Origin of the sequence: Pseudomonas sp. LBUM920, from assembly GCF_003852315.1 — a bacterium.
Taxonomy (GTDB): Bacteria; Pseudomonadota; Gammaproteobacteria; order Pseudomonadales; family Pseudomonadaceae; genus Aquipseudomonas.
This window is the reverse complement of record NZ_CP027762.1, coordinates 5,295,563-6,203,801: the sequence shown is the minus strand read 5'-3', so window position 1 is coordinate 6,203,801 and position 908,239 is coordinate 5,295,563. Positions and strand designations below refer to the sequence as shown.

821 protein-coding genes, 14 tRNA genes, 6 rRNA genes, 1 other RNA gene, 13 pseudogenes and 1 riboswitch (2 of these 856 cut by a window edge) are annotated in these 908,239 nt (G+C 60.2%); of the genes and pseudogenes, 484 read left to right on the top strand and 371 right to left on the bottom strand.

Annotated elements, in window-relative coordinates; translation table 11 throughout:
• The 7 genes from C4J83_RS28885 to C4J83_RS28855 form a co-directional block, all read left to right on the top strand.
• Positions 1-206 carry the 3' end of a glutamine synthetase family protein gene (locus C4J83_RS28885; RefSeq protein WP_017139534.1) on the top strand. 1,153 nt of this gene lie to the left of the window's left edge, so 206 of the gene's 1,359 nt are visible here — the last part of the coding sequence; its start codon lies beyond the left edge, outside the window; its stop codon occupies positions 204-206.
• Between the two features lie 59 nt (positions 207-265).
• Entirely contained in the window at positions 266-1,630 is a 1,365-nt protein-coding gene (locus C4J83_RS28880; RefSeq protein WP_119737349.1) for an aspartate aminotransferase family protein, read from the top strand.
• A 206-nt stretch (positions 1,631-1,836) separates the two neighbouring features.
• The gene (locus C4J83_RS28875; protein WP_106576071.1) at positions 1,837-2,931 is read left to right on the top strand and encodes a polyamine ABC transporter substrate-binding protein; all 1,095 of its coding nucleotides are present in this window, start codon (positions 1,837-1,839) and stop codon (positions 2,929-2,931) included.
• A 256-nt stretch (positions 2,932-3,187) separates the two neighbouring features.
• Positions 3,188-4,282, top strand: a complete 1,095-nt coding sequence (locus C4J83_RS28870) for a polyamine ABC transporter substrate-binding protein (protein WP_106575746.1) — start codon at positions 3,188-3,190, stop codon at positions 4,280-4,282.
• Between the two features lie 72 nt (positions 4,283-4,354).
• On the top strand, positions 4,355-5,497 hold the full coding sequence (locus C4J83_RS28865) for an ABC transporter ATP-binding protein (RefSeq protein ID WP_003176776.1): 1,143 nt from the start codon (positions 4,355-4,357) through the stop codon (positions 5,495-5,497).
• Positions 5,494-6,414, top strand: coding sequence for an ABC transporter permease subunit (locus C4J83_RS28860; RefSeq protein WP_017139530.1), 921 nt, complete (start codon positions 5,494-5,496; stop codon positions 6,412-6,414). Before C4J83_RS28865 ends, C4J83_RS28860 begins: the two co-directional genes overlap by 4 nt.
• Entirely contained in the window at positions 6,411-7,295 is an 885-nt protein-coding gene (locus tag C4J83_RS28855) for an ABC transporter permease subunit (RefSeq protein ID WP_106575745.1), read from the top strand. The genes C4J83_RS28860 and C4J83_RS28855 overlap by 4 nt, the downstream gene beginning before the upstream one ends.
• Before the next feature lie 142 nt (positions 7,296-7,437).
• On the opposite strand, the gene C4J83_RS28850 is transcribed toward C4J83_RS28855, so the two are convergent.
• Positions 7,438-8,079: an HD domain-containing protein gene (locus tag C4J83_RS28850; RefSeq protein WP_106575744.1), complete on the bottom strand. Its 642-nt coding sequence runs from the start codon at positions 8,077-8,079 to the stop codon at positions 7,438-7,440.
• A gap of 301 nt (positions 8,080-8,380) precedes the next feature.
• Between C4J83_RS28850 and C4J83_RS28845 the strand changes: the two genes are divergently transcribed.
• Positions 8,381-9,346 carry a GlxA family transcriptional regulator gene (locus C4J83_RS28845; protein WP_124418699.1) on the top strand — a complete coding sequence of 322 codons (966 nt, stop codon included), beginning with the start codon at positions 8,381-8,383 and terminating at the stop codon, positions 9,344-9,346.
• Here C4J83_RS28845 and C4J83_RS28840 read toward each other — a convergent pair.
• Positions 9,324-9,677 carry a carboxymuconolactone decarboxylase family protein gene (locus tag C4J83_RS28840; RefSeq protein WP_016973032.1) on the bottom strand — a complete coding sequence of 118 codons (354 nt, stop codon included), beginning with the start codon at positions 9,675-9,677 and terminating at the stop codon, positions 9,324-9,326. The genes C4J83_RS28845 and C4J83_RS28840 overlap by 23 nt on opposite strands.
• Positions 9,678-9,776: 99 nt before the next feature.
• Here C4J83_RS28840 and C4J83_RS28835 point away from each other — a divergent pair, with 99 nt between their 5' ends.
• Complete coding sequence (locus C4J83_RS28835) at positions 9,777-10,679, top strand: AraC family transcriptional regulator (RefSeq protein WP_119737353.1); 903 nt, start codon at positions 9,777-9,779, stop codon at positions 10,677-10,679.
• 131 nt (positions 10,680-10,810) lie between these two features.
• Here the strand turns inward: C4J83_RS28835 and C4J83_RS28830 are convergent, their stop codons facing one another.
• Positions 10,811-13,168: a penicillin acylase family protein gene (locus C4J83_RS28830; RefSeq protein WP_124418698.1), complete on the bottom strand. Its 2,358-nt coding sequence runs from the start codon at positions 13,166-13,168 to the stop codon at positions 10,811-10,813.
• 157 nt (positions 13,169-13,325) lie between these two features.
• On the opposite strand from C4J83_RS28830, the gene C4J83_RS28825 reads away from it, so the two are divergent.
• The gene (locus C4J83_RS28825; RefSeq protein ID WP_124418697.1) at positions 13,326-14,432 is read left to right on the top strand and encodes a GNAT family N-acetyltransferase; all 1,107 of its coding nucleotides are present in this window, start codon (positions 13,326-13,328) and stop codon (positions 14,430-14,432) included.
• Positions 14,429-15,307 carry a hypothetical protein gene (locus tag C4J83_RS28820; protein WP_124418696.1) on the top strand — a complete coding sequence of 293 codons (879 nt, stop codon included), beginning with the start codon at positions 14,429-14,431 and terminating at the stop codon, positions 15,305-15,307. The genes C4J83_RS28825 and C4J83_RS28820 overlap by 4 nt, the downstream gene beginning before the upstream one ends.
• On the opposite strand, the gene C4J83_RS28815 is transcribed toward C4J83_RS28820, so the two are convergent.
• The 6 genes from C4J83_RS28815 to C4J83_RS28790 form a co-directional block, all read right to left on the bottom strand.
• The gene (locus tag C4J83_RS28815; RefSeq protein ID WP_124418695.1) at positions 15,285-16,508 is read right to left on the bottom strand and encodes a DegT/DnrJ/EryC1/StrS family aminotransferase; all 1,224 of its coding nucleotides are present in this window, start codon (positions 16,506-16,508) and stop codon (positions 15,285-15,287) included. The genes C4J83_RS28820 and C4J83_RS28815 overlap by 23 nt on opposite strands.
• A complete protein-coding gene (locus C4J83_RS28810) occupies positions 16,505-16,918 on the bottom strand; it encodes a DMT family transporter (RefSeq protein WP_124418694.1) in 414 nt (137 codons plus the stop codon). The genes C4J83_RS28815 and C4J83_RS28810 overlap by 4 nt, the downstream gene beginning before the upstream one ends.
• The gene (locus C4J83_RS28805; RefSeq protein ID WP_053258538.1) at positions 16,918-17,274 is read right to left on the bottom strand and encodes an EamA family transporter; all 357 of its coding nucleotides are present in this window, start codon (positions 17,272-17,274) and stop codon (positions 16,918-16,920) included. Before C4J83_RS28805 ends, C4J83_RS28810 begins: the two co-directional genes overlap by 1 nt.
• Before the next feature lie 291 nt (positions 17,275-17,565).
• Positions 17,566-17,838: a colicin immunity domain-containing protein gene (locus tag C4J83_RS28800; RefSeq protein ID WP_119737366.1), complete on the bottom strand. Its 273-nt coding sequence runs from the start codon at positions 17,836-17,838 to the stop codon at positions 17,566-17,568.
• Positions 17,835-19,214 (bottom strand): S-type pyocin domain-containing protein, encoded by a 1,380-nt coding sequence (locus tag C4J83_RS28795; RefSeq protein ID WP_164487964.1) that lies wholly within the window; start codon positions 19,212-19,214, stop codon positions 17,835-17,837. The genes C4J83_RS28800 and C4J83_RS28795 overlap by 4 nt, the downstream gene beginning before the upstream one ends.
• 493 nt (positions 19,215-19,707) lie before the next feature.
• Entirely contained in the window at positions 19,708-20,292 is a 585-nt protein-coding gene (locus tag C4J83_RS28790; protein ID WP_119737369.1) for a DUF6436 domain-containing protein, read from the bottom strand.
• 99 nt (positions 20,293-20,391) lie between these two features.
• Between C4J83_RS28790 and bipL the strand changes: the two genes are divergently transcribed.
• A complete protein-coding gene (gene bipL, locus C4J83_RS28785) occupies positions 20,392-21,333 on the top strand; it encodes a phospholipase BipL (RefSeq protein WP_124418922.1) in 942 nt (313 codons plus the stop codon).
• A 105-nt stretch (positions 21,334-21,438) separates the two neighbouring features.
• Here the strand turns inward: bipL and C4J83_RS28780 are convergent, their stop codons facing one another.
• On the bottom strand, positions 21,439-22,191 hold the full coding sequence (locus tag C4J83_RS28780) for a DUF2059 domain-containing protein (RefSeq protein WP_106575734.1): 753 nt from the start codon (positions 22,189-22,191) through the stop codon (positions 21,439-21,441).
• 131 nt (positions 22,192-22,322) lie between these two features.
• Here C4J83_RS28780 and C4J83_RS28775 point away from each other — a divergent pair, with 131 nt between their 5' ends.
• Positions 22,323-22,955: a 2OG-Fe(II) oxygenase gene (locus tag C4J83_RS28775; RefSeq protein ID WP_124418921.1), complete on the top strand. Its 633-nt coding sequence runs from the start codon at positions 22,323-22,325 to the stop codon at positions 22,953-22,955.
• Positions 22,956-22,957: 2 nt separating this feature from the next.
• Positions 22,958-23,452: a 2-thiouracil desulfurase family protein gene (locus C4J83_RS28770; RefSeq protein ID WP_124418692.1), complete on the top strand. Its 495-nt coding sequence runs from the start codon at positions 22,958-22,960 to the stop codon at positions 23,450-23,452.
• Positions 23,453-23,554: 102 nt separating this feature from the next.
• Here the strand turns inward: C4J83_RS28770 and C4J83_RS28765 are convergent, their stop codons facing one another.
• On the bottom strand, positions 23,555-24,049 hold the full coding sequence (locus tag C4J83_RS28765) for a transporter substrate-binding domain-containing protein (RefSeq protein WP_124418691.1): 495 nt from the start codon (positions 24,047-24,049) through the stop codon (positions 23,555-23,557).
• 134 nt (positions 24,050-24,183) lie between these two features.
• Here C4J83_RS28765 and C4J83_RS28760 point away from each other — a divergent pair, with 134 nt between their 5' ends.
• A complete protein-coding gene (locus C4J83_RS28760; RefSeq protein ID WP_106575730.1) occupies positions 24,184-24,624 on the top strand; it encodes a DUF4399 domain-containing protein in 441 nt (146 codons plus the stop codon).
• A 63-nt stretch (positions 24,625-24,687) separates the two neighbouring features.
• Here C4J83_RS28760 and serA read toward each other — a convergent pair whose 3' ends face one another.
• Positions 24,688-25,917, bottom strand: coding sequence for a phosphoglycerate dehydrogenase (gene serA / locus C4J83_RS28755; protein WP_010167810.1), 1,230 nt, complete (start codon positions 25,915-25,917; stop codon positions 24,688-24,690).
• A 226-nt stretch (positions 25,918-26,143) separates the two neighbouring features.
• Between serA and C4J83_RS28745 the strand changes: the two genes are divergently transcribed.
• The 4 genes from C4J83_RS28745 to C4J83_RS28730 all read left to right on the top strand — a co-directional run bounded on the left by C4J83_RS28745 (position 26,144) and on the right by C4J83_RS28730 (position 30,427).
• Complete coding sequence (locus C4J83_RS28745) at positions 26,144-27,538, top strand: FAD-binding oxidoreductase (protein WP_106575729.1); 1,395 nt, start codon at positions 26,144-26,146, stop codon at positions 27,536-27,538.
• A 22-nt stretch (positions 27,539-27,560) separates the two neighbouring features.
• Entirely contained in the window at positions 27,561-28,226 is a 666-nt protein-coding gene (locus tag C4J83_RS28740; protein WP_124418690.1) for a fumarylacetoacetate hydrolase family protein, read from the top strand.
• Between the two features lie 248 nt (positions 28,227-28,474).
• Positions 28,475-29,398 (top strand): SdiA-regulated domain-containing protein, encoded by a 924-nt coding sequence (locus tag C4J83_RS28735; protein WP_106575727.1) that lies wholly within the window; start codon positions 28,475-28,477, stop codon positions 29,396-29,398.
• 120 nt (positions 29,399-29,518) lie between these two features.
• Positions 29,519-30,427, top strand: a complete 909-nt coding sequence (locus tag C4J83_RS28730; RefSeq protein WP_106575726.1) for an SdiA-regulated domain-containing protein — start codon at positions 29,519-29,521, stop codon at positions 30,425-30,427.
• Here C4J83_RS28730 and C4J83_RS28725 read toward each other — a convergent pair whose 3' ends face one another.
• Together C4J83_RS28725 and rpiA are read right to left on the bottom strand one after the other, a co-directional pair.
• On the bottom strand, positions 30,428-32,374 hold the full coding sequence (locus C4J83_RS28725) for an autotransporter domain-containing protein (RefSeq protein WP_124418689.1): 1,947 nt from the start codon (positions 32,372-32,374) through the stop codon (positions 30,428-30,430).
• Between the two features lie 366 nt (positions 32,375-32,740).
• Positions 32,741-33,412: a ribose-5-phosphate isomerase RpiA gene (gene rpiA, locus C4J83_RS28720; protein WP_119737384.1), complete on the bottom strand. Its 672-nt coding sequence runs from the start codon at positions 33,410-33,412 to the stop codon at positions 32,741-32,743.
• A gap of 137 nt (positions 33,413-33,549) precedes the next feature.
• On the opposite strand from rpiA, the gene ilvA reads away from it, so the two are divergent.
• Both ilvA and C4J83_RS28710 read left to right on the top strand, forming a co-directional pair.
• Positions 33,550-35,064, top strand: a complete 1,515-nt coding sequence (gene ilvA, locus C4J83_RS28715) for a threonine ammonia-lyase, biosynthetic (protein ID WP_124418688.1) — start codon at positions 33,550-33,552, stop codon at positions 35,062-35,064.
• 40 nt (positions 35,065-35,104) lie between these two features.
• Complete coding sequence (locus C4J83_RS28710) at positions 35,105-35,518, top strand: DUF2269 family protein (RefSeq protein ID WP_124418687.1); 414 nt, start codon at positions 35,105-35,107, stop codon at positions 35,516-35,518.
• Positions 35,519-35,629: 111 nt separating this feature from the next.
• Here C4J83_RS28710 and C4J83_RS28705 read toward each other — a convergent pair whose 3' ends face one another.
• Positions 35,630-36,286, bottom strand: coding sequence for a histidinol-phosphatase (locus C4J83_RS28705; RefSeq protein ID WP_124418686.1), 657 nt, complete (start codon positions 36,284-36,286; stop codon positions 35,630-35,632).
• Between the two features lie 143 nt (positions 36,287-36,429).
• Here C4J83_RS28705 and C4J83_RS28700 point away from each other — a divergent pair, with 143 nt between their 5' ends.
• Together C4J83_RS28700 and ptsP (C4J83_RS28695) are read left to right on the top strand one after the other, a co-directional pair.
• Positions 36,430-36,909 (top strand): RNA pyrophosphohydrolase, encoded by a 480-nt coding sequence (locus tag C4J83_RS28700; protein ID WP_003176750.1) that lies wholly within the window; start codon positions 36,430-36,432, stop codon positions 36,907-36,909.
• Between the two features lie 22 nt (positions 36,910-36,931).
• A complete protein-coding gene (ptsP, locus tag C4J83_RS28695; RefSeq protein WP_056857662.1) occupies positions 36,932-39,211 on the top strand; it encodes a phosphoenolpyruvate--protein phosphotransferase in 2,280 nt (759 codons plus the stop codon).
• Positions 39,212-39,309: 98 nt separating this feature from the next.
• Here the strand turns inward: ptsP (C4J83_RS28695) and C4J83_RS28690 are convergent, their stop codons facing one another.
• Complete coding sequence (locus C4J83_RS28690; protein ID WP_124418685.1) at positions 39,310-40,056, bottom strand: NRDE family protein; 747 nt, start codon at positions 40,054-40,056, stop codon at positions 39,310-39,312.
• 214 nt (positions 40,057-40,270) lie between these two features.
• Here C4J83_RS28690 and lgt point away from each other — a divergent pair, with 214 nt between their 5' ends.
• Positions 40,271-41,083 (top strand): prolipoprotein diacylglyceryl transferase, encoded by an 813-nt coding sequence (gene lgt / locus C4J83_RS28685; RefSeq protein ID WP_124418684.1) that lies wholly within the window; start codon positions 40,271-40,273, stop codon positions 41,081-41,083.
• A gap of 54 nt (positions 41,084-41,137) precedes the next feature.
• Positions 41,138-41,971 (top strand): thymidylate synthase, encoded by an 834-nt coding sequence (locus C4J83_RS28680; RefSeq protein WP_106575719.1) that lies wholly within the window; start codon positions 41,138-41,140, stop codon positions 41,969-41,971.
• 140 nt (positions 41,972-42,111) lie between these two features.
• Here the strand turns inward: C4J83_RS28680 and cadR are convergent, their stop codons facing one another.
• Positions 42,112-42,561 carry a Cd(II)/Pb(II)-responsive transcriptional regulator gene (gene cadR, locus C4J83_RS28675; protein WP_119737395.1) on the bottom strand — a complete coding sequence of 150 codons (450 nt, stop codon included), beginning with the start codon at positions 42,559-42,561 and terminating at the stop codon, positions 42,112-42,114.
• Positions 42,562-42,646: 85 nt separating this feature from the next.
• Between cadR and C4J83_RS28670 the strand changes: the two genes are divergently transcribed.
• The 7 genes from C4J83_RS28670 to C4J83_RS28640 all read left to right on the top strand — a co-directional run bounded on the left by C4J83_RS28670 (position 42,647) and on the right by C4J83_RS28640 (position 51,724).
• Positions 42,647-44,977, top strand: coding sequence for a heavy metal translocating P-type ATPase (locus tag C4J83_RS28670; protein ID WP_124418683.1), 2,331 nt, complete (start codon positions 42,647-42,649; stop codon positions 44,975-44,977).
• 16 nt (positions 44,978-44,993) lie between these two features.
• Positions 44,994-45,857 carry a LysR family transcriptional regulator gene (locus C4J83_RS28665; protein WP_106575716.1) on the top strand — a complete coding sequence of 288 codons (864 nt, stop codon included), beginning with the start codon at positions 44,994-44,996 and terminating at the stop codon, positions 45,855-45,857.
• 235 nt (positions 45,858-46,092) lie between these two features.
• Positions 46,093-47,157 (top strand): putative 2-aminoethylphosphonate ABC transporter ATP-binding protein, encoded by a 1,065-nt coding sequence (locus C4J83_RS28660; protein WP_124418682.1) that lies wholly within the window; start codon positions 46,093-46,095, stop codon positions 47,155-47,157.
• A 1-nt stretch (position 47,158) separates the two neighbouring features.
• The gene (locus C4J83_RS28655) at positions 47,159-48,865 is read left to right on the top strand and encodes a putative 2-aminoethylphosphonate ABC transporter permease subunit (RefSeq protein WP_124418681.1); all 1,707 of its coding nucleotides are present in this window, start codon (positions 47,159-47,161) and stop codon (positions 48,863-48,865) included.
• Between the two features lie 22 nt (positions 48,866-48,887).
• Positions 48,888-49,910, top strand: coding sequence for a putative 2-aminoethylphosphonate ABC transporter substrate-binding protein (locus C4J83_RS28650; protein WP_124418680.1), 1,023 nt, complete (start codon positions 48,888-48,890; stop codon positions 49,908-49,910).
• A 126-nt stretch (positions 49,911-50,036) separates the two neighbouring features.
• A complete protein-coding gene (locus C4J83_RS28645; RefSeq protein WP_124418679.1) occupies positions 50,037-51,170 on the top strand; it encodes a TIGR03364 family FAD-dependent oxidoreductase in 1,134 nt (377 codons plus the stop codon).
• The gene (locus tag C4J83_RS28640) at positions 51,170-51,724 is read left to right on the top strand and encodes a phosphonate degradation HD-domain oxygenase (protein WP_124418678.1); all 555 of its coding nucleotides are present in this window, start codon (positions 51,170-51,172) and stop codon (positions 51,722-51,724) included. The genes C4J83_RS28645 and C4J83_RS28640 overlap by 1 nt, the downstream gene beginning before the upstream one ends.
• Here C4J83_RS28640 and C4J83_RS28635 read toward each other — a convergent pair.
• Positions 51,721-53,088: a GTPase/DUF3482 domain-containing protein gene (locus C4J83_RS28635; protein ID WP_124418677.1), complete on the bottom strand. Its 1,368-nt coding sequence runs from the start codon at positions 53,086-53,088 to the stop codon at positions 51,721-51,723. The genes C4J83_RS28640 and C4J83_RS28635 overlap by 4 nt on opposite strands.
• Entirely contained in the window at positions 53,081-54,460 is a 1,380-nt protein-coding gene (locus C4J83_RS28630; protein WP_106575709.1) for a DUF2868 domain-containing protein, read from the bottom strand. The genes C4J83_RS28635 and C4J83_RS28630 overlap by 8 nt, the downstream gene beginning before the upstream one ends.
• Positions 54,461-54,529: 69 nt before the next feature.
• Here C4J83_RS28630 and C4J83_RS28625 point away from each other — a divergent pair, with 69 nt between their 5' ends.
• Positions 54,530-55,042 (top strand): dihydrofolate reductase, encoded by a 513-nt coding sequence (locus C4J83_RS28625; protein WP_124418676.1) that lies wholly within the window; start codon positions 54,530-54,532, stop codon positions 55,040-55,042.
• A gap of 85 nt (positions 55,043-55,127) precedes the next feature.
• Here the strand turns inward: C4J83_RS28625 and C4J83_RS28620 are convergent, their stop codons facing one another.
• A complete protein-coding gene (locus tag C4J83_RS28620) occupies positions 55,128-56,519 on the bottom strand; it encodes an L-cystine transporter (RefSeq protein ID WP_106575707.1) in 1,392 nt (463 codons plus the stop codon).
• Between the two features lie 241 nt (positions 56,520-56,760).
• On the opposite strand from C4J83_RS28620, the gene C4J83_RS28615 reads away from it, so the two are divergent.
• Positions 56,761-57,819: an HAD family hydrolase gene (locus C4J83_RS28615; protein WP_124418675.1), complete on the top strand. Its 1,059-nt coding sequence runs from the start codon at positions 56,761-56,763 to the stop codon at positions 57,817-57,819.
• 634 nt (positions 57,820-58,453) lie between these two features.
• Here C4J83_RS28615 and ilvD read toward each other — a convergent pair.
• From ilvD to C4J83_RS28590, 3 genes are all read right to left on the bottom strand, one after another.
• The gene (gene ilvD / locus C4J83_RS28605) at positions 58,454-60,295 is read right to left on the bottom strand and encodes a dihydroxy-acid dehydratase (protein ID WP_124418674.1); all 1,842 of its coding nucleotides are present in this window, start codon (positions 60,293-60,295) and stop codon (positions 58,454-58,456) included.
• 259 nt (positions 60,296-60,554) lie between these two features.
• The gene (locus C4J83_RS28600) at positions 60,555-61,751 is read right to left on the bottom strand and encodes an MFS transporter (RefSeq protein WP_124418673.1); all 1,197 of its coding nucleotides are present in this window, start codon (positions 61,749-61,751) and stop codon (positions 60,555-60,557) included.
• Between the two features lie 199 nt (positions 61,752-61,950).
• Entirely contained in the window at positions 61,951-63,147 is a 1,197-nt protein-coding gene (locus C4J83_RS28590; RefSeq protein WP_003213799.1) for a class I SAM-dependent rRNA methyltransferase, read from the bottom strand.
• A 296-nt stretch (positions 63,148-63,443) separates the two neighbouring features.
• Here C4J83_RS28590 and C4J83_RS28585 point away from each other — a divergent pair, with 296 nt between their 5' ends.
• Together C4J83_RS28585 and mutM are read left to right on the top strand one after the other, a co-directional pair.
• Positions 63,444-64,256 carry an HDOD domain-containing protein gene (locus tag C4J83_RS28585; protein WP_177410058.1) on the top strand — a complete coding sequence of 271 codons (813 nt, stop codon included), beginning with the start codon at positions 63,444-63,446 and terminating at the stop codon, positions 64,254-64,256.
• Between the two features lie 21 nt (positions 64,257-64,277).
• Positions 64,278-65,090: a bifunctional DNA-formamidopyrimidine glycosylase/DNA-(apurinic or apyrimidinic site) lyase gene (gene mutM, locus C4J83_RS28580; RefSeq protein WP_106575702.1), complete on the top strand. Its 813-nt coding sequence runs from the start codon at positions 64,278-64,280 to the stop codon at positions 65,088-65,090.
• A 133-nt stretch (positions 65,091-65,223) separates the two neighbouring features.
• Here the strand turns inward: mutM and C4J83_RS28575 are convergent, their stop codons facing one another.
• The 5 genes from C4J83_RS28575 to C4J83_RS28555 all read right to left on the bottom strand — a co-directional run bounded on the left by C4J83_RS28575 (position 65,224) and on the right by C4J83_RS28555 (position 70,174).
• Positions 65,224-65,475, bottom strand: coding sequence for a YfhL family 4Fe-4S dicluster ferredoxin (locus C4J83_RS28575; protein ID WP_003213796.1), 252 nt, complete (start codon positions 65,473-65,475; stop codon positions 65,224-65,226).
• Positions 65,476-65,831: 356 nt separating this feature from the next.
• Positions 65,832-66,311, bottom strand: a complete 480-nt coding sequence (gene coaD / locus C4J83_RS28570; RefSeq protein ID WP_003176711.1) for a pantetheine-phosphate adenylyltransferase — start codon at positions 66,309-66,311, stop codon at positions 65,832-65,834.
• A gap of 114 nt (positions 66,312-66,425) precedes the next feature.
• Positions 66,426-68,021 carry a GMC family oxidoreductase gene (locus C4J83_RS28565; RefSeq protein WP_124418671.1) on the bottom strand — a complete coding sequence of 532 codons (1,596 nt, stop codon included), beginning with the start codon at positions 68,019-68,021 and terminating at the stop codon, positions 66,426-66,428.
• A gap of 151 nt (positions 68,022-68,172) precedes the next feature.
• Positions 68,173-68,718: a twin-arginine translocation pathway signal protein gene (locus C4J83_RS28560; protein WP_106575699.1), complete on the bottom strand. Its 546-nt coding sequence runs from the start codon at positions 68,716-68,718 to the stop codon at positions 68,173-68,175.
• Between the two features lie 28 nt (positions 68,719-68,746).
• Positions 68,747-70,174 carry a coniferyl aldehyde dehydrogenase gene (locus C4J83_RS28555; RefSeq protein WP_106575698.1) on the bottom strand — a complete coding sequence of 476 codons (1,428 nt, stop codon included), beginning with the start codon at positions 70,172-70,174 and terminating at the stop codon, positions 68,747-68,749.
• A gap of 146 nt (positions 70,175-70,320) precedes the next feature.
• Between C4J83_RS28555 and C4J83_RS28550 the strand changes: the two genes are divergently transcribed.
• Together C4J83_RS28550 and C4J83_RS28545 are read left to right on the top strand one after the other, a co-directional pair.
• Complete coding sequence (locus C4J83_RS28550) at positions 70,321-70,992, top strand: TetR/AcrR family transcriptional regulator (RefSeq protein WP_106575697.1); 672 nt, start codon at positions 70,321-70,323, stop codon at positions 70,990-70,992.
• A gap of 33 nt (positions 70,993-71,025) precedes the next feature.
• Entirely contained in the window at positions 71,026-71,880 is an 855-nt protein-coding gene (locus C4J83_RS28545) for a sulfurtransferase (RefSeq protein WP_124418670.1), read from the top strand.
• A 117-nt stretch (positions 71,881-71,997) separates the two neighbouring features.
• Here the strand turns inward: C4J83_RS28545 and C4J83_RS28540 are convergent, their stop codons facing one another.
• The 4 genes from C4J83_RS28540 to C4J83_RS28525 form a co-directional block, all read right to left on the bottom strand.
• Positions 71,998-72,993, bottom strand: a complete 996-nt coding sequence (locus tag C4J83_RS28540; protein ID WP_124418669.1) for a hydrolase — start codon at positions 72,991-72,993, stop codon at positions 71,998-72,000.
• Positions 72,994-73,178: 185 nt separating this feature from the next.
• Positions 73,179-73,796: a 16S rRNA (guanine(966)-N(2))-methyltransferase RsmD gene (rsmD, locus tag C4J83_RS28535; protein ID WP_124418668.1), complete on the bottom strand. Its 618-nt coding sequence runs from the start codon at positions 73,794-73,796 to the stop codon at positions 73,179-73,181.
• The gene (locus C4J83_RS28530) at positions 73,796-75,286 is read right to left on the bottom strand and encodes a M16 family metallopeptidase (RefSeq protein ID WP_124418667.1); all 1,491 of its coding nucleotides are present in this window, start codon (positions 75,284-75,286) and stop codon (positions 73,796-73,798) included. The genes rsmD and C4J83_RS28530 overlap by 1 nt, the downstream gene beginning before the upstream one ends.
• A complete protein-coding gene (locus tag C4J83_RS28525; protein ID WP_124418666.1) occupies positions 75,279-76,634 on the bottom strand; it encodes a M16 family metallopeptidase in 1,356 nt (451 codons plus the stop codon). The genes C4J83_RS28530 and C4J83_RS28525 overlap by 8 nt, the downstream gene beginning before the upstream one ends.
• A 338-nt stretch (positions 76,635-76,972) precedes the next feature.
• On the opposite strand from C4J83_RS28525, the gene ftsY reads away from it, so the two are divergent.
• From ftsY to rpoH, 4 genes are all read left to right on the top strand, one after another.
• The gene (ftsY, locus tag C4J83_RS28520) at positions 76,973-78,409 is read left to right on the top strand and encodes a signal recognition particle-docking protein FtsY (RefSeq protein ID WP_124418665.1); all 1,437 of its coding nucleotides are present in this window, start codon (positions 76,973-76,975) and stop codon (positions 78,407-78,409) included.
• Entirely contained in the window at positions 78,406-79,077 is a 672-nt protein-coding gene (gene ftsE, locus C4J83_RS28515; RefSeq protein ID WP_003213784.1) for a cell division ATP-binding protein FtsE, read from the top strand. The genes ftsY and ftsE overlap by 4 nt, the downstream gene beginning before the upstream one ends.
• Entirely contained in the window at positions 79,074-80,096 is a 1,023-nt protein-coding gene (gene ftsX, locus C4J83_RS28510; RefSeq protein WP_106575690.1) for a permease-like cell division protein FtsX, read from the top strand. Before ftsE ends, ftsX begins: the two co-directional genes overlap by 4 nt.
• Before the next feature lie 128 nt (positions 80,097-80,224).
• The gene (gene rpoH / locus C4J83_RS28505; protein WP_003176698.1) at positions 80,225-81,079 is read left to right on the top strand and encodes an RNA polymerase sigma factor RpoH; all 855 of its coding nucleotides are present in this window, start codon (positions 80,225-80,227) and stop codon (positions 81,077-81,079) included.
• A 146-nt stretch (positions 81,080-81,225) separates the two neighbouring features.
• On the opposite strand, the gene mtgA is transcribed toward rpoH, so the two are convergent.
• Positions 81,226-81,948 (bottom strand): monofunctional biosynthetic peptidoglycan transglycosylase, encoded by a 723-nt coding sequence (gene mtgA, locus C4J83_RS28500; RefSeq protein WP_124418664.1) that lies wholly within the window; start codon positions 81,946-81,948, stop codon positions 81,226-81,228.
• 74 nt (positions 81,949-82,022) lie between these two features.
• Here mtgA and C4J83_RS28495 point away from each other — a divergent pair, with 74 nt between their 5' ends.
• The 4 genes from C4J83_RS28495 (at position 82,023) to trmB (ending at position 84,267) form a co-directional block, all read left to right on the top strand.
• Entirely contained in the window at positions 82,023-82,400 is a 378-nt protein-coding gene (locus C4J83_RS28495; RefSeq protein ID WP_106575688.1) for a DUF423 domain-containing protein, read from the top strand.
• Positions 82,401-82,471: 71 nt separating this feature from the next.
• Positions 82,472-82,672 carry a sulfur carrier protein ThiS gene (gene thiS / locus C4J83_RS28490; protein ID WP_015886354.1) on the top strand — a complete coding sequence of 67 codons (201 nt, stop codon included), beginning with the start codon at positions 82,472-82,474 and terminating at the stop codon, positions 82,670-82,672.
• Positions 82,673-82,737: 65 nt separating this feature from the next.
• Positions 82,738-83,532: a thiazole synthase gene (locus C4J83_RS28485; protein ID WP_015886353.1), complete on the top strand. Its 795-nt coding sequence runs from the start codon at positions 82,738-82,740 to the stop codon at positions 83,530-83,532.
• Positions 83,533-83,541: 9 nt separating this feature from the next.
• On the top strand, positions 83,542-84,267 hold the full coding sequence (gene trmB / locus C4J83_RS28480; protein WP_106575687.1) for a tRNA (guanosine(46)-N7)-methyltransferase TrmB: 726 nt from the start codon (positions 83,542-83,544) through the stop codon (positions 84,265-84,267).
• A 144-nt stretch (positions 84,268-84,411) separates the two neighbouring features.
• Here trmB and C4J83_RS28475 read toward each other — a convergent pair whose 3' ends face one another.
• From C4J83_RS28475 to C4J83_RS28435, 9 genes are all read right to left on the bottom strand, one after another.
• Entirely contained in the window at positions 84,412-84,735 is a 324-nt protein-coding gene (locus tag C4J83_RS28475; RefSeq protein ID WP_016972961.1) for a DUF3392 domain-containing protein, read from the bottom strand.
• A gap of 17 nt (positions 84,736-84,752) precedes the next feature.
• Positions 84,753-85,955, bottom strand: a complete 1,203-nt coding sequence (gene hemW, locus C4J83_RS28470) for a radical SAM family heme chaperone HemW (RefSeq protein ID WP_124418663.1) — start codon at positions 85,953-85,955, stop codon at positions 84,753-84,755.
• Positions 85,952-86,548, bottom strand: coding sequence for an RdgB/HAM1 family non-canonical purine NTP pyrophosphatase (gene rdgB, locus C4J83_RS28465; protein ID WP_119737443.1), 597 nt, complete (start codon positions 86,546-86,548; stop codon positions 85,952-85,954). Before rdgB ends, hemW begins: the two co-directional genes overlap by 4 nt.
• Complete coding sequence (locus C4J83_RS28460; RefSeq protein WP_106575685.1) at positions 86,545-86,979, bottom strand: DUF4426 domain-containing protein; 435 nt, start codon at positions 86,977-86,979, stop codon at positions 86,545-86,547. The genes rdgB and C4J83_RS28460 overlap by 4 nt, the downstream gene beginning before the upstream one ends.
• 21 nt (positions 86,980-87,000) lie before the next feature.
• Complete coding sequence (gene metW, locus C4J83_RS28455) at positions 87,001-87,621, bottom strand: methionine biosynthesis protein MetW (protein ID WP_003213768.1); 621 nt, start codon at positions 87,619-87,621, stop codon at positions 87,001-87,003.
• A gap of 7 nt (positions 87,622-87,628) precedes the next feature.
• Positions 87,629-88,768 (bottom strand): homoserine O-succinyltransferase MetX, encoded by a 1,140-nt coding sequence (metX, locus tag C4J83_RS28450; RefSeq protein WP_106575683.1) that lies wholly within the window; start codon positions 88,766-88,768, stop codon positions 87,629-87,631.
• Positions 88,769-88,990: 222 nt separating this feature from the next.
• Entirely contained in the window at positions 88,991-89,578 is a 588-nt protein-coding gene (locus tag C4J83_RS28445) for a YggT family protein (protein ID WP_106575682.1), read from the bottom strand.
• 35 nt (positions 89,579-89,613) lie between these two features.
• Positions 89,614-90,432, bottom strand: coding sequence for a pyrroline-5-carboxylate reductase (gene proC / locus C4J83_RS28440; protein WP_124418662.1), 819 nt, complete (start codon positions 90,430-90,432; stop codon positions 89,614-89,616).
• A gap of 33 nt (positions 90,433-90,465) precedes the next feature.
• Positions 90,466-91,152: a YggS family pyridoxal phosphate-dependent enzyme gene (locus C4J83_RS28435; protein WP_124418661.1), complete on the bottom strand. Its 687-nt coding sequence runs from the start codon at positions 91,150-91,152 to the stop codon at positions 90,466-90,468.
• A gap of 57 nt (positions 91,153-91,209) precedes the next feature.
• Between C4J83_RS28435 and C4J83_RS28430 the strand changes: the two genes are divergently transcribed.
• Positions 91,210-92,244, top strand: a complete 1,035-nt coding sequence (locus tag C4J83_RS28430) for a type IV pilus twitching motility protein PilT (RefSeq protein WP_119737449.1) — start codon at positions 91,210-91,212, stop codon at positions 92,242-92,244.
• A gap of 140 nt (positions 92,245-92,384) precedes the next feature.
• On the opposite strand, the gene C4J83_RS28425 is transcribed toward C4J83_RS28430, so the two are convergent.
• Positions 92,385-93,023 (bottom strand): C40 family peptidase, encoded by a 639-nt coding sequence (locus C4J83_RS28425; protein ID WP_106575678.1) that lies wholly within the window; start codon positions 93,021-93,023, stop codon positions 92,385-92,387.
• A 249-nt stretch (positions 93,024-93,272) separates the two neighbouring features.
• Between C4J83_RS28425 and C4J83_RS28420 the strand changes: the two genes are divergently transcribed.
• Entirely contained in the window at positions 93,273-93,701 is a 429-nt protein-coding gene (locus tag C4J83_RS28420; RefSeq protein WP_119737451.1) for an NINE protein, read from the top strand.
• Between the two features lie 145 nt (positions 93,702-93,846).
• On the opposite strand, the gene C4J83_RS28415 is transcribed toward C4J83_RS28420, so the two are convergent.
• The 7 genes from C4J83_RS28415 to gshB form a co-directional block, all read right to left on the bottom strand.
• Positions 93,847-95,118, bottom strand: a complete 1,272-nt coding sequence (locus C4J83_RS28415; protein WP_106575676.1) for a dihydroorotase — start codon at positions 95,116-95,118, stop codon at positions 93,847-93,849.
• A complete protein-coding gene (locus C4J83_RS28410; protein WP_106575675.1) occupies positions 95,115-96,119 on the bottom strand; it encodes an aspartate carbamoyltransferase catalytic subunit in 1,005 nt (334 codons plus the stop codon). The genes C4J83_RS28415 and C4J83_RS28410 overlap by 4 nt, the downstream gene beginning before the upstream one ends.
• A 24-nt stretch (positions 96,120-96,143) precedes the next feature.
• Positions 96,144-96,650 (bottom strand): bifunctional pyr operon transcriptional regulator/uracil phosphoribosyltransferase PyrR, encoded by a 507-nt coding sequence (pyrR, locus tag C4J83_RS28405; RefSeq protein ID WP_106575674.1) that lies wholly within the window; start codon positions 96,648-96,650, stop codon positions 96,144-96,146.
• Positions 96,651-96,722: 72 nt separating this feature from the next.
• Positions 96,723-97,160 (bottom strand): Holliday junction resolvase RuvX, encoded by a 438-nt coding sequence (gene ruvX, locus C4J83_RS28400; RefSeq protein ID WP_003195067.1) that lies wholly within the window; start codon positions 97,158-97,160, stop codon positions 96,723-96,725.
• Positions 97,160-97,729, bottom strand: coding sequence for a YqgE/AlgH family protein (locus C4J83_RS28395; protein ID WP_106575672.1), 570 nt, complete (start codon positions 97,727-97,729; stop codon positions 97,160-97,162). The genes ruvX and C4J83_RS28395 overlap by 1 nt, the downstream gene beginning before the upstream one ends.
• 295 nt (positions 97,730-98,024) lie before the next feature.
• Entirely contained in the window at positions 98,025-98,930 is a 906-nt protein-coding gene (locus C4J83_RS28385) for an energy transducer TonB (protein ID WP_106575671.1), read from the bottom strand.
• 76 nt (positions 98,931-99,006) lie between these two features.
• A complete protein-coding gene (gene gshB / locus C4J83_RS28380) occupies positions 99,007-99,960 on the bottom strand; it encodes a glutathione synthase (RefSeq protein WP_106575670.1) in 954 nt (317 codons plus the stop codon).
• 239 nt (positions 99,961-100,199) lie between these two features.
• Here gshB and pilG point away from each other — a divergent pair, with 239 nt between their 5' ends.
• The 20 genes from pilG (at position 100,200) to madM (ending at position 120,503) form a co-directional block, all read left to right on the top strand.
• Positions 100,200-100,607: a twitching motility response regulator PilG gene (pilG, locus tag C4J83_RS28375; RefSeq protein ID WP_106575669.1), complete on the top strand. Its 408-nt coding sequence runs from the start codon at positions 100,200-100,202 to the stop codon at positions 100,605-100,607.
• A 46-nt stretch (positions 100,608-100,653) separates the two neighbouring features.
• Positions 100,654-101,019 (top strand): twitching motility response regulator PilH, encoded by a 366-nt coding sequence (gene pilH / locus C4J83_RS28370; protein WP_003234583.1) that lies wholly within the window; start codon positions 100,654-100,656, stop codon positions 101,017-101,019.
• 12 nt (positions 101,020-101,031) lie between these two features.
• Complete coding sequence (locus C4J83_RS28365; RefSeq protein WP_119737459.1) at positions 101,032-101,556, top strand: chemotaxis protein CheW; 525 nt, start codon at positions 101,032-101,034, stop codon at positions 101,554-101,556.
• Positions 101,553-103,604: a methyl-accepting chemotaxis protein gene (locus C4J83_RS28360; RefSeq protein WP_119737461.1), complete on the top strand. Its 2,052-nt coding sequence runs from the start codon at positions 101,553-101,555 to the stop codon at positions 103,602-103,604. The genes C4J83_RS28365 and C4J83_RS28360 overlap by 4 nt, the downstream gene beginning before the upstream one ends.
• Before the next feature lie 169 nt (positions 103,605-103,773).
• On the top strand, positions 103,774-109,590 hold the full coding sequence (locus C4J83_RS28350) for a hybrid sensor histidine kinase/response regulator (RefSeq protein WP_124418659.1): 5,817 nt from the start codon (positions 103,774-103,776) through the stop codon (positions 109,588-109,590).
• Positions 109,583-110,038 (top strand): chemotaxis protein CheW, encoded by a 456-nt coding sequence (locus tag C4J83_RS28345; protein WP_124418658.1) that lies wholly within the window; start codon positions 109,583-109,585, stop codon positions 110,036-110,038. Before C4J83_RS28350 ends, C4J83_RS28345 begins: the two co-directional genes overlap by 8 nt.
• A gap of 412 nt (positions 110,039-110,450) precedes the next feature.
• On the top strand, positions 110,451-110,834 hold the full coding sequence (locus C4J83_RS28340; RefSeq protein ID WP_124418657.1) for a polymorphic toxin type 44 domain-containing protein: 384 nt from the start codon (positions 110,451-110,453) through the stop codon (positions 110,832-110,834).
• Complete coding sequence (locus C4J83_RS28335) at positions 110,812-111,231, top strand: hypothetical protein (protein ID WP_124418656.1); 420 nt, start codon at positions 110,812-110,814, stop codon at positions 111,229-111,231. Before C4J83_RS28340 ends, C4J83_RS28335 begins: the two co-directional genes overlap by 23 nt.
• 329 nt (positions 111,232-111,560) lie before the next feature.
• Positions 111,561-111,800 (top strand): DUF6124 family protein, encoded by a 240-nt coding sequence (locus C4J83_RS28330; protein WP_124418655.1) that lies wholly within the window; start codon positions 111,561-111,563, stop codon positions 111,798-111,800.
• A gap of 286 nt (positions 111,801-112,086) precedes the next feature.
• Positions 112,087-112,716 (top strand): nucleotidyltransferase domain-containing protein, encoded by a 630-nt coding sequence (locus C4J83_RS28325; RefSeq protein WP_124418654.1) that lies wholly within the window; start codon positions 112,087-112,089, stop codon positions 112,714-112,716.
• Complete coding sequence (locus tag C4J83_RS28320; RefSeq protein WP_124418653.1) at positions 112,679-113,107, top strand: hypothetical protein; 429 nt, start codon at positions 112,679-112,681, stop codon at positions 113,105-113,107. The genes C4J83_RS28325 and C4J83_RS28320 overlap by 38 nt, the downstream gene beginning before the upstream one ends.
• Before the next feature lie 266 nt (positions 113,108-113,373).
• Positions 113,374-115,044 carry a malonate decarboxylase subunit alpha gene (gene mdcA / locus C4J83_RS28315; RefSeq protein WP_124418652.1) on the top strand — a complete coding sequence of 557 codons (1,671 nt, stop codon included), beginning with the start codon at positions 113,374-113,376 and terminating at the stop codon, positions 115,042-115,044.
• Entirely contained in the window at positions 115,045-115,878 is an 834-nt protein-coding gene (locus C4J83_RS28310) for a triphosphoribosyl-dephospho-CoA synthase (RefSeq protein WP_124418651.1), read from the top strand.
• The gene (locus C4J83_RS28305; RefSeq protein ID WP_056857713.1) at positions 115,878-116,177 is read left to right on the top strand and encodes a malonate decarboxylase subunit delta; all 300 of its coding nucleotides are present in this window, start codon (positions 115,878-115,880) and stop codon (positions 116,175-116,177) included. The genes C4J83_RS28310 and C4J83_RS28305 overlap by 1 nt, the downstream gene beginning before the upstream one ends.
• A complete protein-coding gene (locus C4J83_RS28300; protein ID WP_124418650.1) occupies positions 116,170-117,012 on the top strand; it encodes a biotin-independent malonate decarboxylase subunit beta in 843 nt (280 codons plus the stop codon). The genes C4J83_RS28305 and C4J83_RS28300 overlap by 8 nt, the downstream gene beginning before the upstream one ends.
• Positions 117,009-117,779 carry a biotin-independent malonate decarboxylase subunit gamma gene (gene mdcE / locus C4J83_RS28295; protein WP_124418649.1) on the top strand — a complete coding sequence of 257 codons (771 nt, stop codon included), beginning with the start codon at positions 117,009-117,011 and terminating at the stop codon, positions 117,777-117,779. Before C4J83_RS28300 ends, mdcE begins: the two co-directional genes overlap by 4 nt.
• A complete protein-coding gene (locus tag C4J83_RS28290) occupies positions 117,773-118,369 on the top strand; it encodes a malonate decarboxylase holo-ACP synthase (protein ID WP_124418648.1) in 597 nt (198 codons plus the stop codon). Before mdcE ends, C4J83_RS28290 begins: the two co-directional genes overlap by 7 nt.
• The gene (gene mdcH / locus C4J83_RS28285) at positions 118,366-119,265 is read left to right on the top strand and encodes a malonate decarboxylase subunit epsilon (protein ID WP_124418647.1); all 900 of its coding nucleotides are present in this window, start codon (positions 118,366-118,368) and stop codon (positions 119,263-119,265) included. The genes C4J83_RS28290 and mdcH overlap by 4 nt, the downstream gene beginning before the upstream one ends.
• A 67-nt stretch (positions 119,266-119,332) precedes the next feature.
• Complete coding sequence (madL, locus tag C4J83_RS28280; protein ID WP_106575654.1) at positions 119,333-119,737, top strand: malonate transporter subunit MadL; 405 nt, start codon at positions 119,333-119,335, stop codon at positions 119,735-119,737.
• 1 nt (position 119,738) lies between these two features.
• The gene (gene madM / locus C4J83_RS28275) at positions 119,739-120,503 is read left to right on the top strand and encodes a malonate transporter subunit MadM (RefSeq protein ID WP_119737496.1); all 765 of its coding nucleotides are present in this window, start codon (positions 119,739-119,741) and stop codon (positions 120,501-120,503) included.
• A gap of 106 nt (positions 120,504-120,609) precedes the next feature.
• On the opposite strand, the gene C4J83_RS28270 is transcribed toward madM, so the two are convergent.
• The 3 genes from C4J83_RS28270 to C4J83_RS28260 are packed head-to-tail and all read right to left on the bottom strand — an operon-like array spanning position 120,610 to position 122,676.
• A complete protein-coding gene (locus tag C4J83_RS28270; protein ID WP_124418646.1) occupies positions 120,610-121,530 on the bottom strand; it encodes a LysR family transcriptional regulator in 921 nt (306 codons plus the stop codon).
• 37 nt (positions 121,531-121,567) lie between these two features.
• Positions 121,568-122,110, bottom strand: a complete 543-nt coding sequence (locus C4J83_RS28265; protein WP_106575651.1) for a chromate transporter — start codon at positions 122,108-122,110, stop codon at positions 121,568-121,570.
• Positions 122,110-122,676, bottom strand: coding sequence for a chromate transporter (locus C4J83_RS28260; protein WP_124418645.1), 567 nt, complete (start codon positions 122,674-122,676; stop codon positions 122,110-122,112). Before C4J83_RS28260 ends, C4J83_RS28265 begins: the two co-directional genes overlap by 1 nt.
• A 237-nt stretch (positions 122,677-122,913) precedes the next feature.
• Here C4J83_RS28260 and trhA point away from each other — a divergent pair, with 237 nt between their 5' ends.
• Positions 122,914-123,531, top strand: coding sequence for a PAQR family membrane homeostasis protein TrhA (gene trhA / locus C4J83_RS28255; protein WP_124418644.1), 618 nt, complete (start codon positions 122,914-122,916; stop codon positions 123,529-123,531).
• Between the two features lie 143 nt (positions 123,532-123,674).
• On the opposite strand, the gene C4J83_RS28250 is transcribed toward trhA, so the two are convergent.
• Positions 123,675-124,577 carry a LysR family transcriptional regulator gene (locus C4J83_RS28250; protein WP_124418643.1) on the bottom strand — a complete coding sequence of 301 codons (903 nt, stop codon included), beginning with the start codon at positions 124,575-124,577 and terminating at the stop codon, positions 123,675-123,677.
• A 108-nt stretch (positions 124,578-124,685) separates the two neighbouring features.
• Between C4J83_RS28250 and C4J83_RS28245 the strand changes: the two genes are divergently transcribed.
• Positions 124,686-125,927, top strand: coding sequence for a D-amino acid dehydrogenase (locus tag C4J83_RS28245; RefSeq protein ID WP_124418642.1), 1,242 nt, complete (start codon positions 124,686-124,688; stop codon positions 125,925-125,927).
• A 28-nt stretch (positions 125,928-125,955) separates the two neighbouring features.
• A complete protein-coding gene (locus C4J83_RS28240; protein WP_124418641.1) occupies positions 125,956-126,858 on the top strand; it encodes a transporter substrate-binding domain-containing protein in 903 nt (300 codons plus the stop codon).
• Positions 126,859-126,988: 130 nt separating this feature from the next.
• Here C4J83_RS28240 and C4J83_RS28235 read toward each other — a convergent pair whose 3' ends face one another.
• Both C4J83_RS28235 and C4J83_RS28230 read right to left on the bottom strand, forming a co-directional pair.
• Complete coding sequence (locus C4J83_RS28235) at positions 126,989-127,708, bottom strand: 16S rRNA (uracil(1498)-N(3))-methyltransferase (RefSeq protein WP_124418640.1); 720 nt, start codon at positions 127,706-127,708, stop codon at positions 126,989-126,991.
• Positions 127,709-127,739: 31 nt separating this feature from the next.
• Positions 127,740-129,146: an adenosylmethionine--8-amino-7-oxononanoate transaminase gene (locus C4J83_RS28230; RefSeq protein WP_119737513.1), complete on the bottom strand. Its 1,407-nt coding sequence runs from the start codon at positions 129,144-129,146 to the stop codon at positions 127,740-127,742.
• Positions 129,147-129,419: 273 nt separating this feature from the next.
• On the opposite strand from C4J83_RS28230, the gene C4J83_RS28225 reads away from it, so the two are divergent.
• Together C4J83_RS28225 and C4J83_RS28220 are read left to right on the top strand one after the other, a co-directional pair.
• Complete coding sequence (locus tag C4J83_RS28225; protein ID WP_106575643.1) at positions 129,420-129,971, top strand: cytochrome b; 552 nt, start codon at positions 129,420-129,422, stop codon at positions 129,969-129,971.
• A 32-nt stretch (positions 129,972-130,003) separates the two neighbouring features.
• Positions 130,004-130,600 carry a YceI family protein gene (locus C4J83_RS28220; protein WP_106575642.1) on the top strand — a complete coding sequence of 199 codons (597 nt, stop codon included), beginning with the start codon at positions 130,004-130,006 and terminating at the stop codon, positions 130,598-130,600.
• A gap of 68 nt (positions 130,601-130,668) precedes the next feature.
• Here the strand turns inward: C4J83_RS28220 and rhlE2 are convergent, their stop codons facing one another.
• From rhlE2 to ahcY, 4 genes are all read right to left on the bottom strand, one after another.
• Complete coding sequence (gene rhlE2, locus C4J83_RS28215; RefSeq protein ID WP_106575641.1) at positions 130,669-132,555, bottom strand: RNA helicase RhlE2; 1,887 nt, start codon at positions 132,553-132,555, stop codon at positions 130,669-130,671.
• A 221-nt stretch (positions 132,556-132,776) separates the two neighbouring features.
• Complete coding sequence (locus C4J83_RS28210; protein ID WP_106575640.1) at positions 132,777-133,568, bottom strand: substrate-binding periplasmic protein; 792 nt, start codon at positions 133,566-133,568, stop codon at positions 132,777-132,779.
• A gap of 130 nt (positions 133,569-133,698) precedes the next feature.
• A complete protein-coding gene (gene metF / locus C4J83_RS28205) occupies positions 133,699-134,544 on the bottom strand; it encodes a methylenetetrahydrofolate reductase [NAD(P)H] (protein WP_106575639.1) in 846 nt (281 codons plus the stop codon).
• A 178-nt stretch (positions 134,545-134,722) separates the two neighbouring features.
• The gene (ahcY, locus tag C4J83_RS28200; protein ID WP_106575638.1) at positions 134,723-136,132 is read right to left on the bottom strand and encodes an adenosylhomocysteinase; all 1,410 of its coding nucleotides are present in this window, start codon (positions 136,130-136,132) and stop codon (positions 134,723-134,725) included.
• Positions 136,133-136,153: 21 nt separating this feature from the next.
• Positions 136,154-136,260: riboswitch (S-adenosyl-L-homocysteine riboswitch) on the bottom strand.
• 198 nt (positions 136,261-136,458) lie between these two features.
• Between ahcY and C4J83_RS28195 the strand changes: the two genes are divergently transcribed.
• From C4J83_RS28195 to C4J83_RS28185, 3 genes are all read left to right on the top strand, one after another.
• A complete protein-coding gene (locus C4J83_RS28195; RefSeq protein ID WP_064454506.1) occupies positions 136,459-136,863 on the top strand; it encodes an acyl-CoA thioesterase in 405 nt (134 codons plus the stop codon).
• A gap of 76 nt (positions 136,864-136,939) precedes the next feature.
• Positions 136,940-137,824, top strand: a complete 885-nt coding sequence (locus C4J83_RS28190; RefSeq protein WP_106575637.1) for a formate/nitrite transporter family protein — start codon at positions 136,940-136,942, stop codon at positions 137,822-137,824.
• Between the two features lie 66 nt (positions 137,825-137,890).
• Positions 137,891-139,753, top strand: coding sequence for a DUF3857 domain-containing transglutaminase family protein (locus C4J83_RS28185; protein ID WP_124418639.1), 1,863 nt, complete (start codon positions 137,891-137,893; stop codon positions 139,751-139,753).
• Positions 139,754-139,794: 41 nt separating this feature from the next.
• Here the strand turns inward: C4J83_RS28185 and C4J83_RS28180 are convergent, their stop codons facing one another.
• Positions 139,795-141,054: a cation:proton antiporter gene (locus C4J83_RS28180; protein ID WP_106575635.1), complete on the bottom strand. Its 1,260-nt coding sequence runs from the start codon at positions 141,052-141,054 to the stop codon at positions 139,795-139,797.
• A 195-nt stretch (positions 141,055-141,249) separates the two neighbouring features.
• On the opposite strand from C4J83_RS28180, the gene C4J83_RS28175 reads away from it, so the two are divergent.
• Positions 141,250-141,636, top strand: a complete 387-nt coding sequence (locus C4J83_RS28175; RefSeq protein WP_106575634.1) for an MAPEG family protein — start codon at positions 141,250-141,252, stop codon at positions 141,634-141,636.
• Positions 141,637-141,951: 315 nt separating this feature from the next.
• On the opposite strand, the gene mltA is transcribed toward C4J83_RS28175, so the two are convergent.
• Positions 141,952-143,136 carry a murein transglycosylase A gene (mltA, locus tag C4J83_RS28165; protein ID WP_124418637.1) on the bottom strand — a complete coding sequence of 395 codons (1,185 nt, stop codon included), beginning with the start codon at positions 143,134-143,136 and terminating at the stop codon, positions 141,952-141,954.
• Positions 143,137-143,263: 127 nt separating this feature from the next.
• Here mltA and C4J83_RS28160 point away from each other — a divergent pair, with 127 nt between their 5' ends.
• Entirely contained in the window at positions 143,264-143,713 is a 450-nt protein-coding gene (locus tag C4J83_RS28160) for a c-type cytochrome (protein WP_124418636.1), read from the top strand.
• Between the two features lie 6 nt (positions 143,714-143,719).
• Here the strand turns inward: C4J83_RS28160 and C4J83_RS28155 are convergent, their stop codons facing one another.
• The 5 genes and pseudogenes from C4J83_RS28155 to C4J83_RS28135 all read right to left on the bottom strand — a co-directional run bounded on the left by C4J83_RS28155 (position 143,720) and on the right by C4J83_RS28135 (position 148,482).
• Entirely contained in the window at positions 143,720-144,115 is a 396-nt protein-coding gene (locus C4J83_RS28155; RefSeq protein WP_124418635.1) for a DUF1090 domain-containing protein, read from the bottom strand.
• Positions 144,116-144,183: 68 nt separating this feature from the next.
• A complete protein-coding gene (gene ligB / locus C4J83_RS28150) occupies positions 144,184-145,848 on the bottom strand; it encodes an NAD-dependent DNA ligase LigB (RefSeq protein ID WP_124418634.1) in 1,665 nt (554 codons plus the stop codon).
• A gap of 95 nt (positions 145,849-145,943) precedes the next feature.
• A pseudogene (locus tag C4J83_RS30880) lies at positions 145,944-146,226 on the bottom strand (hypothetical protein).
• A 50-nt stretch (positions 146,227-146,276) separates the two neighbouring features.
• On the bottom strand, positions 146,277-147,467 hold the full coding sequence (gene metK, locus C4J83_RS28140) for a methionine adenosyltransferase (RefSeq protein ID WP_099234792.1): 1,191 nt from the start codon (positions 147,465-147,467) through the stop codon (positions 146,277-146,279).
• Positions 147,468-147,486: 19 nt separating this feature from the next.
• Positions 147,487-148,482: an ArsR/SmtB family transcription factor gene (locus C4J83_RS28135; protein ID WP_119737523.1), complete on the bottom strand. Its 996-nt coding sequence runs from the start codon at positions 148,480-148,482 to the stop codon at positions 147,487-147,489.
• Positions 148,483-148,739: 257 nt separating this feature from the next.
• Between C4J83_RS28135 and tkt the strand changes: the two genes are divergently transcribed.
• The 6 genes from tkt to fba all read left to right on the top strand — a co-directional run bounded on the left by tkt (position 148,740) and on the right by fba (position 155,097).
• Positions 148,740-150,737, top strand: a complete 1,998-nt coding sequence (gene tkt / locus C4J83_RS28130; RefSeq protein WP_124418633.1) for a transketolase — start codon at positions 148,740-148,742, stop codon at positions 150,735-150,737.
• Positions 150,738-150,875: 138 nt separating this feature from the next.
• On the top strand, positions 150,876-151,931 hold the full coding sequence (gene epd, locus C4J83_RS28125) for an erythrose-4-phosphate dehydrogenase (protein WP_124418632.1): 1,056 nt from the start codon (positions 150,876-150,878) through the stop codon (positions 151,929-151,931).
• A 17-nt stretch (positions 151,932-151,948) separates the two neighbouring features.
• The gene (locus C4J83_RS28120; RefSeq protein WP_106575625.1) at positions 151,949-153,112 is read left to right on the top strand and encodes a phosphoglycerate kinase; all 1,164 of its coding nucleotides are present in this window, start codon (positions 151,949-151,951) and stop codon (positions 153,110-153,112) included.
• Positions 153,113-153,141: 29 nt separating this feature from the next.
• On the top strand, positions 153,142-153,369 hold the full coding sequence (locus C4J83_RS28115) for a hypothetical protein (protein ID WP_106575624.1): 228 nt from the start codon (positions 153,142-153,144) through the stop codon (positions 153,367-153,369).
• Between the two features lie 62 nt (positions 153,370-153,431).
• Entirely contained in the window at positions 153,432-153,764 is a 333-nt protein-coding gene (locus C4J83_RS28110; protein WP_119737525.1) for an MliC family protein, read from the top strand.
• A 268-nt stretch (positions 153,765-154,032) separates the two neighbouring features.
• Positions 154,033-155,097 (top strand): class II fructose-bisphosphate aldolase, encoded by a 1,065-nt coding sequence (gene fba, locus C4J83_RS28105; RefSeq protein WP_003177554.1) that lies wholly within the window; start codon positions 154,033-154,035, stop codon positions 155,095-155,097.
• Positions 155,098-155,382: 285 nt separating this feature from the next.
• Here the strand turns inward: fba and C4J83_RS28100 are convergent, their stop codons facing one another.
• A complete protein-coding gene (locus C4J83_RS28100; RefSeq protein ID WP_106576070.1) occupies positions 155,383-156,048 on the bottom strand; it encodes a polysaccharide lyase family 7 protein in 666 nt (221 codons plus the stop codon).
• Positions 156,049-156,357: 309 nt separating this feature from the next.
• Here C4J83_RS28100 and C4J83_RS28095 point away from each other — a divergent pair, with 309 nt between their 5' ends.
• Genes C4J83_RS28095 through C4J83_RS28085 form a run of 3 tightly spaced genes read left to right on the top strand, consistent with a single transcriptional unit; the run spans position 156,358 to position 159,322 of the window.
• Positions 156,358-158,463, top strand: coding sequence for a putative bifunctional diguanylate cyclase/phosphodiesterase (locus tag C4J83_RS28095; RefSeq protein ID WP_106575622.1), 2,106 nt, complete (start codon positions 156,358-156,360; stop codon positions 158,461-158,463).
• Positions 158,464-158,505: 42 nt separating this feature from the next.
• Positions 158,506-159,006 carry a M48 metallopeptidase family protein gene (locus C4J83_RS28090; RefSeq protein ID WP_094949103.1) on the top strand — a complete coding sequence of 167 codons (501 nt, stop codon included), beginning with the start codon at positions 158,506-158,508 and terminating at the stop codon, positions 159,004-159,006.
• Between the two features lie 19 nt (positions 159,007-159,025).
• The gene (locus C4J83_RS28085; protein WP_106575620.1) at positions 159,026-159,322 is read left to right on the top strand and encodes a winged helix-turn-helix domain-containing protein; all 297 of its coding nucleotides are present in this window, start codon (positions 159,026-159,028) and stop codon (positions 159,320-159,322) included.
• Positions 159,323-159,436: 114 nt separating this feature from the next.
• On the opposite strand, the gene C4J83_RS28080 is transcribed toward C4J83_RS28085, so the two are convergent.
• Complete coding sequence (locus C4J83_RS28080; protein WP_124418631.1) at positions 159,437-159,889, bottom strand: GNAT family N-acetyltransferase; 453 nt, start codon at positions 159,887-159,889, stop codon at positions 159,437-159,439.
• A gap of 198 nt (positions 159,890-160,087) precedes the next feature.
• Between C4J83_RS28080 and C4J83_RS28075 the strand changes: the two genes are divergently transcribed.
• Positions 160,088-160,825, top strand: coding sequence for a substrate-binding periplasmic protein (locus C4J83_RS28075; RefSeq protein WP_106575618.1), 738 nt, complete (start codon positions 160,088-160,090; stop codon positions 160,823-160,825).
• 111 nt (positions 160,826-160,936) lie between these two features.
• Here the strand turns inward: C4J83_RS28075 and yccS are convergent, their stop codons facing one another.
• The 10 genes from yccS to betI all read right to left on the bottom strand — a co-directional run bounded on the left by yccS (position 160,937) and on the right by betI (position 175,839).
• Positions 160,937-163,120, bottom strand: a complete 2,184-nt coding sequence (gene yccS / locus C4J83_RS28070) for a YccS family putative transporter (protein WP_106575617.1) — start codon at positions 163,118-163,120, stop codon at positions 160,937-160,939.
• Positions 163,121-163,334: 214 nt separating this feature from the next.
• Entirely contained in the window at positions 163,335-164,513 is a 1,179-nt protein-coding gene (locus C4J83_RS28065) for a BaiN/RdsA family NAD(P)/FAD-dependent oxidoreductase (RefSeq protein ID WP_106575616.1), read from the bottom strand.
• 164 nt (positions 164,514-164,677) lie between these two features.
• The gene (gene dbpA, locus C4J83_RS28060; RefSeq protein WP_234452441.1) at positions 164,678-166,015 is read right to left on the bottom strand and encodes an ATP-dependent RNA helicase DbpA; all 1,338 of its coding nucleotides are present in this window, start codon (positions 166,013-166,015) and stop codon (positions 164,678-164,680) included.
• A 198-nt stretch (positions 166,016-166,213) separates the two neighbouring features.
• The gene (gene mdtD / locus C4J83_RS28055; protein WP_119737527.1) at positions 166,214-167,641 is read right to left on the bottom strand and encodes a multidrug transporter subunit MdtD; all 1,428 of its coding nucleotides are present in this window, start codon (positions 167,639-167,641) and stop codon (positions 166,214-166,216) included.
• A gap of 36 nt (positions 167,642-167,677) precedes the next feature.
• Entirely contained in the window at positions 167,678-168,568 is an 891-nt protein-coding gene (locus tag C4J83_RS28050) for an alpha/beta fold hydrolase (RefSeq protein ID WP_119737528.1), read from the bottom strand.
• Positions 168,569-168,868: 300 nt separating this feature from the next.
• Positions 168,869-170,185 (bottom strand): TldD/PmbA family protein, encoded by a 1,317-nt coding sequence (locus C4J83_RS28045; RefSeq protein ID WP_119737530.1) that lies wholly within the window; start codon positions 170,183-170,185, stop codon positions 168,869-168,871.
• Entirely contained in the window at positions 170,185-171,627 is a 1,443-nt protein-coding gene (locus C4J83_RS28040; RefSeq protein ID WP_124418630.1) for a TldD/PmbA family protein, read from the bottom strand. Before C4J83_RS28040 ends, C4J83_RS28045 begins: the two co-directional genes overlap by 1 nt.
• Positions 171,628-171,823: 196 nt before the next feature.
• Entirely contained in the window at positions 171,824-173,527 is a 1,704-nt protein-coding gene (betA, locus tag C4J83_RS28035) for a choline dehydrogenase (protein ID WP_119737535.1), read from the bottom strand.
• 135 nt (positions 173,528-173,662) lie between these two features.
• On the bottom strand, positions 173,663-175,135 hold the full coding sequence (gene betB / locus C4J83_RS28030; protein ID WP_106575609.1) for a betaine-aldehyde dehydrogenase: 1,473 nt from the start codon (positions 175,133-175,135) through the stop codon (positions 173,663-173,665).
• Between the two features lie 110 nt (positions 175,136-175,245).
• Positions 175,246-175,839 (bottom strand): transcriptional regulator BetI, encoded by a 594-nt coding sequence (gene betI / locus C4J83_RS28025; protein ID WP_106575608.1) that lies wholly within the window; start codon positions 175,837-175,839, stop codon positions 175,246-175,248.
• Positions 175,840-176,230: 391 nt separating this feature from the next.
• Here betI and C4J83_RS28020 point away from each other — a divergent pair, with 391 nt between their 5' ends.
• Positions 176,231-178,165: a BCCT family transporter gene (locus C4J83_RS28020; RefSeq protein ID WP_237266762.1), complete on the top strand. Its 1,935-nt coding sequence runs from the start codon at positions 176,231-176,233 to the stop codon at positions 178,163-178,165.
• A gap of 166 nt (positions 178,166-178,331) precedes the next feature.
• Here the strand turns inward: C4J83_RS28020 and choV are convergent, their stop codons facing one another.
• The 3 genes from choV to C4J83_RS28005 form a co-directional block, all read right to left on the bottom strand.
• Positions 178,332-179,510, bottom strand: coding sequence for a choline ABC transporter ATP-binding protein (gene choV / locus C4J83_RS28015; RefSeq protein WP_124418629.1), 1,179 nt, complete (start codon positions 179,508-179,510; stop codon positions 178,332-178,334).
• Positions 179,507-180,352, bottom strand: a complete 846-nt coding sequence (gene choW, locus C4J83_RS28010) for a choline ABC transporter permease subunit (RefSeq protein ID WP_076017809.1) — start codon at positions 180,350-180,352, stop codon at positions 179,507-179,509. Before choW ends, choV begins: the two co-directional genes overlap by 4 nt.
• 66 nt (positions 180,353-180,418) lie before the next feature.
• Entirely contained in the window at positions 180,419-181,366 is a 948-nt protein-coding gene (locus C4J83_RS28005) for a choline ABC transporter substrate-binding protein (protein ID WP_106575605.1), read from the bottom strand.
• Between the two features lie 414 nt (positions 181,367-181,780).
• Between C4J83_RS28005 and C4J83_RS28000 the strand changes: the two genes are divergently transcribed.
• Together C4J83_RS28000 and gbdR are read left to right on the top strand one after the other, a co-directional pair.
• A complete protein-coding gene (locus tag C4J83_RS28000; RefSeq protein WP_124418628.1) occupies positions 181,781-183,157 on the top strand; it encodes an L-serine ammonia-lyase in 1,377 nt (458 codons plus the stop codon).
• A 499-nt stretch (positions 183,158-183,656) separates the two neighbouring features.
• Positions 183,657-184,760 carry a choline metabolism transcriptional regulator GbdR gene (gene gbdR, locus C4J83_RS27995; protein ID WP_005792167.1) on the top strand — a complete coding sequence of 368 codons (1,104 nt, stop codon included), beginning with the start codon at positions 183,657-183,659 and terminating at the stop codon, positions 184,758-184,760.
• A 95-nt stretch (positions 184,761-184,855) separates the two neighbouring features.
• On the opposite strand, the gene C4J83_RS27990 is transcribed toward gbdR, so the two are convergent.
• From C4J83_RS27990 to C4J83_RS27965, 6 genes are all read right to left on the bottom strand, one after another.
• A complete protein-coding gene (locus C4J83_RS27990) occupies positions 184,856-185,119 on the bottom strand; it encodes a hypothetical protein (protein WP_106575603.1) in 264 nt (87 codons plus the stop codon).
• Positions 185,120-185,496: 377 nt separating this feature from the next.
• On the bottom strand, positions 185,497-186,657 hold the full coding sequence (locus C4J83_RS27985) for a gamma-butyrobetaine dioxygenase (protein WP_124418627.1): 1,161 nt from the start codon (positions 186,655-186,657) through the stop codon (positions 185,497-185,499).
• Positions 186,658-186,666: 9 nt separating this feature from the next.
• Positions 186,667-187,146, bottom strand: coding sequence for a thioesterase family protein (locus tag C4J83_RS27980; RefSeq protein WP_124418626.1), 480 nt, complete (start codon positions 187,144-187,146; stop codon positions 186,667-186,669).
• A 118-nt stretch (positions 187,147-187,264) separates the two neighbouring features.
• On the bottom strand, positions 187,265-188,230 hold the full coding sequence (locus C4J83_RS27975; RefSeq protein WP_119737551.1) for an L-carnitine dehydrogenase: 966 nt from the start codon (positions 188,228-188,230) through the stop codon (positions 187,265-187,267).
• Between the two features lie 163 nt (positions 188,231-188,393).
• A complete protein-coding gene (gene cdhC / locus C4J83_RS27970) occupies positions 188,394-189,281 on the bottom strand; it encodes a 3-dehydrocarnitine:acetyl-CoA trimethylamine transferase CdhC (protein WP_124418625.1) in 888 nt (295 codons plus the stop codon).
• Positions 189,282-189,358: 77 nt separating this feature from the next.
• On the bottom strand, positions 189,359-190,303 hold the full coding sequence (locus C4J83_RS27965) for a choline ABC transporter substrate-binding protein (protein WP_106575598.1): 945 nt from the start codon (positions 190,301-190,303) through the stop codon (positions 189,359-189,361).
• Between the two features lie 194 nt (positions 190,304-190,497).
• Between C4J83_RS27965 and C4J83_RS27960 the strand changes: the two genes are divergently transcribed.
• Positions 190,498-191,442 (top strand): GlxA family transcriptional regulator, encoded by a 945-nt coding sequence (locus tag C4J83_RS27960; protein WP_106575597.1) that lies wholly within the window; start codon positions 190,498-190,500, stop codon positions 191,440-191,442.
• 68 nt (positions 191,443-191,510) lie between these two features.
• The gene (locus C4J83_RS27955) at positions 191,511-192,677 is read left to right on the top strand and encodes an AAA family ATPase (protein WP_124418624.1); all 1,167 of its coding nucleotides are present in this window, start codon (positions 191,511-191,513) and stop codon (positions 192,675-192,677) included.
• 124 nt (positions 192,678-192,801) lie between these two features.
• On the opposite strand, the gene C4J83_RS27950 is transcribed toward C4J83_RS27955, so the two are convergent.
• The 3 genes from C4J83_RS27950 to C4J83_RS27940 are packed head-to-tail and all read right to left on the bottom strand — an operon-like array spanning position 192,802 to position 194,179.
• Positions 192,802-193,218, bottom strand: a complete 417-nt coding sequence (locus tag C4J83_RS27950) for a DUF3010 family protein (RefSeq protein ID WP_106575595.1) — start codon at positions 193,216-193,218, stop codon at positions 192,802-192,804.
• Positions 193,219-193,254: 36 nt separating this feature from the next.
• A complete protein-coding gene (locus C4J83_RS27945) occupies positions 193,255-193,737 on the bottom strand; it encodes a hypothetical protein (protein ID WP_106575594.1) in 483 nt (160 codons plus the stop codon).
• Between the two features lie 40 nt (positions 193,738-193,777).
• The gene (locus tag C4J83_RS27940; protein ID WP_119737558.1) at positions 193,778-194,179 is read right to left on the bottom strand and encodes a lysozyme inhibitor LprI family protein; all 402 of its coding nucleotides are present in this window, start codon (positions 194,177-194,179) and stop codon (positions 193,778-193,780) included.
• 218 nt (positions 194,180-194,397) lie between these two features.
• Here C4J83_RS27940 and C4J83_RS27935 point away from each other — a divergent pair, with 218 nt between their 5' ends.
• The 6 genes from C4J83_RS27935 (at position 194,398) to etfB (ending at position 202,163) form a co-directional block, all read left to right on the top strand.
• Positions 194,398-195,375 (top strand): dipeptidase, encoded by a 978-nt coding sequence (locus C4J83_RS27935; RefSeq protein ID WP_119737560.1) that lies wholly within the window; start codon positions 194,398-194,400, stop codon positions 195,373-195,375.
• Between the two features lie 77 nt (positions 195,376-195,452).
• Positions 195,453-195,983, top strand: a complete 531-nt coding sequence (locus C4J83_RS27930) for a DUF5943 domain-containing protein (RefSeq protein ID WP_124418623.1) — start codon at positions 195,453-195,455, stop codon at positions 195,981-195,983.
• Positions 195,984-195,999: 16 nt separating this feature from the next.
• Positions 196,000-198,060 carry a dimethylglycine demethylation protein DgcA gene (gene dgcA, locus C4J83_RS27925; protein WP_119737562.1) on the top strand — a complete coding sequence of 687 codons (2,061 nt, stop codon included), beginning with the start codon at positions 196,000-196,002 and terminating at the stop codon, positions 198,058-198,060.
• A 158-nt stretch (positions 198,061-198,218) separates the two neighbouring features.
• Positions 198,219-200,162: a dimethylglycine demethylation protein DgcB gene (gene dgcB / locus C4J83_RS27920; RefSeq protein WP_106575590.1), complete on the top strand. Its 1,944-nt coding sequence runs from the start codon at positions 198,219-198,221 to the stop codon at positions 200,160-200,162.
• A complete protein-coding gene (etfA, locus tag C4J83_RS27915; RefSeq protein WP_124418622.1) occupies positions 200,162-201,382 on the top strand; it encodes an electron transfer flavoprotein subunit alpha in 1,221 nt (406 codons plus the stop codon). The genes dgcB and etfA overlap by 1 nt, the downstream gene beginning before the upstream one ends.
• 10 nt (positions 201,383-201,392) lie before the next feature.
• Positions 201,393-202,163, top strand: coding sequence for an electron transfer flavoprotein subunit beta (gene etfB / locus C4J83_RS27910; RefSeq protein WP_124418621.1), 771 nt, complete (start codon positions 201,393-201,395; stop codon positions 202,161-202,163).
• An 865-nt stretch (positions 202,164-203,028) separates the two neighbouring features.
• Here etfB and gbca read toward each other — a convergent pair.
• Positions 203,029-204,324 carry a glycine betaine monooxygenase oxygenase subunit gene (gene gbca / locus C4J83_RS27900; protein ID WP_106575586.1) on the bottom strand — a complete coding sequence of 432 codons (1,296 nt, stop codon included), beginning with the start codon at positions 204,322-204,324 and terminating at the stop codon, positions 203,029-203,031.
• Between the two features lie 283 nt (positions 204,325-204,607).
• Between gbca and gbcB the strand changes: the two genes are divergently transcribed.
• Entirely contained in the window at positions 204,608-205,708 is a 1,101-nt protein-coding gene (gbcB, locus tag C4J83_RS27890; protein ID WP_119737577.1) for a glycine betaine monooxygenase reductase subunit, read from the top strand.
• A gap of 137 nt (positions 205,709-205,845) precedes the next feature.
• On the opposite strand, the gene C4J83_RS27885 is transcribed toward gbcB, so the two are convergent.
• The gene (locus C4J83_RS27885) at positions 205,846-206,886 is read right to left on the bottom strand and encodes a threonine aldolase family protein (protein WP_106575584.1); all 1,041 of its coding nucleotides are present in this window, start codon (positions 206,884-206,886) and stop codon (positions 205,846-205,848) included.
• A 90-nt stretch (positions 206,887-206,976) separates the two neighbouring features.
• On the opposite strand from C4J83_RS27885, the gene C4J83_RS27880 reads away from it, so the two are divergent.
• The 10 genes and pseudogenes from C4J83_RS27880 to fdhA all read left to right on the top strand — a co-directional run bounded on the left by C4J83_RS27880 (position 206,977) and on the right by fdhA (position 217,586).
• Positions 206,977-207,705, top strand: a complete 729-nt coding sequence (locus tag C4J83_RS27880) for a TraX family protein (RefSeq protein WP_124418619.1) — start codon at positions 206,977-206,979, stop codon at positions 207,703-207,705.
• A 98-nt stretch (positions 207,706-207,803) separates the two neighbouring features.
• Positions 207,804-207,920: pseudogene (locus C4J83_RS30875) on the top strand (TraX family protein); the annotation flags it as partial.
• A 95-nt stretch (positions 207,921-208,015) separates the two neighbouring features.
• Positions 208,016-208,123, top strand: a pseudogene (locus tag C4J83_RS31295) (TraX family protein); the annotation flags it as partial.
• Positions 208,124-208,559: 436 nt separating this feature from the next.
• Positions 208,560-209,813, top strand: coding sequence for a serine hydroxymethyltransferase (gene glyA, locus C4J83_RS27860; protein WP_124418618.1), 1,254 nt, complete (start codon positions 208,560-208,562; stop codon positions 209,811-209,813).
• A gap of 22 nt (positions 209,814-209,835) precedes the next feature.
• On the top strand, positions 209,836-211,086 hold the full coding sequence (locus tag C4J83_RS27855; RefSeq protein ID WP_010207084.1) for a sarcosine oxidase subunit beta: 1,251 nt from the start codon (positions 209,836-209,838) through the stop codon (positions 211,084-211,086).
• Between the two features lie 15 nt (positions 211,087-211,101).
• Entirely contained in the window at positions 211,102-211,404 is a 303-nt protein-coding gene (locus C4J83_RS27850; RefSeq protein ID WP_003194855.1) for a sarcosine oxidase subunit delta, read from the top strand.
• Positions 211,401-214,418, top strand: a complete 3,018-nt coding sequence (locus C4J83_RS27845) for a sarcosine oxidase subunit alpha (RefSeq protein ID WP_124418617.1) — start codon at positions 211,401-211,403, stop codon at positions 214,416-214,418. Before C4J83_RS27850 ends, C4J83_RS27845 begins: the two co-directional genes overlap by 4 nt.
• Before the next feature lie 123 nt (positions 214,419-214,541).
• Positions 214,542-215,174 carry a sarcosine oxidase subunit gamma gene (locus tag C4J83_RS27840; protein ID WP_124418616.1) on the top strand — a complete coding sequence of 211 codons (633 nt, stop codon included), beginning with the start codon at positions 214,542-214,544 and terminating at the stop codon, positions 215,172-215,174.
• A gap of 170 nt (positions 215,175-215,344) precedes the next feature.
• On the top strand, positions 215,345-216,202 hold the full coding sequence (purU, locus tag C4J83_RS27835) for a formyltetrahydrofolate deformylase (protein WP_032883972.1): 858 nt from the start codon (positions 215,345-215,347) through the stop codon (positions 216,200-216,202).
• 184 nt (positions 216,203-216,386) lie between these two features.
• Positions 216,387-217,586, top strand: coding sequence for a formaldehyde dehydrogenase, glutathione-independent (fdhA, locus tag C4J83_RS27830; protein WP_034116135.1), 1,200 nt, complete (start codon positions 216,387-216,389; stop codon positions 217,584-217,586).
• A 206-nt stretch (positions 217,587-217,792) separates the two neighbouring features.
• On the opposite strand, the gene C4J83_RS27825 is transcribed toward fdhA, so the two are convergent.
• Positions 217,793-218,470 carry an anti-sigma factor gene (locus C4J83_RS27825; protein ID WP_106575578.1) on the bottom strand — a complete coding sequence of 226 codons (678 nt, stop codon included), beginning with the start codon at positions 218,468-218,470 and terminating at the stop codon, positions 217,793-217,795.
• Positions 218,467-219,093, bottom strand: coding sequence for a sigma-70 family RNA polymerase sigma factor (locus tag C4J83_RS27820; RefSeq protein WP_106575577.1), 627 nt, complete (start codon positions 219,091-219,093; stop codon positions 218,467-218,469). Before C4J83_RS27820 ends, C4J83_RS27825 begins: the two co-directional genes overlap by 4 nt.
• Positions 219,094-219,244: 151 nt before the next feature.
• Between C4J83_RS27820 and C4J83_RS27815 the strand changes: the two genes are divergently transcribed.
• A complete protein-coding gene (locus tag C4J83_RS27815; protein WP_106575576.1) occupies positions 219,245-219,817 on the top strand; it encodes a DUF2780 domain-containing protein in 573 nt (190 codons plus the stop codon).
• On the opposite strand, the gene yihG is transcribed toward C4J83_RS27815, so the two are convergent.
• Positions 219,814-220,701 (bottom strand): 1-acylglycerol-3-phosphate O-acyltransferase, YihG family, encoded by an 888-nt coding sequence (gene yihG / locus C4J83_RS27810; RefSeq protein WP_119737591.1) that lies wholly within the window; start codon positions 220,699-220,701, stop codon positions 219,814-219,816. The two genes, C4J83_RS27815 and yihG, sit on opposite strands and share 4 nt — an antisense overlap.
• A 170-nt stretch (positions 220,702-220,871) precedes the next feature.
• Here yihG and rloA2 point away from each other — a divergent pair, with 170 nt between their 5' ends.
• Genes rloA2 through creD form a run of 4 tightly spaced genes read left to right on the top strand, consistent with a single transcriptional unit; the run spans position 220,872 to position 224,917 of the window.
• Positions 220,872-221,387 (top strand): retropepsin-like aspartic peptidase RloA2, encoded by a 516-nt coding sequence (gene rloA2, locus C4J83_RS27805; protein WP_106575574.1) that lies wholly within the window; start codon positions 220,872-220,874, stop codon positions 221,385-221,387.
• Between the two features lie 9 nt (positions 221,388-221,396).
• Positions 221,397-222,065: a two-component system response regulator CreB gene (gene creB / locus C4J83_RS27800; RefSeq protein WP_119737593.1), complete on the top strand. Its 669-nt coding sequence runs from the start codon at positions 221,397-221,399 to the stop codon at positions 222,063-222,065.
• Entirely contained in the window at positions 222,065-223,504 is a 1,440-nt protein-coding gene (gene creC, locus C4J83_RS27795; RefSeq protein WP_124418615.1) for a two-component system sensor histidine kinase CreC, read from the top strand. The genes creB and creC overlap by 1 nt, the downstream gene beginning before the upstream one ends.
• 9 nt (positions 223,505-223,513) lie before the next feature.
• Positions 223,514-224,917 (top strand): cell envelope integrity protein CreD, encoded by a 1,404-nt coding sequence (gene creD, locus C4J83_RS27790; protein WP_124418614.1) that lies wholly within the window; start codon positions 223,514-223,516, stop codon positions 224,915-224,917.
• 186 nt (positions 224,918-225,103) lie between these two features.
• On the opposite strand, the gene C4J83_RS27785 is transcribed toward creD, so the two are convergent.
• From C4J83_RS27785 to C4J83_RS27745, 9 genes are all read right to left on the bottom strand, one after another.
• A complete protein-coding gene (locus C4J83_RS27785; RefSeq protein ID WP_124418613.1) occupies positions 225,104-225,733 on the bottom strand; it encodes a glutathione S-transferase in 630 nt (209 codons plus the stop codon).
• A 164-nt stretch (positions 225,734-225,897) separates the two neighbouring features.
• Positions 225,898-226,080 (bottom strand): hypothetical protein, encoded by a 183-nt coding sequence (locus C4J83_RS27780; protein ID WP_124418612.1) that lies wholly within the window; start codon positions 226,078-226,080, stop codon positions 225,898-225,900.
• Positions 226,077-227,180, bottom strand: a complete 1,104-nt coding sequence (locus tag C4J83_RS27775) for a PepSY-associated TM helix domain-containing protein (RefSeq protein WP_106575568.1) — start codon at positions 227,178-227,180, stop codon at positions 226,077-226,079. The genes C4J83_RS27780 and C4J83_RS27775 overlap by 4 nt, the downstream gene beginning before the upstream one ends.
• Positions 227,181-227,242: 62 nt before the next feature.
• On the bottom strand, positions 227,243-229,672 hold the full coding sequence (locus C4J83_RS27770) for a TonB-dependent siderophore receptor (RefSeq protein ID WP_124418611.1): 2,430 nt from the start codon (positions 229,670-229,672) through the stop codon (positions 227,243-227,245).
• Positions 229,673-229,818: 146 nt separating this feature from the next.
• Positions 229,819-232,644 (bottom strand): acyltransferase domain-containing protein, encoded by a 2,826-nt coding sequence (locus tag C4J83_RS27765; protein WP_124418610.1) that lies wholly within the window; start codon positions 232,642-232,644, stop codon positions 229,819-229,821.
• 140 nt (positions 232,645-232,784) lie between these two features.
• The gene (locus tag C4J83_RS27760; protein WP_124418609.1) at positions 232,785-233,780 is read right to left on the bottom strand and encodes a FecR domain-containing protein; all 996 of its coding nucleotides are present in this window, start codon (positions 233,778-233,780) and stop codon (positions 232,785-232,787) included.
• On the bottom strand, positions 233,777-234,295 hold the full coding sequence (locus tag C4J83_RS27755; RefSeq protein ID WP_124418608.1) for an RNA polymerase sigma factor: 519 nt from the start codon (positions 234,293-234,295) through the stop codon (positions 233,777-233,779). Before C4J83_RS27755 ends, C4J83_RS27760 begins: the two co-directional genes overlap by 4 nt.
• Positions 234,296-234,395: 100 nt before the next feature.
• Entirely contained in the window at positions 234,396-235,103 is a 708-nt protein-coding gene (locus C4J83_RS27750; RefSeq protein ID WP_124418607.1) for a 3'-5' exonuclease, read from the bottom strand.
• A complete protein-coding gene (locus C4J83_RS27745) occupies positions 235,100-237,034 on the bottom strand; it encodes a putative nucleotidyltransferase substrate binding domain-containing protein (protein WP_124418606.1) in 1,935 nt (644 codons plus the stop codon). The genes C4J83_RS27750 and C4J83_RS27745 overlap by 4 nt, the downstream gene beginning before the upstream one ends.
• A 246-nt stretch (positions 237,035-237,280) precedes the next feature.
• On the opposite strand from C4J83_RS27745, the gene C4J83_RS27740 reads away from it, so the two are divergent.
• Together C4J83_RS27740 and C4J83_RS27735 are read left to right on the top strand one after the other, a co-directional pair.
• A complete protein-coding gene (locus tag C4J83_RS27740) occupies positions 237,281-237,727 on the top strand; it encodes a response regulator (RefSeq protein WP_106575561.1) in 447 nt (148 codons plus the stop codon).
• Between the two features lie 131 nt (positions 237,728-237,858).
• The gene (locus C4J83_RS27735; RefSeq protein ID WP_119737618.1) at positions 237,859-238,227 is read left to right on the top strand and encodes a hypothetical protein; all 369 of its coding nucleotides are present in this window, start codon (positions 237,859-237,861) and stop codon (positions 238,225-238,227) included.
• A gap of 61 nt (positions 238,228-238,288) precedes the next feature.
• Here C4J83_RS27735 and C4J83_RS27730 read toward each other — a convergent pair whose 3' ends face one another.
• Positions 238,289-240,466: a malate synthase G gene (locus tag C4J83_RS27730; protein ID WP_106575559.1), complete on the bottom strand. Its 2,178-nt coding sequence runs from the start codon at positions 240,464-240,466 to the stop codon at positions 238,289-238,291.
• A gap of 388 nt (positions 240,467-240,854) precedes the next feature.
• On the opposite strand from C4J83_RS27730, the gene C4J83_RS27725 reads away from it, so the two are divergent.
• Positions 240,855-241,367 carry a glycine cleavage system transcriptional repressor gene (locus C4J83_RS27725; RefSeq protein ID WP_124418605.1) on the top strand — a complete coding sequence of 171 codons (513 nt, stop codon included), beginning with the start codon at positions 240,855-240,857 and terminating at the stop codon, positions 241,365-241,367.
• Positions 241,368-241,593: 226 nt separating this feature from the next.
• Here C4J83_RS27725 and rarD read toward each other — a convergent pair whose 3' ends face one another.
• The 5 genes from rarD to C4J83_RS27700 form a co-directional block, all read right to left on the bottom strand.
• Complete coding sequence (gene rarD, locus C4J83_RS27720) at positions 241,594-242,478, bottom strand: EamA family transporter RarD (protein ID WP_106575557.1); 885 nt, start codon at positions 242,476-242,478, stop codon at positions 241,594-241,596.
• 128 nt (positions 242,479-242,606) lie between these two features.
• Positions 242,607-243,581, bottom strand: coding sequence for a serine/threonine protein kinase (locus C4J83_RS27715; RefSeq protein WP_106575556.1), 975 nt, complete (start codon positions 243,579-243,581; stop codon positions 242,607-242,609).
• Between the two features lie 177 nt (positions 243,582-243,758).
• Positions 243,759-245,657, bottom strand: coding sequence for a PhoX family protein (locus tag C4J83_RS27710; protein ID WP_124418604.1), 1,899 nt, complete (start codon positions 245,655-245,657; stop codon positions 243,759-243,761).
• 79 nt (positions 245,658-245,736) lie between these two features.
• Positions 245,737-246,501, bottom strand: coding sequence for a TOBE domain-containing protein (locus C4J83_RS27705; RefSeq protein WP_106575554.1), 765 nt, complete (start codon positions 246,499-246,501; stop codon positions 245,737-245,739).
• Positions 246,502-246,558: 57 nt separating this feature from the next.
• Entirely contained in the window at positions 246,559-247,296 is a 738-nt protein-coding gene (locus C4J83_RS27700) for a ComFC family protein (protein WP_124418603.1), read from the bottom strand.
• A 92-nt stretch (positions 247,297-247,388) separates the two neighbouring features.
• Here C4J83_RS27700 and bioB point away from each other — a divergent pair, with 92 nt between their 5' ends.
• The 7 genes from bioB to C4J83_RS27665 all read left to right on the top strand — a co-directional run bounded on the left by bioB (position 247,389) and on the right by C4J83_RS27665 (position 254,445).
• The gene (gene bioB, locus C4J83_RS27695) at positions 247,389-248,444 is read left to right on the top strand and encodes a biotin synthase BioB (RefSeq protein ID WP_124418602.1); all 1,056 of its coding nucleotides are present in this window, start codon (positions 247,389-247,391) and stop codon (positions 248,442-248,444) included.
• A 68-nt stretch (positions 248,445-248,512) separates the two neighbouring features.
• A complete protein-coding gene (gene bioF, locus C4J83_RS27690; protein WP_124418601.1) occupies positions 248,513-249,694 on the top strand; it encodes an 8-amino-7-oxononanoate synthase in 1,182 nt (393 codons plus the stop codon).
• A complete protein-coding gene (locus C4J83_RS27685) occupies positions 249,687-250,418 on the top strand; it encodes an alpha/beta fold hydrolase (protein ID WP_124418600.1) in 732 nt (243 codons plus the stop codon). The genes bioF and C4J83_RS27685 overlap by 8 nt, the downstream gene beginning before the upstream one ends.
• Entirely contained in the window at positions 250,411-251,223 is an 813-nt protein-coding gene (gene bioC, locus C4J83_RS27680) for a malonyl-ACP O-methyltransferase BioC (RefSeq protein WP_124418599.1), read from the top strand. Before C4J83_RS27685 ends, bioC begins: the two co-directional genes overlap by 8 nt.
• A complete protein-coding gene (gene bioD, locus C4J83_RS27675; RefSeq protein WP_106575548.1) occupies positions 251,220-251,900 on the top strand; it encodes a dethiobiotin synthase in 681 nt (226 codons plus the stop codon). Before bioC ends, bioD begins: the two co-directional genes overlap by 4 nt.
• A 106-nt stretch (positions 251,901-252,006) precedes the next feature.
• Positions 252,007-252,288, top strand: a complete 282-nt coding sequence (locus C4J83_RS27670) for a hypothetical protein (protein WP_025857014.1) — start codon at positions 252,007-252,009, stop codon at positions 252,286-252,288.
• Positions 252,289-252,639: 351 nt separating this feature from the next.
• Positions 252,640-254,445 carry a phenylacyl-CoA dehydrogenase gene (locus C4J83_RS27665; RefSeq protein WP_106575546.1) on the top strand — a complete coding sequence of 602 codons (1,806 nt, stop codon included), beginning with the start codon at positions 252,640-252,642 and terminating at the stop codon, positions 254,443-254,445.
• Between the two features lie 76 nt (positions 254,446-254,521).
• Here the strand turns inward: C4J83_RS27665 and C4J83_RS27660 are convergent, their stop codons facing one another.
• On the bottom strand, positions 254,522-256,117 hold the full coding sequence (locus C4J83_RS27660) for a hypothetical protein (protein WP_124418598.1): 1,596 nt from the start codon (positions 256,115-256,117) through the stop codon (positions 254,522-254,524).
• 317 nt (positions 256,118-256,434) lie between these two features.
• Between C4J83_RS27660 and C4J83_RS27655 the strand changes: the two genes are divergently transcribed.
• The 3 genes from C4J83_RS27655 (at position 256,435) to C4J83_RS27645 (ending at position 261,623) form a co-directional block, all read left to right on the top strand.
• Complete coding sequence (locus C4J83_RS27655; RefSeq protein ID WP_119737640.1) at positions 256,435-257,724, top strand: GGDEF domain-containing protein; 1,290 nt, start codon at positions 256,435-256,437, stop codon at positions 257,722-257,724.
• A 90-nt stretch (positions 257,725-257,814) separates the two neighbouring features.
• A complete protein-coding gene (locus C4J83_RS27650) occupies positions 257,815-259,584 on the top strand; it encodes an acyl-CoA dehydrogenase C-terminal domain-containing protein (RefSeq protein ID WP_124418597.1) in 1,770 nt (589 codons plus the stop codon).
• A gap of 260 nt (positions 259,585-259,844) precedes the next feature.
• Complete coding sequence (locus tag C4J83_RS27645) at positions 259,845-261,623, top strand: acyl-CoA dehydrogenase C-terminal domain-containing protein (protein WP_124418596.1); 1,779 nt, start codon at positions 259,845-259,847, stop codon at positions 261,621-261,623.
• A gap of 226 nt (positions 261,624-261,849) precedes the next feature.
• On the opposite strand, the gene C4J83_RS27640 is transcribed toward C4J83_RS27645, so the two are convergent.
• Complete coding sequence (locus C4J83_RS27640) at positions 261,850-262,749, bottom strand: LysR family transcriptional regulator (RefSeq protein ID WP_124418595.1); 900 nt, start codon at positions 262,747-262,749, stop codon at positions 261,850-261,852.
• A 209-nt stretch (positions 262,750-262,958) separates the two neighbouring features.
• Between C4J83_RS27640 and C4J83_RS27635 the strand changes: the two genes are divergently transcribed.
• Complete coding sequence (locus C4J83_RS27635) at positions 262,959-264,221, top strand: aspartate aminotransferase family protein (protein WP_124418594.1); 1,263 nt, start codon at positions 262,959-262,961, stop codon at positions 264,219-264,221.
• 181 nt (positions 264,222-264,402) lie between these two features.
• Complete coding sequence (locus C4J83_RS27630) at positions 264,403-264,561, top strand: YqaE/Pmp3 family membrane protein (protein WP_010207008.1); 159 nt, start codon at positions 264,403-264,405, stop codon at positions 264,559-264,561.
• 5 nt (positions 264,562-264,566) lie between these two features.
• Here the strand turns inward: C4J83_RS27630 and pqqE are convergent, their stop codons facing one another.
• The 15 genes from pqqE to rpsU all read right to left on the bottom strand — a co-directional run bounded on the left by pqqE (position 264,567) and on the right by rpsU (position 282,760).
• On the bottom strand, positions 264,567-265,718 hold the full coding sequence (gene pqqE, locus C4J83_RS27625; RefSeq protein WP_106575539.1) for a pyrroloquinoline quinone biosynthesis protein PqqE: 1,152 nt from the start codon (positions 265,716-265,718) through the stop codon (positions 264,567-264,569).
• On the bottom strand, positions 265,690-265,965 hold the full coding sequence (pqqD, locus tag C4J83_RS27620; RefSeq protein ID WP_124418593.1) for a pyrroloquinoline quinone biosynthesis peptide chaperone PqqD: 276 nt from the start codon (positions 265,963-265,965) through the stop codon (positions 265,690-265,692). Before pqqD ends, pqqE begins: the two co-directional genes overlap by 29 nt.
• Complete coding sequence (pqqC, locus tag C4J83_RS27615; RefSeq protein WP_106575538.1) at positions 265,962-266,714, bottom strand: pyrroloquinoline-quinone synthase PqqC; 753 nt, start codon at positions 266,712-266,714, stop codon at positions 265,962-265,964. Before pqqC ends, pqqD begins: the two co-directional genes overlap by 4 nt.
• Before the next feature lie 11 nt (positions 266,715-266,725).
• Entirely contained in the window at positions 266,726-267,637 is a 912-nt protein-coding gene (gene pqqB / locus C4J83_RS27610) for a pyrroloquinoline quinone biosynthesis protein PqqB (protein ID WP_119737654.1), read from the bottom strand.
• 71 nt (positions 267,638-267,708) lie between these two features.
• A complete protein-coding gene (gene pqqA / locus C4J83_RS27605) occupies positions 267,709-267,783 on the bottom strand; it encodes a pyrroloquinoline quinone precursor peptide PqqA (protein WP_003194766.1) in 75 nt (24 codons plus the stop codon).
• A gap of 155 nt (positions 267,784-267,938) precedes the next feature.
• On the bottom strand, positions 267,939-270,314 hold the full coding sequence (gene pqqF / locus C4J83_RS27600) for a pyrroloquinoline quinone biosynthesis protein PqqF (RefSeq protein ID WP_124418920.1): 2,376 nt from the start codon (positions 270,312-270,314) through the stop codon (positions 267,939-267,941).
• 59 nt (positions 270,315-270,373) lie between these two features.
• A complete protein-coding gene (locus C4J83_RS27595; protein WP_119737658.1) occupies positions 270,374-271,168 on the bottom strand; it encodes a carbon-nitrogen hydrolase family protein in 795 nt (264 codons plus the stop codon).
• A 10-nt stretch (positions 271,169-271,178) separates the two neighbouring features.
• On the bottom strand, positions 271,179-272,861 hold the full coding sequence (locus C4J83_RS27590) for a flavin monoamine oxidase family protein (RefSeq protein WP_119737718.1): 1,683 nt from the start codon (positions 272,859-272,861) through the stop codon (positions 271,179-271,181).
• A 167-nt stretch (positions 272,862-273,028) separates the two neighbouring features.
• Entirely contained in the window at positions 273,029-273,475 is a 447-nt protein-coding gene (locus C4J83_RS27585) for an Lrp/AsnC family transcriptional regulator (RefSeq protein ID WP_106575534.1), read from the bottom strand.
• A 79-nt stretch (positions 273,476-273,554) separates the two neighbouring features.
• Positions 273,555-274,076 carry a cupin domain-containing protein gene (locus tag C4J83_RS27580; RefSeq protein WP_106576068.1) on the bottom strand — a complete coding sequence of 174 codons (522 nt, stop codon included), beginning with the start codon at positions 274,074-274,076 and terminating at the stop codon, positions 273,555-273,557.
• 163 nt (positions 274,077-274,239) lie between these two features.
• Positions 274,240-274,316 (bottom strand) — tRNA-Ile (locus C4J83_RS27575).
• A 17-nt stretch (positions 274,317-274,333) separates the two neighbouring features.
• Positions 274,334-278,077 carry an EAL domain-containing protein gene (locus C4J83_RS27570; RefSeq protein WP_124418592.1) on the bottom strand — a complete coding sequence of 1,248 codons (3,744 nt, stop codon included), beginning with the start codon at positions 278,075-278,077 and terminating at the stop codon, positions 274,334-274,336.
• A gap of 135 nt (positions 278,078-278,212) precedes the next feature.
• Positions 278,213-280,063 (bottom strand): RNA polymerase sigma factor RpoD, encoded by a 1,851-nt coding sequence (gene rpoD / locus C4J83_RS27565; protein WP_106575532.1) that lies wholly within the window; start codon positions 280,061-280,063, stop codon positions 278,213-278,215.
• A gap of 67 nt (positions 280,064-280,130) precedes the next feature.
• Positions 280,131-282,101 carry a DNA primase gene (gene dnaG / locus C4J83_RS27560; RefSeq protein WP_119737662.1) on the bottom strand — a complete coding sequence of 657 codons (1,971 nt, stop codon included), beginning with the start codon at positions 282,099-282,101 and terminating at the stop codon, positions 280,131-280,133.
• Between the two features lie 443 nt (positions 282,102-282,544).
• Positions 282,545-282,760: a 30S ribosomal protein S21 gene (gene rpsU, locus C4J83_RS27555; protein ID WP_002551877.1), complete on the bottom strand. Its 216-nt coding sequence runs from the start codon at positions 282,758-282,760 to the stop codon at positions 282,545-282,547.
• Between the two features lie 203 nt (positions 282,761-282,963).
• Here rpsU and tsaD point away from each other — a divergent pair, with 203 nt between their 5' ends.
• The gene (gene tsaD / locus C4J83_RS27550) at positions 282,964-283,989 is read left to right on the top strand and encodes a tRNA (adenosine(37)-N6)-threonylcarbamoyltransferase complex transferase subunit TsaD (protein WP_119737664.1); all 1,026 of its coding nucleotides are present in this window, start codon (positions 282,964-282,966) and stop codon (positions 283,987-283,989) included.
• A gap of 32 nt (positions 283,990-284,021) precedes the next feature.
• Here the strand turns inward: tsaD and plsY are convergent, their stop codons facing one another.
• Positions 284,022-284,591, bottom strand: coding sequence for a glycerol-3-phosphate 1-O-acyltransferase PlsY (gene plsY, locus C4J83_RS27545; RefSeq protein WP_094951989.1), 570 nt, complete (start codon positions 284,589-284,591; stop codon positions 284,022-284,024).
• 72 nt (positions 284,592-284,663) lie between these two features.
• Here plsY and folB point away from each other — a divergent pair, with 72 nt between their 5' ends.
• Both folB and folK (C4J83_RS27535) read left to right on the top strand, forming a co-directional pair.
• The gene (gene folB, locus C4J83_RS27540; RefSeq protein ID WP_106575528.1) at positions 284,664-285,017 is read left to right on the top strand and encodes a dihydroneopterin aldolase; all 354 of its coding nucleotides are present in this window, start codon (positions 284,664-284,666) and stop codon (positions 285,015-285,017) included.
• Positions 285,008-285,526: a 2-amino-4-hydroxy-6-hydroxymethyldihydropteridine diphosphokinase gene (folK, locus tag C4J83_RS27535; RefSeq protein ID WP_124418591.1), complete on the top strand. Its 519-nt coding sequence runs from the start codon at positions 285,008-285,010 to the stop codon at positions 285,524-285,526. The genes folB and folK (C4J83_RS27535) overlap by 10 nt, the downstream gene beginning before the upstream one ends.
• A gap of 189 nt (positions 285,527-285,715) precedes the next feature.
• On the opposite strand, the gene C4J83_RS27530 is transcribed toward folK (C4J83_RS27535), so the two are convergent.
• The 11 genes from C4J83_RS27530 to C4J83_RS27480 form a co-directional block, all read right to left on the bottom strand.
• Entirely contained in the window at positions 285,716-286,945 is a 1,230-nt protein-coding gene (locus C4J83_RS27530; RefSeq protein WP_124418590.1) for a multifunctional CCA addition/repair protein, read from the bottom strand.
• A gap of 63 nt (positions 286,946-287,008) precedes the next feature.
• Positions 287,009-288,574: a SpoVR family protein gene (locus tag C4J83_RS27525; protein WP_106575525.1), complete on the bottom strand. Its 1,566-nt coding sequence runs from the start codon at positions 288,572-288,574 to the stop codon at positions 287,009-287,011.
• Positions 288,571-289,842 carry a YeaH/YhbH family protein gene (locus C4J83_RS27520; RefSeq protein WP_106575524.1) on the bottom strand — a complete coding sequence of 424 codons (1,272 nt, stop codon included), beginning with the start codon at positions 289,840-289,842 and terminating at the stop codon, positions 288,571-288,573. Before C4J83_RS27520 ends, C4J83_RS27525 begins: the two co-directional genes overlap by 4 nt.
• A gap of 113 nt (positions 289,843-289,955) precedes the next feature.
• Positions 289,956-291,878: a PrkA family serine protein kinase gene (locus C4J83_RS27515; protein ID WP_003194732.1), complete on the bottom strand. Its 1,923-nt coding sequence runs from the start codon at positions 291,876-291,878 to the stop codon at positions 289,956-289,958.
• 285 nt (positions 291,879-292,163) lie between these two features.
• Positions 292,164-292,493, bottom strand: coding sequence for a thiosulfate sulfurtransferase GlpE (gene glpE, locus C4J83_RS27510; protein WP_124418589.1), 330 nt, complete (start codon positions 292,491-292,493; stop codon positions 292,164-292,166).
• Between the two features lie 9 nt (positions 292,494-292,502).
• Positions 292,503-293,351: a symmetrical bis(5'-nucleosyl)-tetraphosphatase gene (locus C4J83_RS27505; protein WP_124418588.1), complete on the bottom strand. Its 849-nt coding sequence runs from the start codon at positions 293,349-293,351 to the stop codon at positions 292,503-292,505.
• The gene (gene apaG / locus C4J83_RS27500; RefSeq protein WP_106575521.1) at positions 293,351-293,731 is read right to left on the bottom strand and encodes a Co2+/Mg2+ efflux protein ApaG; all 381 of its coding nucleotides are present in this window, start codon (positions 293,729-293,731) and stop codon (positions 293,351-293,353) included. Before apaG ends, C4J83_RS27505 begins: the two co-directional genes overlap by 1 nt.
• A gap of 231 nt (positions 293,732-293,962) precedes the next feature.
• Complete coding sequence (gene rsmA, locus C4J83_RS27495; RefSeq protein WP_106575520.1) at positions 293,963-294,775, bottom strand: 16S rRNA (adenine(1518)-N(6)/adenine(1519)-N(6))-dimethyltransferase RsmA; 813 nt, start codon at positions 294,773-294,775, stop codon at positions 293,963-293,965.
• Positions 294,772-295,761 carry a 4-hydroxythreonine-4-phosphate dehydrogenase PdxA gene (pdxA, locus tag C4J83_RS27490; protein ID WP_124418587.1) on the bottom strand — a complete coding sequence of 330 codons (990 nt, stop codon included), beginning with the start codon at positions 295,759-295,761 and terminating at the stop codon, positions 294,772-294,774. The genes rsmA and pdxA overlap by 4 nt, the downstream gene beginning before the upstream one ends.
• Positions 295,758-297,098 carry a peptidylprolyl isomerase gene (locus tag C4J83_RS27485; RefSeq protein WP_106575518.1) on the bottom strand — a complete coding sequence of 447 codons (1,341 nt, stop codon included), beginning with the start codon at positions 297,096-297,098 and terminating at the stop codon, positions 295,758-295,760. Before C4J83_RS27485 ends, pdxA begins: the two co-directional genes overlap by 4 nt.
• The gene (locus tag C4J83_RS27480) at positions 297,073-299,898 is read right to left on the bottom strand and encodes an LPS-assembly protein LptD (protein WP_124418586.1); all 2,826 of its coding nucleotides are present in this window, start codon (positions 299,896-299,898) and stop codon (positions 297,073-297,075) included. Before C4J83_RS27480 ends, C4J83_RS27485 begins: the two co-directional genes overlap by 26 nt.
• Positions 299,899-300,028: 130 nt before the next feature.
• Between C4J83_RS27480 and C4J83_RS27475 the strand changes: the two genes are divergently transcribed.
• From C4J83_RS27475 to C4J83_RS27465, 3 genes are read left to right on the top strand one after another with little or no spacing between them, the layout of a single operon-like run.
• Positions 300,029-301,054: an aminoglycoside phosphotransferase family protein gene (locus C4J83_RS27475; protein WP_106575516.1), complete on the top strand. Its 1,026-nt coding sequence runs from the start codon at positions 300,029-300,031 to the stop codon at positions 301,052-301,054.
• Positions 301,051-301,725, top strand: coding sequence for an N-acetylmuramate alpha-1-phosphate uridylyltransferase MurU (gene murU, locus C4J83_RS27470; RefSeq protein ID WP_124418585.1), 675 nt, complete (start codon positions 301,051-301,053; stop codon positions 301,723-301,725). The genes C4J83_RS27475 and murU overlap by 4 nt, the downstream gene beginning before the upstream one ends.
• 1 nt (position 301,726) lies before the next feature.
• Complete coding sequence (locus tag C4J83_RS27465) at positions 301,727-302,494, top strand: TerB family tellurite resistance protein (RefSeq protein WP_119737688.1); 768 nt, start codon at positions 301,727-301,729, stop codon at positions 302,492-302,494.
• Between the two features lie 145 nt (positions 302,495-302,639).
• Here C4J83_RS27465 and C4J83_RS27460 read toward each other — a convergent pair whose 3' ends face one another.
• The gene (locus C4J83_RS27460; protein ID WP_124418584.1) at positions 302,640-303,614 is read right to left on the bottom strand and encodes an alpha/beta hydrolase family protein; all 975 of its coding nucleotides are present in this window, start codon (positions 303,612-303,614) and stop codon (positions 302,640-302,642) included.
• Positions 303,615-303,691: 77 nt separating this feature from the next.
• On the opposite strand from C4J83_RS27460, the gene C4J83_RS27455 reads away from it, so the two are divergent.
• The 10 genes from C4J83_RS27455 to trpE all read left to right on the top strand — a co-directional run bounded on the left by C4J83_RS27455 (position 303,692) and on the right by trpE (position 315,554).
• Positions 303,692-305,686, top strand: coding sequence for a PAS domain-containing sensor histidine kinase (locus C4J83_RS27455; RefSeq protein ID WP_124418583.1), 1,995 nt, complete (start codon positions 303,692-303,694; stop codon positions 305,684-305,686).
• A gap of 18 nt (positions 305,687-305,704) precedes the next feature.
• Positions 305,705-306,334: a response regulator gene (locus tag C4J83_RS27450; RefSeq protein WP_106575511.1), complete on the top strand. Its 630-nt coding sequence runs from the start codon at positions 305,705-305,707 to the stop codon at positions 306,332-306,334.
• 269 nt (positions 306,335-306,603) lie between these two features.
• Entirely contained in the window at positions 306,604-307,716 is a 1,113-nt protein-coding gene (locus tag C4J83_RS27445) for an ABC transporter ATP-binding protein (protein ID WP_106575510.1), read from the top strand.
• A 43-nt stretch (positions 307,717-307,759) separates the two neighbouring features.
• Complete coding sequence (locus C4J83_RS27440; protein ID WP_106575509.1) at positions 307,760-308,800, top strand: ABC transporter substrate-binding protein; 1,041 nt, start codon at positions 307,760-307,762, stop codon at positions 308,798-308,800.
• Positions 308,801-308,996: 196 nt separating this feature from the next.
• A complete protein-coding gene (locus C4J83_RS27435) occupies positions 308,997-310,229 on the top strand; it encodes an ABC transporter permease (protein ID WP_106575508.1) in 1,233 nt (410 codons plus the stop codon).
• A gap of 12 nt (positions 310,230-310,241) precedes the next feature.
• The gene (locus C4J83_RS27430; RefSeq protein WP_028618151.1) at positions 310,242-311,066 is read left to right on the top strand and encodes an ABC transporter permease; all 825 of its coding nucleotides are present in this window, start codon (positions 310,242-310,244) and stop codon (positions 311,064-311,066) included.
• 215 nt (positions 311,067-311,281) lie between these two features.
• Positions 311,282-312,430: an iron-containing alcohol dehydrogenase gene (locus C4J83_RS27425; RefSeq protein WP_106575507.1), complete on the top strand. Its 1,149-nt coding sequence runs from the start codon at positions 311,282-311,284 to the stop codon at positions 312,428-312,430.
• A gap of 84 nt (positions 312,431-312,514) precedes the next feature.
• Positions 312,515-313,189 (top strand): ribulose-phosphate 3-epimerase, encoded by a 675-nt coding sequence (gene rpe, locus C4J83_RS27420; RefSeq protein ID WP_106575506.1) that lies wholly within the window; start codon positions 312,515-312,517, stop codon positions 313,187-313,189.
• Positions 313,186-314,004, top strand: coding sequence for a phosphoglycolate phosphatase (locus C4J83_RS27415; protein WP_106575505.1), 819 nt, complete (start codon positions 313,186-313,188; stop codon positions 314,002-314,004). The genes rpe and C4J83_RS27415 overlap by 4 nt, the downstream gene beginning before the upstream one ends.
• 68 nt (positions 314,005-314,072) lie before the next feature.
• Positions 314,073-315,554 (top strand): anthranilate synthase component I, encoded by a 1,482-nt coding sequence (trpE, locus tag C4J83_RS27410; protein WP_106575504.1) that lies wholly within the window; start codon positions 314,073-314,075, stop codon positions 315,552-315,554.
• Between the two features lie 136 nt (positions 315,555-315,690).
• On the opposite strand, the gene estP is transcribed toward trpE, so the two are convergent.
• On the bottom strand, positions 315,691-317,613 hold the full coding sequence (estP, locus tag C4J83_RS27405; RefSeq protein WP_124418582.1) for an esterase EstP: 1,923 nt from the start codon (positions 317,611-317,613) through the stop codon (positions 315,691-315,693).
• Between the two features lie 422 nt (positions 317,614-318,035).
• Between estP and C4J83_RS27400 the strand changes: the two genes are divergently transcribed.
• From C4J83_RS27400 to C4J83_RS27385, 4 genes are all read left to right on the top strand, one after another.
• Positions 318,036-318,629 carry an aminodeoxychorismate/anthranilate synthase component II gene (locus C4J83_RS27400; protein ID WP_124418581.1) on the top strand — a complete coding sequence of 198 codons (594 nt, stop codon included), beginning with the start codon at positions 318,036-318,038 and terminating at the stop codon, positions 318,627-318,629.
• A gap of 9 nt (positions 318,630-318,638) precedes the next feature.
• Positions 318,639-319,688, top strand: a complete 1,050-nt coding sequence (trpD, locus tag C4J83_RS27395) for an anthranilate phosphoribosyltransferase (RefSeq protein ID WP_106575502.1) — start codon at positions 318,639-318,641, stop codon at positions 319,686-319,688.
• Positions 319,685-320,521: an indole-3-glycerol phosphate synthase TrpC gene (trpC, locus tag C4J83_RS27390; RefSeq protein ID WP_106575501.1), complete on the top strand. Its 837-nt coding sequence runs from the start codon at positions 319,685-319,687 to the stop codon at positions 320,519-320,521. Before trpD ends, trpC begins: the two co-directional genes overlap by 4 nt.
• A 78-nt stretch (positions 320,522-320,599) precedes the next feature.
• Positions 320,600-321,295, top strand: a complete 696-nt coding sequence (locus C4J83_RS27385; protein ID WP_124418580.1) for a lipoate--protein ligase family protein — start codon at positions 320,600-320,602, stop codon at positions 321,293-321,295.
• On the opposite strand, the gene crp is transcribed toward C4J83_RS27385, so the two are convergent.
• Positions 321,292-321,936, bottom strand: a complete 645-nt coding sequence (gene crp / locus C4J83_RS27380; RefSeq protein ID WP_106575498.1) for a cAMP-activated global transcriptional regulator CRP — start codon at positions 321,934-321,936, stop codon at positions 321,292-321,294. The two genes, C4J83_RS27385 and crp, sit on opposite strands and share 4 nt — an antisense overlap.
• 250 nt (positions 321,937-322,186) lie before the next feature.
• Between crp and C4J83_RS27375 the strand changes: the two genes are divergently transcribed.
• The gene (locus tag C4J83_RS27375; RefSeq protein WP_005792019.1) at positions 322,187-322,609 is read left to right on the top strand and encodes an OsmC family protein; all 423 of its coding nucleotides are present in this window, start codon (positions 322,187-322,189) and stop codon (positions 322,607-322,609) included.
• A 66-nt stretch (positions 322,610-322,675) separates the two neighbouring features.
• On the opposite strand, the gene coq7 is transcribed toward C4J83_RS27375, so the two are convergent.
• The 6 genes from coq7 to hemJ all read right to left on the bottom strand — a co-directional run bounded on the left by coq7 (position 322,676) and on the right by hemJ (position 327,128).
• Positions 322,676-323,323 (bottom strand): 2-polyprenyl-3-methyl-6-methoxy-1,4-benzoquinone monooxygenase, encoded by a 648-nt coding sequence (gene coq7 / locus C4J83_RS27370; protein ID WP_124418579.1) that lies wholly within the window; start codon positions 323,321-323,323, stop codon positions 322,676-322,678.
• A 117-nt stretch (positions 323,324-323,440) separates the two neighbouring features.
• Entirely contained in the window at positions 323,441-323,779 is a 339-nt protein-coding gene (locus C4J83_RS27365) for a histidine triad nucleotide-binding protein (protein ID WP_106575496.1), read from the bottom strand.
• A 45-nt stretch (positions 323,780-323,824) separates the two neighbouring features.
• The gene (locus C4J83_RS27360; protein WP_119737706.1) at positions 323,825-324,613 is read right to left on the bottom strand and encodes an SDR family NAD(P)-dependent oxidoreductase; all 789 of its coding nucleotides are present in this window, start codon (positions 324,611-324,613) and stop codon (positions 323,825-323,827) included.
• 62 nt (positions 324,614-324,675) lie between these two features.
• The gene (locus C4J83_RS27355) at positions 324,676-325,641 is read right to left on the bottom strand and encodes a DUF805 domain-containing protein (protein WP_124418578.1); all 966 of its coding nucleotides are present in this window, start codon (positions 325,639-325,641) and stop codon (positions 324,676-324,678) included.
• A gap of 71 nt (positions 325,642-325,712) precedes the next feature.
• Entirely contained in the window at positions 325,713-326,675 is a 963-nt protein-coding gene (locus tag C4J83_RS27350; protein ID WP_124418577.1) for an NAD(P)H-dependent flavin oxidoreductase, read from the bottom strand.
• A gap of 24 nt (positions 326,676-326,699) precedes the next feature.
• Positions 326,700-327,128 carry a protoporphyrinogen oxidase HemJ gene (gene hemJ, locus C4J83_RS27345; protein WP_119737710.1) on the bottom strand — a complete coding sequence of 143 codons (429 nt, stop codon included), beginning with the start codon at positions 327,126-327,128 and terminating at the stop codon, positions 326,700-326,702.
• 136 nt (positions 327,129-327,264) lie between these two features.
• Between hemJ and argC the strand changes: the two genes are divergently transcribed.
• Positions 327,265-328,299 carry an N-acetyl-gamma-glutamyl-phosphate reductase gene (gene argC, locus C4J83_RS27340; protein WP_106575491.1) on the top strand — a complete coding sequence of 345 codons (1,035 nt, stop codon included), beginning with the start codon at positions 327,265-327,267 and terminating at the stop codon, positions 328,297-328,299.
• A gap of 165 nt (positions 328,300-328,464) precedes the next feature.
• Positions 328,465-328,815, top strand: coding sequence for an iron-sulfur cluster insertion protein ErpA (erpA, locus tag C4J83_RS27335; RefSeq protein ID WP_003176443.1), 351 nt, complete (start codon positions 328,465-328,467; stop codon positions 328,813-328,815).
• 65 nt (positions 328,816-328,880) lie between these two features.
• Here erpA and C4J83_RS27330 read toward each other — a convergent pair whose 3' ends face one another.
• Both C4J83_RS27330 and C4J83_RS27325 read right to left on the bottom strand, forming a co-directional pair.
• Positions 328,881-329,972 (bottom strand): anhydro-N-acetylmuramic acid kinase, encoded by a 1,092-nt coding sequence (locus C4J83_RS27330; protein WP_124418576.1) that lies wholly within the window; start codon positions 329,970-329,972, stop codon positions 328,881-328,883.
• A 3-nt stretch (positions 329,973-329,975) separates the two neighbouring features.
• Entirely contained in the window at positions 329,976-331,388 is a 1,413-nt protein-coding gene (locus C4J83_RS27325; protein ID WP_124418575.1) for a peptidoglycan DD-metalloendopeptidase family protein, read from the bottom strand.
• 209 nt (positions 331,389-331,597) lie between these two features.
• On the opposite strand from C4J83_RS27325, the gene tyrS reads away from it, so the two are divergent.
• The 55 genes from tyrS to bfr all read left to right on the top strand — a co-directional run bounded on the left by tyrS (position 331,598) and on the right by bfr (position 374,238).
• Positions 331,598-332,797: a tyrosine--tRNA ligase gene (gene tyrS / locus C4J83_RS27320; protein WP_124418919.1), complete on the top strand. Its 1,200-nt coding sequence runs from the start codon at positions 331,598-331,600 to the stop codon at positions 332,795-332,797.
• 553 nt (positions 332,798-333,350) lie between these two features.
• Positions 333,351-334,887: ribosomal RNA gene (locus C4J83_RS27310) — 16S ribosomal RNA — on the top strand.
• 82 nt (positions 334,888-334,969) lie between these two features.
• Positions 334,970-335,046, top strand: a tRNA-Ile gene (locus C4J83_RS27305).
• A gap of 30 nt (positions 335,047-335,076) precedes the next feature.
• Positions 335,077-335,152, top strand: a tRNA-Ala gene (locus tag C4J83_RS27300).
• 251 nt (positions 335,153-335,403) lie between these two features.
• Positions 335,404-338,295, top strand: a 23S ribosomal RNA gene (locus C4J83_RS27295).
• A gap of 168 nt (positions 338,296-338,463) precedes the next feature.
• Positions 338,464-338,579: ribosomal RNA gene (gene rrf, locus C4J83_RS27290) — 5S ribosomal RNA — on the top strand.
• The 16S, 23S and 5S rRNA genes sit together here with 2 tRNA genes alongside, the layout of an rRNA operon.
• A gap of 231 nt (positions 338,580-338,810) precedes the next feature.
• Positions 338,811-339,770: a bifunctional biotin--[acetyl-CoA-carboxylase] ligase/biotin operon repressor BirA gene (gene birA / locus C4J83_RS27285; protein WP_124418574.1), complete on the top strand. Its 960-nt coding sequence runs from the start codon at positions 338,811-338,813 to the stop codon at positions 339,768-339,770.
• A complete protein-coding gene (locus tag C4J83_RS27280; RefSeq protein ID WP_106580212.1) occupies positions 339,760-340,509 on the top strand; it encodes a pantothenate kinase in 750 nt (249 codons plus the stop codon). The genes birA and C4J83_RS27280 overlap by 11 nt, the downstream gene beginning before the upstream one ends.
• Before the next feature lie 8 nt (positions 340,510-340,517).
• Complete coding sequence (locus C4J83_RS27275; protein WP_106580213.1) at positions 340,518-340,964, top strand: hypothetical protein; 447 nt, start codon at positions 340,518-340,520, stop codon at positions 340,962-340,964.
• A 142-nt stretch (positions 340,965-341,106) separates the two neighbouring features.
• Positions 341,107-341,191, top strand: a tRNA-Tyr gene (locus C4J83_RS27270).
• Between the two features lie 24 nt (positions 341,192-341,215).
• Positions 341,216-341,289: transfer RNA gene (locus C4J83_RS27265), tRNA-Gly, on the top strand.
• Positions 341,290-341,315: 26 nt separating this feature from the next.
• A tRNA-Thr gene (locus C4J83_RS27260) sits at positions 341,316-341,391 on the top strand.
• Positions 341,392-341,552: 161 nt separating this feature from the next.
• Positions 341,553-341,628, top strand: a tRNA-Trp gene (locus C4J83_RS27255).
• 45 nt (positions 341,629-341,673) lie between these two features.
• A complete protein-coding gene (secE, locus tag C4J83_RS27250) occupies positions 341,674-342,042 on the top strand; it encodes a preprotein translocase subunit SecE (RefSeq protein ID WP_003194658.1) in 369 nt (122 codons plus the stop codon).
• 9 nt (positions 342,043-342,051) lie between these two features.
• Entirely contained in the window at positions 342,052-342,585 is a 534-nt protein-coding gene (nusG, locus tag C4J83_RS27245; RefSeq protein ID WP_003176436.1) for a transcription termination/antitermination protein NusG, read from the top strand.
• A 117-nt stretch (positions 342,586-342,702) separates the two neighbouring features.
• The gene (gene rplK, locus C4J83_RS27240) at positions 342,703-343,134 is read left to right on the top strand and encodes a 50S ribosomal protein L11 (RefSeq protein ID WP_003176435.1); all 432 of its coding nucleotides are present in this window, start codon (positions 342,703-342,705) and stop codon (positions 343,132-343,134) included.
• Positions 343,134-343,829 carry a 50S ribosomal protein L1 gene (gene rplA / locus C4J83_RS27235; protein WP_003232403.1) on the top strand — a complete coding sequence of 232 codons (696 nt, stop codon included), beginning with the start codon at positions 343,134-343,136 and terminating at the stop codon, positions 343,827-343,829. Before rplK ends, rplA begins: the two co-directional genes overlap by 1 nt.
• A gap of 199 nt (positions 343,830-344,028) precedes the next feature.
• Positions 344,029-344,529: a 50S ribosomal protein L10 gene (gene rplJ, locus C4J83_RS27230; RefSeq protein WP_010174464.1), complete on the top strand. Its 501-nt coding sequence runs from the start codon at positions 344,029-344,031 to the stop codon at positions 344,527-344,529.
• Between the two features lie 78 nt (positions 344,530-344,607).
• Complete coding sequence (gene rplL, locus C4J83_RS27225) at positions 344,608-344,973, top strand: 50S ribosomal protein L7/L12 (RefSeq protein WP_010566858.1); 366 nt, start codon at positions 344,608-344,610, stop codon at positions 344,971-344,973.
• Positions 344,974-345,193: 220 nt separating this feature from the next.
• A complete protein-coding gene (gene rpoB, locus C4J83_RS27220) occupies positions 345,194-349,267 on the top strand; it encodes a DNA-directed RNA polymerase subunit beta (protein ID WP_053258275.1) in 4,074 nt (1,357 codons plus the stop codon).
• A gap of 64 nt (positions 349,268-349,331) precedes the next feature.
• Positions 349,332-353,531 (top strand): DNA-directed RNA polymerase subunit beta', encoded by a 4,200-nt coding sequence (gene rpoC / locus C4J83_RS27215; protein ID WP_015886137.1) that lies wholly within the window; start codon positions 349,332-349,334, stop codon positions 353,529-353,531.
• A 216-nt stretch (positions 353,532-353,747) separates the two neighbouring features.
• Positions 353,748-354,119, top strand: coding sequence for a 30S ribosomal protein S12 (gene rpsL, locus C4J83_RS27210; protein WP_002555494.1), 372 nt, complete (start codon positions 353,748-353,750; stop codon positions 354,117-354,119).
• A 118-nt stretch (positions 354,120-354,237) separates the two neighbouring features.
• On the top strand, positions 354,238-354,708 hold the full coding sequence (rpsG, locus tag C4J83_RS27205) for a 30S ribosomal protein S7 (RefSeq protein ID WP_002555493.1): 471 nt from the start codon (positions 354,238-354,240) through the stop codon (positions 354,706-354,708).
• 30 nt (positions 354,709-354,738) lie between these two features.
• On the top strand, positions 354,739-356,844 hold the full coding sequence (gene fusA / locus C4J83_RS27200) for an elongation factor G (protein ID WP_106580215.1): 2,106 nt from the start codon (positions 354,739-354,741) through the stop codon (positions 356,842-356,844).
• A 30-nt stretch (positions 356,845-356,874) separates the two neighbouring features.
• Positions 356,875-358,068, top strand: coding sequence for an elongation factor Tu (tuf, locus tag C4J83_RS27195; protein ID WP_003176426.1), 1,194 nt, complete (start codon positions 356,875-356,877; stop codon positions 358,066-358,068).
• A 159-nt stretch (positions 358,069-358,227) separates the two neighbouring features.
• Positions 358,228-358,539: a 30S ribosomal protein S10 gene (rpsJ, locus tag C4J83_RS27190; protein WP_003186070.1), complete on the top strand. Its 312-nt coding sequence runs from the start codon at positions 358,228-358,230 to the stop codon at positions 358,537-358,539.
• A gap of 81 nt (positions 358,540-358,620) precedes the next feature.
• Positions 358,621-359,256 (top strand): 50S ribosomal protein L3, encoded by a 636-nt coding sequence (gene rplC / locus C4J83_RS27185; RefSeq protein ID WP_003194649.1) that lies wholly within the window; start codon positions 358,621-358,623, stop codon positions 359,254-359,256.
• A gap of 12 nt (positions 359,257-359,268) precedes the next feature.
• Entirely contained in the window at positions 359,269-359,871 is a 603-nt protein-coding gene (gene rplD / locus C4J83_RS27180) for a 50S ribosomal protein L4 (protein ID WP_017135963.1), read from the top strand.
• The gene (rplW, locus tag C4J83_RS27175) at positions 359,868-360,167 is read left to right on the top strand and encodes a 50S ribosomal protein L23 (RefSeq protein ID WP_002555488.1); all 300 of its coding nucleotides are present in this window, start codon (positions 359,868-359,870) and stop codon (positions 360,165-360,167) included. Before rplD ends, rplW begins: the two co-directional genes overlap by 4 nt.
• Positions 360,168-360,181: 14 nt before the next feature.
• Positions 360,182-361,006, top strand: coding sequence for a 50S ribosomal protein L2 (gene rplB / locus C4J83_RS27170; protein WP_003210080.1), 825 nt, complete (start codon positions 360,182-360,184; stop codon positions 361,004-361,006).
• Positions 361,007-361,022: 16 nt separating this feature from the next.
• A complete protein-coding gene (rpsS, locus tag C4J83_RS27165) occupies positions 361,023-361,298 on the top strand; it encodes a 30S ribosomal protein S19 (protein WP_002555486.1) in 276 nt (91 codons plus the stop codon).
• An 11-nt stretch (positions 361,299-361,309) separates the two neighbouring features.
• Positions 361,310-361,642: a 50S ribosomal protein L22 gene (gene rplV, locus C4J83_RS27160; RefSeq protein ID WP_003103908.1), complete on the top strand. Its 333-nt coding sequence runs from the start codon at positions 361,310-361,312 to the stop codon at positions 361,640-361,642.
• A gap of 13 nt (positions 361,643-361,655) precedes the next feature.
• On the top strand, positions 361,656-362,342 hold the full coding sequence (gene rpsC, locus C4J83_RS27155) for a 30S ribosomal protein S3 (protein WP_003176422.1): 687 nt from the start codon (positions 361,656-361,658) through the stop codon (positions 362,340-362,342).
• 12 nt (positions 362,343-362,354) lie between these two features.
• On the top strand, positions 362,355-362,768 hold the full coding sequence (gene rplP / locus C4J83_RS27150; RefSeq protein ID WP_003232424.1) for a 50S ribosomal protein L16: 414 nt from the start codon (positions 362,355-362,357) through the stop codon (positions 362,766-362,768).
• Positions 362,768-362,959 carry a 50S ribosomal protein L29 gene (gene rpmC / locus C4J83_RS27145; protein ID WP_002555481.1) on the top strand — a complete coding sequence of 64 codons (192 nt, stop codon included), beginning with the start codon at positions 362,768-362,770 and terminating at the stop codon, positions 362,957-362,959. The genes rplP and rpmC overlap by 1 nt, the downstream gene beginning before the upstream one ends.
• A gap of 2 nt (positions 362,960-362,961) precedes the next feature.
• On the top strand, positions 362,962-363,228 hold the full coding sequence (rpsQ, locus tag C4J83_RS27140; RefSeq protein ID WP_003176419.1) for a 30S ribosomal protein S17: 267 nt from the start codon (positions 362,962-362,964) through the stop codon (positions 363,226-363,228).
• A gap of 23 nt (positions 363,229-363,251) precedes the next feature.
• Entirely contained in the window at positions 363,252-363,620 is a 369-nt protein-coding gene (gene rplN / locus C4J83_RS27135; protein WP_002555479.1) for a 50S ribosomal protein L14, read from the top strand.
• Positions 363,621-363,631: 11 nt separating this feature from the next.
• A complete protein-coding gene (gene rplX / locus C4J83_RS27130; protein ID WP_007896770.1) occupies positions 363,632-363,946 on the top strand; it encodes a 50S ribosomal protein L24 in 315 nt (104 codons plus the stop codon).
• Positions 363,947-363,968: 22 nt separating this feature from the next.
• Entirely contained in the window at positions 363,969-364,508 is a 540-nt protein-coding gene (rplE, locus tag C4J83_RS27125; RefSeq protein WP_003194642.1) for a 50S ribosomal protein L5, read from the top strand.
• Between the two features lie 13 nt (positions 364,509-364,521).
• Positions 364,522-364,827 carry a 30S ribosomal protein S14 gene (rpsN, locus tag C4J83_RS27120; RefSeq protein ID WP_003176414.1) on the top strand — a complete coding sequence of 102 codons (306 nt, stop codon included), beginning with the start codon at positions 364,522-364,524 and terminating at the stop codon, positions 364,825-364,827.
• A gap of 208 nt (positions 364,828-365,035) precedes the next feature.
• Positions 365,036-365,428 (top strand): 30S ribosomal protein S8, encoded by a 393-nt coding sequence (gene rpsH / locus C4J83_RS27115; RefSeq protein ID WP_010566853.1) that lies wholly within the window; start codon positions 365,036-365,038, stop codon positions 365,426-365,428.
• Positions 365,429-365,440: 12 nt separating this feature from the next.
• Positions 365,441-365,974, top strand: a complete 534-nt coding sequence (rplF, locus tag C4J83_RS27110) for a 50S ribosomal protein L6 (protein ID WP_003176412.1) — start codon at positions 365,441-365,443, stop codon at positions 365,972-365,974.
• Between the two features lie 10 nt (positions 365,975-365,984).
• On the top strand, positions 365,985-366,335 hold the full coding sequence (gene rplR, locus C4J83_RS27105; protein ID WP_003186037.1) for a 50S ribosomal protein L18: 351 nt from the start codon (positions 365,985-365,987) through the stop codon (positions 366,333-366,335).
• Positions 366,336-366,338: 3 nt separating this feature from the next.
• The gene (rpsE, locus tag C4J83_RS27100; protein WP_003176409.1) at positions 366,339-366,839 is read left to right on the top strand and encodes a 30S ribosomal protein S5; all 501 of its coding nucleotides are present in this window, start codon (positions 366,339-366,341) and stop codon (positions 366,837-366,839) included.
• Between the two features lie 2 nt (positions 366,840-366,841).
• Positions 366,842-367,018: a 50S ribosomal protein L30 gene (gene rpmD / locus C4J83_RS27095; RefSeq protein WP_003176408.1), complete on the top strand. Its 177-nt coding sequence runs from the start codon at positions 366,842-366,844 to the stop codon at positions 367,016-367,018.
• A 3-nt stretch (positions 367,019-367,021) separates the two neighbouring features.
• On the top strand, positions 367,022-367,459 hold the full coding sequence (rplO, locus tag C4J83_RS27090) for a 50S ribosomal protein L15 (protein ID WP_003176407.1): 438 nt from the start codon (positions 367,022-367,024) through the stop codon (positions 367,457-367,459).
• Complete coding sequence (gene secY / locus C4J83_RS27085) at positions 367,460-368,788, top strand: preprotein translocase subunit SecY (protein ID WP_016969470.1); 1,329 nt, start codon at positions 367,460-367,462, stop codon at positions 368,786-368,788. It abuts the gene before it with no gap.
• Positions 368,789-368,815: 27 nt separating this feature from the next.
• Positions 368,816-368,932 carry a 50S ribosomal protein L36 gene (gene rpmJ / locus C4J83_RS27080; protein WP_002555468.1) on the top strand — a complete coding sequence of 39 codons (117 nt, stop codon included), beginning with the start codon at positions 368,816-368,818 and terminating at the stop codon, positions 368,930-368,932.
• A 129-nt stretch (positions 368,933-369,061) separates the two neighbouring features.
• Positions 369,062-369,418: a 30S ribosomal protein S13 gene (rpsM, locus tag C4J83_RS27075; protein ID WP_024077676.1), complete on the top strand. Its 357-nt coding sequence runs from the start codon at positions 369,062-369,064 to the stop codon at positions 369,416-369,418.
• A 30-nt stretch (positions 369,419-369,448) separates the two neighbouring features.
• Positions 369,449-369,838 carry a 30S ribosomal protein S11 gene (gene rpsK / locus C4J83_RS27070; RefSeq protein ID WP_002555466.1) on the top strand — a complete coding sequence of 130 codons (390 nt, stop codon included), beginning with the start codon at positions 369,449-369,451 and terminating at the stop codon, positions 369,836-369,838.
• Between the two features lie 18 nt (positions 369,839-369,856).
• A complete protein-coding gene (gene rpsD / locus C4J83_RS27065; protein WP_003210056.1) occupies positions 369,857-370,477 on the top strand; it encodes a 30S ribosomal protein S4 in 621 nt (206 codons plus the stop codon).
• Between the two features lie 22 nt (positions 370,478-370,499).
• Positions 370,500-371,501 carry a DNA-directed RNA polymerase subunit alpha gene (locus C4J83_RS27060; protein ID WP_003176403.1) on the top strand — a complete coding sequence of 334 codons (1,002 nt, stop codon included), beginning with the start codon at positions 370,500-370,502 and terminating at the stop codon, positions 371,499-371,501.
• Positions 371,502-371,542: 41 nt separating this feature from the next.
• Positions 371,543-371,929: a 50S ribosomal protein L17 gene (gene rplQ, locus C4J83_RS27055; RefSeq protein ID WP_003176402.1), complete on the top strand. Its 387-nt coding sequence runs from the start codon at positions 371,543-371,545 to the stop codon at positions 371,927-371,929.
• 240 nt (positions 371,930-372,169) lie between these two features.
• On the top strand, positions 372,170-373,618 hold the full coding sequence (locus C4J83_RS27050; RefSeq protein WP_124418573.1) for a catalase: 1,449 nt from the start codon (positions 372,170-372,172) through the stop codon (positions 373,616-373,618).
• A gap of 155 nt (positions 373,619-373,773) precedes the next feature.
• Positions 373,774-374,238: a bacterioferritin gene (gene bfr / locus C4J83_RS27045; protein WP_015886133.1), complete on the top strand. Its 465-nt coding sequence runs from the start codon at positions 373,774-373,776 to the stop codon at positions 374,236-374,238.
• A gap of 65 nt (positions 374,239-374,303) precedes the next feature.
• On the opposite strand, the gene uvrA is transcribed toward bfr, so the two are convergent.
• A complete protein-coding gene (gene uvrA, locus C4J83_RS27040; RefSeq protein ID WP_124418572.1) occupies positions 374,304-377,138 on the bottom strand; it encodes an excinuclease ABC subunit UvrA in 2,835 nt (944 codons plus the stop codon).
• Between the two features lie 178 nt (positions 377,139-377,316).
• Between uvrA and C4J83_RS27035 the strand changes: the two genes are divergently transcribed.
• Together C4J83_RS27035 and C4J83_RS27030 are read left to right on the top strand one after the other, a co-directional pair.
• A complete protein-coding gene (locus C4J83_RS27035; RefSeq protein ID WP_106580217.1) occupies positions 377,317-378,711 on the top strand; it encodes an MFS transporter in 1,395 nt (464 codons plus the stop codon).
• Between the two features lie 9 nt (positions 378,712-378,720).
• On the top strand, positions 378,721-379,248 hold the full coding sequence (locus C4J83_RS27030) for a single-stranded DNA-binding protein (protein WP_010467282.1): 528 nt from the start codon (positions 378,721-378,723) through the stop codon (positions 379,246-379,248).
• Between the two features lie 410 nt (positions 379,249-379,658).
• Here the strand turns inward: C4J83_RS27030 and C4J83_RS27025 are convergent, their stop codons facing one another.
• A complete protein-coding gene (locus tag C4J83_RS27025) occupies positions 379,659-380,567 on the bottom strand; it encodes a LysR family transcriptional regulator (protein WP_124418571.1) in 909 nt (302 codons plus the stop codon).
• Between the two features lie 102 nt (positions 380,568-380,669).
• Here C4J83_RS27025 and tam point away from each other — a divergent pair, with 102 nt between their 5' ends.
• Positions 380,670-381,431: a trans-aconitate 2-methyltransferase gene (tam, locus tag C4J83_RS27020; RefSeq protein WP_124418570.1), complete on the top strand. Its 762-nt coding sequence runs from the start codon at positions 380,670-380,672 to the stop codon at positions 381,429-381,431.
• A 21-nt stretch (positions 381,432-381,452) separates the two neighbouring features.
• On the opposite strand, the gene C4J83_RS27015 is transcribed toward tam, so the two are convergent.
• Positions 381,453-382,016, bottom strand: coding sequence for a cysteine hydrolase family protein (locus C4J83_RS27015; RefSeq protein ID WP_124418569.1), 564 nt, complete (start codon positions 382,014-382,016; stop codon positions 381,453-381,455).
• A gap of 239 nt (positions 382,017-382,255) precedes the next feature.
• Here C4J83_RS27015 and C4J83_RS27010 point away from each other — a divergent pair, with 239 nt between their 5' ends.
• Positions 382,256-383,365, top strand: a complete 1,110-nt coding sequence (locus C4J83_RS27010; protein WP_124418568.1) for a DUF3182 family protein — start codon at positions 382,256-382,258, stop codon at positions 383,363-383,365.
• Positions 383,355-384,110, top strand: a complete 756-nt coding sequence (locus tag C4J83_RS27005; RefSeq protein WP_106580222.1) for an alpha/beta hydrolase family protein — start codon at positions 383,355-383,357, stop codon at positions 384,108-384,110. Before C4J83_RS27010 ends, C4J83_RS27005 begins: the two co-directional genes overlap by 11 nt.
• 109 nt (positions 384,111-384,219) lie before the next feature.
• On the opposite strand, the gene C4J83_RS27000 is transcribed toward C4J83_RS27005, so the two are convergent.
• The 5 genes from C4J83_RS27000 to C4J83_RS26980 all read right to left on the bottom strand — a co-directional run bounded on the left by C4J83_RS27000 (position 384,220) and on the right by C4J83_RS26980 (position 389,539).
• Complete coding sequence (locus tag C4J83_RS27000; protein WP_106580223.1) at positions 384,220-385,176, bottom strand: lysylphosphatidylglycerol synthase domain-containing protein; 957 nt, start codon at positions 385,174-385,176, stop codon at positions 384,220-384,222.
• Entirely contained in the window at positions 385,166-386,428 is a 1,263-nt protein-coding gene (clsB, locus tag C4J83_RS26995) for a cardiolipin synthase ClsB (RefSeq protein ID WP_124418567.1), read from the bottom strand. The genes C4J83_RS27000 and clsB overlap by 11 nt, the downstream gene beginning before the upstream one ends.
• On the bottom strand, positions 386,425-387,201 hold the full coding sequence (locus tag C4J83_RS26990; protein ID WP_124418566.1) for an endonuclease/exonuclease/phosphatase family protein: 777 nt from the start codon (positions 387,199-387,201) through the stop codon (positions 386,425-386,427). The genes clsB and C4J83_RS26990 overlap by 4 nt, the downstream gene beginning before the upstream one ends.
• Positions 387,198-388,124, bottom strand: a complete 927-nt coding sequence (locus tag C4J83_RS26985; RefSeq protein WP_124418565.1) for a DUF72 domain-containing protein — start codon at positions 388,122-388,124, stop codon at positions 387,198-387,200. Before C4J83_RS26985 ends, C4J83_RS26990 begins: the two co-directional genes overlap by 4 nt.
• Positions 388,125-388,336: 212 nt before the next feature.
• Positions 388,337-389,539 (bottom strand): MFS transporter, encoded by a 1,203-nt coding sequence (locus C4J83_RS26980; RefSeq protein WP_119741382.1) that lies wholly within the window; start codon positions 389,537-389,539, stop codon positions 388,337-388,339.
• Between the two features lie 177 nt (positions 389,540-389,716).
• Here C4J83_RS26980 and C4J83_RS26975 point away from each other — a divergent pair, with 177 nt between their 5' ends.
• A complete protein-coding gene (locus C4J83_RS26975; RefSeq protein ID WP_124418564.1) occupies positions 389,717-391,846 on the top strand; it encodes a mechanosensitive ion channel family protein in 2,130 nt (709 codons plus the stop codon).
• Positions 391,847-391,958: 112 nt separating this feature from the next.
• On the opposite strand, the gene C4J83_RS26970 is transcribed toward C4J83_RS26975, so the two are convergent.
• Positions 391,959-396,206 carry a DEAD/DEAH box helicase gene (locus C4J83_RS26970; RefSeq protein ID WP_124418563.1) on the bottom strand — a complete coding sequence of 1,416 codons (4,248 nt, stop codon included), beginning with the start codon at positions 396,204-396,206 and terminating at the stop codon, positions 391,959-391,961.
• A gap of 166 nt (positions 396,207-396,372) precedes the next feature.
• Between C4J83_RS26970 and C4J83_RS26965 the strand changes: the two genes are divergently transcribed.
• Entirely contained in the window at positions 396,373-397,257 is an 885-nt protein-coding gene (locus C4J83_RS26965) for a sugar nucleotide-binding protein (RefSeq protein ID WP_119741388.1), read from the top strand.
• Positions 397,258-397,469: 212 nt separating this feature from the next.
• Here the strand turns inward: C4J83_RS26965 and C4J83_RS26960 are convergent, their stop codons facing one another.
• From C4J83_RS26960 to C4J83_RS26940, 5 genes are all read right to left on the bottom strand, one after another.
• On the bottom strand, positions 397,470-398,168 hold the full coding sequence (locus C4J83_RS26960; RefSeq protein WP_124418562.1) for an OmpW/AlkL family protein: 699 nt from the start codon (positions 398,166-398,168) through the stop codon (positions 397,470-397,472).
• 95 nt (positions 398,169-398,263) lie between these two features.
• Positions 398,264-398,785 (bottom strand): DUF3299 domain-containing protein, encoded by a 522-nt coding sequence (locus tag C4J83_RS26955; RefSeq protein ID WP_106580232.1) that lies wholly within the window; start codon positions 398,783-398,785, stop codon positions 398,264-398,266.
• 11 nt (positions 398,786-398,796) lie between these two features.
• Positions 398,797-400,062, bottom strand: a complete 1,266-nt coding sequence (locus C4J83_RS26950) for an ABC transporter permease (RefSeq protein WP_106580233.1) — start codon at positions 400,060-400,062, stop codon at positions 398,797-398,799.
• A gap of 1 nt (position 400,063) precedes the next feature.
• Positions 400,064-400,774 (bottom strand): ABC transporter ATP-binding protein, encoded by a 711-nt coding sequence (locus tag C4J83_RS26945; RefSeq protein WP_124418561.1) that lies wholly within the window; start codon positions 400,772-400,774, stop codon positions 400,064-400,066.
• A 148-nt stretch (positions 400,775-400,922) separates the two neighbouring features.
• Positions 400,923-401,531 carry a DUF2796 domain-containing protein gene (locus tag C4J83_RS26940; protein WP_124418560.1) on the bottom strand — a complete coding sequence of 203 codons (609 nt, stop codon included), beginning with the start codon at positions 401,529-401,531 and terminating at the stop codon, positions 400,923-400,925.
• A 130-nt stretch (positions 401,532-401,661) separates the two neighbouring features.
• On the opposite strand from C4J83_RS26940, the gene C4J83_RS26935 reads away from it, so the two are divergent.
• A complete protein-coding gene (locus C4J83_RS26935) occupies positions 401,662-402,003 on the top strand; it encodes a hypothetical protein (RefSeq protein WP_119741395.1) in 342 nt (113 codons plus the stop codon).
• On the opposite strand, the gene trxA is transcribed toward C4J83_RS26935, so the two are convergent.
• The 3 genes from trxA to C4J83_RS26920 all read right to left on the bottom strand — a co-directional run bounded on the left by trxA (position 402,000) and on the right by C4J83_RS26920 (position 404,108).
• Positions 402,000-402,872: a thioredoxin gene (gene trxA / locus C4J83_RS26930; protein WP_106580237.1), complete on the bottom strand. Its 873-nt coding sequence runs from the start codon at positions 402,870-402,872 to the stop codon at positions 402,000-402,002. The two genes, C4J83_RS26935 and trxA, sit on opposite strands and share 4 nt — an antisense overlap.
• A gap of 127 nt (positions 402,873-402,999) precedes the next feature.
• On the bottom strand, positions 403,000-403,656 hold the full coding sequence (locus C4J83_RS26925; protein ID WP_124418559.1) for a class I SAM-dependent methyltransferase: 657 nt from the start codon (positions 403,654-403,656) through the stop codon (positions 403,000-403,002).
• Positions 403,653-404,108, bottom strand: a complete 456-nt coding sequence (locus C4J83_RS26920) for a YbaY family lipoprotein (RefSeq protein WP_106580239.1) — start codon at positions 404,106-404,108, stop codon at positions 403,653-403,655. The genes C4J83_RS26925 and C4J83_RS26920 overlap by 4 nt, the downstream gene beginning before the upstream one ends.
• Before the next feature lie 139 nt (positions 404,109-404,247).
• On the opposite strand from C4J83_RS26920, the gene nrdR reads away from it, so the two are divergent.
• The 12 genes from nrdR to C4J83_RS26860 all read left to right on the top strand — a co-directional run bounded on the left by nrdR (position 404,248) and on the right by C4J83_RS26860 (position 412,941).
• Entirely contained in the window at positions 404,248-404,718 is a 471-nt protein-coding gene (gene nrdR, locus C4J83_RS26915) for a transcriptional regulator NrdR (protein ID WP_164487963.1), read from the top strand.
• Positions 404,715-405,851: a bifunctional diaminohydroxyphosphoribosylaminopyrimidine deaminase/5-amino-6-(5-phosphoribosylamino)uracil reductase RibD gene (ribD, locus tag C4J83_RS26910; RefSeq protein ID WP_106580240.1), complete on the top strand. Its 1,137-nt coding sequence runs from the start codon at positions 404,715-404,717 to the stop codon at positions 405,849-405,851. Before nrdR ends, ribD begins: the two co-directional genes overlap by 4 nt.
• A gap of 48 nt (positions 405,852-405,899) precedes the next feature.
• A complete protein-coding gene (locus C4J83_RS26905) occupies positions 405,900-406,562 on the top strand; it encodes a riboflavin synthase (RefSeq protein ID WP_119741399.1) in 663 nt (220 codons plus the stop codon).
• Positions 406,563-406,577: 15 nt separating this feature from the next.
• Positions 406,578-407,669, top strand: coding sequence for a bifunctional 3,4-dihydroxy-2-butanone-4-phosphate synthase/GTP cyclohydrolase II (gene ribBA, locus C4J83_RS26900; protein ID WP_119741401.1), 1,092 nt, complete (start codon positions 406,578-406,580; stop codon positions 407,667-407,669).
• Between the two features lie 88 nt (positions 407,670-407,757).
• Positions 407,758-408,234 (top strand): 6,7-dimethyl-8-ribityllumazine synthase, encoded by a 477-nt coding sequence (ribH, locus tag C4J83_RS26895; RefSeq protein WP_003194576.1) that lies wholly within the window; start codon positions 407,758-407,760, stop codon positions 408,232-408,234.
• Positions 408,231-408,731, top strand: a complete 501-nt coding sequence (nusB, locus tag C4J83_RS26890) for a transcription antitermination factor NusB (RefSeq protein WP_017135996.1) — start codon at positions 408,231-408,233, stop codon at positions 408,729-408,731. The genes ribH and nusB overlap by 4 nt, the downstream gene beginning before the upstream one ends.
• A gap of 18 nt (positions 408,732-408,749) precedes the next feature.
• A complete protein-coding gene (gene thiL / locus C4J83_RS26885; RefSeq protein WP_124418558.1) occupies positions 408,750-409,715 on the top strand; it encodes a thiamine-phosphate kinase in 966 nt (321 codons plus the stop codon).
• Between the two features lie 55 nt (positions 409,716-409,770).
• Positions 409,771-410,496 (top strand): substrate-binding periplasmic protein, encoded by a 726-nt coding sequence (locus C4J83_RS26880; protein ID WP_124418557.1) that lies wholly within the window; start codon positions 409,771-409,773, stop codon positions 410,494-410,496.
• 129 nt (positions 410,497-410,625) lie between these two features.
• Positions 410,626-411,243: a GTP cyclohydrolase II gene (ribA, locus tag C4J83_RS26875; RefSeq protein WP_106580245.1), complete on the top strand. Its 618-nt coding sequence runs from the start codon at positions 410,626-410,628 to the stop codon at positions 411,241-411,243.
• Positions 411,240-411,659 carry a nuclear FMR1 interacting 1 family protein gene (locus C4J83_RS26870; protein ID WP_106580246.1) on the top strand — a complete coding sequence of 140 codons (420 nt, stop codon included), beginning with the start codon at positions 411,240-411,242 and terminating at the stop codon, positions 411,657-411,659. The genes ribA and C4J83_RS26870 overlap by 4 nt, the downstream gene beginning before the upstream one ends.
• Positions 411,656-412,456 carry a cobalamin-binding protein gene (locus tag C4J83_RS26865; protein ID WP_124418556.1) on the top strand — a complete coding sequence of 267 codons (801 nt, stop codon included), beginning with the start codon at positions 411,656-411,658 and terminating at the stop codon, positions 412,454-412,456. Before C4J83_RS26870 ends, C4J83_RS26865 begins: the two co-directional genes overlap by 4 nt.
• Positions 412,457-412,581: 125 nt before the next feature.
• Positions 412,582-412,941 (top strand): transcriptional regulator, encoded by a 360-nt coding sequence (locus tag C4J83_RS26860; protein ID WP_119741407.1) that lies wholly within the window; start codon positions 412,582-412,584, stop codon positions 412,939-412,941.
• A gap of 106 nt (positions 412,942-413,047) precedes the next feature.
• Here the strand turns inward: C4J83_RS26860 and C4J83_RS26855 are convergent, their stop codons facing one another.
• From C4J83_RS26855 to C4J83_RS26775, 17 genes and pseudogenes are all read right to left on the bottom strand, one after another.
• Positions 413,048-414,949 carry a TonB-dependent receptor domain-containing protein gene (locus tag C4J83_RS26855; RefSeq protein ID WP_124418555.1) on the bottom strand — a complete coding sequence of 634 codons (1,902 nt, stop codon included), beginning with the start codon at positions 414,947-414,949 and terminating at the stop codon, positions 413,048-413,050.
• A gap of 140 nt (positions 414,950-415,089) precedes the next feature.
• Entirely contained in the window at positions 415,090-416,988 is a 1,899-nt protein-coding gene (dxs, locus tag C4J83_RS26845) for a 1-deoxy-D-xylulose-5-phosphate synthase (protein ID WP_106580250.1), read from the bottom strand.
• A 110-nt stretch (positions 416,989-417,098) separates the two neighbouring features.
• On the bottom strand, positions 417,099-417,986 hold the full coding sequence (gene ispA, locus C4J83_RS26840; protein WP_106580251.1) for a (2E,6E)-farnesyl diphosphate synthase: 888 nt from the start codon (positions 417,984-417,986) through the stop codon (positions 417,099-417,101).
• Positions 417,983-418,225, bottom strand: coding sequence for an exodeoxyribonuclease VII small subunit (locus tag C4J83_RS26835; protein ID WP_003176346.1), 243 nt, complete (start codon positions 418,223-418,225; stop codon positions 417,983-417,985). Before C4J83_RS26835 ends, ispA begins: the two co-directional genes overlap by 4 nt.
• A gap of 85 nt (positions 418,226-418,310) precedes the next feature.
• Positions 418,311-418,690 (bottom strand): annotated as a pseudogene (locus tag C4J83_RS26830) (DUF4172 domain-containing protein); the annotation flags it as partial.
• A 218-nt stretch (positions 418,691-418,908) separates the two neighbouring features.
• On the bottom strand, positions 418,909-419,145 hold the full coding sequence (locus C4J83_RS31290; protein WP_491630701.1) for a UCP019853 family protein: 237 nt from the start codon (positions 419,143-419,145) through the stop codon (positions 418,909-418,911).
• Between the two features lie 833 nt (positions 419,146-419,978).
• Positions 419,979-420,242 (bottom strand): annotated as a pseudogene (locus tag C4J83_RS31225) (RHS repeat domain-containing protein); the annotation flags it as partial.
• Between the two features lie 113 nt (positions 420,243-420,355).
• Positions 420,356-420,898 carry a hypothetical protein gene (locus C4J83_RS30860; protein WP_256660628.1) on the bottom strand — a complete coding sequence of 181 codons (543 nt, stop codon included), beginning with the start codon at positions 420,896-420,898 and terminating at the stop codon, positions 420,356-420,358.
• A gap of 144 nt (positions 420,899-421,042) precedes the next feature.
• A complete protein-coding gene (locus C4J83_RS30855; protein WP_256660627.1) occupies positions 421,043-421,252 on the bottom strand; it encodes a hypothetical protein in 210 nt (69 codons plus the stop codon).
• A gap of 60 nt (positions 421,253-421,312) precedes the next feature.
• Positions 421,313-421,984: pseudogene (locus C4J83_RS30850) on the bottom strand (RHS repeat domain-containing protein); the annotation flags it as partial.
• A gap of 236 nt (positions 421,985-422,220) precedes the next feature.
• On the bottom strand, positions 422,221-422,631 hold the full coding sequence (locus C4J83_RS31220) for a DUF6896 domain-containing protein (protein ID WP_106580255.1): 411 nt from the start codon (positions 422,629-422,631) through the stop codon (positions 422,221-422,223).
• Positions 422,628-423,629 (bottom strand): annotated as a pseudogene (locus tag C4J83_RS26800) (RHS repeat-associated core domain-containing protein); the annotation flags it as partial. The gene C4J83_RS31220 and the pseudogene C4J83_RS26800, both read right to left, overlap by 4 nt.
• 209 nt (positions 423,630-423,838) lie before the next feature.
• A complete protein-coding gene (locus C4J83_RS26795) occupies positions 423,839-424,192 on the bottom strand; it encodes a hypothetical protein (protein WP_124418552.1) in 354 nt (117 codons plus the stop codon).
• Complete coding sequence (locus C4J83_RS26790) at positions 424,189-424,455, bottom strand: hypothetical protein (protein WP_124418551.1); 267 nt, start codon at positions 424,453-424,455, stop codon at positions 424,189-424,191. Before C4J83_RS26790 ends, C4J83_RS26795 begins: the two co-directional genes overlap by 4 nt.
• A gap of 136 nt (positions 424,456-424,591) precedes the next feature.
• Positions 424,592-424,972, bottom strand: coding sequence for a MerR family transcriptional regulator (locus tag C4J83_RS26785; RefSeq protein WP_124418550.1), 381 nt, complete (start codon positions 424,970-424,972; stop codon positions 424,592-424,594).
• Positions 424,911-425,555 (bottom strand): NAD(P)H-dependent oxidoreductase, encoded by a 645-nt coding sequence (locus C4J83_RS26780; protein ID WP_124418549.1) that lies wholly within the window; start codon positions 425,553-425,555, stop codon positions 424,911-424,913. The genes C4J83_RS26785 and C4J83_RS26780 overlap by 62 nt, the downstream gene beginning before the upstream one ends.
• A gap of 276 nt (positions 425,556-425,831) precedes the next feature.
• Positions 425,832-428,999, bottom strand: coding sequence for a type III effector HrpK domain-containing protein (locus C4J83_RS26775; protein ID WP_124418548.1), 3,168 nt, complete (start codon positions 428,997-428,999; stop codon positions 425,832-425,834).
• A 606-nt stretch (positions 429,000-429,605) separates the two neighbouring features.
• Here C4J83_RS26775 and C4J83_RS26770 point away from each other — a divergent pair.
• The 7 genes from C4J83_RS26770 (at position 429,606) to C4J83_RS26740 (ending at position 434,702) form a co-directional block, all read left to right on the top strand.
• A complete protein-coding gene (locus C4J83_RS26770) occupies positions 429,606-430,187 on the top strand; it encodes a YjfI family protein (RefSeq protein WP_119741422.1) in 582 nt (193 codons plus the stop codon).
• A 17-nt stretch (positions 430,188-430,204) separates the two neighbouring features.
• Complete coding sequence (locus C4J83_RS26765; RefSeq protein WP_106580262.1) at positions 430,205-430,903, top strand: PspA/IM30 family protein; 699 nt, start codon at positions 430,205-430,207, stop codon at positions 430,901-430,903.
• A 57-nt stretch (positions 430,904-430,960) separates the two neighbouring features.
• On the top strand, positions 430,961-431,521 hold the full coding sequence (locus tag C4J83_RS26760; protein ID WP_124418547.1) for a rhomboid family intramembrane serine protease: 561 nt from the start codon (positions 430,961-430,963) through the stop codon (positions 431,519-431,521).
• A 160-nt stretch (positions 431,522-431,681) separates the two neighbouring features.
• Positions 431,682-432,356 (top strand): DUF2491 family protein, encoded by a 675-nt coding sequence (locus tag C4J83_RS26755; protein ID WP_124418546.1) that lies wholly within the window; start codon positions 431,682-431,684, stop codon positions 432,354-432,356.
• 15 nt (positions 432,357-432,371) lie between these two features.
• Complete coding sequence (locus tag C4J83_RS26750) at positions 432,372-432,800, top strand: DUF350 domain-containing protein (protein ID WP_106580265.1); 429 nt, start codon at positions 432,372-432,374, stop codon at positions 432,798-432,800.
• 18 nt (positions 432,801-432,818) lie between these two features.
• Positions 432,819-433,532 carry a DUF1190 domain-containing protein gene (locus C4J83_RS26745; RefSeq protein ID WP_119741429.1) on the top strand — a complete coding sequence of 238 codons (714 nt, stop codon included), beginning with the start codon at positions 432,819-432,821 and terminating at the stop codon, positions 433,530-433,532.
• 12 nt (positions 433,533-433,544) lie between these two features.
• On the top strand, positions 433,545-434,702 hold the full coding sequence (locus C4J83_RS26740; RefSeq protein WP_124418545.1) for a glutathionylspermidine synthase family protein: 1,158 nt from the start codon (positions 433,545-433,547) through the stop codon (positions 434,700-434,702).
• A gap of 181 nt (positions 434,703-434,883) precedes the next feature.
• Here the strand turns inward: C4J83_RS26740 and ycaC are convergent, their stop codons facing one another.
• Positions 434,884-435,516: an isochorismate family cysteine hydrolase YcaC gene (ycaC, locus tag C4J83_RS26735; RefSeq protein WP_064454308.1), complete on the bottom strand. Its 633-nt coding sequence runs from the start codon at positions 435,514-435,516 to the stop codon at positions 434,884-434,886.
• A gap of 449 nt (positions 435,517-435,965) precedes the next feature.
• Here ycaC and C4J83_RS26730 point away from each other — a divergent pair, with 449 nt between their 5' ends.
• Entirely contained in the window at positions 435,966-436,202 is a 237-nt protein-coding gene (locus C4J83_RS26730) for a DUF6124 family protein (protein ID WP_124418544.1), read from the top strand.
• A 46-nt stretch (positions 436,203-436,248) separates the two neighbouring features.
• On the opposite strand, the gene C4J83_RS26725 is transcribed toward C4J83_RS26730, so the two are convergent.
• Both C4J83_RS26725 and C4J83_RS26720 read right to left on the bottom strand, forming a co-directional pair.
• Entirely contained in the window at positions 436,249-438,120 is a 1,872-nt protein-coding gene (locus C4J83_RS26725; protein WP_124418543.1) for a DUF2075 domain-containing protein, read from the bottom strand.
• A 24-nt stretch (positions 438,121-438,144) separates the two neighbouring features.
• A complete protein-coding gene (locus C4J83_RS26720; protein ID WP_124418542.1) occupies positions 438,145-438,528 on the bottom strand; it encodes a nucleotide pyrophosphohydrolase in 384 nt (127 codons plus the stop codon).
• Between the two features lie 885 nt (positions 438,529-439,413).
• Here C4J83_RS26720 and C4J83_RS26715 point away from each other — a divergent pair.
• Together C4J83_RS26715 and C4J83_RS26710 are read left to right on the top strand one after the other, a co-directional pair.
• Positions 439,414-440,616, top strand: a complete 1,203-nt coding sequence (locus C4J83_RS26715) for a DNA cytosine methyltransferase (protein WP_124418541.1) — start codon at positions 439,414-439,416, stop codon at positions 440,614-440,616.
• Between the two features lie 5 nt (positions 440,617-440,621).
• On the top strand, positions 440,622-441,389 hold the full coding sequence (locus C4J83_RS26710) for a hypothetical protein (protein WP_124418540.1): 768 nt from the start codon (positions 440,622-440,624) through the stop codon (positions 441,387-441,389).
• Between the two features lie 741 nt (positions 441,390-442,130).
• Here the strand turns inward: C4J83_RS26710 and C4J83_RS26705 are convergent.
• From C4J83_RS26705 to exaC, 11 genes are all read right to left on the bottom strand, one after another.
• Complete coding sequence (locus C4J83_RS26705; protein ID WP_256660626.1) at positions 442,131-442,400, bottom strand: hypothetical protein; 270 nt, start codon at positions 442,398-442,400, stop codon at positions 442,131-442,133.
• Positions 442,401-442,770: 370 nt separating this feature from the next.
• Positions 442,771-444,012 (bottom strand): tyrosine-type recombinase/integrase, encoded by a 1,242-nt coding sequence (locus C4J83_RS26700; RefSeq protein ID WP_124418539.1) that lies wholly within the window; start codon positions 444,010-444,012, stop codon positions 442,771-442,773.
• 358 nt (positions 444,013-444,370) lie between these two features.
• Entirely contained in the window at positions 444,371-445,141 is a 771-nt protein-coding gene (locus C4J83_RS26690) for a LexA family transcriptional regulator (protein WP_119741448.1), read from the bottom strand.
• A gap of 214 nt (positions 445,142-445,355) precedes the next feature.
• Positions 445,356-445,883 carry an inorganic diphosphatase gene (ppa, locus tag C4J83_RS26685; protein WP_003176323.1) on the bottom strand — a complete coding sequence of 176 codons (528 nt, stop codon included), beginning with the start codon at positions 445,881-445,883 and terminating at the stop codon, positions 445,356-445,358.
• A gap of 93 nt (positions 445,884-445,976) precedes the next feature.
• Entirely contained in the window at positions 445,977-446,807 is an 831-nt protein-coding gene (locus tag C4J83_RS26680) for a M90 family metallopeptidase (protein ID WP_124418538.1), read from the bottom strand.
• A 6-nt stretch (positions 446,808-446,813) separates the two neighbouring features.
• Entirely contained in the window at positions 446,814-447,470 is a 657-nt protein-coding gene (locus C4J83_RS26675) for a DedA family protein (protein ID WP_106579396.1), read from the bottom strand.
• A 418-nt stretch (positions 447,471-447,888) separates the two neighbouring features.
• Positions 447,889-448,347 carry a GNAT family N-acetyltransferase gene (locus C4J83_RS26670; protein WP_017136027.1) on the bottom strand — a complete coding sequence of 153 codons (459 nt, stop codon included), beginning with the start codon at positions 448,345-448,347 and terminating at the stop codon, positions 447,889-447,891.
• A gap of 96 nt (positions 448,348-448,443) precedes the next feature.
• On the bottom strand, positions 448,444-449,274 hold the full coding sequence (eutC, locus tag C4J83_RS26665) for an ethanolamine ammonia-lyase subunit EutC (RefSeq protein ID WP_106579395.1): 831 nt from the start codon (positions 449,272-449,274) through the stop codon (positions 448,444-448,446).
• The gene (locus tag C4J83_RS26660; protein WP_124418537.1) at positions 449,271-450,665 is read right to left on the bottom strand and encodes an ethanolamine ammonia-lyase subunit EutB; all 1,395 of its coding nucleotides are present in this window, start codon (positions 450,663-450,665) and stop codon (positions 449,271-449,273) included. Before C4J83_RS26660 ends, eutC begins: the two co-directional genes overlap by 4 nt.
• A gap of 53 nt (positions 450,666-450,718) precedes the next feature.
• Positions 450,719-452,152 (bottom strand): ethanolamine permease, encoded by a 1,434-nt coding sequence (eat, locus tag C4J83_RS26655; protein WP_106579393.1) that lies wholly within the window; start codon positions 452,150-452,152, stop codon positions 450,719-450,721.
• Between the two features lie 216 nt (positions 452,153-452,368).
• On the bottom strand, positions 452,369-453,889 hold the full coding sequence (gene exaC, locus C4J83_RS26650) for an acetaldehyde dehydrogenase ExaC (RefSeq protein ID WP_106579392.1): 1,521 nt from the start codon (positions 453,887-453,889) through the stop codon (positions 452,369-452,371).
• A gap of 272 nt (positions 453,890-454,161) precedes the next feature.
• Here exaC and C4J83_RS26645 point away from each other — a divergent pair, with 272 nt between their 5' ends.
• The 6 genes from C4J83_RS26645 (at position 454,162) to C4J83_RS26620 (ending at position 463,118) form a co-directional block, all read left to right on the top strand.
• The gene (locus C4J83_RS26645; protein WP_124418536.1) at positions 454,162-456,069 is read left to right on the top strand and encodes a sigma-54-dependent Fis family transcriptional regulator; all 1,908 of its coding nucleotides are present in this window, start codon (positions 454,162-454,164) and stop codon (positions 456,067-456,069) included.
• A 230-nt stretch (positions 456,070-456,299) separates the two neighbouring features.
• On the top strand, positions 456,300-459,476 hold the full coding sequence (locus C4J83_RS26640; RefSeq protein WP_124418535.1) for a hypothetical protein: 3,177 nt from the start codon (positions 456,300-456,302) through the stop codon (positions 459,474-459,476).
• A gap of 195 nt (positions 459,477-459,671) precedes the next feature.
• On the top strand, positions 459,672-460,643 hold the full coding sequence (locus C4J83_RS26635; RefSeq protein ID WP_124418534.1) for a hypothetical protein: 972 nt from the start codon (positions 459,672-459,674) through the stop codon (positions 460,641-460,643).
• A 222-nt stretch (positions 460,644-460,865) separates the two neighbouring features.
• A complete protein-coding gene (gene mpl, locus C4J83_RS26630; RefSeq protein WP_124418533.1) occupies positions 460,866-462,215 on the top strand; it encodes a UDP-N-acetylmuramate:L-alanyl-gamma-D-glutamyl-meso-diaminopimelate ligase in 1,350 nt (449 codons plus the stop codon).
• Positions 462,212-462,841 (top strand): flavin prenyltransferase UbiX, encoded by a 630-nt coding sequence (gene ubiX, locus C4J83_RS26625; protein ID WP_003219402.1) that lies wholly within the window; start codon positions 462,212-462,214, stop codon positions 462,839-462,841. The genes mpl and ubiX overlap by 4 nt, the downstream gene beginning before the upstream one ends.
• Complete coding sequence (locus C4J83_RS26620) at positions 462,834-463,118, top strand: YceK/YidQ family lipoprotein (protein WP_106579387.1); 285 nt, start codon at positions 462,834-462,836, stop codon at positions 463,116-463,118. Before ubiX ends, C4J83_RS26620 begins: the two co-directional genes overlap by 8 nt.
• 147 nt (positions 463,119-463,265) lie before the next feature.
• On the opposite strand, the gene C4J83_RS26615 is transcribed toward C4J83_RS26620, so the two are convergent.
• From C4J83_RS26615 to C4J83_RS26605, 3 genes are all read right to left on the bottom strand, one after another.
• Complete coding sequence (locus C4J83_RS26615; protein ID WP_106579386.1) at positions 463,266-463,907, bottom strand: oxidoreductase; 642 nt, start codon at positions 463,905-463,907, stop codon at positions 463,266-463,268.
• Positions 463,908-463,936: 29 nt separating this feature from the next.
• Positions 463,937-465,655: a C13 family peptidase gene (locus C4J83_RS26610; protein ID WP_119740879.1), complete on the bottom strand. Its 1,719-nt coding sequence runs from the start codon at positions 465,653-465,655 to the stop codon at positions 463,937-463,939.
• Between the two features lie 105 nt (positions 465,656-465,760).
• Positions 465,761-466,216: a MaoC family dehydratase gene (locus C4J83_RS26605; RefSeq protein WP_106579384.1), complete on the bottom strand. Its 456-nt coding sequence runs from the start codon at positions 466,214-466,216 to the stop codon at positions 465,761-465,763.
• A 158-nt stretch (positions 466,217-466,374) separates the two neighbouring features.
• Between C4J83_RS26605 and C4J83_RS26600 the strand changes: the two genes are divergently transcribed.
• The 3 genes from C4J83_RS26600 to C4J83_RS26590 are packed head-to-tail and all read left to right on the top strand — an operon-like array spanning position 466,375 to position 468,056.
• Positions 466,375-466,728, top strand: coding sequence for a CidA/LrgA family protein (locus C4J83_RS26600; RefSeq protein WP_106579383.1), 354 nt, complete (start codon positions 466,375-466,377; stop codon positions 466,726-466,728).
• Positions 466,725-467,441: an LrgB family protein gene (locus tag C4J83_RS26595; RefSeq protein WP_106579382.1), complete on the top strand. Its 717-nt coding sequence runs from the start codon at positions 466,725-466,727 to the stop codon at positions 467,439-467,441. Before C4J83_RS26600 ends, C4J83_RS26595 begins: the two co-directional genes overlap by 4 nt.
• Before the next feature lie 21 nt (positions 467,442-467,462).
• Positions 467,463-468,056, top strand: coding sequence for an LON peptidase substrate-binding domain-containing protein (locus C4J83_RS26590; protein WP_106579381.1), 594 nt, complete (start codon positions 467,463-467,465; stop codon positions 468,054-468,056).
• Here the strand turns inward: C4J83_RS26590 and C4J83_RS26585 are convergent.
• Entirely contained in the window at positions 468,050-469,366 is a 1,317-nt protein-coding gene (locus C4J83_RS26585) for a bifunctional DedA family/phosphatase PAP2 family protein (protein ID WP_124418532.1), read from the bottom strand. The genes C4J83_RS26590 and C4J83_RS26585 overlap by 7 nt on opposite strands.
• Positions 469,367-469,563: 197 nt before the next feature.
• On the bottom strand, positions 469,564-470,247 hold the full coding sequence (locus tag C4J83_RS26580) for a DNA-3-methyladenine glycosylase (protein ID WP_124418531.1): 684 nt from the start codon (positions 470,245-470,247) through the stop codon (positions 469,564-469,566).
• A 174-nt stretch (positions 470,248-470,421) separates the two neighbouring features.
• On the opposite strand from C4J83_RS26580, the gene C4J83_RS26575 reads away from it, so the two are divergent.
• From C4J83_RS26575 to C4J83_RS26515, 13 genes are all read left to right on the top strand, one after another.
• The gene (locus C4J83_RS26575) at positions 470,422-471,687 is read left to right on the top strand and encodes a glutamate-5-semialdehyde dehydrogenase (protein WP_106579378.1); all 1,266 of its coding nucleotides are present in this window, start codon (positions 470,422-470,424) and stop codon (positions 471,685-471,687) included.
• Complete coding sequence (gene nadD, locus C4J83_RS26570; protein WP_106579377.1) at positions 471,687-472,331, top strand: nicotinate-nucleotide adenylyltransferase; 645 nt, start codon at positions 471,687-471,689, stop codon at positions 472,329-472,331. The genes C4J83_RS26575 and nadD overlap by 1 nt, the downstream gene beginning before the upstream one ends.
• Positions 472,332-472,400: 69 nt before the next feature.
• Positions 472,401-472,895 (top strand): ribosome silencing factor, encoded by a 495-nt coding sequence (gene rsfS / locus C4J83_RS26565; protein WP_003215432.1) that lies wholly within the window; start codon positions 472,401-472,403, stop codon positions 472,893-472,895.
• A 9-nt stretch (positions 472,896-472,904) separates the two neighbouring features.
• Entirely contained in the window at positions 472,905-473,372 is a 468-nt protein-coding gene (gene rlmH / locus C4J83_RS26560) for a 23S rRNA (pseudouridine(1915)-N(3))-methyltransferase RlmH (protein ID WP_003176297.1), read from the top strand.
• 15 nt (positions 473,373-473,387) lie between these two features.
• Positions 473,388-475,286: a penicillin-binding protein 2 gene (gene mrdA, locus C4J83_RS26555; protein ID WP_119740889.1), complete on the top strand. Its 1,899-nt coding sequence runs from the start codon at positions 473,388-473,390 to the stop codon at positions 475,284-475,286.
• Between the two features lie 31 nt (positions 475,287-475,317).
• Positions 475,318-476,421 (top strand): rod shape-determining protein RodA, encoded by a 1,104-nt coding sequence (gene rodA, locus C4J83_RS26550; protein WP_057703348.1) that lies wholly within the window; start codon positions 475,318-475,320, stop codon positions 476,419-476,421.
• Between the two features lie 17 nt (positions 476,422-476,438).
• A complete protein-coding gene (gene mltB, locus C4J83_RS26545; protein WP_124418530.1) occupies positions 476,439-477,449 on the top strand; it encodes a lytic murein transglycosylase B in 1,011 nt (336 codons plus the stop codon).
• Complete coding sequence (locus tag C4J83_RS26540; protein ID WP_119740893.1) at positions 477,449-478,459, top strand: septal ring lytic transglycosylase RlpA family protein; 1,011 nt, start codon at positions 477,449-477,451, stop codon at positions 478,457-478,459. The genes mltB and C4J83_RS26540 overlap by 1 nt, the downstream gene beginning before the upstream one ends.
• Before the next feature lie 178 nt (positions 478,460-478,637).
• The gene (locus tag C4J83_RS26535) at positions 478,638-479,795 is read left to right on the top strand and encodes a D-alanyl-D-alanine carboxypeptidase family protein (RefSeq protein ID WP_106579372.1); all 1,158 of its coding nucleotides are present in this window, start codon (positions 478,638-478,640) and stop codon (positions 479,793-479,795) included.
• An 85-nt stretch (positions 479,796-479,880) separates the two neighbouring features.
• On the top strand, positions 479,881-480,162 hold the full coding sequence (locus C4J83_RS26530; RefSeq protein WP_017136054.1) for a DUF493 domain-containing protein: 282 nt from the start codon (positions 479,881-479,883) through the stop codon (positions 480,160-480,162).
• On the top strand, positions 480,162-480,809 hold the full coding sequence (lipB, locus tag C4J83_RS26525) for a lipoyl(octanoyl) transferase LipB (protein ID WP_106579371.1): 648 nt from the start codon (positions 480,162-480,164) through the stop codon (positions 480,807-480,809). Before C4J83_RS26530 ends, lipB begins: the two co-directional genes overlap by 1 nt.
• Before the next feature lie 2 nt (positions 480,810-480,811).
• Positions 480,812-481,831, top strand: coding sequence for a lipoyl synthase (gene lipA, locus C4J83_RS26520; protein WP_090401916.1), 1,020 nt, complete (start codon positions 480,812-480,814; stop codon positions 481,829-481,831).
• Between the two features lie 166 nt (positions 481,832-481,997).
• Entirely contained in the window at positions 481,998-482,915 is a 918-nt protein-coding gene (locus tag C4J83_RS26515; RefSeq protein ID WP_124418918.1) for a S66 peptidase family protein, read from the top strand.
• Between the two features lie 125 nt (positions 482,916-483,040).
• Here the strand turns inward: C4J83_RS26515 and C4J83_RS26510 are convergent, their stop codons facing one another.
• From C4J83_RS26510 to leuS, 5 genes are all read right to left on the bottom strand, one after another.
• Positions 483,041-484,366 (bottom strand): lytic murein transglycosylase, encoded by a 1,326-nt coding sequence (locus C4J83_RS26510; protein ID WP_119740895.1) that lies wholly within the window; start codon positions 484,364-484,366, stop codon positions 483,041-483,043.
• A 61-nt stretch (positions 484,367-484,427) separates the two neighbouring features.
• Positions 484,428-484,592 carry an alternative ribosome rescue factor ArfA gene (arfA, locus tag C4J83_RS26505; protein ID WP_003176285.1) on the bottom strand — a complete coding sequence of 55 codons (165 nt, stop codon included), beginning with the start codon at positions 484,590-484,592 and terminating at the stop codon, positions 484,428-484,430.
• A 218-nt stretch (positions 484,593-484,810) separates the two neighbouring features.
• Positions 484,811-485,848: a DNA polymerase III subunit delta gene (gene holA, locus C4J83_RS26500; RefSeq protein WP_106579369.1), complete on the bottom strand. Its 1,038-nt coding sequence runs from the start codon at positions 485,846-485,848 to the stop codon at positions 484,811-484,813.
• 39 nt (positions 485,849-485,887) lie between these two features.
• The gene (locus C4J83_RS26495; protein ID WP_106579368.1) at positions 485,888-486,493 is read right to left on the bottom strand and encodes an LPS-assembly lipoprotein LptE; all 606 of its coding nucleotides are present in this window, start codon (positions 486,491-486,493) and stop codon (positions 485,888-485,890) included.
• A gap of 88 nt (positions 486,494-486,581) precedes the next feature.
• On the bottom strand, positions 486,582-489,188 hold the full coding sequence (gene leuS, locus C4J83_RS26490) for a leucine--tRNA ligase (RefSeq protein ID WP_124418529.1): 2,607 nt from the start codon (positions 489,186-489,188) through the stop codon (positions 486,582-486,584).
• A gap of 262 nt (positions 489,189-489,450) precedes the next feature.
• On the opposite strand from leuS, the gene C4J83_RS26485 reads away from it, so the two are divergent.
• Positions 489,451-489,762 (top strand): hypothetical protein, encoded by a 312-nt coding sequence (locus C4J83_RS26485; protein ID WP_119740902.1) that lies wholly within the window; start codon positions 489,451-489,453, stop codon positions 489,760-489,762.
• Between the two features lie 97 nt (positions 489,763-489,859).
• Entirely contained in the window at positions 489,860-490,621 is a 762-nt protein-coding gene (locus tag C4J83_RS26480; protein WP_106579365.1) for a YdcF family protein, read from the top strand.
• A 153-nt stretch (positions 490,622-490,774) separates the two neighbouring features.
• Here the strand turns inward: C4J83_RS26480 and lnt are convergent, their stop codons facing one another.
• The 5 genes from lnt to miaB all read right to left on the bottom strand — a co-directional run bounded on the left by lnt (position 490,775) and on the right by miaB (position 496,196).
• On the bottom strand, positions 490,775-492,298 hold the full coding sequence (lnt, locus tag C4J83_RS26475; RefSeq protein ID WP_124418528.1) for an apolipoprotein N-acyltransferase: 1,524 nt from the start codon (positions 492,296-492,298) through the stop codon (positions 490,775-490,777).
• Positions 492,299-492,306: 8 nt separating this feature from the next.
• Complete coding sequence (locus tag C4J83_RS26470; protein WP_015373027.1) at positions 492,307-493,146, bottom strand: CorC family transporter; 840 nt, start codon at positions 493,144-493,146, stop codon at positions 492,307-492,309.
• A 27-nt stretch (positions 493,147-493,173) separates the two neighbouring features.
• Positions 493,174-493,647, bottom strand: a complete 474-nt coding sequence (gene ybeY, locus C4J83_RS26465) for an rRNA maturation RNase YbeY (RefSeq protein WP_124418527.1) — start codon at positions 493,645-493,647, stop codon at positions 493,174-493,176.
• Entirely contained in the window at positions 493,640-494,641 is a 1,002-nt protein-coding gene (locus C4J83_RS26460) for a PhoH family protein (protein WP_106579362.1), read from the bottom strand. Before C4J83_RS26460 ends, ybeY begins: the two co-directional genes overlap by 8 nt.
• A 226-nt stretch (positions 494,642-494,867) precedes the next feature.
• Entirely contained in the window at positions 494,868-496,196 is a 1,329-nt protein-coding gene (gene miaB, locus C4J83_RS26455) for a tRNA (N6-isopentenyl adenosine(37)-C2)-methylthiotransferase MiaB (protein ID WP_106579361.1), read from the bottom strand.
• A gap of 131 nt (positions 496,197-496,327) precedes the next feature.
• On the opposite strand from miaB, the gene C4J83_RS26450 reads away from it, so the two are divergent.
• Positions 496,328-496,654, top strand: coding sequence for a DUF1820 family protein (locus tag C4J83_RS26450; RefSeq protein ID WP_003194436.1), 327 nt, complete (start codon positions 496,328-496,330; stop codon positions 496,652-496,654).
• 128 nt (positions 496,655-496,782) lie between these two features.
• On the opposite strand, the gene C4J83_RS26445 is transcribed toward C4J83_RS26450, so the two are convergent.
• The 4 genes from C4J83_RS26445 to C4J83_RS26430 all read right to left on the bottom strand — a co-directional run bounded on the left by C4J83_RS26445 (position 496,783) and on the right by C4J83_RS26430 (position 500,310).
• Positions 496,783-497,343 carry a tetratricopeptide repeat protein gene (locus tag C4J83_RS26445; RefSeq protein WP_119740906.1) on the bottom strand — a complete coding sequence of 187 codons (561 nt, stop codon included), beginning with the start codon at positions 497,341-497,343 and terminating at the stop codon, positions 496,783-496,785.
• Between the two features lie 225 nt (positions 497,344-497,568).
• Positions 497,569-498,852: a glutamate-1-semialdehyde 2,1-aminomutase gene (gene hemL, locus C4J83_RS26440; protein WP_106579359.1), complete on the bottom strand. Its 1,284-nt coding sequence runs from the start codon at positions 498,850-498,852 to the stop codon at positions 497,569-497,571.
• 11 nt (positions 498,853-498,863) lie between these two features.
• Positions 498,864-499,493 carry a thiamine phosphate synthase gene (thiE, locus tag C4J83_RS26435; protein ID WP_124418526.1) on the bottom strand — a complete coding sequence of 210 codons (630 nt, stop codon included), beginning with the start codon at positions 499,491-499,493 and terminating at the stop codon, positions 498,864-498,866.
• A gap of 19 nt (positions 499,494-499,512) precedes the next feature.
• Positions 499,513-500,310, bottom strand: coding sequence for a hydroxymethylpyrimidine/phosphomethylpyrimidine kinase (locus tag C4J83_RS26430; RefSeq protein WP_124418525.1), 798 nt, complete (start codon positions 500,308-500,310; stop codon positions 499,513-499,515).
• A gap of 286 nt (positions 500,311-500,596) precedes the next feature.
• Here C4J83_RS26430 and C4J83_RS26425 point away from each other — a divergent pair, with 286 nt between their 5' ends.
• The 4 genes from C4J83_RS26425 (at position 500,597) to C4J83_RS26410 (ending at position 507,069) form a co-directional block, all read left to right on the top strand.
• On the top strand, positions 500,597-502,975 hold the full coding sequence (locus C4J83_RS26425) for a hybrid sensor histidine kinase/response regulator (protein ID WP_124418524.1): 2,379 nt from the start codon (positions 500,597-500,599) through the stop codon (positions 502,973-502,975).
• A gap of 89 nt (positions 502,976-503,064) precedes the next feature.
• A complete protein-coding gene (locus C4J83_RS26420; RefSeq protein ID WP_119740916.1) occupies positions 503,065-504,714 on the top strand; it encodes an acyl-CoA dehydrogenase family protein in 1,650 nt (549 codons plus the stop codon).
• 175 nt (positions 504,715-504,889) lie between these two features.
• On the top strand, positions 504,890-506,362 hold the full coding sequence (gene amn, locus C4J83_RS26415) for an AMP nucleosidase (RefSeq protein WP_164487962.1): 1,473 nt from the start codon (positions 504,890-504,892) through the stop codon (positions 506,360-506,362).
• A gap of 71 nt (positions 506,363-506,433) precedes the next feature.
• Positions 506,434-507,069, top strand: a complete 636-nt coding sequence (locus tag C4J83_RS26410; RefSeq protein WP_124418523.1) for a pseudouridine synthase — start codon at positions 506,434-506,436, stop codon at positions 507,067-507,069.
• On the opposite strand, the gene C4J83_RS26405 is transcribed toward C4J83_RS26410, so the two are convergent.
• On the bottom strand, positions 507,064-507,273 hold the full coding sequence (locus tag C4J83_RS26405) for a DUF2788 domain-containing protein (protein ID WP_007975837.1): 210 nt from the start codon (positions 507,271-507,273) through the stop codon (positions 507,064-507,066). The genes C4J83_RS26410 and C4J83_RS26405 overlap by 6 nt on opposite strands.
• 205 nt (positions 507,274-507,478) lie before the next feature.
• Positions 507,479-507,958 carry an Lrp/AsnC family transcriptional regulator gene (locus tag C4J83_RS26400; RefSeq protein ID WP_003194418.1) on the bottom strand — a complete coding sequence of 160 codons (480 nt, stop codon included), beginning with the start codon at positions 507,956-507,958 and terminating at the stop codon, positions 507,479-507,481.
• A gap of 442 nt (positions 507,959-508,400) precedes the next feature.
• Here C4J83_RS26400 and C4J83_RS26395 point away from each other — a divergent pair, with 442 nt between their 5' ends.
• Positions 508,401-509,495, top strand: coding sequence for a DUF6515 family protein (locus C4J83_RS26395; protein ID WP_106579353.1), 1,095 nt, complete (start codon positions 508,401-508,403; stop codon positions 509,493-509,495).
• Here the strand turns inward: C4J83_RS26395 and C4J83_RS26390 are convergent.
• Positions 509,492-510,385, bottom strand: a complete 894-nt coding sequence (locus tag C4J83_RS26390) for a cation diffusion facilitator family transporter (RefSeq protein WP_106579352.1) — start codon at positions 510,383-510,385, stop codon at positions 509,492-509,494. The two genes, C4J83_RS26395 and C4J83_RS26390, sit on opposite strands and share 4 nt — an antisense overlap.
• A 15-nt stretch (positions 510,386-510,400) precedes the next feature.
• The gene (locus C4J83_RS26385; protein WP_106579351.1) at positions 510,401-510,820 is read right to left on the bottom strand and encodes a polyribonucleotide nucleotidyltransferase; all 420 of its coding nucleotides are present in this window, start codon (positions 510,818-510,820) and stop codon (positions 510,401-510,403) included.
• Positions 510,821-511,074: 254 nt separating this feature from the next.
• Here C4J83_RS26385 and hrpB point away from each other — a divergent pair, with 254 nt between their 5' ends.
• Positions 511,075-513,582, top strand: a complete 2,508-nt coding sequence (gene hrpB, locus C4J83_RS26375) for an ATP-dependent helicase HrpB (protein WP_124418522.1) — start codon at positions 511,075-511,077, stop codon at positions 513,580-513,582.
• A gap of 137 nt (positions 513,583-513,719) precedes the next feature.
• On the opposite strand, the gene C4J83_RS26370 is transcribed toward hrpB, so the two are convergent.
• Complete coding sequence (locus C4J83_RS26370) at positions 513,720-514,808, bottom strand: endonuclease/exonuclease/phosphatase family protein (RefSeq protein ID WP_124418521.1); 1,089 nt, start codon at positions 514,806-514,808, stop codon at positions 513,720-513,722.
• A gap of 39 nt (positions 514,809-514,847) precedes the next feature.
• On the bottom strand, positions 514,848-515,507 hold the full coding sequence (locus tag C4J83_RS26365; protein ID WP_124418520.1) for a YciC family protein: 660 nt from the start codon (positions 515,505-515,507) through the stop codon (positions 514,848-514,850).
• Between the two features lie 180 nt (positions 515,508-515,687).
• On the opposite strand from C4J83_RS26365, the gene C4J83_RS26360 reads away from it, so the two are divergent.
• From C4J83_RS26360 to C4J83_RS26350, 3 genes are all read left to right on the top strand, one after another.
• Positions 515,688-516,455 carry a DUF2076 domain-containing protein gene (locus tag C4J83_RS26360; RefSeq protein WP_124418519.1) on the top strand — a complete coding sequence of 256 codons (768 nt, stop codon included), beginning with the start codon at positions 515,688-515,690 and terminating at the stop codon, positions 516,453-516,455.
• A gap of 128 nt (positions 516,456-516,583) precedes the next feature.
• Positions 516,584-517,060: a LabA-like NYN domain-containing protein gene (locus C4J83_RS26355; protein ID WP_119740929.1), complete on the top strand. Its 477-nt coding sequence runs from the start codon at positions 516,584-516,586 to the stop codon at positions 517,058-517,060.
• Positions 517,061-517,089: 29 nt separating this feature from the next.
• The gene (locus tag C4J83_RS26350; protein ID WP_106579327.1) at positions 517,090-517,701 is read left to right on the top strand and encodes a 3'-5' exonuclease; all 612 of its coding nucleotides are present in this window, start codon (positions 517,090-517,092) and stop codon (positions 517,699-517,701) included.
• A 140-nt stretch (positions 517,702-517,841) separates the two neighbouring features.
• On the opposite strand, the gene C4J83_RS26345 is transcribed toward C4J83_RS26350, so the two are convergent.
• Complete coding sequence (locus tag C4J83_RS26345; protein ID WP_124418518.1) at positions 517,842-518,138, bottom strand: DUF3077 domain-containing protein; 297 nt, start codon at positions 518,136-518,138, stop codon at positions 517,842-517,844.
• Between the two features lie 234 nt (positions 518,139-518,372).
• On the opposite strand from C4J83_RS26345, the gene C4J83_RS26335 reads away from it, so the two are divergent.
• The gene (locus C4J83_RS26335) at positions 518,373-518,636 is read left to right on the top strand and encodes an acyl carrier protein (RefSeq protein ID WP_124418517.1); all 264 of its coding nucleotides are present in this window, start codon (positions 518,373-518,375) and stop codon (positions 518,634-518,636) included.
• Positions 518,637-518,755: 119 nt separating this feature from the next.
• Here C4J83_RS26335 and C4J83_RS26330 read toward each other — a convergent pair whose 3' ends face one another.
• Positions 518,756-519,217, bottom strand: a complete 462-nt coding sequence (locus C4J83_RS26330; RefSeq protein WP_106579324.1) for an Lrp/AsnC family transcriptional regulator — start codon at positions 519,215-519,217, stop codon at positions 518,756-518,758.
• A gap of 160 nt (positions 519,218-519,377) precedes the next feature.
• Here C4J83_RS26330 and yedA point away from each other — a divergent pair, with 160 nt between their 5' ends.
• Both yedA and rhlE1 read left to right on the top strand, forming a co-directional pair.
• Positions 519,378-520,274 carry a drug/metabolite exporter YedA gene (yedA, locus tag C4J83_RS26325; RefSeq protein ID WP_106579323.1) on the top strand — a complete coding sequence of 299 codons (897 nt, stop codon included), beginning with the start codon at positions 519,378-519,380 and terminating at the stop codon, positions 520,272-520,274.
• A gap of 48 nt (positions 520,275-520,322) precedes the next feature.
• Positions 520,323-521,660, top strand: coding sequence for an RNA helicase RhlE1 (gene rhlE1, locus C4J83_RS26320; RefSeq protein WP_119740936.1), 1,338 nt, complete (start codon positions 520,323-520,325; stop codon positions 521,658-521,660).
• Positions 521,661-521,782: 122 nt separating this feature from the next.
• On the opposite strand, the gene C4J83_RS26315 is transcribed toward rhlE1, so the two are convergent.
• Both C4J83_RS26315 and C4J83_RS26310 read right to left on the bottom strand, forming a co-directional pair.
• Positions 521,783-523,009, bottom strand: a complete 1,227-nt coding sequence (locus C4J83_RS26315; protein ID WP_124418516.1) for a TIGR03862 family flavoprotein — start codon at positions 523,007-523,009, stop codon at positions 521,783-521,785.
• A gap of 170 nt (positions 523,010-523,179) precedes the next feature.
• Positions 523,180-524,100, bottom strand: coding sequence for a histone deacetylase family protein (locus C4J83_RS26310; protein WP_106579320.1), 921 nt, complete (start codon positions 524,098-524,100; stop codon positions 523,180-523,182).
• Positions 524,101-524,175: 75 nt separating this feature from the next.
• Here C4J83_RS26310 and C4J83_RS26305 point away from each other — a divergent pair, with 75 nt between their 5' ends.
• Genes C4J83_RS26305 through C4J83_RS26295 form a run of 3 tightly spaced genes read left to right on the top strand, consistent with a single transcriptional unit; the run spans position 524,176 to position 526,240 of the window.
• On the top strand, positions 524,176-524,745 hold the full coding sequence (locus C4J83_RS26305; RefSeq protein ID WP_106579319.1) for a GNAT family N-acetyltransferase: 570 nt from the start codon (positions 524,176-524,178) through the stop codon (positions 524,743-524,745).
• Between the two features lie 41 nt (positions 524,746-524,786).
• The gene (gene tesB / locus C4J83_RS26300) at positions 524,787-525,656 is read left to right on the top strand and encodes an acyl-CoA thioesterase II (RefSeq protein ID WP_119740941.1); all 870 of its coding nucleotides are present in this window, start codon (positions 524,787-524,789) and stop codon (positions 525,654-525,656) included.
• Complete coding sequence (locus C4J83_RS26295) at positions 525,653-526,240, top strand: HAD family hydrolase (RefSeq protein WP_119740943.1); 588 nt, start codon at positions 525,653-525,655, stop codon at positions 526,238-526,240. Before tesB ends, C4J83_RS26295 begins: the two co-directional genes overlap by 4 nt.
• Before the next feature lie 133 nt (positions 526,241-526,373).
• On the opposite strand, the gene C4J83_RS26285 is transcribed toward C4J83_RS26295, so the two are convergent.
• The 3 genes from C4J83_RS26285 to C4J83_RS26275 all read right to left on the bottom strand — a co-directional run bounded on the left by C4J83_RS26285 (position 526,374) and on the right by C4J83_RS26275 (position 528,836).
• Positions 526,374-527,360 (bottom strand): alpha/beta hydrolase, encoded by a 987-nt coding sequence (locus tag C4J83_RS26285; RefSeq protein WP_124418515.1) that lies wholly within the window; start codon positions 527,358-527,360, stop codon positions 526,374-526,376.
• On the bottom strand, positions 527,361-528,248 hold the full coding sequence (ypfJ, locus tag C4J83_RS26280; RefSeq protein ID WP_119740949.1) for a KPN_02809 family neutral zinc metallopeptidase: 888 nt from the start codon (positions 528,246-528,248) through the stop codon (positions 527,361-527,363).
• A 171-nt stretch (positions 528,249-528,419) separates the two neighbouring features.
• Positions 528,420-528,836, bottom strand: coding sequence for a membrane lipoprotein lipid attachment site-containing protein (locus tag C4J83_RS26275; protein ID WP_106579314.1), 417 nt, complete (start codon positions 528,834-528,836; stop codon positions 528,420-528,422).
• A gap of 197 nt (positions 528,837-529,033) precedes the next feature.
• On the opposite strand from C4J83_RS26275, the gene C4J83_RS26270 reads away from it, so the two are divergent.
• Positions 529,034-529,912 carry a DMT family transporter gene (locus C4J83_RS26270; RefSeq protein WP_106579313.1) on the top strand — a complete coding sequence of 293 codons (879 nt, stop codon included), beginning with the start codon at positions 529,034-529,036 and terminating at the stop codon, positions 529,910-529,912.
• Position 529,913: 1 nt separating this feature from the next.
• On the opposite strand, the gene C4J83_RS26265 is transcribed toward C4J83_RS26270, so the two are convergent.
• Positions 529,914-531,248, bottom strand: coding sequence for an MFS transporter (locus C4J83_RS26265; protein ID WP_119740953.1), 1,335 nt, complete (start codon positions 531,246-531,248; stop codon positions 529,914-529,916).
• Positions 531,249-531,468: 220 nt separating this feature from the next.
• Here C4J83_RS26265 and quiC point away from each other — a divergent pair, with 220 nt between their 5' ends.
• Positions 531,469-533,370, top strand: a complete 1,902-nt coding sequence (gene quiC / locus C4J83_RS26260; RefSeq protein ID WP_124418514.1) for a 3-dehydroshikimate dehydratase QuiC — start codon at positions 531,469-531,471, stop codon at positions 533,368-533,370.
• Between the two features lie 81 nt (positions 533,371-533,451).
• Positions 533,452-534,117 carry a TetR/AcrR family transcriptional regulator gene (locus C4J83_RS26255; RefSeq protein ID WP_124418513.1) on the top strand — a complete coding sequence of 222 codons (666 nt, stop codon included), beginning with the start codon at positions 533,452-533,454 and terminating at the stop codon, positions 534,115-534,117.
• Positions 534,118-534,243: 126 nt separating this feature from the next.
• On the opposite strand, the gene C4J83_RS26250 is transcribed toward C4J83_RS26255, so the two are convergent.
• The 4 genes from C4J83_RS26250 to C4J83_RS26235 all read right to left on the bottom strand — a co-directional run bounded on the left by C4J83_RS26250 (position 534,244) and on the right by C4J83_RS26235 (position 538,093).
• A complete protein-coding gene (locus C4J83_RS26250) occupies positions 534,244-535,092 on the bottom strand; it encodes a shikimate dehydrogenase (RefSeq protein ID WP_106579309.1) in 849 nt (282 codons plus the stop codon).
• Between the two features lie 5 nt (positions 535,093-535,097).
• Positions 535,098-535,538 carry a type II 3-dehydroquinate dehydratase gene (gene aroQ, locus C4J83_RS26245; protein ID WP_106579308.1) on the bottom strand — a complete coding sequence of 147 codons (441 nt, stop codon included), beginning with the start codon at positions 535,536-535,538 and terminating at the stop codon, positions 535,098-535,100.
• 183 nt (positions 535,539-535,721) lie between these two features.
• Positions 535,722-536,801: a tRNA (uridine(54)-C5)-methyltransferase TrmA gene (trmA, locus tag C4J83_RS26240; protein WP_124418512.1), complete on the bottom strand. Its 1,080-nt coding sequence runs from the start codon at positions 536,799-536,801 to the stop codon at positions 535,722-535,724.
• Positions 536,798-538,093, bottom strand: a complete 1,296-nt coding sequence (locus C4J83_RS26235; RefSeq protein WP_119740963.1) for an NCS2 family permease — start codon at positions 538,091-538,093, stop codon at positions 536,798-536,800. Before C4J83_RS26235 ends, trmA begins: the two co-directional genes overlap by 4 nt.
• A gap of 210 nt (positions 538,094-538,303) precedes the next feature.
• On the opposite strand from C4J83_RS26235, the gene C4J83_RS26230 reads away from it, so the two are divergent.
• The 4 genes from C4J83_RS26230 (at position 538,304) to C4J83_RS26215 (ending at position 542,534) form a co-directional block, all read left to right on the top strand.
• Positions 538,304-538,747 carry a DUF4879 domain-containing protein gene (locus tag C4J83_RS26230; RefSeq protein ID WP_119740965.1) on the top strand — a complete coding sequence of 148 codons (444 nt, stop codon included), beginning with the start codon at positions 538,304-538,306 and terminating at the stop codon, positions 538,745-538,747.
• Between the two features lie 96 nt (positions 538,748-538,843).
• Positions 538,844-539,368, top strand: coding sequence for a (2Fe-2S)-binding protein (locus C4J83_RS26225; protein WP_106579304.1), 525 nt, complete (start codon positions 538,844-538,846; stop codon positions 539,366-539,368).
• A complete protein-coding gene (locus C4J83_RS26220) occupies positions 539,365-540,354 on the top strand; it encodes an FAD binding domain-containing protein (protein WP_124418511.1) in 990 nt (329 codons plus the stop codon). The genes C4J83_RS26225 and C4J83_RS26220 overlap by 4 nt, the downstream gene beginning before the upstream one ends.
• Positions 540,351-542,534 (top strand): xanthine dehydrogenase family protein molybdopterin-binding subunit, encoded by a 2,184-nt coding sequence (locus tag C4J83_RS26215; RefSeq protein WP_124418510.1) that lies wholly within the window; start codon positions 540,351-540,353, stop codon positions 542,532-542,534. Before C4J83_RS26220 ends, C4J83_RS26215 begins: the two co-directional genes overlap by 4 nt.
• A gap of 145 nt (positions 542,535-542,679) precedes the next feature.
• Here the strand turns inward: C4J83_RS26215 and C4J83_RS26210 are convergent, their stop codons facing one another.
• Entirely contained in the window at positions 542,680-543,936 is a 1,257-nt protein-coding gene (locus tag C4J83_RS26210; protein ID WP_124418509.1) for an MFS transporter, read from the bottom strand.
• Between the two features lie 330 nt (positions 543,937-544,266).
• On the opposite strand from C4J83_RS26210, the gene C4J83_RS26205 reads away from it, so the two are divergent.
• The 3 genes from C4J83_RS26205 to C4J83_RS26195 are packed head-to-tail and all read left to right on the top strand — an operon-like array spanning position 544,267 to position 546,895.
• Positions 544,267-545,706: a cytochrome ubiquinol oxidase subunit I gene (locus tag C4J83_RS26205; RefSeq protein ID WP_124418508.1), complete on the top strand. Its 1,440-nt coding sequence runs from the start codon at positions 544,267-544,269 to the stop codon at positions 545,704-545,706.
• Between the two features lies 1 nt (position 545,707).
• Complete coding sequence (gene cydB, locus C4J83_RS26200) at positions 545,708-546,715, top strand: cytochrome d ubiquinol oxidase subunit II (protein WP_124418507.1); 1,008 nt, start codon at positions 545,708-545,710, stop codon at positions 546,713-546,715.
• Between the two features lie 12 nt (positions 546,716-546,727).
• Entirely contained in the window at positions 546,728-546,895 is a 168-nt protein-coding gene (locus C4J83_RS26195; RefSeq protein ID WP_071489954.1) for a DUF2474 domain-containing protein, read from the top strand.
• A gap of 66 nt (positions 546,896-546,961) precedes the next feature.
• Here the strand turns inward: C4J83_RS26195 and C4J83_RS26190 are convergent, their stop codons facing one another.
• Entirely contained in the window at positions 546,962-548,086 is a 1,125-nt protein-coding gene (locus C4J83_RS26190) for a methyltransferase (RefSeq protein ID WP_124418506.1), read from the bottom strand.
• Positions 548,087-548,252: 166 nt separating this feature from the next.
• Complete coding sequence (locus tag C4J83_RS26185; RefSeq protein ID WP_119740975.1) at positions 548,253-548,963, bottom strand: helix-turn-helix transcriptional regulator; 711 nt, start codon at positions 548,961-548,963, stop codon at positions 548,253-548,255.
• 455 nt (positions 548,964-549,418) lie between these two features.
• Between C4J83_RS26185 and C4J83_RS26180 the strand changes: the two genes are divergently transcribed.
• Positions 549,419-550,195 (top strand): ferredoxin--NADP reductase, encoded by a 777-nt coding sequence (locus tag C4J83_RS26180; protein ID WP_119740977.1) that lies wholly within the window; start codon positions 549,419-549,421, stop codon positions 550,193-550,195.
• Positions 550,196-550,252: 57 nt separating this feature from the next.
• Here the strand turns inward: C4J83_RS26180 and mscL are convergent, their stop codons facing one another.
• Positions 550,253-550,669 (bottom strand): large-conductance mechanosensitive channel protein MscL, encoded by a 417-nt coding sequence (mscL, locus tag C4J83_RS26175; RefSeq protein ID WP_106579295.1) that lies wholly within the window; start codon positions 550,667-550,669, stop codon positions 550,253-550,255.
• A 287-nt stretch (positions 550,670-550,956) separates the two neighbouring features.
• Between mscL and katB the strand changes: the two genes are divergently transcribed.
• The 4 genes from katB to C4J83_RS26155 are packed head-to-tail and all read left to right on the top strand — an operon-like array spanning position 550,957 to position 555,261.
• Entirely contained in the window at positions 550,957-552,498 is a 1,542-nt protein-coding gene (gene katB / locus C4J83_RS26170; RefSeq protein WP_124418505.1) for a catalase KatB, read from the top strand.
• Between the two features lie 58 nt (positions 552,499-552,556).
• Positions 552,557-553,096, top strand: coding sequence for an ankyrin repeat domain-containing protein (locus C4J83_RS26165; RefSeq protein ID WP_106579293.1), 540 nt, complete (start codon positions 552,557-552,559; stop codon positions 553,094-553,096).
• Positions 553,097-553,131: 35 nt separating this feature from the next.
• Complete coding sequence (gene radA, locus C4J83_RS26160) at positions 553,132-554,499, top strand: DNA repair protein RadA (RefSeq protein ID WP_017139308.1); 1,368 nt, start codon at positions 553,132-553,134, stop codon at positions 554,497-554,499.
• 27 nt (positions 554,500-554,526) lie between these two features.
• Positions 554,527-555,261, top strand: a complete 735-nt coding sequence (locus C4J83_RS26155; RefSeq protein ID WP_177416161.1) for a hypothetical protein — start codon at positions 554,527-554,529, stop codon at positions 555,259-555,261.
• 4 nt (positions 555,262-555,265) lie between these two features.
• Here C4J83_RS26155 and C4J83_RS26150 read toward each other — a convergent pair whose 3' ends face one another.
• Positions 555,266-555,634 carry a PilZ domain-containing protein gene (locus C4J83_RS26150; protein WP_124418504.1) on the bottom strand — a complete coding sequence of 123 codons (369 nt, stop codon included), beginning with the start codon at positions 555,632-555,634 and terminating at the stop codon, positions 555,266-555,268.
• 173 nt (positions 555,635-555,807) lie between these two features.
• Here C4J83_RS26150 and C4J83_RS26145 point away from each other — a divergent pair, with 173 nt between their 5' ends.
• The 3 genes from C4J83_RS26145 to yjiA all read left to right on the top strand — a co-directional run bounded on the left by C4J83_RS26145 (position 555,808) and on the right by yjiA (position 559,222).
• Entirely contained in the window at positions 555,808-557,874 is a 2,067-nt protein-coding gene (locus tag C4J83_RS26145; protein ID WP_106579291.1) for a carbon starvation CstA family protein, read from the top strand.
• A 15-nt stretch (positions 557,875-557,889) separates the two neighbouring features.
• Entirely contained in the window at positions 557,890-558,087 is a 198-nt protein-coding gene (locus tag C4J83_RS26140) for a YbdD/YjiX family protein (RefSeq protein WP_003194308.1), read from the top strand.
• A gap of 178 nt (positions 558,088-558,265) precedes the next feature.
• Positions 558,266-559,222 carry a GTPase gene (gene yjiA / locus C4J83_RS26135; protein WP_124418503.1) on the top strand — a complete coding sequence of 319 codons (957 nt, stop codon included), beginning with the start codon at positions 558,266-558,268 and terminating at the stop codon, positions 559,220-559,222.
• Positions 559,223-559,412: 190 nt separating this feature from the next.
• On the opposite strand, the gene glyA (C4J83_RS26130) is transcribed toward yjiA, so the two are convergent.
• On the bottom strand, positions 559,413-560,666 hold the full coding sequence (gene glyA, locus C4J83_RS26130; protein WP_124418502.1) for a serine hydroxymethyltransferase: 1,254 nt from the start codon (positions 560,664-560,666) through the stop codon (positions 559,413-559,415).
• Positions 560,667-560,896: 230 nt separating this feature from the next.
• Positions 560,897-564,739, bottom strand: coding sequence for a sensor domain-containing protein (locus C4J83_RS26125; protein ID WP_124418501.1), 3,843 nt, complete (start codon positions 564,737-564,739; stop codon positions 560,897-560,899).
• 284 nt (positions 564,740-565,023) lie between these two features.
• Between C4J83_RS26125 and ettA the strand changes: the two genes are divergently transcribed.
• Positions 565,024-566,688: an energy-dependent translational throttle protein EttA gene (ettA, locus tag C4J83_RS26120; protein ID WP_106579286.1), complete on the top strand. Its 1,665-nt coding sequence runs from the start codon at positions 565,024-565,026 to the stop codon at positions 566,686-566,688.
• Between the two features lie 336 nt (positions 566,689-567,024).
• Positions 567,025-568,362: an NADP-specific glutamate dehydrogenase gene (gdhA, locus tag C4J83_RS26115; RefSeq protein ID WP_119740987.1), complete on the top strand. Its 1,338-nt coding sequence runs from the start codon at positions 567,025-567,027 to the stop codon at positions 568,360-568,362.
• Here the strand turns inward: gdhA and C4J83_RS26110 are convergent.
• From C4J83_RS26110 to C4J83_RS26090, 5 genes are all read right to left on the bottom strand, one after another.
• The gene (locus tag C4J83_RS26110; RefSeq protein WP_124418500.1) at positions 568,359-568,847 is read right to left on the bottom strand and encodes a GreA/GreB family elongation factor; all 489 of its coding nucleotides are present in this window, start codon (positions 568,845-568,847) and stop codon (positions 568,359-568,361) included. The genes gdhA and C4J83_RS26110 overlap by 4 nt on opposite strands.
• Positions 568,848-568,917: 70 nt before the next feature.
• Positions 568,918-569,274 (bottom strand): hypothetical protein, encoded by a 357-nt coding sequence (locus C4J83_RS26105; protein ID WP_106579283.1) that lies wholly within the window; start codon positions 569,272-569,274, stop codon positions 568,918-568,920.
• A 379-nt stretch (positions 569,275-569,653) separates the two neighbouring features.
• Positions 569,654-569,959: a chorismate mutase gene (locus C4J83_RS26100; RefSeq protein ID WP_106579405.1), complete on the bottom strand. Its 306-nt coding sequence runs from the start codon at positions 569,957-569,959 to the stop codon at positions 569,654-569,656.
• A 970-nt stretch (positions 569,960-570,929) separates the two neighbouring features.
• Positions 570,930-572,783 (bottom strand): Lnb N-terminal periplasmic domain-containing protein, encoded by a 1,854-nt coding sequence (locus C4J83_RS26095; RefSeq protein WP_106579282.1) that lies wholly within the window; start codon positions 572,781-572,783, stop codon positions 570,930-570,932.
• Between the two features lie 90 nt (positions 572,784-572,873).
• The gene (locus C4J83_RS26090; RefSeq protein WP_083356699.1) at positions 572,874-573,362 is read right to left on the bottom strand and encodes a DUF3015 domain-containing protein; all 489 of its coding nucleotides are present in this window, start codon (positions 573,360-573,362) and stop codon (positions 572,874-572,876) included.
• 280 nt (positions 573,363-573,642) lie between these two features.
• On the opposite strand from C4J83_RS26090, the gene C4J83_RS26085 reads away from it, so the two are divergent.
• Together C4J83_RS26085 and C4J83_RS26080 are read left to right on the top strand one after the other, a co-directional pair.
• Positions 573,643-576,081 (top strand): Lon protease family protein, encoded by a 2,439-nt coding sequence (locus tag C4J83_RS26085; RefSeq protein ID WP_106579281.1) that lies wholly within the window; start codon positions 573,643-573,645, stop codon positions 576,079-576,081.
• Positions 576,082-576,396: 315 nt separating this feature from the next.
• Entirely contained in the window at positions 576,397-576,726 is a 330-nt protein-coding gene (locus tag C4J83_RS26080) for a PA4575 family protein (RefSeq protein WP_106579280.1), read from the top strand.
• Positions 576,727-576,730: 4 nt separating this feature from the next.
• Here the strand turns inward: C4J83_RS26080 and C4J83_RS26075 are convergent, their stop codons facing one another.
• On the bottom strand, positions 576,731-578,551 hold the full coding sequence (locus C4J83_RS26075; protein WP_124418499.1) for a hypothetical protein: 1,821 nt from the start codon (positions 578,549-578,551) through the stop codon (positions 576,731-576,733).
• Positions 578,552-578,716: 165 nt separating this feature from the next.
• Here C4J83_RS26075 and C4J83_RS26070 point away from each other — a divergent pair, with 165 nt between their 5' ends.
• A complete protein-coding gene (locus C4J83_RS26070) occupies positions 578,717-579,205 on the top strand; it encodes a TIGR00645 family protein (protein WP_106579278.1) in 489 nt (162 codons plus the stop codon).
• A 15-nt stretch (positions 579,206-579,220) separates the two neighbouring features.
• On the opposite strand, the gene C4J83_RS26065 is transcribed toward C4J83_RS26070, so the two are convergent.
• The 11 genes and pseudogenes from C4J83_RS26065 to C4J83_RS26015 all read right to left on the bottom strand — a co-directional run bounded on the left by C4J83_RS26065 (position 579,221) and on the right by C4J83_RS26015 (position 591,629).
• A complete protein-coding gene (locus C4J83_RS26065; RefSeq protein ID WP_124418498.1) occupies positions 579,221-580,654 on the bottom strand; it encodes an ArnT family glycosyltransferase in 1,434 nt (477 codons plus the stop codon).
• A gap of 127 nt (positions 580,655-580,781) precedes the next feature.
• The gene (locus C4J83_RS26060) at positions 580,782-581,807 is read right to left on the bottom strand and encodes a hypothetical protein (protein ID WP_124418497.1); all 1,026 of its coding nucleotides are present in this window, start codon (positions 581,805-581,807) and stop codon (positions 580,782-580,784) included.
• A gap of 107 nt (positions 581,808-581,914) precedes the next feature.
• Positions 581,915-582,169 (bottom strand): DUF6124 family protein, encoded by a 255-nt coding sequence (locus tag C4J83_RS26055; protein WP_119740999.1) that lies wholly within the window; start codon positions 582,167-582,169, stop codon positions 581,915-581,917.
• Between the two features lie 457 nt (positions 582,170-582,626).
• On the bottom strand, positions 582,627-583,280 hold the full coding sequence (locus C4J83_RS26050; protein WP_124418496.1) for an RraA family protein: 654 nt from the start codon (positions 583,278-583,280) through the stop codon (positions 582,627-582,629).
• Positions 583,281-583,307: 27 nt separating this feature from the next.
• Complete coding sequence (locus C4J83_RS26045; protein ID WP_124418495.1) at positions 583,308-584,363, bottom strand: NAD(P)-dependent oxidoreductase; 1,056 nt, start codon at positions 584,361-584,363, stop codon at positions 583,308-583,310.
• Positions 584,364-584,427: 64 nt separating this feature from the next.
• On the bottom strand, positions 584,428-584,637 hold the full coding sequence (locus C4J83_RS26040; protein WP_200623899.1) for a hypothetical protein: 210 nt from the start codon (positions 584,635-584,637) through the stop codon (positions 584,428-584,430).
• Positions 584,638-585,343: 706 nt separating this feature from the next.
• Positions 585,344-585,949: pseudogene (locus C4J83_RS26035) on the bottom strand (integrase arm-type DNA-binding domain-containing protein); the annotation flags it as partial.
• Positions 585,950-586,136: 187 nt separating this feature from the next.
• Positions 586,137-586,533, bottom strand: a transfer-messenger RNA (tmRNA) gene (gene ssrA, locus C4J83_RS26030).
• A gap of 103 nt (positions 586,534-586,636) precedes the next feature.
• Positions 586,637-586,918, bottom strand: coding sequence for a PA2433 domain-containing protein (locus tag C4J83_RS26025; RefSeq protein ID WP_106579272.1), 282 nt, complete (start codon positions 586,916-586,918; stop codon positions 586,637-586,639).
• A 135-nt stretch (positions 586,919-587,053) separates the two neighbouring features.
• Positions 587,054-589,864, bottom strand: coding sequence for an FAD-binding and (Fe-S)-binding domain-containing protein (locus C4J83_RS26020; protein WP_124418494.1), 2,811 nt, complete (start codon positions 589,862-589,864; stop codon positions 587,054-587,056).
• Between the two features lie 70 nt (positions 589,865-589,934).
• Entirely contained in the window at positions 589,935-591,629 is a 1,695-nt protein-coding gene (locus tag C4J83_RS26015) for a lactate permease LctP family transporter (RefSeq protein WP_124418493.1), read from the bottom strand.
• A gap of 251 nt (positions 591,630-591,880) precedes the next feature.
• Between C4J83_RS26015 and C4J83_RS26010 the strand changes: the two genes are divergently transcribed.
• Entirely contained in the window at positions 591,881-592,648 is a 768-nt protein-coding gene (locus tag C4J83_RS26010; protein ID WP_106579269.1) for an FCD domain-containing protein, read from the top strand.
• A 37-nt stretch (positions 592,649-592,685) separates the two neighbouring features.
• Here the strand turns inward: C4J83_RS26010 and smpB are convergent, their stop codons facing one another.
• Positions 592,686-593,168: an SsrA-binding protein SmpB gene (smpB, locus tag C4J83_RS26005; RefSeq protein ID WP_003176160.1), complete on the bottom strand. Its 483-nt coding sequence runs from the start codon at positions 593,166-593,168 to the stop codon at positions 592,686-592,688.
• 166 nt (positions 593,169-593,334) lie between these two features.
• Here smpB and C4J83_RS26000 point away from each other — a divergent pair, with 166 nt between their 5' ends.
• Together C4J83_RS26000 and C4J83_RS25995 are read left to right on the top strand one after the other, a co-directional pair.
• On the top strand, positions 593,335-593,769 hold the full coding sequence (locus C4J83_RS26000; RefSeq protein ID WP_124418492.1) for a type II toxin-antitoxin system RatA family toxin: 435 nt from the start codon (positions 593,335-593,337) through the stop codon (positions 593,767-593,769).
• Positions 593,762-594,064 carry an RnfH family protein gene (locus C4J83_RS25995; protein WP_106579267.1) on the top strand — a complete coding sequence of 101 codons (303 nt, stop codon included), beginning with the start codon at positions 593,762-593,764 and terminating at the stop codon, positions 594,062-594,064. Before C4J83_RS26000 ends, C4J83_RS25995 begins: the two co-directional genes overlap by 8 nt.
• Positions 594,065-594,128: 64 nt before the next feature.
• Here C4J83_RS25995 and C4J83_RS25990 read toward each other — a convergent pair whose 3' ends face one another.
• On the bottom strand, positions 594,129-594,656 hold the full coding sequence (locus tag C4J83_RS25990; RefSeq protein WP_106579266.1) for an outer membrane protein assembly factor BamE: 528 nt from the start codon (positions 594,654-594,656) through the stop codon (positions 594,129-594,131).
• 98 nt (positions 594,657-594,754) lie between these two features.
• Here C4J83_RS25990 and fur point away from each other — a divergent pair, with 98 nt between their 5' ends.
• A complete protein-coding gene (gene fur / locus C4J83_RS25985; RefSeq protein ID WP_024077449.1) occupies positions 594,755-595,159 on the top strand; it encodes a ferric iron uptake transcriptional regulator in 405 nt (134 codons plus the stop codon).
• An 85-nt stretch (positions 595,160-595,244) separates the two neighbouring features.
• On the opposite strand, the gene recN is transcribed toward fur, so the two are convergent.
• Positions 595,245-596,918 (bottom strand): DNA repair protein RecN, encoded by a 1,674-nt coding sequence (gene recN, locus C4J83_RS25980; RefSeq protein WP_106579265.1) that lies wholly within the window; start codon positions 596,916-596,918, stop codon positions 595,245-595,247.
• 254 nt (positions 596,919-597,172) lie between these two features.
• Here recN and grpE point away from each other — a divergent pair, with 254 nt between their 5' ends.
• The 8 genes from grpE to C4J83_RS25940 all read left to right on the top strand — a co-directional run bounded on the left by grpE (position 597,173) and on the right by C4J83_RS25940 (position 607,639).
• Positions 597,173-597,733 (top strand): nucleotide exchange factor GrpE, encoded by a 561-nt coding sequence (gene grpE / locus C4J83_RS25975; RefSeq protein WP_017139264.1) that lies wholly within the window; start codon positions 597,173-597,175, stop codon positions 597,731-597,733.
• Between the two features lie 102 nt (positions 597,734-597,835).
• Entirely contained in the window at positions 597,836-599,752 is a 1,917-nt protein-coding gene (gene dnaK, locus C4J83_RS25970) for a molecular chaperone DnaK (RefSeq protein WP_106579264.1), read from the top strand.
• Between the two features lie 316 nt (positions 599,753-600,068).
• Complete coding sequence (gene dnaJ / locus C4J83_RS25965; protein ID WP_119741042.1) at positions 600,069-601,193, top strand: molecular chaperone DnaJ; 1,125 nt, start codon at positions 600,069-600,071, stop codon at positions 601,191-601,193.
• A 10-nt stretch (positions 601,194-601,203) separates the two neighbouring features.
• On the top strand, positions 601,204-602,010 hold the full coding sequence (gene dapB / locus C4J83_RS25960; protein ID WP_106579262.1) for a 4-hydroxy-tetrahydrodipicolinate reductase: 807 nt from the start codon (positions 601,204-601,206) through the stop codon (positions 602,008-602,010).
• A 259-nt stretch (positions 602,011-602,269) separates the two neighbouring features.
• Positions 602,270-603,406 (top strand): glutamine-hydrolyzing carbamoyl-phosphate synthase small subunit, encoded by a 1,137-nt coding sequence (gene carA / locus C4J83_RS25955; protein ID WP_124418491.1) that lies wholly within the window; start codon positions 602,270-602,272, stop codon positions 603,404-603,406.
• A gap of 105 nt (positions 603,407-603,511) precedes the next feature.
• Entirely contained in the window at positions 603,512-606,733 is a 3,222-nt protein-coding gene (carB, locus tag C4J83_RS25950) for a carbamoyl-phosphate synthase large subunit (protein ID WP_106579260.1), read from the top strand.
• Entirely contained in the window at positions 606,730-607,206 is a 477-nt protein-coding gene (gene greA, locus C4J83_RS25945; protein WP_083356716.1) for a transcription elongation factor GreA, read from the top strand. Before carB ends, greA begins: the two co-directional genes overlap by 4 nt.
• A gap of 28 nt (positions 607,207-607,234) precedes the next feature.
• The gene (locus tag C4J83_RS25940) at positions 607,235-607,639 is read left to right on the top strand and encodes an MFS transporter (RefSeq protein WP_106579259.1); all 405 of its coding nucleotides are present in this window, start codon (positions 607,235-607,237) and stop codon (positions 607,637-607,639) included.
• Between the two features lie 8 nt (positions 607,640-607,647).
• Here the strand turns inward: C4J83_RS25940 and C4J83_RS25935 are convergent, their stop codons facing one another.
• Positions 607,648-607,956: a YhbY family RNA-binding protein gene (locus tag C4J83_RS25935; RefSeq protein ID WP_106579258.1), complete on the bottom strand. Its 309-nt coding sequence runs from the start codon at positions 607,954-607,956 to the stop codon at positions 607,648-607,650.
• Positions 607,957-608,062: 106 nt separating this feature from the next.
• Between C4J83_RS25935 and rlmE the strand changes: the two genes are divergently transcribed.
• From rlmE to C4J83_RS25855, 16 genes are all read left to right on the top strand, one after another.
• Positions 608,063-608,713 (top strand): 23S rRNA (uridine(2552)-2'-O)-methyltransferase RlmE, encoded by a 651-nt coding sequence (gene rlmE / locus C4J83_RS25930; RefSeq protein ID WP_034117848.1) that lies wholly within the window; start codon positions 608,063-608,065, stop codon positions 608,711-608,713.
• 200 nt (positions 608,714-608,913) lie between these two features.
• The gene (gene ftsH, locus C4J83_RS25925) at positions 608,914-610,824 is read left to right on the top strand and encodes an ATP-dependent zinc metalloprotease FtsH (protein ID WP_106579257.1); all 1,911 of its coding nucleotides are present in this window, start codon (positions 608,914-608,916) and stop codon (positions 610,822-610,824) included.
• Positions 610,825-610,832: 8 nt separating this feature from the next.
• Positions 610,833-611,684 carry a dihydropteroate synthase gene (gene folP / locus C4J83_RS25920; protein WP_124418490.1) on the top strand — a complete coding sequence of 284 codons (852 nt, stop codon included), beginning with the start codon at positions 610,833-610,835 and terminating at the stop codon, positions 611,682-611,684.
• Between the two features lie 16 nt (positions 611,685-611,700).
• Positions 611,701-613,038, top strand: a complete 1,338-nt coding sequence (gene glmM / locus C4J83_RS25915) for a phosphoglucosamine mutase (RefSeq protein ID WP_106579255.1) — start codon at positions 611,701-611,703, stop codon at positions 613,036-613,038.
• Positions 613,039-613,104: 66 nt separating this feature from the next.
• Complete coding sequence (gene tpiA / locus C4J83_RS25910; protein WP_003194193.1) at positions 613,105-613,860, top strand: triose-phosphate isomerase; 756 nt, start codon at positions 613,105-613,107, stop codon at positions 613,858-613,860.
• A 4-nt stretch (positions 613,861-613,864) separates the two neighbouring features.
• Positions 613,865-614,248, top strand: coding sequence for a preprotein translocase subunit SecG (gene secG / locus C4J83_RS25905; RefSeq protein ID WP_010206600.1), 384 nt, complete (start codon positions 613,865-613,867; stop codon positions 614,246-614,248).
• A 22-nt stretch (positions 614,249-614,270) separates the two neighbouring features.
• Positions 614,271-614,356, top strand: a tRNA-Leu gene (locus tag C4J83_RS25900).
• 96 nt (positions 614,357-614,452) lie between these two features.
• Positions 614,453-614,529 (top strand) — tRNA-Met (locus tag C4J83_RS25895).
• A gap of 140 nt (positions 614,530-614,669) precedes the next feature.
• Complete coding sequence (rimP, locus tag C4J83_RS25890; protein ID WP_003235029.1) at positions 614,670-615,128, top strand: ribosome maturation factor RimP; 459 nt, start codon at positions 614,670-614,672, stop codon at positions 615,126-615,128.
• Positions 615,129-615,175: 47 nt separating this feature from the next.
• On the top strand, positions 615,176-616,657 hold the full coding sequence (nusA, locus tag C4J83_RS25885) for a transcription termination factor NusA (protein WP_008057419.1): 1,482 nt from the start codon (positions 615,176-615,178) through the stop codon (positions 616,655-616,657).
• Between the two features lie 27 nt (positions 616,658-616,684).
• Positions 616,685-619,210, top strand: a complete 2,526-nt coding sequence (gene infB / locus C4J83_RS25880; RefSeq protein ID WP_106579254.1) for a translation initiation factor IF-2 — start codon at positions 616,685-616,687, stop codon at positions 619,208-619,210.
• 159 nt (positions 619,211-619,369) lie between these two features.
• Positions 619,370-619,765: a 30S ribosome-binding factor RbfA gene (gene rbfA, locus C4J83_RS25875; RefSeq protein ID WP_016973761.1), complete on the top strand. Its 396-nt coding sequence runs from the start codon at positions 619,370-619,372 to the stop codon at positions 619,763-619,765.
• A gap of 3 nt (positions 619,766-619,768) precedes the next feature.
• Complete coding sequence (gene truB / locus C4J83_RS25870) at positions 619,769-620,686, top strand: tRNA pseudouridine(55) synthase TruB (RefSeq protein WP_106579253.1); 918 nt, start codon at positions 619,769-619,771, stop codon at positions 620,684-620,686.
• Positions 620,687-620,801: 115 nt separating this feature from the next.
• Positions 620,802-621,071 (top strand): 30S ribosomal protein S15, encoded by a 270-nt coding sequence (rpsO, locus tag C4J83_RS25865; protein ID WP_003176135.1) that lies wholly within the window; start codon positions 620,802-620,804, stop codon positions 621,069-621,071.
• A gap of 194 nt (positions 621,072-621,265) precedes the next feature.
• The gene (gene pnp, locus C4J83_RS25860) at positions 621,266-623,371 is read left to right on the top strand and encodes a polyribonucleotide nucleotidyltransferase (protein ID WP_119741048.1); all 2,106 of its coding nucleotides are present in this window, start codon (positions 621,266-621,268) and stop codon (positions 623,369-623,371) included.
• A gap of 294 nt (positions 623,372-623,665) precedes the next feature.
• Positions 623,666-624,286, top strand: coding sequence for a BON domain-containing protein (locus tag C4J83_RS25855; protein ID WP_119741050.1), 621 nt, complete (start codon positions 623,666-623,668; stop codon positions 624,284-624,286).
• Positions 624,287-624,573: 287 nt separating this feature from the next.
• Here the strand turns inward: C4J83_RS25855 and C4J83_RS25850 are convergent, their stop codons facing one another.
• From C4J83_RS25850 to dksA, 14 genes are all read right to left on the bottom strand, one after another.
• Positions 624,574-627,507, bottom strand: coding sequence for a DUF748 domain-containing protein (locus C4J83_RS25850; protein ID WP_124418489.1), 2,934 nt, complete (start codon positions 627,505-627,507; stop codon positions 624,574-624,576).
• Between the two features lie 87 nt (positions 627,508-627,594).
• Positions 627,595-628,611 carry a class I SAM-dependent rRNA methyltransferase gene (locus tag C4J83_RS25845; protein ID WP_124418488.1) on the bottom strand — a complete coding sequence of 339 codons (1,017 nt, stop codon included), beginning with the start codon at positions 628,609-628,611 and terminating at the stop codon, positions 627,595-627,597.
• 54 nt (positions 628,612-628,665) lie between these two features.
• A complete protein-coding gene (locus tag C4J83_RS25840) occupies positions 628,666-629,535 on the bottom strand; it encodes an oxygenase MpaB family protein (RefSeq protein ID WP_106579248.1) in 870 nt (289 codons plus the stop codon).
• A 16-nt stretch (positions 629,536-629,551) separates the two neighbouring features.
• Positions 629,552-631,489, bottom strand: coding sequence for an acetate--CoA ligase (acs, locus tag C4J83_RS25835; protein ID WP_124418487.1), 1,938 nt, complete (start codon positions 631,487-631,489; stop codon positions 629,552-629,554).
• Between the two features lie 105 nt (positions 631,490-631,594).
• Complete coding sequence (gene pgi / locus C4J83_RS25830) at positions 631,595-633,259, bottom strand: glucose-6-phosphate isomerase (RefSeq protein ID WP_124418486.1); 1,665 nt, start codon at positions 633,257-633,259, stop codon at positions 631,595-631,597.
• Positions 633,260-633,498: 239 nt separating this feature from the next.
• Positions 633,499-634,350 (bottom strand): pantoate--beta-alanine ligase, encoded by an 852-nt coding sequence (panC, locus tag C4J83_RS25825; RefSeq protein WP_124418485.1) that lies wholly within the window; start codon positions 634,348-634,350, stop codon positions 633,499-633,501.
• Complete coding sequence (gene panB, locus C4J83_RS25820; protein WP_106579244.1) at positions 634,347-635,147, bottom strand: 3-methyl-2-oxobutanoate hydroxymethyltransferase; 801 nt, start codon at positions 635,145-635,147, stop codon at positions 634,347-634,349. The genes panC and panB overlap by 4 nt, the downstream gene beginning before the upstream one ends.
• Before the next feature lie 366 nt (positions 635,148-635,513).
• Complete coding sequence (gene folK / locus C4J83_RS25815; RefSeq protein WP_124418484.1) at positions 635,514-635,999, bottom strand: 2-amino-4-hydroxy-6-hydroxymethyldihydropteridine diphosphokinase; 486 nt, start codon at positions 635,997-635,999, stop codon at positions 635,514-635,516.
• Positions 636,000-636,001: 2 nt separating this feature from the next.
• Positions 636,002-637,405, bottom strand: coding sequence for a polynucleotide adenylyltransferase PcnB (locus tag C4J83_RS25810; RefSeq protein WP_124418483.1), 1,404 nt, complete (start codon positions 637,403-637,405; stop codon positions 636,002-636,004).
• A 708-nt stretch (positions 637,406-638,113) separates the two neighbouring features.
• On the bottom strand, positions 638,114-639,553 hold the full coding sequence (locus C4J83_RS25805) for a sigma-54-dependent transcriptional regulator (RefSeq protein ID WP_106579241.1): 1,440 nt from the start codon (positions 639,551-639,553) through the stop codon (positions 638,114-638,116).
• A gap of 22 nt (positions 639,554-639,575) precedes the next feature.
• The gene (locus tag C4J83_RS25800; protein ID WP_162530298.1) at positions 639,576-642,530 is read right to left on the bottom strand and encodes a sensor histidine kinase; all 2,955 of its coding nucleotides are present in this window, start codon (positions 642,528-642,530) and stop codon (positions 639,576-639,578) included.
• Positions 642,514-642,690, bottom strand: coding sequence for a hypothetical protein (locus tag C4J83_RS25795; protein ID WP_003176118.1), 177 nt, complete (start codon positions 642,688-642,690; stop codon positions 642,514-642,516). The genes C4J83_RS25800 and C4J83_RS25795 overlap by 17 nt, the downstream gene beginning before the upstream one ends.
• A gap of 62 nt (positions 642,691-642,752) precedes the next feature.
• Complete coding sequence (gene gluQRS, locus C4J83_RS25790) at positions 642,753-643,640, bottom strand: tRNA glutamyl-Q(34) synthetase GluQRS (protein ID WP_106579239.1); 888 nt, start codon at positions 643,638-643,640, stop codon at positions 642,753-642,755.
• 83 nt (positions 643,641-643,723) lie between these two features.
• Positions 643,724-644,164 (bottom strand): RNA polymerase-binding protein DksA, encoded by a 441-nt coding sequence (gene dksA, locus C4J83_RS25785; RefSeq protein ID WP_034100675.1) that lies wholly within the window; start codon positions 644,162-644,164, stop codon positions 643,724-643,726.
• Positions 644,165-644,484: 320 nt separating this feature from the next.
• Here dksA and C4J83_RS25780 point away from each other — a divergent pair, with 320 nt between their 5' ends.
• Together C4J83_RS25780 and sfsA are read left to right on the top strand one after the other, a co-directional pair.
• Positions 644,485-645,657, top strand: a complete 1,173-nt coding sequence (locus C4J83_RS25780) for a pyridoxal phosphate-dependent aminotransferase (protein WP_106579238.1) — start codon at positions 644,485-644,487, stop codon at positions 645,655-645,657.
• On the top strand, positions 645,657-646,370 hold the full coding sequence (sfsA, locus tag C4J83_RS25775) for a DNA/RNA nuclease SfsA (RefSeq protein WP_119741077.1): 714 nt from the start codon (positions 645,657-645,659) through the stop codon (positions 646,368-646,370). The genes C4J83_RS25780 and sfsA overlap by 1 nt, the downstream gene beginning before the upstream one ends.
• On the opposite strand, the gene C4J83_RS25770 is transcribed toward sfsA, so the two are convergent.
• Entirely contained in the window at positions 646,367-646,684 is a 318-nt protein-coding gene (locus C4J83_RS25770) for a Rieske (2Fe-2S) protein (RefSeq protein ID WP_119741079.1), read from the bottom strand. The genes sfsA and C4J83_RS25770 overlap by 4 nt on opposite strands.
• Positions 646,685-646,767: 83 nt before the next feature.
• Between C4J83_RS25770 and C4J83_RS25765 the strand changes: the two genes are divergently transcribed.
• The 3 genes from C4J83_RS25765 to C4J83_RS25755 are packed head-to-tail and all read left to right on the top strand — an operon-like array spanning position 646,768 to position 649,447.
• A complete protein-coding gene (locus C4J83_RS25765; RefSeq protein ID WP_124418482.1) occupies positions 646,768-647,646 on the top strand; it encodes a heme/hemin ABC transporter substrate-binding protein in 879 nt (292 codons plus the stop codon).
• The gene (locus C4J83_RS25760) at positions 647,643-648,680 is read left to right on the top strand and encodes a FecCD family ABC transporter permease (RefSeq protein ID WP_124418481.1); all 1,038 of its coding nucleotides are present in this window, start codon (positions 647,643-647,645) and stop codon (positions 648,678-648,680) included. Before C4J83_RS25765 ends, C4J83_RS25760 begins: the two co-directional genes overlap by 4 nt.
• A complete protein-coding gene (locus C4J83_RS25755) occupies positions 648,680-649,447 on the top strand; it encodes a heme ABC transporter ATP-binding protein (protein WP_106579233.1) in 768 nt (255 codons plus the stop codon). Before C4J83_RS25760 ends, C4J83_RS25755 begins: the two co-directional genes overlap by 1 nt.
• A 255-nt stretch (positions 649,448-649,702) precedes the next feature.
• On the opposite strand, the gene C4J83_RS25750 is transcribed toward C4J83_RS25755, so the two are convergent.
• The 3 genes from C4J83_RS25750 to C4J83_RS25740 form a co-directional block, all read right to left on the bottom strand.
• Positions 649,703-649,975 carry a TfoX/Sxy family protein gene (locus C4J83_RS25750; protein WP_105698742.1) on the bottom strand — a complete coding sequence of 91 codons (273 nt, stop codon included), beginning with the start codon at positions 649,973-649,975 and terminating at the stop codon, positions 649,703-649,705.
• Between the two features lie 203 nt (positions 649,976-650,178).
• On the bottom strand, positions 650,179-650,523 hold the full coding sequence (locus tag C4J83_RS25745; RefSeq protein WP_106579232.1) for a pentapeptide repeat-containing protein: 345 nt from the start codon (positions 650,521-650,523) through the stop codon (positions 650,179-650,181).
• Positions 650,524-650,616: 93 nt separating this feature from the next.
• On the bottom strand, positions 650,617-652,173 hold the full coding sequence (locus C4J83_RS25740) for a bifunctional aminoglycoside phosphotransferase/ATP-binding protein (protein ID WP_124418480.1): 1,557 nt from the start codon (positions 652,171-652,173) through the stop codon (positions 650,617-650,619).
• Between the two features lie 118 nt (positions 652,174-652,291).
• Here C4J83_RS25740 and mrcB point away from each other — a divergent pair, with 118 nt between their 5' ends.
• The 20 genes from mrcB (at position 652,292) to yfiB (ending at position 679,700) form a co-directional block, all read left to right on the top strand.
• Positions 652,292-654,616, top strand: a complete 2,325-nt coding sequence (gene mrcB, locus C4J83_RS25735; RefSeq protein WP_106579230.1) for a penicillin-binding protein 1B — start codon at positions 652,292-652,294, stop codon at positions 654,614-654,616.
• Positions 654,617-654,632: 16 nt separating this feature from the next.
• On the top strand, positions 654,633-655,367 hold the full coding sequence (locus C4J83_RS25730; RefSeq protein ID WP_124418479.1) for a tetratricopeptide repeat protein: 735 nt from the start codon (positions 654,633-654,635) through the stop codon (positions 655,365-655,367).
• A complete protein-coding gene (locus C4J83_RS25725) occupies positions 655,367-655,696 on the top strand; it encodes a YqcC family protein (RefSeq protein ID WP_124418478.1) in 330 nt (109 codons plus the stop codon). Before C4J83_RS25730 ends, C4J83_RS25725 begins: the two co-directional genes overlap by 1 nt.
• A gap of 431 nt (positions 655,697-656,127) precedes the next feature.
• Positions 656,128-657,852, top strand: a complete 1,725-nt coding sequence (locus C4J83_RS25720) for an acetolactate synthase 3 large subunit (RefSeq protein ID WP_106579404.1) — start codon at positions 656,128-656,130, stop codon at positions 657,850-657,852.
• Between the two features lie 2 nt (positions 657,853-657,854).
• Positions 657,855-658,346: an acetolactate synthase small subunit gene (gene ilvN, locus C4J83_RS25715; protein WP_003176102.1), complete on the top strand. Its 492-nt coding sequence runs from the start codon at positions 657,855-657,857 to the stop codon at positions 658,344-658,346.
• A gap of 47 nt (positions 658,347-658,393) precedes the next feature.
• Positions 658,394-659,410 (top strand): ketol-acid reductoisomerase, encoded by a 1,017-nt coding sequence (gene ilvC, locus C4J83_RS25710; RefSeq protein WP_003176099.1) that lies wholly within the window; start codon positions 658,394-658,396, stop codon positions 659,408-659,410.
• A 145-nt stretch (positions 659,411-659,555) separates the two neighbouring features.
• Positions 659,556-660,413: a CDP-diacylglycerol--serine O-phosphatidyltransferase gene (gene pssA, locus C4J83_RS25705; RefSeq protein WP_124418477.1), complete on the top strand. Its 858-nt coding sequence runs from the start codon at positions 659,556-659,558 to the stop codon at positions 660,411-660,413.
• A 63-nt stretch (positions 660,414-660,476) separates the two neighbouring features.
• Positions 660,477-661,490, top strand: a complete 1,014-nt coding sequence (gene msrP / locus C4J83_RS25700) for a protein-methionine-sulfoxide reductase catalytic subunit MsrP (RefSeq protein ID WP_124418476.1) — start codon at positions 660,477-660,479, stop codon at positions 661,488-661,490.
• On the top strand, positions 661,490-662,110 hold the full coding sequence (gene msrQ / locus C4J83_RS25695; RefSeq protein WP_119741089.1) for a protein-methionine-sulfoxide reductase heme-binding subunit MsrQ: 621 nt from the start codon (positions 661,490-661,492) through the stop codon (positions 662,108-662,110). Before msrP ends, msrQ begins: the two co-directional genes overlap by 1 nt.
• A 545-nt stretch (positions 662,111-662,655) precedes the next feature.
• A 16S ribosomal RNA gene (locus tag C4J83_RS25685) occupies positions 662,656-664,192 on the top strand.
• An 82-nt stretch (positions 664,193-664,274) separates the two neighbouring features.
• Positions 664,275-664,351, top strand: a tRNA-Ile gene (locus tag C4J83_RS25680).
• A gap of 30 nt (positions 664,352-664,381) precedes the next feature.
• Positions 664,382-664,457: transfer RNA gene (locus tag C4J83_RS25675), tRNA-Ala, on the top strand.
• Between the two features lie 251 nt (positions 664,458-664,708).
• Positions 664,709-667,600, top strand: a 23S ribosomal RNA gene (locus tag C4J83_RS25670).
• A 168-nt stretch (positions 667,601-667,768) separates the two neighbouring features.
• A 5S ribosomal RNA gene (gene rrf / locus C4J83_RS25665) occupies positions 667,769-667,884 on the top strand.
• Positions 667,885-668,050: 166 nt separating this feature from the next.
• Positions 668,051-671,500 carry an exodeoxyribonuclease V subunit gamma gene (gene recC, locus C4J83_RS25660; RefSeq protein ID WP_124418475.1) on the top strand — a complete coding sequence of 1,150 codons (3,450 nt, stop codon included), beginning with the start codon at positions 668,051-668,053 and terminating at the stop codon, positions 671,498-671,500.
• Positions 671,497-675,171, top strand: a complete 3,675-nt coding sequence (gene recB / locus C4J83_RS25655) for an exodeoxyribonuclease V subunit beta (RefSeq protein ID WP_124418474.1) — start codon at positions 671,497-671,499, stop codon at positions 675,169-675,171. The genes recC and recB overlap by 4 nt, the downstream gene beginning before the upstream one ends.
• A complete protein-coding gene (recD, locus tag C4J83_RS25650; protein WP_124418473.1) occupies positions 675,168-677,237 on the top strand; it encodes an exodeoxyribonuclease V subunit alpha in 2,070 nt (689 codons plus the stop codon). The genes recB and recD overlap by 4 nt, the downstream gene beginning before the upstream one ends.
• A 141-nt stretch (positions 677,238-677,378) precedes the next feature.
• Positions 677,379-677,945 carry a regulatory sequestration protein YfiR gene (gene yfiR / locus C4J83_RS25645; protein WP_106578168.1) on the top strand — a complete coding sequence of 189 codons (567 nt, stop codon included), beginning with the start codon at positions 677,379-677,381 and terminating at the stop codon, positions 677,943-677,945.
• Positions 677,942-679,204, top strand: coding sequence for a diguanylate cyclase DgcN/YfiN (gene dgcN, locus C4J83_RS25640; RefSeq protein WP_124418472.1), 1,263 nt, complete (start codon positions 677,942-677,944; stop codon positions 679,202-679,204). Before yfiR ends, dgcN begins: the two co-directional genes overlap by 4 nt.
• A 4-nt stretch (positions 679,205-679,208) precedes the next feature.
• Positions 679,209-679,700 (top strand): outer membrane lipoprotein YfiB, encoded by a 492-nt coding sequence (gene yfiB / locus C4J83_RS25635; protein WP_106578170.1) that lies wholly within the window; start codon positions 679,209-679,211, stop codon positions 679,698-679,700.
• A 684-nt stretch (positions 679,701-680,384) separates the two neighbouring features.
• On the opposite strand, the gene C4J83_RS25630 is transcribed toward yfiB, so the two are convergent.
• Together C4J83_RS25630 and C4J83_RS25625 are read right to left on the bottom strand one after the other, a co-directional pair.
• Complete coding sequence (locus tag C4J83_RS25630) at positions 680,385-680,675, bottom strand: DUF3077 domain-containing protein (RefSeq protein ID WP_124418471.1); 291 nt, start codon at positions 680,673-680,675, stop codon at positions 680,385-680,387.
• A 327-nt stretch (positions 680,676-681,002) separates the two neighbouring features.
• Entirely contained in the window at positions 681,003-681,950 is a 948-nt protein-coding gene (locus C4J83_RS25625; protein ID WP_119736665.1) for a LysR family transcriptional regulator, read from the bottom strand.
• A gap of 129 nt (positions 681,951-682,079) precedes the next feature.
• On the opposite strand from C4J83_RS25625, the gene C4J83_RS25620 reads away from it, so the two are divergent.
• Positions 682,080-683,597: a CoA-acylating methylmalonate-semialdehyde dehydrogenase gene (locus C4J83_RS25620; RefSeq protein WP_124418470.1), complete on the top strand. Its 1,518-nt coding sequence runs from the start codon at positions 682,080-682,082 to the stop codon at positions 683,595-683,597.
• A gap of 14 nt (positions 683,598-683,611) precedes the next feature.
• A complete protein-coding gene (gene mmsB, locus C4J83_RS25615) occupies positions 683,612-684,499 on the top strand; it encodes a 3-hydroxyisobutyrate dehydrogenase (RefSeq protein ID WP_124418469.1) in 888 nt (295 codons plus the stop codon).
• 247 nt (positions 684,500-684,746) lie between these two features.
• On the opposite strand, the gene C4J83_RS25610 is transcribed toward mmsB, so the two are convergent.
• A complete protein-coding gene (locus C4J83_RS25610; protein ID WP_010566207.1) occupies positions 684,747-685,091 on the bottom strand; it encodes a cupin domain-containing protein in 345 nt (114 codons plus the stop codon).
• A 386-nt stretch (positions 685,092-685,477) separates the two neighbouring features.
• Between C4J83_RS25610 and kynB the strand changes: the two genes are divergently transcribed.
• Both kynB and kynA read left to right on the top strand, forming a co-directional pair.
• Positions 685,478-686,128 (top strand): arylformamidase, encoded by a 651-nt coding sequence (kynB, locus tag C4J83_RS25600; RefSeq protein ID WP_124418467.1) that lies wholly within the window; start codon positions 685,478-685,480, stop codon positions 686,126-686,128.
• Entirely contained in the window at positions 686,125-686,982 is an 858-nt protein-coding gene (kynA, locus tag C4J83_RS25595; protein WP_106578177.1) for a tryptophan 2,3-dioxygenase, read from the top strand. Before kynB ends, kynA begins: the two co-directional genes overlap by 4 nt.
• Positions 686,983-687,124: 142 nt before the next feature.
• Here the strand turns inward: kynA and C4J83_RS25590 are convergent, their stop codons facing one another.
• From C4J83_RS25590 to antA, 4 genes are all read right to left on the bottom strand, one after another.
• Positions 687,125-688,528: an amino acid permease gene (locus C4J83_RS25590; protein WP_124418466.1), complete on the bottom strand. Its 1,404-nt coding sequence runs from the start codon at positions 688,526-688,528 to the stop codon at positions 687,125-687,127.
• A gap of 72 nt (positions 688,529-688,600) precedes the next feature.
• A complete protein-coding gene (antC, locus tag C4J83_RS25585) occupies positions 688,601-689,608 on the bottom strand; it encodes an anthranilate 1,2-dioxygenase electron transfer component AntC (RefSeq protein WP_124418465.1) in 1,008 nt (335 codons plus the stop codon).
• A 244-nt stretch (positions 689,609-689,852) separates the two neighbouring features.
• Positions 689,853-690,344: an anthranilate 1,2-dioxygenase small subunit gene (gene antB / locus C4J83_RS25580; protein WP_124418464.1), complete on the bottom strand. Its 492-nt coding sequence runs from the start codon at positions 690,342-690,344 to the stop codon at positions 689,853-689,855.
• A complete protein-coding gene (gene antA / locus C4J83_RS25575) occupies positions 690,344-691,735 on the bottom strand; it encodes an anthranilate 1,2-dioxygenase large subunit (RefSeq protein WP_124418463.1) in 1,392 nt (463 codons plus the stop codon). Before antA ends, antB begins: the two co-directional genes overlap by 1 nt.
• Before the next feature lie 325 nt (positions 691,736-692,060).
• On the opposite strand from antA, the gene C4J83_RS25570 reads away from it, so the two are divergent.
• Positions 692,061-693,053: an AraC family transcriptional regulator gene (locus C4J83_RS25570; protein WP_106578182.1), complete on the top strand. Its 993-nt coding sequence runs from the start codon at positions 692,061-692,063 to the stop codon at positions 693,051-693,053.
• A 115-nt stretch (positions 693,054-693,168) separates the two neighbouring features.
• Here C4J83_RS25570 and C4J83_RS25565 read toward each other — a convergent pair whose 3' ends face one another.
• Positions 693,169-694,044 (bottom strand): LysR family transcriptional regulator, encoded by an 876-nt coding sequence (locus C4J83_RS25565; RefSeq protein WP_106578183.1) that lies wholly within the window; start codon positions 694,042-694,044, stop codon positions 693,169-693,171.
• Between the two features lie 114 nt (positions 694,045-694,158).
• Here C4J83_RS25565 and C4J83_RS25560 point away from each other — a divergent pair, with 114 nt between their 5' ends.
• From C4J83_RS25560 to catA, 3 genes are read left to right on the top strand one after another with little or no spacing between them, the layout of a single operon-like run.
• On the top strand, positions 694,159-695,286 hold the full coding sequence (locus tag C4J83_RS25560; RefSeq protein WP_106578184.1) for a muconate cycloisomerase family protein: 1,128 nt from the start codon (positions 694,159-694,161) through the stop codon (positions 695,284-695,286).
• A 12-nt stretch (positions 695,287-695,298) separates the two neighbouring features.
• A complete protein-coding gene (catC, locus tag C4J83_RS25555) occupies positions 695,299-695,589 on the top strand; it encodes a muconolactone Delta-isomerase (RefSeq protein WP_124418462.1) in 291 nt (96 codons plus the stop codon).
• A 41-nt stretch (positions 695,590-695,630) separates the two neighbouring features.
• Positions 695,631-696,560: a catechol 1,2-dioxygenase gene (gene catA, locus C4J83_RS25550; protein WP_124418461.1), complete on the top strand. Its 930-nt coding sequence runs from the start codon at positions 695,631-695,633 to the stop codon at positions 696,558-696,560.
• 121 nt (positions 696,561-696,681) lie between these two features.
• Here catA and C4J83_RS25540 read toward each other — a convergent pair whose 3' ends face one another.
• On the bottom strand, positions 696,682-697,155 hold the full coding sequence (locus C4J83_RS25540; protein WP_003194103.1) for an Lrp/AsnC family transcriptional regulator: 474 nt from the start codon (positions 697,153-697,155) through the stop codon (positions 696,682-696,684).
• Positions 697,156-697,299: 144 nt separating this feature from the next.
• Between C4J83_RS25540 and kynU the strand changes: the two genes are divergently transcribed.
• Positions 697,300-698,550, top strand: coding sequence for a kynureninase (kynU, locus tag C4J83_RS25535; RefSeq protein ID WP_124418460.1), 1,251 nt, complete (start codon positions 697,300-697,302; stop codon positions 698,548-698,550).
• Between the two features lie 162 nt (positions 698,551-698,712).
• Positions 698,713-700,119, top strand: coding sequence for an amino acid permease (locus C4J83_RS25530; RefSeq protein ID WP_124418459.1), 1,407 nt, complete (start codon positions 698,713-698,715; stop codon positions 700,117-700,119).
• Here the strand turns inward: C4J83_RS25530 and C4J83_RS25525 are convergent.
• Positions 700,065-700,955 (bottom strand): LysR substrate-binding domain-containing protein, encoded by an 891-nt coding sequence (locus C4J83_RS25525; RefSeq protein ID WP_106578189.1) that lies wholly within the window; start codon positions 700,953-700,955, stop codon positions 700,065-700,067. The genes C4J83_RS25530 and C4J83_RS25525 overlap by 55 nt on opposite strands.
• 238 nt (positions 700,956-701,193) lie before the next feature.
• On the opposite strand from C4J83_RS25525, the gene C4J83_RS25520 reads away from it, so the two are divergent.
• The 5 genes from C4J83_RS25520 (at position 701,194) to C4J83_RS25500 (ending at position 706,249) form a co-directional block, all read left to right on the top strand.
• Positions 701,194-701,958 (top strand): sulfite exporter TauE/SafE family protein, encoded by a 765-nt coding sequence (locus C4J83_RS25520; protein WP_124418458.1) that lies wholly within the window; start codon positions 701,194-701,196, stop codon positions 701,956-701,958.
• Positions 701,959-702,081: 123 nt separating this feature from the next.
• Positions 702,082-702,672, top strand: coding sequence for an NADPH:quinone oxidoreductase MdaB (gene mdaB, locus C4J83_RS25515; protein WP_106578191.1), 591 nt, complete (start codon positions 702,082-702,084; stop codon positions 702,670-702,672).
• A gap of 31 nt (positions 702,673-702,703) precedes the next feature.
• Positions 702,704-703,600 carry a LysR family transcriptional regulator gene (locus C4J83_RS25510; protein ID WP_124418457.1) on the top strand — a complete coding sequence of 299 codons (897 nt, stop codon included), beginning with the start codon at positions 702,704-702,706 and terminating at the stop codon, positions 703,598-703,600.
• A gap of 103 nt (positions 703,601-703,703) precedes the next feature.
• Positions 703,704-704,597, top strand: coding sequence for an NAD-dependent epimerase/dehydratase family protein (locus C4J83_RS25505; protein ID WP_124418456.1), 894 nt, complete (start codon positions 703,704-703,706; stop codon positions 704,595-704,597).
• Positions 704,598-704,803: 206 nt separating this feature from the next.
• The gene (locus tag C4J83_RS25500; RefSeq protein ID WP_106578195.1) at positions 704,804-706,249 is read left to right on the top strand and encodes a SulP family inorganic anion transporter; all 1,446 of its coding nucleotides are present in this window, start codon (positions 704,804-704,806) and stop codon (positions 706,247-706,249) included.
• A 4-nt stretch (positions 706,250-706,253) separates the two neighbouring features.
• On the opposite strand, the gene C4J83_RS25495 is transcribed toward C4J83_RS25500, so the two are convergent.
• Positions 706,254-706,646, bottom strand: a complete 393-nt coding sequence (locus tag C4J83_RS25495) for a lysozyme inhibitor LprI family protein (RefSeq protein WP_106578196.1) — start codon at positions 706,644-706,646, stop codon at positions 706,254-706,256.
• A gap of 247 nt (positions 706,647-706,893) precedes the next feature.
• On the opposite strand from C4J83_RS25495, the gene C4J83_RS25490 reads away from it, so the two are divergent.
• Genes C4J83_RS25490 through C4J83_RS25475 form a run of 4 tightly spaced genes read left to right on the top strand, consistent with a single transcriptional unit; the run spans position 706,894 to position 710,993 of the window.
• Positions 706,894-708,243, top strand: a complete 1,350-nt coding sequence (locus C4J83_RS25490; RefSeq protein ID WP_164487961.1) for a GntT/GntP/DsdX family permease — start codon at positions 706,894-706,896, stop codon at positions 708,241-708,243.
• A gap of 26 nt (positions 708,244-708,269) precedes the next feature.
• The gene (locus C4J83_RS25485; RefSeq protein ID WP_119736703.1) at positions 708,270-709,130 is read left to right on the top strand and encodes a MurR/RpiR family transcriptional regulator; all 861 of its coding nucleotides are present in this window, start codon (positions 708,270-708,272) and stop codon (positions 709,128-709,130) included.
• Between the two features lies 1 nt (position 709,131).
• The gene (locus tag C4J83_RS25480) at positions 709,132-710,595 is read left to right on the top strand and encodes an N-acyl-D-amino-acid deacylase family protein (RefSeq protein WP_124418454.1); all 1,464 of its coding nucleotides are present in this window, start codon (positions 709,132-709,134) and stop codon (positions 710,593-710,595) included.
• A gap of 29 nt (positions 710,596-710,624) precedes the next feature.
• A complete protein-coding gene (locus C4J83_RS25475) occupies positions 710,625-710,993 on the top strand; it encodes a glyoxalase superfamily protein (protein WP_106578200.1) in 369 nt (122 codons plus the stop codon).
• 642 nt (positions 710,994-711,635) lie between these two features.
• Here the strand turns inward: C4J83_RS25475 and C4J83_RS31215 are convergent.
• Together C4J83_RS31215 and C4J83_RS31210 are read right to left on the bottom strand one after the other, a co-directional pair.
• Positions 711,636-712,229 (bottom strand): annotated as a pseudogene (locus C4J83_RS31215) (methyl-accepting chemotaxis protein); the annotation flags it as partial.
• A 309-nt stretch (positions 712,230-712,538) separates the two neighbouring features.
• Positions 712,539-713,555, bottom strand: a pseudogene (locus tag C4J83_RS31210) (methyl-accepting chemotaxis protein); the annotation flags it as partial.
• Positions 713,556-713,846: 291 nt separating this feature from the next.
• Here C4J83_RS31210 and bamJ point away from each other — a divergent pair.
• Positions 713,847-714,464, top strand: coding sequence for a BamJ family beta-barrel-assembly machinery protein (gene bamJ / locus C4J83_RS25465; RefSeq protein ID WP_106578202.1), 618 nt, complete (start codon positions 713,847-713,849; stop codon positions 714,462-714,464).
• 135 nt (positions 714,465-714,599) lie between these two features.
• On the opposite strand, the gene C4J83_RS25460 is transcribed toward bamJ, so the two are convergent.
• The 3 genes from C4J83_RS25460 to C4J83_RS25450 all read right to left on the bottom strand — a co-directional run bounded on the left by C4J83_RS25460 (position 714,600) and on the right by C4J83_RS25450 (position 716,532).
• Positions 714,600-714,857, bottom strand: coding sequence for a PA4570 family protein (locus C4J83_RS25460; protein ID WP_003194088.1), 258 nt, complete (start codon positions 714,855-714,857; stop codon positions 714,600-714,602).
• A 160-nt stretch (positions 714,858-715,017) separates the two neighbouring features.
• Complete coding sequence (locus C4J83_RS25455) at positions 715,018-715,359, bottom strand: zinc ribbon domain-containing protein YjdM (protein WP_017254008.1); 342 nt, start codon at positions 715,357-715,359, stop codon at positions 715,018-715,020.
• Positions 715,360-715,563: 204 nt separating this feature from the next.
• Positions 715,564-716,532, bottom strand: coding sequence for a polyprenyl synthetase family protein (locus C4J83_RS25450; protein WP_106578203.1), 969 nt, complete (start codon positions 716,530-716,532; stop codon positions 715,564-715,566).
• A gap of 239 nt (positions 716,533-716,771) precedes the next feature.
• On the opposite strand from C4J83_RS25450, the gene rplU reads away from it, so the two are divergent.
• The 7 genes from rplU (at position 716,772) to C4J83_RS25415 (ending at position 722,526) form a co-directional block, all read left to right on the top strand.
• Positions 716,772-717,086 carry a 50S ribosomal protein L21 gene (gene rplU / locus C4J83_RS25445; RefSeq protein ID WP_007950961.1) on the top strand — a complete coding sequence of 105 codons (315 nt, stop codon included), beginning with the start codon at positions 716,772-716,774 and terminating at the stop codon, positions 717,084-717,086.
• A gap of 34 nt (positions 717,087-717,120) precedes the next feature.
• Entirely contained in the window at positions 717,121-717,378 is a 258-nt protein-coding gene (gene rpmA, locus C4J83_RS25440; protein WP_003176049.1) for a 50S ribosomal protein L27, read from the top strand.
• Positions 717,379-717,571: 193 nt separating this feature from the next.
• Positions 717,572-718,795, top strand: coding sequence for an Obg family GTPase CgtA (gene cgtA / locus C4J83_RS25435; RefSeq protein WP_016976186.1), 1,224 nt, complete (start codon positions 717,572-717,574; stop codon positions 718,793-718,795).
• Positions 718,796-718,932: 137 nt separating this feature from the next.
• Entirely contained in the window at positions 718,933-720,051 is a 1,119-nt protein-coding gene (gene proB, locus C4J83_RS25430) for a glutamate 5-kinase (protein ID WP_026013771.1), read from the top strand.
• A gap of 16 nt (positions 720,052-720,067) precedes the next feature.
• Positions 720,068-720,532, top strand: coding sequence for a CreA family protein (locus tag C4J83_RS25425; RefSeq protein ID WP_106578204.1), 465 nt, complete (start codon positions 720,068-720,070; stop codon positions 720,530-720,532).
• A 100-nt stretch (positions 720,533-720,632) separates the two neighbouring features.
• Positions 720,633-721,115 carry a glutathione peroxidase gene (locus tag C4J83_RS25420; RefSeq protein ID WP_106578205.1) on the top strand — a complete coding sequence of 161 codons (483 nt, stop codon included), beginning with the start codon at positions 720,633-720,635 and terminating at the stop codon, positions 721,113-721,115.
• A gap of 307 nt (positions 721,116-721,422) precedes the next feature.
• Positions 721,423-722,526 carry an NADH:flavin oxidoreductase gene (locus C4J83_RS25415; protein WP_124418452.1) on the top strand — a complete coding sequence of 368 codons (1,104 nt, stop codon included), beginning with the start codon at positions 721,423-721,425 and terminating at the stop codon, positions 722,524-722,526.
• On the opposite strand, the gene C4J83_RS25410 is transcribed toward C4J83_RS25415, so the two are convergent.
• Both C4J83_RS25410 and cysZ read right to left on the bottom strand, forming a co-directional pair.
• A complete protein-coding gene (locus tag C4J83_RS25410; protein ID WP_119736716.1) occupies positions 722,495-723,697 on the bottom strand; it encodes a glycosyltransferase family 4 protein in 1,203 nt (400 codons plus the stop codon). The two genes, C4J83_RS25415 and C4J83_RS25410, sit on opposite strands and share 32 nt — an antisense overlap.
• A 54-nt stretch (positions 723,698-723,751) precedes the next feature.
• On the bottom strand, positions 723,752-724,516 hold the full coding sequence (gene cysZ / locus C4J83_RS25405; protein ID WP_106578208.1) for a sulfate transporter CysZ: 765 nt from the start codon (positions 724,514-724,516) through the stop codon (positions 723,752-723,754).
• Between the two features lie 292 nt (positions 724,517-724,808).
• Between cysZ and trxB the strand changes: the two genes are divergently transcribed.
• Entirely contained in the window at positions 724,809-725,771 is a 963-nt protein-coding gene (gene trxB, locus C4J83_RS25395) for a thioredoxin-disulfide reductase (RefSeq protein WP_010206474.1), read from the top strand.
• A 182-nt stretch (positions 725,772-725,953) separates the two neighbouring features.
• Here the strand turns inward: trxB and C4J83_RS25390 are convergent, their stop codons facing one another.
• The 6 genes from C4J83_RS25390 to C4J83_RS25365 form a co-directional block, all read right to left on the bottom strand.
• Entirely contained in the window at positions 725,954-726,295 is a 342-nt protein-coding gene (locus C4J83_RS25390) for a HopJ type III effector protein (protein ID WP_119736718.1), read from the bottom strand.
• A complete protein-coding gene (locus tag C4J83_RS25385; RefSeq protein ID WP_106578210.1) occupies positions 726,288-726,584 on the bottom strand; it encodes a DUF1244 domain-containing protein in 297 nt (98 codons plus the stop codon). The genes C4J83_RS25390 and C4J83_RS25385 overlap by 8 nt, the downstream gene beginning before the upstream one ends.
• Before the next feature lie 84 nt (positions 726,585-726,668).
• Entirely contained in the window at positions 726,669-727,040 is a 372-nt protein-coding gene (gene folX / locus C4J83_RS25380) for a dihydroneopterin triphosphate 2'-epimerase (RefSeq protein ID WP_003194073.1), read from the bottom strand.
• 2 nt (positions 727,041-727,042) lie between these two features.
• On the bottom strand, positions 727,043-727,603 hold the full coding sequence (gene folE, locus C4J83_RS25375) for a GTP cyclohydrolase I FolE (RefSeq protein ID WP_053257937.1): 561 nt from the start codon (positions 727,601-727,603) through the stop codon (positions 727,043-727,045).
• A gap of 20 nt (positions 727,604-727,623) precedes the next feature.
• Positions 727,624-728,334 (bottom strand): dihydromonapterin reductase, encoded by a 711-nt coding sequence (folM, locus tag C4J83_RS25370; RefSeq protein ID WP_119736723.1) that lies wholly within the window; start codon positions 728,332-728,334, stop codon positions 727,624-727,626.
• Positions 728,335-728,391: 57 nt separating this feature from the next.
• On the bottom strand, positions 728,392-728,952 hold the full coding sequence (locus C4J83_RS25365) for a putative antibiotic biosynthesis monooxygenase (RefSeq protein WP_124418450.1): 561 nt from the start codon (positions 728,950-728,952) through the stop codon (positions 728,392-728,394).
• A 212-nt stretch (positions 728,953-729,164) separates the two neighbouring features.
• Between C4J83_RS25365 and C4J83_RS25360 the strand changes: the two genes are divergently transcribed.
• Positions 729,165-730,115 (top strand): MerR family transcriptional regulator, encoded by a 951-nt coding sequence (locus C4J83_RS25360; RefSeq protein ID WP_124418449.1) that lies wholly within the window; start codon positions 729,165-729,167, stop codon positions 730,113-730,115.
• 2 nt (positions 730,116-730,117) lie between these two features.
• Here the strand turns inward: C4J83_RS25360 and C4J83_RS25355 are convergent, their stop codons facing one another.
• Positions 730,118-730,723 carry a hypothetical protein gene (locus C4J83_RS25355; RefSeq protein ID WP_106578214.1) on the bottom strand — a complete coding sequence of 202 codons (606 nt, stop codon included), beginning with the start codon at positions 730,721-730,723 and terminating at the stop codon, positions 730,118-730,120.
• A 58-nt stretch (positions 730,724-730,781) separates the two neighbouring features.
• A complete protein-coding gene (locus C4J83_RS25350; protein ID WP_106578215.1) occupies positions 730,782-731,249 on the bottom strand; it encodes a PAS domain-containing protein in 468 nt (155 codons plus the stop codon).
• Between the two features lie 129 nt (positions 731,250-731,378).
• Here C4J83_RS25350 and C4J83_RS25345 point away from each other — a divergent pair, with 129 nt between their 5' ends.
• Positions 731,379-731,834, top strand: a complete 456-nt coding sequence (locus tag C4J83_RS25345) for a flavodoxin (RefSeq protein WP_124418448.1) — start codon at positions 731,379-731,381, stop codon at positions 731,832-731,834.
• On the opposite strand, the gene C4J83_RS25340 is transcribed toward C4J83_RS25345, so the two are convergent.
• Positions 731,815-732,711 carry a LysR family transcriptional regulator gene (locus tag C4J83_RS25340; protein WP_106578217.1) on the bottom strand — a complete coding sequence of 299 codons (897 nt, stop codon included), beginning with the start codon at positions 732,709-732,711 and terminating at the stop codon, positions 731,815-731,817. The genes C4J83_RS25345 and C4J83_RS25340 overlap by 20 nt on opposite strands.
• A gap of 98 nt (positions 732,712-732,809) precedes the next feature.
• Between C4J83_RS25340 and C4J83_RS25335 the strand changes: the two genes are divergently transcribed.
• From C4J83_RS25335 to C4J83_RS25295, 8 genes are all read left to right on the top strand, one after another.
• Positions 732,810-733,196, top strand: a complete 387-nt coding sequence (locus tag C4J83_RS25335; protein WP_124418447.1) for a CidA/LrgA family protein — start codon at positions 732,810-732,812, stop codon at positions 733,194-733,196.
• The gene (locus C4J83_RS25330) at positions 733,186-733,872 is read left to right on the top strand and encodes an LrgB family protein (protein ID WP_124418446.1); all 687 of its coding nucleotides are present in this window, start codon (positions 733,186-733,188) and stop codon (positions 733,870-733,872) included. The genes C4J83_RS25335 and C4J83_RS25330 overlap by 11 nt, the downstream gene beginning before the upstream one ends.
• A 150-nt stretch (positions 733,873-734,022) precedes the next feature.
• The gene (locus C4J83_RS25325; RefSeq protein WP_124418445.1) at positions 734,023-734,805 is read left to right on the top strand and encodes a class II aldolase/adducin family protein; all 783 of its coding nucleotides are present in this window, start codon (positions 734,023-734,025) and stop codon (positions 734,803-734,805) included.
• Positions 734,805-735,707, top strand: a complete 903-nt coding sequence (locus C4J83_RS25320) for an alpha/beta fold hydrolase (RefSeq protein WP_124418444.1) — start codon at positions 734,805-734,807, stop codon at positions 735,705-735,707. Before C4J83_RS25325 ends, C4J83_RS25320 begins: the two co-directional genes overlap by 1 nt.
• A 490-nt stretch (positions 735,708-736,197) precedes the next feature.
• Positions 736,198-737,109 (top strand): SDR family oxidoreductase, encoded by a 912-nt coding sequence (locus tag C4J83_RS25310; RefSeq protein WP_124418443.1) that lies wholly within the window; start codon positions 736,198-736,200, stop codon positions 737,107-737,109.
• A gap of 483 nt (positions 737,110-737,592) precedes the next feature.
• On the top strand, positions 737,593-739,383 hold the full coding sequence (locus C4J83_RS25305; protein WP_119736743.1) for a DUF1302 domain-containing protein: 1,791 nt from the start codon (positions 737,593-737,595) through the stop codon (positions 739,381-739,383).
• Positions 739,384-739,409: 26 nt separating this feature from the next.
• Positions 739,410-740,768: a DUF1329 domain-containing protein gene (locus tag C4J83_RS25300; protein WP_119736745.1), complete on the top strand. Its 1,359-nt coding sequence runs from the start codon at positions 739,410-739,412 to the stop codon at positions 740,766-740,768.
• Between the two features lie 260 nt (positions 740,769-741,028).
• The gene (locus C4J83_RS25295) at positions 741,029-743,524 is read left to right on the top strand and encodes a LuxR C-terminal-related transcriptional regulator (protein WP_124418442.1); all 2,496 of its coding nucleotides are present in this window, start codon (positions 741,029-741,031) and stop codon (positions 743,522-743,524) included.
• Positions 743,525-744,209: 685 nt separating this feature from the next.
• Here C4J83_RS25295 and C4J83_RS25290 read toward each other — a convergent pair.
• On the bottom strand, positions 744,210-745,085 hold the full coding sequence (locus C4J83_RS25290; protein WP_124418441.1) for a helix-turn-helix domain-containing protein: 876 nt from the start codon (positions 745,083-745,085) through the stop codon (positions 744,210-744,212).
• Positions 745,086-745,222: 137 nt separating this feature from the next.
• Here C4J83_RS25290 and C4J83_RS25285 point away from each other — a divergent pair, with 137 nt between their 5' ends.
• The gene (locus C4J83_RS25285) at positions 745,223-746,134 is read left to right on the top strand and encodes a DMT family transporter (protein ID WP_119736752.1); all 912 of its coding nucleotides are present in this window, start codon (positions 745,223-745,225) and stop codon (positions 746,132-746,134) included.
• Positions 746,135-746,257: 123 nt separating this feature from the next.
• Here the strand turns inward: C4J83_RS25285 and norR are convergent, their stop codons facing one another.
• Complete coding sequence (gene norR, locus C4J83_RS25280) at positions 746,258-747,805, bottom strand: nitric oxide reductase transcriptional regulator NorR (protein WP_124418440.1); 1,548 nt, start codon at positions 747,803-747,805, stop codon at positions 746,258-746,260.
• Positions 747,806-747,952: 147 nt separating this feature from the next.
• Here norR and hmpA point away from each other — a divergent pair, with 147 nt between their 5' ends.
• From hmpA to C4J83_RS25200, 15 genes are all read left to right on the top strand, one after another.
• A complete protein-coding gene (hmpA, locus tag C4J83_RS25275; protein ID WP_124418439.1) occupies positions 747,953-749,134 on the top strand; it encodes an NO-inducible flavohemoprotein in 1,182 nt (393 codons plus the stop codon).
• Between the two features lie 233 nt (positions 749,135-749,367).
• Entirely contained in the window at positions 749,368-749,874 is a 507-nt protein-coding gene (locus C4J83_RS25270) for a disulfide bond formation protein B (protein ID WP_106578230.1), read from the top strand.
• Positions 749,875-750,666: 792 nt separating this feature from the next.
• Positions 750,667-751,608, top strand: a complete 942-nt coding sequence (gene cyoA, locus C4J83_RS25260; protein ID WP_119736759.1) for a ubiquinol oxidase subunit II — start codon at positions 750,667-750,669, stop codon at positions 751,606-751,608.
• Between the two features lie 3 nt (positions 751,609-751,611).
• Complete coding sequence (cyoB, locus tag C4J83_RS25255) at positions 751,612-753,630, top strand: cytochrome o ubiquinol oxidase subunit I (RefSeq protein WP_053257915.1); 2,019 nt, start codon at positions 751,612-751,614, stop codon at positions 753,628-753,630.
• 3 nt (positions 753,631-753,633) lie between these two features.
• The gene (locus C4J83_RS25250; protein WP_016971084.1) at positions 753,634-754,260 is read left to right on the top strand and encodes a cytochrome o ubiquinol oxidase subunit III; all 627 of its coding nucleotides are present in this window, start codon (positions 753,634-753,636) and stop codon (positions 754,258-754,260) included.
• Positions 754,260-754,601: a cytochrome o ubiquinol oxidase subunit IV gene (gene cyoD, locus C4J83_RS25245; protein ID WP_010206434.1), complete on the top strand. Its 342-nt coding sequence runs from the start codon at positions 754,260-754,262 to the stop codon at positions 754,599-754,601. Before C4J83_RS25250 ends, cyoD begins: the two co-directional genes overlap by 1 nt.
• Positions 754,602-754,612: 11 nt before the next feature.
• Complete coding sequence (gene cyoE, locus C4J83_RS25240; RefSeq protein WP_106578233.1) at positions 754,613-755,500, top strand: heme o synthase; 888 nt, start codon at positions 754,613-754,615, stop codon at positions 755,498-755,500.
• A gap of 103 nt (positions 755,501-755,603) precedes the next feature.
• Positions 755,604-756,302: a 7-cyano-7-deazaguanine synthase QueC gene (gene queC, locus C4J83_RS25235; protein WP_119736761.1), complete on the top strand. Its 699-nt coding sequence runs from the start codon at positions 755,604-755,606 to the stop codon at positions 756,300-756,302.
• Between the two features lie 76 nt (positions 756,303-756,378).
• Positions 756,379-757,464, top strand: coding sequence for a pyoverdine biosynthesis transaminase PtaA (ptaA, locus tag C4J83_RS25230; RefSeq protein ID WP_106578235.1), 1,086 nt, complete (start codon positions 756,379-756,381; stop codon positions 757,462-757,464).
• A 214-nt stretch (positions 757,465-757,678) separates the two neighbouring features.
• The gene (locus C4J83_RS25225) at positions 757,679-758,395 is read left to right on the top strand and encodes a helix-turn-helix transcriptional regulator (protein ID WP_106578236.1); all 717 of its coding nucleotides are present in this window, start codon (positions 757,679-757,681) and stop codon (positions 758,393-758,395) included.
• Between the two features lie 249 nt (positions 758,396-758,644).
• Positions 758,645-759,715 (top strand): fatty acid desaturase family protein, encoded by a 1,071-nt coding sequence (locus C4J83_RS25220; protein WP_119736768.1) that lies wholly within the window; start codon positions 758,645-758,647, stop codon positions 759,713-759,715.
• Between the two features lie 4 nt (positions 759,716-759,719).
• Positions 759,720-760,691 carry a proline dehydrogenase family protein gene (locus tag C4J83_RS25215; protein WP_119736770.1) on the top strand — a complete coding sequence of 324 codons (972 nt, stop codon included), beginning with the start codon at positions 759,720-759,722 and terminating at the stop codon, positions 760,689-760,691.
• A gap of 13 nt (positions 760,692-760,704) precedes the next feature.
• Entirely contained in the window at positions 760,705-761,955 is a 1,251-nt protein-coding gene (locus tag C4J83_RS25210; protein ID WP_124418438.1) for an ATP-grasp domain-containing protein, read from the top strand.
• Positions 761,955-763,157: an MFS transporter gene (locus C4J83_RS25205; RefSeq protein ID WP_124418437.1), complete on the top strand. Its 1,203-nt coding sequence runs from the start codon at positions 761,955-761,957 to the stop codon at positions 763,155-763,157. Before C4J83_RS25210 ends, C4J83_RS25205 begins: the two co-directional genes overlap by 1 nt.
• Before the next feature lies 1 nt (position 763,158).
• Positions 763,159-764,286, top strand: coding sequence for an aminotransferase class V-fold PLP-dependent enzyme (locus C4J83_RS25200; protein ID WP_119736777.1), 1,128 nt, complete (start codon positions 763,159-763,161; stop codon positions 764,284-764,286).
• Here C4J83_RS25200 and C4J83_RS25195 read toward each other — a convergent pair.
• Positions 764,273-764,989: a hypothetical protein gene (locus C4J83_RS25195; RefSeq protein ID WP_106578242.1), complete on the bottom strand. Its 717-nt coding sequence runs from the start codon at positions 764,987-764,989 to the stop codon at positions 764,273-764,275. The genes C4J83_RS25200 and C4J83_RS25195 overlap by 14 nt on opposite strands.
• A 69-nt stretch (positions 764,990-765,058) precedes the next feature.
• Positions 765,059-765,562: a DUF6622 family protein gene (locus C4J83_RS25190; protein ID WP_124418436.1), complete on the bottom strand. Its 504-nt coding sequence runs from the start codon at positions 765,560-765,562 to the stop codon at positions 765,059-765,061.
• Between the two features lie 201 nt (positions 765,563-765,763).
• Between C4J83_RS25190 and C4J83_RS25185 the strand changes: the two genes are divergently transcribed.
• Complete coding sequence (locus tag C4J83_RS25185; RefSeq protein ID WP_124418435.1) at positions 765,764-767,779, top strand: c-type cytochrome; 2,016 nt, start codon at positions 765,764-765,766, stop codon at positions 767,777-767,779.
• On the opposite strand, the gene C4J83_RS25180 is transcribed toward C4J83_RS25185, so the two are convergent.
• Positions 767,773-769,023 (bottom strand): 2-aminoadipate transaminase, encoded by a 1,251-nt coding sequence (locus C4J83_RS25180; protein ID WP_119736782.1) that lies wholly within the window; start codon positions 769,021-769,023, stop codon positions 767,773-767,775. The two genes, C4J83_RS25185 and C4J83_RS25180, sit on opposite strands and share 7 nt — an antisense overlap.
• Before the next feature lie 89 nt (positions 769,024-769,112).
• Positions 769,113-770,006 carry a LysR substrate-binding domain-containing protein gene (locus tag C4J83_RS25175; RefSeq protein ID WP_124418434.1) on the bottom strand — a complete coding sequence of 298 codons (894 nt, stop codon included), beginning with the start codon at positions 770,004-770,006 and terminating at the stop codon, positions 769,113-769,115.
• Positions 770,007-770,150: 144 nt separating this feature from the next.
• On the opposite strand from C4J83_RS25175, the gene C4J83_RS25170 reads away from it, so the two are divergent.
• Positions 770,151-771,179: an amino acid ABC transporter substrate-binding protein gene (locus C4J83_RS25170; protein ID WP_124418433.1), complete on the top strand. Its 1,029-nt coding sequence runs from the start codon at positions 770,151-770,153 to the stop codon at positions 771,177-771,179.
• A 28-nt stretch (positions 771,180-771,207) separates the two neighbouring features.
• Here the strand turns inward: C4J83_RS25170 and C4J83_RS25165 are convergent, their stop codons facing one another.
• The 6 genes from C4J83_RS25165 to C4J83_RS25140 all read right to left on the bottom strand — a co-directional run bounded on the left by C4J83_RS25165 (position 771,208) and on the right by C4J83_RS25140 (position 778,221).
• Positions 771,208-772,221, bottom strand: a complete 1,014-nt coding sequence (locus C4J83_RS25165; protein ID WP_106578248.1) for a sensor domain-containing diguanylate cyclase — start codon at positions 772,219-772,221, stop codon at positions 771,208-771,210.
• Between the two features lie 141 nt (positions 772,222-772,362).
• Positions 772,363-774,258: an alkaline phosphatase D family protein gene (locus C4J83_RS25160; RefSeq protein ID WP_124418432.1), complete on the bottom strand. Its 1,896-nt coding sequence runs from the start codon at positions 774,256-774,258 to the stop codon at positions 772,363-772,365.
• A 107-nt stretch (positions 774,259-774,365) separates the two neighbouring features.
• A complete protein-coding gene (locus C4J83_RS25155; protein ID WP_106578250.1) occupies positions 774,366-774,557 on the bottom strand; it encodes a hypothetical protein in 192 nt (63 codons plus the stop codon).
• A gap of 234 nt (positions 774,558-774,791) precedes the next feature.
• Complete coding sequence (locus tag C4J83_RS25150) at positions 774,792-777,035, bottom strand: ATP-binding protein (RefSeq protein ID WP_124418431.1); 2,244 nt, start codon at positions 777,033-777,035, stop codon at positions 774,792-774,794.
• Positions 777,032-777,646: a biliverdin-producing heme oxygenase gene (locus tag C4J83_RS25145; RefSeq protein ID WP_124418430.1), complete on the bottom strand. Its 615-nt coding sequence runs from the start codon at positions 777,644-777,646 to the stop codon at positions 777,032-777,034. The genes C4J83_RS25150 and C4J83_RS25145 overlap by 4 nt, the downstream gene beginning before the upstream one ends.
• A gap of 194 nt (positions 777,647-777,840) precedes the next feature.
• Positions 777,841-778,221 (bottom strand): response regulator, encoded by a 381-nt coding sequence (locus C4J83_RS25140; protein ID WP_106578253.1) that lies wholly within the window; start codon positions 778,219-778,221, stop codon positions 777,841-777,843.
• Between the two features lie 178 nt (positions 778,222-778,399).
• Between C4J83_RS25140 and C4J83_RS25135 the strand changes: the two genes are divergently transcribed.
• Positions 778,400-778,774, top strand: coding sequence for a c-type cytochrome (locus tag C4J83_RS25135; RefSeq protein WP_119736798.1), 375 nt, complete (start codon positions 778,400-778,402; stop codon positions 778,772-778,774).
• Here the strand turns inward: C4J83_RS25135 and C4J83_RS25130 are convergent, their stop codons facing one another.
• The 5 genes from C4J83_RS25130 to C4J83_RS25110 form a co-directional block, all read right to left on the bottom strand.
• Complete coding sequence (locus C4J83_RS25130) at positions 778,775-780,796, bottom strand: LTA synthase family protein (protein WP_124418429.1); 2,022 nt, start codon at positions 780,794-780,796, stop codon at positions 778,775-778,777.
• Between the two features lie 821 nt (positions 780,797-781,617).
• Positions 781,618-782,229 (bottom strand): hypothetical protein, encoded by a 612-nt coding sequence (locus tag C4J83_RS25125; RefSeq protein ID WP_124418428.1) that lies wholly within the window; start codon positions 782,227-782,229, stop codon positions 781,618-781,620.
• Positions 782,229-783,497 carry a sialidase family protein gene (locus C4J83_RS25120; protein WP_124418427.1) on the bottom strand — a complete coding sequence of 423 codons (1,269 nt, stop codon included), beginning with the start codon at positions 783,495-783,497 and terminating at the stop codon, positions 782,229-782,231. Before C4J83_RS25120 ends, C4J83_RS25125 begins: the two co-directional genes overlap by 1 nt.
• A gap of 23 nt (positions 783,498-783,520) precedes the next feature.
• Positions 783,521-784,066, bottom strand: a complete 546-nt coding sequence (locus C4J83_RS25115; protein WP_124418426.1) for a cytochrome b/b6 domain-containing protein — start codon at positions 784,064-784,066, stop codon at positions 783,521-783,523.
• Positions 784,066-784,332, bottom strand: coding sequence for a PepSY domain-containing protein (locus C4J83_RS25110; protein WP_124418425.1), 267 nt, complete (start codon positions 784,330-784,332; stop codon positions 784,066-784,068). Before C4J83_RS25110 ends, C4J83_RS25115 begins: the two co-directional genes overlap by 1 nt.
• A gap of 146 nt (positions 784,333-784,478) precedes the next feature.
• On the opposite strand from C4J83_RS25110, the gene C4J83_RS25105 reads away from it, so the two are divergent.
• Complete coding sequence (locus tag C4J83_RS25105) at positions 784,479-785,141, top strand: response regulator (protein WP_106578259.1); 663 nt, start codon at positions 784,479-784,481, stop codon at positions 785,139-785,141.
• The gene (locus C4J83_RS25100) at positions 785,138-786,490 is read left to right on the top strand and encodes an ATP-binding protein (RefSeq protein WP_124418424.1); all 1,353 of its coding nucleotides are present in this window, start codon (positions 785,138-785,140) and stop codon (positions 786,488-786,490) included. The genes C4J83_RS25105 and C4J83_RS25100 overlap by 4 nt, the downstream gene beginning before the upstream one ends.
• A gap of 222 nt (positions 786,491-786,712) precedes the next feature.
• On the opposite strand, the gene C4J83_RS25095 is transcribed toward C4J83_RS25100, so the two are convergent.
• From C4J83_RS25095 to C4J83_RS25085, 3 genes and pseudogenes are all read right to left on the bottom strand, one after another.
• The gene (locus tag C4J83_RS25095) at positions 786,713-787,336 is read right to left on the bottom strand and encodes a DUF3916 domain-containing protein (RefSeq protein ID WP_124418423.1); all 624 of its coding nucleotides are present in this window, start codon (positions 787,334-787,336) and stop codon (positions 786,713-786,715) included.
• 31 nt (positions 787,337-787,367) lie between these two features.
• Positions 787,368-787,619 (bottom strand): colicin E3-like toxin immunity protein, encoded by a 252-nt coding sequence (locus C4J83_RS25090; RefSeq protein ID WP_124418422.1) that lies wholly within the window; start codon positions 787,617-787,619, stop codon positions 787,368-787,370.
• Between the two features lie 6 nt (positions 787,620-787,625).
• Positions 787,626-788,781, bottom strand: a pseudogene (locus tag C4J83_RS25085) (S-type pyocin domain-containing protein).
• Between the two features lie 245 nt (positions 788,782-789,026).
• On the opposite strand from C4J83_RS25085, the gene C4J83_RS31205 reads away from it, so the two are divergent.
• The gene (locus C4J83_RS31205) at positions 789,027-789,221 is read left to right on the top strand and encodes a hypothetical protein (protein ID WP_164487899.1); all 195 of its coding nucleotides are present in this window, start codon (positions 789,027-789,029) and stop codon (positions 789,219-789,221) included.
• A gap of 285 nt (positions 789,222-789,506) precedes the next feature.
• The gene (locus C4J83_RS25075) at positions 789,507-790,142 is read left to right on the top strand and encodes a LysE family translocator (RefSeq protein WP_124418421.1); all 636 of its coding nucleotides are present in this window, start codon (positions 789,507-789,509) and stop codon (positions 790,140-790,142) included.
• A gap of 8 nt (positions 790,143-790,150) precedes the next feature.
• Here the strand turns inward: C4J83_RS25075 and C4J83_RS25070 are convergent, their stop codons facing one another.
• Both C4J83_RS25070 and C4J83_RS25065 read right to left on the bottom strand, forming a co-directional pair.
• Entirely contained in the window at positions 790,151-790,480 is a 330-nt protein-coding gene (locus C4J83_RS25070) for a hypothetical protein (RefSeq protein ID WP_124418420.1), read from the bottom strand.
• A gap of 94 nt (positions 790,481-790,574) precedes the next feature.
• Positions 790,575-790,659: transfer RNA gene (locus C4J83_RS25065), tRNA-Leu, on the bottom strand.
• Positions 790,660-790,767: 108 nt separating this feature from the next.
• Here C4J83_RS25065 and queA point away from each other — a divergent pair.
• From queA to C4J83_RS25035, 6 genes are all read left to right on the top strand, one after another.
• Positions 790,768-791,832 carry a tRNA preQ1(34) S-adenosylmethionine ribosyltransferase-isomerase QueA gene (queA, locus tag C4J83_RS25060; protein WP_119736825.1) on the top strand — a complete coding sequence of 355 codons (1,065 nt, stop codon included), beginning with the start codon at positions 790,768-790,770 and terminating at the stop codon, positions 791,830-791,832.
• Between the two features lie 5 nt (positions 791,833-791,837).
• Positions 791,838-792,953: a tRNA guanosine(34) transglycosylase Tgt gene (gene tgt / locus C4J83_RS25055; RefSeq protein ID WP_003175976.1), complete on the top strand. Its 1,116-nt coding sequence runs from the start codon at positions 791,838-791,840 to the stop codon at positions 792,951-792,953.
• A 43-nt stretch (positions 792,954-792,996) separates the two neighbouring features.
• A complete protein-coding gene (gene yajC, locus C4J83_RS25050; protein WP_003175975.1) occupies positions 792,997-793,335 on the top strand; it encodes a preprotein translocase subunit YajC in 339 nt (112 codons plus the stop codon).
• A gap of 62 nt (positions 793,336-793,397) precedes the next feature.
• Complete coding sequence (gene secD, locus C4J83_RS25045; protein WP_106578266.1) at positions 793,398-795,266, top strand: protein translocase subunit SecD; 1,869 nt, start codon at positions 793,398-793,400, stop codon at positions 795,264-795,266.
• Between the two features lie 9 nt (positions 795,267-795,275).
• Entirely contained in the window at positions 795,276-796,190 is a 915-nt protein-coding gene (gene secF, locus C4J83_RS25040) for a protein translocase subunit SecF (RefSeq protein WP_106578267.1), read from the top strand.
• Between the two features lie 123 nt (positions 796,191-796,313).
• The gene (locus tag C4J83_RS25035) at positions 796,314-796,856 is read left to right on the top strand and encodes a glycine zipper 2TM domain-containing protein (RefSeq protein ID WP_015885750.1); all 543 of its coding nucleotides are present in this window, start codon (positions 796,314-796,316) and stop codon (positions 796,854-796,856) included.
• Between the two features lie 204 nt (positions 796,857-797,060).
• On the opposite strand, the gene suhB is transcribed toward C4J83_RS25035, so the two are convergent.
• Positions 797,061-797,876 carry a type III secretion system regulator SuhB gene (gene suhB / locus C4J83_RS25030; RefSeq protein ID WP_003175971.1) on the bottom strand — a complete coding sequence of 272 codons (816 nt, stop codon included), beginning with the start codon at positions 797,874-797,876 and terminating at the stop codon, positions 797,061-797,063.
• A gap of 145 nt (positions 797,877-798,021) precedes the next feature.
• Between suhB and trmJ the strand changes: the two genes are divergently transcribed.
• The 21 genes from trmJ (at position 798,022) to C4J83_RS24925 (ending at position 816,843) form a co-directional block, all read left to right on the top strand.
• Complete coding sequence (gene trmJ / locus C4J83_RS25025) at positions 798,022-798,792, top strand: tRNA (cytosine(32)/uridine(32)-2'-O)-methyltransferase TrmJ (protein WP_124418419.1); 771 nt, start codon at positions 798,022-798,024, stop codon at positions 798,790-798,792.
• A 2-nt stretch (positions 798,793-798,794) separates the two neighbouring features.
• Complete coding sequence (gene cysE, locus C4J83_RS25020; RefSeq protein ID WP_106578268.1) at positions 798,795-799,580, top strand: serine O-acetyltransferase; 786 nt, start codon at positions 798,795-798,797, stop codon at positions 799,578-799,580.
• 286 nt (positions 799,581-799,866) lie between these two features.
• Complete coding sequence (gene iscR / locus C4J83_RS25015; protein WP_003194020.1) at positions 799,867-800,358, top strand: Fe-S cluster assembly transcriptional regulator IscR; 492 nt, start codon at positions 799,867-799,869, stop codon at positions 800,356-800,358.
• A 50-nt stretch (positions 800,359-800,408) separates the two neighbouring features.
• Positions 800,409-801,623, top strand: a complete 1,215-nt coding sequence (locus tag C4J83_RS25010; protein WP_057723964.1) for an IscS subfamily cysteine desulfurase — start codon at positions 800,409-800,411, stop codon at positions 801,621-801,623.
• A gap of 99 nt (positions 801,624-801,722) precedes the next feature.
• Positions 801,723-802,109, top strand: coding sequence for a Fe-S cluster assembly scaffold IscU (iscU, locus tag C4J83_RS25005; RefSeq protein ID WP_003175965.1), 387 nt, complete (start codon positions 801,723-801,725; stop codon positions 802,107-802,109).
• A 28-nt stretch (positions 802,110-802,137) separates the two neighbouring features.
• The gene (gene iscA / locus C4J83_RS25000) at positions 802,138-802,461 is read left to right on the top strand and encodes an iron-sulfur cluster assembly protein IscA (protein WP_003209680.1); all 324 of its coding nucleotides are present in this window, start codon (positions 802,138-802,140) and stop codon (positions 802,459-802,461) included.
• An 8-nt stretch (positions 802,462-802,469) separates the two neighbouring features.
• Positions 802,470-802,991 (top strand): co-chaperone HscB, encoded by a 522-nt coding sequence (hscB, locus tag C4J83_RS24995; protein WP_106578269.1) that lies wholly within the window; start codon positions 802,470-802,472, stop codon positions 802,989-802,991.
• Between the two features lie 48 nt (positions 802,992-803,039).
• On the top strand, positions 803,040-804,902 hold the full coding sequence (gene hscA / locus C4J83_RS24990; RefSeq protein WP_124418418.1) for a Fe-S protein assembly chaperone HscA: 1,863 nt from the start codon (positions 803,040-803,042) through the stop codon (positions 804,900-804,902).
• Between the two features lie 3 nt (positions 804,903-804,905).
• Complete coding sequence (fdx, locus tag C4J83_RS24985; RefSeq protein WP_015885743.1) at positions 804,906-805,247, top strand: ISC system 2Fe-2S type ferredoxin; 342 nt, start codon at positions 804,906-804,908, stop codon at positions 805,245-805,247.
• A 14-nt stretch (positions 805,248-805,261) separates the two neighbouring features.
• Complete coding sequence (gene iscX / locus C4J83_RS24980; protein WP_003238461.1) at positions 805,262-805,462, top strand: Fe-S cluster assembly protein IscX; 201 nt, start codon at positions 805,262-805,264, stop codon at positions 805,460-805,462.
• A 92-nt stretch (positions 805,463-805,554) separates the two neighbouring features.
• Positions 805,555-805,980, top strand: a complete 426-nt coding sequence (ndk, locus tag C4J83_RS24975) for a nucleoside-diphosphate kinase (protein ID WP_003175956.1) — start codon at positions 805,555-805,557, stop codon at positions 805,978-805,980.
• Positions 805,981-806,009: 29 nt separating this feature from the next.
• Positions 806,010-807,158 carry a dual-specificity RNA methyltransferase RlmN gene (gene rlmN, locus C4J83_RS24970; protein WP_005791178.1) on the top strand — a complete coding sequence of 383 codons (1,149 nt, stop codon included), beginning with the start codon at positions 806,010-806,012 and terminating at the stop codon, positions 807,156-807,158.
• Positions 807,159-807,170: 12 nt separating this feature from the next.
• On the top strand, positions 807,171-807,929 hold the full coding sequence (gene pilW / locus C4J83_RS24965; RefSeq protein WP_124418417.1) for a type IV pilus biogenesis/stability protein PilW: 759 nt from the start codon (positions 807,171-807,173) through the stop codon (positions 807,927-807,929).
• A complete protein-coding gene (locus tag C4J83_RS24960; protein WP_124418416.1) occupies positions 807,929-808,927 on the top strand; it encodes a RodZ domain-containing protein in 999 nt (332 codons plus the stop codon). Before pilW ends, C4J83_RS24960 begins: the two co-directional genes overlap by 1 nt.
• A gap of 2 nt (positions 808,928-808,929) precedes the next feature.
• The gene (gene ispG, locus C4J83_RS24955; RefSeq protein WP_071485714.1) at positions 808,930-810,039 is read left to right on the top strand and encodes a flavodoxin-dependent (E)-4-hydroxy-3-methylbut-2-enyl-diphosphate synthase; all 1,110 of its coding nucleotides are present in this window, start codon (positions 808,930-808,932) and stop codon (positions 810,037-810,039) included.
• A 21-nt stretch (positions 810,040-810,060) separates the two neighbouring features.
• Positions 810,061-811,350: a histidine--tRNA ligase gene (gene hisS / locus C4J83_RS24950; protein WP_106578273.1), complete on the top strand. Its 1,290-nt coding sequence runs from the start codon at positions 810,061-810,063 to the stop codon at positions 811,348-811,350.
• 65 nt (positions 811,351-811,415) lie between these two features.
• The gene (locus C4J83_RS24945; RefSeq protein WP_177410102.1) at positions 811,416-812,033 is read left to right on the top strand and encodes a tetratricopeptide repeat protein; all 618 of its coding nucleotides are present in this window, start codon (positions 811,416-811,418) and stop codon (positions 812,031-812,033) included.
• A complete protein-coding gene (gene bamB, locus C4J83_RS24940; protein WP_106578274.1) occupies positions 812,026-813,177 on the top strand; it encodes an outer membrane protein assembly factor BamB in 1,152 nt (383 codons plus the stop codon). The genes C4J83_RS24945 and bamB overlap by 8 nt, the downstream gene beginning before the upstream one ends.
• Before the next feature lie 134 nt (positions 813,178-813,311).
• On the top strand, positions 813,312-814,781 hold the full coding sequence (der, locus tag C4J83_RS24935; RefSeq protein ID WP_106578275.1) for a ribosome biogenesis GTPase Der: 1,470 nt from the start codon (positions 813,312-813,314) through the stop codon (positions 814,779-814,781).
• Positions 814,782-814,915: 134 nt separating this feature from the next.
• A complete protein-coding gene (locus tag C4J83_RS24930; RefSeq protein ID WP_119736834.1) occupies positions 814,916-816,064 on the top strand; it encodes a pyridoxal phosphate-dependent aminotransferase in 1,149 nt (382 codons plus the stop codon).
• On the top strand, positions 816,052-816,843 hold the full coding sequence (locus C4J83_RS24925) for an amidohydrolase (protein ID WP_124418415.1): 792 nt from the start codon (positions 816,052-816,054) through the stop codon (positions 816,841-816,843). Before C4J83_RS24930 ends, C4J83_RS24925 begins: the two co-directional genes overlap by 13 nt.
• Before the next feature lie 164 nt (positions 816,844-817,007).
• Here the strand turns inward: C4J83_RS24925 and leuA are convergent, their stop codons facing one another.
• From leuA to C4J83_RS24900, 4 genes are all read right to left on the bottom strand, one after another.
• Entirely contained in the window at positions 817,008-818,687 is a 1,680-nt protein-coding gene (gene leuA / locus C4J83_RS24920; RefSeq protein WP_083356880.1) for a 2-isopropylmalate synthase, read from the bottom strand.
• Between the two features lie 428 nt (positions 818,688-819,115).
• Entirely contained in the window at positions 819,116-819,937 is an 822-nt protein-coding gene (locus tag C4J83_RS24910) for a peptidoglycan DD-metalloendopeptidase family protein (RefSeq protein WP_124418414.1), read from the bottom strand.
• A gap of 3 nt (positions 819,938-819,940) precedes the next feature.
• Positions 819,941-821,320 (bottom strand): exodeoxyribonuclease VII large subunit, encoded by a 1,380-nt coding sequence (gene xseA, locus C4J83_RS24905; RefSeq protein WP_124418413.1) that lies wholly within the window; start codon positions 821,318-821,320, stop codon positions 819,941-819,943.
• A gap of 10 nt (positions 821,321-821,330) precedes the next feature.
• Positions 821,331-822,221: a LysR family transcriptional regulator gene (locus C4J83_RS24900; RefSeq protein ID WP_124418412.1), complete on the bottom strand. Its 891-nt coding sequence runs from the start codon at positions 822,219-822,221 to the stop codon at positions 821,331-821,333.
• 99 nt (positions 822,222-822,320) lie between these two features.
• Here C4J83_RS24900 and C4J83_RS24895 point away from each other — a divergent pair, with 99 nt between their 5' ends.
• The 4 genes from C4J83_RS24895 (at position 822,321) to guaA (ending at position 827,010) form a co-directional block, all read left to right on the top strand.
• Positions 822,321-823,088, top strand: coding sequence for a sulfite exporter TauE/SafE family protein (locus C4J83_RS24895; protein WP_124418411.1), 768 nt, complete (start codon positions 822,321-822,323; stop codon positions 823,086-823,088).
• 137 nt (positions 823,089-823,225) lie between these two features.
• Positions 823,226-823,774, top strand: a complete 549-nt coding sequence (locus tag C4J83_RS24890; RefSeq protein ID WP_015885727.1) for a hypothetical protein — start codon at positions 823,226-823,228, stop codon at positions 823,772-823,774.
• 104 nt (positions 823,775-823,878) lie between these two features.
• A complete protein-coding gene (guaB, locus tag C4J83_RS24885) occupies positions 823,879-825,348 on the top strand; it encodes an IMP dehydrogenase (RefSeq protein ID WP_016977684.1) in 1,470 nt (489 codons plus the stop codon).
• Positions 825,349-825,432: 84 nt separating this feature from the next.
• Positions 825,433-827,010: a glutamine-hydrolyzing GMP synthase gene (guaA, locus tag C4J83_RS24880; protein ID WP_119736843.1), complete on the top strand. Its 1,578-nt coding sequence runs from the start codon at positions 825,433-825,435 to the stop codon at positions 827,008-827,010.
• 77 nt (positions 827,011-827,087) lie between these two features.
• On the opposite strand, the gene C4J83_RS24875 is transcribed toward guaA, so the two are convergent.
• Both C4J83_RS24875 and treR read right to left on the bottom strand, forming a co-directional pair.
• Positions 827,088-827,858 (bottom strand): APH(3')-II family aminoglycoside O-phosphotransferase, encoded by a 771-nt coding sequence (locus tag C4J83_RS24875; protein WP_124418410.1) that lies wholly within the window; start codon positions 827,856-827,858, stop codon positions 827,088-827,090.
• Positions 827,859-827,878: 20 nt separating this feature from the next.
• Entirely contained in the window at positions 827,879-828,583 is a 705-nt protein-coding gene (gene treR, locus C4J83_RS24870; RefSeq protein ID WP_106578287.1) for a trehalose operon repressor, read from the bottom strand.
• Between the two features lie 252 nt (positions 828,584-828,835).
• Between treR and treP the strand changes: the two genes are divergently transcribed.
• The 5 genes from treP (at position 828,836) to C4J83_RS24840 (ending at position 836,323) form a co-directional block, all read left to right on the top strand.
• Positions 828,836-830,278: a PTS system trehalose-specific EIIBC component gene (gene treP, locus C4J83_RS24865; protein ID WP_124418409.1), complete on the top strand. Its 1,443-nt coding sequence runs from the start codon at positions 828,836-828,838 to the stop codon at positions 830,276-830,278.
• Positions 830,279-830,343: 65 nt separating this feature from the next.
• Positions 830,344-831,990 carry an alpha,alpha-phosphotrehalase gene (treC, locus tag C4J83_RS24860; RefSeq protein ID WP_124418408.1) on the top strand — a complete coding sequence of 549 codons (1,647 nt, stop codon included), beginning with the start codon at positions 830,344-830,346 and terminating at the stop codon, positions 831,988-831,990.
• A gap of 134 nt (positions 831,991-832,124) precedes the next feature.
• The gene (locus tag C4J83_RS24855; RefSeq protein ID WP_124418407.1) at positions 832,125-833,345 is read left to right on the top strand and encodes a maltoporin; all 1,221 of its coding nucleotides are present in this window, start codon (positions 832,125-832,127) and stop codon (positions 833,343-833,345) included.
• Positions 833,346-833,510: 165 nt separating this feature from the next.
• Positions 833,511-836,042 carry a phosphoenolpyruvate--protein phosphotransferase gene (ptsP, locus tag C4J83_RS24845; RefSeq protein ID WP_124418406.1) on the top strand — a complete coding sequence of 844 codons (2,532 nt, stop codon included), beginning with the start codon at positions 833,511-833,513 and terminating at the stop codon, positions 836,040-836,042.
• A 2-nt stretch (positions 836,043-836,044) separates the two neighbouring features.
• A complete protein-coding gene (locus C4J83_RS24840) occupies positions 836,045-836,323 on the top strand; it encodes a PTS sugar transporter subunit IIB (protein WP_124418405.1) in 279 nt (92 codons plus the stop codon).
• A 138-nt stretch (positions 836,324-836,461) separates the two neighbouring features.
• Here the strand turns inward: C4J83_RS24840 and mltF are convergent, their stop codons facing one another.
• Complete coding sequence (mltF, locus tag C4J83_RS24835) at positions 836,462-837,922, bottom strand: membrane-bound lytic murein transglycosylase MltF (RefSeq protein WP_106578293.1); 1,461 nt, start codon at positions 837,920-837,922, stop codon at positions 836,462-836,464.
• 287 nt (positions 837,923-838,209) lie between these two features.
• Between mltF and purL the strand changes: the two genes are divergently transcribed.
• From purL to C4J83_RS24820, 3 genes are all read left to right on the top strand, one after another.
• Positions 838,210-842,106 carry a phosphoribosylformylglycinamidine synthase gene (purL, locus tag C4J83_RS24830; RefSeq protein ID WP_124418404.1) on the top strand — a complete coding sequence of 1,299 codons (3,897 nt, stop codon included), beginning with the start codon at positions 838,210-838,212 and terminating at the stop codon, positions 842,104-842,106.
• A gap of 4 nt (positions 842,107-842,110) precedes the next feature.
• On the top strand, positions 842,111-842,422 hold the full coding sequence (locus C4J83_RS24825; protein WP_106578295.1) for a YqfO family protein: 312 nt from the start codon (positions 842,111-842,113) through the stop codon (positions 842,420-842,422).
• A gap of 474 nt (positions 842,423-842,896) precedes the next feature.
• Positions 842,897-843,160 (top strand): DUF6124 family protein, encoded by a 264-nt coding sequence (locus C4J83_RS24820; protein WP_124418403.1) that lies wholly within the window; start codon positions 842,897-842,899, stop codon positions 843,158-843,160.
• 118 nt (positions 843,161-843,278) lie between these two features.
• Here C4J83_RS24820 and nagE read toward each other — a convergent pair whose 3' ends face one another.
• The 7 genes from nagE to C4J83_RS24785 form a co-directional block, all read right to left on the bottom strand.
• A complete protein-coding gene (gene nagE, locus C4J83_RS24815; RefSeq protein WP_124418402.1) occupies positions 843,279-844,985 on the bottom strand; it encodes an N-acetylglucosamine-specific PTS transporter subunit IIBC in 1,707 nt (568 codons plus the stop codon).
• Positions 844,986-845,012: 27 nt separating this feature from the next.
• Positions 845,013-847,523: a phosphoenolpyruvate--protein phosphotransferase gene (gene ptsP / locus C4J83_RS24810; RefSeq protein WP_124418401.1), complete on the bottom strand. Its 2,511-nt coding sequence runs from the start codon at positions 847,521-847,523 to the stop codon at positions 845,013-845,015.
• Positions 847,524-847,559: 36 nt separating this feature from the next.
• Positions 847,560-848,582 (bottom strand): SIS domain-containing protein, encoded by a 1,023-nt coding sequence (locus C4J83_RS24805; protein ID WP_124418400.1) that lies wholly within the window; start codon positions 848,580-848,582, stop codon positions 847,560-847,562.
• Positions 848,563-849,669, bottom strand: coding sequence for an N-acetylglucosamine-6-phosphate deacetylase (gene nagA, locus C4J83_RS24800; RefSeq protein WP_106578300.1), 1,107 nt, complete (start codon positions 849,667-849,669; stop codon positions 848,563-848,565). The genes C4J83_RS24805 and nagA overlap by 20 nt, the downstream gene beginning before the upstream one ends.
• A 10-nt stretch (positions 849,670-849,679) precedes the next feature.
• Entirely contained in the window at positions 849,680-850,438 is a 759-nt protein-coding gene (locus C4J83_RS24795; RefSeq protein WP_106578301.1) for a GntR family transcriptional regulator, read from the bottom strand.
• A 263-nt stretch (positions 850,439-850,701) separates the two neighbouring features.
• Positions 850,702-851,205, bottom strand: a complete 504-nt coding sequence (locus tag C4J83_RS24790; protein ID WP_106578302.1) for a L,D-transpeptidase family protein — start codon at positions 851,203-851,205, stop codon at positions 850,702-850,704.
• Positions 851,206-851,245: 40 nt separating this feature from the next.
• Positions 851,246-851,794 (bottom strand): NUDIX hydrolase, encoded by a 549-nt coding sequence (locus C4J83_RS24785; protein WP_106578303.1) that lies wholly within the window; start codon positions 851,792-851,794, stop codon positions 851,246-851,248.
• A 146-nt stretch (positions 851,795-851,940) separates the two neighbouring features.
• Here C4J83_RS24785 and C4J83_RS24780 point away from each other — a divergent pair, with 146 nt between their 5' ends.
• The 5 genes from C4J83_RS24780 to purT all read left to right on the top strand — a co-directional run bounded on the left by C4J83_RS24780 (position 851,941) and on the right by purT (position 855,184).
• Complete coding sequence (locus tag C4J83_RS24780) at positions 851,941-852,543, top strand: CoA pyrophosphatase (RefSeq protein WP_124418399.1); 603 nt, start codon at positions 851,941-851,943, stop codon at positions 852,541-852,543.
• A gap of 36 nt (positions 852,544-852,579) precedes the next feature.
• Positions 852,580-853,104 (top strand): gamma carbonic anhydrase family protein, encoded by a 525-nt coding sequence (locus C4J83_RS24775; RefSeq protein WP_124418398.1) that lies wholly within the window; start codon positions 852,580-852,582, stop codon positions 853,102-853,104.
• A complete protein-coding gene (locus C4J83_RS24770) occupies positions 853,101-853,316 on the top strand; it encodes a DUF1289 domain-containing protein (RefSeq protein ID WP_119736859.1) in 216 nt (71 codons plus the stop codon). The genes C4J83_RS24775 and C4J83_RS24770 overlap by 4 nt, the downstream gene beginning before the upstream one ends.
• 149 nt (positions 853,317-853,465) lie before the next feature.
• Positions 853,466-853,933 carry a VUT family protein gene (locus tag C4J83_RS24765; protein ID WP_106578306.1) on the top strand — a complete coding sequence of 156 codons (468 nt, stop codon included), beginning with the start codon at positions 853,466-853,468 and terminating at the stop codon, positions 853,931-853,933.
• 69 nt (positions 853,934-854,002) lie between these two features.
• Positions 854,003-855,184 (top strand): formate-dependent phosphoribosylglycinamide formyltransferase, encoded by a 1,182-nt coding sequence (gene purT / locus C4J83_RS24760; RefSeq protein ID WP_094951941.1) that lies wholly within the window; start codon positions 854,003-854,005, stop codon positions 855,182-855,184.
• 114 nt (positions 855,185-855,298) lie between these two features.
• Here purT and C4J83_RS24755 read toward each other — a convergent pair whose 3' ends face one another.
• The 3 genes from C4J83_RS24755 to C4J83_RS24745 form a co-directional block, all read right to left on the bottom strand.
• Positions 855,299-856,609 (bottom strand): MFS transporter, encoded by a 1,311-nt coding sequence (locus C4J83_RS24755; RefSeq protein WP_106578307.1) that lies wholly within the window; start codon positions 856,607-856,609, stop codon positions 855,299-855,301.
• A 367-nt stretch (positions 856,610-856,976) separates the two neighbouring features.
• Positions 856,977-858,215: a transporter associated domain-containing protein gene (locus tag C4J83_RS24750; protein WP_119736865.1), complete on the bottom strand. Its 1,239-nt coding sequence runs from the start codon at positions 858,213-858,215 to the stop codon at positions 856,977-856,979.
• Positions 858,216-858,227: 12 nt separating this feature from the next.
• Positions 858,228-859,040, bottom strand: a complete 813-nt coding sequence (locus C4J83_RS24745; RefSeq protein WP_106578310.1) for a cytochrome C assembly family protein — start codon at positions 859,038-859,040, stop codon at positions 858,228-858,230.
• Positions 859,041-859,273: 233 nt separating this feature from the next.
• Between C4J83_RS24745 and ffh the strand changes: the two genes are divergently transcribed.
• The 11 genes from ffh (at position 859,274) to C4J83_RS24685 (ending at position 868,939) form a co-directional block, all read left to right on the top strand.
• Positions 859,274-860,650, top strand: coding sequence for a signal recognition particle protein (gene ffh, locus C4J83_RS24740; protein ID WP_010207982.1), 1,377 nt, complete (start codon positions 859,274-859,276; stop codon positions 860,648-860,650).
• A gap of 250 nt (positions 860,651-860,900) precedes the next feature.
• Complete coding sequence (gene rpsP / locus C4J83_RS24735) at positions 860,901-861,152, top strand: 30S ribosomal protein S16 (protein WP_003175899.1); 252 nt, start codon at positions 860,901-860,903, stop codon at positions 861,150-861,152.
• 5 nt (positions 861,153-861,157) lie between these two features.
• Positions 861,158-861,694: a ribosome maturation factor RimM gene (gene rimM / locus C4J83_RS24730; RefSeq protein ID WP_003175898.1), complete on the top strand. Its 537-nt coding sequence runs from the start codon at positions 861,158-861,160 to the stop codon at positions 861,692-861,694.
• A complete protein-coding gene (trmD, locus tag C4J83_RS24725; RefSeq protein WP_177343966.1) occupies positions 861,676-862,449 on the top strand; it encodes a tRNA (guanosine(37)-N1)-methyltransferase TrmD in 774 nt (257 codons plus the stop codon). Before rimM ends, trmD begins: the two co-directional genes overlap by 19 nt.
• 45 nt (positions 862,450-862,494) lie before the next feature.
• On the top strand, positions 862,495-862,845 hold the full coding sequence (gene rplS / locus C4J83_RS24720; protein WP_003175895.1) for a 50S ribosomal protein L19: 351 nt from the start codon (positions 862,495-862,497) through the stop codon (positions 862,843-862,845).
• Positions 862,846-862,926: 81 nt separating this feature from the next.
• Positions 862,927-863,340, top strand: a complete 414-nt coding sequence (locus tag C4J83_RS24715) for an acyl-CoA thioesterase (RefSeq protein ID WP_003193963.1) — start codon at positions 862,927-862,929, stop codon at positions 863,338-863,340.
• A gap of 152 nt (positions 863,341-863,492) precedes the next feature.
• Positions 863,493-864,389: a site-specific tyrosine recombinase XerD gene (gene xerD / locus C4J83_RS24710; RefSeq protein ID WP_124418397.1), complete on the top strand. Its 897-nt coding sequence runs from the start codon at positions 863,493-863,495 to the stop codon at positions 864,387-864,389.
• A 176-nt stretch (positions 864,390-864,565) separates the two neighbouring features.
• Entirely contained in the window at positions 864,566-865,303 is a 738-nt protein-coding gene (locus tag C4J83_RS24705; RefSeq protein ID WP_106578312.1) for a thioredoxin fold domain-containing protein, read from the top strand.
• A 122-nt stretch (positions 865,304-865,425) separates the two neighbouring features.
• Positions 865,426-866,730 carry a homoserine dehydrogenase gene (locus tag C4J83_RS24700; RefSeq protein WP_119736870.1) on the top strand — a complete coding sequence of 435 codons (1,305 nt, stop codon included), beginning with the start codon at positions 865,426-865,428 and terminating at the stop codon, positions 866,728-866,730.
• 103 nt (positions 866,731-866,833) lie between these two features.
• Positions 866,834-868,243 (top strand): threonine synthase, encoded by a 1,410-nt coding sequence (gene thrC / locus C4J83_RS24695; protein WP_124418396.1) that lies wholly within the window; start codon positions 866,834-866,836, stop codon positions 868,241-868,243.
• Between the two features lie 411 nt (positions 868,244-868,654).
• Positions 868,655-868,939, top strand: a complete 285-nt coding sequence (locus C4J83_RS24685) for a DUF3509 domain-containing protein (protein ID WP_106578316.1) — start codon at positions 868,655-868,657, stop codon at positions 868,937-868,939.
• Between the two features lie 178 nt (positions 868,940-869,117).
• Here the strand turns inward: C4J83_RS24685 and C4J83_RS24680 are convergent, their stop codons facing one another.
• Together C4J83_RS24680 and C4J83_RS24675 are read right to left on the bottom strand one after the other, a co-directional pair.
• Positions 869,118-870,005: a TIGR02285 family protein gene (locus C4J83_RS24680; protein WP_124418394.1), complete on the bottom strand. Its 888-nt coding sequence runs from the start codon at positions 870,003-870,005 to the stop codon at positions 869,118-869,120.
• Positions 870,005-871,204, bottom strand: a complete 1,200-nt coding sequence (locus tag C4J83_RS24675) for a CaiB/BaiF CoA transferase family protein (RefSeq protein WP_124418393.1) — start codon at positions 871,202-871,204, stop codon at positions 870,005-870,007. The genes C4J83_RS24680 and C4J83_RS24675 overlap by 1 nt, the downstream gene beginning before the upstream one ends.
• A 149-nt stretch (positions 871,205-871,353) precedes the next feature.
• Here C4J83_RS24675 and C4J83_RS24670 point away from each other — a divergent pair, with 149 nt between their 5' ends.
• Positions 871,354-871,896: a YaeQ family protein gene (locus C4J83_RS24670; protein WP_003193952.1), complete on the top strand. Its 543-nt coding sequence runs from the start codon at positions 871,354-871,356 to the stop codon at positions 871,894-871,896.
• A gap of 189 nt (positions 871,897-872,085) precedes the next feature.
• Positions 872,086-873,795, top strand: a complete 1,710-nt coding sequence (gene recJ, locus C4J83_RS24660; RefSeq protein ID WP_106578319.1) for a single-stranded-DNA-specific exonuclease RecJ — start codon at positions 872,086-872,088, stop codon at positions 873,793-873,795.
• 137 nt (positions 873,796-873,932) lie between these two features.
• On the opposite strand, the gene C4J83_RS24655 is transcribed toward recJ, so the two are convergent.
• From C4J83_RS24655 to C4J83_RS24640, 4 genes are all read right to left on the bottom strand, one after another.
• The gene (locus C4J83_RS24655; protein ID WP_106578320.1) at positions 873,933-875,219 is read right to left on the bottom strand and encodes a virulence factor family protein; all 1,287 of its coding nucleotides are present in this window, start codon (positions 875,217-875,219) and stop codon (positions 873,933-873,935) included.
• Positions 875,219-877,861, bottom strand: a complete 2,643-nt coding sequence (mprF, locus tag C4J83_RS24650) for a bifunctional lysylphosphatidylglycerol flippase/synthetase MprF (protein WP_106578321.1) — start codon at positions 877,859-877,861, stop codon at positions 875,219-875,221. Before mprF ends, C4J83_RS24655 begins: the two co-directional genes overlap by 1 nt.
• 279 nt (positions 877,862-878,140) lie before the next feature.
• A tRNA-Met gene (locus C4J83_RS24645) sits at positions 878,141-878,217 on the bottom strand.
• Positions 878,218-878,425: 208 nt separating this feature from the next.
• Positions 878,426-878,502, bottom strand: a tRNA-Met gene (locus C4J83_RS24640).
• A gap of 280 nt (positions 878,503-878,782) precedes the next feature.
• Here C4J83_RS24640 and dinB point away from each other — a divergent pair.
• Complete coding sequence (gene dinB / locus C4J83_RS24635; RefSeq protein WP_124418391.1) at positions 878,783-879,841, top strand: DNA polymerase IV; 1,059 nt, start codon at positions 878,783-878,785, stop codon at positions 879,839-879,841.
• A 130-nt stretch (positions 879,842-879,971) separates the two neighbouring features.
• On the opposite strand, the gene C4J83_RS24630 is transcribed toward dinB, so the two are convergent.
• The 4 genes from C4J83_RS24630 to C4J83_RS24615 form a co-directional block, all read right to left on the bottom strand.
• The gene (locus tag C4J83_RS24630) at positions 879,972-880,925 is read right to left on the bottom strand and encodes a hypothetical protein (protein WP_124418390.1); all 954 of its coding nucleotides are present in this window, start codon (positions 880,923-880,925) and stop codon (positions 879,972-879,974) included.
• Positions 880,926-880,945: 20 nt separating this feature from the next.
• The gene (locus tag C4J83_RS24625) at positions 880,946-882,661 is read right to left on the bottom strand and encodes a proline--tRNA ligase (protein WP_106578324.1); all 1,716 of its coding nucleotides are present in this window, start codon (positions 882,659-882,661) and stop codon (positions 880,946-880,948) included.
• Between the two features lie 129 nt (positions 882,662-882,790).
• Positions 882,791-884,323 carry an AmpG family muropeptide MFS transporter gene (locus C4J83_RS24620; protein WP_106578325.1) on the bottom strand — a complete coding sequence of 511 codons (1,533 nt, stop codon included), beginning with the start codon at positions 884,321-884,323 and terminating at the stop codon, positions 882,791-882,793.
• A gap of 43 nt (positions 884,324-884,366) precedes the next feature.
• Positions 884,367-884,729, bottom strand: a complete 363-nt coding sequence (locus C4J83_RS24615) for an MGMT family protein (protein WP_106578326.1) — start codon at positions 884,727-884,729, stop codon at positions 884,367-884,369.
• Positions 884,730-884,862: 133 nt separating this feature from the next.
• Here C4J83_RS24615 and C4J83_RS24610 point away from each other — a divergent pair, with 133 nt between their 5' ends.
• The 5 genes from C4J83_RS24610 to groL all read left to right on the top strand — a co-directional run bounded on the left by C4J83_RS24610 (position 884,863) and on the right by groL (position 889,479).
• Positions 884,863-885,870, top strand: a complete 1,008-nt coding sequence (locus C4J83_RS24610; protein ID WP_106578327.1) for a DUF481 domain-containing protein — start codon at positions 884,863-884,865, stop codon at positions 885,868-885,870.
• Between the two features lie 93 nt (positions 885,871-885,963).
• A complete protein-coding gene (locus tag C4J83_RS24605) occupies positions 885,964-886,695 on the top strand; it encodes a HugZ family pyridoxamine 5'-phosphate oxidase (RefSeq protein WP_124418389.1) in 732 nt (243 codons plus the stop codon).
• A 66-nt stretch (positions 886,696-886,761) separates the two neighbouring features.
• Positions 886,762-887,238, top strand: a complete 477-nt coding sequence (locus C4J83_RS24600; protein ID WP_016971150.1) for an FxsA family protein — start codon at positions 886,762-886,764, stop codon at positions 887,236-887,238.
• Between the two features lie 247 nt (positions 887,239-887,485).
• The gene (locus tag C4J83_RS24595) at positions 887,486-887,782 is read left to right on the top strand and encodes a co-chaperone GroES (protein ID WP_017846112.1); all 297 of its coding nucleotides are present in this window, start codon (positions 887,486-887,488) and stop codon (positions 887,780-887,782) included.
• 50 nt (positions 887,783-887,832) lie between these two features.
• On the top strand, positions 887,833-889,479 hold the full coding sequence (gene groL / locus C4J83_RS24590) for a chaperonin GroEL (protein ID WP_106578329.1): 1,647 nt from the start codon (positions 887,833-887,835) through the stop codon (positions 889,477-889,479).
• A gap of 88 nt (positions 889,480-889,567) precedes the next feature.
• Here the strand turns inward: groL and C4J83_RS24585 are convergent, their stop codons facing one another.
• Positions 889,568-891,517: an LTA synthase family protein gene (locus C4J83_RS24585; RefSeq protein ID WP_124418388.1), complete on the bottom strand. Its 1,950-nt coding sequence runs from the start codon at positions 891,515-891,517 to the stop codon at positions 889,568-889,570.
• A gap of 201 nt (positions 891,518-891,718) precedes the next feature.
• Here C4J83_RS24585 and colR point away from each other — a divergent pair, with 201 nt between their 5' ends.
• The 5 genes from colR to C4J83_RS24560 all read left to right on the top strand — a co-directional run bounded on the left by colR (position 891,719) and on the right by C4J83_RS24560 (position 895,489).
• The gene (gene colR, locus C4J83_RS24580; RefSeq protein ID WP_003175870.1) at positions 891,719-892,402 is read left to right on the top strand and encodes a two-component system response regulator ColR; all 684 of its coding nucleotides are present in this window, start codon (positions 891,719-891,721) and stop codon (positions 892,400-892,402) included.
• Entirely contained in the window at positions 892,392-893,672 is a 1,281-nt protein-coding gene (locus C4J83_RS24575) for a sensor histidine kinase (protein ID WP_106578331.1), read from the top strand. The genes colR and C4J83_RS24575 overlap by 11 nt, the downstream gene beginning before the upstream one ends.
• Positions 893,673-893,860: 188 nt before the next feature.
• Positions 893,861-894,541: a class I SAM-dependent methyltransferase gene (locus tag C4J83_RS24570; protein WP_106578332.1), complete on the top strand. Its 681-nt coding sequence runs from the start codon at positions 893,861-893,863 to the stop codon at positions 894,539-894,541.
• A 4-nt stretch (positions 894,542-894,545) separates the two neighbouring features.
• Positions 894,546-895,265, top strand: a complete 720-nt coding sequence (locus tag C4J83_RS24565) for a lipopolysaccharide kinase InaA family protein (RefSeq protein ID WP_124418387.1) — start codon at positions 894,546-894,548, stop codon at positions 895,263-895,265.
• The gene (locus tag C4J83_RS24560) at positions 895,262-895,489 is read left to right on the top strand and encodes a hypothetical protein (RefSeq protein ID WP_119736900.1); all 228 of its coding nucleotides are present in this window, start codon (positions 895,262-895,264) and stop codon (positions 895,487-895,489) included. The genes C4J83_RS24565 and C4J83_RS24560 overlap by 4 nt, the downstream gene beginning before the upstream one ends.
• A gap of 120 nt (positions 895,490-895,609) precedes the next feature.
• On the opposite strand, the gene C4J83_RS24555 is transcribed toward C4J83_RS24560, so the two are convergent.
• The 3 genes from C4J83_RS24555 to C4J83_RS24545 are packed head-to-tail and all read right to left on the bottom strand — an operon-like array spanning position 895,610 to position 899,248.
• Complete coding sequence (locus tag C4J83_RS24555; RefSeq protein ID WP_124418915.1) at positions 895,610-896,710, bottom strand: DUF1513 domain-containing protein; 1,101 nt, start codon at positions 896,708-896,710, stop codon at positions 895,610-895,612.
• 2 nt (positions 896,711-896,712) lie between these two features.
• Entirely contained in the window at positions 896,713-897,777 is a 1,065-nt protein-coding gene (locus C4J83_RS24550; RefSeq protein WP_119736904.1) for an imelysin family protein, read from the bottom strand.
• A gap of 31 nt (positions 897,778-897,808) precedes the next feature.
• Entirely contained in the window at positions 897,809-899,248 is a 1,440-nt protein-coding gene (locus C4J83_RS24545) for a di-heme oxidoreductase family protein (RefSeq protein WP_124418386.1), read from the bottom strand.
• Between the two features lie 139 nt (positions 899,249-899,387).
• Between C4J83_RS24545 and C4J83_RS24540 the strand changes: the two genes are divergently transcribed.
• A complete protein-coding gene (locus tag C4J83_RS24540) occupies positions 899,388-899,951 on the top strand; it encodes an NAD(P)H nitroreductase (RefSeq protein WP_106578338.1) in 564 nt (187 codons plus the stop codon).
• 136 nt (positions 899,952-900,087) lie between these two features.
• Here the strand turns inward: C4J83_RS24540 and C4J83_RS31200 are convergent.
• The 8 genes and pseudogenes from C4J83_RS31200 to gap all read right to left on the bottom strand — a co-directional run.
• A pseudogene (locus tag C4J83_RS31200) lies at positions 900,088-900,618 on the bottom strand (methyl-accepting chemotaxis protein); the annotation flags it as partial.
• Between the two features lie 375 nt (positions 900,619-900,993).
• Positions 900,994-902,085 (bottom strand): annotated as a pseudogene (locus C4J83_RS31195) (cache domain-containing protein); the annotation flags it as partial.
• Positions 902,086-902,353: 268 nt separating this feature from the next.
• Positions 902,354-902,767 carry a YbaN family protein gene (locus C4J83_RS24530; RefSeq protein WP_124418914.1) on the bottom strand — a complete coding sequence of 138 codons (414 nt, stop codon included), beginning with the start codon at positions 902,765-902,767 and terminating at the stop codon, positions 902,354-902,356.
• Positions 902,768-902,920: 153 nt separating this feature from the next.
• The gene (locus C4J83_RS24525) at positions 902,921-903,529 is read right to left on the bottom strand and encodes a biliverdin-producing heme oxygenase (protein WP_106578341.1); all 609 of its coding nucleotides are present in this window, start codon (positions 903,527-903,529) and stop codon (positions 902,921-902,923) included.
• 151 nt (positions 903,530-903,680) lie between these two features.
• Entirely contained in the window at positions 903,681-906,245 is a 2,565-nt protein-coding gene (locus C4J83_RS24520) for a TonB-dependent receptor (RefSeq protein WP_124418385.1), read from the bottom strand.
• Positions 906,246-906,360: 115 nt separating this feature from the next.
• A complete protein-coding gene (locus tag C4J83_RS24515) occupies positions 906,361-907,329 on the bottom strand; it encodes a FecR family protein (protein WP_124418384.1) in 969 nt (322 codons plus the stop codon).
• Between the two features lie 74 nt (positions 907,330-907,403).
• Entirely contained in the window at positions 907,404-907,922 is a 519-nt protein-coding gene (locus C4J83_RS24510; protein WP_124418383.1) for an RNA polymerase sigma factor, read from the bottom strand.
• A 204-nt stretch (positions 907,923-908,126) separates the two neighbouring features.
• On the bottom strand, positions 908,127-908,239 hold the end of the coding sequence (gap, locus tag C4J83_RS24505) for a type I glyceraldehyde-3-phosphate dehydrogenase (protein WP_106578345.1). 889 nt of this gene lie beyond the right edge of the window; the window shows 113 of its 1,002 coding nt (coding positions 890-1,002); the start codon falls outside the window, past its right edge; its stop codon occupies positions 908,127-908,129.

Below are 908,239 nucleotides of genomic sequence, written 5' to 3'. Positions count from 1 at the left end.
TGGGTCGTGGCTACGAGCGGCGCAACCTGCGCCTGCCGTTGACCATCGAAGACGCCCTGGAACGCATGGAAAACAGCAAGACCATCGAGAAATACCTGGGTCAAAAATTCATCACAGGCTACGTCGCGGTCAAGCGGGCCGAGCATGAAAACTTCAAGCGCGTGATCAGTTCATGGGAGCGGGAATTCCTGCTCTTCGCCGTCTGATGCGCCGGGCGCGCCGCAGGATTGGCGCGCCCTCACCTGAAAAAGTCTAGGAGATTGGTATGTCCAGCAACAACCCGCAAACCCGTGAATGGCAAGCCTTGAGCAACGATCACCACCTGGCGCCGTTCACTGACTTCAAGCAATTGAAAGTGAAAGGCCCACGGATCATCACCAAAGCCCACGGCGTTTACCTGTGGGACAGCGAAGGCAACAAGATCCTCGACGGCATGGCCGGCCTGTGGTGTGTGGCGATCGGTTACGGTCGCGATGAACTGGCTGACGCCGCCGCCAAGCAGATGAAAGAACTGCCGTACTACAACCTGTTTTTCCAGACCGCTCACCCGCCGGTGCTGGAGTTGGCCAAGGTTATTTCCGACATCGCACCGGCCGGCATGAACCACGTGTTCTTCACCGGTTCAGGCTCCGAAGGCAACGACACCATGTTGCGCATGGTCCGCCACTACTGGGCAGTCAAAGGCCAGCCGAACAAGAAAACCATCATCAGCCGCAAGAATGGCTACCACGGCTCTACCGTGGCCGGTGCCAGCCTGGGCGGCATGACCTATATGCATGAACAGGGCGACTTGCCGATCCCGGGCATCACCCACATCGCCCAGCCGTACTGGTATGGCGAAGGCGGCGACATGAGCCCGGAAGAGTTCGGGGTGTGGGCCGCCAACCAGTTGGAAGAGAAGATTCTGGAACTGGGCGTGGACAACGTCGGTGCCTTTATTGCCGAGCCGATCCAGGGCGCCGGTGGTGTGATCGTGCCGCCAGAAACCTACTGGCCGCGCATCAAGGAAATCCTCGCCAAGTACGACATCCTGTTTGTTGCTGATGAAGTGATCTGCGGTTTCGGCCGGACCGGTGAGTGGTTCGGCAGCGACTTCTACGACCTCAAGCCGCACATGATGACCATCGCCAAAGGCCTGACCTCGGGTTACATCCCCATGGGCGGCCTGATCGTGCACGACGACGTGGTCGCCGTGCTCAATGAAGGCGGCGATTTCAACCACGGCTTCACCTATTCCGGTCACCCGGTAGCGGCAGCCGTGGCGCTGGAAAACATCCGCATCCTGCGCGATGAAAAAATCGTTAACCGTGTGCACGACGAAACGGCACCGTATTTGCAGAAACGTCTGAGGGAACTGGCTGATCACCCGTTGGTGGGTGAAGTTCGCGGAGTCGGCATGCTCGGGGCGATTGAGCTGGTGCAGGACAAGGCCACGCGCAAACGTTACGAAGGCCGTGGTGTGGGCATGATCTGCCGCACGTTCTGCTTCGAGAACGGCCTGATCATGCGCGCCGTGGGCGACACCATGATCATTTCGCCGTCGCTGGTGATCAGCAAGGCGGAAATCGATGAGCTGGTGACCAAGGCTCGCCAGTGCCTGGACCTGACTTTGGCGGCATTGCAGGGCTAAGTGCTAGGCTCAGGGCGCAGCGGCTTCGGGTGCTGCGTCCGGGCAGTTACAAAAACGCAGTAATAAGGGCGCTTTGGTTGAAAGCCGGCCCCTGAACTTGCCAGACTGTCGCCCTGTTTTGTTGCCCTTTGGAAGGGCCGCTGAACGTGTAAAAAATGTGGCCCAAAAAAGAAAAATTGGAGCATCACCAAATGAAGGCATTAGGTTTGAAGAACGCTGGCAAGACCCTCCTCGCCTTGTCCCTGTTGGGCGCAATGGCGGGCGCGGCCCAGGCAGACGATAAAGTGCTGCACGTCTATAACTGGTCCGACTACATTGCACCGGACACCATCGCCAACTTTGAAAAAGAGTCGGGCATTAAAGTGGTGTACGACGTTTTCGACAGCAACGAGACGCTGGAAGCCAAGTTGCTGGCAGGCAAGTCCGGTTACGACATCGTCGTACCGTCGAACAACTTCCTCGCCAAGCAGATCAAGGCCGGTGTCTATCAGGAGCTGGACAAGTCCAAGCTGTCCAACTACGACAACCTGAACAAATCCCTGCTCAAGGCCGTGTCGGTCAGCGACCCGGACAACAAGCACGCCTTCCCGTACATGTGGGGCTCGATCGGTATCGGCTACAACCCGGAGAAGGTCAAGGCTGCACTGGGCATCGACAAGATCGAATCCTGGGACACCATCCTCAAGCCGGAAAACCTCGCCAAGCTGAAAGGCTGCGGCGTGAGCTTCCTCGATTCGCCAACCGAAATGCTGCCGGTGGCGCTGCATTACCTGGGGCTGCCGACCGACACCCAGAAAAAGGCCGACCTCAAGCAAGCCGAGGACCTGTTCCTCAAGCTGCGCCCTTCGATCGGCTACTTCCACTCGTCCAAGTACATCTCGGACCTGGCCAACGGCAACATCTGCGTAGCCGTGGGCTACTCGGGTGACATTCAGCAGGCCAAATCCCGCGCGGCTGAAGCCGGTGGCAAGGTCAAGGTGGCCTACGACATTCCGAAAGAAGGCGCCGGCAGTTTCTATGACATGGTCGCCATCCCTAAAGATGCCGAAAACGTCGACGCTGCCTACAAGTTCATGAACTACCTGCTGGAGCCGAAAGTCATGGCTGCCATCACCAACAGCGTACGTTTCCCGAACGGTAACGAGAAAGCGACCCCACTGGTCGACAAAGACATCACCAGCGACCCGGGCATCTACCCGTCCGCCGATGTGCAAGCCAAGCTCTATGCCATTGCTGACTTGCCGGCTGCAACTCAGCGTGAAATGACCCGCAGCTGGACCAAAATCAAATCGGGTAAATAAGCCTTAAACCCTGTGGGAACGGGCTTGTGTGGGAGCGGCGGTTCGACGATTCGATTTGCTCGCCAAAGCGGTGTATCAGTTGATGCACCTGCTGGCTGACACATCGCCTTCGCGAGCAAGCCCGCTCCTCCTAAACCGACTCCCACAAATTAAATGACAGAAAGTTTTGCCGGATCGGTTTATCGAGGGTAAGTTGCGCGCCGGTTTTGTTGCCGGGCAACAACTTTAAGGCCCAACTATTTAAGAGGACCTCCACTTGCCAATTTCTTTATTTCGCAAAGCCGTGCTGGTAGGTGCAGGTATCACGCTGGCTGTCAGCGTGCAGGCCGCGCCGACTGTGCATATTTATAACTGGTCGGACTACATCGGCCCCGACACCCTGGCCAACTTCGAAAAGGCCAGCGGCATCAAGCCCGTGTATGACGTGTTTGATTCCAATGAAACCCTGGAAGGCAAGTTGCTCGCCGGGCGCACCGGTTACGACGTGGTCGTGCCGTCGAACCACTTCCTCGGCAAGCAGATCAAGGCCGGGGCGTTCCAGAAGCTCGACAAGTCATTGCTGACCCATTATGCAAACCTCGACCCGGCGCTGCTCAAGCGTCTGGAAAAGAACGATCCGGGTAACCAGTACGCCGTGCCGTATCTGTGGGGCACCAACGGGATCGGTTACAACGTCGACAAAGTCAAAGAAGTACTGGGCGTCGACCATATCGATTCCTGGGCGGTGCTGTTCGAGCCGGAGAACATGAAAAAGCTGGCCACCTGTGGCGTCTCGTTCATGGACTCGGCCGATGAAATGCTGCCAGCGGTGCTCAACTACATGGGCCTGAACCCCAACAGTACCAACCCGGCCGACTATAAAAAGGCCGAAGAGAAACTGCTGAAAGTGCGTCCTTACGTGACTTACTTCCACTCCTCCAAGTACATCTCGGACCTGGCCAACGGCAACATCTGCGTGGCGGCAGGTTTCTCCGGTGATGTGTTCCAGGCCAAAGCTCGCGCGGCCGAGGCGGGCAAGGGCGTGAAGATCGCCTACGCGATTCCGAAAGAAGGCGGCAACCTGTGGTTTGACGTGCTGGCGATCCCGGCGGATGCCACCAACGTTAAAGAGGCCCACGCCTACATCAACTATTTACTGCAACCTGAGGTGATCGCTCAGGTCAGTGATTACGTCGGTTACGCCAACCCTAACCCCGGGGCGGACAAACTGATGGAGCAATCGATACGCACCGACGCAGCGGTTTACCCACCGCAGGCGGTTCTCGACCGGACGTTTGTCAACTTCGAGTTACCCCCGAACGTGCAGCGTTTAATGACCCGTAGCTGGACCAAGGTCAAGACGGGCAAGTAAGGCTTAAAGCTCAAACTATCCAAGGTTTCGCCCGTATTGGGTGAACCTCAAATTTTGTTGGGAGTTTCGTAAATGGCAGTTGCCTCCGGCGCCTATAAGAAAGCCCTCGAGGGCGACCAGACACCGAAAAAGGTGTTGGTCAAAATCGACCGGGTCACGAAGAAGTTCGACGAGACGATTGCCGTGGACGATGTGTCCCTGGAAATCAAGAAAGGCGAGATCTTCGCCTTGCTCGGCGGTTCGGGTTCGGGCAAATCCACCTTGCTGCGCATGCTCGCAGGCTTCGAGCGCCCAACCGAAGGTCGCATTTACCTCGACGGTGTGGACATCACCGACATGCCGCCGTATGAGCGGCCGATCAACATGATGTTCCAGTCCTACGCCTTGTTCCCGCACATGACGGTAGCGCAGAACATCGCGTTCGGCCTGCAGCAGGACAAGATTCCCAAGGCTGAAGTCGATGCACGCGTGGCCGAGATGCTCAAGCTGGTACAGATGAGCCAGTACGCCAAGCGCAAGCCGCATCAACTGTCGGGTGGTCAGCGTCAGCGTGTGGCCCTTGCGCGTTCCCTGGCCAAGCGCCCGAAACTGCTGCTGCTCGATGAGCCGATGGGCGCCCTCGACAAGAAGCTGCGTTCGCAAATGCAGCTGGAGCTGGTGGAGATCATCGAGCGCGTGGGCGTGACCTGCGTGATGGTGACCCACGACCAGGAAGAGGCCATGACCATGGCCGAGCGCATTGCGATCATGCACCTGGGCTGGATCGCGCAGATCGGCAGCCCGATCGACATCTACGAAACGCCTACCAGCCGGCTGGTGTGCGAGTTCATCGGCAACGTGAACATCTTCGACACCCAAGTGGTGGACGACGCCGAAGGCCACGCGGTGCTCAAGTGCCCGGACCTGGACCGCGACATCTACGTGGGCTACGGCATCGCCACGGCGGTGGAAGACAAGTCGGTGACCTACGCCATCCGCCCTGAAAAGCTGCTGGTGACCACCGAAATGCCGACCTGTGAGCACAACTGGTCCAGCGGCAAGGTGCACGACATCGCCTACCTGGGCGGCCACTCGGTGTTCTACGTCGAGCTGCCGAGCGGCAAGCTGGTGCAGTCCTTCGTCGCCAACGCCGAGCGCCGTGGCCAGCGCCCAACCTGGGGTGACCAGGTGTATGTGTGGTGGGAAGACGACAGCGGCGTGGTGCTTCGCTCATGAATATGAAGAAGTTCAAACGCCAGCTGCAACGAATAACACCCGGTGGCCGGCATGTGGTCATCGGGATCCCCTTCCTCTGGCTGTTCCTGTTTTTCGCGCTGCCGTTCTTCATTGTCTTGAAGATCAGCTTTGCCGAAGCCGACGTAGCGATCCCGCCTTACACCGAGATCTACACCTTCGTTGAGCAAAAGCTGCAACTGGTGCTCAACCTGGGCAACTACGCGATGCTGGGTGACGACGAGTTGTACATCGCCGCGTACCTGGGCTCGCTGAAGATGGCGTTTTTCAGCACGATCCTGTGCCTGTTGATCGGCTATCCGATGGCCTACGCCATTGCCAGCGCACGCAAAGAGATGCAGACCGTGCTGGTGCTGCTGATCATGATGCCGACCTGGACCGCGATTCTGATCCGCGTGTATGCGTGGATGGGCATCCTCAGCAACAACGGTTTGCTCAACGGCTTCCTGATGTCCATCGGGTTGATCAACGAACCGCTGCAGATCCTCAACACCAACATCGCGGTGTACATCGGCGTGGTCTATTCGTACCTGCCGTTCATGATCCTGCCGCTGTACGCCAACCTCGTCAAACACGACCAGAGCCTGCTGGAAGCCGCGTCCGACCTGGGCTCGAGCACCTTCAACAGCTTCTGGAAAATCACCGTGCCGCTGTCCAAGAACGGCATCATCGCTGGCTGCATGCTGGTGTTCATTCCGGTGGTGGGCGAGTTCGTGATCCCGGAACTGCTCGGCGGCCCGGAAACGCTGATGATCGGTAAAGTGCTGTGGCAAGAATTCTTCAACAACCGTGACTGGCCGGTGGCGTCTGCCCTGGCGGTGGTGATGCTGGCGATCCTGATTGTGCCGATCATCCTGTTTAACCGCAGCCAAGCCAAAGAGATGGAGGGCAAGATATGAAGCGCTTCAGTTTCTCGAGTTTCATGCTGGTGGCGGGGTTGCTGTTCATCTACCTGCCGATGCTGATCCTGGTGATCTACTCGTTCAACGAATCCAAGCTGGTGACGGTGTGGGGCGGTTGGTCGATCAAGTGGTACGTGGGCCTTTTGGACAACACCCAGTTGATGGGCTCGGTGGCACGCTCCCTGGAAATCGCCTGCTACACGGCGGTGGCCGCCGTGGCGCTGGGGACTTTGGCGGCGTTCGTGCTGACGCGCATCAGCCACTTCAAGGGCCGCACGCTGTTCGGCGGCCTGGTAACGGCGCCACTGGTCATGCCCGAGGTGATCACCGGTCTGTCGCTGTTGCTGCTGTTCGTGGCCATGGCGCAGATGATCGGTTGGCCCCAGGAGCGTGGCATCGTCACTATCTGGATCGCCCACACCACGTTCTGTGCGGCGTATGTGGCGGTGGTGGTGTCGGCGCGCTTGCGTGAGCTGGACCTGTCGATTGAAGAAGCGGCGATGGACCTGGGCGCGCGGCCGTGGAAGGTGTTCTTCCTGATCACCATCCCGATGATTGCGCCGTCGTTGGCGGCGGGCGGCATGATGTCGTTCGCGCTGTCGCTGGATGACCTGGTACTGGCCAGCTTCGTGTCCGGTCCAGGCTCGACCACCTTGCCGATGGAAGTATTCTCGGCCGTGCGTCTTGGGGTTAAGCCCGAGATCAACGCCGTGGCCAGCCTGATCCTGTTGGCGGTGTCGCTGGTGACCTTCCTGGTGTGGTTCTTCAGCCGCCGTGCCGAAGAGCACCGCAAGAAAGCCATTCAGCAAGCGATTGAAGAAGCGGCTGCGGATGGCTGGCAGCAGCCGGACAAGCGCCGGGCGCCTGCGCCGGTCTAACCCGCGCAGCCTGGCGGAACCGGATCAAATATGTGGGAGCGGGCTTGCTCGCGAATGCGGTGGATCAGTCAGTACATCTGGTGACTGACACTCCGCATTCGCGAGCAAGCCCGCTCCCACAGTTGGTTGTGTTTCAAGTCAACTATGCCGCCCACGGCGACTTGCGAATCACCTCGACAAAATTCATCGGCTTGAACCCCGGCTCCTGATCGACCAGCACGTCGGTCTTCACGTTGCCAAACGTGGTCTGCGGGCGATGGCGCAAGCCGTCGGCAAACGCGCAGATAATGCACTCCTTGAACCCTTCACCACGTGGATGCGCATGCACCACGGCTTCGCGCTGCACGCTGGAAAACGCGGCGTAGTCCATGCCCAGCACGTCCATCTCGACACCGGCGGTTACCAGCGCCACGGTCGGGCGCAGATGCTGCGGCACGCCCGGCGTGGTGTGCAGGGCGATGGACAGCCACACCTGTTCGATATCGTCGTCGCTCAGCCCGTAAGGCTTGAGGAACGCCGCCGCTGCGTTGGCGCCGTCCACTTCAAAGCGCTCGTTGTCGCTGCGATGGCCTTCAACCAGGCCGAGGTCATGGAACATGGCGCCGACGTACAGCAGCTCCGGGTTGTAGGCCAGTTGCTTGCGCTCACCGCTCAGCGCGCCGAACAGGAATACGCGGCGGGAGTGGTGGTAGAGCAGGTCGGATTCGACGTCGCGGATGTACTCGGTGGTGGCCTTGGCCAAGGCGCTGTCCGGGATCTGGATGCCGGCGATGGTGGTGCTCATGGTCGTTCTCCTCAACAAAGCGCCGGGGGTGGCGCCGATGAGTCCAGTCTGGGCGCGCGCCCGCGACGGGGCCATCGCGGCGAGGATGCGATGTCGGCCAATGTGGCGCGATATCGCGCCAGCGGGAATAGTCTCTTGAAGCCTAAGAGGGTCAAATGTGGGAGCGGCGGTGCGACGATTCGACTTGCTCGCGAAAGCGGTATGTCAGTTAATGCATGTGTCAACTGAACTACCGCATTCGCGAGCAAGCCCGCTCCCACAGGGGTTTTGCATTTATTCAGTTAGAAAAGGTGTTTGCAGCATGGGCAAAACCGTCGCCATCCTGATCTTCCCCGGCGTCCAGTCACTGGACGTGACCGGTCCCATGGATGTGTTCTGCGAGGCCAACCGTTTTCTGCCGCCGCAAGACCACTACCAGCTTGAAGTGCTTGGCCTGGGCCACGGCACACTGGCCGCCTCCAATGGCTTGTCGCTGCAGGCCCACCGGCATTACAGCGAAGCCCTGCAAGCCTACGACCTGCTGCTGGTTGCCGGTGGCCCGCAATTGCCCTTCGAGGATTTCGGCGCGCCGTTTGATGACTGGCTACGTGCCGCCGCCGCGCGGGCGCAGCGCTTCGGTTCGATCTGCAACGGCGCCTTCATGCTGGCGCGAGCCGGCTTGCTGGACGGCAAAACCGTCACCACCCACTGGAACGATGCCGCCGACCTGGCGCGTCTGTGTCCCTCGGCCCAGGTCGACGCCGACCGCCTCTACGTGCAGGACGGCAACCTCTACACCTCGGCCGGGGTCACGGCCGGCATCGACTTGTCGCTGTTTCTGCTGGTCCAGGACCACGGTCCGGAAGTCGCGCTGAGCGTGGCCAAACGCCTGGTGGTGTTTACCCAGCGCTCGGGCGGGCAGTCGCAGTTCAGTCCGTTCCTGACGCCCCACGCCGAAAGCACTTCGGCGGTGGCGTTGGTGCAGTTGTACGTGTTGGCGAACCTGACCGGTGATTTGACCATCGCCGACCTGGCCAAGGCGGCGAATATGAGCGCGCGCAATTTCTCCCGGGTGTTTGCCCGTGAGGCGCGCATCACCCCGGCGGAATTTGTCGAGCGGGCGCGGGTGGATGCGGCGCGGGTGATGCTCGAAAGCAGCCCTGCGCCGCTCAAGACTGTGGCCTATCAATGCGGGTTTCGCGACGCCCAGCACATGCGCAGCGTATTCAACCGCCGGCTGGGCGTGACGCCGCAGCAGTTCCGGCTTAACTTTGCGGCGCCGGTTTGAGCGTGTCGTAGGCTTCCAGCGCACGCAGCGAGTAGATGTACGCGGCGCCGGCATTCAGCGAGATCGCGGTGGCAAGCGTGGCGGCCACTTCTTCGCGGGTCGCGCCGGCCTTGATCGCCGCGTCGGCATGCACGCCGATGCAGCCGTCGCAGCGTGTGGTGATGGCCACGGCGATGGAAATCAGCTCGCGGGTCTTGGCGTCGAGCACATTGTTTTCCTCGGCAGCCTCGCCCAGCGCCATGTAGGCTTTGACCATCTTCGGGTTGCTCTTGCCCAGCGCGCCAAAGGCTTTCTTCACGGTAGGCAGCAAGTCGGACCAGTTATTGAACATTGCGGTAACTCCTGAACAGGTGGGGTGTGAAGCCAGTTTCTGCTGTTCGGCATTGGCGTTATTGTTCGATCCGCTCATCTTTTTGACCGATGCTCGCAAATGAATTCGATCGACACGCTTATTGCGCTGGCCAACCTGCGCGGCAGTCTGGATTTGCGTTGCCAGTTCCAGGGCGACTGGGCGCTGGATCACCCGCCTGAAAAATTCGGCGTGGCGCCGTACCACATCGTGCTCAGCGGAACATGCCGTGCGGAGCTCTCGGGTGGGCAGCAGGTGACGCTGGAGGAGGGCGACATCTTGCTGATGCCCGGCGGTGCCACCCATTTGTTGCGCAGCCAGGGTGCGCGTATCCGACCGATGCAGCCGCAGGTCATCGAAGGGGGCGTGCTGCCGGTGCATCGCTTGGGCGGCGCGCGGCCAGAGGTCGACATGCTGTGCGGTAGCTTTCACTACAACCGCCAGTCTTTGCTGTTCAGTGCGTTGCCGGAGTATTTGGTGGTGTCCAGCCGGCAGTGGCAGGGCGACGAGCAGTTGGCGGCGCTGATCGCGCTGCTGCGCAGCGAAGCGGACGGCGAGCAACTGGGCGCGCGCTCGTTTATCGATGCGCTGTCGTCGGCGTTGTTCACCCTGGTTCTGCGCACCTGGCTGACCCGTCAGGCGCCCGTGGCCGGCACCTTCGCCCTGCTCGCCGACAAGCGCCTGAGCAAGGCCTGGCAGGCGATGCTGGCCGAGCCCGGCCATGAATGGACCATCGACAGCCTGGCCGCTGCGGCGACGATGTCGCGGGCCACCTTCATGCGTGCGTTTGTCAAAGTGGCAGGTGTGTCGCCCTGGGTGCTGCTGACTCAGCTGCGCATGGAACTGGCGTTCAACCTGCTGCGCCAGTCGCGCTTGAGCCTGCTGGATATTGCCGCCCAGGTGGGTTACCAGTCCCAGGCGGCGTTCAGCAAGAAGTTCAAGGACACCTATGGCGAGGCGCCGGGGCGAATGCGCACACGATAGTCGCTACAACACAAAGCAAATGTGGGGGCGGGCTTGCTCGCGAATGCAGGGGGTCAGTCGATACATCTGGTGACTGATACTGCGCATTCGTGAGCAAGCCCGCTCCCACATTGAACCGCACGCCTTCAGCGCTATTGCCTGGCTGGCAACAGCTTCAACGTACCCCGGGTATTCGCCGTCACTTCCTCATCGCTGAAATGCGCCTGCTCATACCCGCCTTCGATGTAGGTTTGCGCCTGGTCGTCATAGTGCGAGTCAAACGGCACGCCGCTTTGCCCCACCGGGTTGATGGTCAGGGCGTGAGCGGGGTCGGCGAAGTCGATCAGGCGGCGCGTCGATGGGCCGTATGTCACTGGCCAGGGTGCCGGGCCGATCATGGCGGATTGGTTGTTCGGCACTTCATGGGTGCCGGGAGCGGGGAAGGGGCCGACGTTGAAGAGCTTGTCCAACGGCTTCTGCATGCCCAGCGGGTGGCCGTGGGTCAGGGTGTGCGCCTTGCCCCACTGCCACTGGGTCGGGTCGTCGCCGAACGTAGCTTTCAGATGCGCCAGGCTGTTGTCCCACGCCAGTTTGACCGTGCTGGCGCGCTTGCCGTCCCACCAGGGCGAGTCCGCTGAGGCGGCCAGGCGCGGCAGCGCCGCATCGATCACCCGCGTGGTGAGCAGGGACTTGAACATCGCGTCGCCCAGTTTCGGGTGAAAGGCCGCGTCGGTGAGGTTGAACAGGAACTGGTTGAACAGCGTGGCGCTGGTGGAGTCCAGTGGGTAGTCACCCTTCCAGCTCGCAAGCTGCTCCACCAGTTTCAACTGCGCCGGGTCTTTGACCACCTCACGCAGCACCGGCAACAGCGGCGCCAGCAAGCGTGGGCCATAAGCGGTGGTAGTGCCCAGTTGCAGGGCCTGGCTGTTATTGACGTCCCACTTCACGCTTTTGTCGCTCAACTGCGTGTTCAACTGCTGGCCACGGTCGGCCAGGTTGTAATAGCCCGGGATTTCCATGCCAGTGGGCGACACCGGCTGGGCATTTGCCGACACCACATAACCACGCGCCGGGTTTTCTTCCTGGGGGTTGGCGCTGAACGGGTAGAAGCCCAGTTTGTCGGCCTGGGCGGTGCTGCCGTCGAGGATAAAGCCGGGGTTGACCCCCGTCGGGCGGATCGGCAACTGCGCCGCCGCCCACCAGCCGATATCCCCCTTTGCGTTCGCCCACACGATATTCAGCCCCGGCGCCGACACCATCGCCGCTGCCGCGCGTGCCTTGGCCAGCGTGTCGGCGCGGTTAAGTTGGTAAAAGCCTTCGAGGATCGGGTTTTCGGTGTCGAGGAATGCCCACCACATCGCGATCGGTGTGTTGCCGGCGCTCTCGCCGAGTACGTCATTGATGATCGGGCCGTGGGGCGAGCGACGCAGGGTGAGTATCACCGGGTCTTGGCCTTTGACCGCAATCTGCTGCTCGCTGCTGGTCATGTCGACCCATTGGCCGTGATACCAGACCTGGTTGGGGTTGTCCGGGTTGACCTTTTCGGCGATCAAGTCGAGGTCATCGTTCTGGAACATGGTCAGGCTCCAGCCGAAATCCAGGTTGTGGCCCAGGAACGCCACCGGCACCAGCGCGTTGTGATAACCGTAGAGCTCAAAGCCCGGCGCCGAGAGCTGCGCTTCGTACCATACCGACGGCACCGAGAAGCGGATATGCGGGTCGCCCGCCAGTAACGGCTTGCCACTTTGGGTGCGGCTGCCGCTGATGGCCCAGGCGTTGCTGCCTTCGAACTGCGGCAAACCGTTGTCGGCCAAGGCCTGATCGCTCAGAGAGGCGATGGCACCGAGGGTGTTCCAGTCGCTGGCGGCCAGGTTCAGCGCGCCTTTGGGTTGCCAGTCCAGGTCAAAGACTTTCAGGTAATCGCTGCCCAACTGGTCGCGGACGTACGTCAGCAGCGGCTCGGTACGAAACGCGGCGGCAAAACTGTAGGCCATGTACCCGGCGACGCTGATGGTGTCCTCGGCGGTAAACGGCCGCTTGGGGATGCCCAGTACGTCGAATTCCATGGGGCTGGCGTGGCTGTCCTGATATTGGTTGATGCCGTCCAGATAGGCTTGCAAGGCCTTCCACGCCTTGGAGTCGTGGTCAATGTGTTCCACGTAACTCAAGGCCCGTTCACGGATGCGCAGGCTGCGGAACAGTTTGTCGGTCTCCAGCACTTTTGGCCCCAGCACCTCGGCCAGTTCGCCTCGGGCCAGGCGCCGCATGATCTCCATCTGGAACAGCCGGTCCTGAGCGTGCACGTAGCCTAAGGCGCGATACAGGTCGGTCTCGTTCTCGGCGCGGATGTGCGGCACGCCACGGTCGTCGTAACGCACCGTGACCGTGCCTTGCAGGTTGGCCAGTGTTTCGGTGCCCTGGCGAGTGGGCTGCTTGCTGTAGACATACCAGCCGGCGCCGGCCATGAGGGCGGCAATCAGGATGGCGAGTACGGTCAGGCTGCGTTTCATGGACGGTCCTTGGTCATTCACCTTTCAGATCAGCGGAGTCTAATAGGTTTGGCGCGGGCTGCGGGAAATGCTGATGTGCCCTGCCGACAGCCGAGGTTCAAGTGGAGAACACCCCGAAGAGGCTATTATTCCACCTGTCATCTTTGAGCTTTTTGTCATGACTTGCGCCACGCAACCACTGCCAGACTCCAGCCGCCCCGAGGCTACGTACGCGTGCTGCCTGGAAGGGCAATCGCTGATCCGGCGCTTTTTGCAGCACCCGCCAGTGGGTTTCGACGTGCACCTGTCCGAACAGGGCCTGCCGTACTTCTTCACGCCTTTTGACTTGCTGACCACCGCCGACGATGAGTTCGTGAACCGTGTGCGGGGTTGGCCGGGGTATCGTTTCTGGCATTCGTGGCTGCGTATCGACAGCTGTTTTGTCGGCACCACGGTCAGCGAATACTCGCCGTTCCCCCAAGGCGTGTCGCCGCAGGACCTTGCGCAGTGGCTGCAACATGAGTGTGCGCCGCAGCGCAAACTCACCGTGATCAAAGACGTACCCTGCGACTCGCCGCTGCTCAGCGAGGCGGACAACCGCTACGCGCACGACTTGATCGATGACTGCACCCGGCGCGGCTTCATCAGCCTGGAAGGCCAGGCGCTGGCGTATGTACCGATCAACTTCACCACTATCGACGAGTACCTGGCGCGCTTGTCTCACAGCCGTCGGCGCAATATCCGACGCAAATTGCGCAGTCGCGAGGCATTGCGTGTGGAAGTCCTGGACACCGGCGATGCGCGCTTCAACGATGTTGCCTGGCTGGCGCACTTATACGCGCTGTACAGGGCGGTCTACGACCAAAGCGAGATCCATTTTGACCTGCTCACGCCGGAGTTTTTCAGCAGCCTATTGAAGGACGCCGCCAGCAACGGGCGAGTGTTCTGCTACTGGCACTGCGACGAATTGATCGGCTACAACCTCTGCTACGTGGAGGGCGACAAGCTGCTCGACAAGTACATCGGCCTCAACTACCCGCAGGCGCTGGAGTTCAACCTGTACTTCGTCAGTTGGTTTGTAAACCTGGAGTACGCAGTCGCCAACGGCCTGAAGTTTTACGTGGCCGGCTGGACCGACCCGCAGGTCAAGGGCAGCCTCGGCGCCGACTTCACCTTCACCCGCCATCTGGTCTGGGTGCGCAATCCGCTGTTGCGCAAGCTGGGCAATCGATTCCGCCATCACTTTGAAAGCGATGCCCAGTGGCAACAGGAGCAGGCCTCATGAGCCAGGATCGACCACCGCTGATTCTGGATTTCGATGGCGCCGTCAGTGACATACCCGGCGCGATCACCTTGCCGTTGCAGGCCTGGCAAGAAAAAATCCGCTTTGGCTGCCGGTGGGCGCAGTTCAAAGAGCTGGAGACCGCTCTGCAGGCGCAAATGCCCGGCGACTACGGCTGTGTGTTTACCGGCAGTGGCGACTATCACCACCTCAGCCAGTTGCTGTTGAACCGACTGCCCACGCAGCAGAAGTTTCAACTGATCATCTGCGACAACCATCCGGACAACATGCGCTACCCGTTTGGCATTCACTGCGGTTCGTGGGTCTATTGGGCCAGCCGTTTGCCGCAAATCGAGCATGTGCATGTGCTGGGCATCGGCTCGCAGGACATCGGCCTGGGCCACGCCTGGGAGAATCACTGGTCGCCGCTGCTCAAGCGCAAATTGACCTACTGGAATATCAACGTCGACACGCGCTGGATGAATTGGGTGGGCGCCGGCCGCAGCAATCGCGCGTTCAGCCACCCGGATGAGTTGATGCGCGCGTTCCTGGCGCAGTTTGACCGTTCGCTGCCGGTGTACCTGTCGATCGACAAAGACGTACTCAGCCCCGAGGTGGTGAACACCAACTGGGACCAGGGTGAATTCCTCGAGCAGCATTTGAATGACCTGATCAGCGCCTGCCAGGGCCAGATCATCGGCGCGGACGTCACCGGCGATGTGTCGGCCTACCACTATGAAAGCAAGTTCAAGCGCTGGTTGAGTGCCTCCGATGGCCAGGAAGAACTGCCCGAAGCGCAAGTGCAGATCTGGCAACAGCAGCAGAACGAGCTGAACAGCCGTTTGGTGGCGCGTATCAATCAGGGCTGGCGACGATAGCTTTTAGCTGGGCCAATACGTGCTCGAAGAGAGCGTCCGTCAGCCAGTGGCTGTTGCTGATCGACAGCGTGCGAGTGGCGAAGGCTTGAGCCTGGGTCATGTCGCTGCCAGGCTGTAACAGCGGGGCCACGGCCGGGTAGTCCGGCAAGGTGTGAATAAAGAGGCGGGTCACACCCAGCCCTGAGGTCCACAGCTGCGTCATCGCCGCATCACGCATGTGTGCCGACGGCATCATCACCATCAGAAACGGCCAGGTGCCTTGCTGCCCCGGCCGGTCCATCACGACTGAGACACCGGGCAAGGCATTCAAGCGTGCGGCGCGGTGCAGTGCCCGGTTGCGGCCTTGTTGCAGGTGATCGGGCAAACGAGCCAGCGCGGCGGCGCCGACCTTCTGGCGATAGGCGCCCAGGCGGTGTAGCGGGATGTCATCGACCGAAAAGTCGTCGCCCACGGCGGCCACTTCATCGCCTTGCGCCAGCGCCGCGCGCAACCCTTTGCCGTACACGTAGTACAAACCGCGCGGCTGATAGGCCAGGGCGTAACCCCACAGTTCGGCGGTGCGTTGCAGCTCCCAGCGCAGGCTGAACGGCAGGTCCTGCCGGCATTGCCGGTGCAGCGCCTGATGCAGCACCGGGTCGCGGCTGAGCAGCACGCCGCCTTCGGCCGTGGTCAGGCCTTTACCCAGCGCCATGCTGAAAAAGCCCACGTCGCCTTTGAGCCCGACGCTGTGGCCATCGTCGAGTGCGCCCATCGCTTGCGCGGCGTCTTCGATGACCGCCGCACCGACTGAGTCAGCAATACGTTTGGCGGTGTCGACATCTGCCACGCGCCCCGCCAAGTGGGTGACCACCACGGCCAGTGTGCTTTCATCGCACAGCTGCTGGAGTCGTTGTTCGTCCAGGTCAATGCCGCCCGGTTGCAAATCACAGGGCACCACCCGCAACGGCGGGCAGTAATGCGCAGCCAGTGCCACCAACGGGCAGGTGTAGGCCGGCACGATGAGCCGGGTGCGGCCGGGCATGCGCTGCTGCAAGGTGCGCAGCGCGATGATCAACGCCGCCGTGCCGGAGCAGGGCAGCGCCGGCTTTGGAATCGAGAATTGGCGAGCCAGCGAATCGGCCAGGTCTGCTGAGCAACCGAGCAAATCCCGCCAGCGCAAAGGGAGCCCTGCGGTCGGCGGAATTTCCCATCGGCGTGTCATGACACCGGGGCCTGTGCCGGCTCGACCTCGACCGGTTTGCTCTCTTTGTCTTCGCTGCGCGCCAGGCACAGAATGCCCGCAATAATCAGCGCACCGCCGATGATTTTAGGCAGGGTCAAGGTGTCATCGAACAGCCAGACGGAGATCAGCGTCACACTGATCAGCTCCAGGTGCGAGGCCGCAAACGCCGGGCCCACCGGTGCGTATTTGAGCAGCGTCATCCAGGTGAAGAACGCGCCGATATAGCCCACAAAGGCGCCGTAGATCCACGGCGCGCCAAATACGCGAACCAGCCAGGCGGCGTCCATGGTCAGCGGCTCGGCATGCACCGAGGCGAACTTGAAGCTGACCTGCGCCAAGGTGTCGAAAATGATCAGCGCGAGAAAACCCAGGATGTAAAAGCGTTTCATCATTCAAACCCTACGACTGTCACACCACAGGCGATCAGCATGATGCCGATCAGGCGCCATTTGCTCAGGCTCTCTTTGAACAGGAACCGCCCGGCAATCATGATCACGACAATATTGATCGAACCCAGCATCACGCCCACCGACAGCGGCACCAGGGTCAGGAACGCCAGCCACAACACGAATTCGAAGACGTAGCAGATCACCCCCAGCCAGATCCACGGCCGCTTGAGCATGTGCTTCCAGTGGGCCATGCCATCATGCTCGGCGCTGGCCGAAGCGGCGGCTTTAAAGGCCAACTGGCCGGACGTGTCAACGATAACGTTGAGCATCCAGAGGATGATGGTTAACTGGCTCATGTATTCCTACGCTTACAATCTCACTGAAAATGTACGATACAGCAGCGCAATGATCGGGTGATTGGAGTTTGTCGCTTGAACAGGCTGTGTTCAGTTTGGGGTAGGGCTACGCGTTGCATGACGTTAGCCGCGACTGACCATGAGGTTTGGGCCCAGTACGGCGTCTTAGGGATTCTGGAGGATGTAGGCGGGCGCGGTAGAGTACAAGTCCCAAGACTGGGACTTGTGCTCTTGCGCAGTGATAACTGGTAACCCAAGGGGCCGAGTTGTTTTCTTCAGTGTTAATGGGCGTTATTGAAGATTGAATTCCGCCAGAGTGTTTTTTATTTTTTCGCGAAGTTGCAGCTCATCCAGTTCGTACTCATCGCGGTCACTCTCTGGGTTGTAGCAATCAGCCAATGAAAAAATGGTGGATGATGCCTCGTCGACTTTCTCTCCGTCAGTCGTTAGTAGACCCGCATCTCGCTCTCCTTTCCACATCGTCATGTATGAGGCGGCGAAGGTATCTGCATCTATTGCCGAGTTGACGAAATGCCTGGCGAATTCAATTAAGCTTTTGCTCATCTCAAATTTCCTTTCTCAACATAATTTATAAATTGTTGGGTGCCTGGCTCAATTTTCCATCCAGACAAAAAATTGCCATTTTTATCAAGTATTACGACATTATTAGTTTTAGGGTTGAAATATACCGATGAGCCATCTGCTAGTAGATAAGTTCCTTTTGGGACGGTTTCCTGGTCCTCCAGATGCCTATTAATGGCGTCCCTGAATTTGGTCAAGGTAGCACTGTTCTTCCTAGTATCATCAATGCCAAAGTCAGAAGCGTGTTTTAGATACTTTTTGTCCAGCTGTTTTCGGGTGAAACGGCCTGCGTCGAGCGATTCACTGAATACGAGATATACAGGCGCAATACCCGACCCCGCAGGAAACACATAAATTGCATCTCGTATATCCAGCGGGTCAACCGCTGGCAGCACTTCGGTCGTCGCCGTGATCGGTGTCAACGTAACACCTGAATAGACAGGCACATCCATTGGTTGGGCGGGGGATGTGGTCGAGCTGTTGCCGGGTGCCGCAATGGGAAACACCAGTGTTCGAGGTGGTGTGTCGGCTGAGGTGAAGGTGTAGGCGTTGAGCGAAGGGTCCAGTGTCAGCGCCCTTACGGGCACCTTTGCTGCAGCTCTATCGCCGACAGGGGTTGCGATCAGGGAGTACTGGGTGCGGTCTCCGTAAATACGATACGGCATATCCACAGTCCCGCCAGCGGCGGCGATTTCCGGTAGGTTGCCCGGCAGTTGCGGTGCCAATCCTGCGGCAGGAATGCTCATTGCCGTTGGGTAAAGGTCGCTGTTACCCAGTGCCGGTGAATACAGCAGTAAGCCAATGCCCACTCCTGTTGCCCGGTCCAGTACGGTTGCGGCAAGCCCTCTCAGGGCCTGGATCGCCGCTTGAATGGCTGTATCCAGCGTTAGCGAAGAGCCAGCCGTGATAGCAATTGAGCCTGCTGTGGTACTGAGTTGCGCACCTACCGGCAGCGCGGAAACCCTGAACGTGTTTGCCGCCCGGCGGGTCTGTGCCTGCGCTAAAAGTTGAGCTTGCTCGGCAGCTTCAGCAGCCTTGGCCTGTTCGACTTGAGCCGTCAGCCATGCGATCTGTTGTGTCAGGTACGTGATTTCATCATTCAGGAGTTTGGCAGCATAGGCGGCGTGTAAGGAGTTTTGCCAATTTTGGAAGTTTTTGTCTGGGTTGGCAAAAATCATGCTGTCGGAGATAGCTATTCTCATGAAGTCGCTGACGCGCCGGCTAAAGAAGTTGGAGCGGTAATAGCTGTTTGCAGTGGCTATCTGCGTTGTTATCGCTGCTGATTTTTCAGCAAGCAGTGTTTCTCTGATTGATCGTTCCTGATTTAACGCCTCGATAGCCGTTAAGGCAGAAGTCACCATCTTTTCCCTTAGGGCAGAAAGACTGTCATCTATGGATGTGGCCAGAGCCCCCAGGCTGGTTGAATAGAGTGTTTCTTGATTTCTTACTGCGGCCGCGACGAGCGGTGGAAACTTTTCCAGAATTTAGTTACGGGTTGCGGAACCGATTCTTCGTGCTTCTCGGCTGCCTGAGAAATCGTCATATCCACCTCCGTTATTTGGGCCAAATGTTTGCTCTCTATAAGCAGTTATCCTTGTTTCTCCAAGGAAAACAGTATCTCCGGGTCTATATGGCATTGATGCGTTCCCTCATTTGACGTGCCAGCACGAGCCATTCCATGCTCGTGTATATAAAGTTAGTTGTTCGCTCTTTAAGAGGTGAGCATCTGCACTCTAGTGCAGCCAAGTTGTGAATGCGTCGAGTAATTGTGTGGAGGCGTTTCTATTAACTTTCGTGCTTAGGCAGAGGCGGGGGAAGGGTTAGTGGATGAATGACCGGTTGCGTAAAGTCTTAGGGGGCAGAGGGCGCCGAACGCCACTCGCAATAGCAGCCCACGGCCAACGTATGGGTGGCATCGACCTCGCGCCCGGCCTCGAGGGCTTGCAGGATCGGTTCGATGAAGCTGTTGCTGGAATTGCACGTGAGCCCCTCGCTGTAGGGCCCGAAATACGCAAGTTTGCCGCTTCGATCCCAGATTCCGACGGCAGGCGTGGCCGGTATCTGCTCGGCACCGGACAGGGCGTGGAGGGTTTTCATTTTGCGCAGGTTGTCGGGCAGTTGGCCGTGGCTGCCGGCCTTTTGCAGGGCGTAGAACTCTACGCCTTGGGGCGCGTAGTGCTCGATCAACCCGCCCAGGTGTTGCTGGTTGCCGACATTGCACGGGCAGGCCGGGTCCCAGAAGTGCACCAGGCGGATCGGGCCGGGGCCTGAGAGTTCGGCGGGCAGGCGCAACGCGTCGCCGGAGAAGACCGCCGTGTGTTCGCTGAATGCACGCAGGTAGCGGCCCTGGAACCAGTCATACGCCGCCCACAGCACGCCGGCGCAGATGACCAGGATCAGGCTGGCGAACAGGGCGGAACGGTAGGGCTGTCGCATTCAGATCAATCCTCGAAGGTCGCGTAGCTTGCCATGCTTGTCCTGACAGATGAATATCACCGCTCGATATTCATCTTCACCGTCAGTCTGGAACCCTTTATGCCTGTGAGCTTTGACCCCGATCATCTGCGCGAAAGCTTGCGGCCACTTGTGGATGCGCAACCGCTCAGCGCCGAGGCGCGGGTCTACCAGCGTTTCTACGGGCTGGACCTGGCCGCGCGCAAGGTACCGGCGGCGAGCCGCCTGGGGCGTTTCGATGTGGATGGCTTCCAAGTGGTGGCGCAGGTGTGGTGGCCACCCCAGCCCGTGGCGACGATGTTCATGTTCCACGGCTTCTACGACCATATGGGACTGTACCGCCATGTGGTGGACTGGGCGCTGGACCAGGGCTGTGTGGTGATTGCCTGCGATCTGCCCGGCCATGGCCTGTCCAGCGGCGCGCGCGCCAGCATCGATGATTTTGCCGTGTATCAGAACGTGGTGCAGGCGCTGTTTGCCCAGGCCACGGCGCTGCAGCTGCCGCAGCCCTGGCATCTGTTCGGGCAAAGCACCGGCGGCGCAGTGGTGGTGGACCATGTGCTCCATCACGGCGCCGACAGCCCGGCGCAGGGCAAGACCTTCCTGCTGTCACCCTTGGTGCGTCCGCGTGCGTGGGGTTGGTCGCAAGTCAGCTATTACTTGCTGCGGCCCTTCGTCAAAGGCATCGCGCGGCGGTTCAGCGAGAACACCCACGACCCTGCGTTCAAACCGTTCCTGGAAGCTGACCCGCTGCAGCCGCGCCACTTGCCGACCGCCTGGGTGGGCGCACTGGCACGCTGGATCAAGCGCATCGAAGCCGCACCGCGCAGTTCGCGGCGGCCGGTGATTGTGCAGGGTGAGGAAGACATGACGGTGGACTGGCAGCACAACCTGCAAGTGCTGCGGGGCAAGTTTGATCAGCCTGAAGTGTTGATGATCCCGCGTGGCAGGCATCATTTGGCGAATGAGATTGCGGAGATTCGTGAGGAATACTTCCGTTATTTGACGGACCACCTGAAGTAACACCATCCAAATGTGGGAGCGGGCTTGCTCGCGAATGCGGAGTGTCAGTCAACTAATTTGCTAACTGACACACTGCATTCGCGAGCCAGCCCGCTCCCACATTGGTTACTGCGACAGGCTGGAAGTGCTCTGGCCGACGGCAAGTCCTGCGCGAATGGCTGCCAGCGCCGCCTTGTAATACGCCCGACCCTCCGGCGACTCCGCGAACGTGGCGAATTCCTCCAGCTCCGGATCAGACAAATCTCGATAGACATACAGCAGCGTGTTGTTCAGGTCGTTGCCGATCTGCTGCATCAGCCGCTCACGCTGACCATTCAACATGCCTTGAGCCTGACCGCCGCCCAACAGGCCCGGAATCATCTGGCTCAAGCTGTCGGCGGCCACACCTGCAATCGCCAGGCTGACTTCCGCACCGGCTTCACGGGCAGGCAGGGCCTGGGCCAGGTGGCCGATGATCAGGCTGCGAGTGGCATCGGCCTCGATGTGCGGCAGGCCTTGGGCGTTTTTCGCCAACTGGTCGCGGCGCGTGGCCAGCAACTCGGCGGCGACAATCTTGCGGCCCAATGGTGATTGGAAAAACGCCAGGGCGGGCTTCGGGTCCGCCAGGTTTTTGCGCAATTGCGCCTCGGCACGCTGGTCCACGGCCTGGGCGGCAAAGCGTTTATTGCTGTTGTCCACCAGTGCCTGGTACACCGCCGGCGGCAGGCTGTTGCGGTAGCGTTGCTGAGCGGCACTCAGAGCGTCATTGAAATGCGCACGCTGTTCAGCCCAGCCGGCGACCTTGTACAACTGGTCATGGCCGTCTGCCCAAGCGGGCAAAACGCAGAACATCAGCACGGAAAAAAACAAACGACGCATATGGACTCCTGTCAGTCGGCCACTATTGTCCGTGTCGGGCGTAGGATTTGTCGAGAAATCCTATCGGTCACCTGACTAAAGTGTATTCAGACGCTCGGCGGCTCTGTCGGATTCACAGGCGTATGGATACTATGCGCGCCATGCAAATACCCCTCGATCATCCCCTGCTGCAACGCATTGTCGACGACCTGGCCGAAAAAGGCTGGTCGCAGCAGAACGGCTTCCTGCCCCAGGCTCTGACCCTGGAACTGGCGGCTGAGTGCCGTAAACGTGCGGCTGAGGGGGAATTGGCACCCGCAGCTGTAGGACGCGGGCCGGCTCAGGAGATTCGCGAGGGCATTCGCGGTGATCATATTCAGTGGTTGGAAGAGGGTGATGCAGCGGTCTGCGAGACCTACATGGGCGTAATGGACAGCCTGCGGTCGGCCATGAACCGCGGGCTGTTCCTGGGCCTGGAAGATTTCGAAAGCCACTTTGCGATGTACCCGCCGGGTGCGTTTTACCTCAAGCATCTGGACCGTTTTCGCGACGATGACCGGCGCATGGTCTCGGCGGTGGTCTACTTGAACGACGCCTGGCTGCCCGAGCATGGCGGCCAGTTGCGCATGTACCTCAAGGGCGGCGTCGAATACGACGTGGTGCCCTCCGGCGGTAGCCTGGTGGTGTTCCTGTCCGGGGAGGTGCCCCACGAAGTCCTGCCCGCCACGCGCGAACGCCTGTCCCTGACCGGCTGGTTTCGCCGGCGGGGTAACGAGCCGTTTTAAACATGGAAAAGATTCTGATCAGTCGCTGCCTGCTCGGGCACAAAGTGCGCTACGACGGCGGCGCCAGCGGCCCGTTCGATCAATTGGCGGCGTGGCAGGCTGAAGGCCGTGTGGTTGCGATCTGCCCGGAAGTGTCTGGCGGTTTGCCGACGCCCCGGCCCTCTGCCGAGATCCCGGGCGGGCAGGGCATCGATGTGTGGGAGGGCCGTGCCCAGGTGCTGACCGCTGAAGGTGAAGACTTCAGCGCCGCCTTTCTCGATGGCGCCCGCCAAGCCCTGGCGCTGGTGCAACGCCACACTATCCGTGTCGCCGTTCTCAAGGCCAATAGCCCGTCCTGCGGCAACGTGCTGACCTATGACGGCACGTTCACTGGCGTAAAGGTCAGCGGCGAAGGCGTGACGGCGGCGTTGCTCAAGCGCCACGGGGTGTTGGTGTTCAGCGAGCTGGAGTTGCCTGAGGCAGCTGCGGCCTTGGCCCAACTCGCAACCCTCACCTGAATCAACATGTGGGAGCGGGCTTGCTCGCGAAGGCGGTATGTCGGTCACCGTTTCGGGTACTGACACTCCGTCTTCGCGGCCAAGCCCGCTCCCACTATTGATCTAGGGTGTCTTGAAGACCGGTGTGTCGCCTTCAAACCACTTCTGCGTCATCGCCTTCAAGCGACCATCCGCCTTCACCTGCTGCAGCGCCTTGTCCAGGCTATTTTTGAACGCCGGGTTGCCCTTTTGGAATGGAATGGCCAGCTCAGGTGTTTCCTTGTAGGGATCGCTGAAATCGAAACGATCCTGCAGCTCGGCAGTCATAGCGATATGGTTGATGGCTACGTCGTACTTGCCGGTTTCAACGCCTGGCAGCATGTCGGCGTCATCGGTGGTGATGAATGAGGGGCGTACATCCATTTCCTTCGCCAGCTGCTCGCCCAGTTCCACTTCAAAGCCGGTGAGCTTGTCGCCGTCCTTGAAGTTGAACGGCGGCGTGTTGGCCTCCAGGGCGATGCGCAGTTCGCCACGATCAAACACATCATCAATCAATTCGGCGTGAGCCAATGGGCTCAGAAGGGGCAGCAAAAGTACAAGGCCAGGCGAAAAGCGCATGGTCGCTCCTGATGAATTCGTCTACGCGAGGGGCCGTTCAGCATCGCTTTGCTATGGTGTTGAGTGCCTTGGACAGCAATTTGTCGCGAAGTTGTCATAACCCTACAGATTTCATAGAAAAACTGGAGAAGCGAATGAAAGCCTTTTTGTCCCGTGCCACCCTGGCCAGCGTTCTGCTGGGTGCTTCGATGTTGGCTACCGCTGCTGACGGTATCCCACGCAGCGCGCCGCCTGAAGGCGCCAAAGTCTTTATCGTGTCGCCAAAAGACGGCGCCACTGTCGATAAAACCTTCACCGTTAAATTCGGCATGGAAGGCCTGAAACTGGCCCCGGCCACCAGCCAGGACCCAGGCACCGGCCACCACCACCTGCTGATTGACCAGAAAGAGCTGCCTGACGCCAGCGTGCCGATCCCGGCCACCGACACCGTGATTCACTACGGCAAGGCCCAGACCGAAACCGAGCTGACCCTCACCCCTGGCAAGCACACCTTGCAGCTGGTAGCCGGCGACAAACTGCACATGCAGTTCAACCCGACTGTAGCCTCGAAAGTCATCACGGTTAACGTCAAGTAAGATTTGTTCAGATGTGAAAAAGGGAGCCCCGCGGGGCTCCCTTTTTTATGCTGCGTCGAAACCTTAGAACAACACGCGGCTACGAATCGTGCCGTTGATGTGCTGCAGCTTCTCTTGCGCCAGGTCCGAGTACTCGGCGTCGACGTCGATGACCACGTAGCCGACCTTCTCGTTGGTCTGCAGGAACTGACCGGAAATGTTGATGCCGTTTTCCGCGAAGACCTTGTTGATCTCCATCATCACGCCAGGGATGTTCTGGTGGATGTGCAGCAGACGGTGCTTGCCAGGGTGAGCGGGCAGCGCCACTTCCGGGAAGTTGACCGAGGACACCGAGGTGCCGTTGTCGCTGTACTTGACCAGCTTCTCCGACACTTCCAGGCCGATGTTGGCTTGGGCTTCAGCGGTGGAACCGCCGATGTGCGGGGTCAGGATCACGTTGTCCAGGCCACGCAGCGGGCTTTCGAAGATGTCATCGTTGGAGCGTGGCTCCACCGGGAACACGTCGATCGCGGCGCCGATCAGGTGCTTGTCCTTGATCGCGTCAGCCAGGGCGTCCAGCTCAACCACGGTGCCGCGTGCAGCGTTGATCAGGATGCCGCCTTTCTTGATGGCGCGGATTTCCTTCTCGCCGATCATCCACTGGGTCTCAGCGGTTTCCGGTACGTGCAGGGTGACGATGTCGGACATGCCCAGCAGCTCGGTCAGGCTCGACACCTGAGTGGCGTTGCCCAATGGCAGCTTGGTCAGGGTGTCGTAGAAGAACACCTGCATGCCCAGGCCTTCGGCCAGAACCGACAGTTGCGTGCCGATCGAGCCGTAACCGACGATACCCAGCTTCTTGCCGCGGATTTCGAAAGAGTTGGCCGCGCTTTTGATCCAGCCGCCACGGTGGCAGGAAGCGTTCTTCTCAGGGATGCCGCGCAGCAACAGGATGGCCTCGGCCAATACCAGCTCCGCAACGGAACGGGTGTTGGAGTACGGTGCGTTGAACACCGCGATGCCGCGCTCGCGCGCTGCGTTGAGGTCGACCTGGTTGGTGCCGATGCAGAAACAGCCGACAGCCACGAGTTTCTTGGCGTGGTCGAAGATCTCTTCGGTCAGCTGAGTGCGGGAGCGAATGCCGATAAAGTGCGCGTCGGCGATCTTTTCCTTTAACTGGGCTTCCGGCAGAGAACTGGTGATGTACTCAATGCTGGAGTACCCAGCGGCCTTCAGTACGTCGACAGCCGATGGGTGGACGCCTTCCAGAAGAAGGAACTTGATCTTGCTCTTATCGAGAGAAGTCTTGCTCATCTGCGTAAACCTGTATCCCGGAGAAAAATGGCAGGGAATCGAGCAGTTAGTGCCTTGAATCAGTGCACAAGAGCTGACCCGGACGGCAGGAAAGCCGTCACCGCAGAAACGCCCTTGGGCTCTGTCCTGCGGGGGCGGTATGCTAGCATACGTGCCCCGCTAAACACCCATTCCTGCGACGTGAAGCGTTCTCAGGATGACCATGAATTGTTCGAGAGTTCTGTCGATGACCCATCCTGCCCTGATTGATGAGCTGAAGACCCTGGTTGAGCCTGGCAAAGTGCTGACCGATGCAGACTCCCTGGAGGCTTACGGCAAGGATTGGACCAAGCACTTCGCACCCGCGCCTTGCGCCATTGTGTTTCCCAAGACCACCGAGCAGGTGCAAGCCATCGTGCGTTGGGCCAACGAGCACAAGGTTGCGCTGGTGCCTTCCGGCGGCCGCACAGGCCTGTCGGCTGCGGCGGTGGCGGCGAATGGCGAAGTGGTGGTGTCGTTTGACTACATGAACCAGATTCTCGAGGTGAACCTCACCGACCGCACCGCCGTGTGCCAGCCGGGCGTGGTCACCAAGCAATTGCAGAACGTCGCTGAAGAAAAGGGCCTTTATTACCCGGTGGATTTCGCGTCGTCCGGTTCGAGCCAGATTGGCGGCAATATCGGCACCAATGCCGGCGGGATCAAGGTCATTCGGTACGGCATGACCCGTAACTGGGTGGCCGGCATGAAAGTGGTCACCGGTAAAGGTGATGTGCTGGAACTGAACCGCGACCTGATCAAGAACGCCACCGGCTACGACATGCGCCAGCTGTTTATCGGCGCTGAAGGCACTTTGGGCTTTGTCGTCGAAGCCACCATGCGTCTGGACCGTGCGCCGAAAAACCTCACCGCCATGGTGCTTGGTACCACGGATTTCGACTCGATCATGCCGGTGCTGCACGCGTTCCAGAGCAAGCTGGACCTGACCGCCTTCGAATTCTTCTCCGACAAAGCCTTGGCCAAGGTCATGGGCCGTGGCGACGTGCCGGCACCGTTCGACACCGAGTGCCCGTTCTACGCGCTGCTGGAATTCGAAGCCACCACCGAAGAGGTGGCCAACCACGCCCTGGAAACCTTTGAGCATTGCGTCGAGCAGGGCTGGGTGCTGGACGGCGTGATGAGCCAGAGCGAAACCCAACTGCACAACCTGTGGAAGCTGCGCGAGTACATCTCCGAGACCATTTCCCACTGGACGCCCTACAAGAACGACATCTCGGTGACTGTCTCCAAGGTGCCGGCGTTCTTGAAGGAAATCGACGCGATCGTCGGCGAACACTATCCGGACTTCGAAATCGTCTGGTTCGGCCACATTGGCGACGGCAACCTGCACCTGAACATCCTCAAGCCGGAAAACCTGAGCAAGGACGAGTTTTTCGCCAAGTGCGCGACCGTCAACAAGTGGGTGTTCGAAACCGTCGAGAAGTACAACGGCTCGATCTCCGCCGAACACGGCGTGGGCATGACCAAGCGCGATTACCTGACGTACAGCCGCTCGCCGGTTGAAATCGAATACATGAAGGCAGTCAAAGCGGTGTTCGACCCTAACGGGATCATGAACCCTGGCAAGATTTTCGCTGTTTAATCGCCCCTGTAGGAGTCGTTTCATGAGCTACCAGCACAAGTACGTCGACGGCACCAACATCCACTTTCCCCTGGGTAAAGTGGTGTGCATCGGGCGTAACTACGCCGAACATGCCAAGGAACTGGACAACCCGGTGCCCACCGAACCGTTGCTGTTCATCAAGCCGGGCAGCTGCGTGGTCGCGCTGGAAGGCGGCTTCGCCATCCCTACCGAACGCGGTTCGGTGCACTACGAGGCGGAAATCGCGGTGTTGATCGGCAAGCCCCTGTCGAACAAACCCAGCCGTGAAGAAGTGCTGGACGCCATCTCCGGCTTCGCGCCGGCCCTGGATTTGACCCTGCGCGACAAACAGGCCGAGCTCAAAGCCAAAGGCCTGCCGTGGGAAATCGCCAAGTCGTTCGATGGCGCGGCAGTGATTGCACCGTTCGTGGTCGGCAGCACCTTTGCGGACGTGACCGATATCGGTATTCGCCTGACCATCAACGGCGAAGTGCGCCAGGACGGCAACAGCTCGCAGATGCTCAACCCGATTATCCCGATGATCCAGCACATGGCTGGCTGCTTCTCGCTGCAGGCCGGTGACGTGATTCTCACGGGCACCCCGGCGGGCGTAGGTCCGTTGAACGTGGGTGACGAGCTGGTGCTGGAGTTGACGGGTGTGAGCCGTTTCGAAAGCAGCGTTCGCTGACTCCTGGCCAAGCGCAGTAAAAAATGTGGCAGCGGGCTTGCTCGCGAACGCGGTGTACCAGTCAATACATTCGGTGACTGACACTGCTAATTCGCGAGCAAGCCCGCTCCCACATTGGATCTTCATACATTCTGAATCCCTGCTTTTGCATTTTTTTCACACGCCATCCGGATAATCCACACCCTCCTGCGCGCGGGCCCGCTGATCCTGTGCTATCACCTAACGCTGACTTTCCGGAAAAGCGCTCAATGGCCGTGACTTTGCCCTCCGCTGCACCCAAGCCCCGTTCACGCTTTGCCCTGCGCTGGTATTCCTGGCTGTTCCTCGCCGGGGCGATTGTGTATGGCGTTGCCTGGCTCATGCATTGGGATGATCGTGGCGTACTGTGGGTGGCGGAACGCTTTGAGACGCCGGCTGAGCAGCAAGCCAGCGTCTGGCTGCCGGACTACCATGCGGTCATTGACGGCAAGTTGCTGCCCGGCATGGAGAAGGATGAGGCTTCGGATCTTTCCTACAATCCGCAGACCAAAACCCTGTTTTCCGTGATGGGCAAAAACCCGTTCCTGGTTGAGTTGAGCCTGCAAGGCGATGTGCTGCGCAAGATGCCACTCAACGGCTGGAACAACCCGGAAGGCCTGACGATGATGGAGAACGGCCTGATGGCCATTGTCGATGAGCGCATGCACACGCTCACCGTGGTGAAAGTCGATGCCGGCACCCAGCAACTGAATATCGCTGACTTCAAGAGCTACGACCTGGGCCCGTCCAAGGATCAGAACAAAGCCTTCGAAGGCATCACTTGGGACAAACGCAATCAACAGCTCGTGCTGGGCGAGGAGCGCCCACCGGCGCTGTTTACCTGGAAAAGTGATGGCGCCACGCTGACAGGCGACAAGCAAAAACTCGCCAGCACCGAGCTGGACATGCGCAACCTGTCGGCCCTTGCCGTGGACCCGCGTACCGGCCACTTGCTGGCATTGTCGGCCGACTCCCACCTGTTGCTGGAGCTGGATGAAAAGGGCGAGCAAGTCAGCTTCATGACCTTGCTCGGCGGCTTCAACGGCCTCAAGCGCACCATTCCGCGTGCCGAAGGCGTGACCATGGACGAGCGCGGCACCTTGTACATGGTCAGTGAGCCGAACCTGTTCTACCGTTTCGAAAAACAAAAATAACCCACCATTACGTCGGGCATTTCTCCAATAGCGGCATTCGCCAGACATCCGGCAGCGTTTAAGTTTAAATTCAGACAGGCGTGATATTCATTCGCCACTTTTTGACTTCGAGCTGCCCTGATGCGTCGATTCGCCCGCCCCAAACCCGCGTTTTTTACTGTGCTGCTGATCGCCCTGGTGGCCGCCGGTGTGGTCGCACAGCAATTGCGTCTGTTCGAGCGCGCATGGTTTAACTGGCAGGCCTGGCGCCAGCCGGCCGATGAGCGCTCCATCGGCCTGGCCGATTATCGCGTCAGCCTGGAAGCCAAGGTGATCGAAGGCCTCGACGATGATGTCTCGGCCCTCACCTATGACCCGGTGCGCAAAAGCCTGTTTACCGTCACCAATAAAAACGCCGAGCTGGTCGAGCTGTCCCTGGACGGCAAGATTTTGCGGCGCATTCCACTGGTGGGTTTTGGCGATGCCGAGGCCGTGGAGTTCATCAGCGATAACATCTACGTGATCAGCGATGAGCATCAGCAGCGGCTGATCAAAGTGCATGTGAACGACGACACCCAGTTCCTCGACGCCGCCGATGCGGAGCAGATGACATTGGGTTTACACATGGGCGGCAACAAGGGTTTCGAGGGCCTGGCGTACGATTCGGTCGGCAAGCGCCTGTTTGTGGCCAAGGAACGTGACCCGATGCTGATTTACGAGGTGCACGGTTTCCCTCATTTCAAGCCGGAAAAAACCTACTCGGTGCACGTCATCAATAACCCCAAGCGCGATGCCGGACTGTTTGTACGCGATCTGTCGAGTTTGCAATACGACGAGCGCAGCGGCCATCTGCTGGCGCTGTCGGATGAGTCGTTTCTGGTGCTGGAGCTGGACATCGACGGTCGCCCGCTCAGCAGCCTTTCTCTGCTCAACGGGCGCCATGGCCTGCAAAAACGTGTGCCTCAGGCTGAGGGCATCGCCATGGACGACGAAGGCAGCTTGTACCTCGTCAGCGAGCCGAACCTGTTTTACGTGTTCAAGAAACCCTGATCAAAACATCCACTGCACACCCAGCGAATAGCCGGTCTGGCTGCCTTCGGCATGCCCCAGGCGGCTGTTTACCTCGGCGTAAACGCCCAGTTGCGGGGTGATCGCCAGCTGGCTGCCGACTTGGGCGCGGCCAAAGCTTTTGTCCACGGCGCCCAGTTTGGCGGTGCGCGCCCGGCCGTCGGCGCGGGCGGTCAATTGCAAGTCGTCGAGGCGCCCATCAGCCAATTCCTTGACCCAGGCGATGTCGCCGTAAGGCAGCAGGCTCAAACCATAGGGCAGGGCGACGGCACCGCGCACGCGCCAACCGAAGCTGGCTTCCAGGGAGTCGAAAGATTGCTCCTGGTACTCAAGCGCCGTGCGCAGGTTTTGTTTTTCGTGAAATTTATCGATGCGCGAGTGGCTGTAATCCAGACCGGCAAACGGACCGCTCTTGACCGCGCCGACGTCGAAGTCATAGCCGCCCAGGACACGCGCGCCCAAGGACAATGCGTCGGTGTTGCCGCTCAGTTGCTGATTGAGCAAGACCGGGCCGCCATTGGCCTGGATCAACAAGTTGCGCTTGGCATCAAAGCGCGTACGACCGACTTTCAGGTCGCCGGCCAGCCAGCTCGGCCCGCCGTCGTTGAGCAAGGCGTAGGCCGCGGCCTGCCAGGTGTCGCTGTCGAGTTTGCCGCGGTGCTCTAGTTTGTCGCGACCGTTGAGGTAGCTCAGGCTGGCGCCAATGTTCAGGCTGGGCGTGAGTTGGTAGTCGCCGAGCGCATGCACGCCCAAACGCCGCGCCTCAGGGTTGAGCGGGCTGTCGAAGCCGCTGTTCGGGGTGTATTCACCGTCCACGCCAACCTCGCCGTCAAAGCTGCCAACCTCGCGACTGACTGCTTGCAAGCTCAGCCAGCGGCGATCATGCAGGCGCACCATGGCTTGGTGCTGGCGCTGTAGGTTGTCCTGCATGTTGCGTGCAACGGCGCCGCCGGAGGCAGTCGAGGCCATCAGGTCGGCGTTGGTCAGCTCCAGCACCAGGCGGCTGAGCAGGCGCGAATAGTCGCGCAGGCGCTGGTCGATGCGCGCCTGGCCGAAGGCGTCGGTGAGCACGGCTTTGTTGTCCTCGGCCGGGTCATGCCAGGTCGAGCCACCCGGAATTTTCGGGTTGTTGGTTTGGGTGTAGCCGTCCAGGTCGCCCAGCTCCCAGTGGGTGGCTTCGATATACAGAATCGGGATTTTCAGCGGCTCGAACGGCTCGCCATCGCTGCAACAGCCGGTGCCCTTGGGGTATTGCGGGTCCAGGCCAGGGTTGGTGAACAGGGGGATGTTCAATTCCTTGGCGATCTGGAAAGTGTGTTCGCGCAGCGAGGCCAGGGCGGGGTTGGCCGTGCTGTTCTGGCCGGCGTGGGCGTACATCATGTCGCCGGTGATCAGGCTGTCGAGGTTGATCATTGCCAGCATGTTCGCGCGCTGGCTGGCGCTGAGTGAGTCGACAAACGCCTTGGAGCCGCGCAGGCCTTCCTCTTCCGCGCCGAAGCCGACGATTTGCAGGCCGTTTTCCAGTTGCAGACCGCCGAGGTTCTTCGCCACTTCGGTCAGCACGCTGGCGCCGGAGCCATTGTCGTCCAGGCCTTGCAGGGTCGGGCGGCCGAAGTAGGTGTCAAAATGCGCGCCAATCACCACGTACCGCGGCGTGGTGCCGGCGGCGTAGGCCACCACGTTTTGCGAGGCGCGAGTGCCGTTGTTCCAGGTGAAGTTCTGGCGACTGAGGCTATAGGCCGAGCCCATCTGGCTTTGCATCCAATCTGCTGCGCCGGCGAAATTGGCGGTGCCGCGATACCGGCCGGGGTAATCGTTGATCAGCTTTTCCAGGGTGGTGTTGGCGTGCTGGCCGTAATCGTAGGCCTGGGTATGTGTCGACAGCAGGCTGCCGACCACGCTGATCGCGAGGGCTAGGGGCTTTATCACAAGGTCGTCCTTGAGGTGATGGGGAAGGTCAAGCCCAGACCCATTGCACAATGCGCGCCTCATTCCTTGAGCGACTGCAAAGTGGCGCATTGTTAAACGCGTGAGTCGCCTGGCTGTAATTTGTAACGGATTTGATACTGAGTGAGGTGTGAGATACCGCGAGGTGGCGCACGATGTTGGCGAGGGGATGCAGCGAAAAGTAGCGTTTTTGTTACATAACTATCGAGGCCAGCCCATAGCAAATGTGGGAGCGGGCTTGCTCGCGAAGACGGTGTGTCAGGCCACTGATCCAGCGACTGACGCAGCGCATTCGCGAGCAAGCCCGCTCCCACACAAACCCGGCTCCCACAGGGGGATTCGCGGTTTTTAAGCCTTCAGGGTTTTCACGCCTTCAGAAGTGCCCAGCAGCAACACATCAGCCGGACGCGCGGCGAACAACCCATTGGTCACCACGCCGACGATCGCATTGATCTGCGTCTCCAGCTCCACCGGGTTGGTGATCTGCATGTTGAACACATCAATGATGATATTGCCGTTGTCGGTCAACACGCCTTCGCGGTACACCGGGTCGCCGCCCAGCTTCACCAGCTCGCGAGCTACGTGGCTGCGGGCCATCGGGATGACTTCCACTGGCAGTGGGAATGCGCCGAGTACCGCCACCAGCTTGCTGGCGTCGGCGATGCAGATAAAGGTCTTGGCCACGGCCGCGACGATCTTCTCGCGGGTCAAGGCTGCGCCACCGCCTTTGATCAGGTTCAGGTGTTCGTCGCTTTCATCGGCGCCGTCGACGTAGAACTCCAGGTCGCTCACGGTGTTGAGCTCGTACACCGGAATGCCATGGCCCTTGAGGCGTGCGGCGGTGGCTTCGGAACTGGCCACGGCGCCGTCAAATGCACCTTTGTGCTGGGCCAGTGCATCGATAAAGCAGTTGGCGGTGGAGCCGGTGCCGACACCGACGATGCTCTTGTCGTCGAGTTTAGGAAGGATTAAATCGACGGCGGCCTGGGCCACTGCCTGTTTGAGTTGATCCTGGGTCATGCGGGCTCCGGAACGGGCGGGGAGTTATCGAGGGCGGCGAGTATAACCCAACAAAACCTCGGTATTCGTGTGGTCGCCCGGCCAAAAGCCGGGTTAGACTCCTTGGCCCTGCCCAACCTGCTCAGTGATTCCCGCCGATGCTTGAACAGTACGTCAAAAAGATCCTCACCTCGCGCGTTTACGACGTTGCCGTAGAAACCCCCTTGCAGACCGCGCGCCAGCTCTCCGAGCGGCTGGGCAACACGGTCTGGCTCAAGCGTGAAGACTTGCAGCCGGTGTTCTCGTTCAAGATTCGCGGCGCCTACAACAAGCTGACCCAACTGAGCAGCGAGGAACGTGCGCGCGGCGTGGTCACCGCGTCTGCCGGCAACCACGCCCAGGGCCTGGCCCTGGCGGCGAAGGTGCTGGGGGTCAAGGCCACCATCGTGATGCCCAAGACCACCCCGGAAATCAAAGTGGAAGGCGTGCGCTCGCGTGGCGGCAAAGTGGTGCTGCACGGAGATTCTTTCCCGGAAGCGCTGGCGTATTCGCTGAAACTGGTCGACGAAAAAGGCTACGTTTACATTCACCCCTACGATGATCCGCACACCATTGCCGGGCAGGGCACCGTGGCGATGGAGATTCTGCGTCAGCACCCTGGGCCGCTGGACGCGATTTTCGTACCGGTGGGCGGCGGCGGACTGATCGCCGGTATCGCGGCGTACGTGAAATACCTGCGCCCTGAAATCAAGATCATCGGTGTCGAACCGGATGACTCCAACTGCCTGCAGGCCGCCATGGCGGCGGGCGAGCGTGTGGTGCTGCCAACCGTCGGCATCTTCGCCGATGGCGTGGCGGTGGCGCAGATCGGCCAGCACACCTTCGATATCTGCAAAGACTATGTGGACGAAGTGATCACCGTCAGCACCGATGAAATCTGCGCGGCGATCAAGGACATCTACGACGACACGCGCTCCATCACCGAGCCTGCTGGCGCACTTGGCGTGGCGGGTATCAAGAAATACGTGGAAACGCGGGGCATCACCGGTCAAACCCTGGTGGCCATCGACTCCGGCGCCAACGTCAACTTCGACCGCTTGCGCCACGTGGCCGAGCGCGCCGAGCTGGGTGAAGGCCGCGAAGCCATCATCGCCGTGACCATTCCCGAGCAGCCGGGCAGCTTCAAGGCGTTCTGTGAGGCTGTGGGCAAGCGCCAGATCACCGAATTCAACTACCGTTATCACTCCGGCCGGGAGGCGCACATCTTCGTCGGCGTGCAGACGCACCCGGAAAACGACCCGCGCAGCGCGCTGATCGCCAGCCTCACCAGTCAGGGTTTCCCGGTGCTGGACCTGACCGAGAACGAGCTGGCCAAGTTGCATATCCGCCACATGGTCGGCGGGCACGCGGCCAAGGTCAGCGATGAGCTGGTGTTCCGTTTCGAGTTCCCGGAGCGTCCGGGCGCGCTGTTCAACTTTCTTAACAAACTGGGCGGGCGCTGGAACATCTCGATGTTCCACTATCGCAACCATGGCGCGGCCGATGGCCGTGTGGTCGCGGGCCTGCAAGTGCCGGCGGACGAGCGCCATCTGGTGCCGGCGGCCTTGGCGCAAATCGGCTACCCGTACTGGGATGAAAGCGAAAACCCGGCCTACCAGCTGTTCCTCGGTTAAGCGACTACGCTGACTGAGCGGCCTTCAAGGAATCAAGACCATGGAAACGCTGACCACCCTCAAGGTGATCCACATCACCGCCACTGTGTTACTGCTGCTCAGCGGCCTGGGCCTGGCGGTACTGGCCTGGCGCAAACGCAGCGCCGGTCCGACCGCTACCGTGCAACGCCCGTGGGCGTTTGTGTGGTTGCTGATGGGGGTGTGCATGGTCAGTATGCCGTTTACCGGTTGGTGGCTGGCGCACCTGATCGGCTGGCCGCTGGGGCAAACCTGGATTCTGGGCTCCAGCATCCTCTACACCGTGGCGGCGCTGGCCTGGTTCTGGCTGGTGGCGCGGCTTAATCGCCTGCGTAAAGGCGAGGGCGGTAGCCTGAATTTCACGTTGGTGCTGGCGGTGGTCAGCCTGGTGGGGTTTGTGGCGATTGCCGGGTTGATGGGCGCCAAGCCGGTTTAAGGCTTTAAACCGCGTCGGCTGCATCGGGGGCAAGCCCCCTCCCACACTCGACCGCATTCCAAAGGATCTACTCGGTTAAAGGTGGGAGGGGGCTTGCCCCCGATAGGGCCATCAGCTACGCAGCGTGATTACCGGCCAGCCTCGCTTCTGGGCCTCAGCCCGCAAATTCGGATCCGGGTCCACCGCCACCGGGTGGGTCACTTGCTCCAGCAACGGCAAATCATTCATCGAGTCGCTATAGAAGTAGCTGTCTTCCAGGCTATAGCCGGTCTCTTCCAGCCAACGATTCAAACGTGTCACCTTGCCTTCTCGGAAGCACGGCACGTCGGTGCTGCGCCCGGTATAGCGGCCATTTTCTATCTCGCACTCAGTGGCGATCAGGGTTTCAACGCCCAGGCGTGCGGCAATCGGCGCGGTGACGAAGCGGTTGGTGGCGGTGATGATCACCAGCTTGTCGCCCGCAGCGCGGTGCTTGGCCAGCAGTTCCATGGCCTTGGGCAGCATGATCGGCTCGATGCAGTCGCGCATGTAGTCGTTGTGCCACTCGTTCAACTGGGCCATCTCGGTGCGGCCGAGGATTTCCAGGCAGAAGTTCAGGTACTCGGCGTTATCCAGCGTGCCGGCCAGGTAGTCCTGGTAAAACTCGTCGTTGCGGGCCTTGTAGGCCACCGCGTCGAGAATCCCGCGTTCGCAGAGGTAATCGCCCCAGGCGTGATCGCTGTCACCGCCCAGAAGCGTGTTGTCCAAGTCGAATAAAGCCAGGCGCATTGCAGTTACTCGCTGAAAAGTCTGTAAAAAGGCGTCCAGAATACGGTCTTTTCACAAGAGTGCACATAAGGTAAGAAGCCTCGTTGCCGCTGGAACAACGTTTGTGGAACAATGCGGTGACATGCGTTTGCGAGGTTGTTGCCGTGATCGACCCCGATGGTTTCCGTCCTAATGTCGGGATTATTCTTACGAATGATGCCGGACAGGTGCTATGGGCTCGCCGAATCAACCAAGATGCCTGGCAGTTTCCTCAAGGCGGAATCAACCCCGACGAAACCCCTGAAGACGCCTTGTACCGTGAGTTGAATGAAGAAGTCGGCCTTGAGCGCGAAGATGTGCAAATTCTGGCCTGTACCCGTGGCTGGTTGCGCTATCGTTTGCCGCAACGCCTGGTGCGTACCCACAGCCAACCGCTGTGCATCGGCCAGAAGCAGAAATGGTTTCTCCTGCGCCTGATCTCCAACGAGCAGCGGGTGCGGATGGATTTGACCGGTAAACCGGAGTTCGATGGCTGGCGTTGGGTCAGTTATTGGTACCCGTTGGGCCAGGTGGTGACATTCAAGCGCGAGGTTTATCGTCGCGCTCTCAAAGAGCTTGCCCCGCGCCTTTTAGCGCGCGACTGACGACGGAGTTCGACCCCGAGCCATGCTCAATACGCTGCGCAAGATCGTCCAGGAAGTTAACTCCGCCAAGGATCTCAAGGCGGCGTTGGGGATTATTGTGTTGCGCGTCAAGGAAGCCATGGGCAGCCAGGTCTGCTCGGTTTACCTGCTGGACCCCGAGACCAACCGTTTTGTGCTGATGGCCACCGAGGGCCTGAACAAGCGCTCCATCGGCAAGGTCAGCATGGCGCCCAATGAAGGTCTGGTGGGCCTGGTGGGGACGCGTGAAGAACCCCTGAACCTTGAAAACGCGGCCGATCACCCGCGTTACCGCTACTTTGCCGAAACCGGCGAAGAGCGCTACGCCTCGTTCCTCGGCGCACCGATCATTCACCACCGCCGCGTTGTCGGCGTGTTGGTCATCCAGCAAAAAGAACGCCGCCAGTTCGACGAAGGTGAAGAAGCCTTCCTCGTGACCATGAGCGCGCAGCTCGCCGGGGTTATTGCCCACGCCGAGGCGACGGGCTCGATTCGCGGCCTGGGCCGTCAGGGCAAGGGCATCCAGGAAGCCAAGTTCGTCGGCGTGCCGGGTTCGCCGGGGGCTGCCGTCGGTACGGCGGTGGTCATGCTGCCACCGGCCGACCTCGATGTGGTGCCGGACAAGACCGTCCACGACATCGACGCCGAAATCAAACTGTTCAAGACCGCCCTGGAAGGCGTGCGCGCCGACATGCGCAACCTGTCGACCAAACTGGCCACGCAACTGCGCCCCGAAGAGCGCGCGCTGTTCGACGTGTACCAGATGATGCTCGACGACGCGTCGCTGGGTAATGAAGTCAAAACCGTGATCAAGACCGGTCAGTGGGCCCAGGGCGCGCTGCGCCAAGTGGTCACCGATCACGTCAACCGTTTCGAGTTGATGGACGACGCCTACCTGCGCGAGCGTGCCTCGGATGTGCGTGACCTTGGTCGCCGTCTGCTGGCCTACCTGCAGGAAGACCGCACCACCAACCTGGTCTACCCCGACAACACCATCCTGATCAGTGAAGAGCTGACCGCCACCATGCTCGGCGAAGTGCCGGAAGGCAAACTGGTGGGCCTGGTCTCGGTTCTGGGTTCAGGTAACTCCCACGTCGCGATCCTGGCCCGGGCCATGGGTATTCCGACGGTCATGGGCCTGGTGGACCTGCCGTATTCCAAGGTTGACGGCATCGACATGATCGTCGACGGCCATCGCGGCGAAGTTTTTACCAACCCCAGCGAGCTGTTGCGCAAGCAATACGCCGAAGTGGTGGAGGAAGAGAAACAACTTGCGCTGGGCCTCGATTCGCTGCGCGAACTGCCGTGCGTGACCCTAGACGGCCACCGCGTGCCGCTGCTGGTCAACACCGGCCTGCTCGCCGATGTGGCCCGCGCGCAACAGCGCGGCGCCGAAGGGGTAGGGCTGTACCGCACCGAAGTGCCGTTCATGATCAACCAACGGTTCCCGAGCGAGAAGGAGCAGCTGGCGATTTATCGCGAGCAACTGTCTGCCTTCCACCCGTTGCCGGTGACGATGCGCAGCCTGGACATCGGCGGCGATAAGTCACTGTCTTACTTCCCGATCAAGGAAGACAACCCCTTCCTTGGCTGGCGCGGCATTCGCGTGACCCTCGACCATCCTGAAATTTTCCTCGTGCAGACCCGCGCCATGCTCAAGGCCAGCGAAGGCCTGAACAACCTGCGCATCCTGTTGCCGATGATCTCCGGCACCCATGAGCTGGAAGAGGCTCTGCATTTGATTCACCGCGCCTGGGGCGAAGTACGCGACGAAGGTGCCGACGTGCCGATGCCGCCGATTGGCGTGATGATCGAAATTCCAGCGGCGGTGTACCAGGCTAAAGAGCTGGCGCGGCAGGTGGACTTCCTTTCGGTCGGCTCCAACGACTTGACCCAGTACTTGCTGGCCGTGGACCGCAACAACCCACGGGTGGCCGACCTCTACGACTACCTGCATCCGGCGGTGTTGCAAGCCTTGCAACATGTGGTGCGCGACGCCCATGCCGAAGGCAAGCCTGTGAGCATCTGCGGTGAAATGGCCGGCGACCCGGCCGCAGCGGTGCTGTTGATGGCGATGGGCTTTGACAGCCTGTCGATGAACGCCACCAACTTGCCGAAGGTGAAGTGGATGTTGCGCCAGGTTGAGCTGAGCATGGCCAAGGATTTGCTGGCCGAGCTGATGACCATCGACAACCCGCAAGTTATCCACAGCTCGCTGCAGTTGGCGCTGAAGAACCTGGGGCTGACGCGGATGATCAACCCGGCCTCGGCGAAAACCCTCTAGACCGAGGCGCGGCCATCGCAGGCAAGCCAGCTCCCACAGGGGAATGTATTCCAACTGTGGGAGCTGGCTTGCCTGCGATGGTGCCAGTCCAGTCACCGCTAAATGTTGAGTTCGACTTCACCCAGTCGGCCACCCAGCGGCCCGAAGCTACGCTCCACCATCCGCCGTGACCCATCCGCATTCACAATCAACGCCGTACTCGCCCGGGTCCCATAACTGGGACTGGCAATAAACACACTCGACAATAAACTCTCGGTCGCCAACCCCACGCCGGTGTCCGGCAAGTCGGCAAACGGCGCGGTCTGCGGGTCGCTCAGTATGTCCAGCAAAGCCTGCGGCTGCGGATTTTCCAATAATTCGCCAAATGCCGCCTTGGCCTTGACCAGCTTTGGCCATGGCGTATCCAGCCCGGCGTTGGATAACCCATAAACCCCGGCCTTCAGTTGTGTCGGCGTAGTCTCATTGGCGTTGTAATGCCACAGCTCATTCTGCGTACCCACTAACAGGTTAAACCCCGCGTATTCAATCGAACGGCCGTTAACGTCGGCCAAGTAGTCGTCAATTGACAGTGAACCGGCGAGGAATCGCGCCACCAGTTCCCCGCGCGACTTACGTGACGGCGGCTGGTGCGGGTCGCGGATATTGGTCAGGGCCGCAAAGCGCCCCTCGGCGCTGACCCCAAGCCAGGTGCCACCGGCTTCCTGGTCGCGGCCGGCGTAAATGTGCGGCGCATCCGGCCACTGGGCCAGCGGCAGGCTGGGGCGAGCGTAGAACTCATCACGGTTGGCCGCGACGATCAGCGGATGGGCGTGGCCCGGTCGCCAGGCGAAAACAATCAGGCACATAAGGCGTTCCCCTTTGTGTTTTGCTCCACTCTACCCAGACAAACGCGGGCGTTCCATCGTATCGAAGTTGGGCCGCACGCCTTCCATCCGTTAACATGCGGGGCTATTGGGCGCGTGTGAACTTCTTAATTTGAAATAGCGGCTGTAACGCAGGCTTAATCGCACACCGGCATGGTCCGGTGCGCCATGACTAATGATTTAACGAGGAGTCGCAATGCTGCCTTACCCGCAGATCAACCCGGTGGCCGTGGCCATCGGTCCGCTGCAAATCCACTGGTACGGGTTGATGTACCTGATCGGCATCGGCGGTGCCTGGCTGCTGGCTTCCCGGCGCCTGAACCGTTTCGACCCGACCTGGACCAAGGAGAAGCTCTCCGACATGGTGTTCTGGATGTCGATGGGCGTAATCGTCGGCGGGCGTCTGGGGTATGTGCTGTTTTACGACCTGCCAGCCTATATCGCCAACCCGACGCTGATTTTTGAGGTGTGGAAGGGCGGCATGGCGTTCCACGGCGGCTTTGTCGGCGTGATGATCGCCGCGTGGTGGTTCGGCCGCCGTAACGGCAAGTCGTTCTTCCAGCTGATGGACTTCGTCGCGCCGTTCGTGCCGATTGGCCTGGGTGCCGGGCGGATCGGTAACTTCATCAACGCCGAGTTGTGGGGCAAGCCGACCGACGTGCCGTGGGCCATGGTGTTCCCGCCATTCAGCGACCCGGCGCAGTTGCCGCGCCATCCGTCGCAGCTCTACCAGTTCGCCCTGGAAGGTGTGGCACTGTTCCTGATTCTGTACATCTTCTCGCGCAAGCCACGCCCAACCATGGCCGTGTCGGGGATGTTCGCGCTGTTCTACGGGATCTTCCGCTTTATCGTCGAGTTCGTGCGCGTGCCGGATGCACAGCTGGGCTACCTGGCGTGGGGCTGGTTGACCATGGGGCAGATTCTCAGCATGCCGATGATTCTGGCGGGCCTGGGCCTGCTGTGGTGGGCTTACAACCGTCCGCAGGGCATCAAGAGCGCCGCGCTTTAAATTCGAATGCCGAGGCTTTTGCAGAGCCTCGGCTTCTACGCTACGGGTACTTACATGAAGCAATATCTCGAACTACTGAACGACGTCGTGACCAATGGATTGACCAAGGGCGATCGCACCGGCACCGGCACCAAAGCCGTGTTTGCCCGTCAGTATCGGCATAACTTGGCCGACGGCTTCCCGCTGCTGACCACCAAGAAGCTTCACTTCAAAAGCATCGCCAATGAATTGATCTGGATGTTGAGTGGCAACACCAACATCAAGTGGCTGAACGAAAACGGCGTGAAAATCTGGGACGAGTGGGCCACCGAAGACGGTGACCTGGGCCCGGTGTACGGCGAGCAGTGGACCGCCTGGCCGACCAAGGACGGCGGCAAGATCAACCAGATCGACTACATGGTCGACACGTTGAAGAACAACCCCAACAGCCGTCGCATCCTGTTCCACGGCTGGAACGTCGAATACCTGCCGGACGAAACCAAGAGCCCGCAGGAAAACGCGCGCAACGGCAAGCAAGCGCTGCCGCCGTGCCACCTGCTGTATCAGGCGTTTGTGCATGACGGCCATCTGTCGATGCAGTTGTACATCCGCAGCTCCGACGTCTTCCTCGGCCTGCCATACAACACCGCCGCGCTGGCGTTGCTGACCCACATGCTGGCCCAGCAATGCGACCTGATCCCGCACGAGATCATCGTCACCACTGGCGACACCCACGCGTACAGCAACCACATGGAACAAATCCGCACCCAGCTGGCGCGTACGCCGAAGAAGCTGCCGGAGCTGGTGATCAAGCGCAAACCGGCGTCGATCTACGACTACAAGTTCGAAGACTTTGAAATCGTCGGCTACGACGCGGACCCAAGCATCAAGGCTGACGTGGCCATCTAAAGACTGTCTTGGTCTTAATGGATGGGCTTGTGTGGGAGGGGGCTTGCCCCCGATGGCAGTCTGTCAGTCGCCCACCGGGTGACTGAACCACCGCTATTGGGGGCAAGCCCCCTCCCACATTGGGTCGGTGTTCACTTGAGTTAATGGCCGTGGCTTCTGCCCACGTGCGAAGGCTCAGCCTCGCTGGCCGCCACACTGCCGCTGACCTCCAGTCGCTGCAAAATCGCGCATTGATCCAATCCCGGCCCACCGCCGCAGCGTTGGCGCAGGTCCAGCAACTGTTCCTGTAACGCCAGCAGTCCATCGATCCGCGCTTTCACGTGGTGGATATGCTCATCAATCAACGCATTCACGCTTTCGCATTGGTCCTGGGGGCTATCGCGTAGCCCGAGCAGGCTGCGGATTTCTTCGAGGGTCATGTCGAGGCTGCGGCAGTTGCGGATAAAGATCAGCCGCTCGGTGTGCGCCTGGGTGTACACCCGGTAGTTGGCGTCAGTGCGCGCAGGTGGCGGCAGCAGGCCTTCCTTCTCGTAATAACGGATGGTTTCCACCTGACAGTCGGTCAGTTTGGCCAATTCACCGATCTTCATCGCAGCAATCTCCAAATGGGTGCTTGACCCTATAGTGGCTACAGGGTCTTTACTTGGCAACAGGCACGTTTACGGACGCGACAGAATGAGCGATTCCATCCACACCCCCAAAAAGCATGATCACAAGCACGATCATGACCATGACCATGACCATGACCATGACCATGACCATGACCATGACCATGACCATAGCCATAGCCACGATCACGGCGCCAAACTGACGCCGGTCAAAAAGCACGACCACGCCAGCCACGGCGACACGTGCTGCTCCAGCAAGGCAGCGCCTGCCGTGGTCACGTTGAGCGAAGCGCCGACTGCCGGCTCGCGCTTGAGCACTTTTCGCATCGAAGCCATGGACTGCCCCACCGAGCAGACACTGATCCAGAACAAACTGGGCAAGCTCGCCGGCGTGCAGCAGCTGGAATTCAACCTGATCAACCGTATCCTCGGCGTCACCCATGACCTGCCGAGCACTGCGCCGATCATCGACGCGATCAAATCCATCGGCATGCAGGCCGACCCCATCGAAGAGGGCGCCCCCGCCGCCGCGCCGCCGGCCAAGAAACACTGGTGGCCGCTGGCGTTGTCCGGCGTCGGCGCGCTGGGCGCTGAAGTGCTGCATTTCACCGGTGTAGCCCCGACGTGGGTGATTGCACTGGTGGCGTTGGTGTCGATCCTCAGCGGCGGTCTCACCACTTACAAAAAAGGCTGGATCGCGCTCAAGAACCTCAATCTGAACATCAACGCGCTGATGAGCATCGCAGTCACCGGCGCGATCCTGATCGGCCAATGGCCGGAAGCAGCGATGGTGATGTTCCTGTTCACCGTCGCCGAGCTGATCGAAGCCAAGTCCCTGGACCGAGCGCGCAATGCCATCAGTGGCCTGATGCAGATGACCCCGGAACAAGCCACGGTGCAGCAAGCCGACGGCGGGTGGATCGAACAAGAAGTCAAAAGCATCGAGCTTGGCGCCATCGTGCGGGTTAAGCCCGGCGAGCGCATCGGCCTGGACGGTGAAGTCACCGCCGGCCAATCCACCATCGACCAAGCGCCGATCACGGGTGAAAGCCTGCCGATTGAAAAGGGCGTGGGCGATAAAGTCTTCGCCGGCACCATCAACCAGGCCGGTTCGCTGGAATACAAAGTCACCGCAGCGGCGAACAACTCAACGCTGGCGCGCATCATTCACGCCGTGGAACAGGCCCAAGGCGCTCGGGCGCCGACCCAGCGCTTTGTTGACACCTTCGCCAAGGTTTACACCCCGGCGGTGTTCTTGTTTGCCCTGGGTGTGGCGATTATCCCGCCGCTGTTCATGGCGGGCGTGTGGTTCGACTGGATCTACCGCGCCCTGGTGCTGCTGGTCGTCGCGTGCCCCTGCGCGTTGGTGATCTCCACCCCGGTGACCATCGTCAGCGGCCTGGCCGCGGCCGCGCGTAAAGGCATCCTGATCAAAGGCGGTGTGTACCTGGAAGGCGGTTACAAGCTCGACTACCTGGCCCTCGACAAAACCGGCACGATCACCCACGGCAAACCGGTGCAAACCGATTACTTGGCGCTGTTTCCCAATATCGAAGACAGCGCGCCGGCCCTGGCTGCCAGCCTGGCCGGACGCTCCGACCACCCGGTGTCGCTGGCCATCGCCAATGCGGCTGTGGATAAAAACCTACAGAGCCACGTTGTGGATAACTTCGAGGCCCTGGCCGGGCGTGGTGTGCGCGGCGATATCAACGGTGAAACCTATCACTTGGGTAACCACCGCCTGGTGGAAGACCTTGGCCTGTGCTCACCCGAGCTTGAAGAAAAGCTCTTCGCGCTGGAGAAACAAGGCAAGTCCGTGGTGTTGCTGCTCGACAAGTCCGGGCCGCTGGCGTTGTTCGCCGTGGCCGACACGGTCAAGGACAGCAGCCGCGAAGCCATCCAGCAACTGCACGACCTGGGCATCAAGACCCTGATGCTCACGGGCGACAACACCCACACCGCCCAGGCGATTGCGGCCCAGGTTGGTATCGACCAGGCCCAGGGCGACCTGTTGCCCACCGACAAACTGCAAGCCATCGAGACCCTTTACGGCCAAGGCCACCGCGTGGGCATGGTCGGCGACGGCATCAACGATGCCCCGGCGCTGGCCCGCGCCGAGATCGGTTTTGCCATGGCCGCCGCCGGTACCGATACCGCCATCGAGACCGCCGACGTGGCCTTGATGGACGATGATTTGCGCAAGATCCCGGCTTTCATTCGGCTCTCCCGGCAAACGTCGAGTATCCTCAAGCAGAACATCGCCCTGGCGCTGGTGATCAAGGCGATCTTCCTCGCAGTCACCTTCCTCGGCATGGCGACCATGTGGATGGCGGTGTTCGCCGACATGGGCGTAAGCCTGCTGGTGGTGTTCAATGGCCTGCGCCTGTTGCGCAAATAATTGATGTGAGGGTGGTGTGCTGAGTGCCGAGTTAAAGGCGTTTTTTATGGTCGCCCGCCTGGGCAGCATTACCCAGGCGGCGAAAAAACTCGGGCTGAGCCAGCCCACGGTGACTACCCAGATTCGCAACCTGGAAAGCCAATACGGCGTTGAGCTGTTCTACCGTGGCGGGCGCCGTCTCACCGTCAGCGACGACGGCGCGCGCCTGCTGCCGATGGTCAAGGCGCTGTTGCAGCAGGAAGCCGACATCGAGTTCTTCCTGCGCAACAACGGACAGGTCCAGGGCACGTTACGGATTGCCGCAACGGCGCCGTATTACATCCTCGACCTGGTCAAAGCCTTTCGCGAACGCCTGCCGCAAGTGGAGGTGTCGGTAGAAATCGGCAACTCCCAGCAGGTGCTCGAAGCGCTGGACGATTACCGCGTCGATGTCGCCGCGTCCTCCCAACTGCTGGAAGACCCCCGCCTGATTCGCCGCGTGCTCGGCACCGATCCTTTGGTGTTGGCGGTGCACCGCAACCATCCCTTGGCCAAGCTCGATCACGTGCCGCTCAATGCGTTGGCCGGCCATACCTTGCTGATGCGTGAAGCAGGCTCCACCACGCGGCGGCTGACCGAAGAAATGCTGCAGGGCGCCGGCGTGAGTTACGGGCCGCTGCTGGAGATTGGCAGCCGTGAGTCGATTCGCGAGGCGGTGCTGCGCAATATCGGCATCAGCATCATCGCTCGTCAGGAGGTGCCTCATGACCCGCAGTTGCGCGTGCTGACCATCGAGAACGCGCCGCAGATTCCGGAGTATTTGTACTGCCTCAAGGAACGAAAGTCGGCGCGTCTGCCGGCTGCGTTTCTTGGGTTAGCGCAGGAAATGTCGCCACTCTGAGATTTGCTGTGGCATTGCAATCGCCATCGCAGGCAAGCCAGCTCCCACCTTTGAATGCGTTCACAAATCAAAATGTGGGCGCGGGCTTGCCCGCGATGGCGTCAGCCCTGACGACACAGTCTCCAAATCCTACCCAAATCCACCAATACCACTATCACCGCGTTTTGCCTTCCTGCCACACCAGGTACGCATTGCCCACCTAGCATGGCCTTCATCAGTTTGATGAGGTGCCTCCATGAACACAGCCCTGACCCACCCCGGCGCGCCAATGACGGTGCGCGGTATCCAGAAACGCTTCGGTGCCTTCACTGCGCTGGACAATGTGTCCCTGGACGTCGCCGCCGGCGAGCTGGTGTGCCTGCTGGGCCCGTCCGGTTGCGGCAAGACCACCTTGCTGCGCTGCATCGCCGGCCTGGAACGCCAGGACAGCGGTGAGCTGCGCCTGGGCAACCGCGACGTTTCCCTACTGCCACCGCAGGCGCGGGACTACGGCATTCTGTTTCAGTCCTACGCACTGTTTCCTAACCTTACCGTCGAGGCGAACATCGGCTACGGCCTCACCGGCAGCGGTCGCGATGAGGTGCGCACGCGTGTTGGCCAGATGCTCGAACTGGTCGGCCTGCTGGGCAGCGAAAAGAAATACCCCGGCCAACTTTCCGGCGGCCAGCAACAACGCGTCGCCCTGGCCCGTGCCCTGGCACCGGCGCCATCGCTGTTGCTGCTTGACGAGCCCATGTCGGCCCTTGACGCCCGTGTGCGCGAGCATTTGTGCACCGAGCTGCGCCAGCTGCAGCGGCGCCTGGGTATCACCACACTGATGGTCACCCACAATCAGGACGAGGCCATGCTGATGGCCGACCGCATTGCCGTGATGAACAACGGCAAGGTTGAGCAATACGCCACGCCCCAGGAAATCTACGACCGCCCGGCCACGCCGTTTGTGGCCGAGTTTGTCGGCCAGGGTAACTGGCTGCCGTTCAGCCGCAACAGTGCGAGCCATGCCCAGGTTGGCGGGATGAACATGCGCCTGGCCGACGATGCTGGCATGGCGAAATCCGGGCGCTTGTTCTGCCGCCCGGAAGCCATCAGCGTCAACCCGGCGGTGCATGAAGAAAACCTGTTCCCGGCCAAGGTTCGCGAGATCACGTTTCTTGGCAACCGCTGCCGCATGCGGTTTGAACTGGAACAATTGCCCGGCCACGCGCTGCTGGCTGAGTTGGCCCCGGAAGCCATGCCGCGCCTGGGTGCCCAGGACATCTGGGTCGCCTTGCCGCCGCGCAGCCTGCAGGTGTTTGCCTGAGATGGCGGCTGTGATGACACTGCCGCGCCCGCTATCGCGCGCCGAAAACGGCGACCGTCTTTTTGTGCTCGGCGGCAAACTGCTGTGGCTGGTGCTGCTGGGTGTCGCCGTATTGCTGCCATTGCTGGCGATCTTCTGGCGCGGTTTCAGCAGTGAAGCCGGGCAGGGCGGCGGTCTTGCTGCGGCGCGGGAAATGCTGACGAGCGCTAACTTCCACTGGCTGCTGGGCAATAGCCTGAAAGTCTCCCTGAGCGTGGCGGCCATCGTCGTACCGCTGGCCTACCTCTTTGCCTACGCCCTGCAACGCACGCTGATTCCCGGCAAAGCGATGTGGCGTGGTCTGTCACTGCTGCCGTTGATGGCGCCGTCGATGCTGCCGGGGATTGCGCTGGTGTACCTGTTCGGCAACCAAGGCCTGTTGCGCGGTGTGCTCTCGGACAATATCTACGGCTTCTGGGGCATTGTTCTGGGCGAGGTGATCTACACCTTCCCACACGCTTTGATGATCCTGCTGTCGGCTCTGTCGCTGGCGGATGCGCGGCTTTTCGATGCGGCATCGAGCATGGGCGCCAGCCCCGCGCGGGCGTTTCGCAGCATCACCTGGCCGGCCACGCGCCAAGCGGTGTTCGCCGCGTTTTGCCTGGTGTTCACCCTGACCATCACCGACTTCGGTGTGCCCGTCGTGGTCGGCGGCGATTATCAGGTGCTGGCGCTGGAAGCTTACAAGGCGGTGGTCGGCCAGCAACAGTTTGGTCGCGGCGCGTTGATCGGCATGGTGTTGCTGCTACCGGCGCTGTTCAGCTTTGGCGTCGATGCCTGGCTGCGCCGTCGGCAGGGCGATGCCATGAGCGGCCGCGCCCAGGTGTTCCAGCCGGCACCCTCGCGGCTGCGTGATGGTTGCTACCTGGCCATTGTGTTGCTGATCTGCGCGGTGTTGCTGCTGGTATTCGGCATGGCGGTGTACTCCTCGCTGGTGAAATTCTGGCCGTACAACCTGTCGTTGTCGCTCAACCACTACCAGTTCGAAGACACGGCCGGCGGCGGTTGGCTGGCCTACCGCAACAGCCTGACCATGGCGCTGTGCACGGCGCTGATCGGCAGCGTGTTGATCTTCACCGGCGCCTACCTGATGGAAAAGACCAAAAGCCAGAAGGGCCTGAACCTGGCCCTGCGCATGCTCAGTTTTGTGCCAATGGCCGTGCCGGGCTTGGTGTTGGGCCTGGGCTATGTGTTCTTTTTCAATTTGGGCGGCAACCCGCTGCATGTGTTCTACGGGACTATGACCCTGTTGGTGGTGTGCACCATTGCGCACTATCTGACCACCGCGCAGATGACCGCGACCACGGCCTTGCGCCAGCTGGACAGCGAATTCGAAGCCGCCGCGCTGTCCCTCAAGGCGCCGCTGTACCGCCACTACCTGCGTGTCACCGTGCCGATTTGCCTGCCGGCGCTGCTGGACATCGTGCGCTACCTGTTTGTGTCGGCGATGACCACCGTGTCGGCCGCAATCTTCCTCTACAGCCCCGACACCATCCTCGCCGCCGTCGCCGTATTGAACATGGACGACGCTGGCAACGTGGGCGGTGCGGCGGCCATGTCGACCTTGATTCTGTTCACCTCGGCCGGCGTCTCGCTGCTGCTGGCGTGGGCCTCACGTGGCGCACTGCGTCGCTCACAAGCCTGGCGCCAGACCGCGCCCGGCCAATAAACATCCTTGAAGGAGGTGCTCCATGTTCAAGCCCCTGGCGCTGGTCGCTGCTGTACTCACCGCATTCAGCCTGAATGCCTTCGCCAAGACCGAGCTGACTGTGTACACGGCCCTCGAAGCCGAGCAGTTGAAGACCTACAAACAGGCCTTCGAAAAGGCCAATCCCGACGTCGAGATCAAATGGGTGCGCGACTCCACCGGCATCATCACCGCCAAGCTTTTGGCCGAGAAAGACCGCCCGCAAGCCGACGTGGTCTGGGGCCTGGCTGCCTCTAGCCTGGCGATTCTCGATCAGCAAGGCATGCTGGATAACTATGCGCCGAAGGACCTGGACAAGATCGGCAAAAACTACCGCGACGCTGCCAACCCGCCGGCGTGGGTCGGCATGGACGTGTGGGCCGCAACCATCTGCTTCAATACCATCGAAGCCGAGAAGCAGGGCCTGACCAAGCCGGTGAGTTGGCAAGACCTGACCAAGCCTGAGTACAAGGGCAAAATCGTGATGCCCAACCCGGCCTCTTCCGGTACCGGCTTTTTGGATGTCAGTGCCTGGCTGCAAACCTTCGGCGAGAAGCAGGGCTGGCAGTACATGGACGACCTGCACCAGAACATCGGCCAGTACGTTCACTCCGGTTCCAAGCCGTGCAAGCTGGCGGCTTCGGGTGAGTTCCCGATTGGTATTTCCTTCGAGTACCCCGCCGTTCAACTGAAACGCCAGGGCGCGCCGCTGGACATCATCCTGCCCAAGGAAGGCCTGGGCTGGGACATTGAAGCGACTGCTGTGATCAAGGGCACTGCCCACGCCGATGCGGCTAAAAAGCTCGCGGACTTCTCCGCCAGCGCGGCGGCGATGGACCTGTACAAAGACAATTTTGCCGTACTTGCCCAGCCCGGTATCGCCAAGCCGCAGACCGAATTGCCCGCCGACTATGAGCAACGCCTGATCAAGAACGACTTCGCCTGGGCTTCGAAAAACCGCGACAGCATCCTGACTGAATGGCGCAAGCGCTATGACGGCAAGTCCGAGAAGGTGGCCGGTCAGTAAGATTTTCGTTAGGGCTGATGGCCTCTTCGCCGGCAAGCCAGCTCCCACATTTGACGGTGTTCATAAATCAAAAATGTGAGAGCTGGCTTGCCGGCGATAGCGGCGTCGAATTCAGGACACCATTTAATGACACAACACAGCGACTTATTGATCATCGGCGCCGGCATCCTCGGCCTGTCCCACGCCTACGCCGCCGCCAAGCGCGGCCTCAAGGTCAAGGTCTTCGAGCGCAGCGCCACGCCGCTCGGCGCCTCAGTGCGCAACTTTGGCCAGGCGCTGGTCACCGGCCAACCGCCGGGGCCGATGCTCGACCTGGCCCGGCAAAGCCGTGATATCTGGGGGCATTGGGCGCAGGTGGCCGGCCTGCAGCTCAAGCGCAACGGTTCATACCTGTTTGCGCGTACAGAGGCGGAAGAACATCTGTTGGAAGCTTTTTGCGCCGGTCGTGCGCAGGCTTACGGCTACAACATCGAACTGCTGCAAGGCGCCGCGATGAAGGATCTATATGGCGGCCAGTTCCGCCATCACCGCGCTGCGCTGCATGGCAAAGATGATCAGCAGTTGTATTCGCGCGAAGCAATTCCGGCGCTTATCAACTACCTTCGCAGCGAATTGAAGGTGGAGTTTCATTTCTCCACGCTGGTGCGCGACGTTGAGCCCGGCCACGTGTACACCACGGCGGGGAGCTTTCGTGGCGAGCAGGTCATCGTGTGCTCCGGCCATGACTACCAAACCCTGCTGGCGGAATCGATCGCCGAACTCAACCCGAGTGTCTGTCGCCTGCAAATGCTGCGCGCCCGACCGGTCGTTAACCTGAACCTGCAACACGCGTTGCTCACAGGTCTCAGTTGCGTGCATTACGGCGCCTTCGCCGATTTGCCGGAAGCTTCGCCCGTGCAGGCGCAGATCCTGCGCGATTCACCGCATTTGCATGAACACGGTATTCACTTGCTGATCAGCCCGACGCCTTATGGCGAACTGATCATCGGTGACTCCCATGACTACGGCCGCGATGCCTCGCCGTTCAATACCGAGCAGGTCGATGACTGGATGATCGAACTGGCGCAGCAGACCCTGGGTTGCAAGGTTCAGGTGGTGGAGCGCTGGCAGGGCGTGTATGGCGCGCGTGGACCGGGGCCGTTTTCGTTCCTGCGCGTAGCACCGGGCGTGAGCGCGGCGTTGATGCACACCGGCGTAGGCATGAGCGTCGGGCCGGCGATGGCCGAACGAAACATCAGCACAATGTGGGGTGAGGCGTGATGAACCCGGAACAGGCGATTGCCGAACTCTTCGGCCTGTACGAGCAACATGGCACGGCCGACTACATCGGCGAGCCGGTGTCGCAGATCGAGCACATGTCCCAGGCCGCGCAGCTGGCGATGGCTGAGGGCTTTGACGATGAAGTGGTGCTGGCGGCATTTTTCCACGACATCGGGCACCTCTGCGGCCAGGGCGGCGAGAACATGGGCGGCTACGGTGTGGTCAGTCATGAGCGGCTGGGCGCGGATTATTTGCGCCGCGCAGGGTTCAGCGAACGCATGGCCAGGCTGGTGGAGTATCACGTGCAGGCCAAGCGTTACCTGACCTTCAGCCAGCCGGACTATTTTGCCCGCTTGAGCGAAGCCAGCCGCCGCACCCTGGGTTACCAGGGCGGCGTGATGAGCGCCGAAGAAGCCCAGGCGTTCGAACAGGACCCGCTTTGTTCGGTGAGCCTGCGCATGCGCCACTGGGATGAGCAGGCCAAGGACATGCACGTGCCGGTGCTGGACCTTGAAGTATTGAAGGCCAAGGCCCGGCGACTGCTTGCGGCTTAGCGTTCATCCAGGCGCAGCGCCAGCGCCTCGACCTGTTCCTGGCGTTCGGCCTGACTGAGTTTGGCGTGAGGGTTGAGGGAAGACCATTGCGGGTGCGCGCGGGCTTTATGCAGCGCGTCCGGCAGCTTGCCCTCGCGCCAGGTTTTGTCCTGGGGCGTGTCGACCTTGATGCTGTGCATCGCCGCATGGCCACGCAGGTTCAAGGCCTTGAGCAACTGGCGCTGGCGCAAGGCGAGCAGGCGCAGCACGCTGTCGTCGACGGTCAGCTCGCGATGGCCTTTGATCTTGCCCAGCAGACGGCTGCCGTAGCTGCGCGCGGTTTGCAGCGCACCGCCGGCAATCGCACCGGCAATCGCGGCGACGCCCAGGGTCAGGCCGCCAACCAGCAAATCCACGCCGGCCCCGGCGGCCGCGCCTGCGGCGATCCCACCGCCGACGCGCACGCCAAGTTGTTTGAGGGTTTCGGGGTTGAACAGGTCATCGCCCCAACGGCCGTCGAGCAGCGGCAAATCGCTGGCGGTGACGTCCTGCGGGCGAAAGCCGAAGAGTTTGAGCAGGGCTTCCACGCATTTTTGTTCGCGCTGGCGCACGGCCTTGCGTAAATCGCTGATGGCTTGCTGTTCATCCTCGGTGACCACGCTGCGCCGGCACGCGGCGCAGTCGATCAACAATTCGGCGATCAACCGCGCGGCGCTCAGCTGGCGGGCCTGTCGCTGGGCTTGCTGATCGAGAATCAGCCGTTCCAGCTGCGGCCGCGCATTCTCCAGCAGCAGGGCCAGGCTTTCATACAGGCGACGCTCCCCGTCTTCCGGCGGTGCGACGCTGTCGAACCGCACTAGCGCGTGCAGGCCCAGGCGGGCCAGGGCTTCGCGCCAGTCGGGTTCGCGGTGGTTGCTGCTGCTGACAAAATTGAGCACCGGCAGCAGCGGCTTGCCGCAACTGGCCAGCACTTGCAGCTCGTCGCGGTACTTGGCCAGCACCGGCTCGCGAGCGTCGATCACATACAGGCCGGCGTCGCAGGCCAGCAGTTGGCGCAACACCTTGGCCTCCTGTTCGAAACGCTGGCGCGCTTCGCTGCCTTCCAGGAAACGCGCCAGGCGTGCCGGCCCGTCCAAGCGCTCGCCGGGGCGATCCAGGCGCTCCAGGTAATCAAGCAGGGCAATCGCATCTTCCAGGCCGGGCGTGTCGTACAGCTCCAGCAAGGCTTCGCCGTCGACCGACAACCGCGCGCCTTCCACATGCCGCGTGGTGCTGGGGCGATGGGAGACTTCGCCGAAGCCGACGTCACGGGTCAGCGTGCGCAAAAGCGACGTCTTGCCGACATTGGTGTGGCCGACCACGGCCAGTTTCAGCGGTTTAGTCATGACCGGTCTCCAGCCATGTGAGCGGCGCGCAGTCGGCGAAGGGCAGTTCGAGTTGGTGCAACGCGGCGTGCCAATCGCCAAGGCGCTCGGCGTCCAGCGCCTGGCCGGGCGGTGCCTGCAGCAGCCACACGCGGGTGGCCGTGGCGCTGCGTGCCAGTTCGGCGATCAGCGCCAGGCTGCCACGGTCAGGCGAGCGACGAGGGTCGCAGGCGATGGCCAGGCGTGCGGGTGGGAAGCGCGTGAGCTGTTCCAGCAATTTGTTGCGCGATTCGCGGCTGTCCAGAATGCCTGCGTTTTTGATGCTCGCCGGTAGTTTGGGCGGCCACGGGTGCTGATCATCGAGTTCGATGGCCACCAGCAAGGCGCCGTCGCTCTCCAGTTCGCTGACGCCGCCGCTGACGTGGTGCAGCTGTTCAGGCGCTGCATCGTTGACACCGAGCCGCTCGCTGCTTGGCATCAGGCGTTCGCGCAACGCGCTGTAGCCGGGCAGGTTGAGGTCCAGGCGCAGGGCGGCGCGCCCACGTTTCCAGCGCCACAGGCACAGCAGCGCGAGGATCAACCGCGGCAGCAGGCCGTACACCAGCAGCACGCCCACCAGCCAGGCGGCCCAGGCCTGCCGTGCGCTTTCGATATTCAGGGCGGAGTCGCCGCTGGCGCGGATCATGTCGACGGTCGGCACGTTAAAGCCCAGCAGCGCGGGCAGGCTGCCGAGGGCTTGGGTGACGGCGACAAACGTGTCGGCGCCCAGGATGGTGGTTTCCCACACAAAACCGTAGCGCCGGGTGGCCAGCAGTGTCAGCAAAATCACCATGGCACTGAGCAATGCCAGCAGCCACAGGCTGTTGACCAGCACACCCACTGCCCAGCGATTGAGTTTGTGGCGTTGCAGCAACAGCAGCAGCGCCGGCGCCAACTGAGCCGCCTTGGCATCACGCGCGAATTTTTCGCTGAGCCACAGCCACAGGCGGCCGAGGCTGGCGCTGTGCTCGCCGGCAAACGCCAGGCCCAAGGCCCAGCTCAGCAGCAGAATCAGGTTCAAACCGAGCAGACTGCCCAGCGCCCAGAACACATTCACCGGAGTCAGGCCGTTACCCAGCGCAGCAAACGCCAGGCCGGCGCCGCTGATCACCGCGACCACGGCCAGCAGCACCAACGCCAAACGGGCGCCTTGCAGCCAGCGGGTGAGGGCGCCGGTCAGTCCGTCGCGCTCGGCCAAGTGCAGGGCGCGCGCCTGGATGCGCGTCGGCAAGTCGCCGCCGGCCGTGCGGGCCAGGCGGTTGGCTTCCAGGTCTTCGAGTGGGCCGGCGTGTTCTTCACGCAGGCGCACGGTTTCTGTCAGCCAAAGGGTGTGCAGGGGAGTCAGAGCAGTCACGCGCCATCCTGTTGAGCAAGTGAGGTTGGAGCATAACCGCAGACTCGCAGCTCTGGTATTCTCGTCGCCATGAAAAAAACTCTCCCTTTAAGCCTGATCGCAGCCCTCGGTGAAAACCGCGTGATCGGCGTCGACAACAGCATGCCCTGGCATTTGCCGGGGGATTTCAAATATTTCAAGGCCACCACGCTCGGCAAGCCGATCATCATGGGGCGCAAGACCTGGGATTCCCTGGGCCGACCGTTGCCGGGGCGCTTGAACATTGTGGTCAGCCGTCAGACCGATCTTAAGCTTGAAGGTGCGCAAGTTTTTCCGTCGTTGGCTGCGGCGGTGGAACGGGCTGAGGCCTGGGCGCTGGAGCAGGGCGTGGATGAGCTGATGCTGATCGGCGGTGCGCAGTTGTATGCGCAAGGGTTGGAGCAGGCGGATCGCCTGTATCTGACGCGGGTGGCGTTGAGCCCGGAAGGGGATGCGTGGTTTCCCGAGTTTGATCTGAACCAGTGGAAGCTGGTGTCGAATGTCGAGAACCCGGCTGAGGGCGATAAGCCCGCGTACAACTTCGAAGTCTGGGAAAAAGCCTAAAAGCATCGGGGGCAAGCCCCCTCCCACACCTGATCGCGTTCGATCGGTCAACTGTGGGAGGGGGCTTGCCCCCGATAGCGGTCTATCAGGCTTGCGCTAACTCTGCATGCTCATCGGCATTCAGCAACGCTTTATCCGTCTGCCCCATGATCTGGCTGGTAATCGCACCCGCCGTCATCGAACCGTTCACGTTCAGCGCCGTACGACCCATGTCGATCAGCGGCTCCACGGAAATCAGCAGCGCCACCAGTGACACCGGCAAGCCCATCGCCGGCAGTACGATCAGCGCGGCAAAGGTCGCGCCGCCGCCAACACCGGCCACACCGGCCGAGCTCAAGGTCACAATCGCCACCAGGGTCGCGATCCACAGCGGGTCCAGCGGGTTGATGCCCACGGTCGGCGCAACCATCACCGCAAGCATGGCCGGGTAGAGACCGGCGCAACCGTTCTGGCCGATGGTGGCGCCAAACGAGGCGGCGAAACCGGCAATTGATTGCGGGATACCCAGGCGGCGGGTCTGCGCTTCAATGCTCAGCGGGATGGCGGCTGCGCTGGAGCGGCTGGTGAAGGCAAAGGTCAGCACCGGCCACACCTTGCGGAAGAAGCGCAGCGGGTTGACCCCGGCCAGCGACAGCAGCAGGCCGTGCACCACAAACATCAGGCCCAGCGCCAGGTACGACACCACCACAAAACTGCCGAGCTTGATGATGTCTTGCAGGTTGGAGCCGGCGACCACTTTGGTCATCAGCGCCAGCACGCCGTAGGGCGTCAGCTTCATCACCAGGCGCACCAGACGCATCACCCAGGCTTGCAGGGTGTCGATGGCGTTGAGCACTTTCTGGCCTTTTTCCACGTCGTCCTTGAGCAGTTGCAGCGCGGCAACCCCGAGGAACGCAGCAAAAATCACCACGCTGATGATCGACGTCGGCTTGGCCCGGGCCAGGTCGGCAAACGGATTGGCTGGCACGAACGACAGCAGCAACTGCGGGATATTCAGGTCGGCGACCTTGCCTGCGTAATCGCTCTGGATCACTTGCAGGCGCGCCATTTCCTGGGTGCCGGCCACCAGCCCTTCGGCGGTAAGGCCGAACAGGTTGGTCAGGCCGATACCGATCAGCGCCGCAATCGCTGTGGTAAACAGCAGCGTGCCGATGGTCAGGAAGCTGATCTTGCCCAGGGACGAGGCGTTGTGCAGACGCGCCACGGCGCTGAGGATCGAGGCGAACACCAGCGGGATCACGATCATTTGCAGCAACTGCACGTAACCATTGCCGACCAGATCAAACCAGCTGATCGAGGCTTTAAGCACCGGGTTGCCGTCGCCATAAATCGTGTGCAACGCCGCGCCGAACAGCACGCCGAGCACCAGCGCAAACAGGACCTTTTTAGCGAGGCTCCAGTGGGTGTGACGCGTTTGTGCCAGGCCCAAAAGCAGGGCCACGAACACCAGTACGTTGAGAATCAGGGGCAGATTCATTGAAGCTCCGTTGAGAAGGCAGCCAATCGCGTGAGCCTGCGATTGCGAACCGGAAATCCTAACAGCTTGAAATATATTGATTTAATACCGATATGGAATGGTGACTGTCGTTTTTGGAATAAGCGTTTGACGCTCAGGCACACGCTCTTGGCGCAATCACGACGCAAGCGGTCGTGCTCGGGCGATAACTGTCACACAGATTTGTTAGCGTCGATGTCTTTCACTCAGGGAGAAAACGCTTATGAAGCTCGCGCCAACACTACTGGCCGCCGCCTTCTGCTTGGGCCTCGCCAGCCAGGCATTTGCCGCCACCGAGTTAAAGCACTGGCCGGCGCCTGCCGCCGAGCAACTGAACAAGATGATCGCCGCCAACGCCAACAAGGGTAACTTCGCGGTGTTCGACATGGACAACACCAGTTACCGTTACGACCTCGAAGAGTCGCTGCTGCCGTACCTTGAGAACAAAGGCCTGATCACCCGCGACACCATGGACCCGTCCCTCAAGCTGATCCCGTTCAAAGACACCGCCGACCACAAGGAAAGCCTGTTCAGCTACTACTACCGACTCTGCGAAGTGGACGACATGGTCTGCTACCCGTGGGTTGCGCAGATTTTCTCCGGCTTCACCCTCAAGGAACTCAAGGGCTACGTCGACGAGATGATGGCGTCGCGCAAGCCGGTGCCGGTCACCTATTACGACGGTGACGTGGTCAAGACCATGGACGTGCAGCCGCCGAAGGTCTTCACCGGCCAGGCTGAGCTGTTCAACAAACTGATGGAAAACGGCATCGAGGTGTATGTGATGACCGCCGCGTCCGAGGAGTTGGTGCGCATGGTCGCCGCCGATCCCAAGTACGGCTACAACGTCAAACCCGAGAACGTCATCGGCGTGAGCACCTTGCTCAAGGATCGCAAGACCGGCGAGCTGACCACTGCGCGCAAACAGATCGCCGCCGGCAAATACGACGAAAAAGCCAACCTCGGCCTGGAGCTGACCCCGTACCTGTGGACCCCGGCGACCTGGATGGCCGGCAAGCACGCAGCGATCCTCACCTACATTGATGAGTGGAAAAAACCGGTGATCGTGGGCGGCGACACCCCCACCAGCGACGGCTACATGTTGTTTCACGATGTGGACGTGGCCAAGGGTGGCGTCCACCTGTGGGTCAACCGCAAGGATAAATACATGACCCAACTCAACGGCATGATGGCCAAGCACGCAGCGGCCCAGGCCAAGGAAGGGCTGCCGGTGACGGCGGACAAGAACTGGGTAATCGTCAAGCCGGACGAGATTCAGTAAGACCGAGCCGCCTGCTTCGCGAGCAAGCCCGCTCCCACATTCGACCGCATACCTAAGTTCGAACCCGGTCACCTGTGGGAGCGGGCTTGCCCGCGAAGGCAGTGTGTCAGGCCCTGCATGAGGCGACTGGCCCACCGCTATCGCAGGCAAGCCCGCTCCCACATTCAACCGCATGCTCAAGCTGGAACCCGGTCAACTGTGGGAGCGGGCTTGCCCGCGAAGGCTTTGTGTCAGGCCCAACATGAGGCGACTGGCCCACCGCTATCGCAGGCAAGCCAGCTCCCCCATTCAACCGCATGCTCAAGCTGGAACCCGATCAACTGTGGGAGCGGGCTTGCCCGCGAAGGCGGTGTGTCAGGCCCGACATGAGTCAGCTGGCCCACCGCTATCGCAGGCAAGCCAGCTCCCACATTCAACCGCATGCTCAAGCTGGAACCCGATCAACTGTGGGAGCGGGCTTGCCCGCGAAGGCTTTGTGTCAGGCCCTGCATGAGTCAGCTGACCCACCACTATCGCAGGCAAGCCAGCCCGCGCATTCGACCACACACGCATGTTGGAACTCGGTCTACTGCTGAAGGGTTTATCCAGACAAAAAAATGCCCCGCACGTGGCGGGGCATTTTCATGTGCGAGGCTTACAGGCCGTCGAGCATTGCTTTGTTACGCACGGCACCCTTGTCGGCACTGGTGGCCAGCAACGCGTAAGCCTTCAGCGCGGTGGTGACTTTGCGCGGACGCTTCTCGACCGGTTTCCAGCCTTTCTTGTCCTGCTCGACCCGGCGCGCTGCCAGTTCTTCGTCGCTGATCAACAGGTTGATCGAGCGGTTCGGAATGTCGATCAGCACTTTGTCACCGTCCTGCACCAGGCCAATCGCGCCGCCGGCAGCGGCTTCTGGCGAAGCGTGGCCGATGGACAGGCCCGAGGTGCCGCCGGAGAAACGGCCGTCAGTGAGCAACGCACAAGCTTTGCCCAGGCCTTTGGATTTCAGGTACGACGTCGGGTAGAGCATCTCTTGCATGCCCGGGCCGCCTTTCGGGCCTTCGTAGCGGATGATCACGATGTCGCCGGCTTTGACTTCGTCAGCGAGGATGCCGCGCACGGCGCTGTCCTGGCTTTCGAAGATCTTGGCGTTGCCTTCGAACACGTGGATGGATTCATCCACACCGGCGGTTTTCACCACGCAGCCATCCAGCGCGATGTTGCCGTACAGCACGGCCAGGCCGCCTTCTTGCGAGTAGGCGTGCTCGACACTGCGGATGCAGCCGTTTTCACGGTCGTCATCGAGGGTGTCCCAGCGGGTGGACTGGCTGAACGCCGTTTGCGTCGGGATGCCGGCCGGGCCTGCCTTGAAGAAGTGATGCACTGCTTCGTCGGTGGTCTGGGTGATGTCCCACTTGGCGATACCTTCGGCCATGCTCGTGCTGTGCACGGTCGGCAGGTCGGTGTGCAACAGGCCGCCACGGGCCAGCGAACCGAGGATCGAGAAGATCCCGCCGGCGCGGTGCACGTCTTCCATGTGGTACTTCTGGATGTTCGGCGCGACTTTGCACAGTTGTGGCACGTGGCGGGACAGACGGTCGATGTCGCGCAGGTCGAAATCGATCTCGGCTTCCTGGGCGGCGGCCAGCAAGTGCAGGATGGTGTTGGTGGAACCGCCCATGGCGATGTCCAGGGTCATGGCGTTTTCGAACGCCTTGAAGTTGGCGATGTTGCGCGGCAGCACCGACTCATCGTTGTCGGTGTAGTAACGCTTGCACAGCTCGACGATGGTACGGCCAGCCTGCAGGAACAGCTGCTCGCGGTCGCTGTGGGTGGCCAGCGTGGAACCGTTGCCCGGCAAGGCCAGGCCCAGGGCTTCGACCAGGCAGTTCATCGAGTTGGCGGTGAACATGCCGGAGCACGAACCGCAGGTAGGGCAGGCGCTGCGCTCGTATTCCGCGACTTTCTCGTCAGACGCGCTGGAATCGGCGGCGATGACCATGGCGTCCACAAGGTCGAGGCCGTGCGAGGCGAGTTTGGTCTTGCCGGCTTCCATCGGCCCGCCGGAGACGAAGATCACCGGGATGTTCAGGCGCAGGGAGGCCATCAGCATGCCGGGGGTGATCTTGTCGCAGTTGGAGATGCACACGATGGCGTCGGCGCAGTGGGCGTTGACCATGTATTCCACGGAGTCGGCGATGATCTCGCGGCTCGGCAGCGAATACAGCATGCCGTCATGGCCCATGGCGATGCCGTCATCCACGGCGATGGTGTTGAATTCTTTCGCCACGCCGCCGGCGCGTTCGATCTCGCGGGCGACCAGTTGGCCCAGGTCCTTGAGGTGGACGTGGCCGGGTACGAACTGGGTGAACGAGTTGGCAATCGCGATGATCGGCTTTTTGAAGTCGTCATCTTTCATCCCCGTGGCACGCCACAGTGCGCGCGCGCCGGCCATGTTGCGGCCGTGGGTGGATGTTTTCGAGCGGTAATCAGGCATGAAGCACTCCGGGCGGCTAATCAAGTACTAAAGGGAAGTGAGCCTCTATTGGCGTCTGGAACACTCAGAAAATGGCTGTGTGTCCAAACGTTGCCACTCGCGTCGCGGGATCGCCGCGTGCTTGGGCCTCGAGCTCATAAACCCGCCGGGGGATGACTGGCGATGAATAGGGTCGATTCTACACCGCTAGCGGCCGGAGGGAATGGCCGCCGGTGTGCAGATAGCGCTTACGAGACGTGTGGGTATGCAAGTTTCATGGTCAGCGGCCGACTCGCGCGTTCGTCATCACGCCCCAAACGCTGAACACGATGAAGCTGATGGCGATGGTCATCAGCAGGTTGGCCCCGGCTTGGGCGAGGGCGGCGCTGCTGACGGCAGCGGTGATGAACATGATGCTGTTGCCGGCCGAGGCGGCGGTGCCGGCGCTGCTGGAGAACAGCAACATAGCGGCGGAAATCGCGGCGGGGCGAACCAGAGTTACGGCCAGGGCGCTGATCAGCATCGGGATCAGCAGGGTGATGGTGGTGATAGCCCCTAGACCGACGATCAGCATCAGAAGCACGCCTGCGATAAGCAGCAATCCAAGGCCGATGTTGATTTGCCGGGACAGCGAAATGCGTTTTTGAAGATACGACGCCGCCAAGCCACCGAGCAGATAGGCCACGCCATACACCATGAGTACCAGTGCGTACTGGTATTCGGAGAGTTTCAACGAGTCCATGAAAATCAACGGTGTCACGCTGATCAAGGCGAAGTAGCAGGCGAATACCAACGCGGCGATCCACCAGTAACGCAGGAAGTCGCGATTGGTCGCGACATCTTTCAGCGTGCCGATGATCGACACCGGCGTGCGGTGCGGGCTGGCGGACTTGGAGGGCAGTATGCAGAACGCATGGATCAACATGCCCAATGCCATCAGTGCGAATCCATAGAAACTACCTTGCCAGTCGAAGGTGGTTTGCAACCAGGAGCCGATCAGCGGTGACAAAGCGACGAACGAGCCGCTCAGGGTCATGTAGTAGAGGCGCACACGGGCTCTATCCTGTTCTTCGAACAGGTCTTCCACTAACGCGTGGCCCAGTACGAAGAAGCCGCAACCCATGGCCTGGACCGAGCGAAACAGAAGGAAGCTCAGGTAGTCCGTCGATAATGCGCAACCTATCGCACCCAGGATCGACAGCGTGATGCAACCGAGCAAGACTTCCTTGCGGCCCCATTTATCCGACAGCGGGCCGGCGACCAGTTGGGAAATCGAAAAAACCAGCGTGAACAGGCTGATGGATAGCGCGACATCTGCGCTGGGCATGTCGAATCGTGCGGCGAGGGCCGGGAATGAGGGCAGCAGGATATTGATCGGGAAAAAGCTGATCAGCGAAATGCAGGTGATGAGGATGAAGCGCGAGAGATGTTGGCGTTTTACGTCGCCGTGGGGCGGCGAATAAGAGGAATCAGACATTGTTGTTATTTTCCGGAGTAAAACCAGAAACCGATACTAGTCTGCGAAAAATGGAATTCAATCAAAACCGTTGCGCGAAGCTATATGGACTTGTGTGGGAGCCGGGCTTGCCCGCGATGCAAGCACCTCGGTATGTCAGATACCCTGCGGTGATGCTATCGCAGGCAAGCCAGCTCCCACATTTGGTCCGCGATGTTACTTAGCTATTCGGCAACAACCGGCACGTAATGCTCTTGATATACCGAGTCTCGGCAATCGCCGGGTGCACCGGGTGATCCGGGCCCTGGCCGCCGCGTTCGAGCATCTGGATATTGCGGTCCAGGTGACGGGCGCTGGTCAGCAGGATGTTTTGCAGGTCGTCTTCCGGCAGGTGCATCGAGCAGGATGCGCTGACCAGGATGCCGTCCTTGCTGAGCAGGCGCATGGCTTGCTCGTTCAGGCGGCGGTAGGCGCCTTCGCCGTTCTTCATGTCTTTCTTGCGTTTGATGAAGGCAGGTGGGTCGGCCACGATCACGTCGAAACGCTCTTCGCTGGCTTTCAGCTCTTTGAGGGCTTCGAACACGTCGCCTTCGATGCAGGTCATCTTCTCGGCAACGCCGTTCAGTGCCGCGTTGCGCTCAACACCGTCGAGGGCGAAGGCCGAAGCGTCGACGCAGAACACTTCACTGGCGCCGAAGGCGGCCGCTTGCACGCCCCAGCCGCCGATGTAGCTGTACAGGTCCAGCACGCGTTTGCCTTTGGCATACGGGGCCAGGCGGGCGCGGTTCATGCGGTGGTCGTAGAACCAGCCGGTCTTCTGGCCCTGGATTACCGGGGCTTCGAATTTCACGCCGTTCTCTTCCAGCGCGACCCATTCCGGCACCAGGCCGAACACGGTTTCAACGTAGCGGTTGAGGCCTTCGGCGTCGCGCGCGGCGGAGTCGTTCTTGAACAGGATGCCGCTTGGCTTGAGCACTTGGGTCAGGGCGGCGATCACGTCTTCTTTGTGGGCTTCCATGGTCGCCGAAGCGATCTGGACGACCAGGATGTCGCCGAAACGGTCGACCACCAGGCCTGGCAACAAGTCGGAGTCGCCATACACCAGGCGGTAGAACGGCTTGTCGAACAGGCGGTCACGCAGCGACAGCGCGACGTTGATGCGGTGCACCAGCAGCGACTTGTCCAATGGCAACTTGATGTCGCGCGACAGCAGGCGTGCGCAGATCAGGTTGTTCGGGCTCATGGCCACGATGCCCAGGGTCTTGCCGCCGGCCGCTTCCAGGATAGCCTGGTCGCCTGCCTGGAAGCCGTGAAGTGGGGTGGCGGCCACGTCGATTTCGTTGCTGTAGACCCACAGGTGGCCGTTGCGCAAACGACGATCGGCGTTGGCTTTGAGACGCAGGCTTGGCAGGGACATGACGTCGCTCCGGAAAAAAGAGCGGGAGTATACCGTGTTGTGCATGCATTCGCGGCGCCGCCGGACATGTGGGAGCGGGCTTGCTCGCGAAAGCGGTGGATCAGCCCCTGTATTGGGTGACTGACATCGGGCTTTCGCGAACAGGCCCGCTCCCACATTTGATCCGGTTTCAGTTCGGCATTTGGGTGTCGGTCAAGTCTTCATAAGGGTTAGAATCCCCGCCTAGCCCAGAGTGTGTACTTATGTCCCAAGAGCTTTCCGCCGAGCAGATCCAACAGGCCCTGCAAGGCATCAGCGTGCCGCCTCAACCGCAAATCATGGTGGATTTGCAGATGGAGCAGTACATGCCCGACCCGGACCTGGAAGTGATCGCGCGGTTGATCTCCCAGGACCCTGGCCTGTCCGGCGCATTGCTGAAGATCGTCAACTCGCCGTATTACGGCCTGAGCAACAAGATTGCCTCGATCCAGCGCGCGGTGAATCTGCTGGGCAGCCGTTCGATCATCAACTTGATCAACGCGCAGTCGATCAAAGGCGAGATGAGCGACGACACCATTGTCACTCTCAACCGCTTCTGGGACACCGCCCAGGATGTGGCCATGACCTGCCTGACCCTGGCCAAGCGCACCGGCTCGCAGGCGGTGGACGAGGCTTATGCCCTGGGGCTGTTCCACGATTGCGGCGTGCCGTTGATGCTCAAGCGGTTCCCCAATTACATGACGGTACTGGAGCAGGCCTACGCCAATGCCGGGCCCGATTGCCGCGTGGTCGACACCGAGAACAACGCGTTCAACACCAACCATGCCGTGGTCGGTTACTACACCGCCAAATCCTGGCGTCTGCCGGAGCATGTGACCGACGCGATTGCCAACCACCACAACGCGTTGGCGATTTTCAGCGATGAGTCCTCGCGCACGCCGCAACTTAAAAACCTGCTGGCCATCTTGAAAATGGCTGAGCACATCTGTTCGTCCTATCGCGTGCTGGGTAACCAGGCCGTGGACCATGAATGGAATGCCATCGGCCATCTGGTGCTGGATTACGTGGGCCTGTCGGACTACGACTTCGAAAGCATGAAGTTGTCGATCCGCGAACTGGGCGCGCACTGACCCTTTTTTTACGAGGTACACATGCCCGAGTTACCAGAAGTCGAAACCACCCGGCGCGGGATTGCGCCGCACCTGGAAGGCCAACGCGTCAGCCGTGTGGTGGTGCGTGAGCGGCGCTTGCGCTGGCCGATCCCGGAAGACCTGGATGTGCGCCTGTCCGGGCAGCGCATCGTGCTGGTGGAGCGGCGGGCCAAGTACCTGTTGATCAATGCCGAAGTGGGCACCTTGATCAGCCACTTGGGCATGTCGGGCAACCTGCGGCTGGTGGAAGCCGGTTCACCCGCGCTCAAGCATGAGCATGTGGACATCGAGCTGGAGTCGGGAATGGCGCTGCGCTACACCGACCCGCGGCGCTTCGGCGCAATGCTCTGGAGCCAGGACCCGCACAACCACGAATTGCTGATTCGCCTGGGGCCGGAGCCGTTGACTGACCTGTTTGACGGCGAGCGGCTGTTCCAGCTGTCCCGCGGCAAGTCGATGGCGGTGAAGCCGTTCATCATGGACAACGCGGTGGTGGTGGGCGTGGGCAATATCTATGCGACCGAAGCGCTGTTTGCCGCCGGGATTGACCCGCGCAGGGCTGCCGGTGGCATTTCTCGCGGGCGTTACTTGAAGCTGGCGATTGAGATCAAGCGTGTGCTGGCCGCCGCCATCGAGCGTGGCGGCACCACATTGCGGGACTTTATCGGCGGTGACGGGCAGCCGGGGTATTTTCAGCAGGAACTGTTCGTCTACGGCCGGGGCGGCGAGGCGTGCAAGGTCTGCGGCAGCGAATTGCGCAATGTGGTGTTGGGGCAGCGGGCGAGTGTGTTTTGCCCTAAATGCCAGAGCTGAGTGTTGGGTGAGGGCTGATGTCGCCATCGCAGGCAAGCCCGCTCCCACATTCGACCGCATTTTGATGTGGGTACTCGGTCAACGGTGGGAGCGGGCGTGCTCGCAAAGAGGCCCTTGCAGGCACTGAAGAACCTCAGGCCTTACCGGTAATCAACCGATATTTCTCCATCAACTGTTCTTCAGTCTCAGGGTGTGCCTCGTCCAGCGGAATGCAATCCACCGGGCACACTTGCTGGCACTGAGGCTCGTCGTAGTGGCCGACGCATTGGGTGCACAGGTTGGGGTCGATCACGTAGATCTCTTCACCCTGGGAAATCGCAGCGTTCGGGCACTCAGGTTCGCAGACGTCGCAGTTGATGCAATCGTCGGTGATGATCAGGGACATGGAAACTCCTGCCAGGGCTGTCAGCCAGGGCATCTGAAAACGAATGCGCGCAATTGTGCCGCATTGGCGCCCGCAGTGCGAGCTGTGGCGATCGCTGGGCTTGTTGTGGGGAGCGCCGTGGTGGTTGTGGCGAGCAGGCTTGCCTTGCGTTGCGCTGCGAAGCGGCGCTAAAAACAGGCGGCGGTGTTTTGGCTGGAACTACGCGGTGGCTTCATTGGGCTGCTTCGCAGCCCAATGCGGGGCAAGCCCGCTCGCCGCAGCAAGCCCGCTGCCACAATAAGCCTGCTCAGTGCAGGCAAATCAGGCTCAGCATGGACAAGTCAGGCTTGGCACAGGCAAGCCCGCTCATCAGAAAATTACTTCTTGAAGCGCAGTGTCAGCGCATCCGCCACAGCCGGGTGCACGAACTTGGTGATATCTCCGCCCAAAGCGGCGATTTCACGGACCAACGTCGAGGAAATGAACGAATAACGCTCCGACGGCGTGAGGAACAGGCTTTCGACGTCCGGCGCCAGTTGGCGGTTCATGTTGGCCAGCTGGAATTCGTACTCGAAGTCGGACACCGCGCGCAGGCCACGCAGGAACACATTGGCGTTCTGCTCCTTGGCGAAGTGTGCCAGCAGCGTCGAAAAACCCACCACTTCCACGTTAGGCAGGTGTTTGGTGACCTCACGCGCCAGTTCCACGCGCTGTTCCAGGGGAAACAGCGGGTTTTTCTTGGGGCTGGCAGCGACCGCGATGATCACATGGTCGAACAGGCGAGAGGCGCGTTCGACCAGATCGCCATGGCCTTTGGTAATCGGGTCGAAGGTACCTGGGTACAACACTCGGTTCATCGCGTCGTCCTGGCGGAGTCCGTTGGGGAACCGGATGGTATCGCAGCCATCCCGGTCGGCCAAGTCAACTTATGCAGAAGAAAGCACTATAGACACCGCGAATAACCTGTTTTTTCACGCTGTTTTCAGACGTTCGGCCAACGCAGTCGCCAGTTGCGCGGTTAATCCATACACCGACAATTGCGGGTTAGCCCCAATGCTGGTGGGGAACAACGAGCCGTCGTGGATCGACAGGTTGCGCAACTGGTGATGGCGACCGAGGCTGTCAGCCACTGCGTTTTTCGGGTCTTCGCCCATGGCGCAACCGCCCATCACGTGGGCGCTGCCCAGGGTGGTCCGATGCAGTTCCAGGCTCAGGCCGTCGATCAGGCTGCGTGCCTCGGCCAGGGTGCTGACGTAACGCGCGTCGTGATGCAATGGCTTGACCGACTTGGCGCCCGCCGCGAACTGGATCTCGGCCATGCTGTGGAAGGCTCGGCGCAGGCCGTCCCAGGCGTAGGGCGATACTGGGTAATCGAGAACCGGCGTACCGTCGCCGCGTAATTCCACCGTGCCGCCAGGGCTGTCGGGATGAAAACCATCACGTAAAAGGGCAAGCATGGCGTGGGTATGTGGCAACTGGCTCATATCCAGCGCGTTGCCGGTGCCGTAACCGCCGAATAGCGTGCTGGCCAATCCTGGGTGCAAGGGCGGTGCCTCCAGCTTGTAGGACATTTTGCCGGTGGTGCCGTCCACCCACTGAAAATGATCGGAATAAATTGACTGCGGCGCGCCGTAGAACGGGTTGATCACCTCGTCGAACTGCGCGGCAGAAAAATTCACCAGGTGCAGAAACGTGCGCTTGCCCACGCGCGAGTGCGGGTCGGGCGCGTCCGAGCGCATCAGCAGCGCCGGGCTGTTGATGCCGCCGCCCGACAGCACGTAATGCCTGGCCTTGACCGTTATCTTGCGACCCGTGGGCGCGACGCAGCGCGCGTCCATCGCCACGCATTCCAGGCTGCTGATGGTGTCGCCGCTGTAGTTCAAGCGTTCGGCGCGGGCCAGGTACAGCAGCTCGCCGCCGTTCTCCAGCGTGGACGGGATGGTGGTCACCAGCATCGATTGCTTGGCGTTGACCGGGCAGCCCATGCCGCAATAGCCCAGGTTGAAGCAGCCGCGCACGTTGCGCGGGATCACGTGCCAGCTGTAACCGAGCTTTTCGCAGCCTTTGCGGATTACATCGTTATTGGCATTCGGTGGAATCGCCCATGGCGCGATGCCCAGGCGCTGTTCCATTTTTTCGAACCACGGCGCCATCTCGGCGCTGCTGTGGCCTTTCACCGCGTACTCACTGGCCCAGTGGGAAAGCGTGGCGTCGGGCGTGCGAAAACTCGACGTCCAGTTGATCAATGTGGTGCCGCCCACCGCCCGGCCCTGCAGGATGGTGATCGCGCCGTCCTTGCTCATGCGGCCAATGCCTTCCTGGTACAGGCTGGCGTAGGCCTCGTCTTCGAGCAGCTTGAAGTCGCTGCTGGTCTTGAGCGGGCCCTCTTCGATCAGCAGCACCTTGTAGCCCGCGGCGCTGAGGATTTCGGCGGTGGTGCCACCGCCGGCACCACTGCCGATGATCACCACATCGGCTTCCAGCGTCAGGTCGCTGTCGAGTGCGGCGCCATTGTGGGTTTTCCAGCCGCGGGCCAGGCCGTCGCGGAACAGATCGGGTACGGGCATAGGTGTGCACTCTTATTTTTCTGTACGAAGTTGCGACCAGTGTGGGAGCTGGCTTGCCGGCGATAGCGGTTTGCCTGCCGATCAATTCACCGCGGATACACCGCCATCGCAGGCCTGCCAGCTCCCACATTTCCTAATCGGGTTGTCAGGTCTAGATCTTCGGCGGGCCGGGGTAGCCGCAATGGGCCCAGGATTGCGGGCGGAAGTACCACGCCATGATCACCAGCTTGAGCAGTGAGCCCTGGCCCATGCGCAGCAGGTTCAGGTAGCTGTTTTCCCAGCGGTGCAGGAAGTTGCGGATCTGCTCACCGCTGGCATTTTCCCAACTGCCCCAGATCCCCGTCAGCGGGCCGCGGGTGATGCCCATGCCCAGCACGTCGAACAGTTGCTGGGTAAGCTTGAACATCTCCGGCGACAGGTGCTGCAGGCTGTAGTCGAGTTTTTTCAGCGTGTCTTCAATCCCGGCGACCACGTCCTGGGCGCTGGCCGCGCCTTCGAGCAGCACCGGGATCACCGCGCGCAAGAACGGCAAGTCGCTGCTGCGCAGCATGGCAAAGCCGCTGGCCGGGGTGCTGCTGGAACACCCGCTGAGGCTGGCGCCCAGCCCGGCAGTGGCCAGGAACGCGCTGGCACACAGGCCAATTTTCAAGACGCCGCGCCGCGACAGCGCAGGTGTTTCAGTCAGGCTAGGGTTCATTGTTATTGTTGTCCCGAGAGTGGCGGAATCAGCGAATAAACAACTTCTGAATCAACTTCTGAATCGACTTGCCATAGGGCGGGTAGATCAATTTCGCCGCGTTGAGGCGCTGCTTCACCAGCACGCCCTTGGCCTTGCTGAACGTAAGGAACCCTTCGTGGCCGTGGTAGTGGCCCATGCCGGAAGGTCCGATGCCGCCGAAGGGCATGTCGTCCTGGGCCACATGCAGCAGGGTGTCGTTCAGGCACACGCCGCCGGAGTGGGTTTCATGCAGTACGCGGTTCTGCTCGCCCTTGTTGTAGCCGAAGTAATACAGGGCCAACGGGCGAGGGCGTTGGTTGATGTAGGCAAACGCCTGGTCGATGCCGCGATACGGCACGATCGGCAGCACCGGGCCGAAGATTTCGTCCTGCATCACGGTCATTTCATCGCTGACATTCAGCAACAGGCTGTGGGACATACGCCGTGCCTGGCCTTGGTCGTACAAGGCGATCAGGGTGGCGCCTTTGTCGGTGGCGTCTTTGACGTAGGCATTCAGCCTGGCCTGTTGCCGATCATTGATGATGGCGGTGTAGTCCGGGTTGTCGGTCAGGGTTGGGTAAAACCCGCGAACTGCCTTGCTGTATGCCTCGACGAACCCCTCGACACGGTCTTCGGGCACCAGCACGTAGTCCGGCGCCACGCAGGTTTGCCCGGCATTCAGGCATTTGCCGAAGGCGATGCGCTCGGCGGCGTCCTTGAGCGGCACATCGGCGGAGACTATTGCCGGCGACTTGCCGCCCAGCTCCAGCGTCACCGGGGTCAGGTGTTCAGCTGCAGCACGCATCACGTGCTTGCCGATGCTGGTGGCGCCGGTGAACAGCAGGTGATCGAAGCGCAATTTGGAAAACGCCATGCCCACTTCGGCTTCGCCCAGCACCACGCACACCAGGTCTTCGGGGAAAATTTTCGCCAGCAGCGCCTTGAGCAGCTCACCCGTAGCGGGCGTGGATTCGCTGAGCTTGAGCATCACCCGGTTACCGGCCGCCAACGCGCCGACCAATGGGCCGATGGCCAAATACAACGGGTAGTTCCACGGCACGATCACGCCGACCACGCCCAGTGGTTGATAGATGACCTTGGCAGATGCCGGTTGGAAGGCGATGCCTACAGCGCGGCGGGAAGGTTTCATCCAGCCTTTGAGGTGTTTGCTGGCGTAGTGAATGCCATGCAGGCTCGGCATCAATTCGGCGAACAGGGTTTCGTCTGCGCTGCGGTGGCTGAAGTCCTGGCTGATCGCGTCGATCAGGGCCTGGCGTTCGTCGCTGAGTACATCGCGCAATGCCTTGAGCCATTGTTGGCGCTGCGCCGCCGGTGGCATCGGGTTGGCGGCATAGGCACGGCGCTGGGCGTCGAACAGGTCCTGGAGCTGATCCAGCGCCTGGGAATCTTGCAGGTAGGCAACGTTGGCAGACATGGCGCAGTTCCCGATTGTTATAGGTCTGCCTGGATTTTTAGAGTCATTGCTCTAAATTGTCAAATGTCATTGCAGCAACATGCGGATTTATCCAGACAAGGATAGGCCGTAAGATGCCCCATCACGTGTTCAGAAGCTGATCCCCTATGGCACCACGAGTAAAGACCAGCGAGCGCATCGTGCAAACCAGCCTGGAGCTTTTTAACCAGCAGGGCGAGCGCAGCGTCAGCACCAATCACATTGCCGCCCACATGGAAATTTCCCCGGGCAACCTGTACTACCACTTCCCCAACAAGCAGGCGATCATCGCCGTGCTGTTTCGCGAATACGAAGTCCTAGTGGACAGTTTCCTGCGCCCGCCCCAGGGCCGCGCCGTCACCGTCGAAGACAAGCGTTTTTACCTGCAGGCCGTGCTGGCTGGCATGTGGCGCTACCGCTTCCTGCACCGCGACCTGGAACACCTGCTGGAAAGCGACCCGGAACTGGCCACCGGCTACCGGCGCTTTTCCCAGCGTTGCCTGATCCAGGGCGGCGCCATCTATCAAGGGTTTGTCGATGCCGGCATCCTCAATATGGACCCGGTGCAAACCGAGGCGCTGACCCTCAATGCCTGGATCATCCTCACCTCGTGGGTGCGATTTCTGTGCACCACCAATGAAAATTCCGCCCACTTGAGCGCCGAGGCGATCAAGCGTGGGGTGTACCAGGTGCTGGTGCTGGAGGCGGGGTTTGTCACGCCCCAGGCCAAAGAGGCGGTAGACGCCTTGTTCAAAGAGTTTTATGTGCCGTTGAACCAGGCACTGGAAGAAGTGAAGTAGGACCTTTCCCGAATCTGTTCACAGGAGTCCGTCATGCCGCTTGCCCAACTGATCAGCCCCCAGCAACTCGCCGAGCGCCAGAAGGCGGCCGGGCTGGTGATCCTGGATTGCCGCTTTGCCCTGGAAGACCCGGACTACGGGCTTTGCAGCTACGCCGAAGGGCATATCGAAGGTGCGCAATATGCCGACCTGGAGCGCCACCTCAGCGGTGCGGTGACAAAGGGCGTGACCGGGCGTCATCCGTTGCCGGCGGCGGACACCTTGGCCGCGCAACTGCGGGCCTGGGGCATCAATGCCGACACGGACATCGTGCTGTATGACGACGGCCCCGGCGCTTATGCCGCCCGAGCGTGGTGGCTGCTGGCCTGGCTGGGCAAACGCGACGGCGTGTTTATTCTGGACGCAGGCCTCAAGGCCTGGCACTCGGCCGGCTTCCCGCTGAGCCTGGACGCGCCCGTGGTTGAGCCGGGGACGTTTGCCGGCACCCCGGACAATCACCTCGTGCTGGACGCCGAGCACCTGCAAAAACGCTTGGGCGAACCGGGCATGACCTTGATCGATGCCCGCGCCCAAGCGCGTTTTCGCGGCGACGTGGAGCCTATCGACCCGATTGCCGGGCACATTCCTGGCGCCCAATGTGCGGCGTTCAACGAAAACCTGGGCAGTGACGGTCGCTTCCTGCCAGCTGAGCAGCTCAAGCAGCGTTTCGCTGCGCAGTTGAAGGGCCGCTCGCCGGAAGAGTTGGTGGCGTATTGCGGTTCTGGCGTGACGGCGTGTCACAACCTGTTTGCGCTGAGTTTGGCGGGTTACCCGTTGGGCAAGCTGTATGCGGGGTCGTGGAGCGAGTGGATTACCGACCCGGCGCGGGAAGTTGCTACCGGCGACTAAATTCCCAGTCTGAAATCCGATCACGTGTGGCAGCTGGCTTGCCTGCGACAGCGGTGTGTCAGTGTTTAATCAGCCAACTGACACGACCTCATCGCCGGCAAGCCAGCGCCCACATTTTTAGCCGTGTTGAGCCAGTAGCCACTGTGGAATGCGACGCTCCAGGTAATAAGTGGGGCGCTTCAGCGACCCATCAACAAACCCCACATGCCCACCCTTGGCCAACAACTCGAACTCGGTGCAAGCCGACAGTTCACTGGCCTCGGGCAAGCTGTGGGCGAACACGAATGGGTCATCGGCCGCCTGGATAATCAGCGTCGGCGTGCGAATATCGCCCAGGTAATAGCGACTCGACGCGCGGCGGTAATAGTCCTCGGCGCTGAGAAAGCCATGCAGCGGCGCGGTCACCCGCCCGTCGAAGTCCCAGAACGTACGCATCTTCTCCAGCGAGCCGAGTGCCTCGAGGGTTTTCAGCCCGTCAGCTTGGCCATCCTGTAAAAAACGACGTTGCTTGACGCGGATATACGCCAGCATCTCGCGCATAAAGTGCTTCTGATACACCCGCGAAAACCCCAGCCCGATGCGATCCGCACACTGGTCCAGGCGAAACGGCACCGACACCGCGGCCGCGCCATGCAGCCCCGAGGCTTGGCCGGTTTCACCCAAGTGCTTGAGCAGCACGTTGCCGCCCAGCGAATAACCCACGGCATACAGCGGCGCCAACGGTCGCTTGGCGCGCAGATGCGCAATCGCTGCTGCCAGGTCTTCGCTGGCGCCCGAATGGTAACTGCGCGCCAGCAGGTTGGGCTCACCCGAACACCCGCGCCAGTTCAGCGCGGCGCTCGCCCAGCCTTGGGCGGCGAGGACTTTTTGCAAGCCGGCCACGTAGGGCGAATTGGACGAGCCGGTCAGCCCATGCAGCACCAGCACCAATGGCGCTTGCGCGTCATGGGGGCCGTGCCAGTCAAGGTCAAGGAAGTCGCCGTCGTCCAGCCACAAGCGTTCGCGTTGGCGTTCAATATGCGTGGTAGGACGCCACAACGGCCCCCACAGCGTTTGCAGGTGCGGGTTGCCGAGGCCGAAAGCGGGTTTGAACAGGTCGACGGAAGGGGTCATGGACATCTCTGTAGCGAGCGGACTCGTTGTGGCGAGCGAGGCTTCATGTGGCGAGCAGGCCTGCCCTGCGTTGGACTGCGCAGCGGCCCTGGCTCAGTCACCGCGGTCGGGCAGAGTGAACGCGGTGACTCTTTTGGGACCGCCTCGCGGCCCAACGCGGGGCAACAAGCCCCGCTTGCCACACATCAGACGGCGCTTTCTACCAGGCGATGCCACAGCGCGTAATACACCCGGCCGGACTTCTGCTCGCGGTGCAGGCGCCAGGCGCCCGGCAGGCCGAGGGTAGACGGCGCGGTTTCACTTTCAGTGTAAATCCACGCATCTGCCGCCAGCCACTGACGCTCTTCCAGCAGCGCACACACGGTCGGCAACAGGTTCTGATTGAACGGCGGGTCGAGAAACACCACGTCGTATTCAGTCGCCGCCTGGGTTTCCAGGTAGCGCAGCGCGTCGGCGGTCTGGACCTGGCCGGTGGTGCAGCGCAAAGTGCCCAGGTGCTCCTTGAGGCTGGACACCGCCACATTGCTGGCATCCAGCGCCTGGGCCTGGGCCGCGCCACGGGACAGCGCCTCCAGGAACAGCGCGCCGCTGCCGGCGAACGGGTCCAGCACTTTGGCCCCGCCGATGTACGGCGCAAGCCAGTTGAACAGGGTTTCACGCACGCGATCCGGCGTCGGGCGCAGGCCTACGACGTCGGGGAAGCTCAGCTTGCGGCTGCCCCATTCACCGCCAATGATGCGCAGTTGGCCCACACCGTTATGCACGTTGTGGACGGGTTTTTTCGGGCGAGATGAACTGGCCATTAATGCTCCGGAACCCCGAGCGGCTGCTCGGCAGGTTTATCAGTGGGGGGCGGTAGTGGCTTTTGCGCAATCGTCGGGCCGGCGGTCACGATGACCATCTTGTCGGCGCTCAAGTGTTTATTCATTGCAGCCTTGACCTGCTCTACGGTCAGGGCCTGGGATTGTTTCATGAAATCCTCAAGATAGCTCAGCGGCAGGTTGTAGAAACCCATGGCGCCCAGCTGCCCGACGATATCGGCGTTGCTCGCGGTGGACAGCGGGAAGCTGCCGGCCAGCTCACGCTTGGCGTCGTCCAGTTCCTTTTGCGTCGGGCCGGTCTTGAGGTAGTCGGCCAGCACGTCTTCGACCAGGCGCAGGGTGCCGCCGCTCATTTCGGCGCGGGTCTGCAGGTTGATCATGAACGGGCCGCGTGCCTGCATCGGCGAGAAGCCGGAGTACACGCCGTAGGTCAGGCCGCGTTTTTCACGCACTTCACTCATCAAGCGGGTGCCGAAACCACCGCCGCCCAGGATCTGGTTGCCCAGCGACAAGGCCGCGTAGTCCGGGTCGGCGCGGTCGATGCCCAATTGTGCGAACAGCAGGTGCGTCTGCTTGGACGGGAATTCGATATGGCTCAAGCCGGCTTGCGGCTCGGTCGGTTGGGCGATCTTCGCCAGGGCCGGGCCTTTAGGCAGCGACGCGGAGACCTTGGCCGTCATGGCTTCGGCCTCGGCACGGGTCAGGTCGCCGACCACTGCAATCACCGCATTGCCCGCGGCATACGCCTTGGCGTGGAACGCCTGCAGTTGCGCGAGGTTAATCTTCGCAATGCTGTCGGGCGTGCCTTCGCTCGGGTGGGCGTAAGGATGGTCACCGTACAGGCGCTTGAACAGCTCAAGGCTGGCCAGCTTGGCCGGGTTCTGCTTCTGGTATTCAAAGCCTGCGAGGATCTGGTTTTTGATCCGCGCCAGGGAATCGGCAGGGAAGGTCGGCTTGCCGATCACGTCGTCGAACAGTGCCAGGGCCGCGTCGCGCTTGTCGCTGTCGCTCAGGCTGCGCAGCGAAACCAGCGCCATGTCGCGGTAAGCACCATTGCCGAAATCGGCGCCCAAGCCTTCAAAACCGCTGGCGATCTGGCTGACATCCTTGCCCGGTACGCCTTCGTTGAGCATCGCATTGGTCAACAGTGCCAGGCCGGGGGTGTCGCCGTCCTGGCTGCTGCCGGCGGCGAACAGGATGCGCATGTCGAACATCGGCAATTCGTGGGCTTCGACAAACAGCACCTTGGCGCCGTCAGCGGTGGTCCAGGTTTGCACGTCGAGCTTGCGGTTGGTCGGCGCCTTGCCGTCCAGTTCCGCCAGCGATTGCAATTTGTTGGCCGATTCAGCTTTATCCAGGGCCTGGCTGGCGACGGATTCGCTTGGGCGCAGGAAGTACACGGCACTGGCGGCGATCAGGGTAACGACGACCAGGCCAGGAAAGATCAGGCGGCTGCTTTTACGATCACTCATGAGCGGTCTCCTCAGGCAAAACATGGGCGACGCTCAAACGCTCGCGGGTGAAATAAGTGCGTGCGGCTTTCTGGATATCTTCCGGCGTCACGCTTTGCAGGTCGGCCAGTTCGGTGTCCATCAGTTTCCAGGACAGGCCGACGGTTTCCAGGGAGCCGATAGCCGTTGCCTGGCTGGTGATGGAGTCACGTTGATAGACCACGCCGGCAATCACTTGAGCGCGGATACGCTCCAGTTCTTCGGTGGTCGGCGGCTTGGCTTTCAGCTCATCCAGCAGGCGCCACAGGCCGGCTTCGGCTTGGGCAACGGTCTTTTTCTTCTGCTGGTTCGGCGTGGCCGTCAGGGTGAACAGACTGTCACCCCGGGTGTAGGCGTCGTAGCTGGTCGAGGCGGCAGATACCAGCTCTTCACCGCGCTCCAGTTGCTCCGAGATACGCGCGCTATAGCCGCCGTCGAGCAGCGCCGAGAGCAGACGCAGGGCTTGTACCGAGCGCTTGTCTTCGGCGGTGGCCAGGCCCGGCACGTTGAAGCCCAGGATCACGCTCGGCAGTTGGGTCTGCACGTGCATCGTCAGCAGGCGTTCGCCGGGTTCGGCGAGTTCCAGCGGGATTTTCGCGGGCGGCACATCACGCTTGGGGATAGGGCCGAAATAACGCTGGGCAAGGTTCTTGACCTCATCCGGGGTCACATCACCGACCACTACCAGCGTGGCGTTGTTCGGCACATACCAGGACTGATACCAGTGACGCAGCTCTTCGACTTTCATGCGCTCAAGGTCGGCCATCCAGCCGATGGTCGGCGTGTGGTAGCCGCTGGCCGGGTAGGCCATGGCCTTGAAGCGCTCGTAGGCCTTGGACATCGGGTTATCGTCGGTGCGCAGGCGGCGCTCTTCCTTGATCACCTCGATCTCGCGGCTGAACTCGTCGGCCGGCAGGCGCAGGCTGGCCATGCGGTCGGCTTCCAACTCGAACGCGACGCCCAGGCGGTCACGGGCCAGCACTTGGTAGTAGGCGGTGTAGTCGTCGCTGGTGAAGGCGTTTTCTTCGGCGCCCAGGTCGCGCAGGATCAGCGAGGCTTCGCCGGGGCCGACCTTGGCGCTGCCCTTGAACATCATGTGTTCCAGGGCGTGGGACAACCCGGTCTGGCCGGGTGTTTCATAGCTCGAACCAACCTTGTACCAAACCTGTGAAACCACTACCGGCGCGCGATGATCTTCGCGCACGACCACTTTGAGGCCGTTATCCAGGGTGAATTCGTGGGTGGGTTGTGGGTCGGCAGCCAAGGCTGAAAGGGGCAGACAAACTGTGCTGAGCAGCAGGCCTGCAGCGCGGCGGGCTAGAGCATTCATTCGTTTTTAAACCTGTTGGGCTGCCCGCTTGGTCTTAGCGTCGGCGGGCGAGGAGGTGCTAGGATACTGATCCGATTTAGGGACGGCCACTGCGGCGGCCATCTTGTCCCGGATCCAGTCGTAGAAATGTTGGAATAGAGGGTGGTTTTCCCCGATGATCTTCCACTTTTCGCCGATTTTGTCGCTTCAGTCCTTTATTGAAACGATTTGTTGAGGCCTTTATTTACGCCTTGCAGAATGTTGCGCATGAACAAGCGAGCGTTAAAGCAGTCTGTTCTGCATCGAATTTATTTACCGAGGCGCCCTGGCGCATCGCTACTTTGAGATAGCCGTCCTCCATGTTTGGTTCCAACGACGACAAGAAGAACCCAGCTGCGGCTGGCGAGAAAAAAGGCCTGTTCGGATGGCTGCGCAAAAAGCCGCAGGAAACCGTCGTCGAACAGCCACAGGTTCAGCCTGAGCCGATTCCCGAACCTATAGTTGACGCCGAACCGGTTGCTGAAATCCCGGCACCGGTGGTGTTGCCGATGGCCGAGCCGGTGTTGCAGCCGGTGGTTGAGGAGGTGCCGGAACCTGAGCCTGAACACAAGCCGTGGCTTGAGCTGCCGGTTGCCGAAGAACCTGTGGCACTGGTCGAGGATGTGCAGGCTGAGCACGTGACGCCGCCGATTCCGCTCGCGGTCGAGCCGGTGGCCGTTGTGGTCGAGTCGTCACCTGTCATCGAAACGCCTGCGCCAGCAGTTGTTGAGCCCGCGCCAGCGCCCGCGCCTGTCGTCGTTGCCGCGCCTGCCGTGATCGAGCCGCCCGCTGCCCCGGAGCCGGTCGCCGCTGCCGCTGAAACCAGCAAAACCGGCTTCTTTGCCCGCCTCAAGCAAGGTCTGAGCAAGACCAGCGCCAGCATCGGCGAAGGCATGGCCAGTCTGTTCCTGGGCAAAAAGGTCATCGATGACGAGCTGCTGGAAGACATCGAAACCCGTCTGCTGACCGCCGACGTGGGCGTCGAAGCCACTGCGGTGATCATCCAGAGCCTGACGCAGAAGGTTGCGCGCAAACAACTGACCGACGCCGACGCGCTCTACAAATCGCTGCAGGCTGAACTGGCCGCGATGCTCAAACCCGTGGAAGCGCCGCTGGTGATCACGCCGAACAAGCCGTTCGTGATCCTGGTCGTCGGTGTCAACGGCGCCGGTAAAACCACCACCATTGGCAAGCTGGCCAAGAAGCTGCAGTCGGAAGGCAAGAAAGTCATGCTCGCCGCCGGCGACACCTTCCGCGCCGCAGCCGTGGAGCAGCTGCAGGTGTGGGGTGAGCGCAACAAGATTCCGGTCATCGCCCAGCACACCGGCGCCGACTCCGCGTCCGTCATCTTCGACGCCGTGCAAGCCGCCAAGGCCCGTAACATCGACGTATTGATTGCCGATACCGCCGGTCGTCTGCACACCAAAGACAACTTGATGGAAGAGTTGAAAAAGGTCCGCCGCGTCATCAGCAAGCTCGACGCCGACGCGCCGCACGAAGTGTTGCTGGTGCTTGACGCCGGCACCGGCCAGAACGCCATCAGCCAGGCCAAACAATTCAACCAGACGGTGCAACTCACCGGCCTGGCATTGACTAAGCTCGACGGCACGGCCAAGGGCGGCGTGATCTTCGCCCTGGCCAAACAGTTCGGGTTGCCGATTCGTTACATCGGCGTCGGTGAAGGTATCGACGACCTGCGCACCTTTGAAGCCGAACCCTTTGTACAGGCACTTTTCGCCGAGCGGGAGCGTTCATGATTCGATTCGAACAGGTCGGTAAACGCTACGCCAACGGGCATGTGGGCTTGCATGAGCTGAGCTTTCGAGTGCGTCGTGGCGAATTCTTGTTTGTAACTGGTCATTCGGGCGCGGGCAAAAGTACGCTGTTGCGGCTGCTGCTGGCCATGGAACGCCCGACCACCGGCAAGTTGCTGCTGGCGGGCCAGGATCTGGCCACCATCAGCAATGCACAGATTCCGTTCCTGCGCCGTCAGATTGGCGTGGTGTTCCAGAATCACCAGTTGCTGTTTGATCGCACCGTGTTCAACAACATTGCGCTGCCGTTGCAGATTCTCGGGCTGTCCAAGGCCGAGATCGTCAAGCGGGTGGACTCGGCCCTGGAGCGTGTGGCGCTGTCGGACAAGACAGACCTGTATCCGGGCGATTTGTCCACCGGCCAGCAACAGCGCGTCGGCATCGCCCGCGCGATTGTTCACCGCCCGGCCTTGCTGCTGGCGGACGAACCTACCGGTAACCTCGACCCGCGCCTGGCGGCCGAGATCATGGGCGTATTCGAAGATATCAATCGCCTGGGCACCAGCGTGCTGATCGCCAGTCACGACCTGGCGCTGATTGCGCGCATGCGCCACCGCATGCTGACCCTGCAACGCGGCCGCCTGATTGGTGATGGGGAGGCCGGCGTATGAGTGCAACACGCAGCCCTAAAGTATCCGAGCGTGTGGCGCCTAAAGCCGCCGACCCGCAGCCGCAGAAGAAAAAACGCGACGAGGACGACGGTCCGGACTTCGGCACGCTGCTGCGCGCCTGGATCGAAAGCCATCGCGCCAGCCTGCTCGACAGCCTGCGCCGCCTGGGCAAGCAACCCATTGGCAGCTTTTTCACCTGCCTGGTGATGGCCGTGGCACTGAGCCTGCCGATGGGTTTGTCGCTGCTTCTTAATAATGTCGAGCGCCTGGGTGGTTCCTGGCAGCGTGCGGCGCAGATTTCGCTGTACCTGAACCTCGACGCCAGCGCCAAAGATGGCGAGAACTTGCGTGATGACATCAAGAACCTGCCGGGTGTGGCGGACGCCGAGTACATCAGTCGCGACCAGGCGCTTGAGGAGTTCCAGCAGCAATCCGGCCTGGGTGAGGCGCTCAAAGAGTTGCCGCAGAACCCGCTGCCGGGCGTGGTGTTGGTAACGCCAAATGAAGTCGACAAGCCGGCGCTGGAGGCCCTGCGACAAAAACTCGCAGAGATGCCGAAGGTACAACAGGCGCAACTTGATCTAGTCTGGGTAGAGCGTCTTGCCGCGATTCTCAAGCTGGGCGACCGCTTTGTGTTCGGCCTGACGGTGTTGTTGGTGTCTGCATTACTTTTGGTGATAGGTAATACCATTCGTCTTCATATTGAAAACCGTCGCACCGAGATAGAAGTGATTAAACTGGTCGGCGGCACGGACAGCTATGTGCGTCGTCCTTTTCTGTACATGGGCGCGCTTTATGGCTTTGGTGCCGGGATTTTGTCCTGGGGCGTGCTGGCTTTTGGCCTTGACTGGCTGAACGACGCGGTAGTCGGGCTTGCCGGCTTGTACGGCAGCGATTTTGCCCTGGCCGGCGTGCCGGTTGCCGATGGGCTGTCACTCTTGCTTGGCGCGGTATTGTTGGGGTATATCGGTGCGTGGATTGCGGTCGCTCGTCACTTACGTGAGCTGGCGCCGAAGTAGTTAATGTCAGATTAATGTGGTTTCGTTTGTATTGACCGTATCAGTGGTTAGGGAACTTGTCCTACGGTTCCCGGTCAATTTTCGCAGTGCTGAACTGCACGAGTTATGTGAGTCGGAGGTTTTTTCGTATGACCACTTCTTTGCAACCTGCTTATGCTCTGGTCCCGGGTGCGAACCTGGAGGCCTATGTGCACACGGTCAACAGCATTCCATTGCTGACGCCCGAGCAGGAGCGTGAACTGGCCGAGAGTCTCTACTATGAGCAGGATTTGGGGGCGGCTCGGCAGATGGTGCTCGCCCACCTGCGTTTTGTCGTACATATCGCCCGTAGCTATAGCGGCTACGGTCTGGCCCAGGCTGACCTGATTCAGGAAGGCAACGTCGGCCTGATGAAGGCTGTAAAACGCTTCAACCCTGAAATGGGTGTGCGTCTGGTGTCGTTTGCTGTGCACTGGATCAAGGCGGAAATTCACGAGTTCATCCTGCGCAACTGGCGCATTGTGAAAGTCGCGACCACCAAAGCCCAGCGCAAGCTGTTCTTCAACCTGCGCAGCCAGAAGAAACGCCTGGCGTGGCTGAACAACGAGGAAGTCCACCGTGTGGCCGAAAGCCTCGGTGTAGAGCCGCGTGAAGTGCGCGAGATGGAAAGCCGCCTGACCGGCCATGACATGGCATTCGACCCGGCCGCCGAAGCGGACGACGACAGCGCCTTCCAGTCGCCGGCCAACTACCTGGAAGACCACCGGTACGACCCGGCGCGTCAACTGGAAGATGCGGACTGGAGCGACAACTCCAACCACAACCTGCACGAAGCGCTGGAAGTGTTGGACGACCGCAGCCGTGACATCCTCTACCAGCGCTGGCTGGCAGAAGAAAAAGCCACGCTGCACGACTTGGCGCAGAAGTACAACGTGTCGGCCGAGCGGATTCGTCAGCTTGAGAAAAGCGCGATGAACAAGCTGAAACTGTCCATCGCCGCCTAAACGCTGGTTTCGGAAATACCACGATCGAATGTGGGAACGGGCTTGCTCGCGAAAGCGCAGTGTCAGTCATCGCAAATGTTGACTGAACCACCGTATTCGCGAGCAAGCACGCTCCCACATTTGTTTTTGTGTTGCGTCAGTGGGTATCAGTCGGACCAGGGTGCCTTGCGCGAATTGTTCAGTTCGACCAGATAACTATCGCCCCCCAACTGGCTCATCTGCTGGCGAATCCAGGCAGCCCGTCGCGCCACATAGGCGGTTGGATGGCTGGCGCTCCATACCCGTGGGTTCGGCAACACCGCCGCCAGGTAACTGGCCTGCTGACGGGAAAGCCCTTTGGCACTCACGCCAAAGTGATGCCGAGCCGCCGCTTCGGCGCCGAACACACCTTCATCCCATTCGACGCTGTTGAGGTACACCTCAAGAATCCGTTGCTTGGGCCAGAACACCTCGATCAACCCGGTAAACCAGGCCTCCAGGCCTTTGCGCAGGTAACTGCGGCCGGTCCACAGAAACAGGTTTTTCGACACTTGCTGGCTCAGGGTGCTGGCGCCGCGAATCGAACCGCCGCGTTCGTTGTGCAGCAGCGCCGCTTGAATCGCGTTAAAATCAAAGCCCCAATGCTGCGGGAAGCGCTGGTCTTCACCGGCCATCACCGCCACTTTGAGGTCGTCGGAGATCTCGTCCCACGCCACCCACGTGCGTTGCAGGTCAATCGGCTCGCCGTCGACCCAGGATTCGACCTTGCGCTCCACCATCAATGCGGTGAACGGTGGCGGCACGACACGAAACAGCAACACCAGCAGCACACTGCCGATGGCAAACCATTTCACGACTTTGAGAAAACGCTTGAAGAGGAGACGCAGCATAGAGATGGCTTGGCCGAACCCGTTGAGCGGGCCATTATACAGACCCGGCCCTTTGAGTCTGACTGGAGTTCCTCATGCTGCGTAGCTTTCTGATGCTGGCTGCCTTTTTCGGCTTCACCGGCGTTGCCCTCGGCGCTTTTGCTGCTCATGCCCTGAAAAACCGCTTGAGCGCCGAGTACCTGGCGATCTTCCATACCGGCGTGACGTACCAACTGGTGCACGCCCTGGCGCTGTTCGGCGTGGCGCTGCTGGCCGCGCACATTCCTGGCCGGCTGGTCAGCTGGGCGGGCATCTCGTTTACCGTCGGTATCCTGCTGTTTTCCGGCAGCTTGTATGCACTGACACTGACCGGCATCAGCAAGCTCGGCATCATTACGCCGTTTGGTGGGCTGGCATTCCTGTTGGGCTGGTTCTTTCTCGGCCTCACCGCATGGCGCCTGCAGGTCATCTGACCGAGGGGCTTGGGCCGACAACGCCAATCGGGCTAGAATGCTGGCCCCTAAAAACGATGGCGGCCCGTGGCATGCGCATTCAGTTGAACGGCGAATCCTTTGAACTGCCCGACGGTGAAACCGTTGCGGCCCTGCTGACCCGTCTGGACTTGACCGGGCGTCGCGTCGCAGTGGAGCTCAACCTGGATATCGTCCCGCGTAGCCTGCACGCCGAGACCGCGCTCACCGAAGGTGATCAGGTCGAAGTGGTCCATGCCATCGGCGGCGGTTAGTCGCCCGGCGCGCCAGCGCGCCAACCCGCATTCTGCAGAACCTCATCCCACCTCGAGGATTTCCCATGAGCATCGTTCGTAGCGACAAGCCCTTCGTTCTGGCCGGTCGTACCTACCAGTCCCGTCTGCTGGTCGGCACCGGCAAGTACCGCGACATGGAAGAAACCCGCCTGGCCATCGAAGCCTCGGGCGCCGAGATCGTTACCTTCGCCGTGCGCCGCACCAACCTCGGGCAGATCGAGGGCGAGCCGAACCTGCTCGAAGTGCTGTCGCCGGACCGCTACACCTTCCTGCCGAACACCGCCGGTTGCTACGACGCGATCGAAGCCGTGCGCACCTGCCGCCTGGCCCGTGAGCTGCTCGACGGCCACAACCTGGTGAAGCTGGAAGTGCTGGCCGACCAGAAAACCCTGTTCCCCAACGTGATCGAAACCCTGAAGGCCGCCGAAACGCTGGTCAAGGAAGGCTTCGACGTGATGGTTTACACCAGCGATGACCCGATCATTGCCCGCCAACTGGCAGAAATCGGCTGCATTGCCGTGATGCCACTGGCCGGTCTGATCGGTTCCGGCCTGGGTATCTGCAACCCGTACAACCTGCAGATCATCCTCGAAGAAGCCAAGATTCCGGTACTGGTGGACGCGGGCGTAGGCACTGCCTCCGACGCCACCATTGCCATGGAGCTGGGTTGCGATGCGGTGCTGATGAACTCGGCCATCGCTCATGCCCAGCAGCCGATCATGATGGCTGAAGCCATGAACCACGCGATCGTCGCGGGCCGCCTGGCCTACCTCGCCGGCCGTATGCCGAAAAAACTCTATGCCAGCGCCTCTTCGCCGCTGGATGGTCTGATCAAGTAAGAGCTATTGATGACTGAATCAAACGAAACGCCGAACACCGTGGAAGAGGGCGACGAGTCCAAGCACCGCCGCATCAAGAGCTTTGTGATGCGCGCGGGCCGTATGACCGAAGGCCAGCAAAAGGGCCTGGAGCAGGGCACGCCGCTGTTCGTTTTGCCATTGGCCGACGCGCCAGTGGACTACGACCAGGTGTTTGGCCGTTCGGCCCCGCGTTCCCTGGAAATCGGTTTCGGCATGGGTCACTCCTTGCTGGAAATGGCCGCGGCCTCGCCGGAGCAGGACTTCATCGGTGTGGAAGTACACCGTCCGGGTGTCGGCGCGTTGCTCAACGGCGTGCTGACCCAAGGCCTGACTAACCTGCGGGTCTATGACTGCGACGCGATTGAAGTGCTCAACCGCTGCATCGCCGACAACAGCCTCGATCGCCTGATGCTGTTCTTCCCGGACCCGTGGCACAAAGCCCGTCACCACAAGCGTCGCATCGTCCAGGCTTCGTTCGCGGAGCTGGTGCGCAGCAAGCTTAAAGTCGGTGGCATCCTGCACATGGCGACCGACTGGGAACCGTACGCCGAGTACATGCTGGAAGTGATGAACGTCGCCCCTGGCTATCGCAACCTGGCCGAGGACGGCAAATGCGTGCCACGCCCGGCTGAGCGTCCGATCACCAAGTTCGAGCGCCGCGGCGAGCGGTTGGGGCATGGCGTTTGGGATCTGAAGTTTGAGAAGGTCGACTGACAAGCCATTAGCGTGGAATACGGTCAAAAAAGTGGGAGCGGGCTTGCTCGCGAAGGCGCTGAATCAGTCGACCTGTAAGGTGACTGACACACCGTTTTCGCGAGCAAGCCCGCTCCCACATTTGTATCCCCGTTGGATTGGCAGTCAGCGGCGGTCTGCGACTACGCCAATCAACACCAGCACCACCACCAACACTGGCGCCAGGCTGTAGTTATTGAACTGGCTCAACCCCCGCACGATCCATGGCGTGGCGTAGATCAACGCCGCACCGCTGCCGATCATGCACACCAGCGCCATCAAGGGGACGCGCAATGCGCCCGCGATACTGCCCAGGCGGGCCTCGACCCAGCCTTTGATATCGGCGCCGAACAACACCAGCAAGCAGCCGACAAGAGCCAGAGAGATTTCCGACAGGTTACTTCGGCTCCAGCGGGATACGGTGGCGAGCAGGTCGAGTACCAAATCCATTCGAATTCCTTAGAGCGTCAGCTCAAAAACTTCTGCAACAGGTCATTGAGAAAGAGTTGCCCGCGGTCGGTCGCCGCCAGGCGTGACGGTTCGACCTGCATTAAGCCACTTTGTTCTGCCTCACGGCGGCCCTCGTCAAGGCTCGCCAGATCAAGGCCGGTGCGCTCGGCGTAGAGCGTGGCGTCGACGCCTTCGGTGAGCCGCAACGCGTTCATGAGGAACTCGAATGGAAGCTCTTCATTGGTCAGTTCTTTCGCCCCGGCCTGAAAGCTTTTGGCCGGGTTGAGGTAGTCCTTGGGTGCTCGGGTCTTCCAGGTGCGCACGATGCGCCCGTCCGGGTGGCTGAGCTTGCCGTGGGCGCCGGCGCCGATGCCGATAAAATCGCCAAAGCTCCAGTAATTCAGGTTATGCCGCGCCGGGCGGCCCGGTTGGGCATACGCCGAGACTTCATATTGCGCGTAACCGTGTTCAGCCAGCAGCGCCTGGCCGGCTTCCTGAATGTCCCACAGCGTGTCATCTTCCGGCAGCGCGGGCGGCTGGTTCCAGAACACGGTGTTGGGTTCCAGGGTCAGCTGATACCAGGACAGGTGCGTCGGCTTGAGGGCGATGGCCTGGCGCAAGTCGCTCAGGGCGTCGTCCAGGGTTTGATCGGGCAAGCCATGCATCAGGTCCAGGTTGAAGTTATCAAACCCGGCCTGGCGCGCCATGCCGGCGGCGCGCACGGCTTCGTCACCGTTGTGAATACGGCCCAGGGCTTCGAGCTTCTCCTGCTGGAAACTCTGGATGCCGATGGACAGGCGGTTGATGCCCAGCGCGCGGTAGGCCACGAACTTCTCTTGCTCGAAGGTCCCGGGGTTGGCTTCCAGGGTGATTTCGATGTCGTCGGCAAACGGGATGCGTGCTTCCACGCCCTTGAGCAAACGGCCCAGCGCAGCAGCGCTGAACAAGCTTGGCGTGCCGCCACCGAAGAAGATCGAACTGAGTTCACGGCCATAAACCGCGTGCAGGTCTTGATCAAGGTCAGCCAGCAACGCGTCCACGTACTCTTCTTCCGGCAGCACTTTGCTGGCGGTGTGGGAGTTGAAGTCGCAATACGGGCATTTGCGCACGCACCATGGAATGTGGATATACAGCGCCAAGGGCGGCAGGTGCGGCAGGGCCGCCCGAGGCGTTTGCGCGCCGCCGTGGATCAGCGGCTGCGCGGAGGTGTTCTGGGTCATTTCAGGCTCAGGCGTTGGCGCAGCAAATCCATTGCGCGGGCGCGGTGGCTGATCTGGTTCTTGTCGGCCGGGCTCAGTTCGGCGCTGGAAACATTACGCTCCGGCACCCAGAACAGCGGATCGTAGCCAAACCCGTGCTCGCCACTGGCCGCATGCAGGATGCGCCCATGCCACAGGCCTTCGCAGAGGATCGGCAGCGGGTCGTCGGCGTGGCGCACCAGCGCCAGCACACAGACAAACTGCGCACCGCGCATCGCGTCCGGCACGTCCTTGAGAGCGTCCAGCAACTTGGCGTTGTTGGCCGCGTCGCCCTTGCCGTCGGCATACCGCGCCGAATAAATGCCAGGTGCTCCGCCCAAGAAGTCCACCGCCAGGCCCGAATCATCCGCCAGCGCCGGCAAACCGGAGATACGCGCGGCGTTGCGGGCCTTGAGAATCGCGTTTTCGACAAACGACAGGCCGGTTTCTTCCGGCTCGACCTGGCTGAACTCGCCGATCGAGCGCAGTTGCACGCAATTACCGAGCATCGCCTGGAGTTCTTTGAGTTTGCCCGCGTTATGGCTGGCCAGTACGAGTTGTGTGAGGTTCATCAGTCGGCCGGAAACAGTTCTTGGTTGAATTGGAAACCGTGGGCTTTGCCGCCGGTTTCAACATTGATGGTGAAAATCTTGGTTTCCTGCTGTGGCACCGCGTACTGGGCGACATACAGCGTGGAGCCGTTCTGGATGATTTTCTTGAACGTGAGCATCTCGCTCTTGCCGCCCAGGTCTTTGATCGTGCCGGTGACGGTTGCGTCGATCGGTTCGACGCCCTTGTTCACGAACACATTGATCATGCCCAGCTCTTTGCTGCGTACGATCCCGGCTTCCTGAGCCATTTCCGGCGTCAGGAAACTCGTGGTCAGGGTGTTGTAATGCACCGTGATATCGCCGAATTCTTTCTGGCGATTACCATCGATGGCATCCGCCGCCATGGCGCTGACGCCCAGGCATGCGGTGAGTAGAAATACAGCCAAACGACTCATGTTCGTCCTCCTTGAAAATGGTTAGACGGCAATTTGATGGTCCGTGAGGCCAGGACTGCTGACGCGGTAGATCCCGATTTCGCCCAACAGATTGGGCCATAGCTTACTCGCCCAGCCGTGGCGATGCTGTTGATCGACGGCAAGGCGGTTGATGACTTTGGCCTCACGCTCTCCGCACAAGGCTTCGAAGTCTTCGAAGGTGCAGAAGTGGATGTTCGGGGTGTTGTACCACGTGTACGGCAGGAAGTCCGACACCGGCATCCGGCCCTTGGTGGCCAGGTACCAGCGGCAGCGCCAGTGGCCGAAGTTGGGGAAGGTGATGATGCATTGGCGGCCCACACGCAGCATTTCGTCGAGAATACGGTCCGGGTAGTGCACGGCTTGCAGGGCCTGGGTCATCACCACGATGTCGAAGCTGTTGCTGGCAAAGTTGCCCAGGCCCTTGTCCAGGTCCTGCTCGATCACGTTGATGCCCTTGGCCACGCATTGGGCAATGTTGTCCGGGTCATTTTCCAGGCCGTAGCCGGTGACTTGCTTGTTGTCGCGCAGCCAGCTCAGCAGTTCGCCATCACCGCAACCGAGGTCGAGCACGCGGCTGCCGGCGGGGATCCAGTCTTGGATGATTTCCAGGTCGGCTCTCATGGCGTTCTCACAGAGTTATGCGGTTCATGTAATTGCTGAAAGCCTGCAGGTAGCGCGGGATCGGAATCAGGAAGGCGTCATGGCCTTGCGGAGCATCGATCTCCAGGTAGCAGACATCTTTCTTGGCGGCCATCAGCGCGTCCACCAGCTCACGGGAGCGGGCCGGCGAGAAGCGCCAGTCGGTGGTGAACGACATCACGCAGAACTTGGCGCTGGCACCCTCAAAGGTTTTCGCCAGGTCGTCGTTGAAGTTGGCGGCCGGGTCGAAGTAGTCCAGCGCCTTGGTCATCAGCAGGTAGGTGTTGGCGTCGAAACGCCCGGAAAACTCCTCGCCCTGATAGCGCAGGTAGCTTTCAACCTGGAACTCGACGCTGTGGAAGTCGTAGTTGAGCTTCTCGCTCTTGAGGCCACGGCCGAATTTTTCGCCCATGGAGTCATCGGACAGGTAAGTGATGTGCCCGACCATGCGCGCGAGCATCAAGCCACGCTTGGGGATTACGCCCGCTTCCTGGAACGAGCCGCCGTGGAACTCGGGATCGGTGAGGATGGCCTGGCGCGCCACTTCGTTGAAAGCAATGTTCTGCGCCGACAGTTTCGGCGCCGAAGCGATTGCCAGGCAATGGCGCACGCGGTCCGGGTAGGAGATGGTCCATTGCAGCGCTTGCATGCCGCCCAGGCTGCCGCCGATCACTGCAGCCCACTGGCCGATGCCCAGCAGGTCAGCCAGACGCGCCTGGCTGTGCACCCAGTCTTCCACGGTCAGCACAGGGAAATCCGCGCCGAACGGTTTGCCGGTTTCCGGGTTGAGGCTGCTCGGGCCGGTGGAGCCGTTGCAGCCGCCGAGGTTGTTCAGGCTGACCACAAAGAATTTGTTGGTGTCGATGGGCTTGCCGGGGCCGATGCAGCTGTCCCACCAGCCGGGCTTGCGCTCGTCGGCACTGTGGAAACCGGCGGCGTGATGATGGCCGGACAAGGCATGGCAGATCAGCACGGCGTTGCTCGCCGTGGCGTTTAGTTGGCCATAGGTTTCGTAGATCAGGTCATAGGCCGGCAGCGAACGGCCGCAGGCCAGGGCCAGCGGTTCGCTGAAGTGCGCCACTTGGGGCACGACCAGTCCAACAGAATCGGGGGGGAAGGCAGCTGGCATCGACCCTGCTCTCGTTTAAATGAGGCGTAAGTCTAAAGACCGCTGCACCTAGCGGCAAGCAAAGGCCTGCGCCCGTACAAAGATACAAATGTGGGAGGGGGCTTGTGTGGGAGCTGGCTTGCCTGCGATGCAGTCACCTCGGTGTTTCAGTCACACCGCAGTGATGCAATCGCAGGCAAGCCAGCTTCCCCAAAAGCGGCTTGCACAGTGATCCGCCAGGAATCAAATCAGTCCGAACAGCTCCTTGGGCATGAACGCGTAGTAGGCCAGGCGCGGGATCACCCAGCTTTGCAGCAGCTGGATCGCGATAAACGCGAAGATCGGCGAGATATCCAGGCCGCCCAGGTTCGGGATCAACCGACGGAACGGCGCCAGCACCGGTTCGGTGATCTGGGCCACCAGCTCCGCGCCAGGGCTACGGCTGCCGGGTGCGACCCACGAGAGGATCACGCTGATGATCATCGACCAGAAGATGATCTTCAAAAACAGCGAGAAGATACCGATCAGGCCCCATGGCAACAGCAGCGGGGTGAAGGCCTGGTAGCCGTTGAGCATCAGGATCACCACAAACAGCAAAATCTGCAGCAGCAGCGCCAGCACCAGCGATGACATGTCCAGGCCGAACAGGCTTGGGATCACGCGGCGCAGCGGTTTGAGTAGCGGTTGGGTGGCTTTCACCACGAACTGGCAGAGCGGGTTGTAGAAGTTCGCCCGCACCAATTGCAGGATAAAGCGCATCAGCACGATCAGCAGGTACAGGCTGCCCAAGGTCTGGATGATGAAAATGGCAGCGTCATTGATTCCGAGCATGTTTGTTTCCTATCGGGTCCAGTTGCAGGGGACGACTATTTGCCCAGTTGCTCGGCCATCTCGGCCGAACGATGTGCCGCAGCACCCAGGGCTTTTTCCACCAGGGCTTCAAAGCCACCGGCCTGGAACGATTCAATGGCCGCTTGCGTAGTGCCACCCGGCGACGTTACGCGGCGGCGCAGTTCGGCGGCGTCCACGTCGCTGTCGACGGCCATGTTGGCGGCGCCGAGCGCGGTTTGCTCAGCCAGTTGCTCAGCCACTTCGTGTGGCAGGCCCAGTTTCACGCCGGCGGCGGTCATGGCTTCGATCAACAGAAAGAAGTACGCCGGGCCGCTGCCGGAAACGGCGGTGACCGCATCCAGTTGCTGCTCTTGCTCCAGCCACACGGCGATGCCGACGGCGGACAACAGTTCTTGCGCCTGATCGCGTTGCTCGGCCGTCACTTCGGCGGTGGCGTACAGGCCGCTCACGCCCTTGCGCAGCAGCGCCGGGGTGTTGGGCATGCAGCGCACGATTGGCTGTTCACCGAGCCAGGTGTTCATGCTGGCGCAGGTGATGCCGGCAGCGATGGAGACCACCAACTGATGCGGTTGCAGGCTTGGCCGCAGGCTTTCGCACACGGTCTTCATGGCCTGCGGCTTGACCGCCAGTACGATCACGTCAACGCCCTGGATCGCCTCGGCGTTGTCGGCAAAGGTTTCAATGCCGTGCTCAGTGCTGACGCGGGCGCGGGTGTCGGCGCCCGGGTCGCTGGCGCGGATCTGGGAGGCTTCGAGGCCTTTGGCCCGCAGGCCACCGATCAGGCTGGCCGCCATGTTACCGGCGCCGATTAAGGCAATACGCGTGTTGCTCATGACAGGTCCTTATTCAGAGGAAAGTCAGCCATTTCACGGCTGGCCGTAGTCGCGGGCGCCAAACAGGGCGGTACCGATCCGCACCCAGGTGGCGCCTTGGGCGATGGCCGACTCGAGGTCGTGGCTCATGCCCATGGAAAGTGTGTCCAGCGGCAGATTCAGGCTGGCTTGCAGGTCTCTCACCGCTGCGAACGCCGCCTCTTGTGCGGCGCGCTCTTCAGTCGGCTCGGGGATCGCCATCAAGCCGCGCAGTTTCAGGCGCGGCAAAGCGCTGATCGCATGGGCCAGAGCCGGCAGATCGGCGGGCGTACAGCCGGATTTGCTGGCTTCGCCACTGACGTTGACCTGGATGCAGATGTTCAGCGGCGGCAGGTCGGCCGGGCGTTGTTCGGACAGGCGTTGAGCGATTTTCAAGCGGTCCACGGAATGTACCCAAGCGAAGTTCTCGGCGATCGCACGAGTCTTGTTCGATTGAATGGGGCCAATGAAGTGCCAACTCAAGGGCAGGTCGGTTAATTGCGCCTGTTTGCCCAAGGCTTCCTGCAGGTAGTTCTCGCCAAAATCGTGCATCCCGGCGGCGTAGGCCTCGCGCACGGCTTGCGCGGGTTTGGTCTTGCTCACGGCCAGCAGGTGGATGCTGTTTTCGTCACGTTGCACGGCGTGGGCCGCGGCACGGATCCGCTCGCTAACCAGGCCAATGTTGTCTGCTATCGTCGACATTCAAGATGCACCCGTGGATATGGAGTCCGCGGCATTCTACTGGAAATGGAAAGCCCTATGGATATCACTGAATTGCTGACGGCCAGCGTGCGCCGTGGCGCCTCCGACCTGCATTTGTCGGCCGGCCTGGCACCGATGCTGCGTGTCGATGGCGAGGTCTGGCCGCTGGAAGGCCCGGTGCTCACGCCCCCGCAAGTTGCGGACTTATTGAGCCCTTTGCTCAACAGCTACCAACAAAAGGATTTCAAAACATCTCTTGAAACCGATTTTGCCTTTGAACTGCCGAGCGTGGCGCGGTTCCGGGTGAACGTATTTCAGCAGGACCGCGGCATGGGGGCGGTGTTTCGCACCATTCCCGCCCAGGTGCGGAGCCTTGAAAGCCTCGGGCTGGGGGCGGTGTTCCAGCGGATCGCGCAACTGCCGCGCGGCCTGGTGCTGGTCACCGGGCCGACCGGGTCGGGCAAGTCCACCACGCTGGCGGCGATGATCGACTACTTAAACGGGCATCGACGCCAGCACATCCTCACCCTCGAAGACCCCATCGAATTTATCCACAGGCCGAAAATGGCCTTGATCAACCAGCGCCAGGTGCACCGCGATACCCACAGCTTTTCGGCGGCGCTGCGTTCGGCTCTGCGTGAGGACCCGGATGTGATTCTGGTGGGCGAATTGCGCGACCTTGAGACCATCCGCCTGGCGCTGACCGCCGCTGAGACCGGGCACCTGGTATTTGGCACCCTGCACACCACGTCGGCCGCAAAGAGCGTGGACCGGCTGGTGGACGTGTTCCCGGCAGCGGAAAAGGCCATGGTGCGCTCGATGCTCTCGGAATCGTTGCAGGCGGTGGTGTCGCAAGTGCTGGTCAAGAAAATCGGCGGCGGGCGGGTGGCGGCTCACGAGATCATGCTGGGGACACCGGCTATTCGTAACTTGATCCGCGAAGACAAAGTGGCGCAGATGGTCTCGGCGATCCAGACCGGTGGGGCACTGGGGATGAAAACGTTGGACATGAGCTTGAAGGCGTTGGTCAGCGAGGGGCTGATCAGCCGGGAAGATGCGCGGGGGCAGGCGAGGGTGCCTGGGGATATTTGAGGTCTTGCGGGCAATGAAAATCAAATGTGGGAGCGGGCTTGCCCGCGAATGCGCAGTGTCAGTCACCATCTTGGTTGACCGATCTAACGCATTCGCGAGCAAGCCCGCTCCCACATTGGTTACCGCATATCAGACTGAAATCAGCGCTGCACAACCCGCAGGTTGTTGTTCTGCTCTTTCGGCAGAACCCGTTTGGCAATCACGTAGTTCTTGTCCCAGAACGGCTTTTTCAGTGTGTCGATGCTTACCGACTTGCCACGACGCGGTGCGTGGATGAAGCGGTCGTTGCCCAGGTAGATGGCAACGTGATTGACCTGGCGGCTCTTGAGCTTGAAGAACAACAGGTCGCCCGGTTTCAGGTCTTTACGATCAACCTTCAGCCCGTGACCGGCGGCCATGGCGTTGGAAGTGCGTGGCAAATCCACCGCTTTGACGTCATTAAACGCATATTTCACCAAACCACTGCAGTCGAACCCTTTACTTGGGCTGCTGCCGCCCCAACGATAAGGAGTACCGAGCACATTAACCGCGCGGCTGAGGACGTTGCTGCTTTGTTTGGTGTTGACTGCCATCAGGCCGGCGGTTGCTTTACCGTGGGCCTTGCTCACTTGAGTCGGGCGGTTGACGGTCAGCTTTACCGACTTGGCGGTGCCTGGTGTGCTGTGAACTTTAGGGGTGAAACCGTTAACGTTAGGAAGACGTTGCTCACGATTGGTGGCGTGGGCGGCCAGTGGCATTAATAGGCAGATGGTTAGCCATGTCTTGAAAAATGGTCGCATTAGGCGTGGCTCTTTTTGGTTTGCGCGCAACTTTATAACAGCTTTTTGTGTCGTTCTAAGGCCGTTTGTCGACTGAACCCTGGGGTCAAATTCAGGAAAAACGCGACGAATTGCCGCTATTGTCCTGCAGAGGTCAGGTGGCATAAGGCTTTGCGGGAAGGAAGATACCATTTGCCGTGCGTCGGGCGCCCGTAAAAAAGTCACAAAGAAAATGAAAAAATTTATCTATCGAGGCAAAAGAGGTACTCCATGAACACCTATCGACAGGATGTGATGCAGCAGGACACCCACAGCAAGGTGATCGGTTACCTGCTGTGGATTTTCGGTTTTACCGGGGCGCACCGCTTCTATTACGGCAAGCCGGTGACCGGGACGATCTGGTTTTTCACCTTTGGACTTTTCGGGATCGGCTGGCTGATCGACTTGTTCCTGATCCCCGCCATGGACCGTGAAGCAGACCTGCGTTTTACCGCCGGGCCGATCGAATACAACGTGGCCTGGGTACTGTTGGCGTTCCTGGGCGTGTTCGGGCTGCACCGCATGTATCAGGGCAAATGGATCACCGGCCTGATCTACCTGCTGACCGGCGGTTTGTTCCTGGTGGGCGTGCTGTATGACTTCTGGACGCTGAATACGCAGGTTTCGATCCGCAATGCCGAGCGCAACAACGGCCGATAAGCGCGCATACATTCAATGCGAGCACGGGCAATGTGGGAGCCGGGCTTGCCCGCGATAGCATCACCTCGGTTTGGCTGAAAGACCGAGGTGCCTGCATCGCAGGCAAGCCAGATCCCACGGTGGCCACTTTAGATTTTGCGATCTATCAGGCCTGGTAGCTGATCCGCCCATCCACCAAGGTGTACCGCACCGTCGCCGGCAGGCTATGGCCGATGAACGGGCAGTTTTCGCCCTTGGACAGCCAGTGTTCCCCGGCAACCGTGGAGCTGGTCGGATCAAACAGCACCAGATCCGCCGCCGAACCCACCGCCACCTTGCCCGCCGGTAGCCGCAAGGCCTCAGCCGGGCCGGCACTCAGGCGCGCCAACAGCGTTGGCAGGTCGAGCAGACCGTCTTGCACCAGGGTCATCGCCAGCGGCAGCAGCAGTTCGACACTGCTGATGCCCGGCTCGGTCGCGCCAAACGGCGCCAGCTTGGCATCACGCTCGTGGGGTTGGTGGTGGCTGGAGATTGCCGACACCACACCCGACTTCACGGCCGCGCGCAAACCGTCGCGGTCGGCCAGCGTGCGCAGCGGCGGCTGCACGTGGTAGAGGCTGGAGAAATCGATCAGCGCTTCATCGGTCAAAATCAGCTGGTACAACGCCACGTCCGCCGTCACCGGCAGGCCGCGCGCTTGTGCCTGGGCGATCAGGGCCACGCCGCGCGCGCTGGTCAACTGGCTGAAGTGCGCACGCACGCCACTTTGCTCCACCAGCAGCAGATCACGGGCCAGGGCCACGGTTTCAGCGGTTTCCGGGATGCCCGGCAGGCCGAGGAAACTGGCGACGGCGCCTTCATGGGCCAGGCCGCCTTCGGCCAGGTCGCGGTCCTGGGAGTGGAAGATCACCGTCAGGTCGAAGGTGGCCGCGTATTCCAGGGCGCGGCACAGCGTGCGCGTGCTGCGAAAACTTTCCAGCCCGTTGCCGAATGCCACGCAACCGGCGTCGCGCAGGGCGATCAGCTCGGCGAGTTGTTCGCCTTCCAGGCCTTTGCTCAGCGCGCCAATGGGGAACACTTTGCAATTGCCGGCTTCGCGGGCGCGGTCCAGGATCAGCTCGGTCACCGCCGAGGTGTCCAGGATTGGCTTGGTGTGCGGCGGGCAGCACAGGCTGGTGACACCACCGGCAGCGGCGGCGCGGGTTTCACTGGCGATGGTGCCTTTGCGGCTGTAACCCGGTTCGCGCAGGGCGACGTTCAGGTCGACCAAACCAGGCGCGGCCACCAGGCCTTTGGCGTCGATCGTCTCGCTGGCGTTGAATCCCGCAGGCGCAGCGCCAATGGCGAGGATCTTGCCGGCTTCCAGGTGAAGATCGGTAACTTGATCCAGGCCGCTGGCCGGATCGATGACTCGGGCGCCGAGAATGCTGAGCTTCACTGGGCGTTCTCCTGCTCGAATTGACGTTGCGCGGTTTGCCCGCTCATGGCCATGGACAACACCGCCATGCGCACGGCGATGCCGTAGGTGACTTGATTGAGGATCACCGATTGGCTGCCGTCGGCCACCGCCGACTCAATCTCAACCCCACGGTTGATCGGCCCTGGGTGCATCACGATGGCATCCGGCTTGGCGCCGGCCAGCCGCGCGGTGGTCAGGCCGAACAGGCGGTAGAACTCACCTTCGCTCGGCAGCAGGCCACCGGCCATGCGCTCGCGTTGCAGGCGCAGCATGATCACCACGTCTACGTCCTTGAGGCCTGCGGTCATGTCGGTGTAGACCTTGACGCCGTACTGCTCGATACCGATCGGCAGCAGGGTTTTCGGCGCGATCACGCGGATGTCCGGGCAACCCAGGGCTTTGAGGGCCAGCATGTTCGAGCGCGCGACCCGCGAGTGCAGGATGTCGCCGACGATGGCCACCGAGAGGTTTTCAAAACCGCCCTTGTGCCGACGGATCGTCAGCATGTCGAGCATGCCTTGGGTTGGGTGCGCGTGACGGCCGTCGCCGCCGTTGATGATTGCCACGTTCGGGCACACATGCTCGGCGATGAAGTGTGCGGCGCCGGAGTCGCCGTGGCGCACCACGAACATGTCGGCGGCCATGGCTTCGAGGTTGCGCAGGGTATCGAGCAGGGTCTCGCCCTTGCTCGCCGACGAGGTCGACACGTTCAGTGTGATCACGTCGGCCGACAGTCGCTGGGCCGCCAGTTCAAAGGTGGTGCGGGTGCGGGTGGAGTTCTCGAAGAACACATTGCAGATGGTCTTGCCGCGCAGCAGCGGGACCTTCTTCACCGCGCGGCCACCGACTTCGAGGAACGAGTCGGCGGTGTCGAGGATTTCAGTCAGCAGTTCGCGGGGCAAACCGTCGAGGGACAAGAAGTGTTGCAACTGGCCCTGAGCATTGAGCTGCAGCGGGCGCTTGGCATCTAGAGGCGTCATCGCGGGGACTCTGTACAAGGCGGTTTAAAGGGCAAGGTCTTGCAGTTCGAGTTCGAGCGGCGTGGGACCGGACAATTTTACCCGCTGGTGGGCCTCCAGGGACAGGGTGGCACCGACCACATCCGGGCTGATCGGCAATTCGCCAGCGTCCAGGTCGAGCAGGCACACCAGCGTCACGCTGGCCGGGCGGCCGTAATCGAACAACTCGTTCATGGCGGCGCGGATGGTGCGGCCGCTCATCAGTACGTCGTCGATCAGCACCAGGTGCTGGCCTTCGATCTCGAACGGCAGGGCTGAAGGGCGCACCTGCGGGTGCAGGCCATTCTGGCTGAAGTCGTCGCGGTAGAAAGACACGTCCAGCGTGCCCAGCGGCGAATCGCTGCCCAGCTCCTCCAGCAACGCTTGGGCCACCCACACACCACCGGTGCGAATGCCGATGAAGCGCGGTTCGCTGATGGCACGGTGTTGCAGGTGCGCCTTGAGGCGAATCGCCATCTGGCTGATCAGGTCGGCGGGATTGGGCAGGCTCATGGTGGCTCCTTCAAGGCCTCGCGCAGGCAAGGTCCGGGCTCAAACGTAAAAAGACGCGGCAAGCCGCGTCAGTCAGGATTCAAATAAAGCGGTGTTTTCATCCAGCCAACCCTGCAACAGCAGGGCGGCGGCGATGGCGTCCACCGGGTTGTCGCGGTAGCTGCCTTTCTGCCCGCCACGGTCACGGCGCTCACCCTTGGCTTCAAAGGTGGTCAGGCGCTCGTCGTGGGTATAGAAGGGCAGGTTGTAGCGGCCATTGAGGCGGCGGGCGAACTTTTCGGCGCGCAGGCACATGTCGCTGGGGGTGCCGTCCATGTTCAAGGGCAGGCCGACCACGACGGCGTCGGGTTTCCACTCCTTGATCAGGGCCTCGACCTGGTTCCAGTCCGGCACGCCGTTCTGGGCCTTCAAGGTGCACAACTCGCGGGCCTGGCCGGTAATCACCTGGCCGACCGCTACGCCGATCTGTTTGGTGCCGTAGTCAAAACCGAGGATCAAGCGCAAGGCCATCAGGCGTGCCCCGCCTGGCTGGTCAGCAGGTTGAGGTTGACCCGCAACTTGGCTGCCGCCGCTTCCAGGCGCAGCTCGCTGGCGGTGTTGAATAGAATGTCGGCGTCGAACGGGCAGGTCAGCCAGGCATTACTGGCCAGTTCGGCTTCCAGTTGCCCGGCTTCCCAGCCGGCGTAGCCGAGGGTGATCACGCTTTGCTCAGGCCCCACGCCGTCGGCGATGGCGAACAACACGTCCTGTGACGTGGACAACGACACACCTTCGAGGTCGACCGTGGCCTGGAACTTCGGCCCGGTGGGGTGCAGCACAAAACCACGGTCGGTCTGCACCGGCCCGCCGATGTAGATCGGTACGTTTTGGCAGCGCGCCGGCGGGTCGATCTCGGGGCGCAGTTGCTCAAGAATGTCGGCCAGGTTCAACTCTTGCGGGCGGTTCACCACCAACCCCATGGCACCATTGGCCGTGTGCTCGACGATGTAGGTCAAGGTTTGCGCAAAGTTCGGGTCGGCCATATGGGGCATGGCGATCAGGAATTGGTGCTTGAGGTAGGTCGGGCTGACATTTTTCATGTCCGCTAGTGTGGCGTCGGAGGGGCGAACTGACAAGCTGCGGCAAACGCTAATTGTGGTAAGCGGGCTTGCCGTGGCGGGTAGGCTTGTTGTGGCGAGCGGGCTTGCCTCGCGTTGGGGCGCGAAGCGGCCTTGAAATCTGGTGCTGTGGTCTTTCAGGCAGCGCGCGGTGGCCCTGTTGGGGGCCGCTTCGCAGCCCAACGCGGGGCAAGCCCGCTCGCCACGAAAAGCCCGCTCGCCACGACAGCCCCGCTCGCCACACTGGCACGCAGCCTTTGGCAGGGTGTAGGAACGATCAGTTACTGGAAAGCCGATCACCGCGGGCAAACTTCCAAGTGCGGATGATTTCCAGGCGGTCTATGTCGTTCAAGTCGCCGGTAAACGGCGCGAAAGGCGCGGCCAGGCGCACGATGCGCTGGGCCGCCTGGTCCAGCAACGGTTGGCCGGACGACTCCAGCACCTGCACTTCATATAACGAACCGTCGCGGTTGATCGACACCAGTAAGCGCAAATTGCCATAGATCTGCTGGCGCCGGGCTTCGTCCGGGTAGTTGAGGTTGCCGATGCGTTCGACCTTCTTGCGCCATTCGTCCTTATACCAGGCGCCTTTGTCGCGCATGGTCGAGGCGGCGTTCAGGCGATAGATGCGCGGGCGCTTGGCGTACAACTGTTGTTCGTTGGCCAGTTCGGCTTCGAGGCTGGAGATCTGGTCGGAGAGCTGTGAGCTGTCGAAGGTCGGCGCCGGCTTGACCGGCTCGGGCTGCGGCTCGGTCTTGGTTTTCTCGCGCTGGGTCGGGGCTTTTTGCGGTTTCGGCGCAACAGTGGTCACGGCGGCCTTGGGCGCGGCCTGCTTGACCTCAGGCTTGGGCGTCGGCGGCGGGGTGACTTTATTCACCTTGTTGTCCTGGAACGGCGCCACTTCGGTGGTCTTGGGCACGGCCTTTTTGTCGAGCGTGCCGCTGCCTTGCTGATTGTCCTGGGCGAGAAAGTCAGCCTTTTCCGGCTTTTTTTCGCTCTTGAACGTGGCGAGGGTGATTTCCAGGGTTTTGGTGATCTGCTTGGGCTCGGCAAAGGTGAAACCCAGACCGAGTAACAAGGCGAGGTGGATCAGCGCTGCCAGAAACAGGGTAAATCCGAGCCGATCAGCCGGGCGCACGCCGCTGTGGGAGAGTTCGGGGGGCAGATCGGGCGGGAGCGTCATGACAAAAAACCAACATCGCGCGTTTCACAGGTGCCGCATGATAACGCAATGTTGGTGTGTGTCCGGCTGTTCTATGTCACTTGGCTTGCAGCTTGCGCTCGATGGCTGCCATCAACATTTCGCCGATGTTCGTGCCAAATGCGTTGTCGATCTCGCGAATGCAGGTCGGGCTGGTGACGTTGATTTCGGTGAGATTCTCACCAATTACGTCCAGTCCTACGAACAGCAGACCTTTTTCGCGCAGGGTTGGGCCGACTTGGGAAGCGATCCAACGGTCCTTGTCCGACAGCGGTCGCGCTTCACCGCGACCGCCGGCTGCCAGGTTGCCACGGGTCTCGCCTGCGGCAGGGATACGCGCCAAGCAATAATCCACCGGCTCGCCGTCGATCATCAGGATGCGTTTGTCGCCGTCCTTGATCGCCGGAATGTAAGCCTGGCCCATGATCTGCTGGGTGCCCAGCGCGGTCAGGGTTTCCAGGATCACCGACAGGTTAGGGTCGCCGGCGCGGTGGCGGAAGATCGACGTGCCGCCCATGCCGTCCAGCGGCTTGAGGATCACGTCGCCGTGCTTGGCGGCGAATTCACGCAACACGTCGGCGCGGCGGCTCACTACGGTAGGCGGCGTGCACTGTGGGAACAGGGTGGCGAACAGCTTTTCATTGCAGTCGCGCAGACTTTGCGGTTTGTTGACGATCAGCACGCCAGCCCGCTCGGCCTGTTCCAGCAAGTAAGTGGAGTAGACGAATTCCATGTCGAACGGCGGGTCCTTGCGCATCAGGATCACGTCCAGATCGCTCAAGGGGCTATCGATTTCATCCGCAAGCTCGAACCACTTTTCAGGGTTGGCAAACACCTGCAGCGGGCGCATGCGTGCGCGGGCCTCGCCGTCGCCCTGGTAAAGGTCCGGCTGCTCCATATAGAACAGCGTCCAGCCGCGGGCCTGGGCGGCCAGGAGCATGGCCAGCGAACTGTCCTTTTTATAGGAAATGCTGGCAATAGGGTCCATGACAATGCCGACGCGAACGCTCATGGGGGATTTCCTCTAGCAAATTAGGGCGCATAAAAGTGGCGTCAGAGTGGCGCTGCGGCTGTTGTGGGTCAAGGAAAAACCACCTGGCCGGTTGCTCGATAGATTGCGCCCGGAGACTGTGCTAAAAAGACTCCCACGGTGCAGCAGCCCTTGAATTCCAAGGCTTGCAGCGCTCATCCTGTGCAACATCAGGCAGTACACACCGAAAACCGATTCGCTGTGGCGATGGTAGAGCAGATATGGAACAGCATTCCAACGCCTTGAGAGTGATGGTGATCGACGATTCGAAAACGATCCGCCGCACCGCCGAGACCCTGTTGAAGAACGTGGGGTGCGAAGTCATCACGGCCATCGACGGTTTCGATGCACTGGCCCGGATTGTTGATCATCACCCGCACATTATCTTTGTCGACATCATGATGCCGCGCCTGGATGGCTATCAAACCTGCGCGCTGGTGAAGAACAACCCGGCGTTCAAGTCGATTCCGGTGATCATGTTGTCCTCCAAGGACGGCCTGTTCGACAAGGCCAAGGGGCGCATCGTGGGTGTCGATCAGTTTTTGACCAAGCCTTTCAGCAAGGAAGAACTGCTGAGCGCGATCAAGGCCTACGTGCCCGGCTTCGCCGCAGTAGAACAAGCACACTGACACCGCCTCACAAGGGCCGGCGTCCACCAATGTAGTGGGGAAAACCATGGCACGTGTTCTGATCGTCGACGATTCGCCGACCGAAATGTACAAACTGACCGGCATGCTGGAAAAGCACGGCCACCAGGTCCTCAAAGCCGAAAACGGCGCGGACGGCGTGGCCCTGGCCCGTCAGGAAAAGCCCGACGCCGTGCTGATGGACATCGTGATGCCGGGCCTCAATGGCTTCCAGGCCACCCGCCAGCTGTCCAAGGAGCCGGAAACCAACGGTATCCCGATCATCATCATCACCACCAAGGATCAGGAAACCGACAAGATCTGGGGCGCGCGCCAGGGCGCCAAGGATTACCTGACCAAACCCGTGGACGAAGACACCCTGATCGCCACCCTGAACAAGGTGTTGGCCGGCTGACGGCACGCCATCATGACCGAGTCACAAACCGCCTTCGAGCTGCTGCTGGACATCGACCGCCGCTGCCGCCTGCTGGCCGCCGACCTGCCGTCCCAGGAAACCCGCCTGCAACGTTGGAGCGGGATCGGTTTTCGCCTGGGGCCGTATTGGTACGTGGCGCCGATGGGCGAAGTCGCCGAGGTGTTGCATGAACCGCGCTGCACCTTGATGCCCGGCGTCAAGCCCTGGGTCAAAGGCGTGGCCAACCTGCGTGGGCGTTTACTGCCGGTGATGGACCTGGGCGGGTTCCTCGACCTCGGGCTGTCCAGGGCCCGCAAGCAACGGCGGGTGCTGGTGGTGGAATTCAACGACTTGTTTGTCGGGCTGCTGGTGGACGAGGTGGTGGGCATGCAGCATTTCGCACAAGACGCACTGTTGGCGAGCACCGCGCCCACCGCGCCGTTTATCCAGGGCCAGTTCGACAGTGACCAGCTGTGGCAGGTCTTCAGCCCCTTCGCTTTGGCCCAGGCCCCAGGCTTCATGGATGTCGCCGCATGACCACCGCAACCACGCCCAAACCGCAAGCCGCATCGCGCAGCCGTTCGCAGATCATCGTGCTGTTTATCGCGCTGATCGTGTTCATCATGCTGTTGTTCGCCAACTTCGCGTACCTCAATACCCAGTCCACGTACGACAAACAGTACATCGGCCACGCCGGTGAGCTGCGCGTGCTGTCCCAGCGCATCGCCAAGAACGCCACCGAAGCCGCCGCCGGCAAGGCGGCCGCGTTCAAGCTGCTGGGCGATGCACGCAACGACTTCGCCCAGCGCTGGGGCTATCTGAAAAAAGGCGATACCGAGACCGGCCTGCCGGCTGCACCCAACGCGGTACGCGCCGAAATGCGCGCGGTGCAGACCGACTGGGAAGCGCTGCTGAAAAACACCGACGCGATCCTGGCCAGCGAACAGACCGTGTTGTCGTTGCACCAAGTGGCCGCGACCCTTGCCGAAACCGTGCCGCAATTGCAGATGGAATCGGAAAAGGTCGTCGACATTCTGCTGCAACGCGGCGCCCCGGCCAGCCAGGTGGTGTTGGCCCAGCGCCAATCATTACTGGCCGAACGCATCCTCGGCGCAGTCAATACCGTGTTGGCCGGCGACGAAACCTCGGTGCAGGCCGCCGATGCCTTTGGCCGCGACGCCAACCGTTTTGGCCAAGTGCTTAACGGCATGCTCCAGGGCAACGCCGGCCTGCGCATTGCTCAGGTTGAAGACCACGACGCCCGTGCGCGGCTGGCGGAAATCGCCGAGCTGTTTGAATTTGTCTCCGGCTCCGTGGATGAAATTCTCGAAACCTCGCCGCAGCTGTTCCAGGTACGCGCCTCGGCGAGCAATATTTTCAACCTGTCGCAAACCCTGCTCGATGAAGCCTCGCACCTGGCCACCGGGTTTGAAAACCTCGCCAGCGGGCGCAGCTTCGACACCATCGGCGGCTACGTATTGGGCTTGCTGGCGCTGACCTCCATCATTCTGATCGGCCTGGTGATGGTGCGCGAGACCAACCGCCAGCTGCATGAAACCGCCGAGAAAAACGAGCGCAACCAGAACGCGATCATGCGCCTGCTCGATGAAATCGAGGACCTGGCCGATGGTGACCTGACGGTGACCGCCTCGGTCACCGAAGACTTCACCGGCACCATCGCCGACTCCATCAATTATTCCGTGGACCAGCTGCGCGATCTGGTGGCGACCATCAACCTCACGGCCGGGCAAGTGGCCGGCGCGGTGCAGGAAACCCAGGCCACCGCCATGCACCTGGCCCAGGCCTCGGAGCATCAGGCCCAGCAAATCGCCGAGGCTTCTACCGCGATCAACCAGATGGCCCAATCCATCGACCAGGTGTCGGCCAACGCCGCCGAGTCTTCGGCGGTGGCGGAGCGCTCGGTGGAAATCGCCAACAAGGGCAATGAGGTGGTGCACAACACCATCCACGGCATGGACAACATTCGCGAGCAGATTCAAGACACCGCCAAGCGCATCAAACGCCTGGGCGAGTCGTCCCAGGAGATTGGCGACATCGTCAGCCTGATCGACGACATTGCCGATCAGACCAACATCCTTGCCCTCAACGCCGCGATCCAGGCGAGCATGGCCGGTGATGCCGGGCGCGGGTTTGCCGTGGTGGCCGACGAAGTGCAGCGGTTGGCCGAGCGCTCGTCCGCCGCCACACGCCAAATTGAAACCCTGGTGCGGGCGATCCAGACCGACACCAACGAAGCGGTTATTTCCATGGAACAGACCACCACCGAAGTGGTGCGTGGCGCGCGGCTGGCGCAAGACGCCGGGGTGGCGCTGGAAGAGATCGAAGGCGTGTCGAAAACCCTGGCAGCGTTGATCCAGAGTATTTCCAACGCGGCGCAGCAACAGACCTCGTCGGCGGGGCAGATTTCCCTGACGATGAACGTGATCCAGCAGATCACCACGCAGACGTCATCGGGCTCGACCGCCACGGCGGAGAGCATCGGCAACCTGGCAAAAATGGCCAGCCAGTTGCGGCGTTCGGTGTCGGGTTTCACGTTGCCAGCCGCCAAGCAGGTGGACGATTGAAATGCTATCCAACTGTGGGAGCGGGCTTGCTCGCGAATGCGGTGTATCAGTCAGCTGATCTATTAGCTGGCCCACCGCTTTCGCGAGCAAGCCCGCTCCCACATTGGATCTCCTTTTGATTTGAGATCTTGGCAACACACGCAATTCACGAATTCTAAGCGGAGCAGTTATGGTTGATCGGCACGACTACGTGGCCCTCGAATGGGTCAAGGGCGACATTGCCGAAACCCTGAAACAGGCCCGTTCGGCGCTGGACACGTTTGTCGAAACCCGCGACAGCGACGCCATTGCCGAGTGCCTGGCCGGCATCCACCAAGTGCATGGCGCGCTGCAAATGGTCGAGTTCTACGGCGCGGCGCTGCTGGCCGAAGAGATCGAAGCACTGGCCCTGGCCCTGCAAGCCGAGCGCGTCAGCCAGCGTGATGAAAGCATCCGCCTGCTGCAACAGGCCCTCGGCCAGCTGCCGCTGTACCTCGACCGCGTGCACAGCGCCCGCCGCGACCTGCCATTGGTGGTGTTGCCGCTGCTCAACGACCTGCGCAGTGCGCGCGGTGAAAGCCTGCTGTCGGAGACCAGCCTGTTCAGCCCGCAACTGTTGTCGATTGCGCCGTTGCCCGACGAGGCCTTGGCCCAGCGCATGCTGCCGGACCTTCACGAGCAACTGCGCCAGTGGCATCAATTACTGCAACAGGCCCTGGCCGGGCTGTTGCGCGAAGACCACGGCCCCAGCAACCTGGAAGACATGGCGCGGGTGTTCGCGCGCCTCGAAGCGCTGTGCCAGGGCGCGCCATTGCTGCCATTGTGGCAAGTCACCTCGGCGCTGGTCGAAGGCATGCTCACCGGCGTGATCGCCAACAGCCCGGCGCTGCGCAGCCTGCTCAAGGCCAGCGACAAGCAACTCAAGCGCCTGCTGGCCCAGGGCATCGGCGGCATCAACCAGCCAGCGCCGGATGAGCTGCTAAAAAGCCTGTTGTTCTACGTGGCCAAGGTCACCCGGCCGACGCCGCGCATGCAAAGCCTAAAGGAACGATACGGGCTGGATGAAGCCTTGCCCGACAGCGCGGTGGTCGATGCCGAGCGTGCACGTTTGGCTGGACCTGACCGCAATGCCATGGGCTCGGTGCTCGGCGCCTTGTGCGAGGAGCTGGTGCGTGTCAAGGAGCGCCTCGACCTGTTCGTGCGCAGCGACCGCCAACACACCAACGACCTCGATGCCTTGCTGGCGCCACTGCGCCAGATCGCCGACACCTTGGCGGTGCTGGGCTTCGGCCAGCCGCGTAAGGTCATCATCGATCAGCTTGCGGTGGTGCTGAGCCTGGTGCAGGGCCAGCGCGAACCCAATGACGCGGTGTTGATGGATGTTGCCGGCGCCTTGCTCTACGTCGAGGCCACGCTGGCGGGCATGGTGGGCACCGTCGAGCCGGAAAGCCGTGAAGAAAGCCGCCTGCCTACCACCGACCTGACCCAGATTCATCAATTGGTGATCCGCGAATCCTGCCAATGCTTGCGTCAGGCCAAAGAGCTGGTGATCGATTGCCTTGAGGCCGATTGGGACCGCCAGCGCCTGGAGTCGCTGCCCGAGCTGCTCAGCCAGGTGCGCGGTGCGTTGGCGATGATTCCGCTGCCGCGCGCGGCGAGCTTGATGCGTGGTTGCACCCACTATGTCGATGAACAGTTGATGACCAGCGCTGCGCCGCCGCCCGAAGCGCAGCTGGCGCATTTCGCCGACGTGGTCAGCAGCCTCGAATACTACCTGGAACGCATGCTCCAGGACCCCGACGCCGCCGGCGAACGCGTGCTGGAGCTGGCCACCCAAGGCCTGGCTGCACTCGGCTACCTGCCGGTCGAAAAGCCTTGGCGCCAAGCGCTGGTCGCGCCGGATGGGGCATTGTCGAGCGAGAGCGCGCCGAGCCAGTCCCAGTTCGATGCATTGGCCAGCCCCACGTCGCGCCTGAACCCACCCGCCCAGCACCGCCCCGGCAGCCTGCTGCCGCCGCCGGCCGGTGAAGCGTCCATCGACGATGAGCTGCGCGAAGTCTTCCTCGAAGAAACCGACGAAGTCCTCGACGTGTTGCATCGCTACTTGCCCAACAGCGCGGACAAAACCGCCCAAAGCGAGATGCGGCGTGCCTTCCACACGCTCAAAGGCAGCGGCCGGATGGTCCGCGCCCTGGTACTGGCCGAGCTGGCCTGGGCGGTGGAAAACCTGCTTAACCGCGTGCTCGAACGCAGCGTGGCGCTCGACGCCGAGGTGCAACACGTGCTGGATGAAGCCGTGGCCTTGCTGCCGGAGCTGATCGCCGACTTTGCGGCCGACGACCAACGCCAGCGCGACGAAGTCGACGCCCTGGCGGCCCGTGCCCACGCCTTGGCCAGCGGCACTCAACCGGTCGCAGAGCCCCATGACCCGATGTTGCTGGAGATCTTTCGCAACGAAGCCCAGAGCCACCTGGAAAGCCTCAACCACTTTCTGCAACAGGCCGCCGAGCATGTGCCGCTGCAAGTCAGCGATGAACTGCAACGTGCCCTGCACACCCTCAAGGGCAGTGCCTACATGGCCGGCGTGTTGCCGATGGCCGAACTGGCGCGACCGCTCGATCACCTGACCCGCGAATACAAGGCCCACCGCCTGCCGCTGGACCTGGATGAAGTGGAACTGCTGCTGGAAGCCGAAGGCCTGTTCCAGCGCGGGTTGCGTCAGCTGGACAGTAATCCGCTGGTGCCGATCAAGGGCGCGCCGGATTTGATCAGCCGCACGCAAAGCCTGCTCGACCAACAGCTGCAAGCCTTGCTCGACGCGCCCAACACCGGGCTGCGCATCAAGCGCGACCCGCAACTGATCAGCAACTTCCTGGCCCAGGGCATGGACATCCTGCTGGACGCCGAAAGCCTGCTGCGCCGCTGGCAGCAACACCCCGGCGAACGCCAGGAGCTGACCGCGCTGCTGGACGAATTGACCACCCTGGGCGAGGGCGCGCACATCGCCGACCTGCACGCCATCGACGAACTCTGCGAAGCCTTGCTCGACCTCTATGGCGCTGTGGAAGAGAGCAGCCTGGCGGTCAGCGAACGGTTTTTCCATGAGGCCGAACAGGCCCATGAAGCGCTGATCAACATGCTCGACCAACTGGCGGCCGGCCAGGAAATCAACCCGGCGCCGGCGCGGGTAGACGCCCTGCGCGAACTGCTGGATGAAGCCCTCGACCCGTCCGCTACCGGCCTGATCAAAAGCGACGGCGGGCGCGCCCCGAGTATTTCCGAACTGGGCGCCGCCACGGCCCGGTTGGGCCAGGACACGGCGATGGACGACGAGATCGTCGAGATTTTCCTGGAAGAGGCAGTGGACATCCTCGACAGTGCCGGGCAGTCGCTTAAACGCTGGCTGCTGGAACCGGACAGCGCGGCGCCGTTGTCGTCGTTGCAGCGTGACCTGCACACCCTCAAGGGCGGCGCGCGCATGGCCGAAATCGGCCCGATTGGCGACCTCGCCCATGAGCTGGAATGCCTGTACGAAGGCCTGGTGGACCGCCGCTACAGTTACTCGACCGAACTGTCCCAAGTATTGATGGCCAGCCATGAGCGGCTGGCCTTGCAGCTCGATCAATTGCAAGACCACCAACCCCTGAGCGACTCCAGTGATTTGATCGCTCAGTTGCGCGCGTTGCGCCAGAACAACGCGCCCGCCACTGCGCCCACAGAACCTGAAACCGCAGCGGCTGATCCCGAGTTGTTGGATATCTTCCTCGAAGAAGCCGCCGACATTCTCGACAGTTCAAGCAGCGCGTTGCTGCGTTGGCAGGCCGAGCCGAGCAATCGCCAGGAGGTGGAAACCTTGCTGCGCGACTTGCACACCCTCAAGGGCGGCGCGCGCATGGTCGAAATCGGGCCGATTGGCGATTTGGCCCATGAACTGGAGTTTCTCTACGAAGGCTTGTCTGCCGGTTTGCTCGCGCCGTCGCCGGAACTGTTCGCCTTGCTGCAAGGCTGCCATGACCGCCTGGCGCAGATGATCGACGCGGTGGCGGGCGGTTTGCCGGTGGGGTCGGTGGATAAACTCATCGAGCGCATCAGAAGCCTGGTGCACCCCGGTGATGAGCCGCTGGCGCCCGTGGCCTTGCCGGCCGGCAAGGCCGACGCGGCGGTGGACCCCGGCGCCGACATGGTGAAGATTTCCGCCGACTTGCTTGATGATCTGGTCAACCTGGCCGGTGAAACCTCGATCTTCCGTGGCCGTATCGAGCAGCAAGTCAACGACGCGCGTATCGCCCTCAACGAAGTCGAAACCACCATCGAGCGCATGCGTGACCAACTGCGCCGCCTCGACACCGAAACCCAGGGCCGCATTCTCAGTCGTCAGCAGGCCGAGGCCGAGCGCTTGGGTTATGAAGAGTTCGACCCGCTGGAAATGGACCGTCATTCGCAGCTGCAGCAGTTGTCGCGTGCGCTGTCCGAATCGGCCTCTGACCTGCTGGACCTCAAGGAAACCCTCGACCGTCGCAACGGGGATGCACACAACCTGTTGCAGCAACAGGCGCGCATCAACACCGAGTTGCAGGAAGGCCTGATGCGTACGCGCATGGTGCCGTTTGAGCGCATGCTGCCGCGCCTCAAGCGCATCGTGCGCCAGGTGGCGGAGGAGTTGGGCAAGGACGTTGAATTTGTGGTCGGCAATGCCGAAGGCGAGATGGACCGCAACGTGCTGGAACGCATGGTGGCGCCGCTGGAGCATATGCTGCGCAATGCCGTCGACCATGGCCTGGAGTCCCGCGAGGCGCGCGTGTTGGCCGGTAAACCCGAGAAGGGCCGGATCAGCCTGGACCTGACCCACGAAGGCGGCGATATCGTCTTCGACATGCGCGACGACGGTGCCGGTGTGCCCCTGGACGCGGTGCGGCGCAAGGCGATCAAGCGCGGCCTGCTCGCGCCTGATCAAGACATGAGCGACCGCGACGTGTTGCAGTTTATCCTGCAGCCGGGCTTTTCCACCGCCGAAAAAATCACCCAGATTTCCGGGCGCGGCGTGGGCATGGACGTGGTGCACGAAGAAGTGCGCCAGCTCGGTGGCTCGATGTTCATCGACTCGACGCCGGGTGCGGGCGTGCACTTTCGCATTCGCCTGCCGTTTACCGTGTCGGTCAATCGCGCGCTGATGGTGCAATGCGCGGACGACCAATATGCGATCCCGCTCAACACCATCGAAGGCCTGGTGCGCGTGTTGCCCCACGAGCTGGCCGGGCACTATCAGCAAGACCCGCCGCGCTATGAATACGCTGGTCAGCGCTATGAGTTGTTCTACCTCGGCGACCTGCTGCACACCGTCGCCCGGCCGAAACTGCTCGGCCAATACCAGCCAGTGCCGGTGTTGCTGGTGCAATGCAACGAGCGACGCGTGGCGGTGCACGTGGACGCCATGGCCGGTACGCGCGAGATCGTGGTCAAGGGCCTGGGGCCGCAGTTTGCCGGGGTGCAGGGGTTGTCCGGGGCGACGATTCTGGGCGATGGTCGCGTCGTGCTGATTATCGATTTGCTGGCGCATATCCGCGCCCGCCAACCGGCGTTGCCGGCGCAGTCGGTGGACGCGCCACTGGTCCTCAACGACCCGCTGAAAAAGCGCCCGCTGCTGGTGCTGGTGGTAGACGACTCGGTCACCGTGCGCAAAGTCACCAGCCGCCTGCTGGAGCGCAACGGCATGAACGTGCTCACCGCCAAAGACGGCATCGACGCCATCGCCTTGCTCGAAGAACACACCCCGGACCTGATGCTGCTCGACATCGAAATGCCGCGCATGGACGGCTTCGAAGTGGCGATTCAGGTGCGCAACGACCCCCGGCTGATGCGCCTGCCGATCATCATGATCACCTCGCGCACCGGCCAGAAGCACCGCGACCGTGCCATGGCCATTGGCGTCAACGACTACCTCGGCAAGCCGTACCAAGAGTCGGTGCTGCTGGAAAGCATCGCCTACTGGAGCAAGTCCCATGCTTGACCATCGCACCAGCCAACTCACCGGTCTGCTGCTGCCCCTGGCCGACCGCCACCTGGTGCTGCCCAACGTCGCCATCGCCGAACTGATCGACTTCCAACGCGGGGAACCCGCCAGCGACTCGCCGCCGTGGTACCTGCGGCAAGTGACATGGCGCGATCGGCAATTGCCGCTGATCAGCTTTGAAGCCGTGTGCGGTGAAGCCAGCGTGACCGGCGAGCGCTCGCGGATTGTGGTGCTGAACGCGCTGGGCGGGCGGCCGACGTTGAAGTTTATTGCGATGGTGATTCAGGGGATTCCGCGTTCGTACAAGTTGGATAGTCAGCTGAGTTATGTCGACGTGCCGCTGTGCCCGCTGGAACTGGCGGCGGTGCAGGTGGGCGAGCATGTGGCGAAGGTGCCGGATTTGATGGGGCTTGAAGCGTTGTTGGTCGAATCCGGCCTCGCCTGAGCGTAATCCTTGTGAAGATCCACTGTGGGAGCTGGCTTGCCTGCCATGGCGGAGTGTCAGTCACTGCATCAACAACTGACCCACGCCATCGCAGGCAAGCCAGCTCCCACACTGAATTGTGTTCAATCGCGCAAACCGCTCAGTCGCCTCTTATGCTTTTTATCGTTTTCGGCGCGAACAGTGGATGTGTTATCAAATTCAATCAAACGTTAGGGTTTTCGTGACAAAAAATTGTCGTTGATGATCGTACCTTATCGCCATTTCGGATCTGCTAATGATGAGGGTTGATCGCTCACATGTCGGAATGGGATGGAGTTGCTGTAGGCGAGTTCTGCATTTGGATTAAGCGGGTTTTCAGGCCTGAGTGGAGTGGCTAGCTTCTGCGCTCCTCAGTGCCTGCAAGGATCTGCAAATGGCCGTACCGTTAATGCCGCCCGGTGTTTCAATTTTTGAAAACATTGCGATATCTCGATGCAAACGTACTCATCTCAAACCGGGCTCGGCATTCGCCTATTCCTGGTTTTATTCTCAGGTCAGGGCTGCTGGCCCATGGAACTACAAGAGGCGAGGGCGCGAGTATGAGGCTTTTGGTAACTTCAATTACGGTGCCACAGGCACGGTGTTGGGCATTCCCGAGAATGTATTGCTGCGAGCCGCCGGTGTGGCTCAAACCGTCGCAAAAACCACCCTCCCGGATTTTGGAACATGGTGGGGCGGTGAGCCTTTTGGTGATGACCCTCGGGACCAATATTGGATAAGAAAAGGTATTGAATATGCAATTTCGCAAGGCCACTAAGCGCCTCATACCGTTTCTGCGTAATTGCCTGCTTGTGGTCTGCCTGATCTATATCGGTGGCAGTTGGATCCTGTCGTCCGGAACACCGGATCTGGATGAAGTGGTGTTGAAGCATTCATTGGGCAACGGCACCTCTATATACGGTGCGCGAGACGGCCAGGGCGGTGCGACGGTAGGATTTTCCTACAGGTACTACGTCCATGAGGACTTGGGGAGTGATCAGGAAATACTCACCGCATTAGTGTCTGCACATCCTTTTCTGAAAACCAAAGAGCCCGATGTTCAAGTGAGTGATGAGGGCGGTGCGCTGCACCTGATCATTCAGGGGAAGGTCTATGAGTACCACAGCTATGCGCTGGAGGGCCTTGGAGCGGTCAAGGTGATGATGGCTTTGTGATGGGCCAGTCTTCGGATTCTTCCTGCAAGATTTCGGGCTGTACATGAACTTGTTGTGGGTAGCCATGGCGGCTAGTCTTCGTCCCGTCATCGAAAAAACGGTGACACGGACGTGCAAGTCCGGTTACATGTCGGCGCACCAACGCCCATAGCCATCCAACGGGCGTTTTTTATGCCTGCTGTATTTGTTATGGCGGCTGTGCGCGGGAGACTCCTTGGAGTCTGCCGGGGTCCGATATGCCCGGTCTTGCACACCTGCGCACGGCTGCCACCCTATTTCGCGTGCAAGCGGATGAGGGCAGCCTCCATCACATATCGGAGCTGTAAATCATGGCTAAACCCACCCCTAATCCGCCTCTCTTCACCGTCAACCCACACCAAAACACCGAAGCTCTACTGGTCAACGCCAGCGAAACCTTATCGTCGCTAAACGCCATGACCTGCAATCTTGCCTTCAACCTGGACAACTCCCAGCGCGCAATCATGCTCGGCATTCAGCAACTGGCCGAGTTGGGTCAGTTGCTGGTCGATAGAGCGCTGGAACACGTCAGCCCTGCGCAGGTAGGTTGAAGCGGCCCCAAACAGAGATTGATCGGTCCCTGCTTGGCACCGCTATCTAACACCCACCACCGAACAAATGTGGGAGCGGGCTTGCTCGCGAATGCAGGGTGTCAGTCGGTACATGTGTCACTGACCCACCGCATTCGCGAGCAAGCCCGCTCCCACATTTTGTTCTTCATTCGGCTCGAACCCAGTATTTGCTGATTGATCGTTTCCTGTATCTCAACCGCCTAACACTTGATCGTTCCCAAAAAGGGACCTATCGTTCCCTTTTTGGGACTCTTTGGCCGTTGCCATGCAAACCTTGCCGCTCAGTACTGCACTCTTCACCAACACCCAGCAGAAAGTGCTGGGCCTGCTTTTCGGCAAGCCCGATCAAAGTTTCTTCACCAATGAAATCGCGCGCTGGGCCCAGGTGGGCAAGGGTAGCCTTACCCGCGAGCTGGAGCGGTTGCAGCTGGCGGGCATCTTGAGCATGACGCGCCAAGGCAATCAGACCCACTACCAAGCAAACCCCCAATGCCCGATTTACTCGGAGTTGCTGGCCATCGTGCGCAAGACCCTGAGCCTGGACGAACCCTTGCGCAATGCATTGGCACCGTTCGTGGAGCAGATAACCTGGGCCTTTATCTACGGCTCCATCGCCAGGGGTGAGGCGCACTCATCCAGTGACATAGATCTGATGCTGATCGGCGAAAGCCTCAACTACAGTGAAGTCATGGAGCAGCTCATGCCGCTGGAAGAGCAGCTGGGCCGCACCATCAACCCGACGCTTTACACCCCCGAGGACTGGATCGGCAAATGGAATGCCGGGAACAGTTTTGTGCAGCGGGTCTTGGCACAGGAAAAGATCAATCTGATTGGGGCCAACCCCCTGGAATCCATGGATGGACAGCAAAGCCAATCTGGAGAATCTGCAACGTAGTGGTGGCTTGAAGGCTGAGCCGCCGGATCGCAAGGAGTGTGATGGGCTGATGCGCTCAGCACGGGACCGGTTAACGGATGCGGGTAATCCACAGCTATCGTTCGCCAGTCGTTTCGACTTGGCCTACAACGCCGCCCACGCTATCGCGCTCACGGCTTTGCGCCTGCAGGGTTATCGTTCTGAAAAACGCTATCTGGTCTTTCAATGTCTGATTCACTCCGCCGACGTGAACAGGGTGCAGGTGAGGTTACTGGCGTTGTGTCATGAACGCCGAAACCTGGCGGAATATGAAGGGTATATGGATGAGGACGAGGCGTTGCTGGGGCAGTTGATGGATGGCGCGACAGTACTGCTGAATGAAGTGGAAAACTTGTTGGCTGACCATTGGTGACAATGATGAGATTTCCCTGAACACCACCGAACAAATGTGGGAGCGGGCTTGCCCGCGAATGCAGGGTGTCAGTCGGCAAATGTGTAACTGACCCACCGCATTCGCGAGCAAGCCCGCTCCCACTTTTTGATCTTCATTTGGTCCTGGCTCAACGATTGCTGACGATCCATTACTCCAGCCGTAACGATCCGCCTTTGGGCTTGATTGATACCCCCCACGTTCACTCCTAAGGTACAGCCCACGACAGCAAACCCCGTGGAGCGACCATGACAACAACCATCACCCCCGACTCGCGCTGGACGCGGCGGCGCGACGAGAAGCAGCGGCGCCTCGGGCTGGTCAAAAAATACGCAGACGGGGCGGTGTTGCCCTGTGACAGAATCGTCGAGGCGCTGGAAGCGCTGATCCTCCCCGGCGACCGCGTGGTGCTGGAGGGCAACAACCAGAAGCAGGCCGACTTCCTCTCGCGCTCCCTGGCCAAGGCCGACCCGGCCAAGCTCCACGATTTGCACATGATCATGCCCAGCGTCGGGCGATCCGAGCATCTGGACCTGTTTGAAAAGGGCATCGCGCGCAAGCTGGATTTCTCCTTTGCCGGCACCCAATCCCTGCGCATCAGCCAGTTGCTGGAAGACGGCCTGCTGGAAATTGGCGCAATCCACACTTACATCGAACTCTATGCGCGGCTGGTGGTGGACCTGATCCCCAACGTCGTGCTCTCGGCCGGTTTCATGGCCGACCGCGCCGGCAATATCTACACCGGCGCCAGCACCGAAGACACCCCGGCGTTGATCGAGCCGGCAGCATTCAGCGATGGCATCGTCATCGTGCAGGTCAACCAGTTGGTGGATGACGTCACCGATTTGCCCCGCGTCGACATCCCCGCAAGCTGGGTGGATTTTGTGGTGGTGGCCGACAAGCCGTTCTACATCGAGCCGCTGTTCACCCGCGACCCGCGCCATATCAAGCCGGTGCATGTGCTGATGGCGATGATGGCGATCCGTGGCATCTACGAAAAACACAATGTGCAGTCGCTCAACCACGGTATCGGTTTCAATACGGCCGCCATCGAATTGATCCTGCCGACCTACGGCGAATCCCTCGGCCTCAAAGGCAAAATCTGCCGCAACTGGACCCTCAACCCGCACCCAACCTTGATCCCCGCCATCGAAAGCGGTTGGGTGGAAAGCGTGCATTGCTTCGGCACCGAATTGGGCATGGAAAACTACATCGCCGCACGGCCTGATGTGTTCTTCACCGGCCGCGACGGCTCGATGCGCTCCAACCGCATGTTCTGCCAACTCGCCGGCCAGTACGCGGTGGACCTGTTTATCGGCGCCACCCTGCAAGTAGATGGCGACGGGCATTCCTCCACCGTGACCCGTGGCCGCCTCGCCGGGTTTGGTGGTGCGCCGAACATGGGCCATGACCCACGCGGTCGTCGGCATGGCACTCCAGCCTGGCTGGATATGCGCCACGACGACGCGCCGGAAGCCCTGCTCGAACGCGGCAAAAAACTCGTGGTGCAGATGGTCGAAACCTTCCAGGAAGGCGGCAAACCGACCTTCGTCGAGACCCTCGATGCAGTGGAAGTGGCGCGCAAAAGCGGCATGCCGCTGGCGCCGATCATGATCTACGGCGACGACGTCACCCACTTGCTCACCGAAGAAGGCATCGCCTACCTGTACAAGGCGCGTTCGCTGGAAGAGCGCCAGGCGATGATCGCCGCCGTCGCTGGCGTCACCGCCATCGGCCTGCGCCACAACCCCAATGACACCGCGCGCATGCGCCGCGAAGGCTTGATCGCGTTGCCCGAAGACCTCGGCATCCGCCGCACCGACGCCACCCGCGAGCTGTTGGCCGCCAAGAGCGTGGCCGACTTGGTGGAGTGGTCCGGTGGCCTGTACAACCCGCCCGCCAAATTCAGGAGCTGGTAAATGCGCGCCCTCAAATTGCATGAACTCAGCCTGGCTGATCGCTTGGCAGACATGGCCGTCGACGCATTGATAGATGAGGCGGACTTGTCGCCAAAACCGGCCTTGGTGGACCGTCGCGGCAATGGCGCCCACAGCGATTTGCACCTGGGCCTGATGCACGCTTCGGCGCTGTCGCTGTGGCCGATGTTCAAGGAGATGGCGGAAGCCGCGCTTGAGTTCGGTGAAGTCGGTTTGCCCTTGCGCGAAGCCCTCGGGCGCATTGGCCGTGAAGGCGAGCAGGCGATGCTCACCACCACCAATGGCGTGAACACTCATCGCGGCGCGATCTGGGCGCTCGGTTTGCTCACTGCTGCGGCGGCGCTGGAACCACGCAGTGTCACGCTGACGGCGGCCAAGCTGGCCCTGCTCAACGACCGCTACGCGCCGCAGCCGATGAGCCACGGCGCCCAGGTTGCACAACGCTACGGCGCACGCGGTGCCCGTGAAGAAGCGCAACTGGGCTTCCCGTCGGTGATGCAGCGCGGCCTGCCGCAACTGCACAGAAGCCGCCGGCAAAACGCTGGCGAACAGAACGCCCGCCTGGACGCCTTGCTCGCCATCATGACCAACCTCGCCGACACCTGCGTGCTCTACCGCGCCGGCACCGAAGGCTTGCACGCCATGCAACGCGGCGCTCAAGCCGTACTGGACGCAGGCGGCAGCGCGACCCTCACCGGTCGCCGCCAATTGCACGAACTCGACGACCAATTACTGGCCCTGAATGCCTCCCCCGGCGGCGCCGCCGACCTGTTGGCCGCCTGCCTGTTTATCGACCGCCTCGACGGAGCGTTTTGATGGAAACCTTATCCTTTGAATTCCCCGCCGGGCAGCCGCCCAAAGGCCGTGCGCTGGTGGGTTGCGTCGGCTCCGGCGACCTGGAAGTGCTGCTGGAACCGGGCACGCCCGGCACGCTGACCATCCAGGTGCAGACCTCGGTGAATGGCGCCGAACAACGCTGGCAGCATCTGTTCGAACGGATCTTCCAGGAGCACACGCCACCCGCTTTGAAGATTGATATCCACGACTTCGGTGCCACGCCCGGCGTGGTGCGTTTGCGCCTGGAGCAAGGCTTCGAGGAGATCGGCCATGACTGACTTGCTCAGCAAACACAGCTTCGTGGAACTCGGTGCGCGGCAGCGGGCCAGGGCCTTGCTGGACGCCGGCACGTATCGCGAACTGATCGACCCCTTCCAGCGCGTGATGTCGCCGTGGCTCAGCCGCCAGGGCGTGGTGCCCCAGGCCGATGACGGCGTGGTGATCGCCAAAGGCAGCATCGCCGGAAAGCCGGTGGTGGTGGCCGCTATCGAAGGCAACTTCCAGGGCGGCAGCCTCGGTGAAGTCGGCGGTGCAAAAATGGCCGGTGCGCTGGAATTGGCGGCCGAAGACAACCGCAAGGGCATCCCGACCGGCGCGGTGCTGTTGCTGGAAACCGGCGGCGTGCGCCTGCAGGAAGCCAACCTTGGCCTCGCGGCGATTGCCGATATCCACGCGGCGATTGTCGACCTGCGCCAGTACCAGCCGGTGATCGGCGTGGTGGCGGGCGCTGTTGGCTGCTTTGGCGGCATGTCTATCGCCGCTGGGCTGTGCAGCTATCTGGTGGTGACCCGCGAAGCGCGCCTGGGCCTGAATGGTCCGCAAGTGATCGAGCAGGAAGCCGGGCTGGACGAATACGACTCCCGCGACCGCCCGTTTATCTGGAGCCTCACGGGCGGCGAACAACGCTTCAACAGCGGCTTGGCCGACCGCTACGTAGCGGACGATGTGGCGCAGATTCAGCAGACCGTTACCGAGCTGCTGCAACAAGGCTTGCCCGAACACCCGCGCAGCCGTCAGGTCGATTTCTACCTGGCGCGCCTGGCCGAGCTGGATGCTACGCCGCAGATCGACGCGGCGACGGTTCGCGACCTGTATCAAGGAGATCGCTCATGAGAGGCCTGCAGTGGTTCAACGCATTAAGTGCTGGCGCCACACCTGTGGATGGTTTGCCGGCCTCGCTGAAAGTCGCCGACGGCGTATTGGGTGAGCAAGCCGTGCGCTTCATCGCCGTGGTCACCGACGCGCACAACCGTTTCCCGCGTGCGCGCAATGGTGAGGTCGGCCTGCTGGAAGGCTGGGGCCTGGCCAAGGCGGTGGACGACGCCATCGCCCGTGGCGACAAGCGCCCGATCATCGCCATCGTCGATGTGCCCAGCCAAGCCTATGGGCGCCGTGAAGAAGCCCTCGGCATCCATCAGGCCCTGGCCGCCGCCGCCGACAGCTACGCCCGCGCGCGATTGGCCGGCCACCCGGTGATTGCGCTGCTGGTGGGCAAGGCCATGTCCGGCGCGTTCCTCGCCCACGGCTACCAGGCCAACCGCCTGATTGCTCTGCGCGACCCCGGCGTGATGGTGCATGCGATGGGCAAGGCCTCGGCGGCGCGGGTGACCCTGCGCAGTGTCGAAGAGCTGGAAGCCCTGGCTGCCAGTGTGCCGCCGATGGCCTACGACATCGACAGTTATGCCAGCCTTGGTTTGCTCTGGGAGACGCTGTCGGTCAGCCAGATTGAACACCCCACGGCAGCCGACGTGGTGCGCGTCAGTGATTGCCTGCTGCACGCCATCAACGATGTCGCGGGCCCCGATTTAAAAGGGCGCCTGGGCGCCACCCACCGTGCCGCTTCCAGCCACGTGCGCCAATTGCTGCGGGAGCAATGGTGAACGCTCACGACTTGCTTTGGGGCATGACCCCGGCGCATCTGCCCGCCGACGCGCCGGCTTGGGTGGTGGAGGCGATCAACGCCGGCCATCCGGTGGTGGTGCGTCGCGCCATCGCCGAGCCGGGCCAGGTGGCCGTCGGCGTGCGCGGGCGTTTGCGTGAGCAGCGGTTTGCGGCGGTGATGCCTATCGCAGCGGTGCAGCGGCGAGTAGTGCCCGAGGCCCTGTGCGGTGTGACCTCATCACGGGATTTACCGGCGTTGCGCGCGCTCGATCTACTACGACCCGTGTTAGCGCAGGAGACGTGGGGCGTCACCGGCAGCGCGGGTTTTGAGTTGGCCAGTGGAGTTGAAGCACTGCATGCGCAAAGCGACCTGGATTTGCTCCTGCGCACATCCCAGCGGCTGGAGCGCAGTGATGCCGAGGACTTGCTGGCGATTCTGGACACCGCGCCATGCGCCGTGGACCTGCAACTGCAAACCCCGTTTGGCGCCGTCGCCTTGCGCGAGTGGGCGGGCGGTTCACGCCGTGTGCTGCTCAAAACCTGCAGCGGCGCGCACCTTGTGCTCGACCCGTGGCAGGCCGTGGCATGAGCAGCCTTCTGGTGTTTCCGGGGCAGGGCGCCCAACGCACGGGCATGCTCCAGGCGCTGGCGGCTGATGTGCTGGAAGAAGCCAGTGATGCCTTGGGTGAAGACGTTCGCCTACTCGATTCGGCGCAAGCCTTGGCGAGTACGCGCGCTGTTCAACTGTGCCTGCTGATTGTCGGCGTGGCCCATGCCCGTCAGCTGCAACACACGCCGGATTACGTGGCGGGCCTGTCCATCGGCGCCTACCCGGCGGCCGTTATCGCGGGCGCCCTGGGGTTTGCCGACGCGGTAAAACTGGTCAGCCTGCGCGGCGAGCTGATGCAACACGCTTATCCCCAAGGCTACGGGATGACCGCAATCATCGGCCCTGAGTTATCCACAGTCGAAAAAATACTGAGCGAAATCCACAGCCCGCAAACGCCGGTGTACCTGGCCAACATCAACGCCGACAACCAAACCGTCATTGCTGGCAGCGATGAAGCGATGAAGCGCGTCGCGGCGCGCATCAAGGGCAACGGCGTCGCCAAGCGCCTGGCGGTCAGCGTGCCGTCCCATTGCGCGCTGCTGGAGGCGCCTGCCCAGGCGCTGGCGCAAGCATTCGTTGCGCTCAAGGCGCCGCGCATTACTTACCTGAGCAGCACCCGCGCGCGGCCGATCCACAACCCCGAGCAGCTGCGCGACGACCTGGCCTTCAACATGTGCCGCATCGTCGATTGGCGCGGCACCGTGCAAAGCGCCTACGAGCGTGGCGTGCGCCTGCAAATCGAGCTGCCGCCGGGCGCAGTGCTCACCGGCCTGTCACGCCGCGTGTTCGAGCAGGGCACGGTGATCGCCTGCGAAGGCGCGCGCCTGGACACCTTGCAGGCCCTGCTGCAAGAGGAGGAACGCCGCCACCGATAAAGCACCACCCAAGGCTTTCGAAGCACAAAAACAACAATTTCGATGAAGCACTTTGAGGACAACAACGATGATTATTTATGGTGTGGCCTTGTTGGCGATCTGCATGTTGGCGGGTGTGATCCTCGGCGACATGCTCGGCGTGTTGCTGGGCGTCAAATCCAATGTGGGCGGTGTCGGGATCGCCATGATCCTGCTGATCTGCGCGCGCTTGTGGATGCAAAAACACGGTGGCATGACCAAAGACTGCGAAATGGGCGTGGGCTTTTGGGGCGCCATGTACATCCCGGTGGTGGTGGCGATGGCCGCGCAACAAAACGTGGTGACCGCGCTGCACGGCGGCCCGGTCGCGGTGCTGGCGGCCATCGGTTCGGTGGTGGTCTGCGGTTGCACCATTGCCCTGATCAGCCGCACGCACAAGGGCGAACCCTTGCCCGCCGAAGAGCCGCTGATCGCTGCTGCGGGAGGTCGCTGATATGTGGCCTCTGATCGAAAAAGGTTTGGAAAATAACAGCCTGGTCACCGCGTTTGCCTTTGTCGGGGTGGTGATGTGGGTTTCCGTGGTGCTGTCCAAGCGCCTGACGTTCGGGCGCATTCATGGCTCGGCGATTGCCATCGTGATCGGGCTGGTGTTGGCCTGGGTCGGCGGCACGCTCACCGGCGGGCAAAAAGGCCTGGCGGACATGGCGCTGTTCTCCGGCATCGGCTTGATGGGCGGCGCGATGCTGCGCGATTTCGCCATTGTTGCCACCGCGTTTGAAGTGCAGGCCACCGAAGCGCGCAAAGCCGGGCTGATCGGTGTGATTGCGTTGCTGCTCGGCACGATCCTGCCGTTTATTGTCGGCGCGAGCATGGCCTGGGCGTTTGGCTATCGCGATGCGATCAGCATGACCACCATCGGCGCGGGCGCCGTGACCTACATCGTTGGCCCTGTGACCGGTGCGGCGATTGGCGCGACCTCGGATGTGATGGCGCTGTCGATTGCCACGGGGCTGATCAAGGCGATTCTGGTGATGGTCGGCACGCCGGTGGCGGCGCGCTGGATGGGCCTGGATAACCCGCGCTCGGCGATGGTGTTTGGTGGGCTGGCCGGCACGGTGAGTGGGGTCACGGCGGGGTTGGCGGCGACGGATCGGCGGTTGGTGCCGTATGGGGCCTTGACGGCTACTTTCCATACTGGGCTGGGGTGTTTGCTTGGGCCTTCGCTGCTTTACTTCATTGTGCGCGGGATCGTTGGCTAACCCCGTAATTCAAGTTGATTGGTCTGGCCTCTTCGCGAGCAAGCCCGCTCCCACATTTGGAATGCATTTCAAATGTGGGAGCGGGCTTGCTCGCGAAAGCGGTTTGTCAGGTTGGCACCTGGCGGTTGGCATACATCCGGCACTCTGCCAACAACGCCAGCAAGTTCGGGTCGCGCTCCTTGGCCTTCAAAAACACCACGCCAATGTGCTGCTGCAAGCGGTAGCGTGATTGCAGGGGTATCAACTTCACACGGTTCTCATACACCGCCGCAATCCGCCCCGGCAGCAGTGCATAACCTACGCCCGAACTGACCATGCTCAGCAAGGTGAAGATATCATTCACCTGCATCGCCACCTTCGGCTCAAACCCCGCCTGGTTGAACACCCGGTTGCCATCCTGGTGCGTGGCGAAGCCTTGGGTGAGGGTAATGAAGGTCGCGTCGCGCACATCGGCCAGGTCGATTTCCTGCTCGCGATCGAAGGGTGAGTCGGCCGGGGTGGCGAGGAAGATGTCGTCGGTGAACAGCGCGATCTGCTCGCAATCGGGGTCGTTGGCGCGTTCGTCGAGGGAGATCAGGATCGCGTCGACTTCCATGTTCTTGAGCTTGTAGAGCAGGTCAAAGTTGGAGCCCAGGATCAGGTCGATATTGAGTTCGCTGCGCCTGATTTTCAGGCCCATGATCAGCTGCGGTACGGTTTTGACCGTCAGCGAATACAGCGAGCCCAGCTTGAAGCGCTCAGCCGAGAACCCCGCGGCTTCGCGGGTCAGGCGCACACTGTCGACCACGTCGGCCACCAGCTTTTGCGCGCGCTCTTCCAGCACGTAGGCGCTTTCCAGCGGGGTGAGGTTGCGCCCTTCGTGTTTGAACAGCGGGCAGCGCAGCGCGTTTTCCAGCGAGTGGATGGCGCGGTGCACGCTGACGTTGCTGGTTTGCAACTCGGCAGCGGCGCGGGCCAGGTTGCCGGTGCGCATGAACGCCAGGAAGATCTCGAGCTTCTTGAGGGTGAATTCTTCGTCGATCAGCATGGCCGTGGCTCTTAGTCGAATGCCCTCGATTGTGCCCCTAAAACCAGTTCACTCCCAGCCATGCACTGCCCAGGCCCAGCAGCACGCCACAGATGATCAGCCAGATCGCGTTGAGCCGCGTGTAATACACCACGGCGGCGCTGGCCAGGGTCAGCACCAGGCTGGTCGCGTTGTTTTCCAGGCTGTTCATCAGGATGTAGGTTGAGGCGAGGATCAGGCCGATGGAGATCGGCAGCAGGCTGCGTTTGACCCGTTGCACCCACGGCGTTCGGGTGTGCCGTTCCAGCCAGCCGGCGCCCAGGTAAGCCAGCACCGAACAGGGCACCAGCTTGGCCAGCAGTGCCACCAGTGCGCCGGGCAAACCTGCCGCCTGCTGGCCGATAAACACCAGGAACATGCCGTTGGGCCCTGGCAACGCCTGGGACAAGGCGAAGAAGGCGACAAATTGCGCGTCGGTGATCCAGTGCATGTCGACCACGGTGTAGCGATGGATATCGCCGATAGCCACCGTGTTGCCGCCAATCGCCATCAACGACCACAGCGCGCATTGGATCATCAGGTGCAGCAGGACGGTCTGCATCAGCCGGCCACCTTGTTCGAACCGATAAAGCTCAAGGCCAGGGAGCTGGGAATGCAGATCAGCAAGACCATCCACAGCGGCAACACAAAGACCGCCATCAATACGAAGGTCAACACGAAGGCGCTGTAGTTGGCGAGCGTGCGCGGCATGGCCTTGAGCAGGCGCAGCGTGGTGCCGAGCATCAAACCCGTGGCAATCGGCATCACCGCGCCGAAGACCTGCTGTACCACGTCGTGGCTCCACCACTTGGCATAGGCAAATCCGGCGAGCACGGTGATCAACGAGGGGAACAGGTACAGCCCACAGACGGTCACAACCGCACCGGGCAAGCCATGCAGGCGCCGCCCGTAGATGATGCCAACGTTGGCGATATTGGGGCCGGGGAAGAACTGGCCGGTGGTCAGCAGTTCATTGAAGCTTTGCTCGCTGACCCAGCGGCGCCGGTCGACCATCATCTGTCGCGCCCAGGGCATGACGCCGCCAAAGCCGAACAGGCCGACCATGGCAAAGTTGTAAAACAGCTGCCATAGGCTGGGATGAGGCGGGGCGGGTTCTAGCTCGGGCATGGCAATTACCTATAGGACGCTTTTACGTGGGCGCTGGCTTGCCTGCGATTGCGGCGTAACAGTCGAGAGAGAGGTTGAGTGTTAGGCCCTTATCGCAGGCAAGCCAGCGCCCACAGGATGAAGCGAATCATCTATGGACGTGGGTATTTGGGCAAATGAAGAAAGGGTGTTACCTGATATGGGTAGGGTGGCGTCAGAATGCTCAAGGTGGTAACCGTTATGCGAGGTGAGTGACACATGTATCACGGGGAACGATTTAACGCCTGGAGCCATTTGGTCGGGGCGGTTGCAGCTTTTGTTGGCGCAGTGTGGATGTTGGTGGTGGCAAGCCTGGACGGCAGCCCCTGGAAGATTGTCAGCGTGGCGATTTATGGTTTTACGCTGCTGGTGCTGTACAGCGCGTCCACCGTGTACCACAGCGTGCGCGGGCGACGAAAAGAGATCATGCAGAAGGTCGACCACTTTTCGATCTACCTGTTGATCGCGGGCAGCTACACGCCGTTTTGCCTGGTGACGCTGCGCGGGCCGTGGGGTTGGACACTGTTCGGAATCGTGTGGGGACTGGCGGTGATCGGCATCCTGCAGGAGATCAAGCCGCGCTCCGAGGCGCGCATCCTGTCGATTGTGATTTACGCGGTGATGGGCTGGATCGTGCTGGTGGCGGTCAAGCCGCTGATTGCCGCGTTGGGCACGGCGGGGTTTGTATGGCTGGCTTCGGGCGGGGTGTTGTACACCGTCGGGATTATCTTTTTTGCCCTGGAAGATCGCCTGCGCCACTCCCATGGCATCTGGCACTTGTTCGTGATCGGCGGCAGCCTGCTGCATTTTGTGGCGATCATGCACTACGTGCTCTAACAGGCGACGCGGGCAAAAACTGTGGGAGCGGGATTGTGTGGGAGCGGGCTTGCTCGCGAATGCGGTGTATCAGTCGCTGGATGCGTTGAATGACACACCGCTTTCGCGAGCAAGCCTGCTCCCACACTGGTTGGGTGGTGTTATCACAAGCGTTCTAGCCGTTCACGGGCGCGCTTGCCGAAAATCTGCAGCAGGCTGGACAGCATATGCGGCGGCGGCTCATCGGCGCGGGTCAGCGCGTACAGGGTGATCGGCAGCGGCGGGGTGAGCGTGCGGATGCAGGTGGTGGCCGTCGATGCGCCGAGGGCGGTGAAGGGATCGATCACGGTCAGGCCGGCGCCGGACTCCACCATGGCCCGGGCCAGGGAATAGGTCTGCACAGAAATGGTCACTCGTGGCGGCGGGTCGACGTTTTCCAGGTAGCTGTCGAGCTTTGCCGCCAAGGGGTCGGCACTGGACAGGCCAATCAGCGGCGCCCCCGCCAGGTCAGCCAGTGGCAACGGTTTGCTCATCTCGGCCTCAGGCCAGTAACCCTTGGAAGCCAACGCCACCAGCACCCCGTTGGCCAACACTTGCGTGGTTAAACCCGGATGGCCGGAAAAGTTGAGCGTCAGCGCCAGGTCGATCTCACGCATCAACAGCTTCTGCACCAGCTCACGGCTGTGGTCGCTGGACAGCTCGCAGGCGATGTCCGGGTAGGCGCGCTTCCACTCCAGAATCGAAGGCGGCAGCAGTGACAATGCCAGGGCAGGGATCGCGCCAATGCGCACACTTTGGCCCGGTTCGCGGCGCAAGCTTTTGGCCAGCCGCCGCACACCTTGCAGGCTCTCGGTGACTTTCTCGACTTCGCGTTCCAGCGCCAGGGCTTCCGGGGTGGGCTGCAGTTTGCCGCGCACGCGCAGAAACAGCGGGAAACCCAGTTGCAGCTCGGCATGCTGCAACACCTTGGTCACCGCCGGTTGCGAGACGTGCAGCAACTGCGCGGCGGCGCTGACCGAGCCGGTCTGGCGGATGGCCTGGAAGATTTCGATATGACGCAAGCGCATGGCACGTCCATAACCTTTGTTTATAGGTGAGCCATCTTTATTCATTGTCGGTGGCCTGTCACCTGCCCCTAGGCTTGAGGCCTGTCAATTCAATTGTGGGTGAGGGGAATGGCCAAGCGGGTTTGCATCATCGGCGGCGGTGTCATCGGTTTGGCGAGTGCATACGCCTTGGTGCGCGCAGGCCATGAGGTCACGGTGATCGACGCGCGCGACAGCCTGGGCAGCGAAACCAGTTTTGCCAACGGCGGGCAACTGTCTTACCGCTATGTCGCGCCGCTGGCCGACGCCGGCGTGCCCCTGCAAGCGCTGGGCTGGCTGCTGCGTGGGGACTCACCGTTGACCCTGCGCCCGCGTCTCGATCCCCGGCAATGGCGCTGGATGGCGTCCTTCCTCGGCGCCTGCCGGGGGTCGGTGAACAAGCGTAATGCCGCTCACCTGCTGCGCCTGGCGTCTTTGAGCCAGGCCACCTTGCAGCAATGGCGCGAGGATGATCGCCTGGACGGCTTCGACTGGCGGCGCAACGGCAAGCTGGTGACCTTTCGCAGTGCCGGCACCTTTGAGCTTGCGCGCAGCAAGGTCACCGATTTTCTGCAACAGCAGGTGCTGTCGGCCGCGGAGTGCGCGCGCCTGGAGCCGGCGCTGGTGGGGGATGGTTTTGTCGGCGGTATTTACACGCCAAATGAAGAGGTCGCAGATTGCCATGCCTTCTGCCAACGACTGGCCGCGCGGCTTGAGGCTTCCGGGCGCTGCTCGTTTTTGCTTGGCCGCAAGGTCACGGAACTACGTCACGGCGACGGTGCGGTGCAGGCCATCGATCTAGGCGATGAAATGATGCCGGTGGACCAGCTTGTAATCGCTGCCGGGCATCGCAGCGCCGAGTTAGCGTTGCCGGGCCTGGCCCTTGCGCTGTATCCGCTCAAAGGCTACAGCCTGAGCGTGCCGATTGACGCGCAGCACCAGGCGCCGAATGTGAGCATCACCGATTACGACCGCAAGATCGTCTACGCGCGGATCGGCGAGCAGCTGCGAGTCGCCGCCATGGTGGATATTGTCGGTTTCGACGCCCGCCTTGAGCCCAAGCGCCTGGCGCTGATCAAACGCCAGGCGCTGGAGACCTTTCCCCATGGCGGCGATTACGCCCAGGCGGTCGAATGGGCCGGCATGCGCCCGGCCACTCCGACCGGTGTGCCGCTGATTGGCGCGAGTGCTTATCGCAATCTGTGGCTGAACCTGGGCCACGGTGCGCTCGGCTTTACCTTGGCCTGTGGCAGCGGCCAACTGCTGGCCGAGCTGATCGGCCAGCAGGTGCCTTCCATTGATATGCAGGGCCTGGCGCCCCGCGCGGCTTGATTCGTCACACCACCAACGGAGAATAACAATGAAAAAAATCCTGTTGACCGGCTGCACCCTGGGGCTTTTGTTGGGCGCTCAGGCTCAGGCGACTGAAGCACCTCTGGACGGCACGTTAGGCAAGATCGCCAGCGCCAGGTCCATCACGCTGGGTTATCGCGATGCGTCTGTGCCGTTTTCCTACGTGGGTGACAACAGCGGCCAACCCATGGGCTATTCAGTAGAGTTGGCGAGCAAGATCGTCGAGCGCATCCAGCAGAAAATCGGCGTGGCCAACCTTGGCGTGAAGTACACCCTGGTGACGTCTCAGACCCGCATCCCGCTGGTGCAGAACGGCACTGTGGACCTGGAATGCGGCTCCACCGGGGTGACCGCCGAGCGCCAGAAACAGGTGGCGTTTTCGTACGGGTTTATCTACGTGAAGGGCCAGTTGCTGACCGCCAGGGACAGCGGCATCAACGGGTTTGACGACCTCAAGGGCAAGAACGTGGTGACCACCGCCGGCACCACCAATGAGCGGTACCTCAAGCACAACAACGCCGAACACAACAGCAACATGTCGGTGATCAGTGCCAAGGACCACGGCGAAGCCTTCAAGATGCTTGAGACCGGCCGCGCGGCGGCGTTTTACATGGACGATGCGCTGCTCTACGGCGAGCGCGCCAAGGCCCGCGACCCGCACCGCTGGGTGGTGGTGGGCAAGGAGCAGTCGCGGGAGATCTACAGCTGCATGGTGCGCAAGGACGACCCGCAGCTTCTGGCGGTGGTCAACGAAACGCTGGCTGACCTTTACCGCTCCGGGGAAATCAACGGGATTTACCAGCGCTGGTTTGAACAGCCGATCCCGCCCAAGGGCTTGAACCTGGAATTCCCGATGACGGCTGAGTTGAAGGCGATTATCGCCAAGCCGGTCAGTGATCCGGTGGACTGACAACCCAATCCAAAATGTGGCAGCGGGTTTGCTCGCGAAGGCAGTGTGTCAGTTGATAAACAGGCTGACTGATCCACCGCATTGGCGAGCAAGCGCGCTCCCACATTGGGTTAGGGTTTGCACAGCGGGGTTAGAAGTCGCCCCACAGTTGCTGGGCGACGGCCAGCGCCACCACTGGCGCCGTCTCAGTGCGCAGCACGCGCGGGCCGAGGCGGGCGGCGTGGAAGCCGGCGCTTTGGGCGGTGTCGACTTCGTTATCGGTCAAGCCACCTTCAGGCCCGATCAAAAACGCCAGGCTGGCAGGCTTGGCATGGCTGATCATCGGCGCGGCCACCGGGTGCAGCACCAGCTTCAACTCCGCCTGGGCCTGCTTCAACCAGTCTGCCAGCAGCAGCGGCGGATGAATCACCGGCACCGTCGAACGCCCGCATTGCTCGCACGCGCTGATCGCCACCTGGCGCCAGTGCAGCAGGCGCTTGTCGGCGCGCTCGTCCTTGAGGCGCACTTCGCAGCGGTCGCTGAAGATCGGCGTGATTTCATTTACGCCCAGCTCGGTGGCTTTCTGAATCGCCCAGTCCATACGCTCGCCCCGGGACAGGCCCTGGCCGAGGTGGATGTGCAGCGGCGATTCGCTCTGGCCTGCGAAACTTTGCGTGAGTTGCACGCTGACGCGTTTTTTACCGACCTCCAGCAATGTGCCCAAAAACTCCTGGCCGGAGCCGTCGAACAGTTGCACGGCATCGCCTTCGCCCATGCGCAATACACGGCTGATGTAGTGGGCCTGGGCTTCGGGCAGTTCGTGCTCGCCAAGGCTCAGCGGGGTGTCGGTGAAAAAGCGGGACAGTCTCATTTCTGTTCTCTGGAAATTTAAGTAGGTGCTATCAGCCCGGATCACGGAAGCCTGGGTGGAAGTCTTTCGGCACCGCAACGCTGACTTTATCGTTGGTGGCGATATCGATGCCTTCACTGGCCACTTCAGCCAAAAAGTCGATCTGCTCCGGTGTGATCACATACGGCGGCAGGAAATACACCACGCTGCCCAACGGCCGCAACAGCGCGCCGCGCTCCAGGGCATGTTCGAAGACTTTCAGGCCACGGCGTTCCTGCCACGGGTAGGCGGTCTTGGTGGCTTTGTCCTGGACCATCTCGATGGCCAGCACCATGCCGGTCTGGCGCACTTCCGAGACGTGCGGGTGGTCCGCCAGGTGCGCGGTGGCGGTGGCCATGCGCTGGGCCAGCGCCTTGTTGTTTTCGATGACGTTGTCTTCTTCGAAAATATCCAGGGTCGCCAGGGCCGCCGCGCACGCCAGCGGGTTGCCGGTGTAGCTGTGGGAGTGCAGGAAGGCGCGCAGGGTCGGGTAGTCGTCGTAGAAGGCGTCGTAGACATCGTCGGTGGTGACCACGGCCGCCAACGGCAGGTAGCCGCCGGTGAGGGCCTTGGACAGGCACAGGAAGTCCGGACGGATGCCGGCCTGTTCACAGGCGAACATCGTGCCGGTACGGCCGAAGCCCACAGCGATTTCATCGTGGATCAGGTGCACGCCGTAGCGGTCGCAGGCCTCGCGCAGCAGCTTGAGGTACACCGGATGGTACATGCGCATGCCGCCGGCGCCCTGGATCAGCGGTTCGACGATCACGGCGGCGACGGTGTCGTGGTTTTCGGCAAGGGTCTGTTCCATGGCCAGGAACATGTTCCGGGAATGTTCTTCCCAGCTCATGCCGTCGGGGCGCAGGTAGCAGTCCGGGCTCGGCACCTTGATGGTGTCCAGCAGCAAGGCCTTGTAGGTTTCGGTAAACAGCGGCACATCGCCTACCGACATCGCGGCTATGGTTTCGCCGTGGTAGCTGTTGGTCAGGGTCACGAAGCGCTTTTTGTTCGGCAGGCCGCGGTTGAGCCAATAGTGAAAGCTCATCTTCAACGCGACTTCGATGCACGACGAACCGTTATCGGCGTAGAAGCAGCGGGTCAGGCCTTCGGGCGTCATTTTGACCAGGCGTTCGGACAGCTCGATCACCGGCTGGTGGCTGAAACCGGCGAGGATCACGTGTTCCAGTTGGTCGACCTGATCCTTGATGCGCTGGTTGATGCGCGGGTTGGCGTGGCCGAATACGTTGACCCACCAGGAACTGACCGCATCGAGGTAGCGCTTGCCTTCGAAGTCTTCCAGCCACACGCCTTCACCGCGCTTGATCGGGATCAGCGGCAGTTGCTGGTGATCTTTCATTTGGGTGCAGGGATGCCACAGCACCGCGAGGTCGCGTTGCATCCACTGGTTATTCAAGCCCATCGGTTATCTCCTCGAAGCGGTCCTGCGGCCGGCGCAGGCGTAACAATCGCGCAAGCCTATGCAATGCCAGGCGGTGCCACAACCCATTACGGATGAATTGGCAGTAAACGCGGGACGGTCTGTCACGTTTCTCAGGAATAGTCCTTAATCCATTGTTAACGTACTGTGCATAACCTCTTGATCGTATTTCTCGATATTTCAAAGCGAAATTTTCCGCTTTAATTCGATAGGTAAATCGCTAGTCTTGGGCACAGTTCTTACGGGATTTGGGACATGCAGCTACGTAATTCACCGGCCCGCTATGGTTGGGTCAGCATGGTTTTGCACTGGGGCGTGGCCCTGGTGGTGTTTGGTTTGTTCGCGCTGGGCCTGTGGATGGTCGGTCTCGACTACTACAGCGCCTGGCGCAAAGACGCGCCCGACCTGCACAAGAGCATCGGCATCACGCTGTTCGCCATCATGCTCGTGCGCATCGTCTGGCGTTTGGTCAGCCCGCCACCACCGCCGCTGGCCAGCTACAGTCGTTTGACCCGTTTGGGCGCTGCGTTTGGCCATGCGTTCCTGTATCTCGGGCTGTTTGCCGTGATGATTGCCGGTTACCTGATTTCCACCGCAGACGGTGTCGGTATCCCGGTGTTTGGCCTGTTTGAGATTCCTGCCGTGGTTTCCGGACTACCGGACCAGGCAGACACCGCCGGTGTGGTGCACTTGTACCTTGCCTGGGTGTTGGTGGTCTTTGCCGGTTTGCACGGCGTGGCTGCATTGAAACACCACTTTATCGATCGTGATGCGACCCTCCTGCGAATGCTGGGGCGCAAAGCCTGATGTTCAACCTCGACTCACAAGGAATAGAAAGCATGTTGAAAAAGACACTCGCCGCTCTGGCAATCGGTTCTGCCCTGCTGTCCGCCGGTTCAGCGATGGCCGCTGACTACGTGATCGACAAAGAAGGCCAGCACGCCTTTGTCGACTTCAAGATCAGCCACTTGGGCTACAGCTACATCACCGGTACCTTCAAGGACCTGGACGGCAAGTTCAGCTTCGACGCTGCCAAGCCTGAAGACGCCAAGATCGAAGTGAACGTGCGCACCGCCAGCGTGTTCACCAACCACGCCGAACGTGACAAGCACATCGCCAGCAAAGACTTCCTGGACGTTGCCAAGTTTGCCGACGCCAAGTTCGTGTCCACCAAGGTCACGCCAACCGGCAAGAATGCTGATGGCAAAGTCACTGCTGACGTAGCAGGCGACCTGACCCTGCTGGGCGTGACCAAGCCAGTAGTGGTCAAGGCCACGTTCCTGGGTGAAGGCAAGGATCCATGGGGCGGCTACCGTGCCGGCTTCGAAGGCACCACCACCATCAATCGCCAGGACTTCGGCAAGCAGATGGACCTGGGTCCAGCGTCCAACTCGGTTGAGTTGTACGTGACGTTTGAAGGTGTGAAAGCGAAGTAATTTTCGCCTCGCACACAAAAATGCCCCGCATCTTTGGATGCGGGGCATTTTTTATGGCGCGTTGAAAATCAGCGGTTGCGGGTCAGCAACGCCGGTTTTTCACCACGAGGACGGCCTGGCAGTTGATCCAACTGCTCGGGTGTCGGGAAGCGGTCAGCCTTCGACTCCTTGTGGATGATCTTCGGCGCCGGGCCACCGCGCGGGTTCTGCACGGCAGGTTCGGACGAGCGTGGCTGGTCGTCACGGGCCGGGCGGCGGTTGTTGCTGCGCGAGTCTTCGCGACGGGCTTGACCGTCACGCGGTGCGCCATTGCGTGGGCCGCTGCGTTTGGCAGGTGGCGTGCCGGTGGTGCCGCCGCTGCTGTTGCGCGGACCATTCTGACGGCCGCCCTGCGGCTGGCCGCCACGTGGAGCGGCTGCGCCTGCACCCTGTGCCGGTGCACCTGGACGACGGCCACGGCCCTGGGCCGGTTTGGCCTGAGGCACGTAGTCGACGCGGTTACCGAAGTTGTCCACGTCGTCGTCGAGGAACTCGTCCGGGGCGCGGTCGGCGGCGGCGCGTGGCGGCTGGCTTGGCTGGCGCTGTTCGCGGGCCGGGGTGCCTTCGCGCGGCTTTTGCTCACGGGCTGGGCGTTCGCCACGGCCGTTGGTGGGCGCTTTGTCCTTGCCGCCTTTGTCCTTGCCTTTGTCGCGACGGCCACCGCCACCACCGCCGCCGTTCGGGCCATCGCCCTTCGGACCGCGTGGGTTGCGTGGGTTACGCACATCCGGACGCTCGCGCACTTCAGGCTTTTCAGCCTCTACGGCGCTGGCATCGAAGCCCATCAGGTCGCCGTCGGCGATTTTCTGCTTGGTCATGCGCTCGATGCTTTTCAGCAGTTTTTCTTCGTCCGGGGCGACCAGCGAAATGGCCTCGCCCGAACGCCCGGCACGGCCAGTACGGCCGATACGGTGCACATAGTCTTCGTCGACGTTTGGCAGCTCGAAGTTGACCACGTGTGGCAGTTGGTCGATATCCAGGCCGCGCGCGGCGATGTCGGTGGCGACCAGGATGCGCACTTCACCGGCCTTGAAATCGGCCAGGGCTTTGGTGCGCGCGTTCTGGCTCTTGTTGCCGTGGATGGCGACGGCGGTGAGGCCGTGCTTGTCCAGGTACTCGGCCAGGCGGTTGGCGCCGTGCTTGGTGCGGGTAAACACCAGCACTTGTTCCCAGGCGCCGGCGGTGATCAGGTGGGCCAGCAGCGCACGCTTGTGGCTGGCAGCCAGGCGGAATACGCGTTGCTCGATCCGCTCGACCGTGGTGTTCGGCGGCGTGACTTCGATGCGTTCCGGGTTGTGCAGCAGCTTGCCGGCCAGGGCAGTGATGTCCTGGGAGAACGTTGCCGAGAACAGCAGGTTCTGACGTTTGGCCGGCAGGCGCGCGAGGACCTTTTTCACGTCATGGACAAAGCCCATGTCGAGCATGCGGTCGGCTTCGTCCAGCACGAGGATTTCCACGTGGGACAAGTCAACGCTGCCTTGGCCGCACAGGTCGAGCAAACGACCCGGGCAGGCGACCAGCACGTCAACACCGCGGGACATGGCCTGAACCTGTGGGTTCATGCCGACGCCGCCGAAGATGCAGGCGCTGACGAACTTCAAGTCGCGGGCATACAGCTTGAAGCTGTCGTGCACTTGGGCGGCGAGTTCGCGGGTAGGGGTCAGGACCAGTACGCGCGGTTGGCGCGGGCCGTGACGCTGGGATTTGTCCGGGTGACCGTTGGGGAACAAGCGCTCCAGAATCGGGAGGGCGAAACCACCGGTTTTACCAGTACCTGTCTGAGCCGCAACCATCAGGTCGCGACCTTGCAACACGGCGGGAATGGCCCGCTGTTGCACCGGAGTAGGCTCGGTATAGCCCGCTGCCTCGATGGCGCGGACTAAAGCCTCGGAGAGACCGAGGGAAGCAAAGGACATGAGTAATCCTGTTTTAGTTAGGGCTTGGCCCAAAGGGATAATCTTGCCGGGCGTGAATGGCGCTTAGGGGAGCGCAACCCCGTCCGGTCCTGCTGCGTCTGGCGGGCACTCCACCGGCTCGCGCGGGCTGAAAGCTGCGCAGTAGCTGGGTTAGGTGCCTTTTTCAAGACCTCAGCGGCCGGGCGTGAGCCTGGCGGAAAGGCCGGAGTATAACAGAGCAATCACGGCGCGCTGCTTTCCTGCTGCTCAACGGTGTGTTCAGAGGCCGTAATGGCCTGGATTCCGCCGTATTTTGCGCTCAAGTCGGCGTAGGCCGGCTCTTGTTTGAAGCGCTTGAGCTCGGCGGCGAAGCGCTGCACCAGCAAATCCATGCCGGCGCCACGGCGCACGGCAAGGAACTGCGGCTGGCGGCTGACTACCACGGGTGCCTGGCTGACCTTGCCCTCCAGGCCCATGGCCTTGATCACATGCTGGCCCACTCGGCGGTCCGTAATGACCAGATCGATGCGCCCCAGCGACAGCTTGCCGAAGTTGGCCTCATGGCTGGGCGCCGGCTCGCGGTTGAACAAGGTCGACTCGCTGAAATCTTCGCCATAGAGGTAGCCAGGGGATGTACCGACGGTGAGCCCGCGCAGATCATCGAGGGTTTCGGCCGGATGGGGGCGGTCGTTGGCGTAGAACAGCACGAACTCGACATCCGACAGCGGCTCGCTGGGGTAAAGCAGCAGGGCGTCGCGCTCATGGCTGTGAAAGATGTCCAGTGCGCCATCGGCGTGGCCCTGGTCGAGCATCGCCAGGCAGCGCTTCCAGGGCAGGAATTGCCATTGCACGTCCACGCCCAGGCGTTGGAACACGGTCACCGTGGTTTCGTAATCCAGCCCGCGCATGCTGCCTTTGTCGTCGTAGACGTAGGGGGCCCAGGGCTCGGTGACAATGCGCAGTTTCTCACCGTAAGCGGTGAGGCTCAGGCAAGTAAAAAACACAGCAGTCAACAACTTGAGAATGACAGGCATGCCCTGAGGTTACGACGCTCTTGCGCTAAAGAGAAGCTCTGGCGCAAGCATTCGCGGGCACGTTGATGTGGCGCATTTAAAACAAAAAGGCCCTCGTATTGACGAGGGCCTTTGAGTCACGGAGCAAGCCTCAGCGTGGCAGCTTGAGGTTGTTCCAGATGGCCAGGCTCGGTTCAGCCTGGTTCAGGGTGTAGAAGTGCAACCCTGGCGCGCCACCTTGCAGCAGTTGTTCGCACATCTGGGTGATGACCTGCTCGCCAAACGCCTGGATGCTCTTGACGTCGTCGCCGTAGGCTTCCAGTTGCTTGCGCACCCAGCGCGGGATTTCAGCGCCGCAAGCGTCGGAGAAGCGCGCCAGCTTGCTGTAGTTGGTGATCGGCATGATGCCCGGCACGATCGGGATGTTCACGCCCATGGCCCGTACACGCTCGACGAAGTAGAAATAGCTGTCGGCGTTGAAAAAGTACTGGGTGATCGCGCTGTCGGCGCCGGCGTTGGCCTTGCGCACGAAATTCTGCAGGTCGTCTTCGAAATTGCGTGCCTGGGGATGCATCTCCGGGTACGCCGCCACTTCGATATGGAAGTGATCGCCGCTTTCTTCACGGATGAAACTCACCAGGTCATTGGCGTAGCGCAGCTCACCGCTGGCCATGCCCATGCCGGACGGCAAATCGCCACGCAGGGCGACGATGCGCTTGATGCCGGCTTGCTTGTACTGGGTCAGCAGGCCGCGCAGGTCGGCTTTGCTGTCGCCCACGCACGACAAGTGCGGAGCGGCGGGAACTTTGACTTCGCTTTCCAGCTGCAACACGGTGTTGATCGTGCGATCACGGGTCGAACCGCCGGCGCCGTAGGTGCAGGAGAAGAAGTCGGGGTTGTAACTGGCCAACTGCTTGGCAGTCGCCATCAGTTTTTCATGCCCAGCATCGGTCTTGGTCGGGAAGAACTCGAAGCTGTAGCGACGGTCTTGGGACATGGTAATACCCTTGAAAACTCATAAAACCGGGAGATGTACTCCGTCAATGTGGGAGGGGGCTTGCCCCCGATGACGATGTATCAGTCGACATAGTTGTTAACTGACATTCCGCTATCGGGGGCAAGCCCCCTCCTACATTAGAAGCCCGCTCCCACAAGGGGAGCAGGCAGCAGGCATATCAGTAGCGGTAAGCGTGCGGCTTGAACGGGCCTTCAACCGTCACGCCGATGTAGTCGGCCTGGGTCTTGGTCAGTTGAGTCACTACGCCGCCAAAGCCGCGGACCATTTCCAGGGCCACTTCTTCGTCGAGTTTCTTGGGCAGCACTTCCACGGTCAGGCGCTCGGCTTTCTGGGCAGGCGACAGGTCGGCGTACTTCTGGCCGAACAGGAAGATCTGCGCCAGAACCTGGTTGGCGAACGAACCGTCCATGATGCGGCTTGGGTGGCCAGTGGCGTTGCCCAGGTTAACCAGACGGCCTTCAGCCAGCAGGATCAGGTAGTCGTCGTTCTGTGGGTCAAAATCGCCAGCGCCGGTGCGGTGAACCTTGTGCACCTGCGGCTTCACTTCTTCCCATGCCCAGTTCTTGCGCATGAAAGCGGTGTCGATTTCGTTGTCGAAGTGACCGATGTTGCACACCACAGCGCGCTTTTTCAGGGCTTTGAGCATGTTCGCGTCGCAAACATTCACGTTACCGGTGGTGGTCACGATCAGGTCGATCTTGCCCAGCAGGGCCTTGTCGACGCTCGCTTCGGTGCCGTCGTTCTGGCCGTTGATGAACGGCGAAACCACTTCGAAGCCGTCCATGCAGGCTTGCATGGCGCAGATCGGGTCAACTTCGGAGACTTTAACGATCATGCCTTCCTGACGCAGGGACTGGGACGAACCCTTGCCCACGTCGCCGTAGCCGATCACCAGGGCTTGTTTGCCCGACAGCAGGTGGTCGGTGCCGCGCTTGATGGCATCGTTCAGGCTGTGACGGCAGCCGTACTTGTTGTCGTTCTTGCTCTTGGTCACCGAGTCGTTGACGTTGATGGCCGGGATTTTCAGCTCGCCCTTGGCCAGCATGTCCAGCAGGCGGTGCACGCCGGTGGTGGTTTCTTCGGTCACGCCGTGGACGCGGTCGAGGATCTGCGGGTACTTCTTGTGCAGCAGCTCAGTCAGGTCGCCGCCGTCGTCGAGGATCATGTTGGCGTCCCATGGCTTGCCATCTTTGAGGATGGTTTGCTCCAGGCACCACTCATACTCTTCTTCGGTCTCGCCTTTCCAGGCATAGACCGCGATGCCGGCAGCAGCGATAGCAGCAGCGGCCTGGTCTTGAGTCGAGAAAATGTTGCAGGACGACCAACGCACTTCGGCGCCCAGCGCGACCAGGGTCTCGATCAGCACGGCTGTCTGGATGGTCATGTGGATGCAGCCGAGAATCTTCGCGCCCTTGAGCGGTTGCTCAGCGGCGTATTTGCGACGCAGGCCCATCAGGGCAGGCATTTCGGATTCGGCGATAAAGGTTTCGCGACGGCCCCAGGCAGCGAGGGACATGTCGGCAACTTTGTAGTCGGTGAAATCTGCAGGCGTGATTACAGCGCTCATGAAGAGCCTCCATTCGTAGTGTGCGAATGGGCGCCGTTGTGCGTTTAGTATCAAACCCGATAAACCAGGCCTGACAACGCCCCATCCGAGCCTGACAGGTCGAGCCTGCTGCAGCGCCCCTCGGACAGGTGGCGGGAGAACGGTATCAATCAGAGATGACCGTTTTGAAGCGGTGGCGATTATAGCTGTGTGCGCCAGACTTCCCAAGCCTTTCTGTCGGGCATATGAAGATCGCTCATGGGCTTGATAGGCAACGGCTCATAGAGGTTGGGCCTGGGCTCTGCCATGATGTTGCCCATCATTTCGCAATACGCTTTGGAGTGACCATGAACTTCCACACCCGCAAATGGGTAAAACCCGAAGACCTCAACCCCAACGGCACCCTGTTCGGCGGCAGCCTGCTGCGCTGGATCGACGAAGAAGCGGCCATTTACGCGATTGTGCAATTGGGCAACCAGCGCGTGGTGACCAAATACATCTCCGAAATCAACTTCGTCAGCGCCTCGCGCCAGGGCGACATCATCGAGCTGGGCATCACCGCCACCGAGTTCGGCCGCACCTCGATCACCCTGACCTGCGAAGTGCGCAACAAGATCACGCGCAAAAGCATCCTGACCGTAGAAAAAATGGTCTTCGTCAACCTCGGCGAAGACGGCTTGCCGGCGCCCCACGGTCGCACTGAGATCAAGTACGTGAAGGACCAGTTCCAGGAAGACGGCATCAAGGACTAATCCTGCCGCTGGCCAGTGAACGCTATTGATAGGTCAAAGGTCGTACCTGAACAACGCCCCCCGTTCAGGTATCACCATGGCTACGCAAGCAGACGGCAAGACCCCTAATCTGTCGCAGGAAGAACAGCACGACGTCGACAAGAACCAGCCGCCCCGCGCGGCGGTTCTGCATGAAATTATCCGCACCCAGGGCGATCAGGAACTGGAACGCACCGTGGCCGCATTGTGGTGGTCGGCGCTGGCCGCCGGCCTGACCATGGGCCTGTCGTTGATGGGCATGGGCCTGCTCAATTCGCGGCTACCGGACGGCGAAGGGTTCAAAGTGATCGCCAGTTTCGGGTACTGCGCAGGTTTCCTGGCGGTGATCCTCGCCCGTCAGCAGTTGTTTACCGAAAACACCCTGACGGCCGTGCTGCCAGTGATGAGCAAGCCAACCCTGGCCAACGCCGGACGCTTGCTGCGCCTGTGGACAGTGGTGCTGGTGGGCAACCTGTGCGGCACCTTGCTGGTGGCGTATGTGATGCTGCATTTGCCGATCTTCGACACCAAGACCGACATGGCCTTCCTCGAAATCGGTCGCAAAGTCATGGAAAACGACCCCGGCCAGATGTTCGCGAAGGGCATTATTTCCGGCTGGATGATCGCCACCATGGTGTGGATGATCCCGTCCATGGAAAGCGCGAAAATGTTCATCATCATCCTGATTACCTACCTGATGGCGCTGGGTGACTTCACCCATATCGTCGTCGGGTCGGCGGAAGTCTCGTACCTTGTGTTTGCGGGCGAACTGCCGTGGAAGGATTTCTGGCTGGTGTTCGCCGGGCCGACGCTGGCGGGCAACATCATCGGCGGCAGTTTCATCTTTGCGCTGATCAGCCACGCACAGATTCGCAGCGAAAACAGTTTACCGGGCGAGACCGCAGACCCGCGCCACCCCCAGCAGGTCAACAAAGAGCGGTAAGCCGATTCGTCATAAATGAATGGCAAAGTCGCTGCGCGGCTTTCCATTCATGAAAGAAGGATCTTTATGCGGGCTTCCCCTTTTTTACGGGTGCGCAATGGGTGCGCGCTGATCGTGGCGCTGGGCGTGTTCGGCATGGCGCAGGCCAGGGACGATGCGGCGGATCGCTCGGTGACCATCGAAAAGAATACTCAACACTACGTGATCAACGCCGACGGCAGTTATGTGCTGCAGGCCGATAAGGTCACGTTGATCAACGAAGAGCGAGCCATCAGGTTCAGTGCCCAGCAGGCGGTCAGTTACAACCGCTCGCTGGACAGCCTGGAGATTGTCGAAGCCTTCACGCTCAAGCCCGACGGGCGCAAAGTGAGGGTCAACGCGCCGCAGATCAGGGAGCAACAGGAGCAGGCGTCGGCGAATGCCCCGATGTTTCAGGACTCACGGGTCAAAGTGGTGATTTTTCCTGAGGTGGCGGTAGGGGATCGTCTGAGCCTGCGCTACACACGAACGCGCAAGACGGCGTTATTCCCCGGCGAGTTCACTGACTTCGCCACGCCGAGCCTGAGCCAGACCCAAAATTACAGCCTGACCTATGACCTGCCGGCCGACAAACCCTTGTATGCCGAGGCTCGGGGTTTCAAGGCGGCCCCTGCGCAGGCCACGGCCGGGCGCAAGGTCTACCGTTGGGACTATGTGCCGGTTGACAAACTCCGACCTGAGCAGAGTGCTGTGGCCTACACCGACTATGGCCAAATCCTCGCCGTTTCGACCTTTGCAAACTACCAAGACCTGGCCAAAGCGTACCAGGCACGGGCCCAGGTCGAGGTGACGCCGCAAATCACTGAGTTGGCGCACACGCTCACGGCCGACCAGCCAACGCCTCGGGCCAAAGCCCTGGCGCTCAGTGACTGGGTGCGCAAGAACATCCGTTATGTGGCGGTGTACATCGATGCCGGCGGCGTGGTGCCACACTCGGCGCAGTCCGTGCTGGATAACCGTTACGGCGACTGCAAGGACCATGTGGCCTTGCTCGAAGCCATGCTGAAGGCCGTGGCCATCGACAGCTCGCCGGCGCTGATCAACCTGGGCAATGCCTACACCTTACCCACGGTGGCCGCGTTACGTGTGATCAACCATGTGATCACCTATGTGCCCAGCCTTGACCTATACCTGGACTCTACCGCCCGTTTCATCGCCGCCGGTTACCTGCCGCTGCAGGACCTGGATAAGCCAGTGTTGTTGACGCGCACCGGCGAGATGGCGCGTACCCCGGCCACTCAAGCTGGCAAGTTGTCCAGTGAGTTGGTGTTCAAGATCGATGACACGGGCGCGGCGGATTTTACCCAAACGTCTCTGGCCGAAGGTTGGCGCACGGAAGCGATGCGTTTTGGTATCAGGTCGCTGCCGCCGACGGAGCGTGAGCAGATCATTCAGAAAACGCTACGCAGCCATGGCCTGGCGGGCAGCGGTGCGCTGCAAACAGATGCACTCGACGGGGATGCGTCCGGCTTCAATACCACGTTGGCCGGGCGCACGGAAAACCTCGTCAACCTACCGGGGCCGATCGGCGTGCCGGCCCTCAGTCGGCTGGGCAGCAATATTGCTCAGGACGTGCAGGCCCTGTCGGTGGAAAAGGAGCGGCTGCAGAACTTCAGCTGTTTCGCCAACCAGAGTATTGAAAAGGCCCGCTTCGAGTTTCCCGAAGGGGTGAATATTCTGGCGGTGCCCAAGACCGTTTCGCTTAAGGGCGCGGATGTTACCTACGACGCCCGTTACGAGCGCAGCGGCAACACCGTACTGGTTTCCCGCACCCTGGCGTTCAGTCATCCCGAAGCGGTGTGCAGCCCTGCGTGGTTCAAGGCGATGCAGCCGATGATCGAGGCGATGTTCAATGACCTGAAAAGCCAGATCATTGTGCAGACCCTCTGACCGTAATGCGGGCGGCGAAGTCAGCTCGCCGCCCGTGTCCATCAGTGGGTCTCGGCCTGCGGAGCCGGTTCATCCTTGGTCACGTGTTTGACCAGCTTGCCGATGCTCAAACCCTGCAGCAGGATCGACGACAGCACCACGATGTAGGTGATGCTCAGCAACAAGTCGCGCTCCGGCCCCAACGGCAAGGCCAGTGCCAATGCTACCGACACCCCGCCACGCAGGCCGCCCCAGGTAAGGATACGGATAGTGCCTCGCGGTACGGTGCGCCAGCGGCGCAGCAACAGGATCGCCGGGGCCACGGTCAGCAGGCGCGAAAGCAGGATCGCCACCGCCAGCAAACTGGCCGCCAATACGTGCAGCCAGTTGAACGGCAACAGCAACAGCTCCATGCCGATCAACGCGAACAGCAGGGCGTTGAGCATGTCATCGAGCAACTCCCAGAAACCATCCAGATAGCGTCGGGTCATGTCGTTCATCGCCAGCTTGCGGCCCAGGTTGCCGATGATCAGGCCGGCAACCACCATCGCAATCGGTGCCGAGACGTGCAGTTCGGTGGCCAGCGCCGAGCCGCCGATCACCAGCGCCAAGGTCAGCATGACCTCAATCTGGTGCTGCTCGATGCTTTTGATCATCAAGTACACCAGGTAGCCGATCAGCCCGCCGAACACCACGCCGCCAATCGCTTCATGGGCGAACAGCATGGCCGTGGCGCCGACGGTTGGCGTTTCACCCAACTGCGCGATGCCCAGCAGCACGGTAAACACCACGACCGCGGTGCCGTCATTGAACAGCGATTCGCCGACGATGGTGGTTTTCAGCGGTTTCGATGCATTGGCCGTTCGCAGCACGCCCAGCACCGCAATCGGGTCGGTGGGCGAGATCAGCGCGCCGAACAGCAGGCAGTAGAGGAAACTCACGTGCCAGCCAAACAGGGCAAAAATGTAAAACGCCAGGCTGCCGATGACCACGGTGGCAATCAACACGCCGAAGGTTGCCAACAGACCGATGGGCCAGCGATAACTGCGCAAGTCATTCAGGTTGACGTGCAAGGCGCCGGCGAACAGCAGGAACGAAAGCATCCAGTTCATCAACAGATCGCCAAAGTCGATCTGGCCGATCAATTGCTGAATACGCTCCTCCAGGCCTGGGTAGCCGATGAAGCTCAGGCCTTGCAGGATCAGTGAGAACAGCAGGGCGGTGACCATCACGCCGATGGTGGGCGGCAGGCCGATAAAACGGAAGTTCACATACGTGAGCAGGGTGGTGAGGCAAATGAAGGCGGCGACAAGTTCAAGCATCCGGGGTCCTTGGAAGGTGGAGTGTGCGTTGGTTAATGGGTGGATGGACCGCAGCAGTGGCGGGATGTTGCAGGCCATGGGGCAAAAGGCCGGTAGAACCTTTGGCGGTGGCGCGGTTCATAGCGGTTAAGTGCGGTGTGGCATTTTTAGTGCTAAAACTCTAACCGCTGGCTAAAACTACAAAAGGAATCAGTGATGACGGTGGCTTTCTGGTGTGTGTTGATCGCAATTTTCCTGCCTTATCTGTGCACGGGTGTGGCCAAGTTCAGCGGCGGCAAGTTCGGGCCTCGGCAGAACCATGACCCTCGGGCTTTCCTGGACACCCTTGATGGGTTCGCCAAGCGCGCTCACAGTGCACAACTCAACAGCTTTGAAGTGACGCCGGCGTTTGCGGCGGCAGTGATCATTGCGCACTTGGCCGGCACGGCGTCACTGGTGACCATCAATGTGCTGGCGGTGCTGTTTATCACCAGTCGGCTGCTGTACATCATTTGCTACCTGGCGGACTGGGCGATGCTGCGTTCGCTGGTCTGGGCATTGGGCATGGCATTGATTGCGAGTTTCTTTTTTGTCTCGATCTAAGGCCTGATGCAATTTCTCGTGTGAGCTGGCTTGTTGTGCCGAGCCCGTTTGTCGTGCCGAGCGGAATGGGTGTGGAGCAGGCTTGTGGTGGCGAGCGGGCTTGCCCCGCGTTGGGGCGCAAAGCGGCCCCACTAAAAGCGCCGAGTTCTTTCAGAAAGAACGCGGTGTGTATTTTTAGGGCCGCTTCGCAGCCCAACGCGGGGCAAGCCCGCTCGCCACATCAATCCCGCTCGCCACATTAGGTCTGCTAGCCACACCAGCCCGCTCGCCACACACGCGTGCTCAGCACCATGAGTCGCGCCTATCAGTAAGCACTCAGGTACCGGCAGGTGCATCCGGCACGTGTGGCAACGCTGCGCCTTTGGGCCACAACATCCAGATCTGGCCCTGCTGCTTCATATTCCCCGCCAACTCGCCCGCTGCATCACCGGTGCCCCAGAACAAGTCTGCGCGCACTTCGCCGGTGATTGCACCGCCGGTGTCCTGTGCGGCCACGGGTCGGGCAATGGGCGAGCCGTCAGGTTTGGTGGTCGACAGCCATAACAGGCTGCCCAGCGGAATCACCTTGCGATCCACCGCCACGCTGTAGCCAGCCGTCAGCGGCACATTCAGTGAGCCGCGCGGGCCTTCATTGCTGTCCGGACGCGCGCTGAAAAACACGTAGCTGGGGTTGCTCGCCAGCAGTTGTGGAATACGTTGCGGGTTAGCCTTGGCCCAGGCGCTGATGGCGCCCATGGTCACGTCTTCTTTTTTCAGCTCGCCTTGCTCCACCAGCCAACGGCCGATCGGGCGGTACGGGTAACCGTTCTGGTCGCCATACCCCACACGCAGTTGGCGCCCGCCGGCGAGTTGAATGCGGCCCGAGCCCTGAATCTGCAAGAACTGCAGGTCCATCGGGTTGGTCAGCCAGGCAATCGGCTTGGCGGTGGAGCCCTGGCCGTTGATGGTGCTGGCGTCGTCATATGGCTTGAGCACACGCCCTTCGAGGCGGCCGCGCAGGCGCTTGCCCTTGAGTTCCGGGTAGATGCTTTCCAGGTTGACGATGATCAGGTCATCCGGCACCCCGTACACCGGCACATGGGCAGTGGCGGTTTCGGTCAGGCTGCCGGGGTAGACCGGTTCGTAGTAGCCGGTGATCAGGCCGTTCGGCGTGTTGTCGGCCGAGCGCAGGCCGAATACGTCCAGGCGCTCCTTGAGAAAGCTGCGCACCGCCGGCGCGTTGCCCGGCACGCTGGTCGCTGCTGCACAGGTCGCACCCCAGATCGGGTCGGCCTTCAGGCGTTGGCAGGCGCTGCGCCAGGACTCAAACCCGGCCAGCAGGTCGCTGTCGGAAACAGCCGGCAAGGCTTCCCACGGTGCACTCACATACGTGGCGACGGCATGGGGTTTAACGGTTTCATCTTTGCCGGCGTCTTTGTTGCCATCGCAGCCGGCCAGCAGTGCAATGATCGGCAGAGCCCACGCCAGGCGGCGGCTCCAGGGTTTCAAGGTGACATTCATACAAACACTTCCTGAAGCGATTGCCCGCGCCGCAGCGCGTTTGGGCAACCCTTATTATTAATAGGGCTATTGGTCTTTACGGGCGGGGCGAGGATACTGGCCGCCGTTCCCGTGACCTGAAGCCATCATGACTTTTAAAAGACTGACCGCTGTATTGCTGGCCTGCCTGACGTTATCCGCTTGTGGCGGTGTTGATCCGAATTCACCCCTGGGTCAGCGCAAGGCAATCTTCAAGCAAATGCTCAAGACCGGCGAAGACCTGGGCGGCATGTTGCGTGGGCGCATCCCTTTCGATGGCGCGAAGTTCGCCGAAGGCGCGGTCAAGCTTGACGCGTTGTCCCACGAACCGTGGAAGCATTTCCCGAGCGTGCGCGAAGAAGATCACACCAGCGCCAAGGACAGCGTGTGGCAAAAGCAGGCACGGTTCCAGGCGTTGGCCCGAAACCTTGAAACGGCCACCGGTGAACTGGTGATCGCCAGCCAGGTGCAGCCTTACAAAGCCAGCAACCTGGGGCCTGCGGTGCAGAAAGTCGAAGATGCCTGCACGGCTTGCCATAAACAGTTTCGGGATCACTGACCGGGTTTACTGGTCGAGTTCTTCAACAGCGTCCTGCAGCTCTTTGCGTGACTGCGCCAACTTGTCCTTACGCTTGTTGATCTTGTCTGCGTCACCCTTTTTCATCGCCTTGTCGAGGTCGGCCTGACGGCGGCTGACTTCGTGCTTGGCGTCGAGCACCTTGTTTTCGCGTTCTTTCCTCAGGGATGCGTCGGTGCAGTTGGCGGTGACTTCGCTCAGGGCTTTTTCCAGGCCAGCCTGTTGTTCGCTGTTGCCGTGGGCCTTGGCTTGTTCGATCTGAGCGCTGATGGCTTGGCGCTTGGCGGCGCAGCCGGTGAGTTCCGGCACCTCTTCAGCGGCCAGCAGGGGTGTCGCCATGAAGCTTGCAACCGTTAACAAGGCAAAAGGGGCAAGAAATTTCATAAAGGCTCCAGGGTGCAATCAAATGGCAGGATGAATTCTGCCGTAGGTTAAAAAATGGTCGGGCCAGGTTAGAACCCGTCTATCCCCGCCTCGCGGAGTGTCTGAGCCAACGCCTGTACTTGCGGGTCGCGAAAAAAGGCGCTCAATTGCGCTGCGCGGCCCGGGCCGATGCCATCGGTGGCCAGCCAGGCCTGGGTGTCTCTGGCGGCCAGGGTCTGCCAGCCGCCGTCCAGGTCGTTACGTGCCGAGGGCGGTACACCCAAGGCTTTGAGCCATTGTGCAAAGGGACGTTGCCGAGCGTTTTGAATGCTATCGAGCACCCGCGCGCGGCTGCGTTCGCCGAAGCCGTCAATGTTAGCAAGCTCTGCCGCATCCAGGGTCAACCAATCGAGAATGCCGGCGATTAGACCGGCCTGGATCAATATGTTCCAGGTTTCGCGGCCAATATGCGGCATGGCCAGGCCTTGGTTGCCGCTCAGCCAGGTCAGGCGGGCCAGCAATTGCTCCTCGCAACCAGGGTCCAGTTGCCAACAGCTCAAGGCGTGAAAATTACGCGCATCGGGCACTCGTACTTCCACCCTGTTCTCGTTGCGCAGGATCACGTGCTCCAAGCGGGGGATAACATGGCCGGCAAGGCTGATGGACACCTGATCGCCGGGGCGAATATCCAGCACTTGCCAGCGTTTCAGGGAGCCGACGCTCACGCGGTGGATATGCCGGTCATCCAGCCGTACCGGCTCCAGCTCAAGAATGGGCGTAATACGCCCGGTGCGGCCGATGTTGAACCGCACGTTACGCACCAGCGCGAGTGCCTTGGCGGCCGGGTATTTCCAGGCGACCGCCCAGTAGGGAGCGCTGGCTTGCCAGCGTTTGCCGGGCGCATGCACAGCCTGGTGCAATACCACGCCATCGCTGGCAAACGGTAGGGGATGGTTGTACCAGTAACTGCGCCAGTGTGAGGCTTCAGCGATGTTTTGGATGCGCTGGCTGTAGCGATGGCTATCGGTGAAGCCCCAGCGTGAGAGGGTGGTCAGGCGCTCGTTGAAGTCGGTCGGGCCGTCAGGCCAGGCCCAGACAAAGAGCCCGATCCCCGCGGCATCGGTGTCGCTCAACTGAAGGCGGTTCATCAACCCGGCCATCTTGCTGCGAGCATTCAGCCCGCCCTGTTTCGCCTGCACATGAGCGTCGAGGCGCCAATAGAGTTCGCCTTGCAGCACCAGGTCGATGGGCTCCGGCAGTTGCTGGACAATCCCGGGGATCCGGCGTGCGGCAGTCGACCAATCCTGGCCGAAGCGTCCGTCACCCCGGCTGATAAGCCGGCTCAACCGGCCCTGGCGATAGACCAGCGTCACCGCAACACCATCGACCTTGGGTTGAATCCATACGTCTTGCCGCGTCTTGAGCCATTCGTCGACAGCCTGCTCATCCAGTAACTTTTCAAGGCCGGTATGCGCGACCGGGTGAGGCCGCGTGCCCCGCGAACTCGCGAGTGGCTTGTCAGCCGTCAGGCCGTTTTTGGGGAAACACGTTCGCCAGTGGTCCAGGCGGTGGCGCGCCTGATCGTAGAGCTCATCGCTCACCGGGGATTGGCCGAGCCGGTGGTAGCTGTCATCCCACAGCGTGATCTGCCTGGCCAGCGCGCCGACCTGTGATCGGGCGTCCTCGGGACAGTCTTCTGCCCACACCAGAAAGGGCAAGGCACTGAGTAACAGAGCAATCAATAAACGCATCATGAGCATCCTTGCTCGGAAGGGGCGCCCAGCCTAAGTGATCCAGGCGACCACAAAAAAGCCCCGACAGCGCGGGGCTTTTTACCGGGTGTTTCGAATTACTTGAACAGGCCGCCCAACGCTTTCACCGCATCGTTCTTATTCATCTTGGCTTCCTGTGTTTGCTGCCTGGCGTCGACTTTGGCTTAAGACTCGGCCAGTTTGTTACAACCTTTGTTGACCTGCTCTCGTGCGGCTTTAAAAGCCTTCACGCTCAGCACGTCGTTCTTGGCCTGCGCCACGTCAATTTTGCTTTGCCGGTCTTTGGCGTGCGGCTGGCAGTCGCCGGTTTTGTCGCTCAGTCGGGTACTCAGAAACGTGTGATGCCTGTCGCGCAGGCAATAAAAAGCCCCGCCGGACGAACCCGGCGGGGCTTTTGGGGTAGCGCGTGCTTACAGGCCGGCGGCAGTGCGCAGGTCGTTGGCGCGGTCGGTTTTTTCCCAGGTGAACGTGGTGAAGGTGTCGTCGCCGACAGTCTTCTGCGCAGGGGTACGGCCGAAGTGGCCGTAGGCTGCGGTTTCCTGGTACATCGGGTGCAGCAGGTCAAGCATGGTGGTGATCGCGTATGGACGCAGGTCGAAGATCTCGCGCACCAGCTTGACGATTTTGTCGTCGCTGATCTTGCCGGTGCCAAAGGTATTCAGCGAGATCGACGTAGGCTGGGCTACACCGATAGCGTAGGAAACCTGGATCTCGCAACGCTCGGCCAGGCCGGCCGCAACGATGTTCTTGGCCACATAACGACCGGCGTAGGCCGCCGAACGGTCAACCTTGGACGGGTCTTTGCCCGAGAACGCGCCGCCGCCGTGACGGGCCATGCCGCCGTAGCTGTCGACGATGATCTTGCGGCCGGTCAGGCCGCAGTCGCCCACCGGGCCACCGATGATGAACTGGCCAGTCGGGTTGATGTGGAACTGGGTGTCCTTGGTCAGCAGTTCGGCCGGCAGCACGTGCTTGACGATCAGCTCCATCACGCCTTCGCGCAGGTCGGCGTAGGACACGTCCGGGTTGTGCTGGGTCGACAGTACAACGGCGTCGATACCCACGACTTTGCCGCCTTCGTAACGGCAGGTCACCTGGGACTTGGCATCCGGACGCAGCCACGGCAGCAGGCCGTTTTTGCGGGCCTCGGCCTGACGTTGCACCAGCTGGTGCGAGAAGGTGATCGGCGCCGGCATCAGCACCTCGGTTTCGTTGCTGGCGTAGCCGAACATCAGGCCCTGGTCGCCAGCGCCCTGATCTTCAGGCTTGGCGCGGTCCACGCCCTGGTTGATGTCGGGCGACTGCTTGCCGATGATGTTCATCACGCCGCAGGTCGCGCCGTCGAAGCCGACGTCGGAACTGTTGTAGCCAATCTTGGTGATAACGTCGCGCACGATCTGTTCCAGATCGACCCACGCGGTGGTGGTGACTTCACCGGCGATGATCGCCACGCCCGTTTTCACCAGAGTCTCGCACGCCACACGGGCGAACTTGTCTTCAGCAATGATGGCGTCCAGCACCGCATCAGAAATCTGGTCGGCGATTTTGTCCGGATGCCCTTCAGACACGGACTCGGAGGTGAAAAGGGAGTATTCGCTCATCTCGATGTTTTCCTGATATTTACCGATGGTGAGTGTCGCCAGCCGGCCGCTGAAAATGGCGGACCTGAATCTGGAAACCATTACGTAAACCTACATAGAGGCTTTCCCCGGGAACGAGTCCCGCAGCGGTGGCCCAACGGGCCAGATCGTCCTGTTCAAAACCCAACCAGAGATCACCGCAGGCCTCCTTGGCCCAATTCTGGTTGTGGCTGCATAAATCTGTGACCAGCAGGCTACCGCCGGGTTGCAGCAAATTTGCCATCTGCTTGAGGGCGTCGGCGGGGGCGGCGAAATGGTGCAAGACCATGTTCAACACCACGCAATCGGCCCGCAGGTTTGTGTCGTTCAACGCGTCCGCCAGCTGCAGGCTGACATTGCCCAGCGCCTCGCGCTCGCACAACTGGCGCGCCAGTTCGAGCATCGCCGGGCTGTTGTCCAGCGCCGTCACCTGCTTGAAGCGGCGCGCCAGCTCCGGCAGGAAACCGCCATCGCCAGGGCCGACTTCCAGCGCCGTGGCCGAATGACTGAAGCCCAGTTTGTCCAACAGCGCCAGTACGCTTTCGCGGTATTGCGGCAAGCCGGCAATCAGGTCTTGTTGGGCGCGAAACTTCTCGGCGACCCGTGAGAAAAAATCCTGGCTGGCGGCAGCGCGTTGTCCGTGAACTTGGCTGATGCGCGACTGCACGTCGCCGGGCAAGCTCAAGCTGTCCACCTCTTCCAGCAGCGCGGCGTGCAGTTTGCCGCCGAGCAGCTCGGTGTGGGGCAGGGCGCGGCGGTAAAAAATCGCATTGCCCTCGCGGCGGGTGGCCACCAGGTCAGCCTGGGCCAGGACCTTCAAATGGTGGCTCATGCCGGACTGGCCAATGGCGAAGATCTGCGCCAATTCCAGTACGCCGAAAGAGTCGTTGGCCAGTGCGCGCAATACGTTCAGGCGTAACGGATCACCAGCGGCCTTGCACAAGGCTGCCAGTTCATCGCCGTCGTCAGGACGCAGGGAGGGCACGGGTAGGTTCATAAGGCCAGCAGTCTAGTGACGGGTGGATATCCCCGCAAGGCCAATATCAAAAAGTTTTGATATTGGTCGATAATCGGTAGTTATAAGCAGCCGCTATAACCTTTAAACGAAGCGGTCAGGCTTTTCTGCAAGCGATTAGCGGGCAATCCGCAGGAAAAACACCTCAAGTGACTATCTGTGATTGCCCGCAGGCGGTGGCTGAGGGAAAATGCCGATCCTTTTTTCCGTTTCTTTTAAGCAACCCCAGGAGATCAGCGATGCCCAGCCGTCGTGAGCGTGCCAACGCCATTCGTGCCCTCAGCATGGATGCCGTGCAAAAAGCCAACAGCGGCCATCCCGGTGCCCCGATGGGCATGGCGGATATCGCCGAGGTACTTTGGCGTGACTACCTGAAACATAATCCGAGCAACCCGTCGTTCGCCGACCGTGACCGCTTCGTGCTGTCCAACGGCCATGGCTCGATGCTGATCTATTCGCTGCTGCACCTGACCGGCTACGACGTCACCATCGATGACCTCAAGAGCTTCCGCCAGCTGCACAGCCGCACCCCGGGTCACCCGGAATTCGGCTACACCCCAGGCGTCGAGACCACCACCGGTCCGCTGGGCCAGGGCCTGGCCAATGCTGTTGGCTTCGCACTCGCTGAAAAAGTCCTGGGCGCGCAGTTCAACCGCCCTGGTCACAACATCGTCGATCACCACACCTATGTGTTCCTGGGTGATGGCTGCATGATGGAAGGCATTTCCCACGAAGTGGCTTCCCTGGCCGGTACCCTGGGCCTGGGCAAGCTGATTGCCTTCTACGATGACAACGGCATCTCCATCGACGGCGAAGTCGAAGGCTGGTTCACCGATGACACCCCGAAGCGTTTCGAAGCCTACAACTGGCAAGTGATCCGTAACGTCGACGGCCACGATCCGGAAGAGATCAAGACCGCCATCGACACCGCCCGCAAGAGCGAGCAGCCGACCCTGATCTGCTGCAAGACCACCATTGGTTTCGGCTCGCCGAACAAGCAAGGTAAAGAAGACTGCCACGGCGCCCCACTGGGTGACGCGGAAATCGCCCTGACCCGTGAAGCGCTGAAGTGGAACCACGGCCCGTTCGAAATCCCGGCTGACATCTATGCCGAGTGGAACGCCAAGGAAAAAGGCCTGGCGACCGAAGCCGAGTGGGACCAGCGTTTTGCGGCCTACTCCGCCGAATTCCCTGAGTTGGCCAACGAACTGGTACGCCGCCTGGCCGGTGACCTGCCTGCCGACTTCTCGGAAAAAGCCTCGGCCTACATCGCCGAAGTGGCGGCCAAGGGCGAGACCATCGCCAGCCGTAAAGCCAGCCAGAACACCCTGAACGCCTTTGGCCCGTTGCTGCCTGAGATCCTCGGCGGTTCGGCTGACCTGGCCGGTTCCAACCTGACCCTGTGGAAAGGTTGCAAAGGTGTCTCGGCCGAAGACGCCAGCGGCAACTACATGTACTACGGCGTGCGCGAGTTCGGCATGAGCGCCATCATGAACGGCGTGTCCCTGCACGGCGGCCTGGTGCCTTACGGCGCAACCTTCCTGATGTTCATGGAATACGCGCGCAACGCCGTACGTATGGCCGCGCTGATGAAAAAGCGCGTGATCCATGTGTACACCCACGACTCCATCGGCCTGGGCGAAGACGGCCCGACGCACCAGCCGGTCGAGCAACTGACCAGCCTGCGTACCACACCTAACCTGGATTGCTGGCGCCCAGCCGACGCGGTCGAATCTGCCGTGGCCTGGAAGCATGCCATTGAGCGTAAGGACGGCCCTTCGGCGCTGATTTTCTCGCGTCAGAACCTGCAGCACCAAGTGCGTACCGACGCGCAGATCGCTGCGATCAGCCGTGGTGGCTACGTGCTCAAGGACTGCGTTGGCGAGCCGGAGCTGATCCTGATCTCCACCGGTTCCGAAGTCGGCCTGACCGTTCAGGCCTACGACAAGCTGACGGCCCAGGGCCGCAACGTGCGCGTTGTGTCCATGCCGTGCACCAGCCTGTTCGAAGCTCAGGACGCCGACTACAAGCAATCGGTTCTGCCGTTGCAGGTCAGCGCGCGTATTGCCATCGAAGCGGCTCACGCCGACTACTGGTACAAGTACGTGGGCCTGGAAGGCCGCGTAATCGGCATGACTACCTATGGTGAGTCGGCGCCGGCGCCAGCGTTGTTCGAAGAGTTCGGTTTCACCCTGGAAAACATCCTGGGTCAGGCTGAAGAGCTGCTGGAAGACTAAGTCAGTCTGCGTTGTCTGCACTGGCGCTATCGCGGGCAAGCCCGCTCCCACATTTGGATCGCGGTCTAATGTGGGAGCGGGCTTGCCCGCGATAGCGTCAGAGCATTCAACACCGAACTAACATTGATCGAGAACCCCATGCCCCAACCGCGTCCCTACAAAGTTGCACTCAACGGCTACGGCCGCATTGGTCGTTGCGTCTTGCGTGCTCTGTTTGAGCGAGGGGCGGCGGCCGGGTTTGAAATTGTCGCGATCAACGATTTGGCCGACATGGCCAGCATCGAATACCTGACACGCTTTGACTCCACCCATGGCCGGTTTCCCGGCGAAGTGCGCGTTGAAGGCGACTGTCTGCATATCAATGGCGACTGCGTGAAAGTCCTGCGCAGTGCCACCCCCGAGGGCATCGACTGGGCGGCGCTGGGCGTCGACCTGGTGTTGGAATGCTCCGGTGCTTACCACACCCGTGCCGATGGCCAGCGTTTTCTCGACGCCGGCGCACCGCGTGTGCTGTTTTCCCAGCCGATGGCCAGCGAAACGGATGTCGACGCCACCATCGTCTACGGCATCAACCAGGATTGCCTGACCGGCAATGAGCTGCTGGTGTCCAACGCCTCCTGCACCACCAACTGCAGCGTGCCGCTGTTGCGCCTGCTGGATCAGGCGATTGGCCTGGATTATGTGTCGATCACCACGATTCACTCGGCGATGAACGACCAGCCGGTCATCGACGCCTATCACCACGAAGACCTGCGCCGCACGCGTTCGGCCTTTCAGTCAGTGATTCCGGTGTCTACCGGCCTGGCGCGAGGTATCGAAAGATTGTTACCGGAACTTGCCGGGCGAATTCAAGCCAAAGCCGTACGGGTGCCAACGGTGAACGTGTCTTGCCTGGACATCACCATGCAGACTGTCAGCGACACTGACGCGACGGAGGTCAACCGGATTCTGCGCGACGCCGCCACCAGCGGCCCGCTCAAGGGTTTGCTGGCCTACACCGAGTTGCCGCATGCCAGTTGCGATTTCAACCATGACCCGCATTCGGCGATTGTCGATGCCAGCCAGACCCGCGTTTCCGGCCCCAGGCTGGTGAACATCCTGGCTTGGTTCGACAACGAATGGGGGTTTGCCAACCGAATGCTGGATGTTGCCGAACATTATCTGCACATCGCCTCCACACAACCTCAACAGTAATTCAGGAACTGCGACCCATGACCGTGTTGAAGATGACCGACCTCGATCTGCAAGGTAAGCGCGTACTGATTCGCGAAGACCTCAACGTCCCAGTCAAGGACGGTGTTGTCACCAGCGATGCGCGAATCCTGGCCTCGCTGCCGACCATCAAGCTGGCCCTGGAAAAAGGCGCGGCCGTGATGGTCTGCTCCCACCTGGGTCGTCCGACCGAAGGTGAGTTCTCCGCCGAAAACAGCCTCAAGCCGGTAGCCGACTACCTGAGCAAGGCCCTGGGCCGCGACGTGCCGCTGGTGGCTGACTACCTGGGCGGCGTTGACGTCAAGCCAGGCGACATCGTGCTGTTCGAAAACGTGCGCTTCAACAAAGGCGAGAAAAAGAACAGCGACGAACTGGCCCAGCAATACGCGGCCCTGTGCGACGTGTTCGTGATGGACGCCTTCGGCACCGCGCACCGCGCCGAGGGTTCGACCCATGGCGTGGCCAAGTTCGCCAAAGTCGCCGCCGCCGGCCCGCTGCTGGCCGCAGAACTGGATGCACTGGGCAAGGCCCTGGGCGCTCCGGCGCAGCCAATGGCGGCCATCGTGGCCGGTTCCAAAGTCTCCACCAAGCTCGACGTGCTCAACAGCCTGAGCCAGATCTGCAACCAGTTGATCGTCGGCGGCGGCATTGCCAACACCTTCCTGGCCGCAGCCGGCCACCCGGTGGGCAAGTCCCTGTACGAGCCGGACCTGCTCGACACCGCGCGCGCCATCGCGGCCAAAGTCAGCGTGCCGCTGCCGGTGGACGTAGTCGTGGCCAAGGAATTCGCTGAAAGCGCCGAAGCCACCGTCAAGCTCATCGCTGACGTGGCCGCCGACGACATGATCCTGGACATCGGCCCGCAAACCGCAGCCAACTTCGCTGAACTGCTGAAGTCGTCCAAGACCATTTTGTGGAACGGCCCGGTCGGCGTGTTCGAGTTCGACCAGTTCGGCAACGGCACCAAAGTACTGGCCCACGCCATTGCTGAAAGCTCGGCATTCTCCATCGCCGGCGGTGGCGATACCTTGGCGGCCATCGATAAATATGGCGTTGCTGACCAGATCTCCTACATTTCTACCGGTGGCGGCGCGTTCCTCGAATTCGTCGAAGGCAAAGTGCTGCCGGCCGTTGAAGTGCTGGAAACTCGAGCCAAAGGCTAAGGCTCGTGATCCGGAAAAGGAGTATTCCCATGATCAAGTCGTTGGCACTGGTGATCGCAGCGGGCCTGTTGGCCGGCTGCGGCAGCACGCCAAGCGCGAAGCCTGCCGCTGCAGAGCCTGCGCCTACGCAGAAAAAGAGCTGCTACCAGGCTGACTGGCAAGCCGAAACCATGCCGGTGATCAACAAGCGCATCGGCAACGAGCGGCTTGAGCAATACGACGCCGCGCCCAACGGTCAGGAACAGGGTTGCCCTTGACGGGTCTGATCAACTAACCGACAGCTTTGGCGACCTTTTGGGTCGCCGTTCGAGGATTGGCAATGAAAGGCGTTTTCGCCCTGGCAGCCCTGGCCTTGTTGGCCGGCTGCAGCAGCATGAACATGTTCAACAAGGCAGAGCCGGCCGACAAGTGGACCACCTGGACGTGCGACAGCAAGGCCGAGGTCAACTGGCGCTTTGCCAACCAGGCGCGTTCCGAGGTGGATGTACGCCTCGGCGGTTCCGACCAGGTTTATCGTCTTAAACAGGACGTTGCTGCCTCGGGCGTGCTGTACAGCAACGACCAGTTGGCGTTTCACCAAAAAGGTGAGGAAGGCCTGATTTACTGGGTCGCCACCGATGATTTGATTGGGCGAGGCTGCAAGGCCCAGTAGTGAGCCCAATGAAAATCAAATGTGGGAGTGGGCTTGCCCGCGATGACGGTGGGTCAGTTACCGAAGATGTCGACAGACAAATCGCCATCGCAGGCAAGCCAGCTCTCACATTGATCGGGTTTCAAATTGGAGCTTGTGTCAGGTCCGTCACTGCAATAACGATTCAGCAGTCCAAGCTTTAACCCCTTGATCTGCAATAACTTGAATAGCAGCCGCCGCTACGGCAGGCTTGCACGATTAACGACCCACGATCGGGAGAGACAACACAATGGCACTTATCAGCATGCGTCAAATGCTGGACCACGCAGCCGAGTTCGGCTACGGCGTCCCAGCCTTTAACGTCAACAACCTTGAGCAGATGCGCGCCATCATGGAAGCCGCTGACAAGACCGACTCCCCAGTGATCGTTCAGGCTTCGGCCGGTGCCCGCAAATACGCCGGTGCCCCTTTCCTGCGTCACCTGATCCTGGCCGCCATCGAAGAATTCCCGCACATCCCGGTGTGCATGCACCAGGACCACGGCACCAGCCCTGACGTGTGCCAGCGCTCCATCCAACTGGGCTTCAGCTCGGTGATGATGGACGGCTCCCTCGGCGAAGACGGCAAGACCCCAACCGACTACGAGTACAACGTACGCGTGACCCAACAAACCGTGGCCATGGCTCACGCCTGCGGCGTTTCGGTTGAAGGCGAGCTGGGCTGCCTGGGTTCGTTGGAAACCGGCATGGCCGGCGAAGAAGACGGCATCGGCGCTGAAGGCGTGCTGGATCACAGCCAGATGCTGACCGACCCGGAAGAAGCCGCTGACTTCGTGAAAAAGACCCAAGTGGATGCCCTGGCCATCGCCATCGGCACCAGCCACGGCGCTTACAAGTTCACCAAGCCGCCTACCGGCGACGTGCTGGCGATCGACCGCATCAAGGAAATCCACAAACGCATCCCTAACACCCACCTGGTGATGCACGGTTCTTCCTCGGTACCGCAAGAGTGGCTGGCGATCATCAACCAGTACGGTGGCGACATCAAAGAAACCTACGGCGTGCCGGTTGAAGAAATCGTCGAAGGCATCAAGTACGGCGTGCGCAAGGTCAACATCGACACCGACCTGCGCCTGGCATCCACCGGTGCGATGCGTCGCCTGATGGCCACCAACCCGAGCGAATTTGACCCGCGTAAATTCTTCGGTGCCACTGTGACCGCGATGCGTGACGTGTGTATCGCTCGTTACGAAGCGTTCGGTACGGCCGGTAATGCTTCGAAGATCAAGCCGATCTCCCTGGAAGCGATGTACCAGCGTTACCTGAAAGGTGAGTTGAACGCCAAGGTGAACTGAGCCTCAGGCGTTTAAACAAAAAGCCCGCAGCGATGCGGGTTTTTTTGTGGCCGGGATTTGACCCTTGTGCGTTGCGCCGAGCTGATTCGCCGCAGGGTTGCCCTGCCAATGGAGATTGCCTGTGGGTGCCGGGCTTGCCCGCGACGCGGCGTGTCAGTGACCGAATGGGTTGGCTGACAGTCCGCCATGGCGGGCAAGCCCGGCTCCCACAGGGATCAGCGGCGTGTTTAAACGCGAATAATCCGTGGAGTCGTAGGGCCAGGCCTGCTTGAAATCAGGCGGCACTCATTCGTGATCAATATCCAGCTTGGCAAACGTCACCCGTGCGCCTTCCTTGCTGTTGCCACTGTTGTCCTGCACATACGCGCCCGCCTTGAAATACAGCGGTTTGGCGCCCCACGCGGCACCAATGCGCTCATTCCACTGGCCGTCAGCGGCCTCGACGGTCAGCAGCCCGGCTTTATTGAGGTTGATCACGTAGGTGAAACTCTTCTCCAGCGGCACATTGGAGGCCACGATAATCACGCGGCCTTCATCCTCGTCCGGGCGCATGCGCACTTTGGCGACAATGTTGCCGGTCTGGGTTTTTTCCTTGAATTGATATTCGAGCTTGATCAGGGGTTTCTGGCTGTCATAGGCGTGGATCTGACCGATGACTACTTTGCCGCTCGAGGGCACCTGGTTGACGGCCAGGGTGGCGCGCAGAAAATTGTCGGCGTCGGGGTAAGTCCAGTTACGCAGACGCCCGTCGGCATAGGTTTCGCGCAATTCGCTGCGCGGGTAGACGGCGTTTTCTGTGCGCGTGCCGGTCACGGGTGTCCAGAATTGCACGTCGCTGCCTTCGGCCTGGAAATATTGGTCCTTGAAGCCGCTAAGCAGTTTCGGAGTGTCGATGGTCGTGGGCGGCGAGCCGACCGGAATGCTCAGGTTCCAGGTGGAAAGGTCGATCATGGTGTTGGCCTTTTTACAGAGGTGAGGCTTTGGCCCGGGGGCCATTCACGTTCTTTATAGGCGGTGATCGTCCGGTTGTTAAACAATTGCTGGCAATTTATTGGCGTCAGAGGAGTGCCAAAAAGCCATGTTTCCCGTGGGGCGTGGGCTGTAGCGCTTGACCGTTAGTCGGCTTCCTGAGCTTTGGCGCAATGATGGCACCCGCGTCACTTCTGCTTTTTTAGAACCGGGGCTAGAGTGAGGCCTCAGTGTTTGTCCGGTTTTTATATCAGAAGTGACCGGTACAGCCCTTCAAGGAAGAGACGTAGCATGGATTGCGCTCCACACCCCGGCGATGGTAGTTCGGTTCTTCTGGTGGTTGATGACTACCCGGAAAACCTCATCAGCATGCGTGCGCTTTTGCAGCGTGAAGATTGGCACGTGATGACCGCGGCTTCCGGGCTGGAGGCGTTGGAGTTACTGCTCGCGCACGAAGTCGACCTGGTCTTGCTGGATGTGCGCATGCCCGGCATGGATGGCTTTGAGGTTGCGCGCCTGATGCGTGGCAGCCAACGCACGCGCATGACGCCAATTATCTTCCTGACCGCCCATGCCCAGTCGCCTGCCTCTGTATTGGAAGGCTATGCCAGCGGCGCCATTGATTACCTGTTCAAACCCTTCGACCCCCACATTCTCAAGCCCAAGGTGCAGGCGTTGCTGGAACACCAGCGCAACCGCCGTGCCTTGCAGCGCCTGAGCCATGACCTGGAGTCCGCGCGCGCCTTTAACGCCTCGGTGCTCGACAACGCCGCCGAGGGCATTCTGGTGGTGGGCGAGGGCAGTGTGATCCAGTACGCCAACCCGGCCATTTCGCGGCTGCTGAATGCGACGATGGCCGAGTTGCAGGGCGAAAGCTTTTTGAGCTTCCTGCAAAAGCCCCATGTGCCGGCCTGGCTGGGGTTCGCGATGTACGAGGCGTATCGCAAAGGTGAGACATGGCGCCAGCACGACGCCATTTTGCGCACCAGTCGCGGCCAGCAGGTGCCGGTGGCGTTGTCCTGCGCGCCGTTACCCGCCGAGCAGAAGGCCATGGTCGTGACGGTGCTGGACATGTCCGAGGTGCGCCATCTGCACCAGCAGTTGGAGTTCCAGGCGGTGACCGACCCGTTGACCGGCCTGCTGAACCGGCGCGGCTTCCACCAGGCAGTGGAAAACACGTTGCTGCGCAGCGAGCGAACCGAGCAATCGCTGGTGCTGCTCTACCTGGACCTCGACGGCTTCAAGCGGGTCAACGATTCGTTGGGCCACGACGCGGGAGACCGGGTGCTGCGCTGGGTTTCCGAGCAAATGCAGGCGTGTCTGCGTTCCTACGACATTCTTGGGCGCATGGGCGGGGATGAGTTCACCGCATTGGTGGAGCTGGAATTCCCGGAACAGGCGGCGAAGATTTCGGAAAAACTGATCGAACGCGTGTCGGTGTGTCAGCAGGTCGACGGTTTGGATGTGATGCTTGGCGTCAGCATTGGCATTGCGACCTTCCCGGACTGCGGCTCGGACCTCAATGGCCTGCTGCGCGCGGCCGACATCGCCATGTATGAAGCCAAGCGTGCGGGGCGTCAGCAATATCGCTATTACGATCAGGAAATGAACGGCCGCGCCCGCTCGCGTCTGATGCTTGAAGACAGCGTGCGTACCGCGATTCAAAACAAGGATTTCACCTTGGTGTACCAGCCCCAGGTCTCGCTGGAGGACGGGCGCTTGCGTGGCGTCGAAGCGTTGTTGCGCTGGCAGCACCCGAGCGTCGGCGATGTGCCGCCGGGCTTGTTTTTGCCGTTGCTTGAAGAGGCGCGGCTGATCAGCCAGTTGAGCGCCTGGATCTACCAGCAGGTCGCCGCCCAACGTCAGGCCTGGCAAACCAGCTTCGATGAAGAACTGGTGCTGAGCGTGAGCCTGAGCAGCAGTCAGTTCAACATGCCCAACTTGGCCGGCCAACTGCAGCAGGTCCTCGAGCGACATGGGTTGCAGGCGCGGCAGCTGGAGGTGGAAATCAGTGAAGACAGCCTGATGAGCAACCTTGATGAAACCAACAAGCAGCTCAAGTTGTTGCGGCGGATCGGCGTGCGTATCGCCCTGGATGACTTCGGGTTAGGCCAGTGTTCGCTGGCCCATCTGCGTGACCTGGAGTTCGATACGTTGAAGCTGGACCCGCAATTGGTGGCGCGTCTGCCGGGTTCGGTGCGGGACGCCGCGATGGCGCGCAGCATCATCCAGTTGTGCGGGCATTTTGATGTGTTAGTGATCGCCGAGGGCGTGGAAACACTCGAACAGGCGCAATGGCTGAAGGCCAATGGTTGCTCGTTCGTCCAAGGCCCATGGGCGGCCCAGCCCTTGATTGCTGAGGAAGTGGCCGATTGGTCTCACCCCCGTCTGCTTTAGATTCGCTACACTGGCGCCCATTCGAACCCTGTTGCAGACCCCATGACCGCGCTGAAATACCTCCAGGCTTACCCCGCAGCGCTCCAGGAGCAAGTGCGCCAGATGATCGCCAAGGATCAGTTGGGCGCCTACCTGGAGCAACGCTACCCCGAGCGCCATGCGGTGCAAAGTGATAAGGCGTTGTACAGCTATGCCCTGGCCTTGAAGCAGGAACACCTGCGTAACGCGCCGGCCATCGACAAAGTGCTGTTCGACAACCGCCTGGACCTGACCCACCGCGCCCTGGGCCTGCACACCACGATTTCACGGGTGCAGGGCGGCAATCTCAAATCCAAGAAAGAGATTCGCATCGCGGCGTTGTTCAAAGAGGCGGCGCCGGAATTTCTGCGCATGATCGTTGTGCACGAACTGGCGCACTTCAAGGAATCGGACCACAACAAGGCGTTCTATAAACTCTGCGAATACATGATGCCCGGCTACCATCAGGTGGAATTCGACCTGCGGGTGTACCTCACGTATCGCGACTTGCAGGGCAAGCCCTAACCTCACCAGGCGACCAAGCATGGACGTGAGCAAGACCAAAAGCAGTTTCTATCGCCGCCTGTACGTGGCGTACCTGATCGACAGCGGGCTGGCCAGCAGCGTCCCGGCGTTGACCGACGCCACCGGCATGCCGCGGCGCACGGCACAGGACACGATTGCGGCATTGGCCGACCTGGATATTCTGTGTGAGTTCGAGCAGGAAGACGGCGCGCGCAATCATGCCGGGCGCTACCGGATTCGTAGCTGGGGGGCGATCGACCGCAAGTGGATCGAGGCGAATCTGGGGGCGATCAAGCAGGTGTTGGGTTATCCCTGAATGTGGCGATTATTGCGCTGACGCCTTCGCGAGCAAGCCCGCTCCCACATTCGACCGCGTTTCAAAGGGTGAACACGGTTAAATGTGGGCGCTGGCTTGCCTGCGATGGCGCTCTCACTGACGCCGCATGCCAATGTGCGCAATATCATCTTCCAGGTATTCCTCACCCTCCGCCACAAACCCGTACCGCCCGTAATACCCCTGCAAATGCGCCTGGGCTGACAGAAAAATCGGCGTTTCAGGCCAGATGTCGTCAATGCGCTTGAGGGCTTCTTCCATCATTTGATGGCCCAGCCCGGTGCCGCGTGCCACTGGCGCGACGATCACTCGGCCGATCACCACATCACCGCCCTGGGACTCCGGGTCCAGCAGGCGCAGGTAGGCCACCAGCTCGTCGTCTTTCCAGGCCATCAGGTGGTGGGTATCACCCGAAAGGTCCTGCCCGTCGAGGTCCGGATACACGCACTGCTGTTCAACAACAAAGACCTCGCTGCGCAAGCGCAGAAGGGCGTACAGCTGGTCCTTGCCCAAGTCTTCCTGGTGTTTGCAGACCCAATTAACCGTCATGGTGTGTTCTCTTGTTAATGGCTGTTGCCGATAGTAAGCGTGACGGTCACGACTGTCTAAATTCAGCATTTTTGTGAATGGCGTCAATTTGCCATCATTCAGTGCGAGCGCGGCCCGGTTCTTTGTGTAATCTGCAATGCAGGCTCATTGATGAGCTACTGTTATCAGGCCACTGCCTGCCCGCCAAGGACTTTAAGCATGCCGCGATTTTCTCGTGCCGTTGCTTTGATAGGAGTGTTGTTGCTGGCCACGCCAGCGGTCGCACAACGTCTGCGTTTGGTAGCGGATGCCTGGCCACCGTTTACCGATTCGACATTGATCAACGGTGGGCTGGCCACCGACATTGTCAGCACGGCCCTGGCGCGCGCCGGCTACGCCAGTGATTTTGAGCAAGTACCTTGGGCGCGGGCGTTGATGGGCGTGGGTGATGGCCGCTATGACGTGTTGGTCAATGCCTGGTACGACGAGGCGCGCACGCAGCTTGGGCAGTTTTCCGCTGAATACCTGCTCAACCGCGTGCGGTTTATCAAGCGCCGAGACGACCCCATCGACTATCAGAACCTGGAACAGCTGCACGGTGAGCCCATCGCCGTGGTGCGCGGGTATGCCTATTCGGCGGCGTTCGACCAGGATGCGCAGTTGCAGAAAGTACCGGTGCATAACTTCGCCATGGCCGTGCGCATGCTCGCGGCGCAACGCGTGAGGCTGACGCTGGAAGACGAGTATGTCGCCCGCTATTACCTGGCACGCGAGTCGCCGCGTGTGCGCAATACGGTGGAGTTTTTACCCCAGCCGTTGAGTGAAAACAGCCTGCATATTCTGGTCAGCCTGAAGAACCCCGAGCATGCGCAGATCATTGCCGGTTTCGACCGCGAGATTGCCAAGATGAAGGTCGATGGCAGTTATGCGCGGTTGATGAAGGCGCATGGGATGTAGTTTGTAGTGTTCTTGCGGGCCTCTTCGCGAGCAAGCCCGCTCCCACATTTAACCGCGCACATCCTTTGTAATGCGGTCGAGTGTGGCAGCGGGCTTGCTCGCGAAGGCGGCCTAAGCCGCGCGGGTGTCCTTGATCAGGTGCGCCGCCAGCGTGCGCAACGGCCCCAGCTGCCGGCAGATCAACGCCAATTGTGTCTGCACCAACCGCTGCCCCTCATCGATCTCATCCGGCATCTGCTCCAGGTCCGCCGCCAGGGCTTCTTCGGCGTCGCTTTGAATCGCGATCGGCTGCTTGTTGGCCAGCCCCGTGGCGATCTCGTCGATGCTCGCTGCCAGGCTGTTGCCGGCGCCGTCGATCAAGTGCTCACGCACTTCGGCCGGCAGCTGGGTTTCCCGGTGTGCGCCCAGCCCCGACAGGTAGCTGAGCAAGGTGTGCGACAGCACCAAAAAGCGGAAGCCTACGTCAGCCTCTTTGCGAAAGTGCCCAGGCTCCATCAGCATGTTCGCCAGCGTGGTGGACAGCGCCGCATCGGCGTTGTGCGCGTTGCGCCGGGCCAGGCGGTAGGCCAGGTCGTCGCTCTTGCCGGCGGCGTATTGCTGCATGATCTGGCGCAGGTAGATGCTGTTGCAGGTCAGGGTGTTGGCCAGCACCTTGTTCAGGCGCCGGCCTTGCCAGTCCGGCAGGAACAGGAACACCGCCAGGCCCGCGATCAGGCTGCCAATCAGCGTATCGAACAGCCGTGGCAGGAACAGCCCGTAGCCATCACCCACCTGGTTGAAGCAGAACAACACCATCAAGGTGATCGCCGCCGTGGCCAGGGTGTAGCGGGTGGTGCGGTTGATAAAGAACACCAGGCCGGCGGCGATGGCGAACAGCGATTGCACCAGCGGGCTTGGGAACAGGTCGAACAGGGCCCAGGCCACGGTCAGGCCGATGGCCGTGCCGATGATCCGTTGGCCGAGTTTGCGCCGGGTGGCGCCATAGTTGGGCTGGCACACGAACAGGGTGGTGAGGATGATCCAATAACCCTGAGAGGCGTGAATCGCATGCAGGGTGCCGTAGCCAATGGTCAGCGCCAGGGCCAGGCGCAAGGCATGGCGGAACAGCAGCGAGGTCGGCGTCAGTTGCGTGCGCAGGCGCGTCCACATTTCCTTGAGGTTGCGTGGCGCACGGTCCAGAAGGTTGCTGTCGGTGGCGTCCGCGAGGGCGTCGGGGTTGCTGGCGTCGCCGAGCAGGCGGTCAAGGGTCGACAGGTTGGCTGCCAGGGCGCGCAACGAGCGCAGCAGGCCGCGCCAGGCAGGGTTGCTCTGGATGCGCAGGTGTTCCAGCGAGGCATTCAGGTCGCCCAGCGCTTCGGCAAAGCTGTCGTCATAAATGAATGGCTGGCGCAGCTGGATCGACTCGCCCAGGGTTTCGCAGGCTTTGCCTTGCTGGCGCAACAGGCGCTGACAGCGGAACAGCACGTCGCTGTGGAAAAAGGCGTCGGCCAGGGCGTTGTACGGGTAGTGCGAGGAGCTGGCGCGTTCGTGGATGTCCTGGGCGAGGAAGTACAGCTTCAAGTAGCGGCTGACCTTCGAACCGGGCCGACCATTGCCCACGCGGTGCAGGATGATTTCCTTCGCCGCATTCAGCGCTGCTACAACGCGCCCGTTTTGCTGGGCGAGTTCCAGGCGGCGCGCCTCTACATCCAGCTGGCGGATCGGTTCGAACAAGGATGATTTGAGTTTGAGGTAGCGCCCCAATTCGCGAAACAACCGCGCCAGGCTTTGCTGCACCGGCTGGTTGGAAAACAGTGCCTGCCACAGCACCGAGAGCACGCCATACCAGGCGGCGCCGGCCACCAGCAGCAGCGGTTCGTGCCAGAAATCAGAGACGGCGCCCCCGCGCTGGTCCACGCCGATCATGGTGTACACCGACAGGATCAGCGTCGCCGAAGCAATCGCGCCATAGCGTTCGCCCAGCGCACCCAGCATGGTCAGGCAGAAACTGGCCAGGGCCAGGGCGATCGCGAAAATCCACGGGTAAGGGAACAGCAGTTCCACCGACAGCGCGGCGATGCTGAAACACACCAGCGTCACCGCCAGAGCGTTGAGGCGGCCTTGCCAACTGTCATCGGTCTCGGCCAGGGCGCTGGCGATAATCCCCAGGAACAGCGGGATCAGCAGCGTCATTTCGTCCTGATACCAGCACAGCGCCATGCTGCCGGTGAGGGCGATGAACACCCGTACGCTGTAACTGAATTTATCCAGCGCCCACAGGCGCCGCATGGACTGCTTGAACGAGGTCGATGACATGAAGGCTGGAGTCTTCCGGGACGATGCCGCTAAATTGAGCTATCAAGGACGTCACGGCAAGCGTGGCGATCACATCAATTGCGCAAAATAACTTCCAGGCGCCCCAAATCTAATGTGGGAGCTGGCTTGCCTGCGATAGCGATGGTAAATCCAACGCCGCTGTCGCAGGCAAGCCAGCTCCCACAGGGTTTTGCATTTCAAGGTTTAAGCGGCGTCAGGCGTATTGCGCGGCGGCGTAGCCCGACGCCCAGGCCCACTGGAAGTTGAACCCGCCCAGGTGACCGGTCACATCCAGCACTTCGCCGATGAAGTAGAGCCCAGGGCTTTTCAGCGATTCCATGGTCTTGGACGACACTTCCCGCGTATCAACTCCACCCAGCGTTACTTCGGCCGTGCGATAGCCTTCAGTGCCCGCCGGCACCAGTTGCCAGCTCGACAGCTTTTGCGCGATGTCAGCGATTTCGGCGTGGGTGTACTGCTTCATCGGTTTGGACGCAAACCAGGTGTCGGCCAGCAGGTTGGCCATCTTCTTGGTAAAGATCTCACCTAGCAGGGTTTTCAACTCGCTGTTGGGGCGCTCGACCTGTTGCTGTTGCAGCCAGGCGTGGGCGTCGTGGTCGGGCAGCAGGTTGATTTCGACCGTGTCGCCGGTTTCCCAGTACGAGGAAATCTGCAAGATCGCCGGCCCGCTCAGGCCGCGGTGCGTAAACAGGATGTTCTCGCGAAAGCTCTGGTCGTTGCAGCTGACCAGGCAGTCCACCGAGGTGCCGGACAGCTCGCCGCACAAGTCCTTGAGCTGGTCGGTGATGGTAAACGGCACCAACCCTGCGCGGGTCGGCAGCAGTTCATGGCCGAACTGCTTGGCTACCTGATAACCGAACCCGGTAGCGCCCAAGGTCGGAATCGACAGGCCGCCCGTGGCGATTACCAGGGATTCGCAGCGCAACTCACCCAGGGTGGTTTGCAACTGATAACCGGCCTCCAGCTTGGCAATTTCCTGAACCGACGTGTCCAGGTGCATGCTCACGCCGGCTTGTATGCATTCATCGAGCAGCATGCCGAGGATGTCGCTGGACTTGTTATCGCAGAACAACTGGCCGAGCTTCTTCTCGTGGTACGGCACGCCATGCTTGGCCACCAGCCCGATAAAGTCCCACTGGGTGTAGCGGGCCAGCGCAGACTTGCAGAAGTGCGCGTTGTGCGAGAGGAAGTTGGCCGGCTCGGTGTACATGTTGGTGAAATTGCAGCGGCCACCGCCGGACATCAGGATCTTTTTGCCGGCCTTGTTCGCGTGGTCGATCAACATCACCTTGCGCCCACGCCCGGCGGCGGTCAGCGCGCACATCAAGCCTGCGGCGCCGGCGCCAATGATCACAACTTCGGTCGAGCGCACAGCAATGTCCTCACAAAAAAATTGATCTGAAATGCAATCAAATGTGGGAGCTGGCTTGCCTGCGATGGCATCAACTCGGTCGATCTGTCAGACCGAGTTGCCTGCATCGCGGGCAAGCCCGGCTCCCACATTGATTCGGTTCCTACAACAGGAACGCGGTGTTTTTACAGGATGCGCACGCGCAACGAACGGCCTTTGATTTTGCCGTCGTTCAAACGCTGCAGCGCCTGCTTGGCGATCCCGCGCTCCACGGCCACAAAGGCCTGGAAGTCAAAGATCGCGATTTTGCCGACCTGGGCACCCGGAATCCCGGCTTCACCGGTCAATGCGCCGAGAATGTCACCTGGGCGAACCTTGTCTTTACGGCCAGCGGCGATGCACAGGGTGCTCATCTGCGGCAGCAACGGGCCGCCGCTTTGTGGCTTGAGGTTGTCCAGCTGGTCCCAGTTCAGCGGCGACTTCTGCAGTTGCTCGATGGCCTGGGCGCGGTGCGCTTCGGACGGCGCCACCAGGCTGATGGCGATGCCGGTTTCGCCGGCGCGGCCGGTACGGCCTACGCGGTGAATGTGGATTTCCGAGTCGCGGGCCAGTTCGACGTTGATCACCATGTCCAGCGAGTCAATGTCCAGGCCACGCGCGGCCACGTCGGTGGCGACCAGCACCGAGGTGCTGCGGTTGGCGAACATCGCCAGTACCTGGTCACGGTCGCGCTGTTCCAGGTCGCCATGCAGGCCGACGGCGGAAATGCCTTTGGACGTCAGGTGATCCACGGTTTCCTGCACTTGCTGCTTGGTGAAGCAGAACGCCACGCACGAGGCCGGGCGGAAATGCGCCAGCACCTTGGTCACGGCGTCCATGCGCTCTTCTGGCGAGATCTCGTAGAAGCGCTGTTCGATCTGGTCGTCGGAGTGGAACGCTTCGGCCTTCACTTGCTGCGGCGCGCGCATGAACTTGGACGCCAGCTGCTTGATGCTCACCGGGTAGGTGGCCGAGAACAGCAGGGTCTGGCGGCGCGCCGGGGTCTTGCTGATGATGTCTTCGATGGCGTCGTAGAAGCCCATGTCGAGCATGCGGTCAGCTTCGTCGAGAATCAGTGTGTTCAAACCGTCCAGCACCAGCGAACCCTTGCGCAGGTGCTGCTGGATGCGGCCCGGTGTGCCGACAATGACGTGGGCGCCGTGTTCCAGCGAGGCAATCTGCGGGCCGAGGGACACGCCGCCGCACAGGGTCAGCACCTTGATGTTGTCTTCGGCGCGCGCCAGGCGACGGATTTCCTTGGCGACCTGGTCGGCCAGCTCACGCGTCGGGCACATCACCAGCGCCTGGCAGCCGAAGTAGCGCGGGTTGATCGGGTTCAACAGGCCGATGCCGAAGGCGGCGGTTTTACCGCTGCCGGTCTTGGCCTGGGCAATCAGGTCCAGCCCCTTGAGGATCACCGGCAAGCTTTGCGCCTGGATCTGCGTCATCTCGACATAACCCAGCGAGTCGAGGTTAGCCAGCATGGCGGCGGAGAGCGGCAAAGTATTAAAAGCGGTGGCGATGGTAGTCACGGGACTGGCTCTGCAAAACAAAATGTCGCGCAGTGTAGCAGCCCGCCGGGGTTTTTCTCGCAAGTTCTAGACGAGGGGAGGCGGGCAGCGGCAAGTTACGCGCTGCAAGCCGCCGGCTTGAGGCTTACAGCTTGACGCTTGCGGCTGCTGCTAATGCTCAATGTCGTGCTCACGGCTGACCACGCGTTTGCCGTCTTTTGGCGACAATTGCAGGAAGATCGCCGCCGCCAGCATCGCCATGATGCCCACGGTGACGAAGGTCAATTGGAACGCGCCGAGCACGGTGTCGACTCCATCGTTGCCTACTTCAGCGGTGAAACCACCCAGCAGCGCACCGGCGCACGCCACCCCAAGGCTCAGGGACAACTGCGCCACCACCGACAGCAAACTGTTGCCGCTGCTGGCCTGGGCGTCGTCGAGGTCGATCAGGGTGACGGTGTTCATCGCGGTGAACTGCAAGGAGTTGATCGCACCCAGCACCGCCAGCATTACCAGTAGAAGCGGATAGGGCGTCTGCTCGCTGACCAGGCCCATGCTCGCCAGCATGATGCCCAGCGCCAGGGTGTTGCCGGTCAGCACCACGCGGTAGCCCAGGCGCTCGATCAGCGGCCGGGCGATGGACTTGGCAAACATCGCCGCCGCCGCCAGGGGCAGCATGCTCATCCCGGCTTCGGACGGCGAGTAACCGAGCGCCACCTGCAACAGCAGCGGCACCAGGAACGGCAATGCGCCACTGCCCAGGCGGGCGAACAGGTTGCCGAGTATGCCCACGGCAAAGGTGCGCGTTTTGAACAGCACCGGCGAGAACAGCGGGTTGTCGATATGCCCGGCGCGCAGCCAATACGCCGCCAGGCACGCCAGCCCGCCGAACAGCAGCAACATCACGCGCAAATGCGGCAAATGCAATTCGCCCAGGCCTTCCATGGCGATGGTGATCAGCACCATCGCCGCGCCAAACAGCACGAACCCCACGCTGTCGAAACGCGTGCGCTCGCTGCCGCGCAAGTCGGGGATGAGTTTCCACACGGCGTAGCATCCGATCATGCCCACCGGCAGGTTGATCAGGAAGATCCAGTGCCAGGTCAGGTATTGCACCATCCAGCCGCCCATGGTCGGGCCGAGCAATGGGCCGAGCAGGCCGGGAATGGTAATGAAGCCCATGATCCGCACCAGTTCGGAGCGCGGATAAGCGCGTAAGACGACCAGTCGCCCCACCGGCAGCATCAGCGCGCCGCCCAAGCCCTGGATGACCCGCGCGCCCACCAGCATGGTCAAGCTGCTGGACAAGGCACACAGCAGCGAGCCAATGCTGAACAGCATGATCGCGCCAAAGAAGATTTTTTTGGTGCCGAAGCGGTCGGCGACCCAACCCGAGGCCGGGATCAGCAAGGCGACGGTGAGCATGTAAGCAATCACCACGCCTTGCATGCGCAGCGGGTTTTCCGCGAGGTCCCGGGCCATGGCCGGCAGTGCGGTGTTGAGAATCGTCCCATCCAGCGACTGCATGAAGAAGGCAATCGCCACCACCCAGGGAAGCCAGCGGGCGGTCTTGGCGTCGAGAGGGGCGCGATTGGGCATGAGCTACCTTTTTGTTAGCAGGCTATGTGTCGGCGATTATGCGCCATCCGTCGCTCCTTTTCCCACTGGCGGTTCGTCTAAATCTGACAATGTCGCGTGCTCTCCGACGAGGTAATCCAGCAGCGCACGGTGCACCGCCAGCGCAGCCTCGCGGGATTCAAGGTCGAGCAAGTGGCCGGTGTGTTCGGCGACGGCGAACGTGCTGCGGCCCACATACTGTTTGAACAGCCGGGCCTCCGCTGCCGGGGTGTACTCATCCAGCGCGCCGTTGATGAAATGCACCGGTGTTTCGATCTGCGTGAGCGCTGGCAAGTAGTTGCCATCGCCCAGCCCCAACACCTGGTGGATATGAAAGCGCGCCTGGCGGTACTCGGTGGTGGCCATGTTCGACAGGTGCCGATGGTTATTGCGCTTGAGCCTGGGTGACAGGTATTTGCCGACCGTCTCGTTGAGCAGGTGACCGACGGCGGACTTGTCATCCGCTTCGATCAACACGCGCACGCGCTCCACATAGTCGAGCATGGCCTGGTTGAGGTTGGGCGCCAGGGCCATCACCACCGAGCTTTCGATAGAGGGCGGGTTGTGCGCCAGGGTCAGCAGCGTGGAGATGCCGCCCCAGGAGGCCGACACCAGGTGGCTGACCTGGAAACGTTCCACCAGGGCACGCAGGATTTGGACTTCGTCGTCCTTGGTGACCAGGTCAAGGTTGCTGTTGTGCTCGCGCGAAAGGCCGGAGAACGGCAGATCGAACAGCAGCACATTGAAGTGTTCCGCCAGGCATTTGCTGGTGCGGGCGAAGGAGCGGGTGGTGGACAGTGCCCCATTGACCATCAGGACGGTTTTCTTTTCCGAATCGTTACCGAGCTGCTCAACGTGAACGTTGTAGTGTTTGAACAGCCCTTCTATGACAAAACTTCCATGGTCCATGTCAACGCTCCAGCTTGCCCAATCCAGGCAAGGTCATGCATCACGTGCGCACACGTGGGGTTAGTGGCGGGGTGCCACTAACCGTTATAACGAGGTTTTTTACGGGCGACAACCGGCCGTGTTCGCGGGCGGCGAAGAAGGGAAATGACAGTAGGAGGGGGTGGAGCAGTGATGTATGAAATCAGCGAAACCCCCTGTGGGAGCGGGCTTGCTCGCGAATACGGAGTGTCAGTTAACAGATAGGTCGACTGATACACCGTATTCGCGAGCAAGCCCGCTCCCACAGGGGGGTGCTGGTGTTTACAGGGTGAGAGTCAGGCGTTTGACCAACGCGCCTGGCAACAAGTTGGACGCGGTATTGCGCTGGCTGTACGTACTGGCCGACAACAGCAACTCCCGCTCAGCCGTCAGCGCTTCCAGCTGTGAACCGAGCAACTGATAGACGCTGTCATCAAAACGCATGGTGCTGACCGGCGCCTTGATCTCGCCGTCTTCCACCCAGAAGGTGGCAAAGCGCGTCATGCCGGTCAGGCGGGCGGCCGGCAGGTCGGAGTAGTTCAAGTACCAGAGGTTGCTGATGTACAGCCCGGTGCCCAATTGCTTGAGGATATCGGCCTGGGCGAGGCTGCCCGCGGCCATCTGCAAGGCGCTGGGCGACTCGTCGCTGCTGGCGCCGTTGGTGCTCAGGCCGTATTCGGCGGCGCTGCGCGAGTTGATCAACTGGCCCTCGGCTTTGCCCGCGTTGATCAGCGTGACGTCCCCGCGCGGGTAGCCTTCGGTGGAGAACGCCTGGCTCAGCGAGCCGCTGATCTGCTCATCGACTTTTACCAATGGGCTCAACGACTGCTCACCGGCATACAGCTTTTGCAACGAGCTGGCTTTGCTGGCGATGGCCTGAGCGGAAAACCCGCCCCAGGTGATGATGCTGATGATTTCTTCCAGCGCTGCCGGCGCCAAGTAGGCGCGGTACTGCCCAGGGGCGAGCTGGTGCAGCGGGCGCCCAAGAAACGCCAGTTGCTCGCGCGCCTGCTGGAAGCGTGCGGCGAATTCGGCGCTGTTCCAAGTGTGCCCGGCGTAGCTGGCTTTGACCGCTTCGCCATTGGCGTGGAACAGGCTGAAATCGAAGTTGAAACTGTTGGCCTGGTGCCAGCCGAACGCGCCGTCGGAACTGGCGAACCCACGGCTGATCGGGCCAGCAGCGTAAAAGCCGACCAGGTCCACGCCTTCTGCGGCCTGGCTGATGTCTTCCAGCACCTGGGCCAGTTCCGGCAGCGGTCGTAACTGCTCGTTATGGCTTTGCCAGGCGTTGTGGTTCAGCAGCAGGTACGGGTCCTGTGGCAGCAAAGGCAAGGTTTCGCGCAACTGTTGCAGGCCATCGGCGAGGCGCTGGCGGTCCAGTTCCGGCTCACCGGCCAGGGTAATGCCGAGGTCGGCGTGGCGGCCGTCGTTGATCAGCTTGAGGTTGAGGCTGGCCTGTTGCACCTGGCCGGCCTGGCGCACCTGGGCGTGGTTGAAGCGTACAAACTCGGATGATTCGTCTGCGTAGCCGAGGTGAAATTGTTCCTTGTCGGTGATGGCCTGCTTGAGCCAGTTCACCAGTGCCTTGAAGTTGTTCATCAGGCATCTCCCCCAAATACGTCGACATCACTGAACACACACGCCGGTGACGCGTGACCCACGCGAATCACTTGGTTGGGCTCGCCTTTGCCGCAATTCGGCGTGCCCAACACCTTGAAGGTGCTGGCGTCGCCGACGGCGCTGAGCTTGCGCCAGAACTGCGCGGAAATCGCACGGTAGTTGGGGTTCTTCACCACGCCCTTGAGCTCGCCGTTTTCGATCAGTTGGCCCCACTCGCAGCCGAACTGGAATTTATTGCGCGCATCGTCAATGGACCAGGAGCGGTTGGTGCTCATCAGAATGCCATGCTCGATGCCGCTAACGAGTTCGGCCTGGGTTTTGTCGCCGGCCTCGATGTTCAAGTTGGCCATGCGGTCGATCGGCGCGCGGTTCCAGCTGCACGCGCGGCTGTTAGCGACCCCGCCGAGCCCCGAGCGAAATTGCGACAGCGCGCCGCCCAATGGCTTGAGCAGCAGACCGTCGCGGATCAGGAACTGCTTGGTGGCGCGGGTGCCGTCGTCGTCATGGCTGTAGCTGGCGAGCTGCTCGGGGATGTCCGGGTCGAACGTGACGTTGAGCAAGGGCGAGCCGTATTGCAGGTGGCCGAAGTCACTGGCCTTCACGAAACTGGTGCCGGCGTAATTGCGCTCATCACCCAGGATGCGGTCCAGTTCCAGCGGGTGACCGATGGACTCGTGGATCTGCAGGATCATCTGGTCGGGCATCAGCAGCAGGTCACGCGGGCCGTTTGGTGTGTTGGGCGCGAGCAGCAGTTGCAGGGCTTCGTCGGCCACTTGGCGGGCGGCGCCGGCCAGGCCGAAGCGGCGAATCACGTTCGCACTGCCTTGTTGGCCGAAGTTGGTGCCGCCCAGGGTGCGGGTCTGGCTGTCGTTGCCGTCAAACGCGGTGACGCTCAGGCCCGGGTAGACGAAACGCTGAGCCTGGCGCAGTTCGGCACCGGCGCTGTTGAGGTAGATCTGCTCCACGCGGGTGGTGCCCAGGCTGACTTCCCAACTGACCAGACGCTCGTCCTTGGGCACGCTGGCAGACTCATCGCCCAGCAATTGGTAGCAGTCGCTCAAGGATGGGAAGGGCTGGTCGAGGTCCGGTGACAGGTAGTCGGCGACGTCACTGGAGACCGGCTGCGTGTGCAGGTCGAGCAGGGCGTGGGGCAAGATCCGCCGGGCTTGCTGTTCAGCGCGCTCAAGGGCGGCTTGCAGGCCGGCAAGGGAGATATCGTTGGTGGCGGCGTAGGCTTCCACGCCGTTCAGACGCACGGTGAGCATGGCGCCCTCGTCGTGGTTCAGGTGGGGCGGCTCGGCGATGTTTTTGCGGACCGACAGGTATTGGCCGGATTCGCGGACGTAACGCAGCGAGAAAAATTCGGCGCGGGTGCGCAGGGCACTGAAGTGTTTTTTGAGGGTGGTGTGGTGGTCGAACATGGGGCCTTCCTTGTGGGCGGCTCGGCGCGGGCAGGCAAATAGAGTAGGCCTGGGCTGGGAGCTGATCAAGGAAAGAGGTTTTGCAGCGTCTGGTCGGGCCCTATCGGGGGCAAGCCCCCTCCCACATTTTGACCCTGTGCACCCGATCAAGTGTGGGAGGGGGCTTGCCCCCGATAGGAGCGCCGCGGTGTATCAGCTACTGCGCGGTCGGGCCCACTTCACGCATCGGCTTGCCACGCACTGGCGCGTCGCCTGCCACGTAGTAATCCGCAGTGCTGCGCGGCAGCGGCTGACGGCCACGGATCTTGTCGGCGATTTTTTCGGCGATCATGATCGTCGGCGCGTTCAGGTTACCGGTGGTGATGATCGGCATGATCGACGCATCCACAACGCGCAGACCCTGCATGCCATGCACACGGCCTTCGCCATCCACTACAGCCATCTCGTCGGTGCCCATCTTGCACGAGCAGGACGGGTGGAACGCGGTTTCGGCGTGCTCGCGGATGAACTTGTCGAGTTGCTCATCGGTTTGCACTTCAATACCCGGGCTGATTTCGCGGCCACGGTATTGGTCCAGCGCCGGCTGTTGCATGATTTCACGGGTCAGGCGGATGCCGTCACGGAATTCCTGCCAGTCCTGCTCGGTGGCCATGTAGTTGAAGAGGATGCTCGGGTAATCCCGTGGGTTCTTCGACTTCAATTGCACGCGGCCACGGCTTGGCGAACGCATGGAACCCATGTGTGCCTGGAAACCGTGCTCTTTCACACCGTTGCTGCCGTTGTAGTTAATCGCCACCGGCAGGAAGTGGTACTGGATGTTCGGCCATTCGAATTCCGGACGCGAACGGATAAAACCGCCGGCCTCGAACTGGTTGCTGGCGCCGATGCCAGTGCCGTTGAACAGCCACTCGGCACCAATGGCCGGTTGGTTGTACCAAAGCAGCGACGGGTACAGCGACACTGGCTGGGTGCAGGCATATTGCAGGTACAGCTCAAGGTGGTCCTGCAGGTTTTCGCCAACGCCTGGCAGGTCGTGAACCACCGGGATGTCGAGGCTTTCGAGCAGTTTGGCCGGGCCCACACCGGAGCGTTGCAGCAGTTGCGGCGAAGCGATTGCGCCGCTGCACACCAATACTTCTTTACGCGCACGGGCTTCAACGCGCTCTTCGGCGGCGCCGATCAGGTAACGCACGCCAACGGCACGCTTGCCTTCAAACAAGACTTTGTCGGTGAGGGCGTGGGTGACGATGGTCAGGGTCGAACGCTTTTTAGCCGTGTCCAGGTAACCGCGAGCGGTGCTGGCGCGACGGCCTTTAGGCGTGACGGTACGGTCCATCGGGCCGAAGCCTTCTTGCTGGTAGCCGTTCAAGTCGTCGGTGCGCGGGTAACCGGCCTGCACGCCGGCTTCAACCATGGCGTGGAACAGTGGGTTGTTGCCGGCTTTAGGCGTGGTCACGCTGACCGGGCCATCGCCACCGTGGTAGTCGTTCGGGCCGATGTCGCGGGTTTCGGCTTTGCGGAAGTACGGCAGGCAGTCGAGGTAAGTCCAGTTTTCCAGACCTGGCAGCTTCGACCAGTTGTCGTAGTCCATCGCGTTGCCACGGATGTAGCACATGCCGTTGATCAGCGAGGAGCCGCCCAGGCCCTTGCCGCGACCGCATTCCATCCGGCGACCGTCCATGTGTGGCTCTGGATCGGTTTCGTAGGCCCAGTTGTAGCGACGGCCTTGCAGCGGGAACGCCAGCGCGGCCGGCATTTGGGTACGGAAGTCAAAACGGTAATCCGGGCCGCCGGCTTCCAGCAGCAGGACGGTGACGCCTTCGTCTTCGGTCAGACGGGTCGCCAGGGTGTTACCGGCGGAGCCGGCACCCACAATGATGTAATCGTATTCTTGGGACATAAATGCACCCTCTTTGAAGTGTGGTCAGGTCGGGCCTCATCGGGGGCAAGCCCCCTCCCACAGGGGACTGCATGCCAAATGTGGGAGGGGGCTTGCCCCCGATGGCGGCCTCGCAGGCAATCCAACGCTTGGGTGTTAGAACACCGAGGCGTAGTCGCCCAGCTCAACCTGTACCGATTTGATGCGGGTGAAGTTGTTCAGCGAGCTGATGCCGTTCTCACGGCCCACACCGGATTGCTTGTAGCCACCGACCGGCATCTTGGCGTCGGATTCGCCCCAGGCGTTGATCCAGCAGATACCCGCTTCCAACTGATGAATCACGCGGTGAGCGCGGTTCAGGTCTTTGGTGACCAGGCCAGCAGCCAGGCCGAAGTCGGTGTCGTTGGCGCGGCGGATCACTTCTTCTTCGGTCTCGTAAGTGAGGATGCTCATCACTGGGCCGAAGATTTCCTCACGGACGATGGTCATCTCGTCGGTGCAGTCGGTGAACACGGTCGGGGCCACGTAGGCGCCTTTGGCAAAGTTGCCATCGGTCAAACGGTCGCCGCCGCACAGGACGCGGGCGCCTTCTTCCTTACCTTTGGCGATGTAGCCGAGCACGCTTTCCATGTGGGCGAAGCTGACCAGCGGGCCGAAGTTGGTGTTCTCGTCTTGCGGGTCGCCAATGCGGATGCGCGCAACACGCTCAACGATCTTGGCTTCGAAGGCTGCCTGCAGGTGCTTAGGCACAAAGACACGAGTGCCGTTGGTGCAGACCTGGCCGGAGCTGTAGAAGTTGGCCATCATCGCGATGTCGGCCGCGCGATCCAGGTCGGCGTCTTCGAAGACGATCAGCGGCGACTTGCCGCCCAGTTCCATGGTCACTTCTTTGAGCGAAGAGCTCGAAGCGCTGGCCATGACTTTCTTGCCGGTGTCGGTGCCGCCGGTGAACGAGACTTTCTCGATGCGCGGGTGCTCGGTCAGCCAGGTGCCGACTTCACGGCCGCTGCCGGTCAAGACGTTGAACACGCCAGCCGGCACGCCAGCTTCGGTGTAGATCTCGGCGAGTTTCAGGGTGGTCAGCGAGGTGACTTCGCTTGGCTTGAAGATCATCGCGTTACCGGCAGCCAGGGCCGGTGCGGATTTCCACAGGGCTATCTGGATCGGGTAGTTCCACGCGCCGATACCGGCGACCACGCCCAGCGGCTCGCGGCGGGTGTAGACGAACGAGGTGTCGCGCAGTGGGATCTGCTCGCCTTCGATGGCCGGCACCAGGCCTGCGTAGTATTCCAGCACGTCGGCGCCGGTGACGATGTCGACGTATTGGGTTTCAGAGAAGGCTTTACCGGTGTCCAGGGTTTCCAGCGCGGCCAGCTCATCGTTGCGCTCACGCAGGATGTCGACGGCACGGCGCAGGATGCGCGAACGCTCCATGGCGGTCATCGCGGCCCAGATTTTCTGGCCTTTTTCGGCGCTGACCACGGCGCGTTCAACGTCTTCCTTGGTAGCACGTTGCACTTGGGCGAGAACTTCACCGTTAGCCGGGTTGATGGCTTCGAAGGTGGCATCGCTGCCAGCGTCACTGTAGCCGCCGTCAATGTAGAGTTTTTGCAGTTCGAAACGGGCCATAAAGTCCTCGCAAGTGCATAAGTGGTTGGCGTTACCCGCCGCCGGTGAGCCATGGGGTTTCTGGCAACACTGAGCGGCAGACGTTCAGGGGTTGAGCGGTTATGTGTGCTCTAACTCACCTGCTTGGCCAATTGGAAATCCATGTATTCGTAAGCGATCCGTTGCGCCTGCTCCGTGTCGAAAGCGTCTCCCGACAGGGCGCCGCGCAACCACAAACCGTCGATCAAAGCCGCCAGGCCCCGGGCTGCGCTGCGTGCATCTTCCAGCGGCAGCACTCGGCGAAACTGGCAGCACAGGTTGGAATACAGACGGTGATCGTTGATCCGCTGCAGCCTGTGCAATGACGGGTGGTGCATGCTGGTTGCCCAGAAGGCCAGCCAGGTTTTCATCGCCGGGCCGTTGACTTGGCTGGCGTCGAAGTTGCCGCCGATGATCACCTGCAGGTGGGCACGGGGGCTGTCGTCTTTTAACGCTTGCCGGCGTTCGTGGACGTTCTCGATCAGCACATTCATCAAGTACCGCATCGTCGCGGCGATCAGGCCGTTCTTGTCCTGAAAGTAGTGACTGATGATGCCGTTCGAGACGCCGGCCAAACGGGCGATCAGCGCAATGCTGGCATCTCCCATTCCGACCTGATCGATGGCCGTCAAGGTGGCTTCGATCAACTGCTGGCGGCGTATGGGTTGCATACCGACCTTGGGCATGTAGCACCTCTCCTTAGGCCTGCCGGTGGGCGATAAACGTCCGTCGGCTTGAAGGCCAGTCTATTTTGTTTTGATTGAACGTTCAATCAACAAAGAATAAGATCTGCGACAAATGGTCGCGACCTGCAGATATTTCCTACCTGTGAGCCACTGCCTCTGACACCTGCAAAAACCCTTGAAACAGGCCGTATCAGGGCCTGGCCACTGCTTCGGCGCGGCTCAAGAATTTTCGGGGTGTCTTTATAACACCCGTCCGTCGACTGCCGAAAAATCGATGTCCCGGGATAACCGTTGCCTTGTGTTTCTCTCTCGCACTGCCTGGAGCATCTGCGCCATGAGTTCTGCCTCTCTTATAAAGACCCCGCCGGAAAAGGTCCGGGTCAACGGTTGGGTGTTCTACACCTCCACCGCGCTCATTCTGTTGTTGACCGCCATTCTGATCATCGCCCCGCAGGAGGCCGGGCGCATGCTCGGCGTAGCACAGGCGTGGCTGTCGAAAAGCTTCGGCTGGTACTACATGGTGGTCATCGCTGCCTACCTCGTGTTTGTGGTCGGCCTGGCGTTTTCGTCCTACGGCAAGTTGAAACTGGGCAGCAAGGACGACACCCCGGACTTCAGCTACGGCGCCTGGGCCGGCATGCTGTTCTCGTCGGGCATCGGCATCTCGCTGCTGTATTTCGGGGCTTCCGAGCCGTTGGATCACTACTTCAACCCGCCCGAAGGCACGGCCGCCAGCAATGGCGCGGCACGCCAGGCGTTGCAACTGACGTTCCTGCACTGGGGCCTGCACGGCTGGGCAATCTATGCCTTGGTCGGCCTCGCCGTGGCGTACTTCGCGTATCGCCACAACCAGCCGCTGGCCTTGCGTTCGGCGCTGTACCCGCTGGTGGGCGAGCGTTGGGTGAAGGGCGCGGCCGGCCACGCGGTGGACGGTTTCGGCATGTTCGTGACCCTGCTGGGCCTGGTGACCAACCTGGGGATTGGCTCGATGCAAGTGTCGTCGGGGCTTGAAAACCTGTTCGGCATGGCGCACAGCAACACCAACCTGTTGATCGTGATCATCGTGATGAGCACCGTGGCGACCATCGCTGCCGTGTCGGGTGTGGAGAACGGCATTCGCCGCCTGTCCAACCTCAACATCGTGCTGTTCAGCGGCTTGCTGATCTTTGTGCTGCTGTTCGGCCCCACCCTGCACCTGCTCAATGGCTTGGTGCAGAACACCGGCGACTACCTCAACGGTATCGTGCTGAAAACCTTCGACCTGTATGTGTACGAAGGCGACGCCGACAAGACCGAGCGCTGGATGGGCCTGTGGACGCTGTTCTACTGGGCTTGGTGGATTTCCTGGGCGCCATTTGTGGGCATGTTCATCGCGCGCATTTCCCGTGGCCGCACCGTGCGTGAACTGGTGGCCGGCGTGCTGCTGATCCCGCTGGGCTTCACCTTGGCGTGGTTGTCGATCTTCGGTAACTCGGCGCTGGACCTGGTGCTCAACCACGGTGCCGTGGAGTTGGGCAAGACGGCGCTGGAACAACCGTCGATGGCCATCTACCAATTGCTGGAGCATTACCCGGCGTCGAAAATCGTGATCGGCGTGTCGATCTTCGTGGGCTTTGTGTTGTTCCTGACCCCGGCGGATTCCGGCGCGGTGATGATGGCCAACCTGTCGTGCAAAGGCGGCAATGTGGACGAAGATGCGCCGCACTGGCTGCGGATCTTCTGGTCGGTCGTGATCACCCTGGTGACCATCGGCCTGCTGTTTGCCGGCAACTTCGAAGCCATGCAAACCATGGTGGTGCTGGCGGGTCTGCCGTTCTCGGTGGTGCTGATTCTGTTCATGTTCGGTTTGCACAAGGCCATGCGCCAGGACGTGGCCATCGAACAGGAGCAAGCGCAATTGGCTGAGCGTGGCCGCCGTGGTTTCAGCGAGCGTTTGACTGCCCTGGACCTGCAACCGAGCCAGGCCACCGTGCAGCGCTTTATGGACAAGCACGTAACGCCGGCCTTGGAAGAGGCGGCGACGGCGTTGCGTGAGCAAGGGCTGGAAGTGCAGACCTTGTTGGGCAAATCCAAGCGTTGCATCGGTGTGCGCATCGAGATGGAAGAGGGCAACCCGTTTGTCTATGAAGTGAGCCTGGATGCGTATTCGTCGGCACCGAGCGACTTGCCCGAAGAAGAGCGCACACGTTACTACCGGGCCGAGGTCTACCTGCACAACGGACCTCAAGAGTACGACCTGATGGGCTTTACCCAGGAACAGATCACCCGGGACGTGCTCGATCAGTTTGAAAGCCATCGGCAGCTCCTTGGCCGTGTCTATAGCTGATAGTTAATCCGAGTGGCGCCTTCCCTGGCGCCGCCGTTTCAAGATTGGAATGGGGTCAAATGTGGGAGCTGGCTTGCCTGCGATAGCTATGTTGGATTCACCATTGCTATCGCAGGCAAGCCAGCTCCCAGATTGACCCAGTTCATTCAGCCGATCTGTGCACTGCTCAGCCCAGGTTCTTGCCTAGCAGGGCATGGTAAAGCTCGCTGTCCCCCAAAATTCCCACCACCTGGTTGTTGTTATGCAGCACCAGTTTGTTCCCGGTGTGATAACGAATCTGCAATGCATCGCGCATGCCGATATTGGAGTCCACCAGCGTCGGTACCCGGCCCAACCCTTCCACGGCTTGCCCCGGTGCCCAGTTCTGCAGGTTCATCACCGCTCCATTCTGGCGGGCGCCCTGAATCGTGTTGCCTTCGGCCAGGTCCAGCCAGGAATCGCCGCCCGGATCGAGGCACACCGAGCCGTTGACCCGCGTGCAGTTGTCCAGCGTGCGCATCAGGCTGCGGCCGCACAGCACGTTCAGCGGGTTGGTATGGGCGACGAAGGTGCGCACATAGTCATCCGCCGGGTTCAGCACGATCTCTTCCGGCACGCTGTATTGAATGATCTTGCCGTCTTTCATGATTGCGATGCGGCTACCCAATTTGAGCGCCTCATCGAGGTCGTGGCTCACGAACACGATGGTCTTGCTCAGCTTGCGTTGCAGCTCCAGCAGTTCATCCTGCAGGCCTTGGCGAATGAGTGGGTCGAGGGCTGAGAAAGGTTCGTCCATCAGCAGGATATCCGCGTCCATTGCCAACGCGCGGGCCAGGCCGACGCGCTGCTGCATGCCGCCGGACAGCTCGTCGGGCTTCTTGTTGCGCCATTGGGCCAGGCCCACCAGCTCGAGCTTTTCATCCACCAGCGCGCGGCGTTCTTTCTCCGGACGGCCCTGCATCTCAAGGCCGAAGCTGATGTTTTCACGCACCGTCAGCCACGGCATCAATGCGAACTTCTGGAACACCATGGCGATGCGCTTGGTGCGCATCATTTTCAGCTCGGCCGGGTTGCACGAAGCGATGTCGATCTGGCGACCTTCATGCTCCACAAACAGTTGGCCACGGCTGACGGTGTTGAGGCCGTTGATGCAACGCAGCAAGCTGGATTTGCCGGAGCCCGACAAGCCCATCAGCACGCAGATTTCGCCTTTCTCGATGTCCAGGCTGGCTTTTTCAACGCCGACAATCTGCCCGGTCTTTTTCAGGATTTCGTTGCGATGCATCCCTTGGTCGAGCAGCTTGAGGGCTTCGCGTGGGTCTTTGGAGAAGATCACATCGACATTGTCGAATCGGATAATGCTCATGCATCACCCCCTACTTTGGCGTCGGGTTGTTTGCAGATGCGGTCGAGCATGATGGCCAGCAACACGATTGCCAGGCCGGCTTCAAAGCCCAGGGCGATGTCGGCGGTGTTGAGTGCGTTGACCACCGGCTTGCCGAGGCCGTCAGCGCCCACCAGGGCCGCGATCACCACCATCGACAACGACAGCATGATGCATTGGGTAATGCCGGCGGCAATGCTCGGCATGGCGTGGGGCAGTTCAATGCGTGAGAGCAACTGACGGCGCGAGCAGCCAAAGGCCTTGCCGGCGTCCATCAATTCTTGCGGCACATCGCGGATGCCCAGGTAGGTGAGGCGGATCGGCGCGGCAATCGCGAACACCACCGTGGAAATCAGCCCGGGCACCACACCCAGCCCGAAGAGGGTCAGGGTAGGGATGAGGTAGACGAAGGTCGGCACGGTCTGCATCAGATCGAGCACCGGCCGCATCAGGGTGTAGAACATCGGTTTGTGCGCGGCAACAATGCCCAGCGGCACGCCAATGACCACGCAGACCAGGGTGGCGAACAGCACCTGCGCGAGGGTTTCCATGGTTTCCTGCCAGTACCCCAGGTTCAGGATCAGCAGGAAGGAGGCGATGACAAATACTGTCAGGCCCCATTTGCGTTGAATGAAGTGAGCGAGTAGCGCAATCAGACCGATCAATGCCAGCGGATTGAACCAGGTCAGCGCAAACGTCACGCCGTGGATCATCGTTTCCAGGGTCGATGCGATTGCGTCGAAGTAGTTGGCACCGTGTTGGGTCAACCATTCGACGAAGGCAGCGATGTACTGGCCTAGTGGGATTTTATGTTCAGTCAGCATGGTAGTGAATGTCCACATGCGAAGGGGAAAACATCCCGGGCCAGCGCACCGGCCCGGGGTCAGCGATTACTTGTCCAGGTAAGCTTTGACGGCCTCCAAACCGGGTTTGCCATCCACGGTGGTCACACCGGCCAGCCAGGTGTCGAGCACTTGCGGGTTCTTCTTCAGCCAGGCTTTGGCTGCGGCGTCGGGCTTCATCTTGTCGTCGAGGACGTTACCCATCAGGGTGCTTTCCATGTTCAAGGTGAACGACAGGTTTTTCAGCAATTGGCCAACGTTGCTGCATTCCTGGGTGTAGCCCTTGCGAACGTTGGTGTAGATGGTGGCCTGGCCGTAGTTGGGGCCGAACGAGTCATCGCCACCGGTCAGGTACTTCATCTTGAAGCGGGTGTTCATCGGGTGCGGTTCCCAACCCAGGAACACGATGGCCTGGTCACGCTTGGAGGCGCGTTCCACTTGCGAGAGCATCCCGGCTTCGCTGGACTCGACTACTTTGAAGCCGGCGGTTTTCAGGCCGAAGGCGTCTTTGTCGATGAGGGTCTGGATGGTGCGGTTGCCGTCGTTGCCCGGCTCGATGCCGTAGATCTTGCCGCCCAGTTCATCCTTGAATTTGACGATGTCGGCGAAGTCTTTCAGGCCCTTGTTGTACAGCGCCTCCGGGACCGCCAGGGTGTACTTGGCGTTTTCCAGGTTGGCGCGCACGGTTTCCACGGTGCCGGCATCACGGTACTGCTTGATGTCGTTTTCCATGGTCGGCATCCAGTTGCCGAGGAAGATGTCCATGTTCTTGCCGTCGGCCAGTGACTTGTAAGTCACCGGTACCGAAATCATCGTGGTGCGCGGCTTGTAGCCCAGGCCCTTGAGGACTTCGCTGGTGGTCGCGGTAGTCACGGTGATGTCGGTCCAGCCGACATCGGAGAAGTTGACGGTCTTGCACTGTTCCGGTTCTGCAGCGTGTGCCAGGACTGGCAGACTCAGCATGGCGGCCAACAACAACGAGGGTGAACCTTTCATCGGGGTAGACTCCTGTGTCTTTTCTGGCGGCATTCGCCGCGCTTTATAAGTGTTGCGGTTGGGGCGTGCATCGCGGCGACGGCACGGTGCCTTGCAAACGAGTCGAGACTGATCATGTACCAGTGAAAATCTGACGCCTACAGGGGGCGTCGTATCCAGTACAGGGATGGTCGTATCCAGTGTCGGTGACGTCGCTTACAGGTTTTTCCAATGGCAAAACCGCAGTTTTTACCAATCTGCACCGCTAAAAACGGCCAAAACGCCCGATCGCACGGGAGCGACGCTGGTGAGCATGGTTACGTCGGTGTGAGACGCCGTGAGGGCAAGCAAAAGCTTGATGATGCCGCCATCTGGGCGATCTGAGCGTAGCACCTCGTTCAAGCCTGGCCGTGCTTATCGAGGAGTTCTACCGCAATGGCTATCAGTGTTTTCGACCTGTTCAAGATCGGCATCGGGCCTTCTAGTTCTCACACCGTCGGCCCCATGCGCGCCGCGGCGTTGTTCGTCCAGGCATTACGTGAACGTGAACTGTTGGAACAGGTCAGGCGCGTTGAAGTTCAGCTGTACGGCTCATTGTCGGCCACCGGCATCGGCCACGGCAGCGACACCGCCACCATCATGGGCCTGATGGGCGAGTGGCCGGACGCAATCGACCCGGCGCACATCGGCTTGCGTATTCACACCCTGCGCGAGACCGACACGCTCTTGCTCGACGGCCGCCTGCCGGTGCCCTTCGTCTGGGCGCGCGACATGCGCCTGCTTGACGAAAACCTGCCGTTTCACCCTAACGCCATGACCCTTGTGGTGTTCGGCGATGACGGCGAGCTGCACCGCGATACCTACTATTCGGTCGGCGGCGGTTTTGTGGTGGACCAAGCCCAGGCGCAAAGCGGCGTGGCTGACATGGACCGTACCGAGCTGCCGTATGATTTTTCCAGCGCTGTAGAGCTGTTGCAGCTGTGCAAAACCCATAACCTGCGCGTGGCCGAATTGATGCTGGCCAACGAAAAGACCTGGCGCAGCGAAGAAGAAATCCGCAGCGGCCTGATGAAGCTCTGGCGCGCCATGCAGGATTGCGTGGAGCAGGGCCTCAAGCACGAAGGCATCTTGCCGGGTGGCTTGAACGTGCGGCGCCGCGCCGCCAAGTTGCACCGCAGCTTGCAGGAGTTGGGCAAGCCGAACGTGATTGGCTCGACCTTGAGCGCGATGGAGTGGGTCAACCTGTTCGCCCTGGCGGTGAATGAGGAAAACGCAGCGGGTGGGCGCATGGTCACCGCACCGACCAATGGCGCGGCGGGGATCATCCCGGCGGTGCTGCACTACTTCATGAAATTCAGCGACGAGGTCACCGAAGCCAACGTGGTCGACTATTTGCTCAGCGCGGCGGCCGTGGGAATTTTGTGCAAAAAGAACGCCTCGATTTCCGGCGCCGAAGTCGGCTGCCAGGGTGAAGTGGGTTCGGCGTGCGCCATGGCCGCGGCGGGGCTGGCGGAAATTCTTGGCGCCACGCCGGAACAATTGTGCAACGCCGCCGAAATCGGCCTGGAACACAACCTCGGCCTGACCTGCGACCCGGTGGGCGGGCTGGTGCAAGTGCCGTGCATCGAACGCAATGCGATTGCGGCGGTGAAAGCGATCAACGCAGCGCAGATGGCCCTGCGTGGCGATGGCCAGCACTTTATCTCCCTGGACCGGGTGATCCGCACCATGCGTGATACCGGCGCGGACATGCACGACAAGTACAAAGAAACCTCGCGGGGCGGGTTGGCGGTGAGTGCGGTTGAGTGTTGATCCAGTGATACCGCCATCGCAGGCAAGCCAGCTCCCACAAGGGAATGCATTCCAAATGTGGGAGCTGGCTTGCCTGCGATAGCGTTAGATGCAGCAACACTGCTCATAAAGTGAACACCCGGATCCAAAAGCGCCACCTTTTAGCGCGTCGCAAACAGATAAGTAGCCCCCAAACGATTTCCCGTCCGCCCACCGGGTTCCCGTGCGTGCGGTGACAGACGTTTCCTACGCCCGCAAAGCGCCTTCCCACAAGTGCTACCGATCTGCTCACACCCTGTGAGCGGGCGCGCTCCGACGTCCTTTTCGGGGCCTATCCCGCACTTCCCACGCGGGCTTATATAGACGCGTCATCAGGTCGTTTTCAGGAGTTATTGAATGGCCATTCAATTTTAGGCATGGCATTTGCTCTATCAATTCAAAGCCTCTCCTTTCCAGGGTGAGCGCAATAACAAGAGCCTCGCCTGAGGCCATCACCCGCTTTGTGTGAGGAGATACCGCGATGACGTCGTTCAACTCCGGGGCTCAACCCCAGAACCGTGCGCCTCAATCCATCGGCTTTTTGCTGCTGGACAATTTCACGCTGATTTCCCTGGCCTCGGCAGTGGAACCCCTGCGCATGGCCAACCAGCTGTCCGGCCGCGAGCTGTATCGCTGGACAACCCTGAGTGTCGACGGAAACCAGGTGTGGGCCAGCGACGGTCTGCAAATCACCCCCGATGCCTCCATGCACAAAGCCCCGGCCCTGGACACTGTGATTGTGTGCGGCGGCGTGGGAATCCAGCGTACCGTTACCCGTGAGCACGTGTCGTGGCTGCAAAGCCAGGCGCGTCAGTCGCGTCGTCTTGGCGCGGTGTGCACCGGCAGTTGGGCCTTGGCCTGCGCCGGTTTGCTCGACGGTTTTGATTGCAGCGTGCACTGGGAATGCCTGGCGTCGATGCAGGAAGCCTTCCCGCGCGTGGCCATGAGCACGCGCCTGTTCACCCTCGACCGCAATCGCTTCACCAGCTCCGGCGGCACCGCGCCGCTGGACATGATGCTGCACTTGATCAGCCGCGACCACGGCCGTGAATTGTCCGCCGCCATCTCCGAAATGTTTGTGTACGAACGCATCCGCAACGAACAGGATCACCAGCGCGTGCCGCTCAAGCACATGCTTGGCACCAACCAGCCGAAGCTGCAGGAAATCGTCGCGTTGATGGAAGCCAACCTTGAAGAGCCGATCGACCTGGACGAGTTGGCGGTGTACGTCGCCGTGTCGCGTCGTCAGCTGGAGCGGCTGTTCCAGAAATACCTGCACTGCTCGCCGTCGCGTTATTACCTGAAGCTGCGCCTGATTCGTGCGCGGCAACTGCTCAAGCAAACGCCGATGTCGATCATCGAAGTGGCCTCGGTGTGCGGGTTTGTGTCCACGCCGCACTTCTCCAAGTGCTACCGCGAATACTTTGGCATTCCGCCGCGCGATGAGCGCGTAGGGTCCAACACCACCCAGCAGGTGGCGATGATGCCGATTCCACAGGCGCTGGTGTTGTCACCGTTGTCCGGGCCGATGTCGGCGTTGAGCCAGGCCAGGAATGAGTCGACGTTTGCGAGTGTGAGGCTCTAGACCGAGTCGGCTTCATCGCAGGCAAGCCAGCTCCCACATTTTGATCTGTGAATACAGTCAAATGTGGGAGCTGGCTTGCCTGCGAAAGCGATCTATCAGGCGCCAGAGTTCTGCTTGAACTGCACCAACGCCGGCAACAACTGCTTGTCGATCGCCTGGCGCACCGCCGGCAAGATCGTCGCACTGCCGGTGTACATCTGTTCCACCATGCCCTTGAGCGCCTTGGCCCGTGCAGCGCTCAAACCACGTACCGCGCACTCGCAAGCCTGCTCGGCGGTGGCACCGCTGGAGACTTCAAAACCCAGCGAGCGCAGTTGGCCCAGCAGGTCATCCTGGTCAATCAAATCCGCGTGCATCATGACGTTCATCCTGGTGTAGGGAGCGGGGACTGACTGGGATTCTGGTAGGCCCCTGGCCGGTCGGCAAGGGCAGAATTGACGAATGGCTCATATGGCTATGAGCAGGTCGTTTTCGGGTCATTTACCGAAAGAAGTAATAGGCACACTGAATGCCAGGCACGCACCCTGAAGGTTTGGTCACCCTCGGGATGTCACGCTCACACCAAGCACTCTGCCCCGATCCAGTCACGGCTTGATCGGGGCTTTTTTTGCCTGGGGTTTGTGGTGATTGCACTGGCCTCTTCGCGAGCAAGCCCGCTCCCACATTCGACTGCATTCCAACTTTGGAGCTCGGTCCAATGTGGGAGCGGGCTTGCTCGCGAAGGGCGCGCCGCGGTCTACCGCTGCAACACCAGAATCCTAGAGAGCAACTCATCCCTGTCAATGTAACAACCCTGAAAATGCCGCGCCCCGGAAGCCGGGTCAAACGCATTGCGCGCATGCAAGGTGCGGCGGTTATCAAAGCACCACAACTCCCCCGGATTCAGCCGTTTGACCAGTCTGAAACGGTCCTCGCGGGTCATCGCAATAAAGCGCCGATACGCGCGATACAACAACGGCATCTGCTCCACCGGCGCCTCGAACGGCCCGCGCAGAAAGTTGGCCATGCGGATCTCCGCCACGTCACCCAAGGCATCCAGCGCAATGATCGGTGCCAGGCGGCGATAGTCGCTGTGACGGTCTTTATTGCGAAACTCCACGGGGATTTCACACAACGCGCGAAACGCCTCGGGGTCTTCCGTGCGCAGCGCATGGGCGATGGCGAACCCATCGACAAAAATGCTCTCGCCGCCCGTGGCCTCGTTCACCAGGCAATGCAGAAATTGCAGCCCCGGTTGCAGCTCGCGCGTTGGCAAATCGCTGTGCAACGGCAGGTTAAAGGCGGTGTACGCATTGCTGTCGGCGTCGGCCTTGGACTGCACGTTGAACAGCACACCGAAGTTGCTCTCGCGGATAAACGAAATGCGCTTGGCGATCAGCGCCAGCGAGCCAGGTTCGGTGGGCACGCCACGGATTTGCGTGAGGCCCGAGTCACGCAAGGCCAGCAACCATTGCAGCAGGATGTTCGGGTCTTGCATCACGGCCGCGTAGTCGAAAACGGGCAACGCGAAGGTGCTGTCCCATCGCTGCGATGCGGGCTTGGCTGCACGGCGTTCGGCGCGTGATTCGTCGTCATAGGCATGGGCCCGCAACCAGCCCGGATCGTAGTGGCTGAGATGGCCGCCGCTCCATTGCACATTCAGGCATCCCTGATCGATATGCGCGCTGACGGCAGTCAGGTGTTCGTCGACATCGACAATCTCGAGCACCTGCTCGCGGGTCACGCTGTACACGCATTGCGCGCACGGGCAGTTGTCGCGCAGCCACTGATGATGAAACGGGCTCACCCGCCCATCGGCCCATTGCACGCGTAGCTGATCGGTCAGCACCTGCACCTCGGCGAGGTCGCTGATCGTTGGGTAGGTACGAAAATCGGCAACAGCGGCGGCGGTTTGCATGGTGGCTCCTTATTGTTTTTTGGGCGGCAATCCAATCACGCGGCCGAGGAGGGCGGGGCGCGCCAACTCGGCCTGCTGCGCGCTGATCGCGGTGAGTTTTGCCAGGGTGGTCTCGGTAAACGGCGCCGAATGCGGACCGGCGAGATCGACGTGTAGCAACATCTGTTCGTTGCCCGCCAATTCCTTCTCGTCGCCCACCAGGTGCAGGCTGTGATAGAGGTGCAGGCGCTTGGCATCGTGGGCGATCAGCTGAGTGCGCACCTCTACCTCGGCACCGAGTTTCACCTCGTGCAGGTAGTTCAGGTGCAGTTCCAAAGTGAACAGTGAGTGGCCGCTGGCCTCACGGTTTTCACTGTCCAAACCCAGGGTGTCCATCAGTGCGTCGGTGGCGTAGCTGAAGATCAGCAGGTAGAACGCATCGCGCAGGTGGCCGTTGTAATCCACCCACTCGGGCTGGATTTTGGTGGTGTAGGTGGTCAATGCAGGCATGTCTGGGATTCCAGGTCATTACTCGGTCAACTGTGGGAGCGGGCTTGCCTGCAATGGCGGCGGTGAGTCGTACACCGCTGTCGCAGGCAAGCCAGCTCCCACAGGAAATCAACAGCCGTTACTCAGCGAAGCTCATACCGTGTTTGGCTTTGGTGGTCTTCACCGCCTCCAGCACCGCCAACAGGCAATCATCACGATAGCGCTCCAGCGCCGAAATGCTGTGTGTGCCCAACTGCTCACTGGTGCCGTCGACCACATCGTCGATCAACTTGTCGGTCAGCTCCGGTGCCGGCAAATACGTCCACGGCAATTGCAGCGCCGGGCCGAACTGCGCCATGAAGTGGCGCATACCGGCATCGCCGCCCGCCAGCGTGTAGGTGAGGAAGGTGCCCATGAACGACCAGCGCAAGCCGGCGCCAAAGCGGATCGCATCGTCGATTTCACCGGTGGTCGCCACGCCGTCATTCACCAGGTGCAGCGCCTCACGCCACAGCGCTTCGAGCAAGCGGTCAGCGATGAACCCCGGCACTTCCTTACGCACGTGCAACGGGCGCATGCCAAGGGATTCATACACCTTGATCGCCGCCTGAATCGCTTCGGGCGCAGTGTTTTGGCCGCCCACCACTTCCACCAGCGGCAGCAGGTAAACCGGGTTGAACGGGTGGCCGACCACGCAGCGTTCCGGGTGGGTGGAACCTTCGTAGAACTCACTCGGCAACAGACCCGAAGTACTCGACCCAATCAGTGCATTCGGCTTGGCCGCCGCGCTGATTTTGCTGTGCAGTTCCAGTTTCAGCTCCAGGCGTTCCGGGGCGCTTTCCTGGATGAAGTCGGCGTCTTTCACGCACGCTTCAATGGTGGTCACAAAGCGCAGGCGGTCTTGAGACGCACCCGGTGCCAAACCTTGTTTCTCCAACGCGCCCCAGGCATTGGCGACGCGCTTGCGCAGGGCCGCTTCGGCGCCGGGCGCGGGGTCCCAGGCGACCACATCCAGGCCGTGGGCGAGGGCGCGAGACACCCAGCCGCTGCCGATAACGCCGCTGCCGAGGGCGGCGAAGGTTTTGATTTCAGTGATAAAGCGCATGGCAATTTCCTAAAGTATTCGCAAATTCTGTGTGAGGAACCGGTTCAAATGTGGGAGCGGCTTGCTCGCGAAGGCGGTGTGTCAGTTGTTGCATTCGGTGACTGATTCACCGCCTTCGCGAGCAAGCCCGCTCCCACCTTTTCAATTCGGTTTCGGCAGGAAGTTAGCCGCGCTTGGTCAGGCCCATCTTGATTCGACCTTGCGCCGGGGTCATGACCCGCGCGCCGAGGCGGCTGAGGATTTCACTGGCGCGTTCCACCAGTTGGCCGTTGGTGGCGAGCACGCCCTTGTCCAGCCACAGGTTGTCTTCCAGGCCGACGCGCACGTTGCCGCCCAGCAGCACCGCTTGGGCCGCCATCGGCATTTGCATGCGGCCGATACCAAAGCCGGCCCACACCGCGTCGGCGGGCAGGTTGTCGACCATGGCTTTCATCGTGGTGGTGTCGGCCGGCGCGCCCCAGGGGATGCCCAGGCACAGTTGGAACAGCGGGTTGTCGAGCAGGCCTTCCTTGATCATCTGCTTGGCAAACCACAGGTGGCCGGTGTCGAAGATTTCCAGCTCGGCCTTAACGCCCAGCTCCTGGATACGCTTGGCGCCAGCACGCAGCTGGGCCGGGGTGGAGACGTAAATGGTGTCGCCGTCACCAAAGTTCAGCGTGCCGCAGTCCAGGGTGCAGATTTCCGGCAGCAGCTCTTCCACGTGCGCCAGGCGCGTCAGCGCGCCGACCAGGTCGGTGTTGGGGCCGAACTCCATCGGGTTTTCGCCGCCGCCGATTTCCAGATCGCCGCCCATGCCGGCAGTAAGATTGACGATGATGTCGATGTCGGCCTCGCGGATGCGCTCCATCACTTCGCGGTACAGCGCGACGTCGCGGCTGAATTTGCCGGTTTGCGGGTCACGCACGTGGCAGTGCACCACGGTGGCACCCGCCTTGGCGGCTTCCACGGCGGCGGCGGCGATTTGTTTGGGCGTGACCGGCACGTGTGGGCTTCTGCCGGTCGTGTCGCCAGCACCGGTGAGTGCGCAGGTGATGATGACGTCGTGGTTCATGAGTCGGTTCCTTACAGGCGGGCGTAGTGATGCCGCTCGCAGCCAACAGCGGCTGCGACGCGGTGATTCGGATCAGGTTATTGGCTGGTCAATTGCAGGTTGGCTGCGGCCGGTTTGCCATCGAAGGTGGTCACCCCTTCAAGCCAGCGCTGCTGGTCCTGCGGATGGTCCTTGAGCCACTGCCTGGCGGATTCGAGCGCGTCTTTGTGATCCAGCAACGGCTGCATCATTCGGCTCTCGTCGGCGGCGGTGAAGGTCAGGTTGGTCAGCAGCTTGTGCACGTTCGGGCACTGTTCGGCGTAGGTCGGCGAAGTGACGCTCCACACCGTGGCCATGCCTTCGTTCGGGCCCAGGGCGTCGTCGCTGCCGGTGAGGTAGGTCATGGCAACGTTGACGTTCATCGGGTGTGGCGCCCAGCCAAAGAACACCACCGCTTCCTTGCGGCGTACCGCGCGGTCGACGGCGGCGAGCATGCCGGCTTCGCTGGACTCCACCAACTGGAATTTGCCCAGGCCGAACTGGTTCTTGGCGATCATCGCCTTGATCTGGGTGTTGGCGCCCGAACCTGGCTCGATGCCATAGATCTTGCCGCCCAGTTCTTTCTCGAACCTGGCGATGTCGGCGAAGGTTTTCAGGCCCTTGTCCGCCAGGTAAGTTGGCACGGCGAGGGTGGCGCGCGCGTCTTCCAGGCTGGGTTTTTCGAGGACTTTGACTTGCTTGGCGTCGACAAATGGCGTGATGGTCTGGGTCATCAGCGGGTTCCAGTAACCCAGGAACAGGTCCAGGCGTTGGTCGCGAATGCCGGCGAAGATGATTTGCTGGGAGGCGCTGGTCTGTTTGGTCTTGTAGCCGAGGCCGTCGAGCAACACTTGGGTCATGGCGCTGGTGGCGATCACGTCGGTCCAGTTCACCACGCCCATGCGCACGTTCCGGCAAGATTCTGCATCGGCCGCGAGTACGCTGGTGCTCAAAATGGCGCTGGCGCTGAGTGCTAGCACGCAGCGGCTGATCAGTCGGTTCATGGTGGATCCCTCGGCAGGTCGTTATTGTGGGTTCCGGCGTCTTTGTGCGCCATGGCATCAAGTTACGTACCTTCGGGCCCGACAAAACGCACGGCGGCGACCCGCTCTTGCACTGCAGCGACCTGTGCTCTTGAATGGCCGGTTGAACTGGCGTATCACAGTGACCACGCTGCCCGTCTTACGAGAGCGCCACCATGTCCCAGGATTTCTATTTCTTGCTGATGCCGGGTTTCTCGGCCATCGGCTTTATCTCTGCGCTGGAACCGCTGCGCGTCGCCAACCGCTTTCGCGGCGAGCTGTACCGCTGGCACGTGCTGAGCGCCGATGGCGGCGCGGTGCTGGCGAGCAATGGCATGTCGGTCAACGCCGACGCCGCATTGGAGCCGCTCAAAAAAGGCGCGACGCTGATGGTGGTCGCCGGCTTCGAACCCTTGAAGTTCACCACGCCTGCGCTGGAGCACTGGCTGCGCCGCCTCGACCACGACGGCGTCACCCTCGGCGCCATCGACACGGGCGCCTGTGTGCTCGCCGAGGCCGGCTTGCTCGATGGCCACCGCCTCACGCTGCATTGGGAAGCCATTGACGCCTTTAAGGAATCTTATCCACAGCTCACCGTGACCCAGGAGCTGTTCGAAATCGACCGTCGTCGCATCACGTGCGCGGGCGGCACGGCGTCCATCGACCTGATGCTCGACCTGATCGCCCAGGCCCACGGCCCGGACCTTGCGATCCAGGTTTCCGAGCAATTCGTACTCGGGCGCATCCGCCCACGCAAAGACCACCAGCGCATGCAGATCGCCACGCGCTACGGCATCAACAACAAAAAGCTGGTGCAAGTGATCGGTGAAATGGAACAACACACCGAACCGCCGCTGACCACCCTGGCACTGGCCGAGGCGATCAAAGTCACCCGGCGCCAGTTGGAGCGGTTGTTTCGTCTGCATTTGAACGACACGCCAAGCAACTTCTACCTCGGCCTGCGCCTGGAAAAAGCCCGGCAGCTATTGCGTCAGAGCGACATGAGTGTGCTGGAGGTGAGTATTGCGTGCGGGTTTGAGTCGCCTTCTTACTTCACGCGCAGCTATCGGGCGCGGTTTGCCAAGTGCCCAAGGGAGGATCGGCGACGAGAGGTGGTTTGACGGGCAATTATAGTTAATTATACTCCGAACTATAATTTATAGTCCTTTCCATAATTGAGTATAAAAGCATGTCGAAGAACAGCGGCTTCGTGTTTCGCCGCCCCGCCCTGGCAAGCAGTATCGCCGATGGTTTGGTGGGGGCCGGTATTCAGGATTTTACCTCTGGCCTGTTTCTCGCGGCGCCGCGCCGCACCGGCAAAAGCACCTTTTTGCGTGAAGACCTGATCCCCGAGTGTCAGCTGCGGGGTTGGCTGGCGGTGTATGTCGATCTCTGGGCCGATAAAGAGAAAGATCCGGCGGAATTGATCGCCAGCGCCATTGCCGCTGCGCTGGTTCCCTTTGAGAAGGGCATTCGCAAATTGGCCAAGAACATTGGCATCGAGAAACTAAGCTTTCTGCGCACCCTGTCCTGGGACTTCACCAAGCCACAATTGCCCGTCGGTGCCACACTGACCCAAGCCCTGGAGTTGCTGCACAGCGCGGCGGAAAAACCTGTGGTGCTGGTGATTGACGAAGCCCAGCACGCCTTGACCACCGAGTCCGGTATCAACGCGATGTTCGCGTTGAAGGCCGCCCGGGATCAGCTCAACCAAGGCCGTGACGAGGAGGGCAGCGGCTTGCGCCTGGTGTTTACCGGTTCCAACCGCGACAAGCTGGCGCATTTGGTGTTGGGCAAAAGCCAGCCGTTCTTCGGCTCCAGCATCACGCCGTTTCCCTTGCTCGGCAAAGCGTTCACCCAAGCCTACACCGCGCACCTCAACGCGCATTTGGCCAGCACCAATCAGTTCGACGCCGCCGACATTGATGAGGCGTTTGAGTTGGTCGGCCGTCGCCCCGAGATGCTGCGCACCATCATCGGTGAAGTGGCGCTGGAACTGGGTGAGGCCAGCAACCTGGGCCAATTGCTGCACAGTCGCGCCGAATTCCTGCGCGCGGGCGTGTGGACGGAGTTCGAAAGTGCCTGGAACAACCTCACCGTCCCCCAGCGCGCCGTGCTGGAGGTGATGGTGGCGCGTTCGCAGAACAACGAACCCTTCGCGCCCTTTACCGACAGCACCCTCACGGCGGTCAGCAAGGCGCTGGAAGACATGGGCAGCGATGTGGTGCCGGGCACCCAGACCATACAGGCGTGTATTGATGCGCTGCGCGACAAGGAGCTGGTGTGGAAGTCGAGCCGTGGCGGGTATGCCCTGGAAGACAAGTCATTCGGGGATTGGCTGCTGCACAAGTGCTGAAGCGCACCACAAAACCAATGTGGGAGGGGGCTTGCCCCCGATAGCGGTGGGTCAGCAGCCTATCAGTGGCTGACACCCCGACATCGGGGGCAAGCCCCCTCCCACATCTGACATGCGTCGTGGTTTATTTTTTTACCAGCGCCGAGCACGCCGCTTTGTAAGCCTCGTGCTGATACTTGTTCAGCGAAGCCGGCAACTCAAAGTTGTGCTTCTTGTTCTGCGCATTGATGGTCTGCGGCGACAGCAGTGTCACCTCAACCCCCTCCAGCAACTGAAACACGCCTTCAATCTTGAACGTGGTCGGCCCACCGGCAAATTCGCCTTTCTTGCTGCGCTTCTTGATCGCGATGCGGGTGATGGCGTTTGCCTGCACAAACGCCTTCACCTGGGCGGCGAAGGCTTTGACGTTCGCCGCTTCATCGTCATCTTCAAGCGCGATTTTCTTGGTGGCCAGGGCGACGTGGGTCAGCGCCTGATTGTCCTGAGAGGCGACAGCAATGATGGCTTCGCTGCCTTTGATTTCGATGCCGCAGATAGTCATTCAATGGCCTATTAAAATGGGGCTGAGTGGCGAGTATCAGTAATGCCGGTCTTCTTCTTGATGTTGATAGATCTGATGCGCCGTCCAGAACATCAGTATCGAGAACACCACCATCAGGCCGACGCTTACGCTCATGATGTAGAAATTAGGCGAACTCGATTTAAAGTTCGCCTTGATGTTATGCACCGTCGGAAACCATTTTGAGTACACCACGGGGACCGGGCCGCCCACTTCGTAGCCAGGGTCGTCGACGTAGCTGCTGTTGTTCACCATGCCTTCGATGCGTTGGCCTTCATGCTCGAAGGCGTAATACACGTTGATGCTGGAGGCCCAGGCGCTGAGGCGTTCCAGTTGGGTGATGTGCCCGATGGTTTCGATGGGCGCCGCCTTTATCAGTGCAAAAGGTGCGCCCCGGCTCACCGACAAACTCAGCATCAGCGACAGTATCAGCATGGCCAAAAACAGCAGGGCGGCGCGCGTGTAGAGGAAATCCCTCTGCGCTTCGCGTGGGTAATACATGTGAATTCCTTTTCAATAATCCTTGGCGATTGCAACCGGCTTATTCCTGGCCGATCGACTCCAAAAACTCCGACCGCTCATCACTCATCCGCGCCAGGCAGTCATTGAGTTGAATCGCGTATTCCTTGCTGCCGTTGACTGCCGGAAAGGTGTCCACTGCGCAATCGGCGTCACGTAGTTTTTCCCACTTTTGCTGAGCATCCTTCAGACGAGCGGTAATGTCGGCCAATTGCGACTTGTTGCTGCCATAGGTCGAACCCATGCGTTCCAGCAGGCCTTGATAGTTGTCTTTGAGCAATTGTTCGGCGGTGGTTTTGTTGTAAGTGGCGCATTCCAGGGTTTGTTTGTCGTTTTCGATGCCATCGCAGGGCGTGTTGTCGGTGTCTTCGGCCGCGTGGACGCCGGTTGCGATGAGTGCCAAAGCCAGGAAAATCGATTTCATTGCGCCGTCTCATTTCAGGTGATGCGGAATTCTGGCTCAAGCGTAAGACAAAGAACAGTCGTCAGTCAGACGTGTCATGTAGGCCTTTGTCGCGGATTGACGCTTTCGGCAATTCCCCTGTCGTTTTTGCACCCGGTTCGTTCAGCCCCTGGGCATATGCTGGCCCCAAAGCGCCGGCAGACGATTCGGCGCATGAATCGCCAATAAGGGGACGCCTGATGAGCCCAGCGCAATTGCACGCCGACAGCATCGTTATCGACGGGCTGATCATTGCCAAGTGGAACCGCGACCTGTTCGAGGACATGCGCAAAGGTGGGCTGACCGCCGCCAACTGTACCGTGTCGGTGTGGGAAGGCTTCCAGGCCACGATCAACAACATCGTGGCCAGCCAGACCCTGATCCGTGAGAACAGCGACCTGGTGATCCCGGTGAAAACCACCGCCGACATCCGCAAAGCCAAGGAACAGGGCAAAACCGGCATCATCTTCGGCTTCCAGAACGCCCATGCGTTTGAAGACCAGTTGGGCTACGTCGAGATCTTCAAGCAGCTCGGGGTTGGCGTGGTGCAGATGTGCTACAACACCCAGAACCTGGTGGGCACCGGTTGCTACGAGCGCGACGGCGGCCTGTCAGGCTTTGGCCGTGAGGTCGTCGGCGAAATGAACCGCGTCGGCATCATGTGCGACCTGTCCCACGTCGGCTCCAAAACCAGCGAAGAAGTCATCCTCGAATCGAAAAAGCCGGTGTGCTACTCACACTGCCTGCCGTCCGGGCTTAAAGAGCACCCACGCAACAAATCCGATGAAGAACTCAAGTTCATCGCCGACCACGGCGGTTTTGTTGGCGTGACCATGTTTGCGCCATTCCTGGCCAAGGGTATTGATTCGACCATCGACGACTACGCCGAAGCCATCGAATACACCATGAACATCGTCGGCGAAGACGCCATCGGCATCGGTACCGACTTCACCCAGGGCCATGGCCAGGATTTCTTCGAAATGCTGACCCATGACAAGGGCTACGCCCGCCGCCTGACCAGCTTCGGCAAGATCATCAACCCGCTGGGCATCCGCACCGTGGGCGAGTTTCCGAACCTCACCGAGACCTTGCTCAAGCGCGGCCACAGCGAGCGCGTGGTGCGCAAGATCATGGGCGAAAACTGGGTCAACGTCTTAAAGGACGTCTGGGGCGAATAAGCCACCGCCAACACTTCTTTTCCCCAGGCCATCCGGTGCCTGGGGCATTCAAACGAATTTTCTGGAGTTAAGTTTCCATGGCCAAGATCGCCCCGCAATTGCCTATCGAAGTCGACAGCGAAACCGGTGTCTGGACCTCCGACGCCCTGCCGATGCTGTACGTGCCGCGCCACTTTTTCGTCAACAACCACATAGGCATTGAAGAAGTCCTGGGCAGCGAGGCCTACGCCGAAATCCTCTATAAGGCCGGCTACAAATCCGCCTGGCACTGGTGTGAAAAAGAAGCTGAATGCCATGGCCTGGAAGGCGGCGCGGTGTTCGAACACTACATGAAGCGCTTGTCGCAACGCGGCTGGGGCCTGTTCAAGATCCAGGACATCGACCTCGACAAAGGCACCGCCAGCGTCAAGCTCGAGCACTCGGCATTTGTCTACGTGTACGGCAAGGTCGGGCGCAAGGTCGACTACATGTTCACCGGCTGGTTTGCCGGCGCCATGGACCAGATTCTGCAGGCGCGCGGCAGCCAGATCCGCACCGTGGCCGAGCAAGTGTACGGAGGCTCCGAAGAGGGCCACGACGACGGCCTGTTCACCGTCAAGCCGTTGTAAGTCGAGGAACCGTGCCATGGCTTTCGAAGCAATGTTCGCGCCGATCCAGATCGGCAAACTGACCATCCGCAACCGCGTGCTCAGTACTGCCCACGCCGAGGTGTATGCCACCGACGGCGGCATGACCACCGACCGCTATGTGAAGTATTACGAAGAGAAAGCCAAGGGCGGGATCGGCCTGGCGATCTGCGGCGGTTCTTCCAGTGTGGCCATCGACAGCCCGCAAGGCTGGTGGAAGTCGGTGAACCTGGCCGACGACCGCATCATCCCGCACTTCCAGAACCTGGCCGATGCCATGCACAAGCATGGCGCCAAGATCATGATCCAGATTACCCACATGGGCCGTCGCTCACGCTGGGACGGTGAGCATTGGCCCACGCTGCTGTCGCCGTCTGGCATCCGCGAGCCGGTGCACCGCGCCACCTGCAAAACCATCGAGCCGGAAGAAATCTGGCGCGTGATCGGCAACTACGCCAGCGCGGCGGCGCGCGCCAAGGCCGGAGGCCTGGACGGCGTGGAGTTGTCGGCGGTGCACCAGCACATGATCGACCAGTTCTGGAGCCCGCGCGTCAACAAACGCACTGACGAATGGGGCGGTAGCTTCGAAAATCGCATGCGTTTCGGCCTTGAGGTATTGAAGGCTGTGCGGGCTGAGGTCGGCCCGGATTTCTGCGTCGGCATCCGCCTGTGCGGCGATGAATTTCACCCGGACGGCCTGTCCCACGAGGACATGAAACAGATCGCCAAGTATTACGACGACACCGGCATGTTGGACTTTATCGGTGTGGTCGGCTCGGGCTGTGATACCCACAACACCCTGGCCAACGTGATCCCGAACATGAGTTATCCACCGGAGCCGTTTTTGCACCTGGCCGCCGGCATCAAGGAAGTGGTCAAGGCCCCGGTGCTGCACGCGCAGAACATCAAGGACCCGAACCAGGCCACGCGCATTCTGGAAGGCGGCTACGTGGACATGGTCGGCATGACCCGTGCGCACATCGCCGATCCGCACCTGATCGCCAAGATCAAGATGGGCCAGATCGACCAGATCAAGCAGTGCGTCGGCGCCAACTATTGCATCGACCGCCAGTACCAAGGGCTGGACGTGCTGTGCATCCAGAACGCCGCGACCTCGCGTGAATACATGGGCGTGCCGCACATCATCGAGAAATCCACCGGGCCCAAACGCAAAGTCGTGGTGGTCGGTGCCGGGCCTGCCGGGATGGAAGCGGCCCGCGTCGCCGCCGAGCGTGGGCATGACGTGACGTTGTTCGAGAAGAAAGAGTTTATCGGCGGGCAAATCACCACCGCTTCCAAAGCGCCGCAGCGCGACCAGATTGCCGGGATCACGCGCTGGTTCCAGCTGGAGCTGGCGCGCCTGAACGTGGACCTGCGCCTGGGCGTGGCGGCGAACGCCGATGCGATCCTCGACTTGCGCCCGGACGTGGTGGTGCTGGCCGTCGGCGGGCACCCGTTCCTGGAACAGAACGAACACTGGGGCGCAGCAGAAGGCCTGGTGGTCAGCAGTTGGGACGTGCTCGACGGCAAGGTCGCGCCGGGCAAAAACGTGCTGGTGTACGACACCATTTGTGAATTCACCGGCATGTCGGTGGCGGACTTTTTGGCGGACAAAGGCAGCCAGGTTGAGATCGTCACCGATGACATCAAGCCGGGCGTGGCCGTGGGTGGCACGTCGTTCCCGACCTACTACCGCAGCATGTACCCCAAAGAAGTGATCATGACCGGCGACATGATGCTGGAAAAGGTCTACCGCGAAGGCGACAAGCTGGTGGCGGTGCTGGAGAACGAATATACCGGCGCCAAGGAAGAACGCGTGGTCGATCAAGTGGTGGTCGAGAACGGTGTGCGTCCGGATGAAGAGATCTACTACGCGCTCAAGCAGGGTTCGCGCAACAAAGGCCAGATGGACATCGAAGCGCTGTTCGCGATCAAGCCGCAGCCGTGCCTGAGCGAGCCGGGCGAGGGGTACTTGCTGTTCCGCATCGGTGACTGTGTGGCGCAGCGTAATACCCACGCCGCGATCTATGACGCCCTGCGCCTGTGCAAGGATTTCTGACGATGTGAACTCGGCCAAAAAGGTGGGAGGGGGCTTGCCCCCGATGGCGGCGGGCCAGGTGATACAGCTGTAGCTGACCCACCGCTTTCGGGGGCAAGCCCCCTCCCACATTCAGGCCAGTTTCACAGTAGATATGTGCGGTTTGTGGGAGCTTCACCATGTTGAACACCTTGCTGCCTGTTCTTTTGTTCGCGGCGCTGGGCCTGGCTTTGCTGGGCGCCCTGCGCCGGGTGAACATGTGGCGCCGCGGCCGTGCGTCCAAGGTCGACCTGCTCGGCGGTCTGCTGGCCATGCCCAAGCGCTACATGGTCGATCTGCACCACGTGGTGGCCCGCGACAAATACATCGCCAACACCCACGTCGCCACCGCCCTGGGCTTTGTGCTCTCGGCGTTGCTGGCGATTCTGGTGCACGGTTTCGGCCTGCATAACCGCATCCTCGGCTACGCCTTGCTGCTGGCGTCGGTGCTGATGTTTGTCGGCGCCACGTTTGTCTATCTGCGCCGTCGTAACCCGCCGTCGCGCCTGTCGAAAGGCCCGTGGATGCGCCTGCCGAAAAGCCTGATGGCGTTCTCGGTGAGCTTCTTCTTGGTGACTTTGCCGGTGGCCGGGATTCTGCCGGCCGACTTCGGCGGCTGGCTGCTGGCGGCATTGCTGAGCCTGGGCGTGCTGTGGGGCGTGTCGGAAATGTTCTTCGGCATGACCTGGGGCGGCCCGATGAAACACGCCTTCGCCGGTGCGCTGCACCTGGCCTGGCACCGCCGCGCCGAACGTTTTGGTGGCGGCCGCTCCACCGGCCTGAAGCCGCTGGACTTGAGCGATAAAACCGCGCCGCTGGGCGTGGAAAAACCCAAGGACTTTACCTGGAACCAACTGCTCGGCTTCGACGCCTGCGTGCAGTGCGGCAAGTGCGAAGCCGCGTGCCCGGCGTTCGCCGCCGGCCAGCCGTTGAACCCGAAGAAGTTGATCCAGGACATGGTCGTCGGCCTGGCCGGTGGCACTGATGCCAAGTTCGCCGGCAGCCCGTATCCCGGCAAACCGGTGGGCGAACACGGCGGCAACCCGCACCAGCCGATCGTCAACGGGCTGGTGGATGCCGAAACCCTGTGGTCATGCACCACCTGCCGCGCCTGCGTGGAAGAGTGCCCGATGATGATCGAGCACGTGGACGCCATCGTCGACATGCGCCGCCACCTCACCCTGGAAAAAGGCGCAACCCCGAACAAGGGCGCCGAAGTCCTGGAAAACCTGATCGCCACCGACAACCCCGGCGGTTTCGCACCGGGCGGCCGCCTGAATTGGGCGGCGGATCTGAACCTGCCGCTGTTCAGTGAAAAAGGCAGCGCCGACGTGTTGTTCTGGGTCGGCGACGGTGCCTTCGACATGCGCAACCAACGCACCCTGCGCGCCTTCGTCAAAGTGCTGAAAGCGGCCAAGGTCGACTTCGCGGTGCTCGGCCTGGAAGAGCGCGACAGCGGCGACGTCGCGCGGCGCCTGGGCGATGAAGCCACGTTCCAACTGTTGGCCACGCGCAATATCCAGACCCTGGAAAAATACTGCTTCAAGCGCATCGTCACCTGTGACCCGCACAGCTTCCACGTACTGAAAAACGAGTACGGCGCCTTCAACGGTAACTATCGGGTGCAGCACCACAGCACCTTTATGGCCGAACTGATCGGCGAAGGCGCGTTGAACCTGGGTCAGCACAAAGGCAACAGCGTGACCTATCACGACCCTTGTTACCTGGGCCGTTACAACGGCGAATACGAGGCGCCGCGCCAAGTGCTGCGCGCGCTGGGCATCGAGGTCAAGGAGATGCAACGCTCGGGCTTCCGCTCACGCTGCTGCGGTGGCGGTGGCGGTGCACCGATCACCGACATTCCCGGCAAGCAACGCATTCCCGACATGCGCATGGACGACATCCGCGAAACCGGCGCCGAGCTGGTGGCCGTGGGTTGTCCACAGTGCACGGCGATGCTGGAAGGCGTGGTTGAACCACGCCCATTGATCAAGGACATCGCCGAACTGGTGGCTGACGCTTTGCTTGAAGACGCAGCACCGGCCAAGTCTGCAACCCAACGTGAACCTGCGGAGGTGCATTGATGAGCGACGTTATCCGCCGAGACCCACGGGCCGAATGGATCGCCCGCAACCGCCTGCACCCACTGCATGCGGCGATGCAGCCGCAGCAACACAGCTGGATGGGACCCAACGGCGTCATCCGCAAGAACGTACATGGGGTCGGTTTTATCGGCCCTAACGGTATCAAGCGTATCGACCGCAGCGGTGCCCAGCAGGGCGGCGCGGCCAAGCGCAAAGCGGCGGTGGAGGTGCTGTTGCCATTGCATCAGGTGCCAGCGCCGGCGTTTTACATCAGCGTGGTGCCGGACATGGTCGGCGGCCGCCTGAGCAGCCACGACCGCGACGTGCTCGGCTTGGCGCGGCAACTCGCCGGCAGCGACGGCGCCGTGCTGGCGGTGGTGTTTGGCGAGCACAAGGAAAGTGCCTTTGCCACGGCAGGCGTTGATCGCCTGCTGGTGTTGGAAGGTCACGCATTCGACGGTTATTCACCGGAGCAACGCGTGCAAGGCCTGCGGGCTGTGGATAACCAGTTCAACCCGCGCCACTGGCTGCTGCCGGACAGCCGCAGCGGCGGTGGTGAGTTGGGGCGGCGCTTTGCCGCGAGCCTCAAGGAACGCCCGGCCACGCGGGTCTGGCAGATCAAGGGCGAGGAGTGCATCGGCCGCGCGGGTGCGGGCCAGGAAGACCTGGCCCGGCCATTGCCGCGCCTGATCCTGGCGGCCGTGGAGTGCGCCGAACCGGTCAGCGAAACACGTCACGAAGCGTTGCCCGTGGAGTTATCCACACCCTTGGCGCGCAGCTTGCCGCGTATCGAAGACCTCGGCGCGGTGGCGGTGGACCCCGGCGCGATTCCCATGGCCGAAGCGGAGTTTATTTTCTCCGGCGGCAATGGCGTGAAGGACTGGGCACTGTTCCACCGGACCGCCGCGGCGCTGGGCGCCACCGAAGGCGCCTCGCGGGTGGCGGTGGACGATGGCTTTATGGCGCGTGATCGCCAGGTCGGCGCCAGTGGCACCTGGGTCACGGCGCGGGTTTACGTGGCCGTGGGCATTTCCGGGGCGATCCAGCACCTGCAAGGCATTGGCGCCTGCGACAAGGTGGTGGCAATCAACCTCGACCCCGGCTGCGACATGATCAAGCGTGCCGACCTGTCGGTGATCGGCGAGAGCGCCGCGATTCTGCAAGCCTTGATCGCTGCGGTCGAGGCCTACCGTAACGGCGCCAAGCGCGATGCGGCTTAAGGACATGACCATGACAACGCCTGTAATCAGCTTGGTATCCATCGGCGCCCACCCCACTTCCGGCCGGCCACGCCGCGCGGAGCAGGATGCCCGCGCCGTCGAGTTGGGCCTGCAAATGGCGGGGGATAAGTTGCAGGTGCTGCACGCCGGCAACATTCACGAGCCGACGTTGCGCAGTTACCTGGGCATGGGTTTGGCGCAATTGCACGTGCTTGAGCAGCCGGCCGGCGCTGACGCCTTGCCGGCCCTCAGCGATTACCTGCGCGATGCCGGTGCCCAGGTGGTGCTCACCGGCAGCCAGGCGGAAACCGGCGAGGGCTCGGGCATGTTGCCGTTTCTGCTGGCCGAGCAACTGGGCTGGCCGCTGATTGTCGGGCTGGCGCAGGTGGAGTCCATCGACGGCGGCATCGCCCACGTGCTGCAAGCCTTGCCGCGTGGGCAGCGGCGGCGCTTGAAAGTGCGCCTGCCGTTTCTGGCCACGGTGGATAACGCCGCGCCCAAGCCACGGCAAAGCGCCTACGGCCCTGGGCAGCGCGGCGCATTGGCCGCCCATGAAGTCGAGATCGAGCAGGACGAGTTATTCACAGGTGCGGTGCTGCAGCCGGCCAAGCCTCGGCCCAAGCGCCTCAAGGTGATCAAGGCCAAGAGCGGCGCCGACCGTATGAAGGCTGCCACGGCCAAGGCCAGCGGCGGCGGTGGGCAAGTGCTCAAGGGTCTGAGCCCCGAGGCGGGTGCCGAGGCCATTCTCAAGCTGCTCATTGAAGAAGGCGTGGTGCGGTGATTTTCTGTCGGAGCTGGTTTGTGTGGGAGCTGGCTTGCCTGCGATAGCCTCACGTCGGTCTAACTGATAAACCGAGGTGCCTGCATCGCGGGCAAGCCCGGCTCCCACATTTGATTAGTGGGCTTACCCACAATCCCTGTTGATCCACCTGTGGATAACCTGTTCGCGGCTGTCCACACCCCCTGTATATCAAGCCCTGCAGCCCGCTGTACGAAAAACAACCAGCCTAACCGACGGTTTTTGCTTGGGTTTTTCCACAAGCGTGGGCATCGCCCGAGACAGACTTGCCCCCAAAGTCTGTTGGCGCTTCTGTGGATAAGATGTTCGCTATCGGCTACAGGCCTTATAAACAAAGGCCTTCAGTGGGTTGTTCAAAATATGATCAATTCGTCTGGTTTGCCGACGAAAACCCCTGAATCGCCTGAATTGTGAAGCTTTGACGCGGTTTTCCACAGCATTGACAAAGTTGCCCCCAAAGTCTGTTGGTGCTTCTGTGGATAAGGTGTTTGCGTACTTCTACAGGCCACGTAATTAGAGGCTTTCAGAGGTTTGGTTAATAAATGATCAGGTGATGTGAAAACTGCGAGACTTGAATAAGTCACGGATTTTCTTCATTTAATTCAAAGGGGAAGGAGCACTTGCCCACAATTGCTGTGGGTGGCTTTGTGGATAAGTTGTTGGGCGAAGGCTGGAGGGCAGGGCTGTAAAGGGTTGCAAGGCAGTTGATCAACTTTTGAACAGAGCGCAAACCTAATGTGGGAGCGGGCGTGCTCGCGAAAGCAGTGTGTCAGTCGCCAGATGTGCTGGCTGATCCGCCGCATTCGCGGGCAAGCCCGCTCCCACATTTTGATCGGTCGCGTGTCAGTTACTCGTGTACGGCCACGCCCTTGAGATACGGCGCAGGCGCAGCGCCCAGGTTGCTCAGCAAACGCTCGCTGTACCAATCCACAAAATTCACCACACCAAACTCATACGTCTTGGAGTAAGGCCCTGGCTGATAGGCGGTGGAGTTGATCCCGCGCTGGTTTTCTTCGGCCAGGCGACGGTCCTGGTCGTTGGTGGCGTCCCACACTTTGCGCATGCGCTCCACGTCGTAGTCCACGCCTTCGACGGCGTCCTTGTGCACGATCCACTTGGTGGTAACCATGGTTTCCTGGGCGCTGATCGGCCACACGGTGAACACGATGATGTGATCGCCCATGCAGTGGTTCCACGAGTGCGGCAGGTGCAGGATGCGCATCGAGCCCAGGTCCGGGTTCTTGATGCGGCCCATCAGCTTGTTGCAGCCTTGTTTGCCGTCCAGGGTCATCGACACCGTGCCTTTGAGCAGTGGCATGCGCACGATGCGGTTACGCAGGCCGAAGCTGGCGTGGGCGTAAGGGATCTTCTCGGCATCCCACGCGGCGGCGGAAGCGGCGACGTGGTCCTTGAAGGCCTGGTCGGCGCGCGGGTCGGTGACGTCGTCCCACTCCAGCAGGGTTTTCAACAGTTCCGGGTGCGAGGCGTTGCAGTGGTAGCACTCGCGGTTGTTTTCCAGCACCAGCTTCCAGTTGGCTTTTTCGAACAAGGTGGTCTGGATCGCCACCTTGGTGTTTTCCATGTCGTAGGGTTCCATGTAGTGGTTCAGTGTCGACAGGAAGTCGTCGATGGCCGGCGGGTTCTCGGCCAGGCTGATGAAGATGTAGCCGCCGGCGGTCTTCACGTTCACGGGTTTCAAGCCGTACTGCTTCATGTCGAAGTCGGCGCCCATCTCGGTGCCGGCGAACAGCAGGCGGCCGTCCAGCTCGTAGGTCCACTGGTGGTAGTGGCAGACGAGTTTGGCGACCTTGCCCTTGTCGCTGGTGCACAGGCGTGAGCCACGGTGACGGCACACGTTGTGAAAGGCATGCACCACGCCCTCGGCGCCACGGATCACGATGATCGGGTTCTTGCCCACTTGCAGGGTCAGGTAGTTGCCCTTGGTGGGAATCTCGCAGGTCATGCCGGCGATCAACCACTCTTTCTGGAAGATCTCCTGCATGTCGATATCAAACAGCCGCTCGTCAGAGTAAAACGGCTGCGGCAGCGAAAAAGTGCGCTCGCGCTCTTGCAGCATTTGCGCGGTGGCCTTGCGTGCGGGTTCCAGCGGATCGCCCAAGCTTAAGGTTGCGGTGACGTCCATCGTGTGTGTCCTCAGGGCCATTCTGTGTGGCCGGCGAAAAGTGGCTAATCAGGTTTTGCAGCAAGGCGTAAAGAAAGCGTCTGTGTTGGGAGCGAGTGTGGGCCCGGCAAAGGCCAGAACCTTGTCCATTAGCGACATGGCCCACTCTGATCCCGACGCGCAACCCCCGTGGTATGGGGGCTGGTCGCGATAAGTATGTGAATGTCGCAGATAGGTAAATGGACGCTTCTCGCGTTACGCAGAATCGCCACCATCAGGCCGATATACGGCTGCGGAGAACAGCATGTCCAACAGCTTCCTGAATCCGGTCACCACCCAGACCTGGGCCAATGGTCGGCACATTGTCCGTTGCGTCAAAGTCATCCAGGAAACCTGGGACGTGCGCACCTTCTGCTTTATGGCCGACCAGCCGATCCTGTTCTTTTTCAAGCCGGGGCAGTTCGTCACCCTGGAGCTGGAAATCGACGGCCAGCCGATCATGCGCTCCTACACCATCTCCAGTTCACCGTCGGTGCCGTACAGCTTTTCGGTGACGATCAAGCGCGTGCCGGGCGGCAAAGTCTCCAACTGGCTGCACGACACGCTGCACGAAGGCCAGGAGCTGGCGGTGCACGGGCCGGTGGGGCTGTTCAATGCCATCGATTTCAGCAACCCGAAAGTGCTGTATCTGAGCGGCGGCGTCGGCATCACGCCGGTGATGTCCATGGCGCGTTGGTATTACGACACCAACGCCAATGTCGACATGACGTTTATCCACAGCGCGCGCTCGCCCAAAGACATCATTTACCACCGCGAGCTGGAACACATGGCATCGCGAATCGACAACTTCAGCCTGCACCTGATCTGTGAAAAACACGGCCTCGGCGAGCCCTGGGCCGGTTATCGCGGCTACCTGAACCACAAGATGCTCGAACTGATGGTGCCGGACTTCCTCGAGCGCGAAGTGTTCTGCTGCGGCCCTACGCCGTACATGAACGCGGTGAAGCGTCTGCTGGAAGTGGCGGGCTTTGACATGACGCGCTACCACGAAGAGTCCTTCGGCGCGACGCCGCCGGAAGCGCGTGCCGACGCGGTGGAGCAAGCCGAACAGGCCGCCGACGCCCCCGAAATCGACTTGGCCGACCTGCATCAGGTGGAATTCATTGCGTCGGGCAAGAGCATTCGCGTGGCGCCGGGCGAAACCGTCCACGCCGCTGCGGCCAAGCTTGGTTTACTGATTCCCAAAGCCTGCGGCATGGGCATCTGCGGCACCTGCAAGGTGATGAAGCTGGGCGGGGAGGTCGAGATGGAGCACAACGGCGGGATTACCGAGGAAGACGAGGCCGAAGGCTACATCCTGTCGTGCTGCAGTGTGCCGAAGGGTGATGTGCGGATCGAGTTCTGATAGGCCGAACCCTCAAGCGGGCAGGGTCAAATGTGGGAGGGGGCTTGCCCCCGATGGCAGTGGAACAGTCACTGATGCACTGACTGAAAAACTGCTATCGGGGGCAAGCCCCTCTCACATTTTGTTCAGTGGTGAATTCAGGCGCCCATCACTTCGCGTATATCGGCTGCCAATTCGCGCACGCGCTCTTCCTCGGTATCCCAGGCACACATGAACCGCGCGCCACCTTTGCCGATGAAGGTGTAGAAGCGCCAGCCCTTGGCCGTCAAGGCCTCGATGGCCGCTTCCGAGAGTTGCAGGAACACGCCGTTGGCTTGCACCGGGAACATCAACTCCACACCAGGAATGTCCGCCACCAGGCTGCTCAGCAATTGCGCGCAGTGGTTGGCGTGGCGTGCGTGTTTGAGCCAGGCGTCGTTTTCCAGCAGGCCCACCCACGGCGCCGAGAGGAAGCGCATCTTTGATGCAAGCTGACCGGCCTGTTTGCAGCGGTAATCGAAGTCTTCGGCCAGCTTGTGGTTGAAGAACAGGATGGCTTCACCCACCGCCATGCCGTTTTTCGTGCCGCCGAAGCACAATACGTCCACGCCGGCTTTCCACGTCAGGTCGGCCGGGGAGCAGCCGAGGAACGCGCAGGCGTTGGAAAAGCGTGCGCCGTCCATGTGCAGGTTCAGGCCCAGTTCCTTGCAGGTGGCACTGATCGCGCGGATTTCTTGCGGGGTGTACACGCTGCCGACTTCGGTGGCTTGGGTCAGCGTGACCACGCGTGGTTTGGGGTAGTGGATGTCCTGGCGCTTGAGCGCGATCTCGCGGATCGACTCGGGGGTCAGCTTGCCGTTTTCGGTGCGGGCGGTGAGCAGCTTGGAGCCGTTGGAGAAAAACTCCGGCGCGCCGCATTCGTCGGTTTCGACGTGGGCGGTTTCCGAGCAAATCACGCTATGGTAGCTCTGGCACAGCGAGGACAACGCCAGGGAGTTGGCGGCGGTGCCGTTGAAGGCGAAGAATACTTCGCAGTCGGTTTCGAACAGATTGCGGAAACCGTCGGCGGCGCGGTGGGTCCATTCATCATCGCCGTAGGCGCGCTGATGGCCCTGGTTGGCGAGTTCCATGGCGGCCCAGGCTTCCGGGCAAATGCCGGAATAGTTGTCGCTGGCGAATTGTTGGCTCTTGTCGGTCATGGCCCATTCCTGTGGTCGATGTTGGTGCGCACTGTAACCAAGAATGTTGGGCGGGCGCACGCACTGTAAATGCAAAGTCACTGGGGAATTATGCACGGTACTGAAACGATTCCTGCCAAGCAGGCGCGCGATGGCGCCCTGGACCTGCTCAAGTGGCTGGCGCTGCTGAGCATGGTCCTGGATCACCTGCGCTATGTCGGCTTGAGCCTGGATGGCCTGTACGTGCCGGGGCGCCTGGCATTCCCCTGGTTTTGCCTGGCGATTGCGGCGAACCTGCACCGGGTCAAAGATGCGCCGGTAACGGGCCAATGGCGTTACGTGGGCTGGCTGCTGCTGTTCAGTGTGATCAGTGAAGTACCGTACCGACTGTTTATCGACGATGCCGATACCTTGAACGTATTGCCGACCCTGGCGCTGGGCCTGCTGGTTGCCAGAGGATGGCAGCAGAAGGCGCTTGTTGATCGAGGATTGGCGCTGATCGCCCTCGTGCTGGGCGTGGTGTTTTCCACTCAACTGATGTTCGGGATTTTCGGTGTATTGCTGCCGCTGGCGATGCTGCTGGTGTTCAGTCGGCCATGGTATTTCGGTGTGTTGCCGGGGTTGGTCTGCGTGGCGGCGAATCAATGGCAGATTTTGCTCAACAGCGGCTCAACCGTGGCACTGGCCGGGTTGGCCGCCTGCCTGATCGCGCCTTTGGCTGGCGTGGTCTTATTGCGACATGCCCAAAACGTCTCGCCGCCCGCCATGCGGCGCTGGGCGTATGCACTCTATCCCGTGCATTTTCTGCTGCTGCTACTCGTGCGCCAGATCATCGCCTAACCCCTGTGGGAGGGGGCTTGCCCCCGATTGCGGTGTGTCAGCCAGCCTAGGTGTAAGCTGATCCGCCGCTATCGGGGGCAAGCCCCCTCCCACATTTGATCCTCTTATTGCGACACGCCAACCCTGTGACGCCACCGCCCATGCGGCGCTGGGCGTATGCCCTCTATCCCGTGCATTTTCTGCTGCTGCTACTCGTGCGCCAGATCATCGCCTAACCCCTGTGGGAGGGGGCTTGCCCCCGATTGCGGTGTGTCAGCCTGCCTGGGTGCAAGCTGATCCGCCGCTATCGGGGGCAAGCCCCCTCCCACATTTGCGACACGCCAACCCTATGACGCCACCGCCCATGCGGCGCTGGGCGTATGCACTCTATCCCGCGCATTTCCTGCTGCTGCTACTCGTGCGCCAGATCATCGCCTAACCCCTGTGGGAGGGGGCTTGCCCCGATTGCGGTGTGTCAGCCTGCCTGGGTGCGAGCTGATCCGCCGCTATCGGGGGCAAGCCCCCTCCCACATTTGCGACACGCCAACCCTGTGACGCCACTGCCCATGCGGCGCTGGGCGTATGCCCTCTATCCCGCGCATTTCCAGCTGCTGCTACTCGTGCGCCAGATCATCGCCTAACCCCTGTGGGAGGGGGCTTGCCCCCGATTGCGGTGTGTCAGCCAGCCTAGGTGCAAGCTGATCCGCCGCTATCGGGGGCAAGCCCCTCCCACATTTGATCGGTGTTGTTGCCGCTATGTCGTAAACGCACCTTTGCGTGGCGTCCGTAGGCATTTGACCTGTCTGCGCCAGCCCTACCATCGCATCAAAGGCCCTGCACGGGCCTCAACAATACGAAAGGCTGGGAGAGACGCGATGTTCAGCAAAAAAGACCAGATCCAGGGATATGACGACGCCTTGCTGGCGGCGATGAATGCCGAGGAGCAGCGTCAGGAAGATCATATCGAGCTGATCGCGTCCGAGAACTACACCAGCAAACGCGTGATGGAAGCTCAGGGCAGCGGCCTCACCAACAAATACGCCGAAGGCTACCCCGGCAAGCGCTACTACGGCGGCTGCGAGCATGTGGACAAGGTTGAAGCCCTGGCCATCGAGCGCGCCAAGCAGCTGTTCGGCGCCGATTACGCCAACGTGCAGCCGCACTCCGGCTCGTCCGCCAACAGCGCGGTGTACCTGGCACTGCTGAACGCCGGCGACACCATCCTCGGCATGAGCCTGGCCCATGGCGGTCACTTGACCCACGGCGCCAAAGTGTCGTCCTCGGGCAAGCTGTACAACGCGGTGCAATACGGCATCAACACTGACACCGGCCTGATCGACTACGACGAAGTCGAGCGCCTGGCGGTGGAGCACAAGCCGAAGATGGTGGTGGCCGGTTTCTCCGCTTACTCCAAAACCCTGGATTTCCCGCGTTTCCGCGCGATCGCCGACAAGGTTGGCGCGCTGCTGTTCGTTGACATGGCCCACGTCGCCGGCCTGGTGGCCGCCGGTTTGTACCCGAACCCGCTGCCGTATGCCGATGTGGTCACCACCACCACCCACAAAACCCTGCGCGGTCCGCGTGGCGGCTTGATCCTGGCCAAGGCCAACGAAGGGATTGAGAAAAAACTCAACGCCGCCGTATTCCCCGGCGCCCAGGGCGGCCCGCTGATGCATGTGATCGCCGGCAAGGCGGTGTGCTTCAAGGAAGCGGCGGAGCCAGGCTTCAAGGTCTACCAGCAACAAGTGATCGAAAACGCCCAGGCCATGGCCAGTGTGTTTATCAAACGTGGCTACGACGTGGTGTCCGGCGGCACCGACAACCACCTGTTCCTGGTCAGCCTGATCCGTCAGGGCCTCACCGGCAAAGAGGCGGACGCCGCCCTTGGTCGCGCCCACATCACCGTCAACAAGAACGCCGTGCCGAATGACCCGCAGTCGCCGTTCGTGACCTCGGGCCTGCGCATCGGCACCCCAGCGGTGACCACACGTGGCTTCAAAGTGCCGCAGTGCATTGAGCTGGCCGGCTGGATCTGCGACATCCTCGACAACCTCGGCGACGCCGATGTCGAGGCCAACGTGGCCAAGCACGTGTCTGCCCTGTGCGCTGATTTCCCGGTTTATCGCTGAGCGCGGTTTTGGAGTAATGACTATGCAACGCTACTCGGGCTTCGGCCTCTTCAAGCACTCACTCAGCCACCACGAAAACTGGCAGAAGATGTGGCGCACGCCCACACCGAAAAAGGTCTACGACGTGGTCATCGTCGGCGGCGGCGGGCATGGTCTGGCGACCGCCTACTACCTGGCCAAGGAACACGGCATCACCAATGTGGCCGTGGTCGAGAAAGGCTGGCTGGGCGGCGGTAACACCGCGCGCAATACCACCATCGTGCGTTCCAACTACCTGTGGGACGAGTCGGCGCACCTGTACGAACACGCGATGAAACTCTGGGAAGGGCTGTCCCAGGACCTGAACTACAACGTGATGTTCTCCCAGCGTGGCGTCTACAACCTGTGCCACACCCTGCAAGACATCCGTGACTCCGAGCGCCGCGTCAGCGCCAACCGCCTCAACGGCGTGGACGGCGAACTGCTCAACGCCAAACAAGTGGCCGACGAGATCCCGTACCTCGACTGCTCGAAAAACACCCGCTACCCGGTACTCGGCGCCACCGTGCAACGGCGCGGCGGCGTGGCCCGTCACGATGCCGTGGCGTGGGGTTTTGCCCGCGCAGCGGACGCACTCGGTGTGGACCTGATCCAGCAGACCGAAGTGATCGGCTTTCGCAAGGAAAACGGCGTGTGCATCGGTGTTGAAACCAACAAAGGCTTTATCGGCGCCAAGCGCGTCGGTGTGGTGACGGCCGGTAACTCCGGGCACATGGCTTCGCTCGCGGGCTTTCGCCTGCCGATCGAATCCCACCCGCTGCAAGCGCTCGTTTCCGAGCCGATCAAGCCGATTATCGACAGCGTGATCATGTCCAACGCCGTGCACGGTTATATCAGCCAGTCCGACAAGGGCGACCTGGTGATCGGCGCCGGCATCGATGGCTACAACGGCTATGGCCAGCGCGGCTCGTACCCGGTGATCGAACACACCATTCAGGCCATCGTCGAGATGTTCCCGGTGCTGTCGCGCGTGCGCATGAACCGTCAGTGGGGCGGCATCGTCGACACCACGCCGGACGCCTGCCCGATCATCTCCAAGACGCCAGTGCCGAACATGTTCTTCAACTGCGGTTGGGGCACCGGTGGCTTCAAGGCCACGCCGGGCTCAGGCAACGTGTTTGCCGCGAGCCTCGCCAAGGGTGAAATGCACCCGCTGGCCGCGCCTTTCTCCATCGACCGTTTCCACAACGGTGCGTTGATCGACGAACACGGCGCTGCGGCCGTCGCCCACTAACAGGAGAAATTTCCTATGTTGCATATCTTCTGTCCTCACTGTGGCGAACTGCGCTCCGAAGAGGAATTTCACGCGTCCGGCCAAGCGCACATCCCGCGCCCGCTGGACCCGAATGCCTGCACCGATGAGCAGTGGGGCGACTACATGTTCTTCCGCGATAACCCCCGTGGCCTGCACCACGAGCTGTGGATTCACGCCGCCGGTTGCCGCCAGTATTTCAACGCCACGCGCGACACCGTGACCTACGAAATTCTTGAAACCTACAAGATTGGCGAGAAGCCGCAATTCACCGCCAAGGCTTCTGGAGAGAAGGTATGAGCCAGATCAATCGCCTGTCCAACGGTGGCCGCATCGACCGCAACAAAGTCCTGACCTTCAGCTTCAACGGCCAGAGCTACAAAGGCTTTGAGGGCGACACGCTGGCCGCCGCCTTGCTGGCCAATGGCGTCGACATCATCGGCCGCAGCTTCAAGTACTCGCGCCCGCGCGGCATCTTTGCCGCCGGTGCCGAAGAGCCGAACGCGGTGCTGCAGATCGGCGCCACCGAAGCCACGCAAATCCCTAACGTGCGTGCCACGCAACAGGCGCTTTACCAGGGTTTGGTCGCCACCAGCACCAACGGCTGGCCGAGCGTGAACAACGACATGATGGGCATTCTCGGCAAGGTCGGCGGCAAGCTGATGCCACCGGGTTTCTACTACAAAACCTTCATGTACCCGCAATCGTTCTGGATGACGTACGAGAAGTACATTCGCAAGGCAGCAGGTCTGGGGCGCTCGCCCACCGAGAACGACCCGGACACCTACGACAACTTCAACCGTCATTGCGACGTGCTGGTCGTTGGCGCAGGCCCTGCCGGTTTGTCGGCGGCCCTGGCGGCTGCGCGCAGCGGCGCACGAGTGATCATCGCCGATGAGCAGGAAGAATTCGGCGGCTCGCTGCTGGATTCGCGCGAAAGCCTCGACGGCAAGCCAGCCACCGAATGGGTTGCCAGTGTGATCGCTGAGCTCAAGGCTCTGCCGGACGTGGTGCTGCTGCCTCGCGCCACCGTCAACGGTTACCACGACCACAACTTCCTGACCATTCACGAACGCCTCACCGACCACCTCGGTGACCGCGCGCCGATTGGCGTGGTGCGTCAGCGCATCCACCGTGTGCGGGCCAAGCGTGTGGTGCTGGCGACCGGTGCGTGCGAGCGCCCGCTGGTGTACGGCAACAACGACGTGCCGGGCAACATGCTGGCCGGCGCGGTCTCCACTTACGTGCGTCGTTACGGCGTGGCACCCGGTAAAAAACTGGTGCTTTCGACTAATAACGACCACGCCTACCGCGTGGCGCTGGACTGGTTCGACGCGGGCCTTACCGTCGTCGCCGTGGCCGATGCGCGCCACAACCCTCGCGGTGCGCTGGTGGAAGAAGCCCGCGCCAAAGGCATTCGCATCCTCACCGGCAGCGCCGTGATCGAAGCGCGTGGCAGCAAGCACGTGACCGCTGCTCGCGTCGCCGCCATTGACGTTAAAGCGCACAAAGTCACCAGCCCCGGTGAGTGGCTGGACTGCGACCTGGTGGCCAGCTCCGGCGGCTACAGCCCGGTGGTTCACTTGGCCTCGCACTTGGGCGGCAAGCCGACCTGGCGTGAAGACATCCTCGGTTTTGTGCCGGGCGAAGCACCGCAAAAACGCGTGTGCGTGGGTGGGATCAATGGCGTCTACGGCCTTGGCGATTCCCTGGCCGATGGCTTTGAAGGCGGCGTGCGCGCGGCCAGCGAAGCCGGTTTTGCGCCGGTGGAAGGCACGCTGCCCAAAGCCTTGAGCCGTCTGGAAGAGCCGACCCTGGCGCTGTTCCAGGTGCCGCACGAGAAAGCCACTGCACGGGCGCCGAAGCAATTCGTCGACCTGCAAAACGACGTCACCGCCGCCGCCATCGAACTGGCGACCCGCGAAGGTTTCGAGTCGGTCGAGCACGTCAAACGCTATACCGCGCTGGGGTTCGGCACCGACCAGGGCAAGCTGGGTAACGTCAATGGCCTGGCCATCGCGGCCCGTTCGCTGAATGTGACCATCCCGCAGATGGGCACCACCATGTTCCGCCCCAACTACACGCCGGTGACCTTCGGCGCCGTAGCGGGCCGCCACTGTGGGCACATCTTTGAGCCGGTGCGCTACACCGCGCTGCACGCCTGGCACGTGAAAAACGGCGCCGAGTTTGAAGACGTCGGCCAGTGGAAACGCCCGTGGTACTTCCCGCGCAACGGTGAAGACCTGCACGCCGCCGTCAAACGCGAATGCCTGGCGGTGCGCGACAGCGTCGGCCTGCTGGATGCGTCCACCCTCGGCAAGATCGACATTCAAGGCCCGGATGCGCGCGAGTTCCTCAACCGCATCTACAGCAATGCCTGGACCAAGCTCGACGTGGGCAAGGCGCGCTACGGCCTGATGTGCAAGGAAGACGGCATGGTCTTCGACGACGGCGTGACCGCCTGCCTCGCTGACAACCACTTCCTGATGACCACCACCACCGGCGGCGCCGCGCGCGTATTGCAATGGCTGGAGATCTATCAACAGACCGAGTGGCCAGACCTGAAGGTGTACTTCACTTCGGTCACCGACCACTGGGCGACCATGACCCTGTCCGGCCCCAACAGCCGCAAGCTGCTGGCCGAAGTGACTGATATCGACCTGGACAAGGACGGCTTCCCGTTCATGACCTGGAAAGAAGGCCTGGTCGGCGGCGTGCCGGCGCGGGTGTTCCGTATCTCGTTTACCGGCGAGCTGTCGTACGAAGTCAACGTGCAGGCCGACTACGCCATGGGCGTGCTCGAGCAGATCGTCGAGGCCGGCAAAAAGTACAACCTGACCCCGTACGGCACCGAGACCATGCACGTGCTGCGGGCCGAGAAGGGTTTCATCATCGTCGGCCAGGACACCGACGGCTCGATGACCCCGGACGACCTGAACATGGGCTGGTGTGTAGGCCGCACCAAACCGTTCTCGTGGATCGGCTGGCGCGGGATGAACCGTGAAGACTGCGTGCGTGAAGAGCGCAAGCAACTGGTGGGCTTGAAGCCGATTGATCCGACGGTGTGGCTGCCGGAAGGCGCGCAGCTGGTGTTCGATCCGAAGCAGACGATCCCGATGAAGATGGTCGGCCACGTGACCTCAAGCTATGCGCATAACTCGCTGGGTTACTCGTTTGCGATGGCGGTGGTGAAGGGCGGTTTGAAGCGCATCGGCGAGCGGGTGTTCTCACCGCAGGCCGATGGCAGCGTGATCGAGGCGGAGATTGTGTCCTCGGTGTTCTTTGACCCGAAAGGTGAGCGGCAGAACATCTGATAGACCGAGGTGCCTGCATCGGGGGCAAGCCCCCTCCCACATGTTGAAATGCATTCCCCTGTGGGAGGGGGCTTGCCCCCGATGAGGCCAGTAGCCGCACAACAGAATTCAGATAGGTGCTTTATGACAGCAGCCAATGTTTACCAACAACGCCCCACCGCCGGTGCCAAGGCCGAGTCGTCGCTGCACCATGCCGACCTCGCCAGCCTGGTGGGCAAGGGCCGCAAGAACGCCGGCGTGACCGTGCGTGAAAAGAAACTGCTCGGCCACCTGACCCTCCGTGGCGATGGCCACGATGCGGCCTTCGCTGCCGGCGTGCACAAAGCCCTCGGCATCGAACTGCCTGGCGCCCTGCAAGTCATCATCAACGGCGAAACCAGCCTGCAATGGCTCGGCCCGGATGAGTGGCTGCTGGTGGTGCCAAGCGGTGAAGAACTTGCCGCCGAGCAAAACCTGCGGGCTGCCTTGGGCGACCTGCATATCCAGATCGTCAACGTCAGCGGCGGCCAGGAGATCCTCGAGCTTAGCGGCCCGAACGTGCGCGACGTGTTGATGAAGTCCACCAGCTACGACGTGCACCCCAACAACTTCCCGGTGGGCAAGGCGGTGGGCACGGTGTTCGCCAAGTCCCAACTGGTGATCCGCCACACGGCTGAAGACACTTGGGAACTGGTGATTCGTCGCAGCTTCTCGGACTACTGGTGGTTGTGGCTGCAGGATGCCTCGGCCGAATTCGGCCTGAGTGTTCAAGCCTGATCGAATGAACACCAGAGGGCTGTTGTGGCTAGGGGGCTTGCCCCCCGTTGGAGCGCGCAGCGGTCCCAGGATTCGCGTATTTTTCTGAAACAGCCGAGTGGCAGGTTTTGGGGCTGCTTCGCCGCCCAACGGGGGCAAGCCCCCTCGCCACAAGGGCCTGAGGATTCACTATGAGCCGCGCACCTGATACATGGATTTTGACCGCCGACTGCCCCAGCGTGCTCGGCACGGTGGACGCGGTCACCCGCTATCTGTTCGAACAGGGCTGCTACGTCACCGAGCACCATTCGTTCGATGACCGACTCTCGGGCCGGTTTTTTATTCGCGTGGAATTCCGCCAGCCCGACGGGTTTGACGAGCAGGCGTTTCGCGACGGCCTGGCCACGCGCGGTGAAGCGTTTGGCATGATCTTCGAACTGACGGCGCCGAATTACCGGCCAAAAGTGGTGATCATGGTCTCCAAGGCCGATCACTGCCTCAACGACCTGCTGTACCGCCAGCGCATCGGCCAACTGTCGATGGACGTGGTCGCCGTGGTGTCCAATCACCCTGACCTCAAGCCATTGGCCGACTGGCACCAGATTCCCTACTACCATTTTCCCCTCGACCCCAACGACAAGCCGTCCCAGGAGCGTCAGGTGTGGCAAGTGATTGAAGAGACCGGCGCCGAACTGGTGATTCTTGCGCGCTACATGCAAGTGCTGTCGCCGGAGCTGTGCCGCAAGCTGGATGGCAAAGCCATCAATATCCATCACTCGTTGCTGCCGGGGTTCAAAGGTGCCAAGCCGTATCACCAGGCCTACAACAAGGGCGTGAAACTGGTTGGCGCCACCGCGCATTACATCAATAACGATCTGGATGAAGGTCCGATCATCGCCCAGGGCGTGGAGGTGGTGGACCACAGCCATTATCCCGAGGATTTGATTGCCAAGGGGCGGGATATCGAAGGGCTGACGCTGGCCCGGGCGGTGGGGTATCACATTGAGCGGCGGGTGTTTTTGAACGCCAATAGAACGGTGGTGCTTTGACTGACTCCATCGGGGGCAAGGCCCCTCCTACCTTTGATAGGTGAATGCAGTCAAATGTGGGAGGGGGCTTGCCCCCGATGAGGCCCTGACAAACAACGCAAACACAGCATCTGTAACCCGAGCACTTAAACGCGCTGCCTGCCTGGGCAACGCGGTTCCATAAAAACAACAGCGAGGTGAAAGCATGTCTGGTAATCGTGGTGTCGTGTATCTCGGCAACGGCAAGGTCGAAGTACAGAAAATCGACTATCCCAAAATGCAGGACCCCCGTGGCAGGAAGATTGAGCACGGCGTCATCCTGCGCGTGGTCTCCACCAACATCTGCGGCTCCGACCAACACATGGTGCGCGGCCGTACCACTGCCCAGACCGGCCTGGTCCTGGGGCACGAAATCACCGGCGAAGTGATCGAGAAGGGCAGCGACGTCGAAAACCTGAAAATCGGCGACCTGGTCTCGGTGCCGTTCAACGTCGCATGCGGCCGCTGCCGCTCGTGCAAGGAACAACACACCGGCGTGTGCCTGACCGTCAACCCGGCCCGTGCCGGTGGTGCATACGGTTATGTCGACATGGGCGACTGGACCGGCGGCCAGGCCGAATACGTGCTGGTGCCGTACGCCGACTTCAACCTGCTGAAACTGCCGGACCGCGACAAGGCCATGGAGAAAATTCGCGACCTGACCTGCCTCTCCGACATCCTGCCAACCGGCTATCACGGCGCCGTCACCGCTGGCGTTGGTCCGGGCAGCACGGTGTATATCGCCGGCGCCGGCCCGGTTGGCCTGGCCGCGGCCGCTTCGGCGCGGTTGCTGGGCGCCGCTGTGGTGATCATCGGCGACGTCAACCCGATTCGCCTGGCACACGCCAAGGCGCAGGGCTTTGAAATTGCCGACCTGTCCAAAGACACGCCGCTGCACGAACAGATCGCCGCACTGCTGGGCGAGCCCGAAGTTGACTGCGCCGTCGATGCGGTGGGCTTCGAAGCCCGTGGCCACGGCCATGAAGGCGCCAAGGCAGAAGCACCGGCCACCGTGCTCAACTCGTTGATGGGCGTGGTCCGCGTGGCGGGCAAAATCGGTATCCCTGGCCTGTACGTCACCGAAGACCCAGGCGCCGTCGATGCCGCCGCGAAAATGGGCAGCCTGAGCATTCGCTTCGGTCTGGGCTGGGCTAAATCCCACAGCTTCCACACTGGCCAAACCCCAGTGATGAAGTACAACCGCCAGCTGATGCAGGCAATCATGTGGGACCGCATCAACATTGCTGAAATTGTTGGTGTGCAGGTCATCAGCCTGGATGACGCACCGCGTGGGTACGGCGAGTTCGATGCCGGTGTGCCGAAGAAGTTTGTGATTGATCCGCATAAGCTGTTCAGTGCGGCGTAAAACTTAGGCCAAACAAAAGGGCGACCCATGGGTCGCCCTTTTTGCATCGAGTGCTTAAGTCTGCAAGCGCCGTGAGCAAGTCGTTTGGCCGACGACGATCAAAATGTGGGAGCTGGCTTGCCTGCGATGGCGGCGGGCCTGTTGACCTATCCTTGGCCGACCACCGCTATCGCAGGCAAGCCAGCTCCCACAGGTATCGAATGGTGTCAGCGAGAGGCCAGTGCGCCTTGGTACAGGACCGGTCCGGTTGGCTGCCCGGTCGGCGAGCCGCCTTGCGGCTCCAGGCTGACGGCGAGGGTCACGGGTGCAGCCAGCAGCGCTTGCTGTTCCTTGCTCAGCTGGATTCGGCCTTTACCCGAGCTGGGCACCAACCCCAGAGAAACCGGTTTGCCACCGGGCGCAATGACCCACAGTTCCAGCGCGCGCGTCGGCTCTACCGCCGCCAACGTCAGCGGCTCCACTTGCAGGTGATCGCCAAACGCCTGGATTTGCATTGCCGGTTGCTGGTTAGCCGCGACCAGCGTGGCGTTGTACTCGGCGCCGATATCACGCTGATAAAGCACTCCGACCAACACGGCGACCACGACTGCGCAGGCAGCCGCCAGCAGACGCACGTTCATCCAGAACGGTTTCTTCGCCGGCACATGCAGCACTTGCGGCTCGATCCGTGCCTTGATGCCTGCCCACACATGATCGGGCACCGGCCGTTCGGGCAGCGCGCCGGTCAGGCTGGCGAGGGCATCCTGCCAATGGCCGAGTTCGACGCGCAGCGCAGCGTCTTCCAATAACAGGGCGTCGAAGCGCCGACGGGCGGTAGCCGGCATCAGGCCGATCGCGTAGTCGGCGGCGAGGGCGCGGCGCAGGGCGGTGGTTTGGTAGTTCATGATTCAAGGCACCTGCGCAGGCGCTCCATGCCGCGGCGAATCCAGGATTTGACCGAGCCCAGGGGCGCCGCCAAGTGGTCGGCCAATTCCGAGCACGACAGGCCCTGGAAGTAAGCCACGGTGATCGATTGGCGCTGCATGCCATCAAGCGTGTCGAGGCAGCGGTTCAGGGCGCGGGCCTCGCGCTCGCTGTCGAGTTGCTCGTGGGCGCTGGGGCTGTCGTCAAGCATTGCGTCCTGCTGGCCATCGGCCAAGGGCTGTTCACGGTGCTTGCGCAACTGGTCGATGGCCAGGTTACGGGTGATATTCACCATCCAGGTCATCGGCGCCGCCAGGTGCGCCTCGTAGCGCGAAGCGTTGTACCAGATGCGCACAAAGGCTTCCTGCAGGACTTCTTCAGCCAGGTCCTTGCGCCCCATGAACCGGAACGCAACACCGTGCAGGCGTGGCGAAACACTGCGGTAGAGGGTCTCGAACGCTTGGCGGTTGCCCAGGGCGCACTGCGCCAGCAGGGGCTGCAACGGGTCAGCATCGTTGATCGAAATAGGGCTTCTCCAGGCTCTCGAACGAGGGCGACGGGACTGCGCACGGTAGGCAGAGGGTAGTCCAGCTTGAGCATTCATTCCATCCGACTCCGAGCGGTGCATGCTGGGTATACGCGCGGGCGGGTAATTTGGATGCAGCTTTTTCTGAACTAATCTTCAGGTGGGAACAATCCTTCGGGACTGTCAGTCCAACGCCTGCTTTTAGCTCCTACATTCAGAGGTTGTCTTGATGAAGATTTCACGCGGTTTTGCCCTGTCCTGCCTGATGACCGTGGCCGCCAGCCCGGTGTTTGCCGCAGGTTTCAGCCTCGGTGACGTGGCCAACGCCGTTTCCGGCGCCCAGGGCAGCAACAACAAGGCGGCTGCTGCAGCGCCAAGTTCCCAGACCGCAGGCCTGCTGAGCGCCCTGACTTCGCAACTGAACGTCACCCCTGAACAAGCCGTCGGCGGCACTGGCGCCATGTTGGGCCTGGCCAAGAACCAATTGAGCAGCACCGACTATTCGCAATTGGGCAAAAGCGTGCCCGGCCTGGACAAACTCTCGGGGAGCAACTCTCTGGGCAGCCTCGGCGCCTTGAGCGGGATGCTCGGCCAGAGCGGCGGCAGCAAAACCAGCGGCCTGGACAGCGTGCTGGGTAACGTGAAGAACACCAACGACCTGAACACCGCCTTCAGCGCGCTGGGCATGGATAACAGCATGATCGGCAAGTTTGCGCCGGTGATCCTGCAATACCTGGGTGGCCAGGGCGCCAACGAGTCGGTGCTGGGCAAACTCGCCTCGGCCTGGGGCACTGGCAGCTAAATAGGCTCCGCGCGCAGGTGTGTGATGCGCGCGTCCTTCTCCCTCCAGAGCTGGTTCACCCAGTTCTGGACGGTCTGGCGAAAGGCCGGATCATTCTCGTAATCGCCCTGCCATAGCGCCGGGTCGAGTTCACGGGTGCGAATGTCGATGATCACTTTGGGCACCGCGCCGCTGATCAAATCCCAAAACCCCGGAATTTTTTGCTGCGGATAGACCACGGTCACGTCGAGCACCGCATCCAGCTGTTCACCCAGCGCTGCCAGCACAAACGCCACACCGCCCGCCTTGGGTTTGAGCAACCGGGCATACGGTGAGTCCTGCTGCTTGTGTTTGGCCGCGTTGAACCGCGTGCCTTCCAGGTAATTCACCACGGTCACCGGCTGGCGCTTGAACAGCTCGCAGGCTTGTTTGGTGATTTTCAGGTCCTGGCCTGCCAGCTCCGGGTGCTTGGCCAGGAATGCCTTGGTGTAGCGCTTCATGAATGGGTAATCCAGCGCCCACCAGGCCAGGCCGAGGAAGGGCACCCAGATCAGCTCTTTTTTCAGGAAGAATTTGAAGAACGGCGTGCGCCGGTTGAGCGCCTGGATCAGCGCCGGAATGTCGACCCAGGACTGATGGTTGCTGATCACCAGGTAAGAGGTGTCGCCACGTAGCTGCGCGCCACCGCGGATGTCCCATTGGGTGGGGATGCACAGCGAAAAAATCAGCTTGTCGATTTCAGCCCAGGTCTCGGCGATCCACATCACCGCCCACGAGGCATAGTCGCGATAGCGCCCGGGCGCCACCAGCTTGAGCAGGGCAAACAGCATCAACGGCCCGAACAGCACCAGGGTGTTGAGCAATAGCAGCAGTGTGACGAAACAGCCGGTGAGCAGGCGGCGCATAAGTAACTCTTGCAATCCTGTGGGCGGGCCATGATAAGCAAGCTGAGTCTAGAGGCCAACTCGCAAATCGCTGGACGAATGTTTCACAATATTCCGGGTATGGTTGAGACCTAACTAAGTGCTGCCTTTGCGGTCTAGAATCCGCCTACTTCTTTCGAGGAAATCACTTCGTGAAACTGCTCCTTGCCGCGTTCGCCCTCGTTCTTCCTGTTGTGGCTGCCCAGCCTGTCCTGGCCGCCGAACCGACCCTTTACGGTCGCTACGAATACATCCAGTTGCCGGAGATCGGCGAAACCTTCAAGGCCAAGATGGACACCGGTGCGCTGACCGCCTCGCTGTCGGCCCGAGACATCGAAACCTTCACCCGTGATGGCGACGATTGGGTGCGCTTCCGCCTTGGCGGCAAGGACGCGACCAACAAGGTCTACGAACACAAAGTCTCGCGCATCAGCAAAATCAAAAGCCGCGCTGACGAAGACGATGACAAGGACGAAGCCACCGTGGCCAAGCGCCCCGTGATCGATCTGGAAATGTGCCTGGGCAACGTCAAGCGCACCGTTGAGGTCAACCTCACCGACCGCAGCAGCTTCAACTACCCGCTGCTGATCGGCGCCAAGGCGCTGCGTGAATTCGGCGCAGCGGTGAACCCGGCGCGTCGTTACACTGCTGACAAACCGGACTGCTGACGGACCCACATGCCGCATATCCTGATTGTCGAAGACGAAGCGGCGATAGCCGATACGCTGATTTTCGCCCTGCAAGGCGAGGGCTTCACCACCACCTGGCTGAGCCTTGGCCAGGAGGCGCTGGCCCATCAGCGCCAGTCGCCCGCTGACTTGATCATCCTCGACATCGGCCTGCCGGACATCAGCGGCTTTGAAACCTGCAAGCAATTGCGCCGTTTCAGTGAAGTGCCGGTGATGTTCCTCAGCGCGCGGGATGCCGAGATTGATCGGGTGGTGGGCCTGGAGATCGGTGCCGACGATTATGTGGTCAAGCCGTTCAGCCCGAGGGAAGTGGCGGCGCGGGTGCGCGCCATCCTTAAGCGTGTCAGTCCAGGCGCCGCGCCTGCCGTGTTCCAGGTTGATCTGGAACGCATGCAAATCCATTACCGTGGTCAGGCTCTGAGCCTGACGCGTCATGAGTTCCGCTTGCTGCAAAGCCTGCTCGAGCAACCCGAACGCGTGTTCAGCCGCGAGCAATTGCTCGACGCGGTGGGCGTGCCTGCCGACGCTGGCTACGAACGCAATATCGACAGCCATATCAAAAGCCTGCGCAGCAAACTGCGAAGCGTGGCCGCCGACGCCGAGCCGATCCAGACCCACCGTGGCCTGGGTTACAGCTACAGCCCGAGCCATAGCTGATGCGCCTGGGGCTGCGGATTTTTCTGGTGTACGCGCTGTTTATCGGCCTGACCGGCTATTTCGTGCTTAACACCGTGATGAAAGAGATCCGCCCCGGCGTGCGCCAGTCCACCGAAGAAACCCTGGTGGACACGGCCAACCTGCTGGCCGAAATCCTGCGGCTGGACGTGAAGAACGGCACCCTCGGCCAAAGCCACTGGCCGGAGCTGCTCAAGGCCTACGGCAGCCGCCAGCCGGGCGCGACCATTTGGGGCCTGCCGAAAAACCAGGTCAACCACCGTATCTACGTGACGGACGCCAAGGGCATTGTGTTGCTCGATTCCACGGGCGAGGCGGTCGGCCAGGACTATTCCAAATGGAACGATGTGTACCTGACCTTGCGCGGCGAATATGGCGCGCGGTCGACCAAAAGCGAACTGGATGACCCCAACTCGTCGGTGATGCATGTGGGCGCGCCGATCCGCGATAACGGCCAGATCATCGGCGTGGTCACCGTGGCCAAGCCCAACAGCTCGTTGCAGCCCTATGTCGACCGTACCGAGCACCGGCTGCTGTGGTACGGCGCCGGGTTGGTGATCCTCGGCCTGCTGCTCGGCGCAGTATTGTCGTGGTGGCTGAGCGTGGCGCTGCATCGGCTGACGGCGTATGCCCAGGCTGTGAGCGAAGGCCGGCGCGCCGAGTTGCCGCATTACCGTGGCGGCGAGCTCAAGCAGCTGTCCACCGCCGTCGAGCACATGCGCACGCAGCTGGAGGGCAAGGCCTACGTCGAGCGTTACGTGCACACATTGACCCACGAGCTGAAAAGCCCACTGGCGGCAATTCGTGGCGCGGCGGAGCTGTTGCAGGGCGACATGACCCGTGAGCAACAGCAGCGTTTCGTCGGCAATATCGACAATGAAAGCGCGCGCTTGCAACAGTTGATCGAGCGCCTGCTGAACCTCGCCCAAGTGGAGCAGCGCCAAGGTCTGGAAGAGCAAGTCAGCATGCCGTTGGCAGCCTTGGTGGACGAGGTACTCAAGGCCCAGTGCGCGCGCATTGAAGGCGCCGGCTTGCACGTCGAACAGGCGATTGCCGCGGATGTGAAGGTATTTGGCGAGCCGTTCCTGCTGCGCCAGGCCTTGGGTAATCTGCTCGATAACGCTCTGGACTTCACGCCGCCCGGTGGCACCTTGAGGTTCAGCGCACACACGCAGCACAACGACGTGCAGGTCAGCCTGTTCAACCAGGCCGCCGCCATTCCCGAATATGCCTTGCCGCGCCTGAGTGAGCGTTTCTACTCGCTGCCACGCCCGGCCAGCGGGCGCAAAAGCACCGGCCTTGGCCTTAATTTCGTGGAAGAAGTGGTGAAGTTGCACGGCGGCGCGTTGCAGATCGGCAATGTGCAAGGCGGCGTGCAAGTGGTGCTGCATCTCCACACAGTCTCCACATTGCCCACATAAATCTCCCATCTGCGCGGTTCACGCTCTGCCCATCAAAACAGGGAGAGACCTACGAACCGCAGCCTGCTTTTCAAACTTGGCGCGATTGCGCTACTGATTCTGCTGTTGCTGATTCCGTTGCTGATGATCAACGGCATTATCAGCGACCGCCAGCAACTGCGCGATGGCGTACTGATGGACATCGCCCGCAGCTCCAGTTACAGCCAGCGCCTCACCGGCCCGGTGATGGTGGTGCCGTATCGCAAGACGGTCCGGGAGTGGAAGCTCAATGAAAAACTCAACGAGCGCTACGAGCAAGTCAGCGAGGTGCGTGGTCGTCTGTATTTCTTGCCGGAGCAGTTTGAACTCGACGGCAAGGTGCAAACCGAGCTGCGTTCGCGGGGCATTTACCAGGCGCGGCTGTTCCATGCCGACAACCGCATCAACGGGCGGTTTGTGCTACCGGAGCAACTGGGTATCAAGGAAAACTTTGCCGATTACCGCTTTGACCCGGCGTATCTGGCGGTGGGTATCAGTGACATTCGCGGCATTGAAAATGCGCTGAAACTGGAGCTGGGCAGCCAACGCCTGGAGTTCTCGCCAGGCACTCAAGTGGCGTGGCTGGGCGAGGGCGTGCACGTGATGCTGCCCGAGCAAGACAGCAAAAAGCCGGCGCCGTTGGACTTCGCTTTTGACCTGCGCCTGCAAGGCACCGAGCAGCTGCAAGTGGTGCCGGTGGGCAAGATCAGCCAGGTCAAACTGGCATCGAATTGGCCGCACCCCAGCTTCATTGGCAACTTCCTGCCGGCCCAACGTGAGGTCAGCGCGCAGGGCTTCAGCGCCAATTGGCAGACCACGTTTTTCTCCACCAACCTGGAAGAAACCCTGCGCGGCTGTGAGTGGGACAAAGTGTGTGACGACTTCAATAGCCGCAGCTTCGGCGTGAACTTCATCGACCCGGTGGACCAGTACCTCAAGAGCGACCGTGCGATCAAATACGCGCTGCTGTTTATCGCCCTGACGTTTGCCGGCTTCTTCCTGTTCGAAGTGCTCAAGAACCTGGCGGTGCACCCGATTCAATACGCGTTGGTGGGCGTTGCCCTGGCGTTCTTTTACCTGCTGTTGTTGTCGTTGTCCGAGCACATGGGCTTTGGCCCGGCGTACCTGTTGTCGGCGAGCGCCTGTGTGTTGTTGATCGGCTTCTACGTGTGCCACGTGCTGCGCAGTATTGCCCATGGGCTGGGCTTTTCGGCGGGGCTGGCGGCGTTGTATGGCCTGTTGTATGGGCTGCTCAGTGCCGAGGATTACGCGCTGCTGATGGGCTCGCTGTTGCTGTTCGGGCTATTGGGCACGGTGATGGTGCTGACGCGCAAACTGGATTGGTATGGCGTGGGCAAGCGCAAGGTGCAGTTTGACCTGGAGGCGGTGCAATGATTGGGTTACGGGAAGATCAGCAGTTGGGTGAGCAGTTGGCCGCCAGCATTGTCATTTTCCTCAACTCCACCACCTTCCAATGTGGGAGCGGGCTGGCCCGCGAAGGCGGTGGGTCAGAAACAGATGCGCTGAATGACCCGCCGCAATCGCGGGCAAGCCCGCTCCCACAGTAGGTTGGGGTGAGTATCAGGCCGGCGGCTGGGTCTGCAGCATCGACGGCCGCTGGCTGACCTTGGCGTACCAATCGGCAAGCTGGGGGTTCGCGGCGCGCCATTGCAGGTCAGGGTGGCGGAAGTCGAGGTAGCCCAAGGCGCAGGCCACGCTGATCGACGCAATGTCGAAGTGGCTGGCCAGCTCGGCAATCGCATTGGCTTCCAACTCCGCCAGGGTGCGACGGATCTTGTTGCGCTGCTCATTCAGCCATTGGTCCCAGTGCTTTTCTGCCGGGCGCATGGCGGTTTCGTAGCGCACCAGCACGGCGGCGTCCATGATGCCGTCGGCCATTGAGGCCAGGGTCAGGCGGCGCCAGCGTGCCGAGCCGTCACGAGGAATAAGGGGGTTGCCGACATGCTGGTGGTCGAGGTAATCGAGGATCACCCGGCTGTCGTGCAGGGCGCTGCCGTCGGCCAGGCGCAGGGCCGGGATCTTGCCAACGGGGTTTTCGTGCACCAGCTGCGCGTCCGGGTTGACCGGTGTCGGCATGCAGCCTTGCAGGGTCACGCGGTCCTGCTGGCCGGTTTCGATCAGCAGCACGCGGACTTTACGAACAAAGGGTGAGGCTGGGTTGTGAAACAAGGTCATGCTGGGCGCGGACATGGGCATTCCTCGAAATGGGCAGTGGCTAGCCTAGAGGGTTGCGCGGTGGCTGGCGAGGGGGCTTTTGAATGTTTTTGAGGGCGCTATCGCAGGCAAGCCAGCTCCCACATTTTGAATTGTGAACGCAGTCAAATGTGGGAGCTGGCTTGCCTGCGATGAGGTCTTCAGCCACGCCGCCTGAACAACGCCCAAACACCAATGACCGCAGGAATCCCCAAACCGACCCAGCTCAATGAATCCCACAGCCCATCCCCGAGCAACGCGGCAAACAACCCGGCCGCGCTGAGCACGCCAATCCCCAGCGGAATGCCAAACACCTTCCAGAAGTTCGACTGACGCGGCTTCATACCTTGGCCGCCTTGCGCCGCACGATCCACAGGTAAACGCCGCTGCCCAGCACGATGATGGTCAGCACATCGAGCACCGCCCAGAGAATCTTCATCGGCATGCCGCCGTAGTCACCAAAGTGCAATGGCTGGGACATGCCCATGGCGTCCATGTACCACGGCCGCTCAGCGATGGCGGTGACGGCCAGGGTGCTGGCGTCGATCAGCACCGGCGTGAGCAGGTGCGAGGTCAGGTGCGTGCTGCCCTTCATGAACACCGCGTAATGGTGCTCACTGGAAAAACGCGTGCCGGGGAAGGCGATAAAGTCCGGCTCCATGCCGGGCGCGGCCTTGGCGGCAATGCTCAGCAGCTCGGTGGCCGGCGCGCGTTGGGTCAGTGGCGGCGCGTTTTTGTACGGCTCGATCATGGCGCTGAGGCTGTCCTGGCGCCAGGCGGCGATGATCAGGTCGGCGCAGGCACTGATCACGCCGGTCACGCCCACCACCAGCGCCCACGTCAGCGTGACCACGCCGATCAGGTTATGCAGGTCGAGCCAGCGCAAGCGCGTGGACTTGTCCTGGCGCACGGTGGCGAACTTCAAGCGGCGCATGAACGGCAGGTACAGCACCGTGCCCGAGACAATCGCCAGCACAAACAAAAGGCCCATGAAGGCCAGCAGCAACTTGCCCGGCAGGCCGGCGAACATGTCCACATGCAGGCGCAGCAAGAACAGTGTCAGGCCGCCATTGGCCGCTGGGGTTTCGACGGCTTCACCGGTGCGCGCATCGAGCATGAAGGTGTGCGACGAGTTGGGTTCGGTGCCGGCCGTAGCGGCCATGATTGCGATCACGCCGTTCTTGTCGTCTTCGTCCCACGCCAGGTATTGCATCGCCTCACCCGGGCGATGCGCCTGGGCTTTGGCCACCAGTTGCTCAAGGTTCAACTGCGGGGTGTCGGCGGGCATCTGCGCCAGTTCAGGCTCATTGCCCAGCAGGTGATCGATCTCATGGTGAAACACCAGCGGCAGGCCGGTAAGGGCGAGCAACAGGAGGAAGACTGTGCAGATCAGGCTGGTCCAGGTGTGGATGAAGGACCAGCGGCGAATGGTTTTGCTTTTCATTTTCTAGCCTTCAGACACACCGAAGCCGCCCCGGGGGACGGCCTGGTTATTAGCTCAGCCAATTACCACTGGTAGGTAGCGCTGGCGACTACGCTGCGCTGGTCACCGAAGTAGCAGTAGTTGCCGTCGCAGGTGGAAAGGTAGTCTTTGTTGAACAGGTTGGTGGCGTTCAATTTAACCGATGCGCCTTTCAGGCTGTTATCCAGACGGCCCAGATCGTAATGCACCGAACCATCGAACACGGTGTAGGCGTTGGCCTTGCCCAGCCAGGTGTTGGCCTGGTCGCCATACGTGTTGCCGGTGTAGCGGGCACCAAAACCGATACCGAAACCGTCAAGTACGCCGCTGTGCCAGGTGTAGTCGGTCCACAGCGAGGCTTGCTGGTTTGGCATCAATGTCAGGCGGTTACCTTTGTAGATGCCTTTTTGCACCTCGGATTTTGCCAGGGTGTAGGCGGCGATGACCTTGAGGTTCTCGTTCACGTCAGACACGGCTTCCAGTTCCAGGCCCTTGACCTTCACTTCGCCGGTCTGGCTGTTGATTTGCTGGCCGCCTGGGCCGAGGTTAGTCACCTGCACGTTCTTCTGGGTCAGGTCGTAGACCGCCGCGCTCAGCAACGTGTTGGAGCCGGGCGGCTGGTACTTCACCCCCATTTCCCATTGCTTGCCTTCGGTCGGTTTGAACGTCTTGAGCGCATTGGTATCTGCGTTGCTCGCCGGCTGGAACGACTCGGCGTAAGACAGATACGGTACGAATCCTGAATCAAACACATAGCTCAGCGCCGCGTTGCCACTGAAGTGTTTGATGCGATCGGTGTTGGTTGCATCGTTGTCGTTGAAGTAGGTGGTGCCTTGATGCACCCAGTCTTCACGCCCGCCCAGGGTCAGGCGCCACTTGTCCAGAGCCATCTGGTCCTGCACGTAGAGGCCGGTTTGCACGGTTTTCTGGTTGTAGTCGTAAAAAGGTCGGACATCCGTCGGACGCAGCGTCGGCTGGGTATTGATCGGGTTGAAAATGTTGATACCCGACGCTGTACCGTATATCGCGCGGTAAGAGGTATCGGTACGTTGGTGATCCAGGCCCAGCAGCAGGGTGTGGGCAATGTCGCCCGTTGCGAAGTCAGCCTGGAAGTTGTTGTCGATCGCCAACTGGCCGATGCTTTCGTCAACATTGGTGGTCGACCGGCTGATATTGCCCGCCGCATCGGCCGGGGAGTAAGCAAAGGAACCCACGGTCAGTTGCTGGAAATCCAGCTCCGACTTGGTGTAACGCAGGTTCTGCTTGAACTGCCAGGTATCGTTGAAACGGTGTTCGAACGCATAGCCCATTGCGTAGTAGGTGCGGTCGTAGAACTCGTAGTCCGGATCACCGAGGTTCTTGTGGTGGGAAACGTCGCCCAGCGGCGATTTGATCTTGGTGCCCTGGATCGGCATGAACTGGCTGGTGGTGCCGGTATCGTCGCGGGTGAACTGCGAGAGCAGGGTCAGCTTGGTGTCGGGATCAATATTCCAGGTCAGGCTCGGCGCGATGTTGTAGCGCTTGTTGTCGATGTGATCGACCTGGGTGCCGGCATCGCGTACCACGCCGCTGACGCCATACAGAAACTGGCCTTCATCATCGATTTTGCCGGTGCTGTCGAAGTTGATCTGGCGGTAGTTGTCACTGCCGTATTGCAACTGGATAGCATGGCTCGATTCCTCGCTGGGACGGCGGCTGACCATGTCCAGCAGGCCGCCTGGTGGTGTCTGGCCATAGATCGACGAGGCCGGGCCACGCAGCAGGGCGAGGCGGTCGAGGTTCCAGGTTTCAGCTTTAGGGTTGGCGTACACGCCGCGCGGCAAAGGCAGGCCGTCGAGGAATTGCGTCGGTTCGAAACCGCGCACGCGCATCCAGTCGTAACGGGTGTCGCTGCCGTAGCTGGACGATACGATGCCGGGCATGTATTTGACGGCATCATCGAGGTTCTGGACGTTGCGGTCCTGCATCTGCTCGCGGGTCGCCACAGAGATCGAGCGCGGTGCTTCAACCAGTGCGGTGTCGGTCTTGGTGCCGGCCGCAGTGCGCGTCGCCAGGTAGCCAGTGACCGGGCCCCATGCACTTTCAGTGTCGCCTTGCGCAGTGATACTGGTCTCAGCCAACGCCACGACGCCTTCCGGAATCGCCACCAGCGTAAACGTCCCCGCGCTGCTTTGCTCCAGCTGCAGCCCGGTGCCACGCAACGCCTCTCGCAGCGCGCCCTGCGCATCGAACTGGCCGTTGACCGGTGCCGAGGTCTTGCCCGACGCCAACGCTGGGTTGAGGGTCAGCGCAAGGCCGGCCTGGCTGGCGATCTGGTTCAGCGTGCTGGCCAACGGTGCAGCCGGCAGGTTGTAGGCGCGCACGCTCGAAGCCTGTTCGGCGGCGATCAGCGTGGTGCTCGCCAGCGGGGCGCTGAGGGCGATGGCCACGGCTAACAGGCTGGGGCGCAACAGGGTGTCTAGCGTGCGGGACATAGGGCGGCTCCTGAATGGAAACATTTCTCAATTGCCTAGGTGCCGGACGAGAATCAAAAAGTGATAGGGCCAAGCGAAAATAAATCTGCGAAGGTGCGCAACTGATCGAACGGCATGGCCCTCAAGGCTCAGGGTAGCTGGGTTCTTCAGCCGACCGCCCACTGCAGTTTGTCGGCCAGGGCGTCGGGGTAATGATCGGTCTGGGCGATTGCCGCGCGTGTGGCTGCGCCATGACCGAAGGCTTCGATCAACACGTCAACCTGTGTGGCCAGAAAGTCGCTCAGCGAATCAAGCCGAGCCTCAAGGGCGCGGTAGCGGGCGATGTCCATGAGGCCCTCGCTGATGAACCAGGCGGCATGCTTGTTCAGGTATTCCAACACGTAAAGGCCGCACAGCGCGTTGCCCAATTCCTTGGCCAACCCGTGGGGCAGCAAGCTGCCGGCGCGAATTGCGCTGTCGATGGCAAGACGCTGGGCGTAAGCCTCTCCTGCGCGGGCAACGACCATCAACTGCGCGTTCCAGACCTGCATGTCGTCCTCTCCCTCGCCACGGTGCCGGGCAATATGGTCGGCCACGTGCTTGAGCAAACGGTACTCCAGGGTGTGAGCCATGGCTTGCCAGTACCCGGCGTCATCCAGCCCGGCCTGGGGGTTGGGGGGTGTGGGTTCGCTCAAGGGTTGGCCGATCAGTACCTTGGCGGCGTCCAGCAGGATCATGCGGTTATTGCCACCGGCATCCTGGTAGATCTTGGCCATGCCTTCGTAGTCGGCGAAGCGATTGAGGTTGAGCGCACCGGCCACCCCGCAGCGCAACCGGCACTCTGTCGCCAGCGCCTCGGCGGCGGGTGCACACAGCGCCTTGGTCAGCGCCAGGGTTTGGCTGATGGCGGCCCACGGTGTCCACGTCACGTCGCCTGTGCCGGTGGTGTGCAGTGACGCCTGACTGGCCGTGCCTTCAATCCACAGGCGGGCGGAGTCGTTGGCAAAGCACTTCATGACATACGCCGTGGCCAGGCAACCGAACAGCGCGCGGCGTTGGGTGCGAAAAGCCAACAGGCCGGTGCCGTTACCGATCCGCGCCTGGGTCGTGCGTCGGTTGGCATGGGTCAGGGCCAGGGTTGAACAGGCAAGCATCACCGAACTCAAGCCGACGCCGACCATCGCCCACACATTCTTGGGCGCAAACAGTGAGCGAATCAGGCGACGGTCCGTACTGCCCAATGGGTCGTGGAACTGGTTGGACGCGTCGATCGAAGCGCCATCGCGCAGCCACGCGTCGAAGGGCAGGCGCACGTTGTCAAAGCTCGCCAGGCCGTAATCCAGCGGCACTGCGCGGATTTCCGCCGGTGACGACATGGAAACTCCCGGGCGCGGGCCGTTGGCGTCACTCAATGGCAGCATGAACGCGAAGACGCCACAGGGCTTGCCCTGAACGATCACTTGGGCAAACACCACGCCCAGCTTGTCCAGGTTGCTGATCCCGACGTTGGCGAATTTAAGCGCGGCCTTGTTGGGTGTGTTCAGCACGAAAGTGCGCGTGTCGGCGTCGAATACTGCCTCGACACTCGCGCCCATGTGGGAGTTGCTGCGGCCTATCTCGGTCAGCGCGTAAACCCCCAGACTCTCGCCGGCCTCCAGTTTGCGTCGCCACTGGGTGGCGCTCGGGTGATCCTGCTCGAACGCCAGCAGCGTACCGATACACAACCCCTGCTGAATCACGCAGCCCATGAACAGCGAAGGATCATTGAGCGCCGCGTGGGTAGCCTCGGCCATCAATAACTGCGGCTGCGCAAAGCCATGGATACCGTCGGGCAGCTGGCGCATCAGGTGCTGCAAGCGCTGGTAGGTGTGGCGATGGCCGTCATGAAAACTCTGGTTGGCGCGAGGATGGAGTTCGGGGTTGCTGAAAATCTTCGCCATTTGCGCGTGAACCTCGGCATCGACGGGCCCGTTGGCCAGCTGGCGCAAGGCAATCACGGCCTTTTGCGCGGCGGGCGCGTTGACCAGCAAATGACGCAGGGTTTCGATGGGTTGCGCCAGCGGCGCGTAGGTCTGTGCGGGATGCAGGCTTTTGCGTATGCACACCGACAGGCCGCTGTTTACCCCAAGGTCGATAAACACGGTGTGTTTGTCCGTCGGCAGTTGCGCCAACGTGTAGGGCAGGTTGGTGGGTTGCGTGACGCCCAGGGTAAACAGGTGATGCAAATCGTCCTCGGGCTCGTAGCGACGCCCCAGCACAGTTGAGTAGATCGGTGTTTTGAAGGGTTTGGGGGCCAGCGGCTGCAGGTTTTCGTGAAGTCGCCGGGCGACCTCCGTGTGAGGCGGATAGTGCGACGCGTAAGCGATCGAGACCGGGCGCAAGGGGTGTGCGCTGTCATCGTGGTGAGCAAGCAGGTGCTCCAGGTCTGCCGTCTCGCCGCTGATGATGCATTGGGCCGGCGCGTTGACGGAGCCCAGCACCAGGTTCGACTCGGGGTAGCGGTCCAGCAGTGCTTGCGTGTCCTGCGCTGAAAGGTTGACCAGCAGCATGCTGCCTCGGCCTTCCTCGCTGCGGTAGGCGGCGTTGAGGGCACAGACCGCGCGGGCACCCTGCGCAATGTCGAGCACGCCGCCACACACCCTGGCAGCAATTTCGCCGAAGCTTTGCGCAACGATCAGGGAGGGAACAATGCCCGTGGCCTGCAGCAACTGGTTAAGCACCACCGCAGCGCCGTACAGCGCCAGTTGCGCCACACCCGAAGGCAGCGGCAGGGCGTGATCGCGGGTCAATAGAACCTGGGTAACCAACCCTGGATGGGGATCAGGTTCGTGCGCCGCCGCCTCGGTTTCGATGATTGCCAGAATCGTGTCAATTGGGTCCCGGGCTTCGGGTACATGCTGATACAGCTCCGCCAGAGCGCCGCACGGATCGCTCCCTTGGCCAGGAAAGGCGAAGACATAGTTCTGACTGTAGATGTTGAGTTGGGTTGACATGGGTCCATCCTCTTTAGCCGAACAGGATCGCTTCACCCGCAAAATGCTGGAAAAAACGAAGGCTCATTGGATGGCAAAAGACAGGGCTGCGTACCTGTGAGAAATGACAGTTTTTTGTAACGTTTCGAGATAGTCTCGATTCAATTATTGCTAACCGACCCTCCTTGCGCCGGCCTTGCGACCACCTGGGTCCACCACAGTGTGTGCTGCTCGATCTGTACCGGCAGCGTCGGCAGCAGCGCGTTCAGCGCCAGCGTCGTGTCGTGCAGCGGGAAGCTGCCGGTGATGCGCAGATCGGCCACGGTTTTATCCACACCCAGATAACCGCTGCGGTAGCGGCTGAGTTCTTCGACCACATTGCCCAGGCGGGCGTTGTCGACCACCAGCATGCCGCGCGTCCAGGCGTCGGCGGCGGGAGAGACGGCCAGCGCAGGGTCGAGGCCGTCACTGCGCATCAGCACTTGCTGGCCTTCCTTGAAAATCTGTTCCTTGTGCAGTGCCTGGGGCTGGGCAGCCACGGCGGACTGCAGCACGCTCAAGCGTGTGGCGTGGTCTTCGCGCTTGACGATAAACCGCGTCCCCAGCGCTCGCAGGTTGCCATCGCGGGTTTGTACATAAAACGGGCGCGCATCGTTGTGGCCGGTTTCGACCAGAATCTCGCCTTCCTGCAACACGATCAGCCGGCGTTTTTCGTCGAAACGCACGTCGATGGCGGTGTGGGTGTTGAGGTTGATCAGCGTGCCGTCCGCCAGTTTCAGCGTGCGTTGCTCGCCGGTGGCGGTGCGCTGGTCGGCCAGCCAATAATGGATCGGCACATATCGCTCACCGGCAAACAACGCCAGGCCGCAGAGCAGCGCGATGCTTGCCACGCCGCGTCCAAGCTTGCGCACGCGCTGGCGAATGCCTTCGCGTGAGTGCAGCAGCGCCGCGCGCGCGGGGCCCGAGGCCACGCTGAAACGCTGGTCGAGCATGCCCAGCTGGCGCCAGGCGCGTGCATGTTCTTCATCGCTGGCCAGCCATTTGGCGAACTCTTCCTGTGCAACGAAGTTGCCGTCACCTGAGTCCAGGGACAGTTGCCACGCAATCGCGGCATCCAGCACGCGCGCCGAGACCGGCTTGGCGCTGACCACGCTCACAGCGGCTCGCCATACAGTGCGATGTAACACTGGCGAATGCCTTGCGCCAGGTACTGGCGCACGCGGGGCACCGACACGCCAAGACGCTGGGCAATATCGGCGTGGCCCAGGCCGTCGAGGCGGTTATAGAGGAAGGCGGCGCGGGCCTTGCTCGACAGTTTGCCGAGCAAGCGGTCGATGGCCTTGAGGTCTTCGAGGATCAGTTGCTGCTCTTCCGGCGACGGGTGTTCGCTTTCCGGGATCAGCATCAGTTCAGTGAGGTAGGCCTGTTCCAGGGCCGCGCGCCGGAAGTAGTCGAACAGCAGCCCCTTGGCGATAGCCACCAGAAATGCCCGTGGCTCGCGGGGTTCGCGCAACTCGTCACGGCCCAGCAGGCGCATGAACGTGTCCTGGCTCAGGTCTTCGGCGCGGCTCGGGCAGGCCACGTTGCGCCGCAGCCACGCCAACAGCCAGCCACGATGGTCGCGATACAACGCGCCAACAAGCTCAGTGTGTGGGGTCTGGACCGACGACAAGGCATCACCGAATAAACAAGGGGTTTAAACTAACGAGAATTATTCGCGATTGTGTCAGAGGCAAGGAACGCGCGCAATTGGCGTCTGTCGGGCGGTGCTATTAAAACGATGGCGCTTGTTTGCGCCGTTTCCATTGGCTCACGCGTGCTTGAAGCGCCTGCGGGGAGTCGATGTGCTGCGCACGCGCACGGCTCAACAGGATGAGCATCAACTCTGCCGTGGCCAGGGCGTCGGCGCTGGCGTGATGCCGCTCACCGACCTGCAGCTTGAAGTGGTTGATCCAGTCGTCCAGCCCCGCTTCACGGATATTCGCGTCGGGGCACAGCAGCGGGGCGATGTCGGCGACGTCGAGGAACGGGTGCGCCAGGCGATAGCCGAGGCTGTCCTTGAGCGCGCGGCACAGCATGTGTTGATCGAAGGGGGCATGGAACGCCAGCAGCGGGCTGTCGCCAACAAACGCCATGAAGTCCAGCAGCGCCTCGACCGGGTCGGTGCCGGCGGCGATGGCGCTGGGCCCCAGGCCGTGAATCAGCACGCTGGGGCTCAGCTTTGTTTCGGCACGGTGCAAGGTGCGTTCGAACATTTGCGAAAAATCCACCGCACCGTCCTCAATCACCACCGCGCCAATGGACAGCACTTGGTCGCGGTTGAGGTTCAGGCCGCTGGTTTCCAGGTCGACGACTACCCAGCGCTGGTTGCGCAAGGCGCCATCCCCCAGCACGGCAGGTGCGGGCAACTGCGCCAGGCGCATGAGCTGGGTAGCGTCGAGCCCGGGCTTTTTCGCACGCAGCCAACTGAACAAACTCACAGTTGGTACCGAAAGGTCAGGCTGCTTTGCAGGCGCTGCGCCTGACGCAGGGATTCACGCAGGATGCGCCGGTCCAAGTGGTTGAGGCTGTCAGGGTCGACGCGGTTGGAATACGGCTGGTTCTCGCGGGTTTGCAGTTGGTGCTGCTGCATGCGGGTTTGCTGGATAAAGTGGTAGGCCTCTTCATACGCGGCGCCGTCCAATCGCTCAATGACCGCTTTGTCCACCAACTGGCGCAGCCGCTCCAGGGTGTTGTTGGCGTGGATGCCGTTGGCCAGGGCCAGCAGGCGCGCGCCATCGACAAAGGGCGTAAGGCCCTGCACCTTGAGGTCGAGGGTGGCCTTTTCGCCACCTTTGCGCGTCAGCACAAAGTCGCGGAAACGCCCCACCGGCGGGCGCTGACGCAAGGCGTTCTCGGCCAGCATGCGTTGGAACAGCCGGTTGTCCGCGACTTGATCGAGAATGCCCTGGCGCAATTGTTCGCAGCCCTGTTCATCGCCCCACACCACGCGCAAATCGAAATAGATGCTCGACCCCAGCAGGTTCTCCGGCGTGGCCTCACGGATAAACGCCCCGAAGCGCCGCGCCCATTCGGCCCGCGACAGGCACAGTTCGGGGTTACCGGCCATGATATTGCCCTTGCACAGGCTGAAACCGCACAACGCCAGGCTCTGGTTGATCTGCTGTGCCAAGGGCAACAAACGGCCGCGGATCTCGGCGGCTTCGGCGGCATCCTTGGCGTCGAACAGGATGCCGTTGTCCTGGTCGGTATACAGCGTCTGCTCGCGGCGGCCCTCGCTGCCGAAACACAACCAACTGAACGGCACGCCGGGGTCGCCCTTGTCGGCCAGGGTCAGTTCGATCACACGGCACACGGTGTGATCGTTGAGCAGCGTAATAATGTGAGTGATCTGGGTGGACGACGCGCCATGGGCGAGCATGCGTTCGACCAATTGGCCGATCTCACCGCGAATCGCCACCAGGTTTTCCACGCGTGGCGCATTGCGGATGGTGCGCGCCAGGTGCACCAGGTCCACCCGCTGCAGGGAAAACAGGTCGCGCTCGGACACCACGCCACACACGCGCTGGTCTTTGACCAGGCACACGTGGGCGATGTGCCGTTCGGTCATGGCAATGGCGGCGTCGAAGGCGCTGTGGTCCGGGCTCAAATAGAACGGCGCCTGGGTCATATGGGATTCGATGACCTGATTGAAGTCACTGGTGCCATCGGCCACTACCTGGCGCAGGTCGCGCAAGGTGAAAATTCCCAGGGGCGCCTTGTGCGCGTCGACGATGACGATGCTGCCCACTTGCTGCTCATGCATCAACGTGACCGCCTCGCGCAGCGGCGTGCTCGGGCTGCAAGTGACGGGATGGCGCATGGCCAACTCGCCCAGGCGCGTGTTCAACGAGTATTGGGTGCCGAGGGTTTCCACGGCTTTTTGCTGCACCTGTTGGTTCACTTGGTCCAGCAGGCTGCTGACGCCGCGCAGGGCGAAATCGCGAAACGGGCTCGAAAGCGCGAACAGCTTTATAAAGGCCGGCTTGTTCAGTTGCAGGCAGAAGGTGTCTTCGGCGGCCTTGTGCTCGGTGCGGGTCGCGCGTTCGCCCAGCAGCGCAGCCAGCGGGAAACACTCGCCGGTGGTGATTTCAAAGGTGGTTTGCGTCGCGTCTTGATTGAGCAACGGGCGCTCGCCGACCACGCGGCCTTGCTTGACGATGAAGAAATGCTCCACCGGCCCACCCGACGGCTTGAGGATGCTGTCGCCCTGACCATAGAAGCGCAGTTGGCACTGTTCGACCAGATACGCCAGGTGTGCGTTTTCCATCTGGTTGAACGGGGGAAAGCGTTGCAGGAATTGCAGGGTGCCGTGGATGTTCTGCAACACGGCGGTTTTTCCCGCCTGGGTGAAAGCATCAGCTTTACTCATAACAGTGACCGCAGTTTCTTGTCGTTATCGTCCTTTATGGTCGGCCCCCGTGCCCTGGGTGCCCATTGGACGTAAGTCTAGGTAGCGGTCAAACCATTGGCGACTAGGGAAAAACCTTACATGGCTACCGTGCAAACCCCGTAGAACGCCCACTAGTCAAACTTTCCGACGAAGTGCACATTGTTCGCCCTTCCGCAGATGTCTGACGAGTGTGCTGGGAGATTGATGAGAACTGCTGAGAAACGTATGCCCGACCACGATATTTTGAGTGATGCAGAGCGCGAGGCACTGAGCGCTGTGATGCTGGAGCCTGATTTACCGCCACAACGTGTGTTGATCGTCGATGACGACAAAGATGCGCGCGAATTACTGGCGGAGATTCTGGGCCTGGACGGCATTCGCTGCATGACCGCCGACAGTGGAGAGGCGGCGTGGGATTTGTTGAGCTCCAGCAGCTCCATCGGTCTGCTGATCACTGACCTGCGCATGGCGCCGAGCAATGGCCTGGAATTGATTCGCCAAGTGCGCAGCTCTACTCGGGCGGCGCTGCCAATCATCATCATGTCCGGGGACGCTGAAGCGCCGGATGTCATCGATGCGATGCACTTGAGCGTGGTGGACTTTTTGCTCAAGCCTATCGACAGCGTGAAGTTGGCGAAGATGGTCAAGCGCGAGCTGGGAATGGCGCAGTAACGTCCACTGGTCGGTATCAGCTAAGCACTGTCAATTCTGACAGTAGGCAAGCAATAGGTGGGGCTGTTTACTGGATGAGTGCGCGGCGATCGGGAACGGTTGCCCCCTTCATTCACCACCAGGAGTCAGTCATGAAAATAGCTGGCAAGATTAAGGCGGATATTTTCCACAACGGTAAGCTTTTGCGCACCACCAGCTCCACGAGCGTTTCGGGTGACAGTAATCACTTTCAAAGTACAGATTCTGCGACCCGTACGTCAGTCTCGATGTCATTTGTTCCCGCCATCGAGGATGGCACCACGACGTACAAGTTCGAGGAAACTGATTCGAAATTTGGATGCAGCTTGGGCGATATCCTTCTGCCTATTGCCGGAACGGTTGAAGTGACCTCCACCAACTCAACCGACAACTTGAAATATACGTTCAGTGGGAAGTTCAACGATGGAAGGCGCGACCTGGAGATCAAGGGGACGGCTGAGTTGAACTACCTCTATCCATGATCTGAATGCCCCTGCAGGATCAGTCCCTGATCTTTTGATCAGGGACGTCTCCCTTCGTTAGTTACACACCCATTTTGGCTTTGAACTCACGGCGCCGACGGTGCAACACCGGCTCGGTATAACCATTGGGTTGCTTGGTCCCTTCAATCACCAACTCCACCGCTGCCTGGAACGCGATGTTGCTGTCGAAATCCGGCGCCAAGGGGCGATACAGGGCATCCCCCGCATTTTGACGGTCTACCACCGGCGCCATGCGCTTGAGGCTTTCCATCACTTGGGCTTCGTTGACGATGCCGTGGCGCAGCCAGTTGGCGATGTGCTGGCTGGAGATGCGCAGGGTGGCGCGGTCTTCCATCAGGCCCACGTCATTGATGTCCGGCACTTTCGAGCAGCCGACGCCTTGATCGATCCAGCGCACGACGTAGCCAAGGATGCCTTGGGCATTGTTGTCCAGCTCGTTGCGGATTTCTTCGTCAGACCAATCGGTGTTGCTGGCCAGAGGAATGGTCAGGATATCGTCCACCGACGCGCGCTCGCGTTTGGCCAGTTCGGCCTGACGCGCGAACACATCGACTTTGTGGTAGTGCAGCGCGTGCAGTGCAGCCGCCGTGGGCGACGGTACCCAAGCGGTGTTGGCGCCGGCCAGTGGGTGAGCGATTTTCTGTTCAAGCATCGCTGCCATCAGATCGGGCATCGCCCACATGCCTTTACCGATCTGTGCACGCCCTTGCAGGCCAGTGCTCAGGCCGATATCGACGTTCCAGTTCTCGTAAGCGCCGATCCATTTCTCGGCCTTCATGGCCGCCTTGCGCACCATCGCGCCAGCTTCCATGGAGGTGTGGATTTCGTCGCCGGTACGGTCGAGGAAGCCGGTGTTGATAAACACCACGCGCTCGCTGGCGGCCTTGATGCAGGCCTTGAGGTTGACCGTGGTGCGGCGCTCCTCGTCCATGATCCCGACTTTCAACGTATTGCGCGGCAGGTTCAGTACGTCTTCGATACGCCCAAACAGCTCGTTGGTGAACGCAGCTTCTTCGGGGCCATGCATTTTTGGTTTAACGATGTACACGGAGCCGGTGCGGCTGTTCTTGCGGCTGCTGGTGCCGTTAAGGCTGTGGATTGCCGCCAGGCTGGTGAGCAAACCGTCGAGAATGCCTTCCGGTACTTCGTTGCCGTCTTTGTCGAGGATCGCGTCGATGGTCATCAAGTGGCCAACGTTGCGCACGAACAGCAGCGAACGGCCGTGCAAGGTCACGTCCTGGCCATCCACGCCGGTGTAGACACGGTCGGGGTTCATGGTGCGGGTGAAGGTCTTGCCGCCCTTGGCCACTTCTTCGGCCAGGTCGCCCTTCATCAGGCCGAGCCAGTTGCGGTAGATCACCACTTTGTCATCGGCATCGACGGCGGCGACGGAGTCTTCGCAGTCCATGATGGTGGTCAGCGCGGCTTCCATCAGCACGTCTTTGACGCCGGCCGCATCGGTCTGGCCGACAGGCGTGCTGGCGTCGATCTGGATTTCGAAATGCAGGCCGTTGTGTTTCAGCAAAATGGCGATCGGCTGGTCCGCCGGCCCCTGGAAACCGATCAGTTGTGCATCGTCGCGCAGGCCGCTGTTGCTGCCGCCCTTAAGGCTGACGATGAGCTTGCCATCAGCGATCTTGTAACCGGTGGAATCGACATGGCTGCCAGCGCTGAGCGGCGCGGCTTCGTCGAGGAAAGCACGGGCGAAGGCAATCACCTTGTCGCCCCGCACTTTGTTGTAGCCCTTACCCTTTTCGGCGCCGTCGGCTTCGCTGATGGCGTCGGTGCCATACAGCGCGTCATACAGCGAGCCCCAACGTGCGTTGGAAGCATTAAGGGCGAAACGGGCATTCATCACCGGCACAACCAGCTGAGGGCCGGCCATACGGGCGATTTCGTCATCGACGTTTTGGGTCGAGGCCTGGAAGTCTGCGGCTTCTGGCAGCAGGTATCCGATGTCTTGCAGGAAGGCTTTGTAGGCCACCGGGTCGTGGGCCTGGCCGGCGTGGGTCTGGTGCCAGGTATCGATCCGCGCCTGGAAATCGTCGCGTTTGGCGAGTAGGGCTTTGTTCTTCGGTGCCAGGTCGTGAATGACCTTGTCGGCGCCGGCCCAGAACTGGTCGGCAGTGATGCCCGTACCGGGAATGGCTTCGTTGTTCACGAAGTCGAACAGGACTTTGGCGACCTGCAGGCCACCGACTTGAACGTGTTCAGTCATTGCTTGCCTCACTCTGCGGAGCTTATGCGCTTTTCAGCTTTTCAATTTACCAATGAAGCCTCTGGCCATTTAAACCACGAACCCGATCCCCCAGTACATGCCGTTAAGGCGGCTGGGCTGGCGGGTTATCGCGATACGTTGGTGCCTTGGCAGACATCGACCTAACGTTATGTAGTGCGCGGTTTTGCATACTACATGATGAGTTGCGGTTGTGAAAATTTGACTAAATACGTCGTTTAGCGACCCACTTTGGTCATGCGGTCACAGTGGGGTATTGGATGTTCTCAAAAAACTATCAGATTGTTCCAGATAAATATAAAAATGGTACACGATTTGTTTTCGAGGGCGCCTGCGTCCACCTTGTAGATTGAATTCAGAGGGCTTGGCCATGGACCATCTTGTACTCACTATTATTGCCGCCGACAAACCCGGCCTGGTTGAACGCATTGCGCAGAATATTGCCGCCCACGGTGGCAACTGGCTGGAGAGCCGAATGGCGCACATGGCCGGGCAATTTGCCGGGATCCTGCGGGTCAGCGTTCCCGCCGAAAGTCGTCAGGGTTTGGTGAATGCGCTGGAGGACTTATCCACACACGGCATTCGCGTGCTGGTGGGTGAGGGCAGTTCAGGGCAGACCGCGGCGCCCAAGGCCATCCTGATGACGCTGGTGGGCAACGACCGTTCGGGCATCGTGGGCGAGATTACGGCGCTGTTGAGCAAACAGGGCGTGAACCTTGAAAGCCTGAGCACGGATGTGCGCCCGGCGCCCATGAGCGGTGATCCGTTGTTTACCGCCGAGGCATTGTTGCAGGTGCCCACTGCGTTATCCCTGGATACCTTGCAACTGTCCCTGGAAACCCTGGCGGATGACTTGATGGTGGAGTTGCACCACGAAGAATAACGGCCTGCCCACAGGGTTATGCATGGAAATCTTGCATGGGCCTGTGGATAACCTGTAGAGACCCGGCGCCAGGCCACGTCGGCCGGGCTTCTCCTTTAGTTGAGCAAAAAACGAGCAGTTTCAAGGGCTTGTGCACAAATGGCGGGGATCAGGTTGTGGATAACCTTGGGGTGGATGTCTGCAAGGCAGGCCCGCTGTGGCCTGCAGAGCTTTGTACGTTATTTGATCAGCGTTTGCGGATCGTCAGCCAGGCGTCCAGGCTGTAAACCACCAGGCCGGCCCAGATAAACGCGAACGCGATCAGCGTGCTGGTGGCCAAGTGTTCACCGAACAGGAACACCGCTTCCAACAGCACCAGTGTAGGCGCCACATACTGCAAAAATCCCAGGGCGGTGTAGGGCAAATGCCGCGCTGCAGCGTTGAAACACACCAACGGGATCAGCGTGACCGGGCCCGCCGCTACCAGCCACCAGGCTTCGCCAGTGCCCCAAAATTCAAGCTGTGCGCTGTGTGCCGACGGGTTGAACAGCAGCCAGGCGACAGCGATCGGCACCAGCATCCAGGTTTCCACCACCAACCCCGGTAGCGCCTTGACGGGCGCCTGCTTGCGGATCAGCCCGTAGAAGCCAAAGGTCAGCGCCAGCACCAGCGACACCCACGGCAAACTGCCCACCTGCCATACCTGTTGCGCCACACCCACCGCCGCCAGCCCGACGGCCATCCACTGCAAGCGCCGCAGGCGTTCGCCGAGAATCAGCATGCCCAGCAGCACATTCACCAGCGGGTTGATGTAATAACCCAGGCTCGCTTCGAGCATGCGCCCGCTGTTGACCGACCACACATACGTCAGCCAGTTGGCGGCAATCAACGCACCGCTCAGTGCCAGAATCGCCAGGCGCTTGGGGTTGTCGCGCAGTTCACGAAACCAGCCCGGGTGTTTCCACACCATCAACAGCACAGCGCCAAACAGCGCCGACCACAGCACGCGGTGCACGATGATTTCGGCGGCGGGAACGCTGGCGATGGCTTTGAAATAGATCGGGAACAGGCCCCAGATGACATAGGCGCTCAGGCCCAGGATGTAACCCTTGCGGGGGTTGGCGGGTTGCATTGCAGAATCCTTGCATAGGCAGCTAACAAAGGCGCAATTGTAAGGATTTTTGTCAGACGATGGGATGCTGCTTTTCTGTGGGAGCTGGGTTGTTGGGTCGCCAGCGCCCACAAGGCGTCGCGGCAGTGTCAGAACAGTTTCAGCGGTTCTTCATTGAGTGCCGACAGTTGCTCACGCAACGCCAACACCTGATCGCCCCAATAACGTTCGCTGCCGAACCACGGGAAGCTGTGGGGGAACGCCGGGTCATCCCAGCGGCGTGCCAGCCAGGCGCTGTAGTGCATCAGGCGCAAGGCGCGCAAGGGTTCGATCAGCGCCAGTTCGCGCGGGTCGAAGTCGTGGAATTCCTGATAACCGTCCATCAATTCCGACAGCTGGCCCAGACATTCCTGGCGATCACCGGCGAGCATCATCCACAAATCCTGTACGGCCGGGCCCATGCGGCAGTCATCCAGGTCGACGATATGAAACATCTCGTCGCGGCACATCATGTTGCCGGGGTGGCAGTCGCCGTGCATGCGGATGTTCTTGTGCGGTGTGGCTTTGTAGACCTCTTCCACGCGCTTGAGCAGGTCGCGGGCCACGGACTCGTAGGCCGGCAGCAGGCTTTTCGGAATGAAGTTACCTTCCAGCAAGGTCGTGAGGGAGTCGTGACCGAAGTTTTTCACCCCTAACGCCTCGCGGTGTTCGAACGGGCGGGTCGAGCCGACGGCGTGCAAACGGCCAAGCAGCTGACCCAGGCGATACAGCTGATCAAGATTGCCCGGCTCCGGCGCACGGCCACCCCGGCGCGGAAACAGGGTGAAGCGGAAACCCGCGTGTTCGAACAGGCTTTCGCCGTTGTGGATCAACGGGGCGACCACCGGTACTTCGCACTCGGCCAATTCGAAGGTGAAACGGTGTTCTTCAAGGATCGCTTCGTTGGTCCAGCGCTGCGGCCGATAGAACTTGGCGATCAGCGGTTCAGAGTCTTCGATACCCACTTGGTAGACGCGGTTTTCGTAGCTGTTGAGCGCCAGAATGCGAGCATCGCTGAGGAAGCCGATACTTTCGACAGCGTCGAGAACCAGGTCGGGGGTGAGTGTTTCAAACGGATGGGCCATGCGAACTCCTGCGCGCAGCAGGGCGCCGCGTCCGGCCCGGTATGGTAACGCACACGGCGATAGATAGGTGGTGTCTGTACTGGCCTCATCGGGGGCAAGCCCCTCCCACGAAGACCGCGTTTGACCTGTAGGAACGCGGTCAAGTGTGGGAGGGGGCTTGCCCCCGATTGGGGCCTATCAGGCGCCGACGATCCCGCCATCATCCCGCCGAATCGCCATCACCGACGAACGCGGTTTGCCGTTCGGCAGATGCTCCGGCCAGCTCGAGCCGCCGGTTTCGCCCGGGTGCTGAATCCCCACAAACAGCGTCTTCTGATCTGGCGAAAAGCTGATCCCCGTCACCTCGCATGCCACTGGCCCGACCATGAACCGGCGGATTTCCCCGGTGCTCGGGTCGGCGCACAGCATCTGGTTGTTGCCCATGCCGGCGAAGTCACCCGCGTTGCTGTAGTCGCCATCGGTGAGAATCCACAAGCGCCCGGCCTTGTCGAAACCCAGGCCATCGGGGCTGTTGAACATGTTTTGCGGGTTGATATTGGACGAGCCACCCTTCGGCGTGCCGGCATGCACACCGGGGTTGCCGGCCACTACAAACAGGTCCCAGGAGAACGTGTTGGAGCCATGGTTATCCGCATCGGCTTTCCAGCGCAGGATCTGGCCGTAGACATTTTTCTCTCGCGGGTTCGGGCCGCCTACCGGCTGACCTTCCTCGCCACGCCTGGCGTTGTTGGTGAGGGTGCAATAGACCTGGCCATCCGTGGGGCTGACCACGATCCATTCCGGGCGGTCCATGCGCGTGGCCTTGACCACGCTGGCAGCCAGGCGCGCGTGGATCAGCACTTCGGCCTGGCTGGCGAAACCGGTGCTGGCGTCAATGCCGTTTTTGCCATGGGTGAGTTCGACCCATTGGCCGGTGCCCTTGGGGTGGTCGGCATTGCCGTCGCCTGCGTCGAAGATCGCCACATACAAGGTGCCGTGGTCGAGCAGGTCTTTGTTGGCCTTGGGGTTCTTGTGGTTGATCTTTTCGCGGCTGACGAACTTGTAGATAAACTCGCCGCGCTCGTCATCGCCCATGTACACCACGGCGCGGCCATCGCGGGTTTCAGCCAGTGCGGCATTTTCGTGCTTGAAGCGGCCCAGGGCGGTACGTTTGGTCGGCGTGGATTGCGGGTCGAACGGGTCGATTTCTACCACCCAGCCATGGCGATTGAGTTCATTGGGGGTCTTGGCCATGTCGAAACGCGGGTCGTGTTGATGCCAGTTGATCTCTTTGCTGGCCGCCACCACGCCGTAGCGCTTTTGCGCGGCGTCGAAGGCCTGTTGTGGGTTGCTGCTGCCAAAGCAGTCGGTGAAGTTCTCTTCGCACGTCAGATAGGTGCCCCATGGGGTCTTGCCGTTGGCGCAGTTCTGGAAGGTGCCGAGGACTTTTTTACCGGTTTTGTCGGCGCGGGTTTTCAGCCAGTCGTGACCCGCCGCCGGACCGCTCAGGCGGATCGGCGAGTTGCCATGGATGCGCCGGTTGTAGCGCGAGTCCTGCACGAACTGCCAGGTGTCGCCCTTGCGCCGCACTTCGATCACCGACACGCCTTCACTGGCCTGGGCCTTGTGCACGTCTTCGGCCGATTGCGGCGCGCCGCCGTGGGCGTAGAGGTAACGGTAATTGGTGTATTCGTTGTTGATCGCCATCAGCGCGCGGTTGTCGTCACCGGGGAAGGCGAACAGGCTCATCCCGTCGTTGTTGTCACCGAACTGTTGCTCCTGGGCCTTGGCGCTGCCGTTGCCGGAGGGGTCGAACGCCGGGGCATTTTTGTGCAATGGCTGGCCCCAGCTGATCAGCACCGAAGCACTGTAGCCGGGTGGCAGGGTGATGGCGTCGCGGGTGGCGGCGGCGATGCTGGGGAACCCCAGCAACGGGCTGCTGGACGCGGCGTTGACAGCCAGGGCGCTGCGGCTAAGCAGGTTGCCGCCGAGGAACATCGCGGCGCCGCACAAAGCCCCCGCGCCGATGAAACGGCGGCGGGTGAGGCCGACCATCTGTTCAAGGTCGGTGGCTTGGTTGTCTTCTAATAGGCTCATTTCAGGCTCCCTGCGGTTTTTGCAGACACCTTAAGGAGCACGCGTGACGAAATTGTTGCAGTTTGAAGTAGCCCTCGCGCTACACCGGCGTGCCGAGCAACACGTTGCTGGGCGAGAACTGCACCTGAATTGGCTGGCCCTCGGCGGCTTTCAACGCCTTGAGCGCGGCGGGCTGCGCCAAGGCGCATAAAACTTGGCCGTTGGGCAGGGTGATGCGCACCTCGCTGGGGCCGTCGTCGGCGTCGAGAATCGTCTCGATCACGCCGCTCATGCAATTGTGTCCAGGTGTTGCTACCTGCCCCAGGGCGAGCAATTCCAGCCAGCCGGCCTTGATCAAGGCGACCACTTCCACGCCGGTCTCCAGTTCCAGGCGCAGCGTGCTGTCGTGGGTGATCTGCGCGCTCAGGCTCAAGGCGCCCGACAGTTGCAGGCGGATCATGTCATTGCGGCCATGGCTTTCAATCGCGATGACCTGGCCGTGCAGTTGGTTGCGCGCGCTGGTGCGCAGCATCAGCCGGCCGAGCAGGTTGAAGTCGCTCGCGTCTTCGTCCGAGCCCAGCACCTGGGCCTGCAACACTTGCAAACGCTGGTAAAGGCGCAGCACGCGCTCACCCTCGGCCGTCAGCTTGGCACCGCCGCCGCCTTTGCCGCCGACGCTGCGTTCCACCAGCGGTTTTTGCGCCAGGTTGTTCAGTTCGTCGATGGCATCCCAGGCGGCCTTGTAACTCAAACCGGCGCTCTTGGCCGCGCGGGTGATCGAGCCTTGCTCGGCGATGTGCGCCAGCAAGGCGATGCGCTGGGGGCGGCGGATGATGTGTTGGCTGAGCGAGGTCGGCAGAGACATGTGGATACGCTTCGATAAGGTCAGCGGACGTTGCAGGCGTGGCGCACGCGAGTCAAGTCATGCCCCGGGTTTAGGTGTGCGTGCCAGGCAGTACACGTCGACTTGCCGCGCTCCCGCGTCCATCAACAACCGCGCCAGGCTGTGGGCGGTGGCGCCGGTGGTCAGTACGTCGTCGACCAGCGCCAGGTGGCGGCCTTGCACCTGGGCGTCGGGAGCCAGTGCAAACGCGGCGAGCAGGTTGCGCTTGCGGGTTTTGGCGTCGAGGGCTTGTTGCGCGACGGTTTCATGGGGGCGTAACAACAGATGGTCATCGTGCGGGATAGCAAGCTGTGCACTCAGCCAGCGTGACAGCATCAGCGCCTGGTTGAAGCCACGTTCGCGCAGGCGTTTACGCGCCAGGGGCACGGGCAGCAGGCAGTCCGGGCGCTCGAGTTCGGCGTTGTCAAAACGGTGTTGCAGGTGATGCCCCAGCAGGCGCGCGAGCAGATGGCCGAGAGGCCAGCGTGACTGATGCTTGAAGCGGCTGATCAGGGTGTCGACGGGAAAGCTGAAGGACCACGGCGCGACGACGTGTTTAAACGCAGGCGGGTTTTTCAGGCATTGGCCGCAGATCAAACCGCTGGTTGGCAGCGGCAAGGCGCACACCTCGCATTGTTCCAGCAACCATGGCAGCTCTGTTTCGCAGACGTTGCACACACAATCGGCTGATTCTGTGGCCTCATCGCAAATTAAACAGGTATGGTTGTTTTTTAGCCAGATGTAAACCTCGTGTTTGTATCCAGGTTGACAGTGCATGAATCTTCCTTAAATATGCCGAGCATCCGTGTCGTGACTGTGGGTATTGCCCTTCCCGCAGCGAAAGCCCAAGCATAATCAAGGAATCGCCCATGAGCGCCAGCACCACTGCCAACCTGCGTCACGATTGGTCCTTAGCCGAAGTCAAAGCGCTGTTCGTGCAGCCTTTCAATGACCTGTTGTTCCAGGCGCAGACCGTGCACCGCGCGCATTTCGACGCCAACCGCGTGCAGGTGTCGACGTTGCTGTCGATCAAAACCGGCGCCTGCCCGGAAGATTGCAAATATTGTCCGCAGTCGGGCCACTACAACACTGGCCTGGAAAAAGAAAAGCTGATGGAAGTGCAGAAGGTCCTCGAAGAGGCCGCCCGCGCCAAGGCCATTGGCTCGACTCGCTTCTGCATGGGCGCCGCCTGGAAACACCCGTCGGCCAAAGACATGCCGTACGTGTTGGAAATGGTCAAAGGCGTGAAGGCCATGGGCCTGGAAACCTGCATGACGCTCGGCCGTCTCGACCAGGACCAGACCGAGGCCCTGGCCCAGGCCGGCCTCGACTACTACAACCACAACCTCGACACCTCGCCTGAGTTCTACGGTTCGATCATCACCACGCGCACCTACGGCGAGCGCCTGCAAACCCTGGCCTATGTGCGCGATTCGGGCATGAAGATCTGTTCGGGTGGCATCCTCGGCATGGGCGAGTCCCTCGACGACCGCGCCAACCTGCTGATCCAGCTGGCCAACCTGCCGGAGCATCCGGAGTCGGTGCCGATCAACATGCTGGTGAAGGTGGCCGGTACGCCGCTGGAAAACGCCGATGACATCGACCCGTTCGACTTCATCCGCATGCTGGCCGTGGCGCGCATCCTGATGCCGCAGTCGCACGTGCGCCTGTCGGCCGGCCGTGAAGCCATGAACGAGCAGATGCAGGCCCTGGCGTTCTTCGCCGGCGCCAACTCGATCTTCTACGGCGACAAGCTGCTGACCACCGCCAACCCGCAGGCTGACAAGGACATGCAGCTGTTTGCGCGCCTGGGCATCCTGCCGGAAGCCCGTGAAGAGCATGCCGATGAAGTGCACCAGGCGGCGATCGAGCAGGCGTTGGTGGAGCACAAGAGCAGCGAGCAGTTCTATAACGCCGCGGTTTGACGCCGATCCTCCTATTTGGAATGCACTCCAAATGTGGGAGCGAGTTCACCTGCTAATCCGAGGCCTGCATGTCTTTTGATCTCGCCGCGCGTCTCGCTGCCCGTCGTGCCGAACACCTTTATCGCCAACGCCCCTTGCTGGACAGTCCCCAAGGCCCGCAAGTGGTCGTGGACGGGCAACCGCTGTTGGCGTTCTGCAACAACGATTACCTGGGCCTGGCCAATCACCCGCATGTGATCGAAGCCTGGCGCGCCGGTGCGTCGCGCTGGGGCGTGGGCGGTGGCGCATCCCACTTGGTGGTTGGCCATGCCACGCCGCACCATGAACTGGAAGAAGCCCTGGCCGACCTGACCGGGCGCCCACGCGCGTTGCTGTTCACCACCGGCTACATGGCCAACCTCGGCGCTGTCACGGCGCTGGTGGGGCAGGGCGACACGGTGCTGGAAGACCGTCTCAACCATGCCTCGTTGCTGGATGCCGGTTTGCTCAGCGGTGCGCGGTTCAACCGCTATTTACACAACGACGCCGCCAGCCTGGCCAAGCGGTTGGAGAAGGCTACCGGCAACACGCTGGTGGTCACCGACGGCGTCTTCAGCATGGACGGCAATCTGGCCGACCTGCCCGCGCTGGCCCGTGAAACCAGGGCCAAAGGCGCCTGGTTGATGGTGGATGATGCTCACGGCTTCGGCCCGCTGGGGGCCACTGGCGGCGGGATCGTCGAGCATTTCGGCTTGAGCCAGGAGGATGTGCCGGTGCTGGTCGGCACGCTGGGCAAAGCCTTTGGCACGGCCGGGGCGTTTGTGGCGGGCAGCGAAGAGCTGATCGAAAGCCTGATCCAGTTCGCCCGGCCTTACATCTACACCACCAGCCAACCGCCGGCGTTGGCCTGCGCAACTTTGAAAAGCCTGGAGCTGTTGCGCACCGAGCATTGGCGACGCGAGCATCTCAATGGCCTGATCCGCCAGTTCCGTCAGGGCGCCGAACAGCTCGGCCTGGACCTGATGGACAGCTTCACGCCGATCCAGCCGATCCTGATTGGCGACAGCGCCCGCGCCGTGCGCCTTTCGCAGTTGCTGCGCGAGCGCGGCCTGATGGTCACCGCGATCCGCCCGCCCACCGTACCTGCCGGCGGCGCGCGTTTGCGCGTGACCTTGACGGCGGCCCACAGCGCGGCGCAGGTGCAGCTATTGTTAAACGCATTGGAAGAGTGTTTCCGCTTGTTAGGCGCCACGGAGCCCGACCATGCGTGATCGACTGATATTGCTGCCCGGCTGGGGCCTTGGCGTATCGCCACTGGAGCCCCTGGCCGCAGCCTTGCGCGGCCTCGACGAACACCTGCAGGTGCAGATCGAGCCATTGCCAACGCTGCAATCGAGTGACGTGAGTGAATGGCTCGACGAACTCGACGCCACGCTGCCCGACAACGCCTGGCTGGGCGGGTGGTCCCTGGGCGGCATGCTCGCGTCGGAGCTGGCGGCGCGGCGCGGCGAACGTTGCTGCGGCTTGCTGACGTTGGCGAGCAACCCGTGTTTCGTCGCCCATGCCGGCTGGCCCAGCGCGATGCCGGCTGAGACATTCGATGCGTTTCTCGCCGGCTGCCATGCCGACTCCCAGGTCACCCTCAAACGCTTCGGCCTGCTGTGTGCCAAGGGTGCGCAAGACCCGCGCGGGCTCTCGCGTTTACTGGTCAGCGGCGCGCCGAATACGCCTTCCAGCGAATTGATGACCGGCCTTGAGTTGCTGGCTCAACTGGATACCCGCGAAGCTTTGCTCGGCTATCGCGGCCCACAGTTGCATCTGTTCGCAGGCTGGGATGGTCTGGTGCCCGCGCAGGCGGCTGGCGACCTGCTGGCGCTGCTCCCCGATATAGAAATCGGCCTGATTGAACAGGCCGGTCACGCTTTTCTTCTGGAAGACCCTCACGGTGTAGCGGGGGCCATCCAGGCTTTTTTGCACGAGTGCGTTGATGACTGATTTATCCCACCCAACACTGCCGGGCGCCTTGCCGGACAAGCGCCAGGTGGCGGCGTCTTTCTCCCGTGCCGCCGCCAGTTACGACAGCGTCGCCGCGTTGCAGCGCGCCGTGGGCCACGAGCTGTTGGCTCGCCTGCCGACGGGCACCGCGCCGCAACGCTGGCTGGACCTGGGCTCGGGCACCGGTTTTTTCAGCCGCGTGCTGGGCGAGCGGTTGCCCGCCAGCCAGGGGGTGGCGGTGGATATTGCCGAAGGCATGCTCGACCACGCGCGGCCGTTGGGCGGCGCCGAGCACTTTATTGCCGGTGATGCTGAGCGCCTGCCGTTGCAGGGCAATAGTTGCGGGCTGATCTTCTCCAGCCTGGCGGTGCAGTGGTGTGCGAATTTCGACGCCGTGCTCAGCGAGGCTTATCGCGTGCTGCAACCGGGCGGGGTATTGGCGTTTGCGAGCTTGTGCGTGGGCACCCTGAGTGAGCTGCGCGAAAGCTGGCGGGCCGCAGACGGCCTGGTGCACGTCAATCGCTTCCGCACTTTTGAGGCTTATCAACAGCTGTGCGCCGCCAGCGGCTTGCGGGTGGTGAGCCTGGAGCGCCGCCCGCACGTGTTGCATTACCCGGATGTGCGCAGCCTGACCCATGAACTCAAAGCATTGGGCGCACACAACCTCAACCCGGGCCGCCCGGGAGGGTTGACGGGGCGCGCAAGGATTGTTGCACTGGTGGACGCTTACGAGCAGTTCCGTCAGGCCCAAGGCCTGCCCGCCACCTACCAAGTGGTGTATGCCGTACTGGAGAAACCTCTATGAGCGCCGCTTACTTCATCACCGGTACCGACACCGATGTTGGCAAGACCACCATCGCCGCCGGCCTGCTGCACGCCGCAAGGCTTGCGGGTAAAAGCACTGCCGCTGGCAAGCCCGTGGCTTCGGGCTGCCAGGTCACCCCCAAAGGATTACGCAATGCCGACGCCTTGGCGCTGTTGGCCGAGTGTTCGTTGCCGTTGAGCTATGCCGAGGTCAACCCGGTGGCGTTCGAACCCGCGATTGCGCCGCACCTGGCGGCGCGGGAGGCGGGCGTGGCGTTGACGGTGCAATCGCTGTTGAAACCGATGCAGCAGATTCTGGCGCGGCAGGCGGATTTCACCTTGATTGAAGGCGCGGGCGGCTGGCGGGTGCCCCTGGCCGATCAGGACAACCTGTCGGACCTGGCCAAGGCGCTCAAGCTGCCGGTGATCCTGGTGGTGGGCGTGCGTCTGGGCTGTATCAGCCATGCGTTGCTCACCGCGGAAGCCATAGCGCGAGACGGTTTGCCGTTGGCAGGCTGGGTGGCGAATATCATCGATCCCAAGACCTCTCGTCTGGAAGAGAACCTCGCCACCCTGGCTGAGCGGTTACCGGCGCCTTGCCTTGGGCGCGTGCCGAAACTCAAGCAGGCCAGCGCCGAAGCCGTCGCCGAATACCTGGAACTGGACCTGCTTGACTGATTTTGGCTATCGCTAAGGCATTATGCCATTAGTGTTTTTGACGGGCGTTTTGCCGGGATGTCTGCTTCAATTCAGGTTCACGATTCTCTAAAGGCAGGCTTACGCCATGGAAATCTCTGGAAGCAGCGCGTTTTATTCGGGGCTGAGCACGATTCAGGCCGGGCAGAACCGCGTCGACCAGGCCGCCGGCAAGATTGCCAGCGCCGCGACGACCCAGCCATCGGACGCACAAAGCGATCGTCTGCAAGCCAACGACCGGGCTCAGCCGTCCAACTCGGCGAGCAATATGGTCGAAATGGCCCAAGGCAAGTTTCAAGTGGAGCTGGGCGCCAAAGTCGCCAAGGCTTCGGATGAAATGCTCGGTACGTTGATCGACACCTACGCTTAATCCCTTTCTCTAGATCCGCCGGCTTTCTTTTGGGAGCTGGCTTGTGTGGGAGCTGGCTTGCCTGCGATGCAAGCACCCCGGTATTACGGGTAGACCGCGGTGATGCTATCGCAGGCAAGCCAGCTCCCACATTTGTCTCGCTTCGCCCTCTCTAACTTCTAAACTCCTTTTTGCTGTGGCAACCCGCCGCAGGCCTTGCCGTGCGCGCCGTTGATCCGCGTCATGACAAATGGCGTCTGGACGATGCTTGACAACCCCAGGTCGTAAACGTATGTTTCAAACACCTGTTTGACCGCCACGACGCATCCACGCGGTTGTTCATCCCAGATACATCAGCAGAGGTTTATCGCTATGCCTGACTACAAGGCCCCCTTGCGTGATATTCGCTTCGTTCGTGACGAACTGCTCGGTTATGAAGCGCACTATCAGAGCCTGCCGGCTTGCCAGGACGCTACCCCGGACATGGTTGACGCCATCCTCGAAGAAGGCGCCAAGTTCTGTGAGCAAGTGCTGGCACCGTTGAACCGCGTGGGCGACATCGAAGGCTGTACCTGGAGCGAGTCAGGCGTTAAGACCCCGACGGGTTTCAAAGAAGCCTACAAACAGTTCGTTGAAGGCGGCTGGCCAAGCCTGGCCCACGACGTGGAGCACGGCGGCCAAGGCCTGCCGGAATCCCTGGGCCTTGCAGTCAGCGAAATGGTTGGTGCTGCCAACTGGTCGTGGGGCATGTACCCGGGCCTGTCGCACGGTGCGATGAACACCATCTCCGAGCACGGCACCCCTGAGCAGCAAAATGCCTACCTGACCAAACTGGTCTCGGGCGAGTGGACCGGCACCATGTGCCTGACCGAACCCCATTGCGGCACCGACCTGGGCATGTTGCGCACCAAGGCCGAGCCTCAGGCCGACGGTTCCTACAAAGTTTCCGGCACCAAGATCTTCATCTCGGCCGGTGAACACGACATGGCCGACAACATCGTCCACATCGTGCTGGCCCGCCTCCCGGACGCACCGGCTGGCACCAAAGGCATTTCGCTGTTTATCGTGCCCAAATTCCTGCCAAACGCAGACGGTTCGATTGGCGAGCGCAACGCGGTGTCCTGTGGTTCCCTGGAACACAAGATGGGCATCCACGGCAACGCCACCTGCGTGATGAACTTCGACGCGGCCACCGGTTTCCTGATCGGCCCGGCGAACAAAGGCCTGAACTGCATGTTCACCTTTATGAACACCGCGCGCCTGGGCACTGCCCTGCAGGGCTTGTCCCACGCCGAAATCGGTTTCCAGGGCGGCCTGAAATACGCTCGCGATCGCCTGCAAATGCGTTCGCTGACCGGCCCGAAAGCACCGGACAAAGCCGCTGACCCGATCATCGTGCACCCCGACGTGCGCCGCATGCTGCTGACCATGAAAGCCTTCGCCGAAGGCAACCGTGCGATGGTGTACTTCACCGCCAAGCAAGTGGACATCGTCAAATACGGTACCGACGACGAAGCGAAGAAGCAGGCCGATGCCCTGCTGGCCTTCATGACCCCGATCGCCAAGGCGTTCATGACCGAAGTCGGTTTTGAATCCGCCAACCACGGTGTGCAAATCTACGGCGGCCACGGCTTCATTGCCGAGTGGGGCATGGAGCAGAACGTTCGCGACAGCCGCATTTCGATGCTGTACGAAGGCACCACCGGTATCCAGGCGCTGGACCTGCTCGGCCGTAAAGTGTTGATGACTCAAGGCGAGGCGCTCAAGGGCTTCACCAAGATCGTGCACAAGTTCTGCCAGGCCAACGAAGGCAACGAAGCGGTCAAAGAGTTCGTCGCACCGCTGGCTGCACTGAACAAGGAATGGGGCGAGTTGACCATGAAGGTCGGCATGGCCGCGATGAAAGACCGTGAAGAAGTCGGTGCTGCTTCGGTGGATTACCTGATGTACTCCGGCTACGCGTGCCTGGCTTACTTCTGGGCCGATATGGCACGCCTGGCGGCCGAGAAACTGGCGGCCGGCACCACCGAAGAGGCGTTTTACACCGCCAAGCTGCAGACCGCGCGCTTCTACTTCCAGCGCATTCTGCCGCGTACCCGCACTCACGTTGCAACCATGCTGTCGGGCGCCAACAACCTGATGGACATGAAAGAAGAGAACTTCGACCTGGGCTACTAAGCCTCGGCGGGTTCATGAAAAAGCCGCCGCTCTTTCGGGAGCGGCGGCTTTTTTGTGGGGGCCAGCAACGCAGCGCTTAAGGTGTCGGGATAAAAGGCGCGCCGTCGCAATAGGTGTTGCCCGGCAAAACGCCCCTGACTGGAATGTCCGTCGGTGGCGACTGAAGCAATTGCCCGGCGGCATTCTGCGTCGTGTAGCTGAGGTACATGATGCCCCTGCCGATCACCCGCATGGTGGCCGAATACTGCAGGTACACGGTTTGCCCGGTGGTGGAAGCCGAGGCAGCCCACACAATCGGGAACGTCAGTGGGGGCGCAATGGGGATTGAACCGTCATCCTGACGGCTCATTACGCACGTCAATGTTCCCGCCGTGTTGGCACGCAACAGCGCAGAGGGCGGGATAAATACACCGATAGACCGGTTTAGAAAGGTCAGGCTCGTAGGCTGTGGCGAGGCGCAGGTGAGATTGCCGCCGATAAGGTTCAGCACCTGCGGCTGCGCCAGCGTCATCAACGGCGAGAAGTTCAGGATGATATTCCTGGTAGGTCCCTCCACGAAGGTGGTCCCCCGGGTGATCCGGAATTTTATCTGGGTGGGCGTGTTGTTGCTGGCGGCGCCCGGAAGGATGGCCAGTAATTGCGCCGTCGTGATCACAAGGCGCAGCGGCAGTGGTTGGCCCACGTAAACCACAGGTGGCGCCAAGACGGTATTCGTGCCCACGACAACGGCCACAGCGTCGTTGATCTGCAAATTGGTGACACTGTCCAGCCAAACCTCCATCCCGCCTTGCCCGCTCAGGTCGATATCGGCCTGAGTCACCGTGTTGTCGGGCGCAATCGCCTGTGTCACGCGCGGAGCGGCAATGTTTGAAGGGGTCAGTTGCAGCGCGACCCTGAGTTCCAGAATCAACGAATCACGAGAGCGGTTGCCCAGTCGGTCCAGGAAGCGATAGGTCAGTTGCATGAGGCCGTTGCCGCGTTCGCGAATCACGGAGGCCGGTATGGAGAGCACGCGCGGGGCCGGATAGTCGGGCAAGGTAACAGGGCCCGGAAGTGCAAACGGAAACTGCATGTGCCGGTCGGTAATGCCGTAGTAGGGAATGACCCTCAGCGCGACCTGGGTGTTGATCTCTGCGTGCTCGGGAATCCGGAAGACAACCGGGTCATTGCTGGCCAGATACTCTTCGGTAATCATCGCAGTCGCCAGGTTCAATGGCAGCAGCGGGGCTGGCGGTGTGATGGTCAGGTAACCAAAAGGTGGCGTTTTATGCACCCGCAGCGGCGTGCTGGCAGTGGCACACAGCACGTTGTCGCCGGCTTCCAGGATGTAGGTCAGCAGATAATCGCCCTCACTGCTCACGAAGCGGCGCGGCACTGGCATCTCAATGTCTGCTGTGGGGTAAGACGGCAACCGGAGGTAGGCGATGACTTGGTGTTCATGCGGCGGGGGCAGTTCGGCGTACACCCGGATAGTGGGCTGGGCCCCGGCAGGCCCGGGCTGCGGCAACGCTGGAATCCGAATGCGCAGGTCACGTTCAGCCGTCGTCAGAGGCACCATGCCGCCCGTCCCGGGCAGAGCATCCACCACGATCAGGGGCGGCAGCGCGGGTATTGCGTTACGAATCAGGAACTGAGAGCTGGTGCTCACGAGTTCGGATACCAAGGTTTCCATGAGGGTCACTCCCATCGTGTTTAAGGGACACTCCCTGTCCCGAATACTCGCTGGGCGGTATTGAGTGGTACGCGCAAGTAAACATGCCAATTCCCTCGACGACTACTGTCATAACTGACAGTACAAGGTGGCCTGCGCATTGCATCCGCCTCTTTTATTGCGCAATGGCATGTAAAAAAAACCGCAGCGCAACACTCAGGGATTAGGCCGAGCGGCCGTTAAAGTGATGGCAATGTGATACACCTCACATTGAATGTGCTTAACTGTGCGCAGTGAAGGCACTGTGCCATCTTTTTGAGTGGGTCGGAGCTTTACCCTTGTCACGCGCGTCCGCTGTACGTTTCAGTCATTTCCTACCTTCACTGCTGTTACTGCTGGCGGGGCTGTCGGCTGCGTACGTGAAGGACCTCAATGTGTTCTTCACCTCGCTCTTCAACGTGCTGCCGACCTTGGTGCTGCTGCTGGGCGGCTCGTATTGCGCGGTGTATCGGCGCCAGCGTGAACTGTTTCTGATGATCACGGTGTACGTCGTTTATTTCCTGTTGGACACCCAGACCGATTACTACCGCGACAATGGCCGAGTCCGGGAAGACGCGGCGGTGGTGTTTCATCTGTGCTGCCTGTTGCTGCCGTTATTGTTCAGTATCTACGCGCTGTGGCAGGAGAAAACCCACCTGTTTCGCGATTTCGTGGCCCGTTGCGCCGTGCTCATCGCGGTCGGCAGCGTGGCCCTGGCGCTTGAGCAAAGCTTCCCGCAAGCCCTGTTGAGCTGGCTGGCGGAGATTCGCTGGCCGGCCTTGCACGGCAGCTGGATGAGCCTGATCCAGCTGTCGTACCCCATGTTCCTGATTGGATTTGTCACCCTGGCGGCGCAGTACTGGTATCAGCCGCGCCCGTTGCATGCCGCGCAACTGGTTGGCTTGCTCGGGCTGTTCTGGATGTTGCCGCAGACCTTTATCCTGCCCTTTACCCTGAACATCATGTGCAGCCAGGTGATGCTGATGATCGCCGCGGGCGTGGCGCATGAGGCGTATCAAATGGCCTTCCGTGACGAACTGACCGGCTTGCCGGGCCGCCGCGCGCTCAACGAACGCATGCAGCGCCTGGGCCGCAACTATGTGCTGGCGATGAGTGACGTCGATCACTTCAAGCGTTTCAACGACACCCACGGTCATGACGTCGGCGACCAGGTATTGCGCCTGGTCGCCAGCAAGCTCTCCAAGGTCAATGGCGGCGGGCGTGCCTACCGCTACGGCGGTGAAGAGTTTGCGGTGGTCTTCGCCGGCAAGACGCTGGATGAGTGCATGCCGCACCTCGAAGAAATTCGCGAGATCATCGCCCACTACGACATCAAGCTGCGCAACCCCGACCGCCCTCATGACGACCAGCAGGGCCGCCAACGCCGCGCGGGCAGCGGCGCGTCGAGTGTTTCGGTAACCGTCAGCATCGGTGTGGCCGAGCGCCAGGCCGAACAGCGCACTCCGGAAGAAGTGCTCAAATCCGCCGACGAGGCGCTTTATGCCGCCAAGGGCGCCGGGCGTAACTGCGTGGTCGCGGCCGGGCAAACCCGGCGTGGCGCGGTGCGCATGGCGAGTGCTGCCGGTTGAGTGATGGCGACGTATTCAGCGGTTCTACAGTGATTGTCCGAGACCGTGGCCGGCAGTAGGTTTAAACCATCTGCTGCCGGAGACATCGCCATGCCTGACTACAAAGCTCCCCTGCGCGACATGCGCTTTCTGATCGACAACGTGTTTGATTTCCACGGCCACTACACGGCCCTCGGCGCCACAGACGCCAGCCCGGATATGGTCAGTGCGATCCTCGAAGAAGGCGCCAAATTCTGCGAAAACGTGCTTGCGCCGCTTAATCGCAGCGGCGATGAGGAAGGCTGCCATTTCGATAATGGCGTGGTCACCACACCCAAGGGCTTCAAGCAAGCTTTCGCCCAGTACGTGGAAGGCGGCTGGCACGGCGTGGCAGCGGACCCCGCCTACGGTGGGCAAGGCTTGCCGCACTCGCTGGGGCTGGTGTTGAGCGAAATGATCGGCTCCAGCAACACGTCCTGGGGCATGTACCCGGGGCTGACCCATGGCGCAATGTCGGCGATCCACGCCCATGGCACCGAGGAGCAGAAAGCCACCTACCTGACCAAACTCACCGCCGGCGAATGGACCGGCACCATGTGCCTGACCGAAGCCCACTGCGGCACCGATCTGGGGCTGATCAAGACCCGCGCCGTGCCCCAGGCCGACGGCAGTTATGCGGTCACCGGCAGCAAGATCTTCATCTCGGCCGGCGAGCATGACCTGAGTGCGAACATCATCCACTTGGTGCTGGCCAAACTGCCGGATGCGCCGGCGGGCACCAAAGGTATCTCGCTGTTTATCGTGCCCAAGTTCCATGCCGACTCGGGTGAGCGCAACGCGGTGCACTGCGGCTCCATCGAGCACAAGATGGGCATCAAGGCCTCGGCCACGTGCGTGCTCAACTTCGACGGTGCCAAGGGGTTTCTGATTGGTGAGGCGAATAAAGGCCTCAACTGCATGTTCACCATGATGAACCACGCACGGCTGGGGACTGGCATGCAGGGCCTGTGCAATGGCGAGGCGAGCTTCCAGGGCGCGGTCAAATACGCCAATGATCGCCTGCAAATGCGCTCGCTGACCGGCGCCAAAGCCCCGGAAAAGGCCGCCGACCCCATCATCGTGCACGCTGATGTTCGCCGCATGTTGCTGACCATGAAAGCTTTCAACGAAGGCAACCGCGCGCTGGCGTATTTCACCGCGCAATTGCTCGACACCGCGCACCTGAGCAACGACGCGGGCCAGCGCCAGGAGGCTGAAGACCTGTTGGCGTTTCTCACGCCGATCTGCAAAGCCTTTATGACCGACACGGGCCTGGAGGTGACCAACCACGGCATGCAGGTATTCGGCGGTCACGGCTATATTCGCGAATGGGGCATGGAACAGCTGGCACGGGATGCGCGGATCGCGCCGATCTATGAAGGCACCAATGGCATCCAGGCGCTCGACCTACTGGGGCGCAAGGTGTTAGGTAGCCAGGGCAAGCTGCTGCGTGGTTTTACCAAAATCGTGCATAAATTCTGCGCGGCAAATGCCGAGCACCCGCAGCTCAAGGCCCATGTGGCGCAACTCGATCAACTGAACCAGCAATGGGGCGAGCTGACAATGAAGGTCGGCATGGCCGCCATGAAAAACCCCGACGAAGTGGGCGCGGCGGCTGTGGATTACTTGATGTACAGCGGTTACGTGATCCTGGCCTACCTGTGGTTGCGTATGGCGATAGCGGCTCAAGCACAGGACGACACCGAGTTTGCCCAGGCTAAGTTGGCGACCTGCGACTTCTACTTCAAGCGTTTGCTGCCGCGCACGGCCACGCACCGGGCTGCGGTGGAGGCGGGCAGCGAGTGCCTGATGAGCCTGCCTGCTCAGTTGTTTGCACTGTAGGCGGCTGATTGTTCTGCAGGTAACTGTGTGCGGGCTTGTGTGGGAGCTGGCGTGCCTGCGATGCAGTCACCTCGGTGGGTCAGTGAAACGGCGGTGATGCCATCGCAGGCAAGCCAGCTCCTGCATTAGATCTTTGCGTGACTTATAAATACTTAATAGTCACGAACGGACCCTATGTGTCTGAAAAGTTGTTCGGGTACACTCGGAGCCTGTAAAACCGATCCTACCGACTTACTTTTCACGTTCTCACGAGGTTTGCCATGGCTGATTACAAAGCGCCGCTGCGTGATATGCGCTTCGTCCTCAACGAAGTCTTTGAGGTCGCCACGACTTGGGCCCAATTGCCGGCATTGGCAGACACCGTGGATGCCGAAACCGTCGAGGCGATCCTTGAGGAAGCCGGCAAGGTCACTGCCAAATCCATCGCACCGCTGAGCCGCAATGGCGACGAGCAAGGCTGCCGTTGGGCCGATACCGTGGTCAGTACGCCGGATGGTTTCCCCCAGGCCTACAAAACCTACGCCGAAGGTGGCTGGGTGGGTGTAGGCGGCGACCCTGTCTTTGGCGGCATGGGCATGCCCAAGGCGGTGTCGGCCCAGGTCGAGGAAATGATCAACTCGTCGAGCCTGGCGTTCGGCCTGTACCCGATGCTGACCTCTGGCGCCTGCGTGTCGATCAACACTCACGCCAGTGAAGCACTCAAGGCCACCTACTTGCCGAAGATGTATTCCGGCGAGTGGGCCGGCTCCATGTGCCTGACTGAAGCACACGCGGGCACCGACCTGGGAATTATCCGCACCAAGGCTGAGCCGCAGGCGGACGGTTCCTACACCATCAGCGGCACCAAGATCTTCATCACCGGTGGCGAACACGACCTCACCGAAAACATTATCCATCTGGTGCTTGCCAAGCTGCCGGATGCGCCGGCCGGTCCCAAAGGCATCTCGCTGTTCCTGGTCCCCAAGTTCATGGTCAATGCCGACGGCAGCCTGGGCGCGCGTAACCCGGTGAGCTGTGGCTCGATCGAACACAAGATGGGCATCCAGGCGTCTGCGACCTGCGTGATGAACTTCGACGAAGCCGTGGGTTACCTGGTGGGCGAGCCGAACCGTGGGTTGGCGGCGATGTTCACCATGATGAATTACGAGCGTCTGGGGGTGGGTATCCAGGGGCTGGCATCCGGCGAGCGCTCTTATCAGAACGCGATCGAATATGCGCGTGATCGCCTGCAAAGCCGCGCACCGACCGGCGCCCAGGCTAAAGACAAAGTGGCCGACCCGATCATCGTGCATCCGGACGTGCGCCGTATGCTGCTGACCATGAAGGCTGCGAATGAAGGCGGTCGCGCGTTCTCCACGTACGTGGCAACGCAATTGGACATCGCCAAGTTCAGCGAGGACGCCGCCGCCCGTGAGCGTGCGGACAATCTGGTGGCACTGTTGACGCCCGTCGCCAAGGCGTTCCTCAGCGACCTGGGCCTGGAAACCACCGTGCTCGGTCAGCAAGTGTTTGGCGGCCACGGCTACATTCGCGAGTGGGGCCAGGAGCAACTGGTGCGTGATGTGCGCATCACTCAGATCTACGAAGGCACCAACGGCATTCAGGCGCTGGACTTGATGGGCCGCAAGATTGTCGGCAGCAACGGCGCGTTCTATACCTTGTTCGCTGACGAGATCCGTCAGTTCATTGCCACCGCGGGCGCCCAACTGGGTGAGTTCACCCGTCCGCTGAGCGCGGCGGTGGACAACCTGGATGAGTTGACTGCCTGGGTGCTGGACCGCGCCAAGACTAACCCGAATGAAATCGGTGCAGCGTCGGTGGAATACCTGCACGCCTTTGGCTACATGGCGTACGCCTATATGTGGGCCCGCATGGCGAAGGCTGCGTGGGGCAAAGAGTCGGAGGAAGACTTCTACGCGAGCAAGCTGGGCACGGCGCGTTTCTACTTTGCGCGCCTGCTGCCGCGTATCCATTCGCTGAGTGCGTCGGTAAAAGCCGGTAGCGAATCACTGTTTTTGCTGGATGAGGCACTGTTCTAAGGGCTTGAAGGGCGTGTAAGCATTCTCTTACATGACGTGCTGCTATTCGTCCTCTATCGCCAAATTGGATCCACGGATAATCTACTTCACATGGACGTCGCGCAGGAAGCGCAAAGCAACAACACGGACACGTAGGATTCTGCCAGGACGGCGGAGTGAAATGGATGTCAGGGAAACAGTCTGCAAAACCCCGCTTCGGCGGGGTTTTCTTTTGCCCGCGAAAAAGTCAGGCAGGCTCCTGCGGGGCATTCATCACGTCTTCCAGCAGCGTGCGCAATAACGCAACCGTTGCTTGCTGGCGCTGTACGTCGCGGCACACCAAGCCCACTTTCAGCGCCACCCTGGGCTCGCTCAAGGGTTTCCACAGCAGCGCCTTGCTGTTGTGCTCATCCTGCGACCGCCCGGGCAGTACCGTGGCCAGTTTGGTATGGGGCAGGCTGTCGAGAATCCCGACCATGGTATTCAGTTCGGCCTGCACCTGTGGGCGGCGCCCGAGGTTGGCGAGCTGGCCCTGCCAGATCTGCCGCACCTGAAACTCCTCTCCCAATAGCAGCATCGGTAATTCGGCCGCCTGTTTCAGCGAAACCTTCTTGAATTCGCGCAGGGGATGGTCTTCGGGGATTACCACCTTCAATTCGTCTTCATACAACAGCACGCCGTGCAGCCCTGGCTGGCGCGGCGGCAGGTAGCTGATGCCGATGTCCAGCGAGCCGTTGAGCAAGCGCCGTTCAATCTCCAGGCCGGTCAATTCGTAGATCTGCACCACCAGATGCGGCTGGGCCTTGCGCACGCGCTCAAGCATTTGCGGGACCAGGCTGGTGTGCACCGTTTGTAGCACGCCGATGGCCAGAGTGCGCATGGCCTGGCCCTTGAAGTTGCGCAAGGCTTCGACGGCTTGTTGCATACCGTCGATCAGCGGCAATGCGTGGTTGTACAAGGTATGCGCGGCCAGCGTCGGCAGCAGGCGCTTGCTGCTGCGCTCGAACAGGCTCACATCCAGGTTCTGCTCCAGTTGGCGAATCTGTTGCGACAGGGCTGGTTGTGAGATCGACAGACGCTCCGCAGCGCGGCCCACATGGCCTTCCTCATACACCGCGACGAAATAACGCAGTTGCTTGAAATCCATAAGGCTTACTTATCGAAAAAGCTGGAAAATCGAAATGGCCGGTGGGCCTCGAGACGCCTAGTCTAGCGCCTATTCGCAAGGCTTACAGGGCCGGATCTGGCAATGAATAGCGTTTATGTTGATGGCGTTTACATAGGCAAGACAAAAAACCTCAAGGCAGTCTTTGTAGAGGATTACGACCAAGGTCAGGTTGCCATTGGGGGTGAGGTGTGAATCTGTTTCGCCGCCCTGCACCAAGTCTGGACGATCTGATCCTCGACGCGCCGCACGAGGATCTGCCCAGCGATGCCCTGATGCCCACCGTTGCAAGGCCTGCGCAGGTCTTCGTGCGCGGCCAGGGCTCCTGGCTCTGGGACAGCGACGACCGTGCGTACCTTGATTTCAGTCAGGGCAGCGCCGCCAACAGCCTGGGCCACAGCCCGCAGGTGCTGGTCAAGGCCCTCGCCGATCAGACTCAGGCGCTGATCAACCCCGGCAATGGCTTGCACAATCGCCACCAACTGAACCTCGTCGACCGGTTGTGCCATCACACGGGCAGTGATCAGGGATACCTGCTTAATAGCGGCGCTGAAGCCTGCGAAGCTGCGATCAAGCTGGCGCGCAAATGGGGCCAACAGCACCGCGGCGGCGCGTACCACATCATCAGCGCCAGCACCGGTTGCCATGGCCGCAGTTTCGCGGCGATGGCGGCTTCGACGGGGGCGGGTGGCAACCGTTTTGAACCGCAATTGCCGGGTTTCAGCCATGTGCCTTTCAACGACCTGCCTGCGTTGCACGCGGCGGTGGATGCGCAGACCGTGGCCATCATGCTGGAACCGATTCAGGGCGCAGCCGGTGTGATCCCCGCCACCGAGCACTACCTCAAAGGTGTTGAACGCCTGTGCCGCGAGCTGGGAATCCTGCTGATTCTCGATGAAGTGCACACCGGGATCGGCCGTTGCGGCACCTTGCTCGTCGAACAACAGTACGGCGTGCGCGCCGACATCATCACCCTTGGCAAAGGCCTGGGCGGCGGCGTGCCGTTGGCGGCCCTGCTGGCGCGCGGCAAGGCCTGTTGCTTCGAGGTGGGCGAGTTGGATGGCACCCACCATGGCAACGCGTTGATGGCAGCGGCCGGGGAGGCGGTACTGAAGACGGTGGTGGAGGAGGGATTTCTGGAGCAGGTGCGCGAGTCCGGCCTTTACCTTGGCGAAGGCCTTGCCCGCCTGGCTTATCGCTACGACCACGGCCGATTGCGCGGCCATGGCCTGATGTGGGGCCTGACGTTGTCGAATGATTCTGCAGATGCCGTCGTAAAAGCAGCATTGCACGAAGGATTGATCCTTAACGCCCCGCAACCCAACTGCCTGCGCTTCACCCCAGCCTTGACGGTCAGCAAAAGCAATATCGACGAAATGCTTCTGCGCCTGGCTCGCGCCTTCTCCCGAGTGCGCACCGCGCAGTTGCAATGCCGCAAGGGCATCGCCGTTTAACCCACATTCCAGAACCGTCTCGCGGCCTACGCGGCGCCCTCAGCCTGATTCTTTTGGCTGGGGGCGTTTTTTTGTCTGCGCACTTCAAGGTGGCCCAGTGCCAGATCCCACTGAACCCTCACGAATGCTCAAGGTCGATTAGCTACACGGCTCACACGAGCCGACTTTCTGGAGCTGACCCATGGACATCATTCGCATCATCATCGCCATTCTGCTGCCGCCACTGGGTGTGTTCCTGCAAGTGGGTTTCGCCGGCGCGTTCTGGCTGAACATCCTGCTGACCCTGTGCGGTTACTTCCCGGGCATCATCCACGCCGTGTACATCATCGCCAAACGCTAAAACTGTCAGCCTTTTGCAATGAGCCGCGAGTTGCGCTCGTTGCGAAAGGCCAATTGCTCGATGGTTTGGGTGGCGTGCTCGGCTTCTTCCCGCGCTTGCAGGATGATGCCGTGCTGCTCGGACTTGCTGCACACCGGGTCGGCGTTGCTCGCGTCGCCGGTGAGCATGAACGCCTGGCAGCGGCAGCCGCCGAAGTCCTTTTCCTTTTCATCGCATGAACGGCACGGCTCGGGCATCCAGTCGTAGCCGCGAAAGCGGTTGAAGCCAAACGAGTCGTACCAGATGTGCTGCATGCTGTGGTCGCGCACGTTGGGAAATTGCACCGGCATTTGTCGGGCACCATGGCAGGGCAGGGCAGTGCCGTCCGGCGTTACGGTAAGAAAGATACTGCCCCAGCCGTTCATGCAGGCTTTTGGGCGTTCTTCGTAGTAGTCCGGTGTAACGAAGATCAGCTTGCACGGGTGACCTTCGGCTTCGAGCTTGGCCCGGTACTCGTTGGTGATGCGTTCGGCGCGCACCAGCTGTTCTTTGGTCGGCAACAACCCCACACGATTGAGCTGCGCCCAACCGTAGAACTGGCAGGTAGCAAGCTCGACGAAGTCTGCTTCCAGTGCGATGCACAGCTCGATGATGCGGTCGATCTTGTCGATATTGTGCCGATGCGTGACGAAGTTCAGCACCATCGGATAGCCATGCGCCTTCACCGCTCGGGCCATTTCCAGCTTTTGCGCGAAGGCTTTTTTCGACCCGGCCAACAGGTTGTTCACTTGCTCATCGCTGGCTTGGAAGCTGATCTGGATATGGTCCAGGCCGGCTTTCTTGAAGTCGCTGATTTTCTGCTCGGTGAGGCCGATGCCGGAGGTGATCAGGTTGGTGTAGAAGCCCAGCTTGCGCGCTTCGGCAATCAGCTCGGCGAGGTCCTGGCGTACCAGCGGTTCACCGCCGGAGAACCCCAGTTGTGCCGCGCCCATCTCCCGGGCTTCGCGAAACACTTTGATCCATTGCTCAGTGCTCAGCTCCTTGCCCTGCTCGGCGAAATCCAGCGGATTTGAGCAGTACGGGCATTGCAACGGGCAACGGTAAGTCAGCTCGGCGAGCAGCCACAGCGGCAGGCCAACAGGTGGCTTTTCAGGCAAGTTCGATCCAGTGCTCAGCACGGGCGACCTCCATGAAATCCTCGATGTCTTGACCGAGTTCAGGTACGCCGGGGAATTGTTTATCCAGCTCAGCGATGATGGCAGCCACGTCGCGTTCGCCATCGATCAGACCACCGATCAATGCGGCGCTGTCGTTGAGCTTGATCATGCCTTCGGGGTAGAGCAATACGTGGCCTTTTTGCGCGGGCTCGTACTGGTAGCGATAGCCCTGGCGCCAGGTCGGTATTCTGCTGCGATCAAAGCTCATAGGGTGATCCCTTTATGCCATACACGCTGATCAGTCACGCTGTGATACGGCGGGCGGTTCAGTTCGTAGGCCATGCTCATGGCATCCAGCATGCTCCACAAAATGTCGAGTTTGAACTGGAGAATCTCCAGCATGCGCTCCTGACCTTCGCGAGTGGTGTAGTGCTGCAACGTGATCGCCAAACCGTGCTCCACATCGCGACGGGCCTGGCCCAGGCGAGTGCGGAAATACTCATAACCGGTTGGGTCGATCCACGGATAGTGCTGCGGCCAGCTGTCGAGGCGCGACTGGTGGATCTGCGGCGCGAACAGCTCGGTCAACGAGCTGCTGGCGGCTTCTTGCCAACTGGCACGGCGGGCAAAGTTGACGTAGGCATCCACGGCAAAACGCACGCCGGGCAGCACCAGTTCCTGGGACCGCAGCTGGTCCGGGTCCAGACCAACGGCCTGGCCCAGACGCAACCAGGCTTCAATGCCGCCGTCTTCACCGGGGGCACCGTCGTGGTCGAGCAGGCGCTGGATCCATTCGCGACGGATTTCACGGTCCGGGCAATTGGCCAGGATCGCGGCGTCTTTCAGCGGGATATTCACCTGATAGTAGAAGCGGTTGGCGACCCATCCCTGGATCTGCTCGCGGGTGGCGCGGCCTTCATACATCGCCACGTGGTACGGGTGATGGATATGGTAAAAGGCGCCCTTGGCACGCAAGGCATGCTCGAACTCGGCGGGCGTCAGCGGTGTGTCAGTCATGTGGTCTGCTCCTACAATTCAATGCTCATGCCGTCGTAAGCCACTTCGACGTTACGCCGTGCCAGCTCGGCGCGTTCGGGGGAGTCTTCATCTAGGATCGGGTTGGTGTTGTTGATGTGGATCAGCACCTTGCGCTGCTCGGGTAACTGCTCCAGCACTTCGAGCATGCCGCCGGGGCCGTTCTGAGCCAGGTGGCCCATTTCGCGACCGGTGCGGGTGCCGACGCCACGGCGCTGCATTTCATCGTCGTCCCACATCGTGCCATCCACCAGCAAGCAATCGCTGCCGGCCATGATCTCCAGCAACGGAGCGTCGACCTTGCCCAGCCCAGGGGCGTAAAACAGTTTGCCGCCGGTGCGCAGGTCTTCGACGATCAGGCCGATGTTGTCGCCTGGGTGCGGGTCGAAGCGGTGCGGCGAGTAGGGCGGCGCGGCGCTGCGCAATGGCAGCGGCGTGAAACGCAGGTTGGGGCAGGCCGGGATGGTGAAGCTGGCGTCCAGCTCGATGCGGTTCCAGGCCAGGCCGCCGTTCCAGTGCGTGAGCATGGTGAACAGCGGGAAACCGCTACTCAAATCTTCATGGACCATGTCGGTGCACCACACCTGGTGCGGGCAGCCTTCGCGCAGGCTCAACAGGCCGGTGGTGTGGTCGATCTGGCTGTCCATCAGGATGATCGCGCTGATACCGGTATCGCGCAGCGCGCGGCCGGGTTGCATCGGGGCGAAGCCTTGCAGTTGCGCGCGGATATCCGGCGAAGCGTTGCACAGTACCCAATTCACGCCATCGTCGGAGATCGCGATGGACGACTGAGTGCGCGCCTGGGCCCGCAGGCTGCCGTCACGAAAACCTGCGCAGTTCACGCAGTTGCAGTTCCACTGCGGGAAGCCACCGCCGGCGGCGGAACCTAGAATCTGGACAAACATGATTGCTCCATCACGCAAAGCTCAAAACAAAAACGCCCCGGGCGAACCGAGGCGTTGTATTACTCAGCCAATCAACGGCTGGCGAAGTACATGGTGACTTCGAAACCGATACGCAGATCAGTGTAAGCAGGCTTGGACCAGGTCATATTCATACTCCTACGAAGGGATGGGACGTTCACTACTCATACATATAGTCCACCTCCAATCGGAGATGTTCAGAGGTGTGCGTATGAATGTTACGCAATTCTTTTCAAGTTAGCGCTGTCTTGGTGGCAAAAGCCTTTTGCAGGGCCAGCAATGATCAGCCTGCCGTTTGCCAGGAACCGTCGATGGGCGGGCCGTTAGCCACGCAGCGCCAACCGCCTGCAGCGTCATTGAGCTGCCCTGCGGCACGTTGCAGATCCTCGCGCGTGCAGGTTTGGATCAACTGCTGAAGCGGCGCCAGATAACCCGACGAATGGCCAGCCAACTGCGCCTGCCAGAGCAGCTCGGCGGCTTGGGCGATCGGTAATGCCTGGGCCGTGAATTGCTCTGCCAGGGTTTGGTTGCCCAGTTCGGCGCTGTTGTCGATCAACGCCGGAAGCTGCGCCAGGAAGGTCTTCACGTGCTCGAAGATCCCGGCCAAGGAAACGCTTGGGGATTGCACGCCAAACAGCAGGCCGGTTTGCCCGTTGATCTGTCGGATGCCGCTGAACACGGCGTAGCCGACTTGCAGTTCGACCCGCAGTTTTTGGTAAAACGGCCCCTCAAGCAGATGCCCGAGCAGTCGCCATGCCGCTTCATCGGCCAGGGATTGGCTTGGCGTTGGGCAAAACAGCAGCAACGCGGCTTCGCGGGCGTCGGTGTTCACTTCGTGCCAGAGTCGCTGGCCGTCGAGGGTTTTCGGCGTGTGTTCGAAGCTTGCCGGCTGGCCTGGCAATCGCGTGGCTGCGGTTTTGATCGCCGCTTCACTGGCGGCGGGCAAACCTGTTCCCAGGCCCTGCCAGCGTGCGGTGGTCCATGATGCTGGCGTCTCGCCGGCCCCGGAAGCGATGCCGGCACAGCAGGCAGGCAACGCCTTGAGCAATTCCCGAATGGCAATCATCGGTGTTTGTGCGGGTGACGACAGCGGCCCACCGAACTGGCTCAGGTTAAGCGCCAGCGCCTCGACCACAGCCGCGATTGGTTGGTGAAGGCCGACTATTTTCACCCGCCAGTCATTGGCGAGGGTTTCGAAGGCCAATTCGACGCCCGCCTGAAGGGCCTGCTCACGCAACGGCTGCAACGCATTTTCCAGGCCTGCGGGTACCAACGAATCAAAGCGCCATTGCAGGTACAGCGCGCCTTCATCGGTGCTATCCGCCAAGGCCTGGCTGAAAGTCAGCGCCGCCACTTCCCGTCGTCCCCGCGAGCGATCCTGGGCGAACGTGCGCAAGCCACGGTGGGCGCTGGTCTGGCCGCGAATCAGGCCGGCGCGCTCTTGCTTGACCGCTGGGCGCAGAAAGGGGTTATTGGGCGGCAACTGCCAAGCGTGCTCGGAGGGCGGCAGGTGCAGTGACTCGAGCAGGTTCTTCAGGGCCGCCACGCCCTGTTCCGATAGAGCCTCGCTGTCGTTCCGAGCCAGGGCCAGGGCGCCCTGGATTTGCTGCTGGCGAGCGTTCAGCAAGGCGAACTCTTCTCGCAACGGCTTCCAGTCGCTCTGTGCGAAAAAGCTCAGCCAGTCGTGCAATAGCGTTTCGATCTGAGTAGCCGACCCGTCTTGAGCGATGAGGGAAAAGTCGATATCCAGCAGCGCTTGCCCGGCGAAGTGATACAGCACGGACGCGCGCAGTGCGTGGGCCAGGTTTCGCGTCCGCAGCTCGGCCAGTAACCCGCCGGGCGCTGAGGCGTTCAGCCAGGTGCAGAGAAAATCCAACGCTTCGCGGGGCACGTCACAGGCAATGACGTGGTGCCGATGATTATCGGCGGTGTATTGGTAACTCACGGCTTGATCGGGCAACAGCGCAGGCGGCTCGGCCTGTGGGTGCAAAGGCCCGCAGGCCAATGCCTCGCTGAATCGCTGCGCCAAGGCTTGCAGCTCGTCCAGCGGCTGCGGGCCGGCCAGGCTCAACGTCATCTGCCCGCTCTGATAGAAGTGCGTGTGAAATGCGCGCAGTGCTTGCTGAAAAGCCTCACGCTCCACCGGCAGGCTGTCCCGGTTGCCGGCGTGAAAACCGCGGAGTGGGTGATTGGCGGCCAAGCCCTCCAGCAGCGCAACCTGTTGCTGCGCCTGGGCATCCTGGGACCATGCAACAAACTCTGCGTGCAACACTTCGCGCTCACGCAACTGGTCTTCAATTGCCAGGCGCGGGTGGGCCAACATATCCGCAAGGCGCTCCAGCCCGTCGGCAAAGGTCGCCAGCGGCAATTCAAAGAAAAAGTCCGTCGTACGCTCCTGGGTACTCGCGTTGACCTGCCCGCCATGGCGCTGCACGTAGGCCATCAGCCCTTCATGTGCAGGAAAAAGCTGCGTGCCGAGAAACAACAAATGCTCAAGAAAGTGCGCCAGACCCGGCCAGGCCAAGGGCACGTCATGGCTGCCGGCAGCCACGCGCAGCACCGCAGCGCAACGCTTCAGACGTGGCGCATGGCGCAGGGAAACCCGCAGGCCATTGGCCAGGGTCAGGTGAAGGTGATGAGGGTGGGCCGGCGCAGGCATGGGCACTTCCGAAACGTAGGAGGTGGCCATGTTATCAAACCGCTGACGAACCGGCTGGGTCAGGGCTTGTGCAGTGCGCCGTACAGCTCCGGGCGGCGGTCTTGCAGGTAGTGGTTGGCGGCGCGGGCGTCGAGGATGGACTGGCGGTCCAGCGCACCGACGATCAACGTCTCATCCAGCCCGGCCTGGGCGATGCGCTGGCCGTTCGGCGCGGCGATGCTGCTTTGCCCGCAATACTGAATCTCGCCTTCCTGCCCGCAGTAGTTGGCGTAGGCCACATAACACTGGTTTTCAAAGGCCCGCGCCCGCACGGTGACGTCGGCGATAAAGTCGAACGGCACCATATTGGCAGTCGGCACCAGGATCAGCTCGGCACCGGCCAGCGCCAGGCGACGGGTATTTTCCGGAAATTCCAGGTCGTAGCAGATCAAGAAGCCAAGCTTCCAGCCGTTCAATTCCACCACCGGGAAATCATCTTCCCCGGCACTGAACATCGAGTGGTCCAGGTCGCCAAATAAGTGGGTCTTGCGGTAGTTGCACAGGCGCTGGCCGTGGGCGTCGATCAACTGCACGGCGTTGTAGATCTGCCCGTCCTCGGCCCGCTCCGGGTAGCCGTACAGAATCGCCAGCCCGGCGCTTTTGGCCAGTGTGGCAATCGCTTGCGCGGATGGCCCATCCTGAGGTTCGGCAAGGGCGCCGACCGCTTCGGCGCCAATGTTGTAGCCGCTGAGAAACATCTCCGGCAGCACCAGCACATCGGCATCCGAGGCCTCATGCGCCAGTTGGTGCAGGCGCTTGAGGTTACCGGCCACATCCAGTGGCAGCGGCGGGCATTGGTACAGGGCAACGCGCATGCTCAACTCCTTAATCGGCCAGGGCGATCGGGCCGATTTCGTCAAAGACATCACCTGGGCCCGGGTTCTCCGGATGCGTGCTGCCGCCGAAGTGGGTCATGATGCCCCACACCGCGTTCAGCGAGGTTTGCACCGCGCCTTCGACCCAGGCAGGCGTCCAGGACACGTCGTCACCGGCGATGAAAATGCCACGTTGTTCGGCGGGCATGTCCTTCTGCATGAAGTGCGCATACATCCGCTGGTTGTAACGATAGTGGCCGGGCAACGCGCCCTTGAAAGCCCCGAGGAAATGCGGGTCGGCTTCCCAAGACACGGTGATCGGGTCGCCGATGATGCGCGCCTTGATGTCGACTTTCGGGTAAATCTTTTTCAACGCATCCAGGGCCAGCTTCACGCGCTTATCGATGGGCTGCGGGAGCATTTTCAGCGCGTCGCTCATCCACGAATACGACAGGCAAATCACGCCGGGCTTGTCGTCTCCGTTGTCGAACAGGTAGGTGCCACGGGTCAGGCGATCGGTGAGCGTCATGCTCATCAGGTCGCGACCGGTTTCCGGGTCTTTGTCTTTCCAGAACGGGCGGTCGACCATCACGAAGGTTTTCGACGATTGCATGTAGCGTGTGCGGTCCAGGGCCATCCACATTTTCTGCGAGAACAGGGTTTCGTCGCATTCGATCTGGGTGGTCAACAGCCAGCTTTGGCAGGTGGTCAGCACGGCGGCGTATTCACGGGTGTCGCCGTAGTTGTCGGTCACGGCGAAGCGGCCATCGGCGGCGTGGGCTATGCGGCTCACACCGGCCCGCGGCGCGCCGCGATGCAACGAGCTGAGGCTGGTGCCGGCCGGCCAGTGCGCACAACGCTCGGGCACATGGCGCCAGATGCCCATGGGCACTTGCGCCACGCCGCCGACCACCAGGTGCTGATGGTCGTCGCAGTTGGTCATCACTACGCGGAAGATTTCGAGCATCGAGTTGGGGAAATCCGAGTCCCAGCCACCCGTGCCGAAACCTACCTGGCCAAACACTTCGCGGTGCGCGAACGAGAGTTTGGCAAAGGCCTTGGATGTGGCGACGAAGTCATAGAAGGTGCGGTCGTCCCACAGCGGCACGAGCTTGTTCCACAGCGCTTTGAGGCGCGGCACGTCGCGGTCGCGGATGGCTTGCTGGATGTCACCGAACTGCGAACCGGCTTCCAATGCATCGGCCCAGGCGTCGGCAACTTCCTGGAACAGCACCGGCAAGTCCGAGAGTTTTTGTGCGTAATGAGTCTGGCCTTCCAGATCGATCACCGTGCTACCGGAGGCCGGCGTCAGCGGGTTGGGGAAAGGTTTGGTCTCCAGGCCCAGCTTGTCCACATAGTGGTAGAACGCAGTCGACGACACCGGAAAACGCATGCCGCCCAACTCGGCGATGATGCCCTCCGCCCCTTCAAACGCCTGGGAACGCAAGCGGCCGCCCATCTTCGAGGCTTCGTACACCACCGGCTTGAGGCCCAGCTTCATCAGCTCGTAAGCGGCCACAAGACCCGCGATCCCCGCACCGACAATCGCCACCTCAGCGCCATGGTTGGCGGCCGGAATACTGCCCAGGCCGGCCGGATGCTCAATCCAGTCATCAAAGGCAAACGGAAAGTCCGGGCCGAAGATGGTGATGGGTTTTTTACCGTCGGCGGGGTGGCGATGGGTCTTGCTGATGGTGCTGGACGGAATGCTCATGGCTGACCTTACTGGCGACTCGGCGGGATGTGGCCCGTTGAGTATAGGAAAAGATGGCAGCCAGTTTAGGGAGCGTAGCGTTCGTTAATAAGACGCAAAGTGTCGTCGTATTGGATTGTTTTCAGTCAGAGTGACGAAGAAGGTGGTCAGACTGGCTGACCACGGTCCAATTTGTTACTGAGAATGATCGACGTGGTGGTTTTTTCCACGCCATCGACACTGCCGATCTGGTCCAGCAATTGATCCAGTTGCTCCGGTGAATCGGTGCGTAGCCAGGCCACGTAATCAAATTCGCCACTCACCGCACACAGCTGCTGCACCTGCGCCATTGCACTCAACCGACGCAACACTTCCTTGCCCGAGCGCGCTTGCACGGTGATCCCGACATACGCCTGCAAGCCACCATCGACCACACGCTGCCCGAGGCGCACGCCATAACCGGTAATCACCTGGGTTTTCTCCAGGCGTGCCAGGCGCGACGTCACCGTGGTGCGCGCGATGCCCAACTGTCGGGCGAGCATGGCCACGCTTTCACGGGCGTTGATCTGCAAGGCGGCGATCAGTTGGCGATCGATTTCATCGAGGACGGGCAAGGGCAGGGCTCCAGTGCGGGCGGCAATGGGTCGCCATGTTACAGGCTTGTGCCCGTCTGGAGCGCTGTGATCTGCGAGATCAAGGCGCCTTGCAGACTTTTGCGGCGGCGGGATCATTCGGGATAAACGAGTCCGGCGCGCCAGGCTTGAGCACTGCGTAGCCACGGCGCCATGGCTGGTCGTCGATCAGGTTCCAACGATGGCCGGTGCCAGTGTTGTCTTCGGCAACCAGCACTTCACCAGGGTGCAGAGTGAACGTCTCGCCGCCTCGGGTGGCGAAGGCCAGGGTGCCGGACAGCGTCATGACGTACTGCGGCTCGGGATCGTTATGCCAATCGTAAGAAGCGTGCGCCGGGGTTGTCTTGAAATGAATGGCAGTGACGTCGTTGCGCATGCTCTGGTCGATGGTGCCCTCCAGCACGTGCGAGGCGTTATCTGCGCCGGTGCAGAGTTTGTACGCCTTGATGGTGGCCGGAGCGGGCGATGCTGCCTGTGCGTTGCCCAGGGTTGCGAGGGTGATGGCAAGAGCGCCTGCGGTGCGCAGGCTGAGGGTAAAAATAGACTGGACTAAGGCGCGGGGTGAACGGTTGGCGTGTGGCATGGAGCCGGGTTCCTCGTGCTTGTTGAGTGGCCGGCCATGGTCTGTGCCGCAGCAGTTGAGGACAATTAACAAATCTTTCATTGCAGACAATTGCGTGAGAGCCAGCGTCGCCTTTTCCAGACGCCAGACACGCGAAAGCCGCGCATTGCGCGGCTTTTTTGTTTGGTGGGCCCACACGGACTTGAACCGTGGACCAAAGGATTATGAGTCCTCTGCTCTGACCAACTGAGCTATAGGCCCTTGTAACAGGTCGCGGATTATAACGATGGTTTCCCTGCTGTGCCATCCGAAAAGTCTGAAACGCTCAGATGAAGAAAAGCCTCGGCAAAAAGCTCGGGCGGCAGGGGCAGGCTGACGATGTAGCCTTGCATCTGTTCACAGCCCTCGGCGGCAAGGAAGGCTTGTTGCGCGGGGTTTTCCACGCCTTCGGCGATGATGGTGAATTGCATGCTGTGGCCCAGGGCGATGATGGCGCGCACGATGGCGGCGTCGTGTGGATCGTCGGGCAAGCCGCGCACGAAGGACTGGTCGATCTTGAGGAAATCCAGCGGCAGGCGCTTGAGGTAGCTGAGGGATGAATAGCCAGTGCCGAAATCGTCAATCGCCAGCTGCACGCCCAGGCGTTTGAGTTGGTGCAGCACTTCCAGGGCTTCCTCGGCCTGGCTCATGATGAAGTTTTCGGTGATCTCCAATTGCAGGCAGCCGGGCTCCAGGCGGTAGTCGCGCAGCAGCTGTTCGATGCGCGCGAGCAGGTTGGGGTGGCGCAGTTGTGCGCCGGCAAGGTTAACCGACAGTGGGCCGAAGCCCTCATAAACCGTTTGCCAGGCGTGCAGCTGTTGGCAGGCCTGTTCCAGTACCCAATCGCCGATCTGTAGGATCATGCCGTTTTCTTCGGCGAGGGCGATGAAATGCTCAGGCGGCACGTCGCCAAAGGTTGGATGGCGCCAGCGGATCAGGGCTTCGGCACCGATCAATTCCTGGGTGATCAGGCTCAGCTTGGGTTGGTAATACAAAAATAACTCTTCACGCTCGATGGCGCGGCGCAGTTCGTGTTCCAGGGCCACGCGCTCGTTGGCTTGGGCGGTGAGGTCACGGGTATAGCTTTCGACGCGGTTGCGGCCCTTGGCCTTGGAGCGGTACATCGCCGCGTCGGCGTTTTTCACCAGGGTGGCGACGTCAGTGCCGTCCTTCGGGTACAGGCTGGTGCCGATACTCGCGCTGATAAAGAATTCGTGCTCGCCGGCCTGGAACGGCGGCGTGAAGCAGGCCAGCAGCTTATTGGCCAGGTGCTCGGCGTCGCTGGCGTGTTGCAGGCCGGGCAGCAGGATGATGAACTCATCGCCGCCCAGGCGTGCCACGGTGTCGACATCGCGCAGTTGCTCCTTGAGGCGCACGGCGATGTCCTTGAGCAGCAGGTCGCCGACGGGGTGGCCGAGGCTGTCATTGATGTGTTTGAAACGGTCCAGGTCGAGAAACAGCACGGCGCCTTGGTTGCCGCTTTCCTGCTGGCCATTCAGTGCGGCCTGCAACCGGCTTTCGAACAGGGTGCGATTGGGCAATCCGGTCAGTGGGTCATGGTGTGCCTGGTAGTCGAGGCGCGCCTGGGCGTGCTTGAGGCTGGAGATGTCGGCAAACACGGCGACAAAGTGGGTGATCAATTGCTCACGGTTGCGCACGGCACTGATGGTCAGCCAACTAGGGTACAGCTCGCCGTTCTTGCGGCGGTTGGAAATCTCGCCCTGCCAGTGCCCTTGGGCGGTCAACTGGTGCCACATGGCCGCGTAGAAGGCGCTGTCGTGCAGGCCGGAGGCGAGCAGGCGCGGCGTGCTGCCGAGGGCTTCGGCTTCGCTGTACCCGGTGATTTCGCTGAACGCGCGGTTGACGGCACTGATGTTCTGTCGGGTGTCGGTGATCAACACACCCTCGGCAGTGCTCTCGAATACCGTGGCGGCCTGTTGCAGTTTTTCCTGCATGAACTGGCGTTCGGTGATGTCTCGCGCAATGGTCAGCATGCAATCTTCATCGCCGATGGGCAGCGGCCGACTGGACACTTCGCAGAGGCGAATCTGCCCGTCGTTGCGGCGTATATGGCAGACGAAATCGCGCACAAACCCATCGCGACGCATCAGTTCCAGCATGTGCTTGCGCTCGTTCAGGTCGACCCAGATGCCCAGGTCCAGGGTTGACTGGTCGAGCGAGGTCACACTGGTGAAACCGGTAAGTCGGCTGAAGCCCTCATTCACTTCAATCAGCAGCCCATCACGTTGACGGCTCAGCAGCAGGCCATCGGGTGAGGCGTGGAAGGCCTTGGCGAATTTCTCTTCCGAGGTTTGCAGTTGTTGCTGGGTTTCCTTGAGTTGGGTGATGTCGCGCACCACCACCACCAAGGCCTCGGTGGTGTCGAGTTGGAACGGTTCCGCCGAGATCAGCCCGGTAAACGCCTGGCCATTGCTGCGTCGGAACGACATCTCGAGGTTGCGGATGCTGGTGGTCTGCACGCGTTGCAACAGGTCGGGCCCGACGCCCGGAATGCCCCAGATATTCAATTCTGTGGCGGTCTTGCCCACCACGTCCTCGGCGCTCAGGCCGATCTGGTCTTCGAACGCCTTGTTGACCTCCAGCAGGCAGCCATCGGACATCCGCGCAATCACCAGGATGTCCGGACATTGCTGGAACACCGAGGCAAATTTCTGCTCGGAAAGCTGCAGGGCTTCTTCGGTGCGCTTGGCTTCGCTGATATCGATCATCAAGCCGCGCAGCACCGGCTCGTGGCCGTGCTCGATAAGGCTGACAATGTCGCGTACCCACAGGCAGCGCCCGTCGGCGGTGATGACTCGGTAATCGAGGCTGTGGTCGCGGTTGGCACGGGTTTCTCGGTAGCAGTAGGCCTCGGCGCGGGTCAGGTCGGCGGGGTGGATAATGTTGCGCCAGAACCCTGGAATCAGCCAATGCGCGCGGGGGTAGCCGAGCAGGTCCTCGGCATGCGGCGACACGTAGCTGTAGGTGAAGTCTGTGATGCTGGCTTCCCAGGCAATGGCGGACAGGCTCTCCACCAGGCCGCGGTAGTGGTATTCGCTGCTGCGCAGTTCTTGCTCAAGGGCAACGCGCCGGGATATTTCCGAACTGAGCCGACGATTGATCCGAATCACGATGGCCAGCACGGTACTCAACAGCAGCACCGCTGGCAGGCCGTACATCAGCAGGTCGGCCCAGAATGTGCGGTGATCGGTGAAGCTGCCTACCCAGTGTTGCTGGATGGCGTCGGTTTCGTCCGAGCTGAGGTCGGCGAGCACCTTGTCGAGGATACCCACCAGCATTTTCTCATCGCGCGGAACGCCCATTGCCAGTTGATAGCGGTAGGGCGTTTCACCGCTGACGTATAACCCATCGAGTTTGAGTTGGCGCAGGCTCCAGACGCTGGAGGCGAGGTCACCGACGACCGCATCCACTTCATCAGTGGCCAGGGCTTGCAGCGTTGAGCTGACGTTGGGCATGGCCACCAGATTGAGGTCGGGATGGTGGGTGCGCAGCAGTTCGTGAGGTGCGTAGTTTTCCACCACGGCGATCTTCAGCCCGTAAAGGTCCTTGAGGTTGCGCGGTTTGGCGCCGCCTTCGTGGGCGAGGATGACAATGGGAAAGTCCAGATAAGGCCGTGTGAAGGCCAGGAAACCCTGGCGCTCCGGGGTGGACATGATGCCGGGCAGCAGGTCGAGCTGGTTGTTTTTGGCCTGTTCGAGCACGGCAGTCCAGTTGGCGGGCTCGACCAGTTTGATCCTGACGCCCAAGCGGTCCTGGATCAGGCGTACATAGTCGGCGGCAAGGCCCTGATAACGACCATTTTCGTCACGGTATTCGAAGGGTGGCCAAGAGGTGTCCACTCCCAGTCGCAGCTCCTGATGGTCCGCCAGCCAGCCACGCTCTTCATCGGTGAGAGTCAACGCGCCAGCCGTTGCGGTCCAGGTGAGCAGCGACAGCAGTATCACGGTCGGCAGTCTGGGCATAACGGTCTCGTTATGGCACGGGGAATGTTTCGAGTGTAGACGGGCATTGCGGGGGAGGGGTGTTGCGCGGCAGTTAATCTGTAGAAAGTGATCTGCACAAAGCAAAACCCCCGGCCTGGGCCGGGGGTTCTGGTATCACTCGTCGAGGAAGGAGCGCAGATGCTCGCTTCGCGTCGGGTGGCGCAGCTTGCGCAGTGCCTTGGCTTCGATCTGACGGATCCGCTCACGGGTCACGTCAAACTGCTTACCGACTTCCTCAAGGGTGTGGTCGGTATTCATGTCGATGCCGAAACGCATGCGCAGTACCTTGGCTTCACGGGCAGTGAGGCCGGACAGTACGTCGCGAGTCGCTTCTTTCAGGCTCTCAACAGTGGCGACATCGATTGGCGACTGCATGGTCGAGTCTTCGATGAAGTCACCCAGATGGGAGTCTTCGTCATCACCAATCGGCGTTTCCATGGAGATCGGCTCTTTAGCGATCTTCAATACCTTGCGGATTTTATCCTCAGGCATTTCCATGCGTTCGCCCAGCTCTTCCGGGGTCGGTTCGCGACCCATTTCCTGCAACATCTGCCGGGAAATACGGTTGAGCTTGTTGATTGTCTCGATCATGTGCACCGGAATACGGATGGTGCGGGCCTGGTCGGCAATCGAGCGAGTGATCGCCTGACGGATCCACCAGGTGGCATAAGTCGAGAACTTGTAGCCGCGACGGTATTCGAACTTGTCCACAGCCTTCATCAAGCCGATGTTGCCTTCCTGGATCAGATCGAGGAATTGCAGGCCACGGTTGGTGTACTTCTTGGCGATGGAGATCACCAGACGCAAGTTCGCTTCAACCATCTCTTTCTTCGCGCGGCGGGCTTTGGCCTCACCGATCGACATGCGACGGTTGATGTCCTTGATTTCGGCAATCGTCAGACCGGTTTCAGTCTCAAGCGCAGTCAGCTTCTGCTGGCAACGGATGATATCGGGCTGCAGACGACCAATGGCTTCGGCGTATTTCGCCTTGCCTTTGGCCAGTGCGTCGGTCCAGCTTTCGTCAACTTCGTTGCCCGGGAACTGGCGCAGGAAGTCAGCACGCGGCATGCGCGCATCACGTACGCACAGCTGCATGATTGCGCGCTCTTGGGCACGCAGACGCTCAAGGGCACTGCGAACACGCTCAACCAGGCCTTCGAATTGCTTCGGCACCAGCTTGATCGGCATGAACAGCTCAGCCAGGGCGATCAGCTCGGCAATGGCCTGCTTGTTGCCACGACCGTGCTTTTTCAGGGCCTTGCGGGTGATTTCCATTTGATCGGAAACCGCACCGAAACGCTGGGCAGCGATGATCGGGTCCGGACCGCTTTCAACTTCATCTTCGTCGTCGCTGCTGGCTTCAGCATCGTCGTCTTCGGAATCGTCGTCGGCTTTCGCGGCTTTCGCATCGACAGGCGGCGGTACTTCGGCAGCAGGCGGCGCAATGCCATCGTCCGGGTCAATATAACCGCTCAGAACGTCGGACAGGCGGCCACCTTCGGTGGTAACGCGGGTGTACTCGGAGAGAATGTGGTCAACCGTGCCAGGGAAGTGCGCAATTGCGCCCATCACTTCACGGATGCCCTCTTCGATACGCTTGGCGATTTCAATTTCGCCTTCGCGTGTCAGCAACTCGACCGTACCCATTTCACGCATGTACATGCGCACAGGGTCCGTCGTGCGACCGATATCGGTCTCCACTGCTGCCAACGCTGCTGCTGCCTCTTCGGCCGCGGCCTCGTCAGTATCGGCGTCGGCCAGCATAAGGGAATCCTTATCTGGCGCAGTTTCGAATACGTTGATCCCCATGTCGTTAATCATGCGGATGATGTCTTCCACCTGCTCTGGATCTGAAATATCCTCAGGCAGGTGGTCGTTGACCTCGGCGTAAGTCAGGTAACCCTGCTCACGACCCAGTGTGATCAACTCTTTGATACGAGACTGCTGTTGCGCTTTTCCGGACATAACACCCTATCCACTGAAGGTCTTGGCGGGCAAAAAACAAGCCGAGGATTATACCCGAGCTATGACCTCACACGCCAGCTGAGGTCGGGTTTGATGCGGAAACATTCTGTTTTAAGAGGTCGCGCATCTGTTTTGCTATCTGAATCTGCTCTTCAGCCGATAATCCCGGCTGCCTTGCTCTCTTGATGAGTTCATCGAGGGTCTGCGTGTGCTGACCCGCGGATAACCTAGTAATGGTGTCTAAAAACTGTTGTTCAAGGTTATCGCCGTCAATTAGCCACTCCTTTTCTGCGAGTGCTTTCAAGAGGCGGCCTTGTTCGGTGCCATGCCAGCGAGCCATCAACTGAATTGAGTTTAGCTTAGGATTTTTCTGTACCGCCTCGATCAAGGCGATCAGTACCTGAGCGTACGTGTTGCTCTCGTTGGCAAAATGATCGGCGCTCTCAACTTTCTTCGCCAATTGCGGGTAGTGGATCAGCGTGCGCAACGCAATAAGCGTCGGGGCTTCCACCGCCACCGGTGTGCGTGGCGCGTAGGCCTCATCGCGATCACCGCGCTTGCCGTTCTTGCTCCAGGGTTTCTTGTCCCATTTCTTGCCGCCGGCGCCGGGTTTCTTCGGTGTCCACTCCTGCTGGGGCGCGTAGGCCTCCTGCGGTTGGTGAAAGTCCGAGTAATCCGGCATGGCGTCGTAATCCATGCCTGGGTCGTAAGCCGGCGGTGCGTCTTGCGGTGCGTTGTGCACCAGCTGGCTGACGGCCTCGCCACTCAAGCCGGTGATTTCCAGCAGGCGCATGCGCATCAGTGATTTCAGGTTGGCGCCCGGCACTTTGTCGATCAGCGGCGCCGCGAGCGTGGCCATGTGGGCCTTGCCTTCAAGGGAGCGCGGGTCGGCTTCTTCGGTCAACTGCTGGAAGAAATAGTCCGCCAGCGGCTGCGCATGTTGATTGATGCGCGCGCGGAACGCGTCGGTGCCTTCGGAGCGCACCAGGGTGTCCGGGTCTTCACCTTCCGGCAGAAACAGAAAACGCGCACGGCGGCCATCCTGCAGGCTCGACAGCGTGGCCTCGAGCGCACGCCAGGCGGCGTTGCGGCCGGCCTGGTCGCCGTCGAAGCAGAACAGCACGCTGGGCACCACGCGAAACAGGCGCTTCATGTGTTCTTCGCTGGTGGCGGTGCCCAGGGTGGCCACGGCATTGCGCAGTCCTTGCTGGGCGAGGGCGATCACGTCCATGTAGCCCTCAACCACGATGATTTCATCGAGGTTGCGGTTGTTTTTACGCGCTTCGAACAGGCCGTAGAGTTCCTGACCCTTGTGAAACACTGGGGTTTCCGGGGAGTTCAGGTACTTGGGCTTATCGTCGCCGAGCACGCGGCCGCCGAACGCGATGATCCGGCCACGGCTGTCGCGGATCGGAAACATCACGCGGTCGCGGAAGCGGTCATAGCGCTTGCCGGTCTCGGCGTTTTCCACCAGCAGGCCAGCGTCGATCATGGCTTTCTGCTGCAGGGTGTCGCTGCTCAGGTGCTTGTAGAGGTTGTCCCAGCCTGGCGGCGCGAAACCGAGGCCGAAGTCCCGGGCAATTTCACCGGTGAGGCCGCGCCCCTTGAGGTATTCGACAGCGGCCTTGCGCTGCGGATGGCTTTTGAGCGCCTGACGGTAGAAGTCGGCAGCGGCCGTCAGCAGCGGGTACAGCGGCGAGTCGGTGGGTTGCCGCGGTTTGTGCGGGCGGCCACTTTCTTCGCGGGGGATTTCCATGCCGGCGGCTTTGGCCAGGTCCTCGATAGCCTGGGGGAAGTCCAGGTTGTCGTGGTCCATGAGAAAGCCGAGGGCATTGCCGCCCGCGCCGCAGCCGAAGCAGTAGTAGAACTGCTTGTCGGGGCTGACGCTGAACGAGGGGGTCTTTTCTTTGTGGAACGGGCAGCAGGCGGTGTAATTCTTGCCGGCTTTTTTCAATTGCACGCGCGAGCTGACAACATCGACGATGTCGGTGCGGTTCAGAAGGTCGTCAATAAAGCTCTGGGGAATTAGCCCGGCCATGGCGTTCTCGTCATCACTGCGTGTCAATGAGGCCCGCGAAGTGCTCAGGCGCACACATTGTGCGGCTCGATCAACTGTCGTCTGGTTGGGCTGTCAGGGAGTGTATCTGCCGAACATTCACTGACGTTAATTTCTATCAGTGTTCGGCCTGGAAATGTTGCCCGGGCGTCCGGTGTTGGCCAATGGCGGGCCTCGGAAACGCATCGTTGGGCACAGCCGACACAGTTGATCGTCTGTTTGAAGAATGAGTGTGCTCGTCAGTAGCCTTGTTAGGCTCGTCAGAAGAGACGCGCACCGCTGGCAAAAGAGCCAGTCCTGACGTGTGAAGCAGTGTCTCGGTCGCGTGTGCGGCGTCGACGGTGAAGCATCAAACGATATCCGCAAATGCCAATAGCCCGGCTGAGGGCCGGGCTTGGCAGAAGCTTGCTACGTAAGTCTGTGTATTAGTACAGACGAACGGCGCGGCGCTGCTCGCGCTGAACTTTCTTAGCGTGACGCTTAACAGCGGCTGCTGCTTTGCGCTTACGCTCAGAAGTTGGCTTCTCATAAAATTCGCGGCTACGAACTTCAGCCAGAACACCGGCTTTTTCGCAGGAGCGCTTGAAACGACGCAGAGCTACGTCGAAGGGTTCGTTCTCTTTTACTTTGACGGCTGGCATCCAGAGCTACCTTCTTTCATTACCGGGAATCAACGTTCTCGTCGCAAAAAATTCGCGGCTGAGGTCGTCGGTTTTTAAGGGTTGCGGATGTTAACCCCTCATTGCCCGGAATGCAAAGCCTCTGATCGAAAACCGCTAGTCGGGAGGGGGAGTGGCGACTATTATGCGCGCCTTCGAATTCAGCCTCTACAAGGCGCAAACCCATGCTAGTACTGGGACTTGAAACCTCCTGCGACGAAACCGGTGTCGCACTTTACGACAGTGAACGCGGGCTTTTGGCCGATGCACTGTTCAGCCAGATCGACCTGCACCGCGCCTATGGCGGCGTGGTGCCGGAGCTCGCCAGCCGCGATCACGTCAAGCGCATGCTGCCGTTGATTCGCCAGGTGCTGGACGAGGCCGGCTGCGTGCCGACCGAGATCGACGCGATTGCCTACACCGCCGGCCCCGGATTGGTCGGAGCCCTGCTGGTTGGGGCTTCTTGCGCCCAGGCGCTGGCGTTCGCCTGGGGCATTCCGGCCCTTGGCGTGCACCACATGGAAGGCCATTTACTGGCGCCCATGCTGGAAAAAACACCGCCACAGTTCCCGTTCGTCGCTTTGTTGGTTTCGGGTGGGCATACGCAGCTGGTTCAGGTCGATGCGATTGGCCAATACACGCTGCTGGGTGAGTCTCTGGACGATGCCGCCGGTGAAGCGTTCGACAAGACGGCGAAGATGATGGGCCTCAATTATCCCGGTGGTCCGGAAATCGCGCGTCTTGCCGAAAAAGGCGTGCCGGGCCGTTACACCTTCCCGCGTCCGATGTGCGATCGCCCGGGCCTGATGTTCAGCTTCAGCGGCTTGAAAACCTCCGCACTGAACACCTGGCAGCAAAGCGTCAGCGCCGGGGACGACAGTGAGCAAGCCCGTTGCGACATCGCACTGGCGTTCCAGCAGGCCGTGGTGGAGACTTTGACCATCAAGTGCAAGCGCGCCCTGAAACAGGCGGGCATGAAGCGCCTGGTGATCGCAGGCGGCGTCAGCGCCAACAAAGCGCTGCGCACCTCGTTGGAAAAAATGCTCGGCGACATGCACGGCGACGTGTTTTATGCGCGCCCTGAGTTCTGCACCGACAACGGCGCAATGATCGCCTACGCCGGTTGCCAGCGTCTGCAAGCCGGGCAGCACGAAAGCCTGGCGATCAGCGTGCAGGCACGCTGGCCGATGGAGCAACTTTCACCGCTGTAAGGGCTCACGTGAGCCGGGCTCATCGAACGTATTTAAAAATGCCGTTCGCGCCCGGCAAACAGGTCGCGTAAATTGCCGCGGTGGCGCCAGACGATCAGCAGCGTCAGCACGCTCATCGGCAACAGCGCTGCAGGCGCCTGCCAGGCCAGCAATGGCAGGGTGAGCGGCGTGGCGATCAGTGCGGCCAGCGAGCTGGTGCGGGTCAGGTAGAACGTCAACAGCCAGGCCAGCACCGCCAGCAGCGCCGCTGGAGGGTAAATCCCCAGCAGCATGCCGGCCGCCGTGGCGACACCCTTGCCGCCGCGAAAGCGGAAGTACAGCGGAAACAGATGGCCGAGGACAGCGCACACGCCCACCCAGGCCTGCTGTTGCAGGGTGAGGCCGGCGAGGCTGGCGATGAGTACGGGCAACAGGCCCTTGCAGATATCGCCCAGCAGCGTCAGCACGGCGAGTTTTTTGCCGGCCAGGCGCAACATGTTGGTGGCACCGGCATTGCCTGAGCCACTCATTCGCGGATCGGGATTTCCCGTCAAGCGGCTGAGCAAAATGGCGAAGGACAGCGAGCCGAGCAGGTAGGCGAGAATCGCCAGTGACCAAAACATGCTAACTATTCCGGGCGAGGACGCCCTGATTCTAACGGGGCAACGCGCCCTTGTCGTGCTGCGGAGAAGAGCTTGGACAGAGTGTTTATCGAAGGCCTGGAAGTCGACACCGTGATCGGGGCCTACGACTGGGAGCGCGGCATCAAGCAATGCCTGCGCCTGGACCTGAGTTTCGCCTGGGACAATCGCCCTGCCGCCGCGGGTGACGACCTGACCCTGGCGCTCGATTACGCCAGTGTGTCCGCGCGTATTCAGGCCTTTGCCGAGCAGTCCCAATACCAGCTGGTAGAAACCTTCGCCGAACGCCTGGCTGAAGTGTTGATGAGCGAATTCCAGATTCCCTGGTTGCGCCTCAAGCTGACCAAGCCGGGTGCCGTGCCGGCAGCCAAAGGCGTGGGCGTGGAGATCGAGCGCGGATGTCGCTAACTCAGGTTTACCTTGGTCTTGGCAGCAATATCGAGCGCGAGCGCCATCTGCGCGCCGGCCTGGATGCATTGGCGAGCTTCTTGACGGATGTGCGCTGCTCACCTGTGTTCGAAAGCCAGCCGGTGGGGATCAAAAGCGGACCGTTTTTCAACCTGGTGGTGTCGGCCTATACCGACTTGCCGTTGATGGAGCTGGATCGCCGGTTGAAATTCATCGAGGCTGACAATGGCCGCTATGCGCCGGACCGCAAAGGGCTACCGTTGGACATCGACGTGCTGTTGTATGGCGAATTAGTCGGGAATTTCGACGGCTTGATCCTGCCGCGCGCGGAAATCCTCAAAAACGCTTTTGTGTTATGGCCGCTGTCGTTGATGGCGCCGGAGCGCGTGCATCCTGAGGTGGGCAAGACATTGGCCGAGCTGTGGCGCGATGCGCAGATCGACCAGGTGCTGGCACCTGTCGCGTTTGAATGGCAAAGCCAGGCACTCACCCCGAAAAATCTCCTGTAACGCCCGTCTGCCCGGATTCAAACGTGGACGCTGGCTCGCAAATCCCAGTGGCGAGCGGGCTTGCCCCGCGTCGGGCTGCGTAGCAGCCCCACAACAGGCGCTGAGTTTTACCAGCAAATTTCAACGCCTTTACTGGGGCTGGTGTGCAGCCCGACGCGGGGCAAGCCCGCTCGCCACAAGGCTTGCTTGCTACACGTTGTAGTGTTCCTTGTAGGCTTTCAGCGCCTTGAGCCGCTCGCGCTTGAGCGCCTCGCCCAGCGCAGGTCCCTTGAAGCCTTTCTCCAGCAGGGGCGCCACCGCGACTTCGCGCGCAACCTTGGCCGCGCCGCGCAAATAATCCGCCTGTGGATAACTTCGTTGCTCAAGGCCCTTGCGGCCGCGTGCATCCATTTCACAGCTCACCACGAACTCCTCAAACCGCTGAGGCCGGCGATACACGTCAAAACTCTGCAGCAGCTCCAGCAATGTCGAGGCCTTGAGTTCCAGAGCGCGGTGGCCATGAGTGTGATATTGGCCCACCAGCAGCGCCAGCTCCTGGCAATCCTTAGGCACCTTGAAGCGTTCGTTGACCGCCTTGATCAGCTTCAAGCCTGTCTGTTCATGAGCAATATGCTGCGGCAACTTATCCACAGCCGTCAGGCCCTTGCCCACGTCATGCAGCAGGCAGGCCCAGCGCACGGTGAGGGGGTGTTTGTGCAGGGCGGCCTGTTCCAGCACGCTCAAGGTGTGCAGGCCGGTGTCGATCTCGGGGTGATGGGCTTCCGGCTGCGGCACGCCGAACAACGCGTCCACTTCCGGCATCAGGGTTTTCAGCGCATGGCAATCGCGCAGCACCTGGATGAACACCTGAGGTTGATCTTCCATCAAGGCCCGGGAGATTTCCTTCCAGCTGCGCTCGGGCGTCAGGGCTTCCAACTCGCCGGACTCGCTGAGTTGGCGCATCAGGCCGAGTGTCTCGGGCGCTACCGTGAAACCCAGATGGGCATAACGCGCTGCGAAGCGCGCAACACGCAGTACACGCAAGGGATCTTCGGCGAACGCCGGGGATACGTGACGCAGAATGCGCGCCTGCAGGTCGCGCTGGCCGTGGTACGGATCGGTCAGGTTGCCGTCACCGTCCTCCGCCATGGCGTTAATGGTCAGGTCGCGACGAATCAGGTCTTCTTCCAGCGTGACCTCGGGGCTGGCATGAAACACAAAGCCGCCATAACCCCGGCCACTCTTGCGCTCGGTGCGGGCCAGGGCGTACTCGTCGCCGTTTTTCGGGTCCAGGAATACCGGGAAGTCAGCACCCACCGGCTTGTAGCCCTTGGCGAGCATTTCTTCAGTGGTTGCGCCGACGACCACGCGGTCGATGTCGGTGACCTCGATGCCGAGCAGACGATCACGCACCGCGCCGCCGACTGTGTAGATTTTCATGAAAAAGCCTCCATTAGCGGCACAGGATACCGCCTGTGCCTGACCAATGGAGGCTTTGCTGTTTCAGAGATGAACGACGGCCAGGTCCAGGCGGCCGTAGTCGTTGTCGCTGTGATCGCTGCGCGGTGGCACATGGTGAGTCTTCATCACCTGGTCGCCCTGCAGGGTTTCCAGGTGAATATCGAAGCCCCACAACCGATGCAGGTGCTTGAGTACCTCCTCAGTGGATTCGCCCAAGGGTTTGCGGTCGTGCTGCTGATGACGCAGGGTCAGCGAGCGGTCGCCGCGCACATCGATGCTGTAGATCTGCACATTGGGCTCGCGGTTGCCCAGGTTGTATTGCGCCGCCAATGTCTCGCGGATGGTGCGGTAGCCGGGCTCGTCGTGAATGGCCGGCACCAGCAGGTCGTCCTTGAGGTCGTCGTCCATGATGCTGAACAGTTTGAGGTCGCGAATCACCTGGGGTGACAGGTACTGCAGGATGAAGCTCTCGTCCTTGAAGCTGCTCATGGCGAACTTGATGGTCGACAACCAATCGCTGCCGGCGATTTCCGGGAACCAGCGGCGATCCTCTTCGGTGGGGTGTTCGCACATGCGCCGGATGTCGCGGTACATGGCAAAGCCCAGTGCATAGGGGTTGATGCCGCTGTAGTACGGGCTGTCGAAGCCGGGTTGGAACACCACGCTGGTATGGGAGGTGAGGAACTCCATCATGAAGCCGTCAGTGACGAGGCCTTCGTCGTACAGGTCATTCATCAAGGTGTAGTGCCAGAACGTCGCCCAGCCTTCGTTCATCACCTGGGTCTGGCGCTGTGGATAAAAATATTGGGCGATTTTGCGCACAATACGCACGATTTCGCGCTGCCACGGCTCCAGCAGCGGCGCGTGTTTTTCCAGGAAATACAGGATATTTTCCTGAGGTTCGGCGGGGAAGCGTGCATTGTCTTTATCGCTGTTTTTCCCGGTTTTCTTCGGAATGGTGCGCCACAGGTCGTTGATCTGCTTCTGCAGGTGCTCCTCGCGCTCCTTCTGGCGCAGGCGCTCTTCCTCGGCAGAAATCGGGTACGGGCGTTTGTAGCGGTCAACGCCGTAGTTCATCAGCGCATGGCAGGAGTCGAGCAGGTCCTCAACCGCGTCGATGCCGTGGCGTTCCTCGCATTGCATGATGTACTGCTTGGCGAACACCAGGTAATCGATGATCGAACTGGCATCGGTCCAGGTGCGGAACAGGTAATTGCCCTTGAAAAAGCTGTTGTGCCCGTAGCACGCATGGGCAACCACCAACGCCTGCATGCAGATGGTGTTTTCTTCCATCAGGTAGGCGATGCACGGGTCGGAGTTGATGACGATCTCGTAGGCCAGGCCCATCTGGCCGCGTGTGTAGGACTTCTCCGTACTCAGGAAGTGTTTGCCGTAGGACCAATGGTGATAACCCAAGGGCATGCCGACTGAGGCGTAGGCATCCATCATCTGTTCGGCGGTAATCACTTCGATCTGGTTGGGGTAGGTGTCCAGGGCATAACCCGCCGCGATACGGCTGATTTCCCGGTCATAGGCCTGGATCAGTTCAAAGGTCCACTCGGAGCCGGTGGAAATGGGTTGGCGCTTATGCTCTTTTTTGGCGGTCATGTCACTAACCTGCGCTGGAAGAGTTCACGGAAGACCGGGTAGATATCGCCGGCCGAGACCAGTTGCTGTTGGGCGAAAGTGTCGGCAAAGGCTTCACCGATACGCTCATATTCAAACCACAGGGCCTGGTGCTCACGGGGAGTAATTTCGACGTACGTGTAGTACTGCACAAACGGCATGATCTGGTTGATCAAAATATCGCGGCAGATCGGCGAGTCGTCGTTCCAGTTGTCGCCGTCGGACGCCTGGGCCGCGTAGATATTCCATTCATTGGCCGGATAGCGCTCGGCCATGATCTCCTGCATCAACTTCAACGCACTGGACACGATGGTGCCGCCGGTTTCCCGCGAGTAGAAAAACTCCTCTTCATCCACTTCCCGGGCGCTGGTGTGATGGCGGATGAACACCACGTCGATCTTGTCGTAGTTCCGCTTGAGAAACAGGTACAGCAGGATGAAAAAGCGCTTGGCGATGTCCTTGGTCGCCTGGGTCATCGAACCGGACACGTCCATCAGGCAAAACATCACGGCTTTGGAGCTGGGGTTGGGTTGTTTGACCAGCAGGTTGTATTTCAAGTCGAAGGTGTCGAGGAACGGCACGCGGTGAATGCGCGCGCTGAGTTTCTCTATTTCTGCCTCGATGGCCTGGATATCGCCGAAGTTGTCTGGTTCTTCGCGTTTTAAGCGCGCCAACTCTTCCTTCGCTTGTTTCAATTTGGCGCGGCTGCTGCCTGACAGCGCGATACGCCGGGCATGGGCCGAGCGCAAGGTGCGGATGATGTTGATCCTGGACGGGTTGCCTTCGTTGCTGATGCCGGCGCGAACGGTCTTGAAGGTGTCGGTGCCGGTCAGGTTGCGTTTGACCAGGTTGGGCAGCTCCAGGTCTTCGAACATGAACTCCAGGAATTCCTCCTGGGTGATCTGGAACACAAACTCGTCCATGCCTTCGCCGGAATTGCCCGCCTTGCCCGGGCCTTTACCGCCGCCACCGCCTTGGGGGCGCTGGATATGTTCGCCGGTGGTGAACTCCTTGTTGCCCGGGTGCACGACGGTCTGTTTGCCGCCGCGACCGTGGTGCAGCACCGGTTCGTCAATGTCGCGTCCGGGAATACTGATTTGCTCGCCATGCTCCATGTCGGTGATGGAGCGGCGGCTGACAGCCTCTTCAACGGCCTTTTTGATGTGGTCACGGTAACGCCGCAGGAAACGCTGGCGGTTTACCGTGCTCTTGTTCTTGCCATTGAGGCGTCGGTCGATCACATAGCTCATGGGGAGCCCTCCGGGCAGCTTCACGTTACAAGCTTCAAGCCGCGAGCTGGAAGCTTAGAGACAAGCGGTCAGCTGCCAGGCCAAAGGCCCGGCAGTACACGCCTGTCGCTGCCTTACTGTGATTTACGAACCCGCAGGTACCACTCGGAGAGCAGCCGTACCTGTTTGTCGGTGTAGCCACGCTCGACCATTCGAGTGACGAAGTCGTTGTGTTTTTGCTGGTCCTCCTTGCTTGCCTTGGCGTTGAAGCTGATGACCGGCAGCAGATCCTCGGTGTTCGAGAACATTTTCTTCTCGATGACCACCCGCAGCTTCTCGTAGCTGAGCCAGGTTGGGTTCTTGCCGTTGTTGTTGGCGCGGGCGCGCAGCACGAAGTTGACGATTTCGTTGCGGAAATCCTTCGGATTGCTGATGCCGGCGGGTTTTTCGATCTTCTCCAGCTCCTCGTTGAGGGCCACACGGTTGAGGATTTCGCCGGTTTCCGGATCGCGGTATTCCTGGTCCTGAATCCAGAAGTCCGCATACAGCACGTAGCGGTCGAAGATGTTCTGGCCGTATTCGCTGTAGGACTCCAGGTAGGCGGTCTGGATTTCCTTGCCGATGAACTCGATATAGCGCGGCGCCAGGTATTCCTTGAGGAAGCGCAGGTAGCGCTCGCGGGTTTCGGCCTGGAATTGCTCCTGTTCGATCTGCTGTTCCAGCACGTAGAGCAGGTGCACCGGGTTGGCGGCGATTTCGTGCGGGTCGAAGTTGAAGACTTTGGACAGGATCTTGAACGCAAAACGTGTCGACAGGCCGTTCATGCCCTCGTCCACGCCTGCGGTGTCGCGGTATTCCTGAATCGACTTGGCCTTGGGGTCGGTGTCCTTGAGGTTTTCGCCGTCATAGACGCGCATCTTCGAGTAGATATTCGAGTTCTCGGGCTCCTTGAGGCGCGACAGCACGGTGAACTGGGCGAGCATCTTCAAGGTATCGGGCGCGCAATGCGCCTTGGCCAGCGAGCTGTTGAACAACAGCTTGTCGTAGATCTTGATCTCATCGCTGACGCGCAGGCAGTAGGGCACCTTGACGATGTAGATCCGGTCGATGAAGGCTTCGTTGTTCTTGTTGTTGCGGAAGGTGTGCCATTCCGATTCGTTGGAGTGGGCCAGCAGAATCCCGGTGAACGGGATCGCGCCCAGGCCTTCGGTACTGTTGTAGTTGCCTTCCTGGGTGGCGGTCAGCAGTGGGTGCAGCACCTTGATCGGCGCCTTGAACATCTCCACGAATTCCATCAGGCCCTGGTTGGCCCGGCACAGCGCGCCCGAGTAGCTATAGGCGTCGGCGTCGTTCTGCGGGAATTCTTCGAGTTTGCGGATATCGACCTTACCCACCAGCGCTGAGATGTCCTGGTTGTTCTCATCGCCCGGTTCGGTTTTTGCCACGCCGATCTGGTTGAGGATCGACGGGTAGAGTTTCACCACGCGGAACTGGCTGATGTCACCGCCAAACTCGGCCAGGCGCTTGGTGGCCCAGGGCGACATGATGGTGTTGAGGTAGCGCCGTGGAATGCCAAAGTCTTCTTCGAGGATCGCGCCATCTTCCGTGGCGTTGAACAGGCCCAGAGGCGACTCGAAGACTGGCGAACCCTTGATCGCGTAGAAGGGCACCTTCTCGATCAGCTGTTTGAGCTTTTCAGCCAGAGACGACTTACCGCCGCCGACGGGGCCGAGCAGGTAGAGGATTTGTTTCTTCTCTTCCAGGCCTTGGGCGGCGTGGCGGAAGTAGGAGACGATCTGGTCGATGCATTCTTCCATGCCGTGGAAGTCTTCAAAGGCCGGATAGCGGCGGATCACCTTGTTGGAAAATATTCGCGACAGGCGCGAATTATTCGCGGTTTCCACCAGCTCCGGCTCACCAATCGCCAATAGCAGACGTTCGGCGGCAGACGCGTAGGTACTGCGGTCCTGTTTGCACAGCTCGAGATACTCTTGCAGCGTGAGTTCTTCCTGCTGTGTGGACGCGAAGCGTTGTTGGAAGTGGCTAAAGATACTCATGACGTCGTCACCTCGCTCGATACGTGGAGCCGACGCCGGGTCAATCAGTCGATGCTGGCAGTCATTGGTGATCAACCAATGGCCGTTTTCCCCCCAAACACCCTGAAACGCTACCGATGACCCGCACGCCGGTGTACCGGCTCTCCCCTGATTCGGATGGCCTGCGCTTAAGGATAGTTCGGAATCCGGGAGGTCAAGGCGGGATACGTAATTAGTTTGGCTGCGCCGTTCGTCAGAAACGGCGCGAGCCCAAGCGTCACGCGGGGTAGCGGGGTGTGAAAAAAATTATTGCGAATCGTCTGAGGCAATTTCTGCAGGATAGGTCGCACGCCACAGCTCAAAGCCGCCGTCCAGGCTATACACGTCAGAGAAGCCCTGGCTGATCAGGTAGGCGGCCGCGCTCTGGCTGGAGTTGCCGTGGTAGCAGGCGACGATCACCGGCGCGTCGAGGTCGGCGGCACGGATGAAGTCGGCAATGTTGGTGTTATCCAAATGTTGCGCACCGCTGATGTGCGCGGCGGCATACGTCGGCTGATCGCGGATGTCGACCACCACCGCGCCTTGCTCGCGCAGCGCCTGGGCTTGTTCGGGAGGGATACGTTTGAATTCGCTCATGGCGGGCTCCTATGGCTTGGCGGCCGGCTGTGTCACAGAAAGGGGGGATTCGCACTGGCAGCTCAGGCGCTCGCCGGTGTCGATGTTCATCAGGGTCATGGCGCCGCCCCACACGCAGCCGGTGTCGAGGGCGAACACGCCGGGTTCATCACATTTGCCTTCCAGGGCCGCCCAGTGGCCGAAGATGATCTTCGTGTCACGGGTCTTGCGCTCCTTGTGGGCGAACCAGGGTTTGTAGCCGGGCAGGGCGGTGTCGGCGCCTTCCTTACTCTTGAGGTCCAGCTTGCCTTCGGCGGTGCAGAAGCGCATGCGGGTGAAGTAGTTGGTGATCACGCGCAGGCGGGCCACGCCGGTAAGGTCGTTGTCCCACTTGACCGGCTCATTGCCGTACATGCCGTCAAGAAAGGCGGTGTAGAGGTTGTCATCGGCCAGGGCGCTCTCGACTTCGGCAGCGCACTTGAGGGCTTTTTTCACCGTCCACTGGGGCGGGATGCCCGCATGGACCAAAGCCATGTTGCGGCCTTCGTCGTAATGCATGAGCTTTTGCCGACGCAGCCACTCCAGCAGCTCGGTGCGATCCGGCGCTTCGAGGATCTCGCGCAGCGTGTCGCCTTTTTTCAAGCGCTCGATGTTATTGCCGGCCGCCAGCAGGTGCAGGTCGTGGTTGCCCAGTACGCAGACCAGGGAATCACGCAGGCTATATAAGTAGCGCAGGGTTTGCAGGGATTCGGGCCCACGATTGACCAGGTCACCCACTAACCACAGGCGGTCGCTCGCCGGGTTGAAGGCAACTCGCTCCAGCAAGCACTTGAGGGGTTCCAGGCAGCCTTGCAGGTCGCCGACCGCGTACGTCGTCATCAGTGCAGGGCTCCCGGCACGGCGAGGCGGAAGGGCGCGATGACAGCGTCGAACAGTTTGCCGTCAGTGGCTTTCATCTGATAAGTGCCCTGCATGGTGCCGACTTTGGAGGTCATCACCGTGCCACTGCTATACGTATGGCTGGCGCCGATGTCGATCAACGGTTGCTGGCCAACCACGCCGGCGCCGCGCACTTCCTCGACCTGGCCGTCACCGTCGGTGATCACCCAGTGGCGCGACAGCAGCTTGGCCGGCACCTGCCCGTTGTTCTTCACCGTGATGGTGTAGGCAAAGGCGAAACGGTTGTGTTCGGGTTGCGATTGGTCCGCCAGGAAGCGGGTGACGACGCTGACGTCGATCTGGTAGCGAGGATCGGACATGCAAGAGGCCTTAAAAGCAAAAGCGGAGGACAGCAGATGCGGATCAGTCTAGGCCATGAGGAGGGCACTAGGCCAGACATGTGTCGGGCAGCCGGCAAGCGTTATCGGTATAACGCTGAGCAAATGTGGGAACGGGCTTGCCCGCGAATGCGCAGTGTCAGTCACTGAATGTGTAACTGATGCACCGCCATCGCGGACAAGCCCGCTCCCACATTTGTATCGAGTTACAGCTTATTCCACGGTCGGCGCGGGCTGGATCGCAAGCTGATCAGCCAGGCGCACAAACGCGGCCAGGTCCAGTTGCTCGGGGCGCAGGCTGCCATCGACGCCGGCGGCTTCGATTTCGGCGTTGCTGAGCAGGGCCTTGAGCGTGTTGCGCAGGGTTTTGCGGCGTTGGTTGAACGCCTCGCGTACCACGCGCTCCAGCAGTTTGTGATCCTTGGCCGGGTGCGGCAGCACGGCGTGAGGCACCAGGCGCACGATGGCCGAGTCGACCTTCGGCGGCGGGTTGAACGCGCCAGGGCCAACGTTGAACAGGTGCTCTACGCGGCAGTGGTACTGAACCATGATCGACAGACGGCCCCAATCACCACCACCAGGGCCAGCCGCCAAACGCTCAACCACTTCTTTTTGCAGCATGAAGTGCATGTCGCGGATGATCCCTGCGTTGTTCAGCAGGTGAAAAATCAGCGGCGTGGAAATGTTGTACGGCAGGTTGCCCACCACCCGCAGGCTGCTGGGCGCAGCGTTGAGGCTGTTGAAGTCGAACTTCAGCGCATCACCCTGGTGCAGGTTGAAATTGGGTTTGTCGGCAAACTGCTGGTTGAGGATCGGGATCAAATCCTTGTCCAGTTCCACCACGTCCAGTTGCCCGCCACTGGCCAACAGGCCTTGGGTCAAGGCGCCCTGGCCCGGGCCGATTTCCAGCAGGCGGTCTTCCGGCTTGGCGTGGATGGAGCGCAGGATGCGGTCGATTACGCCAGCGTCGTGCAGGAAGTTTTGCCCGAAGCGCTTGCGCGCCCGGTGTTGGTAATGCTCAGTCATATACGGGTCTCGGCCATCTGATAGGCGGTTTCCAGGGCCACGTGCAGGCTGCCGGTATCGATCTTGCCGCTGCCCGCCAGGTCCAGGGCAGTGCCATGGTCGACGGAGGTACGGATGATCGGCAGGCCCAGTGTCACGTTGACTGCGGCGCCGAAGCCTTTGTATTTCAGCACGGGCAGCCCCTGGTCATGGTACATCGCCAGCACTGCGTCGCAGTGCTCCAGATACTTGGGGGTAAACAGAGTGTCTGCAGGCAGCGGGCCACGCAGGTCCATGCCTTCTTGGCGCAGACGCTCTAATGTCGGTTCGATGATGTCGATTTCTTCATGGCCCAAATGGCCGCCTTCACCGGCGTGCGGGTTGAGCCCACAGACCAGGATGCGCGGTTGGGCAATGCCGAATTTCTGTTGCAGGTCGGCGTGCAGGATGCGCGTGACACGCTCCAGGCGCTCGGCGGTGATCGCATCGGCCACATCACGCAACGGCAAATGCGTCGTTACCAGTGCAACGCGCAGGCCGCGTGTGGCCAGCATCATCACCACTTGAGCGGTATGGGTCAGCTCGGCGAGGAATTCGGTGTGGCCGGAAAAGGCAATACCGGATTCGTTGATCACGCCTTTGTGTACCGGCGCGGTGATCATGCCGGCGAAGTCGCCGTCGATGCAGCCTTGACCGGCGCGCGTCAGGGTTTCCAGTACAAAGGGCGCATTGGCCTTGTTCAGTTGCCCGGCAACCACCTTGGCAGCAAGCGGAGTGTCCCAAACGTACAGGCTGCCCGCAGGTGCCGGCAGGTCGGGCCAGTTGCCCGGTGACACGTCCAGCAGGTTAACGGCCACACCCAGCTGCGCGGCCCGCTCGAGGAGCAGGTCACGGCTGGTAATGGCAATCAGGGGGTGTGGCTGAGGGTGCGAGGCGAGCAGCAGGCACAGGTCAGGACCAATGCCGGCCGGCTCGCCGGGTGTTACCGCGAAACGCTGGGGTTTCACTGTGCTGCCTGGTCGGTGCCTGTTTGCTCGGCGCCTGGCAGCTTGTTTTCCACGTAGGCTTCGTCACGGATCTGACGCAACCAGGTTTGCAGCTCTTCATCGTATTTGCGGTTACGCAACACGGTCAGTGCTTGCTGCTCGCGGGCCTGCGTGGTGTTGTCAGTGGCGCGGCGGCCAAGGACTTCCAGTACATGCCAGCCATATTGGGTCTTGAACGGCTTGGACAGAACGCCTTGCGGGGTCTTGGCCATCACGTCCTGGAACTCAGGCACCAGCGCTTTCGGGTCGATCCAGTTCAGGTCGCCACCGTTGAGGGCCGAACCCGGGTCTTCCGAGAAACTCTTGGCCAGCGTGGCGAAGTCTTCACCGCCTTCGATGCGGTCATAGATCTTCTGGGCCAGTTCCTTGGTTTGCGCTTCGGTGCGGATCTCGCTTGGTTTGACCAGGATGTGACGAACGTGCACTTCGTCTTTCAGCGAGGTCTCGCCGCCGCGCTTGCCGAGCAACTTGAGGATGATAAAGCCGCCTGGCGTACGTGCTGGCTGGGTAATGTCACCCACGTTCATCGCACTCAGCTCACGGTCGAACGGAGGTGGCAGCTGAGCAGCTTTACGCCAGCCCATGTCACCGCCGTCCAGAGCGTTGTCACTGCCGGACACGGCAATGGCCGTCTGGGCAAAGTCAGCACCGGCTTTCAGGCGGTCATAAACAGCCTGGGTTTTTGCGGCGGCAGCATTGAGCTGTTCGGCGTTGGCGCTGTCTGGCGTCGGGATCAGGATGTTGGCCAGGTGCAGTTCTTCGGAGAGCTGCATCTTGCCCAGGTCCGATGCCAGGAAGTTCTTCACTTCCTGCTCGGACACCTGCACACGCTCGGCCACACGGCGCTGACGCACACGGCTGATGATCATTTCACGGCGGATCTGGTCACGGGCGTCCTCATAGGACAAACCGTCGTGAGCCAGTGCCGCGCGGAACTGGTCAACGCTCATGTTGTTGCGTTGAGCGATAGTACCGACCGCCTGGTTCAGCTCTTCGTCCGAAATACGGATGCCGGAACGATCGCCGATCTGCAGTTGCAGGTTTTCGACAATCAGGCGCTCCAGAACCTGTGGGTCCAGCACGCTGGTAGGTGGTACGCCGCCGCCACGCTTGGCGATGGTTTGCTGAACTTCCTTGACCCGTTGGTCGAGTTGGCTCTGCATGATCACGTCGTTATCGACGATGGCCACAACCTTGTCCAGCGGTTGGACCGCAGCGTGTGCCGAAGCGGTCCCCAGGAACAGTGCGCCCAGTACTAGCGGGCGCAGACAATCAGAAAGCTTGGTCTTCACGTTCACGATAACCTTCAATGCCTTTGTCGAGGAAGCTCTCTACCTTGGCGCCGGTCAGGCCGCCGAGTCCTTTAAGGACGATCTGGAAGAAGAGCCCGTGGTCACCCTTTTCGTTCAGCGGGGCGATCTGGCTGTATTCGTCGTTGGAAACCCAGTAACGGTTGATGACGCGCAGTTTCCAGCAGCAGTTGTCGTACTCGAAACCACCGAAGGCTTCCAGGGTACGGTTGCGGGCATAGTCATACTGCCAGCGGGTGATCAGGTTCCACTGCGGAATGATCGGCCACATCATCGAGAAATCGTGTTGCTGGATTTTGTAGTAATCCTTGATGAAGTTCGGCTGCCCCTCGGTGCCGTAGTCGCCACCAAACTGCCATTTGCCGGTCAGCTGGTTGTAGACCACTTGGTCGTTGCGGTAGCGGTAACCGACGTTGATGATCTTGTTCGGGTTGTCTTCCGGCTGATAGTGGAACATCGCGCTGCCGGAGCGAGGGGTGTGGCTCTCGGTGTCCCAGTTGTAGTCGGCAGTGGCGCGCCAGTCACGGTTGAAACGGAACTCGTATTCCAACGCGATTGGCGAAACTTTCGAATGAGCGTCGTCACGTGTATTGGCATCGATGCCAGGCAGTTGAACTTCGCGATCCTTGAAGTAAACGGCCTGACCGATGGATGCACGCTGGCGTTCAAAGCCGTTGTCTTGAATCCAACGGCTGGTCAAGCCAAACGACAGTTTGTTTTCGTCGCCTATACGGTCCGAGCCGGAGAAGCGGTTGTCCCGGAACAGCGATGAGTAGCTGAACACGCTCTCGCTGGTATCAAATACCGGGATGTCTTTCTGATCCTTCTCTGGAACGTAGAGATAGAACATGCGCGGTTCAAGGGTCTGACGATAGTTTTCGCCGAACCATTGAGTGTTGCGGTCGAAGTAGAGGCCGCTGTCGATGCTGGCGATTGGAACAGCGCGATCCTGTGAGCTGCTGAAACTCTCACCCAGCGCCGAGGCGCCACCTCTATTGGTCACCAGGTCAGCCTTGCCAGTGTTGTCCAGGTCAAGGTCGTACTTGGTGTAAACGTACTTGAGCTTCGGCGTGATGTACCCGTAGCTCGCAGTCATCGGCAGGGAAATGCTGGGTGCCAGGTTCAGACGCGTACCGTTGGCACGGTTTAAACCAAATACGTTGGTATCCAGCCGAGGTGTACCTGTAATTCCCGTCACTGGATCAAACGGCCCACCGTCTTTATCCGTGTAGTTACCGGTTTGAAGATCCCGATCGAACCTTACAGCCTCGGTCTCATAGGCAAAGTCCACGCCGCCTGGATGGTAAGGCAACGTACCATTGAAGGTCAGCTGCGGCAGCCGGTCATACGGGGTGATCTGCGAAACGGTCGCCAGTTGATAAGACTGGAGATTCAAGCGCGCCTGATAGGAATCGCCGCGATAAGTCACGGAACCCTGTTGGTTTACGAAGTCCTGCGCCTGAATACCTTCCTGGTAGGTTTTCAGGTCCTGGAAGAAGTAAGGGTCGCTGATCTTGGTGTAGTCGACCTGGGTCGTCAGACGCGAATCCAGCCCGCCCTTATGCTGCCAGTTGAGCATGTAGCGGGTGCTTTCGTAGTCGGTCTGCTTTTTCCGCTCGTCGCTGTCATCGTTCAGGTACGCGCCGCCGAACTGACCTTCGCTGGACTTGGTGAGGTAGCGGAATTCGCCTTCCACCATCATGCCGCGCTTGGTCATGTACTGCGGATACAACGTGGCATCGTAGTTCGGTGCCAGGTTGAAGTAGTACGGCGTAACCAGGGTAAAGCCGGTTTCGCTGCCGGTGCTGAAGCTTGGCGGCAGGAAGCCGGATTGACGACGGTCGTCGATCGGGAAGTAGATATACGGGGTGTACAGGATCGGAATGTTCTTGACCCGCAACGTCGCGTTGGTCGCCGTACCGAAACCGGTGGCCGGGTTCAACGTGATGTTGTTGCCTTTGAGCTGCCAGGCGTTGCTGTCCGGCTCGCAGGTGGTGTACGTACCGTCCTTGAGACGGATGATCGCGTTCTCGGCACGCTTGGCGTACAGCGCGTTACCGCGGATACGCGATTTGTGCAGCACGTATTCGGCGTTGTCGATCTGGGCGGCACCGGTGTCGAGCTGGACCTGGGCATGGTCGCCCACGATCAGGGCGCCGTTGTCGCGCAGACGCACGTTGCCGTTCAGCTCGCCACGGTTCTCGGCCTGATACAGGCTGGCTTCCTGAGCCTCCAGCTGCATGCTGCCCTGACGCATGACAACGTCACCGGCCAGGGTCGCGACCTGTTGTTCCTGCTCATAACGCGAGGCCTTGGCACCGATGAAGGTCGGCGCATCGCTCTTGTTCGTCTTGTCGTTCATGCCAGGACGAACCGGTTCGATGTACGCGCCGGAGCAATAAGGACCGGTTTCAGCCAGTTGGGCTGCGGTCAGCTTCTCGCGAGGCACCCAGTCTAGGTGGCTGTAGTCGGCGCTGCGCGAACGCAGGCCACGGCCCTTGGCTTCGGTGACCAGAGCGGTCTTCGGTTCGGCCTCGGCGCTGCCGTCAGCATTGGCTTGCGCCGTGCTGCCGGCCGAGCTGACGGCTGCGCCGTCATGCACCGGGCGTGGTGGCAACGGGGCTGCGGCGGTTTTCGGCGCGCAATCCCAGGCACCCGAAGCAGAGACTGAGCAGTCATACTGTTCCGCGGCGACCACGAATGAGGTGGCGAAAGGTTGCATGGCCAGCAGACTGCCGGTTACCAGCAACGGAAATTTTCTACGAAACGCGGGGGATTTCAATGCCATCTTATTAGTCCGGGCTTCCTGCGTGCCATCTGCCCGCGGTGTGGGCCGCACGCCTCTCGATGGTCTGAAAAAGATGCGTGATAATAAAGCATGACCCGCTTGACGGCTAGCGCCGTCGGAGACCCTTGTAATGCCCGAGCAAGATCTACGTTTACAACAGCTGAAAGTCTGGCTGGATGAGCAGTTGCCGATCCTTTTCAACGCTCAGGACTGGGGCGCCGTACCCCCGGCCACATTGACCGCGGCCAGCAGCGACGCGAGTTTCAGGCGTTACTTCCGGTGGGAAGGCGGTGGGCAAAGTTTCGTCGTAATGGACGCGCCACCCCCCCAGGAAAACTGCAAACCTTTCGTCGATATCGCTGATTTGCTGGCGAAATCAGGAATAAATGTGCCAAAAATTTATGCAGAAGATTTGCCGCGCGGCTTTCTTTTGCTTAATGACCTGGGCAAAAAAACCTATCTGGACGTGATTGACGAGCAAAACGCCGATCCATTGTTCGCCGATGCCATCGACGCATTGCTGGCTTTTCAGCAATTGCCGATGGACGCGCCGCTGCCCAGCTATGACGTCGCCTTGTTGCGCCGCGAGCTGGAACTGTTTCCGGAATGGTACGTTCGCCGGCACTTGGGTATCGAGTTGGATACCCAGCAGCAGGCCTTGTGGCAGCGCGTCAGCGATCACTTGATCGACAGCGCCCTGGCCCAGCCTAAAGTGCTGGTGCATCGCGACTATATGCCGCGCAACCTGATGATCAGCGAACCGAACCCCGGTGTGCTGGATTTCCAGGACGCCGTCTACGGCCCGGTCACCTACGACATCACGTGCCTGTTCAAGGATGCGTTCCTCAGCTGGCCGAAAGCGCGCGTACGCGCGTGGCAACGGGGCTATTGGGAGCGTGCCGGGCAGTTGGGCATTCCGGTACAGGCCGATTTCGAAGAATTCCAGCGTGCCAGTGACTTGATGGGCGTGCAGCGTCACCTCAAGGTGATCGGTATCTTCGCGCGTATCTGCCATCGCGACGGCAAGCCACGCTACCTGGCGGACGTGCCGCGCTTCTTTGCTTATATAGAAGCGGTGCTGGCAGACCGTCCTGAGCTGGCCGAGTTGGGCGAACTGCTTGCCAGCCTGCGCCAACCTGTCGAGGCGAGCGTATGAAAGCCATGATCCTGGCGGCCGGCAAGGGTGAGCGCATGCGCCCGTTGACCTTGCACACGCCCAAACCCCTGGTGCAGGCGGGCGGCAAGCGGCTGATCGAGTATCACCTTGAGGCGCTGGCCAAGGCCGGCTTCAGCGAAATCGTGATCAACCATGCGTGGCTCGGCCAGCAGATCGAAAGCTACTTGGGTGACGGTGCGCAGTTTGGCCTGCGCATCCAGTATTCGGCCGAAGGCGAGCCGCTGGAAACGGGCGGCGGGATTTTCCAGGCATTGCCGTTGCTGGGTGACGAGCCCTTCCTGGTGGTCAATGGCGATATCTGGACCGACTACGACTTCACCCAATTGCGCCGGCCACTTCAGGGGCTGGCGCATCTGGTGATGGTGGATAACCCGGCGCATCACCCCTCCGGCGGCGATTTCTACCTGGATCAAGGGTTGCTTCATGATGCGGCGCCCGGTGCCGATAACCTGACCTTCAGTGGCATTTCAGTGCTCGACCCTCAATTGTTCGCGGGTTGCAGTGCCGGTGCCTTCAAGCTGGCGCCGCTGCTGCGCACGGCCATGGCCAACGGTCTGGTAACGGGGGAACACATGACGGGACGCTGGATTGATGTCGGCACGCTGGAGCGTCTGGCGCAGGTTGAAACCTTGCTGACTGCGGGGCAATAAGATGTTGTGGCCAGGGACACTGATCGGTGCCGGGGCTGGCTTTGCCATTGCCAGTATTCCGGGGGCCTTGTTGGGGGCATTGCTGGGGCAGGCGCTGGATCGCCGCCTTCAGCTGCAAAGTTGGGCGCAACTGCGCGAGCGGCTGGGCGGGCGCCCGGCGTTGCGCAATGACGAACTGCTGTTCGTGCTGTTGGGGCGCCTGGCCAAGAGCAATGGCCGCGTGGTGGATGGGCATATCCAGCAGGCGCGCCAGGAGATGCGTGCGCTGGACATGACCGAGTCGGCCCAGCGCCGGGCGATTACCGCGTTCAATCGAGGCAAGTCCGGTTCCGACCGAGTGCGCAATTACCTGCGCGTGCTCAAGGCCCAGCCCCATGCCGCAGAGGGTTTACTGCGCGCCTGTTGGCGCATGGCCTGGGCGGACGGCAAGGTGGATAACGCCGAGCGCGACTTGATCGACCTGTGGGGCAAATGGCTCGGCTGGACGCCGCAACAGCTGCAGGCGCTGGCTGCCGATTACGTGCAGGAGCGCAAGCCGTTGGCCAATCGTGCGGGCGCCTATCAGGACGCGATGCGAATTTTGGGAGTCACGTCCACCAGCGAACCGAGTGTGATCAAACGCGCCTATCGCCGCCTGCTCAGTCGCCACCACCCGGACAAGATTGCCGGCACTGGCGCCAGCGCCGCACAGGTGCGCGAAGCGACCGAGCGAACCCGTGAGCTGCATAACGCTTATGCGTTGATTCGCGAGCGCCGGGATTTTCGCTAACCAGTACAAATCCCGAGTTGCCAACTCCATTCGTGTGGGCGCTGGCTTGCCGGCGATAGCGGTGTGTCAGCTAAACAGTTGTCACCTACAGCCCGCTATCGCAGGCAAGCCAGTTTCCACAGTTGATTGGGTTATCAGATCAAGGTTACTCAGCAGCAGTCTGAGGGCTCAACCACCCGCGAACCCGCCGATACAACTGTTCCTGCTCAGCCGAACTGTTGCCGGGCAAGGTCTTGAGTGACACCTGTTTATAGCCGGCATTCTTCCCACGCTTGGCGGCCTGGATGCGGGCCAGTGCGTTTTTACGCTCCTGAGCGCCGTCCTGGTAAAAAACATCCGCCGTTGGCACTTTCAACGCCGGGGCCAATTGTTGCAGGTCTGGCTGCCTGGCCGCCGGCGTCTTGCCTGCCACCATCACCAGCTTTTGCACCTGGGACGGTTGTTTCTCGCTCAGGTAACGCGCCGCCCACCAGGCGCCCGTGCCGTGGCCGAGCAGCACCACGCTGCGTGCGCTCTGGGTCTGGGCAAAGGCGACGGAGGCATCGATGCGGTCGAAGATGCGTTTGGCGTCGGTCTTGTCTTGTTCATCGGCGCCCGGCACTACCGCAGGGTCGGTGCCTTCGGCTTCGGCGCTGGCGGCTTGCTCGATGGGTTTGGCCGCGGTGCTGCCGTCTTTGCTGCTGGTATCGACGGCGGCCTTGGGCGATTCCAGGACGCGTGGCGGCAAGGTGTCGACGTTCACGTCCGGCAGCGACAGGCTCAGCGTGGCCCAGTTGGCGTCGGGTAATTTGCGCCGCAACGGTGCGATTGCTTGCGGCCAGTCAGCGCTTTCCCCGGCGCCCGGCACGATAATCACCACGCCTTCGGGCTCGGCGCTGTTGGCCGGCTTCCACAGGGCCAGGAATGAATCGCTGCCGGCCTGCAATTGTTGCTGTTCCTGTTGCGGAACCTGACGCTCCAGGGCACTGGCTTCTTCTTGGCTGCGCTCGGGCAGGGGTTGGCGTTCAGCCGGTTTTTCGGCGGCGGGTGCAGGCGCGTCGGCGGCCTGCACAGAAAAGGCGCTGGTAAATAGCAGCGACAGGCACAATGCTGGCAGTGCCGAACGGTGGATAAAGGGCATCGTTAATTCCCGGCCAGAAGTGATTCCAGCAGCCTAATGGGTTGGTCAGTATTTGTCAGTGATGTGAGACGTGGATCATGGGTTTTCGCTGTCTGCTGGTTATCGGCGGTTTGTGCTTTGCCTTGATGGCGAAGGCTGCGCCCGCGCCTGCCATACCGCAGGCGCCGCTCAATGCGCAGCAGCGTGAGTGGCTGGCCCAGCATCCGGAGCTGCGCGTGGGCCTGGTATTGCAGGCGCCGTACGCGCAATACGATCGGCGCCTGCAGCGCTTGTCCGGGGCCAATGTCGAGCTGATGCAATGGTTGGCCAAGGCGCTGAACACCGAGCTGACCTGGCGCAACTTCCCCAGCCAAGAGCAATTGGACGCTGCTGTGCGCGACGGCGAGGTGGATATCGCCCCCGGCCTGCAGCAAACACCGGCCGGCTTGCGCCTGTGGTTATTCAGCGACCCTTATATGCGCGTGCCCCAGCATATCGTCGGCATCCGCGAAGGCGGCGGCGCGGTAGAGCTGGAAAAACTCGACGAGCTTTCTCGCGTTGCCGTACGCATGCCCAGCACGGTGGCCGATTACCTGCGCAGCAACTATCCCAACCTCAACCTGCAAGGCGTGCCCATGGAGCGCCAGGCCCTGCAATTGCTGGTGAGCCAGCAGGCGCGTTATGCCGTGGTGGATGAGGCGCAATTGAGCCGCTTGTCCGGTGAGGCCGAGTTTGCCGGGCTGACGGTGGTCGGCGACATCGGCCTGCCGCAATTACTGCGCGTGGCCACCCGCCGCGAATGGCCGGAGCTTGCGGGCATCATGCAAAGCGCGTTGCGCGCGATACCGGCCCGCGACCTCGACCAATTGCACAGCCGCTGGCTGCAACCTAAATACCCGCAACTGACACAATCGCCGGGCCTGTGGCAAAACCTCAGTCTGCTCTTGGCGATGTTCTTGCTCGCCAGCCTCGTAGTGGTGTTCTGGCAACGCCGTCACCAGCGCGTGCTCGAACATCACCTGCTGGCTGCCCGTGAAGAAAGTGCCGCACGCGCTGCCGGCGCCGAGGCCTTGCGCCTGACGCAGTTCTCCATCGATCAAAGCACCGTCGGCATCCTGTGGGTCAATTGGGACAGCCATGTGCGTTACGCCAACCGCGCCGCCGAAACCATGCTGGGCTATGGGCCGGGCGCGCTGATCGAGCGACCGCTGATCGATTTCGACCCGACCCTGAACATGGACCGCTGGCTCAATGTGTGGAAGCGCGCGCGTGCCAGCGAGGAAGGCCCGCAAACCTTCGCGACCGATTGCGTGCGCGCCGACGGCAGCATCCTGCCGGCCGACGTGTCGTTGAGTTTCCTGCGCTTTGCCGATGCCGAATACCTGGTGGTCTACCTGAATGACGTCACCGAGCGCCGCCGTTATGTGGCCGCCTTGCAGCAAAGCGAAACACAACTGCGCGAGCTGTCGGCCCACTTGGAAACCGTGCGCGAAGAAGAAAAGGCGCGTATCGCCCGTGAGGTGCACGACGAACTCGGGCAGATGCTCACGGTACTCAAGCTGGAAACCTCGATGTGCGAGCTGGCCTATGCCCAACTGGACCCAGGCCTGAACGAGCGCTTGAACAGCATGAAGCGCCTGATCGCGCAGTTGTTCCAGCTCGTACGCGATGTGGCGACCGCGCTGCGCCCGCCGATTCTTGACGCCGGCATCGCTTCGGCCATCGAATGGCAAGCCCGGCGCTTCGAGGCCCGCACCCACATTCCCTGCCTGGTACAAGTCCCGGAAAACCTGCCGGCCCTGAGCGATGCCAAGGCCATCGGCCTGTTCCGCATCCTGCAGGAGGCGCTGACCAATGTGATGCGCCATGCCCAGGCGCATACTGTCGAGCTGACCTTGAGCGTGGAGGGCGCCGACCTGCGGTTGACCATCAGCGATGACGGCGTCGGGTTCGTCGAAACCCAAGGCCGGCCGGTCTCCTTTGGCGTCGTCGGCATGCGCGAGCGCGTGCTGATGATGGGCGGGCAACTGAGCCTGCACAGCGAACCGGGGGAGGGCACCACCTTGAGTGTCACGGTGCCGTTGGATGCATAACCACAAGAGGAAGCCCCTGTGATTCGCGTATTGGTAGCCGAAGACCACACCATCGTCCGTGAAGGCATCAAGCAATTGATCGGCCTGGCCAAAGACCTGCTGGTGGTCGGCGAGGCCAGCAATGGCGAGCAATTGCTGGAGACCTTGCGCCATGTCGCGTGCGAGGTGGTGTTGCTGGATATCTCGATGCCTGGCGTGAATGGCCTGGAAGCGATTGCGCGCATCCGCGCGCTGCACAATCCGCCGGCGATTCTGGTGCTGTCGATGCACGATGAAGCGCAGATGGCCGCCCGCGCCTTGAAAGTCGGCGCGGCGGGGTACGCCACCAAGGACAGTGATCCGGCGCTGCTGCTGACGGCGATTCGCAAAGTCGCGGCGGGCGGGCGTTACATCGACCCGGACCTGGCCGACCGTATGGTCTTTGAGGTCGGCCTCACCGATGCGCGGCCGCTGCATTCGCTGCTGTCGGAGCGTGAATTCTCGGTGTTCGAGCGCCTGGCCCAGGGCGCTAACGTCAATGACATCGCCCAGCAGTTGGCGCTGAGCAGCAAGACCATCAGCACCCACAAGGCGCGGTTGATGCAAAAGCTCAACATCACCTCATTGGCTGAGTTGGTGAAGTACGCCATGGAACACAAACTGTTGTGACCCATGATGATTTCCACGCGCAGCGTGAGAATGATCGGTGGCAGGCGGCATGCCCAATAACGACACCGCGAAAATACCGCCGCGCCCATTCTTGCCGCTTGTAGCCAGCCCCTTGTAGCGGCCCTGTCCCATCCCCGCCATCGGTGTAGGGCAATCCCTACCCCGAACCTTCCATCCTGCTGATGTAAATCTCTCCTGGCCCCCGATTTCCGGGGCCTCGCGCCTGGACTACGCTTGTGCCACAGCCGTCCAAAACAAAAGGTGTGGGTATGAGCGAGGTGGATTCAAATGATGTGCTGGTCAGCTTTCGTGGCGTGCAGAAGAGCTACGACGGCGAGAACCTGATCGTCAAAGACCTCAACCTGGAGATTCGCAAGGGCGAGTTCCTCACCCTGCTCGGGCCGTCTGGTTCAGGCAAGACCACCAGCCTGATGATGCTCGCCGGTTTCGAGACCCCGACTGCAGGGGAAATCCTGCTGGCCGGGCGCTCCATCAACAACGTGCCGCCGCACAAACGCGACATCGGCATGGTGTTCCAGAACTACGCGCTGTTCCCGCACATGACCGTCGCCGAGAACCTGGCCTTCCCGCTGTCGGTGCGCGGCTTGAGCAAGACCGACGTCAGCGAGCGGGTCAAACGGGTGCTGAGCATGGTTCAGCTCGATGCCTTCGCCCAGCGTTACCCGGCGCAACTCTCCGGCGGCCAGCAACAGCGCGTGGCCTTGGCGCGAGCGCTGGTGTTCGAACCTCAACTGGTGCTGATGGACGAACCCCTCGGCGCCCTCGACAAGCAACTGCGCGAACACATGCAGATGGAGATCAAGCACCTGCACCAGCGCCTGGGCGTCACCGTGGTGTACGTGACCCACGACCAGGGCGAAGCGCTGACCATGTCCGACCGCGTGGCGGTGTTCCACCAGGGCGAGATCCAGCAGATTGCCGCGCCGCGCACCTTGTACGAAGAACCGAAAAACACCTTTGTGGCCAACTTTATCGGCGAGAACAACCGCCTCAATGGCCGCCTGCACAGCCACACAGGCGAGCGTTGCGTGGTGGAGCTGGCGCGCGGTGAAAAGGTCGAGGCGCTGGCGGTGAATGTCGGCCAGCTCGGCGGGCCGGTGACGTTGTCGGTGCGCCCGGAGCGCGTCAGCCTCAATGGCTCCAGCGAATCCTGCGTGAACCGCTTCTCCGGGCGCGTGGCCGAGTTCATCTACCTGGGCGACCACGTGCGTGTGCGCCTGGAAGTCTGCGGCAAGACCGATTTTTTTGTGAAACAACCTATTGCCGAGCTGGACCCAGCCCTGGCGGTCGGCGACGTGGTACCGATTGGCTGGCAAGTCGAGCACGTTCGCGCACTCGACCCACTTCTAGAGGCGAATTGATCGCCCCATGGCTTCACCAACCCTGCACGTGGAGAGAACAACAATGTTGAGATCCCTTAAATATTCCGCCCTGGTCATCGGCTTGATGGGCGCGACACAGGCCATGGCAGGCCCGGACCTGACGGTCGTGTCCTTTGGCGGCGCGAACAAGGCGGCCCAGGTCAAAGCCTTCTACGCACCGTGGGAAAGCGCGGGCAACGGCAAGATCGTCGCCGGTGAGTACAACGGTGAAATGGCCAAGGTCAAAGCCATGGTCGACACCAAGAGCGTGTCCTGGGACCTGGTGGAAGTGGAATCGCCGGAACTGTCGCGTGGCTGCGACGAAGACATGTTCGAGCCCCTCGACCCGAAGCTGTTCGGCAATAGCGCGGACTACGTGAAGGGCGCGATCCAGCCGTGCGGTGTGGGCTTCTTTGTGTGGTCCACCGTGCTGGCCTACAACGCCGACAAACTGGCCACTGCACCGACCAGCTGGGCGGATTTCTGGGATACCAAGAAATTCCCGGGCAAGCGCGGCCTGCGCAAGGGCGCCAAGTACACCCTGGAATTCGCCTTGATGGCTGATGGCGTGGCGCCGAAGGACGTGTACAAAGTGCTGGCCGGCAAAGATGGCCAGGACCGCGCGTTCAAAAAGCTCGACGAGCTCAAGCCGTCGATCCAGTGGTGGGAGGCCGGCGCACAACCGCCGCAGTACCTCGCCTCGGGTGACGTGGTGATGAGCTCGGCCTACAACGGCCGCATTGCTGCCGTGCAAAAAGAAAGCAACCTGAAAGTGGTGTGGAACGGCGGCATCTACGACTTCGATGCCTGGGCCATTCCCAAGGGGCTGGCCAAGGACCGTGCCGAAGCGGCGAAGAAGTTCATCGCTTTCTCGGTACAGCCGCAGCAGCAGAAGACCTACTCGGAAAACATCGCCTACGGCCCGGCCAACACCCAGGCCGTGCCGTTGCTGGCCAAGGATGTGCTCAAAGACATGCCGACCACGCCGGAGAACATTGCCAACCAGGTGCAGATCGACGTGAGCTTCTGGGCGGATAACGGCGAGCAGTTGGAGCAGCGCTTCAATTCGTGGGCGGCCAAGTAACCAGCAACACCGCTAAATCCTTGTGGGAACCGGTAAGTGTGGGAGCGGGCTTGCTCGCGAATGCAGTGTGACAGTCAACACTTGAGGCGACTGATCCACCGCATTCGCGAGCAAGCCCGCTCCCACACAAGCCCGTTCCCATGTGAGATTCGCTGTGTTGGGCAGAGTGCTTTCATTTCAAGTTCCGGAGTTTGCCATGGTTATCGCCATTCCCAGCCCCACCCTCAAGCAGCGCCTGGCGCGTGCCGAGCGGCTCAACCGCTGGAAGGCCCAGGCCTTGATTGCGCCGCTGGTGCTGTTTTTGCTGCTGGTGTTTCTGGTGCCGATTGTTGCGCTGCTCTACAAGAGCGTCGGCAACCCGGAAGTGGTAGGCGGTTTGCCGCGTACCGTGGTGGCGGTCAAGACCTGGGACGGTCGTGGTCTGCCGGGTGAGCCGGTCTACCAGGCGCTCAGCGAAGACCTGGGCGAAGCGCGCAAAAACCAGACCTTGGGCGATCTGTCCAAACGCTTGAACATGGAACTGGCCGGCTACCGTAGCCTGCTGACCAAAACCGCGCGGGCGCTGCCTTTTACCGAAGCGCCTGGCTCTTATAAAGAAGCGCTGGAAGGCCTCGACGAACGCTGGGGCGATCCGGCGTACTGGCAGGCGATCCGGCGCAACACCAGCAGCCTTACGCCGTACTACCTGCTGGCGGCGGTCGATCACCGCATTGACGACCTCGGCGAAGTGGCCCCGGCCACGCCTGATCAGGCGATCTACCTGGACATCTTTGCCCGCACGTTCTGGATGGGCCTGGTGATCACCTTTGTCTGCCTGCTGCTGGCGTATCCATTGGCCTACCTGCTGGCCAACCTGCCGGCTCGTAAAAGCAACCTGCTGATGATCCTGGTGCTGTTGCCGTTCTGGACCTCGATTCTGGTGCGGGTGGCGGCGTGGATCGTGTTGCTGCAGTCCGGCGGGCTGATCAACAGCGCACTCATGGGCATGGGCCTGATCGATCAGCCTTTGGAGTTGGTGTTCAACCGCACCGGGGTGTACATCTCGATGGTGCACATCCTGTTGCCGTTCATGATTCTGCCGATCTACAGCGTGATGAAAGGCATCTCGCCCACCTACATGCGCGCGGCGATTTCTCTGGGTTGCCACCCGTTCGCCAGCTTCTGGCGCGTGTACTTCCCGCAGACCTACGCCGGGGTGGGCGCCGGTTGCCTGCTGGTGTTCATCCTGGCGATTGGTTACTACATCACCCCGGCGCTGCTCGGCAGCCCGAACGACCAGATGGTCAGCTACTTCGTCGCGTTCTACACCAACACCAGCATCAACTGGGGCATGGCCACGGCCTTGGGCGGTTTGTTGCTGCTGGCGACTGTGGTGCTGTACCTGATCTATAACCGGTTGGTGGGCGCCAGTCGCCTGCGCCTGAGCTGAGGAGACCTTGCGATGCTGAGCCCTTATATGTCACCGGTGGAGCGGGTGTGGTTCTACAGCTTGCGGATCCTGTGCGGCTTGATCCTGCTGTTTCTGATTTTGCCGGTGTTGGTGATTATCCCGCTGTCGTTCAACAGCGGCAGTTTCCTGGTGTACCCGCTGCAAGGCTTCTCGCTGCACTGGTATCAGGATTTCTTCGCCTCGGCCGAATGGATGCGCGCGCTGAAGAACAGCATCATCGTCGCCCCGGCCGCCACGGTGCTGGCCATGGTCTTCGGCACGCTGGCGGCGATTGGCCTGACGCGCGGCAATTTCCCCGGCAAGGCGCTGGTGATGGCCCTGGTGATTTCGCCGATGGTGGTGCCGGTGGTGATCATCGGTGTGGCCAGTTACTTGTTCTTTGCGCCGTTGGGGCTGGGCAACAGCTTCTTCTCGTTGATTGTGGTGCACGCGGTGCTGGGCGTGCCGTTTGTGATCATTACCGTGTCGGCGACGTTGCAGGGCTTCAACCATAACCTGGTGCGGGCGGCGGCCAGCCTGGGCGCTTCGCCGCTGACCGCGTTCCGCCGGGTCACCTTGCCGCTGATCGCGCCGGGGGTTATTTCCGGGGCGCTGTTTGCCTTTTCCACCTCGTTTGACGAGGTCGTAGTGACGCTGTTTCTTGCCGGCCCTGAGCAAGCGACCTTGCCGCGGCAGATGTTCAGCGGCATCCGCGAAAACCTCAGCCCGACGATTGCTGCAGCGGCCACGCTGTTGATTGCCTTCTCGGTGCTGCTGTTGCTGACGCTTGAATGGCTGCGCGGCCGTAGCGAAAAACTGCGTACCGCCCAGGTCTAAAGCCCAGAGGAGATCAAAATGTGGGAGCGGGCTTGCTCGCGAATGCGGTCGATCAGTAACACATACACTGACTGACCTACCGCATTCGCGAGCAAGCCCGCTCCCACATTGGTTATGTGTTGAGTCGGGAATAACCATTCAGACCCTGAATGCTAGGCAACCCAAAATACCCAGCTACTCTTGTGCCAGCCCATCATTAATAAGAGGCCGCGCACATGAGTACTTCCTCATTCAAGATCGCCCACAAACTGCTGACCGGCGCTGGCGCCATCGAACAGCTGGCCTTTGAGCTCACGCGCCTGGATGTGGATAACCCGCTGATTGTCACCGACGCCGCGCTGGTCAAGTCCGGCACCGTGGCGCTGGCGCTCGAACACGTGGGCGAGCGTACCTATGAAATTTTCGACCGCGTGCTGCCCGACCCGGAAATCGCCATCGTCGAAGACTGCATGCGCGTGTACCGCGAAGGCGGGCATGACGGCTTGATCGGCGTGGGCGGTGGCAGTGCCATCGACATTGCCAAGAGCGTCGCGGCCTATGCCGGTTATCACGGCGCGCTGGCGGATTTGTTCGGCGTCGACCAGGTGCCGCGCAAAGGCCCGCCGCTGATTGCCATCCCGACCACGGCCGGCACCGGCTCGGAGGTGACCAATGTGGCGATCCTCTCCGACAAGGCGGCACAGTTGAAAAAGGGCATCGTCAGCGATTACTTGCTGCCGGATGTCGCGCTGATCAGCCCGCAAATGACCCTCACGTGCCCGCGCAGTGTCACCGCCGCCAGTGGCGTGGATGCGTTGGTGCATGCCATCGAATCCTACCTGTCGCTGAATGCCTCGCCGATCACCGACGCCCTGGCGATTGGCGCGATCAAGCTGATCGCCAACGCGCTGCCCAAAGCCTACGCCAACCCGGCCAATCTGCAGGCCCGCGACGACATGGCCACCGCCAGCCTGATGGCCGGCATGGCCTTCGGCAATGCCGGGGTCGGCGCCGTGCACGCCCTGGCGTACCCGCTGGGCGGGCGTTTCAATATCGCCCACGGCGTGAGCAACGCGCTGTTGCTGCCCTATGTGATGCACTGGAACAAATTGGCGTGTGTGGAGCGCATGCAGGACATTGCCCAGGCCATGGGCGTGAATGTCAGCAGCTTGAGTGTCAACGATGCCGCCGACCAGGCCGTCGAGGCAATGACGCGACTGTGCGCTGCAGTGGAGATCCCGGCAGGCCTGCGCAGCTTCGGGGTTCCCGAGGACGCGATCCCTGCCATGGCCACGGAAGCAGCGGGCATTGAACGCTTGATGCGCAACAACCCGCGCAAGCTCAGCGCGGCGGATATCGAGAAAATCTACCGAGCGGCTTACTAACCGTTGAGTTAGGTCACGGTGCGCGCAGCAAAGCATGAGGTATACAATGCGCGCCATCGTGATTTAGCTCAAAAAAGGTGCGTCATGCAGCCCTTCGTTATCGCTCCATCGATTCTCTCCGCCGATTTCGCCCGCCTGGGTGAAGAAGTGGACAAGGTGTTGGCCGCCGGCGCCGACTTCGTGCACTTCGATGTCATGGACAATCACTACGTGCCCAACCTGACCATCGGCCCGATGGTCTGCGCGGCGCTGCGCAAGTACGGCATCACCGCGCCAATCGATGCGCACCTGATGGTCAGCCCGGTGGACCGCATTGTCGGTGACTTCATCGAGGCCGGCGCGACTTACATCACCTTCCACCCGGAAGCCACGCTGCATGTCGATCGCACCCTGCAACTGATCCGCGAAGGCGGCTGCAAGGCAGGCCTGGTGTTCAACCCGGCCACTCCGCTGAGCGTGCTCGAGTACGTGATGGACAAGGTCGACATGGTCTTGCTGATGAGCGTCAACCCAGGCTTTGGCGGGCAGAAATTCATTCCCGGCACCCTGAACAAACTGCGTGAAGCCCGCGCGCTGATCGATGCGTCGGGCCGTGACATCCGCCTGGAAATCGACGGTGGGGTCAACGTCAACAATATCCGTGAAATCGCTGCCGCCGGCGCCGACACCTTTGTGGCCGGTTCGGCGATCTTCAATGCGCCGGACTACCAGGCCGTCATCGACACGATGCGTGCCGAACTGGCGCTGGCGCGTCCATGAGCGGCTTTGAGCAGCTGTTCCCCGGCAAGCTGCCACGGCTGGTGATGTTCGATCTGGACGGTACCTTGATCGACTCGGTGCCGGACCTGGCAGCGGCGGTGGACCAGATGCTGCTCAAGCTGGGGCGCAAGCCTGCAGGGATCGAGTCGGTACGCATGTGGGTCGGCAACGGCGCGCAGATGCTGGTGCGCCGGGCCTTGGCCAACAACATCGATGCCGAAGGTGTCGATGATGTGGAGGCTGAGCACGCCCTGGAATTGTTCAACGCGGCCTATGAAAACGGCCACGAGCTGAGTGTGGTTTACCCCGGCGTACGCGACACGCTCAAGTGGCTGCACAAGCAGGGCGTGGAAATGGCCCTGATCACCAACAAACCGGAGCGTTTTGTCGCGCCGTTGTTGGATCACATGAAGATCGGCCGTTACTTCCGCTGGATCATCGGTGGCGATACGTTGCCGCAGAAGAAACCCGACCCGGCGGCGCTGTTCTTCGTGATGAAAATGGCCAATATCCCGGCCTCCCAGTCGTTGTTTGTCGGTGACTCGCGCAGTGATGTGCTGGCCGCCAAAGCTGCGGGCGTGCAGTGTGTGGCGCTCAGTTACGGCTATAACCATGGCCGACCGATTGCCGAAGAAGCGCCGGCGCTGGTGATTGATGACCTGCGTCTGTTAATCCCCGGTTGCTTGGGAGCGGGCGCTGAGATAACGTTGCCCGACATCGAATCAACCCCTTCTGGAAACCCCATCGTGGTGGTCACTCGCAAACTCTGGATGAAAGTCATCAAGGCCCTGGCCCGCTGGCGTTGGCGCGCCTGACTGATCCTGGCCGCGCTGCGGCACGTTTGCACACCTGACCGTTTGACCCTCAAGCCACGAGGCACCTCATGATCCGCGAAGAATTCCTGCGTTTGGCCGCTGCCGGCTATAACCGTATCCCGTTGGCCTGCGAAACCCTGGCCGACTTCGATACGCCGCTGTCGATCTACCTGAAACTGGCCGACGAGCCCAACTCCTACCTGCTGGAATCGGTACAAGGCGGGGAGAAGTGGGGCCGTTACTCGATCATCGGCCTGCCGTGCCGCACGGTGCTGCGGGTGCACGACCATCATGTGAGCATCACGCTCGATGGCGTCGAGATCGAAAGCCACGACGTTGAAGACCCGCTGGCCTTCGTCGAAGCCTTCAAGGCGCGCTACAACGTGCCGACCATCGCCGGCCTGCCACGCTTCAACGGCGGCCTGGTGGGCTACTTCGGCTACGACTGCGTGCGCTACGTGGAAAAACGCCTGGGCAAATGCCCGAACCCGGACCCGCTGGGCGTGCCGGACATTCTGCTGATGGTCTCCGACGCGGTGGTGGTGTTCGACAACCTCGCCGGCAAAATGCACGCGATTGTGCTGGCGGATCCTTCCCAGGCCGATGCCTTCGAGCAAGGCCAGGCCAGCCTTGAAGCCTTGCTGGAAAAACTGCGCCAGCCGATCACCCCGCGCCGTGGCCTGGACCTCAGCCGTCCACCGGCTGCCGACCCGGTGTTCCGCTCCAGCTTTACTCAGGATGACTATGAGCGCGCGGTGGATACCATCAAGGAATACATCCTCGCCGGTGACTGCATGCAGGTAGTGCCGTCGCAACGCATGTCCATCGACTTCAAGGCCGCACCGATTGACCTGTACCGCGCGCTGCGTTGCTTCAACCCGACGCCGTACATGTACTTTTTCAACTTCGGCGACTTCCACGTGGTGGGCAGTTCGCCGGAAGTGCTGGTGCGCGTCGAAGACAACCTCATCACCGTGCGCCCGATTGCCGGCACACGCCCACGCGGCGCGACCGAAGAGGCCGACCTGGCGCTGGAAGAAGACCTGCTGAGCGACGACAAGGAAATCGCCGAGCACTTGATGCTCATCGATCTGGGCCGCAATGACACCGGCCGCGTCTCGGAAATCGGCTCGGTAAAGCTCACCGAGAAGATGGTCATCGAGCGCTATTCCAACGTGATGCACATTGTCTCCAACGTTACCGGCGAGCTGAAGGAAGGCCTGACCGCCATGGACGCGCTGCGCGCGATTCTGCCAGCGGGCACCTTGTCGGGCGCGCCGAAGATTCGCGCGATGGAGATCATCGACGAACTCGAACCAGTCAAACGTGGTGTGTACGGCGGCGCCGTGGGGTATTTCGCCTGGAACGGCAACATGGACACCGCGATTGCGATTCGTACGGCGGTGATCAAGGACGGTGAGCTGCATGTACAGGCGGGTGGCGGGATTGTGGCCGACTCGGTGCCGGCGCTGGAATGGGAAGAAACCCTGAACAAGCGCCGTGCGATGTTCCGGGCGGTGGCGTTGGCTGAGCAAACCCCGCAGAACTAAAGCCAGATGTAGATCCAACTGTGGGAGCGGGCTTGCTCGCGAAGGCAGAGTGTCAGTCACTGGATGTGTCGCTGATACACCGCCTTCGCGAGCAAGCCCGCTCCCACATTGGTTTTTCGCTGATCTTACAAGCAGTTTAGAAATCCAGACTCACCCCCACACTCACCCCTTGCTGGGTCAAATTGTCATCCTTGCTCACGTTATACGCCGCCCGTAACGCCAGCTCCTGGGTCAGCTTGTGGCTGACGCCCAGACTCAAGCGATCCGAATTGCTGCGTGGCGTGTAGCCGTCCAGCTTGAAATCGATCCCTGGCACGCTGTTGAGCGACATCTTCACTCTCTGCGTGTCGTTTTCGAACTCATGCTCGTGGGCCACTTCGCCAAACACCTGGGTTTGCGGCGTGACGCGATAGCTGCCCTGCAAGCCGACGCCCAGACGCTTGGAGTCGCGTTGTTGATCGTCAAAGGTCAGTGCGGTGGAGCGGCTGTCCTTTTCCGAATAGCCATCGACCTCGACCCGCGCATAGTCGGCGCTGACGAACGGTGACAGGTGCCAGTCGCTGCCGGCGCCGGCAATGTCGTAACCCACGCGGCCGCTGAGGGCCCAGAGCCAGCCGTCGGTGTCGCCTTTTTCGGAGCCTTCGCTGACGCCCAGGGCGAACTTGCGCTTGAGGCTGTCGAAGTCCAGTTTGCCGCCGGTCAACGCCGCGTCCGCCCACCAATGGTTTTGCTGGTATTGGGCGAAAGCGGTGCCCATGTAGCTGTTGAGCTTGTAGTCCGAATCGCTGGCGCCGGCTTCAAGCGTCTGCCGATACAGGCCGGCTGCCACGCCTACGCGCCAGTTTTCGTCGAGCCGGTAGCTGCCCCCGACATTCAGGTTGTAGCCACTGCCGTCGCCGCTGGCCGAGCTGTTTTGATCATCGAAGTTCAGGCGCTGGCCGCCACCGGCCACGATGGCACGCCATTGGCCGACGGCTTGCCACTTGCCGTTGTCCGCCTGCCATTGGTTGCGCAGTTCGTCCTGATGGGCGCGCAACGTGCCTTGGGCCATCTCCGGCAGCAAGGTCAGTTCCCACGGCGCCGCAAGCAGTGAATAGGCGTAGTCGGCGATCAAGCGTTGCCCGGCGATGGTGGGGTGAACCGAGTCGTTGTAGATCAGCTTGGTCGGGTCCGGGCTGGTGCCGCCAATGCCGTAGGTCGGGTTGGCGGTGCAGCTGTTACCGCTGAAACAGGTACCGGTGAGGTTTTGTCCGGTCGCCAGGCCAAAGCGGGCCGGGTTGGCGAAGGCTTCATTGAGCAGCAGCGGAATATTCAACGGGATGATCTGCGCATCGATCTGAGACAGGCGCTGCACCAGTGACTGGTTGAAGAGGTTGCTCAGGGCCGAACTCGACGCCTGCAGCGGCGTGCCGTTGATGGCTGGAGTCAGGCCCAGGTCGGGCAGCATCCACACCATGATGTAGCGCGCGCCGGCCTGTTGCAGCACTTGGGCACTGTCGGCCAGGCGCCCGCCGGCGGCAACAGCCTGGCCTGGGCTGAGGACGCGGCCCTGCAGGAAGTCATTGCCGCCACCGGACAGGAAATACAGCGCATTGGGGTCGGCTCGCCCGCCGTTTGCCGGCAGATAACCCTGGCGACTGCGCAACACCGTACCGCCACCGGGGTTGCCAGGCGGAATCGCCGCGTTGGAGACCGAGGTAATGGAATCCAGGATGTTGTCGGTACGGTAGCCGCCGACTGCCCAGTTGTTGCCGTCGGGCAAGCCTTGCGCCGCGCGAACCGGCGAGGTGGAGGCATTCAGGTCGTTTGGCGCAACACCTAGCCGGGAACCGAGCAAAGTCGACGAAACCAAGCCGTAATCGCCCTGGAAGGTCGGGCCGGTGCGGTTGGTAAAGCGTAGCGTGGCGCCATTGGAGCCATCCGGGAACTGACCGGCATCGGCCAGGCTGTCGCCGAAAACGACCATGGTTGAATACGGTGAGGAGGCTGCGAACGCCTGCGCGCAGGCCAGTGATAAGAGGCAGCCGGCAAGCGGTGCGAAAAACGGAGGTCTGAACATGCAAAATTCCATTTAGTTGTTTTTGTATCGGAAGCGAAACACTAGCAATGTAGTGAGGGTTCTCTGTGAAGAAAACAGTTTTTTCCTATAAAGATTTCGTCGTGTTTACCCCGTATTCGCGGCTCCATATTGCACCGCTGGCGAGGCTACGTTACTGTGCCTGAACGTATGAATGAGACCCTCCCCGTGTTGATCATCAGCAAACTCTTGATGCGAGTAGTCAAGGCACACGCCCGTTGGCGTTGGCGCGCCTGACATTTTTCTCTGCCGGCTTGGCCGGACCTGTACCGATTTGCCTTCTTCACCCGTTGTTTTGACGCCACTTGCCGGCTAACCCTGGCAACCGGAACGTGCGTCTGGCAGCGGGTCACTCTCGGAAGGCGGTCATTCGAAATCAGTGAATTCAAGAGGTTTGAACCCACATGTTGCTGATGATTGATAACTACGACTCCTTTACCTACAACGTTGTGCAGTACCTGGGCGAGCTCGGTGCCGAGGTCAAGGTCGTGCGCAACGATGAACTGACGGTCGCCGAAATCGCCGCCCTGAACCCGGAGCGCATCGTGGTTTCGCCAGGCCCTTGCACGCCGACCGAAGCCGGTGTGTCCCTGGAAGCAATCAAATATTTCGCTGGCAAGTTGCCGATCCTGGGCGTGTGCCTGGGCCACCAGTCCATTGGCCAGGCCTTTGGCGGTGATGTGGTTCGCGCGCGCCAGGTGATGCATGGCAAAACCAGCCTGGTGTTCCATAAAGACCTGGGCGTATTCCACGGCCTGAACCTGCCGGTAACGGTCACCCGCTACCACTCGCTGGTGGTCAAGCGTGAGACCCTGCCCGAGTGCCTGGAGCTGACCGCCTGGACCCAGCTGGAAGACGGTTCGGTCGATGAGATCATGGGCCTGCGCCACAAGACACTGAATATCGAAGGGGTGCAATTTCACCCCGAGTCGATCCTGACCGAGCAGGGCTACGAGCTGTTCGCTAACTTTCTCAAGCAGAGCGGCGGCACGCGCTAAGGACTTTCCATGGATATCAAGACTGCCCTGAGCCGTATCGTCGGCCATCTGGACCTGAGCACCGCTGAAATGAGCGATGTGATGCGCGAGATCATGACCGGCCAATGCACCGACGCGCAGATCGGCGCGTTCATGATGGCGATGCGCATGAAGAGCGAAAGCATCGACGAAATCGTCGGCGCTGTGTCGGTGATGCGTGAGCTGGCCGACAAGGTCGAACTCAAGACCCTCGACGGCGTGGTCGATGTGGTCGGCACTGGCGGTGACGGTGCGAATATCTTCAACGTGTCGACGGCTTCCTCCTTTGTGGTCGCGGCGGCCGGTTGCACCGTGGCCAAGCACGGTAACCGCGCGGTGTCTGGCAAGAGCGGCAGTGCCGACTTGCTGGAAGCGGCCGGGATCTACCTGAACCTGACGCCGGTACAAGTGGCGCGCTGCATCGACAGCGTCGGCATTGGCTTCATGTTTGCTCAATCCCACCACGGTGCGATGAAACACGCCGCCGGCCCGCGCAAGGACCTTGGCCTGCGCACCCTGTTCAACATGCTCGGCCCGCTTACGAATCCGGCCGGTGTGAAACATCAGGTGGTGGGTGTGTTCAGTCAGGCGCTGTGCCGCCCCTTGGCCGAGGTGTTGCAACGCCTGGGCAGCAAGCACGTGCTGGTGGTGCATTCCAAAGACGGTTTGGACGAGTTCAGCCTGGCAGCCCCGACCTTTGTGGCGGAACTGAAGAACGACCAAGTCACCGAGTACTGGGTCGAGCCCGAAGACCTGGGCATGAAAAGCCAGAGCCTGCATGGCCTGTCGGTGGAAAGCCCGGCCGCCTCGCTTGAATTGATTCGGGATGCCCTGGGGCGTCGCAAAACGGAAAACGGCCAGAAAGCTGCCGAAATGATCGTGCTCAATGCCGGCGCGGCACTGTATGCCGCCGATCACGCCTACAGTCTCAAAGAGGGCGTGGCCCTCGCACATGATGCATTGCACACCGGGCTCGCTCGCGAGAAGCTCGAAGAACTGGGTGCCTTTACTGCGGTGTTCAAGATGGAGAATGAAGGATGAGTGTTCCGACCGTTCTGGAAAAAATCCTGGCCCGCAAGGCTGAAGAAGTCGCCGAGCGTCGCGCCCGCGTCAGCCTGGCCGAGTTGGAAGCTCAAGCGAAGATCGCCGACGCGCCGCGTGGTTTTGCCAATGCCCTGATAAAGCAGGCCAAGGACAAGCAGCCCGCGGTCATTGCCGAGATCAAAAAAGCCTCACCCAGCAAGGGCGTGATTCGCGAGCTCTTTATTCCTGAAGAGATTGCCAAGAGCTACGAGAAGGGCGGCGCGACCTGCCTGTCGGTCCTGACCGACATCGACTACTTCCAGGGCTGCGACCTGTTCCTGCAACAGGCCCGCGCGGCGTGCAAGTTGCCGGTGATCCGCAAAGACTTCATGGTTGACCCATACCAAATCGTCGAAGCCCGTGCCTTGGGCGCCGACTGCGTGCTGCTGATCGTCTCTGCACTGGATGACGTGAAGATGGCCGAGTTGGCAGCCGTGGCCAAAAGTGTTGGCCTTGATGTGCTGGTGGAAGTCCACGATGGCGATGAGCTGGAGCGTGCACTGAAAACCCTCGATACACCGTTGGTGGGGGTCAATAACCGCAACCTGCACACTTTTGAAGTCAGCCTGGAAAACACGCTGGACCTGTTGCCGCGAATTCCGCGCGACCGTCTGGTGATCACCGAGAGTGGCATCGTTAACCGCGCCGATGTGGAACTGATGGAAATCAGCGGTGTGTACTCGTTCCTGGTGGGCGAAACCTTTATGCGCGCCGAGAACCCGGGGGCGGAACTGCAGCGTTTGTTCTTCCCTGAGCGTGGCGTGGCGGTCAGCGGCTCCACATTAGACTGATTTGGATTGCGGTCAACAATGTGGGAGCGGGCCAGCTCCCACATTAGTTTTGTGTCTATTCAGAGAAGTAGGTGTTTGATGATTCAACCCCTATCGATGACCGTAGAAGCAGGCCTCGCTGCCGAACAAGACCTGTTGGCGGCCGTTTGCGCTGGCGAGCGAGCGTTCGGGCTGCTGTTCTGGCAGCCCAGCGACCAAGCATTGGTAATGCCGCGTCGCTTGAGCCGCTTGCCCGCGTTTGAAGCCGCGAGCCGCGTATCAGCCGATGCCGGTTGGCCGGTGCTGCTGCGTGAAACCGGCGGCGAGCCGGTGCCGCAGTCTGGCGCTACCGTCAATATCGCCCTGGTTTACGCGCCGCCGCGCAGCGAAGGTGATCAAGGGCGCATCGAAACCGGTTACCAGCGTTTGTGCCAGCCGATCTGCGATTTATTGATTGAGTTGGGCGGTGACGCGTCCGTCGGTGAAATCGACGGTGCGTTTTGCGACGGTCGTTACAACGTCAACCTCAACGGTCGCAAGATGGTGGGTACCGCCCAGCGCTGGCGACAGAGCGGCGGCCGCCCGGTGGGGTTGGTGCACGGTGCCCTGTTGCTGGATGACGATCGCGAGGAGTTGATTGCAGCCGTCAACCGTTTCAATGAAGCCTGCGGCCTCGACCAGCGTGTACGTGCCGACAGCCATATCGCACTGCATGAAGCCTTTCCCGCGCCGGATGCGATCAGCCGGCTGGATACCTTGTACCGTCAAATGCTGGCCGGCTTCCTGGCGGGTTAACGCGTACCGAACACCACCATGGTCTTGCCTTTGACGTGCACCAGGTTGCGCTCTTCCAGGTCCTTGAGTACGCGACCGACCATTTCCCGTGAGCAGCCGACAATGCGCCCGATTTCCTGACGCGTGACTTTGATCTGCATGCCGTCCGGATGGGTCATGGCATCCGGTTGCTTGCACAGCTCCAGCAGGCAACGGGCCACGCGGCCGGTGACGTCAAAGAACGCCAGGTCACCGACTTTGCGCGTGGTGTCGCGCAGGCGCTGGGCAATCTGGCCGCTCAGGGCGTAAAGGATGTCGGGATCATGCTGGGCCAATTCGCGGAATTTCGCGTAACTGATTTCGGCAACGTCGCATTCAATCTTGGCGCGCACCCAGGCGCTGCGTTCCTGCTCTTTGCCGGCTTGCTCGAACAGCCCCAGTTCCCCGAAGAAATCGCCGGTATTGAGGTAGGCGATGATCATCTCGCGACCGTCTTCATCCTCGATCAGGATAGTGACCGAGCCTTTGATGATGAAGAACAGCGTTTCGGAACGTTCGCCCGCGCAGATGATGTTGTGCTTGGCCGGATAACGCCGGCGCTGGCAATGCATCAGCAGCTTGTCGAGATTCTTGATCTTGGGTGTGGGAGTAAGAGCAACCATGGTTGTATCCCGGAAAGACTGCACGGTGTGGTTGGATTTATTTTTTAATCCAGCGATGTCGGCATTGATACACGCTGTACAAAGGATGGCAATGCGCCATTGAATTGGCGCCAGCTTACCAGACACATTCTGCCTCGATTAAGGAATTTACCGAGCAAACGCTGTCATTGATCGCTTTGAAGGCAGGACGCTGCGGTTCCAAGGCCCTGTGCTAAGCTGGCGACCCTTTTTTAGCAGTGGAGTCTGGGCGATGAAGGCACGCATCCAATGGGCGGGCGAAGCCATGTTCCTCGGTGAGTCGGGCAGTGGCCATGTGGTGGTCATGGATGGCCCGCCGGAAGCCGGTGGCCGTAACCTGGGCGTACGTCCGATGGAAATGCTCCTGCTGGGTGTCGGCGGTTGCAGCAATTTCGACGTGGTCAGCATCCTGAAGAAATCCCGCCAGGCCGTGGAAAGCTGCGAAGCCTTCCTGGAAGCCGAGCGCGCCACTGAAGACCCGAAGGTGTTCACCAAGATCCACATGCATTTCGTGGTGAAGGGCCGGGCGCTGAAAGAAGCCCAGGTCAAGCGTGCCATCGAGCTGTCGGCCGAGAAGTATTGCTCGGCGTCGATCATGCTGGGCGCGGCCGGTGTGGCAATCACTCATGATTATGAAATCATCGAGTTGGGTTGATCGCCAAGCGGCAAAAGAAAAGGGCGCCTGTGTGGCGCCCTTTTTTGTGGGTCAGATTCAATGCACTTAGATGCGATAGGTGCTCTTGGTCATGACTTTGGCCAACAGGCTCATGCCAAAACGCACCGGTGCCGGGAAGCGAAAGCCGCCCGCATCCAGTGCGCTTTCTGCGTGGTGTTCTTCATCGATGCGCATCTGCTCGAGAATGGCCCGGGACTTTTCGTCTTCGGCCGGCAGCTGTTCCAGGTGTTCATCCAAATGTTTGCACACCTGATGTTCCGTCGCTGCGACAAAGCCAAGGCTGACCTTGTCACTGATCAGGCCGGCAGCAGCGCCGATACCAAACGACAAACCATAAAACAGTGGGTTCAGCACGCTCGTATGGCTGCCCAACTGACGAATGCGCTGCTCACACCAGGCCAGGTGGTCGATTTCTTCCTCGGCGGCATGTTCCATCGCCGCCCGCACCTGCGGCAGCTTGGCGGTCAGCGCCTGGCCCTGGTACAACGCCTGGGCACAGACTTCGCCGGTATGGTTGATGCGCATCAGGCCGACGACGTGGCGGGTGTCGGTCTCGCTCATCTGCGAATCCGGCTGCACGATTGCGGGCGATGGGCGGTACGGTTGGCCGCTGAACGGCAACAGCGTGCGCATGGCCATATCGGCTTGCAGCAACAGACGGTCAATCGGCGAGTAGTGACGTTGGGTAGTCATGCTGACCTCCGGGAAGAATCTCGGCGGCCAGTTTACCGCAAGAGAGGGCGAAGCGTTTGCGTTGAGTCAAGGGCATGAAGTCGCAGCACTGGGCCGCGACCTCTGCAGGAAGGCTGATCAGCCCGGTGGCCAGTTCATCTGGCGCTGCCCCAGCACGTGCATATGAATGTGATAAACGGTCTGCCCGCCTTCTTCATTGCAGTTCATCACCACGCGAAAGCCTTTCTCGCAGCCCTGTTCCACAGCCAGACGCTGAGCGGTAAACAGAATATGGCCGGCTAGGGCTTTATCGTCTTCGGTGAGGTCATTGAGGGTGCGGATCGGCTTTTTTGGAATGACCAGAAAATGCACGGGCGCCATCGGGGCAATATCGTGGAAAGCGAGGACCTGGTCATCTTCATAGATGATCTTCGCCGGTATTTCCCTGTTGATGATCTTGGTGAACAGAGTATCCACAGCTGTTTCTCCATTGTGAAAGTGCAGGGGAGTGTACCCAGGCCGTCAACGTGGGCAATAGGCCTTGTTGATCGCGCCGGCAATCTTGCGGGTCAGCCAGCGGGGGCTCAGGCGCGGGCTGAACGCCAGCCAACGGTTGCGCCGCCCGGGAATGATGATGGCTTTGTTTCTTTCCAAGGCTCGCACGGTATAAAGCGCGACTTCTTCCGGGCTCATCAGTTGTTGGCTGCGGTCGAGTTTGGCGGTGTCCATTTGCGCGGTACCAAAAAAGGCTGTGCGTGTGGGGCCGGGGCACAGCACCGAGACCTTGATGCCACAGCTCTTCAACTCTTCGCGCAGCCCTTCGGAGAAGTGCAGTACATACGCCTTGCTGGCGTAATAGCTGCTCATCCATGGGCCCGGCTGAAACGCGGCGACCGAAGCAACGTTAAGAATCTGCCCGCCGCCATGCAGCGCCATGGCATTGCCCAGGGCATGGCACATACGGGTCAGGGCCAGGATGTTGACTTCGATCAGGTCTTGTTCGGTCATCCAGTCCTGGGCCAGGAACGGTCCGCTGGTGCCGATGCCGGCGCAGTTGACCAGCAGGTCGATCTGCCGCTCGCCCTCTTCAAGCTCCAGCAGGAACCCGGACAGGCGCAGCGGCTCGCCCAGATCGCAGGCGCGAAACAACACCTCGACGCCAAAGCGTTGAGTCAATTCGATTGCAATGCTTTCCAACTGATCACGCTGGCGGGCCACCAGAATCAAGCTGCGGCCGCGACGGGCCAATGCTTCGGCCAAGGCCAGGCCGATGCCGCTGGAGGCACCGGTGATCAGAGCGTAACGGGTCATGCCTTTCTCCATCGCAACGCCGCCGGGCCTGTGACAGAGGCATCACAGGCGCCGGGCGTTTCTCACTGTTCTGGAGAGTCTACAGGTTCGGCTGCGTCGTCAGCACTTTGCGCGCCGTCTTCTTCATCGACGATGACGCTTTGATCGGTGTCGTCATCGGCATTGATGGAGCTGCTTTCGTAGCTATTGCTCATATTGGCTTCGAATTGATTCAGGTAACCGTTCATGCCCAGCGTGACAAGGATGGCGAGCATCACCGGAATGAACGCCAGCCACATGGCAGCCAGCACCTTCACCGCAGTAGAGTTGCGTGGTGGCGGAGGGCCGTATTGGTTGGCACCTGGATTACCGGGCAGCACCAGCAGCAACAACGGGAAAACGCTGTTCACCAAGGGCACCAGGTTCAGGAAGTACAGCCAGCCAGACCAGCCCAGATCGTGCAGGCGTTGCACGCCGATTTGCACGCTGACCCAGACCAGTGCAACAAACAGCGCGAAACCCAGCAGCGAGCCGAGAATAGCGCCGGCTATTGGCGAGGCGGTGGCGACGGCGAAACTGGCGGTGCTGATAATGCCCGCGGCGACCAGCATGGCGACGGTCAATACCAACGTCCAGGCCAGGTAGCGCAGGCGACCGATACGCCCGTGAATGGTGAAAACCTTGAGCGTTGCGAATTCCTCGGTGCTATCCCCCACGGCTGCACGGGGTGGCGCGTAAGGCGAGGCGGCGGCGCGCGAAAAATCAGCAGCGCTGGTCTGCGTTTCATGGGTTTCGGCCAAGCTGAACGCCACGGGCTGCTCATCTTCGATGCGGGCATCAACACCGGCGTTTTTCAGCGCAGTCAGGTAGGTCTCGGCATCCGCGCGCGACAGGTCACGCTTGAGTGCAACGGGGCGTCCGGTGAAGAGCTTTTCGATCGACTCGACATCGCTCTTGAACAACTCGGCGAGGTTGAGTTTGGCCGTGGTGCTTTCGACACCCGGGAGCAAGGCTCCGTCAAACACGATCTTGAAACGGTTGTCGCTCATGCGGGCATCCTTGTCACTGGTAAAGGAGGGGAGTTGCCGGCCCGCTTCAATCGGCAGGCCTGGCGAGTGTATCAGCGTGGCCAGCGCAGTTGTGTCGCCTGTTCGCGGGCCTTGCGGTATTCGGCATCCAGGCGGGCAATCAGTTCATCGACGCCGGGCAGATCATCAATCTCACCGACGCCCTGGCCCGCAGACCACACCGTTTTCCATGCCTTGGCCTCGTCGCTCAACGGCTTGAGCTTGGAGCCAAAGTTGACTTCGCCTTTGCCCTGTAAGGCTGCGAGGTCGAAACCGGCGTTTTCCAGACTCTGGCGCATAAAGCTGGCGGGCACGCCGGACACTGCGGGAGTGTGCACGATGTCGGCGGCACGCGATGTGAGGAGCATCTCTTTATACGCATCCGGGGCATGGCTTTCAGTGGTGCCGATAAAGCGTGTGCCGAAGTAGGCGAGGTCTGCGCCCAACAGTTGGGCGGCAAGGATCTCGTGGCCATGGTTGAGGCAGCCTGCCAACAGCAGGGTTTTGTCGAAGAACTGCCGAATCTCGGCGATCAGCGCGAACGGACTCCAGGTGCCGGCATGGCCCCCGGCGCCTGCAGCCACGGCGATCAGGCCGTCAACACCAGCCTCTGCGGCTTTCTCGGCGTGGCGCCGGGTGGTGACGTCGTGTAACACCAGACCGCCGTAGCTGTGCACGGCATCGACCAGTTCTTTCACCGCACCCAGGCTGGTGATGACGATCGGCACTTTGTGCGCCACACAGATCGCCAGATCGGCCTCCAGGCGGGGGTTGCTGTTGTGCACGATCAGGTTGACGGCATACGGCGCGGGGTTATCCAGCTGCGCCAGGCCCGCTTCGATTTCTTCCAGCCAGGCCTCGAAGCCGCTGCTTTCACGTTGGTTCAGTGCCGGGAAACTCCCGACCACGCCATTGCGACAGCAGGCCAGTACCAGTTGCGGGTTGGAAATCAGGAACATCGGCGCAGCCACCACGGGCAGGCGCAGACGTTGTTCAAGCAAAGCGGGCAGCGACATTGGAGGTACCCCGAGTGATTGAAGTTAGAACGGTTTGACCACGACCAAAATTACGATAGCCAGCAATATCAGAACCGGTACTTCATTGAACCAGCGATAAAAGACATGGCTGCGGGTGTTTTCGCCACGGGCAAAGCGTTTTACCTGTGCGCCGCACATATGGTGGTAACCGATGAGCAGCACGACCAGGGTCAGTTTGGCGTGGATCCAGGCACCGGATTGAAAGATGGCAGGGTTGAGGTAGATCAGCCAGCCGCCGAATATCAGCGTGGCGATCATCGCCGGGCCCATGATGCCGCGGTAGAGCTTGCGCTCCATGACGCTGAAGCGTTCTTTGCTGACGGTGTCTTCACTTTGGGCGTGATAGACGAACAGGCGGGGCAGGTAGAACAGCCCGGCAAACCAGCAGACGATAGCGACGATGTGGAAGGCTTTGATCCATAGATAGAGCATTTCTAGTTATTCCCAGGTTCACGGTAACTGAAGATAGTAGTGGCTCATGCGCCCGTACGTCACGTTGACGGTTGTCGCAGGGCGATGTGGCCCCTATTATCGACGGCTTTCCAGTGGGTTCGTTGAGGGCAGGTTTATGGTCAAGGTCGGTATCGTCGGCGGCACGGGTTACACCGGTGTCGAATTGCTGCGTCTGTTGGCTCAGCATCCGCAAGCTGAGGTGGTGGTTATCACTTCCCGATCCGAGGCCGGACTGGCCGTGGCCGATATGTACCCCAACCTGCGAGGCCACTACGACGGGCTGGCGTTCAGCGTGCCGGACATCAAGACCCTTGGCGCCTGTGACGTGGTGTTTTTCGCGACGCCTCACGGGGTGGCGCATGCACTGGCCGGTGAACTGCTGGCGGCGGGGACCAAGGTCATTGATCTGTCGGCCGATTTCCGTCTGCAGGATGCTGACGAATGGGCCAAATGGTACGGCCAGCCGCACGGCGCGCCTCAATTGCTGGAAGAGGCGGTATACGGCCTGCCTGAAGTCAATCGCGAGCAGATCAGGCAAGCACGCCTGATCGCGGTGCCGGGTTGCTACCCGACTGCCACGCAGTTGGGTTTCCTGCCATTGCTCGAAGCCGGGCTGGCGGACACTTCGCGCCTGATCGCAGACTGCAAGTCGGGTGTGAGCGGCGCCGGTCGTGGGGCAGCTGTGGGTTCGCTGTACTCCGAAACGTCCGAAAGCATGAAAGCCTATGCGGTAAAAGGGCACCGCCACTTGCCGGAAATTCGTCAAGGGCTGCGGCGTGCCGCTGGCAAGGAGGTCGGTCTGACGTTCGTGCCGCACCTGACGCCGATGATTCGTGGCATTCACTCCACGCTGTACGCAACTGTGGTCGATCGTTCGGTAGATCTGCAGGCGCTGTTTGAAAAGCGTTATGCCAACGAACCGTTCGTCGATGTAATGCCAGCTGGCAGCCATCCGGAAACCCGCAGCGTGCGTGGTGCCAACGTCTGCCGTATTGCCGTGCACCGTCCGCAGGATGGCGACCTGGTGGTGGTGTTGTCGGTCATCGACAACCTGGTCAAGGGCGCCTCGGGCCAGGCGGTGCAGAACCTGAACATCCTGTTTGGCCTGGATGAAAAGCTGGGCCTGTCCCATGCGGGCATGCTGCCGTAAGGCTTGCCTGCTGCTGTGCAAAAGGCCTGTTGATCGGGCCTTTTGTGTTTTTAATGGCGGCAACGCAGATTGATATACCGTAACAATAGTTGACCGCTTTTCTAGGAGAAGCGGATAATGCCCGCCATTACGCATATGGCGGCGGTACGCCGGGAGATTATCAGCATGAGCGTTGAGTCCTTCACCCCCACGGCTTTGCAATTCACCCACGGTGCTGCGCACAAGGTGAAGAGCCTGGTCGATGAAGAGGGTAATGATCGCTTGAAGCTGCGCGTATTTGTTACGGGCGGCGGTTGTTCAGGGTTTCAGTACGGTTTTACCTTCGATGAAGATGTGGCCGATGATGACACTATCGTCGAGCGCGAAGGCGTCAGCCTGGTCGTGGACCCGATGAGCTTCCAGTACCTGGCAGGTGCCGAGGTGGATTACCAGGAAGGTCTGGAAGGTTCGCGTTTCGTGATCAAGAACCCGAATGCCACCACGACGTGTGGGTGCGGGTCTTCGTTCTCGATCTGATCCATAGCAGATAAAAAAACGCCGCTTGGCTTTGAAAGGCCAAGCGGCGTTTTGCTGTCTGGGAGTCAGGCCGGGTAAATCGCGCCCAGTACCCGCAGCCCACGTGCGCCGGTGACGCTGGGGCGGTTGGCGGCAATGCCTTCAAGGCAGCAATGGGCCAGCCAGGCAAAGGCCATGGCTTCGACCCAGTCGGGATCGACGCCATAAGTGGTGGTGCTGCTGACCTGGGTGGACGGCAGCAGCGCCGCCAGACGGTTCATCAGCGTGGCGTTATGCGCGCCGCCACCACAGACCAGTAGTGTTTCAGTCGCGGACTGTGCGGTTTGCAGGGATTCAACGATGGTCAGCGCCGTCAGTTCAAGCAGGGTTGCCTGTACGTCCTGAGGCTTAAACGCGGGTAATGTGCCGAGGTGTTGCTGCAGCCAGCTCAGGTTGAAGACTTCACGTCCGGTACTTTTCGGGCCTTTGGTGAGGAAGAAGGGGTCGCTGAGTAGGCGGCTGAGCAACTGAGGCTCAACCTTGCCACTGGCGGCCCACTGCCCGTCGCGGTCAAAGTGCTCGCCGCGCTGTTGGTGAATCCAGGCATCCAGCAAGACGTTTCCGGGGCCGCAGTCGAATCCGGCGACCGGCTTGCCGGTCTCGATCAGGCTGAGGTTGCTGAACCCGCCTACGTTTAATACGGCACGGTTGCCGGCACGCTCACCGAACAACGCCTCATGAAACGCCGGCACGAGCGGCGCGCCCTGGCCGCCGGCAGCGACGTCGCGGCTGCGGAAGTCGCTGACCACGGTGATGCCTGTCAGCTCGGTGAGCAGCGCAGGGTTACCGATCTGAACGGTAAAGCCACGGGCCGGCTCATGGCGGATCGTCTGCCCGTGGCTGCCAATGGCGCGAATGTCTTCCGGCTTGAGGTTGTGCTGTTGCAGCAAGGCGTGGATGCCCTGGGCGGCGAGCGTTACCCAGTGTTGCTGGGCCATCGCTGAACGTGCGATCTCATCCGGGCCGCTGGCGCACAGGCTTAGCAACTCGGCGCGCAGGGTCTCGGGCATCGGGATGTAGTGCGTGGCGATCAACTTGATCGCCGGGTCTTGTTCGATCAGGGCGATATCCAGGCCATCAAGGCTGGTCCCGGACATCACACCTATATAGCGCGGCATACCTTAGCGCTTCGCCGAGGCCAGCAGGGTAGAGCGCTCCTGGTCCATGCGGGCCATCAGCGGCTGGCTTTGCTGCAGGAAGCGTGCGCGCTCGGCTTTGGCGATCGGGTCGGCCATCGGCAGCTTCTGGCCCAATGGGTCGACGTGAACGCCATTCACCTGGAATTCATAGTGCAAGTGCGGGCCAGTGGACAGGCCAGTGGTGCCGATGTAGCCGATCACCTGGCCTTGCTTGACGTTACTGCCTGTGGACACGCCTTTGGCGAACCCTTGCATGTGGCCATACAGCGTGCGGTAGGTGTTGCCGTGCTGGATGATCACGGTATTGCCGTAGCCACCGCGACGCCCGGCCAGCAACACCTTGCCATCGCCGGCTGCTTTGATCGGCGTGCCACGCGGGGCGGCATAGTCGACGCCTTTGTGAGCGCGGATCTTGTTCAGGATCGGGTGTTTGCGGCCCATGGAGAAACGTGAGCTGATGCGGGCGAAATCTACCGGCGTGCGGATGAACGCCTTGCGCATGCTGTTGCCATCAGCCGTGTAGTAGCTGGTATTGCCTTGTTTGTTGGTATAGCGAACGGCGGTGTAGGTCTTGCCACGGTTGGTGAAACGCGCCGAAAGGATGGCGCCGGTGCCGACCACTTTGCCGTTGGCGACTTTCTGCTCGTAGATCACGTCGAATTCGTCGCCTTGGCGAATGTCCTGAGCGAAGTCGATGTCGTAGCCAAACACACTGGCCATGTCCATGGTCATGCTGTGGGACAAGCCAGCGCGGGCGGCCGATTGCGACAGCGAGCTGTTGATCACGCCATGTATGTAGGCGGAGCGCATCACCGGTTTGGTGGTGATGCGGTTGAAGGCAAAGCCTTTGGCGCCTTTGGTCAGCGAGATGCTTTCGAGGTCGCTGACATTGCTGTGCAGGTTGTTCAGCTGACCGTTGGGTGCCAGCTCGAACTGAAGCTTCTGCCCGTGCTTGAGCTGAGTGAATTGTTTGGCTTGTTTATCGCTCGCCAACACCTCATTAACAGTAGAGGCGGGCAGGCCCACTTTCTCGAACATCGTTGAGAGAGTGTCGCCTTTGGCCACGATCACTTCGCGGTGCAGGGGGTTCTTGTCCGCAACGGCCGCAGGCGGCTCTTGAGTGGCTTGTTGAGTGTCTTCGGGAGTGCTTTCTATCTGCGCAAAGGGTGATTCGGTTGGTGCATTTGTGGCTTGTTGCGCTTCAGCAGCGTCTTGATCTTGTGTCAGTTGTTCAACTGGACTTTCCAGGTCAAGGCTCAGGGACGTTCGTTTGGCTTCTACGTCACTGGAAGGGAATACCAGGAGTGCCAGGCTGAGAAGAGCGGCGATACCACTTGCGGCGAGCAGGTGGGTCTTCGGGTAAAGCGGCGGCGCTTTAGACGGTTCTGTGGTCATAAGTAATTTTGACTTTGAAGATGAAATGGAAAAGATGAATGACATGATGAAGATGAAATAACTGTATAAAATATAACCAAATCATCTGTGGCGCAAGCTTGCGAACGCTGGGCTTGCTGAACGGTGTCCGTGCGCAGGGCAAAACTTGTAATTAGTCCCTGATCTTGTATGGTTGGTTCCCTTTTGAATCTGAGCCTTGCGGGTCTGTTATGAAGTCGGTTGAAGAGCAGCTAGCGCTGATAAAACGTGGTGCGGAAGAACTGTTGGTCGAGGCCGAGCTGATCGAAAAGCTCAAGCGTGGCCAACCCCTGCGTATTAAGGCTGGCTTCGATCCAACGGCGCCGGATCTGCACCTGGGTCACACCGTGCTTATTAATAAGCTGCGTCAGTTCCAGGAGCTGGGGCATCAAGTCATCTTCCTTATAGGTGACTTCACCGGGATGATCGGTGATCCAAGCGGCAAGAGCGCAACGCGCCCGCCGCTGACCCGTGAGCAGGTTCTCGACAATGCCGAGACCTATAAGACTCAGGTGTTCAAGATTCTGGATCCGGCCAAGACCGAGGTGGCCTTCAACTCCACCTGGATGGACAAGATGGGGCCGGCTGACTTTATCCGCCTGACATCCCAGTACACCGTGGCGCGCATGCTTGAGCGCGATGACTTCGACAAGCGCTACTCCACTAATCAGCCGATCGCGATTCACGAGTTCCTGTACCCGCTGGTTCAAGGGTATGACTCGGTGGCGTTGCGCGCGGACGTTGAGTTGGGGGGCACCGATCAGAAGTTCAACCTGCTGATGGGGCGTGAGTTGCAGCGTGCGTATGGGCAAGAGGCGCAGTGCGTTCTGACCATGCCGTTGCTGGAGGGGTTGGATGGCGTCAAGAAGATGTCCAAGTCCTTGGGTAACTATGTAGGTATTCAGGAAGCGCCGGGTGTGATGTACGGCAAGCTGGTTTCAATTCCGGACGCGTTGATGTGGCGTTACTTTGAGCTCTTGAGTTTCCGCTCGATGAATGAGATCAATGCGCTGCGTGCTGACGTCGAGGCGGGTGCCAATCCGCGTGACGTCAAGATCAAGTTGGCCGAAGAGATTGTGGCGCGCTTTCATGGCGAAGAGGCTGCGGCAAGTGCTCACCGTGCGGCAGGCAATCGTATGAAGGATGGCGAGTTGCCGGATGATCTGCCGGAGATCGAGCTGACTGCTGCTGAAGCGATGCCGATCGCTGCAGTGCTTAACAAAGCTGGCTTGGTGAAGAACTCGGCGGTTGCGCGTGACCTGTTGGGTTCCGGCGGCGTGCGTATAGATGGTGAGGTTGTTGATCGCACCTTTATATACGAGCTGGGCGCTACCCACGTTTGCCAGGCTGGTAAGAAGGCATTTGCGCGTATTACGCTTAAATCCGAATAAACCTGAAATTAAGTGTTGACGGCGTTTTATATCTGTCTATAATTCGCCCCACTTCCGGCGCAGTCGAAACGGAAAACTCCTTGGTAAACAAAGAGTTACGCAGAATTCGACAGCGAGTTGCTTCAGTTCATCGAAGTCCAGAAGGAGTTGGTAGAGCAGTGTTGTTTGGCTCTATTAACGTTTCGATCTTCTCGGTCGAAAGCGGAGAAAAAGAGGTGTTGACAGCAGCGTGTAACGCTGTAGAATTCGCCTCCCGCTAACGAGAGATCGGAAGCGCAAGTGGTTGAAGTTGTTGAAGAAATCTTCGAAAACTTCTGAAAATAATCACTTGACAGCAAATGAGGCTGCTGTAGAATGCGCGCCTCGGTTGAGACGAAAGATCTTAACCAACCGCTCTTTAACAACTGAATCAAGCAATTCGTGTGGGTGCTTGTGGAGTAAGACTGATAGTCAACAAGATTATCAGCATCACAAGTTACTCCGCGAGAAATCAAAGATGTAACCAACGATTGCTGAGCCAAGTTTAGGGTTTCTTAAAAACCCAAAGATGTTTGAACTGAAGAGTTTGATCATGGCTCAGATTGAACGCTGGCGGCAGGCCTAACACATGCAAGTCGAGCGGTAGAGAGAAGCTTGCTTCTCTTGAGAGCGGCGGACGGGTGAGTAATGCCTAGGAATCTGCCTGGTAGTGGGGGATAACGTTCGGAAACGGACGCTAATACCGCATACGTCCTACGGGAGAAAGCAGGGGACCTTCGGGCCTTGCGCTATCAGATGAGCCTAGGTCGGATTAGCTAGTTGGTGAGGTAATGGCTCACCAAGGCGACGATCCGTAACTGGTCTGAGAGGATGATCAGTCACACTGGAACTGAGACACGGTCCAGACTCCTACGGGAGGCAGCAGTGGGGAATATTGGACAATGGGCGAAAGCCTGATCCAGCCATGCCGCGTGTGTGAAGAAGGTCTTCGGATTGTAAAGCACTTTAAGTTGGGAGGAAGGGCATTAACCTAATACGTTAGTGTTTTGACGTTACCGACAGAATAAGCACCGGCTAACTCTGTGCCAGCAGCCGCGGTAATACAGAGGGTGCAAGCGTTAATCGGAATTACTGGGCGTAAAGCGCGCGTAGGTGGTTTGTTAAGTTGGATGTGAAATCCCCGGGCTCAACCTGGGAACTGCATTCAAAACTGACTGACTAGAGTATGGTAGAGGGTGGTGGAATTTCCTGTGTAGCGGTGAAATGCGTAGATATAGGAAGGAACACCAGTGGCGAAGGCGACCACCTGGACTAATACTGACACTGAGGTGCGAAAGCGTGGGGAGCAAACAGGATTAGATACCCTGGTAGTCCACGCCGTAAACGATGTCAACTAGCCGTTGGAAGCCTTGAGCTTTTAGTGGCGCAGCTAACGCATTAAGTTGACCGCCTGGGGAGTACGGCCGCAAGGTTAAAACTCAAATGAATTGACGGGGGCCCGCACAAGCGGTGGAGCATGTGGTTTAATTCGAAGCAACGCGAAGAACCTTACCAGGCCTTGACATCCAATGAACTTTCTAGAGATAGATTGGTGCCTTCGGGAACATTGAGACAGGTGCTGCATGGCTGTCGTCAGCTCGTGTCGTGAGATGTTGGGTTAAGTCCCGTAACGAGCGCAACCCTTGTCCTTAGTTACCAGCACGTAATGGTGGGCACTCTAAGGAGACTGCCGGTGACAAACCGGAGGAAGGTGGGGATGACGTCAAGTCATCATGGCCCTTACGGCCTGGGCTACACACGTGCTACAATGGTCGGTACAGAGGGTTGCCAAGCCGCGAGGTGGAGCTAATCCCACAAAACCGATCGTAGTCCGGATCGCAGTCTGCAACTCGACTGCGTGAAGTCGGAATCGCTAGTAATCGCGAATCAGAATGTCGCGGTGAATACGTTCCCGGGCCTTGTACACACCGCCCGTCACACCATGGGAGTGGGTTGCACCAGAAGTAGCTAGTCTAACCTTCGGGAGGACGGTTACCACGGTGTGATTCATGACTGGGGTGAAGTCGTAACAAGGTAGCCGTAGGGGAACCTGCGGCTGGATCACCTCCTTAATCGACGACATCAGCTGCTCCATAAGTTCCCACACGAATTGCTTGATTCATTGAAGAAGACGATAAGAAGCAGCCCGAAATTGGGTCTGTAGCTCAGTTGGTTAGAGCGCACCCCTGATAAGGGTGAGGTCGGCAGTTCGAATCTGCCCAGACCCACCAATTTTGTGTGGGAAACGCCTGTAGAAATACGGGGCCATAGCTCAGCTGGGAGAGCGCCTGCCTTGCACGCAGGAGGTCAACGGTTCGATCCCGTTTGGCTCCACCACTACTGCTTCTGAAAGTTTTGAAAGCTTAGAAATGAGCATTCCATCAAAGTGATGGTGAATGTTGATTTCTAGTCTTTGATTAGATCGTTCTTTAAAAATTTGGGTATGTGATAGAAAGATAGACTGAACGTTACTTTCACTGGTAACGGATCAGGCTAAGGTAAAATTTGTGAGTTACTCGTAATTGAGTATTATCGAATTTTCGGCGAATGTTGTCTTCACAGTATAACCAGATTGCTTGGGGTTATATGGTCAAGTGAAGAAGCGCATACGGTGGATGCCTTGGCAGTCAGAGGCGATGAAAGACGTGGTAGCCTGCGAAAAGCTTCGGGGAGTCGGCAAACAGACTTTGATCCGGAGATGTCTGAATGGGGGAACCCAGCCATCATAAGATGGTTACCTTACACTGAATACATAGGTGTAAGGGGCGAACCAGGGGAACTGAAACATCTAAGTACCCTGAGGAAAAGAAATCAACCGAGATTCCCTTAGTAGTGGCGAGCGAACGGGGACTAGCCCTTAAGTGGCTTTGAGATTAGCGGAACGCTCTGGAAAGTGCGGCCATAGTGGGTGATAGCCCTGTACGCGAAAATCTCTTAGTCATGAAATCGAGTAGGACGGAGCACGAGAAACTTTGTCTGAATATGGGGGGACCATCCTCCAAGGCTAAATACTACTGACTGACCGATAGTGAACTAGTACCGTGAGGGAAAGGCGAAAAGAACCCCGGAGAGGGGAGTGAAATAGATCCTGAAACCGTATGCGTACAAGCAGTGGGAGCAGACTTTGTTCTGTGACTGCGTACCTTTTGTATAATGGGTCAGCGACTTATTTTCAGTGGCGAGCTTAACCGAATAGGGGAGGCGTAGCGAAAGCGAGTCTTAATAGGGCGTCTAGTCGCTGGGAATAGACCCGAAACCGGGCGATCTATCCATGGGCAGGTTGAAGGTTGGGTAACACTAACTGGAGGACCGAACCGACTACCGTTGAAAAGTTAGCGGATGACCTGTGGATCGGAGTGAAAGGCTAATCAAGCTCGGAGATAGCTGGTTCTCCTCGAAAGCTATTTAGGTAGCGCCTCATGTATCACTGTAGGGGGTAGAGCACTGTTTCGGCTAGGGGGTCATCCCGACTTACCAAACCGATGCAAACTCCGAATACCTACAAGTGCCGAGCATGGGAGACACACGGCGGGTGCTAACGTCCGTCGTGAAAAGGGAAACAACCCAGACCGTCAGCTAAGGTCCCAAAGTTATGGTTAAGTGGGAAACGATGTGGGAAGGCTTAGACAGCTAGGAGGTTGGCTTAGAAGCAGCCACCCTTTAAAGAAAGCGTAATAGCTCACTAGTCGAGTCGGCCTGCGCGGAAGATGTAACGGGGCTCAAACCATACACCGAAGCTACGGGTATCACGTAAGTGATGCGGTAGAGGAGCGTTCTGTAAGCCTGTGAAGGTGAGTTGAGAAGCTTGCTGGAGGTATCAGAAGTGCGAATGCTGACATGAGTAACGACAATGGGTGTGAAAAACACCCACGCCGAAAGACCAAGGTTTCCTGCGCAACGTTAATCGACGCAGGGTTAGTCGGTCCCTAAGGCGAGGCTGAAAAGCGTAGTCGATGGAAAACAGGTTAATATTCCTGTACTTCTGGTTATTGCGATGGAGGGACGGAGAAGGCTAGGCCAGCTTGGCGTTGGTTGTCCAAGTTTAAGGTGGTAGGCTGGAATCTTAGGTAAATCCGGGATTCTAAGGCCGAGAGCTGATGACGAGTTAACTTTTAGTTAACGAAGTGGTTGATGCCATGCTTCCAAGAAAAGCTTCTAAGCTTCAGGTAACCAGGAACCGTACCCCAAACCGACACAGGTGGTTGGGTAGAGAATACCAAGGCGCTTGAGAGAACTCGGGTGAAGGAACTAGGCAAAATGGCACCGTAACTTCGGGAGAAGGTGCGCCGGTGAGGGTGAAGGACTTGCTCCGTAAGCTCATGCCGGTCGAAGATACCAGGCCGCTGCGACTGTTTATTAAAAACACAGCACTCTGCAAACACGAAAGTGGACGTATAGGGTGTGACGCCTGCCCGGTGCCGGAAGGTTAATTGATGGGGTTAGCTAACGCGAAGCTCTTGATCGAAGCCCCGGTAAACGGCGGCCGTAACTATAACGGTCCTAAGGTAGCGAAATTCCTTGTCGGGTAAGTTCCGACCTGCACGAATGGCGTAACGATGGCGGCGCTGTCTCCACCCGAGACTCAGTGAAATTGAAATCGCTGTGAAGATGCAGTGTATCCGCGGCTAGACGGAAAGACCCCGTGAACCTTTACTATAGCTTTGCACTGGACTTTGAATTTGCTTGTGTAGGATAGGTGGGAGGCTTTGAAGCGTGGACGCCAGTCTGCGTGGAGCCAACCTTGAAATACCACCCTGGCAACTTTGAGGTTCTAACTCAGGTCCGTTATCCGGATCGAGGACAGTGTATGGTGGGTAGTTTGACTGGGGCGGTCTCCTCCTAAAGAGTAACGGAGGAGTACGAAGGTGCGCTCAGACCGGTCGGAAATCGGTCGTAGAGTATAAAGGCAAAAGCGCGCTTGACTGCGAGACAGACACGTCGAGCAGGTACGAAAGTAGGTCTTAGTGATCCGGTGGTTCTGTATGGAAGGGCCATCGCTCAACGGATAAAAGGTACTCCGGGGATAACAGGCTGATACCGCCCAAGAGTTCATATCGACGGCGGTGTTTGGCACCTCGATGTCGGCTCATCACATCCTGGGGCTGAAGCCGGTCCCAAGGGTATGGCTGTTCGCCATTTAAAGTGGTACGCGAGCTGGGTTTAGAACGTCGTGAGACAGTTCGGTCCCTATCTGCCGTGGACGTTTGAGATTTGAGAGGGGCTGCTCCTAGTACGAGAGGACCGGAGTGGACGAACCTCTGGTGTTCCGGTTGTCACGCCAGTGGCATTGCCGGGTAGCTATGTTCGGAATAGATAACCGCTGAAAGCATCTAAGCGGGAAACTAGCCTCAAGATGAGATCTCACTGGAACCTTGAGTTCCCTGAAGGGCCGTCGAAGACTACGACGTTGATAGGTTGGGTGTGTAAGCGCTGTGAGGCGTTGAGCTAACCAATACTAATTGCCCGTGAGGCTTGACCATATAACACCCAAGCAATTTGCATGCTCTGCGCTGAAAGGCAAAGAGACCAGATTGCGGTGTGTGAAGACGAAATGAACCGAAAGTTCGAATCTCACAAAACACCGAAAGCTGTCACATACCCAATTTGCTGAAGCGAGGCCATCTGGTCACGACTCAGTACCCGAATTTCTTGACGACCATAGAGCATTGGAACCACCTGATCCCATCCCGAACTCAGCAGTGAAACGATGCATCGCCGATGGTAGTGTGGGGTTTCCCCATGTGAGAGTAGGTCATCGTCAGGATTAAATTCCAGAGCCCCTGTTTGCTAACGCAAACAGGGGTTTTGTTTTGGGCGGTCGAAAAATGCAGGTATGAAGGCATCGCGATGCGCCAACGATAATGTGTGCTTTCCTGATAGGCCCAGCTCCCAAACTTCCCGCTACATGCGGGGCATGGGCGCTAAATCCCGGCCTTTCTATGCAATGGCCTTGCGCATGGCTATCATGCGTGCCTCATTGTGAGGCGATACTTGCATGCTGACGTTGTTAGAACTTCTGAAAGATGGCCGATTTCATTCCGGAGAAGCGCTGGGTGCCGCCCTGGGTGTCAGCCGCAGTGCTGTTTGGAAGCAGCTCCAGCACCTTGAGGCAGAGCTGAATTTGCCCATTCATAAAATTCGCGGCAAGGGGTACCAGTTGGCTTCGCCGCTGGTGTTTCTGAGCAAGGAAGAGATTGCGGTGAATGCCGCTTCTTTGGCATGGCCCGTCCACATCTCTGACTCTATCGACTCCACTAATGCTGAAGCCTTGCGTCTTGTTGACGCAGGTGTTGCTGCGCCATTTTTGGTGCTTGCTGAGCAGCAGACGGCCGGCAGGGGGAGGCGGGGCCGCACGTGGGTGAGTCCATTCGCTCAGAATGTCTACTACAGCCTTGTACTGCGCATCGAGGGTGGGCTGCGGCAGCTGGAGGGCCTTAGTCTTGTAGTGGGATTGGCGGTCATGCAAGCGCTGCGTGATTCGGGTGTGCAGGGCGCGGCCCTGAAGTGGCCAAACGACGTCCTTGTAGGGCGCAAGAAAATTGCCGGCATCTTGCTTGAGTTGGTGGGTGACCCTGCAGACATCTGTCACGTGGTGATCGGGATAGGCATTAACGTGAACATGCAGCAAGCTGCCGAGGTAGATCAGCAGTGGACCTCAGTGCAATTGGAAACGGGTGCGCCCGTCGATCGTAATTACTTGGTTGCGCAGCTAAGCCTGCAGCTGCAAAGCCACTTGGAGCGCCACAAGGCCTTTGGCTTTAGTGCGTTGCAGGAGGAGTGGGAGCGAAATCATTTGTGGCAGGGTAGGGCTGTGACTCTCATTGCAGGCGTCAATCAGATTGATGGGATTGTGCTGGGGATTGATCACCAGGGCGCGCTGCGTCTGAATGTCGATGGTGTTGAGAAAATATATAGCGGTGGTGAGTTAAGCCTGAGGCTGCGCGATGATTCTTGAGCTCGACTGTGGAAATAGCTTTATCAAGTGGCGGGTGCTTGATGCGCCGAGCATTAGCGCCTGCGCAGAGGGTGTTGTCGGTTCAGATCTCGCATTAATAGAAAGTCTGACCGCAATTCCGGGTCTGCTGCTGACGCGATGCCGTTTGGTGAGCGTTCGTGCTTCAGAGGAAACGGGAAAGTTGGTTGAGGCATTGCAGGAGGCATTTGGTGTCACAGTGGCTTGCGCTGCCTCAGCGAGAGAAATGGCGGGAGTGCGCAACGGTTATGAAGAGTACGAGCGCCTCGGGCTTGATCGCTGGTTAGCAATGCTTGGCGGTTTCAAGTTGGCGCCGGGTGCTTGCTTGGTGCTCGACTTCGGTACCGCCGCGACTGCGGACTTTATCGCTGCTGACGGTGAGCATCTAGGAGGCTTTATATGCCCTGGAATGCCCCTGATGCGCAGTCAGCTGCGAACACACACCCGCAAGATTCGCTACGACGATGCCGCAGCAGAGCAGGCCATGGAGCATCTTTCCCCAGGTCGAACCACCGTTGAGGCCGTTGAGCGTGGCTGCACGCTCATGCTTCGGGGGTTTGTATTGACCCAGCTTGAGTTGGCTCGGCGCTATTGGGGGGAGGATTTCACCGTCTTCCTGACAGGCGGGGATGCTGACCTGGTCTCGGATGCCGTACCGCAGGCTCGCTTTGTTCCGGATCTGGTTTTTGTGGGACTGGCGATGGCGTGCCCTTTGTTCTGAGGTTTTTTATGCGTTGGCTGTTTTTGCTCTTGCTCGTTCTCAATGCCTTCTATTACATCTGGCATCAACAAGAGGCGCCGTTGCGCGCTAAGGACGTTACGCCTCTGAGTCTCTATCGCGGCTCTCAGCAGGACATCCGGCTGTTGAGTGAGTCTTCTGATTCGGTTGTCCGCCGTGACCGGGCAAACGCCCCTGAGCCGCAAAATACATGCTTATACATAGGTGGCTTTGCTGATCAGCGACAAGCGCAGTTGCTTGAGCAGCGTCTCATGAGCCTGGATATAAAGGTCAAGGTGCAACTGCTCAATGTACCTGGCACTACCGGCTATTGGCTGCGTGTGTCCCCTGAAAGCAGGCGACTGGCCGATGATCTGCCATTTGAAAACCTTGCTAAGGAATTCAATGAGTTAAAACATAAAATAATGTTGTGCGAAGGCGTTGCAAGTGTCGAATAGTTTGCATAGAATGGCGCCCGCTTCGCAGTGAAGACCTTCACGGTCTACAGCGTGAAGCGAAGGTCAACGCAGCTAACCTCATATTTTTAATGAGAAAATGCTTGACAGAAGGCCGGCGTGATGTAGAATGCCGGCTCGCTTAGGAGGGGTTCCCGAGCGGCCAAAGGGATCAGACTGTAAATCTGACGTCTACGACTTCGAAGGTTCGAATCCTTCCCCCTCCACCATTTTTAGCGTGAGCTGCAAGCTCCGCGGGTATAGTTTAGTGGTAGAACCTCAGCCTTCCAAGCTGATGATGCGGGTTCGATTCCCGCTACCCGCTCCAAGTTTGCAGGTTGTGCACGGTGTTTTGCTCTTGTAGCTCAGTTGGTAGAGCACACCCTTGGTAAGGGTGAGGTCAGCGGTTCAAATCCGCTCAAGAGCTCCATATAACAAGGCAGATATGAAAATATCTGCCTTTGTTTTAACAGCTAACTCGGCTTGATAGTGTTCTGCCTGGCGTGAATGTCGGGTGATTTCAAGTCTCTAGGGGTTGGTTGTTGTAAAGTCTTTTTCAGGCCTGCATAATGGTCGGCCTGATTTTGTTTTAGGTCAGTAGCTCAATTGGCAGAGCGACGGTCTCCAAAACCGTAGGTTGGGGGTTCGATTCCCTCCTGACCTGCCAGATTCACGTGGTGTGTCTGGCTTTCTTTTCACAGGATCTTCATAGATGACTCCTAAGGCTGAAGCTCAAAGCTCTCGTTTCGATCTGGTCAAGTGGCTTGCTGTAGTCGCATTGGTGGTCGTAGGCGTTGTTGGCAATCAGTACTATTCTGCTTCGCCGATCCTGTACCGCGTACTCGCTTTGCTTGCCCTTGCTGCTGTAGCTGCCTTTGTAGGCCTGCAGACTGCCAAAGGCAAGTCTTTCGCAGTCCTGGTAAAGGAAGCTCGCACAGAAATCCGTAAAGTCGTTTGGCCGACTCGCCAAGAAACCACGCAGACCACGTTGATTGTTGTGGCTGTTGTTCTGGTTATGGCGTTGCTGTTGTGGGGGCTTGATTCCCTGCTCGGCTGGCTTGTTTCCTTGATTGTTGGCTAAGGGTGTCCCGTGGCTAAGCGTTGGTACGTTGTGCATGCTTACTCGGGTTACGAGAAGCATGTCATGCGCTCTTTGCTAGAGCGCGTAAAGCTGGCAGGCATGGAAGATGGCTTCGGCGAAATTCTGGTTCCCACTGAAGAAGTGGTTGAAATGCGGAATGGCCAAAAGCGTAAAAGCGAACGCAAGTTCTTCCCTGGCTACGTGCTGGTTCAGATGGACATGAATGAAGGTACTTGGCACTTGGTCAAGGACACTCCTCGTGTCATGGGTTTCATCGGCGGTACTGCTGATAAGCCTGCTCCGATCACTGACAAAGAGGCAGAAGCGATTCTGCGTCGTGTTGCTGACGGTAGCGACAAGCCTAAGCCGAAGACGTTGTTCGAGCCGGGTGAGGTTGTTCGTGTCACAGATGGTCCGTTTGCTGATTTCAACGGCACTGTCGAAGAAGTTAACTACGAAAAGAGCCGGATCCAAGTGGCGGTGCTCATTTTCGGTCGCTCTACTCCGGTAGAGCTGGAGTTCAGCCAGGTCGAAAAGGTCTAGCTGAGCAAGCATCCCAACCCCGCAGCCCTAGGCTGTGGGGTTTTGTCGTCACTGGGATAAACGCGCAAGTAACCGGGGAGCCTTTCGAGGCGTTTGAACCCGTAATTGGAGTGCCTCATGGCCAAGAAGATTACCGCTTACATCAAGCTGCAAGTGAAGGCCGCTCAGGCCAACCCAAGTCCACCTGTCGGCCCGGCTCTGGGTCAGCACGGCGTGAACATCATGGAATTCTGCAAGGCCTTCAACGCCCGTACTCAGGGTCTTGAGCCAGGTCTGCCGACTCCAGTGATCATCACTGTATACAGCGACCGTAGCTTCACTTTCGAAACCAAGTCGACTCCGGCTTCGGTTTTGCTGAAGAAGGCTGCAGGTCTGACTAGCGGTTCCGCTCGTCCTAACACCGTTAAGGTTGGCACCGTAACTCGTGCTCAGCTGGAAGAAATCGCGAAAACCAAAAACGCGGATCTGACTGCAGCTGATATGGATGCAGCCGTGCGTACCATCGCCGGTTCTGCTCGTAGCATGGGCCTTAACGTGGAGGGTGTGTAATGGCTAAGCTGACCAAGCGCCAAAAGGCTATCGCCGGCAAAATCGAAGCAGGTAAGGCCTACAACTTTGTAGACGCTGCTGCCCTGCTGACCGAGCTGTCGACTGTCAAGTTCAGCGAGTCCGTTGACGTTGCTGTAAACCTGGGTGTTGACCCACGTAAATCCGACCAGGTCGTTCGTAGCGCTACTGTGCTGCCACACGGTACTGGCAAGACTGTACGTGTTGCTGTCTTCACCCAAGGCCCGGCAGCTGAAGCTGCTCTGGCCGCCGGCGCCGACCGCGTTGGCATGGACGACCTGGCTGCCGAAATGAAAGGCGGCGACCTGAACTACGACGTAGTTATTGCCTCCCCGGATGCAATGCGCGTTGTAGGTCAGTTGGGTCAGATCCTCGGTCCACGTGGTCTGATGCCTAACCCTAAAGTCGGCACCGTAACGCCAGACGTAGCTACCGCGGTTAAAAACGCCAAGGCTGGTCAGGTTCGTTATCGCACCGACAAAAACGGCATCATTCACACCTCCGTTGGCAAAGTCGGCTTTGATGCCGTCAAGCTGAAGGAAAACGTTGAAGCCCTGATCGCTGATCTGAAGCGTATCAAGCCAGCTTCCTCGAAAGGTATCTACGTTAAGCGCGTTACCCTGAGCACCACTATGGGCCCAGGTCTGGTCATCGACCAAGGCTCGCTGGACGTATAAGACACAAGTTGGCGCGAGCGATCGCGCTGATTGAAAAAATTGGGGTCCCTGCCTGGCGGGGGCTATCCAAGACCGTAGGCGGCGCAAGTCTTAAACCACAAGCCTACGCAGATGGTGCTCCCGGTTCCTTACCGAATCAGACACCAAAACGACATCCGGCTTCGGCCAGATGAAACGGTAACAAGCAGGAGTTAAACCCGTGGCAATTAATCTCGAAGACAAGAAGGCCATCGTCGCTGAAGTCAACGAGGCTGCCAAAGCTGCTCTGTCCGCTGTCGTGGCTGATGCCCGTGGTGTGACAGTAGGCGCTATGACCGGACTCCGTAAAGAGGCTCGTGAAGCTGGCGTATACGTACGTGTTGTACGTAACACCCTGCTCAAGCGCGCTGTTGCTGACACTGAATACAGTGTCCTCAACGACGTGTTCACCGGCCCGACTCTGATCGCGTTCTCCAAAGAACATCCAGGCGCTGCTGCCCGTTTGTTCAAGGAATTCGCCAAGAGTCAGGATAAGTTCGAGATCAAGGCAGCTGCGTTCGAGGGCAAGTTCCTCGCAGCTAACCAAATCGACGTACTGGCAACACTGCCGACCCGTAACGAAGCTATTTCGCAGCTGATGAGCGTGATTCAAGGCGCTACCAGCAAGCTGGCTCGTACTCTGGCTGCAGTTCGCGAGCAAAAAGAAGCTGCCGCAGCCTAAGGCTGAGCACCTCCTTTCGCGTATTTTTGTTTATTTCGATGGCCGCGTAGGCCGTCCCCCAATTCAGGAAATACAGTAATGTCTATCTCCCAAGAAGATATCCTCAACGCCGTAGCTGAAATGTCGGTTCTGCAGGTTGTTGAGCTGATCAAAGCTTTCGAAGAAAAATTCGGCGTTTCCGCTGCTGCTGCTTCCGCTGGCCCAGCTGTTGCTGCTGTTGCTGCTGAAGAGCAAACCGAATTCAACGTCATGCTGCTGGAAGCTGGCGAGAAGAAAGTAAACGTGATCAAGGCAGTTCGTGAACTGACCGGTCTGGGCCTGAAAGAAGCCAAGGCTGTAGTTGACGGCGCTCCTGCCCAGGTTCTGGAAGCAGTGTCCAAAGACGCAGCTGACAAAGCCAAAGCAGTGCTGGAAGAAGCAGGCGCTAAAGTCGAGCTGAAGTAAGCATCGACCTTGCGTCTCCAGCCCAAGCGTTAAGCTGAAGGCTGATGGCTGGTGGCTCTTGCCACCGGCCTTTTTCCGTTCTTGGCTGTCGACTCGGTCGCCGCCACTAACGCGCTGTAGCCACCCGATGCGGTGGTGCAAACCATGGGGTTTGCGAGATTTTCTGGCTGCTCCCGTCGGGAGGGGCCAAACAAGCAGGTGACCAAGCTGGGGAACGCTGATGGCTTACTCATATACTGAGAAAAAACGTATCCGCAAGGACTTTAGCAAGTTGCCGGACGTCATGGATGTCCCGTACCTTCTGGCTATCCAGCTGGATTCGTATCGTGAATTCTTGCAAGCGGGAGCGACTAAAGATCAGTTCCGCGACGTGGGCCTGCATGCGGCCTTCAAATCCGTTTTCCCGATCATCAGCTACTCCGGCAATGCTGCGCTGGAGTACGTCGGTTATCGCCTGGGCGAACCGGCATTTGATGTCAAAGAATGCGTGTTGCGCGGTGTTACGTACGCCGTACCTTTGCGGGTAAAAGTCCGTCTGATCATTTTCGACAAAGAATCGTCGAACAAAGCGATCAAGGACATCAAAGAGCAAGAAGTCTACATGGGCGAAATCCCATTGATGACTGAAAACGGTACCTTCGTTATTAACGGTACCGAGCGCGTTATCGTTTCCCAGCTGCACCGTTCCCCGGGCGTGTTCTTTGACCACGACCGCGGCAAGACGCACAGCTCCGGTAAGCTCCTGTACTCCGCGCGGATCATTCCGTACCGCGGTTCGTGGTTGGACTTCGAGTTCGACCCGAAAGACTGCGTGTTCGTGCGTATCGACCGTCGTCGCAAGCTGCCGGCCTCGGTACTGCTGCGCGCGCTCGGCTATACCACCGAGCAAGTGCTGGATGCCTTCTACACCACCAACGTGTTCAGCCTGAAGGATGAAACCCTCAGCCTGGAACTGATTGCTTCGCGTCTGCGTGGTGAAATTGCTGTCCTGGATATCCAGGATGAAAACGGCAAGGTCATCGTTGAAGCCGGCCGCCGTATTACTGCGCGCCACATCAACCAGATCGAAAAAGCCGGTATCAAGTCGCTGGACGTGCCTTTGGACTACGTCCTGGGTCGCACCACCGCCAAGGTCATCGTTCACCCGGCGACAGGTGAAATCCTGGCTGAGTGCAACACCGAGCTGAACACCGAGATCCTGGCAAAAATCGCCAAGGCCCAGGTTGTTCGCATCGAGACGCTGTACACCAACGACATCGACTGCGGTCCGTTCATCTCCGACACACTGAAGATCGACTCCACCAGCAACCAATTGGAAGCGCTGGTCGAGATCTATCGCATGATGCGTCCTGGTGAGCCACCAACCAAAGACGCTGCCGAGACCCTGTTCAACAACCTGTTCTTCAGCCCTGAGCGCTATGACCTGTCTGCGGTCGGCCGGATGAAGTTCAACCGTCGTATCGGTCGTACCGAGATCGAAGGTTCGGGCGTGTTGTGCAAGGAAGACATCGTCGCGGTACTGAAGACTCTGGTCGACATCCGTAACGGTAAAGGCATCGTCGATGACATCGACCACCTGGGTAACCGTCGTGTTCGCTGCGTAGGCGAAATGGCTGAGAACCAGTTCCGCGTTGGCCTGGTACGTGTAGAGCGTGCGGTCAAAGAGCGTCTGTCGATGGCTGAAAGCGAAGGCCTGATGCCGCAAGACCTGATCAACGCCAAGCCAGTGGCTGCGGCGGTGAAAGAGTTCTTCGGTTCCAGCCAGCTCTCGCAGTTCATGGACCAGAACAACCCGCTCTCCGAGATCACCCACAAGCGCCGTGTTTCCGCACTGGGCCCGGGCGGTTTGACGCGTGAGCGTGCAGGCTTTGAAGTTCGTGACGTTCACCCGACGCACTACGGTCGTGTTTGCCCGATCGAAACGCCGGAAGGTCCGAACATCGGTCTGATCAACTCCCTGGCCGCTTATGCGCGCACTAACCAGTACGGTTTCCTCGAGAGCCCGTACCGCGTAGTGAAAGACGCTCTGGTTACCGACGAGATCGTGTTCCTGTCCGCCATCGAAGAAGCTGATCACGTGATCGCTCAGGCTTCGGCCACGATGAACGACAAGAAAGTCCTGATCGACGAGCTGGTAGCTGTTCGTCACTTGAACGAGTTCACCGTTAAGGCGCCGGAAGACGTCACCTTGATGGACGTTTCGCCCAAGCAGGTAGTTTCTGTTGCAGCGTCGCTGATCCCGTTCCTGGAACACGATGACGCCAACCGTGCGTTGATGGGTTCCAACATGCAGCGTCAAGCTGTACCGACTCTGCGTGCTGACAAGCCGCTGGTAGGTACCGGCATGGAGCGTAACGTAGCGCGTGACTCCGGCGTTTGCGTCGTGGCTCGTCGTGGCGGCGTGATTGACTCTGTTGATGCCAGCCGTATCGTGGTTCGTGTTGCCGATGACGAAGTTGAAACTGGCGAAGCCGGTGTCGACATCTACAACCTGACCAAATATACCCGCTCGAACCAGAACACCTGCATCAACCAGCGTCCGCTGGTGAGCAAGGGTGATCGCGTTCAGCGTAGCGACATCATGGCCGACGGCCCGTCCACCGACATGGGTGAACTGGCTCTGGGTCAGAACATGCGCATCGCGTTCATGGCATGGAACGGCTTCAACTTCGAAGACTCCATCTGCCTGTCCGAGCGTGTTGTTCAAGAAGACCGTTTCACCACAATCCACATTCAGGAACTGACCTGTGTGGCACGTGACACCAAGCTTGGGCCAGAGGAAATCACTGCAGACATCCCGAACGTGGGTGAGGCTGCACTGAACAAACTGGACGAAGCCGGTATCGTTTACGTAGGTGCTGAAGTTGGCGCAGGCGACATCCTGGTCGGTAAGGTCACTCCGAAAGGCGAGACCCAACTGACGCCGGAAGAGAAGCTGTTGCGTGCCATCTTCGGTGAAAAAGCCAGCGACGTTAAAGACACCTCCCTGCGTGTACCTACCGGTACCAAGGGTACTGTCATCGACGTACAGGTCTTCACCCGTGACGGCGTCGAGCGTGATGCTCGTGCACTGTCCATCGAGAAGACTCAACTCGACGAGATCCGCAAGGATCTGAACGAAGAGTTCCGTATCGTTGAAGGCGCGACCTTCGAACGTCTGCGTTCCGCTCTGGTAGGCCACAAGGCCGAAGGCGGCGCAGGTCTGAAGAAAGGTCAGGACATCACCGACGAAATCCTCGACGGTCTTGAGCACGGCCAGTGGTTCAAACTGCGCATGGCTGAAGATGCTCTGAACGAGCAGCTCGAGAAGGCTCAGGCCTACATCGTTGATCGTCGCCGTCTGCTGGACGACAAGTTCGAAGACAAGAAGCGCAAACTGCAGCAGGGCGATGACCTGGCTCCAGGCGTGCTGAAAATCGTCAAGGTTTACCTGGCAATCCGTCGCCGCATCCAGCCGGGCGACAAGATGGCCGGTCGTCACGGTAACAAAGGTGTGGTCTCCGTGATCATGCCGGTTGAAGACATGCCGCACGATGCCAATGGCACCCCGGTCGACGTCGTCCTCAACCCGTTGGGCGTACCTTCGCGTATGAACGTTGGTCAGATCCTTGAAACCCACCTGGGCCTCGCGGCCAAAGGTCTGGGCGAGAAGATCAACCGTATGATCGAAGAGCAGCGCAAGGTCGCAGACCTGCGTAAGTTCCTGCACGAGATCTACAACGAGATCGGCGGTCGCAACGAAGAGCTGGACACCTTCTCCGACCAGGAAATCCTGGACCTGGCGAAGAACCTGCGCGGCGGCGTTCCAATGGCTACCCCGGTGTTCGACGGTGCCAAGGAAAGCGAAATCAAGGCCATGCTGAAACTGGCAGACCTGCCGGAAAGCGGCCAGATGCAGCTGTTCGACGGCCGTACCGGTAATAAGTTTGAGCGCCCGGTTACTGTTGGCTACATGTACATGCTGAAGCTGAACCACTTGGTAGACGACAAGATGCACGCTCGTTCTACCGGTTCGTACAGCCTGGTTACCCAGCAGCCGCTGGGTGGTAAGGCTCAGTTCGGTGGTCAGCGTTTCGGGGAGATGGAGGTCTGGGCACTGGAAGCATACGGTGCTGCTTACACTCTGCAAGAAATGCTCACAGTGAAGTCGGACGATGTGAACGGTCGGACCAAGATGTACAAAAACATCGTGGACGGCGATCACCGTATGGAGCCGGGCATGCCCGAGTCCTTCAACGTGTTGATCAAAGAAATTCGTTCCCTCGGCATCGATATCGATCTGGAAACCGAATAACACGTGACGCGAATCGAGAGCGGGGCTGTTTAGCCCGCTCTCTGCTCCGCCAGGAGGAAAGGCCTTGAAAGACCTACTGAATTTGCTGAAAAACCAGGGTCAAGTCGAAGAGTTCGACGCCATCCGTATTGGATTGGCATCGCCTGAGATGATCCGTTCGTGGTCGTTCGGTGAAGTTAAAAAGCCGGAAACCATTAACTACCGTACGTTCAAACCTGAGCGTGACGGCCTGTTCTGCGCCAAGATCTTTGGCCCGGTAAAGGATTACGAGTGCCTGTGCGGTAAGTACAAGCGCTTGAAGCACCGCGGTGTGATCTGCGAGAAGTGCGGCGTTGAAGTTGCGCTGGCTAAAGTTCGTCGTGAGCGCATGGCGCACATCGAGCTGGCGTCGCCGGTTGCCCACATCTGGTTCCTGAAATCGCTGCCGTCCCGTATCGGCTTGCTGATGGACATGACCCTGCGTGATATCGAACGCGTTCTCTATTTCGAGAGCTATGTCGTTATCGATCCAGGCATGACCACCCTTGAAAAAGGTCAGCTGCTGAACGACGAGCAGTACTTCGAAGCGCTGGAAGAGTTCGGTGACGATTTCGATGCCCGCATGGGTGCTGAAGCTGTCCGTGAACTGCTGCACGCGATCGACCTGGAACACGAGATTGGCCGTCTGCGTGAAGAAATTCCGCAAACCAACTCCGAAACCAAAATCAAGAAACTGTCCAAGCGTCTGAAGTTGATGGAAGCCTTCCAGGGTTCCGGCAACTTGCCAGAATGGATGGTGCTGACCGTTCTGCCGGTTCTGCCGCCAGACCTGCGTCCGCTGGTACCGTTGGATGGCGGTCGCTTCGCGACTTCCGACCTCAACGACCTGTACCGCCGTGTGATCAACCGTAACAACCGCTTGAAGCGTTTGCTCGATCTGTCCGCTCCGGACATCATCGTGCGCAACGAAAAGCGTATGTTGCAAGAAGCTGTCGATGCCTTGCTCGACAACGGTCGTCGTGGCCGCGCTATCACCGGTTCGAACAAGCGTCCTCTGAAATCCTTGGCTGACATGATCAAGGGTAAGCAAGGTCGTTTCCGTCAGAACTTGCTCGGTAAGCGTGTTGACTACTCCGGTCGTTCGGTAATTACCGTAGGCCCGACCCTGCGTCTGCACCAGTGCGGTCTGCCTAAGAAGATGGCACTTGAACTGTTCAAGCCATTCATCTTCGGCAAGCTGGAAATGCGCGGTCTCGCGACCACCATCAAAGCGGCCAAGAAAATGGTCGAGCGCGAACTGCCAGAGGTTTGGGACGTTCTCGCTGAAGTGATCCGCGAACACCCGGTTCTCCTCAACCGTGCACCGACCCTTCACCGTCTGGGTATCCAGGCGTTTGAACCGGTACTGATCGAAGGTAAGGCTATCCAGCTGCACCCTCTGGTCTGTGCTGCGTACAACGCCGACTTCGACGGCGACCAAATGGCCGTGCACGTACCGCTGACACTGGAAGCTCAGTTGGAAGCGCGTGCGTTGATGATGTCGACCAACAACATTCTGTCGCCAGCCAACGGTGAGCCAATCATCGTTCCGTCGCAGGACGTTGTATTGGGTCTGTACTACATGACCCGTGAAGCGATCAACGCCAAAGGCGAAGGTCGTGTGTTCGCTGACCTGCAAGAAGTTGACCGTGTGTTCCGTGCCGGCGAAGCCGCACTGCACGCCAAGGTCAAGGTGCGGATCAACGAAACCGTCAACGACCGTGACGGCGGCAGCGTGACCAACACCCGTATCGTCGACACCACTGTCGGCCGTGCGCTGTTGTATCAAGTTGTGCCAAAAGGTCTGTCGTACGACGTCGTCAACCTGCCAATGAAGAAAAAGGCGATCTCCAAGCTGATCAACCAGTGCTACCGCGTGGTTGGTTTGAAAGAGACCGTGATCTTCGCTGACCAGTTGATGTACACCGGTTTTGCTTACTCGACTATTTCCGGCGTTTCCATCGGTGTTAACGACTTCGTTATCCCGGATGAAAAAGCTCAGATCATCGGTGCTGCTACCGATGAAGTGAAAGAAATCGAGAGCCAGTACGCCTCCGGCCTGGTAACTCAGGGCGAGAAGTACAACAAAGTGATCGACCTTTGGTCCAAGGCCAACGACGAAGTGTCGAAGGCGATGATGGCAAACCTCTCGAAAGAGAAGGTTATCGACCGTCATGGTGTAGAAGTCGATCAAGAGTCGTTCAACTCGATGTACATGATGGCCGACTCGGGCGCACGGGGTTCTGCTGCGCAGATCCGTCAGCTCGCCGGTATGCGTGGCCTGATGGCCAAGCCGGATGGTTCCATCATCGAGACGCCGATTACTGCGAACTTCCGTGAAGGTTTGAGCGTACTTCAGTACTTCATCTCCACTCACGGTGCTCGTAAGGGTCTTGCGGATACCGCGTTGAAAACCGCTAACTCCGGTTACCTGACGCGTCGTCTGGTCGACGTTGCACAAGACTTGGTTGTGACTGAAGTTGACTGCGGCACCGAACACGGTCTGCTGATGACTCCGCACATCGAAGGCGGCGACGTTGTAGAACCGTTGGGTGAGCGCGTACTGGGTCGAGTAATCGCCCGTGACGTATTCAAGCCAGGTACCGAGGAAATTATCGTTCCTGCCGGCACTCTGGTAGACGAGAAGTGGGTCGAGTTCATCGAACTCAACAGCATCGACGAAGTGATTGTTCGCTCGCCGATCAGCTGTGAAACCCGCTACGGCATTTGCGCCAAGTGCTACGGCCGTGACTTGGCTCGTGGTCACCAGGTGAACATCGGTGAAGCGGTCGGCGTTATCGCTGCCCAGTCCATCGGTGAGCCGGGTACACAGCTGACCATGCGTACGTTCCACATCGGTGGTGCGGCAAGCCGGACCTCCGCAGCCGACAGCGTTCAGGTGAAGAATGGCGGTACCGTCCGTCTGCACAACCTGAAACACGTTGAGCGAGTGGATGGCCACCTGGTTGCTGTATCCCGTTCCGGTGAGCTGGCAATCGCTGATGACTACGGTCGTGAGCGTGAGCGTTACAAGCTGCCGTACGGTGCTGTGATCTCGGTTAAAGAAGGTGACAAGGTCGACGCTGGCGCAATCGTGGCCAAGTGGGATCCGCACACTCACCCAATCGTTACCGAAATGAAAGGTACCGTGACCTACGTGGGCATGGAAGAAGGCATCACGATCAAGCGTCAGACTGACGAATTGACCGGTATGACCAACATTGAAGTACTCGACGCGAAAGATCGTCCAGCTGCCGGTAAGGACATCCGTCCTGCCGTGAAGATGGTCGATGACAACGGCAAGGACTTGTTGCTGCCAGGCACTGACGTAATCGCTCAGTACTTCCTGCCAGCCAACGCCCTGGTCGGTGTAGCGGATGGTGCGAAGATCGCGATCGGTGATGTTATCGCGCGTATCCCGCAAGAAACTTCGAAGACCCGCGACATCACCGGTGGTCTGCCGCGTGTTGCCGACTTGTTCGAAGCTCGTCGTCCGAAAGAAGCGTCGATTCTGGCTGAAGTCAGCGGCACCATCGCGTTCGGTAAAGAGACCAAGGGCAAGCGCCGTCTGGTTATTACTCCGAACGACGGTAGCGATCCGTATGAAGAGCTGATTCCGAAGTGGCGTCACCTGAACGTCTTCGAAGGCGAACAGGTAAACCGCGGCGAAGTTATCTCCGACGGCCCGAGCGATCCACACGACATCCTGCGTTTGCTGGGTGTGAGTGCGCTGGCCAAGTACATCGTTAACGAGATCCAGGACGTTTACCGTCTGCAAGGCGTGAAGATCAACGATAAGCACATCGAGACCATCCTGCGTCAGATGCTGCGTAAAGTTGAAATCGCTGAATCCGGCGATTCCAGTTTCATCAAGGGCGACCAGATGGAACTGACTCACGTATTGGTAGAAAACGAACGTCTGGGCGCGGAAGACAAATTTGTCTCCAAGTTCACTCGTGTGTTGCTGGGTATCACCAAGGCGTCGTTGTCCACTGAGTCGTTCATCTCGGCGGCCTCCTTCCAGGAGACCACTCGCGTACTGACCGAAGCAGCGGTAACCGGCAAGCGCGATTACCTGCGCGGCCTGAAAGAGAACGTGGTCGTGGGTCGTTTGATCCCGGCAGGTACCGGTTTGGCTTACCACAGCGAGCGCAAGCGCCGCCGTGATGCTGACAAGCCGCTGCGCGTAAGCGCCAGTGAAGTGGAAGCTGCACTGACCGAAGCGCTGAACTCAAGCGGTAACTGAGTTCTGCGGTAAATAAGTCTGGGCCCTGGCAGCCCCATTCGTCGGATCGAGGCAATTTTGCCCCGGTTCGATGAGAGGGGAGGTCGGGGCCTTGCCTTGACTGGGGGCAAGATCCTCTTTAGACTCTTGTACCCCTAAATTTGGCGGGAATTCGTTCCTGCCATTTTGCTTTTCTTGCAAGACAATAGCGTCGCAAGACAACAGTGGAGCTAGTAGATGGCAACTATCAACCAGCTGGTACGTCAGCCGCGTAAGCGTATCGTCGAGAAATCCGACGTACCTGCGCTGCAGAACTGCCCGCAACGTCGTGGCGTATGCACTCGCGTGTATACCACTACGCCGAAAAAACCTAACTCGGCACTGCGTAAAGTATGCCGTGTGCGCCTGACCAACGGTTTCGAGGTTTCCTCGTACATCGGCGGTGAAGGCCACAACCTGCAAGAGCACAGCGTGGTACTGATCCGCGGCGGTCGTGTAAAAGACTTGCCAGGTGTTCGTTACCACACCGTACGCGGCTCCTTGGATACTTCCGGCGTTAAAGGTCGTAACCAGGGTCGTTCGAAGTACGGTACCAAGAAGCCTAAGTAGTAGCGGCTTTTTGTAAAACTGAATCATCTTATTTTCTGAGTCGATAAGAGTAAGGTCGGATGCGTCCCGAAAGGGCACTGATTCCGAGCGAACCTGAAGACCGTTTGAGGGCTTATCCATGCCAAGAAGACGCGTAGCAGCCAAGCGCGAAGTGCTTGACGATCCAAAATACGGAAGCCAAATTCTGGCCAAGTTCATGAACCACGTGATGGAAAGCGGCAAGAAAGCCGTTGCCGAGCGTATCGTTTATGGCGCGCTGGAAAAGGTTAAAGAACGCAAGAACAGCGACCCCCTGGAAATCTTCGAGAAAGCTCTCGACGCCATCGCTCCGCTGGTCGAAGTGAAGTCGCGCCGTGTAGGCGGTGCTACTTACCAGGTTCCGGTCGAAGTTCGTCCGTCCCGTCGTAACGCTCTGGCAATGCGCTGGTTGGTAGACTTCGCCCGTAAGCGCGGCGAGAAGTCTATGGCTCTGCGTTTGGCTGGCGAACTGTTGGACGCTGCTGAAGGTAAAGGTGCTGCTGTTAAGAAGCGTGAAGACGTGCACCGTATGGCTGAAGCTAACAAAGCTTTCTCGCACTACCGCTTCTAATCTTAGCTTCACTAATTTTGCGAGGGCTTTATGGCTCGTACTACTCCGATTAGCCGCTACCGTAACATCGGTATCGTTGCTCACGTGGATGCTGGTAAAACCACCACCACCGAGCGCGTACTGTTTTACACCGGCAAAAGTCACAAAATGGGCGAGGTGCATGACGGCGCCGCGACCACAGACTGGATGGTTCAGGAGCAGGAGCGTGGTATTACCATTACTTCTGCTGCTATTACCGCCTTCTGGAAAGGTTCCGAGAAGCAGTACAAAGACGAGCACCGCTTCAACGTAATCGATACCCCGGGCCACGTAGACTTCACCATTGAAGTTGAGCGTTCCCTGCGTGTACTCGACGGCGCTGTCGTTGTGTTCTGCGGTACCTCGGGTGTTGAGCCTCAGTCGGAAACCGTATGGCGTCAAGCCAACAAATACGGCGTTCCACGTCTTGTTTACGTAAACAAGATGGACCGTGCTGGCGCTAACTTCCTGCGCGTGATCGGTCAGATCAAGCAGCGTCTGGGTCATACTCCGGTGCCAATCCAATTGGCTATCGGTTCCGAAGACAACTTCCAAGGTCAGATCGACCTGATCAACATGGAAGCTGTTTACTGGAATGATTCCGACAAAGGTATGGTTCCTGTTCGTAAGCCTATCCCTGCAGAACTGCAGGAACTGGCTGACGAGTGGCGCAACAACATGGTTGAGGCTGCTGCCGAAGCCAGCGAAGAGCTGATGAACAAGTACCTCGAAGGTGAAGAACTCACCAACGCGGAAATCAAGGCCGCTCTGCGTCAGCGTACTATCGCTGGTGAAATCGTCCTGGCTGTTTGCGGTTCCTCGTTCAAGAACAAGGGTGTTCCCCTGGTTCTCGATGCTGTGATCGACTACCTGCCTGCTCCAACCGACATTCCTGCTATCAAGGGTACCAACCCTGATAACGAGGAAGAAGAAATGGAGCGTCATGCAGACGACAGCGAGCCGTTCTCGGCCCTGGCGTTCAAGATCGCTACCGACCCATTCGTGGGTACCTTGACCTTCGTCCGCGTTTATTCGGGCGTGTTGGCATCCGGCGACGGCGTGATCAACTCGGTTAAAGGTAAGAAAGAGCGCGTGGGCCGTATGGTGCAAATGCACGCAAACGCCCGTGAAGAGATCAAGGAAGTGCGCGCTGGTGACATCGCGGCCCTGATCGGCATGAAGGACGTCACCACAGGTGAGACTTTGTGCGACGCTGCTAAGCCAATCATCCTGGTTCGCATGGACTTCCCGGAGCCGGTTATTTCGGTTGCCGTAGAGCCTAAGACCAAGGATGACCAGGAAAAAATGGGTATCGCTCTGGGCAAACTTGCTCAGGAAGATCCATCTTTCCGCGTCAAGACTGATGAAGAGACTGGTCAAACGATCATCTCCGGCATGGGCGAGCTGCACCTGGACATCCTGGTTGACCGGATGCGCCGTGAGTTCAACGTCGAAGCCAACATCGGTAAGCCTCAGGTTTCCTATCGTGAGCGCATCACGAAGAACTGTGAAATCGAAGGCAAGTTCGTTCGTCAGTCCGGCGGTCGTGGTCAGTTCGGTCACTGCTGGATCCGTTTTGCTCCTGCTGACGAAGGTCAGGAAGGTCTGCAATTCGTGAACGAAGTAGTTGGTGGTGTTGTTCCTAAGGAATACATCCCGGCTATCCAGAAGGGTATCGAAGAGCAGATGAAGAACGGTGTTGTTGCCGGCTATCCGCTGATCGGCCTGAAAGCAACCGTTTTTGACGGTTCTTACCACGACGTCGACTCCAACGAGATGGCGTTTAAGGTGGCTGCTTCCATGGCAACCAAGCAACTGGCCCAGAAGGGCGGTGGTGAGTTGCTTGAGCCAATCATGGCGGTAGAAGTTGTTACACCTGAAGACTATATGGGTGATGTCATGGGCGACCTTAACCGTCGTCGCGGCATGATCTTGGGTATGGAAGACACGGTTTCCGGCAAAGTGATTCGCGCCGAGGTTCCGTTGGGTGAGATGTTCGGTTATGCGACCGACGTTCGCTCCATGTCTCAGGGTCGCGCAAGCTACTCTATGGAATTCAAAAAATACAACACAGCTCCGGCGCACATCGCTGAAACTGTATCCAAAAAACAAGGCTGATTCAGTCCTTTAGGCAAGGAGTTAATTGTCGTGGCTAAAGAAAAATTTGATCGTTCCCTACCGCACGTCAACGTTGGCACCATCGGTCACGTTGACCACGGTAAAACCACTCTGACTGCTGCTCTGACTCGCGTTTGCTCCGAAGTATTCGGTTCCGCAATCGTTGATTTCGATAAAATCGACAGCGCACCAGAAGAGAAAGCTCGTGGTATCACCATCAACACCGCGCACGTTGAATACAACTCGCTGATCCGTCACTACGCTCACGTTGACTGCCCAGGTCACGCTGACTATGTGAAGAACATGATCACCGGTGCTGCCCAGATGGACGGCGCAATCCTGGTTTGCTCGGCCGCTGATGGTCCGATGCCACAAACCCGTGAGCACATCCTGCTGTCCCGTCAGGTAGGCGTTCCGTACATCGTGGTTTACCTGAACAAGGCTGACCTGGTAGACGACGCTGAGCTGCTGGAACTGGTTGAGATGGAAGTGCGCGATCTGCTGAGCACTTACGACTTCCCAGGCGACGACACTCCGATCATCATCGGTTCTGCTCGTATGGCTCTGGAAGGCAAAGACGATAACGAAATGGGCACCACGTCCGTTCGTAAACTGGTTGAAACTCTGGACAGCTACATCCCAGATCCAGTTCGTGTTATCGACAAGCCGTTCCTGATGCCAATCGAAGACGTATTCTCGATCTCCGGTCGCGGTACTGTTGTAACTGGTCGTATCGAGCGCGGTATCGTTAAGGTTCAAGATCCACTGGAAATCGTTGGTCTGCGTGACACTACCGTCACCACCTGCACCGGTGTTGAAATGTTCCGTAAGCTGCTCGACGAAGGTCGTGCTGGCGAGAACTGCGGCGTTCTGCTGCGTGGTACCAAGCGTGACGACGTTGAGCGTGGCCAGGTTCTGGTTAAGCCAGGTTCGGTTAAGCCGCACACCAAGTTCGAAGCTGAAGTGTACGTGCTGAGCAAAGAAGAAGGCGGTCGTCACACTCCGTTCTTCAAAGGCTACCGTCCACAGTTCTACTTCCGTACTACTGACGTGACTGGTAACTGCGAACTGCCGGAAGGCGTTGAAATGGTTATGCCAGGCGACAACATCAAAATGGTTGTTACCCTGATCAAAACCATCGCAATGGAAGACGGTCTGCGCTTCGCTATCCGTGAAGGCGGCCGTACCGTTGGTGCTGGCGTTGTAGCTAAAATCATCGAGTAATTATCTCTTCCGAGATAGCCTTGATGTTTTGAAGAGGCCCCCGCTCAGCGGGGGCCTTTTTTATTGGGTTGACACCTATCTGGGCCGTCTATAGAATTGCGCCTCCTTTTAACGGGCGTATTGCGCTCGCTGGGAATAGCAGCCGGAGTCTGAAATCCAATGCAAAATCAGCAAATCCGTATCAGGTTGAAGGCTTTTGACCATCGCCTGATCGACCAATCCACCCAGGAAATCGTGGAAACCGCGAAACGTACTGGTGCTCAAGTGCGTGGTCCAATTCCACTGCCTACCCGTAAAGAGCGGTTCACCGTTCTGGTCTCCCCGCACGTCAACAAAGACGCGCGTGACCAGTACGAGATCCGTACTCATAAGCGCGTACTGGACATCGTCCAACCAACGGATAAAACCGTTGATGCACTTATGAAGCTCGATCTGGCGGCCGGTGTGGAAGTACAGATCAGCCTCGGCTAAGACTTGGGTCTTAGTCGTGTAACGCTCTGAAATGGGCGGCCATAGCGGGTGAAAGCCCCGTACACTCATGAGGTTTACAACATGACTATTGGTGTAGTCGGTCGTAAATGCGGTATGACCCGTATTTTCACCGAAGAAGGTGTCTCCATTCCGGTCACGGTCATTGAGATCGAACCGAATCGCGTCACCCAGTTCAAAACTGAAGAAACCGATGGCTATCGTGCAGTGCAAGTCACTGTCGGCGAGCGTCGTGCTTCGCGCGTGACTGCTGCTCAAGCAGGTCACTTCGCTAAAGCAAACGTTGCAGCTGGTCGCACTGTTATGGAGTTCCGTCTCGAAGACGGCGACTACCAGGCTGGCGATCTGATCAACGCTGAAATCTTCGCCGCTGGTCAACTGGTTGATGTAACCGGTCAGTCCAAAGGTAAAGGCTTCCAGGGTACGATCAAGCGTTGGAATTTCCGTGGTCAAGACAACACTCACGGTAACTCCGTTTCCCACCGCGTCCCGGGCTCTATTGGCCAGTGCCAGACTCCTGGTCGTGTATTCAAGGGCAAAAAAATGTCCGGTCATATGGGCGCTGAGCGCGTGACCGTGCAGTCCCTCGAAGTAGTGCGCGTCGACGCTGAACGCAATCTGTTGTTGGTCAAGGGTGCTGTTCCTGGCGCTACTGGCGGCAACCTGGTTGTACGTCCAGCGGCCAAGGCTCGCGGTTAAGGGGAAGCTGACATGCAATTAAATGTAAATGACGCTCAAGCGATCGAAGTTTCCGAACTGACATTTGGCGGCGAATTCAACGAGACGCTGGTTCACCAAGCAGTCGTGGCCTACATGGCCGGCGGCCGTCAAGGTAGCAAGCAGCAAAAGACCCGTTCCGACGTACGTGGTGGCGGTAAGCGCCCTTGGCGTCAGAAAGGTACTGGCCGTGCTCGTGCCGGTACTATCCGTAGCCCAATCTGGCGTGGCGGCGGTACCACTTTCGCAGCTCGTCCTCAGGATCACACTCAGAAGCTCAACAAGAAGATGTATCGCGCAGCACTGCGCTCCATCCTTGCTGAACTCGTGCGTACTGATCGTCTGGTCGTGGTTCAGGACTTCGCTGTTGAAAGTCCAAAAACCAAAGATCTGCTGGGCAAACTGAACAACATGAGCCTGACCGACGTTTTGATCGTGTCCGAAGCTGTTGATCAGAACCTGTACCTGGCTGCTCGTAACCTGCCACACGTTGATGTACGTGACGTGCAAGGTTCCGATCCAGTTAGTCTGATCGCATACGACAAGGTGTTGATCACCGTGTCGGCCGTGAAGAAATTCGAGGAGCTGCTGGGATGAACCAGGAACGCGTATTTAAAGTTCTGCTTGGCCCGCACGTTTCCGAAAAGGCTACGGTTCTGGCTGACAAGAAAGGCCAGTTCGTTTTCAAGGTTGCAACTGACGCAACCAAGCTGGAAATCAAGAAGGCCGTCGAAAGCCTGTTCAGCGTGAAAGTTGAGCGTGTTACTACCCTGAATGTTCTGGGTAAGAGCAAGCGCACTGCTCGCGGTCTGGGCAAGCGTAATGACTGGAAGAAGGCAGTTATCTCCCTTCAGCCAGGCCAAGATCTCGATTTCAGCAGCAGTGCTGAGTAAGGAAGGGGTGCATCATGGCAATCGTTAAATGCAAACCGACTTCCCCTGGCCGCCGTTTTGTGGTCAAGGTGGTCAACCAGGAGCTGCATAAAGGCGCTCCTCACGCACCGCTGCTCGAGAAGAAATCGAAGACTGGTGGTCGTAACAACAATGGTCGTATTACCACTCGTCACATCGGTGGTGGCCATAAGCAGCATTATCGTCTGGTCGACTTCCGTCGCAACGACAAAGATGGCATCGCTGCCACTGTCGAGCGTATCGAATACGATCCAAACCGTACTGCTCACATCGCTCTGCTGCTGTACGCAGATGGCGAGCGTCGCTACATCATCGCCCCTAAAGGCGTGAGCGCTGGCGACCAGCTGATCGCAGGTGCTCTGGCACCGATCAAGCCGGGCAACGCTCTGCAACTGCGCAACATTCCAGTTGGTAGCACCGTACACGGCATCGAATTGAAGCCAGGTAAAGGCGCGCAAATCGCTCGTTCCGCTGGTGCTTCGGCTCAGCTGATCGCTCGTGAAGGTGTCTACGTGACCCTGCGTCTGCGTTCTGGTGAGATGCGTAAAGTGCTGGCTGAATGCCGCGCGACCCTGGGTGAAGTCTCGAACTCCGAGCACAGCCTGCGTTCGCTGGGTAAAGCTGGTGCCAAACGCTGGCGTGGCGTTCGCCCAACCGTTCGTGGTGTTGCCATGAACCCGGTTGACCACCCACACGGTGGTGGTGAAGGTCGTACCTCTGGTGGTCGTCATCCGGTATCGCCATGGGGCTTCCCGACTAAGGGCGCGAAGACTCGTGGTAATAAGCGTACCGACAAAATGATCGTCCGTCGTCGCAAGTAAATAGAGGGATACGACAGTGCCACGTTCTCTGAAAAAAGGTCCTTTTATTGATCTTCACCTACTGAAGAAGATCGAAGTGGCGGCGGAAAAGAACGATCGCAAACCAGTTAAAACCTGGTCGCGTCGTTCGATGATCCTGCCACAAATGGTCGGTCTGACCATCGCAGTACACAACGGTCGCCAACACGTCCCAGTTCTCGTTAACGAAGACATGGTCGGCCACAAACTAGGCGAGTTTGCCGGTACCCGCACTTATCGTGGGCACGTGGCAGACAAGAAAGCCAAGCGTTAAGGGGTAAGGAAATGGAAGTAGCCGCTAAGTTGTCGGGCGCTCGAATCTCCGCCCAGAAAGCCCGCTTGGTCGCCGACCAGATCCGCGGGAAGAAGGTGGGCGAAGCGCTCAACCTGTTGGCTTTCAGCAGTAAGAAAGCCGCCGAGATCATGAAGAAAGTGCTGGAGTCGGCCGTAGCCAACGCCGAGCATAACGAAGGCGCAGACGTTGATGACCTGAAGGTCAGCACCGTTTTCGTCAACGAAGGGCGTTCGCTGAAGCGCATCATGCCACGTGCCAAAGGCCGTGCTGATCGCATCGTCAAGCGGTCTTGCCATATCACTGTCAAGGTTGCTGACAAGTAACGGAGTCGAAGAGATGGGTCAGAAAGTACATCCCATTGGCATTCGCCTGGGAATCGTCAAGGAGCACACCTCCGTCTGGTACGCAGACGGTCGGACTTATGCGGACTATTTGTTCGCTGATCTGAAGGTGCGTGAGTATCTCCAAGACAAACTAAAAAGCGCGTCCGTAAGCCGTATCGATATCCATCGTCCGGCACAAACTGCACGTATCACCATCCACACCGCTCGTCCAGGTATCGTTATCGGGAAGAAAGGTGAAGATGTTGAGAAACTGCGTCAGGACCTGACCAAGCAAATGGGTGTGCCTGTGCACATCAATATCGAAGAGATCCGCAAGCCGGAGCTCGACGGTATGCTGGTTGCGCAGAGCGTAGCTCAGCAGCTGGAGCGTCGCGTAATGTTCCGTCGCGCTATGAAGCGCGCCGTGCAGAACGCCATGCGCATTGGTGCCAAAGGCATCAAAATCCAAGTGAGCGGTCGTCTCGGCGGTGCTGAAATCGCACGTACTGAATGGTATCGCGAAGGTCGTGTGCCACTGCACACCCTGCGTGCCGACATCGACTATGCCAACTACGAAGCTCACACCACTTACGGTGTGATCGGTGTAAAGGTTTGGATCTTCAAAGGCGAAGTAATTGGTGGTCGCCAAGAAGAACTGAAACCACAAGCACCAGCGCCTCGTAAAAAAGCTGCTAAGTAAGGGGTACGCCAAATGTTGCAACCTAAGCGTACGAAGTTCCGCAAGCAGATGACAGGCCACAACCGTGGTCTGGCACAGCGCGGTAGCAAAGTCAGCTTCGGCGAGTTCGCGCTGAAGTCTGTAGCTCGTGGTCGTCTCACCGCTCGTCAGATCGAGTCAGCGCGTCGTGCTCTGACCCGTCACGTAAAACGTGGCGGCAAGATCTGGATCCGTGTATTCCCGGACAAGCCGATCTCCAAAAAACCTCTCGAGGTTCGGATGGGTAAAGGTAAGGGTAACGTGGAATACTGGGTAGCCCAGATTCAGCCAGGCAAAGTCCTGTATGAAATCGAGGGTGTAACTGAAGAGCTGGCGCGTGAGGCTTTTGCCCTGGCTGCTGCAAAGCTGCCGCTCGCCACCGCCTTTGTTAAACGGACGGTGATGTGATGAAAGCGAATGAACTTCGTGAAAAATCCGCACAGCAGCTGAACGAGCAACTGCTCGGCTTGCTGCGCGACCAGTTCAATCTGCGTATGCAGAAAGCAACTGGCCAGTTGGGGCAGTCTCATCTGCTCTCGCAAGTTAAGCGTGACATCGCTCGCGTGAAGACTGTGCTCAACCAGCAGGCAGGTAAGTGATCATGGCTGAAGCCGAAAAGACTGTCCGTACGCTGACTGGCCGTGTTGTCAGCGACAAGATGGACAAAACCATCACCGTTTTGATCGAGCGTCGCGTTAAGCACCCGATCTACGGTAAATATGTTAAGCGTTCGACTAAGCTGCACGCGCACGACGAAACCAATCAGTGCCACATCGGCGACAAAGTCACTATTCGTGAAACTCGTCCGCTGGCCAAGACCAAGTCTTGGGCACTGGTTGATGTTCTCGAACGCGCTGTGGAAGTCTAAGGACTAGGGGTCGGAGAAATTATATGATTCAGACTCAATCCATGCTCGATGTGGCCGATAACAGCGGCGCTCGCCGTGTTATGTGCATCAAGGTGCTGGGTGGCTCCCATCGTCGTTACGCTGGTATCGGTGACATCATCAAGGTTACCGTCAAGGAAGCAATTCCTCGCGGTAAAGTGAAAAAAGGCCAAGTGATGACTGCTGTTGTAGTCCGCACTCGTCACGGCGTACGCCGTGCAGATGGCTCCATTATCCGCTTTGATGGCAACGCTGCTGTTCTTCTGAACAACAAGCAAGAGCCGATCGGCACCCGTATCTTTGGGCCAGTGACCCGTGAACTTCGTACTGAGAAGTTCATGAAGATCGTCTCGCTCGCCCCAGAAGTGCTGTAAGGAGATCCGACATGCAAAAGATTCGTCGTGACGACGAGATCATCGTGATCGCCGGCAAAGACAAAGGTAAGCGCGGTAAGGTGCTGAAGGTTCTTGCTGATGACCGTCTGGTCGTTGGTGGTCTGAACCTGGTCAAGCGTCATACCAAGCCTAACCCGATGTCGGGCGTACAAGGCGGTATCGTCGAGAAAGAAGCGCCACTGCACGCTTCTAACGTCGCCATCTTCAACGGCGAAACCAACAAGGCTGATCGTGTTGGTTTCAAAGTAGAAGACGGTAAGAAAATTCGTGTCTTCAAGTCGACCCAAAAAGCGGTTGATGCTTGAACACTGCTAGGTAGATAAGACCATGGCACGACTACAAGAGATTTACCGGAAGGAAATCGCCCCCAAGCTTAAGGAAGAACTTAAGCTCGGGAACGTGATGGAAGTTCCGCGCGTTACCAAAATCACCCTGAACATGGGTCTGGGCGAAGCGATCGGCGACAAAAAAGTCATCGAGCACGCTGTTGCTGACCTGGAAAAGATCACCGGTCAAAAAGTCGTTGTGACTTACGCTCGGAAATCCATCGCTGGCTTTAAAGTCCGTGAAGGTTGGCCGATCGGCGTCAAAGTGACTCTGCGCCGTGAGCGTATGTACGAATTCCTGGATCGTCTGCTGTCGATCTCCCTGCCTCGGGTCCGCGACTTCCGCGGCCTGAATGCCAAGTCCTTCGATGGTCGTGGTAACTACAGCATGGGCGTGAAAGAGCAGATCATCTTCCCGGAAATCGACTACGACAAGATCGATGCTCTCCGCGGTCTGGACATCACCCTGACCACCACTGCCAAGAACGATGATGAAGGTCGCGCCCTGTTGCGTGCTTTCAAATTCCCGTTCCGCAACTGATTGGAGTAGGACCATGGCCAAGATGAGCATGAAAAACCGCGAGCTGAAGCGTCAGCTCACGGTTGCCAAGTACGCCAAGAAGCGTGCAGCACTGAAAGCAATCATCGTTGATCTGAACGCAAGTCCAGAAGCACGTTGGGAAGCTACAGTTGCTCTGCAGAAGCAGCCACGTGACGCAAGCGCTTCGCGCATGCGTAACCGCTGCCGCCTGACCGGTCGTCCACACGGCGTTTACCGCAAGTTCGGCCTTGGCCGTAACAAACTGCGTGAAGCGGCAATGCGTGGTGACGTACCAGGTCTGGTTAAAGCCAGCTGGTAAGTACTTTCGAAGTCCAGGTGGCCTGCATCGCAAGATACTGACCACCGGTGACCTTGAATCTGGAACAAGCCCCTTTTGGGGCTTGTTTCATTTCCGGAGTGTGTCTAGAATACCCGGCTCGCCTGAGCCCGTGTTTTCTATGCTCGGAGATTCTCGGCGACATATGTAGCCGCAAGGCTAATTTTTTTGTATTAGGAGCGTCTAGCCCATGAGTATGCAGGACCCGTTAGCGGACATGCTAACTCGTATCCGTAATGCCCAGATGGCTGAAAAGTCCGTCGTAAGCATGCCATCTTCCAAGTTGAAGGTAGCTGTTGCCAAAGTCCTGAAAGACGAAGGCTACATTGCGGGTTATCAGATCAGCAGCGAAACAAAACCACTGCTGTCCATCGAGCTGAAGTACTTCGAAGGCCGTTCGGTCATCGAGGAAGTGAAGCGCGTTAGCCGTCCAGGCCTGCGTCAGTACAAGTCCGCTGAAGATCTGCCGAAAGTTCGTGGCGGTCTGGGCGTGTCTATCGTCTCCACCAACAAAGGTGTGATGACGGATCGTGCTGCGCGCGCTGCCGGTGTCGGCGGCGAAGTTCTTTGCACTGTGTTCTAAGGGGGGATAAGCATGTCTCGCGTCGCTAAGAACCCCGTTAAGCTGCCAGCCGGTGTCGAAGTAAAATTCGCAGGCCAACAGCTTTCGGTGAAGGGTGCCAAGGGCACTCTTGAACTGAACATCCATTCGTCCGTTGAGATCGTTGAAGAAGCTGGTGAGCTGCGTTTCGCTGCTCGCAATGGCGATCAACAAACTCGCGCAATGGCCGGTACCACGCGTGCGTTGGTAAACAACATGGTCCAAGGCGTAAGCCAAGGCTTCGAGCGCAAGCTCCAGCTGGTCGGTGTTGGTTACAAAGCGCAAGCAAAAGGCACGGTTTTGAACCTGGCCCTTGGCTTCTCGCACCCAGTGGATTACGAACTGCCGGAAGGCATCACCGCTGAGACCCCTAGCCAGACCGATATCCTGATCAAGGGTATTGATAAGCAGCTGGTAGGTCAGGTGGCCGCTGAGATCCGCGACTTCCGTCCACCAGAGCCGTACAAAGGCAAAGGTGTGCGCTACGCGGACGAAGTCGTCCGTCGTAAAGAAGCCAAGAAGAAGTAGGGCATAGCAAATGACCGACAAAAAAGTTACTCGACTGCGTCGCGCTCGCAAAGCACGCCTGAAAATGCACGAACTCGAAGTCGTGCGTCTCTGCGTGTTCCGCTCGTCGCAGCACATCTACGCCCAGGTCATCTCGGCCGACGGCAACAAAGTCCTGGCAAGCGCCTCGACTTTGGATAAAGAACTGCGTGATGGTGCCACTGGCAACATCGACGCGGCCACAAAGGTTGGCCAGCTGGTCGCTACGCGTGCTAAGGCCGCTGGCGTCTCGCAAGTGGCTTTCGACCGCTCTGGCTTCAAGTACCACGGTCGCGTGAAAGCGCTGGCTGATGCTGCTCGTGAAGCTGGGCTGGAGTTCTAAGTTATGTCAAATAACGACCAAAAGCGCGACGAAGGCTACATTGAGAAGCTGGTTCAAGTTAACCGCGTAGCCAAAACCGTTAAAGGCGGCCGTATCTTCACGTTCACCGCGTTGACCGTGGTTGGTGATGGTAAAGGGCGCGTTGGCTTCGGCCGTGGCAAGTCACGTGAAGTGCCTGCTGCGATCCAGAAGGCAATGGAAGCTGCTCGTCGCAACATGATCCAAGTTGATCTGAACGGCACCACTCTGCAGTACGCAATGAAGTCCGCTCACGGCGCTTCGAAGGTGTACATGCAGCCTGCTTCTGAAGGTACCGGTATCATCGCTGGCGGCGCTATGCGTGCTGTCCTCGAAGTTGCTGGCGTTCAGAACGTTCTGGCCAAGTGCTACGGCTCGACTAACCCGGTAAACGTGGTTCACGCCACTTTCAAAGGTTTGAAAGCTATGCAATCTCCTGAGTCCATCGCTGCCAAGCGTGGTCTGACTGTCAAGGAGATCTTCTGATCATGGCTACCGTTAAAGTAACGCTGATCAAAAGCATGACCGGCCGCATTCCTAACCACAAACTGTGCGTTAAGGGTTTGGGTCTGCGTCGCATCGGTCACACTGTAGAAGTCCAGGATACTCCCGAGAATCGCGGGATGATCAACAAGGCTTACTACATGCTGCGTGTAGAGGGTTAATCGATGAAACTCAATGATCTGAGTCCAGCGCCGGGTTCCCGTCGCGAAAAGCATCGTCCGGGCCGTGGTATCGGTAGCGGTTTGGGTAAGACTGGTGGCCGTGGCCACAAAGGTCAAACCTCCCGCTCCGGTGGCACCATCGCTCCAGGCTTTGAAGGCGGCCAACAGCCGCTGCATCGTCGCCTGCCTAAGTTCGGTTTCGTTTCCCTGAAGGCCATGGACCGCGCAGAAGTGCGTCTGTCCGAGCTGGCTAAAGTGGAAGGCGACATCGTTACTGTGCAGACCCTGAAAGATGCCAACGTGATCAACGTCAACGTACAGCGTGTGAAAATCATGCTGTCCGGTGAAGTGACTCGCGCTGTCACTATCGGCAAGGGAATCGGCGCCACCAAAGGTGCGCGTTCGGCTATCGAAGCAGCTGGCGGCAAGTTCGAGGAATAAATGGCTAAGCAAGGTGCTCTCTCAGCGCTCGGCAAAGGCGGTATGTCTGAACTCTGGGCTCGTCTGCGTTTTCTGTTCCTGGCGATTATCGTCTACCGAATAGGCGCACACATCCCGGTTCCAGGTATCAACCCGGACCGACTCGCAGACCTGTTTCGACAGAATGAGGGGACCATTCTTAGCTTGTTCAACATGTTTTCCGGCGGCGCGCTGGAACGGATGAGCATCTTTGCACTGGGGATCATGCCGTACATTTCGGCATCGATCATCATGCAACTGATGACCGCCGTCAGCCCGCAGTTGGAGCAGTTGAAGAAGGAAGGTGAAGCTGGCCGTCGCAAGATTAGCCAGTACACCCGCTACGGCACTGTCGTCCTTGCCCTGGTTCAAGCTATCGGCATGTCCGTTGGCCTGGCAGGGCAGGGCGTTGCGTTCACTGGTGACTTTGGCTTCTATTTCGTCGCGGTATCCACTTTTGTGGCTGGTGCGATGTTCATGATGTGGCTGGGTGAGCAGATTACTGAGCGTGGTGTTGGTAACGGTATCTCGATGTTGATTTTCGCAGGTATCGTCGCCGGTCTTCCGAGAGCAATTGGGCAGTCTTTCGAGTCTGCACGTCAGGGTGATATCAATATCTTCGCTCTGGTTGCTATCGGTTTGCTGGCAGTAGCGATTATCGGTTTTGTGGTGTTCATTGAGCGTGGTCAGCGTCGTATTGCTGTTCACTACGCCAAGCGTCAGCAGGGCCGTAAGGTCTTCGCTGCGCAGACCAGCCACTTGCCGCTGAAAGTGAATATGGCCGGTGTTATTCCGGCAATTTTCGCGAGCAGCATTTTGCTGTTTCCGGCTTCGTTGGGTACCTGGTTTGGTCAGTCTGAAAACATGGGCTGGCTGCAGGACCTCTCTCAGTCGATCGCTCCTGGTCAGCCGTTGAATATTCTGCTGTTTAGTGCAGGGATTATTTTCTTCTGCTTCTTCTATACGGCGTTGATGTTCAATCCGAAAGACGTAGCGGAAAACCTGAAGAAGTCCGGTGCCTTTATTCCGGGTATTCGTCCAGGTGAGCAGTCTGCGCGCTACATTGATGGCGTTCTGACTCGTTTGACCCTGTTCGGTGCTCTATATATGACGGCCGTGTGCTTGTTGCCCCAGTTTCTGGTGGTTGCAGCAAACGTTCCGTTCTACCTTGGCGGGACCTCGTTGCTGATCGTGGTCGTGGTTGTGATGGACTTCATGTCCCAAGTACAATCGCACCTCGTTTCGCACCAGTACGAATCCCTGATGAAGAAAGCCAACCTGAAGGGTTACGGCAGCGGCATGTTGCGCTGAGTACCCATAAGGTTCGAGGAGTTGGTGATGAAAGTTCGTGCATCGGTGAAAAAGCTGTGCCGTAACTGCAAGATTATTCGCCGCGAAGGTGTTGTTCGAGTAATTTGCAGCGCGGAACCGCGTCACAAACAGCGCCAAGGCTGAGTGTGATCCGCTTGAAGCCCGGCAGCTAGTGCGCTGCCGGGTTGATTATTTGTTATTACAGCGATATTATCTCGCGCCCTATTTCTTGGCTTCCGGGGCGTAGGTAGCTGTCAATTGGAGTCCCACTGAATGGCCCGTATTGCAGGCGTTAACATTCCAGATAACAAGCACACTGTTATCTCGCTGACCTACATCTATGGTGTTGGTCGCACTACTGCGCAGAAAATTTGCGCAGTTGCTGGGGTAAACCCAGCCGCTAAGATCAAGGATCTGAGCGACGAGCAGATTGAATTGCTGCGTGGCGAAGTGGCGAAGTTCACCACTGAAGGTGACCTGCGTCGCGAAATCAACATGAAAATCAAGCGTTTGATGGACCTCGGTTGCTATCGCGGTCTGCGTCATCGTCGTGGTCTTCCAGTACGCGGTCAGCGTACCAAGACTAACGCGCGTACCCGTAAAGGTCCGCGTAAGCCGATCCGCAAGTAATCGCCCCAGCGAATCGACAGGAAAATTATCATGGCAAAACCTGCTGCTCGTCCTCGTAAAAAAGTTAAAAAGACAGTGGTTGATGGCATCGCCCACATCCATGCATCTTTTAACAACACCATCGTGACCATCACCGACCGTCAAGGTAACGCGCTGTCTTGGGCTACCTCTGGTGGTTCGGGTTTCCGCGGTTCCCGCAAGTCCACCCCGTTTGCTGCTCAAGTAGCTGCTGAACGTGCTGGTCAAGCTGCGCTGGAATACGGCCTGAAAAACCTCGACGTCAACGTCAAAGGTCCAGGTCCAGGTCGTGAGTCTGCTGTCCGTGCTTTGAACGGCTGTGGCTATAAGATCGCCAGCATCACCGACGTGACGCCAATCCCGCACAACGGGTGCCGTCCGCCGAAGAAGCGCCGCGTGTAATCCAGGAGATTGTAAAGAATGGCTCGTTACATTGGTCCAAAATGCAAACTCGCTCGTCGCGAAGGCACCGATCTCTTCCTGAAGAGCGGCGTGCGCGCGATCGAATCGAAGTGCAACATTGAAGCAGCACCTGGTATCCACGGCCAACGCCGCGGTCGCCAGTCCGATTACGGCACCCAACTGCGTGAAAAGCAGAAGGTCCGTCGTATTTATGGCGTTCTCGAGCGTCAGTTCAGCGGCTACTACAAAGAAGCTGCTGGTAAGAAAGGTGCAACCGGTGAAAACCTGCTGCAACTGCTCGAATGCCGTCTGGACAACGTTGTATACCGTATGGGCTTTGGTTCGACTCGTGCCGAATCCCGTCAGCTGGTATCGCACAAATCCGTCAGCGTAAACGGCCAAACCGTTAACGTCCCGTCTTACCAGGTTCGTGCTGGTGACGTGGTCGCGATTCGCGAGAAAGCAAAAAACCAACTTCGCATTGTCCAAGCTCTCGATCTGTGTGCCCAACGTGGCCGCGTAGAATGGGTAGAAGTAGACACTGAGAAGAAGTCGGGCGTTTTCAAGAACGTTCCTGCTCGCAGTGATCTGTCCGCCGACATCAACGAAAGCCTGATTGTCGAGCTCTACTCCAAGTAAGGGCTAGAAAATAGGTGCATCCATGCAGATTTCGGTAAATGAGTTCCTGACACCCCGCCACATTGATGTGCAGGTTGTCAGTCCAACCCGCGCCAAGATCACTCTCGAGCCTCTCGAGCGTGGTTTTGGCCACACCCTGGGCAACGCGCTGCGCCGCATCCTGTTGTCCTCAATGCCCGGCTGTGCAGTAGTCGAGGCCGAGATTGACGGTGTGCTCCACGAGTACAGCGCCATCGAAGGTGTACAGGAAGACGTAATTGAAATCCTGTTGAACCTTAAAGGTCTGGCTATCAAGCTGCACGGCCGTGACGAAGTTACGCTGACCTTGTCGAAGAAGGGTTCGGGGGTGGTTACCGCTGCCGATATTCAGCTGGATCATGATGTCGAGATCGTTAACCCCGATCACGTAATCGCTAACCTGGCGTCTAACGGCGCCCTGAACATGAAGCTCACCGTAGCTCGTGGTCGTGGTTATGAACCGGCCGACTCGCGTCAGAGCGATGAAGACGAAAGCCGCAGCATTGGTCGCTTGCAGCTTGACTCTTCGTTCAGCCCGGTTCGCCGTATCGCATACGTGGTGGAAAACGCCCGTGTCGAACAGCGTACTAACCTGGACAAGCTGGTTATTGATCTGGAAACCAACGGTACTCTGGATCCTGAAGAGGCTATCCGCCGTGCTGCAACCATTCTGCAACAGCAGTTGGCTGCGTTCGTCGACCTCAAAGGTGACAGCGAACCAGTGGTAATCGAGCAGGAAGACGAGATCGATCCGATCCTGCTTCGCCCGGTTGACGATCTGGAACTGACTGTACGTTCGGCTAACTGCCTTAAGGCGGAAAACATTTACTACATCGGTGACCTGATTCAGCGTACCGAAGTAGAACTGTTGAAGACTCCGAACCTGGGCAAGAAATCCTTGACTGAAATCAAGGACGTTCTGGCCTCCCGCGGTCTGTCCCTCGGCATGCGCCTCGACAACTGGCCGCCTGCAAGTCTTAAGAAGGACGACAAGGCGACTGCCTGATCGTCGTAATCACCGAACGTGAGTTTGGTAAGGAATGAACCATGCGTCATCGTAAAAGTGGTCGTCACCTGAGCCGTACCAGCTCGCACCGCAAGGCCATGTTCCAAAACATGGCGGTGTCGCTGTTCGAGCACGAGCTGATCAAAACTACACTGCCGAAAGCTAAAGAACTGCGTCGCGTTGCTGAGCCGCTGATCACTTTGGCCAAGACAGACAGCCTGGCTAACCGCCGTCTGGCTTTCGACCGTACTCGTTCGAAAGCTATCGTTGGTAAGCTCTTCAACGACCTGGGCAAGCGTTACGCTACCCGTGAGGGTGGCTACCTGCGCATCCTCAAGTGCGGTTTCCGCGCTGGCGACAACGCGCCTATGGCGTACGTCGAGTTGGTTGATCGTGCTACTGCCGGCGAAGCTGTATCCGCCGAGTAAGACGACAGTCTGCAACGAAGAACCGGGCCTAGTGCCCGGTTTTTTGTGTGCGTCTAAAAAACAGCCGTATTTCCTACGTCGCTGCCCGCGCTGCTATTAAGCCATCGCCGTTTGCGCGGCTGGCTCATTAGTTATTCTCTATCAAAGACCATGATTTAATGCATTTGATGGTGTCATCTTGATAGTCAATACTTCCTCCAAGCCGATTAGCCGGCAGTTCCGAGTCTGACCTGAGGAAGATTGAGCATGAGTAAAGTCCTTACGACCGCCAGCGGTGCGCCCGTTGCCGATAACCAGAATTCCCGTACCGCCGGCCCGCGCGGTCCTTTGCTGCTCGACGATTTCCACCTGATCGAGAAGCTTGCACACTTCAACCGTGAAAACATTCCTGAGCGCCGCGTGCACGCCAAAGGCTCGGGTGCTTACGGTACCTTCACCGTTACTCAAGACATCACTGAGTACACCAGTGCAAAGCTGTTCGAGTCCGTCGGAAAACAAACACCGACCTTCCTGCGGTTCTCCACTGTCGGCGGCGAGCGCGGTTCGGCCGACACTGAGCGCGATCCCCGTGGTTTCGCCCTGAAGTTCTACACCGAAGAAGGTAACTGGGACATCGTGGGCAACAACACGCCCGTATTCTTCATCCGTGACCCGCTGAAATTCCCAGACTTTATCCACACCCAAAAACGCTTGCCGCAAAGCAATTTGAAAAGTGCGCAAATGATGTGGGATTTCTGGTCGCACTCTCCAGAAGCGTTGCACCAAGTTACCATCCTCTTCTCGGATCGCGGCATTCCTGACGGCTACCGTCACATGCACGGCTTCGGCAGTCACACTTACAGCCTGATCAATGCTCGTGGTGAGCGTCACTGGGTCAAGTGGCACTACAAGACCAAGCAAGGGATCAAGAACCTGGCGCCAGCTGAAGCCGCGCGCCTGGCCGGTACAGACCCTGATTACGCACAGCGTGATTTATTCGGTGCGATTGAGCGCGGTGACTTCCCGAAATGGCGTGTCTGCATTCAGATCATGACTGAAGCCCAAGCTAACGCTCACTACGAGAACCCCTTCGATGTGACTAAAACCTGGTCGCAGAAAGAGTTTCCCCTTATCGAAGTCGGCGAGTTGGAGCTCAACCGTAACCCGCAGAACTACTTTGCTGAAGTTGAGCAGGCCGCGTTTGGCCCAAGCAACATGGTGCCGGGTGTCGGCCTGTCGCCAGACCGCATGCTGCAAGGCCGTGTATTCGCGTACGCCGATGCTCACCGCTACCGCGTGGGTACCAATCACCAGCAATTGCCGGTGAACGCCCCACGCAACCCGGTAAACAGCTACCAGCGTGATGGTTCGATGGCCTTCGGCAGCAATGGTGGCGCAGCGCCTAACTATGAGCCAAACAGCTACGCTGATGCGCCCAAGCAAGCGCCACAGTATGCAGAACCCGCCTTGGCCTTGAGCGGCGCCGCTGATCGCTACGATCACCGTGAGGACACTGACTACTACAGCCATGCCGGCGCACTGTTTCGTTTGATGGACGATAGTCAGAAAGCCCTGCTGGTCAGCAACATTGCCGGTGCAATGGCCGGCGTCACCAGCGATGTGGTGCAGCGCCAGCTGCAGCACTTCTTCAAAGCTGACCCGGCTTATGGAGACGCAATCGCAAAGGCATTGGGTGTAACGCTTAGTTAAGTCTAAACGATAAGCAGAACCGCCCTCATTTGGGCGGTTTTTGCGTTATTTCAGCTACTTTTCTCTGGAAATCTTCGCTTTTCTGCCGTTGGTCCCGTGACCTTCGGGTCATCATGGTTCAAACTACAGACTTTCAAGCAGGGAGATGTAGGGCGATGCAAGGTCACCCCGACGTAATCGATTACCTCAACACGTTGCTGACGGGCGAACTGGCAGCTCGTGACCAATATTTCATCCATTCGCGCATGTACGAAGACTGGGGTTTTACCGAGCTCTACGAACGTATCAACCACGAGATGGAAGAAGAAGCACAGCACGCTGACGCGCTGATGCGCCGCATCCTGATGCTAGAAGGCACGCCACGTATGCGCCCCGACGACCTGGATGTGGGTACCACGGTGCCTGACATGCTCGCAGCCGATCTTCGCCTCGAGTACAAGGTGCGAGCCGCACTCTGCAAGGGCATTGAGCTCTGCGAGCAGCACAACGACTACGTGACCCGCGAAATTCTCCGTGTGCAGCTCAACGACACCGAAGAAGATCACACCTACTGGCTGGAAAAGCAGTTGGGCCTGATCAAGCTGGTTGGCCTGGAGAATTACCTGCAATCGCAGTTCTGATTCCCGGCTACAAAAAGCCCCTGTCACCGCAAAGTGACAGGGGCATTTTTAATGCGCCCGAAAAATCAGGCTTTATCGCGTGCCAGCAACGGCTTCAAGTAATAACCGGTATGTGACTGCGGCATCTCGGAAACCTGCTCCGGTGTGCCCACGGCAATGATCTGGCCGCCCTTGGAGCCGCCTTCCGGCCCCAGGTCCACCAGCCAGTCGGCAGTCTTGATCACATCCAGGTTGTGCTCAATAACCACCACTGTGTTGCCGTGGTCACGCAAGCGGTGCAGTACGTCCAGCAATTGCTGGATATCGGCGAAGTGCAGACCCGTGGTCGGCTCATCGAGGATATACAGAGTCTTGCCGGTATCGCGCTTGGACAGCTCACGAGACAGCTTCACCCGCTGCGCCTCGCCGCCGGACAAGGTAGTCGCCGATTGACCCAGCTTGATGTACGACAGGCCCACATCCATCAACGTTTGCAGCTTGCGCGCCAACGCTGGAACCGCGTCGAAGAACACCCGAGCTTCCTCGATGGTCATCTCCAGGGTTTCGTGGATGCTTTTGCCCTTGTACTTGATCTCCAGGGTTTCGCGGTTATAACGCTTGCTCTTGCACACGTCACACGGCACGTAGATGTCCGGCAGAAAGTGCATCTCTACCTTGATCAGGCCATCGCCCTGGCATGCCTCGCAGCGCCCGCCCTTGACGTTGAACGAGAACCGGCCCGGCCCATAACCCCGCGAGCGGGATTCCGGTACGCCAGCAAACAGCTCGCGGATTGGGGTGAACAAGCCGGTATAGGTCGCCGGGTTGGAGCGTGGTGTACGGCCGATCGGGCTTTGGTCGATGTCGACGACTTTGTCCAGATGCTCCAGGCCCTTGATGCTGTCGTGCGCGGCTGCTTCCAGCGTGGTCGCGCCGTTCAAGGCGGTGGCACTCAGCGGGAACAGCGTGTTGTTGATCAGTGTCGACTTGCCCGAGCCGGATACACCGGTCACGCAGGTCAAAAGACCCAGCGGAATTTCCAGGTCGACGTTGCGCAAGTTGTTACCGCGTGCGCCCTTCAGGTGCAGCGCCATTTTCTTGTTGCGTGGCGTACGTTTGGCCGGTACTTCAATCTTCACGCGGCCAGACAGGTACTTGCCGGTCAAAGAGTCCGGGTGGGCCATCACCTCGGCAGGCGTGCCCTCGGCAACAATATGGCCACCGTGCACACCCGCACCCGGGCCGATGTCGACCACGTAGTCCGCCAGGCGAATCGCATCTTCATCGTGCTCGACCACGATCACGGTGTTGCCGATATCCCGCAGGTGCTTCAGGGTTCCCAGCAGGCGGTCATTGTCCCGTTGGTGCAAGCCAATCGACGGTTCATCGAGGATGTACAACACGCCCACCAGGCCAGCACCAATCTGGCTGGCCAAGCGAATCCGCTGAGCTTCACCGCCAGACAACGTATCTGCACTGCGATCCAGCGACAGGTAGTCCAGGCCAACGTTAACCAGGAACTGCAGGCGCTCACGGATTTCCTTGAGGATCTTGTCCGCAATTTCCCCACGGCGGCCGGTCAGCTTGAGTACACCAAAATATTCACAGGCATCGCCAATCGGCAGGTTGGTCACGGCCGGCAGTGTCTTCTCGCCCACCCACACATGCCGCGCCTCGCGACGCAGACGCGTGCCGCGGCAATCCGGGCAAGGCTGAGTGCTGAGGAATTTGGCCAGCTCTTCACGCACGCTCGCCGACTCAGTCTCGCGGTAACGACGCTCCAGGTTCGGTACGATGCCCTCGAATGGGTGCGAGCGTTTGACGATATCGCCACGGTCGTTCAGGTACTTGAAGTCGACATTCTGCGAGCCGCTGCCGTGCAGGATGACCTTCTGCTGCTCGGCCGGCAGCTGGTTGAACGGCACTTCCAGGCTGAATTTATAGTGCGAGGCCAATGACCCCAGCATCTGGAAGTAGTAGACGTTGCGCCTGTCCCAGCCGCGAATCGCGCCCTCCGCCAAAGTCAGCTCACCGTTGACCAGGCGCTTGATGTCGAAGAACTGTTTAACGCCCAGGCCATCGCAGGTCGGGCACGCGCCGGCCGGGTTGTTGAAGGAAAACAGCTTGGGCTCCAGCTCGCTGATGGCATGGCCGCAGATCGGGCAGGCAAAGCGCGCGGAGAAGATAACCTCTTCACCCGGTTCGTCATCCATCGGCGCGACCAGCGCAATACCATCCGCCAGCTTCAGCGCGGTCTCGAACGATTCGGCCAGGCGCTGCTGCAAGTCGGCGCGCACTTTGAAGCGGTCGACCACCACATCAATGGAATGCTTCTTCTGCTTGTCGAGCTTCGGCGCTTCATCCAGCTCATAGAGCTTGCCGTTGATGCGCGCGCGCACAAAACCTTGCGCACGCAGCTCTTCGAAGACCGAAAGGTGTTCGCCTTTGCGCTCGCGAATCACCGGCGCCAGCAACATCAGCTTGGCGCCTTCCGGCTGGGTCAGCACCAGGTCGACCATCTGGCTGACGGTCTGGGCTTCCAGGGGAATATCGTGGTCCGGGCAGCGCGGAATACCCACACGCGCATACAGCAGACGCAGGTAGTCGTAGATTTCGGTGATGGTGCCCACGGTAGAGCGCGGGTTATGGGAGGTCGACTTCTGCTCGATGGAAATTGCCGGCGACAGGCCTTCAATAGTGTCGACGTCAGGCTTTTCCATCATCGACAGGAATTGCCGGGCGTAGGCCGACAGCGATTCCACGTAGCGACGCTGACCTTCGGCATACAGCGTGTCGAACGCCAGGGACGATTTGCCGGAGCCGGACAGGCCGGTGATGACGATCAGTTTGTCCCGGGGCAGGGTCAGGTCGATGTTCTTCAGGTTGTGGGTTCTAGCCCCACGAATCAGGATCTTGTCCAAGATGGCCTCGCACGGCGGGCGTAAATAATGCAGGAGTATACGGCTAAAGACTGGATGAATATACACTGTCAAAGTGCCGGTTGCAGCCTTACATGAAAGCTGCGCGGCAAAGCGCCGCATATACCCTCTCAATCGATGGGACTGGTAGAATCGCCGCCGGTTCACACGAGGTTTTTCCATGCACGATCCCCACAGCGAACGCATGAGTAGCGGCGAGACCCGAGCAGCAAGCGGTCTGGCCCTGGTGTTCGCCTTCCGTATGCTTGGCATGTTTATGGTGTTGCCGGTGCTGGCGACCTATGGAATGGATCTCGCAGGCGCGACCCCCGCCCTGATCGGCCTGGCGATTGGCGCCTATGGCCTGACCCAGGCGCTTTTCCAGATTCCGTTCGGGATTATTTCCGACCGCATCGGCCGTCGCCCGGTGATTTACCTGGGTCTCATTGTGTTCGCGCTCGGCAGCGTGCTTGCCGCGCAGTCGGATTCGATCTGGGGCGTGATCGCCGGGCGCGTGCTGCAGGGCGCCGGCGCAATTTCCGCAGCCGTCATGGCGCTGCTCTCGGACTTGACCCGCGAACAACATCGCACCAAGGCCATGGCCATGATCGGCATGACCATCGGCCTGTCGTTCGCGGTGGCCATGGTGGTGGGTCCATTGCTGACGCGCGCCTTTGGTTTGCACGGGCTGTTCCTGGCCACGGGCGGCATGGCGTTGTTCGGGATCGTGATCGTGGCCTTCATGGTGCCGCGCTCCACCGGCACCTTGCAGCACCGTGAGTCCGGCGTCGCACGCAAGGCATTGTTGCCGACGCTCAAGCACCCGGACCTGCTCCGTCTGGATTTAGGTATCTTCGTGTTGCACGCGATGCTGATGTGCAGCTTCGTCGCGCTGCCCCTGGCCCTGGTCGAAAAAGCCGGCCTGCCCAAGGAGCAGCACTGGTGGGTCTACCTGACCGCCTTGCTGATTTCGTTCTTCGCCATGATCCCGTTCATCATCTACGGCGAGAAGAAACGCAAAATGAAACGAGTTCTCCTGGGCGCCGTCGCGACATTGATGCTCACTGAGCTATTCTTCTGGGAGTTCGGCGACAGCCTGCGGGCGCTGGTAATCGGTACGGTGGTGTTCTTCACCGCGTTCAACCTGCTGGAGGCTTCGCTGCCTTCGCTGATCAGTAAAGTTTCACCGGCCGGTGGCAAGGGCACGGCGATGGGGGTTTATTCCACCAGCCAGTTCCTCGGCTCTGCGCTTGGCGGCATCATGGGCGGCTGGATGTTCCAGCATGGCGGTTTGTCGGTTGTGTTCCTGGGATGCGCAGGTCTGGCTGCCCTCTGGCTAGCCTTTGCTGTTACCATGCGCGAACCTCCCTATGTGACGAGCCTGCGTTTGCCGTTATCGCCAGAAGCGATCCGCGAAGCCGGTCTGGTTGAGCGCCTTAAGGCCGTCGCTGGGGTTACGGATGCTGTGGTTATTGCTGAAGAAGCCGCCATCTACATCAAATTGGACACCGAATTATTGGATCGCGCGACGCTCGAGCAACTGGTCAACCCAGTGCCGACAGCGCGCCCAGCTTAGGAGAACGTTATGGCCCGTGGGGTTAACAAAGTCATATTGGTCGGTACATGCGGCCAGGATCCCGAAGTTCGCTACTTGCCTAACGGTAACGCCGTGACCAACCTGAGTCTGGCGACCAGCGAACAGTGGACTGACAAGCAGACCGGCCAGAAGGTCGAGAAAACCGAATGGCACCGCGTGTCGATGTTCGGCAAGGTTGCAGAGATCGCCGGCGAGTACTTGCGTAAAGGTTCGCAGGTTTACATCGAAGGCAAACTGCAAACCCGCGAGTGGGAAAAAGACGGCATCAAGCGTTACACCACAGAAATCGTGGTCGACATGCAAGGCACCATGCAACTGCTCGGCGGCCGTCCACAGCAGGGCGACCAACAAGGCGGGGGCAACAACTACCAGCAGTCCGCTCCGGCCCCACGCCAGCAGGCTCCGCGTCCGCAGCAGTCGGCACCGCAGCAATCGCGTCAGGCACCACCTCCACAACAGGCCGCTCCACAGCCTGCTCCGGATTTCGACAGCTTTGATGACGATATCCCGTTCTAATCGGTAACGTCTTCGCTCAAAGCCCCGCGAGCCATGCTCTCGGGGCTTTTTCTTTGCCTACAGAAACTGCGGTGCCTCTTGGAAATGGGCGCGGGACGCTCAAATGCCACTAGCACCGATCGGCTGTCATACCGCGTTAGATGACTGACGTGCGCGCCAGAGCCCGGTTCGTACTCAGGCCTGTCGATCACACAACCATGGATGAACACTGTGTCGAACACGCTTCTTGCTTCGCCTGCCCAAGCACAAATGGCTGGCCCAACCGTGCTGACGCCCATGCCCAATGGCAGCCTTGGCGAAGAACTCCCCTCAACGGCGAACCGTACATGAGTACGTGGCCGCACGTGAGACCCGCGGCCCTCAACAACTGATCCCAAGCTGCCTGGCGGCAAAGGTTCTGCCGCCGACGCTCAGGCGTCCTTCGCGGCGGCGCTGACCACCATTTGCTTGAAGCGCTGCAACACCGCCGAGCCGTCACCGACCCGCGTCGCCAAATGCAATGGCGCCACCAGGCTTTGGCAGTCCGTCAGTTCGCGATAAACAATGCCATCCCCCCGTAACCGCTGCATGGACGCTGGCACGATGGAGACGCCAAGGCCCGCCGCCACCAGGCTCAATGTCGCGGTCATGCGCGGCGCTTCCTGGACCACCTGCGGGCTGAAACCCGCTTCACGGCAGGCCACCAGAATTGCGTCATACAAACCCAGACCGACGCGACGCCGATAAAGCACGAAGGCTTCGGTGGCCAGTGCCGCCAGGGGCAGGGGAGTTGCGGCGTCGTTTGCCAGCGGGTGATCGGTAGGCAGCGCCAGCAGCATCGGCTCCACCAGAATGGGCTGGTCCTGCAACGTTTGACTGCCGCTGAGCGGCGAACGGATAAACGCTGCGTCGAGTCTTTCATGGGCCAGCGCGTCCAGCAGCTCGCCGGTACCCGCTTCTTCCAGGGCCACCGAGACGCCGACAAACGTTTCGCGAAATACGCGCAAAACGCTGGGCACGAACGGGTGCAATGCCGCCGAACTGGTAAAACCGATAGCCAGCCGGCCACGCTCACCGCGGGCGGCGCGCCGCACGATATCGGCGACCCCATCGGCGCGCGCCAAGACTTCTCGTGCCTCGTCCAGCAACGCCAAGCCGGCAGTCGTGGGGCGCACGCCGCGCGGCAGGCGCTCCATCAATGTCACGCCTAGCTCGGCCTCAAGGCTTTGCAGCATTCGGGTCAGCGGCGGTTGTTGCATGCCCAAGCGTTGCGCCGCGCGAGTGATATAGCCTTCCTCGGCAATCGCCACGAAGGCTCTGAGTTGGCGAAGTTCCAGCATAGGGATACTTTCAAGGTATGGGAGGCCGCCAATCCTGGCATTTGTTCTCATGGCTCACAAGATTTAGGCTGTGGCCACTCTCGAAAAAGAAGGAAAGCCGTGATGACCTGGTCAGCCAAGCAGTACACGATGTTTGAACAGCAGCGCACCCGTCCGGTTCGTGACCTGGTCGCGGCCATTCCAGATAGCCCGGTAAACACCGCGGTGGACCTTGGTTGTGGCCCCGGTAACTCCACCGAAGTGCTGGCCGAGCGTTTCCCGCAGGCGCATGTCACCGGTATGGACAGTTCCGGCGACATGCTGATCGACGCACGCAAACGCCTGCCGGCGCTGGATTTCGAATTGGCCGACATCGGCACCTGGGCACCGGCACAGCCATGTGATGTGATTCTGGCCAACGCTTCGCTGCAATGGTTGCCGGACCACGCCACGCTGTATCCGCACCTGGTCAGCCAACTGACGCCTGGCGGTACGCTGGCGGTGCAGACACCGGATAACCTCGACGAACCAGCCCACCGGCTGGCGCGCGAAGTCGCTGCCCAGGGCCCATGGGCGGCGAAGATCGGTTCGGTCAAACACAATGAACGGCACACGGCGAGCTATTACTACGAGCTGTTGAGCAAGCACTGCAGCACTGTCGATGTGTGGCGCACCACCTACCTGCACCCGCTGGCGGATCACGGCGCCGTGGTGGAATGGTTCAAGGGGTCGGCATTACGGCCCTTCCTCGCACCGTTGACCGAGCGCGAAAAAGTCGCCTTCCTGCATGAATATCAGACGCGGATTACCCAGGCGTATCCAGCACTGGGCGATGGCACTGTGTTGCTGCCGTTCCCTCGCCTTTTCATCATCGCGACCCGTTGACGCTCGGTACACAAGTGGCGGTCATGCCGCCGCCGCTTGTGCCTTCAAGTACTCCGCCGTCGACACCACGTCCGCGTAGGCAAAAGCCAGTGAAGCCATATAGGCCCCATGCACTTGGGCTGCCGGAATCACTTGCCCGTTAAATTCCAGTTCCCGTGTCGCACACGCGTCATGCAACAGCGTGACCTTGTAGCCCAGGTCCGCCGCAGCCCGCACCACGGCGTCGATGCACATGTGGCTCATGTTGCCCACCACAACCACTTCGGTGATGGCCCGTTGCTCCAGCAACGCCCGCAGATCCGTCCCGCGAAATGCATTCACAACGTGCTTGAGCACCACCGGTTCATTCGCCTCGTTCACGGCCTTGGCATGCAAGTGCGCGCCCTCGGAACCCGGTGTAAAGAAGGGTGCATCCTCGGAGGTAAACTCATGGCGAACGTGAATCACCGCGTCGCCCGCCTGGCGAAAGGCCTGCAGCACCTGCGCGGCCTTGTCGGCCGCCGCGTCCACGCCGTCGAGCGGCCACTTGCCCCCAGGGAAGTAGTCGTTCTGAATGTCGATCAGGATGAGCGCTTGCTTGGCCATGGGTGATGTCTCGTTGCAGAGTGAAGGGCCCCGTATCTTAGCTGGCGCCAGCCGCAGTGGCTGAGGGAATCGTGCAGAACGCCGCCTGTTCAACCGCCTGTCGTGCAGAATAAGACAGGCCAACTGCCATCGCTTTTTAAGCAACTGATTGATTTAAAGACGCTCTTTCCTGAAATCGTCTTGGCCTGATCCCTGCAACCATGGGTGTACACACATGGCGGGATAGCCAAGGGGGACGCATGACCCCGACTCAACGCAAGAAGCTGGTGGTTGCACATTCCACGCGAGCGGGCGCGCCGCAGCACGAGGTTGAAACCAACCGGGCGCTGGCGCGGTGGCTGGCACAGATACTGGGGCTGAAATTCGGCGGCAGTTACGACCCGCAGCAACATTCCGGGCGTGACGTGTATGTGCTGCCAACGCAAACCCTGGTGGGCGCCGCCCAGGCGCTGGCGCTGAAGGTTAAGGGCCCAGAGGATGTGTGGGGCGGTTACGTCGACTACGATTTCATCTGCACCAAAGCCATTACCCATGGCCTGCTGAGCCCCGAAGCGACGGCGCCGCAAGGCTGGTCGTCGGCGTTTGCCGAGCGGGTGCGCCCGGTCGTCCTCGATGGCCTTAGCGTCTTTGCCCTTAAAGACGCATTGCCCGCCGCCACGCGCTTGCTCTACAGCGGGCCGATCCGCCTGAAGCCTGTGCATGCCTGCGCCGGTCGGGGACAGGAAGTTATCCACAGTCTCGATGAGTTCGAAGCGCTGCTGGCGCGACCCGACATGGCGACGCTGTTTACGGAAGGCGTGGTGCTTGAGCAGGACTTGCACGAGGTGATCACCCATAGCGTGGGCCAGAGTTTTATCGGCGAACACGTCATCAGCTACTGCGGCCAGCAGTACCTCACTGAAGACGGGCAGGGCGAAGAGGTTTACGGCGGCTCCGACTTGCTCGTCGTGCCTGGCCACTACGCCGACCTGTTGAAGCTCGACCTGCCCGACGACGTGCGTGAGGCCATCGAACAAGCCCAGGTTTTCGACACGGCCGCCGATGAGGCCTACCCTGGTTTCTACGCCTCGCGCCGCAACTACGATATTGCCCAAGGCCTGGACAGTGACGGCCAACGCCGCAGCGGCGTGCTCGAACAATCCTGGCGCATGGGCGGCGCCAGCAGCGCTGAAGTCGCGGCGCTGCAAAGCTTCATCAATAACCCGAGCCTGCGTGCCATCCACGTTTCATCGGTGGAAACCTACGTGGACCAACCGCTGCCGGCGGACGCCATCGAGGTGTACCGCGGCCCTGCAGACAACAGCGACTTTCTTCTCAAGTACGTGACGGTTAAATCTTATGACGGCTAGAAGTGAAAGCATTGCGATCGACATCGACGACGAGCAAATGAGCGGGACATTCCTGAGCCCCAAATCCAAAGTGCCAGGCGTGTTGTTTGTGCACGGTTGGGGCGGTAGCCAAGAGCGCGACCTTGAGCGCGCCAAAGGCATTGCCGGCCTGGGCTGCGTATGCCTGACTTTTGATTTGCGCGGCCACGCCGGCACCGGTATTCCGTTGTCGCGCGTTACCCGCGAAGACAACCTGCGCGACCTGCTGGCGGCCTACGACCGCTTGCTGTCGCACCCGGCCATCGACACCTCGGCCGTGGCGGTGGTGGGCACCAGCTACGGCGGTTACCTGGCGGCGATCCTCACCTCGTTGCGCCCGGTGCGCTGGCTGGCGCTGCGCGTGCCGGCGCTGTACCGCGACCAGGAATGGCTCAAGCCCAAACGCGATCTGGATAAGGTCGACCTGATGGATTACCGCAGCACCCTGGTGCACGCCGAAACCAACCGCGCCCTGCATGCCTGCGCGAAATTCACCGGCGATGTGCTGATTGTCGAGTCGGAAACCGACGACCACGTGCCCCACGCCACCATCATGAGTTACCGCGCGGCGTGCCAGCAGACTCACTCTTTGACCCACCGCATCATCGACGGCGCCGACCACTCGTTGAGCGACCCGGTGTCGCAGCAGGCCTACACCTCAATCCTGGTGGACTGGATTACCGAGATGGTGGTGGGCGAACGGCTGAGCATCATCCAGGCCCGATAAAGCGTTGCCCTCTCAGCGCCATCACGGGCAAGTCCGGCTCCCACAGTGAAATGCATTCCAACGGTGGGAGCGGGCTTGCCCGCGATGGCGCAGGTCCTGCCAACCTGCATCAAGCCGGTGTCTTTTTAACCCGCAACGCCTTGGCCTTGGCCTCCACCGCGAGGTACATCACCAACGCAATCACCAGCGGCAAAATAAAGTACACCGCCCGATAGGCAATCAACCCGGCCAGCAAACTCCCGCGCGACGCCTCATGCTGCAGCAAGCCAATAAACACCGCCTCCAACACCCCAAGCCCCGCTGGAATATGCGTAACCACACCGGCAATCGCGCTGATCAGCAACACCCCCAGCACCAGCGGATAGTCCAACTTGGCCGGCAACAAGGTAAAAATTACCGCTGCCATCAACGACCAGTTCAACGCGCCCAGAGCCAACTGCAAACACGCCATGCGCAACGACGGCAGATTGATCTCGATGCCCTTGATCGACCACGCACGCTTCTTCGAGAACCGGCACGCCGCCAAGTAGCCGAGGCTGGCCAACACCAGCACCACGCCAATGCCCTGCAACGCCAGGGTGCTGACTTTCCACCCGGGCGGCATCGTCACCAAACCGCTGCTGAACACCACACCGGCCAGCGCCATATAGCCGAACCAATTGGTGGCCAGGCTCAGCCCAAGGATCTTGGCGATATTGCCGGTGCTCACCCCAAGCCGCGAATACAGCCGGTAACGCATGGCGATCCCGCCGACCCACGCGCTCAGGTTGAGGTTGAACGCATAGCTGATGATCCCCACCGGCAGGATTTGCTTCCAACCCAGCGGTTGGCGAATGTAAGTGCGGCCGATGAGGTCGAAACTGGCGTAGACGAGAAAACTGCACAGGGTCAGCGCGCTGGCGATCAGCAACGTGCGCAGCTTGAAGTCGCCGAGCGTCTGCAGCACTTCGCTCCAGTCGATGCGCCGTGCCAGCAGGGTGAACAGCGCGATCAACACCAGGAAGAAGACAACGGTCAGCGGCTTCTTCCAGCGTTTGAGTCGTGAACCACCGGCCTCAGAGGTCATGGGCCTGGCTCTCGAAGGGTTTCAAACGCGGTTTATGCGCGGGCAGCCAGCCCGTCAGCACGGGGAAGTGGCGCATCACATGAAACACCAAAAACCCTACGGTCAACCGCCATAACCACAGCCGGGGCTTGCGGTTTTCCGGCATGGTCCGGCAGTGCTCGTGGGCGAGCAGTTCCAGGCGTTCGTACAGCTGCTGGTTGAACGCGCGGTCGCGAATCAACACATTGGCTTCCAGGTTCAGGGACAGGCTCAATGGGTCCAGGTTGCTTGAGCCTACGGTGCTCCACTCGTCATCCACCAACGCGACTTTGCCGTGTAGCGGGCGCTGGCAATACTCATGGATCACCACGCCGTCCTTGAGCAAATAGTCATAGAGCATGCGCGCCGCCAGCTTGGCCAACAGGACGTCGGGCTGGCCTTGCATGATCAGTTGCACGTGCACGCCACGGCGCGCGGCATTGCGAATCTCGCGCAGCAGGCGGTAGCCGGGGAAGAAGTAGGCGTTGGCTATCACCACGCGTTTTTGCGCCTTGCTCAAGGCGTGGATATAGGCCTCTTCGATATCGTCGCGGTGCTGCACGTTGTCGCGGTAAATCAGGCGAACCAGACCCTCCTCATTGGCCGTTGTCCACAGGGACGGCCGTTGCTGGCGTCGTCGCCAGCCACGCCGCGTGCGCACCTGGCGGCCGCTTTGGGCGAGGGCAAAATGATGCAGGTCGGCGACCGCAGGGCCGGTCACTCGCACGGCGTAATCCTGCTTGGCTTCGGGGCCGAAATCGCCCAGATGGTCGGCAGAAAAATTGATCCCGCCGATAAACGCCACGGTGGCGTCCACCACCACGATCTTGCGGTGCAGGCGACGGAACCAGTTGGTGCGAATCCCCAGCATTTTCGACGCCGGGTCAAACATCTGCACCAGCACGCCAGCCTCGGCCAGCTCACCCAGAAACGCCGGGCTCAGCTCGCCGCAGCCAAACCCGTCGAGGCTGGCCACCACCTTGACGCCGCGCTGCGCCGCCTCAATCAGGATGCCTTTGAGCTCATGGCCGACCTTGTCTTCGAACAGAATAAAGGTCTCCAGCAAAATCTCCCGCTGGGCCTCGCGCATCGCTTCAAACACCCTGGGGAAGTAAGCCTCGCCGTTCTCCAGCAACTCAAGACGGTTGCCGCTTTGCCAGCCGTAATCGACATCACGCGCCTTGGCGTCATCTGGCGGCTGGTCGGTGGCAATGTGCTCTACCGCGACGGTCATAACTCGATCTCCACCGACAACGGCACATGGTCTGACAGATGCGACCACGGCCGGGTAGTCAGTACCTTGGGGTTGTGAATTTTCAGGTTGCGCACATAGATGCGGTCCAGCGGTAACAGTGGCAGGCGCGCCGGAAACGTGCGCGCAGGCTTACCAGTGGCATCAACAAACACTTCTCTGAGACCGCTCTGGCTCAGGTCGGCCTTTTGGCGCCAGTCGTTGAAATCACCGGCCACCACCAGCGGCGCGTCGGCCGGGATTTCGCTGATGCGCTGTTCCAGCAAACGCAATTGCTGCTGACGATGCACCTCGCGCAGGCCCAAGTGCATGCAGATCGCATGCACCTCCTGGCCGGTGCCTGGCAGGCGCAATACGCAATGCAGCAGCCCGCGGCTTTCATGGCCGCTTTGCGAAATGTCGAGGTTGTCGTAGCGCACGATCTGGAATTTGGACAGCAACGCGTTGCCGTGGTCGCCGTGCGGGTAGACCGCGTTGCGCCCGTAAGCGAACTGCGGCCAGATGCTGTCGGCCAGGAACTCGTATTGCGGCATCTTCGGCCAGTCCTGGTAGCGCTGGGGATGGCGTTCGTGAGTGCCGTGGATTTCCTGCAAGAACACCATGTCGGCGCCCACGCTGCGCACCGCTTCACGCAGTTCGGGAAGGATGAAGCGTCGATTCAGCGCGGTGAAACCCTTGTGGATATTCACCGTCAGCACTTTGAAGCGCGTGATGGCGGTAGTGGGCGTGGCGGGGATCAATTCCGGATGGGTCATGGCAGCACCCCGGGTGCTGGCAACGTGCCGGGCTCGGTGGCCAAGTGTTTATCCAGCTCGAAGCGCTGCAACAGTTGGCGCGCATCGAAGGGCGCGCGCACTTTGATGTCGTTGTCGAAATAGCAAAAAATATCGCGTTGCTTGCGCGCGCGTGGCGTGTGTTTCGGGTCGACCAAATGCGCATCCTCCGGCTGTTTGCCCTGGCGCCAGCGATCGATGCGGTCACCCCAACGCTTGATCGCCTCGGCGGTGTAGCCGCTGGCGTAGAGCTTTTTGTCACCGTGCAGGCGCAGGTACAGGAAGTTGGCGGTGACGTCTTCGATATACGGCCACTTGCCGGCGGTATCGGCGACCACCAGTGCCACGCCGTGCTTGTCCAGCATCTGCACAAACTCCGGCACTGCGAAACTCTTGTGGCGAATTTCCACCGCATGACGCAGCGGCTTTTTGCCATGGGCTTGCATGCTCGCCTTGCCGTTCAGGCGCGGCTCGTGCTCGCGGGCGAGGGCGGCGGCCTGTTGGGTGTCGGTGGGGAGTAGTTGAAGGAAGGCTTCAAACAGCGGCGGGTCGAATGTGAAGCTGGGCGGGAATTGCCAGAGGATCGGCCCGAGCTTTTCCTTCAGTTCCAGCACCCCGGAAGCAAAGAAATTGGCCATCGGCTTGTGCACATCGCGCAAGCGCAGAATGTGGGTGATGTAGCGCGGTGCCTTCACGCTGAACACGAAATGCTCAGGCGTGTCGGCGTACCACTCGGCATAACGCTTGGGTGTTTGCAGAGCGTAGAACGAGCCGTTGATTTCGATGCTGTTGACGGCGCGTGACGCAAATTGCAATTCGCGTTTCTGGGTCAGGCCCTCGGGGTAGAAATCCCCCCGCCAGGGCGTGTAGCGCCAGCCGGAAATGCCGATGTGAATCGCCGCCATGATTACTCCCGTGGATGTAGGGTCAAGTGACCTCCGTTTTGGGATGACTGCGGTTTTTGTCGGAAAGTTTCGCCGTTCCTACAGACGGTACAAGGTAAGGAATGTGGGAGCGGGCTGCCTGCGATAGCGATGGGGCCGGCGCTGAATGCGGCGCTGGCGTACCGCAATCGCAGGCAAGCCAGCGTCCACATTGGATGTGCGTCGTGGCCGAATCAGTGTCCGACTGCCGTGCGCGTCGAGCTGTCGGCATACACCGGCCCCAACCGGTCCAATCGGCCACTCCACGCCGTCAGCGCCAGGGCCACCAACACCACTGAGCCACCGATCCACGCGGTATGGATCAAGCCCATGTGCGCCACGATCAAGCCCCCGGCCCAGGCGCCGCCGGCGATTCCGAGGTTGAACGCCGCAATGTTCAAGCCCGACGCCACATCCACCGCCTGCGGGGTGTGATGTTCAGCCTGGCGCACCACGTACACCTGCAGGCCCGGCACATTGCCGAAGGCAACCGCGCCCCACACCAGCACGGTGGCCAGCGCCAGCCAGGGGTTGCTGGCGGTCAGGGTGAGGATGAACAGCACCGCCGCGAGCAGGGCGAAGATGATTTTCAACGCGCTGATCGGGCCGCGTTTATCGGCCAGCTTGCCGCCCCAGATATTCCCCGCCGCCACCGAGATGCCGTACACCAGCAGCACCAGGCTGACGGTGCCGGCGCTGAAGCCTGAAATGTCCTGAAGGATCGGCGCCAGAAAGGTGAACGCGATGAACGAGCCGCCGTAGCCGATGGCGGTCATGGCGTACACAAGCAGCAAGCGCGGCTGCTTGAGCACCTGCAGTTGTTGCAGCAACGAGGCGGGTTTGCTGTGGGCGATGCTGTTCGGCACATAGATCAGGCTGCCGATAAACGCGATCACGCCCAGGGCCGAGACGGCGAGGAACGTTTCCCGCCAGCCGAAGTGCTGGCCGATAAACGTGCCCAGCGGCACGCCGGTGACCAGTGCAACGGTCAAGCCGGTAAACATGATCGCAATCGCGCTGGCGGCTTTTTCCTTGGGCACCAGGCTGGTGGCGATGGTCGAGCCAATCGAGAAAAACACCCCGTGGGCCAGGCCGGTGACGATCCGCGCCAGCACCAGCGATTCATAACTCGGCGCCTGCCAGGCCAACAGGTTGCCGAGGGTGAACAGCACCATCAGCGACAACAGCAGCAGTTTGCGCGGCACTTTGCCGGTGAGGGCGGTGAGCACCGGCGCGCCAATGGCCACGCCCAAGGCGTACAGGCTGACCAGCAAGCCGGCGGACGGCAGGTCGACGCCCAGGTCGGCGCCGATGGTGGGTAACAGGCCAACGATGACGAACTCGGTCGTCCCGATGGCAAAAGCGCTGAGGGTCAGCGCGAGCAGGGCAATGGGCATGGCTGCAACTCCGATGGGTGTGATTCAGGAGCGCAGTGTCGGGATTTGGCTTGTGCGGAAAAAGACAGTGATCGGCATTTGATATTTGACCGGGAGGCAAAGATGCCCAATGGCGGGGAACGATCAAGGCTCAAACCCGTCAGTTCCTTACAGACCCTGCTGATGGAGCCCGGTGTTTTGCTGAATTTAAAGACTGCATTACTGCTTGGTGCGCTGCTGTTGTGTGGCAATGGCGCATTGCAAGCTGCTACGCCGGCGGCCGCCGCAGCGCCGGCCGCGCCTGCCGCAGCGGCGGCGCCCGCTAAACCGGAGTTGCTGGTCGAGGGCGGCCTGCTGGGCGCCATCAGTTCCAGCATTGACGATGTACAAGACAAGCTCGACCTTAACCAGAACCTCATCGACGCCTGGCGCTTGCGTGCCGATCGCGCGGCGGACGAGGTGGGGCGCCTGGTCGACCAGACGGCCGAACGGTCGCCGTGGAGCGTGGCCGGCGACTTCCTGTTGCTGTCCGGCGTCTGGGTTGGCGCCTTTGTGGTGTTGACCCTGCTGGGGCGCTTTGTTGTGCAGCGCTTGAGTCGTCGGTCGTTCGTCGAACGGCGCGAACGCTTGCTGGCAGTCTTGGGGTACGTGGTGCCCTACACAATCCCCGCGCTCATCTGTCTGCCGCTGACCCTCTACGTCAGCCACTTCCTGGCCTCGTCGGTGGGCCGCGCGCTGGCGCTGTGTTTTGCCTACGCCACCAGCAGCGGCATCTTTTCTACGTCGATGTTGTTGTGCGTGATCGTCATGTTCAATCTGGGCCACAAGCGCCCGGCCGTGCAGATCATTCGCGACTACTGCCCCAAGCCGCTGTTCCTGATCGGCTTCCTGGCCGCCCTCAGCGACGCGCTGACCAGCCCGCAGATCGCCCGGCAGTTGGGTGGCAATATCACCAGCAGCATCGCGGTTTTCACCGGCCTGTTCGCGGCGGTGATTTTCGGGGTTTTGGTGGTGCGCCTGCGCCGTCCGGTGGCGCACTTGATCCGCAATCGGCCACTGGCCCAGCGCCTCAAACACCCTGCGCTGCAGCAATCGCTGCGGGTGTTTTCCGGGCTGTGGTACTGGCCGATTCTGTTGATGGTGCTGGTCTCGGCAATCAACCTGATCGGCGCGGGCGACGATAACCAGAAGGCGCTGCGCTGCGCGCTGTTCACCACGATTTTGCTGATCGGCACAGTGTTTCTCAGCACCGTACTGCAACACCTGTTCAAGTCCCGCAGCCAGGTGGCGATCCAGCGCAGCAGCGCCTACAAGGAGCGCTTCCTCAGTCTGTTGCACGCGATCTTGCGCATCGCCATGGCCATCGCGTTTATCGAAATCCTGGGGCGTATCTGGGGCGTCTCGCTGTTCGAATTTGCCCAGCGCAACTCGGTGGGCCGCGCGATCAGCGACTCCCTGAGCAGCATCGGCCTGATCCTGCTGGTGACCTGGTTGTTTTGGGTGGTGCTCGACACCGCGATTCAGGAAGCGCTGAAACCACCGGTCAATAAGCGCTCCAGCCGTCAGCCGAGTACGCGGGTCAAAACCATTCTGCCGCTGCTGCGTAACGCGGTGAAAATCATCCTGGTGGTGATCTGCGCGATCACCACCATGGCCAACCTTGGCATCAACGTCGCGCCGCTGCTGGCCGGTGCCGGTGTGGTTGGTTTGGCTATCGGTTTTGGCTCGCAGCAATTGGTGCAGGACGTGATCACTGGCCTGTTCATCATCATCGAGGACACGCTGTCCATCGGCGATTGGGTCGTGCTCGACTCCGGCCACGCCGGTACCGTAGAGGGCCTGACCATCCGGACGTTGCGCCTGCGCGACGGCAAGGGTTTTGTTCACTCGGTGCCGTTCGGGCAGATCAAGGCGGTCACCAACCAGTCGCGGCAATTTGCCTATGCGTTCTTCTCGGTGCAGTTCACCTACGACACCGATGTGGACAAGGCCGTGGACCTGATCCGCGAGGCCGGGCAATCGATTCGCGACGATGTGTTCCTCAAGTACAACCTGCAAGGGCCGCTGGAGGTGTTTGGCGTCGACAAGATGGACCTCAACGGCGTGGTGCTGACCGCGCAATTCCGCACGGTGTCAGGCGGGCAATACGCGGTGAGCCGCGCATTCAACCAGCGCTTGAAAAAGCTTGTGGATAACTGTGATGAGGTGCACTTCGCGCAAACTTATCCACAGCAGATCTGGCTGCCCAAACGCACGGCGCATGTGGATGAGCCGGATGAGGAAGTGCCGGCTTCGGTGGTGTTGACGGAACAGCCCAGGCCTCAATAATTTGGGTGGCTCGCGGGCCTCATCGCGGGCAAGCCCGCTCCCACATGGGAACGCATTCCTACCGTGGGAGCCGGGCTTGCCCGCGATGAGGCCGGTGAGGTCAATCCAGGCGTCAATGCCTGATCAACTTCTCCTGCACCGCCAACTGATCCACCTCCAGCAATACCTGTTGCTTGCCAGCGACCCTCACCGCCGCCGGCAACCCATCGCGGTACACAACCCGATTGCCACTCACCGCCGGCACTTTGCTGCCCGGCAGCAGCGTGCCCACCAGGTTCAGCGGATCAGCCCCGCACACCGCAATCAAACTGCCGTCATGCGGCCGGCGGCGGACTTCGCGCAATAACCCAATTGCCTCCGGCAACGCAAACTGCTCGCCCGCCAGCCCACTGACGAACCGCCCGCCGCGGATCTCCCCGCGCGCTTCGAGCCGATGGAAAGTGCGCAGCAACTCGCGCCAGCTCGGCAACCAATCCGCCTCACGCTCCAGCAACCGCCAGAACACCACGCCATAGCGGCGCAGCAAGGTCATCGCCACATGCTCCAGCGTCTCGGCCGAATGTGGCCCGGCGGCGCTCGGTGAACGGCGCAGCAAAGCCCAGCGCCCGGCGTCGTCCATGCCGCCGACAAACGCCCCGCGTCCGCGTCGGCTGCTGCGCGCCTGGCGTTTGCTGGCGGGTGTGGTCAGCGCGCGCAGGCCGGCGAAGCTGTCGGCATTCACCAGCCCTGCGCCCACCAGTTCCTGCAGCGCCGTCTCCAGTTCGCTGCGCAGCAGGTGGGCTTCGTGCACCAGTTCGTCGAAAAACAGCGCGCCATGTTCACGCAGCGCCACGTGGACTTTCTGCGCCTTGGGTGACAGCGTGGTGCTGTCGGTCATCTCGGTCAGCCCGCTCCACAGCGGCACTTGGCTGCGCGGCAGCAACACCACCGGTGTGCTGCGCAGGGCCATCGCGCCGGCCTTGTTGCTCAGCCGCGTCCACACCAGCTTGCCGCTGCGGCACAGGTCGTCGAGCCAGGTGGATGAGTAATCCTTCAGGCGCGCGCTGAGCAAGTCACTGTCCCAGGCCGAGGTGGCGGCGGCGTAGCCCTCAAACTGCGCGACAATCTGCGGCAACATGGCGCTGCCCTGGCCGCGTGTGCCGTCGGACAGGTGCTGCCAATCGAACAGGAAGCGCATGAAATCCTGCAGCGCCACGGGCTCGATTTCGCGGCGCAGGCGCTTGACCGTGTAGCGATGAATGCGCGCGAGCAAATGCCGTTCGCACCACTGTTCTTCGCTGGCGCCAGGGCTGAAACGGCCGCGCAGCACGTAGCCTTCCTGCTCCAGGCGAGCGAGTGCCTGGGTTACGTCTGCCACCGGCAGGGCCAACGGCGCGGCGATCTCGATCAGGCTCAGCGGGCCGAAACCGCTGAGGCGGGCGCGCAGCACTTCCATCAGCGCATCATCAACGGTCCAGGGTTCATCGAAGCCCGGCAGCAACGGCAAGTCGTTGGGATAGATAGCCTGCAAACAGCTCAAGCGTTCCACCGCCACCCACAGGCCATTGCTCAATGCAAAGGCGCGCCCACCCTTGGCCAAGGCCTGCAGCCACTCGGCCCATTGCGGCGTGACCTCATGAGTGGCAATGCAGGCCAGGCTCATCAGCGCTTCGTGCATTTCGTCCAGGCCATTGGGCGCCGGCCAGGCTTCCTCGCGCACGCCGGCGATGGCCTCGGCATCCAGCGCGCCGAGGTCGTCGGTGCTGTGCGGGTCGCTCCAGCGCCGGTTGAGCACGGCTTGGGTACGGCGTTCTTCCAAGGGTGCGTCGTCGAGAAAGGTGTAGGGGCGCGCGCTGAGAATTTCCGCGGCCATGGGCGAGGGCGCCGGCAGGTCGCGGCTGATCAGCCGCACTTCGCCGCTTTCCATGCGCCGCAGCAGCGCCAGCCAGGCGTTGCTGTCCATGGCGTCGTGCAGGCAGTCGTCGAGGGTCTGTTCCACCAAGGGGTGCTCGGGCACTTCGCGCTCGCCGGCGAGGTTTTCCAGGCAGGCGATCTGGTCGGGAAACACATTGGCGATCAGGTCTTCGCTTTTCATCCGCTGGATCTGCGGCGCCACTTTGCGTCCGCCGGTATAACGCGGCAACGCCAGTGCCACACCGGCGTTCCAGCGCCAGCGCACGCCGAACAGCGGCGCGTCCAGCACGGCCTGGATCAGGACGTGCTCGGCACTGTTGCTGTTCAGATACCGCCACACATCATCCAGCTCGAAACTGTGGCTGGTCGACAGCGACAGCACGATTGCATTTTCACTGGCCGCCGCCTGCAATTCGACATTGAACGTGCGGCAAAAACGCTTGCGCAACGCCAGGCCCCAGGCGCGATTGATACGGCTGCCGAACGGCGTGTGAATGATCAGTTGGGTGCCGCCGGACTCGTCGAAAAACCGCTCCATGATCAACGTGTCCTGGGACGGCAGCGCGCTCAAGGCCAGGCGTGCGCGGGCCAGATAATCGAGGATCTGCTCGGCGCTGGCGTGGTTCAGGCCAAGGGTGCCGGTGAGCCAGTCGAGGGCCGCTTGCAAGTCGCCGGGCGTGGCGCTGAGCAGCGCGTCGAGCTGGCCTTGGAACCGCGCCACCGCCGCCGACAATTCGTTGCTGCGCCCTGGCGCTTCGCCCAGCCAGAACGGAATGGTCGGCGGCTGGCCATGGGCGTCCTCAACCCTCACCTTGCCGGCTTCGACCCGCAAGATTCTGTAGGACGTATTACCGAGCTGGAAGATATCCCCGGCGATGCTTTCCACCGCGAAGTCTTCGTTGACGCTGCCGATGTTCAGGCTCTGGGGCTCGAGCAGCACGCTGTAGTCGGCGTTGTCGGGGATGGTGCCGCCGCTGGTCACGGCCGTCAGCTTGGCGCCACGACGCCCGCGCAGGGTGTGGGTCACGGCGTCGCGGTGCAGGTAGGCGCTACGGATGCCCTGGCGGCCGTTATAGCCCTCGGCGAGCATCTGCAACAGCGCCTGGTAATGGCGCACATCCAGCGCGGCGTAGGGCGAGGCGCGGCGAATGAGATCGAGCAATGCCGGTTCCGACCATTCCTGGGCGCTGACCTCGGCGATGATCTGCTGGGCCAGTACATCCAGCGGCGCGACCGGGATCTGCAAGGTGTCCAGCTCACCCCGGCGCACGCAGTCGAGCAGGGCGGCGCACTCGATCAGGTCATCGCGGGTGGTGGCGAACAAGCGCCCCTTGGGCGTGCCGCCGACCTGGTGCCCGGAACGGCCGACGCGTTGCAGAAAACCATTGATGGAGCCGGGTGAGCCGATCTGACACACCAGGTCGACGTCACCGATATCAATCCCCAGCTCCAGGGACGCAGTGGCGATCAGCACTTGCAGCTCGCCGGCCTTGAGCCGTTGTTCGGCGTCCAGGCGCAGCTCTTTGGCCAGGCTGCCGTGGTGCGCGGCCACGGCGGTTTTGCCCAGACGCTCGCTCAAGTGCCGCGCCAGGCGTTCGGCCAGGCGCCGGGTGTTGACGAAAATCAGCGTGGTGCGGTGTTCGCGCGCCAGGTCGGCGAGGCGGTTGTAGACCAGTTCCCACACGTCGTTGGCCATGACCGCCGAGAGCGGCACCGGCGGCACTTCGATATCCAGGTCACGCGAGCGGGCGTGGCCGATATCGACAATTGCGCAGGGGCGGTCGGTGCCGACCAAAAAGCGCGACACCGCCTCGATGGGCTTTTGCGTGGCAGACAGGCCAATGCGGGTCAGCGGTTCGGCGCACAGGCCTTGCAGGCGTTCCAGGCTCAGGGCCATATGGCTGCCGCGCTTGCTGGCGGCGATGGCATGAATTTCGTCGACGATCACCGTGCGCGTGCTGGCGAGCATGTGCCGACCGGAGTCGGATCCCAGCAGCACGTAGAGCGATTCCGGGGTGGTCACCAGGATATGCGGCGGGCGCTTGCGCATCTGCGCACGGTCTTTTTGCGGGGTGTCGCCGGTGCGCACGGCGGTGCGGATCACCAAGGGCGGCAAGCCCATCGCCTGCAGCTGCTCGGTGATGCCGGTGAGCGGGTTTTGCAGGTTGATCTGGATGTCGTTGGACAGTGCCTTGAGCGGCGAGACATACACCACCAGCGTCTCGTCCGGCAGTTGCCCGCCATTCGCCAGGCCCTGGTGCACCAGGTCATCCAGCACGGCGAGGAACGCCGTCAGGGTCTTGCCCGAACCGGTGGGCGCGGCGATCAGGGTGGAGCGGCGCTGGCGAATCAGCGGCCACGCCTGGGCCTGGGCGCTGGTGACCGAAGGGAAAGAGCTGCGGAACCAGGCGCTGACAGCGGGGTGAAAGCCGTTCAAGACCGTGTCCGTGGTTTCAGGAAGGTTCATACCCCTTATATGCAACCGGCGGTGCCAAGTTGCAACCCCGCACTTTATCCGTGACGGTTGCGCTACAAACCCGCAAAATGCAACGATTCTGGAATAAACCTACGGCCGGCTTCATCCGCCTGCCGACAATAACCATCGTTCCAAACAGACCGGGCCTGCACACTCTATGCGAATGCGCCTTATGTTACTGGGCGGCGGGAATGCCCTCGGGCAAGCGCTGATTCGCCTCGGTGCAGAGGAAGACATCGGTTTCCTCGCACCCAAACCGCCCCAAGACGGCTGGGATGCCGCGAGCCTGACCCAATTGCTCGACGACACCCGTCCCGATGCGTTGATCAACCTCGCCTACTATTTCGACTGGTTTCAGGCCGAAGCGGTCAGCGAAAGCCGTTTGGCCGCTCAGGAATTCGCCATCGAGCGCCTGGCCGAGCTGTGCCAGCACCACAACATCACCTTGCTGCAACCGTCCAGCTACCGCGTGTTCGATGGCTCCCGCGCCACCGCCTACAGCGAGAAAGACGAGCCGGTGCCCCTGGGCCTGCGCGGCCAGGCGTTGTGGCGCATCGAACAAAGCGTGCGCGCCACCTGCCCGCAGCATGTGCTGCTGCGTTTTGGTTGGCTGCTGGATGACAGCGTCGACGGCACGCTCGGGCGCTTTTTGGCGCGGGCCGAGAAGCCGGACGAGTTGCTGATGGCCGATGATCGCCGGGGCAACCCGACGCCCGTGGACGATGCTGCGCGGGTGATCATCTCGGTGCTCAAGCAACTTGATTGCGCGGCACCGCTGTGGGGCACGTATCACTACGCCGGGCACGAGGCGACCACACCGTTGGCGCTGGGCCAGGCGATCCTTACCGAAGCGCGCAATTTCCACCCGCTGGCGATCGAGTCGCCTACCGCCCAGGCTCACGCGGCACGCCCGGATGCGGCAGATGAACCGCAACACGCGGTGCTGGCCTGCAAGAAAATCCTGCACACCTTTGGCATCAAGCCTCGAGCGTGGCGGGCCGGGTTACCGGCGTTGCTGGATCGGTTCTACCGCCACAGCTGACACCACACAAAACCGGAATGTGGGAGCCGGTTTTGTGTGGGAGCTGGCCTGCCTGCGATGCCCGACAGGTTCTACCGCCACAGCTGACACGCTATAAAACCAAATGTGGGAGCGGGCTTGCTCGCGAATGGGCAAGGTCAGTCAACACATCAGTCGACTGACCCTGCACTTTCGCGAGCAAGCCCGCTCCCACATGGGTTATGCCGTGTGACTTAGAACTTGTAGCCGATACCCACCATGTAAACCATCGGGTCGACGTCCACATTGACCTTGGCGCGTGTGCCTTGGCCCAGCGCGTTGTTATCGACGGTGGCCTTGGTGCTGATGTCGATGTAGCGCGCCTGGGCGTTGATCATCCACTTGTCATTGATCATGTAGTCGGCGCCTATCTGTGCGGCCCAGCCCCAGGAGTTTTCGGCCTTGAAGTTGCTGAAACCGGCTTGTTCGGCGCGGCTGCCGACGTGCTCGTCGTAGATCCAGGTGTAGTTGATGCCGGCGCCCACGTACGGCTGAAAGGCGGATTTGCTATCCAGCGGGTAGTACACGACGCTCAAGGTTGGCGGCAGGTGCTTGAGGCTGCCGAGCTTGCCATTGGCGGCGCCGAGGGCGGTGTTCTTGATCTTCACATCGTGCTCGAACGGCGTGGCCGCCAGCAGCTCGATACCGACGTGGTTGGTCAGCATGTAGGCGAAGTTCAAACCCAGTTGGGTGTCGCTGCTCATGGTCGCCTTGCCGCCCAGGTTGGTGCCCGCCAATGGGCCCTGATCAACCTTCACATGGCCGCTGTCAGCTTTCGGATTCACGGTAATTGCACCGGCGCGAATCAGAATGTCGCCCGCTTCGTGAGCGTGGACGGCAGGGGCGGCGAGGGCGAGCGCGAAGAGGGACGCGCCGAGCAGAGACTTGTTCATGGGAGCTCCAAAAGGACGTTAAAAGTTGTACGTCCAATGGTAAAGATCGTTCCGTTCGATCCTTTGACTCAGCTCAATGAAAGGGCGATCAGCCCCTATTCCTGCAGCTCGTAGACATAAATCTTGTCGGCATCCATTTGATAACCGGCGTCGGCCAGTTCGCTGGATGACGGCTTGACCTGCATCGCGCCTTCGATCCAGTACGGCTGATACAACTCATCGAGTTTCACCCCGACTTCGCTTTTCACATGCACGATCTGGTTCGAGGGCGGCGGCGGTACGTGGATGCACGCGCCGAAATACGGCACCAGCAAAAACTCGGTGGTGCGGCCTTCTTCGCTGACTTCCAGCGGCACGATGTAACCCGGCAAACGGATGTGCTTGCCGTCCAGGCTTTGCACCACCGGCGCATTGGGCAAATCCTGCTTGGCGGCCGGCGCCGACTCGACCGACAGCGCGTCGGCCATGTTCGACAGGTCGTGCAGCGGTTTCATGTTGGGGATTTCCGGCGGCGCGTCCGGGGGGATCATCTCCTGCCATGACAGATCCTTGGGCTGGTCTTCGGCCCAGACGGGCACTGCCACCAACAGCAACATTGCAAACAGGGCGCGACGCATCGAAGCCTTCCTCATAAACGTATGGACAGGCCATCGGCCAGTGATTGTCGATAGGCGCGCCACGCGGGCACGCTGCCCATTAACAGCGCCGCCGCGAGGATGCCGGCGAGCAAGGTCCATTCATATTCGCTCGGCCATGACATCGGCAGGTCCAGGCCGTAATTGGCCTGCAAATACCCGCGCGAGGCGGCGATGCACACGTACAACAAGCCGACGCCAGCGACCACGCCGGACAAGGCCAGGGCGAAGGCTTCAAAGATCAGCAGCGTTGCGATGTGCCACGGCCGCGCGCCCACCGAGCGCAAAATTGCCATTTCACGGCGGCGCTCGTTGAGGCTGGTGAGGATCGCCGTGAGCATCCCGATCAAACCGGTCAGCACCACGAAAAGCGAGATCACGAACAGCGCTTTTTCGGCGGTGCCCATCATGCTCCACAACTCTTGCAGGGCCACGCCCGGCAATATCGCCAGCATCGGCTCGCCACGGAATTCATTGATTTCGCGTTGCAGGGCGAAGGTGGAAATCTTGTTGTTCAGGCCGAGCATAAACGCGGTGATGGCCTGTGGCGTGAGGTCCATGTTGCGCGCCTGATCGGCACTGATGCGGCCTTTGCCCTGGGCCGGCACGCCGTTGTGCCAGTCGATGTGAATGGCTTCCATGCCGCCCAGGCTGATGTGCAGCGTGCGGTCCACCGGCGTGCCGGTGCGTTTCAAAATACCGACCACGGTGAACGGTTTGTCATCGTGCTTGACCAGGCTGACCACCGCGACACCGTGGGCCAGCACCAGCTTGTCGCCCAGCGTGTAATGCAGCGCCTCGGCGACTTCGGCACCGAGCACCACTTCAAACGGGTCGGTGGCAAAGGCGCGGCCGCTGGCCAGTTCGAGGTTCTGTTTGCGACCGTATTGGTAATGCTCGAAGTAGGATTGGTTGGTGCCCATCACCCGATAGCCGCGGTGCGAGTCGCCGAGGGAAATCGGGATCGCCCATTTCACCTGCGGGCTGGCGGCGAAGTGCTCATAGCTGTCCCAACGGATGTTGTTGGTGGCATTGCCGATACGGAACACCGAGTACAGCAGCAAGTTGACCGAGCCCGAACGCGCGCCGACGATCAGGTCGGTGCCGCTGATGGTGCTGGCAAAACTGTTGCGCGCCTCAACCCGCACGCGCTCCACCGCGAGCAACAAACAGACTGACAGCGCGATGGCAAAGGCGGTGAGGATCGCGGTAAAGCGGCGGTTAGCCAGGCTGGCCATGGCTAGACGAAACAAATACATCTCAAACCTCTGCGGGCGTGGCGGCGCGATTGAGTTCGGCCAGCGACAGGTGGCGGTCGAACAGCGGCGCGAGGCTCTGGTCATGGCTGACAAACAGCAGGCTGGCGCCAGCGTCGCGGCATTCGGCGAACAGCAATTGAATGAAAGCCTCGCGGGCGTCGTAGTCCAGCGCCGAGGTGGGTTCGTCGGCGATCACCAGTTCCGGTTGGCCGATCAGCGCGCGGGCGGCGGCGACGCGTTGTTGTTGGCCGATGGACAGTGAGTCGGCGCGGCGTTCCAGCAGGTCTTTGTCCTTCAAGCCCAAATGCGCCAGCAAGGTCGCAGCGGCTTGGTCGACACTGCGGTGGCGCTGAACCGCGCGTTGCGCGCGCAGCTTGGAAAAGTGGCAAGGCAACTCGACGTTCTCGCGCACCGACAGAAACGGCAGCAGGTTGAACTGCTGGAAGATGTAGCCGGTGTGGTCCACACGAAAGCGGTCGCGGGCGCCGGCCGAGAGTTCGGTCAGCTCCTGGCCGAGCAGGCGGATGCTGCCCCGGCTGGGTTTTTGCACGCCGCCAAGCAGGCCGAGCAACGTGGTTTTGCCGCTGCCGCTCGGGCCTTTGAGAAACAGGGTTTCGCCTGCTTGCAGGCTAAACGCGGGGATGTCCAGTAACTGTGGGTGACCGGGCCAGTTGAAGCCCAGGTCAGACAGTTCGATCAGTGCTTGGGTCATGTGAAATCAATATCGCCTGGTTGTAGAGCGTGGCGCCGATCCAATGTGGGAGCTGGCTTGCCTGCGATGGCATCAACGCGGTGCATCTGACTGACCGAGTCGTCTGCATCGCAGGCAAGCCAGCTCCCACAGTGATTGGGTTTTCAAATCAGAATGTCAGGGTAGCTGCCTGTGCCGTGGCTTCCACACCTTGCTGGCCGCTTGGGCCGATCAGTTGTACCTGAATCTTCTGAGTGGCGGGGAAGGTCTTGAACACCTGAGTAAGGTCGAGGTTGCTCAAGGCCGTCGGCGTGGCGCAGGTGAACTGGTAGTGGGCGTGGATTTCGCTGTGGTCATGATGATGTTCGTGGGCGGCTGCGCCTTTGCCGTCGGTGGCGTGTTCATCATCATCGTCGTCGTCATGGTCGGCTTCCGGCTTGTCGCCGAACAGCGGGCTGTTGAGTTCCTGGGTGCTAAGCACGCAACCGGCGGCCTTGGGCACATTGAACAGGGCCAGTGGGTTTTCCAGTGACTTGCGGGCTGCGGCAACCTTGGACTTGTCGGCGGGCGTGCTGGCCTGGTGTTCAAAACCCACGAGGTTCATGGCCGGGCTGTCAAATTCCAGCTCAAGTGCCTGACCGTCGAGTACCGCATTGAGACGCCCAACGCCATGCTCGTGGGCGCCGAGGCTGCCGTGCTCATGTTCGTGATCATCGTGAGCATGGGCAACTGCCAGTGGCAGCAGGGCAAACGGCAAAGCAAGCAGCAGACGGCGCATGAGAAGGCTCCAGAACATGAAGGTTTTGTTATGTGATCTTATAACAATAGTGCCAGAGTTTGACCGCCCGCTTGGCGTTGCGCAAGCCGCGTGGGAGCATGCCCGTCAGAAAAGTGCAGGAGTAAGGACGATGTTGCGAATTCGTGGAACTGTCGGCGACATGCCGGTGGACTTGACCCTGGAGCTGGACGACGGCGATTGGGCGCGATTGGGCGCCCAGTTGCAGGCCGCGCCCACGCCGAGCGCGCCCGCTGTCGCGCCGGTCAAACACACTGATGATCTGTGGCAGAGCGCCCAGGACCTGTTGCGCAAGGCCGGGCAACTCAACGGGCTGGAATTGCTCGATCAGCTGGAAGGCTTGGCCGGTGACGCCGCATCAGGCAAGCGCCTGCTGGTGCGTTTGCGCCATAGCGCCCGCGTGAAAGTGACCAGCGGCGGGGACACGCCGCTGTACAGCTGGATCGGCGATTAGTACAGCGCAGCAAACAATTTGCGGCGGTACGCGGTGACCAGCGGGTGGTCATTGCCGAGCAGTTCGAACACCTGCAGCAAAGTCTTGTGCGGCAAGCCCTCGCTGTAGCTGCGGTTGCGGATAAACAGCTTGAGCAGGCCTTCCAGCGCCGCGTCGTATTGCTGGCGTGCCAATTGCTGAATTGCCAGCTGATAGGCCGCCTCATCATCCTGCGGGTTTTGCGCCAGGCGGCTTTTCAAGTCGGCGGCGTCCGGCAGCTCGGCGGCTTGGCGCAGGAACGTGATTTGCGCCTTGGCGCCGGCGAGGGCGGCCTTGTGGTCGTCGCTTTTCACGGCGTCGAGCACGGCCTGGGCTTCGCTCAGTTCACCTCGCTCGGCCAGGCAGCGCGCGTACAGGATCAGCGCGCCGGCGTTGGTGTTGTCTTCACCCAGCAGCGTCACCAGCACGGCTTCGGCATCGCTGATGCGGCCTTCGGCAAACAGCGCCTGGGCCTGCTCCAGCGGATCAGCCGCCGCCGGTGGTGGCATCTGCACGTGCGGCTCCAGCATTGCGCGCACCGCCGACTCCGGCTGCGCGCCGGCAAACCCGTCCACCGGTTGGCCGTCCTTGAACAGCACCACGGTGGGCAGGCTCTGAATGCCAAAGCGCGCGACGATATCCTGCTCAGCCTCGCAATCGACCTTGGCCAGCAGCAACTCACCCTGATAACTCTCGGCAATTTTCGCCAACATTGGCATCAGCGCCTTGCACGGCGCGCACCACTCCGCCCAGAAATCCACCAGCACGGGTTTCTCGAAGGAGTTCTGGATCACTGCCTGGTCGAAGGTGGCGGTGGTGACGTCGAAGATGTACGGCGTGGGCTCACTCATGGGGCGTCTCGAATAAAGCGGGAATGGGGCAACTATAAGGTGATGGAGTCCAGATCGCTATCGCGGGCAAGCCCGCGCCCACACTTGACCGCATTCCCTTGTGGGCGCGGGCTTGCCCGCGATGGCCTTAAGCGCGCCGCGAATGGTACAGGCTCACCTTGCGAAACTCCCAAGGCTCGGCCAGGTCTGGCAGGGTCAGGGCATCAAGGACTTCCAGGCGCTGATAAGCCGGGTGCTGGAAGTCGCGCACGCGCGAGTCTGCTACCAGTGCTTCACGGCCGCGCGTCAGGAATTGATCAAGCAGCGGCAGGTTGGCGCGGTCGTAAAGCACGTCGGCCACCAGGATCAGGTCAAAGCGATCGGCTTCGGCGAAAAAGTCGGCTGAATAACGCAGTTCCACGCCATTGAGTTCGGCATTCGCCCTGCAGGATGCCAACGCCAGCGGGTCTAAATCACACGCGACCACTTCCAGCGCGCCCGCCTTGACGGCGGCAATTGCGGCCACGCCAGAGCCTGCGCCAAAATCCAGCACGCGCTTGCCGGCAACCCACTCGGGGTTCGCCGCCAGGTAACGCGCCAGCGCCAGGCCGCTGGCCCAGCAAAAACTCCAGTAGGGCGGTTCATGCAGAATGCGCCGGGTTTCTTCCTGGCTGAAGGCGCGGTCCATATTGTCCGCGTCCAGCAGCCACAACGACAGCGCGGTGCCCGGCAGCGGGCAGGGCATCAGTTGCGCGTCGCCGATCAGCGCGCTCAGGGCGCGTTGCAGGTCCAGCGGTGGCGTCATGGCGCCGGGACGAGCTGCAGCGGGCCAGTGGCCTGGGTAATCGCCTGGGTGATACGCACGGCGGGCAGGTGCAGGATCAACTGGCCGGACTGGCTGGCGCGACCGCGCAATTCAACCCGCGCACCGGCCGGGAACGCTTCCGGGTTAAAGCGCAGGCGGAAGGCCAGGGGCTTGCCGTTGCCGGTCAATACGCTGCTGGCGAGCAGTTGTTGCGGGCGGTTGCGCTCGTCAATCACCAGCAGGGCCAGTTCGACTTCGGCGTTGGCCGGCACGCCGTTGAGGGTGCCGTTGATTTCGCGCTGGTAAGCCGGCAGCGGGCCGAGGTCTTCAATGCCGGGCACTTTTTTCTCTTGGGCAGGCGTCGGTTGAGGCACCGAAGGCTTGGGGGCTTCGCTGCTGCAGGCGACCAGAAAACTGAACAGGGTGAGTAAAACAAGTGGTCGTAACTGCATGTACGGCTCCAGAAAGGGCAAAATCCGTGGCTTTAAAATAAAGAAACATATAAGCCTGCCTATATACCGTAAAGGCTATGGCTTGTCTTGCCACAGGGATGCGCTACCATGGCCCTCCCTTTTTTTGTTGCCTGCCACCATGCACTGTCCCTTCTGCGGTGCCAACGACACCAAGGTCATTGACTCGCGTCTGGTCGCCGAGGGCGATCAAGTACGTCGCCGGCGCGAATGCCTGGCCTCTGGCTGCGGTGAACGTTTCACCACCTTCGAAACCGCCGAACTGGTATTGCCACGTCTGATCAAGTCCGACGGCAGCCGCCAGCCTTTCGACGAAGACAAATTGCGCGCCGGTATGCAGCGCGCCCTGGAAAAACGCCCGGTGAGTGTCGAGCGGCTGGAGGCGGCGCTGGTGCACATCAAGCACAAGCTGCGTGCGACCGGCGAGCGCGAGGTCAAGAGCCTGGTGGTTGGAGAGCTGGTGATGGGCGAGCTGCAAAAGCTCGACGAAGTCGCCTATATCCGTTTCGCCTCGGTGTATCGACGCTTCCAGGACCTCAATGAGTTCCGCGAAGAAATCGACCGCCTGGCCCGTGAGCCTGCCAAAAAATGAACCCTCCGTCTGCCGAACAAGCTGTCCTCGACGCCCATTACATGGCCCGCGCCCTCGAATTGGCGCGCAAGGGCGTGTACACCACCCACCCCAACCCGCGTGTGGGCTGCGTGATTGTGCGTGACGGGCAGATTGTCGGCGAAGGCTGGCACGAGCGCACCGGCGAACCGCATGCCGAGCCGAATGCCCTGCGCGCCGCCGGTGCCAAGGCGCGTGGCGCCACGGTGTATGTAACGCTGGAGCCGTGCAGCCACCACGGACGCACGCCGCCGTGTGCCGATGCACTGGTGACTGCCGGTGTAGCGCGCGTGGTGGCCGGGATGCAGGACCCGAACCCGGAAGTGGCCGGGCGTGGCATGCAGCGCTTGGCGCAAGCCGGTATCCAAACCCGCAGCGGCGTGCTGGAAAGCGAAGCGCGCGCGCTGAACCCGGGCTTTCTCAAGCGCATGGAGCACGGTCTGCCGTTTGTGCGGGTCAAGCTGGCGATGAGCCTGGACGGCCGTACCGCGATGGCCAGTGGCGAAAGCCAATGGATCACCGGCCCGGCCGCCCGCGCCGCCGTACAGCGCCTGCGTGCCGAGGCCAGTGTGGTGCTGACCGGCGCCGACACGGTGCTGGCCGACGGCGCGCGTCTGACTGTACGCGCCGCCGAGTTGGGCCTGGACGATGAAACCACCGCACTTGCCATGTCGCGCCCGCCCTTGCGTGTGTTGATCGACGGGCGCCTGCGGGTGCCGCTCAACGCGCCGTTCTTCAAGGCCGGCCCGGCGTTGGTCATCACCTGCGTGACGGCGGAAAACCAGTTCCCCCGTGGCCCCGAATGCCTGGTGGTGCCGGGCGTTGATGGTCAGGTCGACCTGCGCTCGGCCCTGGTGGCCCTGGCCGCCCGTGGCGTCAACGAAGTGCTGGTGGAAGCCGGCCCGAGCCTGGCCGGTGCGTTTGCCCAGCAAGGGCTGGTGGACGAGTACGTGATATTCGTCGCCGGCAAGTTCCTTGGCTCCGCCGCCCGGCCTCTGCTGGACTGGCCGCTTGAGAAGCTGGCCGACGCCCCCCAACTCAAGATCACTGACATGCGCGCTGTAGGCGACGACTGGCGAGTCACTGCCATCCCTATGCCAGCAGCGAGCGTATAATTCCCGGCCCGCGCTTGAGCGACAGCCCCTCGTTTTCAGGAGAACGAAATGTTCACCGGCATAATCGAATCCATCGGCAGCATCCGTGCAATGACTCCCAAAGGCGGCGACGTACGCCTGCTGGTTGAAACCGGCAAGCTGGACCTGGGCGACGTCAAGCTGGGCGACAGCATCGCCGTCAGCGGCGTGTGCCTGACCGTCATCGAGCTGCCTGGCAACGGCTTTGCCGCCGATGTCAGCCGGGAAACCCTGGACTGCACCGCGATGAACGACCTCAAGGCCGGCAGCCCGGTCAACCTGGAAAAAGCCCTGACCCCGACCACGCGCCTGGGCGGCCACCTGGTCAGCGGCCATGTTGATGGCGTCGGCGAAGTGGTGTCCCGCAGCGAAAACGCACGGGCCGTGGAATTTCGCATCCGCGCACCCAAAGAGCTGGCCAAGTACATTGCCCACAAAGGCTCGATCACCGTCGATGGCACCAGCCTGACCGTGAACGCCGTCAATGGCGCCGAATTCGAACTGACCATCATTCCCCACACCCTGAGCGAAACCATCATGGCCTCGTATCAGCCAGGTCGCCGGGTGAATCTGGAAGTCGACTTGCTTGCCCGTTACCTGGAGCGCCTGCTGTTGGGCGATAAGGCCGCAGAGCCTACTGCCGGGAACATCACTGAAAGTTTTTTAGCCGCTAACGGCTACCTTAAATCCTGACCAAGGGGGTGCCGCGTGGCGCTCAATAGCATCGAAGAACTGGTTGAAGACATCCGCCAAGGCAAGATGGTCATCCTGATGGATGACGAAGACCGCGAGAACGAAGGCGACATCATCATGGCCGCCGAGGCCTGCAAGGCTGAGCACATCAACTTCATGGCCAAGCACGCTCGCGGGCTGATCTGCATGCCCATGAGCCGCGAACGCTGCGAGCTGCTCAAGCTGCCCTTGATGGCGCCACGCAATGGGTCGGGTTTCGGCACCAAGTTCACCGTATCGATTGAAGCGACCACCGGCGTGACCACCGGTATTTCTGCGGCCGACCGCGCGCGCACCGTGCAAGCCGCCGCCGCCAAAGACGCCAAGGCCGAAGACATCGTCAGCCCCGGCCATATCTTCCCGCTGATGGCCCAGCCGGGTGGCACCCTCGCGCGTGCCGGCCACACCGAAGCCGCCTGCGACCTGGCGCGCATGGCCGGTTTCGAGCCGAGCGGGGTGATCTGCGAAGTGATGAACGACGACGGCACCATGGCCCGTCGCACTGAACTTGAAGCGTTTGCCGCCGAACACGGCATCAAGATCGGCACCATTGCCGACCTGATTCATTACCGCATGATCCACGAACGTACCGTTCAGCGGATTGCCGAGCAGCCGCTGGACAGCGAACTGGGCCAATTCAATTTGGTGACCTACCGTGATTCAGTGGAGGGCGACGTGCACATGGCCCTGACCCTGGGCAAAATCTGTGCTGAAGAACCGACCCTGGTGCGTGTGCACAACATGGACCCGTTGCGCGACCTGTTGATGGTCAAGCAGCCTGGCCGCTGGAGCCTGCGCGCCGCCATGGCTGCGGTCTCCGAGGCAGGCAGCGGTGTGGTGCTGTTGCTCGGTCACCCGTTGGACGGCGATGTATTGCTGGCGCATATCCGCGAAACCGCCGACCACGTGCCGGTGAAAAAACCGACCACCTACAGCATCGTCGGTGCCGGTTCGCAGATCCTGCGTGACTTGGGCGTACGCAAAATGCGCCTGATGAGCGCGCCAATGAAATTTAATGCGATATCCGGTTTCGACCTGGAAGTTGTAGAATACGTGCCCTCCGAATAAAGGCTGGCGATTTTTGCCCCTTGTTCGCGGTTAAATCATCACTGAGGGACGCACTTTTCGCGTCCCGGCTCTTTAAGAGATTTGTCGAATGACCCTGAAGACCATCGAAGGTACCTTCATCGCCCCCAAAGGCCGCTATGCCCTGGTGGTTGGCCGCTTCAACAGCTTCGTGGTTGAAAGCCTGGTAAGCGGTGCCGTTGACGCCCTGGTTCGCCACGGTGTGAGCGAGAGCGACATCACTCTCATCCGTGCCCCTGGCGCCTTCGAAATTCCACTGGTTGCGCAAAAAGTTGCTCAGCAGGGTGAATACGCGGCGATCATCGCCCTGGGCGCGGTCATTCGTGGCGGCACTCCGCACTTCGAATACGTGGCCGGCGAATGCACCAAGGGCCTGGCCCAAGTGTCCATGGAGTTCGGCGTGCCCGTCGCTTTCGGCGTGCTGACCGTAGATTCCATCGAGCAAGCCATCGAGCGTTCCGGCACCAAGGCCGGTAACAAAGGCGCTGAAGCTGCCCTGTCCGCGCTGGAAATGGTCAGCCTGCTGTCGCAGTTGGAGGCCAAGTGATTTCCGACGAGAGCGATCAGTTCAACCCTCAAGACCCGCGCCCTGCGGATGCCGGCAAGCCGTCCAAAAGCGAGAAGCGCCGTAAAGCGCGTCAACTCGCGACTCAGGCGCTGTACCAGCGTTTGATGGCCGGCGCTTCGTTGAACGAAATCGAAGCGCAGTTCCGCGTCGACAACGACTTCACGTTTGCCGACCAGAGCTACTTCCACGACATCCTGCACGGTGTGCATGCCAACCTGACCGAGATCGACACGGCGCTGGCGCCTTGCCTGGACCTGACGATCGAAGAGCTGGACCCGGTTGAACTGTGCGTGATGCGCCTGTCCACCTGGGAACTGCTCAAGCGCGTTGACGTGCCGTACCGCGTGGTGATCAACGAAGGGATCGAGCTGGCCAAAGTCTACGGTTCGACCGACGGCCACAAGTTCGTCAACGGCGTGCTCGACAAGCTGGCCCCGCGCCTGCGTGAAGCCGAAGTGAAGGAACACAAGCGCTAAGTCGCGCTTACCTTCCCAATGGGTGAGTTCGAGCTGATCCGCAACTACTTCGCCGCCGCGCCCTGTGCGCAGGGCGGAGAAGGCATTGCTCTCGGGATCGGCGACGACTGCGCCTTGCTGGCGCTCCCCGCCGGGGAGCAGTTGGCAATCTCCACCGATACCTTGGTGGCCGGCGTGCATTTTGCCGACCCGTGTGACCCGTTCCTGCTCGGCCAGCGCTCGCTGGCCGTGGCAGTGAGCGACTTGGCCGCCATGGGCGCCCATCCGCTTGCCTTTACCCTTGCCCTGACAACGCCGACGGTCGATGCCGATTGGCTGCAACGCTATGCCCAGGGTTTGAACGCCATGGCGCAAAGCTGCGGCGTGGGCCTGGTGGGCGGTGATACCACGCGCGGGCCGCTGAGCCTGACCCTGACCGTGTTTGGCCGTGTGCCGGCCGGGCAGGCGTTGACGCGCAGCGGTGCGCAACCGGGCGATTTGCTGTGTGTAGGCGGTGAGCTGGGCAATGCTGCAGGTGCCTTGCCGCTGGTGCTGGGCCAACGCACGGCCGACGCTGCTATCGCCGAGCCGCTGCTGGCGCACTACTGGTCGCCACAACCGCAACTGGCGTTGGGCCTGGCGCTGCGGGCAAAGGCTACATCGGCCATGGATATCTCCGACGGGCTGTTGGCTGATTGCGGGCATATCGCCAAGGCGTCGGCTGTCAGCCTGGTGATTGAGCGTCAGCACTTGCCGTTGTCCGCGGCCTTGCTGGCGTTTCTGGGTGATGACCAGGCGCGCGTAGCGGCCCTGAGCGGTGGCGACGACTACGTATTGGCGTTCACGTTGCCGCCGGCCGAGCTGGCGCCGTTGCAGGCTGCTGGTTGGCCGATCCACGTGATCGGTCGGGTCGAGGCGGGGCAGGGCGTCACCTTGCTCGACGCCACTGGGCAAGACATCACCCCGGCCGTGCGCGGCTATCAGCATTTTCGCGAGACGCCGTAAGCCGGCCACCTACGCTACCCTCTATACGGTTCTCACCGTGTAGGAAGCTGCCATCATGGATGTGCGCCTAGGGTTGCTGGGTATGCTGTGCGCCGTTGCATTGCTGGTGCAAGCGGATCAAGCCCCGGTGCCTGGCAAAATCACGCTGGCCAGTGAGGAATGGAACGACTACACCAACAAAGATGGCAGCGGTCTGGCCTGGGACGTTTTGCGCCAAGTCTTCGAGCCCGCCGGCATCACGCTGCAAACCCGCAGCGAGCCCTATACCCGCTCGGTCGGCCTGGCCCAGCGCGGCGAGGTGGATGGCTGGGTCGGTTCCTATCGCGATGAGGCCAGCGGCGTGTTGTACCCGTACTGGCATTTCGATTCAGACCACATCTACGCCCTCGGGCTGGCAACGACGCCGACGCCAAGCCTTGCCACGCTGGGCAATTATCGCCTGGCCTGGGTACGCGGCTACAAGTACGAGGAGTACTTGCCCAACCTGCACCACTTCAACCAGATCGAACGCCGAGATGGCATCCTGCCGATGCTGCAGCACGCCCGCGCCGACTTCTACATCGACTCCCTCACCGAAGCCAGGTACGTGCTGGGCCAGGCGCACGATCCTTCGCAGTTCAGGCTCACGCCTATCGCCGAGCTGCCGCTTTACATAGGCTTTGCCGACACTGAGCGCGGCCGGGCCTTGATGGCGGTGTATGACCAGCGCATGACGGCTTTGGTCAAGAGTGGCGAACTGAAGCCGATTTTCGAACACTGGAAGCAGCCTTATCCGTTCTGACCTGCATAGAACCGTGACGAAGGCCAATCGAACCTATTGATCTTTATCAGCGATAATTCAGCTTAAGCGTCTGTAGGAACCTGCTGTTACAATGGCGCCCTCTGTGAAATCTGAAATCAGGAGCACACGGTGCCCGTCGTTTTCGTCGCTGCTTCCAAGCTGCCTACCCCTTTTGCCACGTTCACCATGAACGGCTTTCTTGAAGAGGCCACCGGCCGCGAGCACGTAGTGCTCAGTCTGGGTGACATCGCCGACGGCGCGCCGGTGCTTGGCCGCGTGCACTCCGAGTGCTTGACCGGCGACGCATTGTTCAGCCAACGCTGCGACTGTGGTTCGCAACTGGAAGCCGCCATGCGCGCCATCGCCCGCGAAGGCCGTGGCGTGCTGCTGTACCTGCGCCAGGAAGGCCGTGGCATCGGCCTGATGAACAAGATCCGCGCCTACGAGCTGCAGGACGGCGGCGCCGATACCGTCGAGGCCAACGAGCGCCTGGGCTTTGCCGCCGACCAGCGTGACTATGCGATCTGCCTGCCAATGCTGCAGCACCTGGGCGTGAAATCCCTGCGCCTGATGACCAATAACCCGCGCAAGGTCAAAGCGTTGACCGAGATGGGCATCACCGTGGCTGAGCGCGTGCCGCTGCACACCGGGCAAAACCCGCACAACAAGCTCTACCTGGCCACCAAAGCCAGCAAGCTCGACCACATGATGGGCAACGAGCATCAGGGCGAGGTCGACCGCGCGTGACCCGTGGCCAGGTGAAACGGCGACTGTCCTTTAACTGGTGGCAGTACCTGGCCCTGGCATTGCTGCCGCTATTTGTGATCAACCTGGTGTTCGGCCAGGCCCAATCCCTGCTTCCCGTCTTGGCCATGCCACTGTTTATCGCCGGCGTGGCCTCGATGTTTCTGAGCCTGCGTTATTTTCACGGCTATAAACACGCACTGATCGCCACCGCCAAAGCCCTTGATACGCCCGAAGAACCGGCGGCTTGGATCACCCTCGCGGCTCGTCGGCGTACGGCGCTGTTGGTGGCGGCCCTGCCAGCCTGGATCGGCGCGCTGGCGGTGTTTGTCGGTCTGGAAGCGGTGCCGCTGTTTCTGCTGGCATTGTCGACATTGGTGCTGTTTTACCTCTATCGCATCCCGCGTCAGTTGGGATGATAAGTCGCTGGCTGACGCTTCTGCTGCTGGTATTGAGTGCCCAGGCGATGGCGGTCGAGCGCGTGGTCAGTCTGGCGCCTTCACTCTCTGAGATCGTGGTGGAACTGGGCGCCGCCGACCTGCTGGTGGGTGTGCTCGACGGTGGTGAGCGGCCAGCTACATTGGCGAACGTGCCGTCAGTGGGGCATTACGGCCAATTGAACATGGAGCGTTTGCTCAGCCTCAAGCCCGACCTCATTCTGCTGTGGCCCGGCAGTGTCGGCCCTGCCCAGCGCGAGCAGTTACAGCACCTGAATATCCCCGTCTACGTCGCTGAACCTCATAGCCTTGAACAGTTGGCGGCCCAGGTCCAAGCCATTGCCCAACAAGTGGGGCGCGAAGACGCCGGTCGACACTTAGCCGCGCAGTTACGTCAGCGCCTGGCCGAACTGCGCCAGCGCTATCAGCGCGCCGAGCCGCTGCGGGTGTTTTACCAGGTATGGAACCAGCCGCTGTACACCGTAGGCGGCGGGCAGATCATCAGCGATGCGCTGAGCGTGTGCGGCGCACGCAATGTGTTCGCTGATTTGAAGCTGCCTGCGCCGCAGGTGAGCATCGAGTCCGTGTTGCAGCGCAATCCCGAAGTGATTCTGGCCGGGGATCAGCCGCAGCTGGAGGCCTGGAAAGCCTGGCCGCAGATCGCCGCCGTGGCGCAGGGACGCTTGCTGTTGGTGCCGGACAAAGGCCTGGAGCGGCCCAGCGGCCAGATGGTCGAGGCGGTGGCCAAGCTCTGCGCGTTGATTGCCCCGCAACGCTAGCGTGCGAGAGGCGTGTTGTCCTACCGATTAATAAGATTCTTCCGTTGAGTGGCTCGGCCAGCAGCGGATTACTCTATGGCCCGCGATGCGTGCCGCATGGCGATATTCCACTACAGGAGGTGGCCATGCGTCGTTTGATCATCGGTGTTTCTACTGCCCTTTTGCTGACCGGCTGCACGACGCTGGAAGGTGTCTCAACGTTGATGAATTTCTGGGCTGATCCGCTGGTAGAGAAGGCTGGCCGAGGCGAAAGAACCTCCAAGCAGGACATTCTCGCTATCCAGCAGCCCAAGCGCATCACCCCGATTCGTAGTGGCAGCTCACAGTGTTTTGACTATGAACTGGAAAACCAAGGCAAAAAAAAGGACTTCTACGTCGGCTTTACCGAGGCCGGCCGTGTTAACGCCTATGGGTTTATAGACTGCGCCGAGGCCATCAAGGCCGGGTATCTGAGTACAAATGAGCCCATGCGCGAGCGTCGTTGAGGCGCCAAGGGGGGCGGCGCACATGACCCTGCCACTGCAATGCTCGTTCCGGCAGCGAGCCATTGCCTGAAAGGTCAATCGATAGGTCGAGGCGCCGGGGCGTTGGTTACAGCGTCGGGGTCCAGGTCAGCCCGAGCATCCAGGTCTGTCCCGCTTCGCGGTAGTCCTGATTATTGGAAAAGTCCGACGCGTTATAGCTGTAGCGGGCGCGGGCGTATTGGCGGTCCAGCAGGTTGTCGACCTTTAGTGAAATTTGGATTTCACGGCTCACCGCCCAACTGCTGCGCAACCCCAGCAGTGCGTATCCACCCAGGCGGTTGCGGTTTTTTTCGTCGTCGTAGCTGCTGCTGATGACCTGCCAACTGGCCCCCAGTCCCAACTTGTCAAATTGTCGATCCAGGTCCAGGTTCAACGTGCGGCGTGCACGACGGGCCAGGGTGTGGCCCGTGTCACGGTCGCACGGGTTGATGAAGGCGGCGCCCAGGTTACTCTGCCAACCAAACAGCTCCTGCTTGAGCGCCGCTTCAAACCCATCGACACGCGCCGACGCCACGTTTTGCGGCTTGCTGGTGCTGTCGAGGATGATCGCGTTGCTTAACTGGGTGCGATACAGCGAGGCTTCCAGGCGCGTGCTGTCACTCAGTTGGCTGCGCCATTGCAGCTCGTAGCTCTTTGACGTTTCGGGCTGCAAGTTGGGGTTGCTGTACTTCGTGTCAGGGTAATAGAGGTCGTTGAAAGTCGGCGCGCGGAAGCCTTCGCTGTAGCTCAGCAGCACGTCATTGTCAGGGTTGATCGGCACGGTGAGGGTGCCGCTCCAGCTGTTTTGCCCACCAAATTGCTGGTTCTGGTCGCGGCGTAGGCCCAGCTCCGTGGAGAACCACTCGCCATGGAAGCGATGCTGCACAAAGGCGGCGCGGTTCCAGCGGCTGTTTTCGGTAAAAGTAGTGCTGCCGTGGAAGCGGTCTTCGTACCAGTCGCCGCCCAGAATCAGGCTGTTCTGGTCGTTGAGCGTCAGGTCGTTCTGCCAGTTGATCGAGTCGCGGTAGGTGTTGAACACGCTGAAATCATCACTGAGCTTATCGCGCTTGGTGTCGAGATTCTCGCTGTGGCCCACTTCCAGGCGCGATTGCCAGCGCTCATTGAGTTGGGCGTCGACATAACCGCTGGCGCTGCTCACGGTGTAATCGGTGTAGGGTTTCTGCCCGACCGTTTGCCCGGAAGCGGCGTCGTAGCGGCCAAAGCTGTTGTCGTACGCTGACTTGCCACGGTTATCCAACAGATTGAAACCAACCTCCAGTTCATCGCTGAACGCATGACTGAGGTTGAGGCTGATGGACTGATTGCGATAGGCATCATGGTCGCTATCGCTTTGAAACGACTCATGCGTGGCGTTGATTCCCGCCGTGTCATCCAGGCTCGCCCCAAGGTTGAAGCGCGTGTGCTCATCGCCGCCGGAAAGACCGACGCTGCGCTCCCAGGTCTGGTGGCTGCCAAACCCCAGTTTCAAGCGTGGCTGCAGGCCTTGCTCGGCATTACGCCGAGTGAATATCTGGATCACGCCGCCAATCGCATCACTGCCGTAGATCACCGAGCGCGAGCCGCGCAGTACTTCCACACGTTCAATCTGGTCGATGTTCAGGTATTGCAGCCCGCTGTCGCCAGAGGTGGTATTGGCGATGCGCTGGCCGTCGACCAACACCAGGCTTTGCGCGGATTTGGTGCCACGAATATAGATGCCCGGCAAACTGCCACGGCCGCCGGTGGGTGCCACTTGTACGCCGGGTACGCGGCTGAGCAGGTCCGTCACGCTGGTGGGTTGCAGGCGGTCGATGTCGTCGCGGGTGAATACGGTATTGGCGGCGCTGCTGTCGTTGCGCGCCTGGACCTGGCGGTTGGCGCTGATCACCACGTCGGGAAGTTTCAGTGCGTCGTCGCGCTCGAAGCTGTCGGCCAGCAGGTCAGGGGCGGGGAGCAGCAGCAAGGGCAGGGCAAAGCGAAGGCGGTTCATGGGCTGTCCATAGCATTTATCAGCAATACAAAACCAATGTGGGAGCTGGCTTGCCTGCGATGCAGGCACCTCGGTTTGTCAGTAAGACCGAGGTGATGCTATCGCAGGCAAGCCAGCTCCCACATTTTTTGAACCGGTTTCTACAGGCCGAGCAGCGCCATGCGCGCGCGCACCGACGCTTCGATACCCGCCTCGTCCAGCCCACACTCTGCCAGCATCTGCGCCGGCTTGGCGTGTTCGACGTACACATCCGGCAAGCCCAGGTGCAGCACCGACTTGAGGATGTTCTCCCGCGCCAGGAACTCGCTGACCGCCGCACCGGCACCGCCCATGATGGCGTTTTCTTCGACGGTCACCAGCAGCTCATGGCTCCCAGCGATGTCGCGTACGAGGGCTTCGTCCAGCGGTTTGACGAACCGCATGTCGACCACGGTGGCGTCGATCTTCTCAGCGACTTTCAGCGCTTCGGCCAATTGCACGCCGAACACCAGGAACGCGGTTTTGCTGCCCTGGCGTCGTACGATCCCTTTACCGATCTCGATCGGCTCCAGGTCTTTCTCGATCACAGCGTTCGGGCCGTTACCACGCGGGTAACGCACGGCCGCCGGGCCGTTGTACAGGTGGCCAGTGCTGAGCATCTTGCGCAGTTCGTTCTCATCACTCGGCGTCATCACCAGCATGCCGGGGATGCAGCGCAAGTAGGACAAATCGAAACTGCCGGCGTGGGTCGGGCCGTCTTCGCCAACCAGGCCGGCGCGGTCGATGGCAAACAGCACGTCGAGGTTCTGCACCGCCACGTCGTGAACCAGTTGGTCATAACCGCGCTGCAGGAAAGTGGAATAGATCGCGACCACCGGCTTGGCGCCTTCACAGGCCATGCCGGCCGCGAACGTCACCGCGTGCTGCTCGGCAATCGCCACGTCGAAGTAGCGCAGCGGGAAGCGCTCGCTGAACGCCACCAGGTCGGAGCCTTCCTTCATCGCCGGGGTAATACCCACCAGGCGCGAGTCGGCGGCGGCCATGTCGCACAGCCATTCGCCAAACACACCGGAATACTTCGGCCCGCTGGCCTTTTTCGGCGCGGCGGCGGGGGCGTTGAGCGGTTCGAGTTTGGTGATCGCGTGATAGCCGATCGGGTCAACTTCAGCCGGGGCGAAGCCTTTGCCTTTCTTGGTGACGATGTGCAGGAACTGCGGGCCCTTGAGGTCACGCATGTTGCGCAGCGTGGCGATCAGGGTTGGCAGGTCATGGCCGTCGATCGGGCCGATATAGTTCCAGCCCAGTTCTTCGAACAGGGTGCCGGGTACCAGCATGCCCTTGGCGTATTCTTCGGTGCGGCGGGCAATTTCCCACGCGCCGGGCAGACGCGAGAGCACCTTTTTGCTGCCTTCGCGCATGCTGGCATAGGTGCGGCTGGAAAGAATTTTTGCCAGGTAATTCGACAGGCCACCGACATTGCGCGAAATCGACATGTCGTTGTCGTTGAGGATCACCAACATGTTGGCGTTCACTTCCGGCGCGTGGTTCAGGGCTTCGAAAGCCATGCCGGCGGTCAACGCGCCATCACCAATCACTGCGATCGCCTTGCGATCACTGCCTTGCAGGCGGGCGGCAATCGCCATGCCCAGCGCTGCGCTGATAGAGGTGCTGGAGTGGCCGACGCCAAAGGTGTCGTACTCGCTTTCGGCACGACGCGGGAAGGCGGCCAGACCGTCCTTCTGGCGCAGGGTGCCCATGCGCTCGCGACGGCCGGTAAGGATTTTATGCGGATACGCCTGGTGGCCCACGTCCCACACCAACCGGTCATCCGGGGTATCGAACACATAATGCAGGGCGATGGTCAGCTCGATGACGCCCAGGCCGGCACCAAAATGCCCACCGGTCTGACCGACCGTGTAGAGCAATTCCAGGCGCAACTCATCGGCCAGGGTTTCCAGCTCGGCTTCACCCAGTCGACGCAGGCCGTCCGGCGTGGCAGCACGGTCGAGCAGTGGCGTGGACGGGCGTTTGCGGGGAATCTCTTGAAACGTCGTGGGCATCAGGCGAATCGTTATAGGTATAGAAGAGGCGGCAGTTTACCTCAAGCGGTGCAAACTGCCCACGCAGAGCGCCGAACTTGGCCGATATGCGGCTGCAATGGCCGCCATTATCAGTGGCGGCGTTCGACGATATACCGCGCCAGGTCGCGCAGAGGCTCGGCCGCCGCGTCGAAAGGTCGCAGGGCATCCAGGGCTTGGTCGCGCAGTTCCAGGGCATACGCCTTGGCCGCTTCAAGGCCAAGCAAGGCCGGATAGGTCGGTTTATCGCGTGCGGCATCCGCGCCTTGGCGTTTGCCCAGGGTCGCGGTGTCACTTTCGACGTCGAGAATGTCGTCCTGCACCTGAAACGCCAGGCCGACAGCCCGGGAATAGGTCTGCAGGGCGGCCAATTGCGCAGCTTCGGCACGGCCACTGGCCAACGCACCCAGGTGCACGGCGGCTTCGATCAGCGCGCCGGTCTTGTGGCGATGCATATGTTCCAGGGCCTGTTGATCCAGCTTGAGGCTGACCGAACCCATGTCGATCGCTTGCCCGCCGACCATACCGGCCGGGCCTGCGGCCAGGGCGAGGGCGGTCACCATGCGCAGGCTGTTTTCTGCGTTCACGCTATTTAAGCGTGGGTCCAGCAGGGCGCTGAACGCCAGGCTCTGCAGGCCATCGCCGGCCAAAATGGCGTAGGCTTCATCAAAGGCTTTGTGGGTGGTCGGCTGGCCGCGACGCAAATCGTCGTCGTCCATCGCCGGCAAATCGTCATGCACCAGGGAATAGGCGTGAATCAGCTCCACCGCACACGCCGCACCATTGGCCTGCTCGGCCGGCGCGCCCAGCGCTTCACACGCCGCATAGGCCAGCAACGGGCGCACACGCTTGCCGCCATTCATGACGCTGTAGCGCATGGCTTCGTAGAGACGCTTCATTTCCGGACTTGGCGCAACAAACAAGGGCTCGAGCGCCGCGTTGACCCGGGCTTGGCTACTGGCCTGATACGCGTCGATCATTCCGGCTGTTCCGCATCGAAAGGTTCTTCGGCCAACTCCCCGTCCCGTTCCAGCAGCACTTGCACTTTCTGCTCAGCCTGCGCCAACGCGCTCTGGCAGTCGCGCGTCAGGCCGATGCCTTGCTCGAACGCCGTCAACGAATCTTCCAGCGACAACTCGCCGTTCTCCAGACGCTCGACCAGAGTTTGCAGGTCGGCGAGGGATTGTTCGAAATCGAGTGCAACTTTTTTGCGGGCCATGGCGGCTATTCCGGTAGACGGTAAACCGGCGCGACACTAGCAGACATGGGGATTGTGGGCAAATGAGCGGGTGGCTTCAGTCGCTTCAGCCATTGATTTGATAGCGCGTACTACGGCCTCCGCCAGGCAAACCGACCAGGCAGTTTTTTCCAGAAGATCAGTAAGATGCCGAGTTGTGGTGGCATTGGACGCCTTCGCCTCTGCCTGGTACTGCGCGGCGTTGATGCCGTGTTCGAAGCCTTTTTCACCGCCGTCGGGCAGGCCGGTGAGTACCTTGATCTGTTCGACAGATAACGAGAGGTCGCGGTGCTGCTGCCAAAACCGGGTCTTGGCCAGAACTCAGTCAATTCGCGCCATCGCCTGCTCCAGGCTGAGCAGCAAGGTTTTCAGGAACCATTCCAGCCAATCGGTGATACCCAGTGTGGCCTTTTGGCTGGATTCCAATGCGTTGCAGTAACCGGCGCGCGCTGATCGCCTACCCGAGTCCTTTACACCGCCGGTGACTCCGGCATGCACCGACGTTGGCCGGCGCTGACCGATTATGCTGTTTTCAAACTATTCGAGAGAGTCATCGACCGCTTGCTCCAAGCCTCGGCGTGGATATGCTTCAAAATCTAGAGCTTTGCGCTGGACGCCTTTTTGTGAATACAGAAAGGCGATGGGGGCTGATCTCACTGCCAGGCTCAGCGGAAGCTAGCGTCAATTCTTTGAACTTTTAATTTAATAAAGTGCTCGTTACAGTCGGGGTGTTCGTAGTGGATATCTTCATCGCTCAGCGAAGTGAAAGTAAGAAAAGTCTCATTGAGTAGCTCTCCGTAGATGAAGTAGCAATAACCATAATTCGCCTTTTCAACCAGTATTTTCCTCGGTTCAACCCGTTCAATCTCGTAGTCGTCGGAAAGGTTTAGGGTGAGTTCTATGTCGTAGGTTTCTCCAATTTCGATAGTGTAGAGGCAGTAGCTGACAAACAGTTTATAGCTGTTCCCTCAATGAGCAATATCACATCATCATTTGCATGCTTGTTGAGTGCTATTACTTTTCCTTTTTTATAGTGGTTTGTTATAGGGTCTGATGACTTTTTCAGTAGAGTAATCATTTGTCGTCCTTCAGAAGTCTTTTAGGCATACGGAGGGGGATACGGGCGGTTTTATTTCTCGCCGGTTCTCATATGAACCCTGCGCTGGCGGGCCGCGCGATAGGAGTGCTGATGTTTGCCTGAGCGAACAGCGATTCGGTGCTGGTGAGGTGTTTAAAAAACTGGGCGGGTGGAGGTTGGTGTGGTTGGATACGTGTTTTCATTAGCCGTTTTGCTCGTTGTCGGGTTTGTTGATGGCCGCGTGAGGGAAGTTGTTTTTCAGGGATAAGCCCAACTAACGCAATTATGGTCGTCCATATAGATCAAAAATCTAAAGCTCATGTCCGTCACCCAGAATGGGTATCCAGTGGTATCAGATAAAATACGCTCGAGGTGTTGGGGAGAGGCGATTTCCCATGCTCTATAGGACGTGTCGAACACAACGAAAATCAACTGATCACTTTCAATGTGTTTTGATACCTCTTGCCAGAAATCAGGGTTGTACCCCGTGCGGTTAACCCGTGATTGAATTGGATCAAGAGGGTTGGCACTCTCGCAGAAAAACACGTTGCCAAGAGATGCGATCAATGTATCTAGGTCTTCGGGGGCAAGTTTCTACTCTGAATACCCAGGTTTTCTAAGCTTTCGTCGATCTCTGCTTCTAGGTAACTCATTGTGCAATACCAATCCTGGAGCGGTTGACGGAGGCTGTGGTGTGCCCAAGTGGTCGAGTGGGTAGTGGAACGGCTGAATGTCTTTTGGACCAAAGGCATCCAGCAGTGCTAACGGACGAAATCTGTCCGGTTCGTAGAGGTAACTGCGATGACGATCCGCGTGATGCTCCGCAACCAGCTTGTCGCCTTGCCAGAAAAACTCCGTCGTTATGTCGTCGACGGTTTTACTGCTGCGTCGACCAAATGGGTAATGGTAGCTGGCAGTTTTAGAGTATTTATCCACTGTCTGTGCTCCCCGGCTGATATAGCTTCTCATCCATCCGTTACCGGGTCGCTGGCTACAAAGTCGGCCATACATCCGAGATAGGTGTTCAGTTAATCTCATATCCTCTCAATGCTGTAGCTACCCGCTATCACTGAAAAGATAACTTCGCCGCTATTGCTGTCCTTGAAGCAATAACTTTTACCTGATTTGTCTGGTGCGATGCGTGCTACCTCTTGCGAAAGGTGAGAATCCTTTTCCTCGTGTATCTCACATTGAGAGGTGATCGCATTTATACTTTTAAAGGCAGCCGGGTTATGAAAAGTGATCAGCAGTGATTGATCTTGTTGGTCCGTAAAAAAAACTAGTAATTCATTTCTTTTGCAAGTGACTTGTTCGATGATTCCCTTTGAGATAGTAATCTTTTCAGTGCTATGGCTGATTCGATTCATCGGTTGACTGGGCTCCCAGAATTTCAAATCGGAGAAATATCTTTCCATGTCATCCATCTCATCATCACCAAGAGAGTCGTCAAAGGGCATAGATATGATCCGGCGTACCTTTGCCAAGCGCTGTGTAACAGCGCAATCGTCGATGAAGTCAGTGGTTGCTTTTCGATACTCTTCTAGATCACCAGGCTTTTCAGCATAATAAGTGCCCATTTTGTGTAAGGATATCAATATAAACTCGATCTCTTTAAGCGCGTCAAGTGCTTCTTTTCCGGGAAGTTCTATTTTTTCATTTTTTCTAACATTACTTTCTCCTTGTGAATTTTGGGTTTTTTAACGTCAAGTTTCTTTTTAGGGTTAGCTCAGTAGAGTTATATCTGGGGTTTGTATCAACTCCAATTGTGATTCCTCTACATCCGTTTCAATGTAATCTCGACCTTTATTTTTTTTGATTTGATATTTGTTCTGCGCTTCTGTCGGGTTTAGTACTTTGCTCTTTGCGGGCTCAAGAAAAACTCTATTGTTGTCCTGAGCCAATATTGCTCCCTCTTTTTCAATGCCTTCCAAGCCAGCTCTGCTCGTATAGTGTCGTAGCCTTACGGTTTTTTCTTGGTTTGATGTGGTAACTGGTAACGTTGGCTCGCCATCGGGAGCTTTTGCGTTCCGTGTTGGGCTCCCGGCTTTATCTTCGGGTTTACATGCATTGGCGCCGGGGCAGGTGTTTAAGCCTAGCGGATCTACCCACCCCGTAGGATTAGGCACGTACTGGTACGCGTTGATCCCACCCGCCAGCTTCACCGGGTCGGGTGTCAGGTAGCGACCAATATCTGGATTGTAGTAGCGATGGCGGTTGTAGTGCAGCCCGCTTTCTTGGTCGAAGTACTGGCCTTGGAAACGTAGCGGGTTGTCGATTTTGTTGATGTCTAGGCGGCTGATCTGGCCATAGGCGCGGTAGTGCGCAGACCAGACGATTTCGCCGTCGGGGGCGGTGAGCTCCTGCGGGGTGCCAAGGTGGTCGAGTTGGTAGTGGAACGGCTGGGTATTTTTTGGACCAAAGCCCTCCAGCAGGACCAGCGGACGGAAACTGTCCGGTTCGTAGAGGTAACTGCGATGCCGATCCGCGTGATGCTCCGCAACCAGCTTGTCGCCTTGCCAGAAAAACTCCGTCGTTATGTCGTCGACGGTTTTACTGCTGCGCCGACCAAATGGGTCATAACGGTAGCTGGCTGTTTGCCCGTTGGGTTGGGTGATGCTAATTAGCCGGTGCTGACAGTCGTAGCGATATTCGGTAACGAGTTGATTGGGGCGCCGGGTTCACTCATTTTTTGAGGTTGAACCTTGGTATCTAGTGAGTAGGTTTATTGTGATTAGCAGGCTTGCCCTGGGTTCGGCTGCGCAGCAGCCTCGAAACTGGCGGCGCGGTTTTGGCTTTCAAAGCGCGTCGCCCTTATTGGGGTTTCTGCGCAGCGCGAGCAAGCTCGCTCGCCACAGCTAAAGATCGAATGGTCTATTTAGAGGTAGTCTTTCAACACCTTTCAAGGCTGTATAAAGTATAAATTAGATGTGGAACCTTCGATTTTCTTGGCTTTTCCCTTTTTTAGGTACTCGTTGAATTCGCGTTCCAAAGATTCTTTGTTGGTGTATTTTTTGTATTTGCATGGTAACTCACATGCGTACATGTACAGCCGCCATGCGTCGAAGCCATCGACTCTTCCGTCAGGGCCATAATCAAAGTCGATACATATTTCGGATAGGTAAACACAGCAACCAATTCCGTGCAGTTCGTAGGTTACATCACCATTAACCTTCCCGCACCGCGGGATTTTGTTGGTTCGCCACAGTCGGAGAATATTTTTAGTGCCGAATGAGCACTCAAGCAAATCAGTTGCCTTCTTTACGTGCTCTAAATACTCTGCGATCAAATTTTCAAGCGTATGAGCTTTCATCGTCTTGGCCTATTTAACCTATCCAGCCCAGCTGTATTTGACGCATCCACCACTTCCTTGGTGTTATTAAACACGCTTTCGTGGCTTTCTATATTTTCAATCAGTTTTATGGTGACCATCGTATGTGTTCGTCTGGCGGCTGCAGCTCGATGGTGGCCGTCTATAATGTAGCGCCGTTCGTTATGCTCAAGCACTTCAATGGGTTGGTTAATATCGTATCCATTGCTTCGCATATTGCCAGAAATCTCCTCAACCTTTTTGGTTGAACGCTTCCCTTCAATGCTGTGTGTCCGACTCAACGTTTCTGCATCAACTCCATGGATAAGAGGAGCGGGAGGGAGCCCTTCATCTACCCGGTTAATTTGGGCTGTATCGTCCGCACCTGTTTGGGGCTTGCAACCGTTCTCACCCGGGCAGCTATGCAAGCCCTGAGGGTCCACCCACCCCGTAGGGTTGGGCACGTACTGGTATGTGTTGATCCCACCGGCCAGCTTCACCGGGTCGGGTGTCAGGTAACGACCAATATCTGGATTGTAGTAGCGATGGCGGTTGTAGTGCAGCCCGCTTTCCGGGTCGAAGTATTGGCCTTGGAAGCGCAGCGGGTTGTCGATTTTGTTGATGTCTAGGCGGCTGATCTGGCCGTAGGCGCGGTAGTGTGCGGACCAGACGATTTCGCCGTCCGGGGCGGTGAGTTCCTGTGGTGTGCCCAAGTGGTCGAGTTGGTAGTGGAACGGCTGAATGTCTTTTGGACCAAAGCCATCCAGCAGTGCTAACGGACGAAATCTGTCCGGTTCGTAGAGGTAAATGCGATGACGATCCGCGTGATGCTCCGCAACCAGCTTGTCGCCTTGCCAGAAAAACTCCGTCGTTATGTCGTCGACGGTTTTACTGCTGCGTCGACCAAATGGGTCATAGCGGTAGCTGGCTGTTTGCCCGCTGGGTCGGGTGATGCTAATTAGCCGGCGCTGACAGTCGTAGCGATATTCGGTGACGAGTTGATTGGGGCGCCGGGTTCACTCATTTTTTGAGGGTGAACCTTGGTATCTGGTGAGTAGGTTTGTTGTGATGAGCAGGCTTATTGTGGCGAACAGGCTTGCCTTTGGTTTGGCTGCGCAGCAGCCTCAAAACTGGCGATGCGGGTTTTGCTTGGGAAACGCGTAGGGTTTATTGGGGCTGCTTCGCAGCCCAACGCGAGCAACGTTACGGTCTATGCGTTGGCTTCTAAGTTGTAACGTATAAGGCACTCAAGTAATACTTTCATGAACTGTCTTTTATCAATGATTTCGTCATTGAAGTAAGTGTCGAAAAGGTAAAAAACAGCTTCGAATGTTTCCTCAGTATTTAGAAAGTGTTCTAGGGTCTGGATGTGTCGCTGTCTTTCTTCATATTTATATCTGATAAATTCTGGTCTGGTCAGCTTGTCAAACAGGTCTTTAAGCTCTTTCGAGCTGTTAACATCTGTGAAAGCAATAAGCTCCTCTCTGTCAGGGTTTCTTGTATTTTCGATGCAATATGTAAAAAGCAGACCTTGGATTGTTGAAAGGCTTGGTTTAATTTTCATTCGAAATCCGTAAAGGCTGTTATGGGTTTTCCGTCTTCATTCAAAAAAACTCTGGCTTTTTCTGTTTTCCATATTCGTAGCCGTCCCGTTTGTATCCCTCTCCGATTATCTTTCCCATGTTCATTGGTGCTGTCCGCCGCATGGCTGACCGAGTCCATCGCCCGCGCATACCAGACGCCCATCTGCTGGCGATACTCCGCCAGGCTCTGATGGAAGCCATTGAGCTCATGTTCGATAAAGGCAATGTGGGCGGCGTGGGTCATCCGTGACGTCTCGGCAAAATGGCAAGGCGTCGGAGCATGCCGCAGGAAAAAGCGCCTGGATGAACGGCTGGAAAAATCAGAAAGGGACGGCGTAGAGAACGAAAAAATCGGTGCCAATTCGAGGCTAAAGGCTACCTCAACTGGCGAAAATGCTTATTGACGGGCACTGCCCCTGCGCGTCCTTGAGCTGCGCTTCAAACACCATCAACTCCGCCTGCATCTGCTGCAACCCGGCGATTTTGCCGGCCAGTTCGCGCTTCTTGCTGGCGATGGCCTGGTCTGCACGCTCCCAAGGCAAGGCATCGCCCTCGTGCCCGTGCAGAATTCCCTGCAACTCCTTGAGCTTGAACCCCAACTGCTGGGCGCACTTGATCAATGCCAGCAGCTCGACACTTTGCGCCGAATAGACCCGGTAACGCCCTTCCCGCTGCGGCGCAGGCAACAGGCCTATCGCCTCATAGTGACGAATCGCCTTGATGGTCGTGCCCGACAGTTGCGCGGCTTTGCCGATGTACATGAAAACTCCCTTTTCCCATTAGTCCGCCAGCCTGAGTCAGCCACTTTGCCCGCTGCGCTGGCGTAGAGGCCAACACCGGCCCGAACATCAACGTCTTGGTCGGCTTGATGCCGCAAAACGCCAGTGTGGTGCTGCGCAACTGATGAATGCCGGGCATGCGGTAGAACCAGCGGTAATACCACGGCGGCGTGTCCAGGGTCACCAACACGTGCGCGGTTCGGCCGAGCAGCAGCTTGTCAGGAAATGACTTGCCTTCGCGGTATTTAAAGGCAAAGCCGGGTAGGAAAATACGGTCGATGAACCCTTTCAATAACGCCGGGATACCCCCCCACCAGATCGGGAAAACGAATGCCAGATGGGTGGCCCAGAGGATGTCGGACTGGGCGCTGAGCAAGTCAGGTTCCAATGCTTGGATCTGTGTGTAGCCGTGGTGAAGCACGGGGTCGAAAGAGAGGTCGCGCAAGGGTAGGACGCGTACCTGGTGGCCGGCGAGGTTTGCACTGTGGATGTAGGCATCGGCCAAGGCTGAGCAGAAGCTCGTGCCGCAAGGGTGGCCGAGGATGACCAGGATGCGCTGTGGCATGGGATGAGGTCCTGAAAAGGGGGCTTTCAGGGTAGTGTGTGCCGTATAGGGGAGAGTCAAGCGCCGGACCATGCCGCGCCTCAAGGCCGCTCAGTTAAGCGAACGCAATACGCTACGCAGCGAAGATCAACTGTGGGAGCGAGCTTGTCCGCGAAGACGTCAGCCCAGCAAACATTGATGTTGACTGAACCACCGCTTTCGCGGGCAAGCCCGCTTCCACAGGGATTTACGCTTGACTGAACGGCATGGGGTCGCCTTATAAATGCCTACGCAACATCAAGCCGTGTGCTTGCTCCCCGTCTCCATGTCCGTGCTGCCCCAAGGCCGCCAATCGTCGGTGTGCCGTTCACTGCCATGCGGCCCGCTGGAGCTGGTGCCGCCTGCGAGGAATTTTTCCCACAGGTTTTTGCTGTCCGGGTCGCTGTCTTTGTGCAGGTAGGGCGCCAGTCGCGCGAGCGAGCTGCCTTTTTTGTCTGCGGTTTCCTGGAAGTGTTTCCACTCGTCCGACTGATACTCGAACATCGACTTGTCGTCCGGCGTGTCGCGGCCGCCGTACATGTAAGTGGCATAACGCGCGTATTCGAGCTTGTCGCCCCAGTCGTCCTTGGTCACGCCGGCGTCGGCGAGGTCTTTGAAGAACTTGCCTTGGGAATCGGTGAGTTTTTGCATTTTGGCATGCTCGACCGCCTCGGCAATCAGGGTGCCTGCGACCCCGAAGATCACACCCGCCACGGCGAAAATCGGACCCGCCACGCGGGCGCCGATGGCGAGCCCGCGTATGACCGTCGCGGCAACATCACCGGCCAGTTTGCCTGCCAGGTGAGCACCTTTGGGGGCGAACATCGAGATGGTATTGGCGATCGCCATGCCGGTACCGGACGCACCCCCGCCCAGCGTGAAGGCAGCGTCAGTTTTTTCCAGTGCGGTCTTGGCGTTTTTCAGTTTGCGCGCGCCGGAAACGATGTCCATCACGCCGCCGGTCAAGTCCAGGCCGGAGCCGCCCATAAACCGCAGGAACGAACGCCCCGAGGCGATCGCAATTTCGGATTTGGACGCTGGCGTACCTTTGCCGGGAAGGTCCTTGACGCCCATGTGCTCGCCGAGGGTTTTGGCGGCGCTGTCGTACTCCTTCACCTCATCGGCCGACAGGTTGCCCACGTCGAGTTTCTTGAGGGTGTCGGAAGCTTCCTTGACGCGGGTGCTGATGGATGCGGCCAGCGCGTCAGATTTTTCTGTGGTTTTCTTGCCCCAGATGTCCGGGAGGTTCTCATCGATCAAGCCGAGCCATTCAGTGGCTTTGATTTTTGCCGGGCCTTTACCGTCTTTGTCCACGTCAGGTTCATAGGGTTTAGTGCCACCCAGGGTTTCCACAATGTTCGAACCGAACTTGAGGAAGTCGTTGGTGAAGCTCAAGCCGGCGACCAGGTCTTTCGCGGCGGCGATCTTCTGGTCGTCGGTCATGTTGCCGCCGCCATTGGCGAGCTGCAGCGCGCCGCTGACCAGGTTCATGGTGCCCGCCATGGCACTGAGCCCGCCGGTGGAGCTGGCGGTGTGCAGCACTGTCTTCAAGGAACCGGCGGCCGCTTCGCGATTGGCGCCCAGGCCCTTCAATTGGGTGTCGACCACCTTGTCGATGGCTTTCGGGTCGCCGCTGGCAGCCGCGAGACGAATGGCCGCTGCGATCTGTTTGTTCTCTGCCGGCGTCAGCCCTTTGATATGGCCGTCGAGGATGTCGATCTCATCCTTCATCTTTTTGTACATGTCGTAGGCTTTGTCGCCCTTGTCCAGGCCACCCAGGGCGGCGTTGATACCGCCCTTGATCATCGTGAACGAGGCCTTCAGCCCACTTTCGGTATTTTCCGGCGAGACCTTGTCGGGGTTTTCCATGTAGGTGTTGAGTTGGTGCGTCATCATGTTCTGGTCGAACGTCTGTTTGCGCGCGGTGTAGCTGTCCGGTTCGAGAATGCGCAGCGACTCGAAATAGCGGTCTACGTCCAACTCGGCCATTTCCGATTTCTTCGGATCACCCGAGTCATTCATCGCGATCACATATTCTTCGAAGTTCAAGTTGGCATCACGGGTGCCGTCTTTGAAGAGGGCCGGGAATACTTGTTCGCGAACTTCATTCAACCGATCTTCCGATAAACTACCGACACTTTTCTTTAGTTCTGCGTCGTAGCGATCCTTAATCCCTTCCTTGCCCATCAACGTGGAAATTTCTTTGGCAAGTTTGTCCTCGTCGACCATCTCTTTGACGTCTTTGCCGTTCAACTGGGTCGGGGTCTTATCCGTCTCACGGTATGTGCCGCTGCCCAGGTTGATGCTCTCCGCGTAGCCGTACAGGTCGTAGCCGTCGTCCAGCGCGGCCTGGGCGTCCATCAGCTTGACGATCTTTGCTTCATCCGAGTTTTCGGCCAGCTTGCCGCTCTTGATGTCATCGCGAATGCCCTGCACAAGGTTCTCGGCCGTCTGGCCGCCCACGGTCTTGTCGTTGGGCAACTCCATGTCCATCAGCCCTTCGGCACCGAAGGTCGGGATGTTGTATTTGTCGCGCAGGGCCTGCACGTCTTCGGGCTCATCGGGCGGCGCGGCCTTGTCGGTGTGCGTCGCGTCTTTGACGTGCATCAGGTCGCCTTTGAGGCTCGAATAGCCGTACTTGCCGAAATCCTGCAAGCGCCCGGCCTCGGTGCCATGGCGGGCTTCCTTGTCTTTGGTGAAACCGTCGATGCTGTCGTTGTCTTTATTCCTGGCGTCGATGCCAGTGAGCAAATTGCCGTTTTCATCGATGCTCACCACATGTTCCAGCACCTGGGTGGCGCGGTACGCGGCGTCGGCGTCGTTCTCGAAATCGCCCACTTGCTTCTTGAGGTTGTCCTTCACGTCGCTTTGGTTGCCGAGGTTTTTCAGCAGCGGTGTGGCGTCGATAATCTCCTTGGCCGAGCGCGTGTCACCGTCGGGGCGCTTCTGCTGGTCACCCAAGTCCGACTTCACCACCTCGCCGCGCAGGCTGGAATAGCCATACTTGCCGAAATCCTGCAGCCGGCCCGCCTCAGTGCCATGCCGCGCCTCGCCATCCTTGGTGAAGCCGTCGATGCTGCTGTTGCCAACATCCTGGCCATCGGTCAGCTTGCCGTTTTCGTCGATGTATTCGACATGCTCCAGCACTTTCGAGGCGCGATAGGCTGCGTCCGCGTCTTTCTCAAAATCGCCGACCTGCTTTTTAAGGTTGTCTTTCACGCCACTTTGATTACCGAGTTGGGCGAGCAGCGGGGTGTCATCAATAATTTGCTGGGCTGAGCGGGTATCACCTTCGGGGCGTTTCTGCCCTTTACCCAACTCGTCTTTGGGTGCAGACGCTTTTTCGACGGATTTTTCCCAGGCAGCGACGGAGCTTTTTTGAGTGACCGCTGCGTCCTTTGGGGTCGTTTCTACCTTCGCTACCATGGTACTTCTCCTGATCTAATTATTACGCCTGCCCCTTTTAAAACGCGCAGGGCCGCACAACTTCCTAGGTAACTTACCCGAGGCGGTTTATTGAATAACGAGAGGGCGGCCTTAATTGGTTGGCCGCTGGGCGTTGCTGCTGTGAAAGATGGCGTGACGGAACTTAGCACGGACTTTTAGTCAATTCGCAAAGCCTTCACAACAATTCACAACGGCGAGGTTATTTCGGAACATTTATGGAGTAGGGCGCGTATAGGCAAAATAGCCTGACGTTCAACGCGGGCTTATCGTAGAGCGCGTCGAGCTGGGTGGTGGTACACCGCTCCCGTCGAAGAACCGTTCATCAGATTTCAATGACGGCAGAGACAGTCTTAAGCAGAGGGTGCTTTTTGACAGGTGCGACGAACCAGAAAAAATCTCACGCGTGAGCTATTGAGCATCGCCAACATTGCCTGTAGATTTTCTCACGCGTGAGTTTTTCACAACGAGGTCAGCACCATGAAAAGCAGCTCTCCATCGAGCCCGCCAGCAGGGCCCGATCCTGATTCAGCAAGCCGCAAGGGAGAGCGCTTGAAGTCGCCCGCGAAAAAACCATCGAGCTTTTACATGAAGCAGATGCGCGCGGGCCTGGCGGCCGCCGGTTATGTGAAACACGAGACTTGGGTGCTTCCCGAAAACCGAAGCCTGCTCAAGCAAATGGAGAAACAGCTTCGCCAACCGATTCTGGCTGGCTCATTCATGTCGGAGAATTTCATGAGCGCAGGTACCAACTGGAATATCGATCGCCTCTTCACAGCGCTTCAGGCTCTGGATGAAGTGGTTTCCAACGACATTACGCTTTCTCTCGTTCAGGGCGCCGAGTCCAGCATCAAGCTGGAAATGAACGACTTCGGGGGCTTGCCGATTTACATCGCGGTGGTCGGCGAACAGATCATCGTGGACACCGTGCTGGTCGACGTCGAGTCCATCAATGACGTAACGGCTTTCAATGATGCGGTGCTGCGCAGCCGGGAGATGTTCCCGCTTTCTTCGATCGGCATCGAGTCCATGCCTAACGGCCAAGTTGTTTACAACATGTTCGGTGCGTTGAGCTCCGACTCCAGCCTGACCAACATCGTGACTGAGGTGAAAACCCTGGTCGACAACGTGCAGCGCGCCAGCGAAGCCTTCGAACGTTTCTTCAATTAAGTATTCGGGAGTATCCAATGACTCAGTCCATCTGGAGCAAATTGTTCACCGCGCTGCGTGGCGGTGCCAGCGAAGTCGGCGAATCGATCGTCGACCAACAAGCCCTGCGCATCCTCGACCAGGAAATTCGCGACGCCGACACGGCGCTGGCCAACGCCAAGCGTGAGCTGGTGAGCATCATGGCCAAGCACAAACTGGCGGCTGATCGCGTCGGTGAGTACGACGCCAAGATCAAGGACCTGGAGTCCAAGGCCATGGCCGCTATCCAGGCCAATCGTGAAGACCTGGCCATGGAAGTGGCCGAAGCCATTTCGACCCTGACCAACGAACGTGACGTCGAGCAAAAGCAGGCCACGGAGTTTGGCGGGTACGCCGACGGCATGCGCAAGGACATCACCAAAGCCGAAAGCCGGATCAAAAGCCTGCGCCAGCAAGTGGACATGGCCAAGGCGCGCGAAAGCGTACAGAAGGCCCAGGTCAGCGCGTCCATCGCCAGTGGTGGCGCCAACGGCAAGCTTGAAACCGCCGTCGGTACCCTGAATCGCTTGCAGGCCAAACAGCAGCAACGTGCCGCTGAGCTGCAAGCCCAGGATGAACTGGCTGAGGCATCCACGGGCACCGACCTGGAGCGCAAGCTGCGCGACGCCGGCATCACGCCGGACACAGGCAGCGCCAATGCGATTCTGGAACGCCTGAAGCAAAAGTCGGCCGAGTAAGCCGCGCCGAAGCAAGAAGGGCAGGCTCTGCCCTTCTTTTTTTACATCGAGGTCAGGATGGATGCCCTGAAGGGTTTCAAGACAATCGCAGGCCTTGCCCTGTTGATGGTTGCGCTGCAACTGGTCAATGTGGGGACCGGTTACAGCCTCATGGCATTCGGCCTGATCCCGAGAACGGTGCAGGGGCTGCTCGGCATCCTCACCTCACCGTTTTTGCACGCGTCGTTTGCTCATCTGAGCGCAAACCTGATCGCCTTTTTGGTCCTGGGCACCTTGGTCATTGTCGATGGAGTCCATCGGTTCATTGCCGTCAGTGCGATCATTATTCTGCTGGGCGGTTCGCTGGTCTGGCTGTTCGGTTTCAGCGGCGTACACATCGGTGCCAGCGGCTGGGTATTCGGGCTCTGGGCCTACCTGCTGTCTCGCGCCTGGTTTCACAGAAGCTGGAGCAACCTGATAACGGCCGGTGTTGTAGCGGTGCTGTATGGTGGCCTGGTCGTGGGTTTCCTGCCTCGTCAGGGGATCTCGTTCGAGGGGCACTTCTTTGGCGCGTTCGCCGGGTTTATTGCAGCCAAGGTACTTCTATCCTCGCCGCGCAGCAGGTTTAATGCCGGGTGAACGCGCTTGAGCCTCCACACGCCGAGGCGATCTTGTCATTCGCAATCAAATACCCAGGGAGTCAGGGGCCAAATGTCGATGTTTCTTTTGTTGCGCCTGCGCGCCGCCTCCCTCTTTCCCCGCTTCTGCATCGCCTCCGCTCGCCTCAAGGAAATCTCCAATGGGATGGTTTAAACAATTGATGGGGCTTGAGGCCCCGAAAGCGAATACTGCGCCGCAATGGACAGCCGGCAACACCCAGCCGGCCACCGGGCCACTAGGCCTGGCACCCGGCAAAGGCGTGATGTTCGACGCGAGCCTGAAATTGTTGCTCGATGAAAAAACCACGGTGGTGATCCCTGGCTCCCAGGAAATCTGGGCCAACGGCACCGTAGACCTCGGCCAGTCGACCTGGCTGTCGCGCTATTACATGAACGACGAAGATTACTGGCTGCAGGTGCACACCACCGGCGAGATCGCCGGGCAGGTCGAGTCGGTGATCCTGTTCAACTACCTCAGTGTCGTCACCATCAGCAGTGAAGCGGAACTGCGTCGACTGGCGGGGCCACAGAGTCTGATCGGGCTGCCGACCTACACCCACAACGGCGTCGAATACGCCCGTGTGTGGGGCAGCGAAGCTGGCCAGACAGAGCTGGTGGCGATGACCGAACAGGTTGTAAACCCCGAGGACGCCTACAACGTCGAGCACCGTTCGATGCTGTACGCCCGCGACACGGGTCTGACTGATCGTCGCGAGTTTCTGCTGTTTTCCGTCGAAGAAGACGCAGAGGGCACCGTTAGCCTGAGTACGTCGCTGGGCATTTCGCTGTACACAAACGACCTGACTACGCTTTAAAAAAAGGAAAACCCCATGCTGGAAGCGCTCTCTATCTCTCTGAACAAAGCCGCTGTGTTTGGCTTTGTCACCTACATCCTCGGTGCGGCCGTGCTGTTCGCACTGTTCCAGTTCATCTACACCCGCATCACGCCGCACAAGGAGTTCGAACTGATCCGTGCGGGCAACGTGTCGGCTGCGGTCGCGCTGGGCGGTGCCATCATCGGCTTCGCCATTCCGGCCAGCAACGTGATTGCCTACTCGATCAGCCTCCTCGACTTCGTCGTCTGGGCGGTGATCGCCGCCGTCGTCCAACTGTTGGCGTTTCTGCTGACCAGCCTGGTGCTCAAAGGCACGTCCGAGCGCATCAAGAATGGCGAACTCGCCGCCGGTATCTACGTGGCCGCCGTGTCCATCAGCGTCGGCATGTTGAATGCCGCGTGCATGACGCCTACCCAGAACTGATCGCGCACGGAGCTCCCGATGAAACGAAGCAAGTACGTCCAGTTGTCGCTGGCAGCGTCGGTCGCGATGGCGATATCCGGCTGCGGGCCGACCGAAAAAACCTACGATTTGCAAAAGAAGTACAACTTCCAGTCGGTTCAGCAATGCGCCGATGAAAAACTGCCGGTGGACGTGTGCTCGGACGCCTACATGACGGCCATGGCCGAGCATCGGCGCATTGCCCCGGTGTACGACAGCCAAGCCGATTGCGATGCCGACTTTGTCGCCAACTGGTGTCAGCAGGATTCCAACGGCAAGTTCATCCCCAAACTGGGCGGTTTCGAACTGACCGCCGCCGGCCAGGTGACGCAATCCCAGGTCGATGCGGCCAACGCTCAAGCCGGCGGCGCCCAAGCGAACAGTGGCGGCTCGGGCTTCTCCACCAGCAGCCTGCTCACCGGCCTGCTGATCGGCAACATGCTCAGCAACAATCGCAACAGCTACCGCTCCGAGCCGGTCTACCGCTACCGCGATGATCGCGGCGATTACGGCTCTTCGACGCTCAACCAGCGGGTCTCGAATGGGGCGACGTTTGGCCGGTCCAACCAGGCCAGGTACGGCAGCAGCAACTACACCAACACGCTGCGCTCCTCCAGCAAGCCGGTGTCCGTGGCGTCCTCGACCTCCCGTGGTGGCTTTGGCAGCAAAGCCAGCGCCCGCAGCGGCTGGGGCGGCGGCGGGTCGAGCAGTTAAGGAAACCGGGCCATGAAAAAGATCCATTGCGCAGAGCGTCATGACTGGAAACAGACCGCCGACAGCCTCGGCTTTCTGTTCCACACCATCGACGACGAACCCTACTGGGACGAAAGCGCCTACTACCAGTTCACGCTCAAGCAAATCGAGCGCGACCTCGAAGACCCGACCACCGAGATCCATGACATGTGCATGGACCTCGTGGCCCGCGTGGTGCAGAGCGAAGAGTTGCTTGAGCGGCTGAGCATTCCCGCGCCGTTCTTCGACATGATCCGAACCTCATGGCTCGAAGGCCACCCGCACCTGTACGGGCGCATGGACTTCTCCTACAACGGCACCGGGCCCGCCAAGCTGCTGGAACTCAACTACGACACACCGACCAGCCTCTACGAGGCGGCGGCGTTTCAATGGGGCTGGCTGGAACAATGCATTGAACGCGGCCTGCTGCCCAAGCATGCCGACCAGTTCAACAGTATCGACACCAAACTGCACCAGGCCTTCGCCCAATTGCAGGTCAACCAGCCGTTCTACTTCGCCTCGATGAAAGACTCGGTCGAAGACAAGGGCACCACGGACTACCTGCGCCTGGTCGCGGAAAAAGTCGGCATCGAATCGCGCCACATCGACATCGAAGACATTGGCCTCACCAGCGAAGGCCGTTTCGTCGACCTCGAAGATCGCTGGATTGCGCACCTGTTCAAACTGCACGCCTGGGAATTCATCTTCCACGAGCCCTTCGGCGCCGCGATTGCCGAGTGCGATACCCAGTTCTTCGAGCCCGCCTGGAAAGCCATCCTCTCCAACAAAGGCATCCTGCCGCTGCTGTGGGAATTCAACCAAGGCCACCCCAACCTGCTCGCGTCCCACCTGGATACCGACCCCGGCAAAGCCGTGCCAAAGGGCTGGGTGCGCAAACCGTTCTTCTCCCGCGAAGGCGCCAACATCGAACTGCAAACCGCCGACGGCCTGATCGTAAAAGAAGACGGCCCCTACACCGACGCGCCGTTCATCCTCCAGGAGTTCGCGCCGCTGCCGCGCTTTGGCGACAGCTACACGCTGATCGGGTCCTGGGTGATTGGCGATCAGGCCGCGGGGATTGGCGTGCGAGAAGACAATAGCTTGATCACCAAAGACTCAAGCCGGTTCTTGCCGCACCTGATCCTCGACTGAGTAAGGGCAAACAGCGCCTCTGTGGTGAGCGGGTCTGCACCAATACTCAAGGCAGCGAAGATCAAATGTGGGAGCGGGCTTGCCCGCGAAAATGGTGTATCAGTCACCGAATATATCGACTGATTCACCGTCATCGCGTGCAAGCCCGCTCCCACAGGTTTTTGGGGAAATCCCGTCAACCTCAGCCCTGACGCGCCGTCACCGCCGCATACCCATTCATCAAATTCCGATAGTTAGGAATCCGCTGGGACAACAAATTCCCCAACCCTTCCATGTCATTGCGCCAGTCGCCCTGCAACTCACACGCCACCGAAAACCAATTCATCAACTGCGCTCCGGCCTGCGTCATCCGGCTCCACGCCGCCTGCTGCACCGTGGTATTGAACGTGCCCGACGCATCCGTCACCACAAACACCTCAAACCCCTCCGCCAGCGCCGACAACGTCGGGAACGCCACACACACATCCGTCACCACACCCGCAATGATGATCTGCTTGCGCCCAGTCGCCTTGACCGCCTTAACGAAATCCTCGTTATCCCACGCATTAATCTGACCCGGGCGAGCGATATACGGCGCCTCCGGGAACATCTCCTTCAGTTCCGGCACCAACGGGCCGTTAGGACCTTGCTCGAAACTGGTGGTGAGGATCGTCGGCAGGTTGAAGAACTTCGCCAGGTCGGCCAGGGCCAGCACGTTGTTCTTGAACTCGTTGGGGGAGAAGTCCTGCACCAGCGAGATCAGGCCGGTTTGGTGGTCGACCAGCAGAACTACGGCGTCGTCTTTGTTCAAGCGGCTGAGGGTTGGAGTGCTCATGGTTGAAATCCTTTTTGTTTAGGTTGGGTTGGGCGTTGCGTTCAACATGGGCACAGATTAATGGGTGGGGCGTGGGGGATAAATCGGGTGGGAGGGGTAATACTGTCAACTCAAAGGTGACAATTGTTTAAGGGCCAGCAGTACCGGTCCCTTTCATTTGCAGGACGTTTCCTAGAGAATCCCAGCGGCTTGCGCCAGCAAAATCCCGAGACTAGGCTGCGGACCGTCACTGCATTTTCAGTGATCGGGTTTAGTCGCCCGGATTCGATTGGCGCATAAGCAATTCATGAGTCAGGCCTCCCTTCGCCTGCATCTTATGGTGGCTGTGCGCAGGGCACCTTCGGGTGCGCCGGGTTCCCAATCGACCGGTCGACTAACCTGCGTACAGCTGCCGCCTTTCGTTTAGTCGCGGGTAGTGGCAGCTCCAAATTATCGATTGGACTTTTGCTATGGATAACGTTTTTTCGGATTTGCCATCATCGGCTGCGACTAAGCCATTTACTGTTAACGAAGAGCTGAGCTTTGAAGATGCCTGGGTGCGTGTTGCGGAGTTGCTGCAGTGTGCGGTGGCCACGTCGCAGACGCTGGGTGAACCGCTGGGCGCGCCGCATCGGGCGGTGATGCATTTGGTGGAGATGGCGAAGATGGTGGCGGATCGGGCTGTGGAGTGTTTGCAACCGAGGTGATACGAGGCGCTTGCTTCATGTAACTGAAGCAAGCGCAAACGAGCTATCAATCTTGGCTTTGATTTGTAAGTCGGCCCGCAAAGTACTGAGCAGTTTCAGGATCTGTGCAGTAGAGATAGCAGCCCTTCATTCCTCGAGTCATCAAGGTCCGGTACGTGTTCTTGATGATCAAGTCCGTTTCCCGTTTGGCCAGTTCGGGTTGCTCCTTCATCATCTTTTTCCAGCCTCGAATGGATTTGTCGTTCTTATCTCTTGCAAGGGCAGAGGTGAGAACGCGTCCATCACGTACGATGAGATCCGGCCCGATAATCACACCGATGTAATCGACTTCCAGACCTTGGCAAGTATGGATACAGCCGACCTGATCAACCGAATTCTCCGCGATGATCCACAAGCTGCCATCCTGATCCAGATTCCATTGGCGTTTGTAGTCGCTGCCTATAACAATGTCGAACTCTCGAGCATCTTTCTTGCTGCGCCACGGCCAGCAATAACCGGCTACCACTCGGGCTTTGTTGCCGTGGTTTTTTTGCTCGATGGCCGCATGCATGGCTTGAGGTGTGTCGAATATTTTGAATTCATACTCGCTGTTATCGAGCAGTGGGTTGGCGGTTGCACGGATATCAAGCACGTCATCCAGCCACGCCAGATAGCAGTCAGAGCCACTGCAACGGAACTGTGATGACAGCGTGTATTCTTCGACATCCGCCCCTTTGGCTTTTGCAAAGGCGCGGATGGCTTGTTTGCTGCCAATGTCATTCAGGGTGACTCGTTGATCTTCATCGATGAAAAAGACTGAGCACTTGGCCGACTCGATTAATTCCTTGATTTGGTTTTCACCCAAATTTGCGTAAAGCCCGCTTTTTTCGTTCAGCCGGTGGGCCTCGTCGACGATGAGCGAATCAAAGGTGTTGGGGACAGTATCGATGAAGGCGCCTGAGCCTGAGAATAGATTCGAGAAGTGACTACGTTTGACCGTACCCACCAATTTGCTTTCATAAACTTTTCTCGGCGCAGCGTTCTTTGATACGTACTTGCTGAGTAATCCAAGGCTTGTAAGCCTCACGAGCAAGTTGATTGCCAGGACTGTTTTTCCTGTCCCTGGGCCGCCCTCGATGATAATCACCTTCGGCGCAGCCTCAGAAGCGGTGCTGGCCGCTGCAAGTGCGGATTCAAACGTCGCTTTTTGATCGTCGATCAATATAAATTCTGGCTGGCCTTTCAGAAGTCCTTTAAGTGCGTCAGCCAAAGCCTTCGACGGGCGAATTTTTCCGTTGGAAAGCTCATAGAGTATTTCCTTGTTGTCGCCGTGAAGGATGTGTGTCTTGAGAAAGGCGCGCAGCTTTTCCAGCTCATCCGGTCCTTTGAGGAAGAGCGGAGCTTTGCTTATGTACGCCTCGTAATGCGCCGAATTTATGACCCCATCACTGACATAGTTGTGAAGATAAGCGCAGGGGCGGACCTCAATGCTTTTGTCATAGACCGCCTCGTTGAAGCCTTCCAGCAATGCGGCGTACGACCAGACTTGGTAAGAAGGATGGATGGTTTCCACTATTCCGCCACCCAAGGCGGTTTTGACGATTGCGTCCTTAGTGGTCGCTGTCGATTTACTCCACTGCTTTAACTCAATCAGGACGGCGTTCTTACCTTGATTTGCATCCCTGCCAGTCATCAAAAAATCGATACGCTTAGAGGATTGGGGAATGTGCAGTTCAATAGCCAATCCGGCGTCATTCGGCAGTTCCTCATCTCGGAGCACCTTCGCCATGTACGTCAGCGAGCCCTGCCAGGATTTTATCTCCGATGCCCCAACGCGCTTGCCCGTGGCTTCTTTGTAGTGCCTGAGAATGACCTCTTCGATGTCGTCGTTATCGTTGTCTTTGAGGAATTGCTGTTTGGTCGCAGCGTAAACGATCACGAGAAATCCTTAGCGCGTGGTATGTCAGAGTTGGTCGTATTTTTTGCTGGAGCTCTTGGCTTTATCGACTGGGTACTTCAATCCGTTAATCGCGAGTTTGCTTTTGGTGGCTTCGTTCAGATCGACATCCAACACACTGGCCAGGCGGACCAAGTACATAAGGACGTCTGCGAGTTCGTCTTTTACGGCTTGTGCCGTTTCAGGACGCTTTGCCGCTTGCACGGAGTCGGCCTCACTCATCCATTGGAAAATCTCGCAGAGTTCGCCCACTTCACCCGTCAGCGCCAGTAGAAGGTTCTTTGGAGAGTGGAATTGTCGCCAGTCACGATCATCAGCAAAGCGCTGCAATGAAGCAGAAAGATTTTCAACGTTTACCAGGTGCTCGGATGTGCTACCTACTTTGCTCACAGGCTGGCCTCTTGATCGCCGATGGTTATCGCATCCGTAAATGGATTTGGAAAACTAGACGGGGATTGTAAGAGAATTCTTTCTTGCTGTGAGTTTTTTGCGATCTGGCCTTGAGGTCAGTTTTTCGGAGAGCCATTCAGGCTTTTGAGAATGAGGTTACGCGTAAGCCAATCTGATTTAGCTGCGTGTGCTGATCGAGAATTCCAGGCAATAAAAAGCCGGCTTGTGGTTAGCTTTTTATCTGTCTATATCTTTGAAAAACAATGATTTAAGTATTTTTTAAGCTTTCAGATCCCCCACTTGTTCCCCCACTTTTCTGTAGGTTGTGCACGGTATCGACTGGCTTTTTGTGCTCTGAAATTTAGCGTTAGAATTTTTCTGGGTGGTTTGTTTAATCGAGCGTCCTACCTTGTAGCAGTGTTGGTCATCAAGTGCGCCGAACAGACTCGCAGCCTATCCATGCAGTATTGAAGCTGGTTAATTGGTCCAGAGCTAGAGCAGGTTATATAAGGTGACTCTCTAGACTTCCTAAATAACATAAAGATTTAGCGCTGTTTTTAGGGTTTTCCTCTTAATAGGCTATTTCAGTCAAATTTTTAGTTTTTGTGTATTTTTGGTTAAGTAGATTGTGCATGCATTGTTAGAGTGTTTGGTGAATTTTTCAGGGTTTTACTCTTCTTTTGGAGGGACGGAGTAGGAGGCTGTTTGAGGGTGCTTTTTTGAAAGCATCCGTCTCTCCGAGTGAGCCTGCTTGAGTGGTCGGTGGTTTTAAAAAACCCTGGGTGTTTTAAAAAATATCTTGTAAATCAGTAGGTTGATTGGTGTTTGCGCCCTGGGCTGTTTTTGCTATAATAGCCAAACTGCTTAATAACTGGTTGATATCCAATGACTCGAGAATATTCCTTCGTTGACCTTTTTTCTGGGGCAGGGGGATTCACGGAAGGATTTCTTCTAGCTGGAAAAGGTGCGCGTGGCTTTCGTTTGGCAGGTGCTAGTGATCTGCATAATGGCGCAGGCGCTACACACCTTAATAGATTTAATAAGCAGCTCGGAATAGATTATAGATTCCTAGTTAAGGACATCAGGGACGACGATTTCATTGAAAGTATTGTTTCTAATGTTCAGTGGTCAACTGGGCGTGATGATGTAGATGTTGTAGTTGGTGGGCCTCCTTGTCAGGGGTTCTCGTTGTTTGGGAAACGAGATGAAGAAGATCCAAGAAATAATCTTTTCAGATATTATCTTTCTGTAATTGAAACGCTGCGGCCAAAGTACTTTGTCATGGAAAATGTTCCAGGTTTGGCAGTGATGTACGGAGGAACGGTTGTAGAGAAGATTTATGAGGAGGTTGCAAAAATTGGTCCTCATAAGTATAGCTTGACTGGCCCTATATATGTGCGAGCTGAGGAGTTTGGCGTTCCTCAAGCGAGGGAAAGGATTCTATTTATAGGTACAAGAGATGACTGTCCGAGTGTTAGCGGAATTATGCGGCCAGAGCAAAAATCTATTGTGACCACCTCGCAAGCAATAGACGATCTGTCTTTTTTGAATTCCTGGGAGAGCTCGTCTCAATATCATAGCGAATATCCTGCAGTAGGTGAATATCAGAAGGCCTCTCGTAGAGGTAGGTTGTTCCATAAATATGGTATAAAAAACAATGCCGTTGAGTTAAAAAATCACGAGGCTGCGAAACATACGCCTGACGTAATCGCAAGATTCGCGATGATTAAACCCGGTAGCGGATTTGAAAGTATTCCTAGAGAGTTGTGGGATAGGCATCTGAGCTCAAACAAAAAATGGTGTGTCCGTATGCACCCCAATAAGCCTTCGAATACCGTTGTAACTTTGCCTGATGACTTTGTTCACTATTCTAAACCGCGGATTCCAACTGCTCGAGAGATGGCTAGATTACAATCTTTTGATGATACCTTTGAGTTTTTGGGGCCTAGAACTACAGGCGGGGGCGGTGCAGGGAATAAAAATCGAGCTAAAGATTTACCGCAGTATACCCAGATTGGGAATGCTGTTCCGCCTTTGCTGGCGAAAGGAATAGCGGAAACTATTTTGAATGCATTGGATGCTCAGTAGGTAGAATGAAATTTATAGATGCTTATGTAATTGATTTTACAAGTGATAATGAAAAAGTTGGGCTGGCGGATAAAATAAGAGAGGTTAAAGCTTCATATGATGCTTTTTCTGTCGGTAATGCTATACATGCCTTTGAAGAGGTTGTTGAGTTTTATAATTGGCTTGGAAGTAAACATACGAAAGAAACTTATGGTGTGAATAGCAACTTAGCTAGGAATTTGCCAGGCGCGCTAATGCAAGATTGGCTTATTCATGTAATGCTTTCTCTCACTAAAAACACGCCGGAACTGTTTCTTTTTACAGAGGTTAAAGTTCTTTTTGGTAACTACCCTCTCTGGGAAAAAGGTGGCGTTGTCTATAGGCAGCCATCTGAAAAGTCAGATCTGGCTGTTGGCTTTTTGCAGTCTAAAGATGGCGAAATTATAAAGAGTAAGGAGCCATGGCCTAACAAAGTGTATACGGCGCAGCGAGAACTTAATGGGTGCTCTGTTATTCCGCTGATAACGGTGAACTCAAAAATTAGAGTTTCGCAGTCCGAATTTTTTGATTGGCAAGGTAGAGAGCAGCTGATGACTAAAGGTCATCCGCACTGTTTGTCTGTACAGGTGGCTTTAAGAAAAGAGATGGACTATTCTGTTGTCGAGGCTGCTCAGGCAGGAGATAAGTTCTTTTTGTTAGGAGCCGGCGGTGAAACAAATGTCTGCCCTGACAGGGAGGAACTAATAAGATTTATTAAGACAGTGGGCGATCATATACAAGAACGAATGTTTTGATCTTGTGTGTTTTTGTATTGAGGTGTAGGTCGCTGAGTTTTAGTGTTCATTAGCTATTTTGGTGCTAATTATCTGTTCAGTAGATTTTTTGCTTGATGCTTAAGAGGTTGATGTCCAGTGACTCTACCGATCACCGCGAAGTGGGGTTATGGTCCGGTTCACGCTGGATAATCGAGTTTGTACAGTAGTATCATAAGCTCATCGCGCTCGACCAAGTGATGCGGAAACGCCGCGTAATCCGACAATATCTGGCGATCTATCTGTTTGCATCGTTGAGTTCTGGTGAGTCGCTTGAGCGACACCAGTGCACGAATGCCTGTCAACGATCACTGCGCACTTTGACGGTATCGTAATGCCCTTCGCCGAATATGTCCTTTAACGACTGCGGTTCGGCGTAACTCAGTTGCCGACGATAGTCAAAATTAAGCCCATCTCGCCTGCCCGCAAGTGGAATGATCAACCCGTCCTGAAGCCAAGCCGTTGAAATTTCCCCACGTCATCCCGCCAAGAATGTTGAGTGTTATCAGGGATCAAGGCCCCTGCGACCTGTGAGGGTTGTCCACTAACGCGGGACTGGCGGCTCCTTACGACCGGGAGCTAGAGCGTCTCATGATCTGGCCTCCTGAGCATTTCCGAAGAAGTGGGCGGGTGGAGGTTGCGCTGGCTGACGAGACCAGCGCCTCGAGATCCTGAGTCGGGTTAAGGCAGTGAAGCGATGACCGGGGCATGCCTGACTGTCGGTCAGGTGAAGTCCATTCCGTGGACTGCGGCACCATCATCTGCATCGCTGTTGCTGGCGACTTCGGTGTTTGTCACGCCGATTGTCACGATGGGGAACGCCGCAAAGCCTTGTACGAGGTGGGCTGCAGCAGCGGTAAGCGCGCCCGTCTCTTTCCGGGAAAAAGAGACGGGCGCAGGTTGGCGCAATGAAATGGCCAAGCGGATAGGTTGCTGCAGGCAGATGGGTAGGGGGATGTATTTGCCGCAATGGCAATGATCTGAAATAGGCATCCATCACTCGGTGAGTGACCGTGCGAGCCGCCGGACGCTAATCGCACTTCGGGAGAACCACCACAGTGTGGCGTAGCCTTAAAGGTTCGGGCTACCTGGGGTGCTGTAAACGACAGCGCTTTGCCTGATCTTTTCTACGCCTGTGGGTAATTCGGGTCAAGGCTCGAATTTTCAGGAGTTCTGGAGCTGTGGATGAAATTATCCACTGGTGGAAATCCGTGGTTTTCCACAGATAGTTGCGTGGGCTTTAGATTTTTTAAATGAGGTCCATCCAAACAGGGCGGCTTTGCAGCCCTGTTTGGATGGACCCGGCTTGAAAGTCGATAACCAGATACCTTCTTGCCTTACACCTAGGTTGGTTGCGGCCTCATCAATCTTCAGAGGTATCGCGTTGAGTCCCATCAGCGCATTCAGGTGTGGATGTAGCGTAGATGGCCCATGCATTCATCAGCTCTCGTCGCTTATCAAAAAAATCTGATCGAGAGTATGCGCTTTCCGTTTCTCCGCGCTCGTCATGGGCCAGAGCGAGCTCGCAAATATCTCTTGGGAAAGGCGTCATTTCACCTGCCCAGTCCCGGAATGTTGAGCGGAAGCCGTGACGAGTGATGTGCTCATAACCCAGTGCATGTAGCAGATTGCGAATGCCATTAGCGTGCATCACGCCGCTTCGGCCGTGACCGGGGAAAACGTAAGGGCTCTTGGTGTCGATTTTCGGAAGGCGTTTCAAAATTGCGACTACTTCCGTCGCTAGCGGGATCGCGAAGGATTGTCGCGTCTTCATGCGTTCGTCGGGCAAGGACCAGCGGCCTGAGTCCAGATCAAACTCATCCCAGCGCGCAAACCTCACCATATGCGTTCTTGCTCCGGTCAGAATCAGTAGCTGAGCGGCCACTGAGACGTGACTCGGATCCTTGCTCAAGGCCTGCATCAGCTTGGGGAGATCCTGCCACTGTAGTGCCGGATGGTGGATGCGTTTTCGTGCTTTCTTCTTCTCATGCCGGCTTAGCAGGTTTTCCAAGTGGCCGCGCCAGCGTGCTGGATTCTCTCCGGTCCTCAGGCCGCGGGCTTTGGCGGCATCGAGTATCTGTTCGATTTGCCCACGTACTTCGTCAGCTGTCCGCGTTTTGGTTGACCATAGTGGCTGGAGGGCCTTGAGCAGATGTTTGGTCTCGATCTGGTCAACTGATAGCTTCCCTATTGTAGGGAAGGCATAGAGCTCGAGTTTTCTCAGCCAGCCCTTGCGCCATTTCTCCGACCAGCTCAAGCCATGGGCATCTCGGTAGTCGGCGGCCAGTTTCTCGAAGGTAATAAGCTGCGCCAGCTCTCGGCGTTCAGCTTCACGCTGAGCGGCTTGTTCAGCCTGTCGTTTTGCTAGGGGATCTGTGCCGTTGAGGATCTGGACTCTATGTTCATACGCGGCTGCGCGGGCCTTTTTCAGATCGAGTTGAGGATAGCCACCCAACCCCATCTCTCGCCGTTTGCCGTGTAGCTGGAAGCGCAGCACCCAAAATTTTCGACCTGAGTCCTTGATGACCATGCGTAATCCATCGCCGTCTTCATAGGTTCCTGGGTCGCTCAGATTTTTGACTTGTTTCGCGGTCAGCTTGCCCATTTTTCTACGCTCAGTTCCCCCACCAGTTCCCCCACTTTGCAGTGGAAAAGGGTGGTTAAAAACGGAAGTCACAGGAACAAAAGTAGGCTGAAACCACTGATCTAGCAAGGCTGTCGCGGTTTTCAGTAGATGAGGTTGGCTTTCAATAAGACATTAAAAAGCCGGCTTGTGGCCGGCTTCTCGGGGACCGCCTCAGCTTGTTTTTGACAAACCTCACCAGCCTTCAAATCGCTCAGCCCACATCACGTCGGGCTGAATAGTAGGGGCATCAGCGGGAACTCCTCCGCATCGCCAGGCAGGATAAATAGCGCAAAGCCATCCCCTGCCAAATGTGCGGCGGATGATACCCACATTCACCTCAAATGCCTACCTCCGGGTCCGATTTAGAGCCTTCCCAGCCCAGCAGGTGTTCGTCCAGTGGGACCGGTCGGCGGTTGTTAAGGGTGGACCACCAGAATACCCAGCCCACGATCTGAAAGTTCTGTTCGAAGCGTTGCTCGTGGGTGAGGTATTCGTCGGGGTGTTCGCTGGCGTTGTGGCTGCGCATGCGCAGGCCGCCGCCGGGGCGGTTGTAGAGGTATTTGATGCGCAGCATGCCGTCGTGTTCGACGGCGTAGATTTCGCCGTCGGTGATTTGGCTGCGGCCGCGGTCGATGGCGAGGGTGGCGCCTTGCTGGATGATGTCGATCATGCTGTTGTCGACCATGTAGGCGCCTATGGCGCGGTCGGGGTTTACGTTGAGGGTTTCCAGAGTGTGCAGGGAGACGCGGATGCGCTCGGTGGAGGTGAAGGTGGGGTGGAGGGCAATCTCCACGTCGATTTTTTCCGGGAGGCGGGTGGGGCCGGTGAGGTACTTGCCGCTGTCTTCGCGGGTAGGCAGTCCTTTGGTGGTACCGGGGCCTTCCAGCAGGAAGTTGGCCGGTGGGTGTTTGAGGCCTTCGCCGGTGCGCAGCCAACGGCTGGAGACGCAGAGCAGTTCTGCGATCTCGTTGAGTCGGCCCATGGGCACGCCGCGTTTGAACCAGTTGTTCACGTGTTGAGGCGTGACGCCGCGGTTTTTGGCGAAGTCGGAGGCGGAAAGATGAACTTCCCGTAATAACGCTTTTAGTCGATCACCTGATGTATTCATAAACGCAGAGTTTACTGGCCGAAAAAAGACATCAAATAAACTATGCGTTGAATTGCGCGTGTAGGGATTTACTTAGTTGTAGGTCGATATGTCAGTGTCTTAATGCTGTTAAACATGGCGCATTAAACATTGCACTTGGAGTTTAATTTTTCCCACAAAAAAAGCCCCGAATAGTCGGGGCTTTTTTGATTGCCGGGGCAATGAGGAGCGGGTGTCAGCCTTTGTAGGCAGCCACCGACTTCATGATCTCGGCGCGGGCGGCGTCTGCGTTGCCCCAACCGTCGATCTTCACCCATTTGCCTTTTTCGAGGTCTTTGTAGTTCTCGAAGAAGTGCTTGATCTGTTCCAGCAGCAGTGGCGGCAGGTCGGTGTATTCCTTCACGTCCACGTACAGCTGGGACAGCTTGTCGTGGGGTACCGCGATAACTTTGGCATCGCCGCCGCCGTCGTCGGTCATGTTCAGGATGCCGACTGGGCGCGCGCGGATAACCGAGCCTGGGGTAACCGGGTAAGGGGTTACGACCAGCACGTCGAGGGGGTCACCGTCGTCAGCCAGGGTGTTGGGGATGAAACCGTAGTTGGCCGGGTAGAACATTGGGGTGGCCATGAAACGGTCAACGAACAGGCAGTCGCTGTCTTTGTCGATTTCGTATTTGATCGGCGCGTGGTTGGCCGGAATTTCGATGGCGACGTAGATGTCGTTCGGCAGGTCTTTGCCAGCCGGAATCTTGCTGTAGCTCATTGGGCGTTGCCCCCGTAGTTGGCCATGGAACATGGCCGGATTGGCCTAAAAGTGGCGGCGATTATAGGCATATTCTGACGCTGATGCCATGAGTCAGACGTCGTACGGCGCGTGGCGTTCCGTCTGATAGCGCGCATCGCTGGCCTGCAGTTGATGCAGGCGGGCCAGGGGATCCTGGCGATAAAAGCGGCTCAGTTGCGCGTACACCTGTGGATAAGTGCTGACCAGTAAATCCGGGGCGCTGAAAAAATATTCGCTGGTGACGGCAAAGAACTCCGCCGGGTTTTCGGCGGCGTAGGGGTCGATCTCGGTGTCGGCGTCCGGGTTGGCGTCCAGCTGGCGATTGAGGTCATCAAAGGCGCTTTGCATCACGCTGGCCCATTCCTGCACGCGCATGTCGTGGTGCAGCGGCGGCAGGCCATTAGCGTCGCCGTTGAGCATGTCGAGTTTGTGCGCCAGCTCGTGGATCACCAGGTTGTAGCCTTCCCACTGGCCGCTGGCCAGGACGCCGGGCCAGGCGAGAATCACCGGGCCTTGCTGCCAGGCTTCGCCGCTGTGTTCGCCGTCCCACTCATGCTCCACGCCGCTGGCGTCGCGATGGCGTTGCGGGCTGACGAAGTCGTCGGGGTACAGCACGATTTCGTGGAAGCCCTGGTACCAATCGAGGTCGCCCAGGTTCATCAACGGCAATTGCGCCTGGGCGGCGAGCAGCAGGCGCTGTTCCTGGTGCAGCTCGACGCCGGGCAGGGCGGTGAGGTGTTTTTCGGCGAGAAAGACTACGCAGGCTTCGCGCAGCCACTGGTCTTGCTCGGCGCTGATGCCGTCGAGAAAGCTCAGGTGGTGGCGCACCCGTTGCCAGGTGTCATCGGCAATCGGGTGCTTGGCCAGCAGGCGCCGGCGACGCCAGGCGCTGAGGGACCACATCGCCGGTTACTGCGGTTTGGCTTCGGAGGACGAGCGGCCAAAGCGGCTGCGGAACACACCGATGATCATCGGGATCAGCGACAGCAGGATGATAAAGACCACCAGCAGCGACAGGTTCTTCTTGATGAACGGCACATTGCCGAAGAAGTAACCCAGGGTCACCAGGCCGCCGACCCACAGCACGGTGCCGAACACGCTGAACCCGAAGAAGCGCGGGTAAGGCATTTTGGCGATGCCGGCGACGAAGGGCGCGAAGGTACGCAGAATCGGCAGGAAGCGCGCCAGGGTCACGGTTTTACCGCCGTGCTTGTCGTAGAACTCGTGGGTTTTTTGCAGGTAGTCGCGGCGGAAGATTTTCGAGTTCGGGTTGCTGAACAAGCGTTCTCCCACTGTTCGCCCGATCACGTAGTTGGTGCTGTCACCCAGGATGGCCGCCAGCATCAGCAAGCCGCCCAACAGGATCGGGTCCATGCCGCCGCCTGCCGCGATAGCGCCAGCGATGAACAGCAAGGAATCACCGGGCAGGAATGGCATGACCACCAAGCCGGTTTCGCAAAAGATAACCAGGAACAGAATGGCGTAGATCCACACTCCGTAGTTTCTCACCAGCATGTCGAGGTACACGTCGAGATGCAGGATAAGGTCGAGCGGGTTGAAATCCATGGATGGCACCTGTGTGAATGGCCCGGCTCAGCAGGCCAGTGCGGGGTCTACGGGTAAGTAAGGCTACAAGTGTATGCCGTATTTCTTACAACCCTGAAAGGTCCGCATTATACGTATTGAGAGGTGAAAAGCGTGTGGGTTTTGTAGCGGGGCATGTCGCAGGTACTTCCGATCTACATCGATCCGAATGTGGGAGCGGTCGTATGTGGCGAGCGGGCTTACCGTGGCGAGCGGGCTTGCCCCGCGTTGGGCTGCGAAGCGGCCCCCGAGAAGTTCTGCATTCCTTCAGGTATAACTCGGCGCCTGGTTTTGGGGCTGCTGCGCAGCCCAACGCGGGGCAAGCCCGCTCGCCACACTGAACCCGCTCGCCACAGGAAGCTCACTTGCCGCATTAGGAGGCCAAAGCCATTCGGCGTTATCAGTCTTCGCTGATCGGTAACACGTAGTTCTTGAACTCCGTATCTTCGCGAAAGCCGATCGACTCATAAGTCTTCTGCGCCACCTCGTTATCACTGCTGGTCGACACCCGCAGCCGCACCGCCTGGGTTTCCTTGGCCATTTTCTTGGCCGTGCGCATCAGGTTGTCCGCCACCAATTGCCGGCGCGCATCTTCGGCCACGTAGATGTCATTGAGGATCCACACGCGTTTAAGCGACAGCGACGAAAAGCTCGGGTACAGCTGACAAAAACCCAGCAGTCGCTTGTCATCATCGTCGGCCAGGGCCAGGTAGATCACCGACTCCTTGCGGCGCAGGCGTTTTTCCAGAAACGCCCGCGATGAGTCGGGGAACGGCAGCGCGCCATAGAACTCGCGGTATTTGACGAACAACGGGGTCAACAGGTCCAAGTGTTCCAGGGTCGCTTGAGTAATCCGCATGCCAGGCCTCAACTTCCAAATGGGGGATGACCACACAAGCGGCCGTGACCGGATGCTGCCTAATGGCGCAAAAAAGCGCAATCGTGCGGCTATCGGTCATTCCGGCGGGCTGAGCAGGAAATTGCCTTTCATCAGGTCAGGATCGTCCGACTCGATGGTCTGTACCTGTGCCTCGTCCTTGAGGTTGACCCCCGACAGCTGCCGGCGACACGCCTCTTTCATCAAGTAAAGCAGGCGATGCGCGGCCATGCCGTAGCTCAGGCCTTCCAGGCGCACGTTGGAAATGCAGTTGCGATACGCATCGGTGAGCCCGACCTTGGGGTTGTAGGTGAAATACAACCCCAGGCTGTCCGGCGAGCTGAGCCCCGGCCGCTCGCCGATCAGAATCACCACCATCTTGGCGCCCAGCAACTGGCCGATTTCATCGGCCACCGCCACGCGCCCCTGTTCCACCAGGATGACTGGCGACAAGGACCACCCTTCGGCGTGAGTCTGTTCTTCCATGCGTGTCAGAAACGGCAACGTGTGTTTATGCACGGCCAGCGCCGACAGCCCATCGGCCACCACCACGGCCAGGTCCACACCGCCAGGGTTCGCGGCGGCGTAGTCGCGCAAGCTCTGCGCCGACTCATCACTGAGGCGTCGCCCCAGGTCCGGGCGTTGCAAATACATATGTCGGTCAACGGCGGCACTGTGCAGCAGCAAGCTCTCACGGCCGCGCTCGGCCATTTGGCTGCTCAGGCCTTCATGGTCAAAAGGCAGGTGCACCGCATCGCGCGCCTGGGCGTGGGCGAATTGGAAGTCCAGCTGCGCACTGGTGGGAATGCTGGTGCCGGTGCGGCCCAGGGCGATGCGCGCCGGGGTCAGGCGGCGCAGTTCCAGCCACGGGTTGTCAGGCAGTTCTACTTGCACAGGCGGCTCCTTCATCCCAATTGCTTCAAGGCGTGGCGAAACGCCGGTGGCAGGCTGTTGCCGAAGTGCACCTTGCCGTCGGCTTGCGTGAAGATGCCCATCTTGGCCAACCACTGTTCAAACTCCGGCGCCGGTTTTAAACCCAATGTTTGTCGGGCGTACAACGCGTCGTGAAACGAGGTGGTCTGGTAGTTGAGCATGATGTCGTCGGAGCCGGGGATGCCCATGATGAAGTTGATCCCGGCCACGCCCAGCAGGGTCAGCAGGGTGTCCATGTCATCCTGGTCGGCCTCGGCGTGGTTGGTGTAGCAGATGTCGCAACCCATCGGCACGCCGAGCAGCTTGCCGCAGAAGTGGTCTTCCAGGCCGGCGCGAATGATCTGCTTGCCGTTGTACAGGTACTCCGGGCCGATAAAACCTACGACGGTGTTGACCAAAAACGGCTTGAAATGCCGCGCAACGGCGTAGGCGCGGGTCTCACAGGTTTGCTGGTCGACGCCAAAGTGCGCGTTGGCCGATAAGGCGCTGCCCTGGCCGGTTTCGAAGTACATCAGGTTCTGGCCCAAGGTGCCGCGGTTCAGGCTCAAACCTGCCTCGTAACCCTCCTGCAGCACGCTCAGGCTGATGCCGAAACTGGCGTTGGCCGCTTCGGTGCCGGCAATCGACTGGAACACCAGGTCCAGCGGCACGCCCCGGTTGATGGCCTCGATGGACGTGGTCACGTGAGTCAGCACGCAGGCCTGGGTGGGGATTTCGTAGCGCTGGATGATCGCATCAAGCATCTCAAGCATGGCGCAGATCGAGGCGATGCTGTCGGTGGCCGGGTTGATGCCGATCATGGCGTCGCCGTTGCCGTAGAGCAGGCCGTCGAGAATGCTCGCGGCGATGCCCGCCGGCTCGTCCGTCGGGTGGTTGGGCTGCAGGCGCGTCGACAGGCGCCCGCGCAGGCCCATGGTGCCGCGAAACTGAGTGACCACGCGGATCTTTTGCGCAACCAACACCAAGTCCTGCACGCGCATGATCTTGGAGACGGCGGCGGCCATTTCCGGTGTTAGCCCCGGCGCCAATGCGCGTAGGGCGTGTTCGTCGGCCGCGTCACTGAGCAGCCAGTCGCGCAGGCCGCCGACGGTGAGGTGGCTGACCACGCTAAACGCCTGTTTATCGTGGGTGTCGATAATCAGCCGGGTGACTTCGTCGCTTTCGTAGGGGATCAGCACTTCTTCGAGGAAGTGCTTCAACGGGATGTTCGCCAACGCCATCTGCGCCGCCACGCGTTCGCCGTCGTTCTGCGCGGCCACGCCGGCCAGGAAGTCCCCGGAACGCGCCGGGCTGGCCTTGGCCATCACGTCCTTGAGGCTGTTGAAGCGGTAGGTCTGTGCACCCACCGCGTGGGAAAAGCTTGCCATACAGTGTCTCCTTGGCGACGCGGGCCAGCTGCCCGCGTCGAGGTTTACGGCATTCAGTGCAAGGCGGCCTCTGCGGCCTGGATCGCGGCGAATTCTTCTTCGGGCGTGCCTGCTACCAAGTGATGCCGGCTGTAGAAAGCAAAGTAAGCAATTAATACTCCATAGATGATCGCGGCGCCAATCACCACCCGCGGATCCACCAGAAAGCCCGCCACTACGGCCACGCAGGCCAGTACCAGCGCGACACCAGAGGTGAAAATGCCGCCCGGCGTGCGGTACGGACGGTCCATTTTGGGGCGGCGGATGCGCAGGGTGATGTGCGCGGCCATCATCAGTACGTAGGAAATGGTCGCGCCGAAGACCGCCACCAAAATCAGCAAATCACCCTGGCCGGTCAGCGACAGGCCAAAACCGATGATGCCCGGGATCACCAGCGCCAGCACCGGCGCCTTGCTTTTGTTGGTTTGCGACAGCTTGCGCGGCAAGTAACCGGCGCGGGACAAGGCGAAGATCTGCCGCGAATAGGCGTAGATGATCGAGAAAAAGCTCGCGATCAGCCCGGCCAAGCCAACCAGGTTGACGAAGCTGCCCATCCAGGTCGAACCGCCGTAGGACAGTGCCAGCGCCTCAACCAACGGGTTGCCCGACTTGATCAGCGCGTAAGTGCCGGCGCCGCCGGGTGCGATGACCAGAATCAACAGGGCAAAACTGGTCAGCACCACAATGGCGCCGATCAAGCCACGAGGCAGGTCACGCTTGGGGTTCTTGGTTTCTTCGGCAGCCAGCGGCACGCCTTCGACGGCGAGGAAAAACCAGATCGCATAGGGAATCGCCGCCCAGACGCCGACGTAGCCGAACGGCAAGAAAGTGCTGGCGCCTTTGGCCTCGGTCACGGGGATGTCCAGCAGGTTCGCAATGTTGAAGTGCGGCACCATCGACACCAGGAACACGCCCAAGGCAATCGCCGCTACGGCAGTAATCACAAACATCAGCTTCAAGGCTTCGCCCACGCCGAAGATGTGGATGCCGATAAAGATGATGTAGAACGCCAGGTAAATCATCCAGCCGCCAATGCCGAACAGTGACTCGCAATAAGCACCGATAAACACCGCGATGGCCGCGGGGGCGATGGCGTATTCGATCAGGATCGCGGTGCCGGTAAGGAAGCCGCCCCAGGGGCCAAAGGCGCTGCGGGCAAAGCCGTAGCCGCCGCCGGCGGTGGGGATCATGGAAGACAGTTCGGCCAGCGAGAAGCACATGCACAGGTACATGGTGGCCATCAGCAAGGTGGCGAGGAACATGCCGCCCCAGCCACCTTGGGCCAGGCCGAAGTTCCAGCCGGCGTAGTCACCGGAGATCACATAGGCAACGCCAAGGCCGACCAACAGCACCCAGCCGGCGGCGCCTTTTTTAAGTTCGCGTTGTTGGAAGTAGTCGGTGCCGACTTTTTCGAAGTCGACGGAAGAGCCAGTGGGTTCGCTAGGCATGGGAAAGTACCGTCCATTCTTATTGTTTTAACTCGGCCTCTTTGTGCCGAATGCGAGTTGCGAGTACTTGCGTAGATCTAATGTGGGAGCTGGCTTGCCTGCGATAGCATCAACGAGCTGTGCTTGACACACCAAGGTGCCTGCATCGCAGGCAAGCCAGCTCCCACACTTGATTGCATGTCAAGTTGAGAACTGGTCGCCCGTTACAGGTTTAAGTTAGAAGAAACCCAACGGATTAATGTCGTAGCTCACCAGCAAGTTCTTGGTCTGCTGGTAGTGATCCAACATCATCTTGTGCGTCTCACGGCCTACACCGGACTTCTTGTAACCGCCGAACGCGGCGTGCGCCGGGTACAGGTGGTAGCAGTTGGTCCATACGCGGCCGGCCTTGATCGCGCGGCCCATGCGGTAGGCGCGGTTGATGTCGCGGGTCCACACACCGGCGCCCAGGCCGAACTCGGTGTCGTTGGCAATTGCCAGGGCTTCGGCTTCGTCCTTGAAGGTGGTGATGCTCACCACCGGGCCGAAGATTTCTTCCTGGAACACGCGCATTTCGTTGGTGCCCTTGAGCAGGGTCGGCTGGATGTAATACCCGCCGGCCATGTCGCCGCTGAGCTTCTCGACCTTGCCGCCGGTGAGCAATTGCGCGCCTTCGCCCTTGGCGATTTCCAGGTAGGACAGGATCTTGTCGAACTGCTGCTCGGACGCCTGGGCGCCGACCATGGTGTCAGTGTCCAGCGGGTCGCCGCGTTTGATCTGCTCGATCTTTTTCATCACCACTTTCATGAAGTCGTCGTAGATCGACTCTTCCACCAGCGCGCGCGATGGGCAGGTGCACACTTCGCCCTGGTTGAAAAACGCCAGCACGAGGCCTTCGGCGGCCTTTTCGATAAACGACGGTTCGGCTTTCATGATGTCGGCGAAGAAGATGTTCGGCGACTTGCCGCCCAGCTCAACGGTGGACGGAATAATGTTCTCGGCCGCCGCGTGCATGATGTGCGAGCCCACCGGGGTCGAGCCGGTAAAGGCGATCTTGGCGATGCGTTTGCTGGTGGCCAGGGCTTCGCCGGCTTCTTTGCCGTAACCGTGCACCACGTTCAGCACGCCTGGCGGCAGCAGGTCGCCGATCAGTTCCATCAGCACGTTGATGCCCAGCGGTGTTTGCTCGGCGGGCTTGAGCACCACGCAGTTACCGGCAGCCAGGGCCGGGGCGAGTTTCCACGCGGCCATCAGCAGCGGGAAGTTCCACGGGATGATCTGGCCGACCACGCCCAGCGGTTCGTGGAAGTGATACGAGGCGGTCAGTTCGTTGATTTCGGCGCTGGTGCCTTCCTGCGCGCGGATGCAGCCGGCGAAGTAGCGGAAATGGTCGGCCGCCAGTGGGATGTCGGCGTTGAGGGTTTCACGCACGGCTTTGCCGTTGTCCCAGGTTTCGGTGATGGCCAGCAGTTCGAGGTTCTGTTCGATGCGGTCGGCGATTTTCAGCAGCACCAGCGAGCGGTCCTGAGCCGAGGTCTTGCCCCAGGCATCCGCGGCGGCGTGGGCGGCGTCGAGGGCTTTGTCGATGTCTTTGGCCGTGGAGCGCGGGAAGTCGGCGATGGGCTTGCCGTTGACCGGCGAGGTGTTGGTGAAGTAGTTGCCATCCACCGGCGCGACGAATTCGCCGCCGATGTAGTTACCGTACTTGGCCTTGAACGAAACAATCGCGCCTTCAGTACCGGGATGTGCATAACGCATGGTGGGTATCTCCTGACTTTTATGTTTATTGGAGTACAGCGGTGTTGCGCTTGATAAAGCGTAGAGCAAAGGTCGGGCCACTGCTTTGCAGGCCAGGTAAATCAAGGGTTTGAGGTTTATTGAAAGGCGTTGCTGTGACAGGGCTGGTACAGGTGGGGTGACAGTGTGTGCCACAAACGGTACAGCCTGTGACCGGCGGGTCTGCCCGGGATTGCAATGCCTGGGTGGCTGGGGGATGCTGGCTGTTCTCACGCAGAGAGAATAATAAGAACATGCAGAACGATCATTTCAGTCGCCATGCCCAGCAAGTCCTCACCGTCACCCGTGGGCAGGACCTTGCCCAAGGCCCCGGCAGCGACCCGTCCATCGCCCGCTCCTGGCTGCGCTGCCTGGAGGATTATCACCTCGACCCCGCGTTGAGCATCGCCCCCACCGTGCTCGAACATGGCCGCCTGCTGGAAAGCCGCGAACGCCTGCAGCAGGTGCTGCACATTGCCGGCAGCGAAATGAACAGCCTGCATCAGCAGCTTTCCGGCGCCGGCCATGCGGTATTGCTCACCGATGCGCGTGGGGTGATTCTCAACTGTGTGACAGCACCTTCGGAACGCAAGATTTTCGAGCGCGCCGGGCTCTGGTTGGGCGCCGACTGGAGTGAGGCGTGCGAAGGCACCAACGGCATCGGCACCTGCCTGGTGGAGCGCCAGTCCCTGACCATTCACCGCGATGAGCATTTTCGCGGCCGCCACACCGGCCTGACCTGTTCGGCGAGCCCGGTGTTCGACCCTCAGGGCGAGCTGTTGGCCGTGCTGGACGTGTCGTCGGCGCGCGAGGCCGTGTCGCGTCAGAGCCAATTCCACACCATGGCGCTGGTGAACCTGTCGGCGAAGATGATCGAGAGTTGTTACTTCCTGCGTCATTTTGAAAACCAGTGGTTGCTGCGTTTTCACCTGCAGGCCGAATCCGTGGGGCTGTTCAGTGAAGGGTTGCTGGCGTTCGATGGCGAAGGGCGGATCTGCGCCGTCAACCAAAGCGCGCTCAACCTGCTGGCACAGGTTCGTGGCGGTTTGCTGGGGCAACCGGTGGAAGCGTTTTTCGAGTGTTCCCTTGATCAACTGCTTGGCCGTGCCAGCGCCAACGCCACGGCCAGTTGGCCACTGCGTACGCGTGATGGCCGGCATTTATTCGCCGCATTGCGCGGCCAGGCACGCAGCGTGCCGGCACCGCAGGCCAAGCCCGAGGCGCCGCGCCTGACGGGCATCTGCTTGGGCGACCCGGTGCTGCAGAATGAGTTTCGCAAGGCGCTGCGGGTGTTCCAGCGCGACGTACCGTTGCTGATCAACGGTGAAACCGGTTCGGGCAAGGAAGCTTTCGCCAAGGCCGTGCATCAGGCCAGTCAGCGGGCTGACAAAGCCTTTGTTGCGCTCAACTGCGCCGCCATTCCTGAGAGCCTGATCGAAAGCGAACTATTCGGGTATCGCGGCGGCAGTTTTACCGGCGCGCTCAAGGAAGGCATGCGCGGCAAGTTACAGCAGGCCGACGGCGGCACCTTGTTTCTCGACGAGATCGGCGACATGCCCCTCGCATTGCAAACCCGCCTGCTGAGAGTGTTGGAAGACCGTCTGGTCGTGCCCATCGGCGGTGAGCCGCAAGCAATCAATGTGCGGATCATCAGCGCAACGCACCGTGATTTGTTGGCGCGTGTGGCCAGCGGCAGCTTCCGCGAAGACTTGTACTACCGCCTCAACGGCCTTGAAATCGACGTGCCGCCTTTGCGTGAGCGCAGCGACAAAGCTCAATTGCTGGACTTTTTGCTGGCCGATGAGGCGCCAGGGCAGGTCGTGTTGCTCGACGAGACGGCGCGTCAGGCGCTGCTGGACTTTGCCTGGCCGGGCAACGTGCGGCAGTTGCGCAACGTATTACGCACCTTGGCGGCGTTGTCCGAGGATGGGCGAATCAGGTTTGACGACTTGCCGTCAATCATTCGTCAGGCCCGACCCGCCGTGGCCTCTGAACCCGTTCCCGGCCTTGCCTTGAACGATGCGGAGCGCGTGGCCTTGCTTGAAGCGTTGCAGCAACACCATTGGCACATGACCCGCACCGCTGAGCATTTGGGGGTGAGCCGAAATACGCTTTACAGAAAGTTGCGCAAACACGGAATTGAACGCAGTTATTTAACTTAACCAGGCCATTAAACCCGCTTAAGTGTTGCGTAATGTAGAGAGAGAAACAAACAGCAATTGACATATCCGAATGCAGACTTTTCGGCAGTTTGTTGTGATGTTTGTAGGTAGTTGCACCACTCAGTGCGTGAACAGTCAGCCAGACTGTTTTGCCTGCGAGGTGTTGAATGACTAATGTTTCGAAGTTTAGTCCACAGCCAATCTTTCCAACTCATGCAGCGGCGCCGGTCGTGAAGTCCGCCCCGGCGCCCGCCGATAAGCCTGCCAGTGGACAGGAGCGCAGTGCCGGGTTGCCGGACAGCACCGAATGCCGCGCCATGGGGGATGCCCAGTTGGCGAGGTTCTTCGCAAGCGCTTTGGCCACGCGCTCCTACCAGACGTCGGGGATGTCGCCTGATGTTCAAGTGCCTGCAGGGTCCACGCTTGGGCGTTGGCGCGCCCAACTGGACAGCGCCTTCAAAGGCCCAGGGTTGCTGGCGTGGGCAAAAGGGCAAGGGCTTGATACGGCGGGTATGCAGCTGGACCCGGCGCGTGGGGAGCTTGCCGGCATCGTCGACGGCACAGTGCGCACGTTTACGCTACGGGACGATTCGGGGTGGTCCGATGTTTCCCGAACACTGTTGTCGATTGCCAGGGTGATCGCGCCTCAACCCGGGCAGGGGTTCAGTTACCCCTGGCCGGAAGGCAAAGTGCCGTTGTACACGGTGGGCCAGTTTTACAACCAGCCAATAGACCTCACACCTGCGCAAGCGGCCTTGCACCGCAAGAAACTGGCGAATAAGGCGCTGTTTGCGTTCGCGCCCTCGGCTTATGCGTCGCTGCGGTCTGCAGAGGCGTTGACCCGGCAGCAGACGGCGCTGGGTGATGACGCTAACCGTCATGCGCTCATGACTGCGCTGCGGTCTCAGACCGATGACGCCAGTGGGCGCATCGACCTGGACGCGATCATGCTTCAGATCGACCCGCGTTCCAGCCAATTTACCAGTGAGCAGCGCCCCCGGATGAGCGTGGGGCACATGCTCAGGCAGGAGGGGCATAAAGTGCCCGTCAATAGTCAGCAGGCCCAGGGTTTGGCGCTGGCGTTATCCTTTGACCTGGCCCATCGGGCGCCGCGCGCGAAGGCTGGCGGGGCAAGGTCGATCGCTGGTTTATTGAGCGCGACGTCACTGCGCAAGGTTCGCGCAACGGTAGGTCAATGGCACAAGGCCCAGGTAACCCACCGATCAAATCCTCAGGCGGACGCCGATGCGGGCAGCTTATTACGGCGGTTGATCAGCGAGCTTCCTCAGGCCACCAAGGCAACCATCGCGCGTAACCCTGCGTCGGCATTGGATCTGCTGATTCGATCACCCAAGGCGCGGGCCTTGGGTCAGGAGATACAAAAAAAGATCAAGGTGATCGAGACGCCCACCAGTGTAAACGAGTGTGTGAGTGTCGCCCTGGTGCAAGAGCTTGATCCTGGAATGGGCAAGTCCTGCTTCAACCTGGCGGGCTACAACCTGTATCAAGGGGACAACGCAGGTTGCTCACCTGCAACCATTGTCAAAGGTTTCACCGCTCACCTTGAGCGTAAGGTCGGGGTTGAAGCGGCGCCTGTGGCTGCGCAGTTATTATTAGCGGCCGCCGGCCCGGAGTTCCTGGTAAAAGACATACCGCCCAACCTTGTTTACGGCTCTCATACGTGGGCGAACTTCGCCATAGAAGTTTCACGTATTGAGCAACAAGTGCCTGGCGCTGCGGGGAATATGACGTTCAGCCAAGTAATGGCGTTTGGTGAAGCGCCGCTCACGTCCCTGGAAGGCGAGGATCAGCTGAGCGCCGCGTCGGGCAGTGCAATTATTACCTGGGGCCTGGCCAACGGTGTTATCGCGTTTAAACCCAACCACGACTATGGGTACACAGACGTCAAGCGTTCACAAGAGGCGTTGAATAAACAACAAAAAGAGCTGGCATGGGCAGGTGATGCCTTGTCAGCACCTGCGACGACGCGAGAGCAGTTGGCGGTGGCCGAGTTGAAGCGGGTGTTTCCTGAGTTGGACCCCACCCAAAAAGTCTTGCAGGCACCATGGGTCAAACATGACCCTGTTTCGCTGCTTGATGTGTATATGAGTGGTCCGATCAAACCAGAGCGCTGGCGGTCGCTGAATAATAAGGCGCTGCCTTGGGCGGCGATAACGCCACGCCTTGCTCAACTTGTTCCTGATATCAATCAGGTATTTTCTACAACCTTTGAGAACTATAAAGTGGCGCATGACAGTGCCTGGGCCATTCAGTTTAAGTATCAGCTTTCGCTATTACCCAGGGTGGACCGAGCGCGTATCGAACAGTCGGCCGTCAGTTTTATCGAGGTGTCTCGCCCCTTTCTTGATACGGCGCCTGCACCGGGATTTTCCTGGAACAGTGCAGAGCCTGTATCAGGGCTCTCCTTGTACGCCGATATCAAGCCCCGAACGCCCACGGTACAAGAGGTCGAGGCACTCAAAGGCCGGCATGGTTTGCTCATGAAAGTAGCGGGGAGTGCGGGCCAGGCCAGCTACTACAGTTACTTCCCGGCATTGGGGCGGTTCGTCAAGGAAAGCGGGTTTCCGGGTGAACACACCAATGCTGACGATGGCGCCTATTTTGGCGGGAGCACCCAAGGTCGTGTTCCGGGCACGTACAACGTCTATACGCAATACGGCGCGACCCATCACGGGCGTGATCCCCTTGAACGCCCTGGTAAATTGAACGGGACGTACTTTTCCGCCAAAAGCGGCGCCCTTGGTATCACGGCGGCCAGTTTTTTTACCCGTGACTATGAAGCGCTGAAGTCCAAGGCGGCCGGGATCACGGCGATAGAAAAAGGAGAACGCTACGACAAACAGTTGAAAGCTTTTTTTCTGGGACTGATCCCTTTCTATGACGGCATTCAGGACGCAATCAGGGGCGACGTGTCGGGTGCGATCTTCAATATCGGGTTCGACATTTTAGGCTTTGTTCTTCCGGCGCTTAACACTGCTCGAAAGACCGTCAAGGGCGGTCAGGCGCTCAGCAATGTCATCAAGAGTTCGGTCTTTGCCGGCGTTGGCGCTTCGGTGGGCTATACCGACGCGGCCGATATTGCGAAAAACCTTAATCGAGGCGCGAGTGCTGGGTATAAGGACATCAAGTACGTGCTTGAACATGGCGACCAGGTGTTGTCCCGATTAAGAGGGCACTCGCGCAGCTATGATGTGACAAAGGTTTATAAAGACGATGATGTCGTCAAAGGGTTTCATCGCGCGCAAAGCAATAATTTGTGGGTGCCCGTGGTTGCTGTTTTCAAGAAAGGTGCGTGGTACGCCTACAATACGCTCACCAATACGCCGTTTGGCCCCCAGTTACTGCAGTTCGGTGTGGTGAGCGCGCTGGCACCTGCGGCCACATAATTTAGTCAGTAATTATCGGGTGTTAAGTAACGGTCTCTGGGTGTTTGAGAAGTTATGGCTGTGGGTAAGTAGTCTGCTCATTAATCGGTTGTATATTTATAGAGTTTAATCGGAACGTTATTGGTTGTTGTGCCACGTATTAAATGAAGGAAATGGATGACTTTCTAATGTTAATCAACCATTAGGTAAATCATTATGATGTTTTCAAATTCAATCTCGCGGCCCTTGGCATTCTCAAAGATTGGGGATCTTTTCTCCTCAGGTTTTACCAGGGTAGACATCTCGGGTGTTCCTTCCGGTTCTACGCGGGTTATTGACGCGCCGAAACTCGAAGGCGGGTCAGGCAGCAAACCCGGGGCAGGTAATCAGGCCTATGATCAGCATTTGGTGGACGCACACGTGAATGGCTTCAGCGCGCCAGGCCACGCGAGCGGTACCCGCACGCCGGGAGAGTCACCTGACACTCCTGACACACCGGAAATGGCCGATTACCACGCCAAGCATCAAAAAGAATGGCAAGTCCAAAAGGACGCTGGAATGCGAGATAAGTTGTTCGCGCAACCGACGCCCGGTCGAGTAGAGGGCCAGGAAGTCGAACCGTTTTCTGCACGGGGCCTGGAAGAAAACGCAGCGGAGCTGGTGCAGGCCAGCAGTGCGAAAGCGGACCGTGCGCTCCCGCTTCAGCGCAAGGACATTGCAAAAGTCGCCAGCATCACGGCAGTGGTGACAGTACCGCTTTCGACGGTTGGCGTGGTCGCCAGCGGAGCCATTCTGGAGGTCGTAAAACCCCTCATCAGTTCGACGAAGACGGCCGCCACTGAGCAAAGTGTTCAGGATGGGCGTCTGGTGGATCATAGTCAGAAGAGCGTATTTCTGTTGGCAAATACCTTGGCGGATCTTCGTTCCGAGCCGCATGTACAGCCAGGCCTGGAATGGGTCGCGAAAACGAACGAAGAGCGAATGGATTATCTCGAGGAGATGCTTGATTACATCGAGCCGGCATTTGCCAACGAAGCGCAGAAGCTGGGTATTTCCTTTCAGGCCGCCTCAACCGGGGCCGAAAAAGACGACATCAAAAGCCGGGCGCTTGGCTTGGAGTCCAGGATGGCGGCCCTTACCGCGTTGATGGGGGCAATGAAAGTGAAGCACCGGGGCAGCGCCGCCTAGGTGAGCGCCGGCGTCCCAGGCTCTGAGCCACAGAGCCAGCAATGAAAGAAGTGCGGTTGTCTTCGATGGGTTGCGTACTGGCAACCACAGCGTAGGCGGCGGCACTTCTTTTTCGGTAAACGGCCGTCTGGATTGACCCCATCGCCCCAGCACTGCGGCAGCTAAAGAGTGCGATTTTCCCCTCCCTGCGCTAACCTGCCTCGATGTTTTACGAGGTCAACCATGCACATTCATATTCTCGGTATTTGCGGCACCTTCATGGGTTCGATGGCGGTTCTGGCCAAAGAGTTGGGCCACCACGTCACCGGCTCCGACGCCAATGTTTACCCGCCCATGAGCACGCAACTGCAGGCCCAGGGTATCGAGTTGAGCCAAGGCTACGATCCGTCGCAATTCCACCCGGTGCCAGACCTGGTGGTGATCGGCAACGCCATGGTGCGGGGCAACCCGGCGGTCGAGTATGTACTCAATAAAGGTTTGCCTTATGTCTCCGGCCCGCAGTGGCTGGCGGACCACGTGCTGCAAGGTCGCTGGGTACTCGCGGTGGCCGGCACTCACGGCAAGACCACCACCAGCAGCATGCTCGCCTGGGTGTTGGAGCACGCAGGCATGAGCCCGGGCTTTTTGATTGGCGGTGTGCCGCAAAACTTTGCGGTGTCGGCGCGCCTGGGCGACACACCGTTCTTCGTGATCGAGGCAGATGAATACGACAGCGCGTTCTTCGACAAACGCTCCAAGTTCGTCCATTACCGCCCGCGCACGGCGATCCTGAACAACCTTGAGTTCGATCACGCCGACATCTTCCCCGATCTGCCGGCTATCGAGCGCCAGTTCCACCACTTGGTGCGCACCATACCGAGCGAAGGCCTGGTCATCCATCCGACCACCGAGCCGGCCTTGCAGCGTGTGATCGATATGGGCTGCTGGACCCCAGTGCAAACTACCGGCGCGGGTGGGCAGTGGCAGGTCAACCTGCTCAGCGAAGACGGTTCCAGATTTGAAGTGCTGTTTGAAGGGCAAGCCCAAGGCATCGTCGAGTGGGGCATGACTGGCCAGCACAACGTCGCCAACGCCTTGGTCACCCTGGCGGCCGCGCGACATGTGGGCGTGGTGCCCGCCATGGGCATCGCCGCGTTGAGTGCTTTCAAAAGCGTGAAGCGGCGCATGGAGAAAGTCGCCGACGTCAACGGGATTACCATCTACGACGACTTTGCCCACCACCCGACGGCCATTGCCACCACGCTGGATGGCCTGCGCAAGCAGGTCGGCGATGCGCCGATCATTGCCATTGTCGAGCCGCGCTCCAATTCCATGAAGCTGGGCGCGCACCGTGATGGTCTGCCGGAAAGCGTCAATGACGCCGACCAAGTGGTCTGGTATGCGCCGCCCAACCTTGGCTGGGACCTGCCGGGCATTGCAGCGCTGTGCACCGTGCCCTCAACCGTTTGCGATTCCATCGAGGGCATCATTGAGCACGTCAAGCATCAAGCCACGCCGGGCACCCACATCGTGGTGATGAGCAACGGTGGCTTCGGCGGCCTGCATGGCAAGCTGGCCGAGGCGCTGAAATGAGCGGCCCGGAACGCGTCACCCTGGCGATGACCGGTGCCTCCGGCGCGCCCTATGGCCTGCGTCTGCTCGATTGCCTGGTGCGCGAAGACCGCGAGGTGCATTTTTTGATCTCCAAGGCCGCGCAGTTGGTGTTGGCCACCGAAACTGATGTCGCGCTGCCGCCCAAGGTGCAGATGATGCAAGCCTTCCTCACCGAATACACCGGGGCTGCGGCAGGGCAGATCAAGGTTTACGGCAAAGAGGATTGGATGTCGCCCGTGGCCTCAGGCTCCGGGGCGCCGGCGGCGATGGTGGTGGTGCCGTGCTCTACCGGCACCTTGTCGGCGATTGCGACGGGCGCCTGCAACAACTTGATCGAGCGCGCGGCGGACGTGACCTTGAAGGAGCGCCGCCAGCTGATTCTGGTGCCGCGCGAGGCGCCGTATTCGAGCATCCATCTGGAGCACATGCTCAAGTTGTCGAACATGGGCGTGACCATCTTGCCGGCTTCGCCCGGCTTTTATCACCAGCCGCAGACCATTGATGACCTGGTGGATTTTGTGGTGGCGCGGATTCTCAACCTGCTGAACATTCCCCAGGACATGCTGCCGCGTTGGGGCGAGCACCATTTGAGCAGCGATGAATAAAGCCCTGTTAGTGCTGCTGGCGCTGCAACTGACGGGCTGCGCCACCGCACGCACGCTGGACGCAGCGCAGCCTGGCGCGCCGGTGGTGTACGCCGGCACGCGGCTGGATTTGTATGCGATTGACGGCGGCTGTTGCGCCAAGGACCGATTTGGCGCTGAAGCGCCGAGCTATCCGCACATCGACCTGCCGGCCAGCGCGCTGCTCGACACACTGCTGTTGCCGCTGTCGGTTCTGACGGTGTTGGGTGTGGGCTTCAACGCAACCGGTGGTCTGTAGCACCGACCTTGCAGGCAACACAAAACCAATGTGGGAGCGGGCTTGTTCGCGAATGCGGCGTGTCAGTCGATGCCTAAGTTGACTGATCCACCGCCTTCGCGAGCAAGCCCGCTCCCACCGTTTGTTGTGTGCCAAAGCTGAACGACGTTACTTGCCGAGCTTGCGCAACTCATCCGACTCGACCACCCGTACCCCGTCCTGCTCTTCCAGCGCCAGGCGCCACATGGCCCGAGCCAGCTCGCAGACTTCAATGCCGTGGTACTTGCCCGGAATCAGCCGCGACAACGGCCCGGCGAGCTGTTCAGCCAAACGGGGTTCCAGGCGCTCTCCCAGCAACAGCGAAGGTCGCGCGATGGTCAGTTGCGGCCAGTCCTGGGCCTTCAGCGCCTGCTCCATTTCGCCTTTGACGCGGTTGTAGAAGATCGAGGATTTCGGGTCGGCGCCAATTGCACTGATCACGATCAGGTGCCGCGCGCCCATTTCCCGAGCGCGCTTGGCGAAGGCCACGACCATGTCCAGGTCGACCGCGCGAAAGGCCGCTTCGGAGCCAGCCTGTTTGATTGTGGTGCCCAGGCAGCAGAAGGCGATATCGACCTGGCCGCTCAGTTGCGGCAGCAACGCCACTGGATCACCCACCGGGTTTTCCAGGTGCGGGTGTTCAGCCAGCGGCTTGCGGCTAGGCGCCAGTACGCGGGTCACGGTAGGTTCGTTGAGCAGGCGGTCGAGCAGGTGTTCGCCGGTGAGGCCCGAGGCTCCGGCGAGCAAGATATGTTGTGGTGTCAGGTACATGGTGTTTCCCCCTTGTTACACGTTACAGCTTAGTTGCCTTTGGCTTCCTTGCTATTCATTGAGACGCTTTCGAGCGCCTTTCGTGCCTGCTGTTTACGTAATAACTGCCAATGGGCGATCACGCCTTTGGGCGCCCATATCTGCGGTTCGGACGCTTCGAAGTTGTCCGCCTGTTCGCGCTCGGACACGTGCATTTGTGCCAGTTTGAAAGCCTGCTGTAAGTCATCTGTCTGGTTTAAAGCTTGTGCGAAAAGGGCATCGCCAAAGTAGGTGAAGTCCGCTTCCTCGGAGCAGCCGAAGGACACGCGATCGGCACGCGAGGCGGTCATGATCAGCGTGCGCTCATCTTTGAGCGCCGGGATAAACCCACCGGAGTAGCAGGCGGAAATCACGATGACCTTGTCGCGGTTTTTCAGCGGGGCGAGCACGGCGGCCAGTTCATCGGCCGGCAGGTCGGCCAGTTCCATGCGCGGTTGGTCGAGCACCAGTTCGTGTTCGTGAGTGCCATGGCTGGTCATGTAGATAAACACCAGGTCTTCCGGCCCCGTGCGCTCGGCCAGGGTTTGCACGGCGCGGCGCAGGCTTTCGCGCGTGGCCAGCGGGCGGTCGGCAATATGGTCGCGGTGGTTGACCAGGCGAATCTGCCCGCGCGCGCCGAAACGGGTGGCGAGCATGTTGCTCACATAATCGGCTTCGCGCAGGAACACGCTTTGCTTGCCGTCGCCGGCCAGCACCAGGGTGTACAGCTCGACGGCGGGGGTGGAGGCGGGCACGGCGGCGAGGGCGGCATCGAGCAAGCGGCCTTGGGCCAGTATGCCGATTTCCAGCGGGTCGGGCAGCAGCTTGCCGTCGGCGTCGCGCACGCGCATGCCGTTGACCCAGGTGCCGGCCTCTACGGTGCCATCGGTGAGCACGAGGGTGCCCTTGCCTTGATAGCTGTCGCTGTCGAACCCCCCGATATAGAAGCTGCCGTCGGTAAGGTTCAAGCGGCCTTCGCCGGTGAAGCGCCAGTCGCTGAACTGGCCGACATAGTGGCTGCCGTCCACGCCGATCAGCTCGCCTTTGCCGCTGAGGGCGCCTTCCTTGAACTGGCCGATCCACACGTCGCCGTCGGCGTTTTCATAGCGGCCTTTGCCATTGAGCTGGTTCTGTTTGAACTGGCCGACATAGATGTCGCCGTCGGCGCTGTTGAACGTGCCATTGCCTTCGAGTTGGCCATCGACAAAGTGGCCGCTGAACTGGTTGCCACTGTCGTCGTTACGCTGGCCTTCGCCATTCGGTTTGCCGTGGGCGAACTGGCCCTGATATTGGCTGCCGTCGGCCAGCTCGAGGCGGCCGAGGCCGGAATATTGATCGTCCTTGAATTCGCCGCGATAGGTCATTTGCCCCTCTTTGAGGGTGCCCTCGCCGTTGCGCCGGCCATTCTTGAAACCACCGACGTAACTGCTGCCCGCCGTGGTCAGGCTGCCCTGGCCGTCGAACAGGCCTTGCTGGAACTGGCCTTTATAGACCTCGCCGTTACTGCCATGCCATTCACCCTGGCCGTGCCATTGGCCTTTGTCGAACTGGCCGGCGTACCAGCTGCCGTTGGGGTAGTCGACCCGGCCCTGGCCTTGCAGCAAACCATTGACCACATCGCCCCGGTAACGGCCGCCATCGGGCAGGCGCGCATCGGGCGGCAACAGCGATTCGCCGTCTCCGCAAGCGGTGAGCAACAGGGCAAGGGCAAGGGGAGCGAGTGGGCGCATAGCGGGATCCGGATAATTGAGCGCCGAGTATGCCGCAGCTGCGAGTTTCATACATAAATTTACATACGCTGTGGTGAGGTTTATATCCCCACCACAGGCGCGGGCTTACACGAAGTAGAGCGACAACGACTCGGCGACGTAAGCCGGTTTTTCCTGCCCGTCGATTTCCAGGGTGGCGGTGGCTTTGAGTAGCCATTGGCCAGGCTTTTTCTCGGTGACGTCGTTGAGCGTCACGTTCAGGCGCACCTTGGAGTTGACCTTGACCGGTTGGATGAAGCGCACGCTGTCCAAGCCGTAGTTGACCGCCATCTTCAGGCCTTCGGGCACGATCAGGAGGTCTTCCATCAGCTTGGGCATCAACGACAGCGACAGGAAACCGTGGGCAATGGTGCTGCCGAACGGGGTCTGCGCGGCCTTGACCGGGTCGACGTGGATGAACTGATGATCGCCGGTGGCCTCTGCGAACAGGTTGATACGCGCCTGGTCGATGGTGAGCCATTCGGAACGTCCCAGTTCCTTGCCGACATAATCTTTGAGCTGCGCTACAGGTACATAGGGCATTGCGACTCTCCTTGGTTCATCGTTTTTATAGGTGGGCCAAATCCAGGGTAGATCATCATGGGCAACCCACCCGGTCAACCCACCATGCTTTTGGCGAATGCCGAAGCATAGAGCCGGCGTGCTTATAATGCGGGCGGGTTTTGAGGGGGAGATAACCGATGCTGTTACGGGGCCTGACATGGCTGGTGCTGTTTCAATTGATCGGCACCGCGATCAACCATTTGCTGGTGCCGGTGCTGCCGGGGCCGATCATCGGCTTGCTGCTGATGCTGGGCTTCCTGATCTGGCGCGGTGAAGTCGGCGAGCCCTTGAGCCTGGCCGCCAGCAGCCTGTTGCGTTACTTGCCATTGCTGCTGGTGCCGCCGGCCGTGGGCGTGATGGTGTACGCCAAGGACATCGCTGCCGACTTCTGGGCTATCGTCGGCGCACTGGTGCTGTCACTGGTGATCGCCATGGGCTTTGTCGGTGTGCTGATGCAGCAGATGGTCAAGCGCAAGGAGAAGGATCAATGACCTTCGACTGGCAAGGCGCATGGACGGCGGTCATTCATCACCCTCTGTTCGGCATCGGTATTACCCTTGGCGCCTATCAACTGGTGCTGGCGGCCTTCGAGAAAACCCGCTGGATCTTCCTGCAGCCGGTGCTGGTGTCCATGCTGCTGGTGATCGGCGTATTGCTCAGTTGTGGCCTGACTTACGTCGAGTACCGCAAAAGCACCGAGATCATGGGTATTCTGCTCGGCCCGGCGACCGTGGCCCTGGCCGTGCCGCTGTTCCTGAACCTGCGGCGGATCCGCCAATTGTTCTGGCCGATTTTTACTACGCTGGTGGTAGGTGGCGTGTTGGCCACCGGCCTGTGTGTGCTGCTGGGCTGGTGGTTTGGCGCTGAGCATAGGATGCTGATGACCATGGCGCCCAAGTCGGTGACCTCGCCGATTGCCATGCTGGTGGCCGAGCAGATCGGTGGCGTGGCGGCCCTGGCGGCGGTGTTTGTGTTGATCACCGGGGTGGTCGGCGCGATGATCGGCCCGGCGTACCTGTCGCGCCTGGGCGTGCACAGTCCCGAAGCGCGCGGCATGGCCCTGGGCATGACCGCCCATGCGGTCGGCACCTCGGTCGCGCTGCAGGAAAGCGAAGAGTGCGGCGCTTTCGCGGCGTTGGCCATGAGTCTGATGGGCGTGGCCACGGCGGTGTTCCTGCCGCTGGCCGTGTCCGTGATCGTTTAAACCGGGTTTAAGGAAACCTCTATGAGTCTGGCGCTGTTCCCGCTCAATACCGTGCTGTTCCCTGGCTGCACCCTCGACTTGCAACTGTTCGAGGCGCGCTACCTGGACATGATCAGCCGCTGCATGAAAAAGGGCGAAAGCTTCGGCGTGGTGTGCATCTTAAGCGGCAGGGAAGTGGGCATGGCCCCGGACGGCTACGCGCTGATTGGCTGTGAAGCGCTGATTCGCGACTTCAAGCAACAAGACAACGGCCTGCTGGGGATTCGCGTCGAAGGCGGGCGCAGGTTCCGCGTGCGTGACACCGGGGTGCAGAAGGACCAGCTACTGGTCGCCGAGGTGCAGTGGCTCGAAGAACTGCCGGATCAACCGCTGGGCGAAGAGGACGCCGACCTGCTGGCATTGCTCCAGGCGCTGGCTGAGCATCCGATGGTTGCCTCGCTGGACATGGGCACCCACGCCGATGGCCAGCAAGCCTTGGGTAACCAACTGGCCTATCTGCTGCCGTTCACCGAGGCCGACAAGATTGACCTGCTGCAACTCGACGACCCGCAGCAACGCCTGGATGCCATCCAGATGTTGCTCGACGAGTTGCAGGGCGAACTCTTCACTCAGTAGGCGTAGCGCAGCAGGGCGTGGGGGGTGCCGATCAGGGCGATAAAACTCATGAGCGCCACCAGCACCGGCAGCAGCAGCCACCAGGTCTTGCGCGGCATCGCCGGCAGCGAGCGTTGATGCTGGATGACGGTCAGGCTGAACGCACACACCGTCATCGCCAGCAACGTACCGGCCAGGATGTCCGTGGGCCAATGGGCGCCGAGATAGACGCGCGACAGCGCAATGAAGGCCGCCGGAATACAGCCCAGCAGCATCCACGTCAGGCGCAATCGCGTGGGTTGGCCGCGACCGGCCAGTACCGCGAGCGCCAGGAAAAACGCAAATGCGCCGGAGGCGTGGCCGCTGGGCATGCTGAAACTGGTCAGCGGGTCCGTGAGGATTTCCGGCCTGCCACGGGCGAAAAACAGCTTGGTGCCGGTGTTGATCACCGCCGCGCCAGCCAGTGTGGCGCCCACGAACACGGCATGACGCCACTGCCGCGCCAGCAGCAGCAAGCCGGTGAAGATGGCGCTGGCGACAAACATCTTCCTGAACTCACCCAACTGGGTAATCCGCACCATCACCTCGTCCAGCCAGGGGCTGCGGTGTTCCTGCACCAGTGCGCTCAAACCCTGATCAAAGTCATTGAGGTGCGGGTAGCCGATGAACAGGGCGATCAACAACGTCAGGCTGGCGCAACCCATCCACAAGGTGGCGCGACGATGGCCGCGCAGGCTGCTGTTCAAGCTCAGGCCCAGCAACACCGCCAGGCAGGCCGCGACGATACCTGCCTGCGGCCAGAAACCGGCCGGCAGTGGTAGACGGAAGGCCGCGCCGGTGGCCCAGCCCGGCAGCAGATAGGCCACCGACCAGCCGGCCGCCGCCAACACGCTCACGGCGGCAAAGCGCGGGAAGGGCATGTCGCACATCCCGGCCACCATCGGCAGCATCGGGCGCAACGGGCCGATGAAACGTCCTACCAACAGGCTGGCGATGCCGTATTTGTGGAAGTAGGTTTCTGCGCCGTTCATCCATTCAGGATGGTGGCGCAGGCCGGGCAAGCGTCGGATGTTCTGATGGAAATGTCGGCCCAGGTAGTAGGAAACCCCGTCGCCCAGCAAGCCGCCGAGGAAACCCAGCAACAGCGTTTCACTCAAGGACAGCGCGCCACTGCCGGCGAGCGCCGCAATGGCAAACAGCAGCACCGTGCCCGGCACGATCAGCCCGGCGATGGCCAGGCACTCCACGCACGCGACGATAAACACCGCGACGGCCAGCCATTGCGGATTCAGGGTCAGCCAGCCGGTAATGCTATCGAGCCATTGGCCCATAAAACGCCACTCCATGTAGGTAATACAGAATCTGAGACAGTGGTCATCACCTGTGGGAGCGGGCTTGCTCGCGAATGCGGTGTCTCAGTGAAGGAATCCGCAGCTGACACACCGCATTCGCGAGCAAGCCCGCTCCCACATTGGATCTGCTGTGTGGCTGGGATCAATGACCGGCGCGAACAGCAGTCTCAATCTGTTCAAATCAAAAAGTAATCGCGGCCTTCGACCTGGCCCCGGCGCAGCGGGTTCCGGGTGCAGTAAGGCGCGTAGCCAGCATCGACAAAGCGGTACATCAAGTGTTCATCGCGCCCGCTGGGAATGCCCAGGCGCGTGGTCTGGATGGTCTGCGACGGCACCTGGCCCACGTCTTCAACGTAGAGCAGTTCCTGGTCAAAACGCTTGGCATCCCACATTGGCACTTTCAGTCCCAAGGCTTTGCACAGCAGCGTCTGGCCCGCGCAGAGTTTCTGCGCGGGGCGAGGGTGGCCGTTGGCGTCGGGGTTGTTCAGCAGCATCTGCGCCAGACTCGCCGGGCCGGAGATTCCATCGACCCACGGATAGGCCGATTTGATCAGCACGGCATTGCCTGGGCCCTGGGCGCTGAAGTTCAGCGAATCGCCGCCACGGGCGTAGTACATGTAGATGTGCCCACCATCCAGAAACAAAGCCTTACGCTTTTCTGTATAGCCGAGCGACGCGTGACTGCCTTTTTCGGCCACGTAATAGGCTTCGGTTTCAATAATTCGCGCTGAAAGCCAGATATCGCCCACGCGGTGGCGTATGACTTTTCCGAGTAATTCGCGCGCGAGTAGTTGCGCGTCGCGGTCGAAGAAGCTGTCGGGCAGGGCGCTGGCGGGGAGTTGAGGGGCAAAACTGGACATGGCGATCAGGGTTAATGCGGCTAAATGTGACGGAATAATAACAACTCCCACCTTAATTACCGCTGAACCCCAAGTTTTTACAGTTCATTTCGACCATCCGCCCCTCACCGCTGTCAGTCGGGCGGCGTCACAGCTATAATCTGCCGCTTTCCTCTTTGCCAAGACTCCCTGACCATGACTGAGTCCGTTCTTGACTACATGACCCGCCTGGGTCGCGCTGCCCGCCAGGCCTCGCGGTTGATCGCCCGTGCGAGCACTGCGCAGAAGAACCGTGCCCTGTTGGCCGCCGCCGATGCTCTGGATGCTTCGCGCTCCGAGCTGGCCGCTGCCAATGAACAGGACCTGGCCAATGGCCGCGCCAATGGCCTGGAGCCAGCCCTGCTGGACCGCCTGGCGCTGACCCCGGCGCGTATCGACGACATGATCGAAGGCCTGCGTCAGGTGGCCAAACTGCCTGACCCCATCGGTGAAATCCGCGACATGCGTTACCTGCCGTCCGGTATCCAGGTCGGCAAAATGCGCGTGCCCCTGGGCGTGATCGGCATTATCTATGAGTCGCGCCCGAACGTGACCATCGACGCCGCGAGCCTGTGCCTCAAGTCCGGCAACGCCACCATCTTGCGTGGCGGTTCCGAGGCGATTAATTCCAACCGCGCCATCGCCGCCTGCATTCAGCAGGGCCTGGCCGTGGCCGAGCTGCCGGCTGAAGTGGTGCAAGTGGTGGAAACCACCGACCGCGCCGCCGTTGGCGCGCTGATCACCATGCCGGAATTTGTCGACGTGATCGTGCCGCGCGGTGGCAAGAGCCTGATCGAGCGCGTGAGCCGCGATGCGAAAGTGCCAGTGATCAAGCACCTCGACGGCGTGTGCCACGTGTTCATCGACGTTGCCGCCGACATCGACAAGGCGATCCGCATCGCCGACAACGCCAAGACCCACCGCTACGCCCCCTGCAACACCATGGAAACCCTGCTGGTGCACGTCGGCATTGCCGATCGCGTGCTGCCGCCGCTGGCTGCCATCTACCGTGACAAGGGCGTGGAACTGCGCGGTTGTGAACGTACCCGTGCGCTGCTGGGCGCGGACGTGATCGAGGCGACAGAGCAGGACTGGTACACCGAGTACACGGCGCCGATCCTGTCGATCCGCATCGTCGACGACCTGGACCAGGCCATCGAGCACATCAATAAATACGGCTCCAAGCACACCGATGCCATTGTTTCCGAGCATTTCAGTGATGCCCGGCGTTTCCTCAACGAAGTGGATTCCGCTTCGGTGATGGTCAACGCCTCGACGCGTTTTGCCGACGGCTTCGAATATGGCCTGGGGGCGGAAATCGGCATCTCCACCGACAAACTCCACGCACGCGGCCCGGTTGGCCTTGAAGGCCTGACCAGCGAGAAGTACGTGGTGTTCGGCGACGGTCACGTGCGCACTTGATGGCTAAACGCATCGGGCTGCTCGGCGGTACCTTCGACCCCGTGCACATCGGCCATTTGCGCAGTGCCCTGGAAGTGGCGGACGCCCTCGCGCTGGATGAGCTGCGGGTGATGCCCAATGCGCGGCCACCGCATCGCGATACGCCGCAGGTATCACCGCAACAACGCCTGGAGATGGTGCGCCTGGCGGTAGACGGCATTGCGCCGCTGGTGGTGGACGACCACGAGCTCAAGCGCGATAAACCGTCCTACACTGTCGATACCCTGGAACTGATGCGTGCCGAGTTGGCCGCAGACGACCAGTTGTTTCTGCTTTTGGGCTGGGACGCATTTTGCGGCCTGCCCTCTTGGCATCGCTGGGAGGAACTCCTCCAGCATTGCCACATCCTGGTTTTGCAACGCCCGGATGCCGACAGCGAACCGCCGGATGCCTTGCGCAACCTGCTGGCCGCGCGGTCGGTAAGTGACCCCTTGGCCCTGACCGGGCCGAACGGGAATATTGCATTCGTCTGGCAGACGCCGCTTGCGGTGTCCGCCACCCAGATCCGTCAACTGCTGGCCAGCGGGAAGTCGGTACGTTTCCTGGTGCCTGACGCGGTCCTGGCCTACATCGATGCGCACGGGCTTTACCGTGCGTCGAACTGAAAAGGCGCGCTTGAGCGTACGATAAATCGTGCAGCGAGCGCCCGAACATACGAGCAAAACGAGTTTTATATGACGAACAAAGACGTAAGCAAAGTTAAGCGCAAAGGCACTTTCAAAAGCGCCCCGCTGCCAGTTGAAGCGCACACCGGCCCTGAGCTGGCTGGCGAAGAGCTGGTAAAAGTCGCCGTGGCTGCCCTGGAAGACGTTAAGGCCCAGGACATCCAGGTGCTGGACGTGCGCGACAAGCAGAGCATCACCGACTTCATGATCATCGCCACCGGTACCTCCAACCGCCAGATCGGCGCGATGCTGGACAAGGTTCGCGAAGCCGTCAAAGCCCAAGGCGTGAAGCCGCTGGGTGAAGAAGGCAAGGGCGACAGCGACTGGGTGCTGCTGGACATGGACGACGTGATCGTTCACATGATGACTTCCAATGCCCGTCAGTTCTACGACCTCGAGCGTCTGTGGAAAGGCGCCGAGCAGAGCCGTGCCGCTGATGGCAAGCACCACAGCCCGGAAGTGGGCCACGCGCACTTCGACAAGCTCAACAAAGACCAGGAATAAGGAACGGCTGTGCGCCTGCGTCTGATCGCTGTCGGTTCACGCATGCCCAAGTGGGTGGAAGAAGGTTGGCACGAATATGCCAAGCGTCTGCCCGCTGAGCTGTCGCTGGAACTGGTGGAAATACCGCTCAACACCCGGGGCAAGAATGCCGACGTGGCGCGCTTTATCCGTCAGGAAGGCGAAGCCATGCTGGCCAAGGTCGGCCCCAACGAGCGCATCGTCACCCTCGAGGTGCACGGCAAACCCTGGAGCACCGAGCAATTGGCGGTGGAGCTGGATCGCTGGCGCCTGGATTCGCGCACGGTCAACTTCATGGTCGGCGGCCCCGAAGGGCTGGCGCCGGAAGTCTGTGCGCGGGCGGATCAGCGCTGGTCGTTGTCAGCGCTGACGCTGCCGCACCCGTTGGTAAGGATTCTGATCGGTGAACAGCTGTATCGCGCCTGGACAGTTCTGTCCGGGCACCCTTACCACAAATAATCTGCGCCCCTCCCGATGACCCAGCCGATCCGCATCAAGGACCACGAGAAAGACGCACGTCTGGTACGCGCGCGGGTCGTGTTCGGTGCCTTTCTGGTGGTGGGGCTGATCGGTGTGCTGATTGCGCGCCTGTATTTCCTGCAGGTGATCCAGTACGACTATCACTCCACGCTGTCGGAAAATAACCGGGTGCATGTGCAGCCGATTCCGCCGACCCGTGGGCTGATTTTCGACCGCAATGGCGTGGTGGTGGCCGATAACCGACCCAGCTTCAGCCTGAGCATGACCCGCGAGCGTTCCGGCGACTGGCAGCAAATCCTCGACGTGATCGTCGAGGTGCTGCAGCTGACGCCGGAAGACCGGGTGATCTTCGAAAAACGCATGAAGCAGGGGCGCCGGCCATTCGAGCCGGTGCCGATCCTGTTCGAGCTGACCGAAGAGCAGATCGCGCGAATCGCCGTGAACCAGTTCCGCCTGCCCGGTGTGGAAGTGGTGGCGCAGTTGGTGCGGCATTACCCGCAAGGGCCGCACTTTGCCCACTCCGTCGGTTACATGGGGCGCATCAACGAGAAAGAGCTGAAAAGCCTCGATCCGGTGAATTACAGCGGCACCCACCATATTGGTAAAACCGGCATCGAGCGTTTCTACGAGCCGGAGCTGCATGGCCAGGTGGGTTACGAGGAAGTCGAGACCAACGCCCGCGGCCGCGTGTTGCGCGTGCTCAAGCGCACCGACCCGGTGCCGGGCAAAGACATTGTGTTGAGCCTGGACATCAAGTTGCAGGAAGCGGCCGAAATGGCCCTGGGTGGCCGGCGCGGCGCGGTAGTGGCACTGGACCCGAGAACCGGCGAAGTGCTGGCGATGGTCAGTCAGCCAAGCTTCGACCCCAACCTGTTCGTCACCGGCATCAGCTTCAAGGCCTACGCCGAGCTGCGTGATTCCATCGACCGACCGCTGTTCAACCGCGTGCTGCGCGGGTTGTATCCGCCGGGTTCGACCATTAAGCCGGCGGTGGCGATTGCCGGCCTGGATTCGGGCGTGGTCACCGCGTCAAGCCGCGTGTTCGACCCGGGCTACTACATGCTGCCCAACTACGATCACAAATACCGTAACTGGAACCGTACCGGTGACGGCTATGTCGACCTGGACACCGCGATCATGCGCTCCAACGACACCTATTTTTACGACCTGGCCCACAAGCTGGGCATCGACCGGCTGTCTGCCTACATGGGCAAGTTCGGCCTGGGTCAGAAAGTCTCCCTGGACATGTTCGAAGAATCCCCCGGCCTGATGCCGTCGCGGGAGTGGAAGCGTGCGACCCGTCGCCAGGCGTGGTTCCCGGGCGAAACCCTGATTCTTGGTATCGGCCAGGGCTACATGCAGGCCACACCGCTGCAACTGGCCCAGGCCACGGCGCTGGTGGCCAATAAAGGCATCTGGAACCGTCCGCACCTGGCCAAGACCATCGAAGGCGAAAAGCCTGTGGATGAAAACCCGATTCCCGACATCGTGCTGCGTGACCCCTCCGACTGGACCAAGGTCAACCACGGCATGCAGCAAGTGATGCACGGCGCCCGTGGCACCGCGCGCAAAGCGGCGGCCGGCGCGCAATACCGCATTGCCGGCAAGAGTGGTACCGCGCAGGTGGTCGCGATCAAGCAGGGCGAGAAATACGACCGCTCCAAGGTTCAGGAACGCCACCGCGACCACGCCTTGTTCGTCGGTTTTGCCCCGGCAGACGACCCGAAAATCGTCGTGGCAGTAATGGTCGAAAACGGCGAGTCCGGCTCCGGCGTGGCTGCGCCCGTGGTGCGCCAGATCATGGACGCCTGGCTGTTGGCCGACGACGGCAGGCTCAAATCCGAATATGGCGGCCCCCCTTCAAGCACCGAGGTTACGGCCCGTGAAGAGTAATTTTGACCGCATCCTCTCCAGCGAGGATGTGATGCGTCGCCGCGCGACGTTATTGCAGCGCATGCACATTGATGGCCCGTTGCTGATCCTGTTGCTGACCTTGGCGGCCGGCAGCCTGTTCGTGCTGTATTCGGCCAGCGGCAAGAACTGGGACCTGTTGATCAAGCAGGCGTCGTCGTTCGGCTTGGGCCTGTTGTCGATGGTGGTGATTGCCCAGCTCGAACCGCGTTTCATGGCGCGCTGGGTGCCGCTTGGTTATGTCGCTGGCGTATTGCTGCTGGTGGTGGTGGACGTGATGGGCCACAACGCCATGGGCGCGACGCGCTGGATCAACATTCCAGGAGTGATTCGCTTCCAGCCGTCGGAATTCATGAAGATTTTGATGCCGGCAACCATCGCCTGGTATTTGTCCAAGCGCACCTTGCCGCCGCAGCTCAAGCACGTGGGCATCAGCCTGATATTGATTGGCGTACCGTTCATCCTGATCGTGCGCCAGCCCGACCTCGGCACCTCGCTGCTGATCCTCGCGGGCGGTGCGTTCGTACTGTTTATGGGCGGCCTGCGCTGGCGCTGGATCCTCAGCGTGCTGGCCGCCGCCATCCCCGTGGCCGTGGCCATGTGGTTCTTCTTTATGCACGACTACCAGAAGCAGCGGATCCTGACGTTCCTTGACCCGGAGAGTGACCCGCTGGGCACCGGCTGGAACATCATCCAGTCCAAGGCCGCCATCGGTTCCGGCGGAGTATTTGGTAAGGGCTGGTTACTGGGCACTCAGTCGCACCTGGACTTTTTGCCCGAAAGCCACACCGACTTCATCATTGCCGTAATGGGCGAAGAGTTCGGCCTGGTAGGCATTTGCGCGCTGTTGCTGATTTATCTGCTGTTGATTGGTCGCGGTTTGGTGATCACCGCGCAGGCGCAGACGCTGTTCGGCAAACTGCTCGCCGGCAGCTTGACCATGACTTTTTTTGTTTACGTTTTCGTCAACATCGGTATGGTCAGTGGCCTGCTGCCGGTGGTTGGGGTGCCGTTGCCGTTCATTAGCTACGGCGGAACTTCGCTGGTGACATTGCTGTCAGCGTTTGGGGTTTTGATGTCGATTCACACGCATCGCAAGTGGATCGCACAGGTTTGAATAAGGTGAAGATGTCAATGCAAGTAATGCGCGGCTGGGCGACTCGGCATGCGTCCTGGATGAGCCTGATTGGGCTGCTGGGCGCGACGCAAGAGGCGCAGGCCGGTGACTACGATGGCTCACCCCAGGTCGCCGAATTTGTCGGTGAAATGACCCGCGACTACGGTTTCGCCGGTGAACAGCTGATGGGCGTGTTCCGCGAAGCCCAGCGCAAGCAGGCGATCCTCGATGCGATCTCGCGTCCCGCCGAGCGCGTGAAACAGTGGAAAGAATACCGCCCGATGTTCCTCACCGACGCCCGCGTGGCGCGGGGTGTGGACTTCTGGCGTCAGCACGAAGCCGCGCTGGCCCGCGCCGAGCAGGAGTACGGCGTGCCGGCCCAAGTCATCGTCGCGATCATCGGCATTGAAACCTTTTACGGGCGCAATACCGGCAGTTACCGGGTGATCGACGCCTTGTCGACCCTGGGCTTCGATTACCCGCCGCGCGCCGAGTTCTTCCGCAAGGAGCTGCGCGAATTCCTGCTGCTGGCCCGCGAAGAGCAGGTCGACCCGCTGACCCTCAAGGGCTCCTATGCCGGTGCGATGGGCTTGCCGCAGTTCATGCCGAGCAGCTTTCGTGCATACGCCGTGGATTTCGACGGCGACGGCCACATCAATATCTGGAGCAATCCGGATGACGCCATTGGCAGCGTGGCCAGCTACTTCAAGCGCCATGGTTGGGTGTCAGGCGAGCCGGTGGTGATCCGTGCCGATGTCACCGGCGAGCGCGCCGACGAAGGTTTGACTCAGGGAATCGAGCCGGTCAAGACCGTCGGGGAGTTGCGAGCCCTGGGCTGGTCGAGTCAGAATGCGCCACGCGATGATATGCCGGTGACGGCGTTCCGCTTGGAAGGCGAAAACGGCCCGGAATACTGGATGGGCCTGAAGAATTTTTACGCAATCACGCGTTATAACCGCAGTGTGATGTACGCCATGGCCGTGCATCAGCTGTCAGACATGCTGGTCCAAGCACGGGGCAACAAGTAATGCGGGCATCGCCGTTCAATAAACCGCTCAAGCTGGTGGCGTTCGCCGCGTTGTCCTTGCTGGTTGTCAGTTGTTCTTCCACCACCACCACAAGCCGCGCGCCGGCGCAGAAGGGCGGTGGCGGTATCGTTCGCGCCCAGCCGGGCCTGGACATCAACCGCGCGCACAAAGACGGCGCGCCGTGGTGGGATGTCGACGTATCGAAAATCCCGGATGCCACGCCGACCCTGCACACCGGGCCTTACAAGGCCAACCCGTATACCGTGTTGGGCAAGAATTACTTCCCGCTGCAGGATTCCAAGACCTACGTCCAATCGGGCACGGCGTCCTGGTACGGCACCAAGTTCCATGGCCAGAACACCGCCAACGGCGAGGTATATGACCTGTACGGCATGAGCGCGGCCCACAAGACCCTGCCGCTGCCCAGCTACGTACGCGTGACCAACCTGGACAACAACCGCACGGTGATCCTGCGGGTCAACGACCGTGGGCCGTTCTATTCGGACCGGATCATCGACTTGTCCTACGCCGCCGCGAAGAAACTCGGTTATGCCGAAATCGGCACCGCGCGCGTGAAAGTCGAAGGCATCGACCCGGCGCAGTACTGGGCCCAGCGTGGCAAACCGGCACCGTTGATGCTCAACGAGCCACAAACGCCGCAGCCGCAAGTGACCGCGTCAACCGGCAAGATCGAACAGTGGACGCCGCCACCGGCGCAGCACGCGCCGGACACGGTGGTCGTGCCGCACGCAGCACCGGGCGCTTCCACGGTGGGCGGTCAGTACCTGCAAGTCGGCGCTTTCGCCAACCCGGACGCGGCAGAACTGTTAAGGTCCAAGCTCAGCAGCATGGTCAATGCGCCGGTTTTCATCAGCTCCATCGTGCGTAACCAGCAGACTCTGCACCGTGTGCGCATGGGGCCAATTGGTTCGCCAAGTGAAGTGGCGCAAGTACAGAACAGCGTGCGACTGGCCAACCTGGGGCAACCCAGCGTGGTCACCGCCGAATAAGAAAGATTGATGGCTCAGACGCGTGCGCGGGTCTGGGCCCTGGTTGTTGGCTCGTTGAACAATAAAAACCCAGGGGCAAGGGGTGAGCGGGCAACCGAACACGTGACAGTCTGGCAGCGGGCTGTCTGAATAGTTTTGCCCGCGAGGGCAAGTTTCCATAAGCAATTTCGAGAGACGGATGAACATCACCACCTTAGCCAAACGCACGTGCCTGCTTCTTTCGCTGATCATCACCCCGGCCGCCTGGGCGGTTGAAATGGTGCCGGCTTCCCCGCAACTGGCCGCCAAGGCCTGGGTCCTCATGGATGCCGCCAGCGGCAACGTGCTGGTCGAGAACAACGGTGACCAGCGCCTGCCACCGGCGAGCCTGACCAAGCTGATGACGGCGTACATCGCGACCCTGGAAATCCGTCGCGGCCAGATCGGCGAAAACGACCCGGTCACCGTCAGCGAAAACGCCTGGCGTACCGGCGGTTCGCGGATGTTCATCAAGGTCGGTTCGCAGGTGACTGTCAGCGACCTGCTGCACGGCATCATCATCCAGTCCGGTAACGACGCCAGCGTGGCCCTGTCCGAGCACATCGCCGGCAGCGAAGACGCATTTGCCGACATGATGAACAAGACGGCCGGCGACCTGGGCATGACCAACAGCCACTTCATGAACCCGACCGGTCTGCCGAACCCGGAGCACTACTCGTCGGCTCACGACATGGCGCTGCTGGCCCGCGCGATCATCCGCGTCGACCCGGTGCACTACGCGATCTACTCCCAGAAGGAATTCTTCTGGAACAACATCAAGCAGCCTAACCGCAACCTGCTGCTGTGGCGCGACAAGACTGTCGATGGCCTGAAAACCGGCCACACCGACGAAGCCGGCTACTGCATGGTGTCGTCCGCTGTACGTGACGGCCAGCGCCTGATCGCCGTGGTCTTCGGCACTAACAGCGAGCAGGCCCGTGCGGCCGAGACGCAAAAGCTGCTGACCTACGGTTTCCGCTTCTTCGAAACCCAGACCTTCTACCAGAAGGGTGCTGAGCTGGCTCAAGCCCCGGTATGGAAAGGCGCTACCCACCAAGTCAAAGCCGGCCTGGCTGACGACCTGACGTTGACCATGCCTAAAGGCCAGCTGAAAAAGCTCGCTGCCAGCATGACCATGAACCCGCAATTGGTTGCGCCAATCGCCAAGGGTGACGTTATCGGTAAAGTCGAAGTGAAGCTGGACGACAAGGTGGTGCACAGCGCCGACCTGATCGCGCTGGACGCCGTCGACGAAGGTGGTATCTTCCGCCGCGTGTGGGATAGCATCCGTCTATTCTTCTACAGCTTGTTCAACTGATAAGTGTGCACCTGCAAAGCCCCGCGTCGACCTGACGTGGGGCTTTGCCCGTCGCCACGGCTTACGCTTACGAGGCCGTTACGCCATGACCGATAAAGAAGTAGAAGTAAAGGCGCCAAAGATCGAATTCCCTAACGTGGACTATCCCGTCAAGGTGATCAGCGATACGGGTGTGGGCAACAAAGACAAGATTCTGGAGATCGTGCGTAAACACGCGACGATCAACGACAACCGTGTAGACGAGCGTTTGAGCTCCAACGGTAAGTACACCACGATCCAGTTGCACATCGTTGCGACCGGTCAAGACCAGCTTTACGACATCAACAGCGAACTGCGGGCCACCGGCTTCGTGCACATGGTGCTGTGATGTCTCAGGTCCTGGGCTTTCGCGAGCTCGGCCAGATGGCCTACGAGCCGGTCTGGCATGCCATGCAGCGCTTCACCAACGAGCGCGGCAGCTCGGCCCCGGATGAAATCTGGCTGGTGGAACACCCTCCGGTATTCACTCAGGGCCAGGCCGGCAAGGCCGAGCATCTGCTGCTGCCGGGGGATATTCCGGTGGTGCAGGTCGACCGAGGTGGTCAAGTGACTTACCATGGGCCGGGTCAGCTTGTTGCTTATCTCTTGCTGGACGTACGCAAGCTGGGTTTTGGCGTACGTGACCTGGTGAGCCGCATGGAAGCTTGCCTGATCGAGCTGTTGGCCAGTTACGGCGTGAGCGCCGCGGCCAAGCCCGATGCACCCGGTGTGTATGTGGACGGCGCGAAAATCGCCTCCCTCGGTTTACGGATTCGCCACGGTTGTTCCTTTCATGGCCTGGCCCTGAACGTGGACATGGACCTGGCGCCGTTCGGGCGCATCAACCCGTGCGGTTACGCAGGGTTGGCGATGACTCAACTGAGCGACCACGCCACACCGATTAAATTTGCCGAGGTAAGTGCCCGGCTGCGTGCGCAGCTCGTCAAACACCTCGACTATGCTGAGCAGACGACCCTTACGGGCGGAATCGACTGATTATGACTACTGATGCAGTGCAAACCATGATCCCGACGCTGGACATCACCGAGCGTCCGGCCCCGCGTGCCAAGGTGGAAGCCGGCGTCAAGCTGCGCGGCGCCGAGAAGGTTGCACGCATCCCGGTCAAGATCATCCCGACCACCGAACTGCCGAAAAAACCTGACTGGATCCGCGTGCGCATCCCGGTTTCGCCGGAAGTCGACCGTATCAAGGCCCTGCTGCGCAAACACAAGCTGCACAGCGTGTGCGAAGAGGCGTCCTGCCCGAACCTGGGCGAATGCTTCTCCGGCGGCACCGCCACCTTCATGATCATGGGTGACATCTGCACCCGTCGTTGCCCGTTCTGCGACGTTGGCCACGGCCGGCCGAAGCCTCTGGACGTCAACGAGCCGGAAAGCCTGGCCATCGCCATCGCCGACCTCAAACTCAAATACGTGGTCATCACCTCGGTAGACCGCGATGACCTGCGTGACGGCGGTGCCCAGCACTTTGCCGACTGCATTCGCGAGATCCGCAAGTTGTCGCCGAACGTGATGCTCGAAACCCTGGTGCCGGACTACCGTGGCCGTATGGACGTCGCGCTGGAAATCACCGCGGCCGAGCCACCGGATGTGTTCAACCACAACCTGGAAACCGTGCCACGCCTGTACAAGGCTGCGCGTCCAGGCTCGGACTACCAGTGGTCGCTGACCCTGCTGCAGAAGTTCAAGCAGATGATGCCGCACATCCCGACCAAATCCGGCCTGATGCTGGGCTTGGGCGAGACCGACGAAGAAGTGATCGAAGTCATGAAGCGCATGCGCGAACACGACATCGACATGTTGACCCTCGGCCAGTACCTGCAGCCGTCGCGCAGCCACTTGCCGGTGCAGCGTTTTGTGCACCCGGACACCTTCGCCTGGTTCGCCGAGGAAGGTTACAAAATGGGCTTCAAGAACGTGGCGTCCGGCCCGTTGGTGCGTTCCTCGTACCACGCTGACGAGCAGGCCAAGCTGGTCAAGGCTAGCCTGGTTTCCTGAGCCTAACCTGGAGTAATTTGGGCGTGGCTTGTGTGGGAGCGGGCTTGCTCGCGAAGGCGGTGTTTCAGTCACCTGATGTGTTGACTGACACCCCACCTTCGCGAGCAAGCCCGCTCCCACATTTCGTTCTGCGTCATAGATGGGAGACTTATGGATGAGCACTGAACTGGCAGCCGCCGTACCTGCCCTTCGAGCCGAAGGCATCATTGGCCTGATCGCCCCCGCCGGCCCTGCTGCCCTCGACGTTGAAAAAGCCGGGCAATGGATGCGGGCCCGTGGCCATGAGCTGCGGATTTTCCCTGGTGTATACGAACGCGACGGTTACCTCGCAGGCAGCGATGACGTGCGCCTGCGTGACCTTCACGCTGCCTTCGCCGACCCCGAAATCGATGCCATCTTCTGCCTGCGCGGCGGCTACGGTACGCCACGCTTGCTGGATCGCCTGGATTACGACCTGCTGCGCGCCAACCCCAAGCCGTTCGTGGGTTACAGCGACATCACCGCGTTGCACCTGGCGATCAGCCGCTACGCCGGCTTCGTGACTTTCCACGGGCCAATGCTCAATGCCGATTTGCTGGGCGACAAACAACAGCCCACGGAGTCATCGCTGTTCAGCATGCTGCGCGGGCAGCTTGGCGCCGGCAGTGTCGTGGCGCACCCGGTGGCCTACCCATTGACCACCCTTGAGCCGGGTATTGCCTGTGGACGCTTGCTGGGCGGCAACCTGTCGATGATCGCCGCAGTCATGGGCACGGCCTATGAGATTGATGCCGAGGGCATCATTTTGCTGATCGAAGACGTCAACGAGCCGATCTACCGTATCGACCGCCTGCTGACTCACCTGCGCCTGGCCGGCAAGCTGGAACAAATTGCCGGTGTGCTGGTGGGCGACGTGGCGGGTGTGGATAAAGCAGCGCTGGAGCGACTGCTGAAGCAGACCTTCGCACCGTTGTGCATTCCGGTGTTGTCCGGCTGGCGCAGTGGGCACTGCGATCCGAATCTGACGCTGCCGATGGGCGCGTTGGTGCGGCTGGATGCGGGGGGGCAGCGGCTGGTGTTGGAGCAGGATGTAGTTTTGAAATAATTGTCGCCTGTGATGCCGTCTTCGCAAGCAAGCCCGCTCCCACATTCAACGACATTCCAAGCTTGGAACTCGGTCAAATGTGGGAGCGGGCTTGCTCGCGAAGGCAATAGTCGCCATACGCCGACCTACTGGCCCTGCAACGACTCCAGCAGTTTCACCGTCGGATACCCGTCCGCCGGCCAACCCAGCGACTGCTGCGCCGCGCGGATCGCCTTGCGCGTGTTGGCGCCGATGATGCCGTCTGCATTGCCCGCGTCATACCCTTTGGCGCTCAGCACTGTCTGCAAATCGATGCGCTGGGAGCGGCTCAGTGGCAGCTCATCTTTGGGCCAATCGCCACGAATCACCCCACCGCCACCAAACCGTTCCGACAGCAGGCCAACCGCCAGCGCGTAGGACGACGAGTTGTTGTACTTGAGGATCGCGCGGAAGTTGTCCAGCACCAGGAAAGCGGGGCCACGGTAGCCTGCCGGCAGCAACAAAGCGGCGGACAGTTGGTCGACGTTGGGCGGCATGCTCGCGCCAGGTGGCAGCTGGATACCGAGTTTCAGCCACTCGGCGACGGTCTTGCGCACGCCGCCGTCTGCCAGGGCGTAATCAAAGTTGGCCGGCAGCTGTTGCACCTCAAAGCCCCACGGCTGGCCTTTTTGCCAGCCAGAGCTTTGCAGGTAGTGCGCCGTGGAGGCGAGGGCGTCGGCCGGGCTGTTCCAGATGTCACGGCGACCGTCACCGTCGAAGTCGACGGCGTGGGTGTTATAGGTAGTCGGGATAAATTGCGTCTGGCCCATCGCGCCGGCCCAGGAGCCTTTCATCTGGTCGGCCTGGATGTCGCCATGCTGGATGATCTGCAGCGCCGCCAGCAGTTGCGCCTGGGCGAACGCCGGGCGACGGCCTTCGTAGGCCAGGGTTGCCAGGGAACGGATCACCGAATTATTGCCCTGGAACTGGCCAAAATTGCTTTCCATGCCCCACACCGAAACCAGCGCCTGGCGGTCGACGCCATAGCGTTGTTCGATGCTTTGCAGGATGTCGGCGTACTTGATCAGCAAGGCTTGGCCATTGCGTACGCGCACCGGCGAGAGGGCGCCGTCGAGGTATTCCCAAACCGGGCGGGAAAATTCCGGTTGGCTGCGGTCAGCGCGAATCACCGCCATGTCGGGGGTGACGCCGGCAAAGGCGTTGTCGAACACCGCGGGCGTGATCCCGGCTTTCAGGGCGTCCACGCGAAAGGCCGCTTGCCATTCGGAGAAGGTCTGGGTCGGTTGGATATCGAGGTTGTCCACGGCCAACGGCGCAACGACGGCGGGCGCGACGGCCGGCACAGTCTGCAGTTTTGGCAGGGGTTGCGCGTCTGCGGCGGTGGGTTTTTCCGCGCAGGCGACAAGCAGAATGAGGCTGGAGGCAGCGATCAATTGGCGAAGGTGCCAACGACGGGAAAGACTAGAGGGCATGCACAGGTCCAGGGATTACAAATCAGGTACAGACCTTATCATGCCGGAGGGGCGCTTGCCTTCAGGCAGCCAGAAAGTAAGAAGCCTCCCAGCTATTAGACTGGAAGGCTTCGCGGCGGTAGCTGCCTTTGCCCTTGCCGGCGCGTTCCTGACGGCTGCGGAACAGTGGCTGGGCGATGATGGATTTGGCCTTGTTGGGGCCATGCTTGGATGGCTTTTTGCTCATGTCGATACTCTCTGTCGGTGGGATGAAGCGGTGCAAATCATCTGCCGAAGTGACGCCGCTGTAAAGCCCGGCGCGGTGTAGGAAAGGTGCACGATCAAAATGGCGGAGCGGGCTTGCTCGCGAAGGCGGTGGGCCAGTCGCCTGATCTATAAACTGATACACCGTCTTCGCGAGCTAGCCCGCTCCCACATTCGGATTATGGAGTTTTGGGCGGGGCGTTATTCAGCCGGTAACGACAGGCGCTGACCAGACATCAAAAGTGACAAACGGCTCAGGCTCATCCACGGCGAACCCGCCGCCTGACCCTTGATTTGCGCATCGATGCGCTGCGCTTCAAGTAGCAGCTGTGCCCAGCGTTGCGCCGAGTGCCGTTGCAGGGCTTTGCTCATCAGGGGTTTGCGTTTGTCCCAGACCGGTGGCCGCGCCTGGCTGAAGCATTTGTCCAGCGGAGTGCCCTGGCTGTATTGCAGCGAAATATTGGCCAGCACCCGCAACTCACGGGCCAGGGCCCATAGAATCACCGGGGGTTCCACGCCTTCGCCGCGCAGCCCTTCGAGCATGCGCAGGGCGTGGGCAGGTTCACCATTAAGAATCGCGTCCACCAGCCCGAACACGTCAAAGCGAGCACTGTCGGCCACTGCGCCTTGCACGGTTTCGACGGTGATCTGCCCGTCTTCGGCCATCAACTTGAGCTTTTCGATCTCCTGGGCGGCGGCAAGCAAGTTGCCTTCGACCCGGGCGGCGATCAGTTCAACAGCGTCTTGCGTCGCTGACAGCCCCGACTGGGACAGGCGCTGACGAATCCACTGCGGCAACTGGTTGCTGTCCACTGGCCAGATCTGGATGAACTGGGTCTGTGGTCCCTCTACCAGCGCCTTGCCCCATTTGGTTTTCTGCGCACTGCCGTCGAGCTTGGGCAAGCTGATCAGCAGCACTGTGTCTTCAGCGGGACGCGAGCAGTATTCCATCAAGGCCGCCGCGCCCTTGTCGCCGGGTTTGCCCGAGGGCAAACGCAATTCCAACAGGCGTTTTTCGGCGAACAGCGACATGCTCGCACCGGCTTGCAGCAGCGTGCCCCAGTCGAAACTGGCGTCGGCGCTGAAAACCTGGCGTTCGTCGAAACCCTGCTGCCGCGCGGCGCTGCGAATAGCGTCTGCCGCTTCCTGGCACAACAGCGGGTCATCACCGCTGACGATGTAGACAGGTGCGAGGCCACCTTGCAGGTGTTTGGCGAGTTGGGCGGGGGCGAGCTTCATAGGCGGGGCAAACGGGGCGCCAGGGGCGCCCCGTCTGGCTTACTCGACAGGGACTTCAACAGGCGATTGTTTCGGCGTGTTGTCTTCGTATTCTTTTGCGGCTTTCAGGGCGTCGGCGTCAGCCTTGGCCTTGTTGTCGGCGGTTTGCTGCAGAGCGGCCAGTTTTTCCGGCGTCAGCTGTTGCAGGCGTACCATCAGGCGCTGGATCAGCTCACGACGCATTTCCTTGCGAACCTGAATGATCTCCGAGTCCGAACCCACCAGGTTGTTGCCGTCGTGGCTCACCACTTTCTGGACTTCGAGCTTGTCAGCCATCAATGGCAGGTGGTCACGGCCTTGTACTTCATAGTTGACGGCCGTATTGAGCTCAACGTCCGACGCGCGGCCGGCGCTGGCGTAGCTCAGGCTACGCTGGGATTCCTGCTCGTCCACCAGGACCAGTTTGTAGGTTGCACCGGTGTAGACGCGCACACCGCTGTTTTCCAGGGTCTGGCGCAGCTGAACCACGGTGTCGCCATAGGCGTTGCGGGCGCTGACGTCCAGTTCCTTGATGCTCAGTTCATTGGTGCCGGTACCGCGCAGCTGGAAGCCGCAAGCGCTCAGCAGCACAGCGAGGCCCATCACCAGCAAATTGCGTTTGATCATTTTGTTGCTCCCCTTGAAACCATGTGGGCCTTATCGAGGCCTTAAAGGTTTGGTTCGGCGCAGGGCCCAAGCCCTGCGCCCGATCCGATTAGCTGGCGACGATGTTGACCAGTTTGCCAGGCACTACGATCACTTTGCGGATCGTCAGGCCTTCGGTGAAGCGCAGCACGTTTTCGTTGACCCGTGCAGCCGCCTCGACATCTTCACGGCTGGCGCTGGCTGGCATATCAATCTGGCCGCGCAGTTTGCCGTTGACCTGGATTACCAGCTGCAGCGTGTCCTGTACCAGTGCGCTGTCATCCTGTACCGGCCAACCGGCGTCGATCACCGCGCCACTGTGGCCCAAGCGGCTCCACAGATCATGGCTGATGTGCGGCGTGATCGGAGCCAGCAACAGGACGACCGTTTCCAGGCCTTCCTGTACCAGCGCGCGGTCCTGTTCGGTCGCCTGCGGTGCTTTTTCCAGCACGTTCATCAGCGTCATCACCTGAGCGATGGCGGTGTTGAATTTGTGGTTCTGGCCCACGTCCTGGCTGGCCTGGCGGATGGCCAGGTGAGTGCTGCGGCGAATGGCTTTCTGTTCATCGCTCAAGGACGCCACGTCCAGCTTGCCCGGCAGGCCCTGGCTGACATGGGCGTGCGCCAGGCGCCAGACGCGCTTGAGGAAACGGTGCGAGCCTTCGACGCCGGAGTCGGACCATTCGGCGCTCATGTCGGGCGGCGAGGCGAACATCATGAACAGGCGGCAGGTGTCGGCGCCGAACTGATCGATCATCGACTGTGGGTCGACGCCGTTGTTCTTGGACTTGGCCATCTTCTCGGTGCCGCCGATTTCCACCGGCAGGCCGTCGGACTTCAGCTTGGCGCTGATCACCTTGGCCTTGCTGTCACGCTCAAGCTCTACGTCCGCCGGATTGAACCAGGTGTAGGCGCCATTGGCTTCGCGGCGATAGTAAGTGTCGGCGATCACCATGCCTTGGGTCAGCAGGTTCTTGAACGGCTCGTCGGAGCTGACCAGGCCTTCGTCGCGCATCAGCTTGTGGAAGAAACGCGCGTACAGCAGGTGAAGAATTGCGTGTTCGATGCCGCCGATGTACTGATCCACCGGCAACCAGTGGTCGGCCGCGGATTTTTCCACCAGACCGCCTTCATAGTGCGGCGAGGCGTAACGAGCGTAGTACCACGAGGACTCTACGAAGGTGTCCATGGTGTCGGTTTCACGCTTGGCCGGTGCACCGCATTTCGGGCAGGCGCACTCGTAGAATTCGGGCATGCGCGCCAATGGCGAACCGGCGCCATCGGGCACCACGTCTTCGGGCAGTACCACCGGCAACTGGTCTTCCGGCACCGGCACGTCACCGCAGGTTTGGCAGTGGATGATCGGAATCGGGCAGCCCCAGTAGCGCTGGCGGCTGATGCCCCAGTCGCGCAGGCGGAACTGGGTGCGCGAGGCACCGAGGTTTTTCTTGATCAGTGCCACTTCAATGGCGTCGAAGGCACCCTGGAAATCCAGGCCGTCGAACTCGCCGGAGTTGATCAGTTCGCCGTGCTCACCGTAAGCGTCTTGCCACGGGGCCGGGTTGGTATCGCCCGAGCTGGTACGCACGACCGATTTGATCGGCAGGCCGTACTTGGTGGCAAATTCGAAATCGCGCTCGTCGTGAGCCGGCACGGCCATTACTGCGCCATCGCCGTAGTGCATCAGCACGTAGTTGGCGACCCACACCGGCAGTTTTTCACCGGTCAGCGGGTGCTCGACGAACAGGCCGGTTGGCAGGCCTTTTTTCTCTTGGGTGGCGACGTCGGCTTCGGCCACGCTGCCGCCTTTGCATTCGGTGATGAAGGCCGAAAGCTCTGGATTGTTCTGCGCGGCCTGGGTGGCCAGCGGGTGTTCAGCGGCCACGGCGACGTAGGTCGCGCCCATCAGGGTGTCTGGGCGGGTGGTGAAGACTTTCAGTGCGCCGTCAACGCCAATGGAATCGACGTTGTACGGGAACTGCACTTCCATGCCCTTGGATTTGCCGATCCAGTTGCGCTGCATGGTCTTGACCTGCTCAGGCCAGCCCGGCAGGTCGTCGAGGCTCGACAAGAGTTCATCCGCGTAGGCGGTGATCTTGAAGTAGTACATCGGGATTTCGCGCTTTTCGATCAGCGCGCCGGAGCGCCAGCCGCGACCGTCGATGACCTGTTCGTTGGCCAGTACGGTCTGGTCGATCGGGTCCCAGTTCACGGTGCCGCTTTTCTTGTAGATCACACCTTTTTCGAACAGGCGGGTGAACAGCCATTGTTCCCAGCGGTAGTAATCGGGCTTGCAGGTGGTGACCTCGCGCGACCAGTCCACCGCCAGGCCCAGGCTGCGCAGCTGGGTCTTCATGTAGGCGATGTTTTCGTAGGTCCACTTGGCGGGCGCCACGTTGTTTTTCATCGCGGCGTTTTCCGCCGGCATGCCGAAGGCGTCCCAACCCATGGGTTGCAGGACGTTCTTGCCGAGCATGCGCTGGTAGCGCGAAATCACGTCGCCGATGGTGTAGTTACGCACGTGCCCCATGTGTAGCTTGCCGCTGGGGTAAGGGAACATCGATAGGCAGTAGTAAGTCTCCTTGCCTGGCTGTTCACTGACTTCAAAGGACTTTTGCTCGTCCCAGAAGGTTTGGGCGGCATTTTCTATTTCACGGGGCTGATATTGTTCGTGCATGGCTACTTTTGAACTGAATAGGGGTGGCCTAATCCTCTTCGGTGCAACGTTCAGGTTGATCGACACCAAAAAGCGGCGCGTCCGTGCCCAAACCCTGCGGGAAGTGGAGTTACAGGAAGCGCCGTAGCATACATGACCCCACTCTATCGAGGGAAACCCTGATTGCGCAGGCAGGGCCGTCTGTCGCGGCGCCGGGCAGGCGCAGCCACGGGGACTACGCTGTTTATTGGGGAGTGAGTCTTATCTTCAATGAGGTGAGGGGATGGTTGAATCGCAGCGAACTTTAACGAAACCGCAGTTGTACCAAGGACTGATCGACCGTTTGGGTCGGGCATTGGATGCCGCCAGAACCGCAGGCCGATTGCGTGATGAACGGCCTCTGGAATTGGAGTTGCGAGGCTTGAGCCAGGCTGAGCTTGAATTGATCAAGGTTTACCTGGAATTGAATCACCACCGTGCCTCTCAAGGGCAGGCTTCCCCGCCAGCCCAGGCGCCATCACGTTCGGCCAAGGTGGTCTGGCTGAAGGATGTGGCGGCCGGTCGCGGTCCCGAAAAGCTTCGGGCCGTTCGGTGAAACATCGCGTTATCCAGTGACCTTCTCGAAATGTGTTGGTAAAGATTGTCGCTAAATCCCGTTGCATCTAGGCTTCGGGCATCTTTGGAGATGCCCGATGCCTTTTCGTTATTTCATTAAACAATTGCTCTTGCCGCCCGGCATTTTTTTGCTGTTGCTGGTGTTTGCCTGGTGGTTTCGTAAAAGCCGCCCGCGCCTGGCCGGGTTTTGCTTTGTAGTGGGGTTGGGCGGGATGTGGCTGATCAGCCTGCCGGTGATGGTGCAATGGGGCGCGCATGCGCTGGAAACCGAGCCACCATTGGCGCGTGACGCGTGGGCAACATTGGCGCAGCGCGCCGATGCCATTGTGGTGCTGGGCTCTGGGCGCGAACGCGGTGATCCGGCCTGGGGCAGTGATCAGCCCACCGGCATCGGTCTTGAGCGCCAGCGGTATGCCGCGCGACTGGCCAAGGCCTCCGGGTTGCCGGTATTGACCAGCGGCGGCTTGCACTACGGCACGCCGCCCAGTGAGGCGCAGTTGATGGCCGTGTCGATGCAGGATGACTTCGGCGTGACGGTGCGCTGGAAGGAAGAACGCAGCCGCACCACCTGGGAAAACGCGCAGATGAGCGCCGAGATACTGCTGCCCCAAGGCATCAAGCGCGTGGTGGTGGTGACCCAGGCCTGGCACATGCCGCGCGCGGTGTGGAGTTTTGAGAAGGCCGGCTTCACCGTGGTGCCGGGGCCGGTGGGTTTCTTGGGCGTGGACAATGCCCGGCCACTCGGCGGCTGGATGCCCGAGTTTGTATCGGTGTGGCGCAGCGGGCAGTTGATCAATGAGGCGGTGGGGCAGGTGGGGTATCGGGTGTTTTATCGATAACACCGAGAATCAACGGTGCGGTGGGCTTATGTGGGAGCGGGCTTGCTCGCGAAGCGGTGCGTCAGTCAGCCTGTTCGTTAGCTGATGCACCCTGTTCGCGAGCAAGCCCGCTCCCGCACAAGCCCGCTCCCACATTGATTTTGGGTTTGTCTGTCAGACCGTCTTGGACATCCGGCCCGCCAGCAACGCCCAGCCAAACAGCCCCAGGCAGACGATGATCAACGGCCATGAGCGCCATTGCAGGTACGGCGTGAGGTTATGCATCGGCACCACTTCGCCGTACAGGATCCCGCGCTCGAACTGCGGGATCTGCGCGGTGATCTGCCCGAACGGGTTGATCAGGCCGGTGACGCCGTTGTTGGTCGCCCGAATCATCCAGCGGCCAGCCTCCAATGCGCGCATCTGCGCCATTTGCAGGTGTTGCAGCGGGCCGATGGAGCGGCCAAACCAGGTGTCATTACTGATGGTCAGCAACAAGTCGCTCTGGGCCGACAGGCCGGCGGCAAATTCCGGGTACACCACTTCATAGCAAATGAAGGGCGCAATCTGATAGCCCTTGGCCTGCAGCATCGCCTGGTCAGCCGGGCCGCGCGCAAAGTCCGACATCGGCAGGTCGAAGAACGCAATCAGCCCGCGCAGCATGTCTTGCAGCGGCACGTATTCACCAAACGGCACCAGCTTCTGCTTAAGGTAGGTGCCTTCGCCTTCACCGACCACGGTGATGCCATTGAAGAAACGCTTCTGGTGGTGCACTTCCTGGCGGATCGGCACGCCGGTGATCAGCGCCGTGTGCCGGTCTGCAGCAAACTTGCCCATCATGCCCAGATAGCCTTCGACGGAATCCTTGAGCACCGGCACGGCGGTTTCCGGCCACACCAACAGGTCGACGCGCTTGGAGCTGAAGCTCATGTCGCGGTACAGCGCCAACTGTGCATTGAGCTGCTCCGGGTCCCACTTCATGCTTTGTTCGACGTTGCCCTGGATCGCTGCCACCGTCAGGGGCGCGCCCGAGGGCGCGGTCCAGGCGTGGTGCTTGAGCGCCAGGCCGATGGCCCAGGGAGCAACCAGCAGAACCAGGCCTGCGCCGATGAACCCGTTGCGCTTGCTCGCCAGCAGGCGTGGCAGGTTGCACAGCACCGCAGCGGTCAGTGCCAGCGCGAAGGAAATCAGCCACATCCCGCCCAGCGGCGCGAGGCCGGTAAGTGGGCCGTCGAGTTGACTGTAGCCAGAGTAGAGCCAGGGGAAACCGGTGAGGAACCAGCCGCGAAACGCCTCCTGGCCGACCCACAACGCAGCAAACGTCAGCGCGTCGGCCAACGGCGCTTCATTACGGCGCAGCCAGCGCGCCCATAGCCAGGCGGGCAGGGCGAAAAACCAGGCGATGGCGGCGGTAAACAGCAGCATCAAAAAGCCAGCCAGCAGCACCGAAGCGCCGCCGAAATGGTGAATGCTGTAGTAGATCCAGCTGGTGCCGGCGCCAAACAGGCCGAAGCCGAAGCACCAGCCACGGCCCAAGGCCTGACGTGGCGTCAGCTCGCGCAGGCCGATATAGAACAACCCGATCGCCACCAGTGCAAATGGCCACAGATCGAACGGCGCCAGCGCCAGGGTGGTGATGGCGCCGGCCACCACGGCCAGCAAGTTACCGGGCCAGCCGGGGCGGGTCAGACGGCGCATATCAATCCTTAGCGGGCAATAGGTGTCAGGCGAATCAGATGGATGCGGCGGCTGTCGGCATTCAGGATGCGGAAGCGATAGGCGCCGATCTCGGTGGTCTCGTTACGTTTGGGCAGATGCCCGAACGCGCTCATTACCAGGCCGCCGACGGTGTCGAACTCGTCGTCGGAGAATTCGCTGTCGAAGAACTCGTTGAAGTTCTCGATCGGCGTGAGCGCCTTGACCAGGAAATCACCGCTGGGCAGCGGCTTGATGTAGCTGTCTTCTTCGACGTCGTGCTCGTCTTCGATGTCGCCGACGATCTGTTCCAGCACGTCTTCGATGGTCACCAGACCGGCCACGCCACCGTATTCGTCGATCACGATGGCCATGTGATTGTGGTTGGCGCGAAATTCACGCAACAGCACATTCAGGCGCTTGGATTCAGGCACGAAGGTGGCCGGACGCAGCAGGTCCTTGATGTTGAAGTTGTCGCCGTTCTCCTTGAGGATCAACGGCAGCAGGTCCTTGGCCAGCAGGACACCCATGACGTCGTCATGGCTTTCACCGATCACCGGGTAGCGCGAGTGCGCCGAGTCGATCACGGCCGGGAGGAATTCCCGAGGGGTCTGGGTCGCCTTGATGCTGATCATCTGCGAACGCGGGACCATGATGTCCCGGACTTGCAGGTCAGCCACCTGGATGGCGCCTTCGACGATGGCCAGCGCTTCGCTGTCCAGCAACTTGTTCTGATGGGCCTCGCGCAGCAGCTCAAGCAGCTCCTGGCGGTTTTTCGGCTCGTGGGCAAAAGCCTGGGTCAATTTACCCAGCCATGACTTCTGCCCGTTGCTCGATCGGTCTTCGCTCATAGCGATTACTCTAAATCCTTTGTTGTTTCAGTGAGGTGTAGTTTCGATTTCGTCGTCTGCATAAGGGTCGCGGTGACCCAATTCAGCAAGCAACGTTTGTTCCAGTGTTTCCATCTCTAGCGCTTCGTCATCGTCTATATGGTCGTAACCCAAGAGATGCAAGCAGCCGTGGATCACTAGATGGGCCCAATGGGCCTCAAGTTCCTTGCCTTGCTCCTTGGCTTCGCGTTCCACCACCTCGACACAGATCACCAGGTCGCCCAGCAGCGGGATGTCCAGTAACTCATCCGGCACGTCGGCTGGGAAGGACAGCACGTTCGTCGCGTAATCCTTTTGACGCCAAGTGTGATTCAGTTCGCGGCCTTCGGGCTCGTCCACCAGGCGGATGGTCAGCTCCGAGTCGGCGGTGCGCTGGCGCAGGGCCAGCGTGCACCATTGGCGGAACTGTTCTTCGCTGGGGGCGGGCGCTTCGGTGGCCAGCTGCAGGTCAAGCTCAAGCATCGCGGCGAACGTCCTTGGCGGGTGCGTCGTCCTTGTGGTCGAAGCGCTCGTAGGCTTCGACGATGCGCTGCACCAGCGGGTGACGCACTACGTCTTTGGGCATGAAATGCGTAAAGCTGATGCCCGGCACGTCCTTGAGCACTTCGATGACTTGGGCCAGGCCCGACTTGGTGCCCTTGGGCAGGTCGACCTGGGTCACGTCACCGGTGATCACAGCGGTTGAGCCGAAACCGATACGGGTCAGGAACATCTTCATCTGTTCGACGGTGGTGTTCTGGCTTTCGTCGAGGATGATGAAGCTGTTGTTCAGCGTACGCCCACGCATGTAGGCCAGTGGGGCGATCTCGATCACCTGGCGCTCGATCAGTTTGGCCACGTATTCAAAGCCGAGCATCTCGTACAGCGCGTCATAGAGCGGGCGCAGGTACGGGTCAATCTTCTGGGCCAGGTCGCCGGGCAGGAAGCCAAGCTTTTCGCCGGCCTCGACCGCCGGGCGCACGAGCAGGATGCGGCGTACTTGCTCGCGCTCCAGGGCGTCCACCGCACAGGCCACGGCCAGATAGGTCTTGCCGGTACCGGCGGGGCCGATGCCGAAATTGATGTCGTTACCGAGGATTTCTTTGACGTAGCGCTGCTGATTCAAGCCGCGTGGGCGAATCATGCCTTTTTTGGTGCGCAAGGCCACGCTGGCTTCGGCAACCGGGTTGTTCGCCAGGTCTTGCACGGCAGATTCCTGCAGGTACAGGTGCACGGTCTCCGGCGACAGCTCGCTACCCTTGGTTTCGCGGTAGAGGCGGCGGAGCAGGTTTTCTGCAGACGTGGTGTGCTGGGGTTCACCAATAAGCTCGAACTGATTGCCGCGGTTGCGGATCTCGATGCTCAGGCGTTGTTCGATCAGGCGCAGGTGCTCGTCGAACTGTCCGCACAGGTTGGCGAAACGGCGAGCCTCAAAAGGCTCGAGGAGAAAACGATGAGGTTCTATGGGTGCGTTCAAGGTCGCTTTTAGCCGCCCTTTGGCTGTTGAGGTGAAAGAGAGGATAACGCCAGCAGTCGACGTGCGAAAGCACTTATCTAGCCCAAGTGCAGCACGGTTCCCATGTGGGAGCGGGCTTGCTCGCGAATGCGGTGGGTCAGCTAATCCATGTATCAACTGATCTACCGCATTCGCGAGCAAGCCCGCTCCCACATTTTGATCTCTACCACTCAGCAATATGGGGGAGTTACTGAACCAACGACCCGCGCAACGAGTGCGGTTGCGCCGCGTCAATGTGCACATCGGCAAACTGGCCGATCAGGGTCGGGTTGTCGCAGCGGAAGTTGACGATGCGGTTGTTTTCGGTACGGCCTTGCAGCTCGCCCGGGTCTTTTTTCGAATAGTCGGTGACCAGGATGCGCTGGATCGAGCCGACCATTTGTCGGCTGATTTCGAAACCTTGCTGGTTCAGGCGATGTTGCAGAGCATTGAGGCGCTCTTTTTTCAGCGCTTCGGGGGTTTCATCCGCCAAGTCGGCAGCCGGGGTGCCCGGGCGCTGGCTGTAGACGAACGAGTAGGAGAAGTCGAAACCGACGTCTTCGATCAGCTTCATGGTCTGCTCGAAATCTTTCTCGGTCTCCCCAGGAAAGCCGACGATAAAGTCCGAGCTGATGCAGATACCCGGCACCGCCGCGCGCAGTTTGCGCAGTTTGGATTTGTATTCCAGGGCGGTGTGGTTGCGCTTCATCGCCGACAGAATGCGGTCCGAGCCCGATTGCACCGGCAAGTGCAGGTGTTTGACCAGCTCCGGCACTTCGGCGTGGGCCTGGATCAGACTGTCGGAGAACTCCAGCGGGTGCGAGGTGGTGTAGCGAATGCGCTCGATGCCATCGACGGCGGCCACCACGCGGATCAACTCTGCGAGGTCGGCCAGGCGACCATCGTGGGTCTGGCCGCGATAGCCGTTGACGTTTTGGCCCAGCAGGGTCACTTCGCGCACACCGTTTTCGGCCAGGTGGATAATTTCCGCCAGCACGTCATCAAACGGCCGGCTGACTTCTTCACCACGGGTGTAGGGCACCACGCAGAAGGTGCAGTACTTGCTGCAGCCTTCCATCACCGACACATAGGCGCTCGGGCCGTCGATGCGCGGCTCGGGCAAGTGGTCGAATTTTTCGATTTCCGGGAACGACACATCCACCTGCGGCAGCTTGGTGATACGTGCCGCGTCGATCATTTCCGGCAGGCGGTGCAAGGTTTGCGGGCCGAAAACCACGTCGACGTAGGGCGCGCGGTCGCGGATCGCGGCGCCTTCCTGGCTGGCCACGCAGCCGCCAACGGCAATCACCATGTCCGGGTTGGCCAGTTTCAACTCGCGCCAGCGGCCCAGTTGAGAGTACACACGGTCCTGGGCGCGCTCACGAATCGAGCAGGTATTGAGCAGGATAACGTCGGCATCTTCGGCGCGGGCGGTGACTTCCAGGGCCTGATGTTCGCCCAGCAGATCGACCATGCGCGAGCTGTCGTACTCGTTCATCTGGCAACCGTGGGTTTCGATGTAAAGCTTCTTGGCCATGGGAATCATCAACTGGTGGTAAAGAACCGCGCATTATAGGGGGCATGCCCATTGGTTCCTAGCGTTGTGCATCGGGTGCCATGCTATAGTTCGCGCCCTCTTTTATATCCCCGATGTGTTATTCGCCCACCATGACCAAACGTGAAGCTCCAATCTATAAGGTGATTTTCCTTAACCAGGGCCAGGTGTTCGAAATGTACGCCAAGCAGATCTATCAAAGTGATCTGTGGGGCTTCCTGGAAGTGGAAGAGTTCGTCTTTGGCGAGCGCACCCAGTTGGTCGTCGATCCGGGCGAGGAAAAACTGAAGGCGCAGTTTGAAGGCGTGGTGCGCAGCTTTGTGCCGATGCATTCGATTGTGCGCATCGACGAAGTCGAGCGCCTGGGCACGCCGAAGATCAGCGAGGCGCGGGGTACCAGCAATGTCATGCCGTTTCCGATGCCGATGCCTGAGAAGTAGGGCGTTAGACCGAGGTGTGCCCATCGCAGGCAAGCCCGCCCCCACATTCGACCGCGTTCCAACGCTGGAACTCGGTCAAGTGTGGGAGCGGGCTTGCTCGCGAATGGGCCTAAAAAGGCACTGAAAATTTAAGGCAATGGCGAGAACGGCGAACGCCCATCCGCACTCTGCAATTCCTGCAAGTAATTGCGGAAGATCTGGCCCAGCACCTGGGTTGCCACTTCCAACTCATCACGCTGCATGTGCTCGGCGACTTCGTCGGCGGTGTCCAGCGCGTCTTCAGCGCCGTTGACCGCGGCCATTTTCAGCACGATATACGCCTGGACGTTGTTGGCCGGCACGCCTTCGCCTTTGAAGAACATGTTGCCCAACTGAAATTGCGCCTGGGCGTGGCCCTGCAACGACGCTTTCTCGAAGTAGCTCAAGGCTTTGTTGAGGTCGCGCGCGGGGTTTTTGTCGTCGTGGTAGTACTCGCCCAACTCGTATTGCGCCTGCGCATCCCCGCCGTCGGCCTGTTTCTGGCACGCGCTCAGGGCTTCGGCCTGGCTGTCTGGCTGGGTATTGAGGGTGCAACGACCCATCGCTGGGATTAACAACGAGTTGCCGCCTGCTTGTGCTTGTGCATGTGCCAGCAGCGGCTGAAGGAGCAACAGGCAGCCCAGAACCAGGGTGCGGCCGGTGCGTTTCATGGGAATCGACTTACCTCTGACGGGGCGCGCGGACCCTCGGGGGTCCAATAAGCGCGCATTATGAAATAAGCAGGCCTCTGCTTACAAAGTCTTTACTCGTTTTTCTGCTGCGTGGGCAAGTTATCTGCCGGATTGCAGGTGATTTCTCGAAAAATGCAGGAAAGCGCTGTAAGCAAAGTAGCAAATTCTGTCGTCACCCAAGGCAACGTCAGCTTGATATGCCCCTTATTTCAGGGCCGCGAAGGCGCGCTCGGCAGCATCCAGGGTCAATTTCAACTCTGCATCGCCATGGGCGATCGAGGTGAAGCCCGCTTCAAAGGCGCTCGGTGCCAGGTAAACGCCGCCTTCCAGCATCAGGTGGAAGAAGCGCTTGAACAGGTCGGCATCGCTGCCCATCACGTCATCGAAGGTGACGATATCGTCGGCACCGCTGAAGTACAGGCCGAACATGCCGCCGGCTTGCGTGGTGACGAACGGGATGCCGGCAGCATCGGCGCGCTGTTGCAGGCCATCGAGCAGGCGCGTGGTGTAGTCGGTCAGCTCGGCGTGAAAACCCGGGCGGCTGATCAGGCGCAAGGTGGTCAGGCCGGCCGCCATCGCCAATGGGTTACCCGACAAGGTGCCCGCCTGGTACACCGGGCCCAGTGGCGCGATGTGCTGCATGATGTCGCGCTTGCCGCCGAAGCAACCCACCGGCATGCCGCCGCCAATGATCTTGCCGAAGGTGCTCAGGTCCGGCGTGACGCCGTAGTAAGCCTGGGCGCCACCGAGGGCGACACGGAACCCGGTCATGACTTCGTCGAAAATCAGCACTACGCCGTGCTTGTCGCACTGCTCGCGCAGGCCTTCAAGGAAACCAGGCGCCGGCGGTACGCAGTTCATGTTGCCGGCGACCGGCTCGACGATGATGCACGCCACCTCTTGGCCCACTTCACTGAGCATCTGCTCGACCGCGGCGATGTCGTTGAACGGCAGGGTCAGGGTGTGCTTGGCGAAGGCCGCCGGTACACCGGCCGAGCTTGGTACGCCCTGCGTCAGCGCGCCGGAACCGGCTTTCACCAGCAGGCTGTCGGAGTGGCCGTGGTAGCAGCCTTCGAACTTGATGATGCTGTCGCGGCCGGTAAAACCACGGGCCAGGCGAATCGCGCTCATGGTGGCCTCGGTGCCGGAGCTGACCATGCGCACCATTTCCATCGACGGCACGATCGAGCACACCAAGTCCGCCATTTCGGTTTCCATGGCGGTCGGGGCGCCGTAGGACAGGCCGTGTTGCAACTGCTGGCGCACCGCATCGAGCACGTCCGGGTGGCTGTGGCCGAGGATCATCGGGCCCCAGGAACCCACGTAGTCAACGTAGCGCTTGTCATCTTCGTCGGTGACGTAGGCGCCTTCGGCATGCTTGAAGAACAACGGCGTGCCGCCCACGCTCTTGAACGCACGCACGGGGGAGTTCACACCGCCGGGAATGTGTTTCTGGGCATTGGCAAACAGGGTTTCGGAACGGGACATGGTCGGGCTCTCTAAACTGAAATTTTAAGAAGATCGTTGAATGTGCGCGCGCGGCGCGTGACTTCCTGGGTGCTGTCGGCACCGAACAGGCCGTGCACCACGGCGAGCAGGTCGGCGCCGTGGGCCACCAGCGGTTCGGCGTTTTCCAGGGTGACGCCGCCGATCACGCAGATCGGCAGTTGCAGGCGCGCGCGGGCCTGGGCCAGCATTTCAACGGTGGCGGCGGGTGCGCCGGGTTTGGTGTTGGAATTGAAGAAGCGGCCGAAGGCGACGTAGCTGGCGCCTTCTTTGGCGGCCTGTTCGGCCAATTCGATCTGGCTGTGGCAGGTGGCGCCGATGATCGCTTTGGAACCGAGCAACGCTCGGGCCGGAGTCAGTGGGCCGTCGGTTTGGCCCAGGTGTACGCCCACGCCCAGGCGCGCGGCCAGTTCGGCGTCGTCATTGATAATAAGCTGGGTCTTGTAGCGCGAGCACAGCTCGCGCAGTTTCTCCGCTTCTCGCAGGCGGCGGGCTTCATCGCTGCTTTTGTCGCGGTACTGCAGCAGGGTTACACCGCCGTCCAATGCCGCTTCGACGTAGGCGAGAAATTTGCCGGCCAACAGTTGGCTGTCGGTAATGGCATACAGGCCACGTAGTTTCATCGGGCAGGCCTCTTGTGCTTTAAGAGCAGAAATCCAGCGGCAAACGGCGCGGCACGAACTGGCCCTGGCCGAGTTGTTCGGCGTCACGCAAGGTACGCCACGTGTAGTTGAGCGCTGACTGCACGGCGCTGACCAGGCCTTCGCCCTGGGCGATGCGACCAGCCAGTGCGCTGGCCAGCGTGCAGCCCGAACCATGATAGCTGCCGGGCAGGCGCTGGCAGGTAAAGGTCTGGCGCGTGCCGTCGCGGCTGTACAGGCGATTGTGCACTTCATGCTCGTCGCCGTGGCCGCCGGTGATCAGCAAGTGCTTGATAAACGGCAGCAGCTTCTCGGCGCATTCGTCCGCGGTGCCCTCAGGCAATTCGGCGAGGATGCGCGCTTCAGGCAAGTTGGGCGTGGCGATCAGCGACAACGGCAGCAGCCGCTCGCGCATGGCGTAGCCGACTTCGTCCTTGCCCAGGCTGCCACCGCCGCCGGCCCGCAGCACCGGGTCGCACACCACCGGCAGGTGCGGGTGCGCCTGCAGCAGTTCGACCACGGTGTCGACCATCGCGGTGGAGCCGAGCATGCCAAGCTTGACCGCCGCCACCTCGGAATCGCCGAGCACGGCATTCGCCTGGGCCAGGACCCACTCGCGGTCGAGCACGCGGAAATCGCTGACATTGACGGTGTTCTGCACGGTCAGGGCGGTGACGGCGGGAGCCGCATGACAGCCTTGAGCGAGCAGGGCTTCGATATCTGCCTGCAGGCCGGCGCCACCACTTGGGTCATGGCCGGAGAGACAGAGGACAACGGGGCGAGAGCTGTAGATATTCATGGTGCGCGAGCTTACCACCAAACGCTTTTTGCGTGGCTGTCTGGCGATGGTTGAATTTTGCCGCTGTCCAGGTGTAATTGTGGCTGATAGCCATTATCGAGCGTTGCGGCATAAATCCGTTGAAAGCCGCGTTCTAGAGCCTTTCAAAAAATTATTTCAATGGTGTCTAATGGCCTCCAGCGGCTATGCTAGAGTGGATCCAAACAACTTACTGTATCGCCGGTATACGTCTTCTCAAAAGGAATGGGGGCTTTTGACATAACCGGACAGGCCACGCTGGGGCTCTATGCGCTATTTGCTGATCTTATTATTGTGCGGGCTGCCAATGCTCGCCGGCGCCGTCGAGTTCAATCAGAGCACTCGAAGCCTGCCGCTGGGCCGGGTCATGCAAGTACTCGAAGACCCTACCGACGCCCTCACCATCGCCCAAGTCAGTTCCCCCGCCTACGCCGCCCAGTTCAAGACCCACGACCAAGCCACCCTCAATGCCGGCTATTCACGCTCGGTGTTCTGGCTCAAGGTCGACCTGCATTACACCGCCACTGACCCGCGCGCGCCGCGTACCTGGTTCCTGGAACTGGCGTACCCGCCGCTGAACCGCCTGGACCTGTACCAGAACGACGGCACCGGCGGCTACCGACTGACCACTCGCACCGGCAGTGCACTGCCCTTTTCCAGCCGTGAAGTGCGCCAGAGCAACTACCTGTTCAAGCTCAACTTTGTGCCCGACCAGCAGCAAACCGTGTACCTGCGCCTGCAAAGCGAAGGCTCGATCCAGGCGCCGTTGACGCTCTGGGCCGGCACCGCTTACCTGGAAGAACAGCCGCTGCGCCTGTATGTACTGGGCGCCATCTACGGCGTACTGCTGGGGATGCTGGTCTACAACCTGTTTATCTACCTCAGCGTGCGCGACACCAGCTACCTCTATTACATCCTTTATATCGCCTCGTTCGGCCTGTACCAGCTGTCGGTCAATGGCGTGGCCGTGGAGTACTTCTGGCCGAACAACCCGTGGTGGTCGAATGCGGCGGTGCCGTTCCTGATCGGGTCGGCGGCGCTGTTCGGCAGCCTGTTTGCGCGCAGCTTCCTGCACACCGCGCAGCACAGCCGCTGGCTCGACCGGATCTTGCTGGCGCTGGCGACCTGCGGCGCGGTGGTGCTGGTGCTGGCGCTGCTGACCAGCTATGCGGTGGCCCTGCGCCTGGCTACCGGTCTGGCGCTGGTGTTTACCGTGACCATCTTTGTTGCTGCGATCAAGGCGTGGTATTGCGGCCAGCGCATGGCGCGGTATTTCATCATCGCCTGGTCGGCATTCCTGCTCGGCGGGGTGGTCAACACCCTGATGGTGTTGGGCTACTTGCCCAACATGTTCCTCACCATGTACGCAAGCCAGCTCGGTTCTGCGATTGAGGTGGCGCTGCTCTCGTTGGCCCTGGCGGACCGCATCAATGGCATGCGTGAGCAGCAGGCGCAAATCCTGTTCGACGCCAGCCAGAAACTCGAAGTGCTCAACCAGCAGCTCGCGCGCAGCAATCGTCTGAAAGACGAATTCCTCGCCACCCTGACCCATGAGCTGCGCACCCCGATGAACGGCGTGATCGGCTCCCTTGAGCTGATGCAAACCGTGCCGCTGGACGATGACCTGGCGCAGTACCAGCAAACCGCCGCCGGCTCGGCGCGGGACATGATGCGCATGGTCAACGGCATTCTCACTCTGACCGAACTGCAGGCCGGGCGCCTGACCGCCCAACCCCAGGTGTTCAGCCTGCGCGGCGCGCTCGACACCTTGCGTCAACAGTTCAGTACCGGCGCCCAGAACAAGGGCCTGGCATTCTCCATCGACGTGGCGGACGAGTTGCCGGACCGCGTGATCGGCGATGCCGACAAACTGATCCAGTGCCTGGATTGCCTGCTCGACAACGCGTTCAAGTTCACCCACGAAGGCGCCGTGCGCGTGCGTGTGGTTGGGGTTCCACAGAGCGATGGCAGCTTGCGCCTGAGCTTTATCGTCACCGACAGTGGTATTGGCTTCGCTTTCCTCGACGAGGCCACGCTGTATCAGCGCTTCTTCCAGCTCGACGGCTCGACCACCCGCGAATACGGCGGCCTGGGCATCGGCCTGGCGATCTGCCGACAGCTGATCGAGCTGCTCGGTGGGCGCCTGACCCATCATTCGGAGCCGCGCAAGGGCAGCCGTTTCCAACTCGAGGTGACCGTAACCCCGGTGCCTCCCGAACCCAAAGCGACGGCCCAGGAAACCTTGACGCAGCGCGCGCCCCACGAGTGCGCGGTGCTGCTGGTGGACGACAACAGCGTCGGCCAGTTGGCGGTGCGTGGCATGCTGCTCAAGCTGGGCTATCGGGTGAAAACCGTGGACAACGGTTCGTCTGCGCTGGCGACGTTGCAGAGTGAAACGTTTGATGCGGTGCTGCTGGATGTGCCTGAAGGCGGGTTCTCATTGTGCTGTCAGATCCGTGCACTGCCTGGGTGTGGCGAACTGCCGGTGATCGCCCTGACGACGTCCCTCAATGGCACGGACCGCGAGCGCTGCCATGGCATTGGCATCACGGACCGGCTGGCCAAGCCTGTGCGTTTTGAAGCGCTGCAGGCGGTGCTGGAGCGTCGGCTGCTGTGCCCGTTAGAGGGCGAAAGCGCCGGACATTAGGCGGGTATGCCACTTTTTTAAGCCCCGTGACGGTGCTTAACTGAAATTCAGGCCTCAACTGCACGTGGCCTTTTTCCAGGAGGCCCGTCATGAACCTGCATCAGTTCGCCGAAACCCACGACGTCACCAATCAGCCACCGTCCCTGGACGGCACCAACCTGTACCGCATTGACGTGCCCCTGCAAGACTGGTCGCGCCGCTTTGGCGCCGGCTGGGCCCATGCGCGTATCGATGCGTATGGCGCACTGGCGGGCGGGCCGTTGATGGCAGCCGGGTTCCTGGCAAACGAGAACAAGCCGGTGTTCAACAGCCATGACCGTTATGGCCATCGCATCGACTGGGTGGCGTTTCATCCGGCGTACCACGAGCTGATGCGCACCGCCGTCGAACATGGCCTGCCGTCGCTGCCGTGGGCGCACCCGCAACCCGGCGCCCACGTGGCGCGCGCCGCCATGACCTACCTGCACAGCCAGGCCGAAGCGGGCACCGGTTGCCCGCTGACCATGACCTTCGCCTGCGTGCCGGCCCTGCGCCTGCAACCGGATCTGGCGCAGACCTGGCTGCCGAAAATCCTCAGCACCGAATACGACCCGCGCAATGTCGGCATCGCCCACAAGGCCGGGGCCACCATCGGCATGGCCATGACCGAGAAGCAGGGTGGCACCGACGTGCGCGCCAACACCACCCGCGCGTATCCGGTGGGCGCGGGCGGCCCAGGGCAAGCCTACGAGCTGGTGGGGCACAAGTGGTTCTGCTCGGCGCCGATGTGTGACGCGTTCCTCACGCTGGCGCAGACCGACAAAGGCTTGACCTGTTTCCTGCTGCCCCGGCACCGCCCGGATGACACCCGCAACGAGTTCTACATCCAGCGCCTGAAAAACAAACTCGGCAACTGCTCCAACGCCTCCAGCGAAGTGGAGTTTCGTGGCGCGCTGGCCTGGATGATCGGCGAAGAGGGCCGTGGCGTGCCGACCATTATCGAAATGGTCGCCATGACCCGCTTCGACTGCATGGTTGGCTCCAGCGCCCTGATGCGTCAGGCGTTGACCCAGGCCAGTCATCATTGTGCGCACCGCTTGGTAGGTGGCCGTGTGTTGAGTGAGCAGCCGCTGATGCAAAACGTATTGGCTGACCTGGCCCTGGAAAGCGAGGCGTCGCTGGCATTGAGCATGCGCATGGGCCGGGCGCTGGACCATCTGGATAACGAGCAGGAAGCCAAATTCGCCCGGCTGGTGACGGCAGTGGGCAAGTATTGGATCTGCAAGCGCGCGCCAGCAATGATCAACGAGGCGGCCGAGTGCATGGGCGGTGCCGGGTATGTCGAGGACAGCATCCTGCCGCGCTTGTACCGTGAGGCGCCGGTGAATTCAACGTGGGAAGGTTCCGGCAATGTGCAGTGCCTGGACGTGTTGCGGGCACTGTCGAAAGAACCGGGCGTGCTCGAGGCGCTGTTTGTCGAACTCGGGGACGGGCATGGCCACACGCAACTGGCGCGGCATATCGAGCAGCTTAAGTCGGCGTTTATGGACACCCAGGACATCCAGTACCGCGCGCGCCAATTGACCGAGGACATTGCCGTGGCGTTGCAGGCCAAACTGTTGCTGGAGGCCGGGAACGCGGCGGTCAGTGATGGCTTTATTGCCAGCCGCTTGGGGGAGTCGTCCGGTCGGGTGTATGGCACCTTGCCGCGTGGGGTGGATGTGGGAGCTATCGTCACCCGCTCAACCCCAACCCTCTGACTACACGCGGTCAAAATGTGGGAGCGCGAATACGGTCTGTCAGTGACTGATTAGGTGACTGATACACCGCATTCGCGAGCAAGCCCGCTCCCACATTATTAACCGCATTCCAATCCCACTGTTTCAGTGAGGCTGGGATACAGGCAAGATAAAGGCCTGCAAGTCAGAACACAGGATGCTTACCGTGACCGAAGCTTTTGTTGTCGTTCAAACCGCCGAAGAAGCCGTGGATCGGCTGGCGGCTCTTCACGAGCGTGCTACCGGTGCGCTCAATCAAGCCCTCAAGCAATACCTCAAGGACCGCGTCGAGCCCGACGCCGCGCAACGCGCGTTGTTTCGCTATCCAGAACTGCGCCTGACCTACCACTGCCACGGCGAAGTCCCACAGACTACTCGGGCGTACGCCAAGGTTCAGCTGCCGGGAACCTACAGCGTCACCGTCACCCATCCGGCCGCGTTCCGTAAGTACCTGCTGGAGCAACTGGTGCCGCTGATGCACGACTTCACCGTGACGGTAGAAGTCGGCGTGAGCCAACAGAATATTCCTTACCCGTATGTGGTGGAGCAGGGCGACGAACTGGCCGGCTCCGGCGTGACTGCCGCAACCCTGGCGCGGGTGTTCCCCAGCACCGACCTGTCCGCGGCCACCGACGGTATCGCCGATGGCCTATACGACTGGGAAAACACCGACCCGCTGCCGCTGGCGCTGTTCGATGCCGCCCGCGTGGACTTTTCCCTGCGCCGCCTGGTGCACTACACCGGCAGCGACTGGCGCCATGTGCAGCCATGGATCCTGCTGACCAACTACCATCGCTATGTTGACCAGTTCATCCTGCATGGCCTGGAGCAATTGCGCAGTGACCCGCGGTTTATCCGCATGGTGCTGCCGGGCAACGTGATCATCGACAAGAGCATGGACCACGGCGAAGCCTCGGCCATTGCGGCGGGCGTGGTCTGGCACCGTTATCAGATGCCGGCCTATCACCTGCAGGCCACTGATGGCCACGGCGTGACCCTGGTGAACATCGGCGTTGGCCCATCGAATGCGAAGAACATCACCGATCATTTGGCCGTGCTGCGCCCGCATTGCTGGCTGATGATCGGCCACTGCGGCGGTCTGCGCCAATCCCAGACCATTGGCGATTACGTACTGGCCCACGCCTACATGCGCCGCGACGGGATTCTGGACCGCGTGGTGCCGCCGAATATTCCGATCCCGGCCCTGGCCGAAGTGCAGATGGCCCTGCAGCAAGCGGCGGCCAACGTCACTGGCGAGAAAGGCGAAGAGCTGAAAAAGCGCCTGCGCACCGGCACCGTGTTGACCTATGACGACCGCAACTGGGAGCTGCGTTGGGCCCAGGAACGGCCGCTGATCAACCTGTCCCGCGCCGTGGCCGTGGACATGGAAAGCGGCACCATCGCCGCCCAGGGCTATCGTCTGCGGGTGCCGTATGGCACGTTGCTGTGCGTCTCGGACAAGCCGCTGCACAGCGAGATCAAGCTGCCGGGTTCGGCCAACGCGTTCTATGAGCGTGCGGTCAGCCAGCACTTGAAGATCGGCATCGAGGCGGTGGACCTGTTGCGCACCGAACTCAACTCGCTGCACTCGCGCAAACTGCGCAGCTTCGACGAGCCGCCGTTCCGCTAAGCGGTTGGGATGGTCATTTAGCGGTCAGGCCACTAGCATTGTCGGTCCTGACCGTTAGATGTTCCTTTGCCATGTCCCGTCCCACCCGTCCCGATTCGCGCCGCCCTGGCGTGAAACCTGCGTATTGCGCTCCCCGTCGTGTCGCCAAGGCACCACCGGCCGAGCCGAAGTTGATCCTGTTCAATAAACCCTTCGACGTGCTGACCCAGTTCAGCGACGAAGGCGGGCGCGCGACCCTCAAGGATTTTATCGACATCCCCGGTATCTACCCGGCTGGCCGCCTGGACCGTGACAGCGAGGGCCTGCTGCTGCTGACCAACGATGGTCAACTGCAGGCCCGGATTGCCGACCCCAAGCACAAGCTGGCGAAAACCTACTGGGTGCAAGTCGAGGGCGAACCGACCGAAGAGCAATTGCAGCGCCTGCGTGACGGCGTGGAGCTTAACGACGGCATGACCTTGCCCGCCGAGGCGCGCCAGCTGGATGAGCCTGAGTTGTGGCCGCGCAATCCGCCGGTGCGTTTTCGCAAGAGCGTGCCCACGCACTGGTTGGAGTTGGTGATTCGTGAAGGGCGTAACCGCCAGGTGCGGCGCATGACCGCAGCGGTGGGCCTGCCGACTTTGCGCTTGGTGCGCGTACGTATCGGGGATTGGTCGATTGACGGCCTGGATCAGGGCCAATGGAAGGAAGTGCCGGCGCGTTTATAAGGCGCCGGATTCGATCAGGCCGATCACCACGCTCTTGATGATGAACGCGGCCACGCCCAGGCCCAGTACGAAGAACAGAATGAACGAGCCAAAGCGCCCGGCTTTGGATTTCTTCGCCAGGTCCCAAACGATAAAGCCCATGAAAATGATCAGAATGGTGACCAGGCCGGTCATCATCCATTCTTCAAACACGGCGGGGTCGATGTTGTTCATGTGAGCATTTTCCGGCAGGGCAGGCGGGAAGTATAAAGCAGGGCTTCAGGCGCAACATTGACCTGAGTCGAAGTGCAATCCAAATGTGGGAGCGGGCTTGCTCGCGAATGCGGTCTGTCAGTTAACGAATAGGTAACTGATCCACCGCATTCGCGAGCAAGCCCGCTCCCACATTGGATCTTCATTGATTTCGCGATCAGGTACGCAGGTGGGTCAGCGGCAATTCTGTGCTGTTGAGTACCTGGTTAAGCACAAAACTCGACCGCACGCTGGTCACCCCTTCAATGCGGGTCAGGTGGCCCAGCAGCAGTTTCTGGTAGTGATCCATGTCCGGCACCACCACTTTCAACTGATAGTCCGCATCCATGCCAGTGACCAAACTGCATTCCAGCACTTGCGGCAGGGTGCGGATGGCCGCTTCGAAATTCTCGAAACGCTCGGGTGTGTGGCGGTCCATGCCGATCAGCACATAGGCCGTGAGGCTCAGGCCGAGCATCTTGCGATCGAGTAAGGCGACCTGGCGCGCGATGTAGCCATCGTCCTCAAGCTGCTTGACCCGGCGCGAGCAGGGCGAAGGCGACAAGCCGATGCGCTCGGCCAACTCCTGGTTGGAGATCCTCGCGTCGCGCTGCAATTCCGCCAAAATACTCAGGTCGTATCGGTCAAGCTTGCTCATTGGGTTGGCCTTTGTCGTAACTATTGCGGCGAATTATCTATGAAGGGTTAAAAATTGCGCAAGCACTGTTTATTGACGCAATCTTCGCAATCATCTGTCGGCGCGGCGGGCCTATGATTACCAACAGAATCACCGCCTGGACAACAGTCCACTGCAGCCCGCCCAATCAGGCCCGCTGCGGCCGCCGCCCCAGCAGGGTTGAGCCGGCCTCCAGGCTGCACACTGTCCACAAGACGGCGTGAGGTGAGCCAACGTCAAAAGCGTTGAGCACGGACGAAATTCTCAAGGGGTGGCCGACGGGTCACCCCTTTTTCTTTGCGCGCGTTTTTACCCGAAAAAATACTTCTCGTGACTGATAACCTGTCTCAGAACCGGGCGAGGCTTTTCCAGTCTCATCTATGAGGCCGGACGTTCTAGGCCCTTATCCGCAGTGAGGAATAGCATGAAGCGCATCTGGCGTATGGCAGGTGTAGGTTTGCTGATGATGACCGTTGGCTCGCACGTGATGGCCGACGACCCGCGCTCTGAAGGGGGCGGTCAGCATGAAAGAGGTCCCGAAGGCGGACGGCAAGGCAACGAACAGCCGCGACCGCAAAATAACCAACCACGTCCGCAAAACAATCAACCGCGCCCCGAAATCAACCAGCCGCGCCCGCAGAACCCGCATGTCGAGAACAACCAGCCTCGGCCGCAAAACCAGCATTTTGATCGCGCCGAGCAACAGCAGCACGGCGGTGGGCAATGGCAAGGTCGCCCGCAAGGTGCCGAACAGCCTCGGCCGGCGCCGCAGCCCGCGAATAACCTGCCGATTCAGGGGCGCCCGGACACGGTTCGGCAAACCCAGGAGCCGCGCCAGGGTCACTATCAGGACATCCCGCGCCGTAATGATGGCAACCAGCATTGGCAGGCCGGCAATGGCCCCGGGCGCCCGGGTGGCGGCTTCAACAATGGCCACCCCAACGACAACCGCTGGCCGGGTCGTCCCAGTGGGCACGGCAATGGTTGGGGCCCTGGCCCGCAATATCGCCCCGGCTATACAGTGGATCGGTTTCCCGACCGCAACTACCGCGTGCCTTACCGTGGCCAGGATTACTTCTTCTCCGGCGGTTACTGGTATCGCCCGCAAGGCCCGCGTTATGTCGTGGTGACGCCCCCGTACGGCATCCGCGTGCAATACCTGCCGGACTATGCGCGCGAAGTGTGGGTGGGAAGCGCGCTGTTCTTCCTTGCAGCGGGTTCTTACTACACCTACGAAAACGCCACCCAGCAGTACGTGGTGGTGCAGCCGCCGACAGAGGTGCCGGCACCGCAACCTGCGCCGCAAGGCAATGGCTATGACGTGGTGGCCTACCCGGCCAACGGCCAGTCACCGGCGCAAGTGCAGCAGGACGGCTACGACTGTTATCGCTGGGCAGTGCAACAAAGCGGTTTCGACCCACGGACCGTCACCTACGCCCCGGACCCTGCGGTGGTGCAAACCTACCGCCAGGCCCAGGGCAACTGCCTCACCAGTCGCGGGTATCAGGTGCAGTACTAAGCCTTATTGCCCGTGACCACTTCCCGCGGGTCGGCGTGCACCAGCACTTCGGCGCGCGGGTAGGCGTTGTGAATGGCATCGGCGGCCTGGTCGCTGATGCCGTGGGCAACCGACAACGATAATTCCCCCGGCAACTCCAGATGCAGTTGCACGAACCAGTGGCTGCCGGAAATCCGTGTGCGCAAATCATGCGCACCCAACACGCCCGGCACACCGCGCGCGAGTTCCAGCATGTGCTGGCTCACTTCGGCTGGCAGTTCCTCGTCCATCAACACCGCAAAGCTTTCGCGGGCGATCTGGATGGCGCTCCACAAAATGTACGCGGCGATACCCAGGCCGAACCACGCATCAACCTGATTGAAGCCAAACCCCGCCAACACCAACGCCACCAGAATGCTGCCATTGAGCATCAAGTCCGAACGGTAGTGCAGCGAGTCCGCGCGCACGGCGTTGGAGCCTGTTTCGCGGATCACCCGGTGTTGCAGCATTAGCAGCGCGACCGTCATCACCAGCGAAAACACGATGACCCCGATGCTCAGCCAAGGCGCGCCGACCGGTTCCGGATGGTGCAAACGCTGGTACGCCTGGAACGCGATCAGCACCGCACTGCCGGCGATAAACAACGCCTGGGCCATGCCCGACAGCGACTCCGCCTTGCCATGCCCGTAACGGTGATCATCGTCGGCCGGGCGCAGCGCGTAATGCACTGCCAGCAGGTTCAGCAACGAGGTCACGCCATCGAGCAGCGAGTCGGTCAACCCGGCGAGCATGCTCACCGAGCCACTGAACCACCAGGCGATGGCCTTGGTAATAATCAGCGCACAGGCCACGCCCACCGACGCGCGAGTGGCCAGGCGCAAGAGCCTTGCGTGTTCGGGACTGCTGGTCATAAGCGGGTCAAATCCTTAAGCGGCGGGCTGCAGGCCCAGGGAGGCGAGTTGCTGCACGCTGCCCTTGAACTGGATCATGCGCGGGTCATCCAGCGGCAGGGTGCGGCCGGTTTCCTTCTGGATGATGGTTTGCAGCTTGGCGTTATCGACCTTGCCGTCGGCGCCGATGGCTTCGTGCAGTTTCTCGGGTGCGACTTGAGCCGTTTTGCCGGGCTCGAAGTAAATCGCGCCGGTGGCGAAGTCCACGCCGAATGCGATCAGGCCGGGGATCACGTAGAACAGCAGGCCCACGGCGTCGAGCACGGCAATCGCCGGGTCGATCTTGCCGTCGATCTGGCCACGGCGGTCCGGGTAGAAAATCGAACCGCAGGCGGTCAGTTGGCTCAGCAGGGTGACGGCGAGGACACCGCCGATGACACGGGAAGCGATACGCATGAAAACTCTCCTGAACACGGTTGATACGAAACTATAAGCCAGATCTACCGGACGACGACTATCCAATGTGGGAGCGGGCTTGCCCGCGAAGACGGCGTGTCAGTCAATACATGTGTCGACTGATACACCGCCTTCGCGAGCAAGCCCGCTCCCACACTTAACCGCGTTACCCGTGGGATTGGGCGGTCTCGTTGAGACCAGCACCGGCATCCGGCAGTTCGCCGTTATACTCGCCGCTCTGCTTTGGAGCCAGTATGAATTCGTTGCCGATCGATGATGTTTTACCCGCCCTGCGTGACGCCTTGGCGATTCGCCATGAAGCCGTGCTAGAAGCGCCGCCCGGCGCCGGTAAAACCACCCGCGTGCCCTTGGCCTTGTTGAACGAGCCATGGCTGGCCGGGCAGACCATCCTGATGCTCGAACCCCGACGCCTGGCCGCGCGTGCGGCCGCCGAACGCTTGGCCAGCGAGCTGGGCGAAAAGGTCGGCGAAACCGTCGGCTATCGCATCCGCCTCGACAGCAAGGTCGGGCCCACTACGCGTATCGAAGTGGTCACCGAAGGCATCCTCACCCGCCGCTTGCAGGACGACCCGGCGCTGGAAGGCGTGGGCCTGCTGATCTTTGACGAATTCCACGAGCGCAGCCTCGACGCCGACCTCGCGCTGGCGCTGAGCCTGAATGGCCGCGATCTGTTTCGCGACGAACAACCGCTGAAAATCCTGCTGATGTCCGCCACCCTCGAAGGCGAACGCCTGTCCGGCCTGCTGGATGACGCGCCGATCCTGCGCAGCGAAGGGCGCATGTTCCCGGTGCAGATGCGCTGGGGCCGCCCGTACCAGGCCGGTGAATTTATCGAGCCGCGCGTGGTGCAGACCGTCCTTGAGGCCGTGCATGACGAGACCGGCAGCATTCTCGTGTTTCTGCCGGGGCAGGCCGAGATTCGCCGGGTGAATCAACAACTGGCCGACGCTTTGGGTGATCGCCCGGATGTGCTGCTGTGCCCGCTGCATGGCGAGCTTGACCTCAACGCCCAACGCGCCGCCATTGACCCGGCGCCCGTCGGCAAACGTAAAGTAGTACTGGCCACCAACATCGCCGAGACCAGCCTGACCATCAACGGCGTGCGCGTGGTGATCGACGCCGGGCTGGCGCGGGTCCCGCGTTTCGACCCTGGCAGCGGCATGACCCGCCTCGGCACCCAGCGCATCTCCCGCGCCAGCGCCACTCAGCGTGCCGGCCGGGCAGGGCGCCTGGAGCCGGGCGTGTGTTATCGGCTGTGGTCCGAAGACCAGCATGAAGGCCTGGCGGCGTATGGCAGCGCGGAAATCCTCGCCGCCGACCTTGCCGGGCTGGCCTTGCAATTGGCGCGTTGGGGCGTCACGCCCACGCAACTGGTGTGGCTGGATGTGCCGCCGACTGCCGCGTATGCCCAGGCTCAGGATCTGCTCGTGCGTCTGGGTGCCTTGAGCGACGACAAACTCACCGCCCATGGCCAGAAGATGGCCGAGTTGCCCGCGCATCCGCGTATCGCCCACCTGTTGCTGCGCGGTCAGGACCTGGGGCTCGCGGCCACGGCGTGTGATGTCGCCGCGCTGTTGGGCGAGCGTGACATCTTGCGCGGCGCCGGTGCCGATTTGCACAGCCGGCTGGCGCTGATGTCCGGCGAAGAGCGTGCGCGAGGTACCCAGGGCGGCGTGCAGCGCGCCAAGCAACTCGCCCGGCAATACCGCAGCTATTTAAGAGGCCAGGCGACTCAGGCGGTGTCCGATCCCGATCACCCGCGCTGGCTCGGCGCCTTGCTGGCGCTGGCCTACCCGGACCGCGTCGCCCAGCAACGTCGCCCCGGCGGCGCCGAATACCGCCTGGCCAATGGCCGTGCCGCGCTGTTCGCCGAGGCCGACAGCCTGATGAAACAAGCGTGGCTGGTGATCGCCGACCTCGGCAGCCGTCAGGGCCAGCGCGAAGAGCGCATCTACCTCGCGGCCGACTTCGATCCGGCGCTGTTCGACACAGTGCTTGCCGAGCAAGTGCGCAACGTCGACCAGCTCGATTGGGACGAGCGCGAAGGCGTGCTGCGCGCGGAGCGTCAGCGCAAAGTCGGCGAACTGGTGCTCAGCCGCGAACCGCTGACCGGCCTCGACGAGTCCGCGCGCAGCCAGGCGTTGGTCAACCTCGTGCGCCGCAAAGGCCTGGAATTGTTACCGTGGACGCCTGAACTGCGCCAATGGCAGGCCCGCGTCATGCTGCTGCGTCAGCTGGACGCCGGCAAAGCCAGTGAATGGCCGGATATCAGCGACAAGGCTTTGCTCGCCAGCCTGGAGCATTGGTTGATGCCCTACCTCGGCAAAGTCTCGCGCCTGAGCCACTTCGCCAACCTGGATATTTCCAGTTTCCTGCACAACCTGTTGCCCTGGCCGCTGCCTCAGCGCCTGGACGAGCTGGCGCCGCAGCACGTGAAGGTGCCCTCGGGCTCCTCGGTGCGTTTGGACTACAGCGAGCAGCCGCCGATTCTGGCGGTGCGCTTGCAGGAATTGTTCGGGCTGGCGGACACGCCGCGCATTGCCGGTGGGCGCCAGGCAGTCAAGCTGCACCTGTTGTCCCCGGCGCGCCGGCCGGTGCAGGTGACGCAGGACTTGGCGAACTTCTGGCGCAGTACCTACGCCGAAGTGAAGAAGGATTTGAAAGGAAGATACCCCAAGCATTACTGGCCGGACGACCCCTTGGTGGCCGAACCCACCGCCCGGATCAAACCCCGCAAGTAGGTCGTGTGCAGATCAAATGTGGGAGCTGGCTTGCCTGCGATACAGACGACTCGGTCTATCGGGTTCACCGCGGTGATGCTATCGCAGGCAAGCCGGCTCCCACGCAAGCCAGCTTTCCACAGAGTGTTAAGTGTGGGTTATTGCGCGGCGGGGAGCAGGAACCGGGCGATCACGGGTAGGTGGTTGGAGATACGCAGTGTGTCTTCTTGCCGCACTTTGGCCTCTACCCGCTTGATCCTTGGGCTGTAGAACAAATAATCCAAGGTCCGATCCGGCCCATCCACACTCGGGTCATTGGGGAAGTGCGTAAGCCACTTGGCCCGGTCAATCCCGCTGGATTCGCTGTTACTGGGGATCATCGGGTATTTATCCCACAACAAATGCAATTCGCTGTCCGGCGAATACTGCCCGCGCTTGCCCGCGTCCAGGCGCAGGAATTGCCCCAGCGGCAGCAAGTTGAAATCCCCACCAATCAACCACGGCGTGCCACGGCCTTCGAACTTGTCCAGCAGCTTAACCGTGGCTTTTACCTGCTCTTGCACCGCCGACCGCCCAGGCTTATCGCCGTCCAGCCGGGTGTTGAGCACGGCCAATTGGCCACCATCGCTCAACGGCAAGTAGGTCAACAATAAGGCGGGTTTGGGTTGGAATTGGCGACTGATGAAGTTGGCCGGAGACACCGGCAGTTGCAGGCGTTCGGCGTGTTCGATCTGGTAGCGACTGAGCGTCACCAGCTTGCGGCCGACGCTGCCGAAGATATGCAGGCTGGGCACAAAGTCGGCTTTCCAGTCGAAGGCCTGGGCGCTGCACGGGTAGAGATCGACCAGGCGTTCCTGCAGCAGGGCGATCTGGTCCTGGTAATGGGAGGGCTTGGCGTTTTCGTCGAGTTCCTGCAGCAGCAGGATGTCGGGTTGTTCGTCGCGGATCACCCGCGCCACTTCGTCGAGGCTGGAGGCCATGTCTTCCACGGTAGGGCGATCATCCGGGCCGTTGCCGTCGGCGGTGTCGTACCAGAACACATAGTTTTTGCCCGCCAGGTATTGCACATTCCAGGTCATGACCTTCAGCGCCTGCCCGGGCAGCAGCGTTGGCGCACGCGGCGCGACGCAGCTTACGGGCAGGATTTGTTTGTCGACGGGGCGCCAGGTCAGGCTGTAGATCAGGGCGGCGAGCAGGCCCGCGATAATCAGCAGGCTCAATAGGGTGATGCGCAATAAACGGGTCATCGGCTCGGCTTATGGCGTTTCAGGAGTGGCAGGAGCATATCACCGCGCGTCGGCATCGCCACCGATCAGCATGAATAAACGGAACAGCACCACGCTGGTAAACAGTTGCAGGAAGCTGTGGGCGCTGTCGATCAGTACGCCCAGCAACGGCGCGGGGTCAGGGTAGGCCGCCACGCTGGCGCCTTTGAGCAGCCACAGCGGCGTCATCACGCACAGCAGGCACACCAGGATTCGCCAGAAATGCCCACGGGTCAGGCGAAAACTTTCCTTCATCGCCTCCAGCGCCGACATACCGCGTAACACCAACAGGTACTCGGCAAACGCCAGCACCACCATCAGCCACAGGCCCGGCAGGAAATACAGCGACAAGCCCAGCAGGATCAGCAAGGTGCTGATGGCCGTGAGCAGCGCGAAACGCGGCCACAGGGTCAGTGCCATGGCCCACACGTCTTTGGTCCGCGGCGACTCCCCACGGGTGCGCGCATCCAGAAACAGGATCAACGCGCCGGTGTACAGCGGGTACACCAACAGCCCCACCACCACGCTGTAGCCGGGGAAGGCGTCCGGGCCCAGCGTGTGACCGAGCACTTGTTGCAGCAGGGCTTCGAGAATCACCAACGGCAGGCACAGCTGGACGATAGCGCCCAGATTGCGTTGGGTGAAACGGAAGGAGTCGCGCAAAACGTCTAACGGATTCATCAGGTTCATCACAGGCCGAAAAGCAAGGCCCATACTTTAACCGATCATGACGAAAGGTAAGCAAACGTAAACCTTGCGTAAAGACCATTGAAACGTCTGGTAACAACCCCATAACTAGTGCGTAGCTCGCCTGATCACTGGCGGGCCCATGATTTTTACCGGCAATCTAACGAGGTCGCCATGAACAGCGAAGAGCAAACCCTGATCGATGGACTGTTTTCACGGCTGCAACAAGCCGAAACGGACTCAGCCCCCCGCGACGCCCTGGCTGAAGCACGGATCAAGGAGCACATGACTCGCCAACCGGCCGCCGGGTACTACATGACTCAGTCGATCCTGGTGCAAGAACACGCGATCAAGAGCCTCGACGCGCAGAACAAGCAACAGGCGCAGCAGATCCAGCAGTTGCAGGATGAGTTGCAGCAGGCCAAGGCTCAGGCAGCACAGCCGGCGCCGAGCAGTGGCGGTTTTCTGTCGAGCATCTTTGGCGGCGGCTCCCGTGACCCGCAACCCACGCAAACTGCGCCGGCGGCGTCCGGTGGCGGTTGGCGTGAGCCTGGGCGGCCTTCGTTCGGCCAGCCTGCGCCGCAGCAAAACTACGGCGCGCCGCAGCAAAACTATCAACAGCCCCAACAAGCGCCCGCAGCACCGATTGGCAGTGGCTTCCTCGGCGGGGCGTTGAAAACCGCTGCCGGCGTGGCCGGTGGTGTGATGCTGGCCGAAGGCATCAGCAGCTTGTTCAACCACAACTCGCAACAGCCGCAAGTGGTGGAAGAAATCATCCGCGAAGAACCGGCGCCCGCCAGTGATAACGGCAATTGGGGCAACGACGACCAGAAGTTTGCCGGCAATGACAGCTGGGGCAGCGACAATGCCTCGGACAGCTTCGCCGACAGCGACTATGGCGACGATTCCTCCTCGTTTGGCGACGACGATTCCTTCGTCTGACCCGCCTTCAACCGGGGCGCTTCGTCGCCCCGGGCTGATTTTTCGCTGAAACTTTCCCATGGCTGGCATACTGGCGCCTTTGCGGGCTCTCACGTTCGAGGTCCAAGTGGCAACCATGGGGAAGTGCGGTGAAGAAAATTGCGGTGTTCGCCGATGTACAAAACCTCTACTACACCGTGCGCCAGGCCTACGGTTGTCATTTCAATTACGCCGCCCTGTGGGCTGACATCAGCGCGCGCGGGCAGATCGTTGAAGCCTATGCGTACGCCATCGACCGTGGCGACAGCAAGCAGCAGCAATTCCAGCAGATCCTGCGCAACCTGGGCTTCACGGTAAAACTCAAACCCTACATCCAACGCAGCGACGGCTCGGCCAAGGGCGACTGGGACGTGGGCATCACCCTCGACATCATGGACGCCGCCGACCACGTCGACGAAGTGGTGCTGGCCTCCGGCGACGGTGATTTCGACATGCTGCTCGAGCGCATCATCCAAAAGCATGGCGTCGAAGCCGTGGCCTATGGCGTCCCGGGGCTGACGGCCAACTCGTTGATACGCGCCGCCAGCCGCTACGTGCCGATCGAAGGCGCGCTGCTGCTTAAATAAGTCAATTGTCAGACGGAGTTGGAACAGGTTTGGAACGTATAGCGGTCATCGACTTTGAAACCACCGGCATCACCCCGAGCAGCCACTGCCGGGCCACGGAAATCGCGGTGGTCATCCTTGAACGCGGCCAGATCGTGGACCGCTACCAGAGCCTGATGAATGCCGGCGTGCGCGTGCCGGGCTTTATCGAACAGCTCACCGGCATCAGCAACGCCATGCTGCGCAGCGCGCCACCGGCCGAGCGCGTGATGAACGAAGTGAATGAATTCGTCGGCACCACGCCACTGCTGGCGCACAACGCCGCGTTCGACCAAAAGTTCTGGGATTTTGAGCTGGGCCTGATCCGCCGCACTCGCCTGCAAAAATTCGCCTGCTCGCTGCTGCTGGCCCGCCGCTTGATGCCGTCGGCGCCGAACCACAAACTCGGCACGTTGAACTCATTCGCCCAACTGCCCCACACCGGCAAGGCTCACCGGGCGATGGCGGATGCCGAAATGGCAGCTAACTTGACGGCGCACCTGGCCGAGCAACTGCGCGGTACGCATGGGTTGCGCGAACTGTCCCACGACCTGCTGTGCACCTTGCAGAAAGTGCCGGCAGCGAAGATCAATGAGCATCTGAAGAAGCACCGCGGGTTCTAAACCGACCACACTCCATAAGAACACTGAATATCAAATGTGGGAGCGGGCTTGCCCGCGAATGCAGTGTGTCAGCCGCCGGATCAATTGACTGATACACCGCCTTCGCGGGCAAGCCCGCTCCCACAGGGGTTATGCCGTGTTCATCGAGGCTGCACGCATTCCAACGCCCGACCCACCACGCCTTTCGCCATCCCCACCAAATGCATCACCGCCCGCTGTTGCGCGCTGATCGTCTCACCCGCCACCTGCGCCGTTTCCACCGCGCAATGCAGCAAGTCGGCTGCATGCGCGAGCGCGTCTTCGAAGCTCAGGTTGTCGTTCAGCACAAAGTTGGGCGCGTCCGGAGCGCAGGCGTGGAGGTAGTAGTCGATGGCTCGGCGGTTGAGCAGGGCGTCTTCGCTGAGGAAGTTGGGTGGATCGGGGGTGACTTTGACCATGGTGAAACGGGATCCACGTCGGCTCCAGCAAAACGACGAACCTGGCGAACCTTATTGGAATGCGCTTTTTCCCTCGTAAGCTGATCAGGCAGCCAACAGCGGCCAGGTTGGCAAAAGCACCGTTTGGCACCGTCCGCGTATTTGGCATTATTGGGCGAGGCATTCCCTTCGTTGCTGTGGGGCCGACTATTTTTGACCTGATCAGTATTGGCAAATGTGCCTATGAGGCGAGAAATGGAAGGTAGCCCGACCCGAGCCGAGATCTGCGAAAAGGTGATTCAGCTGTTCGTCGATATCATTGGTTTTATCGACCGAAGCCACGTGACGGAACACACGGATTTCATCCATGACTTCACGATCATTGATGACGATTTGACCTGCTTCGTTATGCAGATTAAGTGGCAATTCAACCTGCAGGCGACTCAGGAAGACTGGGATCACATCACGACCATCAAACAGGTTGTCGAGTTGATTTCTCAGCGCTCAAGTCTTCGCTGAAGCAACTGACGCCATCGCAGGCAAGCCAGTTCCCACGGTTGACCGAGGCGCCAGGGCTGGATGCAATCTACTGTGGGAGCTGGCTTGTCGGGGCGCCGCATCGCAGCGATGACGGTGTATCAGCCGCCATTTTTCCCATTGCGTTCCAACTGCCCCAACGGCACCCGCCGCGCTATTGCGCTCGACAAAATGATCGAGGTCTTGCTGAAGCCAAACTTCGCCACCCGGTTGATCAGGTTCTCCAACTCCGGCATCGAGCCCACGGCCGCCTGCATGATCACGCACGGGTCGCCTGTTACCCGATGGCATTCGGTCAGCTCGGGGATTTCCGCGAGGGCGTCGTAAACCTTTTGGCTGCCATTGTTGGTCAGGCGCAGCTCTATCGTGCATTGGATCGGCAAACCGATTTTCGATAGGTCGACCTTGGCCTGATACCCGGTGATCACCCCGCTGGCTTCCAGCTTGGCCACGCGCTCGGCCACAGCGGGGGCGGAGAGGTTTACAGTGCGGGCCAACTGCGCATAGGACGCGCGGCCATCCTCGAGCAGGGCGCTGAGGAGCATGCGGTCGTATTTGTCCATGATAAGGCTCCGGTGATGCGTGGCTTTCGAATACACGGGTTATAGCCTTCAGAACCATGTTTTGAAAAGTGTATGGGCGCTTTAAACAGGTTTTGTAACTTATGTTCAGCGTGCTGCCTTTTTAGAATAAGCCTCCAATATTCTGCCGCAGAGCTACCCAATGCCTGGCCCACGTCGCTTTCCCTTACCGTTGATTGCCGCTTTTTTTGCGCTGTATGTGATCTGGGGTTCTACCTACCTGGTCATTCGAATCGGCGTGGAGTATTGGCCACCGCTGATGCTGGGCGGGATTCGATTCCTGGTAGCGGGGTTGGTGATGTATGGCTATCTGCGCTGGCGCGGGGCGCCTGCGCCGACGTGGGTGCAGTGGAAGGCCGCGGCCAAGATCGGCGTTTTGCTGCTGACCTTTGGTAATGGTGCGGTGACGGTTGCCGAGCACACCGGCGTTGCCTCCGGCGTGGCCGCGTTGGCGGTGGCGACGGTGCCGTTGTTCACGTTGCTGTGTGGGTATTTCTGGGGCGCACGCAATACGCGCCTGGAGTGGGCCGGCGTGGTGCTGGGGATTATCGGCATTGCCATGCTCAACATGGGCTCCAACCTGCAGTCGAGCCCCACCGGTGCAATGTTGCTGCTGTTCGCCGCCGCCTCCTGGGCCTTCGGCTCGGTGTGGAGCCGGCACTTGCCGCTGCCGGCCGGCGCCATGGCCAGTGCGGCCGAGATGATCATCGCCGGTGCCCTGCTGCTGGTGGGCAGTGCGCTGACCGGTGAGCGCCTGCATTCAATCCCGCCGATTGAAGGCTGGCTGGCCTTGGCTTACCTGGCCGTGTTCGGCTCGATCATCGCCTTCAATGCCTATATGTACCTGCTCAAGCATGTACGCCCTGCAGCGGCGACCAGCTATGCCTACGTGAACCCGGCCGTCGCGGTGTTGTTGGGTATTGTGTTCGTCGGCGAGACCATCGGCATGGAGGAAGCCTTGGCGATGCTGGTGATCATCAGCGCGGTGTTGCTGATCAGCCTGCCACAGTGGCGAAAGCCCAAGCCGGAAATAAGGTAAACTGCCGCGCATTACGCCCTTGCGCTGAATTTTTCCTACGGTAAACACATGACTTTCGCCACACTTGGCCTGATCGAACCCTTGCTGCGCGCCCTTGAGACGCTTGGCTACCAGACCCCGACGCCGGTGCAGGCGCAAGCCATTCCGGCGGTGCTGGCCGGTCGCGACCTGATGGCCGCGGCCCAGACCGGCACCGGCAAGACCGCAGGTTTCGCCCTGCCGCTCCTGCAATTGCTGACCATGGAAGGGCCGAAAGTCGCCGCCAACTCGGCGCGTGCGCTGATTCTGTGCCCGACCCGCGAGCTGGCCGAGCAGGTTCACGCCAGCGTCGCCGAGTACGCCCAACACCTGCCGCTGACCACGTACGCGGTGTACGGCGGCGTGAGCATCAACCCGCAGATGATGAAGCTGCGCAAGGGCGTCGACATTCTGGTCGCCACGCCTGGCCGCCTGATCGACCTGTTCCGCCAGAACGCGCTGAAGCTCAACCAGTTGCAAACCCTGGTGCTGGATGAAGCCGACCGCATGCTCGACCTGGGCTTCTCGGAAGAACTGGCAAACATTTACCGCATGCTGCCGAAAAAGCGCCAGACCTTGCTGTTCTCCGCGACCTTCTCCGATGAAATCCGCTCGCTCGCCGGGCAGATGCTCAACGACCCGCTGAGCATTGAAGTCAGCCCGCGCAACGTCGCCGCCAACACCGTGAAACAGTGGGTGGTGCCGGTGGACAAGAAGCGCAAGGCGGAGCTGTTTGTGCACCTGATGCGCAAAGGTCGCTGGAAGCAGGTGCTGGTGTTTGCCAAGACCCGTAACGGTGTGGATGCGCTGGTAGACAAGTTGCAGGGCCTGGGCATCAATGCCGATGGCATCCATGGCGACAAACCGCAAGCAACCCGCCAGCGTGCGCTGGACCGCTTCAAATCCAGCGAAGTGCAGATTCTGGTAGCCACCGACGTGGCAGCCCGTGGCCTGGACATCGAAGACTTGCCGATGGTGGTCAACTTTGACCTGCCAATCGTGGCCGAGGACTACATTCACCGTATCGGTCGCACCGGCCGTGCGGGCAACACCGGCGAGGCGATTTCGCTGGTGTGTGCCGATGAGGTGAACATGCTGTCGGCGATCGAGATGCTCACGCGTCAGACCCTGACCCGCAAAATGGAGCCGGATTTTGAGCCGGAGCACCGCGTGCCGGACACCGATGCCAGTGGGCAGGTGGTGAAAAAACCGAAAAAGCCGAAGAAGCCAAAGACGTCGGGCGGTGGCGGCGGTAAGCGCAATTTGGGTAAGTGGGTGGACAGTGGGGACGTAGCGCCGGCTGAGCCGTCGATCAAGCCGGTGCGCAAGGTGCCGGTTTTCAACACCGGGCCGCGCAAGAAGAAGTGATTTTGCGGCGCTGCTGATGGCCTCATCGCAGGCAAGCCAGCTCCCACATTTTGAATGTATTCACAGCTCAAAATGCGGGAGCTGGCTTGCCTGCGAAGGCGGCTTTGAAGTGGCCACAGACCTCAGCGCTTAAGCCATTCCAACATTCCCCGCCCAGCCGCTCTGCCGCTGGCAAAACACCCGGTCAGCAAATAGCCGCCCGTCGGCGCTTCCCAATCCAGCATCTCCCCGGCGCAAAACACCCCCGGCAATTGCTTGAGCATCAACCGCTCATCCAGCGCCTCAAACGGCACACCCCCCGCCGTGCTGATGGCTTCATCCATCGGCCGGGTTTTTACCAGTGTCAGCGGCAATGCCTTGATATCCACCGCCAGTTGCGCCGGATCGTGGAAGTGTTCCGCAGGCGCCAGCTCACGCAACAGGGCCGCCTTGACCCCGTCCAGGCCCAATTGGCTGTGCAAGTGCTTGCTCATCGAGCGCGAACCACGCGGCTTGGCCAGTGCAGCCTGGACCTTGTCCAGCGGCTTGCTCGGCAGCAGGTCGATATGCACCGTGGCTGAGCCATCGCGATTGATCGCTTCACGAATCGGCGCCGACAGCGCGTAGATCAAGCTGCCCTCGATGCCCATGGCGGTGACCACGCATTCCCCCAACCGAGGCTTGTCATCTGCCACGCCGATGGCGACGTTTTTCAACGGCGCGCCGGCGAATTTGCTCACCATCAATTCGCTCCAGGCTGACACCTCAAAGCCGCAATTGCTCGGTTGTAACGGCGCGAAGGGCACGCCTTTGTCTTCCAGCAACTTGAGCCAGGCGCCATCGGAGCCCAGGCGCGACCAGCTGCCGCCGCCCAGGGCCAGCAACACCGCATCGCTGTGGACCGTTTTTTCGCCGTCCGGGCTGTGGATAAGTAAACCGCCGTCGGCCGTCCAGCCCAGCCAGCGATGCCGGGTGTGGATAACCACGCCTTGATCGCGCAGGCGTTTGAGCCAGGCGCGCAGCAGCGGGGCGGCTTTCATGTCGGTAGGAAACACGCGGCCGGAAGTGCCGACAAAGGTTTGTATGCCCAGCCCATGAATCCACTCGCACAACGCCTCGGCACCAAAGGCTCGCAGCAGCGGCGCCATGTCCGGCGCGCGTTCGGCGTAGCGCGACAGGAACGCCGGGTACGCCTCGGAGTGGGTGATGTTCATGCCGCCCACGCCTGCGAGCAGAAACTTGCGACCCACTGACGGCATGCCGTCATACAGGTCTACCCGCACGCCCGCCTGGCTCAGGACTTCAGCGGCCATCAGCCCGGCTGGGCCGCCGCCGATAAGAGTGACGTGTCGAGAAGGGTGCTGAGGCATGGGCAAGGCTACGGTCGTTGAATAGGCCGAGCATTCTACCCGACGGCAGCGTGGCTGCCTGATCAAAAAACGTACACTTTCCTACAGGCCATACGGCTGTGCGCTTTCAGGCGCTTACGCTCAAGTTATCCACAGGCCGTTCCACAGGCATTGTGGGTAACGCGCACAGTTCAATGACACCCTGATGACGTCCACACCCGCTGAGCGCTGTGGTGCAGGATGCCGTGGCGGCGGGCCAGGGCCGGGCGGTCTTTGCTGTAGCCGCCACCGATCACGCCCATCACCGGAATGTCGCGGCCCAGGCAGTGGCGCATCACGCTCTCGTCGCGGGCGGCAACGCCTGCGTCTGTCAGCTTGAGGTAACCGAGGGCGTCGTCCTTATGCACATCGACACCGGCGTCGTACAACACCAGGTCAGGCTGGTAGAGCGGCAGCAGGTAGTTGAGCGCGTCGTCCACCACCTTGAGGTAATCGGCATCGCCCATGCCCATGGGCAGCGGGATGTCCCAGTCGCTCTGAGCCTTGCGTGCGGGGAAGTTCTTTTCACAGTGCAGCGACACGGTGATGGCATCCGGCGTGTCGTGGAGGATGCGTGCAGTGCCGTCGCCCTGGTGCACGTCGCAGTCGAAGATCAGCACGCGGTTGACCCGGCCGCTGGCCAGCAGGTAATGGCTGATCACCGCCAGGTCATTGAAGATGCAAAAGCCGGCGGGGTAATCGTAATGGGCGTGGTGGGTGCCGCCCGCCAGGTGGCAGGCCAGGCCGTGTTGCAGCGCCTGTTCGGCCGCGAGGATCGAGCCGCCGACCGCGCGCACGGTGCGACGCGCCAGGGCTTCGTTCCACGGCAGGCCGAGGCGCCGTTGGTCTTCGCGCGACAGCTCACCGCTCATGTAGCGCTCGATGTACCCCGGTTCATGCGCGAGGGCCAGAATCTGCGCCGGGCATACCTCTGGTCGCAGCAATTGGCTGTCCTCGGTCAGCCCGCTGTCCACCAGGTGGTCGCGCAACAGGCGAAACTTGTCCATGGGAAACCGGTGGTCTGCCGGGAACTCAGGGCTGTAGTCATCGTGGTAGATCAATGGCAATGGCATGGGATTTTCTGACGGGAACCTGCGAAGGATCTTACCAGCGCTGTACACTCACGCACATGGCAAGGGAGGGGACCCATGGAGCCGATACTGGAATTGGAAAGCGCGCGCTTGCTGCTGCGCCAATGGCGCGACAGCGACCTACCGGAATTTGCGCGCATGTGCGCCGACCCGCAGGTGATGCGTTATTTCCCGGCCAAGTTGAGCCACTTGGAAAGCGCGGCGTTGATCGGCCGGATTCGCGGGCATTTCGCTGAATACGGCTTTGGCCTGTGGGCCTTGCAGCGCAAGGACACCGGCGAATTTATCGGCCTGACCGGGCTGCTGAATGTCAGCTTTGAAGCGGACTTTACCCCGGCGGTGGAAATCGGCTGGCGCCTGGCCCGCGAACATTGGGGGTTGGGGTACGCCAGTGAGGCGGCGTGGACCGCGCTGCGGTGTGGTTTTGACCGACTGCAGCTGGATGAAATTCTCGCCTTCACCACCGAAACCAATCTGCCATCACAAAAAGTCATGCAGGCCATCGGTATGCATTACGATCCCCAGGCAGATTTTGAACACCCCAAGGTCGCAGCCGATGATCCGCTGCGCCATCATGTTTTGTATCGCATCACCCGCGCCCAATGGTTGGACACGCTGCACGGATAAGCAGCCCGGAATGCCCTCTCGATTGTTGTAGGAGTTGCTCTATGAGCCAAGTATTGGAAGATCTGGTGGACTTGCTGACCCTGGAGCCGATCGAGGAAAACCTCTTTCGCGGCCGCAGCCAGGACCTGGGTTTTCGCCAACTGTTCGGTGGCCAGGTGCTGGGCCAGTCGTTGTCGGCTGCCAGCCAGACCGTAGAAGAAGCGCGACATGTGCATTCCCTGCATGGTTACTTCCTGCGCCCAGGCGATGCGTCATTGCCGGTGGTGTACTCGGTTGACCGTGTGCGCGATGGCGGCAGTTTCAGCACGCGCCGCGTCACGGCGATCCAGAAGGGCAACCCGATTTTCACCTGCACCACTTCGTTCCAATATGACGAGAAGGGCTTTGAGCACCAGAGCACCATGCCTGTGGTGGTCGGCCCGGAGAACTTGCCGTCCGAACTGGAACTGACCCAGCAGCGTGCGCACCTGATCCCCGAGCACATGCGCGACAAGTTGCTGTGCCCCAAGCCGATCGAAGTGCGCCCGGTGACCGAAAAAGACCCGTACAACCCGCAGCCGTCCGACCCGGTCAAGTACGTGTGGTTCCGAGCCGACGGCGCGCTGGCCGACGCGCCCGCGCTGCATAAATACCTGCTGGCCTACGCCTCGGATTTTGGCTTGCTGACCACCTCGTTGCTGCCCCATGGCAAGACCGTGTGGCAAAAGGATATGCAGGTCGCCAGCCTCGACCACGCGCTGTGGTTTCATGCCGACCTGCGCGCCGATGACTGGTTGCTGTACGCCATGGACAGCCCGTGGGCCGGTAACTCGCGCGGTTTCTCGCGCGGCAGCGTGTACAACCGCGCCGGGCAACTGGTGGCCTCGGTGACCCAGGAAGGCTTGATTCGCCATCGCAAGGACTGGGCATGAGCCTGTCGGACGTCAAGCATTGGGTGTTTGACATGGACGGCACCCTCACGGTCGCCGTGCATGATTTTGCGGCGATTCGCGTGGCCCTGGAGATTCCGCCCGAGGACGACATCCTCACGCACCTGGCAGCTTTGCCGGCGGACGTGGCGGCAGCCAAGCACGCGTGGTTGCTTGCGCATGAGCGCGAGCTGGCTGTGGGGGCAGTGGCGGCGCAAGGTGCGGTGGAGCTGGTGCGCGAGCTGGCCGGGCGCGGTTATCGCCTGGGCATCCTGACGCGCAATGCGCGCGAGTTGGCGCACATCACGCTGCAGGCTATTGGCCTGGCGGACTGCTTTGCCGTCGACGATGTGCTCGGGCGTGAAGATGCGCCGCCCAAGCCGGACCCGGGTGGTTTGCTGAAACTGGCGCAGGTTTGGAAGGTGGCGCCGAGCGAGATGGTGATGGTCGGGGACTACCGCTTTGACCTGGATTGCGGGCGGGCGGCGGGGACCAGGACGGTGTTGGTGAATGTGCCCGAGAACCCTTGGCCGGAGTTGGCGGATTGGCACGCTGAGGATTGCGCGGCCCTGCGCCGGATGATTTAGCCCCAGCACTGAAGGGCCAATGTGGGAGCGGGCTTGCTCGCGAAAGCGGTGGATCAGTCACTGATGAGTCGACTGAATCCGCCTTCGCGAGCAAGCCCGCTCCCACCTTTTTATCCGGTTTCGTCAGCTGTTTTTACTTAGGGAACAACACCTTCTCGCCCTGAGGCGAAGTAAACATCTTGTCCCCGTCGTGCCCAACCCCTGGCACTTCCACCAGCCTCTGAGTCAGCTGCGGATGACGCTGCTTGAGGTAGTCAAAGTAGTTGTGCCCACGAATCAGGCGATACGCTCCCTGGGTTTCGGCCTCGCAGCTTTTATCCAGCGCCGGGTGGTTGGGGTCGGTGTCCTGTTGGCCGAGCAGGTAGGTGATGTCGCGTGACACGTAAGCCTGCTCAAGCTGCTGCGCACTCTGGCCCTTGGCGTAGTCCGGCAGGTTTTGCATGCCGTACTTCCAATCGTTGAAGCCAGGGCAACTGGCCGTGTCGAATTTCACCGGGCGTTGTGGGCTGAAGTAGGCGTAGGACGACGGGTTGGCCACCACGTAACGCAGGCTGATGCCTTCGGTTTGCAGCAGCGGGTGGTCGTGGCCGGTGAGGGCGAAGCGCTGCACCACCTGGCCGCCGCCGGAATGGCCGGCCACTACGATTTCCTTCAACGCCGGGAACAGCTTGCGGTTGCCCAGGTGCTTGATGATCTGGTCGAGCGCGCCGTAGGAACTGAGCTGGCCAGGGCCCGTCGAGGCGTCGCCGGCCATCCAGTCATTGCCGTTCCAGCGCAATACCTGGGTGCCCAAGTGGTTGCGCTTTATGTCGGACTCGTTGAGAAATTGCGGCGCGATCACCAGGGTGGTGGCAGCAACCCCGGCGTGTTCGGCTGCGTCTTCGCCGCTTTGCAGGTAGGTCTGTGCGTTGCGCAGGCGGCCATGCACGATGATCAGCGCGCGGGTCACGTTGGGCAGCGGCTGGCTCCAGTCCTGGCTCAAGCCCAGGCTGAGGTCACCGGCGTCCAGGTGGAAACGATCGGGGCTGACCACTTTGACGCCGTGTTCTTTCTCGGCGGCCCAGGTGGAGGAGGAACAGGCAATCATCACGCCGAACAGCAATCCCAATCGTTTATTCATCTAAAGACTCTTCGCTGTAAAAGTGTCGCATTGAGTGATCTGGCCCGCTGCGAAGCCGGTCTTGAACCAGCGAACGCGCTGCGCAGAGGTGCCGTGGGTAAACGAGTCCGGCACCACGCGGCCCTGACCCTGCTGTTGCAAACGGTCATCGCCGATGGCGTTGGCCGCGTTCAGTGCTTCTTCAATATCGCCGGGCTCCAGCCAGTTCAGGCGTTTTTGCGCACGGTTGGCCCACACCCCGGCAAAGCAATCGGCTTGCAGTTCCTGGCGTACCAGCAGGCCGCCGTCGCCTTGCATCTGGCGGCCTTGTTGGCGCGCGGCTTGAATCTTGGCCGAGATGCCCAGCAGCGTTTGCACGTGGTGCCCGACTTCGTGGGCGATCACGTAGGCCTGGGCGAAATCGCCGGCGGCCTGGAAGCGCTGCGACATTTCCCGGAAGAAATCCAGGTCCAAATACACCTGCTGGTCAGCCGGGCAATAAAACGGGCCGCTGGCCGAGGTGGCGCCACCGCAGGCGGAATTGACCCGACCACGGAACAGAATCAGTTTCGGGTTCTTGTAGACCAACCCGTTTTCCTTGAACACCTGGCCCCAGGTGTCTTCCGTATCACCCAGAATCGCGCGGACGAAATCGGCCTGCTGGTCATTGGCCGGCGGTGCCTGGCGCGACTGCGTGCTCACCGACGGCGCTTGCTCCGCCTGGCCGGTCAATTGGCCGAGGATCTGCAGCGGGTCCTGGCCGGTCAGCCAGCCAATACCGACGATCAACACAATTGCCGTCAGGCTCAGCCCCTTGCCGCCGCCAAACCGCATGCCGCCACCGCCGCCGCCACTGTCATCGCGGGCATCTACCACGTTGTCGCTGCGTCGGCCTTTTTTCCATAGCATGGGGCAATCCTCTCGTTAAACCTGTCGAACACTTTTCTAAGAGCAGTGTTGTTGGTGCGTATGAATGGCGCCAGCCCGGCTGTCCGACAAGCAACGAGAGTTGCCTAGTATCGTTGCTGTCAGGCCGTGCGGGCAGGGGCGCCAGATGAAAGTTGTGTCACGTTGATTGGGTCAGTCGCGGCAATAGCCTTCGCCGGTATCGACGATCAGGCAGTCCTTTTTATCCGCCAGCCATTTCAGGCCAGTGGCCTCACCGTCACCGGCGCTCAATTGTTGCGGGCCGTCCGGGCGGGTAAAGGCGATACCGTCTTCGTTGGCTTCACCTTTGAAGGTGCCTTCGTCGTCGGCGTCAAGGCCGTACTTCATGGTCAGAACGTAGTGGCCGCGGCCGATGCTGTCGTCCTTGGCGATGGTCAGGTTCAGGCCTTCGACGCCGATCCACTTGCCGACCCATTTGTCGGTGGGCGGTGTGGCCGGTACCAGGGTGGCTTGCACCGAGGCCGGGGCCGGCTTGGGCGCTTCTTTGGACTCCTGGTTACAAGCAGTGAGCAGGACGAGAGCAGAAAGAACAAAGAGTGTCTTTTTCATAGCGGCAAGGCCTTGGTTAAAAAGTGCAACGCGCGGGCAAAGGTGCAGCGTTGGACTCGAATCCGGTGATTTAGTGCGCTGTTCGCACGGTGTTTGGTTATGCTCTTGGGGCGCACGCAGGCCCGCCTGCTAGATTACCGGGTTGAGTGCCTGCGTGTTCAGTGCTCAGCGTTCAGCCCGCCATGCAAGAGAATTCAATGACTGTCAGTACACCCCTTTCCGGCGTCAACCATCCCTTCAAAGGCATCCTGCTGATTGTGGTGGCGACGTTTCTGTTTTCCAGCCACGACGCCTTGTCCAAATACCTGGCCGGGTTCTACCCAATTGTGATGGTGGTGTGGGCGCGGTACCTGGTGCACACCTTGCTGATGGCCGGCATTTTCCTGCCGCAGTCGGGTTTGCGCGTGCTGCGCAGCAAACGCCCGGGCATGCAGGTGGTGCGTGCGTTGTGCCTGCTGGGCACCAGCCTGTTTTTTACCGCGGCGCTGCATTACATCCCCTTGGCGGAAGCCACGGCGGTGAACTTCCTGGCGCCGATCCTGGTGACAGCATTGTCGGTGCCCTTGCTCGGTGAACACGTGACACGTGGCCAATGGCTGGCGGTGATCTGCGGGTTTGTCGGCGTGCTGATCATCATCCACCCCGGCGGTGAGCTGTTCACGCCTGCGGTGCTGCTGCCGCTGTGTTCGGCGTTGTTCTTCTGCTTCTACCAGTTGCTCACGCGCATCCTCAGCCAATACGACACGCCGACCACCAGTAACTTTTTCGCCGGCCTGTGCAATACCCTGGTGATGAGTGCGCTGGTGCCGTTCTTCTGGCAGTTGCCCACGGTGTGGCATGGCGTGCTGATGCTGGCGTTGGGCACGTGCGGCATGACCGCGCACTTGATGTTGACCCAGGCCTTCCGGTTTGCGGCGCCGGCCTTGCTGGCACCGTTCGGCTACTGCCAGATCGTGTTTGCGGGTTTGTTGGGCTGGCTGGTGTTCAACCATACCCCCGACATGACCACGGTGGTCGGCATCGGGGTGATCTGCATGAGCGGGTTGGCCGCTGCCTGGCAGCAGCGGCGGCGTTGAATCAAACCTCGACTGTCGGAATCTTGCGCGGTGCCATGAAGTACATCCAGGTCAGCGCGATGAAGTACATCGCCGGGATCAGGGTGAACAGCACGGTGTAGTTGTTGTTCGTGACCGTGAGGATATGGCCGACGATCTGGGTCATGAACATGCCGCCGATGGCTGCGCACATGCCGCCGAAACCGAACACCGTGCTCATCATGTGCTTGGGCGTGTAGTCCATCACCAGGCTCCAGATGTTGGCGGTCCAGGCCTGGTGCGCGCCGATGGCCAGGGAGATGGCGAACACGGCGACCCACAACTGGCTGGAGCCGGCGGCCATGATCACGCCGACGATGCAGCAGGCAAACAGCAGCATCGACAACAGCCGCGCCTTGATCGGATTCATCCCACGGCCGATCAGGAATGACGACAGAATCCCCCCACCCACGCTGCCGAAGTCGGCTGTCAGGTAAATGATGATCAGCGGGATGCCCATCTGGGTCACGTTGATGCCCAGGTTGTATTGCTGGTTCAAAAACGGCGGCAGCCAGTACAGGTAGAACCAGAACACAGGCGCGGTCATTGCGTAGGCAAGGGCGAAGGCCCAGGTGCCGCGCATGCGCAGGATGCGGCTGAAGGGCACGCTGGGTTGCGGCGGTTCGACTTCCTGCTGCACGTAGTCCAATTCGGATTGTTTGACCGTCGGGTGGTCTTCCGGGTTGTAGTACTTCAGGCCCCAGCACACCAGCCATATCCCGCCCAGTGCCGACATGCATAGAAACGCTGCCTGCCAGCCCCAGACGTGAAGGATCAATGGCAGCAGCATCGGCGTCATCATCGCGCCCACATTGGTGCCGGCATTGAAAATACCGGTGGCCACTGCGCGCTCGCCGGCCGGGAACCACAACCGCGTGGTCTTCACGCAGGCCGGGTAGTTGGCGGCCTCGGTCAGCCCGAGAATGAAGCGGCACACCATAAAGCCCACGGCCGACGTCGCCAGGCCATGGGCGCCCGTGGCCAGGCTCCACAGCAGCACGGCGCAGAAAAACACGCGCTTCACGCCAATTCGATCAATCAGCCGGCCTTGCAGCACAAAGCCGATGGCGTAGCCAACCTGGAACCAGAAGTTGATGTTGGCGTAATCCATCGCCGTCCAGCTCATTTCCTTGGCCAGGATCGGTTGCATCACGCCCAGCGCGGCGCGGTCGATGTAGTTCAGGGTGGTGGCGAAAAAAACCAGGGCCAGCATGCCCCAGCGGGTTTTGCCCACGGCCATGGCGCCGCGGATTTTGTCGCCGATGCCGCTGTGCGGATTGCTGTGGCGCACGGCCACGGCGGGAGTTTGCGAAGGCATGAGGTCGTACCCGTTTTTTGAAATTTTTATGGTGTGTTCTGGGTCTTGATACGTGTTCGATGGTGCGCAGTGGCTAAAAACTCGTCAATTCGCGGATTGCCATTTTGTTCGATAATCGCCCAAAAAACTAACCGGTTCGTACATTTCAATTGCTGTCCACAGTTTAGCGGCCAATAATTTGCCGTAAATAAGACGAGCCTCATTTGCCGGGAGTCGCCCCATGCAACGCTCCATTGCCACTGTTTCCTTGAGTGGAACCCTGCCGGAAAAACTCGAAGCCATTGCCGCTGCCGGGTTTGATGGTGTGGAAATCTTCGAAAACGATCTGCTGTATTACGACGGCAGCCCACGGGAAGTTAGGCAGATGTGCGCCGACCTGGGTATCGCCATTACCTTGTTCCAGCCGTTTCGCGACTTTGAAGGCTGCCGCCGCGACCGCCTGGCGCGCAACCTGGAGCGCGCCGAGCGCAAGTTCGACTTGATGCAGGAGCTGGGCACCGACCTGGTGCTGGTGTGCAGCAATGCCTCGGCCGATTGCGTCGGCGATGAGCAGATTTTGCTCGACGACCTCAGCCTGCTCGCTGAGCATGCCGGTCGCCGTGGCCTGCGCATCGGCTATGAAGCGCTGGCCTGGGGCAAGCACGTGAATACCTGGCAGCAAGTGTGGAACCTGGTGCGCCAGATCGACCACCCGAGCCTTGGCGTGTTGCTCGACAGCTTCCACACCCTGTCGCTCAAGGGCGACCCGAGTGCAATCGCCCAGATCCCGGGGGACAAAATCTTCTTTGTGCAAATGGCCGACGCACCGATCCTGGCCATGGATGTGCTGGAGTGGAGCCGGCATTTTCGCTGCTTCCCGGGGCAGGGTGAGTTCGATCTGGCGGGGTTTCTTGCGCCGATTATCCAGAGTGGCTACAGCGGGCCGTTGTCCCTGGAAATTTTCAACGATGGTTTTCGCGCAGCCCCGACGCGGGCGAATGCGGCGGATGGCTTGCGCTCGCTGTTGTACCTGGAAGAGAAAACCCGCGAGCGTCTCAAGCAGCAAGCGCCTGCTCAACCGGTCGACCTCCTGTTTGATACGCCGGCCGCCAGCGAGTACAACGGCATCGAATTTCTGGAGTTTGCCGTGGATGAAAACCTCGCAGCCAAGCTCACCCAATGGCTGGAGCGCCTGGGTTTCGTCAAGGCCGGGCAGCACCGTTCCAAGAGCGTGAGCCTGTTGCGCCAGGGCGATATCAACCTGATCCTCAATTGCGAACCCTATTCTTTTGCCCACAACTTTTTTGAAGCCCACGGGCCGTCGCTGTGCGCCACTGCGATTCGGGTCAAGGACAGCGCCAAGGCGTTGCAGCGGGCGGTGGCTTACAAGGGCCAGCCATATCGGGGGCTTGTAGGGCCAAATGAACTGGAGCTGGCCGCCGTGCGTGCGCCGGACGGCAGCCTGATTTACCTGGTGGATCAGAACGAAGGCGGGCTGTACGGCACCGACTTCAATCTGCAACCGACTACCGCCTCAAGCGGCGGCCTGCTGCGCATTGACCATATGGCCATGGCCTTGCCCGCCGACAGTCTCGACAGTTGGGTGTTGTTCTACAAGAGCCTGCTGGATTTCGAAGCCGATGATGAAGTGGTGCTGCCTGACCCCTACGGCCTGGTGAAAAGCCGCGCGCTGCGCAGCCGTTGCAGCTCGATTCGCCTGCCGTTGAACATTTCCGAGAACCGCAACACGGCGATTTCCCACGCGCTGTCGAGCTACCGCGGCTCGGGGGTGCACCACATCGCCTTCGACTGCGCGGATATTTTCGCCGAGGTGAGTCGGGCCAAGGAGGCAGGTGTGCCGTTGCTGGACATCCCGCTCAACTACTACGACGACCTGGCGGCGCGCTTTGATTTTGACGACGAGTTCCTCAGCGAGCTGGCGTACTACAACGTGCTGTACGACCGTGACGCCCAGGGCGGTGAGCTGTTTCATGTGTACACCGAGCCGTTCGAAGGGCGGTTTTTCTTCGAGATCATTCAGCGCAAAAACGGCTATGCCGGGTATGGCGCAGCCAACGTGGCCGTGCGCCTGGCGGCGATGGCCAAATCGCGTAGCGGGGCGCCGCGACAAGCACGGTTATGACGGCGCGGCCAGGTGCTTCCTTCGGGAAGCGCCTCGGCCCATAATCGCGGCCTGCACAACAAAAATGGCCGTGAGCGCACCATGACCCTGACCCCCGATCTCTCCGCTGTGTCAGACGCACCGCGCAAGAGTCGTAAGAACAATCCGGAAAAGACCCGCGAAAACATCCTGCAGGAAGCGATCGTCGAGTTTGTCCAGCAGGGCCTGTCCGGCGCTCGCGTGGATGCCATCGCCGAACGCATCCACACCTCCAAACGCATGATTTATTACTACTTCGGCAGCAAGGAGCAGTTGTACGTCGAGGTGCTGGAGAAGCTCTACGGCGACATTCGCAATACTGAAACCCGCATGAACCTCACCGCCCTGGAGCCGCGCGAAGCGATTCGGCGGCTGGTGGAATTCACCTTCGATCACCATGACCAGAACGTGGATTTCGTGCGCATCGTCAGCATCGAAAACATCAACAACGCCGAATACGTGAAGCGCTCGGATTCGATCAAGGCGATGAACAGCAATATTCTCGAAGGGCTTGGTGCCACGTTGCAGCGCGGCGCCGAGCTGGGCGTGTTCCGCCAAGGGCTGGACCCGTTGGACGTGCACCTGCTGATCAACTCGTTCAGCTTTTACCGGGTGTCCAACCGCCATACGTTCAGTGAGATCTTTCAGATCGAGTTGTCGGACGAAGCGGTTAAGCAGCGGCATCGGGAGATGATCTGTGAGTCGGTGATGCGTTACCTGCAAGCCTAAATCCATCGAGTAACCCGGGTGGGAGCGGGCTCGCTCGCGATTGCGGAGTGTCAGCCAATACAGCTGGCGATTGACACAGCGCTTTTGCGAGCAACCCCGCTCCCACATGGGGTTCGGTTTCAGCAGTCAGGTATTCATGCTCTGGAAGTGCGCCAACATCCTCTGCGCATCCGGCCTCTGGCCACTGAACAGTTCAAACGCCTTCACTGCCTGAAACACCGCCATGTTGCCGCCATCCAGCGTGCGGCAACCCAGGGCGCGGGCATCGCGCAGCAGCTCGGTTTCCAGCGGGAAATACACGATTTCTGCGACCCATAATGCCGCCCGTAACAGCTGGGCCGGTACCGGTGTGCCGGGCAGCTTGGCCATGCCCATCGGCGTGGTGTTGACCAGCCCATCGGCCTCGGCCATGGCGCTTTCCAGGTGGTTGCCGACCTGCGCGCGCCCGGCGCCAAAACGCTGGGCAAGGTTATCCACCAGGTCCCGAGCGCGGGCGACGTCCACGTCGAAAATGCTCAGGTGGTGCACGCCTTCGGCCAGCAGCGCGTGGGCCACCGCCGCGCCCGCGCCGCCGGCGCCCATCTGCACCACATGCTGGCGCGCGACGTCATTCAAATTGCGCCGGAACCCTTCGGCGAAGCCCAGGCAGTCGGTGTTGTGGCCGATGCGTTTGCCGTTCTTGAACACCACGGTGTTGACCGCGCCAATACCCATGGCTTCGTCGGACAATTCGTCGAGCAATGGCAGAATCGCCTGTTTGCACGGGTAGGTAATGTTCAAGCCGGTGAACTGCATCATCTCGGCGGCGTCCAGCAGGTCGGGCAGGGCATTGAGGTTCAGCTGCAGCGGTTCCAGGTCGATTAGGCGATACAGGTAGCGCAAGCCCTGGGCATCACCTTCGTGTTCATGCAGGGCCGGCGTGCGGGAGGCCTGGATACCTGCGCCGATCAGGCCGGCGAGGATGCGCGGTTTCATCGGGCTCACCCTTTCAACGTGTGGCTGAAGTGTTCCAGGGCCAGGTGGTAACCATGGCTGCCGAACCCGGCGAGCACCGCCTTGGCAATGGGCGACACAAACGAGTGATGCCGAAACGCCTCACGCGCGTGCACATTGGATAAATGCACTTCGATCACCGGCACTTCGCTGGCCACCAGTGCGTCGCGAATCGCTACCGAGGTGTGGGTCCAGGCTGCCGGGTTAATCACGATGCCAGCGCAACGGGCGCGGGCGCTGTGGATCCAGTCGAGCAGTTCGCCTTCGTGGTTGGTCTGGCGGAATTCGATTTTCAACCCGAGTTTTTCCGCGCTGCGCCCGCACAGGGCGGCGATGTCGGCCAGGGTTTCATGGCCATAGGTGGCGGGCTCGCGGGTGCCGAGCAGGTTGAGATTGGGGCCGTTGAGCACCAGCACGATGGGCGGCATTGGGGTATCTCCACAGTTATTATTGGTTGTGGAGATAAAATGTACTGGATGGTTAATTTGGTCAATTGACGGCGGCGGATCTGTTCGATTATCGAACCGTAAATCAGCGCGCGGGAGGGTGTTCGGTGGTCGGCGACCGCCCTTGCCAATAGCCAGGGGGCGGTCGCACGCGCAAGAGACGGGTTACCGGCGGGTCAACAACACGCCGGATTCCATATGGTGCGTCCATGGGAACTGGTCAAACATCGCACACTGGGTAATCCGGTGCGTGTCATGCAGTTGCGCAATGTTCGCCGCCAACGTCTCCGGGTTGCAGGAGATGTACAGGATGTGGTCAAAGCGCCGCGTCAGCTCGCAGGTGTCCGGGTCCATGCCGGCGCGCGGCGGGTCGACGAACACGCTGCCGAATTCGTAGCTTTTCAGGTCGATGCCGTGCAGGCGGCGGAATGGGCGCACTTCGTTGAGCGCCTCTGTGAGTTCTTCGGCTGACAAGCGCACCAGGGTGACGTTATCCACCGCGTTTTCATCGAGGTTGCTCAACGCCGCATTCACTGAGGTCTTGCTGATCTCGGTCGCCAGCACTTTGCGTACACGGGTCGCCAACGGCAGGGTGAAGTTGCCGTTGCCGCAGTACAGCTCCAGCAAATCATCCGGGCGATCGCCCAAGGCTTCATACGCCCAGTTGAGCATCTTCTGGTTCACCGTGCCGTTGGGCTGAGTGAACGCGCCTTCGGGTTGGCGATAGCTGAACGTGCGCCCGCCGACGGCGAGTTTTTCCACCACGTAGTCGTGGCCGATCACATCACGCTTGCCCTTGGAGCGGCCGATGATGCTGACATTCAAGTCGGCAGCGAGTTGGTTGGCGGCCGCGTGCCAGTGCTCGTCCAGCGGGCGGTGGTAGCACAGGGTGATCATCGCGTCGCCGGCCAGGGTAGTGAGGAACTCCACTTGGAACAGCTTGTGACTCAGGGCCGCGCTGGCTTGCCAGGCGGCTTTGAGTTGCGGCATCAACTGGTTGATGCGCTGGCTGGCAATCGGGAATTCTTCGATCAGAATCGGCGTACGCTTGTCGTCCTGGGAAAACATCGCGTAGTGGCGCTCACCGCCTTCGCGCCACAGGCGAAACTCCGCGCGCAGGCGGAAGTTCTGCAGCGGCGAATCGAAAACCTGCGGCTCGGGTGCGTCGAACGGTGCCAGCAGGTCACGCAAGCGCGTGACCTTGTCTTGCAGTTGAGCGGTGTAGCTTGCGGCATCAAAAGTCATGCGTTGAACCAGCCCAGCTTGATCACAAACAGAATCGACAGGATCACCAGTGCCGGGTTCAGCTCACGGTAGCGGCCCGAAAGCAGCTTGATGGCGGTCCAGGCGATGAAACCGAAGGCGATGCCGTTGGCAATGGAGTAAGTGAAGGGCATCGCCAGGGCGGTGATCACCACCGGCGCTGCAACCGTAATGTCATCCCAGTCGATTTCGGCCAGGCCCGAGGTCATCAGCACGGCCACGAACAACAACGCAGGCGCGGTGGCAAAGGCCGGAACGCTGGCCGCCAGTGGCGAGAAGAACAGCGCCAGCAGGAACAGGATCGCGACAACCACAGCGGTCAAACCGGTACGGCCACCGGCACTCACGCCCGCAGCGGACTCGATGTAGCTGGTGGTGGTCGAGGTGCCCAGCAGCGAGCCGGCCATGGCCGCGGTGCTGTCGGCGATCAGCGCACGGCCCATTTTTGGCATGTGGCCGTCCTTGCCCATCAGGCCGGCGCGCTTGGCGACGCCGATCAGGGTGCCGGAGTTGTCGAACAGGTCAACGAACAGGAACGCGAAGATCACGCTGACCAGGCCGATATCCAGCGCGCCTTTGATATCCAGTTGCAGGAAGGTCGGGGCCAGGGACGGAGGCATCGAGATCACGCCGCCGAACGGGGTGACATTCAACAGGATCGAGACAATGGTCACGGCCAGAATGCCGATCAGCACTGCACCGCGTACGGCCAGGGCTTCCAGCGCAACGATGAGGATAAAACCAAAGGTGGCCAGGATAGGCGCCGGTTTTTTCAGGTCGCCCAGGCCCACCAGGGTGTTCGGGTTGCCGACCACGATCCCGGCGTTGTGCAGGGCGATCAGCGCCAGGAACAGGCCGATACCGGCGGCAATCGCCGAGCGCAGGGGCAAGGGGATGCTGTTGATGATCCACTCACGGATGCGGAAGATCGACAGCAGGAAGAACAGCACCGCCGAAATGAACACCGCGCCCAGCGCCACCTGCCAGGTGTGGCCCATGTGCAGCACCACGGTGTAGGTAAAGAAGGCGTTGAGGCCCATGCCCGGCGCCAGTGCGATCGGGTAGTTGGCGATCAGGCCCATCACGGTCGAACCGATGGCGGCGGCCAGGCAGGTCGCGACAAACACTGCGCCCTTGTCCATGCCGGTCTCGCCAAGGATGCTCGGGTTCACGAACAGAATGTAGGCCATGGCCAGAAAGGTCGTGATCCCCGCAAGAATCTCGGTGCGCACGTTGGTGTTGTGTGCGTTGAGTTGAAACAGCTTTTCCAGCATGCCGGCTCCCTGTGACGCTATTTTGCGTCGTTATTTGTTGACCTCTAAGTCAAAGCACAAACTGCGCCAAGCGGCTGTGGTTTCAGAGAGGATCGGAAAAAGCGGCGCATCATACCAGCAGCCGAAGGCCAATGGCGCATAGGCTTGGTTTTGTGGGTGGATGGCCTTGAGGCATACTGCGTCGACGTTTAATCCAGAGTCGTCAACAGCATGAAAAAAGCCAACGCCAGCAGTCTAGCTCTGTTCGCCATAATCGGCCTGGGGCTGGCGGCACCGGCTTGGGGCGCGACTGCACCGGCGTTGAGCGAAGTGCGCGTGTTCAAAGTGGAGTCTGCCGCTTGCGCTGAAACCATCCCGGAGCGCGCGACCAGCACGCAGATGTGCGCCCATCGCGGCCCAACCAAGGTGTCGGTGATGGAAGTCGGCCTGGGCAAAAGCCCGATGGGCCGTTTCGATGGCGCGGAGTTGAACGGGCAGCGCTCGCCGGTATGCCAGGTCGGCAACATCAGCCAGGCCTGTAATGGCGTGGGCACTGTGATGGGCTACATCTATGTGTTTGACCTGAACGTCCAGGCGCCGGGCTGGTTCGAGTACAGCAATTCCTCGATCAACGGCTCGCAAACCCCGCTGACGACGATGCTCAACATCCGCTGATCAATCCTCTTGAACGCTCAATACCCCGGGAAGTCGTACCCCTGAGACGGCGACTTTCCTGAACGCCGCGGATATACCCCAACCCGTGAGGTGTTTATGAGCGCAACCCCCAATGGCGCGGCGGCCAGACCGTTCGTCAGCCACCCGATTCGTCTGACCCTGAACGGCCAGGACCGCCAACTTGACGTGTTGCCCTGGACCACCTTGCTGGACTTGCTGCGCGAACAGTTGGACCTGGTCGGCAGTAAAAAAGGCTGCGACCACGGCCAATGCGGCGCCTGCACAGTGTTGCGCGACGGTAAACGCGTCAACGCCTGCCTGACCCTGGCGGTGATGTGCGATGGCGCCGAATTGACCACCATCGAAGGCCTGGCCGACGGCGACGCGTTGCACCCGATGCAGCAAGCCTTTATCAAGCATGACGCCTTTCAGTGCGGCTATTGCACCCCAGGGCAGATCTGCTCCGCCGTCGGCCTGGCCAATGAAGGCCGCGCCCACGACACCGCGCAGATTAAGGAGCTGATGAGCGGCAACCTGTGTCGCTGCGGCGCCTACAGCAACATCCGCGATGCCATCGAAGACGCCTTGCCAGCCTGCCGCGCCCAGGGAGGTGAGCAATGAATCCCTTCCAGTACAGCAAGCCAGCCGATGTGCACGAGGCCGTGCACATGAGCAGCGCGGCTTCACGTTTTATCGCCGGTGGCACCAACCTGCTGGACCTGATGAAAGAAAACATCAGCCGCCCCGAACACTTGATCGATATCACCGGCCTGCCGCTGCAGGGCGTTAAAGAGACCGCCAGTGGCGGCGTGATGATCGGCGCGCTAGTGAGCAACGCCGACCTGGCCTGGCACCCCGTGATCGAGGCGCGTTACCCACTGCTGTCCCAGGCCATCCTGGCCGGAGCCTCGCCGCAGTTGCGCAACATGGCCAGCACCGGCGGCAACTTGTTGCAGCGCACCCGCTGCTACTACTTTTATGACGCCAGCGTGCCCTGCAACAAGCGCGAACCCGGCAGCGGCTGCCCGGCGCGCACCGGCTTGAACCGTATCCACGCGATCCTCGGCGCCAGCGAACACTGCGTCGCCACGCACCCGTCTGACATGTGCGTGGCCTTGGCGGCGCTGGAGGCGCGGGTGCATGTCGAAGGCCGCGCAGGTGCGCGCGTCATCGAATTTGCTGACTTCCATCGATTGCCCGGCGATACGCCGCAGCGCGACAACCTGCTGGCCGACGATGAGTTGATCACCGCCATCGAGCTGCCCGCCAACCAGCTGGCCCGTCACAGCCATTACCTGAAAATCCGCGACCGCGCCTCTTACGCTTTTGCCCTGGTCTCCGTGGCCGCCGCCCTCGAACTGGACGGCGACCAAATCATCGACGCCCGCGTTGCGCTGGGCGGTGTGGCCCACAAGCCTTGGCGTGACCGCGCGGTGGAAGCCTCGCTGATCGGCCAGACGGTCAGCCGCGAAACCTTCAGCAACGCCGCCGACGCTTTGCTGCAAGATGCCGTACCGCTGGAACACAACGGCTTCAAAATCAAGCTGGCGCGCCGTGGGATTATTCGCGCCCTGAGCGACGCGGCTGTCGCAGGAGAACGCCCATGACCGCTATCGGCAAACCTCTGGACCGCGTCGACGGTCTGCTCAAGGTCACCGGCCAGGCGCGATATGCCGGCGAGTTTCCAGACAAAGACTTGCTGCACGGCAGTGTGGTCTCCAGCACCATCGCCAAGGGCCGGGTGATCAAGATCGATGCCTCAAAGGCCCTGGCGCTGCCGGGCGTAGTCATGGTGCTGGATCACCACAATCGCCCCAGGCTTGCCAGCTACGATGACGCGTTCGCCGACGACGATGCGGCGGATGGCTCGCCGTTTCGCCCGCTCTACAACGACCGCGTCCTTTATAGCGGCCAGCCCTTGGCGCTGGTGATTGCCGACAATTTGGAGCTGGCGCGACATGCCGGCTCTCTGGTCGAGATCGAGTACGCAAGCGAAGCCTTTGAAACCGACTTGTTGGCCATGCAGGAACAGGCGCACCCCTCGCCGCAAACGCCGCCCGCGCCCCGCGGTAACTTCCAGGCCGAGTGGAGCGCTGCCGCCGTCAGCCTCGACGTGCACTACAGCACGCCCATCGAACACCACAACCCGATGGAACCCCACGCCAGTACGGTGCTGTATCAGCCGGACGGCACCCTGCATATCCACGACAAAACCCAAGGCCCACAGAACTGCCAGGCCTATGTGCAAAAAATCTTCGGCCTGGATAAGAGCCAGGTGAGGATTTTTGCCGCGTTCGTCGGCGGCGCTTTCGGTTCCGGCCTGCGCCCGCAATACCAGTTGCCCCTGGCGGTGATGGCGTCATTGGCGCTCAAGCGTTCGGTGCGCGTCACCCTGACGCGTCAACAGATGTTCACCTTTGGCTACCGACCCCGCACCTTGCAGCGGTTGCAGATGGGCGCGGCCGCCAACGGTCGGCTGCTGGCGTTGGGGCACACCGCAATTGGCCAGACCTCGCGCTTCGAAGACTTCAGCGAGCACGTGGTGGAGTGGAGCGGCATGCTCTACCACTGCGATAACGTGCAGCTGACCTACAACCTGGTGCCGCTGGATGTCTACACCCCGCTGGACATGCGCGCGCCAGGCGCCGCGCTGGGCGTGATCGGCCTGGAGTGCGCCATGGACGAACTGGCCTGTGCCTTGGGCATGGACCCAGTGCAGTTGCGCCTGATCAACTACGCCGAGCGCAACCAGAACGAAGACAAACCCTGGTCGAGCAAAGCCCTGCGCGAATGCTACAGCGAAGGCGCCGAACGCTTCGGTTGGGGCCAGCGCAACCCGGAGCCACGCAGCATGCGTGACGGCAACCAGTTGATCGGCTGGGGCATGGCCGGCGGCGTGTGGGAAGCCATGCAGATGAAGGCCAGCGCCAAGGCGAGCATCGACGCCGAAGGCAAATTGACAGTCAGCAGCGCCACCACCGATATCGGCACCGGCACTTACACGGTCATGACCCAGATTGCCGCGCAGGCCAGCGGTGTGGCGATGGGCGATATCCAATTTTTGCTGGGGGACTCGTCCTTGCCCACCGCGCCTTTGCAGGGCGGCTCGTTTACCGTGTCGTCCGTCGGCACTGCCGTGCAACAGGCGTGCGAAGCGCTGAACGCCAAACTGCTGAAGATTGCCCGGCAGACGTACCCGGTGTTCAAGGACGCCGAGTCCGTGCGCTTTGAAGACGGCCAATTGCACACAGGCGACGTGAGTGTGTCGTTGGCCCAACTGGTTAAAGACAGCGGTGAGGACGCGCTGCAAGTGCAGGTCGACAGCGAGCCCGACAAAAAACGCGAGGGCTACGCCACGGCCACCCACTCGGCGGTATTTGTGGAAGTACGGGTCGATGAAGACCTGGGCACCATCAAGGTCAGCCGCGTGGTCAGCGCGATTGCCGCCGGTCGCGTGGTCAATCCGAAGATGGCCCGCAGCCAGATCCTCGGCGGCGTGGTGTGGGGCATTGGCATGGCGCTGCATGAAGAGACGCAGATCGACCACCACCTGGGGCGCTACATGAACCACAGCCTGGCCGAGTACCACATCCCGGTGAACGCCGACATTGGCGAGATTGACGTGATCTTTGTCGAAGAACATGACGAAGTCGTTAATGCCCTGGGCTCCAAAGGCGTGGGCGAAATCGGCATTGTCGGGGTGGCGGCGGCGGTGGCGAACGCGATTTATCACGCCACCGGCAAACGGGTACGCGACTTCCCTGTCACCCTGGACAAGGTGCTCTAGCACACACCTCAAAACCACTGTGGGAGCGGGTTAGCCCGCGAAAGCGCGGCGTCAGTCAATGACTGTATCGACTGATGCACCGCCTTCGCGAGCAAGCCCGCTCCCACTGTGTTCTGTAGTGCTGCCTCCGGTCAGGCGGCGGTGCTCAGACCTTCGCCGCTTCAGCCTTCGGCTCTTCTACCGCCACATGCATCCGGTCGCGATTGGCCAGGGTTGGGAACAGTTTTATCCACACCCCGGTCACCAGCAGCGTGCCGATCCCGCCCATGACCACGGCGGGCACGGTGCCGAACCAGTGGGCGGTGATCCCCGATTCGAACTCGCCCAGCTGATTGGACGCGCCGATAAACAGGCCGTTGACCGCACTGACCCGGCCGCGCATTTCATCCGGCGTTTCCAGTTGCACGAACGACGCGCGAATCACCATGCTGATCATGTCTGCTGCGCCCAGCACCACCAGCACCGCCAGCGAAAACCAGAACGAGGTCGACAGGCCGAACGCGATGGTCGCCACGCCAAACACGCCGACGGCAGTAAACATCACGCGCCCGACATGCCGGTCCACCGAAAACCGTGCCAGCCACAACGACATTAACAACGCGCCCACCGCCGGTGCCGAGCGCAGCAGGCCCAGGCCCCAGGCGCCGGTCAGCAGGATGTCCTTGGCAAACACCGGCAGCAACGCGGTGGCACCGCCCAACAGCACGGCGAACAGGTCCAGCGAGATGGCGCCGAGGATGTCCGGGCGGCTGCGGATAAAGCGAATCCCGGCCAGCAGCGAGTCCATGGTGGCCTTGGCTTTGTTCAGCGGGGTTTGGCGCGCGGGCAGGTTGAGGGTCAGCACGCAGGCGATCAGGTACAACACCACTGTCGGGCCATACACCCACACGCTGCCGAATGCATAGAGCAAACCGCCCAAGGCTGGCGCGACAATGGTCGCCAGTTGCTGCGCCGATTGCGACGAAGCCACGGCCCGCGGGAACAGTGCGCTGGGCACGATGCTTGGCAGCAGCGCCTGGGTGGTCGGCATTTCAAACGAACGCGCGGCGCCGAGCAGGAAGGCGAGGATAAAGATCATCTCGCGCGTCACGTTGCCGGTCAGGCCGCCGATGGCCAGGGACAAGGCAATCAGCGCCTGCACGGTCTGGCAGATGGCGGCGACCTTGCGTCGTTCATAGCGATCGGCCACATGCCCGGTGTGCAGCATGAACAGTACGCGCGGGATGAATTCCACCAGGCCGACCAAGCCCAGGTCCAGCACGTTGCCGGTCAGTTGGTAGAGGTTCCAGCCGATGGCCACGGTGAGCATCTGGAAGCCGCTGGCGGTGAAGATCCGTGCCAGCCAGAACGCGATGAAAGGGCGATGGTGACGCAACAGCAACGCGGGTTCACTAGTAGGCATCGGGAATTCAGGTCGGGAGCAGAGGGAACGGCGAGATTAGCATCATGCTGTAACAAATAGTTGCAAGGGTTTGCTGTGCACCGGCATGAGGCAAGCTGTCACGCGGCAAAAGACCACGCCGTCCTACAGCGAAAATGGGACTACTCTTTCAGCAATGCTTGATCCAGATCAAAACCGGCCCCGGGATTGTTCTGGAGGCCGAAAGGCCCGATTCCCTACGTGGTGGGTTAAAAAAAGAAACGAATTGAAATTCGCCACACTCCATATCCGTGGGGGCAGTGGGTGCAGGCTCCCAGCCAGCAGCCGGTATTACCTGACAGAGGAAGACTTATGTTCGGTTTGGAGGCGCTAGATCTCGCCCGAATTCAATTCGCATTCACCATCTCGTTCCACATCCTGTTCCCGGCGATCACTATCGGCCTGGCCAGTTACCTTGCGGTGCTGGAAGGTCTGTGGCTCAAGACCCATAACGACACCTACCGTGACCTCTATCATTTCTGGTCGAAGATCTTTGCCGTCAACTTCGGCATGGGCGTGGTCTCGGGCCTGGTCATGGCCTACCAGTTCGGCACCAACTGGAGCCGCTTCTCGGACTTTGCCGGCGCTGTAACCGGGCCGTTGCTGACGTACGAGGTGCTCACGGCCTTCTTCCTGGAGGCGGGTTTCCTCGGCGTGATGCTGTTCGGCTGGAACAAGGTGGGGCGCAAGCTGCACTTCTTTGCCACGGTGATGGTGGCCGTCGGCACGCTGATCTCGACCTTCTGGATTCTGGCGTCCAACAGCTGGATGCAGACCCCGCAAGGCTTTGAAATCGTCGACGGGCGCGTGATTCCTACCGACTGGCTGGCGGTGATCTTCAACCCGTCGTTCCCGTACCGGCTGATGCACATGGCCACGGCGGCCTTTGTGGCCACGGCGTTCTTCGTCGGTTCGTCGGCGGCCTGGCACCTGCTGCGCGGCAAGGACAACCCGGCGATCCGCACCATGCTCTCGATGGCAATGTGGATGGCGCTGATCGTGGCGCCTATCCAGGCGGTGATCGGCGACTTTCACGGCCTGAATACCCTCAAGCACCAGCCGGCGAAAATCGCCGCGATTGAAGGCCACTGGGAAAATATCGGCAACGAGCCGACGCCGCTGATCCTGTTCGGCCTGCCCGACATGAAGGCCGAAAAAACCAAATACGCGGTCGAAATTCCTTACCTGGGCAGCTTGATCCTGACGCACTCCCTGGACAAACAGGTGCCGGCGCTCAAGGAGTTCCCGCCTGAAGACCGTCCCAACTCGACGATTGTGTTCTGGTCGTTTCGGGTCATGGTTGGCCTGGGTTTCCTGATGATCTTCACCGGCCTGTTCAGCCTCTGGCTGCGTCGGGGCGACAAGATGTACACCTCCAGGCCATTCCTGTACCTGGCGCTGTGGATGGGCCCGTCCGGCCTGATCGCGATTCTCGCCGGTTGGTTTACCACCGAAATCGGCCGCCAGCCGTGGGTGGTCTACGGTTTGATGCGCACGGCGGACGCTTCCTCCGGGCATAGCCTGGCGCAGATGACGATCACCCTGGTGTTGTTCGTGGTGGTGTACTTCGCACTGTTCGGCGCAGGGCTGGGCTACATGATGCGCCTGGTGCGCAAAGGGCCGCAGACCCACGAAGGCAGCGAGCCTACCCATGGTGGCCCTGGCCAGAAACGCACGCCGGCCCGTCCGTTGTCCGCCGCCGATGATGGCAGCGACGACGACCACGCCCACAATCAGCACAAGGGGAATTGAGATGGGTATTGATCTTCCGCTGATCTGGGCCGTGATCATCATCTTCGGCATCATGATGTACGTGGTCATGGATGGCTTCGACCTGGGTATCGGCATCCTCTTTCCGTTCATTCCCGGCAAAGTCGACCGTGACGTGATGATGAACACGGTCGCCCCGGTATGGGACGGCAATGAAACCTGGCTGGTACTGGGCGGCGCGGCGTTGTTCGGCGCGTTCCCGCTGGCCTACTCGGTGGTGCTGTCGGCGCTTTACCTGCCACTGATCCTGATGTTGATCGGTCTGATCTTCCGTGGCGTGGCCTTCGAGTTCCGTTTCAAGGCCAAGGACGACAAGCGCCACTTGTGGGACAAGGCGTTTATCGGCGGTTCCATTGCGGCGACCTTCTTCCAGGGCGTGGCACTGGGGGCGTTCATCGATGGCATTCCGGTGGTCGACCGTCAGTTTGCCGGTGGCTCGCTGGATTGGCTCACGCCGTTCACGATGTTCTGCGGCGTTGCGCTGGTTATCGCGTATGCCTTGCTCGGCTGCACCTGGCTGATCATGAAGACCGAAGGCAAGTTGCAGGAGCAGATGCACAACCTGGCGCGGCCGTTGGCGTTCGTGGTGTTGGCGGTGATCGGCGTTGTCAGCTTGTGGACGCCTCTGGCGCACCCGGAAATCGCCTCGCGCTGGTTCACCCTGCCGAACCTGTTCTGGTTCCTGCCCGTGCCGATTCTTGTGCTGGTGACCATGTACGGCTTGATCCGCGCGGTGGCGCGAAATGCGCACTACACGCCGTTCCTGCTGACGCTGGTGCTGATCTTCCTCGGCTACAGCGGCTTGGGTATCAGCCTGTGGCCGAACATCATTCCACCATCGGTCTCCATCTGGGACGCCGCTGCACCGCCGCAAAGCCAGGGCTTCATGCTGGTAGGCACGTTGTTCATCATTCCGTTCATCCTGGGCTACACCTTCTGGAGCTACTACGTGTTCCGCGGCAAGGTCACCCACGAAGACGGCTATCACTAGGAGGGTCGTTTCATGTCCGGCAAACCTTCGTTGCACGAGATCGAACAGGCCGAGAAACAGCCGTTGTGGCGGCGCCTGGGGTGGCTGGCGATGATCTGGACCGGCAGCGTGCTGGCCCTGTTTGTCGTGGCCAGCCTGATGCGCATGTTCATGAGCGCGGCGGGCTTGACCACCCACTGACATCCCAATCCGGGCCTCGCGGCCCGGCTTTTCAGCCCTGCCACTCGTAAGAGCGGCAGGGTTTTTTTATTTGCGCGCTTTGAGAATCACAAACTTTGGCGTGGCCGCGACTTGCTCGACGCCACGGAACAGCTTCGCCAATTTGCTGTGATAGCCCAAATGGCGGTTGCCCACGATATACAGCGCGCCACCAACGACCAGGGCATCACGCGCCTGCTGGAACATGCGCCAGGCAAGGAAGTCACCGACCACCTGCTGCTGGTGGAAGGGCGGGTTGCACAGCACCATGTCCAGCGACTGCGGCGCCTGACCGGCCAGGCCGTCGTCGGCGCGCAGGGTGACCGCGCGAGCGCCCAGGGCGGCCTGCCAGTTCTCGGCCGCGGATTGCACGGCCATGTAGGACTCATCCACCAGCGTGTACTGCGCGTCGGGGTTTTGCAGGGCGCTGGCGATCGCCAATACGCCATTACCGCAGCCAAGGTCTGCCACGCGGGCGCTGCCGAGGTTGTTCGGCAGGTGCGGGAGGAAGGCGCGGGTGCCGATGTCCAGGCCTTCGCGGCAGAACACGTTGGCGTGGTTGAGCAGCTCGATGGCCGGTGTGTCCAGGGTGTAGCGGGTAGGGTAGGGCGACACGGCGGTTGGGCGAGCATCTACGGTGGCGATCAGCAGCCGGGCTTTTTTGACCGCAAGCGAGGCGTGCATGGGCCCGATGTAGCGCTCCAGCAGTTCACCGGCGGCCCGTGGCAGGTGTTTGATCATCGCCCCGGCGATCACTTCGGCGCCTGGCGCCAGCTGGCCTTGCAGGCGAATCAATTGTTCTTCGAGCAAGGCCAGGGTTTTCGGCACGCGGATCAGCACGCGGTCGAAAGGCCCGGTGGCTACGTGCGAGGCTGGCACAAACGCCACGGCATCAAACGCCTTGGCGTTGCGCACCAGGTTTTTCTCAAGGCCAAGGGCTGCCAGAAACGAATCGCCACTGGACGTCACCTGCACCTGGCCTTCGAGGCTGGCCGCCAGGGCGCCGAAGCTGTCATTGAGCACCAGCACGCGGGTTGCCGAATTCAGCGACTGCTCGGCCAGGTAGTTGAGCAAGTACTCATCGGCGGCATCAAAGGCCTGCAGCGGGTCATTGTGTTGCTCTGGCTGGCGGATCAGATCGAGCTGGGCGAAGGGGCTGTCAAGCAGGGGCATGGCGGGGGAGACTCTGGTCATCGATGGGCGTTCGACGGGCGTGGTACCCGGCGTAACCGTCTGAGTGTACGGCGAGGCGGCACCCAAGGCGCAGCGTCAACACTCAGAATTGGCCGTAAATGTTACGTTTTTTTCAAGGGGATTACATGCGGTGTTTCCAGGTTGGCTAAAACCACCCCGCTTTTGAGGCGCGCAGTACAGCCGCGATCTTGTTGGTAACACCCAGTTTCTTGAGGCAACTGCTGATATGAAAGCCCACGGTCCGCTCTGACAGGCACAGGATCGTGGCGATTTCCGAGGCGGTCTTGCCGATGGCTGACCATCTGAGAATTTCTATTTCCCGTGGGGTCAGTTTGCAGGGCGGCGTGATACTGGGTGTGTCGGCATATGTTTGCGCTACGACGGCGTGCATGGCGTGACATAGCCACAGTACCTGGCCTGCTTTTTCGTACAGTTCTTCAGGGCTGACGTTGCCGGTACTTCGGCCCAGGGTCAGCATGCTGAACACACCCTGGAAGTCATGCACGGCTTGAGTCCATCCCAGGTGCACACCAAACGATTGGGCCAGCGTCCATAGATTCGGCGCGGTGCTGAACGCTTTTTCATCCCAGACCAGCGGCATTACGCTGCGTTTGCAGTGGGCGACTATGGGATCCACATCAAAAAAATGCGCTTGGTTGTACAGTGCATTCCATTCATTTGGATAGTTGTTTAATCGAATAGGTTGTGTTTGGTTGGCAGGTTGTTGGGAACTCATCGTAAATGAGCAATATTCAAAACCGAGCTGGAAAGTTTGATTGACGATCATCTCGTAAACAGTGGTGATCTTGTTCTCGCCTTCCAGTTTTGGGAGTCTCGTGTTGCGCCAGTTAACCATAGGGTGAATCTCCATGGGGTAGGTGTGAGTTGGGTACGTCCTGGCTCCCAATGCGCCACGAGCAGGAGTGTAGGATAAAGCCCGCATACTGAGATGAAAAAGTTGTCAGAAAGATCGGGTATTTATATTTGTTGAGCTTGTACAACAACTGAGTTTTTGTGGAGGTTAGTTGTTGGGTGAAGAAAACTTATTGAATTTAACAGGTTGTGGAAATGGCCTATTCAGGGCTGTTTTTATGAACGCCATCATCTAATGGCCTATTGGATGGGAGCGATAGCTAAATAATTGGTGTGAGCACGAAAACCCCGGCAAAGGTGCAATTGCGTCGAAAGCATCAGCGTTTCATTGGCGTTATATTCGCGAATGCCCGAGCAATGAAAATGCCAGTACAAACCACCGGTGTTTCCCAGCGCCGCTTTGAGGGACACTAGGGCACCTGTTCAACGGAGCCCCCCATGACGGCCAGTGCTGAGAAATTTACCCGCCAGACCTTGCTCGATGTGCAATCGCTGACCCCCAGCCTGTTTACTTTGCGTACCACTCGCGACCCGGGTTTTCGGTTCACCGCCGGCCAGTTCGTGCGCCTGGGGGTGAACAAGGCGGATGGCAGCACCGTCTGGCGCGCTTATTCGATCGTGTCCTCACCGTTTGACGAGCACCTCGACTTCTTCTCCATTGTCGTTCCGGGCGGCGAGTTCACCAGTCAATTGAGCCGCCTGCAAGTGGGCGACACCTTGATGGTCGAGCGCCAGGCCACAGGCTTTCTGACGCTGAACCGATTTGTGGACGGGCGAGATTTGTGGCTGCTGGGCACTGGCACAGGCGTGGCGCCGTTCCTGTCGATCCTGCAGGACTTCGAGGTCTGGGAGAAATTCGAGCGCATTGTCCTGGTGTACAGCGCCCGCGAGGCCAAGGAGCTTGCGTATCAGGAACTGATCCACGCGTTGGGCGAGCGTGAGTACCTGGCCGAGTATGCGCACAAGCTGGTCTACATCCCCACCGTCACCCGTGAGCAACACCCTGGCGCCCTGAATGGTCGCATCACCACCTTGATCGAGAATGGCGAACTGGAGCGCGCGGCCGGCGTCGAGTTGACCCCGGAGCACTCCCGCGTGCTGATTTGCGGCAATCCGCAGATGGTCGACGACACGCGCCAATTGCTCAAGCAACGCGACATGCAACTGAGCCTGAGCCGTCGCCCAGGCCAGGTGGCAGTAGAGAATTACTGGTAGTACGGCGCATAAAAAAGGCGCCTGCAACAGGCGCCTTTTTGGCCAAAACAGTGCCGGTTAAAGCGGCTTGTCGTTTTGTGCCTTGAGCAGATCGCGGATCTCGCCCAGCAACACCTCTTCCTTGGTCGGGGTCGGCGGCAAGCTTGGGGCCACAGCCTCTTCACGTTTCAGGCGGTTGATCGCCTTCACGCCCATGAAGATTGCAAACGCGACGATCAGGAAGTCGACCACGCTCTGGATAAACTTGCCGTAGGCCAACACCACCGCAGGGACGTTGCCCTGAGCGGCCTTGAGTGTTATTGCCAAATCGCCGAAGTCCACACCACCGATCAGCAGACCGAGAGGCGGCATTACGACGTCGCCTACAAACGAGGAAACAATTTTGCCGAATGCGGCGCCGATGATGATACCGACGGCCATATCGACCACATTGCCTTTGACCGCGAAGGCCTTGAACTCACTGATCACGCCCATAGGTTATTCCTTGTTACAGATGAGAAGGGTGGAGGTCAGTGTAAGTCAGTCGTAGAGGGCTTGCGCGACACAACCGTTAACACTGTCAGCTTTTATCGACACATTAAAACGCAAATAGTTTGCAAAGTGCCACCAATCGCGCGCGAAATACTCGCTATTTCAGTGGCTTACCACCGTATTTTCTTAATCGTCCCGGTGGGGTTTTTCTATTTATCTTCTGCGTCGCGGGTCACTAGCCTCTGGCAAGCACAACTGAATGTGCACTAGAAAAACCAGAGGAAACCTCGATGAAGAATCCAATCAAGCGCCGCCCGGTTATCGCGCGACACGCGCTGATACTGGCGAGCGCCAGCCTGCTTTCACTCTCCGTACACGCTGCTAACCTGACCCGCGATAACGGCGCGGCGGTGGGCGACAACCAGAACTCGCAAACGGCCGGCGCCAATGGCCCGGTGCTGTTGCAAGACGTGCAACTGATTCAAAAACTGCAACGCTTTGACCGTGAGCGCATTCCGGAGCGCGTGGTGCATGCCCGTGGCACCGGCGCCCACGGCACCTTCACCGTCACTGACGACCTCAGCGACCTGACCAAGGCCAAAGTGTTCGCCGCAGGCGAGGCCACGCCCGTGTTCGTGCGCTTCTCGGCCGTGGTGCACGGCAACCACTCTCCGGAAACCCTGCGCGACCCACGCGGCTTTGCCACCAAGTTCTATACCGCCGAAGGTAACTGGGACCTGGTCGGCAATAACTTCCCGACTTTCTTTATTCGCGACGCCATCAAGTTCCCGGACATGGTTCATGCGTTCAAACCCGACCCGCGCACTAACCTGGACGACGACTCCCGCCGTTTCGACTTCTTCTCCCATGTTCCAGAGTCCACTCGTACACTCACCGAGTTGTACTCCGACGCCGGCACCCCGGCCAGTTATCGGGAAATGGACGGCAACGGCGTACATGCCTACAAGTTGATTAACGCCAAGGGCGAAGTGCACTACGTCAAGTTCCACTGGAAGAGCCTGCAGGGCATCAACAACCTTGACCCCAAGCAAGTCACCGAAGTGCAAGGGCGTGACTACAGCCACATGACCCACGACTTGGTTACCCACATCAACAAGGGTGACTTCCCCAAGTGGGACCTGTACGTGCAAGTCCTCAAGCCTGAGGACCTGGCCAAGTTCGACTTCGACCCGCTGGACGCCACCAAAATCTGGCCGAACGTACCGGAGCGCAAAGTCGGGCAGATGGTGCTGAACCGTAACCCGGCGAATGTCTTCCAGGAGACCGAACAAGTGGCCATGGCGCCGGCCAACCTGGTGCCAGGTATCGAGCCCTCTGAAGACCGCCTGCTGCAAGGCCGGGTGTTCTCCTACGCCGACACGCAAATGTACCGCCTGGGGCCGAACGCCCTGCAACTGCCGATCAACGCCCCACGGGTAACCGTTAACAACGGTAACCAGGACGGCGCGATGAATGCAGGCAAAACCACTACCGGCGTGAACTACCAGCCAAGCCGCCTGCTGCCGCGCGAAGAGCCGCAAGCCGCGCGCTACAGCCAGTCGGCGCTGTCGGGCAGCACCCAGCAGGCGAAGATCCAGCGTGAGCAGAACTTCAAGCAGGCTGGCGACTTGTACCGCTCGTACAACAAGAAAGAGCGTCAGGACTTGATCGACAACTTTGGCGGCTCGCTGGCCACCACGGATGACGAGAGCAAGCACATCATCCTGTCGTTCCTCTACAAGGCCGACCCGGAGTACGGCACCGGCGTGACCAAGGTCGCCAAGGGTGATTTGGCTCGCGTGAAAGCGCTGGCAGAAAAACTCACTGACTGACGTTGGTTCCGGTCGGCGCCCGTGCACGGGCGTCGACCCCTGGCAGGAGAACACCCCCATGCGTATTTCGATTGGTTTACTGATGGCGATGCTGGCCTTTGTCGCCCATGCCGAGTCGCCTGACCCGGTCGCGCTCAAGGCGCAGTTGCAGGACTACTATTTCGACGCCGCCCGCCGTGGCGATATCGACATGCTCAACACCTTCATCGAGTCCGGCTACGGCCTCAACACCCAGGACGACAAGGGCTACACCGCGCTGATCCTCGCCGCCTATCACGGCCAGGGGCCTTTCGTGGAGCGCCTGCTCAGCGCCGGCGCCGACGCCTGCGTGCAAGACAAACGCGGCAACACCGCCCTGATGGGCGCAATTTTCAAAGGCGAGCTGAAAATCGCCCAGCGTCTGCTGGCCACTGACTGCAACCCCGACCAACGCAACGGCGCCGGGCAGACCGCGGCCATGTACGCCGGGTTGTTCAAGCGCGTCGAGTTGTTGGATGAGTTGAAAGCCAAAGGCGCCGACCTCAACGCTGAAGACCCGATCGGCAACAGCGCTTCACGATTGGCCAGTGGTGAAATCCGGACCCCGGCGCCGCGCTGAGCTATCATCGCGGTTTTTCGGTTGGAGGTTCTCAAATGGCAAAGGCCAAGCGCATGTACGGCTGCACAGAGTGCGGCGCGACCTTTCCCAAGTGGGCCGGCCAATGCACCGAGTGCGGCGCGTGGAACACCCTGACGGAAACCATGATTGAAAGCGGCGGCGCCGCAGCGCCCACCGGCCGTGCAGGCTGGACCGGGCAACAGGCGCAGATCAAGACCCTGGCGGAAGTCAGCGTCGAAGAAATCCCGCGTTTCTCCACCGCGTCCGGTGAGCTCGACCGCGTGCTCGGCGGCGGCCTGGTGGACGGCTCGGTGGTGCTGATCGGCGGCGACCCGGGCATCGGCAAGTCGACCATCCTGCTGCAAACCCTGTGCAGCATCGCCAGCCGCATGCCGGCGCTGTACGTCACCGGCGAAGAATCCCAGCAGCAGGTGGCGATGCGCGCCCGCCGCCTGGGCTTGCCCCAGGACCAACTGCGGGTAATGACCGAAACCTGCATCGAAAGCATCATCGCCACGGCGCGCATCGAAAAGCCCAAGGTCATGGTGATCGACTCGATCCAGACGATTTTTACCGAACAGCTGCAATCGGCGCCGGGCGGCGTCTCCCAAGTGCGCGAGAGCGCGGCGCTGCTGGTGCGTTATGCCAAGCAGAGCGGCACGGCGATCTTCCTGGTCGGCCATGTAACCAAAGAAGGTGCGCTGGCCGGCCCGCGGGTACTGGAGCACATGGTCGACACCGTGTTGTATTTCGAGGGTGAATCCGATGGCCGTTTGCGGTTGCTGCGGGCGGTGAAGAACCGCTTCGGCGCGGTGAACGAACTGGGCGTGTTTGCCATGACCGACCGTGGGCTTAAAGAAGTCTCCAACCCCTCGGCGATTTTTCTCACACGCGCTCAGGAAGAAGTCCCAGGCAGCGTGGTGATGGCGACGTGGGAAGGCACTCGTCCGATGCTGGTGGAAGTGCAGGCACTGGTGGATGACAGCCATTTGGCCAACCCGCGCCGCGTGACCCTTGGCCTGGACCAGAATCGCCTGGCAATGCTGCTGGCGGTGTTGCACCGTCACGGCGGCATTCCCACCCATGACCAGGATGTGTTTCTCAACGTGGTCGGTGGGGTGAAGGTGCTGGAAACCGCCTCCGACCTGGCGTTGATGGCGGCGGTGATGTCCAGCCTGCGCAATAAACCGTTGCCCCACGATCTGCTGGTGTTTGGTGAGGTTGGCCTGTCGGGCGAAGTGCGCCCGGTGCCGAGCGGCCAGGAGCGTCTGAAGGAGGCGGCCAAGCACGGCTTCAAGCGCGCGATTGTGCCCAAGGGCAACGCGCCCAAGGAAATGCCGGCAGGGTTGAAGGTGATCGGTGTAACCCGCCTGGAGCAGGCGCTGGATGCACTGTTCGAATAATTCATGGATCAGTCAGGGATGAGTGCAATGCACAATTCGAATCGCTGGGCAGCCGTTGCCCTGTTCATGGCCTTGGTAGGGTTGCCGATGGGCGCTTTGGCCGAGCCGGCCAAGCTGCCGGTCGGTTACCGATCGGCGCAGACGCTGGCAACGCAAGACGCCAGCGTGTTGCAGGTACTGGAAGACCAGCGCATCAGCGCCCAGTTGCACAAAGACAGCTGGGGCAATGGCCTGGATGAGGACTCGTTTGACGAGCCCGGTGATCTGGTTGAGCACCCGCTGCTTAACGCCCGACTGCGCTTGCTGTCGGCGTCCGGAGAAGTGCTGGCAAGCGAAGAACTCGGCTACCCCTTGGCCCAGGTGGAGAAGGCCCCCATCAAAGGGCTGCCGGAACCTGTGTATTTTTTGACCATCGATCAAACCGCGCCGATGGGCAGCTACAGCGGCCCCGCGACACAACTGCTGCTGCCGAGCCGGCAGCAACTCACGCCGCTGAATTACAAGGGCGCCGACGCTAAGGTCGAGCCATTGACCCTGGCCCAGACCGGCAAAGCCGCGTGGCAGATCGCAACGCCCGCCGAAGGTGGCGCGGATGAGTTGTTGCAAGTCTCGTCATTTATGGACGGTGACGGCGATGATGATTTTGCCACCCGGTTTGAAACCTACCGTTTTGTCGACGGGCAATGGCAGGCCACGTCGAGTCAGAAGGCGGGCTACTGGGACGCAGAAAACGAATTCCCTGCGCGTACGGCGTTTCCCTGACGCTTCACACCTGCAGCAGTGCGCCCAGTTCGCGCTCAAGTTCTTCCTGATCGCCGAGGTTCAGTTCGATCAGCCGGCGTAAATGGCTGATCGAGTCCAGGTCGATGTGCTCGCACACAAACCCCAATTGCCCGTGATCGTCATGGGCCAGCTTCACCTGCATCTTTATATGCGCCTGCGGGTCAAGGCGGATATCCACGTCGAACGACTCCGTGCGATTGCCCTGCCAGTCATCCGGGCGCTGCACCAGCAAACCTTTGAGCGACAAGTCCACCAGTTGCAACGGCCAATTCCAGCCGTTCTGCGCAATGGTCGTTCGTGCATCGAAGGCGATACGCCGAAAACGGCGTCGATCAGACGACTGTTCGTTCATGTCAAATCCTCTGTGGATAGAAGGATTGTAGCCCTGCGCCATCATCGAGCTTTTATTTGTGCTTTTTTTGCCCGGGCAAGGCTCTAGACCAATGTAGGGGGGTGGCCTTTAAAGCCAACAGCGCTAAACTCGGACTGGCTGTCCTTTCTGTCCACCCTGGCTGGAATATAAAAATGAAAAATAATAATAGCCTGCTACGCCACCTACCCTGGCTGGTGCTGGCAATCGTAGGAGCGTGCGCCTTGGGCGTAGTGGCCTTGCGCCGCGGCGAGGCGATCAACGCCTTGTGGATTGTGGTCGCTGCTGTGGCCATCTACCTGGTTGCGTACCGTTACTACAGTCTGTTCATCGCTAACAACGTGATGCAACTCGATCCACGGCGGGCCACCCCCGCAGTGCTCAACAATGACGGTCTGGACTATGTGCCGACCAACAAGCACATCCTTTTTGGCCACCACTTTGCGGCGATTGCCGGTGCAGGCCCGCTGGTCGGCCCGGTACTGGCGGCGCAGATGGGCTACCTGCCCGGCACCCTGTGGCTGATTGCAGGCGTGGTACTGGCCGGTGCAGTGCAAGACTTCATGGTCCTGTTCCTGTCCACCCGTCGTAATGGCCGCTCCCTTGGCGACATGGTTCGCGAAGAGATGGGCCGCATCCCGGGGACCATCGCGTTGTTCGGTTGCTTCCTGATCATGATCATCATCCTCGCGGTGCTGGCGCTGATCGTGGTCAAAGCCCTGGCCGAAAGCCCATGGGGCATCTTCACCGTAATGGCGACCATCCCGATTGCGATGTTCATGGGTGTGTACATGCGCTACATCCGCCCGGGCCGCATTGGTGAAATCTCGGTGATCGGCGTGCTGTTGCTGCTCGGTTCGATCTGGCTGGGCGGGCAGATTGCCGCTGACCCGGTATGGGCCAAGGCCTTCTCCTTCACCGGGATCCAAATCACCTGGATGCTGATCGGCTACGGCTTCGTTGCCGCAGTACTGCCGGTTTGGCTGATCCTGGCGCCGCGTGACTACCTCTCCACCTTCCTCAAAATCGGCACCATCATTGCCTTGGCGATCGGCATTCTGGTCACCATGCCAGAGCTGAAAATGCCGGCGCTGACCCAGTTCATCGACGGCACCGGTCCGGTGTGGAAGGGCGGCCTGTTCCCGTTCCTGTTCATCACCATCGCCTGTGGCGCGGTCTCGGGTTTCCACGCGCTGATTTCCTCGGGCACCACGCCCAAGTTGCTGGATAACGAAGTCAACGCCCGTTACATCGGCTACGGCGCGATGCTGATGGAATCGTTCGTGGCCATCATGGCAATGGTTGCCGCCTCGGTGATCGAACCTGGCGTGTACTTCGCCATGAACAGCCCGGCCGCCGTGGTCGGTGGTGATGTGATGGCCGTGGCACAAACCGTCAGCAGTTGGGGTTTTGCGATTACGCCGGAAGCGCTGCAAGCAGTGGCCCATGACATCGGCGAAACCACCATCCTGGCACGTGCCGGCGGTGCGCCCACCCTCGCGGTGGGTATCGCGCAGATCCTGCACAGTGTGTTGCCGGGTGAAAACACCATGGCGTTCTGGTACCACTTTGCGATCCTGTTCGAAGCGCTGTTCATCCTGACGGCGGTTGACGCCGGTACCCGTGCCGGTCGCTTCATGCTCCAGGACTTGCTCGGCTCCTTCGTGCCGTCGCTCAAGCGTACCGAATCCTGGACTGCCAACCTGATCGCAACCGCAGGTTGCGTGGCAATGTGGGGTTACCTGCTGTACCAAGGCGTGATCGACCCACTGGGCGGCATCAACACCTTGTGGCCGCTGTTCGGTATTTCCAACCAGATGCTGGCCGGGATCGCACTGATGCTCGCCACGGTCGTGCTGATCAAAATGAAACGCCAGCGCTACATCTGGGTGACCATGCTGCCGGCGGTCTGGCTGCTGATCTGCACCACCACGGCGGGCTTCATCAAGCTGTTCGACGCGAACCCTGCGATCGGCTTCCTGTCGCTGGCCAAGAAGTACAGCGATGCCCTGGCAGGCGGCCAGATCCTGGCGCCGGCCAAGAACATCGACCAGATGCAACACGTGATCTGGAACGCCTACACCAACGCAACGCTCACGGCGCTGTTCCTGTTCGTGGTGTTCAGCATCCTGTTCTATGCGCTCAAGGTTGGCGTCGCCGCCTGGGGCAACAAAGAACGTACGGATAAAGAAGCCCCGTTCCAGGCGGTTCCGGACGCGTAATCGAGGATTGCAACCATGTTCAATGACATCAGTCGCCTCGGTAAATACCTCGGTCAGGCCGCGCGCCTGATGGTCGGCATGCCCGACTACGACACCTACGTCGAGCATATGCAAACCAAACACCCGGACAAACCGGTGATGGACTACAAGGCGTTCTTCCGGGAACGCCAGGAAGCCCGTTACGGTGGCAAGGGTGGGCCCAAGTGCTGCTAGCCCGCCTGTCGGGTTAGCGAGTCCCCTTGTGGGGGCAGGGCTTTATGTGGGAGCTGGCTTGCCTGCGATGGCATCACCTCGGTCTGACTGAAAGACCGAGTTGTCTGCATCGCAGGCAAGCCAGCTCCCACATTTGTTTTGTGTTCCTTCAGTTATTTCATTAAACAGGAGAATAGTTTTGTCCTCTCCCATCCCCGTCACCATCCTCAGCGGCTTTCTCGGCGCGGGCAAAACCACCTTGCTGCGCCACCTGCTCAAGGCCGAGCACGGCCTGAAAATCGCCGTGATCGAAAACGAATTCAGTGACGCCGGTATCGACACCCAGCTGCTGGGCGCAGAACCGGTGCAGGTCATGACCCTGTCCAACGGTTGCGTGTGCTGCACCATCCACACTGACCTGACCAAAGCCCTGTACCTGCTGCTCGAGCGCCTGGACAGCGGCGAGATTGCCTTCGACCGCCTGGTGATCGAGTGCACCGGCCTGGCCGACCCGGCGCCGGTGGCCCAGACCTTTTTCATCGACGAAGAACTGCGCGAGCGCTACCTTCTCGACGGCATCATCATCCTGGTGGACGCGGCCCACGCCGAACACCACCTGACCCAGACCATCGCCCAGGCCCAGATCGGTTTTGCCGACCGCTTGCTGGTGAGCAAGCGCGACCTGGTGGACGAGGCCACCTTCGACGCCCTCAGCCAGCGCCTGACCCGCATCAACCGCCGCGCGCCGATCCGCGTGGTCGATCATGGCGCCATCGACCTGGCCGAATTGCTTGATGTGCGCGGCTTCAACCTCAACGCCGGCATGAGCTTGCGCCCGGTCAGCGCGGCGCCGGCCATCGACCGCATTTCCAGCCTGGTGCTGCGCACCGACCAGCCGCTGGATATCGACCGCCTCAGCGAGTTCATGAACGAGCTGCTGGAAGACCACGGCAAGCAACTGCTGCGCTACAAGGGCGTGCTGAACATTGCCGGCGAAGACCGACGCATGGTGTTTCAAGGCGTGCTCAAGCTTTACGGGTTCGATTGGGACACCGAATGGGCCGAGGGCGAGGCGCGCGAAAGTGTGATCGTGTTTATTGCCGATGAGTTGCCGGAAGACAAAATCCGCGAAGGATTTGCGAAGGTCTACCAATAATCCTGACTTGAAATGCAGCCCTCTGTGGGAGCTGACTTGCCTGCGATGGCGGTGTATCAGTCACAGCTGTATCAACTGACAAACCGCTATCGCAGGCAAGCCAGTTCCCACAGTGAACCGTATTTCACTTTGAGATCGCCCATAAAAAAGCCCGGCTCAAGAGCCGGGCTTTTTATTCAAGCAACTGCAATCAAGCGCCGTACACCGGCAGCTTTTTGCAGATGGCCTTGACCTTCTCACGCACCGCGTCGATCACGGCTTCGTTGTTCAGGTCTGCCAGGATGTCGCAGATCCAGCCGGCCAGTTCCTTGCACTCTGCTTCTTTAAAGCCACGAGTGGTCACAGCCGGGGTGCCGAAGCGCAGGCCGGAGGTGACGAACGGCGAACGTGGGTCGTTCGGCACGGAGTTTTTGTTCACGGTGATGAAGGCTTTGCCCAGGGCAGCGTCAGCATCTTTACCGGAAATGTCCTGCTTGATCAGCGACAGCAGGAACAGGTGGTTTTCAGTACCGCCGGAGACCACGTCGTAGCCGCGTTCGATGAACACACCGGCCATGGCCTTGGCGTTCTTGACCACTTGTTGCTGGTAAGTCTTGAACTCAGGCTGCAGGGCTTCTTTGAAGCAGATCGCTTTGGCGGCGATTACGTGCTCCAGCGGGCCACCTTGGGCGCCTGGGAATACGGCGGAGTTCAGCTTCTTCTCGATCTCGGCGTTGGCGCGCGCCAGGATCAGGCCGCCACGTGGGCCGCGCAGGGTTTTGTGCGTAGTGGTGGTGACCACGTCAGCGTAAGGCACCGGGTTCGGGTAGACGCCAGCGGCGACCAGACCGGCTACGTGAGCCATGTCAACGAACAGGTAGGCGCCGACCTTGTCAGCGATTTCGCGGAAACGTGGGAAGTTCAGGATCTGCGAGTAGGCAGAGAAACCGGCCACGATCATTTTAGGCTTGTGCTCGACCGCCAGACGCTCGACTTCGTCGTAGTCGATCAGGCCGTTGGCATCGATACCGTACTGAACGGCGTTGTACAGCTTGCCGGAGGAAGAAACGCTGGCGCCGTGGGTCAGGTGACCGCCGTGGGCCAGGCTCATGCCCAGGATGGTGTCGCCGCCTTGCAGCAAGGCCAGGTACACGGCGCTGTTGGCTTGGGAGCCGGCGTGTGGCTGGACGTTGGCGTAATCGGCGCCGAACAGTTCCTTGGCACGGTCAATGGCCAGCTGCTCAACCACGTCGACGTACTCGCAACCACCGTAGTAGCGCTTGCCAGGGTAGCCTTCAGCGTACTTGTTGGTCAGAACCGAACCTTGAGCCTCCATGACCGCAGGGCTGGTGTAGTTTTCCGAAGCGATCAGCTCAATGTGCTCTTCCTGGCGCACGGCTTCTTGCTCCATGGCGGCAAAGAGATCGGCGTCGTACTTGGCAATAGTCAAATCACGGCTGAACATGGCGGTCCTCAAGGATCGGGGGCAGAAAAGGAGGGCATTCTAACCCAATGGGTTTTAGATGGCATATGAAAGGACATCATGTCGCGGACAAGTGGGGCTCATCTGGGGATAAGCGGTGATTGTGCTGGCCCTATCGGGGGCAAGCCCCCTCCCACACTTGAATGGGTTCACAGATCAAAATGTGGGAGCGGGCTTGCCCGCGATGAGGCCATCAGCCGCACTGCAAGGTTTCAGTCGAACATGAACAGCGCATCATTACTGAACTGCGCTTCAAACCGATTCGCCGGCATCGGCCGCCCAAACAGATACCCCTGCACTTCATCGCAGCCATGCTCGCGCAGGAAGTCCAGCTGCTCATGGGTTTCCACACCCTCGGCGATCACCGCCAGGTTCAGGCTGTGGGCCATGGCGATAATGGCGCGGGCGATTTGCGCGTCTTGCTCGCCGGAGGGCAGGCCGTCGACAAAGGTGCGGTCGATCTTCAGCACGTCGATGGGGAATTGCTTGAGGTAGTTGAGCGACGAATAACCCGTGCCAAAGTCGTCCACCGCGATGCTCAGCCCGAGGTTTTTCAGGCTGGCGAGGATCTGCATGGCTTCGTTGACTTCGCGCATCAGGATGCTTTCGGTGAGCTCCAGCTCCAGGCATGCCGGCGGCAGGCCGGTGTCCCTGAGAATGGTGGCGATGCGCTCGCCCAGTTGGCCATCGGAGAACTGCCGCGCCGAGATGTTCACCGAGACCTTCGGCACCCGCACCTTGTTCTGGTGCCAGGTCTTGAGCTGGCGACAGGCCTCGCTGAGCACCCAGTCGCCCACGTCCACCACCAGTCCCAACTCCTCCAGCACCGGAATGAAATCACCCGGCGGCACCAGCCCGCGGCGTGGGTGGCGCCAGCGCAGCAGGGCTTCGGCGCCGGTCAAGCGTTTGCCATCGCCACTGAACTGCGGTTGGTAATACAGCACGAATTCGTTCTGATCCAGCGCGTGGCGCAGGTCGCTTTCCAGCTCCAGGGCGCTGGCGTTCATGTCCGCCTGGTAGAACTGGAAGTTGTTTTTGCCGCGTTCCTTGGCGTGGTACATCGCGGTGTCGGCGTTCTTCATCAACTGGCTCAGCTCGTTGCCGTCCTGCGGGCTCAAGGCGATACCGATACTGGCGGTCACAAAGAACTCGCGGCCTTCAAGCACAAACGGCCTTACCAGGCTGGCCAGGATCTGCTCGGCCACGTGAATCGCGCGGTTCAGCGCCATGTCACGGCTCACCCGTGGTTGCAGGAGCAAGGTGAACTCGTCGCCGCCCATACGCGCCACGGTGTCGTCTTCGGCCACGCAGCCCAGCAGGCGCGTGGCCATTTCCTTGAGCATGCGGTCGCCGGCGGCGTGGCCCAGGGAGTCGTTGATCGGCTTGAAACGGTCGAGGTCGAGGAACATCAGCACCACCCACGACTTCTGCCGTTCCGCTGCCTGCAGGGCAGTGTGCAGGCGGTCCTGGAACAGCGTGCGGTTGGGCAGGTGGGTCAGGGCGTCGTAATACGCCAGGCGGTGGATGCGCTGTTCGCTGGCCTTGCGCTCACTGATGTCACTGAAGAAGCACACGTAGCTGGCCAGGTCGCCTTCATCATCGAACACGGCGGTAATGCCGACCCACGCCGGGTAATGCTCGCCGTTGCGGCGCTTGAGCCACACTTCGCCTTCCCAGGTGCTGTGCTGGTGCAGTTGCTTGAGCACATAACGCAGGTGGGCTTCCTGTTGTTCGTCAACGGTGAGCATGTTCGGCAACTGGTCGAGCACATCCGCGACGGCATAGCCGCTGACCCGGCTGAAGGCCTCGTTGGCCTGCACGATATAACCGGCCGGGTCGGTGATCAGAATCGCTGAGGTGGAGTGTTCGAATACCGTGGCCGCCATGCGCAGGTCTTTTTCGGCGCGCCGTTGCTGGCTGATATCGCGGCCCACGCCGAGGATGCCCTCAAACGCGCCGTGTTCGTCCCACACCAGCACCAGGCGCAGCTCGATCGGCACCTTGCGGCCATCGGCGCGCAGGCAGTCGAACAGGAACAGCTGGGTTTGCACGTCATCGCGCAGCTTGTTCAGCGCCGCAGTGTCGCCCAGCGAGCGGCTGACCTGTTCCACCAGGCTGTAAATGCCGGACAGTTGTTGCGGGTTGGCGATGATCGACTGCCAGCCATTCTTGAACACCCAATCCACGTCATAACCCAGCACGGCATTGACCGACGGGCTGACGTAATTGAGCGCAAGCTGGCTGTCGGTGGAGCAGATCACGTCGCTGATGCTTTCGGCCAGCATGCGGTAGCGCTGCTCGCTGTCGCGCAGGGATTCGCTGGCTTCTATCTGATCGGTAATGTCTTTGGCCACGCCGATAATCCGCGTGACCACCGCCGTCTTGTCGCGGGCCAGGGCTTGCTCGCGGATATCGAAGCGGCGCCATTGGTTGTTGCGGTGCCGAAAGCGCAGTTGGCAATGCAGCTGCGTGGTGTAGCCGACTTCACGTTGTTGCTGGCGCAGGTCGTGGTAATACTCCGCATCGTCGGGGTGCAGCAGGATTTCCCAGAAGTACTCGCCCATTTGCTGCAGTTCGGCTCTGTTATACCCGAGCGTGTGGCCCAAGTGGTGGTTGCTGAAAATCATCCGCTGGCTGATCACGTCCTGCACGTACAGGTGATCCGGCACGGTGCGCACCACGTCTGACCAGAAACTCTCACGCTCCACCAGCGACAGCTCGATCAGCTTGCGGCTGGTGATGTCACTGATACTGAGGATGACCGCCTTGAAGTCGTCCTGCTGCTCCGGCAGGCGCATCACCAGCCACAGGTACTGGTCGTTGCCGGCAACGTCGTTGAGCTGAATTTCCAGCTCCAGCTGTTTTTGCTGGGTCAGAACGGCTTCCAGAACCTGATAACCGATGGCCGTGGCATTGCGCGGGCAGTCATCGATCAGACGCTCCCAGGCTTGCTCGCAAGAACTGACGTTCAACAGGCGCACAGCCACCTGGTTGACCTCGGTGACGCGTAACTCCTTGAGCAGTTGTTGGCGTTCTTCGACGTGGGTGTGCAGCCAGGCCTGTAATTGCTCACGGGTGTGCAGGTTGGTTTTGTCGAAAAACGTCTTCAACCCCGACAGGTCGAGCACGCAAAGCGCCACGCCGGTGCCTTCGAAAATATCCTGATAGCGGCGCCGGCCTTCATGCACCTGGCGCTGGCGACGGCGCATGTTCAGCAGCACGATCACCGGGATCAGCGAAAAGGCCAGGCCCAGCAGGCATTTGCCGATGAAGGCCGGCAGCAGTTGCTCCAGCACGGCGCTGCGGTCGAACAGCCCGCGCAACTGCCAGTCACTTTTGCTGAGCGGCGTGACCAGTACGCTTTTGTTCAATTCGTCCGGCGTCAGCGCGGAGGCCCACTGCGCCGGCATGCCGCTGTCACGGCTGACCACGCGGTGGTTGAGGCGGTTCTCGATGGCCCACATCGGGCGCTGGCCCTGGCCGTCCTGGCGGGTCAGGTTGCTCAGGTAGTTGGGCGCCAGGCGCAGCGCCCAATACATCCGCGAGCCGCCGCTGGGCTGGTGCAGCAGCAGGTAAATGATCGTGCCGTCCGGGTTGTTGCTCAGGTAATAAGGTTGGGAGTGACTGCGCTGTACCAGCTCTTCAAGCCAGGCGCTGTCCTGGCTGTCTTTGGCGCTGTCGCTGATCATCGCGCCGCTGGGGGCGAGCAGGGCGACACTGCGCAGTTCCGGTAGCGAACGTTGCAAGGTGCGCATCAGCGCCTGTTGCTGTTCGTCATTGCGCGGCGGCTCGACCATCGGCAGCAAATTCAGGGCGATTTTGGCGCTCAGGGCCATGTTCAAGCTGATCTGTTCAGCCAGGTCGGCGCTGTAGTCGATGGTGTATTGCTGTTGGTTTTTCTGGTTTTGCTGCAGTTGGTCCAGCAGTTGCCAGAACAATAACGCGAGCAGCAGCAGGACAAGCGTCGCCAATGCGCCTTTGAGGGTGCCGTGCAGGGGCGCTCCCGGCGCTATATGAGCGGCGCGCAGGGGAGTGGGCGGCGTGACTTTGGACAAGCTGTGATCCTGCGGTTTGGCTGGACTGGCGCGCGACGTGCACTATAAGCCGGACGCCCGGAGGGCGGCTAGCATGCCTTGACTTGTGGCAAAGTGCCAGCCCTGCCTGGCTGGACTGACCAAGCGCATTCAGGTAGCTTTGCCGGTTACGCGGGGGCGTTCCAGCCCCAGACATTCAGGCTTTTTGCGCACGAAGGCATTGACCACCGTCAACGGCCCGCGCGGCGCATGGCCTGCACGGGCTTCGCCCGCTCAATTCATCAGTCACTGACGCTAGGTTCACCATGGCTCAATACGTCTTCACCATGCATCGGCTGGGAAAAGTTGTTCCGCCGAAGCGGGAAATCCTGAAAAACATTTCGCTGTCCTTCTTCCCTGGCGCCAAGATCGGCGTGCTCGGCCTCAACGGTTCGGGTAAGTCCACGCTGCTGAAAATCATGGCCGGCGTCGATACCGAGTTCGAAGGCGAAGCCCGCCCGATGCCCGAGCTGAACATCGGCTACCTGCCGCAAGAGCCGATCCTGGACCCGACCAAGACCGTGCGTGAAGTGGTCGAAGAGGCCGTGGCCGTGATCAAGAACGCCCAGGCGCGCCTGGACGAGGTCTACGCCGCCTACGCCGAAGAAGACGCCGACTTCGACAAACTGGCCGCCGAACAGGCCAAGCTCGAAGCCATCCTGCAGGCCGGCGACGGTCACAACCTGGAGCGCCAGCTGGAAGTCGCCGCCGATGCGCTGCGCCTGCCGGCGTGGGACGCCAAGGTCGAATTCCTCTCTGGTGGTGAAAAGCGTCGCGTGGCCCTGTGCCGCCTGCTGCTGTCGGCTCCCGACATGCTGCTGCTCGACGAACCGACCAACCACTTGGACGCCGATTCCGTTGCCTGGCTGGAACACTTCCTTCACGATTTCCCGGGCACCGTGGTTGCGATCACGCACGACCGGTACTTCCTGGACAACGTCGCCGGCTGGATTCTGGAACTCGACCGTGGCGCCGGTATCCCTTACGAGGGCAACTACTCCGGTTGGCTGGAAGCCAAGTCCGACCGACTGGCCGCTGAATCCAAGCAGCAATCGGCCCACGAAAAAGCCATGAAGGAAGAGCTGGAGTGGGTGCGCAAAGGCGCCAAGGCCCGCCAGTCCAAATCCAAGGCTCGTCTGCAACGCTTTGAAGAAATGCAGTCGCAGGAATTCCAGAAGCGCAGCGAAACCAACGAGATCTACATCCCGGCCGGCCCGCGCCTGGGTGACAAGGTCATCGAGTTCAAGAACGTCACCAAAGGCTATGGCGACCGCGTGCTGATCGACAACCTGTCGTTCTCCATGCCAAAAGGCGCGATCGTCGGCGTAATCGGCGGTAACGGTGCGGGTAAATCCACCCTGTTCCGCATGCTGATGGGTAAGGAAACGCCGGATTCGGGCACCATCGAAGTCGGTGAAACCGTGCAACTGGCCTGCGTCGACCAGAGCCGCGAAGACCTGGATGGCAGCAAGACTGTGTTTCAGCAAATCTCCGACGGTTCCGACCAGATCCGCATCGGCAACTATGAAATCCCGTCGCGCACCTACGTCGGCCGTTTCAACTTCAAGGGCGGCGACCAGCAGAAGTTCGTCAAGGACCTGTCCGGTGGTGAGCGCGGCCGCTTGCACCTGGCCCTGACCTTGAAAGAAGGCGGCAACGTGTTGCTGCTCGACGAACCGTCCAACGACCTCGACGTTGAAACCCTGCGTTCCCTGGAAGAAGCCCTGCTGGACTTCCCGGGCGCCGCCATTGTGATCTCTCACGATCGCTGGTTCCTGGACCGCGTCGCGACTCACATCCTGGCGTACGAAGACGACTCCCAAGCGGTGTTCTTCGAAGGTAACTACACCGAGTACGAAGCCGACCGTAAAAAGCGCTTGGGCGATGCGGCTGCCCAGCCGCACCGTGTGCGTCACAAAAAACTGGCCTGATTTGGGCTGGTTGGAACAAACGGAGCCTTCGGGCTCCGTTTTTTTTGCGCGTTATTCAGCAATACCGTGGCGGCTGCATCGCAGGCAAGCCAGCTCCCACACTTGAACTGTGAACACTGTCAAATGTGGGAGCTGGCTTGCCTGCGAAAGCGGTTTAACTGCTGGTGCAAGCCCTAAGTTGAAATCCCTCTCATGGTGCAAAAAAGCTCATTTATTTATATCAAATGCACCATTTAAATTCACAAAGGCGACATTTTGCGCTTTTCAGGTGCAACTTGAGTTGCTAAGGTCCGGCTCAATCTCCTTTAAAAACAATCAATTTGCCGAGACTTCTTCATGATCGAATCCGTTGAATCCTTCCTCGCCCGCCTCAAGAAACGCGACCCTGACCAGCCGGAATTTCACCAGGCCGTGGAAGAAGTCCTGCGCAGCTTGTGGCCGTTTCTCGAAGCCAACCCCCATTACCTGACCTCGGGCATTCTGGAGCGCATCTGCGAGCCGGAACGCGCGATCACCTTCCGGGTGTCGTGGGTGGATGATCACGGCAAGGTCCAGGTCAATCGCGGGTTTCGCATCCAGATGAACAGCGCCATCGGCCCCTACAAAGGTGGCTTGCGCTTTCACCCTTCGGTGAACCTGGGCGTACTGAAATTCCTCGCCTTCGAGCAGACGTTCAAGAACTCCCTGACCTCGTTGCCCATGGGCGGCGGCAAAGGCGGTGCGGACTTCGACCCCAAGGGCAAGAGCGACGCCGAAGTGATGCGCTTTTGCCAGGCGTTCATGAGCGAGTTGTACCGCCACATCGGCGCCGACGTGGACGTGCCGGCCGGCGATATCGGCGTGGGCGCGCGCGAAATCGGCTTCCTGTTCGGTCAATACAAACGCCTCAGCAACCAGTTCACTTCGGTGCTGACCGGCAAGGGCATGACGTACGGCGGCAGCCTGATCCGCCCCGAAGCCACCGGTTTCGGCTGCGTGTACTTCGCTGAAGCAATGCTCAAGCGCGACGGTCAGCGGGTTGAGGGCAAGCGCGTGGCGATCTCCGGTTCCGGCAACGTCGCGCAGTACGCGGCGCGCAAGGTCATGGACCTGGGCGGCAAAGTGATTTCCTTGTCCGACTCCGAAGGCACCCTGTACGCCGAAAGCGGGTTGACCGAGGAGCAGTGGTCGGCCCTGCTGGAGCTGAAAAACGTGCAGCGCGGGCGCATCAGCGAATTGGCTTCCCGTTACGGCCTGGAATTTCGCGCCGGTAAAACGCCCTGGGAACTGGCCTGCGATATTGCCCTGCCATGCGCGACCCAAAACGAACTCGACGCCGATGCCGCGCGCACGCTATTGCGCAACGGCTGCCTGTGCGTCGCAGAAGGTGCCAACATGCCGACCACGCTTGCGGCTGTGGATATCTTTATCGAAGCCGGCATTCTGTTTGCCCCAGGCAAAGCCTCCAACGCCGGCGGTGTGGCCGTCAGCGGCCTGGAAATGTCGCAGAACGCCATGCGCCTGCTGTGGACCGCAGGCGAAGTCGACAGCAAGTTGCACAACATCATGCAGTCGATCCACCACGCCTGCGTGCACTACGGCGAAGAAAACGGCCGGGTCAACTACGTGAAAGGCGCAAATATCGCAGGCTTCGTAAAAGTCGCGGACGCGATGCTGGCTCAAGGCATCGTCTAAACCTGTGGCTCGACGCGCAGCACTTCGATCACCTGATCACCGACGGGGCGCTTCCATAGCACCTCGTCGCCCACCTCGGCGCCCAGTAATGCGCGGCCAAGAGGCGAACCCCAGTTAATCAGGTTGGCAGCAGCGTCGGCCTGGTCTTCACCTACCAATTGAATGCGCTGCTGCTCGTCTTGCTCGTTGGCGAAGGTGACCCAGCTGCCGATCTGCACCTTTTCGGTGGAGGTGGCTGGCGCCACCACTTGGGCGCTTTGCACCCGCTGATTGAAGTAGCGCAGGTCCCGCTCAAGATCCGCCTGACGCTGCTTATCGTCCTTGGCAGATTCGAGGCTGTATTCGTGCTGCAACTGCGCGACCTTGGCCTGCAATTGCGCCAACCCTTGCGCGGTGAGGTGGTTGGGTTGCTCACTGACCTGGCGCTCTACCGGTTGGTCGGCCTGGGCGGCGGCATTGTCTTCATTAACAAAAGCTCGGCTCATGACATTCTCCCTCTATGGAGTTTGGGCCATGGTCGCCGCGCTTTAGTTTCGATGGATGTCTGAAAGCGACCTACTGCGGGCGATAAGCCTTGGCGGCGTCGCGGTCTTTTTCCTGCTGCCAGTCCCGTTCACGGTCATCCCAGTGGTTGTCCTTGTAGTCGCGCAACTCTTCGTTCTCGCGCATGGCCTTGCACTGTCGAAAGCCGTCTTCCCAGCCTTCGGCGTACTGGCGGTCTTTGAGATACCGCGGCACGTTCTTGCGAAACTCCCCGCTGATCACACCGGCGGCCTGGCGACCGCTGCTGCAACCGTCATCAAAGCCATCGGCAAAGGCCGGTGGATAACCTTTGGCCAGCAAATCCTGGTGGGTTGATTGGCAACCTGACAACCACACTACTGCGCACAGCATTACCGCAGACCGCCACATGGCGTACTCCCTGACCGTTTCACGGCTGATAGGGTGAGTCTAGTCAGGGATTTGTCGGGCAGGTGTGAAAGAGAGGTGAGAAAGGTGTTGGGTTAAAGGGCCATCAACTACGCGGCGAACAATATGCCTGGGCCGCGCATTAGCTGTGCGAGAGGGGCAAAGCCGTCGTGGACGACCTGACCAAGCGATAACACCCGCCGCCTAACGCCTGACACCGCCACAGGTGCTAAACCGGCCTATGTGGCGAGCAGGCTTGCCCTGCGTCGGGCTGCGCAGCCGCCCTAATAAACAGGAACGCGGAGTATCTGATACTCCCCGACAGACTGCTTGGGGCTGCTGCGCAGCCCAACGCGGGGCAAGCCCGCTCGCCACAGCGGGGTTATGTCGTCTGGTTGGACGTCAGCGCGGCATGCTCGGCCAATTCCTGCTGGATAAACGCCGCAATCATCGCGCGATACACCTGCTCAGTGACCTCAGGGTTGGCTCCCACCGCCTCGGACAAACCCCGCACCTTGGCAATCACCTGTTCAACCCGTTGCGGCGCCTTGACGCCGTCGGCGTCTTTTTTGAAGCGTGCCGCCTGGGAGACGTAATGGCCGCGCTCGGCCAGCAGGGTGACGATGTGTTGGTCGAGGCGGTCGATGTTTGCGCGGACTTCTTCGAGGGTGGTGCAGTTAACGGCCATGTTGATGAAACTCCTGAGGTGGGCAATGCGATGCGCCTGAATGTACACGAGCCAAATGTGGGAGCGGGCTTGCTCGCGAATGCGGTGGTTCATTCAATACATCATCGCCTGACCGAGCGCCATCGCGGGCAAGCCCGCTCCCACCTTTGAACTGCGGCGGTCGCAGGATTCAGACCGGACATAAACCAGTGTGGGAGCTGGCTTGCCTGCGATGGCGGTGGGGCAGTCAGCCTGGTTGTTACTGATACACCGCTTTCGCGAGCAAGCCCGCTCCCACCTTTGAACTGCGGCGGGCAAGGTGTTCAGGCCAGGCACAAAACCAGTGTGGGAGCTGGCTGGCCTGCGATGGTGGTGTGGCAGTCAGTATGGTTGTTACTGATACACCGCTTTCGCGAGCAAGCCCGCTCCCACCTTTGAACTGCGGCGGGCAAGGGATTCAGGCCAGGCACAAACCGGTGTGGGAGTTGGCTTGCCTGGGATGGCGGTGGGGCAGTCAGCCTGGTTGTTACTGATACACCGCATTCGCGAGCAAGCCCGCTCCCACATTTGAGCTACGGCGGGCAAGGTGTTCAGGCCAGGCACAAAACCAGTGTGGGAGCTGGCTTGCCTGCGATGGCGGTGGGGCGGTCAGTCTGGTTGTTACTGATACACCGCTTTCGCGGGCAAGCCCGCTCCCACCTTTGAACTGCGGCGGGCAAGGGATTCAGGTGAGGCACAAACCGGCGTGGGAGCTGGCTTGCCTGCGATGGCGGTGGGGCGGTCAGTCTGGTTGTTACTGATATACCGCCATCGCGGGCAAGCCCGCTCCCACATTTGAACTGCGGCGGTCGCAGGATTCAGGCAAGGCACAAACCGGTGTGGGAGCTGGCTTGCCTGCGATGGCGGTGGGGCGGTCAGTCTGGTTGTTACTGATACACCGCTATCGCGGGCAAGCCCGCTCCCACAGTGGGTCTTCGCCCGGTCTCACAGGTCAGTAGTGATACCACTTCACTTCAAGCATCACTTCATTCACGGGGGTGGACAGGTGGCTGTACTCGCGCTGGGCGCTCAGGCGCAGGCCCAGGTTGCGCGACAATTCCCACTGCTGGTTCAAGCTGACACTGCGCCGCACTTCGCCATTGGTGAAGAAATCCCCTTTGGCTTCCAGGCTCAAATTCCCCAGCGGGTTTTTCCACAGCACGCCGGTGTTGAATCCGGCAGCCGGGGAGATGGCTTCGCTGAAGTCGTTGTTGTGTTCCACGCGCACGGTGCCGAGGGCGAAGCCGAGCATGTCGTCGGTGAGTTGCCAGGTGCCGCCGGCGCCGCCGTTGACGTGGGCCACGAGGGTTTCATCGTCGTGTTTGCCTGGCACGCGCTCCAGGCCGCCAGTCACTTGCCATGACCACGGTTGCAACAGGGCGTTGCGCGGGGTCAGGGAGCGGATGGTCGCCAGGTCCAGTTGCTGCAGTTGCCAGTGGTTGCCTTCGTACTGGCGCAGTTTCATCTGCAGGATTTCAATCTGCGCGCCCAGCGGGAAGCCTTCGGCGTTGTCGTTGAGGTCGTGGTAGGCCATGCGCAGCCCGTATTCGCCGAAGGTCTTGCTGCCACGGGTGCCGATGCCAGCCTGCCAGGTGCGGGACTCATGGCCGTCTTCCGGCAGGCCGGGACGTTCGACTTTCAGGTCTGGCGCCGGGTTCTGGTTGATCGCGCGCAGCAGCTCGAAACTGCGTTGCGAGCGTTCGGTGTCGCGCTCAAGACCATTGGCGCGGTAGCGGCCCAGGCGATAGGCGGCGTCGATGATCAGCGCCTGGCGGTCGCGGGGCAGCGCCTTGAAGGCGGGCTCCTGCAGCTGCTTCTGGTCGTCGCTGATGTTCAATACCCATTGCTGCTCATCACTATCAAGCGGCTTGGCACGTTCGAGCAGTTCGCGTTCACGGGACGGGCGATAGTCGATTTTCTCTACCAGGCCAGCCTCTTTCACCGCCTTGACGGTGTCGGTGGGGATCGCCGTCAGCGGGAATTGCTCGGTCAGGCGCAGGCTTGGGCGCGCCACTTGCAGCAGCTCCAGCAGGCGATACGAGCAGTTTTCGTCGAAAAAGAAATAGTCGAACTGGATCTGCTTGAGCTCCCATACGTGCCGGACCATGCGTTCGGTCTCGACTTGGGTAAGGTTCAGGCGGTATTCCCACAGATCACGGTTCTCGAGGCTACGGTACTCCGAGAGCTTTTCCTGGTAGGGCACCAACGCAAACAGGCCCGGATAGCCGCCCATCAGGCCTTTCCAGGCGTAGAGAATGCTGTTGTCGGAGCCTTCGATGTAGGCGCCGAAGTTGATCGCGTAGCTGAGCAGCGCGGTCTTGTCTCTTTGCACGTCAGCCTGGTCGATGCGCAGCAACGTGTGGCCGAACATCGACGACGGGCTGTTGAGGTAGGCCGCCGGGAAGATCATCACCGCGCTGTGGGGCGCGACGTCCTTGAACCACTGGGTGAATTCTTTGCACTCCAGGGTAGGCAAGTCGGTCAGCTGCAACTGTTCCTTGAGCCAGCGCGTACGTGCCGGGTAAACGCATTGGGCGTGTTTTTCGCCGAGGCTGGCCGGGGCGTACAGCGCCTCTACGGTCGCCTTGAGTTCCTGGTCCGGATGGTGGGCGCCATCAGGGGCGAGGAAGAATTTCTTGTCGCTGACATAACTGCGCCAGCCCTTGAGCTTGCCGGCTTCATAATGGCCCAGAGATAGCCAGAACGGATCGTTGGCCAATTGCTGCAAACGTTGATCATCAATATGCGGGGCCGCATACAGCGGGGCGCAGGCGAAGAGTGCCAACCAGGCAAAGCGTTTGAGCATAGGGGCAACTTAAGTCGGAAATAGTGAGACCCAAAGGGGAGGCGGGTCCAAAATAAAACCCGCGCCTCGAAAGGCGTGGGCGGGTCGGGCTTAAGCCTGGGTAGCGTATTTTGCCAGGCGGGCATCGCTTTTCAGTACAGCCAGGGTGTTGTTGTGCACGTCATCGGCGGTCACGTCAGCTTTGCTGAAGATCTGCTGGAAGTGCTCGTGGGTCACGGCCGCGAAGTGATCGCGATCTTCCGGTGCAACGCCCAGTACCACCGCGTAGGTGGTCAGTGCTTCGCCGTTGCCTTTGGCCATGTCTTCGGACAGCTCGTTCATCATGCCATTCATGGCAATCCAGGACTTGCCGCCGTAGGTCAGGGCGCTGTTGGTGCTGCAACCGTTGGTGCCCGAGGTCATGCCGAAGGTGGCGTTACCCGAGGTGCCGTTGGTGGTGGAAGCGAGGAAGTGAGCTGGAGTACCGCGCTGGCCTTCAAACAACATGTTGCCCCAACCGCAGTTCGGGCCACCTGGTGCTTCTGCCATTGCATTGAGGGAGACGACGGTGAAGAGAGTACCAAGAAGGATCCGTTTCATAGCTTTGTTCTCTTTGTGTGCAAACCAATGGACAAGGGTTCAGGCGCGTCGCAGCGCCCTAGGGGCCAGTTATTAGTCCAACCCGCGCAGTTTGGAGTTTAGGCACGTTCCTGGGGTTCCGTTATTTTTTATAAAACAATCGGAGTGATTGCGCACCGTTGTCGCGATTTTTTTGTAGGACGCCTCCCGTGTCTACGCTTTCCCACAGGCGCGCCTTGCCAGAGCGCGCAACCGAGAGCCAGAATGCCGTCATCTGCCCCGCCTGATGTAAGGAAGCCCGATGCCTGATCCTGTTGCTGCCAGCTTGCGTCTAGCGCCTGAAGCGCTGACTCGCCCTTTCTCCGCTGAACAGTTCAGCTTCTCGACCACCAATGATTTGGAGCCCTTTCGCGGTGTGCTTGGCCAGGAACGCGCAGTTGAAGCGTTGCAGTTCGGTGTGGCGATGCCACGCCCCGGTTACAACGTGTTTGTCATGGGCGAGCCCGGTACCGGCCGCTTTTCGTTCGTCAAACGCTACCTGAAAGCTGAAGGCAAACGTCTGCAGACCCCGTCGGACTGGGTCTACGTCAATAATTTTGATGAGCCGCGTGAGCCACGCGCCCTGGAATTGCCGGGCGGCGGCGCAGCGGCGTTCATCGCCGATATCAACGCTCTGGTCGACAACCTGGTCGCCACTTTCCCGGCGGTGTTCGAACACCCCACCTATCAACAGCGCAAAAGCGCCATCGACCGTGCCTTCAACCAGCGCTACGACAAGGCTCTGGACGTGATCGAGCGTCTGGCCCTTGAAAAGGACGTGGCGCTGTACCGCGACAGCACCAACATCGCGTTCACGCCGATGCTTGATGGCAAGGCGCTGGACGAGGCCGAGTTTTCGCAGCTGCCGGAAGCTGATCGTGAGCGCTTCCACACAGATATTTCCGAGCTGGAAGAGCGCCTCAACGAAGAGTTGGCCAGCCTGCCGCAGTGGAAACGTGAGTCCAACAACCAACTGCGCCAATTCAACGAAGAAACCATCACCCTGGCCCTGCAGCCTTTGCTGGCGCCGCTGTCCGAAAAGTACGCAGAAAACGCAGCGGTGTGCGGCTACTTGCAAGCCATGCAGGTGTACCTGCTCAAAACCGTGGTCGAGCAACTGGTGGATGATGCCAAGACCGACGCCCAGGCCCGCAAGCTGCTCGAAGAGCAATACTGCCCCAGCCTGGTGGTCGGCCACCCGGTCAATGGCGGCGCGCCGGTGGTGTTCGAGCCGCACCCGACCTACGACAACCTGTTTGGCCGTATCGAATACAGCACCGACCAGGGCGCGCTCTACACCACGTATCGCCAGTTGCGCCCGGGCGCCTTGCACCGTGCCAATGGCGGTTTCCTGATTCTGGAAGCCGAAAAAATGCTCGGCGAGCCGTTTGTGTGGGACGCGCTCAAGCGCTCCCTGCAGTCGCGCAAGCTGAAGATGGAATCGCCGCTGGGCGAGCTGGGCCGCCTGGCCACGGTAACCCTCAACCCGCAGATGATTCCGTTGCAGGTCAAAGTCATCATTATCGGTTCGCGCCAGCTGTACTACGCGCTGCAGGACGCCGATCCGGACTTCCAGGAGATGTTCCGCGTCCTGGTGGATTTCGACGAAGACATCCCGATGGTCGACGAAAGCCTGGAGCAGTTTGCCCAGTTGCTTAAAACCCGCACCTCGGAAGAAGGCATGGCACCGTTGACGTCGGACGCGGTGGCGCGGCTGGCGACTTACAGCGCCCGTCTGGCTGAACATCAGGGGCGGTTGTCGGCGCGCATTGGTGACTTGTTCCAGCTGGTCAGTGAGGCGGATTTCATTCGCCACCTGGCGGGCGACGAGATGACTGACGCGGGGCATATCGAACGCGCGCTCAAGGCCAAGGCCACGCGTACCGGGCGGGTGTCGGCGCGGATTCTCGACGACATGCTTGCCGGCGTGATCCTGATCGACACCGCCGGTGCGGCGGTCGGCAAGTGCAACGGGCTGACGGTGCTGGAGGTCGGCGATTCGGCGTTCGGCGTGCCGGCGCGGATTTCCGCCACGGTGTACCCCGGCGGCAGCGGTATTGTCGACATCGAGCGCGAAGTTAACCTCGGCCAGCCGATTCACTCCAAGGGCGTGATGATTCTCACCGGTTACCTGGGCAGCCGTTATGCACAGGAATTCCCGCTGGCGATCTCGGCGAGTATCGCGCTGGAGCAGTCCTACGGTTATGTGGACGGCGACAGTGCCTCGCTGGGCGAGGCGTGCACCCTGATTTCGGCGCTGTCGAAGACGCCGCTCAAGCAGTGCTTTGCCATCACCGGCTCGATCAACCAGTTTGGTGAGGTGCAGGCGGTGGGCGGGGTCAACGAGAAAATCGAAGGCTTCTTCCGCCTCTGCGAAGCGCGCGGGTTGACCGGTGAGCAGGGCGCGATCATCCCGCAGGCCAACGTGGCTACGCTGATGCTTGACGAGAAGGTGCTGCAGGCCGTCCGCGACGGGCAATTCCACATCTACGCCGTGCGTCAGGCGGACGAGGCGTTGAGCTTGTTGGTCGGTGAGCCTGCCGGTGAGCCGGACGAGGAGGGCCAATTCCCTGAAGGCACCGTGAATGCGCGCGTGGTAGAGCGTTTGCGCGCGATTGCCGAGATGATCAGCGAAGACGACTTGAAAGAGGCAGAGAAGGAGCTGGCGCAGCAGGCGTTGGCGGAAGCCAAACCCACCTGATTGTTGTCAGCACGCGGTAAATGTGCGAGCGGGCTTGCTCGCGAAGGCGGTGGATCAGTCAGTATCAATGTGTCTGACAGACCGCCTTCGCGAGCAAGCCCGCTCCCACATTTGATCAGCGGTGTATCGACCAACTTGGTAAATTCGCCACTAAATTGACTCCATCCTCAGGCACCAACGCCCGTTGGTCCCTACAAGCTTGGTTTGTACTGGTTTTCTTCTATTCTCACTTCAAGGGATATCCACAGGAGTCGCTGGACAGAGACAGCCTTGCCCTGCGCGAGGTTGAACACCGATCTACCGAGGGTCGCCGCCATGCCGCGCAACCTTTGCCTTACCCGCCAATGCCTGGGCCTGGTCACCCGTATCGAATGCTCCATTCGCCCTCTCGCCGGGGATAACGGGATGTGGACGCTGTTGTTTGCTGCCGGAATGACCGGCGAACAGCCTTCCACCATCAAGTCTCAAGGCCCGTTTCATGGGCCCTTCGTGGCAGAAACCATTCTGGGATCGATCGTCGAAAGCTTGACGCTGCACGGCTACGAGCTGGCGGACGACCCGCAGATCTGGTGCCTGCACCTGCAGGCACATCTGCGGCAACTCAATGGCGGGCGAGCCCAGACGCTCAGTGATATTCGCCACTGAGCGTTTATTTGCTGTCGGGCTTGTCCAGTTTGACCTCAAAGCCGTATTGCACGGTGTCGAGGTCGGTGCGCTGGTAGCTTTCCAGGCTGGTCGGCTGGCCGTAGAAATAGTGCACGTCAAACAACGCTGTGCCGTATTCCTCGGCACGGTGGCTGACGCCGAGAATTTCCTTCAGGTAGTTGCCGCTTGCGTCCTTGGCGTAGAAGCGCCAGCTGTCGGCGGGAAATTCCTTTTGATCGACAATCAATGCGTTGTCCTTGAGCGACAGGCCCTTGGGCAGCTTGGCAACGTCGATCGTGGCTTTCTCGATGGTGGCGAGAAACAGCGGAATCGAGCCCACCACAAACGCCGGGGTTTCCGGGAACAGGTTGAGATCGTAGGTGAGCGTGCCGGTGGCGGCGTTCAGCTCGAAGGCCTCGGCCGGCAGCTCGATGGGCTCGCCGCGTTGACCTTTGTCGTCCGCCGCAAAGAAGGTGATGGGCGCGTCGCTGTTGTTGCGATCGGCACCGACCAGGTCGTCATTGAAGGTGAACGGGTGGTCAAAGACAATCTTCGCAGCGCTGGCGTCTTCGGTTGATTTGCTGATCGTCACGCTGTTTTTCAGCTGGTCTTCCGTCATTGCCGCGTCTTTGAGCCAGCTGGCAGCGCTGTCGTCGTACACGGTGACCGGCATCGGCAAGGCTTGCACGGTCTTTTGCAGGCTGTTCTTGTCAAAACGCAGCACCGGCAGGTCGAGGTCCTTGCGGGTGACGGTGGCCTTGGAAAAATCCAGGACGTCGACCTGCAGGGTGTCGATCAGGCCATTGAAATACACCTTGGCGTAATGGCTGCTTTGTTTGTGCTCGAAGGCTTTTTGCTCGTCCGTCAGCTGCTTTTCAAAGGCCTCCGACCAGGCTTTCTGCTTTTGCATCTCGGCCAGTTGTTTCTCGTAAAACGCCACTTGCGCGGCATTTTCGTTGATCGAGCCTGAGCGGGTGAGAAATTGCCCGGTGCCGTCGCGCGCCTGCACCAGCAATGGGTTTGGCGATTCGTCGCCGACTTCCGGCGCCAGGGGCTCGCTGTTGGTCAGCTCGATCTCGGCGTAGTTTTTCTCAAGCAGCAGCAGGTTGAGGGTGATGTTGCCCTCGGTGCGTTTGTGGCCCACGTCTTTTTTCGACAAATCGAAGGTCAGCACTTTGCCCGGCGCCATCACCTCGACCGCGCCCTTGAGACTGACGGGCTGCGGCTGGCTCTTGTTCTCGGTCTCTACGCCCTCGATAAACGGGTAAGTCACCGTCAAGTCATCGGGGTTGGTCAGGTTGGAGCTGCTCGGGCTGAGCTGGATACCCGGATCGGTTTCCGACCATTCGGGCTGAAAGGGAATGACCTTGTTGTTGCTCAACGTCACCGACTGCCATTCAAGGCCGTGGGGGAAAGGGAATTGGTCCGGGGTGTTGAAGTTGAAGGGGAACACCGGCTGCAAATCGGTCAGGTAGTCGGAATGCGAGGCTTTGCGCAGCACGAACAGGCCATTGATATAGGTGTCCACCAAGGCCTGGGGCGTGGGGTAGTGCTTGAGCAGGGCCAGGGTGTCTTCGCCGTATTCGGCTTCGATGGGCTTGTTGGCGAGCTTGACCCGCGCCCGCTCCAGCAACAGCAGCGAGCCACCAAGGTCGGCGATGGCGTCTCTGAGCTTGGGGTCTTGAATGCTGTCCAGCGATTGTTCGAACTTCGCGGTTTTCTCTTCGAGGGTGGCCTGCTTCTGCTCTTCTTTGGGCGAGCAGCCGCCAGCCATCAGCAACACCGCACACAGGCCGAAAGTGGCCAAAGGGGATCGCACATCCATTATTCGAGTCTTCCTGTTCGTCAGCATCGAGCCGATTTGATGGGCTCGACACTAGCAGAAAAATTCTCTTACAGATGCCGCTCAGGTCAGTTTTCTCGCGGTTACAGGTGTTTGGTAGCGGCTGGTATACTCGCGGCCATTTTTAGCCAGGCTGTGTGAGATTCAATGGAACGCTTTATCGAAAATGCCATGTACGCCTCGCGATGGCTGCTGGCGCCGATTTATTTCGGCTTGTCCCTGGGGTTGCTGGCGCTGGCGCTGAAGTTCTTCCAGGAAGTGATTCACCTGCTGCCGAGCGTGTTCTCGATGGCCGAGTCCGACCTGATCCTGGTGCTGCTGTCGTTGATCGACATGGCCCTGGTCGGCGGCTTGCTGGTGATGGTGATGATTTCCGGCTACGAGAACTTCGTCTCGCAGCTGGATATCGATGAGAGCAAGGAAAAGCTCAACTGGCTGGGCACCATGGACTCTTCATCGCTGAAGATGAAAGTGGCGGCGTCTATCGTGGCGATCTCGTCCATCCACCTGCTGCGTATCTTCATGGACGCCAAGAACGTCGATCCGCAGCATTTGATGTGGTACGTGATCATCCACATGACCTTTGTGATCTCGGCGTTCGCCATGGGTTACCTGGACAAGCTCACCAAGCACTGATGCCCCGCGCCAGCCTTACTGCTCGACGAAGTAGTAAGGCTGACGGTTGATCGAGATTTCCTTGATCACCGTGACCTTCTCGGCCAGTTGCTCCGTGCGGTCCAGCAACGCGATGTTGCCGGGCTTGGCCGTGAGATAGCTGCGCAGCTCAGCTTCGGTTTGCAGGATCGGCAAGTAGGCCTGCAGATAGAACACGCTGGCCCCGGCGATACGTTCGTTGGGCTGGAACAGCACCACGTCCTTGCCTTGGGCCTGGTAGGCCTGAACCTCACTGATGACGGGCACAAACGACTGGCGCACGTCGGCTTTGGGCGCAAACCAGAACGCCGCCGCCAGGTAACAGGCTATCGCCAGGGTGAACACGCCACCGATCACGCCTCGGTGGACGCGGTACAGCGCCGGTTTGTTGGCTTTGAGCCACGCCAACAATACCCCTGCGTATTCCGCCGCCAGTACGGCGGCGGCAGGCGTGAGTGCCATCAGGTAAACCACGCGCTTGCTCGAAGCCAGGGTCAGCAGGGTGAACTGCGCCACCAGCCACACGCTGAAAAACAGCCGGTAGCGGTTACGCACCAGGCTTTTGCGAAAGTGCCACAGGCCCAGGTACACCAGGATGTTCCACGGCAGGAAGGCTTCGGGCAGTTTGGCGATGTAGTAGTAGAAGGGCTCATAGTGCCCGGCCTCGACAAACGATCCGCTGAAACGCCCGACGCTGTTGGTCCACAGCACTTCGGCCACAGCCTGCATGCCGCCGCGCTGGAACAGGAAGCTCAACCAGATGAGCAACGGCACCAGGGCCAGCAGCGTGAACAGCGCCGGCTTGAGCCAGTCGCCAATGCGCAGACGCTTATCCATCACGCTGGTGCTGGCCAGGTACACAAAGATCACGATGCCCGGCATCGCCAGGCCCAGTACACCTTTGCTCAGGGTCGCGATGACCATGCCGACGGTGAACAACGCCCAGGCCCACGTACTTGAACCTTCGCGATCCGGCCGCACAGCTTGGTAGAACGCCAGCAGCGCGGTGGTCACGCCGAGGTTGAGCAGCGAGTCTTCCCCCACGCCCCGCACGTTGCCCCAGTAACTGGCCATGGTTGCCAGAATCAGCGCCGCGCAGAATGCCATTGGCTTGGGCCGTCCAAACTTGCGCAGCATCGCGTAAAACAGCATCACGCTGAACAGGCCGGCAAATGCCGACGCCAGGCGCACGGCCCACGTCGTGCCGCCGAACAGACGAATGGCGCCGGCGTCCAGCCATAGGCTCAGGGGCGGTTTTTCCAGGAAGGGTTCGCGGAACAGGCGCGGGATGACCCAGTCATTGTCCAGGTGCATGGCCATGGCGATCCCGGCGACGCGGGCTTCGGTGGAGCCTTGCAGCTCATGGCCACCCAGGGCAAAGAAGAACAACAAACCAGCGAGAAGGAGCAGCAGAGGAGCGGGACGCGTCATGGTTTCTGGCTACCGGAGCAAGGGACCGTTCGGGGGAACGGCCGTGGCGATCGGCTAGTATCTGCCAGCACTTCTGAACATTTCATGAATGAGTGTCAGTTTTTTGTAAGGCTGGCCGACGTGCAACTCAGGGCAGTTTCAAGCTTGGCACGGCTGCCTTGCCTTGCGCTGTGAGTACCGGCTCCAACTGCTCCCAGGTGAAAGACAAGTCATTGTCGCAGCCGTCTCCCGTGGCCGGTGTGGAGAGTTGCAGGCCTTGGGTGTTGAAGCTCAGGTCAAAGGAGGAATAGCGGTTGATGGCCGGGCAGCCTTCGTCAGTGGTGGTTTGCTTGGCCAGCCAGCGGCTGAATGCGCTGGGCAGCTTGATTTGGCCGGAGTACGGGCTGTCCCATTCTTCGCGCCCACCCAGCCAGGTCCACGGGTCTACGCTGTCGCCGGTTTGCAGGTTCCAGCTGTGCAAACCCCAACTGATGCCGCCGCGACCGTAACCGGCTGTCCAGCGGTAAAACCGCACGGTGATCCACTGCGACGACCAGTAGAAGGGCTCTACGGTGATTTCACTGGTTGAGGTGCTGCCGCTCTGATCCAGCGCGTTGCGCCGCTCGCGGTAGAAGTCTGCCTGGCCCTCGGGGCTGATTGCCAGGCGCGCCAGGTCGCGGTTGATCTTCTCGATCGCCGGCCCGTCGCCTTCGAGTTTCAAAGTGACCTGCCCGCCCTGGGTTTTCACTTGGTAGGCGTGCTCGCCGAACGTCTTCTTCTCGACCGTTACCGCCGGCGGCACCGCCTCGAGCGGGTTGTTATAGGTGTCGCTGGCGCAGCTGTCCGAATCCGCCCGCTTGAGCGCCAATGCCAGGCTTTTACCGCCCAGTGTTTTACTCCAGGTTCCCGTCAGCGTGTCGCCTTGCGGTTCGTCCAGTTGCCAGAAACCGGTATTGCCCTCTTCGGCCCACGGCTCGCTGGCGTTGGCTTGCGTCAGCTGGATGGGGCTGAGGATGCGCTGGTAGTAATAACTGCCATTGGCCCCGTGAGCCCCGTTGAAACAGGCCGTAATGGAGGACGTGCCCAGCGTGCCTTTCCAGACACCTGCCAGGTCGGCAGCAGAGGCGAGCAACGGCGCGCAGGCGAGCGTGAGGACAGCGAGAGGCTTGAGCACGGGTATCGGACTTCCGGTTGTCTGATAAAGGCCGTCAGGGTAATGGGAAGTGTGAGGGGTTTCCAGAGGGCGAGGCGTTGTGAGGCGGCTCGCCCTTTTGACGTCGCTTAGGGCTGAGGCGTGTGGCTGGGGAAGGGGTGGGTGCTCAACACACGGTCGATGAGTAGCTCGCCCAAAACGGTCAATTGCTGAGCGGCCAGCAGCGTGTGGCGATGCGAGCCTTCAAGCTTGAAGGCCAGGTCTGTGGTCATGGCGTTCAGGGAGGCGAGGGTTTCGCTGGCTTGGATCAGCAGGGTTTCGGGATCGACGCCTTCAGTAATTGTGAAGAGCGTTGTTGGAGGATTGGGGGTGATTTTTTTCATGGCGCAAACTCCTTGATTGATGGAGTCGCCAGACATCGCTGCTAAACGAAAAGGGTGGCGACTGTACGCGGGTTAGCAGACCAGGAATCAAGGAACCCGGCGCACCCGAAAGTGCCCCACGCACAGCCGCCATAAGCAGTCCAGCGGATGCTGGACAGGTGGTGGCGTTGCAGGCCTTGATATTAACCGAGCTGCTAAACCCGGTCGCTGATTTTGCAGCGACTGGGGGAGGTTAGCGGGGAGGGGAAAGCGCGGCCAGTTCACCAACAGCGCGACATATCGAAGGAAAAATCCGAAGGCCCGCCGGCTGGACTTTCCATCCTCCAGAAACAACAAAAACCCGCACTGGGCGGGTTCTGTTGATGCGTCGAATGGGTAAATACCCACTGCAATACCGTGCGAAATGGCATTTCACTTGAGCACCCACAGACACACTCGCCATCAGTCAACGCTATCGTCAGCTACGTGGGGTTTGGAGTGCGTGGTAACCATAGTCGGCCCGAGCCTGGCGCAACGGCACGCCTGCCTCGATAGCCGCGCGGATATGCTCTTCGGCCTGGTGGACTTCTTCGGCCACCGTCAGCACTTCGCTCAGCGACCCGGCCGGAATCACCACCAGGCCATCGCCATCGCCGCGCAACCAATCATCCGGTTGTACCCGCACGCCGCCCAGCGTCACGGGCGCCTGGATCGCCTCAACACGCACCCGATCCTTGCCGGTGCGCATCCAGTTACCCCGGGAAAAGATCGGGTAATCAAGCTCCAGCGCACGGTCGACATCGCGGCAGATACCGTCAATCACCGTCCCGGCCAACTGCTTACGGGCGGCGGTAGAGGTCAGCAAGTCGCCCCACACGGTGGTGTCGAGCCGCGCCTTGTTGTCGATCACCACCACCTGGCCGGCCTCAAGGTCGTCGATGTAGTCCCCCACCGAACCGCCATCCCGGCCAATAGGGCCGTAGCGCAGGGTCCAGGCTTTGCCGGTGAGATTGAACGTGCGATCCAGGGGCATGATGTCGGTGCACTGGCAAACGATTTTCAGGCGGTCCATCGCATCGCTGAGGTCGGTGCAACTCAGGGCGTTCAGACGGGTAAAAATAGAGGTTTGCATGGTGTGGCCTTCCTTGTGTCCGATAGGTTAAAGCACGCTGGCGGCGTTACTGAATGCATGGATCTTGTCGACGATCTGGCGCGATGCCGCCCTGATTGCCGTGGTGGTATTGCCGGCGATATGCGGCGTCAATTGCGCGCAGGGAATGCCGGTCAGTGGCGACTCGAACCGGTCCTTTTCCAGTGCAAAGGTATCGATGGCGACCGCCTTGATATGCTTGGGAAACCGGCGCATGAAGGCTGCCAGCTGGTGTTCGTCGACGATCCCGCCGCGTGCGGTATTGATCAGGATTGAACCTGGGCGCATCTGCCGGAACTCGGCAGTGCCGAACAAGCCTCGGGTCAGCGTGGTGAGCGGAACGTGGATCGAAACGATGTGCGCCTCGGCCAGTAACTGCGCAAGGTTTGCTCGTCGCTCAAGCTCAAGGCTGTGTGCCACCTGTTCGGTGAAGCGCTCCGACCCGGTGGCGATCACCTTGATGCCCAGCGCCGCCGCCTTGCGTGCCACCTGCCGGGCAATGCTACCGGTGCCCACCAGCCCAAGCGTGAGTTCGGCGTATTCGGGGGTAGGTGCCAAGGTGCCTTTTGCCCAATGGCCGTTGTGGGTTTGGGCGTTGTAGTAATCCAGGTCGCGAGACAGAAACAGCGTCTGGGCCACGACGTACTCGGCAACAGCGGCCGCGTTGGAACCTGGCGTGTTGAGTATCGCCACGCCGCGCTGCTCGCACTCAAGCCGATCAATATGATTAACCCCGGTGCCGGCCTGGGCAATAGCGCGCAGTGGCGTGGCCAACGCGGGCGAGCTGGCGGCGCGGATCAGGCTGGCGCCCAGGGGGATGTTCAAGCGCGTCTTGAACACGCTGTAACCCCCGGCCCGACTCACGGCGGCAATAAAGGCAGGCTCGTCGTGGCAGTTGATCTCGGCATATTGAATGCGCGTGGTGTAGTGCTGCCGGATGCGCTCTTTGTCTGCGAAATAGTGCAGGTTGAGGGTGACGGCCATGCCCAGCTCAAGAGAGCGATCAACTTCCTCAAACAGTAACGGTGGGCCGGGGGCATCGAGTATCAGGGTAGTAAATGCCATACAGTTGATCCTCTTGGAGGGTAGCGCCTGCCGATACCCAGGTTGCCCTGGGTATCGGGGCTGATCACCAGGTGAAATGGTGGGCGCTGATGGGATCGACCAGACCTGCATCGGTACTCACGGCCGCGAGGAACCCGCTGTAGAAATCATTCAGCGATGAAGACTGGATGAACTCGGGATTGCTCTTGGCGTAGATAAGAAACAACCGATAGATTCTCAGGTTCTTTTCCTTGCGGTAGACCTCTGCCTTGAGGCTAGGCCACAGGTTGAGCAAGCTGCCTTGTCCAGATACGACAGCGTATCGATTTCGGCGTAGATCCTCAGGCAGGCGCGAGTGTGCGGGGTTTGCGAAGCATCATCCGTGTTTGCCTTGAGTGCGTGCTCCAATGCTCGCCATAGAACGTCATGCAGTACGCGGGTTGGTATGGCCGATTGAGGTGCGAGCTGACGTGTTTTCCAGTATGGAGTTGATCACATGATTCATGGCTTCAAGCCTCGATAATTACAAATCCCTTATTTGCATTGCGCCAAACAGGCACAAGCAAATCATCAATGTCCTAGGCTTAACCCACTGCGTCGTAACGAACGGGACTCACCTGTTCGCCGACAGAAAGGCCCTTTGTCGGTACCGAAAAACGGCAAAAGTTGAAACAACTTGTTACATCTTTGAGCAATAAAGCATGTCCCCGTTTTCCCGACAAAAGACCTTTTTGGAATAAACGGCATCAAAAAAATGATAGGGAGCTATTCAATATTGTTGGATGAAGTTCTGATTTTGAGCGCCGATATTTTCTTAAGCGTCTGTTTTTTCGAGATGAAAAAAAGCTAGAAGAAAAAATAGCCAGAAAAGCGTCGGTGCAACGGCGAGGTATTTTTTAGAGGGAGATGAAAATTTTCATGAGGCGAACAGCCGGTCCCGGCTCCCATACACGAGCCTTTATATGATCCAAATGAACTCTCGGAGGTTAGATACACCCGTTGGCGCTTTGAACCTCGTCTTTAACGATATGTGCCAGCGCGACTTCGATCAGCTCCGGATCCCACCCATGCTCATTCAGGACGGTGCTGGTCATGAAGCGCACGCGGTGGCTGACCAAGCGGTCCTGAAAACCCATGCGGTTCAACGCCATGCTGGCGGTCTGGCTATTGGCGACCATCGGGGCATTCACTTCTGATAAGGGCGTTGATTTCATGCTCGGACATACACGCAGCGTGAGTGAGCACCAGATGTCTTCGGCATATGCGGGAGTGACGGAATCCCTCTTCAATTACGCGGTGGCCACGTTCTCGAACGTATATTGCGTGCCCGCTCGTTTAGCTTCCTGTAGCTCATCGCGTTGAGCTTTGGGGCCGATACCCTGCGCAAACAGCTCTCTGGCCTCAACGGTTTTCTTCCTGGCTTGCGCAAGAAAAACCTCGGGGTATGAGCCGAGTGCCATGTTGATTCGATTCTTGGTGACGTGCATCGAGCGATTGACTCTGACACGCAGCTGAAACCCGTCGCCATCGGTGAGGACGTCTTCCTTGTCTCTCGGTTTGATTGCCTCGAGCTGGCGGTCGGAGAGGCGGGTGGTTTGAGCGCACATGAGAAGTACTCCATGACACTTTTTGGTCTTCCCAGGATTAGCCCTAGGTAGCCGGTAATACCATTGGGAATACCAAACTGCCTGGAGCTCAAAAAACCTGGAAAGCCTCCAGCAGCCCTGAAACCCCAGTATTCACTGGATTTCAGGCACAAAAAAAGACGTCCGTGGACGTCTTTAGATGATGAATTGGTGGAGCCGGGGGGATTTGAACCCCCGTCCGCCAGTACTCCGCTGTCGGTACTACATGCGTAGCCGTATCTATTAAGTTAACCCTCAGCGACCCGAAGGGCAGGGTGCTTTGGGCGAGTTGTGTAAGTTTTAGCCGCTTCGTCCACAACGTACTGCACGGCGATTCTGTTCTATATGACAATCACTTTGGGTTTACAGACATCCCCTGGTGATTGCTGGACCCGAAGGTACCAGAAGCTCAGGTCTAAGGCTGCTTACGCAGCGATAGCGAATTCCTGGCCGTAGTTTTCGTCATTGGCAACTATAAGAAGTTGCAACAGTGGATTTACGAGTTCTGTTACCAACTCGGCATGCACCTAAAGTTTCGCGACCGGCGTCGAATCCTAAACGGCCCCGTACTTGTAACTCGTTGTTTCATAGTGAGTGACAAGCCTGTGCAGTGTACGCCAAACCGTCACAGAAGGCCAACCCGAAGGTTGACCTCTGCGGCTGGCGTGGTTACTGATTGCCGCCTTTGTCGCTGTTCTGCAGGTCTTGCAGGGCTTTGGAGGTGATCTCGATGCACTTCTTGTCATCACCGGCCGCGTGCGCGGCTTTGGCTTGGGAGACAGCGGTATCGATTTCGCCTTTTTTGCCACTGGTATCGGTTGCGAGCAGGGCTTGGCCGTTATTGATTTTGTCCAGGTTGATTTTGCACAGATCAGGCTCACCGGCAGCAAAAACAGGGGAGGCCATCATCGCAGCGGTAATGAACAAGCCAGCAAGAGCGGAACGCTTCATAGGGTATCTCCTTGCGAAAAAGGGCTCGACGCTGCTGGCGTTCAGAGGCGGCCAGCGACATCACTGTTAAGCCTCGTACGCCGAGGCCTATTCAAATGACTACGCAGACGCACAGGCGTTCGGTTTAGTGGCTATTTAATGCACTCGAGCTTGCGTTACCCGGTCCACCAAGTACACCAACCCGTGATAATCAATGCCTCCATGCTGGCTCAGGCCGATCTCGCAGGTGCGGCTGGTGGAAATGCCTTCGCTGCAATGTTGCACCGCGTCCTTGAGCGATCGCAGTGAGTGGGCGTTGAGCTCGGGCGTGGTAAAGCCTTTGTCGCCGGCGAAACCGCAGCAATGGATGCCTTCCGGGATCACCACGTTTTTTGAGCAGCGTCGCGCGAGATCAATCAACGCCTGGCTCTCGCCCAGGTGCTGAGTGCTGCAGGTGACGTGCACAGCGATGGGCGCCTCCTGCGGCGTGAAGTCGAGACGGTCCATCAGGTGGGTGCGGATAAAACGCACCGGGTCGTAGAGGTCCAGGCGTGTTTCGCCCAGGTCTTGTACCAGGCGCAGGGTGCAGGGGCTGGTGTCGCAATAGATCGGGTCGAGGCCGCCGCGGCTGGCGTGGAGCAGGGCGCCGATCAGTTCCTGACGTTTGTGCTCAGCCTGTTCGGCATAGCCTTTGGAGGCGAATGGCTGGCCGCAGCACAGGCTGTCCTGATTGTCGGGGAAGACTACTTGGTAACCGGCTTTTTCCAGCAGCCCACGGGTCTTGTCGTACAGCGACATCTGCTCTTTATCGCCAGCCGCTGGGCCCATGGCGCGTGAGACGCAGGCTGCCAGGTAGACCACGCGCGGCCGCTCATCCGTCACGGCCGGACTGAAGCGAATGGCTTTTTCCGGCTGTGGCATGGCGCTGCTCCACTGCGGGATTTGCCCCTTGGACAGCTTGGTTACCGTTGCTGACAGTTTGGCCAGGCGCGGCGCGCCCAAGAGCATGCGCGCGCCATTGGCGACATGCAGGGTAAAACGCGCACCTTGCAGTGCCGTGGCGAAATGGCTGGCGAGCCATTCGGCGGTTTTCTGACTGTCGGCGTCACGGGCGCGCAGCTTTTTCACCAGGTCGCCGGTATTGATGCCTACAGGGCAGCGTTGAGCGCATAACCCGGTGGCGGCGCAGGTGTCGATGCCCTGGTAGTGGTAAGCCGCTTCCAACTCGGTGGTGTCTGCACCCGCGCGCTTTTTCGCCTGGATATCGCGCCAGATCACGATGCGCTGGCGCGGGCTCAAGGTCAGGCCCTTCGAGGGGCATACCGGCTCGCAGAATCCGCACTCGATGCACTTATCCACAATCTCGTCGGCCGCAGGCAATGGCTTGAGGTGTTTAAGGTGAATGTGTGGGTCTTCGCTGAGCACCACGTCGGGGTTGAGAATGCCGTTGGGGTCGAGCAAGCGTTTGAGCTGCCACATCAATTGATACGCATCGCTGCCCCATTCGAGTTCAACGAACGGCGCCATATTGCGGCCAGTGCCGTGTTCGGCTTTCAGCGAGCCACCGAACTCGACTGCTACCAGTTGCGCGACGTCGTCCATGAACGCTTTATAACGTGCGATTTCTTCAGTGCTGTTGAAGCCTTGGGTGAACACAAAGTGCAGATTACCTTCCAGGGCATGTCCGAAAAGGATGGCTTCGTCGTAGTGATGTTTGTCGAACAACTCGATCAAGCGGTTCACGCCGATGGCCAGTTGCTCGACCGGGAAGGTCACGTCTTCGATGATTACGGTGGTGCCGGTTTTACGCACAGCACCGACGGCGGGGAAGGTGTCTTTGCGGATGGCCCACAGCCGTGCGTTCTCAACCGGGTCTTCGGTGAAGTCGACCTGTTTTTCCACAGGGAAAGGTGCCAGGGACGCCATGATCAGCGACAGTTGCTCGTGCAGCAATGACGGCGACGCGGCGCGGGATTCGATCAGCAACGCGCAGGCATTTTCCGATAACTGCTGTACGAAAGCCGGCATGCCCGGTTTGTCCTGTACCGAACGCATGCTGCGCCGGTCCAGCAATTCGACGGCCGAGACCGGCTGGGTTTTCAGCACCGTCACCGCGTTGCAGCAGGTTTCGACATCCGGGAACACGATCAGCGCCGAAGCTTTGTTCGGGTGATCGATCACCGTGTCGTAAGTCACCGCGCTGATAAAACCCAGAGTGCCTTCGGAACCCACCAGCAAGTGGCTGAGGATATCCAGTGGCTCGTCGAAATCCACCAGGGCATTGAGTGACAGGCCGGTGGTATTTTTCAGACGGTATTTGTGGCGGATTTTGGCCGCTAACTCAGCGTTTGCCCGCGTCTCACGTCCCATCGTCGCCAGGCGTTCCAACAGCGCGCCATGTTGGTTGCGAAAGGCCGCGACGCTGGCCGCATCTTCGGTATCCAGGCGGCTGCCATCGGCCAGTACCAAGCGGATGCCAGCCAGGGTGTGATAAGTATTCTGCGCCGTACCGCAGCACATGCCGCTGGCATTGTTGGCGACGATGCCGCCAATTTTGCAGGCATTGATCGACGCGGGGTCCGGGCCAATCTTGCGTCCGAAGGGCGCAAGCCACGCATTGGCCTGCGCGCCAATCACGCCGGGTTGCAGGCGGATTTGTGTGCCTTGCCCACGAATCTCGCGACCGTTCCAGTTGTCACCCAGCACGATCAGCACCGAGTCGCTGATGGCTTGGCCTGACAGGCTGGTGCCCGCCGCGCGGAAGGTGACGGGCACGCGATCACGCTGAGCCAATTGCAGCAGTGCGACTACTTCGTCTTCCGACTCCACGCGGATCACCAGCTGTGGGATCAGTCGGTAGAAACTGGCGTCGGTGCCGAAGGCTAGCGTGGAAAGTGGATCGTCGAAGCGACGATCTTTCGGGATCAGTTGTGCGGCGTCGCTCAGAAAAGCAGCAGGCAGGCTCATCGGTCCTCCAGAAATAGCTGACGCCGGCATGAATGTCCGGCGCCGATTCTTACCCTATTACGTGCAGGTTTCAGTGCACCAGCATACCGGTGAACCAGTAGGCCTGCGCCAGCGTGATCAGCCCGACGATGGTGGCAAAAAACAGGCTGTGCTTAAGGGTAAAGCGGAACAGATCGGATTCCTTGCCTACCAGGCCGGTGGCGGCGCAGGCGACGGCGATCGACTGCGGCGAAATCATCTTGCCGGTCACGCCGCCGCTGGTATTGGCGGCGACCAACAGCACGTCGTTGACGCCGATCTGGTGGGCAGTGGTAGCTTGCAGCGAACTGAACAGGGCGTTGGACGATGTGTCGGAGCCTGTCAGGAAAACGCCCAGCCAGCCAAGGAATGGCGAGAAGAACGGGAATGCAGCACCGGTTCCGGCCAGCACCAGCGCCATGGTCGAGGACATGCCGGAGTAGTTGGTGACGAAAGCAAACGCCAGCACCATACCAATTGAGAGGATTGGCCAGCGCAGTTCGTAGAAGGTCTCTTTTAAAGTGGTAAGACCAGTTTTTACGTCGATCTTGAGTACCAGCATCGACACGAGTGCGGAGAAGAAAATCGCCGTGCCGGTGGCTGAAATGGGGTCCAGTTTGAACACGGCTGGAATCGCCGTTGGGGCGGTGACGATCGGGGCGACCTTGATCACCAACTGGTCCAGGTGCGGGATCGCGAAGTTGAAGACCCAGCTGTACATCGAACCGCCCGCCGCGAACATTGCCTTGAAAGGTTTGAGGGTCCAAATGGTGACCAGGACGGTCAGGATCAGGAACGGCGACCAGGCTTTGAAAATCTGCCCCAGGCTGTAGGGCGAAGCGACCGTTTGGCGTGGTTGGCCGAAGCCGCCGACACTGGCGGTAACCGCGGCGCTGGATGTCGCGCCGGCAATCTGCGCGCCCGCGGTGCGCTTGGGCTGCCAAACTTTCAGGAACAAGGTCAGGGCTACCAGGCTGGCCAGCGCGGAAGTGATGTCCGGCAGCTCCGGGCCGATGAAGTTGGAGGTGAAATATTGGGTGACGGCAAAGCTCAGGCCTGCCACCAAGGCTGCCGGCCAGGTTTCACGAACGCCACGCAGGCCGTCCATCATAAACACCAGCCAGAACGGCACGAACAGCGACAGCAGGGGCAACTGGCGGCCGGTCATGGCGCCGATCTTGAATGCGTCAATGCCGGTGACCTGGCCTGCGACGATGATTGGAATGCCTAGCGCGCCGAAGGCCACCGGCGCCGTGTTAGCGATCAGGCACAGGCCGGCGGCGTACAGCGGGTTGAAACCCAGGCCGACCAGCAGTGCGGCGGTGATCGCCACTGGTGCGCCGAAACCGGCCGCGCCTTCGAGGAAGGCGCCGAAGCAAAAGCCGATCAGCAGCACTTGCAGGCGCTGGTCGTCGGTAATCGACAGAACTGAGCTGCGGATGATCTCGAACTGGCCGCTCTTGACCGTCAGTTTGTAGAGAAATACGGCTGCGACGATGATCCACGCGATAGGCCACAGGCCGTAGGCAAAGCCATAACCAGCGGCGGCCAGTGCCATGTCCACGGGCATCTGGAAGGCAAAGATAGCTACCAGGATCGACAGCCCCAAGGTGATGCTCCCGGCGACGTGGCCTTTGAGGCGAAACACGGCCAGGGCGAGGAAGAAAAATACAATTGGAATAACGGCGGCCAATGCGGACAGGCCGAGGCTGCCGAGCGGGCTGTAGAGCTGTTGCCAGGTTTGCATATGGGGTGGCCCCTGATTGTTGTTGTTAGGTCAGCTTGGATAATTGGTAATACCAATTTACAGTTGCTGTTGGCTAGAGTAAAAGCCTTGGATGGGGTGTGTCAATTTGCCGCTCGCGAAACTTTGGTCGTAGCGGGGCGGTGCAGAGGTTCTGCTCGGGTGAATTGAGGGCGTTCTGATAGGTGCCGCAAGCGCGGCGATAGGCCAGAATAGAGGGCCCGGCGAGTGGTCGGGATTGTGGAGAGTGAGTTATGGGGTTTGATCAGGTGCGTCAGCGCCGTTTGTCTGACGATATCGTCGAGCAGCTTGAGGGCATGATCCTCGAGGGCACGTTGAAGTCAGGCGAGCGCTTGCCGGCCGAGCGCGCTTTGGCTGAGCAATTTGGCGTGTCGCGCCCGTCGTTGCGCGAGGCGATCCAGAAGCTGGCGGCCAAGGGGTTGCTGGTCAGTCGCCAGGGCGGCGGCAACTATGTGGCGGACTCCCTGGGGTCGACGTTCAGCGACCCGCTGCTGCACCTGCTGGAAAACAACCCCGAGGCTCAGCGGGATTTGCTCGAGTTTCGCCAGACGCTTGAAGCGTCGTGTGCTTATTACGCCGCGCAGCGCGCCACCGAAGTGGATCGTGAGCGGCTGACCGCAGCGTTTGAGGCGTTACAGGATTGCTATACGCGCGTTGATGAGGTGAGCCGGGTGGAGGAGGGCGCGGCGGATGCGAGGTTTCATTTGGCTATCGCCGAGGCGAGCCATAATGCGGTGTTGCTGCACACCATTCGCGGATTGTTCGATCTGCTCAAGCGCAATGTGGTGACCAATATCGGTGGTATGTATCAGCAGCGCACGGAAACCCGCGACATGTTGATCAGTCAGCACCGGGATTTGTACCTGGCGATTATCGAAGGGCGGGCCGAGCAGGCGCGGGAGGTTTCAACACGCCATCTGCTGTATGTGCAGGAGGTGTTGGAGGAGGTGCGTCAGGAGGTCCAGCGCGTGGCGCGGGCGGAGCGACGTAAAGGCCTGTAGCCCGGGTGAGTCACCCAGGGCTACATCGTCACAAGGATTATTCTTCCTTGCCCTTGTTGCGAACGGCGCGATGCAGCTCTCGATTGGAATCGCGCTCGCGCTCGGTATCGCGCTTGTCGTATTCCTTTTTACCCTTGCCCAATGCGATCTCGCACTTGACCAGGTGCTTGCTCCAGTACCACGACAGGCAGATGCAGGCATAGCCCTTCTGCTGTACAGCGGCGGCGAGCTTTTCGAGTTCGCGGGCGTTGAGCAACAGCTTGCGCGTGCGCACCGGGTCAGCAATCACGTGGGTGCTCGCGGTGGTCAGCGGGGTGATATGACTGCCGAGCAGCCATGCCTCGCCATCCTTGAGCAATACGTAGCTATCGACCAGTTGCAGCTTGCTGGCGCGCAGACTTTTTACTTCCCAGCCGGCCAGGACCAGACCAGCCTCGAACCGATGTTCGATGAAGTAATCGTGTCGCGCCTTTTTATTTTGCGCGATGGTCCCTGTGGGGTGTTTCTTTTGTTTAGCCATAGGGGCGGCATTATAGGGAGTTGCGAGCGTGTCGGCTACGGTCAACCTGCGTGCTTGAGCGTGTTGGACGAATCCCGGACAATACCGGCAGTTCTTTGGTTTTTTTCTCTCGCGGATTGGGCTGTTCTTTCGCGATGTTTGCCTCAGCAGTGGAAGTAACGCTCACATGACGACGCATATTCAACGTTCGGCTTTATTGCCTTATCCGGCGCAGGCGCTCTATGACCTGGTCAACGACGTGGCGCGTTACCCGGAATTCCTGCCATGGTGCAACACCGCCGAGGTGCTGGAGAGCAGTGATGAGCACATGGTTGCCAGTGTCGGGGTGGCGAAGGGCGGCCTTAGCCAGCATTTTGTTACACGCAATGTGTTGGTCCCTGGGCAATCCATCGAAATGAATTTGCAGGAAGGGCCGTTCACTCAGCTTCATGGGGTATGGGTGTTCAAGGCGCTGACTGACAAGGCCTGCAAGATCAGCCTGGACCTGTCCTTTGATTATGCAGGGCCGATTGTGCGGGCAACGTTGGGGCCGTTGTTCAACCAGGCGGCCAATACGCTGGTGGACGCGTTCTGCCAGCGGGCCAAGCAACTGCATGGTTGAGATTGAGGTGGTGTATGCCGCCGAGGACCGCCAAGTCTTGTTGGCGGTCACGGTGCCGGCGGGCACAAGCCTGAGGGCTGCGGTGCAGGCGTCGGGTATTGCGGTGCAGTTTCCAACAGTGGTCTTGGCTGATTGCCCTTTGGGCATATTCGGCAAGGTAGTTGCGGATGCGGATATGCGCGCTGTGCAGCCGGGTGACCGTATCGAGATTTACCGGCCCTTGCTGGCAGACCCCAAGGAAGTACGCAGGCTGCGCGCAGCCAAGGCGGCGATAGCCCGGCAGAAAAACTCATAGCCCTGTTAAAAGGGCAGGCAACAAAAAGCCCGGCATGCCGGGCTTTTTATCGAGCGCCGCAAACTTACTGCGGGCCGGTGTCCAGAGGCTGAGGCGTCGGGACTGGAACGGTTTGCACGCCGTCCACGTCCTTCTGGATTTGATCCAGCAAGGAGCCTGGTTTGGCCGGTACTTCTGACTTCGGCTTTTCTGCTTCCTGCGCGGGCGCAGTCACATTGGTGCCGTTGTCCTTGCCCAGCAAGGCTTCATCGCGGCTTACGCCAGGCATGAAGTCACCGGACAAGCTGACGAGCTGGTCATTGCCATTAAAGATGACACTGACGCGTTCCTGCTGGCGTTCACCGCCACCAGGCTGGATGCTGTAGAGATAATCCCAGCGATCGGCATGAAAAGTGTCGGTCAGCAGGGGGTTGCCCATAATAAACCGTACTTGCCGTCGGGTCATTCCCGGGCGTAACTGGTCTATCATGTCCTGCGTGACGACATTGCCCTGCTGGATGTCGATTTTGTAAACCCCGGGGAATGAACAACCGGCGAGTGCGAGCAGTCCCACAAGGGTGAAACTGGTTAGCAAGAGCTTGGTGTTTTGCATCGGTGGGCGACTTCCACTATCTTGGCTGGGACAACGTAAACGCCGATCATACCCGTATTAAGAGAAGCTGCGAAGCAGCATCCGCGAGAAAGCTAACCATGGTTGAAAATAGCGAACTACGCAAAGCCGGTCTTAAAGTGACTCTGCCACGAGTCAAGATTCTACAAATGCTCGATTCTGCTGAGCAGCGCCACATGAGTGCCGAGGATGTTTACAAGGCGCTGATGGAGTCTAACGAGGACGTTGGCCTGGCCACGGTTTACCGTGTGCTGACCCAGTTTGAAGCCGCAGGGCTGGTGGTTCGTCATAATTTCGACGGCGGTCATGCGGTGTTCGAATTGGCTGACGGTGGTCATCACGACCACATGGTTGACCTGGATACCAATGAGGTTATCGAGTTCACCAGTCCGGAAATCGAGAAGCTCCAGAAGGCTATCGCCGAAGAGCATGGTTTCGATTTGGTGGACCATAATCTGGTGCTGTACATCCGTAAGAAAAAGTAAAAATCGACGCAGATTTGCTCTGCAAAACGATTGAAGGCGACCCTAGGGTCGCCTTCGTGCTTTCTAAATAGAAGAAATTACCGGGTTAGGCCTTGGCTGCCACGACCATTTTCTTCGCGTGGGCCAGAGACTCTTTGGTCAGGTCGATCCCGCCAAGCATCCGCGCCACCTCTTCCACACGTTCCGACTTGTTCAGTTTGGAGACGGCCGTGTGCGTCGCATCGCTGCCGCGTACTTTGTGTACAAACAGGTGTTGATGCCCTTGAGCGGCCACTTGCGGTAAGTGAGTCACGGTCAAGACCTGGCCACGTTCGCCCAAGCGGCGCAGCAACTGGCCAACAATTTCCGCAGTCGGCCCGCCGATACCCACGTCTACTTCATCGAATACCAGTGTGGGTACCCGTGAGGTTTGGGCGGTAATGACCTGGATCGCCAGGCTGATTCGCGACAGCTCGCCGCCAGACGCCACTTTTGCCAACGCCTTGAGCGGCTGACCGGGGTTGGCGCTTACCAGCAGTTCCACCTGTTCCAGGCCGTGGGGTTGCAGCTCGTTGCTGGTGTTGGCATGCAGTTCGATGGTGAAGCGCCCGCCTGGCATGCCCAGGCGCTGAATTTCCTGTTCTACCGCTCCGGCCAGGCCTGTGGCCGCCTGCTGGCGCAGGTCGCTTAATTCGCGAGCTTTTTCATGGTAGTGGCGAGCAAAGGAGGCGAGCTCGTCACCGAGGCGCTCAATGGATTCGTCATTCGCGTTCAAGGTTTCGATTTCATCCAGCAACTTCTGCTGCATCGTCGATACTTCGGTCGGCTGGATTCGGTGTTTGCGGGCCAGGGTGTAAATAGTGTCCAGGCGTTCTTCGATTTCCTGCAGGCGCGCTGGGTCCGCGTCGAAGTGATCCAGGAAGCGATTCAGTTCGCCCACGGCCTCTTCGACCTGGATTTGTGCGCTGGTCAACAGTGTTGTGGCTTCACTCAGTGAACCGGACGCGTTGTTCACGCTGGACAGTCGATTGAGGCTGGCAGTCAATGCGTTAAGGACATTGCCCGAATCACTCTCGCTGCATTGCTCCACCACTTGGCGACAGATACCCAGCAGGGTTTCGGCATTGGTGAGGTTCTTGTGCTCCTGCTCGAGCTGCTCCAGCTCTGTTTCGCCCAGGCCCAGGCTTTCGAGTTCTTCAAGCTGATAGCTGAGTAACTGATGGCGAGCGCGCTGTTCGTCGCCAGAGTTGGATAGGCGCTCCAGTTCCTGACGAGTCTGACGCCAGCGCTGGGCGGCAAGCTGTACCTGCCGGGCCAGGTCGGTGGCGCCGGCATACTCATCGAGCAGGCGGCGATGGGTATCGGTTTTCAGCAGGGATTGGTGTTCGTGCTGGCTGTGGATATCGATCAGCAACTCGCCCAGGGCTTTCAAGTCGCCGAGAGGGCAGGGCGTGCCGTTGATATAGCCGCGCGAGCGGCCTTCCGCTGTGATGACCCGGCGCAGAATGCACGGGCCTTCATTATTAAGGTCGCGCTCGGCCAGCCAGGCTTCGGCTTCCGGAATGTCTGCGAGGTCGAAGGTCGCCAGGATATCGGCCTTGTCCGCACCGGGTCGCACCACGCCGCTGTCGGCGCGGTCGCCAAGCGTCAGGCCCAGGGCGTCGAGCATGATCGACTTGCCGGCACCGGTTTCGCCTGTGATTACGCTCATCCCGCGATCCAGTTCAAGGTCCAGATGTTCAACGATGGCGTAGTTATGTACAGACAGGTGCACGAGCATGGCGGCCGCTCCGAAGCGTTAGGTCTGGTTATTTATACAGTGTTTTGTTTGAGGCTGACAATCCTGATGCTTAGCTCGATTTGCTTGATTGCAGGAGTTTCTTAGCTCAATGAGGAATGAGTGTGCAGGAATTGATCCAGAGCACGCGAAAGACTTTTGGTAACGCCTGCGCTCTTGAACCTGGAAATTGTGGCCCCATATACCGGAACAGAAGCGCGAGTTGAGTTCGCGCATGATTTTGAAAGGAGAAATCTATGGCTGACGAACAGACGCAGGATACGCAAACTCCAGACGCCAATTCGGCTGCCGGTGATGAGCTGGCGACTCGTGTGCAAGTGCTCGAAGAGCAATTGGCTGCTGCGCAGGATCAGTCTTTGCGTGTTGCCGCCGATCTGCAGAACGTCCGCCGCCGTGCCGAGCAGGATGTCGAGAAGGCTCACAAATTCGCGTTGGAAAAATTCGCCAATGACTTGCTGCCGATTATTGACAGCCTGGAACGTGGCCTTGAGCTGTCCAACCCGGACGATGAAAACATCCGCCCGATGCGCGAAGGGATTGAGCTGACGCTGAAAATGTTCCAGGACACCCTGAAGCGTTATCAGCTGGAAGCTATCGATCCGCAAGGCGGCGAGCCGTTCAATGCAGAGCATCACCAAGCCATGGCCATGCAGGAAAGCCATGACCTGGAGCCCAACAGCGTATTGAAAGTATTCCAGAAGGGTTATCAGCTTAACGGTCGCTTGTTGCGCCCGGCGATGGTGGTGGTGAGCAAGGCTCCTGCACCTGTCGCACCTTCTATTGATGAGCAGGCTTGAAATCAGTCGTAACGGCCCCATCTATAAGTCAAGCGTTTAAGTGCTACCGCAGTTAGCCACCACTGCTGCGGCAACCAAATTAAAGTTTCGGGAGAGTAAATCATGGGCAAAATTATCGGTATCGACCTGGGGACTACCAACTCCTGCGTCTCCGTGCTGGAAAACGGCGTTGCTAAAGTTATCGAAAATGCCGAAGGCGCGCGTACCACGCCGTCGATCATTGCATACGCCAACGACGGTGAAATCCTCGTGGGTCAGTCGGCCAAGCGTCAGGCCGTGACCAATCCGCACAACACCCTGTACGCGGTGAAGCGTCTGATCGGTCGTAAGTTCGACGAAGAAGTCGTACAGAAAGACATCAAGATGGTCCCTTACAAAATCGCCAAGGCTGACAACGGTGACGCCTGGGTTGAAGTAAATGGCCAGAAAATGTCGCCGCCGCAAATCTCGGCTGAAATCTTGAAAAAGATGAAGAAAACCGCCGAAGACTACCTCGGTGAAGCAGTGACTGAAGCGGTGATCACCGTTCCGGCCTACTTCAACGACAGCCAGCGCCAGGCGACCAAAGACGCCGGCCGCATCGCGGGCCTGGATGTAAAACGTATCATCAACGAGCCAACCGCAGCCGCTCTGGCCTACGGCATGGACAAGGCCAAGGGCGACCACACCGTGATCGTTTACGACCTGGGTGGCGGTACTTTCGACGTCTCCGTGATCGAGATCGCTGAAGTTGACGGCGAGCATCAGTTTGAAGTGTTGGCCACCAACGGCGACACCTTCCTGGGCGGCGAAGACTTTGACATTCGTCTGATCGACTACCTCGTTGACGAATTCAAGAAAGAAAGCGGCATGAACCTCAAGGGTGATCCGCTGGCCATGCAACGTCTGAAAGAAGCCGCTGAGAAAGCCAAGATCGAGCTGTCTTCCGCTCAGTCGACCGACGTGAACCTGCCGTACATCACTGCAGACGCCACCGGTCCTAAGCACTTGAACGTGAAAATCTCGCGTTCCAAGCTGGAAGCACTGGTTGAAGACCTGGTTCAACGCACCATCGAGCCTTGCCGCATCGCGCTGAAAGACTCCGGTATCGACGTTGGCTCAATCAACGACGTGATCCTGGTTGGCGGTCAGACCCGTATGCCACTGGTTCAGAAGCTGGTCACCGAGTTCTTTGGCAAAGAAGCCCGTAAGGATGTGAACCCGGACGAAGCCGTTGCCATGGGTGCTGCTATCCAAGGTGCGGTGCTGGCCGGCGACGTGAAAGACGTGTTGCTGCTGGACGTGAGCCCGCTGACTCTGGGTATCGAAACCATGGGCGGCGTGATGACTGCGCTGATCGAGAAAAACACCACGATTCCTACCAAGAAATCGCAAGTGTTCTCGACTGCCGACGACAACCAGGGCGCTGTAACCATTCACGTGCTGCAAGGTGAGCGTAAGCAAGCGGCGCAGAACAAGTCTCTGGGCAAGTTCGACCTGGCTGAGATTCCACCAGCACCACGTGGCGTGCCACAAATTGAAGTGACCTTCGACATCGACGCCAACGGCATTCTGCACGTAGGCGCCAAAGACAAGGCCACTGGCAAAGAGCAGAAGATCACGATCAAGGCCAACTCCGGTCTGTCTGATGAAGAAATTCAACAGATGATTCGTGATGCTGAAGCTAACGCTGATGCGGATGCCAAGTTTGCTGAGCTGGCCGGCGCCCGTAACCAGGGGGATGCCCTGGTTCACTCGACGCGCAAAATGATCTCCGAAGCAGGCGACAAAGTGACTGCTGAAGAGAAAACCGCAATCGAAGCGGCTGTGGTTGCCCTGGAAGCCGCCATCAAAGGCGACGACAAGGCTGCCATCGAAGCCAAGGTTGAGGAGCTGTCGAAAGTCTCCGCACCGGTTGCTCAGAAAATGTACGCCGAACAAGGCCAGCCGGCAGAAGGCGCTGCGCAGCATGCAGAGCCTGAAGCCAAGCACGACGACGTTGTCGATGCCGAGTTCGAAGAAGTTAAAGACCAGAAGTAAGTTGGTCGCCCGGTTGACCGCTATCAAGCGGTGACTGGTAGGATGTCGCCGCGCGGGAGCTTGCTCCCGCGTTGGCGTGTCTGGGGTATGCGAATTTTTACAGCATGCGACAAGGTTCGGATGCTGGCGGTGTGATCGGGAATGCTCCTGCTTCCTGGCGACAGTCACCGCGTTTTTGGCCGGGTACCTGGCTAAAAGCAGTATTGACCAGGATCGTTGAATTGACGTGAGTTGGGTCCGGGCCTGTATTGGGGCTCAACGAGTTTGGCGAGGCTCAGGAGGGTCTGGCCGAACGTCCTTAAGAGTGCAAAGACTTATGGCAAAGCGTGACTATTACGAAGTATTGGGTGTGGAGCGCGGCTCCAGCGAGGCAGACCTGAAAAAGGCTTACCGTCGCCTGGCGATGAAGCACCACCCGGACCGTAATCCGGATAGCAAAGAATCCGAAGAGCTGTTCAAAGAGGCCAATGAGGCCTACGAGTGCCTGTCTGATCCCAACAAGCGTGCGGCCTACGACCAGTATGGTCACGCAGGTGTTGACCCAAGCATGGGTGGCGGTGGTGCTGGTTTTGGTGGTCAGAACTTCTCCGATATCTTCGGCGACGTATTCAGTGACTTCTTCGGCGGAGGCCGTGGCGGCCAGCGTGGCGGCGCTCAGCGTGGCAGCGATTTGCGCTACACCCTGGAGCTGAACCTGGAAGAAGCCGTGCGTGGCACCAGCGTCAATATCCGTGTGCCGACGCTGGTCAATTGCAAACCGTGCGATGGCTCGGGCGCGAAGAAAGGCTCCTCGCCGATCACCTGCCCAACCTGCGGCGGTATTGGCCAGGTCCGTATGCAGCAGGGCTTCTTCTCGGTGCAGCAGACCTGCCCGCGTTGCCATGGGCAAGGCAAGATCATTTCCGATCCTTGCGACTCCTGCCACGGCGAAGGCCGCGTTGAAGAGTACAAGACCCTCTCGGTGAAAGTGCCGGCGGGTGTCGATACCGGTGATCGCATTCGCCTGTCGGGCGAGGGTGAGGCGGGTACTCAGGGCGGCCCTACGGGCGACCTGTATGTGGTGATCAATGTGCGCGAGCACTCGATCTTCCAGCGCGATGGCAAACACCTGTTCTGTGAAGTGCCAATCAGCTTTGTCGATGCGGCTCTGGGTGGCGAGTTGGAGATTCCGACGCTCGATGGTCGGGTCAAGCTCAAGATTCCCGAGGGCACGCAGACCGGCAAGCAGTTCCGTATTCGTGGCAAAGGCGTTGCGCCGGTGCGCGGTGGCGGTGCTGGCGACCTGATGTGTCGCGTAGCCGTGGAAACACCGGTCAACCTCGGGCGTCGTCAGCGCGAGCTGCTGGAAGAGTTCCGCAGTTCGTTGGAAGGTGATGACTCCCATTCGCCGAAAACTACCGGCTTTTTCGATGGCGTGAAGCGCTTCTTCGGCGACCTGTAAGGAAGTGAGTATGCGACGTATAGCCGTAATGGGCGCTGCCGGGCGCATGGGCAAGACGCTGGTCGAAGCGGTGCAGCAGCGCTCGCCGGCCTCCGGGCTGACGGCGGCGATTGTTCGCCCGGGCAGCACGTTGATCGGTGCGGATGCGGGTGAGCTGGCCTCGCTGGGGCGCATCGGCGTTTCGTTGTCGGGCAACCTGGAGCAGGTGGCCGACGAGTTCGACGTGCTGATCGATTTCACCCTGCCGGAGGTGATGCTGAAAAACCTGGCGTTCTGCCGCAAGGCGGGCAAAGCCATGGTGATCGGTACCACGGGCTTGAGTGCTGAGCAGAAGCAGTTGCTGGTGGAGGCGGGTAAGGTTATTCCGATCGTCTTCGCTGCCAATTTCAGTGTGGGCGTGAATCTGTCGCTCAAGTTGCTGGACCTGGCTGCTCGTGTGCTGGGTGATGAGGCGGATATCGAGATCATCGAGACCCATCATCGCCACAAGATCGACGCGCCGTCGGGTACCGCATTGCGCATGGGTGAAGCGATCGCCGATGCGTTGGGGCGTGATCTGTCGAAAGTCGCGGTGTATGGCCGTGAAGGTCATACCGGGGCGCGTGCACGTGACACCATCGGTTTCGCCACTGTGCGCGGTGGCGATGTGGTGGGTGATCACACCGTGCTGTTCGCCTCCGAAGGCGAGCGCCTGGAGATCACACACAAAGCCTCAAGCCGCATGACATTCGCCAAGGGTGCGGTACGTGCTGCCCTCTGGTTGGAAGGTCGTGAGGCGGGGCTGTACGACATGCGTGATGTGCTGGATCTGCACTAGTCAGTAGCTAAAACGGGGGGTCAGGATTATCCTGAGCCCCCGTTTTTACCCGCTAAGCGACTTCCTGTCGCATTCCCCTGCCTTTAAGGCTCATTAGCGGTGGACCAAAAAAGCCTTTTTCTGTAAGCTACAGCTTTAGTGTGTCCACTAAAAGCGCGCAGAATAATTCAGTGAAGAAGCGGGGTGACGTGTCCATACGTCACTCCGCTTTTTTACAACCTGCGATCGCCCTTTCAGGCTTTATTTACGGGAGGTCTTCTTGACTAAGCCAGCCATACTCGCCCTTGCTGATGGCAGCATTTTTCGCGGCGAAGCCATTGGAGCCGACGGTCAAACCGTTGGAGAGGTAGTGTTTAACACTGCCATGACCGGCTATCAGGAAATCCTTACCGATCCTTCCTACGCCCAACAGATCGTTACCCTGACCTATCCGCACATCGGCAACACCGGTACTACACCGGAAGACGTCGAGTCTGATCGTGTGTGGTCGGCTGGCCTGGTCATTCGTGACCTGCCACTGGTTGCGAGCAACTGGCGTAACACGATGTCGCTGTCCGATTACCTGAAAGCCAACAATGTGGTGGCAATCGCCGGTATCGACACGCGCCGCCTGACACGCATCCTGCGTGAAAAAGGCTCGCAGAACGGCTGCATCATGGCGGGTGACAATATTTCCGAAGAAGCGGCGATCGCCGCAGCGCAAGGCTTCCCCGGTCTGAAAGGCATGGACCTGGCGAAAGTTGTCAGCACCAAAGAGCAGTACGAGTGGCGCTCCACTGTCTGGGATTTGAAGACCGACAGCCACGAGACCATCGCTGCAGCTGACCTGCAATACCATGTGGTCGCCTACGACTACGGGATCAAGTACAACATCCTGCGCATGCTGGTAGAGCGCGGTTGCCGCGTGACCGTAGTGCCGGCGCAAACCCCGGCCAGCGACGTGCTGGCCCTGCAGCCGGACGGTGTGTTCCTGTCCAACGGCCCGGGTGATCCCGAGCCTTGCGACTACGCCATCAAGGCGATCAAGGAAGTGCTGGAAACCGAGATTCCGGTATTCGGTATCTGCCTCGGTCACCAACTGCTGGCCCTGGCCTCCGGCGCCAAGACTCTGAAAATGGGTCACGGCCACCACGGCGCCAACCACCCTGTGCAGGACCTGGACACTGGCGTTGTGATGATCACCAGCCAGAACCACGGTTTTGCGGTGGATGAAGCGACTTTGCCGGCTAACGTGCGCGCGATTCACAAGTCGCTGTTCGACGGTTCCCTTCAAGGCATCGAGCGCACTGACAAGAGCGCGTTCAGCTTCCAGGGCCACCCTGAAGCAAGCCCGGGCCCGAACGACGTAGCGCCGCTGTTCGACCGTTTCATCAATGAGATGGCCAAGCGACGCTGACTGAGCGGCTTGCGGGCGGCCCCGAATCTCGGTGGCCCCCGCAGGCTCTTCAAAGAGTGTTCAAGACGGCTTGCCGACTGACCTGCGGATTTGAGTGACAAACCCATGCCAAAACGTACAGACATAAAAAGCATCCTGATTCTCGGCGCTGGCCCGATCGTGATCGGCCAGGCCTGCGAATTCGACTACTCCGGCGCCCAGGCCTGTAAAGCCCTGCGCGAAGAGGGTTACCGCGTCATCCTGGTGAACTCCAACCCGGCCACCATCATGACCGACCCGGACATGGCCGACGCCACCTACATCGAGCCGATCAAATGGCAGACCGTTGCCAAGATCATCGAGAAAGAGCGTCCGGACGCGCTGCTGCCAACCATGGGCGGCCAGACCGCACTGAACTGCGCCCTGGACCTGGAGCGCGAAGGCGTCCTGGAAAAATTCGGCGTAGAGATGATCGGCGCCAATGCCGACACCATCGACAAGGCTGAAGACCGCTCGCGTTTCGACAAGGCCATGAAGTCCATCGGCCTGGATTGCCCGCGTTCCGGTATCGCCCACAGCATGGAAGAGGCCAATGCGGTCCTCGAGAAGCTCGGCTTCCCGTGCATCATCCGTCCGTCCTTCACCATGGGCGGCACGGGTGGCGGTATTGCCTACAACCGTGAAGAGTTCGAAGAAATCTGCGCCCGTGGTCTGGACCTGTCGCCGACCAAAGAGCTGCTGATCGACGAATCCCTGATCGGCTGGAAAGAGTACGAGATGGAGGTTGTCCGCGACAAAAAGGACAACTGCATCATCGTCTGCTCGATCGAAAACTTCGACCCGATGGGCGTGCACACCGGCGACTCGATCACCGTTGCTCCTGCGCAGACCCTGACGGACAAGGAATACCAGATCATGCGTAACGCCTCGTTGGCGGTACTGCGTGAGATCGGCGTGGAAACCGGCGGTTCCAACGTTCAGTTCGGCATCTGCCCGGACACCGGCCGTATGGTCGTGATCGAGATGAACCCGCGTGTATCGCGTTCTTCGGCGCTGGCATCGAAAGCCACCGGCTTCCCGATTGCGCGTATCGCTGCCAAGCTGGCGATCGGTTACACCCTGGACGAATTGCAAAACGAAATCACTGGCGGCGCTACGCCGGCATCTTTCGAGCCGTCCATCGACTACGTCGTGACCAAGCTGCCACGGTTTGCCTTCGAGAAATTCGCCAAGGCTGACGCTCGCCTGACCACCCAGATGAAATCCGTCGGTGAAGTCATGGCCATCGGCCGGACCTTCCAAGAGTCCCTGCAGAAAGCCCTGCGTGGCCTGGAAGTGGGTGTTTGCGGTCTGGACGAGAAGCTCGACCTGAGCAACCCGGAAAGCATGAGCGTGCTCAAGCGCGAGCTGACCGTGCCGGGTGCCGAGCGCATCTGGTACGTGGCCGATGCTTTCCGCGCCGGCATGACTGTCGAACAAATCTTCGGCATGAACATGATCGACCCGTGGTTCCTGGTGCAGATCGAAGATCTGATCAAGGAAGAAGAGAAGGTCAAGACCCTTGGTCTGTCCTCCATCGACCGCGACCTGATGTTCCGCCTCAAGCGCAAAGGTTTCTCCGATCAGCGTCTGGCCAAGCTGCTGGGTGTGACCGAGAAGAACCTGCGTACGCATCGTCACAAGCTGGATATCTTTCCGGTCTACAAGCGCGTTGACACCTGCGCGGCCGAGTTCGCCACCGACACTGCGTACCTGTACTCCACCTACGAGGAAGAGTGCGAAGCCGCGCCGTCGGGCCGCGACAAGATCATTATTCTGGGCGGCGGTCCAAACCGTATCGGCCAGGGCATCGAGTTCGACTACTGCTGCGTACACGCCGCTCTCGCCCTGCGCGAAGACGGGTACGAGACCATCATGGTCAACTGCAACCCGGAAACCGTTTCCACTGACTACGATACTTCCGACCGTCTGTACTTCGAGCCGGTAACTCTGGAAGACGTGCTGGAAATCTGCCGGGTCGAGAAGCCAAAAGGCGTGATCGTCCAGTACGGTGGCCAAACTCCGCTGAAACTGGCTCGCGCCCTGGAAGCAGCCGGCGTGCCGATCATCGGCACCAGCCCTGACGCCATCGACCGTGCCGAAGACCGTGAGCGCTTCCAGCAGATGGTTGAGCGCTTGAACCTGCGTCAGCCGCCAAACGCCACCGTGCGCAGCGAAGACGAAGCCATCCGCGCAGCCAGCAAGATCGGTTACCCGCTGGTGGTGCGTCCGTCCTACGTGCTGGGCGGCCGTGCGATGGAAATCGTCTACGAAGAAGAAGAACTCAAGCGTTACCTGCGTGATGCAGTGAAAGTGTCCAACGACAGCCCAGTGCTGCTGGATCACTTCCTCAACTGCGCCATCGAGATGGATGTGGATGCTGTCTGCGACGGCACCGACGTAGTGATTGGCGCGATCATGCAGCACATCGAACAGGCGGGCGTTCACTCCGGTGACTCCGCATGCTCGCTGCCGCCATACTCGCTGCCGGCGCACATCCAGGACGAGATGCGCGAGCAGGTCAAGAAGATGGCTCTGGAACTGGGCGTGGTCGGCCTGATGAACGTACAGTTGGCGCTGCAAGGCGAAGACATCTACGTGATCGAAGTCAACCCGCGTGCTTCGCGTACCGTGCCATTCGTTTCCAAGTGCATCGGTGTTTCCCTGGCGATGATTGCTGCCCGTGTGATGGCCGGTAAGACCTTGAAGGAAATCGGCTTCACCAAGGAAATCATTCCTAACTTCTACAGCGTGAAGGAGGCGGTGTTCCCCTTCGCCAAATTCCCTGGCGTGGACCCGATCCTGGGCCCAGAGATGAAGTCCACCGGTGAGGTGATGGGTGTGGGCGACACCTTCGGTGAAGCGTTCGCCAAAGCCCAGATGGGTGCAAGCGAAGTACTGCCGACTGGCGGTACCGCGTTCATCAGTGTGCGTGATGATGACAAACCGCTGGTTGCAGGCGTGGCCCGTGATCTGATCAACTTGGGCTTTGAAGTCGTGGCCACTGCCGGGACCGCCAAGCTGATCGAAGCTGCCGGCCTGAAAGTGCGTCGCGTGAACAAGGTGACGGAAGGCCGTCCGCACGTGGTCGACATGATCAAGAATGACGAAGTCACCCTGATCATCAACACCACCGAAGGTCGCCAGTCGATCGCGGACTCCTACTCCATTCGTCGTAATGCCTTGCAGCACAAGATTTACTGCACCACTACCATTGCTGCTGGCGAAGCCATCTGCGAAGCGCTCAAGTTCGGTCCGGAAAAGACCGTGCGTCGCTTGCAGGATCTACACGCAGGATTGAAGGCATGACCAAATACCCAATGACTGTCCAGGGCGCCAAGGCCCTGGAAGAGGAACACGCCCATCTGACCAAGGTCGTCCGTCCGAAGCTGAGCCAGGACATCGGTACGGCTCGCGAGCTGGGTGACTTGAAGGAAAACGCTGAATACCATGCTGCTCGCGAGCAGCAGGGTATGGTCGAAGCGCGGATCCGTGACATCGAAGGCCGTATGCAGAACGCGGTGATCATCGACGTCACGACCATCCCGCATACTGGCAAAGTGATTTTCGGTACCACCGTGGAAATCGCCAACGTCGAGACGGATGAGCGCGTTGTTTATCACATCGTCGGCGAGGACGAAGCTGACTTCAAACTCGGCAAGATCTCGGTTGGTTCGCCTCTTGCCCGCGCCTTGATTGCCAAGGAAGAGGGTGACGTGGTGGCGGTGAAAACACCTGGTGGCGTAATCGAGTACGAGATTGTTGAAGTTCGTCACATCTGAAAGACGGCGCCCGCTTCGTGCGGGCGCCATGCTTTGGCAGCTTGCCCAGATGCTTTGGGTGGGCGGCGTGTGGTTGTTACACATTGGTTTACTGCCGACGCTGGGCCTGATTGGCCTGGCGCCGTTGTTGATCGATGAAATCGACGGATTGCTCAGCGCGCTGCTGGTAGGTTTTGCGGCGGCGTGCGTGACGCTCCAGGTGCTGGTGCTGATCAAGGCCGAAGGCTTGGGGAGTTTGTGGCGGGATATTCGCGGCCAACTGCTGTTGATGGCGCTGTACGCATGCGCAATGTTTTGCGTGGTGCATACGTGGCTGCCGGAAGCGTTGCGCTGGCAGCTATTCAGCTATCTTGTGCTAGGGTTCTCCGGCTTGGTGCTGGTGTTGCAACCGGCGCCAGGATGGAGTGGCGGGGCGCGCGAAGCACGCCCGTGACCCTTTTATTACTTGAAGCGGTGTACGTTCGACAGTTGCTTGTTGACGCTGAAGTTCTTGCGATACAGCAGCGCCATCTTGCCAATGACCTGAACCAGATCCGCTTTGCCGACCTTGCACAGTTCTGCAACGGCGGCCAAACGCGCTTCGCGGTCAAGGATGTTGACCTTGATCTTGATCAGTTCGTGATCGCCCAATGCGCGTTCAAGTTCGGCTAACACACCTTCAGTCAAACCGTTGTCTGCCACAATCAGAACTGGTTTCAGATGGTGGCCAATGGATTTGTACTGTTTCTTCTGCTCTTGAGTGAGCGGCATAATCTGACCCCTGCGTCTGATCTTGTAAAAAGCGGCGGCCAGTTTACCCGAGCGAGTCCGGGACCGCCCAGTTAATCACGACCCGTTTTATTTTTCGAGGTGGCCCGTGGCCCGTTCCAAAACTAGCCTTAAGTGGCTGCAAGAGCATTTCAACGATCCTTACGTCAAAAAGGCGCAAAAGGACGGGTACCGTTCGCGGGCCAGCTACAAGCTCCTTGAGATACAGGACAAGGACAAATTGATTCGCCCCGGCATGAGCGTTATTGATCTTGGCGCGGCCCCTGGTGGTTGGTCCCAGGTGACCAGTCGTCTGATTGGTGGGCAGGGCCGTTTGATTGCTTCCGACATCCTGGAAATGGACAGCATCCCGGATGTGACCTTTGTTCACGGTGACTTCACCCAGGACGCCGTGCTCGCAGAGATCCTCGAGGCGGTGGGAAATTCGCAGGTAGACCTTGTGATTTCCGACATGGCCCCCAATATGAGTGGATTACCGGCCGTCGATATGCCGCGCGCAATGTTCCTGTGTGAACTGGCGCTGGATTTGGCGGGTCGGGTGTTGCGTCCGGGTGGGGATTTTCTGGTGAAAGTCTTCCAGGGCGAAGGTTTTGACGAGTACCACAAGAACATTCGCAAGTTGTTCGACAAGGTGCAAACGCGCAAGCCAGACTCTTCTCGGGACAGGTCTCGAGAGCAATACCTGTTGTGCCGCGGCTTCCGCGGTGTTGAAGGTGCGGCGAGTGAAGAGCGTTTTTGAGGAATTCGAGGAAGGCGATAGGTTTTTTTATATCGCTTTCGTCACGAAGCTTTACGAATATTGTGTAGTCAAAGTTTCACAAAGGGTTACAGACGGCGCCTGCCAGAGTTGTAGGTAATGTAGTAAGTTAGGCCGGTGAATATCATGCGAAGCGCGCGCCAGTAGCGGAGCTTGCTTCAGAGGGTAGTTAATTGAACGATATGGCAAAGAATCTGATCCTGTGGTTGATCATCGCGGCAGTCCTGGTGACGGTGATGAACAACTTCTCCAGCCCTAACGAGCCGCAGACCCTCAACTATTCCGACTTCATCCAGCAAGTTAAGGATGGCAAGGTCGAGCGCGTAGCGGTTGATGGCTATGTGATCACCGGCAAGCGCAACGATGGCGACAGCTTCAAGACCATTCGTCCGGCTATTCAGGACAACGGTCTGATTGGCGATTTGGTGGATAACCACGTAGTCGTCGAAGGCAAGCAGCCTGAGCAGCAGAGCATCTGGACTCAACTCCTGGTGGCCAGCTTCCCGATACTGGTGATTATCGCTGTGTTCATGTTCTTCATGCGCCAGATGCAAGGCGGTGCGGGAGGCAAGGGTGGGCCGATGAGCTTCGGCAAGAGCAAGGCACGCCTGCTCTCCGAGGATCAGGTGAAGACAACCCTGGCTGACGTTGCAGGTTGCGACGAAGCCAAGGAAGAAGTTGGTGAGTTGGTCGAGTTCCTGCGCGATCCGGGCAAGTTCCAACGCCTGGGTGGCCGTATTCCACGCGGCGTATTGATGGTTGGTCCTCCGGGTACCGGTAAAACCTTGCTCGCCAAGGCGATTGCCGGCGAAGCCAAAGTGCCGTTCTTCACCATTTCCGGTTCTGACTTCGTCGAAATGTTTGTTGGTGTGGGTGCCAGCCGTGTTCGCGATATGTTCGAACAGGCCAAGAAGCACGCACCGTGCATCATCTTCATCGATGAAATCGACGCTGTTGGTCGCCATCGTGGTGCTGGCATGGGCGGCGGTCACGATGAGCGTGAGCAGACCCTCAACCAGTTGCTGGTGGAGATGGACGGCTTCGAAATGAATGACGGCATCATCGTCATTGCTGCGACTAACCGCCCTGACGTATTGGACCCTGCGCTGCTGCGTCCAGGTCGTTTTGACCGTCAGGTGGTGGTTGGCCTGCCGGACATCCGCGGTCGCGAACAGATTCTGAAAGTGCACATGCGCAAAGTACCGATGGGCGACGACGTGGCGCCTGCCGTGATTGCTCGTGGCACGCCAGGTTTCTCCGGTGCAGACCTTGCCAACCTGGTGAACGAGGCTTCGTTGTTCGCTGCCCGTACCGGTAAGCGCATCGTTGAAATGAAAGAGTTCGAGCTGGCAAAAGACAAGATCATGATGGGTGCCGAGCGCAAATCCATGGTCATGTCTGAAAAAGAGAAGCAGAACACCGCTTATCACGAAGCCGGTCACGCCATTGTGGGTCGTGTTGTGCCTGAGCATGACCCGGTTTACAAAGTGTCGATCATCCCTCGTGGTCGCGCGCTGGGTGTCACCATGTTCCTGCCGGAAGAGGATCGTTACAGCCTCTCCAAGCGAGCGCTGATCAGCCAGATCTGCTCGCTGTACGGTGGCCGAATTGCTGAAGAAATGACCTTGGGCTTTGACGGTGTGACCACCGGTGCCTCCAACGACATCATGCGCGCCAGCCAGATTGCGCGAAACATGGTGACCAAGTGGGGCTTGTCGGAGAAACTTGGTCCATTGATGTATGCCGAAGAAGATGGCGAAGTGTTCCTGGGGCGTGGCGGCGGCGGTCAAAGCGCCAGCTTCTCCGGTGAGACGGCCAAGCTGATCGACTCCGAGGTGCGCAGCATCATTGACCAGTGCTACGGCACTGCCAAGCAGATCCTGACTGACAACCGCGACAAGCTGGATGCAATGGCTGATGCGCTGATGAAGTACGAGACCATTGACGCCGACCAGATCGACGACATTATGGCCGGTCGTACGCCTCGTGAGCCTCGCGACTGGGAAGGCGGTTCAGGCACCTCTGGCACCCCGCCAGTGGTTCAGAACGAACGCCCTGAAACCCCGATCGGTGGCCCTGCGGCTGACCACTAAGGTTTGAAATGACTTCTGCGTCGTCCTCCACCCGGTTGCCTTGCGGCAACCGGGTTCTTGATTTGGCCCATACACACGTCATGGGCATTCTTAATGTAACTCCTGATTCCTTTTCCGACGGCGGCCGTTTCAGTCAGCAGGACGCTGCGTTGCGTCACGCCGAGGCTATGGTGCTGGCGGGAGCAACGTTGATTGATGTTGGTGGCGAATCGACTCGCCCCGGAGCGCGTGTTGTTTCTCCCTTGGAGGAGCTGGAGCGCGTTGCACCGATAGTTGAGCGTATCGCCCGCGAGCTTGATGTGATCATCTCGGTTGATACATCCACGCCGGCAGTAATGCGTGAGACGGCGCGCCTGGGTGCGGGCCTGATCAACGATGTGCGCTCCCTACAGCGAGACGGAGCCCTGGATGCCGCGGCGGCAACCGGCCTTCCGGTGTGCCTGATGCATATGCTGGGAGAGCCCGGCAACATGCAGGACAGCCCGCATTATGACGACCTGGTGAGTGAAGTGAGTGGGTTTCTTGTTGAAAGGATCGCTCAGTGCGCCAAGGCGGGAATCGCTGCCGATAAGATCATCCTTGATCCCGGGTTTGGCTTTGCCAAGACGCTTCAGCACAATTTGAGCCTCTTTAAACATATGGAAGCCCTGCACGCCCTTGGTCGGCCCTTGTTGGTCGGTGTTTCGCGCAAGAGCATGATAGGGCTGGCCTTGAACCGCCCGGTAGGCGAGCGGCTGTACGGCGGTCTGGCGCTTGCTGCGCTTGCCATGACCAAAGGCGCGCGAATTTTGCGCGTGCATGATGTCGCCGAGACAGTCGATGTGGTGCGTATGATTGCCGCTGTAGAATCAGCCGAATAAGAATGACGGAGCACTTATGACTAAAAAATATTTTGGCACCGACGGTATTCGCGGTCGGGTCGGTGAATTCCCGATTACTCCTGATTTCATGCTCAAGCTGGGCTGGGCGGCAGGCATGGCGTTCCGTAGCATGGGCGCTTGCCGGATTCTGGTGGGCAAGGACACCCGTATTTCGGGTTATATGTTCGAATCCGCGCTGGAGGCGGGTTTGTCCGCCGCCGGTGCTGATGTGATGCTGTTGGGGCCAATGCCGACGCCTGCGATCGCTTACCTGACGCGTACCTTTCACGCTGAAGCCGGTATCGTGATCAGTGCGTCGCACAATCCCCATGATGACAATGGCATCAAATTCTTCTCGGGCCAGGGCACCAAGTTGCCGGATGAGATCGAGTTGATGATTGAAGAGCTACTGGATGCACCGATGACGGTGGTTGAGTCCAGCAAGTTGGGCAAGGTCTCGCGTATCAACGATGCATCGGGCCGTTATATCGAGTTTTGCAAGAGCAGCGTGCCGAGCAGTACCAATTTTGCCGGGCTGAAGATCGTTATCGACTGTGCCCACGGTGCAACCTATAAGGTGGCTCCAAGTGTATTCAAAGAGCTGGGTGCGGACGTGACGGTGCTGTCGGCGCAACCGAACGGCTTGAACATCAATGATAATTGCGGCTCTACCCACATGGGGCAGCTGCAGGCGGCCGTTCTGGCTGAGCATGCCGACCTGGGCATCGCCTTTGATGGCGATGGCGACCGCGTGTTGATGGTGGATCATACCGGTACCGTGGTTGATGGCGATGACCTGCTGTTTATCATCGCTCGCGACCTGCATGAGCGTAACAAGCTGCAAGGTGGTGTCGTCGGCACATTGATGAGTAATCTCGGGCTTGAGCTCGCTCTGGCTGAGCTGGGTATTCCGTTCGTACGCGCCAACGTCGGTGACCGGTATGTGATCGCCGAGCTGCTGGAGCGTAACTGGCAGGTGGGGGGTGAAAACTCCGGGCATGTTGTCTGCTTCCAGCACACCACCACGGGCGATGCCATCATTGCTGCTCTGCAAGTGTTGTTGTCGTTGCGTCGCCGTGAAGAGAGTCTCGCTCAGGCGCGACAGGCGCTGCGTAAGTGCCCGCAGGTTCTGCTCAATGTGCGTTTTGCCGGTGGCGAAAACCCGATTGAGCACCCAGCTGTCAAAGACGCGTGCGAGCGCGTGACCCTGGCAATGGCGGGGCGTGGGCGGGTGCTGTTGCGCAAGTCCGGCACAGAGCCTCTGGTGCGCGTCATGGTCGAGGGCGAAGACGAAACACAGGTTCGTGGCCATGCCGAAGACCTGGCAAAACTGGTAACTGAAATTTGCGCCTGAATTCGGCTTGCCAGTGATGATGTGGTTGGGTAACATCTGCGCCCACTTTGACCGACGAGGTACAGCATGCGTCGCACTATGGTAGCTGGTAACTGGAAGATGCACGGTACCCGCGCCAGTGTCGCTGAGCTGATCAATGGCCTTCGTCACTTGGCCTTGCCTAGCGGTGTTGATGTTGCGGTTTTCCCGCCTTGCTTGCATATCAACCAGGTTGTTGATGGCTTGAAAGGTAAGTCGATTCAGGTCGGCGCGCAGAACTCTGCGGTGGAGCCCATGCAAGGTGCGTTGACCGGCGAGATTTCGCCGAGTCAGCTGGTAGATGCGGGTTGTTCCTATGTGCTTGTCGGGCACTCCGAGCGCCGTCAGATGATGGGCGAGCGTGATGGGACGCTCAATCGCAAGTTCGCAGCGGCACAGGCTTGTGGCTTGATTCCAGTGTTGTGCATAGGGGAGACCCTGGAGCAGCGTGAATCGGGCAAGACTCTTGAAGTTGTCTCGCGTCAGCTGGGCAGCATCATCGAGGAGCTGGGTGTTGGTGCGTTTGCAAAGGCAGTCATTGCTTACGAGCCGGTCTGGGCCATTGGCACCGGGCTGACTGCTACACCGCAACAGGCGCAGGATGTGCACGCAGCCATCCGCGCTCAGTTGGCGGCAGAGAATTCTGAAGTCGCGCAAGGTGTGCGGCTTCTATACGGCGGCAGCGTGAAGGCGGCCAATGCGGTCGAACTGTTCGGCATGCCGGATATCGATGGGGGGCTCATTGGTGGAGCTTCCCTGAATGCAGATGAGTTCGGTGCGATCTGTCGCGCCGCGGGAAACTGAAAAAATGCTGGAAACAGTCGTAGTCGTTTTTCATCTGTTGGCTGCCCTGGGCGTAGTTGCCCTGGTTTTGTTGCAACAGGGTAAAGGTGCGGATGCTGGTGCGTCTTTCGGTGCAGGTGCTTCAAATACTGTGTTCGGAAGCCAAGGTTCCTCTACCTTTCTTAGTAAGTTTACTGCTATACTTGCCGCCGGTTTCTTCATAACCAGCTTGGGGTTAGGTTACTTTGCTAAAGAGAAAGCTCATGTGCTGACTCAAGTAGGTCTCCCAAATCCAGCAGTGTTGGAAGTACCAAAAGCAAAACCGGCTTCTGATGATGTCCCGGTGCTTCAAGAGCAAAAGTCGGCTACTCCAGCGACTGACGTACCTCCAGCTCAAGAGCAGAAGTAAGAAGGGTTGTAAACGCTGTATTGCCGAGGTGGTGGAATTGGTAGACACGCAACCTTGAGGTGGTTGTGCCCATAGGGTGTAGGGGTTCGAGTCCCCTTCTCGGTACCAATTATCAGGAGAGCCCGCTGTTGCGGGCTTTCTTGTAGGTGGAAGGTTACATTGACCCTGTAAGGGATCGGTCGTATACTTCCGCCCCAGCTTTGTCGCGGGGTGGAGCAGTCTGGTAGCTCGTCGGGCTCATAACCCGAAGGTCGTCGGTTCAAATCCGGCCCCCGCAACCAGTTTTAGCGGAGCCCCTTTTAAGGGGCTTTTTGTTAGCTGGACACTTTCAACGCCGCTGTTCGACGGCGTTTCAAGGATGGGCGTTTCGCCCATTTTTTTATTTTGCACAGCATGCACATACATGCACGAGGGGGTTCAGGTGTCGAGCAAGCTAGAAGAGTTGCAGGCCTTGCTGGCCCCGGTGGTCGTGGCCCTAGGCTATGAATGCTGGGGTATTGAGTTTTCGGCTCAAGGTCGCCACTCAATGTTGCGCGTTTATATCGATAAAGAGGGCGGCGTGCTGGTGGACGATTGTGCCATTGTCAGCCGTCAGATCAGCGGTGTCCTGGATGTTGAAGATCCGATTTCCGTTGAATACACCCTCGAAGTTTCCTCGCCTGGCATGGAACGCCCACTGTTCACTATTGATCAGTTTGCAAAATTTGCCGGTGAACAAGTGAAGATCAAGCTGCGTTCTCCCTTTGAAGGGCGACGCAACTTTCAGGGCCTTCTGCGCGGTGTAGAAGAACAGGATGTCGTGGTGCAGGTAGAAGACCATGAATTCCTGTTGCCGATCGATATGATCGACAAGGCCAACATTATTCCCAGTTTTGACTGAGACGCGGATCCCGCGGATCCAATGGCTTGCGAAAGGCGAGGCGTACGATGAGCAAAGAAGTACTGCTGGTTGTTGAGTCGGTATCCAATGAAAAGGGCGTACCGGCAAACGTGATTTTTGAAGCGCTGGAGCTGGCCCTGGCCACTGCTACCAAAAAGCGTTTTGAAGACGAAGTTGATCTGCGTGTGGAAATCAACCGCCACACCGGTGCCTATGAGACTTTCCGTCGCTGGACGGTCGTCGAAGAAGCCGATCTTGATGATCCGGCCATCGAAACCTGGCCGAGCAAGGTTGCTGAAACGCACCCTGGCGCCAAGGTCGGTGATGTCGTCGAAGAAAAGATCGAGTCGATCGAATTCGGCCGTATTGCTGCACAGACCGCCAAGCAGGTCATCGTGCAGAAGGTTCGCGAAGCTGAGCGCGCTCAAGTCGTTGACGCTTATCGCGAGCGCCTGGGTGAAATCATCTCCGGTACCGTGAAAAAAGTTACCCGCGACAACGTGATCGTTGACCTGGGCAACAACGCTGAAGCGTTACTGGCCCGCGAAGACATCATCTCTCGTGAAACCTTCCGTGTCGGCGTGCGTCTGCGTGCGCTGCTCAAGGAAATCCGCACCGAGAACCGCGGCCCTCAGCTGATCCTGTCGCGTACCGCGCCGGAAATGCTGATCGAGCTGTTCCGTATCGAAGTGCCGGAAATTGCCGAAGGCCTGATCGAAGTCATGGCTGCGTCCCGCGACCCGGGTTCGCGCGCCAAGATCGCGGTCCGCTCCAAGGACAAACGCATCGACCCGCAGGGCGCTTGCATTGGTATGCGCGGTTCGCGCGTCCAGGCAGTGTCGGGCGAGTTGGGCGGTGAGCGTGTGGACATCGTCCTGTGGGACGATAACCCGGCGCAGTTCGTAATTAACGCCATGTCGCCGGCTGAAGTGGCGGCAATTATCGTTGACGAAGATGCCCATGCAATGGACATCGCCGTTGGCGCAGATAATCTGGCTCAGGCCATTGGTCGTGGTGGTCAGAACGTGCGTCTGGCCAGCCAACTGACCGGCTGGACCCTGAACGTGATGACCGAATCGGACATCCAGGCTAAGCAGCAAGCTGAAACCGGTGACATCCTGCGCAACTTCATCGACGAGCTGGAAGTCGACGAAGACCTGGCGCAGGTGCTGGTAGATGAAGGCTTCACCAGCCTGGAAGAGATTGCCTACGTACCGTTGGAAGAAATGCTCAACATCGACGGCTTTGACGAAGACACCGTCAACGAGCTTCGCGCTCGGGCCAAGGATCGTTTGTTGACTAAAGCCATCGCTACTGAGGAAAAGCTGGCAGACGCCCATCCGGCCGAAGACCTGCTCTCGCTTGAGGGTATGGACAAGGATTTGGCGATGGAACTGGCGGTGCGCGGCGTAATTACCCGCGAAGACCTGGCCGAGCAGTCTATTGACGATCTGCTCGACATCGACGGCATTGACGATGATCGTGCCGGCAAGTTGATCATGGCCGCCCGAGCCCATTGGTTCGAGTAACTAGGCGCGGCCTGAGGAGAGAAGTGCATGACGCAAGTCACGGTGAAACAACTGGCCGATGAGGTCAAAACACCGGTAGAGCGCCTGTTGCAGCAGATGCGTGAGGCAGGTCTGCCGCACACCGCCGCCGATGAAGGTGTGAGCGACAGTGAGAAGCAGTCTTTGCTGACTCACTTGAAGAGCAGCCACAAGGCGAAAGTGGAAGAACCGCGCAAGATTACATTGCAGCGCAAAACCACCAGCACCCTGCGTGTTGCTGGTAGCAAGAGCATCAGCGTTGAAGTACGCAAGAAGAAAGTCTTCGTACAGCGCAGCCCGGAAGAAATCGAAGCCGAGCGCAAACGCGAACTGGATGAACGTCGCGCAGTAGAGAATGCTGCTCGTCAGAAGGCTGAAGAAGAAGCCAAGCGTCGCGCCGAAGAAGAAGCGCGCCGCCAGCCTGCTGCTGCGCAACCTGCTGGTACTGACGCGGTCGCCGCTCCTGTAGCGCCTGTTGAAGCTGTGCGTGAGGCTGCTCCGGTTGCCGCTGCACCTGCTCCTGCAGCAGACGCTCGCAAGCGCGACGAGCCTCGTCGTCCGGACAAACCACGTGCCGACGATAACAATCGTCGCGGTGGTGGTGGCGATGGCGAGCGTAAAAACGCTCCACATCGTGCCTCGGTCAAAGAGAAAGCGCCTGCTCCACGCGTTGCTCCACGTACTACCGACGAAGAAAGCGATGGCTTCCGTCGTGGTGGTCGCGGCAAGGCCAAGCTGAAAAAGCGCAACGCCCACGGTTTCCAGAGCCCAACGGGCCCTGTCGTGCGTGATGTGCAGATCGGCGAGACCATCACGGTTGGCGATCTCGCCAATCAGATGTCGGTCAAGGCTGCTGAAATCATCAAGTTCATGTTCAAACTGGGTACTCCAGCGACCATCAACCAGGTACTGGACCAGGAAACTGCCCAACTGGTTGCTGAAGAGCTGGGCCACAAAGTGACCCTGGTCAGCGACACCGCCCTGGAAGATTCCCTGGCCGAGTCCCTGAAGTTTGAAGGTGAGTCGTTCTCCCGTGCGCCAGTTGTGACCGTAATGGGCCACGTTGACCACGGTAAGACCTCGCTGCTCGACTACATCCGTCGTGCCAAGGTAGCTGCTGGCGAAGCCGGCGGTATCACCCAGCACATCGGTGCATACCACGTTGAAACCGAACGCGGCATGGTCACTTTCCTCGACACCCCTGGTCACGCCGCGTTTACCGCAATGCGTGCCCGTGGTGCCAAGGCGACTGACATCGTGATTCTGGTGGTTGCAGCGGACGACGGCGTGATGCCGCAGACCATTGAAGCTGTCCAGCACGCCAAGGCCGCTGGTGTTCCACTGGTTGTTGCCGTGAACAAAATCGACAAGCCGGGCGCCGATCTCGATCGCATCCGTAGCGAGCTGTCGGTTCACGGCGTGACGTCCGAAGAGTGGGGCGGTGATACGCCGTTCGTTTCGGTCTCGGCAAAAGTCGGTACCGGTGTAGACGAGCTGCTCGAAGCGGTCCTGCTGCAAGCTGAAGTACTCGAACTGAAAGCAACGCCATCGGCCCCGGGTCGCGGTGTTGTGGTTGAATCGCGTCTCGACAAAGGTCGTGGCCCGGTTGCAACCGTTCTGGTTCAAGACGGTACGCTGCGCCAAGGCGACATGGTGCTGGTCGGTTCGAACTACGGCCGTGTACGTGCCATGCTCGACGAGAACGGCAAGCCAATCAAGGAAGCCGGTCCTTCCATCCCTGTCGAGATTCTCGGCCTGGACGGTACCCCGGACGCTGGCGATGAGATGAGCGTAGTAGCCGACGAGAAGAAAGCCCGTGAAGTGGCTCTGTTCCGTCAAGGCAAGTTCCGCGAAGTCAAACTGGCCCGTGCTCACGCCGGCAAGCTGGAAAACATCTTCGAAAACATGGGCCAGGCAGAGAAGAAGACGCTTAACATCGTCCTCAAATCTGACGTCCGTGGTTCCCTCGAAGCGTTGAACGGCGCCTTGAACGGCCTGGGTAACGACGAAGTGCAAGTGCGCGTTGTCGGTGGCGGTGTCGGTGGTATCACCGAGTCCGACGCCAACCTGGCACTGGCTTCCAACGCTGTACTGTTCGGCTTCAACGTGCGTGCCGATGCTGGCGCTCGCAAGATCGTCGAGCAGGAAGGCCTGGACATGCGTTACTACAACGTCATCTACGACATCATCGAAGACGTCAAGAAAGCCCTTACCGGTATGCTTGGCAGCGACGTTCGGGAGAATATCCTGGGTGTTGCCGAGGTGCGTGACGTGTTCCGCTCGCCGAAATTCGGCGCGATCGCCGGTTGCATGGTTATCGAAGGTGTTGTGCACCGTAACCGTCCAATCCGTGTACTGCGTGAAGACATCGTTATCTTCGAAGGCGAGCTGGAATCCCTGCGCCGCTTCAAGGATGACGCTTCCGAAGTGCGTGCCGGCATGGAATGCGGTATCGGCGTCAAGAGCTACAACGACGTCAAAGCTGGCGACAAGATCGAAGTCTACGAGAAGGTTCAGGTTGCTCGCAGCCTCTAACTCGCGCACTTCCGGAGCCACGCGGCGCGTGGGCATGCAGATGCCCCGCGCAGCGTACGGACTCTAAACGCAACGCCCGGTCTGGCTTTTGTCAGGCCGGGCGTTTGCCGCTTTCAGACCCCACTGGTTTCACCGTGTGGCAGTAACAGGTAACAAGACATGGCAAAAGAATACAGCCGTACCCAGCGTATCGGCGATCAGATGCAGCGCGAGCTGGCCCAACTGATCCGTCGCGAAGTCAAAGACCCACGCGTTGGCCTGGTCACCATCACCGCCGTTGAAGTGAGCCGCGACGTAGGTCACGCGAAGATCTTCATCACCGTGATGGGCCAGGACAGCAGCGAAGAAATCGCGCAAAGCATCAAGGTGCTCAACTCGGCTGCAGGTTTCCTGCGCATGCAGTTGGCCCGCGAAATGAAGCTGCGCAGCGTGCCTCAGTTGCACTTCCACTACGACGAAAGCGTCGTGCGTGGTGCGCACCTGTCGGCGCTGATCGAGCGCGCCGTGGCTGAAGACAGCCAGCACCCGTCCACACCTGAAGACGCCAAGGAGTAAGCGGTGGCTCAGGTCAAACGTATCCGTCGCAACGTCAGCGGCATCATTCTGCTCGACAAGCCCATTGGCTTTACCTCCAATGCTGCCTTGCAGAAAGTTCGCTGGCTGCTCAATGCCGAGAAGGCCGGGCACACCGGCAGTCTCGACCCCCTGGCCACCGGCGTGCTGCCGTTGTGCTTTGGTGAGGCGACCAAGTTCTCGCAATACCTGCTCGATTCCGACAAGGGTTACGAAACCCTGATGCAACTGGGCAAGACCACCACCACGGCCGATGCCGAGGGTGATGTTCTGCAGGTTCGTGACGTGACCGTTGGTCGTGCTGATATTGAAGCTGCTTTACCCGGTTTTCGTGGGCAAATCAGTCAGATACCGCCGATGTACTCGGCCCTCAAGCGTGATGGCCAGCCTCTGTACAAGCTGGCACGTGCGGGTGAAGTAGTGGAGCGCGAACCGCGTTCTGTTACTATTGCGCGCTTGGAATTGCTCGCCCATGAAGGCGACACTGCCCGCTTGGCCGTGGACTGCAGCAAAGGCACCTATATCCGTACCCTGGTGGAAGATATTGGTGAAAAGCTCGGTTGCGGCGCGTACGTTGCAGAATTGCGACGCACCCAGGCCGGTCCTTTCAGTCTGGCCCAGACGGTCACGCTGGAAGAGTTGGAAGCAGTACATGCCGAAGGCGGCAATGAAGCAGTTGATCGCTTCCTGATGCCATCGGACAGCGGTTTGCTGGATTGGCCATTGCTGCACTTCTCGGAGCACAGCGCGTTCTACTGGCTCAATGGCCAACCGGTACGTGCCCCGGATGCTCCGAAGTTCGGTATGGTGCGGGTACAGGATCATAACGGTCGCTTCATCGGTATCGGTGAAGTGAGCGAAGACGGGCGCATCGCGCCGCGTCGACTGATTCGGTCAGAATGACCGAACGAGTGTGGCTGTTAACAGGCACGGTCAACACTCATTTTTAGATACAGGGATTTTTCCCTGGCCTGTTGAGATCACCCTTTGGGTGGTTTCCTGAAAAAAGGATTGCCTCATGGCTCTCGACGTTCAAGAAAAAGCACAAATCGTAGCTGACTATCAGCAAGCTGTTGGTGACACTGGTTCGCCAGAAGTGCAAGTTGCACTGCTGACCCACAACATCAACAAGCTGCAAGGTCACTTCAAGGCCAACGGTAAAGATCACCACTCCCGTCGTGGTCTGATCCGCATGGTAAACCAGCGCCGTAAGCTGCTGGACTACCTGAAAGGCAAGGATCTGGGTCGTTATCAGGCTCTGATCGGTCGCCTGGGTCTGCGTCGCTAATCAGCGATTGCGCTAGAGGTTGGTTGTCTGCCGTGTGTCAGTGGGATTCCCGCTGGCCCATGGCAGGCTCCCAGCCTCAAGTTTTATCTGGATACACGTTTTACCCTGGACGAGCGTCGGGCCGATTCCCTGCATTGCCCAAGAATTTCGCAAGAAGACAAGTTCCCCAAGAGCCACAAAGAAGGTAGGACACCGTGAACCCGGTTATCAAAAAATTCCAGTTCGGTCAGTCGACCGTTACCCTCGAGACAGGCCGTATCGCCCGTCAAGCCTCCGGCGCAGTGCTGGTCACCGTTGACGACGACGTTACCGTATTGGTGACCGTTGTTGGCGCCAAGACCGCTGACCCAAGCAAAGGCTTCTTCCCTCTTTCTGTTCACTACCAGGAAAAGACTTACGCTGCCGGTAAGATCCCTGGCGGTTTCTTCAAGCGCGAAGGCCGTCCTTCCGAAAAAGAAACCCTGACTTCCCGACTGATCGACCGTCCGATCCGTCCGCTGTTCCCAGAAGGCTTCATGAACGAAGTGCAGGTTGTCTGCACCGTCGTTTCCACCAGCAAGAAGACCGATCCGGACATCGCTGCGATGATCGGTACTTCGGCTGCCCTGGCCATCTCCGGTATTCCTTTTGATGGTCCGATCGGCGCAGCTCGCGTTGCTTTCCATGAAAGCACCGGCTACCTGCTGAACCCGACTTACGAACAACAGAAAGCGTCGAGCCTGGACATGGTCGTTGCCGGTACGTCGGAAGCCGTGTTGATGGTTGAATCGGAAGCCAAAGAGCTGACCGAAGACCAGATGCTGGGCGCGGTACTGTTTGCTCACGACGAGTTCCAGGTTGTGATCAACGCTGTTAAAGAACTGGCCGCCGAAGCTGCCAAGCCGACTTGGACCTGGGCTCCACAAGCCGAAGCGACTGAACTGCTGGGTGCTATCCGCTCCGAGTTCGGCGCTGCGATCTCCGACGCCTACACCATCACCGTCAAGGCCGACCGCTACGCTCGCCTGGGCGAGCTGAAGGAACAGGTTGTGGCCAAGCTGTCCGGCGAAGAAGGCCAGCCTTCTTCCAGCGACGTCAAAGCTGCCTTCGGTGAAATCGAATACCGCACCGTTCGCGAAAACATCGTTAACGGCAAGCCGCGTATCGATGGTCGCGACACGCGCACCGTACGTCCGCTGAACATCGAAGTCGGCGTTCTGCCGAAGACCCACGGTTCGGCCTTGTTCACCCGTGGTGAAACTCAGGCTCTGGTAGTTGCAACGCTGGGTACTGCCCGTGACGCACAGCTGCTGGACACCCTGGAAGGCGAGAAAAAAGACCCGTTCATGCTGCACTACAACTTCCCTCCGTTCTCGGTAGGTGAGTGTGGTCGCATGGGTGGTGCTGGTCGTCGCGAAATCGGTCACGGCCGTCTGGCCCGTCGTTCGATTGCAGCCATGCTGCCTGCTGCCGACGTGTTCCCGTACACCATCCGTGTGGTGTCGGAAATCACCGAGTCCAACGGTTCCAGCTCCATGGCTTCGGTCTGCGGTGCTTCCCTGGCGCTGATGGACGCTGGTGTGCCGATGAAGGCTCCGGTTGCCGGTATCGCCATGGGCCTGGTTAAAGAAGGCGAGAAGTTCGCCATCCTGACCGACATCCTGGGCGACGAAGACCACCTGGGCGACATGGACTTCAAAGTAGCCGGTACCGCTAAAGGTGTTACCGCGCTGCAGATGGACATCAAGATCAAGGGCATCACCGAAGAGATCATGGAAATCGCTCTGGGCCAAGCCCTGGAAGCGCGCCTGAACATCCTCGGCCAGATGAACCAGATCATTGGTCAGTCGCGCACCGAGCTGTCGGAAAATGCTCCGACCATGATCGCGATGAAAATCGACACCGACAAAATCCGTGATGTTATCGGTAAAGGCGGCGCGACCATTCGTGCGATCTGTGAAGAGACCAAGGCTTCGATCGACATCGAAGACGACGGCTCGATCAAGATCTTCGGCGAAACCAAAGAAGCTGCAGAAGCTGCACGTCAGCGCGTTCTGGGTATCACCGCAGAAGCCGAGATCGGCAAGATCTACGTCGGTAAAGTTGAACGCATCGTCGACTTCGGCGCATTCGTCAACATCCTGCCGGGCAAAGACGGTCTGGTTCACATCTCCATGCTGAGCGACGCTCGTGTTGAGAAAGTGACCGACATTCTCAAAGAAGGTCAGGAAGTGGAAGTGCTGGTACTGGACGTGGACAACCGCGGCCGTATCAAGCTGTCCATCAAGGACGTAGCAGCAGCCAAGGCTTCGGGCGTTTAATTACCCTGGCCTCATGCTGAAAAAAGGGACTCTTCGGAGTCCTTTTTTTATGCGCGTAGGAAAATGCCGATAAATCAGATGCTTAGTAAATCCCAAAAGCCGCAACTTGCATGCAAGAACGGTCTTCTTCATGCAAGTTGCACGATTCCGAAAATTGGCGCTTTTTATAAGTCATTGTTTTATAAGGATTTAATTCGAAAGCGCGACTTGGCACACTGCCTGCAATAACCCTGTTAACGCTGCAGCATCAAGGTTTACCCACTGCAGACTTTCAATAAAACAGGAGTTACTCGTATGAAGAAGTTCGCTCTCGCTACTGCTACCGCTCTGACCCTGGCCATGGGTGCTAACGTGGCCTTTGCTCAGACTTCCCAAGCTCCAATGACCATGGCCGCTGGCGAAGTGACCAAAGCCAAAGAATCCACTTCGGATACTTGGATCACCACCAAAGTCAAAGCTGACCTGCTGACCGAGAAAGGCATTCCTGGTTCGGACATCAAGGTTGAAACCAACAAAGGTGTGGTTTCCCTGTCGTCGACCGTAGCGATCTCTGATTCGCAGAAAGCCACTGCAGTAGCAATCACCAAGCGCATCAAAGGTGTGACCGCTGTATCTGCTGACGGCCTGCTGGCAGGCGGCGCAACTAAAGCCGACAACGTCGACAAAACCAAAGGCGCAGCAGCTGACGCCAAGGGCGCCACTTCCGATACCTGGATCACCACCAAAGTAAAAGCTGACCTGGTAACCGAGAAAGGCATTCCTGGCACCGACATCAAAGTCGAAACCAACAAAGGCGTAGTGTCTCTGTCCTCTTCGGTCGCAGTGACTGAAGCACAGAAAACCACCGCGGTGAATATCGCCAAGAAAATCAAGGGCGTTAAAGCTGTATCGGCCGATGGCCTGAAAGCAGAGTAACGCTTCACTGTTCGTCTGAACTGAATGGCGGCGGCTTAGGGTGAGTTAGATATCCACCCAAGGCACCTCTGGAGTTCATGCGACCGACCACACGGATGTGGTCATTACAGGCCCCGGCACTTGTGTCGGGGCCTGTTCTATTCTGGGCAGAAAAGACCTAAGTCGATTACACACAAATGTGGGAGCTGGCTTGCCCGCGATAGCATCACCTCGATTCAACTGAATGACCGAGGTGTGTGCATCGCAGGCCAGCCAGCTCCCACGTTTGGATGGGTGTCGCTCAGGTGTTACTCAGCATCCAGATGCATTGGGGTTACCACCCGGCCATCCTTTTCCGCCTGCCCCAGGTTGGCATCAATGAAGTACACCCGGTCATCTTCCAACTGGCCCTTGTCCACCAGGTAGTCCTTGATGGCACTGGCTCGGTCTTGCCCCAGTTGACGCAGCAGTACATCACTGGCGCCCCAGAACTTGATCAGCCCGTCACGCAGCTTCGCGGTGCGTTCATCGCTGCTCAAGTCTTTCCACTCGGCCGGCGGTTGCTGTTTCAGGCGGGTGCGGTAGATGCCTTCCAGCAATGGCGCTTTTTCCTTCTCGGGTACGACCAGCAGCGAAGCCTGGGCCGGAACCTTATCGCCACGGCGCTGCAGTATCTTGTAGTAGTTGTACTGATATTCACGTTCCAGTCGCTCGGCAGCGAGCAAGGGGCCGTCACTGCTGGCAGCCGCCGTGCCTTCGATTTCAAGACGCAGGGTAGGGCGCTCTTTGAGTGCCTTGGCCAGGGTGTCCAGCGCGCCTTGAGCGTCTTTGTTCAACTCGCTGGAGCCTGGGGCGAACGACACATTGCCCAAGTCTTCCGAGCCTCCGCCCGTCACCAGCCCACCGATGAACTTGAACGGCGCCGTCGCCGCGCGCACCACCAGGTTACGCAGGGTTTGCCAGACAATCGGCATCACACTGAATTGCGGGTTGTTCAGGTCGCCGGTGACCGGAAGTTCGATGGAGATCTTGCCGTCGGAGTCCTTGAGCAGGGCAATGGCCAGGCGAATCGGCAAATCCACGGCGTCGGCGCTGTCGACTTTCTCACCCAGTTGCAGTTGCTCAACCACCACTTTGTTTTCAGCCTTCAATTGGCCTTTGGTGATCACATAATGCAGGTCCAGGTTAAGCCTGCCCTTGCGGATGCGGAAACCGGCGAACTTGCCGGAGTACGGCGTCAACGTGGTCAACTCGACGCGTTTGAAGCTGGTGGCGATATCCAGCGCCGCCATCGGATCAAACGGGTTCACGCTGCCTTTGATGGTCACTGGCGCATAGCGATCCACCTTGCCCTTGATGTCGACGCTGGCCGGTTTGGCTTGGCGACTGTCAATGGTGCCGATCTGCCCGTTGAGCTGTTGAATGGCCGTGGCAAAGTTGGGCGTGAGGCTGAAGTCGGCAAAGTTGGCCGAGCCGTCATTGATCGCGATCTGCCCTATATTGATGCCCAACGGCTTATCTTTGCTGGCCGCCGGCTTGGCTGCCGATTTGGCGCCACTGTCGGCCGGCTGCGGGATCAACAGGTCATCGATGTTGGTGGTGCGGTCATCATTGATCATGAAGCGCGCGTACGGTTGCAGCAGGTTGACCTTGTCGATCGACAGGCTGTCGCCGTGTTGATAATTGACACCTTCGAGCACCAGGCGCTGCCATTTGAGGAAGTCGCGGGTCTTGAGCGTGTCCAGGGTGTGCAATTGGTCGACCTGAGCGCGGCCGGTGACCTGAAGCGCCAAGGGCTCGGTGCTCTTGAGGTTTACATCCAGGTTGCTGCCCAACATACCGCTGCGCAGTTCCAGCCGAATGAACGGGCTGATATAGGACTGAGCAACCCGCAGGTCGATGTCCTGGGTATTCACTTTGAGTTTGGCGCTGACCGGGTTGAGATTGACCTCGCCGGTTGCCTGAATCTTGCCTTGTTTACCCAGGCCGGAGTCGACCTTCAAGGTAAACGGGCTTTGGTTCAGGCTGTCGAAGTTCTGCACATCGACGTTCAAGGGCCCCAGTTCCAGCGCTACCGCAGGTTTGGCCTGACGGTCGGCCAGGTGCACCTGATAGTTACGCAGCTGCACATCCTTGAGCAGTACCTGCCAGGGCTTGCTAGGTGCGGCCGGTTCAGCCTTTGGCGAGTCGGCCGTCGCCGGCGCGGTGGCGGGCTCGGGCGCCTTGGCCGGTTTGCTCGGTTGGCTGGCGAACAGTTTTTGCCAGTCCAATTGCCCATCGGCTTCGCGGGCGGCCCAGGTTTCCAGCTTGTTGCTGCGAATCTTGCCGACCACCACGTGCTGCTTGGCCAGGTCCACCGTGGTGTCACTGACGTCCAAGCGTTCCAGGCGCACCAATGGGCGGCCATCGGGCGCCTTGATAGCAAACGGCGCAATGCTGGCCGCCGTGTTGGTCAGGTTCAGTTCGGTTTCTTTGGCGAGGCTGAATGTGTAGTGGGTGCTGAAATTCAGCACACCGTCTTCCAGCACAAGCGGCACGGCGTCACGGACATACGGCCACCAGGCTTTCATCTTGCCGTCGGTGACTTTCAGCGTGCCCTCGGACGTGATCGGTACCAGGCTGAAGTTGCCTTTCCAGTCGATCTGCCCACCCTCGGGGCCGGCGGCCACCAGCGTCATGTCGGCGTTGTCTTCCGGCAAGGTGCTGAGGTTTTTCAGTTCAAAGTCGAGTTTGTCGTAGAGGAATTCGATCGGTTCGCTGGGACGCAGGTCTTGAAAATGCACATAGCCGCCCGCCAGCTTGATGCTGTCGATGCGCAGCGGGAACGGCTTGGCGTTCGGGTCGGCCGGAGTCGGTTCGCTCGGCGGCAGCTTGAACAACTGCGCCAGGTTCAGCTGGCCGGATTTGTTGAACAGCAGCTCAGTCTTGGGTTGATCGAGTTGCACATCGGCCAGGTGCAGGGCACGAGTCCAGAGGCTGTCGATCTGCAGGTTGGCGTAGAGACGCTCGAAACCCACTTGCTCCTTGCCTGGTTCGCCGATTTTCAAGCCCCAGGCTGTCACTTCCAGGCTGAACGGATTGAGTTCGATACGCTCGATGCGTGCCGGCACCGTGGCGTAATGGGCCAGCTGTTGATTGGCAATACGAAGGGCAATGCCCGGCAGAATCAGAAAACCCAGCAAGCTGTACAGAGCCAGGGCGGTCAACAAGGCGCCAGCGGCGCGGATCAATCCTTTGGGCATGAGTGACGCCATCTATGTCGAACAGGAGTGCCTTGGAGTATGGCACGGGATTTCGGTTCCGAAGCACCGGGCCTCTTGGGAAAAGTACTACAGCTGCAGGATGAGGGTTTTCAACGGTGGCTGCTGGTCCTGGGAAGGGAAGTCGGCGCCCGGCGTCATGATTTGCCAATCGCGTACCGGGCGGCCGGCTTTCTCAGCGCAACGCAGCACCTGTTCGCGCCAGTCATCCATGCTGACTTTCGCCAAGTTGTTGCAGCAGATCAGCACGCCATTGTCGGCCGTCGCGAGCAGCGCAGGCTTGAGCAGGCTCTGGTAGTCACGCAACAGGTCAACGGTGCCGAAGGCGCTCTTGGCCCATGCCGGTGGGTCGAGCAATACCAGGTCATATTGGCGCTGCTCGAGGCGTGGATAGCTCGGCAGTTTCTGCCCGCGACGTTGAGTGATCGGCAAGCCCGCCAGTTGGCGAATCGCCGGGAAGTAGTCGGACTGCACGAATTCCATGGTTGGCAATTGTGGGTTGAGCAGACCGTTTTCGCGACCGACCGCCAGGTTGCCCTCGGCGAAGTCCAGGTTGCACACCTCACGCGCGCCACCGGCCGCCGCGCTCAGGCCGACGCCGCAGGTGTAGGCGAACAGGTTGAGCACGCTCTTGCCGGCGCTGTGCGCCTTGACCCAGCCGCGGGTGTTGCGCAGGTCCAGGAACAGCAGCGGGTCTTGCCCGGCGTGGCGCCCACGCACGCGATAATTGAGGCCCCATTCGTGGCCAACCAGGTCTACCAGCGCGGCAGGCTCGGCGCGGTACACCGTGTCTTCACGGTCGATGCGCGAGTTGCCACGGGAGCGATCGTTGTAGACCAGCAGCAATTCCAGGCCCATGAACTGGTTGATCAGTTGGTGCAGGTCCAAGAGGTCAGCTGTTTCCAGGGATTGATGGAAACTCTGCACCAGCAACTGTGGGCCGTAACGGTCGATAGACAGGCCGCCGGCGCCTTCCTGGCTGCCATGAAACAAGCGGTAGCAGTCAGTGCCTTGGGCGTGCAACTCGTTGATCAGGTCTTGGCGATAATCGAGGGCGGCGCGCAGCGCCTGATTCAAGGGAGTCATGGAGCGCGCCTTGCTGTAAATGGGGCGCGGAGTTTAACAGCTATAGGCGCCGGCCTACATCAACCCCATCCGCCGATGGGCACGCTGCACCGAGCCATTGCGCATCGCCCAGCGCAGCAACGGCGCACTGCGCTTGACCCCGGCGCGGACCATTTGCCGTTGCAGCGGGCTTTGGTGTTGCCCGAGCAGGCTGCTTGCCCAGTCCGGCAGCAAGTCGATCCCCGCCTGCATCATCAGCGCGCCAAAAGGTTTGGCCAGCGTGCTGGGTGACGGTGCATTGAGCAGCAGACGCAACACTTCGCGGCTGCGCTCGTCGCACAGCAGTTGCGGACGAATGCGTGCCAGGTAATCCGAAATTTCCTGCCGTGAACGCGGAACATGCCGCGCGCCCAAGCGTTCGGCCACCAACGCAATTTCACTGTAGTAGCGGTCCTGATCCCGACCCGAAAGGCGCGGGTTGCAGTAACGCAGGTGGGCCGCGAGGAAGTTGCTGACCTCCGCCACATGCACCCACGTCAGCAGCGCCGGATCACTGGCCGCGTAAGGTCGCCCGTCCGGGGCATGCCCCGTCACTTGCAGGTGAATGGTGCGCACTTTTTCGATCAGCCATTCGGCGTCTTTGCGCGAGCCGAACGTGGTGCCGGAAATAAACTGCGAGGTGCGCCGTAAGCGCCCAAGCATGTCCTGGCGAAAATTCGAGTGGTCCCACACACCCGCCAGTGCCAGCGGGTGCAAGGCTTGCAGCATCAAGGCGCTGATACCACCAATCAACATGCTGCTGAAATCGCCATGGACTTGCCAACTGACCGAGTCCGGCCCGAACAGGCCTGGATCGCCCTTGGGGTTTTCCAGGTCCAGCTGGCCCAGCGACAGGCCGGTGAGGCTCATCAGCTGGGTTTCGATACGGTTGCGGATAAATTCCATGGCGACTCGAGGGTTCCTAGCGGTTCAGGCGTTTGTCGATCAGGCCATCCACGACGCTGGGGTCGGCCAGTGTCGAGGTGTCACCCAGGCTGTCCAGTTCATTGCAGGCGATTTTGCGCAGAATCCGCCGCATGATCTTGCCGGATCGGGTTTTCGGCAAGGCCGGCGCCCATTGGATCAGTTCCGGCTTGGCAAAGCTGCCGATTTCCTTGCTGACCAGCTCAAGCAGGTTTTTCTTCAACGCATCGCTGGGTTCAACCCCATTCATTGGGGTGACGAAGGCATAAATCCCCTGGCCTTTGACGTCGTGGGGATAGCCCACCACGGCGGCTTCGGCCACTTGGTCATGCAACACCAGCGCGCTTTCCACCTCGGCGGTGCCGATACGGTGGCCGGACACGTTGATCACATCGTCGATGCGCCCGGTGATCCAGTAGTCGCCGTCCTCATCGCGGCGTGCGCCGTCCCCCGTGAAGTAGTAGCCAGGGTAGGGTTTGAAATAGGTGTCGATCATGCGCTGCGGGTCGCCGTAGACGCTGCGAATCTGCCCCGGCCAGCTGGCCTTGATCGCCAGCACGCCACTGCCGGCGCCGCTGATTGGCTTGCCTTGCTCATCCAGCAGCACCGGCTGCACGCCAAACATCGGCTGGGTTGCGCAGCCAGGCTTGATCCGCTGGGCGCTGACCAGGGGGCTGAGCATGATGCCGCCGGTTTCGGTCTGCCACCACGTGTCGACAATCGGGCAGCGTTGTTCACCGACGGCGTTGAAGTACCAGTCCCAGGCTTCGGGGTTGATCGGCTCGCCGACACTGCCCAGCAGGCGCAGGCTGGCGCGAGAGGTATTCTCCAGTGGCCCGTGACCCTCACGCATCAGGGCGCGCAGGGCGGTGGGCGCGGTGTAGAAGATGTTCACCTGATGTTTGTCGATCACCTGCCAGAAGCGCGAGCTGTCCGGGTAGCTCGGCACGCCTTCGAACATCAGCGAGGTAGCGCCATTGGCCAGCGGGCCGTACACGATGTAGCTGTGGCCGGTCACCCAACCGACGTCGGCGGTGCACCAGAACACTTCGCCATCGCGGTAATCGAGCACGTACTTGAAGGTCATCGCCGCTTGCAACAGGTAGCCGCCGGTGGTGTGCAGCACGCCTTTGGGTTTGCCGGTGCTGCCGGAGGTGTAGAGGATGAACAGTGGGTCTTCGGCGTCCATGGGCTCGGGCGGGCAGTCGTCGCTGGCGGCATCCAGAGCTTGCTGGTACTTGAGATCGCGGCCTTCGTGCCAGGCAAGGTCAGCGCCGGTGCGCTCCACCACCAGCACGGTGCTGACGTTCGGGCAACTGGCCAGGGCCTGGTCGACGTTCTTTTTCAGCGCCACCGGTTTACCGCCGCGCACGCCTTCATCGGCGGTAATCACGGTGCGGCAGTCGGCGTCGAGAATACGGTCACGCAGGGCGTCCGGTGAGAACCCGCCAAAAACCACCGAGTGCACCGCGCCAATGCGTGTGCAGGCCAGCATTGCGTAGGCGGCTTCCGGGATCATCGGCATGTAGATGCACACGCGGTCGCCTTTTTTCACGCCACGGTTTTTCAACACATTGGCCAGGCGGCTGACGTTTTGATGGAGCTGGCGGTAGGTGATTTTTGCAAACCGTGTCGGATCATCGCCTTCCCAGATGAAGGCAGGCTGGTCGGCGCGTTGCGCCAGGTGACGGTCGATGCAGTTGTAGCTGACGTTCAGTTGGCCGCCGGCAAACCATTGGGCGGCGCCGGTGTGAATGTCTGAATGCTGGACGGTGTGCCAGGGTGTGATCCAGTCGAGAAAGCTTTTGGCCTGTTCTGCCCAAAAGGTGTCGGGTTGCTCGATGGACTGGCGATAAAGGCGCTGGTAGTCGGCTTGACTGAGCTGCGCGGCCTGGCGGACGGCATCGGCGTTGGGGAATGTGCTGATATCGAACATGAGCGGTCCTTATTCTTGTTTTGGCGACAAGTCATAACGATGCACGCAGTGGGGGGAGGGTACAAGGCCAACGTCCAAACGGACGTTGGCCTTGGTGTACCGGCTTCAGCCGCGGTGACGACCGCGGAAGTAGTTGATCAGGCCCTGGGTCGAAGCATCCTCGGCCGAGGTTTCTTCGGCACCGGTCAGGCGGTTATACACGCCTTTGCCCAGCTCTTTGCCCAATTCCACGCCCCATTGGTCGAAGGCGTTGATACCCCAGACCACGCTTTGTACAAACACCTTGTGTTCATACATAGCCACCAGTGCGCCCAGGCGACGCGGGCTGATGCGTTCAACCACGATGGTGTTGCTCGGACGGTTGCCCGGGATCACCTTGTGCGGGGCCAGTTTCTGGACTTCGGCTTCGGCAACGCCTTTCTCACGCAACTCGGCTTCGGCTTCGCTGCGGGTTTTGCCGAGCATCAGCGCCTGGCTTTGGGACAGGCAGTTGGCGAACAACCACTGATGGTGGTCGGACACCGGGTTGAAGCTGACAATCGGCACAATGAAGTCGGCCGGAATCAGTTGGGTCCCTTGGTGCAACAACTGGTGGTAGGCGTGCTGGCCGTTGCACCCTACGCCGCCCCAGATGACCGGGCCGGTATCGGTGGACACTGGCGTACCGTCCTGGCGCACACTCTTGCCGTTGGATTCCATGTCCAACTGTTGCAAGTGTTTGGTGATGTTGCGCAGGTAGTGGTCGTACGGCAGGATCGCGTGGCTCTGCGCACCCCAGAAGTTGCCGTACCACACGCCCAGCAGACCCAGCAGCACGGGCATGTTGGCTTCGAATGGGGCGTTCTGGAAATGCTGGTCCATGGTGTAGGCACCGGACAGCAGTTCCTTGAAGTTGGACATGCCGATCGCCAGGGCGATCGGCAAGCCGATGGCCGACCACAGCGAGTAACGCCCGCCGACCCAGTCCCACATCGGGAAGATGTTTTCTTCGCGGATACCGAAGGCCACGGCCGCTGCGTTGTTGCTTGAGACGGCGATGAAGTGGCGATACAGCTCGGCTTCCGAGCCACCCTGAGCCAGGTACCAGGCGCGGGCGGCCTGGGCGTTTTTCAGGGTTTCCAGGGTGTTGAAGGATTTTGACGAGACGATAAACAGCGTGGTCTCGGCGCGCAGCTTCTGGGTCAGCTCATGGAACTCGCTGCCGTCAATGTTCGCCAGGTAGTGGCAGCGCACGCCTTTGTGGGCGTAGGACAACAGCGCTTCGGAGACCAGCTCCGGCCCGAGGAACGAGCCGCCGATGCCGATGTTCACCACGTCGGTGATCGGCTTCTCGGTGTAACCGCGCCACAGGCCATCGTGGATGCGGCCGACCAGGTCAGTGATCTGATTCAGCACCTTGTGCACGTCCGGCATGATGTTCACGCCGTTGACCGACAACTTGTCGCCAACCGGGCGACGCAGTGCGGTGTGCAGGGCCGGACGGCCTTCGGAGGAGTTGACCGGCTCGCCAGCGTAGAGCGCGTTGATCGCGTCTTTAAGGCCGACTTCATTGGCCAGGTCGACGAGCAAGGCGCGCGTTTGGGCAGTGATGAGGTTTTTCGAGTAATCGAGGAAAAGCCCGCAGCTGCTCAAGGTGAATTGGGAAAAGCGCTGGGGATCGGCATTGAATGCGTCGCGCATGCTGAAATCCTGCATGGCTTGGCGATGTTTATCGAGCGCTTGCCAAGCGGGCAGAGCGGTAACGTCATGAGGAGTGCGGTAATACGCCATCGCTGCGGTTTTCCTTTTTATTACGGGGACTTGCCTTTAGGACACTTCTAAATCCGGAACGTCCAGTCTTTCATCAGGCGTTGGGTTCCGGTCAGCGCCAACAATGGCACAGGGCGTTTACATTAAACCTAGCGTGTCGATATGTCTTGGCTTTGTCTGCGCTGTAGCCGGTACTTTTTTATACCGGCACAGCGGGGAGGGCAACAGGCGCGCTTTTTTTCAAGGGAGAAAAGGCAGGGTCAGGCCAGGGTCAGGTGCAGGTTGTCGATCAGGCGTGTGGCGCCCAAATACGCAGCCACCAGGATCACTACATCGCGATCCTCAGGCGTGGCGGGACGCAGGTGCACGCCCTGGCGCACTTCCAGGTAGTCGATGCGCAATCCGGCCGCTTCGATCTGCTGGATCTGCTCGGCACGCAGTTTGGCAAAATCGTGGTCGCCTCCCTTGATGGCGGCGGCAATCTGGCTGAGGCTGCGGTACAGCACCGGCGCGATGGCGCGTTGTTCTTCGCTGAGGTAGCCGTTGCGCGAGGACAGCGCGAGGCCGTCAGCGGCACGCACAGTGGGCTCGCCGATGATCTGGATCGGCATGTTCAGGTCATGCACCATGGCGCGAATCACTGCCAGTTGCTGATAGTCCTTCTGGCCAAACACGGCCATATCCGGCTGGACCATGTTGAACAGCTTGCTGACCACCGTCGCTACCCCTTCGAAGTGCCCGGGGCGGCTGGCGCCGCAGAGGCCTTCGGACAGTTGCGGGACGCTGACGCGGGTCTGGCCGCTCATGCCGCCGGGGTACATTTCTTCAACGGTTGGCGCGAACAGCAGGTTGCAACCGGCTTGCAGCAGTTTTTCCTGATCGGCGGCCAAGGTGCGAGGGTATTTGTCCAGGTCCTCGCCGGCACCGAACTGCAACGGGTTGACGAAGATACTCGCCACCACGAAATCCGATTGCTGGGCGGCCTTGGTCACCAGGGTGGCGTGGCCGCTGTGCAGGTTGCCCATGGTGGGCACAAAGCCAATGCGCTTGCCGGCGCTGCGCGCGTGGGCGACTGCAGCGCGCAGTTCTCGTACGGTTTTAACGGTGTTCATGCAGAGAATCCGTGTTCGGCGCCTGGGAAAGTAACGGCTTTGACTTCGTCGACGTAAGCGCTCAACGCGGCCTGGATGCTGTCTTTACCTGCCATGAAGTTTTTCACGAACTTGGGGGCTCGCCCGGTCAGCGACAGGCCGAGCATGTCATGCAAGACCAGAACCTGGCCGTCGGTGGCAGAGCCCGCGCCGATGCCGATTACCGGCACTTTGACCGCCTGGGTGATCTCTGCCGCCAATTCGCTCGGCACGCATTCCAGCAGGATCATCGCGGCACCGGCTTGTTCCAGGGCAATGGCGTCGGCGCGCATCTGACGCGCCTGGGCTTCATTGCGGCCTTGTACCTTGTAGCCGCCGAGGATGTTCACCGACTGTGGCGTCAGGCCCATGTGCACGCATACCGGCACACCGCGCTCGGCCAGCAGTCGGATCGACTCGGCGAGCCATACGGCGCCTTCGACCTTGATCATGTGCGCGCCGGCCTGCATCAGTTTGCCGGCGTTCTGAAAGGTCTGTTCCAGCGTTGCGTAACCCATGAACGGCAGGTCGGCGATGATGAAGGCACCCTCATTGCCGCGCTTGACGCTGGCAGTGTGGTAGGCGAGTTCATCGGTGGTGACGGGCAGGGTGCTGTCATTCCCTTGAAGAACCATGCCCAGCGAGTCGCCGATCAACAGCACTTCAACACCGGCCTGGCAACTGGCGTGGGCGAAGGTGGCGTCGTAGCACGTCAGCATGGTGATTTTTTCACCTTTGAGCTTGAGGCTCTGCAAGGTGGTCAGGGTAATGTCTGGCATGAAAAGGGTCCTCGTTCAGGCGCTTGGAAACAGCGAGTAACGCGCGTGAGTCTTCGTTTATACAGGCGCACTGTCTTGAGAGCAGTGCTTATAAGGCCTGGATTGCGCCCTTCAGCGCCGCGTTGGCGGCAGCGGGACGCCTATAGTCGTGATGAGGACTCGGGAAGTCAATTGGATGTGTTACCGCATTGTTACGATGGCGGTGTTACCGCTGTTACTGACGCGTTTCAGCACGTTGAAGACCACTTTTGACGGCCTGTGAGATCAAATGTGGAGCGGGCTTGCTCGCGAATGCGCTGGGTCAGTCAATGCTTGTATCGACGGGTTCACCGCATTCGCGAGCAAGCTGCTCCCACGCGGACTGCATCAGCCGGTAGAGAGGCGTTCCAGGCCGACAAACGGGCAGGCCTTCAACAGCTCCGCAAGGCTTCGGCCGTCGGGCAGTTGCAACTCAGCGGGGGCCAGTTCGGCCAGCGGGTACAACACGAACGCGCGCAGATGCATCTGGTAGTGAGGCACTTTGAGACGCGGCTCGTCGATCAAGCGATCGCCAAACAGCAGGATATCCAGGTCCAGCGTACGCGGGCCCCAACGCTCTAGACGTTCGCGGCCCTGGCCGTTTTCAATGGCTTGCAGTGCATCGAGCAGCGCCAGTGGCGCAAAGCTACTGTCCAGGGCCGCGACCGCATTGGTATAGCGCGGCTGACCGGGGAGCAGGGAGTCACTCTGATAGAAGTCGGACACACCGACGAGGGCGGTGCCTGGCAATAGCGCCAACGCCGCAATGGCGCTGCGCAATTGCTGGTCCGGGGCAGCGAGGTTGCTGCCCATACCGATGTAGATACGTTCCACGTTTATTCGCCTGCAGCGCCCGAGGCATCGGCAGACGTGCGTTTGCGCTTGCTGGAGCTGCGACGACGCTTCTTCGGCCCATCGCTGGCGCCATCACCTTTGCTGCCAAGGTCACGAATCATGTCGCGGCGCTGGCTGTCGTTGGCGTCCTGGTAGTCGGTCCACCATTCGCCCAGGCCGTCGGTCTGCTCGCCGGCGCTTTCGCGCAGCAGCAGGAAGTCGTAGCCAGCACGGAAGCGCGGGTTGTCCAACAGCAGGTCGGCGCGTTTGCCGCTGCGCCGTGGCAGGCGCTCCTGCATGTCCCAGATCTCGCGGATCGGCAGGGTGAAACGTTTTGGAATGGCGATGCGTTGGCATTGCTCGGCGATCAGCTCGTGCGCAGCTTCCTGCATGGCAGGAATCGGCGGCATGCCACGGTCCTGCAGGCGCAGTACGCGTTTGGGCAGGGCCGGCCACAACAGGGCGGCAAACAGGAACGCCGGGGTCACCGGTTTGTTCTGTTTGATGCGCAGGTCGGTATTGATCAAGGCTTCGCTGATCAGCGTGTGGGTGTACGTCGGGTTGTATTCCAGAGCCTCGGCGCTGGCCGGGAACAATGGATCGAACAACTGCAGGTCGACGAGCATTTCGAACGTGTCGGCGGCGTACCCCGAGAGGAACAGCTTGAGCACTTCTTCGAACAGGCGTGCCGAAGGGATTTCCCGCAGCAAGGGCGCCAGTTCGCGAATCGGCGCGGCCGTGTGTTTCTCGATACCGAAATTCAGCTTGGCGGCAAAACGCACCGCTCGCAGCATGCGCACCGGGTCTTCCTGGTAGCGCTGCGTCGGGTCGCCGATCAAACGGATCAGGTTGTTGCGAATGTCGTGTACGCCATTGGCGTAATCGAGGATGCGCTCGCTGACCGGATCGTAATACAAGGCGTTGATGGTGAAGTCGCGGCGTTGCGCGTCTTCTTCCAGGGTGCCGTAGACGTTGTCGCGCAGGATGCGGCCGCTCTCGTTGCGGGAAGACTGGTTGGTGTCTTCCTCTTCATCGTTTTGCGGGTGGCCGGCGCGGAACGTGGCGACCTCGATGATTTCGCGGCCAAAGTGGATATGCACCAATTTGAAGCGGCGACCGATGATTCGCGCGTTGCGAAATTCGGCACGCACCTGCTCGGGCGTGGCGCTGGTGGCGACGTCGAAATCCTTGGGCGTGATATTGAGCAACATGTCACGTACACAGCCACCCACCAGATAAGCCTGGTAGCCGGCGTTCTGCAAACGTTCGACGATGTTCACCGCGTAGCGGCTGAATTGAGCACGCTGCAATGAATGCTGATTGCTGTTAAGCACTTCAGGCGTGCTGCGAATGTGTTGCGTACGACGCAAGGGAGAACGGAATGACTGGAACAACTTCTTCAGCATGGGATGCACTGTTTGAAGGAATGTTCGGCCATAACGAAGAATGACCGCATGATGGGCCGGGATTCTAGCATTTAGTCGAGGGATGGTGTAGGAACAAGCTGCAGGCCTTGCGCCATAAGCTTAAAAGAAAGGGGAACCGGCCAAATGCCGGAAACTACAAGGGGAGCCGAAGCTCCCCCAGAAGTAGTTGCGTGCTCTATTTTTATTATTGATTTCGGGCTTCTTGTTTTTGTTGATCGCCCTCGCCATGAAGCTTCACCTTCATGACACTCCCAATCGGGAGCCAAGAGCAAACGGATTGCTTTGGTCGCTGTGTTGCTGATCTACGATCCAACCAGTTCAGGCTCTGCCTTAGGGCAGTTTTTGTTGTTCTCGGCCTGGTTGCGGGGCAAGCCCCAAATGCAACGCCTCTCCAAAAGAATCAGTTAGCTGCGCCTCCGCCGTGTTGTTTTTATTGTGCGTGAGTCGATACGTCTTATTTTTATTGTCTGGTACTAAGCTTGTTATTGTTTTTGTACTAAGCATATAGCAGGGTGCGTGCCAACTTTTGTGCCGCCCAGCAAAACCGGGGGTGTGAGGCGCCTTCGGCGTTTTTGGGGGCGAAAAAAAGCCGGGGCTTCGTTACCGTAAGCCCCGGCTTTTGTTACGTGAAAATTCAGCGGTAACAGTTTTTTCACATCTGAGGGTGTTACCTGTGGGGGCGCACCCTCAACTCTCGCTGGCCACGCCGGTCTTGCGTCGCGGAATGCCCAGGCGCTGGCGGCGTTCCCACAGGCACTTGCGGCTCACGCCCAGCTTGCGCGCCAGCTCGGTCTCGGTCATGTGATCCTGGTGCTCAAGAACGAAGTGCTGGAAGTAATCTTCCAGTGACAAATCTTCCGTCGGCTCGTGGCTGGTATTGCTACCGCCGCCCTGTTGTGGGGCCAGGCCGATGAAATCGTCGTCTTCCAGGTCACTCAGCTCGATGTCGATGCCCAGCAGCTCGGCAGAAATCTCCGGGCTCTCCGACAGAATGACCGCGCGCTCGACCGCGTTCTCAAGTTCTCGCACGTTCCCCGGCCACGAGTAGTGACGAATCGCCTGCTCGGCATCCGGGGCAAACTTGAGGTCGGTACGGTTGATCCGTGCGCTCTGGCGCAGCAGGAAGGCGCTGGCGATTTCGTTGACGTCGGCGCCACGCTCACGCAGTGCCGGCAGCTTGAGGGCGATCACGTGCAGGCGGTAATACAAGTCTTCACGGAACTGGCCGATCTTGGCCAGGCTCTTGAGGTCTCGGTGGGTCGCTGCGATCAGGCGAACATCGACTTTTTGCGATTGCACCGAACCTACGCGGCGAATTTCGCCTTCCTGCAACACGCGCAGCAAGCGCGCCTGGGCTTCCAGCGGCAGTTCGCCGATTTCGTCGAGGAACAAAGTGCCGCCGTCCGCCGCTTCGACAAGGCCCGCACGCCCGGCGCTGGCGCCGGTAAATGCGCCTTTCTCGTGGCCGAACAGTTCGGACTCGATCAGTGATTCAGGGATCGCCGCGCAGTTCACCGAGATCATCGGCGCCTTGGCGCGCTTGGACAGGTTGTGCAGGGCACGGGCGACCAGTTCTTTACCGGTGCCCGACTCACCCTGAATCAATACATTGGAGTCGGTGGGCGCGACTTTGCGAATCTTGCTGTACAGGTCCTGCATCGGTGGGCAGGAGCCGATAATGCCGATTTCGCCGTTGCTGTTGTTGACGCCCGGCTTGTCCGCACCGTTGGCGGTCTTGCCGGCGGGGCGCTGTTCGGCGGGCGCGCTGCTGGCCGACTGACGGTCGCGCAGAATGCGGGCCACGGCCTGCAGCATTTCGTCGTGGTCGAAAGGCTTGGCGATGTAATCCACCGCGCCCATCTTCATCGAGTCCACCGCCGAACGCAGGCTGGCGTAACTGGTCATGATCAGCACCGGAGTGCCCTGGCCAAGCTTGATCAGCTCGGTGCCTGGGGCGCCCGGCAAACGCAGGTCGCTGACAATCAGGTCGAACGTGGGAATGCTGAATCGCTCTTGGGCTTCCTGCACCGAGCCGGCTTCGCTGACCTGGTACTGATTACGTTCAAGCAGGCGACGCAAGGCAGAGCGGATAATTGTTTCGTCTTCGACGATCAAAATGTGCGGCATTGATTCAATTCTCTCGACGGTCTCAGTTCACAGCGGACGTCGCTTCGACATGACGCGGCAAGGTCACCCGAATACGGGTGCCGCGTTGGCTTTCGGTGTCAGCCGGGCTGTCGATGGTGATTTGTCCATAATGCTCTTCAACGATGGAATAGACCAGTGCAAGGCCCAGACCGGTACCTTCACCCGGGTCCTTGGTGGTGAAGAAAGGTTCGAACAATCGGTCCATGATGTTCTGTGGAATACCGCTGCCTTCGTCCTCCACGATCAGATCGACCGTGTGCTCGAAAGCCTCGCTCTTGACGCGTACCGCGCTGTGCGGCGGGGAAGCGTCACGGGCGTTGGACAGCAAGTTGATCAACACCTGCGCCAAGCGTTGGGAATCGCCGTCGACCCAGTGGTCCGGGTCGCACAGATTGAAGAACTGTACTTCGAAATTGCGCCGGTTCAAGGCCAGCAGCCCTATGGCATCCTGCGCAACTTCGGCCAGGCACACGGCCTCGTCCTGATTCTGATGAGCGCCGGCATGGGCGAAGCTCATCAACGACTGCACGATGCGGGAAACGCGCTTGGTCTGCTCAAGGATTTGCCCGCTGATTTCGGTGATTTCGCCGTCCTCTTCGCGCTCTTCCCGCAGGTTCTGCGCCAGGCAGGCGATACCGGTGATCGGGTTGCCAATCTCGTGGGCTACGCCTGCCGCCAAACGACCAATGCTGGCCAGGCGCTCGGAGTGCACCAGCTTGTCTTCCAGCATTTGCGTGTCGGTCAAGTCTTCGACCAGCAGCACCAGGCCGCTGTTGCCGGGTGCCAGGGGTTCGTCGATCGCCGCTTTGTGCAGGTTGAGCCACCGCGTCTGGCCGTCGAGTGCCAAGTGCTGCTTGTGCAAATGCTCGTCGGGCAGGTTGATAAAGCCTTGCAGCAGTTCCTTCCACGGATCGCCCAAGGTGTTCAGGCGCGAACCCACTACCCGCTGGGCGGCGATGCCGGTCAATTCTTCCATGGCCTTGTTCCACATCAGGATCTCTTGATCCTTGGCCAGGGAGCACACGCCCATCGGCAGCTCCTGCAGGGTCTGGCGGTGGTAGCGGCGCAGCGCATCGAGTTCGGCGGCAAGGCCGGTGAGGCGCGAGTGGTAATCCTCCAGCCGGCTCTCGATGAAATGGATGTCTTCGGTGACGTAGTTTTCGCCGCCAGCCTTGTAGGGCAAGAACGTTTCGACCATGTCTTGGGACACACTTGGCCCCATCAGGCCGGACAGGTTGGCCTCGATACGGTCACGCAAGCGCCGCAGCGCATACGGGCGGCGCTCGTCGAACGGCAGGTAGAGGTCGCGCAGGGCCTGTTCGACTTCCTTTTGCGCGGCTTTCGCACCCAGCGGCTTGGCCAGTTGCGTGGCGAACTCCTGGGGCGAGGCGGCGTGCAGCTCGCGGCGTTGCGGGCGGCGCACGTTGTCCACCGCGCAGGCTTCGGCGGCGCTGGTTTCTTCGGGGCTGGCGTTGGTGAACAGCGAGATCAAGGTGAACATCAAGACGTTGGCAGCCAATGAAGCGATGGCGGCCATGTGCCAACTGGTGTCGTCCAGCACGTAAATCATGTTCAGCAACGGAATGTAGAAACCCTGCAGGTTGCCGACCAGCGGCAGCAGCATGGTAACGATCCACACCAGAATCCCCGCCAGCAGACCGGCGATAAAGCCGCGGCGATTAGCGGTCGGCCAATACAGCACCGACAACACGCCCGGCAGGAACTGCAAGGTGGCAACGAACGCAACAATGCCGAGGTTGGCCAGGTCTTGCCCGGCGCCCAGCAACAGGTAGAAGCCATAGCCGGCCATGATGATCGCGACAATCAGCGCGCGGCGCGTCCACTTCAGCCAGCGGTAGATGTTGCCTTCGGCTGGCGGCTGATACAGCGGCAGCACCAGGTGGTTGAGCGCCATGCCCGACAACGCGAGCGTGGTGACGATGATCAAGCCGCTGGCCGCCGACAAACCGCCGACATACGCCAGCAACGCCAGGGATTTGCTGTTGGCGGCAATACCGACGCCGAGGGTGAAGTATTCCGGGTTGGTGGTTGCGCCCAGCTTGAGGCCGGCCCACAGGATCAGCGGCACCGCCAGGCTCATCAGCAGCAGAAACAGCGGCAGGCCCCAGCTGGCGCTGACCAATGAGCGCGGGTTGAGGTTCTCGGTGAAGGTCATGTGGTACATGTGCGGCATCACGATCGCCGAGGCGAAGAACACCAGCAGCAGCGTGCGCCATGGGCCTTCTTGCAACGGTGTGTGCAGGGCGGCGAGGGCGGTCTGGTTTTGCAGCAGCCACAGCTCCAGCTGTTGCGGGCCGTCGAACACGCCATACAGCGCATACAAGCCGACGCCGCCGATGGCGATCAGCTTGATCACCGACTCAAAGGCAATCGCAAATACCAGGCCCTCGTGTTTTTCACGGGTGGCGATATGGCGTGAGCCGAAGAAAATCGTGAACAGCGTGATCAACGCGCAAAAGGCCAGCGCGACGCGATGCTGCACCGGCTCACGGGTCAAGATGCTTATGGAATCCGCCACGGCCTGGATCTGCAGGGCCAGCAGCGGCAATACGCCGAGCAACATGAAAATCGTGGTCAGCGCGCCGGCCCAGGTGCTGCGAAAACGGAAGGCAAACAGGTCCGCCAGGGATGACAGCTGGTAGGTGCGGGTGATTTTCAGGATCGGGTACAGCAACACCGGCGCCAGCAGGAATGCGCCGGACACCCCAAGGTAGCTGGACAGGAAGCCGTAGCCGTACTGATAGGCCAGGCCCACGGTGCCATAAAACGCCCAGGCGCTGGCGTAAACGCCCAGGGACAAGGTGTAGGTCAACGGATGGCGAATGATCGCCCGCGGAATCATTCCGCGCTCACTGATCCAGGCCACGGCGAACAGCGCGGCCAGGTAGGCGGCGCTGATCAGCAGCATCTGGGTGAGGCTAAAGCTCATCGGCATCTTTTTGGCTCTGCAGGATGAAGGTCACGACGATCAGGATCAGCCACAGCAGATAAGGGCGATACCAGGCGCCCGTGGCGTCGATCCACCAATCCATGATGGCGGGGGAAAACAGGTAGATCCCGACGACCAGCAGCAGGACCAATCGATAGATGTACATGTTGGCCTCTGATTAAAAAACTGCGGCGATGGTAACGGATGGCTGGCAAGCTGCAAGCGCCTTCAGCTCAATTGCGCTTCGGCCAGCGTGAGTGTGCGCGGGATCAGGGTTGCATCCCAGTGCGCAATGCCCCAATCGAGCAGCTCCCGTGGGCTGGCGTGCAGCAGTTCAGCGCCGGCGGGCTGGCCGAGGGCGCGCAATGCCCTTAGCAGCAAAGGCGTGGCTTGGTCCGGTGTCAACGGCGGAGAACGGTAGGTTTTGCCCAACTTGTTACCGTCCGGCTGCACGATCAACGGCACGTGCAGGTAGCGCGGCTGGCGCAGGCCCAGCAGTTCTTGCAGGTAGAGCTGGCGTGGCGTGGAATCGAGCAGGTCGGCACCGCGCACGATGTCGGTCACACCTTGCCAGGCGTCGTCGAGCACGACGGCCAATTGATAGGCATACAAGCCGTCGCGACGACGGATGACAAAATCGCCTACATCGCGCCCCAGGTGCTGTCGGAATTCACCCTGTACGCGGTCGGTAAAGTGGTATTCCAGCTCGGGCACGCGCAGGCGGATGGCCGCGTCTTGCTGATCGTGCCCGGCATTGCGGCATAAACCCGGGTAAATTCCGTGGTAGGGCTCCAGCTGTTTGCGCGAGCACGTGCAGGCGTAGGCCAGGCCGTGGTTGAACAGGCCGTCGAGGACTTTGGCGTAGGCATCATGCCGCTCGCTTTGTCGGACCAGTTCGCCATCCCACTCAAAGCCGTAGCTTTCCAGGGCGTGCAGGATCGCCGTCTGGGCGCCGGGTTCTTCACGCGGTGGGTCGAGGTCTTCCATGCGCATCAGCCAGCGGCCTTGGTTGGCGCGGGCATCGAGGTAGGAAGCGAGGGCGGCAACCAGCGAGCCGAAATGCAAATGGCCGCTGGGCGTGGGGGCGAAACGCCCGATATAGGTAGAGGCTGTCATGGGCCGGATACTACTGGAAAATCGGTAAACGCCAGAAACAAAAATGGGGCGTTTGCACGCCCCATTCGTTCAGCTCGGCAGGATTACTTGCCGACCTGTTTTTCCTTGATTTCAGCCAAGGTCTTGCAGTCTACGCACAGGTCCGCGGTTGGGCGGGCTTCCAGGCGGCGAATACCAATCTCGACGCCGCAGGATTCGCACCAGCCATATTCCTCGTCTTCGATCAGTTGCAGCGTTTTGTCGATTTTCTTGATCAGCTTGCGTTCACGATCACGGGCGCGCAGTTCGAGGGCGAATTCCTCTTCCTGGCTGGCACGGTCTGCCGGGTCCGGGAAGTTGGCGGCTTCGTCCTTCATGTGGTCAACGGTGCGGTCGACCTCTTGCATCAAGTCCTGCTTCCACTTTTGCAGGATCTTGGTGAAGTGCTGGCGCATGGGCTTGCCCATGTACTCCTCACCTTTCGTTTCGACGTAAGGTGTGAAGCCACTGAGGCTCTGCTGCTGTTGCTTTGCTTGGGTGGACATGAATAGACCGCCTCTCACTCTTTTAATCCATTGCGCAGGATTGCAACGTCACCGACACCTGCCGGCCCTGCGGCTGCAAGCGGGCGAACTTACCAGATAGATTCGGGGTGCGCCACTCCCGGTTGTCGAGGCCCAACTTGGCGGGGGTGCAAACTGCAACAGCCCGCCATGGCTGGGTATAGCGTGTCTCGAATGTTGATTTTAGTCGTTTTGCAAGCGCTTGCTCGGTTCGTCATGGACGGCCGAGCAGGCAATAGAGCATGTTTTACCGCGAGGGTTCGGTAGAATCCTGATTTTGTCCTCACCGTTAAGGAAGGCTAATGGCTCAGCCCTACAGTGCGCGCAGTCGCGCCATCGAACCTTTTCATGTCATGGCGCTGCTGGCGCGAGCCAATGAGCTGCAGGCAGCCGGCCATGATGTGATCCATCTGGAGATCGGCGAGCCGGATTTCACCACGGCCGAGCCCATCATCCAGGCCGGCCAGGCGGCGTTGGCCAACGGCAAGACCCGCTACACCGCAGCGCGCGGGTTGCCGGAGTTGCGTGAGGCCATCAGCGGTTTCTACCAGCAGCGCTACGGGCTGAACATTGATCCTGAACGCATTCTGATCACCCCCGGTGGTTCCGGTGCGTTGCTGCTGGCGAGCAGCCTGCTGGTCGATCCGGGCAAACATTGGTTGCTCGCCGACCCAGGCTATCCGTGCAACCGACATTTTCTGCGCTTGGTGGAAGGCGCGGCGCAGCTGGTGCCGGTTGGCCCGGACGTGCGCTACCAATTGACTGCCGAGCTGGTGGCCAAACACTGGGACCAGGACAGCGTGGGCGCGTTGGTCGCGTCTCCGGCCAACCCCACCGGCACGATCCTTACACGCGACGAGTTGGCGGGGTTGTCCAGTGCAATCAAGGCGCGCGACGGCCACTTGGTGGTGGATGAGATCTATCACGGCCTCACGTACGGCACCGATGCCGCCAGCGTGCTGGAAGTGGACGACGACGCATTCGTCCTGAATAGTTTTTCGAAGTATTTCGGCATGACCGGCTGGCGCCTCGGTTGGCTGGTGGCGCCGCCTGCGGCGGTGGGTGAATTGGAAAAGCTTGCGCAAAACCTCTACATCAGCGCGCCGAGCATGGCCCAGTACGCGGCACTGGCGTGTTTTACCCCGCAAACGTTGAGCATTCTGGAGCAGCGCCGCGCCGAATTCGGTCGCCGTCGGGATTTCCTGCTGCCCGCCCTGCGCGAACTAGGATTCGGTATCGCCGTTGAGCCGGAAGGGGCGTTCTATTTGTATGCCGATATCAGCGCGTTCGGCGGTGATGCCTTCGCGTTCTGTCGGCATTTCCTCGAAACCGAACACGTGGCGTTTACGCCTGGGCTGGATTTTGGCCGCTATCAAGCCGGCCACCATGTGCGTTTTGCCTACACGCAAAACATCGATCGGCTACAACAGGCGGTAGAGCGTATCGCCCGTGGTTTGCGGAGCTGGCAGGGCTGATGCGTTTTCATCCTCCTCTCGAAGAAGCGCGGCTTATCCGCCGCTACAAGCGTTTTCTCACCGATATCGAGACCGTTACCGGCGAGTTGCTGACGATTCACTGCCCGAACACCGGCTCGATGCTCAATTGCATGGTGGAGGGCGGCCAGGTCTGGTTCAGTCGCTCTTCGGACCCCAAGCGCAAGTTGCCCGGCACCTGGGAAATTGCCGAAACGCCGCAGGGCCGATTGGCGTGCGTCAACACGGCGCGCGCCAACCAATTGGTCGAGGAGGCATTGCGCGCCGGGGTCATCACTGAGCTCAACGGGTTTACCGCCTTGAAGCGCGAAGTGCCTTATGGCCAGGAGAAAAGCCGCATCGATTTTCGTCTCGATTACACGCAAGGCGCGGCGTTTGTCGAAGTCAAAAGTGTCACCCTGGGCTTTGATGGCACGGCGGTAGCAGCCTTTCCCGATGCGGTAACGCAGCGCGGCGCCAAGCACCTGCGCGAGTTGGCGCACCTGGCGCGTGACGGGGTGCGGGCGGTGCAGTTGTATTGCGTGAACCTGTCGGGAATAGAGGCAGTACGCCCAGCGGTTGAAATCGACGCCGGTTACGCTGCGGCATTGCGGGAGGCCAAGGCCGCCGGTGTGGAGGTGTTGGCCTACGGTGTTCGCGTCACGCCTGAGGAAATTGTTGTGGAACGTCGTTTGGACGTACTGATCAGCGACTAGAGTTGCACCCACAGGCCCTGTGCGTCTTCGCGGCCGGGCAGGGCGGTGAGGCTCTGGCCCGCGCAGGGACCGGCGATGCACTCGCCGCTTTCGATCAGGAACAGCGCGCCGTGAGTGGCGCACTGGATCAGGCTGGCGCTGGTGTCGAGGAACTGATCGGGTTGCCATTCCAGCGCGATGCCGCGATGGGGGCAACGGTTGATATAGAAGTAGGCGACGCCGTCCCGGCGCACGGCCAGCAGTTTGCAACCGTCGATCTCAAAGCCGAGGCTGCTGTTGGCTGCAAGGGCGTCGGAGGTGCAGAGAAACTTCATTTCAATCCTTAAGTGCCTTGACGTTCAAATGCAAACAATTATCAAATGCCGGCTTCGCCCCGCCCCTGGAAGGAAACCCTGTCATGCGTCTGAGTACCAGCGCTATTGCGTTTGTTGCCTCACTGCTGGTCCACCATGGGGCGCAAGCCTCTGAACTGCCGCAACGCTGGGTGAGTGCCGGTGGAGCGCTATCGGAATGGGTGACAGCCTTGGGCGGCGAATCGAAACTGGTGGGCGTGGATACTACCAGCCAGCACCCGGAATCGCTGAAGGCCTTGCCGAGCATAGGTTACCAGCGCCAGTTGTCGGCGGAGGGCATTCTCAGCCTGCGCCCGCAAGTACTGGTCGGCACCGAGGAAATGGGGCCGCCGCCGGTACTTGCGCAGATTCGCGGCGCCGGCGTGCAGGTCGAAATGTTTTCGGCCGAGCCGGACCTCCCGACCCTGAAAGGCAACTTGCAGCAACTTGGCAAGTTGCTGGGCAGCGAGGCTAAAGCCAACGAATTGTTTACTGGATATGAACAAGCGCTCGAGCAGCAGAAGCGCTGGGTCACTCAGGCCCAGGCCACGCAAAAAGCCCCGGGTGTGCTGTTGGTGCTCGGTCATGCAGGCGGCAAGCCGCTGATCGCAGGTAAAGACACCGCCGCCGACTGGTTGTTACAGCAGGCGGGCGGGCGCAACTTGGCCACCCATACCGGCTACAAACCTTTTTCGGTGGAGTCGTTGGCGGGACTGAGCCCTGATGTGCTGGTATTCGCTGACCGTGCCTTGACCGGCGATGCCGCGCGCGCGGCTCTGTTTAAGGAAAACCCGATTTTGGCCTCAACGCCGGCGGCCAAAAATGGCCGGGTGTTTGAGCTGGATCCCACCCTGCTGGTGGGCGGCCTGGGCCCGCGTGTGCCGCAAAGCCTGGTGCAACTGTCTGCCGGGTTCTTTCCGTCCCAGGCTAAACCTGCTCCATGACCACTCTGGTTAAGCCGAAAACGCTGTTTGTCGGCCTGGCGCTGTTGTGTGTATTGGCGATCTGGCTCTCATTAGCCTTGGGGCCGGTCAGCCTGCCGTTGCTGGATATACTCAGGGCCGCGTTGCGCTTGATGGGCGTGCCGATTGCAGCCGACGGCCTGGAGCAGGCCGAATTGATCCTGGGGCAGATTCGCCTGCCGCGCACATTGCTTGGCCTGGCAGTCGGCGGCGTGCTGGCATTGTCGGGCGTGGCGATGCAGGGTCTGTTTCGTAACCCGCTGGCAGATCCCGGTCTGGTCGGGGTGTCGAGTGGCGCGGCGCTGGGGGCGGCGATTGCAATTGTCGGTGGCTCGTTTTTTGGCGGGCTGCCGGACGCGTTCGGGCCTTACCTGCTGTCGCTGTGTGCGTTTCTCGGTGGTTTGGGGGTGACTGCCCTGGTCTATCGTCTGGGGCGCCGTAACGGCCAGACCAATGTTGCGACGATGTTGCTTGCCGGCATCGCGCTCACGGCCCTCGCCAGCTCGGCGGTCGGGCTGTTTACCTATTTGGCCGACGACGCCACCCTGCGCACCCTGACTTTCTGGAACCTGGGCAGCCTCAATGGCGCGAGCTACTCGCGGTTATGGCCGTTGCTGCTGGTGAGCGCTGGTGTCGCGCTCTGGTTGCCGCGCCGCGCCAAGGCGCTGAATGCATTGTTGCTGGGCGAGTCCGAGGCCAGTCACCTGGGGATTGATGTGGAAGGGCTCAAGCGTGAGCTGGTGTTCTGCACCGCCCTGGGTGTAGGGGCGGCAGTGGCGGCGGCGGGGATGATCGGGTTTGTCGGGCTGGTGGTACCGCACTTGGTGCGGCTGCTGGCGGGGCCCGACCATCGAGTGCTGTTGCCCGCCTCGGTGCTGGCCGGCGCGAGTTTGCTGCTGTTTGCGGATTTGGTGGCGCGCCTGGCCTTGGCACCTGCGGAGTTGCCGATCGGCATTGTGACGGCGTTTATCGGTGCGCCGTTTTTTCTTTATCTGTTGTTGCGAGGACGCGCCTGATGCTGCGAGTGGAAGCGCTGCAGATCCGGCGTGGTCGCAAGACTGTATTGGCCGATGTCAGCCTGGACCTGTTGCCGGGCCAGGTACTTGGCGTGCTGGGCCCTAATGGTGCTGGCAAAAGCACCTTGCTCAGCGCGCTGTGCGGTGAGCTGCACCCTGATCAGGGCAAGGTGTGGCTGGATCAGCAGGCGCTCAAGAGCTGGACCGGCCCGCAGCGTGCCCAGCGCTTGGCGGTGTTGCCGCAAACCTCGACCCTGGATTTTGCGTTTCGCGTGGAAGAAGTTGTCGGCATGGGGCGTTTGCCGCATCAGACCGGGCGCGTGCGTGATGACGAGATCATCCGTGCGGCCTTGCAGGCGGCGGACATCGGCCATTTGAGCGGCCGCAGCTACCTGGCGTTGTCTGGCGGGGAGCGCCAACGTGTGCACCTGGCGCGGGTATTGGCGCAACTATGGCCGGGCGAGGCGGGACAGACGTTGCTGCTGGATGAGCCGACGTCGATGCTTGACCCTCTGCATCAGCACACGACGTTGCAGGCTATTCGCAGTTTTGCCGATCGAGGCGCGGCCGTACTGGTGATCCTCCATGACCTGAATCTGGCAGCGCGTTACTGTGATCGCATTCTGCTGCTGGAAGGCGGGCGTCCGCACGCCTTGGATACGCCCGCAAACGTCTTGCGACCTGAACCGCTCAAAGCGGTGTTTGGGCTGGATGTGTTGGTGCAGCCGCACCCGGAGCGTGGGCATCCGTTGATTATCGCGCGCTGAGACTCGCGGCTTTATAGGCGTTTTACAGGCAAAAAAAGACCCGGCAAGAGCCGGGTCAAATAACCGTGATTAGCCTGATGAGGAGATAATCTGAGAGTCCGAACCAATGGTCTTTCAGTTATCGGCTGATCTCGCGACCAGTTGTGATAATCATAACGATTCTCATTTGAGAGTCAACATTTGTTTTTGCTCGACCTGCGGAATTTCTCAAACAGGCGTTCGTAATGCCCGTAAACGTTGAGTTTTATCGCTGAGCTAATTCTTCTGACGTGCCGAAATCGCATCCAACTGGCGGTTCAGCGCTTCCTTTCGCTCCACGGGAATGTCGTTCCAGTGCACATCCATCAATGCGCCTTCAATGGCATACAGCAATACTTTCGAGGCCCGGAAACCGCGAGTTCGCACTGCCCGGTAGGCATCGACCGCTCCCAGGCGGCGCAAGTCGGACGCGCTGTGGATGCCCACCGCATGCAGCCACTGCGCCGACGTCTTGCCAAGGTTTTTCAGGTGTTGCAGCTCATCGTTCATCAAGCCTCCTTGCGACGGCCGAATGGTGCGGTGGGTATCGTGACCAGGCAAGCCTGAAAAGGAGTGTAGCGCTCAGTAGGAAAAGCGTAGTTCTTTGGTCAGGAACGGCTGAAACGCTTATAAGAATGGTCAGGAGGTTTTAAGCAAGGGCAGGGCGAACCACCCGGCACGCTTGATGCGTAGCCGGGGGCGGGCATGTGACGTCACTTGGTGCGATAGCGCAGGCGAGTACCGAAATTAACCGACATGAGAATCTCGTCAGCGGTCAGTTCAGGTGGAAAGTAAGTGCCGGAAATTTGTGCATGCGCCAGGCTGGCGCCTTCCAATGAGCAGTCGCGTAGATCCAGGCCACGCAGGTCGGCAGAACGGAAATACGCGTCGGTGAAATCTACACCCGTGGCGTTCAGGTCGCGCAGGTCCAGCCCGCGAAAGTCACCGCCACGCATGTCGATGCTGCCGTCTTTAGGCCGTTCCTGGTTGAAGCCTCGAATGTCGTCCTTGTGCAGGAGCGCGTAGAGCGGAGTATCAAGAAGCTTGGGCTGACTCATGACGGCGACTCCTGTTGGAATTATGACGCCATTATAGTGCCACTATTGCTTGGTCGTGCACCGTAGATCGGTGACACGACCAAGAAATATTTCTTACAGGCCTGGCAGGCGCTGGCGGATATGCGCCACCAAGGCATCCAGGGTTCCGCTTTCATTGGTCTCTACGCGCTTGCTCAGCAGCAGTTCTTCAGCGGTCAGCGGGTCGCGGTTGGCCTGCTGCTCTACGATGATGGTCAGCGTCGCGTCGGAAGGGTCGTTCTTATCCGCCTGACGTTGTGCCAACCAGCTGGCGATAACGGCTTGCGGTGCGTTGCAATCCAGGATCAGGAATGGCGCGCCGGTGGCCTCGGCAATCTTCGCAGCAGCGTCGCGCTGTTCACGTTTGAGGAAGGTGGCATCCAGTACGACCGGGTAGCCGGCGCGCAAGACGATATCGGCGATTTCATTCAGGCGAGCATAGGTTGCTGCGCTGGCGTCGGCAGCATAGATGCCGGCCTGTGGTGTGTTTTCCACATGCTGTTCGCCAAACAGGCGTTTGCGTTCCACGTCCGAGCGCAGGCGCACGGCACCCAACGCTTCCACCAGGCGCATGGCTACGTGGCTCTTGCCGACTGCCGATACGCCGTGGGTAATCGCCAGGAAGCGCGAAGGAATAGTGCTGTAGCTTTCGGCCAGGTTGGCGTAGTTGCGGTACTGGCGCAGGGTGGTGGCGCGCTGCACCGGGCTTGCCTCGCTCGGCATGCTGAACAGTGCAACCTTGGCGCGTACCAGCGCCCGGTACGCTTTATAGAAGTTAAGCACTTCCAGGCCTTGGTAATCGCCGGTCAGTTCCAGGTATTGGCTGATAAAGCGACGCGCCAGGGATTTGAGGCCACGGTCTTCCAGGTCCATCGCCAGAAAGCCGGTGTCGGCGTACACGTCGGTGAAGCGGAACGGCTCGTTGAACTCGATGCAGTCGAAGATGACGACTTGGCCGTCGATCATCGTCGCATTGCCCAAGTGGATATCGCCGTGACATTCACGCGTGAAGCCATCCTGCTTGCGCTGCGCCAGCAGAGGCTTGAGGCGCTCGAAGCTGCTTTCGGCCCAGGCCTGCAGAGCTTCCAGCTGTGCCAGATCGGCCTTGTCGCTGAGGAAAGGGCGGATCTGATCGAAGTTCTGGCGCACTGGCGCCATCACCTCGTCCGGGGTGCCGGCCGGGTGCGCCTGTGGAACCCTTGGTGCGGTGAGGTGGAAGTGCGCAATCTGCTTGGCCATTTCATCAATATGCGCGCTGGTCAGTTCGCCGTTGGCTTGCAAGGTGCTCAGCAGTTGGCTTTGCGGGAACTGGCGCATTTTAAGCGCGTACTCGATTACCGGGCCATCGCCGCCCAGTTGCGGGGCCTCGGCGGTGCCGGTAATCGGCAACACTTCAAGGTACAGATCTTCGGTCAGGCGCTGGTTGAGGCGAAGTTCTTCGTTGCAGAAGTGCCCCCGGTCGTCCAGCTGGGTGAAATCCAGAAAACCGAAGTTCATCGGCTTCTTCAGTTTATAAGCGAAGGGGCCAGTCAGAATGACCCAGGAAATATGGGTCTCGATAACGTGAAACGCTTCAACCGGATGGGGATACAAAGCCGGGTTTTGCAGGGCAGCGATCAGGGACTGGCTCACGGGCGATCCTTCAAAGTCTGGGGGAAATCATGGCGGGCATTATGGCTGTTACAGCCGGTCGTGCAAACCGCTGTCCGGCTCATGTTGATCATCAATAAAGTGCGTATAATCCGCCGCCATGACTCGAACCCGATCTCCCCGTTCCCGTAAAAAACCTCCTTCCCGCGGCCTGCGCCCGTGGCTCGGCTGGGCGCTCAAGCTCAGCCTGGTGGGCCTTGTAGTGCTCGCCGGCTTCGCGGTGTACCTCGACGCTGTGGTCCAGGAGAAGTTCTCCGGCAAGCGCTGGACCATTCCGGCCAAGGTGTACGCACGCCCGCTGGAACTGTTCACTGGCCAGAAGCTGAGTAAAGATGATTTCCTGACCGAGCTCGACGCGTTGGGTTACCGCCGCGAAGCCGTGAGCAATGGTCCTGGCGCTGCGGCCGTCAGCGGCAATACCGTCGACTTGAACACCCGCGGCTTCCAGTTCTACGAAGGCCTGGAAAAAGCCCAGCCGGTACGCGTGCGCTTCTCTGGCGATTACGTCGCCGAGCTGTCCTCGCTCAATGGTTCGAAGTTGCCTGTGGTGCGCCTGGAGCCGCTGCTGATCGGCGGCATTTACCCAAAGAACCTGGAAGATCGCATCCTGATCAAGCTCGATCAGGTGCCGCCGTATCTGCTTGAAACACTCGTTGCCGTCGAAGACCGCGACTTCTACAGCCACTGGGGTGTGTCGCCCAAGTCGATTGCCCGCGCTATCTGGGTCAACACTTCTGGCGGCAAGATGACGCAGGGTGGCAGTACGCTGACGCAACAATTGGTCAAGAACTTCTACCTGACCAACGAGCGCAGCCTGACCCGCAAACTCACCGAAGCCATGATGGCGATGCTGCTGGAGTTGCATTACAGCAAGCAGGAAATCCTTGAGGCTTACCTCAACGAAGTATTCGTCGGTCAGGATGGCCAGCGCGCCGTTCACGGCTTTGGCTTGGCCAGCCAGTTCTTCTTCGGTCAGCCATTGTCCGAGTTGAAATTGCATCAGGTCGCGTTGCTGGTGGGTATGGTCAAGGGGCCGTCCTATTACAACCCGCGTCGCAACCCTGAGCGTGCGCTTGAACGTCGTAACCTGGTGCTGGATGTACTCGAGCAGCAGGGCGTGGCTACCGCTGAACAAGTCGCGGCCGCGAAGAAAATGCCACTGGGTGTGACAACCCGCGGCAAGTTGGCCGACAGCTCCTTCCCAGGCTTTATCGACCTGGTCAAACGTCAGTTGCGCGAAGATTACCGCGACGAAGACTTGACCGAAGAAGGCTTGCGGATCTTCACCAGCTTCGACCCGATTTTGCAGATGAAAGCCGAAGCGTCGGTCAACGACACCTTCAAACGCTTGACCGGCCGCAAGGGCTCCGATGAAGTCGAGGCGGCCATGGTGGTGACCAACCCCGAAACCGGTGAAGTCCAGGCCATGATCGGCAGTCGCCAGGCCAGTTTTGCCGGTTTCAACCGCGCGCTGGATGCCGTGCGGCCGATCGGCTCGCTGGTCAAGCCTGCGGTCTACCTGACGGCCCTGGAAAAACCGAGCAAATACACCCTGACCAGTTGGCTGTCGGATGACCCGTTGTCGGTCAAAGGTGCTGATGGCCAAGTGTGGACGCCGCAGAACTTCGATCGCCGCTCTCACGGCACGGTGTTCCTGTATCAGGGCCTGGCGCATTCCTACAACATCTCCACGTCGCGCCTCGGGCTGGAAGTTGGGGTGCCGAATGTGTTGAAAACCCTGGGTCGCCTGGGCATCAACCGTGAGTTCCCGTCGTTCCCATCGATGCTGTTGGGCGCTGGCGCCATGACCCCGATGGAAGTGGCCACGATGTACCAGACCCTCGCCAACGGCGGCTTCAATACCCCGATGCGCGGTATCCGCAGCGTGCTGACTGCCGAGGGCGAGCCGCTCAAGCGCTATCCGTTTCAGATTCAGCAGCGCTTTGATGCAGGCTCCATTTACCTGATCCAGAACGCCATGCAGCGCGTAATGCGCGAAGGCACCGGGCGCTCGGTTTACAGCGTGCTGCCGTCGAACCTCACGTTGGCGGGCAAGACCGGTACCAGTAATGATTCGCGTGACAGCTGGTTCGCGGGCTTCGGCCAGGACGTGCTGGCCGTGGTTTGGCTGGGGCGTGACGACAATGGCAAGACGCCGTTCACCGGTGCTACCGGTGCGCTGCAGGTCTGGACCAGCTTTATGCGCAAGGCCGACCCGTTGCCGCTGAACATGCCGCAACCGGACAACATCGTGCAGGCCTGGATTGATCCGCACACGGGGCAGGGCTCCGATGCCAACTGTCCGGGCGCGGTGCAGATGCCGTATATTCGCGGCAGCGAGCCACCACCCGGCGCCGCATGCGGTGGCAGTGCCCCTGCTGACGCGGAATCGGTGATGGATTGGGTCAAGGGCTGGATGAACTAAGCAAAGAGGGTTTCACGTGAACAAGTGGTTGATTCCAGCTATTACAGCTCTGGCAGTGCTCAGCGGTTGCTCCAGCGTGCAGCGCGGTTCGATTCCCGTGGTGGATTCGAGTACTACCGTTTCCAATAACGATCGCATTTCGGCCAACGGCGGCTTCCGTCAGACCGTGGTCAAGCGTCCTACGCAAGCCGCACCGCAAGCCATGCCGCAGGATTCGGGTGTGGTAGTGATGGTGCCGGGCGGTGGTGCTGCAACGTCGGCGCCGATCAGCGCCGAGCCGTGGACCCCAGGTCCAAGCACGTCGGGGCCGATTGATTCCACGCCGATCCAGACGGCGCCGGTCAATCAGGGCACCTACAACATGCCGTCGACGCCGAGCGGTATTCCGTCGTCGTCAAGCGCGGGCGGCCTGTCGGCTGATGAGCAACTGGACGGACCCGTGTTGTCGCTGTTGACTACTGCCCAGCAACAGCAGGCCGGTGGTGATTTGAACGGTGCTTCGTCCAGTCTTGAGCGTGCCCAGCGCGTGGCGCCTCGCGAGCCGCAAGTGTTGTATCGCCTGGCCCAGGTGCGTATGGCCCAAGGTGATGCGCCGCAAGCTGAACAGTTCGCCCGTCGCGGCCTGAGCCTGGCCAATGGTCGTCCCGATCTGCAGGCCAACTTGTGGGCCTTGATTGGTGACGCGCGTGCTGCCCAAGGCGATGCCGCCGGTGCTGCGCAGGCTCGGCAGAAAGCCAAGGTCAGCCTCTGATGGATGCACGGTTTCCCGCGATTGCCGAACAGTTATTGCTGATCGAGCGCGAATTGCGCGTGCAGGGCTGGTGGGACGAGGTGTCCCCCGGCGCAGAGGCGCTCAGCAGTGTCGAGCCTTTTTCGGTTGATACCCTGGATTTTCACCAGTGGCTGCAATGGATCTTCCTGGTGCGCATGAAGCAGATCCTCGAGCAGGATCTACCGTTGCCTAATGCGTCGGGGATCCTGGAGATGGCGGAGATGGTTTACGCCGATCGCCCGCTTGAGAGCCTCGGTTTGCGTAACGCGCTGAAAAAGTTCGACCAATTGATCGTCGACGCTCGTTAATTGCCTGACTGCCGGGTTTTCCGGCAGTCTTGCGCACATTTCTACCGCTTGACGACATTCAGGCGAGTTTTATCCCTCCTCAAACCCCTTTAATCTACGTTCTCATGCGCTTAGTTGGAAAAAAGCGCAATTATTGCTTGACTTGAAGGGGCTGAAACAGAAGAATCCAAAGTCCGCTGTATCGGGACTGCCAGAAGCAGACCCGCTCAGCAGATCATGAGGCGCATATCCGCGCCGACCTGTAACACCCGCAACGCGTTACCTCGCGCTGGGTGGGAAAAGCCCGCAACACTTGGGACGATCCCAATACTTGCTCAGTCAGTGCTGACGTAGTCGGCGACCACCGTCGCTCATGCTCTGTTGAGAAGTAAACCTATTAAGACCCGTCGGTTTTTAACGGACGGTATTCTGGCGTTTTAGAGGTGAACAACGTGGAGCTTTTATCTGGCGGTGAGATGCTCGTCCGCTTTTTGCGTGACGAAGGCGTCGACTATATCTACGGGTACCCAGGTGGTGCTCTGCTGCATGTTTACGACGCACTGTTCAAGGAACCGGCTGTTACCCACATCCTGGTTCGCCACGAACAGGCCGCGACCCATATGGCTGACGGTTACGCCCGTGCCACCGGTAAAGCCGGTGTAGTACTGGTGACGTCCGGCCCAGGCGCAACGAATGCCATTACCGGCATCGCGACTGCGTATATGGACTCTATTCCGATGGTGATCATTTCCGGCCAGGTCGCAAGCACCATGGTGGGGACCGATGCATTCCAGGAAACCGACATGATCGGTATCTCCCGGCCGATCGTGAAACACAGCTTCATGATCAAGCATGCCTCGGAAATCCCGGAAGTCATGAAAAAGGCGTTCTACCTCGCACAGTCCGGTCGCCCGGGCCCTGTTGTGGTCGATATCCCGAAAGACATGACCAACCCGGCTGAAAAGTTCGAATACATCTTCCCGAAGAAAGCCAAGCTGCGTTCCTACAGCCCGGCTGTTCGTGGGCACTCGGGGCAAATCCGCAAGGCAGCAGAAATGCTGCTGGCGGCCAAGCGCCCGGTGCTGTACTCGGGCGGTGGCGTGATCCTGGGCGGCGGTTCTGCTCCGCTGACCGAGCTGGCCAAGCTGCTCAATTTGCCAGTCACCAACACGTTGATGGGCCTCGGCGCATTCCCGGGCACGGACCGTCAGTTCGTCGGCATGCTCGGCATGCACGGCAGCTACACCGCCAACCTGGCCATGCACCACGCCGATGTGATTCTGGCAGTGGGCGCGCGTTTTGATGACCGTGTGATCAACGGCGCGAGCAAGTTCTGCCCGAATGCCAAGATCATCCACATCGACATCGACCCTGCGTCGATCTCCAAGACCATCAAGGCTGATGTGCCGATTGTGGGTCCGGTAGAAAGTGTGTTGACCGAGATGGTAGCCGCGCTCAAGGACATCGGCGAAACGCCGAACAAGGAGTCCGTTGCCAGCTGGTGGAAGCAGATCGACGAATGGCGCGGTGACCGCGGCCTGTTCCCTTACGACAAAGGCGACGGCAGCGTCATCAAGCCACAAACCGTGATCGAAACCCTGTGCGAAGTGACCAAGGGCGATGCCTTTGTAACCTCCGATGTGGGTCAGCACCAGATGTTCGCCGCGCAGTACTACAAGTTCGACAAGCCTAACCGCTGGATCAACTCCGGTGGCCTGGGCACGATGGGCTTTGGTTTCCCTGCGGCCATGGGTGTAAAGCTGAGCTTCCCCGACACCGACGTCGCGTGCGTCACCGGTGAGGGCAGCATCCAGATGAACATTCAGGAGTTGTCGACGTGCTTGCAATACGGCCTTCCGGTGAAGATCGTCTGCCTGAACAACGGCGTACTGGGCATGGTTCGTCAATGGCAGGACATGAGCTACGGCAGCCGTCACTCCCATTCCTACATGGAATCGCTGCCAGATTTCGTAAAATTGGTTGAAGCCTACGGCCACGTCGGCATTCGCATCACCGATTTGAAAGATCTGAAGCCGAAGATGGAAGAGGCGTTCGCCATGAAGGACCGCCTGGTGTTCCTCGATATTCAAGTGGATACCAGTGAGCACGTCTACCCGATGCAGATCAAAGACGGCTCTATGCGCGACATGTGGCTGAACAAGACGGAGCGTACTTAATCATGCGGCACATTATCTCCCTGCTTCTGGAGAACGAACCCGGCGCTCTGTCTCGTGTGGTCGGCCTGTTTTCGCAACGCAACTACAACATTGAAAGCCTGACCGTGGCACCGACCGAAGACCCGACCCTGTCGCGTCTGACGTTGACCACCGTGGGCCACGATGAGGTGATCGAGCAGATCACCAAGAACCTCAACAAGTTGATCGAAGTGGTCAAGCTGGTCGATCTTTCGGAAAGTGCCCACATTGAGCGTGAGCTGATGTTGGTTAAGGTCAAGGCTACGGGTGCCCAGCGTGCCGAGATTAAACGGACTACTGATATTTATCGCGGGCAGATCGTCGATGTGAGCGCCAGCGTTTATACCGTTCAACTGACCGGTACAAGCGACAAGCTGGACAGCTTCATCCAGTCGATCGGGACGGCCTCGATTCTGGAAACCGTACGCAGTGGTGTCACCGGGATTGCCCGTGGCGACAAAGTACTCAGCATCTAACCCAAATTAGCGAATGGCCTTACGGCCTGGATATATAGAGGAACCTCATGAAAGTTTATTACGATAAAGATTGTGACCTGTCGATCATCCAGGGCAAGAAAGTCGCCATCATCGGCTACGGTTCCCAGGGCCACGCCCAAGCGTGCAACCTGAAAGATTCCGGCGTTGACGTCACTGTCGGCCTGCGCAAAGGCTCGGCCACTGTTGCCAAGGCTGAAGCCCATGGCCTGAAAGTGACCGACGTTGCTTCCGCCGTTGCTGCTGCTGACCTGGTCATGATTCTGACCCCGGACGAGTTCCAGTCCGCGCTGTACAAGAATGAAATCGAGCCGAACATCAAGAAGGGCGCCACCCTGGCCTTCTCCCACGGCTTCGCGATTCACTACAACCAGGTTGTTCCACGCGCTGACCTCGACGTGATCATGATCGCGCCGAAAGCCCCGGGCCACACCGTGCGTTCCGAGTTCGTCAAAGGCGGCGGTATCCCTGACCTGATCGCGATCTACCAGGACGCCTCTGGCAACGCTAAAAACGTTGCACTGTCCTACGCAGCTGGCGTGGGTGGCGGTCGTACCGGCATCATCGAAACCACCTTCAAGGACGAGACTGAAACCGACCTGTTCGGCGAGCAAGCCGTTCTGTGCGGCGGTACCGTTGAGCTGGTCAAAGCTGGTTTCGAAACACTGGTTGAAGCTGGCTACGCGCCAGAGATGGCCTACTTCGAATGCCTGCACGAACTGAAGCTGATCGTTGACCTCATGTACGAAGGCGGTATCGCCAACATGAACTACTCGATCTCCAACAACGCCGAATACGGCGAGTACGTGACTGGCCCGGAAGTGATCAACGCCGAGTCCCGTCAGGCCATGCGCAACGCCCTGAAACGTATCCAGGACGGCGAATACGCCAAAATGTTCATCAGCGAAGGCGCAACCGGCTACCCTTCGATGACCGCCAAGCGTCGTAACAACGCCGCTCACGGTATCGAAGTCATCGGCGAGCAACTGCGCTCCATGATGCCGTGGATCGGTGCCAACAAGATCGTCGACAAAGCCAAAAACTAAGTCGTACGCATCAACAGAAAACGCGGCTTAGGCCGCGTTTTTTCGTTTGAGGGGCTGGTTCTGGTATAAAGCTGCATCGTTTGCGGGCGAACACTCGCCGCAAGTTTCTGTCGAATTTTTTTCACACCGTTGCAAGGTAAAATCCATGAGCGAACGTCCCGAAGAGCCACACCAGGCCTCTGACGCCGAAAGCCTGCTGCCGATCGATGAGCATGTCGAAGAAGGGCATGACGCGGAAGGTCGCAAGGTCCGGCATCGTGGCATCTATCTTCTGCCTAACCTGTTCACCACCGCGAACCTGTTTGCCGGCTTCTATTCCATCATCAACTCCATGAGCGCCCAAAGTGCGCTGGCGGCGGGTGATGCGGTAAGTGCCAGCAAGTATTTCGGTTATGCCGCCATCGCAATCTTTGTGGCCATGGTGCTTGATGGCCTTGATGGCCGTGTGGCGCGCATGACCAACACGCAAAGTGCCTTTGGCGCCGAGTACGACTCGCTGTCGGACATGGTCGCTTTCGGGGTTGCACCGGCGCTGCTGGCGTTTGCCTGGGCGCTGGGAGATATGGGCAAGGTCGGCTGGATGGTCGCCTTCATCTATGTCGCCGGCGCCGCTTTGCGTCTGGCGCGCTTCAATACCCAGGTGGGTACCGCTGACAAGCGTTACTTCATTGGCCTTGCCAGCCCCGCAGCTGCAGGCGTCGTGGCAGGTATTGTCTGGGCATTCAGTGACTATGGAATCCAGGGCTCGAAAATGTCGTTCCTGGTGGCCTTGATGGTGGCTGCGGCTGGCATGCTGATGGTCAGCAACATCAAGTACAACAGCTTCAAGGAGTTCGACCTCAAGGGCCGCGTGCCTTTCGTAGCGATCCTGGTGGTGGTGCTGGTGTTTGCTGTAGTGTTCAGCGACCCGCCGCGTATCCTGCTGCTGGCGTTCCTGGCCTACGCCGCTTCGGGGCCGATTCAGTACTTGCTGCATCTGCGCCGCGACAAAACATTGTCTTAATGTAATGTCCGCCATACTCCGCAGTCTATTGGTGCATCAGTCCTCCAATGCTGCGGAGTTGCCATGTTAATCAAGATCCCCAAAGCGTCCGATTGCCACGAATCGGATGTCACGCCTGAATCCTTCTATTTATCTCGCCGTAGCTTGCTCGGTGGTGCGCTTGCTGGCGTCGCTGCCAGTACTTTGCCGCGCTGGGCCAGTGCTGACGATGCAGCGCGTTACGCCGACGTCGAGCCTGGCAATGCGCCGAGTTGGTTTGCCCAAAAGCTGCCAGGCACCCAGTGGCAGGCTGTTACGGTAAAGGACGAAGCCATTACGCCGTTCAAGGACGCAACCCACTACAACAACTTCTATGAATTCGGTACGGACAAGGGTGACCCGGCGAAGAACGCGGGTTCACTCAAGACCGAGCCCTGGAGTGTGGTAATTGATGGAGAGGTCGGCAAGCCGGGGCGTTATGCCTTGGAAGACTTCATGAAGCCTTATCAGTTGGGGGAGCGCATCTACCGTTTGCGCTGTGTCGAGGCGTGGTCGATGGTGATTCCGTGGATGGGTTTCCCCCTTTCAGCCTTGCTCAAGCAGGTGGAGCCGACTTCTAAAGCCAAGTTCATCCGTTTTGAAACGCTCCAAGACCCCAAAAGCATGCCGGGGCAGCGCTCAAGCTTTGGCTTGATCGACTGGCCATATGTCGAAGGGTTGCGCCTGGATGAGGCGATGAACCCATTGGCTATCCTTGCCGTTGGCATGTACGGGCGTGAACTGCCTAACCAGAACGGCGCACCACTGCGTCTGGTAGTGCCGTGGAAGTATGGCTTCAAGAGTGTGAAGTCGATTGTGCGGATCAGTCTTGTAAGCGAACAACCCAAGACGACCTGGCAGAGCATCGCGGCCGATGAGTATGGGTTTTACGCGAACGTGAATCCTACGGTCGACCATCCTCGCTGGACTCAGGCGCGAGAACGTCGTCTGCCCAGCGGCCTGTTCAGCCCGAACGTGCGTGAGACGCAGATGTTCAATGGCTACTCGGATGAGGTCGCTTCTCTTTATACGGACCTCGATCTGCGGAAGAATTACTGATGCGTTATCCGATCTGGCGTGTCGGCGTCTTTATAGCTGCGGCGATTTGGCCATTTTTCTGGTTGTACGAGGCATGGAGTTCTGTGCTCGGGCCTGATCCAGGCAAAGTGCTGATGGATCGGTTGGGGCTTGGGACCTTGATTCTGTTGCTGATCACGCTGGGCATGACACCGTTGCAGAAGCTCAGCGGTTGGGCGGGGTGGATTGCTGTCCGCCGACAGCTGGGGCTCTGGTGTTTTGCGTATGTGGTTTTGCACCTGGCGGCTTACTGCGTCTTTATCTTGGGGCTTGATTGGTCGCAATTCGGGGTGGAGCTGCGTAAGCGGCCCTACATTATTGTGGGCGCGTTGGGCTTCCTCTGCTTATTGGTGTTGGCAGTGACCTCCAATCGCTATAGCCAGCGTCGACTTGGCAGTCGTTGGAAGAAGCTGCATCGCTTGGTGTATGTGATCCTTGGGCTTGGTTTGCTGCATATGCTGTGGATTGTGCGGGCCGATCTGAAGGAGTGGGCGATATATGCATCTATAGGTGCGCTGCTTTTGGTGCTGCGTATTCCGCCTGTCATGCGCCGGATTCCCCGCCTTATCGCGAAAAAACCAGTTTCTGCACCAAAAGCGTAATTAGTGCTTGACGGCAGATTCTGGAAGTCTATAATTCGCCCCACTTCCGGCGCAGTCGAAACGGAAAACTCCTTGGTAAACAAAGAGTTACGCAGAATTCGACAGCGAGTTGCTTCAGTTCATCGAAGTCCAGAAGGAGTTGGTAGAGCAGTGTTGTTTGGCTCTATTAACGTTTCGATCTTCTCGGTCGAAAGCGGAGAAAAAGAGGTGTTGACAGCAGCGTGTAACGCTGTAGAATTCGCCTCCCGCTAACGAGAGATCGGAGGCGCAAGTGGTTGAAGTTGTTGAAGAAATCTTCGAAAACTTCTGAAAATAATCACTTGACAGCAAATGAGGCTGCTGTAGAATGCGCGCCTCGGTTGAGACGAAAGATCTTAACCAACCGCTCTTTAACAACTGAATCAAGCAATTCGTGTGGGTGCTTGTGGAGTCAGACTGATAGTCAACAAGATTATCAGCATCACAAGTTACTCCGCGAGAAATCAAAGATGTAACCAACGATTGCTGAGCCAAGTTTAGGGTTTCTTAAAAACCCAAAGATGTTTGAACTGAAGAGTTTGATCATGGCTCAGATTGAACGCTGGCGGCAGGCCTAACACATGCAAGTCGAGCGGTAGAGAGAAGCTTGCTTCTCTTGAGAGCGGCGGACGGGTGAGTAATGCCTAGGAATCTGCCTGGTAGTGGGGGATAACGTTCGGAAACGGACGCTAATACCGCATACGTCCTACGGGAGAAAGCAGGGGACCTTCGGGCCTTGCGCTATCAGATGAGCCTAGGTCGGATTAGCTAGTTGGTGAGGTAATGGCTCACCAAGGCGACGATCCGTAACTGGTCTGAGAGGATGATCAGTCACACTGGAACTGAGACACGGTCCAGACTCCTACGGGAGGCAGCAGTGGGGAATATTGGACAATGGGCGAAAGCCTGATCCAGCCATGCCGCGTGTGTGAAGAAGGTCTTCGGATTGTAAAGCACTTTAAGTTGGGAGGAAGGGCATTAACCTAATACGTTAGTGTTTTGACGTTACCGACAGAATAAGCACCGGCTAACTCTGTGCCAGCAGCCGCGGTAATACAGAGGGTGCAAGCGTTAATCGGAATTACTGGGCGTAAAGCGCGCGTAGGTGGTTTGTTAAGTTGGATGTGAAATCCCCGGGCTCAACCTGGGAACTGCATTCAAAACTGACTGACTAGAGTATGGTAGAGGGTGGTGGAATTTCCTGTGTAGCGGTGAAATGCGTAGATATAGGAAGGAACACCAGTGGCGAAGGCGACCACCTGGACTAATACTGACACTGAGGTGCGAAAGCGTGGGGAGCAAACAGGATTAGATACCCTGGTAGTCCACGCCGTAAACGATGTCAACTAGCCGTTGGAAGCCTTGAGCTTTTAGTGGCGCAGCTAACGCATTAAGTTGACCGCCTGGGGAGTACGGCCGCAAGGTTAAAACTCAAATGAATTGACGGGGGCCCGCACAAGCGGTGGAGCATGTGGTTTAATTCGAAGCAACGCGAAGAACCTTACCAGGCCTTGACATCCAATGAACTTTCTAGAGATAGATTGGTGCCTTCGGGAACATTGAGACAGGTGCTGCATGGCTGTCGTCAGCTCGTGTCGTGAGATGTTGGGTTAAGTCCCGTAACGAGCGCAACCCTTGTCCTTAGTTACCAGCACGTAATGGTGGGCACTCTAAGGAGACTGCCGGTGACAAACCGGAGGAAGGTGGGGATGACGTCAAGTCATCATGGCCCTTACGGCCTGGGCTACACACGTGCTACAATGGTCGGTACAGAGGGTTGCCAAGCCGCGAGGTGGAGCTAATCCCACAAAACCGATCGTAGTCCGGATCGCAGTCTGCAACTCGACTGCGTGAAGTCGGAATCGCTAGTAATCGCGAATCAGAATGTCGCGGTGAATACGTTCCCGGGCCTTGTACACACCGCCCGTCACACCATGGGAGTGGGTTGCACCAGAAGTAGCTAGTCTAACCTTCGGGAGGACGGTTACCACGGTGTGATTCATGACTGGGGTGAAGTCGTAACAAGGTAGCCGTAGGGGAACCTGCGGCTGGATCACCTCCTTAATCGACGACATCAGCTGCTCCATAAGTTCCCACACGAATTGCTTGATTCATTGAAGAAGACGATAAGAAGCAGCCCGAAATTGGGTCTGTAGCTCAGTTGGTTAGAGCGCACCCCTGATAAGGGTGAGGTCGGCAGTTCGAATCTGCCCAGACCCACCAATTTTGTGTGGGAAACGCCTGTAGAAATACGGGGCCATAGCTCAGCTGGGAGAGCGCCTGCCTTGCACGCAGGAGGTCAACGGTTCGATCCCGTTTGGCTCCACCACTACTGCTTCTGAAAGTTATGAAAGCTTAGAAATGAGCATTCCATCAAGGTGATGGTGAATGTTGATTTCTAGTCTTTGATTAGATCGTTCTTTAAAAATTTGGGTATGTGATAGAAAGATAGACTGAACGTTACTTTCACTGGTAACGGATCAGGCTAAGGTAAAATTTGTGAGTTACTCGTAATTGAGTATTATCGAATTTTCGGCGAATGTTGTCTTCACAGTATAACCAGATTGCTTGGGGTTATATGGTCAAGTGAAGAAGCGCATACGGTGGATGCCTTGGCAGTCAGAGGCGATGAAAGACGTGGTAGCCTGCGAAAAGCTTCGGGGAGTCGGCAAACAGACTTTGATCCGGAGATGTCTGAATGGGGGAACCCAGCCATCATAAGATGGTTACCTTACACTGAATACATAGGTGTAAGGGGCGAACCAGGGGAACTGAAACATCTAAGTACCCTGAGGAAAAGAAATCAACCGAGATTCCCTTAGTAGTGGCGAGCGAACGGGGACTAGCCCTTAAGTGGCTTTGAGATTAGCGGAACGCTCTGGAAAGTGCGGCCATAGTGGGTGATAGCCCTGTACGCGAAAATCTCTTAGTCATGAAATCGAGTAGGACGGAGCACGAGAAACTTTGTCTGAATATGGGGGGACCATCCTCCAAGGCTAAATACTACTGACTGACCGATAGTGAACTAGTACCGTGAGGGAAAGGCGAAAAGAACCCCGGAGAGGGGAGTGAAATAGATCCTGAAACCGTATGCGTACAAGCAGTGGGAGCAGACTTTGTTCTGTGACTGCGTACCTTTTGTATAATGGGTCAGCGACTTATTTTCAGTGGCGAGCTTAACCGAATAGGGGAGGCGTAGCGAAAGCGAGTCTTAATAGGGCGTCTAGTCGCTGGGAATAGACCCGAAACCGGGCGATCTATCCATGGGCAGGTTGAAGGTTGGGTAACACTAACTGGAGGACCGAACCGACTACCGTTGAAAAGTTAGCGGATGACCTGTGGATCGGAGTGAAAGGCTAATCAAGCTCGGAGATAGCTGGTTCTCCTCGAAAGCTATTTAGGTAGCGCCTCATGTATCACTGTAGGGGGTAGAGCACTGTTTCGGCTAGGGGGTCATCCCGACTTACCAAACCGATGCAAACTCCGAATACCTACAAGTGCCGAGCATGGGAGACACACGGCGGGTGCTAACGTCCGTCGTGAAAAGGGAAACAACCCAGACCGTCAGCTAAGGTCCCAAAGTTATGGTTAAGTGGGAAACGATGTGGGAAGGCTTAGACAGCTAGGAGGTTGGCTTAGAAGCAGCCACCCTTTAAAGAAAGCGTAATAGCTCACTAGTCGAGTCGGCCTGCGCGGAAGATGTAACGGGGCTCAAACCATACACCGAAGCTACGGGTATCACGTAAGTGATGCGGTAGAGGAGCGTTCTGTAAGCCTGTGAAGGTGAGTTGAGAAGCTTGCTGGAGGTATCAGAAGTGCGAATGCTGACATGAGTAACGACAATGGGTGTGAAAAACACCCACGCCGAAAGACCAAGGTTTCCTGCGCAACGTTAATCGACGCAGGGTTAGTCGGTCCCTAAGGCGAGGCTGAAAAGCGTAGTCGATGGAAAACAGGTTAATATTCCTGTACTTCTGGTTATTGCGATGGAGGGACGGAGAAGGCTAGGCCAGCTTGGCGTTGGTTGTCCAAGTTTAAGGTGGTAGGCTGGAATCTTAGGTAAATCCGGGATTCTAAGGCCGAGAGCTGATGACGAGTTAACTTTTAGTTAACGAAGTGGTTGATGCCATGCTTCCAAGAAAAGCTTCTAAGCTTCAGGTAACCAGGAACCGTACCCCAAACCGACACAGGTGGTTGGGTAGAGAATACCAAGGCGCTTGAGAGAACTCGGGTGAAGGAACTAGGCAAAATGGCACCGTAACTTCGGGAGAAGGTGCGCCGGTGAGGGTGAAGGACTTGCTCCGTAAGCTCATGCCGGTCGAAGATACCAGGCCGCTGCGACTGTTTATTAAAAACACAGCACTCTGCAAACACGAAAGTGGACGTATAGGGTGTGACGCCTGCCCGGTGCCGGAAGGTTAATTGATGGGGTTAGCTAACGCGAAGCTCTTGATCGAAGCCCCGGTAAACGGCGGCCGTAACTATAACGGTCCTAAGGTAGCGAAATTCCTTGTCGGGTAAGTTCCGACCTGCACGAATGGCGTAACGATGGCGGCGCTGTCTCCACCCGAGACTCAGTGAAATTGAAATCGCTGTGAAGATGCAGTGTATCCGCGGCTAGACGGAAAGACCCCGTGAACCTTTACTATAGCTTTGCACTGGACTTTGAATTTGCTTGTGTAGGATAGGTGGGAGGCTTTGAAGCGTGGACGCCAGTCTGCGTGGAGCCAACCTTGAAATACCACCCTGGCAACTTTGAGGTTCTAACTCAGGTCCGTTATCCGGATCGAGGACAGTGTATGGTGGGTAGTTTGACTGGGGCGGTCTCCTCCTAAAGAGTAACGGAGGAGTACGAAGGTGCGCTCAGACCGGTCGGAAATCGGTCGTAGAGTATAAAGGCAAAAGCGCGCTTGACTGCGAGACAGACACGTCGAGCAGGTACGAAAGTAGGTCTTAGTGATCCGGTGGTTCTGTATGGAAGGGCCATCGCTCAACGGATAAAAGGTACTCCGGGGATAACAGGCTGATACCGCCCAAGAGTTCATATCGACGGCGGTGTTTGGCACCTCGATGTCGGCTCATCACATCCTGGGGCTGAAGCCGGTCCCAAGGGTATGGCTGTTCGCCATTTAAAGTGGTACGCGAGCTGGGTTTAGAACGTCGTGAGACAGTTCGGTCCCTATCTGCCGTGGACGTTTGAGATTTGAGAGGGGCTGCTCCTAGTACGAGAGGACCGGAGTGGACGAACCTCTGGTGTTCCGGTTGTCACGCCAGTGGCATTGCCGGGTAGCTATGTTCGGAATAGATAACCGCTGAAAGCATCTAAGCGGGAAACTAGCCTCAAGATGAGATCTCACTGGAACCTTGAGTTCCCTGAAGGGCCGTCGAAGACTACGACGTTGATAGGTTGGGTGTGTAAGCGCTGTGAGGCGTTGAGCTAACCAATACTAATTGCCCGTGAGGCTTGACCATATAACACCCAAGCAATTTGCATGCTCTGCGCTAAAAAGCGAAGAGACCAGATTGCGGTGTGTGAAGACGAAATGAACCGAAAGTTCGAATCTCACAAAACACCGAAAGCTATCACATACCCAATTTACTGAAGCGAGGCCACATGGTCACGACTCAGTACCCGAATTTCTTGACGACCATAGAGCATTGGAACCACCTGATCCCATCCCGAACTCAGCAGTGAAACGATGCATCGCCGATGGTAGTGTGGGGTTTCCCCATGTGAGAGTAGGTCATCGTCAAGATTAAATTCCAAAGCCCCTGTTTGCTAACGCAAACAGGGGCTTTGTTTTGGGCGGTCGAAAACATTCCGGTCATCACCGTTTCAGTCGGCTTGCCTCACTTGCAGCCTGCGGCGGCCTTCAATGCTAAAGTCGCTGCCTCGATTTTGCTTTTCCCAAGGAAGCCGTTATGCCGGATGCGACGTCCCTCAGCGCTGGATTCATGGTGGTTCACGGCAACCGCCTGGACGAGCTGCGCAGCCTGGTGGTCAGCTGGATGCGCCGCTATCCGCTCGCGCCCTTGGAAAACGAAATCGCTCTGGTACAAAGCAACGGCATCGCCCAATGGCTCAAGTTAGCCCTGGCCGAAGACCCAGAAGACGACGACATGGGGGGCTGCGGCATCGCTGCGGCAATCGACGTGCAACTGCCCGGCAGCTTCATGTGGCAGCTCTATCGCATGGTCCTGGGCCGTGACGAAATCCCGCCCAAGTCCCTGCTCGATAAAGCGCCTCTGACATGGCGCCTGATGCGCCTGCTCCCTGAACTCATCGATCAACCGCACTTCGAGCCGTTGCAGCGCTTCCTTACTCACGACACTGACCTGCGCAAACGCTATCAACTGGCTGAACGCCTGGCCGACCTGTTCGACCAATACCAGGTCTACCGTGCCGACTGGCTGGAAGACTGGGCTGCTGGCCGCCACCAATTGCGTAACGGGCGAGGCGAATCCAAGCCCCTTAATCCCGCAAACTGCTGGCAGGCCGAATTGTGGCGTGCGTTGCTGATCGACGTCGGTGAGGAGGGGATGGCCGAAAGCCGAGCCGGTGTGCACCAGCGCTTTATTGAACGCATCAATACCCTTGAACAGGCGCCCGCAGGCTTACCATCCCGAGTGATTGTTTTCGGCATTTCCTCATTGCCTGCGCAAGCCCTTGAGGCGCTCGCCGGCTTAGCGAGGTTCAGCCAAGTCCTGCTCTGCGTGCACAACCCTTGCCGTCATCACTGGTCCGACATCGTTGCCGACAAGGACCTGCTGCGTAATGAATACAAACGCCAAGCGCGCAAAGTCGGCATGCCGGTCACCATCGATCCGCAAACCCTGCACCAGCACGCACACCCGCTGCTGGCCGCTTGGGGCAAACAGGGCCGTGACTACATCAGCCTGCTGGACAGTTACGACGACCCCAACAGCTACCGCGCCGCCTTCCGTGATGGCCGCATCGACCTGTTCAGTGACAGCGAGCCCACCACGCTGCTCAACCAGTTGCAGGATGACATCCTCGAACTGCGCCCACTCAACGAAACGCGCGAGCTATGGCCGGCCGTCGATCTAAATAACGACAGCTCCATCCGCTTCCACATCGCCCACAGCGCCCAACGCGAAGTGGAAATTCTCCACGACCAATTGCTCCAACGTTTCAGTGCCGACCCGACGCTGCGCCCGCGCGACATCATCGTCATGGTCCCTGACGTTGACAGCTACGCGCCGCACATTCGCGCCGTGTTTGGCCAACTTGAGCGAAGCGACCCACGCTTCATTCCCTTCACCCTTACCGACCAAGGCCAGCGTGGCCGCGACCCTCTGCTGATCGCCGTGGAACACCTGCTCAAACTCCCGGACAGCCGCTTCCCGGTCAGCGAAATCCTCGACCTGCTCGACGTCCCCGCCTTGCGCGAACGTTTTGCCATCAAGGAGCGTGACCTGCCTACGTTGCACCGCTGGATCGAGGGGGCGGGCATCCGTTGGGGCCTCAACGCCGAGCAACGCGCGGGCCTCGGCTTGCCGCATGAGCTGGAACAAAACAGCTGGCGATTTGGCCTGCGCCGCATGCTGTTGGGTTACGCCGTCGGCACCGGCGTCGCCTGCGACGGCATTGAGCCCTACGATGAAATCGGCGGCCTCGACGCGGCCCTGATCGGCCCGTTGGTCTCCTTGCTCGATGCGCTAAACGACGCCCATCAGGCCTTGTCTCAACCGGCAGCGCCCCATGAGTGGGGTGAACGCCTGCAACGCCTGATGCAACTCTTCTTCCTGCCCAGCAGCGAACACGACGACTACCTCTTAGGCCAACTCGAACAACTGAGAGAGGACTGGCTGGAAACCTGCGAGTCCGTCGGCCTGCAGGACGAGTTACCCCTCACTGTAGTCCGCGAGGCTTGGTTGGCCGGCCTGGACCAGGGCCGTCTGTCCCAGCGCTTCCTCGCCGGAGCTGTCAATTTTTGCACCCTGATGCCCATGCGCGCCATCCCGTTCAAACTCGTTTGCCTGCTCGGCATGAACGACGGGGATTACCCGCGCGCGCAACCGCCGTTGGACTTCGACCTGATGGGCAGCGACTACCGCCCCGGCGACCGTTCACGCCGCGAGGACGATCGCTACCTGCTGCTCGAAGCCCTGCTGTCCGCCCGCGACCAGCTCTACATCAGTTGGGTCGGCCGCAGCATCCGCGACAACAGCGACCGGCCGGCCTCGGTACTGATCGGCCAACTGCGTGACCATATCGCCAGCGGCTGGCACAACGCAGACCAGCAAGAATTGCTCGAAGCAATGACCCAGGAACACCCGCTCCAACCCTTCAGTGCGCGCTATTTCCATGAAGGCGATGCGCTCTTCAGTTACGCCCGCGAGTGGCAGTTGCTCCACGAGGCACCCGAGGTTCCAGTTAAAGAACACGAACTGGCAGAGCACCAACAGGAAGAACCTCTGAGCCTCGGCCAGTTGCAGGATTTCCTGCGCAACCCCGTCAAACACTTCTTCAGTCAACGTCTGAAAGTGTTCTTCGAAGCCGCCGAAGTACCGCTCGCGGATGAAGAGCCCTTCGTACTCGACGCGCTGCAACGCTACAGCCTCAGCGACAGCCTGCTGAACGCCGCACTGACCCAGCCCGATCATGTGGATCAAGCACTCAACGCCCAGGCCCTGCGCCTGCAAGGCAGCGGCCTGCTGCCCATGGTGGGTTTCGGCGAGTGCCTGCGTAACGAACTGATCGAGCCGCTGCCCGATTTGCTGCAACGCTACCGCCACTTATTGGCACTTTGGCCCACACCACAAACCACCGCCGAGCCGATCAGTTTTGAGCATCAAGGCATCCAGTTGGAAGGCTGGATCAGCGGCCTGCACCGACGCAGCGATGGCGGCTTGCTCAGCGTGACCACCATCCCCAACAGCATCGGTTCGATCAAGACGCGTAAGTGGCACCGTCTGATTCGCCCCTGGGTCAATCATGTGGTGGCGTGCGCCTGCGGCCTGCCACTCAGCACCGGTTTGGTGGCGAGTGACGACACCTTGTTACTCGCCCCGCTGGATCAATCCAATGCTCGGGAAATCCTTGGCAACGTGCTGCTGGCCTGGCACACCGGCATGCGCAAGCCGCTCCCGGTAGCCGTTAAAACCGCCTTCGCCTGGCTCGGCCAAACCGATCCCGCCAAAGCTCTGGCCGCCGCAAGCAAAGCCTATGAAGGCGATGGCCTGACCACCGACGGTGAGCGCCGCGAAACCCCTGCACTCACCCGCCAATTCCCCGACTTCGCCACGCTCATCGCCAGCGAAGAGTTCGAAGGCTGGGCCGAAACCCTGTATCGCCCATTGCTCAATGCACCCTGGCGATCGCTCAACAGTGAGGAGGCCAGCGCATGATGGGTAAACCTTTAGCCCTGGCCTTCCCGCTAAAAGGCAGCCAACTGATCGAAGCCAGCGCCGGCACCGGCAAGACCTTCACTATTTCCGCGCTGTACCTGCGCCTGGTGCTTGGCCATGGCGGCGACGAAGCCGGCTTCGGCCGCGAGTTACTGCCGCCGCAAATTCTGGTGGTGACCTTCACCGATGCCGCCACCAAAGAGCTGCGCGAACGCATCCGCGTTCGGCTGGCGGAAGCCGCACGTTTCTTCCGCGACGAAATCGAGCAACCGGACGCATTGATCGCCGACCTGCGCGACCAATACCTCTCCGAGCAATGGCCCGCCTGCGCCAATCGCCTGGACATCGCCGCGCAATGGATGGACGAGGCCGCCGTCTCGACCATCCACAGTTGGTGCCAGCGCATGCTGCGCGAGCATGCGTTCGACAGTGGCAGCCTGTTCACCCAAACCCTGGAAACCGACCACAGCGACCTGCTCGGCGAAGTGCTGCGTGACTACTGGCGGCTGTTTTGCTACCCGATGCACGACGACGCACTCAACTGGGTGCGCAAAAACTGGAGCGGCCCCGCCGCCCTGATGCCCCGCGTACGTGCGCTGTTCGGCAGCGAACGGCCCACTGGTGAAAGCCGTGAGCCCGCCGAGCTGATCAACGCGTGCCTGCAAGAGCGCCGCGAAGCCTTGGTAAGTCTCAAGGCGCCGTGGCAACAATGGGCCGCCGAACTGCGTGATATCTGCCTGCAAGCCGTGGCCGCGAAAGCCGTCGACGGCCGCAAGATGCAGGCGCGTTACTTCGAGCCCTGGTTTGAAAAAATCAGTGCCTGGGCGGCTGACGAAACCCTCGAACAACTGGACATCGGCACCGGCTTCACGCGCCTGACGCCCGACGGCATGGCCGAAGCCTGGAAGGGCGAGCCGCCCAATCACCCTGGTATCGACGCCATGGCCACTCTCAAAGCCAGCCTCGATGCCTTGCCAACACCCGACGCCGCGGTGCTGCAACACGCCGCCGGCTGGGTGGGTAAACGCTTCGAAGAAGAAAAACGCCGTCGCGCCGAAATGGGCTTCGACGACATGCTGATCCGTCTCAACGCTGCCCTGCAGGCCGACGGTGGCGAACGTCTTGCCAGTGTGATCCGCGAGCAATTCCCGGTCGCCTTGATCGACGAATTCCAGGACACCGACCCGGTGCAATACAGCATCTTCGACAGCATCTACCGCATCGAAGAAAACCACCTCGACAGCGGCCTGTTCCTGATCGGCGACCCCAAGCAGGCGATCTATGCCTTCCGCGGCGCCGACATCTACACCTACCTGCGCGCCCGTCAGTCCACCACTGGCCGTCACCACACACTGGGCACCAACTTCCGCTCCAGCCACGCAATGGTCGAGGCGGTGAACCACGTGTTCCAGCGCGCCGAAAGCGGCCGGGGGGCTTTCCTGTTCCGCGAGCCGAATGGCGACAACCCGGTGCCGTTCCACTCGGTGCTGTCCCAGGGCCGCAGGGAGCAACTGCAAGTGGATGGCCACACGTTGCCGGCAATGAACCTCTGGCACCTGCCCACCGATCAGCCGATTTCCAACGCGGTGTATCGCCAGCAACTGGCGGCTGCCTGCGCCACCCAAATCGTCGCGTTGCTCAATGGCGGGCAGCAAGGTACCGCCGGTTTCCTACACGCGGACGCCAGCTTCAACGGCGTCCTTCCGTCAGACATCGCCATCCTGGTACGTGACGGCAAGGAAGCCCAAGCCGTGCGCGCCGAGTTGGCCGCTCGGGGCGTGCGCAGCGTGTACCTGTCTGACAAAGACTCGGTCTTCGCCGCCCAGGAAGCCCACGACCTGCTCGCCTGGCTCAAGGCCTGCGCAGAGCCCGACGTCGAGCGCCCGCTGCGTGCCGCGCTGGCCTGTGTGACCTTGAACCTGTCACTGCCGGAACTGGAGCGTCTGAATCAGGACGAACTGGCGTGGGAAACCCGCGTGATGCAGTTCCGTGGCTACCGCGCGATCTGGCGCACCCAAGGCGTGCTACCGATGCTGCGGCGCCTGCTACATGATTTCAAACTGCCGCAAACCCTGATCGCCCGCAGCGATGGCGAACGCGTGCTGACCAACCTGTTGCACCTCAGCGAGTTGCTGCAGCAGGCCGCGTCAGAGCTGGACGGCGAGCAAGCGCTGATCCGTCATCTGGCCGAACACTTGGCCCTCTCTGGTCAGGCCGGTGAGGAGCAGATTCTGCGCCTGGAAAGCGATGAGCAATTGGTCAAGGTAGTGACCATCCATAAATCCAAAGGCCTGGAGTACGACCTGGTCTTCCTGCCGTTCATCTGTTCGGCCAAGCCCGTGGATGGCAGCCGCCTGCCGCTGCATTACCACGACGAACAGGGCAAATCGCAAGTCAGCCTGCGGCCCACCGCCGAATTGATTGCCCAGGCCGATGATGAGCGCCTCGCCGAAGACCTGCGTTTGTTCTACGTGGCGCTCACACGGGCCAAACATGCGTGCTGGCTGGGCATTGCCGATCTCAAGCGTGGCAATAACAGCAGCTCGGTCCTGCACCTGTCCGCGCTGGGCTATTTGCTCGGCGCCGGTGCGTCGCTGGGCGAGTCTGCCGGCCTGGCGCGCTGGCTGCTGGATTTGCAGCAAGGCTGCGCCGCGATCCACTACGGCCATGTCCCGGACGCGCAAGACACGCTGTTTCACCCGCCGCGCAACGCAGCCACGTTGCTCGCGCCGTTGCTGCCCAAGCGCAAGGCCGCCGAAAACTGGTGGATCGCCTCTTACAGCGCATTGCGCATCGGCGACAGCATGAGCGCCGCGCCCCTCGAAGCACCGGAGAGCCCACAAGCCCAGAAGCTGTTTGACGACGAGCGTCTCGACCCCGACGCACCGCGTGAAGTGGCGGCGTCTGGTGGCGACATACACCGTTTCCCACGCGGACCAAACCCCGGCACCTTCCTTCATGGCTTGTTGGAATGGGCGGGCGAAGAGGGTTTCAACGTCACCCCCGAAGCCATCGAAAAAGCCGTGGGCGCGCGCTGTAACCGGCGCAATTGGGAAGGCTGGATCGTCACCCTCAGCGCTTGGCTCGGCCACCTGCTGCAAACGCCGCTGCCGGTGGATAACGATCAGCTAACCCTGAGCAGCCTGCAGCAGTATCAGATCGAGATGGAGTTCTGGTTCGCCAGCCACAAAGTCGACGTGCTGGCCCTCGATAAACTGGTGTGCCAGTACACCCACAACGGCGTGTCCCGCGTCGCCGCCGAACCGGTGCTGCTCAACGGCATGTTCAAAGGCTTTATCGACCTGACCTTCGAACACGACGGCCGCTACTACGTGGCTGACTACAAATCCAATTGGCTCGGCCCTGACGATTCGGCCTACACCTTAGAGGCCATGGAACACTCGATCCTCGAGCATCGGTACGACCTGCAATACGTGCTTTACCTGCTGGCCCTGCACCGCCAGCTGAAGGCGCGCCTGCCGGATTATGACTACGACCGCCACGTCGGCGGTGCGCTTTACGTGTTCCTGCGCGGCACCGAGTCGGTGAGCAAAGGCGCGTATTTCACCCGGCCGCCACGTGAACTGATCGAAGGCTTGGACGCGTTGTTCCAGGGCAAACCCATACCGCCCAAGGTTGAGCCCGCCTGGGAACAAGGAGTGCTGCTATGAGCCTGTCGCCGTTACCGCTTGAAGCGCTGATGCCGCTCAACCGCGCCGCCGACCTGCTGCAACTGCTCGAACGCTGGGTTGACCGAGGCTGGCTGCGCGCGTTGGACAAGGCTTTTGTGGGCTTCCTGCACGAACTCGATCCGCAGGCCGACCCTCTGGTGTTGCTGGCCGCGGCCTTAACCAGCCACCAATTGGGCCATGGCCATGTGTGCCTCGACCTGTTCGAAACCCTCAAAGCGCCGGATTTCGCCCTGTCGCTGCCGCCCGAAGGCGACCTGCAAACCGGCGCGATGCTGCTGCCGTCGCAGCTGCTCGACGGCCTCGACGGCGCCCACTGGTGTCACGCGCTGGCCGCCAGCCAATTGGTCGCCCTGGCGGTTGATGGCAGCGAAGCCGCGCAGAGCCGCCCATTGGTCTTGTCCGGCAAACGCCTTTACCTGCGCCGCTACTGGACGTACGAACGGCGCATCGACACAGCCTTGCGCCTGCGCCTGGCCACCCAGGAAGACATCGGCGCCGATTTGCCGCAACGCCTCGACAGCCTCTTCAACCAACCGCCGCCCGACGGCGTGATCGACTGGCAAAAGCTTGCCTGCGCCTTGGCCACGCGCGGAGCTTTCAGCATCGTCACCGGCGGCCCCGGCACCGGCAAGACCACCACCGTGGTGCGCCTGCTCGCGCTGTTGCAGGCGCCGGCCGTGGAAGCCGGCAGCCCGTTGCGCATCCGTCTGGCTGCGCCCACCGGCAAAGCTGCCGCGCGCCTCACCGAATCCATCAGCCAGCAAGTGCAGTCGTTGACCGTGCCCGACAGCGTGCGGGAAAAAATCCCGACAGAGGTCACCACTGTCCACCGTTTGTTGGGCAGTCGCCCGGGCACGCGGCACTTCCGCCATCACCTGGGCAACCCGTTGCCGCTGGACGTGCTGGTGGTGGACGAAGCCTCGATGATCGACCTGGAAATGATGGCCAACTTGCTGGACGCCTTGCCGCCCCACGCACGCTTGGTATTGCTGGGCGACAAGGACCAGCTTGCCTCGGTCGAGGCCGGCGCCGTACTGGGCGATTTATGCCGCGACGCCGAAGCCGGCTGGTACAGCCCCGACACGCGCCAATGGCTGCAAGCGGTCAGTGGCGAAGACCTCAGCGCCAGTGGCCTTCACGAAGACCTCGACGCCAGCCATCCGCTGGCCCAGCAAGTGGTGATGCTGCGCTATTCGCGACGTTTTGGTGAAGGCAGCGGCATCGGCCAATTGGCACGTTGGGTCAATCAGCAAAACGCCGAAGAGGCGCGCCAACTGCTCGCCGCGCGCAGCCACGATGACCTGTTCTGCCTCAGCCTCAAGGGCGAGCATGACCACGCCCTCGAGCGGCTGATATTGGACGGGCAGGGCGGCGACGCCCAAGGCTATCGTTATTACCTTAACTTGCTGCAAAGCGCACGCCCGGCCCTCGACACCTCGCGCGAAGACCTTGCCTGGACGCACTGGGCGCAGCAACTGCTGCAAGCCTTCGACGCCTTCCAGTTGCTCTGCGCTGTGCGCAAAGGCCCGTGGGGCGTAGAAGGGCTGAACCTGCGCATCACCGCGGCCTTGCGCAAAGTGCGGCTGATCGAAGGGGACGAGCAATGGTACGAAGGCCGCCCGGTGCTGATGACCCGCAACGATTACGGCCTGGGCTTGATGAACGGCGACATCGGCATCGCGCTCAAACTGCCCGAAAGCGATGGCGGCCCCCACGTGCTGCGCGTGGCCTTCCCACGTAACGATGGCCAGGGCGGCGTGCGCTTCGTACTGCCCAGCCGTCTGAACGATGTGGAAACCGTGTACGCCATGACCGTGCACAAGTCCCAGGGCTCGGAATTTACTCACACCGCGCTGATCCTGCCGGATGCGCTGAACCCGGTGCTGACCAAAGAACTGATCTACACCGGTATCACCCGCGCCAAACGCTGGTTCAGCCTGATCGAACCGCGTGGCGGCGTGTTTGAAGAGGCCGTGCGGCGTAAGGTCAAGCGCTTGAGTGGGTTGATGCTGGAATTGGACGTAACGGCTGTAAAAACTGACTGATTGGTCATGAAATATTTCTGATTCAGTCGTCTGAATTTTCTGGAAAAATAGCGGACTCCGCGAAGGCCCGGCTTCGCGGGGCCTTCCGCCGCTGTGCTATCGTTGCGGCATCACCCTGAAAAACCTGAAGAGAATCGCTGCATGAACGTGGCTGTCTCGCCCACAGAGCGCAGTTTGAGCTGGAGACGCATGTTACTGGTGGCACTTCTGTGCGTGCTCGCCCCGCGAGCATTTGCCCAGGCCCCCGGCCCGGCAGACCAGCGCGCCCAGGCGGTGACGCAAGTGGTGCTCGGCATCCTCAGCTATGCACGCTGGCCGGTCGAGCCTGCGCAACTGCGCTTGTGCATCGTCGGGCCCACCCAATACACCGATGACCTGGTCAAGGGCACTACCCAGGCGACCGGTCGTCCGGTGGTGGTGCAGCGTTTGCTCGCCGATCATCCTGATATCGTCAGTGCCTGCGACGCCGTGTACATCGGCAAACTCAGCGCCGATGAACGCTCGCGGTTGTTTACCTCACTGATCGGCCACCCGGTGCTGAGCATCAGCGAAGGCGGCGACCAATGCACCGTGGGCAGCCTGTTCTGCCTGCGCGTGGGCGATGAGCAGGTGTCATTTGAGGTCAACCTGGACTCCGTCGCCCGCAGCGGCGTGCGCATTCACCCCAGCGTGTTGCAGTTGTCCCGCCGTCGAGCGCCTGCGTCATGAGAACCCCGAAAGCGCGGCCGACCTTGCGCTCGGTCATCGGTCGTGGGCATTTGATCCTGGCGTTGGTGGCCGTGACCCTGGCCAGTGTGTCCTTGACCCTGCTCGGCGTGCTGGCGCTGCGCGTGTATGCCGAGCACAACCTGCACCTGATCGCGCGGTCGATCAATTACACCGTGGAAGCGGCGGTGGTGTTCAACGACAGCGCCGCCGCCACTGAAGCACTGAGCCTGATTGCCTCCACCGAAGAAGTGGCCCAGGCCGAAGTCTTCGATGCCAGCGGCAAGCTGCTGGCGCAATGGGTGCGGCCGGAAACCGGCATGCTGTCCCAGGTCGAACTGGCACTGGCGCATGCCTTGCTCGAACAGCCCATCAGCCAGCCGATCCTGCACCAGGGGCAAACCGTGGGCAGCATTCACGTGGTCGGCCACGGCGGTAGCCTGCTGCGCTTCCTGCTCAGCGGCCTGGCCGGCATCGTGATTTGCACCGCCCTCAGCGCCTGGGTGGCGTTGTACTTGGCGCGGCGCCTGCTGCAGGGCATCACCAAACCGTTGCAAAGCCTGGCCGCGGTGGCCCACGCCGCCCGTAGCGAGCGAGACTTTGACCGACGCGTGCCACCGGCGCAGATCGCCGAGCTCGACAGCCTGGGCAGCGACTTCAACGCCCTGCTCGGCGAGATGGAAGCCTGGCAGAGCCACCTGCAAAGTGAAAACGAAACCCTGGCTCACCAGGCCAGCCACGACAGCCTGACCGGCTTGCCCAACCGCGCGTATTTCGAAGGCCGGCTGATCCGCGCGTTGCGCAGCGCCGCCAAGGTCAATGAACGGGTCGCCGTGTTGTTTCTCGACAGCGACCGTTTCAAAGACATCAATGACAACTTCGGCCACGCCGCCGGCGATGCAGTGCTGGTGGCCGTCGCCGAGCGGGTGCGCGCGCAGTTGCGTGAAGATGACCTGGTGGCGCGCCTGGGCGGTGATGAGTTCGCGGTGCTGCTGGCGCCATTGCATAAAGCGGAGGATGCCCAGCGTATTGCCGACAAGATCATTGCCAGCATGGACACGCCGATCCCGGTGCCCGGCAACACCGAGGTGTTGACCTCCCTCAGTATCGGCATTGCCATCTACCCCGATCATGGCGCCACTCCCGGCACCTTGCTCAATGCCGCCGATGCGGCGATGTACCAGGCCAAACGCTTGTCCCAGGGCGGCCAGCAAACGGCGGATTCGGAGCCCACCGCCGCAAACGTTATCCACAGGAGTTGATCCCTTGTTCTCGACCGCGCGTTTCATGTTTATCACGTTACTGGTGGCATTCCTTGCCCTCGGCGGGTGCCAGACGGCCCCACCCAAAGGCCTGACACCGGCGCAAATTGCAGTCCTCAAACAGCAGGGTTTTGAACTGACTGACGAAGGTTGGGCGTTTGGCCTGTCGGGCAAAGTGCTGTTTGGCAGCGACGTTGAAAGCCTCAACAAAGCCAGCACCGATATCGTTGAACGCATCGGCAAAGCCCTGTTGGGCGCCGGCATCGAACGCGTGCGCGTCGACGGCCACACCGACGCCTCAGGCAAAGAAACCTACAACCAGCAACTGTCCCTGCGCCGCGCCAAAAGCGTGGGCAACGTGTTGACCGGTGTGGGCATGAAGGAAGAAAACATCCAGCTGCGCGGCTTGGGCAGCAGCGAGCCGGTGGCACCGAACACCACCGTAGCGGGCCGCACCGAAAACCGGCGCGTGTCGATTGTAGTGATCGCGGACTGAGCGGGTTCACCCCTCTCAATCTGAAATGCCATCAAACTGTGGGAGCGGGCTTGCCGGCGATAGCGGTGTATCAGCAGCAATTAAGCTGACTGACCCACCGCCATCGCCGGCAAGCCAGCTCCCACACTGATTTGTGCCTGACGCAAAATTTCCACCCGCCCCAGTTCCAAATGTGGGAGCGGGCTTGCTCGCGAATGCGGTGTATCAGCAGCAAATAATCTGGCTGACCCACCGCCATCGCAGGCAAGCCAGCTCCCACACGGATTTGTGCCTGACGCAAAATTTCCACCCGCCAAAGCCTAAAACTGTGGGAGCGGGCTTGCTCGCGAATGCGGTGTATCAGCAGCAAATAATCTGGCTGACCCACCGCCATTGCAGGCAAGCCAGCTCCCACACTGATTTGTGCCTGACGCAAAATTTCCCGCCCGCCACAGTTCAAAAATGTGGGAGCGGGCTTGCTCGCGAATGCGGTGTATCAGCAGCAAATAATCTGGCTGACCCACCGCCATCGCAGGCAAGCCAGCTCCCACACTGATTTGTGCCTGACGCAAAATTTCCCGCCCGGCACAGTTCAACTGTGGGAGTGGGCTTGCCCGCGATGGCGGTCGTTCAGGTAATGATGTATTGGCTGATCCAGCGCATTCGCGAGCAAGCCCGCTTCCACCTTTATGCCGCAGTGTTCGCTTAACTGCCCGGCGTCATCGCTTGCGTCAGGTCATCCACCACGGCTTTGCCCATCTCACACAAGTAATGCGCGGCCCAGGCGTATTGCTCGCCGCGCACGTCCATGGCGGCTTCCATCGCGAGTTTCTTGGAGTAAAAAAGCAGGGTGGAGGCGTGTTCCAGGGCTTGCTCAATCGGCATGCCGGCGTTGACGCGGAACAGGGGTTGTTGGTTTTCGCCGTAGTCGCCGAACGTGACGACGCCGAGGGTGGTAATGGAGGAAAGCGGTGGATCGGGGACGATTTTTGACATGATGTTTCCCAAATTTGCAGTAGGGGTCACCACGGCATGTCGCTAAACATGAAGAGGTGGCAGCTGTACACGGGTTAGCGAACCGGTAAATTTGGGAACCCGGCAGACCCGAAGGTCTCCCGCGTACAGCCGCCATAAAACGGTAAAGACAGGTAAAACGCCTGGCAATACTTTGGCATCACATCCCCAACTAATCCGAGTCGCTAAACCCGATCGCTGATGAGCAGCGAAGTCAGGAGGCTAGTGACCCAAACGGTAAGGCGCAATGGGGTAGAGAGTCTCTAGGAAACGTCCTGCAAATTAAAGCGAATCGTCATTGATGGCCCTTTAATCCGCGAACGTTATCTCCCGCGTTTCCCCCATCAACAACCCGGTGTTCTGCTCTGTCACCTCTCGGATGTAATCCCACAACAACGTAATCCGCTTCAACTTGCGCAAATCCTCCCGGCAATACATCCAGAACTGCCGCGTGATCGAAATCTGCTCTCCCAACACCGGCAACAACCGCGGATCCTGCGCCGCCAAAAAGCACGGCAATATCGCCATCGACCGACCCTGCTGCGCCGCCACGTACTGCGCGATCACGCTGGTGCTGCGCAAACTCGCGCTGGCGCCGGGCACTACATTCGCCAGGTACAACAGCTCCGAGCTGAACGCCAAGTCATCCACATAACTGATAAACGGATGCTCGGCCAAGTCCGCCGGGCTCTGGATGGGCGGGTGTTGGTCGAGGTAGTCCTGGGTCGCGTACAGCTGCAGTTTGTAGTCGCACAGCTTGCAGCACACATAGGGCCCGTGCTCCGGGCGTTCCAGGGCGATGACGATGTCGGCTTCGCGCTTGGACAGGCTGATGAAGTGGGGCAGGGGCAGAATATCCACCGAAATCGCCGGGTACGTGTCGACAAAATGGCTGAGCTGCGGGGTGACAAAAAAACTGCCGAAGCCTTCGGTGCAGCCCATGCGCACGTGGCCGGACAGCGCCACGCCGGAGCCGGACACCTGCTCGCACGCCATGTGCAGCGTGCTTTCGATGGACTCCGCGTAACCCAGCAAACGCTGGCCTTCGGCGGTGAGCACGAAGCCGTTGGTCCGGGATTTTTCGAACAGCAGCGTGCCAAGCGACACTTCCAACGAGCTGATGCGCCGCGACACAGTGGTGTAGTCCACCGCCAGGCGCTTGGCGGCGACGCTGGCCTTGCGGGTGCGGGCCACTTCGAGGAAAAACTTCAGGTCATCCCAGTTCAGGGAGCCCAAGGACGTGATGTTTTTTTGCATATTGGACCGGCTTTTATGTGCGTTCTTATTAGAGATTTGCACATCTATACTCCAAAAACAGTCCGAACGCCTCATTCCCAAGGCGATTCACGCGCCTTGTCTCTGCATAACTACAAGATTGGAGACCACATGAACGCTTCTGCCGACATTTCCGTGCAACAGGTCAAGTTGCTGATCAACGGTGAATGGGTCGAGTCCAAGACCACCCATTGGCAAGACATCGTTAACCCGGCCACCCAGCAAGTGCTGGCCAAAGTCCCTTTCGCCACCACCGATGAAGTCAACGCGGCCATCGACGCTGCCCATCAAGCCTTCCAGACCTGGAAACTGACGCCGATCGGCGCGCGCATGCGCATCATGCTCAAGCTGCAAGCCTTGATCCGTGAACATTCCAAACGCATCGCTGTAGTCCTCAGTGCCGAGCAGGGTAAGACCATTGCCGATGCCGAAGGCGATATTTTCCGTGGCCTGGAAGTGGTCGAACACGCGTGCTCCATCGGCACATTGCAGATGGGCGAATTCGCCGAAAACGTCGCCGGTGGCGTCGACACCTACACCCTGCGCCAACCTATCGGTGTGTGCGCCGGTATTACCCCGTTCAACTTCCCGGCGATGATTCCGCTGTGGATGTTCCCGATGGCGATTGCCTGCGGTAACACCTTCGTACTCAAGCCGTCCGAGCAAGACCCGCTGTCGACCCTGTTGCTGGTGGAGCTGGCGCTGGAAGCCGGTGTGCCGGCCGGCGTGCTCAACGTGGTGCACGGCGGCAAGGATGTGGTGGATGCGCTGTGCACCCACAAAGACATCAAGGCCGTGTCCTTCGTCGGCTCGACCGCCGTGGGCACTCATGTGTACAACCTGGCCGGTAAACACGGCAAGCGCGTGCAGTCGATGATGGGCGCCAAGAACCACGCCGTGGTGCTGCCGGACGCCAACCGCGAACACACGCTGAATGCCTTGGTCGGTGCCGGTTTCGGCGCGGCGGGCCAGCGTTGCATGGCCACCTCGGTGGTGGTGCTGGTGGGCGCGGCCAAGCAATGGCTGCCGGATCTGAAAGCGCTGGCGCAAAAACTCAAGGTGAATGCCGGCAGCGAAGCCGGTACGGATGTCGGCCCGGTGATTTCCAAACGCGCCAAGGCGCGCATCCTGGAGCTGATCGAAAGCGGCGTGAAAGAAGGCGCCAAGCTGGAGCTGGACGGTCGCGACATCAAGGTGCCGGGCTTCGAGCAAGGCAACTTCGTCGGCCCGACCCTGTTCTCGGGCGTGACCACGGACATGCAAATCTACACCCAGGAAATTTTCGGCCCGGTGCTGGTGGTGCTCGAAGTTGCCACGCTGGATGAAGCCATCGCGCTGGTCAACGCCAACCCATTCGGCAACGGCACCGGCCTGTTCACCCAAAGTGGTGCGGCGGCGCGTAAGTTCCAGAGCGAAATCGATGTAGGCCAGGTCGGCATCAACATTCCGATTCCGGTGCCAGTGCCGTTCTTCAGCTTCACCGGTTCGCGCGGTTCCAAGCTCGGCGACCTCGGCCCCTATGGCAAGCAAGTGGTGCAGTTCTACACCCAGACCAAAACTGTCACGAGCCGCTGGTTCGATGACGACACGGTCAATGATGGCGTCAACACCACCATCAACCTGCGCTGATTCGGGAGACGACCATGAAGATTGCATTTATCGGCTTGGGCAACATGGGCGCGCCCATGGCCCGCAACCTGATCAAGGCCGGGCACGCGCTGAACCTGTTCGACCTGAACCAGACCGTGCTCAAGGAACTCGCCGAACTGGGCGGCACCATCAGCGACTCACCACGCGATGCCTCGAAGGACGCTGAGCTGGTGATTACCATGCTGCCGGCCGCCGCCCATGTGCGCAGCGTGTGGCTGAATGAAGACGGCGTACTCGCTGGAATTGGAAAGGGCGTGCCCGCGGTGGATTGCAGCACCATCGACCCACAAACCATCCGCGATGTCTCTGCGGCGGCGGCCAAGCAAGGTGTTGCAGTGGCTGACGCGCCGGTCTCCGGTGGCACCGGCGGCGCACAGGCTGGGACGCTGACCTTTATGGTCGGCGCCACCCCGGAGCTGTTCGCCACCCTGCAACCGGTGCTGGCGCAGATGGGCCGTAACATCGTGCACTGCGGCGACGTCGGCACCGGCCAGATCGCCAAGATCTGCAACAACCTGCTGCTCGGCATCAGCATGGTCGGCGTCAGCGAAGCCATGGCGTTGGGCGATGCGCTGGGCATCGACACCCAAGTGCTGGCCGGCATTATCAACAGCTCCACCGGGCGCTGCTGGAGTTCCGACACCTACAACCCCTGGCCGGGCGTGATTGAGACCGCGCCGTCATCGCGGGGCTACACCGGTGGTTTCGGCGCCGACCTGATGCTCAAGGACCTGGGCCTGGCCACCGAGGCTGCGCGTCAGGCCAAGCAACCGGTGATTCTGGGCGCTGTGGCCCAGCAGTTGTATCAATCGATGAGCCAGCGCGGGGAAGGCGGTAAGGATTTCTCGGCGATCATCAATAGCTATCGCAAGCCCCAGTAGAGTGCCAAGCCCGCTTGCCGTAGCAAGCGGGCTTTCTATGGCAAATGGGCTTGTATGGCAAATGGGCTTTTTGTGGCTGGCAGACTTGTTGTGGCGAGCGGGCTTGCCCCGCGTTGGGCTGCGCAGCAGCCCCAATAAAGTCAACGCATCTTCCCAGCCAAGCCGCGGTGCCTGGACCAGGGGCCGCTACGCAGCCCAACGCGGGGCAAGCCCGCTCGCCACAAGGAAGTAGTCCGAGTTAGGTTGCTCAGGCAAACACAAAATACTTACGCACCGTCTCAACCACTTCCCACGTGCCCTTCATCCCCGGCTCCACCACAAAGATATCCCCAGCCCGCAGGTGAATCGGCTCCAGGCCTTCCGGGGTGATCACGCAATAGCCTTCCTGGAAATGGCAGTATTCCCACTTCACGTATTCCACGTACCACTTGCCCGGTGTGCAGATCCAGGTGCCCATGATCTTGCTGCCGTCTTCGCTGGTGTAGGCGTTGAGGTTGACGGTGTGCGGGTCGCCTTCGAGTTTTTCCCATTTGCAGGCATCCAGGACCGGCAGTGGGTGGGTGTCGCGCAGTACGGTGATGGGCTTGGACATGGTGGCTCCGAGGCAGAGAATGGAAAGAGCAACCCTAAGGCCTTGGGCATTGTGTCAGTGGTCTGAACTCGACATCGGGATGCCCAGAAGCGCAGGCGAATGCGATTGCTCTGACACCCATGCAGTCCCTGTGGGAGCGGGCTTGCTCGCGAAAGCGGTGGGTCAGCCCGCACCTGTATTGACTGGCACACCGCCTTCGCGAGCAAGCCCGCTCCCACATTGGATCTCCAGTGTTTGAGCGGCTTTGATCAGACAAAATATTCGGGCGCCGATCCGGCATTTTCTCGCAGTAACTGCGAAAGAATTCCCGCCTGGCGCTGGAATTAGCAAGAAAATGCACGGCCGGCCCTCGTATCATTCACCCCAGAACGAGTGAGAGCCTTGAAATGAACCCAATAAAAACGTGGTGGGACATCAGCCCGCCCTTGAGCACGGCGACCCCGACCTGGCCGGGCGATACGCCGTTTCAGGAAGAGCGCGTGTGGCAGTTCGGCTCCGAGTGCCCGGTGAATGTGGGCCGCGTGACGTTCTCGCCGCACACCGGCGCGCATGTGGATGCGCCGCTGCATTACAGCGCTGACGGCGCGCCGATCGGCGAAGTGTCGCTGGACGTGTACATGGGCCCGTGCCGGGTGTTGCATTGCCTGGGCAGTGGCGCGCTGGTGCAGCCGCATCAGTTGGAAGGCCGTGTGGATAACTTGCCCGAGCGTGTGTTGCTGCGCACTTATCCACAAGCGCCCCTGACTGAATGGGATTCGAACTTCACCGCCATTGCGCCGCAAACCATCGAGCTGCTCGCCAGCCTGGGCGTGCGCCTGATCGGTATCGACACGCCGTCCCTGGACCCGCAACAGTCCAAGACCATGGATTCGCACAATGCCGTGGCCCGCCATGGCATGGCGATTCTCGAAGGCATCGTGCTTGATGACGTGCCGGAGGGCGACTATGAATTGATCGCGCTGCCGCTGCGCTTTGCCAACCTGGACGCGAGCCCGGTCCGCGCCATCCTCCGCCCGCTCAAGGAGCCCACGCGATGAGCCAATGCCCCTTCTCACCTGATTACCAGCCCCCGGAAGAATGGCATAACGCCGAGCTGAATTTTTCCGAGTCCATGAGCTACGGCGACTACCTGGACCTGGGCAAGGTCCTGAGCGCCCAGCACCCGCTGTCGCCCGACCACAACGAAATGCTCTTTATCATCCAGCACCAGACGTCCGAGCTGTGGATGAAACTGATGCTCCACGAACTCAAGGCTGCCCGCGAACACGTGCGCCTGGGCGAGCTGCCGCCGGCGTTCAAGATGCTGGCGCGGGTGTCGCGGATCTTCGATCAACTGGTGCACGCCTGGGCGGTGTTGGCGACCATGACGCCGTCGGAATACAAGGCCATTCGCCCGTTCCTGGGGCAGTCGTCGGGGTTTCAGTCGTTCCAGTACCGCGAGATCGAATTTATCCTCGGCAATAAAAGCGCGGCGCTGTTGCGGCCTCACGCGCACCGGCCGCAGTTGTTGAACGAGTTGAAAGTGGCGATTGCCACGCCGTCGCTGTATGACGAGGCGGTCAACCTGATGGCGAAAGCCGGGTTGGCGATTGACCCCAAACGCGCCGAGCGCGACCCGACAGCGGCCACGGTTCACGATGAGTCGGTGGAAGCGGCCTGGCGTGAGGTGTATCGCGACCCGAACCGGTATTGGGATTTGTATCAGTTGGCCGAGAAGTTTATCGACCTGGAGGATTCGTTCCGCCAGTGGCGCTTCAGGCATGTGACCACGGTTGAGCGGATCATCGGCTTTCAACCTGGTACGGGCGGCACCGAGGGCGTGGGGTATTTGCGCAAGATGCTCGACACGGTGCTGTTCCCCGAATTGTGGCGAGTGCGTTCCACGCTATAAAAAAAGCCCCGGAATCCCGGGGCTTTTTCATGAGCAATCCAATCAAGTGTGGGAGGGGGCTTGCCCCCGATGGCAGCGTGTCAGCCACCGCATCCGGTGTCTGACCCACCGCCATCGCGGGCAAGCCCGGCTCCCACAGGGATCACTGTGCATTCACTACAGCGCTACCCTTTTTGACCCGCATCCGGTAGGCCATGTAGATAATCCCCACCCACACCGGCATCGCATACACCGACTCACGAATGCCATCGATCGCCAGCATCACGCTGACAATCATCGCCATGAACGCCAGGCACAGGTAGTTGCTGAACGGGAACCAGAAGGTTTTGAACGACGGCGTCACGCCTTGCTCGCCCATGGCCTTGCGGAACTTGATGTGAGTGATGCTGATCAGCGCCCAGTTGATCATCAGCGAGGCAACCACCAGTGCGAACAACAACTCCAGGGCGCTCTTGGGCGCGACGTAGTTGACCACCACGCACAGCATCGTCACCAGCGCCGAAATCGCCAGGGCACGCAGCGGCACGCCTTGCTTGTTCAGCTTCATCAGCGCTTTGGGCGCATCGCCTTGCTCGGCCAGGCCGAACAGCATGCGGCTGTTGCAGTACACGCCGCTGTTGTACACCGACAGCGCCGCGGTCAGCACCACGAAGTTGAGGATGTGCGCGGCGGTGTCGTTACCGATCAGCGAGAAGATCTGCACAAACGGGCTGCCGCTGTAGGGATCGCCCGACGCGCCGAGGGTTTGCAGCAGTTGGTCCCACGGGTACAGCGCCAGCAATACGGTCAGTGCGCCGACGTAGAAAATCAGAATCCGGTAGACCACCTGGTTGATGGCTTTGGGGATCACTTTGCGCGGCTCGCTGGCCTCGGCAGCGGTGATGCCCACCAGCTCCAGGCCACCAAACGAGAACATGATAAAGGCCATCGACATCAGCAGCCCCATGCCGCCATTGGGGAAGAACCCGCCGTGGCTCCACAGGTTGCTCACCGCGGCTTGCGGGCCGCCGGTGCCGCTGAACAGCAGGTAGCAGCCGAGCACGATCATGCCGACAATCGCGACTACCTTGATGATCGCGAACCAGAATTCGGCTTCACCGAAGAACTTCACGTTCAGCGTGTTGATCAGGTTGACCGCCACAAAGAACACCAGCGCGCTGACCCAGGTTGGAATTTCCGGCCACCAGAACTGGATGTACTTGCCCACGGCGGTCAGTTCGGCCATGCCCACCAGCACGTAGAGCACCCAGTAGTTCCAGCCCGCCAGAAAGCCTGCGTAGCCGCCCCAGTATTTGTGGGCGAAGTGGCTGAAGGAGCCGGCCACCGGCTCTTCGACGATCATCTCGCCGAGCTGGCGCATGATCAGGAACGCGATGAAACCGGCAATCGCGTACCCCAGGATCATCGACGGGCCCGCCGATTTGAGCACCCCGGCCGAGCCGAGGAACAATCCCGTGCCAATCGCCCCTCCCAAGGCAATCAGCTGAATATGCCGGTTCTTCAGGCCACGCTTGAGGCCTACCGGGTTAACCATGTCATCCGCCATTAACATTCCCTTCTACTTGTTTTTCTCAGGGTTGATTGCACGCCGCACCCGCCCCTCAAAAGTACTGAGGGGTCAGATATTACTCTGCGTAAACTTTTCGTAATACAGCTGAACGCCAACAAGTGCCTGATCCAGCAGCCATTGTTGGATGGATTCGACCATCGGAGGGGGGCCGCACACGTACATATCCGCCGATTGGTCCCGCAATTCGGCCAGGTCGAAATGCTCGGTGAGGTAACCGCGCTTGCCGGGCCACTCGGGCGATGGGTCACTCAGCACTTGGGTGTAGCGAAAACTCGGTATTTTCGACGCGTAGGCTTCAATGCGCGCTGCTTCGCACAAGTCCTCGGCGCCCCGTACGCCGTAGTACAGGTGCACCGGCTGCTCGCAACCGTTGGCCGCCAGCTCATCGAGCATGCCCAGCAACGCCGACAACCCGGTGCCGCCGGCCACCAGCACCAGCGGTTGGGTGACATGCCGCAGGTAAAACGCGCCCAACGGTGCTTCCATCAGCACTTCATCACCGACCTGGCAGCGCTCGCGCAGGTAGTTGCTCATGACGCCATCGGGCAGCAGGCGCACCAGAAACTGCAGCAGGTTACCCGGTCGGTTGGCGAAGGAGTACGAGCGCCAGCTGTCGGTGCCGGGCACCGACAGGCGCGCGTATTGGCCGGGCAGGAAGTCCAGCGGCGCCTCCAACTGCACGTGCAAAATGGCCGTGCTGGCCGAGACCAACTGCACCGCACTCACCAATCCGCGCACCTGCACCGGCCCCGGCGCATTGCAAAGGCTCGAATCGAAATCGAAGTAAAACGTTGCATCGGATTTGACCCGCGTCTGGCAGCTGAGCATTTTACGTTGCTGCAGGTCGAGGCTGGAGAGCGCTTCCTCGTCGACATAATCCTGGCTGTAGTCGCCCGACTCGCAACGGCCCTGGCAGGTGCCGCACACACCTTCACGGCAATCCAGCGGGATCTTGATGCCGTTGCGCAAGGCCGCGTCCAGCAGGATTTCGTTGGCGCCCACCGGGAAAAACAGGGTTTTGCCGTCGGCAAAGCTGAAGGCCACTTTGTGATTCATCCGCATAACTCCGCGTATCTGATTGGATGGCTGACGAGTGAGCTTTTGTGGCGAGCGGCCTGTTGTGGCGAGCGGGCTTGCCCCGCGTTGGGCTGCGAAGCGGCCCCAATTAAAGCCACCGCATTTCTGCAGTCAAACCGCAGTGGCTGGGCCAGGGGCCGCTTCGCGCCCCAACGCGGGGCAAGCCCGCTCGCCACGACAAGCCTTCTCGCCACAACCGGCCCGGTCGCCACGCCAGGCATGGTCAAAGGTGATAAAAATCCAGCACCGAATTGATGGTGTCGTTGAGCAGCAGGGCGTGCTTGCGGGTGATCAGCCAGCTGTCGCCGTGGGCTTTCAGGCTGTAGGTGGCGCTGCCATAGAACTGCTCCGACATGGCCAGCCGATAGAACAGCGTGTGCCAGTTCAACTTCACTTCCAACAGCCCGCCGGGTTGCTCGGCAATCCGCACGTTATTGATCAGGTGCAAGGTGCGCGGCATTGGCGTGGCCGACGCCGCCTTGCCGGTGCGCAGGCGGAACACGCGGTCTTCCAGGCCCGAACGGTTGGCGTAATAGATCAACGACATCTCGCGCTTGGGGTCGCGGGTGTAGACGTGTTCCGAGTCCCATTGCGGCAGGTGGAACTCACTCTGCGGGTCGAACAACTGCACATACGCGTCCCAGTCCTGGGCGTCGCACAGCTCGGATTTACGGTAGAAAAACTGCTCGATCTGGTACTGCAATTGCGCATTCATCACTTCACCTCCCGCAGCTTCAGCGCGTGTTGGTCCAGGCCGTTAAGCAGGAAGTGCTGCCAGTTGCGGTGCTGGTTGACGTACAGGCCTTCGTGGGTGAACTCGGTGCCGGTCATCGCCGGTTGGATGCCGATGGCTTCGCTGTTCGGCGTAGGCCCGGTCTCCCAGCGATGGCTGCCGCGTGAGATATCGCTCCAGCGTTCCAGGCGGCCCTGGAAACCGCGCTGGGCTTCGCGAAATTCCACCAGGTCATCGGGTGTGCCCATGCCCGACACGTTGAAGAAATCCTCGAACTGGCGGATGCGGTTTTCGCGGTCGGCGTCGGACTCGTTTTTCACCCCCAGGCACTGGCTGATGATTTCGGTCTTGTTCCACGCCACCGGGCGAATAATCCGCAGCTGCGAGCTGATCTGGTCGAGGAAGAACAGGCTCGGGTAGATGTTCAGGTTGCGCAGGCGGTGCATCATCCACTCGGCCTTTTGCTGGCCGTGTTCTTGTACCAGGCGCGGCATGATGGTGGCGTAGCCGGAGCGCACACTTGGGTTGGGCATGTCGCTGAACAACAGGCTGTGGCCATTCTTGAAGGCGAACCAACCGTCGTCGGTGTTGGCGTCGCCGGCGCCGAGTTTGCTGTAGTCCAGCGTGCTGGCGGAGCCGCTGCCGTTTTCGGTGTTCACCTGCTGGCGATGCTGCACCGTGGCCACGTAGTTGTAGTGCACGGTGCTGACGTGATAACCGTCCAGGCCGTTTTCGTTCTGTAGTTTCCAGTTGCCGTCGTAGGTGTAGGCGGATTTGCCCGGCAGCACTTCCAGCTCACCGGTGGCGGACTGCGCGACCATCATGTCGAAGAACACTTTGGCGTCGCCGAGGAAGTCCTCCAGGCTGTCGCTGCCATTCACGTCCAGGCTGATAAACACAAAGCCCTTGTAGCTTTCGATGCGGGCTTTCTTCAGGCCGCGCGTGGCTTTGTCGAAGCCTTCCGGGTATTCGCCCGGCGCCTTGACCTTCACCAGCCGGCCATCGCTCTTGTAGCACCAGGCATGGAATGGGCAAGTAAAGGTGGATTGGTTGCCTTTGCCGACGCGCGTCAGCGTGGTGCCGCGATGCTGGCAGGCGTTGATCAGCGCATTCAGTTGGCCCTCGCCATCGCGGGTGATGATCATCGGCTGGCGCCCGGCGCGCATCGTCACGAAGTCGTGGTTATGGGCCAGCTCGCTTTCGTGGCAGGCGTAGATCCAGTTTTTTTCGAAGATCAGTTCCATCTCCAGGTCGAACAGCTCCGGCTCGGTGAACATGTCCCGGGCGATGCGGAACACGGCGTCCGCCGGGCGAAAATCCAGGCAGCTTTCGATAAACGTTTTCCACTGCTCGACGCTTTTTGCACCACTCATGGGAGGCACCTTTTTGATAGGGGCTAATCGGTGGTTCATTAGAGGCAGCGCGGCAGGGTGCGGGCTATCCGCTTAATGGGCAGAGATGGGCCGCATAGTTGGCGCGCGTCATTGGGCAGCAAATACCCAGTTCGGTGCAGCGAGGTGACGCGATGCGCTACTGTCATACCAAGGGGAAGTCGCAAAAACCTGCGGCTTATCCACATAGTCGATCGTTGCTATCCACCCCGTTGCATTACGACGCGCGTGGCGTAGAACTTGCTGTCGATTGTCAACGACGCGCCGCCAGAGCGCGCAACCGCCTAACCGCCGTGGGTGCACCCTGATGAGTAGCCATACACGCGAAATCCATATTCAACGCTTCGACCTCGAAGGCGCCTGCAGCTGGATGTCCGGCATTTGTGGGCCGCACCGCCTGGCGACTTCGACGCCCGAGCGCCTGCGCTTTCACCACAGCGCCAATGTGTTCAAGTCCCGCGCTACCACCTTGGGCGTGATCGAGTACGGCACGGACGTGACCATCGGCATCGAAGACGCCGAGCACTTCAGCAGCTACAGCCTGAGCCTGCCATTGGTGGGCGAGCAGGAATTGAGCAAGAACGGCGAGCGGCTGAGTTCCAATCGCGACCAGGGCGTGATCCTGTCGCCCAACGAGCATCAGGTGCTGGCAATCTCCGGTGATTGCCGCAAGTTGCAGGTGGTGATCACCCGCGCGGCGATGAGTGAATCCCTGGAAGGCTTGCTGCAACGGCCGATTGAGGCGCCGCTGCGCTTTGAGTCGGTGATGGACGCGGTGGAGGGAGCTTCAGCGTCGTGGTGGCGCATGGCGCGGTATTTCATTGCCGAGCTTGAGCGCAGCAGCGAGTTGTATGAGCAGGCGGCCTTTACGCGTGACTTGGAAAGCTCGTTGATCAAAGGCTTGATCCTTGCCCAACCGAATAACTATTCAGAAGAGCTGCGCGACGTGCTGGGCGTGAAGCTGCCGCACTACCTGATTCGTGCCCGGCAGTACATCCACGACAACGCCCGCGAAGCGGTGCATCTGGAAGACCTGGAAGCGGCTGCGGGCGTGTCGCGGTTCAAGCTGTTTGATGCATTTCGCAAGTACTTTGCGCTGTCGCCCATGGCGTACTTGAAGAAGTACCGGCTGGGCGCGGTGCGTCAGGAAATCCTTGAGCAGGGCTCTACTCGGACCATTTCCGAGATTGCCCTGGGTTGGGGCTTTACCCATTTGGGGCGGTTTTCGGCGGAGTACCGCAAGCTGTTTGATGAATCGCCCAGCCAGACCCTGCAGCGCAAGCGCCTGCGCAGTCTGTAAACCTGATGAAGACCAGGATGTGGGAGCTGGCTTGCCTGCGATAGCGGTGGTGAATGTTCCACCGCCATCGCAGGCAAGCCAGCTCCCACAGGGGATTTGTGTCGTTTGGGAGATCTCAGATCAACTCTTCCACCAACTGCAAACAATGACTGAGCCCCGGCGACTGGTCATTCACCCGCCGGCTGAGAATGATCGGCGAGGTCGCGGTGGTTTCCACAATCGGCGTGTAGCCGATATCCGCGCGGTGCAGCACCTGCACCGAGGCCGGCACCAGCGTCACGCCCATGCCGGCACCGACCAGGCCGATGGCGGTCTGCAATTCGTTGGTCCACTGCGCCACCTTGAGGCTCAGGCCGTGGGCGTCGAACAGTGCGATCACATGGTCGGCATAGCTGGGGCGAGGGTTGCCGGGGTAAAGCACAAACGGCTCGGCGGCCAATTGGGCGAGGGTCGCGGGCGCACCCAGCAGCGGGTGGCCGGCGGGCAGTACGGCGACCAGTCGATCCTCCACCAGCACACGCTGGACGATGGCCGGGTCGTCGATGCGAATGCGCCCGAAGCCCACGTCAATGCGGCCGGCTTTCAGCGCGTCGACCTGCTGCAACGTGGTCATCTCCGACAAGCCCAATTCCAGCTCCAGCACCGCGTGGTTGCGCAGCCGCCGAATCAACTCTGGCAGCACGCCGTACAAGGTCGACGGCGCAAAGCCAATGCCCAGCCAGGTCTTTTCGCCCTGGCCAATGCGGCGCGTGGTGTCGCACACCTTGCCCAGTTGCTCGAGCAGCACATTGGCGTGTTCATAGAAAAACCGCCCGGCTGCGGTCAGCCGCAGCGGTCGACCACGCTCGAGCAGAATCACCCCCAGTTCGTCTTCCAATTGCTGGATCTGCCGACTCAGCGGCGGCTGGGCGATGTGCAGGCGTTCGGCGGCGCGGGTGAAGTTCAGCGTTTCACCCAGCACCTGGAAATAGCGCAGATGACGCAGTTCCATGGCGGCTCCTTTCATACCTTGAGGGTATTATGCGAGACCCATTCTATATTGGAAGCCACAAAAAATACGGCACAGAATCGGCTCAAATCTATAAAGAACCCCACGGGTATAGCCATGCCGATTTGCGCCATCGAGTCGATTGAAACGGTCATCGTCGACCTCCCCACCCTGCGCCCGCACAAGCTGGCCATGCACACGATGCAAAACCAGACGCTGGTGATCATCCGCCTGCGCTGCGCCGACGGCATCGAGGGCATCGGTGAGGCCACCACCATCGGCGGCCTGAGCTACGGCAACGAAAGCCCTGACAGCATCAAGGTCAACATCGACCGCCATTTCGCGCCGCTGTTGATTGGCCAGGACGCGAGCAATATCAATGCGGCGATGTTGCGCCTGGAGCGCAGCATTCGTGGCAACACCTTTGCCAAGTCCGGCATCGAAAGCGCGTTGCTCGATGCGCTGGGCAAACGGCTTGACTTGCCCGTCAGCGAGCTGCTCGGTGGGCGGGTGAGGGATGCCTTGCCGGTGGCCTGGACCCTGGCCAGCGGCAACACCGAACAAGACATTGCCGAAGCGGAAAAGATGCTCGACCTGCGCCGTCACCGCATCTTCAAATTGAAGATCGGCGCCGGTGAGGTTGGCCGCGACCTGGCCCACGTGATCGCGATCAAAAAAGCCTTGGGCGAGCGCGCCAGTGTGCGCGTTGACGTCAACCAGGCGTGGGACGAAGCCGTGGCCCTGCGTGCGTGCAAGGTGCTCGGCGACAACGGCATCGACCTGATCGAACAACCGATTTCGCGCAACAACCGCAGCGGCATGGCTCGGCTGAATCTATCGAGCCCGGTGCCGATCATGGCCGACGAGTCCATCGAGTGCGTGGAGGATGCCTTCAACCTGGCCCGCGAAGGCGCAGCCTCGGTGTTCGCGCTGAAGATCGCCAAGAACGGCGGCCCGCGCGCCGTGTTGCGCACCGCCGCCATCGCCGAAGCCGCCGGTATTGGCCTGTACGGCGGCACCATGCTTGAAGGCGGCATCGGCACCCTGGCCTCGGCGCATGCCTTCCTGACCTTGAACAAGCTGGCGTGGGACACCGAACTGTTCGGCCCGCTGCTGCTTACCGAAGACATCCTCACCGAGCCGCCGGTGTACCGCGATTTTGCGCTGCATGTTTCCACTGCACCGGGCCTTGGCCTGGCTATCGATGAAGAGCGTCTGGCGTTCTTCCGTCGTGACAACCACTAAGAGGCGCCTGCCATGTTGTTCCACGTAAAAATGACCGTGAACCTGCCCCTGGACATGAACCCTGAGCGCGCGGCTGGCCTGAAAGCCGACGAAAAAGCCCTGGCGCAGCGCCTGCAGCAAGAGGGCAAATGGCGCCACCTGTGGCGCATCGCCGGGCATTACGCCAACTACAGCGTGTTCGACGTCGGCAGTGTGCAAGAGCTGCACGACCTGCTGATGCAGCTGCCGCTTTTTCCTTACATGGCCATCGAAGTGAATGCCTTGTGCCGCCACCCTTCGTCGATCCATGAGGACGACCGCTGAGCCTGTTTTGCACCCAATAATGACAAGATGAGGATTGCACCATGTCCATCCGACTTTCCCAGACTGCCCACGCCCAAGCGTTTCTCGAAGAAGCCAGCGGCAACCACAATGACGCTGGCAACCCGCGCGCCAAGGCGCTGATTTACCGGATCCTGCGCGACACGGTGAACATCATCGAAGACCTGGAAGTGACCCCGCAAGAGTTCTGGAAGGCGGTCAATTACCTCAACGAGCTGGGCAAACATCAGGAAGCGGGGCTGCTCGCTGCCGGCTTGGGCCTGGAGCATTACCTGGATTTGCTGATGGACGCCGCCGACGAAGAAGCCGGCAAATCCGGCGGCACGCCGCGCACCATCGAAGGCCCGCTGTATGTGGCCGGGGCGCCGCTGAGCCAATACGAAGCGCGGCTGGACGATGGCAAGGACGACGCGGTGCCGCTGTTTATGCGCGGGCAAGTGCGCGGCACCGACGGCAAACCATTGGCGGGTGCCATTGTGGATGTGTGGCAGGCCAATACCGGTGGCACCTATTCGTGGTTTGACCCGACGCAGTCGGAGTTCAACCTGCGCCGGCGCATCGAGACCGATGCCCAGGGCAACTACCGTTTTCGTAGCATCGTGCCATCCGGCTACGGCTGCCCGCCGACCGGGCCGACTCAGCAGCTGCTCGACCAACTGGGTCGCCATGGGCAGCGGCCGGCGCACATTCACTTCTTTATCTCGGCGCCGGGGCATCGGCATTTGACCACGCAGATCAACCTGTCGGACGACCCGTACCTGCACGATGACTTTGCCTATGCGACACGCGATGAATTGATTGCTGAGATTCGCTTCAGTGACGATCAACAACTGGCGCGGGAATTTGGGGTGCAAGGGCGCTTTGCGCAGATTGATTTTGACTTTGAGCTGCAACGGGCTGATGCGCCGGTAGAGCAAAAACGCATGCAACGCGTGCGCGCCCTCGAAGACTAAACACGGTTAAAAAATGTGGGAGCTGGCTTGCCTGCGATGGCATCAACTCGGTGTAACTGTTGCACCGAGGTGTCTGCATCGCAGGCAAGCCAGCTCCCACATTTGAATGGAGGCGTTGCGGCTATTTGCGCAGGACCAAGTCCAACACTTCATCCCGATCCTTGATCTTCTGCAACACAATCTCCGAGCGAATATCCATCACCCCTGCCGTGCGGTTCAGGTGGTTCACAATAAAGTCCGAAAAGTGCTTCAAATTCCGCGCCTGCACCCGCAGCACATAATTGCTCGCGCCGGTAATCACGTACGCGCTGGCCACCTCCGGCCAGCCTTGCACCTTTTTGATGAACGTCTCGTGCCAATCCTCCACGTCCTGGCGCAAGGACAGGTGCACGATGGCTTCCAGCTCGATTCCCAGCTGCTCGGCATTCAGCACCGCGCGGTAGCCGCTGATGATTCCCTCGCTCTCCAGCAGGCGCAAACGGCGCAGGCAGGCGGAGGGCGACAGGGCGACTTTTTCGGCCAGTTCCTGGTTGCTGATGCGGCCATCCTGTTGCAGAAAATGCAGGAGGCGCAGGTCGGTGGCGTCGAGAATCATGCTTAGAATAAATCCGCGTGTTTTGGGGTTAAATTCGAATTTCCTACAGCTTAATTAGCCTGTTACCCACCACTTTGCACGAAAATTCTCTAAAGCTTCGTTCATTATTTGCTGCATCTTCACTTATAAAAACCAGGACAGCCCATGACCACCCGAAGCCACTGCCAAGCCCTCGACGCTCAGGACCCGTTGGCGCCACTGCGTCGTCAGTTCGCCTTGCCTGAGGGCGTGATCTACCTCGACGGCAACTCCCTCGGTGCGCGCCCGGTGGCGGCGTTGGCGCGGGCGCAGCAGGTGATCGCCCAAGAGTGGGGCAATGGCTTGATTCGCAGCTGGAACAGCGCCGGTTGGGCAGATCTGTCCCAGCGCCTGGGCAACCGCCTGGCGCCCTTGATTGGCGCGCGCGACGGCGAAGTGGTGATCACCGATACCACCTCCATCAACCTGTTCAAGGTCCTCAGCGCCGCGTTGAGCGTGCAGCGCCAACGCCAGCCGGGCCGTAAGGTGATCGTCAGCGAAGCGAGCAACTTTCCCACCGACCTGTACATCGCCGAAGGCCTGGCCGAGTTGCTGCAGCAGGGTTATTCGTTGCGACTGGTGAACAGCCCCGATGAACTGCCGCAGGCTATCGACCAGGACGTGGCGGTGGTGATGCTCACCCACGTCAACTACCAAACCGGCTACATGTACGACATGCAGGCGCTCACCGCCTTGAGCCACGAATGTGGCGCGCTGAGCATTTGGGACCTGGCGCATTCGGCGGGCGCGGTGCCCATCGACCTGCACAAGGCGCGGGCCGATTATGCGATTGGCTGCACCTACAAATACCTCAATGGCGGGCCGGGTTCCCAGGCGTTTGTGTGGGTCAATCCGCTGCTGGTGGACGTGGTGCGCCAGCCGTTGTCGGGCTGGTTCGGGCATACCCGGCAGTTTGCGATGGAAGCTCAATACGCGCCGAGCGCCGGCATTGCGCGCTATCTGTGCGGCACGCAGCCGATCACTTCGCTGGCCATGGTCGAATGCGGCCTGGAGATTTTTGCCCAGACCGACATGGCCAGCCTGCGGACTAAATCCCTGGCGTTGACTGACCTGTTTGTCGCGCTGGTCGAAGCCCGCTGCGCCGCCCACGGCCTGGTGTTGATTACCCCGCGCGAGCACGCCAGGCGCGGCAGCCATGTGAGCTTCGAGCACCCTGAAGGTTACGCGGTGATCCAGGCGCTGATCGCTCGGGGCGTGATTGGTGATTACCGCGAGCCGCGCATCATGCGTTTTGGTTTTACGCCGTTGTACACAAGCTTCACCGAGGTATGGGATGCCGTGGAGATCCTCGGCGACATTCTCGACAACGGCACCTGGGACCAGCCGCAGTTCAAGGTCCGCAACAGCGTCACCTGATTCACGCCGATTAAAATGTGGGAGCGGGCTTGCTCGCGAAAGCGGTGGATCAGCCAGCACGTGTAGTGACCGGCACTGCGCATTCGCGAGCAAGCCCGCTCCCACAGTGGATCTGCATCTATATCCAAACTGTGCAATCACAATAATAAAGGGGCACACCACGTGACCACACCCGACAATGGTTTTGCAGAGATCACCCACCGCGAACTGGGCCTGAGGCGCCAGCTCACTTCCGGCCAGATGAGCATGATCGCCATCGGTGGCGCCATCGGCACCGGGCTGTTCATGGGCAGCGCCTATGCGATCGGCTATGCCGGGCCCAGCGTGCTGGTGAGCTACGCCGTCGGCGCGCTGATCACCTTGCTGTTGATGGGCTGCCTGGCGGAAATGACGGTGGCGCATTCCACCTCGGGCTCATTCGGCGCGTACGCTGAGTTTTATATCGGCCCGCTGGCCGGGTTTCTGGTGCGGTACGCCTACTGGGCCGCGATTGTGCTGGCGGTGGGCGCCGAGGTCACGGCGGTGGCGATGTACATGAAGTATTGGTTCGCCAATGTGCCGGAGTGGGTGTGGATCGTGTCGTTTTCCAGTGTGCTGATCCTGCTCAATGCCATCAGCGTGAAGACCTTCGGCAATTTCGAATACTGGTTCTCGACGATCAAGATCAGCGCCATCGTCGGCTTCATCATTCTTGCGGTGTACGTGGTGTTCGGCTCCGGCAACCCGCAGTACGGCGTGCAGAACTACACCGCCCACGACGGCTTTTTCCCGCATGGCTTGAGCGGCATGTGGATCGCGGTGATCGTGTCGATCTTCAGTTACCTGAGCGTGGAGATGATCGCGGTGGCCGCCGGTGAAGCCGCCGACCCGGAACAGGCAGTGAAGAAAGCCTTTCGCGCGACCATCGTGCGGCTGGTGGTGTTCTACCTGCTGACCCTGGCGCTGATGCTGGCCATCGTGCCGTGGAACCAGGCCGGTCAGACCCAGAGCCCGTTCGTCACGGTGATGCAGACCATCGGCATTCCCGGCGCCACCGGAGTGATGAATTTTGTGATTCTGATCGCGGCGCTGTCGGCGATGAACAGCCAGCTCTACATCACCACGCGCATGATGTTCAGCTTGTCGCGGGCAGGCTTTGCGCCCAGGTCGATGGGCGCCTTGAGCAAGAGCGGCATTCCGCTGAACGCCTTGCTGCTGTCCAGTTCCGGCATTGCCCTGGCGACCTTGCTGAACGTGGTATACCCGCAAAGCTCGTTCACACTGATGATGGCGATCTCGATGTTTGGCGCGATCTTCACCTGGTTCATGATCTTCCTCACGCACCTGTTTTTCCGCCGCTACCGCAAGCGCCATGGCGGGGCGAAGCTGTCGTTTCAGCTGCGCCTGTTTCCCTACAGCACGCTGCTGGGCCTGGTGCTGATGGGCGCGGTGATGATCACCACGTATTTCACCGAGGCGTTCAAGATGACGCTGGTGTTTGGCGTGCCGTTCCTGCTGATTCTGTCGGCGGTGTATTACGGGTTTTTCCGCAAGGGCAGGGCGAGGGCATCGAACAAAGCCTTGGCGTAACCGGGCAATTGTTCGAAGGAGCGCGCGCATAACAGCAGCGTGCGGCGGGCCCACTCTTCGTGCAGCGGTTGGGCTTTGAAGCGACGCTGCAGCGGCCAGCGCTCCAGTGCCGCTTGGGGCACGATGCCCAGGCCGGCGCCGCCCGCGACCATGCGAATCAACCCATCAAAACCATCGGCGCGGATACGGGTTTGCAGGCGAAAGCCGGCGTGCAGCGCCTGTTCCTCCAAATACACCGCCAGCGCGCTGTTGGCGGCCAGGCCGACGTAGTCGTATTGCAGGCTGTCGATGAAACTCGCCGTCGTCAGCGGATGGTCGAGGGGCATGATCAGTACGAGCGGGTCATCGCGAAAGGGCAGGGTTTGCAAGCCGTGGGTGTCCACTGCGTCGGAAATGATGCCCAAATCCGCGGTGCCCTGACGCAAGGCCTGGGTGATGCGCAGGCTCGGCAGTTCTTGCAGGTCGATATCGAGGTTGGGGTGTTCGCGCAGAAAATCGGCAAGCAATTCGGGCAGGTATTCACTCAGGGCGGTGGTGTTGCACAGCAGGCGCACCTGGCCTTTGACGCCGTTGGCGTATTCGGCGAGGTCTTGTTGCAGGTGTTCGGCTTGTTGCAGCAGCAAGCGCGCGTGGCGGGCCAGGGCTTTGCCCGCTGGCGTCGGTGTGACACCACGGCGGCCGCGCTCAAGAAATTCGATGCCCAACGACGCTTCCATCGCACGGATGCGCGCACTGGCGGCAGCCAGGGATAAATGGCTGCGCGCCGCGCCGGCGGTGATGTTGCCGGTGTCGAGAATGTGCAGGTAGAGGCGCAGGTCGATCAGGTCAAAGTGCATGGCTGGGTCTCTCGGGTGACTGAACTGGCCTCATCGCAGGCAAGCCAGCTCCCACACTTGGATTTGTGAACACATTTGAAAAGTGGGAGGCAAGCAGCCCCACACTTGAATTTGTGAACACATTTCAAGTGTGGGAGCTGGCTTGCCTGCGATGGCGCCCTCAGCCTCATGAAAAACAAGAGGCTGCCTCAGTATATGGCGAATTTTCATAACCGCCTTAACACCCCACAATCGACCGATGATTTCCTTCCTAGAGTTCTACCAAAACCTCGGCCCCGCTTTAACGCTGCTGGTACTTGGCACTTTCCTGCTGGCCGGTACCGTCAAAGGCGTCATCGGCCTGGGCCTGCCGACCGTGGCCATGGGCATGCTCGGCCTGGCTATGCTTCCGGCGCAGGCTGCGGCATTGCTGATTATTCCGTCGACGGTCACCAACCTGTGGCAACTGGCATTCGGCGGCCACTTGAGCGCGTTGCTCAAACGCCTGTGGCCGATGCTGCTGCTGATTTTCCTCGGCACCGGGCTCGGCACGCTGTGGCTGGGCATGGACGGCGGCCATTGGGTCGTTCGCGCGTTGGGTGGCGCGCTGCTGGTGTATGCGTTGAGTGGGTTGTTCCTGCCCACGTTCAAGGTGCAGCCTCACACCGAGCGCTGGCTGGGACCTCTGTGCGGGCTGATCACCGGCATCATCACCTCGGCCACCGGCGTGTTCGTGATTCCTGCGGTGCCGTATCTGCAAGCCTTGGGCTTGAACCGTGATCAGTTGGTGCAGGCGCTGGGGCTGTCGTTCACCGTTTCCACATTGGCGCTGGCGGCGGGGCTGGCATGGCGTGGCACCCTCGGCGGCGGCGAAATAAATGCCTCCATACTGGCCCTGCTGCCTGCGCTGTTGGGCATGTGGTTGGGCCAGGCACTGCGTCAGCGCATCAGTGCGGTGCTGTTCAAGCGGGTATTTTTTATCGGCATGGCGCTGCTCGGTGGCCATTTGCTGATCAGCGGTTAAATCAAGAGTACGGCGTTATTCGTGCGTTTTGATCAAATGTATTTTGCCGCACCGCTGCTTATTCCGAGGGTTGAATGTCGATAGCCTGCCGGCAGACATTTCTAACCCTTTGGATTCGCTCCCATGAAAAAAGTACTCCTGCTCAACGGCGGCAAGAAATTCGCCCATTCCGACGGCCGCTATAACGCCACCCTGCATGAAGCCGCCGTGGCGGTGCTGGACCGCGGCGGTATCGACGTCAACGTCACCCACATCGACGAAGGCTACGACGTGGCCGAAGAAGTGGCCAAATTCCTCTGGGCCGATGTGATCATTTACCAGATGCCCGGCTGGTGGATGGGCGCGCCGTGGATCGTCAAAAAGTACATCGACGAAGTCTTCACCGAAGGCCACGGCAGCCTCTACGCCAGCGATGGCCGCACCCGTTCCGACTCGTCGCAAAAGTACGGCAGCGGCGGCCTGATCCAGGGCAAGCAGTACATGTTGTCGCTGACCTGGAACGCGCCGCAGCAAGCCTTCGACGACCCGACCGATTTCTTCGAAGCCAAGGGCGTGGACGCGGTGTACTTCCCGTTCCACAAAGCCAACGAGTTCCTCGGCATGACCGGCCTGCCGACCTTCCTGTGCGTGGACGTGATGAAACGCCCGGCCATCGAGGCGGACGTGGCGCGCTACGAGCAGCATCTGGCGCAGGTGTTTAACCTGTCGGTGTAAGCTGCTACCCACCGATCAAGAAGGACAGCCTGTGAAAGCCCGATCCGATGAGTTACAGATCTTCGTCAGCGTGATTGAGTGCGGTTCGATTTCCGCCGCGGCGGAGCAGGTTGGGCAGACGCCGTCGGCGGTCAGCCGCACCCTGTCGCGCCTGGAAGCCAAGCTCGACACCACGCTGATCAACCGCACCACGCGGCGCATGGACCTGACCGAAGAGGGTAAGTACTTCTTCGAGCAGGCCAAGGTGATCCTGGCGCAGATGGATGATCTGGAAGAGCGCCTGTCGTCACGCCAGAAAAACCCGGCCGGGCGGCTGCGCATCAACGCCGCCGTGCCTTTCATGCTGCACGGGATCGTGCCTTACATCGCCGAGTTTCGCAGCCTCTACCCGGAAATCCAGCTGGAGCTGAACAGCGATGACTTGATCATCGACCTGCTGGAACAGAGCACCGACATTGCCATCCGTATCGGCGCCCTGGCCGATTCCACGCTGCATGCCCGGTCGTTGGGCTGTACGCCGCTGCATATCCTCGCCAGCCCCGACTACCTCAAGCAGTTCGGCACGCCGACCACGGTGGCCGAGTTGGCGGACCATACATTGCTGGGCTTCACCCAGACCGAAACCCTTAACCATTGGCCGTTGCGCCATGTGGAAGGCGACCGTTGGCTGATCCAGCCGAGCATCGCCGCCTCCAGTGGCGAAACCCTGCGCCAGTTGGCGCTGGAAGGGCAGGGCATTTGCTGCCTGTCGAACTTCATGACGGTCGAAGACATCAATGCCGGGCGGCTGGTGCCGGTGCTGGAGGCGTTTAACAGTGGTTATCGCCAACCGATCCACGCAGTGTTCTATCGCAACTCGCAATTGGCGTTGCGCATCCAGTGTTTCCTGGACTTCATTCAGACCAAGCTGGCGCGGTATGCCTGCTGATTCGTGACCTGTGCGCAAGATTGAATTGGGCAATAGGGTCTTATTCGACAGGGATGAGTCCTCGATACTGGACCCATCACTTACCCAGTCAGGAGCACACTCCATGAATGTATTCGTTACCGGCGCAGCAGGTTTTATCGGCGGCTCCATCGCCACTGGCCTGGTCAAGGCTGGCCACACCGTTACCGGCCTGGTGCGTAGCGCCGAGCAAGCCGCTGAAATGACCGCCCTGGGCATCACCCCCGTGATTGGCACCCTGGATGACGCTGACATGCTGACCGAGCAGGCCTCGAAGGCCGATGCGGTCATCAACGCCGCTAGCAGCGACCATCGCGCTGCCGTGGAAACCTTGCTGGCCGCCTTGAAAGGTTCGAACAAGCCCTTCCTGCACACCAGCGGTTCGAGCATCGTTGGCGATGCGTCGGGCGGTAAGGCCAGCGATGTCATCTACTTTGAGGACACGCTGCCGGCGCCGACCGTCGACAAGGCTGCACGCGTGGCCATCGACAACCTGATTCTGGCGGCGGCCAAAGACGGCGTGAATTCGGCGGTGATCTGCAACACCCTGATTTACGGCCACAGCCTGGGCGTGAAGCGTGACAGCGTGCAATTGCCGCGACTGCTCAAGCAGGCGCGCAAAAGTGGCGTGGTGCGCCATGTGGGCACCGGGCAGAACATCTGGTCCAACGTGCACATCGAAGACGTGGTGGCGCTGTACCTGCTGGCGCTTGAGAAGAATGTGCCGGGTACCTTCTACTTTGTGGAAAGCGGTGAAGCGGCGTTTGTCGACATGACCACCGCCATCGCCGAAGCGCTGAACCTGGGCAAGCCACAGGATTGGCCATTGGCCGAGGCTGAAGCCGAGTGGGGGTATGAAATGGCCAACTATGGCCTGGGCTCCAACAGCCGCGTACGTGGCAAGCATGCCCGTGAGTTGCTGGGCTGGGCGCCGAAGCGTACGTCGGTGGTGGAGTGGATTCGCAACGAAATGGTGTGATGTTCGCTTAGCACCGCGGTGCTGCCTTCGCGAGCAAGCTCGCTCCCACATTTGACTGCATTCCACTGTTGGAACGCGGTCAAGTGTGGGAGCGGGCTTGCCTGCGATGAAGGCGCCTCGGTCATCTGTTGTTACGCTTTACTGGCCCCACTCCCTGCAATTCCGTACCATTCCCCGCCTTATCCCCCGCAACGCCCTGGTACCTCATGAACCTCACCCGTCTGCGCGCCGATGCCCTGGCCGGCCTCACTACGTCCTTTGCGCTGCTGCCCGAATGCATCGCCTTCGCCCTGGTCGCCCACCTCAACCCGCTGATGGGGCTCTACGGTGCCTTCATCATTTGCACCCTCACCGCGTTATTCGGTGGCCGCCCCGGTATGGTTTCGGGCGCCGCGGGGTCGATGGCGGTGGTGATCGTCGCGCTGGTGGTGCAGCACGGCGTGGAGTATTTGCTGGCGACGGTGTTGCTGGGCGGGCTGATCATGGTCGCATTCGGTCTGTTGCGCCTGGGCAAGCTGGTGCGCATGGTGCCGCACCCGGTGATGCTCGGTTTCGTCAACGGCCTGGCGATCATCATCGCGCTGGCGCAATTGGAGCATTTCAAAAGCGGCGAAAGCTGGCTCAGCGGCGAGCCGTTATACGTAATGATCGGCCTGGTGGCGGTGACCATGGCGATTGTCTACTTGCTGCCGCGCCTGACGCGCGCTGTGCCGCCCGCGCTGGTGGCGATCCTCGGCGTCGGTTTGGCGGTGTACCTGCTCGGCTTGCCGACGCGCACCCTCGGCGATATGGCCCACATCGCCGGTGGCCTGCCGACCTTCGCGCTGCCGCAAATCCCCTGGACCCTGGAAACCCTCGGCATCATCGCGCCCTACGCGTTCCTGATGGCGATGGTCGGCCTGCTGGAAACCCTGCTGACCTTGAACCTCACCGACGAAATCACCGAGACCCGTGGCTACCCTGACCGCGAAAGCGTGGCCCTGGGCGCGGCGAATATGGTCTCGGGCCTGTTCGGCGGCATGGGCGGTTGCGCGATGATCGGGCAAACCGTGATCAACTTGAGCTCCGGCGGGCGCGGGCGTTTCTCCGGGGTGTTTGCCGGGGTGATGATCCTGTTGTTCATTTTGTTTCTGTCGCCGCTGATCGAGCGGATTCCGCTGGCGGCGCTGGTGGGCGTGATGTTTGTGGTGTCGCAGCAGACCTTTGCCTGGGCGTCGTTGCGGGTGATCAACAAAGTGCCGGTCAATGATGTGCTGGTGATTCTGGCGGTGACGGTGATTACGGTGTTTACCGACCTGGCCACGGCCGTGCTGTGCGGCATTGTGATTGCGGCGCTGAATTTTGCCTGGCAACAGGCGCGCGAGCTGTATGCCGATGAACATCTGGAAGCCGACGGCAGCAAGCTGTACCGCCTGCATGGCACGTTGTTCTTTGCCTCGACCACGCCGTTTCTGAACCAGTTCGACCCGGCCAACGATCCGGCTCAGGTGACGCTGGATTGTCGTCACCTGAGCGTTGTCGACTACTCGGCGATTGCCGCGCTGATGACCTTGCGAGAACGCTACCGCAAAGCCGGCAAACATCTGCGGGTGCTGCATTTGTCCGAGCGCTGCAAGAAGCTGTTAAAGCGTGCGCGCGTTCATCATGAGTAACTGATCACGGCCCGACCAGGTCTTCGAGTTCCTGCGCGCGGGTCTGAGTCATGTCCAGCACGCAGCCGGAGCCGTTGACCTGGTCGATGGTGCCGCCCGTGGCACTGCCGGCGAAGGCGCAATTGGCGTCACGGTATTTGAGCCACAGGCGCTGCACGTCCTGCAGCTTCTGCTTGCGGTCGCCTTCCTGGGCGGCCAGGGCGGTTTTATAGGCTTTGTTCAGGCGATCGTCCTGAACCTTGGTTTCCTTGACGTTGCAATTGACCATGTCGACGGTGGTGTTGGCGCTGTCCATGCATTTTTTCAGCGCCGCATTCTCGGCGGCCGAGGCGCTGGTGCAGAACGCCAGCAACAGCGCGCTGGCGGCGAAAGGAACAAGCAGGGTCTTGCGATTCATTGTCGGGATTCCTGATCGACGGTAGGGCTGCCCTCTCAGACTCGGCCCTTATGGTTGAGTTTCGGCGCGGCAAAAACTTCATGTAAGAACACCCCTCGGATTTTCATCGGCTGGCGCTGGGCATGTCCCCAAGCGACAGCACTTATCCGTGGGCGAAAATTACTTTCATAAAAATTGAAAATTTAATCGAGGAATGATTTATGAGTTTCACAACCAATTCGACGTGACCCTTTCCAAGGAGTACCGCATGGCCGCACCACTGGGCTTGGGGCTGTTGGCATACGCTGCCATCGCCATCATTGCATTGATCGTGCTGATCGCACGTTACCGACTCAACCCGTTTATCGTCATCACCTTGGTGTCCATCGGCCTGGCGCTGATGGCCGGCATGCCGGCAGACACGATCATGGGCTCGTACGAGGCGGGCGTGGGTAAAACCCTGGGGCACATTGCTCTGGTGGTGGCGCTGGGCACCATGCTCGGCAAGATGATGGCCGAGTCCGGCGGCGCCGAGCAGGTGGCGCGCACGCTGATCAACCGCTTCGGCGAGCGCAATGCGCATTGGGCGATGGTGTGCATCGCGTTCCTGGTGGGGCTGCCGCTGTTTTTCGAGGTCGGTTTTGTGTTGCTGGTGCCGATCGCCTTTACCGTGGCGCGGCGCGTTGGGGTGTCGATCCTGATGGTCGGCTTGCCGATGGTCGCCGGTTTGTCGGTGGTGCATGCGCTGGTGCCGCCACACCCGGCGGCGATGATGGCGGTGCTGGCGTATAACGCCTCGGTTGGGCAGACCGTGCTGTACGCAATTTTGATCGGTATTCCCACGGCCATCATCGCCGGCCCGCTGTACGCGAAGTTCATCGTGCCGCGCATTCACTTGCCGGCGCAGAACCCACTGGAACGCCAGTTTATCGAGCGCGAGCCGCGCACCCGTCTGCCGAGCTTTACGTTGACCATGGGCACCATCCTGTTGCCGGTGGTGCTGATGATGATCGGCGGCTGGGCCAATGTGATTTCCACCCCCGGCACTGGCTTTAACCAATTCCTGCTGTTTATCGGCAACTCGGTGATTGCGCTGTTGCTAGCGACCTTGGTGAGCTTCTGGACCTTGGGCCTGGCCCAGGGTTTCAACCGCGAGGCGATCCTCAAGTTCACCAATGAATGCCTGGCACCGACCGCCAGCATCACCTTGCTGGTGGGCGCGGGCGGCGGCTTGAATCGCATTTTGGTGGACGCGGGCGTCACCAACGAAATTCTCGGCCTGGCCCACGCCTTCCATCTGTCGCCGCTGGTGATGGGGTGGTTGTTTGCTGCGCTGATGCGCATCGCCACCGGTTCGGCCACGGTGGCCATGACCACCGCCTCCGGTGTGGTCGCGCCCGTGGCCATGGGGCTGGGTTATCCACACCCTGAATTATTGGTGTTGGCCACCGGCGCGGGTTCGGTGATCTTTTCCCACGTCAACGACGGCGGCTTCTGGCTGATCAAGGAATACTTCAATATGACGGTGATCCAGACTTTCAAGACCTGGACCGTGCTGGAGACGTTGATCTCGGTGGTCGCGTTCGGTCTGACTTACGGCCTGTCTCTGGTTCTATGAGCCTTATTGTGTAACCCGGAGCCCCGATGGACATCCTCTACCAGATCCGCGCCCGCCAGGATTCCTTCAGTGCCGGCGAAGGCCGTATCGCCAAGCTGATGCTCGATGACGTGGGCTTTGCCGCGTCGGCCAGTCTGGAGGAGTTGTCCCAGCGCGCCGAGGTCAGCACGGCGACCTTGTCGCGATTTGCCCGCAGCGTCGGCTGCCGCGACTTGCGCGATTTACGCTTGCAACTGGCCCAGGCCAGCGGGGTGGGCAGCCGCTTCCTGGACCCGGCGGGGTTGCCGGAGCAGTCGGCGTTCCATCGACAGATTCTCGGCGATATCGAATTGACCTTGCGTCAGCATCTGTCGGGGTTCAACCAGGCGAGTTTTGTCGATGCCGTCAGCCTGTTGGGCAAGGCGCGGATGATTCACGCATTCGGCATGGGCGGCCCGTCGAGCCTGTGCAGTGAAGAGTTGCAAGTGCGACTGGTGCGCCTGGGTTACCCGATTGCCGCTTGCCGCGACCCGGTGATGATGCGCGTCACCGCCGCGACCTTGGGCCCTGAGCAGGCGCTGATCGTGTGCTCGCTCTCCGGCCTCACGCCCGAGTTGTTGGACGTGGTGAGGCTGGCGCGCAATTACGACGCGCCCATCGTCGCCATCACCCTGGCCGATTCACCGCTGGCGCAGCTGGCGGATGTGTTGTTGCCGCTGCAGCCGGCCGAAACCAGTTTTATCTACAAGCCCACCGCGGCGCGCTACGGAATGCTGTTGGCCATCGACCTGCTCGCCACTGAGCTGGCGCTGGTCATGCCGGACGAAAACCAGGAACGCCTGCGTCGGATCAAGCTGGCCCTGGACGATTATCGCGGCGGCCCCGATAGCCTGCCGCTTGGAGATTGATATGAAGTACGACACGCTGATACGCCAGGCGCTGATCATTGATGGCAGCAACACACCAGGTTATGTCGCCGATGTAGGGCTGCGTGACGGGCGTATCGAGACAATCGGCGATCTGTCGAACGCCCAGGCTGAGCATGAAATTGATGCAGATGGCCGCGTCTTGGCCCCCGGTTTTATCGACGTACACACTCACGATGACACGGTGGTGATCCGCCACCCCCAAATGCTGCCCAAACTCAGCCAGGGCGTGACCACGGTGATTGTCGGCAACTGCGGCATCAGCGCCTCGCCGGTGAGTCTGCGCAGTGATCCGCCGGACCCGATGAACCTGCTGGGCACGCGGGAGGCATTCGCTTACCCGCGGTTTGCCGATTACCGCGCTGCCGTGGAAAGTGCTCACCCTGCGGTCAATGTCGCGGCGTTGATCGGCCATACGGCGCTGCGCAGCAACCATATGGACGACCTGCAGCGCACCGCCACGCCGAATGAAATCGCCGCCATGCGTGTGCAGCTGCGAGCAAGTCTTGAGGCTGGCGCGCTGGGTTTATCCACAGGCCTGGCCTACGCCAGCGCGTTTAATGCCGAGACCGATGAAGTGCTGCAACTCAGTGAAGAACTGACGGCGTTTGGCGCGGTGTACACCACGCATTTGCGCAGCGAATTCGAGCCCGTGCTGGAGGCGATGGACGAAGCGTTTTTGATCGGCCGACACGCCAAGGCACCGGTGATTATTTCCCACCTCAAGTGCGCCGGTGCGGGCAACTGGGGGCGCAGTCCGCAGCTGTTGGCGTCGCTGGAACTGGCGGCGAAAACCCACCCGGTGGGCTGTGATTGTTATCCCTATGCGGCCAGCTCTTCGACGCTGGACCTCAAGCAGGTCACCGACGCATTTCGCATCACCATTACCTGGTCGACGCCACACCCGGAAGTCGGCGGGCGCGACTTGCAGGACATCGCCGCCGAGTGGGATGTTTCGTTACTGGACGCGGCACGCCGCCTGCAACCGGCGGGTGCGGTGTACTACGGCATGGATGAAGCCGATGTGCGACGCATCCTCGCGCATCCGCTGTCGATGGTCGGGTCGGATGGCTTGCCGGAAGACCCGTTCCCGCATCCACGCTTGTGGGGCGCATTTCCACGGGTGTTGGGGCATTTCAGCCGCGATGTGGGGTTGTTTCCGCTGCACACGGCGGTGCACAAGATGACCGGGCTGTCGGCGGCGCGCTTTGGCTTGGCCGAGCGTGGGGAAATTCGTCAAGGGTATTGGGCTGACCTGGTGTTGTTCGACCCATTGCGGGTGCGCGACGTGGCGGACTTCAAGGAGCCCCAACGCGCGGCGGAAGGCATTGATGGCGTGTGGATCAACGGCGTGTTGAGCTACAGCGACGGGCAGGCCAATGGTCAGCGGCCAGGGCGGTTTTTGGCGCGCAGTGGGGATTTGCGTGGTGGGTTTTCGACTCTATAGTGGGCGCTTTCATACACGGAGCTGTGGTCATGCACTTAGGAAAAGTCACCCCCATTCTGCGGATATTCGACGAAGCCAAAGCGTTGGAGTTCTACGTCGACTTCCTCGGGTTCAAGGTCGACTGGCAGCATCGCTTCGAGGCGAATTTCCCGTTGTATCTGCAGGTGTCGTTGGGTGAGTGCGTGCTGCATTTGTCCGAGCATCATGGCGATGCGTCGCCGGGGTCAGCGGTGCGGATTCAGGCGCAAGGCGTGGACGCGTATCAGCAGCAATTGCTGGCCAAGGATTATCGGTATGCCAAGCCTGGCGTTGAAGAAACGCCCTGGGGCTCGCGGGAGATGAGCATCGGCGATCCGTTTGGTAATCGGCTGGTGTTTGTCGAGGAAGGCGAGGGCTGATCGGTCAATTGCAGGCAATAAAAAACCGCCTTAGTAGGGCGGTTTTTTATTGCAAACCGAGTGAGTGGCTGGGGTTGCTGTCTCAAAGGACGCATCGACCCGCGGGTGGATACTACCTGCCAGTCACATCGTCACGCAAGACGGAAAGGATGGTCGGCAGGGAGCGCTTTTCGGACTTCATCCCTGGACAGATTTGATCGCAAAAGCTTGCAATGAATCTATCGATAAATGCTGGATGTTTGACCACTGTTGGCCACACCTCCGGCAGGAATGTTGGTTAGGCTCTTCCTCGTTCTGCGTTTGTCGCTTTTCAGGTGAGCCGGGTATGCGCGCAATTCTGGACCGACCGCCACGGGCTAGTAATCCGTGCCGGATTGATGCGGAAGGACCACTAGCCCGGCCACCTCAAAGGACGCATTGACCCGCGTCCAAAGGCTCACGTGTTCCGGTAAGTGCGCTGGAGGTAAGGCCCAACGCTTGGAGGGCCGAGTATGTCTAAGTTTGCACGACGTACGTGGAACCTCGTAATGAGTGCCCTGCGTGGTTATCACGTGTGGACATTCCTGCGGGACAGCTTCGATGACCTGTAAGGTCTGAGAAGTGGAGCCGCCTCGGTTTCGGCCGAGGCGGTTTTTTGGTTTTTTAAACCCGGAAGTGGCTGACCATCTGCTGCAATTGGCTGCCCAGACGCGCCAGTTCCACGCTCGACTTGGCTGTTTCGTCGCTCGCCGTTGCGGTCTGCTCGGACACATCACGCACGTTCACAATGCTGCGGCTGATCTCTTCGGCCACGGCACTCTGCTGTTCGGCCGCGGCTGCAATCTGCTGGTTCATCGATTGGATGTTCGACACGGTGCGGGTGATGTTTTCCAGCGACACGCCGGCCTTGCGCGTCAGCTCAACGCTGCTGTCGGTGAGGCTGCGGCTGTTGTTCATCACGGTGGCCACTTGCTGAGTGCCGTTCTGCAGGCCGGCGACCAGGCCTTCGATTTCTTCGGTGGATTTCTGCGTGCGCTGGGCCAGGCCACGCACTTCGTCGGCGACCACGGCGAACCCTCGACCGGCTTCACCGGCACGCGCCGCTTCAATCGCGGCGTTGAGTGCCAGCAGGTTGGTTTGCTCGGCCACGGCCTTGATCACGTCCATTACGCTGCCGATCTTGTTGCTCTCTTGCTGCAGGTGCGTCATGGCGTCGGTGGAGCGCGCCACTTCAGCCGCCAGGCGTTCGATCTGGGCGATGGCCTCGGCCACCACTTTGTCGCCTGCGCGGGCTTGACCATCGGCATCGGCGGCGGCCAGGGACGCTTGCTCGGCGTTGCGTGCGACTTCCTGCACGGTGGCCGTCATTTCGTGCATCGCCGTGGCGACTTGATCGGTCTCGATCTTCTGGCTGTTGACGCCGGCACTGGTCTGCTCGGTTACGGCCGACAGTTCTTCGGCGGCGCTGGCGATCTGGGTCACGCCATCGCGAATACCGCTGATCAATTCACGCAGGGTGGTGCCCATGCGCTGGATGCCTTGTTGCAACACGCCCAGCTCGTCACGACGGGTCACCTGGATGTTGTGGCTCAGGTCGCCGGAGGCGATACGCTCCACCACGGCCAGGGTGTCCTGGATCGGGCGAGTGATTTGGCGGGTGATCACCAGTGCAGCAATGATGCCGACCAGCAGGGCGAGCAACGTGCTGATCAGTTGCAGGCTGCGGGCCTGGGTGCTTTCGGCGTCACGACGGTCCAGTTGAATGTCGTACAGTTTGTCGCTGATGGTGACGATATCGGCGCCTTGAGTGGTCATTTCGGCGCGGGCGCTGACGATGTTGGCGTTGGCCGCCTTGTAGCTCTGCACGGCGCTGCGATAGGCGCCCAGGGCGGCTTCCAGCGAGGTCAATGCGCTTTGCTGGCTGGTGCCGAACGCCGCGCTGAGGCCTTTCAAACCGCCGATGGCTTTCTCGATTTGCGCAGCGGCGCGAGCTTCGGTCTCGGCATTGACGGTGTTGGTGTAGCCGCGCACCTCGTAACGGGCCAACTGGAACTCTTCCTTGGCGTGAGTCACGGCCTGGTACTGAGTGAAGCGCTCCGGGCTGTCGGGCATCTGCTGCACGCTGGTATCCAGCGCATCGATCTGTGCGTTGGCGATGTCGGCTTTGTCGCCCATGACCTGGCGCGCGGTGTTGCCATTACGGTAGGCCTCACGCATTTTGTTCAGGGACTGCTGATACGCGGTGATGACGGCCTTCTGCTCGGTGAGCAGCTTGAGGTTTTCCGGGCTCTTGAAGCTGTCCAGCAGTTTCTGTTGCTGTGCGGCGAAGGCGTCGAGACTGGTCTGTACGTTCTGTGCCACGGCTTCGTCGCCGTTGGCCAGCATGTATTGCAGGCGCACGATGCGCAGCTTGGTCAGCGAGGCATTGAGCTGGGTGATGTCGCTCATCCAGTTGCTGCGGTCGATCAGGCCGCCCAGGCTGGTCCAGCCGGTCAGTGCCAGGATCGACGTGAGGACCAGCACCAGGCCGAAGCCCAGGCCGAGTTTGAGGTTGACGCTGATGTTGCCGAACCAGCTATTCATCGAATGCTCCGCAAGAATGATGTGTGTCTGCTGGACGGTGTTTTTTGTTTGAGCCAGCCAAAGTGTGTAGGGCTGTATCGGCGAAGGCGGGGGATTCTGAAATGTTTTTAATCTGGGTGCGACGAAGTGTCGCCATCGCCGCGGAGCAATCCATTCCCTGCCGGCCCTCAGAGGCCGGGGATGGGGGGCTCATCATCGGCCGGTCTTGTGTGCTAGTCTGCTGGCCCTTTTAGTTCAGGGCCGCCACGCAAAACAGCGTTTTTCGTAATGGCCCTACAGCGGAGCCTCTTCATGTCCGAAGTTAATCTGTCCACCGACGAAACCCGCGTCAGCTACGGTATCGGCCGTCAGTTGGGCGACCAACTGCGCGACAACCCGCCACCGGGCGTGAGCATCGACGCCATCCTGGCTGGCCTGACCGACGCGTTCGCAGGCAAACCAAGCCGTGTTGACCAAGAGCAAATGGCGGCCAGCTTCAAAGTTATCCGTGAAATCATGCAAGCCGAAGCGGCTGCCAAGGCTGAAGCCGCGGCTGGCGCTGGCCTGGCGTTCCTGGCTGAAAACGCCAAGCGTGATGGCATCACTACCCTGGCTTCCGGCCTGCAATTTGAAGTATTGACTGCCGGTACAGGCGCCAAGCCGACCCGTGAAGACCAAGTGCGTACTCACTACCACGGCACGCTGATCGACGGCACTGTGTTCGACAGCTCTTACGAGCGCGGCCAGCCTGCAGAATTCCCGGTTGGCGGCGTGATCGCCGGCTGGACCGAAGCCCTGCAATTGATGAATGCCGGCAGCAAATGGCGTCTGTACGTGCCGAGCGAACTGGCTTACGGCGCTCAAGGCGTTGGCAGCATCCCGCCGCACAGCGTTCTGGTGTTCGACGTCGAGCTGCTCGACGTTCTGTAAGACCTGATAGCACTGGCATCGGCTTTATGTGGGAGCCGGGCTTGCCCGCCATGCGACGACTCGGTCTGACGTCTTACCGAGTTGAGGCTATCGCAGGCAAGCCAGCTTCCACATGGGGCCTGTGTGTTGGCTCGCTCATGGATGGAACTTGCCATTGAGCTCCGTCGCCGGGCGCAACGCTCGGGCATAGCAGAACAGAAACAGATTACGCACCACTTCCTTCAGCACCCCAGGTTCACTGGAACTCAGGCCATTCACGTCCAGGTCGCCCTGGTCCTGCAGTTCATTCAGCGCTTCTTCTTCCAGCACTGCACAGACTTCTCCGGTTTCCCGATGCAGGATTCGCAGGTAGGGGTGTGGGCGGTCCAGCCAGGCATCTATCAAATAAGTCATGAGTCGTTCTCCTTGATGAGTTTCAATGAGAATAATTCTTATTCGTAGAATAGCAAGTGCCTATTGGCGGTTTCCTGGTTTTTCTGTGTGGATATTGCGCGTGATCAACGCTGAGGGCGAAACGCCATCCCGCGGCGGGCGCGGGATGGATGCAGCAGATTCAGACTTTACGGACGAACTCGGACTTGAGTTTCATCGGGCCGATGCCGTCGATCTTGCAGTCGATATCGTGGTCGCCGTCGCACAGACGGATGTTCTTGACCTTGGTGCCGACCTTGACTACCAGCGACGTGCCTTTGACCTTGAGGTCTTTGATCACGGTAATGGTGTCGCCGTCTTGCAGGACGTTGCCTACAGAGTCTTTCTTCACGGTTTCATCACCGGCTGCTTCGGCCTCGCCATTGGCGGACCACTCATGGGCGCATTCCGGGCAGATCAGCTGGGCGCCATCTTCGTAGGTGTATTCGGAATTGCATTTTGGGCAGGGTGGCAACGTGCTCACTAAAGCTCCTTGAAAGTCAGGAATGGCTAAAGTCGCACATTATATAGGGATTTGAGGCGCGAGCGGGGGAGTGGGTTGGCAGTGGGATCTGGATGTGGGAGCGGGGTTACTCGCGAAGGCGGTGGATCAGCTAAATATTTCTCACTGAACCACGGTTTTCGCGAGCAAGCCCGCTCCCACACAAGCCCACTCCATCAATCGTCTTCAGTGCGTACGCGCGACCGCGAACTCACTCAGTTCGACCAGGGCATCCCGGTATTCACTGGCAGGCAGGGCTTCAAGGCACTTGATGGCGCGGGCGACGTAGTCACGCGCCAGTTGCGCGGTGTACTCCAGGGAGCCCGAAGCTTCAACGGCTTCGCGGATGGCCTCCAGGTTTTCGATCCCGCCTTTCTGGATCGCCTTGCGCACCAGGGCGGCCTGTTCTGGCGTACCTTCGCGCATGGTGTAGATCAGCGGCAAGGTCGGCTTGCCCTCTGCCAGGTCGTCACCGACGTTCTTGCCCAGGGTCTCGGCGTCGCCCTTGTAGTCGAGCAGGTCGTCCACCAACTGGAACGCCACGCCCAGGTGATCGCCAAAGGTGCGCAGGGCTTCGGCCTGTTCGGCAGTGGCGCCGCACAGGGCGGCAGCACTGTGAGTGGAGGCTTCGAAGAGCATCGCGGTTTTGCCGCGGATCACTTCCATGTAGGTTTCTTCGGTGGTGCTGGCGTCGCGGACCTTCGACAGCTGCAACACTTCGCCTTCGGCGATGATGCGCGTGGCTTGTGAAAGAATCTTCATCACCGGCATCGAGCCCAGTTCGACCATCATTTCGAACGAGCGCGAGTACAGAAAGTCGCCGACCAACACGCTGGGGGCGTTGCCCCACATGGCATTGGCGGTCTCACGGCCACGACGCATGCCGGACATGTCGACCACGTCGTCATGCAGCAGGGTGGCGGTGTGCAGGAATTCGATAGTGGCGGCCAGCAGGCGCAGGTCATCGCCTTCGCGGCCCAGGGCCTTGCCACACAGCAACACTAATAAAGGACGCAGGCGTTTGCCGCCCGCCGACGTAATGTAGTCGCCAATTTTGGAGACCAGCGGCACTTTAGAAGTCAGCTGCTGCTTGATGATGCCGTCGACGGCGCTAAAATCGTCCGCGACCGCGCGGTAGAAAGCTTGGGGTTGCATCAGCGACAGTCGCTCCAGAAGGGTTGCGCGGCATGCTAGGACCCTCACCCCCGGGTGTCAAGGCGCGATAGACGGCCTCTTGCAACGCTCCGTTGCCTTGCGTACAATCGCGCACCCTGAACTTCCTGGGCAGCACCTGCCTTACGCAATTGCATTCGGGACGTCCATCCCATGCAGCCATGCCAGCCAATACCTCTTCTTATAAAGCGCTGGGTGAGCAGGATTATCGGAGAAATACCATGTCGTACGCAGTAATTGTTACTGGTGGCAAGCAATACAAGGTCGCCCCAGGTGAATACCTGAAGATCGAAAAACTGGAAGTCGCCACTGGCGAATCCGTTACCTTTGATCGCGTTCTGTTGGTCGCCAATGGCGATGACGTGAACATCGGCGCTCCAGTTGTTGCTGGCGCTACCGTTGTGGCTGAAGTGATCTCCCAAGGTCGTCACGATAAAGTCCGCATCATCAAGTTCCGTCGTCGTAAGCACCACATGAAGCGTATGGGCCACCGCCAGTGGTACACCGAGATCAAAATCACCGGTATTCAGGCTTAATTTCAGCCTAATTCCTCACTAGGAGAATTGACTCATGGCACACAAAAAAGCTGGTGGTAGTACCCGTAACGGTCGCGACTCAGAAGCCAAACGCCTTGGCGTGAAGATGTATGGCGGCCAGAAAATCATTCCGGGCAACATCATCGTGCGTCAGCGCGGCACCCAATTCCACGCCGGTTACGGTGTTGGCATGGGTAAAGATCACACCCTCTTCGCTAAAATCGAAGGCGTGATCAAGTTTGAAGTAAAAGGCGCTTTCAACCGCCGTTACGTGAGCGTTGTCGCCGCTTAATTGCGCGATCGCTGGAAAAGCCCTGTCTCGCGACGGGGCTTTTTCGTTTGTGGAGTGAGTCTCTTGCAAAGCTGTTTGTAATGAGCTCAGGCGCTGGATAGGCGGTCATTGTTTGAGGTCGCTGCGCTCATTTTTGCAAGAGTCTTATGTCTTGGTTTCTTAAGCTCGTCCATGCGACGAGAGGCGTTTTGTTATGAAGTTCGTTGATGAAGTTTCCATCCGAGTAAAAGCAGGCGACGGCGGTAACGGTTGCATGAGTTTCCGTCGCGAAAAATTCATCGAAAACGGTGGCCCCAACGGTGGTGATGGCGGTGACGGCGGTTCCATCTACATGATGGCCGACGAAAACCTCAACACCCTGGTCGACTACCGTTACACCCGGCACTTCGATGCCGAGCGTGGCTCCAACGGCGGCAGCACCGACTGCACCGGTAAAAAAGGCGAAGACCTGGTGCTGCGCGTACCGGTCGGCACCACAATCATCGACTCGGCCACCCAGGAAGTGATTGGCGACCTGACCAAGGCCGGCCAGAAACTGATGGTTGTGCAGGGCGGCTGGCACGGTCTGGGTAACACCCGATTCAAGTCCAGTACCAACCGTGCACCACGCCAGACCACGCCGGGCAAGCCGGGCGAGCAGCGTGACCTCAAGCTGGAAATGAAAGTACTGGCAGACGTCGGCCTCTTGGGCCTGCCGAATGCCGGCAAAAGTACCTTCATCCGCTCGGTCTCGGCCGCCAAACCGAAAGTCGCCGACTACCCGTTCACCACCCTGGTGCCAAACCTGGGCGTGGTCAGCGTGGACCGCTGGAAAAGCTTCGTGATCGCCGACATTCCAGGCTTGATCGAAGGTGCTTCCGATGGCGCCGGCCTGGGGATTCGCTTCCTCAAGCACTTGTCGCGTACCCGTTTGCTGCTGCACCTCGTCGACATGGCGCCGCTGGATGACACCAGCGCACCGGACGCCGCCGAAGTGATCGTCAGCGAACTGACCAAGTTCAGCCCGGCCCTGGCCGAGCGCGATCGTTGGTTGGTGCTCAACAAGTGCGACCAGATCCTGGAAGAAGAGCACGAAGAGCGCGTCAAGGAAATCGTCGATCGCCTGGAGTGGGAAGGTCCGGTCTACGTGATCTCGGCCATCGCCAAAGAAGGCACCGAGCGCCTGACCCGCGACATCATGCGCTACCTGGAAGACCGCGCCGACCGCCTGGCGGCCGACCCGGTATTCAAGGCCGAACTCGCCGAGCTCGATCAACAGATCGAAGACGAAGCCCGTGCCCAGCTGCAAGCCCTGGATGACCAGCGTGCCCTGCGCCGCAGCGGCGTGAAGTCGGTCCATGACATCGGCGACGATGATTGGGACGAAGAAGACGTGGATGATGAAGACGGTCCGGAAATCATTTACGTGCGCGACTGATTCGTTGCAGTAAACTTAAGCGCCGCTCACTCGAGCGGCGTTTTGGTATCTGGGTATACGGGTAGTCACTAAAGTAGTCACGAATAACGTTATGGGCCGCGCTGGGTCGCGCAGCCCTCAATCTAAGGTTGAAGATGATGCGGAGCAAAGTGACAGGTGCGCAGCGCTGGGTCGTAAAGATCGGAAGTGCGCTGCTGACGGCGGATGGCAAAGGTCTGGATCGCGCAGCCATGAGCGTCTGGGTCGAGCAGATGGTGGCCTTGCATGAGGCCGGTGTCGAGTTGGTGCTGGTGTCGTCCGGGGCCGTTGCCGCCGGCATGAGCCGCCTCGGCTGGACCGCGCGACCCAGCGCGATGCACGAGCTGCAAGCCGCCGCTGCCATCGGCCAGATGGGCCTGGTGCAAGCCTGGGAATCCAGCTTTGCCGAACATGGCCGCCACACGGCGCAGATCCTGCTGACCCACGACGACCTGTCCGACCGCAAGCGTTACCTCAACGCCCGCAGCACACTGCGCGCGCTGGTCGAGCTCAAAGTGATCCCGGTGATCAACGAGAATGACACGGTAGTCACCGACGAAATCCGCTTCGGCGACAACGACACCCTGGCCGCGCTGGTGGCCAACCTGGTGGAAGCCGACCTGCTGGTGATCCTCACCGACCGCGACGGCATGTTCGACGCCGACCCGCGCAACAACCCCGATGCCCAACTGATCTACGAAGCCCGCGCCGATGACCCGGCGCTGGATGCCGTGGCCGGCAGCGTCGGCGGCGCGCTGGGCCGTGGCGGCATGCAGACCAAGCTGCGTGCTGCACGCCTGGCCGCGCGTTCCGGCGCGCACACCATCATCGTCGGCGGGCGCCTGGAGCGTGTGCTGGACCGTCTCAAGGCCGGTGAGCGTATTGGCACGTTGCTGTCGCCGGAACGCGGCATGCTGGCGGCGCGAAAACAGTGGCTGGCCGGGCACCTGCAAACCCGTGGCACGCTGGTGCTGGACGATGGCGCCGTGTCGGCGCTGTCCCAGGGCAACAAGAGCCTGCTGCCAGTGGGTGTCAAGCTGGTGCAGGGCAGCTTCCGCCGTGGCGAGATGGTGGTGTGCGTTGCGCCCGACGGTCGTGAGATCGCCCGTGGCCTGGCCAACTACAGCGCCCTTGAAGCGCAGAAAATCATTGGACAATCGTCTGACGCGATTGTCGGACTATTAGGGTACATGGCCGAACCGGAGCTGGTTCACCGCGATAACCTGATCCTGGTCTAAATAAAGGGAATACACGATGCGCGTCATGAACGGAGTACTCGGCCTGTTGCTGGCTCTGCCGCTGCTGGCCTCGGCTGAAGAAATTGGCCAGGTATCGACGGTGTTCAAGTTTGTCGGGCCCAACGACCGGATCGTGGTCGAGGCGTTTGATGATCCCAAGGTTGATGGTGTGACCTGCTACCTGTCGCGCGCCAAGACGGGCGGCGTCAAAGGCGGCCTGGGCCTGGCCGAGGACCGCGCCGAAGCCTCGATCGCCTGCCGCCAGGTTGGCCCGATTCACTTCAAGGGTGAACTCAAGGATGGCGACGAAGTGTTCAAGGAACGCACCTCGCTGGTGTTCAAGACCATGCAGGTGGTGCGCTTCCTCGACAAGAAGCGCAATACCCTGGTTTACCTGGTTTACAGCGACCGTTTGATCGAAGGCAGCCCGCAAAACGCAGTCACGGCGATTCCGATTTTGCCGTGGCCGACCGCTCAGTAGCCGACAGGCGAGTTTTGTAATCGGCGTCTATGATTGCAGGCTGCAGTCTGTAATCTCGAACGGCCGCAATGCGAAGAACATGGGATATCTGGAGTTCGTCATGAGTGCTTTCCACGACCTGAAACTCAAAGCTTTGGACGGTCAAGAGCTACCGCTGGCGCCCTTCAAGGGGCAAGTTGTGCTGGTGGTGAATGTGGCCTCCAAATGTGGCTTGACCCCGCAATACGCGGCGTTGGAAAACCTCTATCAGCAGTACAAGGGCCAGGGGTTTACCGTATTGGGCCTGCCGTGCAACCAGTTTGCGGGCCAGGAACCGGGCACCGAGGAAGAAATCCAGGCGTTCTGCAACGTGAACTACGGTGTGACCTTCCCGTTGGGCAGCAAGCTCGACGTCAACGGCCACGATCGCCACCAGCTCTACCGTTTACTGGCGGGCGAGGGCGCCGAGTTTCCTGGGGATATCACCTGGAACTTCGAGAAGTTCCTGCTAGGCAAGGACGGGCGAGTGCTGGCTCGATTCTCGCCGCGTACCGCGCCGGATGATCCGACAATCGTGCAGGCCATCGAAAAAGCCCTGAGCTGAACGCCACCAAAGGTTTTTATCGGCGAGTGCGCTTCTGTGACAAGCGCGCTTGTTGTGGCGAGCGGGCTTGCCCCGCGTTGGGCTGCCAAGCAGCCCAAAACAGACACCGCCATTAAGCCGATAAACGCGCTGGCTTCAAATGGGGCTGCTGCGCCGCCCAACGCGGGGCAGCCCCGCTCGCCAAGAGTTTTTTGGTGATTCACTTCCTGACTTTTACCCCTTAATCACCCAGATCAATAGTGCTTTCAGGCGCTGCACACTGCTCATATTATCCGCATCATAAATACCTCTTCCGCGGAGTGCTCCCATGCCTGTCCAAGCCTTGTTCAAACCTTTCCAGCTCGGTGCACTGCAACTGTCGACCCGCGTGGTCATGGCGCCCATGACGCGTTCGTTTTCGCCGGGTGGCGTGCCCAATGCCAAGGTCATCGAATACTACCGCCGCCGTGCCGCCGCCGGCGTGGGCCTGATCATCACCGAAGGTACCGTGGTCGGTCATCAGGCCTCCAACGGTTACCCGAACGTTCCGCATTTTTACGGTGAGGCCGCGCTGGCTGGCTGGAAGAAAGTGGTCGACGCCGTACACGCCGAAGGCGGCAAGATCGTGCCGCAACTTTGGCACGTGGGCAGCGTGCGCCGTATCGGCACCGAGCCTGACGCCAGCGTCCCGGCCTACGGCCCGATGGAAAAACTCAAGGACGGCAATGTGGTCGTCCACGGCATGACCACCCAGGACATCCAGGACGTGATCAATGCCTTCGCCCAAGCCGCCAAGGATGCCCAGCGCATCGGCATGGACGGCGTGGAGATCCACGGCGCCCACGGTTACCTGGTCGACCAGTTCTTCTGGGAAGGCAGCAACCAGCGTACCGACGAATACGGTGGCAGTCTGGCCAACCGTTCGCGTTTTGCCATCGAACTGATCCAGGCCACCCGCGCCGCCGTAGGCCCGGACTTCCCGATCATCCTGCGTTTCTCGCAGTGGAAGCAGCAGGACTACACTGCGCGCCTGGTGCAAACACCCGAGGCGCTGGGTGAGTTCCTCAAGCCGTTGTCCGACGCGGGTGTGGATATTTTCCACTGCTCAACGCGTCGTTTCTGGGAGCCGGAATTCGAAGGTTCCGACCTCAACCTGGCCGGTTGGACGCGCCAGCTCACCGGCAAGCCGACCATCACCGTTGGCAGCGTCGGCCTGGACGGCGAGTTCCTGCAGTTCATGGTCAACACCGACAAGGTCGCGCAGCCGGCCAGCCTGGAAAAGCTGCTGGAGCGCCTCAATAACGACGAGTTCGACCTGGTCGCCGTGGGCCGTGCCTTGCTGGTGGATCCGGATTGGGCGGTGAAGGTGCGCGAGGGACGTGAGGGCGACATCCTGCCGTTCAGTCGTGAGGCGTTGACGACCCTGGTGTAAGAGGTGAAAGGGCGGGCACCGGGTGTCCGTCCTTGCACACTCCGCGTAACTGACGTTCGAACTGTTCGATAATCGCCGGCCAGCCCTGGCGGCTCGCATGTTGGCGAGCGTTCAGGCGCATACGGCGCAGGCTCTCTGCATCTTCCAGCAACCAATTGGCGGCATCGCAAAACGCAGCCTCATCCCCCGGCATCGCCAGCACGCCGTTGTAGCCATGGCGGATATGCTGGGTTGCGGCCGCCTGATCGTAGGCCACCACCCCCAATCCCGAGGCCATGGCTTCCAGCACCACGTTGCCGAAGGTTTCGGTCAGGCTGGGGAACAGGAACACATCGCCGGAAGCGTAATGCCGGGCCAGTTCCTCACCGCGCAGGGTGCCGCAGAAAATCGCCTCTGGCAGTTCCTTTTCCAGCATCGTGCGTTGGGGGCCATCGCCGACGATGATCAGTTTCATCTGGCGCAATGGATAGGTGTCTTGCAAGGTTTCAAAGCAGCGCTTGAGCAACCCCAGGTTTTTCTCCTGCGCCAGTCGACCTACGTGCAGCACGGCGATCTGCTCAGCGTTCAATGCCCAACTTTCACGCAAGGCGTGGTCGCGTTTCGCCGGGTGGAACAACTGGCTGTCGACCCCGCGCGCCAACATTCCCAGACGCTCGAAATTGCGCCGCTCCAGCTCCAGGCGCTGACTGGTGCTGGGGACCAGCGTCAGCGTCGAACGGTTATGGAACCAGCGCAAATAGTGCGTGACCATGCGGCTGAGCAGGCTCAAACCGTATTGGTTCGAGTACTGCTGGAAGTTGGTGTGAAAGCCACTGACCACGCTGATGCCCAGGCGCCGCGCCGCGCGCAACGCCGACAAGCCCAACGGCCCTTCGGTGGCGATGTAGAGCACGTCGGGGCGCTGACGGGTCCAGCGGCGCAGCAACTTATGCATCGACGACTGGCCCCATTGCAGGCCGGGGTAGCCTGGCAGCGGCCACCCGCGGCACAACAGCAGCGCGTCATCGCTGGGGCGGCTCTGATCGCTGCCCTGGCGTGGACGCACTAACTCGACCTGATGGCCTCGCGCGCGCAAACCTTCACACAGGCGGCCAAGGGTATTGGCCACCCCGTTGATCTCTGGCGGGAAGGTTTCGGTGATCAGGGTGATGTGAAGCGAAGCTGTCGTCATGACCCACAGTGTCACCGTGGGCCATGTCGTCATTGTGTCATTGGCATGATGGATTTATGACCGGGTCACTTTCTGCATCGCCATGGCCTCGGCGCCTTGTTCGCGCACCCAGAACAGCGTGGCTCCGGCCACCGCCGCCGGCATCATCAGCAGGTTGACCACCGGCACCAGCAGCACCAGGTAGACGATGCCGCCGAAGCTCATGCTCTGCCAGCGCTTCTGGCGCAGCCAGGCGAGCATCTCGTTCCAGCCCAGCTTGTGGTTGTCCGCCGGGTAGTCAATGTACTGGATCGCCATCATCCACACGCCGAACAGCAGCCACAACGGCGCGGCGATCAGGTTGACCACCGGAATGAACGACAGGATAAACAGGCCGATGGCGCGTGGCAGGAAGTAGCCCAGCTTGCGCATTTCCCGCGCCAGCGTGCGGGGCACCATCGCCACCAGTTCGCCCCAGCTGAACGGCGGGAAGTCGTCGGTGCCGCGCACCACCACTTCAACTTTCTCGGCGAGAAAGCCGTTGAAGGGCGCCGCGATGATATTCGCCAGCATGGTGAAGGTGAAAAACACCATCAGCACCACCAGCACCACAAACAGCGGCCACAGGATGTAACTGAGGAAACTCAACCAGCCCGGCAGCGTCGGCATCAAGGTGTCGACCCACAGGCTGAACTGATGGCCGGCGAAGTAGATCAAACCGACGAACAGCACCAGGTTAATCGCCAGCGGCAGCACTACAAACAGGCGCAGGCCTGGGCTCAATACCAGTTTGAGGCCTTCGCGCAGGTACTGCGGGCCGGAAAGAGCAGGGGCGGGCATTGGAGAACTCCGAGCAGGATGACAAACGCGCCGACCTTACCGCCTTTGCATCCTGGGTGAAAGCAGCGACATCAGCGGTAACATCTAAGCACAATGGCGTCGATTAATCGGGTGGCAGGGATAGAGACCACCTATGAGCTGGATTGTTATTCCGTATTTCCTTAATCTTGCCCCCCTCTATACGCTGCACCCATTATTTTCAGGATCTGCGAGTTCAAGCCTTCCCCAAGTGCTTCGCGGTCCTTTTTTATTCCAGCCGTTCTGTAGTCCGGACGGTCGATAGGAGTGAGTCATGTCTGATACCCGTCATTCGCGAGTGATTATTCTCGGTTCCGGCCCTGCCGGTTACAGCGCTGCCGTTTACGCTGCCCGAGCCAACCTCAAGCCGCTGCTGATCACCGGCATGCAGGCGGGCGGTCAGTTGACCACCACCACTGAAGTCGACAACTGGCCGGGCGACGTCCACGGTTTGACCGGCCCGGTGCTGATGGAGCGGATGAAAGAACACGCCGAGCGCTTTGAAACCGAGATTGTTTTCGACCACATCAACCAAGTCGACTTCTCGAAAAAGCCTTACAGCCTGACTGGCGACAGCGGCGTGTACACCTGTGACGCGCTGATCATCGCCACTGGCGCCAGCGCCCGTTACCTGGGCCTGCCGTCGGAAGAAGCATTCATGGGCAAAGGCGTATCCGCCTGCGCGACCTGCGACGGTTTCTTCTACCGCAACAAGCCTGTTGCCGTGGTCGGTGGTGGCAACACCGCCGTGGAAGAAGCGCTGTACCTGGCCAACATCGCCAGCACCGTGACCCTGGTTCACCGCCGCGAGACCTTCCGCGCCGAGAAGATTCTGATCGACAAGCTGCACGCCCGTGTCGCTGAAGGCAAGATCATCCTCAAGCTCAACGCCACCCTCGACGAAGTCCTGGGCGACAACATGGGCGTGACTGGCGCTCGCCTGAAAAACAACGACGGCAGCTTCGACGAACTGAAAGTCGACGGCGTGTTCATCGCGATCGGCCACACCCCGAACACCTCGCTGTTCGAAGGCGTGCTGGAAGCCAAAGACGGCTACCTGGTGGTGCAAGGCGGCCGTGAAGGCAATGCCACCGCAACCAACATCGAAGGCATCTTTGCCGCCGGTGACGTGGCTGACCACGTCTATCGCCAGGCCATCACCTCGGCCGGCGCCGGCTGCATGGCGGCTCTGGACGCCGAGCGTTACCTCGACGGTTTGAAAGACGCTTCGTTCTAACCCGTTTAAATGAAAAAACCGGCTGCGAGGCCGGTTTTTTTATGTCTGCGATTTATGCAACACCGCCGTTCAAATGTGGGAGCGGGCTTGCTCGCGAATGCGGTGTATCAGTCACCAGATGTATTGACTGCCACTCTGCATTCGCGAGCAAGCCCGCTCCCCCATTTTGATCTATGCCTGACTCAGGATTTGCGGGTCAGTGGCTGTGCGGCGAACTTCACACCCGCCAACCCATGCTCGATCAGCGCACGAATGTTGCCGTGGTCGCTGCCTTCAGGCGTAGCCACCACCGAGCGGTAATGCTCGCCAAACGCCAGCAGCGCTTCCTGATCGCTCAAGCCTTCCAGCAACGCCAGGCCCAGGGTCTTGCACGACCCCTCGTTCTGCCCGGCGGCGTTTTCCACGTTGCCATTGGTGAAGGCTTGCGGCTGGTAGTCGTAACCCGCGGCTACAAAAGCCAAGGTGTCAGCAAAGGCATGTTCGCCGCTGTTGAGGCTGGCGCGCAGGGTGTTCAAATCAGTCATGGGTTTTTCCTTTGGCAAACGCCGCCTGTTGCTCGGCATTGGCTTCTTTCTGGTATTGGGCTTTCCACTCGGCGTACGGCATGCCGTACACCACTTCACGGGCGTCATCGAGGCTCAGCTCGATGTGGCGCTCATCGGCCTCGGCCTTGTACCACTTGGACAAGCAGTTACGGCAGAAGCCCGAGAGGTTCATCAGGTCGATGTTCTGTACATCCTTGCGGCTGTCCAGGTGGGCCACCAGCCGGCGGAAGGCGGCGGCTTCAAGTTCAAGGCGTTGTTGATCGTTCATGGTGGTCTCTTTGAGACAGCTTCAAGCGGGCAAGCTTCAAGCTGCAAGTTGGAGTGTGGTCGGCCTTTAGCTTATCGCTTGCAGCTAGCGGCTTGCAGCTAGCGTTATCGAGACCGACTCGGCAAAGCGCAGCGCGTGAGGCTTGTCCACTTCGACTTCGGCGTACAGCACCGACTCGTTGCTCATCACCAGGTCCAGCAGCTCCTGGGTCAGGCGCTCGAGCAGGGCGAAGCGGTTGCCTTCGACGTGGGCGATGATGGCCTTGGTGATGGTGCGGTAGTTCAGCGCGTGATCGATGTCGTTGTCCCGCACGGCTTCCTGGGCGGCGTACAGGATGGTCAGGTTGATCAGCACGTCCTGCTTGTTGAGGATCTCGTCCTCGTTGATGCCGATAAAGGTGCGCAGGCACAGGTCCTTGACCCGGATGCGCGCCATGCCTGGTTGAAGTTGTGGCATTGCTACTTGCTCCGTCCAATCAGTTGCAGGAACTCCATGCGGGTGGTGTTCGACTCGCGGAACGCGCCGAGCATCACCGAGGTGTTCATGGTTGAATTCTGTTTTTCCACGCCGCGCATCATCATGCACATGTGCTTGGCTTCGATCACCACTGCCACGCCGGCGGCCTGGGTGACCTGCTGAATTGCGTCGGCAATTTGCCGCGTGAGGTTTTCCTGGATCTGCAGGCGTCGCGCGTACATGTCGACAATGCGCGCCAGCTTCGACAGCCCGAGCACCTTGCCGGTCGGAATATAGGCCACATGGGCCTTGCCGATAAAGGGCAGCAAATGGTGCTCGCACAGCGAATACAGCTCGATGTCCTTAAGGATCACCATTTCGTCATTGTCGGACGCGAACAGCGCACCGTTGACGATTTCGTCCAGGTTCTGCTCGTAGCCGTGACACAGGTACTGCATGGCCTTGGCAGCGCGCTTGGGGGTGTCGAGCAAGCCTTCGCGTTCCGGGTCTTCGCCCAGGCCTTTGAGAATTTCGCGGTAGTGTTGGGGCAGGGACAAGGTCATACAACATCCTCACAAACGGCTTACTTGATATGCCGCCCGCCGTTGACGGTCAGGGTGGTACCGGTGACATAAGGGTTGTCCAGCAGGTAACGCACGCTCTGGTAGATCACCTCGGGCCCGGGTTCGATGCCCAGTGCCGATTTGGCCAGGACGTTGGCGCGGTAGGCCGCGTCGTCGCCCTCGTTGAACATCACCATCGCCGGCGCAATGCCATTGACCTTGATCAGCGGCGCCAACTGCGCAGCAAACGACAACGTGAGGCTGTCGAGCCCGGCCTTGGTGGCGCAATAGGCAATATGCTGGCGGCTGCCTTTGCGCACCACGTCGTCGCTGATATGCACGATATCGGCAGGTGAAGAGCGTTGCAGCAAGGGTGAACAATGCAGGTTGATCAGGTACGGCGCAAGCATGTGCACGCTGAACATGTCGGTAAACGCGCGGCTTTCGTCGCCGGGCGTTTCCGCGACCCACGCCGATGCGTTATGGATGATCGCGCGCAGGCTGTTGGTGTGGGTTTGCAGTTGGGCGATGAAGGCCAGAATCCCGGCTTCACTGGAGAAGTCGGCAAACACGCCGACCGCGCCACGCTCGCGCAAGGCCTCAACGCCTGGACGCTCGCTGCGGTAGCTGAAAATAACCGGCTGGCCCTCGTCCAGCAGGCGCTCGGCGCAATGCAGACCGACACGCTGGCCGGCACCGGTGATCAGGATCGGGGCGTTCGTTGCAGTCATGGGAGGCTCAAGTCGCTGGCAGGCTGAAACTATACCAGCGACCGGCCGCCCCTGTACTCAAGCGGCAGCTTCGGCGACCTTGCGCGTCGGCGGTGTGGGGTGCAGCCAGTTCGCCAGCAGGTGCGTCGACAAGGGAATGAACCAGAAAACCATCAAGGGCGTGAGCGCCAGGGTGCTGACCAGCACGCGTGGGGCCAGGTCCAATTCGTTGAGCAGCGGCCCCAGGACGAAGTTGAACAGCAGCGACACCGGGAAAAACGCCAGCCAGATCGCCACAGCCTGTTTCCAGCGCGGCGGCCGTGCACCCACGGCGCCGAACCAGCCATCGATGCCACTGACGCGATGCTCGGACGGGTCGGCGAACAGCTCGCTGCCACGGCTCAACCAGGTACTGCGCGAGGCGGAAAACTCCCAGGCGTGCAGGGTTTTTTCGTCGGCAAAGCGGAAGATGATTTGAAACTCGTCGTCATGGGGCGGCGGAGCCAGTACACCGGAACCCAGGTAACCGGGGAAGTCAGTGGCCAATTGCTCGCCTTCACACAGCCAGGCCATCAATTCTTCATAACGCCCTTTGGCCACGCGGCGCGCAACCATCAAGGTGACAGGGGAGGTAGACATTGTGTATCTCCAAATAATCAGGTGCGCTGAGCCGGGTAGACGGCGCACAAAGGTGGCGGCCGGGTAGGCCATCACCTGAAAAACAGGCAAGGATTATTCCTGTTTTGCAAAAATACGCCAGTGACATTGGTCAGAAGGGTGCGGGCCTTGAAAAGGACAAGTGGAAAGGCGTTAAATGGGATCCAAATCTACACGGATGTTTTTGATCCCCGATGCCCGAAATTACTGCTCCTGTTCACGAAATCGCCCACGGCAGCCTTGCCGATTCCAGCGAGCTTTTTCCGATTCGTGAAGTCTCGAGATTGACAGGTGTCAATCCGGTCACCTTGCGAGCCTGGGAGCGACGGTATGGTCTGATTCAGCCCGCGCGCACCGAAAGTGGGCATCGCCTCTACTCCAGGACCGATATTGAGACCGTCAACAGGATTCTCGATTGGATTGAGCGCGGCGTTGCGGTAAGCAAAGTCGGCAAGATCCTCGCCCGCGATGATCAGCAAGCCGATGTGGTTCGCGCCGAGCGAGACTCGATCGAGGACACGCAATGGCAAACGCGGTTGAGGCAGGCCATCAGTGCTTTCGATGATCGCGCCCTTGAACACCTCTACAGCCAGTTGTCAGCGACCTACCCGCCGAGTGAGGCGTTTCAAGACATCCTCATGCCCCTTTGGAGCGACTTGCTGCGTCATCAAGGCCGCTTCGGCCAAGCCAGCGAGTGGTTATTTTTCGATGCTTTCCTGCGTGAGCAAGCCTGGCTGCGCTTGCAACTGGGCAGCGGCTCGCCCGGGTCCCGGGTCTTGCTGGCGGCGTTGCCCGGCGAATGCCGTAGGTTGGAATTGCTGGTGGCGGCGCTATTGGTCGGTCGGCAGGATCTGCCCATGAAGGTGCTGGAAGTGGGTCAGCCCCTGGACGAACTGACATTGGTCTGTGAAAAAATCCGGCCCCAGGCGCTCGTCATCTTCTCCAACCATTCACACAACCACGAGCTGACCGAGCGCTTGAGTCGCTTGGCGATGACGCTCGATTGCCCACTGTTTCTGGCGGGCGCCGCGTCTGACTTCGCCGAAAAAGACCTGGCAGGTTCCTCGGTCGGCTGCCTGGGCAGCGATGGGCTTGTGATGCAGCGCCGCCTGCAACAGTTTCTGAGTGGGCAGCTGGATACCTGAAGTCAGGCGTGTACGTGCGGATGAACCAGGCGATGCTGGTGCAGGATGAACTGGCGCAGCCGCTCGATTTCATCGGCATCGCTTTGGCTCAGACGGTAAGCGAATAAGCCGCGGGCCGTTTCCCGCTCCAGCGCGCCGCGCAAGGCAATGCGTTCGTAGCCGGACGGGCTGAACCACAGAGAAAAGGTTTTCGGCGGTTTGACCCGGCCACGAATCTCAACCAGCACGCCTTTGAATGACACCTCGTGAACCCATAACGCGGCAGGGTTGCCCTTGACGTTTTCCAGGGCCACCGGTGCTTCGAGGGCCAGACGCCACGGCCGGATCATCGGCCCGTCTTCAAAAATGCTCGGCACGCCCAGGCGCAGATGAACTGCGTGAAACTCGTCTTCTACCAGGTGCAGCGGGAACGTGAGTTGCTGGTTGTCGAACTGCGCCTGGATGGTGACGTGGTCGTGAGCGGCCAAGCGCGTGAGCAAATCACGAATCTGTGCACCGCCGTTGACCGTCAGGCTCGACCACGCATCCCGCAGGTTGAGCTGCGGGTTGTGCTGCATGTCCTGGATAAAATCCAGTTCGTCCTGCGTCAAAAGCGCGTCGCGGTGCATTGATGGAGCTCAACGATGAGACATTAAAAAGCCATTATCGCTCTAAAGACCGTGTTTTTTACACTTTGTTAATTCCGCTCGTCGCTTTGAGCGCCGCCAACTCGCCTTTAAGCTCGGCCACCTGTGCTTCCAGCTGGGCCACGCGTAGTTGTGCTTTGACCTGCGCGCTGACGTCTTTTTGCACGCCCACAAAATAGGTCTGCTTGTCGGCTTCGTTGTAAACCGTCGACAGCGATAGCTCGTTCCAGAAAGGCGCGCCGTCCTTGCGGTAGTTGCGCAGGATCTCCCGGCACGAACCGCCGCTGTCGAGGGCTTCACGAATCGCCATCAGGGCTGGCTGGTCGCGGTCGCCCGCCTGCAGGAAGCGGCAATCCTGATACAGGATGTCGTCCAGTGCATAGCCGGTCATGCGCTCGAAGGCCGGGTTAACGTAGATCAGCGGCTTGTCTTTGCCTTCGCGTTCGGCGACGACGATGCCGTCGTTGGAGGCGTTGATGACCAGCTGCATCAGTTTGGCGTTAATCATTGAGCGGTCCATGGCTTGTTTTTAGAGCCTGCAGTGTATGGCATGCCCTGAATGTTGCGCGGCATGCGCCGAAATATTTGCGCCAGCTGCTAACATCCCACGCTTTGGCTCAACTACAGGATCAGATTGATGAAAGTCGCCATCCTTTCCGGCTCGGTCTACGGCACCGCTGAAGAAGTCGCTCGCCACGCCGCCGGCATCCTCAACGCGGCCGGTTTTGAAGCCTGGCACAACCCGCGCGCCACCTTGGCCGATGTGCAGGCCTTTGCTCCTGAAGCCCTCCTGGCGGTGACGTCCACCACCGGCATGGGCGAGCTGCCTGACAACCTGCAACCGCTGTATTCGAGCATCCGTGACCAACTCCCCGCCGCCTGGCGCGGGCTGCCCGGTGCCGTTATCGGGCTGGGCGACGCCAGCTACGGCGACACCTTCTGCGGCGGCGGCGAGCAAATGCGCGAGCTGTTCGGCGAGTTGGGCGTGCGCGAAGTGCTGCCGATGCTGCGCCTGGACGCCAGCGAAAGCGTCACCCCGGAAGCCGATGCAGAACCGTGGCTGGCGGAGCTGGTCACTGCACTGCGCGGTTGACCGGGAATTCACGCAGCAGCGCCAGCCAGGCCTGGGCGGCTTTGGACAGATAAGCGCCCTCACGCCAGATAAAGGCGATGTCCCAGCGCAGGAAGTCGGGCGCCTTGAGTGTCAGGCGCACCACGCCCGGTCGCACCAACCCGCGGGCGACCACGCTGGGTAACAGCACCACGCCCTGACCGGCCGCGACCAGGGCGACGAGAAAGTCCGCCTGGCCGCTGCGGCCGATCTCCTTCGGCGTAAAGCCCAATTGCTGACAAGCCTGCATCAGTCGGTCATTGAGCACAAAACTGCGTTGGTACATCAGGAAGGGCGTGTCCGCCAGTTCCTCCAGGCGCACCTGGGCATTCTCAGCCAATGGGTGATCCATCGGCAGCAAGGCATCCAGCGGCTCGTCGCAAAAGGGTTGCCAGGCAAAGGCCGGATCACTGGGCATCAGCGTGCCACCCACGTCCAGCTCGCCACTGAGAATCGCCTGCTCGATCGTGCGGCTGCCGCCTTCGAGCAATTGGATGGTGACCTTGGGGTAGCGCCTGCGGTACTCGGCAAACAGCCCGGCAAACAGCGTGTCGCCCGCCAACAGCGGCAAGCCCAGGCGCAGCTCGCCACGGGCCAGTTGCTGCATATCATCGAGCTCACTGAGCAGTTCTGTTTGCAGGCGCAACATGGCTTCGGCGCGCTGCAACACCACCTCGCCGGCGGCCGTCAGGCGAATGTGCGAGCCCGTGCGTTCCAGCAGCGGCGTGCCGAGGCTCTGCTCCAACTGTGCCACTTGCTTGCTGACGGCCGATTGGCTGATGTGCAAGGTTTTACCGGCCTGGGTAAAGCCGCCCCGACGGATCACTTCGACAAAACTGCGCAGCTGTTTGAATTCCATATGCCTGATTCCAGTTTGGAATAGTTGGCAGTCTAACAATTCGCTGTGGGGATGGGGGAGGCGTCTTTAAACTGAGCGCCTGTGAGGATCAAACGCTTATGAACCGTTTCAGGTTCAAACATATCGCCCGCCTGCTGATTGAGCTGGTTGTGCTGCTGGCTATCTATTTTCTGGGCACCCAGCTTGCCGTGTGGTTGGCTTGGCCCATACCCGGTGGCGTGGTGGGCTTGGGCCTGTTGCTGGCGACATTCGCCACCGGCCTGGTCAAGCCGGCCGCCCTGCAACTGGGCGCCGGGGTGTTGATGGCAGAGATGCTGCTGTTTTTTATTCCCGCACTGATGAGCCTGCTTGATTACGGCGGCCTGGTGCGTAACGACGGCTGGCGCATCCTGCTGGTGATCGGTTTCAGCACACTGTCGGTGATGCTGGTGACGGCATTCACCGTAGAGATGGTCTGCCGCTGGAGCATGCGCCGTGAAGCTTGAGTTGATGCCGGTGTTCTGGCTCGCCCTGACCCTGGGCGCCTATGTCTTCAGCCGCTGGATCTATCGCCGCACCGGGCGCTACGTGCTGTCGCCCTTGATCCTCGTGCCGGCGCTGCTGTTGGCGGTGGCCGCGCCGATGCACACGGCGTACGCCGAATATGCCGCCGACACCCACTGGCTGATGCTGGTGCTGGGCCCGGTCACCGTGGCGTTTGCGGTGCCGATCTGGCAACAACGCCGCTTGCTGGCGCGTCATTGGTCGGCGTTGCTGCTGGGCATGGTCGCCGGCAGCGCGGCCTCCATCGGCACCTCGTTCGGGCTGGCCAAGGCGCTGGCATTGAACAGCTCGGTGACGATGTCGCTGTTGCCGCGCTCGATCACCACGCCGTTTGCCATGCCGGTTTCCTCTGACCTGGGCGGTATACCGGAACTGACCGCTGTGTTTGTGATGTTCACCGGCGTGTTCGGCGCCATGCTCGGCGGCGTGCTGCTCAAGTGGTTGCCGTTGCGCACGCCCCTGGCGCGTGGCGCGTTGTTTGGTGTGGGCGCTCATGGTGCGGGCGTCAGCCGGGCGCAGGAAGTGGGCGGTGAAGAGGGCTCGGTTGCGGGCCTGGTGATGGTGTTGACGGGCTTGCTCAACCTGTTCGCCGTGCCTTTATTGGCGGCGCTTCTCTGACGCGGCGCCCGCTGACTTCAACTATTCTTGTTGCTGACTCGTTCGGTCATCAAGCTGGCTGCGAAGGCGACTACTTGCGCGATGGCGTCTGACTAGACTGGCCCTTCACTCAAAAAAACAATAAGAAAATGTGCCAAGGAGGTCGTTGCCGTGAGCCTAGCCCCCGTTCTATCGCCACAGAATGTCAAAGACCAGGTCAGCGCTGCCGAATGGCAAGCCCGTGTCGACCTGGCCGCCTGTTATCGCCTGGTCGCGCTGCATGGCTGGGATGACCTGATCTTCACGCATATTTCGGCCAAGGTGCCGGGCACCGATGATTTTCTGATCAACCCCTACGGGCTGATGTTTCACGAGATCACGGCGTCGAGCCTGGTCAAGGTCGACCAGGCCGGCAACAAGCTGATGGACAGCCCCTACGAGATCAACCCCGCGGGCTATACCATCCACAGCGCCATCCATGACGTGCGCCACGACGTGGCATGCGTGATACACACCCACACGCCCGCCGGTGTTGCTGTTTCGGCGCAGAAGCAGGGCGTGTTGCCGATCAGCCAGCAATCGTTGTTCGTGCTCGCAAGCCTGGCGTATCACGCCTACGAAGGTGTGGCGCTCAACCATGAAGAAAAGGCGCGCTTGCAGGCAGACCTGGGCGACAACAATTTCCTGATGCTGCACAACCATGGCCTGCTGACCTGCGGCGGTACCATCGCTGACACGTTCCTGATGATGTTTATCTTCCAACGCGCCTGCGATATCCAGGTGCTGGCGCAAAACGGCGCGGCTGAGTTGATTGCCATCGAACCGCAGATTCTTGCCGGGTCCAAGGCCATGGTGGCAGCGGTCACCAAGAGCGCTCAGGGTATGGGCGGCGCGCTGGCCTGGCCCGCGCTGCTGCGTAAATTGGACCTGCAAGATCCCGGGTATAAAAGCTGATGCCACTCGCCGAAATCCCGCTCAGAGCCTGGCGCAAACGCGCTCAGGAATTCGTCTTCCGTGGTCGTACGATCCGTTACTGGGTGGCCGGGCAGGGCGAGCCACTGCTGTTGATTCATGGTTTCCCCACGGCCAGTTGGGACTGGCACTACCTGTGGCAGCCGCTGGCCCAGCGCAACCTGGTGATTGCCTGCGACATGCTGGGGTTCGGCGACTCGGACAAGCCGGTGGATCACGACTATTGCCTGTTGGAGCAGGCCGACCTGCAGCAGGCGTTGCTCGACCACCTGCGCGTGGAGCAACCGGTGCATGTGTTGGCCCACGACTACGGCGACAGCGTCGCCCAGGAATTACTCGCCCGTCATTACGAAGGCCGTTTTCCGATGGCCAGTTGCGTATTCCTCAACGGCGGGCTGTTCCCGGAAACCCATCGCCCGGCGTTGGTGCAAAAACTGCTGCTCAGCCCGCTTGGCTGGATGATCGGCCGTGCCTTCGGGCGCAATGCCTTGTCGAACAGCTTCAGCCAGATTTTTGGCCCGAATACGCGGCCCAGTGAAAGCGCGCTGGATGATTTCTGGAGCCTGATCAGTTGCAATGACGGCACGCGCATCCTGCACAAACTGATTGCCTACATTCCCCAGCGCCGCCGCTTGCGGGAGCGCTGGGTGGACGCGTTGCAGCGCGGCGAGGTGCCGTTGCGCGTGATCGACGGCGAAGTCGACCCGATCTCCGGTGTGCATATGGTGGAGCGTTATCACCAGTTGGTGCCGCACGCCGACACGGTGTTGCTGGCCAATATCGGTCACTACCCGCAGATAGAAGCGCCGGTACTGGTGCTCAAGCATTACCTGGCGTTTCGCGAGCGCGTCGGCCAGCCCGCGCCACGGGTGGCCTATTCCTGAGCCACCCGTTGTGGCGAATGAGCTTGTTGTGTTTGCGCCAGGCTCACATTAGCGAGCGGGCTTGTTGTGGCTGCGCCAGGTTTACATTAGCGAGCGGGCTTGTTGTGGCTGCGCCAGGTTTACATTAGCGAGCAGGCTTGTTGTGGCGAGCGGGCTTGCCCCGCGTTGGGGCGCGAAGCGGCCCTGAAACCTGCCACCGCGGTACACCAGACACTGTGCAGTAACCTTATCGGGGCGGCTTCGCCACCCAACGCGGGGCAAGCCCGCTCGCCACAACAGCCCGCTCGCCACAAGAGGCCTGCTGCTCAGCAAGCCTGCTTGCCACAGCACGCGCGCTCGCCACTGAGAAGGCGACGCCCTGCGAAAGCCTGAGACGCACAATCATCCCGCTGCCTTATCGAGCACCATTCAGCCTCGGCCGACTTTATTGTGACCGGAGGCTGTGTGCCTGACACTCACGCCATTGCCATTGTCGCCAGCGGAGTTCGGTATGAGTGAGTCAGTGCAGTTCCAGGATAAGGTCGTGATCGTCACCGGTGCCGGCGGCGGGTTGGGCCGGGCGCATGCGCTGCTGTTCGCCCGACACGGGGCCAAGGTGCTGGTCAATGACCTCGGAGGTTCCACTCAAGGCGAGGGCGCCAACGCCTCGGCCGCCGATCGCGTGGTCGCCGAAATCCGCGAAGCGGGCGGCATTGCCGAAGCCAACCATGACTCCGTCACCGACGGTGACAAAATCGTGCAGAACGCGCTCGATGCATTCGGTCGCATCGATGTGGTGGTCAACAACGCCGGCATCCTGCGCGACAAGACCTTCCACAAAATGGACGACGGCGACTGGGACCTGGTGTATCGGGTGCATGTCGAGGGTGCCTACAAAGTGACCCGCGCTGCCTGGCCGCATTTGCGTGAGCAAGGTTATGGCCGGGTGATCTTCACCGCGTCCACTTCGGGCATCTATGGCAACTTCGGTCAATCCAACTACGGCATGGCCAAGCTGGGCTTGTACGGCTTGACCCGCACCCTGGCGCTGGAAGGGCGCAAGAACAATATTCTGGTCAACGCCATCGCCCCCACCGGCGGCACGCGCATGACCGAAGGCCTGATCCCGCCGCAAGTGTTCGACCGCCTCAAGCCGGAGCTGGTCAGCCCGTTGGTGGTGTACCTGGGCAGCGAGGCGTGCCAGGAAACCTCCGGCCTGTTTGAAGTGGGCGGCGGCTGGATCGGCAAGACCCGCTGGGAGCGCAGCCTGGGTGTGGGGTTTGACCCCGAAGCCGGGTTTTCACCCGATGATGTGGCTGCGCATTGGGCGCAGATCTGCGACTTCGAAGGCGCCGCGCACCCCAAGGACAATATCGAGGCATTGAAGGAGATGATGGCCAACTTGCAGAAGTTCAGCCTCTGATCGTTGCTCGAACACTATCGAATACTGCGGGGCGCTGATGGCGCCCCGTTTTCGTTCAGGCATAAAAAAGGCCGCTGCATAGGCAGCGGCCGAAGTAAGACGTTGGATCAAGGAGCGACAAATCAACGTCAGTGAACACGGGTAACAGATTGAATAAATTAGCCAATCCGTCGAAATTCAGCTGTTCTCCCCAGGTTGGGAGCGGGCCGTTTGCCCTGAGAGCGAGGTAAGAATAGTCGGTTGTAACAAATTGAGTAATAGCGGTTCAAGACAAGGACTGTTACCAAATTGGCAACAGTCGCGCCGCAGGCCATCCATTCCCCTGATAACGCGCTATCTACCCCAGTCATGGGCCGGTCAAAACCCCGGCCAGAGCGGAAGCTAATCCTTTCGAGCGACACTGCGAATACCCCTTTGGTGCGCTTATCGCTCCTCGCGGGCGGCAGTAGGGTGGGGCCTTCTGTCACTCACCGGGGAAGACGCATGACAAAAACAACAATGCGCGCCATCTTCACGCCACAGGCGCTCGCCGCGGCGGTTGCACTGGGCTGCTGCGCCCAGGCACAGGCTGTTTCGTTCAACATTGGCGAGATCGAGGGGCAATTCGATTCTTCGCTGTCGGTCGGCGCCAGCTGGGGCATGCGCGATGCCGACAAAAAGCTGGTGGGCATTCCCAATGGCGGCACGGGTCAGGCGTCCACCGGGGATGACGGGCGGCTGAACTTCAAGAAGGGCGAAACGTTCTCCAAGATCTTCAAAGGCATTCACGACCTGGAGCTCAAGTACGGCGACAGCGGCGTGTTTGTGCGCGGCAAGTACTGGTACGACTTCGAACTGCAGGACGAAGACCGCGAGTTCAAGCAGATCAGCAATCACCATCGCGACGAAGGCGCGCGGTCGTCCGGCTATGAGCTGCTGGATGCCTTCGTCTATCACAACTATTCGATTGGCGACCTGCCCGGCAACGTGCGCGTCGGCAAGCAGGTCGTCAGCTGGGGCGAAAGTACGTTCATCGGTAACTCGATCAACAGCATCAACCCCATCGACGTGTCGGCCTTTCGTCGACCCGGTGCCGAAATCAAGGAAGGCCTGATCCCGGTGAACATGCTGTTCGCGTCCCAGAGCCTCACCAACCAGCTGTCGGTGGAAGGTTTCTACCAGTTGAACTGGGAAAACACCGTGGTGGACAACTGCGGCACTTTCTTCGGCAACGACGTGGTTGCTCACGGCTGCAACAACAACTACACCGTCGGCAGCCCGGCGATTGCGCCGCTGCAGCCGGTGGCGGCCGCGTTCGGCCAGGGCTTTCAAGTCACGCGCGAAGGCGTGGTGGTGCAGCGTGCCAAAGACCGCGAAGCCCGCGATGGCGGGCAGTTCGGGGCGGCCTTGCGCTGGCTTGGCGATGACACCGAGTACGGCCTGTACTTCATGAATTACCACAGCCGCACACCCACCGTGGGCACGATCACCGCCAACACCAACCTGGCCACCATCGGGCGTATCGCGGCCACCGCCAACGCCATCGCGCCCGGCAGCGGCTCGGGCCTGGCCCAGAGCACCATGCTCGGTCGTGGTCAGTACTACCTCGACTACCCGGAAGACATCCGTCTGTACGGCGCCAGTTTCTCCACCACCTTGCCCACCGGCACGGCGTGGACCGGCGAGATCAGCTACCGCCCGAATGCGCCGGTGCAGCTCAACACCACCGACTTGACGCTGGCGTTGGTCAACCCGATTGCCGGCCAAACCGCCTCGCCGATCCGCAGCTCGTTCGGCTCGGATAACTCAGGCTACCGCCGCAAGGAAATCACCCAGATCCAAAGCACCATGACCCAGTTCTTCGATCAGGTGCTGGGCGCCGAACGTCTGACATTGGTGGGCGAGGCGGCCTATGTGCACGTCGGCGGCCTGGAGGCCAAAACCAAACTGCGCTACGGCCGCGACTCGGTGTATGGCGCCTATGGTTTCGGCGGCGATACCGACGGCTTCGTCACCGCCAATTCCTGGGGTTATCGCGCCCGCGCAATCCTGGATTACAACAACGTGTTTGCCGGGGTGAACCTCAAGCCCAACCTGTCCTGGTCCCATGACGTCAGCGGCTATGGGCCGAACGGGATATTCAACGAAGGCGCCAAGGCGATCAGCGTCGGTGTGGACGCGGATTACCGCAACACCTACACCGCCAGCCTGAGCTACACCGACTTTTTTGGCGGCGACTACAACACCCTCACCGACCGCGACTTTATCGCCCTCAGCTTCGGCGTGAACTTCTGATCTGCTTTAAGGAAGGACAACAACCTATGCGTAAGATATTTGCAGTGATGGCCCTGAGTCTGCTGGCCGCCCACGTGATGGCGGCGGTATCGCCCGAAGAGGCCGCCAAGCTTGGCACCACCCTGACGCCGGTCGGCGCTGAAAAAGCCGGCAACGCCGATGGCTCGATCCCGGCCTGGACCGGCGGCATCCCCAAAAACGCCGGCGCGGTGGACAGCAAGGGGTTTCTGGCCGACCCATTTGCCAATGAAAAACCGCTGTTCGTGATCACCGCCGCCACGGTCGACAAGTACAAAGACAAGCTCTCCGACGGCCAGGTGGCGATGTTCAAGCGCTACCCCGAAACCTACAAGATCCCGGTGTACCCAACCCACCGCACGGTCAACCTGCCGCCGGACATCTACGAGTCGATCAAGCGCAGCGCGCTCAACGTGCATGCGATCAACGACGGCAATGGCCTGGAGAATTTCACCGGCAACCGCTACTACGCGTTCCCGATTCCGAAAAATGGCGTGGAAGTGCTGTGGAACCACATCACCCGCTACCACGGCGGTAACCTCAAACGCATCATCACCCAGGCGACTCCGCAAACGAATGGCAGCTACACGCCGATCCGTTTCGAAGAAGAAGTGGCAGTGCCGCAAGCCATCCCGGACATCGACCAGGCAAAGGCGGCCAACGTGCTGAGCTTCTTCAAGCAATCGGTCACCGCCCCGGCACGTCTGGCGGGCAACGTGCTGTTGGTGCACGAAACCCTCGACCAAGTGAAGGAACCGCGCCTGGCCTGGATCTACAACGCCGGCCAGCGCCGGGTTCGCCGCGCGCCGCAAGTCTCCTACGACGGCCCGGGCACCGCCTCCGACGGCCTGCGCACCACCGACAACTTCGACATGTTCTCTGGCGCGCCCGACCGCTACGACTGGAAGCTGGTCGGCAAAAAAGAGGTCTACATCCCCTACAACAGCTACAAGCTCGATTCGCCGACCCTCAAGTACGACGACATCATCAAGGCCGGGCACATCAACCAGGACCTGACCCGCTACGAACTGCACCGCGTGTGGGAAGTGATCGGCACCGTCAAGCCGAGCGAACGGCACATCTACGCCAAGCGCCACATGTACATCGACGAAGACAGCTGGCAGGTCGCGCTGGTTGATCACTACGACGGCCGTGGCCAACTGTGGCGGGTTGCCGAGGGCCACGCGCAGTTTTACTACGACCATCAGGTGCCGGCCTACACCGTGGAAACGCTGTACGACATCATCGCCGGGCGCTACATCGCGCTGGGCATGAAAAACGAGGAGAAGAGCAGCTTCGTGTTCGGCTTTGCGGCCAAGGCGGCGGATTACACACCGGCAGCGTTGAGGTCTGAGGGCGTGCGCTGATCTTCAATTGCAATGCAATCACCCTGTGGGAGCTGGCTTGCCTGCGATGGCGGTACACCTGCCACAGCTGGGCCAACTGACCCAACGCTATCGCTGGCAAGCCAGCTCCCACATTGACCGGGTTCCACTTTAGGGTGGGGTGGAATCCCGGGTTTTGTGCATGGCTATAAATCACCCCGCTGAATACTTCTTCAACAACCGCCGACCACAGGACTAGGGTAGGCGCCAGGTTGCATAACAATAAAAAGCAGGATGCAGCAATGACCGCCATGACACGCTGCCTGGACCGTCCTGGATTCATGCCACGGCTGTCCGCCCACCACCTGTTGCGCCCGCGCCTGGCCGGGCCTTTGCTGGCGGCGCCGGTCAGGGTGAAGCTGCTCTGCGCGCCGGGTGGCAGTGGCAAGAGCGCGTTGCTCGCCGAGTGTGCGTTGCAGGCGCCGGCGGAGTGTCAGGTGTATTGGCTGGCGCTCAATGGCGCCGTGCTCAGCCCCGATGATTTTGGCGCGCGGCTGGCGCAACACCTCGGTTTGTCGTTCGTCGACGAAGCCACCTTGTTGCTCGACCTCAGCCGGTGGCACAGCCCGGCGTGGATATTTCTCGACGATTTCTGCCGCCTGCCGGCCCCCGAACTGGACGCCTTGCTCGACCGTTTGCTGAGCGCCGCCAGCCCGGCGCTGACCTGGTGGCTGGGCGCCCGGCGGCGCCCGCTGTGCAACTGGCCGCGTCTGCTGCTCGACGATGAGCTGCTGGAATGCAGTGAGTTGATGTTCAGCCCTGCGGAAATCCAGCAACTGCTCGGGCCCACGCACACCGTCGACAGCGTGATGCAGTTCAGCGGCGGCTGGTGCGCCGGCGTGCGCATCGCTTTGCTCGGTGACGGGCACCCGGACAGAACCTTGCTCGACTACCTGCAACACGAACTCTTCGGCACCTTGCCCGCCGAGCTGGCGGAGGCCTGGCGTGTGTTGGCGCATATGCCGCGCTTCAACCCGGGCTTGTGTGAGCACTTGTTCGGCTTTGGTGACGGCGATCACTACCTGCGCGACCTGCAAGCGCTGGGCGCATTTATCCAGCCGTGGGAGGACACCACTGACTGGCTGCAAATTTTTGCGCCATTGGCGCAACTGATCCGCGATGAGCCCTGGCCGGCCAAGCGTTCCTGGCACCGTCGCGCCTGCCAATGGTTCACCGCGCAGCAGGACTGGCAGGCCGCCTTTGAACAGGCGCTGCTGGCCGAAGCCTACGAAGTGGCGGTGAGCCTGTTGCAGCACTTCAGTTTTGAAGACTTGTTCCGTCAACAGAACGCAGTGCTGCTGTTGCGCCTGCATGAGCAGCATGGCGATGAATTGATGCTCGGCTCGGCGCAACTGGTGGGGCTGGTCACGGCGGCGTTGCTGTTTGCCGGACGCTTCGACCAGGCAGCTTTGTGTATCGATCAATTGGCAAGGTTCGCCCCGCAACCGACGGCGGCGCAACAGCGTTATCTGTTGGCCCGCTGGCAGGCGCAATGGGGCTGGCTGTTGCACTTGAGCGGCGATGCCCAGCGCTCCCGCGAGCATTTTCTCGAGGCGCTGCAAGCCTTGCCCGACAGCGCCTGGACCTCGCGCCTGATGTGCCTTTCGGGCCTGACCCAGCAAGCCTTGCTGCGAGGTGAACTGGACGTGGGCCAGGCCTTGAACCGCGAAGCCCTGTGCCTGGCGCGTGCACAGGGTTCGTTGGTGCTGGAGGCATTGCTGGAGCTGGATCATGCGCAACTGCTGGAACAACGCGGCGCACCCTACCGGGCGCAGAGCCTGTTGGAGCATGTGCAGGCAATGCTGGTTGGGCAGCGGCTCAAGGCCGGCCCGTTGGTGGGGCGGATTGCCTTGCGGCGCGGGCATCTTGCGCTGCGACAAGGCCAGGATGCGCTGGCCACTGAGTGTTTCGAGGCCGGTTTGACGATGTGCCTGCACAGCCAGGACAAGCGCGTGCTGTACGGTTTTCTCGGCCTGGCGCTGCTGGCAGCGAACCGAGGCGATTACGCCCAGGCGTTTATCCAGCTGCGTGAGGCCGAGCGCTTGATGCAGCAGCGCCAGGTACCGGACACGGTGTATCGCGCGGTGCTGCTGTTGGTCAGCGGGCATTTCTGGTTGCAGCAGGGCCGCGCCGAATTGACGCTGGAAGCGGTGCGCCGGGTGCTGCGCCACTTTCGCGGGCCCGATGCCAAGCAGGCGCCGCCGGCCACGCTGGAACTGATCCCGCGCCTGGAGTATTTGCTGGTGCTGGCCGAAGTGAAGCTGGGCTGTGCCGAGCAGCCAATTGCACGGCTCAACGATTTGCTCGACACCACTCGGCAGCGCGGCATGCTGTGCCTGGAAACCGAGTTGCAACTGGTGCTGGGCGAGGTGGCCTGGCAGCTCGGTGATCCGCTGATGGCTCGTCGGGCCCTGGAGGCTGGGCTGGCGCTGGCCGGGCGCTGCCAGGTGCAGCAGGCGATTCGCGAACTGCGGTTGCGCTCGCCAGGGTTACTGAGTGAACTGGGCCTGGAGGCGCAGGCGGCGCCCAGCGGCGTGGCGGAAAATCCCCTGAGCCAGCGCGAGCTGCAAGTGCTGCAATTGATCGCCCTGGGCAACTCCAACCTGGAAATCGCCGACCGGCTGTTTATCTCGTTGCACACCGTCAAGACCCACGCGCGGCGTATCCACAGCAAGCTCGGCGTGGAGCGGCGCACGCAGGCGGTGGCGAAAGCCAAGACATTGGGGTTGATGGTGTAGGCGGTGGGATCATCCATAGGGGTTGAATGCCGTCTCATGCTTTCGTGGCGAGCGGGCTTGCCCCGCGTTGGGCTGCGCAGCGGCCCTATGAGGATATTGAGATTTTCCTCGTGGAGCGCGGCGCCTGTTTTTGGGGCTGCTGCGCAGCCCGACGCGGGGCAAGCCCGCTCGCCACGGGTGCGGGTGTGCTGGAGGGGTTGTGTTTAGCCGTAGAAGGCTTGGCGGTAGTCGCCGGGTGTGGCCCCATGGCTTGGCGAAAGCGATGGGCAATGACGTCTCATGCTCTCGTGGCGAGCGGGCTTGCCCCGCGTTGGGCGCATCGGCCCTGTGAGGATATTGAGATTTTCCTCGTGGAGCGCGGCGCCTGTTTTTGGGGCTGCTGCGCAGCCCGACGCGGGGCAAGCCCGCTCGCCACGGGTGCGGGTGTGCTGGAGGGGTTGTGTTTAGCCGTAGAAGGCTTGGCGGTAGTCGCCGGGTGTGGCCCCATGGCTTGGCGAAAGCGATGGGCAATGACGTCTCATGCTTTCGTGGCGAGCGGGCTTGCCCCGCGTTGGGCTGCGCAGCGGCCCTGTAAGGAGATTGAGATTTTCCTCGTGGAGCGCGGCGCCTGTTTTTGGGGCTGCTGCGCAGCCCGACGCGGGGCAAGTCCGCTCGCCACGGGTGCGGGTGTGCTGGAGGGGTGTGTTTAGGCGTGGAAGGCTTGGCGGTATTCGCCGGGTGTGGCGCCCATGGCTTGGCGAAAGCGGTGGGTGAAGTGGCTGGCGCTGGAGAAGCCGCACATCCAGGCAATGTCGCCCAGGGGGAGCGTGCCGGCACGCAGCAGGCTTTGCGCGCGGGCCAAGCGTCGCGCCAACAGGTATTGATGGGGCGGCAGGCCGAAGCTTTGGCGGAACATCCGCGCGAAATGGTATTCCGACAGCGCACACATCCCGGCCAATTGCCCCAGGCTGATCGGGTCGTCGAGGTGATGGTCGATGTAGTCCACCAACCGCCGGCGCTGATGCGCGGCCAATCCGCCTTTCAAACGCAGACCGTCGCGCGCGCCAACCTGGCTGAGCAAAGTGTGGCTGAGCATTTCATGGGCCAGGCTGCTGGTCAGCAGGCGTTCGGCGGGCTCGTGCCAGTTGAGCGCGATCAACTGGTGAAAGCGCCGGGCCTGGCTGGCGTCTTCAAGAAAGGTGCTTTCGCGCAATTGCAATTCGCGCGGTTCGCGGTCCAGCAGGGTGACGCAGCCGAGGGCAAATTGCTCGGGGCTGAAGTACACATGGGCCAGGCGGATTTCACCATTGATCACCCAGGCTGACTGATGCTCGGCCGGCAGGATGCAGAGTTTGTCAGGGCCACCTTTGGTGCCGGGCTGATCACGGCGAAAAGTCCCGGTGCCGCCGCCGATGTAGCAGGACAAAGTGTGGTGGGTGGGCGCCTGGTAGTCCTGAGCATCGTGATGGTTGCTCCACAACGCCGCAGACAAGCCGTCACCGAGCTCGGCGCAGGCTTCGAGGCGTGCGTTGGGCGAGCGGTTGAGGGCTTGAAAGACTTGCAGCGATTCCAGCTCTGGCATGGTTGTTCTCTCCGACGCCTTGCATCCTACTCCGCAGCGCGGGCGCTGTGATCCCGCCGCCCGACAAAAGCGCAAGAATGTGCAAGAGCGCGGGCCGGTCTGCGGGCAACACTGTGGCTCAATCGACGGAGCCCGCTATGAACCTTTTCCTGTACTTACTTACCGTGCTGATCTGGGGCACTACCTGGATTGCCCTCAAGTGGCAATTGGGTGTCGTGGCGATTCCAGTGTCGATCGTCTATCGCTTTGGCCTGGCGGCGCTGGTGCTGTTTGCGCTGTTGCTGCTCAGCCGCAAATTGCAGGTGATGAACCGGCGCGGGCACCTGATTTGCCTCGCCCAGGGCGTGTGCCTGTTTTGCGTCAACTTCATGTGTTTTCTGACGGCCAGTCAATGGATTCCCAGCGGCCTGGTGGCGGTGGTGTTTTCCACGGCCACGCTGTGGAATGCCCTCAATGCGCGGGTGTTTTTCGGTCAGCGGGTGGCGCGCAACGTGTTGATGGGCGGCGCGCTTGGATTAATGGGGTTGGGTTTTCTGTTCTGGCCGGAGCTGGTCGGGCACACCGCCAGCCCGCAGACGTTGCTGGGCTTGGGTTTGGCGTTGTTGGGGACGATGTGTTTTTCGGCCGGCAACCTGCTGTCTAGCCTGCAGCAGAAGGCCGGGCTCAAGCCGTTGACCACCAATGCCTGGGGCATGGCCTATGGTTCGGTGATGCTCGCGACCTATTGCGCGGTGCGCGGGATACCGTTCGACATGGATTGGAGTGCGCGTTATGTCGGAGCGCTGTGGTACCTGGTGATTCCGGGGTCGGTAATTGGTTTTACCGCCTACCTCACGTTGGTGGGCCGTATGGGCCCGGAGCGCGCGGCGTATTGCACGGTGCTGTTTCCGGTGGTGGCGCTGAATGTGTCGGCGTTTGCCGAGGGGTATCAGTGGACGGCGCCGGCGTTGATGGGGCTGGTGCTGGTGATGCTGGGGAATGTGTTGGTGTTTCGTAAGGTTAAACCGAGCCAGCCTGTGGATCCGATGCTCAAGGCCAAGCAAATCTGATGGGGGCGCTGGCTTGCCGGCGATGGCGGTAAGTGGATGAGCCGGCAGGTACACCGCTATCGCCGGCAAGCCAGCTCCCACCTTGGAGCGAGTTGTTCCGGCGTTCAGGCTGGGGTGCTCGTTCTATTTGAGACCCAGACGCCTGGCCATGCGGCCGAGGTTGGCGCGGTCGAGGCCCAGTTCGCGGGCGGCGCTGGCCCAGTTGTGCTGGTGGCGCTCCAGGCAGGCGCTGATGACTTGGCGCTGGTAATGCTCGGTGGCCTGGCGCAGGTCACCGGTGACCACAGGGGCCACATCGGCCGGTGCGTCGATTGCCAGCGGCGCGCTGACATCGGGCAGGTCCAGGTCGTGGGCACTCAGGCTCAGGATCTTCGGACGTTCGCGACAGTTTCCCATGGCTTTTAGCGCGCTGCGTCCGATCAAATGTTCCAACTCCCGCACATTGCCCGGCCAGTTGTACGCCAGCAGCGCCGCTTGAGCGTCGCCGGTCAGGCGCAGGCTGCCCAGGCCCATGCGTGAACGGTTCTGCTCGAGGAAGAAGCCCGCCAGCAGCAGCACATCTCGGCCACGTTCGCGCAGCGCCGGCACTTGCAGCGGGTACACGCTCAGGCGGTGATAAAAGTCGGCACGGTAGCGGCCGTTGCGCACCTCTTCGGCCAAGTCGCGGTTGGTGGCGGCGATCAGGCGCACGTCCACTTGATGCTCCTTGTCCGAGCCCAGGCGCTGCAGTTGGCCGCTTTGCAGCACGCGCAACAGTTTGGCCTGCACGGTCAGCGACAGCTCGCCCACTTCATCCAGAAACAGCGTGCCGCCATTGGCCAGTTCGAATTTGCCGCGGCGCTCGTTCAGCGCGCCGGTAAAGGCACCGCGCACATGGCCGAACAGCTCGCTTTCCACCAGGGTTTCCGGGAGTGCAGCGCAGTTGAGGCTGATCAGGGGTTTGTCTGCGCGCGGCGACGCGGCGTGGATGGCCTGGGCGACCAGTTCCTTGCCGACGCCGGTTTCGCCGGTAATCAACACGGTCAGGTCGCTGCCGCCCACTAGCTTGATTTCCTCGACCAGGTGCTTGTGGGCCTTGCTCTGGCCAATCATTTCCTTGTGCTGCTGGCCGCTGGCCTGGCGGTAGATCTCGGCGCGCTGGTGCTCATCTTCGGCGCGCAAGGCCAAGCGCTCGATACGTTCGGCGACGTTGACGGTGGCCGCTGCCAGGCTGGCGAAGGCCTGCAGGGCGTCGAGTTCGACACGCTCGAAGCGCTCGGTGTCCAGCGCGTCGAGGGTCAGCAGGCCCCAGGGTTTGTCGTCGATAAACAGCGGGCAGCCCATGCAGTCGTGCACTTGCAGGTGGCCGTGCAGGCCATCGACCAAACCATCGTAGGGGTCCGGCAGTTCGCTGTCGGTGTCAAAGCGGGTAGGGCCGGGGCTGCTCAGCAGCACCGCAAAGCGTGGGTGCTCGCTGACCTTGAAGCGTCGGCCGAGGGTGTCGGTGCTTAAACCGTCCACCGCCAACGGCACCAGCCATTCACCGTCCAGGCGCAACAGCGCGGCGGCATCGCACGGCAGCAGCGCGCGCATGGCTTGCAACAGGCGTCGGTAGCGCTCGCCTTCGGGCAGTTCGCGCGACAAGTCGGCAACCAGAGGCAGCAGGGTAGTGAGCAGCGATTGTGCAGTCATAATGACTCCTTGTAGTCCTTATGACTATAAAGTGTAGGAAGTCATATTGACTACTTTATATTTAACCAATTGAAAAATAACGGTTTATAAGTTGGCACGAATACTGAGTACGTAAGGGCAATCAGTAAAAAGACCCAGGAGTCTGCCATGCTTAGTGCCCAAGACCGTGCCATCGTCAAATCCACCGTGCCCCTGCTGGAAAGCGGCGGCGAAGCGCTGATCACGCACTTCTACCGCATGATGCTCAGCGAGTACCCGGACGTTCGCCCGCTGTTCAACCAGGCCAATCAGGCCAACGGCGACCAGCCCCGCGCCTTGGCCAATGGCGTGCTGATGTACGCGCGGCATATCGACCAGTTGGACCAACTGGGCGATCTGGTCGCAAAGATCATCAACAAGCACGTGGCCCTGCAGATCCTGCCGGAGCACTACCCAATTGTGGGCACGTGCCTGCTGCGGGCCATTGCCGAGGTGCTGGGCAGCGAGATTGCCACGCCCCAGGTGCTGAGCGCCTGGGGCGCCGCCTATGGTCAGTTGGCCGATATCCTGATAGGCGCCGAAGCCGCCATCTACGACGAAAAAGCCCAGGCCCCGGGCGGCTGGCGCGGCGCGCGGCCGTTCCAGTTGGTCAAGCGCGTGGAGGAGAGCAACGAAATCATTTCGTTCTATTTTGCCCCGGTGGATAACGGCCAGATCCTGGCGGCCGCGCCGGGCCAGTACCTCGGCATGAAGCTGATGATCGATGGCGAAGAAGTGCGCCGCAATTATTCCTTGTCGGCCCTGAGCGATGCGGGTTTGTACCGCATCAGCGTCAAGCGCGAGGCTGGTGGGCGGGTGTCCAACTACCTGCATGACCAGATGCACGTCGGCGCGACCCTCGAGCTGTTCCCGCCATCGGGCGAATTCACCCTGGTTGCCAGCGACAAGCCGCTGGTGCTGATCAGCGGCGGGGTGGGCATCACACCGACGCTGCCGATGCTCGAAGCAGCCCTGGCCACCGAGCGCCCGGTGCACTTTATCCACTGCGCGCGAAACGGCGGGGTGCATGCGTTCCGTGAATGGGTCGACGCCCTGGCGGCCAAGCACCCGCAACTCAAGCGCTTCTATTGCTACGCAGAAGACGATGGCGTGAGCCCGGCCGCAGACAAAGTCGGGATGCTGAGCCAGGAGCAACTGGCGGCGTGGTTGCCCGAACAGCGTGACCTCGACGCCTACTTCCTGGGCCCTAAAGGCTTCATGGCGGCGGTCAAGCGCCACCTTAAAGCCCTCGGTGTGCCGGACAAACAGGCGCGCTACGAGTTCTTCGGCCCGGCCGCGGCCCTGGAATAAGGTTTCCAGGCACAGCACCGTTCAACCTGTGGGAGCGGGCTCGCTCGCGAAGGCTCAGTGTCAGTCGACTTATAAGTGGCTGATCCACCGCCTTCGCGAGCAAGCCCGCTCCCACAATTGGCTTTGCATTCCTCTCGATTAATCCGCCGTTAACCCCTTTCTGTTTTAACCATCCCCTGTGTGTAAACTTGCGGCCATCAGGCACAACCATAATCAGGCAAAGGGAAACGGGGATGAGTGACGAATTGCGTTTAGGCAGGGAGCGGCGCTTTCTGGTGTTGCTGGGCATCATCTGCCTGGCGCTGATCGGCGGTGCGTTGTACATGCAGGTGGTACTGGGCGAAGCGCCATGCCCGCTGTGCATCCTGCAGCGCTACGCCTTGCTGTTGATCGCGGTGTTTGCGTTCATCGGTGCCGCCATGCGCCGCAAAGGCGCGGTCACCTTCTTTGAAGGGTTGGTGGTCCTCAGCGCCTTGGGCGGCGTGGCTGCGGCCGGCCATCATGTGTACACGCAGTTTTTCCCTGCGGTCAGCTGTGGCATCGATGTCCTGCAGCCGATTGTCGATGACTTGCCGCTGGCCAAAGTCTTTCCCCTGGGCTTCCAGGTCGATGGCTTCTGCAGCACGCCGTACCCGCCGATCCTTGGCCTGTCCCTGGCACAGTGGGCGCTGGTAGCGTTTGTGCTGACGGTGATCCTGGTTCCGCTGGGCATCTATCGGAATCGTCAACGCACGGCCTGAAGCGGCCCACTGAAACGCCCTGTTCTTGCTTAATGGAAGGACGGGGCGTTTTTGTATGTAGGGTTTTGTGAAAGGGACGTGACGAAGGGCAACTTGAGGTGCGCGCAGCGTGCGACATGTTGTCACACGGACGCGGTCGCAGGACGTTTCTGACGCGCCGCGCCGGTCCATAAATTTGCATAAAACGGCCAAGATGTGCTGTCAGTTCATCGATTGAACGGTGCCGCGAACGTCGCACCGGTTGCCTCATTCAGTGATGTCCGAATGCCTTGTTTTATGGGGACTTGGATACGTTTTGCATGCCCTTACAAGGTGTAAGGGAAGGGCGCTGTCACGCAATAACACGGCAATTTTTGTGGTTTTTGTTGAGAATCGAACACGATAAGATCCCGAACCTTTGCAAGATTGGTGAAGGATTGTTGCTGGAATCGATAAAAATTATTTCTTTATAAGACATGGTTTATACATCGCTAGCTAACTACAATCGCCCGCACTGAATGTCCGGTGCTGTTCAATCTTTGAGCATTGGAGCGGTCGAGGGGCAGATGGATGGCTCTGTGCGACCCCAGGTTCCGGCAGCCTTTCAACTATCCGCACCAAATGGAATTGGTCTGTAACAAGGCCTTTAGCCACGAAATCGAATAAGAACTCACCGCAGGTCCGTGCAACGTCCATGTATGGCGTGCCGGGCAGGCTCTTATTCAATCGAAGAGAAATGCCAACCCTTGGCAGGGTGAAGTGTTGGCGATCAAAACCCAACTGCATTGCGCAAGCTGCTTTAGAGGTCGTGAGATGAGTAAAAACAGGTACCCCCGATTACTAGGCTTTTTGCCGCTGCTTGGCATGTTGTTAATGCTGGGAGGCTGCAAGTGGACCTTGCTCGACCCAAAAGGACAGGTCGGTCTGGATGAACGAAACCTGATCATCACCGCCACCCTGCTGATGCTGCTGGTCGTGGTCCCCGTGATCATCATGACCTTCGCCTTCGCCTGGAAATACCGCGCGTCGAACACCAGCGCTACCTACGCGCCGAAGTGGTCGCACTCCACCAAGATCGAAATCGCAGTGTGGCTGGTGCCGATCCTCATCATCATTGCCCTGGGTTATGTGACCTACAAGTCCACCCACGCACTGGACCCGTACCGTCCGCTGGAATCCGACGTCAAGCCGATCAACATCGAAGTCGTCGCGCTGGACTGGAAGTGGCTGTTCATCTACCCGGACCTGGGTATCGCCACTGTTAACGAAATCCAGTTCCCGGAGCACACTCCGCTGAACTTCAAGATCACCTCCGATGCTGTGATGAACTCGTTCTTCATCCCTGCTCTGGGCGGCCAGATCTACGCGATGGCAGGCATGCAGACCAAGCTGCACCTGATCGCCAACCAGAAAGCTGAAATGGAAGGCATCTCCGCCAACTATAGCGGCGCTGGCTTCACCGGCATGAAATTCAAAGCGATCTCGACGAGCCAGGAAGATTTCGACGCCTGGGTAGCCAAAGTCAAGGCCGCACCTAAACAGCTTGATCAAGCTGAATACGATGCTCTTGCCAAACCAAGCCAGAACAACCCAGCCACTCTGTACTCCGCGTACACGCCGGACCTGTTTCAGAAAATCGTCGACAAGTACGAAGGTATGAAGCCAGGCAAGCCGGTCAAGCACGAGAAGAAAGAAGTGGCCGCGGTTGAAGGTTCTGACACGGGCTCGCATTCAACTGCTGGGGCAGAGGAGTAAACGATGTTTGGTAAATTAAGTTGGGATGCGGTCCCGTTCCACGAGCCGATCGTGATGGTGACTATCGCCATGATCGCGCTGGGTGGTCTGGCACTGTTTGCTGCAATCACGTATTTCAAGAAGTGGACCTACCTGTGGACCGAGTGGTTGACCTCTGTCGACCACAAAAAAATCGGTGTCATGTACGTCATCGTTGCCATGGTCATGCTGCTGCGTGGTTTTGCCGACGCCATCATGATGCGTACCCAGTTGGCCATGGCCACCGAGGGTTCGCCTGGCTACCTGCCGCCTGAACACTATGACCAGATCTTCACCGCTCACGGTGTGATCATGATCATCTTCATGGCGATGCCATTCTTCACCGGCTTGATGAACCTTGCCTTGCCGCTGCAGATCGGTGCGCGTGACGTTGCCTATCCGTTCCTGAACTCCTTGAGCTTCTGGCTGCTGGTTTCCGGCGTGGTGCTGATCAACCTGTCCCTGGGCGTCGGCGAATTCGCCAAGACCGGTTGGGTTGCGTATCCACCGCTGTCGGGCATTCAGTACAGTCCGGGCGTGGGTGTGGACTACTACATCTGGGCGCTACAGTTATCAGGACTCGGGACGACACTGACGGGGGTCAACTTCCTGGCCACCGTCCTGAAAATGCGCGCCCCTGGCATGAAACTGATGGACATGCCTATCTTCACCTGGACCTGCACCTGGGCCAACGTCCTGATCGTGGCTTCGTTCCCGATCCTGGCCGCTACCATGGCGCTGCTGTCGCTTGACCGTTACCTGGATTTCCACATTTTCACCAATGAACTTGGTGGCAATCCGATGATGTACGTGAACCTGTTCTGGGCATGGGGTCACCCTGAGGTGTACATCCTGATCCTGCCAGCGTTCGGTATCTTCTCTGAAGTGATCTCGACCTTTACCGGCAAGCGCCTGTTCGGTCACCACTCGATGGTTTACGCATCGGGCGCGATCTCTGTACTGGGCTTCATGGTGTGGCTGCACCACTTCTTCACCATGGGTTCGGGGGCCAGCGTCAACGCCTTCTTCGGCCTGGCGACGATGCTGATTTCCATCCCGACGGGTGTGAAGCTATTCAACTGGCTATTCACCATCTACCACGGCCGTCTGCGTATCACCAGCCAGGTTCTGTGGACCCTGGGCTTCATGGTGACCTTCGCAATCGGCGGCATGACCGGCGTACTGCTGGCCATCCCGGGTGCTGACTTCGTACTGCACAACAGCCTGTTCGTGATCGCTCACTTCCACAACGTGATCATCGGTGGTGCTGTATTCGGTTACATCGCTGGTTTCAGCTTCTACTTCCCGAAAGCGTTCGGCTTCAAGCTGCACGAAGGTTGGGGCAAGGCTGCATTCTGGTTCTGGATCTCGGGCTTCTTCGTCGCGTTCATGCCGCTCTATGCACTGGGCTTCATGGGCATGACCCGTCGTCTGAACGCTACCACCAACCCTGAGTGGGTGCCGTACCTGTACGTTGCCATGTTCGGTGCGTTGATGATCGCTGCCGGTATCGCCTGCCAGCTGATCCAGCTGTACGTGAGTATCCGTGACCGTAAGCAGAACGCTTGCGAATCCGGCGACCCATGGAATGGCCACACCCTGGAATGGTCGACTTCGTCGCCACCGCCGTTCTACAACTTCGCTGTGATTCCTACTGCGAACACGATCGATGCGTTCACCGAAGCGAAGGAAGACGGTACTGCGTACCAGCAACCCAAGCATTACGAGCCGATCCACATGCCGAACAACACCGCCACTGGCGTGGTGATGGGCGCGCTGTTGACCGTGTTCGGTTTCGCGATGATCTGGCACATCTGGTGGCTGGCAATCGTGGGCCTGGTAGGCACCATCGGTTACTTCATCATTCACGCTGCCCGTGATGATCAAGGCTACATGGTGCCGGTCGAAACGATCGAGCGCATCGAAGCCGAGCAACACGCTCGCCTGGTAGCCGAGAAGAAAATCCCGGCCAACCGTGTAGAAACCTCGTTGGAACAGGCTTAAACCATGTCGAACTTAGTGACCAATGCTGGACACGCCCATGTCGATGACCATGGGCACGATGACCATCACCACGACTCGGGGCCAATGACCGTATTCGGTTTCTGGCTCTACCTGATGACCGACTGCATCTTGTTTGCGTCGATCTTCGCGGTGTACGCGGTACTGGTAAACAACGTAGCGGGTGGCCCATCGGGCCACGACATCTTCGAACTGCCTTACGTGCTCGGCGAAACCGCCTTGCTGTTGTTCAGTTCGATCACCTACGGCTTCGCCATGCTGGCCTTCTACAAGGGCAGCAAGAAGGGCGTGCTGAGCTGGTTGGCACTGACCTTCCTGTTCGGCCTGGGCTTTATCGGTATGGAGGTCAACGAGTTCCACCTGCTGATCTCCGAAGGCTACGGCCCGCACCGTTCCGGCTTCCTGTCCGCGTTCTTCACGCTGGTAGGCACCCACGGTCTGCACGTATCTGCCGGCCTGCTGTGGATGGCGGTGATGATGTATCAGGTCAATAAACACGGCCTGACCAACACCAACAAGACTCGCCTGAGCTGCCTGAGCCTGTTCTGGCACTTCCTGGACGTGGTCTGGATCTGCGTCTTCACCGTTGTTTACCTGATGGGGACTCTGTAATGGCTAATGCACACTCCCATGACCATGACAGCCATGATGCGAGCCACGGCAGCGTTAAGTCGTATGCCATCGGCTTCATCCTGTCGGTAATCCTGACGCTCATCCCGTTTGGTCTGGTGATGTACCCGACCCTGCCGAAGTCCATCACGTTGATGATCGTTCTGGCATTCGCGGTGATTCAGGTTCTGGTTCACCTGGTGTACTTCCTGCACCTGGATCGTTCCAAAGAGCAGCGCGATAACGTGATTGCGTTTGTGTTCGCAGGCCTTGTGATCCTGCTGCTGGTTGGTCTGTCGATATGGATCATGTTCAGCATCCACACGTTCATGATGGCGAAGTGAGGTAAGACCCGATGTCGCTTAAGCACTTTATCCAAATCACCAAACCGGGGATCATTTTCGGTAACGTGCTTTCTGTGGCAGGCGGTTTCTTCCTGGCCTCCAAGGGACATGTCGATCTGGCCATCTTCCTGGCTGCAATGATCGGCACCTCCCTGGTGGTAGCTTCCGGTTGTGTATTCAACAACTGCATTGACCGCGACATCGATATCAAGATGGAACGCACCAAGAACCGCGTGCTGGTCCAGGGCCTTATCTCCCTGAAACTGGCACTGCTGTTCGCGACCGTCCTGGGTGTTGCCGGCGTCGTGTTGTTGTACAAGGTGGCCAACCCGTTGGCGGCGCTGTTTGCCGTGATCGGCTTTGTCATCTACGTCGGCCTTTACAGCCTGTACCTCAAGCGCAAGTCGGTTCACGGCACGCTGGTGGGCAGTCTGTCGGGGGCGATGCCGCCGGTGATTGGTTATGTGGCTGTGACCAATAGCTTCGACATGGCCGCGCTGGTGCTGCTGGTGATGTTCAGCCTGTGGCAGATGCCGCACTCTTATGCCATCGCGATTTTCCGCTTCAATGACTACCTGGCGGCTTCGATCCCGGTTCTGCCGGTCAAGCGTGGCATCCAGGTGGCCAAGAAACACATCCTGCTCTACATCCTGGCCTTCCTCGTGGCGACCTTGATGTTGACCTTCAGTGGCTATGCCGGCATGAGCTACCTCGCCGTCGCTGCCGCCATGGGCATGTACTGGTTGTACATGGCCTGGACCGGCTACAAGGCGGTGGATGACACCGTCTGGGCGCGCAAGCTGTTCGTGTTCTCGATCTTCACCATCACCGCGCTCAGCGTGATGATGTCCCTGGATTTCCAGGTACCGAAAGAGCTGTTGCTGACCTACGCACACTGAGTCATCGAGCAGTAAAAAACCCCGCCTTCGCAAGAAGCGCGGGGTTTTTTATGGAGTGGCCTTTAAACTATTCCCGAATTCTACAAATGCAGGAAGCAAACCGATGAGTAAAAAAGCCGTTATCGTATTCAGTGGCGGGCAGGACTCTACGACCTGTCTGATCCAGGCACTGCCGCTGTATGACGAAGTGCACTGCATTACCTTCGACTATGGCCAGCGCCATGTGGCAGAAATCGAGGTCGCCCAGAAGCTTGCCAAGCAGTTGGGCGCTACCGTTCACAAAGTCATGGACGTGTCCCTGCTCAACGAGTTGGCCATCAGCAGCCTGACTCGGGACAACATCCCGGTGCCGACCGTGAACAGTTCAGGCGACAGCCTGCCCAGCACCTTTGTGCCGGGGCGCAATATTCTGTTTCTGACCCTGGCGTCGATCTACGCCTATCAGGTAAAGGCGCAAACCGTCATTACCGGGGTGTGCGAAACCGACTTCTCAGGCTATCCCGATTGCCGCGATGAGTTCGTCAAAGCGCTGAACAAGGCGCTTGAACTGGGCATGGAGTACACGCTGCGCCTGGACACGCCGCTGATGTGGCTGAACAAGGCCGAAACCTGGGCCCTGGCGGATTACCATAACCAGTTGGACCTGGTTCAGCACCAGACCCTGACCTGCTACAACGGCGTCCTCGGCAGCGGTTGCGGTAACTGTGATGCGTGCAACTTGCGGGCTCGCGGCCTGAATGACTACCTGCAGAACAAGGCCGATGTGATGCACAGCCTCAAGCAGAAGTTGCAGCTGAACTAAATCAGCCCATATCCGCCTCGTCATACTCCTCTGTACGTGTTGTGCGAATCCAACACCCGCCTACAAGGAGTAGTCCATGGTCAGCGTAAGTCGTCGGTCCCTTCTCGCCATTGGCGCGGCCCTGCCGGTGCTGGGGCGCCTGGATTGGGCGGTGGCCAGCCCGCCGCCGGCACCCGCTGACAAGGTGCGGCTCAATTACAACGAAAGCCCCTACGGCCCCTCAGCCGCTGCCCGTGAGGCGATGCAGCGTGGGGTGGCCATCTCCGGGCTGTATCCCTATGGCCACATGTATGCCTTGGCTGGGCTTTTTGCCCAGCAGCAGGGCATCGCCGAAGAACAGGTCGCCGTGTTTGCCGGCTCCATGGCAGCGCTGCGCTACGCCGTGCTGGCGTTTACCAGCCAGACACGCGGGCTGGTGATGGCCACGCCGTCCTACGAAGTACCGCGCCAGGCCGCCGACTCATGGAAAGCGCCGGTGCGCGAAGTGAGCCTCAATGCCGAGCATGCGCACGACGTGCCCGCCATGCTTGCCGCCGATCCGCAGGCGGGCATGCTCTACCTGTGCAACCCCAACAACCCTACCGGCACCCTGACGCCAACCGAGGCGATCCGCCAGGCGTTGGCGAACAAGCCCAAAGGCAGCGTGCTGGTGGTGGACGAGGCGTACATCGACTTCTCTGATGCCCCAAGCTGTGTGAGTTGGGTCAAGGACCATGACGATTTGCTGGTGTTGCGCACCTTCTCGAAACTCTACGGCATGGCCGGCGCGCGCCTGGGCTTGGCGATTGGCCACCCGGCGCTGCTGGAACGGCTGGCGGTGTTCGGCGGCGACAACGTGCCAGCAGCCTCCACCTTGCTCGGCGCCCGGGCGAGCCTGGAAGACGTCAAGCTGCTGCCCCATCGCAAGGCGCTAAACGCTCGGTTGCGGGATGAGACCGTGGCGTGGCTGAAGGCGCGGGGGTTTGCCTGCACCGCGTCGCACAGCAACTGCTTCATGATCGACGTGAAACAACCGGCCCAGCAGGTCATCGAAAAGCTCGCAGCACACAATGTGTTGATCGGGCGGGTCTGGAAAGACTGGCCGCAATGGGTACGGGTGACGGTGGGCAATCAGCACGAGATGCAGCGGTTTCGCGAAGTATTTGCGGCGCAGGTGGCCTGAGCCAGGGCGCTCGGCAGCGCAAATGGCCATTGCGTGCTGATGGTCGGCTCGGTCCAGGAAGCACTGGACAAGCCCTGTACGGCATGTTTCATTCTTGTCTTTGTGTAGAGATATTTCCTACAGTATGGGTCGACTCTGACCAGAGGCTTCGGGATTGAAGCGTTCCCGTCAGAGCATTAGCCTCATACGTTGTCACTCATCAGGGACGATATTCATGCGAAGCGATGGCCAATCCAGCAACACCATGTCCATACAGCCCGCCGATGTGCGCCAATTGCTCGATGCCGAACTGACCCGGCGCGGCCTGGGGCACTTCGAGGTGTATCAGTGTGGGCCGACACTGGATGAAGCAGAGATCATCACCAACTACCCCGACGCGCTGGACCGCTCCGACTCGGCGGACGATTTTTACCAGCGTGGCCAACTGCTGTCCTTGTCCAAGGAGCGGGTTAAACCTTTTTTCTGGAGCGATGAAAACATCCTCGCGCCTGCCGCAGAAGCGGTGCCGGTGCCTGGGCCCTGTGCACCGGTGGGCGAGGGCGCGAGCTTTATCGTGCATGGCAACCGCGGTTTTTACTCGATCCTCAACCTGTGCAGCTTCGGCGAAGACCAGCAGTTTCGCGACACGGTGTTGGCCAACAAAAGTGAGCTGCAGATGCTGCTGGTCTCGGTCTACGACGAGGCCCTCGAAAGCTGCGCCACGGTCACGCCTGCGCCGATACAGGAAACGGTACTGACCCCACGAGAAACCGAAGTGTTGTCCTGGACCAGCCTGGGCAAGACCTACAACGAAATAGCCCTCCTGACCTCAATGAGCCCGCGTACCGTCAAGTTTCATATGAAGAATATCTTCAGCAAGCTGGACGTCACCAACGGCAAATCGGCGATTCGCAAGGCCCTGAACCTGGGGTACATCCGCGAACAGGCCTGATCTAGAGGCTTCCCACCTTATAAACGCTACGCTCGCCGGTGATTTTTCAGCGGCGAGTCTACGCGTGCGTCTCGTCGCAGCCTACCTGTCTAAAAGGGCAGCTTGTTCGCCATCGAGCGGTGCTTTAGTTTTTTTTGCAGCCGATGAGTCTAGCTCAGGCAAAAAAACAATAGCCGCACCACCTGAAAAAATTCCTTTGCCCAGCAATGAGACGGGTGTTGCAGCGTGCCGCTTAATTATGGAGTGATTATGCTGGTCGATAAAAACAAAGAACCTGCTGGCGAATACGCCGCGGGCATTTCCCGTGAAACCTTTGGAATGCTCAAGCACCTGTGCAAAAAAGATAACTATCACTGGGCCATCGCGTTGGGTAAGGATTACGCAATCATTGCCTTTGCCATCTACCTCTCCTTGGGCATCAGCTACTGGTTCTACCCGGTTTCGCTGTTTCTGATCGGCACCACGCAACGCGCCCTGGCGAATGTGCTGCACGAGTCAGCGCACAAGATGCTGGCCAAGAACCGCGTTATCAATTGGGTCTCCGGCACGTTTCTCTCAGGCTACCTGATCTTCCACCTGCATCAGTCCTACAGCACGTCGCACATCAAGAACCACCACGTGCACCTGGGCGATCCGGAAAAAGACCCTGACTACGCCTTCCACTTGCAGTGCGGCCTGTACGACGTCCAGCAAAGTGAACGTGAGTTCTTCCTCAAGAACGTCTTGCTGGCGCTGTCCGGCTACCGGACCGTGCAGTACATCCGGTACATCATCAAAGACCGCGTCAAAGCCCAGGGTGCGGATAAAACCATCCGCAACGAACGCATCATGCTGTGGGCTTACTGGGCGGTAATCTTCGCCGTCGCCGCCTGGTTCGGGGTGGTCGCGCAACTGTTGCTGTTCTGGCTGGTGCCGCTGTTCACCACCGCCGTGGCCGTGGGCTGGATCATCGAGTTGGCCGAGCATTACCCATTGCCGGCTGCTGAGACCGAGAAGCTGCTGCTCACCCGCAATCGCAAGGGCAACGCCCTGGAGAACTTCTTCTTCGGCCGCCATGACGACAACTACCACCTCGTGCACCACCTGCACCCGGCCATTCCTCACTGGAACATGCGCAAGGCTCATGAGCTGCTGATGTCGCACCCGGAGTACGCGCGTTGGGACAACCTGTGGGCGGGGATCTTTACCCGTGACCGCCATGGCCGCCACAAGGAAACCATGCTCAGTTACGCGGCCAAGTTTCGCGCGCACAAGATTGCCAACCACACCGATGATTCGAGCTTCGCACGTCGGATGCTGAACCAGGCCTACGGGGTTTAACGCCATGAATGACATCGACAACAGCCTGCTGGCAACCCTGGCGCTGAAGAAACTGGCGGCGAACAAGACGTACCGCGACCTGTTCCTGGCCAGTGACACGCTGCGCGACTTCCTGCGCCCGGCCGCCCTGCGCTACATCATTTCCGAAGACCGCATGGAGATGCTCGACAAGCTGGCCGCCCTGCAAGGCAAAGGCTATCGCACCGGCGTCGAATACGTCGGTGAAGAGGCCACCACCCTGGCCGAGGTGACCACGGCCACCGACGAATACCTGAAGCTGATCGACCTGATGGCGCTGCACCCCACACTGGCCGAGCCGCCACAGCTGGGTTTTGACCTGTCCAACGTCGGCACGATCATTTCCCGTGAACTGGCGATCGAGAACTGCTCGAAGATCCTTGCCCATGCAGCCGACAAGGAGGTCGGTGTGATCCTCAGCATGGAGCGGTCCCAGTGGACCGACTCGATCCTGGATATCTTCATGCACCTGAGTGCACGTTTTGCCAACTTGGGTATCACCCTGCAGGCGCAGTTGAACCGTACGCCCGATGACCTGGCGCAAGTGCTCGCAACGGGCTGCAAAGTGCGCCTGGTCAAGGGCGTCTATGCTGAGCCTGCTGCGATTGCCTTGCCGCGCGGTGCGCAATTGAACGAGCGTTACCTGGGGCTGTTGGACCGCATCAACGGCGCCAGCACGAACTACGCGTTCGCCACCCAGGACCCGCTGCTGGTGAAGGAGATTCTCGCCAGCGGGATTGCCAGCCGAGGCGAGCTGGAGATGCTGCACGGCGTGCGCCCCGAGCTGATCAAGGCGGTCAAGGACCAAGGCCAGGTCAAGACGCGTGTTTCAGCGGTCTACGGCACCAACTGGTACCTGCACCTGCTGCACCGCGTGGCCGAGTTCCCACAGAATATTTTTCTGGCGCTGGATGACGTGGCCTCGCCACGGCCTTCCGAAACCGCCAATCACTACTGAAAAGGACATTCTCATGAAGCAGTACGTCGCGTTGGTAGATGTCTATTCGAGCGGTAACTTTTTGCCGCAGTTCTTCCATGAGGCGGGCATCGGCCTGATCCATGTGCAGAGCACGCCGGAACTGATGCCGAGCATGCTGGGGCCGAACCTTTCGGAGTTCGAACACAACCTGATTTTCAACGGCAACCCCGAAGACGTCGTGCGTCGCCTGCGTGAGTTCAACGTGATTGCGGTGATCGCCGGCCAGGAACCCGGCGTGCCGTTCGCGGACTACTTGAGCGAACAGCTGCAACTGCCTTCCTCCAACGGCAGTGCCGGTTCCCGGGCACGTCGCGACAAGTTCGAGATGATCAGCAAAGTGGCCGCCGCCGGCCTGCTGACCGCGCGGCAGATCAAGTCCGCCGACCCGGCCGAGCTGCTGGCCTGGGTGCAGGACGGCCAAGTGTTCCCATGCGTGATCAAGCCGCTGAGCTCGGCCTCAACCGACGGCGTGTCGATCTGCCACAACGTCGAGGACGTGAAACGCGCCTGCGAGGAAGTGGTGTCCAACCTGGATATCTTCGGCCTGGCCAATACCGAAATTCTTTGTCAGTCCTACCTCAAGGGCCCGGAGTACATCGTCGATACGGTCAGCCGTGACGGGCAGACCTATGTCTGCGGTATCTGGCGCTATGTGAAGCGCGAGATCAGCGGTGGCAAGAACATCTACGACCGCGACGTGCTGATTGCTCCGGACAGTGCCGAGGCCAACGTGCTGGTGGACTACATCGTGCAAGTGCTCAAGGCGCTGGGAATCAATAACGGCCCGGCCCATTCGGAAGTGATCCTCACCGAGGCCGGCCCTGCGCTGGTGGAAGTCGGCGCACGCTTGAACGGCAACATGGAGCCCAGGTTCCATGACATCAGCCTGGGCGGCAATCAGGCGCAGCTCACCTATCTGGCGTACTGCGACGGTGACGCGTTCAAAGGCGGTTATGCCGGCAAGCGCTACCACAAGCTCAAGGAAGCCTGTGTGATCAACACCGATACCACGCTTCAAGGTGAGGTCACCGGGTTCAACGATGCCGCCATCCACCTGATCGAGGCATTGCCCTCGGTGCATAAACTGAGTGTCAAATACAAGGCTGGCAAGTTGATGAAAAAGACCGTGGACCTGCTCAGCAGCCCGCTGCGCGTGTTCCTGGTATCGGAAAACCAGCGCGATATCGACAAGGACTACGAGCAGATCCGCCAGTACAAAGACAACGTGTACGTGATCCGCTGATGATGGGCACCTATCGCGCGTTACGCGGGCTCAACGGTCGGTTGCAGTCGCTGTTCCTGATTACCCTGGTGTTCCGCATGGGCACCATGGCGTTCCCTTTCTATGCGGCGTACCTGATTCATCAGCACGCCGTGTCGGCGGGCACGGCTGGCTTGCTGGTCGGGGTGTACGGCGCGGGTGCGCTGTTTGTGGACTTGATCATCGGCGCGGTGATCAAGCGCTTTTCCGCCAACCGGGTGATCCTCGGTTCGTTGCTGCTCAATGCCGTGCTGTTGCTGATCATTCCTTCAGTGGACAACACGGCCGCGCTGTTTGTGTTGTCGTTTCTGTGGGGCGCCTGTTACGAGGCGTTCACGCCGGCGACGTTCTCCGAAACCGTCACCCACAGCAGCAGTGAGACGCGCAAAGTGGCGTTCTCCTGCAACCGTCTGGCCATCAACATCGGCATGGCCATCGGGCCACTGTTGGGCAGTCTGATATTCCTCAGCAACGCGGACGCAGTGTTCTACCTCAACGCCGCCTTGTCGTTGGTGTCGTTCGTCGCCTGCCTGCGGTTTGGACGCGCGGTTCCGGTGGCACCGGTGACCACACTCGCCGGCAAGGGCAATGGGTTGCCGGAGCGCGCGCCGCATGAGCGGTCGCGGTTGCTGGTGATCCTGTTGGCGGCATTGCCGGTGCACATTGCCTACGCGCTGCCGCCGACTTTCCTGTCGGCCTACATCATCAATTACACCGAGTTGCCGGCTTACTACGTCGGCATCATTTTCTTTATCAATGCATTGTTGGTGATTCTGTTCGAGGTACCGATCAACCAACGCATGTCGCACCTGTCGAGCAGCCGCTCGTTGGTGGCCGGTTTCCTGGTAGCCGGCGTGGGGTTTTTCCTGATGGGGTTCAGTCACATCGGCGCGTTGCTGCTGGTGGCCACTGTGCTCTGGAGCCTGGGCGAAATGATCGTGTTTCCCGGCATCACCCACTACGTCAGCAGTATTTCCAGTCGCCATACCGTGGACCGCAACCTCGGTTACTACTCGGCGGGCGTCAACATCGGGGTCATGATCACCCCGTCGCTGGCGTTTATGTTGGTGTCCCAGCCGTCCTTGCCTTCGCCGTGGCTGCTGGCCGGCACCGTATTGCTGCTGTTCGCGGTGGCGGTGGGCGTGATGAAAAGCTCGACACTTTTGTGGAACAAGGAAGCGTGAAATGAATATCGTGCATTTGAACACTGCCGGTGCCGGCCTGATGTCATCGGCCACCCTGAACGCGATCCAGCGCTTCACGGCCATCGAGGCCCAGATGGGCAGTTATGAGACCGAGCTGGCCTACGACGAGTTGCTCAACGTCGACCTGTATCGGGCGGCAGCCGGGCTCTTGAATGCACAGCCCGCGGACATCGGTTTTTTCAGCAGTGCCACCGAAGCCTGGACCAGCATCCTCGGCAAACTGAAATTTCCCCGTGGTAAGCGCGTGTGGGTGTCGACCTCGGAGTACGCCGCAAACCTGATCTTCTTCAACTACCTCAAGCTGTCGCGCGATATTCGCGTTGAAGTGATCCCGACCACCGCCACCAGCCCGCTGGACCTGGAATGGGTGCGGCGTCATCTGGACGACGATGTGTTCCTGGTCAGTGTGTCGCACTTGCCGTCGTGCTGCGGCGTGATCAACCCGGTGGAAGCCCTGGGCGCGCTGCTCAAAGAGTCGAACACGCTGTATGTGGTGGATGCGTGCCAGTCGCTGGGGCAACTGCCGCTGGACGTGCGGGATATCCATTGTGATTTGCTCACCGGCGCGGGCCGCAAGTTTCTCTGTGGGCCACGCGGCAGTGGGATCGCCTACGTGTCGCCACGCCTGCTCAGCCAGTTGACGTTGAATTTCGCTGACTTGCACGCGGCCAGCACGGATGGCCAGGTCAATCGGATCGAGGTGTCCGGGGCTCGGGTGCTGGAGATTGCAGAAAAGAGCTTTTCAGCGTTGGTGGGGTTGCACACCGCGTTGAGTGAATACACGCAGGTGGCAGCAAAGGTGAGCACCGAACCCTACGCGCTGCTGGCACAGGAGCTACGGCGCCTGCCGCAGTTGACGCTGCTGTGTGATCAGTTCCAGCAGACCGGGATTGTCTCGTTCGTGCCGCACAACCTGTCGGCCAAGGCGTTTGTCGGCCAGGCCCGCGAGCTGGGGCTCAACCTGTGGGCGGGCACTGCCGCCCATACGCCGCTGCTGTTGAAGGACCTCGGCGCGACGCATTTCGTGCGCGCCTCGGTGGGCCGACATGTCACCCAGGCCCAGGTTGAGCAGGCCCTGGTGACCTTGCGCGCACTTATTGCGCAGTGATGGCGTAACCGTCAAAGGCGCTTTGTTGTTGCAGCGCGGTCACGATGCTTTTGCGCGTGACCGGCTGCTCTACGCCGCTGTTGTCCACAAAGGTTTCACTTTCCAGTTCCGCCTCGTTGCCTTCACCCACGAACGTAAAGCCCAGGAATTCCAACGCCTCACGGTCAACGTTCAGCTTGGAGCGAGGTGTGCGCAGTGGCAGGGTGACACTGATGCCATCCTTGCTGATCACAAACACTTCGGCTTCCTTCTTCGCGCGTGCTGCCTTGCTCTTGCCGGCGCTGGGGTTGCTGATGGCCTGGTGAGACTGGTTCAGCACCTTCAGGGCCAGGCCATAGACCAGTTCCTGAAACTCGGGATCGTCCTTGAAGCTGGACAGAATGCGGCTGATCGAGAACTTGCTGCTGAGGTCCTCCAGGGCGATGTTGTCGGCGGCCTCGGCGTCTTTCAGTTGCTTGAGCTGGCCCATCAGGTCGTAGGCCTTGTCGTCGTCGAAGGCGTCGTGGGCCTGGCGGATGGCCACGCGCAATTCGCGGATCTGGTCGCTTTCCTTGGAAGTGTGGAATGCGTCCAGCACCATCTCACTGATGATCTTGGCCGCAGGCACATGCTGTGAAAGATTGATGGCGTTTTCGTATTCAGCTTTGGACTGCAGGGCTGTTACGGATTCTTCGGTGGAGTGTTCGGTGTAAGAATCGGACATTGAAATTTCACTACTTCAGTAAACGGGACAAAAAAGCGTCGCGCATTTTCAGCGGGGAGGGGGATCAGGTCAAGGCAGCACAATGCCCTTGTCGCGGCGCAACGCCGTCAGCGCCCGCTGCAGCCGCAGGGCGCGTCCACAGAACAGACCAACGGTAAACCCCGAGACACCGCCCACCGCCACCAGCATCGCTGGCGTGCTCAAAAACAGCGGATGCACCGCCTGCTGGTAGCCGAAGCAATACTTCGCTGCAAAGAACAACTGCGAGATCAGCAAGGTTTTCCACGTGCCTGGCAGCACCAGGGTGTCGCCATCGGCGTCGAGCCTTGCGCCTTCTGCGTTGAACAGCAACATGCCCAGCAGGCTGCCCATCAACGCGCCGCCGATCCAGGCGCTGCTCGACAGCATCGACGGCGTCAGCGACGTCAGCGACCACACCACCAGCACCACCGGCAGGATTATCAACGCGCGACGATTCTCGCGCCCGCCCAGGCAGGCCTTGATGCCGTAGTAACAAATCCACAGGTAAACGGCGTACACCCAAAGGGGCGTGCCTTGAAGAATATCGAGCATGGGGCGCTTCCGTGCGGTGTGGGTAGGTGGCGGATAGTCGTTGAGGCGTCAGGGGGTTGTCCATCAATTTGGCCCTGACCCACATCAACACCGTGCGCGACAAAAGCCGTTACAACACACAAGCCTGATGAACCCATAAAAACGATGACCTACCTGCGCCGAGGAGACCGCTCCAGGCCAGGTTATTAAAGGATTAATGCCATGGCCTTTTCCCTGTCGCGCCTGGCCTTGCTGGGGGCGACGCTCTGTCTGGCGCTACCCCTGCACGCCGCCTCCACCGAAATCGAACACGGCAAATACGTTGCGCAACTGGGCGACTGCATCGCCTGCCATACGGCCAAGCAAGGCAAGGTGATGGCCGGCGGGCTGGCCCTGAGCACGCCGATGGGCACGATCTATTCGAGCAACATCACACCCGACCGTGAGTCCGGCATCGGCAGCTACACCTTTGAACAGTTCGACAAGGTGATGCGCGAAGGCGTGACGCCTGCAGGTGTGAATCTTTACCCGGCAATGCCCTATCCGTCCTACGCCAAAATGAGCGAAGAGGACATGCGCGCCTTGTACGCTTACCTGATGCAGGGCGTTGAGCCGGTGCAGCAGGCCAATCTTGAGGCGGACATGGGCTTCCCGTTCAATCAACGCTGGGGCCTGGCACTGTGGAACGTTGCCTTTCTCGACACGCAGCCGTTCCAGCCGGACCCGAGCCGCAACGAGGTGCTCAACCGTGGCGCCTATCTGGTCCAGGGCCTGGGCCATTGCGGCTCCTGCCATACCCCGCGCGGCATCGCGTTCCAGGAAAAAGCCATGAGCGATGAGGGCCGCAGTGGCCGGCATTACCTGGCTGGCGAAACCGTCGAGCACTGGCGCGCCCTGAGCCTGCGCAACTTGTGGACCGTGGAAGACACCGTGCAACTGCTCAAGACCGGGCAGAACCGCTTCGCCAGCGTGGCCGGCAACATGGCCGATGTGATTCACCACAGTACTCAGCACTTCAGTGACTACGACCTCACGGCCATCGCCAGCTACCTCAAATCCCTGCCCCCAGGCAAAGACGATCTGCCAATGCCGTCGGTGGCCCGTGCACCCGCCGCGCCGCCGGCCGACTTGTTTACCAGCCGTGGCGGCTTGGGTTACCTGCAGTTTTGCAGCGACTGCCATCGTAGCGACGGCGGCGGCGTGAAAGGCCTGTTTCCACCGTTGGCCGGTAACCCGAGCATCGCTGCCAACAACCCGACCTCGCTGCTGCACATCACCCTGACCGGCTGGAAGACCGCACAAACCGCCACCCACCCACGGGTCTACACCATGCCCGGTTTCAGCCGGCTGGCGGACTCGGAAATCGCCGAGATCCTGAGCTTCGTGCGCACCCGCTGGGGCAACGAGGGCACGCCGATCAGCGCCGCCCAAGTGAAAACGCTACGTGACCAACTCAACCCTGCCACCAGCGATTCATCGGCCTTCGAAACCCCACGCCTGGCCGACTTGCTCGGCGCACCGAATGCCGACCAAGTGGTGCGCGGCATGCGCCTGCACCTGCAGACCCAGGCGCTCCTACCGGAGAACGTCGGCAACGCGCTCAACTGCACCAGTTGCCATCTCAACGCTGGCACCGTGGCGGACGGCTCGCCGTTTGTGGGCGTGTCGGCGTTTTTCCCCAGCTACGCGCCGCGTGCCGGCAAGGTGGTGACCCTGGAGGAGCGCATCAACGGTTGCTTTCGTCGCTCGATGAATGGCAAACCGCTGCCGCCGCAATCGGCGGATATGCAGGCGATGGTCGCGTACTTCGACTGGATGAAAAACAACACCCGCCCCGAAGACAAAGTCGCCGGGCGCGGTGTGGGCAAGATCGACCCTTCAATCAAGCCAGACCCGGAAAACGGCCAGCAGGTGTACGCCAAGCAATGCGCGGTGTGCCACGGCGACAACGGCCAAGGCCTGGCGCGTGCCGACGGCGAGCAAGTGTACCCGCCGTTGTGGGGCGAGCAGTCGTTCAACATCGGCGCCGGCATGGCGCGGCCGTACACGGCGGCGGCGTTCGTCAAACGCAACATGCCGATTGGGTTCCACGAGAAATTCCCGTTGGGGCAGGGTGGTTTGTCGGACCAGGAAGCCGTGGACGTCGCGGCGTATTTCTCCGGCCAACCGCGCCCGGATTTTCCGGACAAGGTCAAAGACTGGCCCAACGGCGGCAAGCCCGCCGATGCGCGCTACTGAGTCAGCTGCTTGAGACAGGCCTCAAGGATATCCAGGCCTTCCTCCAGCACCGCAGGCTCGGTGGTCAGCGGTGCCAGCAGGCGGATGATGTGTCGCGACTTGCCGCTGGGCATCAGCAGCAAACCGGCATCCCGCGCCAGGCCCAGCAGCTGGGTCAGTTGCCTGGACGCGGGCGTGCCGTCGGCATTGGCCAGCTCGATGCCGCGCATGGCACCGACGCCGGTCAGGCGGCCCAGATAGGGCACACCTTGCGCACGCCATTGCTCATAACGGCTGACGATGGCTTCGGCCTGGTGTGAACCCCAGGTTTTCAGGTGTTCATCCGTCATCGCGTCCAGCGTGGCCAATGCGGCCGCGCACGCAATCGGGTTGCCGGAGTAGGTGCCGCCCAGGCCGCCTTTGGGCAAGGTGTCGAGCAAGGCTTTGCGCCCGACCACCGCGCCCAATGGCACGCCGCCGGCGATGCTTTTGCCGAGCAGGATCAAGTCCGGTTCAATTCCAAGGCGCGAGAAGGCAAAGCGCTGGCCGGTGCGGCCGAAGCCGGACTGGATTTCGTCGGCGATCAGCAGGATGTTTTTCTCATCACAGAAACGTCGCAAGGCCTGGGCGAATTCGACGTCCAGGGCCAGGAAACCGCCTTCGCCCTGTACCGGCTCGATGATGAAACAGGCCACGTCCTCAACGTCGATTTCCACGCTGAACAGGCGGTCCATGGCCTTGAGTGCTTCGGCACAACTCACCCCGTTATCAACACTGGGGTAGGGCAGGTGGTACACCGGCCCAGGCAACACACCGACCTTTTGCTTGTAGGGCGCTACCTTGCCATTGAGGTTGAGTGTGGCCAGGGTGCGGCCGTGAAAGGCACCGTCAAACGCGATCACCGCCGTGCGGCCGGTGGCACCGCGCACAATCTTCAACGCGTTTTCCGCTGCTTCCGCACCGCTGTTGGTGAGCATGCCGCTTACCGGGTAATCCACCGGGATAAACGCGGTAAGACGGTCCATCAATTCGATGTAGGGCGCGTGAGGTGCGGCGTTGAACGCGTAGTGGGTCAGTTTGGTTGCCTGCTGCCGAATCGCCTCGACCACGCCTGGGTGGCAATGCCCGAGGTTGAGCACGCCGATGCCGCCGACAAAATCGATGTAGCGTTTGCCCGCGGTGTCCCAGACCTCGGCGTTCTTGCCGTGGCTGAGGCTGATGGGGTGAACGATGGAAATCGACTGGCTGATGGTTTCGCGGCTCATGAATCTCGGACTCGGCAATGGCGGGCGTCTTTTTATCTAAGCCGTGCGCCCGGCCTTGCCGCAAACGAAATAAAGTCGCCGGGTCATTATTAAAAGTCGGGATGTGCTTTTAAGTAGTCCACCATCCAGTTCAAGAATGCTTTCACCTTAGGGACCTCGCCGGCGTGTTCGGCATGCGCGATAAAGTGCGCGCCGGCGCTGGGCATCGTGTAATCCCAGGGTGTCATCAGGCTGCCATTGGCCAACTCTTCGGCCACCAGGTACTGCGGCACCAACGCCACGCCGTAGCCCGACTGCGCTGCGCGAATGCACATGTAGAACGTGTCGAAACGCGGCCCGTGATAGCTGTTCTGCGAATGCAGGCCCTGCTCCAGAAACCACTCATGCCAGGCTTGCGGGCGTGACGTGCATTGCAGCAAGGTGTGGCGCGAGGAGGCATCGCTGCCTTCGGCGACAAACCCCGGTGCGCAGACCGGCACCACGGCCTCGCGAAACAGCTCGATGCACGTCGCCCCCGGCCAAGAGCCCTGGCCGAAGAAAAACGCAATATCGGCCTTGGCCTGCAACACGTCGAAGGGCTCCAGCTCGTTGCGCACATCCAGGTGGATGTTCGGATATCTGGCCGCAAAATCCTTGAGCTTGGGCACCAGCCAGCGGTCGCCGAAGGTCGGCTGGGTGGCGATGCGCAGCACTTCGGTCTCGCCGCCGTAGGTGAGGATGTAGCGGCTGGAAATGTCCACCTGAGCCAAAATCTTGTGGACCTCGGCGAGGTACAACGAGCCCGCTGGCGACAGGTACAGACGCTGGCGCACGCGCTCGAACAGGTTGTGGCAGAGCATTTCTTCGAGCTGCGCGACCTGCTTGCTCACGGCACTTTGGGTCAGGTGCAGCTCTTGGGCGGCGCGGGTGAAACTCAGGTGGCGGGCGGCGGCTTCGAAGCACTGCAGGGCGGTCATCGAAGGGGTCAAGCGTTTAGATATCATTCAGTTCATTCCAAATCGGAAGGAGCCTTTGCCTAAAGGTCGTTTGTGACAGGGGCGTAAAGCCGTCGATACTGCGCGGCCACACTATAAACCGGCGCGGGCTGTGCGGCGCCGAATAATAAAGATCGACAGGGAGTGCCTCGCATGAACAACCTCAAGACCACCTTGGCCGCCCTCACCGCTGCCGCGGTCGTGGGCCTGGCGGGCAGTGCCTACGCCGGCGTGACCCTCGACGCAATCCAGAAAAAAGGCTTTATCCAGTGCGGCGTCAGTGACGGTTTGCCGGGCTTCGGCGTGCCGGACGCCACCGGCAAAATGACCGGCATCGATGTAGACGTGTGTCACGCCGTCGCCGCGGCGGTGTTCGGCGACGCCTCAAAAGTGAAGTTCAGCCAGTTGACGGCCAAAGAGCGGTTTACTGCGCTGCAGTCCGGCGAAATCGACTTGATCTCACGCAACACCACCTGGACCAGTTCCCGTGACTCGGGCATGGGCCTGGTGTTCACCGGCGTCACCTATTACGACGGCATCGGTTTTCTGGTTAACAACAAGCTGGGGGTGACCGGCGCCAAGCAACTCGACGGCGCGACTATCTGCATCCAGGCCGGTACCACCACCGAGCTCAATGTCTCGGATTACTTTCGTACCAACGGCATGAAGTACACGCCAATCACCTTCGACACCGCCGACGAAAGCGCCAAGGGCCTCGAAGCCGGGCGCTGCGATGTGTTGACCACCGACCAGTCGGGCCTTTACGCGCAGCGCATCAAGATGGCTCACCCGGATGAGTTCGTGGTGTTGCCGGAAGTGATCTCCAAGGAGCCACTGGGGCCGCTGGTACGCAAGGGCGATGACGAGTGGTTCAGCATCGTCAAATGGACGCTGTTCGCCATGCTCAATGCCGAGGAAATGGGCATCACCTCGCAGAACGTCGAAGCGCAGGCCAAATCCAGCAAGAACCCCGACGTTGCGCGGCTGCTGGGTGCCGACGGCGATTACGGCAAAGACTTGAAACTGCGCAAGGACTGGGTGGTGCAGATCGTCAAGCAAGTGGGGAACTATGACGAAGTGTTCGAGCGCAATATCGGCCAGGGCAGCGTGTTGAAGATCAAGCGTGGGCTCAATGCCTTGTGGAGCAACGGCGGCATTCAGTACGCGCCGCCGGTGCGCTGATCACGCCAAGCCGGTGCGGCCGCTGTATTTACTCCGACACCACGTCCTTTCCCGCCGCCTTGGATCGATACAGCGCTTGATCGGCGCGTGCCATCAAGGCGGCAGGGGCCTCACCCATACGACGCTCGACCACACCCAGGCTCAGGGTCACTTTGAAATCGCCCACGGCAGGGATCTCGGTGATTTTCTGCCGCACGCTTTCGGCCAGTTGCTTGGCCGAATCGAGGGTGCTTTTGGGCAGCACCACCATAAACTCGTCACCGCCCCAGCGCGCCAGCAAATCACCCGGCCGCACACAGGCTTCCAGGTTTTCCACTACCCGAATCAAGGTCCTGTCGCCGACGCCATGGCCGTGTTGGTCATTGATCGGCTTGAAGTCATCGATATCCATGGCCACCAATGCCAATGGCACGCGGAAGCGCTCGGCGCGCTCACATTCCTCCAGCAGCACTTTTTCCAGGCGATACCGGTTGGCGATACGCGTCAGGGCGTCCTGTTCGGCCAGGGAGCGGTTCTCATCCAGCTGCAATTGCAATTGCTGATTGACCCGAGACAATTCACGGGTGCGTTCGGCCACCAGAGCCTCCAGCGATTGATTACGCTTTTGCAACTGTTCGATGGAGTTCTTGCGGGTGTGAATATCGCGGTGGGCGCCGACCATGCGGGCTACCGAGCCGTCAGGGTTACGTGCAATGACGTAGCCCCGGTCTTCGATCCACAGGTAGCTGCCGTCTTCTTTTCGGCAGCGGTACTCGGCCTGGTAATGGGGGGCGCGCTGATTGATGTAGTCATCAAACACGGCCATCACGCGGGGGTAATCCTCGGCGTGGATCACACTCTCCCAGGTGAACACAGTGTTTTCCAGGGAGTGGCGGGGGTAACCCAGCATTTCGTACCAACCGGGGTTGCGGTAGACGAAGCCGGTATTGGCGTTCCAGTCCCAGATGCCATCGCTGACCAGTTCCATGACGGCATGCAACATGTCGGCGTTGAGTTCGGAAAAGTCATTGCGCAGCGGGTTATTGCCGGAGGTATCGTCCATCTTTGCGCTTCCCTGCGTGTGCTGGTTTATAAGGCCAGTCTTCGTTGACGCCGATACTCCGTGGCTGGCGCTACTGTACATCGGGACTTGCGCGGTTTGAATAGGGCGGCTGTGCTGCTTTAGATGTATGGCTATGAGCCATTAATCCGGCGCCAGCATCCTCGTCCGAGGCTTTCCATCGGCGTTGTGCTGGTAAATCGCCTCCGGTTGGCCGCGGTCGTTGAAAAACACCTGGCCGATGCCCGCTGAATTCCACAGCCGTTCGCCCGCTTCGGCATGTTCCGGAATATGGGGCACCACCTGCATGGTACGGCGGCGTGTGAACCAGTTGAGCGGTGAGCGCGGTGAGTAGAGCCAGCGGTTCAGGCGGTCGAACCATTCCAGCAGGCGTGGGGGGAACTCGTTCTTGATGCCGCTGCTGGTGATCTGCCAGATTCTCGGCCCGCCGTTGCGGTGGCGGATGAGCACTTCGTAGACGAACGAGTAGTGCACGTCGCCCGAGAGGGTCACGTAGTTACCCGGCGTGCGCGAGTGGCGGAAGATGTTGAGGATTACCTGGGCGGCGCCGCGATGGGCCATCCAGTTTTCGGCGTCTACCAGCAGCGGGTAGCCGCACCAACTGAACACCTTCTGCACGGTTTCGATCAGCTTGACGCCAAAGATCGGCGCGGGCGAGACGATGATGGCGCTGGGGTGGTCCAGCAGTTCCTGTTGCAGCTCGCTCAAGGCTTCCCAGTCCAGCAGGCCGGAGGGCTGCTTGAGCGTGAACTCGCTGCGCCAGCGGCGGGTACGGGTGTCGAGCACCACCAGGGCCGGTGTGGTGGGCAGAACGTAATGCCAGTGCTGGAATTTCAGCAGCGCTGCCAGCAGGCCATCTTGCAGGCCGGCGTCCAGATGGTTGCCTTTAACCTCGTTGGCCAGTGCCTGGGTTTGGCTCAGCAGCTCAGCAAATACATCCGGCTGGTTGCCCCAACCCTGGCACAGCAGGTAGGCGAGCAGGGCATTGCCGATAATGCGCCTGGAAAACGGGTGGCCGTAGGCGGTTTCCTCCCATTGGGCACTGAGGTTCCAGTCGTCGGTGATGTCGTGATCGTCGAAGATCATCAGCGTCGACAAGTGAGCCAAGACCCGTGCGGCGCCCGGCAACCCGTGTCGGAATTGATCAATGGGCACCTGTTCGCGGGCATAACGCTGCTCCTCCTCGGCGCTCAGTTGCGGTGGTTGTGGCGTGATCAATTGCCAGGGCCTGGGCGACCAGGCCAGCAAGTACATTGCAATGACCTCGGCAAAGCTCACCAGGTGATTATCGGCCGTGCTGCTGGTGAAAATCGGCTTTTTAACGCCACCAAAAAACCGCTCGCGCAGGGTTTCGTTGCTGTCCAGCGCCGGGAGCAGGTCGGCGCGATGGTAATAGCTGGCGCGGTGCCCGTAGAGGCTGGCGCTGTCAGTCACCACCGCACCCTCCAGGTATTCGTCAAACAGGCCCAGTCGCGCAATCAACGCATGAATCGCGCGCAGCATCGGGCCGGCGACATCGTCGGCGTAGATCTGGTCACCGCTCATCATCAGCAAGGCCGGGCGTTCGGCCGGCGTGTGTGCGTCGGCCAGCAGGCGGTCGACGCACAGCAGGCCGTCGTCGGCTCGGTGGTGCGGTTTGCGGCAGGAACCGTGTACCAACTGGTGGATACGGCTGTGCAGCACGAAGTTCGGCTGCCGGGCGTCGGCATACAGCAGGTGCGGCGCCCACTCGGCGATGCCCAGGTTGTCGATCAGCAGGTCATAGCCGATGACCACGTCCAACGGCAGGGCTTCGTCCAGCGCCACGTCGAGCAGGTGAATGAAAGCGTGGCGCCCCACCGGCACGACTTGGCATTGGCCTTGATCCAGGCGGATATCGCGGTTGTGTTCGGCAACGTGCAGCCTCAAGGTCGGCGACAGCTCACGGCTTGCCACTAACCACAACACCAGGCGGCGAGGCTCCAGCCGCCGTAACAGCGGCCCGGCAAGAACGGCGGGCAGTGTGCCTGCTTCAAGCATAGGGATGAGAACTCTGTGCAGGAAAGGCCGGCAGGTTAACCCAGCGGATGTCAGTGTTTTGTTAAGGGATGGCGGGGGCGGGATGGCTTGCCCCCGCCTTGCATAGGCTAGAGCAGATTGCCCTTGCCCAGGCTTTCCAGGTTGCCTGAGCGGTTATCCTTGTCTGGGGCATTTGCGCCGCTCAGGCCTGTGGCTGCCGCCTGATCGGAGCTTGGCTTCGGCGGTTGTGGGGGCGGCGTGGCGTTGGTCAGCTGGATAGTGTTGATGTAGTTCAGGTTAGCGCTGAGAAAAAAATCCATTGGGGTGTGCTCGGTAAGGCCAGGAAAGTGTTGTTGCGTTGCGAACGCGCACAGAACTTACAAAGCCTTGGCTGGCGCGGCTATACACGCGTTGGGTCAAAACGTGACAAGGCCACCGGCCACCAATCCGTGGCGGGCGAGACGCCCAGCGCCAGGGTGGTGTGCTGCCGGTATCGCCAGCCGGCCTGATGTGGAGAGCAAGCCCGCTCGCCACATCAAGTGCACTTGCCGCTGTCAGGGGTGTACCCCCTCAGTTCCCCTGGGCACCGTAAAGCGAAACTCGCTGCCCCGGCCGACCTCACTGTGCGCGTCGATTTGGCCGCCATGGGCCTGGACGATGCCCTGAGTGATGTACAGCCCCAAACCACTGCCGGTCGGGTTGTTTTCGGTCTGGGTCCAGTAGCGATCAAACACATGCGGTAACTGTTCAGGCGCAATGCCTTCGCCGGAATCGCGCACCGAAAACACGATTTCTTCGTCATTGCTCATGGCGCTCACGCCGATGTTTCCCTGGCGCGGGGTGAACTTGATGGCGTTGCCGATCAGGTTCGACAACACCTGGAACAGGCGCTCAGGGTCCCCGTTGATCTGCAACCCCGGTTCCGCGTTGAACGACAGCTCGATGCCTTTCTCCATCGCCAGCGGCGCGAGCAGGGCATAGGCTTCTTCAAACATCTGGCTGACGTCCAGCACCACCGGCTTGACCACATAACGGCCCGCCTCGATCTTCGAGGTGTCGAGCAAGTCTTCCAGCAGCACGTTCATGCGCCCTGCGGCCTGTTGCATGGTGTCGATCGCCGAAGAAATACGTCGCGAAGTGTGCGGGCCTTCGGAGCTGAACGCCTTTTGCATCATGCCGCAGAGCATCGAGATAACGGTCATCGGATTACGCAGGTCGTGGGACACCACGGCCACCAGGTCATCGCGCGCGCGTACGGCTTGTTGTTCGCGCAACACTTGGCGGGCGAGGTCATTTTCCAGGGCTGAACGGCGCAGGTCGTTGGCAGCAAACCGGTCACCATGGCTCCATTTGGTGGAGATGCCGGCCATTTCCACTTTCCAGATTTCAAACGAAGTCCGTGGGCGAAGGCGCAAGCCGGCGTCTGACTCTTCCAGATTCAACGGCTTGTCCGGGTTGCCGCTCCAGTTGATGTTCTCTTTGACTTCCGGGCGAAACCACAGCACGCCGTTATCTACAGGCTTTGGCAGGCTCATGGCCAACACGCCACTGGCCACGTGTTGGAACTCGGCGGCTGGCGGGTACACCGAGGTCAGGTTGTGGCTGGAAAACACCGGTTCGCCGCTGGCTTGCAGCCATGCGTGCAGCGCGCGAATCTGCTCGGGCTGCGGGCAGTTGCCGTAACGGTGCAACTGTTTGTCCTCGATGATTGCCACGCCGCCCGAAAGGGTAAGGTCCATCAGGACTTGCGGCTGCTGGGCCAGGCCATCGAACACGTTTTGTTCGGATGCTTTCATCGCGCGATCAAGCAGGGCCAGGGCCTCGACTTTTTCGTCGCGTTGGCGGCTCAGGTCCAGGGCTTCCATGGCGCTGATCTGCAACGACAGCACCTGGCCGATGGTTTGGCAGGCCAGGCGCAGGTCATTGGGCACCAGCAGTGGCTCGCGATTACCGCAACTGATCAGGCCCCAGAGCTTGTCGCCTGCCATCAAGGAGATGCTCATGGACGACAGCACGCCCATGTTCTGCATGTATTGGCAGTGAATCGGCGACACGCTGCGCAGGGTCGCAAAGCTCAGGTCCAGCGGTTGGCCGGTGTCCGGGCGCAGCTTGGGCAGCAACGGCACGGGCTCATAGGCGGCATTCGGGATGATGCGCAGCCAGTTGGTGCGGTACAGCTCGCGGGCCTGCTCGGGGATGTCGGACGCTGGAAAGAACAGCCCGTTAAACCGCTCCATGGACGGCGCCGAGGCTTCGGCGATCACCTGGCCATGGCCTTCCTCTTCGAAGCGGTAGATCAGCACCCGGTCATAGCCGGTGATGGCCTGGATTTCATGCACGCTGATTTCGTACAGCGCTTGCAGGGTTTTCGCTGACTGCAGGCGTTGCAGCATCTTGCCCAGATCGCTGGTGCGACCCTTCAGGGCTCGCGGTTTGAAATCTTCCAGGCGCGGTTCGAATTCGAGCACCAGCACCTCTTGATGGCGGTGCAGCAGGCCTTCGAATTGCGCGCCGTTGAAGGTGACATGCAGCGCTGGGCCGTCGGAAAACGTGTTGTGTTCAGCCATGGTCTGCACGGCTTGAGCATGTTCTGCGCCCATCAGCGTGTGCAGCGGCTGACCCAGCAGCGACTCGGGCGTGTGACCGAACAGGCTGCCAACGTTGGCGCTGACCTGAATGATGCGCAGGTCCGGCTCCGACAACGTCAACAGCACGCCATGGGGCTGTATCGCGCCGGGGGTGCGGATGGGTTCGTCGGCACAGTTGGCAAGCAGTTCTTCAAAATCTTCGGGTTTCATAGCAGTACCTCCTGGCTGACGAGCCAATGCTCGAAGCCGCTGAATGTCGAACAAGCTGCCTGCACTGCGCGCTGTTTGGCGTGCGCATCCAGGGGTTGGCGGCTCAGGTAATCAAGAAAGTCTTTCCAGCGTCGACCGGTCTCGGCGCCGTACACATTGAGAAACGCGCCGCCGTGTTCGGCGTCGATGCCCAGGCGCTGGGCCATTTCCCGGCGCAGCACTTGGCCACCCAGGGTTGCGCCTTCCAGTACATAGAGGGCACCGAGGCAGGCAGCAGGGGTCTCGAACAGGGGGAGGCTGGAACAACGGGGCAGGGCGGTGATGGCGTCGTCAGTCAACCCAAGGGCGTAAAGATCGTGCAGGAGTGTGGGCGTTTTCACACGCAATGACGTATCGAATCCATCGGGGATCAAGCCACTGTCATACAGCGCGGCTTCCATCGGCTCATAAAAACCGTAGTACGCCTGAAGCAATCGTCGGTACCAGTCGGCATCCAGACGCTCGGAAAAAAACGGCAGGCGTTTTTCCAGCGCAACATGCAGCGAGCCAGTGCCTGAACGTAACGCTTCCAGCAATGAGGGCGCACTGACGTCAGGGGCCTGTGAATGCATTCAATGAGCTCGAACTGTGGGCCTTTCGGCCATGAATGACGCTGTAAATGGGCGACGATTCTACACAACTCATTGCCATCACCTGTGCGCACTAGGCGAAAAGGCTGACCGGCGGATCAGAAAAGTCACTCCTTGCGTGATTAATGACCACGGAAAAGCACCTCAAGTTCGCTTTCAGTGATATCGCGGCGATATCAGTGCAGGGACATACCCTGTTGGTTCAGCGCCGTTTGTACGCACTCAACCAGGTGTTCGGCGCTCCACGGCTTGGGTAAAAAACGCACGGAGCCGCCCAACTGCGCCGCCAGCTTGATATTGCCGGAGGTCAGCACCACGGGCACAGACGGCCAGCGATGCGCCACCACCTTGCTCAAGTCATAACCATTGAGCAAACCGGGCATCTGGATATCACTGACAATCAAATCCACGGGGTCGTCGCCGCGCTCCAGGTAAATCATCCCTTCATCCGCCGAAGGAAATGACGTGACGTGCGCCCCGAAATCCTCCAGTACATCCACCATTAACGAGCGAATGATCTCGTCGTCTTCCAGCACTAAAATCGATGGCTGAGCCATGATCCTTACTCCACCATCAGGGTTCAGTAAGGTGGAGTGGGGCGGGCGTGAATAGGTTCGATTGGATATATTCCGGGCGATGGATGGTCGTTTTAGAGCGGTCAGGAAGGCGTTGCCCGCAGCGGCATACGTCGCTTGCAGGCATAATCCCCCCACCGTTGCCTGATGTGGAGCCTTCATGAAGCACGCCTTATTGACCCTCGCCCTGACTCTCACCACCGGCCCGGCTTTAGCGGCAGGTGATGCCGAGGCCGGCGGTAAGCTTTTCAGCAAGACCTGCGGCGGTTGCCACAGCATCGGCGAAGGCGCGCGCGGCGGCTTCGGTCCGCAGCTTAACGGCATCATCGGCCGCCCTGCCGGCACCACCACGGACTACCAGTACTCCGACGCGATGAAAAACTCGGGCGTGGTCTGGACCCGCGACAAACTCGCCGCCTATATCGAGGCGCCAAAAAAAGTCGTCAGCGGCACGCGCATGATCTTCTGGGGCATCAGCGACCCGCAAAAGATCGAAGACATCCTGGCCTACCTCGAAACCTTCCAGCCCAAATGATCACTCGCGCACGTTTCTGAACAGCATCAACCGCGCACTTTCATGCAGCCCGCGCGTCAGGCCCTGCAGGCGTTGAAACTCCTCAGGGTGCTGCTTGGCCACGTCTTCGCGAGGTGTTTGCGACGCCAGGTCATGCAGGGTTGGTGAACTGCCATCGTGTTGCATCTGCAACAGGAAGTCCTGGGTCACGCCGCCGATAATCGGGAACGTGCCCTCGTGCAACACCAATGGCACCACACGTTCGCCTTCCGGGGCCGGCTGCTGGATGTCGCGGCCCATCGCGCCAGTGCGAAAGGGGATGCCTGCCATGCCGGCGACTGTCGGCAACAAATCCGCAAGGCCCACCGCCTCTTCAATCACCCGTGGTTGCAGGCCCGGCGCGTGGATCAGCAACGGTACGTTGTTGCTTTCCAGACCCAGTTGCTCGAAGGCCGGGGCCATGTGCGGTATCTGGCTGATGCGGGTGTTGTGGTCGCCGAAGAACACAAAAATGCTGTTGTCGTACCAGCCGCCGGCCTTGGCGATGTCCATCAGGCGGCCGATGTTGAAGTCCAGTAAACGCACTGCGTTGTACTGCTCGACGCTGCGCGAGCCAGCGGCCTGGGCCTGTTCCAGGCTCACGTCTCTGACCTGGAAGCCGTCGTTCTGCTTGGGAATGGTGAACGGGCGATGGTTGCCGGAGGTTTGCACGTAAGCGAAGAACGGCCTGTCCTTGGGCACGGCGCGCAGCAGTTGGTCGCCCTCCTTGAACAGGTCCAGGTCAGAGATGCCCCACACGTCCACCCGCGGTGATCGCCAGTAGCTTTCGTCAAACAGCTGCACGCCATCGATGCTCTGGCGGATCAGCGCATTGATATTCGCCCAGCCAGCGTTGCCGTTGATCATGTAGAACTTCTGGTAGCCCTCGAACGCGTTGATCAACGTGTGCTGCCGCGTGATCAGCGGGTTACGCGTGGCGGTCTCATGGCGGGTCACATCGGGCACGCCGGTGATGCTCGCCCACACGGTTTTGGCGGTGCCGGTGACGGGCACATAGAAGTGTTTGAAGAACCAGCTTTGCGTTGCCAACGTGTCCAGGTTCGGTGTGGGGTTCAGCGGGTTGCCGTAGGCACCGACGGCGCTGGTGCCGAGGGATTCGAGCATCACGAAAATCACATTGGGCGGGCGCTCGCCTTGCAGACGGTAGGGTTGCACGCCTTGTTCGCGGGTGAAATTCAGTTGTTGGGGATCGGGCTGGTCAACGCCCAGATACTCGGCAACCTGCGAATAATGTTCGCGCACTGTGGCTTCATCGAATTGCGCCTGGCCGACCTTGAGCGTGTCGTACAAAAACAGCACCGGGTTCAGGCCCACGGCGGCAACCTGGCTGTTGCCGGAAAAAAACGCATCGCTCCAGCGCAGCGGCACCGGGTTTTCCAGGTTGAGGTTGGCCACGCGGCCAAGCAGCGCCAGCAGCACGGCGACAACGCCGACGACGGCCACACAAGCCACGGCCCATTTGCTGATGACTATGGGTTCGCGATCCAGGGTCAATCGCTCCAGGCACACCAACGCCCATACCCACAGCGCCACGGCGGCCAGCCAGCAGGCGGTTATCCACAGCACCGGGTAGGTTTCCCACACCATCTGTTGCGAAATCTGTGCGTCTTGCAGGTAGCGCAACACGGTCGCGTTGATGCGCACGCCGAGGTAGGCGTAGTGGCCGAAGTCGATGATATACACCAGGCCGACGACGGCCAGGGCTACGACCAGATAGCCGCGCGCCAGCCAGCGCAGGGCGGGCAGGGTGGTGAGGTTCCAGCGGGGAAGCCAGGCCAGCACGGCCAGTGGCAACATGATCAACACGGCCAGGCGCAGGTCGAAACGCAGGCCGATGCCCAGGGTTTCCGCCAGCGCCGGAGTGTTTAAATCCAGACCGGAAAAGCTGATCAAAAACACCAGCCGCAGAGCCGCCAGCAACGCAAATACCAACCCGATCGCGCCCATGCCGTAGCGCAGGCGGCGTGATTGCAACACACCCATCATTGACCTCTACTCAGTCTCACAAACACCACACAGCAAATGTGGGAGCGGGTTTGCCCGCGATAGCGGTACTTCAGTGCGAGCGTGGTTGCCCGACACGCCGCATTCGCGGGCAAGCCCGCTCCCACAGTTTGAGTTGCATTAACCCGGCGACTACGCAGTAGCCCGCCAGAACCGGATCGACTCCATTTGATCGCTCCTTCCCAATTTCCAAAACGACACCACTCCAATGTGGGAGCGGGCTTGCTCGCGAAAGCGGTCTATCAGTGCCAAAGTTGTTGCCTGACACGCCGCTTTCGCAGGCAAGCCAGCTCCCACAGTTTGGATCGTGTTAACCAGTGACTACGCAGTAGCCCGCTAGGAGTGGATCGCCATCGGTGACCCTTCCCAATTTCCAAAACGACGCTTATCAAAGGTGGGAGCGGGCTTGCCCGCGAAAGCGGTTTATCAGTGCCAAAGTTGCTGCCTGACACGCCGCATTCGCGAGCAAGCCCGCTCCCACAGGTTGAGTTGTATTAACCGAGTGACTACGCAGTAGCCCGCCAGAACCGGATCGACTCCATTTCATCTCTCCTTCCCAATTTCCAAAACGACACCACTCCAATGTGGGAGCGGGCTTGCCCGCGAAAGCGGTGGTTCAGTGCCAGCGTGGTTGCCTGACACGCCGCCTTCGCAGGCAAGCCAGCTCCCACAGTTTGGATCGTGTTAACCAGTGACTACGCAGTAGCCCGCCAGGAGCGGATCGCCATCGGTGACCTTTCACAATCTCCAAAACGACGCTGATCAAAGGTGGGAGCGGGCTTGCCCGCGAAAGCGGTTGATCAGTGCCAAAGTTGCTGCCTGACACGCCGCATTCGCGAGCAAGCCCGCTCCCACAGGTTGAGTTGCATTAACCCGGCGACTACGCAGTAGCCCGCCAGGAGCGGATCGATCAGGTAATCCCAATAGTTCTCCGACGCCTTGAGCCGCAGTGCGAAGGCCAGGGTGCCCACTGCCAGCATCCACACCGCCAACGTGTTGCGCAGCCAGAGCAGCAGCAACGCCGCCGCGCCCACCAGCACAATCATCGGCCGCGGGTTGAAGCCCCAACGGTAAGGGTCGTGATACGTCAGGCCCATCGTGGCGGGATACAGCAGCAGGCTCAGCGCGCCAAACAGCACCAGCAGCTGCACTTGATGTGGGCGATTAACCGGTTGCACCACGCCCAATCGGCACAGCGTTACCCACGCCAGCAACACCAAGGTGCTGATCGCCAGGTCATCGGTAAAGCTGCGCACGTACGCCGCCAATGGCAGTTCATTCACCGGGATAAAACTCAGCACCACCAGCATCGGCAGCAGCCATGGCCGCCAGGGTGCGGTAAAGCGAACCCTGCTCAAGAGCACAAACCCCAGCAGCACAAAACACAAATGGGCCTGCCACACAGAAACCATCACAAATGCTCCGCCAGCCAGGCTTCGTTGAAGCTGACATGTTTGATAAAGGTGTTATTCCACGAGTACACCACGTGGTACATGCCGTCCGGGCTGCGGCTGAAATACGGATACTCGTACTCGAAATCACAGCCGCGCGGTTTGCACACGCGGTAATCCAGGTTGCTCAGAAAACGTTGCTCCAGCGGCAAGCGCTTGGCGCCGCTGGAAGCGCGAAAGCCCTCGCCAATGATTTCTTTGTAAGCCGCGTGGGAGAACGGCTGGCCGAGCGGGTCGGGCGACTGGTCCAGTTCCACCACCGTGCGCCATTGGCTGAACTGGGCGTTGGTCCCGTAGAGGCTGAGCTTGAAGCGACCGTCTTGCAGGTCGTTGAGGGCCACCAGCAAACCGTCATCCTCGGTTGCCACTGCCGCCAGGGATGAATTGGGGTTGGCCGGCTCCAACGGGTACGGCTCGCTCCAGGTTTGCCCGGCATCGATGGTGCGGCTGGCGAGCACGCGGTGATGGGTTTCGCCGGCGTAGCGCAACATCGCCACGGCGCGCTGGCCGTCCTGCGCCACGATGGTCGGCTGCAGGGAGTGCTTGCCGCGGCTGATGCGAAATTTGTCGATCACCGCGCCGTCGGGGCTCAAATACAGGTACTCGGCAAACTTGCCCATGAACTCGTGATACACCGGCAAGCCAATCGAACCGTCGGCGTGAAACACCGGCGCGGCGCGCACCAGCGTGCTGATATTAAAGAACGGTGAGGTCACCAATTGCCGCGGCGCCGACCAGTTGGCGCCGAGGTCAGTGGAGACCATCACGTTGATCGCACTGGTGGCCCAGCCGCCGACCGACACCGACACATAAAACATCCACAGGCGTTTATCCGGCCCCAGCGCAATCACCGGGTTGCCCAGTTTGCGAATGTAGCGCTGCGTGCCGTCGCGGGTACTTTCGCGCGTGGCCAGCACCTGCTCGGCGCCCCATTCGCCGCTGCGCGCATCAAACCTTGCGGTGCGCACCTGCACATCGGCGGCGCCTTCGCGGCTGCCGGCAAACCACACGGCCATCAAGTCGCCGCCAGGCAGGGCGGTGACGGAGGAAGCGTGCACAAAGTCGGTGAGTTGCGAGGACACAAAGCGGCTGGTGTATTGCGGCGCCGTCGCGACCTTGGAGGTGTTCGGGCTCGCCTGGGCAAACGGCGCCAGCACGTGCGGCGGATGGCTTTGCCAGGCGGCGAAAAACACCGCGAGCAGGCTGCAGATCAGTAAGGCGGAGCGCATAGAGAACCTGTTGGGGAAAAGGATTACTGCGCACGCTCATCCGGCAGGCGTTTCCTGCGACCGGTGAGCATGGATAACGGCAGGTTGTCCTTCACCTGGAGACTTTCATACACGGCGGCCAGCACATGCACACAGACCAGACCCAGCAGCACATTGGCGGTGGCTTCGTGGACCTGCAGCGGCCAGTCGGCGCCCCATAACGCGTCGACTTCCTGCATCAGGAAACCGCTGATACCGAGGGTCAGCAGCGCCGACATCATCAACAGCATCACCAGCGCGCCGATGGGCGAATGACCGAGGCGATGCAGCCCTCGTCCGTCCAACACCCTACGCACATGGGCACTGAGTCGCGCAGGCGATGGCCAGAAATCCGACCAACGCGCACTGCGCGGTCCTACGAACCCCCACACCAGTCGCACCAGCAACCAGGCCATGGCGTAGTAGCCCAGCCACACATGCCAGCCGTCGCCCGCTTCGTTAAAGAAGTAGTTGGCGACGAAGACCCCGGCGATAGACAGATGAAACAGCCTCACCAACGGGTCCCACAGGCGCAGGGATTCGCCTGCCATCAGCTCTTGATCTCAGTCTTCACGGCCTTGCCGGTGACCGGGTCGTGGTAGATCTCGACCTTGCGCTTGTCCTTGTCGAAGCCGTAGATCTCATAGCAGTTGCCGTCGGTAACCTTGAACTTGCTGATCTCATACCCTTGAGCCTTGAGCGTGTCCTGGAAGGCTTTTTCGTCTTGCCACTGCGAGCGTTCGGCGGTGGTGCACTGCGGGCCGGCGAGGGCCATGGGGCTGGCGATAATCAGGGACAGCAGGAGAATTTTGCGCATGGAAAAGCTCTCAGCAGATGTGGGAGATTTCACAGTGCAAAACCAACCTTAGCGCAACCTTAGTTGGCAACGCGCCGTAACATCTTTCCCCGAAGGGGCCGCTGCAGAACCGGCATCATTCCGCCGTTTCCTACAGAGATTCTGCAATGCGCCTACTCCTAGTCGAAGATGATCGTGCCCTCGGCCAGGGCATTCGCGTGGCATTGGGCGCTGAAGGCTACACCCTGGATTGGCTGCAGGATGGCCTCAGCGCCCTGCACGCACTGCGCACCGAAAGCTTCGATTTGCTCCTGCTCGACCTCGGCCTGCCGCGCCTCGATGGGCTCGACCTGTTGCAGCAACTGCGCGCCGGGCAATACGACTTGCCGGTGCTGATCCTCACCGCCCGCGACGGCACCGCCGAACGTATCGCCGGCCTGGACGCTGGCGCCGACGACTACTTGATCAAACCCTTCGACGTCGAAGAACTCAAAGCCCGCGTGCGCGCCCTATTGCGACGCAGCCAGGGCCGTGCCCAGCCAATGCTGGAGCACGCTGGCGTCAGCCTCGACCCGGCCACCCAGCAAGTGCGTTATCAGGATCAAGGCATCATCGTCACCCCGATGGAATACCAGCTGCTGCACCAACTGATGGTGCGCCCCGGCAAAGTCGTGACCCGCGAGCGCCTGTCTCGCGCGCTGTATGGCTGGCAGGACCGGGTGGAGAGCAACACCCTGGAAGTGCTGATCCATAACCTGCGCAAAAAGTTATCCACCGAGCTGATCCGCACCGTGCGCGGCGTCGGCTACGTGCTGGCGCTCAACCCATGACTTCCGTTCGCGCACGCATCCTCATTCCGGTGCTGGTGTTTATTTTGCTCGGCGACGCGCTGATCAGTTGGCTGGTGCTGCGCGACAGCCACCATGAAATCGAGGAAGTCTACGACGCTCAACTCGCCCAAAGTGCGCGCCTGCTGCAAGGCGTACTGCGCCAGCGCGACCCAGGCGAAGCGGATTGGGACAGGTTGTATCAGGCGTTCGACCAGGCCATGAGCCGCGTCGGTGAAGACGGCGTCGCGCATCCGTATGAAACCCGCTTGACCTTCCAGGTATGGCGCACCGACGGTCAACTCCTCGTGCGTTCCGCCGAGGCGCCTGTGCTGGCTGCGCCGCCGACTACCCTCGGCTCCCACGACATCATGGAGAACGGCAACGACTGGTGCGCCTTCCTCCTCGCCGACCCGCAACAGGGCTTGCTGATCTGGGTGGGCGAGCGCGACGACATTCGCCAGGATCTGATCGAACGCATTATGCGCCACACGCTCTGGCCCACCTTGATCGGCGTGCCGCTGCTGACTGTGCTGATCTGGCTGACCATCGGCTGGGGCCTCAAACCCCTGCGCGCCATGGTGCTGTCGATTCGCGGGCGCAACACCGACACCTTGCAACCGCTGCACCTCAAGCCGCTGCCGACTGATCTGGAACCGATGCAAACCGCGCTTAATCGGTTGTTGGTGCAGATGGATGACCTGCTCGAGCGCGAACGCCGCTTTATCGCGGATGCTGCCCATGAACTGCGCACACCGCTGGCGATCCTGCGCATCCACGCACAAAACGCTCAAAGCGCTGCCACCAAAGAGCAGCGACGCGAAGCATTGGATTTTTTAGTGAATGGCGTGGACCGCGCTACGCGTATTGGCAGCCAGTTGCTGACCATGGCGCGCATCGAGCCGCAACTGAACAACCCCGTGTGTAAGCCTGTGCAACTGACGGAACTGGTGCGCGAAGAACTGGCTGAGCTGACGCCACTGGCGATGGAAAAGGGTGTGGAGCTGGTGTTGGAAGGAGAGGAGGAATGTTGGGTGCAAACCGAGCCAGTGGCGCTGGCGATTGCGTTGCAGAACCTGGTGACCAATGCGCTTAACTTTTCGCCTGCGGGCAGTGAAGTGAAAGTGGTGATCGGCGCTGACTGCTTGAGCGTGGAAGACCAAGGTCCGGGGATTGATGAAGCGGAAATGGAGCGGTTGTTTGAGCGGTTTTACAGTCGGGATAACGCTAATGGCGCTGGGCTGGGGTTGACGATTGTAGAGATGATTGTGGGGAAGATTGGATGCAGGCTTACGCTGCACAATCTGGAGCAGGGCGGCCTGCGCGCGCGGCTGGTATTCAACGAAACCTGAATCAACCCCGGCTCAAATGTGGGAGTTGTCGAGCCCCAGCGAGGCTACGATGGGATCGCCTCGGTACGCCTGACTGACCGAAGCACTTGCATCGCTGCGCTCTTATGTCCTTTGCGCCTCTAGCGGCAAAAAATCCGTCTGGTACGCCGCGAAGGCGACGCGGAACAGCGCATGAAAACACGGAGATAGTGTGTTGAGGGACAGTGACTAGGCCAAGTAGAGCTAAGAGATCGGGCCGAACAAATGCGGGTGCTGCGCCTGGAAGGACCTGAAGGTCTGGTACTTCCAGCGCTCACCACCTGGGTCTTCGTCTGTCGTGCTGACCTCGCCGAAGTACCAGTGCTCTGACTCGAAGATATCTCCGTCTTCATTCTCGTGAACGAAGTGAAAGCCGACTTCGTGAAGCCCCGGTGGGATGGTCAGGCTCCATTCTTTGGCCAGGCTTCGGCCAGTGATTCGAGCTTGGCGAAAGTACTCATAGTCGAAAGGTTGAGTGTGGCCGAGATAGCGAGCTTTATCGGTGTAGATACAGACGCGGCTTGAGAACATATCCGGAACCATGACGCAGGCGACAACCCAGCATTCCGGGGCGTCGTCTGGTCGCGCTTTAAGCAGATGGCCTGAGACATTGATCAACTGTTGAGCACAGTGCGCCTGAATTTCCGGTGTGGTTTGTTTGCCCTCAACAAGATTTTCGATGACGGGGATTCTTTCGGTTACGTAGTCAGGTTGAGGCGGTAATTCTTCGTAGAAACAGCCTTCGAAGCTGTCGGCCCAGCGGCTCAGGGCTCTTAGGCGCCTGGGGATGTTGCGGAGCTTTTTGTTTGTTAGTGAAAGTCTGCGCATGGAGTCTTATTTTTCCTAAGTGAGGTCACAGTTATGCATCTTCGTAATCGAGTGCTATGAAATAGTCGCTGTCTGTAAGAGCGATTTCATGAGCGAATAAGGGTTGCACAAGCGATAGCCATTCCCGGCGCAGTTCAAACATGCCGTTATTGACTACCTCCTCCTTCGAGAGCCCTAGCGTTGTGACAACGGAGTAGTCCTCCCCCAGATCCTTTGAGTCTTCGGTGCCAACCAACCATTCCGTGGTTTTGTCGAACCAATCTAATCTCACTTTGAGTCCCATATAGCCTCACAAGTATTTAGCGATGTTTCGTTTTTTGTTTGCCGGTTTCAGCTGCTCGCCCTTTATATGACTGAATGCCCCAATGTGGCTTCCATCACTTGCTCGATAGGCTTCTAGCTCGCCGTGTTGTGAATCCCATTCATAGATTGTCCGCCCTTTTTCATCAATCCAGCGTTCTCTTAACCCACCGCCGCCCTGTTTTGGAGTTTTAGGCTTTGCCTTTATCAGGTTCAAAAATCCGGTTATTTGCTCCGCTTTAGGCGCCTTGTGGTACTTGTGATCCCCAGCCCGAACGCTAACCACCACATACAGCGGCCGAACCCCCGACTCCACTGGAAACACCAGAATAAAGTCCCGATACTCCGGCGGATAAATCGGGTTCACCAGAATCTGTGCGGCCTTCTCCGTCGGGGGGTAAATCCAAATCACCGGCGCTTGTGGCGCAGCTTCCAATGCCGGAATACCCAGCGTATCCCCCGGATCAACCGCAGGCGTCCAGATCAGTTCCACGCCCTCACCCCAAGTCCGCCACAAACTGGTCGCCACGGCTTTGGAACTGCACCACATCAATCATCTGCCAATCGGCAGTGTTGCCCGTGTAAAACCCGTACCCCTTGAGCGTACCGTCCCCACGCTGCTCGACATGCAAACGCATCTGCGACCGCGCCCGTTGCAGCGAACGCAACTGCTCCTCGCTGTAGAGCGCGCTATCACCCAGCTTCGACGGCCAAGCCAGCGCCACCAAGCCCGCCAATAAACCACCGGCTACAGTGCCAGCGGCGGTTGCTGCGGATTCCACCACCGCCGAACGCAACGCCAACTGCCCCAAGCCAACGGGCAGGGCACTGCCGCTGATCTTGCGCAAAGCAACCGCGCCTCGGCTGTCCACCTCGCGCCCACCCAACAGGCTGAAGTGGCCGTAATCCTTGATCAGCTCCAACGGTACGTAACCGCTGGGGTCGTTGTAGCGAATGATGCCGTCGGGCAGTTGGCAGGGTTTGGTGAACACGCAACCGGGAAGCTTCGCGGGCGTAGGCGCCGGTGCAGGTGTTGGGTCGAGCAACACCATGGGCGGCGAATAGGGCACCCGTTTCGGCTGCGGCATCAGGATTCGTCGTTTGAGTTGTTCTTCTTCGGTGATGGGGTACCCGCGTTCTGACATGACGGGCTCACTTCCTTGTGCGAGGGAGTGAGCGTACGAGGGGGGATCAGAGGCTGATGTCGGGTTTGTTCGATGGTGTGCGTGGGAAAAGTCAGCTGGTTGCTAGCGACCCCAAAATGGGGAGTTGGGGTTGCTGATGTTAGTGCCTACAGGCAGGTAGGACTGTTCTGAATTTGCTCCTGGGTCATCTTTAGCTCCTAAGCGTTTGCTACGGTCGCGAGCCAAATACGCGATGGATACGCCGAATGCTCACGTTCAACACCCTTTGGAAAAACCATCCCGAAATTTTCGGAGACGCTGCTCCATGCCGAACCAACGGCGCCAAGAATTTCAGTGATCAATGCGCGATCAACCTTGGCGTGCCGCCATGGACAACAGCACGGATCGCTGCGCTTGGGCGGCGCATTGTTTGGGGAGATGGCGAAGGCGGTGGTGGATGATTTGGCCAATGGGTTGTTGCCGAATGGGTGATGGAGGAGGGTGACGCTGTTGGTGGTAGGCGGGTGAGTTGAGGGTGTGGCGGCTGGCGTCTTCGCAGGCAAGCCAGCTCCTACCGTGGAGGGTGTACATCCGTTGAGTCAGTGTTGGCAGTAAAAGAGACCTTGGGGCGCCAAGGTCTCTTTTTTTGTCTATGTGTATGACGTTTTGCTCGCGGATCTGTATCTAACGGCCTGCTTTTCAACGCCCTACCATGGTGCCCAGCACAACTCTTGAGGAGCGACACCATGCCCGAACTGTCCAGCTGGCTTGCCTACGGCCTGATCTCACTCGGCATGGTACTTACGCCAGGGCCGAACATGATTTACCTCATTTCCCGCTCGATTTGCCAGGGGCGCACTGCCGGGTTGATCTCACTGGGCGGCGTTGCGTTGGGCTTCCTTGTGTATATGTTTTGCGCGGCATTGGGCATCACTGCGTTGGTGATGGCGGTGCCGTTTGCCTACGACGCGCTGCGACTCGGCGGGGCGTTGTACCTGGTGTACCTGGCCTGGCAGGCGGTCAAGCCGGGTGGTCGTTCGCCGTTTCAGGTTCGGGAATTGCCCCAGGACAGCCCGCGCAAGCTGTTCATGATGGGCTTTGTGACCAACCTGCTGAACCCCAAAGTGGCGGTGATGTATTTATCGCTACTGCCGCAGTTCATCGACCCGAACGGGTATGGCAGTGTGCTGACGCAGTCCCTGGTGCTGGGCTTTACGCAGATTGCCATCAGCGTGAGCGTCAACTCGGTGATTGCCGTTATGGCGGGCTCCATCGCGGTGTTCTTCGTCACCCGCCCGGGTTGGCAGGTGGTGCAGCGCTGGGTGATGGGCTCGGTGTTGATGGGGTTGGCGCTGCGGATGGCGGTTGAGGGGCGGCGGTAAGTCGCTTGTTACAGGATGGCTTTCAGGTAGTCCTTGAGTGCGTCGAGCGGAGTATTGAGTGCTTCAAGTGTCGTCGCTTGGCGCACGTCCACCGCGAGCCGTTGCAGCTCACGCCCCATCACCGTGTTTGGGCCGCCCAGGGAGTCGAGTGCTAACGTCAGGCATTCATCAAGCTTGAGTTGAATCCTGGCCAAATCCCCCTGACGCACCAACAACCCGAACACCTCGCGCTCATACCCGTCCATGACCAGGTCATCGCGCAGAATCGGGCTCGCGCCTTCGGTCTCATGCACCAGCTTGAGAGCAAAAAGGGCAACAGCTTCCAGCGTCAATTCCATGGTCCCGGCTCCTTAACGTCTGCGTTCGCCTGCGGCTGCTCACTTTTCGACAGGCGAAAAAAAAGACCTTGAATTTCAAGGTCTTTCTTTAAGATGGTGCCCCGAGGGAGACTCGAACTCCCACTCCTTTCGAAAACGGATTTTGAATCCGCCGCGTCTACCAATTCCGCCATCAGGGCTCAATGGCGGCGAAGTATAGAGATGAGATTACCGTTGGTCAATCACGTTTCATGGTCTATTTTCACTATTTCCGCTAGACTTCCCGGCCCTGCTAGACGAACCCCATCATGCGCGTTGCTGACTTTACTTTTGAGCTCCCTGATTCGCTGATCGCTCGCCACCCTTTGGCCGAGCGTCGCGCCAGTCGACTGCTGACCCTGGACGGGGTGAGCGGTGCCCTCGCACACCGTCAATTCACTGATTTGCTTGAGCATTTGCGCCCAGGCGATCTGATGGTGTTCAACAATACCCGGGTGATTCCGGCACGGCTGTTTGGCCAGAAAGCGTCCGGCGGCAAGCTGGAAATTCTGGTCGAGCGGGTGCTGGACAGCCATCGCGTGCTGGCCCATGTGCGCTCCAGCAAGTCGCCGAAACCGGGCTCGAGCATCCTCATCGATGGCGGTGGCGAGGCCGAGATGGTCGCGCGCCATGACGCGCTGTTCGAGCTCAAGTTTGCCGAAGAGGTGTTGCCGCTGTTGGAACGCGTCGGCCATATGCCGTTGCCTCCTTATATAGACCGCCCCGACGAAGACGCGGACCGCGAGCGCTACCAAACGGTGTACTCCCAGCGCCTGGGTGCTGTTGCCGCGCCGACGGCCGGGCTGCACTTTGACCAGCCGCTGCTGGATGCGATCGCCGCCAAAGGCGTCGAAAGCGCCTACGTGACTCTGCACGTGGGGGCCGGCACGTTTCAGCCGGTGCGTGTGGATAACATCGAAGACCACCATATGCACAGCGAGTGGCTGGAAGTCAGCCAGGAAGTGGTGGATGCGGTGGCGGCGTGCAAGGCGCGCGGCGGTCGTGTTGTGGCGGTGGGCACCACCAGCGTGCGGTCGTTGGAGAGTGCGGCGCGTGATGGCGTGCTCAAACCGTTCAGCGGCGACACCGATATCTTTATCTTCCCGGGCCGGCCGTTTCATGTGGTCGATTGCCTGGTGACCAACTTCCATTTGCCGGAATCCACGCTGTTGATGCTGGTGTCGGCATTTGCCGGTTACCCGGAAACCATGGCCGCTTATCAAGCTGCCATCGCCAACGAGTACCGTTTTTTCAGCTACGGTGATGCGATGTTTATCACCCGAAACCCTGCGCCGACTGCTCCTAAAGAAGCGGGCCCTGAGGAACAACTATGAGTCGTATGTCGTTTGAACTGTTGGCCACGGATGGCAAGGCTCGTCGTGGTCGCCTCACGTTTCCGCGCGGCACCGTCGAAACCCCGGCTTTCATGCCCGTGGGGACTTACGGCACCGTCAAAGGCATGCTGCCGCGTGACATCGTCGCCACCGGCGCCGAAATCATCCTTGGTAACACCTTCCACCTGTGGCTGCGCCCGGGCACGGAAGTGATCAAGAAGCATGGCGACCTGCATGACTTCATGAAGTGGCAGGGCCCGATCCTCACCGACTCCGGTGGTTTCCAGGTGTTCAGCCTGGGCGCCATGCGCAAGATCAAGGAGGAGGGCGTGACCTTCGCCTCGCCGGTTGACGGTTCCAAGGTGTTCATGGGCCCGGAAGAGTCGATGCAGGTGCAGCGCGACCTGGGCTCCGACATCGTGATGATCTTTGACGAATGCACGCCGTACCCGGCGGACGAAGACGTGGCGCGTATCTCCATGGAGCTGTCGTTGCGCTGGGCTCAGCGTTCGAAGAATGCCCACGGCGACAACACCGCGGCGCTGTTCGGTATCGTTCAGGGCGGCATGCACGAAAGCCTGCGCAAGCGCTCGCTGGAAGGCCTGGACAAGATTGGCTTTGACGGCCTGGCCATCGGCGGTTTGTCGGTGGGCGAGCCCAAGCACGAGATGATCAAGGTGCTGGATTACCTGCCGGGCCTGATGCCGGCTGACAAACCTCGTTACCTTATGGGCGTTGGCAAACCGGAGGATCTCGTAGAGGGTGTGCGCCGCGGTGTGGACATGTTCGATTGCGTGATGCCAACCCGTAATGCCCGCAATGGGCATCTGTTCATCGATACAGGCGTGCTGAAGATCCGTAACGCGTTCCATCGCCATGATGATTCGCCGCTGGATCCCACCTGTGACTGCTACACCTGCCAGAACTTCTCGCGCGCTTATCTGCACCATCTGGACAAGTGCGGGGAAATGCTGGGTAGCATGTTGAATACCATCCACAATTTGCGTCACTACCAAGTCCTGATGGCTGGTTTGCGCGAGGCTATTCAACAGGGTACATTGGCCGCCTTCGTCGATGCCTTCTATGCCAAGCGCGGGCTCCCTGTGCCGCCCTTGGACTGAGTTTTCCGACCCTAAGATTCACTATTTGCAACTGGAGTGCTAAATGAGCTTTTTTATCTCTAATGCCATGGCTGACGCCGCTGCGCCTGCCGCTGCCGGCCCTATGGGCGGTGGTTTTGAGTGGATTTTCCTGGTCGGCTTCCTGGTTATTTTCTACCTGATGATCTGGCGTCCACAGGCCAAGCGCGCCAAAGAGCAGAAAAACCTGCTGGGCAGCCTGCAAAAAGGCGACGAAGTTGTGACCACTGGCGGCATCGCCGGCAAGATCACCAAGGTTTCCGATGCTTTCGTGGTTCTGGAAGTCTCCGACACCGTAGAAATGAAGTTCCAGAAGGGCGCCATCGCCGCCACGTTGCCAAAAGGCACGCTCAAAGCGATCTGAGTAACAACCTTTACCAATCGACGGGGCGCGCAAGGCGCCCCGCGTTATAAGCGGGCGGCGTGATGCTGAACAAATACCCTCTGTGGAAATACGTACTGATCCTGGCGGTGCTGGCGATCGGTTTTATTTATTCCGCTCCCAATCTTTATCCTGATGACCCTGCGATCCAGATCACGGGCGCCAGCACTTCGCTGCAAGTCAATCAGGCTGACCTGGAACGCGCGAGCAAAGCGCTCACCGACGCGGGCATTCAGGTTAAAGCGGCAACATTGGCGGCTGATGCGAAGGGCGGCTTGTTGCGCCTGACCAAGGCAGAAGACCAATTACCGGCCAAAGACGTTGTGCGCAAGGTCATGGGTGACGACTATGTTGTCGCGCTGAACCTGGCACAGACCACGCCAAAATGGCTGCGCAGCATTGGCGCGCACCCGATGAAGCTGGGTCTGGACTTGTCCGGTGGTGTGCACTTCCTGTTGGAAGTCGACATGGACAAAGCCCTCGACGCACGCCTGAAAGTCTACGAAGGCGATGTGAAGAGCCTGCTGCGCAAAGAGAAGTTGCGTTATCGCAGCCTGCCGCAGCTCAACGGTGCCATTCAGCTGGGCTTCTCTGACGAAGCGTCCCGCGAACAGGCCCGTGCGCTGATCCGCAAGAACTTCAACGATTTTGACATCGTGCCGGCCGACCTCAATGGTCAACCTGTACTGCGTCTGGCGATGACCCCAGCCAAGCTGGCGGAAATCCGCGAATACTCCATCAAGCAGAACTTGACCACGGTACGTAACCGCGTCAACGAGCTGGGTGTGGCTGAGCCGATTGTTCAGCGTCAAGGCGCCAACCGCATTGTGGTTGAGCTGCCGGGCGTGCAGGACACTGCTGAAGCCAAGCGTATCCTGGGTAAGACCGCCAACCTGGAGTTCCGTCTGGCTGCTGAGCCGGGTGCTTCTCGCGCGACTGCCGAAGAATTCGAGTTCCGTGAAGGTAACCGTCCTCCAGCGTTGATCGAGCGTGGCTTGATCATCACCGGCGACCAGGTCACCGACGCCAAGGCAGGTTTTGGCGAGCACGGCACGCCTGAAGTGAACATTCGTCTGGATGGTCACGGCGGCGAATTGATGAGCCGCGCCACGCGCAGCAACGTTGGTCGCAGCATGGCGGTGATCTTCATCGAGCAGCGCCCGATCACCACCTACACCAAGCAAGTGGTCAACGGCGTCGAGAAAGACGTGCCGGTGCAGACCTTCAAGGAAGAGAAGAAGATCATCAGCCTGGCGACCATCCAGTCGCCGCTGGGTGCTCAATTCCGCATCACGGGCCTGAACGGCCAGGGCGAATCGTCCGAGCTGGCACTGCTGCTGCGTGCCGGTGGCCTGGCGGCGCCGATGTACTTCGCTGAAGAGCGCACCATTGGCCCGAGCCTGGGTGCTGACAACATCACCAAGGGTATCGACGCAGCCTTGTGGGGCATGCTGTTCGTGTCGCTGTTCATCATCGCCATCTACCGCTTCTTCGGCATCATCGCCACCGTGGCCCTGGCGGGCAACATGGTCATGCTGCTGGCGCTGATGTCGCTGCTGGGCGCTACACTGACCCTGCCAGGCATCGCCGGTATCGTACTCACCATGGGTATGGCGGTAGACGCCAACGTACTGATCTTCTCGCGGATTCGTGAAGAGATCGCGGCGGGCATGACCGTACAACGTGCAATCAACGAAGGCTTCGGCCGGGCATTTACCGCGATTCTCGACTCCAACTTGACCACTTTGCTGGTCGGCGGGATTCTCTTTGCCATGGGCACCGGCCCGGTCAAAGGTTTTGCGGTCACCATGTCCCTCGGTATCTTTACCTCGATGTTCACGGCCATCATGGTGACCCGCGCAATGGTCAACCTGATCTTTGGCGGGCGTGACTTCAAGAAGTTGTGGATTTAAGGGGCTGCCATGTTACGTACAATCAACTTCATGGGCGTTCGCAACATTGCGTTCGGCGTCACTGTGCTCCTTACCGTTCTGGCGCTGTTCAGCTGGTTCCATAAGGGCCTGAACTACGGTCTGGACTTCACCGGCGGTACGCTCATCGAGCTGACCTACGAGAAGCCGGCCGACGTTACCCTGGTGCGCAACGAGCTGGTCAAGGCCGGCTATCACGAAGCCATCGTGCAGAGCTTTGGTGCGACCACCGACCTGCTGGTGCGTATGCCAGGTGAAGACCCGCAACTGGGTCACCAGGTAGCCGAAGCCTTGCAGAAGGTCGGCGGCGACAACCCGGCGTCGGTCAAGCGCGTTGAGTTCGTAGGCCCGCAGGTGGGTGAAGAGCTGCGCGACCAGGGCGGCCTCGGCATGCTGATGGCGCTGGTCGGCATCATGATCTACCTGGCGTTCCGCTTTCAGTGGAAGTTCGGCGTCGGCGCGATTGTGTCGCTGATCCACGACGTGATCGTGACCGTGGGTATCCTCGCGTACTTTCAGATCACCTTCGACCTGACGGTGTTGGCGGCGGTGCTGGCGATCATTGGTTACTCGCTCAACGACACCATCGTGGTATTCGACCGGGTGCGTGAAAACTTTCGCGTACTGCGCAAGGCGTCGCTGATCGAGAACATCAACGTCTCGACGACCCAGACCCTGCTGCGGACCATGGCGACATCGATCTCCACGTTGCTGGCGATTGCTGCGTTGATGATCTTCGGTGGCGACAACCTGTGGGGCTTCTCCCTGGCGCTGTTTATCGGCGTTCTGGCGGGTACCTACTCGTCGATCTACATCGCCAACGTGGTGCTGATCTGGCTGAACCTCAACAGTGAAGACTTGATCCCTCCTGCCGCTACCGGCAAGGAGGTCGACGACCGCCCTTGACGGGCGCTTGTTGACACGCTGTTACAAAGAAGGCGCGAGTATTGAACTCGCGCCTTTTTTTTTGCTCCAAGGCTGGGTATAGCGCGGACGTTTCGGTCCGTTTGTGATGGTCAGGAGGTTCACGTGAACAAGTCGTTGCTGGTTGGTGCGGTATTGGGTGCTGTCGGTGTGACTGCCGGGGGTGCTGTTGCCACCTACAGCCTGGTAAAAAGCGGCCCTGAGTATGCGCAAGTGCTGGCGGTGCAGCCGGTGAAGACCCAGATTAAAACCCCGCGCGAGGTCTGCAAGGACGTCGCCGTAACCCGGCAGAAGCCGGTGCAGGATCAACATCAAATCGTCGGCACCGTGGTTGGCGCGCTGGCCGGTGGCCTGTTGGGCAACCAGGTCGGTGGCGGTAATGGCAAGAAGCTGGCGACTGTAGCCGGTGCGGTGGGTGGAGGTTACGCCGGTAACAAGGTTCAGGAAGGCATGCAGAACCGCGATACCTACACCACCACACAAACCCGTTGTAACACCGTCAACGACATCAGCGACAAGGTTGTCGGCTATGACGTGCGGTACACCCTGGATGGCAAAGAAGGTTCGGTGCGCATGGACCGTGATCCAGGTGGCCAGATTCCAGTGGATAAAGAAGGTCGTTTGGTCCTGGGTCAAAACCAGCAGTAATTCCAGGCCGAGCGCGGTTCAAAATGTGGGAGCGGGCTTGCTCGCGAACGCGGAGTGTCAATCAACAGATTTATTGACTGGCTACCGCTTTCGCGAGCAAGCCCGCTCCCACATTGGGTATGGGTTGACGCTGGAATTGCCATATCGCCCAAATCAAAGGCATAAAAAAAGCACCCCTCGGGGTGCTTTTTTGTGCTCGCTCGCTTAGCGCTTCAGCGAAGCCGGCAGGTGCGGCTGGATCGCCGTCAGTACTGCCTTGAAGCACTTGGTGTTACCGGCAACGACGTGGCCTTTCTCAAGGAAGTCGTGGCCGCCAGTGAAGTCGCTCACCAAACCGCCAGCTTCTTGAATCAGCAGGGCGCCCGCGGCCATGTCCCACTCGGACAGGCCCGACTCCCAGAACGCATCAAAACGACCGGCAGCTACATAGGCCAGGTCCAGGCTGGCTGCGCCAGCGCGACGGATACCGGCGGTCTGGCCAACCAGGGCGCGGAACATGCCCAGGTAGTTTTCCAGGTTGTCCATCTGGTCGTCACGGAACGGGAAGCCCGTGCCCAGCAGGGCGCCGTCCAGGCTGGTGCGACCGCTGACACGCAGACGGCGACCATTCAACTGGGCGCCACGGCCGCGGCTGGCGGTGAATTCTTCCTGGCGAACCGGGTCCAGAACCACTGCGTGTTCCAGGCGGCCGCGGTATTTGCAGGCAATGCTCACGGCAAAGTGTGGAATGCCGCGCAGGAAGTTGGTGGTGCCATCCAGTGGGTCGATGATCCACAGGTAGTCTTCGCCTTCGCCGCTGCCTTTGTGCAAACCGGTTTCTTCGCCGAGGATGCCGTGGGTAGGGTAGGCCTTGCGCAGAGCGTCGATGATTTTCTGTTCGGCGGCGCGATCCACCTCGGACACATAATCCTTGGCGTCTTTTTCGTCGACCTTGATGGTATCCAGGCGCTCGATGGAGCGGAAGATCAATTCACTGGCGCTGCGGGCGGCGCGCAGCGCGATATTCAGCATGGGCTGCATGGATGTGTCACCTAAGGTTGTTAAAGAAAGCCGGGCATTCTAGCAGAAACTTTCTTCAGGTGAAGGACGACGTTAGCTTTCATGGCATAACCTTAGGCTGTTCTGTAAGATTTGCTCCCCTTTCCCGTGTCCGAGAGCGCCTCCCTTGCTGCAAAACATTCGTGTCGTTTTGGTCAATACCAGTCATCCCGGCAACATCGGCGGGGTGGCGCGAGCCATGAAAAACATGGGGCTGACGCGCCTGGTGCTGGTCGAGCCGCGCGTGTTCCCGCACCACGAGGCCGATGCCCGTGCATCCGGCGCCAATGACATCCTCGAAAAAGCCCAGATCGTCGCCACGCTGGAAGACGCCTTGGTCGGCTGCAACCTGGTGCTCGGCACCAGCGCCCGCGACCGCCGCATCCCCTGGCCGCTGCTGGATCCGCGCGAGTGCGGCACCAAAGTAGTGGAAGAAGCTGCCGGCGGCGCAGAAATCGCCTTGGTATTCGGCCGTGAAGACTCCGGCCTCACCAATGAAGAGCTGCAGCGATGTCATTACCACGTGCACATTCCATCAGACCCTGAATTCAGTTCGCTGAACCTCGGGGCGGCGGTGCAGGTATTGAGTTATGAAGTGCGCATGGCCTGGCTGGCCGCTGAAGGTCAGCCGAGCAAGGTAGAAAAGGATGAAGTCGCATCGACCAAGAGTGGCGAACTGGCCACGATGGATGAGCTGGAGCGATTCTATGAGCACCTGGAGCAAACCCTGGTGGCCATCGAATTCCTCGATCCGGAAAAACCACGGCACTTGATGGCGCGCCTGCGTCGCTTGTACGGGCGCAGCTCGGTCAGTCGAGCAGAGATGAATATATTGCGTGGCATCCTCACGGAAACCCAGAAAGCGGCCCGTGGCGAGCTGCTTAAGCGGAAGGATTAAAAATGTTCGAGCGTTTGCGAGAAGATATCCAGAGTGTTTTCCACCGTGACCCGGCGGCGCGCAACGCCTTTGAAGTGCTGACCTGCTACCCGGGCATGCACGCGATCTGGATTCACCGCCTGTCCGGCGCGTTGTGGGGCATGGGCTGGAAATGGCTGGCGCGCGTGGTGTCGAACTTCGGCCGCTGGTTGACCGGCATCGAGATTCACCCGGGTGCCAAGGTGGGGCGTCGCTTCTTTATCGACCATGGCATGGGCATCGTGATTGGCGAGACCGCCGAAATCGGTGATGACGTGACCCTGTATCAAGGCGTGACGCTGGGCGGCACCACCTGGAATAAAGGCAAGCGCCACCCGACTTTGGGTGATGGCGTGGTGGTAGGGGCGGGCGCCAAGGTGCTCGGTCCCTTTACGGTGGGTGCCGGTGCCAAAGTAGGTTCCAATGCTGTGGTGACCAAGGCCGTGCCGCCTGGCGCCACCGTTGTGGGCATTCCTGGGCGGATCATCGTCAAGCCGGAAGTCGGCGACGAGCAGGAAGCCAAGCGCAAGGCCATGGCTGAGAAGATCGGCTTCGATGCTTACGGCGTCAGCGAAGACATGCCTGACCCCGTGGCGCGTGCCATTGGGCAATTGCTTGACCACTTGCAGGCAGTCGACGGCAAGCTGGACGGCATGTGCGGCGCGTTGAAGGAGCTGGGCAGCAGCTATTGTGCGAAAGATCTGCCTTCGCTGCGCGAAGAAGACTTCGCTGAGATCAAGAGCGAACACGCCACAACCAAGGCTGGGTGAGCGCGGTCCCCTGTGGGAGCTGGCTTGCCTGCGATAGCGGTCTGCCAGCCACCCTCTCATTGCTGATCCACCGCTTTCGAGGGCAAGCCAGCTCCCACATTTGATCTCCACTGGTCTTGAGATAAGGCTTGGGCCCTGTTCCCGCTGTTCGATCCCACCCCATCCTGCTATGATTCGCGCGCCCTTTTTACGGGTAATCCTGACTAAAGTACTAGGTCTTATAGTTGACTTAAATACTCGGGAATCGCATACTTGCTCCCATTCTGAAACACCTTGGTACTTGTCCATGAGACTGACTACAAAAGGCCGATACGCGGTAACCGCCATGCTTGACCTGGCCTTGCACGCGCAAACTGGGCCGGTGTCCCTGGCCGATATCTCCGAGCGCCAAGGCATTTCCCTGTCCTACCTCGAACAGCTGTTTGCCAAATTGCGCCGTAGCAACTTGGTTTCCAGCGTGCGTGGGCCGGGTGGTGGCTACCAACTGTCCCGCGACATGCAGGGCATTCAAGTAGCCCAGGTGATTGACGCGGTCAACGAATCCGTCGATGCCACCAAATGCCAGGGTTTGGGTGATTGCCACGCCGGCGACACCTGCCTGACGCACCACTTGTGGTGTGACTTGAGCCTGCAGATCCATGAGTTTTTGAGTGGTATCAGCTTGGCTGATCTTGTGACTCGCCGTGAGGTGCAAGAAGTAGCCCAGCGTCAGGACCAGCGCCGTTGCAACACCAAGGCGCCGCGTCTGGACAAGATCGAAGCGTCCGCCGTCGAGTGACAGCCGCAGAGCTAACGGCACGCCAGCCAGCCTGATTTAGGAGAAAGTCCATGAAATTGCCGATTTACCTTGATTACTCAGCGACCACCCCGGTTGATCCGCGTGTCGCGCAAAAGATGAGCGAATGCCTGCTGGTTGACGGAAACTTCGGCAACCCGGCCTCCCGTTCCCACGTGTTCGGCTGGAAAGCCGAAGAAGCGGTCGAGAATGCTCGTCGCCAGGTTGCTGACCTGGTGGGCGCCGACCCACGCGAAATCGTCTGGACCTCCGGTGCTACCGAGTCCGACAACCTGGCAATCAAGGGCGCGGCGCATTTCTACGCGACCAAAGGCAAACACCTGATCACCACCAAGATTGAGCACAAGGCTGTCCTCGACACCATGCGCCAACTGGAGCGTGAAGGTTTTGAGGTCACCTACCTCGAGCCAACCACCGACGGCATCGTCACCCCGGCCATGATCGAAGCCGCGCTGCGTGAAGACACCATCCTGGTTTCCGTGATCCACGTGAACAACGAAATCGGCACCATCAACGACATTGAGGCCATCGGCGAGCTGACCCGTTCCAAGGGCATCCTGCTGCATGTCGACGCGGCTCAGTCCACCGGCAAGGTCGACATTGACCTGTCGAAACTGAAAGTCGACCTGATGTCGTTCTCCGCCCACAAGACCTACGGTCCTAAAGGCATCGGCGCGCTGTACGTGAGCCGCAAGCCTCGCGTGCGCATCGAAGCCACCATGCACGGCGGCGGTCACGAGCGCGGCATGCGTTCCGGCACCCTGGCGACCCACCAGATCGTCGGCATGGGTGAAGCCTTCCGTGTAGCCAAAGAAGACATGGCTGCCGAAAACGTGCGCATCAAGGCGTTGAGCGATCGCTTCTACAAGCAGGTCGAGAACCTTGAAGAGCTGTACATCAACGGCAGCATGACCGCCCGTGTACCGCACAACCTGAATTTGAGCTTCAACTACGTCGAAGGCGAGTCGCTGATCATGGCGCTCAAGGACCTGGCGGTTTCGTCCGGTTCGGCCTGCACCTCGGCCTCGCTTGAGCCTTCGTACGTGCTGCGCGCCCTGGGCCGCAACGACGAATTGGCACACAGCTCGATCCGCTTTACGTTCGGCCGTTTCACCACCGAAGAGCAAGTCGACTACGCCGCGCAGAAAGTCTGCGAAGCCGTCAACAAGCTCCGCGTTCTGTCGCCGCTGTGGGACATGTACAAAGACGGTGTCGACATTTCCAAGATCGAGTGGGCGGCACACTAAATATAGAAGCCGCCACCCAAGCTCTGTAGGAACGTGGCGGAAAACGCAGGCGTTTTTACAGGGTTCCAGAGCGGCCCTGATGAGTGAGGATTCAGTACCATGGCTTACAGCGAAAAGGTCATCGACCACTACGAAAACCCGCGCAACGTCGGCAAGATGAACGCGGAAGACCCTGATGTCGGCACTGGCATGGTCGGCGCTCCGGCGTGCGGCGACGTTATGCGCCTGCAGATCAAGGTCAACGACGCTGGCGTTATCGAAGACGCCAAGTTCAAGACTTACGGCTGCGGTTCCGCCATTGCCTCAAGCTCCCTCGCGACCGAGTGGATGAAAGGCAAGACCCTGGATGAGGCTGTCACCATCAGCAACACCCAGCTGGCCGAAGAATTGGCCTTGCCGCCAGTGAAAATTCACTGCTCCGTACTCGCAGAAGACGCCATCAAGGCGGCCGTTCGCGACTACAAGCAGAAGAAAGGCTTGATCTAAGCATTTGGCGACGAGTAAGGAGTCAACGATGGCTATCAGCATGACAGAAGCGGCTGCGCAGCACATTCGCCGCTCCCTGAATGGGCGCGGTAAAGGTGAGGGGATTCGTCTGGGTGTTCGCACCACGGGCTGTTCCGGCCTCGCCTACGTGCTGGAGTTTGTCGACGAGGTGGTCGAAGAGGATCAGGTGTTCGAAAGTCACGGCGAGAAAGTGATCATCGACCCTAAAAGCCTTACCTACCTGGACGGCACCGAGCTCGATTTCGTCAAGGAAGGGTTGAACGAAGGCTTCAAGTTCAACAACCCAAACGTGCGCGGTGAATGTGGCTGCGGCGAAAGCTTCAACATCTGAGGCTATCTGTGGGTACTCCTTGTCATTTCGCTTTATTCGAGCTGCAGCCGAGCTTTCGGCTGGACCTCGAGCAGCTTGCCACGCGCTACCGAGAATTGGCGCGTGGCGTGCATCCGGACCGCTTCGCTGACGCTTCCGAGCGTGAGCAACGCCTGGCGCTGGAGAAGTCGGCCAGCCTCAATGAAGCCTATCAGACGCTTAAAAGCCCTCCGAAACGCGCGCGTTACCTGCTCGCGATGAATGGTGGCGAGTTGCCGATTGAAGTCACGGTGCACGACCCGGACTTCCTGATGCAGCAGATGCAGTGGCGCGAAGAACTCGAAGATTTGCAGGACGAAGCCGATGTGGCTGGTGTCGCAGTCTTCAAGCGCCGTCTGAAAGTGGCCCAGGATGAGCTCAACGAAAGCTTCGCAGCCTGTTGGGATGATGCAGCGCAACGTGAACAGGCCGAACGCCTGATGCGGCGCATGCAGTTCCTCGACAAGCTCACCTACGAAGTGCGCCAGCTAGAAGAGCGCCTCGACGATTAACCCAGTGCTGCCCGTGCACGCCTGATAGACAGATAAGACCTGATTACCATGGCCCTACTGCAGATCGCCGAACCCGGCCAAAGCCCTCAACCGCACCAGCGTCGCCTGGCGGTCGGGATTGACCTGGGCACCACCAATTCCCTGGTCGCCGCCTTGCGCAGCGGCCTGTCCGAACCGCTGCCCGACGCCGATGGCCAGGTTATCCTGCCGTCGGCCGTGCGCTATCACGCTGACCATATTGAAGTCGGTGAGTCGGCCAAGCTGGCGGCGTCCTCCGATCCTTTGAACACCGTGCTGTCGGTCAAACGCTTGATGGGTCGTGGTCTGTCCGACGTCAAGCAATTGGGCGACCAGCTGCCGTATCGCTTTGTCGGTGGCGAATCGCATATGCCATTCATCGACACCGTCCAGGGCCCCAAAAGCCCGGTGGAAGTGTCGGCCGATATCCTCAAGGTGCTGCGCCAGCGCGCGGAAACCACCTTGGGCGGCGAACTGGTCGGCGCGGTGATCACCGTGCCTGCGTATTTTGACGACGCTCAGCGCCAAGCCACCAAGGACGCGGCGAAGCTCGCCGGTCTGAACGTGCTTCGCCTGCTCAATGAGCCGACGGCCGCCGCTGTGGCCTATGGCCTGGATCAGCACGCCGAAGGCCTGGTTGCAATTTACGACCTGGGCGGCGGCACCTTTGATATTTCGATCCTGCGCCTGACCGGCGGTGTGTTCGAAGTGCTGGCCACCGGTGGTGATACCGCCCTGGGCGGCGATGACTTCGATCACGCCATTGCCGGCTGGATCATCACCAGCGCCGGTTTGTCCGCCGACCTTGACCCGGGCGAGCAGCGTCATTTGCTGCAAACCGCCTGCGCGGCCAAAGAAGCGCTGACTGACGCCCGTTCTGTCGATGTTTCCTACGGTTCCTGGTCGGCCCAGCTGACGCGCGAAGCCTTCGACGCGCTGATCGAGCCAATGGTCGCTCGCAGCCTTAAAGCCTGTCGCCGTGCGGTACGTGATTCCGGTGTTGAGCTGGAAGACGTCGCTGCCGTGGTTATGGTCGGCGGTTCGACTCGTGTGCCGCGTGTGCGCGAAGCCGTTGCTGAAGCATTTGGTCGCCAGCCGCTGACCGAAATCGATCCGGATCAAGTGGTTGCCATCGGCGCTGCGATCCAGGCCGATACCCTGGCCGGCAACAAGCGCGACGGTGGCGAATTGCTGCTGCTCGACGTGATCCCGTTGTCCCTGGGGCTGGAAACCATGGGCGGCCTGATGGAGAAGGTGATTCCACGCAACACCACCATCCCCGTTGCCCGCGCCCAGGACTTCACCACCTATAAAGATGGCCAGACGGCCATGATGATTCATGTGCTGCAAGGTGAGCGCGAGCTGATCAGCGACTGCCGTTCCCTGGCGCGCTTTGAATTGCGCGGCATTCCGGCGATGGTGGCCGGTGCAGCGAAAATTCGCGTGACCTTCCAGGTTGACGCCGATGGTCTGCTCAGCGTGGCTGCGCGTGAACTGGGTTCGGGCGTAGAAGCCAGCATCCAGGTCAAGCCGTCCTACGGCCTGACCGACGGCGAGATCGCCAAAATGCTCAAGGATTCGTTCCAGTACGCCGGTGACGATAAAGTCGCCCGCGTACTGCGTGAACAGCAAGTTGATGCGCAGCGCTTGCTTGAGGCCGTACAAGGCGCTCTCGACACCGACGGCGCGCGCCTGTTGGACGCCGAAGAGCGCATGGTCATCGACCTGCAGATGCAGGAACTGGCCGAACTGATGAAAGGCAACGATGGTTACGCCATCGAGCAGCAGACCAAGCGCCTGTCGCAAGTGACTGATGCCTTTGCCGCCCGCCGCATGGATCAGACGGTGAAAGCCGCACTGGCCGGGCGCAACCTGAATGAAATTGAGGAATAATTAATGCCGCAGGTCATTTTTCTGCCACACGCCGAGCATTGCCCGGACGGTATGGTCGTGGAGGCTGAGACCGGCAAGTCCATCCTCGAAGTTGCCCATGACAACCACATCGAGATCGAGAGTGCCTGCGGCGGTGTTTGCGCCTGCACCACCTGCCACTGCGTGATTCGCGAGGGTTTCAACTCGCTTGAAGAAGCGGATGAGCTGGAAGAAGACTTTCTGGACCGCGCGTGGGGCCTTGAAGCGACTTCTCGCCTAAGCTGTCAGGCAAAGGTTGGGACCGAAGACATCACCGTCGAAATTCCGAAATATTCCCTCAACCATGCGGCTGAAGCACCGCATTGATTCAAGGAAATGTCATGAGCCTGAAATGGGTTGATGTACAAGAAATCGCTATACAACTTGCTGAAGCCCACCCTGAGGTCAATCCTCTGACGGTCAACTTCGTCAAGCTGCGCAATCTGGTGATGGAGCTGCCGGACTTTGATGACATCCCCGACCGGGGTGGCGAAAAGGTTCTGGAGGCGATTCAAGGCCTGTGGATCGAAGAAGCAGACTGAGCCGCCTTATTACGCAGTTAGGCAATACCCAATAACCCGCGTATAATTCGCGGGTTTAATTTTTCGTAAATTACCGTTTCTGGAGTTACACCATGGCTGTTCAACGTACTTTCTCCATCATCAAGCCTGACGCTGTTGCAAAAAACGTCATCGGCGAGATCACCACTCGTTTCGAAAAAGCCGGCCTGAAGGTTGTAGCTTCGAAACTCAAGCAACTGTCCAAAGCTGAAGCTGAAGGCTTCTACGCTGAGCACAGCGCTCGTGGTTTCTTCGGCGACCTGGTTGCCTTCATGATCTCCGGTCCTGTTGTTGTTCAGGTTCTGGAAGGCGAAAACGCTATCGCTCTGAACCGTGAGCTGATGGGCGCTACCAACCCTAAAGAAGCAGCTGCCGGCACCATCCGTGCTGACTTCGCTGAGTCCATCGACGCCAACGCTGTTCACGGTTCGGACTCCGAAGCCGCTGCTGCTCGCGAAATCTCGTACTTTTTCGCTGCTACTGAAGTAACCGCTCGCTAAGCATCGGCTTAAAGAGTGAGGGTGAATCCATGACTACATCGACTGTTAAAACCAACCTGCTGGGTCTGACTCAGCCGGAAATGGAGAAATTCTTCGACTCAATCGGGGAGAAGCGTTTCCGTGCCGGTCAGGTAATGAAGTGGATTCACCACTTTGGTGTCGACGATTTCGACGCCATGACGAACGTCAGCAAGGCCTTGCGCGATAAGCTCAAGGCCATTGCTGAGGTCCGTGGTCCCGAAGTGGTCAGCGAGGACATCTCCAGCGACGGCACCCGTAAGTGGGTGGTGCGCGTGGCGTCCGGCAGCTGCGTCGAGACCGTCTACATTCCCCAGGGCAAGCGCGGCACTTTGTGCGTTTCGTCCCAGGCAGGCTGTGCCCTGGACTGCAGTTTCTGCTCCACCGGCAAGCAAGGCTTCAATAGCAACCTCACCGCCGCCGAAGTCATCGGCCAGGTGTGGATTGCCAACAAATCCTTTGGCAGCGTCCCGGCAACCGTCGACCGTGCCATCACCAACGTGGTGATGATGGGCATGGGTGAGCCGCTGCTGAACTTCGACAACGTGATTGCGGCCATGCACCTGATGATGGACGACCTGGGCTACGGCATTTCCAAGCGCCGTGTGACCCTGTCGACCTCAGGCGTAGTGCCGATGATCGATGAGCTGGCCAAGCACATCGACGTCTCCCTGGCGTTGTCGCTGCACGCGCCCAATGACGCATTGCGTAATCAATTGGTGCCGATCAACAAGAAGTATCCGCTTAAGATGCTGCTCGAATCTTGCCAGCGTTACATGGCGACTCTGGGCGAGAAGCGTGTGTTGACCATTGAGTACACCATGCTCAAGGACATCAACGACAAGGTTGAGCACGCCGTCGAGATGATCGAGTTGCTCAAGAACACCCCGTGCAAGATCAACCTGATTCCGTTTAACCCGTTTCCACATTCTGGCTACGAGCGGCCGAGCAACAATGCTATCCGCCGTTTCCAGGATCAACTGCACCAGGCCGGCTACAACGTCACCGTACGCACCACGCGTGGTGAAGACATCGACGCCGCCTGTGGCCAATTGGTAGGGCAGGTGATGGACCGCACCCGCCGTAGCGAACGTTATATCGCCGTGCGCGAACTTAACGCCGCCGAAGATTTGCCGCAAATTGCTGTGAATCGAATCTGAGAGAGGATCTCTATGCCCTTGCGCCTTGCGCTGCTTTTGCTAGTTACCGGCCTCGCGGCCGGTTGTGTTTCATCGGGCCATGACAGCCCTTTGCAGACGGGTAAAGGCCGTGACGAGGCGCGAGTTGCCTATGTGCAACTGGGCTTGGGTTATTTGCGGCAAGGCATGAGCGAGCAGGCCAAGGTGCCGTTGAAAAAGGCCCTCGAACTGGACAGCGATGATGCCGACGCGAATGCCGCATTGGCTTTGGTGTTCCAGGCCCAGGCTGAGCCTGATTTAGCCGATCAATATTTCCACAAGGCTTTGGCCTCGCGCCCTGCGGACCCTCGGCTGCTGAACAATTACGGCAGCTTCCTGTTCGAGCAGAAACGTTATGACCAGGCTTCCCGTTATTTCCAGCAAGCCTCCGCCGACGCCCTTTACCCGGAGCGGTCGCGGGTATTCGAGAACCTTGGGGTCACCTCGATGCGCCTCGGCCAGCGTGACAGCGCGCGCCAGCAGCTGGAAAAAGCCCTGCATTTGAACAGTCGTCAGCCACGCGCGTTGCTCGAAATGGCTGAGTTGTCTTACGAAGACAGGCATTATGTGCCTGCACGTGACTATTACGAGCGTTTTAGCCTGCTCAGCGGGCAAAATGCACGTAGTCTATTGCTCGGTGTGCGGCTGGCGACGGTTCATGATGAACGCGATACAGCCGCACGTTTTGGCCAGCAACTCGAACGACTCTATCCCGGTACGCCGGAATATCAGCAATACCTGTCGGAGCAATGATGAAAGCGGCGCACCCGGAAGTTGTAGCAGCTAATCGCGTAAACCCAGGCGAGACCTTGCGTCAGGCCCGCGAAAGCAATGGTTGGTCGCTGGCAGAAGTGGCCCTCAAGCTCAATTTGACCACGACTTCCCTGGGCAACCTGGAAGCCGGCGCGTTCGACAAGCTGCCTGGGCATACCTTCGCCCGCGGCTATATCCGCGCCTATGCCAAGCTGCTGGGCATTGACCAGACCGTGCTGGTCCAGGAATTCGACCAATTTACCGGCACCGACTCTCAGGGCAGCAATGTGCATGGCCTGGGTCGCATCGAAGAACCGGTGCGGGTTTCCCACACGATTTTGCGCATTGTCAGCCTGTTGCTGCTGATTGCCGTGATCGGCGGCGGTTTCGTCTGGTGGCAAGACCAGGCCTCCCAGCGCAGCAAGGACCTGACCAGCAACGCCATGGAGCACGTCGAAGTCGAAAGCGCCGACGGCACCACCCAGATTCACCCGCTGGATGAGCCGGAAGACCAGGCCGTTGCCGAAGGGCAAGCCGCGCCAGAAGCGCCGGCCGCCGCCGAGCAGCCCGCGCCGGAAGCGGGTACTGCAGCGGCGACTGCTGCCGTGCCGACTCCAGCCGCACCGGCGGCTCCGGCCGCGCCAACTGCCCAGGCCCATACCCCAGCCGTTGCCGCTCAGGCTCCAACGACCGCCGCGCCAGCTGCACCGGCAGCGCCGGCCGTTGCGCCGCCAGCTGCGCCTGCGTTGATCGCCGGTGACGGCCATATCCAGATTACCTTCGTCGCTGACTGCTGGACGCAAGTCACCGATGGCAACGGCAAAGTGCTGTTCAGTGGTTTGAAGCGTAAGGGAGATACGCTTGACCAAGGCGGCAAGCCTCCTTTGACGCTGCGTCTGGGCTTTGCCCGTGGCGCGCAAGTGGCCTACAACGGCCAGCCTGTGGACGTAGCGCCGTTCACCAGTGGCGAGACCGCTCGCCTCAAGTTGGGACAATAGTCATGCACGGCGAATCTCCAATCAAACGTCGCGTATCGCGCAAGATCTGGGTCGGCTCGGTGCCGGTGGGTGGCGATGCCCCCATCGCGGTGCAGAGCATGACCAACAGCGACACCAATGATGTCGCCGCCACCGTCGCCCAGATCAACCGTCTGGAAGCGGCCGGCGTAGACATCGTGCGGATTTCCGTGCCAGACATGGACGCTGCCGAAGCCTTCGGCCGCATCAAGCAGCTGGTCAAGGTGCCGCTGGTTGCCGACATTCACTTCGATTACAAAATTGCCTTGCGTGTCGCCGAGTTGGGCGTCGATTGCCTGCGCATCAACCCGGGCAACATTGGTCGCGAAGACCGTGTGCGCGCAGTGGTGGATGCTGCCCGTGATCGCGGCATTCCGATCCGCATCGGTGTCAACGCCGGTTCCCTGGAAAAAGACCTGCAGAAGAAATACGGCGAACCGACCCCGGCCGCGCTGGTTGAATCGGCGCTGCGCCACGTTGAGCACCTTGAACGCCTGAATTTCCAGGACTTCAAGGTCAGCGTAAAGGCTTCCGACGTGTTCATGGCGGTAGAAGCCTACCGCCTGCTGGCCAAGGAAATCGTGCAGCCGCTGCACCTGGGTATCACTGAAGCGGGCGGTTTGCGCTCAGGCACAGTGAAATCTGCGGTAGGTCTCGGTATGCTGCTCGCCGAAGGGATTGGCGATACTATCCGCATCTCCCTGGCGGCGGACCCGGTAGAGGAAGTGAAGGTCGGTTACGACATTCTCAAATCCCTGCATTTGCGTTCCCGTGGCATCAACTTCATTGCCTGCCCGAGCTGCTCGCGGCAGAACTTCGACGTGGTGAAAACCATGAACGAACTGGAAGGGCGCCTCGAAGACTTGCTGGTGCCACTGGATGTTGCGGTGATTGGCTGTGTGGTTAACGGCCCGGGTGAAGCCAAAGAGGCGCACATCGGCCTGACTGGCGGTACGCCCAACCTGATTTACATCGACGGCAAGCCGTCGCAGAAGTTGACGAATGACAATCTGGTGGATGAGCTCGAAAGACTGATCCGCGAGAAAGCGGCCGAGAAGGTCGCGGCTGACGCAGCGCTGATCGCGCGCGGCTAAGAACGAATTTAAGGATTAGATGTGAGCAAGTCTCTGCAAGCCATTCGTGGCATGAACGACATCCTGCCGGAGCAGACGCCGTTGTGGCGCTACTTCGAAAGCACGGTCGCGCGCCTGCTGGATAACTACGGTTACAAGCAGATCCGCATGCCGATCGTCGAATTCACCGAGCTGTTCAAGCGCTCTATCGGTGAAGTGACCGACATCGTCGAAAAAGAGATGTACACCTTTGAAGACCGCAACGGCGACTCCCTGACCCTGCGTCCGGAAGGCACAGCTGCGTGCGTGCGCGCCGTGCTCGAGCATGGCATCACGGGTGGCGGCCAGACCCAGAAGCTGTGGTACATCGGCCCGATGTTCCGCCACGAGCGCCCGCAGAAAGGTCGCTACCGTCAGTTCCACCAGATCGGTTGCGAAGTCTTCAACCTGGATGGTCCGGACATCGACGCCGAGCTGATCGTGCTGACCTGGCGCCTATGGGGCCAACTGGGTATCCGCGACGCGGTCAAACTCGAACTCAACAGCCTGGGCACCAGCGAATCCCGGGGCCGCTATCGCGAAGCCCTGGTCGAGTACCTGTCCGCGCACCTGGACAAGTTGGATGAAGACAGCCAGCGCCGTCTGAAAACCAACCCGTTGCGTGTACTGGATACCAAGAACGCCGACACCCAGGCCGTACTGGTCGATGCGCCGAAAATGGCCGACTACCTGGACGACGAATCGCGCACGCACTTCGAGGGCCTCAAGGCTCGTCTGGATGCGGCCGGTATTCCCTACGTGATCAACCCGAAACTGGTGCGTGGTCTCGATTACTACAGCAAGACCGTATTCGAGTGGGTCACCGACAAACTCGGCGCTCAGGGCACCGTGTGTGCCGGTGGTCGCTACGACGGCCTGGTTGAGCAAATGGGCGGCAAGCCGACCACGGGCGTGGGCTTTGCCATGGGCATCGAGCGGCTGATCCTGCTGCTCGAAACCCTGGAGCAGGTTCCGGAAGAAATTTCCCGTCAGGTGGATGTGTACCTGTGCGCCTTTGGCGAGGCCGCCGAACTGGCCGCCCTGGCCCTGAGCGAGAAAGTACGCGACCAACTGCCGAACCTGCGCCTGCAGGTCAATGCCGGCGCCGGCAGCTTCAAGAGCCAGTTCAAGAAGGCCGACAAGAGCGGTGCGCTGTATGCACTGATCCTCGGCGATGACGAGCTGGCCCAGCAAGTGATAGGTTTCAAACCCCTGCGTGGCCAGGGCGAGCAACAGAACATTGCCTTTGATGCGCTTGCCGCGCACTTGGCCACCTGCGTCGTGCAGGGTTGAAGCTGTCGAACAGCCGAATTTAGCGATTAAGGAGTATTGGGGTGTCGAGTACTGATGATGAGCAGATGGCCGAGTTCAAGGACTGGTGGCAGCGTAACGGCAAGCCCCTGGTTACCGGCGGTCTGCTGGCTTTAGTGGTGGTGTTCGGCTGGCAAGCCTGGCACAAGTATCAGGCCAACCAGTCCCAAGGCGCCTCGGTCCTCTATCAGCAATTGCTGGAAACCACGCTCACGCCGGACGGCAAGCCTGATCCTGCCCAGGTTGCAGACCTGGCCGGCAAGCTCAAAAGCGAATTCGGCGGTAGCACCTACGCCCAGTACGGCAGCCTGTTCGTCGCAAAAGTTGCGGTGGACACCGGCAAGCTGGATGACGCCGCGACCGAACTGAAGGCCATCGCCGACAAGCCGACCAACCCGACCCTGGGTGAAATCGCACGTCAGCGCCTGGCACAGGTATTGGCGGCACAGAACAAGGCTGACGAAGCACTCAAACTGCTCGACGGCGATGCTGACAAAGCATTTGTGGCCACTCGTGAAGAGCTCAAGGGCGACCTGTTGGTCCAATTGGGTCGTACCGACGAAGCCCATGCTGCGTACCAAAAAGCCAAGGCGGCGCTGTCTGATGAAGCGGCAGTCGGTGGCTTACAAATCAAGCTGGACGACTTGGCCAAAGGGGATGCGTGACGTGATCCGTTGGAAACATGCAGCATTGCTGGCTCTGGCCGTTCTGGCCGCGGGTTGCAGCAGCAACAGTAAAAAAGAACTGCCTCCGGCCGAGCTGACCAGCTTCAAGGAAGAAGTGGTTCTGCAAAAGCAGTGGAGCCGCTCCGTCGGTGATGGCCAGGGCGACCTGTACAACCTGCTGCAGCCGGCAATCGACGGCGAAAACATTGTGGCCACTGACTCCACTGGCGTGATCATTGCCATGGATCGCATGAATGGCGACGTGAAGTGGAAGAAAGACCTCGAGCTGCCGGTTTCCGGTGGCGTGGGTGTCGGCTACGGCATGGTGCTGGTCGGTACGCTCAAGGGCGACGTGGTTGCTCTGGACTCGGCGACGGGCGAAGAGAAATGGCGCGCTCGTGTGACCAGTGAAGTGCTCGCAGCGCCTGCCACCAACGGCGATGTCGTAGTGGTGCAGACCCAGGATGACCGTGTGATCGGCCTGGACGCCGCCACCGGCAACCAGCGTTGGTTGTACGACAGCACCCCTGCGGTGCTGACGCTGCGCGGTACCAGTGGTCCGATTGTGACCAACAACCTGGCCGTTGCAGGCCTGTCGACCGGTAAAGTGGTCGCCCTGGATACCCAGAACGGCGTGCCGGCCTGGGAAACCCGTGTGGCAATCCCTCAAGGTCGTTCCGAACTGGATCGCGTTGTGGACATCGACGGCGGCTTGCTGCTGTCGGGCGAAACCCTTTACGTGGCCACCTACCAGGGCCGTGTTGCGGCGCTGGACCTGCAAAGCGGCCGCATCAACTGGCAGCGTGATGCTTCCAGTTATGCCGGTGTCGCCCAAGGGTTTGGCAGCGTCTACGTAAGCCTGGCGTCCGGCACCGTTGAAAGTGTCGATGAGCGTTCCACCACTGCATTGTGGAGCAACGACTCTCTGGCCCGCCGTCAACTGTCGGCACCGGAAGTGTTCTCCAGCTACGTAGCGGTAGGCGACTTCGAAGGTTACCTGCATCTGCTGAGCCAAGTGGACGGTCGTTTTGTCGGCCGCGAGCGTATCGACAGCGACGGCCTGCGTGCCCGTCCGCTGGTCGTGGGTAACATGCTTTACGTGTATGGCAACAGCGGCAAGCTGGAAGCCCTGACCATCAAGTAAGAACTATGCTTGGGGTAAAACCCAGGCGGCCCCGCTTCGGCGGGGCATGCGGCATTTAAATATGCTGCCCCGAGCACCAGCCGCTGCCTTGCAGCGGCTTTTGTATTTTCTGAAATAACGAAGTGGAGAGCCGCATGGTTCCCGTAATCGCCCTGGTGGGCCGACCTAACGTCGGCAAGTCCACCTTGTTCAACCGCCTGACCAGGACTCGCGACGCCATCGTCGGCGACTTGTCCGGTCTGACCCGTGATCGCCAATACGGTGAGGCAAAGTGGCAAGGGCGCTCCTACATTATTGTCGACACCGGTGGTATCTCCGGTGACGAGCATGGCATGGACGAAAAGATGGCCGAGCAGTCGCTGCTCGCTATCGAAGAAGCCGATGTCGTGTTGTTCCTGGTGGACGCCCGCGCGGGCTACACCGCTGCCGACCAGATGATTGGCGAGCACCTGCGCAAGCGCAACAAGCGTTCCTATCTGGTCGCCAACAAGATCGATAACATCGATCCTGAGGCGGCCCGTGCCGAGTTCAGCCCGATGGGCCTGGGCGACGCGATCCCGGTCGCCGGTGCTCACGGTCGCGGTATCACCCAGATGCTGGAAATCGCCCTGCGCGACTTCCCTAAGGATGACGCCGAGGAAGAAGAAGGCATCGAGGAGATCGTCGCCGAAGGTGAGGAAGCCAAGCGCATTCCTGGCCCGAGCGAAAAAGACGGTATCAAGATTGCCATCATCGGCCGCCCGAACGTTGGCAAGTCGACCCTGGTTAACCGCATGCTCGGTGAAGACCGCGTAATCGTTTATGACCAGCCCGGTACCACCCGCGACAGTATCTACATCCCGTTCGAGCGTAACGACGAGAAGTACACGCTGATCGACACCGCCGGTGTGCGCAAGCGCGGCAAGATCCACGAGGAAGTTGAAAAGTTCTCGGTGGTCAAAACCCTGCAAGCGATCAAAGACGCCAACGTGGTGATCTTCGTGATGGACGCCCGCGAAGGCGTGGTGGACCACGACCTCAACTTGCTGGGCTTTGCCCTGGAAGCCGGTCGCGCCCTGGTGATCGCGATCAACAAGTGGGACGGCATGACGCCGAGCGAGCGCGATTTCGTCAAGATCGAGCTGCAGCGTCGCCTGTTCTTTGTTGAGTTCGCCGATATCCACTTTATCTCGGCACTGCACGGCACTGGCGTGGGTAACCTCTACGCGTCCGTACAGAACTCGTTCAAGTCCGCGGTCACCCGCTGGCCGACCAACCGTCTGACCCAGATCCTGGAAGACGCGGTTGGCGAGCACGCGCCACCGATGGTCAACAACCGCCGGATCAAACTGCGTTACGCCCACTTGGGTGGTGCCAACCCGCCGATTATCGTGATCCACGGTAACCAGATCGAGAAAGTGCCAAAGTCCTATGTGCGTTACCTGGAAAACACCTACCGCCGTGTCTTGAAACTGGTCGGTACGCCGATCCGTATCGAGTTCAAAGGTGGCGAGAACCCATACGAAGGCAACAAGAACACATTGACTGACCGTCAGGTGAACAAGAAGCGTCGTTTGATGACTCACCACAAGAAGGCCGACAAGAAGCGCCGCGACAAGAAATAAGCGCCGCTTCAAGTTCTAAGCTACACGCTGCAAGAGAGGGCTCTTTGAGCCCTTTTTTGTGCCTGATGGATTGCTGGCTTGACCTGCTTGCAGCTTGCAGCTTAAAACTTGCAGCTCACCCGAAGGGGGCTCCCATGATCACCAGCAAGCTGCCGAATGTCGGTACGACCATTTTCACCACCATGTCGCAACTCGCTGCCGAGACCGGCGCGCTCAACCTGTCCCAGGGCTTTCCCGATTTCAATGGACCCAAGGCGTTGCTCGATGCGGTGGGCCAGCACGTTGCCAGCGGGCATAACCAGTATTCACCGATGACCGGTTTGCCAGCCCTGCGCCAGCAAGTGGCGGCCAAGATCGCCCGCAGCTACGGCGCAACGGTTAATCCTGACAGCGAAGTGACCATTACTCCCGGCGCCACTGCCGCGATTTTCTGTGCGATTCAGGCGGTGATCCGCAACGGCGATGAAGTCATCGTGTTCGACCCCTGCTACGACAGCTACGAGCCCTCGGTCGAGCTGGCCGGCGGTCGCTGCGTGCATGTGCAACTGAGCCTGCAGGGCTTCTCCCTGGACTTTGAAAAGATCAAGGCCGCGCTGTCGCCGCGCACGCGCATGATCATCCTCAACACCCCGCACAACCCGACCGGCGCACTGATCAGCCGCGCCGAGCTGGACCAGTTGGCCGAATTGGTCCGCGACCGCGATATCTATCTGGTCAGCGATGAAGTCTACGAACACTTGGTGTTCGACGGCGTGCCCCATGTCAGCGTATTGGCCCATGAAGAACTGTATCAGCGTGCGTTCGTGGTCAGCTCTTTCGGCAAGACTTACCACGTCACCGGCTGGAAAACCGGCTACGTGGTCGCGCCACCGGCGCTGACCGCTGAACTGCGCAAGGTGCATCAATATGTCAACTTCTGCGGCGTGACCCCTTTGCAGTACGCTTTGGCGGACTTCATGGCCGATCACCCGGAACATGTCGAACAATTGCCGGCTTTCTACCAGGCCAAGCGCGACCTGTTCTGCGACTTGCTGGCGCCGTCGCGCTTCAGCTTTGCCCGGGTGACCGGTACTTACTTCCAATTGGTGGATTACTCACAGATTCGCCCGGACCTGGATGACGTCGCCATGTCGCTGTGGATGACCCGCGAGCACGGCGTGGCGACGATCCCGGTCTCGGTGTTCTACCAGAACCCACCCCAAGGCCAGCGCCTGGTGCGCCTGTGCTTTGCCAAACGCGAGGAGACGCTGCAACAAGCAGCCGAAAAACTATGCGTGATCTGAGTGCATTACCCAACCTGAACATCGCCCTGGTGCAGACCAGCCTGGTGTGGCATGACCGTCAGGCCAACCTGGAACATTTCGAGCTGTTGCTGGAGCAGGCCAAAGGGGCCGACCTGATTGTGCTGCCGGAGATGTTCACCACCGGGTTTTCAATGGAGTCGCAGACCCTTGCTGAACGGGAAAACGGCCCGACCCATCACTGGCTCCAGGCTCAGGCGGCGAAGTACAACGCCGTGATCACCGGCAGTGTGATTATCCAGGCCGCCGATGGCAGTCATCGCAACCGCCTGCTGTGGGCGCGGCCGGACGGCGAGGTGTTGCACTACGACAAGCGCCACTTGTTCCGTATGGCGGGCGAGCACGATCACTACACGCCGGGTGAGCGCCAGGTGCAGTTCGAATTGAAGGGTTGGCGTATTCGGCCGTTGATTTGCTATGACCTGCGCTTCCCGGTGTGGAGCCGTGATGCTCAGGACACTGACTTGCTGCTGTACACCGCCAACTGGCCGGGTGCGCGGCGCCTGCACTGGAACCGTTTGCTGCCAGCGCGCGCGATCGAAAACCTGTGCTACGTGGCGGCGGTGAACCGGGTGGGCACGGATGGGAAGGGCTTTGCCTACACCGGAGACAGTCAGGTGCTGGATTTCCAGGGCGAGACCTTGCTGAGTGCAGGGGAGGCGGATGGCGTGTTTCAGGTGTGCCTGGAGGCGGCAGAGCTGGCGGCGTATCGCGAAAAATTTCCGGCGAACCTTGACGCAGACAGGTTTGAGTTTGTCTGAAAGACCGCTTTCGCGAGCAAGCCCGCTCCCACATTTGGAATGCATTGCGCCTGTGGGAGCGGGTTTGCCCGCGAAGAGGCACTTACTGACCCCACAAATCCTGCGCCCAACAAAAAAGCCCCTGAGTGCTCACCCAGGGGCCTTTTGCATTTCCACGAACCCGCTTACGCCGCTTTCGCTTCCTGCTGGCTCAACGAGCGGTTCAGGGCACTGAACAGTGCCTTGAAGCTGGCCGTGGTGATGTTTTCATCAATGCCCACGCCATGCACCGGACGCTCGCCATTCACACGCAGCTCAATGTAGGCCGCTGCCTTGGCGTTGGTGCCTGCCCCGATGGCATGTTCGTTGTAGTCCATGATCTCTACGCCAATCGGCAAGCCAGCCACCAGCGCTTCCAGAGCGCCGTTGCCTTTGCCTTTCCAGTGCAGGTTGGTTTCGCCCTGGCCTTTGCCCGAGACTTCCACTTCGACAAAGCTGTTGCCGTTTTCTTCCTGCAGACGATGGCTGACCAGCGCGTACGGCGTGTTGGCTTGCAGGTATTCACGTTGCAGCAAGGCGTAGATCTGTGGCGCGGTCATCTCAAGACCCACGCGGTCGGTTTCAGCCTGGACCACCTGGCTGAATTCGATCTGCATGCGGCGCGGCAAGCTGATGTCGTATTCCTGCTCCAGCAGGTAGGCGATGCCGCCTTTGCCCGACTGGCTGTTCACACGAATCACCGCTTCGTAGCTGCGGCCAATGTCGGCCGGGTCGATCGGCAAATACGGCACTTCCCACAGCGCGTCGGCTTTCTGCTGGGTGAAGCCCTTGCGGATCGCGTCCTGGTGGGAGCCAGAGAACGCGGTGTGCACCAGATCGCCGACGTATGGGTGGCGTGGGTGCACTTGGATCTGGTTGCATTCCTCGACGACTTTGCGCACGCCGTCGATGTCGGAGAAGTCCAGTTGTGGGTCGAGACCCTGGGTGTACATGTTCAGTGCCACGGTCACGAGGTCGACGTTACCGGTGCGCTCGCCGTTGCCGAACAGGCAGCCTTCGACACGGTCGGCGCCGGCCATCAGGCCCAGTTCGGTGGCGGCTACGCCGGTGCCACGGTCGTTGTGCGTATGCAGACTGATGATCACGCTGTCGCGGCGGTTGATATGACGACCGAACCACTCGATCTGGTCGGCATAGATGTTCGGCGTCGCGCACTCGACGGTGGCGGGCAGGTTGAGGATCATCTTGTGCTCAGGCGTCGGGTTCCACACCTCGATCACCGCGTCACACACTTCTTTGGCGAACTCCAGCTCAGTGGCGCTGAAGGTTTCCGGGGAATATTCGAAGGTCCATTGGGTTTCCGGCTGCTGGGCGGCGTATTTGACGAACAGCTTGGCGGCGTTGACCGCAATGGCCTTGATGCCGTCCTTGTCCTGATTGAACACGATGCGGCGGAAGGACGGCGAAGTGGCGTTGTACAAGTGCACGATGGCCTTTTTGGCGCCGCGCAGGGATTCGAAGGTGCGTGCGATCAAGTCTTCACGGCCCTGGGTCAGCACCTGGATGGTGGTGTCCTCGGGGATATGGTTGTCTTCGATCAGGGTGCGCACGAAGTCAAAGTCGGTTTGCGAAGCAGCCGGGAACGAGGCTTCGATTTCCTTCACGCCCACCGCAACCAGGGTCTTCCAGAAACGCAGTTTTTTTGCGGCGTCCATCGGCTCGATCAGCGACTGGTTGCCATCACGCAAGTCGGAACTGCACCAGATCGGCGCTTCGGTGATGGTTTTCGACGGCCAGGTGCGGTCCGGGATATCGATGGTCGGGAACGCACGGTACTTCGAAGACGGGTCTTTGAGCATGCTCATCGGGAAATCCTTTGTTGTAGGGGCCGAGAAAAGGCGGCCTGCCGTAGAACTGTTTTTAGGGATAAAGCAAGAAGACGAGGCAGATCGATTCAGCCTGGCAGTCGTGCGCTGACGAGGCACAGGCTGCGGTGCTGGCGGAGCTGAATGAGGGTGTGAGAGGTTTTCATAAGCTCAACCCTAACCGCCGGGGTGAAAGATGGCAAGCTGTCGAGAAAAATTGAGATAAGTTCTGCTATCTGGCGGGCGTGCGAGATTTTATGGCGGGTTTGTAGCTGAGAGTTGATTTTAATTGCGTGGCCTTTATTAGGGGCGCAATTGTGTTGGCAGACCTGGCGCCATCGCGGGCAAGCCCGGCTCCCACAGGGAATCGCGATCACCTGTGGGAGCCGGGCTTGCCCGCGATGAGGCCGGTATGTTCAATATTTATATCAGGGCTGGAACGCGCCAATAAAGATCGCCGGGTCGACTCGTGCATCGTTAAGGCTGATGTTCCAATGCATGTGCGGCCCGGTGGCGCGGCCCGTCGAGCCGACCTTGCCCACCACCGCGCCGCGCGCCAGTTGGTCGCCCACCTTCACGTCGATCTTGGACATATGGCAGAACATGCTGATAAAGCCCTGGCCATGGTCGACAAAGACGGTGTTGCCGTTGAAGAAGTAATTGCCGGTAAGGATGACTTTACCGGCCGCCGGGGTCTTGATCGGTGTGCCGGCACCGACGGCGAAGTCGAGGCCCGAATGCGGGTTGCGCTCCTCGCCGTTAAAGAACCGGCGTACGCCAAACTTGCTCGACAGCGGCCCGTTCACGGGTTTATCCAGCAGTAAGTTGCTGGGCGTGTTTGGACTGAAACTGCGGTAAGCCTTGAGCTGGACCGCCAGTTCGCCCTCGATGCGCTTGAGCTGTGCCGGGTCAGGATTGACCTGGCTTTTGTTTTTCAGGGTGATGTGCTGCTCGGGGTATTTCTTGAAGCCCACCACAAACGGCAGGGTTTGCCCACCGCTGGTGAGGCGTTGGGTGCCGGGTTTAACCGTCAGGGGAATCCCGACAATCGCCAGCCAGGTGTTCTGTTCCTTGACCACCAACACCGGCCTGTTCTGATAGGTGGCTTTGGGCGCGGTTGCCGCCGCACCCAGATCGACCACTGCGACGCCGCCCGGCACCGGCTTGTTCAGCAGCCGAGTGATGTAGCTGTCGGCATGGGCATTGAAGGTGAGGCACAACAGCATCAGCAGGCTAAATAGACGGGACATCAATCAATCCAATAACGAAAGGGTGACGGGCGTCAGGTGGTTATCTTCCACCCGCACCTGCAATTGGCCTTCACCGAGGCGCGCGGTCAGGCGCTGGCCGGTGTGGGTTTGCGCGGCGTTGCGGATCGCCTGGCCACGTTCGTCCAGCAAAATGCTATAGCCACGGCCCAGGGTCGCCAGTGGGCTGACCACTTGCAGCGTCTGCACCTGGCTTTGCAGTTGCAAGCGACGCGCCTTGAGGCCTTCGCGCATGGCGCGCGGCAGGCGTTCGGCGAGGCTGTCCAGGCGCTGGCGCAGCAGGGCCAGTTGACGGCCGGGGTGCTGACCGGCGAGGCGGGTTTCCAGGCGGATCAGGCGTTCGCGGCGGGTATTGAGGCTGCGTTCGAAGGCGCGGCGCATGCGCATGTCCAGGTCATCCAGGCGCTGGGCCTGTTGACGCAGACGTTCGCCGGGGTGACGCAGGCGGCGGGCCATGCCTTCCAGGCGCAGGCGCTCGTGACTGAGGCGATTGCGCATCAGCATCACCAGGCGGCGGTGCAGGTTTTCGACCTGGCGCACCAAATGGCTGGCATCGGGGGCGAGCAATTCGGCGGCAGCGGAGGGCGTGGGCGCGCGCACGTCGGCCACGAAGTCGCAGATCGACACATCGGTTTCATGGCCGACGGCGCTGACAATCGGCGTTACGCACGCGTCCACCGCACGCGCCACGGCTTCTTCGTTGAAGCACCACAGATCTTCCAGAGAGCCGCCGCCGCGAGCGAGGATCAACGCGTCGAAGCCGCGTGCGTCGGCCAGCTTGAGGGCGCGCACAATCTGCGACACGGCCTCGCGGCCTTGCACGGCCGTCGGGATCAGCGTTAATTCAACGTTCGGCGCGCGGCGGCCGAACACGCTGATGATGTCGCGGACCACCGCACCTGTGGGCGAACTGATGATGCCAATGCGCCGAGGATGCGCCGGCAGTGGCACCTTGCGTTCGGCACTGAACAAGCCTTCGGCGCTGAGCTTTTCCTTCAACGCATCAAAGGCCAGGCGCAGCGCGCCATCACCGGCGGGCTCTACGGTGTCGAGGATCAATTGATAGTCGCCACGGCCTTCGAACAGCGAGACCTTGCCGCGCACTTTGACCGCCAAACCATCCTTCAAGGCTTGGCGCACCCGTGCGGCATTGTTGCGAAACAACGCGCAACGTACCTGGGCGCCGCTGTCCTTGAGGGTGAAGTACACATGGCCGGACGCCGGGCGGGCGAGGTTGGAGATCTCGCCTTCGACCCAGATATTGGTGAACACGTCTTCCAGCAACACCCGCGCGCGGCCGTTGAGCTGGCTGACAGTCAGGACTTCGCGGTCCAGGCCCAGACGGGCAAAAGGATCTTTAATCATGGGCGGCAGTTTATAGGCATTCGCGCAAGGTTTGGCAGAATTGCTCGACCAGCGCGCTCGGCGTCTGCGCGCAGGCCAGGGCCACGGTGCTGAGGCAGTCCGGATCAGCCAGGGGCAAAAAGTGCAGGTTGGCGGGTGCGATGTCCTGCATGGATTTTGGTAACAAGGCAATTCCGAAACCGGCCTGGATCAGTTGCAGCTGCGTGGTTTTGCGTGACATCACCCGTGCAGCCTTGGGGAAAAATCCTGCGCGCATGCAGAGTTCGGCTGACAGATAACTCAGGCCGCCGCGTTGGGGATGGGGGATCGAGATAAACACTTCGTCCTTGAGCTGTTCCAGTTCGACAGGTGCATTGCTGCGCGCCAGCGCGTGATCAGGCGGCACAGCCAGCACCAGCTGTTCGTTGTACAAGGGCACCACCCGGACACCTTCGCGTTGGCGCAACACCGGTAAGCGCAACAGCCCGACTTCAAGCCGACCCTCGGCGATTTCCTCAAGTTGCGCCTCGGAGGACAGTTTGACGATGTCCATCGACACGCCAGGGCAGCGCTCCAGCCAGGTGCTGATGGCTTTCAACAAGTGCCCGCTCATCGGCACGGTGCTCGAATGGCTCAGGCGCAACGTGCCCAGCTTGCCATGGCCCACCTGGGTGGCCATTTCGCCGGCCTTGAGCAACTCGCTCAGCAGGTTGCGCGCCCGTGGGTAAAAGGCTTCGCCGGCCGCCGTCAGCCGGGGTTGGCGCGCGGTGCGTTCGAACAGTGGCGTTTGCAGCTGGGTTTCCAGCTCTTTGATCTGTCGGCTCAGGGCCGATTGCGCCACAAACAGGCGTTCGGCGGCGGCGCTGAAGCTGCCGCTGTCGGCGATTTCGACGAAGTAGCGCAGTTGGCGAGTGGAAATCACGCGTCATGCCTTTTCGAGATGAGTGGGGGGCTTTGAAGATATTAGTCGCAACACTCGCCGATGGCTAAAGTGCACGTCATCTCTTTCAAGGAAGTGCCCATGAGCCCGGTTGAGCTGATGAGTCAGTGGTCGTTTAGCGGCGTTGATTGGCTGGTGATCGGCCTCGGCATTGTCGTGGCCTACATCGTGTTTGGTATCGCAGGCTTTGGTACGGCGCTGGTCGCGGGGCCGATTCTGATTGTGTTTATGCCGTTGTCGAAAATCATCCCGCTGCTGGTGTTGCTCGACTTTGTCGCGGCCTTTGGCAACCTGCTGCAATCGCGGCGGGAGGTGAACAAGCCGGAGCTGTTGCGATTGCTGCCGTGCATGGCTATCGGTTGCACGCTTGGGGTGGTGTTTTTGCTCAATCTGCATTCGGACCTGTTGCTGCTGTTGATGGGGCTGTTTATCAGCGCCTATGCGATTTACAGCCTGGCGGTAAAGGCGCGGCCGACGCAGCTGGCGGCGGGCTGGTCGATTCCCATGGGCACGGTCGGTGGGTTGTTTGGTGCCTTATTTGGCAGTGGCGGCTTTTTATATGCGATCTACCTGAACAGTCGTTTGCCCAAGGACGCGGCGCGGGCCACGCAAAGTGCGTTGATCAGTTGCAGCACAGTGGTGCGCTTGAGTTTGTTCCTGATTGCCGGGGTGTACGCTGATTGGCCGCTGTTGATGTTGGCGCTGTGCCTGTTGCCGGCGATGGCCCTGGGGCTGTGGGTTGGGCGCAGGCTGACGATGCGGATGTCGCGTGAGGCGTTTGTGCGGTGGGTGACTTGGCTGGTGTTGGCGAGCGGCATTGCGTTGATCGCCCGTTACTTGAGTACTTGACCTGTGGGTGTCAGGGATTAAGCTGCCGGGCTCTAGGGCCTCATCGCGGGCAAGCCCGGCTCCCACAGTTGATCGCATTCCAATGTGGGAGCCGGGCTTGCCCGCGATGAGGCCAGAAGCCACACCGCAGGACTCTCATGAACTCCCAAAGCATCCTTGTCCCGAAAATTTCCACCTTGCCCGTCCACGAACCCCGCGCGCGGGCAATCGTGCGCTGGCTGGTGCGCAAGAACATCATCAAGGAAGAGCTGACCACCTGCGGGCGCACCGGCAATCGCATGGCCTACGCCCTGGCCGACGGCGCCCGTGCCGTGGTGTTGCACCCCGAAGCGCTGCCGTTCAACGAGCCGATCAATGGCCTCGAGATTATCTACAAACGCTGCATCTATACGCCGGCCAAGGGTTTTCTCGAAGAAGCCGGCTGCCCTGAATGCCTCAAGGAAGTCGGCGAGGCGCTGTTCGAAAGCCTGGAAGACTGGATGCCCGGCCACACAGACAACTTCACCTGCCCTTTGTGTGGGCATGAAGACGACATCAACGGGTTTCTGTTCCTGCAGGAATGCGGGTTTTCCAACCTGGGTTTCATTTTCAACAACTGGGCAGAGGCGGGCTTCAAGCAAAGCTTTATCGACGAATTCGCCGATTGGCTGGACCAAAAGATGAGTTGGGTCAAAGTCGAGCTTTAACCCTTCTATCAGTATTACCAAGTTTGTCAGAGTTTTACATTGAGCCTGACAGGGTGCATGTATATAATGGCGCGCTTCCATTTTCCCGCTCGGGAGCCCCCGCGATGCTGCGTATCAGCCAAGAAGCTCTGACATTCGACGACATTCTCCTAGTGCCCGGTTATTCCGAGGTGCTTCCTAACGAAGTCAGTCTCAAGACCCGCCTAACCCGTGGCATCGAGCTGAATATTCCCCTGGTTTCCGCTGCCATGGACACCGTCACCGAAGCCCGTTTGGCAATCGCCATGGCTCAGGAAGGCGGCATCGGCATCATCCACAAGAACATGACCATCGAGCAGCAAGCTGCCGAAGTGCGCAAGGTCAAGCGTTACGAAGCCGGTGTGGTGAAAGATCCAATCACCATCGAAGCCGACGCCACCGTGCGTGACCTGTTCGACCTGACCCGCCTGCACAACATCTCCGGCGTCCCGGTACTGCACGATGGCGACCTGGTCGGCATCGTCACCTCCCGTGACGTGCGTTTCGAGAACCGTCTTGAAGTCACCGTCCGCGAAGTGATGACGCCTAAAGAGCGCCTCGTGACTGTCAAGGAAGGCGCCGACAAGAACGATGTGCGCGAGCTGCTGCACAAGCACCGCATCGAGCGCGTGCTGATCGTCGACGACAAATTCGCCCTCAAAGGCATGATGACCGTCAACGACATCGAAAAAGCCAAGGCTTACCCGCTGGCCAGCAAGGATGACCAAGGTCGTCTGCGCGTTGGCGCTGCGGTCGGCACCGGTAAAGACACCGGCGATCGCGTTTCGGCCCTGGTCGCTGCCGGCGTTGACGTGGTGGTGGTCGACACCGCCCACGGTCACTCCAAAGGCGTGATCGACCGCGTGCGCTGGGTCAAACAGAATTTCCCTGACGTGCAAGTGATCGGCGGCAACATTGCCACCGGCGCTGCCGCCAAGGCCCTGGCCGAAGCGGGCGCCGACGCCGTCAAGGTCGGTATCGGCCCGGGCTCGATCTGCACCACGCGTATCGTCGCCGGTGTGGGCGTGCCACAAATCAGCGCCATCGCCAACGTCGCCGCTGCCCTTGAAGGCACCGGCGTTCCGTTGATCGCCGACGGCGGCATCCGTTTCTCCGGTGACCTGTCCAAGGCCATCGTAGCCGGTGCTTCCTGCGTGATGATGGGCTCGATGTTCGCCGGTACTGAAGAAGCGCCGGGCGAGATCGAACTGTTCCAGGGTCGTTCGTACAAGGCTTACCGCGGCATGGGTTCGCTGGGCGCCATGTCCCAGGCGCAAGGCTCTTCCGACCGTTACTTCCAGGACTCCTCGGCAGGCGCCGAGAAGCTCGTACCGGAAGGCATCGAAGGCCGTGTGCCGTACAAAGGCACCTTGAGCGCGATCATCCATCAACTGATGGGCGGCCTGCGTTCCTCGATGGGCTACACCGGCAGCGCCGACATCGAAGAAATGCGTACCAAGCCTGAGTTTGTACGAATCACCGGCGCCGGCATGGCTGAATCCCATGTCCACGACGTGCAGATCACCAAGGAAGCGCCAAACTACCGCGTAGGTTGAGGCTTCCAGCAAAATGTTAAGTAACCGGGGCTGTTTTATTCAGCCCCGAGTTGTTTCTGAATTACATAGACGAGACTGATCCTCATGGCCCTCGACATTCACGCCCACCGCATCCTGATCCTCGACTTCGGTTCCCAGTACACCCAGCTGATCGCCCGCCGCGTGCGCGAAATCGGCGTGTACTGCGAACTGCACCCGTTCGACATGGATGACGAAGCGATTCGCGAATTCGCCCCTAAAGGCGTCATCCTCGCCGGCGGCCCCGAGTCCGTGCACGAAGCCAACAGCCCGCGCTGCCCGCAAGCCGTATTCGACCTGGGCGTGCCCGTCTTCGGTATCTGCTACGGCATGCAGACCATGGCCGAGCAACTGGGCGGCAAGGTTGAAGGTTCCCAGCTGCGTGAATTCGGTTACGCCCGTGTTGATGTGGTCGGCAAGAGCCGCCTGCTGGACGGCATCGAAGACCACATCGACGCCGACGGCCTGTTCGGCCTCGACGTGTGGATGAGCCACGGTGACAAGGTCACCAAGATGCCGGAAGACTTCCACATCCTGGCCAGCACCCCGAGCTGCCCGATTGCCGGCATGTTCAGCGACGAGCGTCGTTACTACGGCGTGCAGTTCCACCCCGAAGTCACCCACACCAAGCAAGGCGGGCGCATCCTGTCGCGCTTCATCCTCGACATCTGCGAGTGTGAAGCCCTGTGGACTCCGTCGAAAATCGCTGAAGACGCCATCGCCCAGGTTCGCGCCCAGGTCGGCACCGACAACGTGCTGCTTGGCCTGTCCGGCGGCGTTGACTCCTCGGTAGTTGCTGCCCTGTTGCACAAAGCCATCGGCGACCAGCTGACCTGCGTGTTCGTCGACAACGGCCTGCTGCGCCTGCACGAAGGCGAGCAAGTGATGGCCATGTTCGCCGAGAACATGGGCGTCAAGGTGATCCGCGCCAACGCGGAAGACCAGTTCCTGAACAACCTGGCCGGCGAGTCCGATCCAGAGAAGAAGCGCAAGATCATCGGCCGCACCTTCATCGACGTATTCGATGCCCAGTCCAACAAACTGGACAACATCAAGTACCTCGCCCAGGGCACCATCTACCCTGACGTGATCGAGTCGGCCGGCGCCAAGAGCGGCAAGGCTCACGTGATCAAGTCCCACCACAACGTGGGTGGCCTGCCTGAGGAAATGAACCTCAAGCTGGTAGAACCGCTGCGCGAGCTGTTCAAGGACGAAGTCCGCCGTCTGGGCCTGGAACTCGGCCTGCCGTACGACATGGTCTACCGCCACCCATTCCCAGGCCCGGGCCTGGGCGTGCGGATCCTCGGTGAAGTGAAGAAGGAATACGCCGACCTGCTGCGTCGCGCCGACCACATCTTCATCGAAGAACTGCGCAAAGCCGACTGGTACCACAAGGTCAGCCAGGCATTCGTGGTGTTCCAGCCGGTGAAATCGGTGGGCGTTGTGGGCGATGGCCGTCGTTATGCGTGGGTTGTTGCACTGCGTGCGGTGGAAACTATCGACTTCATGACCGCCCGTTGGGCACACCTGCCGTACGAGCTGCTGGAGACTGTCAGCGGCCGTATCATCAATGAGATCGAAGGTATTTCGCGCGTGACGTATGACGTTTCGAGCAAGCCGCCGGCGACGATTGAGTGGGAATGATCCTGCGCTAGCAGGTAAACGCTAAATAACAAAACCCCGGCCATGTGCCGGGGTTTTGCGTTTCAGGCGTCAGGCGTTTAGAAAAACTCATCCAGCAGGCAGTAAAACTTCATCCGCTGCTCATCAGGCTCAACACCATAAAGCTCAAAGAATGGCTTTACCCATTTCGGCCCAACGTTGCGTTCGATGCTGCGTGCCGCCAGGGCCAGGTCTTGATAGCGGTCGCTGATGCCAAGGCGTCCGCAGTCGATAAAGCCGCTGAAACGGCCGTCTGCGGCCATGAAATTCGGCAGGCAGGCGTCACCGTGGGTCACTACCAGGTCGTGGGTGTTGGGCTGGGTCGACAAGAGCTCGGCGAACACATCCTCGAGGCTTCGCCCGAGTCGTTCGTCGTCGAAGTCCGTCTCATCGATCAGCCCGGCATTGACGTGCGCCCGCGCGAGCGCGATGCGCTGTTGCAGGGCGTGATCGAAGGGGCATTGCGCGATGGGTACCTGGTGCAGGGTGCGCAGGGCTGTCGCCAGGATGTCGACGGTCTGCGCGGCGGGCAGCGTGTTGGCGCTGGCCAGGTCCTGCCCAGGCACGGCGGTCATCAGCAGCCAATGGTGGTGGGTGTCTATCAGCTCATCCAGTACAACGGGTGCAGGCAAATTAACCTGCTGGAGCCACCGAAGGCGCTCGATTTCGTCCGCAAGTTCGCTGAACGCCACCAGGGGTTCGGCCTTCAGGAACAAATCCTTACGCCCGACCTGGCGCAGGCGGAACACGTCCGCCCGCGATTCACCGATGGCCTGTTGCTCAATCAGCGCCTGCGCAAACTGTGTACGCCACTTGTCTGGGATATTCACAGTACCTGACCTCTCTGGCCTCAGCGCCGCGCAATATCCGAGAAGTAAAACTTGTCCAGCGTATGCCGCGACTCGGTGTACTCGAACTGCCGCCCATCCTGCAAAAACGTCTGGTTACTCACCACGATCACATGGCTCTGACCTTCGAGGTCCAGGTGGGTCTGATCGTCCTTGCTGCGCGGCAGGGCTTCGATGGTGCGTTGCGCGTAGCTGATCTGCAGCTGCAGCGTTTGTTCGATAAACGCGTAGATGGACTGTTCGGCGATGTCGCGGTCCAGACCGGGGATCAGTTCGGCAACGAAGTGGTTGATGTCGAGGATCACCCGTTTGCCGCCGATGCGCCGTACCCGTTTGATCCGCGTGATCAGAGTGCCGGGTTCGGCCTCGATGTGTTGCAGCAGTGAACCTTCCAGCGGGACTTGGCTGAACTCGACGACTTCGGTGCGTACGTCATCGCCCAGGTCAGCGTGGGTTTCGTGGAAGCTGACGATGCCGCCCAGTTGAAACTCGATCGGGTTGGGCGACAGCACGAACGTGCCCTTGCCGTGAATTTTTTGCGCGAAACCGCGCTCCTGAAGCTGCTCGATTGCGCGACGCACGGTGCCACGGCTGGCCTGGTAGGCGTCCATCAGTTCGGTTTCGGAGGGAAGGCGCGTGCCGCGTTGCAGGCGTTCGGTGGTGATGTTGGCAAGCAGATCCGTATAGATCTGGTTGTATTTGCTCATGGGGATGGCTCTATGCCCGACTTGATGAGGGTGAACTGCGCGTTCAAGGCAGGAACCTTAGTGGCAGAGGTGGGCTTTGTCCATTGGCCGCCTGTGGAATAGAGGAAAAGTCTGACTCCACATTCAGAAAATTAAACTATTTGTAACTCGTACAGACGAGTTGTTGCTTTAACTCGTACAGACGAGTACTTTTGCCCTCGGCGTGCTGCCAATGACTGCCCCCAAATAAAAAAATCAAAGTGGAAACCAAGCATGAGCCACGACTATTCGACTATTGCTCGCGAGATTCTCGAGAACCTTGGGGGCAGCGACAACCTTGAGCAGGCTGCCCATTGCGTGACCCGCCTGCGCCTGGCGCTCAAGGACCCGAGCCTGGTCAACAGCAGTGCGTTGAACCAGGTCGATCTGGTCAAGGGGTCGTTCTTCACCGGCGGCCTGTTCCAGGTGGTGATAGGCCCCGGTGAAGTGGAGCGGGTTTACGCCGCCCTGCGCGAGCAGACCGGTCTTGCCGCCTCCACCATCGCCGACGTGAAAAAGAAAAGCGCTGACAAGATCAACCCTATGCAGCGCCTGGTGCGGGTGTTCTCCGATGTGTTCATGCCGATCCTGCCGGCGCTGATCATTGCCGGCTTGCTCATGGGTGTGAACAACCTGATGGGCGCAAAGGGCATGTTCATCGCGGACAAGACCTTGCTGGAGGCCTACCCGAACCTGGACGGGGTGTGGAGCCTGATCAACCTGATGGCCAACACTTCGTTTGTGTTCCTGCCCGCGCTGGTGGGCTGGTCGGCGGCCAAGCGGTTTGGCGGCAGTGAAATACTCGGCATCGTGCTCGGCCTGATGCTGGTGCACCCGGACCTGCTCAATGCCTGGAACTACGGTAAGGCGGTCAGCGGGCTTGATGGTCAGAGCATGCCGTACTTCGATATTTTCGGCTGGTTCAAAATCGAGAAGGTGGGCTATCAGGGGCAAATACTGCCGATCCTGATGGCCGCCTATGTCATGAGCGTCATCGAGAAATGGCTGAAGGCGCGTGTACCCAATGCCATTCAATTGCTGGTGATTCCAATCACCACCATTGTCGTCACGGGCGTGCTGGCGCTGGCGATTATCGGCCCTGTGACCCGTCACCTGGGCATCCTGATCACCCAAGGCCTGGTCACGCTGTTCGACCTGGCGCCAATGTTGGGCGGGGCGATATTCGGTCTGCTGTTTGCACCGCTGGTGATCACCGGCATGCACCACATGTTCCTTGCCGTGGACCTGCAATTGATCGCCATTCAGGGTGGCACCTTTATCTGGCCAATGATCGTCATGTCTAACCTGGCCCAGGGCAGTGCGGCGCTTGGGGTGTTCTACATGACGCGCAATGCACGAGACAAAAGCATGGCGTCCACCTCCGCAATCTCCGCTTACTTCGGCATCACTGAACCGGCGATGTTCGGCATCAATCTGCGCTTCAAGTTTCCGTTCTATTCAGCGTTGCTCGGCTCGGCCATGGCCAGTGTTTTCCTGGCGATGAACCAGGTCCAGGCCTCTGCCATTGGGGTGGGCGGCTTGCCTGGCTTTATCTCGATTATTCCGCAGTTCATCCCGGTGTTTTTGATTGGGATGTCGATCGCGATTGTCGTGCCGTTTGTTTTGACCTGTGTGTTGAGCATGAAGATTGTTCGGCCTGGATACAGGGTCGCCTGACCTACCGCTAGCGCAGGCAAGCCAGCTCCCACAGTTGATCGCATTTCAAATTGAAGGAACCCACCATGCAAAACTGGCAGCACTCGGTGATCTACCAGATCTACCCAAAAAGCTTCCACAGCCACGCGGGTAACGCCACCGGTGACCTGCTGGGCATCGTGGACAAGCTCGATTACCTGAAATGGCTGGGCGTGGATTGCCTGTGGATCACCCCATTCCTGCGCTCGCCGCAGCGCGACAACGGCTATGACATCAGCGACTACTACGCCATCGACCCAAGCTACGGGACCATGGCCGACTGCGACCTGCTGATCAGCGAAGCGGCCAAGCGCGGCATCACGCTGATGCTCGACATCGTGGTCAACCACACCTCCATCGAGCACGAGTGGTTCCAGCAGGCGCGCAGCAGCCTCGATAACCCGTACCGCGACTTCTATATCTGGCGCGACCAGCCAAACAACTGGGAGTCAAAGTTCGGCGGCTCCGCCTGGGAATACGAAGCGCAAACCGGCCAGTACTTCCTGCACCTGTTCGACCACACCCAGGCCGACCTCAATTGGGACAACCCCAAGGTGCGCGCCGAAGTGTTCAAGTTGATGCGCTTCTGGCGCGACAAGGGCGTGGGCGGTTTCCGCCTGGACGTGATCAACCTGATCTCCAAGCCCGCCGATTTCCCCGAAGACAACACTGATGGTCGTCGCTTCTACACCGACGGCCCGAACGTGCACGAATACCTGCAGGAAATGCACCGCGAAGTCTTCGAAGGGCATGACCTGATCAATGTCGGCGAGATGTCGTCCACCAGCCTGGAACACTGCATTCGCTACTCCAATCCTGAGTCGAAAGAGCTGTCGATGACCTTCAACTTTCATCACTTGAAGGTCGACTACCCGAACCTGCAAAAGTGGGTGAAGGCCGACTTTGATTTCCTGCAGCTCAAGCAGATTTTCTCTGACTGGCAACTGGGCATGCAGGCCGGTGGTGGCTGGAATGCGCTGTTCTGGTGTAACCACGACCAACCGCGGGTGGTCTCGCGTTTTGGTGACGACGGCGAGCACCGCGTGGTCTCGGCCAAGATGCTCGCCACGGCGCTGCACTTCCTTCAGGGCACGCCGTATGTGTACCAGGGCGAAGAGTTGGGCATGACCAATCCTGGCTTCAACACGATCGAGCAGTACCGCGATGTCGAGACCCTGAACATCTTCCGGCTCAAGCGCGATGCCGGTGAGTCCGAGGCCTCGAGCATGGCGGCGATCATGCAGAAGTCGCGCGACAACGGCCGCACGCCGATGCAGTGGAGCACTGAAGTCAACGCCGGTTTCAGCAGCGGTGAACCCTGGATCGGTATTCCAGCCAACGCGGCGCAGATCAACGTCGAAAGCCAACGGGATGACCCGGATTCGGTGCTGCATCACTACCGTGCGCTGATTGCGTTGCGTCGGCATGAGCCGCTGATTCAGGCGGGGGTTTATCGCCCACTGCTGCAAGACCACCTTCAGGTCTGGGCCTACCTGCGCGAAGGCCATGGCGAGCGCTTGCTGGTGGTGAACAACTTCTATGGCAAACCCTGCGAAATCCAGCTGCCGCAAGGCGTGATCAACGCGTCGAGCGCGCAGCGCCTGCTGATCAGCAACTACCCCGATTGCCCGTTGCGTACGGCCACGGTGGTGTTGCGCCCCTATGAATCTTTCGTCCTGCACCTGACCGACTGAACCACCGCGGGTCACCCGTAGGAGCCCACTTGCCGGCGATAGCGCCCTGAGCGCGCCATTGCCAGCGAGCAGGCCCCTGCACGCCGCGCGAAAGACAAAAAGTAAGAAAAAAATAAAAATAAAAGGAGTGCTTCATGAAAACAACAATAAAGCTGGGCCTCATTGCGTCATGCCTCACCGCACCTTTTGCCGCGCAGGCCCTGGAATTTGCCGGTTACTTGCGCAGCGGCGCGGGCACTTCAACGGGCAGTGGCAAGCAGCAGTGCTTCCAGTTGCCGGGGGCGCAATCCAAATACCGTCTGGGTAACGAATGCGAGCAGTACGCCGAGCTTGAGCTGCGCCAGGACCTGCTGACCCTCGATGACGGCTCGGTGCTCAGCGTCGATGCCATGGCATCGCTGTACAACAAGTACGACCGTGCCCTGAAGTTCCAGGGCGAAGACAACGGCTCGGCGCGCATGCCGCAGATGTATGCGCAGTGGTCCAATTTGCCCAGCCTCAATGGCGGCTCGGTGTGGGCGGGCCGGCGTTACTACAAACGTAACGACATCCATATCTCCGACTTCTACTACTGGAACCAGAGCGCCACGGGCGGCGGCGTCGAGGACGTGCTGATCGGCGACCTCAAATACAGCTACGCCATTTCCCGCAAGGACAACCTATACCAGAAGGAATACGCCACCCGTCACGACTTCAACGTCGCGGGGTTCAAGACCAACCCCGGCGGTGAGCTGGAGTTTGGCTTGAGCTACATCGAAAAAGCCGGCGGGCGCGACGCCAACAGCGGTTGGGCAATCACGGCGCAGCATGTGCAAAAAACTTTCCTGGGCGGCAAGAACAAGTTTGCCTTGCAGTACGGCGAAGGCCCCGGCACGGGCTTGGGCTACACCGGCAACACCGCGTTGGATAACAGCAGTAAAAGCTACCGCGCCGTGGAGTTTTTCGACTGGCAGGTGACCCCGCGTTTCGGCGGGCAGGTCGAGGCGGTGTATCAAAAAGATATTCGCCCTGGCAGCCAGGACCAAACCTGGATGTCCATCGGCGTGCGCCCGGCGTATGCCATCAGCGAGCAGTTCAAACTGGTCACCGAACTTGGGCATGATCAGGTCGACGCCACCGGTGGCACGCGCAAGCTGAGCAAATTCACCTTCGCCCCGACCTGGTCGCCCAATGGCCCGGATTTCTGGGCGCGGCCGGAAGTGCGTTTGTACTACACCTATGCAACCTGGAACGAAGCGGCCAAGCGCGCGGCGAATGAATTGGCGGCGGGCTCGGCGTTGTCCGACACCGGCGCCTACGGCACAGCGCGGCATGGCTCGAATGTGGGTGTGCAGGTCGAATACTGGTGGAAATAACGCGGATTTAAGTGAATGAGTTTTATGTGGGAGCTGGCTTGCCTGCGATAGCAACACCTCGGTTCTACTGAGAAACCGAGTCGCCAGCATCGCAGGCAAGCCAGCTCCCACATTGGATCTTCGTTCGCCCTATGATTTTTACAGAACAAAACAGCAGGTGAAGTCATGACCACAACGCAACCCCTGGAACTGCTGGCGCCGCTATCGGGTGTGCTGCTGGCGCTGGATCAGGTGCCCGACCCGGTGTTCGCCAGTCGCATGATCGGCGACGGCCTGTGCATCGATCCCACCTCGCAGACCCTTTGCGCGCCGCTGGCCGGGGTGATCAGCAGTCTTCAGGACAGTGGCCATGCGGTCAGCGTTACCGACGACAACGGCGTCCAGGTGCTGATGCATATCGGCCTGGACACGGTGAACCTGGCAGGCCAGGGCTTCACGCGGCTGGTGCAGGAAGGCCAGCGAGTGGAAGCTGGGCAGCCGCTGATTGAATTCGATGCCGATTACGTGGCGCTCACTGCGCGCAGTTTGTTGACCTTGATGCTGGTGGTCAGCGGCGAGCCGTTTACGCTGTTGGCGCCCGACGGCAATTGCGTGGATGTTGGCCAGCCGCTGCTGCGAGTATCCCCCGGCGAGGCAACTGCAGCAGTCGCGCAGGAGGAGGGTGAGGCCCTGTTCTCCAAGCCGCTGAGCTTGCCCAACGCCAACGGCTTGCACGCCCGCCCTGCGGCAGTGCTTGCCCAGGCGGCCAAGGGTTTTAAGGCGAGCATTTACTTGCACAAGCAAACCCAAAGCGCCAACGCAAAATCCCTGGTGGCGATCATGGCGCTGCAAACCGCACAGGGCGACACCTTGCAGGTCAGTGCGGCGGGTAACGATGCCGACGCGGCGATCAAGGCATTGGTCGCGCTGTTGGCCGAGGGCTGCGGCGAAACGGTTGCGGCACCGGCGCAGGTGATTGAGGCAGTCGCGCCCGTGTCGTCGGCCGCGTTGCTGCGTGGCGTGTGTGCGTCACCGGGTTCGGCATTTGGCCAGGTTGTGCAGGTGGCAGAACCGGAGCTGAACATCATTGAAAACGGCACGGGCGAAACCGCCGAGCGCGACGCGTTGACGCGTGGCCTGCTGGCGGCGACCGAGGCGCTGCAAACCCTGCAAGCCAAGGCGGCCGGCAGCGCCCAGGCCGAAATTTTCAGGGCCCATCAGGAGTTGCTCGAAGACCCGACCCTGCTGGAGCAAGCCCACGGCCTGCTGGCCGAAGGCAAAAGCGCCGCCTTTGCCTGGAACAGCGCCACCGTTGCCACCGCCAAGCTGTTCCAGGGCCTGGGCAATGCGTTGCTCGCCGAGCGCGCGGCGGATTTGGCCGATGTCGGCCAGCGCGTGTTGAAGCTGATTCTCGGTATCCAGGACCGCGCATGGGACTTGCCCGAGCAGGCCATCCTGATCGCCGAGCAACTGACGCCGTCACAAACCGCCAGCCTGGATACACGCAAGGTGCTGGGGTTTGTCACTGTCGGCGGCGGCGCGACCAGTCATGTGGCGATCCTCGCCCGTGCGCTCGGCCTGCCGGCGATTTGCGGTGTGCCAGGGCAGGTGTTGGCACTGGCTAATGGCAAACAAGTCCTGCTCGATGCCGACAAAGGCGAGCTGCACCTGGAGCCAGACCTGGCGGAAATCGAAACACTGCAGGCGGCCCGTGATCAGCAAGTGCAGCGCCGCCAGCGTGAGGTGGCGCAGGCGGCCTTGCCGGCCACGACCCGCGACGGTCATCACGTTGAGGTCACGGCCAACGTCGCTTCATTGCAGGAAGTGGAGCAGTCCCTGGCCCTGGGCGGTGAAGGCGTCGGCCTGCTGCGTTCGGAATTTCTCTACCTGGACCGCAACCGCGCACCCAGCCCCGAGGAGCAAGCGGGCACCTACAGCGCCATCGCCCGCGCCCTGGGCACTCAGCGCAATTTGGTCGTGCGCACCCTGGACGTGGGGGGCGACAAGCCGTTGGCCTATGTACCGATGGAAAGCGAGACCAACCCGTTTTTGGGCTTGCGCGGTATCCGCCTGTGCCTGGAGCGCCCCGAGCTCCTGCGCGAACAGTTTCGCGCGATCCTTGCCAGCGCCGGTTTGGCGCGGCTGCACATCATGTTACCGATGGTCAGTCTGCTCTCGGAGCTGCACCTGGCGCGCAGGATTCTTGAAGAGGAAGCGCTGGCGCTGGGGCTTGAAGCGTTGCCGAAGCTGGGCATCATGATCGAGGTGCCGTCTGCGGCGCTGATGGCCGATGTCTTTGCCCCGCATGTGGACTTTTTCTCCATCGGCACCAATGACCTCACCCAATACACCTTGGCCATGGACCGTGATCACCCACGGCTGGCCAGCCAGGCTGACAGCTTTCACCCTGCGGTGTTGCGCCTGATCGCCACCACCGTCAAGGCCGCGCATGCCCATGGCAAGTGGGTGGGCGTGTGTGGCGCGTTGGCGTCCGAAGCGTTGGCGGTACCCATGTTGATCGGGCTTGGCGTGGATGAGTTGTCGGTCAGCGTGCCGCTGATCCCGACCATCAAGGCCACCGTGCGCGAGCTGGACCTGGCTGACTGCCAGATCATTGCCCGCCAGGTGCTGGGCCTGGAAGAAGCCGCGCACGTACGCGAGGCCCTGCGCCAGTACCACGCGGCTACCGTTCAAACCTCACCTGTCGTGGAGCACTGAGCATGTTCGAGAAATTGCAGCGGGCGTTCTGGAAAGCCCTGACCCCGGATTTGATTGCCGAGACGGTCGCGGCGCCGACGCCGAGTCTGTTGTCGGCCAGCGTGCTGAGTGCATTGGGTGGCGCGGATAACCTCAAGTCGCAGCAACGCGTGGCGCTGACGCGGGTGCGTGTGCAACTGCAGGATGCGACGCGGTTGGATGAGCCGGCGTTAAAGGCGGCGGGTGTGCCGGGGGTGATGGTGTTGGGCGGCGGCGTCGTGCATTTGCTCACGGGTCTCTGAAGCCAGGCGCAGCTCAAAAATGTGGGAGCGGGCTTGCTCGCGAAGAAGGAGTGCCAGTCACTGAATGTGTCGACTGACACACCGCTTTCGCGAGCAAGCCCGCTCCCCCACGGGTTTTGGAGTGTTTGGGCGAGTGGCTTACAGCTGCGGGTTATCTTCCGGCGGCTTGGTCTTGTCCACGCCCGGCACATGCAAATTGCCGTCGACCACCTGGTTGCCTTCCAGCTGCGGCTGGGTCACCCAGGTGAGGATGTCGTAGTAACGCCGGATGTTCGCCACAAAATGCACCGGCTCACCGCCGCGCGCATAGCCATAGCGGGTTTTGCTGTACCACTGCTTCTGCGCCAGGCGCGGCAGCATCTTCTTCACGTCCAGCCATTTGTTGGGGTTCAGGCCGTCCTTCTTCGCCAATGTGCGCGCGTCTTCGAGATGGCCGGTGCCGACGTTGTAGGCGGCGAGGGCGAACCAGGTGCGATCCGGCTCGGCGATGCTGTCGTCCAGCTCATCCTTGATTTTCGCCAGGTATTTGGCGCCGCCCATGATGCTTTGCTTGGCATCCAGGCGGTTGGACACGCCCATGGCCTGGGCGGTGTTCTGGGTCAGCATCATCAGGCCACGCACGCCGGTCTTGGAGGTGACGGCCGGTTGCCACAGTGATTCCTGATAGCCGATGGCCGCCAATAGGCGCCAGTCGACTTTTTCTTCCTTGGCGTAAGTTCGAAAGTGCTTCTCGTATTTGGGCAGGCGTTGCTGCAAGTGCTGGGCAAAGGTGTAGGCGCCGACGTAACCGAGAACATCGACGTGCCCGTAATAGCGGTCTTTAAGACGCTGCAGGGTGCCGTTCTTTTCCACCTTGTCCAGGTAGCTGTTGATCTCGTTGAGCAGGCTGTTGTCATCGCCTGCCGCCACGGCCCAGCTTTGGTGGCTGGCATTGCCGAGGTCGAAGGCCACGCGCACGTTGGGGAAGTACACCTGGTTCATCGCGACTTCGTTGGAGTCCACCAGGGTCAGGTCGATTTGCCCCTCGTCGACCATGCGCAGCAGGTCGACGACTTCAACGGCGTCGGACTCTTCGTATTCAATCGCGGGATTTTGCTTTTTCAGCTCGGCCAATTGCTCGGCGTGGGTGCTGCCCTTGAGCACCATGATCTTCTTGCCCACCAGGTCGGCTGCGGTGGTGGGGCGCGACTGGCCGTTGCGGTAGATGATCTGCGGCGTTACTTCCAGGTAAGGGTGCGAGAAGCGCACCTGTTGTTCGCGCTGTTCGCTGCTGACCAGACCGGCGGCGGCCAGAACCGGGCCGTTGGGTTTGCCCAATTGGCCGAACAGGTCATCAAGGTTGTCGGCGGTCTCGATTTCCAGCTTCACGCCCAGGTCGTCGGCAAACCGCTTGACCAGTTCGTATTCGAAACCGGTTTCACCGTTGCGGTCCTGGAAATACGTGGCCGGGCTGTTTCGGGTGATCACCCGCAATACGCCATCCTCCTTGATTCGCTCGAGCGTGCTGGGTTTATCAACACAGGCGCTGAGCATCAGGAAGAGTCCGGTTGCGATCAGCCATTTGGCGCATCGCGGGCGCAAAGCAGTAGGGGAGAACATCTGCGCAGTATACGCAAACGACCCTCAGCGCCATATCTCGACAGCAGCGGACTTGTCTGCTAGCGCCCGCAGAACCGGGCTGCAGCCCGCAGAAACGCGGGTTGGCGAGGGTTTGTGACGGTTAAAATAACTGCGCGCCCAGCCCCGGAAAATGCCCCGATACTGTGCAAACCGTGCCAACTGACGTTCGGCAGCGGCCAGCCGTGCCGTTTCGGGTGCCGTTGGCGATGGTTTACGCTAGAATGCACGGCCTCAAAGCACACCCCCTTCCCGAGGCTGTCCCGAAGATGTTGATCCTGCGCGGCGCTCCTGCCCTTTCTGCCTTTCGCCACAGCAAACTCCTTGAGCAACTGAGCCAGAAGGTTCCAGCGGTTACAGGCTTGTATGCTGAATTTGCTCACTTCGCCGACGTCACCGGCGTGTTGACCGCCGACGAACAGCAAGTGCTGGCGCGCCTTCTGAAGTACGGCCCAAGCGTTCCCGTTCAAGAGCCTGACGGCCGCTTGTTCCTGGTTCTGCCGCGGTTCGGCACCATCTCGCCCTGGTCGAGCAAGGCCAGTGATATCGCCCGCAACTGTGGCCTGGAAAAAATCCAGCGCCTGGAGCGCGGTATCGCTTTCTATGTTGCCGGCCAGTTCAGCGATGCCGAAGCCGAGCTGATCGCCAGCAGCCTGCACGACCGCATGACGCAGATCATCGTCAGCCAGCTGGAACAGGCTGCCGGCCTGTTCAGCCACGCCGAACCCAAGCCGCTGACTGCGATTGACGTGCTCGGCGGTGGCCGCGCCGCCCTCGAGAAGGCCAACACCGAACTGGGCCTGGCCCTGGCCGAAGACGAGATCGACTACCTGGTCAACGCCTTCAACGGCTTGAAGCGCAACCCGCACGACATCGAGCTGATGATGTTTGCGCAGGCCAACTCCGAGCATTGCCGTCACAAGATCTTCAACGCCAGTTGGGACATCGACGGCCAAAGCCAGGAAAAAAGCCTGTTCGGCATGATCAAGAACACCTACGTGATGCACAGCGAAGGCGTTCTGTCGGCTTATAAGGACAACGCCTCGGTGATCGTCGGCTCGGTGGCCGGCCGTTTCTTCCCGGACCCTGAGACCCGCCAGTACGGCGCGGTGCAGGAGCCGGTGCACATCCTGATGAAGGTTGAGACCCACAACCACCCGACCGCAATTGCCCCGTTCCCGGGCGCAGCTACGGGTTCGGGCGGCGAAATCCGCGACGAAGGCGCCACCGGCCGTGGCGCCAAGCCAAAGGCGGGCCTGACCGGTTTCACCGTGTCCAACCTGCAGATCCCAGGTTTCGAACAGCCGTGGGAAGTGCCGTACGGCAAGCCTGAGCGCATCGTGACCGCGCTGGACATCATGATCGAAGGCCCGCTGGGCGGCGCCGCGTTCAACAACGAATTCGGGCGTCCGGCCCTGACCGGTTACTTCCGTACCTTTGAACAGTCCATCACCACCCCGCGTGGCGATGAAGTGCGCGGCTACCACAAGCCAATCATGTTGGCCGGCGGCATGGGCAACATCCGTGAAGAACACGTCAAGAAAGGCGAGATTCTGGTCGGCTCCAAGCTGATCGTACTCGGCGGCCCGGCCATGTTGATCGGCCTGGGCGGCGGCGCTGCTTCCTCCATGGCCACCGGCACCAGCTCGGCCGACCTGGATTTTGCTTCCGTACAGCGCGAAAACCCAGAGATGGAACGCCGCTGCCAGGAAGTCATCGACCGTTGCTGGCAGCTGGGTGACAAGAACCCGATCAGCTTCATCCACGACGTCGGCGCCGGCGGTTTGTCCAACGCCTTCCCGGAACTGGTCAACGATGGCGAGCGTGGCGGTCGTTTCGAACTGCGCAACATTCCAAACGACGAGCCGGGCATGGCCCCGCACGAAATCTGGAGTAACGAATCCCAGGAACGCTACGTACTGGCCGTCGGCCCTGAAGACTTCGCGCGCTTCCAGGCCATCTGCGAGCGTGAGCGTTGCCCGTTTGCCGTGGTCGGCGAAGCCACTGCCGAGCCGCAACTGACGGTCACCGACAGCCACTTCGGCAACAGCCCGGTCGACATGCCGCTGGAAGTGCTGCTGGGCAAAGCCCCGCGCATGCACCGTTCGGCGGTGCGTGAAGCCGAGCTGGGCGACGACTTCGACCCAAGCACTCTCGAACTGGCCGACAGCATCGAACGCGTGCTGCACCACCCGGCCGTGGCGAGCAAAAGCTTCCTGATCACCATCGGCGACCGCACCATCACCGGCCTCGTGGCCCGTGACCAAATGGTTGGCCCATGGCAAGTGCCGGTGGCCGACGTTGCCGTCACCGCCACCAGCTTCGACGTCTACACCGGTGAAGCCATGGCCATGGGCGAGCGCACGCCGTTGGCCCTGCTGGACGCCCCGGCGTCGGGCCGCATGGCCATTGGTGAAACCCTCACCAACATCGCCGCCTCCCGCATCGGCAAGCTGTCCGACATCAAACTGTCGGCCAACTGGATGTCCGCTGCCGGTCACCCAGGTGAAGACGCGCGCCTGTACGACACCGTCAAGGCTGTCGGCATGGAGCTGTGCCCTGAGCTGGGCATCACCATTCCGGTGGGCAAGGACTCGATGTCCATGGCCACCCGTTGGAACGAAGACGGCACCGACAAGAGCGTGACCTCGCCGCTGTCGTTGATCGTTACCGGTTTTGCACCGGTGACCGACATCCGCCAGACCCTGACCCCGCAACTGCGCATGGACAAGGGCACCACCGATCTGATCCTGATCGACCTGGGCCGTGGCCAGAACCGCATGGGCGCCTCGATCCTCGCGCAAACCCACGGCAAGCTCGGCAAGCACGCGCCGGATGTGGATGACGCCGAAGACCTGAAAGCCTTCTTCGCCGTGATCCAGGGCTTGAACGCCGACGGCCACCTGCTGGCTTACCACGACCGTTCCGACGGCGGCTTGCTGACCAGCGTTGTAGAACTGGCGTTTGCCGGTCACTGCGGCCTGAACATCGTGCTCGACAGCGTTGCCGAGGATGCGTCCGAAATCAACGGCATCCTGTTCAACGAAGAGTTGGGCGCCGTGATCCAGGTTCGCCAGGACGCCACGCCAGACGTGCTTGCACAATTCAGCGCCGCCGGCCTGGACGACTGCGTGGCAGTGATCGGTCAGCCGATCAACAACGGTGAGGTCAACATCTCCTTCAATGGCGACACTGTGTTTGCCGGCCAGCGCCGTCTGCTGCAACGCCAGTGGGCCGAGACCAGCTACCAGATCCAACGCCTGCGTGACAACGCCGACTGCGCCGAGCAGGAATTCGACGTGATCCTGGAAGAAGACAACCCGGGCCTGAGCACCAAGCTCAGCTTCGACGTCAACCAGGACATCGCCGCGCCTTACATCAAAAAAGGCATTCGCCCACAAGTTGCGGTACTGCGTGAGCAGGGCGTCAACGGCCAGGTAGAAATGGCGGCTGCGTTCGACCGCGCCGGCTTCAATGCGATCGACGTGCACATGAGCGACATCCTCGCCGGTCGCGTTGACCTCAACGCGTTCAAAGGCCTCGTCGCCTGTGGCGGTTTCTCCTACGGCGACGTGCTGGGTGCCGGTGAAGGCTGGGCCAAGTCGGCCCTGTTCAACAGCCGTGCGCGTGATGCGTTCCAAGGCTTCTTCGAGCGTAACGACAGCTTCACACTGGGTGTGTGCAACGGTTGCCAGATGATGTCCAACCTCAGCGAACTGATCCCGGGCAGCGAGTTCTGGCCGCACTTTGTGCGTAACCGTTCCGAGCAGTTCGAAGCCCGTGTGGCCATGGTGCAGGTGCAGGAGTCCAACTCGATCTTCCTGCAAGGCATGGCCGGTTCGCGCATGCCAATCGCCATCGCCCACGGCGAAGGCCATGCCGAGTTCGAAAGCGAAGAAGCGTTGCTCGAAGCCGACCTGTCCGGCTGCGTGGCCATGCGCTTCGTCGATAACCACGGCAAGGTCACCGAAAGCTACCCGGCCAACCCGAACGGCTCGCCGCGCGGGATCACCGGCCTGACCAGCCGCGACGGTCGCGTGACCATCATGATGCCGCACCCGGAGCGTGTATTCCGCGCCGTGCAGAACTCGTGGCGCCCGGAAGAGTGGAACGAAGACGGCGCCTGGATGCGCATGTTCCGCAACGCCCGCGTGTGGGTGAACTAAGGCGGTGTACAAGCTCGCTTTCTTTGTGCCCGCAAGCCATGTGGAGACGGTGAAAACCGCCGTCTTCGCTGCTGGCGGCGGGCGCATCGGCAACTACGACAGCTGCGCCTGGCAAGTGCTGGGCCAGGGCCAATTCCGCGCGTTGGACGGCAGTCAGCCGTTTATCGGGCAGGTGGGCCAGGTTGAAGTGGTTGAAGAATGGAAGGTTGAGCTGGTGGTGGCGGATGAATTGATCGTGGCTGTAGTGGCTGCGCTCAAACTGAGTCACCCGTATGAGACACCGGCGTATGAGGTCTGGCAGCTGGCGGATTTTTGATGCGCTGGCTGTGAAAACAAGAAACCCGCTGGGCCAGTTTGGTCAGCGGGTTTTTTGTTGGCTGTGATGGCCTCTTCGCGAGCAAGCCCGCTCCCACATTTGACCGCATTGCCACGTCGGGCACCGATCAAACTGTGGGAGCGGGCTTGCTCGCGAAGGCGTCGGGACAGGCACCTCAGACCTTTCCCACATGCCTTTCAGGTTGTCCCTCGGAACTGGCCTCACTAATCTTCTCGGGTCGCTGCCAATGTGGCGACCGGGACTGCAAGCCCGCCGAAACCTCACCAGTTACTCCTAAGCGCCTTTATAATTGCGGCGTTTTTTCATGGTCGTCATTTATGGCGGCTGTGTGCGGGAGACCTTCGGGTCTACCGAGGTGCTGGTGGGACTCGGTCTTGCAGGCCCGCGCACAGCTGCCACCCATCAACTGCAAGTGATGTTGGTAGTTCCTAAACTCTCACTAGGAAATACACCATGATCAAAGACAGTCCAAATCCTCCATCTGATTCTCAGCCCACCGATCAAATCTTCACCGTACTCCCCAACCTGAACAGCGAAACCCTCCTGGCCAATGCCTCCCAAGACCTGGCATCCGTGCAAGCACTGGCGGGCAATCTGGCGTTTGACATCGACGGCCCGCAGCGTGATGCGGTGCTGGGAATTCATCGGATGCTGGAGGGTATCCAGTTGATGGTGGATCGGGTGTTGGATTTAGTTGAGGTGCCTGAACCGAAGTAATCGGGCGCCTGTCGGGCCCAATCGCGGGCAAGCCCGCTCCCACATTTTTGAGCTGTGAATACAGTCAAATGTGGGAGCCGGGCTTGCCCGCGATGAGGCCAGAACAGCTGCTACAGCGCTAAACCCTGACGCCGACCTCACGGCCACTGACCAACCGCTCCAGCGCCTCACTCAACCCCGAGGCCTTGTCACCAATCAACAAGTGCCAAACTCCACTGTCCAACTGGCTCACACCCTGGCAACCCAGCGCCGTCAGATCAGCCTCGGACAACACCGAATCATCCCCCAACTCCACCCGCAACCGGGTCATCGCCACGGCGTCCAGTTGCCGTACATTTTCGCGGCCACCCAAGGCCTTCAGCCATTTCTCGGCCTCCTGCACATTCACCGCAACCGGCTTATCCACAGGTGCAGCCGCCACGGGCGCATTGGCAACAAACGATGGCATGGCCAAGCGAATCTCGTCAGCAATGCTGTCGGCCATCGGCCCGACCACCACCTGCAAGCTCCCGCCATTGCCTGGGCGAACCACGGCCATGGCGCCCAGTGCTTTCAAATCCGCGTCCACTGCTTTGTTGCGATCCACCATGTCCAGGCGCAGGCGGGTGGTGCAGGCGCCGACACTCAGCAAATTCGCTGCACCGCCCAGCGCACGGATGTAGGCGCCGGCCCGTTGGTTATCACTCATCGCTTCGGCCTGCACCACCTGGATATCTTCACGTCCCGGCGTCTTCAGGTTGAAGCGGCGAATGCAGTAGTTGAACACGCTGTAGTAGATCACCGCGTACGCCAGGCCGACCGGGAACACCAGCCAGCCGTTGGTGGACTTGCCCCAGCCCAGCACCATGTCGATAAACCCACCGGAGAAGGTAAAACCGAGGTGGATATTCAGCATGTTGGTCACGGCCATCGACAGGCCGGTGAGTACCGCGTGAATCAGGTACAAAAACGGCGCGAGGAACATGAACGCGAACTCAATCGGCTCCGTCACGCCGGTCAAGAACGAGGTCAGCGCCATCGACAGGAAAATCCCGCCCATCACCTTGCGGCGTTCCGGCAGGGCGTTGCGGTACATCGCCAGGCACGCGGCGGGCAGGCCGAACAGCATCACCGGGAACATGCCGGTCATGAACTGGCCACCTTTGGGGTCGCCGGCAAAGTAGCGGGTCAGGTCGCCCGTGACGACGGCGCCGGTGGTCGGGTCGGTAAAGGTGCCGAACACGAACCACGCCATGTTGTTGAGGATATGGTGCAGGCCGGTGACGATCAGCAGGCGGTTGAACACGCCGAACACGAAGGCGCCAAAGCTGCCGCTTTCCATCAGCAGCACACCGAAACTGTTAATGCCGTGCTGGATCGGTGGCCAGATCAGGCCAAAGATCACGCCCAGGGCCACTGCCGAAAAGCCGGTGACAATCGGCACAAAACGTCGTCCGCCAAAGAAGGCCAGGTATTCGGGCAACTTGATGTCCTTGAAGCGGTTGTACAGCCCGCCCGCCATCAAGCCGCTGGCGATACCGGCGAGCATGCCCATGTTGATGGTGGTGTCCATCACCTTGAGCGTGGAAACCATCACCAGGTAACCAATCGCACCGGCCAGGCCCGCCGTGCCGTTATTGTCGCGGGCAAACCCCACGGCAATACCGATGGCGAAGATCAGCGCGAGGTTGGCGAAGATCGCCTGCCCGGCGTCGTGCATCACGGCGATGTTGAGCAGGTCGGTGTCGCCCAGGCGCAGCAAGAGGCCGGCGATCGGCAGGATCGCGATCGGCAGCATCAGCGCGCGGCCCAGGCGTTGTAAGCCTTCGATAAAATGTTGATACATGGCGTGTCTCCCTTTTTCTTGTTGTTGTCAGCTCAGCGGCCAGTGGTGTTGGCAGGCTTGGCGAACCGCCTTGGCGCTGCTCAGGTCGAGCAGGCCAAGGCTCAGTTGCCGGCAGTGAGCCGCGTCCAGGTGACGGACGCGGTCCTTGATTTCTCCGATCTGTGGCGGGCTCACCGACAGCTCGCTGACGCCCAGGCCGACCAGCACTGGCGTGGCCAGCGGATCGGACGCGAGGGCACCGCAAACGCCGACCCAACGCCCATGCTTGGCCGCGCCCGCGCAGGTTTGCGCGATCAGGCGCAGCAGCGCCGGGTGCAAGGCATCGACCCGCGCGGCGAGGCCGGCGTGGTCGCGGTCCATGGCCAGGGTGTACTGGGACAGGTCATTGGTGCCGATGGAGAGGAAGTCGGCGTGCTGGGCCAACTGCTCGGCCATCAACGCGGCGGCGGGTACTTCGATCATCACGCCCAGCTCCGGGCGCTGAGTCAGCCCCAACTCGGCACACAACTCGTCCAGGCGCTGGCGGATCTGCAGCAGTTCATCCACTTCGCTGACCATCGGCAGCAGAATGCGGCACCGTGCCAAGGGGCTGACTTGCAGCAGCGCGCGCAGTTGCTGGTCGAGCAGTTCGGGCCGAACCTGGGCCATGCGGATACCGCGCAGGCCCAACACCGGGTTGGCCTCCACGGGCAGCGGCAGGTAGTCGAGCTGCTTGTCGCCGCCCACGTCGATGGTGCGGATGATCACCGACTTGTCGCCCATGGCATCCAGCACGGCTTGGTAGGCTTGGCGCTGCTCTTGTTCATCCGGCGCGGTGCGGCGATCGACGAAGAGGAATTCGGTGCGCAGCAGGCCGACGCCATCGGCGCCGTTTTCAAACGCCACGTGGGCCTCGGCGCTGGAGGCGACGTTGGCGGCCACTTCAATACACACGCCATCGCGGGTGTGCGCCGGTTCTTGTGCTTGTGTCTGTTGCTGCTGGCGGCGCAGTTTTTGCGCGTCGCGAATCTGGTGCACTTCAGCGTGACGCGCCTCGCTGGGCGTCAGTTCCAGGCGCCCATTGACCGCGTCGAGCACCACGCGTTGGCCTTGGGGCACATCAAGCACTGCTGCGCCCAGCGCCACCACGCAGGGCAAGCCTTTGCCGCGAGCCAAAATGGCCACGTGGGACGTAGCACCGCCTTCGGCCATGCAGATGCCGGCCGCGTGTTGCGCACTCAGTTGCAGCAGGTCGGACGGCGTCAGCTCGTGGGCGCTGACAATCGCCCCGGCAGGCAATTCGAAATGCCAGGTTTCGCCCAGTAGTGAACGCAGCACGCGTTGCTGCAAGTCGCGCAGGTCGTTGGCGCGCTCGGCGAACAGCGGTTTGCCCAACGCCAGCAACACCGCGCATTGCGCCTGGATTGCATCGCGCCAGGCGTGGGTGGCGGCGCTGCCTTGTTCGATGGCCGCGGTGGCCGCGTCCAGCAGGGCCGGGTCTTCCAGCAGGGCGAGGTGGGCGGCGAAGATCTCTTCTTCTTCGACGTTTTTGCGTTGGCGGGCGTGGTCCAGGGTCGTGCGGATCTCGCCACGCACTTGCTCAAGGGCCGTGTCCAAACGTTGCAGTTGTTCATCGGCCGAGTGATTGCCGGTGTCGGCCGGCAGTTCTATACCGGTGAGACGCAACAGCGGCCCGCAGACCAGGCCGGGTGCCGCGCACACGCCTTGCAACACACCGGCTTCGGTGTTCGCCTTGCGTGGGGCGACCGCCACGGGCGCGTGGTGTTCTTCGCTGACCGCCACCGACAGCGCCGCCACCAACGCCTGCAACGCCGCCTCGCAATCCTTGCCGCGGCAAGTGACGCGCACTTCGTCGCCTTCACCGATCCCCAGCCCCATCAAGCCAATCAGGCTGTCGCACGGCGCTGACTTGCCCGCGAAGTGCAAGTGCGCGTGGCTGCTGAAACCCTGTGCGGTTTTGCGGATCAATGCGGCAGGGCGCGCATGCAAACCGCCCCGGTGTGTAATGCGCACGCAGGCGCGGACTTCGGTGACCGAGTTATCCACAACCGCCTGCTGGGTGGTCGCTGAGCGCGTGACGATGTGCAGCAACGGCTCACCGACCTGGGTGATTTTTCCTGCCACCGGCCGCAGCTCAAAACGCTCGCCATTGGTCAGGATAATCAGGCTGACCAGGCTTTTGCACTGGCGCGCAATGCGGTCCAGATCAAACTGCACCAGCGCCTGGCCCTTGCTCACCCGTGCGCCTTCCTTGACCAGCAGCGCAAACCCTTCGCCATTGAGTTCCACCGTGTCGATGCCCACGTGCATCAGCACCTCGGCGCCGTTTTCGGCACGAATCGTCAGGGCATGCCCGGTGCGCGCGACATGGATGATCACCCCGTCACACGGTGCGTGCAGGCAATCGTTCAGTGGGTCGATGGCGATACCGTCACCCATGGCACCACTGGCGAACACTTCGTCGGGCACCTCGCCCAGGGCGAGCACCGGGCCACTGAGTGGGGCGCTGAGGGTCAATTCATTATTGTTGTTGGACATGGGCACGGTACTCATCAGGAAAACACGACAATCGACTCAGTGAGTGCGGGTAACTTTGCTCAGGTGACGCGGCTGGTCGGGGTCCATGCCCCGGGCTTGCGCCAGGCCGGCGGCCATTACGTAGAAGCTTTGAATCGCCAGGATCGGGTCCAGGCTTGGGTGTTCGGCGCGGCTCAGGGTCAGGTCGCGCTCGGCGATATCGTCTGGCGCAGCCAGCAGCACACGCGCGCCGCGCTGACGCATGTCGGCGGCGAGGCTCAGCAGCCCGGCCTGCTCGGCGCCACGCGGGGCGAAAATCAGCAGTGGGTAGTTTTCGTCGATCAAGGCCATCGGCCCGTGGCGGACTTCAGCGCTGCTGAAGGCTTCGGCCTGGATCGCCGAGGTTTCCTTGAGCTTGAGCGCGGCTTCCTGGGCGATGGCAAAACCGGCGCCACGGCCGATCACCATCAATTGCTGGCAGCCACGCAGGGCCTCGATGGCGCTGCTCCAATCCTGTTTGGCCGCTGCACGCAGTTCATCGGGCAGCGCGCGGCAGGCTTGCAGCAAGGCGGCTTCCTGGTTCCAGTGGCCAATCAACTGCGCGCTGGCGCTGAGGGTGGCGATGAAGCTTTTGGTCGCGGCCACGCTGTGTTCCGGCCCGGCGCACAGCGGCAGGTGGAATTCGCAGGCGGCTTCCAGTGGCGATTCTTCAGCGTTGACCAGCGAAATGCTCAGGGCACCGCGTTTGCGCAGCAGGCGCAGGCTGTTGACCAGGTCCGGGCTTTGCCCCGACTGCGAGAAACCGAATGCCACCTGACCGCTGACTTTCAGTGGCGCCTGCAACAGGGTCACCACTGACATCGGCAGCGACGCCACCGGAATGCCCACATGCTGCATGGCGAGGTAGGCGAAGTAGCTCGCGGCGTGGTCCGAGCTGCCACGGGCAATGGTCATCGCCACTTGCGGCGGCTGGCGGCGCAGGCGACCGGCGATTTCCTCCAGCAGCGGGTCCAGGCGCTGCAGTTGCGCGGCCACGGCATCACAGGAGGCCAGGGCCTCTTCAAGCATTTTTGAAGTCAATGGTTTCTCCTTCGACCATTACGTCGGTGAGGTGCAGGGAGCGGTCCAGGCGTACGCAGTCGGCGAAGCTGCCGGGTTGCAGGCGGCCGCGTTCTTCCAGTCCCAGGTAATCCGCAGGAAATTGCGACAGGCGTTGTGAGGCTTCGCTGATGGGCAGGCCGATTTTCACCAGGTTGCGCAGCGCCTGGTCCATGGTCAGCGTGCTGCCGGCCAGGGTGCCGTCGGCCAGGCGCACGCCGCCCAGGCATTTGGTCACGGTGTGGCTGCCCAGCTTGTATTCGCCGTCGGGCATGCCGGCGGCGGCGGTGGAATCGGTGACGCAGTACAGGCACGGGATCGAGCGCAGGGCCACGCGCATGGCGCCGGGGTGTACGTGCAGCAAGTCGGGGATCAACTCGGCGTACTTGGCGTGGGCCAGGGCGGCGCCGACGATGCCCGGTTCGCGGTGATGCAGCGGGCTCATGGCGTTGTACAAATGCGTGAAGCTGGTAGCGCCGGCGGCGAGGGCGGCGACGCCTTCTTCATAACTGCCCAATGTGTGGCCGATCTGCATGCGCACGCCGCGTTGGCTGAGGGCGCGGATCAGGCCGTCATGCCCGGCGATTTCCGGGGCGATGGTGATCACCCGGATCGGCGCCAGGCGCAGGTAGGCTTCCACTTCGGCCATCAGCGCGGTGTGGGCGAAGTTGGGTTGCGCGCCGAGTTTGCCCGGATTGATATAGGGGCCTTCCAGGTGCACCCCGAGTACGCGGGCGCTGCCGGTCGGGCGCTGCTCGCAGAAGCTGCCAAGCTCGCCGAGCACGCGGGAGATCTCGTTCACCGGCGCCGTCATGGTGGTGGCCAGCAGCGACGTCGTGCCAAAACGCACGTGGGTGCGGGTGATGGTCGCGAAGGCGTCTGCGCCTTCCATGATGTCTTTGCCGCCACCGCCGTGCACATGCAGGTCGATGAAACCCGGCAGCAAGTAGGGCAGGTCGTTGTCAGCCGGGTCGCACGGCGTGCCTTGGACGGCGACCACTTTGCCGTGTTCGTGCACCAGGCGGCCGCGAATCCAGCCGCTGGGCGTGAGGATGTTGTCTTCGGACATGGGCAGTTCTCTAAATGCGCAGTTCAGCGGAATAGTCATGGCGGCGCAGCTCTGCGACGAAGTCGTAGTAGTCGTTGCGGCAGTAGGTGTCGGTGATTTCAATCGGCGTGTTGTCGGCGGTGTAGCCGACCCGCGTCATCAGCAGCATGGCGGTGCCGGGAGCAATGCCCACCAGCTTGGCGAACTCATCCGAGGCGTTGATCGCCTGGATATGCTGCAAGGCGCGCACGATGGGCTTGCCGATGCTTTCCAGGTACTCGTACAGCGAATTGCCGATGGCCTGCGGATGCGGCAGCACCGAGGCGGGCATGGCGGTCATTTCAATTGCCATCACCGTGTCGTCGGCTTTACGCAGGCGTTTGAGGCGCGCGACTTTGTCGGTCGGCGACAGGCCCAGGCGGATCAGTTCTTCGTGGGTCGGCGGGGTGATGTCGCGTTCCAGCCACTGCGAAGTGGGTACAAAACCTTTCAGGCGCAGCATTTCGCTGAAGCCCGACAGGCGTGACAGCGGTTGTTCCAGACGCGGCGTGATAAAGGTGCCGGAGCCCTGGCTGCGACGGATCAGGCCTTGGGCAAACAACACTTCCAAGGCCTTGCGCGCGGTCACCCGCGAGATGCTCAGTTGCTCGCTGAGGGCGCGTTCCGACGGCAAGGCCTGCTCGGATTTCCACTGGCCGGCATGGATCGCCGCTTCAAGGTTACGGGCCAGTTGCAGGTACAGCGGCGTGGATTGTTTCTCGTCGGGGCGCAGCGTCTGGATGGGATTCATCTGTGAAGTTTCCGATGCGGTTATTGGAGTGTTGTCGCCCGGTAATGGCCGGAAATTAATACCACTTAAATACCATGTCAATGCAACCAAAACGGTGCAGAACCCGGTTTCAGGGCGCTTTAAGGGTGCGTGGTATCAAGTGGTATTAGAGAGGTCTTTATCGCGCGCAGAACTGTGCAGCCCGGCGCGGTGAACTGGTATTCACCGGCAGGCGCTGCCAGGGGCAGGAATTATTTTCAGATTATTTTACGAACGGTAGGAAATTACGGCCGAATCTCGATCATGGTGCCGTCTTTGACCAGGTTCCAGACTTCGCGCATGTCGACATTGCGCATGCCGATACAGCCATCGGTCCAGTCGAGGGTGTGGAACCATTGCTCCGGGTATTCTTCGGTGTCGGGCGTGCCGTGGATCATGATCATGCTGCCCGGTCTCACGCCTTCGCGGCGCGCGCGGGCAGAGTCGCTGATGTTGGGGTAGGAAATGTGCAGGGCCAGGTTGTAGCGGTCGCTGGTCTTGCGCCAGTCGATCCAGTAAAAACCTTCCGGCGTGCGGCGGTCGCCCTCGAACTGCTTGGTGCCCTTGGGGTTTTTGCCCAGCGAGATGCGGTAGGTTTTGAGCGGTTTGCCGTCGTTGATCAGTTGCAACTGGTGCGCGGACTTGAGCACCAGGATTTTCTCGACAGGCTTGCCGCCGAGGATTTCCACCGTGGAGGCCGAGGACAGGGTAGCGAACGACAGGCAGATGAAAGCGAGCAACCAACGCATTGAAACGGTTTCCCTTGTTAGACGGTGCTGCCTGAAGGTGTTATTTGGCCGGCCGCGTCATCGGCGGCACCGACTCGCTGCGTACCGGGAACCGTTGTTGCCGGCGGTCAGCGAAGAAGCATTCTAAGGTACGCCCGACCGTGCGGAAAGCCAGCTCTGACCAAGGGATATCGGCTTCATCGAACAGTTTCACCTCAAGGCTTTCGGGGCCTGCGGCAAAGTCCAGGTCGACCAGTTCGGCGCGATAGAAAATATGCACCTGGCTGATGTGCGGCACGTCGATGAGGGTGTAGATGCTCATGTTGCGCACGCGGGCGCAGGCTTCTTCCAGGGTTTCGCGCATGGCGGCCTGTTCCACGGTCTCGCCGTTTTCCATAAAGCCTGCGGGCAAGGTCCAGTAACCCAGGCGCGGCTCGATGGCGCGGCGGCACAGCAGCACTTGATCGCCCCACACTGGCACGGTGCCGGCGACGATATTGGGGTTCTGGTAGTGAATGGTCGAGCAGTGATCACACACATAGCGCAGGCGTGTGTCGCCTTCGGGAATGCGCTGGGTAACCGGTTTACCGCACTGGCTGCAGAAGTTCATGCTGGGGTTCCTGGAGAGTGGGCCTATCTTGGCTTGGCGGGCAGGGCCCTGCAAGTTGTCGTTTCGCGACATGTGCCGGGTTTTGGGGTTGGGCACCCGCCCGCTTTGGTGCATGATGCAAGGTAGCCAACAGACCGAGATGACTCATGCTGGACGAGCTACTTCGCCGGGTAAGCAATCACACCCCTCACACACTGGAAACTGACGGGCGTTTCCCCGAGGCTGCCGTGTTGGTGCCGATTACCCGCAGTGACGAACCCGAGCTGATCCTGACCCTGCGCGCCAGCGGCCTGTCGACCCACGGCGGCGAAGTGGCGTTTCCGGGCGGGCGGCGTGACCCCGAAGACCCGGACCTGATCTTTACCGCGCTGCGCGAAGCCGAAGAAGAAATCGGCCTGCCGCCCGGCCTGGTGGAAGTCATCGGCCCGTTGAGCCCACTGATTTCCCTGCACGGTATCCGCGTAACGCCGTATGTCGGGGTTATCCCCGATTACGTTGAATACCTGGCCAATGATGCCGAGATCGCCGCCGTATTCAGCGTGCCTCTGGAGTTCTTCCGCCAGGACCCGCGCGAGCATACCCACCGTATCGATTACCAGGGCCGCAGTTGGTATGTGCCCAGCTATCGGTTTGGCGAATACAAAATCTGGGGGCTGACGGCAATCATGATTGTCGAGCTGATCAACCTTCTCTATGACGACGCGCAGATCAGCCTGCACCAGCCACCCATGAGTTTCATCAATACCTGAGCCATCGCTTGAATGGCACCGCCGTGAGGACACACCATGAAATACCGCCTGGGCGACACCCGCGTCGAGACTCATCCGCAAAGCTGGGTGGCGCCCAATGCCACGCTGGTCGGCAAGGTCAAGCTGGAGGAGGGCGCCAATGTGTGGTTCAACGCGGTGTTGCGTGGCGACAACGAACTGATCCTGATCGGCAAGAACAGCAACGTGCAGGACGGCAGCGTGATGCACACCGACATGGGCTACCCGCTGACCCTGGGCACCGGCGTGACCATTGGCCATAACGCCATGCTGCATGGCTGCACCGTCGGCGATTACAGCCTGATTGGCATCAACGCGGTGATCCTCAACGGCGCCAAAATCGGCAAGCACTGCATCATTGGCGCCAATTCGCTGATCGGCGAAGGCAAGGAAATTCCCGATGGCTCGCTGGTAATGGGCTCGCCGGGCAAAGTGGTGCGCGAGTTGACCGAAGCGCAGAAACGCATGCTCGAAGCCAGCGCCGCGCACTATGTGCATAACGCGCAGCGCTATGCGCGGGACTTGGTTGAGCAGGAAGAATGAACCCGATTGAACGCCCTGTTGCCTCGCCCTGCGTGAGCATTTGCGCGCTGGATGACGATGATATTTGCACAGGCTGCCAGCGCAACGTGGATGAGATTACGCGCTGGAGCCGCATGGACAATGCCGAACGCCGGGTGGTGTTGGGGTTGTGTCATGAGCGGGCGAAGGCGAGTGGGTTGGTGTGGATGATGCCGGGAAAATCCGGCGCCTGAGCCATCGCTATCGCAGGCAAGCCAGCTCCCACAATTGCTATGTGAATACTTTCAAAAATGTGGGAGCTGGCTTGCCTGCGATGAGGCCCTGCCAGACGACATCCCTGTAATTGTGTACCCTGTGCGGCATTACCCACAGGTCCATCTCCATGCTCTTCCTGATCGCCTACATCAGCAGCGTCGTGCTGATCAACTTCGCCTTTTCCACCGCTCCGCATCTGGACGTCATCTGGTCCGCCTGGGGCGGCCTGGTGTTTATCCTGCGCGACATGGTGCAAACCCGCTTCGGCCATGGCGCGATACTCGCCATGCTGGCGGCGCTGGTGCTGTCGTATATCACTTCCGACCCGTCCATCGCCCTGGCCAGCGCCACGGCATTTGCGGTGTCCGAATGCATTGACTGGCTGGTGTTCAGCATCACCAAGCGTCCACTGCACGATCGCCTGTGGATAAGTTCGGCGCTGAGTATTCCCCTCGATACCTTTATCTTCTTCGGCCTGATCGGCGCGCTGACGCCAGCGGTGGCGGGTACGGCGTTGGTGTCGAAATTCGCCGGAGTCACAGTGGTGTGGCTGATCATGGCCTGGCGCCTGCGCAAACGCGCCGTCGCCAACTGAGGCCAATTCTTGCAGTTCATGTAAAATGCCGGCCTTTCTCCCCATGATCCGCTCCCCTGAGGACCTGAGATGACCCGAATCGGAACTCCATTGTCGCCAACCGCGACCCGCGTTTTGCTGTGTGGCTGCGGTGAGCTGGGCAAGGAAGTGGTAATCGAACTGCAACGCCTGGGCGTTGAAGTGATTGCCGTGGATCGTTACGCCAACGCGCCTGCCATGCAGGTTGCGCACCGTAGCCACGTGATCAACATGCTCGACGGCGCCGCCCTGCGTGCCGTGATCGAAGCCGAGAAGCCGCACTTTATCGTGCCGGAAATCGAAGCCATCGCCACCGCCACGCTGGTAGAGCTTGAAGCCGAAGGCTTCACCGTGATTCCGACCGCGCGTGCCACCTCGCTGACCATGAACCGCGAAGGCATCCGTCGCCTGGCCGCCGAAGAGCTGGACCTGCCGACGTCGCCGTACCACTTTGCCGACACGTTCGAGGACTACAGCAAGGCCGTCCAGGACCTGGGCTTCCCGTGTGTGGTCAAGCCGGTGATGAGTTCTTCGGGCAAGGGCCAGAGCCTGCTGCGCAGCGCCGATGACGTGCGCAAAGCCTGGGATTACGCTCAGGAAGGCGGGCGTGCCGGTAAAGGCCGCGTGATCATCGAAGGCTTTATCGACTTCGATTACGAAATCACCCTGCTGACTGTGCGCCACATTGGCGGCACCACCTTCTGCGCGCCGGTCGGCCACCGTCAGGAGAAAGGCGACTACCAGGAATCCTGGCAGCCGCAAGCGATGAGCCCGATTGCCCTGGCAGAATCCGAGCGCGTCGCCAAAGCCGTGACCGAGGCGCTGGGTGGCCGTGGTCTGTTTGGCGTGGAATTGTTCATCAAGGGCGATCAAGTGTGGTTCAGCGAAGTGTCGCCGCGCCCGCATGACACCGGCTTGGTGACCTTGATTTCTCAGGACCTGTCGCAGTTCGCGCTGCACGCGCGTGCGATCCTGGGCCTGCCGATTCCGTTGATCCGCCAGTTCGGGCCTTCGGCCTCGGCGGTGATTCTGGTAGAAGGGCAGTCGACCCAGACCGCGTTCGCCAACCTCGGCGCGGCCTTGAGCGAGCCGGACACGGCGTTGCGTCTGTTTGGCAAGCCAGAAGTCAATGGTCAGCGCCGGATGGGTGTGGCGTTGGCGCGGGATGAGTCGATTGAGGCGGCGCGGGCCAAGGCGACTCGTGCTTCGAAGGCGGTTGTTGTAGAGCTGTAAAACCGCGTCGCGCCCATCGCAGGCAAGCCAGCGCCCACATTTGATTGGGTTCACATATTTTGAATTGTGAATGCCTTCAAATGTGGGAGCGGGCTTGCTCGCGAAAGCGGTCTATCAGACGACCTTGTTCAAATCATTATCCCGCGTCTCTTTCAGGCACAGCACAGCAATCAAGCTGAGCAACGCTGCCGCTGACACATACCCGCCCACATAACTCAGCCCGCCCATCGCCACCAGCTTGGTCGCGAAAAATGGTGCGGCCGACGCCCCGACAATCCCGCCCAGGTTATACGCCGCCGACGCGCCGGTGTAACGCACGCGGGTCGGGAACAGTTCCGGCAGCATCGCGCCCATTGGGGCGAAGGTCACGCCCATCAGAAACAATTCCAGTGCCAGGAACAGAGCGACGGCCCAAGTCGAGCCGTGTGTGAGCAGCGGCTCCATGGTGAAACCCGACAGAATCGCAAGAATGGCGCCGACGATCAGCACCGGCTTGCGCCCGTAACGGTCGCTGGCCAAGGCCGCCAGCGGCGTAGCCAGGCCCATGAACAACACCGCAAAGCAGAGCAGGCCCAGGAACGTCTCGCGGCTGTAGCCCAGTGTTGAAACGCCGTAACTCAGCGAGAACGCGGTGGTGATGTAGAACAACGCATAGCACACCACCATCGATGCCGCGCCCAGCAGGACCGGCAGCCAATGCTGGCTGAACAACTCTACCAACGGCACTTTCACCGGCGCTTCTTTGGCGACGGCGTTGGCGAACACCGGGGTTTCATGCAGTTTGAGGCGTGCATACAGGCCAACCATCACCAGCGCTGCGCTGAGAATGAACGGGATGCGCCAGCCCCAACTGCGGAACTGCTCGTCGTTCAGGCTCATGGCCAGGATCAGGAACAAACCGTTGGCCGCCAGAAAGCCAATCGAAGGGCCCAATTGCGGGAACATGCCAAACCAGGCGCGCTTGCCCTTGGGGGCGTTCTCGGTGGCCAGCAATGCTGCGCCGCCCCATTCGCCGCCAAGCCCCAGGCCCTGGCCGAAGCGCAGCACACACAACAGGATCGGGGCCCACGCGCCAATGCTGTCGTAACCCGGCAGCAAACCGATCAGCGTGGTGCACACGCCCATCAGCAGCAACGAGGCGACTAAGGTTGATTTGCGCCCGATACGGTCACCGAAGTGGCCGAACAGCGCCGAACCCAGCGGGCGAGCGATGAAGGCGATGCCAAAGGTCAGGAACGACGCCAGCATCTGCGCGGTGCCGGAGGTCTGTGGGAAGAACACCGGGCCGATCACCAGCGCAGCGGCCGTGGCGTAGATGTAGAAATCGTAGAACTCGATGGCGGTGCCGACGATGCTCGCGGTGGCGACCCGTGCGGTCGAGTTGAGCGGGGCGGCGGTTGCAGCCTCGTTATAGGTGGTGCTCATTGAGGTATCCCTGACGGTCATTGCGCGTTTGGACGCGGATTATTATTAGTCAAACACCCATGGATCAGGGGTGTAAGCGGGGCGGCTCGGGATGGGAGCAAACACCGGTCAGACACGGTAACGCAGTGCCTGGACGCGCTGAGTGCGGGTAGCACGCGGTCGGGCGGGGCTCTGGTAAGCCGTCCCGATTATAGGAAGGGGTTTGAACATACAACAAGAGGGCGGGCGAGGATCTGTTGGCTGGAAACCGGATCAATGTGGGAGCTGGCTTGCCTGCGATACAGGCGCCCCGGTACATCAGGAGTACCAAGGTGATGCCATCGCAGGCAAGCCAGCTCCCACATGGGCAATGTGTTTTGCCAGGGGGTCAGGCGGCGACAGGCACGCGGCTGGTGTGCCAGATCAGTACCTTGCTCACGCGGTTGTCCTCGGTCTCGAGGATTTCCAGGCGATAGCGGCCGATCTTCAGGCACACCGCGCAATCCGGAATGGTCTCCAGCGCTTCGGTCACCAGGCCGTTGAGGGTCTTGGGGCCGTCGCTGGGCAGGTGCCAGCCCAGGCTTTTATTCAGCTCGCGGATCGAAGCGGCGCCGTCGATGATGTAGCGGCCGTCGGGCTGCGCTTCGATATGCGGGTTGTCCGTTGCCTGATCACTTTCGAATTCGCCGACGATTTCTTCGAGGATATCTTCCAGAGTGACGATGCCCAGCACTTCGCCGTATTCGTCCACCACCATGCCCAGGCGCCGCTGCTGCTTGTGGAAGTTCAGCAATTGCAGTTGTAGGGGCGTGCTTTCGGGGACGAAATAGGGCTCGTGGCAGGCGGCGAGCAAGGCTTCTTTGGTCAGGCTGGCGTCGGGCAGCAGGTGTTGGATCTGCCGGGTATTGAGCACCGCTTCGACCTGGTTGATGTCACTGTGGAACACCGGCAAACGGGTGCGCTGCGAGGTGCGCAGTTGCTCGATGATTTCCTCGACCGAGTCATCCAGGTTGATACCGTCCACTTCGCTGCGCGGCACCAGGATGTCGTTGACCGTGATGTTGTCCAACGCGTGAATGCCGGGCATGCCGGGCGTACGATTGTCGTCGGCCTCGGGCTCGGGTTCATCGTCGTGATCGGGCAATGGTTCGTCGCTCTTTTTCACCACGCCGGATTTGCGAGCGAACGGGCGCAGCAATAACAGGCTGATGCCATTGAGCAGCCAGGCCAGGGGGTAGAGGATTTTCAGCGGCACACCCAGCAGCGTATTGCCAAAGCCCAGTACGGCTTGCGGGTGGCGAACCGCCAGGGCGCGCGGCAGGTAGTCGGCGAGCACCAGCAGGATCGCGCAAGAGATCAGCCAGCCGAGCCACGGGCCGTTCTGCGCCCAGGCGTAGATTGCCAGCAGCGTGCAGAGAATCACCACGGCCGCGCGACACAGGCTGTTGCACAGAATCAGGCTGTTACGCGGGAAGTTCAGGCGGGCGGCAGCCTTGTCACCCTGGCGTGTACCGGGGCGCAGCGCCAGCACGTGTTGTTGTGCGGCTTCGATGGCGGTAAACAGCGCCGCCCATAACACCAGCAAGGCGATTACCGCGAGCATCGGCCCAAGGGGCAAGTTGTCCATGATCGCTGCCCGTCAGATATGCAGGATGTATTCGCGAACCAGCTTGCTGCCGAAATAGGCCAGCATCAGCAGGCAGAAACCGGCCAGGGTCCAGCGGATCGCCTTGTGCCCACGCCAGCCGAGGCGGTTGCGCCCCCACAGCAGCACGCTGAACACCACCCAGGCCAGGCACGCCAGCAGGGTTTTGTGCACCAGGTGTTGGGCGAACAGGTTTTCGACGAACAGCCAGCCGGAAATCAGCGACAGCGACAACAGCGTCCAGCCGGCCCACAGGAAGCCGAACAGCAGGCTTTCCATGGTTTGCAGCGGCGGGAAGTTCTTGATCAGCCCGGACGGGTGCTTGTTTTTAAGCTGGTGGTCCTGCAGCAGCAGGAGCAACGCCTGGAACACCGCAATCGTGAACATGCCGTAAGCCAGGATCGACAGCAGGATGTGGGCGAGAATGCCCGGCTCCTCGTCGATCACTTGCACGGTGCCGGTCGGGGTGAATTGCGCCAGCAGCACCGTCAGCATTCCCAGCGGGAATAGCAGCACCAGCAGGTTTTCCACAGGAATGCGGTAACAGGCCAGCAGCGTCAGGGCGATGACGGCCGCGGCGATCAGACTGGCGGCACTGAAAAAGTCCAGGCCCAGGCCGACCGGCGTCATCAAGTGAGTGAACAGGCTCGCGGCGTGGGCGAGCAGGGCGACGACGCCCAGGCCTACCAGCAGACGTTTATCCGCTTTTGTGCCTTGGGCCAGACGAGTGCCCTGATAGAGAGTCGCAGCGGCGTACAAAATGGCGGCGGCGAGGCTGGGTAGCAAACTGGGTGACAAGGGGACCATAAATCCTGATAGACAAGCCCGAAAGGCGCTGAGTTTGGCACACACCAACGCTGCACGAAAGACTCCCGGGCCAGACAGCGGGTGTGCACAGGCGCAGTCTTCGCTATAATCCGCGACCTGCCCACGCCGCAGGCTCGCCGAGCGCTGTTTTTAACAGCGATTTACCACAGCCTGGGCCGCCATTACCTCGGTCTACAAAGCATTTCGATGAATAGGGCCTGAAAGGATCGCGCATGTTTGAAAACTTGACTGACCGTCTCTCGCAGACGCTGCGCCACGTAACCGGCAAGGCCAAGCTGACCGAGGACAATATTAAAGACACCCTGCGTGAAGTACGCATGGCGTTGCTGGAAGCCGACGTGGCCTTGCCGGTGGTGAAGGACTTCGTCAACTCGGTCAAAGAGCGCGCGGTCGGCACCGAAGTGTCCCGCAGCCTGACCCCGGGCCAGGCCTTTGTGAAGATCGTGCAGGCCGAACTCGAAAGCCTGATGGGCGCGGCCAACGAAGACTTGAACCTCAGCGCCGTGCCACCGGCCGTCGTGCTGATGGCCGGTCTGCAAGGTGCGGGTAAGACCACCACCGCCGGCAAGCTGGCGCGCTTCCTTAAAGAGCGCAAGAAGAAGTCGGTAATGGTGGTGTCGGCCGACGTGTACCGTCCGGCGGCCATCAAGCAGCTGGAAATGCTCGCAGGCGAAGTGGGCGTGACCTTCTTCCCGTCCGACCTGAGCCAGAAGCCGGTCGACATTGCCAACGCGGCTATTAAAGAAGCCAAGCTCAAATTCATCGACGTGGTCATCGTCGATACCGCCGGTCGCCTGCACATCGATGAAGAGATGATGGGCGAGATCAAGGCGCTGCATGCCGCGATCAATCCGGTCGAGACGCTGTTCGTGGTCGACGCCATGACCGGCCAGGATGCGGCCAACACCGCCAAGGCCTTTGGTGATGCGCTGCCGTTAACCGGCGTGATCCTGACCAAGGTCGACGGTGATGCCCGTGGCGGTGCTGCGCTGTCGGTACGTGCAATCACCGGCAAGCCGATCAAGTTCATCGGTATGGGCGAGAAGAGCGACGCGCTCGAGCCGTTCCACCCTGAGCGTATCGCTTCGCGTATCCTCGGCATGGGCGACGTGCTCAGCCTGATCGAGCAGGCCGAAGCCACGCTCGACAAGGACAAGGCCGATAAGCTGGCCAAGAAGCTGAAGAAGGGCAAGGGCTTCGACCTCGAAGACTTCCGTGACCAGCTGCAACAAATGAAGAACATGGGCGGCCTCGGCGGCCTGATGGACAAACTGCCGAACATCGGCGGTGTGAACCTGGCGCAAATGGGCAATGCCCAAGGCGCGGCAGAGAAGCAGTTCAAGCAGATGGAAGCCATCATCAACTCCATGACCCCGGCCGAGCGCCGCGACCCTGAGCTGATCAGCGGTTCGCGCAAGCGTCGGATCGCCATGGGCTCCGGCACCCAGGTGCAGGACATCGGTCGCTTGATCAAGCAGCACAAGCAGATGCAGAAGATGATGAAGAAGTTCTCCGCAAAAGGCGGAATGGCCAAGATGATGCGCGGCATGGGCGGTATGTTGCCCGGCGGCGGCATGCCAAAAATGTAAAGAATTCGAGCGGAAGTTCACTTCTGCTCCGACCCACAGGGATGTGGGATCTCCAGCAAACCCGCGGTTAGCGGGAGCTGACTCGCCGTTTTAACCGACGGCTCTATAGCAGATCTGAGTGGCACGCTGATAGGCGCCAGAAAAAGACATTTGCAAAAGTCCGGATATTCCTTAGAATATGCGGCCTTTCGGGCACCTATGCCCGCTGTGCATTTAGATTTGCAGCACCGACTACAGGAACGATGTTCACATGCTAACAATCCGTCTTGCCCTTGGCGGCTCCAAAAAGCGCCCGTTTTACCACTTGACCGTAACCGACAGCCGCAACCCGCGCGACGGTTCGCACAAGGAACAGGTTGGTTTCTTTAACCCTGTTGCTCGTGGTCAAGAAGTTCGTCTGTCCGTGAACCAAGAGCGCGTAGCCTACTGGCTGAGCGTGGGTGCACAGCCATCCGAGCGCGTTGCAAAACTGTTGAAGGACTCGGCTAAGGCCGCAGCCTGAGCAATATGAACGCGACGCCAGCTGTTGCTGATGATTTGATCGTTATCGGCAAGATTTACTCTGTTCATGGCGTTCGCGGCGAAGTGAAGGTGTATTCCTTTACTGATCCGACTGAAAACCTGTTGCAGTACAAAACCTGGACGCTCAAGCGCGAAGGTAGTGTGAAACAGGTCGAGCTGGTCAGTGGACGCGGGAGCGATAAGTTCCTGGTCGCAAAGCTCAAGGGTCTTGATGATCGTGAAGAAGCTCGTCTTCTGGCCGGTTATGAGATCTGCGTGCCGCGCAACCTGTTCCCTGAATTGACCGACGGCGAGTACTACTGGTACCAGCTGGAAGGTCTGAAGGTTATTGATCAACTCGGGCAATTGCTCGGGAAAATCGACCATCTTCTGGAAACCGGCGCCAATGATGTAATGGTGGTCAAGCCTTGCGCTGGCAGCCTGGATGATCGCGAACGCCTGTTGCCGTATACCGAGCAATGCGTGTTGGCCGTCGACCTGGCAGCGGGCGAGATGAAGGTGGAATGGGACGCGGACTTCTAAGCGTGGCTAATTTGCGCATTGAAGTGATCAGTTTGTTTCCCGAGATGTTCTCCGCCATCAGCGAGTACGGCATCACCAGTCGGGCGGTGAAACAGGGGCTGTTGCAGCTTACCTGTTGGAACCCGCGAGACTACACGACAGATCGACATCACACTGTGGATGATCGCCCATTTGGCGGTGGTCCGGGCATGGTGATGAAGATCAAGCCCCTGGAAGACGCGTTGGTTGAGGCCAAGGCCGCCGCCGGGGAGAAGGCGAAGGTAATTTACCTGTCCCCTCAAGGCCGTCAGCTGAAACAGGCTGCGGTACGCGAACTGGCGAATGAGGAAGCACTGATCCTGATTGCCGGTCGCTATGAAGGCATTGACGAGCGGTTTATTGAAGCTCATGTCGATGAAGAGTGGTCGATTGGGGACTATGTCCTGTCTGGCGGCGAGCTGCCGGCGATGGTCCTGATAGATGCGGTTACACGACTGCTGCCTGGAGCTTTAGGGCATGCGGACTCCGCGGAGGAAGATTCCTTCACGGATGGTTTGCTGGATTGCCCGCACTACACCCGACCGGAGGTGTATGCGGATCAGCGTGTTCCCGACGTATTGCTAAGTGGCAATCACGCACACATCCGGCGTTGGCGTTTACAGCAGTCCCTTGGTCGGACCTATGAACGACGCGCCGATCTTCTGGAAAGCCGCTCGCTTTCTGGAGAAGAGAAGAAGCTGCTCGAGGAATACATCCTCGCGCGGGACGATAGTTAACAACGTATCGATGGTAGGTCCATTGACTTACCTTAGGAGCACAGCATGACTAACAAAATCATCCTTGCACTCGAAGCAGAGCAGATGACCAAAGAGATCCCTACCTTTGCCCCGGGCGACACTATTGTCGTTCAGGTGAAAGTGAAGGAAGGCGACCGTTCGCGTCTGCAAGCGTTCGAAGGCGTGGTAATCGCCAAGCGTAACCGTGGTGTGAACAGTGCTTTCACTGTTCGTAAAATCTCCAACGGTGTTGGCGTAGAGCGTACTTTCCAGACCTACAGCCCGCAAATCGACAGCATGGCCGTTAAGCGTCGCGGTGACGTACGTAAAGCCAAGCTGTACTACCTGCGTGACCTGTCCGGTAAAGCAGCTCGCATCAAGGAAAAACTGGCTTAAGTCCAGCTTCCCGATGCAGAAAAAAGCAGCCTACGGGCTGCTTTTTTGTGCCTGAAATTTGTCCCTTGCCGGTACTTGCCCATGACCACCCGCCTCGAAGAAATCCAGCGCCGCACCGACCTGTCCGTGACCCACGTGACCAAAGCTGTGTTCCCGCCGACTACCAACCACCACAACACCCTGTTCGGCGGCACCGCCTTGGCCTGGATGGACGAAGTGTCGTTCATTACGGCCACGCGTTTTTGCCGCTTGCCGCTGGTGACGGTCTCCACCGATCGCATTGATTTCAATCACGCGATTCCGGCCGGTTCTATCGTTGAATTGATCGGCCGCGTCATCAAGGTGGGCAACACCAGCCTCAAGGTCGAAGTCGAAGTGTTCGTCGAGAGCATGAGCGCCGATGGTCGCGAAAAGGCGATCCAAGGCGTGTTCAGCTTTGTCGCGATCGATGCCGACAAGCGTCCGGTGCCGGTGCTGCCAGGGTTTGTTGACTGATCCTGAACCGAGTCGCGGCCATCGCAGGCAAGCCAGCTTCCACATTCGATCGGTGTTGATGCCTGCTATCAGGCAAAACACAAAACCCATGTAGGAGCGGGCTTGCCTGCGATAGGATCTACCAGACACTCCAGTCATCAGCCTGAGCCCCTATGCCCGCCATTGACCACCCTCTGATCGACCGCTTTCTCGACGCCTTGTGGCTGGAAAAAGGCCTGTCGGACAACACCCGCCAGGCCTATCGCAGTGACCTCGCCTTGTTCAATGGTTGGCTGCAGGAAAAAAAACTCGAACTGATCAATGCCGGTCGCGAGCTGATCCTCGATCACCTGGCCTGGCGTCTTGAGCAGAACTACAAGCCGCGTTCCACTGCGCGATTTCTCTCCGGCGTGCGTGGCTTTTATCGCTACCTGCTGCGGGAAAAGCTCATCGCCACCGACCCGACGCTGCAAATCGACATGCCACAACTGGGCCGGCCATTGCCCAAATCCCTGTCGGAAGCCGACGTGGATGCCTTGCTCGCCGCGCCCGACCTCAGCGAAGCCATTGGCCAGCGCGATCGCGCCATGCTCGAAGTGCTCTACGCCTGCGGCCTGCGCGTGACCGAACTGATCAGCCTGACCCTTGAGCAAGTCAACCTGCGCCAGGGCGTGCTGCGGGTGATGGGCAAGGGCAGCAAGGAGCGCTTGGTGCCGATGGGCGAGGAAGCAATCGTGTGGGTCGAGCGCTACATGCGTGATGCCCGCATCGAGTTGCTCGGTGGGCGGCCCAGCGATGTGCTGTTTCCCAGCCTGCGCGGCGAGCAGATGACCCGCCAGACCTTCTGGCACCGTATCAAGCACCAGGCCAAGGTGGCCGGGATCGGCAAGGCGCTGTCGCCGCACACGTTGCGCCATGCGTTCGCTACCCACTTGCTCAACCACGGTGCGGACCTGCGCGTGGTGCAAATGCTGCTGGGGCACAGTGACTTATCCACAACCCAGATCTATACGCATGTCGCGCGGGCACGCTTGCAGGATATGCACGCCAAGCACCACCCGCGCGGATGAAATTCCACCCGAAACGGCCCAATTTGCCCGCCGCAGTCTGCCCTCCGGCCCAACTGTGGTAGGCTTTGCCGGTTAGCAAAGGGGACGGTCAGACTTTTGTTTGCCTTGAGTGTATGACCCCGTATTTTCAGATCGGTGTTCCACACCCGTCCCTGCATCTGCCTTCAGGAGTTCCCATGCGCTTGACCCAGATTATTGCCGCCGCAGCGATTGCGTTGGTTTCCACTTTTGTTGTCGCCGACGACGCCGCCGAGCAAACGATTCGCAAGAGCCTGGCCAACCTGCAGCTCGACACGCCGATCGAAAGCATCAGCGCCAGCCCGATGGCCGGCCTGTATGAAGTCAAGCTCAAAGGCAGCCGCGTGCTGTACGCCAGTGCCGATGGCCAGTACATCGTTCAGGGCTACCTGTTCCAGTTGAAAGATGGCAAGCCGGTCAACCTGACCGAGAAGGCCGAGCGCCTGGGCGTGTCCAAGCTGATCAACGGCATCCCAGTGGCTGAAACCGTGGTGTACCCGGCCATCGGCGAGACCAAGACCCACATCACCGTGTTCACCGACACCACCTGCCCGTACTGCCACAAGCTGCACGCCGAAGTGCCTGCGCTGAACAAGCTCGGTGTGGAAGTGCGCTACGTAGCGTTCCCGCGCCAGGGCCTGGGCTCGCCGGGTGACGAGCAGTTGCAGGCGGTATGGTGCTCGACCGACAAGAAAGCCGCGATGGACAAAATGGTCGATGGCAAGGAAATCAAGGCGGCCAAATGCGCCAACCCGGTTTCCAAGCAGTTTGCCTTGGGTCAGTCGATTGGCGTGAACGGTACACCGGCCATCGTTTTGGCTGACGGCCAAGTCATTCCGGGCTACCAGCCGGCGCCACAAGTTGCCAAACTGGCATTGGGTGCGAGTAAGCAGTAATCGTCGAGCCTTTGGCGATCATGCTCCGCCGAACAGTCGGCGGGGCATTAATTGAGAGCCGCAGTTGTGCGGCTGTTTTCCACGGCCGACCTTGAGTCGGCCGTTTCATGGGGAGTTCTTCAGTGAAACCGGTCAAAGTAGGCATCTGTGGGTTAGGGACCGTCGGTGGCGGCACCTTCAACGTACTTCAGCGTAATGCTGAAGAAATTTCCCGCCGTGCAGGGCGTGGGATTGAAGTGGCACAAATTGCCACGCGTACGCCAAAGCCTCAGTTCCAAACGACCGGTATTGCGATTACCAACGATGTCTTCGCCGTGGCGACCAACCCTGAAATCGATATCGTCATCGAGCTGGTTGGTGGCTACACCGTGGCCCGCGAGCTGGTGCTCAAGGCCATTGAGAACGGTAAACACGTGGTCACCGCCAACAAGGCGCTGATTGCCGTGCATGGCAACGAGATCTTCGCCAAGGCGCGCGAGAAGGGCGTGATCGTGGCGTTCGAAGCGGCCGTGGCCGGTGGCATTCCGGTGATCAAGGCGATCCGTGAAGGCCTGTCCGCCAACCGCATCAACTGGGTGGCCGGGATCATCAACGGCACCGGTAACTTCATCCTCACCGAAATGCGCGAAAAGGGCCGTACCTTCGAAGACGTGCTGGCCGAAGCCCAGGCCCTGGGTTACGCCGAAGCCGACCCGACTTTCGACGTGGAAGGCATCGACGCCGCGCACAAGCTGACCATCCTGGCGTCCATCGCCTTTGGTGTCCCGCTGCAGTTCGACAAGGCCTACACCGAAGGCATCACCAAGCTGACCACCGCCGACGTGAATTACGCCGAAGCCTTGGGCTACCGCATCAAGCACTTGGGCGTAGCGCGCAGCACCCCGGCCGGTATCGAGCTGCGTGTACACCCGACGCTGATCCCGGCCGATCGCCTGATCGCCAACGTCAATGGCGTGATGAACGCGGTGATGGTCAACGGCGACGCGGCAGGTTCGACCCTGTTCTACGGCGCCGGCGCTGGCATGGAGCCGACCGCTTCGTCGGTGATCGCCGACCTGGTTGACGTGGTTCGCGCCATGACCAGCGACCCGGAAAACCGCGTGCCGCACCTGGCGTTCCAGCCGGACTCGCTGTCGGCCCACCCGATCCTGCCGATCGAAGCCTGCGAAAGCGCCTACTACCTGCGTATCCAGGCCCAGGATCATCCGGGCGTGTTGGCCCAGGTGGCGAGCATCCTGTCGGAGCGCGGCATCAACATCGAGTCGATCATGCAGAAGGAAGTCGAGGAGCAAAACGGCCAGGTGCCGATGATCCTGCTGACCCACCGCGTGCTCGAGCAGCACATGAACGATGCCATCCGGGCTCTCGAAGCTCTTCAGGGCGTGGTTGGGCCGGTCGTTCGTATTCGCGTCGAACATCTAAATTAATTCAGCTGCAAGCGCCAAGCTGCAAGCTGCAAGTAAAAGCAGATCCGCTGTTACTTGCAGCTTGTCACTTGAGGCTTGAAGCCCAAACCGAAGGTTTGCCCCTATGCGTTACATCAGCACCCGCGGCCAGGCACCGGCCCTGAATTTCGAAGACGTTTTGCTGGCAGGCCTTGCCACGGACGGCGGCCTGTATGTGCCGGAAAACCTGCCACGCTTTACCCAGGAAGAAATCGCTTCGTGGGCCGGCCTGCCGTACCACGAGCTGGCCTTCCGCGTGATGCGCCCGTTCGTGACCGGCAGCATTCCGGATGCAGACTTCAAGAAGATCCTGGAAGAAACCTACGGCGTGTTTTCCCACAGCGCCATCGCGCCATTGCGTCAGCTCAATGGCAACGAATGGGTACTTGAGCTGTTCCACGGCCCGACCCTGGCGTTCAAGGACTTCGCCCTGCAGCTGCTCGGTCGCTTGCTCGATTACGTGTTGGAAAAACGCGGCGAGCGCGTGGTGATCATTGGCGCGACCTCCGGTGATACCGGTTCGGCGGCCATCGAAGGCTGCAAGCACTGTGAAAACGTCGACATCTTCATCCTGCACCCGCACAAGCGCGTGTCGGAAGTGCAGCGTCGCCAGATGACCACCATTTTTGGTGAGAACATCCACAACATCGCCATTGAAGGCAACTTCGATGACTGCCAGGAAATGGTCAAGAACAGCTTCGCCGACCAGAGCTTCCTCAAGGGCACGCGCCTGGTCGCCGTGAACTCGATCAACTGGGCGCGGATCATGGCCCAGATCGTTTACTACTTCCACGCAGCCCTGCAGCTGGGTGGCCCGGCGCGTTCGGTATCGTTCTCGGTGCCGACCGGCAACTTCGGCGACATTTTCGCCGGTTACCTGGCGCGCAACATGGGCCTGCCGATCAACCAGTTGATCGTCGCCACCAACCGCAACGACATCCTGCACCGCTTCATGAGCGGCAACCAGTACGTCAAGGAAACACTGCACGCGACGCTGTCGCCGTCGATGGACATCATGGTGTCGTCGAACTTCGAACGCCTGCTCTTCGACATGCACGGTCGCAATGGCGCCGCCCTGGCCGAGCTGATGAGCAGCTTCAAGAGCGGTGGCGGTTTCAGCGTCGACCAAGAGCGCTGGACCGAAACGCGCAAGCTGTTCGACTCCCTGGCGGTGGACGATGCACAGACCTGCGAAACCATCGCTGAAGTCTATGCCCAGACCGGCGAACTGCTGGACCCGCACACCGCTATCGGTGTGAGGGCTGCGCGCGAATGCCGTCGCAGCCTGGATATTCCGATGGTCATTCTGGGTACGGCTCACCCGGTCAAATTCCCGGAAGCGGTGGAGAAGGCGGGCGTAGGCAAGGCGCTGGAATTGCCCGAGCACTTGGCTGACCTGTTCGAGCGCGAAGAGCGTTGCACGGTGCTGGCCAATGACTTGAAGACTGTGCAGGCGTTTGTCAGCCAGCACGGGAACCGTGGCAAGCCGTTGTAAGGCGAACCGCGTAGGCAAAAACGCCGCTTTCCCTTCCTCGGGTCAGCGGCGTTTTTTGTTTAAGGCAGGCCTGCTTGCTACGAGCGCTTACGCGAGCAGCTGCTGCGCAGGGGCTACGACGGTGCCCAATACCGTAAACATGGCCATGACGACACCCACTGGGTACCAGGCATTCTCTCGGGTGATCTTGTGAGCTTGCGCACTGCATGTGCGTTGTTCGGCATCAATGCGTAAGCAGGAATGTGCGCGCGTTTTTTGCCTGTCATGTTTCAAGTGCATGCTGGTTCACGTCACTCCCTGACGGCCCCATAAAGACGATAAAGCGAACTTTCCTACGTCATAACCAGTCACTTAGGATAGATGCAGCTCCCGTTGAAACGATTGTTCCCGAACTATTGAGTGGTGATCGAGATGGAAAGTATCAGCCTATTGCTCGAAGAAGCACTGAGCCCTTATCAGGTGACATTGACCACCGCTGGTGTGCAGGACGAATGCCTGGTGACCGTGAAGAACCCGGCCGGCGCCATCGTTGTCGAGCGTGAAGTTGACCGCGCGCAATTGACCGATAAACGCGTGTTGGTGGATGTGGTGGATTGCCTGCTGCGCGATCTGAAAATCGCCGAAGGGCGTCTGGAACCGTCCGTCATCGCGGCCTTGCGCAGCGCTGCCCAGACCCGCAATGGCGCCCTTGCATGAAGAATTGTTTAACTAGGGAAACTTCCTACAGCATGGCCGGTCAGATTTTGTAACAGCAAGAGCAAACATTGTGCTCCGGTGTTTGTGGCTTGTTGTACTGGTCTTTGTAGGCCACGTTTAACCCCGAAGTGTCTCCCCACTCTTCGGGGTTTCTTTTTGCCTGCGATTTGTCCTGTGATCACTCAGGGTTCGGTGAATCCTGGAAAAAACCAGGGTTGTCGCGCAAGTATTGTTCTCGCGTGACCGGGTCCAGCCACGATGTGTAGGACTGCTGTAACTGCTCCTGCGGGATGTCGCGTAATACTTGGTCGATACGTGCCATGGCCAGGCGGCCTTGAGGCGTATCCGAGCAACCGATATGCGTACGCTGATAAGGCGCTGAGCCCTTGATGGGATAAAACACCAGGTCTCGTGCGGCGATGCCTTGTTGCGTGGCGTGATAGCGGATTTCCGGCCAGTAGCCCAGCACCGCTTCCAGCCGCCCAAGGCGTTGCATTTGCAGCAGGCTGCCAAGGGCGTCATTGCCGTAATGGAGCGCCAGAATGTGGGGATCGACGCCTTTTAGCTGTTCGTCGATGACGGGGCCGTAACTGCGTTCGGCGGTGGCGCCGATGCGTGCTTTGTGGGCGTCGAGGAAGGCTTGCAGGTCAAAGTGTTCGTCGACGATAAAGGGCGTCATTGCCGCTTGCTGGTTTCGCCTTATGGCTACGCCGTTGCTCGCCACCGCAAATGCCTGGGCAGAGAACACGATGTACTTCGCGCGTTCCGGCGTCCACAGCAGCGACGGGTCGCAGGTCAGGGAGGCGGCGCGCAGCATCTGGATGCCGCGGGCGCGATTGACGTGCATCACGGTGTGCCGGTATTGCGGCAGACGCTCGCTGAGCACGGGCAGCAATTGATCCAATGCCCCTTGGCCTTTCTGTGGGCCCTCGAAGATGGTCAGCGGCGGCAGATCGCGCAGCAACCAGATCATCGTGTCCTCGGCACGCACGGCGAGCGGCCATACGCCGAACATCGCGCCGATGAAGCACAAGGGAATGGTCCAGCGTCTACACGGGCCAGCCATCAGATCGCGCCGCCCTCGCGCAAGCGGGTGATGGCCGCCGTGTCGTAGCCCAATTGGTTAAGTACCTCGCCGTTGTGCTCGCCCAGCTGCGGCCCGACCCATTCACAACTGCCGGGCGTGTCCGACAGCTTGGGCACGATCCCCGGCATCTTGAAGTCCTTGCCGCCCGGCAACTGAGCCTGGAGGAACATTTCCCGCGCCAGAAATTGTGGGTCACCGAGCATGTCCTCGGCGCTGTATATGCGGCTGGCGGGCACTTGGGCCTGGTTGAGTTGCTCGACCACCTGGTCCAGTCGCAGCGAATTGACCCAGCGGTCGATCACGCCATACAGCTCGTCACGGCGGCTGTCGCGTCCATCATTGCTCGCCAATGTCGGATCGTTGGCCAGGTCCTCACGCCCAATGGCCGACATGAAGCGCTTGAAGATCGCGTCGCCATTGGCTCCAATCTGCACATGCTTGCCATCGGCGCTGGTATGGATTGAAGACGGCGTGATGCCGGGCATGATGTTGCCGGTGCGTTCACGGATAAACCCGAACACATCAAACTCCGGAATCATGCTCTCCATCATCGCGAAGATAGCCTCATACAGTGCCACGTCCACCACCTGGCCAAGCCCGCCGTTGACTTCGCGATGACGCAACGCCATCAGCGCACCAATCACCGCCCACAAGGCGGCTATCGAATCGCCGATGGAAATTCCGGTGCGTACCGGCGGGCGATCTTCGAAACCGGTGATATAGCGCAAACCGCCCATGGATTCGCCCACCGCGCCGAACCCTGGCTGGTCCTTCATTGGCCCGGTCTGGCCAAAACCTGAAAGCCGTACCATCACCAGCTTCGGGTTCAGGGCATGCAGGGTTTCCCAGCTCAAGCCGAGTTTTTCCAGTACACCGGGGCGAAAGTTTTCGATCAGGATGTCGGCGTCTGCCAGCAACTGTTTGAGAATCGCCAGGCCATCCGGGTGCTTGAGATTGAGCGTCAGCGACTTCTTGTTACGCGCCTGCACAAACCACCATAGCGACGTGCCCTCATACAGCTTGCGCCATTTACGCAGCGGGTCGCCGCCATCAGGAGACTCGACCTTGATCACCTCGGCCCCGAATTCGGCACAGATACGTGATGCAAACGGTCCGGCGATCAGGGTGCCCAGTTCGATGACTTTCAGGCCGGCAAGCGGTTTGGCATTAAACGACATGAGGATCCTTAGCAAGCGCGGGACGGTGGTGTGATGCCTTTTAACATAGGCGAGCGGCCCAGGGATAAGGATGATGCAGCGCAGTATTCGTTGATTGACCTCGCCATCGGTTAGACTGGCCGCCTTTCCCTGTCTCTAGAAGCCCGTTCATGGCCCAGCCGTCCACGACCTACAAATTCGAACTCAACCTCACCGACCTTGATCGCTCGGTGTATGAGAGCGTCAAACAGACCATCGCCCGCCATCCATCGGAAACCGAAGAGCGCATGACCGTGCGCCTGCTGGCCTACGCCCTCTGGTACAACGAGCAACTGGCGTTCGGTCGTGGCCTGTCAGATGTCGACGAACCAGCCCTGTGGGAAAAAAGCCTGGATGATCGGGTGCTGCACTGGATCGAAGTCGGCCAGCCTGACGCCGACCGCCTGACCTGGTGTTCGCGCCGTACCGAGCGCACCAGTTTGCTGGCTTATGGCAGCTTGCGCGTGTGGGAAGGCAAAGTGGTGCCGGTGGCCAACAACCTGAAGAACGTGCACATCGCTGCCGTGCCGCAGGAAGTCCTCGAGACCCTGGCCAAGGACATGCCGCGCGTGATCAAGTGGGACGTGATGATCAGTGAGGGCACGATTTTTGTGACCGACGACCGTGGCCAACATGAAGTGCAATTGCAATGGCTGGTCGGCGAACGCGGCTGAAATTCTGGGAGTCGGGTTGTGTGGGCGCTGGCTTGCCTGCGATGCAGACACCTCGGTCTTTCAGCGATACCGAGGTGATGCATTCGCGAGCAAGCCCGCTCCCACAGGAGCCGGCTCCTACAGTTGATCCATGTTGCATTCAGCATTGTTGTTTAACCGTTGTACTAGAAGAGAAGCTTCCGTTACCCCATGCGTATCGATCCTCGCCCGTTGCCCGCTGTCCTGCCGTTTCTCGGTGAATTGCCACCGCTGTTGACCCGTCTTTACGCCGCACGCGGGGTGCAGTCCGAAGCTGAGCTGGACAAAAGCCTGGCGCGGTTGATTCCCTACCAGCAGCTCAAGGGCATCGACGCGGCGGTGGACCTGCTGGTGACGGCCTTGGAGCAGCGCCAGCGCATCCTCATCGTGGGAGACTTCGACGCCGATGGCGCCACTGCCAGCACGGTGGGCACTCTGGGCCTGCGTTTGCTCGGTGCGGCCCATGTCGACTACCTGGTGCCCAACCGCTTCGAATACGGCTATGGCCTGACGCCGGAAATCGTTGCGGTGGCGCTGCAGCGCGAGCCGCAGTTGCTGATCACCGTGGACAACGGCATTTCCAGTGTCGAAGGCGTGGCGGCGGCCAAGGCGGCAGGGTTGAAGGTGTTGGTCACCGACCACCACTTGCCGGGTGATGAGTTGCCGGCGGCGGATGCCATCGTTAATCCGAACCAGCCCGGTTGTGAATTTCCCAGCAAGGCGCTGGCTGGCGTAGGCGTGATCTTTTATGTGCTGATGGCCTTGCGCGCGCGACTGCGCAGCCTGGGTTGGTACGCCAACAAGCCCCAGCCGAACATCGGCGAGTTGCTCGACCTGGTCGCCTTGGGCAGCGTCGCCGACGTGGTGCCTCTGGACGCCAACAATCGCATCCTGGTGCACCAGGGCCTGGAGCGTATTCGCGCCGGTCGCGCGCGGCCGGGCATCAAGGCGATTCTTGAAGTCGCCAAGCGCGACCACGCGCGCATCACCTCCACCGACCTCGGTTTTATCCTCGGACCGCGCTTGAATGCCGCCGGGCGCCTGGACGATATGAGCCTGGGCATCGAATGCCTGCTCACCACCGACTTCGCCGCCGCGCGGGAAATGGCAGCGCAGCTGGACGGTATGAACCAGGACCGCAAATCCATCGAGCAGGGCATGCAGCGCGAAGCGCTCGCCCAGCTCAAGGACTTGCCGGTGGAATCGATGCCCTATGGTTTGTGCCTGTTCGACCCGGAATGGCACCAGGGCGTGATCGGCATTCTGGCGTCGCGAATGAAAGAGCGGTATTTCCGCCCGACCATCGCTTTCGCCGATGCCGGTGACGGCCTGCTCAAGGGCTCAGGGCGCTCTGTGCAGGGTTTTCACATCCGTGACGCGCTGGCGGTCGTCGCAAGCCAGCATCCCAGCCTGATCACCAAATACGGCGGCCACGCAATGGCGGCCGGTCTGACCTTGCCAGAGGCGAATTTCCCGCTGTTTGCCGAGGCCTTCGACGCTGAAGTCCGTCGGCAACTGCGAGAAGAAGACCTGACGGGCCGGTTGCTGTCGGATGGCACGCTGGCGGTGGAAGAGTTTCACCTGGAACTGGCGCGCGCATTACGGCATGCCGGGCCGTGGGGGCAGCACTTTCCCGAGCCGTTGTTCCACGGTGTGTTTCAGTTGGTCGAGCAGCGCGTGGTCGGTGAGCGGCACCTCAAAGTGGTGCTCAAGAGCGAATGCGGGTCGGTGAAGCTCGATGGCATTGCGTTTGGTGTGGACCGTGAGGTCTGGCCTAATCCGACGGTGCGTTGGGTCGAGTTGGCCTACAAGCTGGACGTGAACGAGTTTCGTGGGAATGAGACTGTGCAGTTGATGATTGCGCACATCGAACCGCGCTGAATCTATACCACACTGCAAAAAAACATGTGGGAGGGGGCTTGCCCCGATAGCGGTACTTCAGTCAGCGTATCTGTAGCTGACCCACCGCCATCGGGGGCAAGCTCCCTCCCACATTTCAAGCCATGCAATACCCGAAATTATTCGGCTTTGTCCTTGGCCTGATGCTTGACGATGATATCCACCAGGCGCTGTGCCAGCGCTGGGTAGTTCTCGTCAAAGTGATGCCCGCCTGGCAGCTTCACGGCTTCGCCAACAGCGGTCTTGTCGGTGCAGCCACTCTCGTCGACTTCTTCGGCGCCGTAGATGCACACCACTTTGTCAGCCGGCAACTTGGCCATTTCCGGGCCGGTGGCGGCTTCTTTACCGGCGTTGCCCAACCAACCTTCCACTTCGATCTCAAAGCTGCCGGTGCGTGCAAATGCCAGCAGGATGATTGCGTCGACGCGCTGCTGTTCGTTTTCAGGCATGCGGTTGTAGATCGCCGGCAGTACGTCGGCGCCGAATGAATAACCGGTCAGCACGAAGCGTTTGGTGCCCCATTTCTGCCGGTAGTGCTGCATCAATTCGGTGAGGTCCTTGGCGCTTTGTTCAGGCGTTTTGTGCTGCCAGTAGTAGCGCAGGGTGTCGATGCCCACGACCGGGTAACCGATCTTGGCCATTTCACCGGCGACGTCACGGTCCAGGTCACGCCAGCCGCCATCGCCGGAGAGGAACAGGGTAACGGTGTCCTTGGCTTGGCCGGCCGGTACTTCAACTACCGGAATCGCCAGGCCGCCGTTGTCCGAACCCACCAGCTGCTTGCGCAGTTCGTTGTTCAGCACTTGCGGGTAGTGGATGTCGTAGTCGCTGATGCTGGTAGTCGCGCGCGGGGTGTCGCGTACGAAACTGGCACTTTCGTCGTCAGGGTTATCGTTCCACGCCACCAGCCAATTGCCATGGGCAGAGGTCTTCGGCAGTGGGTCCTTGCAACCTTCCTGCACCAGGGCGAAGCCGACGGAGATGGCGTTGGCCTTGTCGTCGTTCTGTGTGGCCAGCCAGCGCCAGGCGAGTGCTGCGCCAGGGCCGATGCCGCTGACCAGCGTCGCCGGGCCTTTGAGCTGTGCCAGGGCGCTTTGCAGCGCTTGTTCCTGCAGCTTGCAGTCATCCTTTGGCAGGATCACTTGAACGATTTGCGCGGAGCCGCCCTGGCTCAGAGCAATCAGTTGGCTATCGGTCAGGGTCTCATCGGCCATTACGGCCACGGCCACACGGGCTTTTGCCGAGCCGTTAGGCGTCACGCGGGTCATCACCGAACCGTCGGCCTGGGGCAATTGTTCCAGGGTCGGTTGCGGGGCAGGGCGGTTCCAGTACCAGAAGCCACCCGCCGCGATCAGCGCGAGCAGCACTACAAAGGCCAATACATACCGCCAGGAGCGTCGAATCATCAGCGTTTCACCAATCCAGTCAAGCCACCCGCAATCAGGGCGGCGGTATCGGCCAGTGCCACCAGCGGATCAAGTCCTGCGGGCACGGCCATATAACGGGGTTCCCAGTCAGGCTGGAACTTGTCTTTAAAGCGGCGCAAACCTTGGAAGTTATACAGTTGCTCGCCACGTCGGAACACCATCGAGCCCAGGCGTTGGGTCAGCGGTGCGCCACGGCGTGGTTGCAGGCCCGACAACGGCACCATGCCGAGGCTGAAGCGGGCGTAGTCGTGGTTCTTATAATGTTGAATCAGGCCAACCATCATGAATTCCATGGTCAGCTTCGGCGCATCCGGATGCGCACGCATCAGGTCGAGACTGGCCAGGTCATGGTTGTAAGTCTCGAGCAGGTTGGCGAAGGCCACCGGGCGCCCTTCGAAGCGAATGATCGCGATACGAAAGTGCTTGAGGTAGTCGTCGCTGAAACGGCCCAGGGAGAAGCCCTTTTCACGTACGTTCTTGCCGGTCAGCCAGGCATCGGAGATGACCTTGAGTTCTTCCATCGGCGCCTGGCCCGGTTCGAAGATCTCCAGGGACAGGCCGTCCCGGGTGCCACGGTTCCAGGTGTAGCGCAGGTCCTTCATCTCTTTGCCCTTGGCTTCCAGGTCAAAGCGTTTCAGGTCGACCCGGGCTTCTTCGCCCAGCTTGATCGCGGTCAGGCCGATGTCCATGTAGTACGGCAGGTTCTCGGCGCGGACCTGATAAAACACCGGGCGCGCGTGATGGATGTCGCACAGGTCACGGAACTGCCAGATCATCTCGGCGCGCGGCTGGGTCGGGCCGATCGGGTCATACAAGGCCACCAGGCTGCGCCCGCGGCGGGCATACATCAGGAAGGCTTCATCGTTGGGGTGGAACAGCAGCGCCTTGTCGCCGGTCAGCGCCAGGCCACCGTCGGGCTGTGAGGAGGCCATCAGGATCTTGGTGGCGCGTTCCAGTTCGTCCGGGGTTGGCAGATGAATCACCGGGCGCGCGGTGCGCAGCAGCCAGGTCAGCGAGACGATCACCAACAGCACCGCTGCACCCAGCAGCGAGCGCAGGCCGCGTGGGGCGTTGGCGTCCAGGGTGAACTGCCACCACAGCTGGTGGCTGTACGGCACGTCTTGATAGGCAAACAGCAGCAACCAGATCGAGGCGCCCAACACACAGACGCTGGCCACCAAATACAGCGGCGAGAACGGCAGTTCGGTCAGGCGGCTGGCGCGGTAGAACGAGCGCCGGAAGATCGCCAGCAGCACGGCGGTCATGATCATCAGGCTGGCTTCTTCCCAATCGAAGCCTTTAAGCAGTGAGAGCAGGGCGCCGGTGAGCAGCAACACCATGGTCAGCATCCAGGCGGCCGACAAACGCCGACGCAAGCCCTGGGCCAGCAACAGGCACAGCACGCCGATCAAGCTGGCACCGAAGTGCGAGGCGTCAATCAGGCGGTGGGGAATCAGGAAGCCGATGTTTTCCAGGCGTGAGTCGATTTCCGGCGTTGCGCCGGAAAACAGCAGGACCACGCCTGACAAAAAAACCAGTACGGCCAACACCGGCGCGGCCAGGCCGGAGGCGACCCGCAGGCTTTGCTGGGTCTGGAACAGGCGCTGGGCTTCGTTGACCAGCAGGAACACGCAGGCGATCAGCAGCGGCAGCACCACATAAATCATGCGGTAGAGCAGCAGGGCAGCAGCCAGTGGCGCGGCGCCAAGCTTGTCGGCGAATGCCGCGAGCAGAATCGCCTCGAACACGCCAACACCGCCTGGCACGTGGCTGAGTACACCGGCGGCCAGGGCCAGCAGGTACACCAGCAGGAAGGGGCCGAACGGCGGCGCTTCCGGCAGCAGCATATAAAGGACGGTGGCGGCAGCGGCAACGTCCAGCGCGGTGATGATCAGTTGCAGGAACGTCAGGCGCCGGCCCGGCAGGCGCAGGGTACGACGCCCCGCCTTGACCAGCAGGTTGTCTGGATAAGGTTGCTCCGGCAGGCGACGGCGGTAAATGCCGATGCACAGCGCGGCGGACAGCAGCAGCACTGCACCGGCAATACCGCCGAGCACGCCTTGCGACAGGTGCAGGTAGGTCGATGCCGCCGGCAGGTTGCTCAGTGTGGCCAGTGCTGCCAGTGGCGGCAGCGCCGTACCAAGGGCCAGGCTGGCGAACACGGTCATGTGCGCCACTTCCGAAGCCCCGATACCGTGGCGTGCGTATAAACGGTAGCGCACGGACCCGCCGGAGAGCATCGACAAGCCAATGGCGTTGCCGATGGCAAAGGCGGTGAAGCCGCCCAGCGCCAGGGTCTTGGCCGGCAGTTTTACGCCGGCATAGCGTGCGCCGGAGAATTCATAACCCAGCAGAATGATGAAACCGGCGACGGCCGCCGCGAACGCACCCAGCAGGGCGGGTCTGGGCACTTCCAGGATCGAGTCGTGGAGCGCATACAGGTCCAGTTCCAGCAGTAAGTGTCGGCAGGCGATCAGGGCGATTGCGAACAGCAACAGAGTAACGGCCAGCCCGATCGGCTGACGGTATTTGCTCAACAGATCCAGCCAACGCAAGCGGGTGGGTGTGATCGGTTGTGTCGCTGTGACGGTGTCTTGTGGTTCAGACGAGTTGGCGCGCATCAATCACCTCGTGGATTGTGCGCGACAGGATGGAGGTATCCAGCCAAGTTACCAATCCCTATGGACAAAATAATTACAAATATTAACGCGTATCGCCGGGTGCGGCGACTGCGGCCATTGGTCGTAGAGGGTAATGCTTGAGCATTCAGCATAGCTTGCAATGAGATGGACTCTACAAACCGTGTACGGTTTCATGAAAGATGCCATGCCATTGTTTCAGAAGAACTTTTTCGCCAGATACAAAAAAGGCCACTCTTTCGAGTAGCCTTTTTTGATGTTTGGTTGCGGGAGCCGGATTTGAACCGACGACCTTCGGGTTATGAGCCCGACGAGCTACCAGACTGCTCCATCCCGCGTCTGTGGGCGGCATTCTACAGCCCAACGCCGAGGTGTCAACCGTTAATGGGCCGATGGGTCAAATTAGTGTGAATTAGCCCGTTGCACGCCGACCACGTGCGGTAAGTGCGCGCAGGACAACGATTTTTCTGTCTTACAATTTGCGTACACACGCAAAACAAGCGCGCACAAAAAAGGCCACTCTTTCGAGTAGCCTTTTTTGATGTTTGGTTGCGGGAGCCGGATTTGAACCGACGACCTTCGGGTTATGAGCCCGACGAGCTACCAGACTGCTCCATCCCGCGTCTGTGTGTCGGCATTCTACAGAGGAACGCGAGTGTGTCAACCCGTGAATAGAAGAAAAGCGCTTGTGGTTCAATCGGTTAGCTCTCCAAGGCAACCCGTGGAAGGGCGTGGGGCCAGTGTGGCCGAGGGTTTCAGCTCTATCGGCAGGCGAATTTCGATTGAGAAAATAAATTCATCAGTGAAATTTCCTACCGCTGAAGCGGAAGATTCAAACTACTGGTGCTATATACAGGGGTGAGTGCGATACTGGCCACCCGTTGGATTACACCCTCTGTTTATATGACGCAGCGCAAAATCATCCACGTCGACTGTGATTGCTTCTACGCCGCCATCGAGATGCGCGACGATCCGAGCCTGGCACAAAAGCCCCTCGCGGTTGGCGGCTCGGCGGACAGAAGGGGGGTGATCGCCACCTGTAATTATGAGGCGCGGGCTTATGGGGTGCGTTCGGCCATGTCTTCCCGCCACGCCTTGAAACTGTGCCCGGACCTGACCATCGTCAAGCCGCGCATGGATGCCTACAAGGAAGCGTCGAAGGAAATCCAGACGATCTTTCGCGATTACACCGACCTGATCGAGCCACTGTCGCTGGACGAAGCCTACCTGGACGTCTCTGACAGCCCGCACTTTGGCGGCAGTGCCACGCGCATCGCTCAAGACATTCGCCGCCGAGTCTCCAACCAGTTGCACATCACCGTGTCCGCCGGCGTTGCGCCGAACAAATTTCTGGCCAAGATCGCCAGCGACTGGAAAAAACCCAACGGCCTGTTTGTGATCACCCCGGATCAGATCGAAGACTTCGTCTCCCAGTTGCCGGTGAACAAGTTGCACGGCGTTGGCAAGGTGACCGCCGATAAGCTGGCGCGCCTGGGGATTGCAGACTGTCTGCAATTGCGTGAGTGGAACAAGCTGGCGCTGGTGCGTGAATTCGGCAGTTTTGGCGAGCGTCTGTGGAGCCTGGCTCGTGGGATTGATGACCGCGTGGTGCAGAACGACAGCCGTCGGCAATCCATCAGTGTGGAAAATACCTACGACGTGGACTTGCCGGATCTCTCAAGTTGCTTGGCGAAACTGCCCGAGCTGATGGAAACCCTGGCCGGACGCATGGCGCGCATCGACAGCAGCTATCGCGCGGGCAAGCCGTTCGTCAAAGTGAAGTTTCACGACTTTACTCAAACCACCTTGGAGCAGGCTGGGGCAGGGCGTGATCTGGAGAGTTATCAACAGCTGTTGACCCTGGCGTTCAATCGCGGTGGCAAACCGGTGCGGTTGTTGGGGATCGGGGTGCGGTTGCTGGACTTGAGCAGCGGGAACGAACAGCTGCAGTTTCCCTGGTAGAAGCCGGAAGCCAAATGCGGGAGCGGGCTTGCTCGCGAAGGCGCCATGTCAGTCGATACATTCATCACTGATACGCCGCTGTCGCGAGCAAGCCCGCGCGCGCATTTAGCTCTTTACCTGTCTTGAGGTCCTAGCGTGCCGCAGGGTCCGCCACCAACCGTCCCGCATCCTTGGTCAGCGCCTGCACAAACTCCTGCTGCAACTCGGGATCATTGCGGGTCAGTTCGATCAGGCTTTGTTCCAGCTCACTGGCTTCTTCCTCAAGGCCCAACTCCGACAGGCGCTTGACCCGGTGCACCCACTGGTTGACTTCATCGTCTTCCAGGTCGTCGTAGATCAGGCCATGGGCTTCCAGCAACTTGCCGCGCAGGGTGTTGCTGATCGCCAGGGTGGAGTCCGAGTGCACGTCGTCCTGGCCATCTTCCACGCTGATCTTCAAGGTGGTGACGCGGTTCAGGTCCTGCTCGGCAAACGGGCTGTCCAACAGGTTCAGGCGCAGTACGCCGTCGCGGTCGGTGGTCAGCTCGTGGGTCTGCTTGCCGGCGGTGACCTGTACCGGACGCTCGCTCCAGGGCAGGCTCGAATACTCCGTGCGCTTGTCACGCTGGACTTCATCGATACCGGCCAGGTTCTGTTGCGCACGGCCGTGGGATTGCACGTTCATGAACGGGTTGATGCCGTCCACGCCGTAGCTCAGCCAGTCGCGCGTCATGCTGGTCGGCAGGTTGCCGAGGGCGAAGATGTTCGCCACGTTGGCCCCCGCGCCGGCCACCAGGGCGACCGCGCCCAAGGGCATCTCGTAGAGTTTGCGCCAGGGCTGGTAGGGGGTGTAGCGATCGTAACGGCGGGTGACTTCGAATTCGGTGACCTCAAAGGTCTTTTGCTCGTGAATGCGAACCCGGCGTTGCGGCAGTTCCAGCACTTTGGGTTCACCTACATCGATCTGCAGGCTGTGGTCGAGCAATTTGCGCTCGACCCGCTCCTCGTGCTCACTGCGTTGCGACATCTGGTTGGCGCAGCCGCTGACCAGCAGGGCGCCGCACAAGGCGGCGCCCCCCAGGGCTCTGGTGTTTCGCTTGAACATGACTTCTCTTGATCTGGTTTTCAGCGACGAATACGCGCCTGAAGGAAAGACAGCACGTCAGCCACCGGCAACGGTTGGGCTTCGGCTTCGGTCCGGCTCTTGTATTCCAGGTTGCCATCGGCCAGGCCGCGGTCACTGACCACGATTCGGTGCGGGATGCCAATCAGTTCCATGTCAGCAAACTTGATGCCGGGGCTGGTTTTCTTGTCGCGGTCATCCAGCAACACTTCAAAACCGGCGGCCGTCAGTTCGGCATACAGTTTGTCGGTGGCTTCGCGTACTTGCTCGGTTTCGTAGCGCAGCGGCACCAGAGCGACCTGAAACGGCGCCAGGGCGTCACTCCAGATGATGCCTTTCTCGTCGTTGTTCTGTTCGATGGCCGCTGCCACCACACGGGAAACACCAATGCCGTAGCAGCCCATGTCGAGGGTGATCGGCTTGCCGTTCTCGCCCAGCACTTCGCACTTCATCGCCTTGCTGTACTTGTTGCCCAGCTGGAAGATGTGCCCGACTTCGATGCCGCGTTTGATTTCCAGGGTGCCCTTGCCATCCGGGCTTGGGTCGCCGGCGACAACGTTACGCAGGTCGGCCACGGTTGGAACTGGCAGGTCACGCTCCCAGTTCACGCCGAAGTAGTGCTTGTCGTCGATGTTCGCGCCAATGCCGAAGTCGCTCATCAGCTCGACCGAACGGTCGATGATGATCGGCAGCGGCAGGTTCAGCGGGCCGAGCGAACCGGCACCGGCGCCAATTGCGTCGCGCAGTTCTGCGTCTGTGGCCATGACCAGCGGGCTGGCCACTCCAGGTTGCTGGGCAGCCTTGATTTCGTTGAGTTCGTGGTCGCCACGGATGACCAGGGCGATCAGCTTGCCTTCTTCTTCGGCGCGCACGATCAGGGTCTTGATGGTCTTTTCAATCGGCAGATTGAATTTTTCCACCAGCGCCGCGATGGTCTTGGTCTCTGGAGTGTCCACCAGGCGCAGCTCTTCGCTTGGCGCCGGGCGGGACGTTTCCCGTGGCACGGCTTCGGCTTTCTCGATGTTCGCCGCGTAGTCGGAACCGTTGCTGAAGACGATATCGTCTTCACCGGACTCGGCCAGCACGTGGAATTCGTGGGAGCCGGCGCCGCCGATGGAGCCGTTGTCCGCTTCAACCGGGCGGAATTTCAGGCCCAGGCGCGTGAACACGTTGCAGTAAGCCTGGTGCATGCGGTCGTAGGTGACCTGCAAGGAGGCCTGGTCAGCGTGGAAGGAGTAGGCGTCCTTCATGATGAATTCGCGGCCGCGCATCAAACCGAAGCGTGGGCGGATTTCGTCACGGAATTTGGTCTGGATCTGATACAGGTTCAGCGGCAGCTGCTTGTAGCTGCTCAGCTCATTGCGCATCAGGTCGGTGATCACTTCTTCATGGGTCGGGCCGGCGCAGAAGTCGCGGCCATGACGGTCCTTGAAGCGCAGCAACTCAGGGCCATACTCTTCCCAGCGCCCGGATTCCTGCCACAACTCAGCCGGTTGCGTGCTCGGCATCAACACTTCCAGAGAGCCGGCGGCGTTCATTTCTTCGCGAACGATGGCTTCGACCTTGCGCATCACCTTCAAGCCCATGGGCAGCCAGGTGTACAGGCCGGAGGCCAGTTTGCGGATCATGCCGGCGCGCAGCATCAGCTGATGGCTGATCACAACCGCGTCGGAAGGCGTTTCTTTCTGTGTGGCGAGCAAATATTGACTGGTACGCATGGTAGGCCGTTGTCGGTTGCTTGGACTTGAAATGACTTGGGATTGTACGGGCGCAAACTGCTGGAGTACAGGTATCAGAATGCAGAGGCGGTGTGGGAGCGGGCTTGCTCCCACATTGACAGAGGTGTGTCAGTCTTCGGTGGGCGGGCTCAACCGAATCCGTCGATTTTCCTGAAACCAGTGCAGGGCAATCAGGAACAGCGTCGGTACGCCCAGCAGACAGGTGATCAGGAAGAAGTTGTGATAGCCGAACTTCTCCACCATCACCCCTGAATAGCCGCCAATCAGGCGCGGCAGCAACAGCATGATCGAGCTGAGCAACGCGTATTGGGTAGCGGAGAACTTGAGGTTGGTCAGGCTCGACAGGTAGGCGACAAACGCCGAGGTGGCAAGGCCGGAGCTGAAGTTGTCCAGCGAAATGGTGAAGATGAGCATCTGCAGGTCGGGGCCCATGTCCGCCAGCATCACGAACAACAGGTTGGTGCCGGCCGAGGCCACGCCGCCGATAAACAGGATCGGCAGGATCCCGAAGCGCACGATCAGCAAGCCGCCCATGCCGGCGCCAAGCAGCGTCATGATCAGGCCGAAAATCTTGCTCACTCCGGCAATCTGGTCCTTGGTGAAGCCCTGGTCGATGTAGAACACGTTGGCCATCACGCCCATCACCGTGTCCGACATGCGATAGGTGGCGATCAGCCCGAGCAGCAGCAAGGCCTGCCAGCGGTAGCGCAGGATAAAGTCGTTGACCGGCGTCAGTACCGGCGCCAGGCCGCGTCGGCCCATGGCCGACAGGCACAGCGTGGTCAGGATGATATAGAGGATGGCGCGCAGGAAGGCGCGGTCCTCCATCAACAGTTCCCACAGGCTGACGCCGTGGAACAGGACGCTGGCGAAATCGGTGTTGTAGAGCTGGGTGAACATCGCCGGGACGGACACCAGCAACACGATCAGTACAAACACCGAGACCAGCTGATGCACGAAGCTGTAGCGGCCGGCCTGCAACTGCGTGCGCAGTGGCACATTGGGTTCGCGCATGAACAGTGTGGTCAGCAGCGCCGGAATCATCAGCAGGCCGAACAGCACGTAAGTGCCGGTCCACGCCGAGTGCTTATAGTTGAAACCGGTCGAGCCGAAGCCTTCGGCAAAGAACAGTGCGCCGGCGGTGGCCAGCAGGGCGGCGATGCGATAACCGGACATGTAGCTGGCGGCGAGGGCGGCCTGGCGGCTGTCGTCGGCGATTTCCAGGCGATAGGCGTCTACCGCGATGTCTTGGGTGGCCGAGGCGAAGGCGACGATCACAGCAATAGCAATCAGCCACGACAAGTGCTTTTGCGGGTCGCAAAAGCCCATGCCGATCAACCCGAGGATCACCAGCGTCTGGGCCAGCACCAGCCAGGAGCGACGTCGTCCGAGTTTACCGAGCAGCGGCAAACGCCATTGGTCGAGCAGCGGTGACCAGACCCATTTGAAGGCATAGGCCAAGCCGATCAGGCTCGCATAACCGATGGTCTCGCGGGCCACACCGGCCTCGCGCAACCACACTGAAAGCGTCGAGAACACCAACATGTAAGGCAAGCCGGCGGCGAAACCGAGCAACAACAGCACTAACGTCGAGGGGCTGGCATAGGCGGCGAGCGCGGCGCGCCAGGTTTTACGGGGCATGGGCTGGAGTCTGCCTCAGATTTGCGGAAACAAAGCGCGCACTCTAACCGCTGTGCTCTACCGGGCGCCAGCCATGACGCTGAATATCAACGCGATTGTTCAGGATACTGACACCTTCGCTGCGTAAACGCGCACGTTGCTCGTCACCTGAGGCACTGCCCACTGGCAGACTTATCCGACCACCGGCGCCCAGCACCCGGTGCCAGGGCAGCCGGCTGTCCTCGGGCAATTGGCTCAGCGTGCGGCCGACCCAGCGGGCCGCCCGGCCAAGCCCGGCCAGCTGCGCCAATTCGCCGTAACTCACCACGCAGCCTTCGGGCACCTGCGCCAACGTCAGGTACAACGCCGTACGGCGCATTTCTGCCGGGCTTTGGGGGGGATCGGCGGGTTCAATCACTGTGGGCATCGTCAGGGTCTTTGTAAGAAACGTCTGTAATCATGGTGTTGAGAATTGAACTCAATATAAATACTTGAGTCAGTCCTAGCTATCTAACACGATAACGCCCCTTTTTCGCCAACCCTGAGCCCCGAATACGCTTATGTTGTCCAGAACCTTGCTGTGCCTCGCTGTTATCAGCGCCTCCACGCCCCTGCTCGCCGACACCGTGTGGTTAAAGAACGGTGACCGCCTGACCGGCAAGATCAAAGTCTTCGACGGTGGCAAGTTGCTGATTCAGACCAGCTACGCAGGGGCCATCCCGGTGGATTGGAAGCAGGTGAAAACCCTGGAAAGTGACCAGGAGTTGCTGGTCAAGCAGGACGCGTACAGCGGTGAGAAGGCCAAATCCCTGAAAGCTGCGGATGACGGCAAGGTGGTGCTGGCCAATGGCGAGGCGCCCAAAACCGTGGAACTGGCCAGCATCCAGCAAATCCTCAAGCCCAAGCCGGTCATCGAAGATCTGGTGTGGAAGGGCAACGTCGACCTGGCGCTGGACTACAAGCGCGCCGACAAAGACACCAATGATTACGATGTGGACTTCAAGACCACGGCCCGTCACGGCCAGTGGCGCCATACCGCACAGGGCGAATACAACCGCGAGTTCCAGGATGACGTCACCACCACCGACAACTGGGCGCTGGAATATGACCTGGACCGTTTCATCACCGAGCATTGGTTCTGGCAAGGGCGCCTGACCTACAAGCGCGACAAGGTGGAAGACTTGTCCCGCCAGCGCACGGTCGGTACCGGCCCTGGCTACCAGTTCTGGGACGATGAGCTGGGCGCGTTCTCCCTCGGTTCGCTGGTGAACCGCACCGATTACGAATATGCCGACGGCGGCAAATCCAATTTCTACTCGCTGGCCATGAAGTGGAACTACAACCGCTATCTGGTGGGCAAGACTGTGGAATTCTTCACCAACGGCGAAGTGGGCAAGCCGCTCGCCGGGCCGTCCGATTACTCCCTCGATGCGGAAATGGGCCTGCGTTACAAGGTCACCGAATGGGCGTCCCTCAACCTCAAGGCTGAACGCGACATAATCAGTGGCGAATCGCAAAGCAGCTTGAGCAAGACCCGTTACACCGCAGGGTTCGGCGTGGCCTGGTAAGTGCACTCTGGCAACCTGCGCGGATATTGATTACCTTGTGTTGAGATCCATTCCCATATGCTGTGGGCGGCGGAATACCCGAGGAGTCATACGTTGAGCGCGCACGTTGCCAAGAACGCCCGAGAGCTGTTGCTCAAGGAATACCGTGGGGCTCTCTCCACATTGTCCAAAGCCATGCCCGGGTTTCCCTTCGGCTCGGTCGTGCCGTATTGCCTCGACGAGCAGGGCCGCCCGCTGATCCTGATCAGCCGTATCGCCCAGCACACCCATAACCTGCAAAAAGACCCCAAGTGTTCGCTGCTGGTGGGTGAGCGCGAGGCCGATGACGTGCAGGCAGTGGGGCGTCTGACCTACCTGGCTGAAGCCGAGAAACTCGAAGATGCCACTGCCATTGAAGCGGCTGCCGAGCGTTATTACCGTTACTTCCCCGATTCGGCCAACTACCACAAGGCCCACGATTTCGACTTCTGGGTACTCAAGCCGGTGCGTCACCGCTATATAGGCGGGTTTGGCGCGATTCACTGGGTCGACCACCTGACACTGGCCAACCCATTTGCAGGCAAGGCCGAGCGCAGCATGGTCGAGCACATGAACGCCGACCACACCAAGGCCATCGCCCATTACGTCGCGCTGACCGGCTTGCCGACCTTTGAACCTGCGCAATTGGCCGGCGTCGACAGCGAAGGCATGCACCTGCGCATTGGCCAGTCGCTGCATTGGTTGCCGTTCGCGACGCCTTGCAACACTCCGACACAAGTACGCGAAGCCCTGGTTTCATTGGCCCACGCTGAGGTTTGGCCGAAAAAAGAGCCTGCCAACGCTTGAATTCACGAAATGGCGACGTCATCTAAGGTGGACTGGCAAGGCATTCTTGCGTTGAGGAACCATTTGATGCGCCCTTTTTTATTGCTCTTTCTGCTGTTCCCGGTGCTGGAGCTGTTCGTATTCGTTCAAGTCAGCAGTGCGATCGGGTTTTTCCCGGCCCTGTTATTGATCATTCTCGGCTCGATGCTCGGCGTTCTGGTGCTGCGCGTCGCCGGCTTGGCCACAGCGTTGCGTGCGCGTGAAAGCCTGAACCGCGGCGAGCTGCCCGCGCAAACCATGCTGGAAGGCCTGATGATGGCCCTGGCCGGTGGCCTGTTGATCCTGCCGGGTTTCATCAGCGATGTGGTCGGCCTGGTCATGTTGCTGCCGGTCACTCGCAAGCTGCTGGCTGGCAAGATGCGTCAGCGCGCCGAAGAAGCGGCGATTCGCCAGCGTGCGTTCGCCGATGACCTGCAACCCCGTGGTGGCCCGGCTCCGCGCCAGCCGTTGGGACGCGAGGGCGATGTGATCGAAGGCGAATTCGAACACCGCGACAGCAAATAACCGCTTTATTGGCACGGCACCTTCGGGTGCCGTGTTGCTTTTGTGCGTCGGCAAACATAAAAAATTTCCGCCGCGGCCCCTTGTAATAAGCTTATGCGCCCTTATGTAACGGTCACCGCAAGGTTTCTGGTGGCGACACCAGACAGACTTCCGCGTCTTGCTTGGCGAGGCGCGACCGGCACAGCCGGAATACAACCCGCCGGTACCGATACCGGCCGATGAAAAACACAATTAGGAGAGATCGACAATGAGCAAGCTTCGTCCTCTGCACGACCGCGTCGTTATCCGTCGCAGCGAAGAAGAAAAGAAAACCGCTGGCGGTATCGTTCTGCCAGGTTCGGCTGCTGAAAAAGCCAACCACGGTGTGATCGTCGCTGCAGGCCCAGGCAAGACTCTGGAAAACGGTGAAGTGCGTGCGCTGGCCGTTAAAGTCGGTGACAAGGTTGTTTTCGGCCCTTACTCCGGCAGCAACACTGTGAAAGTTGACGGCGAAGACCTGCTGGTAATGGCTGAGAACGAAATTCTCGCTGTACTGGAAGGCTGATTTTCCCGCTCATTTTTCCGTTACTCCAAAGAATTTAAGGAATATCGATCATGGCTGCTAAAGAAGTTAAATTCGGCGATTCCGCCCGTAAAAAAATGCTCACCGGTGTCAACGTCCTGGCTGACGCAGTAAAAGCGACCCTGGGCCCTAAAGGCCGTAACGTGATCATCGAGAAGAGCTTCGGCGCTCCGACCATCACCAAGGACGGCGTTTCGGTAGCAAAAGAAATCGAACTCGAAGACCGTTTCGAGAACATGGGCGCGCAGCTGGTCAAAGACGTTGCCTCCCGTGCCAACGATGACGCAGGCGACGGCACCACCACTGCTACCGTTCTGGCTCAAGCTATCGTCAACGAAGGCTACAAAGCCGTTGCTGCCGGCATGAACCCGATGGACCTCAAGCGCGGCATCGACAAGGCGACCATCGCTGTTGTTGCTGAGCTGAAAAACCTGTCCAAGCCATGCGCTGACACCAAGGCTATCGCTCAGGTCGGTACCATCTCCGCCAACTCCGACAGCTCCATCGGCGACATCATTGCCGAAGCCATGGAAAAAGTCGGTAAAGAAGGCGTGATCACCGTTGAAGAAGGCACTGGCCTGGAAAACGAACTGTCGGTTGTAGAAGGCATGCAGTTCGACCGTGGCTACCTGTCCCCGTACTTCGTCAACAAGCCAGAAACCATGGTTGCCGAGCTGGACAGCCCGTTGATCCTGCTGGTCGACAAAAAAATCTCCAACATCCGCGAAATGCTGCCAGTGCTGGAAGCCGTTGCCAAAGCCGGCCGCCCACTGCTGATCGTTTCCGAAGACGTTGAAGGCGAAGCCCTGGCGACGCTGGTTGTGAACAACATGCGTGGCATCGTTAAAGTCGCAGCCGTCAAGGCTCCAGGCTTCGGCGACCGTCGCAAGGCCATGCTGCAGGACATCGCTGTGCTGACTGGCGGTACCGTTATCTCCGAAGAGATCGGCCTGAGCCTGGAAAGCGCCACCCTGGAAAACCTGGGCAGCGCCAAGCGTGTGACCATCTCCAAGGAAAACACCATCATCGTTGACGGTGCTGGCGTAGACCAGGACATCCAGGCTCGCATCACTCAGATCCGTGCCCAGGTTGCCGAAACTTCCTCGGACTACGACCGTGAAAAACTGCAAGAGCGTCTGGCCAAGCTGTCCGGCGGCGTTGCAGTGATCAAGGTTGGCGCTGGTTCCGAAGTTGAAATGAAAGAGAAGAAAGCCCGCGTTGAAGACGCCCTGCACGCAACCCGTGCAGCCGTTGAAGAAGGCGTGGTACCTGGCGGTGGCGTTGCGCTGATCCGTGCTCTGGAAGCGCTGGTTGACCTCAAAGGCGACAACGCAGACCAGAACGTGGGTATCGCTGTACTGCGTCGTGCCGTTGAAGCTCCACTGCGTCAGATCGCTGCCAACTCCGGCGACGAGCCGAGCGTTGTGGTCAACGAAGTCAAGAACGGCAAAGGTAATTACGGTTACAACGCTGCAACTGGCGTCTACGGCGACATGATCGAAATGGGCATCCTGGACCCTACCAAGGTGACCCGTTCGGCATTGCAGGCAGCGGCCTCCATCGGCGGTCTGATCCTGACCACCGAAGCTGCAATCGCTGATGCACCGAAGAAAGAAGGCTCGGCTGGCGGCGGTATGCCAGACATGGGCGGCATGGGTGGCATGGGCGGCATGATGTAAGCCAGCCTTACCCGGCACCTGAAAAACCCCGCCTGCAGTGATGCAGGCGGGGTTTTTTTATGCGCGGTATTTGCCGCAGGCACGCGGGTCAGCGCGTGCTCACCTGTGGGATTACTTCCTTGGGTGCCTTCCAGCTCAGCAATTGTTGCTTGAAGCCGTAGCTCGCGCCCTGGTAGTAGGTGATTGCGCGCTGGATCAACGGGTCGTCACTGCCCACACGCAACTCCTGGCTCTCACCCAGCGCCTGGTCATGGCGACGCAGGGCCTGGCGCGGGCTGAGGATCGCCAGGTCATTGCCGTCAAACAGCCCAAGGTGTTGGTAATTGCCGATGACGACGCGTGGGGGCAGCGGATTGTCCTGCAACAGGTTGCGGCCGAAGAAGGTCGACTCGTAGCTCAGGTTGATCAGGCCCAGCAAGGTGGGCGCCAGGTCGATCTGGCTGGCCAGTTGCGCTGTTTCACGCGCTTCAATCAGCTTGGGTGCATAGATGAACAGCGGGATCTGGTAGTTGGCGACAGGCAAGTCCTCTTTGCCTGCGCTGCCGGCGGTGTGGTCGGCGACAAACACGAAGATCGTGTTATCGAACCAGGGTTTCTGGCGTGCCGCATTGAGGAACTCGCCGATGGCGTGGTCGGTGTATTTCACCGCGCCGTCACGGCCATTGCCGGACTTGATATCAATGCGCCCTTCCGGATAGGTGTAGGGGCGATGATTGGAGGTGGTCATCAGTTGCAGCAAGAAGGGTTGCTGTTTGGCGTAATCGGCGTCGGCCAGCTTCAGGGTTTGCCGGTAGAGGTCTTCGTCGGCCATGCCCCACGCGTTTTTGAACGAGATTTCTGATTCAGCCACGCTGCTCTGGTCGACCACCCGGTAACCGTTGCCGCTGAAAAACGCGTTCATATTGTCGAAATAACCGCGCCCGCCGTAGACGAATACGCTGTCGTAGCCGATGGCACCGAGGTGCTGGCCGAGGCTGGCGAAACCGCTTTCACGGCCGATACGTTTGACAATCGATCGGCCTGGCGTGGGGGGAATCGCCAGCGTGATCGCTTCGAGGCCACGGTCTGTACGGGTGCCGGTGGCATAAAAGTTACTGAAGTACAGGCTTTGTTTGCGCAAGGCATCCAGATTGGGCGTGAGGTTGCGCCCATCGCCGTTGCTGCCCATGTACTTGGCACTGAAGCTTTCGATGGTCACCAGCACAATATTGGGTTTGCGCAACGTGCCGGGGTTGGTGATTGCCCGGCGTATGTCCAGCGGGTCAGTGCCGACAAAACGCGCATTGGGCTCACTGAGCTCGGCGCGCAATTGCCTGGCAACGACGTCGTCAGGCAGGCTTTTGTAGAACTGCGTGTAATCGAGCTCGTTGTTTCGGAACGCGGCGAGAAACTGATACGGGCCATTACTGGCCAATTCATTGTTGTAAGCGTTACCGCCTTGGGCGCGTGGGCTGTCCTGGCTGATCAATTGCAGGCTGAGCCCGGCGACGATCAATAAGCCCAGCGCATTCAGCAGCCGGCCACGCATGGGCGGCAGAGGCGCGCGCATCGCCGCGTTGAAGGGCTTGCGCAGGGCCAGGCTCAACACAATCGCCAACATCGCCAGCAAGCTGAGCAGCTTGCCGATCGGGTACGACTCCAACAGGTTGTTCAATACTTCATTGGAGTACACCAGGTAATCGACGGCGATAAAATTGAAACGCACGCCAAACTCATCCCAGAACAGCCACTCCGCAACCGAGGTGAACAGCATCGCGAACAGGCTGACCGTCAGCACGGCCTGCAGGAACCAGCGATGGCCGCGGCGACGCCACAGCGCGGGCGGGCACAGCAGCAAATACAGCCCCAGCGGCAGGGCGGCGTAGGTGAGAAAGCCCAGGTCGTAGAGCAAGCCGACGCCAAACACCGGCAGCAGGTTGCCACCGACTTCGTCCAGGTGCGTGAAGAGCAGCACACTGCGCGTGAGCAGGAAAATAACCAGCCACGTGCCGGTTACGAGCAGCAGAAAGCGCATAGGCGCTGTTTTGAGAAACCCCATGTCTATGTTCCTTATATCGATGGGCGGTGATCTTCGGCCTGACACTGTAGTCAGTTTGTGAAGCTATAGTGAAAAACTTGTTGGTTTATCTTATTGGTTGAAAACCTTTATCGCTAAGGCTCTGAGGTCTATCCCTGAGCCACACTTGGCCTTAAGCTGCGCGAGCCAACACGGCCGTTACCGCGTACGGAGACACTGCCCATGCGAATTTTATTGGTTGAAGACAACCGCGATATTCTGGCCAATCTGGCCGATTACCTGGGGCTAAAGGGCTACACCGTGGACTGTGCGCAGGACGGTTTGTCGGGCCTGCACCTGGCCGCTACCGAGCATTACGACCTGATCGTGCTCGACATCATGCTGCCTGGCATCGATGGCTACACCTTGTGCAAACGCCTGCGTGAAGACGCGCGCCGCGACACGCCGGTGATCATGCTCACCGCCCGTGACCAGTTGGATGACCGGCTGCAGGGCTTCAAGTCCGGCGCCGATGATTACTTGCTCAAGCCGTTCGCGCTGTCGGAGTTGGCCGCCCGCATTGAAGCCGTGCTGCGCCGTGCCCAGGGTGGCGGCCGCCGCGCCCTGCAAGTCGGCGACTTGAGCTACGACCTCGATACCCTGGAAGTCACCCGCGAAGGGCGCCTGCTCAAACTCAACCCTGTGGGCCTGAAGTTGCTTGCGGTGTTGATGCAAAAAAGCCCACATGTGCTGCGTCGCGAAATTCTCGAGGAGGCCTTGTGGGGCGATGACTGCCCCGACAGCGACAGCCTGCGCAGCCACGTCCACCAATTGCGCCAAGTGATCGATAAGCCCTTCGCCAAGCCGCTGTTGCAAACCGTGCACGGTGTGGGTTATCGCCTGGCCGAGGGTCGTGATGGAGTTTAAGCAAAGCCTTGCCCAGCGGATCATCATCGCCTTTGCCTTGATGAGTGCGTTGGTGGCGGGGGCGTTCGCCATGGGCATCGTTGCGACTGTGCACCTGGTAGAAGAAAAACTGATTTCGGCAGGCTTGGGCGGCGACTTGCAACGGCTGCTGTTGATGGACAGCGTCGAGGACTGGAGCCACCGGCCAGAGCCCGACCAACTGTTCTATTTCAGTGGCGGGCGTGGGGATTTCGAGCTGCCCAAGGATTTGCGGCACCTGGAACCCGGGTTTCATGAGGTGTTCCGCGAGGCGCTGTCTTACCACGCCATGGTCGAAGTGGTGGATGGCCGTCGGTATGTCCTGCTTCAGGACCAAAGCGATTTCGAGGAACGCGAGCGGGTTCTATTTGCCGTGGTGCTGGTGGGCTTCGTGCTCAGCCTGGCGCTGGCGGTGTTCCTCGGTTGGGTGCTGGCGCGCAAAGTGATGGCGCCGGTGGTGCGGCTCGCTCGGCAGGTGCGTCATCGCGACCAGTTGCTGGGCCTGGCGCCACCGCTGGCACCCGATTATGCGGCGGATGAAGTCGGCGAACTGGCCGTGGCCTTCGATGCCACACTGGGGCGTCTGCGACAGGCGTTATCACGCGAGCAATTGTTCACCAGTGACGTCAGCCATGAATTGCGCACGCCTTTGATGGTGCTGGCCAGTTCCTGCGAACTGCTGCTGGAAAATCCGGCGATCGATCAGCGCGGCCGCAATCAGGTTGAGCGTATCGCGCGTGCCTGCGAAGAAATGCGCGAGCTGGTGCAGACCTTCCTGATGCTGGCCCGTGCCGAACACGATGAAGCGGCCATGTCGCCGCAGGTAACGCTGCCGCAGGTGGCGGACGATTTGCTCGGCATCTGGCGCGAGCCGATCGAGCGCAAGGGCCTGGCGTTGATCTACCAGCCAGGCAACCCTTCGGACGCGCGCTACAACACCACTTTTCTCCACGCCGTTATGGGCAACCTGTTGCGCAATGCCCTGCATTACACCGAACAGGGCTTCATCCGCCTGACCCTCGAACCCAATGGTTTTGTGGTGGAGGACACCGGTGTAGGGATTCCCGAAGACAAGCGTGAGGCGATGTTCGAGCCGTTCGTGCGTGGCAGCGAAAAGCGCGGCGAAGGGCTTGGCCTGGGATTATCGCTGGTGCAGCGTATTTGTGAAAACCAGGGTTGGACGGTCAGTCTCAGCACGATGGAACCCAACGGCTGTCGTTTCCACGTGCAGTTGAGTCAGGTCAATCCCTGACACTCACCCTTGCCGTTATCCTGCCAGACATCACCGTAAATCGGCGAAGATGGCCCCATGCTATTGCTTGTGTCTGTAAAGTCTTGAAATGTATGAGATTGGACAGGACAAGTTTTTCACAACGGGTTGACCTGTTGATCACAGTTCGCTGCATAAGGTTGTAGGCATCAGCTACTGGAGATCCGTTGATGTCTACCCCGATCAAGCTCGATTTTTCTGAAAAGTACGACGATCAGCACGCGCAAAATTATTTGCTCAAGCATCAGGACAATCTGGCTCGCCGGTTGTCCCACAAACGCGACGAGCAATTGGCGCGGGGTGCGCTGGCCATGGCCGGCGAACCTGGCCTGGTGTTGGACCTGCCGTGCGGCGCCGGGCGCTTCTGGCCGCTGTTGGCTGAGAAACCCAACCGTGTGATTATCGGCGCCGATAATTCAGCGTCGATGCTCAAGGTTGCGACCGTTGCTCAGCCAGCGGACGTGGTGAAACGGGTACGACCTTTGCAGACTTCTGCCTTTGATATCGATTTGCCGGATAACTCGGTCGACAGTATTTTCTGCATGCGCTTGATGCATCACATTGGTGATCCGGCGCACAGGATGACAATACTGCGAGAATTTCAGCGGGTTACCCGCGACAGCGTGATTATTTCGCTGTGGGTGGATGGCAATTTCAAGGCCTGGAAACGCAAACGCGCCGAAGTGAAACGTCGCAACAGAGGTGAGCAGGAAGGTTACCAAAACCGGTTTGTGTTACCGGCTGCTACTGTCGAGGCAGAGTTTGAGCAGGCCGGTTTCCGTGTTCAGGAATCCCTGGACTTCATACCGCTCTACGCCATGTGGCGAGTATATGTATTGCGTAAGAGGTAACAGGATGGCAGTTGAGTGCGTAGTAGGCAGTCATGTAGCTCCCGAGGAACGATTCGATTTTTTCTGGCGCCTGCAGGGCGAGTGGGTTGAAGAACCCAATCGCCGACGTGGAGGTGAAAGTGGTGTGCAACGCGTGATGAGCCCCAACGGCCGCTTGCTTTACAGCAAACGCCAGACCGGTCACATCTACCGCAGCTGGCTTCACCCGTTTGGGCGCCCCACCGTACTGCGTGAGCGTGATGCCCTCAGGGGTTTGCGTTCATTGAACGTACGCGTGCCGGAGCTGGTGTTCTGCGAGGCACGTCGCGACCCTGAGCATCAATGGAAAGCGTTGTTGGTGACGGCGTCGCTCGACGGTTTCGACGAAATCGAAAACTGGTACGCCGCCGGTGGTCGTGAGCAATACGGTGAGGCGGTGCATGAGCGCCTGCTCAAGGAATTGGCGGGCACCCTGGCACGTATGCACAAGGGCCGCTGGCAGCATGGCTGCCTGTACATCAAGCACGTGTTCGTACGCGTAACCGGGGAAGGCGATTCGGCCAAAGTAGAAGTGGCGTTGCTGGATTTTGAAAAATGCCGGCAGCGTTTGACCGCTTATCGGGCGGCGTCCCATGACATGCTGCAACTGCGGCGCCATTCGTCGTGGAGCGATACCGACTGGAAAAAACTCAGCTACTTTTACGAGACGGCGTTTGGCAGCGCTATCAAGGGTTTAACCAGATGAAGCTAGAAATAGCACGAGGTTTGTTCCTGGTCGGCGCGTTGGGCATTTCAGCCCTGGCGCTGGCTGCCTGGGAGCTGCCTCGGACACAAGTGCTCAGTGCGGTGCAAGGGGGCGGGCAGTGTCCGTTACCGCGCATCGCCAAGGCGAGTGTGGCGGTCAAGCCTGATCATGAGTTGTTGTTGTTCATGTTCGGGATGTCTCAGGGCATGAGGCCGCAGAGCTGAATAAAGCGTTGAATAGATTCAAACCCCCGAAAAGGGCCTTGCGATGCGAGGCCTTTTTTTTGCCTGTTGATTTGGGCCGCAGCACCTGTCCGTCACCGCAGTCACGCACAGGTGTCGATTTCAAATCACATGCAGATGGTTATCCCAAAATCCTGACGGCAGCTCCAACGGTTTAGCCACCAACTGCTTCTGGCGACAGTCGTAGAAGCGGCAGCGTCCCTGGCCTGAAGTCACCACAAACCCGTCCGCTACCGCACCCACGCCGGCACAGTCGGGCAAAGGCCCATCCAGATGCAGCTCGCCGCTGTCCATGTTCCAGATAAAAAAGCGATTGCCGCGCGGCGCCGTCAGCGCCACCAGGCGTAATTCACTGTGCACGGCGACGCTGGCGGTGTAATGCCCCATCGCCTGCAGTTGCTCATCCGCCACCGGGAACGCCACAAACGGCTGCCCCGGTCGTTTGATCGCCAGCAACTCGGACCGCTCCTGAGACGGCCCCATGAACTGCTGCCCCGTGAGAATAGTGCCGTCGTCGGCAATCCCCATATGACGCACGCTGTTCATCTGCTGGCCCAGGGTTTCCTTGCTGATCAACCGGCCATCGCGGTGCATCAATACCAGGCTCGGCTCCATCGCATTGAGGTTCATCTCAACCCGGCTTTCCGCCTCGGTACGGATCCCGCCGTTGGCCACCACCAGGGTTTCCCCGTCGGGCATCCACGACACTTGGTGCGGCCCGATACCGTGGGTCGACATCTCGCCGCTGTGCACCAGCCGTTCGCCCTCGAACTTATACACACCCAGCAACCCACGGCCCGGGTCGGACGTGTCGTTCTCGGTGGCATACAACCAGTCGCCGCTCTTGTGAATCACCGCATGCCCATAGAAATGGCGATTGGCATTCGACATGATGGTCTGCAGCAACGCGCCATCACGCAGGTTGATCAGGTAACTCTCAGTGCCCGGGCGACGGGCGACAAACAGCGCAATTGGCAGCGTCGGGTGGTTGATGATGTCGTGGCAGCGCTGACCGACCTGGGTGGCAAACACCTGCTTGCCGTCCAGGTGATAGCCCACGGCGTAGTGCTTGCCATCGGAATCATCACGCGCCGAGAGCAGCAACGGGCTTGTTGAGCCCTTCTGCTTGAACAGCGTCCAACCGCCCAACGTGAGTGCGCTGAGCAGCACACTGCCCACCGCCAAAGCCTGTCGCCTGAGCATCATCAGTCACCGTCGTTGGCGTTAAAGCCCAGTTGGATGCCCAGCGCTTTGGCCAACTCGCCTTCGTGCAGGCGGTGGACCACGTTGAGGCTGTCATAAATGTCGTTGAGTTGCTGGCGGCCGGCGTCGTCGGCCAACAGTTCGTTGAGCGTGCGCTGATTGCTGGCGAACAGCTTCAAAGACGCGGCGTAGGCGGCATCGATCTTGTCGGCCAACGGCTTCTGCTCTGACGGCAACAAGCCACGCAGGCCTTTGTTGTCGACGCCGGCCCACACGGTCTGGGCCGCAGCCAGGCTGGCTTCCAGGCTTTGCAGGGACGACTGGCTGCGCCACGCATCGGCCTGGAACGGTTGCGGGATGCCCTTGGTCTGGCGACCCATCGGCGTGCCGAGTTTTTTCTTCAGCGTGTCCAGCGCAGTGACTTGCACGCGCAGCAGGTCCGCGATGGCTTCGTGGGAATCGGCGTAGCGCTGGTTGGGAAACTTGGTCATCTGCGCGAGCATGCCGTCGGTGCTGTTCCAGCTCGCCAGGATCTCTTCAGCCAAGGCTTTCTGGCGCTCGCCGATGGCGACCAGCAGCGGGCAGTAGCGGGCTTTCTGGGCCTCGTCGGCGACGTCGGTCTTGGCGTCGTAGAGGATGTATTCGTAGGCCGACAGGCCTTGTACCACCACGCTGGACTTGGCCAGGGCCGCGCCATCGATCTGCGGCTGGGCGGTGACCAGTTGTTCGACTTGGCGGCCGACCAGGTTTTTCTTGTCCGGCCAGAACTGCACTTGCCACGAACGGTTGCCCTCGGCCAGCGGGCCGATCAGCAGCGGTTGCAGCTCGGCCCAGGCTTTTTGCGCGTGGAGGAAGTCGGCGCGGGCGGTCTCCAGGCTTTCTTTGCCCTGGCAGTAGGCGAGGGCGCTGACGGCCAGTTGGCGGTCGGCTTCAACCCAACGGCTGTAGGTCGGCAGGATCACTTGCTTGGCGATAGCCGCCGAGGTCACCGCTTGCGGGTCCTGCGGCGAGCAGGCGCCGAGGGCGAGGGCGGCCAGGCTGGTGAACAACAACTTGGGACGAAACATGTCGAGCTCCCTTCTGTAAGTGCGGCAAAGCTTATAAAGAATTCAGGAACGCCAGCAACGCGGCACGCTGCTCGGCATTAAAGGACAGCACATGCTGCTGCGCCGCTTGTGCTTCACCGCCATGCCACAGCACGGCTTCGAGCAGATTGCGGGCGCGGCCATCATGTAAAAACTGGGTGTGGCCACTGACGGTCTGCGTCAGGCCAATGCCCCACAACGGCGGGGTGCGCCAGTCGCGGCCACCGGCCTTGAATTCGCTGCGGTTGTCGGCCAGGCCTGCGCCCATGTCGTGCAACAGCAGGTCGCTGTAGGGGCGAATCACCTGGTTGGCCAGTTCGGGTTCGGCGGCGCCTGCGGCCGTGGTGAACGTGGGTTTGTGGCAGCCCTGGCAACCGGCCTGGTAGAACAGGTTTTTCCCGGCCAGTACCTGCGGCGTGTTGACGCCACGGCGCACCGGCACGGCGAGGTTGCGGGTGTAGAACAGCACCAGGCGCAGGATGTTATCGCTGACTTCCGGCTCGCCATCGGGGCCATTGCCGTTGGGGGCCTGTTTGCAGGCGACTTGGGCGTCGGTGCAGTCATCAAAGGGTCTCAGGGACGTGGTGAGGCCCATATCACCAGAAAACGCGTGAACATTTTGTTGATTGAGGTTGGGTTGCCCGGCTTTCCAGCCAAAGCGCCCGAGCACGGTTTTTTGCCGGGCGTCATCCCACACCCAATTGGCGCGGCCGACGAGGGCTTCTTTGTCGGCCGTTTTCGGGTCGGTGTTGCGCAACACATCGGCGTCGCTGATGGCTTCGAGCAAGCCCAGGCCGATCATGGGCGGGGCGATGCGCGCCGAGAAAAGTGTATCCGGATGCATCGGGCCGTAGCCGAGCTGGGTGATGTGCAGGTCGGGCTTGCGCAGCTCGACCACGGTGCCGTCCTTGAACGTCACGTTGACCGGTGTGTAATCCACGCGCACCTTGCCTTCCGGCGCCACGCCCGGCACGGCCATGTCCTGCAATTGCCCGCCGTAGACCGGCTCGGGCACTACGCCGAGCTGCTCGATGAGTTTGGCGTAGGGCGCAGGCGCTGTCATCGGCACGGGAATCGACAGGCGCACCAGCATCGACACCGCATTGGGCGCGTCGGGCAGCGGTGGGTGACCCCGGCCGTCCTTGATGTGGCAGTTCTGGCAGGCGTTGGTGTTGAACAACGGGCCCAAGCCGTCGCGCGCGGTGGTGGTGGACGGCGCGATCACCCACGGGCTGCGGAAAAAGCTGTTGCCGACGCTGAAGTCCAGGCGGCGGGTCGGTGCCAGGTTGGCCGAGGGCAGGGAAAAGGCGTTCTGGTCGCGCTTGTTCACCGTCGTCGCGCCGCCGGCTCGCGCTTCACCGGGCTCGGCCTTGGTGAAACGTGGGGCGTCATCGCAGGCTGTCAGGCTCAAGGCCATCAACGCTGCGGACAGGCGAAAAAGCGAACCGAACATCAAGTTTCCTGAAGCGATGGCCAAAATTAGGCCGCAAAGTCTAACAGGGCGGGGCTCAATGAATAAGAGCAATTATCGTTTGGTCGAATCCGATTCATTCCCGCTAGAATGGCCGCACATTTTTCTCTGGAGGTGGCCAATGCAGGCTCTCGACGCTTTGCTCAACCGTGTTTCCGTGCCGCGTTTGCTGGAACCGGCACCGACCCAGGAGCAGCGCGATGTGCTGTTCGCCGCCGCCATGCGTGCACCGGACCACGGCCAGTTGCGCCCTTGGCGTTTTCTCACCGTCGAAGGCGCAGCCCGCGAGCAGATGGGCACGCTGCTGGCCGAAGCGGCGCGCCTGCAAGACGCCGACGCCCCGCAAGCCGCCATCGACAAAGCGCAGAATGGCCCGCTGCGCGCGCCGTTGGTGGTGGTGGTGATTGCCCGCCTGCAAGAACACTTCAAGGTGCCAAAGTCCGAGCAACTGCTGGCGGCTGCGTGTGCGGCCCACGGTATTCTGCTGGCAGCTTATGCACAGGGGATCGGCGCGGTGTGGCGCACGGGCGAGCTGTCCTACTCGGCGCACGTGGCCAAAGGCCTGGGGCTGACGGCGGATGAGGAAGTGATTGGCTTCCTTTATCTGGGCACGCCGCAGAACCCGCCGCGCACTGCGCAGAAAGAAGATGTGGCGGCGTTTGTTCAGGCGTGGCCTGGTCTGTAGGCCAACGGTGATCTAAATGTGGGAGCGGGCTTGCTCGCGAATGCGATGGATCAGTCAATACATCCAGTGACTGTCACACCCCATTCGCGAGCAAGCCCGCTCCCACATTTGCTCCTCATTGGCTTTAGATTCGGTGTTACACCTTGAACTGATCCATCAGCTTCATCTGCTGGCTGGCCAAGGCATTCAGTTGGCTGCTGATGGCCGCCGACTCGGTGGCCTGGCCGGTGAGGGTTTCAGTCACGGTACGGATTGCCGAGACATTGCGATTGACCTCTTCGGCCACGGCGCTCTGCTGCTCGGCGGCGCTGGCGATTTGCAGGTTCATGTCGCTGATGACTGTGACCGCGTCGCTGATCTTGCCCAGCGCTTGCACGGCCTGATGGATCTGCCCGGCATTGCTTTGGGCCTGGTGCTGGCTGGAGTGCATGGTGGCCACCACGCCACGGGTGCCGCTCTGGATGCGCTCGATCACCAGGCGAATTTCTTCCACCGAATCCTGTGTGCGTTTGGCCAGGTTGCGCACTTCGTCGGCCACCACCGCAAACCCACGTCCGCTTTCCCCGGCGCGTGCCGCTTCGATGGCGGCGTTGAGGGCCAGCAGGTTGGTCTGCTCGGCAATGCTGCGGATCACTTCCAGCACCGAACCGATCTGCTCGCTGTTCACCGCCAAGGCCTCGACCTCGCTCACGGCCTTGCTGACTTCTTCGGCGAGGGTGGTGATGTCGCGGGTGCTCTGCTCAATGATCGACATGCCCTCGCGCGCCGACTGGTCCGCCCCGCGTGCCGCGCTGGCAGCGTTGGACGCGCTGTTGGCCACGTCGTGGGCGGTGGCGCTCATTTCATTGGACGCCGTGGCAACCTGGTCGATTTCGCGGAACTGCACCTGCATGCCTTCGCTGGTCTGGCGAGCAATGGCTGATGACTGATCAGCCGTGCCACGCGCTTCGGTGATGCTTTGTTTGATCTGCGCGATGGTCGGTTGCAGCTTGTCGAGAAAGCGGTTGAACCAGTTCGCCAGTTCGCCCAGTTCGTCTTTCTTGGCGTAAGTCAGACGCTGGGTAAGATCGCCTTCGCCACTGGCGATGTTCTTGAGCATCGCGGCCACGGTGTTGATCGGGCGGGTTACGCCGGTGGCGGTCAGCCAGATCAGCACCAGGCCCAGCAATGCGGCGGCGGCGCCGACCAGCAAGGCCTTGAGCGTGCCGGCTTGCTGGGCGTTGTCGAGGACGCCTTGCAGTTTCAGGGTGTCCGCCAGCATCACGTTCTTGGGCAGTTTGATCACGATGCCCCAGGACTTGGCGTCGGCAATCGGTTTGACCGGGTACACGGCGCGGATCGTGTCGTCTTGCTCGCGGAGAGTGCGCGTGTCGTTGGCCAGCAATTGCACAATCTCTTTGCCCTCGGCGCCCAGGGTGTCGATCAGGTTTTTGCCGACCCGCGCCGGCTCGCCGCTGTAGGCCGCGATCAAGCCGGTGCTGGAGAGAATTTCCAGGTGCGCGGCGCCGTCGAAGAGTTCTTTTTGTGCTGCGTCGGTCACCGCCTGCAGGGTGTTGAGGGCCAGGTCCACGCCAACCACGCCGATGACCTTGCCGTCGACGATCAACGGCAGCGAGAGGGTGGTCATCAGCACCTGCTTGCCGGCCACGTCGTCGGAGTACGGGTCAAGCAGGCAAACAGTGCGCGTGTCCCGTGGGCAGGTGTACCAAATGTTGTAGGGCGTGCCGCTGAGATTCGGGGTGGTCTTGGTCAGGTCGTCCTCGACCATCACCGTGTTCAGGCCTTCACCGGCGGCGCGGCTCCAGTAGCTGGAAAAGCGACCTTTTTCATTCGAGACGCGGGCCTTGTCGTCGACAAACTCGCTGTCCTTGCCATCCAGGCCATTGGGTTCGAACGACAGCCAGATTCCCAGCACCTTGGTGTTGCGCTCGAAGGCGGTCTTGAGGCTCTGGTTGAGTTCTTCACGCAGTGCACCCGCTTCCAGCCCGCGCTTGGCGGCGGTGGTGCGCAGGCCCTTGATCTGGTCGGCCAGTGCGGTGACCACCACCAGGCTTTCGCCAAAGGTTTTCTGCAGCTGTACCGCCTGTTCGCCGGCCTTGGCTTGCAACAGGTTCTGCACACTCTGGGTGAGCATTCGCGAGCTTGAATCGCTGACCAGTCGGTTGTTCTGATCGGCCTCGTAAAGGTTGACGCCGACGACCAGTGCAATCACCCCCAACAGGCAGAGGCCGGACAGCAGCACGATTTTCAAGCGGATAGAGAGGGTGTCGAACATAGGTTCACTCGCGATTGGACTTGTTGACCTGCAAGCAGGGCGAGCCAAGTCCATTCGGCGCTATGTCCGAAACATCGGCGTAACGAGTTGTTTCATGAGAGAAAGACGATGAGCGGTAGGAAAAAGACTACACGTCGCGCCCTACGAGCGCTGCAAGCCGTTCCGGGCGTGACCAGATCCACAGGTTGCCCAGGCTCATGCCGGCGAACGCCAGGTAGATCGGCCAGCCATGATCGAGCATCACCAGCATCAAACCGGCGCACAGCAGCATGCTGACAGTGGCGCTGACTTTGGCACGGCGGGCGATGATCTTGCCGTTGCGCCAATTGAACAGGATCGGCCCGAACAGCCGGTGGTTTTCCAGCCAGGCACTCAGGCGCGGCGAGCTTTTGGTCGCGGCCCAGGCGGCGAGCAGGATGAATTCGGTGGTGGGCAAACCCGGTATAACAATCGCCACCAACCCAATGCCCAGGCTGACGTAGGCCAGCAGGCCGAAGAGGATCTGCGCGATTTTTGAGGTGGATTGGGTTTTGCCGGTCATAGGTTGGGTGATCACAAAAAATCAGTTTGAAATGAGATACAACTGTGGGAGCGGGCTTGCTCGCGAAGGCGGTGGTTCAGTCATGTATATGTCGACTGACACACCGCTTTCGCGAGCAAGCCCGCTCCCACATGTTTAATCGCATTCCAGCAGTCAGGCCAATTCAGGGGCGCTAGCGTACGCCTGTTCCAGCAGCACGGTGAAGCGTACAAACGCGTCGATCGCACCTTTTTCTACCGCCGCTTCTTCTTCAGCGCTGAATGCCAGGCCGTCGAGGGTGCGGGTAAAGCGCTTCCAGCCCTCGGCGCGACCACCGGCCGGCTCGCCGAGGTGACGGGCTCCGAAGGTTTCGCTCAGGCCCAGGCCCACGGCGCGTTTGATCAGGAACGCGGCGCCCAGCTTGGAGCCCTCGGAGACGAACAGCCAGCCCAGGGCTTCGGCCTTGCTCGGGTTCTTAACAGCGCCGGCGACCGGTGCAGGCACTTCGGTGTCCAGGTCGCCGAGGTCCAGCTTGGCGGCTTCGGCGCGGCAGCGTTCAGCCAGGTCAGGGACGATCTTGATCAGCTCAGGGTCGTTGTACAGGGCCACCAGTTCCGATTGGAACAGGTACTGGGCGACCACGAAGCGGGCGAAGTTGGCTTGGGTTTCGAATGGGGCGTGGGCTTTGACCAGCGCATCGAGCTTGGTGTGGGGCTCGTTGGTGATCTGGTTCAGGCGCTGGGAGCGCAGGCTTGGGCGTTCTGCGGTAGGGGAAGCGGTCATCGAAAAAAGTCCTTGAGAAGAGTAGCGCCTGGGTGCCCTAAAGAGAGCTGTTATCAACTAGACGAACAAGAAGACGCGGCACAGTAAAAAATCCTCACCTCGCCGGTGAAATTCCGGCGAGGTAAGGAGACGGCATTTGGGTGTGGTGCTGTCAGATGTCCCAGATCAGGTTGATCGTGAAGTTGCGGCCGGGCTGGGTCAGGCGGTCGAGGTTGGCGGGCGCTGTCACGCCGGCTTCGCCGACGCCGTCGTAGCTGCGCACGTCATCCCAGTTCCAGTACTTCTTGTCGGTGAGGTTGTAGAGGCCGCCGTTGATGGTCACATCGTGGGTGACTTTGTAGTAACCGGTCAGGTCGACGATGCCGAAGCCGGGCGTTTTGAACGGCGCACTGGTGCTGCCATCCGGTGCGTGGAAGGTGGTGCCGTCGACGCGGTTCTGTTTCTTCACCAGCGTCCAGCTGACGAGCGCGCCGTATTGCTCTTGCTCGTAGCCCAGGCCGAACACGCCCTTAAGCGGGTTGACGCTGTTGAGCGGCTCGCCGTTGTCGTCGTTGCGGCCGTAGGTGTAACCGACCGAGCCCAGGGTGTAGAGGCCTTGCGGTGCGCCGAACGCGTCGAGGTTCAGACGGCCCTTGGCTTCTACCCCTTTGATGGTGGCGTGCTTGATGTTGTTGGCTTCGAAGGTTTGTATGTCGCCGCCGGCGACCGAGGCGTCTTCGTCGATAAAGTCGCGGTACTTGTTGTAGAACACCGCGATGTCGAAAGAGCCCTCGTCGAAATGACCGCGAATCCCGGTTTCGATGCCCTTGCTGGTTTCCGGCTTGAGGTTCGGGTTTGGCTCGACGGTGTAGCCCAGGTTGAGGTTTTCAAAGCGACCATAGAGCGCCTTGGCCGATGGCGTGCGGAAACCCTCGGCGTATTGACCGAACCAGGTGTATTGATCGGTCAGCGCATAGGTCAGGCCGAACTTGGGCGTTACACGGTGCCAGGTTTTTTCTTTGTCGCTGACCGGGTAGGTGCCGGTCGGGTTTACGGTGTTGAGGAATTCCTGGGTCAGCTTGGGTTTGAGCTGGGTGTAGTCATAGCGCACTGCCGGCAGGAAGGTCCATTTGTTCCAGGTGATCTGGTCCTGGGCGAACAGCGAGTAGGTGTTGATGGTCGGGTCCGGGAAGTCGCTGGATTTTTTCACGCTGTCGCTGGCTTGCGGGCTGGGGGCGCCGATGGCCGTGCAACCCGAGCCGACGGCGAGGCAGGAGGCCGAGCCTTCGCGCGAGCCGGTGACTTTCTGCTGTTTGAGTGTGGTGCCATAGGTCACTTGGTGATCGGTTTCACCGATGTTGAAAGCCTTGTCCAGTTGGGCGTCGAAAACCCACTGTTTTTCTTCGTATAGCGTGTCACGGGTGCGTAATACGCGACGACCCGCCTGGTAGATTTCGGCGGTGGTCTGGTCGGTCTTGGCGATCTGGTAGTTCAGGCTGGTCTTGATGCGATCGGCCATCGGCGACTCCAGGGCAAAGGTGTTTTCCAGGCCGAAGCGCTCGCGAGTGATGGTGTCGTTGCCCGAGCGGGCACGGTACAAATTCATTCCTCGACCACCGATGAACGGGCCGCCCACGGCGTTTTTCAGGTTAACGTCGCGGTCATCCTTGAACTTCTCGTAGGTCAGGCCCAGTCGGTTGTCATCGCCATAGTTCCAGCCCAATTTGGCCAGGATATTGGTGGTGCGCGCGTCCTCCGGGTTGGCACCGGTGCGGGCCAGGCCGGTGGCGTTGTTGCCGTTGTAGGATTCCATTTCATGGCCATTGCGCTGGCTCAAGTGCAGCAAACCGTCGAAGTTCTGCACGCGGCCGGCAACGGTGCCGGAGGTCAGCCAGCTGTCGTCGGCGGAGCTGTAGCCGGTTTTCAAACGGGCGCCGACGTCCTGGCCGGGCTTGATGATGTCGTCCGGGTCGAGGGTGAAGTAGCTCACCGCGCCGCCGATGGCGCTGCTGCCGTACAAGGCCGAGGCCGGGCCACGCAGGATTTCCACGCGCTTGACGATTTCCGGGTCGACGTAGTTGCGGCGCGTCTTGGCGTAGGGGCCGTTGAAGAAGTTGTCCGGCACTTCGACGCCGTCGACTTGAGTGAGGATGCGGTCGCCGTCGATGCCGCGAATGTTGTAGCCCGCGTTGCTGGCGCGGGTGCCTGCGCCACCGACTGACACGTTGGGCTCGTAGCGCACCAGTTCACGGATGGTGTTGACGTTCTGGCGGTCCAGTTCCTGGCGATCATGCACAGTGACCGTGCTGGGCACGCTGGTGACGTCCTGTTCGTTGCGCGTGGCGCTGATGGTCACTTGTTGCAGGTTGAGCACGCTGCCGGCCGCGCGTTTTTCCAGCACGATGTTGTTGGTGCCCAGTTTGCGATAGCTCAGGTTGGTCCCCACCAACAACCGGTCCAGGGCTTTTTCGGGTGACAGCGGGCCGCGTGCGCCAGGGGACGACACACCTTGGCCCAGCTCTGCCGGCAGGCCGACTTGCCATCCGGTCACGGCGGTAAACGCGTTCAGCGCCGAGACCAATGGCTGCTGCTCGATGCTGAAATTGTAGTTGCCGTGGCTGCGGGCGACCGGTTCGGCGGCAGTGGCGGCCATGACTGGCGCGCTGGCCATCAGAATGGCAGCGGTCAGCAACGACAGGACGGGCGAAGAAGACCGGCGGTTGAAACGAGAGGACATCGAGAGCGCTCCGGAGTACGAATCTTATAGTTGCGAACCGAATCAAATAGGAATCAGTTGCATTGGCTATAACGAGACGTACCGCCGGTTAATATCGAGTAAAAATAATTCTCATTTAGTTCAGAATGACCAGCGCCGGGTATTCCGAGAGTGTGGCCGAGGTGATGTGCGCCAGCGAGCGCACCACGTCCAGCGGCTGGTCGAGGCGGTAATTGCCGGTGACAGCTGTGCTGGCGAGCTTGTCGTTGGTGTTGACGATCCAGCCCGGGTAATAGCGGCGCAGCTCTGCCAGCACGTCGCTCATCGGGCAGTTTTCAAACACCAGCCGACCCTGGACCCAGGCCAGGTCCTTGCTCACATCCAGCTTGGCGGTTTGGCCAAAGCCTTTGGGGCCGATACGGATACTTTCACCGGCGCGCAGGCGCACGCGGGCGTCGTCGAAGGTGTTGCTCAGGTCGACGTCACCGCGCTGCACCTGCACTTGCGCTTCGCCATTGAGGTAGCGCACGGCGAAGTCGGTGTCGCGCACGCTGGCGCGCACCGGCCCGGCGTCAATCTCCAGGGGCAGGCCACGGTTGGGCGCAACTTCGAAAAACGCCTCGCCTTGGTACAGGCGCGCGATGCGCTGGTGGTCTTTGATGCGGCTGGAAAACGCCGAGTTGGTGTTCAGCAGTACTTTGGAACCGTCGTCCAACTGCACGCGCTGGCGTTCACCGACCACGGTGAGGTGGTCGGCTTGCAGGCGCACGGGCAGGTTGCTGAAGCTGAACAGGCCGATCAACAGCACGGCGGCGGTGGCCAAGGGTTTCCAATGCGGTTTTACCCGGCGCCAGGCGCTCGGTTTGCGCGGCGCTGCCAGGGCCACGGCGGCGCTGTGTACCGGCGCGCCGCCCCAGGCGGTCCGGGCTTTGTTGAACGCGTGTGCGTGTGCCGGGTCACTGGCCAGCCATGCATCGAACTGCGCTTGCTGCCCGGGTTGCGGGCACTGCAAGACGATCAGCCAGTCAAGGGCCTGGTCCATAGCAGTGTCTTGCAACACCTCATGAGCCAGCTCATGGGGGCGCAGTTTATTCGGGTCGGTCACGGTGTTCCTCGGGTCTTCGCCACGTTCTATTCATCTTTCCTACAGACTGGATCGCCACATCTGTCGGCTGAAGCTTAAGGCTGATCCAGCCGTTCAGCCACTCCTACACAGATGGCCATGATCAATTTCAGTTCCTTTTGCACGGTGCTCAAGGACACTTGCAACTGATCGGCAATCTCTTGGTAGCTGCAACCGTGCAGGCGGCTGAGGATGAATATCTGCTGTTGCCGAGCGCTCAGCTGGCCGAGGCTGACACTCAGGTGTTCGAGCAATTGCTCGGCCTGGGTCGCGTCTTCGGGCGTGCTGATTGGCGCCGCGACGCTTTGCAGCACCTGCAGCGGGACGTCTTCCTGCAGCGTACGGGCTTGAATGCGGCGCGAACGCAGGTGGTCCAGCGCCAGGTTGCGTGCAGTCTGGTAGACGAAAGGTTCGAGGTGGTCGATCGGCCGCTCGCTGAGGGCCCGGGTGACGCGCAGGTAGGTTTCCTGCAACAGGTCCTCGGCGGTGCTGTGGTTGTTCACCATCCGCTGCAAGGTGCGAAGCAGAATCACCCGTTGAGTGATAAAGACTTGGTTGAAGCGGGATTGGCTCACAGTGCTACCAGATCGATTTGCAGTTAATGATAATGCTTATCATCAACGGAAATGGCAAGTGGCTATTGCTGTGGGCCTACATAGATCAAATAGGGGAGGGGGCCTTAGTGGGAGCCGGGCTTGCCCGCGATGCAAGCACCTCGGTATTTCAGTCAAACCGAGGTGATGCTATCGCAGGCAAGCCAGCTCCCACACAAGCCGAGCTTACTCGGCGTTGCAGAGCGCCAGGCAGTTATCCAGCATCCGGTTGGAGAAACCCCACTCGTTGTCGTACCAGGCCAGCACTTTGAGCAATTTACCGCTGACCTTGGTGTGAT

Excerpts from the sequence above, each read along its gene's own strand:
- C4J83_RS25390 (WP_119736718.1), bottom strand. The coding sequence starts at position 726,295 with ATGACTGATTTGAACACCCTGCGCGCCAGCCTCAACAGCGGCGAACAT.
- C4J83_RS25185 (WP_124418435.1), top strand. The coding sequence starts at position 765,764 with ATGGCCTTTTCCCTGTCGCGCCTGGCCTTGCTGGGGGCGACGCTCTGT.
- C4J83_RS25145 (WP_124418430.1), bottom strand. The coding sequence starts at position 777,646 with ATGCATTCACAGGCCCCTGACGTCAGTGCGCCCTCATTGCTGGAAGCG.
- murU (WP_124418585.1), top strand. The coding sequence starts at position 301,051 with ATGAAAGCCATGATCCTGGCGGCCGGCAAGGGTGAGCGCATGCGCCCG.
- C4J83_RS28100 (WP_106576070.1), bottom strand. The coding sequence starts at position 156,048 with ATGATCGACCTTTCCACCTGGAACCTGAGCATTCCGGTCGGCTCGCCG.
- C4J83_RS25010 (WP_057723964.1), top strand. The coding sequence starts at position 800,409 with ATGAAATTGCCGATTTACCTTGATTACTCAGCGACCACCCCGGTTGAT.
- C4J83_RS25295 (WP_124418442.1), top strand. The coding sequence starts at position 741,029 with ATGACCGCCATGACACGCTGCCTGGACCGTCCTGGATTCATGCCACGG.
- C4J83_RS24675 (WP_124418393.1), bottom strand. The coding sequence starts at position 871,204 with ATGTCGTTTAATGCCAAACCGCTTGCCGGCCTGAAAGTCATCGAACTG.
- lgt (WP_124418684.1), top strand. The coding sequence starts at position 40,271 with ATGCTGCCTTACCCGCAGATCAACCCGGTGGCCGTGGCCATCGGTCCG.
- yfiR (WP_106578168.1), top strand. The coding sequence starts at position 677,379 with ATGAACGTGGCTGTCTCGCCCACAGAGCGCAGTTTGAGCTGGAGACGC.
- C4J83_RS28625 (WP_124418676.1), top strand. The coding sequence starts at position 54,530 with ATGAAAAAAACTCTCCCTTTAAGCCTGATCGCAGCCCTCGGTGAAAAC.
- rplR (WP_003186037.1), top strand. The coding sequence starts at position 365,985 with ATGACCGACAAAAAAGTTACTCGACTGCGTCGCGCTCGCAAAGCACGC.
- C4J83_RS27275 (WP_106580213.1), top strand. The coding sequence starts at position 340,518 with ATGCGTTGGCTGTTTTTGCTCTTGCTCGTTCTCAATGCCTTCTATTAC.
- C4J83_RS26945 (WP_124418561.1), bottom strand. The coding sequence starts at position 400,774 with ATGACCCAAGCACTGATCGAACTGTCTGACCTGGGCTTCAACTGGCCC.
- C4J83_RS26765 (WP_106580262.1), top strand. The coding sequence starts at position 430,205 with ATGACTCAGTCCATCTGGAGCAAATTGTTCACCGCGCTGCGTGGCGGT.
- rplX (WP_007896770.1), top strand. The coding sequence starts at position 363,632 with ATGCAAAAGATTCGTCGTGACGACGAGATCATCGTGATCGCCGGCAAA.
- hrpB (WP_124418522.1), top strand. The coding sequence starts at position 511,075 with ATGAATTCGTTGCCGATCGATGATGTTTTACCCGCCCTGCGTGACGCC.
- C4J83_RS24910 (WP_124418414.1), bottom strand. The coding sequence starts at position 819,937 with ATGTCCCGTCTATTTAGCCTGCTGATGCTGTTGTGCCTCACCTTCAAT.
- C4J83_RS26620 (WP_106579387.1), top strand. The coding sequence starts at position 462,834 with ATGAATAAAGCCCTGTTAGTGCTGCTGGCGCTGCAACTGACGGGCTGC.
- C4J83_RS26610 (WP_119740879.1), bottom strand. The coding sequence starts at position 465,655 with ATGCGCCCACTCGCTCCCCTTGCCCTTGCCCTGTTGCTCACCGCTTGC.
- C4J83_RS25755 (WP_106579233.1), top strand. The coding sequence starts at position 648,680 with ATGCTGCGAGTGGAAGCGCTGCAGATCCGGCGTGGTCGCAAGACTGTA.
- dxs (WP_106580250.1), bottom strand. The coding sequence starts at position 416,988 with ATGCCCACGACGTTTCAAGAGATTCCCCGCAAACGCCCGTCCACGCCA.
- rplV (WP_003103908.1), top strand. The coding sequence starts at position 361,310 with ATGGAAGTAGCCGCTAAGTTGTCGGGCGCTCGAATCTCCGCCCAGAAA.
- cdhC (WP_124418625.1), bottom strand. The coding sequence starts at position 189,281 with ATGAACCACGACGTCATCATCACCTGCGCACTCACCGGTGCTGGCGAC.
- C4J83_RS28395 (WP_106575672.1), bottom strand. The coding sequence starts at position 97,729 with ATGAAAAATGTCAGCCCGACCTACCTCAAGCACCAATTCCTGATCGCC.
- C4J83_RS25760 (WP_124418481.1), top strand. The coding sequence starts at position 647,643 with ATGACCACTCTGGTTAAGCCGAAAACGCTGTTTGTCGGCCTGGCGCTG.
- C4J83_RS28660 (WP_124418682.1), top strand. The coding sequence starts at position 46,093 with ATGAACACAGCCCTGACCCACCCCGGCGCGCCAATGACGGTGCGCGGT.
- queA (WP_119736825.1), top strand. The coding sequence starts at position 790,768 with ATGCGCGTTGCTGACTTTACTTTTGAGCTCCCTGATTCGCTGATCGCT.
- ilvD (WP_124418674.1), bottom strand. The coding sequence starts at position 60,295 with ATGCCTGATTACCGCTCGAAAACATCCACCCACGGCCGCAACATGGCC.
- rpoB (WP_053258275.1), top strand. The coding sequence starts at position 345,194 with ATGGCTTACTCATATACTGAGAAAAAACGTATCCGCAAGGACTTTAGC.
- C4J83_RS25160 (WP_124418432.1), bottom strand. The coding sequence starts at position 774,258 with ATGCTTGAAGCAGGCACACTGCCCGCCGTTCTTGCCGGGCCGCTGTTA.
- C4J83_RS28040 (WP_124418630.1), bottom strand. The coding sequence starts at position 171,627 with ATGTTCGACCACCACACCACCCTCAAAAAACACTTCAGTGCCCTGCGC.
- der (WP_106578275.1), top strand. The coding sequence starts at position 813,312 with ATGGTTCCCGTAATCGCCCTGGTGGGCCGACCTAACGTCGGCAAGTCC.
- rpiA (WP_119737384.1), bottom strand. The coding sequence starts at position 33,412 with ATGACCCAGGATCAACTCAAACAGGCAGTGGCCCAGGCCGCCGTCGAT.
- dgcN (WP_124418472.1), top strand. The coding sequence starts at position 677,942 with ATGAGAACCCCGAAAGCGCGGCCGACCTTGCGCTCGGTCATCGGTCGT.
- C4J83_RS26535 (WP_106579372.1), top strand. The coding sequence starts at position 478,638 with ATGAACATCACCACCTTAGCCAAACGCACGTGCCTGCTTCTTTCGCTG.
- C4J83_RS24630 (WP_124418390.1), bottom strand. The coding sequence starts at position 880,925 with ATGTTCAAGCGAAACACCAGAGCCCTGGGGGGCGCCGCCTTGTGCGGC.
- C4J83_RS28270 (WP_124418646.1), bottom strand. The coding sequence starts at position 121,530 with ATGCTGATCGACGAAGAATTCACCCTCAAGAAGCTCGAGATCTTCCTG.
- C4J83_RS24925 (WP_124418415.1), top strand. The coding sequence starts at position 816,052 with ATGCGTGATCTGAGTGCATTACCCAACCTGAACATCGCCCTGGTGCAG.
- C4J83_RS24615 (WP_106578326.1), bottom strand. The coding sequence starts at position 884,729 with ATGCCCACAGTGATTGAACCCGCCGATCCCCCCCAAAGCCCGGCAGAA.
- C4J83_RS26540 (WP_119740893.1), top strand. The coding sequence starts at position 477,449 with ATGCGGGCATCGCCGTTCAATAAACCGCTCAAGCTGGTGGCGTTCGCC.
- C4J83_RS24770 (WP_119736859.1), top strand. The coding sequence starts at position 853,101 with ATGAACCCGATTGAACGCCCTGTTGCCTCGCCCTGCGTGAGCATTTGC.
- C4J83_RS26960 (WP_124418562.1), bottom strand. The coding sequence starts at position 398,168 with ATGAACAAGTCTCTGCTCGGCGCGTCCCTCTTCGCGCTCGCCCTCGCC.
- infB (WP_106579254.1), top strand. The coding sequence starts at position 616,685 with ATGACGCAAGTCACGGTGAAACAACTGGCCGATGAGGTCAAAACACCG.
- ribD (WP_106580240.1), top strand. The coding sequence starts at position 404,715 with ATGAACCCTCCGTCTGCCGAACAAGCTGTCCTCGACGCCCATTACATG.
- C4J83_RS26020 (WP_124418494.1), bottom strand. The coding sequence starts at position 589,864 with ATGAGCCTGCCTGCTGCTTTTCTGAGCGACGCCGCACAACTGATCCCG.
- C4J83_RS28155 (WP_124418635.1), bottom strand. The coding sequence starts at position 144,115 with ATGAAATTTCTTGCCCCTTTTGCCTTGTTAACGGTTGCAAGCTTCATG.
- ptaA (WP_106578235.1), top strand. The coding sequence starts at position 756,379 with ATGGTCAGCGTAAGTCGTCGGTCCCTTCTCGCCATTGGCGCGGCCCTG.
- C4J83_RS26365 (WP_124418520.1), bottom strand. The coding sequence starts at position 515,507 with ATGAATCCGTTAGACGTTTTGCGCGACTCCTTCCGTTTCACCCAACGC.
- C4J83_RS28845 (WP_124418699.1), top strand. The coding sequence starts at position 8,381 with ATGGGCAAAACCGTCGCCATCCTGATCTTCCCCGGCGTCCAGTCACTG.
- C4J83_RS25750 (WP_105698742.1), bottom strand. The coding sequence starts at position 649,975 with ATGAACGATGAGCTGCAACACCTGAAAAACCTTGGCAAGACGTCGGCG.
- C4J83_RS24540 (WP_106578338.1), top strand. The coding sequence starts at position 899,388 with ATGCAGGCTCTCGACGCTTTGCTCAACCGTGTTTCCGTGCCGCGTTTG.
- C4J83_RS28310 (WP_124418651.1), top strand. The coding sequence starts at position 115,045 with ATGCGCGCCCTCAAATTGCATGAACTCAGCCTGGCTGATCGCTTGGCA.
- C4J83_RS26600 (WP_106579383.1), top strand. The coding sequence starts at position 466,375 with ATGCTGTTACGGGGCCTGACATGGCTGGTGCTGTTTCAATTGATCGGC.
- C4J83_RS26710 (WP_124418540.1), top strand. The coding sequence starts at position 440,622 with ATGAAATTTATAGATGCTTATGTAATTGATTTTACAAGTGATAATGAA.
- queC (WP_119736761.1), top strand. The coding sequence starts at position 755,604 with ATGAGTAAAAAAGCCGTTATCGTATTCAGTGGCGGGCAGGACTCTACG.
- C4J83_RS28485 (WP_015886353.1), top strand. The coding sequence starts at position 82,738 with ATGAGCATCGTTCGTAGCGACAAGCCCTTCGTTCTGGCCGGTCGTACC.
- C4J83_RS27735 (WP_119737618.1), top strand. The coding sequence starts at position 237,859 with ATGAAAATAGCTGGCAAGATTAAGGCGGATATTTTCCACAACGGTAAG.
- ftsY (WP_124418665.1), top strand. The coding sequence starts at position 76,973 with ATGTTTGGTTCCAACGACGACAAGAAGAACCCAGCTGCGGCTGGCGAG.
- cysE (WP_106578268.1), top strand. The coding sequence starts at position 798,795 with ATGTTCGAGCGTTTGCGAGAAGATATCCAGAGTGTTTTCCACCGTGAC.
- C4J83_RS28430 (WP_119737449.1), top strand. The coding sequence starts at position 91,210 with ATGGATATCACTGAATTGCTGACGGCCAGCGTGCGCCGTGGCGCCTCC.
- C4J83_RS26230 (WP_119740965.1), top strand. The coding sequence starts at position 538,304 with ATGAAAAAAGCCAACGCCAGCAGTCTAGCTCTGTTCGCCATAATCGGC.
- C4J83_RS25610 (WP_010566207.1), bottom strand. The coding sequence starts at position 685,091 with ATGTCCAAGCCCATCACCGTACTGCGCGACACCCACCCACTGCCGGTC.
- C4J83_RS27930 (WP_124418623.1), top strand. The coding sequence starts at position 195,453 with ATGGCCAAGATCGCCCCGCAATTGCCTATCGAAGTCGACAGCGAAACC.
- C4J83_RS26410 (WP_124418523.1), top strand. The coding sequence starts at position 506,434 with ATGTCCCGTCCCACCCGTCCCGATTCGCGCCGCCCTGGCGTGAAACCT.
- C4J83_RS26705 (WP_256660626.1), bottom strand. The coding sequence starts at position 442,400 with ATGCCTATTTCAGATCATTGCCATTGCGGCAAATACATCCCCCTACCC.
- C4J83_RS28330 (WP_124418655.1), top strand. The coding sequence starts at position 111,561 with ATGGCTAAACCCACCCCTAATCCGCCTCTCTTCACCGTCAACCCACAC.
- etfB (WP_124418621.1), top strand. The coding sequence starts at position 201,393 with ATGACAACGCCTGTAATCAGCTTGGTATCCATCGGCGCCCACCCCACT.
- C4J83_RS28830 (WP_124418698.1), bottom strand. The coding sequence starts at position 13,168 with ATGAAACGCAGCCTGACCGTACTCGCCATCCTGATTGCCGCCCTCATG.
- leuS (WP_124418529.1), bottom strand. The coding sequence starts at position 489,188 with ATGCACGAACAATATCAGCCCCGTGAAATAGAAAATGCCGCCCAAACC.
- C4J83_RS27965 (WP_106575598.1), bottom strand. The coding sequence starts at position 190,303 with ATGAACCGACTGATCAGCCGCTGCGTGCTAGCACTCAGCGCCAGCGCC.
- C4J83_RS26110 (WP_124418500.1), bottom strand. The coding sequence starts at position 568,847 with ATGAGCCGAGCTTTTGTTAATGAAGACAATGCCGCCGCCCAGGCCGAC.
- C4J83_RS26105 (WP_106579283.1), bottom strand. The coding sequence starts at position 569,274 with ATGTGGCGGTCTGCGGTAATGCTGTGCGCAGTAGTGTGGTTGTCAGGT.
- C4J83_RS26265 (WP_119740953.1), bottom strand. The coding sequence starts at position 531,248 with ATGCCTTCGCAAACTCCCGCCGTGGCCGTGCGCCACAGCAATCCGCAC.
- C4J83_RS26605 (WP_106579384.1), bottom strand. The coding sequence starts at position 466,216 with ATGCCCTATGTACCTGTAGCGCAGCTCAAAGATTATGTCGGCAAGGAA.
- coaD (WP_003176711.1), bottom strand. The coding sequence starts at position 66,311 with ATGAACCGAGTGTTGTACCCAGGTACCTTCGACCCGATTACCAAAGGC.
- C4J83_RS25500 (WP_106578195.1), top strand. The coding sequence starts at position 704,804 with ATGAACCTCACCCGTCTGCGCGCCGATGCCCTGGCCGGCCTCACTACG.
- rlmN (WP_005791178.1), top strand. The coding sequence starts at position 806,010 with ATGACTACATCGACTGTTAAAACCAACCTGCTGGGTCTGACTCAGCCG.
- C4J83_RS28240 (WP_124418641.1), top strand. The coding sequence starts at position 125,956 with ATGAAAAAAATCCTGTTGACCGGCTGCACCCTGGGGCTTTTGTTGGGC.
- C4J83_RS27765 (WP_124418610.1), bottom strand. The coding sequence starts at position 232,644 with ATGTCAACCCAACTCAACATCTACAGTCAGAACTATGTCTTCGCCTTT.
- gbdR (WP_005792167.1), top strand. The coding sequence starts at position 183,657 with ATGACGTCGTTCAACTCCGGGGCTCAACCCCAGAACCGTGCGCCTCAA.
- rpmD (WP_003176408.1), top strand. The coding sequence starts at position 366,842 with ATGGCTACCGTTAAAGTAACGCTGATCAAAAGCATGACCGGCCGCATT.
- C4J83_RS26795 (WP_124418552.1), bottom strand. The coding sequence starts at position 424,192 with ATGAAAATTAAACCAAGCCTTTCAACAATCCAAGGTCTGCTTTTTACA.
- C4J83_RS28855 (WP_106575745.1), top strand. The coding sequence starts at position 6,411 with ATGAAGCGCTTCAGTTTCTCGAGTTTCATGCTGGTGGCGGGGTTGCTG.
- C4J83_RS27730 (WP_106575559.1), bottom strand. The coding sequence starts at position 240,466 with ATGACTGAACACGTTCAAGTCGGTGGCCTGCAGGTCGCCAAAGTCCTG.
- C4J83_RS25495 (WP_106578196.1), bottom strand. The coding sequence starts at position 706,646 with ATGAATCGCAAGACCCTGCTTGTTCCTTTCGCCGCCAGCGCGCTGTTG.
- madM (WP_119737496.1), top strand. The coding sequence starts at position 119,739 with ATGTGGCCTCTGATCGAAAAAGGTTTGGAAAATAACAGCCTGGTCACC.
- C4J83_RS26015 (WP_124418493.1), bottom strand. The coding sequence starts at position 591,629 with ATGCAAACCTGGCAACAGCTCTACAGCCCGCTCGGCAGCCTCGGCCTG.
- trmA (WP_124418512.1), bottom strand. The coding sequence starts at position 536,801 with ATGACTTTTGATGCCGCAAGCTACACCGCTCAACTGCAAGACAAGGTC.
- fdhA (WP_034116135.1), top strand. The coding sequence starts at position 216,387 with ATGTCTGGTAATCGTGGTGTCGTGTATCTCGGCAACGGCAAGGTCGAA.
- C4J83_RS25505 (WP_124418456.1), top strand. The coding sequence starts at position 703,704 with ATGAATGTATTCGTTACCGGCGCAGCAGGTTTTATCGGCGGCTCCATC.
- antB (WP_124418464.1), bottom strand. The coding sequence starts at position 690,344 with ATGAATGCGCAATTGCAGTACCAGATCGAGCAGTTTTTCTACCGTAAA.
- quiC (WP_124418514.1), top strand. The coding sequence starts at position 531,469 with ATGCAACGCTCCATTGCCACTGTTTCCTTGAGTGGAACCCTGCCGGAA.
- C4J83_RS28460 (WP_106575685.1), bottom strand. The coding sequence starts at position 86,979 with ATGAGTCGTTTGGCTGTATTTCTACTCACCGCATGCCTGGGCGTCAGC.
- C4J83_RS28840 (WP_016973032.1), bottom strand. The coding sequence starts at position 9,677 with ATGTTCAATAACTGGTCCGACTTGCTGCCTACCGTGAAGAAAGCCTTT.
- C4J83_RS26430 (WP_124418525.1), bottom strand. The coding sequence starts at position 500,310 with ATGAATATCTACAGCTCTCGCCCCGTTGTCCTCTGTCTCTCCGGCCAT.
- C4J83_RS24890 (WP_015885727.1), top strand. The coding sequence starts at position 823,226 with ATGAACTCCCAAAGCATCCTTGTCCCGAAAATTTCCACCTTGCCCGTC.
- pyrR (WP_106575674.1), bottom strand. The coding sequence starts at position 96,650 with ATGAGCCTGCCCAATCCCGCCGACCTGATCAGCCAGATGGCGATTCGC.
- hmpA (WP_124418439.1), top strand. The coding sequence starts at position 747,953 with ATGCTTAGTGCCCAAGACCGTGCCATCGTCAAATCCACCGTGCCCCTG.
- C4J83_RS28345 (WP_124418658.1), top strand. The coding sequence starts at position 109,583 with ATGCTTGACCATCGCACCAGCCAACTCACCGGTCTGCTGCTGCCCCTG.
- C4J83_RS25180 (WP_119736782.1), bottom strand. The coding sequence starts at position 769,023 with ATGAGCCGCGAAACCATCAGCCAGTCGATTTCCATCGTTCACCCCATC.
- cysZ (WP_106578208.1), bottom strand. The coding sequence starts at position 724,516 with ATGCCCGCCCCTGCTCTTTCCGGCCCGCAGTACCTGCGCGAAGGCCTC.
- rplL (WP_010566858.1), top strand. The coding sequence starts at position 344,608 with ATGTCTATCTCCCAAGAAGATATCCTCAACGCCGTAGCTGAAATGTCG.
- thrC (WP_124418396.1), top strand. The coding sequence starts at position 866,834 with ATGCGTTACATCAGCACCCGCGGCCAGGCACCGGCCCTGAATTTCGAA.
- C4J83_RS25365 (WP_124418450.1), bottom strand. The coding sequence starts at position 728,952 with ATGTCTACCTCCCCTGTCACCTTGATGGTTGCGCGCCGCGTGGCCAAA.
- C4J83_RS25475 (WP_106578200.1), top strand. The coding sequence starts at position 710,625 with ATGCACTTAGGAAAAGTCACCCCCATTCTGCGGATATTCGACGAAGCC.
- recB (WP_124418474.1), top strand. The coding sequence starts at position 671,497 with ATGATGGGTAAACCTTTAGCCCTGGCCTTCCCGCTAAAAGGCAGCCAA.
- C4J83_RS28705 (WP_124418686.1), bottom strand. The coding sequence starts at position 36,286 with ATGCGCCTGGCTTTATTCGACTTGGACAACACGCTTCTGGGCGGTGAC.
- C4J83_RS27980 (WP_124418626.1), bottom strand. The coding sequence starts at position 187,146 with ATGCCTGCATTGACCACCTACACCACCAAAATCCAGCCCGAGTGGGTG.
- clsB (WP_124418567.1), bottom strand. The coding sequence starts at position 386,428 with ATGACCGTCGCGGTAGAGCACATTGCCACCGACCAGCCGCCAGATGAC.
- C4J83_RS25135 (WP_119736798.1), top strand. The coding sequence starts at position 778,400 with ATGAAGCACGCCTTATTGACCCTCGCCCTGACTCTCACCACCGGCCCG.
- mrdA (WP_119740889.1), top strand. The coding sequence starts at position 473,388 with ATGACCCAGCCGATCCGCATCAAGGACCACGAGAAAGACGCACGTCTG.
- dbpA (WP_234452441.1), bottom strand. The coding sequence starts at position 166,015 with ATGCTGGCTAACCTCGACTCGCTGGGTTATGTCGAGATGACGCAGATC.
- C4J83_RS25225 (WP_106578236.1), top strand. The coding sequence starts at position 757,679 with ATGCGAAGCGATGGCCAATCCAGCAACACCATGTCCATACAGCCCGCC.
- C4J83_RS26080 (WP_106579280.1), top strand. The coding sequence starts at position 576,397 with ATGCCGCGCAACCTTTGCCTTACCCGCCAATGCCTGGGCCTGGTCACC.
- C4J83_RS26645 (WP_124418536.1), top strand. The coding sequence starts at position 454,162 with ATGCAGAACGATCATTTCAGTCGCCATGCCCAGCAAGTCCTCACCGTC.
- C4J83_RS27880 (WP_124418619.1), top strand. The coding sequence starts at position 206,977 with ATGCACGGTACTGAAACGATTCCTGCCAAGCAGGCGCGCGATGGCGCC.
- C4J83_RS25200 (WP_119736777.1), top strand. The coding sequence starts at position 763,159 with ATGAATATCGTGCATTTGAACACTGCCGGTGCCGGCCTGATGTCATCG.
- catC (WP_124418462.1), top strand. The coding sequence starts at position 695,299 with ATGTTGTTCCACGTAAAAATGACCGTGAACCTGCCCCTGGACATGAAC.
- acs (WP_124418487.1), bottom strand. The coding sequence starts at position 631,489 with ATGTTCGATATCAGCACATTCCCCAACGCCGATGCCGTCCGCCAGGCC.
- C4J83_RS25990 (WP_106579266.1), bottom strand. The coding sequence starts at position 594,656 with ATGCAAAACACCAAGCTCTTGCTAACCAGTTTCACCCTTGTGGGACTG.
- C4J83_RS26010 (WP_106579269.1), top strand. The coding sequence starts at position 591,881 with ATGGGGTTTGATCAGGTGCGTCAGCGCCGTTTGTCTGACGATATCGTC.
- C4J83_RS27440 (WP_106575509.1), top strand. The coding sequence starts at position 307,760 with ATGTTGAGATCCCTTAAATATTCCGCCCTGGTCATCGGCTTGATGGGC.
- etfA (WP_124418622.1), top strand. The coding sequence starts at position 200,162 with ATGAGCGACGTTATCCGCCGAGACCCACGGGCCGAATGGATCGCCCGC.
- cydB (WP_124418507.1), top strand. The coding sequence starts at position 545,708 with ATGGGTATTGATCTTCCGCTGATCTGGGCCGTGATCATCATCTTCGGC.
- rpsP (WP_003175899.1), top strand. The coding sequence starts at position 860,901 with ATGCTAACAATCCGTCTTGCCCTTGGCGGCTCCAAAAAGCGCCCGTTT.
- C4J83_RS24655 (WP_106578320.1), bottom strand. The coding sequence starts at position 875,219 with ATGATTCGACGCTCCTGGCGGTATGTATTGGCCTTTGTAGTGCTGCTC.
- C4J83_RS26715 (WP_124418541.1), top strand. The coding sequence starts at position 439,414 with ATGACTCGAGAATATTCCTTCGTTGACCTTTTTTCTGGGGCAGGGGGA.
- C4J83_RS25305 (WP_119736743.1), top strand. The coding sequence starts at position 737,593 with ATGACAAAAACAACAATGCGCGCCATCTTCACGCCACAGGCGCTCGCC.
- C4J83_RS25220 (WP_119736768.1), top strand. The coding sequence starts at position 758,645 with ATGCTGGTCGATAAAAACAAAGAACCTGCTGGCGAATACGCCGCGGGC.
- ubiX (WP_003219402.1), top strand. The coding sequence starts at position 462,212 with ATGAGCGGCCCGGAACGCGTCACCCTGGCGATGACCGGTGCCTCCGGC.
- rpmJ (WP_002555468.1), top strand. The coding sequence starts at position 368,816 with ATGAAAGTTCGTGCATCGGTGAAAAAGCTGTGCCGTAACTGCAAGATT.
- C4J83_RS25345 (WP_124418448.1), top strand. The coding sequence starts at position 731,379 with ATGAAAGTCGCCATCCTTTCCGGCTCGGTCTACGGCACCGCTGAAGAA.
- cyoA (WP_119736759.1), top strand. The coding sequence starts at position 750,667 with ATGAGTAAAAACAGGTACCCCCGATTACTAGGCTTTTTGCCGCTGCTT.
- tkt (WP_124418633.1), top strand. The coding sequence starts at position 148,740 with ATGCCCAGCCGTCGTGAGCGTGCCAACGCCATTCGTGCCCTCAGCATG.
- panC (WP_124418485.1), bottom strand. The coding sequence starts at position 634,350 with ATGAACACCGTTAAAACCGTACGAGAACTGCGCGCTGCAGTCGCCCAC.
- fdx (WP_015885743.1), top strand. The coding sequence starts at position 804,906 with ATGCCGCAGGTCATTTTTCTGCCACACGCCGAGCATTGCCCGGACGGT.
- apaG (WP_106575521.1), bottom strand. The coding sequence starts at position 293,731 with ATGTCCGATCCTCGCTACCAGATCGACGTCAGCGTCGTCACCCGCTTC.
- C4J83_RS28425 (WP_106575678.1), bottom strand. The coding sequence starts at position 93,023 with ATGCGACCATTTTTCAAGACATGGCTAACCATCTGCCTATTAATGCCA.
- C4J83_RS28085 (WP_106575620.1), top strand. The coding sequence starts at position 159,026 with ATGGACGTGAGCAAGACCAAAAGCAGTTTCTATCGCCGCCTGTACGTG.
- C4J83_RS24620 (WP_106578325.1), bottom strand. The coding sequence starts at position 884,323 with ATGCCCCGTAAAACCTGGCGCGCCGCGCTCGCCGCCTATGCCAGCCCC.
- trxA (WP_106580237.1), bottom strand. The coding sequence starts at position 402,872 with ATGAGTGAGCCCACGCCGTACATCTTCGACGTCACCACCGCCACCTTC.
- rplC (WP_003194649.1), top strand. The coding sequence starts at position 358,621 with ATGACTATTGGTGTAGTCGGTCGTAAATGCGGTATGACCCGTATTTTC.
- C4J83_RS28760 (WP_106575730.1), top strand. The coding sequence starts at position 24,184 with ATGAAAGCCTTTTTGTCCCGTGCCACCCTGGCCAGCGTTCTGCTGGGT.
- C4J83_RS26745 (WP_119741429.1), top strand. The coding sequence starts at position 432,819 with ATGAAACGAAGCAAGTACGTCCAGTTGTCGCTGGCAGCGTCGGTCGCG.
- fusA (WP_106580215.1), top strand. The coding sequence starts at position 354,739 with ATGGCTCGTACTACTCCGATTAGCCGCTACCGTAACATCGGTATCGTT.
- C4J83_RS25215 (WP_119736770.1), top strand. The coding sequence starts at position 759,720 with ATGAATGACATCGACAACAGCCTGCTGGCAACCCTGGCGCTGAAGAAA.
- secF (WP_106578267.1), top strand. The coding sequence starts at position 795,276 with ATGTTACGTACAATCAACTTCATGGGCGTTCGCAACATTGCGTTCGGC.
- C4J83_RS27950 (WP_106575595.1), bottom strand. The coding sequence starts at position 193,218 with ATGACTATCTGCGGCATCGAAATCAAAGGCAGCGAAGCCATCATTGCT.
- C4J83_RS27435 (WP_106575508.1), top strand. The coding sequence starts at position 308,997 with ATGGTTATCGCCATTCCCAGCCCCACCCTCAAGCAGCGCCTGGCGCGT.
- dinB (WP_124418391.1), top strand. The coding sequence starts at position 878,783 with ATGACGCAGCGCAAAATCATCCACGTCGACTGTGATTGCTTCTACGCC.
- C4J83_RS24570 (WP_106578332.1), top strand. The coding sequence starts at position 893,861 with ATGTCTACCCCGATCAAGCTCGATTTTTCTGAAAAGTACGACGATCAG.
- C4J83_RS26785 (WP_124418550.1), bottom strand. The coding sequence starts at position 424,972 with ATGTACATCGGCAAAGCCGCGCAACTGTCGGGCACGACCATCAAGGCG.
- C4J83_RS31220 (WP_106580255.1), bottom strand. The coding sequence starts at position 422,631 with ATGAAAGCTCATACGCTTGAAAATTTGATCGCAGAGTATTTAGAGCAC.
- glyA (WP_124418618.1), top strand. The coding sequence starts at position 208,560 with ATGTTCAGCAAAAAAGACCAGATCCAGGGATATGACGACGCCTTGCTG.
- C4J83_RS24575 (WP_106578331.1), top strand. The coding sequence starts at position 892,392 with ATGGAGTTTAAGCAAAGCCTTGCCCAGCGGATCATCATCGCCTTTGCC.
- C4J83_RS27375 (WP_005792019.1), top strand. The coding sequence starts at position 322,187 with ATGAAGGCACGCATCCAATGGGCGGGCGAAGCCATGTTCCTCGGTGAG.
- exaC (WP_106579392.1), bottom strand. The coding sequence starts at position 453,889 with ATGCGTTATGCACATCCCGGTACTGAAGGCGCGATTGTTTCGTTCAAG.
- betI (WP_106575608.1), bottom strand. The coding sequence starts at position 175,839 with ATGCCCAAGGTCGGTATGCAACCCATACGCCGCCAGCAGTTGATCGAA.
- C4J83_RS24550 (WP_119736904.1), bottom strand. The coding sequence starts at position 897,777 with ATGTTTCGTCCCAAGTTGTTGTTCACCAGCCTGGCCGCCCTCGCCCTC.
- C4J83_RS27745 (WP_124418606.1), bottom strand. The coding sequence starts at position 237,034 with ATGAGTAAAGCTGATGCTTTCACCCAGGCGGGAAAAACCGCCGTGTTG.
- C4J83_RS25995 (WP_106579267.1), top strand. The coding sequence starts at position 593,762 with ATGGTTGAGATTGAGGTGGTGTATGCCGCCGAGGACCGCCAAGTCTTG.
- C4J83_RS28560 (WP_106575699.1), bottom strand. The coding sequence starts at position 68,718 with ATGAACCCTAGCCTGACTGAAACACCTGCGCTGTCGCGGCGCGGCGTC.
- mdcH (WP_124418647.1), top strand. The coding sequence starts at position 118,366 with ATGAGCAGCCTTCTGGTGTTTCCGGGGCAGGGCGCCCAACGCACGGGC.
- C4J83_RS26985 (WP_124418565.1), bottom strand. The coding sequence starts at position 388,124 with ATGGCGGCGATTCACATCGGCATTTCCGGCTGGCGCTACACGCCCTGG.
- C4J83_RS28190 (WP_106575637.1), top strand. The coding sequence starts at position 136,940 with ATGGCTACGCAAGCAGACGGCAAGACCCCTAATCTGTCGCAGGAAGAA.
- folP (WP_124418490.1), top strand. The coding sequence starts at position 610,833 with ATGACTTCTGCGTCGTCCTCCACCCGGTTGCCTTGCGGCAACCGGGTT.
- C4J83_RS27710 (WP_124418604.1), bottom strand. The coding sequence starts at position 245,657 with ATGAGCCTATTAGAAGACAACCAAGCCACCGACCTTGAACAGATGGTC.
- C4J83_RS24595 (WP_017846112.1), top strand. The coding sequence starts at position 887,486 with ATGAGCAAGCTTCGTCCTCTGCACGACCGCGTCGTTATCCGTCGCAGC.
- C4J83_RS28340 (WP_124418657.1), top strand. The coding sequence starts at position 110,451 with ATGGCCGTACCGTTAATGCCGCCCGGTGTTTCAATTTTTGAAAACATT.
- C4J83_RS27035 (WP_106580217.1), top strand. The coding sequence starts at position 377,317 with ATGCACGATCCCCACAGCGAACGCATGAGTAGCGGCGAGACCCGAGCA.
- C4J83_RS25110 (WP_124418425.1), bottom strand. The coding sequence starts at position 784,332 with ATGCGCAAAATTCTCCTGCTGTCCCTGATTATCGCCAGCCCCATGGCC.
- C4J83_RS28590 (WP_003213799.1), bottom strand. The coding sequence starts at position 63,147 with ATGTCCCTGCCAAGCCTGCGTCTCAAAGCCAACGCCGATCGTCGTTTG.
- pgi (WP_124418486.1), bottom strand. The coding sequence starts at position 633,259 with ATGGCGTATTACCGCACTCCTCATGACGTTACCGCTCTGCCCGCTTGG.
- recN (WP_106579265.1), bottom strand. The coding sequence starts at position 596,918 with ATGCTCGTGCACCTGTCTGTACATAACTACGCCATCGTTGAACATCTG.
- C4J83_RS27725 (WP_124418605.1), top strand. The coding sequence starts at position 240,855 with ATGGACCATCTTGTACTCACTATTATTGCCGCCGACAAACCCGGCCTG.
- C4J83_RS27825 (WP_106575578.1), bottom strand. The coding sequence starts at position 218,470 with ATGAACTACCAAACCACCGCCCTGCGCCGCGCCCTCGCCGCCGACTAC.
- rpoH (WP_003176698.1), top strand. The coding sequence starts at position 80,225 with ATGACCACTTCTTTGCAACCTGCTTATGCTCTGGTCCCGGGTGCGAAC.
- C4J83_RS28420 (WP_119737451.1), top strand. The coding sequence starts at position 93,273 with ATGAACACCTATCGACAGGATGTGATGCAGCAGGACACCCACAGCAAG.
- mscL (WP_106579295.1), bottom strand. The coding sequence starts at position 550,669 with ATGGGCGTGATCAGTGAGTTCAAGGCCTTCGCGGTCAAAGGCAATGTG.
- C4J83_RS27475 (WP_106575516.1), top strand. The coding sequence starts at position 300,029 with ATGCCCGAGCAAGATCTACGTTTACAACAGCTGAAAGTCTGGCTGGAT.
- C4J83_RS24625 (WP_106578324.1), bottom strand. The coding sequence starts at position 882,661 with ATGCGTACCAGTCAATATTTGCTCGCCACACAGAAAGAAACGCCTTCC.
- C4J83_RS26140 (WP_003194308.1), top strand. The coding sequence starts at position 557,890 with ATGTTCAATGACATCAGTCGCCTCGGTAAATACCTCGGTCAGGCCGCG.
- choV (WP_124418629.1), bottom strand. The coding sequence starts at position 179,510 with ATGAGCATTATCCGATTCGACAATGTCGATGTGATCTTCTCCAAAGAC.
- C4J83_RS24820 (WP_124418403.1), top strand. The coding sequence starts at position 842,897 with ATGATCAAAGACAGTCCAAATCCTCCATCTGATTCTCAGCCCACCGAT.
- C4J83_RS27030 (WP_010467282.1), top strand. The coding sequence starts at position 378,721 with ATGGCCCGTGGGGTTAACAAAGTCATATTGGTCGGTACATGCGGCCAG.
- C4J83_RS28435 (WP_124418661.1), bottom strand. The coding sequence starts at position 91,152 with ATGTCGACGATAGCAGACAACATTGGCCTGGTTAGCGAGCGGATCCGT.
- C4J83_RS25105 (WP_106578259.1), top strand. The coding sequence starts at position 784,479 with ATGCGCCTACTCCTAGTCGAAGATGATCGTGCCCTCGGCCAGGGCATT.
- C4J83_RS26385 (WP_106579351.1), bottom strand. The coding sequence starts at position 510,820 with ATGCGTATCGCTTCCCGTGTCATCGGCGGTGTCCTCGCCGTCACCCTG.
- C4J83_RS26760 (WP_124418547.1), top strand. The coding sequence starts at position 430,961 with ATGGATGCCCTGAAGGGTTTCAAGACAATCGCAGGCCTTGCCCTGTTG.
- proC (WP_124418662.1), bottom strand. The coding sequence starts at position 90,432 with ATGAGCAACACGCGTATTGCCTTAATCGGCGCCGGTAACATGGCGGCC.
- C4J83_RS28135 (WP_119737523.1), bottom strand. The coding sequence starts at position 148,482 with ATGAACCTACCCGTGCCCTCCCTGCGTCCTGACGACGGCGATGAACTG.
- C4J83_RS26205 (WP_124418508.1), top strand. The coding sequence starts at position 544,267 with ATGTTCGGTTTGGAGGCGCTAGATCTCGCCCGAATTCAATTCGCATTC.
- yccS (WP_106575617.1), bottom strand. The coding sequence starts at position 163,120 with ATGTCATCGACCTCGTTCAAGCAGTCCATGCGGCGCCTGTGGGCGCTG.
- thiE (WP_124418526.1), bottom strand. The coding sequence starts at position 499,493 with ATGAAACTACGTGGCCTGTATGCCATTACCGACAGCCAACTGTTGGCC.
- mrcB (WP_106579230.1), top strand. The coding sequence starts at position 652,292 with ATGACTCGAACCCGATCTCCCCGTTCCCGTAAAAAACCTCCTTCCCGC.
- ftsE (WP_003213784.1), top strand. The coding sequence starts at position 78,406 with ATGATTCGATTCGAACAGGTCGGTAAACGCTACGCCAACGGGCATGTG.
- C4J83_RS25095 (WP_124418423.1), bottom strand. The coding sequence starts at position 787,336 with ATGCGCAGACTTTCACTAACAAACAAAAAGCTCCGCAACATCCCCAGG.
- gshB (WP_106575670.1), bottom strand. The coding sequence starts at position 99,960 with ATGAGCGTTCGCGTCGGCATTGTCATGGACCCTATTGCCAGCATTTCC.
- choW (WP_076017809.1), bottom strand. The coding sequence starts at position 180,352 with ATGCTGACTGAACATAAAATCCCACTAGGCCAGTACATCGCTGCCTTC.
- C4J83_RS28550 (WP_106575697.1), top strand. The coding sequence starts at position 70,321 with ATGGCACCACGAGTAAAGACCAGCGAGCGCATCGTGCAAACCAGCCTG.
- C4J83_RS26905 (WP_119741399.1), top strand. The coding sequence starts at position 405,900 with ATGTTCACCGGCATAATCGAATCCATCGGCAGCATCCGTGCAATGACT.
- C4J83_RS26690 (WP_119741448.1), bottom strand. The coding sequence starts at position 445,141 with ATGAATACATCAGGTGATCGACTAAAAGCGTTATTACGGGAAGTTCAT.
- rsfS (WP_003215432.1), top strand. The coding sequence starts at position 472,401 with ATGACGAACAAAGACGTAAGCAAAGTTAAGCGCAAAGGCACTTTCAAA.
- C4J83_RS26255 (WP_124418513.1), top strand. The coding sequence starts at position 533,452 with ATGACCCTGACCCCCGATCTCTCCGCTGTGTCAGACGCACCGCGCAAG.
- C4J83_RS26595 (WP_106579382.1), top strand. The coding sequence starts at position 466,725 with ATGACCTTCGACTGGCAAGGCGCATGGACGGCGGTCATTCATCACCCT.
- C4J83_RS25850 (WP_124418489.1), bottom strand. The coding sequence starts at position 627,507 with ATGCCCAAAGGATTGATCCGCGCCGCTGGCGCCTTGTTGACCGCCCTG.
- C4J83_RS28000 (WP_124418628.1), top strand. The coding sequence starts at position 181,781 with ATGGCTATCAGTGTTTTCGACCTGTTCAAGATCGGCATCGGGCCTTCT.
- amn (WP_164487962.1), top strand. The coding sequence starts at position 504,890 with ATGCTTACCGTGACCGAAGCTTTTGTTGTCGTTCAAACCGCCGAAGAA.
- C4J83_RS27985 (WP_124418627.1), bottom strand. The coding sequence starts at position 186,657 with ATGCAAACCGCCGCCGCTGTTGCCGATTTTCGTACCTACCCAACGATC.
- rpsD (WP_003210056.1), top strand. The coding sequence starts at position 369,857 with ATGGCTCGTTACATTGGTCCAAAATGCAAACTCGCTCGTCGCGAAGGC.
- rhlE1 (WP_119740936.1), top strand. The coding sequence starts at position 520,323 with ATGACTTTCGCCACACTTGGCCTGATCGAACCCTTGCTGCGCGCCCTT.
- C4J83_RS25385 (WP_106578210.1), bottom strand. The coding sequence starts at position 726,584 with ATGAACGATCAACAACGCCTTGAACTTGAAGCCGCCGCCTTCCGCCGG.
- radA (WP_017139308.1), top strand. The coding sequence starts at position 553,132 with ATGGCAAAGGCCAAGCGCATGTACGGCTGCACAGAGTGCGGCGCGACC.
- C4J83_RS28080 (WP_124418631.1), bottom strand. The coding sequence starts at position 159,889 with ATGACGGTTAATTGGGTCTGCAAACACCAGGAAGACTTGGGCAAGGAC.
- betA (WP_119737535.1), bottom strand. The coding sequence starts at position 173,527 with ATGTCCCAAGAATACGATTACATCATTGTGGGTGCCGGCTCCGCCGGT.
- C4J83_RS28325 (WP_124418654.1), top strand. The coding sequence starts at position 112,087 with ATGCAAACCTTGCCGCTCAGTACTGCACTCTTCACCAACACCCAGCAG.
- ilvC (WP_003176099.1), top strand. The coding sequence starts at position 658,394 with ATGAAAGTTTATTACGATAAAGATTGTGACCTGTCGATCATCCAGGGC.
- C4J83_RS28730 (WP_106575726.1), top strand. The coding sequence starts at position 29,519 with ATGCGTCGATTCGCCCGCCCCAAACCCGCGTTTTTTACTGTGCTGCTG.
- rpsN (WP_003176414.1), top strand. The coding sequence starts at position 364,522 with ATGGCCAAGATGAGCATGAAAAACCGCGAGCTGAAGCGTCAGCTCACG.
- C4J83_RS26090 (WP_083356699.1), bottom strand. The coding sequence starts at position 573,362 with ATGAAACGGATCCTTCTTGGTACTCTCTTCACCGTCGTCTCCCTCAAT.
- iscA (WP_003209680.1), top strand. The coding sequence starts at position 802,138 with ATGGCTATCAGCATGACAGAAGCGGCTGCGCAGCACATTCGCCGCTCC.
- C4J83_RS28835 (WP_119737353.1), top strand. The coding sequence starts at position 9,777 with ATGAATTCGATCGACACGCTTATTGCGCTGGCCAACCTGCGCGGCAGT.
- C4J83_RS28230 (WP_119737513.1), bottom strand. The coding sequence starts at position 129,146 with ATGGGCTTGAATAACCAGTGGATGCAACGCGACCTCGCGGTGCTGTGG.
- catA (WP_124418461.1), top strand. The coding sequence starts at position 695,631 with ATGTCCATCCGACTTTCCCAGACTGCCCACGCCCAAGCGTTTCTCGAA.
- rpsO (WP_003176135.1), top strand. The coding sequence starts at position 620,802 with ATGGCTCTCGACGTTCAAGAAAAAGCACAAATCGTAGCTGACTATCAG.
- creC (WP_124418615.1), top strand. The coding sequence starts at position 222,065 with ATGCGCCTGGGGCTGCGGATTTTTCTGGTGTACGCGCTGTTTATCGGC.
- C4J83_RS26880 (WP_124418557.1), top strand. The coding sequence starts at position 409,771 with ATGGATGTGCGCCTAGGGTTGCTGGGTATGCTGTGCGCCGTTGCATTG.
- C4J83_RS25570 (WP_106578182.1), top strand. The coding sequence starts at position 692,061 with ATGAGTAGCCATACACGCGAAATCCATATTCAACGCTTCGACCTCGAA.
- C4J83_RS25285 (WP_119736752.1), top strand. The coding sequence starts at position 745,223 with ATGAACCTTTTCCTGTACTTACTTACCGTGCTGATCTGGGGCACTACC.
- msrP (WP_124418476.1), top strand. The coding sequence starts at position 660,477 with ATGTTAATCAAGATCCCCAAAGCGTCCGATTGCCACGAATCGGATGTC.
- C4J83_RS27415 (WP_106575505.1), top strand. The coding sequence starts at position 313,186 with ATGAGCGGCTTTGAGCAGCTGTTCCCCGGCAAGCTGCCACGGCTGGTG.
- rimM (WP_003175898.1), top strand. The coding sequence starts at position 861,158 with ATGAACGCGACGCCAGCTGTTGCTGATGATTTGATCGTTATCGGCAAG.
- C4J83_RS28050 (WP_119737528.1), bottom strand. The coding sequence starts at position 168,568 with ATGGACCATGGAAGTTTTGTCATAGAAGGGCTGTTCAAACACTACAAC.
- C4J83_RS28825 (WP_124418697.1), top strand. The coding sequence starts at position 13,326 with ATGACTTGCGCCACGCAACCACTGCCAGACTCCAGCCGCCCCGAGGCT.
- nusA (WP_008057419.1), top strand. The coding sequence starts at position 615,176 with ATGAGCAAAGAAGTACTGCTGGTTGTTGAGTCGGTATCCAATGAAAAG.
- bioB (WP_124418602.1), top strand. The coding sequence starts at position 247,389 with ATGAGCGCCAGCACCACTGCCAACCTGCGTCACGATTGGTCCTTAGCC.
- glmM (WP_106579255.1), top strand. The coding sequence starts at position 611,701 with ATGACTAAAAAATATTTTGGCACCGACGGTATTCGCGGTCGGGTCGGT.
- glyA (WP_124418502.1), bottom strand. The coding sequence starts at position 560,666 with ATGTTCAGCCGTGATTTGACTATTGCCAAGTACGACGCCGATCTCTTT.
- C4J83_RS25630 (WP_124418471.1), bottom strand. The coding sequence starts at position 680,675 with ATGTCAAAAATCGTCCCCGATCCACCGCTTTCCTCCATTACCACCCTC.
- ilvA (WP_124418688.1), top strand. The coding sequence starts at position 33,550 with ATGCTTGAACAGTACGTCAAAAAGATCCTCACCTCGCGCGTTTACGAC.
- C4J83_RS24945 (WP_177410102.1), top strand. The coding sequence starts at position 811,416 with ATGGCCGAGTTCAAGGACTGGTGGCAGCGTAACGGCAAGCCCCTGGTT.
- C4J83_RS28600 (WP_124418673.1), bottom strand. The coding sequence starts at position 61,751 with ATGTCTGATTCCTCTTATTCGCCGCCCCACGGCGACGTAAAACGCCAA.
- antC (WP_124418465.1), bottom strand. The coding sequence starts at position 689,608 with ATGAATCACAAAGTGGCCTTCAGCTTTGCCGACGGCAAAACCCTGTTT.
- folK (WP_124418591.1), top strand. The coding sequence starts at position 285,008 with ATGTCGCTAACTCAGGTTTACCTTGGTCTTGGCAGCAATATCGAGCGC.
- C4J83_RS25070 (WP_124418420.1), bottom strand. The coding sequence starts at position 790,480 with ATGGAATTGACGCTGGAAGCTGTTGCCCTTTTTGCTCTCAAGCTGGTG.
- C4J83_RS25190 (WP_124418436.1), bottom strand. The coding sequence starts at position 765,562 with ATGCTCGATATTCTTCAAGGCACGCCCCTTTGGGTGTACGCCGTTTAC.
- dnaK (WP_106579264.1), top strand. The coding sequence starts at position 597,836 with ATGGGCAAAATTATCGGTATCGACCTGGGGACTACCAACTCCTGCGTC.
- C4J83_RS26740 (WP_124418545.1), top strand. The coding sequence starts at position 433,545 with ATGAAAAAGATCCATTGCGCAGAGCGTCATGACTGGAAACAGACCGCC.
- trpE (WP_106575504.1), top strand. The coding sequence starts at position 314,073 with ATGATCCGCGAAGAATTCCTGCGTTTGGCCGCTGCCGGCTATAACCGT.
- C4J83_RS25425 (WP_106578204.1), top strand. The coding sequence starts at position 720,068 with ATGCGCGTCATGAACGGAGTACTCGGCCTGTTGCTGGCTCTGCCGCTG.
- C4J83_RS25125 (WP_124418428.1), bottom strand. The coding sequence starts at position 782,229 with ATGGTTTCTGTGTGGCAGGCCCATTTGTGTTTTGTGCTGCTGGGGTTT.
- C4J83_RS27570 (WP_124418592.1), bottom strand. The coding sequence starts at position 278,077 with ATGCCCAGACTGCCGACCGTGATACTGCTGTCGCTGCTCACCTGGACC.
- trhA (WP_124418644.1), top strand. The coding sequence starts at position 122,914 with ATGTATCACGGGGAACGATTTAACGCCTGGAGCCATTTGGTCGGGGCG.
- C4J83_RS28765 (WP_124418691.1), bottom strand. The coding sequence starts at position 24,049 with ATGCGCTTTTCGCCTGGCCTTGTACTTTTGCTGCCCCTTCTGAGCCCA.
- C4J83_RS24750 (WP_119736865.1), bottom strand. The coding sequence starts at position 858,215 with ATGGACAACTTGCCCCTTGGGCCGATGCTCGCGGTAATCGCCTTGCTG.
- trpC (WP_106575501.1), top strand. The coding sequence starts at position 319,685 with ATGAGTGTTCCGACCGTTCTGGAAAAAATCCTGGCCCGCAAGGCTGAA.
- erpA (WP_003176443.1), top strand. The coding sequence starts at position 328,465 with ATGAGCGTTGAGTCCTTCACCCCCACGGCTTTGCAATTCACCCACGGT.
- C4J83_RS27000 (WP_106580223.1), bottom strand. The coding sequence starts at position 385,176 with ATGACCTCTGAGGCCGGTGGTTCACGACTCAAACGCTGGAAGAAGCCG.
- folE (WP_053257937.1), bottom strand. The coding sequence starts at position 727,603 with ATGACCTTGTCCCTGCCCCAACACTACCGCGAAATTCTCAAAGGCCTG.
- ribH (WP_003194576.1), top strand. The coding sequence starts at position 407,758 with ATGACCCTGAAGACCATCGAAGGTACCTTCATCGCCCCCAAAGGCCGC.
- metF (WP_106575639.1), bottom strand. The coding sequence starts at position 134,544 with ATGTCCCAAGACCGTCGCTACAGCTTCGAGTTCTTCCCGACCAAGACC.
- C4J83_RS28005 (WP_106575605.1), bottom strand. The coding sequence starts at position 181,366 with ATGAAAGGTTCACCCTCGTTGTTGTTGGCCGCCATGCTGAGTCTGCCA.
- tgt (WP_003175976.1), top strand. The coding sequence starts at position 791,838 with ATGTCGTTTGAACTGTTGGCCACGGATGGCAAGGCTCGTCGTGGTCGC.
- C4J83_RS28075 (WP_106575618.1), top strand. The coding sequence starts at position 160,088 with ATGCCGCGATTTTCTCGTGCCGTTGCTTTGATAGGAGTGTTGTTGCTG.
- C4J83_RS26155 (WP_177416161.1), top strand. The coding sequence starts at position 554,527 with ATGCACAATTCGAATCGCTGGGCAGCCGTTGCCCTGTTCATGGCCTTG.
- C4J83_RS25725 (WP_124418478.1), top strand. The coding sequence starts at position 655,367 with ATGGATGCACGGTTTCCCGCGATTGCCGAACAGTTATTGCTGATCGAG.
- C4J83_RS27780 (WP_124418612.1), bottom strand. The coding sequence starts at position 226,080 with ATGAAGCCGCGTCAGTCGAACTTCTGGAAGGTGTTTGGCATTCCGCTG.
- treP (WP_124418409.1), top strand. The coding sequence starts at position 828,836 with ATGAGCCACGACTATTCGACTATTGCTCGCGAGATTCTCGAGAACCTT.
- C4J83_RS27455 (WP_124418583.1), top strand. The coding sequence starts at position 303,692 with ATGGGTTTTCGCTGTCTGCTGGTTATCGGCGGTTTGTGCTTTGCCTTG.
- rpmA (WP_003176049.1), top strand. The coding sequence starts at position 717,121 with ATGGCACACAAAAAAGCTGGTGGTAGTACCCGTAACGGTCGCGACTCA.
- C4J83_RS25320 (WP_124418444.1), top strand. The coding sequence starts at position 734,805 with ATGCCACTCGCCGAAATCCCGCTCAGAGCCTGGCGCAAACGCGCTCAG.
- rpsC (WP_003176422.1), top strand. The coding sequence starts at position 361,656 with ATGGGTCAGAAAGTACATCCCATTGGCATTCGCCTGGGAATCGTCAAG.
- C4J83_RS25410 (WP_119736716.1), bottom strand. The coding sequence starts at position 723,697 with ATGACGACAGCTTCGCTTCACATCACCCTGATCACCGAAACCTTCCCG.
- eutC (WP_106579395.1), bottom strand. The coding sequence starts at position 449,274 with ATGAAGGAGCCGCCTGTGCAAGTAGAACTGCCTGACAACCCGTGGCTG.
- C4J83_RS26675 (WP_106579396.1), bottom strand. The coding sequence starts at position 447,470 with ATGGATTTCAACCCGCTCGACCTTATCCTGCATCTCGACGTGTACCTC.
- trpD (WP_106575502.1), top strand. The coding sequence starts at position 318,639 with ATGGATATCAAGACTGCCCTGAGCCGTATCGTCGGCCATCTGGACCTG.
- C4J83_RS24705 (WP_106578312.1), top strand. The coding sequence starts at position 864,566 with ATGCGCTTGACCCAGATTATTGCCGCCGCAGCGATTGCGTTGGTTTCC.
- C4J83_RS26180 (WP_119740977.1), top strand. The coding sequence starts at position 549,419 with ATGACGGCCAGTGCTGAGAAATTTACCCGCCAGACCTTGCTCGATGTG.
- mmsB (WP_124418469.1), top strand. The coding sequence starts at position 683,612 with ATGAAGATTGCATTTATCGGCTTGGGCAACATGGGCGCGCCCATGGCC.
- ligB (WP_124418634.1), bottom strand. The coding sequence starts at position 145,848 with ATGATGCGTTTATTGATTGCTCTGTTACTCAGTGCCTTGCCCTTTCTG.
- C4J83_RS27700 (WP_124418603.1), bottom strand. The coding sequence starts at position 247,296 with ATGCACTGTCAACCTGGATACAAACACGAGGTTTACATCTGGCTAAAA.
- C4J83_RS27820 (WP_106575577.1), bottom strand. The coding sequence starts at position 219,093 with ATGAATGCTCAAGCTGGACTACCCTCTGCCTACCGTGCGCAGTCCCGT.
- C4J83_RS26395 (WP_106579353.1), top strand. The coding sequence starts at position 508,401 with ATGAAGCGCATCTGGCGTATGGCAGGTGTAGGTTTGCTGATGATGACC.
- birA (WP_124418574.1), top strand. The coding sequence starts at position 338,811 with ATGCTGACGTTGTTAGAACTTCTGAAAGATGGCCGATTTCATTCCGGA.
- C4J83_RS25620 (WP_124418470.1), top strand. The coding sequence starts at position 682,080 with ATGAACGCTTCTGCCGACATTTCCGTGCAACAGGTCAAGTTGCTGATC.
- C4J83_RS25415 (WP_124418452.1), top strand. The coding sequence starts at position 721,423 with ATGCCTGTCCAAGCCTTGTTCAAACCTTTCCAGCTCGGTGCACTGCAA.
- C4J83_RS25480 (WP_124418454.1), top strand. The coding sequence starts at position 709,132 with ATGAAGTACGACACGCTGATACGCCAGGCGCTGATCATTGATGGCAGC.
- C4J83_RS25770 (WP_119741079.1), bottom strand. The coding sequence starts at position 646,684 with ATGAAGTTTCTCTGCACCTCCGACGCCCTTGCAGCCAACAGCAGCCTC.
- coq7 (WP_124418579.1), bottom strand. The coding sequence starts at position 323,323 with ATGACTACCCAACGTCACTACTCGCCGATTGACCGTCTGTTGCTGCAA.
- C4J83_RS28670 (WP_124418683.1), top strand. The coding sequence starts at position 42,647 with ATGAGCGATTCCATCCACACCCCCAAAAAGCATGATCACAAGCACGAT.
- C4J83_RS25540 (WP_003194103.1), bottom strand. The coding sequence starts at position 697,155 with ATGATTCTCGACGCCACCGACCTGCGCCTCCTGCATTTTCTGCAACAG.
- C4J83_RS24780 (WP_124418399.1), top strand. The coding sequence starts at position 851,941 with ATGCTGGACGAGCTACTTCGCCGGGTAAGCAATCACACCCCTCACACA.
- suhB (WP_003175971.1), bottom strand. The coding sequence starts at position 797,876 with ATGCAGCCCATGCTGAATATCGCGCTGCGCGCCGCCCGCAGCGCCAGT.
- treR (WP_106578287.1), bottom strand. The coding sequence starts at position 828,583 with ATGAGCAAATACAACCAGATCTATACGGATCTGCTTGCCAACATCACC.
- C4J83_RS27990 (WP_106575603.1), bottom strand. The coding sequence starts at position 185,119 with ATGATGCACGCGGATTTGATTGACCAGGATGACCTGCTGGGCCAACTG.
- lipA (WP_090401916.1), top strand. The coding sequence starts at position 480,812 with ATGACTACTGATGCAGTGCAAACCATGATCCCGACGCTGGACATCACC.
- tpiA (WP_003194193.1), top strand. The coding sequence starts at position 613,105 with ATGCGTCGCACTATGGTAGCTGGTAACTGGAAGATGCACGGTACCCGC.
- C4J83_RS26100 (WP_106579405.1), bottom strand. The coding sequence starts at position 569,959 with ATGGCCGTTAACTGCACCACCCTCGAAGAAGTCCGCGCAAACATCGAC.
- hemL (WP_106579359.1), bottom strand. The coding sequence starts at position 498,852 with ATGTCCCGTTCCGAAACCCTGTTTGCCAATGCCCAGAAACACATTCCC.
- C4J83_RS25175 (WP_124418434.1), bottom strand. The coding sequence starts at position 770,006 with ATGATATCTAAACGCTTGACCCCTTCGATGACCGCCCTGCAGTGCTTC.
- rplF (WP_003176412.1), top strand. The coding sequence starts at position 365,441 with ATGTCTCGCGTCGCTAAGAACCCCGTTAAGCTGCCAGCCGGTGTCGAA.
- purL (WP_124418404.1), top strand. The coding sequence starts at position 838,210 with ATGTTGATCCTGCGCGGCGCTCCTGCCCTTTCTGCCTTTCGCCACAGC.
- C4J83_RS24895 (WP_124418411.1), top strand. The coding sequence starts at position 822,321 with ATGAGCCCGGTTGAGCTGATGAGTCAGTGGTCGTTTAGCGGCGTTGAT.
- C4J83_RS28160 (WP_124418636.1), top strand. The coding sequence starts at position 143,264 with ATGACTTTTAAAAGACTGACCGCTGTATTGCTGGCCTGCCTGACGTTA.
- mltF (WP_106578293.1), bottom strand. The coding sequence starts at position 837,922 with ATGTTCTCCCCTACTGCTTTGCGCCCGCGATGCGCCAAATGGCTGATC.
- C4J83_RS25090 (WP_124418422.1), bottom strand. The coding sequence starts at position 787,619 with ATGGGACTCAAAGTGAGATTAGATTGGTTCGACAAAACCACGGAATGG.
- bioD (WP_106575548.1), top strand. The coding sequence starts at position 251,220 with ATGAGCGCCGCTTACTTCATCACCGGTACCGACACCGATGTTGGCAAG.
- C4J83_RS25290 (WP_124418441.1), bottom strand. The coding sequence starts at position 745,085 with ATGCCAGAGCTGGAATCGCTGCAAGTCTTTCAAGCCCTCAACCGCTCG.
- cyoD (WP_010206434.1), top strand. The coding sequence starts at position 754,260 with ATGGCTAATGCACACTCCCATGACCATGACAGCCATGATGCGAGCCAC.
- C4J83_RS28650 (WP_124418680.1), top strand. The coding sequence starts at position 48,888 with ATGTTCAAGCCCCTGGCGCTGGTCGCTGCTGTACTCACCGCATTCAGC.
- C4J83_RS28735 (WP_106575727.1), top strand. The coding sequence starts at position 28,475 with ATGGCCGTGACTTTGCCCTCCGCTGCACCCAAGCCCCGTTCACGCTTT.
- C4J83_RS25270 (WP_106578230.1), top strand. The coding sequence starts at position 749,368 with ATGAGTGACGAATTGCGTTTAGGCAGGGAGCGGCGCTTTCTGGTGTTG.
- ftsH (WP_106579257.1), top strand. The coding sequence starts at position 608,914 with ATGGCAAAGAATCTGATCCTGTGGTTGATCATCGCGGCAGTCCTGGTG.
- rplP (WP_003232424.1), top strand. The coding sequence starts at position 362,355 with ATGTTGCAACCTAAGCGTACGAAGTTCCGCAAGCAGATGACAGGCCAC.
- C4J83_RS26210 (WP_124418509.1), bottom strand. The coding sequence starts at position 543,936 with ATGCCTACTAGTGAACCCGCGTTGCTGTTGCGTCACCATCGCCCTTTC.
- C4J83_RS26680 (WP_124418538.1), bottom strand. The coding sequence starts at position 446,807 with ATGTGGTCCCTCAGCGCCTGGCGTCGCCGGCGCCTGCTGGCCAAGCAC.
- C4J83_RS25140 (WP_106578253.1), bottom strand. The coding sequence starts at position 778,221 with ATGGCTCAGCCATCGATTTTAGTGCTGGAAGACGACGAGATCATTCGC.
- C4J83_RS25130 (WP_124418429.1), bottom strand. The coding sequence starts at position 780,796 with ATGGGTGTGTTGCAATCACGCCGCCTGCGCTACGGCATGGGCGCGATC.
- gbca (WP_106575586.1), bottom strand. The coding sequence starts at position 204,324 with ATGGACGTCACCGCAACCTTAAGCTTGGGCGATCCGCTGGAACCCGCA.
- carB (WP_106579260.1), top strand. The coding sequence starts at position 603,512 with ATGCCAAAACGTACAGACATAAAAAGCATCCTGATTCTCGGCGCTGGC.
- C4J83_RS25165 (WP_106578248.1), bottom strand. The coding sequence starts at position 772,221 with ATGGACGATACCTCCGGCAATAACCCGCTGCGCAATGACTTTTCCGAA.
- C4J83_RS27400 (WP_124418581.1), top strand. The coding sequence starts at position 318,036 with ATGTTGCTGATGATTGATAACTACGACTCCTTTACCTACAACGTTGTG.
- rplE (WP_003194642.1), top strand. The coding sequence starts at position 363,969 with ATGGCACGACTACAAGAGATTTACCGGAAGGAAATCGCCCCCAAGCTT.
- C4J83_RS26295 (WP_119740943.1), top strand. The coding sequence starts at position 525,653 with ATGAGCCTGTCGGACGTCAAGCATTGGGTGTTTGACATGGACGGCACC.
- C4J83_RS26780 (WP_124418549.1), bottom strand. The coding sequence starts at position 425,555 with ATGCCACAGCGCATCCTGGTCATCCTCGGCCACCCTTGCGGCACGAGC.
- cgtA (WP_016976186.1), top strand. The coding sequence starts at position 717,572 with ATGAAGTTCGTTGATGAAGTTTCCATCCGAGTAAAAGCAGGCGACGGC.
- C4J83_RS27775 (WP_106575568.1), bottom strand. The coding sequence starts at position 227,180 with ATGAAAAGCAAAACCATTCGCCGCTGGTCCTTCATCCACACCTGGACC.
- C4J83_RS24775 (WP_124418398.1), top strand. The coding sequence starts at position 852,580 with ATGAAATACCGCCTGGGCGACACCCGCGTCGAGACTCATCCGCAAAGC.
- C4J83_RS27715 (WP_106575556.1), bottom strand. The coding sequence starts at position 243,581 with ATGGCCCATCCGTTTGAAACACTCACCCCCGACCTGGTTCTCGACGCT.
- pssA (WP_124418477.1), top strand. The coding sequence starts at position 659,556 with ATGAGCGAACGTCCCGAAGAGCCACACCAGGCCTCTGACGCCGAAAGC.
- C4J83_RS24855 (WP_124418407.1), top strand. The coding sequence starts at position 832,125 with ATGAAAACAACAATAAAGCTGGGCCTCATTGCGTCATGCCTCACCGCA.
- C4J83_RS26275 (WP_106579314.1), bottom strand. The coding sequence starts at position 528,836 with ATGAAAAAGACACTCTTTGTTCTTTCTGCTCTCGTCCTGCTCACTGCT.
- rplW (WP_002555488.1), top strand. The coding sequence starts at position 359,868 with ATGAACCAGGAACGCGTATTTAAAGTTCTGCTTGGCCCGCACGTTTCC.
- C4J83_RS25840 (WP_106579248.1), bottom strand. The coding sequence starts at position 629,535 with ATGGAATTTATCCGCAACCGTATCGAAACCCAGCTGATGAGCCTCACC.
- C4J83_RS24585 (WP_124418388.1), bottom strand. The coding sequence starts at position 891,517 with ATGGGGTTTCTCAAAACAGCGCCTATGCGCTTTCTGCTGCTCGTAACC.
- C4J83_RS27330 (WP_124418576.1), bottom strand. The coding sequence starts at position 329,972 with ATGCCGCGCTATATAGGTGTGATGTCCGGGACCAGCCTTGATGGCCTG.
- C4J83_RS27010 (WP_124418568.1), top strand. The coding sequence starts at position 382,256 with ATGACCCCGACTCAACGCAAGAAGCTGGTGGTTGCACATTCCACGCGA.
- hemW (WP_124418663.1), bottom strand. The coding sequence starts at position 85,955 with ATGACCCAGAACACCTCCGCGCAGCCGCTGATCCACGGCGGCGCGCAA.
- C4J83_RS28445 (WP_106575682.1), bottom strand. The coding sequence starts at position 89,578 with ATGCTCGGAATCAATGACGCTGCCATTTTCATCATCCAGACCTTGGGC.
- folM (WP_119736723.1), bottom strand. The coding sequence starts at position 728,334 with ATGACTGCAACGAACGCCCCGATCCTGATCACCGGTGCCGGCCAGCGT.
- C4J83_RS27505 (WP_124418588.1), bottom strand. The coding sequence starts at position 293,351 with ATGACGACGTACGCGGTCGGCGACCTGCAAGGCTGCCTGGAACCCCTC.
- C4J83_RS27850 (WP_003194855.1), top strand. The coding sequence starts at position 211,102 with ATGTTGCATATCTTCTGTCCTCACTGTGGCGAACTGCGCTCCGAAGAG.
- C4J83_RS27685 (WP_124418600.1), top strand. The coding sequence starts at position 249,687 with ATGCGTGATCGACTGATATTGCTGCCCGGCTGGGGCCTTGGCGTATCG.
- C4J83_RS28790 (WP_119737369.1), bottom strand. The coding sequence starts at position 20,292 with ATGCGACAGCCCTACCGTTCCGCCCTGTTCGCCAGCCTGATCCTGGTC.
- ppa (WP_003176323.1), bottom strand. The coding sequence starts at position 445,883 with ATGAGCTACAGCAAGATTCCGGCTGGCAAAGACCTGCCGAACGACATC.
- C4J83_RS28690 (WP_124418685.1), bottom strand. The coding sequence starts at position 40,056 with ATGTGCCTGATTGTTTTCGCCTGGCGACCGGGCCACGCCCATCCGCTG.
- C4J83_RS26700 (WP_124418539.1), bottom strand. The coding sequence starts at position 444,012 with ATGGGCAAGCTGACCGCGAAACAAGTCAAAAATCTGAGCGACCCAGGA.
- C4J83_RS26095 (WP_106579282.1), bottom strand. The coding sequence starts at position 572,783 with ATGCTCAAACGCTTTGCCTGGTTGGCACTCTTCGCCTGCGCCCCGCTG.
- crp (WP_106575498.1), bottom strand. The coding sequence starts at position 321,936 with ATGGTTGCTCTTACTCCCACACCCAAGATCAAGAATCTCGACAAGCTG.
- C4J83_RS28180 (WP_106575635.1), bottom strand. The coding sequence starts at position 141,054 with ATGCTTGAACTTGTCGCCGCCTTCATTTGCCTCACCACCCTGCTCACG.
- trmB (WP_106575687.1), top strand. The coding sequence starts at position 83,542 with ATGACTGAATCAAACGAAACGCCGAACACCGTGGAAGAGGGCGACGAG.
- C4J83_RS28495 (WP_106575688.1), top strand. The coding sequence starts at position 82,023 with ATGCTGCGTAGCTTTCTGATGCTGGCTGCCTTTTTCGGCTTCACCGGC.
- C4J83_RS26310 (WP_106579320.1), bottom strand. The coding sequence starts at position 524,100 with ATGCCATTGCCATTGATCTACCACGATGACTACAGCCCTGAGTTCCCG.
- C4J83_RS26145 (WP_106579291.1), top strand. The coding sequence starts at position 555,808 with ATGAAAAATAATAATAGCCTGCTACGCCACCTACCCTGGCTGGTGCTG.
- C4J83_RS26335 (WP_124418517.1), top strand. The coding sequence starts at position 518,373 with ATGGAAGGTAGCCCGACCCGAGCCGAGATCTGCGAAAAGGTGATTCAG.
- C4J83_RS27060 (WP_003176403.1), top strand. The coding sequence starts at position 370,500 with ATGCAGATTTCGGTAAATGAGTTCCTGACACCCCGCCACATTGATGTG.
- C4J83_RS27665 (WP_106575546.1), top strand. The coding sequence starts at position 252,640 with ATGCCTGACTACAAGGCCCCCTTGCGTGATATTCGCTTCGTTCGTGAC.
- greA (WP_083356716.1), top strand. The coding sequence starts at position 606,730 with ATGACCAAATACCCAATGACTGTCCAGGGCGCCAAGGCCCTGGAAGAG.
- C4J83_RS27025 (WP_124418571.1), bottom strand. The coding sequence starts at position 380,567 with ATGCTGGAACTTCGCCAACTCAGAGCCTTCGTGGCGATTGCCGAGGAA.
- tam (WP_124418570.1), top strand. The coding sequence starts at position 380,670 with ATGACCTGGTCAGCCAAGCAGTACACGATGTTTGAACAGCAGCGCACC.
- C4J83_RS26000 (WP_124418492.1), top strand. The coding sequence starts at position 593,335 with ATGACGACGCATATTCAACGTTCGGCTTTATTGCCTTATCCGGCGCAG.
- C4J83_RS28540 (WP_124418669.1), bottom strand. The coding sequence starts at position 72,993 with ATGACCCCTTCCGTCGACCTGTTCAAACCCGCTTTCGGCCTCGGCAAC.
- C4J83_RS25250 (WP_016971084.1), top strand. The coding sequence starts at position 753,634 with ATGTCGAACTTAGTGACCAATGCTGGACACGCCCATGTCGATGACCAT.
- xseA (WP_124418413.1), bottom strand. The coding sequence starts at position 821,320 with ATGATTAAAGATCCTTTTGCCCGTCTGGGCCTGGACCGCGAAGTCCTG.
- C4J83_RS25210 (WP_124418438.1), top strand. The coding sequence starts at position 760,705 with ATGAAGCAGTACGTCGCGTTGGTAGATGTCTATTCGAGCGGTAACTTT.
- mltA (WP_124418637.1), bottom strand. The coding sequence starts at position 143,136 with ATGAATGTCACCTTGAAACCCTGGAGCCGCCGCCTGGCGTGGGCTCTG.
- C4J83_RS24765 (WP_106578306.1), top strand. The coding sequence starts at position 853,466 with ATGCTCTTCCTGATCGCCTACATCAGCAGCGTCGTGCTGATCAACTTC.
- C4J83_RS24960 (WP_124418416.1), top strand. The coding sequence starts at position 807,929 with ATGAAAGCGGCGCACCCGGAAGTTGTAGCAGCTAATCGCGTAAACCCA.
- rplB (WP_003210080.1), top strand. The coding sequence starts at position 360,182 with ATGGCAATCGTTAAATGCAAACCGACTTCCCCTGGCCGCCGTTTTGTG.
- C4J83_RS26855 (WP_124418555.1), bottom strand. The coding sequence starts at position 414,949 with ATGAACCGCCTTCGCTTTGCCCTGCCCTTGCTGCTGCTCCCCGCCCCT.
- arfA (WP_003176285.1), bottom strand. The coding sequence starts at position 484,592 with ATGAGCAAAAAGCCATCCAAGCATGGCCCCAACAAGGCCAAATCCATC.
- mpl (WP_124418533.1), top strand. The coding sequence starts at position 460,866 with ATGCACATTCATATTCTCGGTATTTGCGGCACCTTCATGGGTTCGATG.
- mltB (WP_124418530.1), top strand. The coding sequence starts at position 476,439 with ATGCAAGTAATGCGCGGCTGGGCGACTCGGCATGCGTCCTGGATGAGC.
- C4J83_RS28635 (WP_124418677.1), bottom strand. The coding sequence starts at position 53,088 with ATGACTAAACCGCTGAAACTGGCCGTGGTCGGCCACACCAATGTCGGC.
- C4J83_RS26920 (WP_106580239.1), bottom strand. The coding sequence starts at position 404,108 with ATGCAGTTACGACCACTTGTTTTACTCACCCTGTTCAGTTTTCTGGTC.
- C4J83_RS25355 (WP_106578214.1), bottom strand. The coding sequence starts at position 730,723 with ATGCACCGCGACGCGCTTTTGACGCAGGACGAACTGGATTTTATCCAG.
- C4J83_RS27430 (WP_028618151.1), top strand. The coding sequence starts at position 310,242 with ATGCTGAGCCCTTATATGTCACCGGTGGAGCGGGTGTGGTTCTACAGC.
- katB (WP_124418505.1), top strand. The coding sequence starts at position 550,957 with ATGAAGAATCCAATCAAGCGCCGCCCGGTTATCGCGCGACACGCGCTG.
- C4J83_RS28090 (WP_094949103.1), top strand. The coding sequence starts at position 158,506 with ATGACCGCGCTGAAATACCTCCAGGCTTACCCCGCAGCGCTCCAGGAG.
- C4J83_RS27445 (WP_106575510.1), top strand. The coding sequence starts at position 306,604 with ATGAGCGAGGTGGATTCAAATGATGTGCTGGTCAGCTTTCGTGGCGTG.
- C4J83_RS27520 (WP_106575524.1), bottom strand. The coding sequence starts at position 289,842 with ATGAGCTATGTGATCGACCGACGCCTCAATGGCAAGAACAAGAGCACG.
- fba (WP_003177554.1), top strand. The coding sequence starts at position 154,033 with ATGGCACTTATCAGCATGCGTCAAATGCTGGACCACGCAGCCGAGTTC.
- C4J83_RS27935 (WP_119737560.1), top strand. The coding sequence starts at position 194,398 with ATGAGCCCAGCGCAATTGCACGCCGACAGCATCGTTATCGACGGGCTG.
- rpsE (WP_003176409.1), top strand. The coding sequence starts at position 366,339 with ATGTCAAATAACGACCAAAAGCGCGACGAAGGCTACATTGAGAAGCTG.
- C4J83_RS24520 (WP_124418385.1), bottom strand. The coding sequence starts at position 906,245 with ATGTCCTCTCGTTTCAACCGCCGGTCTTCTTCGCCCGTCCTGTCGTTG.
- dgcB (WP_106575590.1), top strand. The coding sequence starts at position 198,219 with ATGTTGAACACCTTGCTGCCTGTTCTTTTGTTCGCGGCGCTGGGCCTG.
- gdhA (WP_119740987.1), top strand. The coding sequence starts at position 567,025 with ATGATCGAATCCGTTGAATCCTTCCTCGCCCGCCTCAAGAAACGCGAC.
- C4J83_RS26970 (WP_124418563.1), bottom strand. The coding sequence starts at position 396,206 with ATGAACCTTCCTGAAACCACGGACACGGTCTTGAACGGCTTTCACCCC.
- C4J83_RS27280 (WP_106580212.1), top strand. The coding sequence starts at position 339,760 with ATGATTCTTGAGCTCGACTGTGGAAATAGCTTTATCAAGTGGCGGGTG.
- tyrS (WP_124418919.1), top strand. The coding sequence starts at position 331,598 with ATGAAGTCGGTTGAAGAGCAGCTAGCGCTGATAAAACGTGGTGCGGAA.
- C4J83_RS27630 (WP_010207008.1), top strand. The coding sequence starts at position 264,403 with ATGGACATCATTCGCATCATCATCGCCATTCTGCTGCCGCCACTGGGT.
- C4J83_RS25940 (WP_106579259.1), top strand. The coding sequence starts at position 607,235 with ATGCTTTGGCAGCTTGCCCAGATGCTTTGGGTGGGCGGCGTGTGGTTG.
- leuA (WP_083356880.1), bottom strand. The coding sequence starts at position 818,687 with ATGAGCATGCTCAAAGACCCGTCTTCGAAGTACCGTGCGTTCCCGACC.
- C4J83_RS26750 (WP_106580265.1), top strand. The coding sequence starts at position 432,372 with ATGCTGGAAGCGCTCTCTATCTCTCTGAACAAAGCCGCTGTGTTTGGC.
- C4J83_RS28545 (WP_124418670.1), top strand. The coding sequence starts at position 71,026 with ATGCCGCTTGCCCAACTGATCAGCCCCCAGCAACTCGCCGAGCGCCAG.
- C4J83_RS27350 (WP_124418577.1), bottom strand. The coding sequence starts at position 326,675 with ATGTCGCTGCCCGCTTTGCTTGAACAACGTCTGCGCCTGCCCGTGGTG.
- C4J83_RS26635 (WP_124418534.1), top strand. The coding sequence starts at position 459,672 with ATGATGTTTTCAAATTCAATCTCGCGGCCCTTGGCATTCTCAAAGATT.
- C4J83_RS28810 (WP_124418694.1), bottom strand. The coding sequence starts at position 16,918 with ATGAAACGCTTTTACATCCTGGGTTTTCTCGCGCTGATCATTTTCGAC.
- C4J83_RS25115 (WP_124418426.1), bottom strand. The coding sequence starts at position 784,066 with ATGGCAGGCGAATCCCTGCGCCTGTGGGACCCGTTGGTGAGGCTGTTT.
- rplK (WP_003176435.1), top strand. The coding sequence starts at position 342,703 with ATGGCCAAGAAGATTACCGCTTACATCAAGCTGCAAGTGAAGGCCGCT.
- C4J83_RS27640 (WP_124418595.1), bottom strand. The coding sequence starts at position 262,749 with ATGGATTTCAAGCAACTGCGTTATTTCGTCGCGGTGTATGAGGAAGGC.
- C4J83_RS24670 (WP_003193952.1), top strand. The coding sequence starts at position 871,354 with ATGGCCCAGCCGTCCACGACCTACAAATTCGAACTCAACCTCACCGAC.
- grpE (WP_017139264.1), top strand. The coding sequence starts at position 597,173 with ATGGCTGACGAACAGACGCAGGATACGCAAACTCCAGACGCCAATTCG.
- C4J83_RS26450 (WP_003194436.1), top strand. The coding sequence starts at position 496,328 with ATGACCAAACGTGAAGCTCCAATCTATAAGGTGATTTTCCTTAACCAG.
- C4J83_RS25150 (WP_124418431.1), bottom strand. The coding sequence starts at position 777,035 with ATGAAACCCGAAGATTTTGAAGAACTGCTTGCCAACTGTGCCGACGAA.
- C4J83_RS26935 (WP_119741395.1), top strand. The coding sequence starts at position 401,662 with ATGTTGCGAATTCGTGGAACTGTCGGCGACATGCCGGTGGACTTGACC.
- C4J83_RS28365 (WP_119737459.1), top strand. The coding sequence starts at position 101,032 with ATGACCGAGTCACAAACCGCCTTCGAGCTGCTGCTGGACATCGACCGC.
- C4J83_RS26065 (WP_124418498.1), bottom strand. The coding sequence starts at position 580,654 with ATGACGCGTCCCGCTCCTCTGCTGCTCCTTCTCGCTGGTTTGTTGTTC.
- ptsP (WP_124418406.1), top strand. The coding sequence starts at position 833,511 with ATGACCACAACGCAACCCCTGGAACTGCTGGCGCCGCTATCGGGTGTG.
- C4J83_RS26445 (WP_119740906.1), bottom strand. The coding sequence starts at position 497,343 with ATGAAACGCACCGGCCGCACCCTGGTTCTGGGCTGCCTGTTGCTCCTT.
- rplS (WP_003175895.1), top strand. The coding sequence starts at position 862,495 with ATGACTAACAAAATCATCCTTGCACTCGAAGCAGAGCAGATGACCAAA.
- estP (WP_124418582.1), bottom strand. The coding sequence starts at position 317,613 with ATGTTCAGACCTCCGTTTTTCGCACCGCTTGCCGGCTGCCTCTTATCA.
- yajC (WP_003175975.1), top strand. The coding sequence starts at position 792,997 with ATGAGCTTTTTTATCTCTAATGCCATGGCTGACGCCGCTGCGCCTGCC.
- C4J83_RS28820 (WP_124418696.1), top strand. The coding sequence starts at position 14,429 with ATGAGCCAGGATCGACCACCGCTGATTCTGGATTTCGATGGCGCCGTC.
- C4J83_RS28250 (WP_124418643.1), bottom strand. The coding sequence starts at position 124,577 with ATGCGCTTGCGTCATATCGAAATCTTCCAGGCCATCCGCCAGACCGGC.
- pqqD (WP_124418593.1), bottom strand. The coding sequence starts at position 265,965 with ATGAGCTTTGATCGCAGCAGAATACCGACCTGGCGCCAGGGCTATCGC.
- C4J83_RS26050 (WP_124418496.1), bottom strand. The coding sequence starts at position 583,280 with ATGCAAACCTCTATTTTTACCCGTCTGAACGCCCTGAGTTGCACCGAC.
- C4J83_RS28265 (WP_106575651.1), bottom strand. The coding sequence starts at position 122,110 with ATGCAGACCGTCCTGCTGCACCTGATGATCCAATGCGCGCTGTGGTCG.
- ftsX (WP_106575690.1), top strand. The coding sequence starts at position 79,074 with ATGAGTGCAACACGCAGCCCTAAAGTATCCGAGCGTGTGGCGCCTAAA.
- miaB (WP_106579361.1), bottom strand. The coding sequence starts at position 496,196 with ATGGCCAAGAAGCTTTACATCGAAACCCACGGTTGCCAGATGAACGAG.
- C4J83_RS27005 (WP_106580222.1), top strand. The coding sequence starts at position 383,355 with ATGACGGCTAGAAGTGAAAGCATTGCGATCGACATCGACGACGAGCAA.
- C4J83_RS28185 (WP_124418639.1), top strand. The coding sequence starts at position 137,891 with ATGCGGGCTTCCCCTTTTTTACGGGTGCGCAATGGGTGCGCGCTGATC.
- C4J83_RS27740 (WP_106575561.1), top strand. The coding sequence starts at position 237,281 with ATGCCCGACCACGATATTTTGAGTGATGCAGAGCGCGAGGCACTGAGC.
- C4J83_RS26950 (WP_106580233.1), bottom strand. The coding sequence starts at position 400,062 with ATGTATTTGTTTCGTCTAGCCATGGCCAGCCTGGCTAACCGCCGCTTT.
- C4J83_RS26235 (WP_119740963.1), bottom strand. The coding sequence starts at position 538,093 with ATGCTGGAAAAGCTGTTTCAACTCAACGCACACAACACCAACGTGCGC.
- C4J83_RS25780 (WP_106579238.1), top strand. The coding sequence starts at position 644,485 with ATGGCTCAGCCCTACAGTGCGCGCAGTCGCGCCATCGAACCTTTTCAT.
- C4J83_RS26425 (WP_124418524.1), top strand. The coding sequence starts at position 500,597 with ATGCGCTATTTGCTGATCTTATTATTGTGCGGGCTGCCAATGCTCGCC.
- smpB (WP_003176160.1), bottom strand. The coding sequence starts at position 593,168 with ATGGCTAAACAAAAGAAACACCCCACAGGGACCATCGCGCAAAATAAA.
- C4J83_RS26055 (WP_119740999.1), bottom strand. The coding sequence starts at position 582,169 with ATGAAAAAAATCACCCCCAATCCTCCAACAACGCTCTTCACAATTACT.
- colR (WP_003175870.1), top strand. The coding sequence starts at position 891,719 with ATGCGAATTTTATTGGTTGAAGACAACCGCGATATTCTGGCCAATCTG.
- C4J83_RS28410 (WP_106575675.1), bottom strand. The coding sequence starts at position 96,119 with ATGACGCCTCTAGATGCCAAGCGCCCGCTGCAGCTCAATGCTCAGGGC.
- C4J83_RS24610 (WP_106578327.1), top strand. The coding sequence starts at position 884,863 with ATGTTGTCCAGAACCTTGCTGTGCCTCGCTGTTATCAGCGCCTCCACG.
- mdcE (WP_124418649.1), top strand. The coding sequence starts at position 117,009 with ATGAGAGGCCTGCAGTGGTTCAACGCATTAAGTGCTGGCGCCACACCT.
- C4J83_RS25590 (WP_124418466.1), bottom strand. The coding sequence starts at position 688,528 with ATGGCGGATGACATGGTTAACCCGGTAGGCCTCAAGCGTGGCCTGAAG.
- kynB (WP_124418467.1), top strand. The coding sequence starts at position 685,478 with ATGAACCCAATAAAAACGTGGTGGGACATCAGCCCGCCCTTGAGCACG.
- C4J83_RS26400 (WP_003194418.1), bottom strand. The coding sequence starts at position 507,958 with ATGAGCAAGCTTGACCGATACGACCTGAGTATTTTGGCGGAATTGCAG.
- C4J83_RS27770 (WP_124418611.1), bottom strand. The coding sequence starts at position 229,672 with ATGTCCCGCACGCTAGACACCCTGTTGCGCCCCAGCCTGTTAGCCGTG.
- C4J83_RS26615 (WP_106579386.1), bottom strand. The coding sequence starts at position 463,907 with ATGTACCTGACACCACAACATATCTTGCTCGCCGGAGCCTCGGGCCTC.
- C4J83_RS28320 (WP_124418653.1), top strand. The coding sequence starts at position 112,679 with ATGGACAGCAAAGCCAATCTGGAGAATCTGCAACGTAGTGGTGGCTTG.
- iscU (WP_003175965.1), top strand. The coding sequence starts at position 801,723 with ATGGCTTACAGCGAAAAGGTCATCGACCACTACGAAAACCCGCGCAAC.
- C4J83_RS28745 (WP_106575729.1), top strand. The coding sequence starts at position 26,144 with ATGACCCATCCTGCCCTGATTGATGAGCTGAAGACCCTGGTTGAGCCT.
- C4J83_RS25300 (WP_119736745.1), top strand. The coding sequence starts at position 739,410 with ATGCGTAAGATATTTGCAGTGATGGCCCTGAGTCTGCTGGCCGCCCAC.
- C4J83_RS25565 (WP_106578183.1), bottom strand. The coding sequence starts at position 694,044 with ATGGAACTGCGTCATCTGCGCTATTTCCAGGTGCTGGGTGAAACGCTG.
- C4J83_RS26755 (WP_124418546.1), top strand. The coding sequence starts at position 431,682 with ATGGGATGGTTTAAACAATTGATGGGGCTTGAGGCCCCGAAAGCGAAT.
- C4J83_RS24795 (WP_106578301.1), bottom strand. The coding sequence starts at position 850,438 with ATGAATCCCATCCAGACGCTGCGCCCCGACGAGAAACAATCCACGCCG.
- C4J83_RS25460 (WP_003194088.1), bottom strand. The coding sequence starts at position 714,857 with ATGACTTATTTGATAGATGCCTGGCTGGACCGCCCACACCCCTACCTG.
- metW (WP_003213768.1), bottom strand. The coding sequence starts at position 87,621 with ATGAGAGCCGACCTGGAAATCATCCAAGACTGGATCCCCGCCGGCAGC.
- bioC (WP_124418599.1), top strand. The coding sequence starts at position 250,411 with ATGACTGATTTATCCCACCCAACACTGCCGGGCGCCTTGCCGGACAAG.
- C4J83_RS27465 (WP_119737688.1), top strand. The coding sequence starts at position 301,727 with ATGTTGTGGCCAGGGACACTGATCGGTGCCGGGGCTGGCTTTGCCATT.
- C4J83_RS28645 (WP_124418679.1), top strand. The coding sequence starts at position 50,037 with ATGACACAACACAGCGACTTATTGATCATCGGCGCCGGCATCCTCGGC.
- C4J83_RS28300 (WP_124418650.1), top strand. The coding sequence starts at position 116,170 with ATGACTGACTTGCTCAGCAAACACAGCTTCGTGGAACTCGGTGCGCGG.
- C4J83_RS28475 (WP_016972961.1), bottom strand. The coding sequence starts at position 84,735 with ATGGATTTGGTACTCGACCTGCTCGCCACCGTATCCCGCTGGAGCCGA.
- dksA (WP_034100675.1), bottom strand. The coding sequence starts at position 644,164 with ATGTCCACCCAAGCAAAGCAACAGCAGCAGAGCCTCAGTGGCTTCACA.
- C4J83_RS28860 (WP_017139530.1), top strand. The coding sequence starts at position 5,494 with ATGAATATGAAGAAGTTCAAACGCCAGCTGCAACGAATAACACCCGGT.
- C4J83_RS31205 (WP_164487899.1), top strand. The coding sequence starts at position 789,027 with ATGCTCACGTTCAACACCCTTTGGAAAAACCATCCCGAAATTTTCGGA.
- C4J83_RS28245 (WP_124418642.1), top strand. The coding sequence starts at position 124,686 with ATGGCCAAGCGGGTTTGCATCATCGGCGGCGGTGTCATCGGTTTGGCG.
- C4J83_RS26860 (WP_119741407.1), top strand. The coding sequence starts at position 412,582 with ATGCGTCGTTTGATCATCGGTGTTTCTACTGCCCTTTTGCTGACCGGC.
- rpsM (WP_024077676.1), top strand. The coding sequence starts at position 369,062 with ATGGCCCGTATTGCAGGCGTTAACATTCCAGATAACAAGCACACTGTT.
- antA (WP_124418463.1), bottom strand. The coding sequence starts at position 691,735 with ATGAGTGGTGCAAAAAGCGTCGAGCAGTGGAAAACGTTTATCGAAAGC.
- aroQ (WP_106579308.1), bottom strand. The coding sequence starts at position 535,538 with ATGCCGCCCATCGTGCTGGTGCTCAACGGCCCCAATCTCAACCTGCTC.
- pilW (WP_124418417.1), top strand. The coding sequence starts at position 807,171 with ATGCCCTTGCGCCTTGCGCTGCTTTTGCTAGTTACCGGCCTCGCGGCC.
- C4J83_RS24745 (WP_106578310.1), bottom strand. The coding sequence starts at position 859,040 with ATGGTCCCCTTGTCACCCAGTTTGCTACCCAGCCTCGCCGCCGCCATT.
- C4J83_RS24680 (WP_124418394.1), bottom strand. The coding sequence starts at position 870,005 with ATGGCTGGCCCGTGTAGACGCTGGACCATTCCCTTGTGCTTCATCGGC.
- secE (WP_003194658.1), top strand. The coding sequence starts at position 341,674 with ATGACTCCTAAGGCTGAAGCTCAAAGCTCTCGTTTCGATCTGGTCAAG.
- C4J83_RS28710 (WP_124418687.1), top strand. The coding sequence starts at position 35,105 with ATGGAAACGCTGACCACCCTCAAGGTGATCCACATCACCGCCACTGTG.
- rpsL (WP_002555494.1), top strand. The coding sequence starts at position 353,748 with ATGGCAACTATCAACCAGCTGGTACGTCAGCCGCGTAAGCGTATCGTC.
- C4J83_RS26925 (WP_124418559.1), bottom strand. The coding sequence starts at position 403,656 with ATGACGCCACCGCTGGACCTGCAACGCGCCCTGAGCGCGCTGATCGGC.
- kynA (WP_106578177.1), top strand. The coding sequence starts at position 686,125 with ATGAGCCAATGCCCCTTCTCACCTGATTACCAGCCCCCGGAAGAATGG.
- C4J83_RS27480 (WP_124418586.1), bottom strand. The coding sequence starts at position 299,898 with ATGGCATTGAAATCCCCCGCGTTTCGTAGAAAATTTCCGTTGCTGGTA.
- rarD (WP_106575557.1), bottom strand. The coding sequence starts at position 242,478 with ATGCAACCCGCCAACCCCCGCAAGGGTTACATCCTGGGCCTGAGCGCC.
- C4J83_RS26485 (WP_119740902.1), top strand. The coding sequence starts at position 489,451 with ATGGTTGAATCGCAGCGAACTTTAACGAAACCGCAGTTGTACCAAGGA.
- C4J83_RS27955 (WP_124418624.1), top strand. The coding sequence starts at position 191,511 with ATGTCGAAGAACAGCGGCTTCGTGTTTCGCCGCCCCGCCCTGGCAAGC.
- cadR (WP_119737395.1), bottom strand. The coding sequence starts at position 42,561 with ATGAAGATCGGTGAATTGGCCAAACTGACCGACTGTCAGGTGGAAACC.
- rodA (WP_057703348.1), top strand. The coding sequence starts at position 475,318 with ATGCGTCGCCGCGCGACGTTATTGCAGCGCATGCACATTGATGGCCCG.
- ptsP (WP_124418401.1), bottom strand. The coding sequence starts at position 847,523 with ATGTCCAACAACAATAATGAATTGACCCTCAGCGCCCCACTCAGTGGC.
- norR (WP_124418440.1), bottom strand. The coding sequence starts at position 747,805 with ATGACTGCACAATCGCTGCTCACTACCCTGCTGCCTCTGGTTGCCGAC.
- C4J83_RS26165 (WP_106579293.1), top strand. The coding sequence starts at position 552,557 with ATGCGTATTTCGATTGGTTTACTGATGGCGATGCTGGCCTTTGTCGCC.
- guaA (WP_119736843.1), top strand. The coding sequence starts at position 825,433 with ATGGCCCTCGACATTCACGCCCACCGCATCCTGATCCTCGACTTCGGT.
- C4J83_RS27975 (WP_119737551.1), bottom strand. The coding sequence starts at position 188,230 with ATGCGCTTTATCACTGAAATCAAAACCTTCGCCGCCCTCGGCAGCGGC.
- C4J83_RS24560 (WP_119736900.1), top strand. The coding sequence starts at position 895,262 with ATGAAGCTAGAAATAGCACGAGGTTTGTTCCTGGTCGGCGCGTTGGGC.
- C4J83_RS25765 (WP_124418482.1), top strand. The coding sequence starts at position 646,768 with ATGCGTCTGAGTACCAGCGCTATTGCGTTTGTTGCCTCACTGCTGGTC.
- C4J83_RS27645 (WP_124418596.1), top strand. The coding sequence starts at position 259,845 with ATGGCTGATTACAAAGCGCCGCTGCGTGATATGCGCTTCGTCCTCAAC.
- C4J83_RS26195 (WP_071489954.1), top strand. The coding sequence starts at position 546,728 with ATGTCCGGCAAACCTTCGTTGCACGAGATCGAACAGGCCGAGAAACAG.
- gluQRS (WP_106579239.1), bottom strand. The coding sequence starts at position 643,640 with ATGACAGCCTCTACCTATATCGGGCGTTTCGCCCCCACGCCCAGCGGC.
- C4J83_RS26225 (WP_106579304.1), top strand. The coding sequence starts at position 538,844 with ATGAGCGCAACCCCCAATGGCGCGGCGGCCAGACCGTTCGTCAGCCAC.
- metX (WP_106575683.1), bottom strand. The coding sequence starts at position 88,768 with ATGCCAGCTGCCTTCCCCCCCGATTCTGTTGGACTGGTCGTGCCCCAA.
- dgcA (WP_119737562.1), top strand. The coding sequence starts at position 196,000 with ATGGCTTTCGAAGCAATGTTCGCGCCGATCCAGATCGGCAAACTGACC.
- C4J83_RS27425 (WP_106575507.1), top strand. The coding sequence starts at position 311,282 with ATGAGTACTTCCTCATTCAAGATCGCCCACAAACTGCTGACCGGCGCT.
- tesB (WP_119740941.1), top strand. The coding sequence starts at position 524,787 with ATGAGCCAAGTATTGGAAGATCTGGTGGACTTGCTGACCCTGGAGCCG.
- C4J83_RS28555 (WP_106575698.1), bottom strand. The coding sequence starts at position 70,174 with ATGTCTGCCAACGTTGCCTACCTGCAAGATTCCCAGGCGCTGGATCAG.
- hscA (WP_124418418.1), top strand. The coding sequence starts at position 803,040 with ATGGCCCTACTGCAGATCGCCGAACCCGGCCAAAGCCCTCAACCGCAC.
- pqqB (WP_119737654.1), bottom strand. The coding sequence starts at position 267,637 with ATGTTTGTCCAGATTCTAGGTTCCGCCGCCGGCGGTGGCTTCCCGCAG.
- rpsQ (WP_003176419.1), top strand. The coding sequence starts at position 362,962 with ATGGCTGAAGCCGAAAAGACTGTCCGTACGCTGACTGGCCGTGTTGTC.
- C4J83_RS26220 (WP_124418511.1), top strand. The coding sequence starts at position 539,365 with ATGAATCCCTTCCAGTACAGCAAGCCAGCCGATGTGCACGAGGCCGTG.
- C4J83_RS28120 (WP_106575625.1), top strand. The coding sequence starts at position 151,949 with ATGACCGTGTTGAAGATGACCGACCTCGATCTGCAAGGTAAGCGCGTA.
- kynU (WP_124418460.1), top strand. The coding sequence starts at position 697,300 with ATGACCACCCGAAGCCACTGCCAAGCCCTCGACGCTCAGGACCCGTTG.
- C4J83_RS25625 (WP_119736665.1), bottom strand. The coding sequence starts at position 681,950 with ATGCAAAAAAACATCACGTCCTTGGGCTCCCTGAACTGGGATGACCTG.
- cyoB (WP_053257915.1), top strand. The coding sequence starts at position 751,612 with ATGTTTGGTAAATTAAGTTGGGATGCGGTCCCGTTCCACGAGCCGATC.
- mdtD (WP_119737527.1), bottom strand. The coding sequence starts at position 167,641 with ATGCCCAATCGCGCCCCTCTCGACGCCAAGACCGCCCGCTGGCTTCCC.
- folX (WP_003194073.1), bottom strand. The coding sequence starts at position 727,040 with ATGCCACAACTTCAACCAGGCATGGCGCGCATCCGGGTCAAGGACCTG.
- C4J83_RS26045 (WP_124418495.1), bottom strand. The coding sequence starts at position 584,363 with ATGGCATTTACTACCCTGATACTCGATGCCCCCGGCCCACCGTTACTG.
- thiS (WP_015886354.1), top strand. The coding sequence starts at position 82,472 with ATGCGCATTCAGTTGAACGGCGAATCCTTTGAACTGCCCGACGGTGAA.
- C4J83_RS28525 (WP_124418666.1), bottom strand. The coding sequence starts at position 76,634 with ATGAATGCTCTAGCCCGCCGCGCTGCAGGCCTGCTGCTCAGCACAGTT.
- rpmC (WP_002555481.1), top strand. The coding sequence starts at position 362,768 with ATGAAAGCGAATGAACTTCGTGAAAAATCCGCACAGCAGCTGAACGAG.
- mutM (WP_106575702.1), top strand. The coding sequence starts at position 64,278 with ATGCCCGAGTTACCAGAAGTCGAAACCACCCGGCGCGGGATTGCGCCG.
- rpsJ (WP_003186070.1), top strand. The coding sequence starts at position 358,228 with ATGCAAAATCAGCAAATCCGTATCAGGTTGAAGGCTTTTGACCATCGC.
- C4J83_RS27670 (WP_025857014.1), top strand. The coding sequence starts at position 252,007 with ATGGAAATCTCTGGAAGCAGCGCGTTTTATTCGGGGCTGAGCACGATT.
- C4J83_RS26480 (WP_106579365.1), top strand. The coding sequence starts at position 489,860 with ATGCCTTTTCGTTATTTCATTAAACAATTGCTCTTGCCGCCCGGCATT.
- C4J83_RS25855 (WP_119741050.1), top strand. The coding sequence starts at position 623,666 with ATGAAGAAGTTCGCTCTCGCTACTGCTACCGCTCTGACCCTGGCCATG.
- C4J83_RS27530 (WP_124418590.1), bottom strand. The coding sequence starts at position 286,945 with ATGAAAATCTACACAGTCGGCGGCGCGGTGCGTGATCGTCTGCTCGGC.
- rpoD (WP_106575532.1), bottom strand. The coding sequence starts at position 280,063 with ATGTCCGGAAAAGCGCAACAGCAGTCTCGTATCAAAGAGTTGATCACA.
- C4J83_RS26590 (WP_106579381.1), top strand. The coding sequence starts at position 467,463 with ATGAGTCTGGCGCTGTTCCCGCTCAATACCGTGCTGTTCCCTGGCTGC.
- C4J83_RS28045 (WP_119737530.1), bottom strand. The coding sequence starts at position 170,185 with ATGAACAACTTCAAGGCACTGGTGAACTGGCTCAAGCAGGCCATCACC.
- C4J83_RS25745 (WP_106579232.1), bottom strand. The coding sequence starts at position 650,523 with ATGAGTCAGCCCAAGCTTCTTGATACTCCGCTCTACGCGCTCCTGCAC.
- C4J83_RS28575 (WP_003213796.1), bottom strand. The coding sequence starts at position 65,475 with ATGTCCCTGATCATCACCGACGATTGCATCAACTGCGACGTCTGCGAA.
- recJ (WP_106578319.1), top strand. The coding sequence starts at position 872,086 with ATGCGTATCGATCCTCGCCCGTTGCCCGCTGTCCTGCCGTTTCTCGGT.
- C4J83_RS25810 (WP_124418483.1), bottom strand. The coding sequence starts at position 637,405 with ATGCTGAAGAAGTTGTTCCAGTCATTCCGTTCTCCCTTGCGTCGTACG.
- C4J83_RS28865 (WP_003176776.1), top strand. The coding sequence starts at position 4,355 with ATGGCAGTTGCCTCCGGCGCCTATAAGAAAGCCCTCGAGGGCGACCAG.
- C4J83_RS26075 (WP_124418499.1), bottom strand. The coding sequence starts at position 578,551 with ATGGATGTGCGATCCCCTTTGGCCACTTTCGGCCTGTGTGCGGTGTTG.
- C4J83_RS25450 (WP_106578203.1), bottom strand. The coding sequence starts at position 716,532 with ATGCAACCCCAAGCTTTCTACCGCGCGGTCGCGGACGATTTTAGCGCC.
- dnaG (WP_119737662.1), bottom strand. The coding sequence starts at position 282,101 with ATGGCCGGGCTAATTCCCCAGAGCTTTATTGACGACCTTCTGAACCGC.
- C4J83_RS26085 (WP_106579281.1), top strand. The coding sequence starts at position 573,643 with ATGCCTGATCCTGTTGCTGCCAGCTTGCGTCTAGCGCCTGAAGCGCTG.
- ettA (WP_106579286.1), top strand. The coding sequence starts at position 565,024 with ATGGCTCAATACGTCTTCACCATGCATCGGCTGGGAAAAGTTGTTCCG.
- C4J83_RS27360 (WP_119737706.1), bottom strand. The coding sequence starts at position 324,613 with ATGACCCGTTACGCTCTGATCACCGGTGCCTCCAGCGGCATCGGCCTG.
- gbcB (WP_119737577.1), top strand. The coding sequence starts at position 204,608 with ATGTCCAACAGCTTCCTGAATCCGGTCACCACCCAGACCTGGGCCAAT.
- C4J83_RS25485 (WP_119736703.1), top strand. The coding sequence starts at position 708,270 with ATGGACATCCTCTACCAGATCCGCGCCCGCCAGGATTCCTTCAGTGCC.
- C4J83_RS26530 (WP_017136054.1), top strand. The coding sequence starts at position 479,881 with ATGACCGATAAAGAAGTAGAAGTAAAGGCGCCAAAGATCGAATTCCCT.
- ahcY (WP_106575638.1), bottom strand. The coding sequence starts at position 136,132 with ATGAGCGCTGTAATCACGCCTGCAGATTTCACCGACTACAAAGTTGCC.
- C4J83_RS26510 (WP_119740895.1), bottom strand. The coding sequence starts at position 484,366 with ATGCCCTCTAGTCTTTCCCGTCGTTGGCACCTTCGCCAATTGATCGCT.
- C4J83_RS25120 (WP_124418427.1), bottom strand. The coding sequence starts at position 783,497 with ATGCGCTCCGCCTTACTGATCTGCAGCCTGCTCGCGGTGTTTTTCGCC.
- C4J83_RS27960 (WP_106575597.1), top strand. The coding sequence starts at position 190,498 with ATGTCCCAGGATTTCTATTTCTTGCTGATGCCGGGTTTCTCGGCCATC.
- rplN (WP_002555479.1), top strand. The coding sequence starts at position 363,252 with ATGATTCAGACTCAATCCATGCTCGATGTGGCCGATAACAGCGGCGCT.
- nrdR (WP_164487963.1), top strand. The coding sequence starts at position 404,248 with ATGCACTGTCCCTTCTGCGGTGCCAACGACACCAAGGTCATTGACTCG.
- C4J83_RS26345 (WP_124418518.1), bottom strand. The coding sequence starts at position 518,138 with ATGGTCAAAGTCACCCCCGATCCACCCAACTTCCTCAGCGAAGACGCC.
- C4J83_RS25075 (WP_124418421.1), top strand. The coding sequence starts at position 789,507 with ATGCCCGAACTGTCCAGCTGGCTTGCCTACGGCCTGATCTCACTCGGC.
- C4J83_RS25350 (WP_106578215.1), bottom strand. The coding sequence starts at position 731,249 with ATGATTAACGCCAAACTGATGCAGCTGGTCATCAACGCCTCCAACGAC.
- dapB (WP_106579262.1), top strand. The coding sequence starts at position 601,204 with ATGCGACGTATAGCCGTAATGGGCGCTGCCGGGCGCATGGGCAAGACG.
- bamB (WP_106578274.1), top strand. The coding sequence starts at position 812,026 with ATGCGTGACGTGATCCGTTGGAAACATGCAGCATTGCTGGCTCTGGCC.
- C4J83_RS27945 (WP_106575594.1), bottom strand. The coding sequence starts at position 193,737 with ATGTATTACCCACGCGAAGCGCAGAGGGATTTCCTCTACACGCGCGCC.
- C4J83_RS24840 (WP_124418405.1), top strand. The coding sequence starts at position 836,045 with ATGTTCGAGAAATTGCAGCGGGCGTTCTGGAAAGCCCTGACCCCGGAT.
- mtgA (WP_124418664.1), bottom strand. The coding sequence starts at position 81,948 with ATGCTGCGTCTCCTCTTCAAGCGTTTTCTCAAAGTCGTGAAATGGTTT.
- C4J83_RS26250 (WP_106579309.1), bottom strand. The coding sequence starts at position 535,092 with ATGAAACCGCGCATCCTCGCCGGCCTGATCGGCGCAGGTATCCAGGCC.
- holA (WP_106579369.1), bottom strand. The coding sequence starts at position 485,848 with ATGAAGCTCGCCCCCGCCCAACTCGCCAAACACCTGCAAGGTGGCCTC.
- C4J83_RS28385 (WP_106575671.1), bottom strand. The coding sequence starts at position 98,930 with ATGACGCTCCCGCCCGATCTGCCCCCCGAACTCTCCCACAGCGGCGTG.
- C4J83_RS28350 (WP_124418659.1), top strand. The coding sequence starts at position 103,774 with ATGGTTGATCGGCACGACTACGTGGCCCTCGAATGGGTCAAGGGCGAC.
- C4J83_RS28615 (WP_124418675.1), top strand. The coding sequence starts at position 56,761 with ATGAAGCTCGCGCCAACACTACTGGCCGCCGCCTTCTGCTTGGGCCTC.
- rplD (WP_017135963.1), top strand. The coding sequence starts at position 359,269 with ATGCAATTAAATGTAAATGACGCTCAAGCGATCGAAGTTTCCGAACTG.
- C4J83_RS26150 (WP_124418504.1), bottom strand. The coding sequence starts at position 555,634 with ATGAACGAACAGTCGTCTGATCGACGCCGTTTTCGGCGTATCGCCTTC.
- C4J83_RS27705 (WP_106575554.1), bottom strand. The coding sequence starts at position 246,501 with ATGTCTCTGCCGACCTCGCTCAGCCAACACATCATCCGCCGCCCCCAG.
- lipB (WP_106579371.1), top strand. The coding sequence starts at position 480,162 with ATGTCTCAGGTCCTGGGCTTTCGCGAGCTCGGCCAGATGGCCTACGAG.
- C4J83_RS28805 (WP_053258538.1), bottom strand. The coding sequence starts at position 17,274 with ATGAGCCAGTTAACCATCATCCTCTGGATGCTCAACGTTATCGTTGAC.
- C4J83_RS24555 (WP_124418915.1), bottom strand. The coding sequence starts at position 896,710 with ATGCTCAGGCGACAGGCTTTGGCGGTGGGCAGTGTGCTGCTCAGCGCA.
- rpsG (WP_002555493.1), top strand. The coding sequence starts at position 354,238 with ATGCCAAGAAGACGCGTAGCAGCCAAGCGCGAAGTGCTTGACGATCCA.
- C4J83_RS27940 (WP_119737558.1), bottom strand. The coding sequence starts at position 194,179 with ATGAAATCGATTTTCCTGGCTTTGGCACTCATCGCAACCGGCGTCCAC.
- C4J83_RS25335 (WP_124418447.1), top strand. The coding sequence starts at position 732,810 with ATGAACCGTTTCAGGTTCAAACATATCGCCCGCCTGCTGATTGAGCTG.
- cyoE (WP_106578233.1), top strand. The coding sequence starts at position 754,613 with ATGTCGCTTAAGCACTTTATCCAAATCACCAAACCGGGGATCATTTTC.
- C4J83_RS25845 (WP_124418488.1), bottom strand. The coding sequence starts at position 628,611 with ATGACTCCCTTGAATCAGGCGCTGCGCGCCGCCCTCGATTATCGCCAA.
- C4J83_RS24755 (WP_106578307.1), bottom strand. The coding sequence starts at position 856,609 with ATGAGCACCACCTATAACGAGGCTGCAACCGCCGCCCCGCTCAACTCG.
- C4J83_RS26360 (WP_124418519.1), top strand. The coding sequence starts at position 515,688 with ATGAACAGCGAAGAGCAAACCCTGATCGATGGACTGTTTTCACGGCTG.
- C4J83_RS26025 (WP_106579272.1), bottom strand. The coding sequence starts at position 586,918 with ATGAAGCGTTCCGCTCTTGCTGGCTTGTTCATTACCGCTGCGATGATG.
- C4J83_RS28095 (WP_106575622.1), top strand. The coding sequence starts at position 156,358 with ATGGATTGCGCTCCACACCCCGGCGATGGTAGTTCGGTTCTTCTGGTG.
- C4J83_RS24930 (WP_119736834.1), top strand. The coding sequence starts at position 814,916 with ATGATCACCAGCAAGCTGCCGAATGTCGGTACGACCATTTTCACCACC.
- ispG (WP_071485714.1), top strand. The coding sequence starts at position 808,930 with ATGCACGGCGAATCTCCAATCAAACGTCGCGTATCGCGCAAGATCTGG.
- C4J83_RS24600 (WP_016971150.1), top strand. The coding sequence starts at position 886,762 with ATGCGCCCTTTTTTATTGCTCTTTCTGCTGTTCCCGGTGCTGGAGCTG.
- recD (WP_124418473.1), top strand. The coding sequence starts at position 675,168 with ATGAGCCTGTCGCCGTTACCGCTTGAAGCGCTGATGCCGCTCAACCGC.
- C4J83_RS27525 (WP_106575525.1), bottom strand. The coding sequence starts at position 288,574 with ATGACCGCCAAAAAAGAGCATAAGCGCCAACCCATTTCCACCGGCTCC.
- rpe (WP_106575506.1), top strand. The coding sequence starts at position 312,515 with ATGCAGCCCTTCGTTATCGCTCCATCGATTCTCTCCGCCGATTTCGCC.
- rplO (WP_003176407.1), top strand. The coding sequence starts at position 367,022 with ATGAAACTCAATGATCTGAGTCCAGCGCCGGGTTCCCGTCGCGAAAAG.
- C4J83_RS25360 (WP_124418449.1), top strand. The coding sequence starts at position 729,165 with ATGCCCGAAATTACTGCTCCTGTTCACGAAATCGCCCACGGCAGCCTT.
- C4J83_RS26315 (WP_124418516.1), bottom strand. The coding sequence starts at position 523,009 with ATGCCTCAGCACCCTTCTCGACACGTCACTCTTATCGGCGGCGGCCCA.
- secD (WP_106578266.1), top strand. The coding sequence starts at position 793,398 with ATGCTGAACAAATACCCTCTGTGGAAATACGTACTGATCCTGGCGGTG.
- C4J83_RS28115 (WP_106575624.1), top strand. The coding sequence starts at position 153,142 with ATGATCAAGTCGTTGGCACTGGTGATCGCAGCGGGCCTGTTGGCCGGC.
- C4J83_RS28640 (WP_124418678.1), top strand. The coding sequence starts at position 51,170 with ATGAACCCGGAACAGGCGATTGCCGAACTCTTCGGCCTGTACGAGCAA.
- C4J83_RS26305 (WP_106579319.1), top strand. The coding sequence starts at position 524,176 with ATGGAGCCGATACTGGAATTGGAAAGCGCGCGCTTGCTGCTGCGCCAA.
- C4J83_RS25525 (WP_106578189.1), bottom strand. The coding sequence starts at position 700,955 with ATGCACTTTGACCTGATCGACCTGCGCCTCTACCTGCACATTCTCGAC.
- pilG (WP_106575669.1), top strand. The coding sequence starts at position 100,200 with ATGGAACAGCATTCCAACGCCTTGAGAGTGATGGTGATCGACGATTCG.
- C4J83_RS25340 (WP_106578217.1), bottom strand. The coding sequence starts at position 732,711 with ATGGAATTCAAACAGCTGCGCAGTTTTGTCGAAGTGATCCGTCGGGGC.
- rplA (WP_003232403.1), top strand. The coding sequence starts at position 343,134 with ATGGCTAAGCTGACCAAGCGCCAAAAGGCTATCGCCGGCAAAATCGAA.
- ybeY (WP_124418527.1), bottom strand. The coding sequence starts at position 493,647 with ATGCTTGAGCTTGACCTGCAGCTGGCCACCGAAGCGCCCGCCCCCAGC.
- recC (WP_124418475.1), top strand. The coding sequence starts at position 668,051 with ATGCCGGATGCGACGTCCCTCAGCGCTGGATTCATGGTGGTTCACGGC.
- C4J83_RS26190 (WP_124418506.1), bottom strand. The coding sequence starts at position 548,086 with ATGCCCCTGCTTGACAGCCCCTTCGCCCAGCTCGATCTGATCCGCCAG.
- nagE (WP_124418402.1), bottom strand. The coding sequence starts at position 844,985 with ATGTATCAACATTTTATCGAAGGCTTACAACGCCTGGGCCGCGCGCTG.
- argC (WP_106575491.1), top strand. The coding sequence starts at position 327,265 with ATGGTCAAGGTCGGTATCGTCGGCGGCACGGGTTACACCGGTGTCGAA.
- iscX (WP_003238461.1), top strand. The coding sequence starts at position 805,262 with ATGAGCCTGAAATGGGTTGATGTACAAGAAATCGCTATACAACTTGCT.
- C4J83_RS26285 (WP_124418515.1), bottom strand. The coding sequence starts at position 527,360 with ATGAATAAACGATTGGGATTGCTGTTCGGCGTGATGATTGCCTGTTCC.
- C4J83_RS24790 (WP_106578302.1), bottom strand. The coding sequence starts at position 851,205 with ATGCGTTGGTTGCTCGCTTTCATCTGCCTGTCGTTCGCTACCCTGTCC.
- rpsK (WP_002555466.1), top strand. The coding sequence starts at position 369,449 with ATGGCAAAACCTGCTGCTCGTCCTCGTAAAAAAGTTAAAAAGACAGTG.
- C4J83_RS28175 (WP_106575634.1), top strand. The coding sequence starts at position 141,250 with ATGACGGTGGCTTTCTGGTGTGTGTTGATCGCAATTTTCCTGCCTTAT.
- C4J83_RS27815 (WP_106575576.1), top strand. The coding sequence starts at position 219,245 with ATGAAGATTTCACGCGGTTTTGCCCTGTCCTGCCTGATGACCGTGGCC.
- glpE (WP_124418589.1), bottom strand. The coding sequence starts at position 292,493 with ATGAGCGAATTCAAACGTATCCCTCCCGAACAAGCCCAGGCGCTGCGC.
- C4J83_RS28655 (WP_124418681.1), top strand. The coding sequence starts at position 47,159 with ATGGCGGCTGTGATGACACTGCCGCGCCCGCTATCGCGCGCCGAAAAC.
- C4J83_RS25155 (WP_106578250.1), bottom strand. The coding sequence starts at position 774,557 with ATGGATTTTTTTCTCAGCGCTAACCTGAACTACATCAACACTATCCAG.
- C4J83_RS27515 (WP_003194732.1), bottom strand. The coding sequence starts at position 291,878 with ATGAGTATCTTTAGCCACTTCCAACAACGCTTCGCGTCCACACAGCAG.
- C4J83_RS24685 (WP_106578316.1), top strand. The coding sequence starts at position 868,655 with ATGGAAAGTATCAGCCTATTGCTCGAAGAAGCACTGAGCCCTTATCAG.
- C4J83_RS28110 (WP_119737525.1), top strand. The coding sequence starts at position 153,432 with ATGAAAGGCGTTTTCGCCCTGGCAGCCCTGGCCTTGTTGGCCGGCTGC.
- betB (WP_106575609.1), bottom strand. The coding sequence starts at position 175,135 with ATGGCCCGTTTCGAACTGCAAAAACTCTACATTGACGGCGGCTACAGT.
- C4J83_RS28850 (WP_106575744.1), bottom strand. The coding sequence starts at position 8,079 with ATGAGCACCACCATCGCCGGCATCCAGATCCCGGACAGCGCCTTGGCC.
- ispA (WP_106580251.1), bottom strand. The coding sequence starts at position 417,986 with ATGATCGACGCGTATCAGGCCAGTAGCCAAGCCCGGGTCAACGCGGCG.
- C4J83_RS28740 (WP_124418690.1), top strand. The coding sequence starts at position 27,561 with ATGAGCTACCAGCACAAGTACGTCGACGGCACCAACATCCACTTTCCC.
- rpsU (WP_002551877.1), bottom strand. The coding sequence starts at position 282,760 with ATGCCAGCCGTCAAAGTAAAAGAGAACGAACCCTTCGACGTAGCTCTG.
- secG (WP_010206600.1), top strand. The coding sequence starts at position 613,865 with ATGCTGGAAACAGTCGTAGTCGTTTTTCATCTGTTGGCTGCCCTGGGC.
- C4J83_RS27580 (WP_106576068.1), bottom strand. The coding sequence starts at position 274,076 with ATGCCACACGCCAACCGTTCACCCCGCGCCTTAGTCCAGTCTATTTTT.
- trmD (WP_177343966.1), top strand. The coding sequence starts at position 861,676 with ATGGGACGCGGACTTCTAAGCGTGGCTAATTTGCGCATTGAAGTGATC.
- C4J83_RS26770 (WP_119741422.1), top strand. The coding sequence starts at position 429,606 with ATGAAGCAGATGCGCGCGGGCCTGGCGGCCGCCGGTTATGTGAAACAC.
- C4J83_RS25560 (WP_106578184.1), top strand. The coding sequence starts at position 694,159 with ATGCCGATTTGCGCCATCGAGTCGATTGAAACGGTCATCGTCGACCTC.
- C4J83_RS26215 (WP_124418510.1), top strand. The coding sequence starts at position 540,351 with ATGACCGCTATCGGCAAACCTCTGGACCGCGTCGACGGTCTGCTCAAG.
- C4J83_RS26955 (WP_106580232.1), bottom strand. The coding sequence starts at position 398,785 with ATGCGTCGCGCCCTGTTTGCAATGTTGCTGTTGGTGGCAGTGCCCGTC.
- C4J83_RS27325 (WP_124418575.1), bottom strand. The coding sequence starts at position 331,388 with ATGACCACAGAACCGTCTAAAGCGCCGCCGCTTTACCCGAAGACCCAC.
- C4J83_RS26775 (WP_124418548.1), bottom strand. The coding sequence starts at position 428,999 with ATGGTAGCGAAGGTAGAAACGACCCCAAAGGACGCAGCGGTCACTCAA.
- C4J83_RS26585 (WP_124418532.1), bottom strand. The coding sequence starts at position 469,366 with ATGGGCCAATGGCTCGATAGCATTACCGGCTGGCTGACCCTGAATCCG.
- C4J83_RS28530 (WP_124418667.1), bottom strand. The coding sequence starts at position 75,286 with ATGAGTGATCGTAAAAGCAGCCGCCTGATCTTTCCTGGCCTGGTCGTC.
- C4J83_RS25195 (WP_106578242.1), bottom strand. The coding sequence starts at position 764,989 with ATGTCCGATTCTTACACCGAACACTCCACCGAAGAATCCGTAACAGCC.
- C4J83_RS24530 (WP_124418914.1), bottom strand. The coding sequence starts at position 902,767 with ATGACCGGCAAAACCCAATCCACCTCAAAAATCGCGCAGATCCTCTTC.
- mdcA (WP_124418652.1), top strand. The coding sequence starts at position 113,374 with ATGACAACAACCATCACCCCCGACTCGCGCTGGACGCGGCGGCGCGAC.
- nagA (WP_106578300.1), bottom strand. The coding sequence starts at position 849,669 with ATGTCCGAAGACAACATCCTCACGCCCAGCGGCTGGATTCGCGGCCGC.
- rpsH (WP_010566853.1), top strand. The coding sequence starts at position 365,036 with ATGAGTATGCAGGACCCGTTAGCGGACATGCTAACTCGTATCCGTAAT.
- C4J83_RS27660 (WP_124418598.1), bottom strand. The coding sequence starts at position 256,117 with ATGGAAACCTTGGTATCCGAACTCGTGAGCACCAGCTCTCAGTTCCTG.
- tsaD (WP_119737664.1), top strand. The coding sequence starts at position 282,964 with ATGCTAGTACTGGGACTTGAAACCTCCTGCGACGAAACCGGTGTCGCA.
- pilH (WP_003234583.1), top strand. The coding sequence starts at position 100,654 with ATGGCACGTGTTCTGATCGTCGACGATTCGCCGACCGAAATGTACAAA.
- ycaC (WP_064454308.1), bottom strand. The coding sequence starts at position 435,516 with ATGAGCACTCCAACCCTCAGCCGCTTGAACAAAGACGACGCCGTAGTT.
- C4J83_RS25520 (WP_124418458.1), top strand. The coding sequence starts at position 701,194 with ATGATTTCCTTCCTAGAGTTCTACCAAAACCTCGGCCCCGCTTTAACG.
- bfr (WP_015886133.1), top strand. The coding sequence starts at position 373,774 with ATGCAAGGTCACCCCGACGTAATCGATTACCTCAACACGTTGCTGACG.
- C4J83_RS24525 (WP_106578341.1), bottom strand. The coding sequence starts at position 903,529 with ATGACCGCTTCCCCTACCGCAGAACGCCCAAGCCTGCGCTCCCAGCGC.
- C4J83_RS24545 (WP_124418386.1), bottom strand. The coding sequence starts at position 899,248 with ATGTTCGGTTCGCTTTTTCGCCTGTCCGCAGCGTTGATGGCCTTGAGC.
- C4J83_RS25170 (WP_124418433.1), top strand. The coding sequence starts at position 770,151 with ATGAACAACCTCAAGACCACCTTGGCCGCCCTCACCGCTGCCGCGGTC.
- C4J83_RS27855 (WP_010207084.1), top strand. The coding sequence starts at position 209,836 with ATGCAACGCTACTCGGGCTTCGGCCTCTTCAAGCACTCACTCAGCCAC.
- C4J83_RS28800 (WP_119737366.1), bottom strand. The coding sequence starts at position 17,838 with ATGAGCAAAAGCTTAATTGAATTCGCCAGGCATTTCGTCAACTCGGCA.
- rbfA (WP_016973761.1), top strand. The coding sequence starts at position 619,370 with ATGGCAAAAGAATACAGCCGTACCCAGCGTATCGGCGATCAGATGCAG.
- C4J83_RS26670 (WP_017136027.1), bottom strand. The coding sequence starts at position 448,347 with ATGCGGATTACTCAAGCGACCCTGGAACACTTGGACCTGTTGACCCCG.
- bipL (WP_124418922.1), top strand. The coding sequence starts at position 20,392 with ATGCCTGTGAGCTTTGACCCCGATCATCTGCGCGAAAGCTTGCGGCCA.
- C4J83_RS26495 (WP_106579368.1), bottom strand. The coding sequence starts at position 486,493 with ATGATCAAACGCAATTTGCTGGTGATGGGCCTCGCTGTGCTGCTGAGC.
- C4J83_RS28305 (WP_056857713.1), top strand. The coding sequence starts at position 115,878 with ATGGAAACCTTATCCTTTGAATTCCCCGCCGGGCAGCCGCCCAAAGGC.
- ilvN (WP_003176102.1), top strand. The coding sequence starts at position 657,855 with ATGCGGCACATTATCTCCCTGCTTCTGGAGAACGAACCCGGCGCTCTG.
- C4J83_RS28770 (WP_124418692.1), top strand. The coding sequence starts at position 22,958 with ATGGAAAAGATTCTGATCAGTCGCTGCCTGCTCGGGCACAAAGTGCGC.
- fur (WP_024077449.1), top strand. The coding sequence starts at position 594,755 with ATGGTTGAAAATAGCGAACTACGCAAAGCCGGTCTTAAAGTGACTCTG.
- C4J83_RS26980 (WP_119741382.1), bottom strand. The coding sequence starts at position 389,539 with ATGCCCATTGCCCTGCTCGCGCTGACCCTCAGCGCTTTTGCCATCGGG.
- serA (WP_010167810.1), bottom strand. The coding sequence starts at position 25,917 with ATGAGCAAGACTTCTCTCGATAAGAGCAAGATCAAGTTCCTTCTTCTG.
- sfsA (WP_119741077.1), top strand. The coding sequence starts at position 645,657 with ATGCGTTTTCATCCTCCTCTCGAAGAAGCGCGGCTTATCCGCCGCTAC.
- C4J83_RS25795 (WP_003176118.1), bottom strand. The coding sequence starts at position 642,690 with ATGTACATCTATCGATTGGTCCTGCTGCTGGTCGTCGGGATCTACCTG.
- thiL (WP_124418558.1), top strand. The coding sequence starts at position 408,750 with ATGGGTGAGTTCGAGCTGATCCGCAACTACTTCGCCGCCGCGCCCTGT.
- C4J83_RS26575 (WP_106579378.1), top strand. The coding sequence starts at position 470,422 with ATGACTGAGTCCGTTCTTGACTACATGACCCGCCTGGGTCGCGCTGCC.
- ypfJ (WP_119740949.1), bottom strand. The coding sequence starts at position 528,248 with ATGCTATGGAAAAAAGGCCGACGCAGCGACAACGTGGTAGATGCCCGC.
- trxB (WP_010206474.1), top strand. The coding sequence starts at position 724,809 with ATGTCTGATACCCGTCATTCGCGAGTGATTATTCTCGGTTCCGGCCCT.
- pqqF (WP_124418920.1), bottom strand. The coding sequence starts at position 270,314 with ATGCCTGCGCCGGCCCACCCTCATCACCTTCACCTGACCCTGGCCAAT.
- C4J83_RS28680 (WP_106575719.1), top strand. The coding sequence starts at position 41,138 with ATGAAGCAATATCTCGAACTACTGAACGACGTCGTGACCAATGGATTG.
- groL (WP_106578329.1), top strand. The coding sequence starts at position 887,833 with ATGGCTGCTAAAGAAGTTAAATTCGGCGATTCCGCCCGTAAAAAAATG.
- ndk (WP_003175956.1), top strand. The coding sequence starts at position 805,555 with ATGGCTGTTCAACGTACTTTCTCCATCATCAAGCCTGACGCTGTTGCA.
- C4J83_RS26270 (WP_106579313.1), top strand. The coding sequence starts at position 529,034 with ATGACTGTCAGTACACCCCTTTCCGGCGTCAACCATCCCTTCAAAGGC.
- ffh (WP_010207982.1), top strand. The coding sequence starts at position 859,274 with ATGTTTGAAAACTTGACTGACCGTCTCTCGCAGACGCTGCGCCACGTA.
- C4J83_RS28225 (WP_106575643.1), top strand. The coding sequence starts at position 129,420 with ATGCAGCTACGTAATTCACCGGCCCGCTATGGTTGGGTCAGCATGGTT.
- C4J83_RS27840 (WP_124418616.1), top strand. The coding sequence starts at position 214,542 with ATGACAGCAGCCAATGTTTACCAACAACGCCCCACCGCCGGTGCCAAG.
- C4J83_RS25205 (WP_124418437.1), top strand. The coding sequence starts at position 761,955 with ATGATGGGCACCTATCGCGCGTTACGCGGGCTCAACGGTCGGTTGCAG.
- hemJ (WP_119737710.1), bottom strand. The coding sequence starts at position 327,128 with ATGCTCTATCTATGGATCAAAGCCTTCCACATCGTCGCTATCGTCTGC.
- C4J83_RS26730 (WP_124418544.1), top strand. The coding sequence starts at position 435,966 with ATGGATAACGTTTTTTCGGATTTGCCATCATCGGCTGCGACTAAGCCA.
- C4J83_RS24715 (WP_003193963.1), top strand. The coding sequence starts at position 862,927 with ATGACCACCCGCCTCGAAGAAATCCAGCGCCGCACCGACCTGTCCGTG.
- C4J83_RS26965 (WP_119741388.1), top strand. The coding sequence starts at position 396,373 with ATGCGAATGCGCCTTATGTTACTGGGCGGCGGGAATGCCCTCGGGCAA.
- eat (WP_106579393.1), bottom strand. The coding sequence starts at position 452,152 with ATGCCTAGCGAACCCACTGGCTCTTCCGTCGACTTCGAAAAAGTCGGC.
- purU (WP_032883972.1), top strand. The coding sequence starts at position 215,345 with ATGAGCCGCGCACCTGATACATGGATTTTGACCGCCGACTGCCCCAGC.
- mdaB (WP_106578191.1), top strand. The coding sequence starts at position 702,082 with ATGAAAAAAGTACTCCTGCTCAACGGCGGCAAGAAATTCGCCCATTCC.
- C4J83_RS27845 (WP_124418617.1), top strand. The coding sequence starts at position 211,401 with ATGAGCCAGATCAATCGCCTGTCCAACGGTGGCCGCATCGACCGCAAC.
- rplQ (WP_003176402.1), top strand. The coding sequence starts at position 371,543 with ATGCGTCATCGTAAAAGTGGTCGTCACCTGAGCCGTACCAGCTCGCAC.
- C4J83_RS26660 (WP_124418537.1), bottom strand. The coding sequence starts at position 450,665 with ATGGCAAGCTTTTCCCACGCGGTGGGTGCACAGACCTACCGCTTCAAC.
- bioF (WP_124418601.1), top strand. The coding sequence starts at position 248,513 with ATGTCTTTTGATCTCGCCGCGCGTCTCGCTGCCCGTCGTGCCGAACAC.
- plsY (WP_094951989.1), bottom strand. The coding sequence starts at position 284,591 with ATGTTTTGGTCACTGGCGATTCTCGCCTACCTGCTCGGCTCGCTGTCC.
- C4J83_RS28815 (WP_124418695.1), bottom strand. The coding sequence starts at position 16,508 with ATGACACGCCGATGGGAAATTCCGCCGACCGCAGGGCTCCCTTTGCGC.
- metK (WP_099234792.1), bottom strand. The coding sequence starts at position 147,467 with ATGAGCGAATACTCCCTTTTCACCTCCGAGTCCGTGTCTGAAGGGCAT.
- C4J83_RS28775 (WP_124418921.1), top strand. The coding sequence starts at position 22,323 with ATGCGCGCCATGCAAATACCCCTCGATCATCCCCTGCTGCAACGCATT.
- C4J83_RS28565 (WP_124418671.1), bottom strand. The coding sequence starts at position 68,021 with ATGCCCGTACCCGATCTGTTCCGCGACGGCCTGGCCCGCGGCTGGAAA.
- C4J83_RS27885 (WP_106575584.1), bottom strand. The coding sequence starts at position 206,886 with ATGACCGACAAGAGCCAACAATTCGCCAGCGACAACTATTCCGGCATT.
- C4J83_RS28235 (WP_124418640.1), bottom strand. The coding sequence starts at position 127,708 with ATGAGACTGTCCCGCTTTTTCACCGACACCCCGCTGAGCCTTGGCGAG.
- C4J83_RS26580 (WP_124418531.1), bottom strand. The coding sequence starts at position 470,247 with ATGTCCAGTTTTGCCCCTCAACTCCCCGCCAGCGCCCTGCCCGACAGC.
- msrQ (WP_119741089.1), top strand. The coding sequence starts at position 661,490 with ATGCGTTATCCGATCTGGCGTGTCGGCGTCTTTATAGCTGCGGCGATT.
- purT (WP_094951941.1), top strand. The coding sequence starts at position 854,003 with ATGACCCGAATCGGAACTCCATTGTCGCCAACCGCGACCCGCGTTTTG.
- proB (WP_026013771.1), top strand. The coding sequence starts at position 718,933 with ATGCGGAGCAAAGTGACAGGTGCGCAGCGCTGGGTCGTAAAGATCGGA.
- C4J83_RS26370 (WP_124418521.1), bottom strand. The coding sequence starts at position 514,808 with ATGACCCGTTTATTGCGCATCACCCTATTGAGCCTGCTGATTATCGCG.
- rsmD (WP_124418668.1), bottom strand. The coding sequence starts at position 73,796 with ATGGCCAGTTCATCTCGCCCGAAAAAACCCGTCCACAACGTGCATAAC.
- mprF (WP_106578321.1), bottom strand. The coding sequence starts at position 877,861 with ATGCGCGCCAACTCGTCTGAACCACAAGACACCGTCACAGCGACACAA.
- C4J83_RS27595 (WP_119737658.1), bottom strand. The coding sequence starts at position 271,168 with ATGCGCGTTGCCCTGTACCAATGCCCGCCGCTGCCACTGGATGTGGCC.
- C4J83_RS26865 (WP_124418556.1), top strand. The coding sequence starts at position 411,656 with ATGATAAGTCGCTGGCTGACGCTTCTGCTGCTGGTATTGAGTGCCCAG.
- C4J83_RS26390 (WP_106579352.1), bottom strand. The coding sequence starts at position 510,385 with ATGACCAGCAGTCCCGAACACGCAAGGCTCTTGCGCCTGGCCACTCGC.
- C4J83_RS28195 (WP_064454506.1), top strand. The coding sequence starts at position 136,459 with ATGAACTTCCACACCCGCAAATGGGTAAAACCCGAAGACCTCAACCCC.
- C4J83_RS26330 (WP_106579324.1), bottom strand. The coding sequence starts at position 519,217 with ATGGACAAATACGACCGCATGCTCCTCAGCGCCCTGCTCGAGGATGGC.
- C4J83_RS24785 (WP_106578303.1), bottom strand. The coding sequence starts at position 851,794 with ATGAACTTCTGCAGCCAGTGCGGTAAACCGGTTACCCAGCGCATTCCC.
- C4J83_RS25310 (WP_124418443.1), top strand. The coding sequence starts at position 736,198 with ATGAGTGAGTCAGTGCAGTTCCAGGATAAGGTCGTGATCGTCACCGGT.
- C4J83_RS28780 (WP_106575734.1), bottom strand. The coding sequence starts at position 22,191 with ATGCGTCGTTTGTTTTTTTCCGTGCTGATGTTCTGCGTTTTGCCCGCT.
- ptsP (WP_056857662.1), top strand. The coding sequence starts at position 36,932 with ATGCTCAATACGCTGCGCAAGATCGTCCAGGAAGTTAACTCCGCCAAG.
- guaB (WP_016977684.1), top strand. The coding sequence starts at position 823,879 with ATGCTGCGTATCAGCCAAGAAGCTCTGACATTCGACGACATTCTCCTA.
- pqqC (WP_106575538.1), bottom strand. The coding sequence starts at position 266,714 with ATGACTGACACACCGCTGACGCCCGCCGAGTTCGAGCATGCCTTGCGT.
- yihG (WP_119737591.1), bottom strand. The coding sequence starts at position 220,701 with ATGCGCCGCCTGCTCACCGGCTGTTTCGTCACACTGCTGCTATTGCTC.
- C4J83_RS26470 (WP_015373027.1), bottom strand. The coding sequence starts at position 493,146 with ATGAGCGAAGACCGATCGAGCAACGGGCAGAAGTCATGGCTGGGTAAA.
- C4J83_RS28220 (WP_106575642.1), top strand. The coding sequence starts at position 130,004 with ATGTTGAAAAAGACACTCGCCGCTCTGGCAATCGGTTCTGCCCTGCTG.
- C4J83_RS26940 (WP_124418560.1), bottom strand. The coding sequence starts at position 401,531 with ATGCGCCGTCTGCTGCTTGCTTTGCCGTTTGCCCTGCTGCCACTGGCA.
- C4J83_RS27650 (WP_124418597.1), top strand. The coding sequence starts at position 257,815 with ATGCCTGACTACAAAGCTCCCCTGCGCGACATGCGCTTTCTGATCGAC.
- C4J83_RS25935 (WP_106579258.1), bottom strand. The coding sequence starts at position 607,956 with ATGCCGCTCACTCAAGAGCAGAAGAAACAGTACAAATCCATTGGCCAC.
- C4J83_RS27015 (WP_124418569.1), bottom strand. The coding sequence starts at position 382,016 with ATGGCCAAGCAAGCGCTCATCCTGATCGACATTCAGAACGACTACTTC.
- rsmA (WP_106575520.1), bottom strand. The coding sequence starts at position 294,775 with ATGACTGAGCATTACCAACACCGGGCGCGCAAGCGCTTCGGGCAAAAC.
- C4J83_RS27355 (WP_124418578.1), bottom strand. The coding sequence starts at position 325,641 with ATGAGCGACAACCGTTTCAAGATCGTGTTTGACGGAGCCTTGCTCCCG.
- C4J83_RS26185 (WP_119740975.1), bottom strand. The coding sequence starts at position 548,963 with ATGGTTAACTGGCGCAACACGAGACTCCCAAAACTGGAAGGCGAGAAC.
- iscR (WP_003194020.1), top strand. The coding sequence starts at position 799,867 with ATGAGACTGACTACAAAAGGCCGATACGCGGTAACCGCCATGCTTGAC.
- lnt (WP_124418528.1), bottom strand. The coding sequence starts at position 492,298 with ATGCGCCGTCTGACCCGCCCCGGCTGGCCCGGTAACTTGCTGGCCGTG.
- C4J83_RS25420 (WP_106578205.1), top strand. The coding sequence starts at position 720,633 with ATGAGTGCTTTCCACGACCTGAAACTCAAAGCTTTGGACGGTCAAGAG.
- C4J83_RS27460 (WP_124418584.1), bottom strand. The coding sequence starts at position 303,614 with ATGCCCTTTATCCACCGTTCGGCACTGCCAGCATTGTGCCTGTCGCTG.
- C4J83_RS26790 (WP_124418551.1), bottom strand. The coding sequence starts at position 424,455 with ATGACCCACGCCGCCCACATTGCCTTTATCGAACATGAGCTCAATGGC.
- panB (WP_106579244.1), bottom strand. The coding sequence starts at position 635,147 with ATGCCAGACATTACCCTGACCACCTTGCAGAGCCTCAAGCTCAAAGGT.
- rplU (WP_007950961.1), top strand. The coding sequence starts at position 716,772 with ATGTCGTACGCAGTAATTGTTACTGGTGGCAAGCAATACAAGGTCGCC.
- madL (WP_106575654.1), top strand. The coding sequence starts at position 119,333 with ATGATTATTTATGGTGTGGCCTTGTTGGCGATCTGCATGTTGGCGGGT.
- rhlE2 (WP_106575641.1), bottom strand. The coding sequence starts at position 132,555 with ATGTCCTTTGCTTCCCTCGGTCTCTCCGAGGCTTTAGTCCGCGCCATC.
- C4J83_RS28620 (WP_106575707.1), bottom strand. The coding sequence starts at position 56,519 with ATGAATCTGCCCCTGATTCTCAACGTACTGGTGTTCGTGGCCCTGCTT.
- C4J83_RS25490 (WP_164487961.1), top strand. The coding sequence starts at position 706,894 with ATGGCCGCACCACTGGGCTTGGGGCTGTTGGCATACGCTGCCATCGCC.
- bamJ (WP_106578202.1), top strand. The coding sequence starts at position 713,847 with ATGTCCGAAGTTAATCTGTCCACCGACGAAACCCGCGTCAGCTACGGT.
- yedA (WP_106579323.1), top strand. The coding sequence starts at position 519,378 with ATGCCTGGCCCACGTCGCTTTCCCTTACCGTTGATTGCCGCTTTTTTT.
- C4J83_RS26835 (WP_003176346.1), bottom strand. The coding sequence starts at position 418,225 with ATGGCCCGCAAAAAAGTTGCACTCGATTTCGAACAATCCCTCGCCGAC.
- C4J83_RS30860 (WP_256660628.1), bottom strand. The coding sequence starts at position 420,898 with ATGGGCACTTATTATGCTGAAAAGCCTGGTGATCTAGAAGAGTATCGA.
- nadD (WP_106579377.1), top strand. The coding sequence starts at position 471,687 with ATGGCTAAACGCATCGGGCTGCTCGGCGGTACCTTCGACCCCGTGCAC.
- C4J83_RS27385 (WP_124418580.1), top strand. The coding sequence starts at position 320,600 with ATGATTCAACCCCTATCGATGACCGTAGAAGCAGGCCTCGCTGCCGAA.
- creB (WP_119737593.1), top strand. The coding sequence starts at position 221,397 with ATGCCGCATATCCTGATTGTCGAAGACGAAGCGGCGATAGCCGATACG.
- C4J83_RS25100 (WP_124418424.1), top strand. The coding sequence starts at position 785,138 with ATGACTTCCGTTCGCGCACGCATCCTCATTCCGGTGCTGGTGTTTATT.
- xerD (WP_124418397.1), top strand. The coding sequence starts at position 863,493 with ATGCCCGCCATTGACCACCCTCTGATCGACCGCTTTCTCGACGCCTTG.
- C4J83_RS28210 (WP_106575640.1), bottom strand. The coding sequence starts at position 133,568 with ATGCCTGTCATTCTCAAGTTGTTGACTGCTGTGTTTTTTACTTGCCTG.
- dnaJ (WP_119741042.1), top strand. The coding sequence starts at position 600,069 with ATGGCAAAGCGTGACTATTACGAAGTATTGGGTGTGGAGCGCGGCTCC.
- C4J83_RS26420 (WP_119740916.1), top strand. The coding sequence starts at position 503,065 with ATGAACCTGCATCAGTTCGCCGAAACCCACGACGTCACCAATCAGCCA.
- C4J83_RS25800 (WP_162530298.1), bottom strand. The coding sequence starts at position 642,530 with ATGCCGATGAGCTTTAGCCTCACCCAGATGCTGCTGATCAGCGCCGCC.
- C4J83_RS25805 (WP_106579241.1), bottom strand. The coding sequence starts at position 639,553 with ATGCCGCACATTTTGATCGTCGAAGACGAAACAATTATCCGCTCTGCC.
- C4J83_RS28360 (WP_119737461.1), top strand. The coding sequence starts at position 101,553 with ATGACCACCGCAACCACGCCCAAACCGCAAGCCGCATCGCGCAGCCGT.
- C4J83_RS28260 (WP_124418645.1), bottom strand. The coding sequence starts at position 122,676 with ATGCCCGAGCTAGAACCCGCCCCGCCTCATCCCAGCCTATGGCAGCTG.
- treC (WP_124418408.1), top strand. The coding sequence starts at position 830,344 with ATGCAAAACTGGCAGCACTCGGTGATCTACCAGATCTACCCAAAAAGC.
- C4J83_RS28880 (WP_119737349.1), top strand. The coding sequence starts at position 266 with ATGTCCAGCAACAACCCGCAAACCCGTGAATGGCAAGCCTTGAGCAAC.
- C4J83_RS28290 (WP_124418648.1), top strand. The coding sequence starts at position 117,773 with ATGGTGAACGCTCACGACTTGCTTTGGGGCATGACCCCGGCGCATCTG.
- secY (WP_016969470.1), top strand. The coding sequence starts at position 367,460 with ATGGCTAAGCAAGGTGCTCTCTCAGCGCTCGGCAAAGGCGGTATGTCT.
- epd (WP_124418632.1), top strand. The coding sequence starts at position 150,876 with ATGCCCCAACCGCGTCCCTACAAAGTTGCACTCAACGGCTACGGCCGC.
- C4J83_RS27785 (WP_124418613.1), bottom strand. The coding sequence starts at position 225,733 with ATGTCCGCGCCCAGCATGACCTTGTTTCACAACCCAGCCTCACCCTTT.
- C4J83_RS26990 (WP_124418566.1), bottom strand. The coding sequence starts at position 387,201 with ATGACCCATCCGGAATTGATCCCCGCCACGCCCACTACCGCCATCACG.
- C4J83_RS26070 (WP_106579278.1), top strand. The coding sequence starts at position 578,717 with ATGGAACGCTTTATCGAAAATGCCATGTACGCCTCGCGATGGCTGCTG.
- C4J83_RS24565 (WP_124418387.1), top strand. The coding sequence starts at position 894,546 with ATGGCAGTTGAGTGCGTAGTAGGCAGTCATGTAGCTCCCGAGGAACGA.
- C4J83_RS28335 (WP_124418656.1), top strand. The coding sequence starts at position 110,812 with ATGCAATTTCGCAAGGCCACTAAGCGCCTCATACCGTTTCTGCGTAAT.
- ruvX (WP_003195067.1), bottom strand. The coding sequence starts at position 97,160 with ATGGCCTTGCGCTTGATCCTCGGTTTTGACTACGGCACCAAACAGATC.